This window comes from Streptomyces sp. NBC_00078 (assembly GCF_026343335.1).
Lineage (GTDB): Bacteria > Actinomycetota > Actinomycetes > Streptomycetales > Streptomycetaceae > Streptomyces.
On sequence record NZ_JAPELX010000001.1, the window covers coordinates 3,831,675 to 4,738,941 of the forward strand.

Annotated in this window: 808 protein-coding genes, 19 tRNA genes, 3 rRNA genes, 1 other RNA gene, 44 pseudogenes and 2 riboswitches (2 of these 877 only partly in view); of the genes and pseudogenes, 414 read left to right on the forward strand and 461 right to left on the reverse strand. The window is 69.4% G+C overall.

The features are described from left to right. From OOK07_RS17805 to OOK07_RS43445, 4 genes are all read right to left on the reverse strand, one after another. On the reverse strand, nucleotides 1–1,072 hold the 5' portion of the coding sequence (locus OOK07_RS17805) for a cellulose binding domain-containing protein (RefSeq protein ID WP_266681421.1). Its footprint begins 239 nt before the window's first position; 1,072 of the gene's 1,311 nt are visible here — the first part of the coding sequence; it begins with the start codon at nucleotides 1,070–1,072; its stop codon lies off the left edge, out of view. Nucleotides 1,073–1,291: 219 nt separating this feature from the next. After that, nucleotides 1,292–2,638 (reverse strand): extracellular catalytic domain type 1 short-chain-length polyhydroxyalkanoate depolymerase, encoded by a 1,347-nt coding sequence (locus OOK07_RS17810; RefSeq protein WP_266797355.1) that lies wholly within the window; start codon nucleotides 2,636–2,638, stop codon nucleotides 1,292–1,294. Nucleotides 2,639–2,792: 154 nt separating this feature from the next. Beyond that, nucleotides 2,793–6,254 (reverse strand): glycoside hydrolase family 3 C-terminal domain-containing protein, encoded by a 3,462-nt coding sequence (locus OOK07_RS17815; RefSeq protein WP_266681425.1) that lies wholly within the window; start codon nucleotides 6,252–6,254, stop codon nucleotides 2,793–2,795. Nucleotides 6,255–6,615: 361 nt separating this feature from the next. Beyond that, entirely contained in the window at nucleotides 6,616–6,759 is a 144-nt protein-coding gene (locus tag OOK07_RS43445) for an arabinofuranosidase catalytic domain-containing protein (RefSeq protein ID WP_353963539.1), read from the reverse strand. 1,555 nt (nucleotides 6,760–8,314) lie between these two features. On the opposite strand from OOK07_RS43445, the gene OOK07_RS17820 reads away from it, so the two are divergent. After that, nucleotides 8,315–8,644, forward strand: coding sequence for an FG-GAP repeat domain-containing protein (locus tag OOK07_RS17820; RefSeq protein ID WP_266681427.1), 330 nt, complete (start codon nucleotides 8,315–8,317; stop codon nucleotides 8,642–8,644). A 181-nt stretch (nucleotides 8,645–8,825) separates the two neighbouring features. On the opposite strand, the pseudogene OOK07_RS17825 reads toward OOK07_RS17820, so the two are convergent. The 14 genes and pseudogenes from OOK07_RS17825 to OOK07_RS17890 form a co-directional block, all read right to left on the reverse strand. Next, a pseudogene (locus tag OOK07_RS17825) lies at nucleotides 8,826–9,614 on the reverse strand (elongation factor 1-alpha C-terminal domain-related protein); the annotation flags it as partial. A gap of 76 nt (nucleotides 9,615–9,690) precedes the next feature. After that, the gene (cysD, locus tag OOK07_RS17830; protein WP_266801970.1) at nucleotides 9,691–10,584 is read right to left on the reverse strand and encodes a sulfate adenylyltransferase subunit CysD; all 894 of its coding nucleotides are present in this window, start codon (nucleotides 10,582–10,584) and stop codon (nucleotides 9,691–9,693) included. Nucleotides 10,585–10,604: 20 nt separating this feature from the next. Further along, nucleotides 10,605–11,165: pseudogene (gene cysC, locus OOK07_RS17835) on the reverse strand (adenylyl-sulfate kinase). A 5-nt stretch (nucleotides 11,166–11,170) separates the two neighbouring features. Further along, nucleotides 11,171–13,189 carry a S53 family peptidase gene (locus OOK07_RS17840; protein ID WP_266797357.1) on the reverse strand — a complete coding sequence of 673 codons (2,019 nt, stop codon included), beginning with the start codon at nucleotides 13,187–13,189 and terminating at the stop codon, nucleotides 11,171–11,173. Then, on the reverse strand, nucleotides 13,182–14,975 hold the full coding sequence (locus OOK07_RS17845; RefSeq protein ID WP_266681433.1) for an ABC transporter ATP-binding protein: 1,794 nt from the start codon (nucleotides 14,973–14,975) through the stop codon (nucleotides 13,182–13,184). Before OOK07_RS17845 ends, OOK07_RS17840 begins: the two co-directional genes overlap by 8 nt. After that, nucleotides 14,972–16,306 carry a helix-turn-helix domain-containing protein gene (locus OOK07_RS17850; protein WP_266681435.1) on the reverse strand — a complete coding sequence of 445 codons (1,335 nt, stop codon included), beginning with the start codon at nucleotides 16,304–16,306 and terminating at the stop codon, nucleotides 14,972–14,974. The genes OOK07_RS17845 and OOK07_RS17850 overlap by 4 nt, the downstream gene beginning before the upstream one ends. Before the next feature lie 101 nt (nucleotides 16,307–16,407). After that, nucleotides 16,408–17,364: a hypothetical protein gene (locus OOK07_RS17855; protein ID WP_266797359.1), complete on the reverse strand. Its 957-nt coding sequence runs from the start codon at nucleotides 17,362–17,364 to the stop codon at nucleotides 16,408–16,410. Between the two features lie 87 nt (nucleotides 17,365–17,451). Beyond that, nucleotides 17,452–18,669, reverse strand: coding sequence for a cupin domain-containing protein (locus OOK07_RS17860; protein WP_266797360.1), 1,218 nt, complete (start codon nucleotides 18,667–18,669; stop codon nucleotides 17,452–17,454). Nucleotides 18,670–18,907: 238 nt separating this feature from the next. Next, nucleotides 18,908–19,054 (reverse strand): hypothetical protein, encoded by a 147-nt coding sequence (locus tag OOK07_RS17865; RefSeq protein ID WP_266681441.1) that lies wholly within the window; start codon nucleotides 19,052–19,054, stop codon nucleotides 18,908–18,910. A gap of 260 nt (nucleotides 19,055–19,314) precedes the next feature. Further along, the gene (gene atpF / locus OOK07_RS17870; RefSeq protein WP_266797362.1) at nucleotides 19,315–19,824 is read right to left on the reverse strand and encodes a F0F1 ATP synthase subunit B; all 510 of its coding nucleotides are present in this window, start codon (nucleotides 19,822–19,824) and stop codon (nucleotides 19,315–19,317) included. Nucleotides 19,825–19,994: 170 nt separating this feature from the next. Beyond that, a complete protein-coding gene (locus OOK07_RS17875) occupies nucleotides 19,995–21,245 on the reverse strand; it encodes an amidohydrolase family protein (RefSeq protein WP_323182966.1) in 1,251 nt (416 codons plus the stop codon). Beyond that, nucleotides 21,242–22,426, reverse strand: a complete 1,185-nt coding sequence (locus OOK07_RS17880) for an MAB_1171c family putative transporter (RefSeq protein WP_266797364.1) — start codon at nucleotides 22,424–22,426, stop codon at nucleotides 21,242–21,244. Before OOK07_RS17880 ends, OOK07_RS17875 begins: the two co-directional genes overlap by 4 nt. After that, nucleotides 22,417–22,806 carry an ImmA/IrrE family metallo-endopeptidase gene (locus OOK07_RS17885; protein ID WP_266681447.1) on the reverse strand — a complete coding sequence of 130 codons (390 nt, stop codon included), beginning with the start codon at nucleotides 22,804–22,806 and terminating at the stop codon, nucleotides 22,417–22,419. The genes OOK07_RS17880 and OOK07_RS17885 overlap by 10 nt, the downstream gene beginning before the upstream one ends. A gap of 426 nt (nucleotides 22,807–23,232) precedes the next feature. Beyond that, complete coding sequence (locus OOK07_RS17890) at nucleotides 23,233–23,700, reverse strand: helix-turn-helix domain-containing protein (protein ID WP_266681449.1); 468 nt, start codon at nucleotides 23,698–23,700, stop codon at nucleotides 23,233–23,235. Nucleotides 23,701–24,009: 309 nt separating this feature from the next. On the opposite strand from OOK07_RS17890, the gene OOK07_RS17895 reads away from it, so the two are divergent. The 7 genes from OOK07_RS17895 to OOK07_RS17925 all read left to right on the forward strand — a co-directional run bounded on the left by OOK07_RS17895 (nucleotide 24,010) and on the right by OOK07_RS17925 (nucleotide 30,214). Beyond that, the gene (locus OOK07_RS17895; protein ID WP_266797365.1) at nucleotides 24,010–25,398 is read left to right on the forward strand and encodes a hypothetical protein; all 1,389 of its coding nucleotides are present in this window, start codon (nucleotides 24,010–24,012) and stop codon (nucleotides 25,396–25,398) included. 29 nt (nucleotides 25,399–25,427) lie between these two features. Beyond that, nucleotides 25,428–25,721 (forward strand): transposase, encoded by a 294-nt coding sequence (locus OOK07_RS17900; protein ID WP_266797367.1) that lies wholly within the window; start codon nucleotides 25,428–25,430, stop codon nucleotides 25,719–25,721. A 577-nt stretch (nucleotides 25,722–26,298) separates the two neighbouring features. Then, nucleotides 26,299–27,552 (forward strand): group II intron reverse transcriptase/maturase, encoded by a 1,254-nt coding sequence (gene ltrA / locus OOK07_RS17905; RefSeq protein ID WP_266797368.1) that lies wholly within the window; start codon nucleotides 26,299–26,301, stop codon nucleotides 27,550–27,552. A 66-nt stretch (nucleotides 27,553–27,618) separates the two neighbouring features. Further along, a complete protein-coding gene (locus tag OOK07_RS17910; RefSeq protein ID WP_266801972.1) occupies nucleotides 27,619–28,626 on the forward strand; it encodes an IS3 family transposase in 1,008 nt (335 codons plus the stop codon). A 628-nt stretch (nucleotides 28,627–29,254) separates the two neighbouring features. Continuing rightward, nucleotides 29,255–29,327, forward strand: a tRNA-Arg gene (locus OOK07_RS17915). A gap of 114 nt (nucleotides 29,328–29,441) precedes the next feature. Next, nucleotides 29,442–29,774 carry a hypothetical protein gene (locus OOK07_RS17920; RefSeq protein ID WP_266797370.1) on the forward strand — a complete coding sequence of 111 codons (333 nt, stop codon included), beginning with the start codon at nucleotides 29,442–29,444 and terminating at the stop codon, nucleotides 29,772–29,774. A 104-nt stretch (nucleotides 29,775–29,878) separates the two neighbouring features. After that, the gene (locus OOK07_RS17925; protein WP_266797372.1) at nucleotides 29,879–30,214 is read left to right on the forward strand and encodes a deoxyxylulose-5-phosphate synthase; all 336 of its coding nucleotides are present in this window, start codon (nucleotides 29,879–29,881) and stop codon (nucleotides 30,212–30,214) included. A 76-nt stretch (nucleotides 30,215–30,290) separates the two neighbouring features. Here OOK07_RS17925 and OOK07_RS17930 read toward each other — a convergent pair whose 3' ends face one another. The 4 genes and pseudogenes from OOK07_RS17930 to OOK07_RS17945 form a co-directional block, all read right to left on the reverse strand. Next, nucleotides 30,291–30,596, reverse strand: a complete 306-nt coding sequence (locus OOK07_RS17930; RefSeq protein ID WP_266797374.1) for a tyrosine-type recombinase/integrase — start codon at nucleotides 30,594–30,596, stop codon at nucleotides 30,291–30,293. Then, on the reverse strand, nucleotides 30,593–31,474 hold the full coding sequence (locus OOK07_RS17935; protein ID WP_266797375.1) for a tyrosine-type recombinase/integrase: 882 nt from the start codon (nucleotides 31,472–31,474) through the stop codon (nucleotides 30,593–30,595). The genes OOK07_RS17930 and OOK07_RS17935 overlap by 4 nt, the downstream gene beginning before the upstream one ends. 54 nt (nucleotides 31,475–31,528) lie before the next feature. Then, nucleotides 31,529–31,810 (reverse strand): helix-turn-helix domain-containing protein, encoded by a 282-nt coding sequence (locus OOK07_RS17940; RefSeq protein ID WP_266797377.1) that lies wholly within the window; start codon nucleotides 31,808–31,810, stop codon nucleotides 31,529–31,531. A 455-nt stretch (nucleotides 31,811–32,265) separates the two neighbouring features. Then, nucleotides 32,266–32,403 (reverse strand): annotated as a pseudogene (locus tag OOK07_RS17945) (IS5/IS1182 family transposase); the annotation flags it as partial. 592 nt (nucleotides 32,404–32,995) lie between these two features. Here OOK07_RS17945 and OOK07_RS17950 point away from each other — a divergent pair. The 15 genes and pseudogenes from OOK07_RS17950 to OOK07_RS18020 all read left to right on the forward strand — a co-directional run bounded on the left by OOK07_RS17950 (nucleotide 32,996) and on the right by OOK07_RS18020 (nucleotide 48,546). Further along, nucleotides 32,996–33,580 carry a hypothetical protein gene (locus OOK07_RS17950; protein ID WP_266797379.1) on the forward strand — a complete coding sequence of 195 codons (585 nt, stop codon included), beginning with the start codon at nucleotides 32,996–32,998 and terminating at the stop codon, nucleotides 33,578–33,580. Between the two features lie 66 nt (nucleotides 33,581–33,646). Continuing rightward, nucleotides 33,647–34,072, forward strand: coding sequence for a hypothetical protein (locus OOK07_RS17955; protein WP_266797381.1), 426 nt, complete (start codon nucleotides 33,647–33,649; stop codon nucleotides 34,070–34,072). Nucleotides 34,073–34,328: 256 nt separating this feature from the next. Continuing rightward, a pseudogene (locus OOK07_RS17960) lies at nucleotides 34,329–35,086 on the forward strand (transposase family protein). Between the two features lie 1,009 nt (nucleotides 35,087–36,095). Then, nucleotides 36,096–36,329: a polyprenyl synthetase gene (locus tag OOK07_RS17965; protein ID WP_266683591.1), complete on the forward strand. Its 234-nt coding sequence runs from the start codon at nucleotides 36,096–36,098 to the stop codon at nucleotides 36,327–36,329. A 16-nt stretch (nucleotides 36,330–36,345) separates the two neighbouring features. After that, complete coding sequence (locus OOK07_RS17970) at nucleotides 36,346–37,374, forward strand: polyprenyl synthetase family protein (RefSeq protein WP_266681493.1); 1,029 nt, start codon at nucleotides 36,346–36,348, stop codon at nucleotides 37,372–37,374. Nucleotides 37,375–37,445: 71 nt separating this feature from the next. Beyond that, complete coding sequence (locus OOK07_RS17975) at nucleotides 37,446–38,612, forward strand: oxygenase MpaB family protein (protein WP_266797383.1); 1,167 nt, start codon at nucleotides 37,446–37,448, stop codon at nucleotides 38,610–38,612. Between the two features lie 500 nt (nucleotides 38,613–39,112). After that, nucleotides 39,113–40,411 carry an extracellular solute-binding protein gene (locus OOK07_RS17980; RefSeq protein ID WP_266681497.1) on the forward strand — a complete coding sequence of 433 codons (1,299 nt, stop codon included), beginning with the start codon at nucleotides 39,113–39,115 and terminating at the stop codon, nucleotides 40,409–40,411. A 7-nt stretch (nucleotides 40,412–40,418) separates the two neighbouring features. Then, on the forward strand, nucleotides 40,419–41,339 hold the full coding sequence (locus OOK07_RS17985; protein ID WP_266681499.1) for a carbohydrate ABC transporter permease: 921 nt from the start codon (nucleotides 40,419–40,421) through the stop codon (nucleotides 41,337–41,339). Between the two features lie 29 nt (nucleotides 41,340–41,368). Beyond that, nucleotides 41,369–42,217 carry a carbohydrate ABC transporter permease gene (locus OOK07_RS17990; RefSeq protein WP_266681501.1) on the forward strand — a complete coding sequence of 283 codons (849 nt, stop codon included), beginning with the start codon at nucleotides 41,369–41,371 and terminating at the stop codon, nucleotides 42,215–42,217. Next, the gene (locus tag OOK07_RS17995; protein ID WP_266797385.1) at nucleotides 42,214–43,593 is read left to right on the forward strand and encodes a carboxylesterase family protein; all 1,380 of its coding nucleotides are present in this window, start codon (nucleotides 42,214–42,216) and stop codon (nucleotides 43,591–43,593) included. Before OOK07_RS17990 ends, OOK07_RS17995 begins: the two co-directional genes overlap by 4 nt. Further along, complete coding sequence (locus OOK07_RS18000; RefSeq protein ID WP_266797387.1) at nucleotides 43,593–44,732, forward strand: ROK family transcriptional regulator; 1,140 nt, start codon at nucleotides 43,593–43,595, stop codon at nucleotides 44,730–44,732. The genes OOK07_RS17995 and OOK07_RS18000 overlap by 1 nt, the downstream gene beginning before the upstream one ends. A gap of 60 nt (nucleotides 44,733–44,792) precedes the next feature. Further along, nucleotides 44,793–46,319: a GMC oxidoreductase gene (locus OOK07_RS18005; RefSeq protein ID WP_266797389.1), complete on the forward strand. Its 1,527-nt coding sequence runs from the start codon at nucleotides 44,793–44,795 to the stop codon at nucleotides 46,317–46,319. Nucleotides 46,320–46,335: 16 nt separating this feature from the next. Beyond that, nucleotides 46,336–46,944, forward strand: a complete 609-nt coding sequence (locus OOK07_RS18010) for a nucleoside deaminase (protein WP_266681509.1) — start codon at nucleotides 46,336–46,338, stop codon at nucleotides 46,942–46,944. 5 nt (nucleotides 46,945–46,949) lie between these two features. Beyond that, entirely contained in the window at nucleotides 46,950–47,930 is a 981-nt protein-coding gene (locus OOK07_RS18015; protein WP_266683592.1) for a sugar phosphate isomerase/epimerase family protein, read from the forward strand. A gap of 310 nt (nucleotides 47,931–48,240) precedes the next feature. Then, nucleotides 48,241–48,546, forward strand: a complete 306-nt coding sequence (locus OOK07_RS18020; RefSeq protein ID WP_266797390.1) for an IolE/MocC family protein — start codon at nucleotides 48,241–48,243, stop codon at nucleotides 48,544–48,546. 798 nt (nucleotides 48,547–49,344) lie between these two features. On the opposite strand, the gene chvE is transcribed toward OOK07_RS18020, so the two are convergent. Beyond that, nucleotides 49,345–50,430, reverse strand: a complete 1,086-nt coding sequence (gene chvE, locus OOK07_RS18025; RefSeq protein WP_266797392.1) for a multiple monosaccharide ABC transporter substrate-binding protein — start codon at nucleotides 50,428–50,430, stop codon at nucleotides 49,345–49,347. Nucleotides 50,431–51,868: 1,438 nt separating this feature from the next. On the opposite strand from chvE, the gene OOK07_RS18030 reads away from it, so the two are divergent. The 4 genes and pseudogenes from OOK07_RS18030 to OOK07_RS18045 all read left to right on the forward strand — a co-directional run bounded on the left by OOK07_RS18030 (nucleotide 51,869) and on the right by OOK07_RS18045 (nucleotide 54,273). Further along, nucleotides 51,869–52,237, forward strand: a complete 369-nt coding sequence (locus OOK07_RS18030) for a hypothetical protein (RefSeq protein ID WP_266797394.1) — start codon at nucleotides 51,869–51,871, stop codon at nucleotides 52,235–52,237. 239 nt (nucleotides 52,238–52,476) lie between these two features. Further along, complete coding sequence (locus OOK07_RS18035) at nucleotides 52,477–52,917, forward strand: 2OG-Fe dioxygenase family protein (RefSeq protein WP_266797396.1); 441 nt, start codon at nucleotides 52,477–52,479, stop codon at nucleotides 52,915–52,917. 83 nt (nucleotides 52,918–53,000) lie between these two features. Further along, nucleotides 53,001–53,888, forward strand: a pseudogene (locus tag OOK07_RS18040) (EamA family transporter); the annotation flags it as partial. 175 nt (nucleotides 53,889–54,063) lie between these two features. Further along, nucleotides 54,064–54,273, forward strand: coding sequence for a S1 domain-containing protein (locus OOK07_RS18045; RefSeq protein ID WP_266683593.1), 210 nt, complete (start codon nucleotides 54,064–54,066; stop codon nucleotides 54,271–54,273). A gap of 120 nt (nucleotides 54,274–54,393) precedes the next feature. Here the strand turns inward: OOK07_RS18045 and OOK07_RS18050 are convergent, their stop codons facing one another. Both OOK07_RS18050 and OOK07_RS18055 read right to left on the reverse strand, forming a co-directional pair. Further along, complete coding sequence (locus OOK07_RS18050; RefSeq protein ID WP_266797398.1) at nucleotides 54,394–57,585, reverse strand: amidohydrolase family protein; 3,192 nt, start codon at nucleotides 57,583–57,585, stop codon at nucleotides 54,394–54,396. Nucleotides 57,586–57,718: 133 nt separating this feature from the next. Next, nucleotides 57,719–58,519, reverse strand: a complete 801-nt coding sequence (locus OOK07_RS18055) for an alpha/beta fold hydrolase (protein WP_266681519.1) — start codon at nucleotides 58,517–58,519, stop codon at nucleotides 57,719–57,721. Between the two features lie 78 nt (nucleotides 58,520–58,597). Here OOK07_RS18055 and OOK07_RS18060 point away from each other — a divergent pair, with 78 nt between their 5' ends. Next, nucleotides 58,598–58,765 (forward strand): hypothetical protein, encoded by a 168-nt coding sequence (locus OOK07_RS18060; RefSeq protein ID WP_266681520.1) that lies wholly within the window; start codon nucleotides 58,598–58,600, stop codon nucleotides 58,763–58,765. Nucleotides 58,766–58,845: 80 nt separating this feature from the next. Here the strand turns inward: OOK07_RS18060 and OOK07_RS18065 are convergent, their stop codons facing one another. Beyond that, on the reverse strand, nucleotides 58,846–60,069 hold the full coding sequence (locus OOK07_RS18065) for an MFS transporter (protein WP_266797401.1): 1,224 nt from the start codon (nucleotides 60,067–60,069) through the stop codon (nucleotides 58,846–58,848). 78 nt (nucleotides 60,070–60,147) lie between these two features. Here OOK07_RS18065 and OOK07_RS18070 point away from each other — a divergent pair, with 78 nt between their 5' ends. Then, the gene (locus tag OOK07_RS18070) at nucleotides 60,148–61,134 is read left to right on the forward strand and encodes an ArsR family transcriptional regulator (RefSeq protein ID WP_266797403.1); all 987 of its coding nucleotides are present in this window, start codon (nucleotides 60,148–60,150) and stop codon (nucleotides 61,132–61,134) included. A 9-nt stretch (nucleotides 61,135–61,143) separates the two neighbouring features. Continuing rightward, a complete protein-coding gene (locus OOK07_RS18075) occupies nucleotides 61,144–61,653 on the forward strand; it encodes a glutathione peroxidase (protein ID WP_266681523.1) in 510 nt (169 codons plus the stop codon). A 121-nt stretch (nucleotides 61,654–61,774) separates the two neighbouring features. Here the strand turns inward: OOK07_RS18075 and OOK07_RS18080 are convergent, their stop codons facing one another. Both OOK07_RS18080 and OOK07_RS18085 read right to left on the reverse strand, forming a co-directional pair. Beyond that, entirely contained in the window at nucleotides 61,775–63,622 is a 1,848-nt protein-coding gene (locus OOK07_RS18080) for a DUF8823 domain-containing protein (protein ID WP_266681525.1), read from the reverse strand. A gap of 219 nt (nucleotides 63,623–63,841) precedes the next feature. Then, a complete protein-coding gene (locus OOK07_RS18085) occupies nucleotides 63,842–66,478 on the reverse strand; it encodes a D-alanyl-D-alanine carboxypeptidase (protein ID WP_266797406.1) in 2,637 nt (878 codons plus the stop codon). A 232-nt stretch (nucleotides 66,479–66,710) separates the two neighbouring features. On the opposite strand from OOK07_RS18085, the gene OOK07_RS18090 reads away from it, so the two are divergent. The 3 genes from OOK07_RS18090 (at nucleotide 66,711) to OOK07_RS18100 (ending at nucleotide 69,135) form a co-directional block, all read left to right on the forward strand. Then, complete coding sequence (locus OOK07_RS18090; RefSeq protein WP_266516296.1) at nucleotides 66,711–67,472, forward strand: GOLPH3/VPS74 family protein; 762 nt, start codon at nucleotides 66,711–66,713, stop codon at nucleotides 67,470–67,472. A 399-nt stretch (nucleotides 67,473–67,871) separates the two neighbouring features. Continuing rightward, a complete protein-coding gene (relB, locus tag OOK07_RS18095) occupies nucleotides 67,872–68,729 on the forward strand; it encodes a type II toxin-antitoxin system RelB family anti-toxin (protein ID WP_266797408.1) in 858 nt (285 codons plus the stop codon). 214 nt (nucleotides 68,730–68,943) lie between these two features. Further along, nucleotides 68,944–69,135 carry a DUF397 domain-containing protein gene (locus OOK07_RS18100; protein ID WP_266516300.1) on the forward strand — a complete coding sequence of 64 codons (192 nt, stop codon included), beginning with the start codon at nucleotides 68,944–68,946 and terminating at the stop codon, nucleotides 69,133–69,135. Nucleotides 69,136–69,298: 163 nt separating this feature from the next. Here the strand turns inward: OOK07_RS18100 and OOK07_RS18105 are convergent. Further along, nucleotides 69,299–69,505: pseudogene (locus tag OOK07_RS18105) on the reverse strand (hypothetical protein); the annotation flags it as partial. A gap of 153 nt (nucleotides 69,506–69,658) precedes the next feature. Between OOK07_RS18105 and OOK07_RS18110 the strand changes: the two are divergent. Further along, nucleotides 69,659–70,516, forward strand: coding sequence for a hypothetical protein (locus OOK07_RS18110; protein ID WP_266797410.1), 858 nt, complete (start codon nucleotides 69,659–69,661; stop codon nucleotides 70,514–70,516). A 243-nt stretch (nucleotides 70,517–70,759) separates the two neighbouring features. Here OOK07_RS18110 and OOK07_RS18115 read toward each other — a convergent pair whose 3' ends face one another. Beyond that, the gene (locus tag OOK07_RS18115) at nucleotides 70,760–71,350 is read right to left on the reverse strand and encodes a helix-turn-helix domain-containing protein (RefSeq protein WP_266681533.1); all 591 of its coding nucleotides are present in this window, start codon (nucleotides 71,348–71,350) and stop codon (nucleotides 70,760–70,762) included. A gap of 17 nt (nucleotides 71,351–71,367) precedes the next feature. On the opposite strand from OOK07_RS18115, the gene OOK07_RS18120 reads away from it, so the two are divergent. Next, the gene (locus OOK07_RS18120) at nucleotides 71,368–72,618 is read left to right on the forward strand and encodes an MFS transporter (RefSeq protein ID WP_266681535.1); all 1,251 of its coding nucleotides are present in this window, start codon (nucleotides 71,368–71,370) and stop codon (nucleotides 72,616–72,618) included. Here OOK07_RS18120 and OOK07_RS18125 read toward each other — a convergent pair. From OOK07_RS18125 to OOK07_RS18240, 24 genes and pseudogenes are all read right to left on the reverse strand, one after another. Then, nucleotides 72,592–73,383 (reverse strand): helix-turn-helix transcriptional regulator, encoded by a 792-nt coding sequence (locus OOK07_RS18125; RefSeq protein WP_266797413.1) that lies wholly within the window; start codon nucleotides 73,381–73,383, stop codon nucleotides 72,592–72,594. The genes OOK07_RS18120 and OOK07_RS18125 overlap by 27 nt on opposite strands. Nucleotides 73,384–73,721: 338 nt before the next feature. Continuing rightward, nucleotides 73,722–75,065, reverse strand: coding sequence for an MFS transporter (locus OOK07_RS18130; RefSeq protein ID WP_266797415.1), 1,344 nt, complete (start codon nucleotides 75,063–75,065; stop codon nucleotides 73,722–73,724). Further along, entirely contained in the window at nucleotides 75,062–75,838 is a 777-nt protein-coding gene (locus tag OOK07_RS18135; RefSeq protein WP_266681541.1) for a thioesterase II family protein, read from the reverse strand. Before OOK07_RS18135 ends, OOK07_RS18130 begins: the two co-directional genes overlap by 4 nt. Then, entirely contained in the window at nucleotides 75,835–76,596 is a 762-nt protein-coding gene (locus OOK07_RS18140) for a thioesterase II family protein (RefSeq protein WP_266681543.1), read from the reverse strand. The genes OOK07_RS18135 and OOK07_RS18140 overlap by 4 nt, the downstream gene beginning before the upstream one ends. Next, entirely contained in the window at nucleotides 76,593–77,492 is a 900-nt protein-coding gene (locus tag OOK07_RS18145) for an alpha/beta hydrolase (protein WP_266681545.1), read from the reverse strand. Before OOK07_RS18145 ends, OOK07_RS18140 begins: the two co-directional genes overlap by 4 nt. A gap of 11 nt (nucleotides 77,493–77,503) precedes the next feature. After that, a complete protein-coding gene (gene pat, locus OOK07_RS18150; RefSeq protein WP_266681547.1) occupies nucleotides 77,504–78,055 on the reverse strand; it encodes a phosphinothricin N-acetyltransferase in 552 nt (183 codons plus the stop codon). Between the two features lie 44 nt (nucleotides 78,056–78,099). Beyond that, nucleotides 78,100–79,971, reverse strand: a complete 1,872-nt coding sequence (locus OOK07_RS18155; protein ID WP_266797418.1) for a non-ribosomal peptide synthetase — start codon at nucleotides 79,969–79,971, stop codon at nucleotides 78,100–78,102. A 33-nt stretch (nucleotides 79,972–80,004) separates the two neighbouring features. Then, complete coding sequence (locus OOK07_RS18160; protein ID WP_266681551.1) at nucleotides 80,005–81,327, reverse strand: hydroxymethylglutaryl-CoA lyase-like TIM-barrel protein; 1,323 nt, start codon at nucleotides 81,325–81,327, stop codon at nucleotides 80,005–80,007. Beyond that, nucleotides 81,324–82,973 (reverse strand): PhpK family radical SAM P-methyltransferase, encoded by a 1,650-nt coding sequence (locus OOK07_RS18165; protein ID WP_266681553.1) that lies wholly within the window; start codon nucleotides 82,971–82,973, stop codon nucleotides 81,324–81,326. The genes OOK07_RS18160 and OOK07_RS18165 overlap by 4 nt, the downstream gene beginning before the upstream one ends. Before the next feature lie 50 nt (nucleotides 82,974–83,023). Beyond that, nucleotides 83,024–84,424 (reverse strand): aldehyde dehydrogenase family protein, encoded by a 1,401-nt coding sequence (locus OOK07_RS18170; RefSeq protein WP_266797419.1) that lies wholly within the window; start codon nucleotides 84,422–84,424, stop codon nucleotides 83,024–83,026. A 56-nt stretch (nucleotides 84,425–84,480) separates the two neighbouring features. After that, nucleotides 84,481–85,368 carry a carboxyvinyl-carboxyphosphonate phosphorylmutase gene (gene bcpA / locus OOK07_RS18175; RefSeq protein WP_266797421.1) on the reverse strand — a complete coding sequence of 296 codons (888 nt, stop codon included), beginning with the start codon at nucleotides 85,366–85,368 and terminating at the stop codon, nucleotides 84,481–84,483. Between the two features lie 64 nt (nucleotides 85,369–85,432). Beyond that, entirely contained in the window at nucleotides 85,433–86,629 is a 1,197-nt protein-coding gene (locus OOK07_RS18180) for an enolase-like domain-containing protein (RefSeq protein ID WP_266797423.1), read from the reverse strand. After that, nucleotides 86,626–87,960 (reverse strand): CMP-5'-phosphonoformate--3-phosphoglycerate phosphonoformyl transferase, encoded by a 1,335-nt coding sequence (locus tag OOK07_RS18185; RefSeq protein ID WP_266797424.1) that lies wholly within the window; start codon nucleotides 87,958–87,960, stop codon nucleotides 86,626–86,628. The genes OOK07_RS18180 and OOK07_RS18185 overlap by 4 nt, the downstream gene beginning before the upstream one ends. Then, the gene (gene phpF, locus OOK07_RS18190; RefSeq protein ID WP_266797425.1) at nucleotides 87,941–88,495 is read right to left on the reverse strand and encodes a phosphonoformate cytidylyltransferase; all 555 of its coding nucleotides are present in this window, start codon (nucleotides 88,493–88,495) and stop codon (nucleotides 87,941–87,943) included. The genes OOK07_RS18185 and phpF overlap by 20 nt, the downstream gene beginning before the upstream one ends. Further along, a complete protein-coding gene (gene aepY, locus OOK07_RS18195; RefSeq protein ID WP_266681565.1) occupies nucleotides 88,492–89,694 on the reverse strand; it encodes a phosphonopyruvate decarboxylase in 1,203 nt (400 codons plus the stop codon). The genes phpF and aepY overlap by 4 nt, the downstream gene beginning before the upstream one ends. Then, nucleotides 89,691–90,632: a phosphoenolpyruvate mutase gene (gene aepX, locus OOK07_RS18200; RefSeq protein WP_266681567.1), complete on the reverse strand. Its 942-nt coding sequence runs from the start codon at nucleotides 90,630–90,632 to the stop codon at nucleotides 89,691–89,693. Before aepX ends, aepY begins: the two co-directional genes overlap by 4 nt. Nucleotides 90,633–90,686: 54 nt before the next feature. Next, nucleotides 90,687–91,697 carry a C-terminal binding protein gene (locus OOK07_RS18205; protein ID WP_266797427.1) on the reverse strand — a complete coding sequence of 337 codons (1,011 nt, stop codon included), beginning with the start codon at nucleotides 91,695–91,697 and terminating at the stop codon, nucleotides 90,687–90,689. A 10-nt stretch (nucleotides 91,698–91,707) separates the two neighbouring features. After that, the gene (hepD, locus tag OOK07_RS18210; RefSeq protein WP_266681571.1) at nucleotides 91,708–93,039 is read right to left on the reverse strand and encodes a 2-hydroxyethylphosphonate dioxygenase; all 1,332 of its coding nucleotides are present in this window, start codon (nucleotides 93,037–93,039) and stop codon (nucleotides 91,708–91,710) included. Then, entirely contained in the window at nucleotides 93,030–94,217 is a 1,188-nt protein-coding gene (locus OOK07_RS18215; protein WP_266797428.1) for a phosphonoacetaldehyde reductase, read from the reverse strand. Before OOK07_RS18215 ends, hepD begins: the two co-directional genes overlap by 10 nt. 106 nt (nucleotides 94,218–94,323) lie before the next feature. Beyond that, the gene (acnA, locus tag OOK07_RS18220) at nucleotides 94,324–97,053 is read right to left on the reverse strand and encodes an aconitate hydratase AcnA (protein ID WP_266797430.1); all 2,730 of its coding nucleotides are present in this window, start codon (nucleotides 97,051–97,053) and stop codon (nucleotides 94,324–94,326) included. A 65-nt stretch (nucleotides 97,054–97,118) separates the two neighbouring features. Then, nucleotides 97,119–100,380: pseudogene (phsC, locus tag OOK07_RS18225) on the reverse strand (phosphinothricin tripeptide synthase PhsC). A 110-nt stretch (nucleotides 100,381–100,490) separates the two neighbouring features. Beyond that, nucleotides 100,491–102,152: an OPT/YSL family transporter gene (locus tag OOK07_RS18230; RefSeq protein ID WP_266681579.1), complete on the reverse strand. Its 1,662-nt coding sequence runs from the start codon at nucleotides 102,150–102,152 to the stop codon at nucleotides 100,491–100,493. After that, the gene (locus tag OOK07_RS18235; protein ID WP_266797433.1) at nucleotides 102,149–105,802 is read right to left on the reverse strand and encodes a non-ribosomal peptide synthetase; all 3,654 of its coding nucleotides are present in this window, start codon (nucleotides 105,800–105,802) and stop codon (nucleotides 102,149–102,151) included. Before OOK07_RS18235 ends, OOK07_RS18230 begins: the two co-directional genes overlap by 4 nt. Continuing rightward, complete coding sequence (locus OOK07_RS18240; RefSeq protein ID WP_266797435.1) at nucleotides 105,799–106,008, reverse strand: MbtH family protein; 210 nt, start codon at nucleotides 106,006–106,008, stop codon at nucleotides 105,799–105,801. The genes OOK07_RS18235 and OOK07_RS18240 overlap by 4 nt, the downstream gene beginning before the upstream one ends. Before the next feature lie 431 nt (nucleotides 106,009–106,439). Between OOK07_RS18240 and OOK07_RS18245 the strand changes: the two are divergent. The 4 genes and pseudogenes from OOK07_RS18245 to OOK07_RS18260 form a co-directional block, all read left to right on the forward strand. Beyond that, nucleotides 106,440–106,685, forward strand: a pseudogene (locus OOK07_RS18245) (RNA-guided endonuclease TnpB family protein); the annotation flags it as partial. Nucleotides 106,686–106,961: 276 nt separating this feature from the next. Next, complete coding sequence (locus OOK07_RS18250) at nucleotides 106,962–107,747, forward strand: SDR family oxidoreductase (protein ID WP_266797437.1); 786 nt, start codon at nucleotides 106,962–106,964, stop codon at nucleotides 107,745–107,747. A gap of 227 nt (nucleotides 107,748–107,974) precedes the next feature. Continuing rightward, nucleotides 107,975–109,549 carry a sodium:solute symporter family protein gene (locus OOK07_RS18255; RefSeq protein WP_266797439.1) on the forward strand — a complete coding sequence of 525 codons (1,575 nt, stop codon included), beginning with the start codon at nucleotides 107,975–107,977 and terminating at the stop codon, nucleotides 109,547–109,549. A gap of 98 nt (nucleotides 109,550–109,647) precedes the next feature. After that, nucleotides 109,648–110,253 (forward strand): DinB family protein, encoded by a 606-nt coding sequence (locus OOK07_RS18260; RefSeq protein WP_266797441.1) that lies wholly within the window; start codon nucleotides 109,648–109,650, stop codon nucleotides 110,251–110,253. A 43-nt stretch (nucleotides 110,254–110,296) separates the two neighbouring features. On the opposite strand, the gene OOK07_RS18265 is transcribed toward OOK07_RS18260, so the two are convergent. Both OOK07_RS18265 and OOK07_RS18270 read right to left on the reverse strand, forming a co-directional pair. Next, nucleotides 110,297–111,415 (reverse strand): ADP-ribosylglycohydrolase family protein, encoded by a 1,119-nt coding sequence (locus OOK07_RS18265; RefSeq protein ID WP_266797443.1) that lies wholly within the window; start codon nucleotides 111,413–111,415, stop codon nucleotides 110,297–110,299. A 171-nt stretch (nucleotides 111,416–111,586) separates the two neighbouring features. Then, a complete protein-coding gene (locus OOK07_RS18270) occupies nucleotides 111,587–113,977 on the reverse strand; it encodes a tetratricopeptide repeat protein (protein ID WP_266797445.1) in 2,391 nt (796 codons plus the stop codon). A gap of 137 nt (nucleotides 113,978–114,114) precedes the next feature. Between OOK07_RS18270 and OOK07_RS18275 the strand changes: the two genes are divergently transcribed. From OOK07_RS18275 to OOK07_RS18290, 4 genes are all read left to right on the forward strand, one after another. Next, nucleotides 114,115–114,423, forward strand: coding sequence for a trypco2 family protein (locus tag OOK07_RS18275; protein WP_266681595.1), 309 nt, complete (start codon nucleotides 114,115–114,117; stop codon nucleotides 114,421–114,423). A gap of 25 nt (nucleotides 114,424–114,448) precedes the next feature. Continuing rightward, nucleotides 114,449–118,429, forward strand: coding sequence for a tetratricopeptide repeat-containing serine protease family protein (locus OOK07_RS18280; protein WP_266797446.1), 3,981 nt, complete (start codon nucleotides 114,449–114,451; stop codon nucleotides 118,427–118,429). Nucleotides 118,430–118,433: 4 nt separating this feature from the next. After that, nucleotides 118,434–118,886, forward strand: coding sequence for a DUF4913 domain-containing protein (locus OOK07_RS18285; RefSeq protein WP_266797448.1), 453 nt, complete (start codon nucleotides 118,434–118,436; stop codon nucleotides 118,884–118,886). A 70-nt stretch (nucleotides 118,887–118,956) separates the two neighbouring features. After that, nucleotides 118,957–119,463, forward strand: a complete 507-nt coding sequence (locus tag OOK07_RS18290; RefSeq protein ID WP_266797449.1) for a DUF2165 domain-containing protein — start codon at nucleotides 118,957–118,959, stop codon at nucleotides 119,461–119,463. Between the two features lie 9 nt (nucleotides 119,464–119,472). Here OOK07_RS18290 and OOK07_RS18295 read toward each other — a convergent pair whose 3' ends face one another. The 3 genes and pseudogenes from OOK07_RS18295 to OOK07_RS18305 all read right to left on the reverse strand — a co-directional run. After that, the gene (locus OOK07_RS18295) at nucleotides 119,473–120,030 is read right to left on the reverse strand and encodes a hypothetical protein (protein WP_266681601.1); all 558 of its coding nucleotides are present in this window, start codon (nucleotides 120,028–120,030) and stop codon (nucleotides 119,473–119,475) included. Nucleotides 120,031–120,091: 61 nt separating this feature from the next. Then, nucleotides 120,092–122,677: a bifunctional FO biosynthesis protein CofGH gene (locus OOK07_RS18300; RefSeq protein ID WP_266797451.1), complete on the reverse strand. Its 2,586-nt coding sequence runs from the start codon at nucleotides 122,675–122,677 to the stop codon at nucleotides 120,092–120,094. A 68-nt stretch (nucleotides 122,678–122,745) separates the two neighbouring features. After that, nucleotides 122,746–123,501: pseudogene (locus OOK07_RS18305) on the reverse strand (TIGR03619 family F420-dependent LLM class oxidoreductase); the annotation flags it as partial. On the opposite strand from OOK07_RS18305, the pseudogene OOK07_RS18310 reads away from it, so the two are divergent. Then, nucleotides 123,502–123,744, forward strand: a pseudogene (locus OOK07_RS18310) (helix-turn-helix domain-containing protein); the annotation flags it as partial. Between the two features lie 37 nt (nucleotides 123,745–123,781). Here the strand turns inward: OOK07_RS18310 and OOK07_RS18315 are convergent. Continuing rightward, nucleotides 123,782–124,153, reverse strand: coding sequence for a hypothetical protein (locus OOK07_RS18315; protein ID WP_266797452.1), 372 nt, complete (start codon nucleotides 124,151–124,153; stop codon nucleotides 123,782–123,784). A gap of 695 nt (nucleotides 124,154–124,848) precedes the next feature. On the opposite strand from OOK07_RS18315, the gene OOK07_RS18330 reads away from it, so the two are divergent. Continuing rightward, nucleotides 124,849–125,244: a nitroreductase/quinone reductase family protein gene (locus OOK07_RS18330; protein ID WP_266797454.1), complete on the forward strand. Its 396-nt coding sequence runs from the start codon at nucleotides 124,849–124,851 to the stop codon at nucleotides 125,242–125,244. A 78-nt stretch (nucleotides 125,245–125,322) separates the two neighbouring features. Here OOK07_RS18330 and OOK07_RS18335 read toward each other — a convergent pair whose 3' ends face one another. The 7 genes and pseudogenes from OOK07_RS18335 to OOK07_RS18365 form a co-directional block, all read right to left on the reverse strand. Then, on the reverse strand, nucleotides 125,323–126,783 hold the full coding sequence (locus OOK07_RS18335; RefSeq protein WP_266797456.1) for an aldehyde dehydrogenase family protein: 1,461 nt from the start codon (nucleotides 126,781–126,783) through the stop codon (nucleotides 125,323–125,325). Then, the gene (locus tag OOK07_RS18340; protein WP_266681609.1) at nucleotides 126,780–128,510 is read right to left on the reverse strand and encodes an N-acyl-D-amino-acid deacylase family protein; all 1,731 of its coding nucleotides are present in this window, start codon (nucleotides 128,508–128,510) and stop codon (nucleotides 126,780–126,782) included. The genes OOK07_RS18335 and OOK07_RS18340 overlap by 4 nt, the downstream gene beginning before the upstream one ends. A gap of 119 nt (nucleotides 128,511–128,629) precedes the next feature. After that, nucleotides 128,630–129,748, reverse strand: coding sequence for an LLM class flavin-dependent oxidoreductase (locus OOK07_RS18345; RefSeq protein WP_323178091.1), 1,119 nt, complete (start codon nucleotides 129,746–129,748; stop codon nucleotides 128,630–128,632). A gap of 120 nt (nucleotides 129,749–129,868) precedes the next feature. Continuing rightward, nucleotides 129,869–130,639 (reverse strand): SDR family NAD(P)-dependent oxidoreductase, encoded by a 771-nt coding sequence (locus tag OOK07_RS18350; protein ID WP_266797458.1) that lies wholly within the window; start codon nucleotides 130,637–130,639, stop codon nucleotides 129,869–129,871. Between the two features lie 441 nt (nucleotides 130,640–131,080). Beyond that, a pseudogene (locus OOK07_RS18355) lies at nucleotides 131,081–132,046 on the reverse strand (glycoside hydrolase family 62 protein); the annotation flags it as partial. Nucleotides 132,047–132,798: 752 nt separating this feature from the next. Then, the gene (locus tag OOK07_RS18360) at nucleotides 132,799–133,701 is read right to left on the reverse strand and encodes an LLM class F420-dependent oxidoreductase (RefSeq protein ID WP_266801973.1); all 903 of its coding nucleotides are present in this window, start codon (nucleotides 133,699–133,701) and stop codon (nucleotides 132,799–132,801) included. Nucleotides 133,702–133,718: 17 nt separating this feature from the next. Then, nucleotides 133,719–134,957, reverse strand: coding sequence for an amidohydrolase family protein (locus tag OOK07_RS18365; RefSeq protein WP_266681617.1), 1,239 nt, complete (start codon nucleotides 134,955–134,957; stop codon nucleotides 133,719–133,721). A 220-nt stretch (nucleotides 134,958–135,177) separates the two neighbouring features. Here OOK07_RS18365 and afsR point away from each other — a divergent pair, with 220 nt between their 5' ends. Both afsR and OOK07_RS18375 read left to right on the forward strand, forming a co-directional pair. Further along, on the forward strand, nucleotides 135,178–138,132 hold the full coding sequence (gene afsR / locus OOK07_RS18370) for an SARP-family global regulator AfsR (RefSeq protein ID WP_266797460.1): 2,955 nt from the start codon (nucleotides 135,178–135,180) through the stop codon (nucleotides 138,130–138,132). A gap of 218 nt (nucleotides 138,133–138,350) precedes the next feature. Beyond that, nucleotides 138,351–138,536: a hypothetical protein gene (locus tag OOK07_RS18375; RefSeq protein WP_266681621.1), complete on the forward strand. Its 186-nt coding sequence runs from the start codon at nucleotides 138,351–138,353 to the stop codon at nucleotides 138,534–138,536. A gap of 68 nt (nucleotides 138,537–138,604) precedes the next feature. Here the strand turns inward: OOK07_RS18375 and OOK07_RS18380 are convergent, their stop codons facing one another. After that, complete coding sequence (locus tag OOK07_RS18380; RefSeq protein WP_266797461.1) at nucleotides 138,605–140,173, reverse strand: FadD3 family acyl-CoA ligase; 1,569 nt, start codon at nucleotides 140,171–140,173, stop codon at nucleotides 138,605–138,607. 91 nt (nucleotides 140,174–140,264) lie between these two features. Between OOK07_RS18380 and OOK07_RS18385 the strand changes: the two genes are divergently transcribed. From OOK07_RS18385 to OOK07_RS18395, 3 genes are read left to right on the forward strand one after another with little or no spacing between them, the layout of a single operon-like run. Beyond that, on the forward strand, nucleotides 140,265–141,419 hold the full coding sequence (locus OOK07_RS18385; protein WP_266797462.1) for a lipid-transfer protein: 1,155 nt from the start codon (nucleotides 140,265–140,267) through the stop codon (nucleotides 141,417–141,419). Between the two features lie 7 nt (nucleotides 141,420–141,426). After that, nucleotides 141,427–141,843: a Zn-ribbon domain-containing OB-fold protein gene (locus OOK07_RS18390; RefSeq protein WP_266797464.1), complete on the forward strand. Its 417-nt coding sequence runs from the start codon at nucleotides 141,427–141,429 to the stop codon at nucleotides 141,841–141,843. After that, nucleotides 141,840–142,613, forward strand: coding sequence for an enoyl-CoA hydratase/isomerase family protein (locus OOK07_RS18395; RefSeq protein WP_266797465.1), 774 nt, complete (start codon nucleotides 141,840–141,842; stop codon nucleotides 142,611–142,613). The genes OOK07_RS18390 and OOK07_RS18395 overlap by 4 nt, the downstream gene beginning before the upstream one ends. Before the next feature lie 9 nt (nucleotides 142,614–142,622). Here OOK07_RS18395 and OOK07_RS18400 read toward each other — a convergent pair whose 3' ends face one another. From OOK07_RS18400 to kbpA, 3 genes are all read right to left on the reverse strand, one after another. After that, on the reverse strand, nucleotides 142,623–143,180 hold the full coding sequence (locus OOK07_RS18400) for a hypothetical protein (protein ID WP_266681635.1): 558 nt from the start codon (nucleotides 143,178–143,180) through the stop codon (nucleotides 142,623–142,625). 140 nt (nucleotides 143,181–143,320) lie between these two features. Next, nucleotides 143,321–145,669: a protein serine/threonine kinase AfsK gene (gene afsK / locus OOK07_RS18405; protein WP_266797467.1), complete on the reverse strand. Its 2,349-nt coding sequence runs from the start codon at nucleotides 145,667–145,669 to the stop codon at nucleotides 143,321–143,323. Nucleotides 145,670–145,839: 170 nt separating this feature from the next. Beyond that, on the reverse strand, nucleotides 145,840–146,589 hold the full coding sequence (gene kbpA / locus OOK07_RS18410; RefSeq protein WP_266681639.1) for an AfsK-binding protein KbpA: 750 nt from the start codon (nucleotides 146,587–146,589) through the stop codon (nucleotides 145,840–145,842). Between the two features lie 135 nt (nucleotides 146,590–146,724). On the opposite strand from kbpA, the gene OOK07_RS18415 reads away from it, so the two are divergent. Then, entirely contained in the window at nucleotides 146,725–147,360 is a 636-nt protein-coding gene (locus tag OOK07_RS18415; protein ID WP_266683598.1) for a TetR family transcriptional regulator, read from the forward strand. Nucleotides 147,361–147,429: 69 nt separating this feature from the next. Here OOK07_RS18415 and OOK07_RS18420 read toward each other — a convergent pair whose 3' ends face one another. Then, nucleotides 147,430–147,897, reverse strand: a complete 468-nt coding sequence (locus OOK07_RS18420; RefSeq protein ID WP_266681641.1) for an Lrp/AsnC family transcriptional regulator — start codon at nucleotides 147,895–147,897, stop codon at nucleotides 147,430–147,432. Nucleotides 147,898–147,979: 82 nt separating this feature from the next. On the opposite strand from OOK07_RS18420, the gene OOK07_RS18425 reads away from it, so the two are divergent. Further along, the gene (locus tag OOK07_RS18425; RefSeq protein WP_266681643.1) at nucleotides 147,980–148,606 is read left to right on the forward strand and encodes a LysE family translocator; all 627 of its coding nucleotides are present in this window, start codon (nucleotides 147,980–147,982) and stop codon (nucleotides 148,604–148,606) included. Between the two features lie 66 nt (nucleotides 148,607–148,672). Here the strand turns inward: OOK07_RS18425 and OOK07_RS18430 are convergent, their stop codons facing one another. Beyond that, a complete protein-coding gene (locus OOK07_RS18430; RefSeq protein ID WP_266681645.1) occupies nucleotides 148,673–149,149 on the reverse strand; it encodes a nitroreductase/quinone reductase family protein in 477 nt (158 codons plus the stop codon). Beyond that, nucleotides 149,146–150,339, reverse strand: coding sequence for an acyl-CoA dehydrogenase family protein (locus OOK07_RS18435; RefSeq protein ID WP_266797470.1), 1,194 nt, complete (start codon nucleotides 150,337–150,339; stop codon nucleotides 149,146–149,148). The genes OOK07_RS18430 and OOK07_RS18435 overlap by 4 nt, the downstream gene beginning before the upstream one ends. Before the next feature lie 98 nt (nucleotides 150,340–150,437). Between OOK07_RS18435 and OOK07_RS18440 the strand changes: the two genes are divergently transcribed. Beyond that, nucleotides 150,438–151,607, forward strand: a complete 1,170-nt coding sequence (locus tag OOK07_RS18440) for a thiolase C-terminal domain-containing protein (RefSeq protein ID WP_266797472.1) — start codon at nucleotides 150,438–150,440, stop codon at nucleotides 151,605–151,607. A 200-nt stretch (nucleotides 151,608–151,807) separates the two neighbouring features. On the opposite strand, the gene OOK07_RS18445 is transcribed toward OOK07_RS18440, so the two are convergent. The 3 genes from OOK07_RS18445 to OOK07_RS18455 all read right to left on the reverse strand — a co-directional run bounded on the left by OOK07_RS18445 (nucleotide 151,808) and on the right by OOK07_RS18455 (nucleotide 152,895). Next, nucleotides 151,808–152,302 carry a hypothetical protein gene (locus tag OOK07_RS18445; RefSeq protein WP_266797474.1) on the reverse strand — a complete coding sequence of 165 codons (495 nt, stop codon included), beginning with the start codon at nucleotides 152,300–152,302 and terminating at the stop codon, nucleotides 151,808–151,810. A gap of 106 nt (nucleotides 152,303–152,408) precedes the next feature. Beyond that, nucleotides 152,409–152,642, reverse strand: a complete 234-nt coding sequence (locus OOK07_RS18450) for a DUF397 domain-containing protein (RefSeq protein ID WP_266681656.1) — start codon at nucleotides 152,640–152,642, stop codon at nucleotides 152,409–152,411. A gap of 58 nt (nucleotides 152,643–152,700) precedes the next feature. Further along, a complete protein-coding gene (locus tag OOK07_RS18455; protein WP_266681657.1) occupies nucleotides 152,701–152,895 on the reverse strand; it encodes a hypothetical protein in 195 nt (64 codons plus the stop codon). A 163-nt stretch (nucleotides 152,896–153,058) separates the two neighbouring features. On the opposite strand from OOK07_RS18455, the gene OOK07_RS18460 reads away from it, so the two are divergent. The 4 genes from OOK07_RS18460 to OOK07_RS18475 are packed head-to-tail and all read left to right on the forward strand — an operon-like array spanning nucleotide 153,059 to nucleotide 155,366. Then, a complete protein-coding gene (locus OOK07_RS18460) occupies nucleotides 153,059–153,316 on the forward strand; it encodes a hypothetical protein (RefSeq protein WP_266683599.1) in 258 nt (85 codons plus the stop codon). After that, the gene (locus tag OOK07_RS18465) at nucleotides 153,291–153,824 is read left to right on the forward strand and encodes a DUF6879 family protein (RefSeq protein WP_266797476.1); all 534 of its coding nucleotides are present in this window, start codon (nucleotides 153,291–153,293) and stop codon (nucleotides 153,822–153,824) included. Before OOK07_RS18460 ends, OOK07_RS18465 begins: the two co-directional genes overlap by 26 nt. Before the next feature lie 22 nt (nucleotides 153,825–153,846). Beyond that, a complete protein-coding gene (locus OOK07_RS18470; protein ID WP_266797478.1) occupies nucleotides 153,847–154,698 on the forward strand; it encodes a helix-turn-helix domain-containing protein in 852 nt (283 codons plus the stop codon). Between the two features lie 53 nt (nucleotides 154,699–154,751). Then, nucleotides 154,752–155,366, forward strand: a complete 615-nt coding sequence (locus tag OOK07_RS18475; RefSeq protein WP_266797479.1) for a DUF5753 domain-containing protein — start codon at nucleotides 154,752–154,754, stop codon at nucleotides 155,364–155,366. 261 nt (nucleotides 155,367–155,627) lie between these two features. Here OOK07_RS18475 and OOK07_RS18480 read toward each other — a convergent pair whose 3' ends face one another. Further along, nucleotides 155,628–156,044: an ATP-binding protein gene (locus tag OOK07_RS18480; RefSeq protein WP_266797481.1), complete on the reverse strand. Its 417-nt coding sequence runs from the start codon at nucleotides 156,042–156,044 to the stop codon at nucleotides 155,628–155,630. A gap of 190 nt (nucleotides 156,045–156,234) precedes the next feature. Here OOK07_RS18480 and OOK07_RS18485 point away from each other — a divergent pair, with 190 nt between their 5' ends. Genes OOK07_RS18485 through OOK07_RS18495 form a run of 3 tightly spaced genes read left to right on the forward strand, consistent with a single transcriptional unit; the run spans nucleotide 156,235 to nucleotide 157,488 of the window. Beyond that, nucleotides 156,235–157,104 (forward strand): helix-turn-helix domain-containing protein, encoded by an 870-nt coding sequence (locus tag OOK07_RS18485; RefSeq protein ID WP_266797482.1) that lies wholly within the window; start codon nucleotides 156,235–156,237, stop codon nucleotides 157,102–157,104. Continuing rightward, nucleotides 157,101–157,280, forward strand: a complete 180-nt coding sequence (locus tag OOK07_RS18490) for a DUF397 domain-containing protein (RefSeq protein ID WP_266797484.1) — start codon at nucleotides 157,101–157,103, stop codon at nucleotides 157,278–157,280. Before OOK07_RS18485 ends, OOK07_RS18490 begins: the two co-directional genes overlap by 4 nt. A gap of 28 nt (nucleotides 157,281–157,308) precedes the next feature. Next, the gene (locus OOK07_RS18495) at nucleotides 157,309–157,488 is read left to right on the forward strand and encodes a DUF397 domain-containing protein (RefSeq protein ID WP_266797485.1); all 180 of its coding nucleotides are present in this window, start codon (nucleotides 157,309–157,311) and stop codon (nucleotides 157,486–157,488) included. 31 nt (nucleotides 157,489–157,519) lie between these two features. Here the strand turns inward: OOK07_RS18495 and OOK07_RS18500 are convergent, their stop codons facing one another. After that, nucleotides 157,520–157,807 carry a hypothetical protein gene (locus tag OOK07_RS18500; protein WP_266681672.1) on the reverse strand — a complete coding sequence of 96 codons (288 nt, stop codon included), beginning with the start codon at nucleotides 157,805–157,807 and terminating at the stop codon, nucleotides 157,520–157,522. Between the two features lie 95 nt (nucleotides 157,808–157,902). Between OOK07_RS18500 and OOK07_RS18505 the strand changes: the two genes are divergently transcribed. Next, nucleotides 157,903–158,568: a pyridoxine/pyridoxamine 5'-phosphate oxidase gene (locus OOK07_RS18505; protein ID WP_266797488.1), complete on the forward strand. Its 666-nt coding sequence runs from the start codon at nucleotides 157,903–157,905 to the stop codon at nucleotides 158,566–158,568. Between the two features lie 20 nt (nucleotides 158,569–158,588). Here the strand turns inward: OOK07_RS18505 and OOK07_RS18510 are convergent, their stop codons facing one another. From OOK07_RS18510 to OOK07_RS18520, 3 genes are read right to left on the reverse strand one after another with little or no spacing between them, the layout of a single operon-like run. Further along, the gene (locus OOK07_RS18510; protein ID WP_266797490.1) at nucleotides 158,589–158,993 is read right to left on the reverse strand and encodes a type II toxin-antitoxin system VapC family toxin; all 405 of its coding nucleotides are present in this window, start codon (nucleotides 158,991–158,993) and stop codon (nucleotides 158,589–158,591) included. Then, entirely contained in the window at nucleotides 158,986–159,261 is a 276-nt protein-coding gene (locus tag OOK07_RS18515; protein ID WP_266681683.1) for a type II toxin-antitoxin system Phd/YefM family antitoxin, read from the reverse strand. Before OOK07_RS18515 ends, OOK07_RS18510 begins: the two co-directional genes overlap by 8 nt. A gap of 54 nt (nucleotides 159,262–159,315) precedes the next feature. Next, nucleotides 159,316–160,173, reverse strand: coding sequence for a GNAT family N-acetyltransferase (locus OOK07_RS18520; protein WP_266681685.1), 858 nt, complete (start codon nucleotides 160,171–160,173; stop codon nucleotides 159,316–159,318). Nucleotides 160,174–160,385: 212 nt separating this feature from the next. Here OOK07_RS18520 and OOK07_RS18525 point away from each other — a divergent pair, with 212 nt between their 5' ends. After that, nucleotides 160,386–160,865: a nuclear transport factor 2 family protein gene (locus tag OOK07_RS18525; RefSeq protein ID WP_266681687.1), complete on the forward strand. Its 480-nt coding sequence runs from the start codon at nucleotides 160,386–160,388 to the stop codon at nucleotides 160,863–160,865. Between the two features lie 158 nt (nucleotides 160,866–161,023). Here the strand turns inward: OOK07_RS18525 and OOK07_RS18530 are convergent. From OOK07_RS18530 to OOK07_RS18540, 3 genes and pseudogenes are all read right to left on the reverse strand, one after another. Next, nucleotides 161,024–161,617 (reverse strand): annotated as a pseudogene (locus OOK07_RS18530) (GNAT family N-acetyltransferase); the annotation flags it as partial. Nucleotides 161,618–161,625: 8 nt separating this feature from the next. Then, nucleotides 161,626–162,036 carry a Zn-ribbon domain-containing OB-fold protein gene (locus OOK07_RS18535; RefSeq protein ID WP_266681689.1) on the reverse strand — a complete coding sequence of 137 codons (411 nt, stop codon included), beginning with the start codon at nucleotides 162,034–162,036 and terminating at the stop codon, nucleotides 161,626–161,628. Then, a complete protein-coding gene (locus tag OOK07_RS18540) occupies nucleotides 162,033–162,485 on the reverse strand; it encodes a DoxX family protein (RefSeq protein WP_266681691.1) in 453 nt (150 codons plus the stop codon). Before OOK07_RS18540 ends, OOK07_RS18535 begins: the two co-directional genes overlap by 4 nt. A 353-nt stretch (nucleotides 162,486–162,838) precedes the next feature. Between OOK07_RS18540 and OOK07_RS18545 the strand changes: the two genes are divergently transcribed. Together OOK07_RS18545 and OOK07_RS18550 are read left to right on the forward strand one after the other, a co-directional pair. Continuing rightward, nucleotides 162,839–164,041, forward strand: coding sequence for a flavin-containing monooxygenase (locus OOK07_RS18545; protein ID WP_266681693.1), 1,203 nt, complete (start codon nucleotides 162,839–162,841; stop codon nucleotides 164,039–164,041). Nucleotides 164,042–164,211: 170 nt separating this feature from the next. Continuing rightward, on the forward strand, nucleotides 164,212–165,723 hold the full coding sequence (locus OOK07_RS18550; protein ID WP_266681695.1) for a flavin monoamine oxidase family protein: 1,512 nt from the start codon (nucleotides 164,212–164,214) through the stop codon (nucleotides 165,721–165,723). An 88-nt stretch (nucleotides 165,724–165,811) separates the two neighbouring features. Here OOK07_RS18550 and OOK07_RS18555 read toward each other — a convergent pair whose 3' ends face one another. Continuing rightward, entirely contained in the window at nucleotides 165,812–165,967 is a 156-nt protein-coding gene (locus OOK07_RS18555) for a hypothetical protein (RefSeq protein WP_266797493.1), read from the reverse strand. A 268-nt stretch (nucleotides 165,968–166,235) separates the two neighbouring features. On the opposite strand from OOK07_RS18555, the gene OOK07_RS18560 reads away from it, so the two are divergent. From OOK07_RS18560 to OOK07_RS18570, 3 genes are read left to right on the forward strand one after another with little or no spacing between them, the layout of a single operon-like run. Next, a complete protein-coding gene (locus tag OOK07_RS18560; protein ID WP_266797495.1) occupies nucleotides 166,236–168,461 on the forward strand; it encodes an acetate--CoA ligase family protein in 2,226 nt (741 codons plus the stop codon). Then, the gene (locus OOK07_RS18565; RefSeq protein ID WP_266801974.1) at nucleotides 168,461–169,276 is read left to right on the forward strand and encodes an enoyl-CoA hydratase/isomerase family protein; all 816 of its coding nucleotides are present in this window, start codon (nucleotides 168,461–168,463) and stop codon (nucleotides 169,274–169,276) included. Before OOK07_RS18560 ends, OOK07_RS18565 begins: the two co-directional genes overlap by 1 nt. 40 nt (nucleotides 169,277–169,316) lie before the next feature. Beyond that, on the forward strand, nucleotides 169,317–169,931 hold the full coding sequence (locus OOK07_RS18570) for a flavin reductase family protein (protein ID WP_266797497.1): 615 nt from the start codon (nucleotides 169,317–169,319) through the stop codon (nucleotides 169,929–169,931). A gap of 34 nt (nucleotides 169,932–169,965) precedes the next feature. On the opposite strand, the gene OOK07_RS18575 is transcribed toward OOK07_RS18570, so the two are convergent. From OOK07_RS18575 to OOK07_RS18600, 6 genes are all read right to left on the reverse strand, one after another. After that, on the reverse strand, nucleotides 169,966–171,423 hold the full coding sequence (locus OOK07_RS18575; RefSeq protein ID WP_266797499.1) for a glycosyltransferase family protein: 1,458 nt from the start codon (nucleotides 171,421–171,423) through the stop codon (nucleotides 169,966–169,968). Between the two features lie 216 nt (nucleotides 171,424–171,639). Continuing rightward, nucleotides 171,640–172,290: an ABC transporter ATP-binding protein gene (locus tag OOK07_RS18580; RefSeq protein WP_266797501.1), complete on the reverse strand. Its 651-nt coding sequence runs from the start codon at nucleotides 172,288–172,290 to the stop codon at nucleotides 171,640–171,642. Between the two features lie 43 nt (nucleotides 172,291–172,333). Then, nucleotides 172,334–174,451, reverse strand: coding sequence for a bacteriocin-associated integral membrane family protein (locus OOK07_RS18585; protein WP_266797503.1), 2,118 nt, complete (start codon nucleotides 174,449–174,451; stop codon nucleotides 172,334–172,336). 134 nt (nucleotides 174,452–174,585) lie between these two features. Further along, the gene (locus tag OOK07_RS18590) at nucleotides 174,586–174,900 is read right to left on the reverse strand and encodes a lactococcin 972 family bacteriocin (RefSeq protein WP_266797504.1); all 315 of its coding nucleotides are present in this window, start codon (nucleotides 174,898–174,900) and stop codon (nucleotides 174,586–174,588) included. A 311-nt stretch (nucleotides 174,901–175,211) separates the two neighbouring features. Further along, on the reverse strand, nucleotides 175,212–175,568 hold the full coding sequence (locus tag OOK07_RS18595) for a hypothetical protein (protein ID WP_266797506.1): 357 nt from the start codon (nucleotides 175,566–175,568) through the stop codon (nucleotides 175,212–175,214). Between the two features lie 4 nt (nucleotides 175,569–175,572). Beyond that, nucleotides 175,573–175,857, reverse strand: a complete 285-nt coding sequence (locus tag OOK07_RS18600; protein WP_266797507.1) for a hypothetical protein — start codon at nucleotides 175,855–175,857, stop codon at nucleotides 175,573–175,575. A 569-nt stretch (nucleotides 175,858–176,426) separates the two neighbouring features. Here OOK07_RS18600 and OOK07_RS18605 point away from each other — a divergent pair. Then, nucleotides 176,427–176,606 (forward strand): annotated as a pseudogene (locus OOK07_RS18605) (flavin reductase family protein); the annotation flags it as partial. 15 nt (nucleotides 176,607–176,621) lie between these two features. Here OOK07_RS18605 and OOK07_RS18610 read toward each other — a convergent pair. Then, nucleotides 176,622–176,885: a GntR family transcriptional regulator gene (locus OOK07_RS18610; RefSeq protein WP_266681701.1), complete on the reverse strand. Its 264-nt coding sequence runs from the start codon at nucleotides 176,883–176,885 to the stop codon at nucleotides 176,622–176,624. 150 nt (nucleotides 176,886–177,035) lie between these two features. Between OOK07_RS18610 and OOK07_RS18615 the strand changes: the two genes are divergently transcribed. Together OOK07_RS18615 and OOK07_RS18620 are read left to right on the forward strand one after the other, a co-directional pair. Continuing rightward, nucleotides 177,036–177,323, forward strand: coding sequence for a hypothetical protein (locus OOK07_RS18615; RefSeq protein WP_266797509.1), 288 nt, complete (start codon nucleotides 177,036–177,038; stop codon nucleotides 177,321–177,323). After that, the gene (locus OOK07_RS18620; protein ID WP_266797511.1) at nucleotides 177,320–177,577 is read left to right on the forward strand and encodes a hypothetical protein; all 258 of its coding nucleotides are present in this window, start codon (nucleotides 177,320–177,322) and stop codon (nucleotides 177,575–177,577) included. Before OOK07_RS18615 ends, OOK07_RS18620 begins: the two co-directional genes overlap by 4 nt. 126 nt (nucleotides 177,578–177,703) lie before the next feature. Here the strand turns inward: OOK07_RS18620 and OOK07_RS18625 are convergent, their stop codons facing one another. From OOK07_RS18625 to OOK07_RS18635, 3 genes are read right to left on the reverse strand one after another with little or no spacing between them, the layout of a single operon-like run. Continuing rightward, nucleotides 177,704–177,964, reverse strand: coding sequence for a hypothetical protein (locus OOK07_RS18625; RefSeq protein ID WP_266797512.1), 261 nt, complete (start codon nucleotides 177,962–177,964; stop codon nucleotides 177,704–177,706). Further along, nucleotides 177,961–178,155, reverse strand: coding sequence for a hypothetical protein (locus OOK07_RS18630; RefSeq protein WP_266797514.1), 195 nt, complete (start codon nucleotides 178,153–178,155; stop codon nucleotides 177,961–177,963). Before OOK07_RS18630 ends, OOK07_RS18625 begins: the two co-directional genes overlap by 4 nt. After that, nucleotides 178,155–178,445: a hypothetical protein gene (locus OOK07_RS18635; protein WP_266797516.1), complete on the reverse strand. Its 291-nt coding sequence runs from the start codon at nucleotides 178,443–178,445 to the stop codon at nucleotides 178,155–178,157. Before OOK07_RS18635 ends, OOK07_RS18630 begins: the two co-directional genes overlap by 1 nt. A 338-nt stretch (nucleotides 178,446–178,783) precedes the next feature. Here OOK07_RS18635 and OOK07_RS18640 point away from each other — a divergent pair, with 338 nt between their 5' ends. From OOK07_RS18640 to OOK07_RS18660, 4 genes are all read left to right on the forward strand, one after another. After that, complete coding sequence (locus tag OOK07_RS18640) at nucleotides 178,784–179,557, forward strand: GntR family transcriptional regulator (protein WP_266797517.1); 774 nt, start codon at nucleotides 178,784–178,786, stop codon at nucleotides 179,555–179,557. 25 nt (nucleotides 179,558–179,582) lie between these two features. Further along, nucleotides 179,583–180,092, forward strand: coding sequence for a GNAT family N-acetyltransferase (locus OOK07_RS18645; RefSeq protein WP_266681715.1), 510 nt, complete (start codon nucleotides 179,583–179,585; stop codon nucleotides 180,090–180,092). 426 nt (nucleotides 180,093–180,518) lie between these two features. Next, complete coding sequence (locus OOK07_RS18650) at nucleotides 180,519–180,965, forward strand: hypothetical protein (RefSeq protein ID WP_266797519.1); 447 nt, start codon at nucleotides 180,519–180,521, stop codon at nucleotides 180,963–180,965. A 183-nt stretch (nucleotides 180,966–181,148) separates the two neighbouring features. Then, a complete protein-coding gene (locus tag OOK07_RS18660; RefSeq protein ID WP_266681719.1) occupies nucleotides 181,149–181,295 on the forward strand; it encodes a DUF397 domain-containing protein in 147 nt (48 codons plus the stop codon). 6 nt (nucleotides 181,296–181,301) lie between these two features. Here OOK07_RS18660 and OOK07_RS18665 read toward each other — a convergent pair whose 3' ends face one another. Continuing rightward, nucleotides 181,302–184,343 carry a S8 family serine peptidase gene (locus tag OOK07_RS18665; RefSeq protein ID WP_266797521.1) on the reverse strand — a complete coding sequence of 1,014 codons (3,042 nt, stop codon included), beginning with the start codon at nucleotides 184,341–184,343 and terminating at the stop codon, nucleotides 181,302–181,304. A gap of 882 nt (nucleotides 184,344–185,225) precedes the next feature. Here OOK07_RS18665 and OOK07_RS18670 point away from each other — a divergent pair. After that, nucleotides 185,226–185,426, forward strand: a complete 201-nt coding sequence (locus OOK07_RS18670; RefSeq protein ID WP_266797522.1) for a hypothetical protein — start codon at nucleotides 185,226–185,228, stop codon at nucleotides 185,424–185,426. A gap of 100 nt (nucleotides 185,427–185,526) precedes the next feature. Further along, a pseudogene (locus OOK07_RS18675) lies at nucleotides 185,527–185,757 on the forward strand (AraC family transcriptional regulator); the annotation flags it as partial. Here the strand turns inward: OOK07_RS18675 and OOK07_RS18680 are convergent. From OOK07_RS18680 to OOK07_RS18690, 3 genes are all read right to left on the reverse strand, one after another. Continuing rightward, nucleotides 185,679–186,728, reverse strand: a complete 1,050-nt coding sequence (locus tag OOK07_RS18680) for a Zn-dependent alcohol dehydrogenase (RefSeq protein WP_266797523.1) — start codon at nucleotides 186,726–186,728, stop codon at nucleotides 185,679–185,681. The pseudogene OOK07_RS18675 and the gene OOK07_RS18680 overlap by 79 nt on opposite strands. Next, nucleotides 186,728–187,876 carry an acyl-CoA dehydrogenase family protein gene (locus OOK07_RS18685; RefSeq protein ID WP_266797524.1) on the reverse strand — a complete coding sequence of 383 codons (1,149 nt, stop codon included), beginning with the start codon at nucleotides 187,874–187,876 and terminating at the stop codon, nucleotides 186,728–186,730. The genes OOK07_RS18680 and OOK07_RS18685 overlap by 1 nt, the downstream gene beginning before the upstream one ends. A gap of 108 nt (nucleotides 187,877–187,984) precedes the next feature. Further along, nucleotides 187,985–188,899 (reverse strand): SDR family NAD(P)-dependent oxidoreductase, encoded by a 915-nt coding sequence (locus tag OOK07_RS18690; protein ID WP_266797525.1) that lies wholly within the window; start codon nucleotides 188,897–188,899, stop codon nucleotides 187,985–187,987. Nucleotides 188,900–188,983: 84 nt separating this feature from the next. On the opposite strand from OOK07_RS18690, the gene OOK07_RS18695 reads away from it, so the two are divergent. After that, complete coding sequence (locus tag OOK07_RS18695; RefSeq protein ID WP_266797527.1) at nucleotides 188,984–189,943, forward strand: cyclase family protein; 960 nt, start codon at nucleotides 188,984–188,986, stop codon at nucleotides 189,941–189,943. 404 nt (nucleotides 189,944–190,347) lie between these two features. Here the strand turns inward: OOK07_RS18695 and OOK07_RS18700 are convergent, their stop codons facing one another. The 4 genes from OOK07_RS18700 to OOK07_RS18715 all read right to left on the reverse strand — a co-directional run bounded on the left by OOK07_RS18700 (nucleotide 190,348) and on the right by OOK07_RS18715 (nucleotide 194,604). Beyond that, nucleotides 190,348–190,824, reverse strand: a complete 477-nt coding sequence (locus OOK07_RS18700) for an ATP-binding protein (RefSeq protein ID WP_266797529.1) — start codon at nucleotides 190,822–190,824, stop codon at nucleotides 190,348–190,350. Between the two features lie 472 nt (nucleotides 190,825–191,296). Next, nucleotides 191,297–192,247 (reverse strand): acyl-CoA dehydrogenase family protein, encoded by a 951-nt coding sequence (locus OOK07_RS18705; protein ID WP_405671720.1) that lies wholly within the window; start codon nucleotides 192,245–192,247, stop codon nucleotides 191,297–191,299. 3 nt (nucleotides 192,248–192,250) lie between these two features. Continuing rightward, nucleotides 192,251–193,381: an acyl-CoA dehydrogenase family protein gene (locus OOK07_RS18710; RefSeq protein ID WP_266681729.1), complete on the reverse strand. Its 1,131-nt coding sequence runs from the start codon at nucleotides 193,379–193,381 to the stop codon at nucleotides 192,251–192,253. Further along, nucleotides 193,381–194,604 carry an amidohydrolase family protein gene (locus OOK07_RS18715; protein ID WP_266797531.1) on the reverse strand — a complete coding sequence of 408 codons (1,224 nt, stop codon included), beginning with the start codon at nucleotides 194,602–194,604 and terminating at the stop codon, nucleotides 193,381–193,383. The genes OOK07_RS18710 and OOK07_RS18715 overlap by 1 nt, the downstream gene beginning before the upstream one ends. A gap of 185 nt (nucleotides 194,605–194,789) precedes the next feature. Here OOK07_RS18715 and OOK07_RS18720 point away from each other — a divergent pair, with 185 nt between their 5' ends. Beyond that, nucleotides 194,790–196,325, forward strand: coding sequence for a class I adenylate-forming enzyme family protein (locus OOK07_RS18720; protein ID WP_266681733.1), 1,536 nt, complete (start codon nucleotides 194,790–194,792; stop codon nucleotides 196,323–196,325). Here OOK07_RS18720 and OOK07_RS18725 read toward each other — a convergent pair. Further along, nucleotides 196,309–196,821 (reverse strand): EF-hand domain-containing protein, encoded by a 513-nt coding sequence (locus tag OOK07_RS18725; RefSeq protein WP_266681735.1) that lies wholly within the window; start codon nucleotides 196,819–196,821, stop codon nucleotides 196,309–196,311. The two genes, OOK07_RS18720 and OOK07_RS18725, sit on opposite strands and share 17 nt — an antisense overlap. A 231-nt stretch (nucleotides 196,822–197,052) precedes the next feature. Continuing rightward, complete coding sequence (locus tag OOK07_RS18730) at nucleotides 197,053–197,433, reverse strand: STAS domain-containing protein (protein ID WP_266681737.1); 381 nt, start codon at nucleotides 197,431–197,433, stop codon at nucleotides 197,053–197,055. A gap of 315 nt (nucleotides 197,434–197,748) precedes the next feature. On the opposite strand from OOK07_RS18730, the gene OOK07_RS18735 reads away from it, so the two are divergent. The 6 genes and pseudogenes from OOK07_RS18735 to OOK07_RS43450 all read left to right on the forward strand — a co-directional run. Continuing rightward, on the forward strand, nucleotides 197,749–198,330 hold the full coding sequence (locus tag OOK07_RS18735; RefSeq protein WP_266681739.1) for a sigma-70 family RNA polymerase sigma factor: 582 nt from the start codon (nucleotides 197,749–197,751) through the stop codon (nucleotides 198,328–198,330). A 167-nt stretch (nucleotides 198,331–198,497) separates the two neighbouring features. Continuing rightward, on the forward strand, nucleotides 198,498–199,751 hold the full coding sequence (locus OOK07_RS18740; protein WP_406313331.1) for a zf-HC2 domain-containing protein: 1,254 nt from the start codon (nucleotides 198,498–198,500) through the stop codon (nucleotides 199,749–199,751). Between the two features lie 226 nt (nucleotides 199,752–199,977). Beyond that, nucleotides 199,978–200,187 (forward strand): annotated as a pseudogene (locus tag OOK07_RS18750) (sigma factor-like helix-turn-helix DNA-binding protein); the annotation flags it as partial. Next, nucleotides 200,180–200,317 (forward strand): hypothetical protein, encoded by a 138-nt coding sequence (locus OOK07_RS18755; RefSeq protein ID WP_266797533.1) that lies wholly within the window; start codon nucleotides 200,180–200,182, stop codon nucleotides 200,315–200,317. The pseudogene OOK07_RS18750 and the gene OOK07_RS18755, both read left to right, overlap by 8 nt. A gap of 18 nt (nucleotides 200,318–200,335) precedes the next feature. Beyond that, entirely contained in the window at nucleotides 200,336–200,617 is a 282-nt protein-coding gene (locus OOK07_RS18760) for a L,D-transpeptidase (RefSeq protein ID WP_266681768.1), read from the forward strand. Nucleotides 200,618–200,665: 48 nt separating this feature from the next. Beyond that, nucleotides 200,666–200,764: pseudogene (locus tag OOK07_RS43450) on the forward strand (L,D-transpeptidase); the annotation flags it as partial. 75 nt (nucleotides 200,765–200,839) lie between these two features. Here the strand turns inward: OOK07_RS43450 and purU are convergent. Next, complete coding sequence (purU, locus tag OOK07_RS18765; RefSeq protein WP_266681770.1) at nucleotides 200,840–201,724, reverse strand: formyltetrahydrofolate deformylase; 885 nt, start codon at nucleotides 201,722–201,724, stop codon at nucleotides 200,840–200,842. A gap of 46 nt (nucleotides 201,725–201,770) precedes the next feature. Continuing rightward, complete coding sequence (locus OOK07_RS18770) at nucleotides 201,771–202,271, reverse strand: SCO4402 family protein (RefSeq protein WP_266681772.1); 501 nt, start codon at nucleotides 202,269–202,271, stop codon at nucleotides 201,771–201,773. A 117-nt stretch (nucleotides 202,272–202,388) separates the two neighbouring features. Here OOK07_RS18770 and OOK07_RS18775 point away from each other — a divergent pair, with 117 nt between their 5' ends. Further along, nucleotides 202,389–203,699, forward strand: coding sequence for an ABC transporter substrate-binding protein (locus OOK07_RS18775; RefSeq protein ID WP_266797536.1), 1,311 nt, complete (start codon nucleotides 202,389–202,391; stop codon nucleotides 203,697–203,699). A gap of 18 nt (nucleotides 203,700–203,717) precedes the next feature. Here OOK07_RS18775 and OOK07_RS18780 read toward each other — a convergent pair whose 3' ends face one another. Both OOK07_RS18780 and OOK07_RS18785 read right to left on the reverse strand, forming a co-directional pair. Then, the gene (locus OOK07_RS18780) at nucleotides 203,718–205,535 is read right to left on the reverse strand and encodes a hypothetical protein (protein ID WP_266797538.1); all 1,818 of its coding nucleotides are present in this window, start codon (nucleotides 205,533–205,535) and stop codon (nucleotides 203,718–203,720) included. Nucleotides 205,536–205,749: 214 nt separating this feature from the next. After that, complete coding sequence (locus tag OOK07_RS18785; protein WP_266797540.1) at nucleotides 205,750–207,135, reverse strand: NsdA family TPR-like regulatory protein; 1,386 nt, start codon at nucleotides 207,133–207,135, stop codon at nucleotides 205,750–205,752. A gap of 265 nt (nucleotides 207,136–207,400) precedes the next feature. Between OOK07_RS18785 and OOK07_RS18790 the strand changes: the two genes are divergently transcribed. Genes OOK07_RS18790 through OOK07_RS18800 form a run of 3 tightly spaced genes read left to right on the forward strand, consistent with a single transcriptional unit; the run spans nucleotide 207,401 to nucleotide 210,476 of the window. Further along, a complete protein-coding gene (locus tag OOK07_RS18790; protein WP_266797542.1) occupies nucleotides 207,401–208,054 on the forward strand; it encodes a bifunctional DNA primase/polymerase in 654 nt (217 codons plus the stop codon). A 38-nt stretch (nucleotides 208,055–208,092) separates the two neighbouring features. Continuing rightward, the gene (locus tag OOK07_RS18795; protein ID WP_266681782.1) at nucleotides 208,093–208,884 is read left to right on the forward strand and encodes an ABC transporter ATP-binding protein; all 792 of its coding nucleotides are present in this window, start codon (nucleotides 208,093–208,095) and stop codon (nucleotides 208,882–208,884) included. After that, complete coding sequence (locus OOK07_RS18800) at nucleotides 208,881–210,476, forward strand: transporter (RefSeq protein ID WP_266797544.1); 1,596 nt, start codon at nucleotides 208,881–208,883, stop codon at nucleotides 210,474–210,476. The genes OOK07_RS18795 and OOK07_RS18800 overlap by 4 nt, the downstream gene beginning before the upstream one ends. A 164-nt stretch (nucleotides 210,477–210,640) precedes the next feature. On the opposite strand, the gene OOK07_RS18805 is transcribed toward OOK07_RS18800, so the two are convergent. Together OOK07_RS18805 and OOK07_RS18810 are read right to left on the reverse strand one after the other, a co-directional pair. Beyond that, nucleotides 210,641–211,513, reverse strand: coding sequence for an alpha/beta fold hydrolase (locus OOK07_RS18805; protein WP_266797545.1), 873 nt, complete (start codon nucleotides 211,511–211,513; stop codon nucleotides 210,641–210,643). A 581-nt stretch (nucleotides 211,514–212,094) separates the two neighbouring features. Beyond that, nucleotides 212,095–212,787 carry an iron-dependent transcriptional repressor DtxR gene (locus OOK07_RS18810; protein ID WP_266681788.1) on the reverse strand — a complete coding sequence of 231 codons (693 nt, stop codon included), beginning with the start codon at nucleotides 212,785–212,787 and terminating at the stop codon, nucleotides 212,095–212,097. A 225-nt stretch (nucleotides 212,788–213,012) separates the two neighbouring features. Here OOK07_RS18810 and OOK07_RS18815 point away from each other — a divergent pair, with 225 nt between their 5' ends. Next, entirely contained in the window at nucleotides 213,013–213,768 is a 756-nt protein-coding gene (locus tag OOK07_RS18815) for an SIS domain-containing protein (protein WP_266681790.1), read from the forward strand. Nucleotides 213,769–213,772: 4 nt separating this feature from the next. Here the strand turns inward: OOK07_RS18815 and OOK07_RS18820 are convergent, their stop codons facing one another. The 3 genes from OOK07_RS18820 to pdxH all read right to left on the reverse strand — a co-directional run bounded on the left by OOK07_RS18820 (nucleotide 213,773) and on the right by pdxH (nucleotide 217,125). Continuing rightward, nucleotides 213,773–215,179: a PAS domain-containing protein gene (locus OOK07_RS18820; RefSeq protein ID WP_266681792.1), complete on the reverse strand. Its 1,407-nt coding sequence runs from the start codon at nucleotides 215,177–215,179 to the stop codon at nucleotides 213,773–213,775. Between the two features lie 141 nt (nucleotides 215,180–215,320). Then, a complete protein-coding gene (locus tag OOK07_RS18825) occupies nucleotides 215,321–216,154 on the reverse strand; it encodes a GNAT family N-acetyltransferase (RefSeq protein WP_266797547.1) in 834 nt (277 codons plus the stop codon). Between the two features lie 341 nt (nucleotides 216,155–216,495). Next, nucleotides 216,496–217,125: a pyridoxamine 5'-phosphate oxidase gene (pdxH, locus tag OOK07_RS18830; protein ID WP_266683604.1), complete on the reverse strand. Its 630-nt coding sequence runs from the start codon at nucleotides 217,123–217,125 to the stop codon at nucleotides 216,496–216,498. 309 nt (nucleotides 217,126–217,434) lie between these two features. Between pdxH and OOK07_RS18835 the strand changes: the two genes are divergently transcribed. After that, a complete protein-coding gene (locus OOK07_RS18835) occupies nucleotides 217,435–218,535 on the forward strand; it encodes a citrate synthase 2 (RefSeq protein ID WP_266797548.1) in 1,101 nt (366 codons plus the stop codon). Nucleotides 218,536–218,743: 208 nt separating this feature from the next. Here the strand turns inward: OOK07_RS18835 and OOK07_RS18840 are convergent, their stop codons facing one another. The 8 genes from OOK07_RS18840 to OOK07_RS18875 all read right to left on the reverse strand — a co-directional run bounded on the left by OOK07_RS18840 (nucleotide 218,744) and on the right by OOK07_RS18875 (nucleotide 228,849). Continuing rightward, a complete protein-coding gene (locus tag OOK07_RS18840) occupies nucleotides 218,744–219,364 on the reverse strand; it encodes a TetR/AcrR family transcriptional regulator (RefSeq protein WP_266797550.1) in 621 nt (206 codons plus the stop codon). Continuing rightward, entirely contained in the window at nucleotides 219,352–220,086 is a 735-nt protein-coding gene (locus OOK07_RS18845; protein WP_266797552.1) for an enoyl-CoA hydratase family protein, read from the reverse strand. Before OOK07_RS18845 ends, OOK07_RS18840 begins: the two co-directional genes overlap by 13 nt. Then, complete coding sequence (locus tag OOK07_RS18850) at nucleotides 220,083–221,660, reverse strand: 4-coumarate--CoA ligase family protein (protein ID WP_266797554.1); 1,578 nt, start codon at nucleotides 221,658–221,660, stop codon at nucleotides 220,083–220,085. The genes OOK07_RS18845 and OOK07_RS18850 overlap by 4 nt, the downstream gene beginning before the upstream one ends. Nucleotides 221,661–221,686: 26 nt before the next feature. Further along, entirely contained in the window at nucleotides 221,687–222,823 is a 1,137-nt protein-coding gene (locus tag OOK07_RS18855) for an acyl-CoA dehydrogenase family protein (RefSeq protein ID WP_266797556.1), read from the reverse strand. An 83-nt stretch (nucleotides 222,824–222,906) separates the two neighbouring features. Then, nucleotides 222,907–224,751 (reverse strand): acetyl/propionyl/methylcrotonyl-CoA carboxylase subunit alpha, encoded by a 1,845-nt coding sequence (locus tag OOK07_RS18860; RefSeq protein ID WP_266797558.1) that lies wholly within the window; start codon nucleotides 224,749–224,751, stop codon nucleotides 222,907–222,909. An 11-nt stretch (nucleotides 224,752–224,762) separates the two neighbouring features. Next, nucleotides 224,763–226,361, reverse strand: a complete 1,599-nt coding sequence (locus OOK07_RS18865; RefSeq protein WP_266797560.1) for an acyl-CoA carboxylase subunit beta — start codon at nucleotides 226,359–226,361, stop codon at nucleotides 224,763–224,765. Further along, entirely contained in the window at nucleotides 226,358–228,058 is a 1,701-nt protein-coding gene (locus OOK07_RS18870; protein ID WP_266797562.1) for an acyclic terpene utilization AtuA family protein, read from the reverse strand. The genes OOK07_RS18865 and OOK07_RS18870 overlap by 4 nt, the downstream gene beginning before the upstream one ends. Then, entirely contained in the window at nucleotides 228,055–228,849 is a 795-nt protein-coding gene (locus OOK07_RS18875; RefSeq protein WP_266797563.1) for a TIGR03084 family metal-binding protein, read from the reverse strand. Before OOK07_RS18875 ends, OOK07_RS18870 begins: the two co-directional genes overlap by 4 nt. Nucleotides 228,850–228,957: 108 nt before the next feature. On the opposite strand from OOK07_RS18875, the gene OOK07_RS18880 reads away from it, so the two are divergent. Together OOK07_RS18880 and OOK07_RS18885 are read left to right on the forward strand one after the other, a co-directional pair. Then, nucleotides 228,958–229,356, forward strand: a complete 399-nt coding sequence (locus tag OOK07_RS18880) for a DUF6234 family protein (protein ID WP_266797580.1) — start codon at nucleotides 228,958–228,960, stop codon at nucleotides 229,354–229,356. A gap of 71 nt (nucleotides 229,357–229,427) precedes the next feature. Beyond that, nucleotides 229,428–230,177 (forward strand): class I SAM-dependent DNA methyltransferase, encoded by a 750-nt coding sequence (locus OOK07_RS18885; protein WP_266797582.1) that lies wholly within the window; start codon nucleotides 229,428–229,430, stop codon nucleotides 230,175–230,177. Nucleotides 230,178–230,197: 20 nt separating this feature from the next. Here the strand turns inward: OOK07_RS18885 and OOK07_RS18890 are convergent, their stop codons facing one another. Together OOK07_RS18890 and OOK07_RS18895 are read right to left on the reverse strand one after the other, a co-directional pair. After that, a complete protein-coding gene (locus tag OOK07_RS18890; protein ID WP_405671708.1) occupies nucleotides 230,198–231,169 on the reverse strand; it encodes an EamA family transporter in 972 nt (323 codons plus the stop codon). A gap of 227 nt (nucleotides 231,170–231,396) precedes the next feature. Continuing rightward, nucleotides 231,397–234,282, reverse strand: a complete 2,886-nt coding sequence (locus OOK07_RS18895; RefSeq protein WP_266797584.1) for an FAD-binding and (Fe-S)-binding domain-containing protein — start codon at nucleotides 234,280–234,282, stop codon at nucleotides 231,397–231,399. Between the two features lie 213 nt (nucleotides 234,283–234,495). On the opposite strand from OOK07_RS18895, the gene serC reads away from it, so the two are divergent. Further along, entirely contained in the window at nucleotides 234,496–235,614 is a 1,119-nt protein-coding gene (serC, locus tag OOK07_RS18900) for a phosphoserine transaminase (protein WP_266681818.1), read from the forward strand. Nucleotides 235,615–235,693: 79 nt separating this feature from the next. Here the strand turns inward: serC and OOK07_RS18905 are convergent, their stop codons facing one another. Together OOK07_RS18905 and OOK07_RS18910 are read right to left on the reverse strand one after the other, a co-directional pair. Next, the gene (locus OOK07_RS18905) at nucleotides 235,694–235,867 is read right to left on the reverse strand and encodes a DUF397 domain-containing protein (RefSeq protein ID WP_266797585.1); all 174 of its coding nucleotides are present in this window, start codon (nucleotides 235,865–235,867) and stop codon (nucleotides 235,694–235,696) included. A 28-nt stretch (nucleotides 235,868–235,895) separates the two neighbouring features. Continuing rightward, the gene (locus OOK07_RS18910) at nucleotides 235,896–237,779 is read right to left on the reverse strand and encodes an RICIN domain-containing protein (protein WP_266797586.1); all 1,884 of its coding nucleotides are present in this window, start codon (nucleotides 237,777–237,779) and stop codon (nucleotides 235,896–235,898) included. 308 nt (nucleotides 237,780–238,087) lie between these two features. Here OOK07_RS18910 and OOK07_RS18915 point away from each other — a divergent pair, with 308 nt between their 5' ends. After that, complete coding sequence (locus OOK07_RS18915) at nucleotides 238,088–238,570, forward strand: hypothetical protein (protein ID WP_266681838.1); 483 nt, start codon at nucleotides 238,088–238,090, stop codon at nucleotides 238,568–238,570. Between the two features lie 126 nt (nucleotides 238,571–238,696). On the opposite strand, the gene OOK07_RS18920 is transcribed toward OOK07_RS18915, so the two are convergent. Continuing rightward, complete coding sequence (locus OOK07_RS18920; RefSeq protein ID WP_266797587.1) at nucleotides 238,697–240,208, reverse strand: cellulase family glycosylhydrolase; 1,512 nt, start codon at nucleotides 240,206–240,208, stop codon at nucleotides 238,697–238,699. Between the two features lie 164 nt (nucleotides 240,209–240,372). Further along, nucleotides 240,373–241,380: a YjiK family protein gene (locus OOK07_RS18925; RefSeq protein WP_266681841.1), complete on the reverse strand. Its 1,008-nt coding sequence runs from the start codon at nucleotides 241,378–241,380 to the stop codon at nucleotides 240,373–240,375. A 118-nt stretch (nucleotides 241,381–241,498) separates the two neighbouring features. Here OOK07_RS18925 and OOK07_RS18930 point away from each other — a divergent pair, with 118 nt between their 5' ends. Continuing rightward, complete coding sequence (locus tag OOK07_RS18930; protein ID WP_266797588.1) at nucleotides 241,499–242,173, forward strand: GDSL-type esterase/lipase family protein; 675 nt, start codon at nucleotides 241,499–241,501, stop codon at nucleotides 242,171–242,173. Here the strand turns inward: OOK07_RS18930 and OOK07_RS18935 are convergent. Next, nucleotides 242,161–242,358: pseudogene (locus tag OOK07_RS18935) on the reverse strand (aminoglycoside adenylyltransferase domain-containing protein); the annotation flags it as partial. The gene OOK07_RS18930 and the pseudogene OOK07_RS18935 overlap by 13 nt on opposite strands. An 84-nt stretch (nucleotides 242,359–242,442) precedes the next feature. Between OOK07_RS18935 and OOK07_RS18940 the strand changes: the two are divergent. The 5 genes and pseudogenes from OOK07_RS18940 to OOK07_RS18960 all read left to right on the forward strand — a co-directional run bounded on the left by OOK07_RS18940 (nucleotide 242,443) and on the right by OOK07_RS18960 (nucleotide 245,568). After that, a complete protein-coding gene (locus tag OOK07_RS18940; protein WP_266797590.1) occupies nucleotides 242,443–243,033 on the forward strand; it encodes a Uma2 family endonuclease in 591 nt (196 codons plus the stop codon). 233 nt (nucleotides 243,034–243,266) lie between these two features. Beyond that, nucleotides 243,267–243,920 carry a maltokinase N-terminal cap-like domain-containing protein gene (locus tag OOK07_RS18945; RefSeq protein ID WP_266681844.1) on the forward strand — a complete coding sequence of 218 codons (654 nt, stop codon included), beginning with the start codon at nucleotides 243,267–243,269 and terminating at the stop codon, nucleotides 243,918–243,920. A gap of 38 nt (nucleotides 243,921–243,958) precedes the next feature. Beyond that, nucleotides 243,959–244,048, forward strand: a pseudogene (locus OOK07_RS43700) (VapC toxin family PIN domain ribonuclease); the annotation flags it as partial. 483 nt (nucleotides 244,049–244,531) lie between these two features. Beyond that, the gene (locus OOK07_RS18955; protein WP_266681846.1) at nucleotides 244,532–245,341 is read left to right on the forward strand and encodes a helix-turn-helix domain-containing protein; all 810 of its coding nucleotides are present in this window, start codon (nucleotides 244,532–244,534) and stop codon (nucleotides 245,339–245,341) included. Then, complete coding sequence (locus OOK07_RS18960) at nucleotides 245,338–245,568, forward strand: DUF397 domain-containing protein (RefSeq protein ID WP_266797594.1); 231 nt, start codon at nucleotides 245,338–245,340, stop codon at nucleotides 245,566–245,568. The genes OOK07_RS18955 and OOK07_RS18960 overlap by 4 nt, the downstream gene beginning before the upstream one ends. On the opposite strand, the pseudogene OOK07_RS43705 reads toward OOK07_RS18960, so the two are convergent. Continuing rightward, nucleotides 245,565–245,900 (reverse strand): annotated as a pseudogene (locus OOK07_RS43705) (nuclear transport factor 2 family protein); the annotation flags it as partial. The gene OOK07_RS18960 and the pseudogene OOK07_RS43705 overlap by 4 nt on opposite strands. A gap of 329 nt (nucleotides 245,901–246,229) precedes the next feature. Between OOK07_RS43705 and OOK07_RS18970 the strand changes: the two are divergent. Continuing rightward, on the forward strand, nucleotides 246,230–247,222 hold the full coding sequence (locus tag OOK07_RS18970) for an aldo/keto reductase (RefSeq protein ID WP_266797595.1): 993 nt from the start codon (nucleotides 246,230–246,232) through the stop codon (nucleotides 247,220–247,222). A 208-nt stretch (nucleotides 247,223–247,430) separates the two neighbouring features. Here OOK07_RS18970 and thpR read toward each other — a convergent pair whose 3' ends face one another. After that, complete coding sequence (gene thpR, locus OOK07_RS18975) at nucleotides 247,431–248,003, reverse strand: RNA 2',3'-cyclic phosphodiesterase (RefSeq protein ID WP_266797597.1); 573 nt, start codon at nucleotides 248,001–248,003, stop codon at nucleotides 247,431–247,433. Nucleotides 248,004–248,029: 26 nt separating this feature from the next. Between thpR and OOK07_RS18980 the strand changes: the two genes are divergently transcribed. After that, nucleotides 248,030–248,548 carry a GNAT family N-acetyltransferase gene (locus tag OOK07_RS18980; RefSeq protein ID WP_266797599.1) on the forward strand — a complete coding sequence of 173 codons (519 nt, stop codon included), beginning with the start codon at nucleotides 248,030–248,032 and terminating at the stop codon, nucleotides 248,546–248,548. A 28-nt stretch (nucleotides 248,549–248,576) separates the two neighbouring features. Here the strand turns inward: OOK07_RS18980 and OOK07_RS18985 are convergent, their stop codons facing one another. Together OOK07_RS18985 and OOK07_RS18990 are read right to left on the reverse strand one after the other, a co-directional pair. Continuing rightward, nucleotides 248,577–249,923: an MFS transporter gene (locus tag OOK07_RS18985; RefSeq protein ID WP_405671687.1), complete on the reverse strand. Its 1,347-nt coding sequence runs from the start codon at nucleotides 249,921–249,923 to the stop codon at nucleotides 248,577–248,579. A 24-nt stretch (nucleotides 249,924–249,947) separates the two neighbouring features. Further along, nucleotides 249,948–250,385 (reverse strand): MarR family winged helix-turn-helix transcriptional regulator, encoded by a 438-nt coding sequence (locus OOK07_RS18990; protein WP_266583590.1) that lies wholly within the window; start codon nucleotides 250,383–250,385, stop codon nucleotides 249,948–249,950. Between the two features lie 181 nt (nucleotides 250,386–250,566). Between OOK07_RS18990 and OOK07_RS18995 the strand changes: the two genes are divergently transcribed. Continuing rightward, nucleotides 250,567–250,749 (forward strand): ribbon-helix-helix protein, CopG family, encoded by a 183-nt coding sequence (locus tag OOK07_RS18995; protein WP_323178094.1) that lies wholly within the window; start codon nucleotides 250,567–250,569, stop codon nucleotides 250,747–250,749. 75 nt (nucleotides 250,750–250,824) lie between these two features. Here OOK07_RS18995 and OOK07_RS19000 read toward each other — a convergent pair whose 3' ends face one another. After that, on the reverse strand, nucleotides 250,825–252,276 hold the full coding sequence (locus tag OOK07_RS19000) for an NCS2 family permease (RefSeq protein ID WP_266797601.1): 1,452 nt from the start codon (nucleotides 252,274–252,276) through the stop codon (nucleotides 250,825–250,827). 112 nt (nucleotides 252,277–252,388) lie between these two features. Here OOK07_RS19000 and OOK07_RS19005 point away from each other — a divergent pair, with 112 nt between their 5' ends. Further along, the gene (locus tag OOK07_RS19005) at nucleotides 252,389–252,667 is read left to right on the forward strand and encodes a DUF2530 domain-containing protein (RefSeq protein ID WP_266681854.1); all 279 of its coding nucleotides are present in this window, start codon (nucleotides 252,389–252,391) and stop codon (nucleotides 252,665–252,667) included. A 110-nt stretch (nucleotides 252,668–252,777) separates the two neighbouring features. Beyond that, nucleotides 252,778–255,168, forward strand: a complete 2,391-nt coding sequence (locus OOK07_RS19010; protein ID WP_266797603.1) for an HAD-IC family P-type ATPase — start codon at nucleotides 252,778–252,780, stop codon at nucleotides 255,166–255,168. Between the two features lie 386 nt (nucleotides 255,169–255,554). Here OOK07_RS19010 and OOK07_RS19015 read toward each other — a convergent pair whose 3' ends face one another. The 4 genes from OOK07_RS19015 to OOK07_RS19030 form a co-directional block, all read right to left on the reverse strand. After that, nucleotides 255,555–256,475 (reverse strand): hypothetical protein, encoded by a 921-nt coding sequence (locus OOK07_RS19015; RefSeq protein WP_266681858.1) that lies wholly within the window; start codon nucleotides 256,473–256,475, stop codon nucleotides 255,555–255,557. 55 nt (nucleotides 256,476–256,530) lie between these two features. After that, on the reverse strand, nucleotides 256,531–257,310 hold the full coding sequence (locus tag OOK07_RS19020) for a DUF5707 domain-containing protein (protein ID WP_266797605.1): 780 nt from the start codon (nucleotides 257,308–257,310) through the stop codon (nucleotides 256,531–256,533). Between the two features lie 196 nt (nucleotides 257,311–257,506). Beyond that, nucleotides 257,507–260,698, reverse strand: a complete 3,192-nt coding sequence (locus OOK07_RS19025) for a sacsin N-terminal ATP-binding-like domain-containing protein (RefSeq protein ID WP_406311973.1) — start codon at nucleotides 260,696–260,698, stop codon at nucleotides 257,507–257,509. Nucleotides 260,699–260,896: 198 nt separating this feature from the next. Continuing rightward, the gene (locus tag OOK07_RS19030; protein ID WP_266681864.1) at nucleotides 260,897–261,823 is read right to left on the reverse strand and encodes a DUF3027 domain-containing protein; all 927 of its coding nucleotides are present in this window, start codon (nucleotides 261,821–261,823) and stop codon (nucleotides 260,897–260,899) included. Between the two features lie 333 nt (nucleotides 261,824–262,156). Here OOK07_RS19030 and OOK07_RS19035 point away from each other — a divergent pair, with 333 nt between their 5' ends. From OOK07_RS19035 to OOK07_RS19050, 4 genes are all read left to right on the forward strand, one after another. Then, on the forward strand, nucleotides 262,157–263,581 hold the full coding sequence (locus OOK07_RS19035) for an MFS transporter (RefSeq protein WP_266797608.1): 1,425 nt from the start codon (nucleotides 262,157–262,159) through the stop codon (nucleotides 263,579–263,581). A gap of 61 nt (nucleotides 263,582–263,642) precedes the next feature. Further along, complete coding sequence (locus OOK07_RS19040) at nucleotides 263,643–264,155, forward strand: DUF2771 domain-containing protein (protein ID WP_266681868.1); 513 nt, start codon at nucleotides 263,643–263,645, stop codon at nucleotides 264,153–264,155. Nucleotides 264,156–264,184: 29 nt separating this feature from the next. Next, a complete protein-coding gene (locus OOK07_RS19045; RefSeq protein WP_406311976.1) occupies nucleotides 264,185–264,862 on the forward strand; it encodes a futalosine hydrolase in 678 nt (225 codons plus the stop codon). Next, on the forward strand, nucleotides 264,852–265,703 hold the full coding sequence (locus OOK07_RS19050; RefSeq protein WP_266681872.1) for a 1,4-dihydroxy-6-naphtoate synthase: 852 nt from the start codon (nucleotides 264,852–264,854) through the stop codon (nucleotides 265,701–265,703). The genes OOK07_RS19045 and OOK07_RS19050 overlap by 11 nt, the downstream gene beginning before the upstream one ends. A gap of 165 nt (nucleotides 265,704–265,868) precedes the next feature. Here the strand turns inward: OOK07_RS19050 and OOK07_RS43295 are convergent, their stop codons facing one another. From OOK07_RS43295 to OOK07_RS19065, 3 genes are all read right to left on the reverse strand, one after another. Continuing rightward, nucleotides 265,869–266,252 carry a cold-shock protein gene (locus OOK07_RS43295; RefSeq protein WP_323178095.1) on the reverse strand — a complete coding sequence of 128 codons (384 nt, stop codon included), beginning with the start codon at nucleotides 266,250–266,252 and terminating at the stop codon, nucleotides 265,869–265,871. Between the two features lie 159 nt (nucleotides 266,253–266,411). Next, the gene (locus OOK07_RS19060; protein ID WP_323183040.1) at nucleotides 266,412–266,738 is read right to left on the reverse strand and encodes a recombinase family protein; all 327 of its coding nucleotides are present in this window, start codon (nucleotides 266,736–266,738) and stop codon (nucleotides 266,412–266,414) included. A gap of 24 nt (nucleotides 266,739–266,762) precedes the next feature. After that, a complete protein-coding gene (locus OOK07_RS19065; protein ID WP_266797610.1) occupies nucleotides 266,763–268,421 on the reverse strand; it encodes a recombinase family protein in 1,659 nt (552 codons plus the stop codon). Nucleotides 268,422–268,646: 225 nt separating this feature from the next. On the opposite strand from OOK07_RS19065, the gene OOK07_RS19070 reads away from it, so the two are divergent. Continuing rightward, nucleotides 268,647–268,895, forward strand: a complete 249-nt coding sequence (locus OOK07_RS19070; RefSeq protein WP_266516659.1) for a hypothetical protein — start codon at nucleotides 268,647–268,649, stop codon at nucleotides 268,893–268,895. Here OOK07_RS19070 and OOK07_RS19075 read toward each other — a convergent pair. The 4 genes from OOK07_RS19075 to OOK07_RS19090 all read right to left on the reverse strand — a co-directional run bounded on the left by OOK07_RS19075 (nucleotide 268,874) and on the right by OOK07_RS19090 (nucleotide 272,717). After that, a complete protein-coding gene (locus OOK07_RS19075; protein WP_266797611.1) occupies nucleotides 268,874–269,518 on the reverse strand; it encodes an HAD family hydrolase in 645 nt (214 codons plus the stop codon). The two genes, OOK07_RS19070 and OOK07_RS19075, sit on opposite strands and share 22 nt — an antisense overlap. 72 nt (nucleotides 269,519–269,590) lie before the next feature. After that, the gene (locus tag OOK07_RS19080; RefSeq protein WP_266797613.1) at nucleotides 269,591–270,586 is read right to left on the reverse strand and encodes a hypothetical protein; all 996 of its coding nucleotides are present in this window, start codon (nucleotides 270,584–270,586) and stop codon (nucleotides 269,591–269,593) included. Nucleotides 270,587–270,684: 98 nt separating this feature from the next. Next, complete coding sequence (tnpB, locus tag OOK07_RS19085; RefSeq protein ID WP_266797615.1) at nucleotides 270,685–272,142, reverse strand: IS607 family element RNA-guided endonuclease TnpB; 1,458 nt, start codon at nucleotides 272,140–272,142, stop codon at nucleotides 270,685–270,687. After that, nucleotides 272,139–272,717 (reverse strand): IS607 family transposase, encoded by a 579-nt coding sequence (locus OOK07_RS19090; RefSeq protein ID WP_266681882.1) that lies wholly within the window; start codon nucleotides 272,715–272,717, stop codon nucleotides 272,139–272,141. Before OOK07_RS19090 ends, tnpB begins: the two co-directional genes overlap by 4 nt. A 291-nt stretch (nucleotides 272,718–273,008) precedes the next feature. Here OOK07_RS19090 and OOK07_RS19095 point away from each other — a divergent pair, with 291 nt between their 5' ends. The 3 genes from OOK07_RS19095 to OOK07_RS19105 all read left to right on the forward strand — a co-directional run bounded on the left by OOK07_RS19095 (nucleotide 273,009) and on the right by OOK07_RS19105 (nucleotide 278,344). After that, nucleotides 273,009–275,537, forward strand: coding sequence for a helicase C-terminal domain-containing protein (locus OOK07_RS19095; RefSeq protein ID WP_266797617.1), 2,529 nt, complete (start codon nucleotides 273,009–273,011; stop codon nucleotides 275,535–275,537). A gap of 153 nt (nucleotides 275,538–275,690) precedes the next feature. Then, nucleotides 275,691–276,587, forward strand: coding sequence for a UTP--glucose-1-phosphate uridylyltransferase (locus OOK07_RS19100; RefSeq protein WP_266797618.1), 897 nt, complete (start codon nucleotides 275,691–275,693; stop codon nucleotides 276,585–276,587). Between the two features lie 110 nt (nucleotides 276,588–276,697). Next, a complete protein-coding gene (locus tag OOK07_RS19105) occupies nucleotides 276,698–278,344 on the forward strand; it encodes a DNA repair helicase XPB (protein ID WP_266797619.1) in 1,647 nt (548 codons plus the stop codon). Between the two features lie 25 nt (nucleotides 278,345–278,369). On the opposite strand, the gene OOK07_RS19110 is transcribed toward OOK07_RS19105, so the two are convergent. Further along, nucleotides 278,370–278,555 carry a hypothetical protein gene (locus OOK07_RS19110; protein WP_266516672.1) on the reverse strand — a complete coding sequence of 62 codons (186 nt, stop codon included), beginning with the start codon at nucleotides 278,553–278,555 and terminating at the stop codon, nucleotides 278,370–278,372. 347 nt (nucleotides 278,556–278,902) lie between these two features. Between OOK07_RS19110 and OOK07_RS19115 the strand changes: the two genes are divergently transcribed. Further along, complete coding sequence (locus tag OOK07_RS19115) at nucleotides 278,903–281,047, forward strand: HelD family protein (protein WP_524540319.1); 2,145 nt, start codon at nucleotides 278,903–278,905, stop codon at nucleotides 281,045–281,047. Nucleotides 281,048–281,072: 25 nt separating this feature from the next. On the opposite strand, the gene OOK07_RS19120 is transcribed toward OOK07_RS19115, so the two are convergent. Then, nucleotides 281,073–281,774, reverse strand: coding sequence for a copper homeostasis protein CutC (locus OOK07_RS19120; RefSeq protein WP_266681920.1), 702 nt, complete (start codon nucleotides 281,772–281,774; stop codon nucleotides 281,073–281,075). A 432-nt stretch (nucleotides 281,775–282,206) separates the two neighbouring features. Between OOK07_RS19120 and OOK07_RS19130 the strand changes: the two genes are divergently transcribed. Both OOK07_RS19130 and OOK07_RS19135 read left to right on the forward strand, forming a co-directional pair. Then, entirely contained in the window at nucleotides 282,207–282,869 is a 663-nt protein-coding gene (locus OOK07_RS19130) for an HD domain-containing protein (RefSeq protein WP_266797621.1), read from the forward strand. 19 nt (nucleotides 282,870–282,888) lie between these two features. Next, nucleotides 282,889–283,947: a GNAT family N-acetyltransferase gene (locus OOK07_RS19135; protein ID WP_266801978.1), complete on the forward strand. Its 1,059-nt coding sequence runs from the start codon at nucleotides 282,889–282,891 to the stop codon at nucleotides 283,945–283,947. Here OOK07_RS19135 and OOK07_RS19140 read toward each other — a convergent pair. Then, entirely contained in the window at nucleotides 283,929–284,207 is a 279-nt protein-coding gene (locus OOK07_RS19140) for a DUF4031 domain-containing protein (RefSeq protein WP_266681924.1), read from the reverse strand. The genes OOK07_RS19135 and OOK07_RS19140 overlap by 19 nt on opposite strands. Continuing rightward, a complete protein-coding gene (locus tag OOK07_RS19145) occupies nucleotides 284,204–284,584 on the reverse strand; it encodes a DUF8819 family protein (protein ID WP_266681926.1) in 381 nt (126 codons plus the stop codon). The genes OOK07_RS19140 and OOK07_RS19145 overlap by 4 nt, the downstream gene beginning before the upstream one ends. 54 nt (nucleotides 284,585–284,638) lie before the next feature. On the opposite strand from OOK07_RS19145, the gene OOK07_RS19150 reads away from it, so the two are divergent. Together OOK07_RS19150 and murQ are read left to right on the forward strand one after the other, a co-directional pair. Then, nucleotides 284,639–285,574, forward strand: coding sequence for a MurR/RpiR family transcriptional regulator (locus OOK07_RS19150; protein ID WP_266797623.1), 936 nt, complete (start codon nucleotides 284,639–284,641; stop codon nucleotides 285,572–285,574). Nucleotides 285,575–285,643: 69 nt separating this feature from the next. Continuing rightward, nucleotides 285,644–286,579, forward strand: a complete 936-nt coding sequence (murQ, locus tag OOK07_RS19155) for an N-acetylmuramic acid 6-phosphate etherase (RefSeq protein WP_266681930.1) — start codon at nucleotides 285,644–285,646, stop codon at nucleotides 286,577–286,579. A gap of 23 nt (nucleotides 286,580–286,602) precedes the next feature. On the opposite strand, the gene OOK07_RS19160 is transcribed toward murQ, so the two are convergent. Next, nucleotides 286,603–286,995, reverse strand: coding sequence for a hypothetical protein (locus OOK07_RS19160; RefSeq protein WP_266797625.1), 393 nt, complete (start codon nucleotides 286,993–286,995; stop codon nucleotides 286,603–286,605). Between the two features lie 118 nt (nucleotides 286,996–287,113). Here OOK07_RS19160 and OOK07_RS19165 point away from each other — a divergent pair, with 118 nt between their 5' ends. From OOK07_RS19165 to OOK07_RS19190, 6 genes are all read left to right on the forward strand, one after another. After that, the gene (locus OOK07_RS19165) at nucleotides 287,114–287,953 is read left to right on the forward strand and encodes a helix-turn-helix domain-containing protein (RefSeq protein WP_266797627.1); all 840 of its coding nucleotides are present in this window, start codon (nucleotides 287,114–287,116) and stop codon (nucleotides 287,951–287,953) included. Then, entirely contained in the window at nucleotides 287,937–288,197 is a 261-nt protein-coding gene (locus tag OOK07_RS19170; RefSeq protein ID WP_266797629.1) for a DUF397 domain-containing protein, read from the forward strand. Before OOK07_RS19165 ends, OOK07_RS19170 begins: the two co-directional genes overlap by 17 nt. Nucleotides 288,198–288,285: 88 nt before the next feature. Beyond that, the gene (locus OOK07_RS19175) at nucleotides 288,286–289,260 is read left to right on the forward strand and encodes an ankyrin repeat domain-containing protein (RefSeq protein WP_266797631.1); all 975 of its coding nucleotides are present in this window, start codon (nucleotides 288,286–288,288) and stop codon (nucleotides 289,258–289,260) included. Between the two features lie 277 nt (nucleotides 289,261–289,537). Continuing rightward, entirely contained in the window at nucleotides 289,538–290,356 is an 819-nt protein-coding gene (locus tag OOK07_RS19180) for a hypothetical protein (RefSeq protein ID WP_266797633.1), read from the forward strand. A 59-nt stretch (nucleotides 290,357–290,415) separates the two neighbouring features. After that, entirely contained in the window at nucleotides 290,416–291,087 is a 672-nt protein-coding gene (locus OOK07_RS19185; RefSeq protein ID WP_266797635.1) for a Uma2 family endonuclease, read from the forward strand. A 20-nt stretch (nucleotides 291,088–291,107) separates the two neighbouring features. Further along, a complete protein-coding gene (locus OOK07_RS19190) occupies nucleotides 291,108–291,677 on the forward strand; it encodes a hypothetical protein (protein ID WP_266681955.1) in 570 nt (189 codons plus the stop codon). A gap of 24 nt (nucleotides 291,678–291,701) precedes the next feature. On the opposite strand, the gene OOK07_RS19195 is transcribed toward OOK07_RS19190, so the two are convergent. The 6 genes from OOK07_RS19195 to thrC form a co-directional block, all read right to left on the reverse strand. Continuing rightward, on the reverse strand, nucleotides 291,702–293,216 hold the full coding sequence (locus tag OOK07_RS19195; protein WP_266797636.1) for a carboxylesterase/lipase family protein: 1,515 nt from the start codon (nucleotides 293,214–293,216) through the stop codon (nucleotides 291,702–291,704). 497 nt (nucleotides 293,217–293,713) lie between these two features. Continuing rightward, nucleotides 293,714–294,829, reverse strand: coding sequence for an NADH:flavin oxidoreductase (locus tag OOK07_RS19200; protein ID WP_266797638.1), 1,116 nt, complete (start codon nucleotides 294,827–294,829; stop codon nucleotides 293,714–293,716). 388 nt (nucleotides 294,830–295,217) lie between these two features. Next, nucleotides 295,218–296,840, reverse strand: coding sequence for a chaperonin GroEL (gene groL, locus OOK07_RS19205; RefSeq protein WP_266797639.1), 1,623 nt, complete (start codon nucleotides 296,838–296,840; stop codon nucleotides 295,218–295,220). Nucleotides 296,841–297,221: 381 nt separating this feature from the next. Next, entirely contained in the window at nucleotides 297,222–297,428 is a 207-nt protein-coding gene (locus OOK07_RS19210) for a cold-shock protein (RefSeq protein WP_016436693.1), read from the reverse strand. Nucleotides 297,429–297,880: 452 nt separating this feature from the next. Further along, the gene (locus OOK07_RS19215) at nucleotides 297,881–298,156 is read right to left on the reverse strand and encodes a MoaD/ThiS family protein (RefSeq protein ID WP_266681963.1); all 276 of its coding nucleotides are present in this window, start codon (nucleotides 298,154–298,156) and stop codon (nucleotides 297,881–297,883) included. Nucleotides 298,157–298,269: 113 nt separating this feature from the next. Next, a complete protein-coding gene (gene thrC / locus OOK07_RS19220; protein WP_266797640.1) occupies nucleotides 298,270–299,553 on the reverse strand; it encodes a threonine synthase in 1,284 nt (427 codons plus the stop codon). An 18-nt stretch (nucleotides 299,554–299,571) separates the two neighbouring features. Further along, nucleotides 299,572–299,727, reverse strand: a riboswitch (SAM riboswitch). Between the two features lie 169 nt (nucleotides 299,728–299,896). On the opposite strand from thrC, the gene OOK07_RS19225 reads away from it, so the two are divergent. Together OOK07_RS19225 and OOK07_RS19230 are read left to right on the forward strand one after the other, a co-directional pair. Beyond that, entirely contained in the window at nucleotides 299,897–300,841 is a 945-nt protein-coding gene (locus tag OOK07_RS19225; protein ID WP_266681967.1) for a glucosyl-3-phosphoglycerate synthase, read from the forward strand. Nucleotides 300,842–300,927: 86 nt separating this feature from the next. After that, nucleotides 300,928–302,316 carry an alpha,alpha-trehalose-phosphate synthase (UDP-forming) gene (locus OOK07_RS19230; protein ID WP_266681969.1) on the forward strand — a complete coding sequence of 463 codons (1,389 nt, stop codon included), beginning with the start codon at nucleotides 300,928–300,930 and terminating at the stop codon, nucleotides 302,314–302,316. A 55-nt stretch (nucleotides 302,317–302,371) separates the two neighbouring features. Here the strand turns inward: OOK07_RS19230 and otsB are convergent, their stop codons facing one another. From otsB to OOK07_RS19245, 3 genes are all read right to left on the reverse strand, one after another. Continuing rightward, the gene (otsB, locus tag OOK07_RS19235; RefSeq protein WP_266797641.1) at nucleotides 302,372–303,256 is read right to left on the reverse strand and encodes a trehalose-phosphatase; all 885 of its coding nucleotides are present in this window, start codon (nucleotides 303,254–303,256) and stop codon (nucleotides 302,372–302,374) included. Between the two features lie 70 nt (nucleotides 303,257–303,326). Next, nucleotides 303,327–303,560, reverse strand: coding sequence for a DUF3263 domain-containing protein (locus tag OOK07_RS19240; RefSeq protein WP_266681973.1), 234 nt, complete (start codon nucleotides 303,558–303,560; stop codon nucleotides 303,327–303,329). 127 nt (nucleotides 303,561–303,687) lie between these two features. Beyond that, nucleotides 303,688–304,953 (reverse strand): ABC transporter substrate-binding protein, encoded by a 1,266-nt coding sequence (locus tag OOK07_RS19245; protein ID WP_524540320.1) that lies wholly within the window; start codon nucleotides 304,951–304,953, stop codon nucleotides 303,688–303,690. Nucleotides 304,954–305,064: 111 nt separating this feature from the next. Here OOK07_RS19245 and OOK07_RS19250 point away from each other — a divergent pair, with 111 nt between their 5' ends. The 5 genes and pseudogenes from OOK07_RS19250 to OOK07_RS19270 all read left to right on the forward strand — a co-directional run. Next, nucleotides 305,065–306,063: an ROK family protein gene (locus OOK07_RS19250; protein WP_266681975.1), complete on the forward strand. Its 999-nt coding sequence runs from the start codon at nucleotides 305,065–305,067 to the stop codon at nucleotides 306,061–306,063. A gap of 104 nt (nucleotides 306,064–306,167) precedes the next feature. After that, nucleotides 306,168–307,301: an N-acetylglucosamine-6-phosphate deacetylase gene (nagA, locus tag OOK07_RS19255; RefSeq protein WP_266801979.1), complete on the forward strand. Its 1,134-nt coding sequence runs from the start codon at nucleotides 306,168–306,170 to the stop codon at nucleotides 307,299–307,301. Nucleotides 307,302–307,452: 151 nt separating this feature from the next. Then, entirely contained in the window at nucleotides 307,453–308,397 is a 945-nt protein-coding gene (locus tag OOK07_RS19260) for a 1-phosphofructokinase family hexose kinase (protein WP_266797642.1), read from the forward strand. A gap of 277 nt (nucleotides 308,398–308,674) precedes the next feature. Beyond that, a complete protein-coding gene (locus OOK07_RS19265; RefSeq protein ID WP_266797644.1) occupies nucleotides 308,675–310,051 on the forward strand; it encodes a glycoside hydrolase family 43 protein in 1,377 nt (458 codons plus the stop codon). A 221-nt stretch (nucleotides 310,052–310,272) separates the two neighbouring features. Continuing rightward, nucleotides 310,273–311,526 (forward strand): annotated as a pseudogene (locus OOK07_RS19270) (AbfB domain-containing protein); the annotation flags it as partial. Here the strand turns inward: OOK07_RS19270 and OOK07_RS43710 are convergent. From OOK07_RS43710 to OOK07_RS19280, 3 genes are all read right to left on the reverse strand, one after another. Continuing rightward, a complete protein-coding gene (locus OOK07_RS43710) occupies nucleotides 311,510–312,163 on the reverse strand; it encodes a RusA family crossover junction endodeoxyribonuclease (RefSeq protein ID WP_406311990.1) in 654 nt (217 codons plus the stop codon). The pseudogene OOK07_RS19270 and the gene OOK07_RS43710 sit on opposite strands and share 17 nt — an antisense overlap. Before the next feature lie 91 nt (nucleotides 312,164–312,254). Next, nucleotides 312,255–312,488 carry a DUF397 domain-containing protein gene (locus OOK07_RS19275; protein ID WP_266797645.1) on the reverse strand — a complete coding sequence of 78 codons (234 nt, stop codon included), beginning with the start codon at nucleotides 312,486–312,488 and terminating at the stop codon, nucleotides 312,255–312,257. A 6-nt stretch (nucleotides 312,489–312,494) separates the two neighbouring features. Then, nucleotides 312,495–313,382, reverse strand: a complete 888-nt coding sequence (locus OOK07_RS19280) for a helix-turn-helix domain-containing protein (RefSeq protein ID WP_266797647.1) — start codon at nucleotides 313,380–313,382, stop codon at nucleotides 312,495–312,497. Nucleotides 313,383–313,580: 198 nt separating this feature from the next. Here OOK07_RS19280 and OOK07_RS19285 point away from each other — a divergent pair, with 198 nt between their 5' ends. After that, entirely contained in the window at nucleotides 313,581–313,991 is a 411-nt protein-coding gene (locus OOK07_RS19285; RefSeq protein WP_266797648.1) for an ATP-binding protein, read from the forward strand. Nucleotides 313,992–314,438: 447 nt separating this feature from the next. Further along, nucleotides 314,439–314,639, forward strand: coding sequence for a hypothetical protein (locus OOK07_RS19290; RefSeq protein WP_266681987.1), 201 nt, complete (start codon nucleotides 314,439–314,441; stop codon nucleotides 314,637–314,639). A gap of 114 nt (nucleotides 314,640–314,753) precedes the next feature. Here the strand turns inward: OOK07_RS19290 and OOK07_RS19295 are convergent, their stop codons facing one another. Both OOK07_RS19295 and cdgB read right to left on the reverse strand, forming a co-directional pair. Beyond that, on the reverse strand, nucleotides 314,754–315,704 hold the full coding sequence (locus tag OOK07_RS19295) for a carbohydrate-binding protein (protein WP_266681989.1): 951 nt from the start codon (nucleotides 315,702–315,704) through the stop codon (nucleotides 314,754–314,756). A 129-nt stretch (nucleotides 315,705–315,833) separates the two neighbouring features. Beyond that, on the reverse strand, nucleotides 315,834–317,495 hold the full coding sequence (cdgB, locus tag OOK07_RS19300) for a diguanylate cyclase CdgB (protein ID WP_266681991.1): 1,662 nt from the start codon (nucleotides 317,493–317,495) through the stop codon (nucleotides 315,834–315,836). Between the two features lie 361 nt (nucleotides 317,496–317,856). Between cdgB and OOK07_RS19305 the strand changes: the two genes are divergently transcribed. Together OOK07_RS19305 and OOK07_RS19310 are read left to right on the forward strand one after the other, a co-directional pair. Next, a complete protein-coding gene (locus tag OOK07_RS19305; RefSeq protein ID WP_266797650.1) occupies nucleotides 317,857–318,441 on the forward strand; it encodes a flavin reductase family protein in 585 nt (194 codons plus the stop codon). A 49-nt stretch (nucleotides 318,442–318,490) separates the two neighbouring features. Beyond that, nucleotides 318,491–318,961, forward strand: a complete 471-nt coding sequence (locus OOK07_RS19310) for a GNAT family N-acetyltransferase (RefSeq protein ID WP_266797651.1) — start codon at nucleotides 318,491–318,493, stop codon at nucleotides 318,959–318,961. Here the strand turns inward: OOK07_RS19310 and OOK07_RS19315 are convergent. Together OOK07_RS19315 and arfB are read right to left on the reverse strand one after the other, a co-directional pair. After that, nucleotides 318,958–319,869: a sigma-70 family RNA polymerase sigma factor gene (locus OOK07_RS19315; protein WP_266797653.1), complete on the reverse strand. Its 912-nt coding sequence runs from the start codon at nucleotides 319,867–319,869 to the stop codon at nucleotides 318,958–318,960. The two genes, OOK07_RS19310 and OOK07_RS19315, sit on opposite strands and share 4 nt — an antisense overlap. 202 nt (nucleotides 319,870–320,071) lie before the next feature. Then, the gene (gene arfB / locus OOK07_RS19320; protein WP_266516764.1) at nucleotides 320,072–320,509 is read right to left on the reverse strand and encodes an alternative ribosome rescue aminoacyl-tRNA hydrolase ArfB; all 438 of its coding nucleotides are present in this window, start codon (nucleotides 320,507–320,509) and stop codon (nucleotides 320,072–320,074) included. 168 nt (nucleotides 320,510–320,677) lie between these two features. On the opposite strand from arfB, the gene OOK07_RS19325 reads away from it, so the two are divergent. Beyond that, nucleotides 320,678–321,253 (forward strand): TerD family protein, encoded by a 576-nt coding sequence (locus OOK07_RS19325; protein WP_266516766.1) that lies wholly within the window; start codon nucleotides 320,678–320,680, stop codon nucleotides 321,251–321,253. 181 nt (nucleotides 321,254–321,434) lie between these two features. After that, nucleotides 321,435–321,962 (forward strand): GNAT family N-acetyltransferase, encoded by a 528-nt coding sequence (locus OOK07_RS19330; protein WP_266797655.1) that lies wholly within the window; start codon nucleotides 321,435–321,437, stop codon nucleotides 321,960–321,962. A gap of 116 nt (nucleotides 321,963–322,078) precedes the next feature. Here OOK07_RS19330 and OOK07_RS19335 read toward each other — a convergent pair whose 3' ends face one another. Continuing rightward, complete coding sequence (locus OOK07_RS19335) at nucleotides 322,079–323,503, reverse strand: M1 family metallopeptidase (RefSeq protein ID WP_406313335.1); 1,425 nt, start codon at nucleotides 323,501–323,503, stop codon at nucleotides 322,079–322,081. 7 nt (nucleotides 323,504–323,510) lie between these two features. On the opposite strand from OOK07_RS19335, the gene OOK07_RS19340 reads away from it, so the two are divergent. Further along, nucleotides 323,511–324,011, forward strand: coding sequence for a hypothetical protein (locus OOK07_RS19340; RefSeq protein ID WP_266797659.1), 501 nt, complete (start codon nucleotides 323,511–323,513; stop codon nucleotides 324,009–324,011). Nucleotides 324,012–324,121: 110 nt separating this feature from the next. Here the strand turns inward: OOK07_RS19340 and OOK07_RS19345 are convergent, their stop codons facing one another. Beyond that, complete coding sequence (locus OOK07_RS19345; protein ID WP_266683615.1) at nucleotides 324,122–324,766, reverse strand: pentapeptide repeat-containing protein; 645 nt, start codon at nucleotides 324,764–324,766, stop codon at nucleotides 324,122–324,124. A 243-nt stretch (nucleotides 324,767–325,009) separates the two neighbouring features. Here OOK07_RS19345 and OOK07_RS19350 point away from each other — a divergent pair, with 243 nt between their 5' ends. The 3 genes from OOK07_RS19350 (at nucleotide 325,010) to OOK07_RS19360 (ending at nucleotide 328,887) form a co-directional block, all read left to right on the forward strand. Further along, nucleotides 325,010–326,182 (forward strand): NAD(P)-binding protein, encoded by a 1,173-nt coding sequence (locus tag OOK07_RS19350; protein ID WP_266797661.1) that lies wholly within the window; start codon nucleotides 325,010–325,012, stop codon nucleotides 326,180–326,182. Nucleotides 326,183–326,278: 96 nt separating this feature from the next. Beyond that, nucleotides 326,279–327,289, forward strand: coding sequence for a zinc-binding dehydrogenase (locus tag OOK07_RS19355; RefSeq protein WP_266797663.1), 1,011 nt, complete (start codon nucleotides 326,279–326,281; stop codon nucleotides 327,287–327,289). 104 nt (nucleotides 327,290–327,393) lie between these two features. Then, complete coding sequence (locus OOK07_RS19360; protein WP_406311997.1) at nucleotides 327,394–328,887, forward strand: MFS transporter; 1,494 nt, start codon at nucleotides 327,394–327,396, stop codon at nucleotides 328,885–328,887. Between the two features lie 110 nt (nucleotides 328,888–328,997). Here OOK07_RS19360 and OOK07_RS19365 read toward each other — a convergent pair whose 3' ends face one another. The 3 genes and pseudogenes from OOK07_RS19365 to OOK07_RS19375 form a co-directional block, all read right to left on the reverse strand. After that, the gene (locus OOK07_RS19365) at nucleotides 328,998–332,249 is read right to left on the reverse strand and encodes a Tat pathway signal protein (RefSeq protein WP_266797666.1); all 3,252 of its coding nucleotides are present in this window, start codon (nucleotides 332,247–332,249) and stop codon (nucleotides 328,998–329,000) included. A 115-nt stretch (nucleotides 332,250–332,364) separates the two neighbouring features. After that, nucleotides 332,365–332,518: pseudogene (locus tag OOK07_RS19370) on the reverse strand (FAD-dependent oxidoreductase); the annotation flags it as partial. 40 nt (nucleotides 332,519–332,558) lie between these two features. Then, a complete protein-coding gene (locus tag OOK07_RS19375; protein WP_266682011.1) occupies nucleotides 332,559–333,215 on the reverse strand; it encodes a rhomboid-like protein in 657 nt (218 codons plus the stop codon). Between OOK07_RS19375 and OOK07_RS19380 the strand changes: the two genes are divergently transcribed. Further along, nucleotides 333,214–334,137, forward strand: a complete 924-nt coding sequence (locus tag OOK07_RS19380; protein ID WP_406311999.1) for an aminoglycoside phosphotransferase family protein — start codon at nucleotides 333,214–333,216, stop codon at nucleotides 334,135–334,137. The two genes, OOK07_RS19375 and OOK07_RS19380, sit on opposite strands and share 2 nt — an antisense overlap. Nucleotides 334,138–334,147: 10 nt before the next feature. After that, complete coding sequence (locus OOK07_RS19385; protein WP_266797669.1) at nucleotides 334,148–334,630, forward strand: GNAT family N-acetyltransferase; 483 nt, start codon at nucleotides 334,148–334,150, stop codon at nucleotides 334,628–334,630. 148 nt (nucleotides 334,631–334,778) lie between these two features. Here the strand turns inward: OOK07_RS19385 and OOK07_RS19390 are convergent, their stop codons facing one another. Together OOK07_RS19390 and OOK07_RS19395 are read right to left on the reverse strand one after the other, a co-directional pair. Next, nucleotides 334,779–335,063: a hypothetical protein gene (locus OOK07_RS19390; protein ID WP_266682017.1), complete on the reverse strand. Its 285-nt coding sequence runs from the start codon at nucleotides 335,061–335,063 to the stop codon at nucleotides 334,779–334,781. 74 nt (nucleotides 335,064–335,137) lie between these two features. Then, the gene (locus tag OOK07_RS19395; protein ID WP_266797671.1) at nucleotides 335,138–335,908 is read right to left on the reverse strand and encodes a hypothetical protein; all 771 of its coding nucleotides are present in this window, start codon (nucleotides 335,906–335,908) and stop codon (nucleotides 335,138–335,140) included. 425 nt (nucleotides 335,909–336,333) lie between these two features. On the opposite strand from OOK07_RS19395, the gene OOK07_RS19400 reads away from it, so the two are divergent. The 3 genes from OOK07_RS19400 (at nucleotide 336,334) to OOK07_RS19410 (ending at nucleotide 337,872) form a co-directional block, all read left to right on the forward strand. Then, nucleotides 336,334–336,801 carry a hypothetical protein gene (locus OOK07_RS19400; protein WP_266682021.1) on the forward strand — a complete coding sequence of 156 codons (468 nt, stop codon included), beginning with the start codon at nucleotides 336,334–336,336 and terminating at the stop codon, nucleotides 336,799–336,801. 217 nt (nucleotides 336,802–337,018) lie between these two features. Next, entirely contained in the window at nucleotides 337,019–337,315 is a 297-nt protein-coding gene (locus OOK07_RS19405; protein WP_266682023.1) for a hypothetical protein, read from the forward strand. Nucleotides 337,316–337,554: 239 nt separating this feature from the next. Next, nucleotides 337,555–337,872 (forward strand): hypothetical protein, encoded by a 318-nt coding sequence (locus tag OOK07_RS19410; protein WP_266682025.1) that lies wholly within the window; start codon nucleotides 337,555–337,557, stop codon nucleotides 337,870–337,872. A 128-nt stretch (nucleotides 337,873–338,000) separates the two neighbouring features. On the opposite strand, the gene OOK07_RS19415 is transcribed toward OOK07_RS19410, so the two are convergent. From OOK07_RS19415 to OOK07_RS19430, 4 genes are all read right to left on the reverse strand, one after another. Continuing rightward, entirely contained in the window at nucleotides 338,001–338,363 is a 363-nt protein-coding gene (locus OOK07_RS19415) for a hypothetical protein (protein ID WP_266797672.1), read from the reverse strand. 244 nt (nucleotides 338,364–338,607) lie between these two features. Then, nucleotides 338,608–338,961, reverse strand: coding sequence for a hypothetical protein (locus OOK07_RS19420; RefSeq protein ID WP_266682029.1), 354 nt, complete (start codon nucleotides 338,959–338,961; stop codon nucleotides 338,608–338,610). A gap of 333 nt (nucleotides 338,962–339,294) precedes the next feature. Beyond that, the gene (locus OOK07_RS19425) at nucleotides 339,295–339,660 is read right to left on the reverse strand and encodes a hypothetical protein (RefSeq protein WP_266797673.1); all 366 of its coding nucleotides are present in this window, start codon (nucleotides 339,658–339,660) and stop codon (nucleotides 339,295–339,297) included. 196 nt (nucleotides 339,661–339,856) lie between these two features. Then, complete coding sequence (locus OOK07_RS19430) at nucleotides 339,857–340,114, reverse strand: hypothetical protein (protein WP_266516811.1); 258 nt, start codon at nucleotides 340,112–340,114, stop codon at nucleotides 339,857–339,859. A 348-nt stretch (nucleotides 340,115–340,462) separates the two neighbouring features. On the opposite strand from OOK07_RS19430, the gene OOK07_RS19435 reads away from it, so the two are divergent. Continuing rightward, on the forward strand, nucleotides 340,463–341,887 hold the full coding sequence (locus OOK07_RS19435; RefSeq protein WP_266797674.1) for a condensation domain-containing protein: 1,425 nt from the start codon (nucleotides 340,463–340,465) through the stop codon (nucleotides 341,885–341,887). 57 nt (nucleotides 341,888–341,944) lie between these two features. Here OOK07_RS19435 and OOK07_RS19440 read toward each other — a convergent pair. After that, a tRNA-Thr gene (locus OOK07_RS19440) sits at nucleotides 341,945–342,018 on the reverse strand. A 216-nt stretch (nucleotides 342,019–342,234) separates the two neighbouring features. Here OOK07_RS19440 and OOK07_RS19445 point away from each other — a divergent pair. From OOK07_RS19445 to OOK07_RS19455, 3 genes are all read left to right on the forward strand, one after another. After that, the gene (locus OOK07_RS19445; protein ID WP_266797676.1) at nucleotides 342,235–343,374 is read left to right on the forward strand and encodes an ABC transporter ATP-binding protein; all 1,140 of its coding nucleotides are present in this window, start codon (nucleotides 342,235–342,237) and stop codon (nucleotides 343,372–343,374) included. 234 nt (nucleotides 343,375–343,608) lie between these two features. Beyond that, the gene (locus OOK07_RS19450; protein WP_266682037.1) at nucleotides 343,609–344,064 is read left to right on the forward strand and encodes a hypothetical protein; all 456 of its coding nucleotides are present in this window, start codon (nucleotides 343,609–343,611) and stop codon (nucleotides 344,062–344,064) included. A 103-nt stretch (nucleotides 344,065–344,167) separates the two neighbouring features. After that, nucleotides 344,168–344,899 carry a nucleotidyltransferase family protein gene (locus OOK07_RS19455; RefSeq protein WP_266797678.1) on the forward strand — a complete coding sequence of 244 codons (732 nt, stop codon included), beginning with the start codon at nucleotides 344,168–344,170 and terminating at the stop codon, nucleotides 344,897–344,899. A 280-nt stretch (nucleotides 344,900–345,179) separates the two neighbouring features. On the opposite strand, the gene OOK07_RS19460 is transcribed toward OOK07_RS19455, so the two are convergent. The 6 genes from OOK07_RS19460 to OOK07_RS19485 form a co-directional block, all read right to left on the reverse strand. After that, nucleotides 345,180–346,823 carry a DoxX family membrane protein gene (locus OOK07_RS19460; protein ID WP_266682041.1) on the reverse strand — a complete coding sequence of 548 codons (1,644 nt, stop codon included), beginning with the start codon at nucleotides 346,821–346,823 and terminating at the stop codon, nucleotides 345,180–345,182. Nucleotides 346,824–346,940: 117 nt separating this feature from the next. Further along, nucleotides 346,941–347,882 carry a 23S rRNA (guanosine(2251)-2'-O)-methyltransferase RlmB gene (rlmB, locus tag OOK07_RS19465; RefSeq protein WP_266682043.1) on the reverse strand — a complete coding sequence of 314 codons (942 nt, stop codon included), beginning with the start codon at nucleotides 347,880–347,882 and terminating at the stop codon, nucleotides 346,941–346,943. A gap of 109 nt (nucleotides 347,883–347,991) precedes the next feature. Further along, on the reverse strand, nucleotides 347,992–349,389 hold the full coding sequence (gene cysS, locus OOK07_RS19470; protein WP_266797680.1) for a cysteine--tRNA ligase: 1,398 nt from the start codon (nucleotides 349,387–349,389) through the stop codon (nucleotides 347,992–347,994). 76 nt (nucleotides 349,390–349,465) lie between these two features. Further along, a complete protein-coding gene (ispF, locus tag OOK07_RS19475; RefSeq protein WP_266797681.1) occupies nucleotides 349,466–349,987 on the reverse strand; it encodes a 2-C-methyl-D-erythritol 2,4-cyclodiphosphate synthase in 522 nt (173 codons plus the stop codon). Continuing rightward, a complete protein-coding gene (ispD, locus tag OOK07_RS19480; protein ID WP_266516837.1) occupies nucleotides 349,977–350,741 on the reverse strand; it encodes a 2-C-methyl-D-erythritol 4-phosphate cytidylyltransferase in 765 nt (254 codons plus the stop codon). Before ispD ends, ispF begins: the two co-directional genes overlap by 11 nt. A 287-nt stretch (nucleotides 350,742–351,028) precedes the next feature. Beyond that, nucleotides 351,029–351,511 (reverse strand): CarD family transcriptional regulator, encoded by a 483-nt coding sequence (locus OOK07_RS19485; protein WP_003953493.1) that lies wholly within the window; start codon nucleotides 351,509–351,511, stop codon nucleotides 351,029–351,031. Between the two features lie 591 nt (nucleotides 351,512–352,102). Here OOK07_RS19485 and OOK07_RS19490 point away from each other — a divergent pair. After that, nucleotides 352,103–352,774: a copper chaperone PCu(A)C domain-containing protein gene (locus OOK07_RS19490; protein WP_266682048.1), complete on the forward strand. Its 672-nt coding sequence runs from the start codon at nucleotides 352,103–352,105 to the stop codon at nucleotides 352,772–352,774. 162 nt (nucleotides 352,775–352,936) lie between these two features. On the opposite strand, the gene phoP is transcribed toward OOK07_RS19490, so the two are convergent. After that, complete coding sequence (gene phoP, locus OOK07_RS19495) at nucleotides 352,937–353,608, reverse strand: two-component system response regulator PhoP (RefSeq protein WP_478971291.1); 672 nt, start codon at nucleotides 353,606–353,608, stop codon at nucleotides 352,937–352,939. 5 nt (nucleotides 353,609–353,613) lie between these two features. Next, complete coding sequence (phoR, locus tag OOK07_RS19500; protein ID WP_266682050.1) at nucleotides 353,614–354,879, reverse strand: two-component system sensor histidine kinase PhoR; 1,266 nt, start codon at nucleotides 354,877–354,879, stop codon at nucleotides 353,614–353,616. A gap of 245 nt (nucleotides 354,880–355,124) precedes the next feature. Between phoR and phoU the strand changes: the two genes are divergently transcribed. Continuing rightward, on the forward strand, nucleotides 355,125–355,826 hold the full coding sequence (phoU, locus tag OOK07_RS19505; protein ID WP_266682051.1) for a phosphate signaling complex protein PhoU: 702 nt from the start codon (nucleotides 355,125–355,127) through the stop codon (nucleotides 355,824–355,826). A 577-nt stretch (nucleotides 355,827–356,403) separates the two neighbouring features. On the opposite strand, the gene OOK07_RS19510 is transcribed toward phoU, so the two are convergent. Then, the gene (locus OOK07_RS19510) at nucleotides 356,404–356,892 is read right to left on the reverse strand and encodes a hypothetical protein (RefSeq protein WP_266682053.1); all 489 of its coding nucleotides are present in this window, start codon (nucleotides 356,890–356,892) and stop codon (nucleotides 356,404–356,406) included. Between the two features lie 134 nt (nucleotides 356,893–357,026). Between OOK07_RS19510 and OOK07_RS19515 the strand changes: the two genes are divergently transcribed. Next, a complete protein-coding gene (locus OOK07_RS19515) occupies nucleotides 357,027–358,265 on the forward strand; it encodes a sensor histidine kinase (protein ID WP_266797684.1) in 1,239 nt (412 codons plus the stop codon). Continuing rightward, a complete protein-coding gene (locus OOK07_RS19520) occupies nucleotides 358,253–358,903 on the forward strand; it encodes a response regulator (protein WP_266682055.1) in 651 nt (216 codons plus the stop codon). Before OOK07_RS19515 ends, OOK07_RS19520 begins: the two co-directional genes overlap by 13 nt. Nucleotides 358,904–359,044: 141 nt before the next feature. Here OOK07_RS19520 and OOK07_RS19525 read toward each other — a convergent pair whose 3' ends face one another. Then, nucleotides 359,045–359,806 carry a phosphoglyceromutase gene (locus OOK07_RS19525; protein ID WP_266682056.1) on the reverse strand — a complete coding sequence of 254 codons (762 nt, stop codon included), beginning with the start codon at nucleotides 359,804–359,806 and terminating at the stop codon, nucleotides 359,045–359,047. Nucleotides 359,807–359,981: 175 nt separating this feature from the next. Here OOK07_RS19525 and OOK07_RS19530 point away from each other — a divergent pair, with 175 nt between their 5' ends. Further along, nucleotides 359,982–361,241, forward strand: coding sequence for an MDR family MFS transporter (locus OOK07_RS19530; protein WP_266797685.1), 1,260 nt, complete (start codon nucleotides 359,982–359,984; stop codon nucleotides 361,239–361,241). A 213-nt stretch (nucleotides 361,242–361,454) separates the two neighbouring features. Here the strand turns inward: OOK07_RS19530 and OOK07_RS19535 are convergent, their stop codons facing one another. Then, nucleotides 361,455–361,880 (reverse strand): PTH2-like family protein, encoded by a 426-nt coding sequence (locus tag OOK07_RS19535; RefSeq protein ID WP_266682060.1) that lies wholly within the window; start codon nucleotides 361,878–361,880, stop codon nucleotides 361,455–361,457. A 49-nt stretch (nucleotides 361,881–361,929) separates the two neighbouring features. On the opposite strand from OOK07_RS19535, the gene OOK07_RS19540 reads away from it, so the two are divergent. Beyond that, a complete protein-coding gene (locus OOK07_RS19540) occupies nucleotides 361,930–362,727 on the forward strand; it encodes a helix-turn-helix transcriptional regulator (RefSeq protein ID WP_266797687.1) in 798 nt (265 codons plus the stop codon). Nucleotides 362,728–362,745: 18 nt separating this feature from the next. Next, entirely contained in the window at nucleotides 362,746–363,390 is a 645-nt protein-coding gene (locus tag OOK07_RS19545; RefSeq protein WP_266682069.1) for a methyltransferase domain-containing protein, read from the forward strand. A gap of 24 nt (nucleotides 363,391–363,414) precedes the next feature. On the opposite strand, the gene OOK07_RS19550 is transcribed toward OOK07_RS19545, so the two are convergent. The 3 genes from OOK07_RS19550 to mshA all read right to left on the reverse strand — a co-directional run bounded on the left by OOK07_RS19550 (nucleotide 363,415) and on the right by mshA (nucleotide 367,108). Further along, nucleotides 363,415–365,118, reverse strand: a complete 1,704-nt coding sequence (locus tag OOK07_RS19550; protein ID WP_266797689.1) for a glycosyl hydrolase family 28-related protein — start codon at nucleotides 365,116–365,118, stop codon at nucleotides 363,415–363,417. A 159-nt stretch (nucleotides 365,119–365,277) separates the two neighbouring features. Beyond that, complete coding sequence (locus OOK07_RS19555; RefSeq protein WP_266682073.1) at nucleotides 365,278–365,778, reverse strand: type III secretion system chaperone family protein; 501 nt, start codon at nucleotides 365,776–365,778, stop codon at nucleotides 365,278–365,280. Further along, on the reverse strand, nucleotides 365,771–367,108 hold the full coding sequence (gene mshA / locus OOK07_RS19560; RefSeq protein WP_266682075.1) for a D-inositol-3-phosphate glycosyltransferase: 1,338 nt from the start codon (nucleotides 367,106–367,108) through the stop codon (nucleotides 365,771–365,773). Before mshA ends, OOK07_RS19555 begins: the two co-directional genes overlap by 8 nt. A 447-nt stretch (nucleotides 367,109–367,555) precedes the next feature. On the opposite strand from mshA, the gene OOK07_RS19565 reads away from it, so the two are divergent. The 3 genes from OOK07_RS19565 to OOK07_RS19575 all read left to right on the forward strand — a co-directional run bounded on the left by OOK07_RS19565 (nucleotide 367,556) and on the right by OOK07_RS19575 (nucleotide 371,204). After that, on the forward strand, nucleotides 367,556–368,350 hold the full coding sequence (locus OOK07_RS19565) for a class I SAM-dependent methyltransferase (RefSeq protein ID WP_266682077.1): 795 nt from the start codon (nucleotides 367,556–367,558) through the stop codon (nucleotides 368,348–368,350). 190 nt (nucleotides 368,351–368,540) lie between these two features. Continuing rightward, entirely contained in the window at nucleotides 368,541–369,608 is a 1,068-nt protein-coding gene (locus OOK07_RS19570; protein WP_266682079.1) for a C40 family peptidase, read from the forward strand. A 279-nt stretch (nucleotides 369,609–369,887) separates the two neighbouring features. Continuing rightward, nucleotides 369,888–371,204 carry a PP2C family protein-serine/threonine phosphatase gene (locus OOK07_RS19575; RefSeq protein ID WP_266797691.1) on the forward strand — a complete coding sequence of 439 codons (1,317 nt, stop codon included), beginning with the start codon at nucleotides 369,888–369,890 and terminating at the stop codon, nucleotides 371,202–371,204. Between the two features lie 193 nt (nucleotides 371,205–371,397). Here the strand turns inward: OOK07_RS19575 and OOK07_RS19580 are convergent, their stop codons facing one another. The 3 genes from OOK07_RS19580 to OOK07_RS19590 form a co-directional block, all read right to left on the reverse strand. After that, nucleotides 371,398–371,730 carry a DUF2516 family protein gene (locus OOK07_RS19580; RefSeq protein ID WP_266801981.1) on the reverse strand — a complete coding sequence of 111 codons (333 nt, stop codon included), beginning with the start codon at nucleotides 371,728–371,730 and terminating at the stop codon, nucleotides 371,398–371,400. A 131-nt stretch (nucleotides 371,731–371,861) separates the two neighbouring features. Beyond that, nucleotides 371,862–372,536: an ATP-grasp domain-containing protein gene (locus OOK07_RS19585; protein WP_266682083.1), complete on the reverse strand. Its 675-nt coding sequence runs from the start codon at nucleotides 372,534–372,536 to the stop codon at nucleotides 371,862–371,864. 85 nt (nucleotides 372,537–372,621) lie between these two features. Continuing rightward, nucleotides 372,622–373,344, reverse strand: coding sequence for a helix-turn-helix domain-containing protein (locus tag OOK07_RS19590; protein ID WP_266682085.1), 723 nt, complete (start codon nucleotides 373,342–373,344; stop codon nucleotides 372,622–372,624). A gap of 196 nt (nucleotides 373,345–373,540) precedes the next feature. Here OOK07_RS19590 and OOK07_RS19595 point away from each other — a divergent pair, with 196 nt between their 5' ends. The 3 genes from OOK07_RS19595 to OOK07_RS19605 are packed head-to-tail and all read left to right on the forward strand — an operon-like array spanning nucleotide 373,541 to nucleotide 374,699. Next, nucleotides 373,541–373,849 carry a transposase gene (locus OOK07_RS19595; RefSeq protein WP_406312013.1) on the forward strand — a complete coding sequence of 103 codons (309 nt, stop codon included), beginning with the start codon at nucleotides 373,541–373,543 and terminating at the stop codon, nucleotides 373,847–373,849. Continuing rightward, complete coding sequence (locus OOK07_RS19600) at nucleotides 373,846–374,091, forward strand: hypothetical protein (protein WP_266797694.1); 246 nt, start codon at nucleotides 373,846–373,848, stop codon at nucleotides 374,089–374,091. Before OOK07_RS19595 ends, OOK07_RS19600 begins: the two co-directional genes overlap by 4 nt. Further along, the gene (locus tag OOK07_RS19605) at nucleotides 374,043–374,699 is read left to right on the forward strand and encodes an IS3 family transposase (protein WP_266801982.1); all 657 of its coding nucleotides are present in this window, start codon (nucleotides 374,043–374,045) and stop codon (nucleotides 374,697–374,699) included. Before OOK07_RS19600 ends, OOK07_RS19605 begins: the two co-directional genes overlap by 49 nt. 193 nt (nucleotides 374,700–374,892) lie before the next feature. Here the strand turns inward: OOK07_RS19605 and OOK07_RS19610 are convergent, their stop codons facing one another. The 8 genes and pseudogenes from OOK07_RS19610 to OOK07_RS19645 form a co-directional block, all read right to left on the reverse strand. Then, a complete protein-coding gene (locus OOK07_RS19610; protein ID WP_266797695.1) occupies nucleotides 374,893–375,603 on the reverse strand; it encodes a hypothetical protein in 711 nt (236 codons plus the stop codon). 11 nt (nucleotides 375,604–375,614) lie between these two features. Further along, nucleotides 375,615–376,106 carry a hypothetical protein gene (locus OOK07_RS19615; protein ID WP_266797696.1) on the reverse strand — a complete coding sequence of 164 codons (492 nt, stop codon included), beginning with the start codon at nucleotides 376,104–376,106 and terminating at the stop codon, nucleotides 375,615–375,617. Between the two features lie 535 nt (nucleotides 376,107–376,641). Continuing rightward, a complete protein-coding gene (locus OOK07_RS19620) occupies nucleotides 376,642–377,142 on the reverse strand; it encodes an HAD domain-containing protein (RefSeq protein WP_266801983.1) in 501 nt (166 codons plus the stop codon). A gap of 48 nt (nucleotides 377,143–377,190) precedes the next feature. Beyond that, nucleotides 377,191–377,812 (reverse strand): annotated as a pseudogene (locus OOK07_RS19625) (RraA family protein). A 172-nt stretch (nucleotides 377,813–377,984) separates the two neighbouring features. Further along, the gene (locus OOK07_RS19630; RefSeq protein ID WP_266797697.1) at nucleotides 377,985–380,099 is read right to left on the reverse strand and encodes a phosphotransferase family protein; all 2,115 of its coding nucleotides are present in this window, start codon (nucleotides 380,097–380,099) and stop codon (nucleotides 377,985–377,987) included. Nucleotides 380,100–380,447: 348 nt separating this feature from the next. Continuing rightward, nucleotides 380,448–380,711: a hypothetical protein gene (locus OOK07_RS19635; protein ID WP_266797698.1), complete on the reverse strand. Its 264-nt coding sequence runs from the start codon at nucleotides 380,709–380,711 to the stop codon at nucleotides 380,448–380,450. Between the two features lie 50 nt (nucleotides 380,712–380,761). Then, nucleotides 380,762–381,475: an HAD family hydrolase gene (locus OOK07_RS19640; protein WP_406312015.1), complete on the reverse strand. Its 714-nt coding sequence runs from the start codon at nucleotides 381,473–381,475 to the stop codon at nucleotides 380,762–380,764. A gap of 29 nt (nucleotides 381,476–381,504) precedes the next feature. Continuing rightward, nucleotides 381,505–382,386: a winged helix-turn-helix domain-containing protein gene (locus OOK07_RS19645; protein ID WP_266682105.1), complete on the reverse strand. Its 882-nt coding sequence runs from the start codon at nucleotides 382,384–382,386 to the stop codon at nucleotides 381,505–381,507. 202 nt (nucleotides 382,387–382,588) lie between these two features. On the opposite strand from OOK07_RS19645, the gene OOK07_RS19650 reads away from it, so the two are divergent. Continuing rightward, a complete protein-coding gene (locus OOK07_RS19650) occupies nucleotides 382,589–382,777 on the forward strand; it encodes a hypothetical protein (protein WP_266516911.1) in 189 nt (62 codons plus the stop codon). 45 nt (nucleotides 382,778–382,822) lie between these two features. On the opposite strand, the gene OOK07_RS19655 is transcribed toward OOK07_RS19650, so the two are convergent. Next, nucleotides 382,823–383,746 (reverse strand): winged helix-turn-helix domain-containing protein, encoded by a 924-nt coding sequence (locus OOK07_RS19655; RefSeq protein WP_266797700.1) that lies wholly within the window; start codon nucleotides 383,744–383,746, stop codon nucleotides 382,823–382,825. A gap of 172 nt (nucleotides 383,747–383,918) precedes the next feature. Between OOK07_RS19655 and OOK07_RS19660 the strand changes: the two genes are divergently transcribed. Then, nucleotides 383,919–384,104 carry a hypothetical protein gene (locus OOK07_RS19660; protein ID WP_266516915.1) on the forward strand — a complete coding sequence of 62 codons (186 nt, stop codon included), beginning with the start codon at nucleotides 383,919–383,921 and terminating at the stop codon, nucleotides 384,102–384,104. A gap of 226 nt (nucleotides 384,105–384,330) precedes the next feature. Here the strand turns inward: OOK07_RS19660 and OOK07_RS19665 are convergent, their stop codons facing one another. From OOK07_RS19665 to OOK07_RS19675, 3 genes and pseudogenes are all read right to left on the reverse strand, one after another. Next, nucleotides 384,331–385,584, reverse strand: coding sequence for a GNAT family N-acetyltransferase (locus OOK07_RS19665; protein WP_266797701.1), 1,254 nt, complete (start codon nucleotides 385,582–385,584; stop codon nucleotides 384,331–384,333). A 94-nt stretch (nucleotides 385,585–385,678) separates the two neighbouring features. Then, nucleotides 385,679–385,810, reverse strand: a pseudogene (locus OOK07_RS19670) (asparaginase); the annotation flags it as partial. 22 nt (nucleotides 385,811–385,832) lie between these two features. After that, nucleotides 385,833–386,441, reverse strand: a complete 609-nt coding sequence (locus tag OOK07_RS19675) for an RsiG family protein (protein ID WP_405671625.1) — start codon at nucleotides 386,439–386,441, stop codon at nucleotides 385,833–385,835. 158 nt (nucleotides 386,442–386,599) lie between these two features. Here OOK07_RS19675 and dtd point away from each other — a divergent pair, with 158 nt between their 5' ends. Then, nucleotides 386,600–387,079: a D-aminoacyl-tRNA deacylase gene (gene dtd / locus OOK07_RS19680; protein WP_266682113.1), complete on the forward strand. Its 480-nt coding sequence runs from the start codon at nucleotides 386,600–386,602 to the stop codon at nucleotides 387,077–387,079. Nucleotides 387,080–387,104: 25 nt separating this feature from the next. On the opposite strand, the gene ygfZ is transcribed toward dtd, so the two are convergent. The 3 genes from ygfZ to OOK07_RS19695 are packed head-to-tail and all read right to left on the reverse strand — an operon-like array spanning nucleotide 387,105 to nucleotide 389,158. After that, a complete protein-coding gene (gene ygfZ, locus OOK07_RS19685; RefSeq protein WP_266682115.1) occupies nucleotides 387,105–388,070 on the reverse strand; it encodes a CAF17-like 4Fe-4S cluster assembly/insertion protein YgfZ in 966 nt (321 codons plus the stop codon). A gap of 10 nt (nucleotides 388,071–388,080) precedes the next feature. Continuing rightward, nucleotides 388,081–388,542, reverse strand: a complete 462-nt coding sequence (locus tag OOK07_RS19690; protein ID WP_266797703.1) for a Fur family transcriptional regulator — start codon at nucleotides 388,540–388,542, stop codon at nucleotides 388,081–388,083. A 16-nt stretch (nucleotides 388,543–388,558) separates the two neighbouring features. After that, nucleotides 388,559–389,158, reverse strand: a complete 600-nt coding sequence (locus tag OOK07_RS19695; RefSeq protein WP_266797705.1) for a heme-binding beta-barrel domain-containing protein — start codon at nucleotides 389,156–389,158, stop codon at nucleotides 388,559–388,561. 242 nt (nucleotides 389,159–389,400) lie between these two features. Here OOK07_RS19695 and OOK07_RS19700 point away from each other — a divergent pair, with 242 nt between their 5' ends. Then, a complete protein-coding gene (locus OOK07_RS19700; protein WP_266682118.1) occupies nucleotides 389,401–389,763 on the forward strand; it encodes a DsrE family protein in 363 nt (120 codons plus the stop codon). Between the two features lie 34 nt (nucleotides 389,764–389,797). Here the strand turns inward: OOK07_RS19700 and OOK07_RS19705 are convergent, their stop codons facing one another. The 9 genes from OOK07_RS19705 to OOK07_RS19745 all read right to left on the reverse strand — a co-directional run bounded on the left by OOK07_RS19705 (nucleotide 389,798) and on the right by OOK07_RS19745 (nucleotide 395,759). After that, on the reverse strand, nucleotides 389,798–389,995 hold the full coding sequence (locus tag OOK07_RS19705) for a DUF397 domain-containing protein (RefSeq protein WP_266682120.1): 198 nt from the start codon (nucleotides 389,993–389,995) through the stop codon (nucleotides 389,798–389,800). After that, nucleotides 389,977–390,384: a DUF5753 domain-containing protein gene (locus OOK07_RS19710; RefSeq protein WP_323182973.1), complete on the reverse strand. Its 408-nt coding sequence runs from the start codon at nucleotides 390,382–390,384 to the stop codon at nucleotides 389,977–389,979. Before OOK07_RS19710 ends, OOK07_RS19705 begins: the two co-directional genes overlap by 19 nt. Nucleotides 390,385–390,469: 85 nt before the next feature. After that, nucleotides 390,470–390,730, reverse strand: coding sequence for a DUF3099 domain-containing protein (locus OOK07_RS19715; RefSeq protein ID WP_266682122.1), 261 nt, complete (start codon nucleotides 390,728–390,730; stop codon nucleotides 390,470–390,472). 151 nt (nucleotides 390,731–390,881) lie between these two features. Beyond that, nucleotides 390,882–391,169 (reverse strand): DUF1416 domain-containing protein, encoded by a 288-nt coding sequence (locus tag OOK07_RS19720; RefSeq protein WP_003991226.1) that lies wholly within the window; start codon nucleotides 391,167–391,169, stop codon nucleotides 390,882–390,884. A gap of 87 nt (nucleotides 391,170–391,256) precedes the next feature. Further along, the gene (locus OOK07_RS19725; RefSeq protein WP_266797707.1) at nucleotides 391,257–392,096 is read right to left on the reverse strand and encodes a sulfurtransferase; all 840 of its coding nucleotides are present in this window, start codon (nucleotides 392,094–392,096) and stop codon (nucleotides 391,257–391,259) included. A 398-nt stretch (nucleotides 392,097–392,494) separates the two neighbouring features. Next, complete coding sequence (locus OOK07_RS19730) at nucleotides 392,495–393,244, reverse strand: LmeA family phospholipid-binding protein (RefSeq protein ID WP_266797709.1); 750 nt, start codon at nucleotides 393,242–393,244, stop codon at nucleotides 392,495–392,497. 139 nt (nucleotides 393,245–393,383) lie between these two features. Continuing rightward, complete coding sequence (locus tag OOK07_RS19735) at nucleotides 393,384–394,583, reverse strand: hypothetical protein (protein WP_266797711.1); 1,200 nt, start codon at nucleotides 394,581–394,583, stop codon at nucleotides 393,384–393,386. Between the two features lie 2 nt (nucleotides 394,584–394,585). Beyond that, complete coding sequence (locus OOK07_RS19740; RefSeq protein ID WP_266797713.1) at nucleotides 394,586–394,840, reverse strand: MoaD/ThiS family protein; 255 nt, start codon at nucleotides 394,838–394,840, stop codon at nucleotides 394,586–394,588. A gap of 55 nt (nucleotides 394,841–394,895) precedes the next feature. Continuing rightward, complete coding sequence (locus OOK07_RS19745) at nucleotides 394,896–395,759, reverse strand: alpha/beta hydrolase (RefSeq protein ID WP_266682132.1); 864 nt, start codon at nucleotides 395,757–395,759, stop codon at nucleotides 394,896–394,898. 171 nt (nucleotides 395,760–395,930) lie between these two features. On the opposite strand from OOK07_RS19745, the gene OOK07_RS19750 reads away from it, so the two are divergent. From OOK07_RS19750 to OOK07_RS19775, 6 genes are all read left to right on the forward strand, one after another. Next, nucleotides 395,931–396,710 (forward strand): winged helix-turn-helix transcriptional regulator, encoded by a 780-nt coding sequence (locus tag OOK07_RS19750; protein WP_266682134.1) that lies wholly within the window; start codon nucleotides 395,931–395,933, stop codon nucleotides 396,708–396,710. A 95-nt stretch (nucleotides 396,711–396,805) separates the two neighbouring features. Continuing rightward, nucleotides 396,806–397,828, forward strand: coding sequence for a LacI family DNA-binding transcriptional regulator (locus OOK07_RS19755; protein ID WP_266682136.1), 1,023 nt, complete (start codon nucleotides 396,806–396,808; stop codon nucleotides 397,826–397,828). Between the two features lie 138 nt (nucleotides 397,829–397,966). Next, complete coding sequence (locus tag OOK07_RS19760; protein ID WP_266797715.1) at nucleotides 397,967–399,160, forward strand: S1C family serine protease; 1,194 nt, start codon at nucleotides 397,967–397,969, stop codon at nucleotides 399,158–399,160. A gap of 65 nt (nucleotides 399,161–399,225) precedes the next feature. After that, nucleotides 399,226–399,447, forward strand: a complete 222-nt coding sequence (locus tag OOK07_RS19765) for a hypothetical protein (RefSeq protein WP_266683620.1) — start codon at nucleotides 399,226–399,228, stop codon at nucleotides 399,445–399,447. 134 nt (nucleotides 399,448–399,581) lie between these two features. Continuing rightward, nucleotides 399,582–400,319 carry a response regulator transcription factor gene (locus tag OOK07_RS19770; RefSeq protein WP_266682140.1) on the forward strand — a complete coding sequence of 246 codons (738 nt, stop codon included), beginning with the start codon at nucleotides 399,582–399,584 and terminating at the stop codon, nucleotides 400,317–400,319. Beyond that, nucleotides 400,316–401,767, forward strand: a complete 1,452-nt coding sequence (locus OOK07_RS19775) for a HAMP domain-containing sensor histidine kinase (RefSeq protein ID WP_266797717.1) — start codon at nucleotides 400,316–400,318, stop codon at nucleotides 401,765–401,767. The genes OOK07_RS19770 and OOK07_RS19775 overlap by 4 nt, the downstream gene beginning before the upstream one ends. On the opposite strand, the gene OOK07_RS19780 is transcribed toward OOK07_RS19775, so the two are convergent. Together OOK07_RS19780 and OOK07_RS19785 are read right to left on the reverse strand one after the other, a co-directional pair. Next, a complete protein-coding gene (locus OOK07_RS19780; protein WP_266797718.1) occupies nucleotides 401,764–401,985 on the reverse strand; it encodes a DUF397 domain-containing protein in 222 nt (73 codons plus the stop codon). The genes OOK07_RS19775 and OOK07_RS19780 overlap by 4 nt on opposite strands. Further along, the gene (locus tag OOK07_RS19785; RefSeq protein ID WP_266797719.1) at nucleotides 401,982–402,815 is read right to left on the reverse strand and encodes a helix-turn-helix domain-containing protein; all 834 of its coding nucleotides are present in this window, start codon (nucleotides 402,813–402,815) and stop codon (nucleotides 401,982–401,984) included. The genes OOK07_RS19780 and OOK07_RS19785 overlap by 4 nt, the downstream gene beginning before the upstream one ends. 184 nt (nucleotides 402,816–402,999) lie before the next feature. On the opposite strand from OOK07_RS19785, the gene OOK07_RS19790 reads away from it, so the two are divergent. Both OOK07_RS19790 and OOK07_RS19795 read left to right on the forward strand, forming a co-directional pair. Beyond that, nucleotides 403,000–403,335, forward strand: coding sequence for a hypothetical protein (locus OOK07_RS19790; protein WP_266682148.1), 336 nt, complete (start codon nucleotides 403,000–403,002; stop codon nucleotides 403,333–403,335). After that, nucleotides 403,332–403,643 carry a hypothetical protein gene (locus OOK07_RS19795; RefSeq protein ID WP_266682150.1) on the forward strand — a complete coding sequence of 104 codons (312 nt, stop codon included), beginning with the start codon at nucleotides 403,332–403,334 and terminating at the stop codon, nucleotides 403,641–403,643. The genes OOK07_RS19790 and OOK07_RS19795 overlap by 4 nt, the downstream gene beginning before the upstream one ends. Before the next feature lie 75 nt (nucleotides 403,644–403,718). On the opposite strand, the gene OOK07_RS19800 is transcribed toward OOK07_RS19795, so the two are convergent. From OOK07_RS19800 to OOK07_RS19815, 4 genes are all read right to left on the reverse strand, one after another. Continuing rightward, the gene (locus tag OOK07_RS19800) at nucleotides 403,719–404,117 is read right to left on the reverse strand and encodes a PIN domain-containing protein (protein ID WP_266682152.1); all 399 of its coding nucleotides are present in this window, start codon (nucleotides 404,115–404,117) and stop codon (nucleotides 403,719–403,721) included. Next, nucleotides 404,114–404,401, reverse strand: coding sequence for a hypothetical protein (locus OOK07_RS19805; protein WP_266682154.1), 288 nt, complete (start codon nucleotides 404,399–404,401; stop codon nucleotides 404,114–404,116). Before OOK07_RS19805 ends, OOK07_RS19800 begins: the two co-directional genes overlap by 4 nt. Before the next feature lie 434 nt (nucleotides 404,402–404,835). After that, nucleotides 404,836–406,158 carry an LmeA family phospholipid-binding protein gene (locus OOK07_RS19810; RefSeq protein ID WP_266797721.1) on the reverse strand — a complete coding sequence of 441 codons (1,323 nt, stop codon included), beginning with the start codon at nucleotides 406,156–406,158 and terminating at the stop codon, nucleotides 404,836–404,838. Nucleotides 406,159–406,216: 58 nt separating this feature from the next. Then, on the reverse strand, nucleotides 406,217–408,019 hold the full coding sequence (locus tag OOK07_RS19815) for a bifunctional metallophosphatase/5'-nucleotidase (protein WP_266797723.1): 1,803 nt from the start codon (nucleotides 408,017–408,019) through the stop codon (nucleotides 406,217–406,219). Between the two features lie 158 nt (nucleotides 408,020–408,177). Here OOK07_RS19815 and mshD point away from each other — a divergent pair, with 158 nt between their 5' ends. After that, nucleotides 408,178–409,155: a mycothiol synthase gene (gene mshD / locus OOK07_RS19820; protein WP_266797725.1), complete on the forward strand. Its 978-nt coding sequence runs from the start codon at nucleotides 408,178–408,180 to the stop codon at nucleotides 409,153–409,155. A 346-nt stretch (nucleotides 409,156–409,501) separates the two neighbouring features. Here mshD and OOK07_RS19825 read toward each other — a convergent pair whose 3' ends face one another. From OOK07_RS19825 to OOK07_RS19845, 5 genes are all read right to left on the reverse strand, one after another. Next, nucleotides 409,502–410,116: an ABC transporter gene (locus OOK07_RS19825; RefSeq protein ID WP_406313339.1), complete on the reverse strand. Its 615-nt coding sequence runs from the start codon at nucleotides 410,114–410,116 to the stop codon at nucleotides 409,502–409,504. A 125-nt stretch (nucleotides 410,117–410,241) separates the two neighbouring features. Further along, entirely contained in the window at nucleotides 410,242–411,765 is a 1,524-nt protein-coding gene (locus tag OOK07_RS19830) for an ABC transporter permease (RefSeq protein WP_266797729.1), read from the reverse strand. Continuing rightward, nucleotides 411,762–412,622, reverse strand: a complete 861-nt coding sequence (locus OOK07_RS19835) for an ABC transporter ATP-binding protein (protein ID WP_266797730.1) — start codon at nucleotides 412,620–412,622, stop codon at nucleotides 411,762–411,764. The genes OOK07_RS19830 and OOK07_RS19835 overlap by 4 nt, the downstream gene beginning before the upstream one ends. Further along, complete coding sequence (locus OOK07_RS19840; protein ID WP_266797732.1) at nucleotides 412,619–413,455, reverse strand: cupin domain-containing protein; 837 nt, start codon at nucleotides 413,453–413,455, stop codon at nucleotides 412,619–412,621. Before OOK07_RS19840 ends, OOK07_RS19835 begins: the two co-directional genes overlap by 4 nt. Nucleotides 413,456–413,525: 70 nt before the next feature. Further along, nucleotides 413,526–414,068, reverse strand: coding sequence for an RNA polymerase sigma factor (locus tag OOK07_RS19845; RefSeq protein ID WP_266682170.1), 543 nt, complete (start codon nucleotides 414,066–414,068; stop codon nucleotides 413,526–413,528). Between the two features lie 111 nt (nucleotides 414,069–414,179). Here OOK07_RS19845 and OOK07_RS19850 point away from each other — a divergent pair, with 111 nt between their 5' ends. The 9 genes from OOK07_RS19850 (at nucleotide 414,180) to OOK07_RS19890 (ending at nucleotide 423,125) form a co-directional block, all read left to right on the forward strand. After that, entirely contained in the window at nucleotides 414,180–414,593 is a 414-nt protein-coding gene (locus tag OOK07_RS19850; RefSeq protein WP_266801984.1) for a GntR family transcriptional regulator, read from the forward strand. After that, nucleotides 414,590–415,510 (forward strand): ABC transporter ATP-binding protein, encoded by a 921-nt coding sequence (locus tag OOK07_RS19855; RefSeq protein ID WP_266797734.1) that lies wholly within the window; start codon nucleotides 414,590–414,592, stop codon nucleotides 415,508–415,510. The genes OOK07_RS19850 and OOK07_RS19855 overlap by 4 nt, the downstream gene beginning before the upstream one ends. Further along, nucleotides 415,507–416,469 (forward strand): ABC-2 membrane transporter-related protein, encoded by a 963-nt coding sequence (locus tag OOK07_RS19860; protein ID WP_266797736.1) that lies wholly within the window; start codon nucleotides 415,507–415,509, stop codon nucleotides 416,467–416,469. Before OOK07_RS19855 ends, OOK07_RS19860 begins: the two co-directional genes overlap by 4 nt. Next, nucleotides 416,466–417,248, forward strand: a complete 783-nt coding sequence (locus tag OOK07_RS19865; protein ID WP_266797738.1) for an ABC-2 membrane transporter-related protein — start codon at nucleotides 416,466–416,468, stop codon at nucleotides 417,246–417,248. The genes OOK07_RS19860 and OOK07_RS19865 overlap by 4 nt, the downstream gene beginning before the upstream one ends. A 329-nt stretch (nucleotides 417,249–417,577) precedes the next feature. Further along, nucleotides 417,578–419,812, forward strand: a complete 2,235-nt coding sequence (locus tag OOK07_RS19870; protein ID WP_266682174.1) for an RNA degradosome polyphosphate kinase — start codon at nucleotides 417,578–417,580, stop codon at nucleotides 419,810–419,812. Next, nucleotides 419,793–420,911: a CHAD domain-containing protein gene (locus OOK07_RS19875; protein ID WP_266797740.1), complete on the forward strand. Its 1,119-nt coding sequence runs from the start codon at nucleotides 419,793–419,795 to the stop codon at nucleotides 420,909–420,911. Before OOK07_RS19870 ends, OOK07_RS19875 begins: the two co-directional genes overlap by 20 nt. Nucleotides 420,912–421,184: 273 nt before the next feature. After that, a complete protein-coding gene (locus OOK07_RS43460) occupies nucleotides 421,185–422,180 on the forward strand; it encodes a transposase family protein (protein ID WP_353963548.1) in 996 nt (331 codons plus the stop codon). Beyond that, nucleotides 422,083–422,919, forward strand: a complete 837-nt coding sequence (locus tag OOK07_RS19885; RefSeq protein ID WP_353963549.1) for a helix-turn-helix domain-containing protein — start codon at nucleotides 422,083–422,085, stop codon at nucleotides 422,917–422,919. Before OOK07_RS43460 ends, OOK07_RS19885 begins: the two co-directional genes overlap by 98 nt. Beyond that, nucleotides 422,916–423,125 carry a DUF397 domain-containing protein gene (locus OOK07_RS19890; protein WP_266797743.1) on the forward strand — a complete coding sequence of 70 codons (210 nt, stop codon included), beginning with the start codon at nucleotides 422,916–422,918 and terminating at the stop codon, nucleotides 423,123–423,125. Before OOK07_RS19885 ends, OOK07_RS19890 begins: the two co-directional genes overlap by 4 nt. A 207-nt stretch (nucleotides 423,126–423,332) precedes the next feature. Here OOK07_RS19890 and OOK07_RS19895 read toward each other — a convergent pair whose 3' ends face one another. Beyond that, entirely contained in the window at nucleotides 423,333–423,554 is a 222-nt protein-coding gene (locus tag OOK07_RS19895) for a hypothetical protein (RefSeq protein WP_266797745.1), read from the reverse strand. A gap of 158 nt (nucleotides 423,555–423,712) precedes the next feature. Further along, nucleotides 423,713–424,147: an NUDIX hydrolase gene (locus tag OOK07_RS19900; RefSeq protein WP_266801985.1), complete on the reverse strand. Its 435-nt coding sequence runs from the start codon at nucleotides 424,145–424,147 to the stop codon at nucleotides 423,713–423,715. Nucleotides 424,148–424,218: 71 nt separating this feature from the next. On the opposite strand from OOK07_RS19900, the pseudogene OOK07_RS19905 reads away from it, so the two are divergent. Further along, nucleotides 424,219–424,554 (forward strand): annotated as a pseudogene (locus OOK07_RS19905) (NUDIX domain-containing protein); the annotation flags it as partial. Here OOK07_RS19905 and OOK07_RS19910 read toward each other — a convergent pair. Then, nucleotides 424,555–424,749: a hypothetical protein gene (locus OOK07_RS19910; RefSeq protein ID WP_266682184.1), complete on the reverse strand. Its 195-nt coding sequence runs from the start codon at nucleotides 424,747–424,749 to the stop codon at nucleotides 424,555–424,557. It abuts the pseudogene before it with no gap. A gap of 109 nt (nucleotides 424,750–424,858) precedes the next feature. On the opposite strand from OOK07_RS19910, the gene OOK07_RS19915 reads away from it, so the two are divergent. Together OOK07_RS19915 and OOK07_RS19920 are read left to right on the forward strand one after the other, a co-directional pair. After that, nucleotides 424,859–425,689 (forward strand): SCO4651 family lipoprotein, encoded by an 831-nt coding sequence (locus OOK07_RS19915; RefSeq protein ID WP_266682186.1) that lies wholly within the window; start codon nucleotides 424,859–424,861, stop codon nucleotides 425,687–425,689. A 110-nt stretch (nucleotides 425,690–425,799) separates the two neighbouring features. Beyond that, nucleotides 425,800–425,973, forward strand: coding sequence for a hypothetical protein (locus OOK07_RS19920; protein ID WP_266797748.1), 174 nt, complete (start codon nucleotides 425,800–425,802; stop codon nucleotides 425,971–425,973). A 32-nt stretch (nucleotides 425,974–426,005) separates the two neighbouring features. Here OOK07_RS19920 and OOK07_RS19925 read toward each other — a convergent pair whose 3' ends face one another. Beyond that, a complete protein-coding gene (locus tag OOK07_RS19925; RefSeq protein WP_266797749.1) occupies nucleotides 426,006–426,362 on the reverse strand; it encodes a metal-sensitive transcriptional regulator in 357 nt (118 codons plus the stop codon). Nucleotides 426,363–426,586: 224 nt separating this feature from the next. On the opposite strand from OOK07_RS19925, the gene OOK07_RS19930 reads away from it, so the two are divergent. Continuing rightward, on the forward strand, nucleotides 426,587–427,207 hold the full coding sequence (locus OOK07_RS19930; RefSeq protein ID WP_266682190.1) for a DUF47 domain-containing protein: 621 nt from the start codon (nucleotides 426,587–426,589) through the stop codon (nucleotides 427,205–427,207). Between the two features lie 7 nt (nucleotides 427,208–427,214). After that, a complete protein-coding gene (locus OOK07_RS19935) occupies nucleotides 427,215–428,213 on the forward strand; it encodes an inorganic phosphate transporter (protein ID WP_266682192.1) in 999 nt (332 codons plus the stop codon). A 293-nt stretch (nucleotides 428,214–428,506) separates the two neighbouring features. Here OOK07_RS19935 and pstB read toward each other — a convergent pair whose 3' ends face one another. The 4 genes from pstB to pstS all read right to left on the reverse strand — a co-directional run bounded on the left by pstB (nucleotide 428,507) and on the right by pstS (nucleotide 432,660). Continuing rightward, the gene (gene pstB, locus OOK07_RS19940; RefSeq protein ID WP_266517036.1) at nucleotides 428,507–429,283 is read right to left on the reverse strand and encodes a phosphate ABC transporter ATP-binding protein PstB; all 777 of its coding nucleotides are present in this window, start codon (nucleotides 429,281–429,283) and stop codon (nucleotides 428,507–428,509) included. A 49-nt stretch (nucleotides 429,284–429,332) separates the two neighbouring features. Then, a complete protein-coding gene (pstA, locus tag OOK07_RS19945; protein WP_266797750.1) occupies nucleotides 429,333–430,394 on the reverse strand; it encodes a phosphate ABC transporter permease PstA in 1,062 nt (353 codons plus the stop codon). Beyond that, nucleotides 430,391–431,395, reverse strand: a complete 1,005-nt coding sequence (pstC, locus tag OOK07_RS19950; protein ID WP_266682196.1) for a phosphate ABC transporter permease subunit PstC — start codon at nucleotides 431,393–431,395, stop codon at nucleotides 430,391–430,393. Before pstC ends, pstA begins: the two co-directional genes overlap by 4 nt. 137 nt (nucleotides 431,396–431,532) lie before the next feature. After that, the gene (gene pstS, locus OOK07_RS19955; RefSeq protein ID WP_266801986.1) at nucleotides 431,533–432,660 is read right to left on the reverse strand and encodes a phosphate ABC transporter substrate-binding protein PstS; all 1,128 of its coding nucleotides are present in this window, start codon (nucleotides 432,658–432,660) and stop codon (nucleotides 431,533–431,535) included. Nucleotides 432,661–432,978: 318 nt separating this feature from the next. Here pstS and OOK07_RS19960 point away from each other — a divergent pair, with 318 nt between their 5' ends. Further along, entirely contained in the window at nucleotides 432,979–434,529 is a 1,551-nt protein-coding gene (locus OOK07_RS19960; RefSeq protein ID WP_266682198.1) for an FAD-binding oxidoreductase, read from the forward strand. Between the two features lie 143 nt (nucleotides 434,530–434,672). Here OOK07_RS19960 and OOK07_RS19965 read toward each other — a convergent pair whose 3' ends face one another. Beyond that, on the reverse strand, nucleotides 434,673–435,383 hold the full coding sequence (locus tag OOK07_RS19965; protein ID WP_266797751.1) for a phosphatase PAP2 family protein: 711 nt from the start codon (nucleotides 435,381–435,383) through the stop codon (nucleotides 434,673–434,675). A 221-nt stretch (nucleotides 435,384–435,604) separates the two neighbouring features. Then, a complete protein-coding gene (locus tag OOK07_RS19970; protein ID WP_266682202.1) occupies nucleotides 435,605–436,606 on the reverse strand; it encodes a C40 family peptidase in 1,002 nt (333 codons plus the stop codon). 98 nt (nucleotides 436,607–436,704) lie between these two features. Here OOK07_RS19970 and OOK07_RS19975 point away from each other — a divergent pair, with 98 nt between their 5' ends. Then, a complete protein-coding gene (locus OOK07_RS19975; RefSeq protein ID WP_266797752.1) occupies nucleotides 436,705–437,373 on the forward strand; it encodes a hypothetical protein in 669 nt (222 codons plus the stop codon). A gap of 12 nt (nucleotides 437,374–437,385) precedes the next feature. Here OOK07_RS19975 and OOK07_RS19980 read toward each other — a convergent pair whose 3' ends face one another. From OOK07_RS19980 to OOK07_RS19990, 3 genes are all read right to left on the reverse strand, one after another. Then, nucleotides 437,386–438,165, reverse strand: a complete 780-nt coding sequence (locus tag OOK07_RS19980; protein ID WP_266682206.1) for a trypsin-like peptidase domain-containing protein — start codon at nucleotides 438,163–438,165, stop codon at nucleotides 437,386–437,388. A gap of 44 nt (nucleotides 438,166–438,209) precedes the next feature. After that, entirely contained in the window at nucleotides 438,210–438,851 is a 642-nt protein-coding gene (locus tag OOK07_RS19985; RefSeq protein WP_266797753.1) for a Uma2 family endonuclease, read from the reverse strand. Between the two features lie 207 nt (nucleotides 438,852–439,058). Then, nucleotides 439,059–439,502 (reverse strand): ATP-binding protein, encoded by a 444-nt coding sequence (locus tag OOK07_RS19990; RefSeq protein ID WP_266682210.1) that lies wholly within the window; start codon nucleotides 439,500–439,502, stop codon nucleotides 439,059–439,061. A gap of 179 nt (nucleotides 439,503–439,681) precedes the next feature. Here OOK07_RS19990 and OOK07_RS19995 point away from each other — a divergent pair, with 179 nt between their 5' ends. Then, on the forward strand, nucleotides 439,682–440,527 hold the full coding sequence (locus OOK07_RS19995) for a helix-turn-helix domain-containing protein (RefSeq protein ID WP_266583421.1): 846 nt from the start codon (nucleotides 439,682–439,684) through the stop codon (nucleotides 440,525–440,527). A 10-nt stretch (nucleotides 440,528–440,537) separates the two neighbouring features. Then, entirely contained in the window at nucleotides 440,538–440,879 is a 342-nt protein-coding gene (locus OOK07_RS20000) for a DUF397 domain-containing protein (protein WP_266797754.1), read from the forward strand. A gap of 13 nt (nucleotides 440,880–440,892) precedes the next feature. On the opposite strand, the pseudogene OOK07_RS20005 reads toward OOK07_RS20000, so the two are convergent. Continuing rightward, a pseudogene (locus OOK07_RS20005) lies at nucleotides 440,893–440,988 on the reverse strand (putative immunity protein); the annotation flags it as partial. Nucleotides 440,989–441,309: 321 nt separating this feature from the next. Between OOK07_RS20005 and OOK07_RS20010 the strand changes: the two are divergent. The 7 genes from OOK07_RS20010 to OOK07_RS20040 all read left to right on the forward strand — a co-directional run bounded on the left by OOK07_RS20010 (nucleotide 441,310) and on the right by OOK07_RS20040 (nucleotide 450,352). Continuing rightward, a complete protein-coding gene (locus OOK07_RS20010; RefSeq protein WP_266682216.1) occupies nucleotides 441,310–442,683 on the forward strand; it encodes a S53 family peptidase in 1,374 nt (457 codons plus the stop codon). Between the two features lie 516 nt (nucleotides 442,684–443,199). Then, a complete protein-coding gene (locus OOK07_RS20015; RefSeq protein ID WP_016436843.1) occupies nucleotides 443,200–443,508 on the forward strand; it encodes a DUF8827 family protein in 309 nt (102 codons plus the stop codon). 185 nt (nucleotides 443,509–443,693) lie between these two features. Next, a complete protein-coding gene (locus OOK07_RS20020; protein WP_266797755.1) occupies nucleotides 443,694–444,503 on the forward strand; it encodes a DUF8175 domain-containg protein in 810 nt (269 codons plus the stop codon). Further along, nucleotides 444,493–445,842 (forward strand): hypothetical protein, encoded by a 1,350-nt coding sequence (locus OOK07_RS20025; RefSeq protein WP_266682220.1) that lies wholly within the window; start codon nucleotides 444,493–444,495, stop codon nucleotides 445,840–445,842. Before OOK07_RS20020 ends, OOK07_RS20025 begins: the two co-directional genes overlap by 11 nt. Beyond that, complete coding sequence (locus OOK07_RS20030; RefSeq protein WP_266797756.1) at nucleotides 445,839–447,398, forward strand: SCO6880 family protein; 1,560 nt, start codon at nucleotides 445,839–445,841, stop codon at nucleotides 447,396–447,398. The genes OOK07_RS20025 and OOK07_RS20030 overlap by 4 nt, the downstream gene beginning before the upstream one ends. A gap of 13 nt (nucleotides 447,399–447,411) precedes the next feature. Then, a complete protein-coding gene (locus tag OOK07_RS20035) occupies nucleotides 447,412–448,839 on the forward strand; it encodes an ATP-binding protein (protein ID WP_266682224.1) in 1,428 nt (475 codons plus the stop codon). A gap of 16 nt (nucleotides 448,840–448,855) precedes the next feature. Then, nucleotides 448,856–450,352, forward strand: coding sequence for a TraM recognition domain-containing protein (locus OOK07_RS20040; protein ID WP_266801987.1), 1,497 nt, complete (start codon nucleotides 448,856–448,858; stop codon nucleotides 450,350–450,352). 4 nt (nucleotides 450,353–450,356) lie between these two features. Here OOK07_RS20040 and OOK07_RS20045 read toward each other — a convergent pair whose 3' ends face one another. From OOK07_RS20045 to OOK07_RS20065, 5 genes are all read right to left on the reverse strand, one after another. Continuing rightward, entirely contained in the window at nucleotides 450,357–450,914 is a 558-nt protein-coding gene (locus OOK07_RS20045) for a GNAT family N-acetyltransferase (protein WP_266682226.1), read from the reverse strand. 70 nt (nucleotides 450,915–450,984) lie between these two features. Then, nucleotides 450,985–451,101: ribosomal RNA gene (rrf, locus tag OOK07_RS20050) — 5S ribosomal RNA — on the reverse strand. A 94-nt stretch (nucleotides 451,102–451,195) separates the two neighbouring features. After that, nucleotides 451,196–454,312: ribosomal RNA gene (locus tag OOK07_RS20055) — 23S ribosomal RNA — on the reverse strand. Nucleotides 454,313–454,627: 315 nt separating this feature from the next. Next, nucleotides 454,628–456,153 (reverse strand): 16S ribosomal RNA (locus tag OOK07_RS20060). Together the 16S, 23S and 5S rRNA genes form the textbook arrangement of a ribosomal RNA operon. Nucleotides 456,154–456,798: 645 nt before the next feature. Beyond that, a complete protein-coding gene (locus OOK07_RS20065; protein WP_266682228.1) occupies nucleotides 456,799–457,347 on the reverse strand; it encodes a MarR family winged helix-turn-helix transcriptional regulator in 549 nt (182 codons plus the stop codon). 140 nt (nucleotides 457,348–457,487) lie between these two features. Between OOK07_RS20065 and OOK07_RS20070 the strand changes: the two genes are divergently transcribed. Then, nucleotides 457,488–458,762, forward strand: coding sequence for an MFS transporter (locus tag OOK07_RS20070; RefSeq protein ID WP_266801988.1), 1,275 nt, complete (start codon nucleotides 457,488–457,490; stop codon nucleotides 458,760–458,762). Nucleotides 458,763–458,768: 6 nt separating this feature from the next. Here OOK07_RS20070 and OOK07_RS20075 read toward each other — a convergent pair whose 3' ends face one another. Together OOK07_RS20075 and OOK07_RS20080 are read right to left on the reverse strand one after the other, a co-directional pair. Continuing rightward, a complete protein-coding gene (locus OOK07_RS20075) occupies nucleotides 458,769–460,421 on the reverse strand; it encodes an ATP-binding SpoIIE family protein phosphatase (protein WP_266797757.1) in 1,653 nt (550 codons plus the stop codon). 232 nt (nucleotides 460,422–460,653) lie between these two features. Next, nucleotides 460,654–462,021 carry an NAD(P)/FAD-dependent oxidoreductase gene (locus tag OOK07_RS20080; RefSeq protein WP_266682232.1) on the reverse strand — a complete coding sequence of 456 codons (1,368 nt, stop codon included), beginning with the start codon at nucleotides 462,019–462,021 and terminating at the stop codon, nucleotides 460,654–460,656. A gap of 386 nt (nucleotides 462,022–462,407) precedes the next feature. Between OOK07_RS20080 and OOK07_RS20085 the strand changes: the two genes are divergently transcribed. After that, nucleotides 462,408–463,175 (forward strand): TetR/AcrR family transcriptional regulator, encoded by a 768-nt coding sequence (locus OOK07_RS20085; protein ID WP_266682234.1) that lies wholly within the window; start codon nucleotides 462,408–462,410, stop codon nucleotides 463,173–463,175. 334 nt (nucleotides 463,176–463,509) lie between these two features. Further along, a complete protein-coding gene (locus tag OOK07_RS20090; protein WP_266797758.1) occupies nucleotides 463,510–465,474 on the forward strand; it encodes a sigma-70 family RNA polymerase sigma factor in 1,965 nt (654 codons plus the stop codon). 51 nt (nucleotides 465,475–465,525) lie between these two features. Here OOK07_RS20090 and OOK07_RS20095 read toward each other — a convergent pair whose 3' ends face one another. Further along, the gene (locus tag OOK07_RS20095) at nucleotides 465,526–467,610 is read right to left on the reverse strand and encodes an asparagine synthase-related protein (protein WP_266682238.1); all 2,085 of its coding nucleotides are present in this window, start codon (nucleotides 467,608–467,610) and stop codon (nucleotides 465,526–465,528) included. A 683-nt stretch (nucleotides 467,611–468,293) separates the two neighbouring features. Between OOK07_RS20095 and OOK07_RS20100 the strand changes: the two genes are divergently transcribed. The 4 genes from OOK07_RS20100 to OOK07_RS20115 all read left to right on the forward strand — a co-directional run bounded on the left by OOK07_RS20100 (nucleotide 468,294) and on the right by OOK07_RS20115 (nucleotide 473,481). After that, on the forward strand, nucleotides 468,294–469,718 hold the full coding sequence (locus tag OOK07_RS20100) for an NsdA family TPR-like regulatory protein (RefSeq protein WP_266517099.1): 1,425 nt from the start codon (nucleotides 468,294–468,296) through the stop codon (nucleotides 469,716–469,718). A gap of 168 nt (nucleotides 469,719–469,886) precedes the next feature. After that, entirely contained in the window at nucleotides 469,887–471,107 is a 1,221-nt protein-coding gene (gene lhgD / locus OOK07_RS20105) for an L-2-hydroxyglutarate dehydrogenase (protein WP_266682240.1), read from the forward strand. A 65-nt stretch (nucleotides 471,108–471,172) separates the two neighbouring features. Beyond that, nucleotides 471,173–472,054, forward strand: a complete 882-nt coding sequence (trmB, locus tag OOK07_RS20110; RefSeq protein WP_266682242.1) for a tRNA (guanosine(46)-N7)-methyltransferase TrmB — start codon at nucleotides 471,173–471,175, stop codon at nucleotides 472,052–472,054. A gap of 71 nt (nucleotides 472,055–472,125) precedes the next feature. Next, the gene (locus OOK07_RS20115; RefSeq protein ID WP_266682244.1) at nucleotides 472,126–473,481 is read left to right on the forward strand and encodes a PrsW family intramembrane metalloprotease; all 1,356 of its coding nucleotides are present in this window, start codon (nucleotides 472,126–472,128) and stop codon (nucleotides 473,479–473,481) included. Nucleotides 473,482–473,529: 48 nt separating this feature from the next. Here the strand turns inward: OOK07_RS20115 and OOK07_RS20120 are convergent, their stop codons facing one another. The 4 genes from OOK07_RS20120 to OOK07_RS20135 form a co-directional block, all read right to left on the reverse strand. After that, nucleotides 473,530–474,471: an aldo/keto reductase gene (locus OOK07_RS20120; RefSeq protein ID WP_266797759.1), complete on the reverse strand. Its 942-nt coding sequence runs from the start codon at nucleotides 474,469–474,471 to the stop codon at nucleotides 473,530–473,532. A 215-nt stretch (nucleotides 474,472–474,686) separates the two neighbouring features. Next, entirely contained in the window at nucleotides 474,687–475,712 is a 1,026-nt protein-coding gene (locus OOK07_RS20125; protein WP_266682246.1) for a M23 family metallopeptidase, read from the reverse strand. Nucleotides 475,713–475,722: 10 nt separating this feature from the next. Next, a riboswitch (cyclic di-AMP (ydaO/yuaA leader) is annotated at nucleotides 475,723–475,880 on the reverse strand. A gap of 359 nt (nucleotides 475,881–476,239) precedes the next feature. Continuing rightward, nucleotides 476,240–476,313, reverse strand: a tRNA-Met gene (locus tag OOK07_RS20130). A gap of 61 nt (nucleotides 476,314–476,374) precedes the next feature. Then, nucleotides 476,375–477,508: a dihydrofolate reductase family protein gene (locus tag OOK07_RS20135; protein WP_266797760.1), complete on the reverse strand. Its 1,134-nt coding sequence runs from the start codon at nucleotides 477,506–477,508 to the stop codon at nucleotides 476,375–476,377. A gap of 96 nt (nucleotides 477,509–477,604) precedes the next feature. Here OOK07_RS20135 and OOK07_RS20140 point away from each other — a divergent pair, with 96 nt between their 5' ends. The 4 genes from OOK07_RS20140 (at nucleotide 477,605) to OOK07_RS20160 (ending at nucleotide 481,196) form a co-directional block, all read left to right on the forward strand. Further along, nucleotides 477,605–478,120: a MarR family winged helix-turn-helix transcriptional regulator gene (locus tag OOK07_RS20140; RefSeq protein WP_266682248.1), complete on the forward strand. Its 516-nt coding sequence runs from the start codon at nucleotides 477,605–477,607 to the stop codon at nucleotides 478,118–478,120. 142 nt (nucleotides 478,121–478,262) lie between these two features. After that, nucleotides 478,263–478,898 (forward strand): GTP cyclohydrolase II, encoded by a 636-nt coding sequence (locus OOK07_RS20145; protein ID WP_266797761.1) that lies wholly within the window; start codon nucleotides 478,263–478,265, stop codon nucleotides 478,896–478,898. Between the two features lie 494 nt (nucleotides 478,899–479,392). Then, complete coding sequence (locus OOK07_RS20155) at nucleotides 479,393–480,331, forward strand: alpha/beta hydrolase (RefSeq protein WP_266797762.1); 939 nt, start codon at nucleotides 479,393–479,395, stop codon at nucleotides 480,329–480,331. Nucleotides 480,332–480,341: 10 nt separating this feature from the next. Next, entirely contained in the window at nucleotides 480,342–481,196 is an 855-nt protein-coding gene (locus OOK07_RS20160) for a helix-turn-helix transcriptional regulator (protein ID WP_266797763.1), read from the forward strand. Nucleotides 481,197–481,390: 194 nt separating this feature from the next. On the opposite strand, the gene OOK07_RS20165 is transcribed toward OOK07_RS20160, so the two are convergent. From OOK07_RS20165 to lxmK, 7 genes are all read right to left on the reverse strand, one after another. Continuing rightward, nucleotides 481,391–481,921 carry a leucine-rich repeat domain-containing protein gene (locus tag OOK07_RS20165; protein ID WP_323182974.1) on the reverse strand — a complete coding sequence of 177 codons (531 nt, stop codon included), beginning with the start codon at nucleotides 481,919–481,921 and terminating at the stop codon, nucleotides 481,391–481,393. Between the two features lie 1,103 nt (nucleotides 481,922–483,024). Beyond that, nucleotides 483,025–483,153 carry a hypothetical protein gene (locus tag OOK07_RS20170; RefSeq protein WP_266797764.1) on the reverse strand — a complete coding sequence of 43 codons (129 nt, stop codon included), beginning with the start codon at nucleotides 483,151–483,153 and terminating at the stop codon, nucleotides 483,025–483,027. Between the two features lie 140 nt (nucleotides 483,154–483,293). Further along, nucleotides 483,294–483,467 carry an LxmA leader domain family RiPP gene (locus tag OOK07_RS20175; RefSeq protein ID WP_266797766.1) on the reverse strand — a complete coding sequence of 58 codons (174 nt, stop codon included), beginning with the start codon at nucleotides 483,465–483,467 and terminating at the stop codon, nucleotides 483,294–483,296. A gap of 68 nt (nucleotides 483,468–483,535) precedes the next feature. Continuing rightward, nucleotides 483,536–483,697, reverse strand: a complete 162-nt coding sequence (locus OOK07_RS20180) for an LxmA leader domain family RiPP (RefSeq protein ID WP_266797768.1) — start codon at nucleotides 483,695–483,697, stop codon at nucleotides 483,536–483,538. A gap of 279 nt (nucleotides 483,698–483,976) precedes the next feature. Next, nucleotides 483,977–485,281 (reverse strand): NAD(P)/FAD-dependent oxidoreductase, encoded by a 1,305-nt coding sequence (locus OOK07_RS20185; RefSeq protein ID WP_266797769.1) that lies wholly within the window; start codon nucleotides 485,279–485,281, stop codon nucleotides 483,977–483,979. A gap of 16 nt (nucleotides 485,282–485,297) precedes the next feature. Beyond that, complete coding sequence (locus OOK07_RS20190) at nucleotides 485,298–486,263, reverse strand: T3SS effector HopA1 family protein (RefSeq protein ID WP_266797771.1); 966 nt, start codon at nucleotides 486,261–486,263, stop codon at nucleotides 485,298–485,300. Continuing rightward, nucleotides 486,253–487,386: a class V lanthionine synthetase subunit LxmK gene (gene lxmK, locus OOK07_RS20195; protein WP_266797773.1), complete on the reverse strand. Its 1,134-nt coding sequence runs from the start codon at nucleotides 487,384–487,386 to the stop codon at nucleotides 486,253–486,255. The genes OOK07_RS20190 and lxmK overlap by 11 nt, the downstream gene beginning before the upstream one ends. A 163-nt stretch (nucleotides 487,387–487,549) precedes the next feature. Between lxmK and OOK07_RS20200 the strand changes: the two genes are divergently transcribed. From OOK07_RS20200 to OOK07_RS20255, 10 genes and pseudogenes are all read left to right on the forward strand, one after another. After that, nucleotides 487,550–488,818, forward strand: a complete 1,269-nt coding sequence (locus OOK07_RS20200) for a M16 family metallopeptidase (protein ID WP_266797774.1) — start codon at nucleotides 487,550–487,552, stop codon at nucleotides 488,816–488,818. Continuing rightward, nucleotides 488,815–490,059 carry a M16 family metallopeptidase gene (locus OOK07_RS20205; protein WP_266797776.1) on the forward strand — a complete coding sequence of 415 codons (1,245 nt, stop codon included), beginning with the start codon at nucleotides 488,815–488,817 and terminating at the stop codon, nucleotides 490,057–490,059. The genes OOK07_RS20200 and OOK07_RS20205 overlap by 4 nt, the downstream gene beginning before the upstream one ends. Before the next feature lie 5 nt (nucleotides 490,060–490,064). Continuing rightward, nucleotides 490,065–490,913 carry an ABC transporter ATP-binding protein gene (locus tag OOK07_RS20210; protein ID WP_266797778.1) on the forward strand — a complete coding sequence of 283 codons (849 nt, stop codon included), beginning with the start codon at nucleotides 490,065–490,067 and terminating at the stop codon, nucleotides 490,911–490,913. Further along, nucleotides 490,910–491,695, forward strand: coding sequence for an ABC transporter permease (locus OOK07_RS20215; RefSeq protein WP_266797779.1), 786 nt, complete (start codon nucleotides 490,910–490,912; stop codon nucleotides 491,693–491,695). The genes OOK07_RS20210 and OOK07_RS20215 overlap by 4 nt, the downstream gene beginning before the upstream one ends. A 71-nt stretch (nucleotides 491,696–491,766) precedes the next feature. Further along, on the forward strand, nucleotides 491,767–492,708 hold the full coding sequence (locus tag OOK07_RS20220; RefSeq protein WP_266797781.1) for an LLM class flavin-dependent oxidoreductase: 942 nt from the start codon (nucleotides 491,767–491,769) through the stop codon (nucleotides 492,706–492,708). Then, complete coding sequence (locus tag OOK07_RS20225; protein WP_266797783.1) at nucleotides 492,705–493,283, forward strand: flavoprotein; 579 nt, start codon at nucleotides 492,705–492,707, stop codon at nucleotides 493,281–493,283. The genes OOK07_RS20220 and OOK07_RS20225 overlap by 4 nt, the downstream gene beginning before the upstream one ends. After that, nucleotides 493,280–494,224: a hypothetical protein gene (locus OOK07_RS20230; protein WP_266797785.1), complete on the forward strand. Its 945-nt coding sequence runs from the start codon at nucleotides 493,280–493,282 to the stop codon at nucleotides 494,222–494,224. The genes OOK07_RS20225 and OOK07_RS20230 overlap by 4 nt, the downstream gene beginning before the upstream one ends. Further along, nucleotides 494,224–495,951 carry an ABC transporter ATP-binding protein gene (locus tag OOK07_RS20235; protein ID WP_266797786.1) on the forward strand — a complete coding sequence of 576 codons (1,728 nt, stop codon included), beginning with the start codon at nucleotides 494,224–494,226 and terminating at the stop codon, nucleotides 495,949–495,951. The genes OOK07_RS20230 and OOK07_RS20235 overlap by 1 nt, the downstream gene beginning before the upstream one ends. A 124-nt stretch (nucleotides 495,952–496,075) precedes the next feature. Beyond that, entirely contained in the window at nucleotides 496,076–497,368 is a 1,293-nt protein-coding gene (locus OOK07_RS20240) for a cation:proton antiporter (protein ID WP_266797788.1), read from the forward strand. A 610-nt stretch (nucleotides 497,369–497,978) separates the two neighbouring features. Beyond that, nucleotides 497,979–499,019, forward strand: a pseudogene (locus OOK07_RS20255) (site-specific integrase); the annotation flags it as partial. 172 nt (nucleotides 499,020–499,191) lie between these two features. Here OOK07_RS20255 and OOK07_RS20260 read toward each other — a convergent pair. The 4 genes from OOK07_RS20260 to OOK07_RS20275 form a co-directional block, all read right to left on the reverse strand. Continuing rightward, nucleotides 499,192–499,264, reverse strand: a tRNA-Lys gene (locus OOK07_RS20260). Nucleotides 499,265–499,363: 99 nt separating this feature from the next. Further along, nucleotides 499,364–500,911 carry an amino acid permease gene (locus OOK07_RS20265; RefSeq protein WP_266797791.1) on the reverse strand — a complete coding sequence of 516 codons (1,548 nt, stop codon included), beginning with the start codon at nucleotides 500,909–500,911 and terminating at the stop codon, nucleotides 499,364–499,366. A gap of 154 nt (nucleotides 500,912–501,065) precedes the next feature. Further along, nucleotides 501,066–503,249, reverse strand: a complete 2,184-nt coding sequence (locus OOK07_RS20270) for a DEAD/DEAH box helicase (RefSeq protein WP_266797793.1) — start codon at nucleotides 503,247–503,249, stop codon at nucleotides 501,066–501,068. A gap of 267 nt (nucleotides 503,250–503,516) precedes the next feature. Beyond that, on the reverse strand, nucleotides 503,517–504,029 hold the full coding sequence (locus OOK07_RS20275) for a hypothetical protein (RefSeq protein WP_266797795.1): 513 nt from the start codon (nucleotides 504,027–504,029) through the stop codon (nucleotides 503,517–503,519). A gap of 216 nt (nucleotides 504,030–504,245) precedes the next feature. Between OOK07_RS20275 and OOK07_RS20280 the strand changes: the two genes are divergently transcribed. The 9 genes from OOK07_RS20280 to OOK07_RS20320 all read left to right on the forward strand — a co-directional run bounded on the left by OOK07_RS20280 (nucleotide 504,246) and on the right by OOK07_RS20320 (nucleotide 511,753). Beyond that, the gene (locus OOK07_RS20280; protein ID WP_266682254.1) at nucleotides 504,246–504,596 is read left to right on the forward strand and encodes a metallopeptidase family protein; all 351 of its coding nucleotides are present in this window, start codon (nucleotides 504,246–504,248) and stop codon (nucleotides 504,594–504,596) included. Between the two features lie 102 nt (nucleotides 504,597–504,698). After that, nucleotides 504,699–506,270: a metallophosphoesterase family protein gene (locus tag OOK07_RS20285; RefSeq protein WP_266797797.1), complete on the forward strand. Its 1,572-nt coding sequence runs from the start codon at nucleotides 504,699–504,701 to the stop codon at nucleotides 506,268–506,270. 80 nt (nucleotides 506,271–506,350) lie between these two features. Further along, nucleotides 506,351–506,423, forward strand: a tRNA-Glu gene (locus tag OOK07_RS20290). 38 nt (nucleotides 506,424–506,461) lie between these two features. Beyond that, nucleotides 506,462–506,536, forward strand: a tRNA-Asp gene (locus OOK07_RS20295). Between the two features lie 24 nt (nucleotides 506,537–506,560). Continuing rightward, nucleotides 506,561–506,634, forward strand: a tRNA-Phe gene (locus tag OOK07_RS20300). 160 nt (nucleotides 506,635–506,794) lie between these two features. Next, nucleotides 506,795–507,031 (forward strand): hypothetical protein, encoded by a 237-nt coding sequence (locus OOK07_RS20305; RefSeq protein ID WP_266797799.1) that lies wholly within the window; start codon nucleotides 506,795–506,797, stop codon nucleotides 507,029–507,031. Between the two features lie 87 nt (nucleotides 507,032–507,118). After that, complete coding sequence (gene hrpA / locus OOK07_RS20310) at nucleotides 507,119–511,123, forward strand: ATP-dependent RNA helicase HrpA (RefSeq protein WP_266797801.1); 4,005 nt, start codon at nucleotides 507,119–507,121, stop codon at nucleotides 511,121–511,123. Nucleotides 511,124–511,217: 94 nt separating this feature from the next. Further along, nucleotides 511,218–511,292 (forward strand) — tRNA-Asp (locus tag OOK07_RS20315). Between the two features lie 272 nt (nucleotides 511,293–511,564). After that, nucleotides 511,565–511,753, forward strand: coding sequence for a DUF6274 family protein (locus OOK07_RS20320; protein WP_266682258.1), 189 nt, complete (start codon nucleotides 511,565–511,567; stop codon nucleotides 511,751–511,753). Between the two features lie 481 nt (nucleotides 511,754–512,234). On the opposite strand, the gene bldC is transcribed toward OOK07_RS20320, so the two are convergent. Beyond that, complete coding sequence (bldC, locus tag OOK07_RS20325; RefSeq protein ID WP_003949541.1) at nucleotides 512,235–512,441, reverse strand: developmental transcriptional regulator BldC; 207 nt, start codon at nucleotides 512,439–512,441, stop codon at nucleotides 512,235–512,237. Nucleotides 512,442–512,957: 516 nt separating this feature from the next. Next, nucleotides 512,958–513,800, reverse strand: coding sequence for a DUF8083 family protein (locus OOK07_RS20330; protein WP_266797803.1), 843 nt, complete (start codon nucleotides 513,798–513,800; stop codon nucleotides 512,958–512,960). Between the two features lie 224 nt (nucleotides 513,801–514,024). On the opposite strand from OOK07_RS20330, the gene OOK07_RS20335 reads away from it, so the two are divergent. Then, the gene (locus OOK07_RS20335) at nucleotides 514,025–515,128 is read left to right on the forward strand and encodes a Leu/Phe/Val dehydrogenase (protein ID WP_266797805.1); all 1,104 of its coding nucleotides are present in this window, start codon (nucleotides 514,025–514,027) and stop codon (nucleotides 515,126–515,128) included. 290 nt (nucleotides 515,129–515,418) lie between these two features. Next, complete coding sequence (locus tag OOK07_RS20340) at nucleotides 515,419–515,679, forward strand: DUF3073 domain-containing protein (RefSeq protein ID WP_266682261.1); 261 nt, start codon at nucleotides 515,419–515,421, stop codon at nucleotides 515,677–515,679. A 105-nt stretch (nucleotides 515,680–515,784) separates the two neighbouring features. Here OOK07_RS20340 and purM read toward each other — a convergent pair whose 3' ends face one another. The 7 genes from purM to purS all read right to left on the reverse strand — a co-directional run bounded on the left by purM (nucleotide 515,785) and on the right by purS (nucleotide 523,479). After that, nucleotides 515,785–516,852 carry a phosphoribosylformylglycinamidine cyclo-ligase gene (gene purM, locus OOK07_RS20345; RefSeq protein WP_266797807.1) on the reverse strand — a complete coding sequence of 356 codons (1,068 nt, stop codon included), beginning with the start codon at nucleotides 516,850–516,852 and terminating at the stop codon, nucleotides 515,785–515,787. 42 nt (nucleotides 516,853–516,894) lie between these two features. Then, on the reverse strand, nucleotides 516,895–518,424 hold the full coding sequence (gene purF, locus OOK07_RS20350; RefSeq protein WP_266682263.1) for an amidophosphoribosyltransferase: 1,530 nt from the start codon (nucleotides 518,422–518,424) through the stop codon (nucleotides 516,895–516,897). A gap of 61 nt (nucleotides 518,425–518,485) precedes the next feature. Further along, a complete protein-coding gene (locus OOK07_RS20355; protein WP_266682264.1) occupies nucleotides 518,486–519,289 on the reverse strand; it encodes an META domain-containing protein in 804 nt (267 codons plus the stop codon). A 50-nt stretch (nucleotides 519,290–519,339) separates the two neighbouring features. Continuing rightward, nucleotides 519,340–520,137, reverse strand: a complete 798-nt coding sequence (locus tag OOK07_RS20360) for a maleylpyruvate isomerase family mycothiol-dependent enzyme (RefSeq protein WP_266797810.1) — start codon at nucleotides 520,135–520,137, stop codon at nucleotides 519,340–519,342. A gap of 146 nt (nucleotides 520,138–520,283) precedes the next feature. Then, nucleotides 520,284–522,542: a phosphoribosylformylglycinamidine synthase subunit PurL gene (gene purL / locus OOK07_RS20365; RefSeq protein WP_266682266.1), complete on the reverse strand. Its 2,259-nt coding sequence runs from the start codon at nucleotides 522,540–522,542 to the stop codon at nucleotides 520,284–520,286. Next, entirely contained in the window at nucleotides 522,539–523,219 is a 681-nt protein-coding gene (gene purQ / locus OOK07_RS20370) for a phosphoribosylformylglycinamidine synthase subunit PurQ (RefSeq protein ID WP_266682267.1), read from the reverse strand. The genes purL and purQ overlap by 4 nt, the downstream gene beginning before the upstream one ends. Further along, nucleotides 523,216–523,479, reverse strand: a complete 264-nt coding sequence (gene purS, locus OOK07_RS20375) for a phosphoribosylformylglycinamidine synthase subunit PurS (RefSeq protein ID WP_015659417.1) — start codon at nucleotides 523,477–523,479, stop codon at nucleotides 523,216–523,218. The genes purQ and purS overlap by 4 nt, the downstream gene beginning before the upstream one ends. 381 nt (nucleotides 523,480–523,860) lie before the next feature. On the opposite strand from purS, the gene OOK07_RS20380 reads away from it, so the two are divergent. From OOK07_RS20380 to OOK07_RS20415, 8 genes are all read left to right on the forward strand, one after another. Then, nucleotides 523,861–524,178: a histone-like nucleoid-structuring protein Lsr2 gene (locus tag OOK07_RS20380; RefSeq protein WP_266682268.1), complete on the forward strand. Its 318-nt coding sequence runs from the start codon at nucleotides 523,861–523,863 to the stop codon at nucleotides 524,176–524,178. A gap of 124 nt (nucleotides 524,179–524,302) precedes the next feature. Further along, a tRNA-Gly gene (locus OOK07_RS20385) sits at nucleotides 524,303–524,374 on the forward strand. 81 nt (nucleotides 524,375–524,455) lie between these two features. Then, a tRNA-Gly gene (locus tag OOK07_RS20390) sits at nucleotides 524,456–524,528 on the forward strand. A gap of 127 nt (nucleotides 524,529–524,655) precedes the next feature. Further along, nucleotides 524,656–525,654 (forward strand): ABC transporter ATP-binding protein, encoded by a 999-nt coding sequence (locus tag OOK07_RS20395; protein ID WP_266797813.1) that lies wholly within the window; start codon nucleotides 524,656–524,658, stop codon nucleotides 525,652–525,654. Then, entirely contained in the window at nucleotides 525,651–526,454 is an 804-nt protein-coding gene (locus OOK07_RS20400) for an ABC transporter permease (protein ID WP_266797815.1), read from the forward strand. Before OOK07_RS20395 ends, OOK07_RS20400 begins: the two co-directional genes overlap by 4 nt. 20 nt (nucleotides 526,455–526,474) lie before the next feature. Beyond that, nucleotides 526,475–527,689, forward strand: coding sequence for a sensor histidine kinase (locus tag OOK07_RS20405; protein ID WP_266797817.1), 1,215 nt, complete (start codon nucleotides 526,475–526,477; stop codon nucleotides 527,687–527,689). Continuing rightward, a complete protein-coding gene (locus tag OOK07_RS20410) occupies nucleotides 527,686–528,300 on the forward strand; it encodes a response regulator transcription factor (RefSeq protein WP_266797819.1) in 615 nt (204 codons plus the stop codon). The genes OOK07_RS20405 and OOK07_RS20410 overlap by 4 nt, the downstream gene beginning before the upstream one ends. Nucleotides 528,301–528,323: 23 nt before the next feature. Beyond that, nucleotides 528,324–528,399, forward strand: a tRNA-Gly gene (locus OOK07_RS20415). Between the two features lie 65 nt (nucleotides 528,400–528,464). Here the strand turns inward: OOK07_RS20415 and OOK07_RS20420 are convergent. The 7 genes from OOK07_RS20420 to ffs all read right to left on the reverse strand — a co-directional run bounded on the left by OOK07_RS20420 (nucleotide 528,465) and on the right by ffs (nucleotide 538,438). Continuing rightward, entirely contained in the window at nucleotides 528,465–529,364 is a 900-nt protein-coding gene (locus tag OOK07_RS20420; protein WP_266797821.1) for a phosphoribosylaminoimidazolesuccinocarboxamide synthase, read from the reverse strand. Between the two features lie 171 nt (nucleotides 529,365–529,535). Next, entirely contained in the window at nucleotides 529,536–531,050 is a 1,515-nt protein-coding gene (locus tag OOK07_RS20425; protein ID WP_266797823.1) for a N,N-dimethylformamidase beta subunit family domain-containing protein, read from the reverse strand. A gap of 173 nt (nucleotides 531,051–531,223) precedes the next feature. Further along, nucleotides 531,224–533,293: a M48 family metalloprotease gene (locus tag OOK07_RS20430; RefSeq protein ID WP_406312057.1), complete on the reverse strand. Its 2,070-nt coding sequence runs from the start codon at nucleotides 533,291–533,293 to the stop codon at nucleotides 531,224–531,226. A gap of 443 nt (nucleotides 533,294–533,736) precedes the next feature. After that, nucleotides 533,737–534,987 (reverse strand): phosphoribosylamine--glycine ligase, encoded by a 1,251-nt coding sequence (gene purD, locus OOK07_RS20435; RefSeq protein WP_266797825.1) that lies wholly within the window; start codon nucleotides 534,985–534,987, stop codon nucleotides 533,737–533,739. Between the two features lie 265 nt (nucleotides 534,988–535,252). Continuing rightward, nucleotides 535,253–537,550: a DNA polymerase III subunit gamma and tau gene (locus tag OOK07_RS20440; protein WP_266797827.1), complete on the reverse strand. Its 2,298-nt coding sequence runs from the start codon at nucleotides 537,548–537,550 to the stop codon at nucleotides 535,253–535,255. A gap of 234 nt (nucleotides 537,551–537,784) precedes the next feature. Next, a complete protein-coding gene (locus tag OOK07_RS20445) occupies nucleotides 537,785–538,288 on the reverse strand; it encodes a hypothetical protein (RefSeq protein WP_266797829.1) in 504 nt (167 codons plus the stop codon). A 53-nt stretch (nucleotides 538,289–538,341) separates the two neighbouring features. Continuing rightward, nucleotides 538,342–538,438: signal recognition particle sRNA small type (ffs, locus tag OOK07_RS20450), an RNA gene on the reverse strand. A gap of 73 nt (nucleotides 538,439–538,511) precedes the next feature. Between ffs and OOK07_RS20455 the strand changes: the two genes are divergently transcribed. Continuing rightward, nucleotides 538,512–538,596 (forward strand) — tRNA-Ser (locus OOK07_RS20455). 90 nt (nucleotides 538,597–538,686) lie between these two features. On the opposite strand, the gene OOK07_RS20460 is transcribed toward OOK07_RS20455, so the two are convergent. From OOK07_RS20460 to OOK07_RS20470, 3 genes are all read right to left on the reverse strand, one after another. Next, nucleotides 538,687–539,076, reverse strand: coding sequence for a hypothetical protein (locus OOK07_RS20460; protein ID WP_266797831.1), 390 nt, complete (start codon nucleotides 539,074–539,076; stop codon nucleotides 538,687–538,689). A gap of 23 nt (nucleotides 539,077–539,099) precedes the next feature. After that, nucleotides 539,100–539,873, reverse strand: coding sequence for an IS5 family transposase (locus tag OOK07_RS20465; RefSeq protein ID WP_323183041.1), 774 nt, complete (start codon nucleotides 539,871–539,873; stop codon nucleotides 539,100–539,102). Between the two features lie 118 nt (nucleotides 539,874–539,991). Next, nucleotides 539,992–541,122, reverse strand: coding sequence for a hypothetical protein (locus OOK07_RS20470; protein ID WP_266797832.1), 1,131 nt, complete (start codon nucleotides 541,120–541,122; stop codon nucleotides 539,992–539,994). A gap of 210 nt (nucleotides 541,123–541,332) precedes the next feature. On the opposite strand from OOK07_RS20470, the gene OOK07_RS20475 reads away from it, so the two are divergent. Beyond that, entirely contained in the window at nucleotides 541,333–541,584 is a 252-nt protein-coding gene (locus tag OOK07_RS20475) for a hypothetical protein (protein WP_266797833.1), read from the forward strand. A gap of 413 nt (nucleotides 541,585–541,997) precedes the next feature. On the opposite strand, the gene OOK07_RS20480 is transcribed toward OOK07_RS20475, so the two are convergent. Next, on the reverse strand, nucleotides 541,998–542,501 hold the full coding sequence (locus OOK07_RS20480) for a hypothetical protein (protein WP_266797835.1): 504 nt from the start codon (nucleotides 542,499–542,501) through the stop codon (nucleotides 541,998–542,000). A 35-nt stretch (nucleotides 542,502–542,536) separates the two neighbouring features. On the opposite strand from OOK07_RS20480, the gene OOK07_RS20485 reads away from it, so the two are divergent. Then, a complete protein-coding gene (locus OOK07_RS20485) occupies nucleotides 542,537–543,109 on the forward strand; it encodes a hypothetical protein (protein ID WP_266797837.1) in 573 nt (190 codons plus the stop codon). On the opposite strand, the gene OOK07_RS20490 is transcribed toward OOK07_RS20485, so the two are convergent. Then, entirely contained in the window at nucleotides 543,030–543,986 is a 957-nt protein-coding gene (locus OOK07_RS20490; RefSeq protein ID WP_266797838.1) for an IS5 family transposase, read from the reverse strand. The two genes, OOK07_RS20485 and OOK07_RS20490, sit on opposite strands and share 80 nt — an antisense overlap. Before the next feature lie 183 nt (nucleotides 543,987–544,169). Here OOK07_RS20490 and OOK07_RS20495 point away from each other — a divergent pair, with 183 nt between their 5' ends. Further along, on the forward strand, nucleotides 544,170–544,802 hold the full coding sequence (locus OOK07_RS20495; RefSeq protein ID WP_266797840.1) for a DUF2461 family protein: 633 nt from the start codon (nucleotides 544,170–544,172) through the stop codon (nucleotides 544,800–544,802). A gap of 778 nt (nucleotides 544,803–545,580) precedes the next feature. Here the strand turns inward: OOK07_RS20495 and OOK07_RS20500 are convergent. The 8 genes from OOK07_RS20500 to OOK07_RS20535 form a co-directional block, all read right to left on the reverse strand. Continuing rightward, nucleotides 545,581–545,904, reverse strand: coding sequence for a hypothetical protein (locus OOK07_RS20500; RefSeq protein WP_266797842.1), 324 nt, complete (start codon nucleotides 545,902–545,904; stop codon nucleotides 545,581–545,583). A 525-nt stretch (nucleotides 545,905–546,429) separates the two neighbouring features. Beyond that, the gene (locus OOK07_RS20505) at nucleotides 546,430–546,852 is read right to left on the reverse strand and encodes a hypothetical protein (RefSeq protein ID WP_266797844.1); all 423 of its coding nucleotides are present in this window, start codon (nucleotides 546,850–546,852) and stop codon (nucleotides 546,430–546,432) included. Between the two features lie 111 nt (nucleotides 546,853–546,963). After that, entirely contained in the window at nucleotides 546,964–547,638 is a 675-nt protein-coding gene (locus OOK07_RS20510) for a hypothetical protein (protein ID WP_266797845.1), read from the reverse strand. Between the two features lie 249 nt (nucleotides 547,639–547,887). Next, nucleotides 547,888–548,172, reverse strand: coding sequence for a hypothetical protein (locus OOK07_RS20515; protein ID WP_266797846.1), 285 nt, complete (start codon nucleotides 548,170–548,172; stop codon nucleotides 547,888–547,890). Between the two features lie 17 nt (nucleotides 548,173–548,189). Next, the gene (locus tag OOK07_RS20520; protein ID WP_266797847.1) at nucleotides 548,190–549,215 is read right to left on the reverse strand and encodes an NHL repeat-containing protein; all 1,026 of its coding nucleotides are present in this window, start codon (nucleotides 549,213–549,215) and stop codon (nucleotides 548,190–548,192) included. After that, nucleotides 549,205–551,283, reverse strand: a complete 2,079-nt coding sequence (locus OOK07_RS20525; protein WP_266797848.1) for a hypothetical protein — start codon at nucleotides 551,281–551,283, stop codon at nucleotides 549,205–549,207. Before OOK07_RS20525 ends, OOK07_RS20520 begins: the two co-directional genes overlap by 11 nt. A gap of 145 nt (nucleotides 551,284–551,428) precedes the next feature. After that, nucleotides 551,429–552,463 carry a hypothetical protein gene (locus tag OOK07_RS20530; protein WP_406312063.1) on the reverse strand — a complete coding sequence of 345 codons (1,035 nt, stop codon included), beginning with the start codon at nucleotides 552,461–552,463 and terminating at the stop codon, nucleotides 551,429–551,431. After that, a complete protein-coding gene (locus tag OOK07_RS20535) occupies nucleotides 552,451–553,107 on the reverse strand; it encodes a hypothetical protein (RefSeq protein WP_266797851.1) in 657 nt (218 codons plus the stop codon). Before OOK07_RS20535 ends, OOK07_RS20530 begins: the two co-directional genes overlap by 13 nt. A gap of 299 nt (nucleotides 553,108–553,406) precedes the next feature. Between OOK07_RS20535 and OOK07_RS20540 the strand changes: the two genes are divergently transcribed. Further along, nucleotides 553,407–554,009 (forward strand): HAD family hydrolase, encoded by a 603-nt coding sequence (locus OOK07_RS20540; RefSeq protein ID WP_266797852.1) that lies wholly within the window; start codon nucleotides 553,407–553,409, stop codon nucleotides 554,007–554,009. 220 nt (nucleotides 554,010–554,229) lie between these two features. Here OOK07_RS20540 and OOK07_RS20545 read toward each other — a convergent pair whose 3' ends face one another. Both OOK07_RS20545 and OOK07_RS20550 read right to left on the reverse strand, forming a co-directional pair. Further along, on the reverse strand, nucleotides 554,230–554,472 hold the full coding sequence (locus tag OOK07_RS20545) for a DUF397 domain-containing protein (RefSeq protein ID WP_266797854.1): 243 nt from the start codon (nucleotides 554,470–554,472) through the stop codon (nucleotides 554,230–554,232). Continuing rightward, nucleotides 554,469–555,350, reverse strand: a complete 882-nt coding sequence (locus OOK07_RS20550) for a helix-turn-helix domain-containing protein (protein WP_266797856.1) — start codon at nucleotides 555,348–555,350, stop codon at nucleotides 554,469–554,471. The genes OOK07_RS20545 and OOK07_RS20550 overlap by 4 nt, the downstream gene beginning before the upstream one ends. Nucleotides 555,351–555,582: 232 nt before the next feature. Between OOK07_RS20550 and OOK07_RS20555 the strand changes: the two genes are divergently transcribed. From OOK07_RS20555 to OOK07_RS20570, 4 genes are all read left to right on the forward strand, one after another. Next, on the forward strand, nucleotides 555,583–556,131 hold the full coding sequence (locus OOK07_RS20555; protein ID WP_266797858.1) for an ATP-binding protein: 549 nt from the start codon (nucleotides 555,583–555,585) through the stop codon (nucleotides 556,129–556,131). A gap of 92 nt (nucleotides 556,132–556,223) precedes the next feature. Continuing rightward, entirely contained in the window at nucleotides 556,224–557,150 is a 927-nt protein-coding gene (locus OOK07_RS20560) for a TauD/TfdA family dioxygenase (RefSeq protein ID WP_266797859.1), read from the forward strand. Beyond that, a complete protein-coding gene (locus OOK07_RS20565) occupies nucleotides 557,147–557,929 on the forward strand; it encodes a hypothetical protein (protein ID WP_266797861.1) in 783 nt (260 codons plus the stop codon). Before OOK07_RS20560 ends, OOK07_RS20565 begins: the two co-directional genes overlap by 4 nt. Then, a complete protein-coding gene (locus OOK07_RS20570) occupies nucleotides 557,926–558,222 on the forward strand; it encodes a glycosyltransferase (RefSeq protein ID WP_266797862.1) in 297 nt (98 codons plus the stop codon). The genes OOK07_RS20565 and OOK07_RS20570 overlap by 4 nt, the downstream gene beginning before the upstream one ends. A 10-nt stretch (nucleotides 558,223–558,232) precedes the next feature. Here the strand turns inward: OOK07_RS20570 and OOK07_RS20575 are convergent, their stop codons facing one another. From OOK07_RS20575 to haaT, 5 genes are all read right to left on the reverse strand, one after another. Beyond that, the gene (locus tag OOK07_RS20575) at nucleotides 558,233–558,598 is read right to left on the reverse strand and encodes a hypothetical protein (RefSeq protein ID WP_266797864.1); all 366 of its coding nucleotides are present in this window, start codon (nucleotides 558,596–558,598) and stop codon (nucleotides 558,233–558,235) included. Continuing rightward, entirely contained in the window at nucleotides 558,595–559,074 is a 480-nt protein-coding gene (gene haaN / locus OOK07_RS20580) for a cyclophane-containing RiPP N-acetyltransferase HaaN (RefSeq protein WP_266797866.1), read from the reverse strand. Before haaN ends, OOK07_RS20575 begins: the two co-directional genes overlap by 4 nt. Before the next feature lie 85 nt (nucleotides 559,075–559,159). Then, complete coding sequence (locus tag OOK07_RS20585; RefSeq protein ID WP_266797867.1) at nucleotides 559,160–560,317, reverse strand: FxsB family cyclophane-forming radical SAM/SPASM peptide maturase; 1,158 nt, start codon at nucleotides 560,315–560,317, stop codon at nucleotides 559,160–559,162. Nucleotides 560,318–560,330: 13 nt separating this feature from the next. Continuing rightward, on the reverse strand, nucleotides 560,331–560,522 hold the full coding sequence (gene haaA, locus OOK07_RS20590; RefSeq protein WP_266797869.1) for a HaaA family cyclophane-containing RiPP peptide: 192 nt from the start codon (nucleotides 560,520–560,522) through the stop codon (nucleotides 560,331–560,333). 155 nt (nucleotides 560,523–560,677) lie between these two features. Then, nucleotides 560,678–563,458 (reverse strand): cyclophane-containing RiPP biosynthesis TPR protein HaaT, encoded by a 2,781-nt coding sequence (gene haaT / locus OOK07_RS20595; protein WP_323182978.1) that lies wholly within the window; start codon nucleotides 563,456–563,458, stop codon nucleotides 560,678–560,680. Nucleotides 563,459–563,741: 283 nt separating this feature from the next. On the opposite strand from haaT, the gene OOK07_RS20600 reads away from it, so the two are divergent. The 3 genes from OOK07_RS20600 (at nucleotide 563,742) to OOK07_RS20610 (ending at nucleotide 566,031) form a co-directional block, all read left to right on the forward strand. Beyond that, entirely contained in the window at nucleotides 563,742–564,233 is a 492-nt protein-coding gene (locus OOK07_RS20600; RefSeq protein WP_266797871.1) for a hypothetical protein, read from the forward strand. 452 nt (nucleotides 564,234–564,685) lie between these two features. Then, complete coding sequence (locus OOK07_RS20605) at nucleotides 564,686–565,600, forward strand: hypothetical protein (RefSeq protein ID WP_266797873.1); 915 nt, start codon at nucleotides 564,686–564,688, stop codon at nucleotides 565,598–565,600. Between the two features lie 149 nt (nucleotides 565,601–565,749). Continuing rightward, nucleotides 565,750–566,031 (forward strand): hypothetical protein, encoded by a 282-nt coding sequence (locus OOK07_RS20610; RefSeq protein ID WP_266797874.1) that lies wholly within the window; start codon nucleotides 565,750–565,752, stop codon nucleotides 566,029–566,031. 32 nt (nucleotides 566,032–566,063) lie between these two features. On the opposite strand, the gene OOK07_RS20615 is transcribed toward OOK07_RS20610, so the two are convergent. Continuing rightward, the gene (locus tag OOK07_RS20615) at nucleotides 566,064–566,495 is read right to left on the reverse strand and encodes a hypothetical protein (RefSeq protein ID WP_266797876.1); all 432 of its coding nucleotides are present in this window, start codon (nucleotides 566,493–566,495) and stop codon (nucleotides 566,064–566,066) included. Further along, entirely contained in the window at nucleotides 566,496–567,446 is a 951-nt protein-coding gene (locus OOK07_RS20620; RefSeq protein WP_266797878.1) for a competence protein CoiA family protein, read from the reverse strand. 372 nt (nucleotides 567,447–567,818) lie between these two features. Here OOK07_RS20620 and OOK07_RS20625 point away from each other — a divergent pair, with 372 nt between their 5' ends. Then, the gene (locus OOK07_RS20625; protein WP_266797880.1) at nucleotides 567,819–569,132 is read left to right on the forward strand and encodes a hypothetical protein; all 1,314 of its coding nucleotides are present in this window, start codon (nucleotides 567,819–567,821) and stop codon (nucleotides 569,130–569,132) included. Nucleotides 569,133–569,594: 462 nt separating this feature from the next. Here the strand turns inward: OOK07_RS20625 and OOK07_RS20630 are convergent, their stop codons facing one another. Further along, entirely contained in the window at nucleotides 569,595–569,876 is a 282-nt protein-coding gene (locus OOK07_RS20630) for a type II toxin-antitoxin system RelE family toxin (protein ID WP_266797881.1), read from the reverse strand. Between the two features lie 4 nt (nucleotides 569,877–569,880). Then, a complete protein-coding gene (locus OOK07_RS20635) occupies nucleotides 569,881–570,162 on the reverse strand; it encodes a type II toxin-antitoxin system Phd/YefM family antitoxin (RefSeq protein WP_266797883.1) in 282 nt (93 codons plus the stop codon). Between the two features lie 474 nt (nucleotides 570,163–570,636). On the opposite strand from OOK07_RS20635, the gene OOK07_RS20640 reads away from it, so the two are divergent. The 5 genes from OOK07_RS20640 (at nucleotide 570,637) to OOK07_RS20660 (ending at nucleotide 575,642) form a co-directional block, all read left to right on the forward strand. Then, nucleotides 570,637–571,425, forward strand: a complete 789-nt coding sequence (locus tag OOK07_RS20640) for a hypothetical protein (RefSeq protein WP_266797885.1) — start codon at nucleotides 570,637–570,639, stop codon at nucleotides 571,423–571,425. After that, on the forward strand, nucleotides 571,422–571,793 hold the full coding sequence (locus tag OOK07_RS20645; protein WP_266682292.1) for a GntR family transcriptional regulator: 372 nt from the start codon (nucleotides 571,422–571,424) through the stop codon (nucleotides 571,791–571,793). Before OOK07_RS20640 ends, OOK07_RS20645 begins: the two co-directional genes overlap by 4 nt. Nucleotides 571,794–572,486: 693 nt before the next feature. Then, nucleotides 572,487–574,916: a helicase-associated domain-containing protein gene (locus OOK07_RS20650; protein ID WP_266797886.1), complete on the forward strand. Its 2,430-nt coding sequence runs from the start codon at nucleotides 572,487–572,489 to the stop codon at nucleotides 574,914–574,916. 91 nt (nucleotides 574,917–575,007) lie between these two features. After that, complete coding sequence (locus OOK07_RS20655; protein ID WP_143643565.1) at nucleotides 575,008–575,223, forward strand: type II toxin-antitoxin system VapB family antitoxin; 216 nt, start codon at nucleotides 575,008–575,010, stop codon at nucleotides 575,221–575,223. Next, on the forward strand, nucleotides 575,220–575,642 hold the full coding sequence (locus OOK07_RS20660) for a PIN domain nuclease (protein ID WP_266682294.1): 423 nt from the start codon (nucleotides 575,220–575,222) through the stop codon (nucleotides 575,640–575,642). Before OOK07_RS20655 ends, OOK07_RS20660 begins: the two co-directional genes overlap by 4 nt. Before the next feature lie 396 nt (nucleotides 575,643–576,038). Here the strand turns inward: OOK07_RS20660 and OOK07_RS20665 are convergent, their stop codons facing one another. Further along, on the reverse strand, nucleotides 576,039–577,343 hold the full coding sequence (locus OOK07_RS20665) for a phospholipase D-like domain-containing protein (RefSeq protein WP_266682295.1): 1,305 nt from the start codon (nucleotides 577,341–577,343) through the stop codon (nucleotides 576,039–576,041). A 176-nt stretch (nucleotides 577,344–577,519) separates the two neighbouring features. On the opposite strand from OOK07_RS20665, the gene OOK07_RS20670 reads away from it, so the two are divergent. Further along, nucleotides 577,520–577,945, forward strand: coding sequence for a VOC family protein (locus OOK07_RS20670; RefSeq protein ID WP_266682296.1), 426 nt, complete (start codon nucleotides 577,520–577,522; stop codon nucleotides 577,943–577,945). A 33-nt stretch (nucleotides 577,946–577,978) separates the two neighbouring features. On the opposite strand, the gene OOK07_RS20675 is transcribed toward OOK07_RS20670, so the two are convergent. The 8 genes from OOK07_RS20675 to OOK07_RS20710 form a co-directional block, all read right to left on the reverse strand. Beyond that, nucleotides 577,979–579,991 (reverse strand): beta-galactosidase, encoded by a 2,013-nt coding sequence (locus OOK07_RS20675; RefSeq protein ID WP_266797888.1) that lies wholly within the window; start codon nucleotides 579,989–579,991, stop codon nucleotides 577,979–577,981. Further along, nucleotides 579,988–581,301 carry a glycoside hydrolase family 36 protein gene (locus OOK07_RS20680; RefSeq protein ID WP_266797890.1) on the reverse strand — a complete coding sequence of 438 codons (1,314 nt, stop codon included), beginning with the start codon at nucleotides 581,299–581,301 and terminating at the stop codon, nucleotides 579,988–579,990. The genes OOK07_RS20675 and OOK07_RS20680 overlap by 4 nt, the downstream gene beginning before the upstream one ends. Nucleotides 581,302–581,327: 26 nt before the next feature. After that, nucleotides 581,328–582,218 (reverse strand): carbohydrate ABC transporter permease, encoded by an 891-nt coding sequence (locus tag OOK07_RS20685; RefSeq protein WP_266797892.1) that lies wholly within the window; start codon nucleotides 582,216–582,218, stop codon nucleotides 581,328–581,330. Next, nucleotides 582,215–583,195: a carbohydrate ABC transporter permease gene (locus OOK07_RS20690; RefSeq protein ID WP_266682300.1), complete on the reverse strand. Its 981-nt coding sequence runs from the start codon at nucleotides 583,193–583,195 to the stop codon at nucleotides 582,215–582,217. The genes OOK07_RS20685 and OOK07_RS20690 overlap by 4 nt, the downstream gene beginning before the upstream one ends. Then, nucleotides 583,192–584,505 (reverse strand): ABC transporter substrate-binding protein, encoded by a 1,314-nt coding sequence (locus tag OOK07_RS20695; protein ID WP_266682301.1) that lies wholly within the window; start codon nucleotides 584,503–584,505, stop codon nucleotides 583,192–583,194. The genes OOK07_RS20690 and OOK07_RS20695 overlap by 4 nt, the downstream gene beginning before the upstream one ends. Nucleotides 584,506–584,745: 240 nt before the next feature. Continuing rightward, nucleotides 584,746–586,500 carry a copper resistance CopC/CopD family protein gene (locus OOK07_RS20700; protein ID WP_266683639.1) on the reverse strand — a complete coding sequence of 585 codons (1,755 nt, stop codon included), beginning with the start codon at nucleotides 586,498–586,500 and terminating at the stop codon, nucleotides 584,746–584,748. A gap of 157 nt (nucleotides 586,501–586,657) precedes the next feature. Beyond that, on the reverse strand, nucleotides 586,658–587,419 hold the full coding sequence (locus tag OOK07_RS20705) for an SDR family NAD(P)-dependent oxidoreductase (protein WP_266682302.1): 762 nt from the start codon (nucleotides 587,417–587,419) through the stop codon (nucleotides 586,658–586,660). Continuing rightward, a complete protein-coding gene (locus tag OOK07_RS20710; protein WP_266797894.1) occupies nucleotides 587,416–587,889 on the reverse strand; it encodes a cupin domain-containing protein in 474 nt (157 codons plus the stop codon). The genes OOK07_RS20705 and OOK07_RS20710 overlap by 4 nt, the downstream gene beginning before the upstream one ends. Before the next feature lie 197 nt (nucleotides 587,890–588,086). Here OOK07_RS20710 and OOK07_RS20715 point away from each other — a divergent pair, with 197 nt between their 5' ends. The 4 genes from OOK07_RS20715 to OOK07_RS20730 all read left to right on the forward strand — a co-directional run bounded on the left by OOK07_RS20715 (nucleotide 588,087) and on the right by OOK07_RS20730 (nucleotide 590,952). Beyond that, on the forward strand, nucleotides 588,087–589,577 hold the full coding sequence (locus OOK07_RS20715; protein ID WP_266797896.1) for an FG-GAP-like repeat-containing protein: 1,491 nt from the start codon (nucleotides 588,087–588,089) through the stop codon (nucleotides 589,575–589,577). A 25-nt stretch (nucleotides 589,578–589,602) separates the two neighbouring features. Beyond that, nucleotides 589,603–590,196 (forward strand): HhH-GPD-type base excision DNA repair protein, encoded by a 594-nt coding sequence (locus OOK07_RS20720; protein WP_266682305.1) that lies wholly within the window; start codon nucleotides 589,603–589,605, stop codon nucleotides 590,194–590,196. 267 nt (nucleotides 590,197–590,463) lie between these two features. After that, on the forward strand, nucleotides 590,464–590,778 hold the full coding sequence (locus OOK07_RS20725; RefSeq protein WP_266682306.1) for a hypothetical protein: 315 nt from the start codon (nucleotides 590,464–590,466) through the stop codon (nucleotides 590,776–590,778). A 51-nt stretch (nucleotides 590,779–590,829) separates the two neighbouring features. Further along, the gene (locus tag OOK07_RS20730) at nucleotides 590,830–590,952 is read left to right on the forward strand and encodes a hypothetical protein (protein WP_266682307.1); all 123 of its coding nucleotides are present in this window, start codon (nucleotides 590,830–590,832) and stop codon (nucleotides 590,950–590,952) included. A 22-nt stretch (nucleotides 590,953–590,974) separates the two neighbouring features. Here the strand turns inward: OOK07_RS20730 and OOK07_RS20735 are convergent. Further along, nucleotides 590,975–591,300, reverse strand: a pseudogene (locus OOK07_RS20735) (helicase HerA-like domain-containing protein); the annotation flags it as partial. 244 nt (nucleotides 591,301–591,544) lie between these two features. Here OOK07_RS20735 and OOK07_RS20740 point away from each other — a divergent pair. Next, nucleotides 591,545–591,841, forward strand: coding sequence for a type II toxin-antitoxin system VapB family antitoxin (locus OOK07_RS20740; RefSeq protein ID WP_003999914.1), 297 nt, complete (start codon nucleotides 591,545–591,547; stop codon nucleotides 591,839–591,841). Nucleotides 591,842–591,953: 112 nt separating this feature from the next. Beyond that, nucleotides 591,954–592,595, forward strand: a complete 642-nt coding sequence (locus OOK07_RS20745) for a LytR C-terminal domain-containing protein (protein ID WP_266682308.1) — start codon at nucleotides 591,954–591,956, stop codon at nucleotides 592,593–592,595. 101 nt (nucleotides 592,596–592,696) lie between these two features. On the opposite strand, the gene upp is transcribed toward OOK07_RS20745, so the two are convergent. Beyond that, complete coding sequence (upp, locus tag OOK07_RS20750) at nucleotides 592,697–593,332, reverse strand: uracil phosphoribosyltransferase (RefSeq protein ID WP_266682309.1); 636 nt, start codon at nucleotides 593,330–593,332, stop codon at nucleotides 592,697–592,699. Between the two features lie 95 nt (nucleotides 593,333–593,427). Between upp and OOK07_RS20755 the strand changes: the two genes are divergently transcribed. The 9 genes from OOK07_RS20755 (at nucleotide 593,428) to OOK07_RS20795 (ending at nucleotide 598,676) form a co-directional block, all read left to right on the forward strand. Continuing rightward, nucleotides 593,428–593,622, forward strand: a complete 195-nt coding sequence (locus tag OOK07_RS20755; RefSeq protein ID WP_266517313.1) for a hypothetical protein — start codon at nucleotides 593,428–593,430, stop codon at nucleotides 593,620–593,622. A gap of 231 nt (nucleotides 593,623–593,853) precedes the next feature. Then, nucleotides 593,854–594,402: a tRNA adenosine deaminase-associated protein gene (locus tag OOK07_RS20760; RefSeq protein ID WP_266683641.1), complete on the forward strand. Its 549-nt coding sequence runs from the start codon at nucleotides 593,854–593,856 to the stop codon at nucleotides 594,400–594,402. A 59-nt stretch (nucleotides 594,403–594,461) separates the two neighbouring features. Beyond that, nucleotides 594,462–594,887, forward strand: a complete 426-nt coding sequence (gene tadA, locus OOK07_RS20765) for a tRNA adenosine(34) deaminase TadA (RefSeq protein WP_266682310.1) — start codon at nucleotides 594,462–594,464, stop codon at nucleotides 594,885–594,887. A 61-nt stretch (nucleotides 594,888–594,948) separates the two neighbouring features. Then, nucleotides 594,949–595,033: transfer RNA gene (locus tag OOK07_RS20770), tRNA-Ser, on the forward strand. A gap of 157 nt (nucleotides 595,034–595,190) precedes the next feature. After that, nucleotides 595,191–595,367: a hypothetical protein gene (locus OOK07_RS20775; protein ID WP_266797899.1), complete on the forward strand. Its 177-nt coding sequence runs from the start codon at nucleotides 595,191–595,193 to the stop codon at nucleotides 595,365–595,367. 13 nt (nucleotides 595,368–595,380) lie between these two features. Further along, nucleotides 595,381–595,674 (forward strand): Dabb family protein, encoded by a 294-nt coding sequence (locus OOK07_RS20780; RefSeq protein ID WP_266682311.1) that lies wholly within the window; start codon nucleotides 595,381–595,383, stop codon nucleotides 595,672–595,674. Between the two features lie 170 nt (nucleotides 595,675–595,844). After that, nucleotides 595,845–596,684, forward strand: coding sequence for an RNA polymerase sigma factor SigF (locus tag OOK07_RS20785; RefSeq protein WP_266682312.1), 840 nt, complete (start codon nucleotides 595,845–595,847; stop codon nucleotides 596,682–596,684). A 303-nt stretch (nucleotides 596,685–596,987) separates the two neighbouring features. Then, the gene (locus tag OOK07_RS20790; RefSeq protein ID WP_266682313.1) at nucleotides 596,988–597,878 is read left to right on the forward strand and encodes an RNA polymerase sigma factor SigF; all 891 of its coding nucleotides are present in this window, start codon (nucleotides 596,988–596,990) and stop codon (nucleotides 597,876–597,878) included. Nucleotides 597,879–597,932: 54 nt separating this feature from the next. Further along, entirely contained in the window at nucleotides 597,933–598,676 is a 744-nt protein-coding gene (locus tag OOK07_RS20795; protein WP_266797901.1) for a hypothetical protein, read from the forward strand. Between the two features lie 10 nt (nucleotides 598,677–598,686). Here OOK07_RS20795 and OOK07_RS20800 read toward each other — a convergent pair whose 3' ends face one another. Further along, complete coding sequence (locus OOK07_RS20800) at nucleotides 598,687–598,887, reverse strand: hypothetical protein (RefSeq protein ID WP_266682315.1); 201 nt, start codon at nucleotides 598,885–598,887, stop codon at nucleotides 598,687–598,689. Nucleotides 598,888–599,093: 206 nt separating this feature from the next. Between OOK07_RS20800 and OOK07_RS20805 the strand changes: the two genes are divergently transcribed. The 4 genes from OOK07_RS20805 (at nucleotide 599,094) to OOK07_RS20820 (ending at nucleotide 603,611) form a co-directional block, all read left to right on the forward strand. Next, nucleotides 599,094–599,594, forward strand: coding sequence for a MarR family winged helix-turn-helix transcriptional regulator (locus OOK07_RS20805; protein ID WP_266682316.1), 501 nt, complete (start codon nucleotides 599,094–599,096; stop codon nucleotides 599,592–599,594). An 85-nt stretch (nucleotides 599,595–599,679) separates the two neighbouring features. Further along, nucleotides 599,680–602,169 (forward strand): MFS transporter, encoded by a 2,490-nt coding sequence (locus OOK07_RS20810; protein ID WP_524540336.1) that lies wholly within the window; start codon nucleotides 599,680–599,682, stop codon nucleotides 602,167–602,169. 100 nt (nucleotides 602,170–602,269) lie between these two features. Further along, nucleotides 602,270–603,091 (forward strand): YceI family protein, encoded by an 822-nt coding sequence (locus tag OOK07_RS20815; RefSeq protein WP_266682318.1) that lies wholly within the window; start codon nucleotides 602,270–602,272, stop codon nucleotides 603,089–603,091. A gap of 49 nt (nucleotides 603,092–603,140) precedes the next feature. Beyond that, nucleotides 603,141–603,611, forward strand: a complete 471-nt coding sequence (locus tag OOK07_RS20820; protein ID WP_266797904.1) for a PPOX class F420-dependent oxidoreductase — start codon at nucleotides 603,141–603,143, stop codon at nucleotides 603,609–603,611. Nucleotides 603,612–603,877: 266 nt separating this feature from the next. On the opposite strand, the gene OOK07_RS20825 is transcribed toward OOK07_RS20820, so the two are convergent. Further along, nucleotides 603,878–604,243, reverse strand: coding sequence for a VOC family protein (locus OOK07_RS20825; protein WP_266682320.1), 366 nt, complete (start codon nucleotides 604,241–604,243; stop codon nucleotides 603,878–603,880). A gap of 99 nt (nucleotides 604,244–604,342) precedes the next feature. On the opposite strand from OOK07_RS20825, the gene OOK07_RS20830 reads away from it, so the two are divergent. Beyond that, complete coding sequence (locus OOK07_RS20830) at nucleotides 604,343–605,308, forward strand: helix-turn-helix transcriptional regulator (protein WP_266682321.1); 966 nt, start codon at nucleotides 604,343–604,345, stop codon at nucleotides 605,306–605,308. 107 nt (nucleotides 605,309–605,415) lie between these two features. Next, nucleotides 605,416–605,536 (forward strand): annotated as a pseudogene (locus OOK07_RS20835) (PPOX class F420-dependent oxidoreductase); the annotation flags it as partial. Nucleotides 605,537–605,660: 124 nt separating this feature from the next. Here OOK07_RS20835 and OOK07_RS20840 read toward each other — a convergent pair. From OOK07_RS20840 to OOK07_RS20875, 8 genes are all read right to left on the reverse strand, one after another. Continuing rightward, nucleotides 605,661–606,422, reverse strand: coding sequence for a TetR/AcrR family transcriptional regulator (locus OOK07_RS20840; protein WP_266682322.1), 762 nt, complete (start codon nucleotides 606,420–606,422; stop codon nucleotides 605,661–605,663). 64 nt (nucleotides 606,423–606,486) lie between these two features. Next, the gene (locus OOK07_RS20845) at nucleotides 606,487–608,016 is read right to left on the reverse strand and encodes an MFS transporter (protein WP_266797906.1); all 1,530 of its coding nucleotides are present in this window, start codon (nucleotides 608,014–608,016) and stop codon (nucleotides 606,487–606,489) included. A gap of 97 nt (nucleotides 608,017–608,113) precedes the next feature. Next, nucleotides 608,114–610,300: an ArnT family glycosyltransferase gene (locus tag OOK07_RS20850; RefSeq protein WP_266797908.1), complete on the reverse strand. Its 2,187-nt coding sequence runs from the start codon at nucleotides 610,298–610,300 to the stop codon at nucleotides 608,114–608,116. Next, nucleotides 610,297–611,856 (reverse strand): bifunctional glycosyltransferase family 2/GtrA family protein, encoded by a 1,560-nt coding sequence (locus tag OOK07_RS20855; RefSeq protein ID WP_266797909.1) that lies wholly within the window; start codon nucleotides 611,854–611,856, stop codon nucleotides 610,297–610,299. Before OOK07_RS20855 ends, OOK07_RS20850 begins: the two co-directional genes overlap by 4 nt. Nucleotides 611,857–611,870: 14 nt before the next feature. Further along, nucleotides 611,871–613,577 carry a sensor histidine kinase gene (locus OOK07_RS20860; RefSeq protein ID WP_266797911.1) on the reverse strand — a complete coding sequence of 569 codons (1,707 nt, stop codon included), beginning with the start codon at nucleotides 613,575–613,577 and terminating at the stop codon, nucleotides 611,871–611,873. Next, nucleotides 613,574–614,314, reverse strand: a complete 741-nt coding sequence (locus OOK07_RS20865; RefSeq protein WP_266682327.1) for a response regulator transcription factor — start codon at nucleotides 614,312–614,314, stop codon at nucleotides 613,574–613,576. The genes OOK07_RS20860 and OOK07_RS20865 overlap by 4 nt, the downstream gene beginning before the upstream one ends. A gap of 352 nt (nucleotides 614,315–614,666) precedes the next feature. Further along, on the reverse strand, nucleotides 614,667–615,542 hold the full coding sequence (locus OOK07_RS20870; RefSeq protein WP_266682328.1) for an amidohydrolase family protein: 876 nt from the start codon (nucleotides 615,540–615,542) through the stop codon (nucleotides 614,667–614,669). Nucleotides 615,543–615,581: 39 nt separating this feature from the next. Further along, on the reverse strand, nucleotides 615,582–616,457 hold the full coding sequence (locus tag OOK07_RS20875) for a DUF2797 domain-containing protein (protein ID WP_266797914.1): 876 nt from the start codon (nucleotides 616,455–616,457) through the stop codon (nucleotides 615,582–615,584). 400 nt (nucleotides 616,458–616,857) lie between these two features. On the opposite strand from OOK07_RS20875, the gene OOK07_RS20880 reads away from it, so the two are divergent. The 11 genes and pseudogenes from OOK07_RS20880 (at nucleotide 616,858) to OOK07_RS20930 (ending at nucleotide 625,198) form a co-directional block, all read left to right on the forward strand. Beyond that, nucleotides 616,858–617,391, forward strand: coding sequence for a hypothetical protein (locus tag OOK07_RS20880; RefSeq protein ID WP_266797916.1), 534 nt, complete (start codon nucleotides 616,858–616,860; stop codon nucleotides 617,389–617,391). A 118-nt stretch (nucleotides 617,392–617,509) separates the two neighbouring features. Then, nucleotides 617,510–617,671 carry a hypothetical protein gene (locus OOK07_RS20885; RefSeq protein ID WP_266682331.1) on the forward strand — a complete coding sequence of 54 codons (162 nt, stop codon included), beginning with the start codon at nucleotides 617,510–617,512 and terminating at the stop codon, nucleotides 617,669–617,671. A 403-nt stretch (nucleotides 617,672–618,074) separates the two neighbouring features. Beyond that, entirely contained in the window at nucleotides 618,075–618,326 is a 252-nt protein-coding gene (locus OOK07_RS20890; RefSeq protein ID WP_266517416.1) for a hypothetical protein, read from the forward strand. A 339-nt stretch (nucleotides 618,327–618,665) separates the two neighbouring features. After that, nucleotides 618,666–619,643: a threonine ammonia-lyase gene (locus OOK07_RS20895; protein WP_266797917.1), complete on the forward strand. Its 978-nt coding sequence runs from the start codon at nucleotides 618,666–618,668 to the stop codon at nucleotides 619,641–619,643. A gap of 210 nt (nucleotides 619,644–619,853) precedes the next feature. Next, entirely contained in the window at nucleotides 619,854–620,072 is a 219-nt protein-coding gene (locus tag OOK07_RS20900; RefSeq protein ID WP_266682332.1) for a DUF8825 domain-containing protein, read from the forward strand. A 97-nt stretch (nucleotides 620,073–620,169) separates the two neighbouring features. After that, nucleotides 620,170–620,394 (forward strand): hypothetical protein, encoded by a 225-nt coding sequence (locus OOK07_RS20905; RefSeq protein ID WP_266682333.1) that lies wholly within the window; start codon nucleotides 620,170–620,172, stop codon nucleotides 620,392–620,394. 183 nt (nucleotides 620,395–620,577) lie between these two features. Continuing rightward, complete coding sequence (locus OOK07_RS20910) at nucleotides 620,578–622,086, forward strand: DUF4246 domain-containing protein (protein WP_266797919.1); 1,509 nt, start codon at nucleotides 620,578–620,580, stop codon at nucleotides 622,084–622,086. Nucleotides 622,087–622,361: 275 nt separating this feature from the next. Continuing rightward, a pseudogene (locus OOK07_RS20915) lies at nucleotides 622,362–622,514 on the forward strand (SAM-dependent methyltransferase); the annotation flags it as partial. 81 nt (nucleotides 622,515–622,595) lie between these two features. Further along, nucleotides 622,596–624,344 (forward strand): IS1182 family transposase, encoded by a 1,749-nt coding sequence (locus OOK07_RS20920; protein WP_266797920.1) that lies wholly within the window; start codon nucleotides 622,596–622,598, stop codon nucleotides 624,342–624,344. Between the two features lie 5 nt (nucleotides 624,345–624,349). Beyond that, entirely contained in the window at nucleotides 624,350–624,886 is a 537-nt protein-coding gene (locus tag OOK07_RS20925) for a class I SAM-dependent methyltransferase (RefSeq protein WP_266797922.1), read from the forward strand. Nucleotides 624,887–625,000: 114 nt separating this feature from the next. After that, nucleotides 625,001–625,198: a hypothetical protein gene (locus tag OOK07_RS20930; RefSeq protein WP_266797924.1), complete on the forward strand. Its 198-nt coding sequence runs from the start codon at nucleotides 625,001–625,003 to the stop codon at nucleotides 625,196–625,198. Between the two features lie 253 nt (nucleotides 625,199–625,451). On the opposite strand, the gene OOK07_RS20935 is transcribed toward OOK07_RS20930, so the two are convergent. The 3 genes and pseudogenes from OOK07_RS20935 to OOK07_RS20945 form a co-directional block, all read right to left on the reverse strand. Further along, complete coding sequence (locus OOK07_RS20935; RefSeq protein WP_266797925.1) at nucleotides 625,452–625,946, reverse strand: DUF6023 family protein; 495 nt, start codon at nucleotides 625,944–625,946, stop codon at nucleotides 625,452–625,454. Continuing rightward, entirely contained in the window at nucleotides 625,943–626,533 is a 591-nt protein-coding gene (locus OOK07_RS20940) for a hypothetical protein (protein WP_266797927.1), read from the reverse strand. Before OOK07_RS20940 ends, OOK07_RS20935 begins: the two co-directional genes overlap by 4 nt. Before the next feature lie 153 nt (nucleotides 626,534–626,686). Then, nucleotides 626,687–627,096 (reverse strand): annotated as a pseudogene (locus tag OOK07_RS20945) (ATP-binding protein). Here OOK07_RS20945 and OOK07_RS43300 point away from each other — a divergent pair. Beyond that, a pseudogene (locus OOK07_RS43300) lies at nucleotides 627,088–627,495 on the forward strand (tyrosine-type recombinase/integrase); the annotation flags it as partial. The pseudogenes OOK07_RS20945 and OOK07_RS43300 sit on opposite strands and share 9 nt — an antisense overlap. A gap of 82 nt (nucleotides 627,496–627,577) precedes the next feature. Here the strand turns inward: OOK07_RS43300 and OOK07_RS20950 are convergent. Continuing rightward, nucleotides 627,578–627,650 (reverse strand) — tRNA-Arg (locus OOK07_RS20950). A gap of 188 nt (nucleotides 627,651–627,838) precedes the next feature. Continuing rightward, nucleotides 627,839–627,929 (reverse strand) — tRNA-Ser (locus OOK07_RS20955). A 190-nt stretch (nucleotides 627,930–628,119) separates the two neighbouring features. Here OOK07_RS20955 and OOK07_RS20960 point away from each other — a divergent pair. After that, a complete protein-coding gene (locus tag OOK07_RS20960) occupies nucleotides 628,120–628,584 on the forward strand; it encodes an SSI family serine proteinase inhibitor (RefSeq protein ID WP_266797928.1) in 465 nt (154 codons plus the stop codon). Between the two features lie 344 nt (nucleotides 628,585–628,928). Then, nucleotides 628,929–633,155 (forward strand): PAS domain-containing protein, encoded by a 4,227-nt coding sequence (locus OOK07_RS20965; protein ID WP_266797930.1) that lies wholly within the window; start codon nucleotides 628,929–628,931, stop codon nucleotides 633,153–633,155. A 344-nt stretch (nucleotides 633,156–633,499) separates the two neighbouring features. Here the strand turns inward: OOK07_RS20965 and OOK07_RS20970 are convergent, their stop codons facing one another. The 6 genes from OOK07_RS20970 to OOK07_RS20995 all read right to left on the reverse strand — a co-directional run bounded on the left by OOK07_RS20970 (nucleotide 633,500) and on the right by OOK07_RS20995 (nucleotide 639,138). Next, nucleotides 633,500–635,179 carry a long-chain fatty acid--CoA ligase gene (locus tag OOK07_RS20970; RefSeq protein WP_266797931.1) on the reverse strand — a complete coding sequence of 560 codons (1,680 nt, stop codon included), beginning with the start codon at nucleotides 635,177–635,179 and terminating at the stop codon, nucleotides 633,500–633,502. Nucleotides 635,180–635,316: 137 nt separating this feature from the next. Then, nucleotides 635,317–635,874 carry a SigE family RNA polymerase sigma factor gene (locus OOK07_RS20975; RefSeq protein WP_266682341.1) on the reverse strand — a complete coding sequence of 186 codons (558 nt, stop codon included), beginning with the start codon at nucleotides 635,872–635,874 and terminating at the stop codon, nucleotides 635,317–635,319. A 158-nt stretch (nucleotides 635,875–636,032) separates the two neighbouring features. Beyond that, on the reverse strand, nucleotides 636,033–637,199 hold the full coding sequence (locus tag OOK07_RS20980; RefSeq protein ID WP_266682342.1) for a lipid-transfer protein: 1,167 nt from the start codon (nucleotides 637,197–637,199) through the stop codon (nucleotides 636,033–636,035). Continuing rightward, nucleotides 637,196–637,615, reverse strand: a complete 420-nt coding sequence (locus OOK07_RS20985) for a MaoC family dehydratase (protein WP_266682343.1) — start codon at nucleotides 637,613–637,615, stop codon at nucleotides 637,196–637,198. Before OOK07_RS20985 ends, OOK07_RS20980 begins: the two co-directional genes overlap by 4 nt. Next, nucleotides 637,612–638,586, reverse strand: a complete 975-nt coding sequence (locus OOK07_RS20990; protein ID WP_406312088.1) for a bifunctional MaoC family dehydratase N-terminal/OB-fold nucleic acid binding domain-containing protein — start codon at nucleotides 638,584–638,586, stop codon at nucleotides 637,612–637,614. The genes OOK07_RS20985 and OOK07_RS20990 overlap by 4 nt, the downstream gene beginning before the upstream one ends. A gap of 240 nt (nucleotides 638,587–638,826) precedes the next feature. Next, entirely contained in the window at nucleotides 638,827–639,138 is a 312-nt protein-coding gene (locus OOK07_RS20995; protein WP_266682344.1) for a hypothetical protein, read from the reverse strand. A 330-nt stretch (nucleotides 639,139–639,468) separates the two neighbouring features. On the opposite strand from OOK07_RS20995, the gene OOK07_RS21000 reads away from it, so the two are divergent. Then, nucleotides 639,469–640,341 (forward strand): bifunctional DNA primase/polymerase, encoded by an 873-nt coding sequence (locus OOK07_RS21000; RefSeq protein ID WP_266682345.1) that lies wholly within the window; start codon nucleotides 639,469–639,471, stop codon nucleotides 640,339–640,341. Nucleotides 640,342–640,385: 44 nt separating this feature from the next. Further along, nucleotides 640,386–640,844, forward strand: a complete 459-nt coding sequence (locus OOK07_RS21005; RefSeq protein WP_266682346.1) for a hypothetical protein — start codon at nucleotides 640,386–640,388, stop codon at nucleotides 640,842–640,844. A 43-nt stretch (nucleotides 640,845–640,887) separates the two neighbouring features. Here OOK07_RS21005 and OOK07_RS21010 read toward each other — a convergent pair whose 3' ends face one another. The 3 genes from OOK07_RS21010 to OOK07_RS21020 all read right to left on the reverse strand — a co-directional run bounded on the left by OOK07_RS21010 (nucleotide 640,888) and on the right by OOK07_RS21020 (nucleotide 643,174). Continuing rightward, on the reverse strand, nucleotides 640,888–641,322 hold the full coding sequence (locus OOK07_RS21010) for an AfsR/SARP family transcriptional regulator (protein ID WP_266797933.1): 435 nt from the start codon (nucleotides 641,320–641,322) through the stop codon (nucleotides 640,888–640,890). Between the two features lie 171 nt (nucleotides 641,323–641,493). Continuing rightward, nucleotides 641,494–641,580 (reverse strand) — tRNA-Ser (locus OOK07_RS21015). 112 nt (nucleotides 641,581–641,692) lie between these two features. Then, entirely contained in the window at nucleotides 641,693–643,174 is a 1,482-nt protein-coding gene (locus OOK07_RS21020) for a S1C family serine protease (RefSeq protein WP_266797934.1), read from the reverse strand. Nucleotides 643,175–643,430: 256 nt separating this feature from the next. Between OOK07_RS21020 and OOK07_RS21025 the strand changes: the two genes are divergently transcribed. The 3 genes from OOK07_RS21025 to OOK07_RS21035 all read left to right on the forward strand — a co-directional run bounded on the left by OOK07_RS21025 (nucleotide 643,431) and on the right by OOK07_RS21035 (nucleotide 646,129). Next, a complete protein-coding gene (locus OOK07_RS21025; protein ID WP_266797936.1) occupies nucleotides 643,431–644,258 on the forward strand; it encodes a glycerophosphodiester phosphodiesterase in 828 nt (275 codons plus the stop codon). Nucleotides 644,259–644,494: 236 nt separating this feature from the next. Beyond that, nucleotides 644,495–645,055: an ATP-binding protein gene (locus OOK07_RS21030; protein WP_406312091.1), complete on the forward strand. Its 561-nt coding sequence runs from the start codon at nucleotides 644,495–644,497 to the stop codon at nucleotides 645,053–645,055. A gap of 84 nt (nucleotides 645,056–645,139) precedes the next feature. Beyond that, nucleotides 645,140–646,129, forward strand: coding sequence for a DUF5926 family protein (locus tag OOK07_RS21035; protein ID WP_266682350.1), 990 nt, complete (start codon nucleotides 645,140–645,142; stop codon nucleotides 646,127–646,129). 244 nt (nucleotides 646,130–646,373) lie between these two features. Here OOK07_RS21035 and OOK07_RS21040 read toward each other — a convergent pair whose 3' ends face one another. Both OOK07_RS21040 and OOK07_RS21045 read right to left on the reverse strand, forming a co-directional pair. Continuing rightward, nucleotides 646,374–647,006 (reverse strand): hypothetical protein, encoded by a 633-nt coding sequence (locus tag OOK07_RS21040; protein ID WP_266797938.1) that lies wholly within the window; start codon nucleotides 647,004–647,006, stop codon nucleotides 646,374–646,376. Between the two features lie 56 nt (nucleotides 647,007–647,062). Next, nucleotides 647,063–647,728, reverse strand: coding sequence for a bifunctional DNA primase/polymerase (locus tag OOK07_RS21045; RefSeq protein ID WP_266682352.1), 666 nt, complete (start codon nucleotides 647,726–647,728; stop codon nucleotides 647,063–647,065). A gap of 493 nt (nucleotides 647,729–648,221) precedes the next feature. Here OOK07_RS21045 and OOK07_RS21050 point away from each other — a divergent pair, with 493 nt between their 5' ends. From OOK07_RS21050 to pdxR, 3 genes are all read left to right on the forward strand, one after another. Beyond that, entirely contained in the window at nucleotides 648,222–649,733 is a 1,512-nt protein-coding gene (locus tag OOK07_RS21050; protein WP_266801992.1) for a PP2C family protein-serine/threonine phosphatase, read from the forward strand. A 91-nt stretch (nucleotides 649,734–649,824) separates the two neighbouring features. Continuing rightward, complete coding sequence (locus tag OOK07_RS21055) at nucleotides 649,825–651,312, forward strand: aminopeptidase P family protein (RefSeq protein WP_266797940.1); 1,488 nt, start codon at nucleotides 649,825–649,827, stop codon at nucleotides 651,310–651,312. Nucleotides 651,313–651,461: 149 nt separating this feature from the next. Further along, on the forward strand, nucleotides 651,462–652,829 hold the full coding sequence (gene pdxR, locus OOK07_RS21060; RefSeq protein ID WP_266797942.1) for a MocR-like pyridoxine biosynthesis transcription factor PdxR: 1,368 nt from the start codon (nucleotides 651,462–651,464) through the stop codon (nucleotides 652,827–652,829). Nucleotides 652,830–652,911: 82 nt separating this feature from the next. On the opposite strand, the gene OOK07_RS21065 is transcribed toward pdxR, so the two are convergent. Continuing rightward, nucleotides 652,912–653,595 carry an IS630 family transposase gene (locus OOK07_RS21065; RefSeq protein WP_266796787.1) on the reverse strand — a complete coding sequence of 228 codons (684 nt, stop codon included), beginning with the start codon at nucleotides 653,593–653,595 and terminating at the stop codon, nucleotides 652,912–652,914. Nucleotides 653,596–654,166: 571 nt separating this feature from the next. Here OOK07_RS21065 and OOK07_RS21070 point away from each other — a divergent pair. Continuing rightward, nucleotides 654,167–655,405, forward strand: a complete 1,239-nt coding sequence (locus tag OOK07_RS21070) for an MFS transporter (RefSeq protein WP_266797943.1) — start codon at nucleotides 654,167–654,169, stop codon at nucleotides 655,403–655,405. 124 nt (nucleotides 655,406–655,529) lie between these two features. Here the strand turns inward: OOK07_RS21070 and OOK07_RS21075 are convergent, their stop codons facing one another. Beyond that, complete coding sequence (locus OOK07_RS21075) at nucleotides 655,530–655,976, reverse strand: ATP-binding protein (protein WP_266682357.1); 447 nt, start codon at nucleotides 655,974–655,976, stop codon at nucleotides 655,530–655,532. Between the two features lie 223 nt (nucleotides 655,977–656,199). Between OOK07_RS21075 and OOK07_RS21080 the strand changes: the two genes are divergently transcribed. From OOK07_RS21080 to efeB, 6 genes are all read left to right on the forward strand, one after another. After that, entirely contained in the window at nucleotides 656,200–657,066 is an 867-nt protein-coding gene (locus OOK07_RS21080) for a hypothetical protein (RefSeq protein WP_266682358.1), read from the forward strand. A 159-nt stretch (nucleotides 657,067–657,225) separates the two neighbouring features. Next, nucleotides 657,226–657,981 (forward strand): YcnI family copper-binding membrane protein, encoded by a 756-nt coding sequence (locus tag OOK07_RS21085; RefSeq protein ID WP_266797946.1) that lies wholly within the window; start codon nucleotides 657,226–657,228, stop codon nucleotides 657,979–657,981. Between the two features lie 88 nt (nucleotides 657,982–658,069). Next, on the forward strand, nucleotides 658,070–658,723 hold the full coding sequence (locus OOK07_RS21090; RefSeq protein WP_266797948.1) for an SCO family protein: 654 nt from the start codon (nucleotides 658,070–658,072) through the stop codon (nucleotides 658,721–658,723). Beyond that, nucleotides 658,720–659,175 carry a copper chaperone PCu(A)C gene (locus OOK07_RS21095; RefSeq protein WP_406312097.1) on the forward strand — a complete coding sequence of 152 codons (456 nt, stop codon included), beginning with the start codon at nucleotides 658,720–658,722 and terminating at the stop codon, nucleotides 659,173–659,175. Before OOK07_RS21090 ends, OOK07_RS21095 begins: the two co-directional genes overlap by 4 nt. A gap of 13 nt (nucleotides 659,176–659,188) precedes the next feature. After that, a complete protein-coding gene (locus OOK07_RS21100) occupies nucleotides 659,189–661,195 on the forward strand; it encodes a copper resistance CopC/CopD family protein (protein ID WP_266797949.1) in 2,007 nt (668 codons plus the stop codon). Nucleotides 661,196–661,203: 8 nt separating this feature from the next. Continuing rightward, a complete protein-coding gene (gene efeB, locus OOK07_RS21105; RefSeq protein ID WP_266797951.1) occupies nucleotides 661,204–662,502 on the forward strand; it encodes an iron uptake transporter deferrochelatase/peroxidase subunit in 1,299 nt (432 codons plus the stop codon). Nucleotides 662,503–662,588: 86 nt separating this feature from the next. Here the strand turns inward: efeB and OOK07_RS21110 are convergent, their stop codons facing one another. Next, the gene (locus OOK07_RS21110; protein WP_323183042.1) at nucleotides 662,589–663,956 is read right to left on the reverse strand and encodes an IS4 family transposase; all 1,368 of its coding nucleotides are present in this window, start codon (nucleotides 663,954–663,956) and stop codon (nucleotides 662,589–662,591) included. A gap of 154 nt (nucleotides 663,957–664,110) precedes the next feature. Here OOK07_RS21110 and pheA point away from each other — a divergent pair, with 154 nt between their 5' ends. From pheA to OOK07_RS21125, 3 genes are all read left to right on the forward strand, one after another. Continuing rightward, on the forward strand, nucleotides 664,111–665,043 hold the full coding sequence (gene pheA / locus OOK07_RS21115) for a prephenate dehydratase (RefSeq protein WP_266682364.1): 933 nt from the start codon (nucleotides 664,111–664,113) through the stop codon (nucleotides 665,041–665,043). Between the two features lie 564 nt (nucleotides 665,044–665,607). Further along, nucleotides 665,608–666,885, forward strand: coding sequence for a serine--tRNA ligase (gene serS, locus OOK07_RS21120; protein ID WP_266797953.1), 1,278 nt, complete (start codon nucleotides 665,608–665,610; stop codon nucleotides 666,883–666,885). After that, nucleotides 666,882–667,700: an HAD family hydrolase gene (locus tag OOK07_RS21125; RefSeq protein WP_266797955.1), complete on the forward strand. Its 819-nt coding sequence runs from the start codon at nucleotides 666,882–666,884 to the stop codon at nucleotides 667,698–667,700. Before serS ends, OOK07_RS21125 begins: the two co-directional genes overlap by 4 nt. A 414-nt stretch (nucleotides 667,701–668,114) precedes the next feature. Here the strand turns inward: OOK07_RS21125 and OOK07_RS21130 are convergent, their stop codons facing one another. The 5 genes from OOK07_RS21130 to OOK07_RS21150 form a co-directional block, all read right to left on the reverse strand. Then, nucleotides 668,115–668,315, reverse strand: a complete 201-nt coding sequence (locus OOK07_RS21130; RefSeq protein WP_266682367.1) for an SGM_3592 family protein — start codon at nucleotides 668,313–668,315, stop codon at nucleotides 668,115–668,117. A 78-nt stretch (nucleotides 668,316–668,393) separates the two neighbouring features. Then, the gene (locus OOK07_RS21135) at nucleotides 668,394–669,113 is read right to left on the reverse strand and encodes an ABC transporter permease subunit (RefSeq protein ID WP_266682368.1); all 720 of its coding nucleotides are present in this window, start codon (nucleotides 669,111–669,113) and stop codon (nucleotides 668,394–668,396) included. Between the two features lie 10 nt (nucleotides 669,114–669,123). Beyond that, a complete protein-coding gene (locus OOK07_RS21140) occupies nucleotides 669,124–670,035 on the reverse strand; it encodes an ABC transporter ATP-binding protein (RefSeq protein ID WP_266682369.1) in 912 nt (303 codons plus the stop codon). Continuing rightward, the gene (locus OOK07_RS21145; RefSeq protein ID WP_266797957.1) at nucleotides 670,032–670,949 is read right to left on the reverse strand and encodes an ABC transporter permease; all 918 of its coding nucleotides are present in this window, start codon (nucleotides 670,947–670,949) and stop codon (nucleotides 670,032–670,034) included. Before OOK07_RS21145 ends, OOK07_RS21140 begins: the two co-directional genes overlap by 4 nt. Next, entirely contained in the window at nucleotides 670,939–671,913 is a 975-nt protein-coding gene (locus OOK07_RS21150; protein ID WP_266683646.1) for an ABC transporter ATP-binding protein, read from the reverse strand. The genes OOK07_RS21145 and OOK07_RS21150 overlap by 11 nt, the downstream gene beginning before the upstream one ends. 236 nt (nucleotides 671,914–672,149) lie before the next feature. Between OOK07_RS21150 and OOK07_RS21155 the strand changes: the two genes are divergently transcribed. From OOK07_RS21155 to OOK07_RS21185, 6 genes are all read left to right on the forward strand, one after another. After that, nucleotides 672,150–672,992, forward strand: a complete 843-nt coding sequence (locus tag OOK07_RS21155; RefSeq protein WP_266797959.1) for a M24 family metallopeptidase — start codon at nucleotides 672,150–672,152, stop codon at nucleotides 672,990–672,992. Between the two features lie 17 nt (nucleotides 672,993–673,009). After that, nucleotides 673,010–674,761: an SDR family oxidoreductase gene (locus OOK07_RS21160; RefSeq protein ID WP_266683648.1), complete on the forward strand. Its 1,752-nt coding sequence runs from the start codon at nucleotides 673,010–673,012 to the stop codon at nucleotides 674,759–674,761. 359 nt (nucleotides 674,762–675,120) lie between these two features. Beyond that, nucleotides 675,121–676,053, forward strand: coding sequence for a MerR family transcriptional regulator (locus OOK07_RS21170; protein ID WP_266797960.1), 933 nt, complete (start codon nucleotides 675,121–675,123; stop codon nucleotides 676,051–676,053). 121 nt (nucleotides 676,054–676,174) lie between these two features. After that, nucleotides 676,175–676,723: an RNA 2'-phosphotransferase gene (locus OOK07_RS21175; protein WP_266682373.1), complete on the forward strand. Its 549-nt coding sequence runs from the start codon at nucleotides 676,175–676,177 to the stop codon at nucleotides 676,721–676,723. 111 nt (nucleotides 676,724–676,834) lie between these two features. After that, complete coding sequence (locus OOK07_RS21180; RefSeq protein WP_266797962.1) at nucleotides 676,835–677,746, forward strand: LLM class flavin-dependent oxidoreductase; 912 nt, start codon at nucleotides 676,835–676,837, stop codon at nucleotides 677,744–677,746. 109 nt (nucleotides 677,747–677,855) lie between these two features. Continuing rightward, complete coding sequence (locus tag OOK07_RS21185; RefSeq protein WP_266682375.1) at nucleotides 677,856–678,725, forward strand: Cof-type HAD-IIB family hydrolase; 870 nt, start codon at nucleotides 677,856–677,858, stop codon at nucleotides 678,723–678,725. Nucleotides 678,726–678,779: 54 nt separating this feature from the next. Here OOK07_RS21185 and OOK07_RS21190 read toward each other — a convergent pair whose 3' ends face one another. From OOK07_RS21190 to OOK07_RS21205, 4 genes are all read right to left on the reverse strand, one after another. Then, on the reverse strand, nucleotides 678,780–679,850 hold the full coding sequence (locus OOK07_RS21190) for a M23 family metallopeptidase (RefSeq protein ID WP_266797964.1): 1,071 nt from the start codon (nucleotides 679,848–679,850) through the stop codon (nucleotides 678,780–678,782). A gap of 184 nt (nucleotides 679,851–680,034) precedes the next feature. Then, on the reverse strand, nucleotides 680,035–683,523 hold the full coding sequence (cydD, locus tag OOK07_RS21195) for a thiol reductant ABC exporter subunit CydD (RefSeq protein ID WP_266797965.1): 3,489 nt from the start codon (nucleotides 683,521–683,523) through the stop codon (nucleotides 680,035–680,037). Nucleotides 683,524–683,582: 59 nt separating this feature from the next. Continuing rightward, a complete protein-coding gene (gene cydB / locus OOK07_RS21200; protein WP_266682378.1) occupies nucleotides 683,583–684,587 on the reverse strand; it encodes a cytochrome d ubiquinol oxidase subunit II in 1,005 nt (334 codons plus the stop codon). An 18-nt stretch (nucleotides 684,588–684,605) separates the two neighbouring features. Continuing rightward, on the reverse strand, nucleotides 684,606–686,114 hold the full coding sequence (locus OOK07_RS21205; protein ID WP_266682379.1) for a cytochrome ubiquinol oxidase subunit I: 1,509 nt from the start codon (nucleotides 686,112–686,114) through the stop codon (nucleotides 684,606–684,608). A 209-nt stretch (nucleotides 686,115–686,323) separates the two neighbouring features. Here OOK07_RS21205 and OOK07_RS21210 point away from each other — a divergent pair, with 209 nt between their 5' ends. Then, on the forward strand, nucleotides 686,324–686,698 hold the full coding sequence (locus OOK07_RS21210; protein ID WP_266682380.1) for a cyclophilin-like fold protein: 375 nt from the start codon (nucleotides 686,324–686,326) through the stop codon (nucleotides 686,696–686,698). Nucleotides 686,699–686,705: 7 nt separating this feature from the next. On the opposite strand, the gene hisC is transcribed toward OOK07_RS21210, so the two are convergent. Beyond that, nucleotides 686,706–687,785: a histidinol-phosphate transaminase gene (gene hisC, locus OOK07_RS21215; protein WP_266797967.1), complete on the reverse strand. Its 1,080-nt coding sequence runs from the start codon at nucleotides 687,783–687,785 to the stop codon at nucleotides 686,706–686,708. Between the two features lie 399 nt (nucleotides 687,786–688,184). On the opposite strand from hisC, the gene OOK07_RS21220 reads away from it, so the two are divergent. The 3 genes from OOK07_RS21220 to OOK07_RS21230 all read left to right on the forward strand — a co-directional run bounded on the left by OOK07_RS21220 (nucleotide 688,185) and on the right by OOK07_RS21230 (nucleotide 691,644). Continuing rightward, nucleotides 688,185–689,297, forward strand: a complete 1,113-nt coding sequence (locus OOK07_RS21220) for a LacI family DNA-binding transcriptional regulator (RefSeq protein WP_266682382.1) — start codon at nucleotides 688,185–688,187, stop codon at nucleotides 689,295–689,297. Between the two features lie 201 nt (nucleotides 689,298–689,498). Next, nucleotides 689,499–690,575 carry a metallophosphoesterase gene (locus OOK07_RS21225; RefSeq protein WP_266682383.1) on the forward strand — a complete coding sequence of 359 codons (1,077 nt, stop codon included), beginning with the start codon at nucleotides 689,499–689,501 and terminating at the stop codon, nucleotides 690,573–690,575. Nucleotides 690,576–690,768: 193 nt separating this feature from the next. Then, nucleotides 690,769–691,644, forward strand: a complete 876-nt coding sequence (locus tag OOK07_RS21230) for a hypothetical protein (RefSeq protein WP_266797969.1) — start codon at nucleotides 690,769–690,771, stop codon at nucleotides 691,642–691,644. 159 nt (nucleotides 691,645–691,803) lie between these two features. Here the strand turns inward: OOK07_RS21230 and thiC are convergent, their stop codons facing one another. Beyond that, a complete protein-coding gene (gene thiC / locus OOK07_RS21235) occupies nucleotides 691,804–693,606 on the reverse strand; it encodes a phosphomethylpyrimidine synthase ThiC (RefSeq protein ID WP_266797970.1) in 1,803 nt (600 codons plus the stop codon). Nucleotides 693,607–693,859: 253 nt separating this feature from the next. On the opposite strand from thiC, the gene OOK07_RS21240 reads away from it, so the two are divergent. Then, nucleotides 693,860–695,335 carry a YibE/F family protein gene (locus OOK07_RS21240; protein WP_266797972.1) on the forward strand — a complete coding sequence of 492 codons (1,476 nt, stop codon included), beginning with the start codon at nucleotides 693,860–693,862 and terminating at the stop codon, nucleotides 695,333–695,335. A gap of 150 nt (nucleotides 695,336–695,485) precedes the next feature. On the opposite strand, the gene OOK07_RS21245 is transcribed toward OOK07_RS21240, so the two are convergent. The 4 genes from OOK07_RS21245 to OOK07_RS21260 form a co-directional block, all read right to left on the reverse strand. Beyond that, complete coding sequence (locus OOK07_RS21245; protein ID WP_266682387.1) at nucleotides 695,486–695,923, reverse strand: SsgA family sporulation/cell division regulator; 438 nt, start codon at nucleotides 695,921–695,923, stop codon at nucleotides 695,486–695,488. A gap of 100 nt (nucleotides 695,924–696,023) precedes the next feature. Continuing rightward, nucleotides 696,024–696,809, reverse strand: a complete 786-nt coding sequence (locus OOK07_RS21250; RefSeq protein WP_266801995.1) for an IclR family transcriptional regulator — start codon at nucleotides 696,807–696,809, stop codon at nucleotides 696,024–696,026. A 360-nt stretch (nucleotides 696,810–697,169) separates the two neighbouring features. Further along, nucleotides 697,170–697,382 (reverse strand): DUF5326 family protein, encoded by a 213-nt coding sequence (locus tag OOK07_RS21255; protein WP_266682388.1) that lies wholly within the window; start codon nucleotides 697,380–697,382, stop codon nucleotides 697,170–697,172. A gap of 148 nt (nucleotides 697,383–697,530) precedes the next feature. Beyond that, nucleotides 697,531–697,848: a cupin domain-containing protein gene (locus OOK07_RS21260; RefSeq protein ID WP_099930040.1), complete on the reverse strand. Its 318-nt coding sequence runs from the start codon at nucleotides 697,846–697,848 to the stop codon at nucleotides 697,531–697,533. Nucleotides 697,849–697,907: 59 nt separating this feature from the next. On the opposite strand from OOK07_RS21260, the gene OOK07_RS21265 reads away from it, so the two are divergent. From OOK07_RS21265 to OOK07_RS21285, 5 genes are all read left to right on the forward strand, one after another. Beyond that, nucleotides 697,908–698,285, forward strand: coding sequence for a phage holin family protein (locus OOK07_RS21265; RefSeq protein WP_266682389.1), 378 nt, complete (start codon nucleotides 697,908–697,910; stop codon nucleotides 698,283–698,285). Nucleotides 698,286–698,292: 7 nt separating this feature from the next. Further along, nucleotides 698,293–698,784, forward strand: a complete 492-nt coding sequence (locus OOK07_RS21270; RefSeq protein ID WP_266797975.1) for a low molecular weight protein-tyrosine-phosphatase — start codon at nucleotides 698,293–698,295, stop codon at nucleotides 698,782–698,784. Then, nucleotides 698,781–699,932, forward strand: coding sequence for a cystathionine gamma-lyase (locus tag OOK07_RS21275; RefSeq protein ID WP_266682391.1), 1,152 nt, complete (start codon nucleotides 698,781–698,783; stop codon nucleotides 699,930–699,932). Before OOK07_RS21270 ends, OOK07_RS21275 begins: the two co-directional genes overlap by 4 nt. A gap of 264 nt (nucleotides 699,933–700,196) precedes the next feature. Next, nucleotides 700,197–701,102, forward strand: coding sequence for a LysR family transcriptional regulator (locus OOK07_RS21280; protein WP_266682392.1), 906 nt, complete (start codon nucleotides 700,197–700,199; stop codon nucleotides 701,100–701,102). An 88-nt stretch (nucleotides 701,103–701,190) separates the two neighbouring features. Beyond that, a complete protein-coding gene (locus tag OOK07_RS21285) occupies nucleotides 701,191–701,673 on the forward strand; it encodes an NUDIX domain-containing protein (protein ID WP_266682393.1) in 483 nt (160 codons plus the stop codon). A 14-nt stretch (nucleotides 701,674–701,687) separates the two neighbouring features. On the opposite strand, the gene OOK07_RS21290 is transcribed toward OOK07_RS21285, so the two are convergent. From OOK07_RS21290 to OOK07_RS21320, 8 genes and pseudogenes are all read right to left on the reverse strand, one after another. After that, entirely contained in the window at nucleotides 701,688–702,008 is a 321-nt protein-coding gene (locus OOK07_RS21290) for a ferredoxin reductase domain-containing protein (RefSeq protein ID WP_266797978.1), read from the reverse strand. A 14-nt stretch (nucleotides 702,009–702,022) separates the two neighbouring features. Continuing rightward, nucleotides 702,023–702,180: pseudogene (locus OOK07_RS21295) on the reverse strand (hydrolase); the annotation flags it as partial. A 58-nt stretch (nucleotides 702,181–702,238) separates the two neighbouring features. Next, nucleotides 702,239–702,739: pseudogene (locus OOK07_RS43465) on the reverse strand (transposase); the annotation flags it as partial. Continuing rightward, nucleotides 702,664–703,089, reverse strand: coding sequence for an IS5 family transposase (locus OOK07_RS43470; protein WP_353963540.1), 426 nt, complete (start codon nucleotides 703,087–703,089; stop codon nucleotides 702,664–702,666). The gene OOK07_RS43470 and the pseudogene OOK07_RS43465, both read right to left, overlap by 76 nt. 43 nt (nucleotides 703,090–703,132) lie before the next feature. Next, nucleotides 703,133–703,303, reverse strand: a pseudogene (locus tag OOK07_RS21305) (integrase core domain-containing protein); the annotation flags it as partial. 106 nt (nucleotides 703,304–703,409) lie between these two features. Next, on the reverse strand, nucleotides 703,410–705,212 hold the full coding sequence (locus tag OOK07_RS21310) for a reverse transcriptase/maturase family protein (protein WP_266794913.1): 1,803 nt from the start codon (nucleotides 705,210–705,212) through the stop codon (nucleotides 703,410–703,412). Nucleotides 705,213–705,750: 538 nt separating this feature from the next. Continuing rightward, nucleotides 705,751–706,530: pseudogene (locus tag OOK07_RS21315) on the reverse strand (IS481 family transposase); the annotation flags it as partial. A 124-nt stretch (nucleotides 706,531–706,654) separates the two neighbouring features. Beyond that, nucleotides 706,655–707,649 (reverse strand): annotated as a pseudogene (locus OOK07_RS21320) (IS5 family transposase). Nucleotides 707,650–707,907: 258 nt separating this feature from the next. On the opposite strand from OOK07_RS21320, the gene OOK07_RS21325 reads away from it, so the two are divergent. Together OOK07_RS21325 and OOK07_RS21330 are read left to right on the forward strand one after the other, a co-directional pair. Continuing rightward, nucleotides 707,908–708,774, forward strand: a complete 867-nt coding sequence (locus tag OOK07_RS21325; RefSeq protein ID WP_266797979.1) for a GNAT family N-acetyltransferase — start codon at nucleotides 707,908–707,910, stop codon at nucleotides 708,772–708,774. A 38-nt stretch (nucleotides 708,775–708,812) separates the two neighbouring features. Then, on the forward strand, nucleotides 708,813–709,265 hold the full coding sequence (locus OOK07_RS21330) for a GNAT family N-acetyltransferase (RefSeq protein WP_266682396.1): 453 nt from the start codon (nucleotides 708,813–708,815) through the stop codon (nucleotides 709,263–709,265). Nucleotides 709,266–709,352: 87 nt separating this feature from the next. On the opposite strand, the gene OOK07_RS21335 is transcribed toward OOK07_RS21330, so the two are convergent. From OOK07_RS21335 to dnaB, 4 genes are all read right to left on the reverse strand, one after another. After that, nucleotides 709,353–710,951, reverse strand: coding sequence for an IS1634 family transposase (locus OOK07_RS21335; protein WP_266679595.1), 1,599 nt, complete (start codon nucleotides 710,949–710,951; stop codon nucleotides 709,353–709,355). A 151-nt stretch (nucleotides 710,952–711,102) separates the two neighbouring features. Continuing rightward, complete coding sequence (locus OOK07_RS21340) at nucleotides 711,103–712,488, reverse strand: serine hydrolase domain-containing protein (protein WP_266797981.1); 1,386 nt, start codon at nucleotides 712,486–712,488, stop codon at nucleotides 711,103–711,105. 209 nt (nucleotides 712,489–712,697) lie between these two features. Further along, entirely contained in the window at nucleotides 712,698–713,528 is an 831-nt protein-coding gene (locus OOK07_RS21345; protein WP_266797982.1) for a PIG-L family deacetylase, read from the reverse strand. A 326-nt stretch (nucleotides 713,529–713,854) separates the two neighbouring features. Next, a complete protein-coding gene (gene dnaB / locus OOK07_RS21350; RefSeq protein ID WP_266682399.1) occupies nucleotides 713,855–715,333 on the reverse strand; it encodes a replicative DNA helicase in 1,479 nt (492 codons plus the stop codon). 452 nt (nucleotides 715,334–715,785) lie between these two features. Between dnaB and OOK07_RS21355 the strand changes: the two genes are divergently transcribed. Then, nucleotides 715,786–717,132, forward strand: coding sequence for an MATE family efflux transporter (locus OOK07_RS21355; RefSeq protein ID WP_406312109.1), 1,347 nt, complete (start codon nucleotides 715,786–715,788; stop codon nucleotides 717,130–717,132). A gap of 128 nt (nucleotides 717,133–717,260) precedes the next feature. Here OOK07_RS21355 and rplI read toward each other — a convergent pair whose 3' ends face one another. From rplI to rpsF, 4 genes are all read right to left on the reverse strand, one after another. Further along, nucleotides 717,261–717,707, reverse strand: coding sequence for a 50S ribosomal protein L9 (rplI, locus tag OOK07_RS21360; RefSeq protein ID WP_266797986.1), 447 nt, complete (start codon nucleotides 717,705–717,707; stop codon nucleotides 717,261–717,263). An 18-nt stretch (nucleotides 717,708–717,725) separates the two neighbouring features. Continuing rightward, nucleotides 717,726–717,962, reverse strand: coding sequence for a 30S ribosomal protein S18 (rpsR, locus tag OOK07_RS21365; protein WP_003949403.1), 237 nt, complete (start codon nucleotides 717,960–717,962; stop codon nucleotides 717,726–717,728). A gap of 44 nt (nucleotides 717,963–718,006) precedes the next feature. Beyond that, nucleotides 718,007–718,603 (reverse strand): single-stranded DNA-binding protein, encoded by a 597-nt coding sequence (locus OOK07_RS21370; protein WP_266682402.1) that lies wholly within the window; start codon nucleotides 718,601–718,603, stop codon nucleotides 718,007–718,009. Nucleotides 718,604–718,681: 78 nt separating this feature from the next. Then, nucleotides 718,682–718,972, reverse strand: coding sequence for a 30S ribosomal protein S6 (gene rpsF / locus OOK07_RS21375; protein ID WP_073787253.1), 291 nt, complete (start codon nucleotides 718,970–718,972; stop codon nucleotides 718,682–718,684). Nucleotides 718,973–719,258: 286 nt separating this feature from the next. On the opposite strand from rpsF, the gene OOK07_RS21380 reads away from it, so the two are divergent. The 3 genes from OOK07_RS21380 to OOK07_RS21390 all read left to right on the forward strand — a co-directional run bounded on the left by OOK07_RS21380 (nucleotide 719,259) and on the right by OOK07_RS21390 (nucleotide 722,007). After that, entirely contained in the window at nucleotides 719,259–719,573 is a 315-nt protein-coding gene (locus tag OOK07_RS21380; protein WP_266682403.1) for a hypothetical protein, read from the forward strand. Between the two features lie 179 nt (nucleotides 719,574–719,752). Continuing rightward, nucleotides 719,753–720,874 carry a peptidoglycan bridge formation glycyltransferase FemX gene (femX, locus tag OOK07_RS21385; RefSeq protein ID WP_266517741.1) on the forward strand — a complete coding sequence of 374 codons (1,122 nt, stop codon included), beginning with the start codon at nucleotides 719,753–719,755 and terminating at the stop codon, nucleotides 720,872–720,874. Between the two features lie 101 nt (nucleotides 720,875–720,975). Further along, a complete protein-coding gene (locus tag OOK07_RS21390) occupies nucleotides 720,976–722,007 on the forward strand; it encodes an alanine racemase (RefSeq protein WP_266682404.1) in 1,032 nt (343 codons plus the stop codon). 116 nt (nucleotides 722,008–722,123) lie between these two features. Here OOK07_RS21390 and OOK07_RS21395 read toward each other — a convergent pair whose 3' ends face one another. Continuing rightward, the gene (locus tag OOK07_RS21395) at nucleotides 722,124–723,632 is read right to left on the reverse strand and encodes a glycosyltransferase family 87 protein (protein ID WP_266797989.1); all 1,509 of its coding nucleotides are present in this window, start codon (nucleotides 723,630–723,632) and stop codon (nucleotides 722,124–722,126) included. Nucleotides 723,633–723,763: 131 nt separating this feature from the next. Beyond that, nucleotides 723,764–726,424 (reverse strand): transglycosylase domain-containing protein, encoded by a 2,661-nt coding sequence (locus tag OOK07_RS21400; protein WP_266797991.1) that lies wholly within the window; start codon nucleotides 726,422–726,424, stop codon nucleotides 723,764–723,766. A 353-nt stretch (nucleotides 726,425–726,777) separates the two neighbouring features. Between OOK07_RS21400 and OOK07_RS21405 the strand changes: the two genes are divergently transcribed. The 4 genes from OOK07_RS21405 (at nucleotide 726,778) to OOK07_RS21420 (ending at nucleotide 730,541) form a co-directional block, all read left to right on the forward strand. Next, nucleotides 726,778–727,461: a PadR family transcriptional regulator gene (locus tag OOK07_RS21405; RefSeq protein WP_266797992.1), complete on the forward strand. Its 684-nt coding sequence runs from the start codon at nucleotides 726,778–726,780 to the stop codon at nucleotides 727,459–727,461. A 44-nt stretch (nucleotides 727,462–727,505) separates the two neighbouring features. Then, on the forward strand, nucleotides 727,506–728,588 hold the full coding sequence (locus OOK07_RS21410; protein WP_266682408.1) for an inositol-3-phosphate synthase: 1,083 nt from the start codon (nucleotides 727,506–727,508) through the stop codon (nucleotides 728,586–728,588). 88 nt (nucleotides 728,589–728,676) lie between these two features. Further along, nucleotides 728,677–729,939, forward strand: coding sequence for an MFS transporter (locus OOK07_RS21415; protein ID WP_266797994.1), 1,263 nt, complete (start codon nucleotides 728,677–728,679; stop codon nucleotides 729,937–729,939). A 128-nt stretch (nucleotides 729,940–730,067) separates the two neighbouring features. Beyond that, on the forward strand, nucleotides 730,068–730,541 hold the full coding sequence (locus OOK07_RS21420) for an LppU/SCO3897 family protein (protein WP_266797996.1): 474 nt from the start codon (nucleotides 730,068–730,070) through the stop codon (nucleotides 730,539–730,541). Between the two features lie 87 nt (nucleotides 730,542–730,628). On the opposite strand, the gene OOK07_RS21425 is transcribed toward OOK07_RS21420, so the two are convergent. Beyond that, complete coding sequence (locus OOK07_RS21425) at nucleotides 730,629–732,071, reverse strand: CCA tRNA nucleotidyltransferase (protein ID WP_266797997.1); 1,443 nt, start codon at nucleotides 732,069–732,071, stop codon at nucleotides 730,629–730,631. A 258-nt stretch (nucleotides 732,072–732,329) separates the two neighbouring features. Between OOK07_RS21425 and OOK07_RS21430 the strand changes: the two genes are divergently transcribed. From OOK07_RS21430 to trxA, 7 genes are all read left to right on the forward strand, one after another. Continuing rightward, the gene (locus tag OOK07_RS21430; RefSeq protein WP_266797999.1) at nucleotides 732,330–734,723 is read left to right on the forward strand and encodes a DUF6049 family protein; all 2,394 of its coding nucleotides are present in this window, start codon (nucleotides 732,330–732,332) and stop codon (nucleotides 734,721–734,723) included. Nucleotides 734,724–734,768: 45 nt separating this feature from the next. After that, nucleotides 734,769–737,036 (forward strand): murein biosynthesis integral membrane protein MurJ, encoded by a 2,268-nt coding sequence (murJ, locus tag OOK07_RS21435; protein ID WP_266798000.1) that lies wholly within the window; start codon nucleotides 734,769–734,771, stop codon nucleotides 737,034–737,036. A gap of 137 nt (nucleotides 737,037–737,173) precedes the next feature. After that, nucleotides 737,174–738,874: a serine/threonine protein kinase gene (locus OOK07_RS21440; protein ID WP_266682414.1), complete on the forward strand. Its 1,701-nt coding sequence runs from the start codon at nucleotides 737,174–737,176 to the stop codon at nucleotides 738,872–738,874. Between the two features lie 245 nt (nucleotides 738,875–739,119). Beyond that, nucleotides 739,120–739,842, forward strand: coding sequence for an RNA polymerase sigma factor SigM (gene sigM, locus OOK07_RS21445; RefSeq protein WP_266798002.1), 723 nt, complete (start codon nucleotides 739,120–739,122; stop codon nucleotides 739,840–739,842). Continuing rightward, nucleotides 739,839–740,762, forward strand: a complete 924-nt coding sequence (locus OOK07_RS21450) for an anti-sigma factor family protein (protein WP_266682416.1) — start codon at nucleotides 739,839–739,841, stop codon at nucleotides 740,760–740,762. The genes sigM and OOK07_RS21450 overlap by 4 nt, the downstream gene beginning before the upstream one ends. A gap of 167 nt (nucleotides 740,763–740,929) precedes the next feature. Next, on the forward strand, nucleotides 740,930–741,898 hold the full coding sequence (gene trxB, locus OOK07_RS21455) for a thioredoxin-disulfide reductase (RefSeq protein ID WP_266798003.1): 969 nt from the start codon (nucleotides 740,930–740,932) through the stop codon (nucleotides 741,896–741,898). Between the two features lie 42 nt (nucleotides 741,899–741,940). Continuing rightward, nucleotides 741,941–742,273: a thioredoxin gene (trxA, locus tag OOK07_RS21460; RefSeq protein ID WP_103545205.1), complete on the forward strand. Its 333-nt coding sequence runs from the start codon at nucleotides 741,941–741,943 to the stop codon at nucleotides 742,271–742,273. A 94-nt stretch (nucleotides 742,274–742,367) separates the two neighbouring features. Here the strand turns inward: trxA and OOK07_RS21465 are convergent, their stop codons facing one another. The 9 genes from OOK07_RS21465 to rpmH all read right to left on the reverse strand — a co-directional run bounded on the left by OOK07_RS21465 (nucleotide 742,368) and on the right by rpmH (nucleotide 749,317). Then, nucleotides 742,368–742,985 (reverse strand): GNAT family N-acetyltransferase, encoded by a 618-nt coding sequence (locus OOK07_RS21465; RefSeq protein WP_266682418.1) that lies wholly within the window; start codon nucleotides 742,983–742,985, stop codon nucleotides 742,368–742,370. 329 nt (nucleotides 742,986–743,314) lie between these two features. Next, nucleotides 743,315–744,415, reverse strand: coding sequence for a ParB/RepB/Spo0J family partition protein (locus OOK07_RS21470; protein WP_266798005.1), 1,101 nt, complete (start codon nucleotides 744,413–744,415; stop codon nucleotides 743,315–743,317). Next, nucleotides 744,412–745,485: a ParA family protein gene (locus tag OOK07_RS21475; RefSeq protein ID WP_323178119.1), complete on the reverse strand. Its 1,074-nt coding sequence runs from the start codon at nucleotides 745,483–745,485 to the stop codon at nucleotides 744,412–744,414. The genes OOK07_RS21470 and OOK07_RS21475 overlap by 4 nt, the downstream gene beginning before the upstream one ends. 301 nt (nucleotides 745,486–745,786) lie before the next feature. Continuing rightward, nucleotides 745,787–746,503: a 16S rRNA (guanine(527)-N(7))-methyltransferase RsmG gene (gene rsmG / locus OOK07_RS21480; RefSeq protein WP_266682420.1), complete on the reverse strand. Its 717-nt coding sequence runs from the start codon at nucleotides 746,501–746,503 to the stop codon at nucleotides 745,787–745,789. A 118-nt stretch (nucleotides 746,504–746,621) separates the two neighbouring features. Next, entirely contained in the window at nucleotides 746,622–747,134 is a 513-nt protein-coding gene (locus OOK07_RS21485; RefSeq protein WP_266682421.1) for a Jag family protein, read from the reverse strand. Nucleotides 747,135–747,149: 15 nt separating this feature from the next. Further along, nucleotides 747,150–748,433: a membrane protein insertase YidC gene (yidC, locus tag OOK07_RS21490; RefSeq protein ID WP_266682422.1), complete on the reverse strand. Its 1,284-nt coding sequence runs from the start codon at nucleotides 748,431–748,433 to the stop codon at nucleotides 747,150–747,152. Between the two features lie 3 nt (nucleotides 748,434–748,436). Beyond that, the gene (gene yidD, locus OOK07_RS21495) at nucleotides 748,437–748,790 is read right to left on the reverse strand and encodes a membrane protein insertion efficiency factor YidD (protein WP_266517796.1); all 354 of its coding nucleotides are present in this window, start codon (nucleotides 748,788–748,790) and stop codon (nucleotides 748,437–748,439) included. Then, on the reverse strand, nucleotides 748,787–749,158 hold the full coding sequence (gene rnpA, locus OOK07_RS21500) for a ribonuclease P protein component (protein ID WP_266583108.1): 372 nt from the start codon (nucleotides 749,156–749,158) through the stop codon (nucleotides 748,787–748,789). The genes yidD and rnpA overlap by 4 nt, the downstream gene beginning before the upstream one ends. 21 nt (nucleotides 749,159–749,179) lie before the next feature. Then, nucleotides 749,180–749,317, reverse strand: a complete 138-nt coding sequence (rpmH, locus tag OOK07_RS21505; protein WP_005482975.1) for a 50S ribosomal protein L34 — start codon at nucleotides 749,315–749,317, stop codon at nucleotides 749,180–749,182. Between the two features lie 384 nt (nucleotides 749,318–749,701). On the opposite strand from rpmH, the gene dnaA reads away from it, so the two are divergent. From dnaA to OOK07_RS21550, 9 genes are all read left to right on the forward strand, one after another. Continuing rightward, entirely contained in the window at nucleotides 749,702–751,633 is a 1,932-nt protein-coding gene (dnaA, locus tag OOK07_RS21510) for a chromosomal replication initiator protein DnaA (RefSeq protein ID WP_266798008.1), read from the forward strand. Between the two features lie 890 nt (nucleotides 751,634–752,523). Beyond that, nucleotides 752,524–753,654, forward strand: a complete 1,131-nt coding sequence (gene dnaN / locus OOK07_RS21515) for a DNA polymerase III subunit beta (protein ID WP_266520453.1) — start codon at nucleotides 752,524–752,526, stop codon at nucleotides 753,652–753,654. 176 nt (nucleotides 753,655–753,830) lie between these two features. After that, nucleotides 753,831–754,706, forward strand: a complete 876-nt coding sequence (gene gnd, locus OOK07_RS21520; protein WP_266682424.1) for a phosphogluconate dehydrogenase (NAD(+)-dependent, decarboxylating) — start codon at nucleotides 753,831–753,833, stop codon at nucleotides 754,704–754,706. Nucleotides 754,707–754,788: 82 nt separating this feature from the next. Beyond that, the gene (gene recF, locus OOK07_RS21525; protein ID WP_266682425.1) at nucleotides 754,789–755,910 is read left to right on the forward strand and encodes a DNA replication/repair protein RecF; all 1,122 of its coding nucleotides are present in this window, start codon (nucleotides 754,789–754,791) and stop codon (nucleotides 755,908–755,910) included. Further along, nucleotides 755,907–756,449: a DciA family protein gene (locus OOK07_RS21530; RefSeq protein ID WP_266682426.1), complete on the forward strand. Its 543-nt coding sequence runs from the start codon at nucleotides 755,907–755,909 to the stop codon at nucleotides 756,447–756,449. Before recF ends, OOK07_RS21530 begins: the two co-directional genes overlap by 4 nt. 374 nt (nucleotides 756,450–756,823) lie before the next feature. After that, entirely contained in the window at nucleotides 756,824–758,908 is a 2,085-nt protein-coding gene (gene gyrB, locus OOK07_RS21535) for a DNA topoisomerase (ATP-hydrolyzing) subunit B (RefSeq protein WP_323178102.1), read from the forward strand. Between the two features lie 42 nt (nucleotides 758,909–758,950). After that, nucleotides 758,951–761,545: a DNA gyrase subunit A gene (gene gyrA / locus OOK07_RS21540; protein WP_266682427.1), complete on the forward strand. Its 2,595-nt coding sequence runs from the start codon at nucleotides 758,951–758,953 to the stop codon at nucleotides 761,543–761,545. Between the two features lie 18 nt (nucleotides 761,546–761,563). Then, nucleotides 761,564–762,382: a DUF3566 domain-containing protein gene (locus OOK07_RS21545; protein ID WP_266682428.1), complete on the forward strand. Its 819-nt coding sequence runs from the start codon at nucleotides 761,564–761,566 to the stop codon at nucleotides 762,380–762,382. Nucleotides 762,383–762,505: 123 nt separating this feature from the next. Beyond that, nucleotides 762,506–762,582 (forward strand) — tRNA-Ile (locus OOK07_RS21550). 318 nt (nucleotides 762,583–762,900) lie between these two features. On the opposite strand, the gene OOK07_RS21555 is transcribed toward OOK07_RS21550, so the two are convergent. Continuing rightward, nucleotides 762,901–763,251 (reverse strand): DUF6344 domain-containing protein, encoded by a 351-nt coding sequence (locus OOK07_RS21555; protein ID WP_266798011.1) that lies wholly within the window; start codon nucleotides 763,249–763,251, stop codon nucleotides 762,901–762,903. A 327-nt stretch (nucleotides 763,252–763,578) separates the two neighbouring features. Here OOK07_RS21555 and OOK07_RS21560 point away from each other — a divergent pair, with 327 nt between their 5' ends. Next, on the forward strand, nucleotides 763,579–763,707 hold the full coding sequence (locus tag OOK07_RS21560) for a DLW-39 family protein (protein ID WP_003999697.1): 129 nt from the start codon (nucleotides 763,579–763,581) through the stop codon (nucleotides 763,705–763,707). A 196-nt stretch (nucleotides 763,708–763,903) separates the two neighbouring features. Then, the gene (locus OOK07_RS21565) at nucleotides 763,904–765,199 is read left to right on the forward strand and encodes a hypothetical protein (protein WP_323182980.1); all 1,296 of its coding nucleotides are present in this window, start codon (nucleotides 763,904–763,906) and stop codon (nucleotides 765,197–765,199) included. 103 nt (nucleotides 765,200–765,302) lie between these two features. On the opposite strand, the gene OOK07_RS21570 is transcribed toward OOK07_RS21565, so the two are convergent. Together OOK07_RS21570 and OOK07_RS21575 are read right to left on the reverse strand one after the other, a co-directional pair. Next, the gene (locus tag OOK07_RS21570; protein ID WP_266801996.1) at nucleotides 765,303–766,823 is read right to left on the reverse strand and encodes a serine/threonine-protein kinase; all 1,521 of its coding nucleotides are present in this window, start codon (nucleotides 766,821–766,823) and stop codon (nucleotides 765,303–765,305) included. A 174-nt stretch (nucleotides 766,824–766,997) separates the two neighbouring features. Next, the gene (locus OOK07_RS21575) at nucleotides 766,998–767,546 is read right to left on the reverse strand and encodes a helix-turn-helix domain-containing protein (RefSeq protein ID WP_266517853.1); all 549 of its coding nucleotides are present in this window, start codon (nucleotides 767,544–767,546) and stop codon (nucleotides 766,998–767,000) included. 181 nt (nucleotides 767,547–767,727) lie between these two features. Between OOK07_RS21575 and OOK07_RS21580 the strand changes: the two genes are divergently transcribed. Then, a tRNA-Ala gene (locus tag OOK07_RS21580) sits at nucleotides 767,728–767,800 on the forward strand. Between the two features lie 200 nt (nucleotides 767,801–768,000). Here OOK07_RS21580 and OOK07_RS21585 read toward each other — a convergent pair. Further along, a complete protein-coding gene (locus tag OOK07_RS21585) occupies nucleotides 768,001–768,672 on the reverse strand; it encodes a ScbR family autoregulator-binding transcription factor (RefSeq protein WP_405671346.1) in 672 nt (223 codons plus the stop codon). Between the two features lie 327 nt (nucleotides 768,673–768,999). Then, nucleotides 769,000–769,701 carry a DUF5324 family protein gene (locus OOK07_RS21590; protein ID WP_266682431.1) on the reverse strand — a complete coding sequence of 234 codons (702 nt, stop codon included), beginning with the start codon at nucleotides 769,699–769,701 and terminating at the stop codon, nucleotides 769,000–769,002. 362 nt (nucleotides 769,702–770,063) lie between these two features. Here OOK07_RS21590 and OOK07_RS21595 point away from each other — a divergent pair, with 362 nt between their 5' ends. Together OOK07_RS21595 and OOK07_RS21600 are read left to right on the forward strand one after the other, a co-directional pair. Further along, nucleotides 770,064–770,597, forward strand: a complete 534-nt coding sequence (locus tag OOK07_RS21595) for a peptidylprolyl isomerase (RefSeq protein WP_266682432.1) — start codon at nucleotides 770,064–770,066, stop codon at nucleotides 770,595–770,597. Between the two features lie 98 nt (nucleotides 770,598–770,695). Further along, nucleotides 770,696–771,604: a rhomboid family intramembrane serine protease gene (locus tag OOK07_RS21600; protein WP_266682433.1), complete on the forward strand. Its 909-nt coding sequence runs from the start codon at nucleotides 770,696–770,698 to the stop codon at nucleotides 771,602–771,604. 281 nt (nucleotides 771,605–771,885) lie between these two features. Here the strand turns inward: OOK07_RS21600 and crgA are convergent, their stop codons facing one another. Beyond that, nucleotides 771,886–772,140, reverse strand: coding sequence for a cell division protein CrgA (crgA, locus tag OOK07_RS21605; protein ID WP_266682434.1), 255 nt, complete (start codon nucleotides 772,138–772,140; stop codon nucleotides 771,886–771,888). 142 nt (nucleotides 772,141–772,282) lie between these two features. On the opposite strand from crgA, the gene OOK07_RS21610 reads away from it, so the two are divergent. From OOK07_RS21610 to OOK07_RS21635, 6 genes are read left to right on the forward strand one after another with little or no spacing between them, the layout of a single operon-like run. Further along, nucleotides 772,283–773,062: a DUF881 domain-containing protein gene (locus tag OOK07_RS21610; protein WP_266682435.1), complete on the forward strand. Its 780-nt coding sequence runs from the start codon at nucleotides 772,283–772,285 to the stop codon at nucleotides 773,060–773,062. Between the two features lie 24 nt (nucleotides 773,063–773,086). Next, nucleotides 773,087–773,779: a class E sortase gene (locus OOK07_RS21615; RefSeq protein WP_266798015.1), complete on the forward strand. Its 693-nt coding sequence runs from the start codon at nucleotides 773,087–773,089 to the stop codon at nucleotides 773,777–773,779. Between the two features lie 17 nt (nucleotides 773,780–773,796). Next, nucleotides 773,797–773,994, forward strand: coding sequence for a hypothetical protein (locus OOK07_RS21620; protein WP_266798017.1), 198 nt, complete (start codon nucleotides 773,797–773,799; stop codon nucleotides 773,992–773,994). After that, entirely contained in the window at nucleotides 773,991–774,629 is a 639-nt protein-coding gene (locus OOK07_RS21625; RefSeq protein WP_266682437.1) for an aminodeoxychorismate/anthranilate synthase component II, read from the forward strand. The genes OOK07_RS21620 and OOK07_RS21625 overlap by 4 nt, the downstream gene beginning before the upstream one ends. After that, a complete protein-coding gene (locus tag OOK07_RS21630) occupies nucleotides 774,626–775,786 on the forward strand; it encodes a class E sortase (protein ID WP_266682438.1) in 1,161 nt (386 codons plus the stop codon). The genes OOK07_RS21625 and OOK07_RS21630 overlap by 4 nt, the downstream gene beginning before the upstream one ends. A gap of 12 nt (nucleotides 775,787–775,798) precedes the next feature. Beyond that, nucleotides 775,799–776,545 carry a class E sortase gene (locus OOK07_RS21635; protein WP_406312125.1) on the forward strand — a complete coding sequence of 249 codons (747 nt, stop codon included), beginning with the start codon at nucleotides 775,799–775,801 and terminating at the stop codon, nucleotides 776,543–776,545. Nucleotides 776,546–776,646: 101 nt separating this feature from the next. On the opposite strand, the gene OOK07_RS21640 is transcribed toward OOK07_RS21635, so the two are convergent. From OOK07_RS21640 to OOK07_RS21675, 8 genes are all read right to left on the reverse strand, one after another. Then, nucleotides 776,647–777,696, reverse strand: coding sequence for a restriction endonuclease (locus OOK07_RS21640; protein ID WP_266798019.1), 1,050 nt, complete (start codon nucleotides 777,694–777,696; stop codon nucleotides 776,647–776,649). A 349-nt stretch (nucleotides 777,697–778,045) separates the two neighbouring features. Next, nucleotides 778,046–778,489 carry a hypothetical protein gene (locus OOK07_RS21645; protein WP_266798021.1) on the reverse strand — a complete coding sequence of 148 codons (444 nt, stop codon included), beginning with the start codon at nucleotides 778,487–778,489 and terminating at the stop codon, nucleotides 778,046–778,048. A gap of 142 nt (nucleotides 778,490–778,631) precedes the next feature. After that, nucleotides 778,632–780,632, reverse strand: a complete 2,001-nt coding sequence (gene pknB / locus OOK07_RS21650) for a Stk1 family PASTA domain-containing Ser/Thr kinase (RefSeq protein WP_266798023.1) — start codon at nucleotides 780,630–780,632, stop codon at nucleotides 778,632–778,634. Between the two features lie 169 nt (nucleotides 780,633–780,801). After that, on the reverse strand, nucleotides 780,802–782,277 hold the full coding sequence (locus OOK07_RS21655; RefSeq protein ID WP_266798025.1) for a peptidoglycan D,D-transpeptidase FtsI family protein: 1,476 nt from the start codon (nucleotides 782,275–782,277) through the stop codon (nucleotides 780,802–780,804). A 332-nt stretch (nucleotides 782,278–782,609) separates the two neighbouring features. Beyond that, a complete protein-coding gene (locus OOK07_RS21660; protein WP_266798027.1) occupies nucleotides 782,610–784,070 on the reverse strand; it encodes an FtsW/RodA/SpoVE family cell cycle protein in 1,461 nt (486 codons plus the stop codon). A gap of 27 nt (nucleotides 784,071–784,097) precedes the next feature. Next, nucleotides 784,098–785,651 carry a Stp1/IreP family PP2C-type Ser/Thr phosphatase gene (locus OOK07_RS21665; RefSeq protein ID WP_266801997.1) on the reverse strand — a complete coding sequence of 518 codons (1,554 nt, stop codon included), beginning with the start codon at nucleotides 785,649–785,651 and terminating at the stop codon, nucleotides 784,098–784,100. Nucleotides 785,652–785,749: 98 nt separating this feature from the next. Beyond that, entirely contained in the window at nucleotides 785,750–786,268 is a 519-nt protein-coding gene (locus OOK07_RS21670; protein WP_266517894.1) for an FHA domain-containing protein FhaB/FipA, read from the reverse strand. Nucleotides 786,269–786,278: 10 nt separating this feature from the next. Then, on the reverse strand, nucleotides 786,279–787,133 hold the full coding sequence (locus OOK07_RS21675; RefSeq protein WP_266682444.1) for an FHA domain-containing protein: 855 nt from the start codon (nucleotides 787,131–787,133) through the stop codon (nucleotides 786,279–786,281). Nucleotides 787,134–787,762: 629 nt separating this feature from the next. Here OOK07_RS21675 and OOK07_RS21680 point away from each other — a divergent pair. The 5 genes from OOK07_RS21680 (at nucleotide 787,763) to OOK07_RS21700 (ending at nucleotide 791,542) form a co-directional block, all read left to right on the forward strand. Further along, nucleotides 787,763–787,849 (forward strand) — tRNA-Leu (locus OOK07_RS21680). A 219-nt stretch (nucleotides 787,850–788,068) separates the two neighbouring features. Then, a complete protein-coding gene (locus OOK07_RS21685) occupies nucleotides 788,069–789,499 on the forward strand; it encodes a DUF2252 domain-containing protein (RefSeq protein WP_266683657.1) in 1,431 nt (476 codons plus the stop codon). Nucleotides 789,500–789,539: 40 nt separating this feature from the next. Beyond that, a complete protein-coding gene (locus OOK07_RS21690) occupies nucleotides 789,540–790,019 on the forward strand; it encodes a hypothetical protein (RefSeq protein WP_266682445.1) in 480 nt (159 codons plus the stop codon). A 76-nt stretch (nucleotides 790,020–790,095) separates the two neighbouring features. Beyond that, entirely contained in the window at nucleotides 790,096–790,938 is an 843-nt protein-coding gene (locus tag OOK07_RS21695; protein ID WP_266682446.1) for a J domain-containing protein, read from the forward strand. Nucleotides 790,939–791,212: 274 nt separating this feature from the next. Further along, complete coding sequence (locus OOK07_RS21700) at nucleotides 791,213–791,542, forward strand: rhodanese-like domain-containing protein (protein WP_266801998.1); 330 nt, start codon at nucleotides 791,213–791,215, stop codon at nucleotides 791,540–791,542. A 34-nt stretch (nucleotides 791,543–791,576) separates the two neighbouring features. Here the strand turns inward: OOK07_RS21700 and OOK07_RS21705 are convergent, their stop codons facing one another. From OOK07_RS21705 to paaA, 6 genes are all read right to left on the reverse strand, one after another. Further along, entirely contained in the window at nucleotides 791,577–792,710 is a 1,134-nt protein-coding gene (locus OOK07_RS21705) for an acyl-CoA dehydrogenase family protein (protein WP_266798029.1), read from the reverse strand. Between the two features lie 194 nt (nucleotides 792,711–792,904). Continuing rightward, nucleotides 792,905–793,966, reverse strand: a complete 1,062-nt coding sequence (locus OOK07_RS21710; RefSeq protein ID WP_266798031.1) for a 2Fe-2S iron-sulfur cluster-binding protein — start codon at nucleotides 793,964–793,966, stop codon at nucleotides 792,905–792,907. After that, entirely contained in the window at nucleotides 793,966–794,493 is a 528-nt protein-coding gene (gene paaD, locus OOK07_RS21715) for a 1,2-phenylacetyl-CoA epoxidase subunit PaaD (RefSeq protein WP_266798033.1), read from the reverse strand. Before paaD ends, OOK07_RS21710 begins: the two co-directional genes overlap by 1 nt. Beyond that, nucleotides 794,487–795,248 (reverse strand): 1,2-phenylacetyl-CoA epoxidase subunit PaaC, encoded by a 762-nt coding sequence (paaC, locus tag OOK07_RS21720; RefSeq protein ID WP_266682450.1) that lies wholly within the window; start codon nucleotides 795,246–795,248, stop codon nucleotides 794,487–794,489. Before paaC ends, paaD begins: the two co-directional genes overlap by 7 nt. Next, nucleotides 795,245–795,532, reverse strand: coding sequence for a 1,2-phenylacetyl-CoA epoxidase subunit PaaB (gene paaB / locus OOK07_RS21725; RefSeq protein ID WP_266798034.1), 288 nt, complete (start codon nucleotides 795,530–795,532; stop codon nucleotides 795,245–795,247). The genes paaC and paaB overlap by 4 nt, the downstream gene beginning before the upstream one ends. Further along, nucleotides 795,529–796,524, reverse strand: coding sequence for a 1,2-phenylacetyl-CoA epoxidase subunit PaaA (gene paaA, locus OOK07_RS21730; protein ID WP_266682452.1), 996 nt, complete (start codon nucleotides 796,522–796,524; stop codon nucleotides 795,529–795,531). The genes paaB and paaA overlap by 4 nt, the downstream gene beginning before the upstream one ends. 788 nt (nucleotides 796,525–797,312) lie before the next feature. Between paaA and OOK07_RS43715 the strand changes: the two genes are divergently transcribed. From OOK07_RS43715 to OOK07_RS21750, 4 genes are all read left to right on the forward strand, one after another. Beyond that, entirely contained in the window at nucleotides 797,313–797,951 is a 639-nt protein-coding gene (locus OOK07_RS43715; RefSeq protein ID WP_405671330.1) for a DUF5819 family protein, read from the forward strand. Further along, entirely contained in the window at nucleotides 797,948–799,207 is a 1,260-nt protein-coding gene (locus OOK07_RS21740; RefSeq protein ID WP_266798038.1) for an HTTM domain-containing protein, read from the forward strand. The genes OOK07_RS43715 and OOK07_RS21740 overlap by 4 nt, the downstream gene beginning before the upstream one ends. Nucleotides 799,208–799,353: 146 nt before the next feature. Beyond that, nucleotides 799,354–800,118 carry a TrmH family RNA methyltransferase gene (locus OOK07_RS21745; RefSeq protein ID WP_266682455.1) on the forward strand — a complete coding sequence of 255 codons (765 nt, stop codon included), beginning with the start codon at nucleotides 799,354–799,356 and terminating at the stop codon, nucleotides 800,116–800,118. 169 nt (nucleotides 800,119–800,287) lie between these two features. Then, on the forward strand, nucleotides 800,288–801,625 hold the full coding sequence (locus OOK07_RS21750; RefSeq protein ID WP_266801994.1) for an IS4 family transposase: 1,338 nt from the start codon (nucleotides 800,288–800,290) through the stop codon (nucleotides 801,623–801,625). 17 nt (nucleotides 801,626–801,642) lie between these two features. Here the strand turns inward: OOK07_RS21750 and paaN are convergent, their stop codons facing one another. After that, the gene (paaN, locus tag OOK07_RS21755) at nucleotides 801,643–803,349 is read right to left on the reverse strand and encodes a phenylacetic acid degradation protein PaaN (RefSeq protein WP_266682456.1); all 1,707 of its coding nucleotides are present in this window, start codon (nucleotides 803,347–803,349) and stop codon (nucleotides 801,643–801,645) included. Nucleotides 803,350–803,509: 160 nt separating this feature from the next. Here paaN and OOK07_RS21760 point away from each other — a divergent pair, with 160 nt between their 5' ends. Both OOK07_RS21760 and OOK07_RS21765 read left to right on the forward strand, forming a co-directional pair. Beyond that, nucleotides 803,510–805,027 carry a 3-hydroxyacyl-CoA dehydrogenase gene (locus OOK07_RS21760; RefSeq protein WP_266798040.1) on the forward strand — a complete coding sequence of 506 codons (1,518 nt, stop codon included), beginning with the start codon at nucleotides 803,510–803,512 and terminating at the stop codon, nucleotides 805,025–805,027. Then, a complete protein-coding gene (locus OOK07_RS21765) occupies nucleotides 805,024–805,614 on the forward strand; it encodes a TetR/AcrR family transcriptional regulator (RefSeq protein ID WP_266682458.1) in 591 nt (196 codons plus the stop codon). Before OOK07_RS21760 ends, OOK07_RS21765 begins: the two co-directional genes overlap by 4 nt. 14 nt (nucleotides 805,615–805,628) lie before the next feature. Here the strand turns inward: OOK07_RS21765 and OOK07_RS21770 are convergent, their stop codons facing one another. Beyond that, nucleotides 805,629–806,129, reverse strand: a complete 501-nt coding sequence (locus OOK07_RS21770) for an Lrp/AsnC family transcriptional regulator (protein ID WP_266682459.1) — start codon at nucleotides 806,127–806,129, stop codon at nucleotides 805,629–805,631. A gap of 174 nt (nucleotides 806,130–806,303) precedes the next feature. Here OOK07_RS21770 and pdhA (OOK07_RS21775) point away from each other — a divergent pair, with 174 nt between their 5' ends. The 8 genes and pseudogenes from pdhA (OOK07_RS21775) to OOK07_RS21810 all read left to right on the forward strand — a co-directional run bounded on the left by pdhA (OOK07_RS21775) (nucleotide 806,304) and on the right by OOK07_RS21810 (nucleotide 814,118). Beyond that, nucleotides 806,304–807,437 (forward strand): pyruvate dehydrogenase (acetyl-transferring) E1 component subunit alpha, encoded by a 1,134-nt coding sequence (pdhA, locus tag OOK07_RS21775; RefSeq protein ID WP_266682460.1) that lies wholly within the window; start codon nucleotides 806,304–806,306, stop codon nucleotides 807,435–807,437. Continuing rightward, entirely contained in the window at nucleotides 807,437–808,441 is a 1,005-nt protein-coding gene (locus OOK07_RS21780) for an alpha-ketoacid dehydrogenase subunit beta (protein ID WP_266682461.1), read from the forward strand. The genes pdhA (OOK07_RS21775) and OOK07_RS21780 overlap by 1 nt, the downstream gene beginning before the upstream one ends. After that, nucleotides 808,441–809,772: a dihydrolipoamide acetyltransferase family protein gene (locus OOK07_RS21785; protein WP_266682462.1), complete on the forward strand. Its 1,332-nt coding sequence runs from the start codon at nucleotides 808,441–808,443 to the stop codon at nucleotides 809,770–809,772. Before OOK07_RS21780 ends, OOK07_RS21785 begins: the two co-directional genes overlap by 1 nt. Nucleotides 809,773–810,148: 376 nt before the next feature. After that, nucleotides 810,149–811,078, forward strand: coding sequence for an NTP transferase domain-containing protein (mobA, locus tag OOK07_RS21790; protein ID WP_266798043.1), 930 nt, complete (start codon nucleotides 810,149–810,151; stop codon nucleotides 811,076–811,078). Beyond that, nucleotides 811,075–812,442, forward strand: coding sequence for a molybdopterin molybdotransferase MoeA (locus OOK07_RS21795; RefSeq protein WP_266798045.1), 1,368 nt, complete (start codon nucleotides 811,075–811,077; stop codon nucleotides 812,440–812,442). Before mobA ends, OOK07_RS21795 begins: the two co-directional genes overlap by 4 nt. Beyond that, a pseudogene (locus tag OOK07_RS21800) lies at nucleotides 812,439–812,849 on the forward strand (ion channel); the annotation flags it as partial. The gene OOK07_RS21795 and the pseudogene OOK07_RS21800, both read left to right, overlap by 4 nt. Nucleotides 812,850–813,433: 584 nt before the next feature. Continuing rightward, nucleotides 813,434–813,778 (forward strand): hypothetical protein, encoded by a 345-nt coding sequence (locus OOK07_RS21805; protein ID WP_266798047.1) that lies wholly within the window; start codon nucleotides 813,434–813,436, stop codon nucleotides 813,776–813,778. 10 nt (nucleotides 813,779–813,788) lie between these two features. Next, entirely contained in the window at nucleotides 813,789–814,118 is a 330-nt protein-coding gene (locus tag OOK07_RS21810) for a hypothetical protein (RefSeq protein WP_266798049.1), read from the forward strand. Between the two features lie 861 nt (nucleotides 814,119–814,979). On the opposite strand, the gene OOK07_RS21815 is transcribed toward OOK07_RS21810, so the two are convergent. From OOK07_RS21815 to OOK07_RS21835, 5 genes and pseudogenes are all read right to left on the reverse strand, one after another. After that, nucleotides 814,980–815,141, reverse strand: coding sequence for a hypothetical protein (locus OOK07_RS21815; protein WP_266796903.1), 162 nt, complete (start codon nucleotides 815,139–815,141; stop codon nucleotides 814,980–814,982). Continuing rightward, the gene (locus OOK07_RS21820) at nucleotides 815,138–816,370 is read right to left on the reverse strand and encodes an IS701 family transposase (RefSeq protein ID WP_266796902.1); all 1,233 of its coding nucleotides are present in this window, start codon (nucleotides 816,368–816,370) and stop codon (nucleotides 815,138–815,140) included. The genes OOK07_RS21815 and OOK07_RS21820 overlap by 4 nt, the downstream gene beginning before the upstream one ends. Nucleotides 816,371–816,446: 76 nt before the next feature. Then, nucleotides 816,447–817,441, reverse strand: a pseudogene (locus tag OOK07_RS21825) (IS5 family transposase). A gap of 43 nt (nucleotides 817,442–817,484) precedes the next feature. Further along, nucleotides 817,485–819,248 carry a group II intron reverse transcriptase/maturase gene (gene ltrA, locus OOK07_RS21830; protein ID WP_266794682.1) on the reverse strand — a complete coding sequence of 588 codons (1,764 nt, stop codon included), beginning with the start codon at nucleotides 819,246–819,248 and terminating at the stop codon, nucleotides 817,485–817,487. A gap of 910 nt (nucleotides 819,249–820,158) precedes the next feature. Further along, on the reverse strand, nucleotides 820,159–820,491 hold the full coding sequence (locus tag OOK07_RS21835; RefSeq protein ID WP_266798051.1) for a type II toxin-antitoxin system PemK/MazF family toxin: 333 nt from the start codon (nucleotides 820,489–820,491) through the stop codon (nucleotides 820,159–820,161). Between the two features lie 167 nt (nucleotides 820,492–820,658). On the opposite strand from OOK07_RS21835, the pseudogene OOK07_RS21840 reads away from it, so the two are divergent. Continuing rightward, nucleotides 820,659–821,891 (forward strand): annotated as a pseudogene (locus OOK07_RS21840) (IS701 family transposase). Between the two features lie 24 nt (nucleotides 821,892–821,915). On the opposite strand, the gene OOK07_RS21845 reads toward OOK07_RS21840, so the two are convergent. From OOK07_RS21845 to OOK07_RS21855, 3 genes are all read right to left on the reverse strand, one after another. After that, nucleotides 821,916–822,401 (reverse strand): IS3 family transposase, encoded by a 486-nt coding sequence (locus OOK07_RS21845; protein WP_266798052.1) that lies wholly within the window; start codon nucleotides 822,399–822,401, stop codon nucleotides 821,916–821,918. An 83-nt stretch (nucleotides 822,402–822,484) separates the two neighbouring features. Then, complete coding sequence (locus OOK07_RS21850; protein ID WP_266798054.1) at nucleotides 822,485–822,772, reverse strand: transposase; 288 nt, start codon at nucleotides 822,770–822,772, stop codon at nucleotides 822,485–822,487. A 396-nt stretch (nucleotides 822,773–823,168) separates the two neighbouring features. Next, nucleotides 823,169–824,899 (reverse strand): recombinase family protein, encoded by a 1,731-nt coding sequence (locus OOK07_RS21855; protein ID WP_266798055.1) that lies wholly within the window; start codon nucleotides 824,897–824,899, stop codon nucleotides 823,169–823,171. On the opposite strand from OOK07_RS21855, the pseudogene OOK07_RS21860 reads away from it, so the two are divergent. Both OOK07_RS21860 and OOK07_RS21865 read left to right on the forward strand, forming a co-directional pair. After that, nucleotides 824,870–825,565: pseudogene (locus tag OOK07_RS21860) on the forward strand (potassium channel family protein); the annotation flags it as partial. The gene OOK07_RS21855 and the pseudogene OOK07_RS21860 sit on opposite strands and share 30 nt — an antisense overlap. Nucleotides 825,566–825,732: 167 nt before the next feature. After that, nucleotides 825,733–826,713 (forward strand): NAD(P)H-quinone oxidoreductase, encoded by a 981-nt coding sequence (locus OOK07_RS21865; protein WP_266682466.1) that lies wholly within the window; start codon nucleotides 825,733–825,735, stop codon nucleotides 826,711–826,713. Nucleotides 826,714–826,738: 25 nt separating this feature from the next. Here OOK07_RS21865 and OOK07_RS21870 read toward each other — a convergent pair whose 3' ends face one another. Further along, on the reverse strand, nucleotides 826,739–827,449 hold the full coding sequence (locus OOK07_RS21870; protein ID WP_266798057.1) for a hypothetical protein: 711 nt from the start codon (nucleotides 827,447–827,449) through the stop codon (nucleotides 826,739–826,741). A 78-nt stretch (nucleotides 827,450–827,527) separates the two neighbouring features. On the opposite strand from OOK07_RS21870, the gene OOK07_RS21875 reads away from it, so the two are divergent. Together OOK07_RS21875 and OOK07_RS21880 are read left to right on the forward strand one after the other, a co-directional pair. Then, entirely contained in the window at nucleotides 827,528–828,079 is a 552-nt protein-coding gene (locus tag OOK07_RS21875; RefSeq protein WP_266798059.1) for a PadR family transcriptional regulator, read from the forward strand. A 66-nt stretch (nucleotides 828,080–828,145) separates the two neighbouring features. Beyond that, the gene (locus OOK07_RS21880; protein WP_266517997.1) at nucleotides 828,146–828,685 is read left to right on the forward strand and encodes a bacterial proteasome activator family protein; all 540 of its coding nucleotides are present in this window, start codon (nucleotides 828,146–828,148) and stop codon (nucleotides 828,683–828,685) included. Between the two features lie 97 nt (nucleotides 828,686–828,782). Here OOK07_RS21880 and OOK07_RS21885 read toward each other — a convergent pair whose 3' ends face one another. After that, entirely contained in the window at nucleotides 828,783–830,405 is a 1,623-nt protein-coding gene (locus tag OOK07_RS21885; protein WP_266798061.1) for a protein kinase domain-containing protein, read from the reverse strand. A gap of 334 nt (nucleotides 830,406–830,739) precedes the next feature. On the opposite strand from OOK07_RS21885, the gene OOK07_RS21890 reads away from it, so the two are divergent. Next, on the forward strand, nucleotides 830,740–832,314 hold the full coding sequence (locus OOK07_RS21890; protein WP_266682470.1) for a protein kinase domain-containing protein: 1,575 nt from the start codon (nucleotides 830,740–830,742) through the stop codon (nucleotides 832,312–832,314). A gap of 81 nt (nucleotides 832,315–832,395) precedes the next feature. On the opposite strand, the gene OOK07_RS21895 is transcribed toward OOK07_RS21890, so the two are convergent. Beyond that, nucleotides 832,396–833,397 (reverse strand): phosphotransferase, encoded by a 1,002-nt coding sequence (locus OOK07_RS21895; RefSeq protein WP_266801999.1) that lies wholly within the window; start codon nucleotides 833,395–833,397, stop codon nucleotides 832,396–832,398. 641 nt (nucleotides 833,398–834,038) lie between these two features. Between OOK07_RS21895 and pdhA (OOK07_RS21900) the strand changes: the two genes are divergently transcribed. Genes pdhA (OOK07_RS21900) through OOK07_RS21910 form a run of 3 tightly spaced genes read left to right on the forward strand, consistent with a single transcriptional unit; the run spans nucleotide 834,039 to nucleotide 837,652 of the window. After that, nucleotides 834,039–835,226 (forward strand): pyruvate dehydrogenase (acetyl-transferring) E1 component subunit alpha, encoded by a 1,188-nt coding sequence (pdhA, locus tag OOK07_RS21900; protein WP_266798062.1) that lies wholly within the window; start codon nucleotides 834,039–834,041, stop codon nucleotides 835,224–835,226. Between the two features lies 1 nt (nucleotide 835,227). After that, nucleotides 835,228–836,220, forward strand: a complete 993-nt coding sequence (locus OOK07_RS21905) for an alpha-ketoacid dehydrogenase subunit beta (protein ID WP_266518007.1) — start codon at nucleotides 835,228–835,230, stop codon at nucleotides 836,218–836,220. Nucleotides 836,221–836,230: 10 nt separating this feature from the next. Beyond that, nucleotides 836,231–837,652: a dihydrolipoamide acetyltransferase family protein gene (locus OOK07_RS21910; RefSeq protein ID WP_266798064.1), complete on the forward strand. Its 1,422-nt coding sequence runs from the start codon at nucleotides 836,231–836,233 to the stop codon at nucleotides 837,650–837,652. A 114-nt stretch (nucleotides 837,653–837,766) separates the two neighbouring features. Here OOK07_RS21910 and OOK07_RS21915 read toward each other — a convergent pair whose 3' ends face one another. Further along, nucleotides 837,767–838,675: a D-alanyl-D-alanine carboxypeptidase family protein gene (locus OOK07_RS21915; protein WP_266682473.1), complete on the reverse strand. Its 909-nt coding sequence runs from the start codon at nucleotides 838,673–838,675 to the stop codon at nucleotides 837,767–837,769. A 219-nt stretch (nucleotides 838,676–838,894) separates the two neighbouring features. Here OOK07_RS21915 and OOK07_RS21920 point away from each other — a divergent pair, with 219 nt between their 5' ends. Continuing rightward, nucleotides 838,895–839,557, forward strand: a complete 663-nt coding sequence (locus tag OOK07_RS21920; RefSeq protein WP_266682474.1) for a GntR family transcriptional regulator — start codon at nucleotides 838,895–838,897, stop codon at nucleotides 839,555–839,557. Continuing rightward, nucleotides 839,554–840,885, forward strand: coding sequence for an MFS transporter (locus OOK07_RS21925; protein ID WP_266682475.1), 1,332 nt, complete (start codon nucleotides 839,554–839,556; stop codon nucleotides 840,883–840,885). The genes OOK07_RS21920 and OOK07_RS21925 overlap by 4 nt, the downstream gene beginning before the upstream one ends. A gap of 197 nt (nucleotides 840,886–841,082) precedes the next feature. Here OOK07_RS21925 and OOK07_RS21930 read toward each other — a convergent pair whose 3' ends face one another. Then, entirely contained in the window at nucleotides 841,083–841,907 is an 825-nt protein-coding gene (locus tag OOK07_RS21930; RefSeq protein ID WP_266682476.1) for a maleylpyruvate isomerase family mycothiol-dependent enzyme, read from the reverse strand. 182 nt (nucleotides 841,908–842,089) lie between these two features. Between OOK07_RS21930 and OOK07_RS21935 the strand changes: the two genes are divergently transcribed. After that, entirely contained in the window at nucleotides 842,090–842,896 is an 807-nt protein-coding gene (locus tag OOK07_RS21935) for a carbon-nitrogen family hydrolase (RefSeq protein WP_266798066.1), read from the forward strand. Here OOK07_RS21935 and OOK07_RS21940 read toward each other — a convergent pair. The 4 genes and pseudogenes from OOK07_RS21940 to OOK07_RS21955 form a co-directional block, all read right to left on the reverse strand. Next, the gene (locus tag OOK07_RS21940) at nucleotides 842,876–844,516 is read right to left on the reverse strand and encodes a transposase (protein WP_266798067.1); all 1,641 of its coding nucleotides are present in this window, start codon (nucleotides 844,514–844,516) and stop codon (nucleotides 842,876–842,878) included. The two genes, OOK07_RS21935 and OOK07_RS21940, sit on opposite strands and share 21 nt — an antisense overlap. Then, complete coding sequence (locus OOK07_RS21945) at nucleotides 844,509–845,087, reverse strand: IS607 family transposase (RefSeq protein WP_266798068.1); 579 nt, start codon at nucleotides 845,085–845,087, stop codon at nucleotides 844,509–844,511. Before OOK07_RS21945 ends, OOK07_RS21940 begins: the two co-directional genes overlap by 8 nt. 107 nt (nucleotides 845,088–845,194) lie before the next feature. Beyond that, complete coding sequence (locus tag OOK07_RS21950; protein WP_266682478.1) at nucleotides 845,195–845,689, reverse strand: LURP-one-related/scramblase family protein; 495 nt, start codon at nucleotides 845,687–845,689, stop codon at nucleotides 845,195–845,197. Further along, nucleotides 845,686–845,859, reverse strand: a pseudogene (locus OOK07_RS21955) (AraC family transcriptional regulator); the annotation flags it as partial. The pseudogene OOK07_RS21955 and the gene OOK07_RS21950, both read right to left, overlap by 4 nt. Nucleotides 845,860–845,884: 25 nt before the next feature. On the opposite strand from OOK07_RS21955, the pseudogene OOK07_RS21960 reads away from it, so the two are divergent. After that, nucleotides 845,885–846,121 (forward strand): annotated as a pseudogene (locus OOK07_RS21960) (calcium-binding protein); the annotation flags it as partial. Beyond that, nucleotides 846,070–846,378 (forward strand): calcium-binding protein, encoded by a 309-nt coding sequence (locus OOK07_RS21965; protein ID WP_266802000.1) that lies wholly within the window; start codon nucleotides 846,070–846,072, stop codon nucleotides 846,376–846,378. The pseudogene OOK07_RS21960 and the gene OOK07_RS21965, both read left to right, overlap by 52 nt. Before the next feature lie 129 nt (nucleotides 846,379–846,507). Here the strand turns inward: OOK07_RS21965 and OOK07_RS21970 are convergent, their stop codons facing one another. The 3 genes from OOK07_RS21970 to OOK07_RS21980 form a co-directional block, all read right to left on the reverse strand. Next, on the reverse strand, nucleotides 846,508–846,756 hold the full coding sequence (locus OOK07_RS21970; protein ID WP_108010566.1) for a DUF6458 family protein: 249 nt from the start codon (nucleotides 846,754–846,756) through the stop codon (nucleotides 846,508–846,510). Nucleotides 846,757–846,930: 174 nt separating this feature from the next. Then, nucleotides 846,931–848,223: a M18 family aminopeptidase gene (locus OOK07_RS21975; protein ID WP_266682480.1), complete on the reverse strand. Its 1,293-nt coding sequence runs from the start codon at nucleotides 848,221–848,223 to the stop codon at nucleotides 846,931–846,933. A 120-nt stretch (nucleotides 848,224–848,343) separates the two neighbouring features. Then, on the reverse strand, nucleotides 848,344–850,185 hold the full coding sequence (locus OOK07_RS21980; protein ID WP_266682481.1) for an acyl-CoA dehydrogenase: 1,842 nt from the start codon (nucleotides 850,183–850,185) through the stop codon (nucleotides 848,344–848,346). A gap of 149 nt (nucleotides 850,186–850,334) precedes the next feature. Between OOK07_RS21980 and OOK07_RS21985 the strand changes: the two genes are divergently transcribed. The 3 genes from OOK07_RS21985 to OOK07_RS21995 all read left to right on the forward strand — a co-directional run bounded on the left by OOK07_RS21985 (nucleotide 850,335) and on the right by OOK07_RS21995 (nucleotide 853,064). Beyond that, nucleotides 850,335–850,802: an SseB family protein gene (locus OOK07_RS21985; RefSeq protein WP_266682482.1), complete on the forward strand. Its 468-nt coding sequence runs from the start codon at nucleotides 850,335–850,337 to the stop codon at nucleotides 850,800–850,802. 136 nt (nucleotides 850,803–850,938) lie between these two features. Then, nucleotides 850,939–851,910 (forward strand): pirin family protein, encoded by a 972-nt coding sequence (locus OOK07_RS21990; protein WP_266682483.1) that lies wholly within the window; start codon nucleotides 850,939–850,941, stop codon nucleotides 851,908–851,910. 86 nt (nucleotides 851,911–851,996) lie between these two features. Continuing rightward, nucleotides 851,997–853,064, forward strand: coding sequence for an AI-2E family transporter (locus OOK07_RS21995; RefSeq protein ID WP_266798072.1), 1,068 nt, complete (start codon nucleotides 851,997–851,999; stop codon nucleotides 853,062–853,064). Here the strand turns inward: OOK07_RS21995 and OOK07_RS22000 are convergent. After that, nucleotides 853,013–855,193, reverse strand: coding sequence for a SpoIIE family protein phosphatase (locus OOK07_RS22000; RefSeq protein ID WP_266798074.1), 2,181 nt, complete (start codon nucleotides 855,191–855,193; stop codon nucleotides 853,013–853,015). The genes OOK07_RS21995 and OOK07_RS22000 overlap by 52 nt on opposite strands. A 143-nt stretch (nucleotides 855,194–855,336) precedes the next feature. Between OOK07_RS22000 and aspS the strand changes: the two genes are divergently transcribed. After that, a complete protein-coding gene (gene aspS / locus OOK07_RS22005; RefSeq protein ID WP_266798075.1) occupies nucleotides 855,337–857,100 on the forward strand; it encodes an aspartate--tRNA ligase in 1,764 nt (587 codons plus the stop codon). A 111-nt stretch (nucleotides 857,101–857,211) separates the two neighbouring features. Here the strand turns inward: aspS and OOK07_RS22010 are convergent, their stop codons facing one another. From OOK07_RS22010 to drmA, 4 genes are all read right to left on the reverse strand, one after another. After that, nucleotides 857,212–857,688, reverse strand: a complete 477-nt coding sequence (locus OOK07_RS22010; RefSeq protein ID WP_266682487.1) for a hypothetical protein — start codon at nucleotides 857,686–857,688, stop codon at nucleotides 857,212–857,214. Between the two features lie 242 nt (nucleotides 857,689–857,930). Next, nucleotides 857,931–858,617, reverse strand: coding sequence for a DISARM system phospholipase D-like protein DrmC (gene drmC, locus OOK07_RS22015; protein ID WP_266798076.1), 687 nt, complete (start codon nucleotides 858,615–858,617; stop codon nucleotides 857,931–857,933). A 128-nt stretch (nucleotides 858,618–858,745) separates the two neighbouring features. Further along, nucleotides 858,746–860,608 carry an MrfA Zn-binding domain-containing protein gene (gene drmB / locus OOK07_RS22020; protein WP_266798078.1) on the reverse strand — a complete coding sequence of 621 codons (1,863 nt, stop codon included), beginning with the start codon at nucleotides 860,606–860,608 and terminating at the stop codon, nucleotides 858,746–858,748. Further along, on the reverse strand, nucleotides 860,605–864,213 hold the full coding sequence (gene drmA / locus OOK07_RS22025) for a DISARM system helicase DrmA (protein WP_266798079.1): 3,609 nt from the start codon (nucleotides 864,211–864,213) through the stop codon (nucleotides 860,605–860,607). Before drmA ends, drmB begins: the two co-directional genes overlap by 4 nt. A gap of 319 nt (nucleotides 864,214–864,532) precedes the next feature. On the opposite strand from drmA, the gene OOK07_RS22030 reads away from it, so the two are divergent. Then, nucleotides 864,533–865,051, forward strand: a complete 519-nt coding sequence (locus tag OOK07_RS22030) for a DUF4365 domain-containing protein (RefSeq protein WP_266682491.1) — start codon at nucleotides 864,533–864,535, stop codon at nucleotides 865,049–865,051. Next, a complete protein-coding gene (locus tag OOK07_RS22035; protein WP_266682492.1) occupies nucleotides 865,048–866,256 on the forward strand; it encodes a hypothetical protein in 1,209 nt (402 codons plus the stop codon). The genes OOK07_RS22030 and OOK07_RS22035 overlap by 4 nt, the downstream gene beginning before the upstream one ends. 45 nt (nucleotides 866,257–866,301) lie before the next feature. On the opposite strand, the gene OOK07_RS22040 is transcribed toward OOK07_RS22035, so the two are convergent. The 4 genes from OOK07_RS22040 to OOK07_RS22055 form a co-directional block, all read right to left on the reverse strand. After that, on the reverse strand, nucleotides 866,302–866,559 hold the full coding sequence (locus tag OOK07_RS22040) for a cupredoxin domain-containing protein (protein ID WP_266682493.1): 258 nt from the start codon (nucleotides 866,557–866,559) through the stop codon (nucleotides 866,302–866,304). Next, a complete protein-coding gene (locus OOK07_RS22045) occupies nucleotides 866,556–866,903 on the reverse strand; it encodes a hypothetical protein (RefSeq protein WP_266683663.1) in 348 nt (115 codons plus the stop codon). Before OOK07_RS22045 ends, OOK07_RS22040 begins: the two co-directional genes overlap by 4 nt. 344 nt (nucleotides 866,904–867,247) lie before the next feature. Beyond that, nucleotides 867,248–868,141, reverse strand: a complete 894-nt coding sequence (locus OOK07_RS22050; protein ID WP_266683665.1) for a helix-turn-helix domain-containing protein — start codon at nucleotides 868,139–868,141, stop codon at nucleotides 867,248–867,250. A gap of 146 nt (nucleotides 868,142–868,287) precedes the next feature. After that, complete coding sequence (locus tag OOK07_RS22055) at nucleotides 868,288–868,833, reverse strand: ATP-binding protein (protein ID WP_266682494.1); 546 nt, start codon at nucleotides 868,831–868,833, stop codon at nucleotides 868,288–868,290. A 159-nt stretch (nucleotides 868,834–868,992) separates the two neighbouring features. Here OOK07_RS22055 and OOK07_RS22060 point away from each other — a divergent pair, with 159 nt between their 5' ends. Both OOK07_RS22060 and OOK07_RS22065 read left to right on the forward strand, forming a co-directional pair. Continuing rightward, nucleotides 868,993–869,871: a helix-turn-helix domain-containing protein gene (locus OOK07_RS22060; protein ID WP_266682495.1), complete on the forward strand. Its 879-nt coding sequence runs from the start codon at nucleotides 868,993–868,995 to the stop codon at nucleotides 869,869–869,871. Next, entirely contained in the window at nucleotides 869,868–870,074 is a 207-nt protein-coding gene (locus tag OOK07_RS22065; protein ID WP_266682496.1) for a DUF397 domain-containing protein, read from the forward strand. Before OOK07_RS22060 ends, OOK07_RS22065 begins: the two co-directional genes overlap by 4 nt. A gap of 62 nt (nucleotides 870,075–870,136) precedes the next feature. Here OOK07_RS22065 and OOK07_RS22070 read toward each other — a convergent pair whose 3' ends face one another. The 7 genes and pseudogenes from OOK07_RS22070 to OOK07_RS22100 all read right to left on the reverse strand — a co-directional run bounded on the left by OOK07_RS22070 (nucleotide 870,137) and on the right by OOK07_RS22100 (nucleotide 883,365). After that, nucleotides 870,137–874,291, reverse strand: coding sequence for an Eco57I restriction-modification methylase domain-containing protein (locus OOK07_RS22070; RefSeq protein ID WP_266798083.1), 4,155 nt, complete (start codon nucleotides 874,289–874,291; stop codon nucleotides 870,137–870,139). Next, on the reverse strand, nucleotides 874,291–877,575 hold the full coding sequence (drmD, locus tag OOK07_RS22075; protein WP_266798084.1) for a DISARM system SNF2-like helicase DrmD: 3,285 nt from the start codon (nucleotides 877,573–877,575) through the stop codon (nucleotides 874,291–874,293). Before drmD ends, OOK07_RS22070 begins: the two co-directional genes overlap by 1 nt. Before the next feature lie 158 nt (nucleotides 877,576–877,733). Beyond that, entirely contained in the window at nucleotides 877,734–879,449 is a 1,716-nt protein-coding gene (gene metG, locus OOK07_RS22080; protein ID WP_266798085.1) for a methionine--tRNA ligase, read from the reverse strand. Nucleotides 879,450–879,596: 147 nt separating this feature from the next. Continuing rightward, entirely contained in the window at nucleotides 879,597–881,294 is a 1,698-nt protein-coding gene (locus OOK07_RS22085) for a VWA domain-containing protein (protein ID WP_266798087.1), read from the reverse strand. Between the two features lie 288 nt (nucleotides 881,295–881,582). Further along, the gene (locus tag OOK07_RS22090) at nucleotides 881,583–882,425 is read right to left on the reverse strand and encodes a protein kinase family protein (protein ID WP_266798088.1); all 843 of its coding nucleotides are present in this window, start codon (nucleotides 882,423–882,425) and stop codon (nucleotides 881,583–881,585) included. 70 nt (nucleotides 882,426–882,495) lie between these two features. Beyond that, nucleotides 882,496–882,938, reverse strand: a pseudogene (locus OOK07_RS22095) (glycine-rich domain-containing protein). Nucleotides 882,939–883,134: 196 nt separating this feature from the next. Continuing rightward, nucleotides 883,135–883,365, reverse strand: a complete 231-nt coding sequence (locus OOK07_RS22100) for a hypothetical protein (RefSeq protein WP_266798090.1) — start codon at nucleotides 883,363–883,365, stop codon at nucleotides 883,135–883,137. A gap of 124 nt (nucleotides 883,366–883,489) precedes the next feature. Here OOK07_RS22100 and OOK07_RS22105 point away from each other — a divergent pair, with 124 nt between their 5' ends. Further along, on the forward strand, nucleotides 883,490–884,830 hold the full coding sequence (locus OOK07_RS22105; protein WP_266798091.1) for an NsdA family TPR-like regulatory protein: 1,341 nt from the start codon (nucleotides 883,490–883,492) through the stop codon (nucleotides 884,828–884,830). Here OOK07_RS22105 and OOK07_RS22110 read toward each other — a convergent pair. Beyond that, a complete protein-coding gene (locus OOK07_RS22110) occupies nucleotides 884,808–885,341 on the reverse strand; it encodes an NUDIX hydrolase (protein WP_043407174.1) in 534 nt (177 codons plus the stop codon). The two genes, OOK07_RS22105 and OOK07_RS22110, sit on opposite strands and share 23 nt — an antisense overlap. A 429-nt stretch (nucleotides 885,342–885,770) precedes the next feature. Here OOK07_RS22110 and OOK07_RS22115 point away from each other — a divergent pair, with 429 nt between their 5' ends. Both OOK07_RS22115 and OOK07_RS22120 read left to right on the forward strand, forming a co-directional pair. Next, nucleotides 885,771–886,976 carry a serine/threonine-protein kinase gene (locus tag OOK07_RS22115; RefSeq protein ID WP_266802001.1) on the forward strand — a complete coding sequence of 402 codons (1,206 nt, stop codon included), beginning with the start codon at nucleotides 885,771–885,773 and terminating at the stop codon, nucleotides 886,974–886,976. A 227-nt stretch (nucleotides 886,977–887,203) separates the two neighbouring features. Next, nucleotides 887,204–887,554 (forward strand): annotated as a pseudogene (locus OOK07_RS22120) (glycoside hydrolase family 97 catalytic domain-containing protein); the annotation flags it as partial. A 150-nt stretch (nucleotides 887,555–887,704) separates the two neighbouring features. Here OOK07_RS22120 and OOK07_RS22125 read toward each other — a convergent pair. The 4 genes from OOK07_RS22125 to OOK07_RS22140 form a co-directional block, all read right to left on the reverse strand. Next, nucleotides 887,705–888,574, reverse strand: a complete 870-nt coding sequence (locus OOK07_RS22125; protein WP_266798096.1) for a glycine betaine ABC transporter substrate-binding protein — start codon at nucleotides 888,572–888,574, stop codon at nucleotides 887,705–887,707. 18 nt (nucleotides 888,575–888,592) lie between these two features. Then, nucleotides 888,593–889,237: a hypothetical protein gene (locus OOK07_RS22130; protein WP_266798097.1), complete on the reverse strand. Its 645-nt coding sequence runs from the start codon at nucleotides 889,235–889,237 to the stop codon at nucleotides 888,593–888,595. Nucleotides 889,238–889,240: 3 nt separating this feature from the next. After that, the gene (locus OOK07_RS22135; protein WP_524540321.1) at nucleotides 889,241–893,491 is read right to left on the reverse strand and encodes an nSTAND1 domain-containing NTPase; all 4,251 of its coding nucleotides are present in this window, start codon (nucleotides 893,489–893,491) and stop codon (nucleotides 889,241–889,243) included. 158 nt (nucleotides 893,492–893,649) lie between these two features. Further along, nucleotides 893,650–894,609 (reverse strand): LysR family transcriptional regulator, encoded by a 960-nt coding sequence (locus OOK07_RS22140; protein WP_266798100.1) that lies wholly within the window; start codon nucleotides 894,607–894,609, stop codon nucleotides 893,650–893,652. Nucleotides 894,610–894,816: 207 nt separating this feature from the next. Here OOK07_RS22140 and snpA point away from each other — a divergent pair, with 207 nt between their 5' ends. Then, the gene (gene snpA, locus OOK07_RS22145; protein WP_266682511.1) at nucleotides 894,817–895,482 is read left to right on the forward strand and encodes a snapalysin; all 666 of its coding nucleotides are present in this window, start codon (nucleotides 894,817–894,819) and stop codon (nucleotides 895,480–895,482) included. A gap of 110 nt (nucleotides 895,483–895,592) precedes the next feature. Here snpA and OOK07_RS22150 read toward each other — a convergent pair whose 3' ends face one another. After that, a complete protein-coding gene (locus OOK07_RS22150; protein ID WP_266802002.1) occupies nucleotides 895,593–896,516 on the reverse strand; it encodes an endonuclease/exonuclease/phosphatase family protein in 924 nt (307 codons plus the stop codon). Nucleotides 896,517–896,619: 103 nt separating this feature from the next. Beyond that, a complete protein-coding gene (locus OOK07_RS22155) occupies nucleotides 896,620–897,372 on the reverse strand; it encodes an alpha/beta fold hydrolase (protein WP_266798102.1) in 753 nt (250 codons plus the stop codon). Nucleotides 897,373–897,453: 81 nt separating this feature from the next. Between OOK07_RS22155 and OOK07_RS22160 the strand changes: the two genes are divergently transcribed. Next, nucleotides 897,454–898,779, forward strand: a complete 1,326-nt coding sequence (locus tag OOK07_RS22160; protein WP_266798103.1) for an aminotransferase-like domain-containing protein — start codon at nucleotides 897,454–897,456, stop codon at nucleotides 898,777–898,779. Between the two features lie 363 nt (nucleotides 898,780–899,142). On the opposite strand, the gene OOK07_RS22165 is transcribed toward OOK07_RS22160, so the two are convergent. Next, on the reverse strand, nucleotides 899,143–900,132 hold the full coding sequence (locus OOK07_RS22165; RefSeq protein WP_266798105.1) for a hypothetical protein: 990 nt from the start codon (nucleotides 900,130–900,132) through the stop codon (nucleotides 899,143–899,145). A gap of 616 nt (nucleotides 900,133–900,748) precedes the next feature. After that, nucleotides 900,749–901,216, reverse strand: coding sequence for a hypothetical protein (locus OOK07_RS22170; RefSeq protein WP_266682515.1), 468 nt, complete (start codon nucleotides 901,214–901,216; stop codon nucleotides 900,749–900,751). Nucleotides 901,217–901,608: 392 nt separating this feature from the next. On the opposite strand from OOK07_RS22170, the gene OOK07_RS22175 reads away from it, so the two are divergent. Continuing rightward, the gene (locus tag OOK07_RS22175; RefSeq protein ID WP_266682516.1) at nucleotides 901,609–902,784 is read left to right on the forward strand and encodes a hypothetical protein; all 1,176 of its coding nucleotides are present in this window, start codon (nucleotides 901,609–901,611) and stop codon (nucleotides 902,782–902,784) included. 7 nt (nucleotides 902,785–902,791) lie between these two features. Here the strand turns inward: OOK07_RS22175 and OOK07_RS22180 are convergent, their stop codons facing one another. The 3 genes from OOK07_RS22180 to OOK07_RS22190 form a co-directional block, all read right to left on the reverse strand. After that, entirely contained in the window at nucleotides 902,792–904,027 is a 1,236-nt protein-coding gene (locus OOK07_RS22180; RefSeq protein WP_266798106.1) for an amidohydrolase, read from the reverse strand. Nucleotides 904,028–904,199: 172 nt separating this feature from the next. Continuing rightward, on the reverse strand, nucleotides 904,200–904,976 hold the full coding sequence (locus OOK07_RS22185; protein ID WP_266682518.1) for an NPP1 family protein: 777 nt from the start codon (nucleotides 904,974–904,976) through the stop codon (nucleotides 904,200–904,202). Between the two features lie 229 nt (nucleotides 904,977–905,205). Beyond that, entirely contained in the window at nucleotides 905,206–905,376 is a 171-nt protein-coding gene (locus OOK07_RS22190; protein WP_266682520.1) for a hypothetical protein, read from the reverse strand. A 256-nt stretch (nucleotides 905,377–905,632) separates the two neighbouring features. Here OOK07_RS22190 and OOK07_RS22195 point away from each other — a divergent pair, with 256 nt between their 5' ends. Then, on the forward strand, nucleotides 905,633–907,267 hold the 5' portion of the coding sequence (locus OOK07_RS22195; RefSeq protein WP_266798108.1) for an nSTAND1 domain-containing NTPase. 2,154 nt of this gene lie beyond the right edge of the window; the window shows 1,635 of its 3,789 coding nt (coding positions 1–1,635); the start codon lies at nucleotides 905,633–905,635; its stop codon lies beyond the right edge, outside the window.

The window sequence follows — 907,267 nt, forward strand, 5'->3', positions numbered from 1 at the left end:
CGTCGGCCTGGTACCCGCCCTGCCATGAGCTGGTCAGCTTCCATTCCGCTGTGCAGGCGGCGTCGCCGGAGGGGCTCGGCGCGGGAGTGGGAGACGGTGTCCCTCCAGAGCTGCCGGTGGTGTAGGGGACGGCGGTGTAGTCCTGCGAGCAGCCTCCCGCGCAGCCTGACGGCAGGGAGAACGAGTACGTACGTTCGCCGCCCACCCACGCGTCGGCGGCGTCCCGGATCCGTATGGTGAAGCTGCTTCCGCCGGAGGCCGTCGCACCGATGACGTAGGACTGCCCCATGTCGCTGTTCATTCCGGCGTCGGTCCAGGTGCCGTTCGCCAGGTACTGGACGCCGTGAATACCGTTGGGCAGGTGGGAGACGGCGATGGCGGGCCAGTACCGCTGAGCTCCCCGGAGGAAGCCGATACGGATGTCGCCGCTGTAGTCCGGGGCCGGGACGAAGCTCCAGGAGACATGACGGTTGTTCCAGTGGTCCGGGTACATCGTCCCCACCGGGGTGGTGCCCGTCCGGAAGCGGTTGAGGGAATCGGTTGCCAGGTCGAGGTGGTTGGGGTCGTCCCGGCACCAGGCGTTGGAATCGGCGCAGCTGTCCGCGACGAGCATGGTCAGGGTGGCCCCCTCGTACGTGTCGGCCACCCAGGAGCCGTTGCGGCAGAAGGCCTGGCCCGGGGCGCCGTCGTTGGTGCCGGTGCAGTAGTCCCCGATGGTGACCTTGACCCAGCGGCCGCAGTTGCGGCCGTTGTCGAAGACACCCTTGATCGATGCCCTTGAGTCCGGCACCGGGCGCGGGTAGGAGCCCGAGTAGTCGCCGGGTGTGTTGAACACGTTGAGCGCCACGAAGTCCTGGCTGTCCAGTTCGCGCTGCGGCAGACCACAGCCGCCGTAGGGGCTGCCGAGCCCGTCGAAGTGCGTCGCGTTGCCCAGTACCTCAGTCGCGGCGGCACTCGCCGCGGAAGGCCGGGTCGCCGCGCCCAGGACGGGTAACGCGGCGCAGCAGAGTGCTGCCAGCAACCTGACGGTGCGCCTTCGGGTGAGCGGGCGGGGGGTCGAAAGAAGCTGCATGGGGGGATCCGTCTTCTTCGTGAGTGGGGGTGCTCGGGTGCCGAGGCAGTGCGGAACGCCCTCACGCATGGGAGCGCTCCCATGGCCTGTTTCCGGGGACTGTAGAAGAGGGGCAGGGCCCTGACAAGAGGTGCGGTCCGAAGTACTGGGCGGATGCTCCATCGTCAGCCGCACTGTCCGGGCCGGGCCGGGGCGTGGCCGGCCCGGACAGTGGTGGAGTCAGCTGAGGTTCCACTTCTGGTTGGTGCCGCCGCTGCACGTCCACAGTTGGACCGGGGTGCCGTTGGCGGTGGAGGCGCCGGTGACGTCCAGGCACAGGCCGGACTGGACGCCGGTGACGGTCCCCTCGGCGTTGAGGTTCCACTGCTGGTTGGCCCCGCCGTTGCACGGCCAGGTCACCACCTTGGTGCCGGAGGTGGTCTGGTGGTTGTAGGCGTCCAGACACAAGGTGGTCCCCGAGATGGTCACCGTCAGCTGCCCGGACCCGGTACGGGTCCAGAGCTGGCCGGCCCCGCCCTGGCAATCCCGGATCTGCATCTGCGTACCTGGCGTCGTCGACGCGTTCGGTACGTCCAGGCACTTGCTCGCGCCCACCGCGTGCAGCGCACCGGAGGTGCTGGGCGGCGGAGTCGTCGTGTCGCCGTCGAGACCGAGGAAGGTGATGGCGTAGGCGAGCATGCCGGGCTGCGGCAGGGTGTGGCCCGTGCCCGCGATGCTGATGCCCTCGACGGGGGACTGCGGGCCGGTGCCGCCGTAGCGGGTGCGGGTCCAGGACGACTGCGGCCGATCGGTGGCGGTGGGTGTCTGACTCAGTGCGTGGAGGTTGGTCCACTGCTTGATCTCCTCGCCGAAGTTGGGATAGGCGAGGGTCGTGTCGGTGGTGCCGTGCCACAGCTGCATACGGGGGTAGCGGCCGCTGTAGCCCGGATACATGGAACGGGCCAGGTCACCCCACTGCTGAGCCGATTTGATGATGTTGCCTCCGGAGCACTGGCCGTTCCACTGCGAGCCGTCACTGGTGGCGAAGCAGCCCGCCGGCACTCCGGAGAACGCCGAGGCGGCGCTGAAGACATCGGGGTATTCGGCGGCCAGCACATTCGTCATCATGGCTCCCGACGAGAATCCGCTGACGACGATGCGGGCCGGGTCGACGTTGTAGCGCTGGCGCGTGTAACCGACCATCGACATGATGCCGGTGGAGTCGCTGCCGCCGTCACGCCTGAGCGCCGCGGGTGACGAGACGTCGAAGCAGTGCCCGTCACGGGTGGCCTCGGGCAGGACGATGACGAAGCCGTACCGGTCGGCGGCGGTGACGTAGTCGTGCCCGTTGCCGCCGAAGATCCCCCCGGCCGATCCCCCGCAGTAGTGGACCAGGACGAGCAGGGCGGGTCTGGGCGCCACGTGGTCGGGCACGTAGACGTACATGTTGAGGTTGGTGGGGTTGTTCCCGAAGCCGGTGACGCGGGTCAGGCTCGCCGCGGCCGCGGGTTGGGGCGCCAGGAGCGTGAGGGCCGCGACCAGTGGCAGTAGCACCATCGCCAGGACCGCGCGCAGAGTGCGTCTCATGGAGGAACCTCGTTTCCGGTGATCGGTGTGGGCTTGTGGTACGCCGGCCCTGGCCCCCCGGGGGGCCCGGCGGGCGCCGCGGGATGCGGCGCCCGCCGGGGATGGGTGGTCGGCCGGTGGCTGTGGCGAACCGGCGCCCGTCGGGGATGGGTGGTCAGCCGATGGCTGTGGCGAAGATGTGCATGGCCACCTGGCCTGACACCGCGTCGGAGCCGACGTTCGGCAGGGTCAGGTAGGCCACGGTCTTGCCTGCCTGGAGCGGCACGGTGGCGCCGTACACGTTGACCTTCTGCTGGACCTTTCCGCTGCCGCTGTTGATGTAGTCGGTCGTGGCGACGATGTCGGTGCCGTCGGCGGGGCTGGTGCTCCACCAGTCGGCGAAGGACAGGGTGTAGCGCTGGCTGGTGCCGTCGGTGTAGGTGATCAGGCCGGTGCCCGAGGTGTTGCCGTAGTCGGCGGTGCCGAGGAAGCCGAGCTTGGTGCCGGTTCCGGTGAACGGCACGGTCTGGCCGCCGGCCACGATGTTGTCGGGCTTGCCGGTTCCGGTGACAGGCCAGGTGAAGGTCAGTCCGCCGTGGGTGACGGTGCCGCCGGAGGTGATCCCCCGGGCGGCGAGGGCCTGCTGGGACAGGCTCTGACCGCCGCCGTCGAGATTGCCGGCACCGGGAGTGGCGTCGTCGCTGATACCGGTGTTCTTGGTGATGTCGCTGAGGGACGCGTAGGGGACGAACAGCTGGCCCGCCGCGTCGTCGCTGGCCCGGGCGCCCTGGTAGCGGGCCGAGGCGGCGAGGGCGTAGGTGCCGGGCCTGACCCCGGCGGGCGGCGTGACCGTCCAGGTGGTCCTGACCGAGGCGCCGGCCGGGATGCTGGGGAAGGTGGCCGGTGAGGTCGGGGTGGCCCGCCAGCCGTCGGGCACGTCCAGAGTGACCGAGGCGTTCGGCAGGGCGGTCGGGCCGGTGTTGCTGTAGGTGGTGGTCGCGGTGACGGGGGAACCGGGCTTGACGATCGGGTCCGCGGCGAGGGCCAGGGTGTGGTGGACGCGGATCACCGCGGAGCCGGTGACGCCGTGCACGGTCGCGCGGATGGTGGCCACGCCGTTGCCCACCGCGGTGACCAGCCCCTTGCGGCTGACGGAGGCGACGGAGGGATCACTGCTCGTGTAGCGGACCTTGGCCCTGGACAGGTCCAGGAAGGAGCCGTCGTCGTTGACGGCCTCCACGACGTGGTCGGCGGTGACGTTGAGATTGCGGCCGGGCTGGGCCGTGCGGTCGGTGTCGTCCTTGATCCACTGGTTGCGGGCGGTGAGGTCGATGGTGTCGCCCGCCCTGTAGACCACGGCCTCCGGCTGTACGGTCACGTACTTCACGTGCGGGGTGAGGCTGCCGTGCACGGTGACCCTGGCGGCCCCGGCGGTGGTGGCGGCGTCCGGCCCCACCTCGAACCGGTACGTGCCGTCGTGGACGACCTGCCTGGCCTTCCGGCCGTCGTGGAAGGCGAGGTCGGGCACCCGGACGCGCAGGGTGATGTGCTGGGTGGCGCCGGGCTGGAGGACCCGGGTCTTTTGGAAGCCGACGAGCCGCTTCTTCGGCAGTTCGCGGTCCTTGACCGTGAAGCCGGTGCCCGCGTAGAGCTGGGCGACGGTGGTTCCGGGCACGGTGCCGGTGTTGGTGACGTCGAAGCGGACGGTCACCGTCCCGTCGGCGTTCACGGAGGAGCGGTCGGCGCGGACGTGGGAGTAGGCGAAGGTGCTGTAGCTCAGGCCGTAGCCGAAGGGGTAGGTCGGCGCGCCCGTGAAGTACTGGTAGGTGCGGCCCAGACCGCCGGTCCCGCCGGGCGCGAGGTCGTAGTCGGAGAGGGCGGGCAGCTGCGAGTCGTCCTTGTACCAGGTGAAGTTGAGGTGCCCGCCCGGGTTCTGCTTGCCGAACAGGACGTCGGCGAGGGCGTCACCCTGGCTTTCGCCGTTGTAGCCGGCGAAGACGATCGAGGCCACCTTGGCGCGGTAGGGCTCGATGCCGACGGGCCCGTCGGACTGGATGTCCAGCACGGTCCTCGGGTTGCCCAGGGCGGTGACCTGGTCGATGAGGCTGCCGTAGTTGCCGGGCAGGGCCAGCCCGGCGCGGTCCTTGCCCTCGCCCGCGGTGGCATCGTCGGTGCCGACCGCGACGACCACCAGGTCGGCGCTCTTGATGGCGGCCCGGGTCTCGGCGCTCAGCGTCGCCGCGCCGGTCGCGGTGCTGGAGGTGCCGGCCGCGTCGTGGACGACCTGCGCGTCGGGGTTGGCCGCCTTGACCTGGGCCGTGATGCCCTGGACCGCGTTCACCTTCTTGGTGGGATCGCCCGAGTAGCCGCCGAGGGTGACCTTCCCGGCCTGGTCGCCGACGATGACGACCTTCTTCAGCGTGGCCGGGTCGGCCGGCAGCAGCGGCCTGCCGGCACCGGCGGCCTTGTCGTTCTGCAGGAGGACGAGCGCGTTGTCGGCGACGGTCCGCGCCAGGGCCTGGTGGGCCGGTGACTCGATGACGGCCTTGGTGATCTTCGTGTATTCCTGCTGGTTCACGGGGTCGAACTCACCGGTCCGCATCCGGACGGTGAACAGGTGCACCAGCGCGTTGTCGATGACGCCTTCACTGAGGACGCCGGCCTCGATCGCCTGCTCAAGATTGGGTGAGGTGGCCTCCGCACCCGTGCAGTTGACGTGCGTGCCCGCGCGCAGTGCGTAGGCCTGGCCGCCCGCTGCTCCGGCCACCTTCCGGCCCGTGGCGGTGCTGGTCCACGTCGCGCTCGCGCCCTTGTGGTCGGTGGTCCAGCCGGGCGGCGCCCAGTCGTGGCCGGCGGGGAAGGACTGGTACGTGGTGCCGACCGCGCCGCAGTCGGAGGTGATGTACCCGCCGAAGCCGTACGTGCGCTGCGCGATCTGGTTGGTGGTGTAGGTGTTGGCCGACGACGGTGTGCCGTTGATCGCGTTGTACGACGTCATCAGGCCCGCGACATGCGACTTCTCGATGAGGCTCTTGAACTGGGCGGTGTAGTAGTCGAACAGGTCGTCGTCCGAGACGTTCGAACTGATGCCGGTGCGGTCCTGCTCGACGTTGTTGAGCGCGTAGTGCTTCGCCGTCGCGGCCACCTTCAGGTACTTGCTCCGCGGAGTGCCGTCGGGATGCTGGCCCTGGTAGCCGTTGACGAACGCGCCCGCCATCTGCCCGGTGAAGTACGGGTCCTCGCCGAACGCCTCATCGGTGCGGCCCCACCGCGGGTCACGGTCGAGATTGACCGTCGGCGCCCAGTAGGTGAGCATCCCGTAGTTGTCCCGCGAGGGCCCGAGGTTGTTCTGCCCGGTTCCCCACAGCGACTTGTCCAGCAGGCCTCGGGCCTCGTCGGAGATCGCCGTCGTCTCCTTGTACATCAGGTCCTTGTCCCAGGACATGGACGCGGCGAGGTTGGTGGGGAAGCTGGTGGCGTGCACACCTCCGGTCACGGAGCCCGGGTTGGTGTTGGCGAACAGCGTGTTGATGCCGTGCTGCCCCTCGCTCCAGTACGTGTACTGCTGTACGCCCAGCCGCGGGACGGCCGGCGCGCTGTTGGTGCGCAGTTGCAGGACCTTCTCGTCCAGGGACATCCGTGAGACGAGGTCCGCGGCCCGCTCCGGGAAGGAGTAGGAGGTGTCGAGGTAGATGGGCGGCGACGCCCGGACCGCGGACTGCGGACCGGCATGAGCCGTGGCGCCGACCGTAGCGAGCAGGCCGAAAGAGCAGACGGCTACGGCCGCACGTAATAAAGGTGTGGATAAGGGTGTGGATAAGGGTGTGGTGGTTCTGGGCATCGCGTGCCTCCTTGCGCATCGTTGGGGAAAGGGGCAGCCGCACGGGGTGTCCAGGGGGCCTACGCCGCGCGGCTGCGATCGGCATCGCCCGGTTCACCGCCCGGCTCAGCGACAACCGGCCGCGGTGATGTCGGCCTGTACCGCGTTGCCGGTGACGTCAGACGGGTAGCCCGGCGACAACGGCGTGGCGGGATGCACGCCGGATCCGGCGCAGCCGCTCGCTGTACGACGCGAACGGCGCCCTCTTGGTCGAGTGGGCCGCGAGGCACGGCGGGCCGCAGGCGCGGACGGCGTAGAACAACGACGCTGTGGCGGCGGGTGCGTCAGAACCGGCTCCGTGGACGGCGGCGCGGGGCCACCGCGGAACCGCCGGCCGCTGCCAGGTCTCCGAACACGGCCATCAGCCGGCGCCGGGTCGAGCATCAGCTCCGCCGTCGACCTTGTCGCAACCCACTTCGGAGCCACTTCGGAGAAGGAGATGGGCATATCTCACTCCTTGGCAAAGCCATCATGGTCGACTCACCCGGACGCGAGCGGATCACGCCCCGTCCACTGATGAGTAGTACTCATCCAAGGCAACCCCGGCACCTGTGACGGCTGGCCCCCAGACTCGCCATCCACCAAGCCAGCAAGCAGGCAAGCAGGCAAGCAGGCAGGCAGGCAGGCAGGCAGGCCAATCAGCTACTGGCGGTCAGGCTTTCACTGGCTACTGGGTCGCTCTGGGGGGCGGCGCGGGCCATTGCTGGCTGCACGGAGGCACTCCTGAAAGGGGGGAATGCGATCGCCGACTGTTCGAGTAAGCGCTCACATCCACGGCGGGGGGCAGGAAGAGTGCATGACATGAGGTCGACACATTGGCCGACGCCCAGTCGACATGAGCCTGTCACATACGTCGGCGCATCCTCAAGAGGTGTGCATGGACCAGGGTTGAGGTGGCTCGGCGGCCATGACGCGGTACGCGACCGCGTCGGCGGCTCCTGCACCGAAGGGCAGGCGGCGGCCGGTGGCGGCGTGGGCGACGAGAATGCCCCGGGCAAGGGATAAGGATCGCTGGGACCTGCACAGGTGGTCAGGGCGGGGCGGGGCGGGGTCGGGCGAGGCCGGTCAGGGTCGGGCGAGGCCGGTCAGGGCCGGGAGTAGTGCGCGGCGATCTCGCCGCTGGTCGTCAGCCAGACGCCAGGGTGGTTGGCCATGTACTCCAGGGTGGTTGGCCACGTACTCCAGGGCCTGGGAAGCAGCCGTTGCCTGCTCCAGACACTTGTGACAACTTGACGCCTCCCTGTGGAACGGACGCCTCATCTCCTACGGCATCGAAGCCCAGCAACTTCCGCCCCCCGGCTTCGCCCTCGCCCGGAACTCGACCATCCGCGCACTGCACGAGGCGGCAGCCCCCGTCTTCAGCCACACGACCTGACCGCCTCCTGCCAGCCCCCACTCCGAGACACCAGCGCCCGTCCGAGCCCCAATCCGGTACGCTGTGGATCGAGCGCCCCGGCGGGCGCTGCGGCGTGTCACGCGGGCTCCACCCACCACCTCACCGCAGTTGCTGCCTCAGGTCGCTCAGGGCTTGACCGAGAGACCTGGCCACGAACTCGTGTTCCGAGTTCCGCGCAAGGTTTCACACAAGCCCCGCCTTCGTGGGGCTTGTAGAAAACTCCGTCGCCGCAGGTCAGCGGCTGGCCAGGAGATCGCTCCGGAACGCACAGCCGTGGATTCGGAAACGCTCAGCCGATCGCTGCAGGTCAGGGCGCGTTCTCGGATCATGCCGGTCGGTCTTCCGGAAGTGACGCGTAGCGACGTGAGGCCGAGCAGGTTCTTGTCGGCTTGAAGACTTCCACACACAACGCCTCGCTTAGATGACGCTGAACGATGGTGTCGTACGAGGGTCCAAACAGGGAGTCAGGCCACGATCCCTGTGGCTCTACCCCGGCACCGGACATGGCACCTTCGGTACCCGCAGGCTCATCGGCGGCGGATGGGGTCAGATATCGGCCCTTCTCAGCGTCGGCGACGTCAACGGCGACGGCCACCTTGACCCGGTCGCAGCCACCCAGGACGGCTACAACAACCCCAACGCAACTGCGACGGCTAATCAGATGCGGCTCTACGCAGGCAATGGCAGAGGCTCCCTCGCCCGGTATGAGCTGATGAACCAGAACTGGTACGACCCGCACGGCGGCTTCTGACCGCATTCCCCTTCAGAGCCGGCCGGCAATTCCACCAGGGCGTCGGTGATCTCCGCCTGCGGCGAGCACGGCCATGCCGCGACGGAACAACGGCGGGAGGCAGGCACGGGATGTTTTCCTCTCGTTGGCGCGGCGGTCACGGTCTCTCAGGTCGCGGCCGGGAAGTCGGCAAAGGTCGGGATCAGAAGTCCCAGCCGTCGTCTTCGGACTCGTCCTTGACCGGCTCGAGGGTGTCGAACGACTCGTCGACCATGCCCGCGGTCAGCGTGGTGCCGTCGCTCGGATCGATCAGGATGAAGGAGCCCGTGCGACGCGATTCGGCGTAGGAGTCGACCGGCAGCGGCTCGGCGGTACGGATCTTCACGCGGCCGATGTCGTTGGCGAGAAGCTGTCCCGGGTTCGGGTGCAGGGACAGGTCGTCGAGCGTGAGCCGGGACGGGACGTTTTTCACGATTGCCTTAACCGTTCGGGTGCCGTGCTTGAGCAGCACGCGGTGGCCGACGGTCAGCGGAGCGTCGGCCACGTGGCAGACGGTCGCCCCCACGTCCTGGGTGGTGGCCGGTGCGTCCTTCCTCGGCACGATCAGGTCGCCGCGCGAGACGTCGATGTCGTCCTGGAGCAGGACCGTCACCGACTGCGTCGTCCACGCCACGTCCACCGGCTCGCCCAGCAGGTCGATGCCGGAGATCCTCGACGTCCGACCGGACGGCAGGACCGTGACCTCCTCGCCGACGCGGAAGGTGCCCGCCGCGATCTGGCCCGCGTAACCCCGGTAGTCCGGGTGCTCGGCGGTCTGCGGCCGGATCACGTACTGCACGGGCAGCCGGGCGTGGCAGTGGCTCAGGTCGTGGGTGACCGGGACCGTCTCCAGGTGCTCCAGGAAGGTCGGGCCGCCGTACCAGTCCATGTTCGCGGAGGGGTCCACCACGTTGTCGCCGGCCAGCGCGGAGATCGGGATCGCGGTGATCTCTCGTCGACGGAGCCCGCGGTGGCGAACCGCAGCAGCGTGGTGGCCGAGAGCACCTCGGTCGTGGTCGTGCTCATGGCTAGAAGTACCCCTCGCGCTTGCGGTCTTCCATCGCTGCCTCGGACAGCTTGTCGTCAGCTCGGGTCGCGCCCCGCTCGGTGAGCCGGGATGCGGCGATCTCGGCGATCACGGCTTCCAGCGTGGTGGCGTCGGAGTCGACGGCGCCGGTGCAGGACATGTCACCGACGGTGCGGTAGCGCACCTGGCGCTTCTCCACACTCTCGCCGTCCTTCGGGCCGCCCCACTCGCCGGCCGTCAGCCACATCCCGCTCCGCTGGAACACCTCTCGCTCGTGCGCGAAATAGATCTGCGGCAGCTCGATGCCCTCGCGGGCGATGTACTGCCACACGTCCAGCTCGGTCCAGTTGGACAGCGGGAACACGCGGACGTGCTCGCCGGGGGCGTGTCGGCCGTTGTACAGGTTCCACAGCTCGGGGCGCTGGCGGCGCGGGTCCCACTGGGAGAACTCGTCGCGCAGGGAGAACACCCGCTCCTTCGCGCGGGCTTTCTCCTCGTCTCTGCGTCCGCCGCCGAAGACCGCGTCGAACTTCTCCGCCTGGATCTTCTCCGTCAGCGGCAGCGTTTGCAGCGGATTACGGGTGCCGTCGGCACGCTCCTTGAGCACACCCCGGTCGATGTAGTCCTGGACGAAGGCCACATGCAGGCGCAGCCCATGTGCGGCGACCACGCGGTCCCGGTACTCAAGGACTTCGGGGAAGTTGTGTCCCGTGTCCACATGCAGCAGCGAGAAGGGCACCGCCGCGGGGGCAAACGCCTTCAGCGCCAGGTGCAGCATGACGATCGAGTCCTTGCCGCCGGAGAAGAGAATCACCGGGTTCTCGAACTCGCCCGCCACCTCCCGGAAGATGTGCACACCCTCGGACTCCAGCGCGTCCAGGTGAACCGCTGACATCTTCACGGGCACGCATACGGTCACTCGATCAGCCGCCATCGTTTGAGCAGGTCAGTCAACAATGCCGTCGAATCGCCGACTGACTGGCCGTGGCCCGGAATGACCAGGTCCGGCGATTTCGGTGCCTCGTATGGGTCGTCGACGCCGGTCAACCCGGTCAACTCGCCGGTGGCTTGCTTGGCCTAGAGCCCTTTCACGTCGCGCACGCTGCACACCTCGACCGGGGTCGCCACGTGCACTTCAAGGAAGGGTGTGCCGCTTTGGTGGTGCCGCTCCCGTATGCTCTGCCGGCTGTCCTGGAAAGGCGCGATGACCGGCATGAGTACCAGTACGCCGTTGCGAGCGAGCACTTCGGCCACTAGGCCGATGCGCCGAACGTGTGCGTCCCGGTCTCCACGCCCGAAGCCCACCCCTTCGGAGAGGGTCGCACGCATGACGTCTCCGTCCAGCACTTCCACGCGTCGGCCGAGGCTGTGCAATTGGAGTACCAGTTGGTTTGCGATGGTCGTTTTGCCTGCGCTTGGGAGTCCGGTGAGCAGGACCGTCGCTCCCGGCCAGCACGTACAGAATTTGGACGTCATTCCGTTCATCCGCCTTGTCTGCGCGGAAATTGCCGATATGAATCAAGGTAGTAAGGGCCCGGCGATCCGACTCCGGTGGTGTCGTCGAAACCGGTGACGGCCCGAAGCTTGGCTGCCCCCTCGCCGTCTCGTCCCGTCGTCACGACGTAAGTGGTCGTCGGCCCGCTTCCATTACTTTGGTTCATATATCGTTTCACCGCCCAGGCCACCGGCCGATCAGCTCCCAATGGGGCATCGGTTACGTCGTGATAGGCGGAAGTCCCGTAACGGTGATAGATCGCAGGGTTGGCGAATCCAAGGGGCTTTCCGTTTGCCTGCTGAGCCAGTGCCTGAATCCCTGCGAAGAGCGGACACGAGAGGCTGGTTCCGCCCGAGCGGCTTTCGGCATACTTAGCGGTTTTTCCATCCGACGTGGTGACAGTCTCTCCGACGAGCATTCCCGTGACCGGATCAGCATCAAGGGCCACGTCCGGGACGACACGCATGGGCCGGGAGCTTTCCGTGCCGTCGGGAAGGTGTCGGCTAAGCGTGGAAGGGACCACTGTGTGCTGGTACCAGGGTTGCGGATAGAGAACGCTCGTTCCGCCGCCTGTTCCTCCCGACCAGTTCTGTGGATATCTGCCAGGGAGCGGCGCCGAACCGGATGTGGCGTCGTTCTTCAGACGCAGTCTGTACTGTCCCCAACTGGTCTCATATGCATAAGTGTCGTCGGCGTTGAGCATGAGGGAGGTACCGCCGACTGCGGTGATCAAAGGATCTGAGGCCGGGTAGTCGACCTGGAAGCGTTGGGAACCACTGCTCCGTCCGGCGGAGGAGGAAGGGTCCTCGTAGCCGGCGTCCCCTGCGGAGAAGTAGAAGCCGATACCTTCGGCCACGCCTTGCTCGAAGATGCGGTGGGACACGAGCTGGTCCTGCACGGCATAGCCGTCTGTCGGCTGCCCCCAGGAGGCGCTGACGATGTCGCTCAGGTGCAGATCCACGATCTTCAGCAATGCGTCGTTAAACGATGCTGGGGAGCAGTCTCGCGCTCCGAGGTAGACGATGCCGGCGTCCGGAGCCATGGCGTGAACGGCTTCCACATCCTTGGTCTCTTCGCCGTACCAAGTCCGCGGACCGCAGGTTTTTACTTGACTCCATTCAGGGCTGAGTATTTCGCGGTATTGCTGGGGTCGGAGCGGTTCTTGATGTGCTTGCGAGTATCGGGTGAGGTCCGATTTGATCGTCGGTGAAGCGTACGCACCAACCACCGCCACCGTTACTCCCTTACCGGTCAGCTGCGAGGTTGCCGCTCCGTAGGCTGTCCGCAATTCTTGGGGCGTGTAGCCACACGGTGCCCAAGGTAGCTGGCGACCGTTTTGGCCGACAATTTCAGAGTCCACCTTTGCCTTTGGGGAATTGCAAGGCTTGGGCCACCGGTTCCCTTTCGGAGGCGCCATCAGGGAGGTGCCTGGTGAGGAGTCCACCCGGTCGAGGCCTGTGATGGTCAGCACCGACTGCTCGAGCGACGCGGGAATCCTGGGCTGATCTACGGGGGAGATTCCGGACATGAGGCGTCCGGAATATGTGTGGAACGACACCGAGAAGGCCCTCTCGGCGGCATCCACGGGTCCACTGGCCGTCACATAATGATCGGTCTCATTCGTGATCTGCATGCCCGCCGACCTGAGCCAGGAGGTAACGGCGGACGTCTGGGCAGCTGTTGGGCCGAAGCGGTTCTCGAAGTCTGTCGGAGACAGAAAGCGGCGGTAGAGCGGGTCGTGAGGGCTGGAGACGGATCGCTCGTATCGTTCCAGCTCGCTCTGGTGGCGACCCGAAAGCCAGATCCTGGCTTCCACATGCTGATTCTTCCGGGCCGGCCCGCGGTCGTTCGCATGTGCTGCCCAGGCCGGTCGTGCGAAGGTCACCTGCCGGTCCTCCGGCCCCACGCCGGCCAGCCCGCCCGGCCCGAGCACCACCGACGCGACGACAACGGGCAGGGCTACGGCACCAACCAGCCGAGCGGACCTCCACCATTTCTCACGCACGCTCAACCGCCTCCTCGGGACTGACCTCATGACCTCGCCCGAACATCGCCGCGTAAATTCCCCCGCGCTTCATTAGGTCTTCGTGTCTGCCACGCTCGCTGATCTTGCCTCGGTCCAGGACGATGATCTCGTCCGCGTTCTGAGTGGTGGACAGCCGGTGAGCGATCGTGATGACGGTCCGTCCGGCTGAAAGTGTGTCGAGCGCTCGCTGGACGGATCGCTCGGTCTGGGTGTCGAGGGCGCTAGTAGCCTCGTCCAGGATCAGCACCCGGGGATTGCGTAGAAGAGTACGAGCGATCGCGATGCGTTGCCGTTCGCCACCTGACATCCGCAGGCCGCGCTCCCCCACGACCGTGTCGTAGCCCTCCGGCAGGCCAACGACGAGATCGTGGATCTGAGCTGCTTTGGCCGCCTCAACCAGTTCTTTGTCCGTGGCATCTGGCTTGGCAAAGCGGAGGTTCTCCGCCACCGAGGCGTGAAAAAGGTACGTCTCCTGGGCTACGACTCCGATGCTGGAAGCCAACGTGGCCAGACTCAGACTCCGAATGTCCACGCCGTCGAGCAGCACACGGCCGGCTGATACGTCATACAGCCTCGCGGCGAGGTAACCAATGGTCGTCTTCCCGGCGCCAGTTTCTCCGACTATGGCAAGACTTTTTCCCTGCTGTACGGTGAAATCGAGGCCGCTCAACGCCAGTTCGCCACCTGGGTACCCGAAATCTACGTTGTCGAACTGGATACTGCCATGCACCTCCTTCAGGTGCACCGGCTGAACAGGGTCGACGATCGTGGCCGGAAGATCCATATACTCAAAGATGCGCTCGAACAGCGCGAGGGACCCCTGCAAACTGACGCCGATTCCCAGCAACGACAATGCCGGGTTGAACAGGCCCTGCTGGAGCGATACGAAGGCGATGAGCGTACCGAGCGAAATCGCGGAATGTCCGCGAGCAGCTGTCATGCCACTGGACCAGTAGATGAACACCGGCATCATCGCCATAGTTGTCTGGATGGTGGATTGCCTCCAACGGCCGGCCATGTTGGACTCGACCTGCAGATCGCTGAGTGCTTTGGACTCCGCCGCGAAGGCCTCGGTCAGTTCCTTCGAACGCCCCATGGTGCGCGCCAACAGCACGCCGCTGACAGACAGTTGCTCTTCCAGCATGGACGACATCAGTGACATCTGCTGTTGACGCCGACGCGTATAGACCCTGCGTAGCTCCCCCACCCGGCGACTGATCAGAACGCATAGAGGAAGAACCGACAGAGAGAGCAGCGCGAGACGCCAATCCATGATCAGCAGGGCGATGACGCTGGCGACTACTGTGGTGACGCTGGAGACCAGCGAACTTGCGGTGCTTGTGACAGTCGCCTGCATGGACCCGATGTCATTGGCGATCCGCGACTGCACCTCGCCGGTGCGGGTGCGGGTAAAGAACTCCAAGGGTAGTTCCTGAAGGTGGGAGTAGACGGCTGTGCGGAGATCGTGCATCACCCGCTGTCCCACGAAGGTGGAGATAAAGGACTCCACTACCGATATGACGCTCCCCGTGAGGGATGCCAGTGCCATTCCGAGCGACAGTGCGGAGAGTAGCCCCACAAGCCCCTGGGGCAGGGCTACATCAAAGAGCTCCCGCACCATGAGCGGCACCGTCAGGGCGATGAGTGAGGCGCTGCCGATGAGCAGGACGATGACAAGCAACCGTCCCCGGTAGGGACGAAAAAGCCTCAACACTCGCCTCAGCGGGACCTTCTGGGAACTCTGCCCTGCGCCCGCACTTATCAATGCACAATTCTCCGTTCTGACTCTTCAAATTTCTCTTGGGCGAAGTTCCAGATCAGCCGGTTGAATTCGTACCGACCTGGTCCCTTTGCCTTAAGAAGACTCGCTTCGACCAGCCAATCCAGTGCCTCGGCAAGGGTCTCGTCGTCAATTTCGGCACGCGCCCCGAACTCGACGACCTTCGCCGCCTCAGCAAAGGTGAAATCCATCCTTGAAACAGCACCCAGAGCTGTGAAGACCCGAACGGCCGACACGGGGAGCGCATCGTAGGACCAGGACAGGATTCCCCGCATACTGGACTGCGGATCGCCCGGCATCTCGAATATACTGAGCAGGCTGCGCGTACCGACCAATCGTGCCGCCACCTCGGCTATAGAGCTGCTCGGCTGGTTGCGAACACGTTCTGCCAGCACTCGTACGGCCAGCGGTAGGTGGTCACACATGTCGAGCAGGGCAGCCGTCACATCTGGCTCCTGTTGGGTTTTTTCCTTCCCTACGACGGACGCAAAGAGTTCGTAGGATTCCGCCTCGGTTAGAGAACTCATGTGGAACCGGCGGACGCCGTCGCGCACAACCAGGCCTGTCATCGCGTTTCTGCTGGTCGCCAGGACCAGGCACTCCGGGGCTCCGGTGAGAAGCGGACGGACTTGCTCTGGCGTGGCAGCGTTGTCAAGGATGATCAGCAAGCGCCGCTTCGCCAGTGTCGTCTGGTAGAGGGCCGAGCAGTCCTCATAGTTCAGCGGTAGCTTGTGGTCCGGTACGCCCAGCGAACGAAGGAGGCGCCGGAGCACCAGTTCATGCGCGAACGGCCGGTGGGGACCGTGTCCCCTGAGGTCTTCGTAGACGACCCCGTGCGGGAATCGATCCGCCGAGCGATGGGCCCACGTCAGAGCCAGGGCGGTCTTCCCCACCCCTGGCGCCCCGGCAAGAAGGGCTGCCGCGAAATCACCCGGAATCCTGCCCGCCAGCAGCTTGTCCAGACTTCCCATGATGTCAGCGCGGCCCACGAAACTTCTCAGAGGGGGCGGTATATATGTCATTTCCTGCTGCACGGCACCGCGTTCTGTACGATGGTTTCTTGATCTGCCGGCAGACCTTCTCCGTCTTGCGTCCGAGCGAACATAGACGGAACCGATCAGGTCGTTCGCATCCGTCTCGCTCAGCCCCATCGCCGCTGCGATACTCTCCAGAGAATGACGGTACGGACGCTCTGTGGTTCCCCGTTCAATATCTCGAATAGCTCGCACGCTCAGCCCTGCCACGTCGGCCAGACTTTCCTGGGTCATCCCCGTTGCCATTCGTAGAGCTTTAAGCTTTTCTCCAACATTCCCCACGAGATCAAAGTTACATGAGCGTGATCTTTGACATGGTCATGCCCGAGTAAAGTTAGTGGCGTGGCCTGGTCAAGCGACTACACCAGTGCTGCGAGGCGTAACTACTTGCTCAGCTTCGTCAGCTGATCCTCAAGGTCGGACACAAGACCCCGAATCCGCTGTTCTGTGCCAGTGTCCAGTGCTCTCGCAGGAGTTTCGGTCTCGAACGGCTTCTTCCTGCTCGGGTCCTTCGAATAGTACTGCCGAACCTGCGCCGCTTTCTCCTTCTCGGCGCCGATTAGCGTTGTCCCGAAGTGTCGCGCAATCGCTCCGAGTGAGCTGCTGAGGTCTTCACGAATGCGGTCATACGGCATGACCAAGGCGCCTTTCTCTCCCAGCTCGACGCCCTTCGCTGCGGTCGTCAGCCAGGCTGCAAGGCTTACTGCCTGCGGAGTCGGCAGATCGGTGAGGCCGGCTTCACGTATCAGCCTCCGTCCCAGGTCGAACATCTCATGGTTGACGCGTCCCTTGCCGTTCGCCCAGAGCGGAGGGGCCGCTATCTCCGACGCCATCACCTCGACGCAAGGGCGCCAGAGAAACACCTGCGCGGTGTCGGGGAAGCTGTTCGACCAGAGCGGCTCTGCCAGGACGTTCCAGCTCGCGAACTTCCAGATCTGGTACCTCTGCTCCGAGATCGTCGGCGGCAGGCAGCTCCGTTGCAAGGCGCGCACCAACTGCTCGTTCCCGAAGTCGGCCTCTGCCTCCGCCAGGGCTCTGGCTGCCGTAGCGGACAGGAAGGGGGATTCCTTCAGAACCATGAATTGCGGCAGGGACGAGAAAGCATTGGCAACCAGGGTCGATCCACAGCGCCCGGTGTGAAATACCATGCCCTGCACAGGAAGTGACGGTTGATCGCCCAGTAGGTCGCAGATTTCCGTCCATTCGCCGGCCATCGCAAGCGGACGTGGACGTTCACGGAGTCTGCGCTCAATCGTGTCGATCATGAACGGTTCCGCGAACCGCTCCCCCGACATGTCGAGGCATCCTACGGTGGAACTGTTCGTGTCGAAGTCATACATGACCATCGAGCGCCTGTTGAGATGTGGCACGTGCCTCTCCGGAGGATGTGGTGGGGAGCCCGCTCATATCCGGTTTCGCTGCCGGATCTAGCAGGTGAGGAGTCCCTCCCGAAGGAACGTCTGCGCCAGCACCAGGCGTCCCGGAAGGTCGAGGCGCCCCGGGATCTCAGAGGGCCGGAAGCTTGTCCGTTCTTCTGCCACAAGCCACTCGACCTGCTCCGCCACCTGTACGGGCAGTTCGATCGTCTTGTTGTGGAAATGAACCTTCACAGTGGATTCATCCCTCACTACGTGGCAGAGGACGTCCTTCCTTCTGCGCAGAACGCTCTCAGGGGCCAGGTCACGCAGGTCTTCAAGATCCCTGAGGTGTCCCGCGAGGTTCGGCGCGTTCACCGACATCGCCTGGGCCACCACACTGTCGATGATCTGGGTGGGCGACAGCTTCTCCTGCAGGGCCGCCAACAGGCCGCCCAGGGTCTCTGCGGCAGTGCGTTGCAGATCCGCGTCGCGGGCGAAACCAGCGGGGAGTGCACGGCGGAACCGCACGTCCTGGTCGAACAGCTCGACCATGGCGTTCTGGAGAACGGTCGCCCAGTGAGCCTGGTGAACGCCGATGGTGAGGTGGATCGACGCCTCGTCGTTCGACGAAGCCGCATGGACGGCACCGCGAGGAAGGTAGAGGAAGTCACCTGCCCTGAGTGTGAGCTGCTGCTCCGGCGTCTCATCTCCTTCGAACTTCTTCCCGAACTTGGGACGGTCCGCCAGGGGCAGCTCGTAGGGAGCGCCGTACAGACGCCATTGCTTGGAGCCATGGACCTGGGCGATGAGAACGTCATGGGTGTCGTAGTGAGGCTTGAAGCCCTGTGCCTTGCCCGCGGGGGTCAGGTACACATTCACCTGAAAGCCTGCGCTGACCTCGGCACCCAACACCTGTACAAGCTGCCGCAGCGGTTCCCACCGGTCGTCGAGTGCGTTGAGGACGACGGTCGAGCCCTGCCGATAGTGGTCGTAAATGGCCTCCAGGGTGTTCGTACGCCCTAGTGTGCCGCGCTTCGCGATCTCGGATATCGGCGTTTCATGACCGTCGACGACCACTCGGATCGTGTCGAAGCTTGGTCCGGACAGCGTCAGCAACCGGTCGACGTCGTCGAGCGTGAGCAAGTCCGCGTAGTACGCGGGCTCCTGACGTTCTATGTACAGCGGCTTCTGTTCCCAATGCTCATTGATGAAACGCTTTACCTCCACCGGGTGGATCAAACGCTCCAGGTCGAAGTGTGTGTCCAGCGAATCGCGCTCGTGAGCCACGAAATCTTGCCCTTCTGACGTCCAATGCAGTTGCTGTTTCCGGTGTCCCCGCCCGGCTAAGGGGGAGGTAAGCGAGAGGTCGATCGCCTGGCCAATGAAGAAGAATTATTCAGGCGATCGACCTCTGAGTCGGCCGGTGCGCGCCCTCTTCAGGATGAGAATTTCAGCCTGGGTTCGGCGTTCTCAGCGGCCGCTCCATGTGCGGTACTGGCTACCTGTTAAGCGGCCGACCGTGTGCTTACCAGTCGCGGTCGTCCTTGTGGTCCTCGCCCCAGCTGGCGAGCGGGAAGTCCTTGTCACCCTTGTTCGCGTCATTCGGCGTGACGACGCCGGCCGGGTAGGAGATGTTGATGCTTGCAGCGTCAAGCGAGTACTCTTCAGCCATTTTCAGCTCCTTGTAGGTGCCTCGGGTCACGGGTTCTCCGTGATCACTGCCTGAATCATCTTTCGAACAACTGAAGCCCACCAGGCAGTCCGACCGGAAGAGTTCACGGCGCCAACCGGCACAGTTTCCCGGCAGAGGGCTGATGTGGCTCGCCAGTCCGGGGGAGGTGGCTGAACGCGACAAAGGCCCAGACGAAAGTCTGGGCCTTTTTCGAGGCTGCGGTGAAACCACCATCTGCTCAGATGGTGGCTTGAGCTTGATTACGCCTTCGCCGGGGAGTCGGCGTCCACCTCGCCGAAGAACGCTTCGGCGATTTCCCGCGCCCTGCGCTCGTCGGTGATCGGCTCGCCGAGGATTCGTCCGGCCAGGTCGGTGGCCAGCCTGAGCACATCCTCCCGGAGTGCCGCCTCGGCGACGATCCGATCAGCTTCCAGTTGCGCCCTGGCCGATATCACGAGTTCGTCGCGCTTCCGCTGTCCCTCGGCCCGGACCTCCTGAATGAGGAGGCTTCCCTCGTCGGCCGCGGCCTGCCGGATGCGGGCAGCTTCGTGGCGCGCCTCGGAAAGTTCGGCCTGGTATTCGGCGTGGATCTGCTGCGCCTCCGCATAGACAGCTTCGGACCGCTCGATGGTGCCCTCGATAGCGTCCTGCCGGGCCTCAAGCGTCTTAGTGATTCGCGGCACCAAGAATTTGGCGAAAGTGAAGAAGATCGCTGCGAAGCAGATCGCCGCAACGATGAGTTCGTTTACCTTTGGCTCCAAGGGTCCCATAAGGAGATCGTAACAGTGCGGACAGCGCCAACCGTGTGGGGCCCCTGCAACTCACTGAGGGCAACTTTCAGCCATTTCTACTCTTGCCGTTATGCCCGTTTTTGCCTGCCGTTCGCCGCGATGGCCAAGGGAAGGCTCCGGTATCTCATGCCAGCGCCCGAACACGCATGTCAGCAATCAGCCGGCTCCGCCGAGACGGGCCGCTGCTTGGTCCATGCCAGAGCTGCGGAGTCCGGGATATGGACACGGCCTCCAGCCAGTACGAGCCGCACGGCCCGCAAAGCATCCAGGCTAGCCAGAGGATCACCGTCTACGACCAGGATGTCGGCGCGGCACCCTGCGGCGAGGCGGCCGGTCTGATCGCTCAGCCTGAGTGCGGAGGCGGCGTTGACGGTGGCCATGTCGATGATGCGGTGCCTTGAAACGCCCAAGTGCTCGAGGAATTCCAGGCTGGAGGTGAGTCCGCCGAAGAAAGCTCGTGGAATGCCAGCATCGGTCCCCGCCACGAGCTGGACCCCGCTCTCTGCCATCCGGCGCGTGGGCGCGAACAGCTCTGCGGCCTTTTCGGGACCGACCCGGTCGGCGAAGGCCCGCCAATTCGGGTGGTTGGCAAGGCAGACGTGAATCTGCTTGGCGATGATCTGCGCGAGGAGGTCCTCGCGGAGATCGGAAGTACCGTCTTCGGTCATCCAGCTGCAGTGCTCGATCGTGTCCACCCCTGCGGTGATCGCGGCGGCAATGCCCTGCACGCCGTGCGCGTGGGCGGCCACTGGCAGACCGAACCGGTGTGCTTCCTCCACCACGACGGCGAGTTCTTCGGTGGTGAACTGGGGCTGCCAGATTGAAGGGCCGCCGCGGGTCAGGCCTCCGCCTGTCGCCATCACTTTGATGACGTCTGCGCCTTCCTCGGCGTTTTGGCGCACCTTGTGCCGGATCTCTTTCTCGCCCTTGACCTCGCCGCCGAGGAACCAGCAGTGCCCCTTGGGGGTTGTCAGCGGCGCGGTGGCGGCGAGAATCCGCGGCCCAGCCACGGTGCCTTCGCCGATGGCATCCCGGAGTCGGACGGACAGGCCGCCACGGTCACCCAGGTCACGGGCGGTGGTGATGCCGGCGTCGAGCAGTTGCTGGGCTCGGCCTGCCATGCCCAGGAGAAGCGTTGCATCGTCGCTGTCGGTCAGCGTGGTGACCGGGTCCGGTCCGGCGTCGAAAGCCAGGTGGACGTGGCAGTCGATCAGCCCGGGCAGCACGGTGGCATCGGGAAACTCCATCACCTGGCAGCCCGGTTCTGCGTGAGCGAGCACGTCGTTGCGTGCCCCTGCCGCCACGACGGTGTCACCTGAGACCAGGACGGCGCCGTCGTCGATGTGCGTGCTGCTGGGACCGAGCAGTATGCGTCCTGCGGTGATGAGCAACTGGTTCACGACGTCTCGCTTCCTCTGGTGTGTTTGGCCTCGGCGAGGACGCGTCGCCGTCTCACCGCATCCGACAGCTGGGCCAACTGCCGCACATCGTCTTCCAGACTTTGCGTCGGCGGCATCGCGACGGCGACAGCCTGGGCGGGCGCTGCTTGTGGCTGATCGCTGTGCAGCGCGGCGTAGAGCCGGTCAGCCATCTCGTCGGCCCACCCCGGCTGGTCCTCCGCCGGGCCAGCGGCTGGCGCCAGGTGGGGGCTGATCCGGACAAGGCCGTCACGGCACTCGATGACTCTGCGGTAATAGCGCCGGTGCAGGCCGAGCGGGAGCAGGCGGTCGCGCCGCGGTGTGGTCGGCGTCCGGTAGAGGGAGTGCTCTGGGTACGCCTCATTGAGCATCTGCCACAGCGGTCCCAGTCGGTGATACATGCGGCGGTGCTGGCGGCGTACCCGCGCTGCCGCCAGCCGGGTGGCGGCTCCGGGGTAGCTGACTCCGATGAGGAACAGCGGGACCGCCAGCGCGATGATCACGCTGGAGGCCCAGGTGACCGCCTGGGGCACGGTGCCCCCTTGCCAGCGAACCACGGTCAGCACCGTACGGATCGTGCAGGACCCGGCCATGGCGCCGATACCCACTGCCGCCAGCCAGAGGCCCGTTGCCAGCGGCCGCTGTGAGGCACGGGCGTAGGAACAGGTCCACCGCAGGGCCATGGACAGGGCGTAGACGAGATACACATCCGCGACGAGGTAGAAAGTCACCAGAGCCGGATCGCGCAGGTCGGATCCCCGGAAGTTCGCGCCGTGGTCGTCAACGCCTGCCGCGACGGTCGCCGTGATGAGGCCGATAGCGGCGAGAGCCAGCAGGAGTGCCTCCCGGCGGGCGCGTCTGTTGCCCTCAGCCGCATCAGTGGCGGCCGAGTACAGGTAGAAGCACATCAGCCAGAACACCATGCTGAGCACGAACAGGTTCTGGACCAGCCGAGGGGCGCCCGGCCCGCCCGCAGAAGCGATCCAGCCGGCGAAGGGCTGTCTGGCCAGTACAAAGGAGCAGGCGGCACTGATCAGGCACAGAGTGACCGCGCGCAAGGCCGCGTCACGGGGGGCCTTGGCCAACTGAAATATCTTCCATCCCAGCGCTGCGACGAACGCCAGGATCATGGCCAACATGATGACGGAGACGATCACAGCCATCCCTGCCTGTCGCCGAGCGCCGTCTGGACTCGCCTCACTGACGCGTCCGTTGGCTGCGGTGGTGCGACCCTGTTCAGTACCGAGGCCCACTCCAGGATGATGGTGGCGACGAGCTCCGCCTCTCGCTCATGCTCCTGGTCATAGGACGTGCGCCCCAGTGCCCGGCGGATCGTTTCGGGCGCGATGTCGGGCATCATCAGGGCCCACAGCTCCTCGTCGCCGTCATCGCCGTCGTGATCGGCCAGGATGTGGCCCACCTCGTGCAAGATGATGTGGTCCTGGTGAGCTTTCGTCGTCTCGCTCTGGTAAACGATGAAGTCGCTGGCACCCGTGGCAATCCAGACCCCGAAGGGGCCCGGCACGGGCAGGGCGTAAGGCACCACTTGAATCGGCCGACCTCGGCGCTCGCCCAGTGCACGGCACAGGACCTCCACCTGCAGAGGCGGTTGAACGTCCAGGGCTTGGAGTTCCCGTTTGCAGCGGCACCGAAGCTCTCGCTCCTTCAACCGTTCCCCCTAGAACAAGGTTGTTGAACTTCCTTCGTGCGACGACGGCTCATGCTGTAAGGGGGCATCCGTGCTGGTTGGCCACCACAGTCCGAATCGCACCACACCTGGTCAGGACATGACACGACTCGATCACAAACCGTCTGCGACGTAACACTAGCGAAGGATTGACGACGGGTGGCAAAACCCCCGTCAGAGGGCTGCGGGCCAGCGACTGCAGCCGACTGCCCGTGAACTGCGGCCCGGCTCGAGACGGCCGGTGCGCCTCAGCGATCGTGCTGCGGGTGGGCGGACGCGAGGTCAGGCATCGCCGCTCTGCGAGTGCGGGTCCTCTTGCAGTCCTTCCAGCTTCCGCAGGTGACTCACGACCCCGGCCAGCGTCTGGCGGCTCGAATCGGAAAGGCCATGTGCCCGAAGCGCGATGTTGCGCACATCGCTCTCCTTCAGCGCCTGCAGCAAGGCGAGTTGCTCGTCGATGCGCTGCGTCTGCTCGTCGTCGAGGAAGTAGGCAGGGCTGACACCGAAGTACCGGGCCAGAGCCTCGAGGTGCTTCATGGTCGGGTTGGTCTTCCTGCCGGTACGCAGCTGCCAGATATAGGCGCCGCTGATCGCCCGTTCCCCCGCGGCGATGTTGATGGCAGCGGCGACGTCTTCGTGAGACGGCGCCTTCTGGTCTTTCGGTGTCGCAGTTTCGAACAAATGATCGAGCTTTTGGGCGAGCGTGCGGCTCGCCTGGCCGCTGGCACCATACTCGGTCGCGCTGCTCATCCCCCGACTCCTTGCCAGTTCATGGACTCCCAGCCCTGAGTGTACTGAAGGATCCTCAACTGTTGCTCAGCCGCGGAAAGTTTACTGGTCATCAAGTGGATCTCATGTCTAGTATCAACCGCAGTCATGAACTGACGTTAATGGGGGAGTGATGGCAGCACCCGCCCGTCCCGCGGGACACCAGCCGAAAGCGGCATCGACCAGACCCTTCCCACCTCGACTGACCAGCGAGGAACAGCAGGCCACTCCCCTGCCTCCGCGGACCGGACACAGCACCAAACACACCCCCCACGCAGTAGGTGCAGCGCAATGACCTCACACGTTCCCGACGACCCGACAGCCCTCGACCACACGCTCGAGGTATCTCTCGGCCGACGTGCCCCCTTCGCTCAGGTCGGCGACTGGGTCCTCCTCTCCGGCGCAGACTCCGACGCCCGAACCCTGTACTGGGCACTGTCTGCCCACCTCAACACCTCGCGAGACGACAACGAGGTCTGGCCGGGCCTGCTCACCCTCGCCCGCATCCTGGGACTGAAGAAGCCCGAAAACGTCTCCAAATACATGCTGCAACTGGAAGTGATCGGAGCCGTCGAGGTCATCCGCTCCACCACCGGCCTGGTGCGCCGCAACCGCTACATCGTGCACCAGACCCCACCCGTCGGCTACTGCGGACCCCGCTCCATGGCCGACTGGTACGCCCTCAACCGAGCCGTCCCCGAAGAGATCCCCAAAGAGCGCGACGCCCGCGAAGAGGCCTTCGACGCCTGGCTCGCCGCCGCCCGCCAGACGATCAAGGAATGCTGCCAGCAGACTGCGCAAGCGCGAGCCCTGGCACGCAAGAGCCGCTCTCCTCTGCCGCCGGCCGTCCCCTTCCTGGGGCTGAACTCCCGTACCCCCACGACAGGGGGCACGCGGCGAGCTGGGAATTCCGCGAAATTAGCAGACCAGACCGTACCCCTCCCCCGGGGGATACGTACCCCCACAGCAAAGCGCTTCGCACCCCCCGGGGGAGGGGTTGAAGTAGACCAAGAAGAACAACACCAAGAATCCGCGCCTGCGGCGCGAAGCGTCGCTTCCGGCCGAAGGCCTCATACAGCAAGTAGTAGAAAGACTCGTCACAACGACACCGGCAACGGACGACTTGAACTGTCGGCACCGAGGCAGGGACAACCACCCCGAAGCGAGGTCCGGCAACGCATGACCCAGGCCCAAGCCCAGGCCGTCGAGGCCGTCGAGGCCGGGCTTCCAGAGGAACTGCGCGCCTTGCTTCCCCCGTTCCGCCCTGCCACCCTGCGGGATGCCATCCTGCGTGAGCACCAGCACCGCACCGTTGAAGAACTGATCGCACGGGCCGACCGCCGCTGGTACGCCTGGGGCTTCGCCTCAACCTCCGATATCTCCACCGGCGGAGCAGAACTGACCCACCCCGTGGGCGCCGCTATACGGCTCATAGCCTCCCACCGATGTCCCATCAGCAAGTGCGGCCGCGAATGCCCTGACCCACGGTGCGAAGACGGTGTCATCAGCGACACCAGTCAGTCATGCCCCCGATGCGCCGAACACCGGAGCGATCACCGCAACGGAGACGCCCTCCAACCTGGTGCTGCCATTCGCGAGAGCAAGAGGCAGCGACGGCCTGAATGCCGCACACTCAATGCTTCTGGGGTGCCCCGAGGTTTCCGGACAGGGACCCAATAGGGTTGTCCTGAACAGGAAACGAGGAAGAAGTGGCGCCACCCAGTAAGTACTCGCCGGAGTTCCGCGAGGAAGCCGTCCGGATCGCGTTGAGGTCGAGCAAGACGATCTCCGAAGTTGCCCGGGAGCTTGAGCTGAACCCGGAGACGCTGCGCGGCTGGGTGAAGAAGTACGAGAAGCAGCAGGAACCGGCTCCCGATGCGGAACTGACGGTGAACGAGCGGGCGCGCCTCAAGGAACTCGAGCGACGCAACCGCGAGCTGGAGATGGAAGTCACCTTCCTGAAAAAAAGGTGTGCCACGAACGCGGGAGGCTGGTTGCGGTAGTTGAGTAGCTGAACGCGGTGCTGCACGAGAGATGAAGGACTTTCGACCCTTCGGAGTCGCCCTGCGGGGGGAGGCTTCAAACCGCCACATGCTGCGGAAGCGGTGACGCGACCGTGGTGAGCGACTGTGGAAAAGGCGTCCGTGAGACGTCAGGTGGGGATCAGGGAGACGGAGCGCAGTCCCCTTGCAGGGGATCGCTGTTGACGCGTCGTTATTGATGAAATGGCACCAGAACCGGGTGTTACTTTTTGGCCCGGGATGAGTCTGGCGGAAACCCGTTTACTGGCCAGGTGGTGCCCGGCGTGGAGGCGACGTGAATCTGGTCTGCTGCTTTCGTGCGGAACGTGGGAAGACACACTTCGATGCCTCAACACTGCGTTTTTTCACGCGGTGTTGTGAAAGGGAGCCTTCCAAGCGGACAACCCGTGAGGAACTGAGTACCGATGCGAAGTGTGTTGGCGGACCGGTTCGTAGTAGCGGTGAACCTCCTGCTGGGCGCGGTGGGAGCGGAGCGAAGGGGCCGGATTGTCCGTGGTTCGTTTGTTCGGTCAACCAGGAATTCCCTGGGAGGAGCTGCGTGGGCGAGCTGAAGTCACAGATCAAGTCGTTCGAGATATCAAAGACGGAGGTCTGGGAGGCATACCTGAAGGTCAAGGCCAATCAGGGTGCTCCGGGGGTGGACGGCTGCACGATCGAGGAGTTCGCGAAGGATCTGAAGAGGAACCTCTATAAGATCTGGAATCGAATGTCCTCGGGAAGCTACTTTCCCCCTCCGGTGAAAGGCGTGGAAATCCCGAAGTCGCATGGCGACGGGGTTCGTTTGCTCGGTGTGCCCACGGTCGCGGACAGAATCGCCCAGACGGTGGTGGCCGCTCATCTGGAGAAGCGGGTGGAGCCAGTGTTCCACCCGGACTCCTACGGCTACCGGCCGGGCAGGTCGGCTCTGAACGCGGTTGAGGCATGCCGGCGGCGGTGCTGGAAGAAGAAGTGGGCCGTCGATCTCGATGTCTCCAAATTCTTCGACAGCGTTCGCTGGGACCTCGTCATCAAGGCGGTGGAGACCCATACCGATGCCGCGTGGGTCGTGTTGTATGTGAAGCGCTGGCTTGCCACTCCACTGCAACTGCCCGACGGCACCTTTCGGCAGCGGGATCGCGGAACCCCACAGGGATCGGCGGTTTCTCCCGTGTTGGCGAATCTGTTCCTGCACTATGCGTTCGACCTGTGGCTCACCCGGAACTTTCCGGACGTCCAGTTCGAACGCTATGCGGATGACGCGGTCGTGCACTGCGACTCCGAGCGCCGGGCCCGTGTGGTCCTGAAGGCGATCGGGAACAGGATGGAAGAGGTCGGCCTGCAACTACACCCGGCCAAGACCCGGATCGTGTACTGCGGAAGAGACGGGCGCCACGACGGTTTCGTGGCAACATCGTTCACCTTCCTCGGTTTCACGTTCCAGCGTCGTCCAGCGCGAGACCGGAACGGAAAGATCTTCACTTCATTCCTTCCGGCGCCCAGCAAGGAAGCCCTCAAGAAGATGAGCACGGAGGTCCGCTCCTGGCGGCTCCACATGCACATCGGCTACACCCTCGGCGAGTTCGCGCGATGGCTCAACCCCATCATCCGCGGCTGGATGCAGTACTACGGTGCCTTCTACCGCACCGAGCTGTATCCCCTCCTCAAGCGCATCAACTACTACCTGATGCGCTGGGTCCGCAAGAAATACTGGCGACTGAAGACCTTCAAGAATTTCCACCGGCGATGGAAGCAGGTCACCACCGCGTACCCGCTCTTCTTCGCCCACTGGAAATGGGTCCACTCGATCTGGTGATCAGGACGATAGGAGCCCGGTGACGGGAGACTGTCACGCCGGGATCTGTGGGAGCCCGGGGGTGAAATTCCCCCGGGCCACCCGACCCGCAGCGTACTTCGCGAAGGATCCTCGGTAGCAAGCAAGTACGAGTTCATCGACGTGATGCGGCTCGACACCGAGGAGTACGCATACAGCGTCGAGTTTATGTGCGGCCGACTCGGCGTCTCCAGATCCGGCTACTACGACTGGAGATCCCGCCCGGAATCCGCGACGGCCCAGCGCCGTGACGAACTGAAACTGCTCATCGAGAAAGCCTTCGACATGTCCGACGGCACCTATGGCCATCGGCGCATCCAGGCCCAGCTGCATCGCTGGGGCGTCACCGCGGGCCTGGAGTTGGTCCGCCGGCTCATGCGCGAGCTGGGCCTTGAGCCCTGCCAGCCGCGGCCGAAGAGGTTCAGCCTCACCCAGGCCGCGGCCGGTCAGGTGCCGGACCTCGTCGGCCGCGACTTCACCGCTGACGCACCCGGCGAAAAGCTTGTCGGCGACATCACTTACATCGCGACCGGGGAAGGCTGGATGTACCTCGCAACGGTCATCGACTGCTGCACGAAGGAAGTCATTGGATACTCGATGGACGACCATTACAAAACCCCACTGATATCCAGGGCGATCCGCAACGCGGCACGGAACACGAGCCTCTCGGCTGGTGCGATATTTCACTCAGACCGCGGAAGTAACTACATGTCAGCCGAATTCGGGAAGACGCTCGACCGGTTCGGGCTCCGCAGATCTTCCGGCCGCACCGGGATCTGTTTCGACAACGCCATGGCCGAATCATTCTTCGGCGCCCTCAAGAACGAGCGCGTATCAAGGGTGACTTACCTGACCCGCGAGGCCGCCCGGCAGGACATCACTCGATACATCGAATTCTGGTACAACCGCAAAACGCCTCCACTCGGCAGTGGGTTACCGCCCTCCGCGCGAAGTCCACGCCGAGTACGAGAAGTTGCGAATCGCTGCGTGAAAACGACGGTCAGACGCCTGTCCGGAAACTTCGTGGCCCCTCAGGTCTGCCTGCAGCCACGTTGACGGACACCATGTGTGGTCACAAACGAGTGGGGATGTGCTTCCACGCGTCATTGCACTGCCGACGCCGGAACAAGGTCATACCCCCGGCCCCACGGTCCGTACCGATCGGGCACGCCGCGCCATAGTGCACCGTCCGGATCCGCCAAGGTATTCCGTCGATCAACTGTCGCCGGGACCAGGTCTCCTGGCATCCCCGCTTCTTGCCCTCGGCAACAACCGCTCCGGCCTGCGCGCATCGCAAGAAGCCCCGGCCTCCCGGAACAAGCGACGACGTGCCGTGCCAGACGCCGGCGAGACAGCGCCCAGTGGCTCCACAAGCTGACGCATGGAGCAGAACGGTCCAATCGCCCTTGACCTCTGCCCCCAGAACGCCCACCAATCATTCGCTACAGGCCACAGAAGCTGCAGCTCAGAGGCGCTCCGGCTCGCCGCCCCGCTCTCCTGCCTCCATACAGACGACAGTCGCTGGCGCGCATCCGCTAGGCTGTCCCTGGTCGGCCGTTGGTACGTCGCGTTGTCTGCTCAGGTGACTGTGCGGAGAGCGTCGCACTACGTCTGACCAGCGGGCTTGTGCTCCTCGTCGAAGATCCACGCCCTGGGTTTTCAACAAGGTTTTCTACAAGCCCCCGCCTTCGTAGCTCAGGGGATAGAGCACCGCTCTCCTAAAGCGGGTGTCGCAGGTTCGAATCCTGCCGGGGGCACAGCAAAACGCCTGGTCAGAGGCCCTTCCGTCCAACGGACGGGAGGGCCTTCGTACTCGCAGCACACATATGGCACACGTGGGTGCTGCGGGCAGAGGTGGGGAGCTGTGCGAGATGCCCGCGAACGACGAGCTGGCCCGGCGCCGGCACGAGAAGCTGGTCGACCGCTTGGAGGGCCTGATGCGGGCGTCACTGAAGCCTCGCTACCGGGGCTACCACGGGCAGCTGATCCTGAGCAGCGGCGATCTTGAGGAGATGGGCGAGCTGAAGGACGTCCGTCGTGCTGCACGCGAGGCGGGCCGCCGCCTCGGCTGGCACCCGAAGACCCATGTCGTCGACGCAAGACTCTTCGTGTATGACGACCGCGAGGTCCCCAGGGAGATCAGCGAGCTGGCCGCGAGGGATGCTGCTGACGCCGTCGACGCAGCAATCCGAAGAGGCGAGTAGGAGCAAGTACGGTCGGCCGTCGCCGCCCCACCTTTGCCGAAGGGCCTGCGCAGCAGGCCGGAAATCTGTCGAGCCCGACACTGTGGTGGCTCTACCCTTTCCGCATGGCCCATGCCAAGACTTCGTACGTTTGCCTGCCCTGCCGGGCCTCGTACAAGCAGCCCTACCCCGGGTACCACGACCACGACCGGGTCTGTCCACGCTGCACCGAACCACTGATCCACGTCGGATCCGCCTTCGCGGCACCCAAGAGGCGGGACACCGCCGCCTGGCGCACCCTCTCCGTGCTGCTGCACGCCGGTGTGCGCTTCCACAAGAGCTGCTGCGGCGGCCCCGGCTACCGCCCGCGCACCCTCAGCGAGGTGCGCGAGCGGATGGCCTACGCCCAGGCCACCGGAGAACCATTCGCCCGGGCGTTGGTCCGCCGCGACCTGCCCTAGCAGCCTGACAGCAGGGGGCGTTCCGCCGCGCCCGAAGCGACCCCTGCTGTCAAAGACAGCACGGATTTGGCACACATCACGCCGCGGGATCCTCCAGGACGGCCACGGCCTCGGCAGCCTTGCGGGCTTTCTTCTCCGCTTTCTCCAGCTTGGCCTTCGCCTTGGCCAGTTGCTTGGAGCGGCGCTTGTGCATCTTCTTCGAGACCTCGTCCAGGCGGTCGGGGAAGAGGTGCCCGTACGTGTCCAGTGTCAGCGTCGCGGACTTGTGGCCCAGCATCGTCTGTACGACGTTGACATCCGCCCCGCTGGCGATGGCGAGCGAGGCTGCCGTGTGCCTCAGCTTGTGCGGGGTGACCTTGAGGTGCCCCAGTCCGGCCTTCACGACCGCCGACGCGAAGAACCGCTGACGGAAGTTGCGGCCCGCAGCGGCCCGCCCTGCGGGGCGGTGAAGAGCAAGTCGTCATCTCCCCTCCCCTTGACGTGGGGCTTCAGCTCGTCGGCCAGGAACCGCGGGATCGGTACGGACCGGCGCTCGTGGTTCTTGGGGGTGTCGAGGTAGAGCTTGCCGTTGTCCTCGGCGTACGCCTCGACGATGTGAGCCCGGCAGGCGTCCAGGTCGACGCGGCCCACCTTCAGCGCGGACGCCTCGCCCCAGCGCAGGCCGGTGTAGGCCAGCAGCAGGATGAACACCCGGTAGGCGCCTGACGCGTTGGCCAGCGCGTCGACCTGCATGCCGTCGAGGTACACGTGATCAGCGGGCATCGCCTTCGGCAGGGGCACGCCGACAGCCGGGTTGACCACCAGACGACGAGCCTGGACCGCGTAGCCGAGAACACGGCTGAGGACGACGTACGCCTTGCGGACCGAGCGAGGGCTGAGCTTCCTGCCGCCGGTCGCCTCGCCGGACAGCAGATCCGCGAGCCACTCGGCGATGTCCTCGAAGTGGATGCGGTCCAGCGGGGTGGTACCCCACTTGGGAATCACGTGGACGTCGAGAACACCGCGGTAGCGAGCCCGAGTTGAGCGCTTGAGGTGGAGCTGCGCCGCCAGCCAGGACTCCGCCACCTCTGCGAACTTCACCCGCGCGGCTGCGGGATCGCGATAGGAGCCGTCGTTGAGACGCGACTCCATCCTTGTCCGCTCCGCCTCGGCGTCGACCTTGCGGGCGAAGGTCTTCATCTTCGGCTTGCCGTCGGGGTCGTACCAGCGCACGCGGTAGCGCCCCGGCGGCGTACGCCCCGCACTCTTGGCTTCCGCCACGGCACGTACGTACGCCGCGTGCCCTATGCGGTCCTCAATCCAGACCCGCGCCAACTAGCACCCCCTCCGGTCATCACCGGACACCGATGGGACCGGCAGGAGCAGGGTCGTGGGAGAAACGCCGAGCGCGGCGGCGAGGGCGACGAGGTCGTCTACGTCGCATCGGCGGCGGGCGCGTTCGGTGCGGCTGAGGGCGGTGTTGGCCATCGGACGGCCCAGCGCGGTGCAGCGGGCGGCGAGCTGGTGTTGGGTCAGGCCGCGCACGAGAAGTAGGTGCTCGATGGCGCGGGCGGTGTGGAGGCCGGCAGGGCCTATTCCGACAGGTCGGTTGGGCATGACAGATAGCTGTAACTTGCATCCGGGCGCCATGGTAAGAGTTAGCTCCAAAACTCTCCAAAAGTCGTCCGGGGGCGAAGTGGTGTTCGTCTCGTCGAATTCCGGCACATCGCGAGGCGTTTCGGCCGAGGTGCCGTGTTACCTTCCCTCTCCGTTTTCGAGATGGGCGATTTAAACGCACATCAGCCATGATGCCCGGCGGGTCATTCACGTCGTCCCTGACCGCCAGGTGTCACCCCTGAGCTGCGGAGGTACCGGATTCCGGCACCTCGACCGGCTGCTTCGCCGCAAAAAAATTTCGGGCCCGGCGGGAGCGATTTCGGCAACCGGGGATCCACCCTTACTGTTTCCCTCTCCCACACCGAAAGAAGTAGTGAGGAGTTTAAGAACCAACTCTGGACTTTTCTCCGGGCGGTGTGGCTGTGTTGTCCAGCCCGTTGTTCAAGACCGAAAAGGAGGGCGAGCAGGGCCTGACGTCCGGCAGGAAGGCGCCGCCACCGCGTTCCGATCTCCTGCCGCCGGGCTGTCAGTTGCCCGGTCAGGAACCGCAAGGTGCGGCTGGACAGATCAATCGAGGACGGGTAGACAAGCACGCGAAGCTCCTGGCGGACACAGGTGATCTTGGTCGAGAACCCGTCTACCAGGAGCTTCGTCGTTGCGCAGGACAGTCCAACTCGCGGTCAGCACCACCAGCTTGAAAAGGGCTCAAGGAACTGTGCGCCAGGTACCCCGGGAGGCCGCCTCACGCGACTTCCACGAACGGATCGTGACCATCAAACGAGGAACAAGCGGGCGAGAACTTCCATTCTGACCCGAAAGCAGAGCCCTCAACCGGCACCGCGCATCGCGCCCTTCGACGTTCGCCCGGCCCCTGCCCGAGACCCGTGATTACGTCACGCCTGTGAGGAGAGACTGAACCGGACTTCATGGCTCTACCTCAGGAGTTCCTCAAACTTTCCAACATCGCTCGCCTTGAGAGGGTCTTGATGATTGAGTTTCCCGAAGCAAGCGGTCTCACGGGATACCGCTGACGGCTAGGGGGCCCAGGTTATGCGTACTAGAATCGTTGCAGGCGCTGCCGGACTACTCCTTGTCACTGGAGCCGCTCCCGCCCTTGCATCGGAGACCGGCACAGGGGGCGATGACCCTTTGACGTCCTCCACCGCTCCGGTTGAACCGGGAAGTGTGACCGAAGATCCCGCTACCAGTGGAGAAGTTCTGGAAGGCACTGAATCCACCACGACGGAAGGCGAAACCGCGGAAATTCCGGGCGAGACGGACACTGCTGGCGAAGTGGATGATCCCGTCTACACAGGAAAGACCGGAGATCAGGACAAGCCTGATTCCGATTATTGCGAACCAACAAGCTTCGTGCACATCACGAAGAATACAAAGAACAGCTTGAGTGTCGCGGACAGCACCTTCGTCACCAACAATAAATCTTACGCCATGGATTTTAAGTTCACCTCGAAGAAGTCCGACACCTTCTCGATCGGCGGCTCGATAGCTCTTAGCGCCGAGTGGAAAGCACTGTGGTTCTCAAAGATTCAGGCAACCATCACGGGCAGCGTACAGAAGTCCTGGACCACCGACATAGGGGTTGAGGTCGGCGGGAAGGTGCTGGCTCACTCGACCGTTTACGGAAAGTATGGTGCCAAGATGGAGCGAGTCTACGGCTACAATGCCACCAGGTACAGCAACTGCCAGGTCGGAAACCAGCAATACACGAACGTCTGGGCCCCTCGAGGCGAAGGATGGGTCCTCAGTTAAAAAGGTCGGCTAGCTCCCGGCGGGCACACCCGCCGGGAGTCTTTCCCTTAAGGATAGGAATGAATCATGCGCGCACGTGTGGTCACTGCGTCCCTGTTGCTGCTGTTGCTGTCTGCTTGTTCGGTAGGCAACAACGGGTCGGAGAGCGCCAAGACGACACCGCCGCCGCGCTCTAGTAACTCTGCTACATCATCACCCTTGGATCTGAAACTTCCCAGTAAGGCCGAATATCTCGTCCCCGTCACATCGGGAACAAGCGATATGAAGCTGAAGAATTTCACCGCGACCGGCGATTTCTATATAGTCCACATGAAGTGCACTGGCGACGGCAATACTTTGATCCAGTATCACGGCAATGCAAACTCCACCAAGATCACCTGCAACGAACCTGTGGCTATCGGCCGCGTCTATGCGGATCCTGAAGCTCAGCGCCTTTCAATCCATGTGGATGGATCGAACGTTCGGTGGTCGATTGCCATCCTCGCCGCATAGCCCAATATTGGACCAGCTGCCTCTCGAATCCACTCTGTTCCGCCCCACGCTAGCGCTAGACCTCTCAGCCGAGCAGAACGTCAGCCCTCACACAGCAAGTAGACAACCACGACGGCGCGTCAGTCTCGTGGCTTCCATGCATGAGCCCTTTTCAAGCTGGTGGTGCTGACCGCGAGTTGGACTGTCCTGCGCAACGACGAAGCTCCTGGTAGACGGGTTCTCGACCAAGATCACCTGTGTCCGCCAGGAGCTTCGCGTGCTTGTCTACCCGTCCTCGATTGATCTGTCCAGCCGCACCTTGCGGTTCCTGACCGGGCAACTGACAGCCCGGCGGCAGGAGATCGGAACGCGGTGGCGGCGCCTTCCTGCCGGACGTCAGGCCCTGCTCGCCCTGGCCCACCTGCGGTGCGGTGACACTTACGCCCAGCTCGCCGCGGGGTTCGGCATCGGGATCGCGACCGTGTACCGCTACATACGTGAAGCCGTCGAGGCCCTGGCCGCCCTCGCCCCGTCCCTGGACGAGGCGATGACGACGATCCGGGCGAAGGCGTTCGTCATCCTCGACGGCACCCTGCTGCCGATCGACCGCATCGCCGCCGACACCCCGTACTACTCCGGGAAACACAAACGCCACGGCATGAATGTCCAGGTCCTCACCGATCCCTTCGGACGACTGCTCTGGGCCTCGCCGGCTCTGCCCGGCTCGACTCACGACCTGACCGCCGCGCGGCAGCACGGGATCATCGAAGCCCTCGCCGATGCGGGGCTCAAATGCTGGGCGGACAAGACATATCAAGGCGCCGGCGGATCCGTCCGGGTTCCGTTTCGAGGCCGCCGCCTCAAGCGATGGAAGCGTCGCCACAACACCACCCACGCCAAGATCCGCTGCCTCGGCGAGCGGGCCATGGCCACCATCAAGGGCTGGCTTGCCTCCTGCGGAAGCTCCGCTGCAGCACCAACCGAATCACCGACGTGGTGAAGGCCGTCCTCGTCCTTCACCACGCATCAGCGTGAGGTTGGAAAAGGCTCAGTCCGTACTCCAACGCGGGATCAAGGACGTGGGTCTCGGACGCTGACGTTGCCGTCGCCCGTACCGATTCGAGGTTCAGCCTCGATCTGTCCACGTCGATCGCCAGTTCTCTTTTCAGCGATTCGGCCGATACCGGGGCCGCGGCTGGATCAGACCCACCCCGCGCCGTCTCTGGCGGCGGCCAACCCGGCCCCGAAGTCCGTCACTAGCTGGTCCACCACCCCCACAAGAGGCCCGCCAGTGTCCGCAGCGCGGCACCGACAATCCACCGCACAACGAGCGTGGCGATCCGCCGCCGCAGCCTTGGCAGGCGCTTGGAGCACCCCGGACAGAGCAGCGGTACGCGAGAACTGGTCGAGCTGTGCGTCCACCTGAAGTGCTCGCTGAAGACGTGGCGAGCCATTCGTAAGTCAGTGATCAGGGATTTGTGCCCGGAGGGTCTGGAACCTCACGCCTGCTGTGTTCCATGGATCGCGGCCTGAGCCACACGCAACACCCCCTCGCATCTGGCGAACTGGCCCGCGGCTTCGCCGAGGGCGCGCTGCTCGTCGGTAGTAGCCAAGGGGCCCGAGGCGCGCGGTACGAGCCGGGCTGCGGCCTCGGAGACCGCCGGATCCACCTCGGGGTCCCAGCACCAGGGATCAAACGTGGCGACCGACGGACAGCCACTTTCGGCGAGAGGAACTCTGACGAGCCCCACGCACGCGAGCGAACAGGCTGCCCCCAACACCCTCTTCAGGCGAACGTCGCAGTCAAATCCTCGGGATCGTGCCGCGCCGGCCCAAGGGGCAACGAGGTGTTCGGGCCGGCGGGACAGGAGATACGCACACATCTTCGGCATGATCACCCGATGGTGAGTTGTGCCTGGTTTCCCTTCGCGGGGACGCGACGCTGTGAGCGGTGGCGGGTGGCCGCGCCACCTCGTTGATCGGTTGGTGGGGGGATGGCGTGACTCAAGAAGCCGGGCGTGGCAGGGATGCGGCCGAGCAGACAATGCTGTTGGTGGCGGGCCTTGCCGACCTGGCGGTGTGTGCTCTCGGTTCGGCCACCGGCACCGTGCGGGGATTGCTGCGCCGCTCGGACGTGGCTGAACTGGCGGCTGACGCGGAGCGGGATGTGAAGGCTCGCGGGCAGCTTGCGCTGGACCGGTACGCGGCGGTGCCGCCTGCCCATCTGGAGGTCCTCGCCCGGAAGGCCCTTGAGCGGCGGGCTGCCGACTGTGGATGACCGGTATGAGGCGGCCGTGTTCAAGTCCCGCGTCGACGAGGTGCTGAGCCGGTTCGTGGCGCACGAGGCGGATCAACTGCTCGCGATCGACACGGACCTGGGCCCGGTTGCCGAGCAGGTCGAGGTTGCCGTGGCGCATGGCAAGCGGCTGAGGGCGGCGTTCTGCTACTGGGGCTGGCGGGCCGCCGGTCAGCCTGACAGCGACGCTCTGGTGCGGGCGGCGGCTTCCATGGAGCTGGTGCACGCCGCCGCGGTCGTGCACGACGACATCATCGACGACAGCCCTTTGCGGCACGGCCGGCCCACCGCACATGTCGCCCTGCGAGCCGCCCTGCGTCGTCGCCCCCGTGCCACGACCGCGGCCAGGTCGCTGGCGATGCTGGTGGGGGATCTGCTGATGTCACTGGCCGGTCAGCTATTCGCCACCAGTGGCTTGCCCGCGGCCTACCTGGCCCGAGCCCGTCCCCTGTGGGCGGCCTTGGCCCGGGAGCTGATCGCGGGTGAGTGCCTGGAGGTGCTGCGCACCGGTGCAGAGCCGGACACGGCGGAGTCGTTGCAGGTGATCCGGTACAAGACCGCGAAGTACACCGTCGAGCAGCCTTTACTGATCGGCGGTGCGCTGGCCGGCGCCGGGCAGCGGCTGCGCGAGGGCTATTCCTGCTACGGGCTGCCGCTGGGCGAGGCGTTCCAGCTGCGAGACGATCTGCTCGGTCTGTTCGGGGATCCGGCGCTGACCGGCAAGACCAACATGGACGACCTGCGCGCACACCGGCCCACCACCCTGCTGGCGGAGACCTGGCGAGTGGCCGACGAGACCGAGCGGGAGCAACTGCGCACGCTGCTGGGCCGGCGCTATCTGGGGGCCGACGGCCTGGACGCCGTACGCGCGGTGATGAGCCGGCTGAAGGCACCCGACCGGATCGAGCAGATGATCGGTGCACGGGTTGAGGAAGCCACCCGCGCTCTGGACGACATGGACATCCCGGCGCACGCCGCACGAGCCCTTACCGGCCTGGCGCGTTCCGCAGCCGTGCGCCGGCACTGACCTCGGCGGAGGGACGCCGCGCCCGGTGCCTGTTCGGCCCCGCATGTTCCGCTCAAGACAAGGAGCTTGTGATGACCTACACCGATACGTCGATGGACGCGCTGCGGCAGAGCGGTGACGAACTCGCCGACGCAACAGTGGCCACCCTCTTCGAGCGTGGGGAGGTGGGAAAGTTCAACACTCTGATGCGCTACGTGTCGACCGCCGGCGCACCGCTGCCCGATGGTCTTCCCGAGGTGGCGCGGGAATACCTGCAGGCCACCAGCGCACCACCAGCGTGGGTCGACTGGGGTGAGATGGAGAAGGCCAGGCTGTTCTTCATCGACAACAACGTGCACATCTCCACAGCGCTGTCCTTCGCCTCCATGCCCGCCTGCTACGTGGTCCCGCACGTGGCGAAGCTGCTGTCGGCGACGCACTCGCTGAAGTACCCCTCCAAGCGGATGGCGGAGACCGGGCAGTTCACCGTCTACCTCATGCAACCTGGGGCATTCGAGGCAGGCAGCAGCTTCATTCCCGCCGCCCAGAAAGTCCGCCTGCTGCACGCTTCCATCCGCCACCACCTCAAGCAGGAAAACCGCTGGGACGTCGACAGCCTGGGGGTGCCGATCTGTCAGGAGGACATGATCGGCGGTCAGATGTTGTTCTCGCTGCTTGTGCTGGACTCCCTGCATCGGCTGAACATCCACATGAGCGTCGACGGGGCGGAAGCGTACTTCTACGCCTGGCGGGTGGTCGGCGCCATGCTCGGCGTCGATCAGAACCAGGCACCCAAGGACCTGGAGTCCGCCCGCCAGTTCCTGGACCTGTACATGACCCGATACATGGGGCCGAGCGAGGAAGGCGCGCATCTCACCCGGCAACTGATCGATCTGTACGAGGAAGTCGTCCCGGGCACCTTGTTCGACCCGATCGTCTCCGCTCTGATCCGCCACCTCATCGGCGACACCTGCGCCGACTGGCTGGACGTCCCGCGCACTGCCTGGGACACCGTCGTCAAGGCCGTCCCGCCCCTGCTCGGCGTCCTGGAGACCATCGAGGACCGCTTCCCCCTCGGTGCCTGGGCCCTGGACCGCCTCGGCCACTTCACCACGATCTTCGAACTGTCCTCGCTCACCCGCGGCCGCGTCATGCACTACGCGATTCCGGAGCAGCTGAAAAGGGACTACGGCGTCTCCTCTGCCGTTCCCCGCACCCACCGCTGGACCCCGCCCGCCCCCACCGTCAGTCCGACCTGACCGCCGGGCGGGCGGGCGCACCCCACCCCCGACACCGAACCGGTGCTGCGCGCCCTGCGCGAGCGCGGACTGCCCGTCGCCATCGTCAGCCGTTCGGGGACCGTGCATCGTCCTACCGCGTAAGGCATTAGTCACAGCGGCACGAGTGATCATCGCGCCGCGGGGTCGGGCGGGATGCCGGGCGGGGCGGGGCGGTTTGCCGGCTGGTGCAGAGCCGCGACCAGTAGCGATGCGATTTTCGGCGCGCACCGGACGCGGGTGATGCCCTTGACCGTTCAGGGCCGAGCGCGGTCCCCAGAGATTTTGCTACAAGTTCCGAAATTTCACGGTGACGGATACGCGATGTCACCGCAACCAGTCGCCCATACCGTCGCTGCAACGCCGTAAAGGGCCATCGCCTCTAGCCGGCTCCCTCGGACATCAGGTCCCGTCGGACCAAAATCGCTACTTCCCCCGAAATTCCTCCACTGTGCTCAGCGCCCATGAGACAGGAGCCCAGCGTGTCCAATCCCTCCAGACGCGGTGTCCTACAGCTGACCGCCGGCACAGCTCTGCTCGGCAGCTTCGCCCTGGCAGGCTGCGGTCGCGGCACTGCGAAAGCTGCGACGTCCTCCGCCAAACCCGTCGACGACTCCCCGGCCACCGGCACGGTCAACGTCTGGGCCGCCCAAGGCGATGCCGACGTGCTCGACAAGGTCATCAAGCCCTTCAAGGCCGCGAACCCCAAGCTCACGGTGAAGTTCACACTGATCCCGAACGCCGACTACTACACCAAGCTCCAGGCTGCGATCGCCGCCGGCAAGGGACCCGATGTCGCCCAGTTCTTCCCCGAGTCGCAGGCGCAGTTCCTCGACCCGTCGATCCTGCGGCCGGTGCCGGACGGCGTGGCCGACCCGAAGTCCTTCTTCCCCAGCCTGTGGGACGCCGGCGTGATGAAGAACGTCGCCTACACGGTGCCTTGGTACGCCTACACCTACGCGCTGGTCTACCGCTCCGACCTCGCCAAGCAGGCGGGTGTCAAGGCTCCGGCCACGTGGGACGAGGTGGTGCCGTTCTTCAAGGCGCTCCAACGCGCCGGCGCCCGGCACGCGCTCGGGGCGGACATCGGCTGGGGCATCTTCAACGGCCAGGACGTCGCGATGTACGCATGGCAGGCGGGTGGTTCGCTGCTCTCGTCCGGCGGCAAGTGGACGCTCGACACACCGGCGATGGCCGACGCGATCAAGTACAACGCGTCGTTCTTCACCTCGGGTACCGCCGACACCGCCGGGCCCACGTTCCTCGACGCGCAGCCGTACTTCGTATCGGGCAGGACCGCCTGCATGATCACGGGTCCGTGGGTCATCGGCCAGCTCGACGCAGTCGCGAAGAAGACCGGCTGGACGGCGTCCCACGTCGCCACCGCACCCCTTCCGGCCGGATCGTCGGGCAGCGTCTCCTTCTCCGCCGGGGGCAGCTGGGGTGTGCTCGCCGACAGCGGCAACGCGGACGCGGCCTGGAAGCTCATCCGGTACATCTCCAAGCCGAGCACTCAGGTGGCGCAGTACAAGGCGTACAGCTCGCTGCCGGCCGTCGCCTCCGCCTGGGCCAACCCTGCCATCGCGGGCCAGCCGCTGCTGGACGCCTTCCTCACGCAGCTGAAGAACACCCGGGCGTTTCCGCAGGTGAGTAACTGGCAGCAGGTCGCCACCCGGCTGGGCAAGGAGATGGAAGCCGTGGCCAAGGGCAAGGGGACGGCCGCGAAGGCCGCCGCGAACGTCCAGGCGTACGCCGAGAGCCTCGGCACGGGTAAGGGGTGATCCGCGGATGACCGCCGCCATCGGGCCGACGACGCCGCGCGGTGCGCGTCGGCCCCGGGGCGCCCGCCGAACGGCTGTCGCCTGGTTGTTCCTCGCGCCGTTCGCCCTGGTGTTCCTGCTCTACACGGCGATACCCGCCATTGCCGCGCTGGGGTTCAGCCTCACCGATCTTCGGGGCACGGACCTGCGTCATCCGCTCGCCGTCGACTTCACCGGACTCCAGAACTATCTCCGGCTGCTGGAGGACCCGACCTTCCTGCGGGACATCCTCAACACCGTCCTGTTCGTGGCCGTCGGTGTGCCGTTGACGATGGTGCTCGGGTTCGTGCTCGCCCTCGCGCTCAACTCCGGCATCCGGCGGCTGCGCGGCACCTTCCGCACCGTCTTCTTCGCGCCGGTCGTCACGAACGTCGTGGCCGTCGCCATGATCTGGCAGTACGCCTTCAACACCGACGGCACCGTCAACAAGATGCTCGGCGCCGTCGGTTTCGCCGGGCCGAACTGGCTGGACGACACGCATCTGGCCATGCCCGTGGTCATCGCCCTCGGTGTCTGGCGCAACTTCGGCATCGCGATGGTGCTGTTCCTCGCCGGTCTGCAGGCGGTGCCGCAGGACGTGTACGAGGCCGCCTCCCTCGACGGGGCCGGCCGGTGGCGGCAGCTCAGGCACATCACTGTGCCGTTGCTGATGCCGACCACGCTGATGGTGTCGGTACTGCTGACCGTGTTCTACCTCCAGGTGTTCGACGAGCCGTATCTGCTCACCAACGGCGGCCCGCTGGGCTCCACGGAGTCGATGGCGCTGTACACCTACCACCAGTTCGGGGCCGGCGAGTTCGGCATGTCCTCGGCGGCGTCCTTCGTGATGCTCCTGCTCGTGACGTTGGTGAGCATCGTCCAGTTCCGAATGCTGAGGCCTCGCGCATGACCACCATCGCCGCACCACGGAATGCCGAGATGACAGAGGAACGGACGCGGGTGCGCCAGCGGTCCGTCGCCCGTCCCCTGCTGTACGGCGCGCTCGTGCTGTGCGCGCTGCTCACGGTGCTGCCGTTCGTCTGGGTGCTCAGCGGCTCGCTGCGCAGCCTCGACGAGATCCGCTCCGACCCCGGCGCGTGGCTTCCGCACCACGTCACCCTCGACAACTTCGTACGACTGTTCCAGACCGAGGGCTTCGGCCGGTTCCTGGTCAACAGCATCGTGGTCGCGGTCATCGTCGTCGCCGGCAACATCGTGGCGGCGTCGGCCGCGGGTTACGCACTCGCCAAACTGGACTTCGCGGGCAAGCGGGTCGCGTTCGGCGCGGTCATGGCGGCGATGATGGTGCCGTTCACCACGGTGTTCGTCACCCAGTTCGTGATCACCGTCGACATGGGCCTGGCGGACACCCTCACCGGTATCGCCCTGCCCGGTGCGGCGCTGCCGCTGTCCGTTTTCATCATGCGGCAGTACGCCCTGTCGATCCCCGACGAGCTGCTGGAAGCGGCCCGGATCGACGGGGCGGGCGAGTTCCGGATCTTCTTCCGGATCTTCCTGCCGTTGGCGGGTCCCGCCGTCGCCACGATCACGATCATGTCGTTCCTCTTCTCGTGGAACAACTTCATCTGGCCGCTCATCGTCGCCCAGAGCACCGCCAGCTACACGCTGCCGGTGGGCCTGGCCGCAACCAGCCAGGCCGCCGCGAACGTCACCGACTACGGCCTGATGCTCGCCGGGGCCATCGTCGTGATGCTGCCGGTGCTGGTGCTGTTCCTGTTCCTGCAGCGCTACTTCGTGCAGGGCGTCGCCGGAACGGGAATGCGGTGACCGCGGTGGAGGGGGTGGACGTGGTGGAGGCTCCCGCCGGCACGATCATCGGCCGCCGCACCGGCCGGGTACGGCGCTTCCTCGGCATCCCGTTCGCCGAAGCACCCGTCGGTGCGCGGCGGTTCGCCGCGCCGGTGCCACGCGGCCGGTTCACACAGCCGTTCGACGCCTCCCGGCACGGCGCCACCTCGCAGCGCGTGCCGCTGTTCGCCACGACCACCATTCCGGAGCCGTCGGTGCCGGGCGACGACGTACTGAACCTGAGTGTCGTCGCCCCCGTGGACGGTGAGTCCTGCCCCGTGCTGGTGTGGATCCACGGCGGCGGCTTCCTCGCGGGCAGCCCGGCCAGTCCGTGGTACGACGGCCGCTCCTTCGCCCGCGACGGAATCGTCACCGTGACGCCCGGCTACCGGCTCGGCGTGGACGGGTTCGCCCCGCTGGACGGCGTACCCCCGAACCTCGGGCTGCGCGACCTGCTGCTCGCGCTCGACTGGGTGCGGGAGAACATCGCGGCGTTCGGCGGTGATCCGGGCCGGGTCACCGTCGCCGGCCAGTCGGCAGGTGGCGGAGCGGTGCTCGCGCTGCTCTCCTCGCCCCTCGGCAGTGGTCGCTTCCACCGCGCGGTCAGTGTGTCCGGCGGTTTCTTCGAGTCGCGCGAAGACGCCGCGCGCGACTTCGTCGTACGGCTCGGCGACCGGCTCGGTGTGCCGCCGACGCGCGCCGGTTTCGGCGGCCTCACGGTGGAACGCGTCCAGCAGGGCGTCCATCTCCTGCGCGGCGAAGCCGGCGACGACGACCCGCTCGTGCTCGGTCCGTTCGTCGGCGACGACATCCTTCCGGTGCCCGTAGCCGATGGACTGGCCGTACACGGGCACGGCGTACCGCTGCTGCTCGGCGCGACGGGCGACGAGTTCGACGGTGGCGCCCCGGGCATCCGCAATGCCGCCGCCCGCGCAGCGGGCACCCGGGTGACGGACACCCTGTTCCGGGCCGCCTGTCCGCGCGCGGCCGCCTCACGTCGCGATGCCACCGCCGGCACCTGGCTGTACTCCTTCGAATGGCCCTCCCCCGTACTCGGTGGCGCCGTGCACTGTGCCGACATCCCGTTCTTCTTCGACGTGCTCGACGCGCCGGGTACCGCCGAGGCCCTCGGAACGCGGCCGCCCGCGGAACTCGCCACGACCATGCACGCCGACCTGGTGGCGTTCGTCCACGGCCGGTCGCCGGCCTGGGAGCCGGCGACCGGGAGGCCCGGCGACCCCGCCCGCGAGTACGGCGGGCCCGGGGCGGGGTCGACCGCCGACACCTCAGGCGTGTTCGACCCGGTGGTACCCCCGGTGGTACCGGACGGGGCCGTTACGGCGGAGGCGTGCTGATGCCCGGGATGAACCAGAGCGCCGTGCGGCGGGTCAACACCTCGGTGATCCTTCGCGCATTGGCGGTGTCGGCCGGGCCGATGACACTGGCCGAGCTCGCCGAGCGGGTCGGCCTGTCCCGCCGCACCATCGAACTCATCCTGGACTCGCTCGTCGACACGGGCTGGGCGAGCGAACTCGACCGGGTGCCGGTCAGCGGCTCCGCCGGGCGCCCCGCCCGCCGGTACGAGTTGCGGGCCGACCACGCGCTGCTGGCGGCGGTGCGCATCACCACCCTGAACGGGTCCGCGGTCGTCGCCGACGTGCGCGGCCGCATCGTCGGCCGGGCGCACCGGCCGCTGCGTGACTACCAGGATCCCGAGGCCACGCTCGACGACGCAGCCGCGCTGGTGCTGGAGGCGCTCCGCGACGCGGGCGGGACGGAGGAGCGGCTGCGGGCCGGTGCGATCGCGAGCGGTGGCGCGATCGACGACGACGGCGCCGTACGGCGCCTGGTGTACACGACGCAGTGGGAAGGCGTGCGTCTGCCCAAGGAACTCGGGCGGCGCGTCGCCATGCCGTGGTTCGCGGACAACGACACCAACCTCGGTGCGCTCGGAGAGCGTTGGCGAGGCGCGGCCGGTGACCACGACAACGTCGTGTGGGCGATGCTCGGCAACCGGACCGGTCTCGGCATCCTCATACGCGGTGACGTCCACCGCGGCTTCGAAGGCGCCGCGGGCGAGATCGCCGAGGCGGTGTCGCTGCCGGCCGGCTCGGTGGAGGACCGCCCCGTGGCGTGGCTGACCTCACCGGATCCGGCCCGGCGGCGGATCGCGCTCGGCCGCTTCGCCGCGGCCCGGGACGGCGAGGCGGCGGCGCTCGCGGAGGTCGACGAGTTCGTGGAGAACATCGCGTCGATCCTCACCACCCTGTCGTGGACCATCGCGCCGTCGCTCATCGTCCTCGGCGGTGGGCTGGAGGACGCGGCCGACGTACTGCTGCCCCGGGTGCGCGAGGCGATGCGCGGTGCCCGTACGCCCGCCGTCGAGCTGCGCGCCACCGCCCTGGGCTCCGACGGCCCGCTCATCGGCGCCGTCAAGTTCGTGCTCGACCACATGGACACCGAGTTGTTCGGCCCGCTCGTCCCGAGCGCGTGATCGCACACCGTCTTCCGCACTCTCCCCTCACACCAAGTTCCACAGGACAGGAGTCCGACCATGACCGGCACCAGTAGGACCGGCGTTCTCATCGTGGGCAGCGGCATCATGGGATCCGTCGTGGCCCGGCTGCTGCGGGACACCGATCCGGCGCTGGACATCACCATGGTCGACGGCGGCCGGCCGATCGGCGCGGCCCCGGGCCTGCACCTGCACGACCTCGACGACCCGGCGCTGTGGTCGCGCTACAACGAACAGGTCGCAACCGGTGTCCAGGGCCTGTATACGGGCGCCGAGGTGGTGCGCGACGTCGCGGACAGCATCACCGGCCTGACGCCCGGCATGTTCCACGCACTCGCCTTCGGCGAGGACGCCGAGGCGATGCCGGCTGCCGCGCTCGCGTGGAACGCGGGCGGCATGGGCGTGCACTGGACCGCCGCGACGCCCTGGCCCGCCGGGGACGAGGTGTTCGACTTCGGCGACCCGGACCGCTGGGCGAAGGATCTGGACACCGCGCGCGGACTGCTCGCGGTCGCGCCCGCCGCCATCGGCCCGACTCCGGTCGGGCAGCGGGTACTTGACGTGCTGGGCCGACACTACGACGGCGTCGGACCGGACGACCGGCGGCCGCAGCCGATGCCGATGGCCGTCACCGCGACACCCGCGGGGCCCATGCCGCGCACGGCTCCGGGCACGGTCTTCCCGCCGATCGCGGTGGGCGGGGACCCGGCCTTCACGCTCCTCACCGGCACCCTCGCCACGGCCCTCGTCACCGACGGCAGCCGGGTCGCCGGCGCCCGGCTGCGTCGTGTCGCCGACGGCGCCGAGTACGAGCTGCGCGCGGAGACCGTGGTGGTGTGCGCCGACGCGCTGCGCACCCCGCAGCTGCTGTTCGCGTCCGGCATACGGCCCGAGGCACTGGGGCGTCACCTCAACGAGCACGCGTTCATCAGCGGTCGGGTGCTGCTCGACCTCGACCGGTTCGGCATCGGCCTCGACGCCCTGCCCCTGCCGCGCCCCGGCGAGTTCGCCACGGACTCGCTCTGGCTGCCGCAGAACGGAGCGGTACAGCCGTTCCACGGCCAGATCATGAACAGCACGTATGTGGATGAAGCCGGCAGCCCTCTCGCTCACTCGGTGGGCCTGTCGCTGTACGCACCCGTCGAGTCCCGCCCCGAGAACCGGCTCGTCTTCTCGGAGTCGGACACCGACCTCGCCGGGATGCCACGGATCACGGTCGAGTTCGGCTACTCCGACGCCGACCGGGCGCTGATCGGCCGTGCGCTCGACGAAGTCCGGTCGCTCGCCGAAGAGTTCGGCACGCTCGATCCCGAGACCGAACTGGCCCTGCTCCCGCCCGGCTCGTCGCTGCACCAGACCGGCACCGTCCGGGCCGGCATCGCCGACGACGGCTCCAGCGTGTGCGACCCCGACGGTCGGGTGTGGGACTTCGACAACCTGTATGTCGCGGGCAACGGGGTGATCCCCACCGCGATGGCCGCCAACGTCACGCTGGCCGGCGCGGTGACCGCCGTACGGGCCGCGCGCGCCGTCGCCGAACACGTCACCGCGACCGCCGCCCACTGAGAGGAATCCGGAACCCGTGATCGACATTCCGAAGGAATACCGCGTGGCGCTGCCCGTGTGGATCGACGACGAACTGGCCGACGTACCCGCCGTCATCCCCGACCGCGAGGGCCGGATGCGCCTGGTGCACCGCCTTGCCGACCGCAACTGGCGGGAGGGCAACGGCGGCCCGTTCGCGGCGCTCGTCGCCGAGCAGGACACCGGCCGGATCGTCTCGGTCGGCGTGAACGTCGTCCTCGCCTCCGGGGTCTCCAGCGCGCACGCCGAGGTCGTCGCGCTGGGCCTCGCCCAGACGGCGACCGGCGGCTGGGACCTCGGCGGCGAGGGCGTGCCGGCCCACGAGCTGGTCGTCAACTGGCGTCCGTGCGTGCAGTGTTACGGCGCGACCATGTGGTCCGGGGTGCGTGGTCTCGTGGTCGCGGGTGAGGGGCCGGACCTGGAGGAGATCACGACGTTCGACGAGGGCCCGCTGGGCGCGGACTGGGCCGAGCAGTTCGAGGCGCGCGGCATCAAGGTCGTACACGACGTGCTCCGGGACGAGGCGCTCGCCGTGTTCCGCGGCTACCGGGAGGCCGTCGACGCCGAGGGCGTCACCGTCTACAACGCCCGCGGAGGCACCGCATGACACCGCTGACACCGCGTTTCGCGACCGACGTCATCACCTTCTACCACCCGGACTTCTGGGGACTGGACTCCGCCGAGGCCCTGCGCGACTGGGCCTACGACCATCCCAGGGCCTTCTGGGAACGAGTGATGGACACGCTGACGGAGGCCGGGGTCACCGGCCTGGAGCTGACCTTCGCGCCCGGCGACATCGACTCGGCCCTGCGCGCCTTCGGCAGCGCGGCCTCCTTCCGCCACGAGCTCGCGGCCCGCGGCCTGTCCGTGGTGAGCGCGTTCGTCGCCGGCAGCGACGCGCCCGGCTGGCGGCAGGACGGCAACCTGCCCGCGATCGTCGCCGACGCCGAGCGACGCGCAGCCTTCCTCGCCGAGGTGGGGGCGGAACTGCTCGTCGCCTCACTGCCCATGCGGGCCACGTTCGGGACGCGTCCGCCCTTCTTCGTGGACGCCGCGTACATGACCCGGATGGCCGACATCGCCCACGTGGTCGGAGAGGCCGTCTCCCGGCATGGCGTGCAGCTCGCCTTCCACACGGAGTCCAACAGCACCCTCTGGTACGAGCGGGACATCGACCTGTTCATGGCCCTGACCGATCCGCGCTACGTGTGGCTCTGCCCCGACTCCTGCCATATCGCACTCGGCGGAGGCGACCCCGTCGCCGTCGCGCGCCGCCACTCCCAGCGCATCGCGCTCGCGCACTGGAAGGACGCCGTGAAGCCGATCGACGTCCACCTCACCATCGACGAGACGGTCTTCGCCCAGCAGCAGCCCTACATGACCGAACTGGGCACCGGCATCGTCGAGTGGAGGGCATGGGCCGACGCGATGTCCCGTACGCCCGGCGCGGGCACCGTGCTCATCGAGCTGGACGAGGCGGCCGATCCCGCTGCCGCCCTGCGGGCGGGAAGGGCCGTTGTGGAGGGGGCCCGGGCGTGGCCGGCGGTCGGCGACCGTGCCGCCGCACACATCGAAAGGCAGGGCCAGGCATGACGGCTCCCGTTCGGCGTGGAGTCGGTCGGTACGTTCGTCGGCCGCGACCCGCGCCTGAGCGTGCCGGAGAACCTGCGCGAGGGCGAGAAAGTGCTGCCCGAGCTGGTGGACTACGCGGGCGAGCGCGGCGTCAAGATCGTGATCGAGAACTGTGTGATGGAGGGCTGGCACCACGACGGCTACCCGGGGAACCTCGCCCACTCGCCCGAGCTGTGGGAGTGGATGTTCGGCCTGGGTCTCTACCTCAACTGGGATCCCTCACACCTGACATGGATCGGCATCGACCCCCTCGAGACCATCGAGCCGTACCTTGACCGGATCCGTCCACACGCAGGCCAAGGACGTGGAACTGTTCCCGGGCAGGCGCAACCGCTACGGCTTCTTCGGCACCGTGGACAAGGGTGGCGACCCCTGGGCGACGGGCTGGTGGCGCTACCGCGTACCCGGCCTGGGGGAGGTCGACTGGCGCCGCATCATCGACCGGTTCCACGATCTGGGCTACACCGGCACGGTCTCCGTCGAACATGAGGACCCGGTGTGGGGCGGCACCCCGGAGAAGGTGCGGCAGGGGCTGAGGATCGCACACCGCACACTGAGCCCGCTCATCGAGCCCTAGAACCAGCATCCGTGACGGCCGGGAGAGGCCCAGGTGGGCACGGAGGGAATCTGATCCCGACCGCTGTTCGAGTCGAACGCCGGCCCGAAACCAGTGGCTACAGACTCGCCCGTGCCCTCTTAGCCGCAGACAGGAACACACCTCACGCGTGCGCGACGCGTGAGCGGACGGCGTGAGACGAGCCGTCACACTTCGGTTCCCGCCCCAGGCCGCGGAGCGCTGATCAGCCAGAACAACACCTCGCAGAAAGGTCAGGCACCACCCGGCAAGAATCCGATCCCACTCCTGAAGCGGGTGTCGCAGGTTCGAATCCTGCCGGGGGCACGAGGAAGTACCAGGTAATGGGGCATGTCATCCCTTCGCGAGTGTCGAGGAGGGGCGATGTGTCCCATAGGGGAAGCCGATGGAACGGCACGGCGGGTGACTTGAGGTAACTCAACGTCGCCGACGCGATCCGGTCTTACGAACCTCCGCCCCCGATTCGATGACCGGCTACTGCGACTGGCGAGCTGGTATCCGGGCGATGCTGAGCGCAAGGTGGGCGGCGGCGATTCGCGCATCGGCGGCCGCGAGTCGACGCGCGGACCTCATGGCGGGCCTCGCGGTCGCCGTGGCGTGCCCTGGCACCGGGACATCCTCGAACCGGGCAGCTGTGCCCGCCTCGACGGACTCGTACAGGTCGAGCCGTCGCCGAGGGCCCTCATCCGCGTGGCCGGCGCGTTCTCCGGCCACCGGTGGGAGAAGAGTGGCAGTGCCGTGGCGAGGCTCGTGCCGGTGTGTCACGTAGGGGCCGTGTTGCTACTTGAGCTCGCCGGCGGTGAAGTAGCCGTTGTGGATCAGGAGTTCGTAGTTGCTCTTGTCGATGTCGACCGGCTGCAGCAGGCGGGCGGGCACGTCCTTGACGCCGTTGTTGTAGTCACTTCTGTTGTCCACCGACGGCGCCCTGTCGCTGAGTATGTCGTCGGCCATGTCCGCGGCGGCTCTGGCGAGATCGCGGACGTCTTTGAACACGGTCTGCGACTGCTGACCCGCGATGATTGACTTCACCGAGGGCAGTTCGGCGTCCTGACCAGTGATGACCGGCAGGGGCTTGCCGGCGGAGCCGTAGCCGTCGTGCTTCAGCGCGGACAGGACGCCCCGGGAGATGCCGTCGTACGGCGACAGGACAGCGTCGACCTTCTGGCCGCCGTACCACTTGGCGAGGAGGCCGGTCATGCGCTTTTGCGCGGTGGCCCCGTCCCAGCGCAGCGTGGTCAACTTGCTGAGTTCGGTCTGGCCGGATGGGACGACCAACTGCTTGCTGTCCAGGAACGGCTGCAGGAGCGTCATCGAACCGTTGAAGAAGTATTTGGTGTTGTTGTCGTCGGGGGAGCCTGCGAACAGCTCGATGTTGAACGGGCCCTTGCCGTCCTCCAGGCCGAGCTTCTTGATGATGTGGTGGGCCTGGATCAGACCGACCATCTCGTTGTCGAAGCTGACGTAGTAGTCGACGTTCTTGGTGCCGAGGATGAGCCGGTCGTAGCAGATCACCGGAATGTGCGCATCGGCCGCCTGTTTAAGCACGCCGTTCAGCGACCTGGCGTCGATGGCCGCGACGATCAGAGCGTCGACGCGTTGCCTGATCAGGTTCTCGATCTGTGAGACCTGGGCTTTCGGGTCGTCGTCGCCGTAGACCAGCGTGGTCTTGTAGCCACGGTCCTTCAGGTCCTCGACGAGTCTCTTGCCGTCGGTGAGCCAGCGCTCGGAGGCCCGCGTCGGCATGGCGAGGCCGACGGAGCTGCGCCCGGACCTGCGCTCGGAGCTGCTCTCGCTGTTCTGGCCGCAGGCGGACAAGGCGAAGGCGAGGCCGGCCGCTCCAGCGAGGGCGGATCTTCGGTTGAGCATGGTGATCGTTCCTTGTTCTTCTCGTCGTTGAGGAAGATGACGGCGAATCAGGCATCGACGGGAGCAGCGGAGCGGGCGGGAGGGCGGGCGGGAGGGCGGGCGGCTAGCCGCGAGCGAGTCGGTCGGGCCGCACTCTCCCCGAGGTCCAGAGTCAGGTCCCGCAGATGGGTGCCGTACGGGTAGCTCCCCGGCCGCCCTGGACGGACCGAACCTCAGACAGCGCGGCACGCCGGGGCGGATCAGCTCGGCGCCCTCATGGATCCGCACGCAGCCGCCGATGTTGTCGGGGGTCCTGGTGCACAGGTTTCAAGGCGAGTGAACAACCGGCGGGCCTCACTTGGTGGTTGAGGCCAGATGGGCCCGGCACGCTGCATGAGTCGGTACTCAGCCGCCTCGATGTCCCGCAGATCGCCGATCCCGTCGCCAGGGTGTTCCTGTACGTACGCCGGGCTTCGCCACGGCGTTCCGGCCACGTGCGTGCTGATTCCGGGGATGCACAGGGCAATCGCCTTTCAATGTTCGAAATCTCGTTACACGTTCGGAATGCTGGCGTGACGTTAGGGGCGGGTGTGCGGGGTGTCAACGGTGCGAACTGGAACGGTTACAGAAAGAGGCGGGAGATCGCGCTCGGTCCCGATGGAGCAGTTGGAAGACGCCCGCGGGAGGGGCACCTCGTGGTGCGCTGCCTCTGTCTGCTCTTGGCCCGCCGTGCTGATCTCCCGATCGTCCGACGGAGCAGCGTTATCCGACGCGGGGTCTTCCGCCTGTCGGGATTGTGCGCCACTGCGGAAGCGGTGTTCTGGGAGGTGGCACGGCGTGCAGTACGGGCCGGGCGGCGGTCTCGGGTCGTCGGGCCTGTCCTCAAAGCAGCGGCGAAGAGATTCAGCGACCTCAAGGTTCGTGCCGTCCTCGACATCGAAGGAGCCCCGGCTGCGCCCCGCTCCGCGTTATGTGAGGGCCGGCCGCAGAGGCGTGAACGGTGAGCGGTGAGCGGTGAGCGGTGAGCTGTGAGCTGTGAAATGTGAACTGGGCTTGCCGGACGGCACGTTCGGCGCGGAGCGGGGCGTGGTCGTGCAGGAGATCGCCCAGGCTGTCAACAGGTAACCGGAATCCGGCGACCACGAGCGATCTCTCAGCTTGGAGTTTCGTCGGCGCCCCTGGTTCAGAGCCGAATGGCCCACGCCAACTTGCGCTCGTGGCGCGGCCACACGGGTGGTTCGGCGCGGAGAGCCTACGCCCGCGTTCGGCTTCGTAATGCCTTGACCGCACAGGGAACTTGAGCCGGACACCAAGGCGACGCACGTGCTCGTTGATCAGATGATCCGGCGTGCCGATGGGCTGATATCAGACATTTACGGATTAACCTCTCGCCATCTTATGGCGTGGCGGATCGCATGCGCGTCCGCTTCAAGGCTCGGATTCAAGGCTCGGAGAAGACATGCGCAAGACTCGCAAGGCGGCTGTCGTAGCCGTCCTCCTCGGCACCGTCGGCTTTCTCGGCGCAGGCACCGCCTACGCCCACGGGGACGGACACGGGGACGGGAAGGGCCACGGACACGGGAAGGGGCACGGGAAGGGGCATGGGCACGGGCACGGGCACGGGCACGGGCAGAAGCCCCGCGACGCGGAGAGCAAGACGGTCGTGATCACCCAGAGCACCTCATGCAGTGCAACCGACGAGAACACCGACGTACAGGGCGAGTCCGCGTCCGGCAACTGGACCAACGGCGAGGTCTCACCCGGTCCGCAAACCACCAACATCGGCTCACGACTGGGGTGCGACAACACCCTCGTTCTCGGTAAGTAGCTCACCCGGGTCCCGGCACGCGAACGTGCTGAAGCGGGGGCCAGTTCAGGGGCGTGATCCCCTCGAACTGGCCCTTTCGCGCGATCACGGCCGTGGTTCCAGCCGGCTGACGTGAGTGGGCCCAGCAGGGCGTTTCCGGGTCCGGTCATGGCCGGGCGCGGACGCCCGGAATCCGTTGTCGGGGGGCGGTCGGCACGGAAGTCTCCTCACCTGTGACCAGTGCAGAGGTTGGAGAGGCCATGCGTTCCCCGCTCATACGTTCCTTCTCGCAGCTCGACTCCCTGGACCCGGGCCGCTCCGTCGTGACCCTGTTCAGCGGCGGGCTCGACAGCTCGTATCTGCTGCTGCGGCTGCGGCGGATGGGCATCCGCGAGGTGCACGCCGTGAGCGTCGACATCGGCGAGGACGAGTCCAGTACGTACAAACGCCAGGTGGCCGAAGCGCTCGGCGCGACGATCATCACCTCGCTGCTGATCGGCCGCAGCAACGTCACCGGCGGCGAGAGCGCCGTCTATTCCGACGAGGGTGAACACCTGCTCACGGTTACCCTGTCCGAGCCCGGCGACCTGCTGCTGGGCGACGACCGCCGCACGCTGCACTCGGTGACCCCGGTGCAGCCGCTGGATCCCGAACTCGCCGCCCACCGTGACGTCCTGGTGATCGCGTACACCGCGCGCTGAGCCGCCGCGTCACCCGCGTAGCCCTGGCACCGGACCGCACGCACCGCCTGCCGCCCGCCGCCCCCGTCACCTAGGAGTCCCCCATGCCCGTCCCTGCGGCCCGCCGCGCCTGGCTGACCGATCTGCCCGTCCTGCTGGTCGCGGTGGTGTGGGGCTCCAGCTATCTCGCCGCCAAGGACGTCACCACGACGCGGACCGTCCTGGCCGTGCTCGTCCTGCGGTTCGCCGTGGTGCTGCCGGTCCTGGCGGTCACCGGGTGGCGCAGGCTACGGGCGCTCAAGTGGGCACAGATACGGGGCGCCGGCGTCCTCGGGCTGATCCTGGCCGGGATCTTCCTTCTGGAGACGTACGGCGTCGTGCACACCTCGGCGACCAACGCCGGGCTCATCATCAGTCTCACCATGATCTTCACGCCGCTCGCGGAGAGCCGGCTCACCGGCATCCGGCCCTCCGGGTCGTTCGTCGCGGCCGCGGGGCTCTCGGTGCTGGGTGTCCTGCTCCTCACCCAGGGCGCCGGGTTCAGCGCACCGTCCCTCGGCGATCTGCTGATGCTGGGCGCGGCGGTGGCCCGTACCGTGCACGTCCTGGCGATGTCGCGCATGCGGTCGGTGCAGGGCGCGGACGCGCTGTCGATGACCACGGTCCAACTGGGCAGCGCGGTCGTGGTGTTCGCGCTGCTGTCCACGGCGCCAGGCACCGGCAGCACCCCGTGGGCGGCCGCGGCCGACTTCGATGCCGGGGACTGGCTCGGGCTGCTCTACCTGTCCGCGTTCTGCACGCTGTTCGCGTTCTTCGTGCAGATGTGGGCCGTACGCCGTACTTCGCCCTCCCGGGTCAGCCTGCTGCTGGGCACCGAGCCGGTGTGGGCCGCCGTCGTAGGAATCGCGCTCGCGGGGGACCGGCCGGGATGGCTGGGGCTGCTGGGCGCGCTCCTCGTGCTCGCGGGCACGGCGTGGGGCCGCGGCGCCGCCGCCCCACAGGAGGCTTCGCAGCAGAACGCACAACAGAGCGCTCAACAGAACTCGCAGCAGAACTCGCAGCAGAACGCTCAACGGAATTCGCAGGCGGCATCGCAGGCGGCATCGCAGCCGGTGTCAGTCGTCGAGCCACCCGAGCCGGACGGCGCAGACCCCGGCCTGGAATCGGCTGGTCGCGCCTAGCCGTTCGCTAGGGTGGGCAGTGCTCGACTCCCCCGAGACTCCCGGCGGGTGCTGGGGCCACTTCTCCGCCGTCCGGATGGACGGGTTCCGGGCGTTGTCGCCCGGACAGCAGGTGGACCTGGAGTGGGAGGCACCCGGCTTCAGGCAGGACGGGTACGACTATGCCGCCGTGAGTATCGTGCCCGGGCCCGCCTGACACCGAAGACTCGCTCTGCCTGCCGCGCCCGCCCTACATGCTGTGCCCGCCCTACATGCCACGCCCGCCCTACATGCCGCGCCCTCCTGCATGCCGCGCCGGTCTACATTCCGTGCCGGTCTACATGCCGTGCCCGTCGCAGCATCCGTCCCTGCGCATCAGACGGCCCGTCTCCAGCCAGTCGTCCCGGGCCGCGCCGGTGTGCTGGGCGGGCGGATCGAAGGCGGCGACCAACTCCTCGGTGGTGTACGGCACTCCGCCCCGCAGGACAGCGACCGTGCGGACGAGGGTGGCGAAGTCCGTGAACGGGTCGCCGTCGATGACCGTCAGGTCCGCGATCCTGCCTTCCTCGACCGTGCCGAGGTCGTGGTCGACGCCGAAGAGGCGGGCGGGCAGGACGGTCGCGGTGCGCAGGGCCTGGGCAGGGGAGAGGCCGCCGCGGTGCAGGGCGCGCAGGCCGAGGTGGAGGGACAGGCCGACGGGGACGAGCGGCTGGTCCGTGCCGAGGGCGACCAGGCCGCCGGCGGCCAGGATCCGGCGGTAGATGTCGGTCTCCGTGCGGAGAGTGGCGAGTTGGGCCGCGCTGGGCGGGATGCCGGCCGACTGCCGCACCGCGGCCGCGTCCCACGGGGGCATGACCACCGTGACCCTGGGATCCTCGGCGAGAGCGGGGTCCGCGCCGAGCAGGGGCGCGGCGGTGAAGGGCGTGGCGATGAGCGAGAAGTGCACGGCGTGCGCGGTGTAGATCTCCAGCACGTCCTCGTAGGCGCGGCCCGCGGCCGTGATGGCGTGCCCGAACTCGGCCCGCTGCGTGGCCTGCAGATGGGTCGTCAGGTCCTGGCCGAGCTGGACGCCGGGTGAGAGGAGATGCCCGCCGGTGCGTACACCGAGGCGCTCGTGGGCGAAGCGGGCGGCTTCCTCCATGACCCAGCCGGGTGCCCGGACGTACGTCTTGACGAAGTCCCAGTCCAGGGCGGCGCCGCGCTCCAGTGAGCGGCGCAGCCCCTGCCGGGTCCGGTGGGCGCGGCCCATGCTGTAGGCGACGCGTGCGCCGTCGAGGAGTTCGCCGGTGGTCAGCAGCCGTGGCCCGGCGAGTTCTCCGGTGGCCACCGCCTCCCGGATGCGGGCCTGTTCGTACGCGAAGCCGCCGAGGGAGACGGCCGTGGTGATGCCGTAGGTGAGCTGGCCGGTGGTCTGGCGACCGCCGTAGGTGCTCTGCCAGGGGTGGGTGTGGGTGTCCCACAGGCCGGGGACGACGGTGCGGTCCGAGGCGTCGATCCGGCGGAGGGCGGCCGTGCGCCCGGAGCGGTGGGGTTCGACCGCCGTGATGCGTCCGCCGCGTACGACGATGTCGGCGTCGTCGCGGGTCGTCTCGCCCGTGCCGTCCCACAGGCGCCCGGCGTGCACCACCAGGTCGGCGGGCGCGGGTCTGGGGGCGGCGAGGGGGACGCGGACGGTGCGGGCCGGGCCGCCGTCGACGCCGACGAGCCGCAGCCGGGTGCCGGACAGGTACAGCAGGGTGGTGGAGTCGCCGGACCAGGAGGGGTGGTCGGCCGGTTCGGTGGTGAGGGTGCGCAGGTCGCCGCGCGGGGTGCCGTCGGGGTCGACGGGCAGCAGGCACAGTGCCGACTCGACGATCACCGCCATCCAGCGGCCGTCGGGCGACCATACGGGCCCGGAGTCGTACCGGTCGGCGATAGACGTGTGGGGCGCGACGGTGTGCAGGCGGTCGGTGCCGGTGGCGGTGTCGACGATCCGGATGAGGTTGTAGCCCTCCCGGAAGCGGGAGTTGAGGCGGTTGCGGTCGCAGAGGGAGAGGTGGCGGCCGTCGGGCGACCAGCTGGGGCGGCCGGGCAGTCCGCCGCCGCCGAGGGGTGCGGCCAGCACGCGTTCCTCGCCGGACGTCAGGTCGCGGACGAGCAGTCTGCCGGTCAGGTCGAGACACGCGAGCCGCTGTCCGTCGGGGGACAGTGCGGGGTGGACCCGGCCGCCGGTCGCGAGCGCGGTCTCCTCACCGGTGGCGAGATCGTGGCGGTACACGCCGAGGAGGCCGTCGCGGTCGTCGGCGTGGACGAGGGACCGCCCGTCGGGCGCCCAGGCGGGCGCGAGGAGATAGCGGGTGTGGGCCGCCCTGCGCAGTCGCCTGGGCGGACGACCGCCCGAACTGCCCGCGAGCCACAGGGAGTTGAGAGCGGCGAACGCGATCTGCCGGCCGTCGGGCGACAGCGCGGGCAGGTGGATGCCGCGCGCGGGGCGGGCGTGGGCCGCCTCCCCGAGGTCGTACTCCTTGGTCTCGTACCGCGGCCGCCGCACGGGAAGCACGCCCTCGAAGGGCAGGGTCTCCGGCTGCCCGGGACTGTCCGGGCGTACGAGGGTGAAGGCGCCGTCGAGCGTGAGGAGCAGGTCTCCCGCCGGCGTCCAGCGCGGGGGCACCGGGGCGATGTCTCCGGCCACCGGGACGGGCCTGCCGTCGACGGCCAGGGTGCAGGAGGCGTTCGGTGGAGCGGTGGTGCGCAGATGCGCCAGGCGGCCGTCGGCGGCAACCGCGGGGGTCATGACCTGCGTGCCCGCGGCCTCGGTGTGCCGTACGGCGACCGGGCCGGTGCCGTCGGCGGCCACGGCGGCGATCGTACGGGCGTCCAGGCCGGTGCCCAGCGGGGTGGCGACGGGCTGCGCGCGGACGAACAGGATGCGGGTGCCGTCCGGTGACCAGGTGGGGTCGAAGTCCTCCCAGGGACCGTCCTGCAGGGGCCCGTCCTGGCCGGTCAGGCCCGTGATCCGGGTGATCCGGCCGGTGTGCAGGTCGAGGACGTGGATGCGGTACGGGCTTGCGCTCACCGGGCCTTCGGGGTCACCGCCGCGCTCGGAGGCGAAGGCGAGCCGGGTGCCGTCGGGCGACCAGGCCGGGCCGCGGTCGTCCCAGGGGCCGTCGGTGCGCTGCATGAGGCCCGAGCCGTCGGGGCGGACGGTCCACAGGTGGAATCCGCCGCCCCGGTAGGCACAGAACGCCACCTGGGCGCCGTCCGGGGAGTGTGTGGGCCGGCCCGGTTCGAGGTCCGGCGGGGTCAGCGGCCGGGCCGTGCCGCCGCTGCGGTGCAGGGACCACAGCACACCCTGCACCTCGGCGACCAGCCGGTCACCGGCCGGGGCGAGGGTGGCCGAGCCGTTGGTGGCCCGGGTGAACGTCAGGGAGGGGGTGCCGGTGCGGGGTCGTGCCGCTGCCGGAACGGCGCCCACGAGGGGCACGGCGCCTGCGGCGGCGAGGAGTTGACGGCGGGTCGGACGGAAAGTGGGGGTCCGGTCACGGTCCATGGCAGTACACACTGGCGCACCGGACGTCTCCCGCTCAACGACATCCCCGGCCAACACTGGATCACTGCCGGATCCCTGCTGGATCGCTGCCGGATCACTGCCGGATCCCTGCTGGATTGCTTGGGGCGCCCGCTCACTGTGATGGGCTGGCCGGGGCGCGGCGGACCGGGAGCATCGTGGGGGCCGGGTCCTTGGTGAGGAAGTCGAGTACGAGGGCGTTCACCAAGGCCGGTTTCTCGATCGGCACGGCGTGGGAGGTGCCGGGGACGACCGCGAGTTCCGAGGCGGGGATCGCCCGGTAGAGGTCGATCGTGTGCTCCAGGGTCATCATGTCGTCGTCCCCGACGAGCACCAGCGTGGGCGCGGTGATGCGGGACAGGTCGGCCGGGGTGAGCGCCGGTTCGACGGCGAACATGTCGGCCAGCTTGGCCAGTACCACCGGCCAGTGGTCGGCGCCGTCGGGTGACACGGCCGCGTACATGTCGCGCAGCGCCGCCGTGAAGGGGCCCTCGGACGTCAGGTCGTCGAGCATTCCCGGGTCCGCGAGGATCTCGGGGGTGGGGCGGAAGTTGGCGCCGATGGCCACGACCTTGCGGACCAGGTCGGGGCGGGCGAGGGCGACGAGCAGGGCCACGATCCCGCCGTCGCTCCAGCCGACCAGGTGGGCGGGGCCCCGCACGACCCTCTCCAGGAAGTCGACGGTGTCGTCGGCCATGTCCCCGTACGACAGCGGGCCGTCCACGTCGGGGGTGTGGCCGTGGGCGCGGCGCTCCGGGAGGTACAGCCGGTGGGCCGCCGCGAGGTCCGCCCGCTGGGCCGCCCAGGTCTCGTTGGTGCACAGCCCTCCGTGCAGGAGGACCAGCGGCTCGGCGTCCTCGGGTCCGTCGGTCTCGTACCACGTCCTGACGCCGGGCAGTTCCGCGTATGCGCCCATCGTTCGCCACTTCCTTCGCACAGGTGGTCACGGTCAATCCAGATGATGCCCCGGCACCCGCGGTGATGAGATGGAGGGATGCGGGGTGACGTGTCGCAGGTCGTCGATCGTGGGCGCTGTCCGGAGGCCGTGACGCCCTGGGAGCGGGAGGAGCGGCGGGCCGCAGCGCTGGGATGCGTGAGCGCCGCGCTCGCCGCACGGGGGCTGCGCGAGACCGGCCCGCGGCAGGTGCGGGTGCGGCCCTGAGATCGAGCTGCTCGGGGTGCCGGGTGAGCAGAACCGCCATGCCGTACCCCGGAAGCACGCCCGCACTACGCCCGGCCCCGCTAGGACTCCTGCGGTGCGGGTGCGGGTGCGGGTGCGGGTGCCGGTTCCGGTGACGATTCCGGCGCACGCCGTCGAACGGCGGCCGCGGCCAGCGCCAGCGTGGCGCACACCGATGCGAGCGCCATCAGCGTCATCGACGTGGCGGGCGAGGTGAGTTGGGCCACCGAGCCCGCCAGGGTCGCCGCCACGCCCTGTGCCGTCAGCATTCCGGCCGAGTGCAACCCGAGGGCGTGGCCGCTCAGTTCGTCCGGGGTGAGGGCCATCAGGCGCTCCTGCTGGACCAGGCTCGCGCCGAATCCGACGGCGGCGACGCACGCGGCCGCGGCGGCCCAGTACGTCCCCGGCCGCAGCGCGAAGAGCAGATACGGCGTGGCCAGCAGCAGGAGCAGCGGAGTGGCCAGCCTGGGCCGCAGCGCGGGCGGTACGAGGCGGCCGACGGTCACGTCCCCGACGAACATGCCCAGCGCCCCACAGGCGAACAGCGCGCCGGCGGCGTGGGGGTCGTAGGAGACGTAGAGGGACTCACAGCCGACGACGAGGCCGTTGGGGATCCACAGGCCCAGGTAGGTGAGGCGCCGGGGACGCGAGGACCACAGCAGACCGTTGGTACGCCAGGTCGCCGTGACGGACGGGCGGCCCGAGGAACGCGGCGGGCGGGCGGTCAGGCCCAGGCGGGTGGCGAGGGCCGTCGTGGCGTAGAGCGTCGCCGCCAGGAGCAGACAGGCGCGTGGGGTGAGGACCGTCAGCAGGATGCCTCCGGTCGCGAATCCGGCGATCTGCATGAGCCCGGAGAGCATGTTGAACACCGAACGCCCCAGCAGATAGCCGTCCTTGGAGAGGATCTCGTTCAGCAGCCCCCAGCGCACTCCCCCGCCCAGCGAGGCGATCAGGCCCTGCAGGAGTACGACGCCGAAGACCGCGCCGATCGGCAGTCCGGGCAGCGCCAGCACCGCCGTACCGGCCGCGAAGGCGAGACCGATGCCGGTCAGCGTCGCCCGCGGCGGCAGCCGGTCGGCGCCCGACAGCAGCAGCGTGGCCCCGAGCACCTGCGCGAGCTGCGGGCCGAACATGCTCACCGCCGACAGCAGCGGCGAGTCGGTCGCCCGGTAGACGAGGGTGCCGAGCGCCAGGGAGCCGATCGTCTGGGCCGCGGTATGAGCGGCGGAGGAGAGGAAGAACGGGGTGAACTCCGGGGTGCGGAAGAGGTCTCGGTAGCTGCGCATGCAGGAAGTGTCGAAAGGGCCGGGGAGGGATGGTTATTGTTTCGCACACACGCGAAACGTCCGGACGGCGGAGGTCTCATGGGCTGGTGGCAGATGAACGCCGACACGCTCGCCCGCAGCCGTTTCGTCCTCTCCCCGCTCGCCGAGACCTTCGCCTGCCTCCAGCTGCTGCACCGTGGCGAGCCCGCGCACCCCGGTGAACAGTCCTGGCTACGGGCCCATCTGCCCGCCTACCGGGCCAACCTGGCCGCCGACCCGGTGAGCGCGTGCCTCGTCCGCGCGGGCCTCGGCCGCGGCTGGATCGCCGACTTCCTCACGCCCACCCCGAGGGACGGCGAGACCTTCGAGGAGGCGGTGGCGCGCGTCCGGTCCGCCGACCCGGCCCGGGCCCGGGCCGACATCACGACCGCCCTGGAACGCGGCCCGCTCCCACCCGAGCTGGACCGCGACGACCTTCCGTCCCACGCGGCGGACCTCCTCTCCTACGTCTGGACCGAGGCCGTACGGCCGTACTGGGACCGGCGTCGGCGCGTCCTGGAGGCCGATGTGGTCGCCCGGACCGCGCAGGTCAGCCAGGGAGGCTGGGCGGCGGTGCTGGACGCGCTGCGGCCGGGCCGCACCCGCTGGCTCGGCGAGAACCGCCTCCAGGTCAACCTGCACGAATACCCGCCCCGCGAGATCTCCGGCGCCGAGCTGGTCTTCGTGCCGGTGACGCCCAAGGCGGGCTGGGTGTCCTGGGAGGAACCCGACCGGTACGCGATCATCTACGCCTGCGAGGGCGCCCTCGCCGACCACACCGCCCGCCCCGCCCCCGCGAGCCTGGCGGCCCTGCTCGGCCCGGCCCGCGCCGCCGTGCTCGCCCTCCTCGCCTCTCCCCTGAGCACGAGCCAGCTCGTCGGCGTCACCGGTCAGGGCCTCGGCTCGGTGGGCCGCCACCTGAAGGTCCTGCTGGACGCGGGGCTGGTGCAGCGCAGGCGCTCCGGTCGTTCGGTGCTGTACTCGCGGACCCCGGCCGGCGACGTCCTGACGGAGGCCCAGAACCGGCACGACATGTACCGGAGTTAGCATCCGCTCATGACGACTGAAGACAGCAACGGCGCCGGTCCCCTCGACGTGGAGATCGACGCCCTCCAGGGTGGTTCCGCCGGCCTCTCCCAGTACACGGGCAAGGCCGTCCTCATTGTGAACGTGGCCTCCAAGTGCGGGCTGACCCCCCAGTACACCGGGCTCGAGCGCCTCCACGAGCGCTTCGCCGAGCAGGGCTTCACCGTCCTCGGCGTGCCCTGCAACCAGTTCATGGGGCAGGAGCCGGGCAGCGCCGAGGAGATCGCCGAGTTCTGCTCGGCGACGTACGGCGTGACCTTCCCGCTGACCGAGAAGGTCGAGGTGAACGGCGACGACCGGCACGCCCTGTACGACCGCCTGGTCGGCTTCGCCGACGCCGAGGGCCACACCGGCGACATCCGCTGGAACTTCGAGAAGTTCCTGATCGGGCGCGACGGCAAGGTCCTCGCCCGCTTCTCGCCGCAGACCGAGCCGGAGGCGGCGGAGATCGTGACGGCGGTCGAGGGCGCCCTCGCCTAGGGCCTGTGTCGGCCTTGCCCCCGGGCAGGGCCGAGCGTCCTGGTCACCGGGCGGAAAGGAACCGTCCGGTGACGGAGGATGCCGAAGTGGACGACGGACTGCTCACCAATGCGGTGAGACCTCACTTCAGCTCGTCCGGGCACGGCGTGCCCCGCGGCAGCGTGTAGGGCGCCGCCAGCCGGTAGGTCCCCGGGTGCGGAGCGATCAGCATGGTCCACCGGTCGCTGTTCGCGTCCTCTTCCGTCTCCATGAGACAGCCGTTGACGTTGTCGTACGTCTTCGGCGTGTTCGCGGCCCGGTGCTTGGACGCCTCCGTCTCCTGAGGCGACGTGAGCTTCTTGCCCTGGGCGTCGACGATGCTCAGCCACGGCGAGTACGGGATGCGGATGAGGATCCGGCCGGCCTTCTTGACCCGCATCGTCATCTCGCCCTGCTCGGCACGCTCGACCACGGCGTTGGGCTCGGCGAGCGGGGTGGGGTCGGTGACCTTGAACAGCTGCCAGGTGGCGTCGCCCCACATCTGCTTCAGATACGGCATGCCCCGCTGGACGAGCTCCCGCTCGCGCTCCCCGCCGTCGCCGTCCGGCTTGCCCTTCGGCAGGACGACGAAGTGCACGGACCAGCGCTGCAGCCACTCGTGGTAGTTCGCCGAGTTGAGCGTGTCGTCGTAGAAGAGGGGGTTGCGCTCCATGTCGGCCTGCCGGTTCCAGCCGCGGGCCAGGTTGACGTAGGGGGCGAGGGCGGAGGCCTCGCGGTGGGAGGCGGCGGGGACGACCTCGACCCGTCCCTTCGCGGCGCCGACGTCCTGGAGTTCGTTAACGAGGGGCGCGAGTTCGCGCGCCCAGGACGCGGCCGGAGTGGTGTGCACGACGTCGTCGACGGCCTTGAAACCGATCCAGCCGTTGAAGCCGACGCACGCCACCCCGATGGCGTACCACTTACGCGAGCGCGGGACCGTGAACGGGAGCGCGGCGAGCAGCGCCACGCCGGCGAACAGCATCGCCAGGCGCGTGATGTTGGAGCCGATCTGCGAGCTGACCAGCCAGACCGCGAGGACCGAGAGGCCGTACACCGCGGACGTCAGGCGCACCGTCGTCCAGTCCTTCGGGACGAGCACGAAGACGAGGACCGCGCTCAGGAACGGCAGGACCACCGAGCCGATCGTCATCGGCTGGGTGCCGGAGAAGGGGAACAGCCAGGCCGAGACGGCCACCACCGCGGCGGGGCTGAGCCCCAGGGCCCAGGCGCCGGGGCGGCGTTTCTGCAGGAACAGGGCCACGGCGACCAGCCCCACGAACAGACCGGCGACCGGTGACGACATCGTCGCCAGCGCGGCCAGCGGGGCCGCGCACAGGGCCTTCGCCCACCGCTTGTAGCGCCACCTGTGGGGCCAGCAGAAGACGACGGCGACCGCGCCCAGCGCGAACACCGTGCCCAGGCCGAAGGTCACCCGTCCCGAGGCGGCGTTGCACAGGAACGCGAAAACGCCCGCCAGGGACGCCCACAGGGGGTTCCTCACGGAGCGGCTGCGGATCAGGATCATCGTCAGCAGCCCGGCCGAGACCGTCCCCGCGATCATCATCGTCGTACGGACGCCGAGCACCGACATCAGATACGGCGACACCATGCTGTACGACACCGGGTGCATACCGCCGTACCAGGCGAGGTTGTACGCCGAGTCCGGGTGCCGGCCGACGAACTCCGCCCACGCGTCCTGCGCCGCGAGGTCGCCGCCGCCGTTCGCGAAGGTGAAGAACCAGACGAGGTGCAGTACGCCGGCCAGGGCGGTGACCGAGAGCACCGGGTGCCGCAGGAGCCGCTCACGCAGGGCGAGGACGGCGTGCGTCACCGCCCACTTCGCATGCGGGGTCGTACGGCCGTCCTCGCGCGGTGCGGGCACGCGTATTCGCGGGCCGGTTCCCGGGCCCGGATCGGCGTCGTCTGCGCGTGTCGGCTCCGCAGTGGCCACCTGAAGGCACTCCCCGTGGTGTCCCGTCTTCTGTTCTGGGACGCGTCCCGTTGCCCGCCCGTTCGCGGCTGCGTCCCCGGGGATTTCCCGGTCGCGTCCCGTGAGCGACGGCCTGCCCCGATTCGCGACGCTAGCACGCACCCCGCCGGGCAACGCCCTGGTGGGCCCACCGACGGGATGCGGGGCCGTCCCCCGGTGGACGGGGGACGGCCCGCCGGGTCAGCCGAGGCGCTTCAGCTTGGCGGCGAAGCCCGGCTCGGCGAGATCCTTCTGCAGCGCGACCGGCACCTTGACCGCGCCGCTGGTGCCGTCGCCCACGGTGAGGGTGCCCACCCGGGTGCCGGCCTTCGCGGTGTGCGGTACGTCGTCGGCGGCGAAGGACAGCCTCACCTTGAGGCCGGCCCAGCCGACCGCCGTGACGTCCTTGGTGAGCACGATCGGGGTGTGGCCGCCGAGCTGGTCGTCCACGTACCCGACGACGTCGCCCTTCTTGAGGATCTTCGTCGAGGTCAGAGCGTCCTGCGCGGCGAGCATGGCCGTCTTGCTGACCGCGTTGACCGTGTCGATGATCGGCGCCGTGTGCTGGCCGAGGATCGCGCCGACCACGGTGACCGTCTCGCCGCCGACGTCCTTGGTGGCGGCGAAGAGGAGATTGCCGCCGGCCTTGGAGGTGGTGCCCGTCTTGATGCCGAGGGCGCCGTTGTAGGGGACGAGGCGGTTGTAGTTGTCCCACTTCTTGCCGGACGGGTCGACCCAGCTGGGCAGCTTGGTGATGTCCATCAGGGCCGGGATGTTCACGAGTTCGTTGCCGAGCTTCACCTGGTCCTCGGCCGAGGAGACGGTGGTCTCCTTGAGACCGGACGCATCGGTGTACGTCGTGTTCTTCATGCCGAGTCCCTTGGCGGTGTCGTTCATCTTCTTGATGAACGCCGCCTCGGAGCCCGCGTCCCAACGGGCCAGCAGGCGCGCGATGTTGTTCGCGGACGGGATCATGACCGCCGACAGGGCCTGCTTCTCGGTGAGGACGTCGCCCTTCTTGACGGTGTTGAGGGTGGACTCGTTGTCCTTGTCGTAGCCGCCCTCCTTCTCCGCCAGGGCGTCGACCGTGATCTTCTTGCCCTCCTCGCCCGACTTCATCGGGTGGTCCTTGAGGACGATGTACGCGGTCATGGCCTTGGCGACGGAGCCGATGGGGACGGGGGTCTGCTTGCCGAAGTTCCCCATCGAGCCGATGCCGTTGACGTCGAGCCAGCCCTGGCCCTCGTTCGGCCAGGGGAGGCCGGCCGTGTTGCCGTCGAAGGTGTACGAGTCGTCGGCGGTCAGCGCGAGCGTGGGGGTGGGCAGTGGGCGCACGGCCTGCACGATCGCAAAGACGATCACGAGGAGCAGCACCAGCGGAGTCCAGATCTTGACCCTGCGGACGATCGTCCGGACCGGGGTCTCCGGCGGCGGCGGCGTGTTCGTCAGCTCGGCCAGCAGATCCAGCGGGGGCTTCGGCGGCAGGGGCTGCTGGGCGGTGCGCTCGGGTCCGACCTGCGGCACCTGGGCCGTGGCGTCCGCGGGCTTCCTGGTGGGCGGCTCGTCGAGCGGCTTGAGCGCTACGAATCTGCTGGTGCGCTCGGCGTCGGACGGCTCGGGAGTCTTCCCCGAAGCCCTCGCGGGACTCTTCGCCAGGTCCTGGTCCTGACCCTTGTCCTTGCCCTGGCCCTTGTCCTTGCCCTGGCCCTTGTCCTGGTCCTTCTCGGCGGCCTTGGCGGCGGCGCCGAGCTTGAGCATGGTGGTGGGCTGGTCGACCTGGGGTGTCTTGGCGGGGAGCTTGAAGACGGCGGTGGGCTGATCGACGTGCCCCGCGCCGGCTCCGTCCCCGGCGGACCCCTTCGGGTCGTCCTGAGAGTCGGCCGAGGCGTCCCCGCCGTCGTCGGAGTCGGCGTCGGCGTCGGCGTCGGCGTCGGCGTCGGCCGGGGAGTCGGCGGCCTCGGGGGCATCGCCCTCGTCATCGGCATCCGTCCCGGACGTCTCGTCCGCTTCGGCCTCGTCCTCGTCCGTCGCGGCACCCTCGGGGTCGCCCGGCACGGAGTCCTCGGGCTCGCCCGGCACAGCGTCCTCGGGCTCGTCCGCGTCGCCAGGGTCCGTGTCGGAGCCGGAGTCGGTCCGGTCGCTCCCCGCCGAAGCACCGTCCGCCGAAGCACTGTCCGCATCCTCGGCGTCCTCGGCGTCCTCGGCCTCCCCGGAATCACCCGCTCCGGCTGCTTCAGAGGCCGTCTCCCGGCCCGTAGCGCTCTCCGGGTCCTGGGAGTCGCCCGACCGGACCCAGGCCGCCACAGCCGCGCGCAGCCGGTCGTCACCGGGCGGGCCGCCCGCGTCACCGTCCGCTGCGGCGGCGGCAGCAGCAGCAGCAGCAGCAGCAGCGTCACCGGCCGGCTCGTCGGTCTCGTCAGGACCGGCCGAGGCGTCGCCAGAGGAAACGTCTCCGCTGCTCGCGGCATCCTTCCCGGAATCCGCTGAATCCCCGGAGTCCACGGAATCCGCAGAATCCCCGGAGTCGCCGGAGTCGCCGGAAGGCCCGCCGTCCGAGGGCGAGGCCGCGGCCTCGCCCTCGGCCTCCGTCTTCACATCCCGTACCGAGAAGACCCGCGTCGCCGTGTCCACGCCGCCGCGCGCCCTGGCCTCGCCGGTCTCCCCGCTCTCCCCGGACGCCGAGCCGCCGGACGCCTCGGCGTCCCGGGCCACGGCCAGGCGAGGATCACGCGCCGTGCGTTCCTCGGTGCGGGCTTCGGGAACCGGGCCTGTGCTCCCCGACGTCGGTTCTACCGACGACTCACGCTGCTTCGACCTGTCGGGGGACTCGCCCGCCACCGATGCCTCCTCCGTGCCGCACGCTTTCCGTGCGTCTACCGAACCGTAAACCGCCCGAAACACCGCCCGCACGCGCTGTCCGAACCATGTACCAGTGTCCTGTGTGCGGGCTTAACCACTGCGGTAGACGAGAACGACATACCTACCGGTTCCCTCACAAACAGGTCACGCACCCTCGACAGACCAATGTGAGAGGGGTCACCCTGTCTTTCATCCACGCGGGGAGGCATGGATGGGCAGGAGCCGCAGAACCATTCCGGAAGAGCTTCTACTGCTGGCGTTGGACCCGACCACGGGTACCACCGCGCAGCCGCAGTCGCTCGACCTCGGTCTGGCCGGAGCACAGCTAGTGGAGCTGGCGCTGGCCGGACGGATAGCCCCAGACGGGGATCGTATCGCCGTGGTAGCCCCACGGCCGACTGGAGATCCAACTTTGGACTGCGCGTTGGAGTTGCTGCGAAGGCGTGGCGCTCCCGTACGTGCGGTGAACTGGATTGGCGGGCCGCGTCTCGGGCTGCGCCAGACCTACCTCTCGCATCTGGAGCGGTGCGGCATGGTGCATGCCGTGGCGGGTCAGATGTGCGGAGTGCTGCCAACGACTCGCTACCAGGCGACGGACACCGAAATCAGCCGGGAGATCAAGGCCCGACTGGATTCCGCGATCCGCACCGGCGTACCGCCGGACCCGCGGACCGCTGCGCTCGCCGCCCTGGCACACGCGGTCGGCCTCGGCAAGCATCTGTACCCGGGCAACGAGGGCCGGTCCTCACGTTCCCGGTTGCGGGATCTGATCAGGCACGACCCGATGGGCGGCCTCGTGGCGCACGCCGTGATGGACGTCCAGAACGGCGTGGCGGCCCAGCCGCGCCGCAGCCCGGCACCGGCTCCGGCCGGCCGCCAGGCCGTAGGCCCGGGCAGGTCCGCACCGGAACCGGCTCGTGGCGTTCCGATGCAACCGCACCGCGGTTCGATGGCGCGCGTCGTGGCCCACTGAGCCGCAGTCCCACGACGAGCAGCACGAACCACAGCAGCACGCACGCACCATCACAGCATCACGTCATGACCCGCACCACGCACCGCAGCACCAGCACCACGCACCGCCGAGCGCCGCACCGAGCCTGAGAAGGCAGTCCCCATGAACCGGTACGGGAGCCGCTGGTCCGCGCGGGGCGGCGGGGCCGTTGCGCCACATCCGATCGTTCGGATGCCGTAACGGTTCCGCCGCCCCGCGCGGCCGCATGTGGAGGACGAAAAAGGCGAACTGGCGTGTGTGCAGCGCATATCCCCTGTTTCCCAGCGGTAGTAAGCACCTTGGTGGCAGTCTGCTCAACAGCAGATACGCAAAGTGGCAAATTACAGCCAGCGCAGGCACGCAGCCGGAGGTGCACGTCCCGTGGCGTCCAATGTCAATCCCACCGTCAGGCGACGCCGGTTGGGCCAGGAGCTGCGTCGGCTCCGTGAGCTCAAGGGCATGACGGCCGAGGAAGTGGCGGAGCGGCTGCTGGTGTCGCAGTCGAAGATCAGCCGGCTGGAGAACGGACGGCGCAGCATCAGCCAGCGCGACGTCCGCGACCTGTGCGGGGTGTACGAGGTGGAGGACCACCGGATCGTCGACTCGCTGATGCAGATGGCCAAGGACTCGCGCCAGCAGGGGTGGTGGCACTCCTTCGGCGACATCCCCTACAGCGTCTACATCGGGCTGGAGACGGACGCGGCGAGCCTGCGGGTGTACGACCCCCAGGTCGTTCCCGGTCTGCTCCAGACCCGGCAGTACGCGGAGGCGCTGATCGCGGGCGCGTTGCCGGAGACGGCCGCCGCCGACGTCGAGAAGCGCGTCCAGGTGCGTCTGCGCCGGCAGGAACGAATCATCGCCCCGGAGAACCCGCTCCGGCTGTGGACGGTGATGGACGAGGCGGCGCTGCGCCGGGTGGTGGGCAACCGCTCGCTGATGCGCGACCAGTTGGAGCACCTCGTCGAGCAGTCGCAGCTGCCGCACGTCACCGTGCAGGTCATCCCCTTCGAGATGGGCGCCCACCCGGGTCTCAACGGCCAGTACGCGATCCTGGAGTTCCCGGACGCGGCCGACTCCAGCGTGGTCTACATCGAGGGCGTCACGAGCGACCTGTATCTGGAGAAGGCCAACGACGTGCAGAAATACAGCGTGATGTACGAGCACCTGCGCGCGCAGGCCCTGAACACGGACCAGTCACGGCAGTTCATCGCGGACATCGCGAAGGACTACGCCCGCTGAAGCGCCGCACCGTACACCTTGCCGGGGTCCCAGTGGAAGACCCACCTGGAATATGCCATCCAGTCGAGTGAATAGTCGCTTCGAAGGTCGAGGTTGGCGAGTAGCGTCGATCACGCCACCACACACCAAGGGTTGGCGCAAACCGCGCTGTGGGTTCGGAGACGAATCCGTCGTGCGGTGACAGCAACTCCACAACTGGTATTTCGGAGCAAAAATGGCAATTCGTCAGGGCGCCACGGACACGTGGACCAAGTCCTCGTACTCCACTGGCAACGGCGCGTGCGTCGAGATCAAGTCCCCCGTCCGCGCGGCGATGGCCGTCCGGGACTCCAAGGTCCACGAGGGCCCCGTACTGGCTTTCCCGGCCGCCGCGTGGAACATCTTCGTCGGCTCGATCAAGGCGTAGGGGGGAGGATCTTCTGATCCTCGGCCGCATACTCCTTCGACAGTTCCACCAGCAGCACAAGCAGTACAGGAAGAGCCCTCTCGTCCAGCTTCGCCGTCCTTGCCGAGGGGGCTCGGCTTGTGCCCCGGCGCAGTCGGCCGGCACAGCCGGTCAGCGCGAGCGGTCAGCGCAGTCGGTCGACGTACGTGTCCGTACCGGGCACGGTCGGGACGAACGGCGCCACCAGTTCCACCCTCCCCAGCCCCGCCTCCCGCACCGGCGCGTCCAGGTCCGCGAAATACGCCTCCCAGCACTCCCGCGGGTCCGCCTGAAGGAACCACAGCAGGGTCAGCCTCGTCTCCACGCCCTCGACCTGCCTGACGTACGTGACGGCGACGGGGATCGCATATACCGATGCGGGTGGTTCGCCGTGGGCGTGGCTGCTGATCCGCATGCCGGTTTGGTGCGCGTGCTCACCAAACTTCGGACGGAGTTGAACGGAATCCCTCTCCAAATCTGACGCCCAGTCAGGTAAACCGGACTCATGGCAGAGGATGGGACGCACACAGATGAGACCCGCAGCCGCACGTATGCGGAACTGGCCGCCGTTGGCCCATATGGAGCCGACCTCGGACATGCCCTGATCACCATGGTCGAGCCACACCCGGGCCACGAACGCCAGTACAATCGTTGGTACGAAGACGATCATTTCATTGCCGGCGCGATGGCCATGCCGTGGATGTACGCGGGCCGCCGTTGGGTCGCCACCCGGGACCTCCAGCTCCTGCGCTACCCCGAGACCTCCGCCGTCGCACAGCCCGTGACGGCAGGGTGCTACATATCCGTCTACTGGATGACCGCCGGCCGCTACGCCGACCACATGCGGTGGACCGTCGGCATCAACAAGCGACTCAACCGCGACCACCGGGTCTTCCAGGACCGTACGCACGTCTTCACCGCCTTCCAGGACCACGTCGTGACCGTCTACCGCGACGGCGACCAAGGCCCCCGTGACATCCACGCCCTGGACCACCCCTACGCCGGGCTCGTCGTCCAGGTCGTCGACGCCAGGTCCCCCGGCCAGCGCGGGGACCTGCTCACGTGGCTGCGCGACGACCACCTTCCCAAGCGGCTGGCCGACTCGCCGGCGGCCATGGTGACCGTCTTCGCGCCGACGCCGCTGCCCCTGGACCGGATGACCTACGTCAAGCAGGTCGAGGGGGTCGGGACCCGGCTGACCCTGCTGTGGTTGCTCCAGCAGGATCCCCGCGAGATCTGGCGGGACCACTTCGCGGACCTGGACACGGCAGTGGACGCTTCCGGCCTCGGTGACGTGCAGTTCGTCGCACCATTCATCCCCACGGTGACAGGAACGGACCGTTACGCGGACGAACTTCGGTGAGCCCCCTGGGCAGTCCTTGAGATCTCCGGCGAGCTGCCCGACGTCCGCGCCGACGTCGACCAGGACGAACTCGCCGCCGCCCACACGCTCATCGACAATCGCATCGTCGAGACGCTCACCGAACATCCCCCGACCACTACCGCCCGCGCACTCGACAAGGCGATCGCCCCAAACAGGAAGGTCACAAGCACCGGGCCCGGGGTAGGCCGGAGCCGCCCGCTCGATCAGGACGGGAACGCCCTCTTAGAACGGGTTGGACGTCCGCGGAGAGGTGCCCCGGCCTCGCGAGCGCATGATCAGTGCGGCGACGTAGTAGACGCACGGTGTCCCGCCCGGATTCACGTACCCGTGCACCGCGTCCGCGGCAAAGTAGGCCGAGTCCCCCGCCCCCAGCTCCGTCACCGTCCCTCCGACCGTCAGCCGCAGCATCCCAGACTCCACGAAGACGTACTCGTGGGAACCGGTGGCGTAGGCGGGGTACTCCCCGGCGTCGCAGTACGGGGGCAGGGCCGAGCGGATCCACTCGAAGTTCACGCCGGGAACCACTGGTGTCAGGATCGTCCGCTGCCAGCCGCCGGGTTCCTCGACGACCTCCTGTTCGGCCGCGCGGCGCACGCGGACCGACTCGGGCTCGGTGAGCAGATGCGCGGCCGTCACACCGAGCCCCTCAGCGATCCGTGCCAGCACCACGACCGTGGGTGCCTTCCGGCCACGTTCCACGGAGGACAGCATGCTCACGCTCACCGCCGCCCGGTCCGCGAGGTCCTGAAGGGTCAGGGACTGGCTCAGTCGCAGTTCCTGAATCCGGCTGCCCAGTGTCGTGAGAGCAATCATCGTAGTACTATAGCGATGTGATTTTCTCTATAGAGAAACGCCATACCGGCGAGCTGGGCGCCGGTTCCCGGGACGAACCGGCCTTACGCCAGGCGCTGATCGCGCTGTCCGTCACGGAGATCGCCAGCTGGGGGACGCTCTACTACGCGTTTCCGGTGAGCCTGCCCAGCATCACCCGTGCCACCGGCTGGCCGGTCACGGCGACCATGTGCGCCTTCTCCCTGGGACTGGTCACGAGTGCGGTGGCCTGCATCCCGGTGGGCCGGCTGCTGGACCGGTACGGGCCCCGCTGGGTGATGAGCGCGGGGTCGGTGCTGGGCTGCCTATCGCTGACGGCAGTGGCCACCGCGCCCAGTCTGGCGTGGTTCACGGCGGCGTGGGCTCTCGTCGGCATCGCCCAGGCCGCAGCGCTCTACCCGCCGGCCTTCGCGGCGCTCACCCGGTGGTACGGCCCACGCCGGCTGCGTCCCCTCACCCTGCTGTCCCTGGCGGGAGGACTGGCCAGCGTTGTCTTCGCGCCGGTCACGGCCGTGCTCTTAGCCCATCTGGACTGGCGTGCCACGTTCTTGGTGCTCGCCGCCGTCCTGCTCGTCACCGCCACCCCGCTGCACCTGGTGTGCCTACGGGCGCCCTGGCCCGGGGCCGAGGAGCCACGGCCCGGCACGTCGTTCTCCGACATCCGTCCCGTGATCCTCAGCCGAGAGTTCGTCCTGCTGGCGGCAGCCCTGGCACTCGCCGCTCTCAGTCTCTACGCCACGACCCTCAACCTGGTTCCGTTCCTGGTCGAGAAAGGCCTCGGCACGGGTACCGCGGCCGGGGCCCTCGCACTGTGCGGGACGGGGCAGATCCTCGGGCGGCTCGGATACCCGGCCCTGGCCCGAAGAACCACCACTCAGTACCGGATCACGGTCCTGTTGACGGCCGGTTCGCTCACGATCGCGTTTCTCGCAGCCGTCCCCGGACCGGTATCCCTGCTATGTGCGGCGGCCATGGCGACGGGCGCGGTCCGCGGGATGTTCACCCTTCTGCAGGCCACTGCGGTCAGTGACAGATGGGGAGTTCGGCGGTACGCGACGCTCAACGCGTTCGCCATCGCCCCCGCCGGAGCCGCGCTCGCGGTGGCACCCGCGGCAGGCGCCCTACTCGCCGCCGGTCTGGGCAGCTATCCCGCCGCGTTCCTGGTGCTGGCGGCCTGCGTCGCGGTCGGCGCGACACTCGCGTTCGTCTCACCCGGAGGAGATTCACTCGCAGGAGACGGAGGACCATAATAAGCGATATTCCGCAGCCCTCGCCCCCATCTGAAAACGACTACTCACTCCGAGTTTTCCCATGATGTCCGTTACGACCCTCCGCAGCGTTCGCGTGGACACACAGAGAGCACGCGCCATGGCCTCATCCTTCATGCCGTTCGCCAGCATGCGCAGAATGATCAGCTCGCGTTCGGAGAAATCCTCCAACGAGCTCGCCTCTTCCTCCTGAACAACTCTTGAGGAAGTCTTGGCGAGCCAGCAATAGTCGAATACCTGGTGCGCGAATTGGCAGGTGCCCGGGTCCGTGATCTCCAGCTGTGAAATGTCGCCGCCCCGGTCCACCACATGGACGTAGGAAATGCGACGGTCGACGAGCAGGAGACGGAACGGCAGCAGCGCTGCCACCCGGATTTCCACCCCCGCCTCCTGGAGATCCTGGACCTGCGCCCGTCCGCCGGGGACGTTCACCATCGACTCCGCGCAGATGCATCGAATGCCCACACCCTGCGCGAAAGCCTCCCGCGCATACCGCAGCACGTCACCGAAACGGTTCTCCTCCAGATCCGTCGGATCCAGACAGAGCAGCACCTCGGCGGTGGCCGCGGCGAGGGCGCCATCGCCGAAAGCCCAGTTCACGACCCTGCACTCCGACTCGAGCGGTGCACAATCGGACTGCGGCCCGGCGGGACGCACCAAATCAGCGAGTGTGGACTCCAGTACTTCGAGGAGCCGATTCTGATCGTGCACGACTTTACGATTGGCGCTGATGAGCTGTGTCAGCATAGCCTCTGCGCCATTTCCGGACTCGTCGGCATCCGATATCGGCCACGCAGGCTTCCCAGGGAAAACACGGGAAGCCGCCTCACGCCTGCGTAGTGCGTTCGAAAAATCGTACGCCGCTACTTGCTCGAAGGACAATGCCGCCTCCCAGAAGAGCTACGTGCGGCACCTTTGACGCACAACTTCACACGTATTCCTTCAGTGTAGCGAGATCGCTTGTCCAGACAAGACGGCCTGCCACATGAACACCGGATGTCCTGAAGTTGCCGTACCGAAACCGCAGATTCCCGGGGACGATTCGTATACACCCCTGCCAATTTCACGGCACGCCGACGAAGAATTTACCAGCTCCGCCCGGGGCCCCGTGAAAGATTCCCTGTCGCACTGGCAGGTTCCCTGTCATCGGCTGTAACCGTGCGAGGCAGTCGTGTCGCCGTCAACGCCGTCACCGCACACAAGATCGCCACATACCAGGGAAACAGACCGCCGTTACCGATGGACTTGAGCCACGTACCCACATAGGGAGCGGTGCCGCCGAACAACGCGACCGCCCCGGCGTACGGGAGACCGATGCCCCGGCCGCGCAGCTCCCGGGGAAACAGCTCCGCGTTGACCGCTCCGGCGATCGAGGTGTAGGCGGTGAGGAGGAACATGCCGGCGCACTGCACCGCGAGCACCGACCAGAACGACGAGGACAACGCCGTCAGCAGAGGCACCGTCAGGACCGCGGAGGCGGCGCCGAAAACGATCATCATCGGTCTCCTGCCGACCCGGTCGCAGAGGATGCCGCCGAACGGCTGGATCAGGCCGAAGAAGATCAGTGAGACGGTGCCCGCCAGCACGGCGCTCTCCTTGTCCGCGCCGGCGTTCACCGTGGCGTAGGCGGGCAGGAAGGTGGTCCACAGGTAGAAGGCGACGGTGCCGCCGGTGGTGAGACCGACGACCATCAACGCCCGTCGGGGGTGGGCCCGCAGAGCCTCGAACGCGCCCGAGCGCGTCCTCTTCCCCTCCGCCGACCCGGGCTGGAGGGTCTCCTCCGACGAACGGCGGATGACCAGCCCGACCAGACACAGCACGGCACCCCAGAGGAAGGGCAGCCGCCATCCCCAGCTGTCCATGCCGTCGCCGGTCAGCTGGACGGCGGCCAATGTGGAGAGGCCGGCCATGATGTGGCCGGCCGACGAGGCCACATACTGGAAGCTTCCGAAGAGCGCGCGGCGCCCGGGCCCGGCGGACTCGACGAGGAAGGTGACCGCGGCGCCGTACTCACCGCCGAGGGAGAAGCCCTGGATCAGCCGGGCCGCCACCAACAGCGCGGGTGCGAGCGGGCCCGCGGTAGCGTAACTCGGGGTCAGCGCGATCATCAGGCTACCGAGGCCCATGAGCAGGATCGTCACCATGAGCGCACTGCGGCGGCCGAACCGGTCGGCCCAGGCCCCCATCACGGCGGCGCCGACCGGGCGGGCGGCGAACGCGATCGCGAAGACGGCGAAGGTGTTGAGCAACGGCACCAGCGGGTCATCCGCCGACTTGGGGAAGACGTCGTCCGCGAAGTAGACGGCCAGAAAGGTGTAGGTGTACCAGTCGTGCGACTCGACGGTGTGGCCGACTCCTCCGCTCAGCAGCTGGCGCCAGGGCCGTGCCTGCGGGGCCGCGGTGGCCGGATCCGTGTCTCTCACTGTCATGCGTGGGCCTCCCCCGACACCACCGGCATCAGCTCGGACAGAAGTTCCTTGGTGTGCGAGAACAGGTAGAAGTGGTCGCCGGGCAGCTCCAGCAGGCGGAAGCTGTCGGTGGTGACCTTGGCCCAGGACTCCATCAGGGCGCGCGGGCTCGCCCGGTCGTCCCGCCCGGCGAAGGCCAGAACGGGCGCCCGCACCTGCTCGACGGGGACGGTCGGATGGTTCTCCAGCAGCCGGCAGTCGTCCCGCAGTGCCGGCAGCAGCAGCTCCCGCAGCTCCGGGTCGGCGTAGGCGTCGGCCTGCGGCTGGATGCCCAGGCCGGCGGTCCGGGCGAGGAGGTCCTCGTCGTCGAGCAGATGCAGACCGGCGTGGCTGACCTGCAGCGGGCCCTCGCGGGCCGAGACGGCGAGCAGAACGGGCCGCAAGTCGTAGGTGCGCTCCAGCCGTACGGTGACCTCGTGGGCGAGGACCGCGCCCATGCTGTGGCCGAAGAGTGCCAGGGGGACCTCGCGGCCCGGCCCCGCGGCGACGGCGGCCGCGATGTCGTCCGCCAGCTCCGCCAGGCTGTGGGCGAAGGGGTGGGCCAGCCGGTCCTCACGGCCCGGATAGCGGGGCGCCCACAACTCGGTGCGCGGCGGCATGTCCTGCGCCCAGGGGCGGTAGGCGCCGGGCCCGGCACCGGCGTGCGGGAAGCAGAGCAGCCGGACCGCGGGATCCGGCACGGTGCGATGGGCGCGCAGCCACTGGGCCGGATCGGCCCGTCCCTCATCGCTCACGCGTCCCTCCCTGGTTGCGGTGACCTCGCGCCGGCGAGCGCGAGGCCGCGCACAAAGGAGACGGCCTCGTCGCTCTCGTGCAGGAAGAAGTGCCCGCCGGGCAGGGCCCGTGCGCTGAACTCCCCGGTGGTGTGGCGCCGCCAGCCGTTCAGGTCGGCGACCGTCACATAGGGATCCCCGGCACCGACGAGTGCGTGGACGGCGGACGCGAGCGGTGCGGTCTCCCGGTAGCGGTACCCCTCGAACGCGGCGAAGTCCGCGCGCAGCATGGGCAGCATGAGCTCGAACAGCTCGTCCTCGTCCAGTACGGCGGGCGGTACGCCGCCGACCTCGCGCAGTCTGTCCCGCAGGTCCTCGGCGCCACCGTCGCCGTAGGGCCGCTCGGTCCGCATCCGGTCGGGTGCCGGGTAGGAGGCGACGACGAGGCAGGTGGGCAGGGCGGCGCCCAGACGGCGCAGGACGCTCGCCGTCTCGAAGGCGACGAGGGCGCCCATGCAGTCACCGAAGAGCAGATACGGGCGCGGGGGCAGGGTGGTGAGGGCGCCGGCCACTTCCTCGGCGATCCGGTGCAGGTCGCTCAGCGGCTGCTCGTGGAACCGGTCGAGCCGTCCCGGCAGTTGGACGGCGCACATCTCGATCTCCTCGCCCAGGGGTTTGCGCCACTGGTCGAAGTCCCGTGCGCTGCCCCCCGCCCGGGACAAGCAGACCACCCGGGCCACGGCGTCGGGGGCCGAGGAGCTCTGTATCCAGTCGGTCACTTCGCCTCCTCCCCGGTGGCGCCGCGCAGGAACGCTCCCGCCGCCTCGACGGCCTCCCGCCCCTCGGGAAGCACGGGGTGGTACCAGTGCCAGACGTGGAACATCTCCGGCCACTCCTCGAAGGTGACCCGTACGCCCGCCTTGAGCGCCGCCTGTTCCAGCGCCCGGGCGTCGTCGTAGAGGACCTCCTCGGAGCCGACCTGGATGAGCAGGGGCGGCAGCCCGGTCAGATCGCCGTACGCGGGTGAGGCCAGCGGGTTCCTGGGATCGGCGCCGGCCAGGTAGCGGCCGGCCATGCGGAGCAGGTCCTCGGTGTCGAGCAGGATCTCCCGTGCCCTGCGGGTGGAGTGCGAGTCCCCCTCGCAGGCCAGATCGGCCCAGGGCGAGATGCACACCGCGGCGGCCGGCAGCGGGTCGTGGGCGTCCCGCAGCACCTGGAGGGCCGCCACGGCGAGACCCGCGCCGGCCGAGTCGCCGGCCACGGTGATCCGGTCCGGCGGACAGCCCTGCTCCAGCAGCGCGCGGTAGGCCGCCACGGCGTCCTCCACGGCCGCCGGGAAGGGCGACTCGGGAGGCCTGCGGTAGTGGAGGGCGAGCACCGCCGCGCCTGCCGCCGCGCCGAGGGCGCTGGACAGGTGGCGGTGCGAGTGCGGCGAGCCGAGGGCGTACGACCCGCCGTGCAGGTACAGCAGGGTCCTGCCGTCCTCCTGGGCGGGCCGCACCCACTCCGCCGTGCAGGCACCGGTCTCGACGGCCTCGCCCGGGGGCAGGCCCAGGTCGCCGAAGGCCTCCTGGGCGCGGTCGTAGGCGATCCGCCGCGGCTCCACATCGCCGTTGCGGGTGTGCCAGTTGAGCGCGATCAGTTCTCGCACCAGCTCGAGTTCCGACGATGCCATGCGTTCTCCGCTCAGATCTCTGTGACGGGGCGGACGGGGCGGGGTGGCGCCGGCAGCGTGAAGTCGCGCTGCCAGAAGCCCACGTCGTGCCAGTTCCCGTGCTTGAAGCCGGCTGCCCGCAAGGTCCCGCGCGCGGTGTATCCGAGTGCCTCGTGCAGCCGCACGCTCGGGTCGTTGGGCAGTCCGATGACGGCGACCACACTCTTGAAGCCCTGGGCCTCCATGGACTTCAGGAGGTGGGTGTACAGGGTGGAGCCCAGTCCCAGCCGCTGGTGACGGGGGGAGATGTACACCGTCGACTCGGCCGTCCAGTCGTAGGCGTTGCGGGCCTTCCAGGGACCCGCGTAGGCGATGCCGGCGATCTCACCGTCCACCTCGGCGACGAGCCAGGGGTAACGCTCCTGGAGGTGCAGCAGGTCCTGGGTCCACTCCTGCGGAGTCTGCGGCTCCGTACGGAAGTTGACCGTGCTCGTCTCGATGTAGTGGTTGACGATGTCGCAGACCGCCGGCATGTCGGCGACGGTGGCGGGACGGATCTCGGCCGGGTGTCGTTCTGGACTCACGTGTGGTCTTCCTTCGGTCTTCCTCGGTGCGGGACACCCCTTTTCTACGTGGGGTCGAGTCCGCGCAGTACGGATTCGGCCACCGCCTCCAGGGCCGGCGTCTCGAAGATCACGGCGAGCCGGAGCGGCACGCCGATGTCCTTGCGGATGCGGGAGACCACCCGCAGCGCCGAGATGGAGGTGCCGCCGAGGGAGAAGAAGTCGTCCCCCGGCAGCACCGGACCGGCGCCCAGGACATCGCTCCAGATCTCCGCCACCTGGCCGAGGATCTGCGCCCGGAGGTCGTCCGGACCGTCACCGGGCCCGGTGGCCGGTGCGGGGGCGGCGGCCGGCTCGGGGGCGGCCGTACCGGTGGAGGCACCGCTCGCCGGATCGGGCAGGGCCTTGCGGTCGATCTTGCCGTTACGGGTGCGGGGCAGCCGCGGCACCAGCAGCACGGAGGCGGGCACCAGGTGGGGCGGCAGGGTCTCGGCCAGGGCGCGCCGGAGGCCGGTATCGGTGAGGTCGGCGTCCTTGAGGACCACGTAGGCGGCGAGTTCGGTCTCGCGGTCTCCGGCCTCGTAAGGGACCACGGCGGCCTCGGCCACGCCGGTCACCGCGGACACGGCCGACTCGACCTCCACGGTCTCCACGCGGTAGCCGCGCACCTTGACCATGCCGTCCACGCGTCCCAGATGGACCAGGTGCCCCGAGCCGTCCAGCCGGCCGCGGTCGCCGGTGCGGAACTCCCGCGGCGCGGGTGCGGACCCGGATCCGGTCCCGGCCGCCGGCACGGCTTCGGTGAGCGGCCGGGGGCCCTGCTCCGTCCACTGCGCCGAGTGCAGGTGGGGGCTGCGGACGACGATCCGTCCGACCTCGCCGACGGCCGCCGGCCGGCCGGGCGCCGTCTCGACGCGGACCTCCACGCCGGGCACGGGTCCGCCGACGGGGACCGGGTCGGCCACGTCGCCGTCCGGGGGGATCAGATGGAGCCGGGTGAGGCCGGTCTCCGTGGAGTTCAGCCCGACCGCGACGGTGGCGGCCGGGAACAGCCGCCGGGCGGCGAGGACGTCACTGCGGTGGACGCTCTCCCCGCCGAGGTAGGCCAGGCGGACACGGTCCGTCGTACGTCCCCCGGCCACCGCGGCCGCCTGCCGGAGGAAGGACGGGAACGAGTAGTAGACGGTCGTCCCGGACTCGTCCAGGCGCTCGATCAGGTCGTGCACCCCGTCCCGTTGGAAGGAGTACGGCACGAGGGCCGCCCCGTTGAGCAGTGCCGTATACGGGTTGGACACCGCGGCGACGAAACCGTCGGCGTTGATCAGGGTGACCCGGTCCTGCGCTCCGATGCCGAGCAGGGCGTGCCGCTCGACGTTCTGCCGCATGTCGGCACGGTTCTGCAGGATGCCCTTGGGCAGACCGGTGGATCCCGAGGTGTACAGCGCGTACGCCCACTGGTCCGGGTCGGTGACCGGGCTCGGCGCCACGGACACGCTGGTCCGTACGTCGAGTTCCTCCACCCGGATCACGGTGGTGTCGCCGACCGGCCGCTCGGGGCCGGTGGAGTCGGTGACGACGACCGCCGCGCCGAGCCGGTGCAGCAGATCCCGGTTGCGGGCGGCCGGATGGTGGGGGTTGAGCGGGACGTAGAACTTGCCCGCCTTCAGTACGCCCAGACACGCGGCGAGCATCCACGCCGGGTGCAGCACCATCAGGGGCACCGGCTCGGAACCCTCGCCCCGGGTGTCGAGGAGCGCCCGGGCGACGGCATCGGCCCGGGCGGCGAGCTCGCGGTAGTCGACCGTCTCCTCCGGCAGGACGATCGCCGGCCGGTCCGGGCCGGTCCGGGCCCGCAGTTCGAACTCCGCTACGACGGGGCACCCCGTCGGGGGGCTGCCGGTGCGGTCCGGTGCCGTGTCTGGTGTTGCGGCGGTCATGCGGTGCTGCCTCCTCGCGCCGGTCCTGGCATGTCAGCTCGCCTCTTCCCGCGCGGAGAACACCTTCTCGACCACGGGTTCGAGTTCGTTCCACTCCACGGCCGAGACCCGGCCGGCGTCCCACTGCTCGTCCATCCAGGCGAGCAGTTCCACGATCCGCGGGTCGCCCTTCTCCAGCCGCAGTCCGAGTCGCTTGTCCAGGACGAAGAGCAGCCCCGCCTGGCCGGAGTCCTTGGTGAGGGCGACGTCCAGCTCCCGGCCGGTGAGCAGGGGGGCGTTGAACGGCGCGTACATCCACCAGAACTTGTTGAGGCCGTCGGCGTGGATGCCGGCCCGGGTGACGTAGGCGTCCCGGCCGAACAGCGGGTACTTCTGCGACGGGCCGGAGCCGATGCCGTCGTAGAGCTCGACGAGTTTGTTGACCGCGGGAAGGTTGACCTCGGTGCCGGCCCAGTAGCCCATGCCGAGCAGGTGCACCATGACGGCTTCCAGTGGGGCGTTGCCGGTGCGTTCGCCGGTGCCCAGCGTGGTGCCGCTGATCACGCCGCAGCCCTCACGGATCGCGGCCAGGCAGTTGGCGACCACCAGCCAGGTGTCGTTGTGGGGATGGAACTCGATCTGGGAGGGCGTCAGGTCGAGCCCGCGCAGCAGCCGGATCCAGCGCGGGATGCTGCGGGGCAGGGCGACGTCGTCGTAGGGCAGGCCGATGCCGAGGGTGTCGCAGACCCGGAAGCGGGGCTGCAGTTCGGCGGGGTACGCCGCGGCGACCTTGAGGACCTCTTCGACCAGGGCCCGCACGAAGTCCGGGTCGGAACGTGTCGTGTCCTCCAGGTGGACCCGGGGCTTGATGCCGTGGTCCAGGGCCATGGCCACCGCGTCCAGGTACATCGCCGCGGCCTCGGTCCGGCCGCCCGAGCCGAACTTGTGGAAGGTGTGGTAGTCGGAGGAGGAGCTGAGCAGTCCGGTCTCGGTGACGCCGATCCGCTTGATCAGCTCTACGTCCTCACGGCGGGCCCGGATCCAGGTGGTGGGCTCGATGGGGGCGCCGTCGCGGTGCCGTTCCAGGGCGTAGATCAGGGCGTTGCGGTCGGAGTCGCGGTACGGGAAGAACTCGGCGTGCCGGATCGCCGTGGACTCGCCCGTTATCTCGCAGAGGATGTCGTAGATCTGCCGGCTGGTGTCCAGGGAGAGGGGCAGTCCGCCCTGCTGGCCGTCGCGGTGGGTGGTTTCGGACAGCCATACCTCGTGCGGCAGGGTGAGGGGCCGCATGCCGTCGTCCCAGGTGTACCGGGGGAACGCGTCCCGGGGGAAGACCTCCGGGAAGTACTCGGGTTCCTCGGGGTTGTGGATGGTCATCGAAACTCACTCCCTGTGGTGCGGTAACGGGCGGGTGCCAGCTCCAGTCCGGTCACGAAGTCGCGGAACCGGCGCTCCGCGGAGGCGGCCTCCTCCGCGCTGCCGCGGGCGACGTTCGCCACGGTGAGCGGTTTGGCCAGTTCGAGGAACCGGACGATCTCGGATCGGTTCATGCCCTTGCCCAGGAGGTAGGGGACGCCCCAGAAGTCGAGGCCGTTGACCGGCATCCAGGCGGCGTTCACCACCGAGTCGAAGATCTGGTCGGCGGCTTCGAGGGCCTGACGGGAGTTCATGCTGCGGTGCGACCAGGTGTGGCCGTTGCCGGTGAGGTCGTACTGGGGCGCCCGTACGTGGATGGGCGTGGCGTGCATGTAGTACCAGTGGTTGACGGCGAAGGTGTCCGGCCCAGCGGAGTTGATGAAGTTGATGGTGTTCTCCACCGTCTGCGGGCTCTCGCCGGGGAATCCGACGACGAACGACGCGTGGGTGAAGATGCCGCGGGCCTTGAGCTGTTCGATGCCGTACTGGTAGTGGGCCGTGGTGGCGCGTTTGTCCATGTTGAGCAGGACCTGGTCGTCGCCGGACTCGATGCCGAGCAGCACGCCGCGGCAGCCGGAGTCGTACATCAGGTCGTAGACGTCGGGCTCTCGGGCGTGACCGCAACGGAAGTACGAGAACCACTCGATGCCGAAGTCGCGGCGCACCAGCATCCGGCACAGGTCCTTGAAGCGGCGCATGGGCACGTTGAACGTGTCGTCGATGAAGGCGACGCGTTTGACGCCCATGTCGGCGAGTTCCTCGAGTTCCCGCTCGACCGTGGACAGGTCGGCGAGGGTGAGGGCGCCGGCCCGCTCCGGATAGTCGCAGAAGGCGCAGCTGAAGGCGCAGCTGCGCGCGGTGCGGGTGGACAGTGTCGGGCCGAGGACGGTGGGGTCGAAGCGGTTCCACCGGACCGAGCAGGCGTTGAGGTCGTTGGCCTCGGGGCGTTTGCGGGTGAGCTTCCACTCGCCGGTCTTCGAGCGCAGGAAGACGTTGGGGACCTCGGTGGGGGCGTCGCCGTCCACGATGGCGCCGACCACCCCGGCCAGTGCCGCCTCGCCCTGGGACTCCCATACGTAGTAGTCGGCACCGACCCGGTCGAAGAACCGGTTGAGTTTGTCGTCGCGCCCGGCCCGGGCCTGGTTGTCGACGAGCGGTCCGCCGACGATGATCGGCACGGACGCGTTGTGCCGCCGGATGAAGCGGATGATCTCGATCACCGGGGCGGGCATCATGTAGAAGGTCGTGGTGATGGCGACCGAGGCGGGGTTGTCGGCCAGCAGCTTGACCAGTTGGTCCTCTTCGAAGGTGAAGCTGTTGACGAAGTCGGCCGGATGCCCCCGCTCCTCCAGGTAGTTGACGAGGTAGAGGGTGCCGAGGCTCGGCAGCTCGGACACCGTGTAGGCGTGCGCCGTGCCCCGGTCCGTGTTGCGTACCTCGCTCAGGGCGTCCATGTACGAGTAATGGGCACCCCCAAAAGTGATCTTGGTGCGGAGCATGCTGCGGATGGGCGCGGGCAGTTCGTCTCCCCCGTGCTCCAGCGCCAGTTGCAGCTCCTCGCCGGACATGTCGGTCTCGTGGTATCCCACGACGATGCAGTGCTTCACCGTCTGTCTCCTCTCACACACCCGGCGCGGGACGCCGGCCTGGCCTGGGGTCAGCTGGTTCCGTAGGGGCCGGGAAGGGTGACCGTCTTGGTGGCGGTCATCTCGGCGATCGCGTAGCGGATGCCCTCACGCCCGACCCCGCTGGCCTTCACGCCGCCGAACGGAATGTGCGGGGAGTCGAAGTGGGGCCCTTCGCCGAGGTTCACCGCGCCCACCCGGAGCCGGGCGGCGATGTCCCAGAAGCGGGCGCTGTCCTGGGTGAGGACTCCGGCCTGGAGGCCGTAGGCGGTGCTGTTGGACAGCCGTACCGCCTCGTCCGTGTCCGTGACCCGTATCACCGGTGCCACCGGGCCGAAGGTCTCCTCGGTCACCAACTCGGTGTCGGGCGGTACCCGGTCGAGCACGGCGGGTCGCACCAGCGCACCGTCGCGCTCGCCGCCGGTGACCAGTCGGGCGCCGTCCCGGACAGCCCGGGCGATGCGGCGTTCCACCACGAGGGCCGCGTCCTCGCTGACGAGCGGGCCGAGGTCGGTGTCGTCCCGGCGGGGGTCACCGGCTCGCTTGGCGGCGACCGCCGACTCCAGCAGGGCCGTGAACTCGTCGGCCACCTCCTCCCAGACGAAGATCCGTTTGATGCCGCGGCAGGACTGGCCGGCGGTGGCGCACGAACCGTCGGCGGCCAGCCGTGCGGCGTGCGCCAGATCGGCGTCGGGCAGCACGAACAGCGGGTCGTTGCCGCCCAGTTCGAGCAGCAGCCGTTTGCCCGCCGCCTGTGCGGCCACCGCGTGGCCGGTGGCCACGCTGCCGGTGAACGTCACCATGGCGACGTCCGGGTGGGCGGCGAGCAGCGGGCCGAGCTCGCCCGGTTCGCCGGTGACGACGGCGAGCATGTCCTTGGCGCAGCCGGCCTCCACGAGCAGCTCGGCGAAGGCCAGCGCCGTCAGCGGGGTCTTCTCCGACGGCTTGAGCAGCAGGGGACAGCCCGCCGCCAGGGCCGGGGCGGCCTTGACCACGACCTGGTTGAGCGGGCGGTTGAAGGGCGTGATGCCCAGGACGATCCCGACCGGTTCGGGCAGGGTCACCGCCAGTCTGGTGGCGTCGGGCAACGGGATGGACTCGCCGCGGATCCGCTCCGCCTCCGCGGCGGCCACCCTGAGGTTCCCCGCCGCTCGCGCCACCTCGCGCAGGGTCTCCTTGCGGCACACCCCCGACTCGGCCGTGATGAGGGCGGAGAACTCCTCCGCCCGGGCCTGCAGCAGGCCGGCCGTCCGGGCCAGGACGGCCGACCGCTGCTGGGGAGTCATGGCACGGCGGCCGGTGGCCAGTGCGGAGGCGGCGGCCGCCGCCTCCTCGGCACCGTCCCGCGGAACGGACCCGATGGGCTCTCCCGTCCAGCGGTCGTACACGGTCGTGTGGTGGCGGGCCGGCTGCAGTGCTCCGTTGACGAACATGACGACTCCCGTGCCAGGGGTTCCGAAGGAGGGGGGAGAGGGGGCGGGGCGGGTGGTCAGTCCTGGTCGCGCACGAACCGGGCCTCGAGCTCGGAGATCTTTTCGTACTCGAAGACCTCGAACAGCTCGGCGAAGCTCATCTTCAGGCCCATGTCGTCCCAGAACTTCTGGGTGGTTCCGGCATCCCTCAGCTCGGCGAAGAGCTTGCGCAGCACCGAGGCCGCGGCCATCCAGCCGGACAGCGGGTAGATGGCCAGGTTGTAGCCGATCGCCTCCAGCTCCTTGGTGGTCAGCCAGGGGGTCTTGCCGCCCTCGACCATGTTGGCCAGCAGCGGGGCGTCGATCTCGTCGCGCACCCGCTTCATCTCGTCGACGTCGAGCATCGCCTCCAGGAAGATGCAGTCGGCGCCGGCGGCGAGGTACTCGCGGGAGCGACGGATGGCCTCGTCCAGGCCGAGCGACTCACGGGCGTCGGTGCGGGCGATGATGGTGAAGTCCCCGTCCTCGCGTGCCTCGACGGCCGCCTCGATCTTGCCGGTCATCTCCTCGGTGGAGATCAGCCGCTTGCCTTCCAGGTGCCCGCAGCGCTTGGGGTTGACCTGGTCCTCCAGGTGGTAGCCGACGATGCCGACCCGCTCGAACTCCCGGGTGGCCCGCCACACCGACATCGCGTTGCCGTAGCCGGCGTCGGCGTCCATGATCACCGGCACGTCCACGGCGAGCACGATGTTCTTGGCGTTCGTGGCCTGCTCCGACACGCTCGTGAAGCCCAGGTCGGGCAGGCCGAGCATGCTGGCGGAGGTGCCCGAGCCGGTCATGTGCAGCGCGGGGAAGCCGGCCTGCTGGATGACCTTGGCGCTCAGGGCGTCGTACGCACTGGGGACGACGAGGATCTCGGGGGCGTTCATCAGCTCGCGGAACGTACGGGCCTTGGTCACGGCCATCTCTTTTCTCCTCGGAGTGCCTTGTGTCGAGCCGGCGCGAGACCGCGCCGACGGGTCATGGGGGTCAGGGAGCCGTCACGAGGCCCGCCAGGGACTCGTCGAGTCTGAGGAGCTGGTTGTACTTGGCGAGGCGGTCGCCGCGGCGCGGTCCGCCCACCTTGATCAGCTCCGCCGCGACGGCGACGGCCAGGTCGCACATCGCGGTGTCCTCGGTCTCCCCGGAGCGGTGGGAGACGGCGAGCAGCATCCCCGCCCGACGGGCCGCCGCGGCCGCGGCCAGCGTGGCGGTGACGGTGCCCGCCTGGCTGAGCTTGAGCAGGATGCCGTCCGCCCGGCCTGGCCCGATCCGTGTCGCGTCGGTGGCGAACAGGTCGTCGCCGACCACGCTGGTGGACCGCGGCAGGGATCCGCGCAGCCGGGCCCAGCCGACGTCGTCGGCGGGATCGAACGGGTCCTCCAGGAAGGTCAGCCGGAACCGGCGCGCCAGCCGTGACAGGTGGTCGGCGAACTCGGGGGATGTGAACTCCCGGTCACCGAAGCGGTATCGACCGTCCTCCGTGACCAGGTGTTCCGCGGCCACGTCCACGCCCAGCGTGCACAGCTCGGTGTGGCCCGCCTCGGCCACCGCGGCCTGCAGGAGGGCGAGTTGCTCCTCGCTGTCCAGCGGGACCAGCAGTCCGCTGGAGGCCGAGAGGGGTATGGGGCCGAAGCGGCGTTCCACGGCCCGGTGCGCCGCGGTGAACACCTGGTCCGCCACCGCGATGTCGGTGTGGATGCGGCCGGTGGCGGGGAGCACCATCACCTGCTGGCAGCCGCGCGGCGGCCCTTCGCGGTGGATGCCCCCGGAGAACACGTTGACCATCAGCCGGGGCAGGCCCAGGCCTGTCAGTCCGTACTGCTCCCCCAGGTGTGCGTGCAGGGGGATGCCCCGGGACGCCGAGGCGGCCCGGGCGTAGGCGAGTGACACGGCGAGGGTGAGGTCCGCGCCGGCCTCCCCCGCCTCGTACGCCTCGGCGAGCCGCTGATCGCACTGCCGCTGGTCGTCGACGGTGCCGCCGGTGAGCGCGGCGACGAGTGCCGGCGCGGTCACCGGGCCGAGCACCGGCTCCGGGCCGCGGCGCCGCTCCAGCCGGCCGGGGGCGATCGCCCGGGGCGCGGATCCCGTCCCCGTGTGACCGGAGTCCAGGGTGACCTCGGCCTCCAGGGTCACCTGGGCCCGGGAGTCCAGGATGCCGCGCAGCCTGAGGGAGGTGATCGTCATCCGCGTCCTCCGTCGGGCCCGGCCAGCAGGACGGAGAGCAGGTCGCTGGCGCGGGAGGCGCCCAACTGGCCGCCGAGCGCGGCCTTCTCGCCGAAGTCCGCCACCGAGTCGGCGGCCATCCGGGGGCCGACTGCCACCGCGGGCACCCGGTCGGGGCTGTGGATGCCCAGCTCGCACGGGGTCGCGTGGTCGCAGGTGACGACCAGGGTGTCGACTGCGGTGAGCGCGTCGGCCAGCGGGCCGACGAAGTGCGCGTCGATCTCCTCGATGGCCCGGACCTTGTCGCGTGGGCGCCCGTCGTGTCCCGGCTCGTCCGGGCCCTTGATGTGGACGAACACCGCGTCGGCGGGGTCGGCGAGCAGTTGGGGCAACAGCTCCCGGTAGTAGTCGGGTTCGCTCTGGCCGCGGGCCGGCCGGGAGCTGGTGAAGCGTGCCCCGATGAGTCGGGCCAGGCCGCGCTCGGCAGGCACCTGCCCGTACATGGACAGGGTCAGCCCGGTCCGTTCGGTGAAGTCGGCCAGTCGCGGCAGGGTGTCCCCCGCGTCCCGTACCAGCAGCAGGTTGGCCGGCCGCCGGCCCAGGGCGCGACGGCGTGCGTTGACCTCGCTGCGCTGCATCACCTCGGCACTGGCCGCGACGAACCGGTTGACCAGCTCCGCCGTGGTCGCGGCGGCCGGGTCCTCGTCGAAGGGCACGCAGGTCGCCGGGGTCGCCGAGGGTGCGTTCACGGGGACGCCGAACGGACCCCGGCTGACGAACCCGGGATCCGTGTTGGTCACCTTCCCGGACAGCGGAACCGTGTCGCTGGTCAGGCCGAGGATGCCGCGGTGGCGGCCGAATCCGGTGAGGCGGAAGGTGACGCCGTCGTCCAGGGACACCTGGCCGGTGATCTCCTCGACCAGGGTGGCCTGGTCGTCCTCGTCCAGGTCCCGGGAGGTGCGCCGGTCCAGCCGCCCTGTCGCCGGGTCCCAGCTGGCGAAGTTGACCCGGAACGCCACGGAGTACCCGTCCGGTTGCCAGAAGTCCATGCCCAGCCCCTCCAGCGGCCCGCGCCCGGTGTAGTGCGTCACCGGGTCGTAGCCGAGCAGGGCCATGGCGCCCGAGTCGGACTCCGGGGGCACGTCGGGGGCGATCACCTCCAGCGCGGCGGAGCTTCCGCGCCTGGCGAGTGCGTCCAGGTGGGGGGTGGCCGCCGCCTCGAAGGGCGTGAGCCCGCCCAGTTCCGCCACCGGCCGGTCGGCGCCGCCGCACAGGACGGTGATGAACAGCCGCCCCGCGGGCGGTGTCCCGTCGGGCCCGGCGGTGCGGGTGTCAGCCCCGGATGCGCTCATCGATTCCCCACTCCTTGACGACCCTCGCGACGGCGGGCGGCACCAGGTGCTCCCAGGGCTGCCCTGCGGCGATCGACCGGCGGACCCGGCCGCCGCTGATCGGTTTGTCGGTACGGCGCCACATCACTTCCGTCCGCAGCCCGAGCGCGTGGAAGCGGTCGAGTTTGGCGTCGCCCCAGTCGTCGTAGACGGTGACCAGGTAGCGGGCGTCCGCGGGCGCGTAGTGCGCGAGCCGCTCCGGGAAGCTGTGCGGGAACGGCACGATGCGCAGGCGTTCGCGTGAGACCCCGGCCTCGGTCAGCGCGCCTTCCACCATCAGGTAGCGCTCGTAGAACGTGCAGGGGTTGGACTCGGGCATGCCGCGCTCGGGGTCCGTGGTCTCCTCGGCGGTGGTCCACGGATCGGGGTTGGTGATGCCCACGACGAGGGTGCGGCACTGTTCCGCGCCGGCCAGCAGATACTCCTGGTGGCCCAGATGAAGAGGCTGGAACCGCCCGTGGATGACGCCTGTCTCGACGACCTGCGGGGGGCTCATCGGCCGACCCCCGTGCCGGGTGCGCCCGCGCCGGCACCGACGGGCGGCGCGGACGGGGGATCGGTGACGAACGCCCGGAACCGGCGCGCCACTTCGGCCGGGGTGACCTTCGGCCGTCCCAGCCCGGCCAGCGAGCCGGGGCGGATCGGCAGGTGTACGAGGGTGGGGCCGTCCGCGGTCGGTGCCGCGGCGAGGGCGGCGGACAGGTCGTCCAGGGACGCGCAGGCATGCACCGCGCGGTAACCGCAGGCGGCAGCCACGGCGGGCAGGTCGACGGCGGAGGAAAGGGTGCGCTGGCCGCCGGTGGAGTCGTGGACGCCGTTGTCGAGGACGACGTGCACCAGGTTGCGGGGCGCGTGGGCGCCGACGGAGGCCAGGCTGCCCAGCCGCATCAGCACCGAACCGTCGCCGTCGACGACCACGACCGGCCGGGGCGTGTGCAAGGCGACGCCCAGGCCGACGGTGACCGCCGAACCCATCGCCCCAACCATGTAGAAGTGCTGGTCGCGGTCGTCGAGGGTGTACAGCTCCCGGCTGGTCTTGCCGGTGGTGGACACCACGGCCGCGGCGCGGGGCAGTTCGGCCAGCAGCCGTTCCAGGGCCGCGATCCGGGTGGGCGGGGCGCCTGGCGGACGGGTCCGGGCGTGCCGTATCACCTGTCCCGCCGCGGACGTGAGCGCCGTCTCGTCCAGGGGCTCGTCGGCGACGACTCCCTGGGGAAGCAGGAACCCGTACGGCAGTTCACGGCGTCCCAGCGAGTCGCGGCAGGCGGCGAACGCGGTGCGCAGCTCGTCCGCCGTGCCGGGGACCAGGGACCACTCCATGTCGCACAGGTCGAGCAGGTCGCCGGTGACACGGCCCATCAGGTGGTGCTGGGGCTCGTCCTTCTCACCGGGGCGTCCCCGCCAGGTGGTGATCACAACGGCCGGGATCCGCGCGGGGTGAAGCAGGGAGGTGAGCGGATTGGTCATGTTGCCGAGGCCGGAGTTCTGGGTGATGGCGCAGCCCAGTCCGCCGCCCAGCCAGGCGCCCGCCGCGACGGCGGCGGCCTCGCCTTCCTGTGTGACCGTCAGATAGCGGGTACCGGGGTCGCTGATGACCCGGTTGATCAGGGGTGTCAGATAGGAGCACGGCACTCCGGCGACGGTCGTCACGCCGAGGCCGGTGAGGCCGGCCACCATGTCGGCCGCGCCGATCATCCCTGCACCGGCGCGAGGCCGGGGGCCTGCGTGTAGCGGTTCTCGTCCTTCTCCAGGCTCTCGTAGTCGAGCAGGCCGAAGATCTCCTTCAGGGGGGCCACCCGCTCCTCGACCCCGAAGATGCCGCGGTCCGTCCGGATCTGCTGGCACACGTCACGCATCGCGGAGAACGCCGCCCGCATGCTGTGGTTGGCCCAGATACATCCGGCGACGCCCAGCGCCGCGAAGTCGTCGAGGGAGGGGGTGTGATAGGTGGTGGGGGCGATGAGGATCGGCGCGCTGCCGTCCCACTGCTCCATGAACTCGGCGATCTGCTGCGGGGTGCTCATCCGGGAGTGGATGAACAGGGCGTCGGCGCCGGCCTCCACGTACGCGTGAGCCCGGGTCAGCGCCTCCTCCATCGGCAGGTTGGAGATCAGGGCCTCGGTCCGTGCCACCACCACGAAGTCGGAGTCGCGCTGGGTGTCCTTGCAGGCCCGGATCTTTCCGGCGAACTCCCCTACCGGGGCCAGCTGGTGACTGTCCCCGAAGAAGGAGTTCATCTTGGGGAAGACCTTGTCCTCGAAGCACACACCGGCCGCGCCGACCCGTTCGGCGCGGGCGGCGAAGCGGCGGGCGGTGTTGAAGTTGCCGTAGCCGGTGTCCCCGTCCACGAGGATGGGCACGCCGGGGGCGGCGTCCGTCATCGTGCCGACGAGGGTGAGCAGTTCGGTCCAGGACGCCTCGTCGCTGTCCCGGACACCGCGCGCGGTGGACATGCACAGACCGGAGGCCCACAGCACCTTGAAGCCCTCGGCGACGGCGATCCGTGCGCTCAGCCCGTCGTGCACGCCCATCAGCTGGCAGGTGCCGGGGCCGTGCAGCAACTCCTTGAGCGTGCTGCCGACGGATCCCGGGGTGGCCGAACCGTCACTCGCTGTCTGCTCCGTCGCGTTCATGGGTTCCTCCATTGCGGAACGTGCGTGGGAATTCATGGGGTTGTTCACCGGCTCTCAGGCCACACGGCCCTCGGCCGGCGGGATGTCGTCGCGCAGAACCGAGCGAACGCCCTCGGCGACGCGCCGGCGCAGGCTCTCCTCCGACTCCGCCGACAGGAACGCGCGATGGGAGCTGACGATCACGTCGTCGCGTTCCAGGAGCTTGCGGGCGACCGGGGACTGGTTGGGGTCCTCGGGCGAGAAGACGTCCGAGGCGAACCCGCCGAGGCGCTCGCTCTCCAGCGCGCGCAGCACACAGCCGGGGTCCACCAGGGCACCGCGCGCGGTGTTGACGAGGAAGGCGCCCGGTTTCACCCGGTCCAGTGCGGAACCGCTGATCAGGTTCCTGGTCTCGTCTGTGAGCGCGGTGTGCAGGACTACGGCGTCGCAGCGTTCGAGTAGTTCCTCCAGAGAGCCGACCGGGACGACGCCGTGGCCGGCCATCACGTCGGCGTGGACATGGGGGTCCACGGCGAGCACCTGGCCGTAGAACGCCTGGAGTTTGCGGGCAGTGGCGCGGCCGATGCGGCCGAAGCCGACGATGCCCACGGTGCGAGCCGAGGTACGGCGCGGGATGCCGCCGCGGTGGATGCCCCACCGGTCCGCCCGCACCAGACGGTCCTGGACACTGACCCCCCGCTCCAGGGCCAGCAGCAGGGCGAGGGTGTGGGTGCTGACCTCGTCGCCGCAGTAGTCGGGGACGTTGAAGCCGATGATGCCGGTGCGGGCGAGCAGTGGTGCGTTGAGGTTGTCCACGCCCACGCCGCTGCGGGCGACGACCTTGCAGCCCGGCGAGACTGCGTCGACCAGTTCCGGGGTGACCTGGCACCGGTAGATGACGAGGGCGTCCGCCCCACGCACGAACTTCAGGAAGCGGTCCCCGGAGGTGACGTAGGAGTCCTCGAACAGGCCGAGTTCGATGTCGGCGTCCGGGCCGAGAACGGAGCGTTCGACGGCCGCCAGGGCGGGGTCGGGACGCCCGTCGGCGTCCAGAGCCCAGGCGGGGTCGGTGTAGACGACGCGCACGGGTCTCCTCCTAGTTGTCGTAACCCCAGCCGGCGACGTCATGCCGGCCCCGGCGCAGCGTGGCCGCGGGCTCGAAGGTGTTGGTCAGCTCCAGCCAGTCCTGGTAGCCGAGGTGGGCGCCGGAGCCGAACTTCAGCACCGTGCCGGTGCCGTGCCAGCGGTGCCGGACGAAGGGGCCGGTCCATGCCGAGCCGTCGGGCTCCAGCGCCGCCGAGGAGGGGCCGTCGGGTCCGTCCCATTCGAGGGTGAGCCGGCCCTCCGTCACGATGTAGTGGTTCTCGGCGTGGTCGATCAGGTCGGCAGCGCCGCCGTCGGAGTCGACCCGCAGGAAGGTGCCGACGAGATCGGGCAGGTGGGCGGCGGAGGCCATCGAGGCGGCCTCGTAGGTGCCCCAGGCGCGGCGGGAGCGGCGGGAGTCGTCGACCGTCGTCCAGGTCTTGCCGACTCCGTCGTGCTGGTCGTCGGCGGGCAGCAGGACCCGGTAGTCGAAGCCGACGGCCCTGCCCAGCCGCCGCAGCACGTCCGTTCCCACCGCGGAGTCGGGCGAGCGCAGTGCTTGTTCCAGGTCGGCCGGGTTCACTCCGGCAGCCTCGGCGGCGGACGCGCGGGTGTGGACCCGGCGGGCCAGGAAGAGGTCCAGGACCGAGCCGGCGGTCACCTTGCCGGACAGGGCCTTCAGCGCCTCCTCGAACGCTTCCGCGGACCAGCCGTTGGCCTCCGTCATCAGGGGGGAGATGTTCGACTGGGCGGTGTAGGAGACGATCCGGGCCGGTGCGTCGCCGGCCAGCGAGTAGCTGTGCGGGCAGTACGACGGCTCGACGTAGGAGTCACCGGTGATCCAGCGGTCGGTGCCCCCGTTGGCGTGCAGGACGCGCCAGTTCTGCGGGGTGATCTCCTCGCCCCACCTGCCGTTGATGTCCCCGGGGCCGAGGTTGACGGTGATGGCCGGTTCGAGGTGGCCGTTGTTGAGGGCGGGCAGCCGGTCGGCCGGGCAGAGGATGTCGAGCACCACGGGGGCGACCCGGCCCTCCGGCGCGGCCAGCGTGTAGTAGTTGTAGAAGTGGATGCCGTCGCGCTGGATGGGGCGGCGGGAGGCGTGCATGTCGTCCGCCGACTTGTGCACCACGGTCAGATCGCGGTGTGCTTCGCCGGCCAGCTGGGAGAGTTCGACGCTCAGGGCCCCGGCGAGGGCGTCCGCCGCCGCCTGGCCGAGATCGTGTCGCTCGTCGCCGAGCAGGCGGCGCAGGTCGTCCAGTGGCAGCCCGGCGCGGTCGGCGGTCTGGGCAGCCGTGTACTTGCGGGCGTTCATCCAGTGAGCGACCTTGAACGGGTCTATCCGCATATCTCCTCCGTTTCCGATCGTTCGCCCAGGAGCCGGCTGAGGGACTCGTGGTTCAGCCGGCGGGGATTGTCGTGGCAGCGGGGGTACGACACGGCTTCGGCCGCCACCCTCCGGTGGTCGGCGGCGAGTTCGTCGTAGGAGGGCAGTCCGCAGGCGGCGATGAAGCGCTCGACTCGGGCCGCGGCCCGGGCCGGCGTGCCGCCGAGCGGTGCGGCGAGGGAGTCGATCACCCGGCGTACGTGGCCTGCACCCCGCGGATCGACGCAGTCGTCCGGGGACACGGCGTGGTTGTGGCGCAGCAGGCGGCCCAGCGTCACCCCGCAGGCGTGGCCGTGGGCCAGGCCCAGCCGGAGCGTCAGGGGGTAGGAGATGGCGTGACACGAGGAGGTCTGGGCCAGGGCGATGGCCCGCCCGGAGTGGTGGGCGGCGCGCTGGAGACCGAGCCATGCCTCGCCGTCCGGGGTGCCGTCCTGGACGCGGTCGAGGACCTCGGCCACCAGGGTCACGGCGGAGGTGCCCCAGTGGATCGACTCCGGTGTCGAGCGGATCGACCAGGACGCCTCGGCCCCCTGGCAGAGGGCGTCCAGGATGCCCGTGGCGAGGTCGCGGCGCCCGAGTCCGGCCAGCAGCTCGGGGGCGAGCACGGCGGCGCGCGGGCGTACGCCGGGTCCGGTGAGCGACAGTTTCCGCCGGTGCCGGAGGTCCCACAGGGTGGCGAAGGGCGTGGCCTCGGCGCCGGTCCCGGCGGTGGTGGGGATCGCCACGACCTTGAACGGGGCGGTGGGATCGTCGGGCACCGGCCCGGCCGCGCAGGCCTGGCGGACCTGGTCCGCGTCCAGCGGACCCCGCTGGGAGAGGGCTGCCGCCGCTTTCACCGCGTCCATGACGGTTCCGCCGCCGATCGCCACCACCGTGTCCGCCCGGATCGCCCGCAGTTGACGGACGAGCGTGGCGACACTGTCCGGAGTGGTCGGTCCTTCGTGCACCACGACCGTGGGATCGAGAGGGCGCAGGGCGTCCGTCAGCCGGGGGGCCCAGGACCGTCCGGCGAAGCCCGGACCCACGACCTGGGCCACCCGCGGGGTTCGGCGGGGCGGGCCGGTCAGGCGCTCGATGACCCGAGCGATCTCGCCGATGCCCTCGGCCACCACGAGGGCTCCGGGTGCCGTACCGGTCACGGGAGTCACACCCTTTCTTCGCTCGTTCTCTCGCATGATCGTGTTACGAGCTCCAAGGCCGAGAAATACGGTCAGAAAAACGCCTCGGTCGGAAAAACGCCCCCGGTCATGCGCCGCCGGATTCGAGAAGGTCGCGCAAGGTGTACGACAGGATTCCCCCGTGTCTGATGAATTCCGCTTCCATGGCCGTGTCGACCCGGACCACGGCATCGAAGGAGACAGTTCCCGCGGTCACCCGGACGGTACGCGGCAGGGATTCCGCGAAATCCTTGACGCCGCTGATGTCGATTTCCTCGGCACCGGTGAGACCGAGCGTCCGGGCATTCTGCCCGGCGGGAAACTCCAGGGGCAGAATGCCCATCCCGACGAGGTTCGACCGGTGGATCCGTTCGAAGGACTCCGCGATCACCGCGCGGACCCCGATCAGGGCCGGGCCCTTCGCGGCCCAGTCCCGGGAGGACCCGGTGCCGTACTCGCGTCCGGCCAGGACGACCAGGGGAACGCCCGCCGCCCGGTAGGCGAGGGCCGCCTCGTGAAGGGTGGTCGTCTCGCCGGTCAGGTGATTAATCGTGTAACCGCCCACTTTTCCTGCGGCCAACCGGTTGCGCAGCCGGGCGTTGGAGAACAGGCCGCGCAGCAGGACCTCGTGGTTGCAGCGCCGCGCGCCGTAGGAGTTGAAGTCCTCGGGCGGCACCCCGAGGCCGCGCAGGTACGCGCCGGCCGCCGAGTGCGCGGGGATGCTGCCGGCGGGCGAGATGTGGTCGGTGGTGACCGAGTCACCGAGGTCGGCCAGTACCCGGGCGGCGGTGATGTCACCCCTGGGCGGCGGCTGGGCCGTGATGTCGGCGTACGGCGGCGGTGCGATGTAGGTGGACTTGTCCGACCACGGGTACAGCTGCCGGCCTTCCGCCGGGAGGGCGCGCCACTGCTCGTCGCCGGCCATCAGGGAGTCGTACATCGTCGTGTACGTGTCGGGGCCGATCGCCGTCCGCGCCACCTCGTCGATCTCCCGGCCGTCGGGCCAGATGTCGGCCAGGGTGACGGTGCGGCCGTCGGGGGACACGCCGATCGGGTCGGTGGTGAGGTCGATGTCCATCGTCCCGGCCAGGGCGTAGGCGACCACCAGCGGCGGTGAGGCGAGGTAGTTCATCCGGACGTCCGGATTGATCCGGCCCTCGAAGTTGCGGTTGCCCGACAGCACGGCCACCGAGGCCAGACCCGACTCGCGCACGGGCCCGGCCACCGGTTCCGGGAGCGGCCCCGAGTTGCCGATGCAGGAGGTGCAGCCGTAGGCCACCAGGCTGAAGCCGAGCTTGTCGAGATACGTGTCCAGACCGGCCCTGGCCAGGTACTCCATCACGGCGGCGGAGCCCGGTGCGAGGGTGCTCTTGACCCAGGGGCGCGGCTGGAGGCCGAACTCGACGGCCTTCTTGGCGAGCAGTCCGGCCGCGATCATCAGGGCGGGGTTGGAGGTGTTCGTGCAGGAGGTGATGGCGGCCAGCACCACGGCCCCGTCTTCGAGCGTGTGCCGGCTGCCGTCCGGTGCCACGACCTCGGCCCGGCGCGGAGTGCCGCCGGTGACGTCGGGCACGGCCTCGGCGAAGGCGGTACGGGCTGTCGCCAGCGGCACCCGGTCCTGGGGGCGGCGGGGGCCGGCGATCGAGGGGACGACCGAGTCCAGGTCGAAGGAGAGGCGCTCGCTGTACCGGATGCGGGCCGCCGCCGAGGGGTCGTACCACAGCCCCTGGTTCTCGGCGTAGGCGCGCACCAGGGCCAGGTGGCGTGCGGTCCGGCCGGTGGCACGCAGGTAGCGCAGGACCTCGTCGTCGACGGGGAACAGCGCGGAGGTGGCGCCGTACTCCGGGCACATGTTGGCGATGGTGGCCCGGTCGGCGGCGCTCAGCGCGGCCAGGCCGGGGCCGTGGAACTCGATGAACGAGCCCACCACACCGTGTGACCGCAGCCGTTCGGTGAGGGTGAGCACGATGTCGGTCGCCGTCACTCCGTCCGCGGGCCGGCCGGTGAGCTCGCAGCCGATGACCCGGGGCGCGCGCAGCGAGATCGGCTGGCCCAGCACCGCGGCGACCGCCTCGATGCCGCCGACTCCCCAGCCCAGCACCCCCAGGCCGTTGATCATCGGGGTGTGCGAGTCGGTCCCGACGACCGTGTCCGGGTAGAGCGCGGGCATTCCCGCGGTGTCGTCGGCGATCACCACACCGGCCAGGCGTTCCAGGTTGACCTGGTGGATGATGCCGGTGTTCGGCGGCACGATGCGCAGCCGCTCGAAGGTGGCTTCGGCCCAGCGCAGCAGTTCGTAGCGCTCCCGGTTACGGGTGTGGTCCAGGGCGGCGTTGCGGGCGTAGGCGTCCGGCGTACCGAACACGTCGGCCATCACGGAGTGGTCCACGACGAGGTCCACGGGGATACGGGGGCTGAGTACCTCGGGCTGTCCCCCGAGCCGTACGAACGCCTCCCGCATCGCGGCCAGATCGACCAGGCACGGAACACCGCTGTAGTCCTGCATGACCACGCGGGCCGGATGGAAGAGGATCTCGGGTGCGGGCCCCTGCGGGTGCCACGCCGCCAGCGCCCTGACGTGGCCGGCGTCCACGCGGACACCGTCCTCGTGCCGCAGCAGGTTCTCCAGGAGAATACGGAGACTGTACGGAAGATTTTCGGCATTCGGTACCGCATTCGGCAACCGAAATAGTTCGAAAGACTCACCCGCTACGTCGATGACATCGCGAGCTCCGAAACTGTCGGGGTGTTCCGCTTTCCGGGACCGACGCCTCACACAGTCCTCCTCCGCAGATTGCCGCGCGTTTCTGCAATGCATCAATCATCACCCGCCGGAAAATCCGGCACCAGGGCATCGGCTATTCCACTTGCGGCCATGTCCGGCTACGGAAGTTCATCCGCGCGCTGCCGCCGTGACACTTCTGGCCAGCCCGGAGACGGTGGATTCCACAAACAGCGAGCGCACCGGCAGGCGTACGCCGAAGACCTGGTTGACGCGGGCGACGATCCGCGTCGCGGAGAGCGAGTTCCCGCCCACCTCGAAGAAATTGTCGGCGCCCCCGGGCAGCGCGATGCCCAGGACCTCCCGCCAGATCTCGGCCACCTGTTCCTCGACCGGGTCCAGCAGCGGCGGTCGCTCCCGGTCCGCGTCGTCGGACGGATCGAGCGGGTCCGGCAGGGCGTCGCGGTCGAGCTTGCCGTTGGGGCTGGTCGGCAACGCGTCGAGCACCACGAAGAGTTCGGGCACCAGGTAGCCGGGCAGCCGGTCCCTGAGCCACTGGCGCAGGTCGGCCTGGGTGGGCCGCTCCCCGCCCGGCGCCGGTACCGCATAACCGACCAGTCGCCTGTCAGCCCCTTCTCCCCTGACCAGAACGACGGCGGTCCGGACACCCGGATGGTCCTCCAACCGGGTCTCGATCTCGCCCAGTTCGATCCGGAAGCCGCGCAGTTTGACCTGGTGGTCGGTGCGCCCGAGGAACTCCAGCTCACCGTCGGCGCCCCAGCGCACCAGGTCGCCGGTGCGGTACAGGCGGGCACCCGACTCGGTGCCGGAAGGATCGGGGACGAAGCGCGCGGCGGTGACGTCCGGCTGGCCGAGATAGCCCCGGGCGAGTCCGACGCCGCCGAGGAACAACTCGCCCTGCCGGCCGAAGGGGACGGGGCGCAAGGTGTCGTCCAGGACGTGCACCGTGTACCCGACGACCGGGCGGCCGAGGGGCGGCACGCGGTCTGCCGTGCACCGCGCGATGGTGGCGAGGACGGTCGCCTCCGTGGGGCCGTACCCGTTGAACACGTCTCGGCCCTCGCACCACTGCTGGGCGAGTTCCAGAGTCGCGGCCTCGCCCGCCATGACCACCGTGCGCAGTCCGGGCAGTTCGCTGCCGGCGAGGGTGGACAGGGCCGACGGCGACAGCAGCACCGTGCTGATCCCGCGCTCCCGGATCAGCCGGGCCAGGTCCTCGCCGGGCACCAGTGCCGCCCGCGGTTCGAGGACCAGAGTGGCTCCGGCGTCGAACGTCATCAGCAGTTCCAGCAGGGAGACGTCGAAGCTCGGTGAGGCGAAGCGCAGGACGCGGCTGTCCGGGGACTGGGCGAACTGCTCGGCGCTGCGGGTCAGGGAGCCGACGCCGCGGTGCGGCACCATGACCCCCTTGGGCACACCGGTCGAGCCCGAGGTGAAGATGACGTAGGCGAGTTGGTCCGACGGGACGGAGATGTCCGGCCGGTGCGCGGGACGGGCGGCGAGGGTGGCCCGGGTCGCGTCGTCGTCCATCGGCAGCACGGTGACGTCGTTGCCGGTGAACCGGTCGGCCAGCGACCGCTGGGTGAGCAGCAGCCGTACTCCGCTCCGGCGCAGGATGTGGTCCAGCCGGGCCGCCGGGTACTCCGGGTCGAGCGGTAGCAGGACGGCCCCGGCCTTCAGCACCCCGAAGGTGGCCACGATGGCGTCCGCCGTGCCGTCCAGCGCCACGCCGACGGGCTGTTCGGTCCCGACGCCGAGCGTGCGCAGGTGGTGGGCGAGCCGGTTGGCGGCGTCGTCCAGTTCCCGGTAGGTCAGGTGCCGGTCGGGGGCCTCCACCGCGGTGTGCTCCGGCCGGTGCCGGGCGGCGTCCTCCAGCACCCGGTGCAGGGTGCGGTGGTGCCGGGGGTCGTCCTCGGTGGGGGCGTTGACCCGGCGCAGGTGATGGGTCTCGTCCCGGGTGAGCACCGGCAGCCCGGCCAGTTCCCGGTCGGGGTCGGCGGTGGCGGACCGCGCGAGGAGGCTCAGCCGTTCGGCGAGCCGGTCGATGGTGACCGGGTCGAACAGCGCGGTGCTGTACTCGAAGTAGCCGGTGTAGGTGCTCTCCCGGTCTGTGAGCACCAGCGTCAGGTCGAACTTGGCGGACTCCGGTGTGTGGGTCTCGCGGGCCCGCTCCGGCAGCAGGGTGTCCAGCTCACTGGCGTCCCGGCCGTCCTCCATGACGAACGCGACCTGGAACAGCGGGTTGTGGGTCAGGGTGCGTTCGGTGCGCACCTCCTCCACCAGCCGTTCGAAGGGGAGGTCCTGCCGGGCCAGCGCCTCTACGGTGGTCTGCCGGACCTGGACCAGGAGGTCGCGGAAGCTCGTGCCGGGCTCGGTCCTCACGCGCATGGCCAGGGTGTTGGCGAAGAAGCCGATCAGGTCGTCGAGTTCGGGGCGGGCGCGATTGGCCACCGGCGTCCCGATGACCATGTCGCGCTCTCCGCTCCACCGGTGCAGCAGCACGGCGAAAAGGCTCAGCATGGTCATGAAGGGGGTGGCGCCGTTCTGCGTGGCCAGGTTCCGCAGGGCCGCGGTCAGGTCGGCCGGCAGGGCGAACCGGCGCCGGGCCCCCTCGCTCGTCGCCACCGCGGGCCGCGGACGGTCGAACGGCAGGTCGATGGCCGGCGGCGCGCCCCGCATGCGTTCGTGCCAGTAGCCGAGCAGTTCCTGCAGGCGCTGATCGTCCAGCAGGCGACGCTGCCAGTCCGCGAAGTCGGCGTACTGGATGGGCAGCGGAGGCAGACCGGCCTCCTCCCCGGTCTCGGCGGCGTGCAGCAGAGCCGTCAGGTCGCGCCGGAGCAGGCCGATCGACCAGCCGTCGAACACAGTGTGATGGAAGGTCAGGAAGAGGAGTGCGTCGTCGTCGCCCAGCCGAAGCAGCAGACAGCGCAGCAGCGGGCCGGACGACAGGTCGAAGGGGCGCTGCTTGTCCTGCCCGCACAGCCGCAGCGCCGCCGCGGCCCGCGTGCTGTCGGGCAGCCCGCGCAGGTCCGTCTCGTTCAGGGGCGGTGACTGGCTGTCCGCGATGCGCTGCCAGGGCTCACCACCGGTCGCCGGGAAGGCCGTACGCAGCACCTCGTGACGCCGGGTCAGCTCACGCAGCGCGATCCGTACCGTCTCGGTGGTCACGGACCGACGGAGCCTGAGCGAGGCGGAGACGTTGTAGACAGGTCGGCCCGGCTCCAGTTGGTCGAGGAACCAGAGCCGGTGCTGGGCGAAGGACAGCGGCACCGGCCCACCGTCGTCCGGCCTGCACGGGATCGCCGGGTCCGGGATCGGTCCCGCCGCCGTCCGCAGTCGGCTCTCGAACAACGCTCGCTGCTTGGGTGACAACGCGGCGATCCTGGTCTGAAGGTCTTCCACTGCTGTTGCGTCCCCTCTTCTGTCCCTCTTCCGAGCCTCTTCTGTTTCTGTGACGAAGTCGCCGAGGGCGTGTCCGGCGTCGGTGGGATCCAGGTGAGCCGGATGATCCGCTAACCGAAGGCGCGGGCCGCGACGATGACGGCTGAGACGATCCCCTCCCCGATGACGAGGCCGGAGGCCACCGTCCCGACGGTCTCCTTCAGGTGCGGTGCCCTGCGGCCGATCAGCCAGGCCGCCCCGCCGCCGAGCGACATGGCGAGCACCGTCTCGGGCGGCAGCAGCAGACCGAGGCCCAGCGCGGAGGGCGAGACCGGGGCGAACGTGAGCAGGAATCCGGCCGGCAGGGCCGCGGCGAGCGGCGGTCCGACCTGGTGAGCCTGGGAGGAGTCCAGTGAGTACGCGGTCGCGACGAAGTCGAAGGCCCGGGCCAGTGGAGCGGGGAACTCCGGCTGCCCCACCAGGCCGGAGCGCAGCAGCACCGCCATCAGGAACAGGCCCACGACGGCGCCCAGCCAGCCGCCGAGAGCCTGCGTGGACAGCACCAGACGCGGCGAGGGCCGCACGGACACTGCCGTGTCGGACACCCGAACCGCGTAGGTGTAGTACAGCGCGGCCATCGCGGCGCCGGCGACGGCGGTGCTGAGGATGATCGCGTCGGACACCGGAAGCCCGGTGAGCCGCAGCAGGATGATGCCGAGGAAGATGGCCGGGGACAGCGGCGCGATTCCGGTCTCGGCGCCGACGCGGACGAAGAACAGCGCGAACAGCAGAGCCATCACCGAGATGAGCAGCGTGACGCCGAGCCCGCGGCCCGCCCCGTAGTGCCAGCACAGGGCGGCGGCACTGGCCACGAGCAGAGCGCAAAGGACGCCCCCCGCCCGGCGGTCGCCGGTGACCCGGGTGGCGGCCGGGCCGCGCCTCATCACCCGCAGCGACCTGACCAGTGTGGCGACCGAGTATCCGGTGATGACGCCGATGCCGACGGCGAGGACCGGCCCGTCCGACAGGTGCTGGGTGTAGCTGTCCGCGGGGTCGCGCCAGCCCCAGACCACCGCGGAGCACACGCTGCCGACGAACATCCACACCGCCGAGCGGGCACCGGCGAGCGCGCCGACGCCGAGCAGCATGGGCGACAGGGCCAGCCCCACGAAGGCGGGGGTACCAGGGAGGTGCGCGGTCCCCTCGTCGGTCGTGACGGAGGCGATGAGCGCGACGACAGCCGAGGCCAGCGCCGACCACCACAGCGGGCGGGCGGAGACGCGCCGCCGGTGGCTGAGGCTCTCCATCAGCACGATGGCCGGCCGCAGGGTGGGGAAGGGGAGTTCCTCTCGCCGGAGCATCCGAGCCGCGAGCAGCCCGAGGAGCAGTCCTACGGCATTGGCGAGCAGGACGATGACGGCCAGGGTGACCCATGAGGGCTCCCCCGCACCCCGCAGGTGGTTGGCGGCGATCCCGGACCCCACGGCGGCGGCCGAGAGGTATCCGCTGGAGGCGACGGAGAAGACGATGAACAGGCTGGGCCAAGACAGCCGCCGACGCAGCCCCAGCCAGGCCGCTCCCACCACCACGACCAGGGCCGACCCGCCGAAGGCCACCCCGGTCTTGAAGATGACCAGGATGTTGAAGACGCACAGCAGGGCGCCGATCAGGACCCCGCCCGCGACCGCCCATCCGTCGGCGCGCCGCCCGGGACGCTCGACGTCGGTCAGATCGGGCGTGCCGGAGCCGTCGTTGCCGGTGTCGCTACCGGCTCCCGTCGCACGCTTGGTCACGGTGTCCCCCGTCCGTCCGTCGCCGCGTCGCTCGCTCCGGCCTCGCCCTGCCCGGTGGCCTCCTGGGGGTCGTCCTCCTCGGCGAGTGCCTCCAGTTCCGCCAGCAGCCGTTCGGTGGCCGCGCTGTCCGCGGTCGCCTGTGCGGTGACCACCGCCAGCGCGAACTCCCCCAGGGTCGGGTATTCGAAGGCGAGACCGACCGACAGGTCCACGCCGAAGGCCGCCGCCGCACGGCCGGTCATCCGTGCAGCGAGCAGCGAGTGACCGCCGATCTCGAAGAAGTTGTCGTTGACCCCGACCTGGCTGGCTCCTAGCAACTCCGCCCAGATTCCGGCCAGTTCGTGTTCCGCGGGCGTGCCGGGCGGGGCGCTGTGTCCGGCCCCGCCCCGCTCGTCCGGCGCCGGGTCGGGCAGGGCCCTGCGGTCCGTCTTGCCGCTCGGGGTCAGCGGCACGCGGTCGATGGTGGCGTAGGAGGCCGGCCGCATGTACGCGGGAAGCCGGGTGGCAGCCAACTCGCGCAGTTCCTCGACGAGTTGCCCCGTCCGACCAGGTCGGCCCGGCCGCACGTACGCGACGAGCCGCCGGTCATCGGGACCCGTTCCCCGGACGTCGACGACCACGTCGGCCGCCTCGGCGTGACCCGCCAGCGTCGCCTCGATCTCCCCGAGTTCGATCCGCTGGCCGCGCAGCTTCACCTGCCCGTCCTCTCGTCCCAGGTATTCCAGGACGCCGTCCCTGCGCCATCGGGCCAGGTCGCCGGAGCGGTACATGCGCGATCCCGGCGGGCCGTAGCAGTCCGGCAGGAACCGATCCGCCGTCAGGTCCGCCCGGCCGTGGTAACCGCGGGCGACCGGCACTCCGCCGAGCCACAGCTCGCCGGGTACACCCGGCGGCAGGGGATTCAGCTCGCCGTCGAGTACGTAACAGCGGGCGTTCGCTATGGGACGGCCGATCGGCACGGTGGGCTCACCGGGGCGGCACCGCCAGTGCGTGACTTCGATCGCCGCCTCGGTCGGACCGTAGAGGTTGTGCAGTTCGACGTGGGGCAGGCGTGCGAAGAACTGGTCGCGCAGACCCGCGGGAAGTGCCTCGCCGCTGCAGAACACCCGGCGCAGCCGCAGGTCGTCCGGAAACGTGCCGCCGTCGAGGAAGGCCGCAAGCATGGAGGGCACGAAGTGCACGTCCGTGACGCCCTCGGCGGCGAGCCGGCGCGCCAGGTACTCGGGGTCCCGGTGTCCGTCGGGCCGGGTGAGCACCAGGGTCGCGCCGGAGGCCAGGGTCCAGAAGATCTCCCACACCGAGACGTCGAAGTGGATGGGTGTCTTCTGCAGGACCACTCCGCCGGGGCCGACGGGGAAGGCCGCCATGCCCCAACGGATCCGATTGCACACCGGGCCGTGTTCGTTGAGGACGCCCTTCGGCCTACCGGTGGACCCCGAGGTGTAGATGAGGTAGGCGAGCTGTCCGGGGGTGATGTCGGGCAGCGCCGCCGTGTCCTGTGCGTCGCCGGGGTCCGGGCCGTCCAGGTGGACAACGGCCGTCCCGGGTACGTCGGGCAGGCCCGCCGTGTGCCGGTGCAGTGTCAGCAGGATCCGGGCCCCGCTGTCGCGCAGCAGATGGGCAATGCGCTCCGAGGGATCGCCGGGGTCGATCGGCAGGTATGCCCCGCCCGCCTTGAGGACGGCCAGGAGCGCGACGATCATCTCGAAGGAACGCTCGCAGGCGACCGCCACCAGGCTCTCCGGCGCGAGACCACGCGCGAGCAGCCGACGCGCCAATCGGGCGGCATCAGCGTCTAGTTGACGATACGTCAACTCTGAGCCGTCGTCGGTTCGCAGGGCTACGGCGTCGGGGGTGCGGCGGGCCTGCGCGCGCAGGAGCGCGGGCAGGGAGTCCGCGTCCCGCCCGCCGGGCAGTTCGGCTGCGGTGTCGTTCCAGTCGTGGACCATGCGGTCGCGGGCCGCCGGCTCCTGCAGGGGCAGCAGGGCCACGGGCAAGGACGCCCGGTCGAGCGCCGCGTCGAGCAGGGTGACGAGTTGGCGGCCGAGTTCCGCAATCCGTTCCTCGTCGAAGAGGTCGCTGTCGTACTCCCACTCCCCGCGCATACCGGACCCGGTCCGGGTGGCGAAGAGCGTGAGGTCGAACATCGCGCTTCCGGTGTCGCCGGCGCCCTCCTCCCGAACGAACGGCCCCGGTCCGGACTCCCGGCCGTCGCGATCGGGCGTGTTCTGCAGCGCGAGCATCACCTGGACGAGGGGCGTGTAGGCGGGGCTGCGTACCGGTGCGAGCTCCTCCACCAGGCGGTGGAAGGGGAGTTCCTGCCGGGCGAAGCTCTGCAGGATGGTTTCCCGCGTTCGCCGTACCAGTTCCAGGAACGAAGGCCGCCCGTGGATGCCGCACCGCACCGCCACGGTGTTCACGAAGAGGCCGACCAGGCCCTCGGTGTCGGTGTGTGTGCGGTTGGCCACGGGGGAGCCGACGAGGAAGTCCTCCTGTCCCGTCAGCCGGTGCAGCAGCGCACCGAAGCCGGCGAGTAACACGGTGTACGGCGTCGTGGCCTCGTCGCGGGCGAGGTGTTCGAGGCGCCGGGTGACGGATTCGGGGATGTCGAAAGTGAGCCTGCCGCCCCTGTGCAGCTTGACCGCAGGACGCGGCCGGTCGGCAGGTAGCTCCAGCAGGGGCGGCGCGCCCGCGAGGTGCCGGCGCCACCAGTCGAGCAGCTCCGCCTCGGTATCGGCCAGTTCCGCACGCTGGCGCACCGCCCAGTCGGTGTACTGAACGGGCAGCGGCGGCAGTTCGGGGTCCGTGCCCCGGGAGTGGGCCCGGTAGAGGTGGTTCAGTTCCCGTACGAGGATGTCGTCGGACCACGCGTCGGTGACGATGTGCGGTATCGACAGCAGCAGTCGGTGACACGTGTCGGTGAGCTGTAGCACCCGGACGCGCAGCAAGGGGCCGGTCGTCAGCTCGAAGGGCGCGCGCGCCTCCTGTGCGGCGATCCGGGCGGCGACGGCATGCCGCTCGGCCGGGGGCAGTTCGCGCAGGTCAGACACGTCGAGGGGGATCAGCACCCGGTCCAGGACCCGCTGGCTCGGCCCGCCCCGCACGCTCGGGAAGACGGTGCGCAGCACCGCGTGCCGGTGGACGAGGTCTCGCACACACCGGTCGAGGACGCCGAGGTCCAGCGGTCCGTCGCGGCGCACCGCGAAGTGGATGTTGTAGGTGGCGCTGCCCGGCTTGAGCTGCTCGAAGAGCCACATGGGCTCCTGCTGGAAGGTGAGGGGAGCCGTCTCCGGTCCGTCGGAGCCCTCGTCGGCGTCGACAGCAACTCCGAAACCGCCGGCCGGGACGGCCTCGGCGTCGTTCGCCCGGGCCGGCTCGGGCGCGCCGGGCACTGTCGGCGGGCGGCCGGAGCGGGCGGTCCGGATCCGCTCGGCGAGTGCGGCGGCCGACGGTGATTCGAAGATGTCCCGCAACGGCAGCGGGGTGTCGAGTGCCTCGCGGATGCGGGCCGCGGCGCGCACGGCCATGACCGAACTCGCCCCGAGCCGGAAGACGTTGTCGTCAGCGCCGATCTCCGGCCGGTCGAGCAGTCCGGCCCAAATGGCGACGATCTGGGCGATGACGGTGTCGGGCGTACCGGGAGCCTTCACGCGCTGCTCTCCCCCAGGGTCCGCCGCAGGCTCAGGGGCCGCATGTCGTCCCAGTGCTCGCGAATGTGGTCCAGACATTCGGTACGAGTGCCGCGGGCGCCGTGGGTCCGCCAGCCAGCAGGTGGTTCACGGTCCTCGGGCCATAGGGAGAACTGACCCTCATGGTTGACGACCACCAGGAAGCGTGCCGCTGCACCATCGAGCATTCGTCTGCCCTCCCCCGTCTCGCCGCATACACGTAACGTCCGTATGCAGAACCAAATACCGTCCGATCATCAACTACCGCCGTCGCCGCTTTCACGCGGTCCGGACTTCCGCCAGTGGACATGGCCACAAGTGGACTCACAGCCCTGGCTGCCCGTCGATTCACCTGTTTCTTGCGAGGAGGCCCCGGCGTTCGCGCCGGGGAGGAATCGCATCCGGGTGTCGCGACGCGGAGCGTCGACGCATCCGGTTCGGGGCGCGGAGCGCCCGCCGCTGTCGGCACCGCCGAGGTGATGCGAACGCGTGTACCCGTGATCGCTGGTCGGGGTGATGGCCGGGGAATCATGGTCCGTGTGTGCGGCTGTCGTACGAATGGTCCTTCGGAGGGTTCGGGACGGCGCGGTGTCCCGGCCCAGGACCATGAGGGGGCGAGATGGCGCGGGTGGAGGCGACTGCGGAGGCCGGGCATGCCCGGTACACCTTTCGGCTGCGCCTGTCGTCCGCCGCCCGTACCGCCCTGGCGGCGGAGTGGGACCGATGCCGTTGGGTGTGGAACGAATGCGCCGCCAAGTCCAGGGCCATACACCTGCACAACAAGGCCACCGGGCAGAAGGCCACGTGCGGTCCGGCTCAGCTCGACAGGATGCTGACCGAAGCCCGCGCCCGTACGCCATGGCTGCTGGCGCTGATGGCGTAAGACCTCCTGGAGCGCTGCTCCAGGAGGCAGCCTGAGCCAGGAATCCCCTTCCCTTCAGGGAGGGGAGGATTCAACTACGGGCACGAAAGAAGGGCAAGTACATCGTGGCGGTCGAGGACTGCCAAGACGCCGTCGGGCCGCCCCGCCGGCATTCGCACCCTGTCCTCGGACATGGGCGCTTCCCTTCCTTCGGCCGCCGGTCGCCCATACTCTGACGCTCCGTCAGACAGTGCGTCAGAGGCAGGTCGGAGGTCGCTCATGTCGTTGCTCGCGGGCAGGACGGTCGTGGTGTCGGGGGTGGGCGCCGGGCTCGGTCACCAGGTTGCGGCGGCCGTCGTGCGCGACGGAGGGAACGCGGTGCTCGGGGCACGCACGGAGGCCCGTCTCGCCAAGAGCGCCGCCGACATCGATCCGGACGGGGCGCACACGGCGTACCGGGCGACCGACATCACGGACGAGGCGCAGTGCGACGCGCTGGCGGAGCTCGCGCGGGAGCGGTTCGGGCGGATCGACGCGGTCGTCCATGTGGCCGCCTGGGACAGCTACTTCGGCGGAATCGAGGACGCGGACTTCACGACCTGGCAGTCGGTGCTCGACGTGAATCTGCTGGGGTCGCTGCGGATGACCCGGGCGTGCCTGCCGGCGCTGAAGACATGCGGGGGCTCGGTGGTGTTCATCGGGACGCAGTCGTCGGTGGCGGCCCCCACGCAGGTGAAGCAGGCGGCGTACGCGGCCTCGAAAGGGGCCCTGACGAGCGCGATGTACTCCCTGGCGCGCGAACTGGGCCCGCACCGCATCCGCGTCAACACCGTTCTGCCGGGCTGGATGTGGGGGCCCCCGGTCCAGGCCTACGTACAGTTCACGGCCCACACGGAAGGCGTGCCGGAGCCCGACGTCCTGAAACGGCTCACCACGCGCATGGCGCTGCCGGACCTCGCGACGGACGCAGACGTGGCGGACGCGGCGGTGTTCCTCGCCTCGGACCGGGCGCGCGCCATCACCGGGCAGTCGCTGCTGGTAAACGCGGGGGAGCTGATGCGCTGAGGGGTCTGTTCGAACGTGTCCAGCCGTTCATGTCCGTGAACTGAGGTCAGCAAGACGAACATCTTTACTCCCTCTTGACCTTACGTCCGCTTGTCGTGTCCGCGCAACCGCACCCACGATGAGCGGGCACTTCGCGGCCTCTCCCGGTTTCCCTCGCCTCTACCCCGCTCAGGCGAAGTGCCAGCCAACTGAGCGGAGTTCACAAGGCGGACCCTGGAAGGGGGCACATGAACAGTCTCGACTGGGCCGTCCTCATCGGCTACTTCGGCGTGATGGTGGCGATCGGCGTCTGGTCGCACAAGCGCGTGGACAACGTCAGCGACTTCTTCACGGCCGGCGGGAAGATGCCGTGGTGGCTGTCCGGCATCTCGCACCACATGTCGGGCTACAGCGCGGTGATGTTCACGGGCTATGCGGGCATCGCCTACACCTACGGCGTGACGTCCTTCGTCACCTGGTCCTTCCCGATCGCGCTGGGCATCGCCATCGGCTCGAAACTGTTCGCGCCGCGCATCAACCGACTGCGCTCCAGGCTCCATGTGGCCTCGCCCCTGGAGTACTTGAAGAACCGTTACGACCTGAAGACCCAGCAGGCGCTGGTCTGGTCCGGCATGTTGCTGAAGATCGTGGACGTGGCCGCCAAGTGGGCGGCGATCGCGACCCTGCTGTCCGTCTTCACCGGCATCACGCTCAACCAGGGCATTCTCATCACCGGCGCGATCACCGCCGTCTACTGCACCATCGGCGGCCTGTGGGCGGACGCGCTGACCGAACTGGGCCAGTTCATCATCCAGCTGCTGGCGGGCGTCTCGATGTTCGTCGCCGTCGTACTGAAGCTGAACGACAAGGGCATCGGATTCTTCGGCGCCTGGGACGAGCCGGCCCTGCACGGCCACGGCAAGGCGCTGGTCGGACCGTACGGGACCGTCTTCCTCCTGGCCTTCCTCTTCATCAAGCTCTTCGAGTACAACGGCGGCATGCTCAACCAGGCCCAGCGCTACATGGCGACGGGCAGCGCCCGCGAGGCCGAGCGCTCCGCGCGGCTTTCGGCGGCGCTGTGGCTGGTCTGGCCGGTCGTCCTCTTCTTCCCGATGTGGATGTCGCCGCTGCTGGTCCACGCCGCGAAGCCCGACGGCTCCGACTCGTACGGCCTGATGACCGAACAGCTGCTGCCGCACGGCCTGTTGGGCCTGGTCATCGTCGGCTTCTTCTCGCACACCATGGCCATGTGCTCCTCCGACGCCAACGCGATCGCGGCGGTGTTCACCCGGGACGCGGCGCCGGTGCTGTCCCGGCGGGCCCGGGAGTGGGGCGGGCGCTCGGCCCTGGTCGCGGCCCGTGTGACGACCGTGGTCTTCCTCGGCCTGTCCATGGCGGTGGCGACCCAGGTCAACTCCCCCGCCTTCAAGGACATCATCACCGTCGTCATCAAGTGGGTCGCGGGCCTGATGGGCCCCATCGCGATCCCGATGATGCTGGGCCTGCTGCGCGGGTTCCGCCGCTCCGGCCCGACGGCGGCGCTCACCAGCTGGTCGATGGGCCTGCTGGCCTTCTGGCTGGTCAACTACCCGATCAACTGGAGCGTCGACGGCGGCGTCCCGCTCGAATACCAGGTCTCGGTCCCGCTGGCCGTCTCCCTGGTCCTGTACGTCCTCATCGGCTGTCTGAAGCCGGAGGACACCCCGGACCGCCTCGCGGTCATCGACCGCATCAACACGGACGACGACAGCGCGGCGGTCGCCGTACCGGCTCCGGCGGGCGGCGTGGAGGACGCGGTGGGCCGGACACCGGTGAAGGACTGACCCACCGACGCGACACGGCACGCCCTTTCCCCGGTTCCCCCACGGAGGAGCCGGGGAATCGCCGTGCCCGGAGATCGCCCGGGCGGCAGACTGGCCGTATGACCGCATCCGATCCCAAGGCCGACCTCCTGCGCTATCTGCAGGACGCCCGTGACGCGCTCCTGTGGAAACTCGAAGGACTCTCGGAGTACGACGCCCGGCGCCCGCTGACGCCGACCGGTACCAACCTCCTGGGCCTGGTCAAGCATGTGACCTTCGTCGAACTGGGCTACCTGGGCCACACGTTCGGGCGTCCCTCCGGCAGACCACAGCCCTGGTCCGCCGACAACCCCGATCCCAACAACGACATGTGGGCCACCGCCGAGGAATCGCGGGAGCACATCGCCGACGGCTACCGCAGCGCATGGGCCCACTCGGACGCGACCGTCGAAGCGCTGCCCCTGGACACGGTCGGCACGGTGCCCTGGTGGCCGGACAACAACGAGATCACGCTGCACCACGCCCTGGTACGGGTCATCGCCGACACCCACCGGCACGCCGGACATGCCGACATCCTCCGCGAGAACCTGGACGGGGCCGCGGGCATGCGCCGGGACAACCCAAGCCTGCCGTCGGCCGATTCGGCGTGGTGGAAGGAGTACCGGGAACAGCTGGAGCGCGTGGCCGAGGAAGCGGCTCGCGCGGTGCAGGACGGCAGGGCGTAGGACGGCAGGGCGTAGGACGGCAGGGCGTACGTACGACGGCCGGTCAGGCGCCTCGCGGATACCTCGCGAGCCAGCCCGGCGCGGAGCCGGCCGGCCCGTGCAGTGCCGGGCCCTGGGTCATCTCCATGGCGAAGTCGTCGGCCAGTTCGAGGAGGGTGGCGCGGCCCTCCAGTTCGGTCAGCCAGGCCGGCGGGAGGGCGGTCTCGCCGTGCAGGGCGCCCAGGAGGCCGCCCGTCACGGCGCCCGTCGCGCCGGACGGGCCGTCGTGGTTCACGGCGAGGCGCAGCCCGTGCCGGACGTCCTCGGCCACCAGCGCGCAGTACACGGCGCCTGCCAGCACCCCCTCCGCCGTGCCGTCCCCCGCCAGCTCGGCGACCCGGGCCGGTGTCGGCATCCCCTGCCGTACCGCGCCCAGCGCGTGCTGCAGCGCGTCCGAGACGGACTGGTGCCCCGGCCGCGCGGCGAGCAGCGCGAGCGCCCGCTGCACGGCGCCGTCGAGGCTCTCGCCGCGGGCGAGACCGTGCACGATCACCGCGTACGCCCCCGCCGAGAGGTAGGCCATCGGATGCCCGTGGGTCTGCGCCGCGCACTCGACGGCCAGCTGGACCACCAGCTGCGGCTCCCAGCCGACCAGCAGCCCGAAGGGCGCGGAGCGGGCGGTCGCCTCGGGTCCGACGTCGCCCGGGTTCTTGGGCGCGTCCAGGGTCCCCATGGTCTCGTCGCCGAACCCGAGCAGCAGTGAGCGGGCCGGGTCCCGGCGGGCGTACAGCCACTCCTCGCGCGCCAGCCACCCGTCGTCCTTGCGGCGCTCGTCGGGCCCCCAGTCGCGCTGGGTGGCCGCCCAGCGCAGATACGCCCGGTGCAGATCGGTCGGCGGATGCCAGGCGCCCGTGTCCCGCCGCACCTGGGCCCGTATCAGCCCGTCCAGGGTGAACAGGGTGAGCTGTGTGAGATGCGTGACGGCGCCGCGTCTGCCGTATGCGGGGGCGAGGTCCACGACGCCCTCGGCGCCGTGCGCCCCACGGATCTCGTCGAGATCCAGCTCGTCGACAGGCGCTCCCAGGGCGTCCCCGAGCGCGGACCCGAGCAGGGCCCCCCGCACGCGGCTCCGAAAGTCCTGCTGCTCGACACGGCCCCATAGGGCCCCGGCTGTCGCACTCACCAAGACCTCCCCGACGGCACCGCCCGACGCATGACAGCTCAGCACTGTAATCGAACGGGAACGGTCCGTTCAGGGGGCGGATTGCTATGTGAGATGTGACCTGAGTGGTCCCGAGTGATCAGTTTTCACCCTTACCGGGTGACATGGCAGACGTGGACGCACTGATCGCGTTCACGAGGCTTCGAGGACTGCCTCGCGCCGTTCGCGCGCCCAGGGGTAGTCCGGGTTGAGTTCCAGGGCTCGGTCCAGGGAGGCCAGCGCCTCAGCGTGGCGGCCCAGGTTGAGCAGGGACGCGCCGCGGCTGGCGTGAGCCGAGGCGTAGTCGGGGTCGACGGCGAGCGCTCGGTCGTAGGCGGCGAGGGCCTCCGTGTCGCGGCCCGCGACCCGCAGGGCGTCGCCGCGTTCGCAGTGGCCCCAGCCCCAGTCGGGCCACAGGCTGAGGGCGTGGTCGAGGTCGGCGAGCTGGCGGGTGTGGTCGCCGCGGCCGCGCCAGACGCGGGCGCGGCGGCCGAGGGCCCAGGCGTAGTCCGGCTTGAGTTCGAGGGCGCGGTCGAAGTCCGCGAGGGCCGCGTCGAGTTGGCCCAGGCGCTCACGGGTCGCGCCGCGGGAGGCGCGGGCGAACGCGCTGGTGGGGTCGAGCCGGATGCCCTCGGACAGGTCGCGGACCGCCTCCTCGGAATGACGCAGGAGGCGATGCAACTCACCGCGCAGGATGATGTTCCAGGGATTGTCCGGCTCCAGGGCGACCACCCGGTCGTAGAGGCCGAGCGCCGCATGGTGATCACCACGGACCTGGCTCAGCGTGACGGCCTTGGCGCGCAGGACCCGCACCAGGCCGGGATCGAGGTCGAGGGCGTGGTCGTACTCCTGGAGCGCGCGCTCGTTGTCGCCGTCGCGGGAGAGGGCCTCACCCCGCGCGGCGTGGGCCCGCGCGCGCCATGGCTCGTCGGTGCCGGCCCGGCTCAGCAGCCGGCGCAGCGCCTCGGCGATCCCGCCCTCCGCGAGGGCCTCGGACAGGTCGCGGCCCCACGCCCGTACGGCATCCGCGTCCGTGTCCTCGCCCGCCTCGGTCAGCAGTCTCGCCCAGCGCCGGGCCGTGTCGTCGCCGTGGTCGCAGGAGGTGACGAAGTCGTCAAGGGCCGCGGGCAGTGCGGCCCGCGGCGTCGCGCACAGGAAGTGGTACGACTCGGCGAGGCGCAGCTCCCGCCAGCGCTCCTCCTGCCGGAACTCGGCGGGTTCCAGGCCCGCTTCGGCCTCCTCCCGCCACCTCGCGAACGTCTCGGCGAGCCGCCCGTGCCGCTCCGTCCACCCTCGCGGCGACCGGCTGCGCTGCAACCGCAGCATCGGCGTCCTTACGACGTCGTGGTACTGCGCCCGCGCGCCGCGCTCGTCGACGAACGGAAGGCCTCTCAACCACCCGTACAGTGCGTCGAGTTGATCGCCCGGGCAGTCGACGACGGCCCGGAACACGTCCGCGTCCAGTCGCCGCGGCAGTGCGCACGCCAGCGCGGCCGAACGCCGTACGGGATCGCGCTCCCACTTCAGGAACCGTTCCACCGCGTCGACGCTCGGGTCCCCGACACCTCCCGGGTCGGCGGGCCGGGTCCGGGCGAGGGTGGACACGAGCACCGGGAGGCCGGCCGTCAGCCGCAGCACCTCCGCCACCACGGGCTCGTCCACGACTCCCTCACCGGCCAGCAGGTCCCGCGCCTCCGCCTCCGTGAAGGGTCCCAGCGGCAGCTCGGTCATGAAGTCCGCGAAGCCGCCCCAGCGTGCCGAGCCGAAGGGGCGCTGCCCGGCCGTCACCACCATGGTGGTGGCGGGCAGGGTGCCGTATCTCTCGGTCGCCATCAGGTCGTGCAGCCAGCCGTCGAGGAACGGGCCGGTGCGCTCGTACGTGTCGAGGAACAGGACGAGCCATGGTGCGCTGTCAGCCGCCTCGGTGAGTTCGTTCAGCAGCACCGGGGTCAGCACGCGCTCGGGGGACAGCACGATCTGCAGGTCCTCCTGGTTGCGGAAGCGCGCGCTGAGGCCTGCCCGCAACCGGTCCGCGCCCTGGGCGAGTTGACCGGGGTCGACGGCACCGACGAAGGGGCCGGCCCCGGGCAGCAGCCCCAGTCCGGCCAGGCCGACGCGGACCGCCGTCGCGGTCACCGGGGAGGGCCCGTCCGGCTCGGGCTCCAAGGCCGCCAGGGCCGCCTCCGCCTCGTGCCGCCGCTCGCGGTGCGCGGCCAGCAGGCGGTCGAGTTCCTTGAACCTGGCTCCCTGCCCGGAGAGTTGCCGGCTGATCGCCGCCATCGCCTCCGGTACGCTCCCGGCGTTCTCGTCGACGTATGCCGTCAGCGCCCCGCGCTCCCGCGCGATCTGCTCCAACTCCCTCAGCAGGAAGGTCTTTCCGACGCCGGCGTTGCCGTGCACATGGAAGAGGAAACGGTGCCGCTCGTCCTCGGGCGGAAGGTCGAAGTTGGCCCGGAACGCGGCCCGTTCGTCGCTCCGCCCCACGAATCCGGCCCGTCTGCGCTGCCGGATCAGCTCCTGCATCGACGGCCGCGTCGACCTCATCGGTCCCACCCCCGTAGCCGGTCCCGTGTAAGTCTCGCAGAGATGTTCACCTCCTTGGCCGCCAACAACCCGTCATCGACCGGGAAACTCTACGATGCACAGGAGTGCGCGCGATGACGGGGTGACGGAGGGTGAGCATGCCACGGGGTGGGCACGACGAGGGCTGGCTGGACCTGGCTGACGCCATTGAGGTGCTGCGAAACCAGCTGTCGGAGGCGCAACGCCGGGGGCAGGGTTCCCCGCTGCGCTTCGTTCTGGGCGAGATCACGGCGGAGTTCGAGATCGAGCTGGTGCGGGCGAAGAACGGCGGCGGCGCGCTGCGGTTCGGTGTCGTGGAGGCCGATGCCCGCCGGGAGCGCTCGGCACGGTCCACACAGCGCGTGACCCTGCGGCTGACCCCGGAGCTCGACGGCAGCGGGCGCGTGGCCGTGAGCGACGTCGAGTGAGCCGGCCGATCCCGGAGGCGGACCGATGCAGCTGAAGCAGGTCGTCAAGGTTCGCGGCGCGGGTTTCGGCACCGGCTATCTGATCGCGCCGCGGCTCGTCCTGACCGCCGCGCATGTGGCGCCGCCGCTCCACGGGAGGGCGGAGATCGTTCTTCCCGAGTCGGACGAGACCGTCCCTGCGGTCGTGCGGTGGCGAAGGCATGACGACACCGTGGACGCCGCCCTGCTGGAGATCCCGGCCGACCTGGACTGGCCGACGCCCGAGCCGCTGCGCGGTCCCCGCGGCCGGCGCCCGCAGCGCTGGGGGCGGTTCGTGACGGGCGGCACCCAACTGCGCGTCTCCCTCGCGGGATTCCCGCGGCAACAGCGGACCAGTACGGTCCGGGACGGGGAGACACTGACTAGCCGCGGCTGGGAGGCGCCGACCGGCTGGGTCAGACCGCACGGTGGCACGAACCCCTTCGAAATCCTCGACGACGCCGGTCAGCTGGCGATCGACACCGCGGGACTCGACCACGAAAGGGCCGCGAGGACCACCCCCTGGTCCGGGATGTCGGGCGCGGCCGTCTTCCCGTACGGGGAGGAGCTGCTGCTCGGCGTGGTGCGGGACGACCTCCGGCCCAGCCATGGCACCCGGCTGGCGTTCACCCGCAGCGAGGACCTGCTGGCCTCAGCCGAGTTCCGCGCGGTGGTCCGCGAGGCGACCTCCGTCGACCCGACGCCCGAACCGGCCGAGCTCACCGGCCTGTTGGAGCCGACCCCGCCCAAACGGGAGGTGACCTCCCCCACCATGCTGCTGCGGGCCGACGCCGAGGTCGTGTCATTCCACGGCCGGGAGGACACGCTCACCGAGCTGGTGCAGTGGTGTGTGACAGATCGGGACGGTCTTCCCTCCGTCCGGGTGCTCACCGGCCCGGGCGGGCAGGGCAAGACCCGGCTGGCCAGGCAGCTGACGGCGCGGATGCGGGAACGCGGCTGGGTGGCCGGCCAGGTGGTCCGCGAGCCCCTCGACCTGCGGGTGCTGCGCACCGTCCAGCGCCCGCAGCTGTTGGTCGTCGACTACGCCGAGACCCGGCCCGAGCTGGTCAGGGAGCTGCGGGAGCAGACCGAGCGGGCCGGGCACACGGTGCGCCTGCTGCTGCTCGCCCGTTCGCTCGGCTCCTGGCAGATCAGGGCGACCGGCGCGCTGCGCGAGATCAGGCTGCACGCGCTCAGTCCCGCCGCCGCCGACCGGGCGCAGTCGTTCCGGACGGCGGCCCGCGACCTCTCCCGACGCCTCGCGGAGGTGACGGGCGAGACGGGCGTCGACTGGCCCGGCGTCGCGGACGCCCTCCCCGCGGCCCGCCCTCAAGGGAGCACAAGGACCGAGACGGCGCTGACCGCGCAGATGGCGGCACTGGCCGCCCTGCTGAGCCGGGTGCGGATCACCCCGCAGGACGGGGAGCCGCTGGAGGCCGAACTCCTGGGCCACGAGCTGAAGTACTGGCTGGAGAGCGCGGACGGGTGGGGCATGGGGCGAAGAGAGAAGAGCCTTCTCGACGTCGCCGTGGCGGCGGCCGTGCTGTGTCCCGTGCAGGACGAGCGGGAGGCCCGCGAGGCCCTCGCACGGCTGCTGCCCGACGAACCGCCGTCGCTGAGGGCGAACATCGCCGCCTGGCTGCGCGAGGTGTACCCGCCGTCCGAGGACCGTTACTGGGGCCAGTTGGAGCCGGACCGGCTCGCGGAGTACCACGCCTCCGACCAGGTCATCCATGACGCGGGACTGCTCGGGAGGCTGTTCGCCCACGCCCCGGACCACCAGCGGGTGCAGACCCTCACCGTGCTGGCCCGGTCCGCCGTGGCCCACGTCAACGAGGGCCGCCCGGACAAGGCGCGCATCGTCATCGACCGGCTGCGCGAGGCGCTGCGCTCCGTGCCCGCCGACGTGCCGCTGACCGCCGCGATGCTGCGCGCGCACTCCGACACCCTGCCGGAACAGTCCCATGTACTGCGCGAGTACGCGCTCGACGTCGCCCGCGAGCTGAGCCGTCTGTGCCACGCGACGGGAGACGGTCCGCGGGCGCTCGGGGAGCGCGCGTGGGCTCTGCACAACCTGGCCGAGCGGCACCTGGCGGTCGGTGACTGGGAGGACGCGCGGGAGGCGGCCGCCGCCGCGGCGGCGATGCGCGAACGGCCGGCGGACGACGGGGCGACGACGCACCGCACGGAGTGGGCCGACTCGCTGCTGGTGCTCTCGCGTGCCCTGAGCATGACCGGGCGCCTGATGGAGGCGCACCAGGCCGGGGACCAGGCCCTCGCCCTCTTCCGCGCATTGGCGGCGGAGGACGGCGAGGAGCGGGAGAAACGCGAGCACGGCCTGGTGCGGTCACTCGTCAACCAGTCGCGGGTGGTCTGGCAGCTCGATCCGAACGCGATCTCCTTCGACCAGATCGCCAGGTCCGACGACCACACGGACGAGGCCGTCCGGCGTGCCCGTGAGCTGGCAGACCGGCACCCCGATCTGGATCCGCTCCTGCTCCCCGACGCCCTGGTGGCACGGGGCACGAGTCTGTGGCGCTTCCGGCGGCATACGGAGGCGCTGGCGCTGAGCGAGGAGGCGGTCGAGACCGCTCGCCGGCTGGCGGGAGAGAACCCGGACGCCTACTCCGCCGACCTCGCGCGTGCTCTGATGGGCCTGGCGGTCGACGCCAACGCCGCCTCACGGCCACGAGGCGAGGCGATGGCGCTCGTACAGGAGGCGATCGGACTGCTGCGCCCGCTGGCCCGGGATCTTCCCGCCGTCCACCGCTCCACGCTGGCGCAGATGCTGCACAACCTCGCCTGGGAGCAGAGCGAGGCCGAGGACCACGCGGCGGCACAGGAATCCATCGCAGAGGCCATCAGCCATCGCCGGGACCTGGCGCGCGATCCGTACGGGATCGCGGTGCCGGCCCTGGCCCAGTCGGTGAGCGCGCTCGCCACCTTCCACGCGGACGCGGGAGACCAACGAGCGGCGGTGGAGCGTTTCGAAGAGGCTCTCGCCATCTACGCGGCGGCCCAACGGCCGCTCAGCGCAAGCAACTTGAAGGACCGCTCCGGAACGGCTCTCTCACTCGGTCTCGCCTACGACGCGCTCGACCGCCCGGCGGAGGCGCTGGCCGCCCTGAATCAGGCCCTCGACATCCGGCGCCGCCTCAGTGCGTACGCCCCCAGCCTCTACACCCAGGCGTACGCCCACACCCTCCACGACGGCTCCGACCTGTACCGCAGGCACGACCGGCAGGTCGCGGTACGCATCCTGCTGCGCCAGGCGCTGCCGCACTACCGCCGCCTGTCCCGCGAGGACGAACGCGGACGTCAGGGGCTGGCCTTCTGCCTGCACGACCTCGGCAGCAGCTATGCGGCGGCCGCCTGGGGAGTGACGGCCGACCGCGCGGTTCCCGTGCTGCGGGAGGCGTACGAGCTGCGGGTGGAGCTCTCGGCCCAGGACCCGGGACACGAGGTTCACCTGGCCGACACCTGCGCGCAGTTGGGCCGTGCACTGATGTCGACGAGCCGCTTCCACGAGGCCGTCCGGATCGCGGAGCACGAGGTGCGCCTTCGGCGCGGGCTTTTCGGCACGGACCCGGCCGGCCAGGAGCAGGCTCTCTACCTCGCCCTGTTGCGGCTGGCCGAGGGGCAGGCCATGACGGGACACGACGCCGCCGCCTGGCAGACCGCCCTTCAGGCGGAGGAGGCCTGCCGGGCGCTGACCGATCGCCCCGGTCTCCCGCCGGTCCGGATCGCGTTCCTGCTGCAACGACTGGCCCGGGCGTTGAGCCTGTGCGGCAGGCAGGACTGGCGCCGGGCCGTCCGTGCCGTGGAGCCGGCGCGGCGGGCCGTCCGCATCTGTCGCGGCCTGGTGGATCAGGACCCGGACCAGGCCCAGGCCGACCTGACGTGGAGTCTCCGCGTACTCGCCACCGTTCTGGACCGGGTCGGCCGCCACGACGAGGCCGTCGACGCACAACTGCGAAAAGGAGCATGACGCCATGACGTCACCCCGCGACGAGGGTCAGGACGAGTCGCTCGACGACATCCGACGCGACGAGCAGGAGGCCGCCCGCTCGGGAGAGCTGTTCTACGGCAACGTCAACGAGTTCGTCGTCGACCGGCTGGTCTATCTGCTGACCCCGCCCGCTCCGGCGTCCGGACGGGTCTGGTGCACGGAGTGGTACCGGCACGCTCAGGCGCTGTCCCGGCTGGACTCCCTGTGGCGGGCCTGGGAGATGCTGCGCTTCGATCCCTCTCTGGGCATGTCGAACTGGTGGCTCCACCACGCGGACCCGCACTGGGCTGCCCTGACGGACCCGGTCACGGGGCCGTTCGCGCAGTGCGTGGGCGGCCACCGCCCGCCTGCGCCCGTGCAGGTCATGGAGCCGCCGGACGGGCTCTTCTTCGACCAGAGGCAGTCGCCGTCCAGGGATCCGTTCGCCCTCGACTGAGTGGCCCGGGCCGCCCGCAATCTGGCTCAACAGGCGCAGCCGGACCGGTCGTCACGAGAAGATGGCTGTCATGTCCACCAACACACCCCCCCATGCCCGGGCCCTCTCGCTGACCGCCGCCCTCCTCACCGCGAGCGTCGCCCTCTACATAGCCCTCGTGGCCTTCGGCAACATCACGGACTTCGGTACCAACCAGGCGTTCGTACAACACGTTCTGGCCATGGACACCACGTTCAAGGACGACGACCTGATGTGGAGAGCCGTCACCAACAAGGGCCTGCAGAACGCTGCTTACGTCCTCATCATCGTCTGGGAGACCGTCGCGGCCCTGGTCCTCGCCTACGGCACCTGGATGTGGGCCCGGCGTGACCACGCCCGCGCCCGCTCCATCTCCACGTACGGCCTGCTGATGCTCCTGCTCCTGTTCGGCGCCGGGTTCATCGCGATCGGCGGGGAGTGGTTCTCCATGTGGCAGTCGAAGACGTGGAACGGGCTCGACGCGGCGCTGCGGGTGTTCGTGCTGAGCGGGGTCGTGCTGATCATCGTGCAGTTGACCGGCCGCGGGGCCGAGGACTGAGCAACGCCGCTATTTGACGACCGTCACCTTCGTGCCGGCCGTCCCGAACGTCCACACAGCCGAGCCGTCCGCCGCCCGCATCCGGATACCGCCCGTCTGGGTTCCGGAGGCGGGGGGCGGCGAAGAGCCGTCGACCGCGTTGGAGAAGGCGACGTTGGAGCCGGACCTGACCGTGAAGTACACGATGTGTTCGATCTTCACGCCGTCGGAGCCGGTGATGGGGCCCTCGGTGCGCGCGCCGACCGTGTAGGTGCCGGGGTCGGGGCTGACGGTCCCCGGCCACACCGCGACGGTGCGGCGCGGCGCGTCGCTCGCGTCGACCAGCCACACCGTCTTCTGCCCGAGGGAGTAGACGATGCGCCGCCCGGTGCCGGAGCCGTCCGGCACCGCGGCCGGTGACTTGGACGGGGCGGGCTTCGGATGAGCCGACGCCGACGCGCTCGGCCGGGCCGCGACCGCGCGGGGCTTGGCCCCCTTGTCGGCCTGTACAGCGAGGACGACGACAGCGGCGACCGCTCCCACCGTGAGACCGGTCACCCAGATCTTCGGGGCTGGCACGGCACGCATCTCCTCAGCTACGGATCCCCGTTGTGGGAATCCCCGTCCAACGGGGGTCGGATCATCGTACTCAGTCCAGGACCGGCAGCAGCTCCGGCAGATGCCCGTCGGACACCGCGGCCGCCCGCTGCCGCTCCTGCGACACCTCGCCGTACAGCGTCGTGCGCGGCTTCGCCGGACGTCCCGCCGCCTCCGCCACCGCGATCAGGTCCTTGACCGACTTGTACGAGCCGTAGGAGGAGCCGGCCATGCGGGAGATCGTCTCCTCCATGAGCGTGCCACCCAGGTCGTTCGCGCCGGAGCGGAGCATCTCCGCCGCGCCCTCCGTGCCCAGCTTCACCCAGCTGGTCTGGATGTTCGGGATCCAGGGGTGGAGCAGGAGGCGGGCCATCGCCATCACCGCGCGGTTGTCCCGGGCCGTGGGCCCGGGGCGGGCGATCCCCGCCAGGTACACCGGCGCGTTGGTGTGGATGAAGGGGAGGGTCACGAACTCCGTGAAGCCGCCTGTGCGTTGCTGGATCCCGGCGAGGGTCCTCAGGTGGCCCAGCCAGTGCCTGGGCTGGTCCACGTGGCCGTACATCATCGTCGACGACGAGCGGATGCCCAGCTCGTGCGCGGTCGTGATCACCTCGATCCAGGTCGCCGTGGGCAGCTTGCCCTTGGTCAGGATCCAGCGGACCTCGTCGTCGAGGATCTCGGCGGCGGTCCCGGGGATGGAGTCAAGGCCGGCCTCCTTCGCCGCCGTCAGCCACTCGCGGATCGAAAGGCCCGTCCTCGTCGCGCCGTTCACCACCTCCATCGGCGAGAAGGCGTGTACGTGCATCCCGGGGACGCGTTCCTTCACCGCCTTCGCGATGTCGAAGTACGCCGTCCCCGGCAGGTCGGGATGGATACCGCCCTGCATGCAGACCTCCACCGCGCCCACCTCCCACGCCTGTTGGGCGCGGTCGGCGACCTGCTCCAGCGACAGCGTGTAGGCGTCGGCGTCCGTGCGGCGCTGTGCGAAGGCGCAGAAGCGGCAGCCCGTGTAGCAGACGTTGGTGAAGTTGATGTTCCGCGTGACGATGTACGTCACGTCGTCTCCGACCGCCGACTTCCGTACGTCGTCGGCGACCCGCGTCAGGGCGTCCAGCGCGGCGCCGTCCGCGTGCAGCAGGGCGAGGGCCTCCTCGTCCGTGAGCCGTGTCGGGTCGTCGGCGGCGGTGCGCAGTGCCTCGCGCACGTCCGTGTCGATGCGCTGGGGCACCATCCCGGGTGCCGCCGCCTCCCGCAGCTCCGCCCAGTCGCCGTAGACCTCGTCGAAGTCGTCGCGGCGGTCGGACGTACGGCCCTCGGTGTCGATGGAGGCGTGCAGGTCCGTACGGCCGGAGGAGACGAAGGCCTCCTCCGGTTCCTGCCACGCGTGGCCCTCGACCACCGCGTCGGGGAGCGCCAGGCCCGTCTCCGGGTCGGCCAGTGCCCGTACGTGCGGGCGCAGGCGCGGGTCCAGCCAGGGCTCGCCGCGCTGTACGAACTCCGGGTACACGCAGAGGCGTTCGCGCAGCGAGAAGCCGACGGCCTGCGACCGCGCGGCCAGCTCCTCGATCTGCGGCCAGGGGCGCTCGGGGTTCACGTGGTCGATGGTCAGGGGCGACACCCCGCCCCAGTCGTCGATGCCCGCGCCGATCAGCCGCTCGTACTCGGAGTCCACCAGGTTGGGAGGGGCCTGGAGGCAGGCGCTCGGGCCCATGATGAGCCGGGCCACCGCCACCGTCGCCACCAGCTCGTCCAACTCGGCGTCCGGCATGCCCCGCATCGCCGTGTCCGGCTTGGCGCGGAAGTTCTGGATGATCAGTTCCTGGATGGAGTGGTAGGCCCGGGACACCTTCCGCAGTGCGAAGAGGGACTCGGCGCGCTCCTCGTACGTCTCGCCGATGCCGATCAGGATCCCGGACGTGAAGGGCACGGAGGAGCGGCCCGCGTCCTCCAGGACGCGCAACCGCACGGCCGGTTCCTTGTCGGGGGAGCCGTGGTGCGGGCCGCCCGGCTCGGACCACAGGCGGGTGGCGGTCGTCTCCAGCATCATGCCCATGGACGGGGCCACGGGCTTGAGCCGCTGGAAGTCCGTCCAGGACATGACGCCCGGGTTGAGGTGGGGCAGCAGGCCCGTCTCCTCCAGGATGCGGATGGAGATGGCGCGGACGTAGGCGATCGTGTCGTCGTAGCCGTGCGCGTCGAGCCACTCGCGCGCCTCGGGCCAGCGGTCCTCGGGCTTGTCGCCGAGGGTGATCAGGGCTTCCTTGCAGCCGAGCGCCGCGCCCTTGCGGGCGATGTCGAGGACCTCGTCCGGGGACATGAACATCCCGTGCCCGGCGCGGCGCAGCTTGCCGGGGACGGTCACGAAGGTGCAGTAGTGGCACTTGTCCCGGCACAGGCGGGTGAGGGGGATGAAGACGCTCTTCGAGTACGTGATGACGCCGGGGCGGCCGGCCGCTTCGAGGCCCGCGTCACGGACCCGGCCGGCGGACGCGGCGAGGTCGTCGAGGGCTTCGCCGCGGGCCTGGAGGAGGACGGCCGCCTCGGTGACGTCGAGGGCCACGCCGTCCCGGGCGCGTTTGAGGGCACGACGCATGGAGTTCTCGGTGGGGCCGGTTCCGGAGGTCGCGGAGGTCGTCATCCTTCGAGCATACGAGCGAGGTGACCAGGTCAGACAGGCGCCGCCCGATCCGCCCCGGGCCCCGCCCGTTACACGGTGTCACTGGCCGCGGGAGGGCCGGCCACATGGGCACCCAGGGAGTCCAGCACTCCCAGCACCTCCGCCTCCCCCGCCGGCGGCAGCTGCACCACGACCTCCTCGATGCCGAGGTCCGCGTAGTGCGCGAGCTTGCCCGGGGTCGGGAAGACCGCGTACGGGACCACCTGCAGCGCCTCCGGGTCGCGGCCCGCCTCGGCCCAGGCCCGCCGGAGCACCGGCAAGGACTCCGGCAGTCCGCGCCCGCCGATCGGCATCCAGCCGTCGGCGTACTCGCAGATGTGGGAGACGAGCCTGGGGCCGGCCGCCCCGCCGACGAGCGTGCGCGGGCCGACGACCGGGCCGCGCGGCTTCTGCACGGGCTTCGGGTACGCGGACGAGGCCCGCACGCTCCCGAACTCCCCCTCGTAGGCAGTCGGTTCCTCCGACCACAGCGCGCGCATCAGGGCCATCCGGTCGCGCACCAGATCGCGCCGCGTACGCCACTCCACTCCATGGTCGGCGGCCTCCTCGACGTTCCAGCCGAAGCCGAGGCCGAGCGTGAAGCGGCCTGCGGAGAGGTGGTCGAGGGTCGCGATCTGCTTGGCGAGGCCGATCGGGTCGTGCTGGGCGACCAGCGTGATGCCGGTACCGAGGCCGAGGCGCTCGGTGACCGCGGCGGCCTGGCCGAGCGCGACGAAGGGGTCGAGGGTGCGGCCGTACTCGGGCGGCAGGTCGCCGCCCGCCGGGTACGGCGTCACGCGCTCGACCAGGCCCGCATGAGCTCACGCCACCTCGGCCGCCACTTCAGGCACCTCACCGGCACCACGCCGCTGCAATGGCTCCACACCCGGCGCATTCGCCACGCCCAGGAACTGCTGGAGACGACCGACGCCACCGTGGACACCATCGCCGCGGCCACCGGCATGGGCACCGCCACCACCCTGCGCCGCCACTTCCACCGCAGCGTCGGCGTCCCACCCGACACCTACCGCCGCACGTTCCGTCCATGAACGAGCAGTTGCAAGGAAGTTGACAGGTGGGCGCAAGTCAGCACTGGGGCAGCAGGTCTTGAGCGCGCCAGAAGTCCGCGTCCGACAGGTTGACCATGTTGACGTACACGTTGGTGTGACCGGTGTCATCGTCGGTGCGGAGCCAGGCACCAGAGGTGTGGCCGTTGTTCTGGTACCAGTCCCCGGCGGTCCAGCAGTAGAAGTAGTTGCGACCTGCGTAGAGCGTTCCTGCGTGGCTGTGCAGGTTGGGCTGGTGGTGGGTCCACTGGGTGACGGAGGTTGTCAGGTAGACCTTGGCTCGCGCCTGCGCGGGGGCTGCCTGCGCAGGACCGGCGCCGGCGATGGCACCGACCAGACCCGTAGCGGCCAGCAGACCAATGAGACTGTGGCGAAGGCGATGCTTGCGCATGTACTGGTTCTCCCTGAGGTGAGCACTGGATAGCGGTGTCATCTGTAAGCGATGTGCCGAGCGGCTGATCGGGCCCGACCAACGACATCGGCGTGCGGTCCGCCCCCCGTCCCGAACCGCACGCCGTGGTGTTTCCTGCACCATCGTGCTCACGTGCCACGCGCCGGAACAGCTCACGAACCGTTCACGTGTGACCGGTCGCCGGCATCGAGACCTGCTCGCGCGTCTTCCAGCGCCGTCATGACCTCAGGCGTTCCTGATCAGGACGCGATGCCGGTAGGCACGGACCACGGCCGCGGCGCCCACGAAGTCGTTGGTGGGGGCCGCTCCTATGGCGCTGAGTCCAGATCAGCGCCACCGCCGCATGGTCCGACGGCCACACCCGGTCGACCGGCCTGTCCCCGACCCGCCCTACGCCTCGCACGGTCCCGACCCCGTCGGGTCCGGCCGGGCCGCCCGCGAAGAGGTAGTCGATACGGGCGCCGGGACCCCGACCGGCAACACCGCGAGGATCGCCTTCTGCTGCTCCGCCCAGGGACCGAACCGCCACCACAGGTTCCAGGTCACGACCCGCATCCGCCGACCGCCCGCCTTCCTCGCGCGTGCGTGGGAGACCATTGCAGCAACAGTTCGGGACTCGGACGTGCTCAGAAGTGAACCCGGGTCTCCTCGGATGCGAAGGAGTCGTACGGACCATGCCCCGCCCCACCGGCCTCCGCCACCGCGCCACCACCGCCTTCCAGCGTCACGTGGCCAACCCGTTCACGCGCCGGATGCCCCTGCAGACCCTGCTGGAGACCACCGGCCGAACCTCCGGACTGCCCCGCCGCACCCCATTGGGCGGTCGCCGGATCGGCGGCTCCTTCTGGCTGGTCTCGGAGTTCGGGGAGCTGTCCCAGTACGTCCGCAACATCAAGGCCGACCCGAGGGTGCGGGTCCGGCTCCGCGGGCGCTGGCACACCGGCACGGCCCACCTCATGCCCGACGACGACCCGGTGACCCGTCTGCGCACCCTGCCCCGCAGCAACAGCACGGCGGTACGGCTGCTGGGGACGAACCTGCTGACGGTGCGGGTGGATCTGGACGACTGAGCGTCCCGTCCGACCGTCGGCCCACACCGCGCGAGGGGACTCCCGCGGGTTCGGCAGGTCGCCGTGGCGGCCTGACTCCTACCCCGGCCACACGATCGCCTGCACCTCGCTGTACGCGTGCAGCGCGTACGAACCGACGTCGCGTCCCACCCCGCTCTTCTTGAACCCCCCGAACGGCGCCTCCATGTTGCGCCCGACGGTGTTGACCCCGACCCCGCCGGCGCGCAGCTGCCGGGCCACCCGGAACGCGCGGGCCACATCGCCCGACCACACGTAGTCGATGAGGCCGTAGTCGCTGTCGTTGGCGAGGGCGATGCCCTCGTCCTCGTCGTCGAAGGGGATGACCACGAGCACCGGTCCGAAGATCTCCTCGCGGGCCACGCGCATGTCGTTGGTGCAGTCGGCGAGGAGGGTCGGGGCCACATGGAAGCCGCGGTCGTGTGGTGGCCGTTCGCCGCCCGTGACCAGCACGGCGCCTTCCTTGCGGCCCAGTTCGACGTACGACTCCACCCGCTCGCGATGGGCCGCGGAGATCACCGGCCCGACCACCGTGTCCGGCTCGCGCGGGTCCCCGACCCTCAACCGGCGTGCGTACGCGGCCAGTTGTTCGACAAGACGGTCGTAGACGCCGCGCTGCACCAGTACCCGCGTCGGTGCCGTGCAGATCTGCCCGCTGTAGAAGGAGAAGGTGGTGCCGATGCCCGCCACCGCCGCACCCAGGTCGGCGTCGTCGAAGACGAGCGCGGCTCCCTTCCCGCCCAGCTCCATCAGCTGGCGCTTCATGTCCCGCCCGCACACCTCGGCGATGCGCTGCCCGACCGCCGTGGAACCGGTGAAGCTGACCATGTCGACGTCCGGTGACGCGACGGCCGCCTCGCCGACCGAGGCCGAGCGGCCGGAGACGACGTTCACCACGCCCGGCGGCGCCCCCGCGGCCTCCAGCGCCTCCGCCATGCGGTAGACCGACAGGGGGTCCTGCGGGGCGGGCTTCACCACGACCGTGTTGCCCATGGCGAGGGCGGGGGCGATCTTGCCGGCCGGGTTCGCCCACGGGTTGTTGTACGAGGTGATGCAGGTGACGACCCCGACCGGCTGCCGCACGGCCAGCGCGCCCATCACGCCGGCCTTCCCGATCGGGCCCGCCTCGTTGATCTGCGGCGGGATCGCCCACTCGGCGGGCTCCACGCGCGCGTACCGCCTGAACCGGGCCACGCCCACCCCGACCTGCATCGCCCGCGCCGTCCCGGTCGTGGCACCGGTCTCGGCCTGGGCGAGTTCGGCGTACGGCGCGAACCGGCCCGCGATGATGTCCGCCGCTCGCCCGAGGACCGCCGACCGCTCCTCGGGCGAGGTCCTGGACCACGGCCCGAAGGCCTCGCGGGCCGCGGCACACGCCGCGTGCACCTGATCCCGCGAGGCCTGCGGAGCCCATCCGACGGTCTGCTCGGTCGCCGGGTCGACGACGGCGTAGTGCCCGCCGTCCGGCTCGACCCAGGCACCGCCGACGAACAGCCGCTGCCCGTCGGCTACTTCGCTCACCGGGTGCTCACCGTCCTCGTGTCCCGCCCCGACCTGAGCACCTTCCCGGGTACGGCGCCGCTCACCACGTCGTCCCGGATCGCCTCGACCCCGTTGACCCACACGGCCCGTATCCCGATCGCCCTGGCGTCGAGCCGCGGGCTGTCACCCGGCAGGTCGTGCACCAGGGTGGCCTGACCCGCGTCGATCCGTTCCGGGTCGAAGAGCACCAGGTCCGCATGGAAGCCCTCCTCCACCCGTCCCCGCTCGCGCAGCCCGAACAGCCGGGCCGGATCGTCGGTGAGCATCTTGACCGCCTGCTCCAGGCCGACCAGCTTCCGGCGGCGCAGACAGTCGCCGAGGAACCGGGTCGTGTACGGGGCCCCGCACATCCGGTCCAGATGCGCGCCCGCGTCGGAGCCGCCCAGCAGGACGTCCTCGTGCTGCCAGGTCTCGGCGCGCAGCGCCCAGGACGCCGGGTCGTTGTCGGTGGGCATGGGCCACAGGACCGTACGCAGGTCGTCGGCGGCGCAGATCTCGACCAGGCACTGGAAGGGTTCCAGGCCGCGCTCCTCGGCGATGTCCCTGACCACCCGCCCGCTCAGCCCGCGGTTCGCCTCGCTGTAGGTGTCGCCGATGACGTACCGCCCGAAGTTCGCGAGCCGCCGGAAGACGCCCGCCTCCTTGGACTGGGCGCGGCGCAGCATCCCGGCCCGCACGTCCGCGTCCCGCAGCCTGGCGATCCGCTCCGGGACCGGCAGCCCCAGGATCGGGCCCCACCCCGGTATCAGGTTCAGCGCGCAGAACGTGCCCAGGGACATGTTCATCGGCGTGAGGATCGGCATGGTGAGCGCGACGACCCGACCGCCCGCCTTGCGCGCCTGCTCGCTCGCCAGCAGCTGCCGGGGTACGCGCTCGGGGACGGCGGCGTCGATGGTCAGGACGTTCCAGTTCAGGGGGCGTCCGGCCGCCGCGCTCATCTCCGCCAGCAGGTCGATCTCGGCGTCGCTGAACTGGTCCAGGCAGCCCGCCACGATCGCCTCGATCTGCGTGCCCTCGTGCTCGCCTACGGCACGTGACAGCGCCAGCAGTTCCGCCGGCTCGGCATGCCGGGAGGCGACCGGCTGTCCGTCGCCGTCGGAGTGGGTGGACGACTGGGTGGTGGAGAAGCCCCAGGCACCGGCGTCCATCGCCTCATGGAACAGGCGGAGCATGGCGTCCAGTTGCTCGTCGGTCGGCTGCCCGCCTACGGCGTCCGGACCCATCACATACCGCCGCAGCGCACAATGCCCCACCATGAAGCCCGCGTTGACGGCGATCCGCCCCTCAAGGGCGTCCAGATACTCCCCGAAGCCGTTCCAGCTCCAGGGCGCCCCCTCTTCCAGGGCGACCAGCGACATGCCCTCGACCTTGGACATCATGCGGCGCGTGTAGTCGGCGTCGTCGGGGCGGTCCGGGTTCAACGGGGCCAGCGTGAACCCGCAGTTCCCGGCCGCAACGGTCGTCACCCCGTGGTTCAGGGACGGCGTGGCATACGGATCCCAGAACAGCTGGGCGTCGTAGTGCGTGTGAGGATCGACGAAGCCGGGGGCGAGGACCAGCCCGGAAGCCTCCTCCGACGTGCGCGATTCCTCAGTGACGGCACCGATGACGGCGATACGCCCCTCCCGGATGCCGACGTCGGCGGTGTAAGCGGGCGCGCCGGTTCCATCGACGACCGTCGCGCCACGGATGACATGATCAAGCATGCGGTAACTCCTCGACGTACGTGGCGGCATGCCTACCCAGGGGCGCGGGGCTGTGCCGATTTGCGGCTCCGCCGCGTGGGCGCGACCAGCCACACACAACCCGCACCCCGCAACGGCGATTACACGGCAGCCCGGAACCGCGAGGTCCGGTGGACAGGATCCGTGTCGATCTTCGGAATCACGTGCTCCCCGATGAGCCGAATCGTCTGCAACGTCTCCTCCTTCGGCACCCCCACCGGCAACCCGAAGCTCAGCTGGTCGGCCCCGGCCTGCTCCCACCGCTTGCACTGCGTGAACACCTCGTCGGGGTCACCGCAGATCAGCAGCTCCTCCTCGATGAGCAGCTCCACGAACTCCGCCGTGTACTCCGGCAGGGTCTCCGGCCACACCGGGAACCCCTCGGGGCGGGGAAACGTGTCGTGGTACCGGAACACCAGCGAGGGGAGATAGTGCAGCCCCCCGTGCACGGCGATGTCGATCGCCTCGGCATGGGTCGGCGCGCAGATCGCCGTCGTCGTCACCATCACGTTGTCGTTGACGAAGTCCCCGACCGGCTCGGCGTTCACGACCGCCGTCTTGTACTGCTCCAGCACCCACTCCATGTCGGAGACCTTCTGGATGCTGAACCCCAGCACTCCGAGCCCCTTGCGGGCGGCCATGGCGTACGACGGCGGCGACCCGGCCGCGTACCACATCGCCGGGTGCGACTTCCCGTACGGCTTGGGCAGGATCTTCCGCGGCGGCAGCTGCCAGTGCTTGCCCTGGAAGCCGACGTACTCGTCCTGCAACCACATCTTCGGGAACTCGGCGATGGTCTCTTCCCAGATCTCCTTGGTGTAGTTCATGTCCGTCACGCCCGGTATGAACCCGAGGATCTCGTGCGAGCCGGCCCCGCGCCCGCTGCCGAACTCGAAGCGGTTGCCGGTGAGATGGTCGAGCATGGCGACCTTCTCGGCGACCTTCACCGGGTGGTTGACCTGGGCGAGGGGGTTGAAGATCCCCGAACCGAGGTGGATGCGCTCGGTCGCGTGAGCGAGGTACCCCAAGAACACATCGTTGGCGGAGAGGTGCGAGTACTCCTCCAGGAAGTGGTGCTCGGACGCCCAGGCGTACTTGAAGCCCGACGTGTCCGCCTGGATGACGTACTCGGTCTCCTCCATGAGCGCCTTGTGCTCGGCGAGCGGGTCGGTCTCGGCGCGCTTGCCCACGTATCCCTGTACAAAGAGCCCGAATTCCAAGGCGGGTCACCATCCCTACATTCCTGACGCACCGTCAGATTCTCTGCCGCCCGACTGTTGCACCACCCGCATGCACCGTCAATAGCTGACGGCCAGTCAGGTAGCGAGGGGGTGGCCGGGTCAGAAGACCGACACCCCGGCCAGCCATCCCCCGTCGATCACGAACGGCTGCCCCGTGATGTACGAGGAGTCGTCACAGGTCAGGAACAGCGCGAGGCGGGCCACCTCCTCGGGCCTCCCGATCCGCCCGAGCGGCACGAGCTTGCGGTACAGCTCGTCCAGGGCCCGGCCCGTCTCCTCCGCGTCCGCGGCCGGGTCCAGTCGGGCCGGGTTGGACATCGCGGTGTCGATGGCCCCGGGGCACATGGCGTTGACCCGTATGTGCCGGTCCGCGAGTTCCAGGGCGGCGACGCGGGTGAGGCCGAGGATGGCGTGCTTGGTGGCGGTGTACGTACCGACGGCCGCCATGCCCGTCACGGCCGTGTAGGAGGCGGTGTTGACGATCGTGCCGCCGTCCTCCATCACCGGCGCGACGGTCTTGATGCCGAGGAAGCAGCCGACCTGGTTGACCCGCACGACCTGCATGAACTCGTCGAGGGGTGTGTCGAGGAGGGAGTTGAAGCGCAGGATGCCGGCGTTGTTGACCAGTCCGTCGATGCGGCCGCAGGCGTTCTTGACCGTGCTCACGGCGGACCGCCACTGGGCCTCCTCGCCCACGTCCAGGTGGACGTACCGGCCGCCGATGTCCCGCGCCAGGGCCTCGCCCTGCTCGTCGAGGACGTCGGCGACCACGACCTCGGCCCCCTCCGCCCTGAACAGGCGGGCCTCCTGCTCGCCCTGCCCGCGCGCCGCGCCGGTGACGATGACTACGCGTCCGTCGAGCTTGCCCATGACGGCCCCCTTTTACATGGTGGACACGGTGGACTCGGCATCGTAGCGCCATATCTGACGGAACGTCAGATGTAAGATGCGCTGCCTGTCGTGACCGGGAACCCGAGGAGACTGACGTCATCCGCCTGCTCGAAGACCCTCAGGCCGTACGCCCGCCCGGACCGCCCTCGGCCGGAACCCGCCCGGCACATGGCCGAGCAGGTCACCAAGGAACTGAAACCGACCGACTCACCAGGCTTGACACGTTCCGCGTCTCGTGGTCGACGAGGGCGAGGCCGCCACCATCCGGGTCCTCCGCGTGCACGGGCGGGCTCGGCCTTGCACCGAGCCCGCCTCTCCAACTCCATCCGTTCCTGATCGCCCGCAGTGACGCTCACCCGGTTCGGCGTACGGCGTTGCCCGCGAACGTCAGGAACACCAGGACCTGGGGCACACCACCGGCTAGTGCTGCAGTGTCAGCACGCCCGGCCGGTACGGCAGGAGGCCGTAGTCCATGCCGTCGCTGCTGGGGTCGCGCCCCTGGTAGAGGAACTGGAGGTTGCAAGGGTCGATGGTCTTGGTCTGGTCGGGGTTGGTGCGAACCAGATCGCCGTGGCTGATGTCCTTGGTCCAGGCCGTCGCGCCGCTGTTGGCACTGCCGGCGAAGGGGTTGCTCTGGGTGTCGGCCTGCGGTGTCCACGCGCCGTCCAGGCTGGTGGCGGTGAACGAACGGAAGAAGCGCCCGTTGCCCCCCTGCGCCTCGACGATCATGAGGTACTGGTTCTGGCCCTGGACCTTGTAGACCTCCGGCGCCTCGAACAGGTTGGCCGCCGTGTCGCTCATGATCTTCGTGAACGACGAACCGAAGCTGCCCGGGAAGTTCCCGATGGACATGTTGGACCGGTAGATGTTGCCTTGGTCGTCGGCGAAGAACATGTACATGTTCGTGTCGTCGCCGATCAGGGTCACGTCGAGGGGGCCCCCAGCCGGGAGGGTGCCCGTGAACAGCGTCTGCTGCGCGGACCAGCCGTTGGGGTCGGTGGGGTCGCTCGATGTGCGGTAGGAGAAGGCATCTGGCCAACCCCCGTTGTAGGCGAGCACCCAGATGTTCTTCGGGGCGAAGTAGAACAGCGTCGGCGCGATGCCATCGAAGGGAATCGTGTTCTGGGTGGCGGTGGCCATGTCGGACCAGTTCGTGAAGGGGCTGAAGGTCGTCAATCCCCAGCGCCCGTCGTTACCGGCGAGGGTGTTGTGCGTCGTGGCATAGACGACGTGCTTGCCGTTGTAGACGACGCTGGTGAAGTCCTTGAGCGAGGCCCACCCCGACTTCGGCTGCGCCAGCGGGCCGGTCGATGTCCAGCGGTACGTCGACGGAAGAGCACACGCGTTGCTCGCCCGTGGCACGCCGGTCCCTTTCTGGTTGTCGCCGGCCGCCTGAGCCGGGCCGGCGACGAGCAGCCCCGCCAACGCGGCCAGGGCCGCAACCGCGGCGGCGAGCACCACGGACGGATTTCTGCGGCTGAAACTACCTCTGCGCATAAGGACCTCGTCATCCTGGAGCAAGCGACTCCGGTTTGGCCCGTCAGGGGCTGTCCGGGGGCGGTGTGGTGCGACCCCGAGTGTTCGGCATAGCGAACATGGGTCGAAGGGTCGAGCAACTGGATCATAGGGTTCCGGTGATCAGCGTCAATACCTCTCGCGAAATTCGCGGGCAGAAACGTTCGCAGGCTGAAACCAGGCGGCTTCAAGTCCCATGGTTGTACGGGTCCTTGGCTGAGCGTCAGGTAGCGGTGCGGGCGCGGGCTTGGTGATCGTTACGGACCCCGGCCAGGTCGCTCACCTGAGTCTCTGGTTCGGCTCGGTGCCCGACCCGCGCTCGCTTGCGGGGCCGGTGGCACTCACTGACGCCGGTCCGGTCGACGCGTGCCTGCGGCGGTCGTCCGCGGTGCGGGGAACGTCGAGAACTCGCCGAGCGTGGTACGAGGGCCTCGGGTGGGCCGTGGAGGAGGGATCACGCATGCCCCCACCCCCCACCCCACTCGGATACCGGGCGCGCGACGCGTCGCCCGAGTCGCCGTGGCCGCCGGCCTCGTCGCCGCACTCGCCGCGCTCGGCCCCCTACCCGCAGCCCCGGCTGAACGAGGGGCTGTCCGTCCTGTGGTCAACGGGACGGGCAGCCTCTACAGCAGGGTCCGCACCTCCGCCCCGAACGCCGCCATCTGGTCGGTGAGTTCGGTGCGGCTGCGGCACCGGAACCGCACCTGGATCTGGTGCACCCCCATCGCGCGATAGGCGTGCAGGGACTCGGCGAGCGCGTCCGGGGTACCGGTGAGGGTGCGGCGGCCGACGTCCCAGGCGGCCGCTCCGACGTACAGGGGCTCGGTGATCGCGCCGATCACGAACGGCCCCTCGATGTGTGCCTCTTCCCGCAGTCGCCGTATCCGTTCGATCTGTGCGGGCAGCCGGTCGCGCGGATCGCCCTGCGGCAGCCAGCCGTCGCCCTTGAGGGCGGCCCGGCGCACGGCGGCGGGCGAGGAGCCGCCCACCCAGAGGGGCACGTTCTGCTGGGCCGGCCTGGGCCGCTGGCCCAGGCCCTCGAAGTCGTGGAGCTTGCCGTGGTGTTCGGGGAACTCGTCCGGGCCGAGGGCGGCGCGCAGGGCGTCGATGTTCTCGTCGAGCACGGCCCCGCGCCGCTCGAAGTCGATGCCGAGCGCCTCGAACTCCTCACGCACGTGCCCGGCCCCGACACCGAGGATCAGCCGCCCGCCGCTGAGGTGATCGAGGGTGGCGTACTGCTTGGCGGTGAGCAGGGGGTGCCGTAGCCCCACGACGGCCACGTGACTGAGCAGCCGCACCCGCTCGGTCACCCCCGCGAGGAAGGCGAGGGTGGCCACGGGGTCGTACCAGACCGTGCTCATGGCGGCGGCCAGCCGCCGTGGAATGGCCACGTGGTCGCAGCTCGCGACGTAGTCGAAGCCGGCCCGGTCGGCGCTGCGGGCGATCTCCGCCAGGTCCTCGGGGCCCGCCCCGGCCTCCCACTCCTCGGCGTAGATGGTGCTCTGGGACTGGACGGGCAGCTGCATCCCGTACGAGAAGGCACTCACCGCGCCCAGAGCCCTTCGGGGGTGAGCCCCAGCAGCTCGATGGCGTTGCCCCGCACGATCCGCTCCACCACCTGCGCCTCCAGGTGCCCCATCTGCGCCTCGCCGACCTCGCGGGACTTGGGCCAGGTGGAGTCGGAGTGGGGGTAGTCGGTCTCGTACAGGACGTTGCCCAGGCCGATGGAGTCGAGGTTCCTCAGGCCGAAGGCGTCGTCGAAGAAGCAGCCGTAGACGTGCTCGGCGAACAGTTCGGACGGCGGGCGGTGAACCTTGTCGGCGACGCCGCCCCAGCCGCGGTTCTCCTCCCAGACGACGTCGGCGCGCTCCAGGATGTAGGGGATCCAGCCGATCTGCCCCTCGGCGTACATGACCTTGAGGTTGGGGAAGCGCTCGAACTTGCCGCTCATCAGCCAGTCCACCATCGAGAAGCAGCAGTTGGCGAAGGTGATGGTCGAACCCACCGCGGGCGGCGCGTCCTTGGACGTCGACGGCATCCGGCTGCTGGAGCCGATGTGCATGGCGACGACCGTGCCGGTCTCGTCGCAGGCCGCGAGGAAGGGGTCCCAGTCGTCGGAGTGGACGGACGGCAGGCCGAGGTGCGGGGGTATCTCGGAGAAGGCGACGGCCCGGACACCGCGGGCCGCGTTGCGCCGCACCTCGGCGGCGGCGAGTTCCGCGTCCCAGAGGGGTATGAGCGTGAGGGGGATGAGCCGCCCCTGGGCCGCCGGGCCGCACCACTCCTCCACCATCCAGTCGTTGTAGGCCTGCACGCAGAGCAGGCCCAGCTCGTGATCCTTGGCCTCGGTGAAGGTCTGACCGCAGAAGCGGGGGAAGGTCGGGAAGCAGACGGCGGACTGGACGTGGTTGACGTCCATGTCGGCGAGGCGCTGCGGGACGTCGTACGAGCCGGGCCGCATCTGCTCGTAGGTGATCACCTCCAGCTTGATGTCGTCCCTGCTGTAACCGACCGCCGTGTCCAGGCGGGTGAGGGGGCGGTGCAGATCCTCGTAGACCCACCAGTCGCCGAGCGGACCCTCGTCGCCCGGTTTGCCCATGACCGGCCGGAAGCGCCCGCCCAGGAAGGTCATTTCCTTCAGCGGTGCGCGGACTATGCGCGGGCCGGCGTCCCGGTACTTCTCCGGGAGGCGGCTCTGCCAGACGTCGGCGGGCTCCACCGTGTGGTCGTCGACGGAGATGATCAGCGGAAACGTGGTCTGCGCGGTGGGTTGCGTGTCCATGGCGGCCACGGTAGCGCCGATCTGACGGTCCGTCAGCTACGCGGTTCCGGACTTCTTGCCCCTCGGGAATGTCCCGGGAATGTTCGGAAGTGTGCGAAGACCAGGTGAGGGCCTTGTGATATCCCGCGAGTCTGTCGGTGAGCGCGCTCTCCACAGCTGACGCATCCGCCAGGAACAAGGCAAACTGACGGAGTTGCTCACTGTGTCTAGGGGGACGGCGATGGACGGTGTACCGCGAGTGCCGGAGCAGAGGCGGTCCGGCTCCTGTGCGGAGCCTGTCGCGCTGAGCTTCGGCGTGCTCGGTCCGGTACGAGCCCGACGCGGCGAGGTGCAGCTCAGCACCGGCTCCCCGCAGCAACGCGCCCTGCTCGCCGCCCTGCTGCTGCGCGAGGGCCGCACGGCGACCGCGGGCGAGCTGATCGACGCCCTGTGGGGCGAGGAGCCGCCGTCGCAGGCGCTGGCGGCACTGCGCACCTACGCCTCCCGGCTGCGGAAGGTGCTGGACCCCGGGATCCTGGTGAGCGAGTCCGGCGGGTACGCGGTGCGCGGGCTCGCCGAGGGCGCGCTGGACCTGGCGGTGGCGCAGGAGCTGGCGGCCGAGGCGGAGAAGGCGCGGGGCGCCGGGGACCTGCGCCATGCGCGGGAGGTGCTGGGCCGCGCGCTGGCGCTGTGGGACGGCGAGGCGCTGGCCGGCGTACCGGGCCCGTACGCGGAGACCCAGCGGGTCCGGCTGGAGGAGTGGCGGCTGCAACTCCTCGAATCCCGTCTGGACATGGACCTGGAGCAGGGCTGCCACGCGGAGGCGGTGTCGGAGCTGACCGCCCTGACGGCCGCGCACCCCCTGCGCGAGCGGCTGCGCGAACTGCTGATGCTGGCGCTGTACCGCAGCGGCCGCCAGGCGGAGGCGCTGGCGGTGTACACGGACACCCGGCAACTGCTGGCGGACGAGCTCGGCGTGGATCCGCGTCCGGGCCTGCGTGAACTGCAGCAGCGGATCCTGCGGGCCGACCCGGGTCTGGCGCAGGCGCCGTCCCCGAAGGCCGAACCGGCCTCCACCCTCGTCCGCCCGGCCCAACTCCCGGCCACGGTCCCGGACTTCACCGGCCGTTCGGCCTTCGTGGCCGAGCTGGGCGAGGTGCTGGCCTCGGCGGAGGGCCGGGTGATGGCGGTGTCGGCGGTGGCGGGCATCGGAGGCGTGGGCAAGACCACGCTCGCCGTGCACGTCGCCCACCAGGCGCGGGCCACCTTCCCGGACGGGCAGCTGTACGTCGACCTCCAGGGCGCCGGCGCGAGTTCGGCGGAACCGGAGACGGTGCTCGGGTCCTTCCTGCGCGCGCTCGGCACCGCGGACTCGGCGATCCCGGACTCCCTGGAGGAACGCTCGGCGCTGTTCCGCTCGGTCCTGGACGGCCGCCGGGTGCTGGTCCTGCTGGACAACGCCCGGGACGCGGCCCAGGTACGACCCCTGCTCCCCGGCACGGAGGGCTGCGCGGCCCTGGTGACGTCACGGGTGCGGATGGTCGACCTGGCGGGCGCCCACCTCGTGGACCTCGACGTGATGTCCCCGGACGAGGCCCTGGCGCTCTTCACCAGGATCGTGGGCGCCGAGCGGGTGGCCTCGGAGCGGAAGGCCGCCCTGGACGTCGTGGCGGCGTGCGGGTTCCTTCCGCTGGCGATCCGCATCGCGGCCTCCCGGCTGGCGGGCCGCCGCACCTGGACCGTCTCCGTCCTCGCCGCCAAGCTGGCGGACGAACGCCGCCGCCTGGACGAACTGCAGGCCGGCGACCTGGCGGTCAAGGCCACCTTCGAACTGGGCTACGGCGCGCTGGAGCCGGCCCAGGCACGCGCGTTCCGTCTGCTGGGGCTCGCGGACGGCCCGGACATCTCGGTGGCGGCGGCCGCCGCGGTGCTGGACCTGCCGGCCGACGAGACGGAGGACCTGCTGGAGTCCCTCGTCGACACCTCCCTGCTGGAGTCGGCGGCTCCCGGCCGCTACCGGTACCACGACCTGGTCCGGCTCTACGCGCGTGCGTGCGCGGAGCGGGACGAGTGGCCGCCGGGCGAGCGCGACGCGGCGATGTCGCGGTTGCTGGACTTCTACCTGGCCACGGCGGCCGGGGTGTACGCGATCGAGCGGCCGGGGGACCGGCTGGTGGACCATCTGGCGCCGACCGCCCATCCGGCGCCGGCCTTCGCCGACCGCCACGCGGCACAGGACTGGCTGTACGCGGAGGCGATCTGCCTCCTGGCCTGCGTCACCCGGTCCGCGGGCCGGCCGGAGACCCTCGCCCGCGCCATCGACCTGCTGTGGGCCGCGCACGACCTGTCCGAGTCGGGCGCCAACTCCAAGGGATACGAGGCGACCGCACAGACCGTGGTGGAGGCGTCCCGACGGCTCGGCGATCCGCGGGCCGAGGCGCGTGCCCTGATGACACTGGTGACCGTCCATCTCGTGATCGGCCGTTTCGAGCAGGCGGATCAGGAGGCCGAGCGCGCCACCCTCCTCGCGCAGGAGGCGCAGGACCTTCTCCCGGTCTGCTGGGCGAGCAACGCACGCGGGATCATCGCGCTCTACCAGAACCGCCACGCCGACGGCGAGGAGCACCTCTCCCGGGCCATCGAGCACTTCCGCACGCTGGGCGACCGGCCCGGCGAGGCGAGCGCCCTGTGCAACCTCTCCCGCATCCACCTCGCCACCGGGCGGACGAACAGCGCGGTCGCGCTGGCCCGGGAGGGCATCGGCGTGTACGACGCGATGGGCAACACCATGCGGGGCGCGAACGCCCGGTACGCGCTCGGTCTGGCGCTCACGCAGAGCGGCGAGCTGGACTCCGCGACCGACCGGCTGCACGAGTCGCTGGAGGTGTTCCGGGACAGCCGCCAGCGCCTGTGGGAGGGCATGAGCCTGTTCCGGCTGGCCGAGGTCGATCTCGCCGCCCGGCGCCCCGCGCAGGCCGCGGCGAACGCCGAGACGGCGCTGACGGTGCTGCGCGGCATCGGCGGTGAGTGGCGGCGGGGCAACGTCCTGACCGTCCTGGGCCGTGCCCTCAGCGGCATCGGGCAGACGGGGCGGGCGCGGGTCTGCTGGCAGGAAGCCGTGGGAATCTACGAGGACCTGGGCTCCGACGAGGCCGTGGAGGTACGGGCGCTGCTGACACCGGTGCGGGCGGCCTGACCGGCCCCGCGGAGGCGTTCATCGTTCGTTTATCGCCTTCCGTCAAGCTGAAGGCAGTCGATCCGTCGCGTCGGGGGGCAGACGGGTCGCCGGCGGGCCCCATACCCACTTATTGGGGCGAGCGGCCCAGCAGGGGCCCCGTCCGGTCGTCCTCGGGGGAGTGACCGGGCGGGCCCCGCCGATCCATCCATGCGATCCACCAAGGGGAGTTGACGACCATGAGCGACGAGCTCAAGCCGGAGGACCTGCACGCCACGTCCACGACGGACGGCAAGGTGACGACTCAGGACCTGCACGCCACGGACAAGCCCGTGAAGACCGACGACCTGCACGCCACGGACGAGCCCTTGGAGACCAAGGACCTGCACGCCACGTCGGAGCCCTTCAAGCCGACGAAGGCATAAGCCTCCTCGCACGGGGACCGGCCGCGGCGGCACGGAGGGGAGCCGCCGCGGCCGAGGCGTGCCGGCGCTCAGCGCGCCCGCCCCCGCAGTTCCCCCTTGACCACCTTCCCGCTCGCGTTCCTGGGCAGTTCCGTCAGGAACTCCACCTGCCTGGGCACCTTGTAGTTCGCCATCTCCCGCCGCGCCCACGCGATCAGGTCGTCCTGGGTCAGGACGGCCCCCGGCCGCCGCACCACGTACGCCTTCCCGACCTCCCCCAGCCGCGGATCCGGTACGCCGATCACCGCGACGTCCGCCACATCCGGGTGCAGGCCCAGCAGTTGCTCTATCTCCGCCGGGTAGGCGTTGAAGCCGCCGACGATGAACATGTCCTTGATGCGGTCGGTGATGCGCAGGTTGCCGGCCGCGTCGAGGACCCCCACGTCGCCCGTCCGCAGCCAGCCGTCCTCCGTCACCACCTCGGCCGTCGCCGCCTCGTCCTCGTAGTAGCCGCGCATGACGTTGAAGCCGCGTACCAGGACCTCGCCGGGCTCGCCGGGCGGTGCATCGACGCGCACCTCGGTGCCCGGTATCGCCCGCCCGGACGTCGACGCGATCACCGTGGGTTCGTCGCCCCGCCGGCACATCGTGACGATGCCGCTGGCCTCCGAGAGGCCGTACGCCGTCAGGACCGTCTCCACGCCCAACTCCCCGCGCAGCCGCTCCACCAGTCGCAGGGGCACCACCGCGGCGCCCGTCACCACCAGCCGCAGCGCCGAGAGGTCGTGGGCGGTGCGGGCGGGGTGGTCGAGGAGGGACTGGTGGAGAGTGGGCGGGCCGGGGAGCACCGACACCCGCTCCGCCGCGATGTTGGCCAGGGCCGTGTCGATGTTGAACACCGGCTGGGGAATCATCGTCGCGCCGCGCATCAGACAGGCCAGTACTCCGGCCTTGTAGCCGAAGGTGTGGAAGAACGGGTTCACAATCAGATAGCGGTCGCCCTGCCTCAACCCGGCCAGCTCGCACCACACTTCGTATGCCCGCAGCGTCTGCGCGTGGGTGATCACCGCGCCCTTGGGGCGGCCCGTCGTACCGGACGTGAAGACGATGTCCGACGGCCAGGATCCGTCCACCGCCGCCGCGCGCGCCCGCACGTCGGACGGGCCCACCCCGTCCCCGCCCGCGAGGAAGTCCTTCCACGTACGGAAGTCGGCGGGCGCGTCGTCCGACAGCACCACCACCTGCTCCAGCGAGGGCAGTTCCGGCCCTTCCGCGACCGCCCGCCGCAGCGAGGCCACGTACGAGGTCCCGAGGAAGGTCCCGGTCACGAAGAGCAGCCGCGCTCCGCTCCTGCGCAGCACGTCCGCCGCCTCCGCGCCCTTGAAGCGCGTGTTGACCGGCACGAGGACCGCCCCGGCCGAGACCGCGCCCAGCGCCGCCACGATCCAGTCCAGCGAGTTCGGGGCCCAGATCGCGACCCGGTCCCCCGGCAAGAGGCCCCTCGCGATGCAGGCGGCCGCCGCCCGTTCGACGCGGGCGCCCAGTTCGGCGTACGAGATCCGGGTACGGCCCTCCACCACCGCCTCGGTGTCCGCGTACCGCTTCGCCGCGTACCGGACGAGTCCCGGAATGCTGCCCCACTCCACGTCACCGCGCACAACAGCCCCCTACGACTAGCTGACTATCCGTCAGATTAGCTGTAGCCTGACGCCCTGTCAGCTGCCCTGGCACCCTGCGGAGGTTCCCACCATGGCCGGAATCAAGGACGCCACCGCGATCGTCGGGATCGGGCAAACCCCTTTCGCCAAAAGGCTGGACGAGGACGAGAAGACCCTCGCCTGCCGGGCCGTCCTCGCCGCTCTCGACGACGCGGGCATCGCGCCCGGCGAGGTCGACGCCCTCGCCTCGTACACGATGGAGGAGACGGACGAGGTGGAGCTGGCGAAGGCCGTCGGCTTCGGTGACCTCACCTTCTTCAGCAAGGCCGGCTACGGCGGCGGCGGTTCGTGCGCCACGGTCGCCCATCTCGCCACCGCCATCGCCACCGGTCAGGCGAGCGTCGGCGTCGCCTGGCGCTCGCGCAAGCGCGGCAGCGGTCCCCGCCCCTGGAAGAACACCACCGTCCAACTCCCCACCCCGGCCCAGTGGACACGCCCCTTCGGCCTGCTCCGCCCCGCCGACGAGATAGCCATGCTCACCCGCCGCTACATGCACGAGTACGGCGCGACCCGCGACCACCTCTTCAACGTCGCCCTCGCCTGCCGCAACAGAGCGAACCAGAACCCCGCCGCGGTGATGTACGACCGCCCCCTGACCCGCGAGATGTACATGACCTCCCGCTGGATCAGCGAGCCCCTGTGCCTGTTCGACAACTGCCTTGAGACGGATGGGGCGTTGGCCTGCGTGGTCGTCAGCAGGGAGCGGGCGCGCGACTGCCGCCGGACCCCCGTCTACGTCCACTCCGCCGCCCAGGGCCTGCCCGCCCAGCACCACGGCATGGTCAACTACTGGAACGACGACCCGCTCACCGGGCCGGCCTGGACCGCCGCCCGGCACCTGTGGAAACACGCGGACTTCACGCCCCAGGACGTGGACGTGGCCCAGATCTACGACGCGTTCACGGCGCTCGTACCGCTCTCCCTGGAGGGCTACGGGTTCTGCGACCGCGGAGAGGGCGGGGCGTTCACCGAGCAGGGGGCCCTGGAGACCGGCGGGCGGCTGCCCCTCAACACCGGTGGCGGCGGGCTCAGTGAGGCCTACGTCCACGGGTTCAACCTCATCAACGAAGGCGTGAAGCAGCTCAGAGGCACCAGCACCGCCCAGATCCCGGACGCCACCACCTGCCTGGTCACCGCCGGCGAGGGAGTCCCGACGTCCGCCCTGCTGCTGACGAACAGGAGTTGAGCCACCCATGCTGACCCCCGTCACCGACGCCGACGGCGCCCCCTTCTGGGGCTACGCCCGCCAGGGCGAACTCCGTGTCCAGGCCTGCGCCGCCTGCAGCGAACTCCGCTTCCCGCCCCGGCCCTGCTGCCCCCACTGCCAGTCCTTCGAGAGCGAGTGGCGGCCGGTCGACGGGCACGGGCGCATCTGGTCCTACGTCGTCCCGCACCCGCCCCTGCTGCCCGAATACGCGCAGCAGGCGCCGTACAACGTCGTCGTCGTCGAACTCACCGACGCCCCGCGCATCCGTCTGGTCGGCAATGTGGTCGCCGAGGCCGACGCGCGGCTCGACTCGGTCCCGCCCGAGCGCATCCGGATCGGCGCCAGGGTGCAGGTCGTCTTCGACGGCGACGGGCTGCCCCAGTGGGTCCTGGAGCGGCCATGACCGTGCGCGTGAGCGCCGACAAGGCCACCGGCATCGCCGTCGTCACCCTCGACCGGCCCGAGCGGCTCAACGCCATCGACCTGCCGATGCGCGACGAACTGCGGCGGGTCTGGCGGGAGTTGAGGTTCGACGACTCCGTGCGCGCCGTCGTCCTCACCGGCAGCGGCGAGCGGGCGTTCTGCACCGGTCTCGACCGGGACGCGGAGGTACCGCAGCCGGGCTCGCCCTACATGGCCGACGATCCGCTGCTGCGCGTGGGCCCCAAGGCGAACGACCTGTGGAAGCCGGTCGTGGCCGCCGTGCGGGGCATGGCCTGCGGGGGCGCCTTCTATCTCCTCGGGGAGTCGGACTTCCTCGTCGCCGACACCGGCGCCACCTTCTTCGACCCGCACACCGCCTACGGCATGGTCAGCGCCTACGAGTCGGTGCTCATGGCGCACCGCATGCCGCACGGCGAGGTCGCGCGGATGATGCTGATGGGCACGGCCGAGCGCATCGGGGCCAGCCGGGCGTACGACATCGGGCTGGTGTCCGAACTCACCGAACCCGGCGGGGCGTTGGCCGCGGCGACCGCCTGCGCCACCGTGATCGCCGGATATCCGGCCGAGGGCGTGCAGGGAACCGTGCGCGCCCTGTGGGCCGCCAAGGAGGCCGCACTCGCCGCCGGCTTCGCACAGGCGCCGCATCTCATCTCCCTCGGCAACCTGCCCGCGCACCGCCAGGCGGAGCTGTTCGCCGGGCGGCGCGGCGGGGGGTTCCGGGTGCGGTGAGGCGGCCGGTCAGCTGCTGCTGGCGCGCGCCGACTCGTCGACGTCGCAGTGGTCGACCGAGGCGACCAGGCTCGCGCTGCCGACCTGCACCTTCGCCGTCGCCGTGTCGTTCGCGGGCACGTCGACGTCCGCGAACCCGGTGACGACGTATTCGTCCCGCTTGTCCTTGAAGGTGACGCTGACGGTGAAGGTCCCGCCGGCCGCGTTCGGGTTGGTGACCTCGACGGTCGCGTACGGCGCCTTCGCGCTCGCGCAGCGCACCAGCTTCACCGTGGCGTCCTGGAGCGACGTGGCCGTGGGCGTGGGCGTGGTGCCGACGGAACCGCCGGACGAGCCGCTGGAGGAGCCGTAGTCGTCATCGTCATCGTCGTAGTACCTGTGGCTGCTCGACGACGAACTGTCGTGATCCTGCGCCGAACTGCTGCAGCCCCCTCCACCGTGGTGGCTGCTGCCGTGGCTCTTCCCGATGCCGTGGTGTCCGTGACTGCGCCCCGTGAACCCCGTCAGCGAGAGGACCACGAACGCCAGTACCGCTGTGTACCTGAGACCGCGCCCCCGTAGATGCATGCCATGACCCTATCCATCGCGTGTCACGACCATGCCACTGCCTGGCGACCGTCGCGTACCCGGCGTAGCGTCTGCCGTGGACGGCCGCCGTCTGGCCCCTTCCGTGAACCCGTACGACGGCCGTCACCGAACCTCACCGGCTATGCGGTCCGGGCGGTGCCCGTGCCCTTCTCCGCGTCCAGCGCGTACACGCACCGGTCCTTGCTGCACGCGTACACGACGCCGTCCTTGACCACCGGCGAACCGGTGATCTCGCCGCCGGTCGCGAGCTTCCAGCGCAGCCGTCCGTCGTCGGCCTTCAGCGTGTACAGGAGGTGGTCCGTCGACCCGAAGTGGATGCGGTCCTCCGCCACCACCGGGGCGCCGACGATCTCGCCGCCCGCCTGGAAGCGCCACTTGGGCGTGCCGGTGACCGCGTCCAGGGTGTACAGCCCCTTGCCGCTGCCCACGTGCACATGTCCGCCCGCCACCAGGACCGGCTCGACGGACGCCCGGGACTCGGTGGCGATGCGCCAGCGGTCGCGGCCGTCGGTGGCGTCGAGGGCGTAGACCGTGCCGAGGTAGTCGGCCAGGTAGATGCCGCCGCCGGTGACCGCGGGGCCCGGCGCGAAGGTGGGCCGGCAGAGGAAGACGGCGGGCGCCTCGAAGTGCCACTTCACCCGGCCGCTCGCCACGTCGATCGCCAGGACCCGGGTGCCGGCACAGACGTACACATAGCCGTCCGGCGCGCGCGTGATCCGCACCGGCACGCCGCCGCAGGAGGCCGCGTCGCCGATCGGGTAGGACCAGCGCTCGTCGCCCGTGCGGGCGTCCAGGGCGCGCAGCCTGGCGTCCTGCCAGACGTACACCGTGCCCTCGTGAATGGCCGGCCCGGACTCGGGCGACTCGAAGTCGGTCTGCGCCCCGGTGAGTTCCCACAGTTTCCGGCCGGTCGAGGCCTCGCGGGCCTGGACGCCGCCGCCGCGCGTGCCGGTGACGACCGTGCCCCGGTCGGCCTTCAGCGAGTACACCCAGGCGTCCGTGGACAGCCGCCACAGGTCGGCTCCCTCGCGGCAGTCCAGGGCGAACAGCGACGGCCCGTCGGAGGCGTGGATACGGCCGTCCGCGACCGCCATCGACCAGGCGACGTCCCGTGTCTTGAAGCGCCGGCGGCCGGTGGCCACGTCCAGGGCGTGGACCTCGAAGGACGTGACGTAGACGAGGTCGCCGGCGACCGAGGGGGTGCCCCAGACGTCGTTCGACATGCGGAAACGCCAGGGGCGCCAGCCTGCCGCGGCTTCCGGGGCCAGGGGCAGCGGTGCGGGTACGACAGGGTCGGCGCCGTTGACGCCGGGGCGCGGTTTGGACCAGGAGGCGGCCAGGGCGGCCTCCGGTGGCGGCGCCTTGACGGCGGCGGCGCGGACGTCGGAGACACGCGGGCCGGGCCCGATGGGCACCTGGGCGCCGGCGAGCCGGACGGGGCCGGCGTCCGGGGCGCCGACGGGCACGGGGGACGCCGGTACGACGGGGTCGTGCGAGGGCGGGGGCGGCAGGGGGGCCGATCGCGCACCGCCGCCGCTGCGGCCCGAGCCCTGTCCCGGTTTCACCGCCGGACGGCCGTTGCGCCGCCCCTCGATCAGGCTCACCGCCCGCTCGGGCAGCCACGCCGACGCCGTACCGCTGTCGTCGGAGCCGGAGCCGAAGAGGTGGGGGGCCAGCTGGGCCTGGAGGTCGGCGGGGTTGGGGCGGCTCGTCGCGTCCATCTGCATGAGCGACTCGATCAGCGGGCGCAGCTCGTCCGGCAGGCCCTCCAGGTCCGGGCCCTCCCGCAGCAGCATGAAGACCGTCTCGACCGGGTTGGCGCCGTGGAAGGGCGGGTGTCCGGTCGCGGCGAAGACGAGCATCGAGCCGAGCGAGAAGACGTCACTGGCTCCGGTGACGCTCCTGGAGTCCTTCGCCTGCTCCGGCGACATATAGGCGGGCGTGCCCACCGCCACGTTCGTCATTGTCAAACGTGTGTTCGAGACGCCGGACGCGATACCGAAGTCGATGACCCGGGGGCCGTCCTCGACGACCAGGACGTTCGACGGCTTCAGGTCCCGGTGCACCAGACCGGCGCCGTGGATCGACTGCAGCGCCTCGGCCACGCCCGCCGCGAGCCAGCGCACCGCCTGGGCCGGCATCGGCCCGCACTCGTTCACTATCTCTTCGAGGGAGGGTGCGGGGACGTACGCGGTGGCCAGCCACGGCACGGCGGCCCGCGCGTCGGCGTCGACCACGGCCGCCGTGTAGAAGCCGGAGACCGCCCGGGCGGCCTCGACCTCGCGCGAGAAGCGGACGCGGAACAGCTGGTCCTCGGCGAGCTCCGTCCGGACCGTCTTGATCGCCACGCGCCGGCCGGACGCCGAGCGCGCGAGATAGACCAGCCCCATGCCGCCGGCACCGAGCCGTCCCAGCACCTCGAACGGACCGATTCGCCGCGGATCGTGCTGTGTCAGCTGATCCACCACTTGCCTGCCACCTCCCCGTACGGGCCGCGCCGGCCACATCTGTACGCGACCCCGTGCAGCGTCTCACCACCGCACCGCAATGGTGGTGCGCACCCCGATTCTTCCTGTCCCGGGCACTGCTTTGCGAACCCGGGGCCCATTCGGGATGTCTCACCCCAAAACGGCAGGTCTCACTGCTCGGTCTGTTTCCGTCGCTCCAAAACGGCGAACGACGCCCCCTGATTGTCGGTGACGACGGCCACCCTCCCGTAGGACGTCTCGAATGGTGGCGCCTGGATCCGACCGCCGAGACGGCTCACCGTCCCGAGCACGTCCTCGCAGTCGTCGACACCGAAGTGGACGACGAAGTGGGGCGGCATCTCGGCCGGAAAGACCTCCGCCACGGGCGCCCGGCCGAAGTCGGGCCTGGCGTCCGGCCCGAACAGGGCGTCGTGGAACAGCTCGCCGTAGAAGGCGTTGGCGGCCTCGGTGTCCCGGGCGTACAGCTCGGCCCAGGCGAAGGTGCCGGGCTCGTGCCGCCTGCCGAAGCCGGTGTGGCCACCCGGCTCCCACAGACCGAACACGGCACCCTCCGCGTCCGTGACCAGCGCCGTCGTGCCCAGCTCGGCGACCGGTACGGGCGCCGTCACGACCTGTCCGCCGGCGGCCCAGACCCGGTCGGCCAGCGCCTCGGCGTCGGGCGTCGCGAAGTACACGGTCCATACGGTGGGCAGCCGGCCGTCCGTCTTACGGGCCAGCGCGGCCACCGGCTCCCCCTCGTGCAGCGCCCAGACCGTGCCGAGGGACCACTCCGGCCGGTCCTCGAAGCTCCACCCGAAGAGTTCACCGTAGAACCGCTTGCCCGCCTCCACGTCCGGTAGCTGCGCGTCCACCCAGCACGGGACGCCCTCTCCGTACGCGGATGCCCTGTTTTCGGCCATACCGCCAAACTAACGGCGTCTCACGCACCCCGCAGGACCAGGCACACCCGCCTCTGTGCACTCATGCACCCCATTTGCAGTCGGCCGAATCGCGCTCCGATCACCCCTCGGTAAGCTGACGACATGACAGGACAAGTGCGTACCGTCGACGGCCGCGTGGCCGGCCGGCGTGGGCAGGCGACCCGGCAGAAGCTGCTCGACTGCCTCAGCGAGATGCTCAGCTCCTCCCCTTACCGGGACGTCAAAGTCATCGATGTCGCCCGGAAAGCGGGCACTTCACCCGCGACCTTCTACCAGTACTTCCCGGACGTGGAGGGCGCCGTCCTGGAGATCGCCGAGCAAATGGCCACCGAGGGCGCCGGGTTGACCGAGTTGCTCGAAGGCCGGTCATGGGTCGGCAAGGCCGGCTGGCAGACCGCGCAGGAACTCGTGGACGGATTCCTGGAGTTCTGGCGCAGGAACGACGCGATCCTGCGTGTCGTCGACCTCGGTGCGGCCGAGGGCGACAAGCGGTTCTACAAACTTCGCATGAAGATCCTCAACTCGGTGAACAACTCCCTTGTGGATTCGGTCGCCGAACTGCAGTCCAAGGGCAAGGTCGACAAGGAAGTGAACCCGGCGGCGGTCGCCGGTTCGCTGGTCGCGATGCTCGCGGCCGTCGCCTCCCACCAGAAGGGCTTCCAGACCTGGGGCGTCAAGCAGGCCGAACTCAAACCGAATCTGGCGCTGTTGGTCCACCTGGGCGTGACAGGCAGGAAGCCGACGAAGTAACACACGTCACACGTCTCTTTCCAGGTCCCCAAGTCCTGTCTGGCAGGCGGCGGTTCACGCTCCCGTGGATCACCGCCTGCTCTGCTGTGCGGGCAGTGGCCGGTCCTTCACCACGTGCTTCATCACCAGCGTCGAGGTGAGCTTCTGCACCCCCGGCAGACTGGCGAGCCGCTCGTCGTACAGCCGTTGGTAGGCCGCGAGGTCGGCGGCGACGACCCGCAGCAGATAGTCCGGCTCCCCGAACAGCCGCTGCGCCTCCAGCACCTCGTCCACCTCCCCGAGGGCCCTCTCGAACTCGGCGACCGTCTCGCGGTCCTCCTGCCGCATGGAGACGAAGACCAGCGCCTCGAAGGTCAGCCCGACGGCCGCGGGATCGACGACGGCCCGGTATCCACTGATGGCTCCCGACCGCTCCAGCTCCCGCAGCCGCCGGTGGCAGGGCGAGACGCTGAGCCGCACCCGCGCGGCCAGCTCGGTCACGGTCAGCCGCCCGTCCTGCTGCAGCTCGGCAAGGATTTTCCGGTCTACGTCGTCCATGAGGCAGATCTTTCCACCGAACGCGCGGATCCGGGGAAACTTCGGGAACACTTTCGGGCCGACTGAGCCTAATGTCCCCACCATGAACTCGGGATCCCTGCTCTCCTTCCTGGCCCTCGACCTGCTGCTGGTGTGCGTGCCCGGCGCCGACTGGGCGTATGTGATCGCGAACGGCGTGCGTGGCCGCGCGGTGGGGCGGGCGGTGGCGGGACTGGTCGCGGGGTACGCGCTGCACACGGCGCTGGCCGTCGCGGGCCTCGCCGTCCTGGTCGCGAGCTCGCCCGCGCTCCTGACGGCGCTGACGGTGACGGGGGCCGGATACCTGGTGTGGCTGGGCTGGGGCGTCCTGCGCCGCCCGGCGGTACCCAAGGCGGACGCACAGGGCGCACAGGACACGCAGGCACCCTCCGGCGGCCTCTTCCTGCGCGGCGCGACGATCAGCGGCCTGAACCCGAAAGGTCTGCTGCTCTATCTCTCGGTGCTCCCCCAGTTCCTCGTCACCCGGGGCGCACACCCGCCGGTGGCCGTCCAGACAGCGGTGCTCGGCCTCCTGCACATGGCGTGCTGCGCCGCCGTCTACCTGACCGTGGGAATCCTGTCCCGCGCCCTACTGGCCGCCCGCCCCCGGGCCGCCCGCGCGGTCACCCGCACCTCCGGGGCGGCGATGCTCGGCATCGGCGCGCTCCTGCTGGCGCAGCACACGCTATGACCGCCGGCGCAGCACACGCTATGACCGCCGCCGCAGACCACGCTACGTCTGCCGCCGCAGCACGAGCTACGCCTGCCGCCGCGTGATCCGGAACAGCCGTATCTCCCGCTCCACCCGGGCCTGATATGCGGCATACGGCGGCCAGAAGGCCAGTACCCGCTGCCAGACCACGGCCCGTTCCTCCCCCTCCAGCAGCCGGGCCGTCACCGGGATGCCCGCGCCCTTCCAGCTGATCCCGGCGTCGGGGTGCGCGAGCAGGTTGTGGGTCCACGCGGGGTGGTCGGTGCGGCCGAAGTTGGAGCCGACGAGGATCCAGCCGCGGCCGTCGTCCTCGGGCATGCAGGCGAGCGGAGTGCGCCGGGCCAGTCCGCTGCGCGCCCCCGTGGACGTGAGGACCAGGCCCGGCAGCATCTGCGCGCTGAGCAGTACCTTCCCGCGCGTGAGCCGGTGGACGGCCCGGTCCAGTGCGGGAACGAGATACGGGGCCACCTTGCCGAACCCGCGCGTCGACGAGACCTTCTGCACCACCCGCACACCGATCACACCGTCACCTCCCTGCTCTCGAAGAGTCGTGCCACGTCGGCGGCGTGCGCCCGCAGCCGGTGCGCCGGACCGAAGAGCAGCTCGTCACCGGCGGCGCGCTTGAAGTACAGATGGGCCTCGTGTTCCCAGGTGAACCCGATGCCGCCGTGCAGTTGGATCCCTTCGGCGGCGGCAGCGCGCAACGCCTCCAGCGCCTGCGCGAGGGCGAGCCCGCCGGCCCTCTCCCCGTGGGCCGCCGCCCAGGCCGCGTAGTAGGCGGCCGAACGCGCCGCCTGCACCTGGACGTACACGTCGGCCAGCCGGTGCTTCACGGCCTGGAAGGACCCGATGGCCCGGCCGAACTGCTCGCGCTGCTTGACGTATTCGACGGTCCCCTCCAGCGCTCGGTCGGCGGCCCCGACGGCCTCGCACGCGAGGACGGCAGCCGCGCGGTCGCCGAAGGCGGCGAGCGCGCCGAGCACGTCGAAACTCTCCGCGCTCTCCGCGCCCAGCAACTGCGCCTCCACATCCCGCAGTTGGACGCGCCCCTGCGGCCGGGTCGCGTCGAGCGCGGTCTGGCGTACGCGTACGAGACCGGTCGCCTCTCCCGTCACGAGGAACAGGAGGGTGCGTGAGCGGGCGAAGCCGCCGGAGTGGGCGGCGATCACGAGCAGCTCCGCGCTGTGCCCGTCCAGCACCTGGTCGACCTGGCCGAACAGCCGCCAGCCGTCCCCCGCTCTGCGGGCCTGCACACCCCCCGCCCGGCCACCGCCCGCCCAGTCGCCCTCGCCCGTGCCGTTGAGGGCGAGAGCGGTCGCGAGGGCGGCACCCGGGACCGCGAGGGCGGCGGTCAGGCTGCCCGCGGCGATACGGGGCAGCAGAGCGGCGCGCTGGGCGTCGGCGCCGAGGGCGAGGATCACCGGTGCGGCGAGGACAGCCGTGGCCAGGAAGGGCGAGGGGGCCAGCGCACGACCCGTCTCCTCTGCCGCCAGGGCGAGTTCGGTCACCGAGCAGCCGGCGCCACCGTACGCCTCCGGGAGGGCCAGGCCGGGGAGTCCGAGCTGGTCGGCGAGGGCGGTCCACAGGGCCGGGTCGTGTCCGGCGGGGGTGTCGAGGGCGGCGCGCAGCTCCTCGGGACCGCAGCGTTTGCGGAGCAGTTCGCGCAGGGTTCGGCGGATCTCGCCCTGCTCAGCGGTGAAGCCGGCATCCATGACTTTCCCCCTCTTCCCTCTTCGCTCTTCCCTCCGGATCTGACGGCCCGTCATATTAGGAGGGCCGAAGCGATATGCCCAGGGGCAGGAGGCCTCGCATGACGTCCGGGAGCCGGAAAGTGGCCGTGGTCGGGGTGTCCCTGTCCGACTGCGGCCGGGTGGACGACGCGACCCCGTACACCCTGCACGCCCAGGCGGCCCGCCGCGCCCTGGCGGACTCGGGGCTCGGCCGGGAGGTGGTGGACGGCTTCGCGTCCGCCGGGCTGGGCACGCTCGCGCCCGTCGAGGTGGCCGAGTACCTGGGCCTTCGCCCCACCTGGGTCGACTCCACGGCCGTGGGCGGCTCCACCTGGGAGGTGATGGCGGCCCACGCGGCGGACGCGATCGCCGCCGGGCACGCGAACGCGGTGCTGCTGGTCTACGGCTCCACGGCGCGCGCCGACATCAAGGCGGGCCGCCGCACGGGAAACCTCTCCTTCGGCGCCCGGGGCCCGCTCCAGTTCGAGGTCCCCTACGGCCACACGCTCATCGCCAAGTACGCGATGGCGGCCCGCCGCCACATGATCGAACACGGCACGACGATCGAGCAGCTGGCGCAGGTCGCGGTACAGGCGCGAGCGAACGCCGCCCTGAACCCGGACGCGATGTTCCGCACGCCCATCACGGTGGACGAGGTCCTCTCCGGCCCGATGATCGCGGACCCGTTCACGAAGCTGCACTGCTGCATCCGCTCCGACGGCGGGGCGGCGGTGCTGCTGGCGGCCGAGGAGTACGTACGGGACTGCCGTACCGCTCCGGTCTGGGTGCTCGGCACCGGGGAGCACGTCTCGCACGCCGCGATGTCCGAGTGGGCCGACTTCACGGTGTCCCCGGCGGCGGTTAGCGGACGGCTGGCGTTCGAGCGGGCGGGACTGCGACCCGAGGAGATGGACTTCGCGCAGATCTACGACGCCTTCACCTACATGACGCTGGTGACCCTTGAGGACCTCGACTTCTGCGCCAAGGGAGAGGGCGGGGCGTTCGTGGAGAAGGGGCGGCTCAGGGTCGAGGGCGGCGAGCTGCCGGTGAACACGGACGGAGGCGGCCTCTCCGCCCAACATCCGGGGATGCGGGGGCTGTTCCTACTGGTGGAGGCGGTGCGGCAGTTGCGGGGGGAGGCGGGGGCGCGGCAAGTGCGGAAACGGGACGGGGAGTTGCCGCGGCTGGGGGTCGCGTCGGGGACGGGCGGGTGGTTCTGCTCGTCCGGGACGGTGGTGCTGGGCGGGTGAGGGGGTTCAGCCGACGGCGGGACGCTCGCGGCGGGGCGGGCGACACCGGCTGAGAGCGTCCGCCAGCGGGCCGCCGCGTTCCAGCTTGCGCAGGTTCAAGGTGGCTTCGGGTCAGCTCATCGAGGTGCTGGTGTCCGGGATGGGGTACGAGCGAGTGGCGGACGGGACATGCATCGGACTGTGACCAACACGCCGGGATCTCAGTCGCGCGCAAGCTCGTGGGCCGTGTCGTCCACAGGGCACGGGAGTTCGCGGGTTGCGCGATTCGGAGAGCATGTCACCACAGCCAAGGAGAGGTACGAGGGGCGTTCGAGGTAGAAGCCGAGTGACACATCGCTGCCTGATCCCAGCCGTTCGGCCGCGGAGGCCACGACGGCTCTCAGACGTCTGACGTCGCGCTGGACCTCGGATGCGAACCGGGGCGCGTACTCGGTCAACCGGTCACTGAGCCACACCGCCGCCTCTCCCGGGGCCGTCCACGTGCCCCGAACCAGTGAGCGCGGCTTGACGAGCCAGTACGCCGTTTCCAGCGGTGGCAGATCCGAGGCGGGGAACTCCGCGGCCACCTCGCGGTATCGCTGGACCAGTTCCGGCTTACTTCCTGCCGGAGGCGGCTCGGGATGGGGCGGGCGGCGCAGCGCTTCCTGGTCGAAGCGAGCCTTGGGGCCGGTCCACAGGTAGCCGTGGTGGTGCACGGGGCGTTCCGTTCGGCGCGTTGGTGATCGGGAGGGCGGCCGGCCCCGGTCGAGGACAGGCCCCACCAGGACCGGCCGCAGGAGGACCGGCCGCAGGAGGCGCGGCTCAGACAGGCAGGCCGAACCGGGCCGGATCGATCCCGGCCGTGTCCAGTTCCTCCGTCGTGAACCGCAGCGGCTGCGCGTCCGGCCGCTTGCTGTCACCGACGGCCCAGGCGTCCCGGCCGATCCGGGCCAGGGTCACGCACGACTCGCCGTCCGGGTGGGTGTTGCCTCCGCAGGCCTTCACGAACGAGGCCGAGGTGATGTCGAGGGCGTAGAGGTCGCTTCCGTTGAGCATGAGTTCACCTTCCGGGTTTGCGGTGTGGTGGAGAGGGGGCCGGCTGACGCCGATGGCTCTACGGCTTTCCGTGCACCCCGGAGGCGTGGTCGCGGATCTCGGTGGCATGGCGCGCGGCCTGGGTGATGTCGCCCGACTGTTCGCGGCTGGTGAGCCGGCGCCAGTTCGCGGCGCAGACGTCACAGTCGGCGACAGGTGCGCAGTCCAACAGCCAGGCGTCGAAGCCGTCGGGCAACCGTGTCTCTTGCCTCATGTTCCTCACGGTAGGAGGGAGGTGGGCAGCGAAGCCAGCGATGTGCACTGATGTGCACACAGATCCCTGAGTGGCTATTTCCTGCCCATCGCTCTTGACCCGAGCCTCTCGACGAGCCGATATTTGTGCACATCAGTGCACGGCGATGACGTTGGAGGCTGTCATGCGCTTACGGTTCATCGGGATCGACCCGGAAACGGGAAGGGACGGGTCACCAACGGTGTGGGTGGACGCGGACAACGCGGACATCGTGCTCCAGAGCTACACAGCGGACGACGCGACGCGAGCGCAGTGCGTGAAGAACACGGCGCCCGGGCATGCAGAGGGCATTCCTGCCCACGAGACCGTGATCCGCGTTCCCGCCCGCCTGGTGCCGATGCTGAGGGAGGCTTGCGATGCCGCAGAACGTGCCCAGCTTTGACGACCTCATGGAGGCCGCGCAGCACTCCGCCGTGCACCTCGAAATGCGCGACCAGTACGCCGTCGGCGACGAGGCGGACGACTTCAACGCGTGGCTTGCGACGGGCCAGAGGGACACCGATCCCGCCTCGGAGTACTGGGCGCCCTGGGTCGACCTGATCTCCCGGGCGGTCGCCCGCGGCGTCGTCGTACGGCGTGCCCGCATCGTCTCCGAACCGGTCACCGACTACATCCGCTACGAGCACGCGAGTACGGGGGTCAACGTGGCGGCCGGCGAGCAGGTGCGGTGGCTGCCCAGGCCTCGGGCGGTCGACCTTATGCTGCCGGGCGCGGATCTGTGGATCTTCGACGGGGAGCTGGTCCTCTTCAACCACTTCACCGGCGTCGGCGATTGGGCCGACCCGGGCAAGGAGTTGCGCACCGAGCCGGGTATCGTCAAGCAGTGCTCGGACGCCTTCGAGGCGGTCTGGGAACGCGCCGTCCCGCACGAGACGTACGAGATCCACTGACAGAAGCATCGTTGGCCAGCTCATGCCCATATCCCCGTCTTCTTCGGCCCAAGCCGCGCGTGAGAATGTGGCGCGGCAACTGCGTGACCTGAGGAAGAACGCAGGCCTGACGGTCACTGAGCTGGCCAACGAGTGCGGTTGGCACCACGCAAAGACCTCGCGCATCGAGAACGCCCGCACCCCTCCGTCTCCCACCGACATTCGCTTGTGGTGTCGCGCGACAGGTGCCATCGACCGGACCCCGGACCTGATCGCGTCCTCACAGCAGGCGGAGTCTCTCTATCGGGAGTGGCGGCAGCGCGTTCGTACGGGCCTGGCCAAGTTGCAGGACAGCTACGCCGAGTTGTATCGGTCGACGGAGTTGCTGCGGGTGTACTCCCCGGTCCTGGTACCGGGGTTGCTCCAGAGCGAGGGATACGCGCGGGCGTTGCTCAGCATGAGCGCCCGCTTCCATGGGGTTCCGGATGACGCGGCGGAGGCTGCCTCTGCGCGTGTGCGGCGTTCGCAGGTGATCCATGAGCCGGGCCATCGGTTCGTGTTCCTCATCGAGGAGGCGGTGCTGTACTACCAACTCGGCGATGCCGAGGCAATGGCCGCACAACTGGGCTACCTCCTCACCGCAGGGGCGCATGCGCAGGTGTCGTTCGGCATCATCCCGACGACGACTCGCGAGCGCGCGATCTGGCCGCAGGAAACATTCAACGTGCATGACGACACCCTCGCCGCGGTCGAGTTGGTGTCCGCCGAGGTGAACATCACCCAGCCCTCCGAGATCGCGCTCTATGTAAAGGCGTTCGAGCAACTCCGGAGCATGGCTGTGTACGGGGCGGACGCCCGGTCCCTGATCGTGAAGGCCATCGACGCCCTGCGCTGATTCGAACGCCGTCCCGCGTTTGTTGTTCAGAAGACGACGAGAACGGAGCCCTGATGAACGACGAAAGCCGACAGGTACGTCCCTGGCAGGAACGACTGGAAAGCGGACATCGGCCCATCCAGGAGGAATGGAACACGGTCGTCCAGACCTCACAGACCCTGCGCTCCTGGGTACCCCAAACCGTTCCCGGCATGTTCCAGACAGCCGACTACGCACGATGCATCTTCGAAGGCCTCGCGGAACTACGGAACGTCACCAGGGACACGGACGACGCTGCACGCGCGCGGGTGAAGCGGCAGGAATGGCTGCGCCTTCCAGGCAAGGAGTTGCACCAGTTGGTCGGGGAAGCGGCGCTGCGCACCCGCCTTGGCTCACCGGAAATCATGGCGGCCCAACTGGACCATATCCTCCCGGTGTTGGACCTGGACACCGTCCACCTCGGCATCGTGCCGTCCGACGCCACGCTCCGGCTGCCGATCGGCAACGCCTTCACGATGGTGGACGAACGTCTCGTCGTGATCGAGGACTGGTACGCCGAGCACTGGCTCGACGACGCCGACGCGATCGCGCTGCACCGACGGGTCTGGGAGACACATGCCGCGTCCGCCGTGTACGGCAGCGACGCCGAGCGGATCATCAGCCGGGTCCGTCGAGACCTCGCCGTCTGAGCGGAGCACGTACGGGCGCACCGGATCGTCGTCGGCGCGCCAGGGCCGGGGCCGGTAACGGGGTGGAGGCTGCTGCCAGCAGGCTTCTTCGGGCGGGAAAGGCAGGCAGCGGCCGGCCGCGCGGGAGCTATGAACCAGCGGCGCCAACGGGCGTCGTGAGGGCTCGGGAGCCGCCATACGTACGGGTCGGGCTGCCGTACCTCTCGCGCGAGGTCCGCTTCCTTCGGGGCAGTGCGCGAGGTGAGCCGGCGGGTCAACGCCTCATAAAGTCGCCGGAACATGGGTTCCCTCCGGGAGTTCGAACCTCGCCCACACGCATTTCGTGTGGCGCAGCTGCCCGTGGCCCCATCCGTGGGCCAGTCGGCGGACCAGCATGAGCCCGCGGCCGTTCTCTGTGTCCGGCCCGCTGTCGTGGAGTTCGGGAAGCCGGTCCCGGTCGGGGTCGTGAACCTCCAGGAACAGGTACGGCTCCCGGATCATGAGCGTGACCTTGACCTCGGCGCAGGTCACCCGACAGTGGGTCACGGCGTTGGTCAGGAGTTCGTTCGCCGACAGGACGATGTCGTCGGCGAGTTCGTCCGTGATCCCCCAGTCCGCGAGGGTCTTGCCGACACGGTGGCGGGCGTCGGGGACGTGCCGTCTGTGTTTGGGGATGCGGAAGGTTTCGGTTTCGGGCATGGGGGTGCCGTACCTCCTGACGTGTCGTCAAGGACGCGCGCGACTGGGCGCCTTCGAGAAGGTAGGCGTGAATTCGACATCGAGGCAATGCCAATCGATGAATACATGCAAGCATGTCACTCAACCGTGTGATGACCTCTCGGGGTTGACGACGGTCGTGACATGGTTGCCGAAGGAGAGGGGAGGTCCCATGCCCACAGGTGGACGGCCGACGGTGCGCAGCAGGCGCTTGGGTACGGCACTCAGGCAGTACAGGCAGGATGCCAAGCTCGACCAGCCGCAGGCCGCCGAGGTCATCGCCTCAAGTCAGGCCAGGATCAGCCGTGTTGAGAGTGGACACGCAACGCCGCGTGTCATTGAGGTTCGGCTGCTGCTGGACGCGTACGGCGTCAAGGATCCGGAAGTGCGCGCCAAGCTGGAGGAGTTGGCGAAGCACTCCAAGAACCGGGGATGGTGGCTCGAACACGCCGAGCACCTGCGGCCGGACTACGTCGATCACATCGCGTTGGAGGACGACGCGACCTACATCCGCGAGTGGCAGCCGGTGATGGTGCCGGGGCTACTGCAAACTCCGGCCTATGCGGAGGCGGTTATCGCCCACGGCCCCAACTACATGGAGCCGGAACGGGCCGCCCAATTGGTGAAGGTCCGTGTGGGGAGGCAGGCGAAGATCGAAGAGGGCGGAGCCTCGTACACGGCCATCCTCTGGGAGGCGGTCCTCGCGCAACCGCTGGTGAGCGTCGAGATTCACCGGGAGCAACTGTCCGCGATCCTTGAAGTCGGAAAGCGGAAGAACGTCACCGTGCAGGTGCTGCCGGTCAGCGCGGGCATTCTGGCGGGTTACTCCAGCGCCTTCTACTCCTTCAGCTTCGACGACGAGCCGACGGTCGAAGCCGTTGCCATGGACAACCTGCGAGGCACGTCCGTCCTTGAAGGGGCCGAGGACCTTGCCACTTACGCCAATGCTTTCGACCTACTACGATCGTCAGCGTTGACACCGGACGCGAGTGCGAAGCTCATCCGGGGCGTACTGCGGAGCTTGAAGGAAGACACATCGTGACCGAGGTCGTAAGTCCCTTCTGGAAGTCCTCGTACTCGGGTCAGGAGAACGCCTGCGTCGAGGTCGCAGACACGGCCCCCGGCGGCCGAGCCGTCCGCGACAGCAAGCAGCAGGACGGCCCTCTGCTCACCGTTTCCCGCGAAGGCTGGCAGGCCTTCCTCGGGCAGTTCGTGTAGGCATCACAGACATGAACGGAGGCGCATCGTGACCCAGGTTGTTGGCCCCTTCTGGAAGTCCTCGTACTCGGGCCAGGAGAACAACTGCGTAGAGGTCGCCGACACCGCCCCCGGCGGCCGGGCCGTCCGCGACAGCAAGCAGCAGGACGGCCCCCTCCTCACCGTCTCCCGTGACAGCTGGCAGGCCTTCATCCGGCAGTTCGGCTAGGCGTCTCTCGTCACTCAAGTCGAACCGAGGCTCAGCCGAGACCACGATGGCCGGCCCACAGCACCCCGGCTCGGCCGGCAGCGCGCTCGACCAGGGCCGCCAGTTCGGGTTCGTCGGGGACGGGGAACGAGACATATGCGCCCCGGCCACCAGCGACTGGCCGGCCATAGGCCTTCGCAGCGAGGCGGCCGTCCGGAAGAAGCCGGATGTTGAGCGTGGTCAGCGTGAACGCTTCACCGCGTCGGGTGTCCGTCCAGCGGAGCGCCTCCGGAATCGTGACATTGATCGCCAGAGCGCTCACTTCCAGGTCGCTGCTCATGGACGGATGATGTCACGCGAGTCGATGGATCATGAGCTTGGCGGCCACCGCGCAGGCAACGCCGCACGGGCGGATCCGCGGGTGATACTCGACGCATGGCAACGGATCTTCATGAACTGCTGAGGTCGCTGCGGGTGTGGGACCCGGCGGTCACCGACCTGCCGCCCTTCGACCCGGCGACCGCCCCCGCCGAACCGCTCCCCCTCTTCACCACGTGGTTCGCCCAGGCGGTGGCGGCCGGACAGCCGGAGCCGCACACCATGTCCCTGGCCACGTCGGACGCGGAGGGCCGGCCGGACGTACGGATCGTCATGCTGCACGGCGCGGACGCGGACGGCTGGGCCTTCGCGACGCATGCGACGAGCCGCAAGGGCGGTCAGCTGGCGGCCCGCCCCCACGCGGCGCTCGTCTTCTACTGGCCGGTGCTGGGCCGCCAGGTCCGGGTGCGCGGCCCCGTCACCGCCGCGCCGGCGACGGAGTCCCAGGGGGACCTGCACGCCCGCTCGACCGGCGCCCTCGCCGCCGCGCTCACCGGCCGTCAGAGCGAAGTCCTGGGCTCCGTGGAGGAGTTGACGCGCGCGTCGGAGGCGGCGTGGGAGCGGGCCCAGCGGGAGCCGGACGCCCCGGTCCCCTCCTGGACCCGCTACCACCTCCGGCCGGACGAGGTGGAGTTCTTCCAGGGCGACGAACGGCGACGGCACGTACGGCTGAACTACCGTCGCGAGGAAGGGAGTTGGTCGAGGCAGCTACTGTGGCCGTGAATCCGGAGCAACGCACCGGATCAGACGGGAACGACGAGAACCGCGCTCTCAAGCCCTTTGAAGTCCGCGGCATTCCGCGTGAAGAGCGGCAGCCCCCGCACCGAGGCGATCGCAGCGATCATCAGGTCCATGCGACGCGGGCGAGGATCCCTGTCTGCTGCGATGGTCAGCGCGACCAAGGTGCCGTACCTGGCAGCGGCATCCCCGTCGAACGGCAGTGCTTCGAAGTCGGCTACCGCGGCTCCCAGCTTCTCCATCCGCGCCGCGCGCACGGCGGGATCCTTGGCCATGGCCACGCCCTGCTGCAGCTCCGCGAACGTGACGGCGGTCAGTTCCGGCATGACAGGAAGGCTCTGCGGACCGAGCAGGTCGAGATCGATATAGGTGCAGGTGTCGAGAACTCCCTCCTCGTGCACTTCAGCCACGCTCGCGCTCCCACGGGTCGTCTTCCACCCGTTCCTCGCTCCCGAAGAACCGGTCCGCCTCGTCACGCATCTGCGCGTAGTCCACTCGCGGGAGCTTCCGATGCCTGGCCACGAGTTCGTCGGCACTCAGCCTGCGCCGACGAACCAGCGGGCGCAGTTCGGCCACCTCTATGCCGTTGCGCATGATGTGGAACGTCTCGCCGGCCTCGACCGCGTCCATGACGGCGGCGGAGTTGTTCCGGAACTCGCGCTGCGTGATGGTCCTCATACGACCACTGTAGCTCGACGTGTCTCACTGTGCTACATCGCTGCCGCTTGCGGCTCACGCCGTGAAGTCGTACACCGAGAAGTCGGCCACCGGCCGGTATCCGATGCGCTGGTACAGGGCGTTGCTGGTCGGGTTGGCGAGGTCCGTGAACAGCAGGACCTCGTCCGCGCCCGCCGCCACCGCGGCCCGGCCGACCTCGGCCGTGACCGCGCCGGCGTATCCGCGTCCACGCAGGTGGGCCGGTGTGTAGACGGGAGCCACGCGGATCTGGCCGGCGACCATCGGGAAGGAGCCGGCCATGGCGAGCGGGGTGCCGTCTGCGTCCTCCCAGAACGTGATGCCGCCGTAGGAGATGCGAGCGTCGGCCCAGCTCTCGGCCCGGTCCGGGCTCTCGCCCACGGCTGCCATGAACTCGCCGTACCAGCGCACCAGTTGGTCCCGGTCCGCCGCCCCGGCGATCCTCGCCCGGCCGTCCGGCACGGGCCCAGGGTCCGCCGGTGCGCCGAGCCGGTACAGCCGGTTGCGCTCGTGCAGCTCGGCCGTCGCGCCGGTGTGCCGCTGCCAGGCCTCGGCGAGGGCGTCGGCCGTGGCGCGTTCGGCGGTGGCGCCCGGCAAGGGGTGGCCGAGGCCGGTCAGATGGACGGCGAGGGCATCCGCCTCCTCAGGCGTGAGGGGCGTGACGGCCAGGCGGTAGGGAGGGGTACGGAGGTAGGCCGCGCGGACCTCGCCCTCCCGCTCCAGCACGCCGAACCAGGGCGCCTCGTCGCCGTAGGCCCGCATTCCGCGCGTGCGCAGTGCGTGGGTCACCGTCAGCGGGACGGTGTGCAGGGCGGGTCGGGAGCGAAGGAAGCCGCCGGCGCGCGCGAGGAAGGCGTCCAGGTCGTCGATGAAGTGCCAGTCGTCGGGCTGCATGCCCCATGATCCCCCGCACCGCACGCCCGACGCCTCCGAATTACGGCCCCAGCGGGGTAACGCCCCCAAGGCGTTACGACCCTTCGGCGTTACGACCCTTCGGTATTGCGGCCTCCCGTTTGCGGCTCTCCCTTGTCGCGGCTCTTCGGTATCGCGGCTCTTCGGGGCGATCGCCTTGACCTCAAGCGCGCTTGAGGAAGGAGGCTTGCCGCATGGACACCGACGAGATGCGGCGGCAGTTGCAGACCCTGACCGATCGCGCTGAGATCACTGACCTGATGGACCGCTATCTGCGTTCCCTGGACGAGGGTGTTTTCGATGACGAGTGGGCTCGCGCGTTCCACACCGAAGACGTCACCGCGGAGATGCCCATCGGCACCGTGAAAGGCCGCGATGCCCTCCTGGACCGCGTCCGGCGAGGGATGGCGCTGTTCGACCGGACCGTGCATATGGGCACCAACGCCGTCGTCCGGGTCGACGGTGCCAGGGCCACGGCCCGTGGGGCCCAGTTGAGCACCCACGTCCTGGCCGATGGCTCCGGTGACGTCTTCGTCTCCGCCGGCCATACCGAGGCCGAACTGGTCAGGACCGCTGACGGCTGGCGGATCTCTGCCTCGGCCCTGCGGGTGGTGTGGACCCAGGGCCCACCTCCTCAGTTGCCGGACGACCTCGCTCAGGCCCCGGCGGTCTAGGAGACGTCCGACCCGTCCGCCGCGCCCCAGGCGCCCGACGCGCCGGACGCGCCCGACTCCCCGTTCCACGCGGTCTCCGGAGCAGGAGCCGGAGCAGGAGCAGCAGCTGGTTCCGGTTCTGGAGCCGTCGCCGTCGCCGTCGCCGTCGCCGGAGTCAGGGCCGGTTCCGGGTCCGTCGCCAACCGGCCATGCAGATGCATATCCCGGAACGCATCGTGGCGCCCCGCCTCGAACATCGCGCCGCGCAGCGTCCCCTCGTACCGGAATCCGCACCGTTCGGCGATACGGCAGGACGCCTCGTGGCCGACGGCGTGGTCGAGTTCGAGCCGGTGCAGTCCCAGTTCGGTCAGCGCCCAGTGGGAGGCCACGGCCAGGGCGCGGGTGGCGACGCCCTGGCCGCGGGCCTCCGGCAGCACCCAGTAGCCGACCCGGGCGAAGCTCAGGCCGCGGTTGATCGCGTTGACGCCGATGTGCCCGAGTGCGGCGCCGCTCGCCGCGTCGGTCACGCAGTACGAGGCTGTCGAACCCTCCGCCGCGCCGAGCGCCTTGGCCCGCAGGGACTCGCGTGCGTCGGCGAGATCCTCGACGAACCTGAGCGGTGTGTTCCAGCGCCGGAACTCCGGGTCGGTGAGGCCGCGCCGCCAGGTCGCGACGTCGGCCGCGGACTCCGCGTCCCACAGCCGCAGGCGGATACCGGGGCCGTACAGTTCAGGGAAGGGCGAACCCGTGTACTGCTCGTCGACAGAGGCCATCGGACCATTCAAGTCCGCGAGTTCGCGCCGCGTGGCCCGAACACCGCCACCCCGTCCCGGAATTCAGCCTCCAGCTCCGCCCCTGCCCGCAGCTCCCCCACCCCGCACCCCACCACCTCCGTCATCATCCGCGGCCCCTCCGCGAGGTCGACCACGGCAGCCACGTAAGGCGTCCGCTCCCCGAAGGGCGGGAGGTCGTTGCGGTGGACCACGGACCACGTGTAGAGCACCGCCCGTCCGCTCGCCCGCTCCCACTCCACGTCCTCGCTCCAGCAGTGCGGGCAGAACTCCCGCGGGTAGTGGTGAGCCCGCCCGCAGGCCCCGCAGCGGCGGATCAGCAGCCGGCCCTCGGCCGCCGCGTCCCAGTAGGCCCGCGTGAAGGCGTCGGCCTCCGGCACGTCGAAGCGGGGGCCGCTCATCCGAAGAGCCCGAGTCCGCTGTCCAGCGACCATGCCTGCCACGACATCCCGAACAGCGCGACGACCGACATCAGCGCCATCATCGAGTTCTGCCCCTGCTCGGCCACCTCGTGGATCATGAGCGTGAAGTAGAGGATGTTCAGGAGGAATCCTCCGACCAGCGCGATCGGGGTCAGGAACCCGGCGACCAGCCCCAGTCCGGTCGCCAGCTCCGCATACACCACCACGTACGCCATCGTCCGCGGGCGCGGCGCCACCATGACCTCGAAGCCGGACCGTACAGCGTTCCAGCGGTGCTTCTCCGCGATGCCGGCCGCCCACTTGATCCCGGTGCCGCGCTCGAACCAGGCCTTCCGGTCCTTGTGCCGCCAACTCTCCAACCACCACAGCCCGAGGCCTATGCGCAGCACGGCCAGCCACTCAGCGCCACTCAGCCAGATCGAGTCCATATATCTGACGGTACGTCAGATCACAGGAACCCGGAACCCTGTAAACCCCTCCTGCAGACCTCCTGCTGACCTCCTGCCGACCTCCCGCAGACCTCCCGCGCGCGCCCTGCGATCCCCCTGCGAGCCTCCTGAACCTGCACGGAGTGGATGCGTCTCGACCTCGACCGCGGCCGGGGCCGGGGCCGGGGCCGGGGAGCGGGCCCCTCGGAGCGTGGGACCGATCGCCGAACCGCCACAACCAGGTGGCCTACGTCACAAGCCTCACCCATGACTCCTACACCCGTGATCAATCCGAAACCAATTCCGGTCTTGACCGAGACCCATCAACCCGGTGCGTGATTACGCTCGCGCACATGGCCGACTCCACAGCGTCCCCCCAGGTAGCGGCGCGAGCCGCCGCCGACCGCCCCGTCTATGTCGTAGGCGGCGGCCCGGCCGGACTCTCCGTCGCGTACGCGCTGCGGGCCCGGGGCATACGCGCCGTCGTCCTGGAGAGGACCGACGGCGTGGGCGCTGCCTGGCGGCGGCACTACGACCGGCTCCGCCTGCACACCACCCGGCGCCTGTCGGCCCTTCCGGGGCTGCCCATGCCGCGCCGGTTCGGGCGGTGGGTGGCCCGCGACGACGTGGTGCGCTACCTGGAGAAGTACGCCGAGGTGCACGAACTGGAGATCGTCACCGGCGTCGAGGTCTCCCGGGTCGAGCGCTCCCCCGACGGCACCGGCTGGCTGTTGCACGCCACCGGGGGGCGCGAGCTGACCGGGGCCGCCGTGGTCGTCGCAACCGGCTACAACCACACCCCGTACGTCCCGGACTGGGCCGGACTCGACACGTACACCGGCGAGTTCACGCACGCGGGCGACTACCGCGACGCCGAGCCCTACGCCGGCCGTGACGTCCTGGTCGTCGGCGCGGGCAACACCGGCGCCGAGATCGCGGTGGACCTGGTGGAGGGCGGCGCCTCGCGGGTGCGCCTGTCGGTGCGGACGGTTCCGCACATCGTGCGTCGCTCGACGGCCGGGTGGGCCGCCCAGTACACGGGCGTGCTGGTACGGCGGCTGCCGGCCGGGCTCGTCGACCGGCTCGCGCGGCCGATGGCGAAACTGAGCGTGCCCGACCTCTCCGCGCAGGGACTGCCCCGCCCGGACACCGGCCTGTACAGCCGGGTGAAGGAGGGCGCCATCCCGGTGCAGGACGTCGGTCTGATCGACGCCGTGCGCGCGGGGCGGGTCGAGGTCGTGGCCGCCGTCGACGGCTTCGAGGACGGCAAGGTGGTCCTCGCCGACGGCACCCGCGTCTCACCGGAGGCCGTCGTCGCGGCCACCGGATACGTCCGCGCGCTGGAGGGCCTCGTCGGCCACCTCGACGTGCTCGACGGCCGGGGCAGACCCCTGGCGCACGGCGCCCGCACCTTCGAGCAGGCACCCGGCCTGTACTTCACCGGCTACACCACACCCATCAGTGGCACGCTGCGCGAGGTTGCCATGGACGCGGAGAAGATCGCGCGGGTGGTCGTGAAGAAGGGCGCGGGAACGCTGTCCCGTCTGCCTGAGTGACGTAGAGGACCAACCCCGGCTCCCTTCAACTCGCTTCAACTCCCTTCAACAGCACTCCTGTTACTTGTGCGTCAGATGTGACAGGAGCGTTGAAGCGTGCCGTCGCGCGGGGCCAGAATGTGAACACTGCTCACTTTCTGGCTCCACTCTCCATACTCTCCATGCGGAGGATGCACGTGGCACGCGAAAGACAGCACCAACCCCGCGCCCTCTCCCGGCGTTCCCTGCTGGGCGGTGCCGCCGCTGCGGCGGGCGCCGTCACCCTCACCACCACCGCCGCCGGCCCGGCGTCCGCCGCGAGCACCCGCGACGTGGACGTCGCCATCGTCGGCGGCGGACTCGCCGGACTGACGGCGGCCCGCGACCTGGTGGCCGGCGGCAGGACCGTGGCCGTCCTGGAGGCCCGCGACCGGGTCGGCGGCCGGGTGGTCAACCTGCCCCTGGCGAACGGCGGATTCACCGAGGGCGGCGGCGAGTTCATCGGCCCCACCCAGGACCGCATCAAGGCGCTTGCGGACTCGCTGGGCGTGGCCACCTTCACGACCTACAACACCGGCAAGAACCTCCTCTACAAGGACGGCAAGAAGACCCCGTACGCCACCGATGGCATCCTCGGCTCGGTCCCGCCGGTCGACGCGGCGGGTCTCGCCAACGCGGCGATCGTGCAGGCGTCGTTGGACGACATGGCCAAGCAGGTCCCGGTCGACGCGCCCTGGACGGCCGCGAAGGCCGCCGAGTGGGACAAGCAGACCTTCGAGAGCTGGCTGAACGCCCACGCGGTCATCCCGTCCGCCAAGTTCCTCCTGGACGTGGCCTGCACGTCGATCTTCTCGGCGCAGCCCCGCGAACTCTCCCTGCTCTTCGTCCTCTTCTACATCGCCGCCGCCGGCAACGAGTCCAACGCCGGCACCCTGGAACGCCTCACCGACACCGCGAACGGCGCCCAGGAGTCCCGCTTCGTCGGCGGCTCCCAGCAGGTGCCGATCAAGCTGGCCGCCACGCTCGGCGACCGGGTGGTGCTGAGCGCACCGGTGCGATCGATCGCGCGGTCCGGCGGCAGGTACCTGGTGACGGCCGACGGCATCACCGTCACCGCCAAGAAGGTCGTCGTCGCCGTACCCCCGCCGCTGGCCGGACGCATCGTCTTCGACCCGCTGCTCCCGGCCTCCCGCGACCAGCTCGGCCAGCGGCTGCCGATGGGCTCGATCGGCAAGGCGATCGCCGTCTACGACAGCCCCTTCTGGCGGGCCGACGGCCTCAACGGCCAGGTCGTCAGCGACTCCGGTGCGGTCCGCTCGACCTTCGACAACTCACCGCCGGACGCCTCCTACGGCGCCCTGATGGGCTTCATCGAGGCCGACGCGATGCGGGCCTACGACGCTTCGGGCGTCGACGAGGTCAAGGCCGCCGTCCTGAAGGACTACGCCACCTACTTCGGCGACAAGGCGAAGTCGCCCACCTCCTTCGTCCTGCAGCGCTGGGACAACGAGGGCTTCTCCCGCGGCGGCCCGGTCGCCTACGCCCCTCCCGGCGTCCTGACCGAGTACGGCACCGCCCTGCGCGAGCCGGCCGACGGCATCCACTGGGCGGGCACCGAGACCTCCACGTACTGGAACGGGTTCATGGACGGGGCGGTGCGGTCGGGGGAGCGGGTCGCGAAGGAAGTGCTGGCGGCGCTGTAACCGGCTCCGCGCACCGCATCCGCGGACGGCCGAGGCCCGGGTCCCTGTCGGGCCCGGGCCTGCCTCCTCGACTTCTCGGCGCCGTACGTCAGTTGCGGGGCATGCGGCCCCTCAGGCGCGGCGCGAAGCGGACCGCCGCCACACCCGCGGCCGCGAGAGCCGCGGCGACGGCCAGCAGCGGGCCGGCGGCGCCAAGGGTGGCGACGACCGTGATCGCCGCGTCCTGGCGTGAACGCCGGCGCATCCTCGCAAGAATCAGGTGACCCTCCACCTGGGTTCTGGCGTGAACGCCGGCGCATCCTCGCAAGAATCAGGTGACCCTCCACCTGGGTCAAGCTCCCCCTGGAGCCTGTGAAAACAGTGACCAGAGTTGCTGATCGTATGCACCCAAGTCCAGTGGGACAGTTGATTTAAGTTCCCACCAGTTCCTGACACGGCGTCAGTTCAGTAATCTGACAGAGCGTCAGTTATCGGCTGTCGCTATTCGCTGTCACACAGGAGCGGGCGGACCGATGCTTGGATCAACCCACGGCACCCTCACCACCGACTCCCGCCGGGCCCGGGTCATCGCCTGCGGCGAGCAACCCGGCCCCGCCGTCCACGGCAGGCCCGCGGACGTCGACGATCTCGACGTCAGCGGCCGGCCGCTGTACTGCGACGTCCCCGATCTGGACCGGTTCTTCCATCCCGAGTCCGTCGCCGTGATCGGCGCCTCGGACACCGAGGGCCGGCCCAACACCGGCATCACGCGCCAACTGGTCACCTGGACCGAGCGCGTAGGAGCACGTCTCCACCCCGTGCATCCCACCCGCCCGTCCGTCTTCGGCATATCCTGCTGCCCCTCCGTCGCCGACCTGCCCGAGCAGGTCGACCTCGCCGTAGTGCTGCTCGCCGACCCCCTTCCGGTGGTGGAGCAACTCGCCGAGGCCAAGGTGAAGTTCGTGGTCGTCTTCGCCTCCGGGTTCGCGGAGACGGGAGCGGAGGGCGCGTCCGCGCAGGAGCGCCTCGCCGCCGCCGTCGCCCGCTCCGGGACGCGTCTCCTCGGACCCAACACCAACCTCAACGCCTTCGAGCGCTTCCGGGACGACCTCGAAGGACCGGCCATCGCCCTCATCACCCAGTCCGGGCACCAGGGGCGCCCCGTCTTCTCCCTCCAGGAGCTGGGCATCCGCCTCTCCCACTGGGCGCCCACCGGCAACGAGGCCGATCTGGAGACCGCCGACTTCATCTCCTACTTCGCCGAGCGTGACGAGGTCGGCGCCATCGCCTGTTACGTCGAGGGGCTGAAGGACGGCCGGTCCTTCCTGCTCGCCGCCGACCGGGCCGCCCGGCGCGGGGTCCCGGTCGTCGCCGTCAAGGTCGGCCGCACCGAGACCGGCGCCCGTACGGCCGCCTCGCACACCGGCAAGCTGACCGGCGCCGACACGGTGGTGGACGCGGCGATGCGGCAGTTCGGTGTGATCCGGGTGGACGGACTCGACGAACTCCAGGACACCGCCGCCCTGTTGGCCCGATCCCGGCCGCCGCGCGCCGAGGGCGTCGTCGTCTACTCGATCTCGGGCGGCACGGGTGCGCACTTCGCCGACCTTGCGACCGAGGCGGGACTCGGCCTGCCGGTCCTGTCAGCCTCCAAACAGGCCGAACTGCACCAGTGGATACCCGAGTACCTGAGCGTGGCCAACCCTGTGGACAACGGCGGGCATCCGGTCGGCGACCACCGCGGCCGGAAGATCATCGACGCGATCCTCGACGACCCCGCGGTGGGCGTGCTGATCTGCCCGATCACCGGGCCCTTCCCGCCCCTCAGCGACAGGCTCGTGCAGGACCTGGTGGACGCCGCCGAACGGACGGACAAGCTGGTCTGTGTCGTCTGGGGCTCCCCGGTCGGCACCGAACCGGCCTACCGCGAGGTCCTGCTCGGCTCCTCCCGGGTGGCCACCTTCCGCACGGTCGCGAACTGCATCACCGCCGTCCGCGCCTACCTCGACCACCACCGCTTCGTCAGCGGCTACCGCTCCCGCTTCGACGAGGCCCCGCGCACCACCTCGCCCTCCTTCCGCAAGGCGCAGGCCCTGATGCAGCCGGGCCGGCAGCTGAGCGAACACGCGGCGAAGCAGCTGCTGCGGGCATACGGCATCCGCGTCCCGCGCGAGCAGTTGGTGACCAGCGCGGCGGCGGCCGTACGCGCGGCGGGCCTGGTGGGCTACCCGGTGGTGATGAAGGCCTCCGGCGCCCGGATCGCCCACAAGACGGAGCTGGGCCTGGTCAGGATCGAGCTGACCTCGGCGAGTCAAGTCCGGGACACATACCGGGAGTTGACCGACATCGCCCGTTACGAGGGGGTGGCCCTGGACGGTGTCCTGGTGTGCCAGATGGTCGAGCGGGGCGTCGAGATGGTCGTCGGCGTCACCCACGACGAGCTGTTCGGGCCTACCGTGACCGTCGGGCTCGGCGGGGTGCTCGTGGAGGTGCTGCACGACGTGGCCGTACGCGTGCCGCCCTTCGGCGAGGAGCAGGCCCGGGACATGCTCGGCGACCTGCGCGGGCGGGCCCTGCTCGACGGGGTCCGAGGGCGCCCCGCGGCCGATCTCGACGCGCTCGTCGAAGTCGTCCTGCGGGTGCAGCGCATGGCGCTGGAACTCGGGGACGACCTCGCGGAGCTCGACATCAACCCGCTGATGGTGCTGCCCAGGGGACAGGGCGCCGTGGCGCTGGACGCGCTGGCGGTGTGCCGGTGATGGAGCCGACCCGGGTGCTGCACGAACTCCGCGACCACGTCTCGCACATCACGCTCAACCGGCCCGACGTTCTCAACGCCGTCACACCCGAGCAGCGGGAACGGGTCATCGGGCTGCTGTCGGACGCCTCGGCCGACCCCGGCGTACGGGCCGTGGTGCTCACGGGGACGGGGCGTGGTTTCTGCGCGGGGGCCGATCTGCGGGGCGGTTCGGGGGGCGATGCGAGGAACGGCTCGGAGCCCGGCGAGCGGGTCGCCGGCGATGTGGCCCGCATGCTCCGCCTCGGCGCCCAGCGTCTGACCGCCGCCGTCCTGGACTGCGAGAAGCCGGTGATCGCCGCCGTGAACGGCACGGCGGCCGGCCTCGGCGCCCATCTCGCGCTCGCCTGCGACCTCGTGCTGGCCGCCGAATCGGCGCGGTTCATCGAGGTGTTCGTGCGCCGCGGCCTCGTACCGGACGGCGGGGGCGCCTACCTCCTCCCCCGCCTGATCGGCCCGCAGCGCGCCAAGGAGCTGATGTTCTTCGGCGACGCGCTCTCGGCCACCGACGCCGAACGCCTCGGCCTGGTCAACCGGGTCGTCCCGGACGAGGACCTGGCCAAGACGGCCCGCGAGTGGGCGAGCCGCCTCGCCACCGGCCCCACCCGCGCCCTGGCCCTCACCAAACAGCTCGTCAACGCCTCCCTGGACTCCGACCGCGCGACGGCCTTCACGGCCGAAGCCGCCGCGCAGGAGATCAACATGACGACGCAGGACGCGCGGGAGGGGGTACGCGGCTTCGTGGAGCGCAGAAGCCCCGAGTTCAAGGGCCGCTGACCTTCCCATCTGACGAACCGTCAGCTTCAATGGAGGGGTGATGGGACACGCAGGGGCGGCAGCAGCCGCCGTCCGGTACCTCAGGTCGGCAGGGACCCGGGCGCCCGTGGAGGCGCTGCCGCGCCCGGAGTTGCGCTGCGTCGGCGACAACGAGCGGGCACCGGTCGACCAGACCGAGTTCCGGAGGGTCCTCGGCACCTTCGCGACGGGCGTCACGGTCGTCACCGCACCCGCCGCCGACGAGGCCGGTCCCGCCGGTCCCGCCGGCTTCGCCTGCCAGTCCTTCTCGTCGCTCTCCCTGGACCCGCCCCTGATCGCGTTCATGGTCGGCCGTACGTCGACGACGTGGCCGCACATCGCCCGCGCGGGCGTCTTCTGCGTCAACATCCTGGGCGCGCACCAGGGCGACCTGTGCCGGGCCTTCGCGGTGAGCGGGGCCGACAAGTTCACGGGCGTGGCGTACGACGGGGCGCCGGTCTCCGGCTCCCCGCGCCTGACGGGCGCCGTCGCCTGGCTCGACTGCACGATCCACGCGGTGCACATGGGCGGCGACCACCTGATCGTGGTGGGGCGCATCGAGGCCCTCGGTACCGGAGCCGCCTCCGACGAACCTCTGATCTTTCATCGGGGTCGGTTCGGGCGACTGGAGGGCTGAGGGCCTTCGGACACGGGCTCTGGGCCCAAGACTCTCAGGGGGCCGGCGTAAAACGACGCTCGTACACCGTCACCCTTCGTCCACGGACCTGCTTGTCAGCCACGGCCGTGAAGTACTTCCTCAGCACGGAGGCCTTCATCCTGTCCCGCTCGGCTGTTATTGCTTTCGCCACCCGAGGTGTGTCCGTCACCAGAAGGATCCGTTGCTGGGACAGCATCGCGGCACGGATCCGATCCGGGCTTTCCTCTACGCCTTTCAGGGTCCCGGACTCCTCAGGACTCTGCGCGAGAGCAATGTCCCCCAAGCCCGAAAAGGCACTCGGGGAAACGGATTTGGTGTCCCGGCGCGCCGACGGGATGAAGAGCACGGCATTCCCGGTCTCTTTCATCCGCCGCACGTCCGAGGCCACCGCCAGGACATCGTCCACTCGACTCGCCGGGGACCGCTTGGCCAGCGACTGGGGCAACAGCGCCACCACCGCCACCACGACCACTACCGGAACGAGCCACGGCGACGCTCGCGGGAAGCGCGGCACGGTCGACCGTACCGCCGCACCCAGGGCCGCGCCGATCAGCATGGCCAGACCCAACATGCTGAACAGCACGTAGCGGTCCAGGAACAGCGGCTGGATCAAGGAGAGGCCGATCAGGCCGATCTGTGGCACCGCCAGCAGCGGCAGAGCGACGGCCGCCAGCGACAGTCGGCCCACCCTCGGCCGATCGGGCAGGGCCCCGAGAGTGCCGATTGCCATCAGGACTGCTGGGCCGATCATCATGTGCCATGTCAGCGGCGGGATCCAGGACACCTGGTTGGACTGGGTCCGGCTGAAAAGGATCAGCGGCAGGGCAGCTGCCACGGCGCCCGCCGCGGCCACCGCCCAGCGTGTCCACATCCTGCGTCCGGCCTTCGTCCAGACCAGGGTCGCCAAGTGCGCGGGCAGGATCAGCAGTGAGAGCCAGTTCAACAGCGCGCACACCAGGACCGTGCCCCCGTACGCCACCCAGTGCACCGCCCGTCCACGCCCCCGCAACACGGTCACCAGCAGCAGTGTCGAGATGCCGGCCCCCGCCGCGATCAGGGCGTACGGGCGTCCCTCTTGAAGGTAGAACTGCACGGCCGGAAGCAGCCCGAACGCCAGCCCTCCCCCCAAGCCCGCCCAGACCCCCGCCAGCCGGTGGCCGATGACCGTCGCACAGGCCGCCGCCACCGCCATGGCCAGCACCGAGGGAAGGCGTAGAGTCGTGGTACTGGGCCCGAAGCATTCAAAGAGTCCGTGCATCAGCAGGTAGTAGAGCCCGTGCACGGCATCAACCTGCCCGAGCATGTGCCAGATGTCGGAGACGGACCGCCCGGCCACCTGCCAGGTCGCGGCCTCGTCCCGCCACACGCTGTGCTGCCTGGACAGCCCCCACAGGCCGAGGGCGAGGGTCCACAGCAGTGGTATGAGCCAGACGGGCAAGCGGTGCCGGAGAACGGTTATACGGCAAGTCATAAAGGCGTTCGGGATCCTTGGAGTGGCGGTGCGGACCGAAGTCGGCCTCGGGCTTGCGTGAGAAGCGCCGTCCGGCGGATGGCCGCGTGTGAGGAAAGTGCCCTCGACCGGCAGGAATTAGGATCGAGGGGATCCTTGTTCACACGCCGGCCAAGGGCACTTTTCAGGTGATGAGGCTTAGCTGGTCGCCCCTGAGTGTCCGTGTCGAGGCTGTATTCAAGCGACGAGAGAATTCTCATTGACGGCGAAGACGGCGTCGCATCGGTCGCGGACGCGGTCATCATGAGTGGCAATGACAACGGCGCATCCTGCATCGCTCATCTCACGGAGGATGTCGATGACTGCTGTGGCATTGGCATGGTCGAGGGCGCCGGTTGGCTCATCGGCGAGCACCAGGACCGGTTGCTTGACCAAGAGCCGAGCGAGCGCCACACGCTGCTGTTCGCCACCACTGAGGTGGTGGATTTCCTCTTCCTGCCGCCCTGCCAGGCCGACGCGATCGAGGGCTTCGGCGATAGCCACGCTGGTCTTCCCTCGCAAGGTCCGCTGCGGTTTGACAGCGACCTCCAGATTCGCGGCGACGGTCGCGTTCTCGATCAGGGCATAGCTCTGGAAGAGGTAACCGAGAACGTCACGGCGGAACCGCCGAATCTCGCGTCGCCCGAACTGGGTTATGTCATTTCCTTCATGGCGGATCTCCCCCGCGTTCGGCTTGTCTAGGAGGCCGATGCAGTTGAGGAGGGTGGACTTCCCCGATCCGCTGGGGCCGACAAGGGCGAGCATCTCGCCACGGTTGACGGTGGTGGTGACATCGGACCACAAGGTCCGGGTGCCGAATGTCTTCGACAGCTTGACAATATCGATCACGACTGTGCTCCTGCTGAGTGGAGGGAATTCGTCAGTGCGGGGCTCACGTCTCGGCCGCCCCCGCCTTGACGATGCGCCGGTGAAATATTCCAAGAGCGAGGAGAACAGCGCAGAATTCAACGGCGGCCAGCCCGGCGATAGCGCTGAGGTCCAGTGCGGTGATCTGGACGGGCGGAAAGGGAGCCGGGATGCCCTGGGAGGTGAACTCCTTGAGATCCTGGTTCTGCTTCCAGACCTGGATGGGCACCCACCAGGTAAGGAAGGCCGCAAGAAGCCCCTCTACAGCGAGGATGAAGCGGTGGGTTGCAGCAAATCTCCAACCGCTGATGTGCTGCGCGAACACGGCCTGGGCATGCTTGCGTGAGTGGATTATGCAGACGCCGACGCCTGTGATGAGGAGCACGGTCACGGCTGCAATGAGATCGAAGAACAGCAGTCGGAAGTCGTTGACGGCTTCCCTCAGCCTCAGTGCTGCGTTCTGCCCCACTGGATTCACCGCTGCCACATAGGTCTGCAGTCCCTGCTCGTTGGCCGCAAGGGGCTTCAGGACGTCGCCGGGGTCAGGAAAGATGATTCCGTCCTGGGTCGCGAACGTGGTGTAGGCATCGTTCGTGAGGATATTCGAACCATTAGGGACCACGACAAGGACCGGGTCGCGCACCAAAGACCGGTCATCGGCCGGGCTGTAGGCGATATTGGGGCTTCGATCGCCGGAGCTATAGGCGAAGACACGCTGACCGCTCTTCGCCTGGACGGTCTCCACCTTGAGACGCCGACGGAGATCCGGATCCAGTCTGCCGAATACATCAGGGATTGTTGCCCTGATGTCCGATGCGTGGCGGGCAAGGGATTCGGGGATGATCAGGCGCACCGAATGGGCTTCTGCGGCCCTCCCGTTGCGCGGCGCTGGGGAGTACCGCTGGTCCTTCACGTCGAGGACCGGCTGTTTAGCGAGGAAGGTTTCGTTGACGATAAGCAACTCGCCCTGTGGCAGGCGCGCGTTCGAGGAGACATTCTGGAGATCCTTGCGCCCGGCAACAATGATCTCGCCTGCCGCGTCTGCCTGGCGCAGCCACCGACCCACGTGCGTGACCACCGGCTTTGAGTCGCCTCCCCAGCTGCCGTTGAGGCGGATACTGACGGCGTCGCCTGCCTTGGCGTAAGTGTCCTGGTTGTCCTGGCGCGCCATCACGTGCCGGCCCGCCTGGGTGACATCCATGGCGAAGCCAAGGGCGAGCAGCACCGCGGGGATGCGCACCAGGTACGTAGAGACAAACGCCGCCCGGGCAGGCAGCTCGCCCTTGAGGGCTCGCAGTACCTCAACTTTGAAGGTGAGGGCGAGTGCGGCGGCATGGGCGGCCAGGACCGATAGGACGAGCAGGCCAGCGAGGCACGCAGCCACCAGGGCGAATAGGCCCAGCCAGGCAAGACGGTTGTACAGGCCGAGGAAGACCAGTACCGCAGCGGCCACCGTGCCGGCTGCAACCGACCAGAACACCGTCAGCTGCTTGAGATCGCGAACGAGGAGGTCCATGAATGACTTGCCCTGCAGGCGTAGCACCCCATATGCCTTCGCGCTCAGCAGCACGCTCGCGCCGGTCATCGTCACCGCAGCGAGAGCAACCACCCAGAAAGACCAGAGCAGGTCGTCTCCTGAGAAGAGCAGGGCCAGCTCGCTGTATGCGAGTGGGTGCTGCACGGTTGCGCTCAGGCCGAGATCGGCGAACTTGGCCACCAGCTTGTCCGCGGCCTTGGGCGACCCGAAGACGTAGTAGAAGCCCCGTGGGTCACGCTGTCCGATCTCGACGATCGGGTGCACGTCCGTGGCGAGATGCTTACTGAACGCCGGGTAGCCGTGGTTCAGCCATGACGCTGCATCGGAGTTCTGATCACCCGAGGCCAGATAGAGGTGCCGGAGGCCGTCGGGGTTCTTCACATCGGGCAGCTCGCGGGCCACTGCGACGTCATAGTCATCCGAGAAAGCGGCGATCACACGGGCAACCTGACCGCCGCTCACCGAATCGTCGGATTCGGACACCCAGATCTGAGCCGAACTGCCCAGCACCAACTCCTCGTCCAGCCCTCGCACGAACAGAAAGGAAATTATCGCCGAGAAGACCAAAATGGCGGCATGGACGAACTTGATACCTCGGTGGAGCATCGGTCACCTAGGTTCGGGCACTCGGGAGCGCGCATCTCGTAAGAATTGACTGTAAAGACCTGGCTGCGGGGCGATAGCCGATACCCCGCAGCCAGGGGCCGCACCTCAGGATTCAGAGCCGCACACGCGAGGTGTTAGCACGCGGGGTCGTAGTAAGCCTTGCTGACGGTCGCGGCCTTCTCTGCTGAGGCCTTGGACCACACCTTTTCCTTGGTGCAGCCACTCTTGGCCCAGTACGCCCCTTCGACCGAGGACGCGTGGTAATTGTCCTTGTGGTAGTAGTTTGAGTACACATAGTTGGCGCCTACGTCGTGGCTCCACAAGCCGCCGCCGGCGTTTTCCGTAGCGAGTGCAGGAGCAGCAGCGGCCACGATTATGGCGCCGGCCGCGACTGCTGCCTTAAGCCCGTTTCTCACCTTCATGATTGACTCGCTTTCATTTTGCGACATGACTGACATTGTTGATTTTATGCCGCACCACAGGCGTGGTCCATTTGTTTACTGGACCTGAACCATGCCGCAGACCGACAGTTAGCCGATATTTTTCGGTCTTAGCCGGTGTACGCCGTTAGGCGCGTGACGAGTGGGTCATCTCGCCCGATATTTCCCCGGTTTGGGAGTAGCCATTTTTTCGGAATTCGCCCTGCGGGCTCGTTCCGGAAAACATTCGCCGATCCTCTGTGAGAAATGCGGCGGTTTGGCTACTGCGGAACGGGGCGGCAAGGGGTTCTGCGACCAAGGCGGCTCGCAAGAGAACCAGCTCAGGCAGCGATCCACGGAACACGGCAGGTGTGAGGCGCCAGGCCCTCGGGGCACAAAGCCTGGATCGCTGCCTTACGGATTGCCCGCCACGTCCTCAAGGAGCACACCAAATAGACGCACAGTTCAACCGGTTCCCGCGCACCGCTGCTCTGACCAGGATGTTCCCAGGCCCACTGTTCCGCCAGAAACTCGTACACGTCGGCGGTCGTCAGCTCGCTCCCAAAGACCGTGTGCGCGACGGTCTCCCTGACGATCCGGGCGCTGCGGGAACCCACAGCCTCCTCGACAAGCTGCCTGGCCCATGCCAGCCCCTGCTCGTCTGCGTACAGGCCGAAGTTCAGGGTGCGCGTCCTCATTGCATCAGCCCCTGACGATCGTCTTCTTGGTGCAGTGCTTCGCACGGTAGCCCGGGGGCATCTGGTCGTTGGCGTCCTTGATGGCGGCCTTCCATGCGTCCGGCTGCGTCTTGGCCCAGCCGTGCCCGTTGAAATACCCATGGCCGGAGCTGTCCGCGATGCGCCACTTGGTGCACTGCACGGTCGCATTCCATCCGTTGGCCGCCTGCGCGGGCGCGGCGATACCCAGGGAGAGCGCAGCCGCGACGACAGTGGTGACGAGAGGGGAGACGGCAAGCAACTTGCGCATGAATGTTTCTCCGAGGGGTCGATGTGCCATATGGCAGGGGGCAGGTCGTCGATGCTGTGGCCCACACTCGCCCTGCTGCTGCCAGGCACGTCAGACAACGCCTCGGCCGAACAAGCCGGACGGAATCTGAGTGTTGGTCCCCTACCCCCTGAGCGCCACCCGCTGTCGGGGGTCAGCCGACCGGGTGGGCATGCCAAAAAACCTATCAACCAAGAGAGACTATGAGCGAGCAACTTAAGAAGTGATCACAATCACGGCCAGCACAATGAACCTTGAGCTCACCTAACTGTCAAAATAGTCTCCTGCGTACAGAAATTGACGGTATGTCACCCTTCTTGGCCCCTGCCCGAGACGGCTCGTGATCTAGCATGCGGCACTGGCAGCCGCCTCAGTCTTCGCGATGAACGCGGGGGCTTCAGAAGCCGTTGTCTTTCCGGATGTGATCGTTACGTTTCTGCCGGTCGGGCGTGGTTTCGCTGTCATGGTGGGAGGGTTCGGGCGATCAGTTCGCTCCCGACGATGCGGAGGTGGCCGGTGAAGTCGGCCATGGGGTTCCTGGCGGAGCAGGAGGCGGCTCCCCGCGCCTGACGGGCGCCGTCGCCTGGATCGACTGCACGATCCACGCGGTGCACACCGGGGGCGACCACCTCATCGTGGTCGGCCGGGTGGACGCCCTGGGCACAGGCGACTCCCCCGACGGACCACTGCTCTTCCACCAGGGGCGCTTCGCGCGCCTCGACGGAGACTGAGGCCCGACGGCGGGGCTAGGCGGAGGGTGCGGGGGTTTCGGGGGCGGGCGGCAAGGGGTCGACAACGAAGGTGCCCAGCCCGACTTCGCCCCGCGTCCAGCCCTGTTCCCTTACATGTCGCATGGCCTTCGCCGCCGTCGCGTTCACCACGCCGAACTCCTGGGCGATCTCCAGGGTGGACGGCACGCGGCCTCCCGGCGGATACACGCCGCCTTCGATGCGCCGGATGATCTCCGATGCGATCTGCCGCCACAGCGGGCGCGTGCGATCAAGGTCCATGAGGTTCAGCGTGGGCGACCATGGCATTCCGCGCATCCGTGGTTATCTACGGTTATCCACGCTAGGATCCCTGCGAACACAGAACGGCCCCGACGGGAAGGGTGAGAGCTTCCGTGCCGGGGCCTGAGCCGACTGAAAAGGAGTCGACCTATGCGCAGCCTACTGGCCGCGATCCTGAGCCTCTTCCTGCCTCCGCGGGGAGCGCACCGCACCGACGCGCCACCATCGCTCGCCGCCCGTCCGCCCGCTACCGCTCGCGCGCGTAGGCCGAGGCCGCGCCCCCTGGACCCCATCGCCGCCGACGGCCAGCCCCTGGTCCGGCCGTACCTCGTCGTATGGGAACGCGAGCGTGACGAACGTGAGCGGCATCTTCGGCGGGAGCGGCGCCGGGTGGCGTCCTCGCGCCCGGACCGCCTCCCCTGGGAGGTCGCCGTATGAGCGCGAGCCGCCCCCGCAGCCTCGGCGTCGACCCGGCCACCGGCAAGGAGGCGTTCGTGATCGCCCGCCGCGGCAGTCTCCTGGACGCGCTGGCCGACGCACACGCCCTGGAGGGCGCCGCCGTCCTGGCGGCGGTCGTCGGTGCCGTACTGGAGGCGGGCAAGGCGTCGGACGCCGAACTCGCCGCCCTCGTAACGCCGTTGCACGCAGCGCTCGACGCATGCGTCGGCATGATGGCGGCCGACAGGGATTGACGGCGTAGAAGCATCCCGCCGTAGGCCATACGACGGTGTCGCGGGTGCCCGGGGCTCATCCTGGGCACCCACGGCACGCGCCTCCCCTTGCCTTCAGGCAGGCTCAGGATGGTGCGAGTGACAGAGCTACGCGCGGCCGACGATACGAGCGGTGCCGGTCGAGGCCTGGATCGGTTGACGGCAGTCGGGTGCGGCCGGGGACACCGGGTGGCCGTCAAGGGCGCGACAGAGAGCGGCGTGGAGGTGTTCGGCCTCGGCGAGGGTGAGGGTCAGTTCGGCATCCGCCGCGTGCTCACCCTGTCGGGACAACCGAAGCGGCACGGCCACACGGTCGTCCTCACTACGACGGACCGGGCATCCCGGGGTCCGCTCGACCTTCCAGTTCATGTCGCCCTCCCGATCCGCGCGAGCCGATACTCGCCCCACAGCTCCTGTCCGGCCTCGCAGCCGTCCTGCGCCTTGTGGGCCCGCTCGCAGCCGACGGCGCACTTACGGGTGTGCTCGAACCACTTGCGATAGGCGAGCAGCATGGGGATTTCGGCGTGCTGGACTGCTGCCCTGATCTGCCCGTCACTCATCAGCTCACCTTCGCGAACTGCTCTGCGGACAGCGCATGTTGGCGCACGTCGGGTGGGAGCAGATAGGCACCGACGAGGGTGCTGGCGATGTCATTGGCGGTGATGGCGGGCAGCCGGGTGTCCGGCCACCGGGGCGAAGCCCTGCGGCGCCGCGCGCCGGCGAGGATGGCACCCCACATCTCGGGGGACGGACGGCGAGCGGGCGCACCCGCGGCGGCTTCCAGACCGATGCCGGTGCTGTCCGTGTCGGGGGCCGCACGACGGTCGGGGGAGGACGGCCCGAAGAGCATCGCCCTGACCCACACAAGTGCCCGTGAGACAAGGTCCGTTGTGACCCCCGACGCATCGCCGGGCGCCCGCGTCCTCGCCCACGGCGAGAGTGGCTCCGGAGCGGTATCCCGGCAGTGACTGACAAGCTCACCTCCGCGGGGGTGTGCGGCCGTCGGTGTCGCAGGCATCATGAAAGCTCCCTTCTGAGGGAACCGGGGCGGTGTGTCTGCTTGGCGGTAGGGCACCGCCCCGGCACGGTTCGGCCGAGGACATCGGCCGGTTACTGGCTCAAGCCAGTTTGACCACGGAGGGTCACGACGTCAAGGGACTGGCTCAAGCCAGTCGCTATGCTGCGGTTATGACAACGTCCGGCCCGTCCTCCGACCCACCGCCCAGCAGGCGCATCGCGGAGGTCCTGCGGGCAGCCATCAAGGCCGGCCACCTCACGCCCGGCGAGAAGCTGCCCTCCGAACGCGCCCTCGCCCAGGAGTACGGAGCCGCACGGAACACCGCCCGTGAGGCGATCCGACTTCTCGCGGAGGAAGGGCTGGTGACTGCCCGTCACGGGAGCGGCGTGTTCGTACGGGAGCCCCAACGGCTGTTCCGCTTCGGAAGTGACCGCTACTCGCGCACCAACCGCGAGACCGGCCTGACTCCTTTCCGACTCGAAGCCGAACGCCAGGGCAAGGCGGCCCGCATCGACGTCGTGGGCATCACCCGGGAGCGACCGCCCCAGGACATCGCCGAACGCCTCTCCGTCCCGGCCGACGAGGAAAGCGTGTTGCACCGGGAGAACCACTACTTCGCCGACAACGAGCCCGTGCAGATCGTGTCGACCTACCTCCGCTGGGACGAAGCCGAGGGAACGCCGCTGATGCAGCCCAGGACCGGCAAGGACGGCATCTACGGCCGCCTCGAAGAACTCGGCCATGTCATGACGCGCGTACGGGACGAGATCACCGCGCGCATGCCGACACCGGCCGAAGCTGTGTTCCTCGAACTGCCTTCAGGAGTCCCCGTCCTCGAAGTCCTGCACACGAGCCTGGACCAGGAGGCCGAGCCGTTCGAGGTCTCCCGGTACGTACACCGCGCCGACCGGACCGGGCTGCTGTACGAACTGCCCGTCGAGTGAACACCGATCCCGAGAGGAGCCAGGCATGGGGAGCATCGTCATCCGCCCCTTCGAGGACGGGGATCTCCCCGGGGCGGCAGCGGCACTGACCGATGTGTACGCCACCGACGGATACCCGGTCGAGGGCGTGGCCCGCCCCGAGGAGTGGCTGCGGTCCGACAACGTGCTGGCCTCCTGGGTCGCGGAGACGGAACAGCGGATCGTCGGTCACGTGGCGGTGATGAGGCCGCACGGCGAGGGCGCCGTGTCCGTGTGGGCCGAACAGAGTGGGGACGACGAATGCGTCGGCGTGCTGGCCCGCCTCTTCGTCGTCAGGGACGCTCGTCGGCACTCTGTCGGCGAACAGCTCGTACGGACGGCCATGGACTACGGACTGGGCCGCAGCCGCCGTCTCGTCCTTGACGTCATGGTCAAGGACGCCGCCGCCATTCGTCTCTACGAGCGCCTCGGCTGGCTCAGTACCGGCCAGGTCGCACACCACTACGGCGACGGCCAACACATCGAAGCCGTGTGCTTCGTTGCCCCTGAGGCGTGACCAGGGCGCCCCGGACGACCCGCGCTGCGATGTCCTTGAGGGCCTGACGGGCTGGTAGTCCCGGTCCGGCACCGCCGCGCCCCTCAGACCGTGACCAGTCCGACGGCCTGGAGTGCGGCCCCCGAGATGGCGTGCCGGCGCCGCAGTTGCATGCCGCACTGGACTACGCCGGCCCGGCGACACCCTGTGCGTGTGGAAGCTCGACCGTGGTCAATGAGCGGTGTGCATCGTGAAGTCGCAGGTCGCGGGTCTGGTGTGAATGGCGAGTTGGGTACTCGTGCCGGTCGGCGGCCGATGACCATGGCGTAGATCATTGGGCAGGTCCGGCTCTGGCGGGATGCCGGGTTCGGCTGCGCCCACGACCGGCCCCCGCCTACGATCCGTCAGCAGGTCGGCACGCCGTGAGAACGGGGGAGGGCGCGGGGGATGCAGGAGCGGCAGTGGATCACCGCCCGCCGGAGCGAACTGGACGCCCTCGCCGAGGAGTTGGCCAAGAAACTCCAGGAAGTCCAGGCCGAGCGGGATGAACTGGCGATCGCGGAGCGGGTGTTGAACCGCCTGGCCGAGCAGGCCCGGACCGACGCCGGGGCTGTCGCTCCGGTATCGGTGAAGGTGGCCGGGCGGGCAGTCCTGCTCATCCCGCACCGCAGCGACGCGGCCGACGAGGGCGCGCTGCCCGGCGGCTATCGCAAGATCCTGGCGATGGTGCGGGAGGCCGACGGTCCGGTGCAGGTCAGGGCGGTCGGCGAGCGGCTGGGTCTGGACGCCTCGGTGCGCGGCAAGCTGGAACCTCTGCGGGCGAAGATGACCAAGCTCGCCGACCGTGGCCGGCTGCACAAGCGGGGCGACGGGCGGTTCACGGCACGTCCGTAGTCGCGCGGGGCGTGCCCGTAACTGACGAGCCCTCGACGGCAGTTGAGTTTGTGTGACGAAAAACAACAGTTCCGTCGAGGGCTCTGACGACCTTGTCTGCACCGCCCGCCTGCCGCTGTCGAGTGCCACCCTGAACTGGCTCGCCGACCTGATACGCGGCCACCTCAAGAAGATCGGCTCGCGGTGGCGCGCCCTGGCGAGTGCGTCGAGGTAGCCGACAAAGTCCCCGGTCTCGTCCCCGTCCGTGACTCGAAGAAGGCCCAGGACAGCCCCGTACTGCTCTTCCGGGCACCGTCCTGGGCCGCCTTCCTCACCTCCGTGAAGGGCTGACCGCGACTACGGCGCGACCGTCAGCGCCGTACGCCCGACGCCCGTCGAACCGTCGCCGTACTCGACGAGGCCGAGGTACCTCCGGCCCGCTTCCGTGCCCTGCCAGGTCACCGTGACCCGGGCACGGTTGTCCGTGCCGACCTGCTGGGAGGCGGGGGTGACGGTGGCGGGGACATCGGGGGCGGACTTGCCCAGCTGCCAGGTCCACAGGGTGAACTGCTGGCTGTGGGTGCCGTCGGGGAGGGCGTACTGGACGACGTAGGCGTCGTAGTCGCCCGGGGGCAGGTCGGCGTGTTCGTCCGATCCCTCCACCGGGCTCGGGCTGACCTGCTTGCCGTCCTTGTCGTACACGAACAGGTCGAGGTCACTGCCGCGGAGGTGGTCGGAGGAGAAGACCGCCACCCGGGCGAGCCGGGTGTCCCGCGGTACGTGGACGCGGACCTTCTTGATCGCCCCCGACTCGCTCGGCGGCGCCTCGGCGTGGCCCTCCTTGTCCACGCCCGTGAGCGTGCCGGTGTGCTTCTCCCCGGCGTACAGGCCCGTGGTCGTGGCCGTCAGCCTTCCTGTCCAGCCGATGCGCGTGGCGAGCGCGACCGTTGTCTTCCCACCGGTCACCGTCACCTCGTCCGGCACACTGAGACGCGCGGCCCGCAGGGAGATCTGGCTCCTGACCCGGTGGGCGCTTTGGGTGTCGCTCCAGGTGAGGGTGCCGAACCGCCAGGAGTCGTAGGCGGCGTCGGTGCGGGTGAAGGCGACCTTGTACGTCGCTTTCGCGCCCGGTGCCACGGTCAGCGTCCTCGGGGTGACCTTGGCCGTGTAGCCCGGCGGGGTGTGGAGCGTGGCCCGGTAGGTGGCCGTCTCCGAGGAGACGTTGGTGACCGTGCGGGTCACCGTCTGCCGGATGAAGACGTCACCGACGGAGATGGTCGGGTAGTTGAGGTCGCTGGGGTCGGTCTCCGGGGCTGTGGCGCAGGCGCCCGCCGTCGGCGGCTCGACGCCCACCGCGCAGAGGTACACAGTCCAGTCCGCGGAGGTCGAGTCGTAGACCAGCCCGGGATCGGCGGCCCGGGTGACCCGGGGCGAGCCGGCACCGTAGTCGAGCGGTGTCGCGGGGACCGTCTTACCGGCGGTGTCGGTCTGCCGGGTGATCGGCCTGCCCTCGTTGTCGGTCGTCGTGGCCGTGGTCATCAGCGCGGACTTGATCCCCATCGGCGACCAGCCGGGGTGCAGCTGCTTCAGCAGCGTGGCGAGGCCGGCGATGTGCGGGGTCGCCATCGACGTGCCTTCCCAGAAGCCGAACGACCCCTTGTACCCGGCGAAGCCGCCGGGCACGGTGCCCGCGGCGATCAGCTGCCCCGGTGCGGCGATGTCGGGCTTGAGCAGGTCGCCGCCGGAGGCCGGGTCGGGACCCGAGGAGGAGAAGGCGGCGACGGAAGGGGCCTCGACGCGGGTGCTGACGGTGGCGGTGAAGCGTGCGGTGGCCCCCTTGGCGGCGGCGTACTCCTTCACGGCCTTCCCGTCCCGCGGACCCAGCACGAACGTGGGGAACGTCGGCTCGGCGAAGACGTCCTGGGAGCTGGTGGGCGTGTTGGTCAGCACCATGGCCACCGCGCCGGCCTTCGTCAGCTCGTCCAGCCTGTCCTGGTACTCGAACGCGGCACTGCCGCCCCGGTCGCAGATGACGATCTTCCCTCTCACCCGGTCCGGGTCGAGTGTGTCGGGCGCGCAGAATTCGGCCTCCTCGGCGCCCGGAAGGCCGGCGTTCGCGGCGTAGACCAGCGGGGCCTTCGGGACCCCTTCGCTGAAGGCGGGGCCGGTGATACGCCGCCCGTTGCCGAGGACCAGCGTCGCCCGGTAGTCCGTGTCGTGGCTCTCCGCGGCGACCGTGGTGACCCAGGGCGAGGTGTTCCCCACCGTGTCCGGACCCTCGTTGCCGGCCGCGGCGGCGACGAACACGCCTGCCTTCGCGGCGTTGAACATGGCCTCCCGGTTCACCGGGCCGGTCAGCCCGCCACCGATGGAGAAGCTGATGACGTCCACGCCGTCCGCCACGGCACGGTCGATCGCGGCCAGACTGTCCGCCTCGCCGCAACCGCTGCTCCAGCACGTCTTGTAGAACGCCAGCCGGGCCTGCGGGGCCAGGCCGCTGAGCCTGCCGCGGACGTTGGTGCCGGGGATCGACACGGGGGTGTCGTAGTCACCGGCGATCGTGGTGCCGATGTGGGTGCCGTGGCTGTGCATGTCGAGGGGCGAGGGCACGTCGACCGGCTGGGGGTCGGTCAGCTCGGCGCGGAAGTAGGCGGCGCCGATCACCTTGTTGTTGCAGGTGACCTGGTGGGCGGGGTCGGCTGGATCACCCTTGTCGCAGGTGCCGTGCCACTTCCTGGCGATGACCGCCGCGTCGGGGCGCGGCTCCGGCAGCGCGGCCAGCATCGGGTTCTTCGGGTCGACGGCGTCGATGACGCCGACGATCATGCCCTCACCGGCGTGCCGCGGGCCGCCCAGCTTCGACCAGAGGCCCTTCTTGCCGGACAGGCCGAGGAAACGGGGGACGTCGGGCGGGGACGCCGGGGCGGCAGCGGCGCGGCCGGACGCGGAGGACCTCGGTGCGGTCCCCTTGCCGACGGCGGCTGGCCCGCTGTCCGCCGCGGGGGCGGGTCCGGGCGCGGGTGCGGGTTCCGGTGCGGGCTCGGGTCTGGTGACGGTGGACCTCGTCACCGACACCACACCCGCGGTCCGGGCCAGCTCGGCTGCCTGCCCGGCCGTGAGCCTCGCGGCGAAACCGTTGAACGTGTAGTCGTAGTCGTAGAGCTTTGTGGCGCCCGGGACAGCGTCCAGCACCCGGTCCCTGCGGGCGTCCAGGCGGCGCACGTACTCCCGGGACGCGGACGAGGCGGGGTCGAGACGCTTCCCGGAAGCCGGCATAGTCCGCTTCAGGCCGCGCAGGCCGCCGTCGTACGCGGCGACCGGGGCGTCGGCGAGCTTCACCACGTAAGTGCCGGTGGTGTCACTGCGGTTCTCGGTGCCGGCGTGCGCCGACACCGTCATCCCCGTGAGGACGAGGGCCCCTGACAGAAGCGGTGTGAGCACCGCGGCGAGGGATTTCGGACGTATGTAATGGTGGGTCAACTGAGTTCCAAGATGGTCGGCTTGGCATGAGTGACGACTCCCCCGCCGCCCATCTCACAGCACTCCGCGCATCCGAGAATCTTGAAAGGTCAATTGTCAGTGTCTCTTCACAGTTATTTCACAGAGATAAAGCCGGCCTAAGAGCCCGCGCAGATAGGCGGCGTGGAAGGCGCCCATGACCTCTCGGCCCTGCGGCTGGTGGTGACGGGCGCGGCGGTGGTGCACCGCTCAATGCGGATGTGCTCACCTGGTCCCGTGCCAGGAAGGCGAAGGCGAGCGCCTGAGCGCCATCGCCAAGGCTCTGGGAATCTCCCGTGCCACTCTCCGCCACCTTGTCGAGAGCGCCTGAGGCAGGCGCACAGCCGCACGGTCAGGCCGCCAAGGCACGGACAGGCATCGTGCCCACGGCCCTGCCCTCTGGCGGGTCGACCAGAGACACGCACACGTCAGAGAAGCCGTGCCCCGTCAGAATGCGCCCACTCATCCGGGGTGCGGTCGTGTCGCAGTCCGGCTCTGGCAGGCTCGGGGCCCTGGCTGCCTGGAGGCAGATGCGAGAAGGCCAGGATGCCGCCTGGTGCCATGCGCGAACGGATCAGCGGGAGCAGGGTGTCCAAATCGACGAACCACACGGCGCCAAAGATCGAGAGCACGACATCGAATGTCTCGTCCGTCTCGTTCAGGAACGCCGTCGCCTCCGCCGTACGGAACTCAAGGCCTGGCAGGTTCCCCCACCGCTCCCGTGGACCGTCTCGCGGACGGGGCGATGTCCACCCCTTGACCTGTCGCGCCAAGCGTCACGAGGTGCGCGAGGTTGCTACCACTCCCCGAGCCGAGTTCCAGCACCCGGCGCCCGGCCACGGGAGCGAGAACGCTCTCGTTCGGCCCGTGATCGGCGTACTGGGCCAGTTCAGCCAGGTCGTCTCACCCTTGGCGTTCACGGCCCTGCGCGGCTTGCTCCCGACCGCGTACCTGTCCCAGGACTCAGCCAATGACATGCGGTGATCCTTTCCGGCAAGAGGGGCCACCCCCAACGTACGGGGATGGGGCCCCAACTTGGCCGCCGAGTCTGACCTGACCGGTTCGAGCTGGCGGGTACGGAAGCACCGTCGACCAGGTCGCCCAGGACGCCGGCTTCGGTACGGCCCAGTCGATGCGGCAGCACCTTCAGGCGGCGCTCGGGGTGACCCCGACCAGCTATCGGCGCACCTTCCGGGACGGTGGCGCGAGGGGTGCCGGAGGCGGCTCACGTCCCGCTCAGAATGTCAGCACCCCGCGTGCCACCCGTCCCGCCTCCGCGTCCGCCCTCGCCTTCTCGAAGTCCTCTACCGGGTAGGTCTCGGTGACCAGTTCGTCCAGCAGCAGCCGGCCCGCCCGGTACAGCTCCGCGTAGACGGCGATGTCCCGCTGCGGACGCGAGGAGCCGTACCGGCAGCCCAGGATGGACTTGTCCAGGTACATCGAGGAGACGAGGAAGGACGCCTGCGCGGTCGCCGGCGGAACGCCGAGGAGCACCGCCTGTCCGTGCCGGTCCAGCAGATCGATCGCCTGCCGGATCAGCTCCACCCGCCCGACGCACTCGAAGGCGTGGTCGGCGCCCGTGGGCAGGATCTCCTTCACCCCCTCCGTGGAGGTCAGGAAGTGCGTCGCCCCGAACTGCCGGGCCACGGCCTCCTTCGCCGGGTTCGCGTCGACGGCGACGATCCGCAGCGCACCCGCGATCCGCGCGCCCTGGATGACGTTGAGCCCGATGCCGCCGGTGCCGATGACCAGCACGCTGTCCCCGCGGTCCACCCGGGCCCGGTTGAGCACGGCGCCCACCCCCGTCAGCACGCCGCACCCGATCAAAGCGGCGGACGGCAGGGGAATGTCCTTGGGAATCCGGATCGCCTGCACGGCCTTCACCACGGTCCGTTCCGCGAAGGCCGAGTTGGAGGCGAACTGGAAGACGGGCCGCCCGCCCTGGACGAACGGCTGCCCGGGACGCCCGATCGCCTGCCGGCACATCGTCGGCCGTCCCCGGTCGCACTCCGCGCACGCACCGCAGTTGGCGAGCGTGGACAGCGCGACATGGTCCCCGGGCGCGACATGGGTGACGCCCGCACCGACGGCCTCCACCACCCCCGCCCCCTCATGCCCCAGCACCACAGGAACGGGGAAAGGTATGGTCCCGTCCACCACGGACAGATCGCTGTGGCACAGCCCGGCCGCCGAGATCGCGACCTGCACCTCCCCCGGTCCCGGATCCCGGACCTCCAGGTCGTCGACCACCTCGACCCGCTTGCCGTCGAACACCACACCGCGCATCAGACGCCCCCCTTGGGCTCCCTGGGCAGGCCGAGCACGCGCTCGGCGATGATCGTGCGCTGAACCTGGTCCGAGCCGCCGTAGATCGTGTCGGCCCGGGAGAAGAGGAACTGGTGCTGCATCGCGTCGAGTTCGTACGGCGACGAGAGTGACCAGTCGGCCGGACCGACCCCGGCCGTGGCCCCCCGCACCTGCATGGCCAGCTCCCCGAGCCGCTGATGCCAGCCGCCCCACAGCAGCTTGGCGACACTGGGCGCCCCGGCACCCCCCGAACTCCCCAGCGTACGAAGGGCGTTCCACCGCATGACCCGCAACTCCGCCCACTGCCGCACCAGCCGCTCCCGTACGACGGGATCCCGCACGGCACCGGACCGGACGGCCGCCCGCACCACCCGCCCGAGTTCCTGCGCGAACCCGATCTGCTGGGCCAGCGTGGAGACCCCCCGCTCGAAGCCGAGCAGACTCATCGCGACCTTCCAGCCGCCGCCCTCACCGCCGACGACATGCTCCACGCGCGCGCGTGCCCCGTCGAAGAAGACCTCGTTGAACTCGCTCGTGCCGGTCATCTGCCGGATGGGCCGGACCTCCACACGCCCCGGCTGGTCCATGGGCACGAGGAGAAAGGTCAGCCCGTGGTGCCGCTGCGAGCCGGGGTCGGTGCGGGCCAGCACGAAGCACCAGTTCGCCTCGTGGGCCAGTGACGTCCAGATCTTCTGCCCCGTGATCCGGTAGTGCGCCCCCTCCCGCACGGCGGCGGTCCGCACACCGGCCAGGTCCGAACCGGCACCGGGTTCGCTGTATCCCTGGCACCACAGCTCGTCACCGGCGGCGACGGGAGGCAGGAAGCGGGCCTTGTGTTCGTCCGTGCCATGGGCCAGCAGAGTGGGCGCAAGGAGGTTCTCCCCGATGTGGCCCGAGCGTGGGGGCGCACCCGACCGGGCGTACTCCTCGGCCCAGACGACTTGTTGGGTGAGCGTGGCGGTCCGGTTGCCGTATCCGCCTTCGGGCCATCCAAGACCGATCCACCCGGCCTTGCCCAAGGTGCGCTCCCAGACGCGCCGATCCTGTCCGGCCTCGGCGTGCTCGAAGAGCCACGCCCGAGCCTCGGCTCGAAACTCCTCATCCTCTGCGGCAAATCCGAAGTCCACGGGGTCTCCTCCCAGCGCCGGTCACAGCAACGGCCTCCAAGGGGCGCGGGGAACTGCGCGACCAGCCACGACAGGCCCGCACCCGCCACACAACCCGCACCCCCCGAGTTATCGGGCGTTCGGCCGAGCCCCGTCCCGCGCCGCCTTCTCCAGGGCCTCCAGTCGCGACAGCATCGGCATCGGATCCACTCCCACCGACCCAGGCAAGAACTCCGCGATCCGCTCCGGCGTCCACCCGCCGGAGGCGTACGCGGCACGCAGCTCCCGAGGCTGCGCCCACACCGCGATCTTCGGCCCCGCGATCGTGTACACCTGCCCGGTGATCGCCTGCTCCCTGGCCCGCTCCGACAGCAGGTACACGACCAGGGCGGCCACATCCTCCGGCTCCCCGATCTCCGCCAGCTCCATGGGAACGTTCGCCGACATGCGCGTACGGGCAACGGGCGCGACCGCGTTGGCGCTCACCCCGTACTTGTTCAGCCCCAGGGCCGCACTGCGAACGAGCGAGATGATCCCGCCCTTCGCGGCGCTGTAGTTCGCCTGCGCGACCGACCCCTGGTGATTGCCGCTGGTGAACCCGATCAGGGTCCCCGCCCGTTGCCCCCGCATCACGGCCGCGGCGGCCCGGAACACCGTGAACGTGCCCTTGAGATGCGTGGCCACGACCGGGTCCCACTCCTCCTCGGACATGTTGAACAGCATCCGCTCGCGCAGAATCCCGGCCACGCACACCACACCGTCGAGTCGTCCGTACGACGAGAGCGCCATGTCGACCACCCGCTGCCCGCCGGCCATCGTGGAGACGTCGTCGGCCACCGCGACCGCCTCCCCGCCCGCCGCCTCGATCTCCTTGACGACGGCCTCGGCGACCTCGCTCGTCGGGGAGGCCCCGTCCATCGCCACGCCGTAGTCGTTGACGACGACCTTCGCTCCCTCGGCCGCGGCGGCCAGCGCCACCGCACGGCCGATGCCCCGTCCGGCGCCCGTCACGGCGACGACCTTGCCTGCCAAGAAGTTCCCCACGCCCGGCCCCTTCCCGCGGTTTCTGACGGACCGTTAGATTTTATGGCCCGTCAGATACCTGGAGACAAGCCCCGGGGAGGACCGATGTCACAACACATGCCAGGGCCGCCGTCCCGACCCACGCTCCATCCGGAGTTCCATGCCATCGCCAAACGCGTGAACAACTGGGGGCGTTGGGGCACAGACGACGAGATCGGCACGCTCAACCTGATCACCGACGAGGTCGTCCGGGAAGCCGCCGCGACCGTCCGCACGGGCCGCCGCATCCCCCTCGCCCTGCCCCTGAAGCAGGACGGCGTACAGACCGGGATGATCCCGGGGCGGGTCAATCCGCTGCACGCGATGGTGCAGATCAACCAGGAGCTGTTCGGCCCGGGGACGGTGGCGTGCAGCGACGACGCGGTGACCATGGGGCTGCAGGCCGCCACCCACTGGGACGCGCTGACCCATGTCTCGCACTCGGGCCGGCTCTACAACGGCCGCCCCGCGGGCACCATCACCCCGCACGGCGGCGCCGAGTTCAGCGGCATCGACAAGGCCCGGCACATCGTCTCGCGCGGGGTGCTGCTGGACGTCGCACGGGCGCGTGGCGTCGACCGGCTGGAGGGCGGGCACGCGGTCACACCCGACGACCTGGAGGCCGCCGAGGAGATGGCCGGTACGCGGGTGCGCGCCGGCGACATCGTGCTCGTACGGACCGGGCAGATCCAGGTCTATCTCGCCGGGGACAGGGAAGCGTACGGCTACCCCTCACCCGGCCTGTCGGTCCGTACGCCGGAGTGGTTCCACGCGCGCGATGTCGCCGCCGTCGCCAATGACACCCTCACCTTCGAGATCTTTCCGCCCGAGATCGAGGACCTGTGGCTGCCCGTGCACGGGCTGGACCTGGTGGAGATGGGGATGCTGCAGGGCCAGAACTGGAATCTCGAAGAGTTGTCCACAGCCTGTGGAGAAGTGGGCCGGTACGCCTTCCTGCTGTCGGCGATGCCCGAACCCTTCGTCGGTGCGACGGGGACTCCGGTGGCCCCCGTCGCCGTCCTGTGAAGGCCGTCGGCCGGCGGCGCGGTGCTCCCGCCCCGAGCACGGCACCACCCGCCGCCGGCCGACTCCGGCGCACCCTCTCCCACTCCCGACTTCGGTCGAGCGGGGAGGCCCCCATCGACCCCTCTTGGCCCTGAGGGAGCCGACGCCGAATCACGACCCGCACTCGTCGGGGGCTCCCGTCACCGAAGCCCTCGTCGTCCCCTCACGGCGAATCGCTATCCACAAGCGTGATCAAACGGACACGGCGCGTCAACACCCGTACGGGGATTTATTACTTAAGCCCTATTTGCCATGGGCGCGCACAGAAGCACATCCCGGCGCATCGCTCCGCGCCGATCACGGCATGACAGCGGTCTCTGCACGCATGCACCGCTACTGACGGACGTTCGGCGCACGTGCGCCGGTCACACCGCCTCGAACGCGAGCCCCTCGTACGCCGGAGCGCCGCCCATGCAGGCCTCCGCGGCCTGGCGGGACTGTGCGCAGCGGTCGAGTTCGCACCAGATGCGCTTGCCCGCACCCTCGGGGCTCCAGCCCCAGCGGTCGGCCAGCCCGTCGACGAGGGCCAGGCCACGGCCCCCGGTCGCGTCGCCGCCGGCACACCGGGGCACGGGAGCCCGGTCGCTGGCGTCAGCCACCTCCAGGCGGACCGTGGCCGACTCGCCGGCCACGCCGGGCAGGGACAGTCGCAGGACAGCCGGACAGCCGGTGTGCACCACGGCGTTGGTGACCAGTTCGGAGACGAGCAGGATCAGCGTCTCGGCGAGCGGCTCGTCGACCTCTATCCCGGACCCGGCGAGGCGGGAACGCGCCCACTTCCGGGCCCGCCCCACCTCCGCGGGGTCGGGCCGGACTTCCAGCTGCACCTGAAGCACCTGCACCGCTCACACCATCCGAACCGGCGGACACATGACCTCGCGCCACGCGCGCGCCGCGACGAGGGCCACGATCGTAGCCATTTTCTGCATGACCAGGACAACAGCCAGTGCAGAGCCCAGAGCCAGGGTCACGGAACGTGAATCCCTTACGAGACAGCATGGTTGACGTACAGTCACCCCAACAAGCGCTTCGGGCATATTCCAGCGCGAAGGAGTACCCGTGCGGCATACTGTGCGACGCTCGTTGCGGGGAGTCGAACAGGCCGGTTCTGGCATCACCCCAAGGGCAACACCGGCACGACTCGTGCTCGGAACCACTCGCATCCCACAGAAGGTACCGGAGCGGGACGCCGACTCCAGGACGTGACGGGTCACGCCTAGGACACAACCCGATATCAACGCTCTGTAATTCCGGTATTCCACAATCCGCGACAGCCGCGAGGGCCGTTTCCGCGACACACCAGGCCGGCACCCCTCAGGTCACCAGTTCGGCCGCGAGCAGCTCCTCACTCTCCGTAATTCCTCCGCTACGTTGCGCCCGCACCCATGCCCGCTTGAGAAGCAGATGCACCTCGCATTCCCAGGTGAAGCCCATGCCGCCGTGCACCTGAAGGCAGTCGCGGGCACCGCGCACGGCGGCCTCGTCGGCCAGCAGCCGGGCCGCCGCGATGTCGGCCCGGCCGGCGGTGACGGCGGCCGCGTAGACGGCAGCACGGGCCACCTCGGCGCGCACGAGCATCTGCGCGCACAGGTGCTTGACGGCCTGGAAGGCTCCGATCGGCTGCCCGAACTGCTCGCGGGTCCGGGCGTGTTGCACGGCCAGTTCGCACGCGCGCGCGGCCGTGCCGAGCTGCTCGGCGGCGGTGAGGAGGACGGCGACCGGATCGGCCGGAGCCGGCGCAGGCACCCGGTGCAGTGGGGTCAGCGGGTCCACCGAATCCATCGGCACAGCCCCCTCGGCCCCCCGCCGGACGACATCGGCCTCGTCCATCCACTCCACAAGCCGCCCGTCGGCAGCAGCGACGACGACCTCCCCGGTGGCCGCGCCGGGCACCTCCCCGGCCGCGAGATGCGTGGCCAGCAGGGGCCCGGGCACGAGCGCCCGCCCGGCTTCCTCGAACACCAACACGGCCTCCGGCAGCCCCAGTCCGGCTCCTGAGTCCGCCTCGGACAAGCGCAGAGAGAAGAACCCCAGCTCTCCGAGGGCCCGCCACAACGCGCGATCGAGCCGAGGCCGAGGGTCGCGAACCGTCGGCTGTGAAGCGCCGGGATCGGCAGCGCCCCACAGGGGCGCGGGGCTGTGTCGTTCTGCGGCTCCGCCGCGCGGCGCGACCAGCCACGACGAACCCGCAGACGCCCGACGGCCAATGGCTGCACGCACGGCGGCCTGCAATGCCCGTTGCTCATCGGTCAGTTGGAACCTCACAGCTCACCGCCCTTTCGGCAGCCCCAGAATCCGCTCCGCCACGATGTTCTGCTGTATCTGCGAGGTCCCGGCCGCGATGGTGTACGACAACGACGACAGCCGGTCGAGCATCCAGGGGCTCGCCAGGTCCAACGCGTGAGGACCCAGAACCTCGGCCGCGGCGTCGTACAACTCCTGACGGGCATGCGAGTACCGCAGTTTGAAAACCGAACCCCCCACCCCGGGGACGCCGCCGGCCTCCGCCTCGCTGACGTTCCACTGCGTCAGCCGCCACAGGGCCCGGAACTCGGCGTTCAGCCTGCCCAGCCGTCGCCGGAGCACGGAGTCGTCCCAGCGCCCGTTCCTGCGGGCCTCGGCGGCGAGTTCGCCCAGCACGCGCCGGCATGCCACGACCTCGCCCACGAAGGCCGTGCCGCGCTCGAAGGACAGCGTCACCATCGTCACGCGCCAGCCGTCGTTCTCGTCCCCGACCCGGTTCGTGACCGGCACGCGCACGTCGTCGAGGAACACCTCGGCGAACTCGGCCGACCCGGCGAGGGTGCGCAGCGGCCGTACGGTGATCCCCGGGGCGTTCATCGGCAGGGCCAGCCAGGTGATGCCGCGGTGCTTTTGCGCCTCGGGATCCGTACGGACCAACAGCTCGCACCAGTCGGCCACTTCGGCGTGCGAGGTCCAGATCTTGGAACCGCTCACCACGTAGTCGTCGCCGTCCCTGCGCGCGCGGGTGCGCAGTGCCGCGAGGTCGGAACCGGCGTCCGGTTCGCTGAAGCCCTGGCACCAGACCTCCTCGCCGCGCAGGATCGGCGGCAGCCAGCGCTCGCGCTGCTCGGGCGTTCCCTCGGCGACGATGGTCGGCCCGGCGTGCAGCAGCCCGACGAAGCCAGCACCCACGTAGGGCGCGCCGGCCTTCTCGGTCTCCTCCAGGAAGATCAGCCGCGTGGTCGGGGAGGCGTCCCAGTGGACGTCGGCGTACCCGGCGTCGTACAGCATCCGCTGCCAGCCGAGGTCGTAGGCCCGGCGCGCGGGCCAGTCGTCCGGGGACGGCTTCGGCGGCAGGGCCGGCAGCACCTTGCCGAGCCACTCCCGCAGCCTCGCCCGGAAGTCCTCCTCCTCAGGGGTGTACGACAGGTCCACTAGTGGTCCAGGCCCGAGTCCCGGTTCCGGTCCCGGTCGAGGTCGAGGTCGAGCATGCGGATCGCGTTGCCCCGCATCAGCTTGTAGACCGTCTCGTCGTCGAGGCCCTTCACATGGTCGAGGGCGACCTCCTTGGTGTGCGGGAAGGTCGAGTCGACGTGCGGATAGTCGGTCTCGAAGGTGGCGTTGTCCCGGCCCACCACGTCCAGCGAGGCGACGCCGTGCTTGTCGCGGAAGAAGCAGCAGAAGATCTGCCGGTAGTAGTACGTCGACGGGGGCTCCGGGACCAGGTCCCGCACCCCGCCCCACGCCCGGTGCTCCTCCCAGACGTCGTCGGCGCGTTCCAGGGCGTACGGGATCCAGCCCATCTGCCCTTCGGAGTAGGCGAGTTTGAGGCGGGGGAACTTCACCAGCACCCCGCTGAACAGGTAGTCCATCATCGAGGCCATGGCGTTGTTGAAGCTCAGCGACGCCTGGACGGCGGGGGGCGCGTCAGGGGAGGCGGCCGGCATCTGCGAGCTGCTGCCGATGTGCATGTTGACGACCGTCCCGGTCTCCTGGCAGACCGCGAAGAACGGGTCCCAGTAGCCGGAGTGGATGGAGGGCAGCCCGAGGTAGGTGGGGATCTCGGAGAAGGTCACCGCCTTCACCCCGCGCGCGGCGTTGCGCCGGATCTCGGCGACCGCCAGGTCGACGTCCCACAGGGGAATCAGGCACAGCGGGATCAGCCGGCCCCCGCTGTCCCCGCACCACTCCTCCACCATCCAGTCGTTGTAGGCGCGCACACAGGCCAGCGCGACCTCCTTGTCGTGCGCCTCGGCGAAGGTCTGGCCGCAGAAGCGCGGGAAGGACGGGAAGCAGAGGCTGGCCTCGACGTGGTTGAGGTCCATGTCCTCCAGGCGCGCCCTGGGATCCCAGCAGCCGCGCCGCATCTCCTGTCTGGTGATCCCCTCCAGGGTCATCTCGTCGCGGTCGAAGCCGACGGCGGCGATGTTGCGCTTGTACGGGAACTTCAGGTCCTCGTAGATCCACCAGTCGGTCGGCTGGCCTTCCGGGTCCATGGTGATCCGGTACTTGCCTGCGACGTAGGCGAGTTCGCCGATTCCGGCGGTGAGGGCCTGCGGGCCGCGGTCGCGGTACTTCTGGGGCAGCCAGGTCTCGAAGAGGTGCGCGGGCTCGATCACATGGTCGTCGACGCTGATGATTCGGGGCAGTTCGGTCATGGTCCCCTCCACCTGGCACTGACCAGTTTCTGATGGGTCGTCAGATCTCGGTACGCCTAGCAGGCTAGCCCCACCCCCCTGGACCGACAAGGCGCCGAGCCCTACGCTCTGCCCACGATCTGACTGCCCGTCAGTTCTGTCTCAGCTCCATGCCAGCTCCATGCCAGCTCCACAAGGGGGCCGCCGTGAACGACACCGCCCACGCGCTCAGCTCGTCCCGCACCCTCTGGGAACTTCTCGCCCGCCGCGCCGACCTCACCCCGGACCACCCGGTCCTCCTCCAGGACGACCGCTCCCTGAGCTTCGGCGAGCTGCGTGCGCGTGCCGAGCGCGTGGCGGCCGGCCTGTACGACATGGGCGTGCGCCCCGGCACCGTGGTCGCCTGGCAGCTGCCCACCCGCATCGAGACGGCCCTGCTGTCCTTCGCGCTGGCCCGCCTGGGCGCCGTACAGACCCCGGTCATCCCCTTCTACCGGGACCGTGAAGTGGCCTTCGCGCTGCGGGAGTCGAAGGCCGAGTACTTCGCCGTGCCCGGCGAGTGGCGCGGCTTCGACCACACCGGGATGGCGCGGCGGCTGGGAGCGAAGGGGATCTTCGAGGCGTACGACGGTGCCGGCCTGCCCGACGGTGATCCGTCCGTGCTGCCCGCCCCGCCCTCCGACGGCACGTCCGTGCGCTGGATCTACTGGACCTCGGGCACGACCTCCGACCCCAAGGGCGTCCTGCACACGGACCGTTCGCTGATCGCGGGCGGCTCGTGTCTCGCGCACGCGCTGCACCTGTCGGCGGACGACGTGGGCTCGATGGCGTTCCCGTACGCGCACATCGCCGGCCCCGACTACACGGTCATGCTGCTGCTGTACGGCTTCCCCGCGGTGATGTTCGAGCAGTTCGCGCTGCCGGACGCCCTGGAGGGCTACCGGCGGCACGGGGTGACGGTGGCGGGCGGGTCGACGGCGTTCTACTCGATGTTCCTCGCCGAGCAGCGCAGGCAGCCGGGGGCGAAGGTCATTCCTTCGCTACGGCTGCTCGCGGGCGGCGGGGCACCCAAGCCGCCGGAGGTGTACCACGCCGTCGTACGGGAGATGGGGGTGCAGCTCACGCACGGGTACGGGATGACCGAGGTGCCGATGATCACCATGGGGGCGCCGGACGACACCACGGAGAACCTGGCGACGACGGAGGGACGTCCGCCGGAAGGGATGGAGATACGCGTCGTGGACGGGGAGGTGCGGCTGCGCGGGGAGGCCGTCTGTCAGGGGTATCTGGATCCCGCGCAGACCGCGGAGGCCTTCGACGCGGAGGGGTTCCTGCGGACCGGTGACCTGGGACATCTGACCGCGAGCGGGCATCTGGTGCTCACCGGGCGGCTGAAGGACGTGATCATCCGCAAGGGCGAGAACATCTCGGCGAAGGAGATCGAGGACCTGCTGGCCGCCCACCCGGCCGTCGGGGACGTCGCCGTGATCGGCCTGCCGGACGCGGAGCGCGGGGAGCGGGTCTGTGCGGTGGTGGAACAGCCGCCGGGCGCCGACGGGTTGACGCTGGCCGCCGTCACCTCGTATCTGCGCGCGGAAGGGCTGTCCGTGCACAAGCTGCCGGAGCAGCTGGAGGTGGTGGACGCCCTTCCGCGCAACGACACGCTGCGGAAAGTGCTCAAGTACAAGCTGCGCGAGCGCTATTCGGGGACCGTGAGGGAGAACCTCATTCAGGGACCGTGAAGTAGCGGGCGAACGCCGGGACGATCTCCGCCTCGCCGACCCTGCCGTCGCCGTCGGCGTCGAGCGCGGCGGCGGAGGCGAGGGCGATGTCCTCGCTCACACCCAGGATCCTCAGTACGCGCGCGGTGTCCTGGACGGTGGCCGCTCCGTCGCCGTCGGTGTCGGCGATGTCGAGGGCCGCGTGCAGGAAGGGGCGGGCGATCTCCGCGAACCGGTCGGGGTTGTCACGCAGGCGCTTGACCGCGCCGTACACGAACTCGTCCCGGTTGATGCGCTGGTCGCCGTCCCGGTCCGCTATCCCGGCCATGCCCTGCCAGAACGCCTCGGCGCCGGCGTACATCGCCTGCCCCTTGTCGGAGCGTGCCGCGGTGCCGAACTCGGCGAGCAGCGCCTTCGCCGCGCGGTTGAAGTCCTCGCGGTCGATATAGCCGTTGCCGTCCTGGTCGAAGGTGGCGAACCGGGCGGCGATCCTGCGCTCGTACTCGCTGCTGACCATGTCTCTTCGAGCCGCCTTACTCACGTCGGGGTCTATCTGGACGGAGCGTACGACGTGCCGGGCCCTCCAAGCGCCGGAAAGCGACGCTTGTGCCAAGACCGAGGGAATTTTGCGACAACGATGTGGCAGAAGCCTCCGGGCGACGGTACGCGAAGATCCGATCTGGACGGAGACCGGACCTGGACAGGGGTCGGACCTGGGCGGGACACCTGACCTGCGCGGAGACCGGATCTATGCGGAGAGCGGGCCGGCCTCTTCGGTGACGGCATCCTCCAGGTCGGCGTACACGTCGAACAGGCGGCGGACGCCCAGCGCGCCGAGGACACGGTTGACGTGGGAGCCGTCGACCGCGCCCTGCGCCGGGAGGATCAGGCGCAGGCGGCCCTGGCAGGAGCGGATCAGCCGACGGGCGGCTATGAGCACGCCGACGCCGCTGGAGTCACAGAAGAACACGTCGTCGAGGTCCAGGACGAGACAGTGCCGGCCCTCGGCCACCACGTCATGCACGTGCTGCCGCAGCGTCGGCGATGTCACGAGATCCAGTTCGCCGGACACCCGGAGCACGGCCCATTCGCCCTGATCGACGCAGGTCACTTTGAACGTCACCACCATGCCCTTCGTTCGCCGGAACCCCCGCAACCGGAAGCCGTACCTTCGCTTCCCTGCAGCGCGGCTGCCCAGCGGCCGTTCCCTGAAACGCGGCGCCAAAAACGGAAACCGATCAGAAGAGGCTTGTTTTAGTCGTCTTCGATCCTGTTCGATCAGATCTGAACCGGGTAGGTGACCGTCCACTATCACCTGCGGCCGGCCAGGGGGCGCTCATTGCTACAAAGGGGCGTGCACTGTCAGACGTGCCGACTACATTCGAGGAGACGGTGGACACAGACTGGGCCGAGGCACGGGCAGGGGCAGGGGTGAGGGATCCGGATGGCGAAGAAGGACACACCGCCCCGCTGGGACCGCAGGATGCAGCAGCGGCTCGCACGCGGTGAGGCGGCCGCCCTCGGCGAGCTGTACGACCGGTTCGCCTCACTCGTGCACGGCCTCGCCCACCGCGTCCTCGGCGACGAGCGCGCGGCCGACGGCATCACCCGCGACGTCTTCGCGCACGTCTGGGAGCACCCCGAGGCGTACGACCCCAGGACGGGCCCCCTGCGGTCCTGGGTCGCCACGCTGACGCACCGCCTGGCCGTGCAGCGGCTGCGGGCCACCGAGACCGCCGCCCTGGCCCAGGGCTCGGGCGGTTCCGCCGAGGACCTGGAGCGCAGGGTGCGCCGCGCCTCGGTCGCCGCCCGCGCCGACTACATCGTGCAGTCCATGCCCGTCCCGCTGCGGGCCGCCCTGGAGCTGGCCTACTTCCAGCGCCGCGACTACCGCCAGACCGCGGTCGACCTCGGCGTCACCGAGGACGAGGCCCGCCGTCGGCTCCGTCTGGGCCTGCAGCTGCTGTCCACCGCCCACGACGCCGGCGCACCCGGGGCACCTCCCGGTTACGGGGGTGCGGCGTGAACGACGGCAGCGCGGACCGCTTCGACCACGGGGAATTCGACGACAAGGACGACAGGGAGGACCAGGACGAGAGGGACGGCAAGGACGAGGGGAACGACGACTGGGACAGCGGGGGCGACGGCATCGGGGACGGGCAGCAGGAGAAACACGGTCCGCCGGACGGTCCCGTGAAGGGCGACGGCCGCGGCCGGGACCCCGACCAGCCGCCGCGCATACCCATGCCCCGTGCCTCCGTCGAGGACGGCGGGCGGCTGCTGCCGGCGCCGGCGGCCCTGGGAGACCCGACGCCGCAGCCTGCCCCGCTGGTCCTGGAGCATCCCGTGCTGAAGTCACTCCTGGGCGCGTGGGCGCTGGCCGCCTGCTCGCCGGACGAGACGGCGGCCGTCGAGGAGCACCTGGGCGACTGCGGCAGCTGCGCCGACGAGGCCCTGCGGCTGCGCGAGGCGGTCGGCCTGCTGCACCCTCCGGAGAGCCTCGACCTGGACCCGGCCCTGCGCACCCGGGTCCTGGACGGCTGCCTCGACCGGCGCCCGCCGCGCATCCCGGTGCCCGAGTGGGCGGCTCCGTACGACGCCGAGACAGCGCGCCTCGACGCGCTGCTGCAGGACATCGGGGACGCCGAGTGGCATGCGCCCGTACGGCTGCGCTGGTTCGACGGCGAGGGCCCGACGAGCCGTCGTACGACCGTCGCCGGGGTCATCGCCCACCTGCTCACCGTCGACGGGCTGGTCGCGGTCGCCCTCGGCCTGGACGACCCGCTGGGCGACCTCGCCGCCGAGGGCCCCACCCCGGGGGCCCGCACCGAGGCGTACTGGCGCACCTCGCACTTCCCGCCGACCCGTTCCGTGCGGGCGCCCTGGCGCGACCAGACCCACGACCTCGTGCGCACGGTGTCCTTCGCGGGCGGCAGCTCGGGCTCGGCGCGGCTGGCGGTGTCGTACGGCGAGTTCGAGCTGCCACTGCACGACGCGATGCTGGACCGGGCCTTCGAGTGCTGGGTGCACGCGGAGGACATCGCCGAGGCGGTCGACTACCCGTACGAGCCGCCCTCCGGCCGTCATCTGCACCGCATGATCGACCTCGCGGCCCGGGTCCTGCCCACCGCGCTGGCTCAGCGCCGCCAGACCGGCCTCGCCTCGCCCACCCACGGACGCCGCCTCGTCTCCGCCGGCGGACCCGGCCGCAGCCTGCGCCTGGAGATCGAGGGCTCCGGCGGCGGCGAGTGGCTGATCCCCCTCGACTCCCCCGGCGCGGTGGGCTCCGCCGAGCACGAGGTCGCCCATATCGCCCTGGACGGCGTGGAGTTCTGCCGCCTCGCAGCGGGTCATGTGTCTCCGCAGGAGGCGGCGGCGGGGCAGGTCGGTGACCGGGAGGCGATCAGGGATGTGCTGTTCGCCGCGGCCAGCCTGAGCCGCATTTGACTAGCTCCTCGGGCTGAAGCCCGAGGATTCTGGCCTTCTCGTCCGTTGCTGTGCCGCTACGCGGCACAGGTTTCGGGCGGGAATCCGCGGCTTCCTGTTTCTTCGCGCTGCGCCGGGACGAGTCCTGGTCCTACCGGCGCTCCGCAGGCTGTGACCGCCAGTCCGGCGGCCGTCTTGACGTTGATCGCGGCGTTGTGGTCGCGGTCGTGGAGGGTGTCGCAGGCGGGGCCCGGAACACGCCGCGCTGGTCGAGGCGTTGCGACAGCTGCCCGAGGTCCAGCGGATCGCGGTCGTGCTGCACCACCTGTGCGACCTGAGCGTGGAGCAGGTAGCCTCCGAAACCGGCGCCCCCACCGGGACGGTCAAGGCCCGGCTGGCGCGCGGCCGGGCGGCGCTCGCCGGGCACTTGGGGGAGAAGGAGGACGGCCGTGTCCGATGGCCACGACCTCACCACCGCGCTGCGGGAGGTCGCCGACGCCCACCGGACGCCTCCGCGAATCCCCGGCAGCGAGATCCGGCGCAGGGCGGCCTGGCGCAGGCGCCGACGGCACGGGGCGCTCGCCTGAACCGCCGCTGCCGCCGTCGTGGCGGCCGTCGTCCTCGGCTTCACCACCGGACTCGGCGGCGGCACCGATCAGCCTCCGGCTGCGGCTTCGGGAACCGCCTCCTCGACCGGGCCCGCCGCCACGGTCGACCTCTCCCGGCGACTGCTGACCATCGCCGGACGCGAGCTGGCCGTCTCGTCGGGCAAGGCCCAGCCCCCCACGCCGACCGGGCTGATGACCGTGACCGCAAAGTTCCCCACGAAGACCATGGACAGCGCGACGCTCGGCCTGGGCAACGCATACGACGTCACGCTGCCGTAGGTCGTCGAGCTGCGCACGGCCGACGGGCGTACGAACTACGTCGTCGCTCTGAATTACGACGAGAAGGCCCCCGGCAAGAGGGATGTCACGCACGGCTGGATCGGGCTGCGGACGGCCGACGCCAAGTGGCTGTACGCGAAGGTGAAACCGGGCACGGTGTTCAGCGTCAGCTGGTGCCCCGACAGGCAACGTTCGCCCCGTCGGTGCCTGTCGGGGCACCGGCTAGGCGAACACAACCGTCCGGCTCCCGTTGAGCAGGATCCGGCGCTCGGCATGCCACTTCACGGCCCGCGCCAGCGCCTGGCACTCCACGTCCCGCCCGATCGCGACCAGCTGGTCCGGCGTGACGTCGTGTCCCACCCGCTCGACCTCCTGCTCGATGATCGGCCCCTCGTCGAGGTCCGCGGTGACGTAGTGGGCCGTGGCGCCGATCAGCTTGACGCCCCTGGCGTGCGCCTGGTGATACGGCTTCGCGCCCTTGAAGCTCGGCAGGAAGGAGTGGTGGATGTTGATGATCCGCCCGCTGAGCTGCTTGCACAGGTCGTCGGAGAGGACCTGCATGTAGCGGGCCAGCACGACCAGTTCGACGTCGTTCTCGCGGACGATCTCCAGCAGTCGCGCCTCCGCGTCGGCCTTCGTGTCCTTGGTCACCGGAAGATGATGGAAGGGAATGCCGTACGACCCCACGAGTTCGGCGAAATCCGTGTGGTTGGACACCACCGCCGCGATCTCCACGGGCAGCGCGCCGATCCGCGCCCGGAACAGCAGGTCGTTCAGGCAGTGCCCGAACTTGCTGACCAGCAGCACGATCCGCATCCGGTCCTCGGCGCGGTTGATCTGCCAGTCCATGTGGAAGGAGTCGCCGATCGCGGCGAAGCTCGCCCGCAGCTTGTCCACCGAGACCGGCGCCTCCGCCGAGAAGTGGACGCGCATGAAGAACAGACCCGTGTCGTGGTCGCCGAACTGCTGGCTGTCCTCGATGTTGCAGCCGGTCATGAAGAGGTAGCTCGACACGGCGTGCACGATGCCCTGCTTGTCGGGGCACGAGAGGGTGAGGACGTACTGATCGGCGAGGGCCGCCGCGGCTCGGGTGGACTGATCGGTCATGCAGGACAGGGTCCCATAAGCGGGCCCCCGTGCGGGCCGGGGTCCGCTAGGCGGACCGCGTCATGATCCGCAGCACCTCAAGGGTGCGCGGCGGGATGTCCGGGTCCTCCCCGTCGGCCGCGGCCATCCGCACGTGCGCGTCCCGGGCCGCCCGTATCGCCTCCGGCCAGGCCTCGTTCTCGACGTACGCGGAGACCGGGGCGTCGGGCCCGACCTGGTGCATGATCCGCAGCACCCGCAGCACGGCGGTGTCCACGAGGGCCGCCTCCTGCGAGTCCCGGAAGATCGTGCCGACGTACTTCTCGGCGGACCAGTTGTCGAGCCAGGTGTCCTCGACCAGGCGGTACACGGCGTCGGTGACGTCCCCGTACCCGTCGACGCCGGCCAGCCAGACGTTCTGCTGGAACGCGGGGTCGGAGAGCATGTGCAGCGCGGAGCGCACATTGCTGCGCCAGCGCCACCACGGCATGTCGTTCTGTGGCATGCCGCCCATGGTGGAGGAGCGACGGCCTCGACGGGAAGAGTTCTCCGAACCTTGCACGGTCACCGATCGTACGTTCTTCCGTCCGGGCGCCCCACCGGCCCCCGCAATTCACCTTCACGTCACCGATCCATAACCGAGAGTCATCCCCGGGTTGGCGACGTGAGAGAAGCGTGTGTGTCCATGACCGGCAGGCGACGCATCCGCAGCACCTCCCTCCCCCTACGCACCCGGCCACTGAGAGCCACCGCCCTGTCGGTGGGGGCTCTGGCCGCGTGTATGACTCTCGCCACCGGTTGCGGGGTCGTCCCCGGTACCACGGCGGGCTCCGGGGACGACTCGATCACCGTCATGACCTGGGCCCCGGAGCAGACCAGCGCGACCAACAAGCCCGGAATGCCCGCCTTCGCGAAGGCCTACGCCCGCTGGATCAACGCCCGTGGCGGCATCAAAGGCCGCAAGCTGAAGGTCCTGACCTGCGACGACCACAACGACAGCCTGGCCGCCGCCAAGTGCGCGACCTCGGCCGTCAAACACAACGTCGTCGCGGTCGTCGGCTCCTACAGCCAGTACGGCGACTCCTACCTCCCCACTCTGGAGAGCGCCGGCATCCCCTATATCGGCGGGTACGGCGTCACCACCTCCGAGTTCACCAGCCCGCTGTCCTACCCCGTCAACGGCGGCCAGCCCGCCCTGCTGGCCGGTCTCGGCAAGGGACTCGCCGGGAGCTGCGGCCCCGTGGCGCTCATACGGCCCGACAGCATCGCGGGCGACGAGCTGCCCGCCATGCTCGACGCCGGCCTCAAGGCGGGCGGGCACGTGGCCGCCGTGGACCAGCGGGCGGCGGACGACACCACCGAGTACTCGGTTCCGTCACAGAGGGCGCTGGCGGCCACGACCGGCAGGCGGCTGAAGAAGGGGTGCGTGATACCCGCGCTCGGGGATCGCACCGACACCTTCATGGACTCCTTCCGGCGCGACCGCGGGGACTACCCCGCCGTGAAGACCGCCGCCACGCTCGACAGCGTCGACCAGACGGTCATCAACGAGTCCGGCGGGCGGTCGGGGCCCTACGAGGGGTCGTACGTCACCGGCTGGTACCCCGTGGCGGGCGACCCGCGCTGGGACGCCATGAAGAAGGTGATCCAGGAGCAGGCCTTCGGCGACAACCGCATCGACGCCGCGGATGCCGGTGTGCAGACGACCTGGATCGCCTACACCGTGTTCAAGGCAGTGGTCGCGTCGCTGGGCGACGGCGACGTCACCTCGGACACCGTGCGCAGGGCCCTCGACGACGGGCTGAAGGTCAGCACCGGCGGCCTCACACCGGCGCTGCAGTGGTCCTCCGACGGCCCGCTCGCCTCCATCGGCTTCTCCCGCCTGGTCAACGCCGACGTGACCCTTCAGGTGGTGCGCCAGGGACAGCTGGTGGCGGCGACCAGGAAGGGGTTCGAGGACGCGACGAGGACACTGCAGACAGCGGACGTGAACTGAGGCCCACGTCCGCGGCCCTCAGAGCTGGGTCGGCTGGCGCTGGGTCAGTCCGTACGTCTTCGCGATGGCGTTCCACAGCTGGGCCGCCCTGACCTTCTCCGCACTGGCGACACCGCTGGAGCGGTTGCCCGCCTGGGTCTGGCCGGTCGCGCGGGCCTGGCCCTTCTTGCAGCCCTTCTTGCCGCCGACCTGGTCGGCCCAGGCCGCGTAGTGGTTGTCGGCCGCCGCGGACGCCTGCCACGCCTTGGTGAGCGAGGCGGTCAGCGCGTCGTGGTTCGGGAGCCTGCCGACGGACAGGCCGGACAGCCGGGTGACCAGCTGGGTGCGCTGCTTGGCCGCGTCGCGCAGGTCGGAGGCAGCCTGCGTCTGGTTCTTGCACCCCTTCACATCGGCCACCGCCCGGATCACCGAGGCCCGGCTGTCGCCGCTGTCGGCCAGCAGCTTGTCCAGGGCGACGGCCTGCTGCTTCGCCGGATCGGCGGCGGCCGAGGAGGAACCGTCGGTCGCCGGGGCCGTGGCGGAGACGTTCTGGTTCTTGTCCTTGCCGTGATCGCCCCCACCGCCGCCGAGCAGCGCACCCGCGCCGACACCGAGCACGACGATGCCGACACCGACGGCGGCGATCAGCGGCACCCGCGACTTCTTCGGGCCGCCGCGGCCACCCCGGCCGTCGTCGCCCGGCGGGGCGTAGGCGGGCTGGGGCTGGGCGTAACCGGACTGGGGCGGGGCGTAGTTGGCCTGCGGGGGCTGCTGCTCGAAGCGCGGCATCTGCTGCGTGGCGGCGGCGGGACTCTCACCGCCCGGCGCGCTGCGGAACAGGTTGTCGAACTCGGCGGGCGGCTGCCGGTCCCCGCCCTGCGGCATGCCGTACGGCGCCCCGCCGGACTGGCCGGGCACGGGCGCGATGTACTGCGTGGCCTCGGCGTCGGGCCCGGACTGGTGTCCCCCCGCCTGAGCAGAGCCGAAAGTGGGGGGCGGCAGCGCCCCGCCGCCGGCCTGCGGTGCGTGGCCCAGGAACTGCGTGGCCTCGGAGACCCGTTCGCCCCCGCGTACCTCGGGCGGCAGCGCGCCCGGCGCGACGGGCGGAATGTACTGCGTCGCCCCCTCGTCCGCCGCTGCGGCCACCGGAGGGATGTACTGGGTGGCGCCCTCGTCCGCGACGGGCGGCAGGGGGCCGCCGTAGGCACCGGGAGCGTCGGGAGCGCCGTAGCCACCGCCGGGATGGGCTGGCGGCAAGGACGTGTTCGCCGGTGGCTGCGCTATCGCGGGCTGCCCGCCGTACGACGGACCCTGGGCGCTCTCCGGGGGCAGCGCCCCGGACGGACCGGACGCGGGCGCACCCCACTGGTCGGTGTGCGCCTGCTGCTGGTCGGGGACCTGCGCCTGCTGCTGGTCGGGGACCTGCGCCTGCTGCTGGTCGGGGGTGCCCCACGACTGGCCGGGCGGCGTGGGCCAGCCCTCGCCCGGCTGCGAGGCCGATATCTGGTTCTGGTCGGGGCCCCACGGCGTGCCCCAGGCCTGGCCCCCGGGCGGAGCCGCGGCCGGGGCCTGCGGGCCGTTGTACGCGGCGGTCTGGCCGTCGTACGAGGCCGTGTGGCCGTTGTACGACGTGGTCTGGCCGTCGTACGACGTGGTCTGGCCGTCGTACGGGTCGGTCTGGTGACCGCTGTACGGGCCGGTCTGCTGCCCGGCGTGCTGACCGGGCTGCGGGCCGACCGGGCCCTGTTGTGCGGCCAGCATGCCCGGCAACAGCGGCTCGCCGCCGTCCGAGGGCAGCACGATGCCTTCGCGCGCTTCGCGCGGCGAGGGCTCCTCGCCCTGTCCACTCTGCGTCACCGGGACTCCTACGAATGGGGGACCTTCGGGATCGTCGGCTCACGCTACCGGGTCCCCGGAGCCGGGTGCCACGCAGCTCAGGGCACAAACTCCTTCCCTGTGACCGCAGTAACAAAACCGGTCTACAGACCGCTGTATTTGTCACCCTTCCTGCCGGACCCCGCGCGGAAACCGGCCGTTTCCCGCGGATTCACCCACCGGTGGGCGTCCGTCCTCACGCCGCCGCCTGCAACTCCATGCGTGCCCCGAACTCCCGCACCACCGGCTCGTCCTGGAACGGCACCAGCCGCTGCTGGAAGTCCTCCAGGTACTCGGCACCCCGGTTGGAGCGGAGGGAGTCGAGGAGTTCCACGGCCTTCAGGCCGGTGCTGCAGGCCTGTTCGACCTCGCGCTGCTGCACCTGCGCCGTGGCCAGCAGCACATAGCCGATGGCCCGCCTGCGCGCCTTCGTCCCGGGAAGCGCGGCCAGCGCCTCCCGCGCGCACCGGGCCGCCGCCTCGGCCTGCCCGAGGTCCCGGTGGCAGTGCGCCAACTCGTCGGCCAGATACGCCTCGTCGAAGTGCGCGATCCACGCCGGGTCGTCCCCGGAGGCGGAGTCGGACCCTTCCAGCGCCGAGACCGCCCGCCCGGACGCCGTCTGGGCCGCCCGCGCGTCGCCCATCAACGCATGCCCGCGCGCCTCGGCCGCATGGAACATCGCCTCCGCGCGCGGAGTCACGCGCCCACGCGCCCCCTCCTGCGCCGCCCGCGCCAACTGCGCGATCTCACGCGGGTTTCCCAGCTGGGCGGCGAGATGGCTCATGGAGGCGGCCAGTACGTATCCGCCGTAGCCACGGTCGCCCGCCGCCTGCGCGAGCCTCAGCGCCTGGATGTAGTACCGCTGGGCCAGGCCCGGTTGCCCGGTGTCGATGGCCATGTACCCGGCGAGTTCGGTCAGTCGGGCCACCGCCGCGAACAGATCACGCCCCACGGCCTCCCGGTACGACCCCGCCAGCAGCCCCGAGACCACGCTGTTGAGGTAGTGCACGACGACCGGGCGCACATGCCCGCTGCCGTACTGATGGTCCAGATCCACCAGCGCCTGCGTCATCGCCCGCACGGCCGCCACGTCGGACTGCCCCACCCGCGGGCCCGCCGCGCGCGAGACCTGCGAGTCGGGCGAGGAGATCAGCCAGTCCCGGCTCGGCTCGACGAGCGCGGAGGCGGCGACGGACGAGCCGGACAGGAAGTCCCGGCGCCCCACATCACTGCGCCACAGCTCGCAGACCTGCTCGATGGCTCCCAGTACGGTCGGCGAGAACTGGAGCCCGACGCCCGAGGCGAGGTTCTTGCCGTTGGCCATGCCGATCTCGTCGATCGTGACCGTACGGCCCAGTTTGCGGCCCAGCGCCTCCGCGATGATCGCCGGAGCGCGCCCGCGCGGCTGCTGTCCGCGCAGCCAGCGGGCCACGGACGTCTTGTCGTAGCGCAGGTCGAGGCCGTGCTCGGCGCCGCACATGTTGACCCGGCGGGCGAGCCCGGCGTTCGAGCAACCCGCCTCCTGGATGAGCGACTGCAACCGTTCGTTCGGCTGTCGTGCGACGAGAGGCCTTGCGGCCATGGCGTACCCCCTGGGACCAACCCCTGAAGCGAAAAGATCCGGCCGTGAAGATCAATGCCCCGCCGAGACACGTAAAATGCGAGGCTTACGCGGATTGCAGGGGTAAAGGCTGATGCCGCCCCCAGAGGTGGCTACCCAGCTCACGACGAGGTTCCCCCTGCGCGCCCCCGCACATGCATCCATGCGCCCCGGATGCGGAATCGATGCTCCTCCCCCGCGCGCGCTGCCCCCGTAACCCGCGGTGGGTGCGGGAGTTGAGTTCATCGTGGAAGAGACGATCGCCGGCCCCGAAGCCGCTCAGATTCCGAAGCAGCGTGGGGAATCGCTGCAGGAGACCGCCGTACGCTACGCCGAGGAGCGCCACTGGGACGTCTTCCCCGGCACCTGGCTGGAAGCCGTCGACGGGGTGCAGCACTGCTCCTGCGGCGAGGCCGGGTGCGCCGCGCCCGGCGCGCATCCGGCGCGGGAGGACTGGGCGACGCAGGCCACGGGTAGTGTGACCGTCGCCCGCCGGATGTGGCAGAAGCAGCCGACGGCGTCGATCCTGCTGCCGACGGGGCGCACGTTCGACGCGATCGAGGTGCCGGAGACGGCGGGGTTCCTCGCCCTGGCGCGCATGGAGCGCATGGAGCTGACGCTCGGACCCGTGACGTTGACGCCGGATCGCCGGATGCACTTCTTCGTGCTGCCCGGTGCGGCGGTGAAGATCCCGGAGCTGGTGCGGAAGCTGGGCTGGTCGTTGTCGTCGCTCGATCTTGTCGCGCTCGGCGAGGGGGCGTTCGTGGCCGCGCCCCCGACCCGGTACGGCTCGCGTGGTGCCGTTCAGTGGGCCTGCCGTCCCACCCATGCCAACCGGTGGCTTCCCGACGTCGAGGAGCTGCTCTCCCCGCTCGCCTACGCCTGCGGACGCGACCGCTGATCCTGCCCTCCGGGGAACGACCCCCTAGGGTTTCTCGCATGACAGAGGGAAATGAGGCCGGGGCCGCCGCCGTACGGGTCCGTGGGCTCTGGAAGCGGTTCGGGCAGCAGGTCGCTGTTGCCGGGATCGATCTGGAGTTGCCCGCGGGGAAGTTCATCGGGCTCGTGGGACCGAACGGGGCCGGGAAGACCACCACCCTCTCCATGGTCACCGGGTTGCTGCGGCCCGATCAGGGGAGTGTCGAGGTCGTCGGGCACGACGTGTGGCGGGATCCGGTGGCCGTGAAGGCGCGGATCGGGGTACTGCCGGAGGGGCTCAGGCTCTTCGAGCGGTTGTCGGGGCGCGAACTGCTCGCCTACAGCGGGCGGTTGCGCGGACTGCCCGGTGGTGAGGTCGACAAGCGGGCCACGCAGCTGCTCGACGTGCTCGACCTGGCCGGCGCCCAGCACAAGCTCGTCGTCGACTACTCGACCGGCATGCGCAAGAAGATCGGGCTCGCCGCGGCGCTCCTCCACAATCCCGAAGTGCTCTTCCTCGACGAGCCGTTCGAGGGGGTCGACCCGGTGTCCGCCCAGACCATTCGCGGCGTGCTGGAGCGGTACACCGCCTCGGGCGCGACCGTCGTCTTCTCGTCCCACGTCATGGAACTCGTCGAGTCGCTGTGCGACTGGGTGGCCGTGATGGCCGCCGGCCGCATCCGCGCCCACGGCACGCTCGCCGAGGTGCGCGGGGACTCGCCCTCGCTGCAGCACGCCTTCCTCGAACTCGTCGGCGCGGGTGGCCGCGACACGGGGTCGAGCCTGGACTGGCTGGGCGGCGGCGCACGATGACGGACCACGCGAACATCACTCCCGTCGTCGTACGCCTGAAGCTGTCGCTGCTGCGCAACGGACTCAAGCAGTCCGGCGGACGGCGGGCCGCCTACGTCGTCTCGGCCGTCCTCGTCGTGCTCTTCGGGGCGCTGCAGCTGCTCGGGCTGGTCGCACTGCACGGGAACGAGCACGCGCTGTCCGTGGTCGTGCTGCTGGTGGCCGTGCTGGCGCTGGGCTGGGCGGTGATGCCGCTGTTCTTCCCGGGCGGCGACGAGACGCTCGACCCGACACGCCTCGTGATGCTGCCGCTGCGGCCCCGTCCGCTGGTGCGGGCGCTGCTCGCGGCCTCGCTGGTGGGCATCGGACCGCTGTTCACGCTGCTCCTGCTGGCCGGTTCGGTGGTCTCGGTCGCGCACGGCGGTGCGGCGTACGCCGTCGGTGTCGTCGCGGTCGCCCTCGCGCTGCTGGTGTGCGTGGCCCTCGCGCGCGCCGTGGCCGCCGCCAACCTCCGGCTGCTGACCAGCCGCAAGGGCCGTGACCTCGCAGTGCTGAGCGGTCTGGTCATCGCGATCGGGGCGCAGCTGGTCAACTTCGGGGCGCAGCACCTGGGTTCGTCCGGGCTCACGCAGCTGGACCCGGTGGCCGACGTGCTGAAGTGGGTGCCGCCCGCGGCGGCGATCGGCGCGGTGGAGTCGGTGAGCGAGGGGTCGTACGGTGTCGCCGCACTTCAACTCGCGCTGACCATGGGCGCGTTGGTGCTGCTGCTCGCCGTGTGGTCACGTCATCTGACCCGGCTGATGACCTCGCCCGACGGCTCCACGCTCCAGGCCGCCGAACCCGTCGCCCGCGAACGGACCTCCGGGGGCCTCGCCCGTCTGCTGCCCGCCGGCCGCACCGGCACGGTCATGGAGCGCAGCCTGCGCTACATCTGGCGCGACCCCAAGACCAAGGCCGCGTGGGTGACCTCGCTCGCCATCGGCCTGATCCTGCCGGTGTTCAACGCGCTGCAGGGCACCGGCTCGATCTACTTCGCCTGCTTCGCCGCCGGGATGCTCGGCATCCAGATGTACAACCAGTTCGGCCAGGACACGTCCGCGTTCTGGATGGTCGCCACGACCATCTCCTCCCCGCGCGACGCCTACGTCGAGCTGCGCGGCCGGGCCCTGGCCCTGCTGCTGATCACCCTGCCGTACGCGACCCTCGTCGCCGTCCTGACGGCCGCGATGCTCGGCGACTGGCCCCGCCTGCCCGAGGTGCTCGGGCTGTCCTTCGCCCTGCTCGGAGCGATGCTGGCGACCGGCGCGTGGACGTCCGCCCGGTTCCCGTACTCCATCCCGCAGGAGGGCTTCAAGAACGTGGCTCCCGGGCAGACCGGTCTGGCCTGGATCTCGATCTTCGGCGGCATGGTCTCGGCGGCCCTGCTGTCCGCTCCCGTCATCGTGGCGACGATCTGGGTGAACGTGGCGGAGAACGGCGACGAGTGGGGCTGGCTGCTCCTCCCGGCCGGCGCGGCCTACGGCGCCGGCATCACCCTGGCGGGCCTCCACCTGGCGGCCCCGCGCACAGCGGCCCGTCTGCCGGAAATCCTGACGGCGGTGAGCAAGGGCTGACCAGGCACCTCCGGCGGGCGGCCCGTGCGACGCCCTGAAGGGGCGCGGGGCCGTATCCGCGGGGCTGTATCAATATGCTGCTCGGCCGCGTGGGTGCGATCAGCCACGGCCCGCCCCGCACCCGCGACAGAACAGAACCCCCCGCGCTCCCGGGCGCCCGGCGTTCACACAAGCACCGCGTCGACGAACGGTTCGATCGCCGCCCGCCACCCCTCCGGCTGGTCGTAGTGCACGAGGTGGCCGGCATCGGCAACCTCCGCGTACTCCCCGAGAGGCAGCACCCGGACCATCTCCTGCGCCTCGGCGCGCCCCAGCTCACCGTCGAGCCCGCGCACGACCAGCGCGGGACACCGCACCTGCGCCAGCTCCTCCCAGTGCGCCTCGTACACCCACGTCTCGCGGGACTTGAGCATCTGGCCGGGATCGAACACGGGCCGCCAGCCGTCGGCGGACTCGTGCATCACCTCGGCGTAGAACTCCCCGCGTGACGGGTTCGGCCGCTCCACCCAGGGATCGTCCTCACCGAACCACTTCCGTACGTCGGCGAGCGTGGCGAAGGGGGCGGGCCAGGCCGGGAACCACTCCGCCCACTCCCGCTGCGAGGCCGCACCCAGTGCGGACGCCCGCATGTCGCAGATGATCACCCCGCGGACCAGATCGGGGCGCTTGGCCGCGAGCTGCCAGGCGGTCAGTGCGCCCATGGCGTGACCGATGAGGACGGCCGGGGTGAGACCGAGCTGCTGCAGAGCGGCCTCGGCGTCCTCGACGTAGGCCTCACGCGTGAACGATGCCTGCGGCGGCTTGGCGCTCTGGCCGTGGCCGCGCTGGTCCAGTGCGACGGCGCGGTGCCGCTCGGAGAGCCAGCGGGCGGTGGACGCCCAGTGCGAGGCGCGTCCCATCAGTCCGTGCAGGAGCAGCACGCCGGGAGCGGGCTCGCCGGTCGCGCCGGTCGTCGGATCGGTCTTGGGCGGGTCGCCGAACTCCCAGGCCGCGAGGCGTACGCCACCCGCCCCGGTCACATCGATGCGTCGCGCCATGGTCCTGGCACCCCCCTAGCTCCGCTCGGACCGCTCACTCCGACCGGTCCTGTGAACCGTGTCCTGCCGTGCCGTGCCGTGCAGCTGTCTGTGCTGGTACGCGTCCCCTCCTGAAGCGCACATCCCGCGTGAAACGTCACCCAGACTATCGAATGGCCATTCGAAAACTCTGTATCTGCGGGCAACACCCCTCGTACGAGTGACCTCGCTCAAGGAATGATCGCCGCCGCCGAGGGGAGATCTTCAGCGAGGGGCGGACCGCTCGGGGAAAACGGTCCGAAGGGGATGACCCTGGGAGCTCGGGGCTCCGGGTCAGCACAGGGGAGGACAGGCCCCGGCGCCGCAAGGCGCCGGGGCCCTCCACACGTCTGCGGCACATCCTCCCGCCCCCTCAGGTCATATGCCCCACGCGACAGCCTCGCACGCGAGACGTCCGGGCGCTGCGATTTCCAGGCACTGATTCCCGATGTCGAAGACTTCGGCCAGAAGCGTGCGCGGCACCTCAAACGCCCCTGGAGCAGCGGAAGTTGACGACATCAGCACGGCCTGGAGCAAGGCCGGAAACCGCCCGCCCGCGGTCGTCAGCGCTTGGCCACGAACACGTGGGACGCCACGTCCGCCGCCAGCTCGGCGGCCTCGCCGCCGCTGCCCACCAGCACGCCGCCCGCCGACTCCGTCACGCTCACCACCGAGCCGGGCTGCACACCCGCCCGGCGCAGCGTGTACATCAGCTGCGCGTCCGTCTGGATCGGCTCGCCGATACGGCGCACCACGACCGTCTTGCCCTCCAGGCCCGGGTCGAGATCCGCCAGCGACACCATGCCCTCGTCCAGGAACGGGTCCGCGCCGTCCTTCTCGCCCAGCTCCTCCAGGCCCGGGATCGGGTTGCCGTACGGCGACTCGGTCGGGTGCCGCAGCAGCTCGAGCACCCGCCGCTCCACGGCCTCGCTCATCACGTGCTCCCAGCGACACGCCTCGGCGTGCACCTGCTCCCACTCCAGGCCGATCACGTCGACGAGCAGACACTCGGCGAGCCGGTGCTTGCGCATCACGCGCGTGGCGAGCCGGCGGCCCTCGTCCGTGAGCTCCAGATGACGGTCGCTGGCGACGGACACCAGGCCGTCCCGCTCCATCCGCGCCACCGTCTGGCTGACCGTCGGCCCGCTCTGGTCCAGCCGCTCGGCGATCCGGGCGCGCATGGGGACCACACCTTCCTCTTCCAGCTCGAGGATGGTGCGGAGATACATCTCCGTGGTGTCGATCAGTCCGGACATACGTGCCCCTTGGTGAGATCTGCCCGAAGCACGACAGCTTCTGGCGTGTGCGCTGGCCCTGGATTCAATTCTGACGCATACCACTGACAAGCGTGCCGCACCGTTGGAACCACGGGATTACGCCGGGTACCGGGGAGTAGCTGACGGCATGTATTGACACGGCACTGGTCCAGACCGCACGGTGATCCGCGACACGGACACCCCTGCCGCTCCGGAAGGACCCGCATGAGCGACGGCAAACTGGCAGACCAGTTCCTCGACGCCGCGATCGATCTCCTGCAACGGGTCCGGGACGAGGAGGCGCAGTCCATCACGGAGGCCGGCACACTGCTCGCCGACACCGTCGTGGGCGGCGGACGCCTCTTCGCCTTCGGCGCCGGACACTCCTCGCTCGCCGCGCAGGACGTCGTCTACCGCGCGGGCGGCCTCGCCCTCATGAACCTGCTCGCCGTGCCCGGCGTCGTCGGCGTCGACGTCATGCCGGCCACCCTGGGCTCCGCCCTGGAGCGCGTGGACGGCCTCGCGAGCGCCGTCCTGGACAGCTCGCCCCTGCGTGAGGGCGACGTCCTGATCATCATCTCCCTCTCGGGCCGCAACGCCCTCCCCGTCGAGATGGCCATGTCCGCCCGCGCGCGCGGAGTGCGGGTCATCGGGGTGACGTCGGTGGCGTACGCGACCGAGACCCGTTCCCGGCACGTCTCCGGCACCTGTCTGCGCGACCACTGCGACATCGTCCTCGACTCCAAGATCGCCATCGGTGACGCGACCCTGACCCTCGACACCGTCCCGGCCCCCTTCGCCCCGGCCTCGACCGTCGTCACCAGCGCGATCCTGCAGGCGGTCATGGCCACGGCGGCGGGCTCGCTGGCCGAGCGGGGCATCGAGCCGCCGCTGCTCAGGTCGGGGAACGTCGACGGCGGACACGAATGGAACGGGCGCGTGATGGCGGAGTACGGGGACCGGATCTTCTACCTGCGGTGATCCGCTACTCGCGCCCCACGACCCGCGCCAGATCCAGTGCCGCCGCGATCCTCGCGGCCACGTCCTCCGCGTAGGCCGCGTCGGCCCGCTCGAACTGGCTGCGCCCACCCCCGCGCAGAAACGTCACGGCCCCCAGCGTCCGCCCCCGGCTGCGCAGCACCGCGCACAGCGCGTGCACCGCGTCGGCGGGCCACTGCCGGGCCCGTGCCCACTCCCGCGCCTGCTCGACCGGCACCGACCCCACGCTGGCCCGCACCGACCCGATCCGCTCCACGCACTGCAACGCCGGATGCCCCTGCGCGTACCGCACCGGCAACCCCGCCCGCCCGGTGGGCAGGCTCGGCCCCGGCGCCCCGGAGGGCGTCCCGGCGACCCGTACCAGCCGCACCGGCCCCTCCGTCTCCCCGTCGGCCGCCGGGCTGCCCGCCACCCGGTCGATCAGCGCATGATCGGCGAACCCGGCGAGCGCGAAGTCCAGATGGACGGTCGCCGCCTCCGCCGGCTTCTCGCACTCCGCGGCAGCCCGGGCCGCCCGGTGCAGCTGCTGGGTCCTGAACCGCAGCAGCGACGCCTCCTGCTCGACCTGCTTGCCGTCCGTCACGTCCTGGAAGAGCCAGGCGACCCCCAGCGGCACCGGCTCCTCCGCGAGCGGCGAGGCCAGCCGTACGAAGCCGCAGCGCCAGCACCGCCGCTGATCGCCCTCCGGCGTCCGCACGCTCACCCAGATCTCGGCCGGCGCGGGCGGCGCACCCTCCGCGAGCACATGCGTGAGCGCGCTCTCCAGTTCCTCCACGCCCTGCGCGAGCAGGTCCCCCAGCGGCCGTCCCAGCGCCGACGTACGCCCGATGCCGAGCGAACGCGCCGCGTGCGCGTTCACCACGGCCGGCCGCAGATCGGCGTCGACGAGCACGACCCCCCAGCTCGCGTCCTCGAACAACGCCTCGCTGAGCGCGATCGAACGCTCCAGGTCGATCTGCGTATGCACCTCGCTGAAGGCGCAGTACACGCCCGCGGGCTTCCCGTCGGGCCCGCGCACCGCGGCGGACTGCGTCCGCACCAGCACCCGCCCGCCGTCCTTGGTCAGCAGCGCGAACTCGTGCACCTGCCGCCCGGGGGCCTCCATGGCGGACATCAGCCGCCCCTCGACCTCCTCGGCGTCCGCACTGCGTACGGCCCACCCCGCGAACCCGTGCCGCCCCACCGCCTCGGCCGCGGTCCACCCCAGAATCCGCTCCGCCTCACGGTTCCAGTGGGTCACCACCCCGCCGGCGTCGAAGGCGCACAGCGCGGCGTCCATGCCGTCCAGCAGCGCGGCCAGCAGATCGGAGCCGTCAGGACCCACCGGACCCGCCCGCTCGGGCTCGTCCGGCCCCAGCTCGTCGGTGGTCCCACTACGCCGGGAAGCACTCACCTGGACCCCCTGCCAAGCTGCGTCCGCACCTACGGCGCGTCGTTTCGCTCACTCGCAATCATCTAACTTGAACGTGACGCAGCACACACCGGGTTCCCACAAGATTGAGGGAATCGTTGTAAGCCGCCTCCGTCTCCACGATCACCCCTGAGCCAGCCGGAGATCAACCCACTCATCGCTTTCACCGTCGAGCACATACCGCTCGACCTCGGCGAATCCGCACTTCTCGGCGAACCTCAGCCCCTCCACGTTGGCCGCCAGCACGCATGTCTCCACCTCCCCGGCGCCCAGCACACGCGCGTGCGCCAGCCCCTTCTCGTACAGCGCCGTCCCGAACCCCCGCCCCCGGTGCCCGGGCAGCACGCGCGCGATCACCGTCGCCGTACCCCGCTCACCCTCCGGCGGCCGCACCGTGGAACAGCCGACGAGAACATCCCCGAGATACGCGTTCTCCAGCCGACAGCGCCCCAGCCGCTCCCGCGCCGCGTCGAGCGGCATCGCGGCCGGCGGCACGACCGCGTTGTGCACATGCCGCCACTCGTTGAGCATGGCCTCTCCGTGCACGGCCTCGATCCGCAGGCCCCTGCGCCGCGCGTACACCTCGATCTCGATCCGCATCCGAGGATCCGCGAGCCCGCACACCATCATCGTCGCCGCGGGCCGCACCTCCCCGAACGCCGTCCGCAGCACGGGCCAACACGGCTCGAAGTCCTCCCGCACCGGCAGCAGATACCGCACCCGTACGACATCGGAGAAGTCACACCCCGCCTCCGCGAGCGCCGCCCCTATGTTCCGCAGACACTGCTCCGCCTGCTCCACCACCCCGTCGGGGATCGTCATGGTGCCGTAGTCGAACCCCGTCGTCCCGGACACATGCACCCAGTCGCCGTCCACCACCGCGCGGGCGTACCCGATCTGCTCCTCGAAGGTGGAACCACCGAGAACCGCCCGCCGCGTCACCTGCTGTTTTGTCATGCACGGAACGCTAGCGCGGGTCGCATCGCGGAAAACCGGTTGATCCGTGGCCGCCCGCTTCCTAGGCTGCTGCCAATTCGGAAAGGAGGTGGTTCGGCAGATGTATGAATACCGGACGGAAGAGGTGGCTGCGGGCTAGTGGCCCGCCGCCGTACTCGGTTCGGCGCCGGACGCCAGCGTGTGTGAGTTGCACGCAGCCGGCCCAATCCAACGCAGTCACCCGACCCGCGAGTCGCCGGTACGTCCGGCCGGCTCCTCCTCTGGAGGACCAGACTCGCGGGTCGCCTGCGTTTTCAGACCCCCCGAGACCCGGGTGACCCCCGCGACCCGCGTGACCGGCTTCACGGACTGAGCCGCTCCACGCGCCAGCCTCCGTCCGCCTCCGCCACATAGCGCAACCGGTCGTGCAGCCGGTTCTCGCGCCCCTGCCAGAACTCCACCGCCTGCGGGGCCACCCGGAAGCCGCCCCAGTTCGGGGGGACCGGGACCTGCTCGCCCTCGGGATAGCGGGCGGCCAGTTCGGCGTACGAGGTGTCGACGTCGGCGCGGGTGTCGATCACGCTCGACTGGGCGCTGGCCCAGGCGCCGAGCTGGGAGCCGTGCGGGCGGGTGCGGAAGTAGGCGGCCGTCTCGTCACGGCCGGTGCGGCGGGCGAGGCCCGTGACGATGACCTGGCGGGCCATCGGGTGCCAGGGGAACAGGAGCGAGACGTACGGGTTCTCCGCGAGGTCGCGGGCCTTGCGGGAGTCGTAGTTGGTGAAGAAGACGAAGCCCTGCTCGTCGAACTGCTTGAGCAGCACCGTGCGGGAGCCGGGGCGGCCCTCGGCGTTCGCCGTGGAGACGACCATGGCGTTCGGCTCGAAAAGGTGGGCCTCCGTCGCGGCCTGTTCGAACCAGCGCGCGAACTGCGCCACCGGGGTGGCGGCCAGCTCGGACTCGGCGAGGCCCTCGGCCCGGTACTGCTTGCGCATGGCGGCGGGGTCCAGGGGGGCGGCGTCTCGGTCGGTCACGCGGTCATCCTGCCGTATACGCGGGTGCCGTTCGGCCTGGTGTCCGTCATCATCGAAGAGCGCATGTGGCACTGAGTGCCGCGAAGTCTCCCCAAGAGTGGCACTCGGGGATATCGTGCTGGTGCCGTTCCGGTTGAGTGAGCAGCCGCACGGGGCATCACCAGGGTGGCCGCCCAGGACCACGAGTCGCACGAGCCGACCGGGGATCCAGCGGCCGAGCCGCCCTATCTGTCGTACACACCTGTCGCACACATCACGAGGAGCCGCCTGATGTCCGACTTCGTACCCGGTCTCGAGGGAGTTGTCGCGTTCGAGACGGAGATCGCCGAACCGGACAAGGAGGGCGGCGCCCTGCGGTACCGGGGCGTCGACATCGAGGACCTGGTCGGTCACGTCTCGTTCGGCAACGTGTGGGGGCTGCTGGTCGACGGCGCCTTCAACCCCGGTCTGCCGCCCGCCGAGCCGTTCCCGATCCCCGTGCACTCCGGCGACATCCGGGTGGACGTCCAGTCGGCGCTGGCCATGCTGGCTCCCGTGTGGGGCCTCAGACCGCTGCTGGACATCGACGCCGAACAGGCGCGGGCAGACCTGGCCCGAGCCGCCGTCATGGCGCTTTCCTACGTCGCCCAGTCCGCCCGCGGCCAGGGGCGGCCGATGGTTCCACAGCGCGAGATCGACAGGGCCCGGTCCGTCGTCGAGCGGTTCATGATCCGCTGGCGGGGCGAGCCGGACCCGAAGCACGTCGCGGCCGTCGACGCCTACTGGACCTCGGCCGCCGAGCACGGCATGAACGCGTCCACCTTCACGGCCCGTGTCATCGCCTCCACCGGCGCCGATGTGGCCGCGGCGCTCTCCGGTGCCGTAGGAGCCATGTCCGGGCCGCTGCACGGCGGGGCTCCGTCCCGCGTCCTCGGGATGATCGAGGAGATCGAGCGGACGGGGGACGCGGAGGCGTACGTGAAGCAGGCCCTCGACAGGGGCGAGCGCCTGATGGGCTTCGGGCACCGCGTCTACCGCGCCGAGGACCCACGCGCGCGCGTGCTGCGCCGTACCGCACGTGAGCTGGGCGCTCCGCGGTTCGAGGTGGCCGAAGCCCTGGAGAAGGCCGCACTGGCGGAACTGCACGCCCGGCGCCCGGACCGGGTCCTGGCGACGAACGTCGAGTTCTGGGCGGCGATCGTTCTCGACTTCGCCGAGGTCCCGGCGCACATGTTCACGTCGATGTTCACGTGTGCCCGTACGGCGGGGTGGTCCGCGCACATCCTGGAGCAGAAGCGGACCGGGCGGCTCGTACGGCCGTCCGCGCGCTATGTCGGGCCCGGGACGCGGGGTCCGCAGGAGATCGAGGGGTATGGAGGCATCGCCCACTGAGTGGGGTGTGGTTGAGGGTGCGCGGGCGTCTGCGGGTGCGTTGTCGCTTGTCCCGCCCGCGCGGCGGAGCCGCATATCGACACAGCCCCGCGCCCCTGGAAAGCCGGGCCCTTCGGGCCCGGTTTTTCATGCCGTCGTGAGCAGGTCCGCATGGTGTCGTTCGGCCGGCAGGGGATGGGCCCGCGTTGGATGCCGTCCGGATCGGTGCTCAGCCCAGCGCCTCGTCGAGCAGCGCCGCCCACTGCGCCACGACCCCTTCCCGGCGCTCTGTGTCGTCCGTGAGCAGGTTCGCGAGGCCGAGGCCGCGGGACATGTCCAGGAGTCCCTGGACGGTCTCGCGGACCCCCGGGCGGGACTCGTCGGCGCCGAGCAGGTCCACGGCTATGCGGTGGGTCTCGCGGCCGACGCGCGCTTCGAGTTCCGTCACGCGGGGGCGCAGCTGCTCCTCGTTCGAGGCGGCGACCCAGAGGTGGAGGGCGGCTCGGAAGAGCGGGCCGGTGTAGAGGTCGACGAGGGCCGACACGACGGCGCGTCGGTCGCCTGCCGCGCCTTGCGGGAACAGGGCGCGCAGCGCAGTGGACCGCTCTTCGGCGACGTATTCGACCGCTGCCGTGAAGAGGTCCTCGCGGGTCGGGAAGTGGTGCTGGGCCGCGCCGCGGGAGACGCCCGCCCGTTCGGCGACGACGGACACCGTGGAGCCCGCCCAGCCGTGCTCGGCGAGGCAGGCCACGGCGGCCTCCAGGAGCCGCTGCCGGGTGGCCCGGCTGCGGTCCTGCTTGGGCAGGCGGTCTACGCGTTCGGCGCTGCCGTCTGCGGTCACAGCACCCATGGGGGATCCCGTCGTTCCAGGAAGGCCGTCATTCCCTCGCGGGCCTGCGGGGAGGCGAACAGCCGGGCGGAGAGCGCGGTGAGGTCGGCCGCGTCACGGTCGAATGTCTCCAGCACCCTAGCTGTGAGCAGCTGTTTCGTCTCGGCCAGGCCCTGGGGGGCGGCTCGGCGCAGACCGTCGAGGACGGGCGCGAGGGCCGTGTCGACGTCCTCGCCCGCCACCGTCAGCAGGCCGATGCGGGCCGCCTCCGTCGCGTCGAAGCGCTCGCCGGTGAGGTAGTAGCGGGCCAGGGCCCGCGGATCCGTGCGGGGCAGGAGGGCGAGGGAGATGACCGCGGGGGCCACTCCGATCAGCACCTCGGTGAAGGCGAAGGTCGCCTCGGTGGATGCGGCCGTGATGTCGCAGGCGGCCAGCAGGCCCAGGCCGCCCGCCCGTACGTGCCCGGTGACCCGGGCGACGACGGGCTTGCGCAGGCCGACGATCTGCCGGAACAGCCCCACCAGTGCGTCCGGGGGCGGGGGGTCGCGCAGGTCGGCGCCCGCGCAGAAGGTGTTGCCGGTGTGGGTGAGGACGATCGCGCGTACGCCGGCGTCCTTGGCGCAGTCCGTGAGCGCGTCGGCCAGTTCGCCCACGAGCGCCGCCGAGAGCGCGTTGCGGTTGGCCGGGGCGTCCAGGCTGAGGGTCTCGACGCCCCGCGTGCGGGTACGTCCGATCAGTGTCATGTGCGCTCCCTGAGTGCCCGCAGTTCCCGGCGCAGGATCTTTCCGGAGGCGGCCCGGGGGACGCCGTCGATGAAGGTGACCTGGCGGACGCGCTTGTAGGGCGCGACGCGTTCGGCGACGTACATCATGACCTCTCCTTCGGACAGGCCGGTCGCGTGCGGCCGGCGGACCACGTACGCGTGCGGGACCTCGTTGTTGTCGTCGTTGTAGACGCCGATGACGGCTGCGTCGGCGATATCCGGGTGGGTCAGCAGCAGGGCCTCCAGTTCGGCGGGGGCGACCTGGAACCCCTTGTACTTGATGAGTTCCTTCACCCGGTCGACGACGAACAGCCAGCCGTCGGAGTCCACGTGGCCCACGTCTCCGGTGTGCAGCCAGCCGTCCTCGTCGATCATCGCGGCGGTGGCGTCGGGGCGGCCCAGGTAGCCCTTCATGATCTGGGGGCCGCGGATGAGGATCTCGCCTCCCTCGCCGATGCCGAGGTCCTTGCCGGGGTCGTCGAGGGAGACGATGCGCATCTCGGTGCCGGCGATGAGCTTGCCGACGGTTCCGGGCGGTGCCTGGGCCATGGCGTGGAGCGGTACGACGTGGGTGCCGGGGGACAGTTCCGTCATGCCGTACGCCTGCCCGACGGGCGGCAGGCCGAGCCGCCGGGAGCAGGCGGCGGCCAGGGTGGCGTCCAGCGGGGCGGCGGCGCTGACGACGTGCTTCAGGGACGACAGGTCGTACTGGGCGACCAGCGGGTGCTTGGCGAGGGCCAGGACGATCGGCGGGGCCACGAACAGGCCGGTGATGCGGTGGTTCTGGATGGCCGCGAGGAAGTTCTCCAGCTCGAAGCGCGGCAGGACGACGACCGTGGCGCCCTGCCTCAGCGGCGCGTTCATCAGCGCCGTCAGGCCGTAGATGTGGAAGAAGGGCAGGACGGCGAGGATGCGGTCCCCGGGGCCGGCGGGCAAGGCGGGTTCGAGCTGGGCGAGGTTGGTGGCGATCTGGCGGTGGGTGAGCATCACGCCCTTGGGGATGCCGGTGGTCCCGGAGGAGTACGGGAGCGCCGCCACGTCGGTCACCGGGTCGATGCCGACCGCAGGCTCCGGGGCGGCGGAGGCCAGCATGTCGATCAGCGACCTGTGCCCCGGCGCGCTGTCGCAGACGAAGATCTCCTCGACGCCGCCCGCGAGCGCGGCGGCCCTCTGCGCGGTCTCCAGCAGCGGCGACACGGTGACGATCCAGCGGGCCGCCGAGTCCCGCAGCTGCTTGCCGAACTCCTCGGCCGTGGCCAGCGGGTGCACGGTGGTGACGGAGGCACCCGCGCGCGTGGCCGCGTAGAAGGCGGTCGGGAAGACCACGGTGTTCGGGCTGTGCAGGGCGAGCACGTCCCCCTTGCGCACGCCGGCCTCGGCGAGCGCCGCCGCGATGCGCCGGTGGAAACGGTCCAGTTGCCCGTACGTGAGGGTGGTGCCGTCGGTTCCGTCGATCAGGGCGGGCGCGTCGCCGAACTCGGCCGCCCGGCCCAGCACCGCCTCGTGGATGGGGAGTTCAACGGGCGGGACGTCTGCGTACTCGCTGCGGAACACGGTTCCTCCAAGGCGGCCGGGGCGGCCTAGTACGACTTGGGCAGGCCCAGGGTCTGGTGGGAGACGTAGTTGAGAATCATCTCCCGGCTCACCGGAGCAATACGAGCCACGCGCGAGGCCGTTATCAACCGGGCGAGCCCGAATTCGCGGGTGAGGCCGTTTCCGCCGAGGGTGTGCACGGCCTGGTCGACCGCCTTCACACAGGCCTCGCCTGCCGCGTACTTCGCCATGTTGGCGGCCTCTCCCGCGCCGGCGTCGTCCCCGGCGTCGTACAGGTACGCCGCCTTCTGCATCATCAGGCGGGCGAGTTCGAGGTCGATGTGCGCCTGGGCGAGCGGGTGCGCGACGGCCTGGTGGGCGCCGATGGGCGTCTTCCAGACCGTGCGGTCGCGGGCGTACTCGACGGCGCGGGCGAGGGCGTAGCGGCCCATGCCGATCGCGAAGGCGGCCGTCATGATGCGTTCGGGGTTGAGACCGGCGAACAGTTGCAGCAGGCCCGCGTCCTCGTCGCCGACGAGTGCGTCGGCGGGGAGACGTACGTCGTCGAGGGTCAGCTCGAACTGCTTCTCCGCGGCGTGGAGTTCCATGTCGATCTGCCGGCGGACGAAGCCTTCCGCGTCGCGCGGGACGATGAACAGGCAGGGCTTGAGGGTGCCGGTGCGGGCGTCCGCCGTGCGGCCGACGATGAGGGTCGCGTCGGCTATGTCCACACCGGAGACGAAGACCTTGCGGCCCGTGAGCAGCCAGTCGCCGGTGTCCGGGTCACGACGGGCGGTGGTGGTGATGCGGTGGCTGTTGGAACCTGCGTCGGGTTCGGTGATGCCGAAGGCCATGGTGCGGGTGCCGTCCGCCAGGGCGGGGAGCCACTCCTGCTTCTGGGCGTCTGTGCCGAAGCGGGCGATCACCGTTCCGCAGATGGCGGGTGAGACGATCATCATCAGCAGGGGGCAGCCCGCGGCGCCGAGTTCTTCGAGGACGATGGAGAGTTCGGCTGTGCCGCCGCCTCCACCGCCGTGTGCCTCCGGCAGGTTGACGCCCAGGTAGCCCAGCTTGGCCGCGTCGGACCAGAGAGCTTCTCGGTCGAAGTCGCGGCCGTGGCGGTTGCCGAGTGCGGCGACGGCCGAGCGGAGGGCTTTGTGTTCTTCGGATTCGATGAGGGTCATCACGTCTCCTTCGGACTGCGGGTTCCTTGTGCCTGGTCGCGCTCGCGCGGCGGTAGCCGCATGCCGATACGGCCCCGCGGCCCCTAGGCGGGTTCGACGACCGCCAGCAATGCGTTGACCTCGACCTGCCGGCCCACAACGGCGGGCAGGGCCGTCAGCGTCCCTGTCACCGGTGCTGCGATCTTGTGCTGCATCTTCATCGCCTCCAGCCAGAGCAGGGGCTCTCCGGCCGTCACGGCGGCCCCTACGGTCAGGCCGTCGGCCACCTTCACGACCGTGCCCGGCATCGGCGCCAGGAGGGATCCCGGGGCGTGCTGGGCTGTCGGGGCCGGGAAACGCGGCAGTGCGGTGAGGGCCGTCGCGTTCACGTACACCTGGTCGCCGTACCGTGCCACCTCGAACCTGCGCTGCACGCCGTCCACTTCGAGTACGACGAGGCCGGCGTCCGCGTGCACCACCCGCACGCCGTCCGCCTCCAGGCCCGCCCGCGTGTGCCGGTAGTGGGCCTCGTGGTGCTCGCCCGCCATCGCGTAGCGCCTGGTCTGCGGCTGGGAGGGGAGGTTGCGGAAGCCGCCGAAGCGGGAGCCGTGGGTGTGTGCGTCGGCGAGGGCGGCGGCCAGCGGGGCGTGCGGGTCGGGGGCCGGGGACGTCAGTTCCGCGAGGTGACGGTCGTAGAAGCCCGTGTCCATGCGGGACGTGGTGAACTCCTCGTGCCGCAGGGAGCGGAGCAGGAGGTCGCGGTTGGTGACCGGGCCGTGGATCGTCGCGCGTTCGAGGGCGCCCGCCAGTCTGCGGATCGCCTCCGCGCGGGTGGGGGCGTGGGCGACGGCCTTCGCGAGCATGGGGTCGTAGTGGACACCGATCGGGTCGCCGGACGCGTAGCCGGTGTCCAGCCGGATGTGCTCCGGGACGTCGAGGCGGTGCAGGGTGCCCGTCTGCGGGGTCCACCCGGTGGCCGGGTCCTCGGCGTACAGGCGGGCCTCGACGGCGTGGCCGCGCGCGCGTGGTGGCTCCTTTTCGAGTGCGTGCCCCTCAGCGACCCGGATCTGCAGGGCCACCAGGTCGATGCCGAACACGGCTTCCGTGACGGGGTGTTCGACCTGGAGGCGGGTGTTCATCTCCAGGAAGTGGGCCCGCTCGCCGGACACGAGGAACTCGACGGTGCCGGCGCCCACGTAGTCGACGGCCCGGGTGGCTCGCAGGGCCATCTCGTGGAGGGAACCGGTCAGTTCGGGCGTCAGGGCCGGGGCGGGTGCTTCCTCGATCACCTTCTGGTGCCGGCGCTGCAGGGAGCAGTCCCGGGTGCCCAGCACCCACACCGTGCCGTGCGTGTCGGCCAGGATCTGCACCTCGACGTGCCGGCCGCCCTCGACGTACGGCTCGACGAAGACCTCGCCGTCCCCGAAGGCGCCGGCGGCCTCGGCCCGTGCGCCCTCCAGCGCGGCGTCGAGGTCCGCCAGGCGGCGCACGACGCGCATCCCGCGGCCGCCGCCGCCCGCGGCCGCCTTCACCAGCACCGGAAGATCCGGTTCGGTCACCGCGGTCAGCGGCGCGAGGCCCATCAGCTCCTTGGCGCGCGTCTTGGACGCCATCGCCTCGATCGCCTCCGGGGGCGGGCCGATCCACACCAGTCCGGCGTCGACGACGGCACGCGCGAAGTCCGCGTTCTCGGAGAGGAAGCCGTAGCCGGGGTGCACGGCGTCCGCGCCGGACGCGACGGCCGCCTTCACGATCAGGTCGCCGCGCAGATACGTCTGGGCGGGAGCCGCGCCCGGCAGCCGTACCGCCGCGTCGGCCACGCGCGCGTGAAGCGCGTTCTCGTCGGCGTCGGAGTGCACGGCGACCGTCCGGATCCCCCACTCACGGCAGGTCCGGAAGACACGGCAGGCGATCTCGCCCCGGTTGGCGACGAGGACTGAAGTGATCACTGGAAGGTCCCTCACATCCGGAAGACGCCGAAGCCGCCCCGTGCGCCCTCGTACGGCGCCGTGTGGACGGCCGACAGGCACAGGCCGAGGACGGTGCGGGTGTCGCGCGGGTCGATGACGCCGTCGTCGTACAGCCGCCCCGACAGGAACATCGGCAGCGACTCGGACTCGATCTGCTGCTCCACCATGGCGCGCAGGGCGGCGTCCGCGTCCTCGTCGTAGGGCTGCCCCTTCGCGGCCGCCGACTGCCGGGCGACGATCGACAGGACGCCGGCAAGCTGCTGCGGGCCCATGACGGCCGACTTGGCACTGGGCCAGGCGAACAGGAAGCGCGGGTCGTACGCCCGCCCGCACATGCCGTAGTGACCCGCTCCGTACGAGGCGCCCATCAGCACCGACAGGTGCGGGACCCGGCTGTTGCTCACCGCGTTGATCATCATCGCGCCGTGCTTGATGATGCCGCCCTGCTCGTACTCCTTGCCGACCATGTAGCCGGTGGTGTTGTGGAGGAAGAGGAGCGGGATGTCCCGCTGGTTGGCCAACTGGATGAACTGGGCGGCCTTCTGGGACTCCTCGCTGAACAGGACCCCCTGGGCGTTGGCCAGGATTCCCACGGGATAGCCGTGCAGGGCGGCCCAGCCCGTCGTCAGGCTCGTCCCGTACAGCGGCTTGAACTCGTCGAAGTCGGAGGCGTCGACGATGCGGGCGATCACCTCGCGCGGGTCGAAGGGGGTCCTGAGGTCCCCCGGGACGATGCCCAGCAGCTCGTCCTCGTCGTACTTGGGGGGTGCCGCCGGTCCCGGATCGCCGTACGCCTTGCGGTGGTTGAGGCGGGCGACGACCCGCCGGGCCTGTCGCAGGGCGTCCGGCTCGTCGACGGCGAAGTAGTCCGCGAGACCCGACACGCGCGCATGCATCTCGGCGCCGCCGAGCGACTCGTCGTCGCTCTCCTCGCCGGTTGCCATCTTCACCAGGGGCGGACCGCCGAGGAACACCTTCGCGCGCTCCTTGACCATGATCACGTGGTCGGACATGCCGGGGATGTACGCGCCGCCGGCCGTCGAGTTCCCGAAGACGACCGCGATGGTCGGGACACCGGCCGCCGACAACCGTGTCAGGTCCCGGAAGATGGCGCCTCCGGGGATGAAGATCTCCTTCTGGGACGGCAGATCGGCGCCTCCGGACTCCACCAGACTGATGCAGGGCAGCCGGTTGGCGAGCGCGATGTCGTTGGCCCGCAGGGCCTTCTTCAGCGACCAGGGGTTGCTGGCGCCCCCGCGCACGGTCGGGTCGTTGGCCGTGATCAGGCACTCCACGCCCGACACCACCCCGATGCCGGTGACGAGCGAGGCACCCACCGCGTACTCGCTGCCCCAGGCGGCGAGCGGTGACAGCTCCAGGAAGGGCGTGTCCGGGTCGAGAAGCAGCTCGATGCGCTCGCGGGCGAGCATCTTGCCGCGCCCCCGGTGCCGCGCGACGTACTTCTCGCCGCCGCCCGCCAACGCCTTCGCGTGTTCCGCGTCCAGGTCGGCGAGTTTGGCGAGCATGGTGTCGCGGGCCGCCCGGTAGTCCGAACCCGCTGTGTCCAGGGTGGAGTCGATGACCGTCACAGCAGCTCCTCGGGAATGTCCAGGTGACGGGAGCGCAGCCACTCGCCGAGCGCCTTGGCCTGCGGGTCGAAGCGGCACTGGGCGGCGACGCCCTCGCCGAGGATGCCCTCGACCACGAAATTGAGGGCGCGGAGGTTCGGCAGGACGTGCCGGGTGACGTACAGTCCGCGGCTCTCGGGGATCAGCTCGCGAAAGCGGTCCGCCGTCAGCTCGTGCACGAGCCATCGCCAGGCCGCGTCCGCCGCGGACGTCCGCACCCACACGCCCACGTTCGCGTTCCCGCCCTTGTCACCGCTGCGTGCACCGGCGACGAGCCCGAGAGGGGCGCGCCGGGTGGGCCCGACGGGGAGCGGTTCGGGCAACTCAGGGCTCGGAAGGTTTTCGAGTACGAGGGTGTCGTGTGCCGGGGCCACAGGAATTAGGCGCCCGTCGTGGAGGGCTGCCATATGGTCGACGTCGCCTTGCGGGACGTACCCATCCTCGAAGACCCCATAAGGCGCGGCCTTTCCAGGTGGCGCCAGCACATGAAAGCCCGGGTAGCTGGCCAGCGCCAGTTCCACGGCGGCCCCGCTCAGTGCCCGCCCGACGACCCTCTCGTCCGGGTCCCGTACGACGAGCCGGAGCAGCGCGCTCGCGGTCTCCTCGGTCGCCGCGTCGGGGTGGTCGGTACGGACCAGGTCCCAACGGACCTCGGCCGGCGGGGACTTGGCCTCCTCGAACGCGGCCTCCATCTGTTCCCGCACCAGAGCCGCCTTGGCTTCGATGTCGAGGCCGGTGAGGACGAACGCGACCTCGTTGCGGAAGCCGCCCAGGCGGTTGAGGCCCACCTTGAGGGTGGGAGGCGGGGCCTCGCCGCGCACGCCCTCGATGCGGACGCGGTCGGGGCCGTCCTGGGTGAGGCGGATCGTGTCCAGTCGGGCCGTCACGTCGGGCCCCGCGTACCGGGCGCCGGACGTCTCGTACAGCAGCTGAGCGGTGACCGTGCCGACGTCGACGAAACCGCCGGTGCCGGGGTGCTTGGTGATGACGCAGCCGCCGTCGTCGTGGATCTCGGCGAGGGGGAAGCCGGGGCGCCTCACGTCCCGCGAGCGCTCGCCGAAGAACGCGTAGTTGCCGCCGGTCGCCTGTGCCCCGCACTCCAGCACATGTCCGGCGACGACGGCTCCCGCGAGCCGGTCGTACTCCCTGGGCCCCCACCCGAAGTGCGCGACGGCGGGCCCGGTGACCAGCGCCGCGTCCGTCACGCGCCCGGTGACGACCACGTCCGCGCCCTCCCGGAGGCAGGCCGCGATGCCGAAGCCGCCAAGGTAGGCGTGGGCGGCGAGGCTGCCCGGGTGGGCGGCGGTGAGGTCGTCGCCCTCGACGTGGGCGACGCGGACGGGAAGGCCGAGCCGGTCGGCCAACTGCCGTACGGAGTCGGCGAGTCCGGCGGGGTTGAGACCACCGGCATTCGTGACGATCTTGACGGAGCGTTCGTGTGCGAGGCCCAGGCACTCCTCCAGCTGGCGGAGGAAGGTGCGGGCGTATCCGGAAGCCGGGTCCTTCAGGCGGTCGCGGCCCAGGATCAGCATGGTCAGCTCGGCGAGATAGTCGCCGGTGAGCACGTCCAGCTCACCGCCGGTGAGCATCTCGCGCATGGCGTCGAAACGGTCGCCGTAGAAGCCGGAGGCGTTGCCGATGCGCAGGGGCTCCGTCATGCGCCGGCCCCCTTGGGCGGGCGCCCGGCGCCCGAGGGCCCGGCGAAGGCCTGGGCGAGGTCCAGCCAGCGGTCGGCGTCGGGGCCGACGGCTTCGAGGGCGAGGTCGGTGCGGTTGGCACGCTGGGTGACCAGGAGGCAGAAGTCGAGCGCCGGACCGGTGACACGCTGCGGGGCGTCGCCAGGGCCGTAAGCCCACAAGTGGCCGGAAGGGGCGGTGAGTTCGACGCGGAACTCTTCGTTCGGCGGGGTCAGTCCGCGCACCCCGTAGGCGAAGTCCCGTGTCCGCACACCGAGTCGGGCCACATGCTTCAGCCGGTCCGTGGGTGGCCGGACCACACCCAGGGTGTCCGCGACGTCCAGTCCGTGGGCCCAGGTCTCCATGAGACGGGCGGTGGCCATGGAGGCGACGGCCATGGGCGGGCCGTACCAGGGGAAACGGGCACCGGGCGGCGCCTGGCGGAGAGCGCGGTCGAGGGCGGCACGGCCGTCCCGCCAGCCGCGCAGCAGATCGCCGGGCGGCAGCTCGGCGCCCTCCTCGGCGCCCTCGTCCACGTACGAGTCGGGAGCGGTGAGTGCCGTCTCGATCAGCTGCTGGAATCCGTCCGGGTCCGTCACCGCGGTGAGCGCCGCGCGGTCGGTCCAGGCGAGGTGGGCGATCTGGTGGGCGATGGTCCAGCCTGGCGCGGGGGTCGCGAGCACCCATTGCTCGGGGCTCAACTCGGCCACGAGCCGGTCGAGTTCCTCGCTCTCCGCACGCAGATCGTCGATGACGGGCGTCGGGTCGGCCATGGGGCGAGCATGGCAGGGGGCCCAGAAACAAGCAAGCATGCTTGCATTAATTTGTTTCTGAGTACGGGTGCTCATGCGGGTCAGCGCCCGGCGCGACACGCTGCACCCATGACCGACACCCTCGTAGCCCCGGGCCGCCGGCGCCCCTGGTCGCGCAGAACGCGGCTGGGCGTGGACCTCGCCCTGGCGATCCCCCTCCTGCTGCTGGAGACCGGGTGGCTCGTGCTGGACTGGATATACGGCTACGGCCTGGCGGAGTGGGCGGCGCAGGGCGACCAGGCGCAGGTCGACGCGGCCGGTCTCGCGCACATGGAACGGCTACGGGTACTGCTGATCGCCGTACTCGTCCTGGCGGTTGTCGCGGGAGTCTTCCGTGCGCGCTGGACCGTGGTCGTGCACCTGGTGGTGGCCCTCCTGGCCTGCGGAGCGCTGACGGCCGCGCGGCAGGAGTGGAACCACGACCATTCCCCGCCGCCCGGTTGCGTCCGCTTCAGCGCGAACTGCTGAACGCCAACTGCTGAACGCGGACCGCTGAAATTGAGGCGCGTCGCCGGCCGCCCCCGCAGTACGGTCCTCCGGTGATCGATGAGGACGGTTACTTCGGGAAGTCCGTCGCGGCGGGGTACGACGAGTCGTCGGCGGAGATGTTCGCGGCGGACAGACTGGATCCGGCGGTCGAGCTGCTGGCGGAGCTTGCCGGGAGCGGGAACGGGCGCGCGCTCGAACTCGGCATCGGGACGGGACGTGTCGCTCTGCCGCTCGCACGGCGCGGTGTGGACGTACACGGCATCGACATGTCCCGGGCGATGGTCGAGCGGATGCGGGAAAAGCCCGGGGGTGACGCGATCGGCGTGACGATCGGGGATTTCGCGACGGCCAGGGCGGAGGGCCGGTTCTCGCTGGCGTACCTCGTCTTCAACACGATCATGAACCTGACCTCGCAGGACGCCCAGGTCGACTGCTTCCGCAATGTGGCCGGGCATCTGGAGCCCGGCGGCCGCTTCGTCGTCGAGGTGGGCGTCCCCGACCTGCGCCGGCTGCCGCCCGGGCAGAACGCCGTACCGTTCCACGTGGGAGACGGACGGCTCGGGTTCGATCTGTACGACGTCGCCACCCAGTCGATGAGCTCGCATCATGTGCGGGTCGACGGGGAGGGCCACGGTTCGTATCTCGCCGTCCCCTTCCGCTATGTCTGGCCCTCGGAGCTCGATCTCATGGCCCGGCTGGCCGGGATGCGGCTGTGCGACCGGTGGGACGGCTGGACCCGCGAGCCCTTCACCAGCGACAGCCGACAGCACGTGTCGGTCTGGGAGAAGCCCGCCGACTGACCGGGGCCCGGTACCGGCCGTCAGGCCTCCGGCACCGGTGCCTTCCCCCGCCCCACCTGCGTCCGCACCGCCCCCATGCTCGCCGCGATGACCAGGGCGATCGCGGCGGCCTGCCAGGCGGAGAGGGACTGACCCAGGATGAGGAAACCGGCGGTCGCGGCGATGGCCGGCTCCAGGCTCATCATGATCGCGAAGGTGGAGGCGGGGAGACGGCGCAGCGCGAGCAGTTCGAGGGTGTAGGGGAGGACCGAGGAGAGGATCGCCACCGCCGAACCCAGGGCGATCGTCGTCGGGTCGGTGAGTCTGGTGCCCGATTCGGCGATCCCGAGCGGGAGCATCACCAGCGCGGCCACGCCCATGGCCAGCGCCAGCCCGTCGGCCTGCGGGAACCGCCGGCCCGTACGCGCGCTGAAGATGATGTACGTCGCCCACATGGCGCCCGCCCCGAGCGCGAAGGCGACTCCGGCCAGGTCGAGGTCGCTGAAGCCCCCGCCGCCGAGGAGGAAGACGCCGACGAGCGCCAGGCCGGCCCAGACGGCGTTGACCGCACGGCGGGAGGCGAGGACGGAGAGGGCGAGTGGGCCGAGGACCTCCAGGGTGACGGCGAGGCCGAGCGGGATGCGGGCGACCGCCTGGTAGAACAGGCCGTTCATCGCCCCCATGGTGAGGCCGAAGACGATCACCGTGCGCCAGTCGGACCGGGAGTGGCCGCGCAGCCGGGGGCGGCAGACCACCAGCAGGACCACGGCCGCCGCGAGCAGGCGGAGGGTGACCACGCCGAGCGCTCCGGCCCGCGGCATCAGGCTCACCGCCAGCGCCCCGCCGAACTGCACCGAGACACAGCCGGCCAGGACCAGGCCGACCGGCCCGAGGGAGCCACGGCCGTGTGGGGCCGTGGCGGCGGCCTGCACCGCCGAGGGCGAGGAGGTGGTCGTGCCGGGGGTGGTCACAGGCGGTCCAGGTGCTCGGCTCGGGGTTCGAGGTTCGTTCATCTTGCTGCACTTCCAAGTCCAGAGTAATGGACTCGGTCAGGCGTGTGAACCCGTTTTACGGCTGTCCCGCATGGTGGACCCAGATCCCGGGCCAGGGCCCGCATCCGGTCCGCCACCCTCCCCCTCCAGCCCTCCGTCCCCTCCCCCTCCAGCCCTCCGTCCCGTCCCCCTCCAGCCCTCCGTCCCGTCCCCCTCCCGCCCGTCCGCCTCCACCCCCTCAAGCACTCTCAAGCACCCTCCAGCCCGTCCGCCAGGACCTCCGCGAGATGCCGCCCCCGCACCCCGCCCAGTTGCTCCAGCTGCGTCCGGCAGGAGAATCCGTCCGCCAGGACCACCGCCGCGTCGGGAGCTTCGCGCACCGCCGGCAGCAGCTGGTCCTCCGCGCACGCTGCCGAGACCTCGTAATGGCCCTTCTCGAAGCCGAAGTTGCCCGCCAGACCGCAGCACCCTCCCGCCAACTCCCCGATGAGGCCGGCCGCTTCACGCAGACGGTGGTCGGCGTCGTCGCCGAGGACCGCGTGCTGGTGGCAGTGGGTCTGGCCGGTGACCGGGCGGTCCAGCCGGGGCGGGGTCCAGTCGGGGGCCAGCCGCTCCAGGGCCTCCGCGAAGGTGAGGACGCTCGCGGCGAGACGGGCGGCGCGGGGGTCGTCGGAGAGGAGTTCCGGCAGGTCGGTGCGGAGGGCGGCGGCACAGCTCGGTTCCAGGACGACGAAGCGCGGCCCGCCGTCTCCCGGCGCACCGGGTACGAGGAGCGGGTCCAGCAGGTCGAGCGTGCGGCGCAACACCTCGCGGGCGCGGTCCAGTTGGCCCGTCGACAGATAGGTCAGTCCGCAGCAGACCCGCTCCCGGCGGGCCGTGCGGTGCCACCTGCGCGTCTTCGGAATCGGGAGCGGCGCCAGTCCGGCCGCCTCCAGGACCCGTACCGCCGCCTTCCCCACCTCCGGCGAGAGGTGCTCCGTGAAGGTGTCCGGCCACAGGAGGACGCGCGGGCCTGACGTCTTCTCCTCGTACTCCGGGCCCGTCTCCCGGATCATCCGCCGTACCCGCGCCCTGGCCCGACGCCCGTACCAGCGGCTGAACGTCTCCCCCGCCACCCGCGGGATCCGCCGCTCGGGCGCGATCCCGCCGAGCCGCTTGGCGAGCGCCGCCAACGGTCCGGCGGAAGCGAGGGAGTTGACCAGCCACGCCGTGCGCGTACGCTCCACCAGCCGCAGCCACCTCGGCAGCCATCCCATGCTGTAGTGCGCGGCCGGGCGGCGGCGGCCCTCGTAGTGGTGGTGCAGGAACTCCGCCTTGTAGGTGGCCATGTCGACCTCGACCGGGCAGTCCGAGCGGCATCCCTTGCAGGACAGGCACAGGTCGAGCGCGTCCCGCACCTCCGTCGACCGCCAGCCGTCGGTCACCAGCTCGCCCGCGAGCATCTCGTGCAGCAGCCGGGCACGCCCACGCGTGGAGTGTTCCTCCTCGCCGGTCGCCCGGAAGGACGGGCACATGACGGACGAGCCCGCGGCAGCCGTCGTACGGCACTTCGCGACTCCCACGCACCGCCGCACCGCGGCCGAGAAGTCGCCGCCGTCGGCCGGGTATCCGAAGGCCACGTCGACGGGCTTGCGCGGCAGGACGGAGAAGCGGAGGTTCGCGTCGAGCGGGGCCGGGCGGACCAGCATGCCCGGGTTGAGGAGGTCGTCCGGGTCCCAGACGCCCTTCACCCGCTCGAAGAGGCCCACCATCTCCGCGCCGTACATCCTCGGCAGCAGCTCGGCCCGCGCCTGCCCGTCCCCGTGCTCCCCGGACAGCGAGCCGCCGTGTGCGACGACGAGTTCGGCGAGTTCCTCCGAGAACCGCCGGAAACGGCCGACCCCCGCCTCGCTCAACAGGTCGAAGTCGATGCGGACGTGAATGCAGCCGTCCCCGAAGTGCCCGTACGGAGTGCCGCGCAGTCCGTGCGCGGTGAGCAGTGCGCGGAAGTCCCGCAGATAGGCGCCGAGCCGCGCGGGCGGCACCGCGCAGTCCTCCCACCCCGGCCAGGCCTCGCGCCCGTCCGGCATCCGGGTCGCCGTACCGCTCGCGTCCTCCCGGATCCGCCACAGCGCCCGCTGCCCGCCCGGATCGGTGACCACGAGGGAGTCGACGACATCGGCGGCCCGCACGATCGCCTGCGCACGCGCGCGTGCGGCCCCCGCCGACTCGCCGCCCGTCTCCACGAACAGCCAGGCCGCGCCGCGCGGCAGCCCCGCCGCGGACGCGGGCGGCACCAGGTCCGCCGCCATCCCCTCCACGGTGAGCGGCCCGTACCGCAGCAGTCCGGCCGCGGCCTCGGCGGCGGCACTCTCGTCGGCGTACGCCAGCACGGCCAGCGCACGCGCGCGTGGCGCCTCGACGAGCCGTACGACCGCCTCGGTCAGCACGCCGAGTGTGCCCTCGGAACCGCAGAAGGAACGGGCGACGTCCGCGCCCTTCTCGGGCAGCAGCGCGTCCACCGCGTAGCCGGAGATACGGCGGGGCAGCTCCGGGAACCCGGTACGCAGCCGCGCCAACTCCCCCTCCACCAGCCCCCGCAGCCCCTCCGGAGCCCCGGCCCACCCCTGGCCGGGCCGCAGCCGCTGCCCGCGCGCGGTGACGACGTCCAGTTCCCGCACGCTGTCCGCGGTCGTCCCCCATGCCACCGAGTGCGAGCCGCACGAGTTGTTGCCGATCATCCCGCCGAGCGTGCACCGGCTGTGCGTGGAGGGGTCGGGCCCGAACCGCAGTCCGTGCGGGGCGGCGGCTTCCTGCAGCCGGTCGAGGACGAGCCCCGGCTGGACGACGGCGGTACGCGCCTGAGGGTCGATCGACACCAGGCGGTTCATGTGCCGGGTGAAGTCCAGCACGACGCCGGTGCCGGTGGCCTGCCCGGCGATGGACGTACCGCCCCCACGGGCGACGACGGGCACGCGGTGCTCCCGGCACACGGCCAGCACGGCTGCGACGTCATCGGCGTCCCGCGGTGCGACGACCCCTTGCGGGACCCGCCGGTAGTTGGACGCGTCCATGGTGACCAACGCCCGGGAAGTGACGTCGAACCGCACGCCACCCCGGACAACCTCGCGCAAACGTGCCTCGAGATCTGTCATGGGTCCAGCCAACCAGCCCGTCCGGCGTTTGAGGACGAGGCCGTGCAGGCAGGTGGTCGCAGACCGGTCGCGTCGACGGCCCGTCCAGCCGCCACAGCGGCGCCGAGACGCCCGGCCCGAAGAACGCAGCCCTCAGGGACGGCCACCGAGACACGCGTCTCACCCGACGGACGAGGTTTCACGCAGGTTTCCCCCACCGGCTAACCTCACTGCGTGGCTGAGATCCAGATTCCCGCTGACATCAAGCCCGCCGACGGACGTTTCGGCGCGGGCCCCTCCAAGGTGCGGACGGAAGCGCTGGACGCGCTGGCCGCAACCGGTACGTCCCTCCTCGGCACCTCCCACCGCCAGGCCCCGGTGAAGAACCTGGTCGGCAAGGTGCGCGAGGGCATCTCCGAACTGTTCTCCCTGCCCGAGGGCTACGAGGTGATCCTCGGCAACGGCGGCTCCACGGCGTTCTGGGACATCGCGACGCACGGGCTGATCGAGAACAAGTCGCAGCACCTGAACTTCGGCGAGTTCAGCTCGAAGTTCGCGAAGGCCGCCAAGCTGGCGCCGTGGCTGGCCGAGCCGACCGTCATCGCCTCCGACCCCGGCACGCACCCGGAGCCGGCGGCCGAGGCGGGCGTCGACGTCTACGCGTTCACGCACAACGAGACCTCGACCGGTGTCGCCATGCCGATCAAGCGCGTGGCCGGCGCGGACTCCGGGTCCCTGGTCCTGGTCGACGCCACCTCCGGCGCGGGCGGCCTGCCGGTCGACATCACCGAGACCGACGTCTACTACTTCGCCCCGCAGAAGTCGTTCGCCTCCGACGGCGGCCTGTGGATCGGCGTCTTCTCCCCGGCTGCGATCGAGCGCGCGGAGCGCGTCCACGCGTCCGGCCGCCACGTCCCCGAGTTCTTCTCGCTGCCGACGGCGATCGACAACTCCCGCAAGAACCAGACGTACAACACCCCGGCCCTCGCCACCCTGTTCCTCCTCAACGAGCAGCTGGAGTGGATCAACGGCCAGGGCGGCCTGGACTGGTCGACGGCCCGTACGAAGGACTCGTCGACGCGTCTGTACACGTGGGCGGAGGAGACGAAGTACGCGACCCCGTTCGTCTCGGACGCCACGAAGCGCTCGCAGGTCATCGGCACGATCGACTTCGCCGACGAGATCGACGCGGCGGCCGTCGCCAAGGTCCTGCGCGCCAACGGCATCGTCGACACCGAGCCCTACCGCAAGCTCGGCCGCAACCAGCTCCGCGTGGCGATGTTCCCGGCGATCGCCCCGGCGGACGTCGAGGCGCTGACGAAGTGCGTCGACTACGTGATCGAGAAGCTGTAGCCGTCTGTTTCGAGGGTTACGACGCCGAAGGGCGCCCGGCAGATGATCTGCGGGGCGCCCTTCGGCGTGTGTGCGATGCCTACACGATCTGCTGGAGAAAGGCCTGCCGGCTCTCGCGGGAGAGGACGAGGAGAGGGCCGTCCTGCTGCTTGCTGTCGCGGACGGCTCGTCCGCCGGCGCAACTCCTTGCCGTGGCAAGGCCGTCCTCGGCGAAACGCAGCCGCCGGCCGAGGCATCCTCGGCCGGCGGCCACGGGCGGCGGCAGCCCTGGCCGCGTGCGCCTACTTGAGCGGCGTACCACCCGACCTGCCGTACGCGATCGTCTTGTTGATCAGGTTTCCGCCGTCGGACTCGACCCCGGTCTGCTCCTGCTGCCCCGCACCGAACAGGAGGCCGGCGATATGCGCGTTCGCCACCTGGTCCATGTGCCCGAAGAACCAGTCGACCTTGTCGTCCTTGTAATGGTTGAGGGTGTTGTTCTGCGCCATGTTGCCCAGGGGGATCTGCCACAGGACCACCGGCTTGCCCACCGACTCGGCCATCGTCTTGTAGAACTTCAGCGCGTCAGCGGCCTTCCGGTCGTTCCAGTAGGTGTCACGGCCGCCGTGCTCCGGCAGCGCGTACCAGCCCGCGTCGCGGTCCGACACGTCGGAGACCAGGAAGTCGGCGTTCTTCGCCCCGAGGTCCGAGTAGTCGTTGACGCATTTCTGGGTGCTGTTCTGCCAGTCCCAGCAGGTCAGGTGAAAGCCCGCGCCCGTGTTCGGCGCGTACTTGTGTGCCATCGCCATCAGGCAGCGGGACAGGCCGGCGGCGCTGTTCTCCTGCGATCCGCAGTCCGTCGGATTCGCGGCCGTGACCTGTGCGGCGACCTTGTGCGCGTTGCCGAGCGACCGGACGTAGCCCCAGAAGTCGGGCTCGATGTCGATCATGTCGTGCGAGTTGCCGATCTTCTGGAGGAAGAAGCGGTAGTCGTTCATGTAGCGGGTGAGCAGGTCGGTCCTGTTGATGGCCTTGACCTCGCCCGGACCGTCGCCCTCGCCCGCGAGATCACCGAGGTCGCGCAGCGAGTACCAGGTCCAGAAGTTCTTCTGCGGGCGCGGCTTGCCCTGGTACGTCGCCTTGGCCACCTTGGCGTCGCCGTAGGTCACGTAGAAGCCGGGCGCGGTGGTGTCACCGGTCCAGCAGCCCCACCAGCTCGACCACTCGGCCTTGCAGCGCGATGCCGAGTAGTAGTCCGAGGAGGGCGCGGGCTTGCTGTGCACATAGGCGTAGCGCACGTCGAACGGCGCCGCGGCCGCCGAGGCGTCGGACATCGAGCCACCGATGAGCACCTTGTCACTGCCCATGAAACCTGTCGCCGAGCTGCCGGCACCGGCACCGCCACCGGCGGCCGGAGACGACGCAGGGGCCGACGGCGAGTGGGGAGCGCGCGGAGCTTGGCTTGCCGGAACGCTGCCGCCCGGCTTGGTGGGCGTGGGGGTGCTGCCGGAGCCGCTTCCGGTGCCGCCGATGCTGCCGGCCGGGACGAGCTTCCACTGCTGGTTGGCGCCGCCCTTGTCGTGCTGCTGGGCGACGCGGCCCCCGTCGGCCTTTGAGCCGTTCTTGACCTCGACGGCCATGCCACTGAAGCGATTGATCAGACGCACATAGTCGTCCGACGACTTCTTCAGGTGGAACTGCTGGTTGGCGCCGTTCCGGTCGGCCCACTGCACCAGGCCCGAGCCGGCGGTCTTGGACCAGCCGAAGTCGTCCAGCACCTTGCCGGAGTTCCGGTTCTGCAGCCGGTAGTTCCCGTCACCCGAGTCGATGAACCGCCACTGCTGGTTGGTCCCGCCGTGACGGCCCCACTGCACCACCGCCGCACCGTCGTACGTGGCGTAGGAGAGGCCGTCCAGCGCCTCGCCGCTGTTGCGGTTGACCAGCACGTACCAGGCCTTCGTGTCCACGACGGCCGCCGAGGCCGTGTTGACCACGGCCACCGAGCCGCCCACGACGGCCAGGACGACGGCCGCCCAGAAACTGCGGCGCTGGTACAGCCGACGGCCACGGTGCCCCTGGCGTCGCCCCGAACCGGCTGAGCGGAGCGACAGTCGACCACGGCGACGACGGCGGGCGCGACCACCGGCGGGCGGCGCCTCCGACGACGTGGAGGGGGGAGGGAACATGTAGGTGCTCTCTTTCAGCCATTTCCTCTGACCGGACCACCTGGCCCGAGTAACACCCAGTTGTCACAGCCCCCGAAAAGGTTGCCCCGTCCCGCAGAGGTTTTTTCGTCCACCCGCGACGCCGGGCTACTCACCGAACCGCGCCCGGCCGGAACTGCCGTGCCCGTCGGCCCGGTGCGCCCCCGGAACCGGGCGCGCGCCGGCCACGTGATCGAAAGCGGTGGCTCCCTGGTCAAACCTGTTGGTTCCGCAGCTTGTTGCAAGGTCGTGTCGGTGACGGGGGTCGCTTCGGTGGGTACGGTCGCGGCATGAACAGACCGATACCGGGCACCGTGCAGGTCGCGGTGCGCCACATCCTCAGCGACAGGACGACCGGCGTCTTCACCCGGACCCGCCGGATCACCTGGCGGGACAGCCGCTACCAGGTGCGCCGGCCGACGTCCGGCAAGCACACCGTGGAGCTGACCTGCCCGGAGTGCGACGCCTCCCTGCTGGCCGAGGTCCGCGACGAGGCCCGTACCCGCAGGACCGCAACCGTCCTGCTGGTCCTGGCCGCCCTGAGCGGGATCGTCTTCTTCCTGGCGTTCGGTTACGCCATCCACGAGGGCGGCAAGACGCTGCCCGAGGGCCAGTCGCTGCCGGTCCTGTTCCCCGTCAGCGTCGTCTCGATCTTCGTCACGTTCGTCGCCGCGCCCGTGCTCCTCCTCCGGAGCCGCCGCTACAACGGCGTCAGCATGCTCGACGCCCCCAAACCACGCCGGATCCACGGCATCATGCCGGTCCGCGGCTGAGCGTCGGACACGCGGCTGAGCGTCTGGCAGGCGGCTGAGCGTCTGGCAGGCGCCTGACCATCTGATACGAGCCTGAGCATCCGATACGTCGACGAGGGCGCCCGGCGAGCACCGGGCGCCCGCTGCTCACGCCGCCGTGCACGTCAGGGTCGGCACACCTCCGCCCCCGGGCGCGCCCCCGAACCCGAAGCTCGCCGAACCCCCCACCGGCACACTCCCGTTGTGAGCGGCGTTCACCGCGGTGACGGTCGAACCGCTCTGTGTGTACGAGGCGTTCCACATGCTGGTCACCTGCTGGGATCCCCTCCAGGTCCAGGTCACCTTCCAGGAACCGATCGCGCCGCTCCCGGTGTTGGTCACCTTCACCTCGGCGTTGAATCCGCTCCCCCAGTCGCTGCTGACGGAGTACGCGGCACTGCAGGCGGCCGTGCTCCCACCGCCTCCGCCGCCGCCCCCGTCTCCCGTTCCGCCACTGGGAAAGAGCGGAGCCTTGATGCCCGCGAGGTATCCGTCCTTCACCGTGTCCACGGTCTGCCAGTCGTCCTTCAGGATCCCGCCCGTGTCACCGGAGTTGGGGTTCCAGGACCAGAAGGTCCACTGGAAGGAGTCGGCGCCGTACGTCGACGTCGGCCGCAGGTAACTCGCCAGCGCCGTAAGCCACTTCTGGTCCGTCGTAGAGGCGAGCGTCGTACCGAACTCGCCCACCCACACGGGCGCGATGTTCTGCTTGAAGATGTAGCCCCAGTACTTGTCCCAGACGCCCGGCATGTTGCCCGGGAACGCCGGATCGCTGAACCAGGGCTGCTGGGCGACGCTGGTCGCGTAGTCGTGGGCGGAGTACACGACCCGGTTCGGGAGATCCAGTTGCACCGGATACCGGGCCACCCCCATCAGGTTGCCGCCCCACCACCCCGACACCCCGTCGTACGTCTGCACACCCTCGACGAAGATCAGCAGGTCGGGGTTGGCGGAGAGCACCGCGTTGCCGGCGCGCTGGGCCGCGAGCCGCCAGTCGGTCGCCGTGTCCCCGCAGCCCCAACAGGCAGGATCGTGGGGCTCGTTGTGCAGGTCGATGCCGATGACCGTGTCCTGGCCCCGGTAACGGGCCGCCAGTGCCTTGAGGTTGGTGATCCACGTCGACTCGGGGACGGCGGCGGTGTACCAGAGCGCCGACTGGCCGCCCGAGTCGGGACGGTGCCGGTCGAGGATGACCTTGAGGCCGTCCTTGCCCGCGTACGCCACGAGCTTGTCCATGACCTGCAGGGAGTTCAGCCCCTGCAGGTCCGCGTTCTTGCCGCTGCTGAAGTCGATGCTGTTGGGGACGGCCGTGGACTTGAAGATGTCGTCGCTGTAGGGGAGCCGGATCGTGTTGTAGCCCAGCGACCTCATCTGGTCGATCATGCTCTTGTAGTCGCGGGACCACAGGCCGTGGACGACGTGGTTGGCGGTCTCGAACCCGAACCAGTTGATCCCGGCGATCCGGACCGGCTGCCCGGCGGCGTCGAGGATCTGACGGCCGCTCGTGTGCCAGTAACCGGCGCCCGGGGTCTCGGCCGCGTGGCTCGTCTGCGCACCGGCCAGCGGTAACAGGAGCACCGCGGCAACGGCGCACAGCGCTCTTCGCAGGCTGCGGAACATGTCGCTGCTTCCTCTCGGGAGATCGGGAGGCGCGGGCCCGGAACAGGTGGGAGCGCTCCCACAACCCGGCACCCCCCATGGAAGCCGCGCCACATGGACACGTCAAGACAAAAGGCGATGGACGTCGAGGCTGAGCTTCCGGACCGTGCGCCAGCCACAGGGCCCTAGTTACGGCGCAGCAGCCGCCGGAAGCCGAACACCACCGCCGCCGCGACCGCCACGGCGAGGGCGCCGACCTTGAGAGTGCCGCCCGCGCCGCCTCCCCCGCCGTCCGAAGCGCTCGAAGCCCCTGAACTGCCGCTCCCCGACGGCGACTTGGAGCCGCCGCCCGGTGGGTCCTCCGCCTGCACAGGGCTGTCGCTGCCCTCGCTGCCGTACATGAGCTTCGCACCGTCGGCGGAGTAGCTGACGGACTCGCCCTGACCCTGCAGGGGTACGTCCAGCCGGCCCTTGCGCTTGATCTTCCCGCCGTTCCAGTCGTAGTAGATCCCGCCGAAGTAGCCGCGGACGGCGAGCTGTTCGCCGTTCGGGGAGATGGCGGCGTCGGTGGCCCAGAGGTCGACGGCGGCGACGGGCCGGAAGATGTTCGTTCCCGATGCGGAGAGCTTGGCCGGGCCCTCGTAGAGATGCCCGCCGTCCTCGTTCTTGTCGATGATGTACGGGCGCCCGGTCTTCGGATCGACGACGAGCGACTCGGCGTTCCGGGCCCCGTCCGAGTACTTCACGATGTACTGCGTGGCCCGGACCGTCTGGTCCACGAGCTTCTTCGGCTCGGGCAGCTGATAGATCCAGACGTACGGCCACTTGCCGCCGAGGTTGTCGCCGATGTCGCCGACGTAGATCTGGTGGTCGGGGCCGATGGAGATCGCCTCGACGTCACGCGGCGCGCCGATGCCGCTGAGGGTGATCCGGGCGACCGTCCTGCCGGTCGCGCTGTCCACGGCGTAGATGTACGGCCCGTCGTCGCTGTCGTTGTGGGTCCAGTAGATGCCGGGGTGGAGGTGGGAGGCGGCGAGTCCGCTGGACTCGGTGATGCGCGGGTCCTTGATCGTGAACCCCTGGTCACCCTTGCCGTCACCGTCGGAGGCGGAGGCGGGCGCGGCGGTGGACACTGGCAGGGCGAAGGCGCCCACGAGCAGGACCCCGGCAAGGACAGCGAACGGTCGGCGCATGACCCCAAGCCTGCCATCCCCGCCCGCCGTTCGACGGCGAGGCGCAGGGAGGGGCGCGTGGCAGGCCTCACATCACACCCGTCCCTTTGATCCCTCGCCGATCGTCCATCATGAGCGGATGCTCAGGTTCATGCCGGTCGGCGACTCCATGACGATCGGAAGCGCGGGAGAACACACCTGGCGTTACCGGATGTGGCGGCATCTGCGCGACACGTACAGCGGCCCGTTCGCCCTCGTCGGCCCGCGCGAGACGCTGCACGACAAGGCGACGGACGCCCCCACGTCGTACGAGTACGCCGATCCCGACTTCCCGCGCGCCCACCTGGCCGGCTGGGGCGAAGGCTGGCAGCACATGGTCCCGCTGATCGGCGAGGCGGTGCGCTCCTCGGGCGCGGACGTCCTCCTGGTCTCGCTGGGCCTGATCGACCTGGGCTTCTACACGAACGCGGAACAGACGACGGAGAACGTGCACCGGTTCGTCGAGGAGGCGCGGGCGGCCCGGGCCGGCGTACGCATGGTCATGCTGCCGGTGATCCCGAACGTCCGCGCCGCCGACGACGCCACCTTCGGGGCGCAGGTCACCCTCTTCAACGAGCTGCTGGGCAAGGCGGTCGCCGACCTGGACGAGCCCCGCTCGCCGCTCCTCCTGGCGTCGCCCCCGCAGTCGTACGACATCAACCTCGACACGTACGACGGCACACACCCGAACGCGAGCGGCGAGCACAAGATCGCGGCGGCTTTCGCGGACGCGATGCACCAGGCGTGGGACGTGGGCGGGCCCTACGAGGCCTGAGCCTCCTCGATGGCCCGGACGAGGAAGCCGGCACAGAGGCGGACCCCGGGCAGCAGATCGTCCCAGTGCTCCCGCTCCTCCCCGAGGTAGACGTCACGCGCGCGTGCCATCAGGGGCCGGTGCTCGGCGGGCAGCCGTTCGAGCGCCCAGTCGGCGGCGGCGTCCTTGGAACGGATGTCGCCCGTGGCGAGAGGGTGACCTGGTCACCGTGCGTATCGTTGTAGGGCGCGGCTGCACCTGTTCGTGGGCAGCCGGGGAGGAGCGCCACGATGACCGCCCTGGAAGGGAGGATCGGCATGGCCGACGCCGACGCCAACACCGAGCGCCTGGACGAGTGGTTCAAGCGCCTTGAGCGGATGCCCGTCCCCGAAGGATTCAGGGTCGAGATCGTCGAGGGCAACGTTCATATGACGCCGCAGCGGGACACTCACTGGAGCATCATCTTCCGCATCGCGGGGGCAGTCGCGGCGAAGTTCGGGATGGACAAATTGTTCTCGGACGTCCGGATCGACTTCCCGGGCCACGAGAACGGCTTCTGCCCGGACGTCGCCCTGCTCAAGGACTCGGCGAAGAAGGACGGCATGGGCCACTGGCGGTACCAGGACGTCGAGTTCGTGGCCGAGGTCATCTCGAAGGGAACGGCAGCCAACGACTACGGCCCGAAGAAACTCGCCTACGCCGAGGCAGAGGTCCCCCTCTACATCATCGCCGATCCCTATCAGGGCCGCTGCTACGTCTACACCGACCCCAAGGACGGCGACTACGAGAGCCGGACTCCAGTGGACTTCGGCACCGACATCGACCTGACCGGCACCGTCGTCGACCTCGTCCTCAAGACCGACACCTTCCCCCGCGACTGACACCGCCCCCTCAGAACCCCACGTCGGCCGCCCGATACGTCGGCGGTCGCCGTACCCTGCTCACCCGCTCGTACGCGTACGCCAGCCGCAGCAGCGTCGGTTCGCTCCATGCCGTGCCCCGTAACTCGCCCCGACTGCCCCCCTGTTCCGCACGGGCTGCCCCCCAGCACGGCACCGGGGGGCAGCCCGAAATCGCCCGGCGCCAACACGAGGCGGCTGACAGAATCCGTCACATGGCACTCATTCACCACACCACGCTCAAGCCGACCAAGCTGGAACTGCTCAGCACCTGGCTGCCCACCCGCCCCTGGTACCAGGGTGGCGCGGGCGCACCGGAGTTGACCAAGGCAGGCGGCTTCCGACTGGACGACCCGGAGGGCGAGGTCGGCATCGAGTTCATGGTCGCCGGCGACACCTCGGGCGCCGTCCCGGCCGCCTACCTGGTGCCGCTCACCTACCGCGCGGCCCCGCTCGACGGCGCGGAACACGCCCTCGTCGGCACCATGGAGCACGGCGTGCTCGGACAGCGCTGGGCCTACGACGGCTGCCACGACCCGGTGCTGCTCGCGCAGCTCCTTGCCCTGATCGAGGGCCGGGCCCAGGCGCAGGCCCAGAGCCTCACCGACACCCCCGACCACGAGGTCACCCACTCCTACACCGGTGACTCCCCCGCCCTCGAAAGCCCCCTCTCCACGGCCACGGACACCGCCGACGCCACCGAACTCCGCACGGCGGACGGCAAGTTGCTCCGCCTGCACCGCGTCCTTCACCCCGCACCGCTCCCGCCGGAGGGAGTGCTCGGCCATGTCGCCGGAGCGTGGCAGGCGGCGGACGACAGCCGCGTCCGGGCCGTGTTCGTCAGCCTGCACGCCACCTCTCGCAGCTGAAGACCGCCGCCCCACACTGCCGCGTGATATCAACCGTCGTCCTGCACTACGACGGCGACTTCGACATGATCGCTTCGGTCACCGGGCAGCCCATGGCTTGGGTGGCACCAGCGGGCACGGCCGACTGACTCGCCCCGCCACCTCCGCCAACAACTCCCCCGCCACGAACAGCACCCGTTCCGACGGCACCGACCACCACCCCAACGGCCACGTCTGCCCGCTCAGCGCCGGTACGCCCACGTACGCCTGCGTGCCGTCACCGCGCGTCAACGCCCGTACGCCTGGCGGCCATCGGAAACCGGATGCGGTTTGCGGAGGCAACAGGAAGTACAGGTACCGCTCGCCGGTGAACTCCCGGACGATCGGCCCGGCGTCGAAGTCCGTGCACGACACCAGGTCGGTGGCGACACGTTCACCCAGCTCACCCTTGATGCGGATGGCGTCGAAGTGGATGCCGGCGTGCCGCAGGGCGTGACCGGAGGCGGGGATCCAGGTCGGGATCCAGGGGGAGGAGATTCTCTCGTTCATGCCGCAAATGCAACAGGGCGCTCACATACTGTGACCAGGCGTACGTAACGTCCGTGTGCGGCTGTGCACTTGGGGAGGCGGTTGTGCACTTCGGTGATCGAGGGTCAGAGTCGTTCGGTGCAATGTTGCGGTTCTACCGCGAGCGGACCGGGATGACCCAGGAGGGCCTCGGCAAACACGTCGGCTACTCCAAGTCGCAGGTAGCAATGGTGGAGCGGGGGGAGCGGTCACCCAAGGGCCAGCTGGTAGAGGTCGCGGACGAGGCGCTCGGTGCACAAGGTGCACTGATGCTGCTGGCCAGGAAGGAGTTCGGGAAGAGCGGGCTACGTCCCTGGACCGAGGACTACTTGGCGGAGGAGCGAAAGGCCGCTGCTCTGCACGTGTACCAGACCAACTTGATCCCCGGTTCGCTTCAGACCGAGGGGTACGCGCGGGCTGTCTTCACGTCCAACCGCTGCCCGACCTTGGACGACGAGGAGATCGAACGGCGGGTGCATGCCCGGCTGAAGCGCCAAGAGCTCTTCACCCGCAGGCCCACACCGACCCTCAGCTACGTACTCGAAGAGAGCGTCCTCACCCGGCCGTTGGGCGGCAGAGCCACACTCAAGGAGCAGTTGCACCACGTTCTCGCGATCGGCGAACTCCGTCACGTCGAAGTCCAGGTCATGGCCCACGGACGGGAGCACCATGCCGGGCTCGCCGGCCGCATGAGCCTTCTGGAGAACGCTGATCGACAGCAACTCGCCTACGTCGAAGGCCACCGAGGCGGGTACTTCGTAAGCGAACAGCCCGACGTGGGAGACCTGTTCGGCAAATATGGCATTCTGCGAGCACAGGCCCTCACCCCCGAGGAATCCGCGACGCTGATCGAGAAGGTGGCACGGGAGCTATGAGCGCTGGCCTCAACTGGTTCAAGAGCAGCTACAGCGACGGCGAGGGCGAATGCGTCGAGGTCGCTCTGAGCTGGACCAAGTCGAGCTACAGCAGCGGCCAGGGCGGCGAGTGCCTGGAAATGGCCCCCACCCCCACCACCATCCACATCCGCGACTCAAAGACCCCCGCAACCCAAGCCCTCCACCTGACCCCCGCCACCTGGTCGGCGTTCCTGAAGTCGCTCTAGAACATCCCGTTGCCGTTCGCGGAGCTCTCCGGTACGTCCTGCAGCACATTCCAGTGCTCCACGATCTTCCCGCCCCGCACCCTGAACAGATCGACCACGGCCTGACCCCGCTCCCCCGGCGCGTTCAGGTAGTGACTGTGCACCGCCACCAGATCGCCTTCGGCGATGACCCGCTTCGGCGTGACCGTCAGCTGCGGGAACTGCTTGAAGTACGCGCCGAGCCCTGACCTCGCGCCCTCCACACCGTCCGCGATGTTCGGGTTGTGCTGGTGGTACTCGGACCCCCAGTACCGGTCGAGCGCCGACGGATCCTTCTTCACCAGCAGTTGATCGACAAGGACGTCGGCGGCGACCGCCTTCTGGTAATCGAGGCGGGCGGAGGCGTCGTAGCCGGAACCCGCATGTGCACCGAAACCGGCGTGCGTACCGGAACCGGCGACCGGCGCGGACGCCACGGCAGGCACGGCGGCGGCGCCCAGCAGCACGGCTGAGACGGCACAGGCGACAAGGGTCCTGCGGGCAGACGTGGTGGGGGGCATGTGACTCACCGGTGATGGATATTGAAGCTCAAGCTTGCACTTCCCACAGGAAAGCACTAACCATTGGTTAGCGTCAGATCTCTCTTGCGTAGAGCGCACTCCAAGCCGTTGGCTAGGGAGTCATGGAGTACACGCAGCTCGGACGCACGGGACTCAAGGTCAGCCGGCTGGTCCTCGGCACCATGAACTTCGGACCGCAGACGAACGAGGCGGACAGCCACGCGATCATGGACGCGGCGCTGGACGCGGGCATTAACTACTTCGACACGGCCAACGTGTACGGCTGGGGCGAGAACAAGGGCCGTACCGAGGAAATCGTCGGCACCTGGTTCGCCAAGAGCGCGGCTCACCGCGACAAGGTCGTCCTCGCCACCAAGGTCTACGGCAACATGGCCGCCGACGGCGACGCCTGGCCCAACCACGACAAGCTTTCCGCGCTGAACATCCGGCGCGCGGTAGACGCCAGCCTCAAGCGGCTGCAGACCGACTACATCGACGTCTACCAGTTCCACCACATCGACCGCTCGACTCCCTTCGAGGAGATCTGGCAGGCGATCGACGTGCTGGTCCAGCAGGGCAAGATCCTCTACGCCGGGTCCTCCAACTTCCCCGGCTACAAGATCGCCCAGGCCAACGAGATCGCAGCGAGGCGCAACGGCACCATCGGGCTCGTCAGCGAGCAGTGCCTCTACAACCTCGCCGAGCGCCGCGCCGAGATGGAGGTCATTCCGGCCGCGCAGGAGTACGGGCTCGGGGTCATCCCCTGGTCGCCGCTGCACGGCGGGCTGCTGGGCGGCGTCATCAAGAAGGAGGTCGAGGGCGGGCGCAGGGCGAGCGGCCGGGCCGCCGACACCCTCGCCGACCCTGCCGAGCGCGCGCGTATCCAGGCCTACGAGGACCTGCTGGAGAAGCACGGCGTGGAGCCCGGCGAGGCCGCCCTGGCCTGGCTGCTCACGCGGCCCGGCGTGACCGGCCCGATCGTCGGCCCGCGCACCGCCGAGCAGCTGGCTTCGGCGCTGCGCGCGGTGGCGCTGGAGCTCAGCGAGGAACTGCTGTCCGGCCTCGACGAGATCTTCCCGGGCCCGGGCCCCTCTCCGGAGGCCTTCGCCTGGTAGCGCCCGTCAGAGGCAGGGGCGTGGGGCGGGGCCGACGTACGGCTCCGCCCCGCGGGCGCTGCCGGCCGCACTCGGCGCGCAGCCGGAGAACGGCCGCGGTTCCGTCCGTCGCTACCTGACGGCCGCCGCGACGATGACCACCACGAGCAGGAGAAAGAGCGCGCCGGCCATGATCCGGTTCCGGGTTTTCGGGTCCACGTGGTCGAGCCTAACCGGCCCCGCCGAGCGCCCACCGGGCGACCGCCTCATAGCGGGGCTGTTCCCCGGGCACTGAGGACCTTGGCAGATCGCTGCGAACCAGTGCCAGCTCGCTCACCGTCCAGGTACGGCTCGTGAACCCGTCCAGGACCTCCAGGTACGGCCGTACCTCCACCGCGTCCCTGCTGCGGGCCACCGTCAGATGGGGCTTGTACCGCCGGTGCTCCGCCATCGGCACGCCCGCCTTCCGGGCCGCCGCCTCCGCCCGGTCGGCGAGCAGCCGCAGTGTCCGCACCTCGCCCTCGGCGCCGGCCCACAGCGCCCGCCCGTGCCCGAACTGTCCGCCGCCCCGCACCGCCAGCGCGAAGGGATCGGTACGCCGGGCCGCCCTCTCCAGCCGGGCCGACAGGTCCGGTACGACGTCGTCGTCGACCTCTCCGTAGAACGCGAGCGTGAAGTGCCATCCCGGCCGCCCGGTCCAGCGCAGCGTCTCCGCGCCGGGCAGCTTCCTCAACTCGGCCACCTTCGCGGCGAGTTCGGCGGCGACGTCGTCCGGGGGAAGCACGGCGGCGAAGAGTCTCATGCACACAACCCTGCCACCATGGGCGCATGGAGATCAGCATCAGAGAAGGCGGACCCGACGACGTCCCGGCGATACTCGGCATGCTCGACAGCTGTGTGGAGTGGCTGATGGCCGAGGGCCGCACCGGCCAGTGGGGGACCGAGCCCCTGTCCGAGCACCGGAAGACGGTGGACTCGGTCGTGGGGTACATGGAGGAGGGCACGACCTACATCGCCGAGGCGGACGGCGTGCCGGCGGCCACCCTCACCGTGACCGGCGCACCCGGCGCCTACCTGTCCCACCTGCCGCCGCCCGGTGAACCCGAGCGCTACATCCACTGGCTGGCCTCCGACCGCCGGTTCAAGGGCCACGGCGTGGGCAGCGCCCTGCTGGCGCACGCCGCCGAGGAGACCAGGCGTGCCGGCCTCCTCCTGCTGCGGGTCGACTGCTACGCCGGCGACGACGGCAGGCTCGTCCGCTACTACGAGGACAACGGGTTCCTGCGCACCGAGACCTACACCGCCTCGAACGAGTGGCCGGGACAGGTGCTGGCCCGGAGGCTGTAGTTCCCCGCCTCCGGGCCCGCGACCGTTCTCACGCCGCCGCGGCCAGCTCCTCCTGCCGCTCCCGCGACACGAAGCGGAGGTGCGGGTGGCCGCGGTTCCAGCCGACCGACAGACGCAGGCCGCCGACGCGGGCCAGGACGAGGCCGATGACGATCGCCGCTCCCGCTGCGATCGCACCGCCGACGGCCATGCCCGCCCGGACGCCGTACGCGTCCGTGATCCATCCGGCGATGGGCGCGCCGATCGGTGTGCCGCCCATGAACACCATCATGTACAGGGCCAGTACACGGCCGCGCATGGCCGGGTCGGTGGCCATCTGGACGCTGGTGTTGGCGGTGACGTTGACCGTCATGCCGAACATGCCGATCGGGACCATCAGCAGGCTGAACAGCCACAGGGAGGGGGCAGCCGCGGCCACCAGCTCCAGGGCGCCGAAGGCCACGGCCGCCGCGATCATCACCCGCATCCTGGCCGTGCCACGGCGGGCCGCGAGCAGTGCGCCGGCCAGCGAGCCGACGGCCATCAGCGTGTTGAAGAGGCTGTAGGAGCCGGCTCCGGCATGGAAGACGTCGTCGGCGAAGGCGGACAGGTAGACCGGGAAGTTGAAGCCGAAGGTGCCGATGAACCCGACCAGGGCGATGGTCCAGATCAGCTCGGGACGCCCGGCGACGTACTGGAGCCCCTCCCTCAGCTGGCCCTTTCCGCGCGGCGCCCGCTCGACGACGTGCAGCTCACGCGCACGCATCAGCAGCAGGCCCACCATGGGGGCGACGAAGGACAGGCCGTTGAAGAGGAAGGCGTAGCCGGTACCGACGCCGGTGATCATGAGGCCGGCGACCGCCGGGCCGATCAGGCGGGCGGACTGGAAGTTCGCCGAGTTCAGGCTGACCGCGTTCTGCAGTTGCCCGGGGCCGACCATCTCGCTGACGAAGGACTGCCGGGCCGGGTTGTCCACGACCGTGGCGAGGCCGACGGCGAAGGCGGCGAGGTAGACGTGCCAGACCTGGACGTGGCCGGAGAGTGTGAGGACGGCGAGCGCGATGCCGGCGACGCCCATCGCGGACTGCGTGAACAGCAGCGTGCGGCGCTTGGGCAGGCGGTCGACGAGGACACCGCCGTAGAGGCCGAAGAGCAGCATCGGCAGGAACTGCAGTGCCGTCGTGACACCGACGGCGGTCGCGGAGCCGGTGAGGCTGAGGACAAGCCAGTCCTGGGCGATGCGCTGCATCCAGGTGCCGATGTTGGAGACGACCTGGCCGGCGAAGAACAGCCGGTAGTTCCTGACGCCCAGGGAGCTGAACATCGAGGACCTGTGCGGGACCGGGGTAGTAGGTACTGGTGCGGGGGCGGAGTCTGCTCCGGATCCCGTACTCAAAAGGGTTCGCCTCCTCGTCGTGGCTTACAGGTGTGCGAGCTTCTCCAGTACGGGGGCGGCGGCGCGCAGTTTCGCCCACTCGTCCTCGTCCAGGCCCTCCACCAGATCGGCCAGGAACGCGTTGCGCTTGGCGCGGCTCTCCTTGAGCATCGCCTCGGCCTGCTCGGTCTTGGTGACGACCTTCTGGCGCCGGTCCTCGGGGTGCGGCTCCATCCGGACCAAGCCCTTGGCCTCCAGCAGCGCGACGATGCGGGTCATCGACGGCGGCTGCACGTGCTCCTTGCGGGCGAGTTCGCCCGGCGTGGCACTGCCGCAGTTGGACAGGGTGCCCAGCACCGACATCTCGGTGGGGCTGAGCGACTCGTCGACCCGCTGGTGCTTGAGCCGACGCGACAGCCGCATGACAGCTGATCGAAGGGAGTTCACGGCGGCAGCATCGTCGCCATGGGTGAGGTCCGACATCTCTTTAGCGTAACTCATTACCCTGGCTAAACAAGCTGGCGCGCACGCGGATTCCCGTGACCCCGGCCACTGAAACCCGGGGGTCTGGGGGCATCCCCCAGTAAACGCAGCTTCACCCGTACGAGTGAGTCAAGTGCGGAAAGTGAACATCGCTCGAAGCCCGCCAGCGACCCTCGTGTGCATGGGGACCAGCGTGCTCAGCCTGCGGATGGACGGGGAGCTGCTCGAACGGCTCCGGGACCATGCCTCGAAAAGGGGAATGAGCGTCCAGGACTATGTGGTCCGGACGCTCATTCGAGACGACTTCGACGAGCGCTTCCAAGCGGCCGTCGACGAGACGGAGAAGTTCTACGGCGTCACGTGAGCCCGCCCGGACACCATGAGGCTGGGCATCACGGGCCTGGCATCACGGGCCTGGGCATCACGTCAGACCCGGGCATCACGTCAGGCCCAGGGCCGGCATCAGGTAGTAGAAGGTGAAGACCGCCGAGACGACGTACATCGGGACCGGGATCTCCCTGCCCCGCCCGGCGGCCAGACGCAGCACGACGAAGGTGATGAAGCCCATGCCGATGCCGTTGGTGATCGAGTAGGTGAACGGCATCATCACCATCGTCACGAAGGCCGGCACGGCGATCGTGTAGTCGGCCCAGTCGATCTCCTTGACCGAGCCGGCCAGGATCAGGAAGCCCACCGCGAGCAGGGCAGGGGTGGCCGCCTGGGACGGGACCATCGTGGCGACCGGAGTGAGGAACAGGGCCACGGCGAAGAGGGCACCGGTGACCACGTTCGCGAAGCCGGTGCGCGCGCCCTCGCCGACGCCGGCCGTGGACTCCACGAAACAGGTGGTGGCCGAGGAGGAGCTGGCGCCGCCCGCGGCGACCGCGATGCCGTCGACGAACAGGACCTTGTTGATGCCGGGCATCTGCCCCTGGGCGTCGGTCAGCCTGGCCTCGTCGCTGACACCCATGATCGTGCCCATCGCGTCGAAGAAGCACGACAGCAGCACCGTGAAGACGAAGAGGATGCCGGTCAGCGCGCCGACATGGGAGAAGCCACCGAACAGGCTGACCTTCCCGATCAGGCCGAAGTCCGGGCTGGCGACGGGGTTGCCGGGCCACTTGGGCGTCGTCAGGCCCCAGCTCGGGATCTTCGCGACGGAGTTGATGATCACCGCGAGGACCGTCATCGTGACGATCGAGATCAGGATCGCGCCGGGAACCTTGCGGACGATGAGCGCTAGGGTGAGCAGCGCGCCCAGGATGAAGACCAGGACCGGCCAGCCGTTGAGGTGTCCGTCGCCGCCGAGCTGGAGCGGGACGGTGGTCTGGGCGACGTCCGGGATACGGGAGACGAAGCCGGAGTCGACGAGCCCGATCAGCATGATGAACAGGCCGATACCGATGGAGATCGCCTTGCGCAGGCTGTAGGGCACGGCGTTCATGACGCGCTCGCGCAGTCCGGTGGCGACCAGCAGCATCACGACGAAGCCGGCCAGGACGACCATGCCCATCGCGTCGGGCCACGACATCCGGGGCGCCAGCTGGAGCGCGACGACCGAGTTCACTCCCAGACCGGCGGCCAGCGCGATCGGCACGTTGCCGACGACACCCATGAGGAGCGTGGTGAACGCCGCCGTCACCGCCGTCGCCGTGACCAGCTGGCCGTTGTCCAGATGGTGCCCGTACATGTCCTTCGCGCTGCCCAGGATGATCGGGTTCAGCACGATGATGTAGGCCATCGCGAAGAAGGTGGCGAAGCCGCCGCGGATCTCGCGCGGCAGGCTGCTGCCGCGCTCGGAGATCTTGAAGTAGCGGTCGAGCGCGCCGGACGCGGGCGCGTCCCCCGGCTGTTCGGGGGCGGGGACCTTGGCGGGGGCCGAGGTGGACATTGGATGTTCCTACGAGCAGAAGCGGACAGATGGAAACCGTTTCAGTATGAACATATGAGTCCACCGGCGCTATCTCCGCGCGTAGACCCGATCGCCTCGTAAGCTGTCCCTCATGGCGAAGTGGACACCCCAGCACGAGGCACCGGAACCCCTTGAGGGCCCCGTCGTCGCCACCATCACCGGCGGCACGATCCTCTGGTTCGTCCTCTTCCTGGTGCAGCTCCCCTTCTACGGCTGGTTCGACGACCACGGGCGCCTGTGGTGGCTGTGGACCTGCCTGGCCGGAGGCGTGCTCGGGCTGTACGGCATCTGGTTCGTCAGGAAGCGGGACGCTGCGATCAGGAGGGCGGCGGCACCGGGGGCGGAGTCGGAGTTGGGGTCGGCCGAGTAGGCCGTACTGCCACCGGCCGTACTACCACCGCACGAGTTCGCTCCTCCCCAGGTCGGATCTTCCGGTCACTCGGCGGGTGAAGCCGCAAATCCGCACGTACCGTCGAATGCATGACGCACATCGACGCCGGCGCCGAGCTCGACCCTGTGCACCCCGTTCCCCTCCCGACGCCGGCGCCGGGCCTGACGGCGGCCGACGTCGCCGAGCGGGTGGCGCGCGGGCAGGTCAACGACGTTCCGGTGCGCAGCAGCCGGTCGATGGGCGAGATCGTCCGGGCGAACGTCTTCACCCGGTTCAACGCGATCATCGGCGTGCTGTGGCTGATCATGCTGTTCGTGGCGCCGATCCAGGACAGCTTCTTCGGCTTCGTCATCCTCGCCAACACGGGCATCGGCATCGTCCAGGAGTGGCGGGCGAAGACGACCCTGGACTCGCTCGCCGTGATCGGGGAGGCGCGGCCGACGGTACGGCGGGACGGCACCGCGGCCGAAGTGAGAACGTCAGAGATCGTGTTGGACGACCTGATGGAGATCGGGCCCGGGGACAAGGCCGTGGTCGACGGCGTCTGCGTCGAGGCCCACGGGCTGGAGATCGACGAGTCGCTGCTCACCGGCGAGGCCGACCCGGTGGTCAAGAAGCCCGGGGACCAGATCATGTCGGGCAGCTTCGTCGTCGCCGGCGGGGGCGCCTTCAAGGCCACCAAGGTGGGCCGCGAGGCCTACGCCGCCCAGCTCGCCGAGGAGGCCTCACGCTTCACCCTCGTCCACTCCGAACTGCGTACCGGCATCTCGACCATCCTCAAGTACGTGATGTGGATGATGATCCCGACCGCGATCGGCCTGGTCATCAGCCAACTGGTCGTCAAGCGGCACGGCTTCAAGGACTCGGTCGCGCGGACCGTCGGCGGCATCGTGCCCATGGTCCCGGAGGGGCTGGTGCTCCTCACCTCGATCGCCTTCGCGATAGGTGTCATCCGGCTTGGCCGGAAACAGTGCCTCGTACAGGAACTCCCCGCCATCGAGGGCCTCGCCCGCGTCGACACCGTCTGCCTCGACAAGACCGGCACCCTCACCGAGGGCGGCATGGACGTCGCCGAGGTCAGGCCGCTGCAGGGCGCCGACGAAACGTACGTACGCAAGGTGCTGGGCGCCCTCGGCGAGTCCGACCCGCGTCCGAACGCCTCCCTCCAGGCGATCATCGACGCCTACCCGGACGTCGAGGACTGGCGCTGCACCGAGTCCCTCCCCTTTTCCTCCGCCCGCAAGTACAGCGGCGCCCGCTTCAGCGAGGGCGACGGCGAGTCCAGTACGTGGCTGCTGGGGGCGCCCGACGTGCTGCTCGGCGCCGACGACCCGGCGCTCGCGGAGACCGAGCGGCTCAACGAGCAGGGCCTGCGCGTTCTGCTGCTCGCCCGCGCGCGCCACGACCTCGACGACCCGAAGCCGGCGCGTGGCGCCCGGCCCACCGCCCTCGTCGTGCTCGAACAGCGGCTGCGGCCCGACGCCGCCGACACCCTGCGCTACTTCGCCGACCAGGACGTCCGCGCCAAGGTCATCTCCGGCGACAACGCCGTGTCCGTGGGCGCGGTGGCCGGAAAACTCGGCCTCACCGGAACGACCATCGACGCCCGCCGCCTGCCCGCCGAGCAGGACGGCATGGCGCAGGCCCTCGACGAAGGCACCGTGTTCGGACGGGTCACCCCGCAGCAGAAGCGGGACATGGTGGGCGCGCTGCAGTCCCAGGGGCACACGGTCGCCATGACCGGCGACGGCGTGAACGACGTACTGGCCCTCAAGGACGCCGACATCGGTGTCTCCATGGGCTCGGGCTCGGAGGCCACGCGGGCCGTCGCACAGATCGTGCTGCTCAACAACAGCTTCGCGACGCTGCCTTCGGTGGTCGCGGAGGGCCGGCGGGTCATCGGCAACATCACGCGAGTCGCCACTCTCTTCCTGGTCAAGACGGTCTACTCGGTGCTGCTGGCCGTCCTGGTGGTGTGCTGGCAGGTGGAATACCCGTTCCTGCCCCGCCACCTGACGCTGCTGTCCACCCTGACGATCGGCATCCCGGCCTTCTTCCTCGCCCTGGCCCCCAACAAGGAACGCGCACGGCCGCACTTCGTACGACGGGTCATGCGGTACTCGGTCCCGGGCGGGGTGGTGGCCGGGACGGCGACCTTCGTGACGTATCTGATCGCCCGTCACTACTACGTCGGTAAGGGCTCGTTGGCCGCGGAGACCAGTGCGGCGACCCTCACCCTGTTCCTGATCTCCATGTGGGTCCTGGCGATCATCGCCCGCCCCTACACCTGGTGGCGGATCGCCCTGGTGGCCTCGATGGGTGTGGCGTTCCTGTTCGTCCTGATCGTGCCGTCGCTCCAGCACTTCTTCGCGCTGAAGCTGGTCGGCGTGACGATGCCGTGGGTCGCGGTCGGCATCGCGGTGGTGGCGGCGGTCGCGCTGGAGTTGCTCTGGAAATGGGTCGACCGCGTTTTCGCTTAGCGCTTGGCTTGGCCGGGGGTGCTGAAGTGGCATTTCGGCTGCGGGGCCGCTCGGCGCTTGGCCCTGGCCGGGGGTGCTGAAGTGGCATTTCGGCTGCGGGGCCGCTCGGCGCTTGGCCCTGGCCGGGGGTGCTGAAGTGGCATTTCGGCTGCGGGGCCGCTCGGCGCTTGGCCCTGGCCGGGGGTGCTGAAGTGGCATTTCGGCTGCGGGCCGGGCCGGGCCGGGCGCGCAGTTCCCCGCGCCCCTTCGGGAACGGGTCCCGCCGCGAACCCGCTCGGCGCAGAGCCCTGGCCAGGGGAGGTGAAGTGGCATTTCGGCTGCAGACCGGGCCGGGCCGGGCGCGCAGTTCCCCGCGCCCCTTCGGGCGCGGGTCCCGCCGCGTGTTGTTACTGGACGTCGACGTAGTCACCCGCGGCGCTGACCGCCGGGGTCGTCGTGGTGCCCGCGAAGCTGTAGCGGAAGTAACCGTCGACCGTGGCCGTGGTCGTCGTCTTCAGCTCACCCGTCGAGTTCGACTTGATGGTCTTCAGCGTGGTGTAGGTGCTGGAGCTCTTCTTGCGGAACTGCAGCTTCACCGGCTGGTTGGTGTAGCCGTGGTACTTGTTGTCGTCCCAGTTGGCACGGGAGAGCTTGCCGGTGACCGTGACGGTCTTGCCCTTCTTCACCGGCTCCGGCGCGGCGTTGACCGTCAGCTTGGAGTAACGCTGCAGGTTGAAGGCGGCGGCCTTGTCCGTGACGGCGACACCGACGTTGTCCAGGTTCGGGTTCTCCTGGTCCTCGCCGTTGAAGGCGACGGCGAAGCCGGCGGCCTTCCAGGCACCCGCGTCCTCGTTCAGCAGATCCGCCGGGTCGATCTCGACCGTGGCGGTGCAGGAGGCGGCGGTCGTGGAGGAGTCGCTGCAGGTGGCGACATTGCTGTCGAACCACCAGATCTCGTCCTCGAACGTGGCACCCCGGTACAGCTCGATACCGGCGACGAAGTCGGCGGCGTGGATGTTGACGTCCTCGCCGTGCTTCAGGGTGAAGGACACCGGCACCTTCACCACGTTGGTGGTGCCGACAGGGATGCCCTTGCCGTTGTTGACCTTCACGTTCGAGAAGGAGGCGTCCAGGGCGTACGGGGTGCCCTCGGCGTCGGCGGTGCTGCTGAACGCGGCCTTGCCGGTGGAGGCGGAGTGCGCGGCCTTGTTGGCCGGGGCGACGCCCGCGGGGGCCTTCGGGCCGTCGGCGGCAAGAGCGGCCGGAGCGACGAGCGCGGAGAGGACCAGGGCGCCGGACACGGCGGCCACGGTGGCGCGAATACGCATGTACTTCCTCAAGTTGGCGGAAAGAGAAAGGGAGTGGGAGGAGGCCTCGCCGTGGTTAACGCACGTCGAGGTAGTCGCCCCCGGCGCTGACGGCCGGGGTCGTCGTGGTGCCCGCGAAGCTGTAGCGGAAGTAACCGTCGACGGTCGCCTTGGTCGTCGTCTTCAGGTTGCCCGCGGAGTCCGTGGTGACGGTCTTCAGCGTGGTGTACGTGCTGGAGCCCGCCTTACGGAACTGCAGCTTCACCGGCTGGCCCGCGTAGCCCGAGTACTTGGCGCTGTCCCAGTTGGCGCGGGTCAGCTTGCCGGTGACCGTGACGGTCTTGCCCTTCTTGACCGGCTCCGGCGCGGCGTTGGCCGTCAGCTTCGACAGGCGCTCGACCTTGAAGGTCTTGACGTTGTCCTTCTGGACGAAGTCGGCGTCCTTGCCGGAGGCGATGCCCCAGACCTTCCAGGTGCCGGCGACCGCGTTGATGGTGTTGTCACCCGGCTTGAAGTCGAACGTCGCCTTGCAGGTCGACGTGGTCGCGTTGACCGCGGAGCAGCTGGCGTAGTTGTCGCTGCTGTTGGCGACGGCGCCGCTGTCGGAGTGGTCGAAGTCCGAGCCGTGCCACAGGATGGCCATGGCCGACTTGACGCCCGAGTTGTCCTTGACGGTGAAGGTGACCGTGATCGTCTTCTTCGCGGTCGCCGAGACGACGACCGGCTTGCCGCCGTTCACCACGACGTTCGAGATCGTGGTGTCGCCGTGTACTTCGTCGGCCTGGGCGGCCGGAACGGCGAGAGCGGTAAGGGCCACGGCGCCGGTCACAACGCCGAGGGTGGCACGCATGCGCATGTGTTCCCCACGTGGAGAAAGGGGCCCCGTCGCCGTCGTTGCGTACGGGGCCCAAGTGATCAGGGAGCCTGTTGGCTCAGGTGATCAGATTCATGACGCGGGTGAATGGTTGTACGACAGGTGAAAGATTTGTGCGAGAAATTTTGAGATCTTGATCCTCCGGCGGTCAGTCGGAGGACCCTGAGGTCTGCGGCGGTCAGTCGAACCAGCGGTCCCGCGCCAGCTCCTCCGTCCGCGACGGATCCTCCAGCAGCGCCGCCACCTCGAAGCGCCTCGGCCACTGCCCGGCGGCCCAGGCGAGCCCCGCGGCGACGCCCTCCAGGGTGGCCGCGTGCAGCACCCCGTCGCCGGTCAGCCGCCAGTCCAACTCCACGCCGGCGACAACGAGTTCCTCGTGCTCGACATACGTCGCGGGGGTACGGGCGCCCAGCAGCCCCCGTACCGAGTCCGGTACGTCGTGCTCGGTGCCCTCGGAGTCGACCTCGCCGGTGACGTTCTCGCTCAGCCGCCGCACCTGGAACAGCTCCGCCAGGTCGGCCGCCCGCGCCGGGCGTACCGGCAGCAGCGGGACACCCTCGGTGAAGGGCAGCAGGTCGGGCGAGTCCACGACCACGGCGTCCGCGGCGTCCACGACCCCGACCCGGCCGTCGACCACGGCACGCAGCTCGTCCGGCAGGGTCACCTGATCGGGCTCCAGGTCGGCCAACGCGCCGTAGAGCGCGTGCAGTTGGGCGCCCGTGACCTCGCGCTCGGGGTCGGCGAGCCGGTCGAGCAGCTCCGCCGCGCCGCCCGGCTCGTCGAGCAGCGCGGCCACGGAGGTGCGCACGCCGAGCGACCGCAGCACCTGCTCGTCGCCGAACCCGGTCGCGTCGGCCTCGTCGTAGAGCCCGCGCAGAAGGGGGTCCCCGCCGGAGGCGAGCAGACCGGCCGGCCGCCGTCCGTCGAGCACCGGGTGCCCGCGCAGCCACCAGGCCGTGTAGGGCCGTACGACCTCGTGCGTGCCGTCGGGCAGCAGGATCCGCATCGGCTGGGTGAGCGCGTCCCGCAGCGGCGGCCTGGCCAGCATGGCCAGGGCCTGCGGCCACTTGTCGTCGTCCACGAGGTCCAGGTCCCGTACGGCGACCAGCTCGGTGGCGACCGGCGGTACGGGCGTGTCCGGGAACCGGTCGAGGACGTCCTCGCTCCAGACGTCCACGGCGTCGAGGAGACCCGCGTCGTCGGGCTCGGCGAAGTCGCCGTCCCTGGGCTCCAGTTCGTCGGGGTCCAACACCACATCCGTTGCCCGCACGAGGGCGAAGCCGGCCAGCACACCGCACGCGGCCAGCGGCTGCTCACCCCACCTGTCGGCCAACTCGGCGTCGACGGTCGCTAGTTCACCTTCCCGGATGACCTGGTGGAAGGGGCTGCCGGGGAAGACGAGTTCACCGGCGGGCGCCGGCTCCCCGTCCTCGTCCGGGAGCGCGAGTGCGCCGAGCCAGGGCTCGTCCCCGGGATCCAGCGCCGCGTCCCGCACCAGCGCGAGGACGGTGTCGGCCAGTTCCTCCGCGTCGGGCGCGTCCTGCTCCCAGTCCAGCCCGCCCTCGTCGTCGAGGGAGGCCGCGACGGCGGCACGGACCTGCGGGGTGGTGAGGACGGCACGAGGCGTCGCCGGAAGCGCGCCGAGTTTCTCCAGCAGGGGGTGCGTGGCCTCCGGGTGGGCGACCTTCAGCCCGAGCCGGGCGAGCACCTCCGGATCGGTGGTCGTGGCATCCGGCGAGGGCAGCAGCACCTGGCGGGGGCCGAGGGTCGTACGTCCGTCGGCGAGCGGCACGGGAAGGCCGGACAGCCGGTCCGGATCGACCCCGGCGAGGCTGTCGTAGAGCCGCCACCACCAGCCGGGCTCCTTCTCCAGCCCCGCGAGCCGGTCGACGGCGTCGGCGAGCGGCACCCGGGCGACGCCCAACGTCCGCAGCTCCGACCGCCGTTCGAGCCCGGCGGGCAGCAGGGTGGGCAGCACCTCGGCCAGCACCCGCACGGTGTCGGCACCGGCGCCCTCGATGATCTCGGCGTCACGGGGACGGAGGGAGCCGCCGGAGTGGAGGTCCCGATCCCGCTCCCCGGCCGGTTCGGAGCCGGCGAGACCGTCGATGGGCTCGCCGGGTCCGGCGGCGTCCTGGCCTTCGGCGGGTGCGACGGCCGGCGGCAGGAAGGAGGTCCGAGGGAGCCGCTCCAGGATCGCCGCGCGCAGGGCGCCGTCCAACTCCCCCTTCCCCAGCGGGCCGGGGACGAGACCGATGATGCCCTCGGTCACCGGGAACCAGTCGGCGAGGAGTGCGACGTAGGCGTCGGCCGCGCGCTGGACGAGGAAGTCGGTCAGCGGGCCGGGGGCCGCGCGCCGGCGGGTGGTGTCGAGGGGGAAGGACCCGATGAGGAGGGCCGGGACGCCGAGGGGCTCGTCGCTGGGTGTGGGGGCGTGCACGACGGGGCTGGTACGGGGGTGGGCCGGGCTGCCGTCGGAGTCGGCCGGCACGGCCCAGGTGACGGACCAGTGGGGGCGCAGCCGCTCCTCCACCGGACGGTCGGCGAGGAGGTCCGCGGTGAGGGGGCCCTGCGCGGAGACGGTACGCCAGCGGGTGGTGCCGTTGCGGGTGTCTTCCAGGACGGTGAAGGGGCCGTCCGTGCCGCGGCGCAGAGTGCGGACGTCGTCGGTCTCCACCACGACCTCCTCCAGGCCCGGCAGGGCGAGGAGCAGGGCGTCGTCGACGGCCTCCAGCAGCCGCTCGGCGAGGTCGGCCGCGGCCGGGTCACGCAGCGGGAGGATGACGACGGTGTCGTACGACTCCGGGGCGGACCCCTCGGCGGCGAAGGGCAGCCGCAGCAGCGGAACGTGTCCGTCCCTGCGCCGGATCTCGTCCCCCAGCCCCGGGCTGTACCGCGCCGTGTCCGCGGCCAGCCCACGGGCCTCGGCGAGCGACCAGCGCACACCGCCGTGCCGGCCTACGACCGCGGGCTCGTCAGTGACGGCGATCACGGCCGCGAACCCGACGCCGAACCGGCCGACGGCGCCTTCGTGGGTGTCCCGCTTCGCGGAGGCACGCAGGGTCGCGAGCGACTCGACACCGGCCGCGTCCAGCGGGGCACCGGTGTTGGCGGCGACGAGAACGCCGTCGCGGAGGGTGAGCCGCAGGCGTCCGGGGACTCCCGCGCGAGCCGCCGCGTCCGCCGCGTTCTGAGCGAGCTCGACGACGAGCCGGTCCCGGTAACCGCCGAGGACGAGGTCCTCCTCGGCGTTGGCGTCCTCGCGGAAACGGGCCGGGCTGGTGGCCCAGGCGTCCAGGACTCCGCGGCGCAGACGGGCGGTGCCGAACGGGTCCGCGCCCTCGGGGGCCGGCCGCACGAACTTGCTCACGTTGACTCTCCTCATCGGCCCACTTCGGCGTGAGCACGAAGGTACCGCGAGATGTTCACCGCCCCTGCCGCCCCTGCCCGTCCCATCCGCAGGGGCGCAGCCCGTTTCAGCCCGTCCGGCGTTCGAGGACGAGGCCGCAGGCCGGCGGGGGTCTGGGGGCGCAGCCCCCGGGACGCGCACCCCCACGCACCCGCAGACCTACGAGTGCCCCAGGTCCGCCGCTTCCCCGTCGGAGACGACCGGGACGGAACCCGAGTCCGCCGCCGGCCGCAGCGGGAACGGATCCACCCGCGTCTCGTCGATCACGGGAGGCGCCGGCTGCGGCGGCTTGGGCATGACGGCCGCCTCGGAGTGCCCACCGCAGCCGTACGAAAGAGAGACCACCCGGCCGTCGGCCGGTGAGAACTCGTTGGCGCAGACGCCGAACGCCTGGCCCAGCGAGCCGCCGATCGGCTGGAGGAAGCCACAGCTCGCACAGGACGCGGGGGCCGCCTGGGCCATCGGCGTCTTGGAGCCGTACGCCTCGTCCCAGCGGTCCGCGGCGACATGCAGCCCGTAGCGGGACAGGACCCGGGCGCGGCGCACGCCCAGTTCCTCGGCGACGGCCGCGATGGAGCCACGGGACGGGGCGATGGGCAGGCTCGCGGGGGTGCCCGCGGTGATCTCCGCGTCCTCCGCCTCGGCCAGCTCCGCCAGCTCCTCGGAGAGCGGCGAGTTCGGCGGCGGCTCCTCCGCGCCGGTGAAGCCGGGCTCCAGACGCAGGTCCTCGGCGTCGGTGGGCAGAAGATCCCCCGGGCCCATGTCGCCGGGGCGCAGCCGCTCGCTCCACGGCACCCACTCGGGAGCGAGCAGCGCGTCCGAGCCGGGCAGCATGACGACCTCGTCCAGCGTGACGAACTTGGCGCGGGAGGCGCGCGCGACCGTCACGGCCCAGCGCCAGCCCCGGTACCCGAGTTCCTTGCACTCGAAGAAGTGCGTGACAACACGGTCGCCCTCGGACTCCAGGCCCAGGTGCTCGCCCACCACCCCGGGCGCGGCAGCCTCCTCGGCTGCGGTACGGGCGAGGTCGACGGCCTCCGCGCACAGGCGGTCAGGGGTGCGGCTTCGCGTTGTCGCTGCGCTCACAGGTATCGCTTCTCTCCTACGCCGTCACTCGGGTGCGCCGGCCTGAAGGCGATGGGAGCGGACGGAGCGGACCGAAGGACCGCGTCGACGTCCGCGCCCGATCGCACTCGGGCGCACCTCATACATCCATTCTGCGGGATGTCCGAGAGGCGCGCGGCCGAGAACGTTCGCCACGACGCGCTACGCACGCTACCTTCTCGCGACCGCTCGGCCTACACCGACGGGACGTTTCCCCCCGCGGGCCTGGCAAGTACCGGGGAAATACACAGGAAGTACGCGCCCATACGCGCGGTAACCCCACTACACACAGCTTTCTCGGGGCACTATGACGGAGTGGCAACCGCAAGGACACCCCAAGGAGCCACCGGGGTCGGTGGGGTCAAGGGCAGCAGTCGTGGTGGCGGTTCGGGCCGGTTCGGCGGGTCCGTCCGCGCGGTCGGCCGTGCCCTGCACTTCCCGTTCACCGGAACCGCCCGCGGGATCCGGAAGGCGACCCACGCGCACGGCGCCGGCGAGTCCGGCCTCGGCAAACTGATCGAACTGCACGCGGTGAACGGCGCCGGGGACGTCATGATCACCGTCGCCCTCGCCTCCACCGTCTTCTTCTCCGTCCCCACCGACGAGGCACGGGGGCGTGTCGCGCTCTACCTGGCGATCACCATGGCGCCGTTCACGGTGCTCGCCCCGGTCGTCGGACCGCTCCTCGACCGGCTCCCCCACGGCCGCCGCGCCGCGATGGCCGGCTCGATGCTCGCCCGGGCGCTGCTCGCGCTGATCATCGCCGGGGCCGTCTCCACCGGCAGCCTGGAGCTGTATCCGGCCGCGCTGGGCGTACTGGTCGCGTCGAAGGCGTACGGGGTGGTCAGAAGCGCGGTCGTGCCCCGGCTGCTGCCACCCAGGTTCTCCCTCGTGAAGGCCAACTCCCGGGTCACGCTCGGCGGGCTCCTCGCCACCGGTGTCGCGGCGCCCATCGGGGCGGGCCTGCATACGATCGGCCCGCGCTGGCCGCTGTACGGCGCCTTCGTGATCTACATCTGGGGCATGTTCCTGTCCTTCACCCTGCCGCCGAAGGTCGACTCGGCCAAGGGCGAGCACACGGCGCTGCTCGCGGCGGACGCGGACCATCTGCACGGGCCGCACCTCAAGCCGGTGAAGCGGCCCGGCCTTCGCACGGTCGGCCTCGCGGTGACCCATGCGCTCGGCGCCAACGCGGCCCTGCGCTGGCTGTCCGGGTTCCTGACCTTCTTCCTCGCCTTCCTGCTGCGCGAGCACCCGCTGACCGGCTCCAGCGCGGCCGTCTCGCTGGGCATAGTGGCCGTCGCGGCGGGCGCGGGCAACGCGCTCGGTACGGCGGTCGGGGCATGGCTGAGACAGCGGGCGCCGGAGATCATCATCGTCGCGGTCCTGCCGATCGTGCTCGCCGCCGCGATCACGGCCGCGATCTTCTTCGGGGCGTTCCTGGTGGCGTGTCTGGCCGCGTTCGCCGGGTTCTCGCAGGCGCTGGCCAAGCTGTCCCTGGACGCGCTGATCCAGCGGGACGTGCCCGAGACGGTGCGCCCCTCGGCGTTCGCCCGCTCCGAGACCATGCTGCAGATGGCCTGGGTGCTGGGCGGCGCCATCGGCATCGTGATGCCCCTCAACGGAGCGGCGGGGCTGAGCCTGGCCGCCGCGGTCATCGCCCTCGGCTGGGTCACCACCGCCCGCGGGCTGATCGGCTCGGCCCATCAGGGGAGCGCCTCGAAGCCCCGCGTGGCGTAACACACAGGCATGCCGCCCCCCACGTGGGGGGCGCGCCGCAGGTGCCCGATAACCTTCGCCCATGACCTCGATGCCACGCGGCGGAGCCGCAAATGTCCGCGCCGCTGTGCGACGCCGCCACGCCGTCGCCGCCGCCGGCGCCGTTTCTGCCGGACTGCTCGTCCTGACCGCGTGCGACAAGCCGACGCCGGTCTCCACGATCACGGTCGGCCGCTCCTCCGTCAGCGCGCAGGCCACCTGTGGTGGCGAGGGCAAGTCCCTGCAGGCCGCGGACCTCGCGAAGTGTCTGAAGGACAAGGACATCAAGTCCATCAAGGTCGACCCCGACGACACCGTCCGCTTCGGCGTCGACCCCGACATCGCCGACAAGCGGTGGACGATCCTGATGAACGGTCAGCCCCTGACCGAGGACAGCGGCAAGACCTACCGCACCGTCCCGGGCAGCGTCTTCTTCAACCAGCAGTACGGCGCCACCGGCAACTCCACCCTGGTCACCATCAAGGCGGGCGACGGCAAGAAGAGCGGCAGCACGGTCACCGGCCTGTGGTCCTTCAAGCTCAAGAAGAACGACTGACCCCGACGTCCACGCCGTCCATACGGTCGATGTCGTCGATGCGTTCCGTACGCGTCCTCGTGGCCACCGCGGTCCCCGCCGAACGGGACGCGGTGGCACGGGCGTTCACAGGTGACGGCCGGGTCGTGATCGCCGCCGGTGTGGGCCCCGCCCTCGCCGCCGCCTCCACCGCGACCGCCCTCACCACCGCCGCCCTGCGCGGCAGCCCGTACGACCTCGTCTTCTCCGCCGGGATCGCCGGCGGGTTCCGGCCCGAGGCCCCCGTCGGCTGCCTCGTCGTCGCCGACGAGATCACCGCGGCCGATCTGGGCGCCGAGACCGCCGAGGGCTTCGTACCGGTCACGGACCTCGGCTTCGGCACCGTCACCCACCGTCCGCCGGAAGCACTCGTACGAGAGCTCGCGGCCGCCACCGGCGCCCGCCCCGGAGTCGTCCTCACCGTCTCCACGGTGACCGGCACCGCCGAGCGCGCCGCGGCGCTCCGTGCCCGCCACCCCCGTGCGCTCGCCGAGGCCATGGAGGGCTTCGGGGTGGCCGAGGCGGCCGCCGCGCACGGTGTGCCCGTGGTGGAGCTGCGCGCGGTCTCCAACCCCGTCGGCCCGCGCGACCGCGCCGCGTGGCGCATCGGCGACGCCCTCGCGGCCCTGACCGAGGCATTCGGGAAGATTGCGCCCGTCCTGGAGAGTTGGAAACAGCATGACCTCTGAGCGCCCGCTGCAGACCGCGTACTCGCCCTGCCCGAACGACACCTTCGTCTTCGACGCCCTCGCCCACGGCCGCGTGCCGGACGCGCCCGCGCTCGACGTGACCTTCGCGGACATCGACATCACCAACGGCATGGCCGAGCGCGGCGAGTCCGACGTGCTGAAGGTGTCGTACGCCGTGCTGCCGTACGTCCTCGGCGAGTACGCGCTGCTGCCGTGCGGGGGTGCGCTGGGCCGGGGCTGCGGTCCCCTGGTGCTGACCCGGGAGGCGGGCGGGGGACTCACCGGCCGTACGGTCGCCGTGCCGAGCGAGAGGTCGACGGCGTACCTGCTGTTCCGTCTGTGGGCGGCGGACACGGTCCCCGGCGGGGTGGGCGAGATCGTCGTCATGCCGTTCCACGAGATCATGCCTGCGGTGCGGGACGGGAAGGTCGACGCGGGGCTCGTCATCCACGAGGCACGCTTCACCTACCAGAACTACGGGCTGCACAAGCTCGCGGACATGGGTGAGCACTGGGAGCGCACGACCGGACTGCCGATCCCGCTGGGCGCGATCATCGCGAAGCGCTCACTGGGCGCCGAGACCCTGACGGGCCTGGCCGACGCGATCCGCACCTCCGTACGCGCCGCCTGGGACGACCCCGAGGCCTCCCGCCCGTACGTCATGGAACACGCCCAGGAGATGGACCCGTCCGTCGCCGACCAGCACATCGGCCTCTACGTCAACGAGTTCACCGCCGACCTCGGCGAGGACGGCTACGCAGCGGTGCGGGGGCTGCTCACGCGTGCGGCGGCCGAAGGACTCGTACCGGCGCTCGGACCGGACGCCCTGTCGTTCCCCTGAACGGCAGCCGACGTACGGAGTCCGGCGCAGCCGCCCGCAGCCCCCGCAGCGGCGCAAGGACGGCAGAAAGAGGGGCCGCGTGCGACAGCCGAGGGGCTGGTGTCGCCCCTCGGCCCGGGTGTGCTCGAACTTCCGTAAGGGTTACGGGCTTTCGGTATTCCGCGGCTATACGTCCAGCTGGTCGGCGACCGCGCGCAGCAGGCCCGCGATCTTCGCGCCGGAGGCCTTGTCGGGGTAACGGCCCTTCTCGAGCATCGGCGTGATGTTCTCAAGGAGGGTCGTCAAGTCCTGGACGATGGACGCCAGTTCGTCCGGCTTCCTGCGGGTGGCGGCCGCGACCGAGGGGGTGGGGTCCAAGACGGTGACCGAGAGTGCCTGGTCGCCACGCTGGCCGGCGACGACGCCGAACTCGACTCGCTGGCCCGGCTTGAGTGTCTCGACTCCGGCGGGGAGGACCGAGGAATGGACGAAGACGTCACCGCCGTCGTCGCGGGAGAGAAAGCCGAAGCCCTTCTCACTGTTGAACCACTTGACCTTGCCGGTTGGCAAAGCACACGCTCCCTCGATCGCTCCCGGACTGGCCGGACACCCTTGATCTGCCGTTGAGACAGCCTACCGGGGGTCTCTCCAGCCGAACACGCCTTAAAACGAGACTGAGCCCCTACCAGTGAAGGCAGAGGCTCAAAGTGGTGCAGGAAGCGTGAGGGGCTACCCAATGCGCCGGTAGAGCGTCGCGCGGGAGACTCCGAGAGCCTTGGCAATGGCAGTGATGCTCTCCCCCTTGGCCTTACGAGCCTTGGCCACAGTCAGCACGTCCTCAGTGATGACGGACGGACGTCCACCGGTACGCCCCTGAGCCTTGGCAGCGTCCAGACCGGCGCGGGTGCGCTCCACGATCATGTCTCGCTCAAGCTCAGCAAAGGCAACCATCATGGTGAAAAAGAACTTGCCTTCCCCCTTGGGCGAGTAGTTACCGGCGAGAGTTCCAGTGAGGATGCGGAGCGCGATTCCACGGGAGTGCAGATCCTCAGCAATGTCTTATCTTTATGTCCTCTCCCTTTACATTGCCCCGAGTTCTTCTAGGAATGAGGGGACGGGCTCCAATTCCAGACCTGGGAACTCCCTTAGTTCGGGATTAGTCCAGTGCGCCGGTACGTTCTGGCTAATCAAGGGCCTATCCATTCCCTCTGCCTTATTCAGGCGCAGCTCTTGTGCCATGGTCTGGATATCCCCTAGGTCAATGACCATTCCCAGGTCATTCGGCATGTCGCCTTTCTTCCAAGCCCAGACCTTTACGTCGTAGGTGCGGAGAAAATCCCGACGGTCTTCCTGGTCTTTGGCTGCCCAGACGTCCCCGTACTTCTTTCCCATGGGCTTGAGAGCCGGGTTAGCCCTTTCCTCTTCCTGCTTGGCCAGGAGAGCAACCTTTGCCGACAGACTCTTGTGCATACGGCGGTAGGACTCTTCCTGTCCCTCTCCGTCGTACTCCCCCGCCAGGAAGTCAGCTTCCAGCTTTTCCAGGCGTGCCTTTGCCGCCTGGAGTTCCCTTGCCTGAGAGGGTCCCGTACCGACTCGCTCGTACATGTCCCACGTACCTACGCTGTCACGGATTGCCTGGTCAACCGCAGCGTCGAGAGCGTCAGCACGGATGTACAAGCCGTCCGTACACGCTCCACCCTTGAACTTATTGGAGCAGCGGTAATACCTGTGCCCCGGAATTCGCTCTCCGTCTTTCCTGGTGTGTCCGGAATTCAGGAGAGAAGTAACCGGCGCTCCACAGTTACCGCAGCGCGCAATACTGGAAAGGAGACTCTTTGCGCTGACTCGGGTTCCACCCGTATAGGCATTGGGAGCGGGCTTAATCCTGTCGACCAGGTCTGTCCATTCATCCATGGAAGCCAAAGGCTTTTCAGGAAGAATGACCGGCTCTCCCTGGTCATCTAGAATGGCCTCGCCCTTATAGGCGTAGATACCAGGAACCCAAGAGGAACGGATGAACTTATTGATGATGGTTGACTGCCATTGAGTTCCCTTGGTTTCCTCCCCCTTCAATTTCCGGAGGTGGTCACCCCACGTGAGTACGCCACGGCCGTTGAAGTCTCGGGAAATCCTGTGTGTGGACTGTCCCTCACGGACGCGAGTGAAGATCTCTTCCACGTAGGGGTGGAAGTCCTGGTCAATCTCCAGAACCTTCCTCTTGCCACCCTCTACGGCTTTGATGCGGTAGCCGGTAGGCGGAGCACCAACGAGCCATGAACGGTTCTCCAGACGGCTCTGTACGCCGTTCAGGATGCGTGCCTGAACGGTGTCCCACTCAGCCTCAGCGAATACGGCAGTCATGCGCGCCATCATCTTGCCTTGGGGAGTCGAGAGGTCGAACCCCTCTTCAACACAGACGATGAACTTCCCGTTTTCCTGTGCCCACTCCAAGAGTTCGTTGAAGTGCATCGAGCGACGGGTAAGCCTGTCCATCTTGGCCGCAATGATCACGTCGAACTCATCGGCTCGGGACGTCAGCCACTTGCCGAGTCTCGGACGCTTGAACGGGGAGATGGAGCCTGAGACGTCCGTGTCCTCTGCCTCGCCCACCAGGACGCCGGACAGGAGCGGAGAGCTCACGTGGTGTCGGATCACGCCACGCTGCCACTCGATGGAGGTGGAGCCGTCCGAGTCGGCAGAGAGACGGAGACAGGCGAGGTAGCGCAGACCAGGTGTCATGGCAGGAGCGTAGCGCTCTCTGTGTGCCTAGGTGACTGGCCTGACCTTGCCGGTTGGCACCGTCTGTCCTCGTCCTCGTACTCGTCGGAAAACTGCTTCGGAAACGGCTCTTGATAGCACTGGGGCGGGTCGTCACGGACCCGCCGGTACCAAGGCTAATGCTCATCAGGCCGGTGACAAGACGTCGCCGGGTTGTTCCTTCGCGCAGGGAACTACCCTGGTCCGGTGCGTGACAAAACCCAAACGAATTCCGCCGAGCCCGGTGACCGACTGATCCGTGCCGGTGCCATCGTGTTCTTCCTCGGTGCGCTGGCCACTCTCGTCACTGTGGCTCCGCTGTTCCTCCACGCGAAGCCATTTCCGACGTACATGTTCGGACTGAGCATGCTCATGGGCGTCGGCTTCCTGATGGCGGGAGCCGGCGTGCTCCAGTCGATGGCGGCGGGCCGCCGTCAGGCGCGCGCCGGGCGGTAGTCCGCCAGCCAGCCGGGGAACTCCGTGAGGTCCCCGAGCACGACGTCCGCCCCGGCCGTGCTCAGCTCCTCGGCACTGCACGGCCCGGTCGCCACGGCGACGGACAGGGCGTCGGCCTTGCGCGCGCCGCGCACGTCCCCGGTGTGGTCGCCGACGTAGATCCCGGCCCCGTGCTCGCGCAGCGCCTCCGCCTTCTGCTCGGCCCACAGGTTGCCGACGACCTCGTCGGGGTGGATGCCCAGGTGCTCCAGGTGCAGCTTGGCGTTCGGCTCGTACTTGGCGGTCACCACGATCGCGCGCCCGCCGGCCGCGCGCACGGCGTCGATGGCCTCGGGGGCGCCGGGCATCGCAGGCGTAGGGGCGATGGCGAACGCCGGGTACATCGACCGGTACAGGTCGGACATCTCCGCCAGCCGGTCCTCGGGGAACCAGTTGACCAACTCCTCGGCGAGCGGCGGCCCGAGCCGCGTCACCGCCAGGTCGGCGTCGATGTACGTCCCCGTCCGCTCGGACAGTGCCTGGTAGCAGGCGCGGATGCCGGGACGGGAGTCGATGAGGGTCATGTCGAGGTCGAAGCCGACGGTCAGGGCGGGGGCAGTCATGGAGGCAGTCGTGGAGGCCATATCGGCCATTGTGCCCAGGCCTTACGGCGGGCAGTCGGCGGGCCGGTGTGACCTACATCTTCCTCGCGCGGCCTACATCCTGCGCTGCGACCGCCACACCACGTACAGCGCGGACAGCACCGCGGCGCCGCGCACCACCCATGGCCAGGTCCCGGCGATCGCGTCGTTCATATGGCCCTGGGCGATGGGGGTGCCCCAGCGGCCGTCGTTCCTGCCCCACAGCCAGACGAGTCCGGCGGTGACCGCGAGGCCGGGCATGCCGATGACGGCCCACTTCGACTCGTTCCGAGTCAGTCGGCGGGAGGCGTAGGCGATGAGCCAGCCGAAGAGCAGGGCGAACCAGTTTCCGAGGATCGCGCCGACGACGAGCAGTCCGGCGGCGATCAGGAGGAGCGGGTTGCTCCAGCCGCCGGCGGGGAGGGAGAAGCGGCGACGACGGGCGGCGGGGCCCTCGGGCGCGGCCCCCTCCTCGGCTTCCACGGCCTTCTCGGCGGCCGGTACCGGTGCCGGTTGCTTCTCCGGCTCCTTCGGCCGCGGCGGCCTGAGCAGGTCGGGGATCTCCACGCCGCCGGTGAACCCCGGGACGCTCTCACCGAACGGTGTGCTCTCGACCCGCCACCAGTCGGCCTGGGTCGCACTGCCGCCGAGTTCCTCGGCGCTCGCCGTGTGCGGCGAAGAGGGGGCGTCGAAGAAGGCGTCGGCGGGGGCGGGCCTCTCGGGCTGGGCGGGGCGGGGGCGCGGCACGACCCGGCGCAGGCTCTTCGGCAGCCGTCTGCCGTCCTGCGGCTCGTCGTCCCGCTGCACCGGCACGTGGGCGGGGGTCCCCTGCGGGGTGGTGGCGCCGCCGCCCGCGGCCGCCACGACCTCGTCGGGGCTGCCGAGCCGGGAGAGGATGCGGCGGACGGCGGCGGGGCTGTCGACGGTCGTCTTCGCCCGTCGCCTGTCGATCTCGCCCCGCAGCTCCGACACCAGGCGCATGCGCGCGGCCGACGGCAGCTGACGCTGCTGAGCCACGTCGCCGACGCGGCTCAGATACTCGTAGACGACCTTGTCGCTCTCGATCCCCACGAAGTCCCCTCCGGGGCGGGTGTGTTGGATACCGTTGCTTTGATCATCAAGTGATCTCAGCAATCCCGGTGTTTCCGCCGGAATGGTCCGTAACGGTGTCACCAGAGTGCGAGTTGCACCCTGGTGGCTTGCTGACGGTCTCCCGTTTCCTTCCCGGCCCGGGGGCTGGGGATTGTGCCACCTGCCCGCCCCGTCCCGGCCTTGCGGCGCGGGCGGGTGGCGCGGGTCTTGTGGTCGGCTCCACGGGGCTTCGACTCCGCCTTGGCGGGGTCCAGGTCTCCGGCCACTCCGGTACCTGTGGTGCGGGCCGCGAGGGCGACCAGATTGTGTCCCGCGTTCGCGTCCCGGTCAAGGACGAGGCCGCAGTTGTCGCACTCGAAGACGCGCATGCTGAGGGGCAGTTTGGCTTTCACCACACCGCAGCGGGAGCAGGTCTTCGAGGAGGGGTACCAGCGGTCGGCGACGACGAGTCGTGTGCCGTGCCGACGGGTTTTGTAGGTGAGCTGGCGTCGGATCTCGCCGAACGCGGCATCCGCGACGCGGCGGGACAGGCGCCGGTTGCGGCCCATGCCGGCGACGTTGAGGTCTTCCACGACGATCGTGCCGTACTCGGATGCGAGGCGGGTCGTCATCTTGTGGAGGGTGTCCTCGCGGAGGTTCGCGACCCGGTGATGGATCGTGTTCCGCGCCTGGTTGGCCTTCTCCCAGCGGCGGGATGGTCGCTGCCCGGTGCGCCGGTCGGGGCCCTGACGCCGGGAGACGATACGGCTGGCGCGGCGCAGCTGCTTCAGCGCACGGTCGAGGTGGCGCGGGTTCGGCTCCTTGCCGAGGACACCATCGCTGTCCGCGAGAACGGCCAGCGTCTTGATGCCGAGGTCGATACCGGCCGCCGCGTCCGGACGGGAGACCTTCACCGGCTCGTGCTGCTGCTCAACCTGGAACGCGACGAACCAGTGGCCTCGGTCCCGGCGGACCGTCGCGGACAGGATCCGCATGTTCCCCGCGTCGATCAGGGCCCGCAGGTCAGCTCGTTTCTCGTGGAGGCGGACGGTGCCGATCCTGGGCAGGGTGATGTGCCTGCCGTCAGGCTCGATGCGGATCGTGCCAGTGGTGAACCGGCAGGTCAGGCGCGCTTTGTGTTTCGACTTGAAGCGGGGGATGCCCATCTTTGGGCCCTTGCGCTTGCCGCTCTTGGACTTCGCGTAGTTGTCGAACGCCGCCGACGCGTTAGCCAGGCCGGTGTTGTACGCCTCCTTGGAGTTCTCCTCCCACCAGCCGGCGAAGCGCGCGTTGGTGCGCTTGTCCTCGTTGAACGCCTTCCGAAGCGAGGGCAACGACCACGACCGCCACGCAGTCAGCTCGTCCGGCGGGATGCCGTACGACTGCTCGGCCTTGCGCTGCCACCACACGGCGGTGATGTACGCGACCGCCCAGTTGTACGCGGCCCGCGCGGCACCTCCGTGCGAATGCAGGTGGCGGTTGGCCGTGGCGTTCGGGTCCAGCGCAAGCTTGTGCGCGAGGACCGTGAAGCCCGGCCGCGGTGTGAACTTCTTCATCCGGCTGCCTCCGGGCCGGTGGCGACCGCGACCGCCCGGGCGGCGCGATGCATCGCGGAGCGACGGCCGTACAGGCGGGCGCACATCGAGGTCAGGACCTCGGTGATGTCCCGTACGAGGTCGTCGGCGGCCTCTGCCGGGTCCAGGACAACCAGACGCCGCCCCGTGGCCGAGAGAGCGGCTTCCAGATCCTCGACGCCGAACCGGGCGAGGCGGTCTCGGTGCTCGACCACGATCGTTCCCACACCCGGGTCGGCGAGCAGGCGGTGCAGCTTGCGGCGACGCCCGTTCAAGCCGGAGCCGACCTCCGTCACCACGTCAGCGACCGCGAGCCCCTGGCCCGTTGCACCCTGCACGGTCCGGGCGACCTGGCGCTCCAGGTCCGCTTTCTGGTCACCGGACGAGACACGGCAGTACACCACGACCCGCCCGGCGGCCTGCGGGGCGGGCTCGGTCACGAGCCATGTACCGGACGGCGTCTGGACCACCGGGACCGGCATACGGCCCTCTTTCGCCCAGGCCCACGCGGTCTGGTAGTGCACGCCATTGCGTGCTGCCCACTCAGAAAGCTTCACAACCTCACGTTATTCACTGAGGAAACCAGATATCCACTGAAAGAAATGGGAACTGTTGTTTACCCCCAGACCACGACGGTAGCGCAGGGCAACGACATCCAGCCCACGTCGGCCATTCCAGCCCGACCCGCGAGCACGCACGAGCCCACCTCGCCCAATCCAGCCCGTCCGGCCTTTGAGGACGAGGCCGAAGGGCGACGGGGTCCGGGGCGGAGCCCCCAGGGCCGCGAACCCCCACCCACCCGCAGCTACCCCGCTCAACCACCACACGCACCCGCTACCGTGAGTCAGATGAGCACCCCGGCCGCTCCGCGTTCACTCGCAGAGGCACTGCGCAACAGGGACGACGCCTCCCTGGCGGAACTGCTGCGCGCCCGTCCCGATCTCATCACCCCCGTCCCCACGGACCTCACGCAGCTGGCGACGCGCGCCGGCACGCGTGCGTCGGTCGTGCGGGCGCTGGAGCGGCTGGACCGTTTCGCGCTGCAGACGGCGCAGGCGCTGGCCGTCGCGGCGGACCCGGCCGGGTATGACGAGTTGCTCGGCCTGATGGGCGGTGACGACGGCGATCCGGCCGTCGCCACGGCGCTGCCCCGCGCCCTCGGCACCCTGCGCGAGCAGGCCCTGGTGTGGGGCGGCGACGACCGGCTGCGGCTGGTGCGCACGGCCCGTGAGCTGCTCGCGCCCTCTCCGCAGCACCCGTCGCCGACCGGGCTCGGGCCCGCGGTGCACGAGGCGACGGCGGGCATGTCGCCGGGGCGGATCCAGGAGATCGTCACGGCGGTCGGGCTGCCCAAGACGCACGACTCCGTCTCCGCCGTCGGCTCGCTCACCGCCCTGTTCGGCGACCGTACCCGGATGGCGGCGCTGCTGGCCGGGGCGCCCGAGGAGTCGCGGGAGGTGCTGGACCGGCTGGTGTGGGGGCCGCCGTACGGGCAGGTCACGGCCGATCCGGCGGCCCGGCTGCGCTGGCTGCTGGACCGCGGGCTGCTGCTGCCGACGGCGCCCGGGACGGTCGTACTCCCCCGTGAGGTGGCCCTGCATCTGCGCGGCGGCCGTGCGCACCGGGTCACCGAGCCGCGGCCGCCCGCGCCGGAGGTGACGGGCACGCACCGTCCACAGGTTGTGGACGCGACGGCGGCCGGCCAGGCGTACACGGCGCTGTCGACGGTCGAGGAGCTGCTGAAGGACTGGGACGAGGGCGGCCCGACGGTGCTGCGGGCCGGCGGCCTCAGCGTGCGCGACCTCAAGCGCACCGCCGTGGCGCTCGACGTGTCCGAGCCCGTCGCCGCCTTCTGGGTCGAACTCGCCTACGCTGCCGGGCTGCTGGCCTCCGACGGCGAGGCCGACGAGCGGTACGCGGCGACTCCGGCCCACGACGAGTGGCTGGAACAGCCGGCCGCCGAGCGCTGGGCGCGGCTGGCCCACGCGTGGCTGACGGCGACGCGGACGGCGGGCGTGGTCGGGGGCCGGGACGCGAAGGACCGGACGTTGTCGGCGCTCGGACCGGGGCTCGACCGCAGTGCCGCACCGGAGGTACGGCACCGGGTGCTGACGCTGCTGGCCGGGCTGCCCGAAGGGGCGTCGCCCGCTGCCGCCTCCGTGCTGGAGCGGCTGCGCTGGGAGCGGCCCCTGCGTGGCGCCCAGCAGGACGACGACCTGCGTGGACGGCTCGCCACCTGGGCGCTGTCGGAGGCGGAGATGCTGGGTGTGACGGGGCGGGGCGCGCTGTCGGCGCACGGGCGGGCGCTGCTCGGGGCGCCGGAGCCGAAGAAGCCCACGGCCGCGCACGCGCACACGGACGAGGGACCGGGCGACAAGCTCCCCGTCCACCATGTCCCGGTCACCGTGGAGCCCCTCTCCCCCGCCGAACAGATCACCGCGGCCGCCGTGGCCGCCCGCCTCCTCGCCCCGCTGCTGCCCGAACCCCTGGACCACGTCCTGCTCCAGGCGGATCTGACGGCTGTCGCGCCCGGCCCGCTGCGGCGGCCGCTGGCCGACATGCTGGGCCTGCTGGCGGACGTGGAGTCGAAGGGCGGGGCGACGGTGTACCGCTTCACGCCGGGCTCGGTGCGCCGCGCCCTGGACGCCGGGAACGCCGCCTCCGACCTGCACGCCTTCCTGACCGCCCACGCGCGCACCCCGGTCCCGCAGCCGCTGACGTATCTGATCGACGACGTGGCCCGCAGGCACGGGCATCTGCGGGTCGGGGCCGCCTCGGCGTATGTGCGCTGCGACGACGACGCGATGCTGAACGAGATCCTCGCCGACAAGCGCGCCGCGGGCCTGCGTCTGCGCCGCCTCGCGCCGACCGTCCTTGCCACCCAGGCCGACCCCGCCACCCTCCTCGACGGTCTGCGCGCGATGGGCTTCGCGCCGGCCGCCGAATCGGCGGAGGGCGATGTCCTGATCACCCGCGCCGACGCCCACCGCACCCCGCCCCGCGCCGCGCCCGAGCCGGTCCCGGACGGCCCGCCGACCCCCGACGCGACGCTCCTGACGGCGGCGATCCGGGCGATCCGGGCGGGCGACCTGGCCTCCACGGCCCCGCGCAAGCAGGGCCCCTCGGCCTCACCGGGCAGCGCGCTTCCGCGCACCGGCTCCGCCGAGACCCTCGCCACCATGCAGGCCGCCGTCCTGACCGGCGAGGCCCTGTGGATCGGCTACGTCAACGCCGAGGGCACCGCCAGCCAGCGCGTCATCGCCCCGATCCGCGTCGAGGGCGGCTACGTGACGGCGTACGACCACACGGCGGACGAGGTACGGACATATCCGCTGCACCGGGTGACGGGAGTGGCGGAGCTGGCCGACGAGGCGTGAACCGAGTGCCTGCCGGCTGCGATTCCGTTCCCTTCGTCGCAGCTCCACCGGCGTGACCGGAACTGTTCACCCGGGGCTTCCGGCACGGGCTCGCGGGCAGCGTTTGCTGAACGGGACCGGAACCGAGACCGGCTTTTCGACGAAAGGGGCCTCATGGCCACGACGATCCGCCGCGCAGTCATCCCCGCCGCCGGGCTGGGGTCCCGCCTGCTGCCGCTCACGAAGGCGATCCCGAAGGAGATGCTCCCCGTCGGCGACAAGCCCGTCGTCGAGCACACGGTGCGGGAGCTGGTGGCGTCGGGCATCACCGACATCACGATCGTCGTCTCCGGCGGCAAGGGCCTGATCCAGGACCATTTCCGGCCGAATCCGGCGCTCGTCGCCCAGCTGCGGGCGGACGGCAAGGAGGCCTACGCGGACGCCGTGGAGGAGGTCGGCGAGCTGTCCCGGCAGGGCCACATCACCTACCTCGACCAGCACGGCCCGTACGGCAACGGCACCCCCGTCCTGAACGCCGCCCGCAACGCCGGCGACGAGCCGATCCTCGTCCTGTGGCCGGACGACGTCTTCGTGGCCGACGTCCCGCGCGCCCAGCAGCTGATCCGGGCCTACGAGGCGACCAGCTGCCCCGTCCTCGCCCTGCTCCCCATGGACCCGGCCGACTCGCAGCGTTACGGCGTGCCCCGGGTCAAGGAGGACCTCGGTGACGGTCTGCTGCGCATCACCGGCCTGGTCGAGAAGCCGAAGCCGCAGGACGCGCCCTCCGGCTACGCGGCCATCGGCGGCTACGTCATCACTCCGGGCATCGTCGAGGAGCTGCGCAAGCAGACCAAGGCCTGGTACGAGCACCGGACCGGCGAGATCTACCTGACCGACGCGATCAACGCCTACGCCGCCACCAAGGCGGTGTACGGCCAGGTCATCCAGGGCCGCTGGTACGACACCGGCAACCCGCTGGCCTACCTCACCGCCCAGTTCGCCGCCGCGCTGGCCGACCCGGAGTACGGCCCGCACCTGCGCCGGCTTGCGGAACTCACCGAGGGCTCCTGAAGATCGCGGGCTGCCCGGTGTGACGTGCTCGCCTCCCCGAAAGGAGGCGCGGTACGGCAGACTGGACGTTTGGCCGTCCCCGTCCGGCCGTTCGGAAAGGGTGCCCCCGCGTGAATGGTCCACTCATCGTCCAGTCCGACAAGACCCTGCTCCTGGAGGTCGACCACGAACAGGCCGGCGAGTGCCGTCGGGCCATCGCGGTGTTCGCGGAGCTGGAGCGGGCACCCGAGCACATCCACACGTACCGGGTGACGCCGCTGGGTCTGTGGAACGCGCGCGCGGCCGGGCACGACGCCGAGCAGGTCGTGGACGCGCTCGTGCAGTACAGCCGCTACCCGGTGCCGCACGCGCTGCTCGTCGACGTCGCCGACACGATGGACCGGTACGGGCGGCTGACCCTCAGCAAGCACCCCACGCACGGGCTGGTCCTCACGACCACCGACCGGCCGGTGCTGGAGGAGATCCTGCGCTCGAAGCGGGTCGCGCCGCTGGTCGGCGCGCGGATCGACCCGGACACGGTCGCCGTGCATCCCTCCGAGCGCGGGCAGATCAAGCAGACGCTGCTGAAGCTGGGCTGGCCGGCCGAGGACCTCGCGGGGTACGTGGACGGCGAGGCGCACCCTATCGAGCTGAACGAGGACGGGTGGGCGCTGCGCCCGTACCAGAAGCAGGCCGTGGAGAACTTCTGGCACGGCGGGAGTGGGGTCGTGGTGCTGCCGTGCGGCGCCGGGAAGACACTCGTCGGCGCCGGGTCGATGGCCCAGGCGAAGTCGACGACGCTGATCCTCGTCACGAACACCGTCTCGGCGCGGCAGTGGAAGCACGAGCTGGTGAAGCGGACCTCGCTGACCGAGGAGGAGATCGGTGAGTACAGCGGGACGCGGAAGGAGATCCGGCCGGTCACCATCGCCACCTACCAGGTGCTGACCACGAGACGGAAGGGCGTCTACCCGCACCTGGAACTCTTCGACTCCCGTGACTGGGGTCTGATCGTCTACGACGAGGTGCATCTGCTGCCCGCGCCCGTCTTCAAGTTCACGGCGGATCTGCAGGCGCGGCGGCGGCTCGGGCTGACGGCCACCCTCGTGCGCGAGGACGGACGCGAGTCGGACGTGTTCTCCCTGATCGGCCCCAAGCGGTTCGACGCGCCGTGGAAGGAGATCGAGGCGCAGGGCTACATCGCGCCGGCCGACTGTGTGGAGGTCCGGGTCAACCTCACCGAATCCGAGCGCCTCGCCTACGCCACCGCCGAGACCGAGGAGAAGTACCGCTACTGCGCCACGACCGAGACGAAGCGGAAGGTCACGGAGGCGATCGTGCGCCGGTTCGCGGGTCAGCAGATCCTCGTCATCGGGCAGTACATCGACCAACTCGACGAGCTGGGCGAGCACTTGAACGCACCCGTCATCAAGGGTGAGACCTCCAACGCCCAGCGCGAGAAGCTCTTCGGCGCCTTCCGGGAGGGCGAGATCAGTGTGCTGGTGGTCTCCAAGGTCGCGAACTTCTCCATCGACCTGCCGGAGGCGACGGTCGCCGTCCAGGTGTCGGGCACCTTCGGCTCACGCCAGGAGGAGGCCCAGCGGCTCGGGCGGGTGCTCCGCCCCAAGGCCGACGGCCACCAGGCGCACTTCTACTCCGTCGTCGCCCGCGACACGCTCGACCAGGACTTCGCCGCGCACCGCCAGCGGTTCCTGGCGGAGCAGGGGTATGCGTACCGGATCGTGGACGCGGACGAGTTGCTGGCGGAGGAGGCGTAGGACACGGCCCCCGGCTTGGCTGCGGTCACTTGCGACGTACGCCCGCTTCCTCGCCGTACTCGCCGAGTACGACGACGCTGAAGGCGGCGCCCGCGAAGACCTTGATCGCGCGCAGGGCGTCGCCGAGACGGTGGGGGTGGCTGCCCGTGACGGCTGTGGCACCGCCGGGCCGGCCCGGGCCATGGGCTGGGGTGAAGGTTGCTGCGCTCATGTACCCATAGTGGCTCTTAGCACATAAGGCCGGCATCGGCCTGCGGACCGAAGCTCCGCCGTCGCCGCGTACGACTCCGGGCAGAGCCGTCCCCCTCGGGTATGACGGGGACATACCCTCGGGTATGACGGGGACATCCCCTAGGGGACCAGGGGAACAGGGGGCCGGGCGACTCCCCGGGGGGCGGAAAAACGGTTGGCTTCCGTCACGGCATCTGGCCTAGAATCTCCGCTCTTGCCCGCCTCCCTCCACGGAGCGCCGCCGCCCGGCCGGAAACCGGACGGCTTTCCGCCATGCAGCGCCGTACACCGGCGCCATCCGCACCGCAGGCCTTCGGAGGCATTCCCGTGTCCACGCCCGTCGACGACTCCAAGCCACTCGACGCCCCCAAGCCACTCGACGCCCCCAAGGCCCTCGATGACCCCAAGGCGCTCGACGGCCCCCTCGACCCGCTCTCCCGGGAACGCTCCCACCTCGCCGACTCGCGCGCCGCCCTGCGCGCCATGCGCGAGGACGTCGAGTCGCTCGACATCCGTGACGTCACCGCGAACTGGGTCAACGCCGAGGTCCTGGCCCGCCAGATCGACGACCGCATCAAGGCGCTGGCCGACCTCAGCGACACCCCGCTGTTCTTCGGCCGCCTCGACTACCTGCACTCCCCGGGCGCCGACCGGGCGGAGGGCGCGGACGGTGAGCGCCCGCGGCCGGAGGACGCTTATCAAATGCTGTACATCGGGCGCCGGCACGTGCACGACCACGACGGCGACCCGATGGTCATCGACTGGCGGGCACCGGTCTCGCAGCCGTTCTACCGGGCCTCCAAGAAGGACCCGCTGGACGTCGCGCTGCGCCGCCGCTTCGGGTACACGGGCGGCGACCTCACGGCGTACGAGGACGAGCATCTCTCCGACCCGGCGGAGGTGGCCCGCACGAGCAAGCTGCTCCAGCAGGAGATCGAGCGCCCGCGCGTCGGCCCGATGCGGGACATCGTCGCGACCATCCAGCCCGAGCAGGACGAGATCGTGCGCAGCGGGCTGGGCGGCACGGTGTGCGTGCAAGGAGGGCCCGGGACCGGAAAGACCGCCGTCGGCCTGCACCGTGTCGCCTATCTCCTCTACGCCCATCGCGAGCGGCTCGCCCGCACCGGCACGCTCGTCATCGGCCCGAACCGGTCCTTCCTGCACTACATCGAGCAAGTCCTGCCCGCCCTGGGTGAGTTGGCTGTCAAGCAGGCCACCGTGGACGACCTCGTGGCGCATGTCGAGGTCAGGGGCGCCGACGAGGCACCGGCCGCGATCATCAAGGGCGACGCGAGGATGGCGGAGGTGCTGCGGCGGGCCGTCCACTCGCACGTCACCCTGCCGACCGAGCCGGTCGTCGTGGTGCGCGGCTCACGCCGCTGGCGGGTGCCCGCGCACGAACTCGGGGACATCGTCCGCGAGTTGCTCGACCGCGGCATCCGTTACGGCGCCGCCCGCGAGGCCCTTCCGCAGCGCATCGCGCATGCCGTGCTGGTGCAGATGGAGCGGTCGGGCGAGGCACCGGACGACCGGGTGCAGGACGCGGTGGCCCGCAACAGCGCGGTCAAGGCGGCGGTGAAGGCGGTCTGGCCGCCGGTCGACCCGGCGAAACTGGTCCTGCGTCTGCTGACGGACGCGGACTTCCTCGCCGCACACGCGGATGGCCTGCTGAGCCAGGACGAGCAGAGAACGATCCTCTGGGCCAAGCCGGTGCGCAGCGTCAAGGCCGCCAAGTGGTCGTCCGCGGACGCGGTGTTGATCGACGAGGCGACGGACCTGGTGCAGCGCACGCACTCCCTCGGCCATGTGGTCCTGGACGAGGCGCAGGACCTCTCCCCCATGCAGTACCGGGCGGTCGGCCGCCGCTGCACCACCGGGTCGGCGACGATCCTCGGCGATCTGGCGCAGGGCACCACGCCCTGGGCGACGAGGAGTTGGGACGAGGCCCTCGCCCACCTCGGCAAGTCGGAGGGCGTCATCGAGGAGCTGACGGCCGGTTTCCGCGTCCCGACGGACGTCATCACGTACGCCTCCCGTCTGCTCCCGCACATCGCGCCCGGCCTGACGCCGGTCGCCTCGGTCCGCGAGAACCCGGGCTTCTTCGACCTCCGCCCGATCGCCGGCACCGCCGAAGTCGTCGCCGCCTGCGAGGAGTTGCTGCGCAACGAGGGCTCGACGGGGCTGATCGTGGCCGACGTCCGCGTTCCTTCCCTGGCGGCGGCGCTGACGGCGGCCGGCATCAGCTACCTGGCCCCGGGCGAGGAAACCACCCGGGACACCCGCCTCACCCTGGTCCCGGCGTCGCTCGCCAAGGGCCTGGAGTACGACTACGTGGTCCTCGACGAGCCACAGGCAGTGGTCGACGGAGAGCCGGACGAACGCACGGGACTACGGCGACTGTATGTGGCGCTGACCCGAGCGGTCTCGGGCCTGATCGTGACGCACGCGGCGCCGTTGCCGACGCAGCTGTGATGGCCCGCACGTCAGGTGGGCACGTTCAGCGTTCGTCCAGTACGCGACGCCACTGACGCACCGCCTCCGCCGCAACCGGTCCGTCCCAGCCCCCCGGCCGTGCCGCCCCGCCGATGTGGAAGGCGTCGATGCCGGCGGTCTTCAGCCCGGGCACGTGTTCCAGCCGCAGGCCCCCGCCGGCCATGATCCGCGGCTCGTAGCCGGGGTCTCCGCGTCTGGCCGCCTCGGTGAGCAGGGTGGGGAGGCCGTCGTCGACGCCCGTGGCCGAGCCGGCCGTGAGGTAGGCGTCCAGCCCTGGCAGTCCGTCCAGCTGCTTGCGCAGCGCGTCGCGGTCCGCGGCCCGGTCGATGGCGCGGTGGAAGGTCCAGCGGCAGCCGTCCAGCTCCTCGACGATCCGCTCCACGGCGTCCAGGTCGACACGGCCGTCCGGGTCGAGGAACCCGAGCACGAATTCCTCGGCACCCGCGGCCCGCATCTCCCGGGCAGCCCGGACCAGCCGCGCGACATCCTCGGCGTCTCCGGCGGCGAATCCGTCTGTCAGCCGCAGCATCACGCGCAGGTCGATGTCGACGGCGGCCCGGATCCGGGCGAAGGTCTCGACCGGCGGGGTCAGCCCGTCGGCCGCCATGTCGGTGACCAGCTCTAGGCGGTCCGCGCCTCCGGCCTGGGCGGCGACCGCGTCCTCGGTACCGAGGGCGATCACCTCCAGGACTGCACGCGTGCTCATAGGACCCCTTCCGTCGGTGTTCCCTGGAGCGGCTACAGGTCTAGTCCAATCTCAGGGTACGACGGGAGGGCGGAGGGCCGCGAGATCGCCCCCGTCACCCGAAGCTGTCCAGCTTCCCGACATCCACCCCGACGAGCCCCTACGCCACGGCTTTCGGCACGGGCCGCCCCGGACAACGCCGTACGAACGTGGCCGCGTCCCCGATGAAAACCGGGCCGGCGCCCGCTCCCCGCTCGTCCCGCCCAGCCGCTGCGGCTCGTCCACGTCGTCGAGGCCGGAGTGCAGCGGGTCCGCGACCCTTCTCCCGGGTGACCCCCGCGAGGACGGTGAGCGCGTCCGGGAGCGCGGTTCGGGGTCGCGTACGTCGTGCAGGTCTGGAGCCGTCATGGGTTCACGCCAGGGGTCCGGCGCGAGACGAGGGACAATGCGGGCATGGCCGATCTCGACGCCCTGCGCACCCGCTGGAACCGCGCCCTGGAAGGAGCCCGGCCGCCCGGCGCCGGCCCCGACCCGGCCCCGTACGCCGACGACCTCCTGGCCCGCTGGCAGGAACCGCAGCGGCGTTACCACACGCTCGCCCACCTCACGGCGGTCCTGGACCACATCGACGTACTGGAGAAGTACGCACAGGACCCGGACGTCGTGCGCCTGACGGCCTGGTTCCACGACGCCGTCTACCTTCCCGAACGGTCCGAGAACGAGGAGCGCTCGGCCCGTCTCGCCGAGCGGGCCCTCCTGGAGGCGGGGGTGCCGGCCGCGAAGACCGCCGAGGTCACCCGTCTCGTCCGGCTCACCGTCACCCACGCCCCCGCCGACGACGACCGCGACGGCCAGGTCCTCTGCGACGCCGACCTCGCGATCCTGGCCTCGCCCCCGTCCGCGTACGCCGCCTACACGGCCGCCGTGCGCGAGGAGTACCACTTCGTGCCCGGTGCCGCCTTCCGCGAGGGACGCGCCGCGGTCCTGCGTCAACTCCTCGATCTGCCGAGGCTGTTCAGGACCCCGTACGGACAGGCGGAGTGGGAGGCGACGGCGCGCTACAACATCGGCTCCGAGCTGGAAATGCTGTCGCTTCCGGCGGACCCGGCCACATAGTCTGCGGCCCATGCGACCAATGGGCGGGGACAGGCTGGAGGAGGCCGTGGCGGGCTGCTTGGCAGCGCTGCGCACGGCCGTGGACCGGGACTGGGCGGGGGTGAAGGCGGGCCGGCTGGAGTGGAGCTGCGCCACGACGGCGTTCCACATCGCCGAGGACCTGATCGGGTACGCCGCCAACCTGGCGGCACGCGCCCAGGACGACTACGTCCCCTTCGAGATCACCCTCGACGAGGGCACCGACAACGCGGGCCTGTTGCAGGTGATCGAGGCGACCGGCGCCCTGTTCACCGCCACCCTGCGCGCGACGCCGCGCGAGGCCCGCGCCTTCCACCCGTACCCCTTCCGCAGCGCGAACCGCGAGGGCTTCGCCGCGATGGGCATCGCCGAGATCCTCGCCCACACGCACGACATCGCCGAGGGCCTGGGCCTGCCGTACGAACCGCCCGCCGCACTGCCGGAGTTCGTCCTCACCCACATTTTCCCGCACGTGCAGCCGGGCCCCGACCACTGGCGCACCTTCCTGTGGGCCACCGGCCGCGGCGAACTCCCCGGCCGCGCCCCGGTCACCCAGTGGCGCTGGCACAACAACCTCGTCGTGCCCGCCTACCGCGTCACCCTGCAGGGCGTCACGCCCGCGGCCGCGCGCGATCTGACGGCGGGCGGCGACGGCGGCTTCGAGTGGATCGAGGGCGGCCCCTTCGACGGTACCCGGGAGGCCTCCGGCTTCCTGCTCAAGGCGTACGAAGGGGGCGTGCACCGCCCGGAGTTCGGCGTGTTCGTCCTGGTGAGGCGCGAGGACGGCCGCGCGATCGGCGGCATGGGCTTCCACGGCATCCCGGACGAGGAGGGCCGCGCCGAGATCGGCTACGACCTCGCCGAGGGCGCCCGCGGCCGCGGCTACGCGACCGAGGCACTGCGCACCCTCGCGGACTGGGCGCTGGCCCGGGACGACGTACGCACGCTCTTCGCGACGGTCGAACGCGACAACCTCCCCTCCCAGGCCGTGGTCTCCCGCGCGGGCTTCCGCAAGGTGAGCGAGGACGAGTCGGTGCTGGCCTACGAACTGGGGTGCTGAGCCCGCCCCTTCGGCCGCCGCAGCCCCGCCCCCGTCAGCAGCCGCACCACCTCGCGGCTGCTGACCTCCACGGCACCGGCGCGCACCGCGTCCGCGTACCGGTGCGACGGGATGTCGTAGTGGTCGCGCTCGAAGGCCCGCCCGGGCACGCCCAGCTCGTCGGCGAACGTGTGCAGTTCCTCGTAGGAGAGGTCGCTGACCAGGTGGGACCACATCCGGCCGTGGCCAGGCCAGGTCGGTGGGTCGATGTACACCGTCACGACGCCGCCCCGCCCATGGCCGGCCCCAGCGCCCCCACCGCGGCGACCTTCACGCCCGCCTTGTGACACACCCAGTGCGGGTCAGGACCCAGCTCCGGCTCGACCTCCAGCGCATGCGGGTCGCCGCCGCCGCAGACCGGGCACAGGGGCCAGCGGCCGTACGCCTCCAGCAGGGCGTCCTGGACGTCCTGCGCGACCAGCCCGGAGACGTACTCCACGCCCTCCGGCCACTGCTCGACCCACCAGCGCCGCTGCACGACTGACTCCTCGACCATGGACACCACGTCCGCCGCGGCGACCTCGCTCGCGGCCAGGTCGGCGAGCACGAGGGCGCGTGCCGCGTGCAACGCCTGCTCCAGAGGGCTGATGGGGTGCATGCCCCCATTGTGCGCACTCTTGACCCCACACCAAGCCGAAAATATCTTTCATACGTGACCCAGAACGTGAAGGAAATTTTCGCCAAGCCCGTCGGCGGCTCCGGCGGCCCCTCGGCCGCGCCCCCCGCCCCCGCCGCCCTCGCCGCCAAGGTGCGCACGCTCAGCCCGTCCATGACCCGCTCCATGCAGCGCGTCGCCGAGGCCGTCGCGAGCGATCCGGCCGGCTGCGCGGCCCTCACGGTCACCGGTCTCGCCGAGCTCACCGGCACCAGCGAGGCCACCGTCGTCAGGACAGCCCGGCTGCTCGGCTACCCCGGATACCGCGATCTGCGCCTCGCGCTCGCCGGACTGGCCGCCCAGCAGCAGTCCGGGCGCGCGCCCGCCATCACCACCGACATAGCGGTCGACGACCCCATCGCCGACGTCGTCGCGAAACTCGCCTACGACGAACAGCAGACCCTCGCGGACACGGCGGCCGGGCTCGACACGGTGCAGCTGGGGGCCGCGGTGAGCGCTGCGGCCGGGGCGCGGCGGATCGACGTGTACGGCGTCGGGGCGTCCGGGCTCGTCGCGCAGGACCTCGTGCAGAAACTGCTGCGGATCGGGCTGATAGCCCAGGCGCACAGTGATCCGCACCTTGCCGTGACGAACGCGGTGCAGTTGCGCGGCGGCGATGTCGCCATCGCGATCACGCACTCCGGGTCGACCGGGGACGTCATCGAGCCGTTGCGGGTCGCGTTCGAGCGCGGGGCGACGACGGTGGCGATCACCGGACGGCCGGACGGCGCGGTCACTCAGTACGCCGACCATGTGCTGACGACGTCCACCGCCCGGGAGAGCGAGCTGCGGCCGGCCGCGATGTCATCCAGGACCAGCCAACTCCTCGTCGTGGACTGCCTGTTCGTGGGAGTGGCACAACGAACGTACGAGACGGCGGCGCCGGCCCTGGCCGCGTCGTACGAGGCGCTGGCGCATCGGCATCGCCGGTAGCGAACCCTCGCCGTTTCGTACGCCGGTAGCAAACCTTCACCGTTCCGTACTTCGAAAGAGCCGCGCACCATGACCTCCACCTCCAACCCCCGTGACCTCCGCGCCGAGTTGGAATCACTCACCACCGAGGCCTTCCGTCCTGATCTCGCCGACATCGACCGACTCGCCACCCTCGACATCGCCCGGCTCATGAACGGTGAGGACGCCACCGTCCCGGCGGCCGTCGCCGAACGCCTCCCCGAGATCGCCACCGCCATCGACGCCGTCGCGGAGCGCATGGCGAGGGGCGGGCGGCTGATCTACGCGGGTGCGGGCACGGCCGGCCGTCTCGGTGTGCTGGACGCCTCCGAGTGCCCGCCGACCTTCAACACCGACCCCGAGCAGGTCGTCGGCCTGATCGCGGGCGGCCCCGACGCCATGGTCACGTCCGTCGAGGGCGCCGAGGACTCCGCGGAGCTGGCCCGCGCCGACCTCGACGCCCTCCGCCTCATCGCCGCCGACACCGTGGTCGGCGTCTCCGCCTCCGGTCGCACGCCGTACGCCATCGCCGCCGTGGAACACGCCCGCGAGCTGGGCGCGCTGACCATCGGCCTCGCCTGCAACGCCGACAGCGCGCTCGCCGCGGCCGCCGACCACGGCATCGAGATCGTCGTCGGGCCCGAACTCCTCACCGGTTCCACCCGCCTCAAGGCGGGCACGGCCCAGAAGCTCGTCCTCAACATGCTCTCCACGATCACGATGATCCGGTTGGGCAAGACGTACGGGAACCTGATGGTCGACGTCCGCGCCTCGAACGAGAAGCTGCGGGCCCGTTCCCGCCGTATCGTCGCCCTCGCCACCGGCGCCGGCGACGAGCAGATCGAGCGGGCACTGTCCGCCACCGACGGCGAGGTGAAGAACGCGATCCTGACCATCCTGGCCGGCGTCGACGGCCCGACGGCGGCCCGCCTCCTGGACGACTCCGACGGACACCTACGGGCGGCGCTGGCGGCGGCGGCCCGCTGACCGGGCATCGGTCAACAGGACCGTCAACAGGGCATTCGCCCCTCTCTGTTGGCCTGCCTGACCCGTGCCCGCAGCACCTCCTCCGGCGGCGCGGCCCCCACCGACTCCGGCGGACACTCCCACTCCCGCCCGCCCGCGAGAGGCCGCAGCTGCACCCGGCCGCCCACATGGCCCATGACCTCGCCGACCCGTCCGTCCCGCACGTCCAGCGCGTGGGTACCCACGGCCGGCCGCTCCCCGCGAAGCACCGACGCCAGCCGCTCGGCCGTACGGCTGTTGCAGCGGCCGAGGTCGACGAGGGCGAACGGCTCGTCGCTCGCGCCGGTGACGGGATCGACGGTGAGCGACGGCAGGACGACACCGACGCCCACGAGGGCCTCCCGCAGGGACTCGACGACTTCTTCGGTAGACCGCACCTTGCCTCCAGTTTGCACACGCTGGGTTTTCCATTCACAACACAGCGTGTCGACGACCCCTCTAACCTGGCCATACGGGACACCCCAACAACCTCGTCTGTCGGACAGGGAGTTGTACATGCCGGGACCGAAGGACCTCGACCCGTCGTCATCACCGCGCGCGCTGCTGGGCGCGGAGCTACGGCATGCGAGGGAGAAGGCGGGGCTGAGCCAGGAGGAGCTGGGGCAGCGGCTGTTCGTGAGCGGGTCATTCGTGGGGCAGCTGGAGGCGGGGACGCGGCGGATGCAGGCGGAGTACGCGCGGTTGCTGGATGAGGCGTTGGGGACGGGGGATTTCTTTCTGCGGAACTGCGGGGCAGCGGCCAAGTCCCGCTATCCCGAGCACTTCGCGGAGGCTGCGGAGGCGGAGGCTGTCGCCACGGCAATCCGCCAGTACACGCCGATGCTGATCCCCGGGCTGCTCCAGACACCCGCATACGCACGGGCCGTGAACCGCGCCTACGACCCGACGGCACCGGAGGAAACCATCGATGAGTGGGTGGAGGGTCGGATGGCGCGGGCCCGTCTACTCGGCGACCCAACAAAACCGTTGTTGTGGGCAGTGCTTGACGAGGCGGTGTTGCGCCGCGAGACCGGTGGTCGAGCGGTGATGGCGGAGGCCCTGCGCCACGTCGCTGGCCTGGCCCGTCGGGGTCGAATCATCGTGCAGGTACTGCCGTTCAGCGCGGGGGCGCACAAGTCGATGGAGGGCTCGATGAGGTTGATGGACTTCGAGGACGCCCCGCCGCTGGTCTACTGCGAGGGGCCCAGCACCGGACGACTGGAGGACGATCCCGCCACCGTCGCCCAACTGAGGTTCACCTTCGAACTCCTCACGGCCTCCGCACTCTCGCCGGAGAAGTCGCTAGCCCTGATGGAAGCGTTGGCCCAGGATTACGCCCATGAGGAACATCCCTGACTACGACCTGAGCACGGCCACTTGGCACAAGTCCAGTTACAGCGGCGGGGGCGGCAACGAGTGCCTGGAAGTAGCCCGCTGGCGCAAGTCCAGCCATAGCCAAGGCGGAGGCAACTGCCTCGAAGTATCCGACGGCCACCCCACCGTCGTCCCCGTCCGCGACTCCAAGAACCCCCACGGCCCGAAGCTCGTGTTCCGGCCGGAGGCCTGGTCCGCGTTCGTCGAAGGCGTGAAGGCCCGATAGAGCGGCGCCTCCATCCGTCCGCCGCCGGTTGTCAGTACCGCCTGCGATGGTGTGGGTACGGAGATCGGTGGGCCGGAGGGGGCACGGGATGACAGGGCGGGACGCCAACGGCTGGGCGGGCATGGACTATCGGGGCTGGCAGGACCACGCAGACGTGGCGCGGCGCCTCGACGCGGGAGCCGACCCGGAGAGGTGGGGCGTCGGCGGCTCCCGCCCCCTGCACCGGGCGGCGGTGTTCGGCTCGCCCGAGACCGTCGCCGAACTGGCCCGGCGCGTTGCGGACGTCGACGCGCTGGAGAGCGGGACGACGGCGCTGTGGGACGCGGTGGTGGCCGGATGTATGGAGAACGCGCGAGCGTTGGTCGCCGCCGGAGCCGACGCGGGGTGGGTCGGGCACGGCGGCTGGACGCCGGGGCGGCTGAGCCTCGCCGGGCCGGAGCCCGACCTGTTCGCCGCGCTGCCCGAGGCTCAGCCCGGCCTGACGGAGGCGGAGCGCGCGGTGGTGGAGGAGGGCCGACGGCTCATCACGGCCCTCGGCGACTTCTACTACGACGGCCTGGGGCTGGCGTGCGTGGCCGGGATCGACGCCGAGGAGGCGATACGCCGCCTGGAGGCGACACCGGCCGACGCCGAGCTGATGGCCGACCTGCTGGCGGACCCGTACGACTACGACCTGGACGAGACCCTGCGGCTCGTCGGCGTGACGACCGTGCCGGGCGGCGCCGTCCTCACCCAGCCGTGGGGATACGGCCCTTCGATGCCCGGCATCCACACCCGCCTCTCCGCAGGCACCGTCTCCTACGGCCTGTACGCCAACCCCAAGAGCGGCAACCAGGGCAGCATCCACCGCGACGGCGTCCGCGAGGGCTGGGACCTGCACCCGGGCGGCGGTCCGTACGCGGAGGAAGGCCCGGCGGAGGTCCTTTTCTCGTACGTCCACTGCCACAGCGCGGTGGCCTACTCGCTCGCGTACGCCGGTCTGCGCCCGACCGACGCCCGCGCGGTCCTCGGCCCGCCGGACCACTGGGTCGAACTGCCGGATCGCGACTACTGGGCGACCTGACGAAGGCTCCCGAAGCTCAAGCCACCAGCTCCGAGCCCTCTTTGCATGGAATGGGTGGAGGGTCTCAACCCACCCTCCCACCCTGCGAGTTGACGTGACGCGTTCGGCTTGCCACACACAGTGACGATCGTCTAGCGTGCCCGCATAACGAACAGCCCCCGCCAGGTGCTACCAACACCTGCGGGGGCTTGACCTACAAGATCGAATGAGAGTCGATCCCATGGCTACCGCCAAGCTTAGTACTGCCTCCCTTCCCGCGCACGCGTCCCCGCACCCGATGGCCAACCCGGGTTACGGCAAGCGCTCCGCCCCGGACCAACTCCGCCGCACCGCCCACGACTTCGCCCACCTCCCACCCCGCGAAGCCGCCATCGCCGCCTACCTCGACCGTCTCCCCGACGGCGCCGACATCTCCGTAAAGACGCTGGCCAAGACGCTGCCGTACGGACAGTGCGCTCTCCGCACCGCCCTCAACAACCTCCAGCGGGCAGGGCACTTGCGCCGGGGCCGCGAACGCCTGACGGACTCGAAGAGCCCTCGCTGGATCACCCGATCGTGGTTCACCCGCACGGCGCGCGACGACGGCTGGTGGGCGACGTTCACCCGCGGCGACGTACCGGAGCAGCCACCAGAACGAGCCCGTCCCACCCGCTCCCGCGCCCACATCCTGCTCGCCGCCCTCGGCCGCACGGCCCCCGCCCTGTCGCTCTCCGAGGCCGACTGCGCGACGCTCGCTCCGCTGGTGACGGACTGGTTCGCCCGAGGGGCCACGGACGAGGCCGTCGTCCTCGCCCTGACCTCCGGCCTGCCGACGCCGGTCCACCACCCGGCGTCACTGGTCCGCGCCCGCCTGACCGGCAAGATCCCACCCGAAGCCGTACGAGAGACCCGCCCGCCCCTCCGCGTCCTGGAGTGCACGAAATGCGGCGCTCCGGGACGTCCGGAGGCCCTGCCGGGCGGCGTGTGCGGCGCCTGCCGGGGCGAACGCGCCCCCCGCCACGCCAACGCGCCGCTCCCCGCCTCCGAGATCCGCACCCGCGCCGCCGGGATCCGCGCCTCAATGACCCGGCAACGACGAGAAAGGGCACCCGTATGACCGCTCCTACGGTCCGACGCCATCACCCCGGGGCACGATGGAAAGGAGGAGGCGAAGCCATGACCCCCAGCACCGCCGAACGCCCGCAGATGCCCATCGAGGACTTCGAGGACCTGGCCAGCGTGGCCCCGGAGAACGTACGCCTCGAATTCGTCGACGGTCGGGTCCGCACCAGGGATCCGCTCAACGTCGAGGACTTCGAGGAACTCGCACGCCGGGCGCCGGAGACCGTCCGGCTTGAGTACATCAACGGAAAACTAGAGGTCAAGGCGATGCCGGACGGCAACCACTGCGAGATCTTCATGTGGCTGATCCGCCAGTGCATGCAGCAGCGCCCCGAGCTGAACCTCGTGCCCGAACGAGGCGTCAAGACCGAGGAATACCGCAAGGGCCGCGCTATCACGGACGGCTTCCTCACGCCCAGGGGCCACCTCAAGGGACACGGCAACTGGTCCGCGGCCGACGGCGCCCTCATGGCCGTAGAGATCACCTCCCACGACCGCGACACCAATCAGCGAGACCGCATCGACAAGCCCGTCGGCTACGCAGCAGTCGATATCCCCGTCTACCTGCTCATCGACCGCGACAACGACACAGTCGTCGTCTACAGCGAGCCCAAGGACAGCCGTTACCAGCAGACCACCTCCTACCCTTGGGGAACCCCCGTTGACCTCCCCTCCCCCGTGAACATCACACTCGACACGGAAGAGCTCAAGGACTACGCCGACTGACCACCCCGAAGGGCCGTCCCATGAACCACGCCCAGCTCACCGCGCTCGGCCGCGCCCTCCGCCTCCTCGGCGAGCACGGCGAGGCCCTCACCGGCGACACCCCCGACGGCAAGCTCCACGAGGTCAAGGCCGACCTGCGCCGTGCCCTGGCCCTGCTGGACGACAGCGTCACCGGCGCCGCGCCCACCACCCGCTGCCCCGAGCACCCGAACGGGCCCGTCGACGAGAACGCCCACGACCTCTGCCTGCTCTGCGAGACACGGCGCCGGGCCGCCCGCCGCGCCGAGTACAACGGCGGCCCGGTGCCCCCGCACACCACCGAGACCGCCCCCTCCCGCTACGGCGTCAGCGCCGACCGCCCCCAGCCCCAGCAGCGCTGGCTGCCCGAGCAGTGGAACGGCCAGGTCTGGCAGCTGTGCGGCACCCCGCGCCGCGACCGGCGCGAGGCCGAGCTGTACATCAACGCATCGCGCCGTGGCCCCCGCCCCGCGATGGCGTACCGGCTCGTGCACGAGTTCACCGACTACGAGGTGCTCCGGGTCTGGGGCACGCCGGTAAAGGTCGACATCGAGCCCCTGGGCAACCTCTAGCCCCCTCCCGGGCCCCTCTCCGTCCTACTTGAGCAGGGGCAGCTCACCGAACTCGTACCCCTCCCACAGCCGCCGTGACGCCTCCTGCGGGTACGGCAGGACCGCGGCCTTCTGCCCCGCGTCCAGCACCTGCACAAGTCGCTCCCCGTCATACGCCGGCCAGCCCGGGTCGCCGGACCTCGCGAACGCCGTCCACGACCTCCGGAAACGGGCCGACAGTTCCTCCGCCTCCGCCGGCACCCCGCTGTCCGCGAACAGCAGCAGCCCCAGGTCCGCATCGAACGTGCCGAACAGCAGCGGGACGTCCAGGCCGTGGCACGCGCCGAGGCCGCCTCCGGCGCCCGGAGCCGGATAGGTCAGTTCGTAGACGTGCGCGCGACCGCCTCCCGCGAGCTGTGCCTCGGCCAGACGCAGGGAGGGCATGGTGAACAGCCAGTCGGTCTGGACGCGTTCGAACAGCTCTCCCGGTGTGGCCTGCGGGAAGGCCGCGCGATACGACCGCTCCCCGTCCGGCCCCGGCCCGAACGTCCGCAGCGCCCAGGCCGCCTGCTCCTCCCCGATCGAGCCCAGCAGCCCTCCGAGGACGAGAAACAGCCGGAACTCGTCCCGGTTGTGACCGACGAGGAGGTCGACGTCCCGCCCCGCGCCCGCCCGCAGCGCCTCCCAGGGGGTGGACGGCAGCACCTCGCCGTCGACGACCGGGGAGAAGGGCGTGGCCGTGGGAGCGACCCGCCCCCACCGGTCCTCGTAGGTCCGCATCCTCGTGCTCAACGCCTCGCCCGCGGCGGTCAGTTGACGCGGGTCGACGGTGGCGAGGTCGGCCACCGTCGGGCGCAGGCCGGCCTCCTGCGCGATCGCGGCCGCGATGTCGCGCGCCAACTCGTCGGAGAAGTAGGTAGCCGGCACACTCTGCGCGACAGCACGCCGGAAGAGCCCCCGCGCGCTCGGCATCGCCAGCAGCGACGCCACCGACCCCGCGCCGGCCGACTCACCGAAGACGGTGACCTGCCCGGGGTCGCCGCCGAACGCCGTGATGTTCTCCCGTACCCATTCCAGGGCGGCCACCTGGTCGAGCAGGCCGCGATTGGCGGGCGCACCGTCGATGCGGGCGAACCCCTCGATGCCCACCCGGTAGTTGAAGGTGACCACGACCACGTCGCCGTCACGCGCGATGCGCTGGGCGTCGTAGCCGGGGCTGCCGGCGTGGCCGAGCTTGTACGCACCGCCGTAGATCCACACCATCACCGGACGCCGGGCGCCCGAATCCGCGTCCGGACTCCACACGTTGACGGTCAGCCAGTCGTCACTCCCGGACCCGTCGACCCCACCCCTGCGGCCCTGGATACCGGCCTCCTGCGGGGGCGGCGGACCGAAGGCGTACGCCTCCCTGGTCCCTTCCCAGGCCCGCACCGGACGCGGCGCCCCGAACCGCCCCTCCCCGACCGGCGGTTCAGCGAACGGCACACCGCGAAACACCGCCAGCCCACCCTCCAAACGCCCCCGCACCACACCGGAGGCGGTACGCACGACTGTCCCCATCGCCGAACTCCCCTACTCTCGCCAGCCCACCCGTCGCCACACTCCAGCCCGGCGGGCGCCACCCTCCAACCCGCCCGGCGTCACACTCCAACCCGCCCGGCGGGCGTCACGCTTCAACCTGGCTGGCGCCACACTCCAACCCGCCCGGCGGGCGTCACGCTTCAACCCGGCTGGCGCCGCGCTTCAACCCTCCCGGCGGGCGTCACGCTTCAACCCGCCCGTCGCCACACTCCAGCCCGGCGGGCGCCACCCTCCAACCCGCCCGGCGTCACACTCCAACCCGCCCGGCGGGCGTCACGCTTCAACCCGGCTGGCGCCACACTCCACCCCGGCCGGCGCCACACTCCCACCCGCCCGGCGTCACCCTCCAGCCCGTCCGGCGTTTGAGGACGATCTTTTTCAGCCCGTCCGGCGTTTGAGGACGAGGCCGAAGGCCGACGGGGGTCTGGGGGCGCAGCCCCCGGGACGCGCACCCCCACCCACCCGCACCCGAAATCTCAGCTGAGCGAGCGCAGCGCAACCGCATCGTAGGGCCGAAGCTCCTCCCCCCGCCCCGCGAGGACCTTCGCCGCCCACTCCGGATCCTGAAGCAGCGCCCGGCCCACGGCAACGAGGTCGTACTCCTCCCGCTTTAGCCCGTCCAGAAGGTCGTCGATCCCCCGGACCGGCGAACCCTCACCCGCGAAGGCCCGGATGAAGTCACCGTCGAGCCCCACCGAGCCGACCGTGATCGCGGTCTTGCCCGTCAGCTTCTTCGTCCAGCCGGCCAGGTTGAGGTCCGAGCCCTCGAACTCGGGCTGCCAGTAACGGCGCGTGGACGCGTGGAACGCGTCGACACCCGCGGCGGCCAGCGGCGTGAGGATGGCCTCCAGCTCCTCCGGCGTCTCGGCGAGCCGAGCGTCGTACGCCTCCTGCTTCCACTGCGAGTACCGGAAGAGGATCGGGAACTCGGGCGAGACCGCCTCCCGGACCGCCGCCACGATCTCGGCGGCGAACGTCGTACGGGCGACAGGGTCACCGCCGTACGCGTCCGTACGACGGTTGGTGCCGGCCCACAGGAACTGGTCGAGGAGGTAGCCGTGGGCGCCGTGGAGCTCCACGCCGTCGAAGCCGATGCGCTCGGCGGCGGCCGCGGACTCGGCGAACGCGCCGATGACGGCGTCGATGTCGGCCTGGGTCATGGGGGTCGCGCCCTCGGCGCCGTTGACGCGCAGGCCGGAGGGGCCGTGCGAAGGGGCGTCCGGGTAGGGGGCCTCGCCCTGGTTGCGGACCGTGCCGATGTGCCACAGCTGCGGCACGATCGTGCCGCCCGCCGCGTGCACCGCCTCGGCCACCTTCGCCCAGCCCGCCAGCTGCTCCTCGCCGTGGAAGCGCGGGACGCTGTCGCTCTGCCCGGCCGAGTCGTGGCCGACGTATGTGCCCTCGGTGACGATCAGGCCGACGCCCGCGGCGGCACGGCGGGAGTAGTACGACGCCACGTCCTCGCCGGGAATGCCACCCGGGGAGAACATGCGCGTCATCGGCGCCATCACTATGCGGTTGGGGACGGTCAGGCCGTTGATCGTGGTGGGCCGGGAGAGGATCTCGGCGGCGCGGGACGTGGCGACGGTCACGTGGAGGGCTCCTGGTTCAGGGCTGTGCCAACAGAAAGGTATGTGCACACGCATTGTTGCACCTCCTGAACTAACCACCTATGCGCTGCCTCACATTCCCGGCCCCGACCGGACCAGACGAGACGGACCGGACCGGCCCAGACGAGACGGACCGGACCGGCCCAGACGAGACGGGACCAGACGAGACCAGGCCGGACAGGACAGGACCGGGACGGGACCGGACAGCACATGACCGGACCGGATCGGACCGGACAGGACATGCCCGGGACGGGACCGCAAGCACCCGCCCGATCCCGCACACGCCAGAGGGCGGCACCCCCTGCCGGAGCAGGAAGTACCGCCCTCCGTAAGGACGTTGATCAACCGGAGGCCGAAGCCCCGAGGCCGATCAGAAGTCCATGTCACCGCCCGGCATGCCGCCGCCGGCAGGCGCGGCGGCCTTCTCCGGCTTGTCGGCGATGACGGCCTCGGTGGTGAGGAAGAGCGCGGCGATGGAGGCGGCGTTCTGCAGGGCAGAGCGCGTGACCTTCGCCGGGTCGATGATGCCTTCCTTGATCAGGTCGACGTACTCGCCGGTCGCGGCGTTCAGGCCGTGGCCCGGGGTCAGGTTGCGCACCTTCTCCACCACGACACCGCCCTCGAGGCCGGCGTTGACGGCGATCTGCTTCAGCGGGGCCTCAAGCGCGATGCGCACGGCGTTGGCGCCGGTCGCCTCGTCACCTTCGAGGTCCAGCTTCTCGAAGACGCTGGACGCCTGGATGAGCGCGACGCCACCACCGGCGACGATGCCCTCCTCGACGGCGGCCTTGGCGTTGCGGACGGCGTCCTCGATGCGGTGCTTGCGCTCCTTGAGCTCCACCTCGGTGGCGGCACCGGCCTTGATGACCGCGACACCGCCGGCGAGCTTCGCCAGGCGCTCCTGCAGCTTCTCGCGGTCGTAGTCCGAGTCGCTGTTCTCGATCTCGGCGCGGATCTGGTTGACCCGGCCCTGCACCTGCTCCGTGGAGCCGGCGCCGTCGACGATGGTGGTCTCGTCCTTGGTGATGACCACCTTGCGGGCGCGGCCCAGCAGGTCGAGGGAGGTGTTCTCGAGCTTGAGACCGACCTCCTCGGAGATGACCTCGCCACCGGTGAGGATGGCGATGTCGTTCAGCATCGCCTTGCGGCGGTCACCGAAGCCCGGGGCCTTGACGGCGACGGACTTGAAGGTGCCGCGGATCTTGTTGACGACCAGGGTCGACAGGGCCTCGCCCTCGACGTCCTCGGCGATGATCAGCAGCGGCTTGCCCGACTGCATGACCTTCTCCAGGAGCGGGAGCAGGTCCTTGACGGAGCCGATCTTGGAGTTGGCGATCAGGATGTACGGGTCGTCGAGCGACGACTCCATACGCTCCATGTCGGTGGCGAAGTACGCCGAGATGTAGCCCTTGTCGAAGCGCATACCCTCGGTGAGCTCCAGCTCCAGACCGAAGGTCTGGGACTCCTCGACGGTGATGACGCCTTCCTTGCCGACCTTGTCCATCGCCTCGGCGATGAGCTCGCCGATCTGGGTGTCGGCGGCGGAGATGGAGGCCGTCGAAGCGATCTGCTCCTTGGTCTCCACGTCCTTGGCCTGCTCAAGGAGGGCACCGGAGACGGCCTCGACGGCCTTCTCGATACCGCGCTTGAGGGCCATCGGGTTGGCGCCGGCGGCTACGTTGCGAAGGCCTTCCTTGACGAGGGCCTGGGCGAGAACGGTCGCGGTGGTCGTACCGTCACCGGCGACGTCGTCCGTCTTCTTGGCGACTTCCTTGACCAGCTCGGCGCCGATCTTCTCGTACGGGTCCTCGAGCTCGATCTCCTTGGCGATGGAGACACCATCGTTGGTGATCGTGGGGGCGCCCCACTTCTTCTCGAGGACGACGTTGCGGCCCTTGGGGCCGAGCGTCACCTTCACGGCGTCCGCGAGCTGGTTCATGCCGCGCTCGAGGCCGCGCCGCGCCTCCTCGTCGAACGCGATGATCTTGGCCATGTGAAGTGGTCCCTCCAGGACTGGGGGTGATTCCTTCGGACCGCGCCCGCGCCCGCGACGGACGGCTCGCCGGCCTTGTGGTTCCTTGCCCCACCCGGCCTGCGGGCCTCACCGACCCGGTCCTTCGTTGTCACTCTCACCTTCAGAGTGCTAACGCAATGATTAGCACTCGCCCCCGTCGAGTGCAAGGTGCGCCCGCGAAGCGGGCCCCTTGGGAGTGGTGCTCGGGCGACGGGCGGGCGCAGGCACCTGCCGGGGATCGGGCAGGTGACCGCGGGGCCCCGGCCCGGGTCCTCCGGGCATGCCGAAGGGCCCGCACCCTGAGGCGCGGGCCCTTCGATCAAGAAAGAAGAACGTCGCTGCAGTAACCCGGCGCGTGCTTCAGCCGGCCGCCAGCCGGACCATGTCCGCCTGCGGCCCCTTCTGGCCTTGCGAGATCTCGAAATCGACCCGCTGACCCTCTTCCAGGGTGCGGTAGCCGTCCATCTGAATCGCACTGTAGTGGACGAAAACATCCGCACCACCGTCGACCGCGATGAAGCCGTACCCCTTCTCCGCGTTGAACCACTTGACGGTGCCCTGAGCCATGCCTAACTCCCCTATTACTGGCCCTTGCACAGATCCACACTTCGCGGATCCGGGTCAGACCTCACCCCCCACGGTTGGGGGCGTGCGCCGGAACGCGTCGACCGCGGCCGAATGTATCTGTCCAACTGCCGTCTGCAACAGGTCAATCGGACGAGAAATCCGGGCACGACTGGTCGGGAATTTACTGAGAATTCACCCGAATTCAGGGCAAGTCGGGCCCCACAAAAGGAGCATAAGACGCAAAGAACCTGCACACTTTGGCTGTTTCTTGGTGCCTGGAAAGAGAGAACTCATATGCATCCGGCATAACGAGCCAAGCGGGTTCCCCAACTGTACCGTGCTCAACCATGCAGAATTGCCCCCTCCGTTTCTCTCACGGAGGGGGCAATTCGTTGAACTCTCGGTAACCGATATTACCGACGGTAATAATCGGGTCGTTCGACCTGTTTGAGTCAGCCTCCGGCGACGGCCGGGATGATCGAGACACCGGCACCGTCCGGGGTCGCCGTCTCCAGCCCCTGCTCGAAGCGCACGTCGTCGTCGTTCACGTACACGTTGACGAAGCGGCGCAGCTTGCCCTGGTCGTCGAGAACGCGCGCGGCGATACCCGTGTGCTTCTTCTCCAGGTCGGCGATGACCTCGCCGAGGGTGCCCCCTTCGGCGGCGACCTCGGCCTGGCCCCCGGTGTAGGTGCGCAGGATGGTGGGGATGCGGACGGAAACGCTCATGTTCAAACCTCCGGTCAGGTACTCGCCCTCAGGGGCGCGGGGCTGTGTTGGATGTGCCGCTGCTGCCGTCGCGTGGGCGCGACCAGCCCCCAGCGGCCCGCAGACAAGAACAGCTACACGAGCCCAGCGTCGCGGAACGACTCCAGGTTGGGACGAATCGTCGCGGTCAGCCCCGTGCCGGCCACCGCGTCCAGCGTCTTGAGGCCGTCACCGGTGTTCAGGACGACCGTCGTCAGGGCCGGGTCCAGCAGACCGTTCTCGATCAGCTTCTTCGTCACACCGACGGTCACCCCGCCGGCGGTCTCCGCGAAGATGCCCTCGGTCTGGGCGAGCAGCCGGATCGCGTCGACGACCTGCTCGTCGTTGACGTCCTCCACCGCACCGCCGGTGCGGCGGGCGATGTCGAGAACGTAGGGGCCGTCCGCCGGGTTGCCGATCGCCAGGGACTTGGCGATGGTGTTCGGCTTCTGCGGCCGCACGACGTCGTGGCCCGCCTTGTACGCGACCGACACCGGCGAGCAGCCCTCGGCCTGCGCACCGAAGATCTTGTACGGCTTGTCCTCGACGAGCCCGAGCCTGATCAGTTCCTGCAGACCCTTGTCGATCTTCGTGAGCTGGGAGCCGGAGGCGATCGGGACGACCAGCTGGTCCGGGAGCTGCCAGCCGAGCTGCTCGCAGATCTCGTACGCCAGGGTCTTGGAGCCCTCGGCGTAGTACGGCCGCAGGTTGACGTTGACGAAGCCCCAGCCCTCGCCGGCCGGGTCGCCGATCAGCTCGGAGCAGAAGCGGTTCACGTCGTCGTAGTTGCCCTCGATGCCGACGAGCTCGCCGCCGTAGACCGCGGCCATGACGACCTTGCCCTGCTCCAGGTCGTGCGGGATGAAGACGCAGGAGCGGAAGCCGGCGCGGGCGGCGGCGGCACCCACCGCACCGGCGAGGTTGCCGGTGGAGGAGCAGGAGAGGGTGGTGAAGCCGAAGGCGCGCGCGGCCTCGATGGCCTGCGCGACGACGCGGTCCTTGAAGGAGTGCGTCGGGTTGCCGGAGTCGTCCTTCACGAAGAGCTTGCCGGCGTCGACGCCCAGCTCACGCGCCAGGTTGTCGGCCTTGACGAGCTTGGTCCAGCCGGGGTTGATGTTCGGCTTGTCCGCCACGTCCGCGGGGACGGGCAGCAGCGGCGCATAGCGCCAGATGTTCGCGGGACCCGCCTCGATCTGCTTGCGGAGCTCCTCGGTGTCGTAGGCCGAGAAGTCGTACGCGATCTCGAGCGGGCCGAAACACTCCTCGCAGGCGAAGACCGGACCGAGGGGTACGCGGTGACCGCACTCTCGGCATGAGAGAGCCGCGGCGGGACCCAGATCGACGGTGTTCGTGGTGCTTGCAACAGTCTGCGCAGCCATGTGAGGCGAGGCCCTTTCTCCTCATCTTCCTCACGACGCATCTCGTCGTGAGACGGATTTGGCACCTTCCCTAGCCGGGAGCCTCGCGGAATGATCAACATCGATCTACGAGAACCGACTGGAGGGTTGCCGGGGCTTCATCGGGCCGTATCCCTCTGCCCCTCTGGATGAGCGGTATGTAGTTGTTGAACTCGTGAACACGGGACGACCCCCGACATGCGATGGTCATCAGCGTTGTTCAAGACTGTAACCGAAGGCCAGGACACTTGAGATAGCCGTCCGATGCGCGAGATGGATCACCCAGAATCCACGCTCGCCGAGAGAACGCGAAGGAGCCGCCTACGTGCTGGAAGAAGTCGAGCGCTGGCTGAGCACCCGCTCCTGGTCCCTCACCGATCGCCCGCTGCACCAGATTCTCGCCGCGAAACAGCGCACGGGCCAGTCGGTCAGTGTCGTGCTGCCCGCGCTCAACGAGGAGGAGACGGTCGGCGACATCGTCGCGGTCATCCGTCACGACCTCATGCAGCAGGTCCCGCTCGTCGACGAGATCGTGGTCGTCGACTCCGGGTCCACCGACCGCACCTCCGAGGTCGCCGCGGCGGCCGGGGCCAGGGTCGTGCACCGCGACGACATCCTGCCCCGCCTCCCGGCCGTCCCCGGCAAGGGTGAGGTGCTGTGGCGTTCGCTGCTCGTCACGAGCGGGGACATCGTCTGCTTCATCGACGCCGACCTGAAGGAGTTCTCCTCCGACTTCGTCTACGGGATCGTCGGCCCGCTGCTCACCCACCCCGGGATCGACCTGGTCAAGGGCATGTACGACCGCCCTCTGGGAGGCGCGGCAGGCCAGGGCGGCCGGGTCACCGAACTCATGGCGCGCCCGCTGCTGAACATGCACTGGCCGCAGCTGGCCGGCTTCGTGCAGCCGCTCGGCGGCGAGTACGCGGCCCGCCGCAGCCTGCTGGAACAGCTCCCCTTCCCCGTCGGGTACGGCGTCGAGCTGGGCATGCTGATCGACGCCCTGCATCTGGTGGGCCTCGACGCGCTCGCCCAGGTGGATGTCGGTGTGCGCAAGCACCGGCACCAGGACGGGCAGGCGCTCGGCAGGATGTCCGCCGCGATCTACCGCACGGCCCAGCTGCGACTGGCCCGCGGTCACCTGATCCGGCCGTCGTTGACCCAGTTCGAGCGGGGCGAGGACGGTTTCGAGCCGCGCACCTACTCCGTGGACACGGAGGAACGGCCGCCGATGCTGGAGATCGCCGAGTACGCGACGCGCAAGGTCGCCTGACGGATGCCTGTCACGGGGCGTATACGGTCCGCTCCGAACCACGACCAAACGTTTGAGCGTTTCCGGGCCGGGCTAGGTTGAGGTCTATGGCTTCCACGCAGGGCGCTGCTCATCAGGTTCTGGTCGCCTCCAACCGCGGCCCGGTCTCGTACGAAGTGCGGGAGGACGGCTCGCTGCTCGCCAAGCGCGGCGGCGGCGGGCTGGTCTCCGGTCTGTCCGCGATCGGGCCGGACGCGGACGCCCTGTGGGTGTGCTCGGCGCTGACCGACGGCGACCGGGAGGCGGTACGGCGCGGGGAGGGCGAGGCCGGCGTGCGGATGCTCGCCGTCCCGGCTGACGTGCACGCCGACGCGTACAACGGCATCGCGAACTCGGTCCTCTGGTTCGTCCACCACATGCTGTACCAGACCCCGCTGGAGCCGGTCTTCGACGCGGAGTTCCGGCGGCAGTGGGCCTCGTACGAGACCTACAACCGGGCCTTCGCCGAGGCACTGGCCCAGGAGGCGGCCGAGGGGGCCGCGGTCCTCGTGCAGGACTATCACCTGTGTCTGGTGCCGGGGATGCTGCGTCAACTGCGGCCGGACCTCAGGATCGGACACTTCTCGCACACGCCGTGGGCTCCGGTGGACTACTTCCGGATGCTGCCGGACGACATCGCCGAGCAGCTACTGCGCGGCATGCTTGGCGCCGACCGGCTGGGTTTCCTGACCCGGCGCTGGGCGGAGGCGTTCACGGCGTGTACGGAACTGGTGGGCGGGCTCGGCGGTACGCGGATCGGGGTGCACGGGCTGGGCGCGGACGCCGACTTCCTGCGGCAGCGGTCGCACGAGGCGGACGTCGACGAACGGATGGCCGCGCTGCGGGCGCAGATCGGTGCGGGCCGCAAGGCGATCGTGCGGGTCGACCGCACCGAACTGTCGAAGAACATCGTGCGCGGGCTGCTGGCCTACCGGCACCTCCTCGACGTCCGTCCCGAGTGGCGCGAGCGGGTGGTGCATGTCGCCTTCGCGTACCCCTCCCGCCAGGACCTGGCGGTCTACCGGGACTACACGGCCGACGTGCAGCGCCTGGCGGACGAGATCAACTCCCACTACGGCACGCCCGGTTGGACCCCGGTGGTGCTGCACGTCGAGGACGACTTCGCGCGCTCCCTGGCCGCCTACCGACTGGCGGACGTGGCCCTCGTCAACCCGGTCCGCGACGGCATGAACCTGGTCGCCAAGGAGATGCCGGTCGTCTCGGACGAGGGCTGCACGCTGGTGCTGTCGCGGGAGGCGGGGGCCCACGAGGAGCTGGCCGAGGACGCGCTGACGGTGAACCCGTACGACGTGATCGGCACGGCGGACGCCCTGCACGCCGCGTTGTGCCTGCCGGCGGCTGAGCGGGCCGAGCGGACGAAACGGCTGGCTGCCGCGGCTACGGCGTTGCCGCCTGCCCAGTGGTTTCTTGATCAGCTGGAGGCCTTGCGGGGCTGAGCTCCGGGGGCTGCCGCCCCCAGACCCCCGCTTTCGGCCTGAAACGGCCTCGTCCTCAAACGCCTGACGGGCTGAAAATTCGGTCCGCCAGTCCGCGCAGCAGTCGTACGACGCCCTGGGGACCGTCGACCACCACGTCCGCCCGTTCCCGCAGCTCCGCCACCTCCTCGCTGCCGCTGCACACCAGCAGGCCGGGGACGCCGTCGGAGCGCAGTTTCTCGACGGCCGCGAAGGCCGGGAGGTCGCCGAGGTCGTCGCCGCCGTAGAGGACCGCGGACGCGCCGATCTCGCGGACGTACTCCAGCAGGGCCACGCCCTTGTCCATGCCCGGCGGGCGCAGTTCCAGGACCAGCCGGCCGGGCTCCACGATCAGGCCGTGGCGGCCGGCGAGGTCGGTGAGGGGTGCGCGCAGCGCCTCGAAGGCGGCCTGGGGGTCGGCGGCGCGGCGGGTGTGGACCGCGACGGCGCGGCCCTTCTCCTCGATCCACGTGCCCTGCCACGCGCCGATACGGTCCAGGAAACCGGGGAGTTCGGCGCGGACGGCGGCGACGCCGGGGTGGGGGGCGGGCGCGCTGACGTTGCCGCTCACCGCGTCCCAGCGTTCGGCGCCGTAGTGGCCGAGGACGACCAGGTGCTCCAGGCCCGCCACGCCCGCGAAGCCGCCGTGCCGTACGGCGACGCCGGCCGGGCGGCCGGTGACCACCGCCACAGAGGCGATCTTCGGGGCGAGGGCGGCGAGCGCGGGCACCGCCTCCGGGTGGGCGCGGGCCTGCTCGGGGTCCGGCACGATCGGGGCGAGGGTGCCGTCGAAGTCGAGGCCGACCACCGTCTTCCCCGGGTGCGCGAGAATCGCGGCCAGCCCGTCGCGGCCCGCCTGTGTGGCGGGCGTCGGCAGGGGGTCCATGGAGTGCGTCGAGTCCGTATCCGTATGGGTGCCCATACGGATGACCTTAACCGCGGACGGCCGGGCTCACCCATGGCTCGCGACAGCGAGGCAGCCGTCGGCGCGGTCAGCGTTCCGCTCGCCGTGTCTCCCGCACCCTGCGCAACCTGTTCACCGTCACCGGGTCGTGGGCGAGCGCCCGCTCGTCGTCCAGCAGGGCGTTCAGCAGCTGGTAGTAGCGGACGGGGGCCAGGCCCAGCTCCTCGCGTATCGCCCGCTCCTTGGCGCCGGGGCCCGGAAAGCCCCGGCGTTCGAGGGCGAGGATGTTCTGCTCGCGGTCGCCCAACGGTTCCTGGTCCATGCCCCGCACGGTAGCCCCCGCCGCTGACAACGCCTGCGCGGCACCGGCGTCTGATCCGCTGCCGGTCCCCCACGAGCCCGCTGCCGGCCGGATGCCGGCTGAATGCCGGCCGGATGCCGGCTCGCTGCTAGTCCGCGTTCTCCGCCCGGGAAGCCGTCGCCTGGAGCTGTGCGAGGGTGGCGGCCGGGTTGCCGCCGGGGGCGACCGCCTGGCCTATGTGCTTCTTGACCGCCGCGGCGACGTCGGCCCAGGAGGTGTTGCCGACCGGGTAGAGCTCGGACAGTGGCAGCTGGTCCAGGAACGGCTTGAGGTCGGCGTCCCGCTTGTCCGTGCTCATGGCCTCGGAGGCGGACGCGGTGGCCGGCAGCAGGTCGTACTCGTGGGAAAAGTCGAGCACGTTCTTCTCGCTGTAGACGAAGTCGAGGAACTTGCCGACCTGTTCCGCGTGGCCGTTCTTCTTGAACGCCATCATCCAGTCGGCGACGCCCATCGCGGTCCTGTGCTGGCCGTCCCTGCCGGGCATCGGCACCATGCCGAACTTCACACCCCGCTTCGCGGCGATCTGCATCAGCGAGGGGTGGCCGTTGAGCATGCCGACGTCCCCCTCCGCGAAGGCGGCGAAGGCGGCGGCACGGTTCAGCCTGCCGGGCGCGACAGGACCGGTCAGACCCTTGTCGACCAGGTCGTCCTTGAGCCAGGTGAAGGTGTCGACGTTCTGCGCGGAGTCGATGCCGTACGTGCCGACGGCGTCGGTGTAGCCACCGCCGCCGCTCAGCAGCCACTGCATCGTCTCGGCCTGCGCCTCCTCCGGGCCGAGCGGCAGCGCGTACGGGTACGTCACGCCCTCGTCCTTGAGCGCCGCGGCGTCGGCGGCCAGCTGCTTCCAGGTCTTCGGCGGGGTGAGGCCGGCCTTCCGGAAGAGGGTCTTGTTGTAGAAGAGCAGGCGCGTGGAGGCGGCGAACGGCATCCCGTACTGCACGCCCTTCACCTGGCCCGCGGTGGCCAGCTGGGAGGCGAGGTCGGCCTGGGTGGTGATGGAGAGCAGGTCGTCGGCCGTGTAGAGCAGGCCCTTGTCGGCGTAGTCGGCGTACGCGCCGATCTGCGCCATGTCGGGCGCCTTGCCGGCGTCGACCAGCTCCTTGACCTTGCGGTCGACGTCGTTCCAGGAGTAGACGCTGACCTCGATCTTCACACCGGAGTGCTTGCTCTCGTACTCCTTCACCAGCCTGTCCCAGTACTTCTGGGAGCTGTTGGCGGCGGAGTCGCCGTAGTCCGCGGCGATCAGCTTCAGGGTGACGTCACCCGAACCGCCGGTGAGGCCGCAGCCGCCGAGGACCGCCGTCATGCCCAGTGCGGACACCGCCGCAATCGTTCCTGTCCTACGCCGCTGCACTGCTTGTGACCTCAACCCTGCTGTCTCGCCGTTCAATTAAAAGGACACGATAGGTCTACACCACGTAAGTGGACTAGACCTCTTGCGGGTCGTGGGGTCACACTGTTCCCCGTGAGACATGTCATCGCCCTCGATGTGGGCGGCACCGGGATGAAGGCGGCGCTGTTCGCCGCCGACACCGTGCTTTCCGGGGGCGGCAACGATCAGCGGCTGCCCCCGCGAGCCCCCGGGCCACCCGTGCTGCTGCATCAGGCGCGCCGGGCGACCGGGCGCGAGCGCGGGCCGGACGCGGTCGTCGAGAGCATCCTCGACTTCGCCGCCGAGCTCAGCGCCCTGGGCGCCGAGCGGTTCGGCGAGCCCGCGTCCGCAGCCGGTGTCGCCGTCCCCGGCATCGTCGACGCCGACCGGGGCATCGCCGCCTACGCTGCCAACCTCGGCTGGCGCGACGTACCCCTGCGCGATCTGCTCGCCACGAAGCTGGGCATCCCCGTGGCCCTCGGCCACGACGTGCGCACCGGCGGCCTGGCCGAGGGCCGGATCGGCGCGGGCAAGGGCGCCGACCGCTTCCTCTTCGTCCCCCTCGGCACCGGAATCGCGGGGGCGATCGGCATCGCGGGCCGGGTGGAGGCGGGCGCGCACGGCTTCGCGGGCGAGATCGGCCACATCGTCGTGCGGCCCGGGGGCGCCCCGTGTCCGTGCGGTCAGGTCGGCTGCCTGGAGCGGTACGCCTCCGCGGCGGCGGTCAGTGCGGCCTGGGCGACGGCTTCGGGAGACCCCGACGCGGACGCCGCCGACTGCGCCAAGGCCGTCGCGTCCGGCGACCCGAACGCCGTTCGGGTCTGGCGGAGCGCGGTGGACGCCCTGGCCGACGGCCTGGTCACCGCACTCACCCTGCTGGACCCGCGCACCCTGATCATCGGCGGCGGCCTCGCGGAGGCGGGGGAGATCTTGTTCACACCGCTGCGGGAGGCCGTCCAGCGGCGGGTCACCTTCCAGAAACTGCCGCAGATTGTTCCAGCGGCCCTGGGCGACACCGCCGGTTGCCTCGGCGCCGGGCTACTGGCCTGGGATCTCCTCACCACCACTGACGGCATGGAGGTAACGGCCTGATGGCAACCCCCCCAGGGGCGCGGGACAGCGCCAACATGCGGCTGCGCCGCGGGGCGCGACCAGCCACACACGACCCGCAGCCCGCGACGGCCGGAACCCCCCTGGTGCTCTCCGGCGCCACCGTGGTTCTCCCCACCGGCACCGTGCCCGACGGCACTCTCACCATCGCCGGCACCCGCATCACCGCCCAAGCCCCGCAGGGCGACGCCCGGTTGATCGACCTCACCGGCCACCACGTGGTGCCCGGCTTCGTGGACATCCACAACCACGGCGGCGGCGGGGCCTCCTTCACCTCGGGCACGGTCGAGGAGATCCTCAAGGGCATCCACACCCACCGGCGGCACGGCACGACCACCCTCGTCGCCTCCACCGTCACCAACGACATGGACTCCCTCGCCCAACGCGCGGGCCTGCTGAGCGAACTCGCCGAGCAGGGCGACATCGCCGGCATCCACTTCGAGGGACCCTTCATCTCGCCGTGCCGCAAGGGTGCCCATTCCGAGGAACTGCTGCGTGACCCGGATCCGGCGGAGGTGCGCAAGCTGATCGACGCGGCGCGCGGCAGCGCCAGGATGGTCACGCTCGCCACCGAACTCCCCGGTGGCCTCGACTCCGTACGCCTCCTCGCCGAACACGGCGTCATCGCGGCGATCGGGCACACCGACGCGACGTACGAGCAGACGGTGGAGGCGATCGACGCGGGCGCCACGGTCGCGACCCACCTGTTCAACGCGATGCCGACCCTCGGTCACCGCACCCCCGGCCCGATCGCCGCCCTGCTTGAGGACGAGCGCATCACCGTCGAGCTGATCAACGACGGTACGCACCTGCACCCCGCCTCCCTCCAGCTGGCGTTCCATCACGCGGGCGCGAACCGGGTCGCCTTCATCACCGACGCGATGGACGCGGCCGGCTTCGGCGACGGCAGGTACATGCTCGGCCCGCTGGAGGTCGAGGTCAGCGAGGGCGTGGCACGGCTGGTGGAGGGCGGCTCGATCGCGGGCTCGACGCTCACCCTGGACCGCGCGTTCAGGCGGGCGGTGACCGTGGACGGGCTGCCGGTCGAGGACGTGGTGACGGCGATCTCGGCCAACCCGGCCAAGCTGCTCGGCATGTACGACAGGACCGGCTCCCTGGAACCCGGCAAGGACGCCGACCTGGTGATCCTTGACCATCAATTCGGCCTCAAGGGCGTGATGCGCCGAGGCGAATGGGTGGTCGATCCCCAACTGGGGTGATCTGTCCGGCTGTTGACGGCGGCGGTTGTCCTGGAGAATGTCCCGGGGACGGTCCTGGAAACCGGGAGGACCGTCGCCGGTTCGGCATGATCACCCTTCCGGACGGACAGACGGCGGCCGGCAGCTGCATTCTCCGGGGGAGGTGGTCCGGGTGATCCTCACGGTCACACTGAACACCGCTCTCGACATCACGTATCGCCTGCCGGCACTCACACCGCACGCCTCCCACCGGGTCACCGAGGTCACGGAACGCCCCGGCGGCAAGGGTCTGAACGTGGCCCGCGTGCTGGCGGCCCTGGGCCACGAGGTGACGGTCACGGGCTTCACGGGCGGCGCCACCGGGCGCGCCGTACAGGAGCAACTCACCGCCGTACCGGGGCTGGTGGACGCCCTGATCCCGGTCACGGGCGCGACCAGGCGCACGATCGCGGTCGTCGACGCCCGATCCGGTGACACGACCCAGCTCAACGAACCGGGCCCCACCATCACACCCGCCGAGTGGACCGCCTTCCAGGAGGCATACGAGGGCCTGCTCGCGCCGGCGTCCGCGGTGGCGCTGTGCGGCAGCCTGCCGCCCGGGGTTCCGGTGGGCGCGTACGCCGGGCTGATACGGACGGCGCGGTCGGCCGGAGTACCCGTCCTCCTCGACACCAGCGGCGAACCCCTGCGCCGCGGGATCGCCGCCCGCCCGGACATCGTCAAGCCGAACACCGACGAACTGGCCGAACTCACCGGCTCCCACGACCCGTTGCGCGGAGCACAGGACGCGCGGCGCCGGGGCGCCCACGCGGTCGTCGCGTCCCTGGGCGCAAAAGGCCTCCTCGCGATCACCCCACAGGGCCGCTGGCGCGCGGTCCCACCGACCCGAATCCACGGCAACCCGACGGGCGCCGGCGACTCGGCGGTCGCGGGCCTGCTGTCGGGGTTGGAGCTACAACTGCCCTGGCCGGAACGGCTGTCTCGGGCGGTGGCACTGGCGGCGGCGACCGTATCGGCGCGGACGGCAGGCGAGTTCGATCCCGCAGCCTACGAGGAACTACTGACTCGGGTCGACACACGGCGGGCAGAGCCGGACACGTCGAAGCCGGACGGATAGACGGAGAGACGGAGAGACGGAGAGACTCTGGCTCGCGGAGGCTCCCTGGAGCTGACGAGCGGCCCGCCCCGAGTCCGGTGCCGAAGACGGCCGAGTCCGCGCCGGGCCCGGCGGCGTCGACGCAACTCGCGCCGGCAATGCTGACAGAACCGTTGACGGGACGTATTCACTCTTTTAGCGTCTGACCGCTCAACCGAACGACGTTCGGAATATCGATCAGGGTGGGGTCTTGGGATGCGACCACTCACCCGGCTTTGTGCACCCCTGGAGGCATTGGATGAGCGCAACCCCCGTCCCGTCGCGCCGGCTGTTCCTCGGTATGGCCGCGGCCGTGCCGCTGTCCATGACCGGCGCGCTGACCATCGGAAGCCAGTCCGCGGGCGCCGCGACGGGCTCCCCGTTCGTCATGTGCTACTTCACCGAGTCACGCGCAGGCCTTGGTACGAACTACGGCCTGCACCTTGCGGTCAGCACCGACGCGCTGCAGTGGATGCCGCTCAATCAGAACAACCCCGTCGCGACCCCGACCGGCGGTGAGGGTGGTCTGCGCGACCCCTTCATCCTGACCAAGCAGGACGGCACGTTCGTCGTCATGGCGACCGATCTGAAGGGCACCGACTGGACCAGGAAGAGCCCGTACATCCATGTCTGGGACTCCGCCGACCTGCGCTCCTTCGACAACTACCGCCTGCTGAAGCTGCACGACATGCCCACCCACACGTGGGCGCCCGAAGCTTTCTGGGACGCCTCCCGCGGCCAGTACGGCATCATCTACTCGGCCGTCAACAGCAGCGGGCACAACGTGATCATGGTGAACTACACCACGGATTTCCTTACGGTGACGTCGCCGCAGGCATTCTTCGACCCGGGCTACGACGTGATCGACGGCTCTCTCGCCATGGGCGTGAACGGCGTCAACTACCTGTATTTCAAGGGTCACAACAGCCTCACGGGTGCGAAGTCCACCTCCCTCGCTCCCGGCAGCTTCACCCAGTTCACCTCGGGCCTGGCGCCCCAAGGAGGCATCGAGGCCCCGATCCTCGCCCAGGCGAACGGCACCTGGTACCTGTGGGGCGACGCCAACGCGGTGTTCTACGCCTGGCAGACCAGTGACCTTTCCACCGGCACCTGGACCGCCACCGACCGGCGCGCCTACACCCAGCCGCTGAACTCCAAACACGCCGGCATCCAGCCGATCTCCCAGTCGGTCTACGACAACCTGGTCGCCAAGTGGGGAAAGCCCGCCTGGAACCGGCTGAAGTCCTACAACTTCCCGGACAGATACTGGCGGCAGGCGGACTCCATCGGCCGCATCGACCAGTACCCGTTCGACCCGTACACCGACTCGCAATGGAAGCTGGTGCCGGGACTGGCCGACTCCTCCGGCGTCTCCTTCCAGTCCGTCAGCGACCCGACCCGCTACCTGCGGCACTCCTTCTACCAGCTGCGACTGGACGTCAACGACGGCACCACGACGTTCGCCCAGGACGCCACCTTCCACAAGACCGCCGGACTCGCCGACCCGTCCTGGTCGTCGTTCCGCTCGCACAACCACCCGGACCGCTACATCCGGCACTACGACTACGTGCTGCGCATCGACCCGATCTCCACCGCCACCGGCAGGGCTGACGCCACCTTCTCCGTCTGGTACTGAGGCACACCACCGGGGCCGCGTACAGAGAAGGACGCCGGATCCGCCCTGCACATGTGAGGTGTGGGTGGTGCTGCCCAGGTAACGGTGGGGCAGCAACCAGTCGGAACTCAACCGGTCAGTTCCATTGACGAGGTAGGGGCTGAAACTTATCTTTCGCCCGCAGCTCGAAATTCGCGGTTTCGCACAGTGTCCGAAATATCGCACTTGGCTGTCAAAGGAGACAGCGGGCCGCCGCCGCCGACCCGGGCTACCTGATGTGGCACTTCACCGCCGATTCCGCGACCGGGCAGAGGTTGTACCTCTCGCACAGCACGGACGGCCTGCACTGGAACGACCTCAACGGCTCAGGCACCGTCCTGCGCTCCACGGTCGGAACGAAAGGCGTGCGCGACCCCGCACTCGTGAAATCCCCCGACGGCAGCAAGTACTGGATCGTCGCGACCGACCTGTGCATCAACTGCGGATCGACGTACACCAACGGCAGCCCCAGCCTCGTGGTGTGGGAGTCCACGGACCTGGTCACCTGGTCGCAGCCACGGCTGCTCAACGTCGCCGGCGCGATCCCCGGCGGACAGAACGCGTGGGCGCCGGAGGCGATCTGGAACCCCGAGACCAACGACTACGTCCTGTGCTGGGCGACGAACGCCACGGTGAACGGCGTCTTCAAGTACCGCATCTACTCCGCCCGCACCACGGACTTCCGCACCATCACCACCCCACAGGTCTACATCGACCCGCCCGGCGCCACGCCGGTCGTCGACACCCAGATAACCGAGCTGCCCGCCGGCACCGGCCCCTACCGCTACGTGCGGGTCTCCGGCGACGGCCAGAACACGGTCGAGGGCACCAACTCCCTCCTCGGGACGTGGACCAACGTCGGCAACCTCTCCAGCATCGGCCTCACCGGCAACGTGGTCGAAGGACCGGTCTGGATGAAGTTCCAGGACCGCAAGGAGTGGGCCCTCTACATTGACTACAACAACCCGCAAGGCGTACGCGAATACCCGCCGATCCTGACGACCGACCCGTTCAACGTCAGCTCCTACCGGCTTCAGGATGCGTCAAGCTACGACATGGGCGGCACCACGAAGCGCCACGGCGCGATCATGACCCTCACTGCCGCCGAGGAGAGCCGCGTACTCGCACGCTGGCCCAACACCCCGGTCCAGCGGCTGCAGTCGTACAACTTCCAGGACCGCTACGTCCGCCAGACCAACTTCGACGTACGCATCGACCCGAACGTCAGCCCCGCCGACGACGCCCAGTTCCGGATGAGGCCCGGCCTCGCGGGCACCGGCACCGTCTCCTTCGAGTCGGTGGCCAACCCCGGGTACTTCCTGCGGCACGCCAACTACGACTTCCAGCTGGTCCGCAACGACGGCTCCGCCCAGTTCGCCGCCGACGCCACCTTCAACAAGGTCGCCGGACTCGCCGATTCCACCTGGTCGTCCTTCCAGGTCAGAAATCTTCGTGATGAAACACCTCGAACTTCCCTAGTCGCGCACGCGGAAACGGCCGCGTCGACGGAAGAGCCATCTGCGCGACGCTCTCGGAGATCCCTTCACCGAGCATTTTTTGGTACGCCGCGAGATTCGCGCGATACGCTTGCACTAGAACCACCTGAACCGGCCTTTCGGCCTGCGGCAAGATGTAGCAGCGGTCTGCGCTGAACTCCACAAAAGAAAGCCCCTCGCGAGACACGTAGTCGTCGCCCATCAGGGCCGTGAATTCTAGCTCAAATCCTGTTTGCGGCCCTGGGGTCACCCAAGAGACGCGGATCGATTGAATCTGATTGTCATCGATCATGATGCCGTCGGCCCCCGTAACAGCATCAAGAATCGGCTTCAGGATATTGTCGAGGTCGGCCACTAGATGGGTCTGGTAGCGGCGGGACTCCTCAATGAACCACACCAGGTTCAGTTCGACATCGTGAGTAAATACACCCCTTGTGCCCCTCTGAACAGCTGAAGCGAGGGCATCCTTGAAAAGACGCTTTCGGTGCGGATCAGCCTGGAGCGAAATAGGATCCACCGTGCTACGAATATCGACCCGCCCGTGATCGCGAAACTCCTGCACATCGAAGTTCGCCTCGGTCACCACTGATCTGGACATGAACGGCAGCTTCTCAGCACCGGGCGACCACCACAAGCGCCGAGGACAGCGGGCAGCGGAAGGCCAACCCAAGCTGACATCCGGGCGACGATTAGCCCTCCGCGAGATGGTCAAATTCGCCGGCCTTGACCCCCTCGATCATGGCGGCTATCTCCGAGCGGGTGTAGAGGAGGGCCGGGCCGTTGGGTGCCTTGCTGTGGCGGATGGCGATGCCGTTTTCGTAAGAGGCGAACTCGACACAGTCGCCGTCACCTCCGGAGGCAGATGACTTCTGCCATGTGACGGCCAGTGCGGAGGCGTCCGGGATTATGTGCTGCGACGACATGCCTACTTATCCTTTACGGTAATTGTTGAGATGGCGCTCGACGAGTTCCAGTGATTCAGCCTTCCTGAGGGAGGCCGACATCATGAGGCGGTTGAACAGTCTGCTGTACGCCTGAACTTCCGCGGCTTCTTCCAGGAACCTGTTACCGGTCAGACCTTCAAGGTAGACGACGTCAGGCTCCCATTGTTCAGGAAATGAGAGAACGACGAACGGCCCGAACAGTGCTGCGTGAGCATCCGAGGCTTCCGGCAGTACGTGAATGTTGACTGTTCCGGGATATTCCTTTACCAGGACGAGCAGGTACTCTAGCTGCTCGGCCATCACATCAGGCCCGCCAATGGCGTGCCGAAATACAGATTCAGAGATGACGCCCCAGAAAACCAAGGGGTTTGATCGATTCAAGACCTGTTGCCGCTTGTCGCGAATGGCGAGTCGTTCGCGCCTCTCGTCTCCCGAGATACCGGGCAAGTGTAGGTCGAGCACTGCCGCAGCATATGCATGCGTCTGCAACAGCCCGGGAACCAGGGTGGTTTGAACGTTATATGTGTCTGACGCGTCCGATTCATAGCCGATGTAGTCGGCATACATGGGGCTGATGACTGACCGGATGTCCGTTTCCCAGCCGCGGACATTGCCTCGCCTGCGGAGATCCAGCATGTACGAGCGAAGGTCCGGGTCTTCGATGGCGTAGCGATCGAGCAGCAGGCCCAGGTCCGGCTCAGAGATGCCGATCCGGCCTGATTCGATGCGACTCAGCTTGGCTTCCGACCAGTTGAGCGAGCGCGCCATGCTGTCTTGGCTGCCATGCGCACCGTCCTCTCGCACCTTGCGAAGGATGTGCCCCAACCTCACCTGCCGTGCAGTCGGCTGCAGGATCCGGCGCGTCGCCACCATGTGCCCCTCTCTTGACCTGGGCAGCCGTAGCAGAGTGCAGGACGCACGTCTGCCCCCATTACCTGGCAAGCACTCAAACGAGTGGGATCAGATTGCAGGGTTGCATGCCACGGCCAGCGAGTTGCAGGATTGCAACCTGATCGCTTGCAGTCCGACGTCCACTGTCCGTTCTGCCGCACCCCATGGGGGTCGTTTGCTATGCCCGAACCGATCACACGCCGTCAGTATCCCACCACGCCCCGGTCCGTAGCCCGTGCCCGTATGGACAGCCTCGCCTTCCTTCATGCCTGCAGTGTCGACCGTGAGGCCGGATTCTCAAGTGATCTGACTCTCGTCGTAAGCGAGTTAATGACGAACGCCGTAACTCACGGGTGCGTACCGGGCACTTCAGGCCGGCAGATCGCGATGTCCATCGAAAAGGCGGGCAACGTCTACCGCATCGAAGTGCGGGACACCCAGAGCGACGGGATGCCTGTGCTGGGCGAGCCCGATGCCCTGGGAGGCGAGGGAAGAGGGCTCATCCTTGTCGACTTCCTGTCCGACAAGTGGGGCGTACGACCAGAGCGCGTTGGCAAGACCGTGTGGGCCGAGAAGGAATTCGCCAAGTGAGCGAAGTGCCCCGCAAACGGCATCGCGGGCCGTCGCGGGGCGGAGTGTCAACAGCCAACCAAGGAGCTATCAACATGGGTGGCCCTATCGCCTGGGCGGTCGGCGTCCTGGGCGCTTTACGGAGAAGGCGGTCCCCGTCACGTACGCGAGGCGGGCCCGCAGCAGCGGCCAACAGCACGGTACTTGCGCCGAGTTCCGCCCCGGCGGCGCCGCGGCGCCTCGACCCGCACGCCGCCCGCTGGGTCCGCTGGGCGAGGCAGGCCGAGCGGTTGAGGTGGAGTGGGCGAGGGCTGCCTCTGCTGCCGGAGGAGCCGTGTTGGGACGGCCTGAGCACCGCCGGGCCCAAGCATGGACATCGAGCCGAACCGCCCGACCGGGGTCGGTGGGAGTCGGTAGAGCACCCCGTGCGGGCATACGTGCTCACCGCCCTGAGCGAGGGGGCGGTCCATGGTTGACCACGACGTTCCGGTACTGCACCTCGCGGACGAACAGGAGTGGCTCGCCTGGGCCACCCACGTGAGGAAGTGCACCGCAGGGTGTCGCATCGGTCTGGGTGAGGAGTGCGCGGAGGCGATGACGCTGCGCGAGGCCGTGTATGCAGCACGGGCCCGCGCTGAGAAGTCGAAGGCGCTGATGACCTACGTATGACAAGGGGCGCCGGGCCGGGCAACGCCCGTACTGGGCGCCCTTCTGGCAGCGTACGAACCTCGTCGTCAGAGCTTCTCGGTCACGTCGTCGACGCACCATGCAGAGCTCGTTGGCTCAGCCGGCCGTCAGCCACAACTGATCCAGATTCACGTTGCACTGGTTTCCTGCGTTGCAGGCGACCTGGATCGTGTTCGTGCCCTCGTTCAGGCTCACGATGGCCCAGGTGGACTTCCAGCCCTTCTCCCAGTCGCCTTCGGGTGTGCCACCGCCGAAGTTCTTCATGTTCAGCGGCCGCGAGTCGGCCTTGTTGTTGACCACCAGCGTGGCGTTGGCATCCACACCCGGGATGTCGTAGCCCACGTACAGCCGGTAGCTTCCGGCCTTCTCGACGTTGTCGACCGTCCACGTGACCGTCGCTCCGACGTGGTTGAAGCCCGTCACGTAGACGCCGCCCTTGGCTTTCGAGCCCTTGATGTCTGACGACGTCGTCACACCGGGCCCGAGCTGCAGTGCGTTCGCATCCGTCTTCGGCAGATCCGCCGCCGCGCTGCTGCTCGCCGACTGGCTCGGCTTGGAGCTCTGCGAGGTGGACGGTGTCGACGCGGCGCCGCCGCCCGCCTTGTCGTCCTTGGAGTTGCCGTTCATCATCGCCACGCCGATGCCGATCACGACCGCGGCGACCACCGCGACCGCGCCGATCAGCAGGCCCTTGGTGTTGGGGCCGCGTCGGCCGCCGCCACCGCCGGGCATCTGCTGCTGGGTGGTGGGTGCACCGCCGGGAAACGTCTCCGGCGCCGAATAGTGGGCGTTCGGCCTGCCGTACGCGCCCTGCTGCTGCGGGGCCTGCTGCTGCGGGACCTGGCCGTAGGGAGTCGTCTGCTGGGCCTGGGCCGGCTGGCCGTACTGCCGCTCGCCGACCGCGCGCACCCTGTTGACCGAGCCCGGGTAGCCGTAGCCGCCGCCACCGGACGGCGGCTGGGCTCCGTTGGCCTGCCCGTCGGCGTAGAGGTAACCGAACGGGTCGTCGTCCTCGGGCGTACTGGCGCCGTTGTTGCCGGACGTCATCCCTTGTACTCCTCAGCGGTGCGGGTCGGTGCGATACGTGGGGTCAGAATGGCGAGCCTACCCGCTCCCGATGGCCCAAACAGGTGACTCGGATCGCATCGGCACCCGCCCGGCTCGCTGACCTGGAGATCAACCCGCGCGTCTGTGCTGTTTGGGACGAGATCGTTTCTCTACGTACATCCGCTCGTCGGCGGACTTCAACACTTCGTCCGCGGTCATGCCGCAGTGCGCCCACCCGATACCGAAGCTGGCGCCCACGCGCATGGCGCGGCCGTCGACCCGGATGGGCTGGATGATCTCGTTGCGCAGGCGTACGGCCAGGTCCTGGGCGTCGGCCTTGCCGAGCCCGTCGGCCAGCACCACGAACTCGTCACCGCCGAGCCGCGCCACCGTGTCACCGTCGCGCACCTGCCGCGACAGCCGCCGGGCGACCTCGATGAGAACCGCGTCACCCGCGTTGTGCCCGAACCGGTCGTTGATCGACTTGAAGCCGTCGAGGTCGCAGAAGAGGACCGCGAGCCCCTTGGCGCCGTCGTCGTGCTCGCCCTCGGGCGCGATGGTGTGCACATGGTGGTCGTAACCGTCGTACACCTCGACGTCGCCACCGCCCGGCCGGAAGTCGAAGCCGTGGCCGTGGGCGTCGAAGGCCGGGTGGCCGTAGGCCGCGTCCAGGGACTCCAGGGCACCGGGGTGGCCGGTGCGCTGGCAGAGGCGGGAGGAGAGGCGCGAGCGCAGCTCGGCGGAGTTCGGCAGGCCGGTGAGCGAGTCGTGGGAGGCGCGATGGGCGAGCTGCAGCTCGCGGCGCTTGCGGTCCTCGATCTCCTCGACGTGGGTCAGGAGGAAACGGGGCCCGTCGGCGGCGTCCGCGACGACGGAGTTGCGCAGGGAGACCCAGACATACGTACCGTCACGGCGCCCGAGCCTGAGCTCCGCCCGTCCCCCTTCGGCGGACGTCCGCAGCAGGGTGCCGATGTCCTCGGGGTGGACGAGGTCCGAGAACGCGTAGCGGCGCATCGCGGAGGCGGGGCGGCCCAGCAGCCGGCACAGGGCGTCGTTCGTCCGCAGGATCCGGCCGTGCTGGTCGCCTCCCATCTCGGCGATGGCCATGCCGGAGGGGGCGTACTCGAAGGCCTGCCGGAAGCTTTCCTCACTGGCGCGCAGGGCCTGTTGCTCTCTTTCGAGCCTGACCAGTGCGCGCTGCATGTTGGCCCGTAGACGTGCGTTACTGATCGCGATCGCGGCCTGGAACGCGTACATCTGGAGCGCTTCGCGACCCCATGCGCCCGGCCGCCGGCCGTTGCGCGGCCGGTCCACGGACAGGACGCCGATCAGTTCACCGCAGGAGCCGCCCGGCGCGGCGGGCGTGTACATGGGGGCGAAGAGCCGGTCGGAGGGGTGCCACTCGTCCTCGAAGCGGGGCGCGGGTCCGTCGGTGTACCACTGCGGGACGTCGTCGTCGTCGAGGATCCAGCCCTCGGTGTGCGGTATGAAGACCAGGTCGCCCCAGTGTTCGCCCATGCTCAGCCGGCGGTCCCAGGAGTCGCGCGAGCCGGCCCGGCCGGTGATGAGCGCCTCGGCGGCCGCGTTCCCGGAGAAGGCGGCGACCACGAGGTCGCCGTCGGGGCGGACGAGGTTGACGCACGCCAGCTCATAGCCGAGGCCCTTGACCACGCCGTCCGCGACGGTCTGCAGCGTGTCCGCCAGGCTGCGGGCCGTGTTCATGTCAGCCATGACCTGGTGCAGTTGCCGCAGGGTTGCTAGACGGACGTAGGGCTCTGACTCGGTCTCCATGCTCGCCCTCCCCCCGAGTACCTCGCAGCGAATCAAGGGTTCTCATCGGCGTATCGTTCTGGCAGCTTCCCAGCCACTGAATCACAGCGCGCTGCCCACTCGGTACACAGGGTCAACAATTAGTGGCCCTTGTGACTCAAGTCACAGCTAAAGATGAACAATTGAGTGGTGTTTCTGCGTTCTCCCTGTGCGTTTACTGAACGCAAAGTTTGTGGGTTTGTGGAGATGCCGAACGAGGCTACGTCGGGATACCGGGAAGGACCGGGAAAGATGCGTCGGCGAACTCCGCCGGTGGTCCTAGGTCCGGTCTCCGCCCCGGGCCCGATGCGGTCCGTGCGGGGCGGACACTAGCGTCTCCGGAGTGCCGAACACTCCTGCTGCCACGTTCCCGATCACTGCTCCGCGCGCCTCCGGGCATGCTGAGGGGGTGAGCAACGACGAGTTCCGCGCCGCGATGTCCCGGCTGGCCGCGGGCGTGGTCCTGGTGACCGCACAGGAGCCCGCCCTCGACCCGGACGACCCGTCCGCGCCGGACGGCGAGGACGTCGGCATGACGGCCACCTCCTTCATGTCGGTCTCCCTGGACCCGCCGTTGGTCCTGGTCAGCCTGCGCGAGGGCTCCCGCATGGACGACCTGCTCGACGAGCAGCCCCGGTGGGCCGTCTCGTTCCTCTCCGAGAGCCAGCGCCACATCGCCGGCCGGTTCGCCATGAAGGGCCGCATCAGCGACCGGCTGCTGTTCGAGGACATCCCGTACGCCCGTGGCGAGGTGTCCGGCGCGCCTTTGGTGGGCGGCGCCCTGGCCACCCTGGAATGCGAGACGGAACAGCGGGTGCGGGCCGGGGACCACACGCTGGTGATCGGGCGGGTGCTGACGGCTGAGGTGCCCAGCGCGGACGGCGGTCCGCTGGCGTATTTCCGGGGCCGGTACCGGCAGTTGGGCTGACCTGGTAATTCCGTGGCACGCGCGCGTGCCGAGTCTCTAGGGTGCGCGCATGACGACGACGCCGGCACCCCGACTCGAAGAGATCACGCCCCGGAACTTCGACGCCGCGACCGGAATCCGGGTCCGGCCGGAGCAGGAGTTCGCCGTCGCCCCGGTGATGAAGTCCCTCGCGCAGGCATACGTGCATCCCGCCGGGGTCGCCTGGCCGCGTCTGATCGTCGACGGCGGCCGCCCGGTCGGCTTCCTGATGGCCTTCTTCGACATCGACTGGAAACTGGACGGCACCCTGCACCGCTCCGGTCTGTGGCGGCTGAACATCGCCGCCGGTGAACAGGGCCGCGGATACGGCCGCTTCGCCGTCGAGTCCGTGGCGGCCGAGATCCGCCGCCGGGGCGGCAGGCAGCTCTACGTCACCTGGCACCCCGAGCCGCACGGCCCCCAGGAGTTCTACCGGAAGCTCGGCTTCCGAGACACCGGAGAGCTGAGCGAGGGCGAGACGGTCGGAGTGCTGGACCTCTAGGCCAGGCTCACATCGAGTCGCGCCACCCCCTCGGGGTCCGTCACGATCTCGATGACGGCGATCCGCTCCCGGACGAACCTGAAGCTCAGCGCGCGGTCCAGGCGCCCCTCCAGGAACACCGCGAGACCCGTGGCACCGCCCACCAGCGCGGGCCGCGCAACATACGCGAAGTGCGCGAAGCTCGACGCGCCCTTCGCCACGGCCTGCGCGCCCGTGGTCACGCCGACATCGGTGCGCGCGACGACGTCCGGGTCGAGCAGCGCGACCAGCGCCTCGAAGTCGCCCTCTCGCGCCGCCGACAGGAACGCGTCCACGACCTCACGCTGCCGCACCAGGTCCGCGTCCGGGGCGTCGGCGCCCTGCACCCGGCGGCGCGCCCGGCTGGCCAGCTGCCGCGCCGCCACCGGAGTGCGCCCCACGATGTCCCCGACCTCCCCGTACGACACCGTGAACAGGTCGTGCAGCACGAACGCCAGCCGCTCCGCGGGCGACAGTATTTCGAGTACGACCAGCAGGGCGGCGCCCACGGAGTCCGCGAGCAGCGCGTCCTGCTCGGGATCGGGGCCGGCGGCGTCCGGCACGCGCGCGCTGACACCCGACGGTTCCAGCGGCTCCTCCGCGCGCGACTTGCGGGAGCGCAGCATGTCCAGGCAGACCCGGCCGACCACCGTCGTCAGCCAGCCCCCGAGGTTGTCCACCTGCCGGGTGTCGGAACGGCTGAGCCGGAACCAGGCCTCCTGCACCGCGTCGTCGGCCTCGGCGGACGAGCCGAGCATGCGGTAGGCGACGGCCCGCAGATGACTTCTGTGTGATTCGAATCGCCGGGCGAGAAATTCGTTATCCGTCGTCTCAGCCGCCTCAGACGCTTTCCGCGGGCGCTCCCCGGCCGGAATTCCGTTCTCGTTCATCGCCACAGCTCCTCGCCCGCCGGCCCCTTGTCGATGACTTGACGGACGGGCCGCCGAGGATGTGACAAAGGACGTTCTACGACTGACGCTCCACGCACACGTTCTGCGACTGACGTTCTACGACACGCGTTCTACGACAGGCCTTCCATGGCACACGTTCTACGACAGCGCAGCCGGCGTCCGTTTTCCGACGCGTCCGGTCTCAGCCCCAGTCCCGGCCCTGCCGCCCCCGCTTCGTGTCCGAGCGCTGCTTCTTCTCCCGCAGCCGTCGCTCGTTGATCCCCCGGGGAATCCGGGTCGGCCTGCGCGGCTTGGGCGGCGGTGCGGTGGCCTCGGCGAGGAGGGCGGCGAGCCGCACCGCGGCGGTCTCGCGGTTGCGCCACTGGGAGCGGTGCTCGGAGGAACGGACGGTGACGACGCCGTCGACGAGCCGGCCGGCCAGCCGCTCCAGCGCGCGTCGCTTCCACACCTCGGGCAGCGCCTCCGTCTTCGCCAGGTCGAAGCGCAGCTCCACCTGCGAGTCACTGGTGTTGACGTGCTGTCCACCGGGCCCCGACGACCGCGAGAAACGCCACAGGAGCTCGGCCTCGGGGAGGGAGACGGAGCCGCGGATGGGATAGGGACCGGACATGCCGTCCATGGTCGCTCGGCTGTCCGGTCCACGTCATCCGAATATCTCAGGTAAAGAAAGTAAAGAGACATGGGCGGACGGGGAACCTCTGGTAGCACTCTTGGCGTTCATACAGGTACCGGTAGCTTCGTCTCCAGTACGAAGCCCGTACGCAACGAGGGAAGGGACTCCCAAACCATGGCTGTAAGCCTGTCCAAGGGTGGCAACGTCTCGCTCACCAAGGAGGCTCCGGGCCTGACCGCCGTCACCGTGGGCCTCGGCTGGGACGTCCGCACCACCACCGGCACGGACTTCGACCTCGACGCCTCCGCGATCGCGGTCAACACTCAGGGCAAGGTCTTTTCGGACGGTCACTTCGTCTTCTTCAACAACAAGCAGACCCCGGACAACACGATCGTCCACACCGGTGACAACCGCACCGGCGAGGGCGAGGGCGACGACGAGGCGATCCAGGTCAACCTCGCCGGCCTCCCGGCCGACATCGACAAGATCGTCTTCCCGGTCTCGATCTACGACGCCGAGAACCGCTCGCAGAACTTCGGCCAGGTCCGCAACGCCTACATCCGCATCCTCAACCAGGCCGGCGGCGCCGAGATCGCGCGCTACGACCTCTCCGAGGACGCGGCGACGGAGACGGCCATGGTCTTCGGCGAGCTGTACCGCAACGGCGCGGAGTGGAAGTTCCGCGCCGTCGGCCAGGGCTATGCCTCGGGCCTGGTGGGCATCGCCCAGGACTTCGGTGTGAACGTCTGACGCAGTCCGCGTGTATGTGTGACGCGTGACCGCCCGAAGGCGGGCCACGCGGTGCGGAGCCCCCGGTCGTTCGGCCGGGGGCTCCGGCGTTCCCAGGTGGCAGGCGTGTAGGGGCGACAGCCGTGTCCGGGCAACAGCCGTGTAGGGGCGACGGCCGTGTCCGGGCGATAGGTTGCCCGACGTGATCCTCACCCCCCTCCCCCTCACCCCCGACCACGACATCCCGGCCCCGCTCCTCACCGAACTCACCGCGCTCTACGCCTCCAACCGCGAGTTCCAGGCCCTCAGCGGTGACTTCCCCGACCCGGACGACATCCGCCCGGAGCAGGTGGCGGCCGCGCTGGCCGACGAGCTGGCGAATCCGGACGTCGAGGTGCTCCTCGCGCGCGCCGCCGGCCGGCTGGTGGGGGTCGCGATCACGCTCGCCGGCCACCCCGATCCGGCCGACCCGGACCCGTGGATCGGGCTGCTGATGGTGGACGCGGGCGAGCACGGGCGAGGTCATGGACGCCGGCTGGCCACGCTGGTCGAGGACAGGTTCCGCCTGGCCGGCCGGGACGCCGTACGTCTCGCCGTACTCGACGACAATGCACAGGGGCTCGCCTTCTGGACGGCGCTCGGCTACCGGGTGATCGGCCGCCGTACGGACCTCCAACTGGGGCGTCCGTGCGCGGTGTTGCGCAAGGAGCTGCCCACCCCGGCCGCCTGAGCCGCCCCGCGAAGGCGCAGTATGCCGGCGTGGAGTGGACGACCTTGGCCGGGACGGCGCTCGGTGCGCTCATCGGCGTGGGCTCGACGCCGCTCGCCGACCGGGTGCGGTCCGCGTCACCGGTGCTTCGGCTTGCCGTCCCCGTACAGCCAGTCCTTCCAGATCTCGTCGAAGTCCTTGCCCGGCGCCTTCTTCTCGACGTACGCCGTGAAGTCGTCGGTGTCGGCGTTCCGGTGGCGGTAGGCGGCGGCCCAGCCCTGGATGATGTCGTAGAAGGTGTCGTCGCCGACGGTCTGCCGGATCTTGTGGAGGACCATCGCGCCGCGCTGGTAGACGGGATCGTCGGAGATGTGCGCGGCGTTGCTCGGCTTCGCCGGCGGGAAGGCCCACAGGTCCTCGTGGTCGTCCTCGCCGTGGTCGTACAGCGCGTCGAACGTCTGCTGGGCGGTGTGGCCGCCGTGGTCCTCGTCCCACAGCCACTCCGCGTAGGTCCCGAAGGCCTCGTTGAGCCACATGTCCCGCCAGGTCTTCGGTGTGACGGAGTCGCCGTACCACTGGTGGGAGAGTTCGTGGACGAGGGTGCCGGTGTCGGGGGCGCCGGGGAAGACGGGCCGGGTCTGGGTCTCCAGGGCGTACTCGGCGTCATGTCCGCGGTCGACGATCGCGCCGGTGGAGGAGAAGGGGTACGGCCCGAAGTTGTACTCCTCCCACTCGATGATCTCGGGGATCTTCGCGAGCACCTTCCGGCTCGCCTTCGCCTGGGCCGGGTCGACGGCGACGTACACGGGCAGGCGGTCCTTGCCGATGGTGGACCGGCTGATGTCGTAGTGGCCGATGGCGACGGTGGCGACGTAACTCGCCATGGGCTCGGCCGAGTGCCAGGTGAAGGTCGTACGGTTCTTGCCGTTCGTCTCTCCCGTCAACTCCCCGTTGGAGACGGCCTGCAAGCCCTTCGGCACGGTGACGGCGATGTCGTACGACGCCTTGTCGGAGGGGTGGTCGTTGCCGGGGAACCACGCCATGGAGCCGGTGGGTTCGCCGAGCGCCAGCGCGCCGTCGTCGGTGCGCAGCCAGCCCTCGTGGGAGCCGTCGGGGTCGGTGATCGTCTGCGGGGTGCCGGAGTAGCGGACGGTGACGCTGAAGGTCTCGTCGTCGTCCAGGTCGCCGCGCGGGCGGACGGTTAGTTCCTGCCCGGCCCGGTTCCAGCGGGCACGTCTGCCCTCGACGGTGACCTCGTCGACGTCCAGTCCCTTGAGGTCGAGGTCGAACGCGGAGAGATCCTGGGTGGCGCGGGCGGTGATGGTGGCGGTACCGGTGAGGCGGTGTCCGCCGGCGGGGTCGTAGGCGAGCTTCAGGTCGTAGTGGCTGACGTCGTATCCGCCGTTGCCCGCCTTCGGAAAGTACGGGTCGTGCACCCCGGAGCCCCCCGGGGTGCCGTGCACACCCCCGTCGCACGCGGTCAGGGCGAGGGCGAGTATGACGGCCGGGACAACGGGCGCGGATCGGGACACGCCAGTGATCCTAAGGCGGCGTGACACCATCTCGTACGTGCTCGACATCGGCTACGCCCTCTCCAACCGCTTCCCGGACCCGCCGCAGACGGACTACCGCCGCGCGGACGTCCACGCCCTGCGCCACGACCTGTTCTGCGGTGACGTCTATCTCGCCGACACCAAGGCGGACCGGGAACTGTCCACAGCCTGGGGATGGGTGCCGGTGCTCGACTTCGCCTGGGCGCTGTGCGACATCGTGGAACGGCTGGACCGGGATCCGGCGGGGTCCCGCGCGGCTCGCCCCCAGCACGCGGAGTTCGACTTCACCGAGTCGACCGACCGGATGCTGTTCGAGCGCCGCTTCGGCTGGGTGGACGTCGAGGCGGACTGGATGCCGGCGGAGGAGCCGCCGCTCAGTTTCTCCCACGCCGATCTGCGCCGCGAGGCACGGGACTTTCTGCACGACCTGCTCGCCGACCTGGTCGATCTGCACGACGACCTCGGGGAGAACCCGGCGATCTGGACGCTGCAGGCCCGCTTTCCGCGGGTCCCGTGAGCATCCAGTCCCTTGAACTTCAGTAACCGTCTGCTGGGGGCCGCCGCCCCCGGACCCCCTTTCGGCCTGATCGGCCTCGTCCTCGAACGCCGGACGGGCCGGAGACCGCATCACTCCACCCGGATCCCCATCTCCACCGCCAACACCGGTGCCAGGTCCATCAGTTGGGCCATACTGACAACCGCCCCCGCCAGCCGTTCCACACCTCTCGCGATGCCCAGCTCCGCCGCCCCTCTCAGGTCCACGTCCTTCAGGACCGCGCCCGTGAGGTCCGCCTCCTTCAGGACGCAGTCCACGAACTCCACGCGCTCCAGTACGGCGCCTCCGAAGTCCGGCTCGACCAGCACGATGTTCTCGAAGACGACGTCCTTGAGCCGGGCCGCGCGCAGGTTCAGATAGTCGATCTTGCCGCCGCGGATCACCACGCGTTCCAGGACGGCACCGTGCAGCTGCGCCCCGCCGAGACGGGCGTCGACCACCTCGACATCGCGCAGGGTGCACTCGGCCAGATCCGTGCCGACCCCTCGCGCCCCCGTCAGCACCGAGTCGAGGATCCGGGCATGGTGCAGCCGCGTCTCGTCCAGCGCGCACCCCGTCAGCGCGCAGTCCATGAACCGGGCGCCGCCGCCGTCCTGCCCGGCGAAATCCGCGTCCCGGAACTCCAGCCCGTCGTAGTCCCCGTCCGGCTCCAACTCCCCGCCCCCGAACGGCTCCAGCGCAGGCAGCCGCACCTCCGGCCGCCGGGCCCCCTTCACCGCCGTCCGCCCGGACCCGCCCACTCGACCGGAACCGTCCCTCCCGCTCGAACCGCTCGCCGCATCCACTCCACCCACCGCTCTCCTCGCCACGCCCCCATCGTGCACCCCACCTCTGACAATCCCCCTGACCAGCCAGAACGCAGACCCATGTCACATTCCGGGGCCGCAGCGACGTCGTATGAACACAGCGACACAGCGCAAGAACACAAAGGCGACTCCAACCCTAGGGAGACCCCACCCATGCACCGCATCACCGTCATCGGCGGCGGTTTCGCCGGACTGACCGCGGCCGTCACCGCTGCCGAGGCGGGCGCCAGAGTGACCGTGTTCGAAGCCCATCACACGCTCGGCGGGCGAGCCCGGACCGCCGATGGCCCGTACCGGACGAACGACGGACCGCATGCCCTCTACAGCGGCGGCCCGCACTGGACCTGGCTGAAGCAGCGCAACCTGATCGGGCCGCTCGCCCCCGTCCCGCCCCTGGAGGCGGCCCGGCTGCGGCTGCGCCACCACGGCGTACTGCGCCGCACCCCACCCTTCGCGATGCTGAAGCTGCTGCGCCACGGGCTCCAGCAGGCGCCCGTCGACGCCGACTTCATGAGCTGGGCCACCGGCGTCGCGGGCGAGGAGGCCGCCCGGGCCGCCGCCCACTACTCGGCCGTCGCGCTCTTCCACCACGACCCCGGCGCCCTGTCCGCCGCGTTCGTGCAGGAGCGGCTGCGCCGTGCCACCAAGCTTCCGCCCGAGGCGCACTACCCGCGCGGCGGCTGGGCCACCGTCATCGACCGCATGGCCGCCCGGGCGTGGAATCTCGGAGTACGGATGGAGACCCTGTCCCGCGTCGACGCCCTCGACGCCCTTCCGGCGACCGGCGGCCCCGTCATCGTCGCCACCTCCCTCGACGCCGCCCGGCGACTCCTGCGCGACGACACCCTGACCTGGACCGGCAGCCGTACGGCTCTCGTCGATCTCGCGGTACGGACCCGCCGCGGAGATGCCTTCGCCGTGTCCGACCTCGACTCCCCCGGCTGGCTGGAGCGGTTCACCGCACAGGACCGCACCCTCGCCCCGGCCGGCGAGCAGCTCATCCAGGGCCAGATCCCGATCGCCCCGCACGAGTCGAAGGCCGACGGCATCGCGCGCGCCGAGGAGCTCCTCGACCTCGCCTTCGAGGGCTGGCGCGGGCGCGTCACCTGGCGGCGCGAGGCCCTCGCGAACGGCCGTACCGGCGCCGTCGACCTGCCCGGCACCAGCTGGCGCGACCGCCCGGCCATCGACCGTGGCGACGGCGTCTACCTCGCCGGCGACCAGGTCGCGGCCCCCGGCGTCCTGTCGGAGGTCTCCTTCAACAGCGCCCTCGCCGCGGTGTCGCTGGCGCTCGGCCGCCGGACCCTTGACCTCAAGCAAGCTTGAGGTTGAAGAGTGGTTCCACGCACAGAGGCGGGATCCGCACAGAGATGTACTCGGCACGAAGGGGTGGGGCTCCGCACCAACAGTTGGGGGATCACGATGCACGCCATCCGTCTGCACGCCTTCGGTCCGGCCGAGAACCTCCGCTACGAGGAGGTGGCCGACCCCACGCCGGGCCCGGGCCAGGTCCGTATCGCCGTGGAAGCGGCCGGGGTTCACCTGCTCGACACCGCTCTCCGCGAGGGCGAGCGGGGCCCGCTGCCCGAGCCGACCCGGCTGCCCACCATCCCGGGCCGTGAGGTCGCCGGTGTCGTGGAGTCGCTGGGCGAGGGCGTCGCCGCGCTGTGGCTCGGCAAGAGTGTGGTCGCCCACCTCGGCCTCGCCCAGGGCGTCCCCCCGGGCTCTTCAAGCAGTGGGGGAGGATATGCGGAACTCGCCGTCACCGATGTCGACCGGGTGCACGAGATACCGGAGAACCTGGACGGGGCCGCGGCCGTCGCCATGATCGGGACCGGGCGTACGGCGATGGGAATCGTGCAGTTCGCCGAGCCGGGCCCGGACGACGTGGTCGTGATCCCGGCGGCCGCGGGTGGCATCGGCACCCTGCTCGTGCAGTACGCGAAGAACGCCGGCTCCGTCGTCGTCGGACTTGCCGGCGGCCCGGAGAAGGTCGCGCGGGTGCAGGCGGGCGGCGCCGACGTCGCCGTCGACTACAACGACCCGGGCTGGCCGGACAAGGTCCGCGCCCATCTGGGCGGCCGCCCGGCCACCCTCGTCTTCGACGGCGTGGGCGGCGAGGTCGCCCGCGAGACCGTCGCCCTGCTCGGCCCCGGCGGCAGGCACCTCGTCTTCGGCTGGTCGGCCGAGGGCATCCGTGGCGGCCGGCCCTACCTCGTCGACGGCGTCTCCGAGCGGGTCCTGGGGCCCGTGATGATGCAGAAGACCGGCGGCCCCAATCCCCTGCGCACCCTCGAACTGCGCGCCCTCGCCGAGGCCGCCGCGGGTCGGCTGACCCCCGCGGTGCAGCGCTTCCCGCTCGCCGAGGCGGCGGCCGCGCACCGGGCACTGGAAACCCGTGGAACGACCGGAAAGGTGGTATTGGAGCCATGACCAGGCACCCGACCAGGCAAACGACCAGGCACATGACCGGTCGCAAGGCATCCGCATCCGCGTCCGCGGATGCGACACTCCCCGATCCGTGGTCTTCTGGCCAGGTGCGCGTCACCCCGACAGGTGAACCCCAGGACGCCGATCCCCGCCGCTGGTGGGGCTTGGTGATCATCGCGCTCGCGCAGCTCATGGTCGTGCTCGACGCGACCATCGTGAACATCGCGCTCCCCTCCGCGCAGCGCGACCTCGGGATGTCCGACGGCAACCGGCAATGGGTGATCACCGCCTACACGCTGGCCTTCGGCGGCCTCCTTCTGCTCGGCGGCCGCATCGCCGACCTGGTGGGCCGCAAGCGGACGTTCATCATCGGGCTCATCGGCTTCGCCGCCGCCTCCGCGCTCGGCGGCGCCGCCAACGGCTCCGCCATGCTCTTCGGCGCCCGCGCGCTGCAGGGCGCCTTCGCCGCCGTCCTGGCCCCGTCGGCCCTGTCGCTGCTCACCACGACCTTCACCGACCCGAAGGAGCGCGGAAAGGCGTTCGGCATCTACGGCGCCCTCGCGGGCAGCGGCTCGGCGATCGGTTTCATCGTCGGCGGTCTGCTCACCGAGTACCTGAACTGGCGCTGGTGCCTCTACGTCAACATCCCCATAGCGATCGTCGCCGTCTTCGGCGCCTTCGCCCTGCTGCACGACCGCCCCGGCCACGCGGGCGCCCGCCTCGACGTACCGGGTGCGGTGCTGGGCTGCGGCGGCCTGGTCGCGATCGTGTACGGCTTCAGCGAGGCCGAGCCGCGCGGCTGGACCGACCCGCTGGTGCTGGGGTTGCTGGCGGCAGGCGTCGTGCTCCTGGTGGCCTTCGTGTGGTGGCAGTCGCGGGCGCGGACGCCCCTGCTCCCCCTCCACATCGTCAAGGACCGCAACCGCGCCGGCTGCTTCCTGACCATGGGGCTCGCCATCATCGGCATGTTCGGGCTGTTCCTGTTCATGACCTACTACCTGCAGGTCATCCTCGGCTACTCGCCCCTGAAGACCGGCCTGGCCTTCCTGCCCCTCACCGCAGCGATCATCATCGGCTCCACCCAGATATCCGCCCGGCTGATGAACCGCGTCCCGCCGCGCCTGCTGATGGTCCCCGGCATGATCCTCGCGGCGAGCGGCATGGTGATCCTCACGCAGATGACGGTCGACTCGCCCTACGCCACCGAGATCCTGCCCGCCCTGCTCCTGATGGGTCTCGGCATGGGCCTGACCTTCATGCCGGTCTTCGCCACCGCGACGGCGGGCGTCGCACCCCAGGACTCGGGTGTGACCTCGGCGACCGTCAACACCGCACAGCAGGTGGGCGGTTCGATCGGTACGGCCCTGCTGAACACCATCGCCACCACCAGCAGCGCGACCTACATCGCCGCCCATCTCCACCATCCCGCACAGCAGGCCCTGATCGCCAAGGAGGGCGTCGTCCACGGCTACACGGTCGCCATCTGGTGGGCCGCCGGCATCATGCTCCTGGCCGGCCTGATCGCGGGGTTGATGGTGACGGCGAAGGCCCCCAGGCACGGCGCTCCGGCAGAGGCGCCCGTACCGGAGCCGGTGGCGTAGGACCGGAGCCGGTGGCACAAGACCGGGGAGGGGCCCCACGGACCGCGGACCCCTCCCCTCAGCTCACCCGGCCACCCGGCCACCCGGCCACCCGGCCACCTGCCAACCAATCACCCGGCGACCGCACTGCTCGCCTTGCTCACCGCCGATCCGTCCTGGTGACCGGTGCGGTGCGCGACCACCTTCACGGTGATCCTCTTGCCCTTCTGCGCCGGCTTCAGCACCAGCGAGGACTTGGTCGCCCCGCTGATCGCCTTCCCGTTCGCGTACCACTGGTACGCGTACGAGGTCGCCGTCGGACTCCAGGTCCCGGCCGTCGACTTGAGCGTCCTGCCGACCTTCACCGTCCCGCTGATCACCGGCACCTTGGTCGCTCTGGGCGCGTCCCCCTTGGCGACGGTCACCCCCGCTGAGGTCGCCGTCCCGCTCAGCCAGCCGCTCTTGACCGCGGTGACCGTCACGCCGAGCTTCTTGCCGAGCTGCGCCGCCGGAATCGTGTAGGTCGACGCCGTGGCCCCGCTGATCGCCTTCCCGTCGGCCTTCCACTGGTAGGTGTACGACGACGGGGCCGCCGACCAGCTCCCGGCTGCCGCAGAGACCTTGGCGCCCACCTTGGCCGTGCCCGTCGCCTTGGGGGCGGCCGTGTTCGTCAGCTGGGCCTGGGTCACGGTGAAGGTGCCGCGCTGGTACTCGGCGTTGTGCGCGATCACGCTGACGTTCCAGGTGCCGGCCGCCGCGCCCGTGAGGTCGACCGTGGCCGTCAGCGTCCTGTTGTCGGTGGAGACCGAGTCCGTCGTGGCGGTCAGCGTCCTGCCGCTCAGGCTCAGGCGGACCGTGTCGTCCGGGCCGAGCGCGGTACCGGTCACCGTCAGCCGCACCTTGCTGCCGCTCACCCCGGTGTCCGGGCTGGCCCCGGTGACGCTCACTTTGTCCGTGCCGCACAGCGGGGACGTACAGCTCAACTTGGCGCTGTAGGACGTTCTGGACGCCTTTTCGGGAAGGCCGAGCAGGAACACGCTCTGCGCGGCCCCGCTGGACGAGCCACCCGCCGCGCACTGGTAGCCGGTCGGTATGTACAGCGTGCAACCGTTGTTCCAGGCGCTGTTGTAGAGGACCGGCACGGCGGTGGTGGCGGCGCCGGTCGTGTCGGTGATCGCGGTGTCGAAGCGGTCGAACCCGGCGGTGGGCAGGACGGCACACACGGCGGTGTGCGACTCGTCGAGCGTGCCGGTGATCGGCCCGTACCCGTAAGCCACCGACGGCACCCTGGTGCACTCCGGCGCGGGACCGTCGGCGGTCGCGACGCGCAGGGCGTCCAGGTGGTACTCGGGCGCCGCCTTGAGGGTGGCCGGTGTCTGCACCAGAACCTGGTGGGTGGTGGAACCGGTGGCCGCGCAGGAGCGGTTGCGGAAGGAGCACTCGGGCTTGCCGTCACCGCCCATGACCGCGATGTTGGCCGTGCCCAGCGCGTCCCGCACATCGAGGTGTACGACATCGGTGGCCGCGTCGGTGGTGACCTGGTGGCAGTTCAGCGTGCCCGGGGCACCGTAGCCACCCTTGACGGACGGTCCGCCGACCTTCACCGCGGTGGTCCTCATGCAGCCCGCCGAGTCGGCGGTCGCGGTGACGTCACGCCTGGCCAGCGTATACGTGGCGGCCTTGTCCTGGCCGGTGACCAGCACGGTGTGGGCCTTGCCGGGGGTCAGTGCGCACACCGTCCAGCCGTCGGTGGTGGCGTTACGGTCGCAGACCTTCCTGCCGGTGGAGTCCAGCACCGAGAACTTCGCGGGAACGCCGCCGGATGTGGCGAGGAGCTGGAAGACCTCCGCGCCCGTATGCGCGTCCGCGGGGATGCTCAGGCAGTGCGAGAAGACGCCGTCACCCGTGGCAAGCGTGGCCTCGGCGCCGTCGGCGGTGAAGCTCCCGGCGGGCAGCACGGGGCAGTCGTTCGCGGCGTCGGTGCGGTGGAAGGCGACGGAGTAGGCGCCGGTCGCGTCGTCCCCGTTGTCCTCGGTGTGCACCAGCGCCCGGTAGGGGGCCGGACCCGTGAGCGCGCAGTCGCCGTTCGACAGCGCCGTGGCGTCGCACTGCGCCGTGCCGTCCCGGTCGAGGACCTCCACGTCGGCGTCCACCCCGGACGAGACCAGCGGGGTGAGCGCGGCGATCCGGGCGCCCTGCGGGGCGGAGAGCGAGAGGCAGTCGTACTGCCCCACAGCGCTCAACTCGCCCTTGTACAGCCCTGTTCCGACAGCGGCACACCCGGAGTCTGAGGCCCGGTCGAACACGACCAGCCCCTCACGGAAGTCCTGGAAGGGATACGAGCCGTCGAGGACCGCCGTGTACGTGCCCGCCTTCGCCATCCGGCAGGGATCGTCGCCGGACCGGCACACCGTCAGACCGTTCGCGTCGTACACCTGCACCGGCCCGGCGGACCGCTGCTCGCTCACGTGGTGCACGGTGTACGGGCCCGCCCTGCCGACGGTGAACGTGTAGCAGGGGTTCATGGTCAGGTCCTGCTGCGCCGGCACACCGTAGGGCCGGACGGGCGCGGCGGTGCAGCCCTGCGGATCGTTCAGCCGGCGCACCTTCACGCCGTACTCCGCGGGGAACCCCTTCTCCGTGTACGAGACCCGGGAGATCACCCGGAAGGGCCCGTCACCGGGCAGCACACAGCTGTCCTCGCCGTCCTCCGGGAAGTGCGGGCAGACGCGGGCGCCGGTCGCGTCGGTGATCCAGGCGAGGGAGTTGCCGTACACCTTCGAGCCGTAGGTGAGCCGGATCCGCTCGCCCCGCTTCGCATCGAACGGCAGGCAGTCGACCTGCACGGGGCCCACGGCCGTGCGACTGCCGTCCGGCTGGTCCCAGTTGGTGCCGGCCGGGTCGGCGCAGCCCTTCGTGCCACCGAGCGGGACGACGGTGACCGCGGTCTCCGCGTCCGCCCAGCCGTCGTTGACGACCTTGACCGTGTACGTGCCCGCCGAGGGCAGCGTGCACATGCCGTTCGTGGCGTACTCGTCCCCGTTGCAGTCCACCTGGCTGCCGTCGGCCGCCAGCACCTGCCGGTACGCTTCGTTGCTGCTGTCCTGCAACGGCACCAGGTACAGGCCCGGCGCCTCGGCGGTGACGGTGTAACAGGCACTCGCGCCGGGAGCGACCGTCGCCCTGCCCACGGCGTCGCCCGGATCGCCGAACGGAGCGACGGCGAGCGTCGCGCACTCCCCCTCGGCGGCAACGGACGCGTCAGCGGCAGCGGCGGAACCGGCCCCGCTCAGGCCCAGCAGCGAAGAAAGCAGCGAAACGGCAGCGAAGAAAGCGGCCGCGCGCCGCCGTCTCGCACGCGGACAGGAATCGGCGTCCGACATGGGATCCCCCCGGGTCATAGGTCGTTGAGGCGATAGTGGCACACAGGTCCGACACAGCACTCATGAGATTCCGGAGGCTGTGGACAACCCGCCGCTGCCGCCTCCGGCACCGCCCTCAGTGCCGCCCGGCCACCCGGTCGCGCCATCCGCGCCAGCCGCGACGACTCCGCGCCGTGGCTGCTCCGCTCCCGCCGGTCGGCCGCCCGGTAGGTGAGGTACAGCCCCTGCACCCCGAGCCATCGGAAGGGCTCCGGCTCCCGCTTGCGCACCATCACGACACTGCTCGCCGAGCTGCTCACGGCCGGAGAGCTAACCCCTCAGGGCGGCGACCGTCTCCTTCGGATTCCATGCTTTCCCACGCCCTCTGACCAGCGGATAGCACGCGAGCCCGATCAGCACGGAGAGGAGGTGCCCGAAGTCGGTAAAGGTCGGCGAGGACACGAAGGGAACCCCGTACACGGCCAGCACGCCCGCCAGATACAGATACCGCCAGGGTGCCGAGATCCGGTACGTCAGCACCGCCACCACGCCGGCGAGCGCGTAACTCACCCCGATGTCGAGGGAGTTGACCGCCGAATGCGGCACCAACCCGTCCCGGACCGCCTTCAGCAGCGCCCCCTCGCTGATCAGCGTCGCCAGCACATGCGCAGCCACACACACCATCAGCCAGCGCAGCGTCCCCAGCCAGCGCTCGGCCTGCGCATGGAACACCGTGTAGAGGAAGACGTACGGGAACCAGTCGCCGCCGTCGATCCACATCGCACTCTGCACCAGCACCCGCTTCGGGTCGTTCGACAGCTCGTGGATGTTGGTGGACCGCTGCCGCAGGAACTCCTGCTCGAACTCCGGTGACATGTGGTGCAGCGCGACGGTGGTCACGAACAGGATGGCCAGCCAGACATACGTGCCGGGGGCGCTGCGGACGTAGGCCCACACCTTCTCTCCGAGCCCCCGGTCAATTCGCATGAAGCGATTCACGCACGCCAGTATCGTCGGTCGGGTGATCGACATCCCGAGCGAACTGGCGGCGGCACAGGAGGAGTACAACGGCGAGGCGGGTCGGGCCTTCATCGCCGGCCTGCCCGACCTGGCCCGGGAGTTCCTCGACCGCTGGGAGCTACGACTGGACGGGCGCCCCATGCACGGAGTCACCGCCCTCGTCCTGCCCGTCGTCCGCGCGGACGGGATCCCGGCCGTGCTCAAGCTGCAACTGCTGGACGAGGAGAGCGAGGGCGAGCCCGTCGCCCTGCGCCTGTGGGACGGCGACGGCGCGGTCCGCCTCCTCGACCACGACGAGACGACCCACACCATGCTCCTGGAACGCCTCGACCACACCCGCATGCTCTCCGCGCTCCCCGGCTCCCGCGAGGCCGTGCTGGTCATCGCGCACCTGCTCGCCCACCTCACCGCCACGCCCGCCCCGAAGGGCATGCGCCGCCTCGGTGACATCGCCCAGGCCATGCTGGAACGCACCCCGTGGGCGCTGGAGCGCATCCCGGACCCCGAGACCCGCCGCCTGGTCGCGGACGGCGCGGCCGCCGTACGGGAGGTCGTGGACGAACCCGGCGACCGCCTCCTGCACTGGGACCTGCACGACGAGAACGTCCTCGCGTCCGACCGCGCCCCCTGGCTCGCCATCGACCCCAAACCCCTGGCCGGCGACCCGGGCTTCGAGCTCTGGCCGGCGCTCGACAACAACTTCGACGCCGACGAGATCCGCTGGCGCTTCGACGCCATGACCGACGTGCTCGGCCTGGAACGCGCCCGCGCGCGTGCCTGGACCCTGGGCCGCCTCCTGCAGAACGCCCTCTGGGACGTGAAGGACGGCCGCCCGCCGGAGCCCCGCCAACTGGAAATCGCACGCCACCTGCGCGATTACGCGAGTTAGCCTCGCCCCTATGATCCGCACCGCGACCCCGGCCGACATCCGCGTCATCCACGCCCTGATCCGCGAACTGGCGGACTACGAGAAGGTCCCGCACGAGGCGAAGGCCACCGAGGCCCAGCTCCACGAGGCCCTCTTCGGTGAGCACCCCGCCGCCTACGCCCACATCGCAGCCGACGACACCACCGGCGACCCGGTCGGCTTCGCGCTCTGGTTCCTGAACTTCTCCACCTGGCGCGGCGTCCACGGCATCTACCTCGAAGACCTCTACGTCCGCCCCAATGCCCGAGGCGCCGGCCACGGCAAGGCCCTCCTCACTGAACTGGCCCGCATCTGCGTGGAGCGTGGCTACGAACGCCTCGAATGGGCTGTCCTGAACTGGAACACCCCGACCATCGCCTTCTACGACTCCCTCGGCGCCCGCCCGCAGAACGAGTGGACGGTGTACCGGCTGACGGACGGCCCGCTCACCGAGCTTGCCGGACAGGGCAGCTGACTTCCCGGCAGTCATCGGCCCCGACACCCGCGCCCGCGCCCGCGCGGCCATACGAAAGCCCAGGCCGGATTGCTCCTGGCCTGGGCTTTGAGCCACCCCTGCGGGCGGGCGGCGAAGGGTCTCGCGGAGAAGGGTGTGATGCGGCCGCTCAGAGGGCCTTGCTGTTGCAGCCCATGTCCGAACCGAGGTGGTGGTCCTGGGCGCCCGGGTTGCCTTCACCGTTCAGCGCGTTGCCCAGCGCGCCGTTGAGGGCGCCCACGCTGCCGAGAACGTCGATGTTCATGTCGTGCGAACGGCACTCGATGCCCTGCGAGATCTCGAAGCCGTCGTGAGCCCCCGGTTCGCCGTGCGCGAAGGCGGGCCCGGCGCCGAAGGATCCGATGCTGCCGAGGACGGCGGCGCCCACGATGGCGGCCTTCTGAAGCTTGCGCATTTCTTCTCCATTGGTCGAGCGAAAGTGATCTGCAGCAGATCGAGTTGGGACGGAGGACAACCGACGACGGGCCGTCAGCCGAGTCGCGGCAGACCCAACTGACCGACGGGCGGCGCCGCGACCTGTCCAAGGCCGAGCCCGGGCACCTGCGGCGCGCTGGCCGGCGAGATCAGCGGGTTGATGAGCGGGTTCACCTCGGGGTTCACCTGCGGGTTGACCTGGGGGGCGACACGCGGCGGCGGCTCCGGGTTGAAGACCTGCGGCACGGCGACCTGGGGGGCGACCTGCGGAGTGACCTGCGGCGCCGTCTGCGGGGCGACCTGCGGCACGACCTGCGCCGGCTGCTGCTGCGGAGCAGCCTGCTGAGGAGCGGCCTGCTGAGGGGCGGCCTGCTGAGGGGCGGCCTGCTGAGGGGCGTACGACGGTGCACCGGCCTGCGCGGCGCCTCCGGACGAGGCGAAGGCGGAGGCCTGTCCGATCTGCGGCGCGGGCGCCGGAGCGGCCTGCATCATCGGCTGGGCGTACGGCTGCGGACCGGTCTGCGCGGTGCCCGCCGCAGTGGTCGCGGCCGTGGCCTGCTGCTGGGGCGCCGGGTAGTACTGAGGAGCAGGGGCCGGCTGGTAGTACTGCGGAGGCGGCGCCTGGTACTGGGGCGCCGGGGCAGGCTGGTAGTACTGGGGAGCAGGCGCCGGAGCTGCGGCCTGAGGTGCCGGGTAGTAGGGAGCGGGCACCGGAGCAGCACCGGGATACCCGCCGTAAGAGTCGGCGTGGCTGACGCCGGCACCGATGGCGGACAGACCGCCGGCCGCCGCTACGACGAGCGCGGCCTTGTGAAGCTTTCGCATGGAACCCTCGGCCCTTCAATACCTGTACAGGGAAATCCGTTGTATTCAGTGCAGTCATGCGTGCGCTCAGTCTGATGTTCGTACTGCGCACCAACAGGGGTAATGCTGGGCTGTCTTGTGGACTTCACGCCGGAGGCGACAGCGGATCCCGTCGTCCTCTCACCGATTCACGTCCGCTGTTCTCTCCCAGCTGGCAACGACATTTCACCGGTCCCGGTCACGGCATACAAAAGCCCGTCACCCGTTTGGCATCGATCGGATTAACAGCCCGCCTGCCGGCGATTCACCCCGCTGGCAAATGGGTGACCACGCCCCGACTCCCGTGACTGGCCCCGCACTTATGTCGTTCCCCACTGGGCCAGAGCAATGATGCATCGCCGCATTTCAGTACGTTCCATGCACGTCAATGAAGGGCCGAGGGTTTCATGCGCAAGTTCCAGCACGTCGCGCTCGTAGCAGCAGCGGCCGGCGGTCTGTCGGCCATCGGCGTCGTCCCAAGCTTCGCCGACGCCCCCGCCGCGTACAACGCCGCTCCGCCGCCCGTTCCACAGCAGGGGGTCCAGGCCGCGTCCTGGACCGGCTCGCAGGCCACCGCCCACACCTACGGCTCGCCCGCCCCGCAGCAGGCGCTGCCGCAACGCGGCGCCGATGTCAGCCCGCAGGTCAACCCGCAGGTGAGCCCGAAGCTCAGCCCGCAGCTGACCCCGCAGCCCGCCGCGGCGCAGTCCGGCGCGGTGGAGCAGAACAACCTCTTCCGCCCATACCAGGAGTGCAGCCCGCAGAACCTGCTGAACGCGAATCTCCCGGTCGCCGTGCTCGCCGCCGCCGAGACCAAGGGCGTCAACTGCGGGCAGTCCAACAGCCAGGCGAACGCCCTCGCCAAGGCCCACTAGAACCGCGGGACCAGCGGATACGCGCACCCGGCACGGGCCCTTCGAGGGAGTTCCCGAAGGGCCCGCCAGAAGCGATACGGCTTTAGGGTGCTTTCACGACAAGATCACACGACACGGCGCGTCGCTGGTCGATTTGCCCATATTTCCTATTAATCTCCGTGACTGTACGAAGTCGATCTGACACAGATCGCATCCACTTCACTCCACCGGAGATGACATGCACAAGCTTCGCAAGGCTGCCGTTCTGGTCGCTGCCATCAGCAGCGTCGCGCTCCTGGGCGCCGGTACCGCTCAGGCCGGCGAGGGTGGCCGCGACGGGGGCAAGGGCGGCGACCAGCGCACCAACGTCCTGCAGAGCTCCAACTGCAAGTCGCACGACCTGAACCTGGACGTCCTCGGCCAGGTCGGACTGCTCAACGGCCTGCTGGGCAACGCACTCAACGGCGAGGGCAACCCCGGCGCCCAGGACACCCACATCGGCTCGAGCATGGGCTGCAACAACAGCGCGTTCTAGTCGCGTGACGGTCGCTTAGCGGCCAAGAGCGGGAACCAGGTCCCGGTACCGAGCGCCGAGCTCGGTACCGGGACCCCCTTTTTCGCGGGCGGGGCATTTCCCGCCTTCGACCAAGACAGTGATGGCGTTCCGAATACGGCGCGCCGAACGGTTATTGACGGATATTTCGTATTAGCCTCCGTAACTGCACGAAGTCGATCTGTCACAGATCGCATCCACTTCACTCCACCGGAGATGACATGCACAAGCTTCGCAAGGCTGCCGTCCTGGTCGCTGCCCTCGGCAGCGTCGGACTTCTGAGCGCCGGCGCCGCCCACGCCGACCAGGGCGGCTGGGGTTCGGGTTCGGGCGAAGGTGGCAGTCGTGGCGGCTCCTCTGCCTTCAGTGTCCTGCAGAGCAGCACCTGCAGGTCGCACGACGCCAACGTCGACGTCCTCGGTCAGGTCGGCATCCTCAACGGCCTGGGCGGCAACCTGCTGAACGGCGAAGGCAACGCGGGCGCGCAGTCGACCTCGCTGGGCTCGAGCATGGGCTGCAACAACAGCGTCGGCAAGTAAGTCACAAACCTTCCTCGGTGCCCCGGCCACAGGCCGGGGCACCGAGGCTTTGATGTGCCAGGAACGCCAGAATGCCGGATCGGGATCCATCCCCGATCCGGCATTCGCCGTTCGCACCCGGTCGCGCCTCAGAACTCGATATGCGGGCGCGTGATGTGAGGGCGCTTGAAACCCTTGGGAAGCGGCGCCGTGTTGGAGCATTCCACGACCGGACCGACGTTCGTGGATCCCGTGTCCATACTGTCCTCGGGCAGCACCACGCGCGGCCGGTAGATGGTCGAGCACTCCTGAGCCTGCTTGGCGACGTACGTGCCGTCCTTGCCCTTGTGGACGGTCTCGGTCTTGTGAACGCAGGTGGTCTCACCCACGGCCGTGGTCTTGCAATCGCCCGGGGACCCGTCGGCGTGCGCCTGCGCGGCACCGCCGACGTAGATCACGGCGAGACTTCCGATGAGGCCCGAGACGGTTGCGATCTTCCGCCGACTGACCATGTCTGGTGCTCCTTTGCAGTCGAGGCCCGGGCGCCGATGCCGTCGATCGGCGTGCGCCCGAGCCCTGGGGTGAAATGCGGAACCGGCGCCTGACGCGCCCTCAAAGGACGTCCGGCGACGGCATTGGCGCAGCCCGGACGCGCACCGTGATGGTTTTGCCGCGCGTCCGGGCTGCCATTGCTTTGTTGAGAGGTGTTGCTACGGGGCCTTGTGAAGCTTGCGCACCGGGCCCTCGGCGCTACTTCTACTTGCTGCCGTACGGGGCGGCGTACTGGCCGTAACCGGCCTGCGGCGCGGCGTAGCCCGTCTGCGGCGCGGCGTAGCCGGCCTGAGGGGCGGCATAGCCGGTCTGCGGGGCCGCGTAGTAGCCCGTCTCCGGCGCGTAGTTGAAGCCGTTCGACGGCGCGAAGGACGGGGCCGCCTGCGGAGCGGCCTGCATGCCGTACGGGGCGCCCGACGTCGCAATGGCGTTGGCCTGCGACGACGCCACCGCGGTGACGCCACCGTCGTAGCCGCCGGCGCTGCTGACACCGGCGCCGAGAGCGGACAGCCCCGCGACCGCTGCGACTACGACCGCGACCCGCTGGAACTTGCGCATAGTTAGACCCTTCCCTAGCTGGGCATGAAGCCCTTGCTTGACTACTTAATGTGAGCATATACACACGTAGCGTAGCCATTTGGGACATTCTGCCCTTCTATGCGCCGTGTCGGCCTATGGCGAGGCACCTTTCGTCCGCCACCGTTTTCCCCCTGGAAACGACGCTTCCCCCAGGCCAAGTCACGGGCCCCGAAGGGCAGTCACCCGTTTGCCCGCCGACGCGTCGCACTCGCGCGCACACCAAAACAGCGGACGGCCGGTCCAGGTCACCCCGGTCCGGCCGTCCGCCGCTTGGAAGTTGAGGAAGGCGTCGGAAAATCCGCCCCTCGATGATCAGCTCAGCAGGCCGCCAGGCAGCTCGAATCCGCCGTCGCCCTTGTCGGCCTGGTCGGCCACCGGCGCCGCGCCGGGGTTGCAGGTCACCTCGGGACCGATCCGCGTGGACCCGTTGTTCAGAAGGGGGATGACGGGCAGCTGCATGGGCTTCACCGGCGTACAGGTCGTCGCCTTGCGGATGGCGAAGCCTCCGCCCTCGGGCATATCGCCGGTGACCCGCTGGACGCAGGTGACGTCGCCGGAGAGGCTGACGGAGCAGGCGCCCGGGTCCGCCGCAGCGTGGGCCTGCGTGACGCCGACACCGGTCACCGCGAGGCCGCAGAGAAGCCCTGAGACGGCCGCGATCTTCTTCCTACTGAACATGGATCCGTTTCCTTTGTTCCCTGGGAATGTCGGAAAGTGAAGGGCTGACCTGATCGATGCGCCGAATCTCAGAGCCGTAGTGAGCGCATTCGGGTCAGACGGCCTCTCGCTCCGCGCCGCCACACGTCAACGGGCCCCTTCGGGGTGACCCCCGAGGGGCCCGCGGAAAGCGTCGCGCAGGACTTGGCCGCCTACTTCAGCCAGTGAAGGCGTTGTTGAACTGGCCGCAGGTGGTGTCGAAGGTCTCGGAGAGACCCAGTACGCCGATCGGCAGGTCGCCCTCGGCCACCGTCTGCGGGCTGCACTCCTGGTAGGGGCGGTAGTGCTCGGCCACCTTCGGCACACTGTCGTGGCCGTGGTCGTGTGCGTAGGCGGTACCCGCACCGGCACCGATGGCGGACAGCCCGCCGGCCGCCACTGCCGCTGCGATCATGGCCTGTTGAAGCTTGCGCATGGAACCCTCGGTCCTTCATTGCCTGGATGTCGAGGCGGATTGCCTACTGTGACTGCACGAACACTATCAGTTACTACACCGTATTCCGCACTCCCGGAAATCCCGTGTCCAAGCGGGGACATGAGGGCATGAAGACTCACCGTGCTTTCAGGCGCGGCCTGTTCGTATGCTGAAAAGCCTGAATCGGCACCACTGGATGTCCGGCAGACCGATTGGCTCACATCCGCCGATCACTCAATCCACTCAAAAGTGGGAACACATCATGTTCCGGGTATCCCCGTTCGCGGTCGCGGCATTCCCTTGATCGGGTCCGCCCGATCCGGGCTCCAACTGCGAACGGAGACGCCCGTGCGAATGACCGACATCCAGCGTTGCGAGGTCCGGCCCGGACGGCTTGTCGAGTGGGCACTCAGTCCTGCGACGGTCGCGGCCGCCGCGGACCTTCCGGCCGACCCCCGCCCGCCGGCGTACGTCCAGGAAGGGCACATCAGGACCGCCCGATCCGTGCGGGAGGACGGCCTGTTCGTGCCGACCTGGCTCGGCACCGCCTTCGACATCCCGGGCGCAGTCGACCTCGACGCGCTGGAGGTCGCACTGCGTGGCTGGACCCTGCGGCACGAGACGCTGCGCAGCGGATTCCGCTGGGCGGGCGACGAGATGCACCGTTTCACCCTCGCCCCCGAGGCGGTGTCGCTGCAGCGCGAGGAGGCCGGCGACTTCCCCGACACGGACGCGCTGGTCCAGCACCTCCAGGACCGCTTCGACGCCGCCGCGAACGCACTGAGCTGGCCCAACTTCCTCTACGCGGCGGTCATCAGGGACGACAGCACCAGCGTGTACATTGGCTTCGACCACAGCAACGTCGATGCCTACTCCATCCAACGCATCCCGGCCGAGATCCACGAGCTCTACGCGGCAGCACTCGAGGGACGCCCCGTGGAGGAGCCGCCGGTCGGCAGCTACGTCGACTTCTGCGAGATCGAGCGGGCGGACGCCGACCGGATCGACGGCACCCATGAGATCGTCGCCCGCTGGCGGGAGTTCATCCAGCGGTGCAACGGCAAACTGCCCAACTTCCCCGTCGAACTGGGCCTTGAGCCCGGTGGCCCGCTGCCCACGCAGAAGCTGATGCGCGAGATGCTCGTCGACGCGGACGCCGCCGCCGCGTTCGAGTCGTACTGCCGGCCCTTCGGCGGCAGCCTCGTCGGCGTCCTGGCCGCCACCAGCCTCATCGTCCACGAGATCGGCGGAGAGCCCGTCTACCGGGCCGTCGTTCCCTTCCACACGCGAGTGAAGTCCAAGTGGTCCAACTCCGTGGGCTGGTACGTCGGCGGCGCACCCGTAGAGGTCGCCATCGACCAGGCGCCCGACTTCACCGCCGCCCTGAAGGTCGTACGCGCCGAACTGCAGGCCAACCGGTCGCTGGCACGCATGCCGCTGGCCCGGGTACTGCGCCTGCTCGGTGCGGACTTCCGGCCGACCTCGCCCGACCTGTACTCGATCGTCTCGTTCGTGGACGCACGCGGGATCGCCGGGGCGGAGCGCTGGGACGAGCTTTCGGCCTACGGGCTCGTCAGGGTGTCGTACGGCGACCAGGTGTGCGTCTGGCTGAACCGGCTCCACGAGGGCCTGTGGTTCACCTGCCGCTACCCCGACACCGACATCGCGTACAAGAACATGCAGCTCTACGTCGAGCGGCTGCGGGACGTCATCCTCACCGTGGCCCGCGAGCAACGCGCCACGGAACTCGCGGCGCAGGATCTTGCCGGGTGACCGACAAACACAGCAGGCCCCGCCGGCGGTAATGCGGGCGGGGCCTGCTGTTCGACGAGCCCCCTGTCGGATTCGAACCGACGACCTTCGCTTTACAAGAGCGGCGCTCTGACCAGCTGAGCTAAGGAGGCCTGCGCACGTGCGTCACGTACGTGCCCGAGCAGTGTACCCAGGTCGCAGGAGCCCCCTGTCGAAAATTTCCGCGAAGTTCACGGGCCTGAAGGTACTGACAGATCAGGCAAACGCCAGGTACCGTCCTGAGCCAGTTCACTCTCGTGGACTACACCACCACCTTCCTACAACGGATCGTCCGGCACGTTCCTGCCGGTAGAAGGGGGCCCTTCACCATGGCCACTGTTTCGTTCGACAAGGCGACCCGGATCTACCCGGGCACCGAGAAGCCCGCCGTCGATGGTCTGGAGATCGAGGTCGGGGACGGCGAGTTCCTCGTCCTCGTCGGTCCGTCCGGCTGCGGCAAGTCCACCTCGCTCCGCATGCTCGCGGGGCTCGAGGACGTGAACGCCGGCGCCATCCGCATCGGTGACCGCGACGTCACGCACCTGCCGCCGAAGGACCGGGACATCGCCATGGTGTTCCAGAACTACGCGCTGTACCCGCACATGACCGTCGCCGACAACATGGGCTTCGCGCTCAAGATCGCCGGCGTCAACAAGGCGGAGATCCGCAAGAAGGTCGAAGAGGCCGCGAAGATCCTCGACCTGAGCGAGTACCTGGACCGCAAGCCGAAGGCCCTCTCCGGTGGTCAGCGCCAGCGTGTCGCCATGGGCCGCGCCATTGTGCGTGAGCCGCAGGTCTTCCTCATGGACGAGCCGCTGTCCAACCTGGACGCCAAGCTCCGCGTGTCCACCCGTACGCAGATCGCGTCGCTGCAGCGCCGTCTCGGCATCACCACCGTCTACGTCACCCACGACCAGGTCGAGGCCATGACGATGGGCGACCGCGTGGCCGTGCTCAAGGACGGTCTGCTCCAGCAGGTCGACTCCCCGCGCAACATGTACGACCGCCCGGCCAACCTCTTCGTCGCCGGCTTCATCGGCTCCCCGGCCATGAACCTGGTCGAGGTGCCGATCACCGACGGCGGTGTGAAGTTCGGCAACAGCGTCGTCCCGGTCAACCGCGACGCCCTGAAGGCCGCCACCGACAAGGGCGACCGCACGGTCACCGTGGGTGTCCGCCCCGAGCACTTCGACATCGTCGAGGAGAACGGCGGCGGTGTCGCCGCGTCCCTGACGAAGGACACCGAGGACAAGCCGGCCGGTCTCGCGGTCTTGGTCAACGTCGTCGAGGAGCTCGGCGCCGACGGCTACGTCTACGGCACCGCCGAGGTCGGCGGCGAGACGAAGGACCTGGTCGTCCGTGTCGAGGGCCGCCGGGTGCCGGAGAAGGGCGCCACGCTGCACGTCGTGCCGCGTCCGGGCGAGACCCACGTGTTCTCGACCTCCACGGGCGAGCGCCTCACCGACTGAGGCAGCCCGCCGACCGGCGACTCCCGAAACGCCCATCCCGGGTAATTCACCCAGGTTGACGAAGAGGGCCCCGTAAACCACTGCGGGGCCCTCTTCCATGTCGACAAATATTCCGACACACCGGTCATTTCGAGCAGCGTACGTCAACCTCGTACCCCATCCGAGTCCCCTCTTCATCCCCCGAACCGGTGACTAAATGTCGCCAAATCATCACCGGGCGCTACTCTCACTCGGGTGAAGCACTCCACTAACCAACAGACGCGACGTGGCCGGGGCCCCGCCCGCCGGATCGGCCGCACGCTCGCCCTTGTCCTGCCCGTCGTCCTGGTGCTTTCCGGGACCCTCGCGGTCACCCGGGTCAACTGGACGGGGAATCCCTCGAACTCGGTCCTGACCGCCTCGGACGCCTCCGACATCACCTCGGACGCCAGGGCACTGCACCGCACCCCGCAGGACGTGCTGCGCGACAAGCTCCTGGCCGAGCTCCAGGAGAACGACCCGGGCGTGGTGCTCACGCACCTCCAGCAGGCGGTGAACCAACGCCCGTCGCTCGCCAAGCACTGCGCGTCCATCGCCCGCGCCGTGGGCCGCGCCGCCGTCCGCGTATACGGCCCGACGCGCGCCCAGTCCTACGCCCGCCCGGTCTGCGACACGTCGTTCGCCTCGGGCGTCGCGACCGCACACATCTGAACCCGTCCCTCCTCCACCGCCGATGGTTCGGAGGAGGGTAACGGCTGATTAAGGAACGGTTGCCGGCTCCGGCCGTGGGCGGGCAGCGCCGTACAGTTCGGTCATGACCGATCCGAACGCCGCTTCCCGCCCCGTTCAAGCCGTCGTCCTGGCCGGTGGCCAGGGCTCCCGGCTGCGTCCCTACACCGACGACCGGCCCAAGCCGATGGTCGAGATCCCCGGTACGGGGACTCCGATCATCGGCCATCAGCTTGCCTGGCTGGACGACGAGGGCGTCACGGACGTGGTGGTCAGCTGCGGCCATCTCGCCGAGGTCCTGCAGGACTGGCTGAAGTCGGCCGACCTGCCGGTGAAGGTGACCACGGTCGTGGAGACGGAACCGCTCGGGCGTGGAGGCGGGCTGAAGTACGCTGCCGCGCATCTCCCGCACCCGGACCGGCCCTGGTACGCCACCAACGGCGACATCTGGACCCGCTTCTCGCTGCGCGACATGGCGGACTTCCACGCGGAGCGCGACGCGGTGGCGACGCTGGCCCTGGCCCGCCCGCGCATCCCCTGGGGCGCCGTGCAGACGGACGGCTTCGGGCACATCACGGACTTCATCGAGGCGCCGCCGTCGACGTTCGAGATCAACGCGGGCGTGTACGTCTTCTCCCCCGAGTTCGCCGGTCTGCTCCCGGAGCGCGGCGATCACGAGCGTACGACCTTCCCGCATCTGGCCCGTGAGCGGCGCCTTGCCGGTTTCCCGCTCCCTCAGGGGTCCTACTGGCGTGCCATCGACACGGCGAAGGACCTGACCGAAGCCGCGAAGGAGCTGGCCGCTCTGAGGCGGTGAGGGCTGGGGGTGCGGGGGCCGTTTTTTGGCTGCGGGTCGGTGGGGGTTGACCGCGCCGTTCCCCGCGCCCCTGACGGGCGTTGCAGCACCGACGCGGAAAGGGCCCCCCACCTTGGACGTGGGGCCCCACCGCATCGGGTGCGGAGCGGTTACTTGGCTTGCCGGGTCGGTGGGGGTTGACCGCTCCGTTCCCCGCGCCCCTGACGGGCGTTGCGGCGCCGGATGTCGAAAGGGCCCCGCACCTTTGTGGTGCGGGGCCCCTTTCGTTCAAGTGGTTTGGCTAGCCCAACAGGCCGCCCACGAGGCCCGAGTCGCCGGAGGACGTGCCTCCGGAGCCGGTGCCGCCGGTCGAGCCGGTGCCGCCCGTGGCACCGCCCGCGGTGGGGCCGGCGCTGGTGCTGGGCGCACCGCCGGTCGGTGAGGACTGCTGGGGCGGGGTCCGGCCCGCCGTGCCCTGGGTCTGGCTGGGCGCGCCGCCGGTCGCGGTGGCGCCCGGGGTCGTCGCCGCGCCGGAAGGCGTGGAACCGGCGGTGGCGCCCTGGGTGGGTGCGTTCGAGGCCGAAGGCGACTGGCTGTGCCGCTTGTTCGGCTTCTGCGGGAGCGGGGAGCCCGGCAGTTCGTTGCGGGGGGCCTCGCCGGGCCCCGGGACGATCACGCGGTCGGCGTCGCGGACCGCGCCGCCGAGCAGCGAGCCGACGAGCAGCGTGATGCCGGTCGCGATCGCCGTGACGAGGGCGCCGCGGCGCAGGACGTAGCGGCGCAGCTCCCAGATGTCGGAGCCGGGACCGAGGCGCCGCCAGGCGCTGCCCGCGAGGCGGCCGTCGACGGAGTAGACGGGGGCGCCGGCGATGATCAGCGGGGACCAGGCGGCGAGGTAGATGATGTCGGGGGCGTCGTAGGCGGGAACGGTCTTCCAGCTGACGGTGACGATGAGCGCGGCCGACAGCAGCGCGCCGAAGACGGCGGCGACCCGCTGCCAGCAGCCCAGCACCGTGAGCACGCCCACGACGACCTGCGCGAAGGCGATGACGAGTCCGGAGCCGACGGGGTGCTGAAGCGCGAACTGCCGCAGAGGCTCGGCCACTTCCCACGGGTGCAGGGTGTTGAGCCACTTGACCATGGAGCCGCGCTTGCCGCCGTCGAAGTAGACGGGGTCGCACAGCTTGCCCATGCCGGCGTAGATGGAGATGAAGCCGAGGAAGATGCGGAGGGGAAGCAGGACGACGCCGAGGTTCATCCGGCGGCCGGGGTAGTAGGCGTGCCGCGCCGGGTCGTCGCCCTGGCGCTTGGCCGGCCACGCGGTGTCGTCGCCGTCCGCCTCTTCCGACCCGTCGAAGTCCTCGAACTCCTCGGCGCCGTAGGCCTGTTCCTCCTCGTATGCGCTGCCGGCGGTGCGCATGTGAGGGAGCAGGCGGGTGCCGCCGGTGTCGTCGTGATAGCTGCGCTGGGCGCCGACGATCGGGGTCTCGACGGTCTGCTCCAGCGCGTCGTAGACCTTTTCGTAGTCGCCGGCCTCGACGCGGGGGATGACCTGGGTGGCTCCGGCGTCGGCGGAGGATTCCTCGCCGTGCCGGACGCTGCCGCCCCGTACGGCCTGGAGCAGGCGGTGCGCGCCCGTGTCGTCGGGGGCGGACCTGCCGCTCCAGACGACGGGCCGGCGCCGGGCGCCCGCGGCCGCGCCCGCTCTGCCCGCGGCGGCGCCGACAGGTACCCGGCCGCCGTCCTGGGTGGCGCTCAAATGCCGTGCGATCCGCGGCGACTGGGTGCGCGTCGAGGCGCCCAGCATCACGCGGAAGCTCGCATGGTTGACGATGACCTGCGCTGGATCGCTCGGCACCTTCACCATGCTCAGCGCGGGAGCGTCATCGAATCCCGACGGGCCGTCCCCCGTGGGTGTGCGGGGTGTTCTGGTGTCCACGCTCATCTAACCGAGTGACATGCGGTTAGGACACTGCCTTGACTCGCCGGATGTGTCCGGATCGCGTCAAGCTTGTCCTGGACAGCCAGATTGCCCCGTACGGGTGAAGAAGCGGACGCGCGTTCAGCCGCGCCTGCGCGCCGCCTCGTACAGCACAACCCCCGCCGCCACGCCCGCGTTCAGCGACTCCGTCCCACCCGGCATCGGGATCCGGACCCGGAAGTCGCAGGTCTCGCCGACGAGTCGGGACAGGCCCTTGCCCTCACTGCCGACGACGATGACGACCGGGCCCGCCAGGGCCGCCAGCTCGCCGACCTCGGCCTCTCCGTCGGCGGCGAGGCCGACGATCGCGATGCCCTGCTTCTTGTACGCCTCCAGGGCGCGCGTCAGGTTGGTGGCGCGGGCGACGGGCGTGCGGGCGGCGGCGCCGGCGGACGTCTTCCAGGCACCGGCGGTCATGCCGGCCGCGCGCCGCTCCGGTACGACGACGCCGTGGCCGCCGAAGGCGGAGACGGACCGGACGACGGCACCGAGGTTGCGCGGGTCGGTCACCCCGTCCAGGGCGACGATCAGCGGGTCCGCGCCCTCGTCGTAGGCGGCGCTCGCGAGGTCCTCGGGGTGGGCGTACTCGTACGGCGGGACCTGGAGGACGAGGCCCTGGTGGTTGAGGCCGTTGGTCAAGCGGTCGAGCTCGGGGCGCGGCGCTTCCATGAGGTTGATGCCGCCGCGCTCGGCGGCGAGCTGCAGCGCCTCGCGGACCCGCTCGTCGTTGTCGATGAACTGCTGGACGTAGAGGGTCGAGGCGGGGACTCCTTCGCGGAGTGCCTCGACGACCGGATTGCGGCCGACGACGAGTTCGGAGGACGACTTGCCGCCGCGGCCGCGGGGCGCGGGGCGGCGCACGGCCTGCTTCGCCTTGGCGTTCGCGATGCGGTTCGCCTTGTGCTTCTTGCGCATCTCGGCGGGCGGGGTGGGGCCCTTGCCTTCCAGGCCCTTGCGCCGCTGGCCGCCACTGCCGACCTGCGCGCCCTTCTTGCCGGACATGCGGCGGTTGTTGGCTGCCATGACCTACCTGTCTGCTCTGTGAAGGAGTGAAGCGTGTGTTCGTACGTCTATGAAGTGTGCCGCCCGGAGAGCCGGACGGCACAATCGATCTTCTGATCAGCTGCTGGGCTCAGCGCGGGCCGAGGCTCCAACGCGGGCCCTGCGGGCCGTCCTCGATGTCGAGGCCCGACTGGTTGAGCTGGTCGCGGATGGCGTCCGCGGTGGCCCAGTCCTTGCGTCCGCGGGCGGCCTCGCGCTGGTCGAGGACCAGGCGTACGAGGCTGTCGACGACACCGTGCAGGTCCTCGCCGCGGTCGGTCTCGCCCGCCCAGTGCGGGTCGAGGGGGTCGAGCCCGAGGACGCCGAGCATGGCACGCACCTCGGCGAGGCGGGCCACAGCGGCTTCCTTGTCGTCGGCGGCGAGGGCCGAGTTCCCCTGCCGGACCGTCGTGTGCACGATCGCGAGGGCCTGGGGCACGCCCAGGTCGTCGTCCATCGCCTCGGCGAACGCGGGCGGCACCTCGGCGGACGGCTCGACGTCACCGGCCTTCTCCACCACCCGCTGCACGAAGCCCTCGATCCGCGCGAACGCCGACTCGGCCTCGCGCAGCGACTCCTCGCTGTACTCGATCATCGAGCGGTAGTGCGGCGTACCGAGGTAGTAGCGCAGCACGATGGGGCGCCACTGCTTGACCATCTCGGAGACCAGGACGCTGTTGCCGAGCGACTTGGACATCTTGTCGCCGGCCATGGTCACCCAGGCGTTGTGCACCCAGTACCGGGCGAACTCGTCGCCGTAGGCCTTGGCCTGGGCGATCTCGTTCTCGTGGTGCGGGAAGATCAGGTCGAGGCCGCCGCCGTGGATGTCGAAGGCGGTGCCGAGGTATTTGTGCGCCATCGCCGAGCACTCCAGGTGCCAGCCGGGACGCCCGCGGCCCCAGGGGGTCGCCCAGGTCGGCTCGCCGGGCTTGGCGGACTTCCACATGGCGAAGTCGCGCGGGTCACGCTTGCCGGTCTCGCCGACGCCCGCGGGTTGCTGGAGGTTGTCGAGCTCCTGCCGGGACAGCTCCAGGTAGCCGGGGAAGGAGCGCACGTCGAAGTAGACGCTCCCCTCCGACTCGTACGCGTGACCGCGCTCGATGAGGCCCTGCATCATCTCGACCATCTCGGTCACATGGCCGGTGGCCCGCGGCTCGTACGTCGGCGGGAGGCAGCCGAGCGCGGTGTAACCGTCGTTGAACGCGCGCTCGTTCTCGTAGCCGATCGACCACCACGGGCGGCCCTGCTCGGCCGCCTTCGCGATGATCTTGTCGTCGATGTCCGTGACGTTCCTGATGAAGGTCACGTCGTAGCCGCGGTAGTCGAACCAGCGGCGCATGATGTCGAAGTTGAGGCCCGAGCGGATGTGCCCGATGTGGGGCGCGGCCTGCACGGTGGCACCACACAGGTAGATCGAGACACAGCCCGCTGCGAGCGGGACGAAGTCACGGATCTGCCGGGCGTTGGTGTCGTACAGGCGAATAGTCACGAGACCTAGGGTAGTGGGCGGAAGGGGGTGCGTGGAGCAGTCCCTTGTTCGTCGCGCCCCCGTCCGGTCGGGCCACTTACCCCACTCGTACGACCAACGCGGTCGCCACCGCCATCAGGCCCTCGTCGCGCCCCGGAAAGCCCAGGCCGTCCGTGGTCGCTCCCGATACCGACACCGGGGCGCCGGCCGCCTCCGACAGGAGTTTCTGGGCCTCGTCGCGGCGCTTGCCGATCTTCGGGCGGGGGCCCACGACCTGTACGGCGATGTTGCCGATGCGGAAGCCGGCCTCGCGGACGATCCGGGCGGCCTCCGCCAGCAGCGTGATGCCGGACGCGCCGGACCATTCGGGGCGCCCGGTGCCGAAGTGCTGCCCGAGGTCACCGAGTCCCGCGGCGGAGAACAGCGCGTTGCACGCGGCGTGCGCGACGACGTCCGCGTCGGAGTGGCCGGCCAGCCCCGGCCCCTCGCCCTCCCACTTCAGACCCGCGCACCACAGCTCGCGGCCCTCCTCGAAGGCGTGGATGTCGGTGCCGATGCCGACCTGGGGAAGCGGGATCCCACCGGGTGGTGGCCGGAAGTCGGCTGCCTCAGAAGCCATCGTTCAGCCTCCTGCGGGCCAGGACCGCCTCGGCCAGAACCAGGTCCAGCGGGCGCGTGACCTTGAAGGCCTCCTCGTGGCCGGGCACGAGCAGAACCGTCTTTCCGAGCCTCTCGACCATGCTGGCGTCGTCGGTGACGTCGTCGGTGACCTCTTCGTGGGCGCGGATCAGCGTGACCCGGTCGAAGCCCTGCGGGGTCTGCACGGCACGGAGACGGGCGCGCACCGGGGTGGCCACCACCGGCTCCGGCTCACCCGGCACCGACGCCGGCTCGACCTCCTTGACGGTGTCGGCGAGGGGCAGCGCGGGCACGACGGCCGGCGCGCCCTCCCGTACCGCCTCGATCACCGCGTCCACCGTGTCCACCGGCACCAGCGGACGCGCGGCGTCGTGCACCAGCACGATGTCGTAGTCGGGCGGCAGCGCGTCGAGGCCGAGCTTCACGGACTCCTGGCGGGATTCGCCGCCCGGCACCACCAGGAAGTCCGTCCGCTCGGGCAGTGCGTGCGCGTCGAGGAGCGACTTGACCTCGGGGGCGCCCTCGGGCGGTGCCACCACGACGACCAGGGAGACCGCGCGGGATGCGGCCATGGCACGCACCGCGTGGATGAGCATGGGGGTGCCGCCCAGCGCGCGGAGCGCCTTGGGGGCGCCCGGACCGAGGCGTACGCCCCGGCCGGCGGCCGGGATCACGGCGGCCGTACGGGCCTTCGTGCGGTCTCCGACGGGCGAGGGGCGCGAATCGTCAGACATCGGTTCCTGTCAGGTTTGTGTTCCGGCCCTGCGTGGGTATGGCCTGGGAAGTGCCGGGCGCGACGACTTGACCGGACCCTTCCGTGACACCGGTCGAGCCAGCAGCCCGGGCCCGGCACGCCACACAGGGGTCCCAACCTCCCCGCACGCCGTTGTACGCATGGCATTCGAGTACGAACATGCCCGGGTACGAACATGCCGCAGCGCCCGGCGACAAAAATACGTCATCGGGCACCGCGGCATTTCGATGTACTGAGTGCTGAAGCGGGCTTACGCCTGCGTCAGGTTCAGGACGCGAGAACCTCGTCGAGCAGGGCCTCGGCCTTGTCCTCGTTCGTGTTCTCCGCGAGGGCGAGTTCGCTCACCAGGATCTGGCGTGCCTTGGCGAGCATCCGCTTCTCACCCGCGGACAGTCCGCGCTCACGCTCACGACGCCACAGGTCACGCACTACTTCCGCAACCTTGATGACATCACCGGAGGCGAGCTTCTCCAGGTTTGCCTTGTATCGACGCGACCAGTTCGTGGGCTCCTCGGCGTACGGCGCGCGCAGTACCTCGAAGACCCGGTCCAGCCCGTCCTGACCGACCACATCACGTACGCCGACGAACTCCGCATTGTCCGCTGGCACACGTACCGTCAGGTCACCCTGGGCGACCTTCAGCACCAAGTAGGTCTTGTCCACGCCTTTGATCTGGCGAGTTTCGATAGCCTCGATCAGCGCGGCCCCGTGATGGGGATAGACCACGGTGTCGCCAACCTTGAACGTCATGTGACAGGTACCCCTTCCGTGGCTATCCAGAGTAACACGGAAACGGCGGGTTCTGAATGGCGTTTTCGCAGGTCAGGGCATATCTCGGGGCTTGACAACTGCAACAGGAACGTGCTGCGCGGCCCGAGCGGAAGAAGGTATTCGCAGGTCGGAGCGGCTCTTCGGGTGAGGAGAAACGCGTACGTTACACGCATCCGGAGGCCCCACCAAGGCGACGAACATCCGCATATGTCTGGTTCCAAGTGTGCGACTTCCGCTACTCCGTTCGGTGCCGGGACTCGCTTCCGTGTCGATTCCGGAATTGATCACAGGCACCCGTCCACGTGGTCCGTTGTTCCGCACGGTGATCAATTCCGGGGTCCTCGCGTATTCCTTCACGGAAATTTTGCGCACCGCCGGACGGGGTATGCCGGAGCGGCTTATGTGAATGGCGGACGAGTGTCCCGGTTACCCCCTGCCGAGCGACGCCGGGGGCTGAAGGGAGGGTCGGGTGCGGTGACTCGGGAACGGCTCGGTAACCTGAGGCCGCTGACAGACACTTAGGGCGGCTTTCGTGAGTCGCCACACTCAAGTCAAGGAGTTGCCGCCGCCGTGAGCAGCAGCCTTCGACGCGGTGTACTCGCCGCCGCCACCATCGCGTTCTCGATCGCCTCGCTCGCCGCGTGCGGTGCCGGGAGCGACGCCCAGACGCTGGAGGTCAAGCCGGACAACGCGGCGACCAAGGTCGGGAACCTCAAGGTCCAGAACGTCATCGTCATCACCCAGCCCGACCCGCAGTCGACGGGGCCCGCCGCGATCGCAGCGACCCTCTTCAACAACGGTGACAGCGCCCAGACGCTGGACTCGATCACGCTGCCCGGCACGGGCAAGACCGCCGAGCTGAAGCCCGCCAAGGGCAACGGGCCGCTGAGCGTCCCGGCCCACGGCTCGCTCGTGATCGGCGGCAAGGGCAACGCCTCCGCCTCCCTGCCCAGCAGCCGTGAGGCCCTCCAGGACGGCAACGCGCAGCCGATCACCTTCACCTTCAGCGAGACCGGCGCGGTGAGCCTGCGCGCCTTCGTGGTTCCGTCCGACAGCTACTTCAAGAAGTGGGGCCCGAGCGACATCCCGACGGGCATCCCGGCGACGAGCCCCAAGCCGAGCAACAGCACGTCGGCGACGCCGAGCGGCGCGGCTTCCGGGAACACCCCGAACACCTCGGCCACCCCGACCGACGCGGCCTCCGCGAGCGTGTCGGCGTCGAAGCCGGCCGCGGGGCACTAGTCGGCCGCCGGCCACTGAGCAGCCGTCGTACGACGAAGGGCGGGACCTCTCCAGGAGGTCCCGCCCTTCGTCGTACGGCCGGTGAGGCCGTGAGCCCGTAAGGCCGGTGAGCCCGTGGGGCCGGCAGCGGCCTGCGGCTGCTCGTAAGGCCTGGTGGACGGCCTACGGCTCAAACTTGTAGCCGAGCCCTCGGACCGTCACCAGGTACCTGGGCGCGCCCGGGTCCGGCTCGATCTTGGCGCGCAGTCGCTTGACGTGGACGTCGAGGGTCTTGGTGTCACCGACGTAGTCGGCGCCCCAGACCCGGTCGATGAGCTGCATACGGGTCAGCACGCGGCCCGCGTTGCGCAGCAGCATCTCCAGCAGGTCGAACTCCTTGAGGGGGAGGTCGACCTTGGAGCCGGAGACGGTGACCACATGGCGGTCCACGTCCATGCGGACCGGACCGGCCTCCAGGGCGGCCGGGGTGATCTCCTCGGGCTCCCCGCGGCGGCGCAGGACGGCGCGGATACGGGCGACCAGCTCGCGCGAGGAGAACGGCTTGGTGACATAGTCATCGGCTCCTATTTCCAGGCCGACGACCTTGTCGATCTCGCTGTCCTTGGCGGTGACCATGATCACCGGGACGTTGGAGCGGCCGCGCAGCTGACGGCACACCTCCGTGCCGGGCAGGCCCGGCAGCATCAGGTCGAGGAGGACGAGGTCGGCGCCGTTGCGCTCGAACTCGTCGAGTCCGTCGGGCCCGGTGGTCGCGACGGCGACCTCGAAGCCCTCTTTGCGGAGCATGTAGGACAGGGCGTCGGAGAAGGACTCCTCGTCCTCGACGACGAGCACACGGGTCACGGAAGGACCTCCGGGGCGGGGAGCGGTTCGTACGGGGATGACTGGGGGGTGCTTTGGCCGGCCTCGTCGTCGAGATCGTCCAGGTCGGGGTGTTCGTGCGCGCGGTCGCGGGCAGCCCCCGCCTCCGGCAGCCTCAGGGTGAACGTGGAGCCCTGACCCTCGGAACTCCACACCGTGACCTCCCCGCCGTGCGAGGCGGCCACGTGCTTGACGATCGCGAGGCCCAGGCCCGTACCGCCGGTGGCACGGGAGCGAGCGGGGTCGACGCGATAGAAGCGCTCGAACACGCGCTCCCTGTCCTTCTCGGAGATGCCGATGCCCTGGTCGGTGACGGCGACCTCGATGTGGTCCCCGCCGGGCGCGGTCACCCGGCGGGCGGCTATGCCCACGCGGGTGCGTGCCGGGCTGTAGTTCACGGCGTTCTCGACAAGGTTTCCGAGGGCGGCGGCCAGCTGGCCCCTGTTCCCCCAGACGTGCAGGTCGGCGGTGCCGCCTGCGGCCATGGTGATCTGTTTGGTGCCGGCCTGGTGCCGGCAGCGGTCGATGGCCTCGGCGACCAGTTCGTCCACGCGGACCGGTTCGGCGTCCTCGAGAGGATCGTCGTTCTGGACCCGCGAGAGGTCGATCAGTTCCTGCACCAGGTTGGTGAGCCGCGTGGCCTCGATCTGCATACGGCCGGCGAAGCGCTCGACCGCCTCCGGGTCGTCCGAGGCGTCCATGACGGCCTCGGACAGGAGGGAGAGCGCGCCGACGGGTGTCTTCAGCTCGTGGCTCACGTTCGCGACGAAGTCGCGCCGTACCGCTTCGATGCGGCGGGCCTCGGTGAGGTCCTCCACCAGCAGGAGCACCAGCCGGGAGCCGAGCGGGGCGACGCGCGCGGAGACGGCGAGTGCATCGCCCCGCCCTGTCCCCCGCCGCGGCAGATCCAGCTCGACCTGGCGTATCTCGCCGTCCCGCCGTGTGTCCCTGGCCATCTTCAGCATCGGCTCCACGGAGAGCCGACCGCCGCGGACCAGGCCGAGGGCGTACGCCGCCGAGCTGGCCTTGACCACCGCGTCGGCCTCGTCGAGCACGACGGCCGAGGAACGGAGCACGGAGAGGACGGTGTCCACGCCCGGCGGAAGCACCGGGTCGGTGTGCAGAGAGGTGCGGGTGGGGCGCTTCTGCTCCCGCTCGCTCCAGCGGAACGCCAGCACGGCGATGACACCGGTGAGCACCCCGGCGATCGCTGCCGCTGCGGCGACCGCCGCGTTCACGTTCATGCATCCAGGTTAGGCATGCGATACGACATCCCCACAGCCGTCGAGGTGCGACCTCGAACACTCGTCGCCCAGAGTTCACCTAGGAGCCAGTGATGGTTCATTTGGGGTGACGGAAACCGACGCGTTCCGGCCGGATCGTGGGAGCGTGGGGTGCGGAGCGTCGGTTTTGTACGGCCGGTGTCGGCCGACGGACGCGCGGGCCCCTGCCCGGCAGCCCCGAAGAACACGTAAGAGAGGGACCCCTGATGCGGGACGCGTACCACGAGGAACTGGACTCGATCGGCGACAGTCTGGTCGACATGGCCCGGCTGGTCGGGTCGGCGATCGGGCGCGCCACGACCGCCATCCTCGACTCCGACCTCAAGCTGGCCGAGACCGTCATCGAGGGCGACCAGAAGGTCGACGACCTCCAGCACGACCTGGAGGCCCGGGCCATAGCCCTGCTGGCCCGCCAGCAGCCGGTGGCCACGGATCTCCGCATCGTCGTCACCTCGCTCCGCATGTCGGCCGACCTGGAGCGTTCGGGTGACCTGGCGCAGCACGTCGCGAAGCTCGCCCGCCTCCGCTTCCCGGAACAGGCGATCCCGCACGACCTGCACGCGACGATCCTCGAGATGGGCCAGCTCGCGCAGCGCCTGATGGCGAAGGCGGCCGAGGTGATCATCACGAAGGACGTCGACCTGGCGATGCAGCTGGAGCAGGACGACGACGAGATGGACCTGCTGCACCGCACCCTCTTCCAGCACCTGCTGGACGACCGCTGGCAGCACGGCATCGAGACGGCGGTGGACGTCACCCTTCTCGGCCGCTACTACGAGCGGTACGCCGACCACGCGGTGGCGGTCGCCAAGCGCGTGGTGTTCCTGGTGACCGGTGAGCACGCGGACGACCTGCAGCCCGACATTCAGCCGGAGATCCAGCCGGTGGCGGGAGGCGAAGGGGCGTAGCCCGGCGGGTGGTGGGGGCGCGAGCCCGAAGGGCAGGGCGTGCGGGCGCCACTGTGCGCCGTTGATGCGCCCAGGGGAACGGGCATGCAATGAGCACAGGCACCAGCCTGCCTCTAGGCCTCCAGGAGGACCCATGGCCGAAGCCCCCACCACGCCCGACCCGACGCAGGAGCGCGAGACGGACCAACCCGCCGAGATCAGGAGCCTCCCGCTCTTCGGCGCGTGCGGCTGCGGCTCGGGCTGCGGCTGCGGGTGCCAGTCGGGTAATCCCTGCCAGTGCGGCTGACTGCGTAGGACGCGGGTCCCGTACGGCGATCTTGTACGACCCAGTAGTGAAGTGAAGGGCGAAGGGCTCCGGTGAACACACCGGGGCCCTTCGTCTCGTCGCGAGAAGCCCGCCCCGGACGGGGCGACCCGTGGACTCAGGGAGTCGAAGCAGAAACGACGGGGAGGAGTCGTTGATCGCCGAGCATGGGCGGAGCCCAGCGCGGGCGCGGTGCGGTCAGGACAGCAGAGCCCATGGTGTTCTCCGGTTCTGTGGTGTCCGTGGTTGCAGCCCGGGTCGGTGTGGCGGGTTTCATGGGGTGCGGGGCAGCGCTCGAACCGCCAGGCGGACGCATACCGCTGCGAGCGGAAGTTCTGCGAACAACGCCATGACCAGCGCCGCGCGCAGTTCGCTCCCGCCGGCCGCGGTCATCGTGTCGAACCAGGCGTCGACGGTGAGCAGGGCGGCCGTCGCGGCGGCGGGCGGTGCCAGTCGCCGATCCCCGCGGGTGGCCAGCAGACCTGTGGCGATCAGGCCGACCGCCTCCAGCGCGTCCAGACCCACCCAGGCGGCGGACCAGTGCGAGGCATGGAAGGTGGTCGGCAGGCTGGTGGCCAGCACGACGAGCCACGGCAGCAGCGCCATCCCGCAGCCGGCCAGGACAAGTCCCCGCCGTCGGCCTGGAAGGCGGTCCGGACGACGGCGCTGCGGGCTGGGGAGCGATCCCGGGCGCGGGCCGTGCGGCCTGCGTATGCCTCGCTCGGCGTCCGGCTCCGGGAACAGTTCGATGATTTCCTGCATGCCCTTCAGCCTGAGCCGCACAGCGATCACGGTCAGTAATGCCGGATGCCGTTCTCAGGGTGGTGCCAGCTTCACCATCGATCCGGATGCACGGTGCATGGCATAGCCCTCACCTGGCGCTTTACCGTCGAGCCATGACGATTCCCCGGGCGCTGCGGCGCAGAGTTGTTCGGGTCCGGCGGGACACCGGTTTCTTGGCGGCCGGGATACCGCTGCACCTTGCGCTGGTGCCGTTGTGGAGCTGGATGGCGAGTGCCGCGACGTCGAGGGCGTGGCCGGGGCTCCCGCTCCCGTTCGTGCTGATCTTGCTCGGTGTGCTTGCGCTCACCGCTGTGCAGCGACGCCGTTACCGGGTGCTGCTGGGAGTGGAGATCCTCCGGCTGCCGGCCGCGCGCGAGCAAGGGTGGCTGAGGCGCGCTCTGCGGTGGTTATCCGTGGCCCAGACCTGGCGGCAGGCCTGCTACCACCTGCTTGTCGGTCCGCTCCTGGCTGTGGTGGAGCTGGGGGTGCTCGCCGCGTGGGTCGCGGGCCTTGCCGGCGTCACCGTCAACGGGTGGGCCTGGATGTTGCCGGTCCAGGTTCGCCTGGACCACGTCGACTACGCGACCCAAGCCGTGTACTACACCGCGGCCGGCGTGCTGCTGCTGTGCGCCGTACCCTGGCTGACCGGGCCGGTGACCCGCGCCGAGACCCGGATCGCGCTCGCGCTGCTCGGGACCAGCCGCTCCCAGCAGCTTCAGCAGCGTGTCGAGCACCTGTCCGAGAGCCGCACCGACCTGATCGACGCCGTCGATACCGAACGCCGCCGCATCGAACGCGACCTGCACGACGGCACCCAGCAGCGCCTGGTCTCCCTCGCGGTCAACCTGGGCCTGGCCAAGGCCACCCTCACCAACCTGTCGGACGAGGCCCGCACCGTGATCGACGAGGCGCACCGCGAGGCGAAGGAGGCCATCGCCGAACTCAACGACCTGGTGCGCGGCCTGCACCCGGCCGTCCTCGAAGACCGCGGGCTGGACGCGGCGCTGTCCGGGCCGGCCGCCCGGGTACCGATCCCGGTACGGCTGCGAGTCGACCTCGAGGAGCGAGCGGCGCCCACCGTGGAGTCGCTCGCCTACTTCGTGGTCTCCGAGGCGCTCACCAACGTCACCAAGCACGCCCGCGCCACCCGCGTGGACGTCACGGTCAAACAGGTCGGAAGAATGCTGCGCGTGAACATCACCGACGACGGGATCGGCGGCGCCGACACCTCCACCGGCAGCGGACTGAGCGGGCTGGCCAAACGGGTCGGTTCCGTCGACGGCACCTTCCACATCAGCAGTCCGGCCGGGGGCCCGACCACCATCGCCGTGGAGCTGCCATGCGAGCCGTGATCGCCGAGGACTCACTGCTGCTGCGCGTCGGGCTCGTCAAGGTCCTGGAAATGGCCGGCTTCGAGATCGCCGCCGAGGTCGGCGACGCCGAAGCCCTGCTTGCGGCCGTCGAGGAACACCGGCCCGGGCTGGCCCTGGTCGATGTCCGCATGCCACCCGGCTTCACCGACGAAGGCGTGCGCGCCGCGCTGGTGATCCGTGAGCAATGGCCGCAGACCGCGGTGGTACTGCTCTCGCAGTACGTCGAGGAGCGGTATGCGGCCGACCTGCTGACGGCCAACACCAGCGGCGTCGGCTACCTGCTCAAGCAACGCGTCGCCGACGTGGAGGAGTTCGTGGCTTCCGTTCGGCGGGTTGCAGCCGGGGGCACGGCACTGGATCCACAGGTGGTCGCCCAGCTGCTCGTGCGCCGCCGTAGTGACCCGCTCGATCGGCTCACGCCACGCGAACGGGAGGTACTCGCCCTGATGGCCGAGGGACGCTCCAACACCGGGATCGCGAAGGCCCTGGTCGTCAGCGACAGCGCGGTGGCCAAGCACATCAACAACATCCTCGCCAAACTCGACCTGCCCGCAGCCGACGCCGACCACCGGCGCGTTCTCGCCGTCCTGAGATTCCTCGGCGCTTCCCCGACCTAGGCAGATTCGTTTGGACAGCTGGTCGCTGGTGAGCGCTGCGGCCGCAGGACCCCACGGGCTGAGGCTCCAGAGAGGTCCCCAGGGCACGAAAATGCCTCCCATCTGCACCATTCGCGCAGGTGGGAGGCATGATCACCAAGCTTACTTCTTCTTGCCCTGGTTCTTGACCGCCTCGATCGCCGCGGCGGCTGCGTCCGGGTCGAGGTACGTGCCGCCCGGGGTGACCGGGTTGAAGTCGGCGTCCAGCTCGTAGTACAGCGGGATGCCCGTCGGGATGTTCAGGCCGGCGATGTCGGCGTCCGAGATGCCGTCCAGGTGCTTGACCAGGGCGCGGAGGCTGTTGCCGTGGGCCGCGACCAGGACCGTGCGGCCCGTCAGGAGGTCGGGGACGATGCCGTCGTACCAGTACGGGAGCATGCGGACGACGACGTCCTTCAGGCACTCCGTGCGGGGGCGGAGCTCCGGGGGGATCGTCGCGTAGCGCGGGTCGTCCGACTGGGAGAACTCCGTGCCGTCCTCGAGCGCCGGCGGCGGGGTGTCGTACGAACGGCGCCACAGCATGAACTGCTCCTCGCCGAACTCCGCGAGGGTCTGCGCCTTGTCCTTGCCCTGGAGGGCGCCGTAGTGGCGCTCGTTCAGGCGCCAGGAGCGGTGGACCGGGATCCAGTGGCGGTCAGCGGATTCGAGGGAAAGCTGGGCCGTGCGGATCGCTCGCTTCTGAAGGGAGGTGTGGACCACGTCGGGGAGCAGGCCGGCGTCCTTCAGCAGCTCACCGCCGCGGACCGCCTCCTTCTCGCCCTTCTCGTTCAGGTTGACGTCCACCCAGCCGGTGAACAGGTTCTTCGCGTTCCATTCGCTCTCGCCGTGGCGGAGGAGGATCAGCTTGTACGGTGCGTCGGCCATGGGACAGAGCGTAATCCACGCATTCACCCCCCAGGAGGGGTGCCCATCAGCCGGACAGTTGACGAGATCCGTTAATTGAGTGGCCCGGGGAGACGGACGCTTTGTAAGTTGTGCATGGTTGAGGCGCCGCTTACATGCGGCGCTTACGTGTGCTTCGTCTTCGTGGGGGATCCCGATGTCACTCGCCGGCCTGAGACGTGCCACTCGGGAAACCGTGTCGGGGCTCCCCCGCGCGTTCTGGTGGCTGTGGACCAGCACCCTCGTCAACCGGCTCGGGGCTTTCGTCGCCACGTTCATGGCGTTGTACCTGACCATCGACCGCGGGTACTCCGCCTCCTACGCCGGTCTCGTCGCGTCCCTGCACGGGCTCGGCTCGGTCGTCTCCTCGCTGGGTGCCGGCGTGATGACCGACCGGCTCGGCAGGCGGCCCACGCTCCTGATCGCCCAGTCGTCCACCGCCGCCTCCGTCGCCCTCCTCGGCTTCATGCACGACCCCGTGGCCATCGCCGCGGTCGCGTTCCTCGTGGGCATGGCGTCCAACGCCTCCCGGCCCGCCGTGCAGGCGATGATGGCCGACATCGTGCGGCCCGAGGACCGGGTGCGGGCGTTCTCCCTGAACTACTGGGCCATCAACCTCGGCTTCGCCGTCTCCTCCATGGCCGCCGGGTTCATCGCCGAGTTCAGCTATCTCGCCGGGTTTCTCATCGAGGCCGGTATGACGGCGGCGTGTGCGGTTGTCGTGTTCCTGAAGCTCCCCGAGTCGCGGCCCGCCGTCCCCGGCCTGAAGGGAGCCAGGGACGGGGTCGGGCTCGGCACCGTCGTACGCGACAAGCGCTACATGGCCGTCGTCGGCCTGTCCTTCCTCGTCGCCCTCGTCTTCCAGCAGGGCTCGGTCGGGCTGCCGGTCGCCATGGGCGCAGCCGGGTTCACTCCCGCCGACTACGGCATGGCCATCGCCGTCAACGGCGTCCTCATCGTCGCGCTCCAAATCCCCGTCACGCGGTTCATCGAGGGCCGGGATCCCCGGCGGCTGCTCGTCGTCTCGTCCCTGCTCGCCGGGTACGGCTTCGGGCTCACCGCCTTCGCCGGATCGGTCGGCCTCTTCGCCCTCACCGTCTGCGTGTGGACACTGGGCGAGATGGTCAACGCGCCCACGCAGACCGGGCTGGTCGTCCGGCTTTCGCCCGTGCACGGGCGCGGGCGCTACCAGGGCGTGTACACCCTGTCCTGGTCCCTCGCCGCGCTGGTCGCTCCGCTGATGTCCGGCCTGGTCATCGACCGGTTCGGTGCGGAGTGGCTGTGGGGGCTGTGCGCCGTCGTCGGCACGGTGGCGGCTGCGGGGTACGGGGTGTTGATGCGGCGGCTCCCGGTGGCGGAGCCGGCGGCACGGGTTCCCTCCTCCGCCGATTCCGAGGCCGAGGTCGGCACGGCCTGACACATGGGGCCCGGCGGGCCGGATCCGGGTCAGCCCTTCCACGCGCCCGCATCACCACCAGCCGTCCTGCACCCGCTCCGGGCGTGCGGTGGCTGCGGCCGCGCCTTCCGCTCCCCCGAACCCGTGCGCCGTCGCGGCTGACGACACGATCTCCTGGAGCCCGACTGAGCCGGCCTGAGCCCGCCCGGCATGAACGTGGCGACAGGGTCCTTGTCAGGGATGCATCCGCGCCCCCTTGATCACCTTGTCCACCGCGTTCTTCGGCCCGTACACGGCCAGCCCCACCAGGTCCAGCTCCCCCGTCCCCACGGCCCGTACCGCTGCCCGGTTGTCGTGGTCGTTGCCCGTGGTGAACAGGTCGGATGTGAAGACCGAGCGGGGCAGGGACCGGGACAGGGCCTTGGCGTGCGCCGCCGTGAGGATCTCCTTGGTGCCCTCGAAGACCAGTACCGGCTGACGGAACATCGGCAGGTAGGAGACGTGGTCCGCGTCCTCGTACGGGGCGCCGATCACCTCGGGGACCGTCGAGCCCAGGCCGCTGACCAGGAACGCTGTCACGTTCAGGCGCTGCCAGGGTTCCAGGTCCTCGCGCAGCAGGACGGCGATCTTGGTGTCGAAGCGCATCGGTTCAGTGCTCATGCACCGAGACTGCCGACCGCCGTACGACCTCGTCTTGTACGTCTTTTGCATGGCCCCGCAGCCGGAAGTGTCCGCCTGGCGCCCGCGTATCCCCGGCGTCGTCGAGGTCTTCCACGCGCACTTCACGGAGTACGCCTACCCGATGCACGTCCATGAGGCGTGGACGCTGCTCATCGTGGACGACGGGGCCGTGCGGTACGACCTCGACCGGCATGAGCACGGCACCCCGCACGACACGGTGTCCCTGCTCCCGCCGCACGTTCCGCACAACGGCTCCCCCGCCACCCCGAACGGCTTCCGCAAGCGCGTCCTCTATCTCGACGGCACCCACATCTCCGACGAGCTGATCGGGGCCGCCGTCGATCAGCCTGATCTCCGTGATCCGGTGCTGCGGCTGCGCGTCGGGCAGTTGCACACCGCTCTCGCGCACGCCGGGGACGAGTTGGAGGCCGAGAGCAGGCTGACGTTCGTCGGGGAGCGGCTGCGCGACCATCTGCGGCCCGCGGTCACCACCCCTCCCAGGCCCGACCCCGCCCTGGCCCGCCGACTGCGCGAACTTCTCGACGAGCACGTCGTCGACGGGCTCGGCCTGGAGCAGGCCGCCGGGCTCGTGCACGCCCATCCCGCCCATCTGGTACGGGCGTTCAGCGCCGCGTACGGCATCGCGCCGCACCAGTATCTGAACTCCCGCCGCGTCGACCGTGCCCGCCGGCTCCTCCTCGAAGGACGGCCGCCGGGGGAGGTGGCGACGACGACGGGGTTCTTCGACCAGTCCCATCTGACGCGCCACTTCCGGAAGTTGGTGGGCGTCACGCCCGGACGGTATTCGAAGGCGGTGCACGGCTGATCACCGTACTGTCCCCCCATGGACTGGTACCGCTGGCAGGACGGTTACGACGGCCCCGACTCCTACTACGGACGGCGCCTGGTCCTCGTCCAGGACCGGATCAGGGCCGCCATGGACGAGGCCCCGCCGGGACCGCTGACGGCCGTGAGTCTGTGTGCAGGACAGGGTCGGGACCTGATCGGCGCCCTTCACGATCACCCGCGCCGGGCCGATGTCAGGGCGCTCCTGGTCGAGTTGGACGAGCGGAACGTCGTGGCGGCGCGGCACGCGGCAAAGGCCGCCGGGCTGTCCGGGGTGGAAGCCGTGGCCGGCGACGCCTCGTTGACGGATCAGTACGCCGGCCTGGCGCCCGCCGACCTCGTCCTCGTCTGCGGTCTCCTCGGCAACATCACCGACGCCGATGTGGAGCGCGTCCTCGACCACTGCACGCAGCTGTGCCGGACGGGTGGCACGGTCGTGTGGACGCGCAATCGCAAGGAACCCGACCTTGTCCCGCGGGTCTGCGGCTGGTTGGAGGAGCGCGGGTTCGAGCGGGTGTGGGTGTCCGAGCCCGGACTCGTGCAGGCCGTCGGCGCCCACCGCCACACCCGGGAACCCCGCCGACTCCCACTCGGCGAGCGCATGTTCGACTTCATCGGCTACGACAAACTCCGACGCGGCTGAGCCGACCCGACTGGACCGAGGGGGTCACAGCCTCCGTTGCGCCTCGTACAGGTTGCGGGGGCGGACCGTGTCCGTCGTGGGGTACAGCTCCAGTCGCGAGTGCAGGTCGCCGGGGAAGTCCGGTACGTCGGTCTGGTCGAACTCCGTGACCTCGTCGACGCCGACCGTCGCGGAGTACGGGGCCAGGCCGTCGAGCTTCACCAGGCCCGCCCTGCCGTTCGTCACACGGATGTTCCAGTGGGTGAAACGGGCGCCGAAGAGCGGACCGGCGCTCGCGTCGCCTCCGTGGCGGCCGTTGTTGTCGACGGTGATGTCGGTCCGGACGTTGGCGAAGGGCAGGCCGCGGTGGGAGTCGAAGGTGCCCATCCGCATGTCGCCGCGCGACCAGACGTTGTACGAGGACAGTCCCTCTACGTTGATGCCGTGGAGCTGGGTGTCCGCGGGGGCCGGCACCGTGCGCTGCTCGATCGTGAAGTCCTCGATGAGGTTGTCGTGCGAGCCCTCGCGGCAGAAGTAGGGGTGGTGCTCGCCGCGGCCGCCGACCCGGGTGCGGCGCAGGGTGCAGGAGGACGCGGCGACCAGCCCGAAGCCGTTGTCCACGTCACGGACCGTGACGTCGTCCACCCAGCAGTCGTAGGCACACTGGAGCACGACCCCGTTGTAGCCCTTGTCGAGAAGGTGCGGGGACTGCGGTGTCGGAATCATCCGGAGGGTGAGGCCCTCCACGGCGGATCCCGTCAACTCCCGTACGTGCGTGGTGAATTGGGGGGACCATTCGGGGCGCAGGTCCAGGGGAAGCGGGCGTTCCAGCGTGACGGTGCGGCCGCGGACGCGAGCGATGCGTACGGGCCATTCGTAGGGGACGTAGGAGAGGAGTTTGGACTTGTCCTCCCAGTAGTAGGCGGCCGGGCCGGGGCCGCCTCCCGCCATGTGCTGGAGCAGCGTGTGGGCCGGGTCGTCGGAGAGGCGGAGGAGGACGACCGTGCCCGGGCGCAGAGGGGCGGGGTTCGCGACTCTCACCGTCCATGAGCCCTGGCGTGCCGGCTCGACGGCCGTCAGGGTCTTCCACTCGTCCCTCTTGTTGCCGGTCCAGCCTTCGAAGGGCCACGTCTGTGCCCTGATGGCGGTGACGAGTGAGTCCCAACGGGCCTTCGGGGCAAGCCAGATGAGGCCGCCGGCCCAGGACCAGGACGACTTGGTGCCGCCGTAGCGGGAGCCGTAGACGCCGATCAGTTCGGTGAGATTCTTCGTGGCGTAGAGCGTGGTGCGGCTGCTTCCGGCTCCGCGCAGCACGACGTTGTCGTGGCCGACGCGGATCACGTCGTCGATGCGGAACGTGCCCGGCGGGATGGTGACCGTGCCGCCGCCGGCCCTTCCGGCGGCGGCGATGGCACGGTTGATCGCGGGGGCGGAGTCGGTCGTGCCGTCCGCCACGGCTCCGTAGTCGCGCACGTCGCGCACGTCGGCCACGGCGGCCGAGACGGGGCGGCGGGGGAAGCGCGCCGTCCCGCCCCGGTAGCCGGCCCGGCCGACGTACGGGATCTGCGGATGACTGAAGGGGGTGCGGGTGAACTCCCGCCAGAGGGTGGGGACTTGGCCGCCGTGCGAGGGGACCGCGAGGGCGGGTGTCCCGGTGGTGACGGCGGCCGCCACGGCTGTGGCACCGGTCAGGAGACTCCGTCTGGTCATGCCGTGGTGCGCGTTGCCCATGTCCGCGCGTCCTTCCATGCGGCTCTTCATGGATGTGAACGACGTTCAGATCTGCGTCGGGCGTGAGCATGCCACGGCACCCCCTGGGTGCGGAAGGGGTCGCGCGGGAGTGTCCAGGGATCAGTCAGCCAGGGGTAAGAGGGAGGTGAGTCAAGGGTGGATCAGATGCGTTCGGGGTCAGCCAGTCGGGCGTTGGGTCAGATGCGTGAACGCATCCAGGTTTCGCGTCGACTCGCCGCGCGCCACCCGCCACTCGTACTCCTTGCGGATCGCGGACGCGAAACCGAGCTCCAGGAGGGTGTTGAAGCTGCCGTCCGCCGCCTCCAGGACCTGGCCGAGAAGGCGGTCGACCTCCTCGGGGGTGACCACGGACAGCGGGAGCTTTCCGGTGAGGTAGACGTCGCCTAGCCGGTCGACGGCGTAACTCACGCCGTACAGCTTGAGGTTGCGCTCCAGGAGCCAGCGGTGGACCCCGGGCTCGTTCTCGTCGGGGTGGCGGATGACGAAGGCGTTGAGCGAGAGGGAGTGGCGGCCGACGAGGAGGGAGACGGTCGTCTTCAGCTTGCGGGTGCCGGGGAGCTGCACGACGTAGTTGCCGGCAGCGGGGCTCTCCCATTCGAGCTCGGCGTCCTTCAGGACGCTCTCGATGACCTGGGCCGCCTTCTCTGCATCAGCCATGGTGGGAGCGTACGCGACGCCGGTACGACTGCATCGCGGCCGTGTACACGTCCGCCGTCGCGGCGGCCGCGGTGTCCCAGCCGAAGGACTGCGCGTGCCGGGCGGCGGCCTCTCCCATACGGGACGCGAGCGTCGGCTCGTCGGCGAGATCGCTCAGCACGCGCGCGTAGTCGGCGGGATTGTGGCCTCGTACGAGGAAGCCGGTGTGTCCGTCGCGCACGGCCACAGGGAGTCCGCCCACCGCTGCGGCGAGCACCGGCGTGCCGGCTGCCTGTGCCTCGATGGCGACCAGGCCGAAGGACTCGCTGTAGGACGGCATGACGAGGACCGAGGCGGCGCGGAACCAGTCCGCGAGCTGGTCCTGGCCGACGGGCGGGCGGAAACGGACCACGTCCGCGATGCCCAGGCGGGCAGCGAGCTTCTGCAGGCCCTCGGGCTTGGCGAGGCCGCTGCCGCTGGGGCCGCCGACGACCGGGACGACGATGCGGGAGCGCAGTTCGGGGCGCTCGTCGAGGAGGACGGCGATCGCGCGCAGGAGGATGTCCGGGGCCTTGAGGGGCTGGATGCGGCCCGCGAAGAGCGGGACGAGCGCGTCCTGCGGGAGGTCCAGGCGGGCGCGGGCCGCCGCGCGGCCGTCTGCGGGGCGGAAGCGGTCGAGGTTGACGCCGGGGTGGACGACGGCGACCTTGCCGGGATCGGCGGAGTAGTGCCGTACGAGCTCGTCGGCCTCCTCCGCGGTGTTCGCGATGAGGCGGTCGGCCGCGGCGACGATCTGGGTCTCGCCGATGACCCGGGCTGCGGGCTCGGGGGTGTCGCCGTCGGCCAGGTTGGCGTTCTTGACCTTGGCCATGGTGTGCATGGCGTGCACCAAGGGGGCGCCCCAGCGCTGGGCTGCGAGCCAGCCGACGTGGCCGGAGAGCCAGTAGTGCGAGTGGACGAGGTCGTAGTAGCCGGGGCGGTTGCCGGCCCAGGCCTGCATCACGCCGTGCGTGAAGGCGCACATCTGGGCCGGGAGCTCCTCCTTGGCGAGGCCCTCGTAGGGGCCCGCGTCGACGTGGCGGACCAGGACGCCGGGGGCGAGTTCGACGGTCGGGGGGAGGGTCGCCGTGGTGGCGCGGGTGAAGATCTCCACCTCGATGTTGATCGCCGCGAGGCGTTGGGCGAGTTCCACGATGTAGACGTTCATGCCGCCCGCGTCGCCCGTGCCGGGCTGGTGCAGCGGTGAGGTGTGCACGGAGAGCATCGCGACGCGCCGGGGGCGGCGGTGGAGTCGCAGTCGCGGGGGTGCCGGTTGGGAGCGACGCCCGAGCCTGCTGATGTACTGGCTCACGTGGCGTTCCTCCTTGTGCGGGCATGCCTGGGGGAGGGTGTGGGGCGCCCTCCACGGGGGTGCAACATCCAGGGGCAGGTTCCCATTCCGGGCAGGGTGAATTTTGCCGAGGCATTACTGGGTGTCGCTCAACCGTTCGAGGCCTCGATGCGTGGGGTGTCCGGTGGGATGCCTGCGGCGGTCTGGGGGTGCGCGTTGCGCGTCTTCGTTGTGGTCGACAGGGGGATGCCTGCGGCGGCCTGTGACGGTCTGTGGGGGTGGCCGTTGCGCGTCGGGCTTCGTGGGGGGGCGGGGCCGCGCCGGGGGTGTCCGTCCTCGGTCGGGCGGTTGCCGTTTCCTGGGGCGGTTGCCGGTGGTGGACGCCCACCGCTGCGGGCGGGCCCCCCGGCACGTCCCCTGCTCGCCGTTGCGCCCGCGGCCTGTGGGTGACCGCCTAGTCTCGTATTCATGACAGCCCGCGCCTCGCACCGCCCCGTGGGGACAGTCACGCGCGGGACCACCAATCCCAATCGGCTACGGCGTATGGATCGGTGGATCGCCGCCGTGCAGGGGGCCGCGCTGCGGCGGGCCGTCGATCCCGTCGCCGTCGATCTGGGGTACGGGGCGGCGCCCTGGACGGCCGTTGAGTTGCTGGGGCGGCTGCGCGGCGTTGCGCCGGGGGTGCGGGTGGTCGGGGTGGAGATCGAACCGGTGCGGGTCGCGGCCGCCAAGCCGTACGAGCGGGACGGTCTTGTCTTCCTGCACGGTGGGTTCGAGATCCCTGTTGCCGGGCGGCCGGTGCTGGTTCGGGCCGCCAATGTGCTGCGGCAGTACGAGGAGGCCGAGGTCGCCGGTGTGTGGGAGCGGCTGTGTGCGCGCCTTGCGCCCGGCGGGCTGCTGGTCGAGGGAACCTGCGACGAGATCGGGCGCCGGCATGTGTGGGTCGCGCTCGGGCCCGAGGGGCCGCGGACCGTTACGTTCGCCACCCGGCTCGGCTCCCTGGAACGGCCCTCCGACCTCGCCGAGCGCCTCCCCAAGGCGCTGATCCACCGCAACGTTCCCGGCGAACCGGTGCACGCCTTCCTGCGCGACTTCGACCGCGCCTGGTCCGCCGCCGCGCCCTACGCCTCCTACGGCGCCCGTCAGCGCTGGATCCGTGCGGTGCGGGATCTGACGGCCGACTGGCCGGTGACGGACGGGGCCGGGCGGTGGCGGCAGGGTGAAGTGACGGTGGCGTGGGAGGCGTTGGCGCCCCGGAGCTGAGTGCGGGGCGCTGTGTGACGTGCGGGGAACGATCTCCGCGATCTGTTCGTCACACAGGCTGGAGATCGTTGTGAGGGGAGAGGGGTAGGGGGAGTCCGACTGGCTCTGTCGTTTTGCGGGTTGGCGTGGCACGATCCTCGGGGTCCGTAAGTTACTGACGGTAAATCAGCTTTGGTTTGGGGGAAGCCGTATGGGCACGGGCAAGCGCGGACTGGTCGCGACGGCCGTCGCAGTGGTCTGCGCGGTCACAGTGCTGGCCGCACCGGGCACGGCGTTCGCCAGCCCCGGCCCGAAGCCTTCCGCTTCCTCGACTCCCCTGCCGGACAGGGCCCTTGAGGCCGTCCGCGAGAAGCTCGACAACCTCTACCACGACGCGGCGGTCGCCACGGACTCGTACAACGCGGCCGAGGAGAAGGCCCAGAAGCAGTCCGCCGCGATCGTCGACCTGGCGGAGAAGATCGTCACGGGCCAGAAGAAGCTGGACGGGTTGAAGAAGCGAGCCGGTTCCGCGGCCGCCGCCCAGTACCGGAACGGCGGGCTGCCGGACGAGGCCCAGCTTCTGCTCAGCAATGATCCGCAGGAGTTCCTCGACGGCGCGGGGCGGGTGCTGCAGGGGCAGCGCGCGACCAAGGGCCTGATCGCGGAAATGACCCGCACCCAGCAGGACTTGGAGCAGTACGCCGCGGACGCCTCCGCCCAGTGGAAGAAGCTGGAGGCGAACCGCAAGGCCAAGGACGCCGCCCGCAAGAAGATCAAGAAGCAGATCGCGGCCGCCGAGAAGCTCGAGAATCAACTGGCGAAGAAGGAGAAGGAGCGGCTCGCCGGGCTGGAACAGGAGGCCGCCCTCAAGGCGCAGACCACCTGGCTCGACTCCGGGATTCTGGATGAAATCAGCGGCAAGGCGTCCGCGCAGGGCAAGAAGGCGGTCGGATTCGCCACGGCCCAGATCGGAAAGTGGTACGAGTGGGGCGCCGAGGGCCCGGACACGTACGACTGCTCGGGGCTGACCTCACAGGCCTGGGCCGATGCCGGTCACGCCATTCCACGCACCTCGCAGGAGCAGTGGAAGCAGCTGAGGCACATCGACATCAAGGACATGCGGCCCGGCGATCTGGTCATCTATTTCGACGACGCCAGCCATGTCGGGATGTACATCGGCGACGGCGCGATCGTGCACGCCCCCCGCCCCGGACGGACGGTGACGATCACGGGCGCGGGGACGATGCCGATCCTCGGGGTGGTGCGACCGGACGCGTAGAAACAGGCGGTTCGGGCGGATGTGTGAGAGGCCCGTCACGTGACCCACGGCACGCGCAACTTCCCGGCAAACGTACGGCGGACGTGACGTTCGTCATTCTCGCCTCAGGCCCCTCCTGTCCAACTGCGGTACGGATCGCGGCATATGACGCTGGCGCCTCTCCAAGCAGCGTGTCTCACGCCATTCCTTTACGGCACCGCCAGCCGCTATGGTCCCCGTCGGTGGATCGAGATCTCTCGTCCCACCGTGCCCTCGGGGGGAGGGAAGGAACTCAAGACGATGCCCGTACCCATACCGCGGCAGCGAGCGATCCCGGCCGTGGAGAGTGGTCAGGCGCAAGCCGCGCAACGAGGCGGCACCTCAACGGACCAGACCCCGCGCAAGGAAGCCACGGTCGACAACCACGCCGCCACCACCAACCTGACGCTGCTGCTGATCGAGGACGATCCCGGCGGCGCCACGGTCGTACCCGAACTGCAGGACTCGGCCGGCCGGCCGATCCGCGTCCGCACGGCCCGCAACCTCACCGAGGCCGCGCGGCTGCTGACCGACGACGTCCACTGCATCCTGCTGGACCTCGCGCTGCCGGCCCCGGGGCGCGGCGATGACGACGAAGAACTCGCCGTGCTGAGGCATGTGCTGGAGCTGGCGCCCCGGCACGCCGTCCTCGCGCTCACCGCGTCCGGTGACGCCGAGCGCGGGGCCGAAGCGGTGCGCGTCGGCGCCCAGGACTACCTTTTCCGGGATGAACTGGACAGTCGGCTGCTGAGCCGGGCGATCCGCTACGCCGTCGAGAGGAAACGTTCCGACACGGCCGAGCGACGGCTCGCCGAGGGGCGGGTGCGCGCGCAGGAGAACCGCCGCCTGGAGCGAGGGCTGCTGCCCACGCCGCTGCTGGAGGGGTCGTCGCTGCGGTTCGCCGCGCGGTATCGGCCGGGGCGGTCCCGGGCGCTGCTCGGCGGTGACTTCTACGACGTCGTCCGCACCCCCGACGGCACCGTGCACGCCATGATCGGTGACGTCTGCGGGCACGGCCCGGACGAGGCGGCACTCGGCGTGGAGCTGCGCATCGCCTGGCGCGCGCTGACGCTGGCGGGCCTGTGCGGCGACGAGCTGCTGGGAACCCTGCAGCAGGTACTGGAGCACGAGCGGTCCGACGAGGAGATCTTCGCGACCCTGTGCACGGTGGACATCTCCCCGGACGGCCGCCGCGCCGGGCTGTGCCTGGCCGGGCACCCGTCCCCGCTGATCGCCCGCCCGGGCCGGACGGCACAGCTGCTGCCGTACGACAACAACGGGCCCGCCCTCGGGCTGCTGCCGGGCGCCCGCTGGCCGCGGATGCAGGTGGAGCTGGGCCGGGAGTGGAGCCTGATGCTTTACACCGACGGGCTGATCGAGGGCCGGATCGGTGAGGGACTGGAGCGACTCGGTCAGGACGGCATGGTGGAGATGGTGCGGCGGCAGCTGGCCGCCGGCCTGCGGGGCGAGGAGTTGCTGCGGGCCGCTGTGAACGAGGTGCGTGAGCTCAATGGGGGCGAGCTGACGGATGACGTCGCGGTGTTGCTGCTGGACCGGGGGCCTGAGCGGGCGGCCTGAGCGGGCGGCCTGAGGCGGGGGCCGGTCCGAGTGGGAGGCTGAGCGGACGGGCTGAGACGGGTGCCCGAGCGGGAAGCCGAACGGGCGCTCGCGCCTTCGGGGACCTACAGGTGCCTTCGGGTGCCTTCTTCGGGGCCCTTCGGCGTTTCAGGTGCCTTCGGCCTTCCCGGCCGTGTTCGGGCTCCGGGAGGGGTCAGCGGCCGCCGTTGTACGGGCCGTAAGGACCGTCGCTGCTCGATCCCCGGCGGCTTCTGCCGCCACCCGGGAGGCCTCGTAGGGCCGGGCGCACGTCGACCATGTAGACGATGGTGGCGACGAGGCCTATGACCGGCAGGAACGACAGGATGTCGAAGATCAGGTTCACCACGAAGGCGAGCCCGAGGATGATCAGCCAGAAGGGCTTGGTCTTCTTGTCGGCCGCACGGTAGGCGTCCTCACGACGCGTGGCGGCGTCGATCAGCGCGAAGCCGCTGAAAAGGATCAGGGCCATGCTCAGCAGCCACATGAACCCTGCGAACCCCTGCATCAGCACTACGTCCACCACCCGACTCGGCTTGTTCCTACGCGGTCACCGTACCCGTTACAACAAGTCGGCTACACGGGGAACGGGCCGGGCACCGCAGTAGTGCCCGACCCGTTACCGATCACCCGTCCGTGTTACTTCGCGGGCGGCGTGGTCTTCTTGGCGGTGGTGGTCTTGCGAGGAGCCGGCGCCTTCTTGACGGCGGCGGGCTTCTTCGCCTGAGCGGGCTCGGCCTTGGCCTCGGCGGGCTTGGCCTCCTCCTTGACCTCGACGGGCTCGGCCTTGGGCTCGACGGCGATGGCAAACTCCTCGATCTCGTCGGCGGCCTCGCCGCGCCAGGTCTTCACGGCCTGCTCACCGTGCTCGGCGACCTTCTCGTAGGTCTCGCGGGCCTTGACGGCGTACTCGGCGGCCACGCCGACACCGCGCAGCGCGAAGTCCTGGGCCGACTCGCCGAACTTCTTCAGGTCGGCGTCGATCGTGGAGCCGAGCTTCTTGATGTCACCGTCGATGGTCGCGATGAACTCGGTGACCTTGGTCTGGAGGGACTCCTGCGTCTCCTTGACGCGGGCCTGGGCCACCTTGGCACGGGCCTGCGCCTCCTTCGCACGAGCCTGGGCCTTCTCCTGGACGGCCTTCGGGTCGGTGCTGCGGACGGCCTCGAAACGGGCCGGGGCCTCGGCGCGCAGCTGCTCCACGATGCCGGGCACCTTCTTGGCCTGCTGGAGGGCCAGGTCGGCGGTGCCGGCGGCGAAGTAGAGCGGCGTCGGGTCGCTGAGGGTCTTGCGGAGGTCGTCGGTGATGGCCATGGTGATGGTCCTCCCGGGTCGCTGTCAGCTGAGGGTTTTGGTTCCCGCGGTCGGTCGGTCGGCCGAGTGCACGTACTGCTCCTGGTCAGCCGGCCGTCTGCTGCGGGTCGTTCGGGTCGTGCGGTGCGGCATCGCTGCCGTCGGACGTGCGGGTGCGGCGTGCGGCGGACTTGCGTCCACCGGCCGTGCGGGTCTTGCGGGTTCGGCTCTCGCCGGTCTGCTCACCGGCGCCCTTGCGGGCGCGGCGTATGGCGGTGTCGTCGCCTTCGTCGCCACCGAGTTCACTGACGTCACTGATGTCGCTGATGCCACTGACGTCATTGGCCTCGGTCGTGGCGGCACGAGTCGTGCCCGTCTGAGCTGGACCGGCCTGATCCGTACCCGGGCTGGGCTCGGCGGTCAGGACCACCTCGCCGGCCTCCGGGGCCAGGTCCGTCGCCCCGTCCGCCGTGCCGATCCCGAATCCGTTCTCCTTGCGGAAGGACTCGTAGATCTGGAGCAGCACCTGCTTCTGCCGCTCGTTCAGCGTGGGATCGGCGAGGATGACGGCGCGCGTCTCCACCTCGTCCCGGTCCCGCTCGGCGTCGAGGATGCCGGCGCGCACGTACAGCGTCTCGGCGGAGATCCGCAGCGCCTTGGCGACCTGCTGCAGCACCTCCGCGCTGGGCTTGCGCAGCCCGCGCTCGATCTGGCTCAGATACGGATTCGACACCCCGGCGGCATCAGCGAGCTGCCTGAGCGACAGCTGCGCGGTGCGCCGCTGCTCGCGCAGGTACTCGCCGAGATTGCCGACGTTGAGCGATGCCATGCCTTCACCTTGCACCACCGTCGCTAACTATTGCAAGCAGCTGCTTGCAAAAGTGCGCCACGCCACTCGTTCGGGTGCCCCGCCGTCCGCCGGGCTCATGTCCTGTCTCTGCGATGTGTAGGCAGTCCCACTCTGGGCTTGATCCGCTTTGACGGACATCCGAGATCAGGGGTTCTGCCCCGGGAGGATGTCCATCATGGAGAGCATGGGGAAGAAGAAGCCACGCCCTCGCCGCTCGTTCACGCCGGAGTTCAAGGCCGAGATCGTCGAGCTGTGCCGGCGCGGTGACCGCTCGGTCGGTCAGATCGCCAAGGACTTCGACCTGACCGAGACGGCAGTGCGGCTGTGGGTCAGCCAGGCCGAGGTCGACGCGGGCAAGCGCGACGGACTGACCAGCAGTGAACGCGAGGAACTGGCCGCGCTGCGGCGGGAGAACCGCCGACTGCGCGAGGACGTCGAGGTCCTCAAGCGGGCGACAGCTTTCTTCGCGAAGGAGACCCGGTGACGGTGCATCCGTTCATCGAGGCGGAAAAGCATGGCGGTCACAGCGTCAAGCGTGCGTGTGAACTGCTGCAGGTCTCCCGAACCGCCTTCTACGCCCGCCGCACCGCCAAGCCTGGGCCGCGGGCGGTCCGGGACGCCGAGCTGACCGAGAAGATCGCCGAAGTCCACGAGCGGTCCCGCGGGTCCATGCCGCCCTGCAACGACAGGGCGAGGACTGCGGACGGCGCCGCGTCGCCAGACTGATGCGCTACGCCGGGCTGCAGGGCCGCCACCGCAGGCGACGGCGGCTGACGACGATCCCCGACCCGTGGGCCGCCGCCAGGCCCGACCTCGTCGTCCGCAACTTCGCTCCCGACCCGGACGGCCTCGACACCCGCTGGTGCGGCGACATCACCTACGTTGCCACCGACGAGGGCTGGCTCTATCTGGCCACCGTCATCGATATCGCCTCACGCCGCGTGGTCGGCTGGTCCACCGCCGACCACCTGCGGACCGAACTGGTCGCCGACGCCCTCACGGCGGCCTGCCGCGAGCGTCGCCCCGCGCGTCCGGTGATCTTTCACTCGGATCGCGGCTGTCAGTACACCAGTCAGCAATTCGCCACGCTGGCAACGGAGTTCGGAGTCCGCCTGTCCGTCGGCCGCACCGGTCAGTGCTGGGACAACGCACTCGCCGAGTCGTTCTTCGCCACCATCAAACGGGAGTTGCTCGACACGAGCTCCTGGCCCAGCCGGGCCGCTGCCCGCACCGCGATCTTCGACTTCATCGAGGGCTGGTACAACTTGCACCGACTGCACAGCAGCCTCGGCTACCGCAGTCCCGCCGACTACGAGACCGCACTCGCAGCCTGACCACCACACCGATGGTGTCCGTCAAAGCGGAACAAGCTCACTTGTACCCCTCAATCAGGATCTGACGATGCAGAAGGGACGCCCCAGCCGGATCGGTGTGGCCCCCATTCCCATGCCTTGTGATCCGGCTTGCTCCCGAACTCCACCCGCCGGACCTCAGTCTCGCTCCGGTCCACGGCCTCGAAGCCCTCAGTCAACGACCCGTAAGCCAGTCCACCAAGTCGTAGACCGCACGGCAGTAGGGGTCGTGGACGTCCCTCCGCATTCGCTCCAGCTCCCCCGTTTCCAGGAGTACTGGAAGCACGGCATGCGCTCCTGTCACGCCAACAACAACAGAGCCGTCTTCGTCGCGAAGGGGAAGGTCGACACCGAACGGCGGAACGTCCTGTGATGTGGGGGTGTCCAAGTAGAGCCGACACGTTGCCCGATCGAGAAGCAGGAAGCCCCGCAGGCGAAGCTCGTCCGGCTCGTCCGGCTCCTCGGAGACGGAGAAGGCTGCCGCCGCGGCCTGCAGCGCATCCGAGAGATGGAACTGCGGCTGGTCGACGAAGCCGTGAACAGCGGCGGAGGCGTCGATTACGGGAATTCCGAAGGCATCGCGCGGTGCCACCTCGACCTCACGTTCAGAGCAGGCGGCCAATGCGCTGCGCAGGGCAGCCGCGAGGTCCCCTGAGGGAATGTTCCCGCCGTGTGTGTCCGTGAGTGGCATGTCGAAGGCAACTGACGTGTCCAGTTGCTGTCCGTCCCACAGAACGACGCGGACAACGCCGCGTCGATCCGGGGCATTCACGACACCACGCACCAGCCGAACTCCCTGCCCGGTCGCGAACGCCGTGACGCTGCTCAGCATTTCATGTGCCAGTCGCGCCTGCAGACCGGACAGGCCCGTCTCGTCCCACATCATCGGTTGATCCGTCACACGTGGTTCAACGCGTCAGGACACTTGTTGACACCCTGGCAGTAAGCCGTGATCACGCCGATCTTGTCGTCGTGGTCAGCGAGCTTGTACTTGTGGTCAGCGGTCTCCCAGTGGTACTGCGCAACGACCTTCACGCGAGCGACAATGATGCCGAGGCGGTCGTACAACACAGCGCCGTACAGCTTCCGGGTCGCTGTGCTCCCCCTCTCGGGGTGCTCGCTGACCGCTACCTTGATGACCTTGCTGCTGTGGATGTTGTGCGGTCCGGAAAAGTGGGCCCAACCGAACGCTCTGTTGCCCTGCCGGGTAGGGATGTAGCGGCCGTCCGCGTCATGGCCGACGAACTTCACCACGCTCCAGTGACTGCTCGCGGCCTCATCTGCTTCGGCCCCCGAGTCATCCGCCACGACAGCAGAGTCCGCCGCCGCGATAGCCTTGTCCGTGTCGTCCGCTACGGCCGAATCTGCCTGTGAGTCTGCCTCCGTCACAGCTTCGTACGTGAGTCCTTGCTGAGCGGCCTTGTCTGCTCCGAAAGTCTGGACATACTGCTCATCGGTCGCAAGGAGAAGTTGCCCTCCCTCCGGACTGGCCGCTGCGTCACTGTCAGCGGCACTGGTTCCCGCAGACGTTGAGGTCTGGTCGGCGACATCGGGAGCATCGGCGTAAGCGGGAGTCACCCCAAGAACAACGGATCCCAACAGTGCAAACGAAGCCACTTTGGCCTTCGCTCGTTCCCCCATGGTCCTGTATCGCAAATATTACTGGCGTCAGCGATACGCCGTGGTCAGCGGCGTAGCGCGCGATCAAGTTAACCGCGAAAGATCCGATCGTCCACACAATTGAGCGATTCCTGAACAACCATGACAACTGGCGCCCAGGGCTCTGCTCCCGGCCCTCTGCGGCGCGCTTCAGAGACGACTGCCTACGGTTGAACGGGACGGTGGAGGCGCGTTCGTTCCACTCAACCATAGGCACCGCAGGTCAGAGCATCGCACTACCCACCGTTATCTGGGACAGGACAGCTCACCGACCGGCAGCGGGTCGATTCCCTTCGAGCCACTCCTCCAGTACGGCGAAATCCGCGTCGGTGAGTGCGTTCCGAGGGTCGACTCGGTGCAGCAGGGCGGGAGCCGGATGATGCGCGGCGACCCAGTCGCGGTCGGCGGCGGTGATCTCGTCGTCGAGCCAGACGAAGGGGCGACCGTCCGCCCAGGCCACCAGGGGCCGGGTCTTCCAGTGCAGCGGCGCCGGCAGCTCGTCCTCGTCGGGCCAGTCCACCTGCGGCAGCGGGGGCAGGCCCAGCCAGGCCGCGAGGCACACGTTCGCGTCCTCCATCCAGGTCGTCGCCCACACCAGCTCGCAGTCCAGGGCGGTGAGCCGTGCGCCGAGCGCGGGATCGACGCGGCTGAGCAGCGGATGGCCGACGGCCTCGCGCGGCACGGCGAAGCGCGCCCGGTACGACGGGTACGGGCGCGCCGATCCGAACGGGATCAGTGTTCCGTCGATGTCGAGGAAGAGAAGCATCAGGAACAGGATCGACGATCGGCGCACCGGGGGCATGACGAAAGCGGATCAGCCCTCGAATCCCTGCTGCGCAAGGATCTTGTCGATACGCGCCCGGTGCGCCGCCTCCCACGCGTCCGGGGACTCCCCGGCCTCCTTCGCGAGCCTGCCCCGGGCCGCCGTGAGCACCTCGTCCAGCCGGGCGGCGGGTACGGCGACGATGCCCTCCCCGTCGGCCGACGACATCGCCGGCGTCGACCCGTACGCCACCGCACGTCACCGGCGCGCCCAGCGGCCGTACGACCGACTTGGCGCCCGGGATCGGGATCACGCCCCGGGCGAACACCGGGAACTCCCTCGCCCGCACCTCGGCGAGAAAGCGGATCAGCCCGTCGAGGACGAAGCCCGCGATGCCCCGCCGCTGGGCGACGGCGCAGACGTTGCCGCCCGCGAGCGCCCGGTCCAGGTCTCCGGACTCGACGACGAGAACCGATCCGGGCTCGGCGCGATGGATGGCGGCGTGCAGCATGAGGTTGTCGCCGGGCGCGCAGCTGACGGTGAAGGCGGGCCCTGCCACCCGCCCGGCCGGCCCCCACAGCGGGCGGATTCCGATGCCCATGACCTGCCCGTGGCCGAGAAGGTCGGCGAGTGTGGTCGTGGGGACGGCGCTGAAGTCAATGGCGTCAGTCATCCGTCGGAAGCTATCGCTCCCACCAGGACCCGGTACGTGACGCTGCGTTGCCCTACTCCGTCATCGGCCGATCCACCCGTCCGTCCTGGCACGCCGCCCCCTGGCCCCCCGGCAACCGACGGGGCGTCATATACCCGTGGCCGCACCGGCTTTCGGCGGACTCATGCTCCCCCTAGGCCAGGGCGCGGGCGAGATGGGGGTTCGCGGTCGAGCGGGTGGGCAGGCCGAGTGAGGCGGTGGCCGCCGCCAGCGTCATGGCGTACGAGTCCACGGCCCGGCGGACGTTGGGAGCGTCCAGGGCGTCGCAGGTCATCAGGCGGTCGAGGTCGATGTACGCGGAGCGCACGATCTCGATCCAGCGGTAGGCGCGCCAGTCCTTGCGCCAGTCGACGGTGTACTTGTCCGGCAGTCCCAGCTCCCAGCGGCGGAACATCCGGTCCCGGATCTCCGGACGCGTGGGCGTGAGATGCATGTGCCGGACCAGGTCATAGAGGGGATCGCCGACGATCGCCATCTCCCAGTCGATGATGGTCAGCGCGAGGTGATCGTCGCGGCGCACGAGGTTCCACGGGTTCAGATCACCGTGCAGCAGTGCGGGCGCCCGGTGACTCACCTCGCGGTGGGACAGGATCTCCGCCAGCCGGTCGGCGCCGGGCAGCCCGAGAAGCCGGGCCAACTGCTGCGATTCCTTTGGCAACTCCCTTACGAGAGATACCAGTTGCTCCCGCAGCCATCGGTAGAAACCACCCTCGCCGGCCGCCGGGTCGACCTGGATGTAGTCGACGTCTGTCATGGCGCAGAGCTGGTCGACCAGCCCGTCCGCCTCGTGTGGGAGCAGGCCGTGCACCGGATGGCTCGGCGGCTCGTCGATGTCGCGGTTTCCGACGTACGTGTGGATCGCGAAGGGTTCCTTGCGATAACTCTTGCCCAGGGCGAGAACGCGCGGTGCCGCCACCTTCACGCGCGACTGCTCGATGGCCCGGAGCACCGCGTGCTCGCTGAGGAAACTGCGCTCACGTCGGCACGGCTGCGCCACCTTGCGCCGCACCACGACCGGGAAATCGATGTCCGCCACCCAGACGACCGTGTTGAGATGTGCGGTCCCTTTGAACACGCGGTTGGCGGGGGCGGCGCCCTCCGCGATCAGGGCCCGATCGACCGCTTCGCGCGGGAAGTCGCGGTGCTCCGGAAGCCGCCTGTCCGACCGCCAGTGGACGTGGTACGAATCCTGCCTCTGGCCACGATTCCTGCCGTCGTCCCGTGATGCCCGCCACCGGAAGAGGATTCGTTCGATCTCCTCCAGGCTGGGTACGTTGCGGAGTCTGAGTGGTTTCGCCGCAGCCCCCAGGGCCCGCCGGACCGTGTCGGTCGCCTCGTCGAGGGTTTTCTGGTCGCGCGAGTTCTCCAGCGACTTCGCCACCCGCATCACGTCCGGGTAGACGGACTGCGCCCGCTCGAATTCGACGTAGTGCTGCAGGTCCTTGTCCAGACCGCTGACGGCCGCCGGGCGGGTCGTCTCCATGGCGTTCGCCCACGCCTCGACCACCTCGTCCCACTGGTGATCCGGATACCGCATGCGCACCAGGTGCGTGGCGAGTTCGTGCAGGGGGTCCCCGTAGGTCGCCAGCTCCCAGTCGACGCAGATGAGGGGCGGGGCTCCGCCGTACGACACGATGAGGTTGTCGCGGTGGAGATCCGCGTGGAGCAGGCTGTACGGCCGCCGTTTCATGGCGGGCACCCGCTCCGCGAACCGGGTCAGGGCATCCTCGGGCATGCCCAGCGCAGCGAACAGGCCACCGAAGACGAGCCAGTTGGGCCGACGGATCTGCCGGTCCGCCTGATGTGCCAGAACGCGCAGAAACCCCTGGCTGTCCTTGTTGTGGGGCCAGACCGCCGGCAGCGCCGGCAGCGCCTCCCTGCGCACCTGGGTCATCTGCGCGAAGAGACCGGCCAGCGCCCTGACCAGGAGGGCGTCCACTGGCTTGCCGTTCCCGCAGATACTGGAGAGAGGCACACCCTCGACGTAGCTGTGGATCGCGAAGTGATCCCGCTTGACGAGGCATTCCGGAACGTGGGGCAGGATCCCCTTGATCGCCTGGAGGATCTCCGCCTCGTCGTCCCAGGTCCTGATGACCACCGGCAGGGCGTCCGTGCGCCGGACCCGCACCGTCACCGGCGTACCCGCCTCACGCCGTAAGAGGCGCGCCATCGGTTCGGTGAGCGGCAGCATGTAGTTCTGGTTGTGGTACCCGCTGGTCGCCTGCCCCAGCGTCGCAGCGTGACTCATGAACGCCTGACAGGCGTCATCGAGTGTGGCGCGCTCCCCGCGAAAGGGGCGGGGAAGCGGAGGTGCGCCCACTGGCCGCTCCGGGTGCGAAAGGTGCGAAATGGGTGAAGGTAGGGCAAACCGTAAGCGCTGGCAGGATCCTGCGCACACCAGAATGGGGGGTGCGTGACCACAACGGGTGGTGTTCCACCCTTTTGCCCAGAGTCTGCCTGAGGTCGTCCGAGATTTATCTGTTCGACGTAGTCATACGGACGAAAGCGAGCGATTGCTCAGTCGGTGCGGGCATGCTACAGCACACCACAGGGCTTTCCCTGAGTACCGCCGGCATCGCGCACCCCGCCCGCACACCTACTCGGAGAGCCGCTCCCAGACCGACTCGAACCAGTCCCGCATGCTGTCCACGAAGACCGAGCCCTCGGAGCCGGGGTCCGCGTCCTTCGCATGGTGGGTCAGGGTGGCACCGAGCCCCAGCACGTCGAGCGCGGTGACCTCGTCGCCGCCGTCCAGGACCACCGTGCGCTCGATGACCTCGTAGAGACCGTGCAGCACCTCGGCGCCGTTGAACACGCTGGTGGGCGGTGTACTGGGGTTGCTGGCCTCAGTGGCGGCCATATGGCGCGCCCGCTCCGAGGCGAGGGCGGTCGAGGGGCGCGGGGCCCGCTCTAGCCCCGGACCGATTTCAGCAGCGGCTCCAGAGAACCGACGACCGCGTCCGCTCCGGCTTCCATCAAAAGCTTGGCTTTCTGTCCGTTACGCGCGTAGCCGAGGAACGGGACGCCGGCCTGGAGTGCGGCCTCAAGGTCCGAGGGGGCGTCGCCGATCATCAAGGAGGCCGAAGGGGCGGCGCCCATCGCGCTCAGGGCGCGGTTGAGGCAGTGCGGGTGCGGCTTGAGGTGGTGGAGGTCCTGGGTACGGCCGTAGATGTGGGGGGTGAAGCAGGAGACCAGGTCCCGGCTCATCAGGTACTTGCGCACCACGCGCGGGGAGTTGTTGGTCGCGATGGCCAGCCGGGAGCCGATCGCCGTCCAGGTCCGTATCAGCGGGTCGGCGTACGCGGTGGGCATGGCCGAGGACGCCGCCCGCAGCTCCTCCTGGGTGAGACGTTCCTCCAGTTCCGCGACCAGGTCACTGCCCGGGTGACGGCGATCGACGGCGCGCAGGACCACATGAGGGTCCAGGGACTGTCGCTCCGGCTCCGTCAGCAGGCCGTGCAGGCCTCTGCCTTCGAGCCACTCCACCAGTTCGGTCGCCACCCGCTCCGCCGAGTGCCCGGCGAACAGGCGGCAGATCGGACCGTCGAAGTCCCACAGCACCACACGGGCACGCGTGATCAGTTCCCGGATCTTCTCGGTGTCGGGCTCTGTGTCTTCCGCCACCGGTTCAGTCTGCGTCGTATCACTAGTCACTAGGAGAGTGTCAGGTCCGACGTAATGGTTTCCCAGAGGGCGTCGAACCACTTCTGGGATTCCTCCACGAAGGCGGCGTCGCGCTGGCCGGCCTGCTTGGCGAAGGAGAAGAGGACGGAGGCGGAGCCGAGGGCGTCGTACATCTCCAGGGTCTGGCTCTCGTACTCCTCCTCACGTTCGGTGAGGACGTAGTACCCGAGCAGGACTTCCTCCCGGTTGAGCACGTACAGCTTGATCGGCGGGGTGAGGGGCAGGGCGCGGAAGGTGACGTGGACGTCCAGGCCGTGTGTGGAGCGCAGGGCAAGGAGGTTGTGCCGCAGGACGTGGAGCTGTGCGTTGCGCATCGACAGCCACCGCTGGTGCACCGGGTCGTCGTCGCCCCGGCTCTCGACCAGGACCGGAAAGGCGAGGTTGATCTCCCTGGACGGCACCAGGATGCGGACGTCGATCGACTCGGGGCGGAGGTTGCCCTCATGGATCTGACGTACCGGTTCGCCGAGGGCCAGCATCAAGGTCTCCGCCGTGTGGCATACGACGTCCACGCGCACGTGCGGAGCGGAGAACGCCTCCGTCAGCCGTGGCGCCAGCCCCACCATCGTCGGCTGCGGCTCCCCCGGGGCGGGCGCCGGCGGCTCCGCGATCCGTGGCGGGCTCCCCTTGCTGACGTTGCTGAGCAACCCGTCTTCCTGGAGCGCGCGCAGGGCCTGACGCACGGTGCCGCGTTCCACCCCGAACTCGTCTGCCAGCTCGGCCTGGGTGGGCAGGCGGTCTCCGGCCTTGAGGTCACCGCTGTTGATCCGTTCCCGCAGGATGTCGGCGATCTCCTGCGGCGTGAGCCTTCTGCTGCCGTTCACTGCCACGTTCTCCTGGGTCACGACCAAACGCTACAACTCGGATCCATCTACGGGGAGTTGTTTGAAACTTGTTTATGAGTAGGTACCAAGTGGGGACAACTTAAGTGGAGTTGGTTGCCAACTCGATCGAGTTGGCGGAAGTTTTGCTTCCCCTCTCCACTCGCTTCGAGTCCCCACGCAACAGCCCCCACGCACCGTCCCGCCCACGAAGCCTGAAGGGGGAACCACCATGCCTGCTCTCGCCCTCCTCTCCGCCATATTCGTCGTCGGCTTCGAACAGGTCGTCAGCTGGAAGTACGGCGCCACCGGCATCATCGGCCTGCTGCTGCTCACCATAGGCATCAAGGCCAAGAACCCGGCCGTCAGCTCCATCGGGGCCGTCGTGCTCGCCCTGCTGGTCGCGGGGCCCGCTCTATGAGCGAAGAGGCAGGCCGCGGCCTGGCCGGTCGCACTGTGGGAGACGTCAGCTCGTGAGCACCAGCTCCGAACTGATCGTCTCCCACAGTGCGTTGAACCAGAGGTGGGACTGCTCGACGAAGGTGGTGTCGCGCAGGCCGGCGCCCTGGGCGAAGGCGAACAGCATCGACTGCGTGCCCTCGGCGTCGTACATCTCCAGTTGCTCGTGGTCGATCTCCTCCTCGCGTCGCGTGAGCGTGTAGTACGCGAAGAGGGCCTCCATGCCGTTGAGCAGGTACAGCTTCACGGGCGGGGTGAAGGGCAGGGCGCGGAAGGTGACGTTCACGTCGATGCCGTGCGTGGTGCGCAGGGCCAGCAGGTTGTGCCGCAGAACCTGGCCCTGGGCGTTGCGATGGACCAGCCAGCGGCGCTGCAGCCGGCCGTCGGCGGACGCGTCCACCGGCGTCGGGAAGGCCAGTTCGATGTCGCGGCTGGGCAGCAGGACCCGGACGTCCACCTTGGCTGGTTTCAGCTGTCCCGCGTGGATCCGGCGCAGCGGTTCGCCCATGGCGAGGGTCAGGGAGACGGAGGTCAGACAGAGGGCGTCGATCTCGACGTGCGGGGCCGCGAAGGCGTCCGATATGCGCGGGGCGAGGGACACCATGGTCGGCAGCGGTGGCGCTCCGGGGCCGGTCAGGGCCTTGCCCAGGCCCAGGTCGGAGGCGACGGTCGCCGGGCTTCCCTTGGAAACGTTGGTCAGCAGGTGCTCCGACTGCAGGATCCGCAGCGCCTGGCGTACGGCGCCGCGCTCCACGCCGAACTCGTCGGCCAGCCTCGCCTGCGTGGGCATGCGCTGACCCGGCCGCAGTTGGCCCGACGTGATGCGGGCGCGCAGCTCGTCGGCCACGTCTCGATGGGACGTCTGGGACGTCTGTGGCTTCCGTGACCTCTTTCGCCCAGTGACGGCGGCGTGTTTCGGGTCCACAACCAAACACTACAACTTCCCGCCATCTTTGGGCAGTTCCAGGAATGGTGGTTATAAGCCGCTTCCAAGTGGAGATAAGTACAGTGAAGTTGGTGACCAACTTTTGCAACATGGTCAAACTTCAGGAGGGTTGGCCGCAACCAGGGGTCCGCCTCCCCGTCCCGAAGGAGGGACCGTCATGCCGCTCATCGCCCTCGCCGTCGCCGCCCTCGCCATCGGATTCGAGCAGCTCATCCAGTGGAAGTACGGGCCCATGGGCATCATCGCCTTCGTGGCGCTGTCCGTCGGAATCAAGGCCAAGAACACCACGATCAGCGGCATCGGCGCGGTCATCCTCGTGATGCTGCTCGCCCAGTCCGGCTGAGCCCTACCGGGTTCGTCGTCCCAGGATCCGGCTGGCCGGGCTCCCTTCCGGAGGGGAGCCGGGAGCCCGCCCAGTCTGTACCAGCACAGCCACAACCGAACACCGACAACTGAACAGCTCCAACAGCACAGCCACAACTGAACAGCACTAGCAGCTGAACAGCACAGTCACAACTGAAGAGCACAGCTACGGATGAGTCGTCAGTCGTCGTCGGAGGGAAGGAGGCTCAGAACATGTCCGGGCACCACGGTCGCCTGGACGTACGCAGCAGGGCGTCGGCCAATCGGGCGGCGCCCGCTCGTTCTTCCCGCACCCGGCCCAGCGCCGCGAGCCGCACCACCGACTCGTCGCCCAGCCAGAGCCTCGCCAACTCCCCTGCTTCCATGGTGAGTTCGGAGCTCCGAGTGGTCGGCGTGCAGGACGCGCCCTGCACCGACGCCTCAAGGCGGAAGCGGCCGCCCGCCAGGCCGGCCCGGTCGGTGACCTCCAGCACCAGGGAGCCCGCCCCTTCGTACGTCCGCGACTCCAGCGCCCGTACGACATCCAGGATCCGTACCCACAGCCAGTCCGCGGCCGCCGTGATGGCGGCGGCCCTCGGGTCCGGCAGGAAGAGGGGAAGCAGGTCGTCGGGGGCCCGCCGGCCGCTCTTGACCCGGGTGACCCAGTCGATGGAGCAGAGGTGGCTCCACAGGGCTCGCTCCGCGGCCGGGGTCGCCGCGATCAGATCCCGTACGGTCGCCGTGTTCAGGGGCTTGCCGTCGCCCCACTTGTCGTCGACCTCGTACGCGGCCAGTCCCCCGACCTCGCCGTCCGCCGTGCGGTACACGGCGAAGAACGGCTCGGTCCACTTCGCGTCGAGCCGTACGACGCCCGTGTTGACCTGCCAAAACCAGTCGTCGCGGCTTACGGCGCCGGGGGTCGCGCGGCGGACGCGGTCGTGCAGTTCGGGGCCGAGTTTGCGCGCCTCCTCGGCGTCCACGAGGTCCACGCGGCCGCCGTCCTCGGGACCGGACCAGCGGCGGTCGAGGCCGGTGCGCGGGACGTCGACGGTCCACTCGGCGGTCGAGGTGGCGGCGCCGAAGCCGTAGCGTCCGTAGATCGGGTACTCGGCGGCGATCAGGGTGGCCACGGCGTCGCCGCGCTCCTTGGCGCTCGCGAGGTCCTGGCCCATCATGCGGGTGAGCAGGCCGCGGCGGCGGTGGGTGGCGGTGACGGTGACTCCGGAGACGGCGTCGGCCGCCACGAGGGTGCCGCCGACCGCGGTGACCTCTTGGGCGAAAGAGCGGAACGTCGCCACGCAGCGGGCTCCGTCGAAGGCGCCCAGGAAGCGGCCCTGCTCGAACTGGGCGCGGCGGGCTTCGATTTCGGTCTCCGTGACGGTGGGTCCTTGCAGGAAGCCGGTTTTCACCGCGCGGAGCCACTCGGCGAGTTCGGCCTCGGCGATCGGGCGGACGTCTATGTCGGAGTGCGCGCGGGTCATGGGATCACGGTAGGTGCCCGGCGGTGAGGTGTCGCGGGTTTTCTCCCGCCCCGCCATGAGCCCGGCCCCCGCCCGGCCACGAGCCCGGTCCGGTGGTCACGTCCCCGAGGGCCGGCTCCACAGACCCGTCCGCGCCCAGCACCACCAGGCTGCCCCGATGCCGGCCCTCGACGAATTCCGAACGTACGGCCTCGCAGAGGACCGGCGGTGCGACGGGCAAGGACATCGGCGGCGACCCTTCGGAGGCGTCACATCAGCAGGTCGTCGACCTGCGCTTCCCCCTCACGGTACCGGCGCGCCATCTCACCGCTGCAGTCGTCCGCGGTCCGCTGCAGCCGCTGCCGCCTCAGGGACACCTGCTGCTCGTAGCCGACGAGCCGGCCCATCGCCGCGTTCAGCTCCAGGTCGGTGCGCGCCTGAAGGTCGGAGAGTTCGACCTCGGCGAGCATGTCGGCGGCCAGTCGCCGGTACTCCTCGTTGTGCGGGGTGCCCAGGGTGACGTGGCGGGCGGAGGAACGGTGACGAGCCGGGGCGTCGGTGAGGATCTCGGACAGCCGCTCGACCACGGAACCCGCGCCCGTCGGTGAACGCCGCGCCAGCTCCGCCCGCAGGATGTCGATACGCCCCTGCAGCAGCCGCCGTACATAGCTGAGGTCGGCCTCGTCGCGCTGGGCGTCACGGCGCAGGGTGCGCAGCTCGGCGAGGCTCAGCACGGCCAGGTCGTGCTCGGACGGATCGCGGGGCAGCTGCGGCCCCGGGCTGTCGGTGCGCTGCACGGGCGGCCGCAGGGCCATCCGCTCTCCTGTTCGGATCAGCGAGACAGCCCCAGGCGGCTGCCCGGTACTCGATGTGCTCATGTGCCTCTACCGTCCCCTCGACCGGCGCGTGACAGCATCGTGCCACCCCGAGTGGCCGATATATGACCGAGTGGCCCCGATCGGCCCCAGATGGGGGGTTAAGGAACAAAAATGAATGCCGGTGCAGTACCCTCCGGGCCGCCCGGCATCATGGTCGTATGCGAGCAGTGGTGCAGAGGGTGGACGGCGCGAGCGTCGTCGTCGAAAACCAAGGGGCGGACCGAGGGTCCTCGGTTGAGGATGGTGCCGGGACACCGGCGGGCGAGACGGTTGGGGAGATCGCCGGCGAGGGGCTGTGCGTCCTGGTCGGGGTGACACACGAGGACACCAGGGAGAAGGCGGCCCAACTCGCCCGCAAACTCTGGTCGATCCGCATGCTGCACGACGAGAAGTCCTGCAGCGACATCGATGCCCCGCTGCTCGTGATCAGCCAGTTCACGCTCTACGGGGACGCCCGCAAGGGCCGCCGGCCCACCTGGAACGCCGCCGCCCCCGGTGAGGTCGCCGAGCCCCTCGTCGACGAGGTCGTCGCCCAGCTGCGGGCACTCGGCGCGACGGTGCGGACGGGCCGTTTCGGCGCGCAGATGCGGGTGTCGCTGACCAACGACGGCCCGTTCACCGTCTTCCTGGAGATCTAGTGCCCCGCCAGGCAACGGGGCCGATCTAGGGTTCCACGACGGCTTCCTGCGCGGCAGCCGTGTCCCCCGCCAGCAGCCGCGCCTCCACCGGCACGTTCCGCTTCACCAGGGCCAGGGCGACGGGGCCCAGCTCGTGGTGGCGTACGGATGTCGTGATGAAGCCGATCTTGCGGCCGTCGGGGTCCTCGTCGGCGAGGCGGATCTCCGTGCCGGGGGCGGGCAGGTGCACCTCGCTGCCGTCCAGATGCAGGAACACCAGACGGCGGGGCGGCTTGCCGAGGTTCTGCACCCGCGCCACCGTCTCCTGGCCCCGGTAGCAGCCCTTCTGCAGGTGCACCGCGGTACCGATCCAGCCCAGCTCGTGCGGGATGGTGCGGTGGTCGGTCTCGAAGCCGAGGCGCGGGCGGTGGTGTTCGACGCGCAGCGCCTCGTACGCCAGGATCCCGGCCGGCGGGCCGGACTTCTCCGCGTACGCCTCCAGGTCGGCGCGCGGCAGGAAGAGGTCGCGGCCGTACTGCGTCTCGCGTACGGCGACACCGTCCGGCACCTCGGCGATCGAACCGGCCGGCAGGTGCACCACCGCGAACTCGGCCGTGCGGTCGGCGACTTCGACGCGGTTGAAGAACTTCATCGACTCCAGGTAGGCGACGAGCGCGTCCTGCGTGCCGGGCTCGACGTGGGCCCAGACCGTCTCGCCGTCGTCGACCAGGTAGAGCGCGTGCTCGATGTGGCCGTGGGCGGAGAGGATCAGCGCCTCGGTGGCCTGGCCGGCCGGGAGGTCGCTGACGTGCTGGGTGAGCAGCAGATGCAGCCAGCTCAGCCGGTCGTCGCCGGTCACGGTGATGACGCCGCGGTGGGAGAGGTCGACGAAGCCGGTGCCGTCGGCGAGGGCGCGCTGTTCGCGGAACAGTTCGCCGTAGTGGGCGGCGACACCTTCGTCCACGCCCTCCGCGGGGACGGCGCCGGGCAGGGACAGGAGAGGGCTCTTCATGGGCACAAGCCTACGACTCGGTAGTTGAACTCTTCAGAGAACTCCGCGGAGCCGCCTTCGCCGCGCAGTCCTTGCAGCGGCCGAAGATCGCGAAGTGCTTCATGTCCGTGTCGAAGCCGAACTCGCGGCGGAGCTTGGCGGTGAACTCGACGGCCACCGACATGTCCGCCTCTATCACGTTCGTGCAGTCGCGGCAGACCAGGTGGATGTGGTGGTGCCGGTCCGCGAGGTGGTACGTCGGCGCGCCGTGCCCGAGGTGGGCGTGGCTGACCAGCCCGAGCTCCTCCAGGAGCTCCAGGGTCCGGTACACGGTGGAGATGTTGACCCCCGACGCCGTCTTCCTCACTTCCGTGAGGATGTCGTCGGGGGTCGCGTGCTCAAGGGTGTCCACGGCTTCGAGGACAAGCTGACGCTGCGGCGTCAGCCGGTAGCCGCGCTGCCTGAGGTCGCTCTTCCAGTCGGTGCTCACCACACCCACGAGTCTAGGACTACTTGAAGAAGGCGATGCCGTCGTCCGGCATGTCGCCGGGGAGGGCCTTGGCCCAGCGCTCGACGTCGTCCGGGGTGACGACCTTCTTCAGGTGGGCCGACATGTAGGGCCGCAGCTCGACCGAGGGGGTCTGCTTCTCGCCGACCCACATGAGGTCGCTCTTGACGTAGCCGTACAGGCGCTTGCCGGCGCTGTAGGGCCGGGAGGCGGCGGTGCGGGCCACCGCGTCCGTGACCAGGTCGATCTGCGGCTGCTTCTTGGCCAGGTCGCCATACCAGATCTCGATGACGCCGTCGTCGCGGGTCATCGTCACCTCGACCTTGCGGTCGGCGTCGATCCGCCAGAAGCCGGACTCGGTCTCCAGGGGCCGGACCTTGTTCCCGTCGTTGTCCAGGACCCAGGTGTGGGAGTGGTACTCCAAGAAGTCCCGGCCGTCGTGGGTGAAGGTGACCTCCTGCCCGAAGTTGCACTTCTCGGCGTCGGGGCTGTGTTCATCACTGTCTTCGACAGAGGCGTGCACGCCCGCGCCCGCCCAGGTGCCGAGCAGGAAGGCGAGGGGGACGAGGTCCTTGTGGAGGTCGGACGGGATCTCGATCATGGGGTCGGCAGTTCCTTGATGGGGGTCAGCGCTGGCCTTGGTACAGCTTCTTCACGGTCAGCCCGGCGAAGGCGAGGACGCCGACGCAGACCAGAACCAGCAGGGCTTCGAAGAATGCCTCAAGCACGGGGTGCTCCTTGATGAGCGAGGTGGGCGGTACACAAAGGCCGGGCCCCAGCTTACGCGGCCGGGGCCGGGCTCTCCTTGTGAGGTACGCCCTCGGCGTTGACTACGCTTCGGTCATGGCGAAGAAGCTCGTGATCAAGGTGACGGCGGGGGCCGATGCGCCCGAGCGGTGCTCGCAGGCGTTCACGGTGGCGGCGGTGGCCGTGGCCAGCGGTGTCGACGTCTCTCTGTGGCTGACCGGCGAGGCCGCGTGGTTCGCGCTGCCGGGACGCGCCGCCGAGTTCGAGCTGCCGCACGCGGCTCCGCTGCCCGGCCTGCTCGAATCGGTCCTCACGGCGGGCCGGCTCACCCTGTGCACGCAGTGCGCGGCCCGGCGGGACATCACGGAGAGTGACGTCATCGAGGGCGTACGCATCGCGGGCGCGCAGGTCTTCGTCCAGGAGGCGCTCGGCGACGAGACGCAGGCGCTCGTCTACTGACCCCTGCTGACCCCTTTCTACCCCCTGCTGCCCCCTACCGGCCCTTGACGGACTCGACGAACTCCGCCCACGCGAACGCCGAGAAGACCAGGGCGCCCAGAGCGGGGTCCTTGCTGTCCCGGACGGGGACGAGGGAGGGGACGTCGTCGGAGACTTCGAGGCAGGCGCCGCCGTCCGAGTTGCTGTAGCTGCTTTTGCGCCACGTCATGCTCGTCAGGTCGATGGCTTGCATGGTGCTTCCTCCAACAGCCGCCGGATGAACTTACGCGATTCGTCCGGGGAAAGGGCCAAATCACGTACCAGATCGTAATGGAGCTGCAGCCGATCAACATCCCTGGTTTCCTCGACCAGTTCGCCCGCATATCCCGTTTCCACCCATGCCACGGTACGGCTGCCCGCACTACGCAGGAACACCGTGTCCGTGTTCATCAGGGCGTGCAGACCAACGGATAGCGGCAACACCTGGACGGTGACGTTCTTGCGCGCCGACATGTCCAACAGGTGCTCCAGTTGATTCCGCCACCCGACAGGATCTCGCATAGGGGCGCGCAGCACAGCCTCGGAGACGATCGTCCAGAAGCGCGGTGCGTCGTCCTCGGTCAGCAGCTCACTGCGCCCCATTCGCGCGGCGCGCTCACGGCGCTCAGCGTCGCGGGACTGCTGATGGTGATCGTCGCGACGACCTGACCGTCGCGGGGCCGCCCTCTTACCGCGGGCGTTTCTTGCCGTCCAGTTCGTCCCACCACTCGTCGGACTTCGGGTCTCCGGACGGGTCGTCCCACCAGCGGTCGTCGGGGCCTCGACGGTTGGCGACCATGGCGGCGACCGGCGGGATGACCATCGCCACGACGCACATGGCGACGGCCGCGGGGACCGACCAGATGCGCACGACTCCCCAGGCCAGGACGAACAGCGTGATGCAGATGCCCATCATGGCGAAATAGACGCGACGGCGGCGTGCCAGCATGGCTCCAGGGTAGGCCTCGGCCCCTTGTCGGGCGCGGGCGCCGGACGCCCGAACACCCTCATCGCCCCGGTGGCCCGGTGGCCCGGCATGCCGAAGGGCCGCACTCCGGGAGTGCGGCCCATCGGGTGTACGGCTGTACGGCAGATGTACGTCAGACCGCGATCGCGACCTCCGCGAGGCCGCCCTGCTGGGCGACGACCGTGCGGTCGGCGGTGGCGCCGGGGACGAGGGCGCGGACGGTCCAGGTGCCCTCGGCCGCGTAGAAGCGGAACTGTCCGGTGGCGGAGGTGGGGACCTCCGCGGTGAACTCGCCGGTCGAGTCCAGCAGGCGGACGTAGCCGACCACGGGCTCGCCGTCCTTCGTCACCTGGCCCTGGATCGTGGTCTCACCGGGCTTGATCGTCGAGGCGTCCGGGCCGCCGGCCTTCGCTCCACACATGTCTTTTCTCCAAGAGAGGTCTGACCGGAGGAAGGCCGGTCGGGATTTGCGGGTCTGCTCGCTTGCTGCGCTGGCTTACTGCTGGTGTTACTTGTTGGCGCCCAGCTCGATCGGAACGCCGACGAGGCTGCCGTACTCGGTCCAGGAGCCGTCGTAGTTCTTGACGTTGTCGACCTTGAGCAGCTCGTGCAGGACGAACCAGGTCAGAGCCGAGCGCTCACCGATACGGCAGTACGCGATGGTGTCCTTGGCCAGGTCGACGCGCTCCTCGGCGTAGAGCTCCTTGAGCTCGTCGTCCGACTTGAAGGTGCCGTCGTCGTTGGCGTTCTTCGACCACGGGATGTTGCGCGCGGACGGGACGTGACCGGGACGCTGCGACTGCTCCTGCGGCAGGTGCGCGGGGGCCAGCAGCTTGCCGGAGAACTCGTCGGGCGAACGCACGTCGACCAGGTTCTGCGAACCGATGGCCGCCACCACGTCGTCACGGAAGGCGCGGATGGCCTTGTTCTGCGGCTTGGCGGTGTAGGTGGTCTCGGTGCGCTCCGGGACCTCCTCGACCAGCTCGCGGGCGTCCAGCTCCCACTTCTTGCGGCCACCGTCGAGCAGCTTGACGTTCTCGTGGCCGTACAGCTTGAAGTACCAGTACGCGTACGACGCGAACCAGTTGTTGTTTCCGCCGTAGAGGACCACCAGCGTGTCGTTGGCGATGCCCTTCGCCGACAGGAGCTTCTCGAAGCCCTCCTGGTCGATGAAGTCGCGGCGGACCGGGTCCTGCAGGTCCTTGGTCCAGTCGATGCGGATCGCGTTCCTGATGTGGTTCTTCTCGTAGGCGGACGTGTCCTCGTCCACTTCCACGATCGCGATGTCGGCGTTGTCCAGGTTGTCCTGGACCCAGTCGGCGTCGACCAGGACGTCGCTGCGGCTCATGCGCTTTCTCCTCCGGGGCAGTTGCGGCGGGGCGTGCGAGGTGAGGGTGCGCGCGCAGGCGGCGGCGCGCAGGGCTGCCCTGGGCAGGGCGGCGGGGAATGCGGAAGCAGAGGCTTCCGCTCAGAAGGTGCGACAGAGCATGGCGGCGACGCGGCACAGGTCTACTGCCCGCCGCTTCGTGAAATCCGCCTGTAGCTTCATGGGCTCGATCGTAGGGACGGACAGCGGGGCGTGTCACCGCCGTGTCGCATGATGAGATGCGATCGTCCGGGATATGAGACCCGAAGGGGGCGCGGGCCGTGTTCGCACGGCACGCGGGCCTGAGTTTGCGCCGTCACCGCTACGGTGCGGACGAACCGTCTCGCCCTTCGGACGCCCGGAGTCCGCCGAGCGCTGTCCTACCCGGCCAGCCTGACGTTCGAACCCTTCACCGTGATGTCCACTCCGTCCTTCGCGGCCTGCACACTGTCCAGCTTCACACCGCCCGGGAGCTGGTCGATGGTCTGCTGGAAGTCGGTGATCGACCGGATGCGGGAATCGGCCAGCTCGATGATCAGCTTGGGCAGGTTGTCGGCGTGCACCTTCACGGTGTCGCCGTCGACGGTCACCGTGCTGAGCACCGGATACGTCTGCGAGGCGCCGGCCGCCGAGACCTCGACGTCGACCTTGATCTTGCCGTTGCCGCCGTCGGAGAGGCCGACGACCTGGGCGGTGACCCCTCTGATGATGTTCGTCGGCTGGGACTTGGCCGCCTTGAGCAGTTCGTCGTAGGCGATGGTCGCGGTGCCGGTCGCGGTGGACGCGGTGGCGGAGCTGTAGTCGCCGGAGAACGTGACGCCCTTCATATCGGCCTTCAGGTCGTCGATACGGACCGTCTTCGGGCCGGCGCTGCTGCCGCCGGTGCCCGTGCCCGTGTTCGCCTCGTAGTCCTTGATGCCGACCTCGACGTCGTCCAGCTCACCGGAGGCGACCTGGGTGAGGAAGGGGAAGCCCTTGATGGACACGTCGGGGTCGGAGGCGAGGTTCTCGGTGGTCTTCAGCTTGGACGCCGCCTCGTCCTCGGCGAAGTACACCGCGACCCGGTCGACGACTACGAACAGGCCGCCCAGGATCACGACGACGATCAGAAGTATTCGCAGCGCGCGCATACGGCGTTTCCCCCACCTGGCCGGACGATGACAACGGTTCCCGACGACCGGGTGGCCGCCCAGCGCGAGAGTAACCCTGCGACGGCGCGGGCCGGAGAATTGTCGATCATCTGTGACAGGAGCCGGTGACCGCGGCCGGTTACTGGCCCAGCGCCCGCCCCAGCACGTACAGGACCGGCGCCGCGGCCGTCAGCGGCAGGGCGACGCCCGCCGTGAAGTGCACGAACCTCGACGGGTAGTCGTAGCTCGCCACCCGGTGGCCGATGAGGGCACAGACCGCCGCGCCCGCGCCCAGCAGCGCGCCCTCCGCCCCGAACCCCGTGATGCCTCCGACGGCGATGCCCGCACCCGCGGCGGCGAGGAGGGAGACGATCACCGACGCGGGGGTGGGCAGCGGGAGCGCGCGGGCCAGGACCGCCACCGCGACCGCCGCCGCGCCGACCGAGACGGCGTGCGCGGAGGCTGCGAGATAGCCGCCCGCGACGATGGACAGCGCGGCCGAGGCGACGCCCGCCATCAGGCCGTACATCCGCTCGTCCGGGTCCGCGTGCGAGCGCAGCTGGAGGACCAGGGAGAGCAGGACCCAGACGCCGAGGGTGCCCAGGATCGCCTCCGGGCCGTTCGACCGGCCGGCCACCAGCAGCACGGCGTCCGCGGCCAGCGCGCCCAGGAACGCCAGCGCGATGCCCTGCCGGGCCGGCCACATGCCGTTCAGCCGGAACCAGCCCGCCGCGGTGACCGCCTGAAGAGCGACGAGCGGGACGAGAAGGGCGTACGAGCCGACAGCGGCCGTGCCGGACAGGAGCAGGCCCAGCAGGGCCGTGAGCCCGGCCGGCTGTATGCCCGGCTCGATGATCGGGGAACGGCCCTCCAGGCGGGAGCGCTGGGCGTCCGTGATGCGGGGGTTGCCGGCGAGGGTGGCGGGGCCGTAGGTGGCGCCCGTCGATTCCCCGGCGGAAGGGGCCGGTGCGGGGGCCGGTGCGGGCGCGGGGGCCGGCGCCGGGGCCTGCGGTTGCTGCCACTGCGGAGCCTGCGAGTACCCCTGGTGCGGTGCCGCCTGCTGGGGTGCCTGCTGCTGCATGTAGGCCGTCTCCGCGCCCGACACCGGCGCCTGCGGCTGCGGCTCCCAGGTCTGCCCCTGCCACTGCTGGGTGTACTGCTGGGCGGCATACGGGTCGTCGTAACCCTCGTATCCCTGACCCTCGTACCCCTGGCCCCCGTACCCCTGACCCTGGTATCCCTGACCCTGATACGCCTGCTGCTGCGGCTGCTGCGAGTGCTGCTGCGGCTGCTGCGGTTGCGGCTGCTGCTGGTACGGGTCGTACGGCTGATCGGTCATCCTCACCCTCCTGCGAACGGCGGGAGCACCTCGACCGTGCCGCCGGCGGCCAGCCGTACCGTCTCATGTCCGCGGGTGCCCACGGGGTCACCGTCGATGAGGAACGAGCATCGCTGCAGTACGCGCGACAGTTCACCGGGGTGTCGCTCGCGCACGGCGTCGAGCGCCTCGGCGAGGGTGGCCGCGTCGTACGGCTCCTCGGCGACGCCGGCCGCGGCCTTCGCGGCGGCCCAGTAGCGCACCGTGACCTTTGGCATCCGGTTCCTCAATCAATGGTCAATGAACAGTCGATCGGCGGTGTACCCCGTCAGGCTAGCCCGCCCGTGAGACGGCCCAGTCCCCGATGCGCGCCAGCAGCCCGTCAGTGGCCGCGTGTTCGGCGTGGCCCATGCCGCCCTCCACCCAGAGTTCTCCGTGGTCACCGGCGGCCGCGGCCAGCATGCGGGGGTGGTCGAGCGGGAAGTAGCCGTCCCGGTCGCCGTGCACGATCAGGAGCGGAGTGGGCGCGATCCTCGCCGCCGCCTCCGCCGGCGAGAGCGGGACCGGGTCCCACTCCCGGTGGTGGATCCTCGTACCGAATCCGTAGCGGCCAACCAGCCGGCCCTCGGGGCGGGTTACCAGCCAGTGCAGCTTCCGCATAGGGGCGGTGCCCCGGTAGTACCAGCGGGCCGGTGCACTCACCGAGACCACCGCGTCCGTGGACGCTTCCGTGCGCCCTCCGCGCCCCGGCCCGTACAACGCCGCGTGCCGCAGCACCACCGAGCCGCCCATGGAGAAGCCGACGGTCGCCACGCGCGCGTGGCCGAGTTCCCGCGCCCAGGTCACCGCGGCCGCCAGATCGAGCACCTCCCGGTCGCCCACCGTGGACCGCCCGCCGGACATCCCGTGACCCCTGAAGGAGAACGAGACCACCGCCCCGTACTGCGCGAACGCCTCCACCACCCGACGCACGTGCGGCTTGTCCACGTCGCCCGTGAAGCCGTGTGCCATGACGAACACCAGGTCAACGGAGGATGACGCCGCGGCGTCGTATACAGCGGCCCGCGGGTCGTATACGGAATCGATGGACACCCCGTCGTTCGTGTGCAGAAACGTCCGCAAAGGTGCGCGTCTGGTCGTCTCGGAGTTCGGACGAGCGGTGGAACTCGCCACATGACCTGCCGGAGTGATGCTCATGTGGGCTATTCTGCTCGGCAGAGGACTCGGGCATCGACGCCCCCGGGTCCTTTTGTGCTTTCGGAAGCGTTGTATACGACGCGGGAAACCGCAGGTGTACGGGGCCCCGGGATCGCAGAGCGGTACCGCACCACCAAACGTCCTCGCAGGGACCGAGGAGGAACCAGACGTATGAGTTCTCTGCTGCTCCTGACCAATGCCCTTCAGCCGTCGACGGAGGTGCTCCCCGCCCTCGGCCTGCTCCTGCACAACGTGCGAGTGGCCCCGGCGGAGGGCCCCGCCCTCGTCGACACCCCGGGCGCCGACGTCATCCTCGTCGACGGCCGCCGTGACCTGCCCCAGGTCCGCAGTCTGTGCCAGCTGCTGCGCTCCACGGGCCCCGGCTGTCCGCTCGTCCTCGTCGTGACCGAGGGCGGCCTCGCGGCCGTCACCGCCGACTGGGGCATCGACGACGTACTCCTCGACACCGCCGGTCCGGCGGAGGTCGAGGCGCGGCTGCGGCTGGCCATGGGCCGACAGCAGATCGTCAACGACGACTCCCCCATGGAGATCCGCAACGGCGACCTGTCGGTCGACGAGGCCACCTACTCCGCCAAACTCAAGGGCCGGGTCCTCGACCTCACCTTCAAGGAGTTCGAGCTCCTCAAGTACCTCGCACAGCACCCGGGCCGCGTCTTCACCCGAGCCCAGCTGCTGCAGGAGGTCTGGGGCTACGACTACTTCGGCGGCACCCGAACGGTCGACGTGCACGTACGACGGCTGCGCGCCAAGCTCGGACCCGAGCACGAGTCGCTGATCGGGACCGTCCGGAACGTCGGTTATCGATTCGTTACTCCGGAGAAGGTCGACCGGGCCGCCGAGGAGGCCAAGGCCAAGGCAGACCGCCCAAAGCAGGAGGATACGGACGGGGTGACCGCCCTGGACGAGGTCGAGGTGCGGGCGGAGGCATAAGGGGCACCTGAGGGGGCATCGCTTCCACACAGGCGCTCCGGGCCCAGCCCCTTCTCGCCCTGCCCGGAGGCGGTATATCCGCGTAGACTCCGCGCGTGGCCAAGGTGACTCGGGATGATGTGGCGCGACTGGCGGGGACTTCGACCGCCGTGGTCAGTTACGTCATCAACAACGGACCCCGGCCGGTCGCCCCGGCCACGCGCGAGCGTGTCCTCGCCGCCATCAAGGAACTGGGGTACCGGCCGGACCGGGTCGCCCAGGCGATGGCGTCCCGGCGCACCGACCTCATAGGCCTGATCGTGCCGGACGCGCGCCAGCCCTTCTTCGGGGAGATGGCGCACGCGGTCGAACAGGCCGCCTCCGAGCGCGGAAAGATGGTGCTGGTCGGGAACTCCGACTACGTGGGCGAGCGCGAGGTCCACTATCTGCGGGCCTTCCTCGGCATGCGGGTGTCCGGGCTCATCCTGGTCAGCCATGCGCTCAACGACAACGCCGCCGCCGAGATCGAGGCCTGGGACGCCCGGGTGGTCCTCCTGCACGAGCGTCCCGAGGCCATCGACGACGTCGCCGTCGTCATCGACGACCTGGACGGCGCCCGGCAGGCCGTCAGCCATCTGATCGACCACGGCTACGAGTACGTCGCCTGTATGGGCGGCACCGCCGAGACCCCGGTCGTCGGCGACCCGGTCTCCGACCACGTCGAGGGCTGGCGGCGCGCGATGGAGGAGGCCGGGATCCCGACCGAGGACCGGCTCTTCGAGGCCCCGTACAACCGCTACGACGCCTACGAGGTGGCCCTGGAGATCCTCTCCGGGCCCCGGCGCCCGCCCGCGATCTTCTGCTCCACCGACGACCAGGCGATCGGCGTGCTGCGTGCCGCGCGCGAGCTGCGACTCGACGTGCCGGGCGAGCTGGCGGTGGCCGGCTTCGACGACATCAAGGAGGCGGCGCTGGCGGACCCGCCCCTGACCACGGTCGCCTCGGACCGTTCCGCGATGGCGCGGGCCGCCGTGGACCTCGTGCTCGACGACGGGCTGCGGGTGGCGGGGTCCCGGCGGGAGCGGCTCAGGCAGTTCCCGTCGCGGCTGGTCACGCGGAGGTCGTGCGGCTGCCCGTGAGGGTGCCCGCACATGAAGCTTGCCTGAAAGGCCTCGCCGAGCTGCGAGAAGGCTCCTTATATCGGGCAAACAAGGTTCTGTCGGGCTTCTCAGCGGGCACTCAGCCAGCTCTCATGGTTGCGCGGGAAGCTCATTGTCATGACCGAGAGCATCCGCCGCAGCGGCGAGTACGAGAACCCCTATCAGGGCGAGCAGCAGCACACGTACCCCCAGCAGCAGCACGCCTCCTCCCCCGTGAGCCCCGAGTGGCCGCCGCCGCCGGCGCAGCCACCGGTGCAGCCGGCCGCGGCCGAGGGTTCTGGCTACGGCGGCTACGGCGGGCACGACGGCTACAGCGGTTACGACGGTTACGGCGGTGGCGGTGGCGGTACGGCTTTCCCCACCGGCGCTCCCGCAGCTCCCGCCGCCTTCGCAGCGGCTGCGGCGCCGAAGAAGCGCACCCGGGGCCCCCTCGCCCTGCTGGCCGCCGTGGCGATCGTGGCCGCGGCGATCGGCGGCGGCACCGCGTACGCCTTCCAGGAGCTGACCGGCAACGACACCGTCGCCACCAGCAGCAGCACCAGCACCAATGTGGTGCCCTCCGGCAAGAAGGGCGACGTCGCCACCATCGCCGCGGCCGTCAGCCCGAGCGTGGTCGAGGTCAGCGCCACGCTGAGCAACGGTTCGTCGACCGGCTCCGGCGTGATCATCACCAGCGGCGGCGAGATCGTCACCAACAACCACGTCGTCTCCGGTGCCACGTCGATCAAGGTGACGACCAGCGCCGGCAAGACCTACACCGCGAAGGTCGTCGGCACCGACAGCAAGAAGGACCTCGCCCTGATCAAGCTGGAGAACGCCTCCGGCCTCAAGGCGGCCACCCTCGGCAACTCCTCCGGCGTCCAGGTCGGTGACACCGTCGTGGCGATCGGCTCCCCCGAGGGCCTGAGCGGCACCGTCACCAGCGGCATCGTCTCGGCCCTCAACCGGGACGTGACCGTCTCGACCGACGAGGGCCAGTCCCAGGACCAGGGCCAGGGCCAGGGCCAGGGAGGCGACGGCCGGTGGCCGTTCTCCTTCGGCGGCCAGCAGTTCAACGGCGACACGGGTTCGTCGACGACGACATACAAGGCGATCCAGACCGACGCGTCCCTCAACCCGGGCAACTCCGGCGGCGCTCTGATCGACGCCGCGGGCAACATCGTCGGCATCAACTCCGCGATGTACTCCGCGAGTTCGCAGTCGTCCTCGGGCTCGTCGGACGCCGGCAGCGTCGGCCTCGGCTTCGCCATCCCGATCAACACCGTCAAGTCCGACCTGGCCACGCTGCGGGCCGGCGGCAGCGACAGCTGAACCCAGCCGGCTGTCATCACCTCACCAGCAGGGAGCGCGTCATGGAGCACGTCACGGAGCACGTCGTGATCAAGCAGGTTTCCCACACGGTCGCCGGCACCGCTCCGGCCCATCTCGCCCTGGCTCTCGAAGTGGCGTACGCACTGCACGCGCCGGTGACACCGGTGACGCGCGCGCCGGAGCTGGTGGCGAGTGCCCCGGCCCAGATGATGGGTCTGCGCACCACCGCGGCCCGTCCGCACCGCCGCAAGGTGCCGCTGAACCGGATCGCGGCGATGCACGGCTGATCGCGCCCGGCCGGCCTTCTCTCCGTACTCGCCCGCAGGGAAACATGCGAGGCTGAAGGCGTTCAGCACGCTCAAGCAGGTTCACGTACCTTCAGCCCATTGCCGTCCCACCGCACCCGAGGAATCCGAAGCCCATGAGCCCCGCCGATGGCGACCGTGACCCGCAGCGCATCCTGATCGTCGACGATGAGCCGGCCGTGCGCGAGGCACTCCGGCGCAGCCTCGCCTTCGAGGGATACGACACCGAGGTCGCCGTGGACGGCGCGGACGCCCTGGAGAAGACGACCGCGTACCAGCCCGACCTGGTCGTCCTCGACATCCAGATGCCGCGCATGGACGGCCTGACCGCCGCGCGCCGTATGCGAGGGGCCGGGACGACGACGCCGATCCTGATGCTGACGGCACGGGACACGGTCGGCGACCGGGTGACGGGGCTGGACGCGGGGGCCGACGACTACCTGGTCAAGCCCTTCGAGCTGGACGAACTGTTCGCCCGCGTCCGTGCGCTGCTGCGGCGCAGCTCGTATGCGGCGGCAGCGGCCGCCGGGGCGATCCAGGAGGACGAGGCACTGAGCTTCGGCGACCTGCGGATGGATCTGGCGACACGGGAGGTGACGCGGGGCGGGCGGCTGGTGGAGCTGACCCGCACGGAGTTCACGCTCCTGGAGATGTTCATGGCCCACCCGCGCCAGGTCCTCACGCGTGAGCAGATCCTGAAGGCGGTCTGGGGCTTCGACTTCGAGCCGAGCTCCAACTCCCTGGACGTGTACGTCATGTACCTGCGCCGCAAGACGGAGGCGGGGGGCGAGCCTCGGCTCGTGCACACGGTACGGGGCGTGGGGTACGTCCTGCGGCAGGGCGGCGCGGAGTGAAGAGGGTTCTACGCCGCTTCCAGACACTGCCGATTCGCTCGCGGCTGGCGATGCTCGTCGCTGCCGCTGTGGCGTTCGGGGTGGCGGCGGTTTCGGTCACCTGTTGGTTCATCGTGCAGGGGAAGTTGTACGAGCAGGTGGACAACCAGCTCAGCAATGCCAACATCAGGCTGTCCCAGGAGGACCTCACGGTTCTGCTGACCAGTTGTCCGAAGACCGCGACCGGGTCGTCCGGAAGCATGCGCCCCCGGGACTACTACGCGCAGGTGGTGAAGGCGGACGGCACAGTCTGCGTCTTCGGTGATTCCGCAGGTGTCGTGAAGACCACCGCCCAGGACCAGAAGATGGCGGACGACCCCGAGCCGGGGGTGCGAGTCTTCCGCAACAGCACGGACACGCGCGGCCAAGACGTACGCGTGCGCACCACCCCCCTCATGCTGGGCTTCGGCCCCGATGCTCAGGCCTATCCCGGCGTCGCGCTGATGGTTGGAGTGCCCCTCGAAGAGACCAAGAAGACCCTCAACGACCTGGCTCTGGTCCTTCTGCTCGTCTCCGGCGTCGGAGTCCTCGGTGCCGGAGCCGCCGGGCTCGCGGTCGCCCGCGCGGGCCTCCGCCCCGTCGACAAGCTCACCGAGGCCGTCGAACACGTGGCCCGCACCGAGGACTTGGGCATCCGCATCCCCGTCGAGGACGACGCCGAGGACGAGGTGGCCCGTCTCTCCCGTTCCTTCAACTCGATGACCGCTTCCCTGGCCAGCTCCCGCGACCTGCAACAACAGCTCATCGCCGACGCCGGTCACGAACTCCGCACCCCCCTGACCTCCCTCCGTACCAACATCGAACTCCTCGCCCGCAGCGAGGAGACCGGCCGCCCGATCCCCCCGGCCGACCGGAAGGCGCTCCTCGCGTCGGTGAAGGCGCAGATGACCGAACTGGCCGCCCTGATCGGCGACTTGCAGGAGCTGTCGCGGTCGGAGGGGCAGCGGGGCGAACGGGTGCAGGTTGTCTCGCTCGAAGACACCGTCGAGGCCGCGCTGCGCCGCGCCCGGCTCCGCGGACCGGAGCTCACGATCAACGCCGACCTCCAGCCCTGGTACGTACGGGCGGAGCCGTCCGCGCTGGAGCGGGCCATCGTCAACATCCTCGACAACGCGGTGAAGTTCAGCCCGGAGGGCGGCACGGTCGAGGTGGAGCTCGGCAGCGGCATCCTGACCGTCCGGGACCACGGCCCCGGCATCCCCGCCGACGAACTCCCCTACGTCTTCGACCGCTTCTGGCGCTCGCCGAGCGCGCGCGCCCTGTCGGGATCGGGGCTCGGTCTGTCCATCGTGGCCCGCACAGTGGAGCAGGCGGGCGGCGAGGTCGGCCTGGCCCGTGCGGACGGTGGCGGCACGGTCGCGACGGTGCGGCTGCCGGGGGCGCCCACGCCCCCGCCGGAGATGCCTTAGCCGGTCAGGCTCCCTGCCCCTTCGCCCTTGACCCCGTCCACGAACACGGACCAGGAGGCGGCCGAGAAGAGCAGCGGGTTGGACGCCGGGGCCTTGCTGTCCCGGACGGGAACCACGCCGGGGTGGCCGTCGGCGACCTCGACGCAGTTCGTGCCGCCCCCGTCGCTGTAGGACGACTTGCGCCACGCAGCATTCGTGAGGTCGGGGATCCCGTTCATGATCTGTACTCCTCCAGAAGGCGTTTGATGAACGCCGTCGACTCCACCGGAGTCAGAGCCACGTCCCTGACGCGATCGTAGGACAAGCGGAAGGACAACACCTTGTCTGGATCTTCGATCAGTTCGCCGAAGCCGTTGCCCTCCACATAGGCAACGGGGTCTCCGACGCGCTGCCAAAAGAGCCAGAGGTGGCTGTCCATGAGGTCGTGCACCCCAGCAGTGAAGGGCAGTACCTGCAGCGCGACATCCGGAAGTTCCGCCGCATCCACCAGATGCGACAGCTGGTTCCTCCACACCTTCGCGTCGGGAACCGGCCGCCGCAGGGCCCCCTCGTCCAGGATCACGCGCACGCTCGGCGTCGGTTCGCGGTACAGCAGCTCCTGCCGTCCCATGCGCAGGGCCACCTGCTCTTCGATTTCATCGCCGTTGCCAGCCGTTGTCTGGGCTCCGGACAACCCCGACAACACAGCGCGGGCGTAGTCCTCGGTCTGCAACAGTCCCGGCACCCTCAGCTGAAACATCCACATGACCCGAGCCGTCGCCTCCAGGTCCATGAACGCCTTGTACTTGTCCTTGACGACTTCACTGCGTGCGTCCCGCCACAGGCGAACGAGCAGGTCACCGGACTCGTAGTAGCTGTCCAGGTCCTCCATGACCGCCCGCTTCGAGAGCCGCTCCCCCTTCTCCAAACGGAAGAGATAGCTCTTGTCGTACGACGTGTCCGCCGACAACTGCGCCAGCGTCTTGCCCGCCTTCTCCCGCAGGAAATGCAGCGTCCGCCCAAGCTCGGCACGCCTCGACTCCCGTTCCCCGTCAACGAGTTCGCTCATGTCACCCCTCGCCGTTGTCTGGCGCCCAGACAACGCCAGCCCTCTTCCGCAGCGTACGCGCGAGCAGTGACGATCGAGACACGAACGGTAATCACCGCTCGTCAGAACCGCCGCCACGCCAAAACCCCCGCGACCGATGCTGCTCGGTCCGGGGGCGTGGCCGACGCTTCGAAGGAGTGCCGACATGAGGGAACGTATCGCGGGACTCTGCGAGTCGCTACCGCTCGCAATCGTGCACGCGCTGCTGCCCGCCCACGGCCGACACCGAGCCGGGCCGGCCCAACCGCTCGGCGGAGAGCGACCGTTCGCTCCTGCCGCGGCCACGTCCGCGCGACTCGACCACCCCGCCGACGTAGGCCCGTTCGAGCAGGACACCCACCTCGTACGCCCCTACCTCCTCACCCACGACGAGCGCCGCGAACGCCGCCTCCGACGCAGGCGCCGTCAGGCCCTGTGGCTCGCCGTGCACGGCATCGACGTAGGCCCTCGGCGCATTCACGGAGTGGCGGTGTCCGCATGAGCGCGGCCGAGGAGATCCCCACGCTTGAGCAGTTGCGGCTGCTTCCCTGGACCACCCCCGAAGGCAAACCCTGTTACCTCAGCACCGACGGGGGCGGCAGCAAGCTGTCCCTGCTGGCCGACGACGTGGAAGCGGCTCAACTGGACTCCGGGGAACAGGTACTCACGGGATCCAGGGCCGTACTCGCCGATCCGAAGGCGGGTGAACGAGCGGTGCGCTTCGCACTCACCAGGGCGGCCGAGTCCCTGGAGGACGTCCTTCGGGTCGCGGCCAGTCGAGGCCGGCGGGTCCACCGCTACGGCGGGTGACGTCACGGTGATGGCGGGGCGGGACCACCACCTGTGTGGTGGTCCCGCCCCGCCATCGGCTTCCGATGTCCGGCGTCAGTGGAAGCCGAGCATTCCAGGGGAGTCGATGTCGACCGTGAGGAAGCCCGGAGGATAGTCGTCCTCGCGTCCCGTCAGGATGATGGACATGCCTCCGGTCTCCAGATGCGGCGTGGCCACGAAGACGACGTGGCAAGTGTCAGCCCCACCCCACCCGTCACGCACCATTCCGCCCACCGTCACGGCTGCTGTCTGACCGAGCGGGTCGATATGGATTCCCGGCAACGCGAGCAAGTCGGCTCCGACGCCCGCGTCCTTCTCCTCGGCCTTCATGAGGCAAAGCGCCGGAACACGCAGCCAGTCACCGGGCGTGCGCGCAACGTTGTCCGCCAAGCGGTGCAGTGCCTGGTGCCCGTGAGCGAGTGCGAAAGCCGCACTCGTGTCGAGGATGATCACGTAGCGTGCCCGCCGAGCGCCCGCGCCTTCTCCGCAGCCATCGCGTAGATGTTGGCCAGGACATCCGGCCCGTTGTCGAACTCCTCGTCGGTGAGCGTGCAGCCCATGCGTTCACGCAGCGCCTTGCGGGTGGTCGCCACCCGCTCCGCGATCTGCTCCGCCGTCGGCTGCTCGGACGCCAGCTGCTCGACGAGCTGCCCCAGCGTCGTACCCCGCTCCTTGGCGACCTGGGCGAGATGGTCACGGGCCTGCCGGGACACCTGAATGGTCGTCGTCTCTGCCATAGTGCCACCATAGTTCCACCACAGACCCTTTGGCTCGGTCACGGCGCCCACGTCATCCGATCGTGGCGCCGACCGCTTCCCGACCCGCCGCAAGGGCCCACAGCGAGCGGTCCTACTCCCTTCCCAGCCGCGCACCTGTTCGGCGCGCCCGGGGAGGGAAACCGTCGGTGGACGAAAGCGGTGTGGAGCGCGAGTACCGGCTCGCTCATCTCTACGACATGGAGGGCCGCCGCGTCCGGCTCCCGCACCTCGACGACTGGCAGCCGTAGCTCGCCGAGTGTGCGCGGTGCAGTCCGGCGGAGAAGGGCGGTGCGAGGAGCCGTGCCGGGGCGACCGGCCGTCGTCACGGCCCGAAGCACTCCCAGCTGCCGCTTCCGGCGAAATCGGTGAACCACCCGCCGACGGCGAGCGACCCGCGCCGGTTCTGACCGGCGTCAACGGGACCGGCCCACCGCCAGGCCCGAGCCCTGGATCCGCACCCTGATCCCGTCCTTCTCCACCCGTACGTCCCGAAGCCGCAGTTCACCGTGGTGCGGCGAGGGCAGGCTGAAGCCCAGGGACAGCCGGTCGGCCAGGACGGGGCGGGTGAGCCGGGGCAGGGCGTCCAGCAGGGCCGGGTCGAAGCCGAGGCGCTTGAGCAGTGCGGGGTGCTCCAGGGCCAGGTCGATCAGGTTGAGCCGCATGGCCCGGTGGACGAAGCGGGGCGAGCCGGTCACCCGCGCCAGCTCGGCGTCGGAGCGCAGGGCCGCGCGCACCGCGGAGTCGGGCACGCCGAGCCGCCGTACCACCGATGGAACCGAGAACAACGCCTTCGCCTTGCTCGTCTCGCGCGCCAGGCGCGCGGCGGAGCCGCGGGTCAGATGCAGTCCCTCGGAGGCGCCGGTGCCGGGCCGGTAGGTCGCCAGGTCCCCGATGTCCAGCCGCATTCCGCCGATCCGCGTGGCGATGGAGCGGTCGCCGTCCCGGCTGATACGAGCGTCCGCCCGAAGGCGCAGGTCATGTCCGGCCACCGGAAGCGTGCCGCGGGCGAGCACCCGGTCGCGGCCGTGTCCGGTGAACGTGACCTGGGAGGCGCCGAGTTCGCGGTTCAGGTCGTCGAAGGAGAGCAGTACGTCGCCGTCGAGCCGGGGAATGGCCGCACCCCGTACGGAGGTCGGACCGTCGGGGGCGTCGAGGAGTACGTCGTGCGCGGTCGCCGTCACCTTGGCCAGGGAGACCCGGTCGGCCGCGACGTCCGGCACGGTCACCTTCACCGACTCCAGTCGGCCGTCGGCGAGTTGGGTGACGAAGGGGAAGCCGCTGATCTCCACTTCGGGCGCCGCGCTCAGCCGCATCCGGTCCTTGAGCGAGTCCGCCGCGCGGCGCTCGGCGTACAGCAGCGCCCAGCGGTCGGCGAGGGTGAGGAAGGCGGCGAGGACGACGAGTCCCGCCACGGCCTTCAGCGCGAGCGGCAGGCCGGCGAAGCGGCCGCGCCTGCGGCGGCGGCCGCTTCGCCGGTGGTTGGGCGGAGCCCAGGCGGCATCACCGTCCTGGGCCTCTTCCGCCACGACCGGTGTCTGTACGTCCGTTGCCTGTACGTCCGTTGCCTGGAGGTCCCAGGCCCGTACGCCCAATGCCGGTACGCCCGAGGCCCGGGCGGCCGCGCCCTCGTCGACGTCCTCGTGGAGGAACTCCTCCAGCGGGCCGTCGTCGAGGTCGCCCAGTTCTTCGTAGGGGTTTCGATAGGGATGCGTCGATATGTGGTGGGGGGCACGCATCGTCACATCCGACCATGCGAACGCCCCCCACCCGCAACCTGAACCCGGGGTATGCGATCTAGCTCACCATCGTGATCCGGTCGGCGGCCGGCGGCGCGATCGGGTTCGTCGCCGACGAGTTGGCCGTCAGGTACTGCTGCAGCGCCGCGAGGTCATCGGTACCGACCAGGTCGTTCGTACCCTGCCCCAGCGTCGTGAATCCGTCGCCGCCGCCCGCGAGGAAGCTGTTGGTGGCGACACGGTAGGTGGCGGCCGGGTCGATGGCGGCGCCGTTGAGCTTGACGGAGTCCGTCACCACACGGTCCGCGCCGGTCTTCGTCAGGTCCAGCGTGTACGTCAGCCCCGACGACGGCTGAAGGATCTTCGGCGCCGCGGCGTTCGCACCGCTCACCTGCTCCTTGAGCACCTGGATGATCTGGGCGCCGGTGAGGTTCTGCAGGTTCACGGTGTTGGAGAACGGCTGGACCGTGAAGCCCTCGGCGTAGGTGACGACACCGTCGCCCTCGGCGCCCTTGGCCGCGTAGGTCAGTCCCGCCCGCACACCGCCCGGGTTCATCAGCGCGAGGTCGGTCTCCGGGTCGAGTTCCTTGCCGTACGCGAGCTGCGCGTCGGCGATCAGGTCGCCCATCGGGGACTCGGTGCCGGTGTTCGGGACGTCGGCGGAGATGTAGCCGATCGCGCGGTTGCCGATGGGGGCCGCGAGGGTGTTCCACTTGTCGATCAGCCGGGTCATGTCCGGCGCCTTGGCGACGGTCCGGGTGACCACGTGGTTAGCCGACTTCACCGACGTACGGGCGATGTCACCGGTGAGACGGTCGTACGTGAGTGTGGTGTCCGTGTAGAGACGGCCGAAGGACGCGGCCGAGGTGACCATGCGGGGCCTGCCCGCCGGGTCGGGGATCGTGCACACGTACGCGTTGTGGGTGTGGCCGGTGACCAGGGCGTCCACCGACGGCGTGATGTTCTTGGCGATGTCGACGATCGGGCCGGAGATGCCGCTGCCCGCGCCCGGGGAGTCGCAGTCGTAGTTGTACGACCCCGAGGCGGGGAAGCCGCCCTCGTGGATGAGCGCGACGATCGACTTCACGCCCTGCTTCTGCAGCACCTTGGCGTACTTGTTGATCGTCTCGACCTCGTCCTTGAACTTCAGGCCCTTGACTCCGTCGGCGGAGACGACACCCGGGGTGTCCTCCAGCGTCACGCCGATGAACCCGATCTTGACGTCCTTCTTCTTCCACACCCAGTAGGGCTTGAGGATCGGCTTGTTCGTCTTCTCGTCGAGGACGTTGGCGGCCAGGTACGGGAAGTCGGCGCCCCTGAACTTCTTGTCCGTGTAGCAGCCGTCCTTGGGGTGGCAGCCGCCGTTCTGCAGCCGGGCCAGTTCCTTCGCGCCCTCGTCGAACTCGTGGTTGCCGACGCTCGTGACGTCCAGGTCGAGCTTGTTCAGCGCCTCGATGGTGGGCTCGTCGTGGAAGAGGCCCGAGATCAGCGGGGAGGCGCCGACCATGTCGCCGCCGGCCGCGGTGACGGAGTACGCCTTGCCCTTGCGGGCCTCGCGCAGATGGGTCGCGAGGTACTCGACACCGCCCGCGTCGATGGTCTTCGTCGTGCCGTCGGCCTGCAGTTCGCTCACGCGGCCGGACGAACCCGACGGCGGCTCCAGGTTGCCGTGCAGGTCGTTGAAGGAGAGCAGCTGTACGTCCTGGTAGCGGCTCGGGCGGTGGTGGCCGCCGCCCTTCGACTCGTGCGCGTCCGCCGGAAGCGCGGCGGCGAGTGCTCCGGCGGTGGCGAGTCCGGCGGCCGCGGCCACGAGACGGTACGTCCGTCTGCGGCGCTGGTTCGGCTGGGAAGTGGCTGGCATGCGCCCCCCTGTGGGTCTGCTGAGGAAGTGGTCCCCCGTCCGGCGCAGCCTAGGGTCAACGCGCGTAGCGTGAAAAGGGATTCGTGATGACAACCTGGTTTCCCTTTACCCCTCCCTTGACCCCCACTTTGCGGGGCGGTCCCCTTACCCTCGTACGCATGACCAGCGACGACACCGCCCGGCCCGGCCGGACCCGCTCCATCGAGACCTACTCCGTGCTCTCTCCGGAGCAGACCGAGGCCGTGCTCTCACTGCTCGCCGACGCCGCCCGGGAGGACGGCCAGCAGGCGGTGTCCGAACAGGGGCGGCTGCAGCTGCGCCATCACATGGCGTCGCGAAGCGACTCGTTCGGGGGCGGTGGTGGGCGACGGGCGGGAGAGCGCGATGGAGTGTCCCATCTGCTGCTCCGCGTCGAGGACGAACTCGTCGGCTACGCGCAGCTGGAGGACACCGACCCGGTCGAGGCACCGGCCGCCGAGCTGGTCGTCCACCCGGCGTACCGCGGGCACGGGCACGGGCGGGCGCTGGGCTCGGCGCTGCTCGCCGCCTCCGGCAAGCGGCTGCGGGTGTGGGCGCACGGCGGGCACGCGGCGGCACGGCATCTCGCGCAGGTCCTGGGGCTCACGCTCTTTCGCGAACTGCGCCAGATGCGGCGGTCGTTGACGGACCTGAACCTGCCCGAGCCGGTTCTCCCGGCCGGCGTCACGGTCCGTACGTTCGTCCCCGGCGCCGACGACTCCGCCTGGCTCGCCGTGAACGCCGCCGCCTTCGCCCACCATCCCGAGCAGGGCTCCCTCACCCAGCGCGACCTCGACGACCGCAGGGCCGAGCCCTGGTTCGACCCGGCCGGCTTCTTCCTCGCCTTCCGCGGGGACGAACTCGTCGGCTTCCACTGGACGAAGGTGCATGCGGCCGAGCAGCTGGGTGAGGTGTACGTGCTCGGTGTGCGGCCGGGTGTGCAGGGTGGGGGGCTGGGCAAGGCGCTGACCACGATCGGGCTGCGGCATTTGGAGGGGCAGGGGTTGCCTGCGGTGATGCTGTACGTCGACGCCGACAACAAGGCGGCTGTCGCCGTGTACGAGCGGCTGGGGTTCGTGACGTACGAGACGGACCTTATGTACCGCACGGAGACGTGAGCGTTCGGCGGTTTTGCGGTGTGTCGTGCCGGGTGCCTGGCAGTGCCTGCGGCTGGATGCGGGGGTGTGCCGGTGCCTGCGGCTGCTTGCGGGGGTGTGCCGGTGCCTGCGGCTGCTTGCGGGGGTGTGCCGGTGCCTGCGGCTGCTTGCGGGGGTGTGCCGGTGCCTGCGGCTGCTTGCGGGGGTGTGCCGGTGCCTGCGGCTGCTTGCGGGGGTGTGCCGGTGCCTGCGGCTGCTTGCGGGGGTGTGCCGGTGCGCGTCCCTGGGGGCTGCGCCCCCAGACCCCCCGTCGGCCTGCGGCCTCGTCCTCAAACGCCGGACGGGCTGAAGAATGCCGGCCTCGTCCTCAAACGCCGGCCCGGCTGGATGAAGCTGGCCCGCGCCGGAAAGGCAGAGGCCGTCCTCGTAGGGGCTCCGGCATGGACAGGGCCAGCGCCGTCATCGACCCCGCCAGCAGCCATGCCCACCGGGTGTGCGCTGCCCCCCACCGGTCGTCCTGCGCCGAGACGAACAGGGCCCAGCGGTCGGGCATCGACAGAGGTGCGATCACGGCTGTGAACAGCACGGTCGCGGCCACCGAGGGGCCCGGCCGGGGCTCGTCCGTCAGGCGTACCGCGAGCGCGCCGGCGGCCGGCGCCAGTACGCAGGCCGTGGCTGCCTCCAGGGTGATGCCGCCGAGCGGGGGACGTACCTCCGAGGGGACGAGGAGGAGCAGGGCCGTCCACCACAGTGCGGTGAGCGCGACGGCGTAGCCCAGCCGCAGGGTGGTGCGCAGGGGGCGGCGGACCGGCACCGTGGCGGTGGTGTGCCGGGCCGGGTCGTCCAGCAGGAACGCCAGCCCCAGGGCGTGCGCGAGGATCGCGGAGCGCAGCAGGACGAGGGTGGGCCACGCGTCGGGCTCACCACCCGCCAACCGCTGCACCCCGGCGATCACCAGCCCGAGCCCGCCGCCCGCCGCCATCGCCCGCCACGGCAGGGTCCGCAGGACGGGGAACGCCAACTCCCTTGTCACCCGCACCGATCCGCCTCCCTCGGCACCGCCGCGCCCGGCAGCCCGACCCGCAGCCCGCCACGCCGGCTCCCTTGTCACCCGCACTTGTCCGCCTCCTTCGGTGCGGCCACGCCCAGCAGCTGAGCCGCCCGCGCGCTGGTCACCTTCGGGGCCGTCAGTTCCGTCCAGTGGGCCTTCATGCGGGCGGACACGGCGTCGCGGGGCTTGCCCAGCAGTTCTCGTACGACGTCCGTCTGGCCCGCTGTCATCTGCATCGGGTCGGTCGGCGAGAGGACGATCGCCGAGCCCGTCACGCTGTCGTCGAGCCGGACGTCGCGCAGCGACTGCATCGGGTCGGGCAGCCAGCTCAGGGCGAGCCACATGACGGTCACCATCCGGCCGTCGCACATCCCGTCCGTCGCCTTCTCGTCGCCCGCGACCAGCACTGAGGAGACGGCGGCGGCGAACTCGGGGACGCGGGGGCCGCCCCAGCCGGTGCCGACGGTGACCTGGTGCGGGGTGGTGGACGGGAGGATCGCCGCGTCGGAGGTGAGGCCGTAGGTGGCGTCGATGCGCTGCCGTACGAGAAGGGGCTGCCGGTGCGCGGTGCCGCCGGCCAGGGACCGGACGTGGTCCACCACGCCGGCCCAGGTGGCCGTCCGCGGCATCCACTCGGGGAACGCGCAGTACGTGGACCCGTCCCGCCGCACGCAGGTCTGCACCCTTTCCGGGGTGTGGGTGGCTGCCTCCCGCGCCGCGATCGTCTTGGCCGGCAGGGCCGCGGTCTGGACCGCTCCGGCCGTGACCGCCAGCGCCAGCGCCGCGGCGACGGCGCCCCTGAGGGCCCAGCTGCGGCTGCCGCCCGCCAGGACGGCCACGAGCGCCACCGTGAGTGCCAGGCCCAGCAGGTACAGCGCGTGCCAGGCCGCGGGCCGGCCCATCAGGTCCGAGGGCAGCGCGGTGGAGCTGTTCTCGCCGATGATCGGAGCCAGCCAGCGCAGGCCGCGCTCGCCGTCCCCGGCGGGGAACGCCCCGGCTACGAACAGGAAGAAGAACAGCACGAGCAGCAGGGGCGCCGCGAAGCCCGAGGTGAGCAGCCGGGCGAGCAGCACCCCGATCGCCCCGAAGAGCAGGACCGTCAGCGGACCGACGAGGAGTTCGGCGGGCGAACCACTGCCCACGGCATCGGACTTGACCGCCGACCAGCCGAACTGGGCCAGCACGCCCACCGTGACGAGCAGCGCGGGCGCCACGACGGAGAGCAGATGGGCCGTCGTCCGCCCCCACGGCTCCAGCACCAGCACCGTGAAGTGGCGTTCCGTGTCGCGCCGCCTGGAACGCAGCACCGCCTGGTTGACGCACAGCAGGACCGCGAAGCCGATGAGCAGCGGGCCGCTCTGGGTGGCCCGGTCGGCGTCCTGGAGGGCGGGGTGACCGTTCCCCAGCTTCGGTGTGCGCCACACGATCCAGGCGACGTACAGCGCGAAGGCGAGCAGCATCGGGACCCGCAGCAGGAGCCTGCGTGCCTCGAAGAGGGCCAGGGCGACGACGGCCGACCAGGTGCGGCGGGGCCCCTCGGTCCGCACCGCGACGGGGGTTTCCTCCATCACCGCGGTCACGCCGCCACCTCCGTGCCCGCGTCGTCCAGGGTGAGCAAGTAGCCGTCCTCCAGGGTGGGTTCGAGCAGATCGGCGCCGTCTGGCGGGCTGCCGACATTGCGGAAGGAGCCTGTGCCCGTGCGCCAGCCGGCCTTCGCGCCGGGGTCGCGTTCCGTGCTGCTCCACACGTGTCCGGCCGCGCGTGCGGTCAGTTCTGCCGGGGTGCCGTCGAATCGGATGCGGCCGGCCGCCATCACCAGGACGCGGTGGCAGAGCATCGCCACGTCCTCGGTCTGGTGGGTGGACAGCAGGACGGTGCGGCCCTCTCCCGCCTGGGCGATCAACTCCCGGAACCGCATGCGCTGTTCGGGGTCGAGGCCGACGGTCGGCTCGTCGAGGACGAGGAACCCCGGGTCGCCGACCAGCGCGGCGGCCAGGGCGACCCGCTGCCGCATACCGCCGGACAGCTTCTTGATGCGCTTGCCCCGTACGTCGGCGAGGTCGACCTGGTCCAGCACACGGCGCACCTCCCGGTGGCGGGCGGCGCGGTCCGTCAGCTCCTTGAGGATCGCCACGTAGTCGACGAACTCGAACGAGGTGAAGTCCGGGTGGAAGCCGGGCGTCTGCGGCAGATAGCCGAGCCTGCGCCGCACCTCCTGCCGGCCGGCCGCCGTCGCCGGGTCGTGCCCGAGCGCGGTGAAGGCGCCCCGGTCGGCGGGCACAGCGGTCGCCAGCACCCTCAACAGGGTGGTCTTTCCTGCCCCGTTGGGCCCGAGCAGCCCGGTGACGCCCTGAGTCAGCCGCAGCGACACGTCGTCGAGGGCGCGGGTCCCGCCGTAGCGGAGGCTGAGCCCGGAGGCGGAGACGGTGGGTGTCATACGGCACTTCCCTGGAAACGGTCGAAACGGTCACGTACGAGGAAGAGCAGCCCGCCGGCGAGCGCGGCGACCGCCGCGGCCACGCCCTGGCCGGCCGCGGAGAACGGCGTGAGCGTGCCGGCGCCTTGGAGGCGGGCCGCCAGCAGCAGCGCGACCCAGGCCCCGCCGACCAGCGACGGCGCGAGCACCGGGCCCAGCCGGGCGGTGAGCGCAAGGCCGGTCGCGGTGAGGGCGAGCGCGGGCAGCAGCCAGGCCAGGGCGCGCAGCCCGTAGCCGGGGAGGGCGAGGGTCGCCAGGCCGTTGAGGCCGAGCCCCGCGACGAGCACGGCGACGGTCCGGATCATCAGCAGTCTGAACCCGTGCACCGGTGCGACCACCGTCATCTCGTACGTCGGGTCCAGCGCGGGTCCGTACGACAGCGCGACCCCGGCGAGGGGCAGCAGCGGCGCGAGCGCGAGGAAGAGCGTGGGCGAGGTGGCCCCCTGGCCGATGTGAGCCGTGTGGGCCGCCGCGACGCTCATCACGAGCACCGCGACGACCGCGCCCAGCCAGGAGCGGCGCAGCACGGGCGTGGCCGCGAGCAGCCGCGCGATGTGGTCGGCGACGCCCAGCCGCAGCAGCAGCGACTCGAACAACCGCGGCCGTGGCGCGTCGAGTTCCGCGTCCAGCCGCTCCCAGCCGGCGTCGAGCCGGACCGGGTCACCGACGTCGGCGAGGACGGCCCGGCACCGCGCGCAGGCGGCCAGGTGGGTGTCGGCGGACCAGAGCAGCGGCGGCGCCAACTCGCCCTGGGCGTAGGCCCGTAGATCCTCTTCGGCAACATGCCAGGTCATACCGCCACCTCCCGCACCGGCCCACGCCGACGCGCGGTCCCGTACGCCCGATCGCGTAGCTGTCCGTCGCTCATGCCAGTGCCTCCCGCAGTTGCTTACGGGCCCGCATCGCCCGTGTTTTGACCGTCCCCGGTGGTATGCCGAGCAGGACGGCCGCCTCGCGGGTGGTCAGCCCGTCGATGACCGTGGCCTGGAGCACCGCGCGGAGTTCGGGGGACAGGCTGACGAGGGCGCCCGCGAGGTCCCCGTGCTCCACTCCCGCGAGCACGCGTTCCTCGGCTGACGCCTCGTCCCGGTGCCGCAGTCGCGCCAGGGCCTGCCGCAGCCGGCCGCGCGCCCCGTCGCCGCGCAGGGCGTCGATGAGCCGCCGCGAGCCGATCCGCCACAGCCACCCCGCGACGTCCCCTTCCTCGCGGTAGCGGGCCTTGCCCCGCCAGATCGCGAGGAACGTCTCCTGGACGACGTCGTCGACGACCCCCGCGTCGGCGCAGCGGCCGCGCAGCCGGGCGGTCAGCCAGGGCGCGTACCGCCGGTACAGCTCCTCGAAGGCGCGCCGGTCCCCGTCCGCCGCGACGGCGCGCAGCAGCTCCCCGTCGCTTCTCGTTTCGCTCACGTCTCCTCATCGGACGGCCCCGGCGGATCGGTTCACACGATCGCACTTGACTTTGCCGGGCGAACTGCACCACCCTTTCACTACTCAATTAGTGAAAGGGTGGTTGTACGGGTGGTCGAGTACCGCATCGACCGGCGCTCCGGCGTCGCCACCTACGTCCAGATCGTCCAGCAGACCAAACAGGCCCTCCGCCTGGGCCTGCTGGAGCCGGGAGACAAGCTGCCCACCGCCCGCGAGGTGGTCGAGGCCACCGCCATCAACCCCAACACGGTCCTGAAGGCCTACCGCGAGCTGGAACGCGAAGGCCTTGTCGAGGCCCGCCGGGGCCTGGGCACCTTCGTGCGCAGGACGCTCGGAGCGCAGCCGGCCGACTCGCCGCTGCGGGCCGAACTCGACGCGTGGGCGCAGCGCGCCAGGGCGGGCGGACTCGACCGCGAGGACGTCGACGCCCTGTTCACCTCCGTCCTCGACCAGCGCTTCCCGAAATCCGACGAGCTCTTCCATGAGCATGAGGGGGACCAGTGAGTTCCACGAGCACGATCCCGGCCGTCGCCCTGGTGGCGTCCGGGCTGGGCAAGCGGTACGGCAGGAGAGCCTCCGCGGCCCTCGACGACTGTTCCTTCCGCCTGCCCGCCGGCCGGATCAGCGCACTGGTCGGCCCGAACGGCGCCGGGAAGTCGACCCTGCTGGCCCTTGCCGCCGGACTGCTGCGGCCCACCGCCGGCACCCTCACCGTGTTCGGCCGGGAGCCCGGCGAGTGCCGTGACCGCGTGGCCTTCCTCGCCCAGAACAAGCCGCTGTACCCGCAGCTGACCATCGCCGACACCCTGCGCATGGGCGCCGAGCTCAACCCGTCCCGCTGGGACGCGGCGTACGCGTCCCGCATCGTCGAGGAGGGCTCGCTCAGCCCCGCACTGAAGATCCGCGGACTCTCCGGCGGCCAGCGCACCCGCGTCGCACTGGCCCTCGCGCTCGGCAAACGGCCCGACCTGATGCTGCTCGACGAGCCGATGGCCGACCTCGACCCGCTCGCCCGGCACGAGCTGATGGGCACGCTGATGGCGGACGCCGCCGACCGCGGCACCACCGTCCTGATGTCCTCGCACATCGTCAGCGAACTCGCCGACGCCTGCGACCACCTGCTGCTCCTGGGCGGCGGCCGGATACGGCTCGGCGGCGGCATCGACGACCTGCTCAACGCGCACACCCTGGTGACCGGCCGCGGTACACCCGCCGACCTCGCCCCGCACACGGTCGTGGAGTCCCGTGCCGCCGGCCGCGGCCTGACCGCGCTGATCCGGCGCGACGGCCCGGTCGACGGCACCTGGGAGACCGAGGAACCGTCCCTGGAGGAACTCCTGCTCGCCCATCTCCGCTCCCCCGAGGCCCCGGCGCTGCTCACCCCGGGCACCACCGCGGCCCCCGTGGAGGTGCGGGCATGACCACGGCCACCGCCCCCGTATCCGCCGCACCCCGTCGCAGCGCCCTGCGCCCGCGCGGCCTGGTCTGGACGATCCTGCGGCTGCACCGCACGGCGCTGTACGTCTGGCTCGGCTTCGTCGCCTTCACCGCCCTGTTCCTGCTCTGGCTGCAGGGCCCCGGCGCGAACGCCACCCAGGCGAAGCTCGACGCCCTCGGCTACGGCGGGGTGCTCGACGCCGCCTACGACCAGGGCATGCTGCTGGGCTTCACCGCGGGCGCCTACAACAACCTGTTCTACGACCCGGGCACCCTGATCAGCCTCGCCTCCTTCGGCGTCGCACTGTTCGCGGCGGGCCCGCTGACCGCCCGCGAACTGGAGTTCGGCACCGCGCAGCTCGTCTGGGGGCAGTCCCCCTCCCCCGCCCGCTGGCTCGCCGCCAAGCTCCTCATGCCCGCGCTGGCGGTCACCGCCGGCATGAGCCTGCTGGTCGTGCTCTACCGCCTCGTGTGGAACGCGCACGGCAATCTCCTGATCGCCGGCATCGGCCCGCGCGCCTTCTACTTCTCCATCGGCCCGGCCACCGTCGCCGCGCCGCTCCTGGGGCTCGCCCTCGGCGCGCTCATCGGCCTGGCCGCGCGCCGTACGCTGCCCGCCCTCGCGCTGGCCGGTGTCGGGTACTTCCTGGTCAACGCCTTTCGCGGCAACTCCTGGCCCTTCCAGGGCCGCTACCAGCAGCCGGAGATCCACTCCCGCAGCTGGGCCGTCAACTCCAAGGGCGCCGTGGTCCCGGACCCGGACTGCTACGACAACACGCACTGCCTGGCCCAGCACGACGTGGTGCGCTTCGGCCGCGAGTACCTGCCGTCGCCCGACTACTGGCCCCGCCAGCTCCTGGAGACCGGCGTCCTGCTGGGTCTGACCGCGCTCGCACTCGCCGCCGCCTTCCTCCTCCTGCGCAAGAGGAGCAACCTCGTATGACAGCCCTCGCGTCCGCCGGTACGGGCTTCCCCGGCACCACGGGACTGTCCCGCACCGTGCTGCGCGTACACCGCACGGCCCTGGCCGTGTGGACCGTCTTCATCCTGGCCGCGGTCGGCCACCTGGTGTGGCTGACCGAGGTCACCGCGAACTCCGTACACGCACGCGTCGCCGCCTGCAGTGCCAGGGAGGATTCGTGCACCTTCTCGCCCGGACTCGGCGACCACACCGGCCCCCTCGGCATGACCAGCACCTTCGTGTACTACAGCTTCTGGGCCGTCGCCGCCTGGGCGGGCGGCGCCCTGATCGGCCGTGAGCTGGAGTCCGGTACGGCCCATCTCGCCTGGACCCAGGGCGTGAGCCCGGCCCGCTGGCTCGCCACCAAGCTGGCCGTGCCCGCGCTGGCACTCGTCCTCGGCGACACGCTGTTCGTCGTCGTGTTCCGCTGGGCCTGGGCCGCGCACCGGGACCTGATGGGCGACGACTGGACCTTCGCGGACGTCTTCGCGGCCCGCGGCCCGACCCTGGCCGCTTACAGCCTGTGCGCGCTGGCGGTCGGCGCGCTCACCGCCCTGCTGCTGCGCCGCGCGCTGGCCGCACTGGCGATCTCCGTCGCCGTGATGATCGTGCTGAACCAGTACCTGGAGATCCAACGCGAGGACCTCTGGTCCCGGCCCCGCTTCTGGCCCATGAGCCTCCTGGAGAGCGGCATCCTCCTCACCCTCGCCGCCCTCGCGACCACCGCCGCCTTCGTGGTGCTGCGCCGCCGCACCGTGTGACGCAACAGATCCGCGTACGTCCTTCCCCGCGCGGGAAGGGCGTACGTATCCTCCGGATGTTCTCCGGACGCGCCTTCCAGCCGGGTCTTACGCCCGCCCGGCCCACGTAGACTCCCGGGAGCCGCCCCCCGATATCCCGCACGCCATGTCGCCGTAACCAACGGTTCAGACGGGCTTGCGACGCTCGGCCAATGACGCCCTCCGTGCCGAAGCCTTCGCCGCCCCCCGAGGGACCCGCGGGCGACGGGGACGCTCTCCGCTCCGTGCAGGCGCTCCCGCCCGCCCTTTCCGACGCGCCCGTATCGCTCGGAACGCGGAAGAATGGGTTCATGAGCCAGCCAGAAACCGCCCAGGCGAAGGTCCAGCACGCGCAGCCCTCCGTGGGCTCCATAGCCGCGCACCGCCCGCACACCGTGTCGGCCGCGGTCTCCGACCTGGAACCCGACATCGATGCCGACCTCGACGCATACGAGGAGGCACCCTACGACGGGCCGCAGCTGCCGCAGGGGCGGTTCCTGGACCGGGAGCGAAGCTGGCTCGCGTTCAACGAGCGGGTGCTCGAACTCGCCGAGGACCCGAACACCCCGCTGCTCGAGCGGGCCAACTTCCTCGCGATCTTCGCCAGCAACCTGGACGAGTTCTTCATGGTCCGGGTGGCCGGACTGAAGCGCCGAATCGCCACCGGCGTGGCCACCCGTTCCGCCTCCGGCCTCCAGCCCCGCGAGGTGCTGGAGATGATCTGGGCGCGCTCACGCGAACTCATGGCCCGGCACGCCGCCTGCTACCACGAGGACGTCGCCCCCGCGCTCGCGGAGGAGGGCATCCACCTGGTCCGCTGGGCCGAGCTGACGGAGAAGGAGCAGGCGCGCCTCTTCACCCTCTTCCGGCACCAGATCTTCCCGGTCCTGACCCCGCTCGCCGTCGACCCCGCGCACCCCTTCCCGTACATCTCGGGTCTCTCGCTGAACCTCGCGGTCGTCGTACGCAACCCCGTCACCGGCCACAAGCACTTCGCCCGGGTCAAGGTCCCGCCGCTGCTGTCCCGCTTCCTGGAGAGCTCCCCCGGCCGCTACGTCCCCATCGAGGACGTCATCGCCGCCCACCTGGAGGAGCTGTTCCCGGGCATGGAGGTCCTGGAACACCACGCCTTCCGCCTCACCCGCAACGAGGACCTGGAGGTCGAGGAGGACGACGCCGAGAACCTCCTGCAGGCCCTGGAGCGCGAGCTCATGCGGCGCCGCTTCGGGCCGCCGGTGCGCCTGGAGGTCGAGGAGTCCATCGACCGCGAGGTCCTCGACCTGCTGGTGCGCGAGCTGAAGATCAGCGAAGCCGAGGTCTACCCGCTGCCGGGCCCGCTGGACCTCACGGGCCTGTTCCGCATCGCCTCCCTGGACCGGCCCGAGCTCAAGTACAAGAAGTTCATCGCCGGCGTCCACCGTGACCTGGCCGAGGTCGAGTCGGCGTCCTCGCCCGACATCTTCGCGGCCCTGCGCGTCCGGGACGTGCTGCTGCACCACCCCTACGACTCCTTCTCGACGTCGGTGCAGGCGTTCCTGCAGCAGGCGGCAGAGGACGACGACGTGCTGGCCATCAAGCAGACCCTGTACCGGACGTCCGGCGACTCCCCCATAGTCGACGCGCTCATCGACGCCGCCGAGGCCGGCAAGCAGGTCCTCGTCCTGGTCGAGATCAAGGCCCGCTTCGACGAGCACGCCAACATCAAGTGGGCGCGCAAGCTGGAGGAGGCCGGCTGCCACGTCGTCTACGGCCTGGTCGGCCTCAAGACCCACTGCAAGCTGTCCCTGGTGGTCCGTCAGGAGGGCGACACGCTACGGCGTTACAGCCACGTCGGCACCGGCAACTACCACCCCAAGACGGCCCGCCTCTACGAGGACCTGGGCCTGCTGACGGCCGACCCGCAGGTGGGCGCCGACCTCTCGGACCTCTTCAACCGCCTGTCCGGCTACTCCCGCCGGGAGACCTACCGCCGCCTCCTGGTCGCCCCCAAGTCCCTTCGCGACGGCCTGATCTCGCGGATCAACAAGGAGGCCCAGCACCACCGTGCGGGGCGTCCGGCCTTCATCCGCATCAAGGTCAACTCGATGGTCGACGAGGCGCTCATCGACGCGCTCTACCGCGCGTCCCAGGCCGGCGTGCCGGTCGACGTCTGGGTGCGCGGCATCTGCGCGATCCGACCGGGCGTCACGGGCCTGTCGGAGAACATCCGGGTCCGCTCGATCCTCGGCCGCTTCCTCGAACACTCCCGTGTCTTCGCCTTCGGCAACGGCGGCGAACCCGAGGTGTGGATCGGCAGCGCCGACATGATGCACCGCAACCTCGACCGCCGTATCGAGGCCCTGGTCAGGGTTACCGACCCGGCCCACCGCGCAGCCCTGAACCGGCTGTTGGAGACCGGCATGTCCGACACCACCTCCTCCTGGCATCTCGGCCCGGACGGCGAGTGGATACGGCACGCCACCGATGCGGACGGCCAACCCCTGCGCAACGTCCAGGAGATGCTCATAGACGCCCGGAGGCGCCGGCGTGGCACAGCAACACCTTGACCCGACGGACCCCACGGCCGGGCCCTCCCCCGCTCTAGGCTCCGCTCTGGCGGGGGGCATTCCCACAGGCGAAGCCCTCGCGGGCTACCTGCGGGCCCAGGCCACGGAGTTCCTCCGCGCCCTGCGGCTGCACCGGGAGACCGGCCCCGCGGCAGGCAACGGCGCGGAGAATCCCGTCGACGCGGCGCGCGCCCTGCGCCGCTCTGTCCGCCGCATCAGCGGCAGCCTGCACACCTTCCGCCCGCTGCTGGAGACCGACTGGTCCGAGGGACTGCAACCCGAACTGGCCTGGCTGTCAGGGACGTTGTCGATGGAGCACGCGTACGCGGCCCGGCTGGAGCGGCTGCTGCTGGCGCTGCACAGACTGTCGGGGGCAACGGTGCTCCCCGCGCAGCCGGCGGCCGCGGCACCCTCTTCGGCCACCGGTGGACCGGCCACCGGCGGGCCCCCCACGGCCGCGGCCACAACCGACCGGGGCAACCTGACCGTCGGCGCGGCCAAGGCAGGCGCCCTGCTCGAACGCCAGCTCACCCTCGCCCGGACCCGATCCCACAGCACCGCCCTCCAGGCGTTGGGTTCGAGCCGCTTCCACGCCGTCGCGGACAAGGTCGCCGTCCTGGCCAGCGAGGTCCCCCTCACCCCTGGCGCCGCCGCCACCGACCTGTGCGTCCTGGCCGCCGCGGCCGAGGACCGCCTGACCGACGCCGTGACCGCGCTCCCCCTCGTCACCGCGGGCAGCCCCTACAACGCGGAGGCCCTGATCCACGGCCTGTCCCCGGATCCGGCCCCGCACCCCCAGGACGCCCCCTGGCACCAGGTCCGCCTGCTCCTGCGCCTGCACCGCTACGCCCGCGAGGCCCTCCACGGCACGGACGGCCAAATCGAGGTCCGCCTGCTGACCGCGGGCCAGGCCCTCGACCGGCACCGCGACGCCTCGGAGGCGGCGGCCGCCGCGGCCTCGGCGGCCCGCACCCCGCGGATCGCCCCCGCGACGGCGTACGCGCTCGGGGTGCTCCACGCAGACCAGCGGCACGAGGTGGAGGCGGCCCGCTTCGCCTTCCAGCAGTGCTGGCAGAAGCAGGCGGTGAGCACGCCCTGAGCCGGTGACCCCGCCGCCCGCAACCCTGTCGAAGGAGACGGTGAACCACCCGTGACCCACGCCGACGACACCCTCATCCAGGCCGCGGGCTGCGTCCTGTGGCGCAGCTCCCCGGTCGACGGCGATCTGGTACGAGATCGGTGGCCGCAACGCACAAGGCTCCCGTGCCGTTGAGAGAGGTGTTCGACGTCTCAACTCATTGGCACAGGAGCCTTGTTGGTGTCCTATCCTGCCGCACTCGACCTGCCTCACGCCCTGGTCGAGTGGGTCACCATGCTCATCGTCATCCGGGAGGGTGACCGGCGTTGCCAGCTCCCGCCGCACCAACGTGCCCTGGTCGGCCTGGTGTACCTGCGTCGGCACGACACCGTCACCCAGCTCGCGGCCGGCTTCGGAATCTCCGTCGGCACCGCTCACGCCTACGCGGCCGCAGTGATCGGCCTCCTGGCGGGCCGCGCCCCCGGACTACTGTGGGCCCTACGCGAAGCCGACCCCGACTACGTCCTGCTGGACGGCACCCTGGCGGAGTGCGACCGGGTCGGCGACAGCCGAGCTGATTTCTCCCACAAGCACCGTCGGCACGGGGTGAACGTGCAGGTCGTGACCGACCTTGCCGGGAAATTGCCGTGGATCTCGCCCGCCCTGCCGGGCCGTGCCCACGTCCTGACCGCAGCCCGCACCCACCGGATCCTCCGATCTGCGAACGTCAGGGCATCCCGGTGCTCGCCGACCGCGCCTACATGGGAGCCGGCCCCTGGGCGACGCCCCCCCAGGCGCCCGCCAGGCCGTGACCTCACACCAACCCAACAAACCGTCAACCGCGCGCTGTCGGCGGCACGGGCACCAGTCGAGCGCGTCGGCTACACGCTATGCGGCGGACTCCCCGCCCTGGTACTGCTTGATCACCGTTTCGCGCTGCGCGATGAACTCGGCCCGAGCAGCCTCCACTTCAGCCCATCACCGCGAAACTCCCCGACCCGGTTCTGTGCGTCCACCAAGATCGCACCCGGGTCCGGGAGGGGTGGGGGGTTCCGCCGCTCAGCTGCGGCGTTCTTGCCGGACACAACCGCTCCTCTCCGTAGTGCTCCCACTACCAAGGAGGTTCAGCGTGGGCCCACACCTGGGAACCATTCAAGTTCTAGGAATGGAACGAAAGGTTGGCGAAAAGCTTTTGAATCGCAAGGAGTTGAACCCGGACTCCTCACCCCAGGCGGCCTACGGGGCGCGTTTGCGCAGCTTGCGGGAGGCGCGCTGCTGGACTCAAGATGACCTTGCCGAGCGCATGGAATATTCCAGTGTGCATATTTCGGGGGTTGAAACTGGTCGGAAGCCTCCGACTCTCCGCTTCTCGCGTAGTGCTGACAGAGCGCTCGGCATCGCAGGCACAGCAGACTCGTTCGTGCCTCAGTACCGCGAGATCCGGCATGGCAGCCTGCTGGAAGGCTTCCCGGAGTACGTGAGTTTCGAAGGCCGCGCGGTGGAGATCCGGCTCTTCGAGATCGGGATCATCCCCGGCCTGTTACAGACGCCGGAGTACGCGCGGACGCTGGCGGACGGCGACGTGCAGCGCGGGGCCATCACACCCGAACAAGCTGAGGAGCGCGTCTCTTTCCTGGCGGAGAGGCAGGCCGCGCTGATGCGGCCTCGGCCCCCCATGGTGCTTGTAGTGATGGATGAGAGCTGCCTTCGCCAAGCGATCGGCAACGCTGAGGTTATGGAGGCTCAGCTTCGGCGATTGGTCGAAGTCGCCGCTCTCCCCAACTGGGTACTACAGGTGTCGCCCTTTGAGACAGGAGCACGGCGGTCGTTCAACCTACCTGTCAATCTCCTCACTCTGGCCGATCGATCCGTGATCGCGTATGCCGAATCGCAAGCACGGGGGCACTTGGAGCGCGAATCGACTGCCGTGCTGCCCATGCTGAGGTCATACCATCAGTTGCAGGCTGAGGTGCTGTCGCAGGCAGCATCCGTGGCCATGATCGAACAGCTTCGAAGGGGTTCCCCGTGACAACCGATTTCCCCCGCTGGTTCAAGTCCTCGTACAGCAGCAACGGCGGTAACTGCATCGAGGTCGCCGCAAACCTCGTCGCCTCGCGCGGCGTGGTCCCCGTCCGTGACTCCAAGAACCCGAGCGGTCCGGTGCTGAACTTCCCGGCCTCCACGTTCTCGTTCTTCGTGACGGGCGTGAAGGTCGGAGAGTTCGACGCTGCCTGACCAGTCGGCCCGGCGCCCGTCTCCAACCCCGGCGCCTGGTCACCATCCGTCGCCGCCGTCCAGCGTGACGAGTTCCCCGCGCGAGTCTGACCCGACCACGAGAAGCCCCGCCCCTCCTTGTAGAGCGGCGGGGCTTCGCTGTCGGGGGGGGAGAGAGATCCGCCGGCACTCTGGCGACCACCGCCTCCGACCTACGTCATACCGCCGTCATACACGGTCCTTCACCCTGTAAGACACCCGCAAGTCCGGAATGACGCCGAGTTCTTCGTGGCCGTTCCTCCACGCCAGTTCGAGGATGCTGGCCGCGACGGTCAGAGCCCACTTGGTTGCATCACTGTCCGACATGCCCGTCTGCCCGATAACACTGAGTGCTCGCCTCAGCTTGTCGTCCCCGCGGACAGACAGCACCTTGGAAGTCTTCTCACTCATACTGCTGCCTCACCCGGAGCCGCAGCGTTGAACAAAGCCGTCAGCACCCCACGCCTGATCCTCACCAGGCTCAAGCGCCCTCTCCAGCCGTGCCGCCACCCACTCAGCAACGCTGAGAGTCGACGGCCCGTCCCAGCGCCGTTCCTGTTGCTCCCCCATCACAGCTCCCTCATGTCTTCGCCCGTGACGATGACGATCAGCGCGGCAGAGATGAGATCGCGGTCCCTGTCGTGTGTGACTCGATCACGGGCTTCGTCCGGCCGAAGCCACACAAGATCGCTCACTTCGTCGTTGGATTCGAACGTTCCGCCCGTCGCTTCAGCTGCCCAGTAGCGGACTTCCTTGCGTCGGTTCTGATGATCGATGTACCGAGCTGTGGGGAGAGCCGCTCCCAGACGGCACGTGTGGCCGGTCTCTTCCAGCACCTCCCGGCGGGCCGCCTCTTCGTGCGTCTCCCCCCGCTTCAGCTTCCCCTTGGGCCAGGACCAGTCAGCCCACCTAGGCCTGTAGACCAACGCCAGTTCCAGCTGATGAGCGGACGAACGGCGCCACAGCACGCAGCCCGCCGCCTGGACCACGGATGCACATTCCATGGTCTCTATGTTGCCGTGGTGCTCTCGAATACGCCCTGACCTGCGACGCTGTTGACCGTAGTTGAAGTCCATACGACGACTGGTCCCATCCCAAGGGCAAGCTCAAGCGCGGCGAGGACCACCTGACCGGCGCGCTGCGCGAGGTGGCCGAGGAGTCGGGTTACACCGCGGACCCGGGCGCCGAGCTGTCCACGCTGCGCCACATCGCGAACGGCCGCCCCAGACAGATCCGTTACCTGGCGGCCGAGGCGGTCTCGGGAAGCTTCGCTCCCAACACGGAAGTGGACCGCGTCCTGCGGCTCTCCCCCGCCGCGGCCCGCAGCCGTCTGACCCAGTACCGGGACCGCACCCTCGTGGACGAACTGCTGACCGTCCTGCGTCACGCCGGACCGGACAGAACCCTCTGATCAGTAAGCGGACAGATGGCCCTCGGCGTCGGACCGGGCCAGGCTGCGGGCTCTGCGAGCGGGGCCACGCCACCCGCAGCTGCACCGTGCCATACAGAACCGGCCCTGTTCGACCGTCGTCGTGCGATGTTCTTGCTGCGCCACTCCGACAACGTTACCCACCCCCGGAAAGCTGCATTCCTCGCCCGCAGCCATCACCGGACTCCGGCACCGGGGCCGTATGCGCGTGACGGCCCCCTCCGGCCGTCGTTAAGCGGAACGACAGGGGGCCCGTGACGGATGTACCGGCTGGGGGTAGCAGGCGATGGCGGAGCGGCAGCACAGGGGCACGGTCGTCGCGGCAGGACTCATGGTCTGTGTCTGCATGGGGACCGGCGGATGCTCCGGCACCCGCTCCGCCGCAGCGGACTCCCGCGCCTCGGACCCCGTCGAGGTCCTGCACCACGCCGCGAACACCCTGGTGGACTCGGGGACATCGAAGGCCACCACGTCAATGGAGATGGCCACCGGCGGCACCCGCGTCACCATCCGCGGCAAGGGCGACTACGACTACCGCCGCCGGCTCGGCCGGCTGAAGGTACAGCTCCCGCAGACCCCGGCCGGCACCGCCGATCACCGGCCGATCACCGAACTCCTCACGCCCGGCGCCCTGTTCATGAAGAACCGGGGGGCGGGCGTGCCCGCCGACAAGTGGGTACGGGTCGACACGGCCGACCTCTCCGACGGCAACCTGGTGACCGGCGGCGTCACCGACCCGTACACCGCGGCCGAGTTGCTGCTCGGCACGCGCACCGCGACGTTCGTCGGCCGGACCGAGCTCGCGGGGGTCGCAGTGCGCCACTACCGCGGCACCGCCGACCTCGCGAGCGCGGCGAAGGCCGCCTCGGAAGGCGTCCGGGAGTCCCTGGCCACGGCGGCGAAAGGGTTCGCCACGGCCGAGGTCCCGTTCGACGTCTTCCTCGACGACCAGGGCCGCATCCGCAAGATCCGGCACCGCTTCAGCTTCGTCAACGGCCACCGCAAGGACACCGTCGCGGTCGCCTCGACGACACTGCTGTACGACTTCGGGGTCCGCGTCGACGTACGGTTGCCGGCGGCGAAGGACATCTACGCAGGGAAGATCGCCGAGCAGTAGGGCCGCGTGGTGGGTGACTCCGGGGGCGTCAAGAACTAGCCCGTCCGTGCCATGCGCGGTGTGTAGGCCGCTCCCTACTCTAGGAAGTCGGTAACGGCAGAGAAGAGGTGATGCACGTGGCTCCGGTCGGCGGTACGGCAGTTCAGGACCACGTGGCCCTCGCCGAGATCGAGCTGTGCGGAGAGCTGATCATCGCGGCTTCGGCCGCCGAGGACCGGCTCAGCCTTGAGAGCATCGACGAAGTGCTGAAAGTGACCGAAGAGCGTGACGCCTCCGGTGAGTAGTGCCCCGGAGGCGCCCCTTCGCCCGGTGGACGTCAGGTGCGCAGCAGCCGCCCGATCGCCTTCGTCGCCTCCTCGACCTTCGCCTCGACCTCGTCGCCGCCCTTGACCGCGGCATCGGCGACGCAGTGGCGCAGGTGTTCCTCCAGCAGCTGCAGCGCGAAGGACTGCAGGGCCTTGGTGGAGGCCGACACCTGGGTGAGTATGTCGATGCAGTAGACGTCCTCGTCGACCATCCGCTGCAGACCGCGGATCTGCCCCTCGATGCGGCGCAGGCGCTTGAGGTGCTCGTCCTTCTGCTTGTGATACCCGTGCGTCGCGCTCTGCGTACTGTGCGTACTGTGCGTGCTGTCGTCGGAGGGCGCCGTCGCGCCGGCCTCGGTGGTCGTCATCGCGTCCTCCCGCAAGACGTGCGGACATATACCCCAGGTGGGTATATGGTATCGAACTTTGCTGGGTATAGGGCCCTTGGCCAACGCCTGAACCTGACCCCCGTACCGCCCCCGTGCCGATCACTCTGCCCGATGGGCGACACTGGAGGACGGCCCATTAGCCGTGGCCGAATGATGCGCCTAGCATCAGCCTGACCGAAACCGATGCATCCCGAGGACCCCACGTGCGCTTTCGTCTGACCCCCAGGGAGACGAGCTTCTATGACATGTTCGCCGCATCCGCGGACAACATCGTCACGGGCTCGAAGCTCCTGATGGAACTGCTCGGGGCGGACACCGCCGGCCGGGCCGAGATCGCAGAGCGTATGAGGGCAGCGGAACACGCGGGTGACGACGCCACGCACGCGATCTTCCACCAGCTGAACTCCTCGTTCATCACGCCCTTCGACCGCGAGGACATCTACAAGCTCGCGTCGTCCCTCGACGACATCATGGACTTCATGGAGGAGGCCGTCGACCTGGTCGTCCTCTACAACGTCGAGGAGCTCCCCAAGGGCGTCGAGCAGCAGATCGAGGTGCTCTCGCGGGCGGCCGAGCTGACCGCCGAGGCCATGCCGAACCTGCGCACCATGGACAACCTGACCGAGTACTGGATCGAGGTCAACCGCCTGGAGAACCAGGCCGACCAGATCCACCGCAAACTCCTCGCGCATCTCTTCAACGGCAAGTACGAAGCCATCGAGGTGCTCAAGCTCAAGCAGATCGTGGACGTGCTGGAAGAGGCCGCCGACGCTTTCGAGCACGTGGCGAACACGGTGGAGACCATCGCCGTCAAGGAGTCCTGACTCCTCCATGGACACCTTTGCTCTGGTCGTGACCATCGCGGTCGCGCTCTTCTTCACGTACACCAACGGCTTCCACGACTCGGCGAACGCGATCGCCACGTCCGTCTCCACTCGGGCGCTCACGCCCCGGGCCGCGCTGGCGATGGCGGCTGTGATGAACCTCGCCGGAGCCTTCCTCGGCTCCGGGGTCGCCAAGACGGTCAGCGAGGGCCTGATCGAGACGCCCGCGGGCTCGAAGGGGATGGGCATCCTCTTCGCCGCGCTGGTCGGTGCCATCGTCTGGAACCTGGTCACCTGGTACTTCGGCCTTCCCTCTTCCTCCTCCCACGCGCTGTTCGGCGGCATGGTGGGCGCCGCGCTGGCCAGCGGCACCGGGGTGATCTGGAGCGGCGTCCTCGACAAGGTCGTCATCCCGATGTTCGTCTCCCCGGTCGTCGGCCTGCTCGTCGGCTATCTGGTGATGGCGGCCATCATGTGGATCTTCCGACGGTCCAACCCGCACAAGGCCAAGCGCGGCTTCCGGATAGCGCAGACGGTGTCCGCGGCCGGCATGGCACTGGGCCATGGCCTCCAGGACGCCCAGAAGACCATGGGTGTCGTGGTGATGGCCCTGGTGATTTCCGGCCACGGGACCTACAACGACCCGATTCCGGTCTGGGTGAAGATCGTCTGCGCCGTGATGCTCTCGCTGGGCACGTACGCGGGCGGCTGGCGCATCATGCGCACGCTGGGCCGGAAGATCATCGAGCTCGACCCTCCGCAGGGCTTCGCCGCGGAGACGACCGGTGCGGCGATCATGTTCACCACCGCCTACCTCTTCAAGGCCCCGGTCTCGACGACCCACGTCATCACCTCGGCGATCATGGGCGTCGGCGCCACGAAGCGCGTGAAGGCCGTGCGCTGGGGCGTCGCCAAGAACATCGTCATGGGCTGGTTCATCACGATGCCGGCGGCGGCGCTGGTAGCAGCGGGAGCATTCAGCGTCGTGAACCTCGCGTTCCTGTAGCGCAATTCCCGGCCGCGCGGGCTCGCGTTGCGGCGCGGGTTTCCTTTCCCTGGCGGGCTTGCGTTGCCTCCTCTCAGCCCATCCGGCGCTTGAGGACGAGGCCGAAGGCCGATCAGGGGTCTGAGGGCGAAGCCCCAGGGACGCGCACCCCCACCCACCCGCACAAACCCCACGCCCCGCGCCCCGCGCCCCCACACAATGACGACGGGCCCGCCCCCGAAAAACGGGGGCGGGCCCTTCACCGTCCCCACGGTGGCACCGCCATGCAGCACCGCGGGGGGTCCGGTCACGGCCTAGCCGAAGCGGCCGGAAATGTAGTCCTCGGTCGCCTGGACCGACGGGTTGGAGAAGATGCGCTCCGTGTCGTCGATCTCGATCAGCTTGCCGGGCTGGCCGACCGCCGCGAGGTTGAAGAAGGCCGTACGGTCCGAGACACGCGCCGCCTGCTGCATGTTGTGCGTCACGATGACAATCGTGAAGCGCTCCTTCAGCTCACCGATCAGGTCCTCGATGGCGAGCGTGGAGATCGGGTCAAGGGCGGAGCAGGGCTCGTCCATGAGCAGCACCTTCGGCTCGACCGCGATCGCGCGGGCGATGCACAGACGCTGCTGCTGACCACCGGACAGACCCGAGCCGGGCTTGTTCAGGCGGTCCTTGACCTCGTTCCAGAGGTTCGCGCCCTTGAGCGACTTCTCCACGACGTCGCTGAGTTCGCTCTTCTTGTACGAGCCGTTGAGGCGCAGGCCGGCCGCCACGTTGTCGAAGACGGACATCGTGGGGAACGGGTTGGGACGCTGGAAGACCATGCCGACCTCGCGCCGCACGGCCACGGGGTCGACCCCGGCGCCGTACAGGTTCTCGTCGTCGAGCATGACCTTGCCCTCGACCCGGCCGCCCGACGTCACCTCGTGCATCCGGTTGAGGGTGCGCAGGAAGGTGGACTTGCCGCAGCCGGACGGGCCGATGAAGGCCGTGACGGTGCGGGGCTCGACGGTCATCGAGATGTCCTCGATGGCCCGGAAGGAGCCGTAGTAGGCGCTGAGGCCGCTGACGTCAATTCGCTTGGCCATGGAAATCACTGCTTCTTTCGAGGGGGAATCTGGTCGCTGTATGGCCGCGTCAGCGACCGGACTTCGGGGCCTTCCAGCGGGCGATGGCCCGGGCCCCGAGGTTGAGGATCATCACGAAGGCGATCAGCGTGAGCGACGCCGCCCAGGCTCGGTCGTACGCCGCGTTCGCGCCTGCGCTCTGCGAGTACTGCTGATAGATGTACAGCGGCAGCGACTGCTGCGCACCCTCGAACGGGTTGTTGTTGATGAACCGGTTGCCGAACACCAGCAGCAGCACCGGTGCGGTCTCACCGGCGATACGGGCGATCGCCAGCATGATGCCGGTCGTGATGCCGCCGATGGAGGTCGGCAGGACCACTTTCAGGATGGTGCGCCACTTCGGGATGCCGAGCGCGAGGGACGCCTCACGCAGCTCGTTCGGGACGAGCTTGAGCATCTCCTCCGTGGAGCGCACGACCACCGGCATCATCAGGATGGCCAGGGCCAGCGAACCCGCGAAGCCGAAGGGCTCCATGTCGAAGATCAGCATCAGCGACAGGATGAACAGGCCCGCGACGATCGACGGGACGCCGGTCATCACGTCGACGAAGAAGGTGATGGCCCGGGAGAGACCTCCGCGGCCGTACTCCACGAGGTAGACCGCGGTGAGCACACCGATCGGCGCGGCGATCACCGTGGCGAGGCCGACCTGCTCCAGGCTGCCGATGATGGCGTGGTAGATGCCACCGCCCGGCTGGGAGTCGGCGACCACACCCATCGAGTGGGTCAGGAAGTAGATGTCGAGGACCTTCACACCGCGCGAGACAGTGGTCCACACCAGGGAGACCAGCGGCACGACGGCGAGCAGGAAGGCGACCCAGACCAGAGCGGTCGCGATGCGGTCCTTGGCCTGACGGCCGCCCTCGACGCCCGCGGCGATGCCGTACGTGGCGATGAGGAAGAGGAGGCCGGCGATCAGGCCCCACTGGACCTTGCTGTCGAGCCCTGCGACGAGGCCGATGCCGACGGCCACGGCCACGGAGCCGGCGGCGATCGCCCACGGCGACCACCTCGGCAGCGAGGCGCCACGCAGGCTGTTGGGGCGCTCATCGGTAATGGCGGCGTTGCTCATGCGTTGGCCCCCGAGTACTCCTTGCGGCGGGCGATGATCATGCGGGCCGCGCCGTTGACCAGCAGGGTGATGACGAACAGGACCAGACCGGAGGCGATCAGCGCGTCACGGCCGAACTCGTCCGCCTCGCCGAACTTGCTGGCGATGTTCTGGGCGAAGGTGCCGCCGCCCGGGTTGAGCAGGCTGGCGTGGATCAGGAAGTCGGGGGAGAGCACGGTGGCCACGGCCATCGTCTCGCCGAGCGCGCGCCCCAGGCCCAGCATCGAGGCGGAGATCACGCCCGAGCGGCCGAAGGGGATGACGGCCATGCGAATGACCTCCCAGCGCGTGGCGCCGAGGGCAAGGGCCGCCTCCTCGTGCATCTGCGGGACCTGGCGGAAGACCTCGCGGCTCACGTTGGTGATGATCGGCAGGATCATGATCGAGAGCAGGATGCCGACGGTGAGCATCGAGCGCGGGGCGCCCTCTTCCCAGGAGAAGACGCCGGTCCAGCCGAGGTAGTCGTTGAGCCAGCCGAAGAGGCCGTTCATGTGCGGTACGAGGATCAGCGCGCCCCACAGGCCGTACACGATGGACGGCACGGCGGCGAGCAGGTCGATCACGTACGCGATGGGACCGCGCAGCGTGCGCGGGGCGTAGTGCGTGAGGAACAGCGCGATGGCCACGGCGATCGGGACCGCGATGACCATGGCGATGATCGAGGAGATCACCGTGCCGTAGGCCAGGACGGCGATGCCGAAGGTCGGCGGGTTGAGGCTGGTGTTCCACTCGAAGGTGGTGAGGAAGTTGCCGTGGTCCTTGCTGATGGCGAGGGAGGCACGGTAGGTGAGGAAGACCGCGATCGCGGCCATGACCACCAACAGGAAGATGCCCGACCCACGGGAGAGACCGAGGAAGATCCGGTCACCGGGTCGGGTGGCGCCGCGGGCTGCACGCTTTTCTTCGGCGGAGGGCTGCGGGCTGGGGGGAGGAGCGTCGGTTATCTGGGTGGAAGTGTCCATCGGGTTCTCCGGTCTGCGGAACCGCACGCGAGGTGCGGCTCTGCGAAGCCGTACACGACATACGGCTCATGGCGGCGGTGCACCGGACGGTGCGGTCCGGTCCCGGGGCGGGCCCGGGACCGGACCGCACGCTCAGATCAGCTAAGGCCCTCGATGGTGGTACGGACCTTGGAGATGATGTCGGCGGGGATGGGGGCGTACTTCAGGTTGGCCAGGACGCCCTGGCCGTCCTCGGAGGCGATGTAGCGCAGGAACGCCTTGGTCGCCGGGAGGGTGTCGGCCTTGTTGCCCTTGTCACACGCGATCTCGTACGTGACCAGGGTGATCGGGTAGGCGCCGTCGGCCTTGGTCGCGTAGTTCAGCTGGAGCGACAGGTCCTTGCCCGTGCCCACGATCTTCGCGTCGGCGATGGCCTTGGAGGCGGCGTCGCTGCTCGGGGCGACCGGCGCGCTGGCGCCCGTGTTGATGCTGACGGCCTTCATGCCGTCGGCGACGTAGGAGAGCTCGAAGTAACCGATGGCGCCGTTGGTCTGCTTGACCTGGGCGGCCACACCGGAGGACTGCGCGGCGGACTGGCCGCCCTTGGCCTGCCAGGCCTTACCGCCCGAGTACGTCCAGTCGCTCGGGGAGGCGGCCTTGAGGTACTTGGTGAAGTTGTCCGTGGTGCCGGACTCGTCCGAGCGGTGGAACGCCTGGATCTTGAGGTCGGGAAGCTTCGCGCTGGGGTTCAGCTTCTTGATCGCCGGGTCGTTCCACTTGGTGATCTTGCTGTCGAAGATCTGCGCAAGGGTCTTGGCGTCCAGGACCAGGTTGTCCATGCCGGAGAGGTTGTAACCGACCGCGATCGGGCCGCCGACCATCGGAAGGTCGATGCCCTGACCGCCGGAGCAGACCTTCTTGGAGGCCGTGACCTCTTCGGGCTTCAGCGCCGAGTCGGAACCGGCGAAGGCGAGCTGGCCCTGGGTGAAGGAGGTGACACCCGCGCCGGAGCCGCCGGCCTTGTAGTTGATCTGCACACCGCAGGCCTTGGAGAACTGCGCCACCCAGGCGTCGATGGCGTTCTTCTGCGCGGACGAGCCGTCCGACAGCAGCTGGCCCTTGGCGTTGTCGCACTTGATCGAGCTGGCGGCGCCGGTGGCGGAGGCGCTGCTGCCGCCGTCGCTGCCGCTGGTGTCGTCCGAGCCGCACGCCGTGAGGACCAGGGCGCTCGAGGCGGCGATGGCACCGAGGGCGATGGCCCGCCGATTCATGCGCTGAAGCTTCACTTGAAAGAGTTCCTTCCAGGAGCCGCCGTCCTGAATACGGCGGCGTGCGGAGTAGAAGTCCGGTTTGACGGGCGTCACGCCCGCAGAGGCGGGACCCACATCAGGTAAGGCCGAAAGTAGGCAGATCAGGTGAAGGCACCTATGGCCGTAAATGAACGGGAGGTGAACCCCTGCAGTCGGTGTGGTTAGGTCACGGAATGCTCACGGGGAGAGCACATGAGGGTTCCGGCCTCACGGTGACACAGGGGTGACACTTCCCCTGGAACCCAGGGGGTCGGCGAGCCGTCTCGTTCCCCGAGAGCCATCGGGAGGCGCAACATGGAACGTCGTACGTTCATAGGAGGCGGCGCGGCCGCGATCGCCGCGGTCGCGACGTCCGCCTGCAAAGGCGGATCCGCCGACGCGGACGCCGCTGCGTCCTCATCTTCCTCCAGGACATCGCTGCGGGCCACCGCAGCAGCGGCCGCCCCGGCGAACTGGACGGCGCTCTCCCACGACCTCGACGGCACCCTGGTCCGGCCGGGTGAGGCGAAGTGGGCCACGGCCCACCAGCTGTACAACACCCGCTTCGACGGGCTGAAACCGGCGGCGGTGGTCTACGTCGCCCATGCCGACGACATCCGGACGACCCTGGCGTACGCCCGCGCCCACCACATCCAGGTCGCGATCCGCAACGGCGGCCACTCCTACGCGGGCTGGTCCTCGGGCAACGGCAAGCTGATCGTCGACGTCTCGAAGCTGAAGCAGATCCGGGTGAGCGGCGGCCAGGCGGTCGTCGGCGCCGGCTCCAAGCTGATTGACGTCTACCGCGGGCTGGCCGCGAAGGGCGTGACGATCCCCGCGGGCTCCTGCCCCTCGGTCGGAGTCTCCGGCCTGGTCCTGGGCGGCGGCCACGGCGTGGTCTCCCGGGCCTACGGCCTCACCTGCGACAGCCTCACCCAGGCCACGCTGATCACGGCCGACGGCAAGGAGCTGACCGCCAACGCGAGCGAGAACAAGGACCTGTTCTGGGCCCTGCGCGGCGCGGGCAACGGCAACTTCGGCGTCGTGACCGAGCTGCAGTTCAAGACGCACCCCGCGCCGCAGGCGGTGTCCGCGTATGTGACGTGGCCCTGGTCGAAGGCCGCCGCCGTGGTGAAGGCGTGGCAGGAGTGGGGCCCCGACCAGCCCGACGAGATCTGGTCCTCCTGCCACCTGGAGAACGGCGGCTCGCCCACCGTCTCGGTCGCGGTGTTCTCGATCGGCACGTACGGGGAACTGCAGAACGCGATCGACCGCCTGGTCTCGCGGGTCGGCGCACCCGCCCGCAGCGCCACCCTGAAGCGGCACACGTACGAGGGTGCGATGGAGGCGTACGCGGGCTGCTCGTCCTTCGCCACCGAGCCCCAGTGCCACCTGCCCGGCACCACCCCGAACCGCAACCCGCAGGGCGCCCTGGGCCGGGAGACCTACGCGGCCCGCTCGGACTTCTTCGACCGTTCGATCTCCGCAGCCGGCATCCAGACGCTGCTCACCCGCATCGGCTCGGTGCCGGGCGGCTCGGGCAGCATCGCCCTCACGGCCCTCGGCGGCGCGGTCAACCGCGTCTCCCCCACGGCGACGGCCTTCGTCCACCGCCGCTCCCGCATGCTGGCCCAGTACATAGCGTCCTGGGGCTCCCGCAACACGGGCACGACCGCCCAGTCCTGGCTGACGTCGACCCACAACGCGATGCAGCCGTACGCCTCCGGCGCCGCGTACCAGAACTACACGGACCCGACGCTGACGAACTGGCGCAAGGCCTACTTCGGGGAGGCCGCGACACGCCTGACGGCCGTGAAGAAGCAGTACGACCCGAACCGTTTCTTCACCTATCCCCAGGCGCTGTAGGCGCCCCGGGCCCGGGGCGCACCGCACGGCCCGGCCCACCCGGTGCCTGGTCCTGGCACACGCGATGCCCGGTCCGCCACATCTGGCGGACGCTCAGGCCTCACACCCGGCGGACGCTCGGGCCTCCACACCCTGCGGAGCGATCAGGCCGCAAGATCCCGCTCGTCGGACTCCACCGTCTCGTTGCGCGCCCCGGGGATCAGCGCGTCCTGCCCCACGGCCACCCGCCGTCCCCGGGAGCGCACCAGCCACCCGCCCCAGGACGACCGCTCGACGGCGGTCAGCACGGGCGTCAGCAGAGCCATGGCGACGGGCGACAGCAGCAACGCGACCGCCGTGCCGAGTGCGAAGCCGCCGACCACGTCCGTCGGGTAGTGCACGCCCATGTAGACCCGGCAGAACCCTTCGAGCAGGGCCAGCCCGATGCCGGCGAGCCCGAACTTCCGGTTGGCGACGAACAGACCGACCGCCATCGCCATGGTGATCGTCGCGTGGTCGCTGACGAACGAGTAGTCGGTCTTCCCGGAGACCAGGACGTCGATCCCCTGGTGGGTGCGGAAGGGCCGGGGCCGCTCCACGAAGCCTCGTATCGGCACGTTCACCAGCACCGCGAGCGCGGCGGCCAGCGGCGCCCACACCAGCGCGGCCACCGACGACGCGGCGTCCTCGGCGCCCCGCCGCCGCACGGACCACCAGCACCACACCACGAGCAGCACCATGGCCAGCAGCAGCCCGTACTCCCCGACGAACTCCATGATCCGGTCGAACCAGTGCGGCGCATCCTTGGCCAGGCCATTGATGTCGTAGAGCAGGTCGACGTCGGGGTTCGACCCGGATTCGGCGAGTCCAGCCATGGTGCTGCGGCCCCTTCGTCGTCTGCTGCCGGGCGCACTCGCGCGCGCCCGCTTACCCACCCCCGTGGCTGTAGATCACGTCGTAGACAGCTACACAGATGACTACGAGAACAGGAACGCACGGTCCCGGTTAATACGTTCCACACTCCACCGAATGATCACGCAGACGTTATCGAAGAGAGACTCATCGCTGCAGCTCAGGGGGTGGGTTCACGCTCGGTTCACACCGTCGTGGGCAGCGCTTTCGCGCCATCTTCGGTCACCCTCGTGGCTCCGAAGTAGTCTGCGCCGTCGATCGGGTCGAACCGGATCACGGCACCCGTCCTCGGGGCGTCGATCATGTATCCGCCGCCCACGTAAATGCCCACGTGGTGGATGGCCCGGGAGTTGGTCGGGTCCTTCGAGAAGAACACGAGATCTCCGGGCAGGAGCTCCTCCCGCTTCGGGTGCGGCCCCGCGTTGTACTGGTCGTTGGCCACCCGCGGCAGCGTGACCCCGACACTCTCGTACGCGGCCTTGGTCAGCCCCGAGCAGTCAAAACGCCCGTTGTCGGCGCTGGTCCCGTTCCCGCCCCACAGATAGGGCGTGCCGAGCTTCTTCTGCGCGTAGTAGATGGCGCCGGCGGCCTGCTTGGACGGATCGACCCGGGTGACGGGCGCCGCGAAGCTCTCCTCCAGCGTCGTGATCGTCTTGACGTAGTTCCGGGTCTCCGCGTACGGCGGCACGCCCCCGTACTTGATCACCGCGTAGGACCCCGCGTTGTACGAGGCCAGCATGTTTTCAGTCAGATTCCCCGGTACGTCCTTCACGTACGAGGCGAGCTGGCAGTCGTAGGACGCGGCGGACGGAATGGCATCCTCCGGATTCCAGACGTCCCGCTTGCCGTCGCCGTTGCCGTCGACGCCGTGCGTGGCCCAGGTCCCCGGGATGAACTGCGCTATCCCCTCGGCGGCCGCCGCGCTCCGCGCGTTCGGGTTGAACCCGCTCTCCTGGTAGAGCTGGGCGGCGAGCAGCGCGGGATTGAGGGCGGGGCAGAGGTTGCCCCACCTCTGCACGATGGCCGAGTACGCGGCGGGCACGGCCCCCTTGGCGAGCGCCTTCGTACCCCCGCCCACTCCGCCCATGATGTTCCCGGCGACGATGTACACGCCCACGACGAGCAGCATCACGAAGGCCATGGCCGAGCCGACGCCCACGGTCGCTACGATCCATGCCTTACGCATCGTCAACCGCCCCTCGTCGCCCGGGAGTCCGTTCGCCCACGTCAGTGTAGGGGCGCGTCCCGCGTTCCGGGGTGATCACGCAGAAGGAGAACCCGCACGTGGCGACGCCTTACCCGCCCCAGAATCCGGCTCCGGGCAACCCCTACGCCCCGCAAGGCGGTTACGCGCCAAATGGGTCCCCGTCTGCGCCGTACGGCGCCCCGAACGCGGCGTACGGACAACAGCAGGGCCACGGGCAGGGGCCGTACGGACAACCGGCCTCCCCGCAACAGGCGTACCCGCAACAGGCCTACGGACAGCAGCCGTACGCCCCGCAGCCGGGTGCCGGCCAGGCCGCACCTCAGGGATACGCCCCCGCGCCCGGTCCCGGTCCCGGTCCCGGTCCCGTCTGCCGTATCTGCGGCGCGGCCCCGGCCGGAAACATCACCGTCCGCCAGCACACGGGCATGGTCCTCGCGATGCGCTTCTCCAAGATGGAGGGCCCCCTGTGCCGCTCCTGCGGGGTCGCGATCCACCGGGACATGACCACCAAGACCCTCGCCGGCGGCTGGTGGAGCCCGGTCTCCCTGGTCTTCTTCGGCTGGGCGACCCTGCTGTGGAACCTGGTGGTCCACTTCCGTCTCGCGCGGCTGCCGCAGCCGTCGCCGTCCCCGACGGGCGTCGTCATGGACCCGGGCAAGCCGATCCACCAGCGCCCGTCGGCCTACGTACCGATCCTGCTGGTGGTCTCCTGGATCGCCCTGTACATCGTCAACGCGTCGAGTTAGCGCCCGGCCGGATCAGGGATCGGCGGCGGCGTCCCGGTACAGCTCCGCCGCCTCCGCGCCGAGCACGACGCTGTACGAGATGTCGGCCGTGAGCCCGCCCTGCTCGTGCCCGCCCAGGATCCCGACGACCTGCCGGTCCCCGTTGATCCAGGGACTGCCGCTGGTCCCTCCCGTGAGGCCGGGACACTCGATCCGCTGCTGCATACGGCTGTGCTCGGTCGGTTTGTTGGTGCAGCTGACGGGGACCTCGCCGGAGCTGGGATACCCGGTGATCGTGACGGCGGTGGCCCCGGTCGCCACACCGGGCACGAACCGGTTGCCGCCGACGACGTCCTCGACGCCCTTGCCGTCCTTGTCACCGAGGACGGCGAAGGCGACGTCACTGTCCTCGTGCTGTCCCTTGGCCCACCCGTCGGGCAGGAAGGCCCTGTGGACCGTCCACACCCCGTACGGCGCCTTTCCGTCGCGGTACCCGGGCACGAACACGACGTCTCCGTTCCCGGTGCCGTCCAGGCAGTGGGCCGCGGTGACGACGAGATTGCGGTTCGGGCTGTGGACGACGGAGGCGGTGCAGAAGTGTCCGCCCGCGAGGGACGATCTCCGATCGGCGCCGAAGAGCGCCCCGACTCTCGCGCTCTGCCCACTCACCGCCGCGACAGCGGTCACTCCGAACGGCCCGGGCCCGTCGTCGGCGGACGCCAGGGAGGCGGAGGTGAGGGCAGGCACGAGCAGCACGATGGCGGCGTATACCGGCGTCGCTGTGCGGCGGCTGATGCGTGAGGTGCGCTTCATCGGGCACCACTGTGTCCGATGAAGGTGAGAAAAGAGTCTGCCGTTCACTGAGATCTCTCCGTGAATGGCCCCTTCTGCCGCTGGGGGTCGCGAGGAGAGGCGCCGTACACCGGAAAGTCGTCCGTGACGATCTCCATGGCCAACGGCCCGGGCAGCCGCACGGACTCCCCGAACTTCCCCGGCAGTACGTCCTGGTAGGCCCCGTTGTCCGGACGGGTGTGCAGGGCCCAGGTGCCCTTGCGCGGGTCGACGACGAGGAGGACCTGAACCCGCGCGACGGCATACCAGTCCGCCTTGTCGCGGATCTCGCGGGATTTCTCGGACTGGGAGATGACCTCGACGGCGAGCACCGTGTCCTGCGGGTCGGCCAGCCAGTCGTCGTCCTCCTCCCACTCGGTGGGCAGGACGATCAGATCCGGCGTGACGTAGTCATCGGGATCATCCGGCAGCGCGATCGAGGACACCTCGTACACGTCCAGCCCTTCGGGCAGGACGGCGCTCTCAAGCTGTCGCCGCAGCCGCTTCACCACACCCGCGTGCTTGCCACGCGGAGTCGGGGACATCACGAGCTTTCCTCCCATGATCTGCACCCGCAGACCCGTCGCAGCCTCGATCGTCTCGGCGACCTCGCGCAGATTCCCGGGACGGGGACGCAGTTCGGGCAGGCCACGCGGTGACACGGACATGGCTCGCCGCCTCCGTCCCTCGGCCTCATCGGCTGCGTGAGCGGGGGCGTTGGGAGATCCGGCATCCCGCTCGACGTCGAATCCACCGTACTGTGCGGTCGCCTCACCCGCCTCCGCGTCGCGCCCCTCGCAGGCGCGGCCGCCCCTCCTGACCTGCGGTTCCGCCTTCACCACAGCACCTCTCCGTCACACTCCAAGCACACACCGTCACCGTAGACCACCCCACTGACACTCGGCCCACAGCAGCTTCCCGCCCTTCGAGGCGCCGAGTTCCCGCAGCACGGATACCCCGACCGCGTCCGCGCACTCGCGCACGAGATGCAGCCCGCGACCGCCCTCGGCGTCCTGCGGCGGCAGGGCGGGCGGCGGACCGCCGTCCGCGAACCCGGACGGGACCCTCGGGTCGGTGTCCCATACGGCCACCCGGAGCCGGCCGGTTTCCATCGGCAGTACACGGAGGGCGTAGGGCCCACGGGTGTGCCGCTGGGCGTTGGCGAGGAGTTCGGCGGCCAACAGCTCGGCGGTGGGCGCGAGTTCGGAGAGTCCGTGGGCGGCGAGGACGGTACGGAGGGTGGCACGGGCGATGCCGGGGGCGCGTGGATCGTGTGGGAGTTGGAGGGTGTAGGCCCAGGGCGGGGATACGGTGGCCATCGGAAGTCTCCGATCACTGTGGGGAGTTGGGTTGTGACCCAGTGACGGTGCCGCCCCGTCGGGCGGTGTTCTTCTGGGCCCAGTTGTAAGGTAGCGACATACAGTGAAGGTATTCACTGAAATCCAGGAATCTCCTTCACCATCATCCGTGTGAGTGACGACAAGGAGGCGGCAAGCCCGTGAGGAACCCAACGGGTCGCCAACTACGTTTCGGTGCGGAGCTGCGGAAACTGCGCGAGCGTGCAGGCCTGAGTTCCACCGAGGCCGGTCAACTCCTCGGCATCAAGCAGGCACAGGTCAGCAACATGGAGGCCGGTCGCGTCGGCGTGAGCCCCGAGCGGGTACGCACCATCGCCTGCCACTACGACTGCTCCGACAAGGCCCTCATCGAAGCGCTCAGCGAGATGACTTCCGAGCGCACGCGCGGCTGGTGGGAGCAGTACCGGGAACTCCTGCCCGACGCACTCCCCGACCTAGCCGAACTGGAGCATCACGCGCAGTCGTTGCGGGACGCCACCACCGCCCGCATCCCCGGCCTCCTCCAGACGCGCGAGTACGCGCTTGAGATCTTCCGCCAGGCAGTCACCGAACTCTCCCCGCCGGACATCGAGCACCGCCTCTCGTTCCGCATCAAGCGACAGGCAGTCCTTTTCCGCGAGGAAGACCCGACCCCGTACGAGGCCATCGTCCACGAGGCCGCCCTGCGCATGAAGGTCGGCGGGCCCACGGCCGCCCGGCAGCAGCTGAAGCATCTGCTCGACATGAGCGAGCGCGACCACATCACCCTGCGCGCCATCACCTTCGAGGCCGGCGCCTACCCGGGATCGGGGCAATCGATCCACTATGCGCACGGCCCGGTACCCCAACTGGACACCGTCTACCTCGACCAGGCCCATGGCCTAGCCTTCCTCGACGCCGAGGCACAGTTGCACAAGTACCGCACGCTGTTCGACCGGATCGACGCCGTGTCACTGAGCCCGGAAGAGACCCGATCCCTCATCGGCAACCTGATGCGAGAGTTGTGAGGCACCCCGAATGAACTGGCAGAAGTCGTCGTACTGCTCCGAAGGCGCGTCCTGCATCCATGTCGCCACCGCCCCCGAAACCATCCACATAACCGAATCCAGCGACCCGACCGGCGCGATACTCACGGCCACCCCCGCCGCCTTCGGCACCCTCCTCGCCGCACTCAAGAACGAACCGCGCGGCCGCCACGCCCCGATCCAGGTCACCTTCGGCAGCGAGGACGAGGACACCGTCCGCATCCACAGCACCGCCGCCCCGCACACCGCAGTGACCACCGACCGCGCCAAGTGGAACGCCTTCGTACTCGGCGTACGGGCGGGCGAGTTCGACCACTTCGCACACGCCGGCTGACGCCCGTCAACAGTCAGCAGTCGAACACCGACCAGCAGATGTCGTTGCGCAGCTGCTGGTCATCAAGCACGAGTTCGCGGATCGCCTCCGGGAGCTTCTCGCGCTGCCAGGCAGAGCACGGCGGAGCACTACAGAGCACGGCGGAGCACCGACAGCCGAGGAGTGACGCGCGTAAACCTGTCCACTCCCTGTCCACCTTCTGTCCCCAGGCTGTGGACGAAGTCAAGCCTCCCCCATCCCCCCTCCATCACCCCGCCATTGATCAGTAAGCCCCAACCCCCTTCAGTAATGCGGAAGTCAGTATTCCGAAACGGTCTTGTTTGTCGCGTACTCAACAAGCGATGGTCTACACGGGTCGCCGCCCCTGCCGGACACCTCCGGCAGTCCCCCCACCGCAGGCCTCTGCCCACCACGCCCAGGAGGCTGTACGTTGCGTACGACCACCCCCAACTCCCCCCACATATCCGGCAGATGGCGCCGCATCGGCTCGGCAGTCGCCGCCACCGCGGCCCTCGCCCTCGCCGGGCTCGGCACCGCCGTTCACGCGAACGCCGCCACCACCGACGCGATCCCCGCCGCCCACAAGATGAGCACCAAGGCGATCGCCGCCCAGGTCGCCAAAGCCCACGTGCAGTACACGAAGGCATGCGCCGCGACCCCGAAGAAGGGCTACGCCGCCTGCCACGCGCTCCGCGTCACCGGCGGCACCACCGCCTTCATGGAGAAGCAGGCCGCGCTCAAGGGCAGCACGCCCAAGACCGTCAAGCCGAACGCCGCCTCCGACGCCCCGACCGGCTACGGCCCCTCCGACATCCAGTCCGCCTACGGCCTCACCAACGCGGCCGCCTCCAACGGCTCCGGCAAGACGGTCGCCATCGTCGACGCCAACGACGACCCCAACGCCGAGGCCGACCTGGCCACTTACCGCGACCAGTACGGCCTCTCGGCCTGCACCACGGCCAACGGCTGCTTCAAGAAGGTCAGCCAGACCGGCTCGACGACCTCCCTCCCCCCCGCCGACAGCGGCTGGGCCGGTGAGATCTCCCTCGACCTCGACATGGTCAGCGCGACCTGCCCCAACTGCAACATCCTCCTCGTCGAGGCGACGTCGGCGAGCGACGCCAACCTGGGCACGGCGGTCAACGAGGCCGTCAAGCTGGGCGCCAAGTTCGTCTCCAACAGCTACGGCGGCTCGGAGTCCTCCTCCGACACGACGTACGACTCCTCGTACTACAACCACCCGGGCGTCGCCATCACCGCCAGCGCCGGTGACAGCGGCTTCGGCGCCGAATACCCGGCCGCGTCCAAGTACGTGACCGCGGTCGGCGGCACCGCCCTCAAGACGTCCTCCAACAGCCGCGGCTGGACCGAGAGCGTCTGGAACACCAGCAGCACCGAGGGCACCGGCTCCGGCTGCTCCACCGTCGACGCCAAGCCCACCTGGCAGACCGACACCGGCTGCACCAAGCGCATGATCGCCGACGTGTCCGCGGTCGCCGACCCCGCCACCGGCGTCTCCGTCTACGACTCCTACGGCTCCGACGGCACCGGCTGGAACACCTACGGCGGCACCAGCGCCTCGTCCCCGCTCATCGCGTCGGTCTACGCCCTCGCGGGCACCCCGGGCAGCAGCGACTACCCGTCCCAGTACCCGTACAACGCGGCCGGCACATCCGCCCTCAACGACGTGACCAGCGGCAGCAACGGCTCCTGCTCCACCAGCTACTTCTGCACCGCGACGTCGGGCTACGACGGCCCGACCGGCTGGGGCACCCCCGAGGGCCTCGGCGCCTTCACCGGCTGAGCACACGGCACAACACCGCACGGCCTCCCCGCCGGGTCACGGGGAGCCGCCTGAAGTGAGGAGAACGTGGGGTCTCCCAGGCGGCATGGAAGGGGAAACGGGTCACGGCAGCCGGCCGCGGCCCGTTTTCCCATGCCTCGTCCCCGATCATCATGGGCGGAGCGACTGACCCTCCGTCACCGAAGGGGCGCCGACGACCAGCTGCGGCCTGTTCGCCGTGCCGGGATACCCTTCACCCGGAGAACATCGGCGCGACCACTCCCCCGACCGGCCGTCAGAAACGGCCCAGGTCATGAATGGGGTCAACGACGGAACCCCACCACGGGTTCCGCTCAGGCCTCATTGCCCGGCGTAACATGCCGTGATACACAGAGTGACCTAAGTGCTATTCGTACGAAACCCGCCAAGCAATGACGTCAAGTCGACATACGACGGCAGCATTGTCGGCGAGAATGAGCCTGACCTCTGCACCCCACAGGGGGACTGCAGAACTACCCACCAGGGGCGGTGACTTACATGCTCTTTGCGGCCGACAAGGGAGACATCAACACCATCATCGGCGGGATCGCTCCGGACTGGGGCCCCTTCGGCAGCCTGGGCAACGAGGCGAAGGTGATGATCGAGGTCGTGATGGCGGTCGCCATCCTGCTCTGTCTCGGCCTCGCCGTCTGGGGCGCCGCGAAGCAGCGCATCGGTGCGACAGCGCTCCGCGACACCTTCAGCGCCGAACAGGGCAAGGGCCTCATCATCGCCGGCCTCACGGGAGTCTTCATCATCGGTTCCCTGGGCACGCTCTTCACCATCGTGTACGGCATGGCTGTCTAGCAGGCTGTTTACGGCAGGCGTCCTCCCGTCCCCTCCGGGCACGCCCGGCCCCCTCCACCCACCCCCACCGTCGTGCCCACCGGCTGAGGTTCCGTTTCCCTGATGTCGAGTCACCACACCGCGCCCGCGCGGGAACCAGCACGGCTACCGTCGTATGTCTACGAGCTGGAGAGGGCGTACACGGCATGAGTCTCGGAGACGAGCACGAGGCCTCCGGCGGTTACGGCGGCACGGGCCAGACCCGGACACGACTGCCCGAGACGGGCGGCGACGTGTACGGGGGCGCACGGCGCGGCGGCCGGTCGTCGTCCCGGAGCCTGATCACGGTGGTCGGCGTGGTGGTCCTACTGATCGCAGCGATCGCCTTCGCGAACCGTGGAGGAGACGATTCCTCTTCGGCCGGCGGATCCGGAAACAAGCCGAAAGCATCGACAACGGCAGCAAGCGGCACGAAGCCGGTGCAGTCAGGGTTCGCACATGACCAGCAGGGGGCGCAGAGCGCTGCGGCGAACTATGCGGTGGCGCTGGGGTCGACCGGCATGTTCCAGTCGGACAGCCGCCACGCGATCGTCGACACCGTCTATACGCCCACTGCAGCTGCGAAGCTCCAGGGCGCCATGGACGCCGCATACTCGACGGACTTCCTCAGCAAGTTGGGCCTCGACGCGAGCGGCAATGCGCCCAACGGCAGCACTTTCGTCTCACGCACCATTCCTGTGGGCACCAAGGTCATCCAGTACAGCGACAACAGCGCCGCAGTCGCGGTCTGGTACATGGGCCTCATCGGCATGTCGAGTCAGAGCTCGACGGACCCAGTGAGCTCCACGTGGAAGACCTGGACGTTCGACCTGCAATGGGTCAATGGCGACTGGAAGATCACCACGGACACACAGAAGGATGGCCCCGCACCAGTCCCCGGTGACGACAAGGCCGCCACCTCGGACGAGATCAGCAAGGCCATCGAGGAGTACGGAGGGTTCACGTATGCCCGGTAGCCCGCATCGCGTACTCAAGTTCACGGGCGTGGTGGCCGCCCTACAGACTGCTGCCGTTCTGCTGGCCACACGCGCCTTCGCAGCCCCCACGCCCACGCCAACGGCATCGAAGAGCAGCGACCCCTGCGACCTCCTGATCGGCCCTGCCAAGCAGTACTGCGAACGAGGCGACGGCGACAAGGGCACTACCGGCACCGGTGGTGGCATCGACCCAACCTCCACCCTCGACCCCCTCTCCTCCCTCGCCAAGGGCTGCGCCGACGCCGCTTCCTGGACCATCGGCAAGCTCAGTGACGCAGTCAAAGAGACCGCGAACGTCGACTTCACCAACAGCAAGTTCCTGCAGCAGTACGCGGTCGTCTTCGCCGCGTCGACGATCCTGACCCTCCTGCTGTGGCTGCTCGCCGTCGCCAAGCGGGCCGTCCGAGGTGTCCCCCTCACGACGGCCATCTCGGAGGCGATCGGGTTCCTCTGGCTGACGGTCCTGGCGTCCGCGTTCACGCCCCTGATCCTCTACACCGTCGTATCGGCGACCGACGGCGTGACCGACGTCCTCGCGAAGACCACCGGCAACCAGACGGACACCTTCTTCGGCACGTTCTCCGGCGCCCTCGACAAGGGCGAGAACATCGGCGGCGGCCCCATCATGCTGATCGTCGTGTCCCTGGTCAGCATCCTCGCCGCGGGCGTCCTCTGGCTGGAGCTGGTCATCCGCGCCGCGCTCCTCTACGTGGGCGCCCTCCTCGGCACCGTCGTCTACGCCGGCCTGGTCGACAAGAACCTGTGGGGCCACGTCCGCCGCTGGGCGGGCATCATGATCGCCGTGATCCTGGTGAAGCCGGTCATCGTGATCGTGCTCGGCCTCGCGGGCGCACTCTCCTCCGACAACGGCCCGAACTCCTTCTCCGCCGTCGTCTCCGGCCTCGCGATCATCCTGCTGGCCATCTTCGCCAGCGCGATGATCTACCGTTTCGTCCCGGGCTTCGGCGACGAGATCGCAAACGGCCGCAACAACCGCATCATGCAGGGCGCCGAGGGCAAGGCCGCAGCCGTCATCAGCTCCCCGGCGACCATGGTCGCGCAGGGCATCAAGACCCACAGCGCCCGCTCCAACGACAACGGAGGCGGCGGCCAGTCGTCCTCCGGCGCCGGCCCCCGCCCGGCCAACCCGGCCAGCGGCGGCGTCGCCGCCCACAGCACCCGCCCGTCGAACGGCGGTGCCGGCGGATCCGTCCCCTCCGCCGCACCCGCCCCCCGTTCGTCGAGCCCGGCGAACACCCCGCACGCCGGCAACACCCGCAACAGCAGCAGCAACCGCACGGGAGGTGAAGGGCGTTGACGACCGAGTCCCACCTGTCCCATCCGGTCACGCCCCGCCGTACATATCTCATCGGCCGCGCCCGGCCGAACGCGATCGTCGGCCGGAACCGCGAGTCCGGCGAGATCGCGCTCATCGTCGGCGGCGCGTTCCTCGGCATGATGTGCGGGCTCCTGGTCCCCGTCCTCTCCCTGCGCATCGTGCTGTTGATGGGGTTCCCGCTGCTCGCGCTGGCGGCCGTCTACGTACCGTACAAGCACCGCACGTTCTACAAGTGGTTCGAGATCAACCGCAGTTACAAGCGCACCCTGAAGCGGGGCACGCTCTACCGCAGCAGTGTCATCGAGGCCGGCACCCACCTCGACGGGCGGGAGGTCGAGATCGGGCCGCCGCCGGGGATCGGCCGCATCACGTGGCTGGCCGCCCCCTTCGGGCCCGACGAGATCGCCGTCCTGCTCCACGCCGACCGGCGGACGGTGACGGCCGCGATCGAGATCGAGGGGCCGGGCGTCGGCCTGCGCGACTCCGAGGACCAGGAAGCCCTCGTCGACCGCTTCGGCACCCTCCTCAAGCACGTGGCCAACGGCGACGGCTTCGTCACCCGCCTGCAGATGCTCGCCCGCACCCTCCCCGCCGACCCGGACGCCCACGCCAAGGACGTCTCCGTACGCGGCGACGAGAAGGCACCGGGATGGCTGCAGGGCTCGTACGACCAACTGCAGTCGATGGTGTCGACCAGCAGCGAGCAGCACCGCGCCTACCTCGTCGCCTGTATGCACTTCACCCGTGAACTCGCGGCCGAGGCGCAGGCGATGGCACGCGCGGCCCGCCCCCAGAGCGGCCGCAAGGTGGACCGGGACGCGGGCCTCGCGGTCGTCATGGCCCGCGAGCTCACCGACATCTGCTCCCGCCTCCAGGAAGCGGACATCCGCGTACGCCAGCCCCTCGGCCAGGGCCGCCTCGCCTCCCTCATCCACTCCATGTACGACCCCGACCACCCGATCGACCACATCCAGGCGATGACGAAGCGCAACGCCTGGCCGGCCGAGCTGGACGCCATGGAGCCCACGTTCCTCCAGGCCAAGACCCGGGAATCCAGCACCCGTGCTCCCTGGTGCCACGCCACGGCCTGGGTGAAGGAATGGCCGATGACCCCGGTGGGCGTCAACTTCCTGGCCCCCCTCCTGGTCCACACCCCGGACGTCATCCGAACGGTCGCCGTGACGATGGATCTCGAGCCCACCGAGGTAGCCATCGAACGCATGCTGACCGAGAAGACCAACGACGAGGCCGAGGCCTCCCGCGCCGCCAAGATGAACCGCACCGTGGACCCCCGCGACGTCGCCGCCCACAACCGCATCGATCAGCGCGGCGAGGACCTCGCGAGCGGCGCCGCGGGCGTGAACCTCGTCGGCTACATCACCGTCTCCTCCCGCAACCCCGAAGCCCTGGCCCGCGACAAGCGGACCATCCGGGCGTCGGCCGGAAAGTCGTACCTGAAGCTGGAGTGGTGCGACAGAGAGCACCATCGCGCCTTCGTGAACACGCTTCCGTTCGCCACCGGCATCCGAAGGTAGGGGCTGAGTTCTGATGCGGGATCCGATGTCCGTCCTCACCGACGCCTTCACGGGCTTCCTCTTCGGAAAGGTCGAGACGACCCGTCTGCCGGTGCGCACGTCCACGGGCCAGGCCCAGGCGGTCTACCTCCCGACCGCCGCCCCCGGCCTCGGCGACTCGGGCGTCATCATCGGCCGCGAGGTCTACTCCGGCAAGGGCTACATCTACGACCCCTTCCAGCTCTACGGCCAGCAGCTGCCCGCCCCGCACTGGCTGGTCCTCGGCGAGTCCGGCAACGGCAAGTCGGCCCTGGAGAAGACATACGTCCTCAGGCAGCTACGCTTCCGAGACCGCCAGGTCGTCGTCCTCGACGCCCAGGGCGAGGACGGCGTCGGCGAATGGAACCTGATCGCGCAGGAGCTGGGGATAACCCCCATCCGCCTGGACCCGATGGCTGCCCTGGACATGGGAATCCGCCTCAACCCCCTCGACCCGGCGATCACGACCACCGGTCAGCTGGCCCTTCTGCGCACCATCATCGAGGTGGCGATGGGCCACGGCCTCGACGAACGCTCGGGCTTCGCCCTGAAGGTCGCGCACGCCTACGTCAACGAGACCATCGTCGAACGCCAGCCGGTCCTCACCGACATCGTCGAGCAGCTACGGCACCCCGAACCGGAGTCGGCCGAGGCGATGAACGTCGCCATAGACGATGTACGGGCGTGGGGCCTGGACGTGGCGCTGGTACTTGACCGCCTCGTCGACGGTGACCTGCGCGGTATGTTCGACGGCCCGACGACCGTCGGCATCGACCTGGACGCACCCCTCATCGTGTTCGATTTGTCCCACATCGACCGCAACTCCATCGCCATGCCGATCCTGATGGCGATCGTCGGCGTATGGCTGGAACACACCTGGATCCGCCCCGACCGGAAGAAGCGCATCTTCCTCGTCGAGGAGGCCTGGCACATCATCAACAGCCCCTTCGTGGCACAGCTGTTCCAGCGCCTGCTGAAGTTCGGCCGACGGCTGGGCCTGTCCTTCGTCGCGGTCGTCCACCACCTGTCCGACGTGGTGGACGGTTCGGCGGCGAAGGAGGCAGCGGCCATCCTGAAGATGGCATCGACGCGGACCATCTACGCCCAGAAGGCCGACGAGGCGAGGGCCACGGGACGCGTCCTGGGCCTGCCGCGCTGGGCCGTGGAGATCATCCCCACGCTCACCCCAGGCATCGCGGTGTGGGACGTCAACGGCAATGTCCAGGTCGTCAAACACCTCATCACCGAGACGGAACGCCCGCTGGTCTTCACCGACCGGGCCATGACGGAGTCGTCCGCCGAGCGCGACCTGACCCTCGACGCCCTGCGCGCCGCCGAGTTGGAGGCGGAGGAGCGCGCGGCCGCCTTCGTGGAACAGCACCTGAGCGACTTCGAGGGACCGTCCGAGTCGACGGTGGCGTAGCGGGAGGCTGGACGTGGTGAGACCGGACGACGACAGGCGGGAAGACAGAGCGGGCCGGGCCGGCATCCCGGACGGGCTCCTGATCGGCATACTCGCCTTCCTGCTCGGCATGACCCTGCTGGTGTGGTCGGCCACGGGCCTCGCCGGCTGGTTCGCCAAGGGCGGCTGGCCCGACGGTGTCACCTTCACCCGCACCCCCCTCGCCATGCGCCACCTCATCGGCGAGCCGCACGACCTCCCCGGCGCCTGGCCCGAGACGCCGGCGACCGGGCTCTCCGGATACGGGCTGTTCTGGGGCCTGTTCATCGGCCAGTTGATGGTGCTGTTCGTCCTGACCGTGTTCTCGATGGGAACGTTCGTACGCTGGCGAGCCGTCCGGCAGAAGCGCCGAGCCGCACAGGCCGTCGCGTTCGAGGCGCCCACGCCCGCGACCGGCCCCGTACCCGAGCCGGTGCCGAGCCACCACGAGGTGCCGACCCCGAGAACAGCACCGCCTCAACCGGAACCGGCACAACTCCGCCAGGAAGCCGCACTCACCCCCGAGCCCGCCCCCTCGCCGTTGACCGGCGCGCCGGTCATGGTGGGGGGACAGGAGAAAATCCTGGTGGCCCCACGCGAGACCCGCCAGGCCACCGCGACCCAGGCCGTACGCGACGCGGAAGGCCCGGCCCTCGTCATCACCTCGAACCCGGCCGTCTGGACGGACACGAAGGACGCCCGAGCGAAACTGGGCCCCGTCCTCCTCTACGACCCCGCCCACCTCTGCGACACCCCGGCCCGCCTCCACTGGTCCCCCACCGCCGGCTGCGAGGACAAGCAGACGGCAACAGCCAGGGCCTTCGCGCTCCTCGCCCCGGTCCGCCCGACGGCCAAGCTCGACCAGGCCCTGTCCGCGACAGCCGAAACGCTCCTGCGCAGCTATCTGCACGCCGCCGCGGTCGACGGCCGCACCACCCGCCACGTCCACCGCTGGTCCCAGGGCGCCCAGGTGCAGGACGCGGTCCGTATCCTCCGTACGAACCCCAAGGCGGCCCCCGGCTCCGCGGGGGAACTTGAGGCCGCGCTCACCGCACATCCCGAACGCCGGGACATGGCCCAGGAGTTGACCAGCCGAGCGCTCTCCGCTCTCTTCACGGTCAATATCCGCGAGGCCTGCACTCCCAACCGAACAGATGCCCTCGCCTTGGATTCCTTCGTCCACGAAGGGGGCACGCTTTATGTGGTGGGGGAATCCATCGAGGACCCCAGAACCAACCCAGGCGCGATGCCCCTTCTGACGGCACTCGTCTCAAGCGTGGTCGAGCGCGGCCGGCACATGGCCGAACGGTCATCCTCCGGTCGCCTCGACCCACCACTGACGCTCGTCCTCGACGACGTCGCAGCCGTGGCTCCACTTCCCCAGCTCCCGGAGCTACTGGCCACCGGAACGGAGCGGGGGCTGCCGACGCTGGCCCTGCTCCGCTCCCGGGAACAGGGCCGCGCCCGCTGGCCGCACGACGAACTGCCGGTGTAGCGCCTCAGCTTGCGTCGCGCTCAAGCACGAACTCCAGCTCCAGCTCCCGCTCACCGGCGCTCTTCGCCAGCGGCACGGTCCGCCCGCTGGGCATGAACCCCGCCCTGCGGTAGAACGCCTGAGCCCGCCCGTTGTCCTCGTGCACGATCAATCGCACCCGCTCGACGCCCCGGGCCCACGCCCACTCCAGGCCGGCGTCGAAGAGCACCTCGGTCAGGCCGATCCCCCGGAGCTCGGGCCGTATGAACACCCCGACGACATGGCCCTGCTTCCGCTCGATCGGAAAGCCGGCCCAGTCCGTCGCCCCGGGCTCCTCGATCAGCACGGTCAGGGTCCCCACCCACTCACCGTCCGGCCCCTCGGCAATGAACTGCTGTGTACCCAAGGCGCCCTCGGCACCGCCGGCCGTACGTTCCCGCCAGAAGGAATCAGGGTGAGCCAGCGCCTCCTCGTAGGTCTCCAGGAAGGCGAGATGCGCGGCCGGATCCTGCAGCGCGGCAAGCCGCAGCGCCTTCGCCTCAACCCATTCATCGGCACGTACGGGACGGATCTTGTAGGTCATGTCAGACACGGTAACCGAACGCAGAAAACCCCCGTACCGGTATCCCCGGCCGGGGGTTTTCCCAATGATTGTTCGGCGGCGTCCTACTCTCCCACAGGGTCCCCCCTGCAGTACCATCGGCGCTGTAAGGCTTAGCTTCCGGGTTCGGAATGTAACCGGGCGTTTCCCTCACGCTATAACCACCGAAACACTATGAAACTGTCGAACCTGCCACACCATCACTATCACCGGTAACGGGGCTGTTCGTGGTTTCAGAACCAACACAGTGGACGCGAGCAACTGAGGACAAGCCCTCGGCCTATTAGTACCGGTCACCTCCACCCATTACTGGGCTTCCAGATCCGGCCTATCAACCCAGTCGTCTACTGGGAGCCTTACCCCATCAAGTGGGTGGGAATACTCATCTCGAAGCAGGCTTCCCGCTTAGATGCTTTCAGCGGTTATCCCTCCCGAACGTAGCCAACCAGCCATGCCCTTGGCAGAACAACTGGCACACCAGAGGTTCGTCCGTCCCGGTCCTCTCGTACTAGGGACAGCCCTTCTCAATATTCCTGCGCGCGCAGCGGATAGGGACCGAACTGTCTCACGACGTTCTAAACCCAGCTCGCGTACCGCTTTAATGGGCGAACAGCCCAACCCTTGGGACCGACTCCAGCCCCAGGATGCGACGAGCCGACATCGAGGTGCCAAACCATCCCGTCGATATGGACTCTTGGGGAAGATCAGCCTGTTATCCCCGGGGTACCTTTTATCCGTTGAGCGACGGCGCTTCCACAAGCCACCGCCGGATCACTAGTCCCGACTTTCGTCCCTGCTCGACCCGTCGGTCTCACAGTCAAGCTCCCTTGTGCACTTACACTCAACACCTGATTGCCAACCAGGCTGAGGGAACCTTTGGGCGCCTCCGTTACTCTTTAGGAGGCAACCGCCCCAGTTAAACTACCCATCAGACACTGTCCCTGATCCGGATCACGGACCCAGGTTAGACATCCAGCACGACCAGACTGGTATTTCAACGACGACTCCCCCTGAACTGGCGTCCAGAGTTCACAGTCTCCCAGCTATCCTACACAAGCCGAACCGAACACCAATATCAAACTGTAGTAAAGGTCCCGGGGTCTTTCCGTCCTGCTGCGCGAAACGAGCATCTTTACTCGTAGTGCAATTTCACCGGGCCTATGGTTGAGACAGTCGAGAAGTCGTTACGCCATTCGTGCAGGTCGGAACTTACCCGACAAGGAATTTCGCTACCTTAGGATGGTTATAGTTACCACCGCCGTTTACTGGCGCTTAAGTTCTCAGCTTCGCACGCCCGAAAGCGCACTAACCGGTCCCCTTAACGTTCCAGCACCGGGCAGGCGTCAGTCCGTATACATCGCCTTACGGCTTCGCACGGACCTGTGTTTTTAGTAAACAGTCGCTTCTCGCTGGTCTCTGCGGCCACCCCCAGCTCATGGAGTAAATCCAATCACCAGTGATGGCCCCCTTCTCCCGAAGTTACGGGGGCATTTTGCCGAGTTCCTTAACCATAGTTCACCCGAACGCCTCGGTATTCTCTACCTGACCACCTGAGTCGGTTTAGGGTACGGGCCGCCATGAAACTCGCTAGAGGCTTTTCTCGACAGCATAGGATCATCCACTTCACCACAATCGGCTCGGCATCAGGTCTCAGCCCCATGTGCGACGGATTTACCTACCGCACGGCCTACACCCTTACCCCGGGACAACCACCGCCCGGGCTGGACTACCTTCCTGCGTCACCCCATCACTCACCTACTACAAGTCTGGTCTATCGGCTCCACCACTTTCCATTCCCCGAAGGGTCCGGAACGGCTTCACGGACTTAGCATCGCCTGATTCAATGTTTGACGCTTCACAGCGGGTACCGGAATATCAACCGGTTATCCATCGACTACGCCTGTCGGCCTCGCCTTAGGTCCCGACTTACCCTGGGCAGATCAGCTTGACCCAGGAACCCTTAGTCAATCGGCGCACACGTTTCTCACGTGTGAATCGCTACTCATGCCTGCATTCTCACTCGTGAACCGTCCACCACTGCCTTCCGGCGCGGCTTCACCCGGCACACGACGCTCCCCTACCCATCACAGCCTCCGTTGGGAGTATTGCTGCAATGACACGACTTCGGCGGTACGCTTGAGCCCCGCTACATTGTCGGCGCGGAATCACTAGACCAGTGAGCTATTACGCACTCTTTCAAGGGTGGCTGCTTCTAAGCCAACCTCCTGGTTGTCTGTGCGACTCCACATCCTTTCCCACTTAGCGTACGCTTAGGGGCCTTAGTCGATGCTCTGGGCTGTTTCCCTCTCGACCATGGAGCTTATCCCCCACAGTCTCACTGCCGCGCTCTCACTTACCGGCATTCGGAGTTTGGCTAAGGTCAGTAACCCGGTAGGGCCCATCGCCTATCCAGTGCTCTACCTCCGGCAAGAAACACACGACGCTGCACCTAAATGCATTTCGGGGAGAACCAGCTATCACGGAGTTTGATTGGCCTTTCACCCCTAACCACAGGTCATCCCCCAGGTTTTCAACCCTGGTGGGTTCGGTCCTCCACGAAGTCTTACCTCCGCTTCAACCTGCCCATGGCTAGATCACTCCGCTTCGGGTCTTGAGCGCGCTACTATACCGCCCTATTCGGACTCGCTTTCGCTACGGCTTCCCCACCCGGGTTAACCTCGCAACACACCGCAAACTCGCAGGCTCATTCTTCAAAAGGCACGCAGTCACGAGAATGTGCAAGCACATTCCGACGCTCCCACGGCTTGTAGGCACACGGTTTCAGGTACTATTTCACTCCGCTCCCGCGGTACTTTTCACCATTCCCTCACGGTACTATCCGCTATCGGTCACCAGGGAATATTTAGGCTTAACGGGTGGTCCCGCCAGATTCACACGGGATTTCTCGGGCCCCGTGCTACTTGGGTGTCTCTCAAACGAGCCGTTGACGTTTCGACTACGGGGGTCTTACCCTCTACGCCGGACCTTTCGCATGTCCTTCGCCTACATCAACGGTTTCTGACTCGTCTCACGGCCGGCAGACCGCAAAAGAGAGATCCCACAACCCCGTATACGCAACCCCTGCCGGGTCTCACACGCATACGGTTTGGCCTCATCCGGTTTCGCTCGCCACTACTCCCGGAATCACGGTTGTTTTCTCTTCCTGCGGGTACTGAGATGTTTCACTTCCCCGCGTTCCCTCCACTTGCCCTATGTGTTCAGGCAAGGGTGACAGCCCATGACGACTGCCGGGTTTCCCCATTCGGACACCCCCGGATCAAAGCCTGGTTGACGACTCCCCGGGGCCTATCGTGGCCTCCCACGTCCTTCATCGGTTCCTGGTGCCAAGGCATCCACCGTGCGCCCTTAAAAACTTGGCCACAGATGCTCGCGTCCACTGTGCAGTTCTCAAACAACGACCAGCCACCCACCACCCCGAACCTAAGTCCGAGTGCACTGGGGCCGGCACCGAAGACAGACCATCACGGCCATGCCCTCAGACACCCAACAGCGTGCCCGGCACCCCCACCACCCATGATCAGCTTTCCACGCCCCGAAGAGCAGTACTCACAGCCTGAGATGACCGAAGATGCCGAATAATCAACGTTCCACCCATGAGCAACCAGCACCGGACGTTCGCCGATGAACTGGCCTCTGACCTCACCCCGGAGGGATCGGTAAGAAGTGCTCCTTAGAAAGGAGGTGATCCAGCCGCACCTTCCGGTACGGCTACCTTGTTACGACTTCGTCCCAATCGCCAGTCCCACCTTCGACAGCTCCCTCCCACAAGGGGTTGGGCCACCGGCTTCGGGTGTTACCGACTTTCGTGACGTGACGGGCGGTGTGTACAAGGCCCGGGAACGTATTCACCGCAGCAATGCTGATCTGCGATTACTAGCAACTCCGACTTCATGGGGTCGAGTTGCAGACCCCAATCCGAACTGAGACCGGCTTTTTGAGATTCGCTCCACCTCACGGTATCGCAGCTCATTGTACCGGCCATTGTAGCACGTGTGCAGCCCAAGACATAAGGGGCATGATGACTTGACGTCGTCCCCACCTTCCTCCGAGTTGACCCCGGCGGTCTCCTGTGAGTCCCCATCACCCCGAAGGGCATGCTGGCAACACAGGACAAGGGTTGCGCTCGTTGCGGGACTTAACCCAACATCTCACGACACGAGCTGACGACAGCCATGCACCACCTGTACACCGACCACAAGGGGGGCACCATCTCTGATGCTTTCCGGCGTATGTCAAGCCTTGGTAAGGTTCTTCGCGTTGCGTCGAATTAAGCCACATGCTCCGCTGCTTGTGCGGGCCCCCGTCAATTCCTTTGAGTTTTAGCCTTGCGGCCGTACTCCCCAGGCGGGGAACTTAATGCGTTAGCTGCGGCACCGACGACGTGGAATGTCGCCAACACCTAGTTCCCACCGTTTACGGCGTGGACTACCAGGGTATCTAATCCTGTTCGCTCCCCACGCTTTCGCTCCTCAGCGTCAGTAATGGCCCAGAGATCCGCCTTCGCCACCGGTGTTCCTCCTGATATCTGCGCATTTCACCGCTACACCAGGAATTCCGATCTCCCCTACCACACTCTAGCTAGCCCGTATCGAATGCAGACCCGGGGTTAAGCCCCGGGCTTTCACACCCGACGTGACAAGCCGCCTACGAGCTCTTTACGCCCAATAATTCCGGACAACGCTTGCGCCCTACGTATTACCGCGGCTGCTGGCACGTAGTTAGCCGGCGCTTCTTCTGCAGGTACCGTCACTTTCGCTTCTTCCCTGCTGAAAGAGGTTTACAACCCGAAGGCCGTCATCCCTCACGCGGCGTCGCTGCATCAGGCTTTCGCCCATTGTGCAATATTCCCCACTGCTGCCTCCCGTAGGAGTCTGGGCCGTGTCTCAGTCCCAGTGTGGCCGGTCGCCCTCTCAGGCCGGCTACCCGTCGTCGCCTTGGTGAGCCATTACCTCACCAACAAGCTGATAGGCCGCGGGCTCATCCTTCACCGCCGGAGCTTTCAACCACCACCCATGCGAGTGACAGTGATATCCGGTATTAGACCCCGTTTCCAGGGCTTGTCCCAGAGTGAAGGGCAGATTGCCCACGTGTTACTCACCCGTTCGCCACTAATCCACCCCGAAGGGCTTCATCGTTCGACTTGCATGTGTTAAGCACGCCGCCAGCGTTCGTCCTGAGCCAGGATCAAACTCTCCGTGAATGTTCTCCCGTCATCGGGATGACACCACGAGAGCGGAACAGCCGGGCGGAATAAGCCCAGCCGTTCACAGCGTCCTCGCTGTGTTTTACTTCAAAGGAACCTCGACCACCGGAACAAGTCCGGCGGACGGGGTATCAACATATCTGGCGTTGATTTTTGGCACGCTGTTGAGTTCTCAAGGAACGGACGCTTCCTTTGTACTCACCCTCTCGGGCTTTCCTCCGGGCGCTTCCCTTCGGTCTTGCGTTTCCGACTCTATCAGACCGTTTCCCGATCCGATTTCCTCGGCGCTTTCCAGGATCCCGCTTTCGCGTTTCCCTTTCCGGCGGTCCCGACTCTATCAGATCCTTTCGGGCCTGACTCCCAGTCAGCGGGCTTGTCCTCACGGCCGTTGGGCCGTTCCGACGTCTCAAACCTTAGCGGATTCCTTGGGCGGTTCCTAATCGGGCCGCCCGCCCCAAACCGAATTGAATTTCGGCATGCCGAAATCAATCCCGTTGGGAGGTTGTGCTGATGATTTGAGGTGCCGCTCGTGCGGCGGAGGTGCTGTCGCAGAACCGTTACGGCCCCGTGGCAACCCGAAGAACTTTACGCGTCCCCCAGGGGGCTGTCAACTGCCCCCTGTCAAGATCTTTTCTCTCCGCCTCAGTCCAGGTCGGTGAGACGTCCGCCCGCGTCCGGCTGGGCGTGCTCCACCCTGCGCAGGAGGCGGGTGAGTACCTCGCCGAGGGCGGTGCGCTCCTCCTGGGACAGGTCCTGGAGGAGGTCCTCCTCGAACACCGTGGCGAGGCGCATCGCCTCGAGCCACTTCTCGCGGCCCTCCGCGGTCAGTTCCACGATCACGCGCACACGGTTGGACTCGTCGCGCTCTCGGGTCGCCAGGCCCTCGGCGACCATGCGGTCGATCCGGTGGGTCATCGCGGCCGGCGTCAGCCCGAGGCGCTTGGCGAGGTCGCTCGGGCCCAGGCGGTAAGGGGCGCCGGAGAGGACGAGGGCCTTGAGGACCTCCCACTCGGCGTTACTGATGCCGAGGGCGGCGGTCTGGCGGCCGTAGGCGACGTTCATGCGGCGGTTCAGCCGGGAGAGTGCCGAGACGATCTTCTCGACCTGCGGGTCCAGGTCCCGGAACTCGCGCTGGTACGCGGCGATCTGCTCTTCGAGGGTCGGCTCCGCGACGCCGGGGGTCTGGGCCATGTGCGCAGTATCGCACGGGGCTCGTTGGCATTGAAGTTCTTCTGGATGTACTGTTTACCTTCGAACTTTAGCTTTGAAGTCTTCGGTGCTAAGTACTGAGGTACTCCAACTATCTGAGAGAGGTGAACGTGACCAGGGCGATGGGCGCAGCGATGCGCCGGATCCATGTGGGTAACGCACTCAGCGCGTTCGGGCTCGGCTTCACCGTCCCGTACCTGTACGTCTATGTGGCGCAGGTACGAGGGCTGGGGGCCATGACGGCGGGGCTCGTCCTCGCCGTCTTCGCCGTGGCCGCGCTGATCGTGCTGCCGTTCGCCGGGCGGGCCATCGTCCGGCGCGGTCCGCTACCGGTCCTGCTCGCCGCTCTGGTCACCGCCGCGCTGGGAGCGCTGAGCCTGGGGCTGGCGAGCAGCGCGGCGACCGTGCTGCTGTCGGCGGCGGCCCTCGGGGCCGGGCAGGCCGTGATGCAGCCGGCGCTCGCGACGATGATCGTGGACTGCTCCACGGCCGACACGCGCTCGCGTGCCTTCGCGATGCAGTTCTTCCTGCAGAACCTCGGGCTGGGTGTCGGCGGGCTCATCGGTGGTCATCTGGTCGACACCTCGCGCGTTTCCTCCTTCACGCTGCTGTTCGCGATCGAGGCGGCGATGTTCCTGCTGCTGGCGGTCGTGATGACGACGGTGCGCATGCCGCACTCCCCGCGGATCGAGGACGTACCGGCTCTGTCGGGACGGGGCGGCTGGAAGCAGCTGCTCGGCAATCGGGCCATGGTGCAGCTGTGTGTGCTGGGCTTCGTGCTGTTCTTCGCCTGCTACGGGCAGTTCGAGTCGGGGCTGAGTGCGTACGGGGTCGAGGCCGCCGGGATCTCGACGTCTGCGCTGGGTACGGCGCTGGCCGCCAACACGCTGATGATCGTCGTCGCGCAGTTCGCCGTTCTGAAGTTCGTCGAGCGGCGCCGGCGGTCCCGTGTGATCGCGGCCGTGGGGCTGATCTGGGCCGTCGCGTGGGTCGTGGCGGGATACGCCGGGCTCGGGCACGGCAGCCAGGAGATGGCGACGGCTGCGTTCGTGTCGACGTACGCCCTGTTCGGGCTCGGTGAGGCGATGCTGTCGCCGACCGTCGCTCCGCTGGTCGCCGATCTTGCGCCGAGTGGGATGGCCGGGCAGTACAACTCCGCTTTCGCCCTGGTGAAGCAGCTCGCGCTGGCCGTCGGGCCGGCGGTCGGTGGGCCGATGGGGGCCTCGCTGCAGGCGCCGTACATCGTGACCTTCCTGTTGTTCTCGCTGGGGATCACCTACCTCGCCGTACGGCTGGGTCGGCAGCTCACCGCCGTACAGGACCGGCCGTGGATGGGCCGGAGCCGGGTGGTTGCGCGGGGCGGGGCGTCCGCGGAGTCGGTGGCCGCGCAGCCGTAGGGCCGGTCAGCCGGAGGTCTTCGGGAGAACGAACTCGCACCAGACCGCCTTTCCGCCGCCCGGTGTGCGGCGGGAGCCCCAGTTCGAGGCGATCGTCGCCACGATCGCGATGCCTCTGCCGGATTCGTCGGCCGGTTCCGCGCGGCGACGGCGGGGGAGGTGGTCGTCGCCGTCGGTCACCTCGACGATCAGGCGGCGGTCGGTGCGGCGCAGGCGCAGGCGCATGGGCGGGGTGCCGTGCTGGAGGGAGTTGGCGACCAGTTCGCTGGCGGCGAGGACCCCCAGGTCGTGCAGGTCCGCCGGGAAGCGCCAGCTCGTCAGCACGCCGGAGGCGAACGCACGCGCGCGTGGGGCCGCTTCGATGCCGCCGAGGAGCTCCAGGGCCGCGTTGCGGAACAGGTCGCTGTCCGGGCCGGTGCGGGCCGGGTGCTGGAGAACGAGGACGGCGACGTCGTCGTCGTGGTCCGCCGTGACGCCCGCGGAGCGGACCAGGCGGTCGCAGACGACCTGGGGCGTGCCGGTCGCGCCCGACAGGGCTCGGGCCAGGGATGCGATGCCCTCGTCGAGGTCCTCGTTCCTGCGTTCCACCAGGCCGTCCGTGTAGAGCACCGCCGTGGAGCCGGGGCTCAGGGGGATCGAGCCCGATGTGTGCATCCAGCCGCCGGTACCGAGCGGCGGGCCGGTCGGTTCGTCGGCGCGCTGGACCGCTCCGCTCTCGTCCCGGACGAGGATCGGGAGGTGTCCGGCGGAGGCGTACACGAGGCGGCCCTCGTTCGGGTCGTGGATGGCGTACACGCACGTGGCGATCTGGTTGGCGTCGATCTCGATGGCGAGGCCGTCGAGGAGCTGGAGGACCTCGTGCGGGGGGAGGTCGAGGCGGGCGTACGCGCGGACCGCCGTGCGCAGCTGGCCCATGACGGCTGCGGCCCGGACGCCTCTGCCCATGACATCGCCGATGACCAGGGCCGTGCGGCCGCCGCCGAGGGTGATGACGTCGTACCAGTCGCCGCCGACCGCCGCTTCCGTGCCACCGGGCTGGTAGGTGGCGGCGATACGCAGGTCGTCGGGTTCCTCCAGCTCCTGAGGGAGCAGCGAATGCTGGAGCGTGACGGCCGTTTCGCGCTGCTGCCGCTCGCTGGCGCGGAGGCGTTCGGCGGCTTCGGCATGGTCGGTGACGTCCGTCGCGAAGACGAGCACGCCCGCGTGGTCGCCCTCGGTGACCGGGGTGCAGGTGAACGTGTAGGAGCGGCCGTCGGAGGCCTTGCGGGACTTGAGGGTGCGGGGCTTGCGGCTGCGCAGGACCTGGTCGAGGAGCGGGAGCAGGCCCAGTTCGTCGAGTTCCGGGAGGGACTCGCGGGTGGGTTCGCCGAGCGGGCGCAGGCCGAAGGCGCCCACATAGGCGTCGTTGACGTAGGCGACGCGGTGGTCCGGGCCGTGGACCAGGGCCACGAGAGCCGGGACGCGGTCCAGGACCTCGCGGACGGGGAGTGCGTCGACGGCGGGTACGGGTGCGGGCTCGTCGGTGAGCTGTTCGGCGCGGGCCGCGGGGACGGAGCTCGCGGTCTCGGCCGGCCGGTCGGGGGCGACCGTGTGATCGGTCCGCGCTGCGGCGCGGCGCTGCGTTCCGGGGAGCCGGGCGCTCCAGCGCGTGAAGTTCACGAATCCTTGCCTCGTGTCGTCGTCTTCGGCGTCTTCGGCGTCTTCGGCCGACTCCGGACCCGGCCGGAAGGCTGGGGCGTGATGCCCCCGGGATGCAGCACGGTGGGGAGAGCCTCTTGGGTTCGAGAGCGAGCTTCTGCTCACCCTGGGGGCGGGGATCAGTTAGGCAGTGTGGCCTACCGGGGCGACATCCGTCAGACGCCTACCCGGTCGGTGGAGTTCCTCGGTTCGGTCAGGACGACCCCTTCGGGTCGGTAGGAGGCTTTCCACCGGCCGCGAGTTCGAACTCCGCTCGGGGATGTTCGAGCGAGCCGAGTGAGACGATCTCCCGCTTGAAGAGTCCCGACAGCGTCCATTCGGCAAGGACACGGGCCTTGCGGTTGAAGGTGGGCACCCTGCTGAGGTGGTAGACGCGGTGCATGAACCAGGCAGGGTAGCCCTTCAGCTTGCGCCCGTAGACGTGGGCGACGCCCTTGTGGAGGCCGAGGGAGGCGACCGAGCCGACGTATTTGTGGGAGTACGTCTTCAGGGGCTCGTCGCGCAGGGCGTGGGCGATGTTGTCGGCGAGGAGCTTGGCCTGACGGACGGCGTGCTGGGCGTTCGGGGCCGTCTCCGTGCCGGGTTCGTCGGCGGTGACGTCGGGGACGGCTGCCGCGTCTCCTGCCGCCCACGCGTGCGTGGCGCCGTCGATCGTCAGCTGGGGAGTGCATTTCAGCCGGCCCCGTCCGGTGAGCGGGAGGTCGGTGGCGGCGAGGAGCGGGCTGGGTTTCACGCCGGCCGTCCAGACGACCGTCCGGGTCGGGAGGCGGGCGCCGTCGCTGAGGACGGCGACCCGGTCCGCGCAGGACTCCAGGCGCGTGTGCAGGCGTACGTCGACGTTGCGGCGGCGCAGCTCGGTGACCGTGTAGCGGCCCATCTCCTCGCCGACCTCGGGCAGGATGCGGTCCGAGGCCTCCACGAGGATCCACTTCATGTCCTCGGGCTGGATGTTGTGGTAGTAGCGGGCCGCGTAGCGCGCCATGTCCTCGAGTTCGCCGAGCGCCTCGACCCCGGCGAACCCGCCGCCGACGAAGACGAAGGTCAGCGCCGCGTCGCGGATCTCGGGGTCGCGGGTGGAGGAGGCGATGTCCATCTGCTCGATGACGTGGTTGCGCAGGCCGATGGCCTCCTCGACCGACTTGAAACCGATGCCGTGGTCGGCGAGACCGGGGATCGGGAGGGTGCGCGAGATCGAGCCGGGGGCCAGGACGAGTTCGTCGTACGTCAGCTGCTCCGGGCCCGCGCCCTCCTCCTCGGTGGCGAGGGTGGTGAGGACGGCGGTGCGCTTGGCGTGGTCGATCGACCGGACCTCGCCGATGACGACATGGCACTGGTCCAGGACGCGGCGCAGCGGTACGACGACATGGCGGGGGGAAATGGCGCCGGCCGCCGCTTCGGGAAGGAATGGCTGATAGGTCATGTACGGGTCGGGAGTGACGACTGTGATCTCGACCTGGCCCCGCCTGAGTTCCTGTTTCAGCGTCCGCTGCAGGCGCAGGGCCGTGTACATCCCGACGTAGCCGCCGCCGACAACGAGAATGCGCGCACGTTGCTTCACCATCCCATGACGCACCCGGCGCCGGAGTTTGTCCACAGCCCCGACAATTTGAGTGACCGCGTGCCCAGGACGCCCAGGGTTGGCCGAATTGCCCGAGTGTTCGGAAGGATTGCAGGTCAGCGGCTGTGTGCCCGGTGACCTTGGGTGATGGAATCGGGACGTAAGCGACCCGTACTCCGATCGGGGGGCGCTCCGTGCGGAACCTGCCCCTTCTGAATTGACCCTCGCTCAACTATGTTCGTGTGTCGACGGGGTGTAGGGGGATGCGCTCATCGCTCATCGTGTCCGCGACAGAGGGGCCGGTGAACCGGGCCTGTTCCCACGCCCTGGCAACCATTGAATGGCGGGGAGAGTCTCCGGGGGGAGACGTCATTACCGGGGGAACACTTATGCATGTTCAGGACTCTCATTGGTCGTCCGCGTCAGCACTGACATCGGGCGGCATCGTGAGCGCGGCGACGAGCAACGGACGCGGGGACACCTCGCGTACGACTCCGCTGCGCGTGGACGCACAGCGCAATCTGGAGCACGTCCTGCGCGCGGCGCGGGAGGTCTTCGGCGAGCTGGGGTACGGCGCGCCGATGGAGGATGTGGCACGGCGGGCGCGGGTGGGTGTGGGCACCGTGTACCGGCGGTTCCCGAGCAAGGACGTCCTGGTGCGGCGAATAGCCGAGGAGGAGACCTCGCGGCTGACCGACCAGGCCCGCTCGGCTCTCGGCCAGGAGGACGAGCCGTGGTCGGCGCTCTCGCGCTTCCTGCGGACGTCGGTGGCCTCGGGCGCCGGACGGCTGCTGCCGCCGCAGGTGCTGCGCGTCCCGGTCTCCGGCGAGCAGGCCGACGGCACGGTGTTCGACGAGGCCCGGGTGCCGCAGCAGCGGACGCAGCCGGGTTCCGGGGAGCTGCGTCTGGTCGCCGACGGAGTACCGGGCATCTCGGCGGACGACGACACGGGCGCGGCGGCGCTGCTGGAGGTCGTGGGCCAGCTCGTCGAGCGGGCGCGCGCGGCCGGTCAGCTGCGGCCCGACGTGTCGGTGTCGGACGTACTGCTGGTCATCGCGACGGCGGCGCCCTCGCTTCCGGACGCGGCACAGCAGGCGGCGGCCTCGGCACGGCTGCTGGACATCCTGCTGGAGGGGTTGCGCTCGCGGCCGGCCTGAGTGGTCCGTGCCCGCGGGCGGACCGGCCACCGTCGTGGGGCGTGGGCGCTGCGCGGCGCGCGCCCGGCGTGAGCCGGGAAGCGCCGGGAACACGCCGGACGCCGGGAATGCATCGGAAGCCGGGAATGCGCGGGACATTTCCGGCACGCGGCTCAACTTCCGTGCGGTGAGCCGTAATTGAGCCTTCCCCGAATGAGCGATGGCTAGTACTACCGCACGACAAGTCCCCACGGACGAGTGGATGGTCCGCACTGCGAGGTCCTGAACAAAAGCCAATATGGCACTCTGACCCGGTGTTCGGGACTGGTTGGGCAGGCAGCGGGGGCTTTCCGCGATGAGCTTTGACGGGCGGGACGAGTCGCCGGGCGACGGCGACTCGGAGGCCGGCGGTCCGCCGCAGGTGCCGAGTCAGGGAGGACGGGCGGGCGTCCCGCGGGGCGGCGGCCGCGCCGAGACCGTCGTCCCGCAGCAGGGCGGCGAACCGGTCGAGCCCGTCGAGGGCACTGTCCCGGCACAGCGCGATCGCCGGGAGGACGGCGTACTGCCGCCGCCCCGGGATCTGCCCCCGTCCGACGCCGAGCTGATCGTGCGGATGCGCTCCGGCGACGACACCGCCTACGAGGAGCTGTACCGGCGCCACGCGGGCGCGGTGCGCCGGTATGCCCGCACCTGCTGCCGCGACGCCCACACCGCTGACGACCTCACGGCCGAGGTCTTCGCCCGGATGCTCCAGGCGGTGCGCGGCGGCCACGGCCCCGAGCAGTCCGTACGCGCCTATCTGCTCACCACCGTCCGGCGCGTGGCCGCGAGCTGGACGAAGTCCGCCAAGCGGGAGCAACTGGTCGACGACTTCGCGGTGTTCGCCGCGCAGGCGGCGCGATCCTCCGAAACGACCGCCGACACCGCGTCCCTCGGCTCCTTCGGAGCGGGTCTGGACCTCGGGGCCGATGTGCGCGCGATGCACGAGGCCGAGCAGTCCATGGCCATGCAGGCCTTCCTGTCGCTGCCGGAGCGCTGGCAGGCCGTGCTGTGGCACACCGAGGTCGAGGACGAGTCGCCGAGCGAGGTCGCCACGCTCTTCGGGCTGGACGCCAACGGCACGCGGGTGCTGGCCAGTCGCGCCCGTGAGGGCCTCAAACAGGCCTACCTCCAGGCCCACGTCAGCGCCACGCTCGCCGGCGACGAGGAGTGCGCGCGCTTCGCCGACCGGCTCGGCGCCTACACCCGCGGCGGACTGCGCACACGGGCCGAGCGGGGGCTGCGCAAGCACCTGGAGGAGTGCGCCAAGTGCCGGCTGGCCGCGGGCCAGATCAAGGAAGTCGCCAACGGCATCCCCGGCGTCGTGCCGGTCGCGGTCATCGGCTGGTTCGGTGCCGCCGGGTACGCCAAGGTGGCCGCTCTCATCGCCGGCGGCACCGGAGCAAGTGCCGCGGGGGCTGCCGCGGCCGCGAGCGGCAGCTCGTCCGGCGGGGCGGGTGCCGGTGGCGCGGCGGTCTCCGAGGGACTGGGGGCGCCCGCGAAGGCCGGTATCGCCGCCGGTGTCGTCGTCGCGGCGGGCGTGGCGGTGGCCCTCGCGCTGTCGGGGAGCGACACCCCGGCCAGGAAGCCGGACGCCAAGGCCCCCGCCTCGACACCGGCCGTCCGCCCGGAGTCGCCGAAGCCGACGCCGACGCCGACGCCCGCGAAGACGCATCCCGCGCCGAAGCAGCCGGTGATCGTGCCCGTAAGGGCCGTCACGCCGAAGCCGGCCCCGACCCCCACACCCCGGCCGAAGCCCACACCGACTCCGGCTCCCACCCCGACCCCCAGGCCGAAGCCGACCCCGAAGCCCACCCCCACACCGGCCCCGCCTCCCCCGCCCGCGCCGGTCGTCTACCAGTGGAGCGAGCTGGCCTACGACATCACGGGCGACGGCACGCGACCCGAGATGCGGCTCGGCGGGAGCAGCTGGGTGTGGCAGCGGTACGGCCTGTCGATCGCCGGCAAGACCTACGCCCACGGCGTGACCGTGCACGGCCGGTCCTCCGTCGCTGTCGACCTCAACCGCACCTGCTCCGCCTACGACGCCATGGTCGGCATCGACGATCTGACCCTGGGGCTGGGGAGGGTCTCCTTCTCCGTGTACGCCGACGGCGTCCGGCTGTGGAAGTCCGCGACGATCCAGGGCGGCGACCCGGCGGTGCCGGTCCATGTGAACCTGGCCGGGCGCAAGAGCGTACGGCTCGTCGTGGAGCCGCGCACCGACTTCGACTCCGTGACGCTCGCGGACTGGGCCGATTCGAGGTTCACCTGCTCGTAGCGGACCGCGGTCGGCAAACGCCCGACGGGCTGAGATTCGGCCTGGGTTTCCTCACCCGCCCGAAGCCAGCGCCCCCCTCTTGGGTGTGATCCCCCCCGGTACCGCCCTCTGGCGGGCCGGGGTGCCCGTCCAGCAGGTGCCTCGGCGGGCCAGGAGGCGGCGGAGCCAGAGTTCCAGCGAGACCAGGTCCGCCAGGCCGTCGAGCGGGAGGGGTTCGCCTTCGGCGGCGGCGCGCAGGGCCTTGCGGACGACTCGTGCCTCCACCAGGCCCGCCTCCGCCAGCAGTGGTGTCCCGAACAGGTCCATCAGGGAGTCGGCGGCGACGCGGAGGCCGGTGCGGGCCGCCACCGCTGCCGAGGCGTGGGAGGGGGCGCCCCAGCCCGGTGGGAGGTCGCGGACGCCCGCGCCCTCCAGGACGGTGCGCAGGATGGCGGCACGCGCGCCCGGCTGGACGCGCAGGGCCTCGGGGAGAACTCGGCAGGCGCGTACGACCTGGTTGTCGAGGAAGGGGGCGTGCAGACGCTGGGAGCGGACCTCGGCTGCCTGTTCCAGGATGCGGAGGTCCGCGGCATGGCGGGCCAGGGCCGCACGCGCGCGGTAGTCGCCGGGACGCTGGCCCGGGCCCACGCCCGAGCGGCTCGTCGACGCCTGCAGGCGAACCGATACTTCCGCGAGGGCCTCGCCGGTGAGCCAGCGAGCCGCAGGGCCGGGTCTGGCCCAGGTGAGGGCGGCCAGGGAAGCACCTACGGCGCCCCCGGGCTCGTCGAAACGGCGCTGCAGGAGGCGTTCGGCGAGCAGTTCGAGGCCCTCCCTGTACGGCGTCCGCGCCAGCTTCCTGGCCGCGCCGTACACGCGCGCGGGGACCATCACCGAGCCGTCCGCCTTCGCGAGTGCCGCGACGGGCCGGACCAGGTGGCGGCGTTTGCGGTCCATCAGGAGGTCGGCCAGGCGGGCCGGGTGGGCGTCCAGGACCTGGCGGGCGCCGTAGCCCGTGAAGTGGTCCGCGCTGCCCGAGGCGAGGCGGGCGCGGTGGCGGGCGGCGGTCACCAGGGATGGGCCGGGTTCGTCGGTCAGCGGGCCGTCCAGTTCGGCGTACGGCAGGGCCTCCTCGCCGCCGGTCACCACCACGTGGTGCAGGCGCGGGTTGGCGGCGAGCGATCCCGCCCGCTGCAGTTCGGCCTCCCGGCCGCCGACCGCCAGATCGTTGAAGGTGACCGCCAGCAGGCGTTCGCCCGCGCCCGTACCGTGGCCCAGGACCGTGCCCGGCATGCCGGGCAGTCCGGCGGCGAGCAGGGCGAGCGTGCCCGAGGCCGGCCCGCCGGAGAGGTCCGCGCCGATGCCCGCGACCGGCATCCCGCGCGCGGCGCGGCGCTCGGCCGGCCCCATCCCGGGCACCGGGCCGGGGTCTATGTCGGCCCCCGGGACATGTCTGGGCGCGGACAAGCGCGCGCGTACCGCCTCCACCAGTGCGTCGCGCACCGCGTCGACCGCACTGTCCGGGTCGGCCGACGGCGCCGCCACCGCGAGGGAGGCGACCGGGTCGTAGCCGGCGATCTCGCGCGCTCCGGCGCGCAGGATCAGGGTGTGCCCCGGTGGGATGCGCCGTACGCCGTCGTAGGGCGTGGAGTCGTGCAGCGCGGCCGGTACGTCGGGGGCGGCGAGAAGCGCGGCGAGGTGGCCGAAGTCGAGGTTGGCCTCGATGAGGTCGGCGAGGGGGAGGGCCGCCGTGGCGTAGGCCGTGCCGCCCGCCCAAGGGGTGTAGAAGACCGGGCGGGCGCCCGCGAGGTCGCCGCAGACGGTGACCCGGCGGCCGGCCTTGACGACCGCGGTGTAGCTGCCAGGCCAGGCCGTGAGGTGACGAAGTGCGCCTCCGCGCGCGGCGAACAGCCCGACCCGCAGCTCCTCGTCGGACGCCCCGCACGTGCCCAGGACCGCTATCCGGGTCTGCGCGTCGGCGATCACCACCCGCACCTCGTCGGGGCGCCAGTCGCCGACCGCCCAGAGCGGATCGGGGTCACCCCACAGCAGCTGGGAACCCACCGGGTGGACGGTCTCGCCGTCGCTTCCGGTGGCCCCCGCGGTACCCGTCCCGGGAGTCACCGCGGCGGTGCTGCTCCATCCCACCAACCACCGCATCGACGCCTCCACAGGCTGTGGACAACCAGTGCACCGTACGAACTGGTTCCCCATGCTGCCATGAAGGGCGCACGCTGGAGGGAGGGTGGAGCCGCTTACGACCCCTGGAACGCGCCGTGGCGCTCAAGCGTCCTGGAGGGCGAACACCCGTACCCGGCAAGGCGTCTGCGACGCGAATGCGCCCCCGAAACGCTCCCCGAAAACGTCCTTCGCGCCCTCAAGTCCCATGGTGGGAGCGGTAATTACCCGGCGGACCGAGGGGCGGTTTTCGGCCAAATCGGAGAGGTGGAGACAGGCGTGCACACGCTCCGTGCAGGTTCTGCGCGCCGCATCACGCGCGCGCAGCCCGGGAGACGGAGTTCGCCCCCCGGGCCCATCCGCCGCCCGCGGGGATGAAGGCGGCGGTGTCCCCCAGCCCACTGGATCCAGTACAGCGGGCCGACCCACGCAGCATCCATGGAAGCGCTCCCCCGATGGCCGGAGAAGAGCGCACGGACGGGCGCACGGCCACACATCGGGAGCACGGCGCAACTGCGCGTATCGGTCCCGCACTTCAGTACGGACCACAATCCCGCCATCCGGAACTATGCCCCTTAACGCTTGGGATGCGGCGAACTACGCTGGGTTTACGAATGCCGCATGGTTATGCCAGCGCGGCAGCCGTCTGTGTCGAGGGGTGGCGCATGTCCAGGGAGCAACGCGGGCCGAACGAAAAACTCGGCACCGTTCTCGCCCTCGCGGGAATCAGCAACGCAGGACTCGCGCGTCGCGTCAACGATCTTGGCGCCCAACGCGGGTTGACTCTTCGCTACGACAAGACCTCGGTGGCGCGCTGGGTGTCGAAGGGCATGGTGCCTCAGGGTGCCGCGCCGCATCTCATCGCCGCCGCCATAGGCCAGAAGCTCGGCCGTCCGGTGCCGCTCCACGAGATCGGCCTGGCGGACGCGGATCCCGCACCAGAAGTGGGCCTCGCCTTCCCCAGGGACGTCGGCCAGGCGGTGAAGTCGGCGACGGAGCTCTACCGTCTCGACCTCGCCGGGCGCCGGGCCGGCTCCGGTGGCATCTGGCAGTCGCTGGCCGGATCGTTCGCAGTAAGCGCATACGCAACGCCCGCCTCACGATGGCTGATAACACCGGCCGACAGTTCGGTGGCGCGCGAGGCGAACTCCGCCGAGGACTCGGGCGCACCGCTCAAAGTCGGCCACAGCGATGTGCAGAAGCTGCGGGAGGCCGCCGAGGACGCCAGGCGCTGGGACTCCAAGTACGGCGGCGGTGACTGGCGTTCGTCGATGGTTCCCGAGTGCTTACGGGTGGAGGCGGCACCGCTGCTGCTCGGCGCGTACTCGGACGAGGTCGGCCGCGCACTGTTCGGGGCCAGCGCCGAACTGACGCGCCTGGCCGGATGGATGGCCTTCGACACGGGGCAGCAGGAGGCCGCCCAGCGGTACTACATCCAGGCGCTGCGCCTCGCGCGGGCAGCCGCCGACGTGCCCCTTGGGGGCTATGTGCTGGCCTCCATGTCGCTGCAGGCGACCTACCGTGGCTTCGGCGACGAGGGCGTCGACCTCGCGCAGGCCGCACTGGAACGCAACCGGGGCCTGGCGACCGCGCGCACGATGAGCTTCTTCCGGCTCGTCGAGGCACGGGCACACGCGCGTGCGAGTGACGCGCAGGCGGCCGGGGCGGCCCTCAAGGCCGCCGAGGGCTGGCTGGAGCGCTCCCGGGAGGGCGACAACGACCCGTCCTGGCTCGGCTTCTACTCCTACGACCGCTTCGCCGCGGACGCCGCGGAGTGCTACCGCGACCTGAAGGCGCCGCGCCAGGTGCGCCGCTTCACGGAGCAGGCGCTGTCGAAACCGACGGAGGAGTTCGTACGGTCGCACGGGCTGCGGCTCGTGGTGTCGGCGGTCGCGGAACTCGAGTCGGGCAACCTGGATGCCGCCTGCGAGCAGGGCGTGCGGGCGGTGGAGGTCGCAGGGCGCATCTCGTCGGCCCGCACGACCGAGTACGTAAAGGATCTGCTGCACCGTTTGGAGCCGTACGGGGACGAGCCGCGCGTGGTGGAGCTGCGGGAGCGGGCACGCCCGCTGCTGATGGCTCCCGCCTGAGCCGGAACCGGTGACGGATACCGGTGGCAGATACTGGCGACAGGGACCAGGTACCGGTGACAGGTACGGATACCTGTACAAGCTGTACAAGTACAGGTGCGGGAAGACCCCACTCCTCCTGCGTTTGAAGCCGGTGTCAGTGGCGCAGTGCACTATCGGTAGTGGGAGGTGGTGCAGGTGCGGCCGGGGATCGCTTATGACTGCGATGTGCTCGTGATCGGTGGTGGGATCGTCGGGCTGTCCACCGCGTACGCGATCACGCGTGCCGCGCCCGGCACGCGCGTGACCGTGCTGGAGAAGGAACCGGGGCCGGCCCGGCACCAGACGGGGCGCAACAGCGGCGTCATCCACAGCGGGATCTACTACCGGCCCGGGTCTTTGAAGGCCCGGTACGCGGTGCGGGGCGCCGCCGAGATGGTCAAGTTCTGCGCCGAGTACGGCATCGCACACGCCGTCACCGGCAAGCTGATCGTCGCCACGGAGCGACAGGAGCTGCCGCGCCTGCACGCCCTGGTGCAGCGCGGGCGGGAGAACGGGATTCCGGTGCGGGAGCTGGGCGCCGCCCAGATCGCGGAGTACGAGCCCGAGGTGTACGGGCTCGCGGCCATACACGTCGGGACGACCGGCGTGTGCGACTTCGTGGGGGTCGCCCGGCAGCTGGCGGAGGCGTCGGGGGCGGAGATCCGGTACGGGGCGCGGGTCGAGCAGGTCGACCGGCGCCCGCAGCTCGGGGTCGCGGTCCGGACGACGGCCGGCGACGTCGTACGCGCGCGCGTGCTGGTGAACTGTGCCGGGCTGTACTGCGACGAGGTGGCGCGGCTGACGGGGGACGACCCCGAGATGCGGATCGTGCCCTTCCGCGGGGAGTACTACTCGCTGGCGCGGCCCGAGCTGGTGCGGGGACTGGTGTATCCGGTGCCGGATCCGGCGTTCCCGTTCCTCGGCGTGCATCTCACGCGCGGGATCGACGAGGACGTGCACATCGGTCCCAACGCGGTGCCGGCGCTGGCCCGGGAGGGGTACGGATGGGATGTCGTACGGCCGCGGGAGGTCGCCGGGACGCTGGCCTGGCCCGGCGCCTGGCGAATGGCCCGGCGGCACTGGCGGTACGGGACGGGGGAGCTGCGCCGGTCGGTGTCCAGGAAAGCGTTCACGACGGCGGTGCGAAGGCTGTTGCCGGCGGTGACGGAGGACGACCTGGTGCCGACGGCCGCGGGGGTCCGGGCGCAGGCGGTGCTGCGGGACGGGTCACTGGTGGACGACTTCCTGATCAAGGAGGGACCACGGGCCGTCCATGTGCTGAACGCACCCTCACCTGCGGCGACGGCTTCGCTGCCGATCGGCCGGGAGGTGGCGAGAAGGGCGCTGGCCGTGCTCGGCCCGTCCTGACCGGCCCGCTCGGCGGCCACCGGACGGGCCGGCCGTCTCACCGTCCCCGTAAAATCGGTCGCACTGTGTCTGACTCCCTCCATGCCCCCGAATCCCCACAGCCCGCCGCGCCCGCGCCCGCCGCTGCCTCCGCGCCCGGCGAGCACACGCCGCACGCCCCCGGTGTCTCCGTCCGGCACACCCGGGCCAAGGGCGAGCCGCGGTTCCCCGACGGGCCGAAGGCCGATCCGGCCGGCTCGCACTTCGAGCGGCGGATCCGCAGCTTCCAGCCGCGCCGCAGCCGGGTGACCGCAGGACAGGCGGACGCGCTGCAACGGCTGTGGCCCAAGTGGGGGCTGGACATCGACGGACAGCGGTCGATCGATCTCACCGAACTGTTCGGGAACACCGGCCGCGTCGTGCTGGAGATCGGGTTCGGGATGGGCGAGGCCACCGCGCAGATGGCCGCCGCGGATCCGGACACGAACGTCCTCGCCGTGGACGTGCACACCCCGGGGCAGGGACATCTGCTCAACCTCGCCGACGATCACGGGCTGTCCAACGTCCGCGTGGCCAACGGGGACGCGATCATCCTGCTGCGCGAGATGCTCACCCCGGACTCACTCGACGGGCTGCGCGTCTACTTCCCCGACCCCTGGCCCAAGAAGCGGCACCACAAGCGGCGGCTCATCCAGCCGGAGTTCCTGGACCTCGCCGCGGCCCGGATCAGACCCGGCGGCATCGTGCACTGCGCGACCGACTGGGAGCCGTACGCCGAACAGATGCTCGACGTGCTGACCGCGCACCCGGGGTTCGAGAACACACGGCCCGACGGCGGTTTCGCGCCGCGTCCCGACTTCCGGCCGCTGACCCGTTTCGAGGGCCAGGGTCTGGAGAAGGGACATGTCGTGAACGACCTGCTCTTCCGTCGCGTACAGCATCACCAACAGCCCCCCACCGGCGTCTGAAGCCCCCTCGGCCCCGCGGGCGAACCGACATACCGTCGCGGGCGGCGCCCTCCCTCGTTAGGGTCAATGCCGTGGCCACCAGTCCCCCGTACCCGACGTATCCGCCGCACCCCGGTGGCCCCGCCGGCGGTGCGCCCACGCATGCGCACTGGTGGCAGCGTCGAGGGCCCCTGGGCCGGGCGCAGTCGAGGGCTTGGGGGAGGGTGCGGTACGGCGCCCTCAGCACCCTGCTCGCGCTCTCCGGGCTGGTCATCCTGGCCCTGGTACGTGAACAGACCGGCACCGAAGGGTTCCTGGTGGGACTCGGGCTGGCCGTCCTGCCCGTCCCCCTCCTCATAGCCGCCTTCCGCTGGCTCGACCGCGTCGACCCGGGCCCCTGGCGCAATCTGCTGTTCGCCTTCGCCTGGGGGGCCTGCGCCGCGGCGCTGATAGCGATCGTCGCGAACAGCTTCGCCACGAAGTGGATAGCGACGGCGACGGCCGATCCGTCCAGCGCGGACACGCTCGGCGCGACGGTCATAGCGCCCATCGTCGAGGAGTCGGCGAAGGCCGCCGCCGTCCTCCTCGTCTTCCTCTTCCGCAGACGGGACTTCACCGGGATCGTCGACGGCGTCGTCATAGCCGGCGTCACCGCCACCGGCTTCGCGTTCACCGAGAACATCCTCTACCTGGGCACCGCCTTCGGCAGCGACGAGCTCACCGGCGACCGCGGCATCGCCTCCGTCACCGCGGCGACGTTCTTCGTGCGGATCGTCATGTCCCCGTTCGCGCATCCGCTCTTCACCGTCCTCACCGGCATCGGCTTCGGCGTCGCCGCGCTCTCGGCGGAGCGCCAGCACCTGCGGCGGGTCCTCGTCCCGCTCTCCGGCCTGCTGCTCGCCATGAGCATGCACGCGATCTGGAACGGCTCGTCGACGTTCGGCGAGTACGGGTTCTTCGCCGTCTACGCCGCCTTCATGGTCCCCGCGTTCGGCCTGCTGACCTGGCTGGTCATCTGGACGCGCCAGCGCGAACTGCGCACCGTGCGCGAGGAACTGCCCGCCTACGCCGTCGCCGGCTGGCTCACCCCCGCCGAGCCGTACGCCCTCGGCTCGATGCGGGCGCGCCGGCTGGCCCGCGACTACGCCGCCCACCACCTCGGCAGGCCCGCGGCCCGCACGGTCGCGCAGTACGAGGCGTACGCGACCTCCCTGGCGTTCCTGCGGCACCGGGGGCGCCGTGGCCGCGCCGGTGCCGACTTCGTCGTCAGGGAGCAGGAGTTGCTGCACCAGCTGTGGCTACGGCGTGAGGTGGCCCGCCCGGCCCTGGACTACGCGGCGCGCCTGACAGCACCTCCGGTGCCGGTGGCGCCGGCGCCCTGGGCGATGTACGGGGTGTACGGGTACCCGGCGATGCCGAATCCCGCGTACAACCCGTACCGGACGTAGAGCGCGTACTGCGGTACAGGACCGGTACCGCCCCTGTATCTCGGAGGATCAGGCCGACGCCGCGGTCAGCCGCGCTACCTCGGCCTCGGTGAGCGTCGGCTCCCCCACCCCCAGCAGGGCCGGCAGCTGCTCCACCGTCCGCGCGGACGCGATCGGCGCGATGACCGTCGGCTGGGCCGCGAGCCAGGCCAGGGCGACCGTCGCCACCGGGGCCCCGTGGGCGTCGGCGATCTCGTCGAGGGCCGCCAGGACACTGCGGCCGCGTTCCGTGTCCAGGTGCTTGCCGGCACCGGCGCGGGCGCTCTGGACCGTCGTACCTGGCCGGTACTTGCCGGTGAGGAAGCCCGAGGCAAGGGCGAAGTACGGGACGGCGGCCAGGCCGTACCGCGCGGCGAGGTCCTGGAGTTCGCCCTCGTACGTGTCGCGCGAGACCAGGTTGTAGTGGGGCTGGACGGCCACGTACTTGGCCAGGCCCTCACGGTCGGAGAACTCCAGGGACGCACGGAGCCGCTCGGGCGAGATGTTGGACGCGGCGATGTGCCGCACCTTGCCCGCCTTCACCAGCTCGTCGAGCGCGCCGATGATCTCCTCGACCGGCACCTCCGGCTTGTCGAAGTGGGTGTAGTACAGATCGATGTGATCGGTGCCGAGGCGGCTCAGGGAGGCGTCGGCGGCGGCCTTGATGTTGGTGGCCGTCAGGCCCGGGAACTCGGGGTGCTGGCTGACCTTGGTCGCGATGACGACGTCGTCGCGGTTACCGCGCGCCCTGACCCACTTGCCGATGATCGTCTCGGACTCGCCGCCCTTGTTGCCGTCGACCCACGCCGAGTAGGAGTCGGCGGTGTCGACGAAGTTGCCGCCCGCGGCCGCGTAGGCGTCCAGCACGGCGAAGGACGTGGCCTCGTCGGCGGTCCAGCCGAAGACGTTGCCGCCGAGGGAGAGGGGAAAGACCTCCAGGCCGGAGGAGCCGAGCTTGCGAAGAGAAGTCATGTAGTGCGTCAACGCCCGCGTCGGAGGGCGATCTTCCGCTGCGGCCGCAAAATCCCCGTAAACAAGCGGAGTCACCCATTCCAGCGGCTGGACAGCGGAAAAAAGGCAGCCCTGACGTCTGGGGTATGCCGTCAGGGCTGCCGGGATCACGAGGAAAAGAAAGAACAGCGAGAACAGGGAGAACAGGGAGAAGCCGAGGTCAGGGAGAAGCGAGGTCAGGGGGTGAGGCCCTTGCTGCGCAGCCATGTCATCGGGTCGATGCCCGTGGCCTGGCCGTTCAGGTGGACCTCGAGGTGCAGGTGCGGACCGGTCACGTTGCCGGTGGCGCCGACACGCCCGATCACATCGCCCGTGCCGACCTTCTGGCCCACGCTCACGCTGATCGACGACTGGTGGCAGAACCAGAGTTCCGTACCGTCGTCGAGCGTGATGATCGTGCGGTAGCCGTACGAGCCCGCCCAGCCGGCCTCCGTGACGGTACCGCTGTGGACGGCCTTGATGAGCGTGCCCGTGGGGGCGGCGAAGTCGAGACCCGTGTGGTAGCCGGAGGACCACATCGAGCCGGCCTGTCCGAAGGTACCGGTGATCGTGTACGACACGACCGGCAGCTTGAACTGCTTGGCCAGCTCGGCGAGTTTGGCGGCCTCGGCCTTCTTCTTGGCCTCCGCCTCGGCCTTCTCCTTCGCGGCCCGCGCCTTGGCCACGGCCGCCTTCTCCGCCTGGGCGGCAGCGTCGTCGACCTGCTTGGCGAAGACGGCCTCGGTGGCCGACCGGGCCTTGCCGTCGACCTGGACCTGCTGGCTCTCGGCCTGGGCCATGATGCGGTTGCGCAGCGCCTCACCGGCGTCCGCGGCGCCCTGCGCGGTGTCGTCGGAGCTGACGCCGACGGTGCTGAGGGCGGTGGCGGAGCCCTTGGAGGCGTGCGAGGAGTCGCCGAACACGCCGCCCACAGAAGGCAGATCGGGCAGGGAGATGGAGACCGGGGGCTTGCCGGTGTTGGCGCTGGCAATGCCGCCCGCGCCGACGGCGGCTATGACACCGACGCCGAGAACCGTGGAGCTGCGGGCGAGTCCCCCGCCGCGCTGCTTGGAGACACGGTGCCGGCCGCGCACCGGCGGTAGGGACTCCTCGGTGGGGTTCCACTCCTCCCACGGGCCCTCGTCGGTGCGGGGGCCGGCAAAGCCGAAGGGCTCGGTACTCGGCACGAACGGTGCTGCCGGGGCAGGCGGGTTGGACGCCACGTAGGCGTGCTCCTTCCTTCCTTCTCGCCTACCGGGTTAGCTGACGGGTTCGGAGCAGGAAGGTCTCCTACGCGCGTATACCCGCCGTACGTTCACGGCGGCTTCAGCGCGATTCACCCCAGGGTGGTGGTTCCCCGGTTCCCTTGCGGGATTCGGCGCGTGCGCACGGAGCCGTCTCTTGTGACGGCTGGGACGACCGCGCTGCGTTATCGAACGTTAATAGACCCGGGGTGCCGTTTCCAGCTGTTCCGCTTGATCATTAATGCTTCTTGGTCTGGACGTAGGGCCCATGAACGGCCATAAACGGGCGAGTTGGCCAGACCTCAGGATCCACACAGGTATTGACGGTATGTCAGTTGTTATGCGGAGGGCGGTCGCTCGACCACACTCGGTGACATCGCGTCAGGGAAGGGCGGGGAGACACGGAAAGGCACGGACAGGCACGGAGAGGCCCACGGAGAGGCATGGAAGCGGGAAAACACTCAGGGCCGGAATCCAGTTACTGGATTCCGGCCCTGAGCCTTGAGTAGCGGGGACAGGATTTGAACCTGCGACCTCTGGGTTATGAGCCCAGCGAGCTACCGAGCTGCTCCACCCCGCGTCGTTGTGTAACCAGCATACGCCATCCGTGGGGTGCTCAGAACCACGGTCACGACCGTGGGTCACGAACCCGGGAGATGCCGGTTCGGCGCCTTGGCCTGCTCCTCGTACTCCGGCAGTACGACGACCTCGACGCCCCGCGACGCCAGCAGCCCGCTCCCGTCCGCCTCCGTGACGAACGTGTCCGGCTCCCGCCACGCCGTGACCACCCGCCGCACCCCCGCGTCGAGGATCAGCCGCGCGCACGGCCTGGGCCGGGAGGCGCGGTGGGCGCAGGGCTCCAGGCTGCTGTACACCGTCGCCGACGCGAGTCTCGGATCCGCCGGGTCGAGCTTGGCCAGGGCCGCCTCCTCGGCGTGCACGACAGGGTCGCCGCCCTCGCGCGAGTGACCGCGGGCCAGCTCCGTGCCGTCGGCGGCGACGATCACCGCGCCCACGCTGAAGGCCGTGCGGGAGGGCGGGCACTGCGCCGCCAGCTCGCAGGCGAGGGCCAGCCAGTGGCGGTCGGCGGCGGCGGGGAGCGGGCCGGCACCGGGGGCCGTGGGCTCGTAGCGCATGAGAACGACGTCCTCGATCCGCCGGGTCTCCGTCAGGCGCAGGCGGCCACCCTGGTAGGCGCCGGGGCCGAAGAGGCGGGGAGCGTCCGGGTCGCCCACGAAGAGGGGGGCGAGGACGAGCTGGAGTTCGTCGGCGAGGCCCTGCCGGAGGAACTGGGTGTGGATCGTGCCGCCGCCCTCGACCATCAGGCGCCGTACGCCGCGCACGTCGTGCAGATGCTCCAGGAGCCGCCGCCAGTCGAGGTCGGGGCCGAGCGGGACGACGTCGGCGGCGAGGCCGAGTGCGCGCGCCCGCCGGGCACCCTGGTCGGTCGTGCAGACGAGCTTCTCGCCACCCGTGTGCCAGAAGTTCGCGTCCGGGTCCAGGTCGCCGGAGCCGCTGACGGTGACCTTGAGGGGGTACTCCGACTTCCCAGCCGCGATGCGGGCGGCCCGGCGCTCGGGCGAGTTGACCAGCAGCCGCGGGTTGTCGGCGCGGATCGTGCCCGCGCCGACGAGGATCGCGTCGACGGACGCCCGCACCTCGTCCACACGGTCGAAGTCGGCCGGGGAGGAGAGCAGGAGGCGTTCGGGGCCGGCGTCGTCGAGGTAGCCGTCGAGAGAGACGGCGGCGGACAGCAGGACGTAGGGGTACGGCATCGGTCGCGCTCACTCTCGGCGGCGGGCTCGGACAGGCAGGGCGGGCTCGGGCGGGTGGGTCTTGGTTCAAGTTTGAAACAAACCTACACTGGGGCTATGACGACTCGCTGGCTCACCTCCAAGGAGCAGCGCGCCTGGCGCGCGTACATCGCCGCGGCGCACCTCCTGGAGGACGCGATCGACCGGCAGCTCCAGCAGGACGCCGGCATGCCGCACCTGTACTACTCCATCCTGGCCAATCTCTCCGAGGTACCCGAGCGGCGGCTGCGGATGACCGATCTCGCCGAGCGGACGAAGATCACCCGAAGCCGGCTGACGTACGCGGTGTCCCGGCTGGAGAAGGACGGTCTGATCCGGCGCGAGAACTGCAAGTGGGACAAGCGGGGGAGCATCGCCGCACTCACCGACGAGGGCATGGCGGTGCTGGAACGCACCGCGCCCGGACATGTCGAGACCGTGCGCGCCTCGCTCTTCGAGCACCTCACCGAGGAACAGGTGGAGCAGGTGGAGGAGATCTTCTCGGGGGTCGCGCGGGCCCTCGACGAGGGGGGCAGCCGGCCCACGCCCGACGAGGTGCCGTGGCGGCGGCGGTCGTCGCCGCCCTGTTCGTGACCCAGTCCCGGTAAACGTGTTGCTTCAAATTTAAAGCATGGGGTAGTGTCCGGGACCGTAGAACTGCTTCAAATCTGAAGCAGGACTGCGGAAGCAGGACTGCTCAAGCAGACGTCCACCGGACCCACCCGGGAGAACCCGCATGCCCGACTTCCCCGCCGCCACCCCGCGCGCCCGCGTCCGGGTACCGCTGCGCTTCCAGGACGGCTACAGCGTCGACGCCGAACTGGTCACCTTCCACGGCCTGACCGACGGACAGGAACACGTGGCCGTCGTCCTGGGCGACCCGGGCCCCGTCCCGCTGGTCCGGCTGCACTCCGAGTGCCTCACCGGCGACGTCTTCGGCTCGGCCCGCTGCGACTGCGGCCCGCAGCTGCGCGAGGCGGTCGAGCGGATCGCGACCCGCGGCGGCGTGCTGCTCTACCTGCGCCAGGAGGGCCGCGGCATCGGCCTCTACAACAAGCTGGACGCGTACGCCCTGCAGGACCAGGGCCTGGACACGTACGAGGCGAACGCGGCCCTCGGCCTGCCCGAGGACGACCGCGACTACACGGCGGCCGCGCAGATGCTCCACGCCCTCGGCATCGACACCCTCGACCTGCTGTCCAACAACCCCGACAAGGCCGGTCAGCTCCGCGACCTGGGCATCGACGTGCACGAGCGCGTCCCCACGGGCGTCTTCACCACCGCCCACAACGTCCGCTACCTGCGCGCCAAGGTCCTCCAGACCCAGCACACGCTGCCGCTGGGCGAACTGACGGAACTCAGCGCCGGCTGACGGCTGACGGCTGACGGCTGACGGCTGACGATCTACGTTCGGGACGGCGCCGTTGGATCGTCCCGTCTGTCCGTATCGGGCGCCGTCATCCCGCGCGCGGCAGCATCACGTCGATCACCGTCGGCCCGGCGTCCGGGCTGGACACTTCCATTCCATGGTCCCGTCCAGCGCGGCTGCCCGTCCGCGCATACCGAGCAGACGCATACCGAGCAGTCCCGGGCCGCCCGTCTGGTCGACGCCGCCCAGCCCTTCGTCGGCCACCCTCACGGGCAGCCGCGCCTGAGGTCGTCAGACAGCCACCGGACCCTGACCAGTTGTGCCGTCCCGGCCTCCCCGCGTTGATCGGACGCCTCGCCCCATCCAGCCGTCACTCAGCGGGGATTGGCACGAGCAGGGCTGGAGGGTGGTGCGGCAGGAAGTACAACGGGAGTGTGACGCGGTTCACCGGTAAACAGTGACAGGGGGTTGTCGCGGATGGCTGCGATGGTCGACGGATGACGATCACCGATGAGGACTGCCTGGCCGAGACTCTGGCGTTCAACAAGCAGTTCGAGGCCACGGCCGCGAGCCGTCCGGCGCGCGAGGAGACTCCCGATGCAACCACGCTGGCCGCCCTGCGCCGTAACCGGCTTGGCGGCGACACGCCACCGGTGCGACTGCGGCAGGGCCAAGACCGCGTCGTTGAGGGCGGGGTGAAGATACGAGTCTTCGCACCGGAGCACGTTGACGGCGTGTACCTGCACTTCCACGGAGGCGGCTGGACGTTCGGCTCCGCGGACGGGCAGGACGAAAGACTGTGGCGACTGGCCGAACAGACGCGGCTCGCCGTGGTCAGCGTGGACTACCGCCTCGCACCGGAACACCCCTTCCCCGCCGGACCCGCCGACTGCGAAGTGGCCGCCCGGTGGCTGGTGAAGCACGCGGTGACCGAATTCGGCACCGAGCGGCTGCTGATCGGCGGTGAATCGGCCGGCGCCCACCTCAGCGTCGTGACGCTGCTGCGCCTTCGCGACCGGCACGGCATCACTGGCGCCTTCCGGGCCGTCCACCTGCTCTTTGGCCCCTACGACCTGTCGATGACACCCAGCCAGCGACTGTTCGGCTCCAAGCGGCTGCTGAGCAATACCGACACCCTGCGGCGGACCTATGAGCTGGTCACCCCCGGCATGGACGCGGAACAGCGCCGTGATCCCGAGGTCTCACCGCTGTTCGCCGACCTTGTCGGCATGCCGCCCGCCCGGATCGTGGTGGGCAGCGAAGATCCGCTGCGGGACGACTCGCTGTTCCTCGCCCAGAGGTGGCAGGCGGCGGGCGCGCCCGTGCAGCTGGGCGTCGTGGCCGGCGCCATGCACGGCTTCACCCTCTTCCCGCTGACCATCACCGAACGGGAACAGCGACGCGAACGGAACTTCCTGTCCACCATGGGCCGGTAGCGTCGCCGACATGAACCGTACTGCCCGGCTGTATGCGCTGGTGGAAGAGTTGCGCGCAGTCGCGCCGCGGTCGTTGACGGTCGCGGCGCTCGCCGCGCGCTTCGAAGTGAGCACGCGCACGGTGCAGCGTGACCTCCAGGTGCTGATGGAGACCGGCGTCCCGGTGCGCACCACACCGGGACGCGGCGGGGGCTGGTCGATCGACCCGGCCATGACCCTGCCCCCGATCCACTTCACCGCTGAGGAAGCCTCGGCCCTGGCCGTCGCCCTCGCCGCGACCGATACCTTCGCCCCGTATGCCGGTGCGGCCCGCACCGCGGCGCAGAAGCTCGCGGCCTCGATGACCGGCCCCGCCTCGGCGGCGGCACGGGAGCTGGCCACCCGCATCGTTGCGCTGCCCGCGCCGTCCGACGCCGCGGTCCGCACCGCGGTGGAACAAGCCCTCACCACCCACACGGTCCTGCGGCTGTCCTACACCGACGCAGCAGGACACAACAGCGAGCGAGCGGTGGAACCGGCCGGACTGCTCACCGCAGACGGCCGGTGGTACCTCATCGCCTGGTGCCGCACGCGACAGGCCGGCCGGGGCTTCCGGCTGGACCGCATCACAGCAACGACTCCGACCACGGAGCAGGTACACCCCCACGACCTGACCGAACTCCTGCGCGGGTCGGCCGCAGCCGACGCGGTGCAGCCCACCACGCTGGCTCCACTCACGCACTGGCCCGAAAACGAAGCAGCGCCCGACCCGACCGAAGCCGACTCAGGCGCTGCGCAGCAGGTCAGAGGGGATGCCCCCGTCACCCGCACCGTAGGCCCTGTGGGACTCGAACCCACAACCAATGGATTAAAAGTCCTGGCGTGATCTTGCTGGGTGGTTCCGGACGCTGCGCCGCGGTCCGGAACCACCTGGTCAGGACAGGTGCTGCCAGATGTGCAATCCACGCCGTAACGGCCTCTGCCACATCATCCGCTCACGCATCGCTCACGCACGGCGCGCCGCTGAGCAGCAGCTTTCGGTCTACAAGAGGACGACGCACCCTCGCCGCTCCAGTTTGTTCAGCAGCGATGAGGAAGGCTCGCAGGCGTTCCAACGCAGGTCCAGCTTCTCCAGCGCAGGCAGGTCGACGACCCAGTCCGGGAGTCGCGTGAGGCGGTTGCTGCGCACATCGATGTCGCGGAGCCGGGCAGGTCGGCCAGCACCTCCGGCAGTTCGGCGAGGGCGTTCTCCCGCAGGTCCAGGTGGCGCAGTTCGCGGAGGTCAGCCATGGATGGCGGCAGGCTTTCGACCGCGTTGCCCCGGAGCCAGAGCTCGCGCAGGCTGTGCAGGTAGCCGATGCCGTCGGGCAGCGTGGTCAGCCGGTTGTGCTGCACGCGAAGTTCGATCAAGCCGGCCATCCGGGAGACGGTCTCCGGCAGGGTGGTGAGGCCGTTCTCGCCGACGTTGAGGTAACGCAGCCGCGTCAGGTTTCCCAGGGCGTCGGAGATCTCGGTCAGGTCGTTGTCGTGCAGGTAGAGGCAGCCCCTGAGGTCAGCCAGGTGACCGAGCTCGTCTGGCACCGAGGTGAGGTGGTTGTGGCCGAGGTCCAACGTTGTAGCCTGAGCAGCCGTCCGATCTCGGGCGGGAGGTCCGTGAGCCCGTTGTCCGCGAGGATCAGTACCTGGAGCTCGGTGCGCTGCCAGACGGACTCGGGTACTTTGCCCAGCTGTTGACGCCGTAGGTTCAGCTCGTGCGGCACGGCTTGATCCCTTCCTTGGTATACCAACAGGCCGGTCGAAGAATCGCAGCATGCCGTACGAGAGCTTCCTGCTGTTCTTCTGGGATGCACTCGCGTCGGCAGGCCGGGGCAGGAAGCCAGCTGACTCCCGGCAAGGAGTCCGCTCGCCGGACGCCACCAAGAGGCCCAGCACTTCGCCAAGTTGCCGACGGATCTCCGGGGCGTCGATGAGCCCGTCATCCCCCGATGCGACGGAATCTTCACCCATGCCGGCTCCACGATGTCGGCGCCGGTGTAACCCAAGACTGTCCGCAGCGTGGCCTCCGTGCCCTGGCCGCACCCCAGGGCCGCCGCGTTGATCCAGGCGATCGGTTCGTCGCAGATCTCGGTACCGCCGGCCCCCACTCCTGGCGTGATCTTGCTGGGTGGTTCCAAACACTTCCTCAGCGTCCGGGACCAGCACCGCGAGGTCGACGTGCCTGTGCCGCTCCACCTCATCCAGCGGCTATGACTCTGGGACGTGCCCTAACCGCGAGCTACCGACCACTTAGGGGCAGGTATATGCATATCCCATTTGAAGCCGGGCAATTCAGGATGTGCCCGATGTGAAGGAAATGGCTCAGCAGTCAACCTCTGATGTTCCTCAAGTCAGCTCCACATGCACATGCAGGCTGCATAGAGTCACTTTGACCACGAAATAGATCACCCTATTCCCATCACTGCACAACCCCCGGGAGAAGTTCCGGCATGTGCACAAGGACAGGCATACTCACGGGGATGTCGACGGCCGCCGTACTGACGGCCTGCACGGCGGGGGCCTGCGTCCGCAGACGACAGAACGCACGCCGCCGCGGCGATCACAAAGAGGGCTGCCTTGGAACCCCCGATGAAATATTGATGGCCTGAAAAGCACCTGATGGCTGGTCTCCTATACGGAGACCAGCCATCAGAAAAATCTGTACCGCTCTGTTGAGCCTAGTTGCTTCGCATGGTCATCCACAGCAAGACGACAAGCCCCGTCAGCAATGACAGGCCGACCATGCCGTACGCGAGCAGCATCGACAGGTTGTTTCCCATATCTTTTCCGCCCTCTTTTGAACTCACCGGCTGTCCCCCTTTCGTAATACCATGACAGCCGATTCTAGCATCCCGCCGCAACGGCACGGGAAGAACGAGATACGGCGGTCACGTAAATTTTTTACATGACCGCCGTATTCCGGCTCACCGGACCGAACGTGCTGCTGTCAGCAGGAGTGCTTGATGCTCTCGCCGATGCTGACACCGACGCTGGCACCGGCAGTGGCACTGCCGGCGATCGACAGCGCGACCGTGACGGGGGTAGCCGGCGCCTGGCCAGCGGCCTGGATTTCCTCGGCGGACGCGTAGGAGACGTAGCCCTCGATCAGTTCGTCAGTCATGTCTTCTCCTTGTGATTGCTTTTAGGGCAGCGCCGGTGGTACCGGCACCGTGTGCTGAAGGTCAGAGGTCAGCAGTGAGCGCCGACGGTGGCGGCGCTGGCGGCCAGCGAGGTGGAGAACGCGCCGGAGATGGCGATGGTGACGGGGGTGGCCGGGGCCTCTCCCGTGGCGGTCACCAGTTCGTCGGCCTCGGCGTATGCGGCGTAGCCGGAGATGAGGTCCTGAGTCATGATCGTTTCCCCTCGTGTGTGAAAGTGTGTGGCAGCGGTAATCCCCGTTACTGGCCCTGCGGGCAGTGCGGCCGCACATCGCGAAGACAAGGAAATCGTCCGTGCGGCCACACTGCCTCACCGCATCCTCTGCGGTGTCCTGCCAGTCGGGGGAAACCGGCCGGGACATACGCTGCCATGCCCGTTCGGGTGTTCCAAGAGGCGCAAGAAACGGATAACTTTCCCTGCTTTCGCGCTCCGTCGCCTGTAATTCCGCCCCGCAGTCCCGGCAGGGCAAAGTTAAGAAAGTTCCGGCTCTGCCTCCTGGCCGCCCTGGTTGATACCGACCTTTTGCCCGACGTCGAGCAGGTTCTCCAGTCCGATCGGGTCGAAGTTCAGCACTTCCGGCAGGCTGCTGATCCCCGAGATCAGCGAGATGAATCCCAGTTCCGACTGTTCCGAGACCATCTTCGTGGCCGCGTTGGCCTTAGCCAGGTAGTCCTCCTTGTTCCGCTTCGGGTCGTAGAAGTAGCGGACGTAGGCCAGGATGTCCTTGGCTATCTGCCGGTAGACGTTCTCGAACTTCTCCATCGCGGGCGCTTCCGCTTCCGGAGAAGCCAGTGATGCCAAGAGAGCCTTTGCGGCCAGCCATGCCCCGGACGTGGCCAGCCAGACCCCCGACGAGAACAGCGGGTCGACGAACACCGCCGCGTCACCGATGGCCATCCATCCGCGTCCGTGAAAGGCGTCGGAGGCATAGGACCAGTCGCGGGCCGTACGAAGGCTCTCCTTGCGGACACCGTCCTTGAGGAGATCCTTCAGCACCTGAGTGGTGGACAGACGCTGCTCGAAGATCTCGGCGGGTGTCGAGTTCTTCATTACGGTCGCGTACACGTCGGTGTGCATGACCATGCCGACGCTCATCTCGAACTCGGAGACCGGAATGCTCCAGAACCATCCGTCGTCGAACGCTTCGACCATGATGTGGGAGTGCAGGTCTCCGGGCAGGGGCGCGAAGGGGCTGTAGTAGGACCAGACGGCGACCGAGTTCAGGTCGTCCGCACGCTGAACGGGTGTCAGTAGCCGGGCCAGGGCGCGGGCCTGACCGGAGGCGTCGATGGTGTAGCGGGCCGTGGTCGCGTGCTCCGTCCCCGATGCGTCGCGCCACTGCACGCCGGTGACCGTTCCTTCGCCGGTGCGCAACGCTGCGGTGAGAGTGGCGTCGTAGATGATCTCGGCACCGAGGTCTGCGGCACGGTTGGCGAGCAGGGCGTCGAATTCAGCGCGGCGCACGTGCCAGGAGTACTCGTAGGGGCCGGCGTCGCGGAACTTGGTGGACCACGGGGTGGGATCGTTGCCCCAGACCAGGGTGAGGCCGTACTTCCTGGGGAACCCCATGCTGTCGAGTTCTTCTCTCAGCCCCAGTTCCTCCATGACTGGGAGCATGCCGGTGATCAGCGATTCGCCGATGTGATAGCGGGGAAAGACCTCCTTCTCCAGCACGGTGACGCGGTGACCTTCGCGGGCCAGGAGTCCGGCCGCAACCGCGCCGGCCGGTCCGGCGCCGATGATGAGGACGTCGGTGTCTGTGGTACGGGTGGCCATGTCGCTGATCCTTCTTTCAGTGGGCCGGGATGACGGAGGTGACCGGTGAGCTGAGGTTGCGGGCGGGGTTGAGCGGGTCGATGGAAGCGTCGTTGAACATCGCCACGATGCGTCCCGTCCGGCTCTGGCCGTCCGTTGCCGTCGCGTGTGTCACCAGGGCCTCGGCGAGAACACGGCAGCGGTGCTGCCCGAAGCTGAGACCTTCGCGGCCGGGCCGCTTGTCGGCGGGTTCGAACGCCACGCCCACCGACGCGGTCAGGGCGTGGGTGAAGGCGGAGGTGCCCTCTGCGAGGTTTCCGCCGCTCTCCAGCAACTGGGCCAGTTCGCGCGCCGCGCTCCACGAGACGCGGGGCAGATAGACCACGACGGCGTCGGTACGCGGGTACAGGTCGCGGCTGGAGGACGCCTTGGCCTGCCAGGGGAGCCCGCGGTCCTCCAGGTAGGTGGCGGCCCGTGCCAGTAGTGCGGGGCCGTGGTCGGGGTCGGCCAAGTGGGCGTACAGGCGCAGCACTCCGCCGGTCCGGGTCGGCATGGGAGTCGTGCAGGAGGTGAGGAAGAAGAACCCCGGCGACAGGGACGGTCTGGCCCAGCTCAGTCGAAGATACGTTTTCTCGCCGTCGCGGGAGAGGCTGTCCGGGGCGACCGCGACACGGATCGAGTCGAGGACGACGATGGTGTGCTCGTCGCCCTCGTGAGCGACACTCACCTCACGGCGGCTGTTCCTGTCGCCCACCGTCTCATGGAAGGCGCGGTCGAACTCCGGGTCGGAGAAGGTGCGCGGGGTGAGCTCCTTGCCATGGTCCAGACGGGCGTGTGCGGACTTGTACAGGAGTGCGGCGAGCTCCGAGGCGACCTTCTGGGAGCTGCCGGTGAGAGGCTCCTCCTGCCAGAGGGCGCTGACGTCACCGTCGTCCGTCGCTGTGACGGTGACCTGGTCGGCCAGTCGGGCGACGGCCGGAGCGAGCTGGGCATCAAGCAGCATGGGCAGGGGTCCTTAGTCCGATGGTGTCCAAGAACTGCCGCGGGCTCAGGAGCAGGGAGCGTCCGATCCCCGCGGCGGCGCGGGGCACGGCCTCCAGGATCTGCTTCTGCCGGGCGATGGAGATCATCCGGTCGATCATGTGCCATCCGGCGTAGCGGGCGGCACGCACGGCGAGCTCCTCGTGGAGGGATGCGTCGAGGTCGACGCGTTCCAGGTACGCGGAGAAGAACGCCTGGGTACGGGGGGCGAAGCGGTCGACCTCCGCCGCTCCGGTGGCGACGATCTCCTGATGGGTGGGTACGTGTCCCACGACCCGTGACTCGTTGAGGACGGTGGGGATGCGGTTGACGGCGTGGTAGAGCCATTCCCCGGCGAAGGCGCCCAGGTCGCGGGCCGGATCGCCCAGACGGGACTCCTCGGCGTCGGTCAGGAACAGCTCGCCGCCGCTGATGAGGAACTGGTCCAGGCGCAGGTCGCCGTGGACCGGAACCCACTGGCCAAGGGTGGGGTTGTCGGCGGTCCTCATGGCGGTGACGGCCTCAAGGACATCCGGGTCGTTGTGAAGCAGTTTCCACATGTGCAGTTCGGCTCCCGACTGCCGCAGGTAGCCCGGCAGGGTCAGGGCGTTCATCGGGCCGAGGGGCGGCAGCGGATGGTCGGAGGTGTCGAAGCCGTCCGGGGCGAGGCGGTGGGTCTCGGCGATCAGACGGGCGGCCCTGACGCACCACTCGGTGTCGAAGTCCTGGTGGCCGTCCTGTGACTCGGTGAACAGTTCCAGCAGGGACTGCGGGTCGTCGAGGAGTTCGAAGACCACGGTCGCTGTCCGCTCGTCGTGCCCGAGGATCTTCGGGGTGGCGATACCGGCCCGCAGGGCGCATTCGGTGAAGGTGAGCGTGCGCTGCAGCCTCTCCTGGCGGCCGGTCGGATCGAATGTCTTGACGAATACGCGGTCGCCCCGGTCCGTGGTCCCCATCCAGGACTCGTTGCGCCCGAAAGGCGAGGTGACGGTGTCGGCCACAAACTTCCCGAGCCCCGTGCGCTCCAGAAGGGCGTTGACCTCAGGGTGCCGGCCGAGGTCGGCCGGCTCGAACCGTATGCGGTCGGAGCTTGATTGGCTGTCCATGGTCGCTGGACGCTAGGACCCCGCGACACGGGGTGGCAACGCGCAAACATGGCGATTGTTTGGCACGGCCCCCTAGTTTGTGCTGGTCAGCGGCGCCAGACGTGGGCCACCGCGGCAAGAAACCGTTGAATAGTGCACGCGGTTGTCCCTAGTCTCACGGCCCGTGACTGCTACAGACGACACGATCCGGCACGCGGCGCTGTCCAACGGGCTGCGTATCGTCGCGCAGCGTCTTCCCGGGCAGGGAGCCTTCGGCGTGGCGGTGAACTACCGCGCCGGATTCCGCAGCGAACCCGAGGGACGCTCGGGCATGGCACACCTCTTCGAGCACCTGATGTTCCAGGGCTCCACCACCATCGGCGCGGGCGGGCACTTCGGCTATGTCCAGCGGCTGGGCGGCACCGTGTCCGGCAACACCTTCACCGATGTCAGCGACTTCCACCAGCTGGTCCCGGCCGGATGCGAGCGGCGCGTCCTGGAGATGGAAGCCGACCGCATGCAGAACCTGATCATCGATCAGAACCGGCTGGACGTACAGCGCCGTGTTGTCCTGGAAGAGATCAACCTCAAGGTCAAGGGCAGCCCCTACGGCGGTTTTCCCTGGACGGTGCTGCCGCAGGCGATCTACTCGGCCTGGCCCAACGCCCACAACGGATACGGCGACGAAGCGGACCTGCTGGAGATCACCGTGCAGGAGTGCCGCGACTTCTACGCGGCCATGTACGCCCCGGGGAACGCCGTGGTCGCCGTCGCCGGCGATATCGACCCGGACCGGGTCGTCCAGGAGGCGGCGGAGATCTTCGGCGTGCTGGACGACCGGGGCAGTCCGAAACTGCCGCCGCTCGCGGAGGATCCGGACTCCCCCGCCTGCACTCGTCATCACCGTGACGTTCTGGCGCCGCGTCCGGCGCTGGCCCTCGGACGGCCCCTGCCCGCCCCGTCCGAGATCGACGCCTACGCCGGCTTCGTCGTGGCGTCGATGTGGCTGACCGGCAACGACCGCAGCCGGCTCCGGCGGTCCCTGGACAGCCGGGGCATCCCGTGCGCCTCGGTGTGCGGTTTGTTCGGCCCGTGGCTGGCCGTGGCGCCGGACACCTTCACCTTCGTCGCCCACCACGACCCGGGCCAACGGGACGCTGTCATCGAGGCGTTCGACGAGGCGTGCAGCCGCCTCGCCGCCACCGACAGCGACGGGATCGACCCGGCCAGGAGCCAGACCTACGTCTCCTTGCTGGCGCAGCAGGACTCCGCCCTGAACGAGGCCCGCGCCCTGGCCCGCTCCACTCTGCTGTTCGACGATCCCGGCCTGATCCACCGTGCCATGCTCGCCACCGCCACCGTGCCGGTCGCCCATGTCCACTTCGCCGCAGAGCAGCTGATGAGCCATCAGGGAAGAGGCTACGCAGAACTCACCACCGCAGGAGAAGCATGACCGGCACCCTCGTGGCCCAGCCCCATGTCCTTCAGAGCCGCTCCAGGAACGGCGCGGAGATCCACGTGGCGCCTCTGGCCACCACCCCTCTGGTGCGGGTCCATCTCGCATTGCGCATCGACACGCCGACCTTGCCCGACCTCGCCCGGGCCGAGGTGTTCCAGGCGCACTGGCTGACCACGGCGAAAGTCACCGCCCTGCAGCGGCTCGGCGGAACAGTGCAGGTCGCACGCAGCCAGCACTGGCTCAGCTTCGCCGCCATGGCACCGAGCACCCTGTTCCAAGAGACCATCGACACCGTGTGCTCGGCGGCCGCATCCGTGCAGACCAGCGACGACGAGCTGCGCCAGGCCACGGACAGGGCTCGCCGACAGGCACGCAGCACGGCCGCACGCCCCGCCGCCATCAGCACCGAACTCGTCACCCTGGCCGCCCTGGGACACGTGCCTCCCGCGCTGTCCACCCAGCTCACCGGCCCCATGTGGGACGCCCTCACCGCGCCGGACATCGTCTCCTTCGCACCTCGCCACAGCACGGGATCCCCGGCCCACTTGGTGATATGCGGAGACATACCGCCCGACCGGACCCTGGAACTGGCGTGCACCGCCATGGACCCGCTGCCCGCCGGAACCCACCGACCCACGCCTCTGTTTCCCGGACCGGTGAACGGGGACGGCGCACGCCAGGAACACACCCGGCCTGGCTGGTCCGTCGCGCATCTGCGCTACGCCTACAACGGTCTACACAGGAGCCACCCCCTCTTCCCCGCGTCGCTGTTGGCCACGGCCGCGCTCGGTTACTTCTCGGGCCGCATCAATAGCCGGGTCCGCGAACGACTCGGACTCGCCTACCGCACCGATGCCTCGGTCGGCCAGTACCTCGACCTCGACATGGTCTTCGTCGAGGCCGACGTCGCTCCCGACCACGCCGACACCGCGGACACGGAGATCACCTCGATCGTGGACAACTTCACCGAGCGGGGCATCGAAGACGCCGAGCTCGAGGACGTCACCTCCTTCGTCACCGGCCAGTACGCCCTCGCCCTGTCCTCCCAGACCGGCCTCGCCGCCTCCCTGTTGTCCTACGCGACCTCCGGGCTGGGCGTCCCCGAGATATCCGGCCTGCCCCGCGCGATCAGCGGGACCACGGCCGCACAGGTGACAGAAGCGGCACGTCTCGTCTACGGCCCGGGACCCGCTGCCCACGTCGTCGTCCGCCCGGCGATCCCCGAGGAAGGCTGAGCACGTTGAACCATCCCCCCATCGCCCTCGAGGGCGTCACCATGTCCTACGGGCACCAGCAGGTGCTCAAGGGGCTGGACCTGACCGTCTTGGAAGGCCAGTTGTTCGTGCTGCTCGGCCCCAACGGGGCGGGCAAGACCACCACCATCGAGATCATGGAAGGCTACGTCAAGCCGACCTCGGGAACCGTTCGCGTCCTGGGCAGCAACCCGCTCACCGCGGACGACGCCTGGCGCGACAAGGTCGGCATCGTCATGCAGTCCTGGGCCGACCACGCCACCTGGCGGCTGGACACCCTGCTGAACGACATCGCCGCCTACTACAGCAACCCCTACCCCACGACCGAGCTGCTGGAGCTGGTTGGGCTTGAGCAACAGCGCCGCCGCAGGCTCAACCAGCTCTCCGGCGGGCAGCGCCGCCGCATGGACGTCGCCCTCGGCCTCATCGGTCACCCACGGGTGCTGTTCCTCGACGAACCGACCGCCGGCTTCGACCCCGAGGCCCGCGCCGACTTCCAGAAAATGATCACCGGGCTGAAGAGCCAGGGCGTGACCATCCTGCTCACCACACACGACCTGACCGAAGCCGAACGCCTCGCCGACCGCATCGGCATCCTGCTGGGCGGCGTCATCCACATCGACTCCACCCCCGATCAGCTCGTCACCGCGATCGGACAGCGCACCCAGGTGTCCTGGACCGCCCCCGACGGGACCAAGCAAGTGGAACTGACCGACGACCCGGACACCTTCGTCCACGAGTTGATGACCGCCCACGGCGGCCCGCTGACCGGGCTGCGCATCGACCGGCCGTCCCTGGAAGAGATCTACATGAGCATCGTGGAGGCCGCCCGGTGACCATCACCCGTCTGGCATGGAACAAGGCCGCCGTCGACCTGAGGATGACGTTCACCTCGCCCAAGGACCTCTTCAACATCTTCGTCTTCGTCATCCTGATGCTCGCGGCCGGATTCGCTCAGTGGAATCACCGCACCATCGTGCTCCTCGGCGGAATGAGCCTCATGCCGGCCGTCGGCGCGATGCTGTCCATCCCGTCCCTGATCGCCCTGGAGAAGACCGACGGAACGATCCTGCGGCGCAAGAACATCCCCCGGGGCATCCCCGCCTACGTCGCGGCCAGAATCATCTACAGCACCGTGACCTCGTTCGTGTCCATGCTGCCCCTGCTGATCGTGGTCTTCGCCACCGGTGCGGATCTCCCCGCCGGCGTCTGGGACGTCGTCCTCGCCGTGATCGTCATCATGACCGGTGGCGCCGCACTGGTCCCCCTGGGCATCGCCATCGGCGCGCTCCTGCCCAACCCTCGCGAAGCGGTCGCGATGGTCTCCTTCCCGTTCATGATGATCGCTGGGATCTCAGGGGTCCTCACCCCCAACCAGGGCCTTCCGAACTGGCTGAACTACATCGCCGACATCTTCCCCCTCGCCTGGATGACCCGTGGCACGCGCGACGCCTTCGCCGGGCACCTGCACACTTTCCCTGCGTGGATCTTCGTCCTCGTGTGCGCCGTGTGGCTGGCCGCCGGATCGCTGTTGGCCGTCCCCCTGATGCGCACCATGGTCCGCAAGCAGACCGGCGCCTCTCTGATCAGGCGCAAGGACAAGGCGACCGTCGCCTGACCGCCTCCCTTTCCGTCCGCACCACGAACACAAGGGACACCGCTGTGCCGAAAACGACCCTTATATACCCATTGCAGTCCGCCGACGTGGGCCCCATGGCCGCCTACGGACGACTCGCCGAACGCTTCGGCATCCGGCTGTGGTGCGGACAGTCCATGCAGATCGAAACCCACGCCCTGTTCGCCGCCCTCACCGGGATGGGCGTCCAGGTCAGCTTCGGCACCTCCGTCGTCCTCACCCCCCTGCGCCACCCTTACCACGCCGCCGTCGAGGCCCGCAGTATCGCCGCGCTGTCCGGACAGCCCTTCACTGCCGGTTTCGGCCCCAGCGGAACAAGCTTCCAGACCAACATCTACGGCGCCAGACTCGACAAGCCGGTCGCCCACACCGCCGACTTCGTCACCAAGGTCAGAGCACTCCTGGACGGCACGCCCGTCGCCATGGCACCGGGCGGACCCGAGATGGAGCTCCTGCCCCTGGACGACACCCCCGACATCGAGGTCGGCATGGGCGTCCTGCGCCCCGCGATGGCACGGGCAGCCGGCCGCCACTCCGACGCCGCGATCACCTGGCTCACCCCGCCCGGTCTCCTCTCGGACCACCTCGTGCCCGCCGCCGACGAAGCCGCTCGCGAAGCGGACCGCAAAGCGCCGCGGTTCGTCACCGTGGTGCAGGTCGCCGTCACCCGCCCCGGACGCGACATGGACCTCGTCGCCTACAACGGCACCCACCAGCACCTCTCGCTGCCCCACTACGTCGACATGCTCCAGCGCTCCGGTCTGCCTGTCGTGCACGGCGACCCCACCACCTCGGCCCGGACCCTTCTCGACGCAGGCGTCATCGTCACCGGCACCCCCGACGAGATCGCCGAAAAGCTCACCGTCTGGCACGACGCCGGGGCCGACGAAATCATCCTCAACACGTCCGGCGTCCTCATCACCGCGGGCCTGGGCGAAGCCCTCCGCGACACCACCGACATCCTCACCGCCGTGGCGGAACAGGCCGCCGGATGAGTACCCCGGCACCGGAGTTCACCGGCGAACGGCTCATCGTCATGGCCACCGGCGGCATCCAGACCACCCTCCTTCCCACCTGGCTGGACTGGTTGCGCACCCACTACCCCGCCACTCAGGTCCGCTGCGTGCTGACCCCCTCGGCCCTGCGGTTCACCACGCCCCTCGCCTGCTCGGTGTTCAGTGGCGGACGACCGCCGTTCACCGACACGTGGGATCAGGACATCGACCATGCCGTGCATGTGGAACTGGCCGAATGGAGCGACGGCATCATCGTCCACCCCGCCACGTTCCACACCGTCGCGCGCCTCGCCCTGGGCATCACCGACACCCCGATGACGCTGGCCCTGCAGTGCACGTCCGCCCCTGTCGTCATCTGCCCCGCGCTGCCGCCCGGCGGAGCTGACAGCCACGCCTACCGCTCGCACGCCGCCACCCTTGCCGAACGCTCGTACACCACCGTGTTGTCCCCGACCCAAGGAGTCAGCGCGGCCACGGGCCAGACCCAGATCGGCACCGCAGCGTTCTTCCCCCACGCCCTCACCGCGCTCCAGGACCTCAAGGAGACCCTGTGACGAACGGCGAAACGGTCGCCCAGTTCACCACCGGGATGGCCCAGACCACGGTGACCCGAACCGCCAAAGGGTTCCTCTGGGCACGCCGCCCCGGAAAGGACGTACGCACCGATCCCCACCACCAACCCGGCCCAGTACCCGAGGACTTCACCCACCGTGCGTCCGCTGCCTCCAGCGACCACTTCACGTTCGCCGTCCCCGGCACTTGGAACAGCGGCGCCTACGCCTGGAACGCCCCCGGCCAACGCAGCGCGGCACAGACCCTGTTGGACGGCACATCGCACGATCCCGACGCTTCGGCCCGGATCGCTCACACCTACGGTCGGCACCTCAAGACCTTTCACAGCACCGGCATCACCGCCGGCACCACCTACTCCGCCCCGCGCTACCCCACTCGGCTCGCCACCTGGATACGCACAGCGGGCGGAACCCGCGCGGCCCCCGCCTTCCACGGCATCCTGCGAGACGGTCTCGGCACACAACGCTGGAGCAAGCTCACCAGCTACACCCACGAGGCGACATCCCGGTCGGGACACCTGACCGTCGTCATCGGATGGGCAACCCTGGGAAGCCTCATCACCGCCGACGGCTCCGACGTCACACAACCTGTGGCCCTGCTCTGCGGCCCCGAAGGCGCCCTCGCCGCACCAGAAATCGACGTCGGCTGCGTCCTGGGCGAACTCCACGAGATCGCCGCGTCCCTCACCGCCCGCGCCATGCCCAGCCAGCCGGTCACCGCATGGCGCGACGCGCTGCTGAGCGGCTACGGAACACCACTGGACACCGCCAGAACAGCACGGACAGCCGTCGTCCGGATCGCCACCCACGCCCACGACTTCGCTGCGTACGTGGGATTCCACACCGAACTCCACACCTACGTCGGCATGCTCGCCGACCTGCTGGACAACGAGGGAACGCAGACCACAGCCCAGGAGACCTGATGAGCCAGACCGCCGAGATACGGCTGCTCAAAGAAATCACCCGCCATCCCGCGGCGCTGACCATATCCCTACTCACCGGCCTGCTCTCGACTGCCGGATCCCTAGCCGTGCCCCTGATCACCCGCCAGGTCATCGCCGACGTGTCCGCCGGACGCTCAGTGAACTGGCTCGTAATCGGAGCCTTCGCCATCGCCCTGGCATCGGCCGCGGCCCAGGGTGGATCGGCCTATCTGCTCGCCCGCATCGGCTCTCACATGGTCTACCGCATACGCGTGGCCGTCATGAGCCACATCCTGCGCCTGCCCGTCCAGCACATCAAAGCCGAAGGAGCCGGAGCCCTCACCTCTCGAATCACCTCTGACGCGCTCATGCTGCGCCAGGTCATCGACGTCGGTCTTGCGCAGATGCCAGCCTCCGCACTGCTGGTGGCCGCCTCGATCGCCGCAATGGCCTGGCTGAACTGGCTGCTGACCCTCGTTTCGGCCGGTGTGTTCGCCTTGGTCGGGATAGCCATCGTATTCATGTTCAAGTGGATCAAAGCCAACGCGATCGAACAGCAGACGGCGCTCGGAAGCATCGCCGGACGCTTCTCCTCCCACCTCGACGCCATCACCACCATCAAGGCGTCGAGCGCCGAGGACACTGTCGAAGAGGACCTGTCCCGCGAAGCGGACCGCGTACGGCGCATCGGCCTGACCGGCGACGTCCTGCAAGCGGCGATTCTGCCCGTCCTCGCCGGCGGGCAGCAGGTCGCATTGCTTGCCATCATCCTCGTCGGAAGCGTCCAGATGTCCCACGGCACACTGAGCGTCGCCTCCTTCTCCGCCTTCGTCCTCTACCTGCTGCAACTGGCTGCCCCGGTCATGCTCCTGTTCACCGGATTCGGACGGCTGCGCATCGGACAGGCCGTCAAGGACCGCTTCAACGTCCTGCTCGCCACACCGCGCGAACAGGACGGCCGGCAACCGGCGACGCGCCTCCCCGAAACCCGCGACAACACCGGCATCGTGTTCGACAAGGTCTCCTACGGCTATCCGGGCACTGAGCAACAGGCCATCACCGATCTGTCGTTCTTCGTACCGCGTCATGGCCTGACAACCTTGGTCGGCCCGTCCGGCGCGGGCAAGAGCACCGTGCTGTCCCTGATAGAGCGCTTCGCCACCGCCCAACAGGGGCACATCTACATACTCGGCACCGACATCCACGCCTGGTCACTCCACGACCTCCGCCGGAACATCACCTATGTCGACCAGGCGTTCACGCTCCTGCAGGCGAGCGTCCGCCAGAACCTGTCCGTCCAGCGCAAAGAGCCCATCGCCGACGCTGAACTGTGGGACGCACTCGGATCCGTGGGCCTGACGGCCGCCGTCGCAGCGCTCCCCGAGCAACTAGACACGGTCATCGGCGCGGAAACAGACCTTTCAGGAGGCCAGCGCCAGCGTCTCGCGCTCGCGCGAGCCCTGCTCTCGGACACCGAGCTGGTCATCCTGGACGAACCCACCAGCCAGCTCGACGGAATCAACGAAGACCGCTTCCGCTCCATCATCGAGGACCTGGCCCGCACAAGGGCGGTCCTCGTAGTGGCCCACCGCCTGTCCACCGTCCGCAGCGCCAGACACGTGATCATGCTGGACGAGGGTGGCCTGGTGAAGGAAGGCCCTCATGACGTCCTGCTGGAGAACTGCGAACCGTACCGAGAACTGCACGCGGCACAGACTCTGACGTAACGGAAATCTCCCCCTGACAGCGAGGGGGCTTTCCTGTGCTTCCGGCCTCCGGTCCTGATTGCGGACCCATCGATCGGAGGGACCGAACTTCACGACCGAAGAGAACTCGTACGAAGGATGCTCTGTGACCAGTGATCAGGTAGTCATGCTACTGATCGACACCGCTCTGATCATCCTGCTCGCCAGGGCCCTCGGCGCCGTGGCACACCGACTCGGCCAGCCCCCAGTCGTGGGTGAGGTACTCGCAGGGATCCTTGTGGGCCCGACGTTGTTCCACGGCGCCGTGGCCGACCACCTCTTTCCGGTTGAGGTACGGCCCTCTCTGAACGCACTGGCCACGGTCGGCGTCGCGGTGTTCATGTTCTTCGTCGGGCTCGAACTCGACGGTGCGCTGGTCCGAGGCAAAGGCCGCGCGGTCGTCACGGTGTCGCTCAGCTCGATCACGTTGCCGTTCTGCCTCGGCGTCGCGCTGGCCCTCTATCTGGCCACCCGTCACACCGTCCCGAACCGCCTTGGCTTCGTGCTGTTCATCGGCGCTGCCGTATCGGTGACCGCCTTCCCGGTGCTGGCGCGAATTCTGGCCGACCGGAGCCTCCTCCGCACCCAATTCGGCGGGCTCGCGCTCGCCTGCGCAGCAGTCGGCGACGTGCTGGCCTGGGTCATACTCGCCGTCGTCGTGGCCCTCACCGATTCTGGTCACGGCGGCCAGTTCCGCATGCTCTTGCTGATCCCTTATGTGGCGTTGATGCTGTTCCTGGTCAGACCGCTGCTGCATCGGCTGGGAACCACCCAGGAGAGTACGGCGACGCTGACCCTCGGAGCCATCGGTACCGTGCTCGCCGGACTGCTGCTGTCCGCGAGCCTGACCGAGTGGATGGGCCTGCATTTCATCTTCGGGGCGTTCCTGTTTGGCGCGGTCATGCCGAAGGAGGGGGCCGAGCGACTGCACGAAGCACTGACGCAGCAGATCGGCCGTGTGTCGGCCGTGCTATTGCTCCCGGTGTTCTTCGTGATCGCCGGCCTCAAAGTAGATCTGTCCGACCTGGACGCCTCTGGGCTGGGAGACCTCGCCCTGATCCTGGTCGCGGCAATCGGCGGGAAGTTCGCCGGCGTGTTCTCCGGCGCGAGAATCAGCGGGGTGGACAAGCGGGAGTCGGCTGCTCTCGCCACCCTCATGAACACGCGGGGACTGACCGAGCTGATCGTTCTCAGCGTCGGCCAACAACTCGGTGTGCTAGACGGCAAACTGTATTCGCTGATGGTCGCGATGGCCGTTCTGACCACCGTCATGACCGGTCCTCTGCTGCGGCTGATCTGGCCCGCACCCGATCGGCGACGTGGCTTCGACTCCGCGGCCGTGCACTCAACCGTGCCTGAACCCGCCGCCCTTGCGGTGGAGCGTCTGAACCGCTCGTAAGAGAGCCGACGATAGACATTCACACCGGGACATGTCAGGGGCGTCGTTCGAGGACAGGCTCGGGCGATTGTTCTCGAGCAGCACGGGGCATTGCAGTTCTCTTCGGCTCCTCCCGTTCAGCCAGAGCGAAGTCTTGAGCGCAGTGCCGGTTCCCCAGATGCCGCCGTTCAGGCACACACCGGGCGCCGGACCTGTGGGTCTACAAGGAGGACCGCAAGCCCTCCAGGACACGGGAGAGCAGGGTCGTATCCGGCTCGCCGGCCTCGACTGCGGCTCGTCCGTCGGCGTGCCACTTCCCTAGTCGTTGGTGCCAGGCGGCCTCGGCGCACACGACCTCGGTGCGGATGTCTGCGAGGGCCAGATCGGTTTCCGTGCGCAGCCGTACGAGGTCGGCGGGTGTCAGGCGCAGGGTGCGGACGGCGAACGTGCCCTCGGTGCGGCGGGGGACGGTCAGCTCTACGCATCGCTCTGGATCGGCGACTCCCGCGAGCTCGTCTTCGGGCAGCAGCCGCAGGGTCAGCACGCCGGGACCGCCAGCTCCGCCCAGACGGTCTTGCCCCAGCGCATTTCGTCGTAGCCCCAGCGGTGTGACAGCGCGTCGACCAGTACCAGGCCGCGCATCGGCGACGTACGCCTCGATCGACTCAACGTCGGCCACCTGGTGGAGGTGTTCGACGCAATAGCCGACGACAACGAAGTGATCGCAGCCGAGAACGAGGCCCGCCGCGAGCAGATAGCCCGCTGCAAGCCGAGCAAGCCCGGCCGCCCCATAGGAGCCGAACGGAAGCTGCTCGCGGCCGAACGCGCCAAGCTCGCCGAGATGAAGCCGTTCCGGAAGATCACCGGCCCGGCCACCCGGCAGGCGATCCGCCGCACCCTGCGCGCGGCCCTGAACTCCGCGATCGCCCAACAGCTCATCACCTTCAACCCGGCCTCCCACGTCGAGCTGGAGTCCGGCAAGCGCCCGAAGCCGCTCCTCTGGACGAACGAACGTGTCCGGCGCTGGCGCGAGACGGGCGAGATCCCCGGCCCAGTGATGGTGTGGACGCCTCAGCAGTTCGGCGCCTTCCTCGACGCCGCCGAGGGCGACCGGCTGTACGCGGTCTTCCACTTGATGGGTTCCCGTGGGCTCCGTCGTGGCGAGGCAGTCGGCCAGGACTGGCACGAGATCGATCTCGGCGCCGACCTCATCACCCCCGCCAAGGAGATCGTGGTCGACGGCTGGGACCTCTACGAGTCCGAGCCGAAGACGGACGGCAGCGCCAACACGATCGCGCTCGACAGCATGAACATCGCCGTACTGCGCGACCACAAGGCCCGCCAGGACAAGGAGCGCGCGGACTGGGGCACCGCCTGGCAGGACACGGGCAAGGTCTTCACGAAGGAGGACGGCTCCTGGCTCCACCCCGAGACCGTCTCGGAGACCTTCCGCCGCATCCTCGCCACGACCGACCTGCCGCCCGTCACCCTGCGGGACCTGCGCCACGTCGCCGCGACGCTCACGCACGGAGGCGGCGGCGACATCCACACGGTGAAGGAGACGCTGCGGCACTCCACCATCACGCTGACCTCGGACACGTACACGAGCCTGCTCCCGCAGCTGGACCGCGAAATCGCCGAGAAGGCAGCGAAACTGATCCCCCGGTCGCGTCCGGCAGCTGCCGATTCGTCCGCCCAAACGACACCCGATCCGCAGGCCGCGAGCGCATCCGCTCACGCATCGCTCACGCACTGGCCCGAAAACGAAGCAGCGCCCGACCCGACCGAAGCCGACTCAGGCGCTGCGCAGCAGGTCAGAGGGGATGCCCCCGTCACCCGCACCGTAGGCCCTGTGGGACTCGAACCCACAACCAATGGATTAAAAGTCCACTGCTCTGCCAATTGAGCTAAGGGCCCTTGGCGATGTTGCTCCCCCGAGCATAGCCGGACACGGCCACGTCTCCGATCGGGTATCGAGGACGCGGCCGCGCCGCGGGCGAAGATCCTGCCGGAGTGTCAGGAATCGCCCTTGTCAAAGGTGCCTCCGGAGGCCACCGCCGGGGACGTACCGCGGGCCGGTGGGCGTCGGTGGTCCGGGGTGAGGAACCAGTGCCGGGCCGACGCCAGCCACCACACCGCGGCGAAGCCCAGCACGGCCAGGACGGCGACCGGGGCGTAGTTGAAGCTCTCCCAGGTGACCGGCGAGACCTGGGGCAGCATGAAGAGGACCGTGATGACGCCCACCCACGCCACCGAGACGATGCCGATCGGCCGCGACCAACGGCCCAGGTGCCACGGCCCCCGTTCGAACGCGTCGCCCTTGACCAGCCGCAGCAGCGTCGGGATGACGTACGCGATGTAGAGGCCGATCACGGCGACGGACGTCACGGCCGCATAGGCGGTGTAGTTGATCAGGTACGGCAGGCCCAGGACCAGCGCCGCGCCGGCCGCCAGCCACACCGCCGCCACCGGCGTCCGGGTCCGCGGGCTCACCGTGTGCCACACGCGCGAGAACGGCAGTGCGCCGTCGCGCGAAAACGCGTAGATCATACGGCTGTTGGCAGTCACCGACGCCATTCCGCAGAACAGCTGCGCCCCGATCACCACCAGCAGCAGCAGCTTGCCCGCGGTCGCGCCGAGCGCGTCCAGCAGGATCTGCGCGGGCGGCGCGCCCGTCGGGGAGGCGAGCTCCTTGTCGTACGACTGGATGGCGAAGGTGAAGCCGAGCAGCAGCACGAAGCCGGCTATCCACGACGTCCAGATGGACCGGACGATGCCCTTCGGGCCGGCCGTCGACGCGTCGTGCGTCTCCTCCGTCATGTGGGCGGAGGCGTCGTAGCCGGTGAAGGTGTACTGCGCCATCAGCAGGCCCAGGAGGACGACGTACACCCCGCTGCCCCAGCCCGTGTTGTTCACGAACTTCGTGAACACGAAGGACGCCGACTGGTGGTGGTCCGGTACGAAGGCCAGCGCGCCGACGATCACCCCCACGCCCAGCACGTGCCACCACACGCTGACGCTGTTGAGCAGGGCGACGATCCGCACCCCGAACGTGTTCAGCAGGCCGTGCAGGAGAAGGATCGCCGCGAAGAGCAGGATCGTGCGGCCGGGAGTCACCTCGAAGTCGAACTGCAGGTTCAGGTACGCGCCCAGGAAGGAGGCCGCCCCGAAGTCGATGCCCGCGGTCACCGCCACCTGGCCCAGCACGTTGAACCAGCCGGTGAACCATGCCCAGGCGGCGGCCGAACGCGGTGGCGCGAGCCGGTGCGCCCAGAAGTACAGGCCCGCCGACGTCGGGTACGCCGAACAGATCTCGGCCATGGACAGGCCGACGAAGAGCGTCATCAGGCCCACGGCCACCCAGCCCCAGGTGATCACCGCCGGGCCGCCGGTGTTCATGCCGAACAGATACAGCGTCAGACATCCCGACAGGACCGAGATGATCGTGAAGGAGACCGCGTAGTTGGAGAACGCCGACATGCGGCGGGCCAGGACCTGCGTGTAGCCGAGCTGGGCAAGCCGTTCTTCGTCCGACAGCCCACTCGCCATGGCGTCATCTGTCATGCCCCCAGCGATTCCCTCCGGGAGGTCGTGACATGCGCCACACGGTAGGTGCTTTGGCCAAAAGTTTTCGTCGCCACGGAAGTTCGTCGCCACGGAACGGCGAAGGGCCCGTACGACCGAAGTCGTACGGGCCCCTTCCTCACTTCATTCGGCGTCAGCCGTTGCGCTTCCAGCGCGGCTTGTCGTCACGGCGCCCGAAGGAACCGGTGCCGGTACCCGTGCCGCTGCTGCCGCGGTGGCCCGGGCGGTCGTGGCCGCCGGCGCGGAAGCCGGGGCGGTCGCCCTGGCGGTCACGGTTGAACGGGCGGTCGCTGCCCCGGTGACCGGTCGCGGGACGGTCGTCGCGGCGGAAACCGCCACGGTCGTTGCCCCCACGGTCGTTGTCCCGACGGAAGCCACCCGAAGGACGCTCGTCACGACGGTCGAAGGAACGGCCACCACGGTCGCCGTCACGGCGGTCGTTGTTGAAGCCGCCGGACGGACGGTCGTCGCGGCGGAAACCGCCACGGTCGTTGCCCCCACGGTCGTTGTCCCGACGGAAGCCACCCGAAGGACGCTCGTCACGACGGTCGAAGGAACGGCCACCACGGTCGCCGTCACGGCGGTCGTTGTTGAAGCCGCCGGACGGACGGTCGTCGCGGCGGAAACCGCCACGGTCGTTGCCCCCACGGTCGTTGTCCCGACGGAAGCCACCCGAAGGACGCTCGTCACGACGGTCGAAGGAACGGCCACCACGGTCGTTGCCCCCACGGTCGTCGCGGCGGAAGCCACCCGACGGGCGGTCGTCACGACGGTCACGGCGCTCGTAGTTGCCCCGCTCGTCACGCTGCTGACGCGGGCGCTCGTAGGAGGAGGACACCTCACTTACCGGCGCCTCGGCGGCGGCCTGCTCGGCCGCGGCCTCGACGACGGCGGCGGCCTCGGCGACCGCGGCCTCCGGGTCCTCGCCGCGCTCGCGGGCGGCTCGGGCGACGAGACGGTCGGCCTCCTCACGCAGCTCGGTCGCGCGGCGCTGCGCCCGCTCCAGCTGCTTGGCGAGGTGGGACACCTCACGCTCGGCCTGCTGCGCCGCGTTGGCCGCGGACTCGGACTGGACCTCGGTCATCGAACGGGCGCCGGTGATGTCGGCGACCTCGGGCTCGAAGGCCGTACCGGAGTTGATGATGTGACGCCCGGCGTCGACGCCCGCGTCCTCCATCAGGCGGAAGATCTGGCGGCGCTGGTGCGGCAGGGAGAGGGAGACGACCGTTCCCGTACGACCGGCACGCGCCGTGCGGCCGGCGCGGTGCAGGTAGTCCTTGTGGTCGCCGGCCGGGTCCACGTTCAGGACCAGGTCGATGCCGTCGACGTGGATACCGCGGGCGGCGACGTCGGTCGCGACGAGCGCGTTGACGTAACCGTCCTTGAAGTCGGCCAGCGTGCGGGTGCGCGCGCCCTGGGTCATGCCGCCGTGCAGCGCGTCCGCCTTCACACCGGAGTCGCGCAGCTGCTCGGCGATACGGTCGGCGCCGAGCTGGGTGCGGACGAAGATGATGGTGCGGCCCTTGCGGGAGGCGATCGCGGCGGTGACCGGCGCCTTGTCCTTGGGCTTCACGATCAGGATGTGGTGCGACATCGTCGTGACGTTGCCCTGGGCGCTGTCGACCTCGTGCGTGACCGGGTTGCTCAGGTAGCGCTTGACCAGCGTGGAGATCTCGTTCTCCATCGTGGCCGAGAACAGCATCCGCTGGCCGCCGGCCGGGATCTGGTCGAGCAGCTCGGTGACCTCGGGCAGGAAGCCCAGGTCGGACATCTGGTCGGCCTCGTCGAGGACGGCGACCTCGACGTTCTCCAGGGAGCAGGCGCCGCGGTTGATGATGTCGCGCAGGCGGCCGGGCGTGGCGACGAGGATGTCGACGCCGCGCTCCAGGGCGTAGATCTGGTTGCCCATCGACGTACCGCCGCAGACGACCTTCATCTTGAGGCCGAGGACGTCGCCGTACGGCTGGAGGGCGTCCGCGACCTGCATCGCGAGCTCACGGGTCGGGGTGAGGATGACGGCGCGCGGCTTGTGCTTCTCGGTGCGGCCGCCCGCGAGGCGGGTCATCGTCGGCAGACCGAAGGAGAGGGTCTTGCCGGAGCCGGTGCGGCCACGGCCGAGGATGTCCTTGCCGGCCAGGGCGTCCGGAATGGTCGCGGCCTGGATCGGGAAGGGGGTGGTCACGCCGTTCTGGGCGAGCTTGCGCACCAGGCCCTCGGAGAGACCGAGGTCGGCGAAGGTGACCTCGGGAGCTTCCGCCGCAACCTCAGTGCCTTCGTTCTCGGGCACGACGACGTGATCAGTACTGGAAATGGACATGCGTAAGCGAAACCTTCCGGAGTCTCGTCGGCACGCGCCCGTCAACTCCGTGTTTCGCAATACGACCGCCTCTATGCGGTCAGCCACGGCAAGGGAGAGAACGCGCCACACGGCGCGCTCTGCGTTGGCGCCGGGCAATGGGATCAAACGATCTACCACCATACGCACCCACCGCCCCCGAAGGCAAACCCGGCCTCATAGACGTACGTCACACCCGACGGCGCCCGGCCTCTCCCCGACCCAACTCCCCCGCCCACCCGGACTCTTCTACGCCGGTGACCCCGCGACCGGCGCCGGCTCCCGCTCCGCCAGCTGCGGCGCCGTCTCCTGGTGGGCCGACGACGACGGCTCGGCGACCGTCGGCTCCGGCGAGGCGGACGTCGGCTGCTCACTCGGCGTCGGCTGCGGCTCGGACGTACGCGTCGGGGTGGGTGACGCCTTGGTCGGCGCGGGAACCCCCGGCTTCGCCGGCCTGCCGGACGCCGGAGCGGACTGGGAGGCCCCCGCGGACGGCGAGGCCGAGGGCGACGCCGACTCCCCGCCTGCCTTCTTCTCCCGTGTGCCGTCCCCGTGCTTGCCATCGGCGGCGACACCGCCCCCACCGCCCCGCCCGGACACCGCCGATCCCCCGTCTGGCGCCTCACCACCCCGCTGCCCCGCGGAATGCGACGGCTTCGCGCTCCCTCCCCCGCCGTCCTCGCCGACGCTCATGCAGCCGGCGGCAGCGGCGACGGCCATGACCGTGGCGGCCAGACGGACGGGTACGTACAAGGGGCGCACGGAAAGCCACCTCCGAGGCGGGGGAAGGAGTCAACATGCCCAACTCCCGCCGCCCGCAAGAGGACACGCGGGTGAGTGACGTCGCGACCACGGGCCGGACGGCCCGGCCGCGGGCGTTCGCCCTCCGCCGGACGGTGAGCGGCCACGCCGTGCCCCGCGGCAGACAGGGGATGTCCGTGCCTCCGCCACGGACGCTTCGTCCCTGACAATGGCTGTGTGCTGGAGATGACACGCGAATCTTTCGAGGAACTCGTGAGCCAGGCGCTGGACAAGATCCCGCCGGAGCTCGCCAGGGTCATGGACAACGTCGCCGTGTTCGTCGAGGACGAGCCTCCAGCCGACGACCCCGAGCTGCTGGGCCTGTACGAGGGCACCCCGCTCACGGACCGCGGCGAGTGGTACGCAGGCGTGCTGCCCGACCGCATTTCGATCTACATGGGTCCCGCGTTGCGCTACTGCGAGACGACCGAGGACGTGGTGCACGAGGTCGCCGTGACCGTGATCCACGAGATCGCCCATCACTTCGGGATCGACGACAAACGGCTTCACGAGCTCGGCTGGGGCTGATCTCCTCACCCGCCCTTCAAGCTCTCCACAGGTACGACTCGTCCGCACGAGAGTCACGGGCCCACCCGCATATCCACGTGCGCACTTGGGCATACGGGACCAATGGCCCGCGTCCCCGCCGTCGCCGTGACCGTCCTGAACCGGATGCGAAGGGCTCCAGGCACCCTCGCCCGGCACTACCGCACCCGCCGCCCGCTCCCGACGCTCGAACTCGTCCGCCGGCCCCACCCCTGGCCCCGCGCCCTCGGCCTGGCCGCCGTCGTCCTGCTCGGCGCCTGGCTGGGACTGCTGGTCGTCGGCAACGTCAAGGTCCCGGTCGGCCCCATGAACACGACGATGACCCTGCGCCCCTCCCTGACCGGCGGCACGAAGATCAACATCTCGCCGCTGGGCGCCCTGCAGCTGAACAGCCACCACGCCCCGTTCCGCCTGGACGTCAACGTCGACCAACTGGACCCCGTCCGCGCCCAGGCCCTGGTCGACCACCCCGAACGCCTCTCGGGACTCCAGGACGAGGTCGCACACGACGTCGAGCACGGCACCCTCGACCTGGCCCTGCGCTCGGGCGTCGCCGTCGTCTCCGGCGCGACGGCCCTCGGCCTCGCCGTCTACCGCCGCCCGCGCCGGGCCCTGGCCGCCGGCGGCACGGCCCTCGCCCTCCTCGCCGCCTCCGGAGCGTCGGCGTACGCCACCTGGAACCCCGAGTCCGTCCTCGAACCGACGTACTCGGGCCTGCTGTCCTCAGCGCCCTCCGTGGTCGGCAACGCACGCAGCATCGTCACCGAGTTCGACGTCTACCAGAAGGAGTTGGCGCGCCTGGTGACCAACGTGACGAAGCTCTACGACGTCACGTCCACCCTCCCCGCCTACCAGCCGGACCCGTCCACGGTCCGTGTCCTGCACGTCTCGGACATCCACCTCAACCCCGCGAGCTGGAAGATCATCGCGTCGCTGGTGGACCAGTACAAGGTGAACGTGATCGTCGACACCGGCGACACGATGGACCACGGCACGACCGCGGAGAACGGCTTCCTCGACCCGGTCGCGGACCTGGGCGCGCCCTACGTCTGGGTGCGCGGCAACCACGACTCCGCGGCCACCCAGCGCTACCTCTCCCGCATGAAGAACGTGCACGTCCTGGACGAGGGCCGGGCGGAGACCGTCGCCGGCCTGCGCTTCGGGGGCATCGGCGATCCGCAGTTCACCCCCGACCGCTCGAACGAACTGGGAGCCGACGCGTCGGAGGAGCTGGCGGGCGACCGCCTCGCCTCGGCCCTGCGTGACCAGAAGAGCGCCGGCACCCCGGTCGACGTGGCCATGGTCCACGAACCGTCGGCGGCCCGCGAGGTCGACGGCGAGGTACCCCTCGTCCTCTGCGGCCACCTGCACCACGAGGGCGACGAGATCCTGAAGAACGGCACCCGGCTGCGCATGGAGGGCTCGACAGGCGGCAGCGGCCTGCGCGCACTGGAGCACAAGTACCCGGCCCCGATCGAGGCCTCGATCCTCTACTTCGACCGCGACTCCCGCCGGCTCCAGGCCTGGGACGCCATCAAGCTGGGCGGCCTGGGCGAGACGACGGCAGAGGTCACCCGCCACCTCCCGAAGGAAAACCAACCAGGAGGCACCCCGGCCTCCCCCACCCCGTCCACACCTTCCACCTCAGCCCGGTAAACCGTTTTGGCGATACCTCCCGCCATCCCATATGCTTCTCACGTCCCCGACGCGCTGAGAAGCGCCCAGGCGGGCCGATAGCCCTCATCGTCTAGCGGCCTAGGACGCCGCCCTTTCAAGGCGGTAGCACGGGTTCGAATCCCGTTGGGGGCACGTAAGACCGTGTGCGACACTGTCGTACGCAACAGCTTGGTCCTGTGGAGCAGTTTGGAGTGCTCGCCACCCTGTCAAGGTGGAGGCCGCGGGTTCAAATCCCGTCAGGACCGCTGAGGTTTCCCCGGAAACCTCGTGGCTGGGTAGCTCAGTTGGTACGAGCGATCGCCTGAAAAGCGATAGGTCGCCGGTTCGACCCCGGCCCCAGCCACAGTGAAGGCCCCGATCTTCGGATCGGGGCCTTCTTCGTTTTGGCAGCCTCCCCCGCGGCGCTGGGACGATGAGCCCGGACGAGGACCAGGCCATTCGGACCAGGCCATTCGGGATGCGGAGTTCGAGAAGGATCGGGCCGGTACGGGCTGACGGCCACCGTGATCAGCAATCCCGCCATCGCCCGGGGTGCGATCTTCGGGGTGCGGCGGCTGGACGGCGACAGGACGGTGATCGTGGGCGTGCCGGCGGCGGCGTTCATCGCGGTGCGCAGCATGACCACCGCGTATCTCGGGATCAGGGCCGTCTCCGGCACCGCCGGATCCATCGCGCCGGGGAAAGGCGGCACCCCTCGGCAGCAGGCTCCCACGGCCGCTACGGGGCGACGAGCCCCTTGAACCGCCTGGGCTGAGCGACCCCTGCTGAGCCGCCGGGCGACAAATCGTTCGCCACGGATTTCTCCGGGATGAGATCCTGGATCGCGTATGTCTACGCACCCTGCCCCCGCCACCCCGGCCCTCGGCCCCCTCGCCGCCCGCCTGACCGAGCTGTCCCTGCGCGACGCGCACCGGCTCGGGCGCAGGCTCGAAGGCGCGCGCAAGATCCGTAAGCCGCAGGCCCAGGCCGCCGTTCTCGCCGAGATCGAGACGGAGGTCGCGAAGGCCGAGCAGCGGATGGGCGAGCGGCGCGGCCGGGTGCCCGCCGTCTCGTACCCCGAGCAGCTGCCTGTCAGCCAGAAGAAGAGCGAGATCGCCGACGCCATCCGCGATCACCAGGTCGTCATCGTCGCCGGTGAGACCGGGTCCGGCAAGACGACCCAGATCCCGAAGATCTGCGTCGAACTCGGGCGCGGCGTGAAGGGCATGATCGGGCACACCCAGCCCCGTCGTATCGCCGCCCGTACCGTCGCCGAGCGGATCGCCGAGGAGCTGGACACGCCTCTGGGTGAGGCCGTCGGCTGGAAGGTGCGCTTCACCGACCAGGTGAACCCGGACGCCACCTTCGTCAAGCTGATGACCGACGGCATCCTGCTCGCCGAGATCCAGACCGACGGCGAGCTGCGCGCCTACGACACGATCATCATCGACGAGGCCCACGAGCGGTCCCTGAACATCGACTTCCTGCTCGGGTACCTCGCCCAGCTGCTGCCGAAGCGGCCCGATCTCAAGGTCGTCATCACCTCCGCGACCATCGATCCTGAGCGTTTCTCCCGGCACTTCGGCGACGCGCCGATCGTCGAGGTCAGCGGGCGGACGTATCCGGTGGAGGTGCGGTACCGCCCGCTCCTGGAGGAGGACTCCGACGACTCCGACCGCGACCAGATCACCGCGATCTGCGACGCGGTCGAGGAGCTCCAGGGGGAGGGCAAGGGCGACATCCTCGTCTTCCTCTCCGGTGAGCGGGAGATCCGCGACACGGCGGACGCGCTGGTGAAGAAGAACTACCGCTTCACTGAGGTGCTGCCCCTTTACGCGCGCCTGTCCCACGCCGAGCAGCACCGTGTCTTCCAGCAGCACACGGGACGCAGGATCGTTCTGGCTACGAACGTCGCCGAGACGTCCCTGACCGTCCCGGGCATCAAGTACGTCATCGACCCGGGCTTCGCCCGTATCTCCCGCTACAGCCACCGTACGAAGGTCCAGCGGCTGCCGATCGAGCCGGTCTCCCAGGCCAGCGCCAATCAACGCAAGGGCCGATGCGGCCGTACGTCCGACGGCATCTGCATCCGCCTCTACTCCGAGGACGACTTCGTCGCCCGTCCGGAGTTCACCGACGCGGAGATCCTCCGTACGAACCTGGCCTCCGTCATCCTGCAGATGACCGCGGCCGGTCTCGGTGACATCGAGAAGTTCCCCTTCATCGACCCGCCGGACCACCGCAACATCCGCGACGGTGTGCAACTGCTCCAGGAGCTGGGCGCGTTGGACCCGGCGGAGAAGGACGTACGCAAGCGGCTCACGCAGAGCGGGCGCAAGCTCGCCCAGCTGCCGGTCGACCCCCGGCTGGCCCGGATGGTCCTGGAGGCCGACAAGAACGGCTGTGTGCGCGAGGTCATGGTGATAGCCGCCGCGCTCTCCATCCAGGACCCGCGCGAGCGCCCCGCCGACAAGCAGGCGCAGGCGGACCAGCAGCACGCCCGCTTCAAGGACGAGACCAGCGACTTCCTCGCGTATCTGAACCTCTGGCGGTATGTGCGCGAGCAGCAGAAGGAGCGGGGTTCGTCGTCCTTCCGCCGGATGTGCAAGCAGGAGTACCTCAACTTCCTGCGCATTCGCGAATGGCAGGACATCTACACCCAACTCCGCACGGTCGCCAAGCAGATGGGCATCCACCTCAACGAGGACGACGCCCCCGGCGACCGCATCCACGTCTCCCTCCTCGCCGGGCTGCTCTCGCACATCGGCATGAAGGACGTGAAGGACGCCGGGGGGGACGGTGGGAGAAGCACAGCGAAGAACGAGTACCTGGGCGCGCGGAACGCCAAGTTCGCGCTCTTCCCGGGCTCGGCGCTCTTCAAGAAGCCGCCGCGGTTCGTGATGTCGGCGGAGCTGGTGGAGACCTCCCGCCTCTGGGCGCGCGTCAACGCCAGGATCGAGCCCGAGTGGGTCGAGCCCCTGGCCGAGCACCTCCTCAAGCGCACGTACAGCGAACCGCACTGGGAGAAGGACCAGGCGGCCGTGATGGCGTACGAGAAGGTCACGCTGTACGGCGTGCCGATCGTGGCCCAGCGGAAGGTCAACTACGGCCGTATCGACCCGGAGACGTCCCGCGAGCTGTTCATCCGCAACGCGCTCGTCGAGGGCGACTGGCGCACCCACCACAAGTTCTTCGCCGACAACCGCAGGCTCCTCAGCGAGGTCGAGGAGCTGGAGCATCGCGCCCGGCGCCGGGACATCGTCGTCGACGACGACACGCTCTTCGACTTCTACGACGCCCGGGTGCCCGAACACGTGGTCTCCGGCGCCCACTTCGACTCCTGGTGGAAGCACAAGCGGCACGAGGAGCCGGAGTTCCTGGACTTCGAGCGGGAGATGCTCATCCGGGAGTCGGCGGAGGCGGTCACGAAGGCCGACTATCCGGACTCGTGGCGGCAGGGGCCGCTGAAGTTCCGGGTGACGTACCAGTTCGAGCCGGGCGCGGACGCCGACGGCGTGACCGTGCACGTTCCGCTCCAGGTCCTCAACCAGGTCGCGGACGAGGGCTTCGACTGGCAGATCCCGGGCCTTCGGGAGGAGTTGGTCACCGAGCTGATCCGCTCCCTCCCCAAACCGATCCGCCGCAACTACGTGCCGGCACCGAACTTCGCGAAGCGCTTCCTGGACACGGCGTCGTCCCCGGAGGGGCGCGACCGGACACCGCCACTCCGGGAGCCGCTGACAACGGCCATGGCACGCGAACTGAAGCGCATGGTCGGCGTGCCCTTCGAGGCGTCGGACTTCGACTGGTCGAAGGTCCCGGACCATCTGCGCATCACCTTCCGCATCATCGACGAGCGGCGTCGCAATCTCGCCGAGGACAAGGACCTTGAGGCGCTGAAGCTCCAGCTGAAGCCGAAGGCGCGCCAGGCCCTGTCCCAGGCGGCGGCCGCCACGGCCGAGCGGCAGGGCGGGGAGTCCCTGGAGCGCAAGGGCCTCACCGACTGGACGATCGGCTCCCTCACCCGCGTCTTCGAGACGCGCCGCGCCGGCCAGCCGGTGAAGGCGTATCCGGCACTGGTGGACGACGGTGACACGGTCTCTGTGCACCTGTTCGACACGGAGGCGGAGCAGGCGGAGGCGATGTGGAAGGGCACGCGCAGGCTGATCCTGCGCAACATCCCCGTCAACCCGGCGAAGTTCGCGTCCGACAAGCTGACGAACGCCCAGAAGCTCGCCCTGTCCGCGAACCCGCACGGCTCGATCCAGGCTCTGTTCGACGACTGCGCGATGGCGGCGGCGGACAAACTGATCGGGGACTTCGGCGGCCCGGCGTGGGACGAGGAGTCGTATCGGAAGCTGTTCGACAAGGTGCGCGCGGAGATCGTGGACACGACGATCCGCACAGTGGGCCAGGTGCAGCAGGTCCTGGCGGCCTGGCAAGCGTGTGAACGCCGCCTGAAGGCCGTACGGAGCCCTGCGCTGCTGCCGAACCTCGCGGACGTACGCAAGCAGCTGGACGCCCTTGTGAGGCCGGGTTTCGTGACGGAGGCGGGGCTGCGTCGCCTCGCCGACCTGATGCGCTATCTGGTGGCCGCGGATCGCCGGCTGCAGCAGATGCCGACGGGCGTGCAGCGGGACACGACGCGCATGGAGAAGGTCCACGAGATGCAGGACGAGTACGCGTGGCTGCTGGAGCAGATGCCCCAGGGCCGCCCTGTCCCGTCCTCAGTGCTGGACATCCGCTGGATGATCGAGGAGCTCCGGGTCAGCTATTTCGCCCACGCCCTGGGCACGGCCTACCCCGTCTCCGACAAGCGGATCGTGAAGGCGATCGACGCGGCCGCCCCGTAACCACCCGCGCACACGGGGTGAGTTCGACCAGCGGGCTCACCCTCCTGTACAGTCTCTTCTCGCAGCGCAACGCACGAATCGCACTGCGAAACCTGGTCCTGTGGAGCAGTTTGGAGTGCTCGCCACCCTGTCAAGGTGGAGGCCGCGGGTTCAAATCCCGTCAGGACCGCAGCAGAGAAACGAAGGCCCGCATCCCGGCAAGGGACCGCGGGCCTTTCGCATGCCGCGGGTCTCTCGCATGCCGGGTCTTCATCTTTCGGGGGCGGTCCGCATCTCCCAGCCCGTCAGGCGGGTGAGAACGAGGCCGTTCAGGCCGACGCGGGGTCTGAGGCGGCGCGGCAGGCACGCGCCGCGCGAGCACCACGCCGTCTTGACGCCGTCACTTTCCGTCGGTACCCAGAAGACAGGGCCCGTTCCCCGTGCGGCCCACGGAGGTGGCGTATGGCGGCATCGGTCAGGCACGAGACACGGGCCTTGCTCCGTGCACATCTGTCGGCCGCTTCGTCGTACGGCCATCTGACCCGCCACTGCCCGATCTGCCACCACCTGCTGCGGCTGGCGATGGACTCGCAGAGGGGCCCCGACGCACCGGACGACGCCGTGGAGGACGAAAGCCCCGCCGGCATCTGAATCCGACGGCTCCCAACACCCGCCTCACCGTGGGAGCCTGGAGCACCTGCCTCCTCTAGCGCACGTGTGCCAAGCGCAACAAGGACTCTGGCATGTGACGGGTGTCACCGCATGAGTTTCTGAAACCGCGGCACTTACACCCCGCCTACAACTAGTCAATTTTATATGTGCAATTGCACCCTCCGGAAGGCTCCTCCCGGGCACCGCCCGGAGGACCCCCACAGCAGATCCGACAGCCCTCCCCAGACTCCGACAGGGCCACTCACAGGGCCGCCGACCAGGCACGCGACACGCACAAAAAAGATCGCGCTGGACCCGGCGGAGTCCAGCGCGATCTACGACGCACCCTGTTGCTTGCTTGAAAAACTCTGAAGAGCGTGGGCGTGGAGCCTGTTGGGGCAGACCCCGCGTCGCTTGGAGCTAGGGTTCGGGCGTCACGGCACGTTGGGGGACCTGCCGATTTGCCCTGTTATGCAGTTGTTCAGGCCTCGCTGCGCTGCTGGGGGATGCCCGCGAGCAGAGCACGGACCTCCGCCTCGCGGTAGCGGCGATGCCCGCCGAGCGTACGGATCGAAGTAAGCTTTCCGGCCTTCGCCCACCGCGTGACCGTCTTGGGGTCGACACGGAACATGGTGGCGACCTCAGCCGGGGTCAGCAGCGGCTCGGCATCAGGGGTGCGAGCGGTCATGAGCGGCCTCCTCGGGAGAACCGATCGTTCTCGGTTCTTTCCTCTAAATTCTGCACCTTGACCCGCGTTGCCCGAAATGGCGGACGCGAGTCGAGTCGGTTATAGGACGAACGGCTTGTCCTCGGCACTACAACTACACCATCTGTCCAGCCGCGTCGGCCAAACCGATGGAATTGCCCCTCCAGGTGTTCATCAGCGACGGAAGCCGATGGACCATGCCATAACGGACAGTCACGCCCCTGTGACGATCAGTCACAGGACACTCAGGAGCCACGAGACCCCCCAAAGCGTGCAATACGGACGGAGTCCTCCCCGGACTCCTTGTCCTATTTTGGCATGAGGAGGGGTAAGAGGCGCAAGAGCCGCGTAAGTGCGGTCCATCACGCTTGGCCGGGGTTGAGCATTACTTGAGGCGATCGCCCGGATCGTGACCTACGTCCCAAGTCGGGGAAACCTCAGTCACCTCAGGTACCTCGGTGCGAGGACAAAACCCCAAAACGGGCGTCACGTCAAACGTCAGTTCGCCGAGCGCCGGTCCCTGACAGACCGCCAGCGCTCCACGAGCCGCGCGTACGCCGCACCCGCGGCCGCCCCGTCGCCCTGCCGCAGCGCCTCGATGCCCTCGGCCACGTCCGCCGCCGAGTGGTCGTCCTCCAGCTCTCCGGCCGGCAGCGTGTGCACCAGACCGCCGTAGTCCAGCTCCACCAGCGAGCGCGGGTGGAACTCCTCCAGCCAGCGCCCCACATCCACCAGACCGTCGATCAGCGGCCCCTCGTCGACGCCGTCCTTCAGCGCCCGCAGCGCCCGCGCCACGCGCCGCCGTGCCTGCACCATCGGCGTCTGGTAGCGCAGCACCGGAGGGATCTCGCCCGAGCCCTTGTCGAAGCGCCGCTCCTCGTCCGACACCAGCACGAACCAGTGCAGCGGCACCTGCCAGGTCGCCGTACGGATCCAGGGGCGGGCGTCCGGGTTGCGGACCAGCCAGCGCTCGTAGTCCTGGGTCGCCTGGCGTCGTACGACCTCCGGCAGTACGGCGTCCAGGACCGCCTGGGGCAGCTCCTCGGCCAGCTCCTGAAGGGCCTGCCACCCCCGCAGCCGGGTCCGCCAGGGACACACGCACACGACCCCGCCGACCTCCAGCACAAAGGCGTCGCCGCTCTCGTGCACCGGCACCGGGATCGGCGGGGTGGGCGCCAAGTCGGCCAGGGAGCGGCGAAGTTCGTCCTGGTACGAGGGCAGGTCCGCGCGCCGGGCGTAACGCGCCCAGTGGCTGCGCTCGGGCTCGGGGAAGGCGGCCAGTGGTTCGTACACGCGCAGATACGTCGCGTACGGCACGATCACCGAGGACACCTTGGGCACGCCTGCTCCCTCCCCCGCCCACCACCGGGAAAACCTGCGGAACCCGCTCACAAACGGGCGGGAAATCTATGCAAATCGTCGCACGGACGTGCTCCCGCGGTAGGTGATCCTGAGCACTGCGCGGATGGCGGGGCTCCCAGGCTCTAATCTCGTCCTCACAGCCCCCGCCACCCACACGGGAGCTGGGTCTCCAACCGCCGCTACTTACTTCAGGAGTCACCACCGTGACCGACGTAACCGGCGCACCTGCTGATGTACTGCACACCCTGTTCCACTCGGACCAGGGCGGACATGAGCAAGTCGTGCTCTGCCAGGACCGCGCCAGCGGCCTCAAGGCCGTGATCGCCCTCCACAACACCGCTCTGGGCCCCGCCCTCGGCGGTACGCGCTTCTACCCGTACGCGAGCGAGGCCGAGGCCGTCGCCGACGCGCTGAACCTCGCGCGCGGGATGTCGTACAAGAACGCCATGGCCGGTCTCGACCACGGCGGCGGCAAGGCCGTGATCATCGGCGACCCGGAGCGGGACAAGACCGAGGAGCTGCTGCTGGCCTACGGCCGGTTCGTGGCCTCCCTCGGCGGCCGGTACGTCACCGCGTGCGACGTCGGCACCTACGTCGCCGACATGGACGTCGTGGCCCGTGAGTGCCGCTGGACCACGGGCCGCTCGCCCGAGAACGGCGGCGCGGGCGACTCCTCCGTCCTCACCGCCTTCGGCGTCTACCAGGGCATGCGGGCCAGTGCACAGCACCTGTGGGGCGACCCGTCGCTGCGCGGCCGCAAGGTCGGCATCGCAGGCGTCGGCAAGGTCGGGAACCACCTGGTCGAGCACCTGCGGGGCGAAGGCGCCGAGGTCCTCATCACGGACGTGCGCGAGGAGGCCGTGGGGCGGATCCTCGCGGCACACCCGACCGGCGTGCGCGCCGTGGCCGACACCGCGACCCTGATCCGCGCCGAGGGCCTCGACATCTACGCTCCCTGCGCGCTCGGCGGGGCCCTGAACGACGACACCGTGCCCGCACTGACCGCGAGGATCGTCTGCGGGGCGGCCAACAACCAGCTCGCCCACCCGGGCGTCGAGAAGGACCTCGCCGACCGCGGGATCCTCTACGCGCCGGACTACGTGGTGAACGCCGGCGGTGTCATCCAGGTCGCCGACGAGCTGCGCGGGTTCGACTTCGACCGGTGCAGGGCGAAGGCGGCGAAGATCTTCGACACCACGCTCGCCATATTCGCTCGTGCGAAGGCGGACGGGATTCCGCCGGCCGCGGCGGCCGACCGGATCGCCGAGCAGCGGATGCACGAGGCGGCCCCCGGACGCAGTCTCTGACCTTCAGGAGGTTTGGCCGGTACCCGTCGGCGCACACTTAGAGAGAACTCTCACGTCCGTCGGCGGGTCGCCTGCCGAGAAGTGGTTAAAATCGCGGTTGACCAGCGGGGACGGCGCGCCCCGAGGGTCCTGGACTGGGGTCCGTCCTGCGGGCGACGTACCGTATGGGCGCGGGCTCAGGTACCGTGGAAGCCCTACGGACCGGTCTCTCTGCGGAGGGCCCGTTCCAGATCATGAACGCGTGTCAAGACTCTGGGGCCGCCGGGCCCCGTATTCGAGGGGGTCGAGCCATGGGGCGCGGCCGGGCAAAGGCCAAGCAGACGAAGGTCGCCCGCCAGCTGAAGTACAGCAGCGGCGGGACTGACCTGTCGCGTCTGGCCAATGAGCTGGGCGCATCGACTTCGAGCCAGCCGCCGAATGGCGAGCCGTTCGAGGACGACGACGACGAGGAAGAAGACCCGTACGCCCAGTACGCGGATCTCTATAACGACGACGATGAGGACGAGGACGGCGAGTCCGGTCCCACGTCGCAACATCGTCGCGGTGCTTGACGCATTCAGCAGTGCTTGACCCGGTCCGGGGTGGTTCACACCACCGGACCGGGTTTTGCGCTGCCATCGGGTCCGTCGTCGGGCCCGCGTCCGTCCTCGGGCCCGTCAGGCGCTGTAGTCGCCGACGAGTGCCGCGCCCGTCTTGTGGTCGCCGCGGTCCGTGATCTCTCCGGCCACCCAGGCCTCGACCCCGCGGTCGGCCAGCGTCGCCAGCGCCACGTCAGCCGACTCCTCGGGGACGATGGCGATCATGCCGACGCCCATGTTGAGGGTCTTCTCCAGTTCCAGGCGCTCGACCGAGCCGGTCCTGCCGACGAGGTCGAACACGGGGCCGGGGGTCCAGGTGGAGCGGTCGACGAGGGCGTGCAGGCCGTCGGGGATCACTCGCGCCAGGTTCGCGGCCAGGCCGCCACCCGTCACGTGCGAGAAGGCGTGCACGTCCGTGGTGCGGGTCAGGGCCAGGCAGTCCAGCGAGTAGATCTTCGTCGGCTCCAGCAGCTCCTCGCCGAGGGTGCGGCCGAACTCCTCGATCCGTGCGTCGAGCGACAGGCCCGCCTGGTCCAGCAGGACGTGCCGGACGAGTGAGTACCCGTTCGAGTGAAGACCGGAGGCAGCCATGGCGATCACCGCGTCACCCGTACGGATGCGATCCGGGCCCAGCAGCCGGTCGGCCTCCACGACGCCCGTACCGGCGCCGGCGACGTCGAAGTCGTCCGGGCCGAGCAGCCCGGGGTGTTCGGCCGTCTCGCCGCCCACGAGGGCGCAGCCGGCCAGCACACAGCCCTCCGCGATGCCCTTGACGATCGCGGCGACCCGCTCGGGGTGGACCTTGCCGACACAGATGTAGTCGGTCATGAACAGCGGCTCGGCGCCGCACACCACGATGTCGTCCATGACCATGGCGACCAGGTCGTGGCCGATGCTGTCGTACACACCCAGCCGGCGCGCGATGTCGACCTTCGTGCCGACGCCGTCCGTGGCGGAGGCCAGCAGCGGGCGCTCGTAGCGCTTGAGGGCGGAGGCGTCGAAGAGGCCGGCGAATCCGCCGAGGCCGCCGAGGACCTCGGGGCGCTGCGTCTTCTTCACCCACTCCTTCATCAGCTCTACGGCGCGGTCGCCCGCTTCGATGTCGACGCCCGCGGCTGCGTAGCTGGCACCAGTTGTCTCAGACATGACGGTGAGAACTTTCGTGTCGTACTGCAGGTATGACGGGCTTTACGGGCGACGGATCGCGTCGGCCGCCGCCGTGGCTGCCGGACCGGCGGCCAGCTCGGTCTCCAGAAGCTGCTTGCCGAGCAGTTCGGGGTCCGGGAGCTCCATCGGGTACTCGCCGTCGAAGCAGGCGCGGCACAGGTTCGGCTTGGCGATGGTGGTCGCCTCGATCATGCCGTCGAGGGAGATGTACGCCAGGGAGTCCGCGCCGAGCGAGGTGCCGATCTCGTCGATCGTCATGCCGTTGGCGATGAGCTCGGCGCGGGTGGCGAAGTCGATGCCGAAGAAGCAGGGCCACTTCACGGGGGGCGAGGAGATCCGGATGTGGACCTCCGCCGCGCCCGCCTCGCGGAGCATGCGGACCAGGGCGCGCTGGGTGTTGCCGCGCACGATCGAGTCGTCGACGACGACCAGGCGCTTGCCCTTGATGACTTCCTTCAGCGGGTTCAGCTTCAGGCGGATGCCGAGCTGGCGAATGGTCTGTGAGGGCTGGATGAACGTACGGCCGACGTAGGCGTTCTTGACCAGGCCCGCGCCGAAGGGGATGCCGGACGCCTCCGCGTACCCGATCGCGGCCGGGGTGCCGGACTCCGGGGTCGCTATGACGAGGTCGGCGTCGACCGGGGCTTCCTTGGCGAGCTTGCGGCCCATCTCCACGCGGGAGAGGTAGACGTTCCGGCCGGCGATGTCGGTGTCGGGGCGGGCCAGGTACACATACTCGAAGACACAGCCCTTGGGCTTCGCATCCGCGAATCGAGAGGTGCGCAGGCCGTTCTCGTCGATGGCCACGAACTCGCCCGGCTCGATCTCGCGGACGTAGCTGGCGCCGCAGATGTCGAGGGCGGCGGACTCGGAGGCGACGACCCAGCCGCGCTCCAGGCGCCCGAGGACCAGCGGGCGGACGCCCTGCGGGTCGCGGGCGGCGTACAGGGTGTGCTCGTCCATGAAGACGAGCGAGAAGGCTCCCCTGACCTTCGGAAGGACCGTGTGTGCGGCCTCCTCGATGGTCAGCGGCTTGCCGTCGGCGTCGACCTGGGCCGCGAGCAGCGCGGTGAGCAGGTCGGTGTCGTTGGTGGCCGCGACACGAGGGGTGCGGCCGCCCTCCTGCTTGGGCAGGTCGGCGACCATCTCGGCGAGCTGCGCCGTGTTGACCAGGTTGCCGTTGTGGCCGAGCGCGATGGAGCCGTGCGCGGTGGCACGGAACGTCGGCTGGGCGTTCTCCCACACGGAGGCGCCGGTGGTCGAGTAGCGGGCGTGACCGACCGCGATGTGACCGGTGAGCGAACCGAGCGAGGTCTCGTCGAAGACCTGGGACACGAGGCCCATGTCCTTGAAGACGAGGATCTGGGAGCCGTTGCTGACCGCGATTCCCGCGGATTCCTGGCCTCGATGCTGGAGGGCGTAGAGCCCGAAGTAAGTGAGCTTGGCGACCTCTTCGCCCGGAGCCCAGACACCGAAGACGCCGCAAGCGTCCTGGGGGCCTTTCTCGTCGGGGAGCAGATCATGATTGAGTCGACCGTCACCACGTGGCACGGCACCGAGTGTAGGCGAGATCGACCACTGGTCCGAATTGGGGACAGCTGCCGCTCATGGATCACCGCCCGGCGACCGCTTCGACGGTTTCTCCGTTTGCGCTGGTCAGCGTGAGGTTTCGGTGATCCAACTGGTAGTTCACCGTGCGGCCGAAGAGGCGCAGGAGACTCTTCTCCGTATGCATGAGTGAGGTGTCGCACATCATTCGGGTGGTGGACGGGCCGCCGAGGGTGATATGTCCGTCGCGCACCGTGGCCTTGGCGGTCACCTGATTGCAGCCCAGCTTGCCGGTGACCTTGCCGGGCTTCTCCTCGAACGTGAGATACGCGGACGCCTTCTGCTTCTGCGGCAGGCTCGTCGCGGAGCCGTCGGCACCCAGTGCCGTGACGGTCCACTTCGTCCCGAACAGTGGCGCGTCCTTCTCCTTGGTGAGGTGGATGCGGTCGCCGTCGTGGGCGGTGAGGGTCAGCGCGCCGTCCTTGGCCTCGACCGTGAGCGAGCGGTCGGTGAGGGTGCGGGAGAGGGCCCGCTCGAAGGTCATCCGCCGCGGCTCGCAGGCCATCAGGGTCTGGCGGGCGTTGGTCAGCTCGACGCGGTGGTCCGTGAAGTCGGCCTTGGCGCTGAAGTGGTTGCAGCCGTAGTTGCCCGCGGCTGTTCCGTCGTCGGTGATCCGGACGTCGGCGTCGGCGGGAGCGCGCCGGGTGGTGCCGTCCACGGTGACGCTGTCGACCTTCCAGTGGACGCCCGAGATTCCGGGCGCCACGGGGGCGCTGCGTGTCTCGGAGACGCTGCCCGTCTCGCTTCCGCACGCCATGCCGAGCGGAAGAACGGTCAGGACGGCGAGGATGAGTCGCGTGTTGTCCATGCCGATGGGACGGGAGGGACGCGGGCCCGGTTCCCCTCCGCGGGCCCGGCTCACCCCATGAGCGGCAGCAGCCCGCTCAGGTCAGCCCGCTCACCACTGGCGCTGACCTGGGCGTTCTCGATCGCCTCCGGCCAGGTCACCCGCCCCGTCGCGAGCCGGATCCAGGTCAGCGGGTCCGTCTCGACGACGTTCGCAGGGGTACCGCGGGTGTGCCGGGGGCCCTCGACGCACTGCACCACGGCGTACGGCGGGATCCGCACCTCCGTCGAGCCGCCGGGTGCCTTCGCGGCCAGGGCGTCGGCGAGGAGCCGGGTGCAGGCGGCGAGGGCCTGGCGGTCGCAGGGCACGTCGAGACCCGGCACGGCGGCGTTCAGGTCGTCGGTGTGGACGATCAGTTCGACGGTGCGGGTGACCAGGTAGTCGGCGAGCGTCATGGCGCCGGTGCGGGCGGCGAGGACGCGGGTCTCGGGGGCGGTGGCGAGGGAGGCGGTGAATCGCTCGCCGGTGCGGGCGTAGAAGGCGTCGAGGTCGGGGTTGGCATCGGCGAGGCTCCGGGTGCGGTCGGCGATGGCGGCGGCGCGGGTGGCGGTGGCGAACGGCCAGTCGGTGAGCGTGAGCTCCGGCTTGGGCGGCTCCTCACGCGCGAGGCCACGGCTGACGCTCTCCACGGCCATCGCCAGATGCGCGGCCAGGTCCCGGACCGTCCACTCGCCGAGCCGGGTGGGTCCGGCCAGCTGCTCGGGGGTCAGGGAGACCACGGCCTCCCGTACGTGCGTGAACTGGGTGAGGACCGCCGCCCGGATCTTGGCCGGGTCGTAGGCACGGGCGCGCTTCTTGGCCGGAGACATGCCGGGAGCCTAGGGCCTCTCCGCGCCCCTGCGCCGGTCACTTGGGAGCCGGCGAAGGAACCAGCGAAGCAGGAGGACACGGTGAAGGCCCCGCCGGCTGTGCGCCGGAGGGGCCTTCACCGTCGTACGACTGCTTGTACGACTGCCTACTTGAGCAGTGCCGGGATGGTCTCCTCGTGCGCCGTGCGCAGTTCCTCCAGGGACAGCTCGAACTCGCCCTGGAGCTCGACCGTCTCGCCGTCGACGACACCGATGCGGGTGACGGGCAGGCCCCGTGCACCGCACATGTCGTTGAAACGGACCTCCTCGGAGCGCGGCACGGCGACGACCGCACGCCCCGCCGACTCGGAGAAGAGGAAGGTGAAGGCGTCGAGCCCGTCCGGTACGACCAGACGCGCGCCCTTGCCGCCGAGCAGCGCCGACTCCACGACCGCCTGGACCAGACCGCCGTCGGACAGGTCGTGGGCGGAGTCGATCATGCCGTCGCGGGAGGCCGAGATCAGGATCTCGGCGAGCAGGCGCTCGCGCTCCAGGTCGACCTTCGGCGGCAGACCGCCGAGGTGGTCGTGCACGACCTGCGACCAGGCAGAGCCGCCGAACTCCTCGCGGGTGTCGCCGAGGAGGTAGATCAGCTGCCCCTCCTCCTGGAAGGCGACCGGCGTGCGGCGCGCGACGTCGTCGATGACGCCCAGGACCGCGACCACGGGGGTCGGGTGGATGGCGACCTCGCCCGTCTGGTTGTAGAGCGAGACGTTGCCGCCGGTCACCGGGGTGCCGAGCTGCTGGCAGGCGTCGGCGAGTCCGCGGATGGCCTCCGCGAACTGCCACATCACGGCCGGGTCCTCGGGCGAACCGAAGTTCAGGCAGTCAGAGACGGCGAGGGGCTTGGCGCCGGTGGTGGCGACGTTGCGGTACGCCTCCGACAGGGCCAGCTGCGCGCCCGCGTACGGGTCCAGCTTCGCGTAGCGGCCGTTGCCGTCGGTCGCGATGGCGACGCCGAGGCCGGTCTCCTCGTCGATGCGGATCATGCCGGAGTCCTCGGGCTGGGCGAGGACGGTGTTGCCCTGCACGAAGTGGTCGTACTGCGAGGTGATCCACTTCTTGGAGGCCTGGTTGGGAGAGGCCACCAGCTGCAGGACCTGGTCCTTCAGCTCCGCCGAACTCGCGGGCCGCGCAAGCTTGCCCGCGTCGTCGGCCTGGAGGGCGTCCTGCCAGGACGGGCGGGCGTACGGGCGCTCGTAGACCGGGCCGTCGTGCGCGACCGTGCGCGGGTCGACGTCGACGATCTTGCCGCCGTGCCAGTAGATCTCCAGGCGGTCGCCGTCCGTGACCTCACCGATGACGGTCGCGATGACGTCCCACTTGTCGCAGATCTCCAGGAACCGGTCCACCTTCTCCGGCTCGACGACCGCGCACATCCGTTCCTGCGACTCGCTCATGAGGATTTCCTCGGGCGAGAGGGTCGAGTCGCGCAGGGGTACGTCGTCCAGGGTCACACGCATGCCACCGGAGCCGTTGGAGGCGAGCTCTGAGGTGGCGCAGGAGAGCCCGGCCGCGCCGAGGTCCTGGATGCCGACGACCAGCTTCTCCCGGAAGGCCTCCAGGGTGCACTCGATGAGCAGCTTCTCCTGGAAGGGGTCGCCGACCTGGACGGCGGGACGCTTCGACGGCTTGGCGTCATCGAAGGTCTCGGAGGCCAGGATGGACGCGCCACCGATGCCGTCACCACCCGTACGAGCCCCGTACAGGATGACCTTGTTGCCCGCGCCGGACGCCTTCGCGAGGTGGATGTCCTCGTGCCGCATCACACCGATGGCACCGGCGTTGACCAGCGGGTTGCCCTGGTAGCAGGCGTCGAAGACGACCTCGCCGCCGATGTTGGGCAGGCCCAGGCAGTTGCCGTAGCCGCCGATGCCGGCGACGACACCGGGCAGGACGCGCTTGGTGTCGGGGTGGTCGGCCGCACCGAACCGCAGCGGGTCCACGACCGCGACCGGGCGGGCGCCCATGGCGATGATGTCGCGGACGATGCCGCCGACACCGGTCGCCGCACCCTGGTAGGGCTCGACGTACGACGGGTGGTTGTGCGACTCGACCTTGAAGGTGACCGCGTAGCCCTGGCCGACGTCGACGACACCGGCGTTCTCGCCGATACCGACGAGGAGCGCGTCGCTCTGCGGGGCCTTCTCGCCGAACTGGCGCAGGTGCACCTTCGACGACTTGTACGAGCAGTGCTCGGACCACATGACGGAGTACATGGCCAGCTCGGCACCGGTGGGCCTGCGGCCGAGGATCTCCACGACCCGCTCGTACTCGTCCTTCTTCAGGCCGAGTTCGGCCCAGGGCAGCTCGACGTCGGGGGTCGCGGCCGCGTGCTCGACCGTGTCCAGAGGCGTCCGGCTCATGCGTTGACCAGCTTCTTGAGGATCGAGGTGAAGAAGGGGAGGCCGTCGGTGCGGCCCGACCCGATGAGCGGCTCGACCGCGTGCTCGGGGTGCGGCATCAGGCCGACGACGTTCCCGGCCTCGTTGGTGATGCCGGCGATGTCGCGGAGCGAGCCGTTCGGGTTGAAGTCCACATACCGGAAGGCGACCCGGCCCTCGGCCTCCAGCTTGTCCAGCGTGTACTCGTCGGCGACGTACCGGCCGTCCATGTTCTTCAGCGGGATGTGGATCTCCTGGCCGGCGGTGTAGTCGCTGGTCCAGGCGGTCTCCGCGTTCTCCACCCGCAGCTTCTGGTCGCGGCAGATGAAGTGGAGGTGGTCGTTGCCGAGCATCCCGCCGGGAAGCAGGTGGGCCTCGGTGAGGACCTGGAAGCCGTTGCAGATGCCGAGGACCGGAAGGCCTGCCTTCGCCTGCTCGATGAGCGTCTCCATCACCGGCGAGAAGCGGGAGATGGCGCCGGCCCGCAGATAGTCGCCGTAGGAGAAACCGCCGGGGAGGACGACCGCGTCGACCTGGTGGAGGTTCTTGTCCTTGTGCCAGAGGGCGACCGGCTCGGCGCCCGCGAGACGGATCGCACGCTGCGTGTCCCGGTCGTCGAGACTTCCGGGGAAAGTGACGACGCCAATACGAGCGGTCACTTCGCGGCCTCCGCGACTTCCTCGACCTTGACGGTGAAGTCCTCGATCACGGTGTTGGCGAGGAAGGATTCCGCAAGATCGTGGATGCGGGCGAGAGCGGCCTCGTCGACCGGTCCGTCAACTTCCAGTTCGAAACGCTTTCCCTGACGTACGTCGGAGATGCCTTCGAAACCCAGACGCGGCAGTGCGCGCTGCACCGCCTGGCCCTGGGGGTCGAGGATCTCCGGCTTGAGCATGACGTCGACTACGACGCGTGCCACTGGCACTCCCGGTGGTGTGGTGCTGAGCAGGTTCCTGCAGGTGTCTCCAACAGGTGCCTTCAGACTACCCGTACAAAATTTCTACGCGAGTAGAGTTGTAGGAAAGTACGTGACGGCCGTCACGATCGATCCTGTACCGGACGGGTGCCTTCACGAAAAGTTCAGGGAAAGATCCCGGATCGATGCCCTGGAGGTATTGCGCGTGAGACACGCGGGGAGATTTAGTCGGGCTTCACATTGCAATGCCGGGCACTGTACAAATGAATTGTCATTAGCCGATACTTTGCCCATTAACTGGCGGACAGTCGGCATCTCCGCGACGTCGTGGCACGTGATCCACGTCTTCGTCGATTGAGGTGTCGCACGAAGGGACCGATATTCGTGGCGCAGAAGGTCGTAGTCACTCTCTTTGACGACATCGACGGCTCGGAAGCGGCGGAAACGATCGCCTTCGGACTCGACGGCAAGTCGTACGAGATCGACCTGAACCAAGCCAATGCCAAGAAACTGCGTAAGGCGCTCGAGCCGTACGTGGAGGCCGGCCGCAAGCGGTCGAAGTCCGGCAGGACCTACCGGCAGACGGAGGTCGCACCCGACCCGGCAGCCGTCCGCGCCTGGGCCCAGGCCAACAAGATGGACGTCCCGGCCCGCGGCCGGATCCCGAAGAAGGTTTACGAGGCGTTCAGCGCGGCGCAGTAGCCGCCGGCCGACGACCGGTCACTCGCCCCTCGGAGGAACCGACTTGCGCTGTACCCCTCAGGGTCGGCTAGAGTCTGGAGCACGCCGCGGGGCGAGGCCGAAAGGCCCAGCTCACGGAGTACATGCGGGTGTAGTTCAGTAGTAGAACATCCCCCTTCCAGGGGGAAGGCGCAGTGTGCAATTCCTGTCACCCGCTCTGCACCGCCGGACCGAGCCACTCTTGTGGATCAGGTAGGCTGGTGTTCGCGCCGATCGGTGGGAGCCGGTCGGAGGCAATGCGGACGTAGCTCAGTTGGTAGAGCGCAACCTTGCCAAGGTTGAGGTCGCGAGTTCGAGCCTCGTCGTCCGCTCAGGAGTAAGACCCCGGTCCTTGGGACCGGGGTCTTTTTCGTGTGCCGACTCCCTTCTGACATTTGTCATACGGAGCGATGACACCGCGCACTGCTGCCGGATCCCGCTCGGCGGGACGCTGAAGTCATGGACACCAACGAACACGAACACGTGATTGAGGTCACTGACCTGCGGCGTGTGTACGGGGGCGGGTTCGAGGCCGTACGCGGAATCACCTTTTCCGTGGACCGCGGCGAGATCTTCGCGCTGCTCGGCACCAACGGGGCGGGCAAGACATCCACGGTCGAGTTGCTGGAGGGGCTCGCACGGCCGGCCGGGGGGCGGGTGCGGGTGCTCGGGCACGATCCCTACGAGGAGCGGGGCGCCGTACGGCCTCGTACCGGGGTCATGCTGCAGGAGGGCGGGTTCCCGTCCGAGCTGACCGTCGCCGAGACCGCGCGGATGTGGGCCGGGTGTGTCAGCGGGGCGCGGCCCGAGGCGGAGGCGCTGGAGCTGGTCGGGCTCGGACGGCGCGCCGGGGTGCGGGTGAAGCAACTGTCCGGGGGTGAGCGGCGGCGCCTGGACCTGGCGCTCGCGCTGCTCGGCGAGCCCGAGGTGCTGTTCCTGGACGAACCCACGACCGGCCTGGACGCCGAAGGGCGCCGGGACACCTGGGAGTTGGTGCGGGCGCTGCGCGACACGGGCACGACCGTGCTGCTGACCACGCACTACCTGGAGGAGGCGGAGGCGCTCACCGACCGGCTGGCGATCCTGCACGAGGGGCGCATCGCGGCGACCGGGACACCGGGCGAGGTGACCGCCGCACAACCCTCGCGGATCTCCTTCCGGCTGCCCGGCGGCTACTTCCTCGGGGACCTGCCGCCGCTCGGTGAGCTGGGGGTGTGCGGGCACGAGGTGGACGGCGATCTCGTACGGCTGCGGACACATGAGTTGCAGCGGGCCGCCACCGGGCTGCTGGTGTGGGCCGAGCGGGCCCGGGTGGAACTGCGGGCGCTCGATGTGCGGTCCGCCTCGCTGGAGGAGGCGTTTTTGGGAATCGCCCGGATGGGGGTCCCCCCGCTCGATCGGGGGGACCCCCATCGTCGCGAACGAGCGGGCCGTGCGAAAGAAGGCAGGGCGGCATGAGCACCCACGCCCACGCCCACGCCCACGCCCGCGCCCACGCCCCCGCCGCGCGCCGGCTGCGTGCCCTCGCCCGGGCCGAGCTCACCCTGCTCGGCCGCAACCGGAGCGCGGTGGCCACGGCGCTGCTCGTGCCGCTCGCGGTGCCCTTCACCGTGAGGCCCGCGATCGACCAGATGGACCTCAAGAGCCATGGACTCAACATCGGCACGGTGATGCTGACCGCCGCGATCGGCTTCTCCTTCCTGTTCTCCGTGTACACGGCCCTGGTGAGCGCCTTCGTCGCCCGCCGCGAGGAACTCGTCCTGAAGCGGCTGCGGACCGGGGAACCCGGCGACCACGAGATCCTCTTCGGCACCGCGCTGCCCGCCGTCTGCGTCGGCCTCGCCCAGTCCCTGGTGCTGGCCGCCGGCTGCGTGCTGCTCGTCGACGCCGGGGCGCCCCGGGCGCCGTATCTGACCGTGCTGGGCATCCTGTCGGGCCTGACGCTGTGCGCCGCGCTCGCCGCGCTCACCGCCACCTTCACCAGGACCGTGGAGAGCGCCCAGTTCACGGCGCTGCCGCTGGTGCTCGTGTCGATGATGGGCTCGGGCATCGCGGTCCCCGCCGGGATCCTGCCCGATCGGCTCGCCGCCGTCTGCGAATTCCTTCCGCTCTCTCCTGCCGTACGGCTGGTCGGCGGCGGATGGACCGGGCGGCTGAGCGCGTACGAGGCACTGGGCGCCCTGGCGACCGCCCTGGTCTGGACGCTGCTGGCGGTGTTTGCTGTACGGCGGTGGTTCCGGTGGGAACCACGGCGCTGACGGACGGGGGGCTCGGGGGGATGGGGCGGACACGCGGCTGGTGGCGGCGCAAGAGCACACCGGCGAAGGTCGAGACGTACACGCGGTGGTCGTTCCACTTCTTCGGCGTGACCGAGATCCTGGCGATCGGGCTGCCGGCCGTCGGCACGCTGGGACCCGGGCTCGGCGGAGCGCTGCTGGGCCTGGTGGCGGTGCACGCCGTGGCGTGCACGGTGACGGTGTCCCGGGCACTGGACTGGACCCGCGGGCGCCGTCCACAGCCCGTGCGGCTGCTGTGGACGCTCGCAGCGGTGACCGCCGTGATCGCCGTCACGGCGGTGGGGATCGCGCAGCGCGGACCGAGGGGCGACGGCCTCGACGCCACGGCGAGCGGTGTGTTCGGGGTCGTGCTGGTCGTCGCGGCCGGGGTCATCTCGCTCGGCGTGCGCGACCGGCGGCGGGTGTGCGCGATCGTGGTCGGCTTCTCGGTCGGCGCGGGAGCCGTCTCGTTCCCGCTGGGCACCTCCGGCCCCGCCACTCTGCTCACCATGCTGGGCGTGTTCCTCGGAGCCGGGTTCCTGGCCTTCACCGCGATCTTCTCGGTCTGGCTGCTGAACGCCGTCTACGAACTCGACGAGGCCCGCGAGGCCCGCGCCCGGCTCGCCGTCGCCGAGGAGCGGCTGCGGTTCGGCCGGGATCTGCACGACGTGATGGGGCGGAACCTCGCCGTCATCGCGCTCAAGAGCGAACTCGCCGTACAGCTGGCGCGCCGCGGGCGGCCCGAGGCCGTGGACCAGATGATCGAGGTGCAGCGGATCTCGCAGGAGTCGCAGCGGGAGGTACGGGATGTCGTACGGGGATATCGGGAGGCCGATCTCGGGGTCGAACTGGCCGGTGCACAGGGTGTGTTGACCGCCGCCGGCATCCACTGCGAGGTGACGGGGGAGACGGCCGGGCTGCCCGGCGAGGTGCAGTCGGCGCTCGGCTGGGTGGTCCGCGAGGCGACGACGAACGTGCTGCGGCACGGGGACGCCGGACGGTGTGGGGTGGCTCTGCTGGTGACGGAGGAACGCGTGGTGCTGACGGTGGAGAACGACGGGGCCGGCCCGCCCACGACGAAGGGCGGCTCCGGACTGGCCGGACTGCGGGAGCGGTTGTCGGCGGTGGGCGGCACGCTGGAGGCGGGGCCGGCCGGCGGGGACGTGTTCCGGGTGGTGGCCGAGGTGCCGCTGGCTGTGGCCGAGGTCCCGGCATGACCGCTGTCGTACGACTGCTGCTCGCCGACGACGAGCACCTCATCCGGGGTGCGCTCGCCGCGCTGCTCGGGCTGGAGGACGACCTCGTGGTCGTGGCCGAGGCGGCGTCCGGACCCGAGGCGCAGGCGATGGCCCGGGCGCACGAACCGGATGTCGCCGTGCTCGATCTCCAGATGCCGGGGGCCGACGGTGTGAAGGTCGCCACATCCCTGCGGGCCGAACTGCCCGGCTGCCAGGTACTGATCGTCACCAGTCACGGACGGCCCGGGCATCTGAAGCGGGCGCTCGCGGCGGGTGTGCGCGGGTTCGTCCCGAAGACGGTCAGCGCGCAGCGGCTCGCGGAGATCATCCGCACGGTGCATGCCGGAAACCGTTACGTCGATCCCGAGTTGGCCGCCGACGCGATCGCCTCCGGGGACTCCCCGCTGACCGTGCGGGAGGCCGAGGTGCTGGAACTCGCCGCCGACGGCGCGCCCGTGGCGGAGATCGCCGAACGGGCCGCGCTGTCGCAGGGGACCGTGCGGAACTACCTTTCGTCGGCCGCCTCCAAGCTCGGCGCGGAGAACCGGCACACGGCGGTGCGGCTCGCCCGCCAGCGAGGTTGGGTATAGTGGTGCTCGCGCTTCGGCGCATTGCGAACGTAGCTCAGTTGGTAGAGCGCAACCTTGCCAAGGTTGAGGTCGCGAGTTCGAACCTCGTCGTTCGCTCCACATGAAAGCCCCCGGCTCCGGCCGGGGGCTTTCGCGTTGCCCCCGGTTTCCCGGGGGCATTCGGCCTACGCCCAGCTCATGCCCGTCAGCCGCTCGTACGCCTCGACGTACTTCGCGCGGGTCGCGTCCACGACCTCCTGCGGCAGCGGCGGCGGGGGCTGCTCGCTCTTCCTGTCCCAGCCGGAGGCCGGCGAGGTCAGCCAGTCGCGCACGAACTGCTTGTCGTACGACGGCTGCGCGTGCCCCGGCTCCCACTCGTCCGCCGGCCAGAAGCGGGAGGAGTCCGGGGTGAGCACCTCGTCCGCGATGACCAGCCTCTCGCCCTCGAAGCCGAACTCGAACTTCGTGTCCGCGAGGATGATCCCGCGGTCGCGGGCGATGTCGCGGGCGCGGGAGTACACGGCGAGGGTCGCCTGGCGGAGCTGGGCCGCGGTGTCCGCGCCGACCTGGCGGGCGACCTCCTCGTAGGAGACGTTCTCGTCGTGCTCGCCGACCGCGGCCTTGGTGGCCGGGGTGAAGATCGGGGCCGGGAGTTCGCTGCCGTCGGACAGGCCCTCGGGGAGGGCGAGGCCGCAGACGGTGCGGGACTCGTTGTACTCCAGCAGGCCGGAGCCGGTGAGGTAGCCGCGGGCCACGCACTCGACCGGGACCATCTGGAGCGACTTGCAGACCGTGGTGCGGCCCGCCCAGTCGGCGGGGGCGCCCGGGGGCAGTTCGGTGCTCAGGACGTGGTGGGGGACCAGGTCGGCGAGCTGGTCGAACCACCACAGGGACAGCTGCGTGAGCACCCGGCCCTTGTCGGGGATCTCGGTCGGCAGCACCCAGTCGTACGCGGACAGGCGGTCACTGGCGACCATCACGAGGTCGCCGGCCTCGTTCTGGTACAGCTCGCGCACCTTGCCGGTGTGCAGGTGCACCAGGCCCGGAACCTGAATCGGCTCGGGCTTTTCTACGAATCCGGACACGGTTCCTCCCCGTGGTTGAACGAAAGGGGCGCCCGCAGGGCTCGAACAGGGTGGTGGTGCGTGAGGGTGGTGCGTGACGGGCGGGCCAGTGGCTCGATTCTCCCGTATGCCGGGGATCGCCCTTGGAGTGGGGTGGGCTCGAAAGTGGCGGTGACGTGGGCGTACGTGAGTTCAGTCACGTTTACAGATGCGGTCCAGCAGGTTTGCCGTGGCGCGCTGGACGCGTGCGTCGACATGGCCCGGACGGTCCAGGGACGGCGTCCAGGCGAACGTCCCGGATGCGAAGACCAGGGCGCCGGAGGGGGCCCGGTACAGAGACGTCTCCTGGTGGCGGAGGGCGCCCTCCGAGTCGGCGTACGGGGAGTGGGCGAGCAGGATGCGGTCCTCGTGCTCGGGCAGCGGGGTGCGCGGGAAGTAGCGGTCGGCCTCGCCCGCGACCAGGCCCTCGATCTCGTCGCCGTCGTGCGCGCCGGTCGCCTCCCACAGCCAGTGATCGGCGTTACGGACGATCAGGGGGTGCGGTTCGGGGACCCGGCCCGCGTACTGGATGCCGACCAACTGCTGCTCGGGGCGGTCGACTTCGCGCCACAGCACCGGTTTGCCCGGGCCCCTGCGCTTGCGGCAGGTGAGGAGGCGGTCCGGGACGCCGGACGGGGACGGGCCCAACTCCACCTGCCAGTACATGGTGTTGGCGGAGAGGAAGACGAGGGAGGTGCCGTGCTCCCGGGCGAGTTCGACGGTACGGCGCATGTTGGACGACCAGTACTCGTCGTGCCCCGGGAAGACCAGGCCGCGGTAGCGGGTGGGGTCGACACGGCCTGCGTGCAGGTCGCGGGCGTCGGCGTAGGCGATGTCGTAGCCGTAGCGCTCGGCCCAGCGGATGAAGTCGTAGGCGTGGCCGACGTGGAGGGGGAGGCCGGCGCCGGCATACGGGCGGTCGAAGGAGACCGTGGTCGCCGCGTCGGACTCGCCCAGCAGACGGCCCTCCTCGTCCCAGGCATGGTAGAGGCTCGCGCCCGTGCGCCCGTCCTCCGGGTAGAGGTTGTAGGCCTGCCAGGTCACGTCGGGCAGGAGCAGGAGCAGATCCGCCGGATGGCTGTCGCGGACCGTGAAGGGGATGTGGGAGCGGTAGCCGTCGGCCGTGGTGAGGACGGCGACATACGCTCCGATGCTCCAGTACGACGGGATCTGCAGCCGCCAGGACAGCCACCAGTGGTGGCACGAGACCGCACGGTCCGCGGCGAGCGGCGGGGGCTGGACGATGCCGGAGAGACGGGGACTGGTGGTGATCTTGGCTGCGCCGTCGCCGCCGTAGTGGCCGATGCGGTAGATGTCGACGCTGAATTCCTGGGGCGGGTCGACCGTGACATGGAAGTCGACGGGCTCGCCGGGGGCGACCGCGCCGGTGGAGATGAAGCCCTTGATCTGACGGCGGACGTCGTCCGCGGAGCGTGGGCCTCCGGCGGAACGCGGGGCCGGGACGCGGGGGGCGTCCGGGTGGTCGCCAGCGGGCGACTGCTGGGGTGCGTCCACGTACCAGGGGACGACCTGGCCGGTGTCGTCGAAGTAGGTCTCGCTGCCGCGGAGCCAGGGGACGGGGCCCTGGCCGAAGGGGTCGGTCACGGCGTGCGCCAGCGCTCCGGACTCCCAGCGGCGGATCTGCTCCGATCCCTGCTCCGATCCCATGGTCGCTCCCCTCCCTCGATCCCCCGTGGTCGCGTGCTGTCTGTGCCGGCGCCCGGCGTGTGCCGCAAGCCCTTGCCATGTGCCCGATCGATCCCAGCACATCACATTGCGCACTCATGTGGTCACTATTCGTTGCGAATTGGCCGAAAGTGGAATTCGAGGTTCCGCTTGCGTCAGACCAGCCGGACGGGCTTCTCGGGGCGTATGCCGGTTTCGAGCAGCCAGGTTCGGAGGGGGGCCGGGTCGCCGTCTTCCACGAGGCTGAGGACCCGGGGGGTCAGATCTGTGGCCCGTTCGCCGTTGATGAGGAGGGACGGGCCGTCCAGCCAGTCGAGGCCGGGGGTTGCGCCTGCGGTGTCCATGGCGGCGCAGCAGACCATCGCTGTGACGTGGTCGGTCAGCAACTCGCGGGCTGTACGGGGAGGTTGGAGCGGGAAGAGAGGGAGCGTGCCGTCGTCCCAGAGGGGGGTCTCGGGGGTGGTGCCCTCAGCAGCGGCGGCTTGGGCCGTGGTGGCTGTGGCGGCGGCTGTGGCTTCCTCGCGGGCCAGTTCGGCGGTGAGGCCCGCGGCGAGACTGGTTGTGCGTTCGTTTTCGGGCTCGGGGTCGGGGTCGACATCGAGGTCGGCGTCGGCATCGAACGTAGGGCCGGCGTCGGCGTCGAGCGTGGGGGCGGCGGCGTCGGCGTCGAGAGCGGGGGCGGGGGCGGCGTCGGCGTCGGCGTCGGCGTCGGCGTCGGCGTCGGCGTCGGCGTCGGCGTCGGCGTCGGCGTCGAGAGCGGGATCGGCGTCGGCGTCGGCGTCGAGAGCGGGATCGGGACGGGGTGATTCGTCGGGCGCGGGCGGCCCCTCCGGGTGGGGCTCGGCGTCGCCGGCTGCGGGAGCGATTGAAGCAGCGGGTGCGGGCGTGGGCCGCTCAGCGGCTGTGGGCTCCGGGGTGGACCAGGCCGCTGGGTGTGGGGGAGTTGCGAGGTGGTCGAGGATTCGGGAGAGCGTCGGCCCCTCTGGGGTGGGGCTGGTGGGGCCCGGGGTTCGGTGTATGCCCAGGGTGTCCAGGACTTTGTGGAGACGGGCCGCGTCCGTGCGCCATTTGCGGTCCACCACCTCGTCCGGGTATTCCGCCCAGTGCACCGGTGACCAGTCGGGGCCGGGCTCCGCGGGGCCGCCGTGGAAGAGGCGGGCGGCGAGGAGCGAGACCGCCTCGTCCACCGTCCCGGGCTCTTCGAGCAGGTCACAGGCGGGGCGCTCGCCCAAGCGGGAGGCGAAGCCCTCGGCCAGGCGGTCGCGGCGGGAGAGTTCGGTGAGTGCCGCCACGACGCCCGCGTCCAGCCGGGAGGGCCACCGGCCCATGCGCCAGGCGGGCAGTGCGACGCGGGTCAGAAGGCGGTCCCAGCCGGCGTATGCCAGGCCGACCTGTTCCTGGGCGACGATCCTGAGGCCGTAGTCCACAGCCTGTGCACGCTCGGAGGCCGCGGCCGCGACCCCTCGCTCCATCTGGGTCGCATGCTCCCGACAGCTGCGCAGCAGCAGCCGGGCCACCCAGCCGACGCCCGCGCACATCGAACGGGTCAGCGGGCAGCGGGCGGGCGTCGAGGCGACGGCCACCGCGGCGTCCAGGCCGCGCACGAAGCGGCGGGCCGCGGCTATGTCCGGGTGCGCCGAGGGTCCCGTACCGGCGATGACCGGGGCGAGAACCGCGCGCAGTTCGCCGACGCGCATCCACCACAGGAAGGGGGAGCCGATGACGAGGACCGGTGCGGCGGCGGTGCGCCGGTGGGCGCCTCGCACACCCGCTATCTCGTCCCGGTGCGACGGCGGGGGCGGGCCGTGGGCCGGGTGGGTGCGGTCCTCGAGCCAGCTGTCGCAGTCCGGGGTGAGCGCTATCGCGGAGGGGGCGGGGACGTCGAGGCGGTCGGCGAGGTCGCGCACCATTCGGTACAGGTCCGGGGCGGACGCCTCGGCGATCGGGACCGTCGGGCTCACGGCGGGGCGGGCTCGGGCGACGACCAGGGCGATGGCGCCTGCGGCGAGCAGGACGAGGACGGCGACCGGAGTCACGGCCCAGCGGACCGCGTGCCAGAACGACCCCACGAGATGGCCCGTGGAACCGCCGGCCATCAACACCACGGCGACAGCCGCGGGGAGCAGGGCCACGGCCAACGCCCTGCTGCGGATGCGCAGCACGGCAAGGGCCCTCGAACGCGCTGCCTGCGCGCCCACTTCCACACCCATACCCGTACCGGTCACGACCGGACCTCACCCCCTCCCCAGCTGTCCTGACTGCCTGCCTGTCCTGGTGTTGCTCACTCCCCCACTGTGGCACCCACCACTGACATCGCAATGCCGGTGGGCCAAGTGCCGGACCGCTTGCGCCGCACCCTAGTTGGGGCCCTCGCCCCCGTCACCCGGTTGGGAGAGCGGTCACTCGATGGAATGGCTTTGGTCAGAGGTGGATGACGGACAGCGAAGATCAGGCCCCGGTTTTTGACTTGGATTCCAAGACGGGAGACAGGGCCAAGACGGGAGACAGGGCCAGGAGGGGAGCTGGGGCAAGAAGGTCCGGCAACGAGGTCGGGAACGACGACAGGTCCCGGATCCGAAGACGGATCCGGGACCTGTGCGGTTCATCCGCGCGCGGCCGCCTCAGTGGTGGGGGTGACGGCGGGTGACGGGGGTGACGGTGGCGACCGTCACGCGCCCGCCGCCTTCGCGGCGATGTCCGTGCGGTGCTGGGAGCCGTCGAGGTGGAGGCGTGAGACGGCCCTGTACGCGCGTTCGCGGGCCTTGGTGAGGTCCTTGCCGATCGCCGTGACGGACAGGACCCGGCCGCCGGCGCTGACGACCGAGTCGCCGTCGTGCTTGGTTCCGGCGTGCAGGACGTAGGCGTACGGGGCGTCCTCGGCGGCTACCTCGTCGAGGCCGGTGATCGGGTCGCCGGTGCGAGGGGTGCCGGGGTAGTTGTGCGAGGCGAGGACCACGGTGACCGCGGCGTCCTCGCTCCAGCGCAGGGGCTCCACGTCGGCCAGGGTGCCGTTCGCGGCGGCGAGCAGGACACCGGCCAGCGGGGTCTTCAGGCGGGCCAGGACCACCTGGGTCTCGGGGTCGCCGAAACGGGCGTTGAACTCGATGACCCGCACACCGCGCGAGGTGATCGCGAGGCCGGCGTAGAGCAGACCGGAGAAGGGGGTGCCGCGTCGGCGCATCTCGTCGACGGTCGGCTGGAGGACGGTCTCCAGAACCTCTTCGACCAGCTTCGGGTCTGCCCACGGCAGCGGCGAGTACGCGCCCATGCCACCGGTGTTCGGACCCTCGTCGCCGTCGAGCGCGCGCTTGAAGTCCTGGGCCGGCTGGAGCGGTACGACGGTCTCGCCGTCCGTGATGGCGAAGAGCGAGACCTCGGGGCCGTCGAGGAACTCCTCGATGACGACGCGCTCGCAGGAGTTGGCGTGCGCCTTCGCCGCCTCGATGTCGCCGGTGACGACGACGCCCTTGCCTGCGGCGAGGCCGTCGTCCTTGACGACGTACGGAGCACCGAAGGCGTCGAGGGCCTCGTCGACCTCGTCCGGGGTCGTGCAGACGTACGAACGTGCGGTGGGGACCCCCGCGCCCGCCATGACGTCCTTCGCGAAGGCCTTGGAGCCCTCGATCTGCGCGGCCTCCTTGGCGGGGCCGAACACCGGGATGCCCTCCTCGCGCACGGCGTCGGCGACCCCGGCGACAAGGGGCGCCTCCGGGCCCACGATGACGAGATCGGCGCCGAGCTCCGTGGCCAGCGCGGACACGGCCTTGCCGTCCAGCGCGTCGACCTGGTGCAGCTCGGCGACCTCGGCGATGCCGGCGTTGCCGGGGGCGCAGTGCAGGGCGGTGACGCCGGGGTCGAGGGACAGGGAGCGGCACAGGGCGTGTTCGCGGGCGCCGCTACCAATGACGAGGACCTTCACGGGGTCAGCCTAACCGGCGCGGGGCTTGGAGGTTTGTGCGGGTTGCCGAGGGCGGGGAGGGCGGCGCGCTGTACGTTCCTCCGAATCCCGCCCACTGAATCCGGTCCGGCTGAATCCGGCGCCGCTGAATCCGGGACCGCGTTGCTGCGTGCGTCCCGGGGACTGCGGGCGCCGGGGGCTGCGGGCGCCGGTGGCTGCGCCCCGCGATCCACTCTTCGGCCCGTGATGAAGGGCCTCGCCCTCAAAAGCCGGACGGACGCGCCGGCTACTCGTTCGAGAACTCCTCCATCACCGTCGCTCCCAGTTCGCGCACGATCAGTTCGTGGCCGGAGAGGGCCGATTCGTTGAGGTCGGGGTCGTCGTCCTCGGGGATGTCGTCCTCGGGGGCGACCGGGGGCGGGGGTTCCGGGGCCGTCGGCTGGGGTCCAGGGGCGGCACTCGGGGCGGGGGTGGCCTCTGCCGACGGGGGTGCGGGTGCGGAGGGGGCCGGTGGGGAGGCGGGGCGCTGCGTCGCCGTGCCGGTGCCGTAGCCGCCCGGGATACCGCCTCCACCCGGGGTGCCGCCGCCGCCGTGGCCGCCGTTGGCGGGGGGCGGGGCCGAGCCGCCGGACGGGTCGACGATCGCCTCGATCTTCCACTGCACGCTGAACTGCTCGGTCAGCGCCTGCCGCAGTACGTCCTCGCTGCCGCTGCTCGCGAAGTTGTCGCGGGCTCCTGCGTTGACGAAGCCCAGCTGGAGGGTCGTTCCGTCGAAGCCGGCCACCTGGGCGTTCTGGCTGAGCAGGATCCAGGTGAAGCGGCGGCGGTTCTTGACCGCCTCCAGGATGTTCGGCCAGAGCATCCGGGGATCCAGGCCGCCGCTCGGGGGCGCGTAGGACGCGGCGGCGGGTGCGGGCACTGCCGGCTGAGGAGCGGGCGTGGGTGCCGGTGCCTGTGCCGGTGTCGGTGCGCTGGATGCGGCGGGGGCGGCAGGGGGGCGGCCCGTGCCCGTGGGCGCCGCCGTGGGCCAGCCGCCGGGGCGTCGGCCGCTGCCGGCCGGAGCGGCGGTGGGCCAGGCACCAGGGGCGGCAGCCGACGCGGGCGGAGTGGGCTGGGACTGGGGCTGGGGCTGGGGCTGGGGCTGGGGCTGGGGCTGAGTCTCGGGCTGGGGCGCCACCGGGGCGGCCGGCTCGGGGGGCGCCGGGGGTGCGGGTGCCTCGGGGGCCGGCGGGGTGGTGCCGACTCCGGCGGACGGCGCGCCCGATGTCCGTACCGCCGCTCGGGCCGCGGCGGGTCCGCCTCCCGGCCCGACCGGCGCTACCGGCGCGACCGGCGCGGCGGCGGCCGGGCCGGGGGCCGCTTGGCCGTGAACGTCGGGCCCGGGTACGTACCCAGTCGTGGGCATGGTGGCGCCCGCGGAGAAGTTCACGCCCCGCTCCAGGCGGTCGAGGCGGGCCATCACGGCGCGCTCGTCGCCGTAGGCCGCGGGCAGGAGTACGCGGGCGCAGATCAGCTCGAGCTGGAGGCGGGGCGCGTGGGCGCCGCGCATCTCGGTCAGGCCGTCGTTGACAAGGTCGGCGGCGCGGCTGAGTTCGGCGGCGCCGAAGGTGCCCGCCTGGGCCTGCATGCGCTCCACGACGTCGGCCGGGGCGTCGATCAGCCCCTTCTCCGCGGCATCAGGCACCGCGGCGAGGATGACGAGGTCGCGCAGCCGCTCCAGCAGGTCGGCGACGAAGCGGCGCGGGTCGTTGCCTCGTTCGATGACGCGGTCGACGACCTCGAAGGCGGCGGCGCCGTCGCCCGTGGCGAAGGCCTCGACGACGGAGTCCAGGAGCGAGCCGTCGGTGTAGCCGAGGAGGGAGGTGGCCATGGCATACGTCACACCCTCCTCCCGCGCTCCGGCGAGCAGCTGGTCCATGACGGACATGGAGTCACGCACGGAACCCGCGCCCGCGCGCACGACCAGCGGCAGCACGCCCTCCTCGACCGCCATGTTCTCGCGTCCGCACACCTCGGCGAGGTACTCGCGCAGCGTCCCCGGAGGCACGAGCCGGAAGGGGTAGTGGTGCGTACGCGACCGGATCGTCCCGATGACCTTCTCGGGCTCGGTGGTCGCGAAGATGAACTTGAGGTGCTCCGGTGGCTCCTCGACGACCTTCAGCAGCGCGTTGAAACCGGCCGACGTGACCATGTGGGCCTCGTCGATGATGTAGATCTTGTATCGGCTGGCCGCGGGCCCGAAGAAGGCCTTCTCGCGCAGCTCACGGGCGTCGTCCACACCGCCGTGCGACGCGGCGTCGATCTCGATGACGTCGATCGATCCCGGGCCGTTGCGCGCCAGGTCCTGGCACGACTGGCACTCGCCGCACGGTGTCGGCGTGGGGCCCTGCTCGCAGTTCAGGCAACGGGCCAGGATGCGTGCGCTCGTCGTCTTGCCGCATCCGCGCGGGCCACTGAACAGGTACGCGTGATTGACCCGGTTGTTACGCAGCGCCTGCTGCAGCGGGTCGGTCACATGCTCCTGTCCGATGACCTCGGCGAACGACTCCGGGCGATAGCGGCGGTACAGCGCGAGAGACGACACGCATACGAGGTTATAGGCGCCCACTGACAACGCGGACCGCGCGGTTTCAACAGCCGTTATCGACCGTCTCCGGGTTTTTGCAACCACTTCATGGAAACGGGCTTGTCCCCCGATGAAGTTGAAAAGTTAAGTAGAACTCGTCTCCGAGGGCGATCTGCCCCGGACGGTCGCGGCCCCCGCTGCGGCGGGCAGACGGCGCCGCCGGACGGGGTGATGTCAGTGGTATGCACGAAGTCACACACGCTCACCATCCTCGAACCGGCACTGCTCACGTACGCGGCCGTTCTGCTCGCCGCCCTCGTCGTCCCCGGCGGGGGCGCCCAGGTCCTGCGCCGGCGCGACCCGATCCGCGCGGGCGCCCTCAGCACGAACTGGAACTGGCTGGGCGGCCTGGCCCTGATCCCGCTCGCCGGCCTGTCCACGTTCGCGCTGACCCCGCCGACGGGGCTGACGGCGTCGCTCGCCGGTCACCTGCTGCTGGGGACGGCCATCACCGCGGCGGCCCTGACGCTCCTCCGGGGACTGACGGCGCTGTTCCTCGGTATGCGCCCCCACGGCACAGCCCTCGGCCGTGACGTGTTCATCACCCAGAACACGCCCAACGTGTTCCTCTGGCTCGCCATCACCGCCATCCTGGCCCCGACCACCGGCCATCACCCGTCGGTCATCGGCCTCGGCGTCGCGCTGGTCTTCTTCGTCGCGGTCTACGTCGACGAGCGGATGCCCCTGCGCGCGCACCGGCGGGATCTGTCGCCCACGGGGCTGACGGCGGCAGCAGGGGCGTCCACGCAAGAGAAGACCCCTCACGCACCCGCCAGAGCCGACCTACCCTTGCTGCCTTCCGGCCCTGGGGGAGTTCAGTCAGATAGCGCCGCGTGAGGGGCTGAACCCCAGCCTACCTGATCGCCGGGCGCCCGAACGAGTTCGCTAGCACCCTCCCACGTCATGTAATGTTCCCGGCGGAGGATTCGCCTAGAGGCCTAGGGCGCACGCTTGGAAAGCGTGTTGGGGGCAACCCCTCACGAGTTCGAATCTCGTATCCTCCGCAGCCGCTGACCAGCGGAAACGAGGGCCCCGACCAGATCTTGGTCGGGGCCCTCGTCGTGCTGTGGTCTCAGTTTTGGTCTCAGTGGACGTTAAGTCCGTTTCTGGTAGCGGCCTCGTCCGGGTTGGCTGAGGAAGCCTTGGCGGGTGAGGCGTCCGAGGCGGCTGCGGGTGATGTTGACGGATGCCTCGTCGGTGGGCATGCCGAGGATTTCGTGCAGCTCACGGGCTCGGATCTCTTGATCGGGATGCTGGTTGAAGGTGTTCACAATGGCCTGGTAGGCGGTGTTCGTCTCGGGTTGGCCTCCAGCCGGTGCGAGTTCGGCGATGACCTTCCGGGTGGTGGCCAGGTCCGCGAGTCGCGCTTCGGTCTCGGCCAGGGCGGCGGTCAAGTGCTGTAGCTGGTCGCGCAGTGCGCCGGCCCGGGCTGCGGTCTCGTCGTGCTGGGCCTGGAGGTCGGCCAGGAGCCCGATGACGTTCACGCGGCCAGCCCGAGGGTATCGCGCTAGGACGGAGCGGGTGTTGTGAGGCGGCGGGTCATGTTCGCGATGGAGGCCCAGTAGACGCGCGAGGTGGAGGTGTCGGGCCGGTGATCGTACTCGCGGGCCAGTCGACGGTGCAGCATCAGCGTGCCGTTGACCTGCTCCACGATCCACCTCTTCGGTTGCGGGACGAAGCCTTTGCCCTGGTCAGTCGGGTTGCGGCGGACGACTTCGACGTCGATGTGCAGCAGTGCACCGTGGATGAGGACCCCGGCCTTGAAGCACTGGTCCACCAGTGCCTTCTCCAGACGCATCCCGCACCGTCCGGCGGCCTGGTCGAGCAGAGCGGTGCCGGCGGTGTTGTCGTGGGCGGATGCGGCAAGCACGACGACGCCGATGATCAGCCCCAGCACGTCGACGGCCAGTCCCCGCTTGCGGCCCGAGACCTTCTTGTTGACGTCCAGCCCCGTCGTGGTCTTCGGGACACCCGCGGCCGCGCGCACGGACTGGATGTCGATGATCACGAGGGACGGGTCCTCTAATCTCCGGGCTCTCTCCCGGACCTGGCAGCGCAGGAGTTCCTGGATCCGCTGGTCAGGGCTGCCCTGACGCCACAGCGTGAAGTAGTAGAACACCGACGACCAGGCGGGAAGGTCATGGGGCAGGTAGCGCCACTGACAGCCCGTCCGGTTCTGGTAGAAGATCGCGTTCACGGCCTCCCGCAGATCGCAGGCCCCGGGATCACTCCCCGACCGGCCAGTCGGCATCGAGAACCTGGAGGCGTGGTGCACCAACATCCTGGTCTTCCGCATGCCGTGCACTCGGTCGGCCATTTGCGACGGGAAAGCCTGCGCAGGAGCCCTGCACCTGGCGTGTGCCTGGTGCAGGGCTCTCGTGTGCGCTCCCGCGGGCGGTCTACTTGAACGTGCCGTAGTGGCCGGTGAGGTCGGCCTGCGGGCACGCCACCGACCCGGCCAGGCAGGCCGCGTTGGCGTAACTGCGCTTGTAGACGTCCGTGACCTTGCCGCCGTTGTAGATGTATATGTAGTGGTCAGGCATCAGGCGGTGCGTACCGGAGATGATCGACCAGTTTCCACTGGTCGTCACGTGCATCGAGAGCGCGCCGTCGATCGCTCCCTTGACGCCTCCCAGACCCTTGCAGAAGGGGTTGGTGGCGTGGGTGACTAGGCGAATGTCGACGTAGTTGCCCCCCGACCCCAGTTTCTTCGCCACCATGTCCTTGTCGGAAGCCGTCTTGGTGGCGACCAGCTTGCCCGTGCTCTTGACGTAGACGTGGCTGGCTCCGATGGCCTTGTAACCGGCGACTTTCTTCGACGACCACGTGATCACCGCGTTCAGCGCCGTGCGGTACGACGACGCCTTCCAGTCGAAGCCGTGGCCATCCCCGGCGAACTGGAAGTTGTGCCCGTAGTCGCAGCCCGCGAGCGGTGCGTCGATCCTCTTCTGGGGGATGAACGTCTCCCACGTCACCGTGGTGGTCTTGGCGACCGCCGCGGCCGACGCCTGCTGCACCGCCTGCCGGCGTTGCGCGCTCAACTGGTCCTCGCCCTTGCGCACCGTGGGAACGGTCACCTGCATGCCCCACGCGCGGGCCTTCGGGTTGCCGCCCTTGGGAAGGATGGGGGCGACCCGGTATGAGTGGTGACTGCCCGCCTGCAGTCGGGTGTCGTGGAAGGACGTGACCCCGGCGCCGAGCGCGGCTATGTCCTCGCCGTCGCGGCTGACGACGTAGCGGGCCCCTGGGCCGTAACCCTGCCACGAGAGGTCCACGGAGGAAGCGCCGGTCGCGCTGGTGATGCCCTGGTCCGCCATGGAACTGTCGACCAGCGCTGTACGGCTCGCGGCCGTCCGCAGCACCGCGAATCCCTGGTGCTCCAGCAGGCGCCCCGTGGCGCTGGAGGAGGCGAAGCCGCTCACGTCCGTCAGTTCGTGCGCGCGCACCGAAGCTAGAGAGAAGGGGGTGACGGGCGGTGCCGGTGTGGCGGACGCCGCGAATCCGGTCGCCAGGAGCGCGAGGGGTGTCACAGCGAGTAGTGTCAATTTCACAGTACGACCGTGCAGTTGCACAGATTTCTCCCCGTTTTTGAGTCTCGTGCGGTCGCCCGCAACCCTATGATCATGACCCGATCAAGATCAATAGGCTTTTGCCAAGGGGGCCCCAGGACCTCCGGGCGTACCTGGCATGATGGGAAGCATCCGCTCCCGCACAACGGCCCTATGGACAAGGACAGTGCTATGCCCGCTGGACACACCGACAGTCCCGCGTCGCTCTACGGCGGTGCCTCGTCCGGCCTCGGTATCCTCGCCTGTGTGCTGTCCCTGGTCGCCGGCTACATCGGAGCCGGAATCCCTGTCATCTTCGGGGCCCTCGCAGTCACCCTCGCCATCATCGGCTTCACCACCGGCGCTCCTCGGCGCTCCTGCACCGTGGGCTTGTGTACCGGACTGTTCGGCTTCCTCCTGCCCGTCATCGTCATGACCGCCTGAACCCAGCGGGCTTTACTGCAGCGCCGCAGCCCGGCCGTGGCGACTCGACATTTCTGACCGAATAGTAGATCCGGCATAAAGCACTAAAGTAAGAGTCCTATCAGTGGAACACGCACCGAAGGATGTCACCGGTCGGAGGGGAAGAAGCCTCGCCCTCGCCGCTCGTTCACGCCGGAGTTCAAGGCCGAGATCGTCGAGCTGTGTCGGCGCAGTGTCTCCAACTGCAGCTCTTCGGACTCGGACCGGACCTGAACACTCTGGTGGATGTCACCAGGTGGGCAGCGGGGAGCCTCGAACGACTTGGGAATGGACAACGAAGGCTTACGCACCGAGGTGGATCGACCGGATGTAAAACTGCCAAGTCGATCCACCTCGGTGGGATTTTCTTTTAGCTCCCGATGGGAGCTTGACTACTATGACGTGACTGAATACACGTCAGAGCAAATCTGTCCGGCATTGCCACCTCTGCAAACCCAGAAATTGTAGGGCTTGTCCTCGGTCAGGTTTCCCCCCTTTGTTGCAGTGTAGGGGGAGTCATGGCCGTACGTGCTTGCCTCGCGCACAGGGCTGGTGCTCAGGTAGGAAGCAATGCCGAATCCATCCGAGCGCCGGTCGAGCGCCTCAAGCGTGTCCCCGTCGGCCTTCCACTGGCCGAGGCCGGCAAAGGCTCCGTTGACGAAAACCTCGACGATCCGCGACCCATCGCTCATCTTGCCGCTGTCGTAGAACCTCACGTTCTCCGGAACCGCTGCGGAAGCGGTTCCCGAACCGACTGTCATGACGGCCCCCATTGTGATGGCGGCAGCCGTGAGAAGGTTCGCAGCACGCTTAGAGCGTTGTGGCCAACCGAACCGTAGCTCGAAGAGCTGCGGTTTTTCCATGATCGACGTGTTCTCGTCGGTGGGCCCGGGCAGCACCGGGGCGGGTGGTTTCCTCGTCCTGGAGGTGGTCGGTGCCGTCGGTGATCGCGTTGATGGAACGGCGTGAAGTGCGGGCTCGTGAAGTGCTGGACGGGGCGGAGGCGCGGCTGCGCGAGGCCGAGGAACAGGCCGCCGAGGCCCGTCAGCGGTGGGAGTTCGCCCGGATCGGGCGGGAGGAGCTGATGGACGAGCTTGCCGCGACGGGTGCGCAGGCGGCCACCGATGCCGGGGCGGTTGCCGATGTGCCGCAGGAGCCGGACAGCGAGGCCAAGGTGCCCTCGCGCAGGGGGCGTGAGGGCTATGACGAGCGGCCGTCGCAGTGGCACGTGGGCCTGGAAGGACGGTCGTTGTGCGGCATGTACCGGCAGATTTTCGAGACGGTCGTGGCCGCCGACGGCCTGGTGGACGTGGCCACGGTCGCGGACACCCTGGGGCTGGGACGGGAAAAACTCGCGGTGGAACGGGTGCGCCATCGCGCCTATGCCCTGCATGCGAAGGGCTGGCTGGAGCGGGAGAGGGGCCTGTTCAGGCCGGCTGCGGGCCCGGGCGGCGGCCCGGCCGGCGATCGGGCCAGTGCCGGCGTTCGCCGGCGATCCGGCGGGTGAGGGTGATCAGGCCGGCCCACCAGACCATCTGCTCGTGATGGTCCGGGCGGCGTTCGTGGTCGCGGTTGAGACGCCGGGCCCGCGAGAGCTGACCCAGGGTGCGTTCCACGACCCAGCGGCGGGCCAGGGCGGTGAAGCCGCGTGTCCCGTCCGGGCGTTGAACGACCTCGACCCTCACGCCGTGCCGGGCGAAGGCATCGGCCAGGGGCTGCCCTTGGTAGGCGCTGTCGGCCCAGACGATTTTCAGCAGCCGTCCGGGCTCGTCCATGTAGCGGTCCAGGAGCGCGGGCGCGGGCTTGGAGTCGTGGACGTCGGCCGGGGTCACGATGACTTCCAGCAGGTCACCGCAGGTATCGGTGAGGATCGAGCGCTTGCGGCCGTCGCGCTTCTTGTTCCCGTCGAAGCCGCGTGACATCACGACCGTGTCCGCGCCGTCGACGGACTGCGCATCGATGATCCCGGCGGTCGGCTCCGCGCTGCGGCCCCTCGCCACCCGGTCGGCGCGGCGCAGCCGCTGGTACAACTCCCGGACGTATCCGTGCGCACGCCAGCGGCGGAAGAAGTCGTACACCGCCCGCCACCAGGGGAAATCCCGTGGCACGGCACACCACTTCGCGCCGTTGTCGACCACGTAGCGCACCGCGTCGATCATGTCGCGGTGGCAATGCGCCTCCGGACGGCCGCCCCTGGACTCCATCCAGGCCGGCATCGGCATCGACGCCCGGACCAAAGCCCATTCCGCGTCGCTCATGTCGGTCTCGTAGTACGACTCCCGCCGCCTTGGAGCGATCGCCCCGAACTGGTGGACGTAGCAGTCGCATTCCAGGGTGATGGGGTTGGACGTCTCGGGCACGGCAGTGGTCCACTGGGCGGGCAACGGGTCTCCTCGGAGGACTTGGTCGACTCAACCGTGTCCCTACCGAGGGGCCCGTTCTTTCATGCCCGCCACCCGCACCGCACGAGCGCCCGAACCGCCCCCGGCTACCGCTCGAACGCAATCCGATTGGCCACAACGCTCTCACTCTCCGCGCGCGGATCATGGGTGAGTTATCCTCCGCGCATGCGTGGACAGTTCACCGGCTGGCCAGAGCAAGCCATGGACGTGTTGTGGCAGCTCCAGGGCGAACCGACCCACGCGACCCGCGAGCGCTACCGCGCGGACCGCGAACGGCTGGTCCGGCAGCCGATGATCACCCTGCTCAACGAGGTCGCGGACGCCGACCCCCGGTACGAGGACTTCTCCGTCTGGCACTACCGCACGGACTCCTGGTGGTGGCAGCACCAGGGCGGCGTGATCCGGCTCGGCCGCAAGATCGAGATCGGTCTTCGGTTCTCCCTGGACGGCCTGCGGATCCAGGGCGCCTGGTGGTACCCCGATCCCGGCCAGGTGGACATGTTCCGCAAAGCCGTGGCCTCCGAGGGGAGCGGCCACGAACTGTCCGTCATCGTCGAGGACGTGCGGAAGAAGGGCTACGACATCTCCGGGGACGTGATGAAACGCCCCCCGCGCGGCTATCCGACGGACCACGCCCATGCCAACTTGCTGCGCCACCGTTCGCTGATCGCCGCCCGTCCCCTCGGCTGCGAGGAGTGGCTGCACACCCCCGAGGCGGTCGACCGGGTCCTCTCGGCCGCCGCCGACCTGGACCCCCTGCTGATGTGGCTGGTCCGCCACGTGAAGCGCACCGCCTGACATCACGACGGCGCCGCGCGGCCCGGGAGGAACCACACCCGTGCCGCCAGCCCCCGCGCTCAGAAGATGCGCACCTTCAGCGCCGACCGGTCGTTCATCTCCCGATAACCGTCCGGCACCTCGGCCAGGGGCCAGCACGGTCGAAGACCGGCCCCGGACCGAGGATCCCGGAGAGCACATCCGCCAGGAGTTTGGGAATTGCAGGCACGGACCGGGGCGATGCCCCCCCCCGAGCAGCGCAATGTTGCGGTCGAACATCCTGCGGCAGAACGACCCCCCGCGTTTCCCGCCGTACGGCACCCCCGTACAGCCGACCGCACCACCGTCCCGGGCGATAGCGGCCGTGAGACACCGCAAGTCAGCGATCTGCCCGTCCGGAGCAGCCTCAGTAAACCTGGCGGGGATGCACCGAGAGCCGAGACAACCGCAGATGAAGCAGCGTGAGACAACGCGAGAAGCCGCAGGTCACAGCCTCGTCATATGCAGCGAAGCGCGAGATCCTACAGCCCTCCGACCACCAGCCATCGGATCGGCTGTCGGCCGATCTGCCTGCATCGGCTGATACTCGCCGTGTGGAATCCGTGGATGCCCCGGAAGAGCTGATCCGGGCAGAGATCCGGACCAGGCTCTTGAACCGCCAGCAGCCGTAGGGTCTACATCCCGTGGTCACCTCAAAACCTTCGCCGGTGCGTTCGGTTCAGTGCCGTCACTGGCGGATCCCACCGGCTGACGGGCGGCCTACACCTGACTCCCGGGCGCAGGCCGCCCAACTGGCCGGTCAGGAACCAGGTTTGTCGGTTGAGGCGGGTTCCTTGCCCGGCTCGGTCGGCTGGTGTGTGAAGACCACGAGGTGCCACGTGCCCTTCTGCCGCGTCACGGTGAAGGTGTCCTGCAACGGCTTACCCGCCTTGTCCTCGGCCACGAGGCGGGCCGAGCCGGTGTTCGGGCCCATGTCGTGCTCGATCTGCACGCCCTTGATTTTCCATCCGCGCCCGCCCCGGTCCGCGAGGATCTGCGCGGCTTCCTGCCTGGACGTCTCCTCGTCCTTGACACCGCCGACGGCGATCAGGTCAGTGACACTGCGGGAGTTCAGTGCGGTCACATAGGCTTCGACAGCCTCGCACGCCCCGTCGGCAGATGCCGAGCTCGAAGGGCTTGCGGGCGCGGCCTTGTCGTCAGGGGACGAGCAGCCGGATGCGACGACCAGGGCGCCAGCACGACCAAGAGGCGTCGACGTTTCACAGGGCACTCCTAGTTTCACCTGTGAGGGGGCAGCAACCTGTCACGTGCGGTACGCGTACCACCAGGCACGCGGGTAGTCCGAGACTTCGGGCCAGCGAAGTTTGAGCGGCACCGATGAGCGATGCGTGTCCCCGTAGTGAGGGGGTCAGCACGGTGCTGGTCGGCATCTCTATAGGGTGCAGCGTCATCGGTGGACTGTGGTCCGAGCGGCCCGCCACCGCCGGAATTCGGCCCCTGCACGCCACGGCCGCAGCCCTGGGGAAACACCTGCCCCGGCCTGCGCATCCAGCTGCACCCCGCTACCCCGGACCTCTTCGCCACCCGATCACGCCGCCGCCCTACAGGTGACCACGAAGGAGTCCGATGCCGTGCTGGAGACCTTCCGCTATCCCTGCGTCGGCCGCTTCTCCACCGACCCTGACTCGCCGGATCGCAACCCAGCAGCTGCGGCCGGGGCCGTGCGGCGGTGCAGGTGGAGGGCCAGGGCAAGCAGTCCGAGCGGAGTGGCCACGGCTAGGGCGCCGACCGCCTGGTGCTCCCGGGCGGCGACCGTCGCGGCGCATCCGGTCGTGCCGAGCTCGTTGAGCCCGGCTTCGGAGCCGTACTCCTGCTTCGTGAACGCCTGCCGGTCGAACAGTGCGGGCACGCCGCACGACATCGGCTCGCCGAAGCTCCCGTTGTTGTCGAAGGACGGCGGAAAGAGCATCAGGCCGAGCGCCAGGAGGAAGCCGCCGATCGCCGGGACCGCGCAGATCCAGGCCCCGATGAGCAGATCACGGCTGGCCCGGGGCGCGTTGGTGTCGGTCACGCCGGGAGACGATACATGTTCGTGGTCCACACGTTCCACGGCGGGCAGGCGTTAGGTTCGCCCACCGCATACCAGGCCATCACGGTCGCGTCAGACTCCGTCATGCCTAGATCACTCAAACTTCAATGACACACGATCAACCTTCTTGTTCCCCTCGTCCTCGTCCGCCTTACGCCCCCCGTCGTACGTGCCGGCGTCGACGTCCGCGTCGGAAACCTGTGTCGTCGGCGCCGGGCCGCCCTCCGTATCGGCCTTGTCGGACGACAACAGCCACGTGCCGTCGGTGCCTTGGGTGTACTTCACCATGTGGGGGAGCGACAGTTCCTCGTACTCCGGCGCTCCTTGCTCGACCTCCTGCGCCGTGAACCGCAGGTAGAGGCGTGTGTGCTCGGTGAGTTGGAGCGTCGCTGTCTGACCGGAAACGGTGGTGTCGGTGACCTTCACGTCGACCTGCGCCCTCGTGTAGCCGCCGTCGACTTCCTCGTACCGCCTGCCCTTCTCCGGGAGCGCGGCGAGATCATCCTGCACCCGGGCGGTCATGGAGCTCGTGGCCTGCACGCGGGCGATCGCAGTCCTCACCGTCGGACGGGTTGTCGTCAGCATGTCGGCCCGCTGCTGCAGATACCCCTCGGCGAGCTGGGCGAGTTCCGTGGTGTCGGGGTTCGAGAGCGACGTCGCGGCCGGGGAGGAAGGCTGAGCGTTCGCCGGTGCGTCGGTGAGCACGAGCAGCACCGCGGCCGTGGTTACGGCTGCGGCGAAGATGCGTCTGTGATGCGCATTGCGCATGAAACCCCCTTGATCACGGCTGACTGGTGGGGACAGCCTCCAGATCAAGAGGGGCGATTCGAACGTCGCGTTCCTGCGTGGCGCATTCCTGATCCCGGAATGTCTGATTCCTTGTCAGGAAAGGGGCTGCGCAGAGCCAATAGACCTTCACTCGACCGCACGTTCGCGCCCTGAGTCCGACAGGTTTGATTCGAGGGTACTTCGATGCAGATATGGCGGGGCAAGTTTCGGGAGGGGACTTCCTCGCTATTAACCTCCCCCGTGCATCTTTCTGTCCATTTTCGCCTGGTCCTGTCGCGCCTTTTCCACCAAGTGATTCTCCTCCGCCGGGAAGGAGTCGAAAAGGGTCTTCAGTCGCTTCATACGGCCTTCGTGATCGGCCCGCCAGTTGTCCGCCTTCTTGCCGATCCAGGTTTTCGGCATCATCTTCTCGACGTTCTCCATGGCGGTGCGAACATCGCTTACCGCGTTCTCTATCGCGTTCATGTCCTGACGGCACATGTAGTCGAGGCGGTCTTCTTGGGGTATGCCCATGAGTGAGGCTCACTCCCCTATTTAGTGTCGGCGCGGACGACGAGTGCAGGAATGGTCTTACCGGACATTGTGTTGGTTCCCATGACGAGTAGTCGGTCACCCATTTGCGTGACGAACCATGGCATGGTGCAGGGACTGTCGAGGGCGGGGTACTGTTTGCCGACCGGGCAGTTGTGATCGTGGGTTGCCTTGATGAGTGCGGTGGCGGTCGTCTTTTGAACGAGAATTACGTACGAGGTGTATTTCGCGGTGTTACCGACGGAGTACACGCCTCTTGCGTAGAAGCCGCCTCCGCGGGCAGGAGCCAAGGCTTGCGGGGAAAGTGCCGAGATCGGTATACGGCTGCCGGACACGTTGCCGGAGATCCGCAGGCGGTGCGGGGCCTGGCCCAAGGGCAGGACGAGCATATCGGCGAAGGTTTGGCCGGTCAGCTGGACGTAGGCGGTTCCTGATGCATCGACGGTGCCGAACACCGCGAGTTTCCCGCCGTGACTGCCGTAGAGCGAAGTCGCCTTGCCATCCTTGAGGGCCCATACGCTCTTGCCGTCCAAGATGATGACCGAGCCGTCGGGACGCACTCCGATCGGCCTTGGCTCCACGAACTGATGCGAGGTCGGCACGGGGCCGAAGGCGCCCTTGCGGTTGACGTGGATCAGACCGCTGTCTCCGCCGATGATCACGCCACCATCGGGTGTGGCTGCCACGCCGTGGGCAGCACCTGGATACGCGACGTGCGCGAAGCGGCTGACCTTCCCCTGTGGCGTCATGCGCAGGATGTCGAAGTTCCCGCCGGCGTTCATCATGTAGACATTGCCCGAGCGGTCCCAGGCCAGGGAGCTGCTCCAGGCGCTTCCGGCAACGGCGTCATCGACGTCGTAGCTCGTGCTCAGCTTGCCGAGGGCGAAGGAGGTCACCTTGCCCTGCTCCGGATCAGGGAGGACAGCCTGCGCGTGGCCGCCTGACGAGCAGGCGGCGAGCGGCAGTGTCAGCGCGGCCGCCGGAATGAGGACGCGCCGCGTCCATGCTCGGATCTTACTTGCCATCAGGTGACACCTCAGCGTGGGAGAAGCCGCTCTGGAAAGCGTTGATGTAGGTCGCCCGATCGTCTTGTATCGAGGACCAGTTGTTGAAGTCGCCGTTGTTCCAGGCATTCGCAGCGACGGTCTTGGTCCGAGGGGCGTACCAGGACGCGTTCGCCGGATCCGGAGCCGGAACCTTGCCCGCGCGGATCAGCCCCTGCGCGATCGCCGGAGAGAAGGTCAGGTACTGCTGCTTCGCTTGGGTCTGGTTGAGCGCCTCCAGTTTGTCCGCGTTGCCCGTGGAGAACGGATCCTTATCCGGGGCGATGATCGTTCTTCCCACGGTGACCAGATTCTGGGAGTACTTGAGGCCCTTTGCGGCTAGCTTGGCCACACCCTGCAGCGTCTCTCCGTCGGGGGCCGACGGAGCGGGGATCCACCCGAAGATGTTCCCGGCATAGTTGAGAACCATCAGGTTGTGCTTGTGCTCCTCGTCCACTTGCTGCGCCTCGGTGTAACTGACGCCGACTTTCGCCTTTGTGAACAATCCGGCGACATTCCCCATGTTGGTGAGGTCATTGGTGGCATGCGCGCTGCCGGCCGCCTCCGAGACCTGCGCGTGCAGCGTGGTGTCGAACATGGCCGCAGCGTCGGGGTTGTCCTTGACAAACAGCTCCATGACATCGACCAGGTCTTCCGGGTTGGAGCCCAGAACATGGCGGGAGTAGCCGTGCGAGTCGGGGCCTGCCAGCATGCTGGTGGCGCCGAGTTGGTCGGCCCAGGTGCCTGCGATGCCAGCCAGGGCGACGGCGGTGCCCTTGGGGTAGGTCTGGAACTGTTCCTTCTTCTCGGCGTCGTCGCGATTGAAGAAGATGTCCTTCTCCTTCGCCGCCGCAATGAGGATGTTGCTCGCCGCCTGACCGGACTGATCCACGTGATCAGGACTGCGGTCATTGGCCGCGAGGGTGAGGATGCGGCGCACTGCGTCGGACTCGTCGATCGGTCCCTTGGGGCCCGGAGTCTCCCAGTGGTAGTCCACCAGTTGCCGGGCGTTGCGCAGGCCCGAACCGTCGGGCTGAGTGAGCAGGTCGCGTGATGCCTGTGGGTTCTCGCCTATGCGGTTCATCAGGGCCAGCGCCGGGTCGTTGGCCTCGATCGCCGCGGTGAGCTGCGAGCCGCTGTCGGGGTCGGTGAACTGCGGGTCCAGACCGAGCGACTGATACCAGTTGTGGATGCCGGGTGACGTGTAATAGCCGTACGTGCCGCTGCTTCCGATTTGCGGCATGTAGCTGGGCCGCATCGCGTTCCGGCCTGACTGCTTGGCACGCCAGTCCAGCATCGCCCCACCGACATCGGACAGTACCTTCGGGTCCCACTCGTCGCCCTTCGGGCCGTACTTGAAGAGCATGCCGACGGACCATACGCCGTCGTCCGACGGGTCGGTCAGTGCAGCGAGGTAGTTGGGTGCCGGGTGAGGATAGTCGCCCTTGACGGCGATGCTGCTCATGACCCGAGTGGCCTGACCGAACTCAGCGAGGACCCTTTCCGAATCCTTGCTGAACACGGCCCCGTTGTGCGTCCCGTCCAGCCCGTGGAGGACGCCCGCTACCTTTGCGGCATAGGTGATCCCGCCAGAAATCATGAACGCTCTCATGTAGGCGGGGTCGTCCTGATGGTCGGCGAGGGAGCGGCCGATTGCCTCGATGTCCTCGCGTGCGCCCGGAGCCTTGGGATCGTCGAGCGCCTTCTTGAGGGTCGCGGATTCCTGACCGGCCTCCTTGGCGCTCTGCGCGGCGACGTCCTTCATGTCCCACGGGATGTTGATGATGTTCCCGTCTGGTGTGCACAGGCCGGTCGCGTCGCCGACCTCTTCCAGGTTGCGGGCGAGATCGGCACGCTTGGACATGTCGCGGGCGTCATCACCCACAGCGCGCGTCTGCTGGGCCAGCAAGGACAGATCGAGGCCACTGTCCCACGCCTTGAAGTTCTTACGGATCAGCGCCCCGTGTCTGGCCAGCGCGTCTTCCAGGTCCTTGAGCCTGTCAGCGAGTTTTCGCACACGTACCGGATCGACACCGACGTACTCCCCCATGGATACGCTGACCTTCTGTTCCTGTTCGTGTCGGCTCAGTTCTGCGGCCGCGGCTGTTGAGGACGGTGGCTATTGCCACGTGCTTGGTGGTACGGGAGCAGCCGGCATGGGAACGTCGCTCGCATGCAGCCCTTCCGTTCATGGTCTAGCGGTTGACGGACTGGATCTCCTGGACCACGACGTCCTGGGTGGCGCCGAAGGTGCCGTCCGGCAAGGTCTTTTCGCCGTTCACGCCAGTGCCGGTCCAGTGGATCTTCCAGGTGATGGTGGCCTTGAGCGGGTACGAACCGTCACCCGAGGATCGCAGGTACTCCACGCCGCACGGCGGTGTCTGGTCCGCCTTGCCCTTGGCGTACGCCACGCCGATGCGGCCGTTGTTGATCTCGCAGACGCCGGAGGCGGGGTACGTCGTGGCGTCGGCCGTGCCAGGCTCGATCTTCAGCGATGCCGGTTCGGCGGTCGTGGTCGCCTGGATGCCGAGCACCGGCACGGACGCGGTGACGGAGACCGCTTTGAACTCGGCGGCGTCCAGCCAGGCCCAGGTCGGCAGGTTCACTTTCGTGGTGCCGTCGGGTGCGAGCTTGACCGTTGTCGACGGGACGCGGATCTCGGCGTACGCGAGCTGAGCGAGGATCTCCGGGGTGACGGCGTTCTTGATGTCGGCGGGTGGGGAATCGCCCTTGTCCACCCAGAAGATGGGCTTGGTGCACTTGTCCCAGCCGGGCGGGAAGTCCTCGTTGACGTACGAGTCCCACCAGTAGCCCTTGCCAGTCTTGTCCTTGTTGAAGTCCTTGTACGTGCCGGCGGTCTCGCCGCCCTTTTCATACTTGTTGCGTTGCTCCAGGTCCCATTGGGACCCCGTCGACTCGGCGTTCCAGATCGGCTCGAGGTATGCCTTGAGCTGTGCGGGCGTGTACTTCGGGGCGTACCAGCAGGCCGGCGGTGTCCAGGATGTCGTCGACGCCACCGGGCCGGCGGACTGCCCTGAGCCGTTCTTCGAAAGGTCGTAGACGACACCCGCCGAGAGCTTGTCGCCGTCCACTGCGCCGGATGACTTCTTCGAGCCGTTGTCCGTGCTACCGCCCCATCCCTGGTCCGCTTGCGCGGGTGAGGAAATTCCCAGCGCAGCCATGAGAGCTACGGCGAGGACCCACGGACTCCTGTAGATCAGGGCTGGCACTTGGAGCTCCCCCTCTGCGACGTCATGCGTTCGGTAACCCAGACGCCGTTGTTGGTCTTGCGCAGGACGCTGGCGTAGATCACGTAGCTGTTCTTGGTCACCGGCGTCACGTCGGTCTTGCCGGTCTTGAGGTACTTGTTGTACGCCTTGCTCTGGTCCCCGCAGTACACGAGAGACGCGGTGCCGTCGTCCTTGACGGTCACGGTCTCGTTGTAGAACCGCGTGAGCCCTGTCGTGCGAGCCTTGTGGTCGATGTACTGCTGGATGTACCGCTGAGTTCCGGCCGCCCCTGTTCCCTCGGTGTAGAAGAGGTAAGCCTTGTCGAGGGCGTCCTGGTCGGCGATCGCCATGTCCACGGCTTTGACGCGTTGTTCAACGTCCCTCAGGACGGCGTCCTTGTCGGCGTTCCCCGTCGTCTTCCACGCAAAGTCGTACGTGACGTCCGAGGGCAGCTTGATCTTCGGCCGGTCAACTGCAGTTGATGCTGATGGAGTCGGCGACGTCGATGCCTCACTCCCCGTGTCGGCCCCTGCGATCTTGTCGTTGCCCTTGGAACTGTCATCGCCGCTCCCGCAGGCGGATAGCGACAAGGCCGCGACAGCGGTCAGCGCGGCGGCTGCGAGCAGAGCGGGGCGGCGGTTCACGGATGGCTCCCGGTGGGGCGAGGGTTCTCACAAGTGTGCCAACGCTATCGGCGGGACTTGGGTGACACCAGGCGGGTTTACGTCAAGCCCGGTCGCTCAACCGGGCAAATCCGGGCAGGAGTTACCGCGGGCAGATGTGCCGCATGGTCACTGTTTCGTAACGCAACGAAGTCTGTGAACATGGCCGTACCGGTCGAACACGAGCCCCAGGAGCCCCGGATGGAACACGCCCGGTACCCGAATCACGGCACGAGCTTCGGACGCCTGACGGCCGTGAGGCCGTGTGCAGCGGTCGCCGCGTGAACCGCCCCGCGATCCTGATCGACATCGGCGGCGTCCTCGTCCCCAACCACCTGACCGCAGCCGTCACCGAGTGGAGCACCCAGCTCGGAATATCTCCACAAGCCTTCCTCGCCGCACTCTTCGGCGGAAACGACGACCAGGTGCTCATCGGCCGCACCACCGAGGAGACCTGGTGGAACGTCGTCCGAGACTGGCGCGGCATCGGCCCCGACCTGATCAACGCGATCCGATACGACCTGGCGTCCAGGGAGACCTGGGACGACGCCCTCGTGGAGGGCCTGCGCGCCCTCCGCGGCTCCGCGAAGACCGCCATCGTCAGCAACACCTGGCCCCAGATGCGCACCAGAATGGCAAACGCCGGTCTCCTCGACATGGTCGATGCCATCGTCCTGTCCTGCGAAGTCGGGTACGCCAAGCCCGATCCGCGCATCTACGCAGCGGCCCTCCAATGTCTGGGCGCCCGTCCCGCAGAGACGCTCTTCATCGACGACACTCCAGGACACGTCGCGACCGCCAGGTCACTCGGCATGGCCGGTCACGTGCACACAAGCACCGGCGACACCCTCGCCCGCATCCAGGAATTCCTGCCGCCGGACTGAACCCATCGCGCCGCCGTCCCACCACCCACCGGGCCATCATCCGCAACTACTCCCGGCGGAAGGCGTGATTGGCGGTGAGCGGCACAACGTGCGGGTGGCTCTCCTCAATCGCGTCCAACGCGTCTGAGGAGAGCCACCGCTGCCCGGAGCAATGGGTCTGAGGCGGTCGGGCACTTCGCTGTGGAGCGGTCACCTGGGGTGCCGCTCGACCGCTGTGCGGTTACCTTCCGTCTCGCCCTTGGCAGATGTCCTGTATGAACGTCGCGAACGACGCCGGGGCGACGAGCAGCGCCGGGCCCTGAGGGGTCTTGCTGTCACGGATCGCGACGCCGGCGTACGCCGTCCCGCCGAGGTCGGCGACCTCCACGCAGTTGTTGCCGGAGCCGTCGGAGTACGACGACTTGAGCCAGCGCGCTCCGGCGCCGGTGAACTCGGGGGCCATGTGGGTACCGGTGTGGGTCATTTGGTGATCTCTCGCGTGAGTTGTTGCAGGAATTCGGGCGTGTCCTCCGGCGGCAGCGCCGACGCCGTGAGGGCGTTGAACTTGCGGGTGAACCGTCCGACCTCGCGCGGCTTGTCGGACACCGAGGCGGCGCCCCACGCGTTGTCCACCTGCACCGAGGTCGGCATTCCGTCGTCCAGGTGCAGCACCGTGAAGTCGTGCACGGAGAGGTATCCGCGGAGGTTCTGCGGGAGCACCTGAACGCTCACGTTGGGCAGGGACGCCAGTCTCGCGATCTCCTCGTACTGCTCCCGCATCAGATCCGGGTCGCCGACGACGTATCGCAGGGCCGGCTCGTACAGCACTGCCCTCAACCGCAGTGGATGCTCGTCTCGCGTGAGTGCTTCCTTGCGCCTCAGGCGCACCCGGACGTTTCGGTCGATGAACTCGGTCGTGGTCTCCTCGATCGACTTGACGAGGACGTGGAGTGCGCGTGCGTACGCCTCTGTCTGAAGCAGGCCGAGGACGAGCGCCGGGTGGAAAGCCCACGTCTCCCGTGCCGCGGTCTCGATACCGACGAAGCGCGGCATGCCGGACGGCATCGTGGACCGGAACGGGGTCCACCAGTCCTGGCTCGCGCCGTCGCGTTGGATGCCCAGGAGCTGCTCGACGTCGCGGTCGTCGGTCACGCCGTACAGCTCCAGCAGCGCGCGCAGATCACCGGCGCTGCGGAGGACCTGGAGCCCCTTCTCGACGCGGTGCAGCTTGGTGACGTATAGCCCTCGGACGGCGCCGCTTCCGGCGACGTCCTCAAGCGTCATCCCGGCGCGTTCGCGCAACTGACGCAACTCGTAGCCGAGTTCGATACGCCGCACGGTCGGCCTGGGTGTGGCTGCCATGTGCTCGCCTTTCCATCGCATGCGTTCGCCGAAGCCGCGATGCGCGAAGTCTGACACGCGTTACGCGCGCCGCAACAGACCATGCGCTTGCGGTGTCATGTGCCATTTTCGTTCGCGGTGAAATTTCCAGAGCCTTTTCGTTGCGAAGCAACTTTCCCACAGGGCACGGTGGTTGAGCCACGGAGAGCGCTCAGCGCTCCTGAACCCCCTTGACCTGCGGAAGGACTGGGCGATGGCGCCTAAGGTTTCGACGACGGCCTTACCCGCTCCTGCGGCCACTGGCGATGCCCGCGCCGCGTCGGCGACTCCCTCACTCGCGAGGCACCCGTCGCCGGTCGAGATCGCCTTCGTGCGGGAGGTGGCGATGGTCGAGCACGCCCGGCGGATCGGGGCCGCGTGGCTGCGGAACATGTGCCGCTTGCCGGCGGCGCGGGTCGACTCCGCAGCAGTGGTGATCTCGGAGTTGGCCACCAACGCGGTCCTGTACGGGGGCGGCTCCACGGTCAGCCTCCGCCTGAGACACACCGATGAGCACGTGCGGTTGGAAATCAACGACCACTCCCCCTCCGCGGTCCCGTGCCCCAAGCAGGCCGACGTGGACGAGGAGAACGGACGCGGCCTGTGGCTCGTGGACGCCCTCATCGAAGAGCTCGGCGGGAAGTGGGGCTTCAGCGCTGACGGAACGGTGGCCTGGTGTGTCTTCCCGTGTCGTGTTCCGGTCCCGTCCGAGAACCAGGGCCACGAGGCGCCGAGCCGGGAGCTGGGGCTACGGGCGAGGTGATCGAGGCCCCACCGCAGCGAGCCTCAATGCCTGCGCCCCCCTTCCTCTCCGTACACCACCGTTCATCACACACCTCCGACCCGAGGAGTGCCATGCCGACACCGCCGCTGCCGGAATACCGCCTGAGCCTGGCGCCGGAATTCGTCGCCGAGCTCGCCAAGAGCACGACGATCCTTCCCGAGTGGGAACTCAAGGACGGTCTCCTGTCGCCGGAGATCGCCCAGCGCTACCGCCGGACACTGTCCGGCCTGTCGAGCGTCTCGGTGATCGCGGCGACCTGCGAGTGGCTGCTGAACGCCCTCGGCAGTGAGGGCTTCGTCGTCCTGGAACTGGGCGGACTCCTCGACGCCGTCGACACGCAGGACGACGGCCTGCGTGCCATCACCGGGTTGCTTTCCCTCATCGCCAGGCCGCTGCGCGCCTTCGACCGCTGGCCGCTGTGGAAGCCCCTCGGTACCAACCTCGCCGTCGACCCGATGCGGGCCACCGGCTCCGGCTACGACCCGATGCACATCGACGTCGTCAACTCCACCTGGCCGCCCGACTACAGCGCCCTGTTCTGTGTACGCCCGGACCCGAAGGGCCAGGGCCACAGCCTCGTCTCGCAGGTCCGCCGGGCCGTGGACCGACTCAGCTATGGGGACGCCGAACTGCTCAGCCATCCGAAGTACGAGGACGGCGTCGCCTTCCACGACCTGAGCGGCGTCGGTAGGGAATGGTCGCCCTTCCCAGTCATCGACGGGCACTCACCGCTCGGCGGCTTCGTGCGCTTCACGGCGAAGATGCTCGCCGACGCCGACCCCGACGACCCGTACACCAAGGCCGCTCGCGCACTGGAACGCGAACTCGCCAGCGGGCAACGGAGGTTCCCGCTCAGGCGAGGCGACCTGCTGATCGTGAACCAGCATCTGTGCTGCCACGGCCGCGAGGCGCTCGGAGACGGCGAGGAAGACGTCCCCGAGGACGAACGCCAACTGCTCCTCCAGATTTTCCTGCGCCGCGAGGAGGCACTGTCGTGACCAGGCCCGTGCCGCTGCCCGCCCCAGCCGTCGTCGCGCCGGCCCACCCCAACGGCGGCATCTTCGCCGTCCTCCTCGCCCTCCTGCGCGCACACGGCGTATCACCCATGCGGTGGCTGGAGCTGGCACGGGCGATGGACCACGGCCCGACCCTGTCGGCCGTCCTGAAGGAGTTCGAAGCAGAGACCGGCGACCATCTGTGGAACGACCGCGCGGCGCTGTTGACGCATGCGATCGACGAGACCGACCAGTACGTCGAAGGCCGCCTGGGCAACAACCTGCTTTACACGTACCGGACCCGGATCCTCTCCGAGGCTCTGGGGGACACCGCGGACGTGGCCGCCCGCGCATGTCTGGCGGCCCTGCGCGAGGCCGGCGTCGGTGTGGGTGGCGGCAGCCTGATCGAGGCGCTGGTGCGTGAGGGCGCGGAGTACCACCGCCTGATGCTCTCCGAGATCTTCCGCGTCGACCCGCCCGAGGTCCTGTGCCAGACCGCGCGCTTCAACCTGAACCGCTTCCTGGCGGCCGCGCGCAACCGGGAGGACGTACGCGATCCCCGCCGCTTCCGGCGCGTCGAGGAGGGCGTACGGGAATTCGTCCTCACCCCCGCCCAGCAGCACACTCTGTCCACGTATCTCCGCCAGTTCGGAACCACCCCATGGCGCGTCGGGCGGCTCCTCACCAAGGTCCGGCTGCGTGATGTCTTCCGCCACGTCCGAATGTCCGCTGTCCCGGGCACCGACCCGGCGCCCGCCGGAACGGAAGCCCCCACGCCATGACCAGCACCGGCTTCGACCGCCGCCTCGCTGCCCTCGGTAAGCCGTCCGTCCTGATCCCCCTCGCCACGTCAGCGGGCAACGAGCAGGAGCACAACGCACTCCACCTGCAGCAGGCGGATGCCGCGGTCGCGCTGGTTAAGAAGGTGGTCACGCCGGAGGGCCTTCGCGCGTCGGTCGGCCCAATCCTCGCCTCCCCCGAGCAACGTCGACACACGGCCCAGCAGGCCCGCACCCTGGGACGTCCGGATGCCGCGGACCGTCTGACGGAGGTCCTGTTGAGCGTGGCCGTCTGACGATCTCAGGTCACGACAAGGCCGCTTCGCAGTCCGGGCACCGCTTGATCGCGCGTCGCGCGGTGTTGCCCTGTGTGGCGACAGCCGGGTGGCTGATACCGAGACGGTCCCAGAGCCCGGGCGCCGGATCGGGAATCCAGCCCCAGCGCGGCGGCTTCACCAGCTCCTCGGTGAGGTGAGGACATCCCGACCGGTGCGCGTACTGCGTGGGCGAGATGAGGACGGTGTCGGCTGGGAAGCGCCGCCACTCCTCTCGCGTCTGCGACGCGGGTCGTGTCGTCGGCAGGCGACTATCCGGCGGGCAGTCGCACCCTAGCCCGATGACGATCCGGCTGCCGCACTCCTCACACCGTTCGTCCTGTACGGCGTTGCTCATTCCAGGGCCGCTCCCGCGTCCACGCGGTAGACGATTTTCCCGTCGAACTCGGCGAACCCGAGCGACCGGTAGAAGGCGCGGGCGTCCGGGTTGTCGTGGTCGGTCATCCACTCGACGCGGCTGCACCCGGGACGGGCGGCGGCGAGGGCGCGGAGTTCCTTCATGAGCTGGGCACCGACGCCCTGTCGACGAAGGGTGTCGCGAACGTACAGCTCCTTAAGGAAGAGGGAGTGCGTGGAGCCCGCCGCCGGCCAGAGGAACGAGTACGCGGCGAGCCCCACGAGGTCGCCCGCCTCGTCCTCGACGACCAGCGCAGAGGCGAGCGGCGGGGAACCGAAGAGAGCCTCCTCGACCTGAGCTTGGCGTTCCTCGAAGGGCTGGAATTCGGTCGACCCGTAGAACCGCTCGATCTCCTCGATCAGTGCGGCCAGGGCGACGGCGTCCCCCTTGTCGGCGGGGCGGATCGTCGTACTCATCGGCATGCATCTCCTGTTGTTCTTCTTGTTCTTCGCTCGGCTCTCTGACTCCAACGTCCGCACACGTCGCCGCGGTGCGGTACGGCTATGGAGGGGACGCGGCGGACGCGGTCGGCTGATCCCAGCCGTGCCGGCGCAGGGAGTCCTGGACGTAGCGGATGAGGTGTTCCAGGTCCGCGCAGTACACGGAGGGGTTGCGGTAGCCGCGGGCCGTACTGAAACGGTGCGGGAGATAGCCCCCGCCGCACACCTCCACCAGCGGGCAGCCCTGGCACTTCTCCGCGAGCGCCTCCCTGCCGTACAGCCGGTGTTGAAGCTTGGGATGGACGAGGGCCTCGTCGAAGGAGTGCCCGAAGACGTCGAGCCCGAGCCAGGAGGCGCCCTCCTCGACGGACCGCAGGGTGTCCACGCCCTCGATGGTGCCGTCGGACTCGACGACGACGCTCGTCGGCGGGGCGAGGCCGAGCGTCTCCACCGAGCCGCGCACACCGGAGCCGAGGGCGGCGATGTCCTCCAGCATCCGGACGCTGTGCCGGTGCTCGGAGCGGGCGAGCCAGGCGTCGTAGACGCGGCTCATCCACAGCCCGTACTCGGGCACGTCCGGGTTGTCGCGGTGCGGCGGGTCGTCGTGGGTGCCGTGCGGGAGTCCGAAGTCGATGGCGGGCGGTTCGAAGGAGGCGAGGTAGTCGTGGACCTCGACCGGGTCGTTGGCCAGGTCCACCACGGCGAGCAGCCCGGCGAACAGGTGCGGTCGGGTGCGCAGGAGCTGGATGCCGCGTACGGCGGAGGCGGCGCTCGACCGGGAGGAGTGGGTGAGCCGGTGCCGGTCGTTCGCGGTCGCCGGCCCGTCGAGGCTGACGCCCACGGTGACCCCGAACCGTTCGAAGAGGTCGAGCCATGCCTCCGACAACAGTGTCCCGTTGGTCTGCAGCTCGAAGCGGACCTCCGTGCCCGACGGGATCTCCTCCCGCACGACGCCGAGCAAGTCCGCCATGTGCCGCGGCCCGGCGAGCAGCGGCTCACCGCCGTGCAGGATGACGTGCACGATGCCCAGCCCGTGCCCCGCGGCGTGCTCACCGATCCGTCGGGCAGCCGCCCGGGCCACGTCCAGGTTCATCCGGGCGGGCAGGTTCCGCCACGCCTGGTCCTTGGAGTTGAAGACGTAGCAGTAGTCGCAGTCGATGTTGCAGCGGTTCGCGACCTTGAGGATGAATGACCTGAAGGGGATGTGGAGTTGGGGCATCTACCGCTGCGACTCAGAACGGCCAGGGCCAGATCAGCGAGGCTGCGTGCGCGCCGTCGCCGATGCGGCTCGTCGCGGCCTGCTCAGCCATGAGGCGCTGCCGTACACGGTGAGCGACACGGTCCAGGACCGCGTTGTTGGACGCCGTCTCCGGTGCAGAGTGCGCGACGTCGTGCGATCCGGGGATGCTCGGGGGCGGTGTCATTCAACACTCCTCGTGAAGTACGCGACGGGGACCCGACGCGGGACGACGGCGGTAGTTGAAGCGACAGATCATTCGGCAACGTAGCAGTCCTGCGGGGCAGGACGGCATACGGATTCTGGCCACATGATCCGGTCTCCGGAAGCAGACGAGAGCGCTCACCCTGCCTGTGTCACGAGAAGCTGCTCGATACCGTCGGCCGTCGCATCCAGGCCCAACCGCCGGTATACGAGGATGGATTGGCGCAGCAGCTCGACGGCATCGCCTGTGCCATCGGTCATCCAGACGCACCGCCCGACGCCCTCCAGGGCCCGCGCCTCCTCCAACGGACAACGGATGGCCCGGGCCAGCCCCAGCGCCTGCTCGAAGCGCTCGCGCCCGGCAGCCGCCTCGCCGGACGTACGCAGCAGCTCTCCCCAGTGGTTGAGCACCTCCGCCTCGCCGCTGCGGTCGCCGAGCTCACGCAGGATCTCCAGGCTCCGCCCGAACGCTTCAGCAGCACCGTCCCGTTCGCCGCAGACCGAGCGCGCGGCCCCCAGCTCGCCGAGCGCGGCGGCCTCGCCTCCACGGATGCCAAGATCGCGGTACACCTGCAAGGCTTCCTCCAGCACCCCGACCGCGGTTGCCGCGTCCCCGGACAGACGATCCAGCACCCCGAGATGGCGGATGCTGTTCGCGCGCCCGAACCGCTCGCCGAGCTCGACGTAGTACTCCAAAGCCTGCGTGTGGGCTTCGCGGGCGCCGTCGAGATCGCCCGTGAGCCGGCGCACCACGCCCAACTCGTTGAGGGCGTACGCCTGGTGGACGCGATCGTCGAGATCCGCGTAGAGGTCGAACGCTTCGCGGTGGCGCTGCATCGCCCGCTCGTACTCACCCATGAGGCAGTGCACGACGCCCAGATCCCGCAGGGAGTTGCCCTCCCCGTACCGGTCGCCGAGCTGGCGGTAGATCGACAGGGCCTCAGACTGGGCCTCGACGGCCGCGTCGAAGTCGCTGGTCTGGCGGCGCACCATGCCGAGGTCGGCGAGGGCGTTGGCCTGTCCGAGCCGGTGGCCGACCTCGCGGTAGAGGGCGAGGGCCTCGGTCTGGGCGCGGGCGGACGCGGCGTTGTCCGCGGTCAGGTACCAGACGATCCCGGCCTGGTTGAGGGCGTCAGCCTTGCCGCGCCGGTCGCCGACCGCGTCGTACTGCGTCACCGCATCGTTCAGGGCCTCGGTCGCCTCGGGGTAGGCGGACATGAAGCGCCGTATGACGCCGAGTTCGGCCAGCGCGTCGGCCAGCGCCCGCTGGTCGCCGGTCTGCCGGGCGGCCTCGGCGGCAGTCCGGTGCAGGCCGACGGCCTGGTCCCAGGGGCCGGCCTGCCTGAGGAAGGGGGCCATGGCCGCGGCCAGCCGGATCACCAGGTCGTGCAGCGCAAGGCTGTTCGCCTGCCGGATGCAGGCCAGGACGTTGGGCCGCTCGGTCTCCAGCCAGCTCAGCGCGTCGGCACGCGACTCCATGACCAGGGTTTCTATCTGCGCCGCGTCGTCCGGCGGAGGCTGTACGCGCGCGCCGCTGCGGACGATGTGCTCGTTCGCGACGGCGAGAGCGGCGAGGTAGTAGGTGCACACACGCTGAACGGCCTGTACGTGGTCCATGCTGTCCCCTTCGTCAGCGAGACCGCGGGCATAGTCGCGTAAGAGGTCGTGAAGCCGGTAGCGGCTGCCGGGGTGTTCGTCGATCAGGTGGGCGTCGTAGAGCGCGTCGAGCTGCTCACGGGCCACGGCCACCGAGACCTCACCCAGGGCTGCTCCGATGTACCTATCGAGTTCTGTGCCGGGGTAGAAGCCGAGCCCCCGGAAGAAGCGCTGCTGCTCGGGAGCGAGGTCCCGATAGGAGAGATCGAACGTAGCGGCGATCGCGCGGTCACCAGCGCGCAGCTCTCCCAACCGGTGCCGGGCCGCCACCAGCCGCTCGCGCAGGTCCTCGGAGCTCCAGGACGGGTGATGCCGCAACCGCGCCGCGAGCAACGACACCCCAAGCGGCAGATACCCGCACAGCCGAGCCAACTCCCTGAGTAAATCCCGGTCAAGCGCGTTCACTGGCCGCCCGCTGAGCCGTACGAACAGGTCGACCGCGTGATCCGGCGGCAGCGCCTGCACGGGGAGCACCACCTCCTCGTGCGCGGCCAGCCGCTTGCGGCTGGTCACCAGCACGAGACAGTCGCTCCCGCCCGGGAGGAGCGGCTCCAACTGTCGGTAGCTGGCGGCATTGTCGAGGATGAGCAGCGCCTTCTTGCCCGAGAGTCGGCTGCGCCACATCGCGGCCCGCGCCTCCGTGATCGCCCCCACGTCGTCACCGACGGGTATCTGCTGCGTCGGCACCCCGGCGGCCGTGAGGAGAGAGGCGAGAGCCTCAGTGGCCTGTACTGGGCTGCGGCCCGTGGTGTGCCCGTTCAGATTCACGAAGAGCTGCCCGTCGGGGAACCGCTCGGCGAGCACATGCCCGGCGTGAACGGCGAAGGTCGTCTTCCCGACTCCAGGCATTCCGTCGATCACATGGACTGGCAGCACCTCACCTGCCTCCTGCGCCGCATGGACCGAGCGGACCAGCGACTCCAGCTCGGCGGTGCGGTTGGTGAACGCCGTCGTGTCGCGCGGCAGCGAGCGCAGAACCAGCGCAGCGCCAGGCGGACCCGACGCATCGTCTGTACGCCCCGTCGGCTCCGGGCTCCGCCCCGGCGCCCGGCGATCGTCCAGGGCAGCGAGCAACGCCGTCAGCCCGGCCGTGACCGCCCCCAACACGACGAACGACAACCAGGGGTGCTCCTGTAACCAACCCAGCCAGGAGGGCCAACGCGACTGCGCCGACACCGCGTTCGTGACCAAGCCCACGAGCATCGTGGTCACCGCGCCGCCGCCGGCTACCGCGGCAATCGCCACGCCTCGACGGAGCCTCATACCCTCACCGTGCCGCTGCCGGCGAACCGTGAGAGCGCAGGTGGAACCAGCCTGGACACCAAGGGACCCCCGAAATCGATACCCAACCGTCCAAGCGCATCAGGCGCACGCTAAGCGGTCAAGGACGCCTCACGCCAAGGGAGCGGCACTACACCAGTAGACCGGCAGGAGGCCCAGCACGACCCGACTACAGCACCGTCCACCTCCAGCCCTTCACCGCCCCCATGGGGTGAACTTCGCTCGCTCCCAGATCTGGCCCTGACCAGGCCACTACGGTCGCCTCATGGGCTCGCACCGTCACGACGGCAACCAGATCTCGACGGAGCTGGAAGCGCTCCTCACCGGCATAGGGCTTCCGGTCTCCGGCACGGACAACCGCGACAAAGCCGTCGGCATTCTCGTTACGCCAGCGGGCACAAGGGCCGCGTCGATCGAATGGTTCGTCTCGACCACCGCCCGGAGCGCCGCTGCTCGCGAACAAATCGAGGGCCTTGCCGATGGACGAGCCGGAGTGCTTCATCGAGCTGCCCGCGCGTACCTCCACCACGCTCTCGCCGGCATCCTCCAAGAACTCGGCTACTCCGCTGCGCAGACAGCAACTGGACTGCGCATCGAGGGACTACCAGGCGCATCAGCCGGAGCCGAGACCGCCCAAGCACTCACCGAGTCCCTGCGCGTGACGATCGACAGCCTCGACGAAGCACGGGAACGCAAGAAGCGCGGCGACAACGACGAAGGGGACGACGGGCTCGCGGGAGTACCCGCCCGCGTGTAAGGCGCCACGCAGTCGCAACTCGTGGCTCTCACCGGGTGTGGGAACCTCAGCCATCGAGTGGATCGCGCCGAGCAGTACACCTGGGCCTCGGGCAAGCACCCCATCTCCTGCGCCGCTGTCTGTGGAGCGTGTGGTCTCCGGGCGGCGACAAGCAGCAGCCGTATTGATCACCGGATGTGATGACAAACGATCGGATGACTGCTGCTGCGCCATATGGACTCCCGAAAAGGAAAGCCCTGGTCAACCGGCCTCGGTTGGGTGCCGCCGGGGGGCGATGGTTCACCCGCAAGGTCGGCGGCCGGATCCGCCGACCGAGGGGCGCCCGTTAAGCCTCCGTACGAGCAGGCGAAAACCATCCGGCAGGAAGATCAGACAAGATTATGAGCACGGTTACCGCAGGAAGGCTTACGCCGGAGTCAGCCCCTCAGATGAGGCGCCCTACGTTGTTGGCCTTGCCCCGGCACGGAGGGGGAGAAATTCGTCTGGACAGCCGCACTCCGGACATCGCCTTCGTCACGGCGACGCCTCGCATGGCGGAAATCCTTCTCAACGAACGGAACCTGCACAATCGCAAGATGGTGCCGCACGCTCGCGCCCTCCATGCCAAGGCGATGCAGGACCATCGCTTCGTCACAACAGGCGATACCTTGAAGTTCGGTCACCACCCGGACTACGCCTGGGCGCTAACCATCGACGGACAGCACCGGCTCGGCGCCATCGTCGACTCCGGACAGTCATTCGTGGTCGGCGTTGCGGTAGGGATCGATTTCGAGGCGCAGCAGTACACAGACACCGGTCGTGCGCGGAAGGTGCACGAGACGTTGGCCCTCAACGGCGAGCAGAACGCGCTGAAACTTGAAACCGTCGCCCGCTGGGTCCATCGACTGGAAAACGAGAAAAAGTGCCGCAAACAGGGTGGCAGGCGGGACGGGGTACCCGGCCCGTCCGGGTACGAGCTGGTCGACTTCATCAACGCCAATCCCATGATCCGGGACTGCGTGTCTGTCTCGCGCTCCACGTATCGCCGATTCAAGGGTGCCATCGGCCTACCAACCCTCGGCTGCGCGTGGTGGCATATTGCTCGCGCCGACCCTACCTATCCGGCGATTGCCGATGAATTCTTCCATCGGATCGTGGACGGCACGGGCCTGACGGCCAACGATCCGATCTATCACCTGCGTGAACGCATTCATGCCATGGCAGCGGTGAAGGCCGCAAACCGCCCCTCACCACACCAGCAATTCTGTCTGCTGGTTGAAGTCTTCAATGCATGGCTCGAAGGCCGCACCATGAAGAGGCTCCCGTCGGTCACGAACGACAGTCCACTCCCTGTTGTCAGTTCCAAGGCGGCCATCGTGCGCAGTTGAGGGCACCTGCGCGGCGGTCGGACGACACCGCATAGCCGGCGCCGGTGCAGCCGCATCGGGCGTCAACAGAAGCGGCTTTTGTCGCCCTTTCCAGTGATCGCAAGGCTGGTCGGCTCCGTAGGGGTCGACTACGCCGCAACACTCACGACGTGTCCGACGAGACAACGAACGCACCGGACGAAACCGGCCCGCCTCCGCACAATGCGCCCAGACCAACAGGAGGGACGGCCGCCCGCACCGGCCACATACGGCTCCAGCTCTGGCGCTGGGTGCTCGCGCCTCGAACGACGTGGCAGGCCGACCGCCTGAAGGCCAAGTTCGGGCCGGGCATGGACACCCGCACCGCCTGGGTGATGGCGCGACTGGCGCGGCATCCTGACGAGCTCCAATATGCGATGCGGCACCTGGGCAACGAGGAGAACGCCAGCTGACTCCCGATCATGCAGCAGTCTCGACCTCAATCTCAGTACATGGTCAGCTGCTCGTGATCAGGTAGGCCGAGGTGTGTGATGCGGCCGGCCAACGTCTCACCGAACTCCTGCGCCTCCTGGGCGTTGCGGACGAAAGCTCGGTGGTATGACAGCTGCGGTGAGAGCGACACGAGGGTTGGGCATGGGCGCACGATGCCGTAAAGCGCGTGGTAGCGCCCCCGGGAGTACACCGGCACGCCGTAGGCGAAGTGCGCCGCCATGTTCGGTTGCTCTGGGATCTCCACTCGCAGCTGTTCCTCCCGCCAGGCCAGCTCGGCGACGGCAGCGAACAACTCCTCGATCTGCTGTCGAGACAGCCGGCCCCACCATGCCCTCGCTGCTTCCAGGGCCTGCCGCTCCTTCTCCTCCTGCTCGGCCTGTTCACTGGCGCGGAGTGCTTCCTTCTCGGCCCACCGCTCGCGCATCTACTCCAAGAGAACGCGGTTGTGCCCCTCCTGTTCCTTCCGTCGGAGCGCGGCCTCCTCGGCGCGGCGGATCCGATCCGCTTCCTCCAGCTCTTTGCGGCGTCGCTCGGCCTCCGCCTCCTGCTGCTTCTTGCGGGCTTCGCGCGCTTGCTTCGCCTTCTCCTGGCGCTGGCGCATCTCCTCATGTTCGGTCTGGGCGCGTGCCGACTGCCGGGAGGTCCACCACAAGTCCCGCAGGGACACCCAGCGCCTATCCTCGACCACACGGGTCACCCGTCGGTAGCGCGGCAGACTTCGGCAGGGCGAGAGCTGCCAGTGCAATACCCATCGGACGAATGTCTGCAGCTCCTCCTCTCGGAACGTCCAACCGCCGGCGGCGTAGTCGAACCCTGCGACCCCGTCGTCCACCGCCCAGACGCCCTCGGTCTCCGGGGCCCGCACCCGTACGCCCGGCACCGTGCCCATCCACTGCGGTGGCTTCTTATGCGGGCTGACCCAGCACACCGCGATCTTCTCGGCCCGGTAGCTGGCGGTGCGGGCCCGGATGTCCTCCACCGTTATCGGGGACAACTGCGCCTCCCAGGCCATGCGCTGCGTGCCGTCCGGCGAGGACGCCATGACATCCGCCCGCCATGAGCCATCCTCAGCCGGGACCTCCAACTCGGCATACCACCCGGCCGCACGGATCGCGCCTGCCAACTCCAGCTTGAGCATGTGGTGTTCCCACGACTCGTTCGACAGCTCGCATGATGGCGGCCGTCCCGGGTCATGGCAGAAAAACCGCACGCCGTATCGGGAGACCTTGGCATGGACGCCCCAGGAGCATTCCGGGCAGGTGAGCGGGGCGCGGGGACGCAACTTGTGGATCTGGGTCCAGTCCATCGCGCACCCAAGATCGAGCTGCGTGGCGTCGAGTCGTCCGGCATCGGGGTGTAGTGCGGTGAAGGGCATGAATCGCTTCTCCTGCCGATCCGGCGTATATCACGGCCTACCTGATACGACAGCAGATACCAGGCGGCACTGACAGTCCCTATTCCTCCGCTCACTGCAGGCGACCGCGGAGAGCCGAGGCAACGGCCCTGCCCTGAGGGGTGACACCGAAGTGGGGCCAGGCGGCGTGGGAAGCCCGAAGCAGCCCCCAACCCGAAGTCCTTCCCCCTGCCCCGCAGCCCAGTGTGGCGTGCCATGGCTGAACGTGCGCGGGGCAGCCCTTGACGCCGTACCGGCGTCGACCGGGACGGGGTTCGGAAGCAAGGTTGACCGCACGCTGCCCGAGAAATGTCTCTACCCTGCTTGGCTGTTGGTCTTCACAAAGGGGTGGGCATGCGCGCGTTAGAGGACATCAAGAACCAGGTACGGTCGCTGACCTCGCGCCGCTACGCAGAGGAGGCGGTGGCCGCATACGGCGCCGGTGCTTACCGCGCCGCGCTGATCTCAATCTGGATCGCGGTAGCGGCGGACATCATCGATAAAATCCGGCTTCTCGCCGACGAAGGCGGCAGGGCCGCTCAGCTCCGGGATGAACTGGACGGCGCCATCAAGGGGAACCACGTCGCCGCTCTCCAGACGTTCGAACGCAACCTCGTCACCCGGGCTCACAAGGATCTGGAGCTGATCGGGGCCAGGGAGGCGGAGGAGCTAACGCGCCTCTACAACGACCGGCACCTGTGCGCCCACCCAGCCTACGTCTCGGACAACGAAGAGCTGTTCTCCCCATCACCCGAACTCGTACGTGCACACCTGACGTCAGCAGTAGACGCACTGCTGTCACATCCGGCGGTAACAGGTCGCAAGGCGATCGAGCGGTTTGGTAAGGAAATCGACTCGGATTCGTTTCCCAAGGACGACCAGCGTCTCAATGCCCACCTCCGCCACAGCTACATGGACCACGGGACGAAGGCACTGAAGGAGAATCTGATCAAGGTCGTCTGCAAGGACACCCTCAAGCCGGAAAGGCCGCTGGAGAAGCGCTGGCGCAGCACTCGCGCAGCACGGGAGCTGCAGAAGATCACCCCAACCCTGTTTGACGAACAGCTCCGCGTCGTCCTGGGCCCCGCTCAGAACCTTCTCGACGATGACGGGCTCATGGCCTTGGTCGCCGGCCTTTGCTACGTACCGGGCACGTGGGACGCCTTGCATTCCGGGACGAGGGGCCGAGTGGAGGAGCTGCTGCGCGTCGTCAAGCCCTTGGACCTAGTGCAGACCCACATGCTCTTTTTCGGTCCGCTTCCTCCCGCCCCCATCGACGACATGCTGCTGAACAGGCTTCCGGACATCACCAGACCAGGTGCGCTGGCCGGTATGACGGGGGCGTTGCCCCAGTACTTCGGGGAACACCCCGATCCGCGACTGGTTCCCGCGTTGATCCAGCTAGCTTCGAAGGCTGGCTCCTACGAGGGTGGGGCAGCGGTACTCAACGTCCTCAACGGCCTTGTCCACTCGATGACGGATGAGCAGATGGAAAACCTCCTCGATGCGTGCGCCGGCAACAGGCAGATCTCCGGATCGTCCTTGGGAAACAAGCAGATCGAGCGGATGAGGTGGCGCGGCCCTCAAGGGGAGCGGGCTCTGGCTGCGTGGAAGAAATGGGACGGACCTGCGGACACCGAACCGGCCGATGGCGGAGCACCGTTGTAAGCCACAGCGCCCCGTTTCGGAGACGGCGTCGTTGCGAGTGCCGCCGAGCCAGTCGCACATCTCAGGGCCATGCCCGACGAGCGTTGGCGGACGAGATCAACCAGGCCCTTTCCGGTCTCAGTTTTGGTCTCATTCACCCCCGTCCGGCGGCGTCCGAAACCCCCGCCGGAACCCGCTCCACCGCAGGTCAGAACGTTCCCGTTCCTCGCTGGACGCCCAGACGAACATTTGGAAAGCGTGTTGGGGGCAACCCCTCACGAGTTCGAATCTCGTATCCTCCGCAGCCGCCTGACCAGGCGAAACGAGGAGCCGGACCGCTCATTGCGGTCCGGCTCCTCGGTGTGCGTCGGTTGCAGTTTTGGTTGCGCTTATAGGCGACATTCGGGATATCTCGACAAACAGGCAGGCGCACACTCCCGTATTTCCCGGCGGACAGCCGGCAACAATCCGCACTGCGGGGACCTACGGAACTTGGCGGTAGATGTCGCGACGGTTGCCGACGGCCAGGACCCATACGATCAGCTGACCGTCCTCGACGGTGTAGACGACGCGGTAGTCGCCGACCCTGAGTCGCCGGCGGGCGCTGTGCCCTTGGAGGGCCTTGATGTCGAGTGAAGTGGCGTCTCCCGCATCCATCGCCTTCTGGAGTTCGGTGAGGCGGTGCAGAATGCGCAGGGCGTCCGGGCGCGGGATCTTGAGCATGTCCCGCTGTGCGTGCGGCGTGAACCGCGTGACGTACCCCATGGGGTCAGCCCTGATGAGAGCGCAGCAAGGCGGCCATCTCTTCGAGCGAGACCGACCCCTCCGTACCCTCGGACTCGGCTTCGTCGGCCAGCTGGTTGAGCCACGCCTCTTCGGCGTTCTCCGCGATCTCACGCAGGCGCTGGTATTCCTGGATGTCGATCACGACGGCTTCCTGCTTGCCCCGCCGAGTGATGATCGTCGGGGTTTCTTCCCGACGAGCGCGATCGATGACGTCAGCGAGGTGGCTGCGGACATCGGCCATGGATTCGACCACCGGTTCACTCATGTCATCAATGTAGCAGATGTACATGAAGAGGCGGCGGCAATCCCGAGCTGCGCGACGTGCGCCACCAGGGCTCGCCCCAGCCCTTTCAAGAGAGGGCGCATCGAAGGGCCCCATCGTTCGGCCGTTCATCGCCACCCGTCTCAGTCAGCCGTCCTCAGTCAGTCCCCTGCAGCGACGAGCGGCTCCGGACCTCCTCGATCACGTACGGCTCGACGCCCCCTTCCCCAATGCGCGAAGCCTTGGCGATCTCAGCCCCGTCGATGGGGATGTGCGTCGTACCGCCTTACCGAGGACGACCAGGAGGGCGCAGTGGGCATGCTGAGCGGTATCGGCCCAACCACCCCAATGCCCCCGATCGCCCCACCGGCACTCCCACCGTCAATCCAGCAGCTTGTATCACTAACTTGACACAAGATGCACTGGCCGCCATCTTGTACTCGACAATTGATACAAGCGTCACGACGGGGGACCCCCATGCTCGACACCGCCTTGCCCGGCCCGTATCGCCGCGCTCGCGCCGCTCTGTTCGCCCGGTGGGGCGGTCTCGCGCTCGGCGCCGCGCTTGCCTGGGGGATCGCCCAGAGCGACCGCCTGGGGCTCGGAATCCTCCACGCCATCCCGGTCTTCGGCATCTGCACCGTGGTGGGCATCCTGGCCGCAGACGCCCTGATGCCCAAGCGGCAGGGCCCAGTACGCCAGGCGGGCCTCACTCCGCGCCGTATCCGCGACTTCCTCCCGATCCGCTTCGCCATACTTCTGGCCACCCAGGCCGCTGCGCTCATCACCCTGCTCACGGCCGCCGCGCTCACCGCGTCCGCGGACGACATGGGCCGGGCGAGCCGCTCACTCAGCGCGGCCTGCGGCGGACTGACCGAGTCACACGGTCCCTGGCCCGGCCTCTTCTACAGCGCCCCGATCCTTGGCGCCCTCGGGGTCGGCAGCGCCGCCTGCGGCTACGCCCTGTACCGCATCACGCGGCGCCCAGCCCCCGACGGGGACCCGGCGCTGCTCGCCCTCGACGAAAAACAGCGCCGAGACCGGGCGCTCGCGGTGACGGCCGCATGGGGACTATTGGTTTCCGCTCCGCTCGCCGGCGCAGCGTTCTTCGCATCAGGTGCACTGCGCTCGCTTTCCTGCCTCGGACCCGCGCCCCACGCCGTCGGCTGGATCCTGCTGCCGGTCGCGGCGACGGCCGGCTGCACGGCCATGTGGTCCCTGTTCGTCCTTACCGCCCCGCTCTCCGTCCCCCGGAGCCAGCCATGACCCGCCCGACCGTACGTGTGGACACGACCAGCCCGGTCCCTCCGTACGAGCAGATACGGACCCAACTTGCCGCGCTCATCGGCGGCGGCCACCTCCCGGAGGGCGAACGGCTCCCCACCGTCCGCCAGCTCGCCGCCGACCTCGGCCTGGCCACCGGTACCGTGGCCCGCGCCTACAAGGAGCTGGAGGCCGCGGCCCTCATCCGCACCAAACGTGGAGCAGGCACCCGGGTCGCCGCCGTACCCAGGGCCGCTCACCCCGACGCCGCTCGACTCACCCGACTGGCTCACGGATACGTCGCCTCCGCCCGCGCGACCGGCGCCGACGAGACAGCCATCCTCGCCGCAGTACGAGCCGCACTGGACTGAACCGACTCGCGGAGAAGAACAGCCCGAAGACCGAGAAACCCCACTCCTCAGCGTCGCCGATGCCTCGACCCAGTCATTGAGCCTGGTCCACCACGCATGAACGCCCCGCGGGATTGGCCGTCCACTTGACCGGCCAGTCCGCGGATCATGACCGGTCGCGCCACTTGAGGAAGGACCAGGGCCGACGGTCGGGGTCGGCAGCGCGGCAGGAACCCTCCGGCTCGACAAGCGGTCCCCCGGTTGCGGTTCTGGTTGCATTCACCCCCGTTCAGCAGCGTCCAGCACCTGCCTTCAGCTCCGCTCCGCCGCAGGTCAGAACGCTCCTGATCTTCCCTGGACCCCCAGACGAACATTTGGAAAGCGTGTTGGGGGCAACCCCTCACGAGTTCGAATCTCGTATCCTCCGCAGCCGCCTGAACAGGCGAAACGAAGATCCGAGCCGCAATCGCGGCTCGGATCTTCGCCGTGCGCTGGTTGCATTTACATACCCCTATTAAGGGCATTTCGGCGAGCGGGTAGCCGGATCTGCTACTCCGCCGGCTCGTCTCATCGGGCTGGGACCGCGGCGGGGAGGTGCCCCGGACTCTGCCTTCGTACGGCATCCGAAGATCATGGAACTGCGCCATCCTTGGCCTTGGCGCCGAAGCGGCTTCGGCGCGCCTGTGACGTTCCCTGTCTGTCGAGGTGCACCTCATGAAGTCCCGATCGACGCTTGCGACTTGGCTGAGCGAACTCGACGGTTCCCGCCTGGCACGCGTACTCGCCATGCGGAACGACGCAGCCTCCTCTCCGGAACCGCGCTCGGTGGGGGAACTGGCGGACCGTCTCCAACGTCCGGGGTCCGTGGCACTCGTCCTGCCACAACTCACGCTGCCGTGCTTGCAGGCCGCCGAGGCGCTGGCCGCCCTGGGGGCCCGAGCGACCCGGGACAGCCTCGCGGAGTTGCTCGGCGCGACGTCCCCTGCGGCCATACACGCGCTGGACGCGACCCTGGAGGCGCTGTCGGATCTGGCGCTCGTGTGGCACGACGGCAACGAGGCACTCCGCATGCCTACGCCCTTGCGGCAGGCGTGGAGCACGCCCCTGGGACTTGACGCTCCGCTGGAAGAGCTGCTGGCCGGCACCACCTCGGAGGAACTGCGCGGCATGCTGGCGGTCCTGGGTATCAAGCCACCCGGCACCAAGCAGCAGCGGCTCGCGGCTCTGGTGGAGCATCACAGTGACGCGGAACAGGTCGCCGCGTTGGTGGCGGGGGCACCTGCGGCCACACGGAAGTTGCTTGAGCAGAGCGCCAGGTCCACGCCGCGTCAGTCACTGTTCGTCGTGTTCGGGGCTCCTGGCCGCGACCTCCAACCAGGCGCCCGATGGGCACTCGACCGCGGGCTTCTGCTCCAGGACCGTCACCGGTACGGGCCCGTCCGGATGCCGGTCGAGGTGGCCTTGGCTCTCCGGGGCCCCGATTGGCACGCTCCGTTCGAACCTCTGCCGCCCGTCACACAGTTGGTGCCCCTCACCTCCTCGGAGGTGGAACGGGAGGCCGCGGTGGCCGCCACCACGTTCGCGGCCCATGCCGCCTCCGTCCTTTCGGCATGCGCGACCGCTCCACCGACCCGGCTGAAGTCGGGCGGGATCGGCGCGCGTGAACTGGCCCGGCTCGGCAAGGCCGCCCAGGCGGACGACGCCGTCGTACGCATCGCTCTGGAGACCGCGTACGCCGCCGGACTGCTGGCCCGCGACGGCGATCGCGTAGCTCCCACCGAGGCGTACGACGCCTGGGCCGAGCAGGAGCCCGCAGAACAACTCGCCGTACTCCTCCGGGCATGGCGGGACCTGCCGCTCACCCCCACCCGGGCGCGCGACGAAGACAACAAGGCGGTTCCCGCGCTCGCCGGTGCGCCCGACTGCGGCGGCTGTCTGCAGGCCCGCAACGGGCTGCTCACCGCGGCAGCGGGGCTCCCGGCAGGACAGGGTGTGAAGGTCGCTTCGGAGCTGGGGCCGCTCGTGGCCTGGCACCGTCCGCTCGCCGACGACGCCTCGCCCCAGGACACGGCACCGTTCAGCACCGTGATCCGCGAAGGCGAACTGCTGGGCGTGCTGGCACGGGGTGCGCTGTCCCCGCTCGGTGCCCACCTGGCGGCCCACGCCGACGAGGAACTCGACATCACGGCCCGGCGGCTGCTGCCCCCCGCGACCACGACCGCCCGGATCGGCGCCGACCTCACCGCCGTCGTCACCGGCACCCCGTCCTCGCGACTCGCAGCGCTGCTGGATTCGATGGCCGACCGGGAGACCAGTGGCACGGCATCGGTATGGCGCTTCAGTGCCGGCAGTATCCGCCGGGCCCTGGACGCCGGCCGCACCCCGGACGACATCACAGCCGACCTGGCAGCCGGCTCCGCCACGGCCCTGCCACAGCCGCTGACCTATCTCATCGCCGACACCGCACGAGGTCACGGACGGGTGCGCATCGCCCCCGCGGCCTGTGTCATCCACGGCGACGAACCCGCGCTCCTGGCCGAACTCGCCGCCCACCGCGCACTGTCCAAGCTCGCCCTGCGGCAGCTCGCCCCGACGGTCCTGGTCAGCGGCAGCCCACCCGCGACGGCTCTCACCGCGCTCCGTGCTGCGGGCTACGCCCCGGTCGCCGAGACCGCCGGGGGAACGGTACGCATCGAAAAGCGCCTGCCACAGCGGGCCGCCGCTGCCGTCCCGCCCCCGCGAAGGAACGTCGGGCGGCGCGGGCCCCGGACCACCGCAATCCGTACCTCGGACATGCCCACCGGCGCCGGGATGGACGTCCTGGCCGACCGGCTGCTCAAGGCCCCGCCGACTGCACCAAAACCCGACCCGTTCGGCAGCGGGGTGCCTTTCGCGACGGACACCGAGGAGATCGTCGCCGGATACGCGAAGCACCTGTCGTACAGCGACGTCCGCCAGGTCGCCCATGCCATCGACACCGGTGCGGCCATCACTGTCGAGTACATCGCCACCTCGGGCAGCCGGACCGTACGCACCCTCAGCGACCTGGAACTCGACCCGCCCTACCTCGACGCCTGGTGCCACCTGCGCGAAGCGGAACGCGTCTTCACTCTCTCCCGCATCCATGGCGTGATGCCCACGTAGGACTCGGCGGCCAAGGCCGGTGCCGGGTGCGCCACCCCGCAGGCACCTCGCGAGATATACTCGACCCCACATTTGATATCAGGGAGGACTCATGAGTCGGACGGTTATCGACCTGGACGACGAACTGGTTGCGGACGTGGCCAAAGCCCTCGGGACGAGCACCAAGAAGGAGACAGTCAACACCGCTCTTCGTGAGGTGCTGGAGAGCCGGCGTCGCGCCCTGGCTCTCGCCCGGCTGCGGGCCGCGGCCGGGGACGGCGCGTTCGATCTGGAGCTGTTCGAGAACAAGGGGAACTACCGCCGGTGAACGCGGCCCAGTTCCTGATCGACACCAGCGCGCTCGCTCGGTTCATGCGCGAGGACGCGGAGCAGTACGGCTGGGACCAGGCGGCAGCCGCCGGTCTCATCGCCACCTGCCCGATCACCGAGCTTGAGTTCTTCTACAGCGCCCGGTCGGCCGCCGACAGGGCGCGCGGCATCGAGGACATGCGACTGATCTTCGGTTGGGTTCCCGTCGACGACCGCGCCTATGACCGCGCCTGGCAGGTCCAGGAAGTTCTCACCAAACAGGGAAAGCATCGCAGTGCGGGTGCGGTGGATCTCGTCGTCGCCGCGACGGCCGAGCTGCAAGGGCTCACCCTCCTGCACCGCGACCACGACTTCGCCTGCATCGCGGCAGTTACCGGCCAGGCTCTCCAGTGGTACGGCCCGGAGAGCGGCAAATAGGGGGCGTGGTTGCAGTTCTGATTGCATTCACCTCCGTACAGGAGCGTTCAGGAGCCCCACCCGCCATAACCGCACCGCAGGTCAGAACGCTCCCGCACACCCCTGTCCCCCCGGACGAACATTTGGAAAGCGTGTTGGGGGCAACCCCTCCTGATCAGGTACCCAGGAGACTGAACCCGCAGCAGGCCGGGCCCCGTGCCGGGCAGCGGCACATCCACCCCCCACACCTTCCGTTCAGACGAGTTGATGTAGAGGCGGAGCGTATACGCCGGACGCATCAGAAACCCACTGGACGGCATCGTATTCGAGCTTCCGCCCCTGAGGATGGATCGTGCCGTCCTGCCCAGGACGGCACGGTGAATGACGTGATGGTGACCGACTCGGCCTCGTAAGGCGTCAGCCCCCGCAAGCCGCCCGGATCTTGTAGAACGTGCTCAGGTATTTCGCGTGGTAGGACGCGCTGGTGATCCGTAGGACCGTTTCGTCGGCCGAGCGCAGGGACGAGCCGGTCAGGTTGGCGCTGCCGGTGTAGACGCGCGGTGTGATGTCGCCGTCGTAGGCGCCGTCGATCAGGATCTCCTTGTTGTGCGGACGGACGTCGATGCCCGGGCCGTTGGGGATCAGGCACTTGCGGTGCTGGATGCCGGCGGCGTTCAGGCGGGTGGTGATCGTGGAGTCGGTCTCGGCGTAGAGGATGTCGATCCAGCAGCCCTGGGCCTTCAGTTGGGCCAGCTTCTCGGCGACCTGGACGCGTGAGCCGAAGAAGCTGTGGACCACGATGCGGACGTCGGTCTGGTGCCGCTTGCCGTCCGCGCCGGTGTAGGCGCAGCTGAGCTGGTTCAGCGCGCCGACGATCGTGTCGGTGGCCGGGTTGTAGTACGACGCGTCCCCACGCGGGAAGTAGAAGCCCCGGTAGGTCGAGCCGGTGGGTGTGGAGAAGTAGGCGTGGTTGTTGCCGCGGGCCAGCGAGCGTCCCTGGCGGAGCATCTCGTGGTACGTGGCGTAGCTGTTGTACACCGCGGTGTCGGTGAAGGTGACGGCGTCGTTGAAGGACTCGACCTTGTACCAGTCGCCGAGGTTCGAGGAGGTCTGGAAGACGACCTTCGAATAGCTGGTGCCGTCGTCGAAGGGGCCGATCTTCGAGAAAAGGAAGAACTTGTTGTGGGCGTACGCCGGTCCGGGAGGGGCTACGGCCAGGCAGCCGCGGCTGACGTCGTCCACATGGTCGGCGTCCTCGAACTTGTCGTCGCAGACGACGATCCAGGAGGGGGCGGCGTCATTGGTGCCGAGCCCGCTCCTGAGTGACTGGTAGGCCGGGTTGGTGTATTCGGCGCCGTCGCCTCCCACATAGCTCGAGTCGTCGACGATGATTTTGACGTCGACGCCGCGCGAGTGGGCGGCGAGCAGGGCGTTGGCGACCTCCTGGTCGTTGAACTCGTACATCGAGCCGCGGATCTGCGCCCCGGCGGGCGTGGCGTCGATCAGCTGGACGAGCTGGGTGAAGATCGCCTTCTGCTGCGCCGGTGTGCCCAGCGGGTCGTTGAAAACGGGTCCGTTGATCACCGGCTTCACCGGTGCGGCGGCCGCCTGTGTCGCGTTGCCGAGGAGGAGCGCGGCCACCAGGGACAGGACGGCGGCTGCGACGGACGGCAGGGTACGGAGACACCGGATCGCACGGGGGCCCACAGTCGAACTGGTCATCGTCAGCGCTTTCCTCGGTGCGTGGAGTGATCCCGCTGGAGGCAGGTCGCGGAAGCGGTGAGAGCACTATGCCCGGAAAAGTCGAAACGTCACCTTGTGTTACGCATATCGGGTTATCCGGTGCGCCATACGGGTGTCGGCGTGGGTGACGGAGTCAGCGGGTGCACAGTGGAGGCATGAGCGAAAGCGACAGCGGAATTCTGGCCCGGGGACGGGCGGTGACCCGCCTTCCCGCGCAGGACCTGGAGCGGGCCCGGCGCTTCTACTCCGAGAAGCTGGGTCTGCAACCCGTGGACGAACGGCCCGGCGGGTTGCTGTACCGGTGCGGGGACACGGAGTTCGTCCTGTTCAAGTCGACGGGAGCCTCGTCCGGCACCTTCACGCAGATGGCGTGGACGGTCGACGGCCTGGAGACGCTGGTGGCGCAGCTCAAGCAGCGCGGCGTGGTGTTCGAGGACGTCGACGTGCCCGGGCTCCACACCCGGGACAGCATCGCCGAGGTCGAGGGGAACTACCCGAGCAAGGGCGCCCGGGGTGAGCGCGGTGCCTGGTTCAGGGACAGCGAGGGAAACCTGCTGGGCGTCGGCGAGCCGGTCTACTGACCGGCCCGCCCGGTTCGCCCGGCAGGTCCTGTTTCACTTCCCGCGCGGCTCTCGTACGACCGCGACCTCGCCCGCCGGGACGCTCACCGATCCGGCGAGCGGCTTCCGGGTGAGGAGTTCGACCGCCTCCGGCGCCACGGAGACCTCCGCGTCCCGTCCGCCGTGGTTGATCAGGAAGAGGTAGTCGGCCTCGGAGCCCCGCCGTACCGCGACCTCCACTCCCTCGGGAGCCGTGCGCACGGCCGCGACTCCCGCCTCGCCGCGGATCCGGCCGAGGAGCCCGGCGAGGGTGTCCGGGTCCGGCAGCGTGGCCAGGTACCAAGTGGTTCCCGTGCCATGCGAGTTGCGCGTCACCGCGGGCACACCGTCGAGCGGTCCGTCCGCGAACGAGGTCACCGCCTCCGCGCCCTCCAGCCGCACCCGCTCCGACCACAGGACCGCCGTACCGCCCTCGCTCAACCGCAGCGTCTCCCCCGGCAGGAGCGGGAAGAGCTCGTCGGTCCGCACGCCCAGGGCCTCCCGGAAGGCGCCCGGGTAACCGCCCAGCCGTACATGGCAGTTCGCGTCGACCATCCCGCTGTGGAAGCCGACCGCCAGGGTGCCGCCGCGTTCGGCGAAGGCCGTGAGGTTGGCCGCGCCCTCGTCGTCGATCAGGTAGAGGGTGGGGGCCAGGACCAGGCGGTACGGCGACAGGTCCGCGTCCGGGCGTACGAAGTCCACCGCGACTCCGGCGCGCCACAGGGGGTCGTACCAGGCCCTGACCAGGTCCTGGTAGCGCAGCTCGCCGCTCGGCTGCGAGGGCAGCTCCAGGGCCCAGCGGGCGTCCCAGTCCCAGACCACCGCCACCTCGGCCGGCGTCGTGCTGCCGCGCACCTCGGCCAACGCCCGCAGATCCGCGCCCAGTCGGACCACGTCCCGCCAGATCTGGCTGTCGGTGCCGGCGTGCGGGAGCATCGCCGAGTGCCACTGCTCGGCGCCCGCCTTCGCCGCCCGCCACTGGAAGTAGGCGATGCCGTCGGCGCCGCGCGCCACATGGCCGAGGGCGTTGCGGCGCAACTCGCCCGCCGTCTTGGCCCGGTTGACAGGCTGCCAGTTGACCGCGCCGGTGGAGTGCTCCATCAGCAGCCACGGGCCGCCCGCGAGGGAGCGCATCAGGTCGCCGCTGAGCGCGATGTCGACCTGCGACTCGGGGTCGGCGGACAGCAGGTAGTGGTCGTTGGAGACGATGTCCAGCTGCGGGGCCCAACGCCAGTAGTCGAGGGCGTCGAAGTTGTGCATCACCATGAAGTTGGTGGTGGCCGGGATGTCCTTGCCCGCCGGGGACGCCTCGCGCAGGGCGTCACGCTCCGCCTCGTACAGGGAGAGCAGTTCGTCGCTGCAGAAGCGGCGCCAGTCGAGCTGCTGGGCGGGGTTGGGGACCGCGCCCGTCGCGCGCGGGGGCAGGATCTGGTCCCAGTCGTAGTACCACTGGCTCCAGAAGGTGGTGCCCCAGGCGTCGTTGAGCGCGTCCAGGCTCGCGTACCTGTCCTGGAGCCAGCCGCGGAAGGCCTGCGCGCTCGTGTCGCAGTAGCACTCCGCGTTGTGGCAGCCGTACTCGTTGTGGATGTGCCACATCACCACCGCGGGATGGCCGGCGTAGCGCCTCCCCAGTTCGCCGGCGATCCGCAGCGCCGCCTCCCGGTAGGCCGGGCTGCTCGGGCAGAACGTCTGGCGGCTGCCGTACGACAGCCGGCGGCCGTCCCTGTCGACCGGCAGCGCCTCCGGGTGCTGGACGAAGAACCAGGCCGGCGGGGCCGCCGTCGGGGTCGCCAGGTCGGCGGCGATGCCGTGGGCGTGCAGCAGGTCGAGGATGCGGTCCAGGCGCGAGAAGTCGTACGTGCCCTCGGAGGGTTCCAGCAGCGCCCAGGAGAAGATGTTGACGCTGACCATGGTGACCCCGGCCTCGCGCATCAGCCGCATGTCCTCGGCCCAGACCTCCTCGGGCCACTGCTCGGGGTTGTAGTCGCCTCCGTAGGCGATGCCCGGCACGTTCAGCGAGCGGGTCATCGGCCCGCTCCCGAGAGCAGGCGACGGGTGGTCCGCACGCCCCACTCGTCCAGCGACAGCAGGCGGTCGCTGGACGCCATCAGGCCGCCGGTCGCCTCGACGTGGGCCGCCCAGCGCTCGCGGGTCTCCACGGCCGGGCGGGCCATCAGGCAGTCGGGGTCGTTGACCCAGAGGCGGCCGTGCTGCCACTGGCGGCCGACGCCGGTGAACTCGGCCGGGTCCTGCCCTGGCTGGCTGTAGTCGTCGGCCTCGGGACGGCGGTGCGGGGCCGTGTCGGGGCTGACGCGCATCGCGTCGAAGAGGCCGGCGGACGCCAGCAAGGGCGCCCCGCAGCCCAGCAGGTAGGCGTCCGGGCCGATGGCCTCCCGGATGAGCGAGATGCCTTCCCGGTAGGCCGTCAGCGGGTCGGCCGACGAGTGCCGTACGCCCTCCAGCGCGCCCGCGTACAGGAAGTCGACCTTGAAGTAGTCGTAGCCCTCGGACCGGAAGGTGCGGAACACCTGCGTGAGGTAGGCCGCCGCCTGAGGGTGCGTGGTGTCGAGGACGCGCAGGTCGTGGCCCCAGTTGCGGCCGGCGTGGGTGAAGCCGCCGTCGCGGTCGTGGACCAGCCAGTCGGGGTGCTCGGTGGCCAGGTCGCTCGCCGGGTCGACGAGGAAGGGGGCCGTCCAGATGCCGGCCCTGCGACCGCGGGCGCGGATGGCGTCCGCGATGCCCTCGCGGGAGCGGAAGCGGCCGGAGAGGGTGAGCCAGTCGCCGAGGGCCTTCTGGTAGCCGTCGTCGATCTGGACGACGTCGATGGGCAGGTCGAGGGTGTCCATCGCACGGAGGTTCTCGTGGATGTCGTCCTCGGTGACGGCCGTGAAGTACTCGTACCAGGAGCACCAGACGGTGGGTGCCGGGCGCGGGGGCGCCACTTCGAGGCTCTCGGCCCAACTCGCCAGCAGGGACTGGATGTCCGTGCCGGTCCACTCCTTCACCGGACCGTCGGCGCTGACCTCCGCCCGGCCGTCCTCTACGGTCAGCCGGACGGACGGGACCTCACTGGCGGGATCCACGGCGGCCCACAGGCGGACCGGTGAGCCGTCGCCCGGGTCGAGCGCCAGCAGCCCCTCGCCCTGGAAGGTGCCTTCGGGGACGGTGACGCCCGGGCGGTAACAGACCGTCGCCCAGTTGTCGTTGGTCGGGCGGTACGGCTTCTCACCGAGTGCGTAGGCGCCGCTGGGGCTCCAGGACTGCCAGCCCTCCTCGTGGACGCGGGCGGTGCGCGCGTCCACGGGCACGGAGGCGACGGGCGTGAAGGGGTGGGGCACGGTCGTTCTCTTTCGGAGGAAGGGCCTCAGCCCTTGTTGGCGCCGAGGGTCAGTCCGCTGACGAACTGCCGTTGCAGCACGAAGTACACGATCAGTGTCGGGATCGCGGTGAGCAGGGCGCCGGCGGCGACCAGGTTGGGGTCGGTGAAGTACTGACCGGAGAGGTTGTTCAGGGCGGAGGTGATCGGCATGTTCTCGCCGGTGGAGATCAGCACGATGGCCCAGAAGAAGTCGTTGTAGATCCAGATGGACAGCAACGTCCCCAGGGCCGCCATCGCCGGCTTGCACAGCGGCAGCACGATCTGCCAGTACATGCGCCACACCGACGCGCCGTCGACGAGGGCGGCCTCCGTCAGCTCGTGCGGCAGCATCCGCATGTAGTTGCTCAGCACGAAGGCGCAGAAGCCGGACTGGAACGCCACGTGGATGAGGACCAGGCCGAGCGCGGAGTCGTACAGCTTGCCGCTCATGGTGATGCCGGGCAGGTCGATGAGCAGGTACAGGCGGTACAGCGGGGTGATGATGACCTGCTGCGGCAGCAGGTTGCCGGCCGTGAAGACCAGCAGCAGGAAGATGTTGAGCCGGAAGTCGAAGCGGCTGACGTAGAACGCGACCATCGACGACAGCAGCAGCGTGATGAGCACGGCCGGGACCGCGATGATCAGCGTGTTGCCGAAGTAGTGCATCATGTCCGACTGCTCGAACGCGTTCTTGAAGTTGTCCAGGCTGAGCTTGTCCGGCCAGGAGACGTAGCCCTTGTTGCTGGTCTCCGAGTACGGGCGCAGCGCCGCGATCACCGCCCACAGAAGCGGGGCGAGCCAGGCCAGTGAGGTGCCGACGAGGAACACGTGCAGCAGGACGCGGGCCGGGCGGAGGGGGGTGCGCTGCTTGCCGAGCGCGGCGGCGTTGGTGCTCATGCGCGCCGCTCCTTCCGGAAGGTCGCGATCAGGTACGGGATGATGACCGCGAGGGAGATGACCAGCAGGACGACGGCGATCGCGGAGCCGTAACCGATGCGGCTGGATTCGCCGATGATGTTGTTGGTGATCAGGATCGACAGCAACTCGGTGCCCTGGGCGCCCTTGTTGAAGACGAAGACCAGGTCGAAGGCGCGCAGCGCCTCGATGATGGTGACGACCAGCACGACGGTGTTGGTGGGCCGCAGGGTGGGGAAGATGACGTTCTTGAACGTCTGCCACTCGTTGGCGCCGTCCAGCGAGGAGGCCTCGCGCAGGGACGGGTCGACGCCCTTGAGGCCGGCCAGGTAGAGGATCATCATGTAGCCGGCGTGCCGCCAGGACGCGGCGATCAGCACGGCCCACAGGTTGAGGTGCGGGTCGCCGATCCAGTCGATGTAGTGGCCCGGCTTGTTGGCTCCGATGAGGCTGTTGATCAGGCCCGTGTCCGGGTTGTAGACCAGCTGCCAGACGAATCCGGTCACCGCCAGCGACACGACGACCGGCAGGAAGAACGCGGTCTGGTAGACGCGGCTGAAGCGGATCTTCTTGTCCAGCTGCACGGCCAGGAAGAGCCCGAACGGCGTCGGGACCAGGATCAGCACGACGAACCAGATGATGTTGTGCTGGACCGCCGGCCAGAACTGCGGGTTGTCGGTGAACAGCTGGTGGAAGTTGTCCAGCCCCACCCACTTGATCGAACCGAGGCCGATGCCGTCCCAGGTGGTGAAGGCCAGCGCGATGGAGGCGAGGGCGGTGACCCAGACGAGGGCCACGTGCAGGACCGTCGGCACGCCCGCCATGAAGGCGAGCGTGATGCGGTCACGGCGGGTCAGCAGGCGCTTGTGGCCTCGCGGGACCCGCTTGTTGACAGGGGCAGGCCCCGAAGGCGGCACGGCGGCCGCCTCCGGGGTCTTCGTGGAGGTCTCGGAGCTCATGCGGAGGCGAAGATCGTCTTCTTCTGGCGTTCGATCGACGCCAGCAGACTGTCGACGCCCTTGGGGTTCTGCAGGAACTTCTGCAGCGAGGGCTGCATCACCGTGGAGGTGAAGTCGGGCCGCGAGTCGCGGTCCATGAACTGGGTGAGGCTCTTGGCCTCACTGATCATCGTGTACGCCTTCTTCTGCAGCGCACTGTAGGAGGAGGTGTCGGCCTTGCTGGAGGCGGCCACCACGCTCGGGTCGGACTTGAGGTAGATCGCCTCGGCCTCCGGGGTGCCCAGGTACTCCAGCAGCTTGGTGACGCCCGTCTTGTTCTTCGGGGCCTTGGAGACCATGAAGCCGTCGGTCGGCGCCTCCACGGTGTCCTGCCCGTACGCGGAGTTGATCTCCGGGAAGGGGAAGAAGTCGAGGTCGTCCGCGTCGGCCTTGTTGGTGAACTGCTGCGCCACGAAGCTGCCCAGCACGTACATGCCCGACTTCTTGGCCACCAGACCCTGGGCCGCGTCCTGCCAGGTGCGGCCCATGAAGCCGTCCTGGTGGTAGGGCAGCAGCTCCGCCCAGTGGTCGAAGACGGCCTTGACCTTCGCGTCGGTCCACGACTCCTTGCCCGCCATCAGGGACTTGTGGAAGTCGTAGCCGTTGAGGCGGAAGTTGATCTGGTCGAAGGTGCCCATCGCGGGCCAGGCGTCCTTGTCACCGAACGCGATCGGGACCAGGCCGTCCTTCTTCATCTGCTTGCACAGCGACACCAGTTGGTCCCAGGTGGTGGGGACCTTGTAGCCGTGCTGCGTGAAGACGCTCTTGCGGTAGAAGACCGCCCACGGGTACGTGTACAGCGGCACGAAGTAGTACTTGCCGTCCTCGCCCTTGCTCAACTGCTTCATCGCGTCGGGGAAGTCGCCCCCGATCTTCGTCCACACGTCGTCGATCGGGCTCGCGAGCTTCTTCGCGGCGAAGAACTGCATGCGGTACCCGGCGAACCAGGTGAAAACGTCGTCCGGCGTGCCCTGCAGATACGAGTTGATCTGCTCCTGGAAGGTGTTGTGGTCCTTGGTGTTGACGTCGACCTTGATGCCGGACTGCTTGGTGAACGCCTCATAGATCTGGGCGAACGCCTTCTTCGGCACCGCGTCCGAGGAGTTGGAGCCGAGGCTGACGGTCTTGGGATCCGACGAGGACCCACTGCTGCCGCAGGCGCTCAGCAGCGGTATGCCGGCCCCCGCGAGCAGGGCGGCGCCACCCACACCGCGCAGCAGACCGCGGCGGCTGGGGGAGGGGAGAGAAAGACCCGAGGGCGGGACGTCCATGTACGGCTCCTGACGGCAGGGGTTCGGCCACAACTAGGCCATGTCGAAAAAAAGTCGAAACCGACCAGAAATCAACTCGACCGAACATCGTGGCGCTTATATCAGCCGTTTGTCCGGTCATGCGTCAAGAGCCGCAAGGCACCTTTGTGGAAATGTGACCGACACGTTCTGATCGTTTCCGTCCGAGAGGTCGAACGATGCCGCCCGAAAATAGCAGGAATGTCGGTTCTGCTCGCGGCGCTAGCCGACGATCCGGACCGGCTTCGTCCCGCTGACCTGGTCGATCTCGGATGTCCGGATCGTTACTTTCATGGTCCAGGTTCCCGCTATGGGGAGTGTGACCGAGTTCGTCCCCCAGTAGCCGCCCTGATCGGTCAGCTTGGCGTCGAGCGGGCCGATCTTCTGGGCCGGGAGGGTGAAGGAGAGCCGGAGTTCGGGGACGGAGACGATGCCGCCGTCGGGGCCGAAGACCACCGCCTGCACGGTGTTGTCGCCGACCCGGCCCGCGTCCAGGGTGATCTGCACCGTGCCGTGCGCACCCGGGGTGCCGAGGTCGAAGGGGACCGTCGTGACCGACGCGACGGGCAGCCCGCCGGCCGTCACGGACGCCTGCCCCGCCTCGGCCGCCGCGCGGCCCGGCAGCGTGCCGCCGAGGACCGTCGTGATCACCAGCACCACGACGCCGACGGCGACCTCGGCCAGGACGGAGCGGCGAAGGCCGCGGCGGCTCGAACCCCCGGCCGCGGGAAGGGCCGGTTCCTCGGGCGCGGCCGCCGCCGGCCCGCCGACCCGTTCCGGCACCCGTTCGGACACCCGTTCCCGTACGACCGTCTCCGCCCCGGAAGCGACCAGCCGCGCCGTCCACCGCCGCGAGACCCCGGCGGCCACCAGCAGCAGCGCCACCGCGGCCAGCTTGGCGACCAGCAGACGCCCGTACGTGGTCCCGGTGAGCGCGTCCCACGAACCGAGGCCCCGCCAGGACTGGTAGAGGCCGGTGACGGCCAGGACGGTCACGGACGCGAAGGCGAGGCGGGAGAAGCGGGCCACGGCGGCCGCGGGGACCTCCGTGCGGTGGAGCGAGATCAGCAGGGCCGTGAGACCGCCCAGCCAGACGGCCATCGCCAGCAGGTGCAGCACCGTGGACGCCATCGCCACCGGCACCTGGATGCCCGCGGAGGCGTGCTCGGCGGCGGCCCAGGTGAGGGCGAGAGCCACGGCGAAGAGGGCACCGCCGGCCAGCAGCGGGCGCGGCCGGGCCGCGCGTGCGCGCAGTCGCGGGGCGACCACGGCGGCGATCAGCAGCAGGGCGATCCGGGCCAGCAGGGCGAGGCCCGGGCGGCCCGTGAGGGTGCGGGTGAAGGCCGAGGCGTCGAAGGCGGTCGCCGGGCCCGTGCCGGTCTCGTACGGGGCGCGCAGCACCAGCAGCGCCAGGGTGGCCCCCAGCAGGGTCCACCAGCCCGCCACCAGGGGCCTGCGGAGCGGGCCGCGGTCCGTGGGGCGGCACAGGGCCACGAAGGCCGCCGTACCGAGGACCAGAGCCACCGCGAGGTAGGCCAGGTAGCGGGCGATGTTGTACAGGCCGGCGGTCGCCGGGTTCTCGACCGGGCCGGTGCCGGCCGGGGCGACGGTCGCGGATGCTTTGCCGACGGAGAAGGTGAACGCCCCGCCCACCGGATGGCTGTCCGCCGACACCACCCGCCAGGCCACGACGTACGTGCCCTGGGCGAGCTTCCCCGGCAGGCTCACCCGCGCGGTGTCGGAGCTGCCCGGCGCGTGCTGCGCCTCGCCGGTGCGCACGCGCTGGTTGTCGGGGTCCAGGACGCGGAAGGAGTCGTCGAGCAGGCTGACGGATTCGGTGAAGGTCAGGGTGATGTGACGGGGGGCCGACTTGAGGACGGTGCCGTCCCGGGGGTCGGTGGACCTGAGGGCCGCGTGGGCCGACGCGGGGCCCGCCGCGCCGAGGACGAGCAGGACCAGCACGGCGCCCAGCAGCACCAGCCCTTGGACTCCGCGGCGTCCGCGGACCCCGCGGAACTCGACACGCGCTCGCCGTCCGCCGTGTGCACCCTCACACTCCACGCATGTCTCCGTCGTCCGACTCACCACCGTCCCGATAGGTACGGATGCCGGCGGGCGTGTGCTCACCGGGCCGTCACCACGACGGCCGGGCCAGGACGCCTCCGTCCACCACCAGGTCGTGTCCCGTCACCCAGGAGGCGAGCCGCGAGGCCAGGAACACGCACGCGTCCCCCACGTCCTCCGGCCGCCCGAGCCGGCCCAGGGGCGCCGCCCCCTGCCACCGCCGGACCCCCTCCGGCCAGTCGCGGTCCAGCCCCTCCCGGTCGATCAGGCCGGGCGAGACGGTGTTGACGCGGATGCCGTGGGGCCCGTACTCCTGGGCCGCCGACCGGGCGTGCGTCACGACGGCCGCCTTGGCGGAGCTGTAGTGGGCGTGCAGCGGTGCCGGCTGCCGCGCCTCGATCGAGGCGATGTGGGTCACGGATCCACCGGCACCCCACTCCCGCATGACGTTCGCGGCCGCCTGTGTGCAGGCGAAAACACTGAACAGGTTGGCGTCCATGACCTCCCGCCACTGGGCCGCCGTCATCCCGGGCAGCTCCCGGGTCGGCTGCACACCGGCGTTGTTGACGAGCGCGGTGAGGCCGCCGCCCCACTCGGCCGCCTCGTGCACCACCCGCCGGCACACGTCCTCGTCGGTGAGGTCTCCCTGCACCACGACGGCCCGCCGGCCCAGTTCCTCGATGCGTGCGGCCACTCCCCGCGCCGTCTCCACCGCCGTACGGCAGTGCAGGGCGACCGCCGCGCCCTCCTCGGCGAACCGCAGCGCGATACCCCGGCCGATGCCGCCGCCCGCGCCCGTGACCAGGGCGACCTGTCCTTCGAGCAACCTCATGGACGGCACAGTCGCGCAATCCGGTCGGCCTCGGCCGGATACCGCGCCGTCAGGTACTCCGCGTCCCCGTGCTCGTAGCCCTCGTAGGTGAACCCGGGCGCCATCGTGCAGCCGAAGAACGTCCACGCCCCGCCCTCGACGACCCGCCCGCCCATCCAGGTGCCGGCCGGCACGGTCGTCTGCGGCTGCTGGCCGCCCAGCACGTCGGGCCCGAGCACCACCGTCCCGGCCGTGCCGTCCGGGGCGAGGAGCAGGAGTTCCAGCGGGTCGCCCAGGTAGAAGTGCCAGACCTCGTCGGTGGGCAGGCGGTGCAGGGCGGAGTAGTCCTCCACGGTCAGCAGGGCGACGATCGCGGAGCCCTCCGGCCGGCCGTCGGCCCGCTCGGGGCCCTCCCAGGTACGGCGGAACAGGCCGCCCTCGCGCGGGATCGGTTCCAGACCGTAGTGGGCGACGAGATCCTCGGGAGTCACCCGGGGAAGGCTACCTTCCGGTGCGGAAAGGCCAGTTGGGCCCTCTTCCCGGGCACCGCAGGACCGGCCTCGAAGCTGCGCGAGGGGCGAAGACGCCGACGCACGGGGACGGCCGGGAAATACGGCCCGCTCGTACAACCTTTCGCCCCTCTGATGTGTCAGGTGAGGCATCCGTTGCAGCAGTTCAAGGAGTCCCCTTGCGCAGAACAGTCATCGTGAGCGCCGTGCTCACCGCTGTCGCCGCCGTTCCGCTCACCCCGCTGACGTCCTTCGCCGCCACCCCCTACAAGGGCGCCAACACCGCGGCCGTCCAGGACGACTTCAACGGCGACGGGTACCGGGACCTGGCGGTCGGGGCCCCGGAGGCGGCCAACGGGAGCGTGGAGGCGGCCGGTTCGGTCGTCGTGCTGTACGGGTCGAAGTCGTCGGTGAGCGCGACCCGGCGGACGGTCATCACCCAGGCGACCTCCGGGATTCCCGGCGACCCCGAGGCGTGGGACCGCTTCGGCACGACGGTCACCAGCGCCGACCTGGACCGGGACGGCTACGCGGACCTGATCGTCGGCGCGCCCGACGAGGGCGTCGGCAGCGCGGCCGGCCGGGGCTCCGTGACCGTGGTGTGGGGCGGCCCGAGCGGGCTGGCGGGCGGCACCAGCATCTCCCCGCCCGCCGGTTACGGCGACGGCATGATCTCCTGCGGCTTCGGCATGTCCCTGGCCACCGGAGACATGAACGGCGACGGGGCCCCCGAACTCAGCATCGGCTCCCGCTGCGACGGAGCCTCCTACACCGGGCCGTTCAAGCGCAACGGCCAGGCCGCCTCCGACTACCGGGAGTGGCGCCTGGGCGAAACCCGTGGCGTGGTGATGGGCGACGTGAACGGCGACGGCAGGGCGGAGCGGTTCTGGCTGGCCGGGCCGACCGACGGCGACCTCCGCGGCCCGGTGGACCTCGACACCGGCCCGCCCCTCGCCGACGGCGGTATCGGCAACAAGCCCATCGACCTGCCCTACGCCGACGGCCACACCGGCATCATCGGCGACATCAACGGCGACGGCTACGGCGACCTCGTCACCGGCATCTCCACCGACGACTCCATGTCCGGCGGCCCGGCCGGCTGGGCCCACCGCGGCGGCGAGATCCAGGTCCTCTACGGCAGCGCACAGGGCATCACCGCGGCCCAGAAGCCCAAGGTCTACCACCAGGACACGGCGGGCGTTCCCGGCACCGCGGAGAACGGCGACATGTTCGGCCAGTCGATCAGCGTCGGCGACGTGAACGCCGACGGGTACGCCGATGTCCTGGTCGGCTCCCCCGGCGAGGCGGTCGGCTCACACCAGGCAGCCGGCACCGCCGTACTCCTGCGCGGCTCCGCGTCCGGCCTGACCACGGCCAAGGCCGCCGGATACACCCAGGACACGGCGGGCATCCCCGGTGCCGTCGAGACCGGCGACCAGTTCGGCGCCGCCGTCCACCTCGCCGACCTCAACAAGGACGGAAAGCCGGAGACGATCGTCGGCGCCCCGACCGAGAACAGCGACGGCTGCCTGTGGATCGCCCGCGGCTCGGCGGCCGGCCCCGTCCTCAGCGGCTCGGTCAACGTGTGCGGCAAGGCCTCCGGCATCACCGTCCGCGGCGCCAAGGGCTACTTCGGCGCCGCCCTGCCCAGCGCTCACGTGGAGGTCTGAGACACACCGAGGCATGATCGGGGTCATGGACGTCACCCTTCACCTCGCCCAGGACCCCGAGGCCGACGGGCTCCTCGGGCGCTCCCCGCTCGCCGCGCTCGTCGGGATGCTGCTTGACCAGCAGGTCCCGATGGAGTGGGCGTTCAAGGGGCCGCGCACCATCGCCGACCGGCTCGGTGCCGACGACCTGGACGCGCACGAGATCGCCGTACTGGACCCGGAGGCGTTCGCCGCACTGCTGTCCGGGAAGCCGGCCGTGCACCGCTACCCGGGCTCCATGGCCAAGCGCATCCAGCAGCTGTGCCAGTATCTCGTCGAGCACTACGACGGGAACGCCGAGCTGGTCTGGAAGGGCGTCGAGGACGGCCGGGAGCTGCTGAAGCGGCTGCAGGACCTGCCGGGATTCGGCAAGCAGAAGGCGCAGATCTTCCTGGCGCTGCTCGGCAAGCAGCTGGGCGTACGGCCCACGGGCTGGCGGGAGGCGGCGGGCCCGTACGGCGAGGCGAAGTCCTTCCGCTCCGTCGCCGACATCACCGGACCCGAGTCCCTGACCAAGGTCAGGGCGCACAAGCAGGAGATGAAGGCGGCGGCCAAGGCCGCGAAGACCGCGGGGTCATAGGCGCCGGCCGACCCGCGCGTACCGGCCTTCCTCTGGATCGTGACGTTCATCGGCCGGCATCGCCCTGAACGGCTCCCCCTTCGAGCCGGTCGCCGTCCTCACCCTTGTCGGCGGCATCCGGCTGGTCGCGGTCGGCGTCGTGGAGACCATCGCGGCGATCCCCATCCGGGCCGGGCCGGGCAAGTGCCGCGCACGGTGTAACCCGTACGGGCGGATCTCGGCTCCGCCGTGCCGAACACCTGGTGTGCCGTGGGCAGAGGACCTCCCGTGAGCACCGCACGACACCTCCCCCGCGGCCACGCCTGGCTGCGGACACTCGTCCTGCTGCTCGCCCTGCTGGTGCCGGGCGCCCACGCCGAGGTGCACGCGACGCCGGTCGCGGCCGCGGAGACCGTCGGGTACGACGCCCTGGACGCGGCCCTGCGGCCGCCTGCCGAAGCGGTCCGTCCTGCCGTCGCGGTCCTGCGCCCCGCACCTCTCCCGGCCCCGGCACCTGCCACCCCGGCCGGCCGCCCCCGCCAGGCCCCGCCCCGGCCGCCGCACGCCCTCCCGGCCCTGCGCACCGTGGTCCTGCGCTGCTGACAGACCCCGCTCCCCGGCAAGGTCACTCAGTACGACGCAAGGAACACAGCCATGCCCACCGACCCGTACGCGGTCCTGCGCGCCCTGCTGCGCGCCGAGGCCGCACGCAGCGCACCGAAACCGACCACGAACAAGCCGGAGCCGAAGCAGCCCCGGGCAGAACGGGGCCGCTGATCCCCCGGCGGGGGCGGGACCACCGCCTCCGCCGGGCCGTTCCGAAGAGCGAGCGGGTGATCTCGCGCCCGGTCCGCGTGCCCACGGAGCGGGCCGGCGACTTGAACATGCCGCTGCCGACGACCTGTTCGACGACGGACGGCAGCGGCCCGGCCTTCGGCGCCCGGGCCGCCTCCTTCATCTCGTCCGGCCCCTTCGCCCCGGCGGGCTTCGTGGACGCCGGCTTCTCGGACGCCGGTTTCCTGTCCACAGCCTGTGCGTAACACCCGTACAGCGGCTAGGACGTCACCGCCCGGTCCATGGCCCTCACGTCCCCATCAGGGAGTCCGGGGCGCGCAGCCGGGTCGAGCGGGCCCGCCGAAGGCGTACCCGGAGGCGTACCCGGAGGCGTACCCGAAGGCGGTCTCAAGGGCTTCCGAGGGAGGGCGGGAGCACTTCCGCGTGCCTCACGAGCGGCGGCGGACGACACGGTCTCGCTGTCACTCATATCGGACCTCTGTTCCCCTTTGCCCCGCTTTTTTCCATCATTTCCAGCGCCGCGACTCCGTCGCCATGGCTGCGCCCGGAAGGTCTTGCCCGGTAGGCTTTCCGTGTGATCTTCAAGCGCATCGGAAACGGCCGGCCGTACCCCGACCACGGCCGGGAAAGCACCCGGCAGTGGGCGGACGTCGCGCCGCGCCCGGTCCGCCTCGATCAGCTCGTCACCACCAAGGGACAGCTCGACCTGGAGACCCTCCTGGCCGAGGACTCGACCTTCTACGGCGACCTGTTCGCACACGTCGTCAAATGGCAGGGCGATCTGTATCTCGAGGACGGCCTCCACCGCGCGGTGCGGGCGGCACTGCAGCAGCGTCAGGTCCTGCACGCGCGCGTGCTCGAACTGGACTGACGCACGCTTCCCACAGGCCTGCCGGTAAAGGCTTGGCCCTTTTGGGTTCACCTGTGCGGCGCCCGATGATCATCTAGTAGGCATTGCCGCTCAGGCGCACTACGCTGCGCTCATGAGCATGCTGACTCCCCCAGGCATGGGCGGGAAGTACCGGATCACGGGGGACAAATACCCCCGGATGCGCAGTCGCCGACGGCGCGGCAGGCTCGGGCTCGCCCTCGTGGCCTCGGTCGCCACGCTCGGCCTGGTCGGCTGGGGCACTCTGCAGCTCATCGACGTCTTCACCGGCGGCGGCGAGAAGGCCTCGGCGGCGGGCTCCAGGGCGGACTGCGCGTCCAAGGCGAGCCCGTCGGCCAGCGTCAAGGGGGCCGCCCCCAAGCCGGGCCAGATCACGGTCAACGTCTACAACGCCACCACCCGCGGCGGTCTGGCCAAGAACACGGCGGACGAACTCAGGAAACGCGGCTTCAAGATCGGCGACGTGGGCAACGCGCCCAAGGAGTTCGACAAGAAGGTGAAGGGCACCGGGATACTGCTCGGCCCCTCGTCCTCCCTGAACAGCTCACTGCCCGTGCTCGCCACCCAGCTCAGCACCGCCGAGCGCCGTACGGACGCGGCCCGCAAGGGCGCCGACGTCGACCTGATCATCGGCGACGGCTTCAAGAACCTCACGGCCAAGGCGACCGCGGACAAGGCGCTGGCCGCACTGACCAACCCGGAGCCGACGCCCACCTCGAAGAAGAAGAGCTGCTGAGCAACGCCCTGAAGGGGCGCGGGACCGCGCGATCAGCCAGCGCGGACCGTCAGTCGCGACACATCCGCACCCCTGGGGCGAAAAGGCGCTGAAGCGGGCCTCTACTCTGCCGCGCCGTAAAGCCGGTCCCCCGCATCGCCCAGCCCCGGCACGATGTACCCGTGCTCATTGAGCCGCTCGTCGACCGCGGCCGTCACCACCGTCACCGGCGTACCCGCCAGCTCGCGCTCCATGAGTTCGACGCCCTCCGGGGCCGCCAGCAGCACCACGGCGGTCACATCGTCCGCGCCGCGCTTGATCAGCTCCCGGATCGCCACGACCAGCGTGCCGCCGGTGGCCAGCATCGGGTCGAGGACGTACACCTGGCGCCCGGAGAGGTCCTCGGGCATGCGGGTGGCGTACGTGGACGCCTCCAGCGTCTCCTCGTTGCGGACCATGCCCAGGAAGCCCACCTCCGCGGTCGGCAGCAGCCGGACCATGCCGTCCAGCATGCCGAGGCCGGCCCGCAGGATCGGCACCACCAGGGGGCGCGGGTAGGAGAGTTTGACGCCGGTGGTCGAGGCGACCGGCGTGTTGATGTCGACCTGTTCGGTGCGCACGTCGCGCGTGGCCTCGTAGGCGAGCAGGGTGACCAGCTCGTCGGCGAGACGGCGGAAGGTCGCGGAGTCGGTGCGCTGGTCGCGCAGCGTGGTGAGCTTGTGGGCGACCAGGGGGTGGTCGACGACGTGGAGACGCATGAGCTAACAGTAACCGCGCCCGCGCAACCCTTGCGCTGGCATCAAACCGCCCATCAGAGGGAAGGTGGGAGGGACGGACCGGGGGTGGTGTGCCTATGCCTGACCTGCCAGAGCGCGACATCCGCGAGGACTCGCCGTCGAACGGGACCGACGCCGAGCGCCGGCGTCGCAGGGCCCAGTTCCTGCGTGACCTCGCCGAAGCACGCGAGCTGCGCGACCGTGTCCAGCCCCGCCGCGCCAAGACCGCCCGCCTGCGCCACGCCATGCGCATGCGCACGTTCCGCTGGTGACTCCGGGACCCGCCTGAGGGTCACCCGGTGCGTGTCCGCAGGGTTCGCCGCGTACGATCCCGCTCGTGGCCGATCAAAACGGGCGGACACAGGGTGCAGAAGACGTCCCCTGAACGCCTTGTTTCTGCCACGATTCCGAGTGGGTGGGGCCCGGAGCACAGCTCTCCCCGCCCAGAACCTCCGCCGGGGGGACCCCCAACCGGCACGCCTATGACCAGTGGGAGAGTCACGGTGTACTTCGCCGCACTGCTCGCGCGCACCGAAGACGGGTGGGAAGCGAGCGACACAGAGCTCGACGACGTGGAGACCCTGTCGGATCTGGCCGATCTCGCCCGGGAAGCCTCGACCGAGGACGACACGGTGCTCGTCCTGATCGAGCAGGAAGACGGGTGGTTCGGCGTCGTCCGCATCGACGGCGAGGAAGACCCTCGCATCTACGTCTCGGACGCCGCCGCCGCCGCCCGCAGCTCGTACGGAGAGATCCTGCTCACCGATGAACTGCTCGGAAGGGAGCCCGGAGGCGACGACGCCGACCTGGACTCCCTCGACCTCGACGGTACGGAGGACGGTGAACCCGACGACAGAGCCGCCGACGACGATGACGACGACGGAGACGGCGACACCTCCGCCGAGTCCGTGCCGCACAGCCCGGTCGGCGACCCCGAGATCCTCGACGACCTCGGTGTCAGCTCGAACGAGCTGCGCTCGCTGGACGAGGACGCCCTGAACACGATCGCCGAGGCGCTGGGCGCCTCGGAGGTCCTGGAGACCGTCCGCTGACCGGTGCAGCGAGCGCGGGAGGCACCCCGGACCCGGTACGCGACCGCTGGCGGGCCGCGATGCGGCTCGCCCTGGGCGAGGCCGGGCGGGCCGGCGGGGACGTCCCCGTCGGCGCCGTGGTGCTGGCACCGGACGGGACGACCGTGCTCGCGGCCGGGCACAACGAACGCGAGGCCACCGGCGATCCGACGGCGCACGCCGAGGTCCTCGCGATCCGCCGGGCCGCCGCCGAGCTCGGGCGGTGGCGGCTGTCCGACTGCACGCTCGTCGTCACCCTCGAACCGTGCACGATGTGCGCGGGCGCGATCGTGCAGTCCCGCGTGGACCGCGTCGTCTACGGCGCCCGCGACGAGAAGGCCGGCGCGGCCGGCTCCCTCTGGGACGTCATACGCGACCGGCGTCTCAACCACCGCCCCGAAGTCGTCGAGGGCGTACTCGCGGAGGAGTGCGCCCGTCTTCTGACCGACTTCTTCCGCTCCCGCTGACCCCCTGGCCCGGCGAATACCGATTTCAAACCACTGCCCGGCGTGCTGTAAGGTCTCCCTCGGTAGCGTGTCCGAGCGGCCGAAGGAGCTCGCCTCGAAAGCGAGTGTGGCGCAAGTCACCGAGGGTTCAAATCCCTCCGCTACCGCTTGAAAAGGGCCCCGTCGACAAACGGGGCCCTTTGTGCGTTCTGTGCGAATCCCGTTCGCACAGAGGGCCGTTGATCCCGGAAAGAGCCGTGAAGGTTACACTCGCCGCCGTCAACAGGGGGCCCACGAGGCACGACAGTCCCAGGGGAGGCCGCGATGGCGGTGAATGCGAAGAAGATCGCCGTCTATGCGCTCGTGGTCTTCGCGCTGTACGTGATCATCACGGACCCGGCCAAGGCGGCCGACTACGTCCAGATAGCGTTCGAGGGCATTTCGGACGCCGCGAAGGCCATCGGCGACTTCTTCACCTGGCTCGCCGACGGGGCCCACTAGCTAGGAGAGCACCATGATCCGGCATCTCGTCCTCTTCAAGCTCGACAAGGACGTCGAGCGCGACGACCCGCGCGTCGTGGAGGGTGTCGAGGCCTTCCGGTCCCTGGACGGGAAGATCCCCGAGATCCGCTTCTGGGAGCTCGGCTGGAACCTCAGCGACCGCCCCATCGCGTACGACTTCGCCATCAACTCCGGCTTCGACGACGCGGCCGCGCTGCGCCGCTACGTGGAGCACCCGGAGCACCAGGCGGGCGTCACGCTGTGGAAGGAGTTCTCCACCTGGGTGATCGCCGACTACGAGTACTGAGTCGGTCTTTTTGGGGCCCCGCGCCGGAGTGGCGTGGGGCTCTTTTGCGTCTTATGCCCCAACTTGCCTTCAACACGGCGTTATGCGGTGCTTGCACACAGTGCACATCTCTTGTGATGCTATGACCACTTTTGACGGATGAGTTGAATGATTGCGAGGCGGAGTTGACCGTGCCGGCCAGTACTGCGCCTCAAGCACCGCCCCTGGAAACCGCTCCGGCCATGCCGGAGACACCTCCGGCCCGCAGCCGCGGCGCCGACACCCGGGCCCTCACCCAGGTGCTCTTCGGTGAGCTCAAGGAGCTCCTGCCGGGGACGCCTGAGCACATCCGGGTGCGTGGGGCGCTGATCGAGGCCAACCTCCCGCTCGTGCGCTACGCGGCCGCCCGCTTCCGCTCCCGCAACGAGCCGATGGAGGACGTGATCCAGGTCGGCACCATCGGCCTCATCAACGCGATCGACCGCTTCGACCCGGAGCGGGGCGTGCAGTTCCCGACCTTCGCGATGCCGACCGTCGTCGGCGAGATCAAGCGGTACTTCCGCGACAACGTCCGCACGGTCCATGTCCCGCGCCGGCTGCACGAGCTGTGGGTGCAGGTCAACAGCGCGACCGAGGACCTGACGACCTCCTTCGGGCGCACCCCGACGACCCCCGAGATCGCCGAACGGCTGCGTATCACCGAGGAGGAGGTGCTCTCCTGTATCGAGGCCGGCCGCTCGTACCACGCGACCTCCCTGGAGGCCGCCCAGGAGGGCGACGGACTGCCCGGCCTCCTCGACCGGCTCGGTTACGAGGACCCGGCCCTGGACGGCGTCGAGCACCGGGACCTCGTCCGGCATCTTCTCGTCCAACTCCCCGAACGCGAACAGAGAATCCTTCTCCTGCGCTACTACAGCAACCTCACCCAGTCGCAAATCAGTGCGGAACTCGGCGTCTCGCAGATGCATGTCTCCCGGCTACTCGCGCGTAGCTTCCAGCGGCTGCGATCCGCCAATCGGATCGAGGCATAAGAGGCGCACGGGCGCACACTCCGGAACACCGCAGTTCGCAAACAGGATCGACGTGTAACCGGCACGAGCGAATCGCTCACCAGGGATGTTCCCGACAGTTCTGCGCTGAAAAAGCCTCAGACCCCCTCTTTCCAGGGCCTATTCACGTCTTACATGTCGACATGTCACTACAGCGCGTTGCCGACATGTGACATTCTTCCGGCAGCGCGTTTGCCGTGGCTTCGGCTCCGGTATTCAGGTGAAGGCTGAACTCCTCACCAGGGGAGGCTCGCCACGACCGTCCCGCGACCCAGAGGGGGTGGCATGTCCGCAGAACAGGGCAGCTCCAAGGTGCTCACGCTCACGAAGAGCGATTCCGCGCCCGCCGACGCCGTGCTCGACCAAGCTCCAGTGCCGGAGGCCCGCCAGTCCCCGGCCGTCCCGAGCACGGAAAGCATCGACACCCGCACCCTGTCCCGCTCCCTGTTCCTGCGGCTCGCCGCACTCGACGAGAACAGCCCCGAGCGCGCCTACGTCCGGGACACCCTCATCGAACTCAACCTCCCGCTCGTGCGGTATGCGGCGGCCCGCTTCCGCTCCCGCAACGAGCCGATGGAGGACATCGTCCAGGTCGGCACGATCGGCCTGATCAAGGCGATCGACCGCTTCGACTGCGAGCGGGGTGTGGAGTTCCCGACGTTCGCAATGCCGACGGTCGTCGGTGAGATCAAGCGCTTCTTCCGCGACACCTCGTGGTCGGTGCGCGTCCCGCGCCGGCTGCAGGAGCTGCGGCTGGCCCTCACCAAGGCCAGCGACGAGCTGTCGCAGAAGCTCGACCGCTCCCCGACCGTCCCCGAACTCGCCGCCGTGCTCGGCGTCTCCGAGGAGGACGTGGTCGACGGCCTCGCGGTCGGCAACGCGTACACGGCATCCTCCCTCGACTCCCCGGCCCCCGAGGACGACGGCGGCGAGGGCTCCCTCGCGGACCGCCTCGGCTACGAGGACACCGCGCTGGAGGGCGTCGAGTACCGCGAGTCCCTCAAGCCCCTGCTGGCCAAACTCCCGCCCCGCGAGCGGCAGATCATCATGCTCCGCTTCTTCGCCAACATGACCCAGTCGCAGATCGGCGAGGAGGTCGGCATCTCCCAGATGCACGTCTCCCGCCTGCTGACCCGCACGCTGGCGACACTGCGCGAGGGGCTCATCTCCGACTGAGCGAAGCTCCGCCCGGGGGTTCCTATTTGACGGAGCGTCAGCCACCATGGCGCGATGCTTCGTGGAACTCCTCGGCCGACATGGACACATGGCCGTCGAGGCGCCCTGATCGGCGCGTCGGCGGCCGTCGTCTGCCTGGGCACCGCGCTCGCCGCGTGCGGTGGCGGTGGCGCGGGCGGCGGATATGTCGCGCTGGGCGCGGCGGGCGGTACGCCTCCGGCTTCCGGTACGGCGGTGAAGCCGACGGGGAGGGTGACGCTGGTGCCGCTCGACGGGGACCGGGACGAGGGGAGCGGGGGCGCCGGCTCGGACAACTCCGCCCCGGGGAGCGGCGGCACGGGGAGCGACCGGCAGGGCCCGGCGGGCGCGGGTGACAGCCCGGACCCCTCGACCGCGGACCCTTCGGCCGACGGCGCCACGTCCCGTCGTACGGCCACGGGTTCACCGTCCGCGAACCCGGCCCCGACCCCGAGCCCTGCGGCGCCCGTCGGCCCCGCGGACCTGAGCTGGGGCGAACCGGTGCGCAGGGCCACGGACCGGCGATGGTGCGAGGACGTGAGCCTCGCCTTCACCAACTCCGGGGGAACCGCGGTCCGTTCGGGCACGGTGACCTTCGGGACGCACGTCATCGGCGCGCTCGGCATCGACTGGGGGACGGTCGAGTCGGCCGTGAAACTTCCGGCACCGGTCGGTGCCGGGGCGCGGAAGAAGAAGACCTGGACGGTGTGTGTCGACGCGTGGCGTGTGCCGCTCGGCATGCACATCGAGACGCGGGACGTCGCCGTCCAGTGGAAGTAGCGGTTCGCCGCTACATGAGCGCGAGCCAGGCGACGGCCGCCACGACCGCGACCGCGACGACGATGCCGACGATCAGGCCGATACGGGGGCCTGCCGGGGCGGGCGCCTGCTGCTGACGGCGGCCCTGCGGGCCCTCGTCGACAAAAGCGCGGAACATCTGGGTGTTGCCTGCGGGGTCGTGGTTGCCCTGGGGGCCCTGGGGGTTAGCCATAGCCCGAGACCCTAGCGAATCAGTGGTTGTGGCCCAAGTGGGGGGCAGCTCGGGGCGGCACGACAGGGGCAGCCGCCCTCACCTGCGTATTTACGTTCGCAATACTTGTCTTTGCCAAGTTTTTGTCCCGTACCGGGCCCATTTTGTTTGCCTGCAGCAACCAACAACTTCTATGGTTGCCCCAAGCAACGAAAGCGGGAGGTGTGATGGCCGAGCGGGCGCAGTACGAGGAGCTGGTACGTCAGTTCAGCGCCTTCGGTGCCGTGAAACGGGAGCTCGGACGGATCCTGCCGTCCGACTGCCCCAGCGGCAGCGCGGCCGTACTGACGCTGCTGGGCCGCCATGGCGACATGCGCATGAGCAGGCTCGCGGAGCTGCTCGTGGTGGACATGTCGGTCACCAGCCGCCATGTCGCGCACCTCGCCGAGCGCGGCTGGATCGACCGCTCCCCCGACCCGGCGGACAAGCGGTCCCGGATCCTGCACCTCACACCGACGGGCCTGGCTCGTCTGGAGGCGCTGTCCGAGCGGACCACGCAGCTGCTCGCCGACCGGCTGAGCGACTGGAGCGACGACGAAGTCTCCCAGCTCACCCGGCTCATGGCCCGCCTGCGGGCCAGCTTCGACGACAGCCGCGCCCTGCCGCCCCGGCTCCCGCCGCCCGCACCAGAACTCGAACCCATCACCCGTACACCCGCAAGCACTTGAGAAAAGGAAGCCCATGGCAACGACCACACCAGCCGGTGTGCGGGCTCATGCCAAGCACGGGGGAGGCTCCGCCGAGTACGCCCCGATGACGCACCGGCAGATCATGGAGGCCATCTCCGGTCTGCTGCTCGGCATGTTCGTGGCGATCCTGTCCTCCACGATCGTCACCAACGCCCTGCCGCACATCATCAGCGATCTCGGGGGCGGCCAGTCCGCCTACACCTGGGTCGTCACCGCCTCTCTGCTGGCGATGACCGCGACGACCCCCCTGTGGGGCAAGCTCGCCGACCTGTACAGCAAGAAGGCGCTCGTCCAGATAGCCCTGGTCATCTACGTCCTGGGGTCCGCGGCCGCGGGTCTGTCGCAGAACTCCGGCATGCTGATCGCCTGCCGTGTCATCCAGGGCGTCGGCGTCGGCGGTCTGTCCGCCCTCGCCCAGATCGTCATGGCGGCGATGATCTCCCCGCGTGAGCGCGGCCGTTACTCCGGCTACCTCGGCGCGACGTTCGCCGTCGCCACCGTGGGCGGCCCGCTGCTCGGCGGTGTCATCACCGACACCTCGTGGCTCGGCTGGCGCTGGTGCTTCTACGTCGGCGTCCCCTTCGCCGTCGTCGCGCTGATCGTGCTGCAGAAGACCCTGCACCTGCCCGTCGTGAAGCGGGACGTGAAGGTCGACTGGGCCGGCGCGTTCTTCGTCGCCGCAGCCGTCTCGCTGCTGCTGGTCTGGGTCACCTTCGCCGGTGACAAGTACGACTGGGTGTCCTGGCAGACGTACGCCATGGTCGGCGGCTCGATCGCGCTCGGCCTGCTCTTCGTGCTCGTCGAGTCCAAGGCACGCGAGCCGATCATCCCGCTGCGGCTGTTCCGCAACCGCACCATCACCCTCGCCTCGCTGGCCTCGCTGTTCGTCGGTGTCGCGATGTTCACCGGCACGGTCTTCTTCAGCCAGTACTTCCAGCTGGCCCGTGACAAGTCCCCGACGATGTCGGGTGTGATGACCATCCCGATGATCGGCGGGCTGTTCGTCTCCTCCACCGTCTCCGGGCAGTTCATCACCCGCACCGGCCGCTGGAAGGCATGGCTGGTCAGTGGTGGCGTGCTGGTGACGGCAGGCCTGGGCCTGCTCGGCACCATCCGGTACGACACGGACTACTGGAAGATGGCCATCTTCATGGCCCTGCTGGGTCTCGGCATCGGCATGATGATGCAGAACCTGGTGCTGTGCACGCAGAACCAGGTCGACCCGAGCGACCTCGGCTCGGCCAGCTCCACGGTCACCTTCTTCCGCTCCCTCGGCGGTGCGGTCGGCGTGTCCGCGCTCGGCGCGGTGATGGCCCACCGGATCACGCACTACGTCACGGACGGCATCTCCGCCCTCGACCCCAAGTACCAGGCAGCGCTGGCCGGTTCCAGCTCCTCCACCGACAGCATCCCGGACCTGGGCAAGCTCCCGGCGCCGATCCGCACCCTCATGGAGAGCGCCTACGGTCACGGCATCGCCGACGTCTTCCTGATCGCCGGCTGCCTCGCGGCCGTCGCGTTCCTGGTCACTCTGTTCATCAAGGAGGTTCCGCTGAAGACGAAGGGCGCCCTGGCGCAGGCCGCTGCCGCGGACCAGGCGCCGGCCGCGCCGCAGGCCGAGTCGCTCGCCGAGCCGCAGACCGCTTCCGCCACCGCCGGGACGTCGGCTCCGGCAGCCACCGCCGAGCACGTCCCGAGCTGGGCCGTGTCCGACACCGAGACCGCCCCCGACGGCACCCAGCGGCTCTCCGCCGTGGCCACCGTCGCCCGGCCCGAGGAGTCGGCCGGTGCGGGCGGCACCCCGGTACGCGGCTTCGTCCGCGGTGCCGAGAGCGCGCCCGTGCCGCAGGCCGCCGTCACGCTGATCTCGCTGGCGGGACGGCAGCTGGGCCGGTCGGTCGCGCAGGCCGACGGTTCCTACGCCGTGGACGCGCCTGGCACGGGTTCGTACGTCCTGATCGCCTCCGCCGACGGGTTCCAGCCGCAGGCGTCCACGGTCGTGGTGAACGGTGAGCCGGTGTCGTACGACATCCTGCTCAGCGGCACCAGCGGGCTGAGCGGTGTCGTGCGGTCCGCCGAGACCACCCTGCCGCTCAAGGACGCGATGGTCGTCGTGACCGATGTGCGCGGGGACCTGCTGGCCACCGCCGTCACCGGTGAGCAGGGCGAGTTCTCCCTCGCCGAGCTGGTGCCGGGTGCCGTGACCGTCGCGGTGAACGCAGCCGGGTACCGGCCGCGCGCCCTGCCCGTCGAGGTGGGCGGCACCGGCGTCACCCGTATCGAGGTCGACCTCGATACGGGCGCCCAGCTCCAGGGCGTCGTACGCGCCCCGCACGGCCCTCTCGCCGACGCCCGCGTGACGCTGGTGGACGCGGCGGGCAACGTGGTCGGCACGGCCACGACCGGCACGGACGGGGCGTACGCCTTCACCGACCTGAACGGCGGTGAGTACACGGTCATCGCGACGGGCTACCCGCCGGTCGCTACGGCACTGACGGTGAACGGCCGCGGAGTCGACGACCACGACATCGAACTCGCCCACCCCGGCGAGTAGTTCACACTCCGGCCCGTGGTGGTACGTGCGCTCTGAGCGGAGGCGCGCCCACCACGGGCCGGTTTCTTTGAGACCGGTTGCACTGCAGGGAGAAAACGGGATGGGACTGACCGCGAGGATCCGTACCAGGGACGGATGGGCCGTGTCGCACGCGGTCGTCACGGTGACCGACATGACGGGCACGCAGGTGCTGCGCGCCGAGGCGGACGCCGAGGGTGCCGTGCGCGATGCCACCGAACTGGCCCCGGGGCCGTACACCGTCATCGTCACGGCCGTCGGATACGCGCCGGTCGCCTCCACCGCGCTGGTCAACGCGAGCGGACGCGCCGAGGTCGGAACGGTGACGCTGGCCCGGCAGGGCGGCACCGAGCTGCCGCCGCCCGGGCCGTGGACGGTCGACCCCGCACACTCCTCGGTGGGCGCGGTCGCCCAGCACCTGGGGATCTCCAGCGTGCACGGACGGTTCACGGACTTCACCGGGCACATCGAGATCGCCCCGGACGAGGTGGAGAAGTCGCGGGTGGAGGCGGTGATCCGGGCGACGTCCATCGACACGGGCAACGGCATGCGCGACGGCCATCTGCGCTCGCCGGACTTCCTGGACGTCGAGAAGTACCCGGAGATCACCTACCGCTCGACGGGACTCACCTCGGCCGGGACGGACCGGTGGACGGTGCACGGCGAACTGACCCTGCACGGCGTCGTACGGCCGGTGGACCTGGACCTGGCGTACCTGGGGACGGGCGCCGACCCCTGGGGCGGAACCCGGGCGGCCTTCCGGGCCACCACGGAGCTGCGGCGCGAGGACTTCGCCATGAACTACAACCAGGTCGTGCAGGCGGGGATCGCCGCCATCGGTACGACGCTGAAGGTGGAACTGGACATCCAGGCGGTGCAGGGCGAGTCACTGCCGCAGGCGTAGGCCCAGCAGGGTCACGTACGCGGAGCGGCCCTGGCCCTAGGCTTGCGCCATGGCACCGAACATCGCGACCAACACCCGCGTCTCCCTCGACGAGCTGCTGGACTTCGTACGCCCGCGACACCGCGCGATCCTGCTGACGCGCAGGACCGACGGGAGCGCTCAGGCCTCGCCGCTGACCTGTGGGGTCGACGATGCGGGGCGGATCGTCGTCTCGACGTACCCCGAGCGCGCGAAGACGCGTAACGCCAAGCGGGACGAGCGGGTGAGCATCCTCGTGCTCAGTGACGACTGGAACGGGCCGTGGGTGCAGATCGACGGGACCGCCGAGGTCATCGACTCGCCCGAGTCCGTAGAGCCGCTCGTGGAGTACTTCCGGAACATCTCCGGTGAACACCCGGACTGGGACGAGTACCGGGAGGCGATGGTGAAGCAGGGCAAGTCGATCATCCGCGTCACCCCGGAGAAGTGGGGCCCGGTGGCCACCGGCGGGTTCCCGGCGAAGCTGGCCCCCCAGAACTAGGGCCCCGACAGGCGACGTTCGCCCCGTCGACCCTCGCCCGGGCGAGGAAAGCAGCAGCCGTCGCTCTCCGAGCCGGGTCAGGTGTCGGCTGACAGCCCGCCGGTCGATCACCAACCCGATGCTCACGAGTTCGTCGGTGATCGGTTACGCGGACCACTTGTGCTCACGGCGCCAGGACCCGATCTGCGCGATGACCCCTGCTGGTGTCGCTTTCGGACTCCGGCAGGCGCGACACCCGTCGTGCGCGCCTGCCGCACTGTGGCCTTTCAGCCCCGCGGTGCCACGCGGATGCGGTTCCCGTCAGGATCGGCTGCGAGGAAGGTCGGCCCGAACCCCAGATCATGAGGCTCGTGAAGGATCGTGACGCCCTTGGACTGCCACTGCTTGAAGATCGCGTTGAGCTGGTCGGGTCCACTGTCGATGGCCAGGCACACCTCACTGGTACGCGGGACATCCGGCGACAGATCCTCGAACCGGCCGGACCACAGAGCGAGGTCAGCGCCTGGCCCGAGGTCGAAGGTGACGTATCCCGAAGTCTCGAACGACGGCCTCATGTCGAGGAGGTCGCCGTAGAAACGAGCCGCGGCGGGAGCGTCGTTCACATAGACGATGGACACGACGGATGTGGTCATGGTTGTTCCTTCTCGCAGGTCGTGGGTCGTGGGTACGCGGCCACCAGCCTGACCGGGATATGCGCCGCATCGTGTCGCAATTCCTGAAAACCTTGGCGTGTGACCCCAGACCGCTTCTTCTCCCTGATGCTGCTCCTCGCATCGAGGGATGCCGTGACCACACAGGAACTTGCCTCGGCGCTCGGGGTGTCCCTTCGAACCATCACCCGGGACCTGAACTGGCTCCGCGACGCCGGTCTGCCGGTGACCGCACAACGGGGCCGCCTCGGAGGCGTGACCATGCTGGCCGGGTCCGGACCCGACCTCACGCGACTCACACCGGGCGAGCGTGATCACCTGTCGCTCACCGGGCTGGACGAGAAGCAACGTGCGGAGCTCGACGCATCGGTCGAAAGCCGGCGAGCGCTCTCCAAGATCGCCGCTGCACAGCCACGTCGGGTTGATGAGCTCCTGCCGCTCACCGACGTCGTGCACGTGGACAGCCGTCCCTGGCTCCAGGCCCGTGCTTCCGGCACGACTCCGGCTTCACTGATTGGCCTGGTGCGGCGAGGTCGCCGGCTACGGATCGAGTACGACAGCCCACGCGAGTCACGCTCACGCGACCTGGTCGTGGATCCCTACGGGCTGTTCGCCAAGGCCGGCACCTGGTACCTCGTCGCCGACTGTGCCCGAGTGCCACGGGTGTACCGACTCGAACGGATCACGGCGTGGAAAGAAGTCGACCAGCCACGACGGATCCGCGAGAACCAGACCCTGGCCACCGTCGCCGCAGCGCTCGTTGATCAGTGGGAACACAACCATGCGATAGAGGTCAGCGCCACCATCGACAAGACCCAGATCGAGCGAGCGCGACGGATCTTTGGCCAACGACTCGTCCGGGACGGCCATGAGGAATCCGCCACCGGCCACAAGGTGACGATCCGCTTCCTGCATCTGGAGGACGTGCGAGCACTGCTGCCGTTCGGGAGCACCATCACCGTGCACGGCCCCACCGAAGCCAGGGCTCACCTCCGTGACCTCGCCACCCGCCTTGCCCACCACTATGCGCCGTCACCAACGGCCTGACCCGCAACAACTAGTCACCGCCGCCGCCCACCTCCACTCGACGACGGAGTCCGGCACAGCGCTCCGAAGCCTGCGAAGCAGTGCGAGGGGCGCAAAAGGAAGGGGCCCGGGAGGCGATGGTGAAGCTGAGGAAGTCGATCATCCGCGTCACCCCGGAGAAGTCCGGAGAAGTGGGGACCGGTGGCCACCGGCGGGTTCCCGGCCCGATTGGCTTCGCCGGACGCCTGAGGTCTCGGGGAGGCCGGTCATGGGGCGGCTGCCGGTCGTGGAGCGGCTGCCGGTCGTACGGGGCTGATCGCGCCCGCGTGGCTGAGCCGCATTTCGACACAGGCCCGCGCCCCTTGGGGGCGTTTCAGCTGCCGGACCGTTCCACCATCGCCTCGATGCCCGCCACCAGCAGGTCCAGGGCGAAGGTGAAGTCCCGCTCCCGCATCTCCTGCACCGTGTCGCCGCCGCGGGCCTCCATGACGTCGGCCGCCTCGTGGATGACCGCGGCGGCCTCGGGTGCCCGGGTCACCGCGCTCATCGCGTGCTGGAAGTACTCGTCCTGGCTCATGCCCGCGGCCGCGCACCGGGCGATGAAGTGGCCCTCGATGGTGCCGTAGCCGTACACGAACTGGAAGACGGCCGAGAGGGCACCCGACAGACCGTGCACGGGCAGGCCCGTGTTGCGGACGACCCGCTGGACCACGAGCGAGAAGGCCAGCGAGTTCGGGCCGATGTTGAGGAAGGTGCCGGCCAGCGGGGACAGCCAGGGGTGGCGGACCAGGAGGGTGCGGTACTCGCGGGCCAGGGCGCGCAGCTGGTCCCGCCAGTCCTCGTCGCCGTCCGGGTCCGGCAGGTTCAGTTCGCCGAAGGCGGCGTCCAGGGCGAGCTCCAGGAGATCGTCCTTGGTGTCGACGTACCAGTAGACGGACATCGCGGTGACGTTCAGCTCGGCGGCCAGCCGGCGCATCGAGAACTTGACGAGCCCCTCCGCGTCCAGGAGGCGGACGGTCACCTCGGTGATCCGGTCGCGGTCGAGACCCGACGGCTGACCGCCGCGACCGCCCCGGCGGACCTTGCCCTCCAGCCACACACTGGTCCGCGCCGCACGCTCGGCTGCCCTCACCATTGGCGCACCTTCCTCGACTTCGGTCACTGATCAAGATGCTAGGTGGCAGCTTCGCCTACACCGGCTACCGGGCCACCGCCATCTGCGAGTCTGCCCGCTCCGCCCTGCGCAACAACGCGGCCGCCAACAACCCACCGAGCAGCACGGCCAGCGCCCCCACCAACAGACTGGTCTCCAGCCCGGCGGAGAACGCGTCGCTGATACGTCCCTTCTCCCGCGCCGACCCCGCGGCCGCAAGGGCTGCGGGCAGCGAGGACGCGGCGACGGAAATCCCCGCCGCGAACCGGGAGTTGAGCACCGCCCCGAGCACGGCCACCCCCAGACCGCTGCCGAACTCGGCCACCGTCCCGTTGACCCCGGCCCCGCTCCCCGCCTTCTCCACGGGAATCGCGCTCATGATCGCGTGCGCCATGGCAGGGCTCGCGACCGCGCCACCGGCGCCGATGAGCAGCAGGCCGAGCAGGGTTCCCGGATAGCCCTGGTCGGCCAGCGTGGCGATGGCGACCAGGCCCGCCGACATCAGCACCATGCCCAGGCCGATCGCGACGGGCGTGCCGAGCTTCGCCGTCCACCTCGCCGACAGGCCGGTGAAGTTGAGGGCGACGATGGTGAGCGCGAGCGGCGCGGTGCGCAGGCCTGCCTCCAGGGGGCCGTATCCGAGGACGAACTGCAGGTGCTGGGTGAGCAGGAACAGCGAGCCGCCCATGCCGAAGGCGATGAGCACCGCGCCGGCGACGGCGCCCGTGAACCGGCGGTTGCTGAAGAAGTGCAGGTCGAGCATGGGGTACGGGATCCTGCTCTCCCAGTAGGCGAACAGGCAGAGCACGACCAGCGCCACCGCCGCGCTCAGCAGCACCCGTCCCGACGTCCAGCCGTGCGACGGGCCCGAGATGATCGCGAAGACCAGTGAGCTCATGCCGATCGTGGACAGCAGCGCGCCGAACAGGTCGGGGCGGTCACCCCGGGGGTTTTTCGACTCGGGGACCAGGGCGGCGACCGCCACCAGGCCCAGCGCCGCCACCGGCAGGTTGATCAGGAAGATCGCGCCCCACCAGAAGTGGTTCAGCATGAAGCCGCCGAGCAGCGGGCCGACCGCGAAGCCGAGGGAGTTGACGGCGGCCCAGACGCCGATCGCCCTCGGCCGCTCCTCGGGCGTGAAGATCTGCATCGCCACCGCGAGCGTGGTCGTCATCAGCAGCGCGCCGCCGACGCCCATGCCGGCGCGTGCGGCGATCAGTTGGCCCGTGGATCCGGCCAGGCCCGCCACCAGGGAGCCGGTGCCGAACAGGGCCAGCCCCGCCACCAGCATTTTCTTACGGCCGTAACGGTCGGCCGCGCTGCCCGCGGTGAGCAGCAGGCCGGACTGGACGAGGGAGTACGCGTTGATCATCCACTGAATGTCGGACGTGGCCGCGCCCAGCTCCCTGGTGAGGGAAGGGATCGCCACGTTCAGGACGGTGTTGTCGAGCAGCACGGTGAGCTGCGCCAGACAGATGACACCGAGGATCAGCCAGCGCTGGGGGTGACCCTCGGGTCGGCCTTGGGGTCGGCCTTGGGGTCGGCCTTGGGGTCGGCCTTGGGGGGACGTCGTCATGCCATACACCGTATAGCTGGGTGCTATACGGTGTACAACACTTTGTTCGGTGCCCGTTCCTCGCGCTCGGTGCCCGTCTCCCTACGTCAGCTGCTCTTCAGCTGCTCGCCTTCTGCGTCAGGTCGTAGAAGGTGGACGAACCCGCCGTCACCTTCTTGAAGTTCTTCTCGACCCACGAGGTGATCTGCGAGGACGTGCCCTTGCTGCTGCCTCTGCCGCCCATGCCGCCTCCGGTGCCGGAGGAGATGAAGTAGTGGATCCTGCCCTCCGCCACGTACTTCTTGAACTGGGCCGGCGTCGGGGACGGGTCGGTGCCGTTGAAGCCGCCGATCGCCATCACCGGGTCGCCGGTGGAGAGCTGGTAGCTCGCCGCGTTCTGCGCGCCGATGGCCGCCGCGACCCAGGTGTACTTGGCCGAGTCCGTCTCCAGCAGCTTCTTGGCCCCGGCGGAGACGCTCGCACCGTTCAGCAGGCCGCCGACGCCACCGCCGCCGCCCCTGCCGTCGCCCCTCTGCCGGCTCTGGCTGTTGCCGTTCTGGCCCGGCATACCGCCGCCGGGGAAGCCGTTGCCCTGCTGGTTCCAACCCTGTCCCTGGGGGCCGGCGTTGCCGTTCTGCCGGTTCTGGCCCGGCATGCCACCGAAGCCGCCACCGAAGCCGCCCCGGCCCCCGCCACCTCCACGCGGCCCGCCCATCATGCTCGCGCCCGCCGGACCGGCGGTCGGGATGGAGCCGGTGTGTGCGGAGCCGACCGTGCTCAGCGTGTACGCCGTCGGACCGGCCAGCGCCGCCACGATGCTCAGGGCTGCCGCGCCGAGGGCCAGCCGCCGGGTGATACGGCCCGCGAAGATCAGGCCGAGCGCACCGGCCAGACCGCCGACCAGGACCAGCCACTTCAGCCAGGGCAGGTAGGAGGAGGTGCGGTTGAGCAGGACGTAACCCCAGGCGGAGGCCGCGACGACCGCGCCCGCGAGAGTGATCGACGCCCATGTCTCGCGCCGCTTCTCCCACAGGATGCCCGCGCCCATACCGACCACGGCGGCGATGTAGGGGGCGAGAGCGACCGTGTAGTACTGGTGGAAGATGCCGGCCATGTAGCTGAAGACGATCGCGGTGCTCAGCAGCGAGCCGCCCCACACCAGGAACGAACCGCGGGTCACCGACGTCCGCTTGAGCTTGCGGGTGGCCACCAGGCCGCCGACGAGCAGGACCAGCGCGGCCGGCAGCAGCCACGAGATCTGGCCGCCGATCTGGGAGTCGAACATCCGGTTCCAGCCGGTCTCGCCCCACATGCCGGTGCCCGTGCCGCCGCCACCGCCACCGACGCTGCCGGTCTCGTCGCCGCTCAGGCGGCCGAGGCCGTTGTAGCCGAAGGTCAGCTCCAGGAAGGAGTTGTTCTGCGAGCCGCCGATGTACGGGCGGGAGGACGCGGGCCACAGCTCGACGATCGCGACCCACCAGCCGCCCGCGACGACCAGCGCGACCGTCGCCGCCGCCAGCTGCCCGAACCGCTTCTTCAGCGACACCGGGGCGCAGACCGCGTACACGACGGCCAGCGACGGGAGGATCAGGAAGGCCTGAAGGGTCTTGCCGAGGAAGGCGAAACCGATCGCGACACCGGCCCACACCAGCCACTTCGTACGGCCGTCCTCGATGGCGCGGACCACGAAGCAGCAGGCGACCGACATCAGCAGCGCCAGCATCGCGTCTGGGTTGTTGAACCGGAACATCAGCGCGGCGACGGGGGTGAGCGCGAGCACGGCGCCCGCGATCAGGCCGGCCGCGGGGCTGAACCGGCGGCGCACGGAGGCGTAGACGACCGCGACCGTGCCGACGCCCATGAGGACCTCGGGGGTGAGGATCGCCCACGAGTTCAGACCGAAGACGCGGACCGAGATCTCCATCGGCCACAGGAAGGCCGAGGGCTTGTCGACGGTGATCGCGTTGGCCGCGTCCAGCGACCCGAAGAACATCGCCTTCCAGGACCTGCTGCCCGCCTGGACGGCCGCCGAGTAGAAGGAGTTGGAGTAGCCGGAGGCGCTCAGGTTGTAGAGGTAGAGCAGGGCGGTCGCCAGGAGCAGGCCCCAGAACGCGGGGCGCGCCCAGCGGGGGTCCTCGGGGCGCCCGCGCCACAGTCTGCGCACAAAAGGCAGCCGGGGCTCACCCGCCTGGGGAGCCGTGGGGGCCACCGGTTCCGGTACCGCCGTGGTCACGGGTGCCGGCCCCCAGGACGAGGGACCCTGGTCATCCGCCTGATGGGCCGACCGGTCGTAGTGGGTGGTCATCGGGAGTCCCTCGGATCGTTGTCGGTCGGGCGCACCGGCTGCAGATGCACGGGGGCGTCCTCCCAGCTGCGGTCCGCGACTTCACCGGCGCGGAACGGGTTCGTCTGGTGCCTCTCCTGCACGGCCGGCTGTGTGGCCGGGCGCTGCGGAAGCGGGGGCGGCGGTAGCGGGGGCTGCTGTAGCGGGGGCTGCGACCCGTACGACTGCTGCAGGAACTGCTGGTTCTGCGGGTACTGCCGGCTCTGCGGGTTCGCGGCCATGACGTACGTCGGCGAGGACGGGTCGTACGCGGCCACCGCGGTGGACTGCCGGCCGTCGCTCCGGTCGGGGAAGACCCACGCGCGGAAGAGGAGGAAGCGCAGCACCGTCGCCGCGAGGTTGGCGGCGATGAGGACGGCCAGCTCGGTGGAGTGCGCGGGGTCGGCCGTCGCCACGTTCAGGGCGGCGAGCGAGCCGCTGGTCAGGGCGAGGCCGATGCCGAACACGACCAGGCCCTGCGCCTGATGCCGGACGGCGGCGCCGCTGCCGCGTACCCCGAAGGTGAGCCGCCGGTTGGCCGCCGTGTTGGCGACGGCGGACACCAGCAGGGCCAGCGCGTTGGCGAGCTGCGAGCCGCCGAACTGGCGGAAGCCGCTGTAGAGAACGAGATAGAAGAGGGTCGACAGACCGCCGACGACACAGAACCCGACGAGCTGGCGGGCCAGCCCCTTCGGTACGTCCTGGATCTCGCGGTCGCGCGGGTCGTCGCCGAACGGCCGGGTGATCCGGTCCAGCGGCAGCGACCCGGTGGCCAGGGCCTTGCCCACGCGCCACACCCCCTTGAGGTCCTCGGTCGCCGTCTTCACGATGTGGACGGTGGAGTCCGGGTCGTCGACCCAGTCGACAGGCACTTCGTGGATACGGAGCCCCGCGCGCTCGGCGATGACCAGCATCTCGGTGTCGAAGAACCAGCCGGTGTCCTCGACCATCGGCAGCAGCACCTGCGCGACGTCACGCCGTATCGCCTTGAAGCCGCACTGCGCGTCGGAGAAGCGTGCCTGCAGCGAGCCGCGCAGGATGAGGTTGTAGGCCCGGCTGATGAACTCCCGCTTGGGACCGCGTACGACGCGGGACGAGCGGGCCAGCCGGGAGCCGATCGCCAGGTCCGAGTGACCCGAGATCAGCGGCGCCACCAGCGGCAGCAGCGCGTTGAGGTCGGTGGAGAGGTCCACGTCCATGTAGGCGAGGATCGGCGCCTTGGAAGCGGACCACACCGTCCGCAGGGCCCGGCCCCGGCCCTTCTGCTCCAGTCGGAAGTGGGAGACCTCGGGGATCTCCTCCTCCAGCCGTGCCGCCACCAGCGGGGTGGTGTCCGTCGACGCGTTGTCCGCGATCGTGATGCGGAAGGCGTACGGGAACGTGCGCTTGAGGTGGTCATGCAGTCTCAGCACACACGGTTGGAGGTCCTTCTCCTCGTTGTGGACCGGGATTACCACGTCCAGGACAGGCGTACCGGCGTCGCCGGCCGGGAGGTGCTCCCTCGTCGGCAGGGTGCCGGGAGAACAGTCGGTTCGCATGGCACCGACTCTGGTCAAGTGCCCTGTCGCACCCATGTGGTGGCACTGTGATCTGCCTGTGAGTGCGATTGCCGGTTCGTTTCGGGGGCCGGGCGGGGCATGGCCGGAGCGAGCGCCGGCAGATGCACGGTGAACACCGTGCGACCCGGAACGCTGTCCACGGTCACGGCACCGCCGTGCGCGGTCGCGACGGCCTGCACGATCGCAAGCCCGAGGCCCGTCGAGCCGGAGGCACGGGAACGCGAGGAGTCACCACGCGCGAAACGCTCGAAGACGTGTGGGAGCAACTCCGGTGGAATTCCCTGCCCGTTGTCCTCGACGTCCACGCACATCCAGGGGCCGCGCCGCTGAATGCGTGCGGTGATGGTCGTGCCGGGAGCGGTGTGCTTGCGGGCGTTGCCCAGCAGGTTGACCAGCACCTGCTGGATCCTGGCCGCGTCCGCGGACACGAGGGCCGGTTCGTCGGGCAGGTCGAGCCGCCAGTTGTGGTCCATGCCGGCCGCACGGGAGTCGCTGATCGTGTCGACGACCAGCGGGATGAGGTCGGTCTGCTCGAACTGCAACGGCCGTCCGGAATTCAGCCGGGCGAGCAGCAGCAGATCCTCGACGAGCAGCGTCATCCGGGCCGCCTCGGACTCGATACGGCCGAGGGCGTGGCGCGTGTCCGGGCCGACCTGCTCTCTGCCGCGTCTGGTCAGCTCGGCGTACCCGCGGATGGACGCCAGGGGTGTCCTCAGCTCATGACTGGCGTCGGCCACGAACTGCCGTACCCGCGTCTCGCTCTGCTGACGGGAGTGCAGCGCGGCGTGGACATGGTCCAGCATCCGGTTGAGCGCGGCCCCGACCTGACCGACCTCGGTATGCGGGTCGGTCTCGGAACCGGGCACCCGCTCGCTGAGGTTCACCTCGCCGGTGTGGAGGGGGAGTTCGGAGACACGGGTGGCGGTGGCGGCGACCTTGCGCAGGGGGCGGGTGGCTACACCCACGAGGACGTAGCCGGCGATCACGGCGGCGCCCAGGCCGGCGGCGGTGACGCTGACCTCCACGAGGATGAGCGTGTCGATGGTGCTGTCGGGGACCTTGGTGGGGACGGCGACGTAGTAGCTGCCGTTCTCACTGGTGACGTACTTGGCGATGTACTTGCCCAGTCCGCTGATCTCCACGGTGTGGATCCTGCCGTCCTGGGGGACGGTGTTGAGCGAGGTGCGGGCCGCCTCACTGAGGGAGTTGGGGACCATCCCGCTGAGGTCGGTGCTCTCGTCCGATCTCTCGCCGTACTTGGCGTCGGTGATGTGGCCTTTCTGGAGCTTGGCTATGACGGTGCGCTCCGGCTGGGGTCCGTGTGTGACGAACTCCGTCAGGTTGATGGTCTGCGCGTTGTACCTCCCGGCAGAGTTCCTGCTGCCGGGGACCAAGTTCCCGATGCCCGGGACCGAGCTCTTGCTGTCGAGGGCCGAACTCTTGCTGCCAGGGGCCGAGTTCTTGCTGCCAGGGGCGCCGCCGAGTGGTCCGCCGTAGCCTGCCGCCCGCCCGGAGACCTGTTTCAGCTGTTCGTTCAGCTGGCCGTACAGATGCGACCGCAGCGCCAGCGTCGTGACCGTCCCGATCACCGCACACACGGTGGCGATCAGCACCACAGAAGCGACGACGAGCCGCGCCCGCAGAGTGCGCGGCTGCCCTACTCGTCGCTTCTGCGTACGCGGGCGGCGCCCTCCGCTCATGACGCGGCAGGCTTGATCAGGTAACCGGCTCCGCGCCGGGTGTGGATCATCGGCTCACGGCCGGCGTCGATCTTCCGGCGCAGATAGGAGATGTAGAGCTCGACCACATTGGCCTGCCCACCGAAGTCGTACGACCACACACGGTCGAGGATCTGCGCCTTGCTGAGCACGCGCCGCGGGTTGCGCATCAGGAAGCGCAGCAGCTCGAACTCGGTTGCGGTGAGGTGGATGCCCTCGCCGGTCCGCGACACCTCGTGGCTGTCCTCGTCCAGGGTGAGGTCACCGACGACGAGCACGGAGTCGGAGCGCCGGTCGGCGGCACCGGACCGGCGGATGAGCCCCCGCAGCCGGGCGACGACCTCTTCGAGGCTGAACGGCTTGGTGACGTAGTCGTCGCCACCGGCGGTCAGGCCCGCGATCCGGTCCTCCACCGCGTCCTTGGCCGTGAGGAAGAGGACGGGGACATCCGGCAGCTCGCGGCGCATCCGCCCCAGGACCGTGAGGCCGTCCATGTCGGGCAGCATCATGTCCAGGACGACGGCGTCGGGCCGGAACGCTCGCGCGGCCTGGATGGCACCCGTGCCATCCCCCGCACTGCGGATCTGCCAGCCCTCATAGCGAAGGGCCATGGACAGCAGCTCGGTGATCGACATCTCGTCATCCACCACAAGCACTCGGACGGGGCTCCCGTCCGGCCTCAGCAGTTCGGTGCGCCCCTGGGGCGAGGTCGTGGTCATAGTGGAAACACTGTCGGGACCCTCTGAGAGCACGCTTTCCGCAAGCTGTGATTTCGCTGAGAAACTCCCAGGAGCGTCTCGGGGAACCCTCCGGGGCCTCTGGCGAGACCTCTGGGAAGCGCTCGCCCGGGCGCATCCGCACGGCTCGGGTCCGCCATCAGCCGGGGAGGGGCGGGACGGGGGCCGGGACGGGCCAGGGGGGCAAGGGCAGGGCGGGGGCGGGGGCGGGGACGGGACAGACCAGGGAGGGCAAGGGCGGGGGCGGGCCAGGGGGCAAGGGCGGAGCGAGGGCGGGGTGATCAGGGCGTAGGCGCTGCTTGCGGGGAGCCCGGGGGCGGCGTCCCTCCTGGTCTCACAGCCCGAACAGCCGCGCCCCGTTGTCATGGCAGACGGCGCGCAGCCACTCCTCCCCGAGGCCCAGCCGCTCCAGCGCGTGCAGCTGATGGACGTACGGATAAGGGATGTTGGGAAAGTCGCTGCCCAGCAGGATCCGGTCACCGAGGTCGGCCAGCCGGGGCAGCGCCCGCCGCGGGAACGGCGCGAACCGCTCGCCGAAGTCGGTGAACGCCATCGTCGTGTCCAGCCGCACCTCCCCGTACCGCTCGGCCAGGTCGAGGAAGTCCTCGTACTCGGACATCCCCATGTGCGCGACGACCAGCCGGAGTTGCGGATGCCGGGCCAGCACTCGCGCGATCGGCTCGGGCCCGGTGTGCTTGCCGGGCGCGGGCCCGGAACCGCAGTGGACGACGACCGGTGTCCCGGCCTCGGCGAGCAACCCCCATGCGGGATCGAGGAGTTCGCTCGCCGGGTCGTACGCACCCACCTGCACATGCGCCTTGAACACCCGCGCGCCCGCTTCGATCGCCTCCCGGACGTAGGCCTCGACACCCGGCTCCGGGAAGAGGGTCGAGGTGTGCAGACAGTCGGGTGTACGACGGGCGAAGTCGACCGCCCAGCCGTTGAGCCACTGGGCCATGCCGGGCTTGTGCGGGTAGAGCATCGCGGTGAAGCGACGCACGCCGAACTCCCGGATCAGCGCGATCCGTTCGTCCTCCTCCTTGCGGTAGGTGATCGGCCATTCGACGCCACCGGTCAGCGAACCGAGCGAGTCGAAGTAGCCCCAGACCTTGCGCAGCACGCGCTCCGGCATGAAGTGCGTGTGCACATCGACGAGTCCCGGCACCCCGAGCCGCTCCCAGAACCCCCGGACCTCCGCTGTCTCCGTCATGCGCCCTCTCGAACCGGGATCCAAGAAGGATCCACTCCTTCAGAACAGTCCGTCCTGGACTCCTGCCGTCTGACCGAACTCCCGCACCGGGAGGGTCACTTCGTCGTCGCCCCCGGCCGGGACGATCTCCCACCCTGCCATCAGCCGGGTGTCCAGCACGACCACCCCGCGCCTCGTCGCGAGATGCAGGTCCGGTCCGGCGGCCGCCAGCAGCTCGCCCCCGACCGAGCCGCCCGCGACCAGCTCGCTCACCGCTCCGGCCGCACTCGGCAGCCCCGCCAGCCCGAATGCCCCGACGTGGTCCACGACTTCGCACCTCTCCCGCGCCAGCGACTCCGGCCACTCGGCCAGCTCCACGGCCCGCGCATGCAGCGCCTCGATCTCGGCCGCCCGCTCCGCCTCCGACGCCGGCAACCGGGACCGCACCGCCCGCTTCTCGGCGTACGGAATCCGGTCAGGCACCCGGAGCGCGGCGCGCAGCATCTCCTCGGTGCGCCGGGCCGCCATCAGCGGTCCCAGGCCCAGCCAGCCGAAGCACACGGCGCCCTGCTCCAGCAGCCGCGCCGAGCCCCGCTCCTCTGCCGTGATCCCGACCTTGACCAGTCCGGGACCGAACCACGCCAGATATACGTGGTACGGCCGCGGGTCGTCCGCGATCGTGTCTGCGGCCACGGAGTGCGCCCGGTCCAGCCGCGCACACTCCTCGCACCGCGCCCCCGTGGTCCGCCCCGGCACGACCGCCCGGACGGGACACGCATGTCCCCGCGCTCCCACACATGTCCGCACACCCCCGTCCGCGACCCCGAAGGCCACACGTTTCCCCCAGGTCAGCGCAGTGCGCCGCCCACCGTCCCACGCCAGCACGGGGCCATCCGCCGCCCACCGCAGCCCCGAGCACTTCCATGCCTGTGCCATCGCTCACGAGAGTAGACGGCGCCACTGACATCGAGGTACGGCCGGGCGGTTCGCCGAGGTCAGCGACGTCAGCACTGAGGGCGTCAGCGGCATCAGCGCCGTCGGCGGCCGAATTCACCGGCCGCGGCCGGCTCCGGCTCCGCGCTGCCGACCGGGAGCACGGCGCCGCACGTCTCCGCGTCGTACGACCCCGCCGTGTTCCGCACTCCACCCAGCTCTCCACGCCGCACTCCCCGCCCCGCCAGCCGGCAGCCGAGGCACCCGGCGTCGACAACGCCGGCGGGCGGGACCTCTCGTGCTGGAGCCAGCCCTACCCCGACTCGGTAGTACACCCCATCGTTCCGGAGAGCGGCTGAAGGGATCGTTGACTCAAGTCCCGTTCCCCGGAAGGAAATCCGCGATGCAGCCGAACCTCCCCTCACAGGGCATAGGGCATGCCTCGGCGGCTCCCGGTCCGTTCGGCTCGTTCGTACGGTTCGTGGTGTGCGGCGGCGGTGTCGGTGTGCTCTCCAGCGGCGCGGTCCCGCTGACGGCAGTGCTGATGCCGTGGGCGGCGGCCAACGCGGTGATCACCGTCGCCTCCACCGTCCTGTGCACCGAGCTGCACGCCCGGTTCACCTTCGGCACGGGACGCCGGCCCGGCCGTCGCGAGCACTGGCAGTCGGCCGGATCCGCCGCGGCGGCCTACGCCCTGACCTGCGCCGCCATGTTCCTCCTCCACGCGGCGCAGTCGTCCCCGTCGATCCCGACCGCCCAGCTTGTCTACCTCGGAGCCTCCGCCCTCGCCGGCACGGGCCGCTTCCTGGTCCTGCGCGTGTTCGTCTTCGCGACGGGCGGCCGGGGCCACGGCGCCGGTGCGATCACCGAGCGCCCGCGCACCGGCTGGTTCTCCTCGGCGGCCACGCCGTCCTACGCCCTGCCGCAGACGTCGTGACCCGGGAGCAGGCCCCTCCAGGGAGGCCCTCTCCAAGGGGTCGTCTCCACCGGGTCGTCTCCTCCGGGTCGTCTCCTCCGGGTCGTCTCCTCCGGGTCGGCTCCAAGGGGGCCAGGGGGTGGGCAGCCCCCTCCCGGTACAGCCAGCTGCACCCTCGATCGGGTGGGTCGACCTGGCCCACCCGGACCTTTCCGACCCCGAGTGGCGGCACGTCCTGGACGAGATCGCCCACCCTCGCACCACACAGGCGTTCCACCGCCTGGCCGAGGCGGCGGCTTGAGCTCGTACGCCCGTCCGGGCCCCGCCCCGGCCGACCTGAACCATCGCTGCAGCCCAGACACCAGAGGCCCCGGGAAGCTCCCCCGGGGCCTTTGAGCTGTCCGCACCCCGAAGTCGCCGGCAACTGCCCTACGGCGGGACGGTTCTGCCGGAACAGCGACCACGGCTCCGTCACGCCCACCGCGAGCGGCGCGACGATCGGATGCACGTACAGCCCGAACGCCTGGCGCTGGACGTATGCCTGACGGGACGTCGACGCCGGACTCGGCGAGGAGGAGGCCAACCGGCTGAGCCGGAGCCACGGATGGCAGACCCGGGAAGCGGTGCGGGAGATATCGGATTAGCCTCCGAAATGAGCGCAAAGTGGATCTTTCGTGCGCGCTCGACTCAACCAAGGAGGAGAAATGCGCAAGCTTCCCAAGGCTGCTGCGGCAGCCGCCATCCTCGGTATCTTCAGCCTCATAGGCACGGGCACCGCTTCGGCCCAGGGCATGGATGGCTCGCATGGCGGCGGGTGCAAGTCCCACGACATGAACATCGACATCCTCGGCCAGGTCGGTGTCCTCAACGGCCTGTTGGGCAACGCGCTCAACGGCGAAGGCAACCCGGGTGCGCAGGTGGCGCCAGTCGGTTCACACTGCGAAGGCGGTTGGTGAGCAGCAGGAATCGCATCACGTAGCTCATAAACGGGTTTCGGTGTCCGGGCAACCGGCCCGGCGCCGTGCCCCCTCTTGACTCGTGGTCTTCCGTCGCCGGCCAATTCCTCGAAGTGGATGCGTAGTTAGCTGTCGGCGCCGCTCCTCCGCCCCACCCGCAACACAAGAGGCCCCGGATCACTCCGGGGCCTCTTGCCGTGCGCGCCCCACCGGACTCGTTCGTCGACCTCACCGACTCCCGTCTCTTCGGCTGCGGCGGGGCAGCGCTCGTCGGCGGCGAGAAACGGTCGCGGACTTCACCCGGGTGGAACAGCGACAGCGGCGCTACGCTGCTGCGCCATGCAGGAGACGCGCCTCGATACTGCTCGGATCCGGGCGGCTCGCCGGGTGATCGACCCGATCTTTCTCGATACTCCGCTGTACCGCTGTGAGGCGATGGAGCCCGGCCTCGGATGCGCGGTCAGCGTCAAGCTCGAAACGGCGAACCCGGTCCGCAGCTTCAAGGGCCGCGGCACGGAGCTGGTCGCCGGCCTGCTCGCCGGCCAGGGCTCGCCGGCGGCGGTGTGCGCCAGCGCGGGCAACCTCGGCCAAGCCCTCGCCTGGTCCGGTCGTGGCCGGGGACTCGACGTCACCGTCGTGGCCTCCCGCTTCGCGACTACGGCCAAGCTGGACCGTATCCGCGCACTGGGCGCCCGGCTGGTGCTGGTCGACGGCGACCACGAGATGGCCCGCGACCGGGCGGCGGCCATCGCACGGCACGAGGGCATCCGGCTGGTCGAGGACAGTCTGGACATCGAGACCTGCGAGGGCGCGGCGACCATCGGCCTGGAACTGGTGGGCACCAGGCCGACGTTCGACACCGTTCTGATCGCTCTCGGCGGCGGGGCGCTGGCCACCGGCGTGGGACATGTGGTGAAGGCCTGTGCCCCCGACGTCGAGGTGATCTGCGTCCAGCCGCTGGGCGCACCGGCGATGACGCACTCGTGGCACCGGCGGCACGTCGTCACCACCGACTCGACCAACACCATCGCCGACGGTGTCGCCGGCCGGCGTCCCATCGCGGCCGTCCTGGACGACCTCCTCCTGGTCGCCGACGACGCCGTCCTGGTCCGTGAGGAGTCGATCATCGCGGGTATGCGGATGCTGTTCACCCACGCCGGCCTCGTCGTCGAACCGTCGGCCGCGCTCGGTATCGCGGCGCTCCTCGAAGACCGTGACCGCTTCGCCGGCCGCCACGTGGCCACCATCGTGTGCGGCGGCAACGTCGACGTGGATGCCTACAGGCGCTGGGTCGGCGCGACCCCCCTCCACGGGTGACAAATCGCCCCTTCGCAGCCCGTTCGCTGCCCCTCGCTGCCCCTCGCCGGCCCCATCTCCGGCCCTTCGGCGGCCCGGCAGCCTTCGCGGCGGCCATCGGCGGCCTTCGGCAGCCTTCGCGGCGGCCATCGGCGGCCTTCGGCAGCCTTCGCGGCGGCCATCGGCGGCCTTCGATGGACCAGTAAATCGAACACATGATTGAATTCAGCCATGCGACCGTTTCCCGCCGACCTCACCCGGGCGCAGCAGGAGTGGAGCGCCACCTACCGGCAGCTCGCCGAGCGGCCGGGCCGCACCGAGCTGCGGCGACGCCTGCACCGGCTGTCGGCCCACCTGTACTTCCACCCCTACTGGCAGCAGCGAAGGCCAAGCCCCGCGGCATGGTGGGAGCTGCGTGACCTGGGACGTCCGAACCGGGACACGCCTTGAGCGGCCGCAACGCGCCGCGTTCCGCCACCCGGACGCCGAAAGCCCTCGGATGACGGGCCGGAATGCGGGACCGTACATCCCGGATGATCCTGAAGACATGTCCGGACCGATTCGCGTGATCGTCCATCCGCCGTCACCCACAGGCGGCCGACGCGTGCGCGTGGACGGCGAGATCCTCGGCCTGGCCCACAACCTGGTCGACCTGGCGGAGTTCCTCCGCCGAGCCGGGCTGGAGATCGACCCTGCCGAGGTCGCGGACGCACAGTGGATCGACTGGCGCGGAGTGGGCCCGGACCACTGGGGCCCGGAAACGCCCAGCTGACGCCCCATCACCCGGGCGCACCCCGAATGGCAGAAGCCCCGGAGTGATCCGCAGCTTCTGCCGTCAGGCGACAACGTCGAAGCCCTCGCTCCCGGAACAGCGCCGACAGGGACCACGGCTGCGGTGTCAGTCCGCTGAAGTATCCTTCCCGCCGCCGCACACCGACTGGGAGGATAAAGAGAGTTGACCAGCCTGTCTGCTTTCCCGCTGCCGTTTCATGCTTCCCGTTCCATATCGTTCGCGACACCCCGAGCGCTGCGGGAACTTCAGATGATGCAGTGCAGCTCGCATATCCGGGCGAAGCCGGGGTGGTTCGACAAGATGAACGATGCCGACATCGTTGCCAGGTGGACGCAAGAAGCGGTCGACCAGGGCCTCACCGAAGCGCAGGTTCGGTACGTGCTTGCCGAACTCCTGCATTACGCCGCGCTGCGGGACGAGCGAACCGGCGTCGAGATGTCCGCCGTCGACGGGGTGTGGCAGTCGGACACACTGGTCGACGACAAGCTCAGATCCCGGCTGCGCGAGGCGGTTCGGGTTCTGGAACAGGTCCCCGAAGCAGAACAGGACTGGCATCCCGGATCCGACGGCCAGGTACTGGACCTGGTTCATCCCTCACTGTTCTGCCTGGTGAGGGAGGTGAGCGGTGCACCCGAGCGAGCTTGGCAGAACCCGACGAACCGCCACTCGAAGTACGAATTCTCGGAGAAATTCCAGTGGCTGCCCACGGATGTCGACATCAGTGACGACGGCGATGTCGCCTTCCGTTCGTACGTCAACAACGTCCACCCCGAGACTCATCGCGAACTGGCCTGCGTCCTGCCGGACTTGTTCGCGCGCATGCGCCCCCTGCTGGAGAACGTACTCACCGATCTGCGCCATCCGCGGCCCCTGCGGATCAAGGTCGATCCTTTCGGGTGGTACGACTCGGAGCCGGAGTATCCGAACAAATCCTCATACAGTGATGACGGTGCCTACGCAGAAGCCCTCAGTGCATGGGAAGAGGCCCAGGACGACTGGTGGGAAAACCGCCGTCCGGCCATTCCGGACGCCCCGGCCTTCACTCCGCCCGAGTTGCCCGATGAATCCGCCCGCGTCGACCTGCGCGGCCGCCGTCTCCAGGTGATCGTCAAGCTCGCCACTATTCATCTCACCCCGGACAAGCCCGAGTACCCCGGCGGTTCCTGGCACGTCGAGGGGATGATGAACGAGCGGATTGTTTCGACCGGCATTCACTACTGGGACAGCGAGAACATCACCGAAAGCCGGCTGAGTTTCCGGGCTGCACTCGACGACCCGCACTACGAACAGAACGACCGCAACGGCATGCGTGAGGTCTACGGCCTGGAGGACGAGGACGCACTGAACCAGATGCTGGGATCGACATCGACGCCGGCGGGCCGCTGCCTGGCGTTCCCGAACATCCTGCAACACCGCGTCGGCTCATTCCGCCTCACGGACCCCACCCGCCCTGGATACCGCAAAATTCTCGCGTTCTTCCTGGTCGACCCGTCGGAAAAGATCGTCTCCACATCCGATGTGCCCCCGCAACAACCATGGTCCGACACCTCGACCATGACGTTGGAACAGGCCGAGAACTACCGCGAACAGCTCATACAGGAACGCAAGTTCTTCGTCGACGAGCACAACGAGCAGCTCTACGAACGAGAATTCTCCCTCTGCGAGCACTGAGCCTCTCCCCCTCCTGACCACAAACAGGTCAGGAGGCGTGGAGGCTGGCCAGCGATGCCGAGAGGCCGACGAGGCCGAGAGGCCGACGCAGCGAGTGGAGCATCCGGCCCACCAAGTTCCCGACAAGTTCCATGGCCTGCGACGTGCCGCTCCGCCAAGCCGACGGCATGCCTGCATGGTCGTGTGTGACGGCCCGGTTCCTGCAGCGGCGGATGCCAGGCAGGTCAACAAAGTCGCGCCACGGCCTGTGAGTTCCCTCGTCTAGGGTCGCCCGCATGACCGAGCCCTCCTATCTGGCCGCTGTCCGGAAGTCGTACGACACGGTCGCCGCCGAGTACGTCGAACGCGTCCCGCCTCCAGCCGAGATGGACCCGTTGTCCCGCGCGATGCTGGCGGGTTTTGCTGAACTCGTAGACTCTGCTGCGCAATTCGCTGCGGGGGTAAGGCCGGGTCGGCGATGATCGTTGGCGGGGTCGCCTTCCTGTCGTGCGGTCCTGGAGGCGGTACGGATGTCGATGCGGCCGGTGGGGTTGCCGGAGATCCCGGAACAGACGGTGGTGGTGGCCCGGGCGGCGTTTCCGAAGGGGAGCCTGGCGATACGGGCGCGGGATCGCCTCGCGGAGGTCTTCGTCGATGAGCCGTTCACGGAGGCGTTCGGGGTGCGCGGGGCGCCGGGACTGTCGCCGGGGGTGTTGTCGCTGGTGATGGTGTTGCAGTTCGCGGAGGGCCTGACGGATCGGCAGGCCGCGGCGATGGCGGTGCGGGCGATCGACTGGAAGTACGCGCTCGGTGCGGAGCTGACGGACACCGGATTCGATGCGAGTGTGCTGTGCCGGTTCCGGGCCCGGCTCGCGGACAACGGTATGGAGCGGGTGGTCTTCGACCGGCTCCTTGAGCACTGCAAGGACGCCGGCCTGGTGGCGGCCGGAGGCAAGCAGCGCACCGATTCCACCCATGTGATCAGTGCGGTGCGGGACTTGAACCGTCTGGAGCTGGCCGGGGAGAGTGTGCGGGCGGCCCTGGAGGCCCTCGCGGTCGCGGCACCGGCCTGGCTGGCCGGACACATCAACGTCACTGAGTTCGCCGAGCGGTACGGGCCGCGGGTCGACGGCTGGCGCATGCCGCCCTCGCAGACGAAACGTGACCGTCTCGCCCAGGTCTTCGGGCAGGATGCCATCGCCTTGTGCCGGGCGGCCTGGGCCGATGACGCTCCGGCCTGGATTCGCGAGATCGAGGCCGTGGGCTTGTTGCGGCAGGTCCTCGTGCAGACCTACATCGTCCGGACCGATGCCCGGGGACGGCAGGTGATCAAGAAGCGGGACGCCGACGACGGCGTCCCGCCCGGCCAACTCCGCCTGGCCTCCCCCTACGACTCCGACGCACGCTGGGCGGCCAAGGGCGACGACCTGTTCTGGATGGGCTACAAGATCCATCTCACGGAGACCTGCACCACCCTCCCCGACGCCGACGCCGACGCCGACGCCGACGCCGACGCCGACGCCGACGTGGGCACAGGGGTGGGCACAGGGGTGATGCCGAATCTGATCACCGACGTGCACACCACCGACGCGACCGTGCCGGATGTGAAGGCGACCGCCCCGATCCAGCGCAAGCTCGCCGAGCACGGAGTGCAGCCCGGCGAGCACTACCTCGACTCCGGCTACCCGTCGGCCGACCTGATCACCAAGGCCCTGAAACACGGCATCCGCATGGTCACCCCGGTCCTCCAGGACCACTCTGACCAGGCCAAGGCCGCCGAAGGCTTCGACAAGAACGCCTTCACCATCAACTGGAAGACCCGCCAGGTCCGCTGCCCCGCCGGCAGGACCAGCTCCCACTGGAACCCGGTCAAACAGCACGGCAAAGACGCGATCGTCATCACCTTCAGCGTCCTGACCTGCCGGGACTGCCCTCTCCAGAAGCAGTGCACCACCTCGAAGACCGGGCGCCGCATGCTCACCCTGCGTCCCGAGGAACTCCACGAGAACCTCGCCCGGGCCCGCGCCGAGCAGAAGACCGACACCTGGAAGAACAAGTACGCCCTGCGTGCCGGAGTCGAGGGCACCATCAACCAGGCCCTCGACATCACCGGCATCCGCCGGGCCCGCTACCGCGGCCTGCCGAAAGTCCGCCTCCAACACGCCTTCTCCGCCACCGCACTCAACGTGATCAGGCTCGACGCCCACTGGACCACAGGCCCCCTCAACCGCCCCCGCACCAGCAGACTCGAACGACTCAGCTACAGACTCTCCGCCTGAACGAATTGCGCAGCAGAGTCCTCGTACGGACAGCCGGTCTGGGGCCGGTCGCAGACTTGGGGTGCGGCCCCGGCCGCATAACCGCGCACCTGGCCGGACTGGGGGTGTCCGCCTTCGGCGTCGATCTGTCACCGAAGATGATCGGGCTGGCCCGCCACTCCTATCCGGACCTGCGGTTCGCCGAGGGCTCGATGACGGCCCTGGAGACGGGAGACGACGAACTCGGCGGCATCCTGGCCTGGTATTCCACCCACCACACGCCCCCGCAGTGGCTGCCGGCGGTGTTCGCTGAATTCCACCGCACGCTCGCGCCCGGCGGCTTCCTGCTCTGGGGAGACTACGTCGGCAATGAACGGTTGCAGCCGACCCACGGCTATGGCCGTCCCGTGTCCTACGAGTCGCACCTTCTGCCCCTTGGCCACATGGTCGGCCTGCTGGGCCAGGCCGGACTCGTCGTCACGGCGCGACTGGAGCAGGAGCCCGACGGACGGGTGAACAGACCGCACGCCTGCCTCCTGGCCCGCAAGCCCGAAAGGCCCTGACGGGCCGAGTTCGAGCCGCGCAACCTCAACCGCTCCTTCGAGGCGCTGTCCATCCGGCCGCGTCCGCAAGGCTCGCTCTCATGGCCTGCGCCCACACGTACGCCCCGCTCCTCCATGAACAGCACGCCGACGCCCGCACGATCATGGAGATTCCTGGGCCACAGCCCGATCCACGCGACCATGGACATCCACACCTTCGTGCGGCTCGACTCGCAGCGCTCGGAGTTCGACCGCGTAGGGGATGCCCTGAGGGGTGACGCCAACGGCCCGGCCGATGACGACGGCGCGAACGGAGTCCCGGCAGCCATGTGATCCGCTCCAAGAGCGGTTGCCGTCAAACACTGCCATCAACGCAAAAGCCAGAGGCCCTAAGGAATGATCCTTAGGGCCTCTGGACTGCTGTGCACTCGGCAGGATTCGAACCTGCAACCTTCTGATCCGTAGCTCTACAGAGATCGGTCAACAAGGGGCATAGAGGCCCCCTACGGTCCCTCACAGTGGCTGACGATCATGGTTGGTCACTGTAGTTGCTGTACTTCGCTGCTGTACGTACTGGGTGCTTCGATCAGATGGAGTTGATCTGCCATGCGATCACGCCTGTAGATCCTTTGGTGCCCTCGACATCGATGCGTACCGGCAGCTTGTGCGCGGTGATGCGTTGCTGCACCACTGACTGATCACACGGCACTTCGGTCTTCGGCGCGGTGATCGCCGGTGAGAATGTCAAGTGTGCGCTGCCGCTGCCGACGCACACCAGGTTGAGCTTGTATGTCTTGCCCTGGCTCAGGGTGGGCTCTGTGTGGATGCCGTCGGTCACCCGCTCCGCGCCAGCTTCAACCATTGTCCCGCCTTGAACGGCGGCAAGGGCCGCCTGGGCCTGGTCGGTGAGCTTCTTCTCCTGTGCCTTGCTCGCAGCCTGAGACGCGCTCGCCGCGGTCTGTGACGACGTCGTGTTGGCGGCCTCACCGTCACCGCTGCCAGAAGTGCAAGCGGTCAGCAGCAATGCCGATGCTGCTATTGCGCATCCGGCGAACCAGGCCCGGGGGCTCAAGTTGGTCATGAGGAGGTTTCCGAGTACTTCCAACCGGTTTCGGGCGTGGGCCAGTTCGCTGATCCATGGCCGATTTCGACGGTGCTGCAACTGCTGCCACTGCCGGAACGCCACTTCTTCCAGTGTGTCTTGTAGCCCCACGAACCATACTGCACATGCCCGTACTTGTTCGGGCTGATGGGGTGGGAGTAGTTGTGGCCGACGGAGATAGATACGCTGCCGCCGACCTTGAGGCTGATGGTAGCCTTGGCTTTCGCGAGGAGCGCACCTGCCGACCACTCACCGCTGCCCGAGATTTCGGCGGAAATGGTGCCGCCCTTGGTCACGGACACCGAGATGGTGCCGCCCGGACCGTCCTTGTAGCTGGTGCCGTTCCACCAGGACGGGATGAAGTACTTCGTCTTCGACGTGTAGGTGTACCAGGTCTCCGGCCTGTCACACATGGTCGGATGGTTGTCGCTGAGCGGCTGGTCGTCGGTGTCTTCCCAACCCTGTCTGTCGTTGATTTCCGTCGTTTGATCGGCGGATATCGCTGTACTGTCGGACGCCGTGCTATCGGACGGCGTCTCCTCAGCGGTGGCAGTGCCCGCAGTCATGAGACGCAGCCAGCGCAGTGCCAGTCGGGGGCTGGCCGCACTGTGGGATCCCAGCAGAACGGCATTCCCCTGGTGCAGGGGGTAGGCGGGCTGCCCAGCAGCGGTAGGCGCCGATGCGCGCTTCGGCCGATAAGCGTTCCGAGGTCGTCGGTGTCAGCATGGGTGGCCTCCCGGGCGGACACCCCTGTAGAGCTCTGCCGTGACGGTGTGGCCGCCATCGCTGTCGTGGACCACGACCCGGTGGTCGATCGCGGTGACCATGCCCAGGCCCCGGCCGTGCTCCTCCTCCTGGTCCTGGTGGTGTTCGGCCTTCGGGGACGTGCCCGTGCCCCCGTCATCCGTGACCGAAAGGGCGATCACCTGCGGTGAGACCCAAGCGCCAGATGGAAGCTGCCGGACATGAGGCCGCTGGCGGTGTGCAGGATCGCGTTCGCGCTCAGCTCGCTCACGATCAGTTCGGCGTCTTCATCCAAAGGGGAGCCGCGCAGGATGTCGCGAGTCCAACGGCGGGCCCTGCTCACCTCTTCCGGAAAACCTGGGCAAGTGAGCCCCCAGACCCGGATGACTTCCTGCCCCTCCCTGAGTTCTGCCTGAAGGCACTCCGCATGCGCCGCGCTGAACAGATCGGCGACGAAAAGGCGGCTGGGTAGCTCTGGCAGGATTCCCGCGGCCTCGTCTTCACCACGAAATACGGGACAGCCATCGAGCCGGGCAACCTCACCCGCATGTTCGCCCTGCGCGCTCGCCGCGCCGGCCTCCGGGTCATCCCGCTCCGGAACACCCGGCACACCTGCAGCTCGCTCCTGGTCGCCCTGAAGGTCCACCCGAAGGTGGCTCAACGGATCCTCCGCCACTCACAAATCGCCATGACGATGGAGGTCTACGCAGAGGCAAGCGAGGAAGAGGTGCGGGCCGCTCTCGGCAAGCTGTCCGCTGCAATGGGCGGCGCCGAGTCCGGCTGATATCAACCGTTGCTGTACTTCACTGCTGTACGGCACGAAAAAGCCCCCTCCGGGATGATCCCGAGGGGGCTTTGACCTGCTGTGCACTCGGCAGGATTCGAACCTGCAACCTTCTGATCCGTAGTCAGATGCTCTATCCGTTAAGCTACGAGTGCTTGTTTTGTTTTCCTGCCGGTCCTGGTCCTTTCGGCCCGCTCGCGGCGACAGGAAGAACATTACATGACTGCCGCCGCCATGTGAAATCCGTTTGGTGCACCCCTTGCGAGCTGGGAAAACACCTCTGCGGCGGCCTCGGGAACGACGAAGCCCCGGTCGGGTGGACCGGGGCTTCGGTGATCATGCGCGGAGGCGGAGGGATTTGAACCCTCGATGGGATTGAAGTCCCAAACCGCATTAGCAGTGCGGCGCCATAGACCGGACTAGGCGACGCCTCCCGCACAGCCGCCCGCGCGAGCGCGAGTGGTGCGTGCAGATGATGACACAGTCGAGCGTGCTGTCACCAATCGACTCCTACGGTACTAGGCAGGCGGGCCGCAGGGCAAAGTCCTTCCCGGCCGCGCCGCACCGCTTCCGCCGGTGGGGCGGTGCGCGCAACGTCCTGACCGGTGGGACGTTAGGCAGCGCATGTTCCTCGCCCGGTTTCTGGTCGTCGCCGCCACCGCCGCCTCCTCCGTCGTGCCCGCCGCCGCCCACGCCGACACCGGCGGCCTCACCCTCGCGCCGCCGCCCGTACAGGACGAGGACCGGGGCGGCGACCGCCTCACCGTCACGGTCCGGCACACGGGCGACGGTACGGACGGGACGTATGAGCTCTCCTGCCATCCCGGAGGCGGCACCCATCCCGACGTCAGCGGTGCGTGCGACGCCCTCGATCACCGCACGGTGTGGGGCAAAGACACCTTCGCCCCCGTGCCCGACGACAGCGTCTGCACCATGCAGTACGGCGGGCCGGCCACCGCGCATGTCACCGGGACCTGGGCCGGGCGGCCCGTCGACGCGTCGTACGACCGCAGCGACGGGTGCGAGATCGGCCGTTGGGACCGGCTCGTGCCATTGCTGCCCGATCTGCGGCCGCACGGGCTGGCGTAGAGACTGCCGGCGTGGAGACTGCCGGCAGGCGGTCGCGATGTCGTGGGCTTGGAGGGGACGCAGGGCGAGGGGAGAGGTGGGAGGTGGGAGGGACACGGCGTGTAAGGGGTGGTGATGGGGGAAATCCAGGACTGCGTAAAAGTCCGGCGAAGGTCTCGCGCAGGCATGCGCAGGCCAGGGGATGCGGTCACATGTTCTACGTCACTTCGTCGTGCGACCTCCCTCTCATCCGGCGTCGCGAGCGGAAGCACTGCGCTTAGACTCCCTCGCGTGACACGTCGCGGGCAGGTTGGCAAGATGGCCCGAGCGGTCGGCAAGGTGCGGTAACAGGGAGGAAGCGTCTCGTGAGCAGCAGGCCATCCCGAGGCGCTGCTCGCCTCGCAGCCATACTGGACGCGCTTCCCGATGCGTTGGTGCTGGTCAACGCCAATGGGACCGTCGTCAACGCGAACACGATCGCGCTCGAGGCCTTTGAAACGCCCGGGACCGCACTCGTCGGACGGGGACTCCTCGACCTGCTGCCGCAGTTCGACTCCAAGCTCATCCCGGGGTCCATGCGGCGGCCCGATCACATGGACCCGGCCGGGCGGACCAAGCCAACGCGGATGATCGCGCGGCGGACCGACGGAGTCGAGTTCCCCGTCGAGGTCACCAGCGCCAATCTTGAGAACGGCCAGCAGGCCTACGACGGCTACGGCTACAGCGGCGACGAGCTGCTGATGCTCGTCGTGCGGGACCTGACCGGGACCGTGGACACCGAGGCCGAGCTGGCGCGTTCGCAGCGGCAGACCGAGATGATCCTGCGGGCCGCGTCCGAGGGCGTGGTCGGGACCGACACCGAGGGCCGGATCGTCCTCGTCAATCCGGCCGCCGCTCAGATCCTGGGCTACCGGGCCAGCGATCTGGGTGGCAAGGAACTGCACGACCTCGTGCTGCACTCGCGGCCCGACGGAACTCCGTTCCCGTACGCCGAGTCTCCGCTGGCCGACACCCTGCGTTCCGGGCGCAAGCACCGGGTGCGCGGGCAGGTGCTGTTCGCGAAGGGCGGGGGCAAGGTCTCCGTCGACCTGACCACAGCGCCCGTGCGCGACGGCGACCAGCTCGTCGGTGCCGTGATGACCTTCGCCGACCGGCGGCCGTACGACACGCTCGCCGAGGAGAAGGCCGCCGACGACAAGCGGCATGCCGAGGAGCTGGAGCGGATCGAGGAGGAGCACGCCTCCGAGCTGACCGCCCTGCGCCAGAAGCACGTCACCGAGCTCGAGGAGCTGCAGGAGCAGCACGAAGAGGAGCTGGCAGCCGGCGAGGACCGGTATGCCGCGCTCGGTGAGCGGGAGAAGGACCGGTACGAGGCGCTCGCCGGGCGGCACGAGCAGCTGCTGACGCTGCTGGGGCGGTCGTTGCGGGGGCCACTGGACGAGTTGCGGCGCGAGCTGGCCGCCCTCGCCTCCGACGACGCCGGGCAGCTGTGGCCCGAGGCCAATCAGGTGCTGCACCATCTGTCGGCCGGTTACTCCCGGATCACCACGCTCATCGACAACGTCCTCGGCTATCAGCTGCTGGACGCCGGGAGCGAGCAGATCCACCGTACGAAGGTGATGCTCGACGCCGTCGTCGCCGCCGGTGTCGACGGGGCCGTCGAGCTGATCGGGCCCGGGCGGGTGCAGTTCGCCGTGCACGCGCCGCCCATCGAGGCCGAGGTCGACCCGCAGCGCCTCGCGAGTGCGCTCGCCCACCTGGTCGCGGACGTCGCCGGCGTCGACGCGACCGGCAACGCGCCCGTGTCGGCGGGCGGTTACATGGACAACACGGTCGTGGTCGCGGCGGCGCAGCGCGGTGAGGTCGTACGGATCGAGGTGCGCGGGCCGTACGCCGGGGGAGACCCGGTGCACGAGCCGATCGTGCGCGGGATCGTGCGCGCCCATGGTGGCGTGCTGCAGACGCACGACGTGCCGGGGATGAGCGGCAGCGCGTATGTGCTGGAGGTGCCCATCGGGGGCGGGGCCGGGGCCGTCGTGCCCGATGGCCCGGTCGACGGTTCGGGTGCCGACGAGGACGCCCTGTCCGAGCAGGCCTCGGGTGGCGGGCGGCGGCGCGCGCGGCGGCCGTCCGTCGACGCGTTCCTGGACAGCGAAACTCCGGGGGAGCCCGGTGACCCGGCGGAGGGCGGTGACGCGGAGACCGGTGTGCCCACCGGACGGCGTCGCAGGCGCGCGGTCGAGGAGTCGGCGGCCGCCGCGGCCTCGACCACCGGCGCCCTGGAGGTTTCCGGCGGTACCGGGCGGCGGCGTGGGCGGTCGGCCGAGGGCGCTGGTGGCGGTGCGGGTGACAGCGCTGCCGAGGGCGCCGTCGTCATGGCCGGCGAGCATGGCGCGGGGACCGCGGCCGTCGGTACGGGCCTGGGCGGGACCGTGCCTCCGCAGGGCGTGCCCGCGCCGGGCGGCCGACGTGCGCGACACGGTGGTGAACAGCACGCGCTGCCGGCCGCGCTGCCCGCGGCGGCAACTCCGGCGCCTGCCGACCAGTCCGCGCCCGGCGAGAGCGCCGAACCGCCCGGGCGTCGCCGCCGCGCTCTGGCCGCCGCGAACGAGCGCGCCGCCGCACAGGAGGCAGCCCCCCGTTCCGTGTTCGCCCTGCCGCCGGCGGAGGCGGACCGGGCGTCGGAGGGTACGCAGGGGACGGTGCCGGCGCCTGTGCCCGCTCCCGTACCGGTCCAGGCACAAACACAAACACAGGCACAGGCTGCCGGGTTGGTGCAGACTCCCGTGCAGGCGCAGGTTCCGGCTCAGGCCTCGGTTGCGGGTCAGGTGCCGGCTCAGGGTCAGGTACCGGTTCCTGTTGAATCGGCGGTGCCTGTTCAGTCGCAGGTCCCGGGCCAGCCGCAGAATCCGGCGCGACCGCAGCTTCCCGGCCAGGGTGTCCAGGAGGGGGCGGGTGACGTCCTGGCCGACGACGGACGCCACGACGCCGTACCGCACGACCAGTCCGGCGACCACACCCCGCCCCAGCCGCACCCCACGAGCGCGCCGACGGGCCGCCGTCGCCGTGCCGTCGCACAGCCGGGTGGGCAGCCGGGTGGGCCGGAGGCCGGTGGGCAGAACGTCGGGCAGGGGGCGCCGGTTCAGCAGGCCGCGCCCGTTCCCGCTCAGGTGACGCCCGGTCAGCCGGTCCCCGCGCAGGCCACCCAGGTCCCGCAGGGGCCGAGCGCCGGCCCGGCTCCCGTACCGCCGCAGGTCGCGCAGCCCGCACAGGCCCCGCAGCCCGCCCCGGCCGCCTCCGGCGCTCCTCTCCCCCCGGAAGCCCCCGCGGCACAGACACCAGGACAAGAGCAGGGGCACGGACAGGAACCGGGACAGGGACAGGTACCGGCGCAGGCGCGAGCTACCCAGCCTCCCCCCGCAGCGGCCGCCGCGCCGGTCGCTCCCGCCGCCCCCGTCGACCCGAACTCCACCCAGGGCCGGGCGATCAGTGTCCGGACCCTGGGGCAGGGCGTGCCGTTCACGCGGCAGGCAGCGCAGGTGCAGCAGCCGTCGGCCACGCCCGCCCCACACAACCCGAGTGGGTCCGGCCGGCGTCGCAAGCTCGGTACCCGGACCGATCCCGCCGCCGCGGCCCCGGAGCAGGCAGCCCGTCCGCATCCGTCGGCCGAACAGTCCCCCGCGCAGCCCCAGCCGCAGCCCTCGCTGGCCGGGCAGTCCCGGCTCGCGCAGATGACGGAGGGCACCGGGCGGTCGTACGCCATAGGCGCGCCGGACGAGAACGCCGCCGAGGGACCCGAACCGCTGGACGGGCCGGGCGGGGCCGTCGAGGTGGCGGACCCGCCGCGGCCGCAGCCGATGGACGACGAACTGCCGCCGGAGCCGCTGGACAACCCGCGGCGGCTGCTGGTGTGGCCCGCGCCGGACGTGACGACCCAGCAGGCGCTGAGCGACCGTGGCTACCGGCCCGTGATCGTGCACTCGCGCGAGGAGGTCGACGCGCAGATCGCGGCTTTCCCTGCCGCACTGTTCGTGGACCCGCTGACCGGGCCGATCACCCGTACCGCGCTGCAGTCCCTGCGGCAGGCCGCCGTCGCTGCCGAGGTGCCGGTGATGGTGACCGCGGGACTCGGACAGGCGACACGCGAGGCGGCGTACGGTGCCGATCCCGCCGTACTCCTGAAGGCACTCGCGCCGCGGGACAGTGAGCAGCACCCGCCGCGGGTGCTGCTGATCGAGGAGCACGCGGAGATCGCGCTGGCGCTGACCGCGACGCTGGAGCGGCGCGGGATGCAGGTGGCGCGGGCCGCGAGTGATGCGGACGCGGTGACTCTGGCGGGGCAGTTCAGGCCGAACCTGGTCGTGATGGACCTGCTGCAGGTGCACCGGCGCCAGGCCGGGATCATCGACTGGCTGCGCGCGAACGGGCAGCTCAACCGCACCCCGCTCGTCGTCTACACCGCCGCCGTCGACCAGGCCGACCTGCCGCGGCTGGCCTCCGGCGAGACGGTGCTGTTCCTCGCGGAGCGTTCCACGAGCGGCGAGGTGCAGAGCCGGATCGTGGACCTGCTGTCGCGGATCGGGACCAACTGACGCGGCAGAGCAGCCGATTGACCGGCCAACAGGCCGACCAGGAGTCTGCGCGGTTCACTTCGCGACGAGCCTGCGTGCCGCCTCCTTGATCGAGGCGCGCAGGCGGTCCTGGTCGGTGTCGTCGGCGGCCACCAGAGGACTGCCGTGCGACACGGGGCCCGGACCGCCGTACGAAAGGGTGCCCGGACCGCCGTACAAGACGGAGGCCGGACCGCCGTACAAGACGGAGGCCGGACCGCCGTACAAGACGGAGGCCGGACTGCCGACTGCCATGCGAAACGGGGCCCGGGCTGTCGTACGAGACCGTGCCCGGGCTGTCGTACGCCCGCCTCGTGGCCCTGGGTTCAGAGCTTGGTGACGTCCAGGTCTCCCTCGGCGTAACGCCTGCGCAGCACCTTCTTGTCGAACTTGCCCACGCTCGTCTTCGGCACCGCCTCGATGATCGTCCAGCGCTCGGGGAGCTGCCACTTGGCGATCTTGCAGGCATCGCTCGCGAGGAAGGCGCGCAGGGACTCGAAGTCGGCGGTGGAGCCCTCGGTCAACACGACCGTGGCGAGCGGGCGTTCCCCCCACTTCTCGTCCGGGACGGCGACGACGGCGGCCTCGGCGACCTCGGGGTGGGACATCAGGGCGTTCTCGAGGTCGACGGACGAGATCCACTCGCCACCGGACTTGATGACGTCCTTGGCGCGGTCGGTGAGGGTGAGGAAGCCTTCGTCGGAGATCGTGCCGACGTCGCCCGTCTTCAGCCAGCCGTCCTCGCTGAACTTGTCGGCCGGGCGCAGGGGTTCGGCGTCGGGGCCGTTGTAGTACGCGCCCGCGATCCAGTTGCCGCGGACCTCCAGCTCGCCGGCCGACTCGCCGTCCCAGGGGAGGCGCTCCCCGCCGGGGCCGGTGAGCCGGGCCTCGACACCGGCCGGGAAGCGGCCCTGGGTCAGGCGGTACGCCAACTCCTCCTCGGTGCCGACCGCGTGGGCCGGCGGGCGGGCGACCGTGCCGAGCGGAGAGGTCTCCGTCATGCCCCAGGCGTGACAGACCCGCATGCCCAGATTGTCGAACGCCTCCATGAGGGAGGGCGGACAGGCCGAACCGCCGATGGTGACCTGGGTGAGGGAGGAGACGTCGCGCGGTTTGGCGTTCAGCTCGGCGAGCAGACCCTGCCAGATGGTGGGGACGGCGGCCGCGTGGGTCGGGCGCTCGGACTCGATCATCTGGGCGAGCGGCGCCGGCTGCAGGAAGCGGTCCGGCATCAGCATGTTGACGCCGGTCATGAAGGTGGCGTGCGGCAGGCCCCAGGCGTTGACATGGAACTGGGGGACCACGACCAGCGAGGTGTCCTGGTCGGTCAGGCCCATCGACTGGGTCATGTTGACCTGCATGGAGTGCAGGTAGATCGAACGGTGGCTGTAGACCACGCCCTTGGGGTCGCCCGTGGTGCCGGAGGTGTAGCACATGGCGGCGGCCTGGCGCTCGTCCAGCTCCGGCCAGTCGTACGTGGTCGGCCTGCCGGCGATCAGCTCCTCGTACTCGTGCACCTGCGGGCGGGCGCCGTCGAGGAGGGAGCGGTCGCCGGGGCCGGAGACGACGATGTGCTCGATCGTGGGCAGCTTCGGCAGCAACGGGGCGAGCAGCGGAAGCAGCGAGCCGTTGACGATGACGACCTTGTCGGCCGCGTGGTTGACGATCCACACCAGCTGCTCGGGAGGCAGCCGGAGGTTGAGGGTGTGCAGCACCGCACCCATGGAGGGGATCGCGAAATAGGCCTCGACATGCTCGGCGTTGTTCCACATCAGCGTCGCGACCCGGTCGTCGCCCCGGACACCGAGCTCGTCACGGAGGGCGCCCGCGAGCTGCACCGCGCGGGTGCCCGCCTCCGCGAAACTGCGCCGCTGCGGCTCGCCCTCACCGGTCCAGGTCGTGATCTGGGACCGCCCGTGTACCAGCACCCCGTGGACGAGGATGCGGGTTACGGTCAGCGGTACGTCCTGCATCGTGCTCAGCACGGTGTCCTCCCGGGGCGACATTGCCTACGCGGCGGTGAGATCTGCGCTGATTCTGCGCACATACCACGCGGTATGTCACTAGGTGCCGATGATCGATCGCATCACGTCGGCTCCCAATAGCCACCAGGTCGGCCCTCAACAGCCACCAGGTCGGCGCATTACCGCACAAGCCCCAGCTCAGAATCCTCGCGCAGCTTGCCGAGCGCACGCGACACCGCCGACTTCACCGTCCCCACCGACACACCGAGCACCTCGGCCGTCTGCACCTCGCTGAGGTCCTCGTAGTACCTGAGGACGACCATCGCCCGCTGCCGCGCGGGCAGTTTCATGATCGCCCGCCACATCGCGTCGCGCAGCGCCTGCTGCTCGGCCGGGTCGTCCGTGCCCCGCAAGGGCTCCGGCTCGGGCAGCTCCTCGCACACGAACTCGTCGACCCTGCGCTTGCGCCACTGCGATGTACGGGTGTTCAGCAGGGCCCGGCGCACATAGCCGTCGAGCGCGCGGTGGTCCTCGATGCGCTCCCAGGCGACATACGTCTTGGTGAGCGCCGTCTGCAGCAGGTCCTCCGCGTCGCTCGGGCTCGCGGTGAGCGACCGGGCGGTACGCAGCAGCATCGGCTGCCGGGCCCTCACGTACGACGCGAACGACGGGTACGGGAGAGTCTGCGTCGCCGGCGTGGCGGCGTTCGAAGCACTGGTGCAGACGGGTGTGGTCATGGCTCCACGCTATGAGCGAGGGCGCCTCCGGCTCATCGGCCGCAGGTCCCGAAGCCGAGTCCGCCTCAGGTTGTAGGGGTGGAGGTGGCTGCACCTCCTGAAGGTGGACGAGCGGGTGGGGGTACTGCGGGATGACACCTGAGGGACACCCGGGTGCCTCAGCCGTCCGCGGCCAGGACCAGGCCCGATGTCGGCACCCCGGTCCCTGCCGTGACCAGCACCCGCCCCGCCCCCGGTATGAGGTTCACGGCCGAGCCGCGCAGCTGCCGCACCCCCTCCGCCACCCCGTTCATCCCATGGAGGTACGCCTCCCCGAGCTGCCCTCCGTGAGTGTTGATCGGCAACGCCCCACCTGCCACGAAGTCCGCCGCCTCCCCTGGCCCGCAGAACCCGAACTCCTCCAGCTGCATCAGCACGAACGGTGTGAAGTGGTCGTACAGGATCGCCACGTCCATGTCGGCCGGCGCCAGCCCGGAGGTGCGCCACAGCTGGCGGGCGACCACACCCATCTCCGGCAGGCCGGCCAGGTCGTCCCGGTAGAAGCTGGTCATCTGCTCCTGCCCGCGGCCCGCGCCCTGGGCGGCCGCCGCTATGACGGCGGGCGGGTGGGGCAGATCGCGGGCCCGCTCGACCGACGTGACGACGATCGCCTGACCGCCGTCCGTCTCCTGGCAGCAGTCCAGAAGTCTGAGCGGCTCGACGATCCAGCGCGAGGCCGCGTGGTCGGCGAGGGTGATCGGGCGGCCATGGAAGTACGCCGCCGGGTTCGTCGCCGCGTACGTCCGGTCGACGACCGCCACGTGCCCGAACGCCTCCGGGGTCAGCCCGTGGGTGTACAGATAGCGCTGGGCCGCCATCGCCACCCACGAGGCCGGGGTCAGCAGGCCGAACGGCAGGGACCAGCCGAGCGCCGCGCCCTCCGCCGACGGCTCCCGGTGCTGCACCCCGGAGCCGAAGCGGCGGCCCGATCTCTCGTTGAAGGCCCGGTAGCAGACGACCACCTCCGCCACACCCGTCGCCACCGCGAGCGCCGCCTGCTGGACGGTCGCGCAGGCCGCGCCCCCGCCGTAGTGGATCCGGGAGAAGAAGGACAGCTCGCCGATCCCGCAGGCCTGGGCCACGGTGATCTCCGGGCTGGTGTCCATCGTGAACGTGACCATCCCGTCCACCTCGCCGGGCGTCAGCCCCGCGTCGTCCAGCGCGGCCCGCACCGCCTCCGCGGCCAGCCGCAGCTCGCTGCGCCCCGAGTCCTTGGAGAACTCCGTGGCCCCTATGCCGACGATCGCGGCCCGCCCGCCCAGCTCGTCCCGGCCACGCACGCTCATCCGGCACCTCCCGACGGGACGGTGACCGTCACCATGCCCGTGACATGGCTGCCGATGCTGTTCGCACCGACCACCCGTACCGTCGCGGTGTTGCCATCGGCCTCCTCGACGACTTTCTCGACCGTGCCCGTCAACACCATCGTGTCCCCGGGGTAGTTGGGCGCCCCGAGGCGTATGGCCACCTTGCGAAGGACCGCAGCCGGGCCGAACTGGTCGGTGATGTAGCGCCCGACCAGGCCGTTCGTCGTGAGGATGTTCATGAAGATGTCCGGGGAGCCCTTCTGCCGGGCCAGCTCGGCGTCATGGTGCACATCCTGGTAGTCGCGGGAGGCGATGGCGCCGGCGACGATCTGGGTGCGGGTGATGGGGATCTCCAGCGCAGGCAGGACCTCTCCGGGCCGCGGGGCGTGCCTCATGCCGCGCCCTCCAGGGTGCGGAAGACGGGGAGCACCAACTCCTCGTCGTACGACTGGAATTCGAGCCGCACGGGCATGCCGATGCGCACCTTGTCGCAGGGCACCCCCACCACGTTGCTGATCATCCGCACGCCTTCCGCCAGTTCGATCAGTGCGACCGCATAGGGAGGGGAGAAGGCCGGGAAGGGTGGGTGGTGCATGACGACGTACGAGTACACCGTCCCCTCGCCGCTCGCCTCCACGGTGTCCCAGTCCGGGCCTCCGCAGCCGCTGCACCCCGGCAGCCAGGGGAAGCGGAGGGTCGCGCAGTCGGTGCAGCGCTGTATGAGCAGTCGGTGGTGCTGGACTCCTTCCCAGAATCCGGCGTTGTCGCGGTTGACGACGGGGCGGGGGCGGGGCGGGGGCTTGTGGTCACGGCGGGCGGGGGCGTACTTGAGGATGCGGAAGCGGTGGGTGCCGACGAGGGTGGGGGTGGTAGGCGTGGCGGGGGTGGTGGGGGCGTCCGGGGCGCGTTTCGCCCTGATGTCCGTGCGCGTGGTCACGAAGTAGCCCGTGCCCAGCTTCGTCGTCTTGCGCTGTGACACCGACTCGATCACCGTGTCGAAGGTGATCTCGTCCCCGGGGCGCAGTGATCGCACGTACTCCTGCTCGCAGTCGGTGGCGACAACCGAGGTGCAGCCCGCCTCGTCGAGCAGGCCGAGCAGTTCGTCGTAGCCCCCCGTGCGTCCCTCGTGGCCGGAGAGTCCGCCCATGGTCCAGGCCTGGAGCATGGTGGGCGGGGCCATGGCGTCGGGGCCGGCGTAGGCCGGATTGGTGTCTCCCATCGCCTCGCACCAGTGCCGGATCATCGGCATGTTGACGGGGTCCTTGCCCGCGCCGGCCACGGCGGCGGCCCGCCCCTCGTAGGCCTTCAGCCGCACCTCCAGCTCGTCCTCACCCGTCACCACCGCAGCCACCTCGCCCTCGCTCACCGTCGCCCCCTCGTCGTCTGCCGCATCTCACTGACACTTCTGGTACACCGCTGCCGCCGAGCGGGTTCCCACGATCTCCGTCAGATTTTTCTGACTGTCCGTCAGATACGGTGGCCTGTCAAGGTCGCTCCGAACGCGAAAACGCCTGTGCGGCGGCACCGAAGTACCGCCGCACAGACGCCTTGCACCCCTTGCACACCACAGCGCACCCCCGACTCCCCTTGGGTCAGGGGCGTCGGCTCACCACAGCTCGCTGAAGTTGATGGCCACGTTCTTGTTCCCCTGGTTGATGGCCGTGAACGCCGAGCCCTTCACCTGGGCGGTGTTGCTCTGGTTCGAGGCGCCGTTGCCGACCGCGTTCTGCTGCGTGGTGGACGAGTTGCCGTTGTTGTCGTGACCGACACCGCTGCCGACGACACTCGCGACACCCGCGTTCGATCCGTTGTCCGCGATGGCGCCGTTGTCCGCCGCCGCGACGCCGGTGAACAGAGCGGCTGCCAGCGGAAGGGCGGAGAGGGCGGCGATGACGCGGGCAGTACGGATGCTTGCCATGTTGTTCCTCCAGAACACCAACGTGAAGTACGGCTTGTTCCAAGGCAGTTGGCCGACCACCTCGGCGGTTGCTCGACGTCGCAAGATCAGAGTTGCCCACCGAACCCCGGCGAACCACCCCGGAAGCCGCTATTCCTCCTCAAGTGCTACAGCAAGTCGATAAACCCCTACCACTACTTCTAAGCCTCAGTTCGGAACAGAACGGGCGACTCGGCACCAAGCGCCGCAAGGGGTGAAGCACTCCTGCACAATTCCGGCCAACCTCGCCGGCCCGGCGCGTCGCACCCGACCCCTCTTCCCTTTTTCGAACATGCGTACGAACATAGAGGCATGGCCACCACCGACCGGCAGGCCACGACGCTGGCCCTCGCACACGCCCTGTCAGCCGCCGAGCGCGGACTGGCCGTCATCCCCCTGTCCCGGACGAAACTTCCGGCCCTGCGCTCCCCCCACCACGACGATCCCGAACGCCGGCCCCAGCCCTGTCACGGCGAGTGCGGACGCCTCGGACACGGTGTCTACGACGCCTCGACCCACCCGGCTCGCATCCGCGAGCAGTTCGCAGCGGCCCCCTGGGCAACCGGCTACGGCATCGCCTGCGGCCTGCCGCCCCACCACCTCATCGGCGTCGACCTCGACACGAAATCGGGCACGGACTCCTCGGCCGCCCTGCGCGAACTGGCCTTACGACACCTGTTCACGATCCCCGACACCGTGGTCGTCCTCACCCCGAGCGGCGGCCGCCACCTCTGGCTGAGCGGCCCGCCGGAGGTCGTCGTCCCCAACTCCGCCGGCCGCCTCGCCCCCGGCATCGACATCCGCGGCGCCGGCGGCTACCTCGTAGGCCCCGGCTCCCGTACCGACCACGGCGTCTACGGCACGGCTCCCGGCACCGCCCACCTCGCCCCCGCGGCCTGCCCGCCCGCTCTGCTGCGCCTGCTGCTCCCGCCGCCCCGTGCGCAGCACCCCACCCCTCCCTCGGCCGGCGACCACGGCCAGGGTCTCGTCCAGTTCGTCCTCGCCGCTCACGAGGGGCAGCGCAACACACGCCTGTTCTGGGCGGCCTGCCGTGCCTACGAGGACGGCATCGGCCCGGCCCTCGTCGATCCCCTGGTCGAGGCGGCCCTCAACACCGGTCTGACCGAACGCGAGGCGCGGGCGACGATCGCCTCGGCGGCCCGGATGACGGGGCACCGGCCCTGACACCCACGGGACGACCGTGGCAGCGCAAGAACAAGAGGAGCTCCATGCACGACCGCCCGAGAGCGCGGACCATGTCGCTGACCCGCGTGGTCCTCGCCTCCGGCCGCCCCGTCGACCTCGCCGAGCTGCGGCTGTCGTCGACGTACGGAGGAATGCCCGCGGGCTATCCCTGCAAGCCGGTCAACGAGATGGTGATCAAGAGCCTGTTGCACACCACCGAACACACCTTTCCCACCAGCCCCATCCACCTCGTCCCGCCCCCGCGCGAATACCCGGACCAGTACGCGGGCGCCTTCGGCCCGGTGGAGATCCTGCCGCCGGTCGCCTGCGTGGGGTCGTTCCGCTCCACGGCGCTGGACCCGTCCCACGACCCGGTCGACCGCTTTTCGGCGCTGACGGTCATCTGGTTCCAGCCGACGATGCAGGTGCCGTCCGAATGCGACGCGGCGGCCTCGCTGCGGGAGGTCGACTGGGAGGGGCTGGCGCGCGACTACGCGCTGTAGCGGTACGTCCGCTCACACCTGATCGACGGGAAGAAACCATCGGTCATGAGCTGTGTGGGAAGCACACCAGAGGCTGGGCCGACTCCACAGCCCGAACGCGTACCTCCGGCTCGCCCCGCAGAATCTGCTCCTCAAGGCGCCGCAGGCCATTCGTCGGATCGAATCCGAGTTCGTCCGCGAGGATACGGCGGACCTGCGGGTAGGCGGCGAGAGCATCAGCCTGCCGGCCCATGGGGTGGAGGGCGATAGTCAGCATTTCCCAGATCCGTTCCCTGAACGGGTGCTGCTGGGTCAGGGAGCGCAGTTCCGGTACGAGAGCGTCTGACTGTCCCAGTTCAAGGCGTACTTGCGCATAGTGCTCGACGGCGAGCAGTCGCAGCTCCTCCAGACGCTGCAGCTCCCCCTGCAGTTCAGGCCCTGTGCCCGCCGCCCGGTAGAGGGCGCTGCAGGAACGGCCCGGACACCGGGCGGGACGCATAAGCCTCCGCACCGGCATGGGTCGCTCAGCACTTTCACCTGGCCCACGGCTGGCCCACACGCACTGGTCAGAGGCGGTACGCATCCGATCCGGAGTGAGACAGGGTGAGCAGAAAAGGCGTGCCCCCGAATCGGGGGCAAGCCCTCTGACCTGCTGCTTCTATGACCTCGGCGGAGGCGGTGGGATTTGAACCCACGGTGACATCGCTGCCACGACGGTTTTCAAGACCGTTCCCTTAGGCCGCTCGGGCACGCCTCCCCGCGCCGCCCTGTGGATCAGCGGCGCGGGGACAAGAGTAACGGGTTGGCACGCGCGCGCGTGGGTCAGATGGTGCTCGACCGGGGAGGTACGCGCGCGTGCGTCGGTGGGGTCAGCTGTCGCCCGAGCGGGAGCCCAGGGTCAGCGGGACCGTGTGGGTCCTGCCGTCTCGTTCGTAGGTGATCGTGACCTTGTCGCCGGGCTGGTGGGTCCAGATCTCGCCGATCAGGGTGGGCCCGGAGTCGATCACATGGTCGTCGAGCTTGGTGATCAAGTCGCCGGGCTTGAGGCCGGCCTTGTCGGCAGGGCCGCCGGACTCTACCGCGGCGGAACCGCCGGAACCCTGGTCGGTGATCTTCGCGCCGCCCGAGGAGCCCTCCAGGGAGACGGACGCGCCGATCTTCGCGTAGACCGGCTTGCCGGTCTTGATCAGCTGCTGGGCGACGTACTTGGCCTGGTTGATCGGGATGGCGAAGCCCAGGCCGATCGAGCCGGACTGGCTGGTGCCGCCGAGGCCGCCGCTGCTGCTGGACTGGATCGCGGAGTTGATGCCGATGACGTTGCCCGACGCGTCGAGCAGCGGGCCGCCGGAGTTGCCGGGGTTTATCGAGGCGTCCGTCTGCAGGGCGCTCATGTACGAGGCGTTGCTGCCGGTGCCGTCACTGGAGGCCACCGGGCGGTTCTTCGCGCTGATGATGCCGGTGGTGACGGTGTTGGACAGGCCGAAGGGGGCGCCGATGGCGATCGTGGAGTCGCCCACGGCCACCTTGTCGGAGTCGCCCAGGGCCAGGGGCTTGAGGTCCGACGGGGCGTTCTTCAGCTTGATGACCGCCACGTCGTAGCCCTGCGCGTGGCCGACGACCTCGGCGTCGTACTTCTTCCCGCTCGGGAAGGTCGCCGTGAGCTTGCCGCCGTCGACCGCGTCCGCGACGACGTGGTTGTTGGTGACGATGTGGCCCTGGGTGTCGAAGACGAAGCCGGTGCCGGTGCCGCCCTCGCCGCTGTTGGACTCGGCCTCGATGGTGACCGTGCTGGGCACGGCCTTGGCGGCCACGCCCGCGACCGTGCCCGGGTCGCGCTTGACGGAGGTGCCGCTGTCGGAGGCGGCGACCGTCGTGGAGCCGGTGTTGTCATCGTTGTTCTTCGCCAGCGTGTAGCCGAGGCCGCCGCCCAGGCCTCCGGCGACCAGTGCGGCCACCAGGATCGCGGCGACGAGACCACCGCGGCCGGACTTCGGTGCGGGCTGCTGCTGGTACGAGGAGCCCCAGCCGGCACCCGAGCCGCCGGAGCCCGCGTCGGAGTAGGAGGGAGTGGCGGGGGCCGGGGGCGGCCAGGAGGCGTCCGGGGCCGAGCCCTGGGTCCCGCCCGCTCCCTGAGGGCCCTGCGCGCCCGTCGACGCGTAGGCAGGTGCATGGCCGGCGTGCACCAGTTCCTGCTCCTGCGCGCCGGGGACGCTCTGAGGCACCGGCGGGAGCGGGGTCGTCGGGGCGCTTCCCCCGGGGGCGTCGGGTGCCGAGGGAGTGGGAGCGTCCACCGGCACGGGAGGCGCGGACGGGGCAGGGGGTACGGCAGTGCCCTCGTTCTCGGTGCTCACAGCTTCTCTCCTCGGTCCACGGCTGTTGTTCTGGGTCGCACTCGGTCACGCTCGTCACGTTGGTCGGCGATCCGGCGCGATGCAGCTGTGCGTGTTCTTTTGTATGCCGTCAGCTTTTCCCATGAGCCGTCAGGGCACCATAAGCCGTGCCTGTGCATTCGGGGCCATTCCTTATATAGGTCATGACGGGCAAAAGGGTCGCAATCTATGTTCCTCCGATCGCACGACTACCCCGCTCCGGTGGCACCATGACGCGGTGACCCACGCACGGCAGCACCGGATTCAAGTCGTCGCCCACCGCGGAGCCTCCGAAGAGGCCCCCGAGCACACCCTGGCCGCGTACAAGAAGGCGATCGAGGACGGTGCGGACGCCCTCGAGTGCGATGTACGCCTGACGGCGGACGGTCATCTCGTCTGCGTCCACGACCGCCGCGTCAACCGTACGTCCAACGGCCGGGGTGCGGTCTCCGCGCTGGAGCTCGCCGATCTCGCCGCCCTGGACTTCGGCTCGCGCAAGACCCGTGAGCTGTGGCGCACCCGCGACGAGGAGCCCGACTGGGAGTTCCTCCCCGAGGACCCCGAGGACACCTCCGTACTGACCCTGGAGCGGCTGCTGGAACTGGTCGCGGACGCGGGGCGGCGGGTGGAGCTGGCGATGGAGACCAAGCACCCGACCCGGTGGGCGGGCCAGGTGGAGGAGCGGCTGCTGGTGCTGCTGAAACGGTTCGGGCTGGACGCTCCGGCCTCCGCCGCCGAGTCGCCCGTGCGCGTGATGAGCTTCTCGGCGCGGTCGCTGCATCGCGTGCGTGCCGCCTCTCCGACGCTGCCGACGGTCTATCTGCTGCAGTTCGTCTCGCCCCGGCTGCGCGACGGACGGCTGCCGGCGGGTGTCCGGATCGCAGGCCCCTCGATCCGGACCGTGCGCAATCACCCTGCGTATGTCGAACGGCTGAAACGGGCCGGCCACCAGGTGCACGTGTGGACCGTAAACGAGCCCGAGGATGTTGATCTCTGCCTCGACCTGGGCATCGACGCCATCATCACCAACCGCCCACGCGCTGTCCTGCGTCAGCTCGGCCGGTGACCGATGTTCTTCACTGGTAAAGACCTGTGAAGAACCCTTGACCCATCCACCCCTTCGGCACCATTCTCCAGACTCGTCCACAGTCGGAATCCAGCCACTCGACTACGGGGAGTGCTCCGGCGCGTTCGCTTCGTGTTCGATCGTTTCGAATGCGTCACTGAACGTGGATTGGCCGGTTTCCGGTACAGGCCAATGGGGCATCCACACCGTGGCGTGGGGCAAAGGAGGTCTCGGGGGTGGCGTTGGTGGTGGCACAGGAGGTGCCCGCGTCGTCGAGCATGGCCGTACCCCATGGCCCGGCGGGCGTGGGCGAGGCGAGACACCGTATGCGCGAGCAGTTGCGCACGGGCGGTCTGCCGGATGCGGTGATCGACGACGCCGTACTGATTCTTTCCGAACTCTTGAGCAACGCGTGCAAGCACGGCCGCCCGCTGGGAGACGCCCTCGCCGGGGACGGCGACGTACGGGCGGCCTGGCGTGTGGACCCGGCCGGGCGACTGACGGTGGAGGTGACGGACGGCGGTGGACCCACCCGCCCGGCTCCGGCCACCCCCTCGGTCACCGCGCACGGCGGCCGCGGCCTGAACATCATCACCGCACTCGCCGACGACTGGGGTGTACGGGACGACGCCCGGGGCGAGGTCACGGTGTGGGTCGTCGTCGACGACGCCACCCACGACCCGGACGCGGGACTTCGCCGCGACCGCTTTCCTGCGCGCGTCACGTCCCCGTCGGTGTCGAGGATTCCGCCGATGCCGGGCCGGGAGTTCGCGGACGCATTCGACGACCTGGACTGAACGGTCCACAGGTTCCCCTGGGCCGTGGTGTGAACGGCTAGGCTCCCGCCGTACCAGACGAGCCGTACCCGGGAGACACCCACGATGGCCAAGAAGCGACCTCAGACGAAGGCCAAGCGCCCGCAGAGCACTGATGGAGCCCGCGCCGCAGGCGCTGATGGACACGTTCCGGTCGTCGGCGCACGCGAGCCCTGCCCGTGTGGCAGCGGCCGCCGCTACAAGGCCTGTCACGGACGGGCAGCCGCGCACGCCGTGACCGAGCTGGTGCACCGTCCCTTCGAGGGTCTCGCGGGCGAGTGCGACTGGGTGGCGCTGCGCGAACTGGTGCCGGCGGCCACGGTGGAACTGCCCCTGAAGGGCGGCCTGCCCGAGGGCGTCCCGTCGGTGACGCTGGCGACCGTGCTGCCCATGGCCTGGCCGGCCCTGCGCCGGGACGACGGCTCGGTGCTGCTGGGCCTGCAGAACGACACGGCGTCCGGTGACATCAGCCGCGACCTCGCCGACACCCTCCAGCGCGCGCTGGCCGCCGAGCCGGGCACGCCGGTCGAGGGCCGTCGCGCGCCCGCGGACGGTCCGCGACTGCAGGATCTGCTCGATCCCGAAGGCGTGTTCGAGCCAGTTGTGCACAGCGGTTTCGAGTTCTGGGTTCCGGACTCGGAGAACGCCACACCGGAAGTGACCGCCTCCCTGGAGCGGGCCAACGCCGCGGCCATCCCGACCGAGAAGCTCACGGGCGTGGACGCCGCGTACTGGTGCGAGACGCCGGACAAGAACCACCTGCGCTGGGTCATGCCGCACCCGGAGGAGCAGCTTCTGGACGCCCTCGCGCGCCTGCACGCGGCGGGCGGGTCGAACCTCGGTGAAGGCACTCGCCTCGTGGGTTCCTTCCGCGCTCACGGGCTCACCGTGCCGGTCTGGGACCTGCCGAGCGGGGTCGCCGCGAGCGACATCGAGAAGCCGGCGGCCGAGTTCGCCGAGCGCTTCGCGAGTGCTCTCGCCTCGGACGCGCCGCTGACCGTCGACGAGCGGCGCGCGCGCGGCGGTCTCACCAATCGGCAGGTCACGCTCAGTTGAGAACCGTGATGTAGCCGGGTTCGGCTGACCGGCCGGTCAGCCGAACCCGGCTACATCGGAATCGGTGACTCCGCTCACAACTCCCGTTCGGCGCAAGCACGTCCGTGACTGGAAAGCCCGGATCGAATTTGCGAACCGCCGATCTCTTGTTACCGTTCGAGTAGCCCGGTTGCTGGTGCATCCCCCGTCGCCAGCAACCGGGCCTTTCCATGCCTGCGATCCCTTTACGGAATGCCGCCGTACGTCAACTGATCGCAGATGCCCCGGAGTTTCCTCCGGAGCCGCTCTCGGGGCCGTCCTCGGACTCGCTTCCGGCGCGCAGCAGCAGTGGCCCGCGCCCGGACTTCGCCGCGAACTCCGCGACCGCCGCGTAGGCGGTCGGCTCACCCTCGGTACGCTCCCGGGGCGTCTCGCACATCCCCGGCTCGTCCTCGGAGCCCACGGCGCAGTGCAACTGCAGCGTGCGGCCGTCGGGCTTCATCAGAGTCAGCGCGGAGTCCAGGATCTCGCCCGTCGCGTTGCGGTAGTAGCTGCGCGCCCAGGTGTCCTGGCCCTGGGTGAGCACACAGGTCTGCGCCTCGATGCCTTCGGGGGAACTGAGTTCGGGGCCGCAGCGGACGGCGGTGGCCAGGCCGAGACCGAGCAGCAGGGGAGATTCGGTGGGAGCGGGGGAGAGCGCCTTGGCGTCCTCTTCGCGCGGAGAGGACCGTACGGCTTCGCGCGCGGGGGCGCGCACGACGGTGCGGCCCTCGTCGCCCACCGGTCCCGCGGATGCCACGGCCAGCGGCAGCGCGACGGCGCACGCCACGACGCCCGCAAGGGCGAGCAGACGGATCTTTTGGGGGTCTGGGGGTCGCTCCCCAGAATGACGCAGCATACTGCGGAAGATAACTACCGCTCAGGGGCCTGCCGTCCCGCGCGCGCCGGACACCCCTACAACTCGGGCGCGCTCACACCCGTACGAGTGAGGGCCTCGACCGCGGCGTCCACCACGGCCTCGACGTCGGGGACCCAGGGGGAGGCGGAGCCGGGCAGTGGCGCGCGCTCCCAGCGGATGTCGCCCTCGCCCGTCTCGGACGGGGGCAGGGTGATGTAACCACCCTCGCCGTGGAAGCGCAGGGAACCGGGGACGAAGTCCTTGGCGAAGAGCAGTTCGCCCAACTGCTCCATGGTGTACGGCTTCACGAGGATCGCCCAGCGGCTCGGCGAGGCGACGACCGGGCCCAGGCGCATGCCCATGCGGTCGAGCGCGCTGAGGGCGTGCACGGCGGCGAGAGCCGGCAGGCTCACGGCGCAGGGGGCGTTGCCACCGGTGGCCAGGATGATCGGCGCGGTGGGCCGGTTGGTCCACCACCAGCGCACCATGCGGGCGTCGGCGGTGGCCGCGAGGAGGCCGGGGTCGAAGGGATGCGCACCGGGCACCGTGCAGTCCGCGTCGGGGCAGGCGCAGCGGGATCGCCCCTGTGGGTCCGCCGCCACACCCGGGAGTACGGGCCACTGCCATTCCGTCGCGAAGGTCAGGGCCGCGCCGATCAACTCAGGCCTTCCGTCGCTGCGCTGGGACAGGAGCCTGCGTCGCCTTCCGAGGATCTCGCGCATGAGCGCTCGTTCCTTTCCGTTGCACCGCTGGCAACACCGTGGGTCACATCACACCATGTGTCGATCACTTCACTGTGCGTACCTGTTGGCGCATCACACCCCTGCCTGAGGCAAGGGGAACCCCTATGGGCCGAACGTTGACTGCATCCGCGGCGGCCTCGTCCGTGCTGCATCCATCAAAAGCATGGGCGTGGCGTGGGGGTGGCGAAGTCTGGCGTTTTGCCGTCCCGCATTTTTCTCTTCGCCTCCGCCACGGGAGGATGGGGCTCGGTCGTCGGTGGCTAAGACGCCCGGGTCGGTCACCAGGTTCCGGGTGGCGTTCAACCATCCCTGGCCTTCTCCGAGTACGTACCCATCACGACCGGTGTGACGCTCTGTGGAGCAACGCCAGTCGACCGCAATACCCCGTTACCCGAGTCAGTTTTAAGCCAAATTTGCTTTTAGGCAAGGGGACCACTGCTTGCCCGTGGACACCAGGAATCCCGGCAGGACAATGCTGGACATCCCCTCACGAGTGCGTGTACATGTGGAGACACTGCTAGCGGCGCAGAATGACATGGGGGTTTGCGATGCTTTTGAGCAATACGCACCGGTCCGAAAGCCGGACGCCATGAACGCCCCTCACCCTTCGAAAGTGGCTGGAATCGATTCAACGGTTCCCTCGCCCGCACACACTGTCGCGCCCGCGCCCGCCGCCTCGGGCACCTCTCCGGTCTCCCCACCGCATGCACCAGGGACGTTGCTCACCGACCGTCTCGCCGCCTGGGTCTCCGACCTCACCACCCTCCATGAACTCACCGAACGCCTGGCCCGCACGGACACACTCACGGACGCCCTGACGGAACTGCTGCGCGCCGGAGCCGCCCTCGTGGGCGCCCGGCGCGGCCTCGTCGTGCTGGAGCCGGGCGACGGACTCGGACCGGACACGACCATCGGCCTCGGCCTCGCCCGCGCCGACCTCGGGCACATCGAGACCGTGCCGCGCAGCGCGATGTCGTACGGCCGCATCCTCGACGGACTGCCGGGCGGGGACGGTGAGATCGCCCAGCCGGATCTCTTCGCCGAGGACGGACTGGACCCCCGGCACCGTGAGGTGGCCGCCCGTCTCGGCTATGCCGCCTGTTATGCCCTTCCGCTGGCCGGCGAGAGCGCGGGCCGGACCGGCGCCGCCGTGTGGCTGTACGACGAGCCCGCCGAGCCGGTCGAGCGCCAGCGCCACCTCGTGGGGCTCTACGCCCGTTACGCCGGCGAGCACCTGGCCCGGCTGGTGGAGGTGGAGCGCACGCGCGCGTGCATGAAGACGATGACCGAGGAGCTGCTGCCGTCCCGGCTCCCCCGCGTGGCCGGCGTCCAGCTCGCCGCCCGCCACCGCACCGGCCCGCGCGGCGGCGGCGACTGGTTCGACGCGCTGCCGCTGCCGGACGCCGCGCTGGGTCTCGCGGTCGGCTCCGTGACCGGCTCCGGGCCGAGCGCGGTCGCCGCGATGGGACGGCTGCGGGCGTCCCTGCGCGCGTATGCCGTGATGGAGGGCGAGGACCCGGTCGCCGTCCTGTCCGACCTCGAACTGCTGCTGCGGCTGACCGAGCCCGCCCGCTCCGCCACCGCCCTGTTCGCCTACTGCGAACCCTCCCTGCGCAAGATCACGCTGGCCGGCGCCGGGCACTGCCCGCCGCTGCTGGTCGGCGAGCGGCGCACCGAGTTCGCGGAGACGTCCGTGTCCGCGCCGCTCGGCATGCTCGCCTGCTGGGAGGCGCCGAGCATGGAGCTGCAGGCCGAAGCCGGCGAGACGGTGCTGCTCTACACCGACGGGCTGCTGCACCGCACCGGCGACCCCACCGACCGTGCCTTCGCCCGGCTGCACGCGGCGGCGGCCGACGTGCCCAGGGCGCTGCGGCACGACCCCGACGCGATCGCCGACCACGTGCTGCGGACGGTGCTGCCGGACGGGCTGGACTCCGCGGACAGCGAAGAGGACGTGGTGCTACTGGCGGCTCGCTTCGAGTAGCCGCCGGTGACGTCCGTAACAGGTCCTCCTGCCCTGGGCCCCCTTCCGTACGACCGTACGATGGAGGGGGTCCAGTGCCGTATCAAGGAGGATGACCGTGGCGGAGGAGCTCACCCCGGCCGAGACATTTGCTGCTGCCGCAGCGGGCCCGGAAGAGACCGAAGAGCCGATCAGGCAGCGCAAGAACGGCCTGTACCCGGGCGTGTCCGACGAGCTGGCCGACAGCATGAAGTCCGGCTGGGCCGACACGGAGCTGCGCGACCCGCAGCCGATCGCACAGGCCGCCGAGACCGCCGCTCGACGCTCGGCGTTGTCGGCGCGGTTCCCGGGCGAGCGTCTGGTGATCCCCGCGGGCAACCTCAAGACCCGCTCGAACGACACGGAGTACCCCTTCCGGGCGTCGGTGGAGTACGCGTACCTCACCGGCAACCAGACCGAGGACGGCGTCCTCGTGCTGGAGCCCACGGCCGACGGCCACCGGGAGACGATCTACCTCCTGCCGCGCTCCGACCGGGAGAACGGCGAGTTCTGGCTCTCCGGCCAGGGCGAGCTGTGGGTCGGACGCCGGCACTCGCTCACCGAGGCGGAGAAGCTGCACGGCATCCCCGCCTCCGACGTGCGCGAGCTGGCGGACGCGCTGCGCGAGGCCACCGGCCCGGTGCGGGTCGTGCGCGGGCACGACGCCGGGATCGAGTCGGCCCTGACCGACAAGGTCACCGCCGAGCGGGACGAGGAGCTGCGGGTCTTCCTGTCCGAAGCACGGCTGGTCAAGGACGAGTTCGAGATCGGCGAGCTGCAGAAGGCGGTCGACTCGACCGTGCGCGGCTTCGAGGACGTCGTGAAGGTCCTCGACAAGGCGGAGGCGACCTCCGAGCGGTACATCGAGGGCACGTTCTTCCTTCGCGCGCGCGTGGAGGGCAACGACGTCGGCTACGGCACGATCGCCGCAGCCGGTCCGCACGCCTGCACGCTGCACTGGGTGCGAAACGACGGGCCGGTGCGCTCGGGCGACCTGCTGCTCCTGGACGCCGGCGTGGAGACGCACACGTACTACACCGCAGACGTCACACGCACGCTTCCGGTCAACGGACGCTTCTCCGAGATCCAGAAGCGGATCTACGACGCCGTGTACGACGCCCAGGAGGCCGGGATCGCGGCGGTGCAGCCGGGCGGCAAGTACCGGGACTTCCACGACGCCGCGCAACATGTGCTCACCGAGCGGCTCGTCGAGTGGGGCCTGGTCGAGGGACCGGTGGAGCGGGTGCTGGAGCTCGGGCTGCAGCGGCGGTGGACGCTGCACGGGACCGGGCACATGCTCGGGATGGACGTGCACGACTGCGCTGCCGCGCGCGTGGAGTCGTACGTCGACGGCACGCTGGAGCCGGGGATGTGCCTCACTGTCGAACCGGGGTTGTACTTCCAGGCCGATGACCTGACGGTGCCGGAGGAGTACCGGGGGATCGGTGTTCGGATCGAGGACGACATTCTGGTGACGGTGGAGGGGAACCGGAACCTCAGCGCTGCACTGCCTCGGCGGTCCGACGAGGTCGAGGCTTGGATGGCTTCGCTCAAGGGCTGATGGTTGGTCGATGGCCGGGTACGAGTCGGTGCCCGGCCATTTGTATGCGGTCTGCGGCAGGTGGGGGCTGGTCGCGCCCACGCGGCGGAGCCGCACATCGGTGCAGTCCCGCGCCCCTGAAGGGGCGCTTCAGCTCACGGGGGTTATACGTGAACGACTTCTGGTCCGGCGTCGGTGTCGATCTGCATCTTGAGCCCGATGCCGGTGACGGGCGGCGGGTCGGGCTTGAGCGCGCCCTGCGAGACGCCGTGCGGGACGGACGGCTGGCGCCCGGGAGCCGGTTGCCCGCCACCCGGCGGCTCGCGGCGGAGCTGGGGGTCTCCCGGGGGACCGCCAAGGCCGCTTACGACCAGTTGGTCGCCGAGGGGTATCTGACGGCCCGGCAGGGGTCCGGTACGCAGGTCGCCTCGCTGCCCTCCGTGGACGCCGATGCGCCGGAGGCGGCCGCCCGCACGCGTACCCCGCGTTTCGATCTGCGGCCCGGGAGTCCGGACGTCGGGGCGTTTCCGGCAGCGGCCTGGTTGCGGGCGCTGCGGCGGGCCATCGCGACGGCGCCGCTGCTGGCGTACGACTACGGGGATCCGCGTGGCCGTATCGAGTTGCGGACGGCGTTGTCGGGGTATCTGGGGCGGGCCCGGGGTGTGATCGCGCCGCCCGAGCGGATCGTGATCACCTCCGGGTATGTGCAGGGGCTCGCGCTGCTCACGCGCGTGCTGGAGGGCGGCACGGTCGCCATGGAGGACCCTGGACTGCCCTTCCACCGGGAGGTGGTGCGGCACAACGGGGGAATCGTGGCGCCGGTGCGGGTCGACGAGCGGGGGGTGTGCGCGCAGGAGCTGGGGGACGCCGGGGCCGTGGTCGTGACGCCGGCCCATCAGTACCCGACCGGTGTGACACTGCGCCCCGAGCGGCGGCGGGCGCTCACGGACTGGGCACGCGCGCGTGGCGGCCTGATCGTCGAGGACGACTACGACGGGGAGTTCCGCTACGACCGGCAGCCGGTGGGCGCGTTGCAGGGGATGGCACCCGGGCAGGTCGTCTACCTCGGCACGGCCTCCAAGACGCTGGGGCCCGCGCTGCGGCTGGGCTGGATGGTGCTGCCGCCGCACCTGGTCGACGCGGTCGCCGACGCCAAGCTGCACAGCGACCACCACACCGAGTCGATCGGCCAGTTGGCGCTCGCCGAGCTCATCGACAGCCATGCCTACGACCGTCACGTGCGCGCGTGCCGGCTCAGATACCGCAGACGCCGGGACCAGCTCCTGGGCCGGCTCGGCGGGCGGCACGGCGTGCGCGGGATCGCGGCCGGGCTGCACGCGCTCGTGGAGGTCGAGGACGAGGCGGATGTGCTGAAGCGGGCCGAGGCGGAGGGGCTCGCGCTGGGGCGGCTGGGCGATCACTGGCACACGCCGGGCCAGGGGCGGCCCCAGGGACTGGTCGTGGGGTACGGGACACCTCGGGAGCGGGTGTATCCGGAGGCCTTGGAGGTACTGGGCCAGGTGCTGGACGGCCGCTGAATCGGGCAGAATTGGGCCAGTCATACGGGTGATGATTGGGACTATAAAGCGGCCCATTGCGCTTCTAGTAGACTGTCGCGACTTAATTTCGCTGCGTGGTTGGGTAGAGGTGGCGTAGTTTCACGCGTGCGTCGTCGGTGGTGAAGTGCCAGTCGACTTGGCGCTGGTTGCTGTTGGTGTGCTGCTGCCAGGCGGCGAGTTCGGCGTTGAGCACGGCGAGGTCGTCGATGCGGCGGTCCAGGCACTGGCGGGTGAGCGCGGAGAGCTCGATCTCGGCGATGTTGAGCCAGGACCCGTGTTTGGGGGTGTGGTGGATCTCCAGGCGCTGGGCCAGCGCGAAGGCCTTTGCCGGGTCGAACGCTTCGTAGAGCGAGGCGGTGGTGTGGGTGTTGAGGTTGTCCATCACCAGCACGACCGTGGCGGCGTCGGGATAGTCCACGGTCAGCAGGTGCTCGACCTGGTGCGCCCAGTCGACCCTGGTCCGGCGGGGCCGGGCGTCGACGCGCCGCCATCCGCGCAGCGGCTCGACCCAGCAGAAGATCGAGCAGGTCCCCGAGCGGACGTACTCGTTGTCCTCACGCCGGTCACGGCCCGGCTGCGCGGGAAGCGGATCGCGGACGTGGCCGAGGAGCTGGTACGGCTTCTCGTCCATGCACACCACCGGGCGCGCCGGATCGAAGGGTCGGTGGTAGACCGCCAGGACGTCCTCCATCGCCGCGGCGAAGGCCGCATTCGCAGCCGGCGGAATGGTCCAGCACTTCTTCACATGAGGACGCAGTTCCGTTTTTTAACACCCGGCCGATGGTGGAGTGGTCCAGATCCGGGATGTCCTCGACCAGCGCGACGTGCTTCTCCAGCAGGCGCAGCGACCACCTGGCGTGTCCTTTGGGCGGCGTCGAGCAGGCCAGCGCGATCAGCCTCGCCTCGACCTCGCCGGTCACCACAGAGGGCACCGGCGGGAGTGCGCGTTCCTTCCGGCCGACCGTGGCCCACACATCGCCGCCGGTCTCCGCGTAGCGCTTCGAGATCAGGCGGACCGAATCGCACGAGACCCCGACCCGGTCCGCGATCACCGCCCGCGGATCGACCTCACCGACCGAGGTGTCCAGCGCGAGCAGTACCCGCGCCCGCCTGATCATCGACGCGCTGCGGACCCCCGTCGTCGTCACACGCTCCAACGCCCGACGATCTTCGGCGCTCAACGCGACCGGATACTTCTTCTGCGAGGACACGGCACCCCTGCCCAGCCGAACGGAAGCGACAAGCGAAGCTCGCCCGACCCCAACTCTGCCAACCAGCACGACACTTAGTCGCGACAGTCTACTAGTGTCCTGGGTATGACCTCTCGTCCCGTACCGCCCGCCGGTCCGCAGCGTCTCCTGGCGCTGGCCCAGTTGACCAACTCCATCGGTGACGGCGCCTACTACGTGACCTCGGCGCTCTACTTCACCCATGTCGTCGGCCTGGCGCCTGCGCGCGTGGGGCTCGGGCTGACCGTGGCCTGGGCGGTGGGCTCGCTGGCGGGGGTGCCGCTCGGGCGGGTCGCCGACCGGCGCGGGGCGCGCGGGACGGCCGTACTGCTGGCGCTGGGAACCGGGGCGGCGGTCGCCTCGTTCCTGGTGGTGCGGGGGTTCGTGCCGTTCGTCCTCGCCGCCTGTGCGTACGCGACGGCGCAGTCGGGTCTGGCGGCGGCCCGGCAGGCGCTGCTGGCGGGGCTGGTGGCGGTCGCGGAGCGGACGGGGCTGCTCGCGCATCTGCAGGCGACGCTCAACGCGGGGCTCGCGGTCGGGGCGGGGCTGGGCGGGCTGGCGTTGCAAGCGGGGACGCGGGCCGCGTATCTCGCGGTGTTCGCCCTGGACGCGGCGAGCTTCCTGGTGTGCGCCGCGATGTTGCTGCGGCTGCCGGCGGTGGCGCCCGTCGCCGTGCGCAAGCGGGACACGCTCGGTGTGCTGCGCGACCGGCCGTACGCGCTGCTCACGCTCCTCAACACCGTTCTGCTGCTGCGGATGCCGCTGCTCAGCCTGGGGCTGCCGCTGTGGATCGCCGAGCGGACGACGGCGCCGACCTGGCTGGTGTCCGCGCTGTTCGTGCTCAACACCGGGGCGGTGATGCTGTTCCAGGTGCGGACGGCGCGGGGCGTCACCGGCCTCGCGTCCGCCACGCGCGTGGTGCGGCGCTCCGGCTGGGTCATGCTCGGGGCGTGCGCTGTGTTCGCGCTGTCGGCGGGGGCCTCGCTGCGGGTGGCGGTGGGGGCTCTGGTCGTGGGAGCCGTGCTCCAGGTGGTCGCCGAGATGGGACAGTCCGCCGGTTCCTGGCAGCTGTCCTTCGATCTGGCACCGGCCGGCCGGGTGGGCGAGTACCAGGGCTTCTTCGGGACCGGTGTGACGGTGGCCCGGACACTCGGTCCGCTCGTGCTGACCTCGCTCCTGGTGGAGTGGGGAACCCCCGGATGGCTGCTGCTCGGCGCGCTCACCGTGGTGGCGTCGTACGCGATGGGGCCGGCGACCCGCAGGGCCGCAGGGCGGGCGGCCGGCGGTGCGAGGCAGCCGGAGCTGGTCGGCTGTGACCGGGGGTGAAGCATGCGGGGCCCGTGGCCGGTGGCGGACATCCCCCTCCCCGCCCCCGTGGACCGCATCCCCGGCCACACCCCACGGCCCCCGTCCTCACCGGAGATGACCCGCTACCGCAGCCCGACGCCCCTCACACCGCCACCAACGGTGCGTCCTCACGCCACTTGAGGATCTTGTCGAAGCTCACGATCGTGCCCCCGCGCCCCGGCTTGTTGCCGATGTGGACGTGGTCGGCGAGTTCGCGGATCAGGTAGAGGCCACGGCCGTGTTCGGCCTCGGCGCGGGCGCGGCGGGGGGTCAGGGAGGCGGCGAAGCCGGGGCCGGAGTCGGCGACTTCGATACGGCACGTCTCGCCGTCGAGGTAGGCCGTCACCCGGTACGCCTCGGAGGACTCGCCGTGCACGGTGTCCCCGCCGTGCTCGACGGCGTTCGCGCAGGCCTCGCTGAGGGCGACGGAGAGGTCGTAGGAGATGTCGGGGTCGACACCCGCCGTCTCCATCGTGCCGAGCAGCAGTCGCCGGGCGAGCGGAACGCTCGCAGCTTCACGCCGCAAGTGGAGTGACCACCAGATGCTCATACTCCAGCCTCCAGGCCGCGGCTCGACATACCGTTTCTTATTGCCGCGTGTACCCCGGTGTAAGCACGGAGTTGACGTGATGCCGCCCATATGGGCGATGCGTCCGAAACAGAATCGGTGTATGTGAGGGCGGGCCGTACCAGAGAGTGACCTTCCGGTTCGTACGGAACCTTGCGGACCTGCCGTATGGCACCCATGAGGCCAGTGCGATGATGAGCCCGCCATGACTGCCCCCCACCAGCGCAGGGCGCGCTCCGGAAACGATCTCCGGATACTGCGGGCCGCGGTGTTCGCCGCGGTCTGCGTCGTGCTGGCCGCGGCCGGTCACACCCTCGCCTCCTGCGCCACGGTTCCGCTGTGGACGCTGGGCGCGGGATTCCTGGGGGCTTTCCTGGTCGCGGCACCCCTCGCCGGACGCACCCGCTCGCTGACCGGCACAGCGGCGCTGCTCGCGGCCGGACAGACCGTGCTGCACACGCTGTTCGGACTGGGGCAGCACGCGGCCGCGGCTCCGGGCACAGGGTCGTCGATGTCCTCGATGCGATGGATGTCGTCGATGCAGCCGATGGCCGACGCCTCCCTCGTGGAGCGGGCGGCTCGGTTCGTGTGCGGGACCACGGCGGCGGCGATCAGCCCCGCCCAGGCCCGCAGGATCCTCGCCGACGCGCGGCTCTCCCCGGACACGGCCATGGACATGGGCTCCGTGCACCACCCGGCGGACGCCCTGTCCACCACCGGTTCCGTCTCTTCGCTGCTGCCGTCCCTGCCGATGCTGCTCAGCCACGTCCTCGCGGCGATCGCCGCCGGCTGGCTGCTGCGCCGTGGCGACCTGGCACTGCTGCGGCTCGCGGAACTGTCCACGCTGTCGGCCCAATCGATCACCGACGGGGCGCTCGTACGATCCCTGCGCGCGGCGCTCGCGCTGGTGCGCGCCCTGCGTGCCGGCCTCCCGGCCGCGCCCGAAGAGGGCCCGCGCCCGCCGCACACCGCCCTGCTCGCGCCGCCCAAGCCCCGCACCACCGCACTCCAGCACACGGTGATCAGGCGCGGCCCGCCGGCCGCCGCGCTCGACATCGACCTCGCTGCCTGACGCGACGCGACCACCGCTGCGCATCCACTTCGGATCCGCGGGAGAGGGCCGCCGTCGTGCGGCACACGCGTGTGCCCGCTGCCGACCGACAGGTCACCGCCACGCACGCGTACCTCTTCCAGCACCAGGAACCTCACCCGAAGTGGAGTGCACCCGTTCATGAAGGCTTCCCGTCTCGCCGTCACCGGCGCCGTCGCCGCCTCTGCCGTCGTCGTCCTGTCCGCGCCCGCGTTCGCGCACGTCACCGTGCAGCCCGAGGGCACCGCCGCCAAGGGCGGCTACGCGGTCATCGACTTCAAGGTCCCCAACGAGCGCGACAACGCCTCGACGACCAAGCTCGAGGTCAACTTCCCCACCGACCATCCGCTGGCCTCCGCCATGCCGCAGCCGATGGACGGCTGGAAGATCCAGGTCACCAAGTCCAAGCTGGCCAAGCCGATCGAGATGCACGGCAAGAAGATCGACGAGGCCGTCTCGAAGATCACCTGGACCGCGGAGGGCAAGGGCGTCGAGCCCGGCTACTTCCAGAAGTTCCCCATCTCCGTGGGCACGTTGCCGACGGACGCCGACGAACTCGTCTTCAAGGCGCTGCAGACGTACTCCGACAAGGAGGTCGTGCGCTGGATCGAGGTGCAGAAGGACGGCGCGGAGGAGCCCGAGAACCCGGCCCCCGTGCTCGCCCTGTCCGCCGCCTCCGAGGACGGGCACTCGCACGGCTCGTCGACCGCCGAGGACGCCTCCGCCGACTCCAAGGACGCCGGCTCCAAGGACGCCGAGAACACGGCCGCCGACACCTCCGCCTCCGCCGGCAGCAGTGACACCACCGCGCGCGTGCTGGCCGTCGTGGGCATCGTCGTCGGCGCGCTGGGCGTGGCGTACGGCGTGCTCGCCGGCCGTCGGCGCAGCGACGCCTGAGGCCTGTTCGTCCGTGTGCTGCACCGGGGCGCAAGCCTGTGCCCGCCCCCGGTGCACACCGGAGCTCTCACATCTGGGACATTTTTCTATGCGCAAGAAGACGTTCGCCACGGCCGCGCTGTTCGCCGCCGCCACTCTGACCCTCTCCGCCTGCGGCAGCGGCGACGACAGCAAGTCACCTGTCGCCGTGGTCTCCGAGGAAACCTCGCAGAAGCCCGCGACCATCCTCGACAAGCCCTTCGAGAAGCCGGACCTCGTCCTCACCGACACCAAGGGCGAGAAGTACGACTTCCGCAAGGAGACCGCGGGCCGGCCGACGCTGGTCTACTTCGGCTACACCCACTGCCCCGACATCTGCCCGCTGACGATGAACAACCTCGCCGTCGCCAAGAAGCAGCTGCCCAAGGACGAGCAGGACAAGCTGCGGGTCGTGTTCGTCACCACCGACCCCGAGCGGGACACCTCGTCCGAGCTCGGCAAGTGGCTCAAGGGCATCGACCCCCAGTTCGTCGGCCTGACCGGCGACTTCGCCACCATCCAGGCCGGCGCCCGTACCCTCGGCATCTCCATCGAGCCGACCCACAAGGACAAGAAGACCGGCAAGACGGTCTCGGTGCACGGCACCCAGGTCATCGCGTTCTCACCGAAGACCAACGGCGGTTACGTGCTCTACGGCGAGGACGCCACGGTCGGCGACTACACCAAGGACCTCCCCAAGATCATCAAGGGAGCGAACCCGTGAGGCACCTGGCCATACCCGCCGCGGTCATGGCGGGCGCACTGGCTCTGACGGTGACGGGCTGCGGCGGCTCCGACGACGCGAAGGCCGAACTGTCCGTCAGCTCCTCCTACATGCCCCAGCCCGTCTCCGACATGGCCGCAGGCTTCCTCACCATCGAGAACAAGGGCGGCGCCGGGGACGAACTGACCTCCGTCACCAGCGACGCCGCGGGCAGTGTCACCATCCACAGGACGGTCGGGCAGTCCATGGAGGAGGTCAAGTCCCTGGATGTCCCCGCACACGGTCAACTCGTGTTCAAGAGCGGCGGCAACCACCTGATGTTCGAGAACCTGAAGCGGAAGCCGAAGCAGGGCCAGAAGGTGACCGTCGAACTCCACTTCGCCAAGGCCGGTCCGATCAAGGCTGAGATACCCGTGAAGTCCGCGACGTACAACCCCGCGACCGGACACTGAGGGAGGGACCACCATGACGCAGACCATCACCCCCCGCCGTATGCGGACCCTGGTGCTGCTGTTCCTTGCCGTCGTCGGCGTGCTCCTCGCCGGTGCCGGACCGGCCTCCGCGCACGCCGCACTGAACGGCAGCGACCCCGCGCAGGGGGTGGTGGTCGACAAGGCACCCGACCAGGTCACGCTCACCTTCTCCGAGAAGGTCGCCACGTCCGACGACTCGCTGCGCGTACTCGACCCCAAGGGCAAGCGTGTCGACTCCGGCAAGCCCTCCAACGTGAGCGGCACCTCGTACGCCGTGCAGCTGCACAGCAACCTGCCCGACGGCACCTACACGGTGTCCTGGCAGGTCGTCTCGGCGGACAGCCACCCCGTCTCCGGGGCCTTCACCTTCTCCATCGGCGCCCCCTCCACGACCTCCGTCAAGGCGGTCGGCCAGGAGGTCGGCGGCGGGGTCGTCGGCTGGCTGTACGGCTTCGGACGGTACGTGTCCTACGCCGGCTTCATCGTCATGGTCGGCGGCGCCGCCTTCGTCCTCGCCTGCTGGCAGCGCGGTTCCGGCGTACGGCCCCTGCAGCGGTTCGTGGTCTCCGGCTGGCTCGCGCTCACCTCGGCGACCCTCCTGCTGCTGCTTCTGCGCGGCTCCTACACCAGCTCCGGCAAGGTCGGCGACATCTTCGACCTGAACCTGCTCGGGCAGGTGCTGCAGACCAAGTCGGGCGCGGCGCTGGTCTCCCGGCTGCTGCTGCTCGCTGCGGCGGCGCTGTTCATCGCCGTGCTCTTCGGCGCGTACGACAAGCGTGAGGAGGAGGAGAAGCGGGATCTGACCTTCGGGCTCGCGATCGGCGGATTCGTCGTGTCCGCCGGTCTCGCGGCGAGCTGGGCGATGGCCGAGCACGCCTCGACCGGGCTCCAGCCCGGTATCGCGATGCCGGTCGACATCGTCCACCTGCTGGCGGTCGCGGCCTGGCTGGGCGGGCTGAGCGCGCTCCTCGTGGCGCTCTACCGGTCGGAGATCCCGGTCGACTCCTCGGCCGTGCGCCGCTTCTCGCAAGTCGCCTTCTCCAGCGTGGTCGCCCTGGTCGCGACCGGCGTCTACCAGTCGTGGCGCCAGCTCGGTTCCTGGTCGGCCTTCACCGGCACCAGGTACGGACAGCTGCTCCTCGTGAAGATCGGTCTCGTGGTGCTGCTGGTGGGCATCGCGTCGATCTCCCGGCGCTGGACGGCGCGGCTGGCGGACGCGGCCGTCCTGACGCCGGGCAAGGCGAGGGACGCGGGCGCGCGGGAGGCGGACGAGGGCGACGCCCAGGGCGAGAAGGAGCCGGCGGCCGCCCGGGCGGGGGCCGGCTCGGCGAAGACGGCGACGGCGTCCGGCGAGGCCCGGGGCTCTGGTGGCTCCGGCAGCGCCGGTGACTCCCAAGCCCCCGCCGACCGCGAGCGCGCCGCCCAACTCGCGCGCCAGCAGGCCGCCGTGGACACGGCTCGGCAGAAGCGGCAGCGCGACACCGACCCCGGCCGCGTCGGGCTGCGGCGCTCCGTGCTCGCCGAGGCCGGTGTCGCCGTGGTCCTGCTCGCCGTCACCACCGTGCTGACGCAGACCGAGCCGGGTCGCACCGAGCAGGACGCCAAGGCGGCCAGGTCGTCGTCCTCGTCCTCCTCTTCCCCGTCCGACTCGTCGTCCGGCGCGCTGACGCTGACGATGCCTTTCAACACGGGTGGCACCGACGGCAAGGGCGTCGTCTCGGTCGACTTCGACCCCGCGCGCGTGGGCGGCAACGAGATGCACGTCTACGTGACCCGGCCCAACGGGCGGGCCTTCGACATCCCCGAGGTGAAGGTCGCCTTCACGCTTGAGGCGAAGAAGATCGGGCCGCTGCCCGTCAACCCCGACCATGTCACCACGGGACACTGGTCGGCGAGCGGAGTGCAGATCCCCATGGCCGGCGACTGGAAGATCGCCGTGACCGTGCGTACCTCCGACATCGACCAGGCGACCGTCTCCAAGAACGCGCAGATCGGCTGAACCGCACCATGGCTGAACAGTCCATTCCGGAGACCCGCGCTCCCAAGGCACCGCCGTCCGGGGCCGCTGCCGGGGACACGTCCCCAGGAGACGGCATCTCGCGACGGAAACTGCTCGGCACCGCCGGCGCCACCGGGCTCGTGCTCGGCGCGGCCGGCGGCGCCGTGGGGTATGCCGCCGCCCCCTCCGGGGCCACCCCGCTCAGCTCACTCGGCTCCGACCGGGCGATGTTTCACGGGAAACATCAGCCCGGCATCACCGAAGGTCTCCAGGCCCGCGGCCATCTCGCCGCGTTCGACCTGGCGGCGGGCGCGGGCCGCAAGGAGGCGGCCGCACTGCTGCGCCGCTGGTCGGTGACGGCCGGGCGCCTGATGAGCGGCGAGGGGGCGGCGCACGACGACACGGATGTGGCCCGCGACGCCGGCCCGTCCTCGCTCACCCTCACCTTCGGCTTCGGCCACAGCTTCTTCTCCCGCACCGGTCTGGAGAAGCAGCGCCCGGTCTCCCTCGACCCGCTGCCCGACTTCTCCTCCGACCTCCTCGACAAGGCCCGCAGCAACGGCGATCTGTGGGTGCAGATCGGCGCCGACGACGCCCTGGTCGCCTTCCACGCCCTGCGCGCGATCCAGAAGGACGCGGGCGGCGCGGCCCGCATCCGCTGGCAGATGAACGGCTTCAACCGCACACCGGGCGCCACCACGCACACCATGACGGCCCGCAACCTCATGGGCCAGCTGGACGGCACGCGCAATCCGAAGCCGGCCGAGCCCGACTTCGACCAGCGGATCTTCGTTCCGTCCTCGGGCTCGAACGACCCGGCCTGGATGGCCAACGGCTCCTACGCCGTCGTCCGCCGCATCCGCATGCTCCTCGACGACTGGGAGAAGCTCTCACTCATGGCCCAGGAGAACGTCATCGGGCGCCGGAAATCCAATGGGGCGCCCTTGTCGGGCGGCACCGAGACGACCCCGATGGACCTCGACAAGGCCGACTCCAAGGGCGAGTACGTCGTCCCGGTGAACGCCCACGCCCGCATCACGCGCCCCGACCAGAACGGCGGTGCGGCCATCCTGCGGCGCCCGTTCTCGTACCACGACGGCTTCGACGCGGACGGGGTTCCTGACGCGGGCCTGCTCTTCGTCTGCTGGCAGGCCGACCCGCTGCAGGGCTTCGTCCCCCTCCAGCGCAAGCTCGACCGGGGCGACGCCCTGTCGAGGTACATCCGCCACGAGGCGAGCGGTCTGTTCGCCGTGCCGGGCGGGGCGGCGCAGGGCGAATACGTGGGGCAGCGGCTGCTGGAGGGGTGAGGGCCGGGACGGGAGCCCACGGACGGGGCCCTGGTGAGACGGGCGAGCCGCGCTTTCGTCAGGCCCATTAGGGCAAGGCCGTGAAGTTATGGGCTGATGGGCCCTGTCAACAGGATGTCGATGCTGATGGTGGCCTTGTAGGTGCGTCGGTCCACTCGCAGGCTCTTGTACGCGTATCGGGACAGTGGTCGCTTGACGGCGCGGGGGCTGACGCGCAGGCGGCGGGCTGTCATCGGGTGGTTCAGGACGGCTCGTCCGATGGTTCCGACGAGGTCGATGGTGGTGTCGGCGATGATGCCTGCGGCTTGGACGACCTGGTCGCGGGCGGTGTGGAGGGCGATGCTGAAGCTGGCCCGGTCGGGGTCCGCGTGGGGGAGGGTCGCGGTGGCGTCGGCGATGGCAATCCTGATCAGCTGGTAGGCGGTCAGCAGGGCGTAGACCTCCTGGGCGATACCGGACATGGTCCGGGCGCGCAGGACCCGGCGCCCGAGGATGGACTTCTTGATCGCGAAGAAGGCGGACTCCACTTCCCACCGCTCGTGATACTGCTTGACCAGCTCGAATGCCGGGTAGCGGCGGTGGTCGAGCAGGGTGGTGGCCAGCCGGTAGACACCGGTGGTGCGCCCGGCGGTGGTGGCGATGGTGATCTCGCACTCGATGACGCGGACCTCCAGCCGGCCGATCCTGGACAGGAACGAGCCGTCCTCGTAGCGGTGCAGGATGGGTGGTTTGCGGGTGGCGGACAGCCGGGCGAGGAACGCGGCGCCGGTGTCCGCGACCGTGGTCAGGAAGGCATTGGAGGACAAGCCGCGGTCCAGCAGGACGAGCATGCCCTCGTGCAAGGAGCGGGCCAGGCGCTTGCCATGGGTGGTCTCGCCGCTGGTGCGCGGGCCGAAGACCGCGTCGATCACGGCCCGGGTGCCGCAGGCGACCAGGGTGACCAGGCAGATCTGGGGATAGCCTGAAGTGGCGTACTGGTTGGAGCCTTTGCCCAGGTGGGCCCGGGTGGCGGGAGCGTCGGGGACGTCGAGGTAGGTGCCGTCGACGGCGACGACCAGCAGACCCGCCCAGCGGGCCCCGGTGGTGCGGATCGCGCTCGCCGGGCCGCGCAGCAGGTCGAACAGGGCCCGCATGGGGCGGACACCGAGCCGGGCGCGGGCGTGCCACAGTGCCGTTGCGGTGACCTTCGGGACCGGCAGGCAGTGCAGTGCGGAGGTCAGCCTGGCCCACACCGCCGGATAGCCGCACTCCTCGAACAGAGCAGCGGCCAGGAGGAGGTAGACGACCACCCGGGCGGGGAGTTTCCGCAATCGCTGCTGGACGGCCCCGCACTCAGCCAGGGCGGCGTCGACCATCTCGAACGGGACGATCTGCGTCAACTCACCCAAGTGACCCGGAGCGAAAAGACCGTCGGCTACCGCGATCTCGCGGCTGATGACACACTGACCCGACAGCGGAGCCTCCGGTGCTGTGAACGGCTTGTCTTGGCGGACCAGCCAGTTCTACCGGGGCTCCGCTTCTCGCGTCCGGTGTTCCTCCAGATCAGACCCCACTTGCAGCCACGGACCCGCCCCGTAACTTCATGGCCTTGCCCATTAGGGTGAGGTCATGCCAGCGAGCTACGCGTATCTCGGTCCCGAGGGCACCTTCACCGAAGCCGCCCTGCGCACCCTTCCCGAGACGGCCACCCGGGAACTGATCCCGTACGTGTCCGTCCAGTCCGCGCTCGACGCGGTCCGCGCCGGTGAGGCCGAGGCCGCGTTCGTGCCGATCGAGAACTCCGTCGAGGGCGGCATCACCACCACCCTTGACGAGCTGGTCGCGGGCGCCCCGCTGATGATCTACCGCGAGGTGCTCCTGTCGATCACCTTCGCGCTGCTGGTGCGGCCGGGCACCAAGCTCTCCGACGTCAAGACCGTCTCCGCGCACCCGGCCGCCCAGCCGCAGGTGCGCAACTGGCTCAGGAACAACCTCCCGGACGCCCACTGGGAGTCGGCCGCCTCGAACGCGGACGCCGCCCGGCTGGTCCAGGAGGGCCAGTACGACGCGGCCTTCGCCGGCGAGTTCGCCGCCGCCCTGTACGGCCTGGAGGCGCTGGAGACCGGGATCCACGACGCCGAGAACGCGCAGACGCGGTTCGTGCTCGTGGGCCGCCCCGCCCGGCCCGCGGCACCGACCGGCGCGGACAAGACGTCCGTCGTGCTGTGGCAGCGCGACGACCACCCCGGCGGCCTGCGCGATCTGCTCGACGAGTTCGCCACCCGCGGCATCAACCTGATGCTGCTGCAGTCGCGGCCCACCGGCGCCGGCATCGGCAACTACTGCTTCTGCATCGACGCGGAGGGCCATATCTCCGACCGCCGGGTGGCCGAGACCCTGATGGGGCTCAAGCGGATCTGCCTGGAAGTGCGGTTCCTGGGTTCGTACCCGCGTGCGGACATCGGCGTCGAGGACGTACGCGCGCTGTGGCGGGGAACGTCCGACGAGGAGTTCGTCGCGGCCTCGGACTGGGTGGCGCGCTGCCAGGACGGCCGTTTCTAGCCCAACCGTCCAGTCTGCCCAGGGGCACGACCGGCCAGTCCTACCTGCAGATTTTCGTTGTCCACAGGAGTTATCCACAGGCAGGCTTCTCGACCTGGGGACAAGTCGACACCTACACATCGCTCGGTCGACAAATCGGCCTGCAGGCCCCTCTCGCGTCCACCGGCCCGCATGTCACCGTTCGTCCACCCGTTTCCTTTAGGCAATCCTTTGGAGCGACCCATTTCCACTCGAAAGCAGTGGTAAAGCAGGGTCTGCACCGGGAATCCAGGGCGTGACGCAGCAGTTTCGGAGTGATCAATTCCGAAATCCACAGACCGTCCGCACACCCTGTGGATAACTCTTCGGGGGTTGTGGATCGCTGTGGACAACCGAGCCCCAAGTCCCGTTCCCCACAAGGGAATCGAGTCAACCAGCCACCAACCGCCTGCCCCGTTCCGGGGAGTGAGACACCTTTTGTTGACACTGTGCGTAATTCGCCCATAACGGAACGTAAGGCATAATTGCCAACCGTTGGGAATGGTGAGTCGTGGGCCGTATGCCCGCACCGGTAGCCTTGACCGCGTGATTGACCTTCGCCTGCTCCGTGAGGACCCCGACCGTGTGCGCGCGTCCCAGCGTGCCCGTGGAGAGGACGTCGCGCTCGTCGACGCTCTCCTGTCTGCCGACGAGCGGCGCAGGTCGTCCGGCGTCCGCTTCGACGAGCTGCGTTCCGAGCAGAAGGCGCTCGGCAAGCTCATCCCCAAGGCCTCCGGCGACGAGAAGGCGGAGCTGCTCAAGCAGACGGGCCGTCTCGCCGCCGACGTCAAGGCGGCCGACGCCGAGCAGCACGAGGCGGACGAAGAGACCAAGCGGCTTCTGCTCCAGCTCGGCAACCTCATCCACCCGGACGTCCCGGTCGGCGGCGAGGAGGACTTCGTCGTCCTGGAGACGCACGGCACCATCCGCGACTTCGCCGCCGAGGGCTTCGAGCCCAGGGACCACCTGGAGCTCGGCGAGGCGCTGGGCGCCATCGACGTCGAGCGCGGCGCCAAGGTGTCGGGCTCCCGCTTCTACTACCTGACGGGCGTCGGCGCCCTCCTGGAGCTGGCGCTCGTCAACGCCGCGATCGCGCAGGCCACCGAGGCGGGCTTCGTCCCGATGCTCACCCCCGCGCTGGTCCGCCCCCGCGCCATGGAGGGCACCGGCTTCCTCGGCCAGGCCGCGGAGAACGTCTACCACCTGGAGAAGGACGACTACTACCTGGTCGGCACCTCCGAGGTCCCGCTCGCCGCGTACCACATGGACGAGATCCTTGACGCGGACAAGCTGCCGCTGCGTTACGCCGGCTTCTCGCCGTGCTTCCGCCGCGAGGCCGGGACGTACGGCAAGGACACCCGGGGCATCTTCCGCGTGCACCAGTTCGACAAGGTCGAGATGTTCTCGTACGTCGCCCCCGAGGACGCGGAGAACGAGCACCGGCGGCTCCTGGAGTGGGAGAAGCAGTGGCTCACCGGCCTGGAACTGCCCTTCCAGGTCATCGACGTGGCCTCCGGCGACCTGGGCGCCTCGGCGTCCCGCAAGTTCGACTGCGAGGCGTGGATCCCCACGCAGGGCAAGTACCGCGAGCTGACCTCTGCCTCCAACTGCGACGGCTTCCAGGCACGCCGGCTGTCCGTCCGCATGCGCGACGGCAAGAAGGTGCAGCCGCTGGCGACGCTCAACGGCACGCTGTGCGCCGTACCGCGCACGATCGTGGCGATCCTGGAGAACCACCAGCAGGCCGACGGCTCGGTGTACGTGCCGAAGGTGCTGCGCCCGTTCCTGGGCGGCCGAGAGGTCCTGGAGCCGATCGCCAAGTGAGCGACGCGTCTCCCGTCAAGGGCTTCCCGTACCGGCTGATCGCGACCGACCTCGACGGCACGCTCCTGCGCTCCGACGAGTCGGTCTCACAGCGCACCCGTGACGCGCTCGCCGCGGCCACGGCGGCGGGCGCCGCGCACATCGTCGTCACCGGCCGCGCGGTCCCCTGGACCCGGCACATCCTCGACGACCTCGGCTACCAGGGCCTCGCGGTCTGCGGCCAGGGCGCCCAGGTGTACGACGCCGGCTCGCACCGCCTGCTGACGTCGGTCACCCTGGACCGGCAGCTGGCGGGCGTGGCCCTGGCGAAGATCGAGGCGGAGGTCGGCCCGCTGCATCTGGCGGCCAGCCGTGACGGTCTGGACGGCGATGTGCTGGTGGGGCCGGGTTACGCGGTCACCGGCAGCCTTCCGTCGACCCCGTTCACGGACGCGTCCGACCTGTGGACCGCCCCGCTGAACAAGATCTACATACAGCACCCGGAGCTGTCCGACGACGCCCTCGCAGAGGCGGCCCGCCGGGCCGCGGGCGGCTTCGTCACGGTGGCGATGGCGGGCGAGGGCATCGTCGAACTGCTGCCGCTGGGTCTGTCCAAGGCGACGGGCCTCTCGCTGGCGGCCCGCCGCCTGGGCGTCAAGGCGGCGGACACGATCGCCTTCGGCGACATGCCGAACGACATCCCGATGTTCGCCTGGGCGGCGCGTGGCGTGGCGATGGCCAACGCCCACGAGGAGCTGAAGGCGGTGGCGGACGAGGTGACGTCGTCGAACGAGGAGGACGGCATCGCCGTCGTTCTGGACCGCCTACTCGCATAGGCCGGGCAAGAGGCGGACCGCCTGCTCGCACCTGTGCGGGCGGACGTGCCGCTGGGGCGGTACGGGTGGGCGCAACGGCACCTCGTGGTGCCGGACTGCGCAACCGACCCGCCCGCCCCAGCGGAGGATGCCCCCTGTGATGGGGGCGACGGGGAAGGCGGCCCACGCAAGCGCAGCGCGCGTCGCGTGCTCGAAGCGGCCGCCCCGGGCAACTCCCTGTGCGATACGGGGTCGACGGTGGGGTAACTACACCGGAACCCGCCGCTGGCTGCCCTGTCGGGAGCTGGACGAACTGTCGTGCATGGACACCGTCCCGCTCCTCTCCCTGAACATGGCGCCGGATCGTCGTCCGGCGGCGGGGACACAACCACTGTGCCGGTTCGACGAGTTGGGCGCCACCGAATTAGTGCGAGGTCAGCGGCGTCGCCACCGCCGGCGTCGCCCCTTGCTGAAGAACCACCCGGCGGGCGGCTCGTCCGAGCGCCAGGGCTGCGGCTCGGGCTCCTCCGCGCGCCAGCGCGCGGCCAGCATGCGCGCGCGGGCGGACGGCTCGGAAGTCTCGGCGCCCTGTACGAAGTCCTCGTCCAGGACCAGGTCGTCCCAGTCGTCCGCCATCGCCGTCCCTCCCAGCCGTATCCGCTTCTTCCCAGTGTGCCCGGACCGAAGTGAACCCTCCGTCAAGATCAGGACCTGTCATTCCTCCCCGGCGAGCGTCAGCGTGCGCAGCTTCTGGCCGGCGTACCAGGTGGCCAGGACGGTCACCGCGACCAGGAACACCGTCGCCGTCGTCAGTCCGACGTCGGAGGTGACCAGGTCACCGCCGGCCACCTTGTGCGCGACGGCCAGCGACCACTGCTGGACGCTCAGCGTGCGGGCGCCCGGCACCAGGGAGCCGAACAGGGCTTCCCAGACCAGCGCGTAGACGAGCCCGAAGACCACCGCGTGCCGGGAGACCGTGCCCAGCAGCAGGAACAGCGCCGCGTACGCGATGGAGGAGACCAGCGCGGCCACCGTGTAGGCGACGGCGATCTGCTGGCCGTTGCCGTTGAGGATGAAGCCGGCGACGAGGGTCGGCAGCGCGGAGAACACCATGGTCACGGCGATCGCCACGATCAGCTTGGTGAAGATGATCGTCGGCCGCTTCAGCGGCTTGGACAGCAGGTACACCACCGAGCCGTCGTCGATCTCCGGACCGATCGCGCCGGTGCCGGCGATGACGCCGATGATCGGCACCATCGTGGCGAGCGCGAGCCCGCCCAGCAGGTCCGAGGCCGTCTGGTCGTCGGCGCCGGCGAGAGCCCGCACGACGACGGAGATCGCGATCAGCAGCAGGGGCAGCGCACCCAGGATGAGGGCCCGGCGACGGCCGAGCAGGGCCCGGTAGGTGAGTCGGGCGACTGTGGGGTCGTACATCTTCGGCCTCCTACGCCGCGACGAGATACGAGAAGACGGACTCAAGCGACTCGTCGGACGGCGAGACCGCGAGCAGCCGGATGCCGTGGTCGCGGGCGACCCTGGGCAACAGGGCCGTGAAGCGGCCGAAGTCGACGGCCTGGATGCGCAACGCGCCCTCGGCGAGGTCGACTTCGATTCCGGACGTCGACGGGTCGGCGATCAGCGCGGCCGCGAGCGCGCGGTCGTCGCTGGAGCGCACCAGGTAGCGGTGCGGGCGGTCGGTCATCAGACGGCGGATCTTGCGGAAGTCGCCGCTGGCCGCGTGCCTTCCGGCGACGACGACCTCGATGTGCCAGGCGAGTTGCTCGACCTCTTCGAGGATGTGGGACGAGAACAGCACCGTGCGGCCCTCGTCGCCCATCCGCCGCAGCAGGTCCATGAGCTGCATGCGCTGGCGCGGGTCCATGCCGTTGAAGGGTTCGTCGAGCAGGAGCAGCGAGGGGTCGTGGACGAGGGCGGACGCCATCTTCACGCGCTGGCGCATGCCCTTGGAGTACGTGGAGATCTTCCGGTCCTGCGCGTACTCCATCTCGACCGTGGCGAGCGCCTTCTGGGCCGCCTTGGCGTTCAGGCCGTGCAACTCCGCGTTGGCCACGACGAATTCGCGCCCGGTGAGGAAGTCGTACATCGCCTCGCGCTCGGGGACGATGCCGATGTGCCTGTAGACCGTCTCGTTGCGCCACACCTGCTGGCCGTCGAGGGTGACCGTGCCGGTGGAGGGGGCGAGGAAGCCGGCCATCATGTTGATGAGGGTGGACTTTCCGGCGCCGTTCGGACCGAGCAGGCCGGTGACGCCGGGGCCGATCGTCATGGTGACGTCGTTGACGGCGACCACGTTGCCGAACCAGCGGGAGACGTGGTCGATGTTGAGCGTGGTCACAGGCCCACCTTCCGGTAGCGGCGCATCAGGAGGCCGTAGCAGGCGGCGATGAGACCCAGGACGACCAGGACGTAGACCACGCCCTCGCCGTTCGTCGGGCCGATCTCGCCGGGGGACGCCGAGGCCGCGCCGAGGAACGCGGTCTGGACACCGTCGACGAGGGTCACGGGCGAGAAGAGGCCGATCCAGGGAATGGCCCTCGTGCTGTTCTGCGCTTCGGCGATGGCCTGGAGCGTGGAGACGGCGCCGTAGGAGATGGTCATCACGGCGATCACGGCCGCGATGCCGAAGCCGCGCCTCGGAGTCACCGAGGCGATGACCAGGCCGATGCCGGCGAAGAGCAGCGAGAGCAGTGCCACGGAGACGAGTCCCTGAGCGAACCCCTTGGTCTGGTCGGCGAAGTCGAGCTTCGCCAGCAGCGCGCCGACATAGAGGACGAGCAGCGGGGCCGCGGTCAGGACGAACAACGCGGAGGCCAGCGCCGCGTACTTGGCACGCACGTAGTCGGCGGTCTCGATCGGCCGCGAGAAGTACAGCGGCACGGTCTTGAAGCGCAGGTCGCGGGAGACGGACTGGGGCGCCTGCGAGGCGACGTACAGGCTGATGACGGCCTGCATGATGATCGCGTAGCGCGTGTAGTCGACGGGCAGGTCCTTGGCCTTCGTGGCGACCGCGACGGCGACCATGATGGCCGCGGGCACGCACATCACCACGAACAGCAGCATCGGCAGCACCTTGGACTTGACCGAGCGGCCGAGGCCGTAGGCGCCGCGCAGGGACTGCGAGTACAGCGAGCGAGTGGCATAGGAACGGCCGAGGCGGGGGCCGTCGTAGTTGCGGTAGCCGATGTTGTGGATGCGGGTCTGGTCACCCGACGCCGCGGCCGGTGTCCGCATGGGCTGCTCAACTGCCATGGACGGCCGCCTCCTTCGTCACGTCCTGCTCCTCGGTGTCCGCGTGGAAGACCTCGGAGATGTGGTGCCTGCGCTGCTCCATGCGCACCAGGCCGAGGCCGAGATCGGCGACGACGTCGCGCACGAGGTCGTACGTCTGCTCGCCCTGCGCGGTCAGCAGCAGGATGTGGCCGGCGCCCGGCAGGCCGTTGCTGCCGTCGAGGACCTCCACCCCGCGCGCGTGCAGCACCTCGCGCACCGCGCGCGTGCCGTCCGGGTGCTCGTCGGTGTCGGTGACCTCGATCGCCAGAGTGGTCGTGGTCTGTGTGAAGTCCGTGGTGGAGCTGGAGCGCAGGAGCTTGCCGCCGTCGATGACGACGACGTGGTCGCAGGTCCGCTCCAGCTCGCCCAGCAGGTGCGAGGTGACCAGCACCGAGATGCCGAAGTCGGTGTGGATACGGCGGATCAGGCCGAGCATGTCGTCGCGGCCGACCGGGTCGAGGCCGTTGGTCGGCTCGTCCAGGAAGACCAGCTGCGGGTCGTGGACCAGGGCCTGCGCGAGCTTCACACGCTGCTTCATACCGGTCGAGTAGCCGCCGATGGGGCGGTAGCGCTCCTCGTACAGACCGACATGGCGCAGCGTGTCCGCGGTGCGCTCGCGCGCGGCCGTGGGCGGCAGGCCGGACATGCGCGCCATATGGACGACGAACTCGGTCGCCGAGACGTCCGGCGGCAGACAGTCGTGCTCCGGCATGTAGCCGACCCGCTCACGGATGTCGGCGCCCTTGGCCGCGACGTCGAGCCCGAGCACTTCGGCGCGGCCCTCGGAGGCGGGGGTCAGACCCAGAAGGATCTTGATCAGAGTGGACTTGCCGGCCCCGTTCGCTCCGACGAGTCCGGTCACACCGGGCCCGACGTCGACGGAGAGCCGGTCAAGCGCGGTCACCCGGGGGAACCGCATGCTCAGGCTTTCGGTCGCGATCACAGTCACGGCTAAGACGATAGTGACGGGTACCACGCCGGTCGTCAGACCGCAGAGCTGTCTTGACGTCCGACTCCAGGCGTACGGGTCCGTAGGGGATTCCCCTACCTGAGAGCTACGCAGAGTTATCCACAGCCCGGACCCGGCCTATTGACGCAGCCTCTAACAACTGTCACATTCACCGGTGTCACGTTACGAGCACGTACCGCAGTCGGAGTGGACGAGGGTGGGGCGGTGGCATGACGACAGCAGTGGCAGACGAACTCCCCGTGCGGCTGCCGGGGTTCAGGCAGGTGCAGCGCCTCGCGTACGACTGCGCGGAGGCGGTCGCCGCCCGCCTGCGGCCGGGCGTGACCGAGCGCGAGGCGGCCCGGATGCAGCGCGAGTGGCTGCGCGAGCGCGGCGTGCGGGACTGGTTCCACCTGCCCTTCGCCTGGTTCGGTGACCGCACGGCGTTCGCCGGCTTCCGCGTACCGCTCCAGTTCTTCCCGACCGGCCGCCGCCTGGAGCCGGGGATGCCGTTCATCCTCGACATGGCTCCCGTGTACGACGGATTCACCGCCGACATCGGCTACTCGGGCTCCCTCGGCATCAACCCCGTGCAGGACCGGCTCATGGCCAACCTGGAGGCCCACCGCGAGCTCATCCTGCGCGAGGTGCGCGAGCGACGCCCGCTGCGCACCATCTACGAGGACGTGGACCGCCTCATGGTCCGCCAGGGCTACACCAACCGGCACCGCGCCTACCCCTTCGGCGTGATCGCCCACAAGGTCGGCCGCGTACAACAGCGCCGCTGGTCACCGCACCTGTTCGGATTCGGCACGCAGTCCCTGAAGGGGCTCGCCTCCGACGCGCTGCACGGCCACCGCGACGGCTGGTCCCCTCTCTGGTCGCCGTACCGCTTCTCCGACCACCCGCCGCAGCCGGGCCTGTGGGCGGTCGAACCCCACCTGGGCTTCCGGGGCACGGGCGCGAAGTTCGAGGAGATCCTGGTCGTCACCGACTCCGCGGACCCCGCCGAGAGCGCCTTCTGGCTGGACGACGATCTGCCGCATGTGCGGCGCTGGGCGGAGGACAAGTGACACGCTTTCCCGAGGCGATGCTGAAGGGCGCGCGCGAGCGCCGCGTGCCGACCGGCGGCGTCGAGCTGTGCGTGGCCGAGCTGGGGGACGCCGGGCAGCCCACGGTGGTCCTCGTGCACGGCTACCCGGACAGCAAGGAGGTCTGGTCGGAGGTGGCCGCCCGCCTGGCCGAGCACTTCCACGTCGTGCTGTACGACGTGCGGGGCCACGGCCGGTCGACGGCACCGCAGCCGCTGCGCGGCGGTTTCACCCTGGAGAAGCTGACGGACGACTTCCTGGCCGTGATCGACGCGGTCAGCCCGGACCGGCCGGTGCACGTCGTGGGGCACGACTGGGGCTCGGTGCAGTCCTGGGAGTTCGTCACCGTCAAGCGCACCGAGGGGCGCATCGCCTCCTTCACCTCGATGTCCGGACCGTCCCTGGACCACTTCGGCCACTGGATCAACGGACGCCTCAGGCGGCCCACCCCGCGCCGGATCGGCCAGCTCCTCGGCCAGGGCGCCAAGTCCTGGTACGTGTACCTGCTGCACACACCCGTGCTGCCCGAGCTGGCCTGGCGCGGACCCCTCGGCAAGCGCTGGCCCGCCATCCTGGAGCGCTTCGAGAAGGTGCCCGGCGGCGGCTACCCGACCTCCTCCCTGCCCCAGGACGCGGCGCACGGCGCCTGGCTGTACCGCGACAACGTCCGGGCCAGGCTGCGCAGGCCCCGCCCGGACGCGTACGCACACGCGCCCGTGCAGCTCATCACGCCCCTGGGGGACGCCTTCCTGTCGGAGAAGCTCCACGACGAACTGGAGCAGTGGGTTCCGCAGTTGACCCGCCGCACCCTCCCGGCCAAGCACTGGATACCGCGCACCCGACCCGACCAACTGGCCGCCTGGATCACCGAGTTCGTGACAACCACCGAGGGCGGAAAGAGCCAGGTGAACGCGACCGGCAAGTACGCCGACCGGTTCGGCGGGCAGCTCGTCCTGGTCACCGGCGCCGGCAGCGGCATCGGCCGGGCCACGGCGTTCGCCTTCGCGGAGGCCGGCGCCCGCGTGGTAGCCGTCGACCGGGACGCCGAGGCCGCCGCCCGCACCGCCGAACTGTCCCTTCTGCTCGGCGCCCCCAAGGCCTGGGCCGAGACGACCGACGTCTCCGACGAACAGGCCATGGAGAAACTCGCCGGGAAAGTCGCCACCGAATACGGCGTGGTGGACGTCCTGGTGAACAACGCCGGGATCGGCCTGGGCGGCTCCTTCTTCGACACCACCCCGGAGGACTGGAAGACGGTCCTCGACGTCAACCTGTGGGGCGTCATCCACGGCTGCCGGCTGTTCGGCAGGCAGATGGCCGAGCGCGGGCAGGGCGGCCACATCGTCAACACCGCGTCCGCGGCGGCGTACCAGCCCTCCAAGGCACTGCCCGCCTACAGCACCTCCAAGGCGGCCGTCCTGATGCTCAGCGAGTGCCTGCGCGCGGAACTGGCGGGCCAGGGGATCGGCGTCAGCGCGATCTGCCCCGGCTTCGTCAACACCAACATCACCTCCACCGCGCGATTCGCCGGCGTGGACGCAGCCGAGGAGAAGCGGCGGCAGAAGAGATCGGCGCGCCTGTACGGCCTCAGGAACTACCCGCCGGAGAAGGTCGCCGACGCGATCCTGAAAGCGGTCGTCCGCAACGAGGCCGTCGTACCGGTCACCCCGGAAGCCCGGGGCGCCCACCTGATGTCGCGGTTCGCCCCGCGCGCGTTGCGGGCGATCGCCCGTCTGGAACCACCACTGTGAGCGCGCGCACCGGCCCGCGCCGCACGACCTTCGTGCAGGTCTTCGAGGAAGACCTGCCGCTGGTCAGGGACCCCGAACTGCCCACCGGGGTCAAGGGGTTCATGGGCGAAGCGGCCACGCACAGCGTCCGGCACGCGCACGCGCCCGACCACGGCAGGCTCGGGCCTGCTGCCCGCCGAGCCGGGCAGCGGAGTATCCGGAGAGAGTGCCCGCGGCCAGGCGGCGGTCGCCCAGCAGCACCGTGACAGTCATCTGAACCGGCCGTGGCCAGTCGTTGCGCAGAGCGGGACGGGCGGGCACGGCCTGCAGCGCCGGGGCGCGTCGCACGGACGGCGCGGCGGCGGACGGAGGCACCGAGCATGGAGACGACGTACCGGATCGAGGACCTGGCGCACGTCAGCGGCGCCACGGTCCGCACCATCCGCGCCTATCAGGACCGCGGCCTCCTCCCCCGCCCCGAGCGCCGCGGCCGCGCCAACCTCTACTCGGACGCGCATCTCGCCCGGCTGCGTCAGATCGCCGACCTCCTGGACCGCGGCTACACCCTGGCCTCCATCAAGGAGCTTCTGGAGGCCTGGGACGCGGGCCGCGGCCTGGGCGGCGTGCTCGGGCTGGTCGCCGAGGTCGACGGCCCGTGGACCGATGAGCAGGCGGTACGGGTCTCCCGGGCCGAGCTGTCCGAGCGGTTCGGCGGCTCCCCCGACGACGTGGCACTCGCCGACGCCGTCGAGCTGGGCGTACTCGAACCCGTCTCCGGAGAGGAGGACTCCTTCCTCGTGCCGAGCCCCCAAGAGCTGGCCGTGGCCGTCGAGTTGTCCGCGGCGGGCATCCCCCTGTCCACGATCGCGGGCCATCTACGGGAGTTGAGGGGTCAGGTCGAGCACATCGCGGCCCGTTTCCTGGAGTTCACCACCGAGCACGTCTTCGCCAGGTACCTCGAAGGACCGCACCGCCCGACCGACGCGGAAACGGCCGAAGCGGCCTCCCTGGTACGACGACTGCGGCCGCTCGCGCAGCAGACGGTGGACGCGGAACTCGCCCGCGCGATGCGTATGTTGGCGGTGCGGCAGCTGCGTCAGCGACTCGGCACCGGCGAAAGCGCGCCGAGCGCTCCGATGTCACGCTCCGTGTCGTTGCCCGAGGAGACGATGCGGGCGGTGGAGAAGCTGGTTGGTCCGGAACGGACGGCGGAGTTCGTCGGGCTGGCGGCTGAACGGGAGGTGCGGGCAAGGGCGTTGGACGCGCTCACGTCAAGTGGAGGGCCCCCAGTCGATCTTGACGAACGGGGCTGACATGTCGGGTAGTTGTCCACAGGACCGCCAAATAGCCTGTGGATAACTACAGTTGGTTGTGGATCAAACCTCCGCGAAAAAAAATCTGCGTGATCCACGTCTCTCCCGTCATGCTGAGCAGATGGACGAAAGACGCACCGTGAAGGTGTCGAAGTACCTCTCCAGACATCTGCGCCACCAGCCCGAGCGGATCGGGCTCACACTCGACGAGGCCGGCTGGGTCGAGATCGACGTGCTGATCACCGCGGCCGCCGCCCACGGCTTCCGCTTCACCCGCGAAGAGCTGGACCACGTGGTCGCCGCGAACGACAAGAAGCGCTTCGCGATGGAGGGCACCCGGATCCGCGCCAGCCAGGGCCACAGCGTCGAGATCGACCTCGGACTGCCCCCGGCAACCCCTCCGCCGTACCTCTACCACGGCACCGTTGCCCGCACCCTGGACGCAATCCGCACCGAAGGGCTGCGCCCCATGAACCGGCACGACGTGCACCTCTCGCCCGACCGCGAGACGGCGACCCGCGTCGGAGCCCGCCGCGGCCGCCCCGTCGTGCTCTCGGTGGACGCGGCGGCCATGCACCGCGACGGACACGTCTTCCACGTCAGCGAGAACGGAGTGTGGCTCACCAAGGCCGTGCCGCCCCAGTACCTGCGCTTCCCGCAGCAGCACTGACACCCGGCCGCCTCGGCAGCGTCCGACAACCGGCCCCACCAGCGCGTGGCCGCGCGACCGCGCATGGTGACCGTTTCGTCCGTCGCCAGTGCGCGGCTTAGTCTCGGAAGCATGAGTCTGCGTCTGAGCACCGTGATCCTCCCGTACCGCCGCTGGCACGAGGGCGGCAGTTCGGCATGGCGGCGCGCGGAGCAGCTCGGCCTCCACACCGCGTACACCTACGACCACCTGTCCTGGCGCAGTTTCCGGGACGGCCCGTGGTTCGGTGCCGTACCGACCCTGACCGCGGCCGCGGCCGTCACCGAGCGGATCCGCCTGGGCACCCTGGTGACCTCGCCGAACTTCCGCCACCCGGTGCCCTACGCCAAGGAGCTGATCTCACTCGACGACATCTCCGCGGGCCGCTTCACCCTCGGCATCGGCGCGGGCGGCAACGGCTTCGACGCGACCGTGCTGGGACAGGAGTCCTGGACCCCGCGGGAGCGCGCCGACCGGTTCGCGGAGTTCGTCCAGCTCCTCGACCGGCTGCTGACCGAGGACGGCAAGGAAGGCGTGTCCTACGAGGGCGACTTCTACTCGGCGCACGAGGCCCGCAACATCCCCGGCTGTGTGCAGCGCCCCCGACTGCCCTTCGCGGTGGCCGCGACGGGCCCGCGCGGCCTGCGTCTCGCGGCACGGCACGGACAGGCGTGGGTGACCACCGGCGACCCGAAACTGTACGAGAACGGCACGCCTGAACAGTCGATTCAAGCCATTCGCGGCCAGGCCGAGAAGCTGGCCGACGCCTGCGCCGAGATCGGCCGGGACGTGTCCGGGATCGACAAGATCCTGCTCGCCGGCTTCACCCCGGACCGCGCCCGGCCGCTGGAGTCTCTCGACGCCTTCGTGGACTTCGCGGGCCGGCACCGGGAACTGGGCTTCACCGAGATCGTGATCCACTGGCCCATCCCCGACTCCGACTTCGCCGCCGACGAGAAGGTCTTCGAGCAGATCGCCCTGGAGGCCCCGGCCCAGCTCGACTGAGCGTCCGGGGCGGGGCGCTGCCGACGCGGACGGCCCTGACGCGGACGGCAACTCCTCACCTGTGCGGACTCCCGCACGGGCGTGCAGGCATATGCGGGAGAATGAACGGGTGACCTCAGCGACTCGACAGCCCGAGACCCCGGCCGCCGCCGTTCCGCCACGGCTCATAGCCACCGATCTCGACGGCACCCTCCTGCGGGACGACCAATCGGTCTCCCCGCGCACGGTCGCCGCCCTCGCCGCCGCCGAGGAGGCAGGCATCGAGGTCTTCTTCGTCACCGGCCGCCCCGCCCGCTGGATGGACGTCGTCAGCGACCACGTCCACGGCCACGGACTGGCGATCTGCGGCAACGGCGCGGCCGTGGTCGACCTGCACGGCGGCCCCGGCGCCCACCGCTTCGTGAAGGTGCGTGAGCTCGCCCGGGACAACGCGCTGGACGCCGTAAGGCTGCTGCGCGACGCGGCACCGGGCACGGTGTACGCGGTGGAGCAGACGTACGGCTTCCACCAGGAGCCGGACTACCCCAAGCTGCACATGGAGATCCCGGACAACCGCGCGCCGGCCGAGGACCTGCTGGCGCCCGACGGCCCCGGTACCGCGGAGCCGGTGCTCAAGATCCTCGCCTACCACCCCTCCCTCGACCCGGACGGTTTCCTCACCACCGCCCGTCTCGCCCTCGGTGAGCGTGCCAACGTCACCCGCTCCAGCCCCAGCGCCCTGCTGGAGATCAGCGGCCCCGGCGTCTCCAAGGCCAGCACGCTCGCCCTGTGCTGTGCCGAGCGCGGTATCTCGCACGAAGAGGTCGTCGCCTTCGGAGACATGCCGAACGACGTCGAGATGCTCACCTGGGCCGGCCGGTCGTACGCGATGGGCAACGCCCACCCGGACGTCATCGCCGCGGCCTCGGGCCGCACGGTCGCCAACAACGACGACGGTGTGGCGGTCGTGATCGAGCGGATGCTGGCCGCACGGCCGTAGGGCTCGCCTCCTTCGGACAGGACCGCGCGGCACCGGGCCGCCCTGCTGCCTTCGTCATCCGAGAGGGACGCCTCGCGCCGCCAGCCACGGCACCGGGTCCACCGCGGAACCCATCTGAGGCGTGACCCGCACCTCGAAGTGCAGATGCGGGCCGGTGGAGTTGCCGGTGGTGCCCGACTGGCCGATCCTCTGCCCGGTGTCCACCCGCTCGCCCTGGCCGACAGCGACGGTGGCGAGATGGGCGTACTGCGTGTAGTAGCCGCCCGCGTGCCGGATGACGATCTCGATGCCGAAGGGGCCCCCGCACGACACACTCACCACCCGCCCGGCACCGGCCGCCCGCACCGGCGTTCCGATCGGCACCGCGAAGTCCTGCCCGGTGTGCCGGTTCACCCACCGGTCGCCGCCACTGCCGAAGCCCGCGGACAGTGTGTACGTCTCCACGGGTGCGATCCACGCCTGCGTGACGTCCGTCTCCGGCTGCTCGAGCGGCACCGGCCCGCGGCAACTGCCTGCCGCGGCCGAGGCGTCCGCCTGTCCCTGCAACTGCCCTCGCGCCTCGTCGAGTTTCCGCTCGATGGTGTCCTTCACCGCGGCGAGTTCGCTGTTCTGCTTCTCCAGTGCCTGCCACGCCACCGTGGCCTTCCCCTCGTCCGCGGTCAGCCGCGCCTCGGCCCGCCGACTCCTGCCGACGGACCCGGCGAGGGCCTGACCGGCCTGCGCCAGGACATGCTGACCACGCAGCAACCCGTCCGGGTCATCCGCGAGGATCAGCCGGGCGGCCACCGGCAGACCGCCGCCGGTGCGGTACTGGGCGCGCGCCATCCGGCCGAGGTCCTCGTGCAGGGCGGTGATCTCCCGCCGCTCACGGTCCAGCAGTGCCTCGGCCCGCTCGGCCCGCTTCCGCTGCACCTCGGCCCGGCGCCGCCCCAGCTCGTACCGCTGTGTCGCCAGCGCCGCGTCCTCGTAGAGCCGCGCGACCTCGGCGCCGACCCCTGACCCGGAACCGCTGCCGACCCCGTCGCCGTCGTCCACGCCCGCAGCCCCGGCGGGCCTGGCCCCCAGCATGACGAGCGCGCACAGCAACGCCGGAACGAGCAGCGGATGACGGCGGCATGAGCGCATGCCGGCGATCGTGGCCCGCTCCTACGGTCCCGGTCATCTTCAACTCGTACACCCGGGGGAAGCGGCACCCCGTACGGCTCAGTACGGACGCGTCGGATGGACAGTGCCTACGGAGTTCGGTACGCCACCTGTCAGTCGCGCCGACGACGGCACAGAGGGCCGGCATCGGTGGCAGGCGCTGCGGCTATCCCGCCCCCACCAGCAGCTCCGCCTCCGCCTCTCGCTCGGCCATCCCCCTGAACGGCCCGGGTACGGCGGCCAGTTCGGCGTATGTTCCGCGCTGCACCACACGTCCCTCGTCCAGGACGACCACCTCGTCCACCGCTTCCAGGCCGGCAAGCCGATGCGTGATGAGCAGCGTCGTCCGGCCCCGTGTGGCTGCCAGCAGATCGGCGGTGAGCGCGTCGGCCGTCGGCAGGTCGAGGTGTTCGGCGGGCTCGTCGAGGACGAGGACGGGGAAGTCGGCGAGCAGCGCGCGGGCCAGCGCGAGCCGCTGCCGCTGCCCGCCCGACAGCCGGGCCCCGTGCTCGCCGACCAGCGTGTCGAGCCCGTCGGGCAGAGTATCGGCCCAGTCCAGCAGCCGGGCGCGCTTCAGTGCGTCGCGCAGATCATCCTCGGTGGCGTCCTTCCTCGCCAGCAGAAGGTTCTCGCGCACCGAGCTGTCGAAGACGTGCGCGTCCTGGGCACACAGCCCGACGAGCCGTCGTACGTCGTCGCCGGCGAGCGCGTACGCGTCCACGCCGGCCAGCGTGTACGACCCGGCGTCCGCGTCCAGGAAGCGCAGCAGCACCTGCGCCAGCGTCGTCTTGCCGGAGCCCGAAGGTCCGACCACGGCGATCCGGCGCCCCTCGTCGAGGGTCAGGTCGAGACCGTCGAGCGCCTCCCGCCGCTGGCCGGCGTGCCTGGCGCTCAGGCCCCTGAGGGCCATCGGGAAGGGGGCGGCGGGCGTCTGTCGCGCCCGCTCCGGCTCCCGTACCGGCTCGGGCGCGTCCAGCACCTCGTAGACGCGCTCCGCGCTTCTGCGCACCCGTTGCCGGTACTGCACGGCGAGCGGCAGCCCGAGGACCGCCTCGAAGGCGGCCAGTGGGGTGAGGACGACGACGGCCATCGTCACGCCGCCCAGCCGCTCGTCGGCGACCGCCTGGGCACCCATGAGGGCGGTGGCGGCGACCGTCAGGCCGGACAGCAGAGCGGTGAGTCCGTCGCCGAGCGCGGTGGCGGTGGCGGCGCGCGAGGCGATCCGGGTGAGCGTGTTGTCGGCGCGCCGTGCCTCGGCGGTGCGAGCGGGCAGAGCGCCTGCGACGGTCAACTCCGCGGTGCCGGTGAGCAGATCGGTCACGCGCGTCGCGAGTACCCCTCGTGCGGGGGCCAGCCTGCGTTCGGCGCGGCGGGCCACGGCACCGGTGACCAGCGGGACCCCGACTCCGGCCGCCACCAGCCCGACGGCCAGTGCGAGGCCGGCCTCGGGCAGCAGCCACGCCGTGAAGCCGACGGACGCGGCAGACACGATCGCCGCGGAAGCGGCGGGCAGCAACCAGCGCAGCCAGTAGTCCTGCAGGGCGTCCACGTCCACGACGAGCCGCGACAGCAGGTCGCCGCGGCGGGTGCGGCGCAGCCCGGCGGGCGCCAGCCGCTCCAGCCGCCGGTAGACGGCGACCCTGGTGTCGGCCAGCATCCGCAGCACCGCGTCGTGCGACACGAGCCGCTCGCCGTACCGGAAGACGGCCCGCCCGATACCGAAGGCCCTCGTCGCCGTGACCGCCACCATCAGATACAGCACGGGCGGCTGCTGCGAGGCCCGCGAGATGAGCCACCCGGAGGTGGCCATGAGCCCGACGGCACTGCCGAGCGCGAGGCTCCCGAGCAGCAGGGCGAGAGTGAGACGGCCGCGCCGGGGGCCGGACACGGCACGGACGCGGGCGAGCACGCCGCCTCGGCTGCTGGCAGGTGCGGCGCCTGCGGGCTCGTGCGTGGCGCTTTCGTACGTTTCCTGGGCCGCCGGGCGCCCCTCGGGCGTCCGGCGTTCCACGGAGGCAGGGACGGTCCGCCCCGCCAACCGCACCACCCGGTCCGCGACTGCGAGCAGCGCCGGCCGGTGCACGACCAGCAGTACCGTCCGCCCCACCGCCAGCCGCCGTACCGCCTCCACGACCTCGGCCTCGGTGGCCCCGTCCAGGGCGGCCGTCGGCTCGTCGAGCAACAGCACCGGACGGTCCGCGAGGAACGCCCGTGCCAGCGCGAGCCGTTGCCGCTGCCCGGCCGACAGCCCGGCACCGTCCTCGCCGAGCAGCGTGTCCGCCCCGTCGGGCAGGGCGTCCACGAACTCCAGCGCTCCGGCCTCCCCCAAGGCCCGCCGCACAGCGGCGTCGTCGGCATCGGAACGCGCCAGCCGTACGTTCTCGGCGACGCTTCCGGCAAACAGGTGCGGCCGCTGCGGCACCCAGGCGATCCGCGACCGCCACCGCTCCAGGTCGACGTCACAGAGATCGGCTCCGCCGGCCCTTACTTGCCCCTCGGACGGCTGGACAAAGCCCAACAGCACGTTCAGCAGCGTGGACTTGCCGAAGCCGCTCGGCCCGACGAGTGCGACCGTCTCCCCGGGCTCGACGGCGAAGGACACATCCGACACGGCGTCCCCGGACCGCCCGGGATACCGAACCGTCACCCCCTCGAAGGCGATGCCACCCGCCGGCACGACCCCTGTGCCCGACGCCGGCAGGGGGGTCTCCAGGACGGCGAAGATCTCCTCGGCCGCCGCGAGCCCTTCCGCCGCCGCGTGGTACTGCGCGCCGACCTGACGCAGGGGCAGGTAGGCCTCGGGCGCGAGGACGAGGATGACCAGGCCGATGTACAGATCCATCTCACCGCGCACGAGGCGCATGCCGATCGTCACGGCGACCAGTGCGACAGAGAGCGTGGAGAGCAGCTCCAGCGCGAAGGACGAGATGAAGGCGACCCGCAGCGTCCGCATGGTCGCCTGCCGGTACTCACCGGTGATCCGCTTGATCGACTCGGCCTGCGCCTTGGCCCGCCCGAACACCTTCAGGGTCGGCAGCCCCGCGACAACATCCAGGAAGTGTCCGGACAGCTGGGACAGCAATCGCCACTGACGGTCCATCCGGGACTGCGTGGCCCAGCCGATCAGGACCATGAAGACCGGGATGAGTGGCAGGGTTCCCACGATGATCGCCGCCGAGACCCAGTCCTCGGTGACGATCCGGGCCAGCACCGCCACGGGCACGACCACCGCGAGCCCCAACTGCGGCAGATAGCGCGAGAAATAGTCGTCGAGGGCGTCGACGCCCCGAGTGGCGAGAGCGACGAGCGATCCGGTCCGCTGTCCGCTCAGCCACCCGGGCCCCAGCGCCCCGGCTCGTTCCAGCAACCGTCCCCGCAGCTCCGACTTCACCGCCGCGCTCGCCCGGTGCGCGGCGAGTTCCGTGAGCCACGAGACCAGCGCACGGCCGCAGGCGACAGCCACCAACTGCAGCAGGGGAGTGCCGAGTTCTGCGACCGACATCCCGTGCTGGAACGACCCCACCACCACCTCGGCGATGAGCATCGCCTGGGCGATGAGCAGCCCCGCGCCCAGGGCGCCCAGGCTGACGACCGACACCAGGAAGAGGCGGGTGGCACGGGCGTAGTGGAGCAGACGCGGGTCGATCGGTTTCACGTGAAACACACCCTCTACTCAAGGGGCATGTTTCACGTGAAACATGCCCCAGGTCGGACTCAGTGCACGGCGTCTGCGATGTGCTGCGTACCGATCCGCTTGCGGAACACCCAGTAGGTCCACCCCTGGTAGAGCATGACGATCGGCGTGGCGATCACCGCACACCAAGTCATGATCTTCAAGGTGTACGGGCTCGATGAGGCGTTGCTGACCGTCAGGCTCCAGTCCTCATTGAGCGACGACGGCATGACGTTCGGGAAGAGCGACAGGAAGAGCATGGCCACGGCGGCCACGATCGTGATCCCGGACAGCGCGAACGACCAGCCCTCACGCCCGGCCTGATTCGCCACCAAGGCGGCGACCAAAGCGGCGACGGCCACGGCGAGCGCGACCAGGCTCTTGCCGTCACCACTGTCGACCTGCGTCCACACCAGGAAGATCAGCGCGACCACGGCCGCGGTCAGACCGACAGCCAGGGCGAGCTTCCGTGCCCGCTCCCTGATCTCCCCGACCGTCTTGAGCGCCGTGAACACCGCCCCGTGGAAGGTGAACAGCGTCAGCGTCACGAGTCCGCCGAGCAGCGCGTACGGATTGAGCAGATCCCAGAAGGTGCCGACGTACTCGAAGTTCTTGTCGATCTTCACGCCCCGCACGATGTTGCCGAAGGCCACGCCCCACAGGAACGCCGGGATCAAGGAGGTCCAGAAGATCGCGGTCTCCCAGTTGCGCTGCCAGTTCTCCTCGGGCCGCTTCGCCCGGTACTCGAAGGCGACGCCTCGCACGATCAGGCAGACCAGGATGATCAGCACAGCCAGATAAAAGCCGGAGAAGAGCGTGGCGTACCACTCGGGGAAGGCGGCGAAGGTCGCTCCGCCCGCTGAGAGCAGCCACACTTCGTTGCCGTCCCAGACGGGGCCGATGGTGTTGATGAGCACCCGCTTCTCGGGCCGGTTCCGGGCCAGCAGCTTGGTGAGGATGCCGACCCCGAAGTCGAAGCCCTCCAGGAAGAAGTAGCCCGTCCACAGGACGGCGATGAGCACGAACCAGACGTCGTGAAGTTCCATGACTCGCTCTCCCTCGGCCTAGTACGAGAAGGCCATCGGCTTGTCGGCGTCACGGGTGTCGCCGCCGATCTTCGTGGGCGGGTTGAGGTCGGCATCAGTGAGCTCGGGCGGGCCCGCCTTCACGTACTTCACCAGCAGCTTGACCTCGACCACGGCGAGGATGGCGTAGAGCGTGGTGAAGACGATCATTGAGGTGAGGACCTCGGCCTGGGAGACGCTGGGGGAGACCGCGTGCCGGGTCTGCAGGACGCCGTAGACGACCCACGGCTGACGGCCCATCTCGGTGAAGATCCAGCCCCAGGAGTTGGCGATCAGCGGGAAGCCGAGGGTCCAGATCGCCACGAGCCAGTACAGCCTGCTGAGCTTGGGACCCAGCGCCTTGTTCCTGAAGAGGACGAGATGCGGCACCTCGTCGTCACCAACCCGCAGATGCTGCGGCAGCATGAACTTCTTGCGGGTCAGCCAGAGCCCGGCCAGGCCGATACCGAAGGACGCCATGCCGAACCCGATCATCCAGCGGAACGCCCAGAAGGTGACGGGGATGATGGGCCGGTAGTCCCCGGGACCGTACTTCTCCTGCTCGGCCTTGTTGGTGTCGTTGATGCCGGGGACGTACGAGTTGAAGTTGTCGTCGGCGAGGAACGACAGTATTCCGGGGACGGACAGCTCGACCGAGTTGTGGCCCTTGCTCACGTCCCCGTACGCGAAGACCGAGAACGGCGCGGAGTGCTGGCCGTCCCACAGCGCCTCGGCGGCGGCCATCTTCATCGGCTGCTGCTTGAACATGACCTTGCCGAGCGTATCGCCGCTGATCGCGGTCAGCAGGCCGGCGATGGCGACGGTGACCAGCCCCAGTCGCAGCGAGGTCTTCATCACGTTGATGTGCTTCTTGCGGAACAGGTGGAAGGCGGCGATGCCGACCATGAACGCGCCACCTGTCAGGAAAGAGGCCGCGAGCGTGTGGAACGCCTGGGCGAGCGCGGTGTTCTGGGTCAGCACATGCCAGAAGTCGGTGAGTTCGGCACGCCCCTTGGCCTTGTTGATCCGGTAGCCGACGGGGTGCTGCATCCACGAGTTGGCTGCGAGGATGAAGTACGCCGACAGGATCGTGCCGATCGAGACCATCCAGATGCAGGCCAGGTGGATCCTCTTGGGCAGCTTGTCCCAGCCGAAGATCCACAGGCCGATGAAGGTCGACTCGAAGAAGAACGCGATCAGAGCCTCGAAGGCGAGCGGGGCACCGAAGACGTCACCGACGAAGCGCGAGTAGTCGGACCAGTTCATGCCGAACTGGAACTCCTGCACGATGCCGGTGACCACACCCATCGCGATGTTGATCAGGAAGAGCTTGCCCCAGAACTTCGTCGCCCTGAGGTACTTCTCCTTCTCCGTGCGCACCCAGGCGGTCTGCAGGCCGGCCGTGAGGGCGGCGAGCGAGATCGTCAGCGGGACGAAGAGGAAGTGGTAGACGGTGGTGATGCCGAACTGCCAGCGCGCCAACGTCTCCGGCGCCAGAGCCAGGTTCACGTCGTCAGTCTCCTTAGGTCGCCACGATATAGCGGCAGCTTGCCCCTTTTGTCACACACATCGTGGGAGCAACGGGACCAGCTTGTGAACGCGTTCACATTCACAAGCAATTATGACGCACCGCTTTCCGGCCTGAGCACGGGGGTCGTGTCTGCTCCGTCACGCCAACCCCTTGGCAGCGACTTCAACATCTTGTTGAATTACCTGTCGTGCAGATACGGATCTCGTGGCCCGCCGGCCACCTCACAGCGACACTCGACGACACCCCGACCACTCAGGCCCTGACCACGGCACTGCCCCTCGCCTCCACCGCCCGCACCTGGGGCGAGGAGGTCTACTTCGACACGGGCGTCTCTGTTCCACGTGAAACAGGCGCCCGGCAGGTCGTGGACCCGGGCACGGTGGCCTTCTGGACCGACGGGAACGCCCTCGCACTCCCCTACGGCCCGACACCAGTCTCGCGAGACGCCGAGTGTCGCCTCGCGAGCCCGTGCAACGTCCTGGGCCGCATCGACGGCGACCTCCGGCTCCTCGCCACGGTCCGGGACGGCGACCCGGTACGTGTGGAACTCGTAGCCGAATAGCTCTGGTTCAGAGCTCCTTGCGGAACCCTTCCGCCACCTTCAGGAAGATGTCGTTCGCCTCGGTCTCCCCGACCGTCACCCGTACACCCTCGCCCTGGAACGGCCGGACCACCACGCCGTGCTGCTCGCACGCCGCCGCGAACGCGACCGTGCTCTCCCCCAGCCGCAGCCACACGAAGTTGGCCTGGGTCTCGGGCACCGTCCAGCCCTGCCCGCGCAGCGCGTCGACCACGCGGTTGCGCTCGCAGACCAGCGAGCCGACCCGGCCGAGCAGTTCGTCCTCGGCCCGGAGCGAGGCGACGGCCGCCTCCTGCGCGAGCTGGCTCACACCGAACGGCACCGCCGTCTTGCGCAGGGCCGCCGCCACCGGCTCATGGGCGATCGCGAAACCGACCCGCAGACCCGCGAGACCGTACGCCTTGGAGAACGTGCGCAGCACGCACACGTTCGGCCGCTCGCGGTACAGCTCCACACCGTCCGGCACTTCCCTGTCGCGGATGAACTCGCGGTACGCCTCGTCCAGCACCACGAGCACATCGCTCGGCACCCGGTCGAGGAACCGCTCCAGCTCCGCCCGCCGTACGACCGTGCCGGTCGGGTTGTTGGGGTTGCAGACGAAGACGAGACGGGTCCGGTCAGTGATCGCGTCCGCCATCGCGTCCAGGTCGTGCACATCGCCCGGCGTCAGCGGCACCTGCACCGAGGTCGCGCCGCTGACCTGCGTGATGATCGGGTACGCCTCGAAGGACCGCCAGGCATAGATGACCTCGTCACCGGGGCCGCTGGTCGCCTGGACCAACTGCTGGGCGACGCCGACCGAACCGGTGCCGGTGGCCAGGTGAGTGAGCGGCACGCCGAAGCGGTCGGACAGCTCGTTCATCAGCCCCGTGCAGGCCATGTCCGGGTAGCGGTTGAAGGACGAGGCCGCGGCCGTCACGGTCTCCATCACGCCAGGCAGCGGCGGATAGGGGTTCTCGTTGGAGGACAGCTTGTAGGCCACCGGCCCGCCCGCCGCGGCGGGCTTGCCCGGCTTATAGGTGGGGATACCCTCCAGCTCGGCGCGCAGCTTGGGGCTCGTCTCGCTCACCGCAGTCCTCCTCATGACCACCACCGGCTTCAATACTGCTCACCTTATGAGGATTCGGCGCCGCTGCGTACAGCTGAGGACAGACCCCATCCGTCACACGCGCATCAGGGGCATCAGCGCCCGTAGCCAGACGAATCGGGGGGCGTGATCACATATATCTATGCGCCGGTGGCTCGCGCGGTAGCGCGCATCACCCGTGAAGGTGAGTTGAGACCTCTTCGAAACATCGGAGAGTTGGCAGGCCCATGCGCGTCGACAAGTCACCTAGGTCCATTGGATCGCCCAACTGTCTTTGTTTCAAAGGTAGTTGACCGTATATGACCTTGCAGAAACGTGCCTGTCAACGCGTGCATATGCGTCCGCCCTACCCCACCGTATGAGCCCTACTATCGGCTCGCCATGACAGCAGCAGGGAAGCACCAGGTGAGCCGCGCGGAAACCTCACGCCGAGGCAGTCGGCCGGGCCGGGCGGGCATCAGAGACGTGGCCGCCGCCGCCGGAGTCTCCATCACGACCGTCTCCGACGCTCTCAACGGGAAGGGCCGGCTCCCGGACGCCACCCGACGCCATGTCCGCGAAGTCGCCGACCGACTGGGCTATCGCCCGTCCGCAGCGGCCCGAACCCTCCGTACCGGCAAGTCCGGCCTCATCGGCCTGACCGTGACGACGTACGGGGATGAACCTTTCACCTTCACCGAATTCGCGTACTTCGCCGAGATGGCGCGCGCCGCCACCTCGGCCGCTCTCGCCCGCGGCTACGCCCTGGTCATCCTGCCCGCGACCTCGCGCCACGACGTGTGGTCGAACGTGGCGCTCGACGGAACGGTCGTCATCGACCCCTCCGACCAGGACCCGGTCGTCAGCGAACTGGTCCGGCAGGGTCTGCCGGTCGTCTCCGACGGCCGCCCGGCCGGCGCGCTGCCGGTCACCGCGTGGGTCGACAACGACCACGAAGCCGCCGTGCTCGGCATCCTCGACCACCTGGCCGACGCCGGCGCCCGCCGCATCGGCCTGCTGACGGGCACGACGACCGACACGTACACCCATCTGTCGACCACGGCGTACCTGCGCTGGTGCGAACGCGTCGGCCAGGACCCGGTGTACGAGGCCTACCCGGCGCACGACCCGTGTGCGGGCGCCGTGGCCGCCGACCGGCTGCTCGCCCGCCCCGACCGGCCCGACGCCGTCTACGGCCTGTTCGACCCGAACGGCACAGACCTGCTCGCCGCCGCCCGCCGCTACGGCTTGCGCGTACCGGACGACCTGCTTCTGGTCTGCTGCAGCGAATCCACCGTGTACGCCAACACCGAGCCGCCGGTCACCACGCTCTCGCTGAAGCCGCGCCGCATCGGCACGGCTGTGGTGCAACTCCTCATCGACGCGATCGAGGGGGTCGAATCGGACCAACCGGTCGAGCAGGTGATACCGACGGAGCTGATCGTGCGTACCTCGTCCCAGCGACGTCCGCCACGCACGACGGTCAGCGCGCCACGGTCGCCCGAGGAAGAGTAGAACGGCGGCCGTCAGCATGCGGTCGAAGCCCTGCCCAATCGGGGCGAAAGCCGCGGTGAACTGGACTCTTACTCCGATTCACCACCCCTGGGTCATCACATGGCGCGATCGGCATTCCTATGATGGGCCCACGACACCGCGGGCCGCTGCGACCAGGCAGTCCGATGCGGTGCAGATGCGGCGCGATGGTGGAGGGGTCTGATGACTCAGGGGGCCGGTCAGGGACCCGAAGTGGAGCGAACGGCGACGTTGCGCGACTTCCGGGTACCGGCGTATGTCCACGAGACCGGTCCGTACGGCCACAGCACTCACCCCGGTGATGTCGCCGCGCCCCACGAGGAGCCCTACTCGGAGGGGTACACGCCGACCGAGCGCGACCTGCCGGTCATCAACCGCGGTGACACGCTTCAGGTGAGCGTCGACCCCGCCTCCCTCGCGGACCCGGAGCAGACGGACGGCGCGGGTCCGCTGTACGTCGTCGGTGACGTGCACGGCTATCTCGACGAGTTGCTGGCCGCCCTCCAGGAGCAGGGCCTCGTCGACGCGGCGGCCAACTGGTGCGCGGGCACCTCCCGGCTGTGGTTCCTCGGCGACTTCACCGACCGCGGCCCGGACGGCATCGGCGTCATCGACCTCGTGATGCGCCTGTCCGCGGAGGCAGCCGCGGCCGGCGGCTACTGCAAGGCGCTCATGGGCAACCACGAGCTGCTGCTGCTGGGCGCCAAGCGGTTCGGCGACACCCCCGTCAACTCAGGAGCGGGCACCGCCACCTTCCAGGCGGCCTGGCTGCTCAACGGCGGCCAGAAGACCGACATGGACCGCCTCCAGGACCACCACCTGCAGTGGATGGCCCGCCTCGACGCCATCGAGGAGGTCGACGGCTATCTGCTCGTCCACTCCGACACCACCGCCTATCTCGACTACGGCGACTCGATCGAGGCGGTCAACGACACCGTCCGCGAAACGCTCACGCGCAACGACGCCGACGAGTGCTGGGATCTGTTCCGCAAGTTCACCAAGCGGTTCTCCTTCCGCGACGAGGGCGGTGCAGAAGCCGTACGCTCCCTGCTGCATACGTACGGCGGCACGCGGATTGTCCACGGTCACAGCCCCATTCCCTACCTGCTGGGCGAGGTCGGCTCCGAGGACGGCGAGGACAGCGCGGGGCCCGTGGTCGAAGGGCCGCATGTCTACGCCGAGGGCCTGGCCATCGCCATGGACGGCGGAGTGACCATGGCCGGAAAGCTGCTGGTCCAGCAACTTCCCCTGGATATCTGAACGTTCACAGGGCAGGCGCCGGTGGATGGAGGAATCGCGATAAACAACGCAGGCCAGGGCCCAATTTCTGGAAAGCCCCTGTCACCGCGTGCCGTCGTCGCTCTACCATCGGCTTATCCGTAGCAGGCTCCCCTCCGTTTCTGCCCGACGGCTCGTTGTCATGCGAGCCCCAAGCCCTACGGAGCATCGGGGGATGCACATGAACAGCGTTCCGCAGCACCTGCTGAGCGAGGACCGCCAGGAGTACGAACGGGTCCTCGATGAGGCGCTGCGCTCCGCCCCAAACCGCCCGGAACTGGCCGCTGTCGGACAGCGGCTCAACCCCGAACAGCTGCGCACCATGGCGCTCAACGCCACCGCGATCATCACCGTGGCAGCGGCGACCGAGTACCAGCACTACGTGAAGGTTCGCGAGGAACTGCGCCGGCCGGCGCCGTCCACCCCTTCGCCCACCCGCGAGTCCGGCTCCGCAGGAGAGCCGGGCGTGGGAGGCGCGATGGGGCTCGCCACCACCCTCGGCGAGGCCGCCGAGCCGGCCGGCGCGGGCGCCGTCGCCGTCGCCGCTGTCCTAGCCCCCGTCCTCGCCGGAACAGCCGCGGTGATCTTCCTGCTCGTCGGCTACATCATCAAGTCACTCGACTCCAAACAGGTGTTCGGCAAAACCATGATCACCGCGGGTTGGGTGTTCGGCGCCATGACCGCGGCCGCGATCCTGGTCGCCGCCGTCGGGCTGCTGCTCACCGCGCTGCGCAACCGGCCCTCGCTCGAGACCGGCCTGTACGGCGAAGTCAGCGAGGAAGTGGCCAGGGCCAGGGAAGCCTGGCACACGGCACTCCTGGAGCGCGGCATCATGCCGTTCCTCCGGGAAGCACTGGCCGACCCCGGCACCCCCACGGCACTGCACACCACGACACCGTCGACGCCGACCAGCCGTATGCCGCATCTCGGCTACGGCCGCCCGGGCTTCAGCAGCCCGGACGACGGCGCGGACCCCGGCTCACGCCCGAGCTTCAGCAGTCCGGACTACTCCAGCCCGGACTTCGGAGGCCCGGAACACCAGCCGGAGTAACCGTCGGCTTGCGCCCTCCGCACCAAAGGGACCTGTCAGGATCCGCCGGGGGAGCGCAAGCCGAACGTTGATGCGCCTCGACGGCTCCGCACTACGGCAGCTCACACCGCAGAGCGGGACCGTCTTCCACGTCGGCGGCGCGACTCGCTCCGGCGCGCGTCAGTCCGCGATCGGCAGATACACCCTGTTGCCCGCGGCCGCGAACTCCTTCGACTTCTCGGCCATGCCTTCCTCGATCTCCGACCGACTTCCGCCATGCTCACGGCGGATGTCTTGGGAGATCTTCATCGAGCAGAACTTCGGCCCGCACATCGAGCAGAAGTGGGCCGTCTTGGCCGGCTCCGCCGGGAGGGTCTCGTCGTGGAACTCCCGTGCCGTGTCCGGGTCCAGGGCGAGGTTGAACTGGTCCTCCCACCGGAACTCGAAGCGGGCGTCGGACAGTGCGTCGTCCCAGTCCTGCGCACCGGGGTGCCCCTTGGCGAGGTCGGCTGCGTGGGCGGCGATCTTGTAGGTGATGACGCCGGTCTTGACGTCGTCACGGTTGGGCAGTCCCAGGTGTTCCTTGGGCGTGACGTAGCAGAGCATGGCCGTGCCCCACCAGGCGATCATTGCGGCACCGATGCCGGAGGTGATGTGGTCGTACGCAGGCGCGACGTCCGTTGTCAGCGGGCCGAGCGTATAGAACGGAGCTTCATCGCAGATCTCCTGTTGAAGGTCGATGTTCTCCTTGATCTTGTGCATCGGGACGTGGCCCGGGCCCTCGATCATGGTCTGTACGTTGAAACGCTTGGCGATCGTGTTGAGTTCCCCGAGCGTGCGCAACTCGGCGAACTGGGCCTCGTCGTTGGCGTCCGCGATCGAACCCGGCCGCAGGCCATCACCCAGCGAGTACGTGATGTCGTAGGCCGCGAGGATCTCGCAGAGTTCCTCGAAGTTCTCGTACAGGAACGACTCCTTGTGGTGCGCGAGGCACCACGCGGCCATGATGGAGCCGCCGCGCGAGACGATGCCGGTCTTGCGGTTCGCGGTGAGTGGGACGAACGGCAGGCGGACGCCCGCGTGGACCGTCATGTAGTCCACGCCCTGCTCGGCCTGCTCGACGACGGTGTCCTTGTAGATCTCCCAGGTGAGCTCCTCGGCCCGGCCGTCCACCTTCTCCAGGGCCTGATAGAGCGGCACCGTGCCGATGGGCACGGGGGAGTTGCGCAGTACCCATTCACGCGTGGTGTGGATGTTGCGTCCGGTGGACAGGTCCATGACCGTGTCGGCGCCCCAACGGGTCGCCCAGGTCATCTTCTCGACCTCCTCCTCGATGGAGGAGGTCACGGCGGAGTTGCCGATGTTGGCGTTGACCTTCACCAGGAACCGCTTGCCGATGATCATCGGCTCGATCTCGGGGTGGTTGATGTTGGCCGGCAGTACGGCGCGGCCTGCCGCGATCTCTTCGCGGACCATCTCGGGGGCGACGTTCTCCCGGACGGCCACGAATTCCATCTCGGGCGTGATCTCACCTCGTCGCGCGTACGCGAGCTGTGTGACCGCCTTGCCGTCGCGGCTGCGGCGCGGCTGACGCGGCCGCCCGGGGAAGACCGCGTCGAGGTTGCGCAGACCGCCTCGGGGAGAGGTGTGCTTGATCCCGTCGTCCTCGGGTCGGGTGGGACGGCCGGTGTACTCCTCGGTGTCGCCGCGGGCGATGATCCAGTTCTCGCGCAGCGGGGCGAGCCCCCTGCGGACATCGGTGTCGGTGAGCGGATCGGTGTACGGGCCCGAGGTGTCGTACAGCGTGACCGACTGCCCGTTGGTGAGGTGCACCTGACGGACCGGCACCCGCAGATCGGGGCGGGAACCCTCGATGTACGCCTTGTGCCAGCCGATGGACTTCCCGGCCTCCGGAGACTGTTCGCCCTGAATGGGCTGTTCGTCCTGGCTGGAGGCAGGCGTGCGTGCGTCCTTGTTGGTCATGAGACCTACTCCCTACGCCGGCATTACCCGGTAACAGGTTCGGCGGTCGACGCAGCGGCTTCCGTCTGTCGACGTTTCGTGGGGAACGTCACTCGACTTCGGTGACGTTCCACGTGAAACATCGCTGGGACGGAGGTCAGCGCCCTCTCAGCCCGGTGCTCCGAGCTCCCGCGTGTGCAAAGGTGCCTCCACGCTAGCGTCAATTCAGGCGCGCTGAACAGAGGGCCCCTGTCGTTCTTGCGATGATCTGGCGGTGACCACGACGCATCGGCCCCCGCACCCGCCTCCGGAGCCGCCCCATGGGCCCGGCTCCGGCAACGGCCATGGCTCGGGCGCCGGGCACCACCACGCGCCTCGATCCGACGAGGAGCACGGGTCCGGAACCGGTGCCGGGCACGGGCACGCTCCTGGTCCCGGTGGCGGGCACGGTCACTCGCACAGCCACGGTCCTGCGGCTCCCGTCTCCAAGCACCTGCGCAAGGTGATCGCGGCGATCCTCATCCCGTTCAGCGCGGCCGTGGTGGTCGGTCTGGTGGTGCTGTGGCCTGGCGGAGCCCCGCCGCATGCGCGCACCGGCGTGGGATTCGACCGACAGACGCAGCAGGCGACGGTCACCAAGGTCGTGAGCGTGAGCTGCAAGTCGGTGAACGCCTCGGGCGAGACCCCGACCGGCGACACCTCCACCGCCGAGGGCTCCTCCGCCCAGCGGGAGGCGAACGGCACCTGCAAGAAGGCGACGATCCGCGTCGACTCCGGCAGCGACAAGGGCCGTACGTTCACCGAGATCGTGCAGCCGGACCAGTCGCGGCAGCTGCACGAGGGCGAGAAGGTGGTGGCCGCCTACGAGCCCTCGGCGCCCAAGGACCTGCAGTACTCGGTCGCTGACGTCAACCGCAGGTTCCCCATGGCGTTGCTCGCCGGCATTTTCGCGCTCGCCGTCGTGGTGGTGGGCCGGATGCGCGGCCTCATGGCGCTGGTCGCGCTGGCCGTCAGCTTCATGGTGCTGACGTTCTTCATCCTGCCCGCGGTTCTGCAGGGCTCGAACCCGCTGCTCGTGGCGGTGATCGGGTCGAGCGCCATCATGCTGATCGCTCTGTACATGTGCCACGGTCTGTCGGCCCGTACATCCGTGGCGGTGCTGGGGACCCTGCTGTCGCTCGTACTGATCGGCCTGCTCGGCTCCGGGTTCATCGGCTGGGCCGCGCTGACCGGCAACACGGACGACAACACCGGTCTGATCCACGGCCTGTACCCGTCGATCGACATGAGCGGTCTGCTGCTCGCGGGCGTCATCATCGGCTCGCTCGGCGTTCTCGACGACGTGACGGTCACTCAGACGTCGGCGGTCTGGGAGCTGCACGAGGCGAATCCGTCGATGGGCTGGCGGGGGCTGTACCGGGCGGGCATCCGCATCGGGCGAGACCACATCGCGTCCGTCGTCAACACTCTCGTCCTTGCCTACGCGGGCGCCGCGCTGCCGTTGCTGCTGCTTTTCTCCATCGCGCAGAGCAGTGTGGGGGCGGTCGCCAACAGCGAGTTGGTGGCGGAGGAGATCGTGCGCACGCTGGTGGGCTCGATCGGCCTGGTCGCCTCGGTGCCGGTCACGACACTGCTCGCGGCTCTGGTGGTCGCTGCCGACCGCCCGGGTCCGGAGTCGGCGACTGCGACGGCCGGCGCAGCAGCACCGGCCCTGGCACGCACGGGACGGGGCCGGCGCCGCAAGCACTGAGGCGGGCGGAGGACCGGCGCGCGTGCGTGCGACCGTCGGGAGGTCCCGGACTGTTGGGCCGGCCCTTCCCGAAGGGGGGCGTTGCTACGCCCTCCACGTCCAATGCAGACGCGCTCCGGCCAGTTCCGGCCGCGTCCCCCCGTCTCCGCTTCAGCCCGCGCTCTGCTCTTCCGCCAGGATGCGGTCCAGCGCCTCGTCGAGGTGGGCGTCGAAGTCCTTGAGGGAACCCTCCTGGCCGAGGGGCACCAGCTTGTCGGTGCGGTCGAGGAAGGCGATGAGCGGCGCCGTGGACGAGCGGAACAGCGCTTGGTCGCGGCCGACCTGAAGGCGGATCAGGACCTCTGTCAACGAGTCAGGTTCGACGGGTGAGACGCGCACGTCCCCGTCCCCGCTCGGGCGGTTCACCCCGTCGATGAGCAGCTCCCGTCCGAACGCCCAGGTCACCGGCGCGTCCCCGGGCAGATGGAAGGTCAGCCGCACGGCATAGGGATCACTTGTCTCGTAGCGCAGCTCCACCGGGATACGGAAGGAGAGCTCCTCGGACACGAGAAAGCTCATCATGACCTCTGCCTGTACGGACTCGCGCATCGCCTACCCCGTCGTGTGAAGCCGACCCGGCTGGGAAATGATCCCCTGACATTGGTGGCATCTTGCTGAACGTACACGGCAGATCACAAGGAGTGAGTTTTCAGATACTGATAGAGAGCGCGAGTGACCCCAGCAGTCGCCCGATTTCGCACTGAAGTTGCTGGGCCGCGGACACCAACCGGTCGGCCTGATGAGAAGGCAGGGAGATGGCCAGCGTCGCCGCTGTCGTACCCACAGTGATCGGAATCGCCGCGCAGACCGTCCCCAGCGCGTATTCCTGCCGCTCCGTCACCGGTCCCATCCGCCGCGTTCGCTCCAGCCGCCGGAGCAGGGTGTGGCTGTCCCGCACGGTGTACGGGGTGAGGGACTGCACGGGGTAGCGGTCGAGGTGGTCACGGCGGGCGTCTTCGTCCAGCTGGGAGAGCAGGCATTGACCGATCGCGTGCGCGTGCGCCGTCTCGCGGAAGTCGGCCCACTCCTCGACCGCCGGATTGGCCGGGGTGTGGGAGACGCACCTGACCTCGATCTCGCCGTCCCGGTACACGGCGTAGTACACGGGCACACCGATCGCGTCCCGCCAGCCGGCCAGTGCGTCGACGATCGTGCTGCGACGTTTCTGCTGGGCTCCACTGCCGCTCAGTCGCACAGCCGCCTCGCCGAGAAAGAACAGGCCCTTGTCCCGGCAGAGATAGCCCTCGTGGACCAGGGTGCGCAGCAGGTGATACGCCGTCGGAAGCGCCAGGCCCGTCTCGCGGGCCAGCTGTTTGGCGGGGGCTCCGTGCGCGTGCTCCGCGACGCATTCCAGCAGACGCATCGCGCGCTGGACGGATCCGATGAGTGTCGCGGACTGCGACGGGGCTGGACGGTTCGCCGGGGGTGCGGTCAGGCGCGACGGTGCGGTTGGTGCCGTCAGGCGCGACGGTGCGGGTGGTGCCGTCGCGCGCTCCTGCGTCGAGGGCCCCGGCTGTTCGGGAGGCCTGATGCGGCGTCCCGGGGGCGGAGCGGGCGCTGCGTGGGGGTCAGTGAGTGCGGTGTCTACCGTGGCCAAGGGTCACTCCCGAAGCGCGAGGGGGCAGCCCGTGCTGGGGAACACGGGTGGGGGTGTACGCCGCTCGCGGGGTCGTCCCCGCGTCGAATTCCGGACTCTATTCGCCCGCTGCCGCCTTGAGGCGGCCGGTCCGGAAAACTTCCCTCGCGCGAGGGAACCGGTGTTTCCTGTTACCCGATCACCGGTGTCCCAGGGCCCTCACCAGTCGCTTCGCGAGGACGAGCTCGACGTGAACTTCCGTACGACGTAAATCAGCCCGCCGACCACAGCGACGAAGACCAGAAGCTTGAACAACAGCCCGATGAAGAAGCCGACGACGCTGGCTATCAGCCCGCCGAAGACGACCAGTGCGATGACCGGCACCGCGATCCACTTCACCCACCACGGCAGTCCGCCGAAGATCTCACCCATTGCATCGTCCTTAACTCTCCGCCCGGCTGCTGTGCAGGGGCCCTTTGATGTCCTGCACCCGATGCTAGGGCCGGCGGGGGCCTCAGCGGGCGCCCCGCACCCCTTGTCCTCCCCTGACTGTTCCCCTAGGGAACCCCGAGAGGGCGGGTCAGCTTTCCGGCGGAGAGAACACCACGAGCACCCGCAGGTCCTCGCTGATGTGGTGGAACTTGTGGGCGACTCCGGCGGGCACGTACACCACACTGCCGCGCGCGACCTCGGTGGTCTCCAGGCCGACGGTGATCGAGGCACGGCCGCTCACAACGAAGTAGACCTCGTCCTGGTTGTGTGGCTTCTGTGGATCATGTTCTCCGGCATTGAGCGCATAGAGACCGACAGACATGTGCCGCTCTCGCAGAAACTGCAGGTAGGCGCCCTCGTTGGCGGCCCGTTCCGCCTCCAGTTCGTCCAGCCGGAATGCCTTCATCGCTGTTGCCGTCCTCGTCCCACTGCTCGTGACCGATCTCGTCTGCCACGATCAGACACATGAAGAATTTCGTAGTCAAGACGATCGCCAACGCGGGTGCCCTGGCGGTCGCCGTATGGCTGCTCGACAAGATCACCCTGACCGGTGACAGCACGGGCAAGAAGGCCGGCACCCTGATCGTGGTAGCGCTGATCTTCGGCCTGGTGAACTTCCTGGTCAAGCCGCTCGTGAAGCTCCTGAGCCTTCCGCTGCTCATCCTGACCCTGGGATTGTTCACCCTGGTCGTCAACGCGTTGATGCTGCTGCTCACCTCGTGGCTGGCCGACAAGTTCGACCTGAGCTTCCACGTCGAGGGCTTCTGGACCGCGGTACTGGGCGGCCTGATCATCTCCATCGTGTCCTGGGCGCTGCACGTCGTTCTGCCCGACGAGGACTGAGCACGCGATGAGTTACCGCGTCTGCTTCGTCTGCACCGGCAACATCTGCCGCTCCCCGATGGCCGAGTCCGTCTTCCGCGCCCGCATCGCGGACGCCGGGCTCGGCGGCCTTGTCGAGGTCGACAGCGCCGGCACGGACGGCTGGCACGGGGGCGACAGCGCCGACCCGCGCACCGTCTCCGTCCTGGAGGAGAGCGGCTACGACAGCAGTCACTCGGCGCGTCAGTTCAAGCCGTCCTGGTTCTCCCGCCTCAACCTCGTCATCGCCCTCGACACCGGCCACCTCAGGGCCCTGCGCCATCTCGCACCCACCCAGGAGGACGCGGCCAAGGTGCGGTTGCTTCGCTCCTACGACCCCGCGGTGGGCGACGACCTCGATGTACCGGACCCGTACTACGGGGGCCTGGACGGCTTCGAGGAGTGCCTTGAGATGGTGGAGACGGCGAGCGAGGGCCTCCTCGCCGCGGTACGCGAGCAAGTGGAGGGACGGGCGGCATGAGTGATTCCGCTACGGCCGGGCCGTCGGGCGACGGGGACGGCACGCGCACGGTACGGGCAGGTCTGCCCGAGGCGGTCAAGAACGAACCGACCCTGCCCGGACCGGTTTTCGCCGCCCACTTCCACCTGCCGGGCGAGGTCGGCGGCCCGTACACCTACGGCCGCGACGAGAACCCCACCTGGACGCTGCTGGAGCGCGCCGTCGGCGAGCTGGAGGCGCCGGGGCGGGGCGACGTGGAGACCCTCACGTTCGCCTCCGGCATGGCCGCCGTCTCGTCCGTGCTGTTCTCCCAGCTGCGCGCCGGCGACACGGTCGTGCTGCCTGGCGACGGCTACCAGGCGCTGCCCCTGGTGCGTGCGCAGCTGGAGGCGTACGGCATCGAGGTGCGTACGGCGCCGACCGGCGGGGACGCCCAGCTCGAAGTCCTCGACGGCGCGCGGCTGCTGTGGCTGGAGACGCCCTCGAACCCCGGTCTCGACGTGTGCGACGTCCGCCGCCTCGCCGAGGCGGCACACGCGCGTGGCGCGCTCGTCGCCGTCGACAACACCCTTGCGACGCCCCTCGGGCAGCGCCCGCTGGAGCTCGGCGCAGACTTCTCCGTGGCCAGCGGCACCAAGCAGCTCACCGGGCACGGCGACGTGCTGCTCGGCTACGTGGTCGGCCGCAACGCCGAGGCCATGGCCGCCGTACGCCGCTGGCGCAAGATCGTGGGTGCGATCCCCGGGCCCATGGAGGCTTGGCTCGCGCACCGTTCGATCGCCACGCTCCAGCTGCGCGTCGACCGGCAGTGCGCGACGGCTCTCACCGTCGCCGAGGCGCTACGGGAGCGGCCCGAGGTGACCGGACTGCGCTACCCGGGGCTGCCCGACGACCCCTCGCACAAGATCGCCTCGCAGCAGATGCGTCGCTACGGGTGCGTGGTCTCCTTCACGCTGCCCACGCGCACGCGTGCCGACCGTTTCCTCGGTGCCCTGCGGCTCGTGGACGACGCGACGAGCTTCGGCGGTGTGCGGTCCACGGCCGAGCGGCGCGGGCGCTGGGGCGGGGACGCCGTGCCGGAGGGCTTCATTCGCTTCTCGGTCGGCGCCGAGGACCCCGAGGACCTGGTGGCGGATGTGCTCCGTGCGCTGGACGAATCGGCGGAATGACCGTCGCGGGGACTGCTTCACGGCCGCTCGACCGGTGACCGGGTACGCCCAACGGACGGTCCGAGCCTCCCCCCTCGTGGCTCGGACCGTCCTCGGTTCCCCGCGCGAAGAACCGCGCGAAGAACCGCGCGAAGAACCGCGCGAACAAGGCTAATTGACTCTGTGTCAGTGTCCAATCACAGTAGCGACAGCGACCTATCGACTTATTTATAGTTGGACCCTGCCCGGGGACCGGAAGAAGGGCAGGGAAGGGGCGGGCTAGCCATGGATCTGGCCTTGCTGCGCACTTTTGTGACGGTGCACCGGGCCGGCTCCTTCACCCGCGCCGCCGCGCTGCTCGGTCTGTCGCAGCCGGCCGTGACCTCGCAGATCCGCACGCTGGAGCGACAGCTGGGCCGCCCCCTGTTTCTGCGACAGGCCCGCGGCGTGACCCCGACGACCACCGGGGACGAACTCGCACACAAGGCCGCTCCACATCTCGACGCCCTCGTGGAGATCGCCGAGACCGGCCTGGACGACGAGTCCTCCTTACGCACGCTGCATCTCGCCGGTCCCCCCGAGTTCACCGCCGAACGGGCACTGCCGGCCCTCACCGAGCTGACCGGCGAGGACGGCCAGGGCTTCGCGCTGCGCGTCTCGTTCGGAAATGCCGAGGAAGCTCTGGAGGGGCTGTCCGCCGGGCATCACGATCTGGCCATCAGTACGGCCCGTCCGCGCGGCGCTCTGCTGACGGCGACTCCGCTGTGCGACGAAGAGCACGTCCTCGTGGCCGCCCCTCACCGGGCCGAGCAGATCGGCCATGGGAAGCCGCACCGCAAGGGAGCGCCCGCCCTGGAGGACGTGCCCGTGATCGAGGTGCACGAGTCTCTGCCCTTCGTCTCCCGCTACTGGGCCTCGGTCTTCGACTCCCGCCCAGCCGCCCCCGGCACGGTCATCGTTCCCGACCTGCGTGCGGTCCTTGCCTGTGCCGTCGCGGGCGCGGGGCTCGCGGTGCTGCCCCGCTATCTGTGCGGGGCAGCCCTGGAACGCGGAGACGTCGTCGCCCTGCACGATCCCGCGGTGCCTCCTCTGCGGACGTACTTCCTCGTGGTGCGCACCGGCACGCTTGCGATGCCGCACATCGCACGGGCTCACGAATGGCTGCTGCTAGCGGCAGCCGAGTGGCGCTGACCAGGGCTTTTCCAGTGGTCACGGGGAGATGCCGTCCGGTGACATCCCGCGATGTTTCACGTGGAACCAACCGGGCCACATTTCCCCCATGACGGTCCGACCTGTGGTCAAGCGCACCGCTCGTGCTGTTCTGCTCGACGGCGACAACCTGATCCTGATCAAGCGCACCAAGCCAGGTGTCGATCCCTACTGGGTCACTCCCGGTGGCGGGGTCGAGCCCGCGGACACGACCGTCGTCGACGCCTTGCACCGCGAGGTGTACGAGGAACTCGGCGCCAAGATCACCGACGTGGTGCCCTGCTTCGTGGACACTGTGGAGCACATCGGAGAGGACGGCGGCGCGACCGGTGTGAAGGTGCAGCACTTCTTCGTCTGCCGCCTGGAGTCCATGGACCCGTCCCTCCGACATGGCCCCGAGGTGGACGAGCCGGCCGGCGAGTACGAGATCGTACGGGTGCCGTTCACCCGTGTCGGGATCGCCTCCGTGCATCTCGTGCCGCTGTCCTTGCGGCACTACCTGGACGGGAACATCGAGGGCGTGCGCGCCATGCACGCTCCGGACCTTGGGTGACGGCCGGTGCCGGGTCAGGGCCCGGCGACGACGAATTCATCCACCGCGTCGTGCCGTATGCGTTCCGGAGGGAGGCCCACGCGTCTCAGGGCATCCACACCGCTGCGGATCATGCCGGGCGGGCCCGAGAGATAGGCGTCGAACGCGTTCCACGGCCCGTACTCACGTATGGCATCCGGAAGGTGGAGATGCGCCCGCTGGTCGATGACCGCGCGCGCCGAGAGCCAGGGATGTGACTGCTGGACTCTGAGCATCGCGTCGATGTCGTACAGGTCCTGGTCGGTACGGGCGCCGTGGAGCTCCTCGACCGGCCGCCGTTCACCGTGCTCGGCCACGTCCTCGATCAGCGCCTCGCCGCGTACTCCGGCGGCCCTATGAGCCCCGCCGAAACCGCCTGATCGAGCGCCACCGTCTCGGCTTCCAGGCCCAGCTGCTGTGAATCTCCACAGGCGCCGAAGTGCCCTGCAACAGCGTGCCGTCCAGATCGAAGAGATGAAGTCTCGCCAAGGGGCACGAGGCTAGGGCGTGTTTCGAAAGTGCTGGTCACAGCCACTCGTTGATGGCCGTGACCAGCACGGTCGCCTCGTAGCGGACGGCGAGTTTGTCGTATCTCGTTGCCACCGCGCGGTGGCGCTTGAGGCGATTGATTCCGCACTCCACCGCGTGGCGCTCTTTGTAGTCGGCCGTCGAACTTGGGCGGCCGACCCCCGTGGGAGCCGCGCTTCTTGCGGTTGGTGATCTGGTCCCGCTTCTCCGGGATCGTGCAGCGGATACCGCGCTTGCGCAGGTAGGCGCGGTTCGCGCGGGAGCCGTACGCCTTGTCGGCACGAACCTTGTCCGGCCGGGTACGCGGGCGGCCCGGCCCGAGCCGAGGCACCCGGATCCGCCCCAGGACCACCTGGAACTGCGGAGAGTCACCCCGCTGCCCGGCAGTGATCACCAGTGACATCGGCTTCTGGGCCTGCTCGACCGCCAGGTGGAGCTTGGTGGTCAGCCCGCCCCGGGAGCGTCCGAGCCCGTGGTCGTCGGGCTCCGTGAAGACACCACCGGGCGGCTCGATCTGCAGATCCCCTTTTTGCGGGCACCGGCCGCATGCTGGTGGGCGCGGGCGATGGTGGAGTCCACCGAGACGTCCCAGGTGATCAGTCCTTCGGCGTCGGCCCGGGCCTGCAGTTGCTCGAAGATGCGGTGCCAGGTGCCGTCCCGCTGCCAGCGCCGGAACAGTCCATAAACCGTCTCCCACGGGCCGTACCGCTCGGGCACGTCCCGCCACGGTGCACCGGCGCGGGTGCGCCAGCGTATGCCGTCTATCAGCTGCCGCTTGGTGTGCACCGGCGGCCGTCCAGGCTTCCTTCCCACCGGGAGCAGCGGCTCCAGCTTCGCCCACTGAGCATTCGTCAGGTCATGCCTCCCCATGAAGTGGATCTTGACACATCAAGATCCACTTCTGAAACACGCCCTAGGTGTATTGACCCGCAGCGTTGTTGACGCGGGTGATGGGTGGCTGGCCGCCGAGTGCGGTGTGGCAGCGGTGGTGGTTGTAGGTGTGGAGGAAGTCTGCCAGGGCTTCGGTCCGTTCCTGGTTGCTGGTGTAGGGCCGCAGGTAGGCCCATTCGTCGAGGAGGGTGCGGGTAGGGTCGGCCGGACGGCGAGGTGCCTGCTGAGCAGGTCCTTTTCCGTCCGGCCTCCCACCGAACCGGCCATGCCCGTTTCCGGGCAGCACGGCTCTCCAGTGACTACTGCGTGCGCGTTGTACTCGGCTTCCTCCGATGGATGCGGTCGTGACAACTGCCGCAGACCACAAGGGACTTGCGGCGGCGCGCGACCATCATCTTCACCCAATCGGAGGATGCGACACCGGCCCGTTGGAGCTCGTTGAGTGACTTGACGTGGTGGGCTTCCACCTCGCCCGGCCGCTTGCAGAGCTCGCATCTATTCGCCGCAAGCCGACGGATCAGCTCTTTATGCGGATAGACCGGACCGGTCAGACGGTCGGTCAACTCCGCCGTCTTCTGCCGCTTGAGAGGAATTCCCCCGAAGCGGGCGACCAGTTCTCTCCTGCTGTCTCGCACCAAGGTGGCCTCGAAGCACGTGCGTGGCCCGTGCGGCGTCGCGATCTTAGCCTTGAAGCGGGCCGCCATCTTCGTCACCGACGAGCCGTGCTTTCTTGCCAGGGTCTTGAGCATGGAGGTCTCCATGACCCAGCGCAGCCGGTGAAGTCGTTGGACATCACCGGCCAGGAGGTAGTACTGGACGATGCCCCGGTACTCGATCCCGTATTTGCCCACGATGACATAGTCGGTCTCGTTGACCAGAGGGTTTCGGCACGCGGGTTTTCCGCGCGACAAGTACGGGGCGCTCTTGGCCTTGACCACAGAGGCAGGCACATGCAGGACTACCGCTCCGCATACTGACCGGCGATTTCGCCGATCGCTTGCCGACGGCCGTCTTGTTTTCTGATTTGTGCTTGCTACTGAGATCTCGTAGCCGAGGAACTTTGCCCTCTTGGTACGGGCATGGGTGATCAGCGTCTTCTCTTGTGACAGTTCCAGCTTGAGATCATCACGCAGGAACTTCGCGATCCGCTGTTTCACTTCCTCGGCTTCGGCCTTCGGCCCGACAAACCCGAGCAAGGTGTCATCGCAGTACCGCACGTAGCGCAGTCTCCGGTAGTTCGGATCATTCGGATCCTGGCTCGGGAGACTGTGCAGCCGACGATAGAGAGATCGCACTTCAACACGGTCACCTCGCCGGCGGGCACGTACGATCGCTTGCTCCACCTTCCGGTACTCCGGGTTGCGCGCTCGGAGCTTCGCCCGGGTGTATTCGGGGATCAGGGTTTTCTCGATGAACTCGTCCAACTTGTGCAGGTAAATATTGGAGATCACGGGGGAAACGACGCCGCCCTGCGGAGCCCCGCTGAGTGTCGCGTTCCAGACCCAGTCCTCCAGGTATCCGGCCTTGAGCATGTTGCGCACCAGCCGCAGGAAACGCTGGTCATGGACCTTCTCGCCCAGCAGTCGGAGCGTGACCTCATGGTCGAGGCTCCCGAAGCAGTCGGCGATGTCGCCCTCAATAAACCAGGTTGTTCCGGTCCAGGTGTTGGCCACTTCCCGCAGTGCGGTGTGGCAGCCTTTTCCTGGCCGGAATCCGTGGGAGCGGTCGGAGAAGGAAGGCTCGTAGTAAGCCTCCAAGAGGAGACGTATCACTTCACCTACTAATTTATCCGTCCAAGTTGGCAGACCTAGAGGCCGAGTCTTTCCGCTCTGTTTCTTCGGGATATGGACTCGCCTCACAGGGCGGAATCGATAGCGCTCGTGGCGCATCGCATCGATGATGCGGTCGATCTTCCGAGCGGACATGCCGTCCACGGTATCCTGCGTTACCCCAGGCGTCATCGCACCCTTGTTGGAGTAGATGCGCCCGTAAGCCAGCAGATACAACTGCGGGTTGAACAGCTGTCGATACAGTTCCTCACACGGCAGACCGCGCCTGCCGCGCTCACGCAGGACACCCAGCACCGTCTCGGCGCTCTGCATTTCGCATACCTCCCGACTTTGGGTGTCCGATCACCTGGGGCCCTTCGCCCGACTGCAGACGGCTTTCCCGTCCTCCCCGGCCGGTCGTTACTCCGGCGACTACTACGGCCCCTCCGTCGCCATGGGGCTCGCGCCCGTTAGGCGATCCCACGTTCGTCCCTGTCGTACGTAATAGCGTGACGTAGGCGCCCCACTCATCTCCTTAAATACCCTCACTGGGCATCGCTCCTTGTCCCGGAGGTTGCTTGGCCTTCTTTCACAGCGACCGCAGGACCGGCACCGGTTTCAGACGTTTTTTTCCGGTGGATGCGAACTTTCATCTTCTGGAGATTGGGATTCAGGCAATTCAGCTTTCGCCATATCACGCGGGTCCCCCAGAGCACCGTCCCTGACGTCTGGACCCGGCCTCTGGTTGGCTGGCATGCTACGGTCCCCTTCACCTTTCGGATCCAGGTAAGCCATCAGACCCAGGAATATCCCTCCGAATTCCTCCCGGCTATGCCGGGGATACGACCGGGCGCCTCGTGGCGCACTTGAAGCGTTCGACCTTGCCGTTGGTCTGCGGGCGGTAGGCGCGGGTGAGCTTGCCGGCCGCGTCGAGGTCGGCCAGGGCCTCACGCCAGGCGAAGCTTTTGCGGTAGGGCCAGGCGTTGTCGGTCAGGACCCGCTCGATGCGGGTGATGCCGTGCTCGGCGAAGAAGGCTGCGGCCCGGCGCAGGAAGTCGGCGCAGGTGGCGGCCTTCTCGTCCGCGTGGACCTCGCTGTAGGCGAGGCGGGAGTGATCGTCGACGGCGGAATGGACGTAGTCGAAGCCCATGCCGCTGCGGGTGGCCCGGCCGGCCTGCCGGCCCAGCACCTTGTGGCCGCCGCCGTCGGGGATGCGGCCGAGCTTCTTGACGTCGACGTGGACCAGCTCGCCGGGCCGGTCGCGTTCGTAGCGGCGGATGACCTGCCCGGTGGGCCGGTCCAGAAAGGCCAGGCGGTTGAGGCCGTGCCGGGTCAGGATGCGGTGCACGGTGGAGGCGGGCATGCCCAGGATCGGCCCGATGCGAGCCGGGCCCAGCTTGCGCTCTTGTCGCAGCCTGCAGACATGCGCTTCGGTGGCGGCTGCGGTCCGGTGCGGTGTCGTGCGGGGACGGCTGGGGCGGTCGATGAGTCCGCTCTCGCCCTCGGAGTGCCAGCGCCGGATCCACTTGTGGGCGGTGGGACGGGAGATGCCCATCTCGGCTGCGACGTGCGCGACGGGACGGCCGGAGCGCACACGGTCGACGAGCAGTCGCCTGCCGTGAACGGTCAGCCGGGCATTACGGTGGGACACGAAGGCCTCCGTGCGGTGAAGATTCGACACCTCCACTACACACGGGGGCCTTCGCCATGATCAAGCCCGGCCAGCGTTAACAACGCTCGTGATCAATACACCTAGGGCCTGTTCCAGGTTCGGATCATGTTGGCCGGAGGCTGCGGATCCAGATCACGGCACCGCGTAGGTGGAGTCCGGCGAGGTAGCTGGTGGCGGTCTTGTCGTAGCGGGTGGCCAGGCCCCGCCACTCCTTGATCTTGTTGATGCAGCGTTCGACGGTGTTGCGGTCCTTGTACAGGTCCGGATCGTGACCGACCGGGCGGCCGCCGCGAGAACCCTTCTTCTTGCGGTTGGCGGCCTGGTCGGCCTTCTCCGGGATGACACCGCGGATGCGGCGTCGCCGCAGGTAGGCACGGTTGGCGCGGGAGGAGTACGCCTTGTCCGCGGCGACGGCGCCGGGCCGGGTGCGCGGGCGGCCGACCGGGCCACGCACCTTGATGCCCTCCAGCACCGGGACGAAGCGGGGGCTGTCGGCGGCCTGTCCCGGGGTGAGGACGAACGACAGCGGCCGGCACCGGCGTTCGGCCGCGAGGTGGGTCTTGGTGGTCAGCCCGCCCCGGGAGCGGCCCAGTTCGGCCGCACGGAGCCGGGCTCTGCGCCGCCGCCGTAAACGCCGCCGCTCCTCACGCGCCACGTCGTCGCCGACCTCGCCCGGCGGAGCTACCGGTGCGCTTTGCCCCTTTCGAGAATCCCCTTTTCCTCGGTGACGGCCTTCTCCAGCTCGTCCAGCAGCTCGGGGTCGACGGCCATCCCCGCCGCGTGATGATGAGCGCGCGCAACCGTGGAATCCACGCTGACCAGGTCGAGATCGACCTGCCCACGGCCCGCCGCCTCGGCGATCATCCCCTCCATCAGCGTCCGGAAGGTCCCGGCCACCGCCCAGCGCTGGAACGCGCCGTAAACGGTCGACCAGGAGCCGTACTCCTCAGGCACGTCCCGCCAGGGACAACCCGCCCTGAACCGCCACATCACAGCGTTGAACAGCCGCCGCAGGTCAGGGACCGGGCCGCGCTCGCCCACCGGCAAGAACGGCTCGACCAACTCCCACTCGGCATCCGAGAGATCACCACGCGCCACCCTCGACAACTACCAGGCCCAGCCGCCCGGCACCGGCGAATCCCCAAACCAATGATCTGAACCTGGAACAGGCCCTAGTACGGAGGGCGGCGGCTCCTCCCGTCAGACGACCTGATGTCCTGCGTTCGTCCGTGTTTCACGTGAAACACCCCTCGGCTGTCCGCCCGCTGTGCACTTGCCCGCGAAATGGCTAAAAGGCCTTGTGTCTCACGAGAAACGGGTGGACGGCGAGGGCACCCGTCGGACAGCCTGACCTGCGTGTCGACTCCTTCTCACGCCCCTCTTCCCATCCGCCGTCTGACGCTTCGCGATCTCAGCGCCTGCGCCGACTTGTCCGAGGACCGGGGGTGGCCACGCGAGGAGCACAAGTGGGGATTCCTCCTCACGGCAGGGAAGGGATACGGGATCGACGACCCCGACGGCGGCCTCGTCAGCGCCTGTGTCGTCACCGAGTTCGGGCCGCATGGCCGCCCCGCTCTTGGAGCCATCGGGATGGTGCTGGTAGCCGAACGGCACGCCCGTCAGGGCATCGGCCGCCGGCTGATGCAACACGTCGTCTCGCTGATGGGCACCACCCCGCTGACGCTGCACGCCACACCGTACGGTCGACCGCTCTACGAGGAACTCGGCTTCAAGGTCACCGGCCGGGCGGAGATGCTGTGCGGGCACTTCACACCCAGCGGCTCGGAGCCGGAGGCCGGCACACGCGCGGCCACCGCCGAGGACCTCACCTCGATCCTCCGGCTCGACGAGGAAGTGTTCGGTGCCGACCGCACACCCATCATCACGCGGCTGCCCGCCTTCGCCGACCGGATGCACGTGGCCGAGGAAAACGGCCGGCTCATCGGCTACGCAGCCACCTGGCCCAACATGGAAACCCAGGTGGTAGGTCCCCTGATCGCCCGCGATACGGCGACGGCGAAGGCTCTCATCACCTCGCTCGCCACCCACACCGACCGACCCCTGCGCACCGACATCGACGTACGGCACGAAGAGTTGCTGGCATGGGCGAAGGAGCGGGGGCTGGCGTCCATCGCGTTCAACGCGGTCATGACGTACGGGATCCCGGAACTGCCCGGCGACTGGACCAGGCGATTCGCTCCGCTGACGGTGGCGGCGGGATGAGCCCTGTCCCTGAGCGCGACCGTACGTAGAGTGCAGGCATGGGAGATCTTGAAATAAGGCCCGCCACGGCGGACGACGTGACCGCGATCGTCGCCCTGCTCGCCGACGACCCCTTGGGCGCCCAGCGCGAGTCACCGGACGATCTGACCCCGTATCTGTCCGCGTTGGAACGCCTCACATCCGACCCGAACCAGCATCTGGTCGTCGCGGTCCGGCAGGAACATGTCGTCGGCACGCTGCAGCTCACGATCATCCCCGGCCTCTCGCGTCGCGGTGCCACCAGGTCGATCATCGAAGGCGTCCGGATCCACGCCGATGAACGAGGAGGCGGTCTGGGCACGCGGCTCATCCAGTGGGCAGTCGACGAATCCCGGCGCCAGGGCTGTCAGCTGGTACAGCTGACTTCCGACAACACGCGCACCGACGCGCACCGCTTCTACGAGAGGCTCGGCTTCACGCCCTCACACGTGGGGTTCAAGTTCCAGCTGTGAGGCCGCGAAGCGAAGCGTCGTGTTTCACGTGAAACACGACGCCGTATGGGCAAAGGTGACTAGCCCTGTACTTCGCGGGTCGCCGTTTCAGGTCATTGGCCAGCGGGTTTGAGTGACTTCGATGCCGAGGAGGTCGAGGAGGTGGAGTTGGACTCCTCGGGTGATCTGGACGGTGGGTGGATCGGTGACGTTGCCGATCCGCAGGGCGAGTTCGCTCAGGTGGTAGAGGATCATGCGGCCGGTGGGCCGCACCCGGCGGTTGTCCGGGTAGAGGCCGACCATCGTCTGCTCGGGGCCCAGGGCTTGTCTGACCTGGCGCTCGATCAGGCTGAAGACCAGCAGGGCCAGGCAGATGACCTGGATCAGGGCGGCGACGCGGTGGTTGTGCTGCACGAACAGCGGGGTGACCGCCAGGGGGCCCTTGAAGTCCGCGTAACGGCGCTCGACCGATCCCTGGCCCTTGTACTGGATCAGGACCTGGCCCGGGTCGGCCTGCTCGGGGGTCAGCGCCGTCAGCAGCGCGTACCAGCCGTCGGCTGCCGCCTCGTCGTCCAGGACCTGATGGTCGAAGTGCCAGGCCAGGGTGGGCCTGCCGTTGTCGTCTTCGCCGATCTCGGTGCGCAGGCAGGAGGCAACCCGCCGGGTCTTGGCGATCACGCCGATACGGGCCGCGATCTTCTCGGCGGTGTTGTAGTACCTGCCGCCGGCTCCGTGCTGGACCTTGTCCAGGTCCTCGGCCGCGCGGGTGAGGCGTTTGGTGCGGGCGGCCTGCTGGCCCGCAGCGTTGCCGGTGGAGTGGACCAGGATTCGGCGAACGCTCAGGACCGGGTCGCGCCTGCGCGGACCGTTCAGGGTGTGAACGTCCTCCAGTACCCGGTAGACCTCGCGCTGGGCGGGGTCCTTGCCCGCGTCGCGGTCGGGCACCCAGTCCACGACAGTGGCGGCCTCCAGGTCCAAGGCGGCATAGAAACCGTCCTTGACCTGAGCCGCCGGGACCGGGGCGATGAATGCCGTCCTGGCTGCCAGCAGTGCGGCGACGTTCGGGTAGGAAACCAGCTTGGAATCGGCGACCAGCAGGAACTCCCGTTCGCCGGCCAGCTTCTGCAGATCCTTCATCGCCCCGACGACCTGGGACACCTCGGCCGCGCCCCCGCCGAAGACCCGGGCGTGGACCGGGATGCCGCCGTCACCGGTGACCGCGAGCCCGGCCTGGACCTGCTTCAGGTCCACCCGGCGGTCCTTGGGATGCCCGTGCTTGATCACCGGGAACGCGTCGTCCTGATCTTCCAGCGGGTAGGCCCCGTGGACGGACATGGACGTCATGTCCCAGTGCAACCGCGACACGTCGATGCCGAACTCGGTGATCGCCCGCGCGCCGACCGTGCCCGCGAGTTGCTCCAGCTTCGGGGCGATCGCATCCAGTGCCCGCGCGAGGCGGTCGTCGTTGAGCAAGCCCGCCTCGATGCCCAGGACCTCCTCCACCGCCCAGGTCCGGGCCCAGTCGCCGACCCGGAACAGCGGTATCGGCGAGGTCAGCCGGTTCGCGACCAGCGCCTCGATGACCTGCCCGTGCGTCAGGTGCGCGCTCGGCGCGGACGGGCACAACCCGTCGACGATCCCCGCCACGTCCAGCCGGCGCAGAAACTCGGCAGCGACAGGCAGAGCGCCCAGACGCTTCTCCACCACAGACGTCACCACGCACTCAAGGCGCTGACGCTGGGACCGAGGCCGCGGGGACCGGGAAATCATCGACACACCCGGCTAACGCCCACAGCCCCGACCCGGATACGACCGAACCCTCTACTCCAACCGATTCAACGACCCGCGAAGTACGGGACTAGCCGATCCCCCGCCAGCCGTCCGGATCCACCCCACCGGGCACGGAAGCCTCGTCGTCGTACGGCTGACGCGTGAACACGAACGACCCGAGGTCCAGATGGCTCACCGTCCCGTCCGGGCGCCGTACGGCCGTCAGGAGCTCTCCGGCGTAGTAGCCCTCCAGTCCGGTCCAGGTCCCGTCGCCGTTCGCCCTGAAGCGGGAGCGGCGGCCGCTGCCGGACAGCGGCTCCAGCGAGACACCTCCGTCCGTCGCGAGCCGCAGGGCGAACGCATGCGTTCCCCAGTACCAGGGCCCGGTCAACTCCAGTACCCGTGGCGCGATTTGGGCCAGCGGTCGCCACGGATCGGGAATGCGCGGCTCGGCCTCACCGACGATCCGTACGAGATCCGCTCCGACGGTGCCCAGCAAAGGACCGGAGGTGCAGTTGGCCAGCACCACTGCCGCGACGTCGTCCTCCACGCTGATGGTGAGGTTCGCCAGGAAGCCCGGCAGCGATCCGGAGTGCCCCACGAGGAGCCGGCCGGACCGGTGCTGGATCTGCAGCCCCAGTCCGTACGTGGCTCCGTCCACGACGTCCGCGGCTTCGGCGGGCGCAGCGGGCGTACGCATCTCTCTCACGGTCTCGGCGCTCAGCACCCGGTCGTCGCCGTGTGCCAGGAAGACAGCGAAGCGCGCCAGGTCAGCTGCCGTGGACCAGAGCTGACCGGCAGGGGCCATCCGGCCGAGGTCCTCGGCGGGTTCGGGCAGCAGGACATCTGCCCAGGGGTGCACGGCCCAGCCACCCGCATGGGGCGCCTTTGGGTGAGCGCTCGTACGGTCGAGGCCCAGAGGTTCGAGCACTTCACGCCGAAGTACTTCCTCCCAGGGCGCTCCACGCAGCTTCTCGACGAGCGTGCCGAGCACGGTGTAGCCGGGGTTGGAGTAATGGAAGCGGCGGCCCACCGGGTGCAGAAAGGCCTGTTCGCCCAGGACATCGGCGAGTTCGGGGCGCAGGGCCCCCGCGGTGCGCTCCCACCACGGGGCGGGCGACTCCGCCGCCAATCCGCTCGTGTGGGCCAGGAGGTCGGCGATGGTCGCCTCCCCCGCGCCGGTTCCTGGCAGGTGCTTCTCCAACGGATCACCGAGGTCGAGAGCACCCTCGTCGCGCAACCGCAGCACAAGAACAGCGGTGAAGGTCTTGGTGATGGAGCCGATGCGGTACTGCACGTTCCCGTCCGGGCCGTGCCCGTCCGCCGAGGTCCGCGCACCGTGCCACACGGTCCGCCCGCCTCTCGCGACCGCCGCGACCACCGACGGCGCACGCCCTTCGGTCTGGGCCACAGCGATCCTGTGCAGCAGTGCCCGGCGCGTTCCGGAGAGCAGCTCTTCCTGAGGTGTCGTCATGCCCCCCAGTCCATCCCGCAAGACCCTCGGCCGTCGAGTTCAATTCGACGGGGTCCCGGCGGTCTGTCCTGATCGGAACAGAGCGCCGGGCTCGTGGCCTGGGACGCGGGCTGCCCGGACGGACCTCGCGAGGACAAGGCTCCGGGTGTCTGACCCGCTCGATCGTGCCGAGCCGTCGATGCGCGTTCCCGGCCGGTCGGACGGACGGATCAGCGCAGGCCGGCGAAGAGATCGTTCTCGGGTACGTCCACGCCGGTGGCGTCCTGGACACGTACGAAGGTCTCCATGCCCATCAAGTCGCCGAACCTCTCCTTGCCCATCTTGAGGAGGAAGATGTTCTCGCCCTGACTGGCGTGCGCGGCCAGCGCGTCGAACTTCTGACCACTGAAAGCCGTGGTGTCCACCCACGTGGTGATCTCATCGTCGGGGAGGCCGATCTCGGCCATCGCGGCCTCGGCGGGATCCGGCTCCGGCATGTCCGGATGAAACTCGCGCATGATCTCACCGAACCGCTGCATCCCGGAGCGGGGCATCGTAGTCCAGTAGACCTTCGGATTCAGCACGGTCATCTCCAGCGCCGCCATCGTGATGCGGTGAGCCTGGATGTGGTCGGGGTGGCCGTAGAAGCCGTTCTCGTCGTAAGTGACGACCACATCAGGTCGGTAGTGCCGCATGAGTGCCGCGAGGCGGGCCGCGCCTTCCTGCACGGGGGTCTGCCAGAAGGATCCGGGGGCGTCGTTGCTCGGCCAGCCCATCATCCCGGAGTCGGCATAATCCAACATCTCCAGATCGCTGATCTTCAGGACGTCACAGCTCGCCTCAAGTTCTTGACGGCGCATCAAAGCAACTGCCGCCGGATCGTGCCCGGGATCACCCGGCTTGACACCCCCCGGTCCGTCACCGCAACTGCCGTCGGTACACGTCACGAGAACCGTGCGGATGCCCTCCGCCGCGTACCGCGCGAGGACCCCTCCGGTTCCGGTGGCCTCGTCGTCGGGGTGGGCGTGTACTGCCATGAGCGTCAAGGGCCGGTCAGTCATGAAACAGTCCTCCTGCAGAAATACGTCTTGGTCCGAGTGTGCGACGGGCGTACCGCGATCCTGGGGCGCGGATCCTGGTGGGGCGGACGACCCTGTGGTCTCCGTGTTCCCCGCCGTGCCGCGCCGGTCCCTCGGTGAATGCAACCGCGTAGGCCGGGCCGGCTGTTCCCAGCGCGGCCGGTTGGTCTTCCACGCCTCGGCGTTTCAACGCGACCGAGATGCCGACGCGACCTGTATGTCCCAGCGCCACGTCGGATCCGACTTCCATCCGGCACCAGCCGTGAGATTCCGGCACGAAATGTCAGACCGCACCCTGACGACGCAGCTCAGGTCTGCGCCATGTCCACGAAGCGCGAGTAGTGGCCCTGGAAGGCGACCGTGATCGTCGCTGTCGGGCCGTTACGGTGCTTGGCCACGATCAGGTCCGCCTCGCCCGCGCGGGGCGACTCCTTCTCGTACGCGTCCTCACGGTGCAGCAGGATGACCATGTCGGCGTCCTGCTCGATGGAGCCGGACTCACGCAGGTCGGAGACCATCGGCTTCTTGTCGGTGCGCTGCTCGGGACCACGGTTCAGCTGGGACAGCGCGATGACCGGGAGCTCCAGCTCCTTGGCGAGGAGCTTGAGGTTACGGGACATGTCCGAGACCTCCTGCTGGCGGTTCTCGGCACGCTTGGAGCCGCCGGACTGCATCAGCTGGAGATAGTCGATGACGACCAGTCTGATGTCGTTGCGCTGCTTGAGACGCCGGCACTTGGCGCGGATCTCCATCATCGACAGGTTCGGGGAGTCGTCGATGAACAGCGGTGCGGCCGACACATCCGGCATCCGGCGGGCCAGACGCGTCCAGTCCTCGTCGGTCATCGTGCCGGAACGCATGTGGTGCAGGGCGACTCGAGCCTCGGCTGACAACAGACGCATCGCGATCTCGTTGCGACCCATTTCGAGGGAGAAGATGACACTCGGCAGGTTGTGCTTGATCGATGCGGCCCGGGCGAAGTCCAGTGCGAGGGTGGACTTACCCATGGCGGGACGCGCGGCGATGACGATCATCTGGCCCGGATGCAGACCGTTGGTGAGCGAGTCGAAGTCGGTGAACCCCGTGGGCACACCGGTCATCTCTCCAGATCGGGAGCCGATCGCCTCGATCTCGTCGAGCGCGCCCTCCATGATGTCACCGAGCGGCAGGTAGTCCTCGCTGGTGCGCTGCTCGGTGACCGCGTAGATCTCGGCCTGGGCGCGGTTGACGATCTCGTCGACGTCGTCGTCGGCCGCGTATCCCATCTGGGTGATACGGGTGCCTGCCTCGACCAGCCGCCGCAGGACCGCACGCTCGTGCACGATCTCCGCGTAGTACTCGGCGTTGGCCGCCGTCGGCACGGTCTGGACGAGGGTGTGCAGATAGGACGCGCCGCCAACCTTGTTGATCTCTCCGCGCTTGGTGAGCTCGGCGGCGATCGTGATGGGGTCGGCCGGTTCGCCCTTGGCGTAGATGTCGAGGATCGCCTGGAAGATCGTCTCGTGTGCGGGCTTGTAGAAGTCGTGCCCCTTGAGGACCTCCACAACGTCGGCGATGGCGTCCTTGGACAACAGCATGCCGCCGAGAACGGACTGTTCGGCATCCAGGTCCTGGGGTGGCACGCGCTCGAAGGATGTGCCCCCGCCGTCCCATTCGCCGCTGTCCCGGCCTCGGTCGTGTTGTTCGTCTCGGCCCCGGCCCCCCTCGCCGCGGCGGCGGGAGGCAGGCAGACGATCACTTGGACCGCTGTCGGCCCATGGGTCGTCCAAGGGCTCGGAAATACTCACCGAGCCACCTCCTCCCGTCCGCCGACGAGCGGACCTAGCCGTGCTCTCTTTTCTACGGCACGGCACTGACAAATGAGAGGCCCAACTCCGGTTACTGCACGTCGGTTCTGAGCTGGATTCCCTGCCGACGAACGGAGTGGGCGCCGGACCACGGTAGGCCTGTGGGCACCGTCAGCCAATCTGGTTATCCACAGGCCATGTGGACGACGGCCCCCATGCTGTGGAGAACTCCGCAAAACCTGTGCACGATGCGGTGGACAGCCCTGTGAACAAGCTCAAGCCTTTCCGGCGCAACCCACCCTGACCTGCACCTTTCCCATCCACCGGCTGTGCAGAAGAAAAACTTTCCCAGTCGGACCAAGATCGCCTCGAACTACGCACGAACGAGCACACGGAGAGTCAGGAGGTAAGGGTCATAAGGGCTTTACATCTCTTACCTGTGGACGATTAGATTGGTGCTCATGACACAGGCTCCCGCGACCTCCAGGGCCACCCGGCGACAGCACGATCGAGAGATCGTCGCACTGGCCGTCCCGGCCTTCGGCGCACTCGTCGCCGAGCCCCTTCTTGTCATGGCCGACAGCGCAATCGTGGGGCACCTCGGCACGGCACAACTCGCCGGACTTGGCGTCGCCTCGGCCCTCCTCATGACAGCAGTCAGCATCTTCGTCTTCCTCGCCTACGCCACTACGGCGGCCGTCGCCCGACGTGTCGGGGCGGGCGACCTCCAGGCCGCCATCCGCCAGGGAATGGACGGCATATGGCTGGCACTCCTGCTTGGTGCTGCCGTCATCGCCGCCGTACTCCCCACGGCGCCAACCGTGGTGGAACTTTTCGGCGCCTCGGAGACCGCAGCCCCCTACGCGACCACATACCTGCGCATCTCGGCCCTCGGCATCCCAGCCATGCTCGTCGTGCTCGCCTCGACCGGTGTCCTGCGTGGCCTTCAGAACACGAAGACGCCCCTCTATGTCGCCGTCGCAGGCTTTTTCGCCAACGCCGCCCTCAACGCCGGCCTCGTCTACGGCGCCGATCTCGGCATCGCCGGTTCCGCCTGGGGCACCGTCATCGCACAGTGCGGCATGGCAGCCGTCTATCTCATCGTGGTCGTCCGCGGAGCCCGCAGACACGGAGCCTCACTGCGTCCCGACGCGGCGGGGATACGGGCCTCGGCACAAGCCGGCATCCCCCTGCTGGTCCGCACACTCTCGCTCCGGGCGATCCTGATGATTGCCACGGCCGTCGCCGCCCGACTCGGCGACGCCGATATCGCGGCACACCAGATCGTGCTGTCCCTGTGGAGTTTGCTCGCCTTCGCCCTTGACGCCATCGCCATCGCCGGTCAGGCCATCATCGGACGCTACCTGGGCGCAGATGACGCCGAGGGTGCCCGCCACGCCTGCCGCCGCATGGTGCAGTGGGGGATCGCGGTCGGCGGCGTACTCGGCGTCCTGGTGGTGATCGCCCGGCCGGTGTTCCTGCCTCTGTTCACGAACGACACCTTGGTGAAGGACGCCGCCCTGCCCGCTCTTCTCGTGGTGGCTCTCTCCCAGCCGGTCTGCGGCATTGTCTTCGTCCTGGACGGCGTACTGATGGGCGCAGGCGACGGCCCGTATCTGGCCTGGGCCATGGTGGTCACCCTGGCTGCTTTTGCCCCACTGGCTTTGCTCGTCCCGACTCTGGGTGGCGGCCTCACAGCGCTCTGGGGAGCGATGACGCTGATGATGGTGATACGCATGCTGACTCTTTGGCTGCGGACCCGTTCTGGCCGCTGGATCGTCACCGGCGCCACCCGCTGACTGTTTCACGTGAAACCGGCGTTTCACGTGAAACATGCGCGATGCCGTACTGCATCGGAACGCGAAGATGGGGCGGCACCCGCGAAGGGTGCCGCCCCATCTCTCAGCAGTTCAGCCGAGCGCAGCGATCAGGCCGCGACGACCTCGATGTTGACCTTGGCGGCAACCTCGGGGTGCAGACGCACAGACGTCTCGTGGGCGCCCAGGGTCTTGATCGGCGCACCCAGCTCGATGCGGCGCTTGTCGACCTCGGGGCCACCGGAAGCCTTGATCGCCGAAGCGATGTCGGCCGGGGTGACGGAACCGAAGAGACGACCGGCGTCGCCGGAGCGGACAGCCAGACGGACCTTGACGCCCTCGAGCCGGGCCTTCACCTGGTTGGCCTGCTCGATGGTCTGGATCTCGTGAATCTTGCGAGCACGACGGATCTGCTCGACGTCCTTCTCGCCACCCTTGGTCCAGCGGATAGCGAACTTCCGCGGGATCAGGTAGTTGCGAGCGTAACCGTCCTTGACGTCGACAACGTCGCCCGCGGCACCGAGGCCGGAGACCTCGTGGGTGAGGATGATCTTCATGTTTCGGTCACCCTTCCCTTATCGCGCGGTGGAGGTGTAGGGCAGCAGCGCCATCTCACGGCTGTTCTTGACAGCCGTGGCGACGTCACGCTGGTGCTGCGTGCAGTTGCCGGTCACGCGGCGGGCACGGATCTTGCCGCGGTCGGAAATGAACTTCCGCAGCATGTTCGTGTCCTTGTAGTCCACGTACGTGACCTTGTCCTTGCAGAAAGCGCAGACCTTCTTCTTAGGCTTGCGCACAGGCGGCTTCGCCATGGTGTTTCTCCTGTGTGATCAAGAAGTTTGGGTACGAACCCGCCCTAGAAGGGAGGCTCGTCCGAGTAGCCGCCGCCAGCGCTGCTGCCGGAGTTTCCACCCCAGCCGCCGCCACCGCTGCCGCCCTGGTTGCCACCGGCAGGAGTGCCGGTCGCCCACGGGTCGTCGGCGGGAGCACCGCCGCCTTGCTGGCCGCCGCCGGAGCCACCGCCCCAGCCACCGCCACCCTGGCCGCTACCGCCGCTGTAACCGCCCTGACCCTGCTGCCCACCACGGCCTGCGGTCTTGGTGACCTTGGCCGTGGCGTTGCGCAGGCTGGCGCCGACTTCCTCGACGTCCAGTTCGTAGACCGTGCGCTTGACGCCCTCACGGTCCTCGTAGGACCGCTGCTTCAGCCGGCCCTGCACGATGACGCGCATGCCTCGCTGGAGCGACTCCGCGACGTTCTCCGCCGCCTGACGCCAGACCGAGCAGGTCAGAAAGAGGCTTTCGCCGTCCTTCCACTCGTTCGTCTGACGGTCGAAGGTGCGGGGAGTGGACGCGACACGGAACTTCGCGACCGCCGCACCGGAGGGGGTGAAGCGCAGCTCGGGGTCATCGACAAGATTGCCGACGACCGTGATGACGGTCTCGCCTGCCATGGGGGAACCTCTCGGCGGGTTTGCTGCTGGCTGCTTGTGCTGCTACTCGAAATCCCGAGATGAGCTGAGCTGGAGAGCTCAGTGGGTCTCGGGACGGAGGACCTTGGTCCGGAGGACCGACTCGTTCAGGTTCATCTGGCGGTCGAGCTCCTTGACGATCGCGGGCTCAGCCTGCAGATCGATGACCGAGTAGATGCCCTCGGGCTTCTTCTTGATCTCGTACGAGAGACGACGACGGCCCCAGGTGTCGACCTTCTCGACCTTGCCGTTGCCCTCACGGACGACGGAGAGGAAGTTCTCGATCAGGGGGGAGACAGCGCGCTCCTCCAGATCGGGGTCGAGGATGACCATCACCTCGTAGTGACGCATGTAAAACCCACCTCCTTTGGACTCAACGGCCACGGTCGTTCCGTGGCAGGAGGGTTGTGATGCGTACGCAACGGTATCGGCCGCCACTGACAATCGGGGGTCGGCAAGCGACATCCCCCGTCTGGCCTGGGCGGTTCCCTGGCACTGCCTGGGCAGACACCGGTGCAGAGAGTACAGAGTACCTGCACACGTGCTTCCGGTTGAAATCCGACCGCGGGGACCGTCAGTCTGTACACATCGGGTGTGCATGGCGCTACGATGCGCCGTCTTCCGCAGGAGGTGCCCCATGGCACAGGCATTGCGACCCAACACCGCCGGAGGCCTTTTCGCCACGGACGGAAAACCCCACCCCATCCAGGACGCGCTGCTCGCGGTGACCCTGGTGCTCGGAGTGGTGGCGTTCGTGACGGGCTTCTTCCACAGCCTGCACCTGCTCAGCTCCTGGGCCGGCCTGGCAGGGATCCTCACCGGCGCGTACGGCCAGTGGATCTCGGAGACGACCCGCGAACGCTTCGGGCTCATCCTGGGCCTCGGCGCCTCGGCAGTCGGCTTCTTCCTTGGCATGGCGCATGGGGGTCTCTTCGGCGGGGTCATCAACTGACGCCAGGGACATCGTCCGTTTAACTGCACACAAAGCACCGCGGAACGCCTTGGCGGCCCGCAAGCCGGGGCGCAGGTCCCGTATGCCCAGTCGGGGCGCTCGCGAGGCGCAGTAGGCTTCGGCGCGAGAGCCGGAGCCCCTGTACCCATGGGGACACACCAGCCCGAGGAGCGCCCCGAATGAGCCTGACCCTGAGGACGATCAGCCGTGAGCAGCATCTGGCATACATTCAGAGCCTGCCCTCGGCGAGCCACATGCAGGTTCCGGCCTGGGCCGACGTCAAGGCGGAGTGGCGCTCCGAGAGCCTCGGCTGGTTCGACGAGCGCACCGGCGAAATGGTCGGCGCGGGCCTCGTCCTCTACCGTCAGCTCCCCAAGATCAAGCGCTACCTGGCTTATCTGCCCGAGGGTCCGGTCATCAACTGGTTCGCGCCGAATCTGACCGAGTGGCTGGAACCGATGCTCGCCCACCTCAAGCAACAGGGCGCCTTCTCCGTGAAGATGGGCCCACCGGTGATCATCCGGCGCTGGGAGGCCGGCTCCATCAAGCAGGGCATCCAGAACCCGGACGTGAAGCGGCTGCGCGACATCGAGGCCGACTTCATCGAGCCGCGTGCCTTCGAGGTCGCCGACAAGCTGCGCCGCATGGGCTGGCAGCAGGGCGAGGACGGCGGGGCCGGCTTCGGCGACGTGCAGCCCCGGTATGTCTTCCAGGTGCCGCTCGCCAACCGCTCCCTGGAAGAGGTCCACAAGAACTTCAACCAGCTGTGGCGACGGAACATCAAGAAGGCCGAGAAGGCGGGCGTCGAGGTCGTCCAAGGCGGCTACCAGGACCTCGACGAGTGGCAGCGGCTGTACGAGATCACCGCCGTGCGCGACCACTTCCGGCCGCGCCCGCTGTCGTACTTCCAACGCATGTGGACGGCCCTCAACACCGAGGACCCCAACCGGATGCGGCTGTACTTCGCCCGGCACAACGGCGTGAACCTGTCGGCGGCGACCATGCTGATCGTCGGCGGTCACGTCTGGTACTCCTACGGCGCCTCCGACAACATCGGTCGTGAGGTCCGGCCCTCGAACGCGATGCAGTGGCGGATGCTGCGTGACGCCTACGCGCTCGGTGCGACGGCGTATGACCTGCGGGGCATCTCCGACTCGCTGGACGAGACAGACCACCTCTTCGGCCTGATCCAGTTCAAGGTGGGCACCGGCGGTCAGGCGGCCGAGTACCTCGGCGAGTGGGACTTCCCGTTGAACAAGCTGCTCCACAAGGCGCTCGACATCTACATGTCGCGTCGCTGAGCCCCATCGGCCCCGGCCGTTTGCTTCGATAAGTCCGACAGCTTCGTTCGCTTCCATACCTCTGATACACCGCAGCCCCGAGAAAGGTTCCAGGTCCGGCCATGGCGCTCACGCTCTACGTCGACACCGCGCGCTGGCGGGCGCACCACAAGCACGTGCAGGAGCAGTTCCCAGGGCTCGTCCCGGTCTGCAAGGGCAACGGCTACGGCTTCGGACACGAGCGGCTGGCGGAGGAGGCCACCCGGATGGGTTCCGACATCCTCGCCGTCGGCACCACGTACGAGGCCGCGCGCATCAAGGACTACTTCGGCGGTGACCTGCTGGTACTGACGCCGTACCGGCGCGGCGAGGAGCCCGTCCCGCTGCCCGACCGTGTCATCCGCTCGGTGTCCTCGGTGGACGGCGTATACGGCCTGGTGGGCGCCCGTGTGGTCATCGAGGTGATGTCCTCGATGAAGCGGCACGGCATCAGCGCACAGGACCTGTCACAGCTGCACTCGGCCATAGAGAACGTCCGCCTCGAGGGCTTCGCCATCCACCTGCCGCTGGACCGCACGGACGGCTCGGACGCCGTCGAAGAGGTCATCGGCTGGATGGACCACCTGCGCGCGGCTCGTCTGCCCCTGCACACGATGTTCGTCAGCCACCTCAAGGCCGATGAACTCCACCGGTTGCAGCAGCAGTTCCCGCAGACCCGCTTCCGCGCCCGCATCGGCACCCGCCTGTGGCTGGGGGACCACGAGGCCACGGACTACCGCGGCGCGGTCCTGGACGTCACCCGTGTGGCCAAGGGGGACCGTTTCGGCTATCGCCAGCAGAAGGCTGCCTCCGACGGCTTCCTGGTCGTCGTGGCGGGCGGTACGTCGCACGGGGTGGGCCTGGAGGCCCCGAAGGCGCTGCACGGTGTCATGCCGCGCGCCAAGGGCGTTGCCCGGGCCGGCCTCGCCACGGTGAACCGGAACCTTTCTCCGTTCGTCTGGGGCGGCAAGCAGCGCTGGTTCGCGGAACCGCCGCACATGCAGGTCTCCATCCTGTTCGTGCCGACGGACGCACCCGAGCCGAAGGTCGGTGAGGAGTTGGTGGCTCATCTGCGGCACACCACCACGCAGTTCGACCGCATCGTCGACCGCTGATCGACGCGGCAGGCAACCGAAAAGGCCGTACACAGAGTCTCTGTGTACGGCCTTTCGCACGGCATGAGCCGATGTGGAGTTCGTGGGCCGTCGACAGCCCCACGCGAGCTGTTCGCTCAGAGCGAACTCTCTGTGGAGGACGCCGTTCCATGGCTGCCCCACTCCACCTGCGGTCCGTCGAAGTGGGCCGCGTGCCGCGGCGGATGGGATGCCGTGCCAAGGGCGAACACGTCCTCCGCGCCGTCCAGCACACCCCCTGACGGGTCGTCGTCGCCGGCCCGCCGTACCGGGTCCCGCTCCGGCATGAGGACGTCGCGCACGACGATCACACACAGGTACAGCGTCCCCAGCAGGTGTACGGCGATGGCCCAGTGGTAGCCGTCCTGTGGCAGTCCCTTGTGGGCCTCTCCACTGGTCGTGTACGCCAGGTACAGCCAGATGCCCAGAAAATACGCGATCTCGCACGCCTGCCAGATCAGGAAGTCCCGCCACTTCGGCCGGGCCAGCACAGCGAGCGGCACCAGCCACAGGACGTACTGCGGCGAGTAGACCTTGTTGGTGAGGATGAACACCGCGACGACCAGGAAAGCGAGCTGGGCGAAACGCGGCCGACGCGGAGCGGTCATTGTGAGCACGGCAATGCCCACAAAACACAGCACCACCAGTGCCGTGGCCAGGTTGTTGACGGTGTCGGTGCTGAGCGGGTTGGTCGAGTTCTGGGCCATGATCAGCCAGAAGGACCCGAAGTCCACACCCCGGTCATGGCTGAATTTGTAGAACTGCGACCAGCCGTCCCAGGCGAAGAGCATCACCGGCAGGTTCACGACGAGCCAGGCGACGACCGTGCCTCCCAGGGCCTTGCCGAAGTCCCGCCATTTGCCCGCACGCCAGCACAGCAGGAGCAGTGGGCCGAGCAGGAAGACGGGATAGAGCTTCGCGGCCGTAGCAAGCCCCAGGAGGACTCCGAAGGCGACGGAGCGCCCCCGGGACCACATCAGCATCGCCGCGGCCGTCAGAGCGACCGCCAGCAGGTCCCAGTTGATGGTCGCGGTCAGAGCGAAGGCGGGCGCCAGCGCGACCAGCAGTCCGTCCCACGGGCGCCGGGCGTGCGTGCGGGTCACGCAGACGGCGATGACCGCCGCGCACACCATCAGCATCCCGGCGTTGACCATCCAGTACCACTGTTCCTGGTCCTGGATACTGCCGCTGCCCGGCGTGAGCCAGGAGGCCACCTCCATGAACACACCGGTCAGAACCGGGTATTCGAGGTAGGGCATGTCACCGGAGAGCTTGTCGAAGTACGGCACGAGCCCATCGGCGAAACCGCGCCCTTGATAGAGGTGCGGGATGTCCGAGTAGCACGCCTTCGTGTACTGCGAGCTGGCGCCGAAGAACCAGGCGCCGTTGTAGCAGGGCGCCTTCTGGATCAGTCCGAGAGCGAACATGCCGATCGCCACGAGCACGATGACCCGGACGGGAGTCCACCAGGACGTCCCTAGCAGGGCACGCCGCCCGAGGGGACCGCCGATCAGCTCGCTGCCGGACGCGGCGACCTCGTCCTCCTTGGTCGGCCGCACCGGGTCCGGCTCGTGCACGCTCGCTTGCGTCGATTCTGCGCTGGGCATGCCGCACATCCTGCCGTACGTGTCTAGGAATACGCCGGGGGCCGCCACAACCACTCAGGTGCGGCGGCCCCCGTTTCACGTGAAACATCGCCATGTTTCACGTGAAACACCCGTCTCGGGCTTTGTGGCAGCTAGCCGGTCGACCCTCCGAAGAGGCCACCGTTGCCATTACCTCTGCTGTTACCGGTCCCTGACGTGTCCGTGGCCGTCGGCGTGGGCGTCACGCCACCGTCTGTCCCGCCGGTGTCCGTGCCACCCGTGTCGTTGCACTGCCAGCTGAACCGGCAGGACTCACTCGCCGAGGGCGACGGACTCGTCAGCGTCTCACTGGGCGTGGGACTCGGGCTCGGGCTGGCTTCCTGGGTGTCACTGACCGTCGGAGTGGGAGTGGGACTCGGCACGTCGTTGACGATCTCACCGATGGGCTCCGGGGTGGGGAACGGCAGCGCCTTCTGCCCCTTCAACGCCTCTTCCATGTAGTCGTGCCAGATCTCGGACGGGAACGAGGCGCCATGGATCTTCTCCTGGCCGCCGGTCCCGTACATCTCCAGGAAGGTGCGGTTCTTCTTGCTCTCGTCATCGTCGTACCGGAACATCGTGATCGACGTGGACAGCTGCGGGGTGTAGCCCACGAACCAGGCCGACTTGTTGCCGTCGGTGGTACCGGTCTTGCCGGCCACATCACGTCCGGGCAGTCGGGCGTTGGTACCCGTGCCCTTCTCGACCACCGTCTTCAGCACGTCAGTGACGTTGTCGGCGACCTTGGGGGTGAAGGCCTCCTCAGGAGCGTCCCGGTGGGTGAAGACCGTGCCGTCCCTGCTCGTGACCCTTGAGACGGAGAAGGGATCACGCCGTTCACCACTGGATGCGAAGGTTGCATACGCACCCGCCATCCGGATCGCGCTCGGGTCGGAGATACCGATGGAGAAGGACGGGTAGTTGGTACCGGCCAGGCTGTCCTTCTTGAGACCGGCGTCCATGGCCGCTTCCTTCACCTTGTCCAGCCCGACGTCCATGCCGAGTTGCACGTAGGCGGAGTTCACCGACTCCCGCATCGCCTCACGCAGATCGATCTGGTACTTGGGCGGGCTGCCGTACGACTCGTTGCCGTCGTTGGTCTGCAGCCACTCCTCACCCTTTTCGTTCTTCCAGACCGTCTTGTCGTAGTCCTCGATCTTGAGCTTGTTCTTGCCGCTGTAGAGGCTCTTCGGCGATACCTGGGTGCGCTCGTCCTGCGCCTGCTCAGCGCCGAGGCTTTTGTCTCGCACGCCCCACTTCATCGCCGCCGCGAGTACGAACGGCTTGAACGTCGAACCGACCTGCGCGCCGGTCACGTCGGCGTTGTTCGTGAAGTGCTTGGTCGCATCCTCACCGCCGTAGATGGCCTTGATGGCGCCGGTTCTCGGGTCCACGGAGGCCCCACCGAACTGAACATGCGTGTCCGTCTTCGGGCGCTGCTTGGGTTTGATGTTGGTCTTCTGGACGTTCGTGACGGAGGCCTCGAGCTCCTTGACCTTCTTCTTGTCGAAGGTCGTGTAGATCGAGTAGCCGCCCCGCTGCAAGTCGTTGGCGGAGATGTGCGTGTTGTTGACCAGGTACGCCTTGGCGAGGTCGACGAGGTAGCCGACCTGGCCGCTCAGCGCGTTGTTCGAGCGGGGGTTCTGCCAGGCGGGAAGCGTGGTGAACTTGTCCCGATCCGCCCTGCTCAGTTTGCCGTATTCGACCATCTTGTCCAGCGTGTTCTGCATCTGCCTCAGCGCCCGCCTGCTGTTGGCCTCGGGAGTGGCCGAGCTGTCGAGCGAGGTCGCACCCGCCGGGTCGTAGTACGTGGCGCCCTTGAGCATCGCCGCCAGGAAGGCGCACTGCCCTGCGTCCAGGTCGACGGCGTTCTTGTTGAAATACGCACGCGCGGCCGCCTGGATGCCGTAGGCACCGCGTCCGTAGTAGGCCGAGTTCAGATAGCCGGCCATGATCTCGTCCTTCGATTTGGTGGCACCCACCTTGATCGAGACGAGGATCTCCTTGGCCTTCCGTGAGACGGTCTGCGACTGATCGTCCAGCATCGCGTTCTTCACGTACTGCTGGGTGATGGTCGATCCGCCCTGCGTATTGCCGCCCCTGGCCATGTTGAAGACGGCGCGGGCGATGCCCTTGGGGTCGATGCCGCTGTCGGTCTCGAAGGTCTTGTTCTCCTGCGAGATGACGGCGTACTGCATGTTCTTGGGGATCTGCGAGAGGTTGACGATCTGCCGGTTGGTCTCACCACCCGTGGCGACCATCTCGGTGTTGTCGGACCAGTAGAAGACGTTGTTCTGGGCCTTCGCCGTCTTCGCGAGGTTCGGAACACCGACCATCGCGTAGGCGATGCCCGCGACAGCCACCATGCTGCCGAAGAAGCCGATGCAGAGTCCGGTCACCAGTCTCCACGACGGCATCCAGCGAGCGGCGCCGTACTTGCCCGCTCGCGGATAGTCGATGAACCGCTTACCGGTGGGACCGGCTGCCCGTCCTCCTCGCCCGGGTGCCGGCGCGCCGCGCCGACCCCCGCGGCCGGGCTCGGCCGCTCTGCGGCGGCCGCCTCCACTTCTCTGTGCCGCGCGGCGGGCTTCGGCGCGGCCGCCGTACGACCGCTCCTCGTCAATCGACCCCTGGCCCAGTCCGTAATCGGCTGGGGACCCGGTGGCGCCCCGCGGTGCCGCACGGCGGCCGGAGGACGAGCCGGACTGGCCGCGTCGGGCCGCGGCACGTCCGCCTTCCTGCGGCTGCGGCGGTTTGCGACGGTGCTCGCTCATCGAACGACTACTCCTCGGGCAGGCGCACCCTTGCGCGCCTGGAAACGGCGGCTGGTTTCCGGTCCCCCCGAAGTACGGATGTGGTCGATCCCTCATTCATCCGTACGGCACCCGGGTCGACGACGCCCCCGTGCGTCACTCGGTTCCCGTTGGTGTGCATGGCGCACAGACTACGCACCGTCAAAACCCTCCGAGTCCCGAAGGTCACCCCAAATCAGGCAACTTGCCTCGGATGAATAAGTGATGTGATCCCGTTCACCGTCTCCCCACTTGTCCCATCCGGAAGGCCGTTCTATCGTCGTGATGTATCGAGTCGATACATCGGAGCGAGATAAAGGCGGGGAGGCGAGCGGATGAGCCGGCGTTCCGGGATCCTTGAGTTCGCTGTACTCGGCCTGCTCCGTGAGTCCCCGATGCACGGCTACGAGTTGCGCAAGCGGCTCAATACGTCACTGGGCGTGTTCCGCGCGTTCAGTTACGGGACGCTCTATCCCTGCCTCAAGACGCTGGTCGCCAACGGCTGGTTGATCGAGGAGCCGGCGAACGCACCGGCGGATGCGCTCGCCGCACCACTCACAGGGCGTCGCGCCAAGATCGTCTACCGGTTGACGGCGGACGGTAAGGAGCACTTCGAGGAACTGCTCTCGCAGACGGGCCCCGACGCGTACGAGGACGAGCACTTCGCCGCCCGGTTCGCCTTCTTCGGGCAGACGTCGCGCGACGTACGCATGCGCGTGCTCGAGGGTCGCCGCAGTCGGCTGGAGGAGCGTCTGGAGAAGATGAGTGCCTCCCTGGCGCGCACCCGGGAGCGCCTCGACGACTACACGCTTGAGCTCCAGCGCCACGGAATGGAGTCCGTGGAGCGCGAAGTGCGCTGGCTGAACGAGCTCATCGAAAGCGAGCGGGCCGGACGGGACCTCAAGGGTCCCGCCTCCGGGGGGGCCGCTCAGCAGGACAACACATCTGGAGCGACGGGCGGCCTGCCCCGTCCCGGGGACACCCCCGGGACGGATACGCCCGACGACACCGCCACGTGAGAGCCCAGTCAGGGCCTCACTCGTACACACAGGGAGCAACCGGAATGGGTTCGGTTCGCGTAGCCATCATCGGCGTGGGCAACTGCGCGGCGTCGCTGGTGCAAGGCGTCGAGTACTACAAGGACGCCGACCCGGCGTCGAAGGTCCCCGGCCTGATGCACGTGCAGTTCGGTGACTACCACGTCGGCGACGTCGAGTTCGTCGCGGCGTTCGACGTCGACGCCAAGAAGGTCGGCCTCGACCTCGCGGACGCGATCGGCGCCTCCGAGAACAACACCATCAAGATCTGCGATGTCCCGAACACGGGCGTCCAGGTCCAGCGTGGCCACACGCTCGACGGTCTGGGCAAGTACTACCGCGAGACGATCGAGGAGTCCGCCGAGGCCCCGGTCGATGTGGTCCAGATCCTCAAGGACAAGCAGGTCGACGTCCTCGTCTGCTACCTGCCCGTCGGTTCCGAGGACGCGGCGAAGTTCTACGCCCAGTGCGCCATCGACGCCAAGGTCGCGTTCGTCAACGCTCTTCCGGTCTTCATCGCCGGCACCAAGGAGTGGGCGGACAAGTTCACCGAGGCGGGCGTCCCGATCGTTGGCGACGACATCAAGTCGCAGGTCGGCGCGACCATCACGCACCGTGTGATGGCAAAGCTGTTCGAGGACCGCGGTGTCCGTCTTGAGCGCACCATGCAGCTCAATGTCGGCGGCAACATGGACTTCAAGAACATGCTCGAGCGTGACCGTCTCGAGTCGAAGAAGATCTCGAAGACGCAGGCCGTCACCTCGCAGATCCGCGACCGTGAGCTGGGCGAGAAGAACGTCCACATCGGCCCGTCCGACTACGTCGCCTGGCTCGACGACCGCAAGTGGGCCTACGTCCGCCTCGAGGGCCGTGCCTTCGGTGACGTCCCGCTGAACCTCGAGTACAAGCTGGAGGTCTGGGACTCCCCGAACTCCGCGGGTGTCATCATCGACGCCCTGCGCGCCGCGAAGATCGCCAAGGACCGCGGCATCGGGGGCCCGATCCTTTCCGCGTCCTCGTACTTCATGAAGTCCCCGCCGGTGCAGTACTTCGACGACGAGGCCTTCGAGAACGTCGAGAAGTTCATCAAGGGTGAGGTCGAGCGCTAAGCGCTGACACAACCGCTCCTGCCAGGGCGTCGAGGGTCCCCCGGGTTTCACGACCTGGGGGCCCTCCCCGTATGTCAGGCTGTGCTCCATGGCCGTGGTCCGTGACCTGCGCACCCTTCTGCGCTTCGCGAACTTCCGGCGGCTGCTCTCCGTACGCCTGCTCTCCCAGGGCGCCGACGGCGTCTACCAGGTCGCGCTCGCCGCCTACGTCGTCTTCTCGCCGGAGAAACAGACCTCGCCCGGCGCGATCGCCTCCGCGATGGCGGTCCTGCTGCTTCCGTACTCGCTGGTGGGCCCCTTCGCCGGCGTCCTCCTGGACCGCTGGCGCCGACGCCAGGTCTTTCTCTACGGCAACCTGCTGCGCGCCGTGATGGCCTCGGCGACGGCCGTACTGATGCTCGGCCACGTCCCGGACTGGCTCTTCTACGCCTCCGCGTTGTCCGTCACCGCGGTCAACCGTTTCGTCCTCGCGGGGCTGTCCGCGGCGCTCCCGCGTGTGGTCGACGCCGAGCGCCTCGTGATGGCCAACTCCCTTTCCCCGACCGCCGGTACTCTCGCCGCGACCGCGGGCGGCGGCCTCGCCTTCGTCGTACGTCTGGTCGTGTCCGACTCCGACGCCGCCGTCGTGCTGGTCGGCGCCTTCCTGTACCTGTGCGCGGGACTCGCGTCGCTCAGCCTCGCGCCCGAACAACTGGGACCGGACCCCGAGTTGGTGCGGCCCAAGCTGGCAGCGGCGCTCTCCGGCACCGCCTGCGACCTGGGGGCAGCCGTTCGCCACCTCGCCTCACCCCCGCGCCGAGAGGCCGCCTGGGCGCTCTTCGCGGTGACCCTGATGCGCTTCTGCTACGGCGCCCTGCTCGTCATGCTCCTGATGCTGTGCCGGTACGCCTTCGCCTCGAACGCGGGTGACGGACTGCGCCTGCTGGGGGTGGCATTGGGGACATCGGCCGCCGGTTTCTTCGCCGCGGCCGTGATGACTCCTTGGGCTGCGGGCCGGCTGGGGCCCGGCCGCTGGATATCCGTCTGCGCCGCAGCGGCCGCCCTCCTTGAGCCCGCCCTCGGCCTCCCCTTCGCCGCCGCCCCCATGCTGGCAGCCACCTTCGTCCTCGGTCTGACCACCCAGGGCGCGAAGATCGCGACGGACACGGTCGTGCAGTCCTCGGTGGACGATGGCTTCCGGGGCCGGATCTTCTCCATCTACGACGTCCTCTTCAACATCGCCTTCGTCGGCGCCGGCGCGGTGGCCGCGCTGATGCTGCCGCCGGACGGCCGTTCCGTGCCGCTGGTGGTCACAGTCGCCGTTATCTACGGGGCAGTTGCTGCGGCTATGGCCCGCTTTGAACGCCAGTAAGTGTCACGTCAACGGCACAGAGTCCCCCTGGACTACAGGGATGCCAGTGGGGCCCGGTAACTTACGTGCGTCTTACTCGCCTCATATGTGCGTCATATCGCCATGCTTGCTTCTAGGGGGATCCTCAAGTGTCTACTCCGCCGCCCCAGGGCCAGGCACCGTACCCGCCCCAGGGCGCCTACCCGCAGCAGCCGGGTCAGCCCGGGTTCCCCCAGCAGGGTGCCGCACCGTACGCCACGGTTCCGCCGCAGCCCAGCCGTAAACCGAGCTTCAAGACGATCAAGAACATAGTCATCGTCGCTGTGGTGGCTTGCGTTGCCATCGGCGGTTATATAGCCAGCCGCGACGACGCCGACACGGCGAAGGTCGGTGACTGCATGCACCGCGGCAGCACCAGTGCCAGCGACCCGGACCTCGAGGTTGTCGACTGCAGCTCTGCGAAAGCGCAGTACGTGGTGCTGGCCAAGATCAAGGGCTCCTACACCACCGAGATCGAGTCCTCGACCAAATGCGAGGCCGCGGCCAAGGACTTCAAGTACACCTACACGGAGAGCGGCGACAGCAGCGACTTCCTGCTCTGTCTGAAGGACTACACCAAGTAGGACGGAGGGGCGGTGTTTCACGTGAAACACCGCCCTCACCGCGTCCGGGGTCATGTTTCACGTGAAACATGACCCCGTTTCACACCCTCAGCCCTGCTCGGCCCACCACTCCTTGAGAGCAGCCACCGCGGCATCATGCTCCATCGGGCCGTTCTCCAGGCGCAGTTCCAGCATCTGCTTGTACGCGTTGCCGATGGCCGGGCCGGGACCGATGCCCAGGATCTCCATGATCTGGTTGCCGTCCAGATCCGGGCGGATCGCGTCCAGCTCCTCCTGCTCCTGGAGTTGGGCGATGCGCTCCTCCAGACCGTCGTACGCACGCGACAGTGCCGCCGCCCTGCGCTTGTTCCGCGTCGTGCAGTCCGAGCGGGTCAGTTTGTGCAGGCGATCGAGGAGCGGGCCGGCGTCACGGACATAGCGGCGGACCGCCGAGTCCGTCCACTCTCCGGTGCCGTAGCCGTGGAAGCGCAGATGGAGTTCGACCAAGCGTGAGACGTCCCTCACCAGTTCGTTGGAGTACTTGAGCGCCGTCATGCGCTTCTTGGTCATCTTCGCGCCGACCACCTCGTGATGGTGGAACGAGACCCGGCCGTCCTGCTCGAAACGGCGCGTGCGCGGCTTGCCGATGTCGTGCAGCAGCGCAGCCAGGCGGAGGGTCAGGTCGGGGCTGTCCTTCTCCAACTCGATCGCCTGCTCCAGAACGATCAACGTGTGTTCGTAGACGTCCTTGTGCCGGTGGTGCTCGTCGCGCTCCAGCCGCAGGGCCGGCAGTTCGGGCAGCACATGCTCGGCAAGCCCGCTGTCGACGAGCAGCGTCAGACCCTTGCGTGGGTTCCCCGAGAGGACGAGCTTGTTGAGTTCGTCCCGCACCCGCTCGGCCGAGACGATCTCGATGCGTTCCGCCATCTCCTTCATGGCGGTCACGACCTCGGGAGCCACCTCGAAATCGAGCTGCGCGGCGAAGCGTGCGGCCCGCATCATCCGCAGCGGATCGTCGGAGAAGGATGCCTCAGGAGTGCCCGGGGTACGCAGAACGCGCGCAACGAGGTCGTCCCGTCCGCCGTGCGGATCGATGAACTTCTTCTCCGGGAGTGCGACGGCCATCGCGTTGACGGTGAAGTCACGCCTGACGAGGTCTTCCTCGATGGAGTCGCCGTACGACACCTCCGGCTTGCGCGAGGTCCGGTCGTAGGCCTCCGACCGGTAGGTCGTCACCTCGATCTGGTAGCCGTCCTTCTGGGCGCCGACGGTGCCGAACGCGATGCCGACCTCCCACAAGGCGTCCGCCCAGGGCCGGACGATCTTGAGAACGTCCTCGGGGCGCGCGTCGGTCGTGAAGTCGAGGTCGTTGCCGAGTCGGCCCAGCAGCGCGTCCCGGACCGAGCCGCCGACGAGGGCGAGCGAGAATCCCGCCTCCTGGAAACGGCGGGCGAGGTCGTCGGCGACAGGGGCGACCCGCAGCGGTTCGCTCGGCACGCGGTGCGGCTCCTGGCTCAGGTCACTGAGGTGGGCTTCGTTGGCGTTCGGCACAACAGAAGAGGGTACGTGGCCCGGGCGACCGCGAGCGCCTCCATTAAACGTGCACGGACACCTCCCTCGATACAGGCACAAGGCCTGCTCTTGAGGCGTACGGTGGCGCTCCTCTTTATTCATACGCATACAGGACACATCGCCCCTGTCTCCCGATCTTGTGGAGCGGTCCGCGGCACTTCCCCTCAGCGCGCATCGTTACCATGCGTGGACGCACATTCCGACGACCACTGACGACGACGAGGGACGGGCGAGCGCGTGGCCGAGGCGGCAGACTTCCAGGGGACACATCCCTCACCTGCCCGCCGCTGGCTGCGGCGCACCGGAGCACTGCTCGCCGGGGCGCCTCTGCTGGCCGGCCTCCTCCAGCTGCCCTGCTCCGTCTCCGCGGACGCGGCCGACCAGTCCTCGTCCCAGGACGCTTCCGGCACGGGCTCGGTGTCCGTCGCCCTCGACTCGCTCAGCCCCGACGTCCCCACGGACGGGGACACACTGACCGTGTCGGGCACGGTGACCAACAACGGCAAGCAGACGGTCACCGGTGCCCACGTGGGACTGAGCGTGGGTCCCGAGCTGAACACGCGCTCGGACGTCCAGGACACCGCACAGCGCAGTGACAGCGTCCAGGGCTCTACCGGCACGGAGGTCGGCGGCAAGTACGTCGAGAAGTTCTCCAAGCTCACCCCGGGGGTCGCCGAGCCCTTCAGCATCACGGTGCCGGTCGACAAACTGGACCTCGGCGGCGACGGGGTCTACCAGTTCGCCGTCTCACTGTCCGGCCAGACGCCCGCACAGCCCTGGGACAAGCTCCTGGGCATCGAGCGGACCTTCCTGCCGTGGCAGCCCGACGACGCCGACACCAAGACGAAGACGACGTTCCTGTGGCCGCTCGTCTCCACCGTCCATATGACGGCGGAGACGGGATCGAACGAACAGCAGACGCCGGTCTTCCTCAACGACGACCTCGCCAAGGAGATCTCCCCGGGCGGCCGCCTCGACGAGATGCTGTCCCTGGGCAAGGACCTCGACGTCACCTGGGTGATCGACCCGGACCTGCTGGCCTCCATCGACGCGATGACCCGCAGCTATCGCGTCCGGACCGACAACGGCAGCACCACGGCGGGCACGCACCAGGCTGCCGCCAAGCAGTGGCTCGACGAACTGCAGCAGGCTGTGTCCGACAAGGAGGTCGTGGCCCTGCCTTTCGCCGACCCGGACCTGGCCTCCCTAGCCCACAACGGCACGAGCGTCAGCGGCTCGCTGAGCCACCTCAAAGAGGCCACCGACGTCGTCGCCAACACGGTGGAGCCGATCCTTCACGTGAAGCCGAACACCGACTTCGCCTGGCCGGCGGACGGCGCCGTCGACCCGTCCATCATCAAGGTCGCCACCTCCGCCGGCGCGGACAAGGTGATCGCGCGCAGCGACAGCCTCCAGGAGACCGCCGGCCTGCCCTACACCCCCTCCGCGGCCCGCCCGATCGGCGGCGGCACCACCGCGGTCGTCGCGGACGCCCGCCTGTCGACGGTCTTCCAAGGGGATCTGACGAAGGCCTCCGCCACCACGCTGGCCGTTCAGCAGTTCCTCGCCCAGAGCCTGACGCTCGACAAGCAGACGAAGAAACAACGCAGCATTGTCGTCGCCCCGCAGCGGATGCCCACGACGCGCCAGGCCCAGGCGATGGCCGTGGCGCTCACGGCCCTGCAGGGCAGCAACTGGTCCGAGAGCCAGGACCTCGCCTCGGCCGCCAAGGCCAAGCCCGACCCCGGTGCCACGACAAAGGTGCCGTCGACGTCCGCGTACCCCTCCTCGCTGCGCAAGCAGGAGCTGCCGCACTCGGCCTTCGATGCGATCGCGACCACCCAGGACAAGCTCGACAACTTCCAGGTGATCCTCTCCGACGAGTCCCGGGTGGTGACCCCCTTCGGACGGGCCATGAACCGCGGGATGTCCACGTCGTGGCGGGGCCGCCCGGACGACGCGGAGAGCTTCCGCATCAACGTGGAGAACCACCTCGCCGAGCTGACCAGCCAGGTCAAGCTGATCGACAAGTCCGACACCAAGCTCTCCGGACGTAGCGCCACGATCCCTGTGACGGTGCAGAACAACCTGGTGCAGGGCGTCGAGCACCTGACGCTGCGTCTCACCTCGACGAGCCCCACCCGACTCCAGATCGGCGGCGACGCCTACCAGGAGCAGCCCGTCACGGTCTCCGGCGGTCACAGCCAGACGGTGAAGTTCACCACGTCGGCCAAGGCCAACGGCCAGGCCACGGTGGTCGCCCAGCTGTACACGCAGGACGGCCAGGAGTACGGCGATGCCGTCACCTTCGACGTCAAGGTCACCGAGTTCACGGCTACCGTGATGCTGGTCATCGGCGGCGGCTTCCTCCTGCTCGTCCTCGCCGGCTTCCGGATGTACACACAGCGCAAGCGGGCGGCCGCCCGTGAAGCCGAGGAGGACGGTCCCGGCGAGACGGGCGGCGAGCCCGAAGACGGGCCCAAGAACCCCGAGGGCCCTGCAGGCCGTCTCAAGGAGGAGTCCGGCACCGGCACCCGGGCAGACGACTCTGAGCAGCCGAGTGACCCGACACCGGACACCGCACCGGAAAGCACCGACCCGTCCGGCACGGGTGAGAGAGTGGACCGTTGAGGATGTCGTGGCCGGTGGGCCCGGGACGATGAGGTGGGGTAAACCATGAACGCGCCGTACGACGGTGACCGCGGCCAGGCCGCGGGCAGCTCGGGCCCCCCCGAGGGCCCGCAGCCCGAGCACGGCCAGGTACAGCCGCAGGCCCCCGCCGACATGTACCTCCAGGACGCTTACGACCAGGACCCCTACCGGGCGCAGGACCTCGCCGCCCAGGATCCGGTCGCGGAGGCCCTCTACGACCGCGCGGCACACCCCCCGCCTCCCCTGGGCACCTACCAGCCGCAGCAGCCGCTGTACGGCCGACCGCCCCAGTCTCCGTACGCCCCTGACCCGCGCAAGTGGGCCCAGACCCCGGCGCCGGAGCCGGGTGGCCCGAACCAGTACCTGCCGTACGGTGACGATCCCCGTACGACCCAGTACGTGGGCGTCGACGACCTGGTCACCCAGGCCGGCGAGGAACGCCACGAGCCGGACGCCTTCGCGCATCTCTTCCGGGACCAGCAGCAAAGCGGACATCTGGCGTCTGATCCCCCGTCGGTGCCCGGCCCGGCAGCCGCCCCTCGCGGGCCGTCAACGGCGCCGCAGTACCAGGCTGCGGCGGCTCCCGCGCCCACGGCGGACGAGACCCTCAACCTCGGCGCCATGCCCGCCGCCGCCACGGCATCAGCCCCAGCGAAGAAGGGCGGGCGGGCCACGGGCCTGCTCAAGTCCAGTGCCGTCATGGCCGCAGGCACGATGGTCTCCCGCCTCACGGGTTTCATCCGCTCCGCGCTGATCGTCTCGGCACTGGGCGTCGGCCTGCTCGGTGACACCTTCCAGGTCGCCTACCAGCTGCCGACGATGATCTACATCCTCACCGTCGGCGGCGGCCTCAACTCCGTGTTCGTCCCCCAGCTGGTGCGCGCGATGAAGGAGGACGAGGACGGCGGCGAGGCCTTCGCCAACCGGCTGCTGACCCTGGTCATGGTGGCGCTGGGCGGCCTCACGGTGCTCGCGGTTCTCGGCGCCCCGCTCCTGATCCGTCTGCTGTCCGACTCCGTCGCCGGCGACCCTGCGGCCAACGAGGTCGGCGTCACCTTCGTCCGCTACTTCCTGCCCTCGATCTTCTTCATGGGCGTCCACGTGGTGATGGGACAGGTCCTCAACGCCCGCGGCAAGTTCGGCGCGATGATGTGGACCCCGGTCCTGAACAACATCGTCATCATCGTGACACTCGGCATGTTCATCTGGGTGTACGGCACCGCAGCGGACTCCGGCATGAAGGTCACGAACATCCCACCGGAGGGCCAGCGGCTCCTCGGCATCGGCGTGCTGCTCGGCCTTGTCGTCCAGGCCCTGGCGATGATCCCGTACCTGCGCGAGACCGGGTTCCGGCTGCGACTGCGCTTCGACTGGAGGGGCCACGGCCTCGGCAAGGCCGTGACGCTCGCCAAGTGGACGGTTCTGTTCGTGCTCGCCAACCAGGCCGGCGCGATCGTCGTCTCACAGCTGTCCACCTCGGCCGGCAAGGCGTCTCCCGTCGACGGCACAGGCTTCGCCGCCTACGCCAACGCCCAGCTGATCTGGGGCCTTCCGCAGGCCATCATCACCGTCTCCCTGATGGCCGCCCTACTGCCGCGCATCTCGCGCTCGGCAGCCGAGGGCGACGGCGGCGCCGTCCGCGACGACATCTCCCAGGGCCTGCGCACCACAGCCGTCGCCATCGTGCCGATCGCCTTCGGTTTCCTCGCCCTCGGCATCCCGATGTGCACGCTGATCTTCGGTTCCTCCGGCATCAGCGAGGCCACCAACATGGGCTTCATGCTGATGGCGTTCGCCCTCGGCCTGATCCCGTACTCCGTGCAGTACGTCGTCCTGCGAGCGTTCTACGCCTACGAGGACACACGGACGCCCTTCTACAACACGGTCATCGTGGCCGCCGTCAACGCGGGCGCCTCGGTGCTGTGTTACGTCACGCTGCCGCCCCGCTGGGCCGTGGCCGGCATGGCCGCCTCGTACGGTCTCGCCTACGCAATCGGCGTCGGAGTCGCCTGGAACCGGCTGCGCAAGCGGCTGGGCGGCGACCTGGACGGCGCCCGTGTCCTGCGCACCTACGCACGGCTCGGCATCGCCTCGGTGCCGGCGGCACTGCTCAGCGGCGCGGCCTGCTACGAGATCGGTCACACGCTCGGCCAGGGCGTCGTCGGATCCCTCGCGGCCATCCTGGCCGGCGGAGTGGTGCTGCTCGGGATCTTCTTCGTAGCCGCCCGCAAGATGCGCATCGAGGAGCTGAACTCACTGGTCGGCATGGTCCGCGGACGCCTGGGGCGCTGACGCGGGGGTACGCGCACAACCATCGTCCGCCACCGTGTGTCGTGCATAGCGGCGGACTGTGGGCACAATTGGTTTGGCGTCGGACGGCGCGCACGGATGTCGGTCGGCGCGCATTGAATGGGGAGGCAGGAACGACGGTGGCGGAACGGAGCACGGCTGCCGTCGACGTGGCAGACAACAGCGGCGACAAGCCGCTGACCGCGGAGGCGGACCAGTCCACGGCCGACGGGGTGGCCCAGAACCGGGAGCGGGACACGGAGATCGACGAGGCACAGGGGAGTGGCGGGACCGAAGGTCCCGGGAAGGCCTCAGCACCCGAGCTGCACAGCGGCCACAAATTGGCCAGACGGTACCGGCTCGAAGAATGCGTCACCCGTCTGGACGGATTCAGCAGCTGGCGAGCCGTGGACGAGAAGCTTCGCCGCGCCGTCGGCGTCCACCTCCTGCCCGCGGACCATTCGCGGGCACGTTCGGTGCTGGCCGCGGCACGTTCGTCGGCGCTGCTCGGTGATCCCCGATTCGTCCAGGTACTCGACGCCGTCGAGGAGAACGACCTGGTCTACGTCGTGCACGAGTGGCTTCCCGACGCCGTCGAGCTGACCACTCTGCTCGCCGCCGGTCCGCTGGAGCCGCACGACGCCTACCAGATGGTCAGTCAGATCGCCTCCGCGATGGCTGCCGCGCACCGTGAGGGTCTGGCCCACCTGCGCCTGAACCCCAACGCCGTGCTGCGCTCCTCCAGCGGCCAGTGGCGTATCCGCGGCCTCGCCGTCAACGCCGCGCTGCGCGGCATCAGTTCGGACACCCCGCAGCGCACCGACACGGAGTCCGTCGGCGCGCTCCTGTACGCCGGGCTCACTCAGCGCTGGCCGTACGAGAACGACGCGTACGGCCTCTCGGGGCTACCCAAGGACGTGGGCCTGATCGCGCCCGACCAGGTGCGGGCCGGCGTCCACCGCGGTCTGTCCGAACTCGCCATGCGCGCACTCGCCAACGACGGGGCGACCGCCTCCCGTCACGAGTCGCCGTGCACGACGCCTGAGGAACTGGTGAAGGCGGTCGGCGAGATGCCCCGCATCCGCCCGCCGGAGCCCTCGTTCACCGCGCCCCCGGAGTACCAGCGCACCACCTACCAACAGGGCACGTACGGCCGCCCGGCACCGCACCGCGGCGCCACCCAGCCGGTGCCGACTCCTCCGGCACCACTGCAGAGCCGTACCGGCAAGGCCCTGAAGTGGGCCGTCTCGGCCCTCCTCATCGCCGCCCTGGGCCTGGGCAGCTGGCAGCTCGCGGACGCACTCATGGACAGCGGCAACAAGTCGGACGACACGAACAAGACGCAGACGACGGATGGGGGAGACAAGGACGGTCTGAACAAGTCGCCCGTCGGCAAGCCCATCACCATCAGCCGGGCCTTTGACTTCGACCCGTACGGCGACAATTCCGAGAAGCCTTCGGACGTGGGGAAGGCTTACGACAACACCACGGCCACGTACTGGCAGACGGACTACTACCTGAGCGCGAACTTCGGCAACCTGAAGTCGGGCGTCGGTATCATCCTCGACCTCGGCAAGGTCCAGCAGGTCGGGAAAGTGACCGTCACTTTCGTGGGAGACACATCCGTCGAACTTCGCAGCGCGAGCGCCGACGCGGGAGCGAAGCCGATGTCCTTCTCCTCCTACACCAAGGTCGCCTCGGGCTCAGGGACCGCTGTGGAACTCAAGCCCGGCAAGTCCGTCAAGTCTCAGTACCTCTTGGTGTGGCTGACCAAGCTGCCTCTGCAAGCGGACGACGGCCAATGGCGCGCCAGAGTGGCAGACATCAAGGTGACCAGCTGAAGGAAGGGACCACGAGCTCGTTTCTACGAGTCCCGTCCTGCTACACCTACAACGAATCGGGCAGCGCCCTCAATATGCGCATCGGGCCGGGAACGCGATTCACCGCGATCGGGACGATCGCAAAGGGTAATTCAGGACGACGAATCCCTTCTCACCTGCCTGGGACGATCCGCTTGACGATCTGAGAACGGTGGTTCGTGCCAGGCACTACCCTCGGATAGCGACGGCGGGAGGGAGGGCAACAGTTGGACGAGACCGCGAGCGATTCCGTCAGCGACCACGATCTCCTCACCCGTCATGTCGCCGGCGACCCGGAGGCCTTCGGTGAGCTTGTGCGGCGTCATCGTGATCGCCTGTGGGCGGTGGCCCTGCGGACGCTGGGAGACCGCGAGGAGGCCGCTGACGCCGTTCAGGACGCCCTTGTATCGGCCTACCGGGCCGCCCACACCTTCCGGGGGCAGTCGGCCGTCACGACGTGGCTGCACCGGATCACGGTGAACGCCTGCCTGGACCGTGCTCGCAAGGCCGCCTCGCGAAAAACCTCGCCGGTCGACGACACCGAGCGGCTGGAGCAGCTGCTGGAGCCGCACGAGGAGGCATCGGCTCCTGCTGAGCGCAATGATCTGCACCGTCAGCTGTTGGAGGCCCTTGGCACCCTCCCGCCCAACCAACGCGCCGCCCTCGTCCTCGTCGACATGCAGGGGTACCCCGTGGCCGAAGCCGCGCGCCTCCTCGACGTCCCTACGGGCACGGTGAAGAGCCGCTGCGCCCGTGGCAGAGCCAGACTCCTGCCGCTTCTCACTCATCTACGGCCGGAAAACTCCGGTGGCGGAAAGGAACCGGGTGAGAGGCGGAACCGGACGCAGGGGACATCCGTCCCACCGGCAGCGGGACCGCCGACCGACGGTTCACGCGATACCGGGCCGAGTGATTCAGCTGCAGTGAAGGGCGGAGGTGGGCGAGCGTGACATCCACGACGGACATGGCCGGGCACCCGGACGTCGCCGAAATCTCCGACCTCACCGAAGGACTGCTTCCAGCGTCCCGGACCGCCGACATACGACGGCACCTGGACGAGTGCGAACTCTGCGCGGACGTCCACACGTCGCTGGAGGAGATCCGAGGGCTACTCGGCTCGATGCCGGGCCCGACACACATGCCCGCCGATGTCGCCGGCCGGATCGACGCCGCGCTCGCCGCTGAGGCACTGCTGAACGCGACCGCGACCGCTGCCACGGAAACCCCGACACTCGTCAGCTCTACTCGTTCCGTGAACGACACCGACGACGGCCACGACAGCCCGCATGTTTCACGTGAAACATCGGCAACGACGAACCGACCCGCAGGACGCGCGCGGACCTCCACCACCGGACCGGGCCGCAAGGAACGGAAGCGGGTCGGGCGCCGCAGGGCCGCCATCCTGGGAACCGTCTTCACGGTCGCCGCGCTGGGCTTGGGTTCGGTCCTCCTGTCGTCGCTGAACGACGGGAGTCCACCCACTTCTCAGGCCCAGGGCCGGGAGTCCGGCGCGGACACCTTCTCAGAGGCCAAGCTGGAGAATCAGGTCGCCGGTCTCCTCAAGAACAAGGGCTCGGACAGCGGCTCCCATGCTCCCCACAGCCTCGGCGTGGCGGGCGGCTCAAATCAGCCCAAGATCTCCAAGGAGCCCACGGTCCCGGAATGTGTTCGTGAGGGCATGGGACGCACCGACCCGGCGCTCGCTACGAAGCAGGGGACCTACGAGGGAACCGACGTGCTGCTCGTGGTCATGTCCGATGCTTCAGCGAGCTCTAGGGTGACCGCCTACATCGTGGATTCGACCTGTGTGAGTGATCCGTCGTCCGCCAAGGCGAAGGTTCTCCTCAAGCACTCCTACAGCCGCCCCTGAGCGCACACGCTTCGCCTCCGTTCTGCGTGGTATCCCGTACGGTGTCGCGTCTCCGTGTGCCCGGACACAGCGGGAATGCGCGCCCCTTAGGATCCGTTGGGTGGGGTGAGAGTCTCAGAGGGCTCCCACCGGTCCGACGACGCAGTCCAGAGACGAGGAACCAAGCTGTGAGCGACGTCCGTAACGTGATCATCATCGGCTCCGGGCCCGCCGGCTACACGGCGGCGCTCTACACTGCGCGCGCGTCGCTGAAGCCGCTGGTGTTCGAGGGCGCCGTCACCGCCGGTGGCGCGCTCATGAACACCACCGACGTGGAGAACTTCCCGGGTTTCCAGGACGGCATCATGGGCCCCGAGCTCATGGACAACATGCGTGCCCAGGCTGAGCGCTTCGGCGCCGAGCTCGTTCCGGACGATGTCGTCTCCGTCGACCTGACCGGTGAGATCAAGACCGTCACCGACACCGCCGGCACTGTACACAAGGCGAAGGCCGTCATCGTCACCACCGGCTCCCAGCACCGCAAGCTCGGTCTGCCGAACGAGGACGCGCTCTCCGGGCGCGGGGTCTCCTGGTGTGCCACGTGTGATGGCTTCTTCTTCAAGGGCCAGGACATCGCCGTGATCGGCGGCGGTGACACAGCCATGGAAGAGGCCACCTTCCTCTCCCGCTTCGCCAAGTCCGTGACGATCGTCCACCGCCGGGACACGCTGCGCGCCTCCAAAGCGATGCAGGAGCGCGCCTTCGCCGACCCGAAGATCAAGTTCGTGTGGGACAGCGAGGTCGCCGAGATCCAGGGCGACCCCAAGCTTTCAGGTCTGAAGCTGCGCAACCTCAAGACCGGCGCCCTCTCGGACCTGGCCGTCACCGGGCTGTTCATCGCGATCGGCCACGACCCTCGCACCGAACTCTTCAAGGGACAGCTCGACCTGGACGAGGAGGGTTACCTCAAGGTCGCCTCCCCCTCGACCCACACCAACCTGGCCGGTGTGTTCGCCGCCGGCGATGTCGTCGACCACACCTACCGCCAGGCGATCACCGCGGCCGGTACCGGTTGCTCCTCCGCTCTCGACGCCGAGCGGTTCCTCGCCGCCCTCGCGGACGAGGAGCAGGCGGAGCCCGAGAAGACCTCTGTCTGACCCTCCATCCGCCCCACGCACCAACCAGTTAAGGAGCCCGCCGTGGCCGGCACCCTGAAGAACGTGACTGACGACTCCTTCGAGCAGGACGTCCTCAAGAGCGACAAGCCCGTCCTGGTGGACTTCTGGGCCGCCTGGTGCGGTCCGTGCCGCCAGATCGCTCCATCCCTCGAAGCAATCGCCTCCGAGTACGGCGACAAGATCGAGGTCGTCAAGCTCAACATCGACGAAAACCCGGGTACGGCCGCCAAGTACGGCGTCATGTCCATCCCGACGCTGAACGTCTACCAGGGCGGCGAGGTCGCCAAGACCATCGTCGGTGCGAAGCCGAAGGCCGCGATCGTCCGCGACCTCGAGGACTTCATCGCCGAGTAGTCGGCAAGGCCGTCGAGCCGACGGCACATGTTTCACGTGAAACACGGATGGGCCAACCCTTCAAGGTTGGCCCATCCGTTTGTCCGGACTCCTGTCACAGCGGCCTCAACACCGGCTCCTTCTGCACAGCCCCCAGCAGCCGGTCGAGCGCCATCTCCACGTCTTCCTTCCAGGAAAGCGTCGTCCGCAGCTCCAGTCTCAGACGGGGGTAAGTCGGGTGCGGGCGGACCGTCTTGAACCCGACGGCCAGGAGATGGTCGGCCGGCAGGACACACGCGGGTTCTTTCCACCGGGCGTCCCCAAAGGCCTCGATCGCCTTGAAGCCCCGTCGCAGCAGATCCTTGGCGACCGTCTGGACCATGACGCGCCCGAGCCCCTGCCCCTGATAGCCGGGCATGATGAACGCGGTGATCAGCTGGACCGCGTCCGGCGAGATCGGACTCGTGGGGAACGCAGTCGCGCGGGGAACGTACGCCGGAGGGGCGTAGAGCACGAAGCCCACCGGTACATCGTCGACGTAGACAACCCGGCCGCAGGATCCCCAGTCCAGCAGGACCGCCGAGATCCACGCTTCTTTCTCCAGCGCGGGCGTGCCCGCTTTTACCGCGGCTTCGCCGCTGACGGGGTCCAACTCCCAGAAGACACACGCGCGACAGCGTTTGGGAAGGTCCTGAAGGTTGTCCAGCGTGAGCGGTACGAGCCGACGCCCCATGAAGGCTGTTCCTCGCTTCCTTCGCCCGCCGCGTCACGGGCGGCTGTCAGAGCACTCCGCTCTCTGAGGAGGCTGCCGACGAAGCCGCCGACCGCGCCCAGCCCCAGGCCTGCCCTCACCAGTCCGGAGCGGCTCATCGTTCGCATGGCCCCTGCCTCCCTCTCAGAGGTACTGCCAGGTGGATGCGCCATACCCGCACGCATCGTATCCACGAAGCGATTGCATCGATACTGCCTGAAAGCAAAGAGCAGGCCGTGTCCCGGTACACACCGGACACGGCCCGCTCTGTCGGTCCACCGGGCGAAACCGCCCCGTCAGCCATCGGCTCTCTAGGCCTCTTCGTCCTCGGAGTCGTCGTCCAGAAGGCTCTTCTGCAGGACCGGACCCTCGCCGGGAGCAAGGCTGCTGAGGATCCGCTCGAGGTCCTCCATGGAGGCGAACTCGACGGTGATCTTGCCCTTCTTCTGCCCCAGATCGACCTTCACCCGCGTCTCGAAACGGTCCGAGAGACGGCTCGCGAGGTCGCTCAGCGCCGGAGAGACGAGGGCGCCTGCCCGTGGACCCTTTGAGCGCTGGGTCGTCTGCGGACGCGAGCCCATGAGGGTCACGATCTCCTCGACGGCCCGCACGGACAGTCCCTCGGCCACGATCCGGTGGGCCAGCCTGTCCTGCTCCTCCGAGTCCTCGACGGAGAGCAGTGCCCTCGCATGACCGGCGGAGAGGACCCCTGCGGCCACGCGACGCTGAACCCCCGGCGAGAGCTTCAGCAGCCGCAGGGTGTTGGAAACCTGCGGACGAGAGCGCCCGATGCGGTCGGCCAGCTGGTCGTGCGTGCAGTTGAAGTCCTTCAGAAGCTGGTCGTACGCGGCAGCCTCTTCCAGAGGGTTCAGCTGCGCCCGGTGCAGATTCTCCAGGAGCGCGTCGAGGAGGAGCTTCTCGTCCTCCGTGGCCCGCACGATCGCCGGGATCGCCTCGAGACCGGCTTCACGGCAGGCCCGCCAGCGACGCTCACCCATGATGAGCTCATACCGAGCGGGGCCCGACTGCCGTACGACGACCGGTTGGAGGAGACCGACCTCCTTGATGGAGGTGACGAGTTCCTGCAGCGCGTCCTCGTCGAACACCTCACGCGGCTGGCGCGAGTTCGGCGTGATGGAGTCGAGGGGGAGTTCCGCGAAGTAGGCGCCCACAGGAGGCGCGGGCACCTCCAGGGTGCCGTTCAGCGACGGCTCCTCGGTTTCATGTGAAACAGGCGGCAGCGTAGCCACCTTCGCCGCGGCAATCCCGCGGTCGGTCGTCAGCACCGGGACCGCCGACGGGGACGCAGAACCCGCGCCCCCCATCGCAGCCGGGGTCGGCGTCTTCTCCGTAGGTGCAGCCGGGATCAGTGCGCCGAGACCACGGCCCAAACCCCTCCGTCGCTCGCTCACTGAAGCCCTTCCACCATGCTCGGGTCGCTCTGGGCACCGATGTGAGCATGCGGCGCATCGTAGGTCACGCCGACACCCTTCAGTGCGATTTCTCGTGCCGCCTCAAGGTAGGACAGCGCACCGCTCGAACCCGGATCGTAGGTCAGCACCGTCTGGCCATAACTCGGCGCCTCGGAGATACGGACCGACCGGGGAATGCTTGTTCGCAGCACCTCGTCGCCGAAGTGGCTGCGTACCTCGTCCGCGACCTGGGACGCGAGACGCGTTCGGCCGTCGTACATGGTGAGGAGGATCGTCGAGACGTGCAGCGTGGGGTTGAGGTGCCCCCGCACCAGGTCGACGTTCCGCAGCAGCTGACCCAGTCCCTCCAGCGCGTAGTACTCGCACTGGATCGGGATGAGAACCTCCGCGCCGGCCACCAACGCGTTGACCGTCAGCAGGCCGAGCGAAGGGGGGCAGTCGATCAGAATGTAGTCCAGCGGCTGCTCGTAGGCCTGGATGGCTCGCTCCAGCCGACTCTCCCGCGCCACCAGCGACACCAGCTCGATCTCCGCACCGGCGAGATCGATCGTGGCGGGCGCGCAGAAGAGGCCCTCGACGTCGGGGACCGGCTGGACGACTTCCGCGAGAGGCCTGCTCTCGACCAGAACGTCGTAGATGGACGGGACTTCCGCGTGATGGTCGATTCCCAGAGCGGTGGAGGCGTTGCCCTGTGGGTCGAGGTCGATCACCAGGACGCGGGCGCCGTGCAGGGCCAGGGAGGCGGCAAGGTTGACGGTCGTCGTCGTCTTGCCGACCCCGCCCTTCTGGTTGGCAACGACCATGACGCGTGTCTGCTCAGGCCGTGGCAGGCCCTCGCCGGCGCGGCCCAGAGCTTCCACGGCCAGTTGGGCAGCACGACCGATCGGAGTGTCGTCCATCGGAGGCGGTGTTTCACGTGAAACATCCGCCCCCATCGACTCGGTACGGGGACCGGGGACCGGATCGGTCATCGGTCCCGCGATGTTGGCGTCGGACCGCAAGGATTCACTCTCCTCGACTTCAGGCTCGCAATGAACAGAGCCTCCCATGCCTTCGGGGTCGCGAACCAGTGAGGCCTGTTCTTCTGTGGAGAAATCCACCTCTGTGGACAGCTCCGTGCCCCCAACGGGGGACCGAGCACTGTTGGGTAGGGGCGCCTCTCCGAGCGAGCCGAGAGGCTTACGGTCGCGGGGTTCGGCCGCGGCCCGGCCGCGGCTGATAATGCCGTGCAGCAGTGAGCGACGTTTCACGTGAAACACGATGCACAGCAGCAGGGGCCGAACTGCCGCGACACTCCGGCGTGCGTAGGTTTGGCAGCTTGTGTGGAGTACGTCTCGTCGTCAGGGCGGATCAGCGACGCCGCCGCACTCGCTCTGTACGAGCGGCCTTGGCCTTCTTCGCCGCGAAGCGCACACCGCCGGGGCTCTCACCGACCTCGACCCGGACAACAGTGGACGGGGGATCCACCACGCCCTCACCCACATGCAGGATCGAGGTCTCCACGGCACCGAGCTTGCTCAGTGCCGTGGACGCGCTCTTGAGCTCCTCCTCAGCGGTGTCCCCCTTGAGTGCAAGCATCTCGCCGTACGGCCTCAGCAGTGGGATGCCCCACGTGGCCAGTCGGTCCAGCGGAGCCACGGCCCGTGCCGTCACGACATGGACCGGCGGCACCTTGCCCATGACCTCCTCGGCACGGCCCCGGACCACGGTCACATGGTCCAAGCCCAGCAGCTCGACGACCTCGGTGAGGAAGTTCGTACGCCGCAGCAGAGGTTCCAGCAGCGTGATCTTGAGGTCCTCACGGACCAGCGCCAGAGGAATGCCCGGCAGGCCGGCACCCGAGCCGACGTCGCACACCGTCACCCCCTCGGGCACGACCTCGGAGAGCACCGCGCAGTTAAGCAGGTGCCGCTCCCAGAGGCGAGGCACTTCGCGAGGGCCGATGAGCCCGCGCTGCACGCCCGCCTCAGCGAGCAGCTCCGCATAGCGGACCGCGTCCGCGAAGCGATCGCCGAACACCTCACGCGCCTGCTCGGGCGCAGGGGGGAGCTCCGCTGCCTCGTTCACGGGGACCGTCCTTCCGTACCGCATCAGCGCACCGGGCGCCGACCAACAGAACTATCAGGCTGACAAAGTTCGGCCCCGCCTGCGCTACAGACGGGGCCGGAGGAACGTAACGGACCGATCAGGCCGGGAGCACGACGACGAAGCGCTGCGGCTCCTCGCCCTCGGACTCGCTGCGCAGGCCCGCAGCCTTGACCGCGTCGTGCACGACCTTGCGCTCGAACGGGGTCATCGGCTTCATCTTCACCGGCTCGCCGGTGTTCCTGACCTCGGTGGCCGCCTTCGCACCCAGCTCGGAGAGCTCGGTGCGCTTCTTGGCGCGGTAGCCGCCGATGTCCAGCATCAGCCGGCTGCGGTCTCCGGTCTCCCGGTGCACGGCCAGGCGCGTGAGCTCCTGGAGCGCCTCAAGCACCTCCCCGTCACGGCCGACCAGCTTCTGCAGGTCTCGGCCGCCCGCGTCGCTGATGATCGAGACAGCGGCGCGGTCGGCCTCGACGTCCATGTCGATGTCGCCGTCGAGATCGGCGATGTCCAACAGACCCTCAAGGTAGTCCGCTGCGATCTCGCCCTCCTGCTCCAGGCGGGTCAGGGTGTCTGCACCCTCGACAGCGGCGGAGGTGGTGCCTTCCGTCACGGGATGGGCTCCTTCTTACTTCTTGGACGGGGACTTGGGGCGCTGCGGGCCCTTGCGCTGCCCGGACTGAGCCTTGCTGCGGGTGCCACTGCCGGTCTTGGGCTCGGGCTTCTTGGCAACGGCGGGGGGCTGGACGTCCTCCGGCTCGTCGGACTTGCTCAACGACGTCTTCGGCTCGGCTTCGCCGGTACCCTTGGGGCCGGACTGCCGCTGGGCCTTGGTCTGCCGCTTGGGCTGCTGGCGCTTGGGAGCGGCAGCGGCACCGCCGGTCGTCGGCATTCCGTCCTCGGTCTGCGCGGCGGCAGCACTCTCGCTCTGCATCACGGTGCCGTCGGTCTGGGCAGCGAGACCGGCCTTGTTCAGCGAGTTGATGAACTTGCGCTCGAACTCGTTGCGGTCACGGCCCTTGGTGACGATCGCCTTGATGATGGTGCGCTCACTGCGCTTGCGGGCCTTGCCATGCTGCGTGACGTGCTTGGTCAGACGCTCCAGGTAGGCAGCCTGCGCCTTGGAACCCGGGGTCGGGTTGTTGTGGATCACGTACATCTGCTGACCCATGGTCCACACGTTGGTGGTCAGCCAGTAGACGAGGACACCGACCGGGAAGTTGATGCCGAAGACGGCGAACATGACCGGGAAGACGTACATCAGCATCTTCTGCTGCTGCATGAACGGCGTCTTCACCGTCGTGTCGACGTTCTTCGTCATCAGCTGGCGCTGTGTGTAGAACTGCGACGCCGACATCATGACGATCATGATCGCGGTGACGACACGGACGTCGGTCAGCGTGGCACCGAGCTGGGCGACCTTGTCGGCGCTGTCCGTGAACTTCGCGGCCAGGGGGGCACCGAAGATGTGTGCCTGACGAGCGCTGGCGAGCAGCGAATCGTCGATGACACCGATCGTCTTGCCCGTCGCGATGCCGTTGAGCACGTGATAGAGGGCGAAGAAGAACGGCGACTGCGCCAGGATGGGAAGGCACGAGGAGAGCGGGTTGGTGCCCGTCTCCTTGTACAGCTTCATCATCTCTTCGGACTGACGCTGCTTGTCGTTCTTGTAGCGCTCCTGGATCTTCTTCATCTCGGGCTGCAGCGTCTGCATCGCCCGGGTCGACTTGATCTGCTTCACGAAGAGCGGGATCAGGCAGATACGGATGAGGATCACCAGGGACACGATGGACAGGCCCCAGGCCCAGCCCGTGTCGGGACCGAAGATCTTCCCGTACATCGAGTGGAACTGGACGATGACCCATGAAACGGGTGTCGTGATGAAGCTGAAGAGGCTGGCAATCGTGTCCACTAATCATGCTCCTTGGGCATGGGACGGAGTCTCTGCGGCCGGGCTCGAAGGAAGGTTCTCCTCGGTGGCCGTTTCGGCGGCGGAGGGCCCGCCCCTGCGTGCGCGCCACGCGTCGCGCAGCATTTCGTGCCACCGCGGGCGCTTGCGCGGTGGCACATGGTCCACACCGCCGAGCGACCACGGATTGCACCGCAGGATGCGCCAGGCGGTGAGCGCCGTGCCTTTGATCGCACCGTGCCGGTCGATGGCCGTGTACCCGTAGTGGGAGCACGACGGGTAGTACTTGCACACCGGCCCTAGCAGCGGACTGATGGTCCACTGGTACAGCTTGATCAGAGCCAGCAGCGGGTACTTCATCGTGCGCCCCCTCCCAGCAACCGCTCAATGGCGGCATCCAGGTCTTGGGCCAGTTGTGCATGGTCGGCGTCACCCGCACCGGGTAGCGCTCGTACGACTACCAGGCTACCGGGGGGCAACAGGGCGACTCGGTCCCGCATCAGGTGGCGCAGTCTGCGCTTGACCTTGTTGCGTATCACCGCACCGCCCACTGCTTTGCTCACGACGAAACCCGCACGCGTCGGGGGAGCGCTCTCCCCAGGCGCGTGCGGGTCCGTGGCACCGCTACGAAGATGGACGACGAGGGACGGGCGTCCGGCCCGGCGCCCTCGTCGTACTGCGGTCGCGAAGTCCTCGCGCCGCCTCAGCCGGTTCTCGGTGGGCAGCACGACGGCATGACCTGACCGGGATCAGGCGGACAGGCTGGCGCGACCCTTGCTGCGGCGGTTCGCCAGAATCGCGCGACCGGCACGGGTACGCATCCGCAGGCGGAAGCCGTGGGTCTTGGCGCGACGACGGTTGTTCGGCTGGAAGGTGCGCTTGCTCACTCGGGGGCTCCAGAAATCAATCGGTAATGGCGGGGTGCCGTCTTAGCTGTCACCGTGCGCCCACGAGTAGCTCGCGTTAACGCCCGAGTGCACCGCTTCCCGATCACCTGACGCGATCTGTGCCCATCGGAGGCAGGCGGCAGCAGCCATCGACAACTCGACCTGGTTACGGTACGCGGGGCTACGCCATCCGGTCAAACCAACGGTCACTGAGAGACACTATCCACAGCCTGGGGACAACAACTTGAACCGCACCCGTTGCCCTGACTACCTTGGCTGAACCCCGGTTCGTTCCCTTGACCCCTTGTTTTGGCTCGATCCCCTTTGAATCCCGACCCGTCCCACAACCACACGTTCGTGGGACCCCGTGAGAGAGCGTGCCCTGTGGCTGATGTACCTGCCGATCTTGCCGCAGTGTGGCCACGAGTACTGGAGCAACTTCTCGGCGAGGGCCGGGGCCAGGGTGTGGAGACCAAGGACGAGCACTGGATCCGGCGCTGCCAGCCGCTCGCGCTGGTCGCCGACACCGCCCTGCTCGCCGTACCGAACGAATTCGCAAAGGGCGTGCTCGAGGGCCGCCTCGCTCCGATCGTCAGCGAGACGCTGACCCGCGAGTGCGGCCGCCCGATCCGGATCGCGATCACCGTCGATGACTCCGCGGGCGAGCCCCCCGCCCCGCCGGCGCCGCCGATCCGTCCCCAGTCCCGCTACGAGGAGCCCGAGCTCCCCTCCGGGCAGTACGACGGCTACGGCCGCCACCGCGCAGACGACCGCCGCACGGGACGCGGCGAGCAGCTTCCGGGTGCCCCCGGCGACCAGCTCCCCACCCCCCGCCCGGCCTACCCCTCGGAGTACCAGCGCCCCGAGCCCGGCGCCTGGCCGCGCCCGCCGCAGGACGAGTACAGGTCGCAGGACGAGTACAGCTGGCAGCAGCAGCGCCTCGGCTTCCCAGAGCGGGACCCCTACGCGTCACCGCAGCAGGACTCGTACGGATCCCCGTCACAGGACTCGTACGCCCCGCCCTCGCAGGACTACCGCCCGCAGTCGATGGAGCGCCCGTCGTACGAGGCACAGCGGCCCGACTACGACCAGCAGCGCCCCGACTACGACCAGCCGCGTCCGGACTACGACCAGCGCGACGCCCGCCGGGAGCTGCCCAAGCAGTCGTCCGGTTCCGGGCACGTCCACCGCGGCGGTCCTGTCGGCTCCGCGCTGCCCGCCTCCAGCGGTGCCCCCGGCCCGCTGGCCGCGAAGCCCGCGCCGGCGACCGGGCCCGGTGAACCGACGGCACGTCTGAACCCGAAGTACCTCTTCGACACGTTCGTCATCGGCGCCTCCAACCGCTTCGCGCACGCCGCCGCGGTCGCCGTCGCCGAGGCACCGGCGAAGGCGTACAACCCCCTGTTCATCTATGGGGAGTCGGGGCTCGGCAAGACGCACCTGCTGCACGCGATCGGGCACTACGCGCGCAGTCTCTACCCGGGCACGCGTGTGCGGTATGTGAGCTCGGAGGAGTTCACCAACGAGTTCATCAACTCGATCCGCGACGGCAAGGGCGACAGCTTCCGCAAGCGCTACCGCGAGATGGACATCCTGCTCGTCGACGACATCCAGTTCCTCGCGGACAAGGAGTCGACGCAGGAGGAGTTCTTCCACACCTTCAACACGCTCCACAACGCGAACAAGCAGATCGTGCTCTCCAGCGACCGGCCGCCCAAGCAGCTGGTGACGCTGGAGGACCGGCTGCGGAACCGTTTCGAGTGGGGTCTGATCACCGACGTCCAGCCGCCCGAGCTGGAAACGCGCATCGCGATCTTGCGCAAGAAGGCGGTCCAGGAGCAGCTCAACGCCCCGCCGGAGGTCCTGGAGTTCATCGCCTCCCGCATCTCGCGCAACATCCGCGAGCTGGAGGGGGCGCTGATCCGGGTGACGGCGTTCGCGTCGCTCAACCGGCAGCCGGTGGACCTGGGCCTCACGGAGATCGTCCTCAAGGACCTGATCCCCGGCGGCGAGGACTCGGCTCCCGAGATCACCTCGACCGCCATCATGAGCGCGACCGCCGACTACTTCGGCCTCACCGTCGAGGACCTGTGCGGCACCTCGCGCGGCCGCGCGCTCGTCACGGCCCGCCAGATCGCCATGTACCTGTGCCGCGAGCTCACGGACCTCTCGCTGCCGAAGATCGGCGCGCTGTTCGGCGGCCGCGACCACACCACGGTGATGCACGCGGACCGCAAGATCCGCAATCTGATGGCGGAGCGGCGCTCCATCTACAACCAGGTGACCGAGCTGACGAACCGCATCAAGAACGGCTGACAGCCGCCGACGTACGCCGCCGAGGGCGCCCCGGGACGACTCCCGAGGGCGCCCTCCGTCGTTTCACAGGCCGCCGCGGCCGGCCGCTGCCGTACGTCCGGACGCCTGCTGTTCGATTAGAGGCCGGGTTACGGCCACTCTCCACAGATTGGGAGACTTTCTTCCGTCCACATGCTGGGGACTGCGGAGTTGTCCAGATCTCGATCCACAGGAGAACTGCTGAAGAACCATCAAGGCAGGTCAAGTGGTTGTGGATTGGTGGATGAAAGATCTCCACAGACTGTGGACAGACGAGTGATCCACAAGCTGTGCACGAAGTTGTCCACCGACAACCCACAGGCAGAGCCCGGTTGTCCCCAGCGATCACTGGTTTCTCCACATCACTGTCCACTGTTCGGCAACGTGACGCGCCTGATCACTGGGTCGAGTGAAAGCCGTCACACAAAGGTGCCGGGTTCACCTGTGGGAAACGTGGGCAAAGCTGGGGACGGCCCTGGGGAGAACTCACCTCAAGCTGTGCACGGGGTGTGCAGAACTTTCCGTTCTCCACAGAACCCCGGAGTTGTCCACCGCCTCCGCCCACAGGGGCAGTGGACAAAATCTTGCCTCTGAGCTGCGAAAACAGGGTTATCCACGGTTTCCACAGCCCCTACTACTACTCCCAACTAGAGAGAGCGAGAAGTTCGTTTCGAAGGGGGTCCTGTGCACAACTCGCTGTCCGGCTCCCGACTGCCCCTCGTCACGACTTGACCGCGAGAGGCACCTACTGTCAGTGCCGTGCGTCAGACTGGTCCCCGGTGGTCCTTCCCTCCCCAGGGACCGACGACACCGAGACAGACGACGAAGCCAGGCAGGCCGAGAAGCGCCGGCAACAGCAGGAGGCGGCAACAGTGAAGATCCGGGTGGAACGCGACGTACTCGCGGAGGCAGTGGCCTGGGCGGCACGCAGCCTCCCGGCCCGTCCGCCGGCCCCTGTCCTCGCCGGCCTCCTGCTGAAGGCCGAGGACGGCGCGCTGAGCCTCTCCAGCTTCGACTACGAGGTCTCCGCACGTGTGTCGGTGGAGGCGGAGGTCGAGGAGGAGGGCACGGTCCTCGTCTCCGGCCGCCTGCTCGCCGACATCTGCCGGGCTCTTCCCAACCGCCCGGTGGAGATTTCCACAGACGGTGTACGGGCGACCGTGGTCTGCGGCTCCTCGCGGTTCACACTCCACACGCTGCCTGTGGAGGAGTACCCGGCGCTGCCGCAGATGCCGAGTGCGACCGGCACCGTCCCCGGTGAGGTCTTCGCCTCCGCCGCCGCCCAGGTGGCCATCGCCGCGGGCCGCGACGACACGCTGCCGGTGCTGACCGGTGTGCGCATCGAGATCGAGGGCGACACCGTCACGCTGGCGTCCACCGACCGCTACCGCTTCGCGGTCCGCGAGTTCCTGTGGAAGCCGGAGAACCCCGAGGCGTCCGCGGTCGCCCTGGTGCCCGCCAAGACACTCCTGGACACCGCCAAGGCCCTCACAAGCGGCGACAGCGTCATCCTGGCGCTGTCCGGCTCGGGCGCGGGCGAGGGTCTGATCGGTTTCGAGGGCGCGGGCCGCCGTACGACCACGCGTCTGCTCGAAGGCGACCTGCCGAAGTACCGCTCGCTGTTCCCGACGGAGTTCAACTCCGTCGCTGTGATCGAGACCGCCCCCTTCGTGGAGGCCGTCAAGCGTGTGGCCCTGGTCGCCGAGCGCAACACCCCGGTGCGGCTCAGCTTCGAGCAGGGCGTGCTGATCCTGGAGGCCGGTTCCAGCGACGACGCACAGGCTGTGGAAAGGGTCGACGCCCAGCTTGAGGGCGACGACGTCTCGATCGCCTTCAACCCGACCTTCCTGCTGGACGGCCTGAGCGCCATCGACTCGCCGGTGGCCCAGCTCTCCTTCACGACGTCCACCAAGCCCGCGCTGCTGAGCGGCAAGCCGGCGCTGGACGCGGAGGCGGACGAGGCCTACAAGTACCTGATCATGCCGGTGCGGCTGAGCGGCTGAGGCGCGGGGAGCTGTCCCCAGGCGGCGGAGAGGACTTGCAGGCCTGGGGAAAACCCGCAGGTGGGGCAGTACGTTTGAGCGCGTATGCCCACAGGTGTGCGTGAGTGCCCGGGGCTAGGCTCGGACGTAGGTACGAGCGTGCCTCACACGCCACACAGCAACCTAAGGAACAACTGATGGAGCTCGGTCTCGTCGGCCTCGGCAAGATGGGCGGCAACATGCGCGAGCGGATCCGCCGCGCCGGCCACACCGTCGTCGGATACGACCGCAACCCGGACCTTGCCGATGTCCACAGCCTGTCTGAGCTTGTGGGCAAGCTCAGCGCCCCGCGCGTGGTCTGGGTGATGGTCCCGGCCGGTGCCCCCACCCAGTCGACCGTCGACGAACTGGCCGAGCTGCTGGAGCCGGGCGACGTCGTCGTGGACGGCGGCAACTCCCGCTGGACGGACGACGAGAAGCACGCCGAGGAGCTGGCGGCCAAGGGCATCGGCTTCGTCGACTGCGGCGTCTCCGGCGGGGTCTGGGGCCTGGAGAACGGCTACGCGCTGATGTACGGCGGCGACGCGGAGAACGTCGCCAAGGTGCAGCCGGTCTTCGACGCCCTCAAGCCCGAGGGCAAGTTCGGCGCCGTGCACGCCGGCAAGGTCGGCGCGGGCCACTTCGCGAAGATGGTCCACAACGGCATCGAGTACGCGATGATGCAGGCCTACGCCGAGGGCTGGGAACTGCTGGAGAAGGTCGACTCGGTCACGGATGTGCGCGAGGTCTTCCGGTCCTGGCAGGAGGGCACCGTCATCCGCTCCTGGCTGCTGGACCTCGCGGTGAACGCCCTCCACGAGGACGAGCACCTCGACAAGCTGAAGGGTTTTGCACAGGACTCCGGCGAGGGACGCTGGACTGTGGAGGCCGCCATCGACAACGCCGTACCGCTGCCCGCGATCACGGCCTCGCTCTTCGCGCGGTTCGCGTCGCGCCAGGACGACTCGCCGCAGATGAAGATGATCGCGGCACTGCGCAACCAGTTCGGCGGCCACGCCGTAGAGACGAAGTAATCCACAGGACGACAAGAAATCCACAGATCCACAGGCCGGTCGGCCGCGGATCCACAGCGCTGGGGGAGGTCGGCGAACGACCATGCACGTCACGCATCTGTCGCTGGCCGACTTCCGCTCGTACGCCCGGGTCGAAGTCCCACTCGACCCGGGCGTCACCGCTTTCGTCGGGCCCAACGGGCAGGGCAAGACCAACCTGGTCGAGGCCGTCGGCTATCTCGCCACCCTCGGCAGCCACCGGGTCGCCTCCGATGCCCCGCTGGTCCGCATGGGCGCCGACCGCGCGGTCATCCGGGCGCAGGTCAAGCAGGGCGAGCGGCAGCAGCTGGTCGAGCTGGAGCTGAACCCCGGCAAGTCCAACCGGGCCCGAATCAACAGATCCTCGCAGGTCAGACCGCGTGACGTGCTGGGCATCGTACGAACTGTCCTGTTCGCGCCCGAGGACCTCTCCCTGGTCAAAGGCGACCCGGGCGAGCGGCGCCGCTTTCTCGACGAGCTGATCACCGCCCGTTCCCCGCGCATGGCCGGGGTGCGCTCCGACTACGAGCGGGTCCTGAAGCAGCGCAACACGCTTCTCAAGTCGGCCGCGCTGGCCCGCCGCCACGGCGGCCGGTCCATGGACCTGTCCACGCTCGACGTCTGGGACCAGCATCTCGCGCGCGTGGGTGCCGAGTTGCTGGCTCAGCGGCTCGACCTGATCGCCACGATCCAGCCCCTGGCCGACAAGGCGTACGAGCAGCTGGCTCCGGGCGGCGGACCGATCGCCCTCGACTACAAGCCGTCCGCCCCCGGCGAGGCCCACACGCGCGAGGACCTCTACGAGCAACTGATGGCGGCCCACGCCGAAGCGCGCAAGCAGGAGATCGAGCGGGGCGTCACTCTCGTAGGACCCCATCGAGACGATCTGCTTCTCAAACTCGGTCAGCTGCCCGCCAAGGGGTACGCCTCGCACGGCGAGTCCTGGTCGTATGCGCTGGCGCTGCGCCTCGCCTCCTACGACTTGCTGCGGGCCGAGGGCAACGAGCCGGTGCTCGTCCTCGACGACGTCTTCGCCGAGCTCGACACCCGCCGCCGCGAGCGGCTCGCCGAACTGGTCGCACCCGGCGAGCAGGTGCTGGTGACCGCCGCGGTGGACGACGATGTGCCGCATGTGCTGGCCGGGACGCGGTACTCCGTGTCTGACGGGACGGTGGAGCGCGCATGACGAACGAAGAGCCCGCCTCCGGGAAGAACGAGAAGACCCCCGAGCCGTCCGGTGTCGACCTCGCGCGCGTGGCGCTCAGGGCGGCGAAGGAACAGGCACGCGCGCGTGGGGACGCGGCGCAGCAGAAGAAGCAGGCGCGGCGCGGCGGCCTGCGCTCCGGCGCGCGCGCCGACGGGCGCGACCCGATGGCGCTCGGTGCTGCGATCAACCGCCTGATCACCGAGCGCGGTTGGGAGACCCCGGCGGCGGTGGGCGGGGTGATGGGCCGCTGGCCGCAGATCGTGGGCGAGGACGTGGCCAAGCACTGTGTGCCGGACACATACGACGAGGACGAGCGGGTGCTCGTCGTGCGCTGTGACTCCACGGCCTGGGCGACGAATCTGCGCCTGCTCGCCCCGACGCTCGTCGCCCGGCTCAACGAGGATCTCGGGCACGGCGCGGTGAAGGTGATCAAGGTGAACGGCCCCAGCGGCCCCGCCCGCCGCTACGGTCCCCTGCGCGCCCCCGGAAGCACGGGCCCCGGCGACACATACGGGTGACAGACCTCACATCTGCAGGCCGCCGGCTGTCTCGTCGCAGCGCCGGCGGCCGCTTTGTCGTACCACCGCACACGGCGGCGAATCGCTACCTGACTCCCAAGTAGCCAAGGGTTGACAGCTGGAAGCGCTGAGTGCCGCTGTGAGCCTCTTGGAGCCCTGCTCCGTATATGGGGACCCGGTAGATGCCGGTTGAGGGCGCCACATGCGGACTCAGGTACCGGCAAACCCCCATCACTGTCGGCGCTACCGGTAGACTGGAAGCTAATCCCGCCCCATTCGTGGGGACCGTCCGGGAAAAGCTGAGCAACGCTGAACAAGGCTTACCAACGCAACATGCCGCAGCCGCTCCGGCAACCCGCCGACGAGCCTGGCTCGTGCTGTGCCAGAAAGGGCGCTTCGTGGCCGATTCCGGCAACCCCAACGAGAACATCCCGTCCACCGACGCCGGCGAGAACAGCGTGGTGACCTCGTCGAACGGCGAGGTCACCGCCTCGTACGACGCCAGCGCCATCACCGTCCTCGAGGGCCTGGACGCCGTCCGCAAGCGACCCGGTATGTACATCGGCTCGACCGGAGAGCGCGGACTGCACCACCTCGTGTACGAGGTCGTCGACAACTCGGTCGACGAGGCGCTGGCCGGTCACGCGGACACCATCGATGTCACGATCCTTGCCGACGGCGGCGTACGCGTCGTCGACAACGGCCGTGGCATCCCGGTCGGCATCGTCGCCTCCGAGGGCAAGCCGGCACTTGAGGTCGTGCTGACCGTGCTGCACGCGGGCGGCAAGTTCGGCGGCGGCGGCTACGCGGTCTCCGGTGGTCTGCACGGCGTGGGCGTCTCGGTCGTGAACGCGCTGTCCGCCAAGGTCGCCGTCGAGGTCAGGACCGACGGTCACCGCTGGACGCAGGACTACAAGATGGGCGTCCCCACGGCGCCGCTCGTCAAGCACGAGGCCATCGAGGAGACCGGCACGGCGGTCACCTTCTGGGCCGACCCCGACATCTTCGAGACCACCGAGTACTCCTTCGAGACGCTCTCGCGGCGCTTCCAGGAGATGGCGTTCCTCAACAAGGGTTTGACGATCAAACTCACTGACGAGCGCGAGTCCGCGAAGGCCACCGCCGGGGCGGACGAGGCGGGTGCGGACGAGAAGGACGAGGTCAAGACCGTCACGTACCACTACGAGGGCGGCATCGTCGACTTCGTGAAGTACCTCAACTCCCGCAAGGGGGAGGCGGTGCACCCGACGGTGATCGACCTCGAGGCGGAGGACAAGGAGAAGAGCCTCTCTCTCGAAGTCGCCATGCAGTGGAACAGCGGCTACAGCGAGGGCGTGTACTCCTTCGCCAACATCATTCACACGCACGAGGGCGGCACGCACGAAGAGGGCTTCCGCGCGGCGCTCACGAACCTCATCAACAAGTACGCGCGCGACAAGAAGCTGCTGCGTGAGAAGGACGACAACCTCACGGGCGACGACATCCGCGAGGGTCTGACCGCGATCATCTCGGTGAAGCTGAGCGAGCCGCAGTTCGAGGGCCAGACGAAGACCAAGCTGGGCAACACGGAGGCGAAGACCTTCGTCCAGAAGGCGGTCTACGAGCACCTCAACGACTGGCTCGACCGCAACCCTAACGAGGCCGCGGACATCATCCGCAAGGGCATCCAGGCGGCCACCGCGCGCGTGGCGGCCCGCAAGGCCCGCGACCTCACCCGGCGCAAGGGCCTGCTGGAGACGGCGTCCCTGCCGGGCAAGCTGTCCGACTGCCAGTCGAACGACCCCACCAAGTGCGAGATCTTCATCGTCGAGGGTGACTCCGCCGGCGGCTCGGCCAAGTCCGGCCGGAACCCGCAGTACCAGGCGATCCTCCCGATCCGAGGAAAGATCCTCAACGTCGAGAAGGCCAGGATCGACAAGATCCTGCAGAACCAGGAGATCCAGGCGCTGATCTCCGCCTTCGGCACCGGAGTCCACGAGGACTTCGACATCGCCAGGCTGCGCTATCACAAGATCATCCTGATGGCCGACGCCGACGTCGACGGCCAGCACATCAGCACCCTGCTGCTGACCTTCCTGTTCCGCTTCATGCGGCCGCTGGTCGAGGCCGGGCACGTGTTCTTGTCCCGTCCCCCGCTGTACAAGATCAAGTGGGGTCGTGACGACTTCGAGTACGCGTACTCGGACCGCGAGCGCGACGCGCTGATCGAGCTGGGCCGGCAGAACGGCAAGCGCGTCAAGGAAGACTCGATCCAGCGCTTCAAGGGTCTCGGCGAGATGAACGCCGAGGAGCTGCGCATCACCACGATGGACCAGGAGCACCGCGTCCTCGGCCAGGTCACCCTGGACGACGCCGCGCAGGCCGACGACCTGTTCTCGGTCCTCATGGGCGAGGACGTCGAGGCGCGCCGCCAGTTCATCCAGCGCAACGCCAAGGACGTCCGCTTCCTCGACATCTGAGTCGGTCTCAGCTGACCGCACCAGGAAGGATCCTCACCAGCAATGGCCGACGAGAACACTCCCAGCACGCCTGAAGAGGGCGCCATCATCGCGCAGCGCGTCGAGCCCGTCGGGCTCGAGACGGAGATGCAGCGCTCGTATCTCGACTACGCGATGTCCGTCATCGTGTCGCGCGCCCTGCCCGACGTCCGCGACGGCCTCAAGCCCGTCCACCGCCGCGTCCTGTACGCCATGTACGACGGCGGCTACCGGCCCGAGAAGGGCTTCTACAAGTGTGCCCGTGTCGTCGGCGACGTCATGGGCAACTACCACCCGCACGGCGACAGTTCGATCTACGACGCGCTGGTCCGCCTCGCGCAGCCGTGGTCGATGCGGATGCCGCTGGTGGACTCCAACGGCAACTTCGGCTCTCCGGGCAACGACCCGGCGGCGGCCATGCGCTACACCGAGTGCAAGATGGCGCCGCTGTCCATGGAGATGGTCCGTGACATCGACGAGGACACCGTCGACTTCACGGACAACTACGACGGCCGCTCCCAGGAGCCGACCGTCCTGCCCGCCCGCTTCCCGAACCTGCTGATCAACGGCTCGGCGGGCATCGCGGTCGGCATGGCCACCAACATCCCGCCGCACAACCTCCGTGAGGTCGCGGCGGGCGCCCAGTGGTGCCTGGAGAACCCCGAGGCCTCCCACGAGGAGCTCCTGGACGCGCTGATCGAGCGCATCAAGGGCCCCGACTTCCCGACCGGCGCGCTCGTCGTCGGCCGCAAGGGCATCGAGGAGGCGTACCGCACGGGCCGTGGCTCGATCACCATGCGCGCGGTCGTCGAGGTCGAGGAGATCCAGAACCGCCAGTGCCTGGTGGTCACCGAACTCCCCTACCAGACCAACCCCGACAACCTCGCGCAGAAGATCGCCGACCTGGTGAAGGACGGCAAGGTCGGCGGCATCGCGGACGTCCGCGACGAGACGTCGTCCCGTACCGGCCAGCGCCTCGTCATCGTCCTGAAGAGGGACGCGGTCGCCAAGGTCGTACTGAACAACCTCTACAAGCACACCGATCTCCAGTCGAACTTCAGCGCCAACATGCTGGCCCTGGTCGACGGTGTGCCGCGCACCCTCTCCCTGGACGCGTTCATCCGGCACTGGGTGGCGCACCAGATCGAGGTCATCGTCCGCCGGACGAAGTTCCGGCTGCGCAAGGCCGAGGAGCGGGCGCACATCCTGCGCGGCCTCCTGAAGGCCCTGGACGCCATCGACGAGGTCATCGCGCTGATCCGGCGCAGCGACACCGTCGAGATCGCGCGCGGCGGCCTGATGGACCTCCTGGAGATCGACGAGATCCAGGCGAACGCCATCCTCGAGATGCAGCTGCGCCGACTGGCCGCCCTGGAGCGCCAGAAGATCGTCCAGGAGCACGACGAACTCCAGGCGAAGATCAACGAGTACAACCAGATCCTCGCCTCCCCGGTCCGCCAGCGCGGCATCGTCAGCGAGGAACTCGCCGCGATCGTCGAGAAGTACGGCGACGACCGCAAGACGATGCTGGTGCCCTTCGACGGCGACATGTCCATGGAGGACCTGATCGCCGAAGAGGACATCGTCGTCACCATCACGCGCGGCGGCTACATCAAGCGCACCAAGACGGAGGACTACCGCTCGCAGAAGCGGGGCGGCAAGGGCGTACGCGGCACGAAGCTGAAGCAGGACGACATCGTCGACCACTTCTTCGTGTCGACCACGCACCACTGGCTGCTGTTCTTCACCAACAAGGGCCGCGTCTACCGCGCGAAGGCGTACGAGCTTCCGGATGCCGGCCGCGAGGCGCGCGGCCAGCACGTCGCGAACCTTCTCGCCTTCCAGCCGGACGAGGCGATCGCCGAGATCCTGGCGATCCGCGACTACCAGGCGATGCCGTACCTGGTCCTCGCCACCAAGGGCGGTCTGGTCAAGAAGACGCCTCTGAAGGATTACGATTCGCCGCGTGCCGGTGGTGTGATCGCGATCAACCTTCGGGAGACGGACGACGGTTCCGACGACGAACTGATCGGAGCCGAGCTCGTTTCGGCCGATGACGATCTACTTCTGATCAGCAAGAAGGCACAGTCGATCAGGTTCACCGCCACGGACGAGAGCCTGCGGCCCATGGGCCGGGCCACCTCGGGTGTCAAGGGCATGAGTTTCCGCGAGGGCGATGAACTTCTGTCGATGAATGTTGTTCGACCCGGTACGTTCGTGTTCACTGCCACAGACGGCGGGTACGCGAAGCGGACTGCCGTCGACGAGTACCGCGTCCAGGGTCGCGGCGGCCTCGGTATCAAGGCCGCCAAGATCGTGGAAGACCGCGGTTCGCTGGTCGGCGCGCTGGTGGTCGAGGAGACCGACGAAATCCTCGCCATCTCGCTGTCGGGCGGTGTGATTCGTACGCGAGTCAACGAGGTCAGGGAGACGGGCCGTGACACCATGGGCGTCCAACTGATCAACCTGGGCAAGCGCGATGCCGTCGTCGGTATCGCTCGTAACGCCGAGGCGGGGCGCGAGGCGGAGGAAGTCGACGGCGACGTGGCCGTGGACGAGACCGCCGAGGCTGCCGCGACCACCGGCACGGACGAGGGTGAGGCGCCCTCGGCCGAGTAGGACGAGGAGTGAGTCATCGTGAGCGGAGCCACGGGCGCCGGATCGGCCGGTACCCCCTCGGGTACGGAAACGGACGGCGGCGGCCGTGGCTCCGCCGCGCATGCGACAGATCCGCACACGACCCAACTGCGCGCGATCGACGCAGGTGCGGCCGACTCACCCTCGCCCGACACGCATGGATCCCAGGGGGGAACTGTGACGGACTCCCGAGGCCCGCAGACCCAGCAGCCCCAGGCTGGAACGGGCCCGGCCGCTCCGGGCGCCAGGCCGCAGCCCCAGCATGCTCCGGCCGCCCAGCCGGCACCGCCGCAGACGGCCTCCCCGCTGCCGGGAGAACGGCAGCCTCAGCAGCCCGCAGGGCCGTACCACCCGCCGCAGGCCTACCAGAATCCGGCAGCCGCCCAAGGGGCCCCGGCGCCCACCGGTGCGGTACGCAGGCCGCGCACCGGCGCGCGCACCACGCCTCGCATCCGCAAGGCACGCCTGCGCGTGGCGAAGGCCGATCCGTGGTCGGTGATGAAGGTGAGCTTCCTGCTCTCCATCGCCCTGGGCATCTGCACGATCGTCGCGTCCGCCGTGCTGTGGATGGTGATGGACGCGATGGGCGTCTTCTCGACGGTCGGCGGCACGATCTCCGAGGCGACCGGCTCGAACGAGTCGAACGGCTTCGACCTGCAGTCCTTCCTGTCGCTTCCGCACGTCCTGATGTTCACGTCGATCATCGCGGTCATCGACGTGGTCCTCGCGACGGCTCTCGCGACCCTCGGCGCGTTCATCTACAACCTCTCGGCGGGCTTCGTCGGCGGCATCGAGCTGACGCTCGCCGAGGACGAGTGACTTCTCTGCGACCGCCGGTTCAAACCTCTGCGGAGGGTCCCGCGAGAACCGATTTTGGGACTGCCCACGTCGTGCGCTAATCTTCAGGAGTCAGCGCGCGGGACACATCCCGCAGAGCGCGGCGGGGCTATAGCTCAGTTGGTTAGAGCGCATCCCTGATAAGGATGAGGCCACAGGTTCAAATCCTGTTAGCCCCACCAGCACGAAGACCCCCAACCAAGCGCGGTTGGGGGTCTTTGGCATTTACGGCGCCGACATCCACCGGCCGACATCCACTGGCGACGCCTCCGGCCGACATCGGCCGTCGCCACCGTCACCAGCGGCCGCCACTGCCGTCACCAGCAGCGGGTGCCAGAGGCCGCTTCCCGAAGACTGACTCCGGGGACAAAGTCCGGGGACAGACTCCGGGGAATGACTCAAACAAACGAAGACCCCCAACCGGTTGCGGTTGGGGGTCTTCCGCGTGGGCGGATTGTGTACGCAAGTTCGCCGTTACGTCTGGGATACGGGGCGGTGCCTCAGCGCTGGAGGGGGATGGACGGCTCGGCGGCCGAGAGGTACGTGTCCGTCTCCAGGTCCGCGTCCGCACAGTCGTCGGCGTCCGCGAGCGGACGGTGCCGGCAGCTGGGGGACTTTCCGTGGGCCTCGGCACGGATGCGCTGCTTCATCGTGGGGGGCAGGGCTCTGGCGTAGGACCAGGACCAGCGGGACACCGGCGGCGTCGTCACGTGCGTGGCGCTGTTGCCGTTCGTCTCGGTCTGCGGTACGGCCGCGGCGGCGGTCGTCGTGATGAGTCCGAGCGTCGTGCACAGCGCGAGGAACGCGGTGACGATGGCGGTCCACAGCTTCATGACCTGGTTCTGGGCCATGGCCCCTCACTTTCGGGTCGGGCGATTTGCGTACTTTCCTCATGATGTGTATGGCGGCCGCGAAGTGGTGGACCTAGGCACGTGGCGCGTCGAAGTTCGGATGAACACCACCCCATGGGCCCAAATGGCAGGAAATATTAAGAATCAGGGACAAAATAACCCTCGGTGAGGGTGTGATCACCCTCAGATCGGAGCGGTGGACTCCGGTTCTACTGCGGCCCAGCGGAGGGGAGTTGGGGGGCCTACGCAGGTCACCGATCGGTCTCGGTCGGTGTGTATAGTCGGGCGCCAGAGGTCCCCTACGTCAAGGAAAGACGAGGTCGCGCGGTGAAGAAGCTTCTCCTGGTCGCACTGGCCGCCATCGGCGGGCTCCTCGTGTACCGCCAGATCCAGGCGGATCGCGCCGAGCAGGATCTGTGGACGGAGGCGACTGACTCCGTGCCCACGGGTTCGTGAGTATCGACAGCGGAATCTGAACAGACCCCGGCCGTCCTTGCGGTCGGGGTTTTGTGTTGCGCGGATGAGGTGCGACGTCGCGGGGCAGGATGGGCCACGGTCCAGCGGTCCGGGCGACGACGAGGGGTGGCGCGTGATGGGGCGGCGTACGGCGTGGTGGCGTGGGAGGGCAGGGCGTGGTCGTCCGTCTGCACGCGTGCGCGTGGCGGCCGCGGCAGCGGTGCTGTGCACGGCGGCGGTGCCCGCGTCCTGGCCGGCCGACGCCGCGGCGGCAGCCGCGAGCCCGGACTCCGACGGCCCCTCCGCTGCCTCCGCCTATGCCTTCGCGGAGGGCGCCCGGTCCGTCGTCGGGGCGGCCGGTACCGCGGACGCCCAGCGCATCGAGGGCAGCACGACGTACCGGAGTTCCCTCCCCAAGGGCGCGAAGGTCTACTACAGCCTTGAACTCGACGCCGCATCGAACACGTACGTCTCCGTCACCGCCGTCCCGCGCCCGGGCGCCAAGCTCTCCGTCACCGACGGCATCAGGGTGTCGGTCGAGGACGGCGACAGCCACTCCTGCTCCTACGAGAGCGCGAGCTTCGGCGCAGCCAAGAGCCCGCACCCCATCACGGCGTGGGGCGCCCGCACGACCGCCCCGGCCAGTCCCGTCTGTCAGGGCGCCGGCACGTACTACGTCGTCGTCGAACGTGTCGGTACGGCCGATTCCTCGTCCGGCGCCTGGGACCTGGAGCTCAGCACCGCGACCGAACCGGCTCTGAAGAAGACAGGTTCGACGAGCCCTCCCAAGGTGTGGGACTCCGCCTCGCCCACTCCTGTCCCTGGCCAGGCCAGGCACAGTCAGGGCGGCGCGGGCTTCAGCAGGGCGACCGCCGTGGGGCAGGGCGTCTGGCGCGCCGACATCTCGCCCGGGCAGACACTCTTCTACAAGGTCCCGGTCGACTGGGGCCGACAGTTGTCCGCCACCGCCGAACTGGGCAGCGTCGACGGCGACGGCCAGGGCTACGCGATCGACGCCCTCGCCATGTCGCTCTACAACCCCGTGCGCGCCGACGTCGAAGAGGCGAGCGTCGGCTATGACGGCAAGCAGAAGTCCGCCTCTCTCGCGCCGCTGCCGCCTGTCGGATACGCCAATCGTTACGCCGCCACCGCCCCGGTGAACGTGATGCAGTTCGCCGGTTCCTACTACCTCGTGGTGCACCTCGCCGCAGGGGTGGCCGAGGATTTCGGCGACGGGCCGTTCGGGCTCACGCTGCGTGTGCGGGTCGAGGGGACGGCGCAGGACGGTCCCGGGTATGCCGGGCAGCCCGTGCCGCCGAACGTCTTCGAGGTCACCGCCCAGGACCGGGAGGCGGCAGCGGAGGGTGGGTCCGCAGGCGGTGACGCCGCGATGAAGGCGGTTGCCGCGGGTGGGATCGGGGCGGGCACGCTGGTGCTCGTCGTACTCGGGCTGTGGACGGTCACGGCCCGGCGGAGGGCCGAGGCCGGGTGAGGTCCTTCGCCTCGCGGGCCAGGGCTCGATGGGGGCGGTTCGTCTCGCGGACCAGGGGCCCGAGGAGGCGGTTCGTCTCGCGGGTCGGAGTCCGGTGGACGGTTCAGACGCGGGTCAGCGCCCAGAACCCCACGGCATAGCAGGCCAGCGCGAGAAGCAGGAGCGGGATCGCCACCTTCGCGGGTGGGCCGGTACGGCGTGCGCGGCGGTGGCGGCGCGTGGTCTCCTGCAGGATTCCCTGCGCAGAAGGCGGAACCTGCGGGGCCTGGGCGGTGTACGTAGCAGTAAAGGCATCAGCGCGTTGGTGCGGCTGGGGCAGGGCCTGGCCGGGGTGCAGTGGTGCGCGCGTTCGGGGGGAGGGCAGTGCATGCGTGGGGTCGTGGGGGGAGACGTAGGCGGGCTGTTGCCGGCCGCTGTCCTGGTGGGGCTGCTCCTGTGCGTGGGGCGTCGGTGTCTGTGGAGCGGGAGTTCGGGCGGAGGAGCCGGTGGCCTGCGGCGGCGGCAGGTGGAAGCTGCCGGTGTCCGACATGCTGGGCGACTGCGTGGGGAGGGACGGTTCCGGTCGGTGCCCGGTGCCCTGACGGGGGTCGGGCGTTGGTGTGACACCCGTGGACGGCACGGGGGTTGCGCTCGGCGCGGACAGCCGCGAGGACGACTCCGGCTCAACGGACCACGACTGAGCCCCACTTGCACCGGTCCCCGCGGTATCCGCCTCACCCCTCGCCCCCACCCCCGGTGCGGGCTTGAGGGGGCCGGTGGGCGCGAACCCCGATGGGAGGGGCCCGAGTTGGTCGAAGACCTCGATCAGTTCGTCGTCGGGGCCGGGCTCCGGGAGCAGCTCCGTGGCGGAGGCGAGCGCCTTGCGTGCGCCCGTGGCCGTGCGGAACCGCGCTTGCGGGTCCGGCTGCAGCAGCGTGGCCACGACCTGCCACAGCGGCTCTGGGATGCCCTTGGGCGCGCTCGGCGTCCCGTGCGCCGCGAAGTACTGCACGAGCGCCTTGGCGTCAGGCTTGGCGCCCTCCAGCAGATACAGCGCGACCAACCCCACGGCGAACAGGTCCGCGGGGAAGTCCGGTTCCGCGCCCAGCATCTGCTCGGGCGCGAGATAACCCGGCGTCCCCACCACGAGGTTGGTCTCCGTCAGCCGGGGCTCGCCCAGCCGCATGGCGATGCCGAAGTCCGACAGCCGCAGTCGCGGCCGGCCCGTGCCGGTGGCTTCCAGGAGAACATTGGCGGGCTTGACGTCACGGTGCACGACGCCTTCTCCGTGCACCGCCGACAGCCCCGACAGGAGCTGGTCGAGCAGGGTGCAGACGAAGGCCGGCGGCAGGGGGCCGTAGTCCCCGACGAGATGGGCCAGCGAACCGCCGGCGACGAGATCCATGGTGAACAGAACCTTGTCGTCGTCGGCGGCCCAGCTGGCGGGCGCGAGCACATGGGGGTGATCGATACGAAGGGCCTGTTCGCGGACGAAGCGCAGCAGGGAGTGCGCGTCGCGCTGCTGCAGGACCTTGGCCGCCACATAGCGGCGGCGGCGGTGGTCCCAGGCACGCCAGACGGCGCCGACTCCTCCGCGTCCGATCGGGTCGACCAGTTCGTACCGGCCGGCGAAGACCTCACCCATGGCTGTGCGTCGCACCTCCCCCTTCGGCTACCCCCCCTTGCCTGCCCCTCGACGGGTGTTACGACTCCCCCTCGCGCCGTTCCTCGACGAGTGTGATGAGTGATACGAACCCCAGCGGCACTCCTCGGCCGTCGACCCGGCTGCCGAACCCCCTTCGGCGACCGGGCAGCGGGGTCAGCTCTGGTGGGACTGGTAGTGCGTGACGGCGTCGGAGGTGCGGCCGGCGCCGTACACCCGGAGGAACTCTGCCAGCTCCGGGTGGCTCGGGGCGAGGCTGTCCGCGGCGTCGATTATGTCGCCCGCGGCGGCGACCGAGCGCAGCAGCGACTGGATCTCGCGAACCACCCGCTTGACCGTGGGCGCTCCCGAACTGCTCGTCGTGGTCGTGGTGTTGCTGAGCACCGATCCCCCCTGGGACTTTTTGATCTCTTCCATGCGCTCCGTGGCCTCGGCCGCGCTCACGCTGCCGTCCGCGACCTGTCCCGCCAGGTCCTGCAGCAGCTGCACCCGCTGTACGACTGCCGGGTTGCCGATCTTCGCCCGCTGGCCGCTCATGAGCTGTGACAGCATCGGAGCGGACAGGCCCAGCACCCCCGCAAGACGGGCCTGATTGAGCCCGAGGTCTTCTATGAGCTTACGGAAGAGCGCCCCCAGTGGCTCCCCGTACCAGTTCCGCTGCAGTTCCCGCGCTCTTGCGGTGGCTTCCTGCTGTGCGGCGTCCATTGCGTCTCCCCATCGCTTCCCCAAGTACTGTGGTTCGCTGTAGCGAACCACGCCGAGCATCTTACGGAGAGTGGTCGTTCACGGGGACCCCCAATCTTTTTGCGAGATCCCGGGGGTGACCCGGTACTCTGGTCTCCGGCGCCCACCGGTACGCGGTTTATCCGGGGGATGCTCCGCTTTCGGGGCCTTAGCTCAGTTGGTAGAGCGCTGTCTTTGCATGGCAGATGTCAGGGGTTCGACTCCCCTAGGCTCCACATCGAAAAGCCCCTCCTACCTGTGGAAACACAGATGGGAGGGGCTTTTTGCGGCCCGCCGACAGCACACCGGTCGCGGAGCGGACAGTGACGTTCGAGGGTGTGATCCGCAGGTCCGCCCGCCCGCACCGTCCGCCTGCACTGTCCGTCCGCTCGGTGCCTGAGCCAGGGTGATTTTGGTGAGTGGTGGACGGGCGTCCTCAGCCGGTGCCGGCTCCGGCGCCTACCTCGGCCTCGGTTCGGGAGTCGTCCCGGGTGGTCGTGGTCGCCGGGTCGGTGACGCCTTCCGGGCGTAGGCGGACGATGGTGGCCGGATGGGCGATGGACGGCAGGATGTGACGCCACATCACGGCCACGCGCCCGTGCAGGTCGGTCCGTCGGTTGATGGCCTCGGACACCAACTGGACGCCGGTGAAGGTGGCGACGACGAACTCGGCCGTCTCCCTGGGGACGACCTGAGGGAGCACTTCGCCCTGCTTCTGCCCCTCGGCCAGCAGCCGGGTGGTGAGGTCGAACCAATCGCCCCACGGATGCGTGCCGTTGAAGAAGACGCCCTCGATGGACAGCCGTGTCCCAGCTCTCGCGAGGGCGTCGTGGCGCAGCACATGGGCGAACTGGTGCGTGATGTCGATGATCGACTGCAGGGGGGAGAGCCGAGGCTCCACGCTCACCAGGCCGGTCTGCTCGTCCATGATCGCCTGGGCGAGCGACTCCTTGGAGGGGAAGTGGAAGTACATCGCGCCCTTGGTGACGTTCGCACGGCGCAGGATCTCCGAGGTAGCCGCGCGTTCGTAGCCGTACTCGGCGAACACACTCGCCGCGGCTTCCACGATCGAGCGCCGGGTCTGCAGCGCGCGAGCCTGCTTGGCCATTTCTTCCCCTCCGACACGTGCTTTCTCTACCAACTCTAGCGAACCACCCGGTCTGTTTCCGTAAGGCCTCCCTGCGGTGGGCGAGGGCGGATTACCGCCTCTCTCAGCCGCAGCTCCCACCTGGGGTGATGTGAGCCACATGGTGTGGGGCACAGCTTTCCGGAGTAAAAGAAACCGATCGGTCTGTTTTTGGCCCAGCCGATACGCGAGACAACAGGCCCGTTTGCACGGCAAGCGGCTGTCGGCTGTCACGTTCCACGTGAAACACAGGTGGGGCGGGAGACTCTCAAGTCTCCCGCCCCACCGTGTAGTTGGGTACGCAGGACCTCACCGGCCGTCGTCGCGCTGAGCGGCCTCTTCCTCGGCCTGCTTGGCCTGCACCTCCGGGTCGAGCACCGACTGACCGCTGCCGTCCACAGAGGTCAGCCGGCTCGACTCCGGAACCTCCGTAGCTGCGGGCGGTTCGACCAGCCAGTCCGGGTTGGCCTGCTTGTCCCACCACTTCCAAGCGGCGAAGGCACCGCCGGCGAGCGCGCCGACCACCAGCAGAACCTTCGCGGCACGACCGGCCCTCGCTCGCCGCTCGTGCTTGCGCACCAGTTTCTGGATCTCCTTCGGTGAGACCTGACCGCGCAGTGCGGCCAGTGCGGCGACACCGCGCGCGGTGGCCTCTTCCCTGACGGGCCCGGTCGCGGCCACGGCCTGCTCCAGCCTCGGCCGGGAATAGTCGGCGGCCTGCCGTGCGGCCTGGCGGGTACGGATCGCGGCTTCATGGGCGGCCTGGTCGACCTTCGGCGGCACATACGTAAGGGCCTGCTCCAGGCGCGGCATGACATGCGCGTCGTACTGGACGCGGGCCTGATCGGCGGCCTGCGACACCTTCGGCGCGAGCCGTACGCGTGCCTCGTGTGCGTAGTGCGAGGCCCTGTCCTTGGCCGTGTCGGCGTAGGGCGCCACCACTTCCGCGGCGTGCAGCACGCTGTCCTTCGCCGAACCGGTCGCGGCGCGCACGCTGTCGATGCGGGTCACGGGTTTCCTCCTCCTCGGTGGCGTACGGTATTTCGACTTTCCACCCTTTTACGGATCATGCCTGTCAACAGACCCCGGGGCATGTGAGGGCGGGCATCCGGGTCATGCATACCGACTCCGAACCATCTCCGATCAAAATCTGATCAAGTGTCGATCAAGTCCAATAGAGGATGAATACGGGGCAACAGGCGCTTGTCGTCGACAATGCCACGGATCGTCGCCGAGCGCCCCCGGCCCGGACGTACTCGCCGGGTTTTCTGCGAACGACTTCCCCGTATACGCCCTCATAGACAGGCGCCCGGGACGGGTCACGTGGACCGTGCAAGGATCGGGAACCACAGGAAGACAACGGAAGGCACATCGTGGCTGAGCAGCTTTACGCCACCCTGAAGACCAACAACGGCGACATCGACATCCGGCTTCTGCCGAACCACGCGCCCAAGACGGTCCGAAACTTTGTCGAGCTCGCCACGGGCGAGCGTGAGTGGGTCAACCCCGAGACGGGCCACAAGTCCACGGACAAGCTCTACGACGGCACGGTCTTCCACCGGGTGATCAGCGGATTCATGATCCAGGGCGGGGACCCGCTGGGCAACGGCACCGGCGGCCCCGGCTACCAGTTCGAGGACGAGTTCCACCCCGACCTCTCCTTCAACAGGCCTTACCTGTTGGCCATGGCCAACGCTGGTCCGGGCACCAACGGCTCGCAGTTCTTCATCACCGTGTCCCCCACGACGTGGCTGAACCGCAAGCACACGATCTTCGGTGAGGTCACCGACGCCGCGAGCCAGAAGGTGATCGACGCCATCGCCACGGCGCAGACCAACCCGCGCACCGACCGCCCGCTCAACGACGTCGTCATCGAATCGGTCGTCGTCGAGACCCGCGAGGGCTGAGTCCCCGCACGGCAGGAACCAAACGCCCCGCCCATCCGTAAAGATGAGCGGGGCGGTGCTTTTGCGCGCGGCCCTCGTACGTCGACCTAGGGGAACTCATGGACCAGGCGCCAGGCAGCCCACAGGGCCCGGATGACCAGGGACCCCCGCATGCCCAGAGCGTGCCCGGCTGCTATCGCCACCCCGACCGCGAGACCGGCATCCGCTGCACCCGCTGCGAGCGCCCGATCTGCCCCGAGTGCATGGTCAACGCCTCGGTCGGCTTCCAGTGCCCCGAATGCGCCCGCGGTGACTCCCGCACCGGACACCCGTCGGCCGCCTCCCGCCCGCGCACCCTCGCGGGCGGCAGTGTCGCCGCCGACCCGCGCCTGTTCACCAAGATCCTCATCGGGATCAACATCGCGGTCTTCATCGCCGTGCACGTGCGCAGTTCGCTGCTGGACCACCTCGTCCTCATCGGCGAATGGCCCCCTGCCCCGTTCAACGCCACCCAGGGCGTTGCCGAGGGTGAGTGGTACCGCCTGGTGACCTCGATGTTCACGCATCAGGAGATCTGGCACATCGGCTTCAACATGCTCAGCCTGTGGTGGCTCGGCGGTCCCCTCGAAGCGGCCCTAGGCCGTGCCCGCTACCTCTCGCTCTACTTCGTCTCAGGCCTGGCGGGCAGCACCCTGGCCTATCTGCTGGCCTCACCGACCACGGCCACGCTCGGTGCCTCCGGCGCGATCTTCGGCTTGTTCGGGGCCACCGCGGTCCTCATGCGCCGGCTCAACTACGACCTGCGGCCGATCATCGCGCTGCTGGTGATCAACCTGATCTTCACTTTCGGCATGAACAACATCTCCTGGCAGGCCCACATCGGCGGCCTCGTCGCCGGCCTGATCACGGGCTACGGGATGGTGCATGCCCCACGGAAACACCGCGCCCTGGTGCAGTACGGCACCTGTGCTCTCGTCCTGGTGGTTGTCGTGGTCCTGACGCTGGTCAGGACGGCTCAGCTCACCTGACGTACCCGGTTGTCCACAGCGGGTGGCGAATCTTGTGCATGAGCTGCGGGAACAGCTGTGCCCCCTGTCACTGACCCGTGTTTGCGCAGGTCAGGCAGGGGGCGAACAAGCTTGCGAAGAGTGTTGAGATGGTCGTACCGGTGTCAACGCCCGACTGGTTATCCACAGATCGTCGTTCTTTATCCCCAGGGGCCTTGTGGATATTTCTCTGGGCTGTGGATAACTCAGCGGATAGCCCTGGGCAGAGCTATGGTCACCGAGGTGTCGCTCTTACGCAGGGCTTACTTCCACTGGGTGGAGACACCGAATCCAGCGGCGATGAAGCCGAAGCCGACCACGATGTTCCAGTTGTCCAGCTGGTCGATGGGCAGTGAGCCGTCCGTGACGTAGAAGACGACGATCCAGGCCAGCCCGATGAGGAACATGGCCAGCATCACTGGTGCGACCCAGGCGCGGCTGTTCAGCTTGATGCTGGTCGCCTGCTTCGCCGGCGGCGGCGTGTAGTCGGCCTTCTTGCGGATACGTGACTTCGGCACGAGGGTCTCTCCTGTCGATGCGCTGCGTGGCCGCGCAGGGGACTGTGACTGGCTCCGGAGCAGCGTACAAGGGGACTCTTAGTGCTCCCCCGGGCGTCCGTTAGCGTAGTGCTTCCGCGGCGCCGAAGGAGATAAGGGTACGTTGAGCAATTCTGCCGACTCCCCCCAGGCCGGATCCAGCCCTGACCGCAGACAGGGTTTCCGGCCCGTACGGGTGCTCACGGTGGCCGTCTTCGCCCTCGCGGGGCTCATTTTCTTCACCAGTTTCAATACGGCCAAGGGCACCAACATCCGCACGGACACGTCCTTGCTGAAGCTTTCCGACCTCATCCAGGAGCGCAGCCGCAAGAACGGCGAACTGGACGCGTCCAACGGCTCGGTCCGTGACCAGGTCGAGTCCTTCGCCGAGCGCGACGACGGCAGCACCGTGGCGGAGGACAAGAAGCTCAACGGCCTGGAGAAGAACGCGGGCACGCAGAAGCTGAAGGGCGAGGCGATGACCGTCACGCTCAACGACGCCCCGCCGGATGCCACCGCCAAGCTTCCCGGCTACCCCGAACCGCAGCCCGACTACCTGGTCATTCACCAGCAGGATCTGCAGGCGGTGGTGAACGCCCTGTGGCAGGGCGGCGCCAAGGGCATCAAGGTGATGGACCAGCGGCTGATCTCCACCAGCGCCGTGCGCTGTGTGGGCAACACCCTGATTCTCCAGGGCCGCGTGTACTCACCGCCGTACAAGATCACGGCGGTCGGTGACCCCGACAAGCTGAACCAGGCGCTCTCTGCCTCGAAGGCGATCCAGAACTACATGGTCTACGTGAATGTGTACGGCCTCGGCTGGAAAGTCACCCAGGACGGGACGGTGACTCTGCCCGGCTACTCGGGCACAGTGGATCTGCACTACGCCCAGCCCGTGGAGTGATCTGAGCCGTTTCGGGAGCTGCCGGTGCGCGTCGTCGTCAGGACCGTCAGCGAACTCTGCATCACCGTGGGCACGTTGATTGTCCTCTTCGTCGTCTATGTACTGTTCTGGACCGGTGTGCGGGCGGACGGCGCGATGAACCACCAGATCGATGTCCTGCAGGGCCAGTGGGCGAAGCAGACGGCACAACCCACGGCCACGGCCGTGCCCGGTACGCCGGCCGGCGCCCGGAAGCCGGCGCCGTACGTCGCGGGCAAGCCCTTCGCGATCATGTACATCCCTCGGCTTGGTTTCACGTGGAACAAGCCCGTGCTCGAGAACACCGCCGTGAGCACGCTGAAGAAGGGGCTCGGTCACTACGCGAACACCGCCCAGCTGGGCCAGGAGGGCAACTTCGCGGTCGCCGGGCACCGGCGCACCTACGGCGATCCGTTCGTGGACTTCCCCGCGCTGCGGCCCGGCGACGCGGTGGTGCTGACCGACGGGACCACCTGGTTCACGTATCGGATCGACAAAGGGCCCTACAAAACCGTACCGACGGACGTTGAGGTGATCGACCCTGTGCCACGTAAGTCGGGGTATACGCAGGACGGCCGCTATCTGACGCTGACCACGTGCGATCCGGAGTGGGGGCACAGCCACCGGCTGATCGTGTGGGCACACCTGGATTCCACACAGCCTGTGGAGGCCGGGAAACCAGCGGCGCTGCGCCGTTAGTCTGGTGCGGGTACGGCGTGAGTCCGGTGCCGTGGTGGAACGGAAGGGACGGCATGTACGGCTGGATCTGGCGGCATCTGCCGGGGAACGTTTGGGTGAAGGCGCTGATCTCGCTCGCGCTGGCCCTGCTGGTGGTCTATGTCCTCTTCCAGTACGTCTTCCCGTGGGCCGAGCCGCTGCTGCCCTTCAACGATGTGACGGTGGACAACCAGTGAGTGCACGGATTCTCGTCGTCGACAACTACGACAGCTTCGTCTTCAACCTCGTCCAGTACCTGTACCAGCTGGGCGCCGAGTGCGAGGTGCTGCGCAACGACGAGGTGTCGACGTCGCACGCCCAGGACGGCTTCGACGGTGTGCTGCTCTCACCGGGCCCGGGTACGCCTCAGGAGGCGGGCGTCTGCATCGAGATGGTGCGGCACTGCGCCGCGACGTCGGTGCCGGTCTTCGGCGTCTGCCTCGGCATGCAGTCGATGCAGGTGGCGTACGGCGGTGTGGTGGATCGTGCCCCCGAGTTGCTGCACGGCAAGACCTCGCTGGTCGAGCACGGGGGCAGGGGCGTCTTCGCCGGTCTGCCCTCGCCGTTCACGGCGACGCGCTACCACTCGCTGGCCGCGGAGCCGGAGACGGTGCCGGCCGAGCTGGAGGTGACCGCCCGCACACACGACGGGATCATCATGGGGCTGCGGCACCGTGAACTCCCGGTCGAGGGCGTGCAGTTCCATCCCGAGTCGGTGCTGACCGAGCACGGCCACCGGATGCTGGCCAACTGGCTGGTGGAGTGCGGCGACCAGGGTGCCGTGGCGAGGTCGACGGGGCTCGCCCCGGTGGTGGGCAGGGCCACGGCGTGACCGCGCTGCGCCCCGAGCGCGAGTCCGGCGCCTCGTACGGGCAGGAGCCGTACGAGGCGTCCGGCGCGTTCGAGGCGTCCGGTCCGTACGAGGAGTGGGGTGCCGGTCCGGCGGGGCAGCACGGGGCGTACGCGGCGCAGGAGCAGCCGTACGCATCCCCCGCCCAAGAGCCGTACGTACCGCCCGCCGAGACGCAGCAGTTCCTGCCGCCGATCGACGACGAGACGGTGGCCCTGCGGATACCGGACCCGCCGCCGGACGGCTCCATACCGCCCTCTGGCGCCTCAACTGCCGCTGCTGCCACAGGAACCACCCCGGGCGGCCGAGCGGCCCGGAGAAAGGCCGCCAAGCGCCGTCACGGGCGCCATGGGGGCACTCGTACGACGTCGGATGCTTTGGAGGAAGGCGCCGAGGAGGCGTCCGCCGATGCCTCCCGGACGCCGCTGTCGCGCGTCGAGGCCCGCCGGCAGGCACGCGCGCGCAAGGCGAGCCCGGCTGTCGTCGCGAGCCGCGCGATCGGTGAGGTGTTCATCACCACCGGCGTACTGATGCTGCTGTTCGTCACCTACCAGCTGTGGTGGACGAACGTCCGGGCACATGCGGCCGCGGACAAGGAGACCAGCACCCTCCAGAACGACTGGGCCAGCGGCAAGCGCGCTCCGGGCACCTTCGAACCGGGCCAGGGCTTCGCGATCCTCCACATCCCCGAGCTGGACGTGGTCGTGCCGATCGCCGAGGGCGTCAGCAACAAGAAGGTGCTCGACAAGGGCATGGTCGGCCACTACAGCGAGGGCAAGCTCAAGACGGCGATGCCCGGCGCGAAGACCGGCAACTTCGCGCTCGCCGGGCACCGGAACACGCACGGCGAGCCATTCCGGTACATCAACAAGCTCAAGAAGGGCGACGAGGTCGTCGTTGAGACGCAGGACAAGTACTACGTGTACAAGATGACGTCAGTGCTGCCGGTGACGTCGCCGAGCAACACCAGCGTGATTGGTCCCGTGCCGCCGCAGTCGGGTTTCACGGGGCCCGGCCGGTACATCACGCTGACGACCTGTACTCCGGAGTTCACCAGTAAGTACCGGTTGATCGTCTGGGGCAAGATGGTCGAGGAACGGCCGCGCAGCAAGGGCAAGCCGGATGCGCTCGTCGAGTAGGGGCGAATGAAAGTGGCAGCGACCACCGACGACACTCAGGGGCACGCGGACATGTCGGGGCCGCTGGCGCAGCGGCGCCGGCGGCCCGGCCGTATCGCGATGGCGGTGAGTGTCTTCGGCGAACTCCTCATCACGGCGGGCCTGGTCCTCGGCCTGTTCGTCGTCTACTCCCTCTGGTGGACGAACGTCGTCGCCGACCGTGAGGCGGACAAGCAGGGCGACAAGGTCCGCGACACCTGGGCCCACCAGGACACCGGACCCGGCGCACTGAACACCGGGAACGGCATCGGCTTCCTGCACGTCCCCGCCATGAAGAACGGCGTGGTCCTGGTCGAGAAGGGCACCTCGACGAACGTCCTCAACGACGGTGTGGCCGGCTACTACATGGACCCGGTCAAGGCGATGCTCCCGACGACCGGCAAGAAGGGCAACTTCACCCTGGCCGCCCACCGGGACGGCCACGGCGCGAAGTTCCACAACATCGACAAGCTGAGGAAGGGCGACCCGATCGTCTTCGAGACGAAGGACAAGTGGTACGTCTACAAGGTGTACGACATCCTCGACGAAACCTCGAAGTACAACGTGAAGGTCCTGTCGCAGGTCCCGAAGGAGTCAGGGAAGAAGAAGGCCGGGCACTACATCACGCTGACGACGTGCACGCCGGTGTACACGTCCCGGTACCGGTATGTGGTGTGGGGGGAGTTGGCGCGGGTGGACAAGGTGGACGGTAAGAGGACGCCGCCGAAGGAACTGCGGTGAGGTGACTCGGGTCCTGGAAGGACCTCAGTCCTCTAGCATGGCGAAGGCCCGAAGCCGCAACCATCCTTTGCGGCTTCGGGCCTTATCGCGTCACGCCGTGCCTACTCCAGGACCTTCAGCGGTTCCCCGGCGCTCCACTCCTCCAGCATCCCGCGGTGTACGGCGGTGATCCCGGTCTCGGCGGCAATCTTCAGGGCCTCGGGTGTGAACGGGCACGTTGCCACGAAGAGTGCCACTTCCGCGCTGTACAGAACTTTCGCCGACCCGACGAACTTCTGGACGTCTGGGCTACTGATGCAGAGATAGGGCGCGCGCCTCTTGCACTGGACGACGAGACGTCGTCCATCTGCCGTGATTCCGATGATGTCGACGCCTCGGTCGCCCTGACCTCCTTGTACGACGACATTGGTGCATCCGTCGCGGATCAGCAGTTTGGCGATGTGGTGCTCGAACACGCGACCGTGCATGGCGTCCATGGCCGCCATGACTCCGATGGCGGGACGGTCGTCTCGTACCCCTTCGAGCCTCTTCAGCCGTTCGTGGTGCTGGTGGAGCCGTCGCTCGATGCGCTGGACACCCGTCCGCAGGGCGATCAGCTCCTTGCGGTGCTCGCCCGAGGTCTCGATCAGGGCGTTGAACATCGGCACGACCGTCTTGCCGAGGATGTGCGTGATGCGTTGGTCGATGCGGTCGTCGAGGGAGACGGTGTCTGGGGCGACGGACGCTTCGACAGGTTGCGTACGCGCCAGGTACTCCATGTCGAGGAGGTACGTGCGGACTTGGCGGGCCACATCACTGTCGCGGAGGAGCATGGCGACGTTGAGGACGGCGCGGCGTGCGTAGAGAGTGAGGCTCGATCGAGGCTGTGGATAACTTCCCGGATAGCGTGACAAGACGTCACGCTTAAATTCTGCGAGGTCGTGGCCCTTGAGCGTCACCATTCCGTTGATCGACAGCTCCTCGTGATGCCGTGCTTTGAGCTGCCGGATTGCCTCGACGGACACGCCGAAGTACGCCGCCAGCATCGCCGTAGTCACATGCATCCCGTCCGGCAGCAGCGACAGCGCCTTGACTCTGTCGAGTACGTCTGTGCGCTCCAGCACGCTGTCGCGCAGGGACTTGGACTCCAGTAGCGCCGATTCGCTGATCACGTTCTGCCCTTCCGTTCGTGGTGTGGCCGTACGGCCAGGGCAGAGCTCTGAGACCCCACCCCACCCCACCCGATCAACGAGTCGTCACATATGAAGACACGATTGCTGCGCGGACTGCACTCGTTGTCAGTTACACTGTTGGCGCCTCAATTTCGCTGTGTTCGGGCGGAGCGGAGTTCAACCATCAATAGGGTGAAGAATTTTGACCGCGCTTCTTCGAGGCGCGGGACAAGTGGTGTCTATAAGGCCCACGACATCCTTCCCAAGGCTTGGACGTAAAGATAAAGGCCCGAATTCGCATCAAGTTCTTGCGAATTCGGGCCTTTTGCTCCATAGTCTGGTTCTGAGGCTATGCGTGCGTCTCGTGGGAAACGCCACACTTCACGTCACTGCCACCCTTTGATAGGCAAACGTAGAAATGAACCCGACTGCCCTCTTTGAGGTTGGGCTGGTGGGGCGTGATGCTGGTACCTGCGCCACCGTTCCAGGTGTAATCCCAAGCGGGGTGACCATCTGTGTAGTCGGCATGCAGTGTTACGCCGTAGTGGTCGTCCTTGTTGTCTGAAATGGTGAAATAATCACCGTCGGCGAACCACTGGGCGCAACCGTCATTCCCTCCCCATGGGGCGCATCCTCCCGCCGTCGCGGCAGCCTGCGCTGGATTTGCGGTCACGATGAGACCAGTGATGGTCAACATCGAAAGGGTGGAAAACAGGCGTATCTTGGACAATTTTCCCCCAGTTTCAATAGCGGTTGGTCGAACAATATTCGTATCATACGACAACTCATTCATCGCGGTAGTCGCGTGATGTAGATCACTCTCAAGGGCCGTTGGAATGCAGGATTCACCCAGGGGGCCGTACAAACAATGGAGCCTCGGTACAAGTCAGCTGTACCGAGGCTCCAACGTAGGAGGAAGAATCCGTATTCGATTGCTATGAGGTTCCGGTGACGCCTCCGAAGAAGTTGGTGCCGCCGTTGTTACCGCCGTTGTTGCCGCCGCCGCCCACGGTTGTGAGGGTGACCGTTGTGCTTCCGGGGTCGTTGGCCGGGGTATTGGCCTGCGGGTCTTGCTGGACCACGAACGCGTTGTCACTCTGGTCGCTGCCGTTGGCGAACTGGATGTTGTTGAAGCCGGCCTGCTGCAGGGTCTTCTTGGCGTCCTTCACGCTCTGTCCAACAACGTTCGGGACCGCCGTCTGCTGCTGCTTCTGGCCGATGCTGAGCTGCACCGCGGTGTTCTTCTTGACCGGGGTACCGATCGACGGGTTGGTCGAGATGACCTTGTTGACCTGGTTGTCGTCGGTGGTGGGCGTGTTCACACAGTTGCCGTTGAGGCCGACGGCCTGTAGTGCGGCCTTGGCGTCGTCGCAGCTCTGGCCGGTGACAGGGGGCACCGCGACGGTCTCGGGGGCCTTGGCGATGGTGAGGGTGATGGTGGAGCCCTTCTCCCTCTCCTTGCCGCCGATCGGGTCCTGGTCGAGGACGTGGTTCGCCGGCTCCGAGGACTCACGCGTCTTCGTCTCGACCTTGAACTGGTACTCGTCGCCCTCGAGCTTCGACTTGGCGTCGTCGAGGCTCAGGCCGATCACGCTGGGCACCTGCACCTTCGGCGCGCCGGTGGACACCACCAGGTTGACCGTGGAGTTCTTCTTGACGTCGCTCTTGGGGGCAGGGTCCTGCGAGCAGACGTTGCCCTTGGTCTGGGACTCACAGGGCTGCTGCTTGACCGAGCCCAGCTTGAGGTCGCTGTTGGTCAGCTGATTCTTTGCGTCGGCCTGGCTGAGACTGACGAGGTTCGGCACCTTCACGGTGTCGTTCCCGACGCCCCCGCCCCCGAACGCCCACTTCCCGATCAGAATGGCGCCCACCAGCACCAGAACGCCCGCCACGACCAGGAGGATCGTCGACGTGTTGGACTTCTTCTGGCGGCGGCGGCCGGGGCGGTCGTCGTAGCCGTAGCCGCCCTCGTCCGGGTTCATCGGGGGCAGCATCGACGTGGCGCCGGCGTCCGTGGAGCGCAGGGCCGTGGTCGGCTGGTCGTCCGGGTAGCCGCCGTAGCCGACCGAACCCATCGCTGCCGTGGCCGCGACCGGCTGACCGTCGAGGCAGGCCTCGATGTCGATGCGCATCTCGTCGGCGGACTGGTAGCGGTAGTTGGGGTCCTTGACCAGTGCCTTCAGGACGATGGCGTCCATCTCCGGCGTGATCTCGGGGTCGAAGACGGACGGAGCCTGCGGCTCTTCCCGCACGTGCTGGTAGGCGACCGCGACCGGGGAGTCGCCCACGAAGGGCGGGCGGACCGTCAGCAGCTCGTACAGCAGGCAGCCGGTCGAGTAGAGGTCGGAACGGTTGTCCACCTGCTCGCCCTTGGCCTGCTCCGGAGAGAGGTACTGGGCGGTGCCGATGACCGCGGACGTCTGCGTCATCGTCATACCGGAGTCGCCCATGGCGCGGGCGATGCCGAAGTCCATGACCTTGACCTGGCCGTTGCGCGTCAGCATGACGTTGGCCGGCTTGATGTCGCGGTGGACGATGCCGTTGCGATGCGAGTACTCCAGGGCCTGGAGGATCCCGATGGTCATCTCCAGTGTGCGCTCCGGCAGCAGCTTGCGGCCGGAGTGCAGCAGCTCGCGGAGCGTGGAACCGTCGACGTACTCCATCACGATGTACGGGATCGAGACCCCGTCGATGTAGTCCTCGCCCGTGTCGTAGACCGCGACGATCGCGGGATGGTTGAGCGAGGCGGCCGACTGGGCCTCCCGGCGGAACCGGGCCTGGAATGACGGGTCGCGTGCGAGGTCAGCCCGCAGCGTCTTCACCGCCACCTGGCGCCCGAGGCGGGTGTCATGCGCGAGGTATACCTCCGCCATGCCACCACGACCGAGCACCTGGCCCAGTTCGTACCGGCCGCCGAGGCGACGCGGCTCTTCCATAGCTACCTACCAGCCCTCTCCGTCGGTCCCGGCCGTCACGAATGTGCGGCCGGAGGCTGCCGTCCGGGCCTACCGTACCCGGATAGCTTTGTGTGACCTGGCCAAGCCCGTCACCCGATACAGGACCGGTATCGCAACGTGCACCGATGTGAAGGGGACGTGAGCGGGGTCACTTCTTGGAGTTGATGACCGCCTCCATCACGCTCTTCGCGATCGGGGCCGCGAGGCCGCCGCCGGAGATGTCGTCACGGTTGGCGTTGTCGTCCTCGATCACCACGGCCACGGCGACCGGGGCGCTGCCGTCGGGGAGCTTGGCGTAGGAGATGAACCAGGCGTAGGGGTTCTCGCTGTTCGCCACGCCGTGCTGGGCGGTACCGGTCTTGCCACCGACGGTGGCGCCCTGGATCTGCGCCTTGGTGCCGGTGCCCTCCTTGACGACCGTCTCCATCATCGACTGCAGGATCTGGGCGTTCTTCGACGACAGGGGCTGGCTCAACTCCTGCGGGTCGGTCTGCTGGAGGGTGTCCAGGTTCGGCGCCTGCAGCTTGTCGACCATGTACGGCTTCATCAGCTTGCCGTCGTTGGCGACCGCGGAGGCGACCATCGCCATCTGCAGAGGGGTCGCGGCGGTGTTGAACTGGCCGATCGAGGACAGCGCGGTCTGCGAGGGGTTCATGTTGTCGGAGAAGACCGAGGCGTTGGAGCGGACCGGAGTGAACTGCTCCGCGTCGAAGCCGAACTTCTTCGCCTCGTCCAGCATCTTGTCGTTGCCGAGGTCGGAGCCGATCTTGCCGAAAACGGTGTTGCAGGAGTACCGCAGCGCGATCCGCATGGTCGCGTCCTTGCAGGGGATGTTCCCCTCGTTCTTCAGCTCGGTCGTGGTGCCCTTCATGATGTAGGGCAGCGGCGAGTCGGTCTTCTCGTCGGCAGAGGTGTACAGCCCGTTCTGCAGCGCGGCCGCGGCGGTGACCACCTTGAAGGTCGAGCCCGGCGGGTAGGTCTCGCGCAGCGCCCGGTTCAGCATGGGGTCGTTGGGGTTGTACTTCTTCTGCAGGTTCTTCCACGCCTTCCCGTCTTCGTCGGTGTTGCCGGCGAAGACGGAGGGGTCGTACGAGGGGTAGGACGCCATCGCCAGGATCTTGCCGGTGGACGGGTCGAGCGCGGCGACGGCGCCCTTGCCGCCCTGGGCCTTGAGGCCGTTGTACGCGGCCTTCTGCGCGGCGGCGTTGAGCGTGGTGACGACGTTGCCGCCCTGCTTCTGCTTGCCCGTGATCATGTCGAGGGTGTTGCGGAAGAAGAGCCGGTCGTCAGTGCCGGAGAGGATGCCGTCCTCGATCTTCTCGAGGAAGCTGCCGTCGAAGGCCTGGGAGGAGTACCCGGTCACCGGGGCCCACATGGGCCCGTTCTTGTAGGTGCGCTTGTACTTGAAGTCGCCGTGCTTGTTCTCGACCGAGCCGGTTATGGGGTCGCCGTCGACGATGAGGTCGCCCCGCGGGCTCTCATAGCGCTCGATGGCGACGCGGCGGTTGGCCGGGTCGGTGCGCAGCTTGTCGGCTTGGGCGTACTGAAGCCAGTTGTCGCGGATCAACAGCGCCAGGACGAGAACTCCGCAGAAGATCGCGATTCGGCGCAATGGCTTGTTCACATCCGGCCTTTCCACAAGCTAAACAGGTGCGCCTGCCGCTTCAGTCTCTCGGTGTCGATGGTGCTGGAGTGGTGCTCATCCTGGCCGCCCACATTCTAGGGGCAGAGGCTGTGTCCCCCGGGCGGGGCTGTGGATGACGACTGGTGGAGAGACGCATCGGAGGAGCGACGGGTTCCGGAAGCACGGACGGCTTCCGGCCCCGGCGGGTGCCGGTTCCGGAAGCCGTCCGTCAGGCAGGAGCCGGGGTGCAGGTCAGCACTTCGGCGGGTTGCCGCTGGCCACGGCGAAGCAGCAGTAGTGGTCGGTGGCGATGTTTCGGGGAGTGATCAGCATCACTCCACCGGTCCGGCGCCGCCGGGGCGGACCACCTGGGTCATCTCGGCGTCGGGGTTACCGGCAGGGGTGGGTGCCGGGCGGCGGGCGGTGTCGCTGATTCTGATGAGGATGCCGATCAGGGCCCAGTTGGCCAGCACGGAGGAACCGCCATAGGCCAGGAACGGCATGGTCATACCGGTGAGCGGGATGAGGCCCATGACACCGCCGGCGACGACGAACACCTGGAGGGCGAAGGCGCCTGAGAGGCCGATGGCGAGCAGCTTGCCGAAGGGGTCGCGGGCGGCGAGTGCGGTGCGCACGCCGCGCTCCACGATCAGGCCGTAGATCAGCAGGATCGCCATGATGCCGGCCAGGCCCAGCTCCTCGCCGAAGGTGGCGAGGATGAAGTCGGAGTTGGCGGCGAACCGGATGAGCTCGGAGTGGCCCTGGCCGAGGCCGGTGCCGAGGGTGCCGCCGGAGCCGAAGGCCCACAGGGCCTGCATCGACTGCTCGGAGTGGCCGCCCACGCCGGCCTGGCTGAGCGTGTACTCCTTCATGGGGTCGAGCCATGCCTGGACACGCTGCTGGACGTGCGGTTCGAAGCTGGCCACGCCGACCGCGCCCGCCGCGGACATCAGCAGACCGAAGACGATCCAGCTGGTCCGCTCGGTGGCGACGTACAGCATGACGATGAACATTCCGAAGAACAGCAGCGAGGTGCCGAGGTCGGTCTCGAAGACCAGGATGAGAATCGACATCAGCCAGACGACCAGGATCGGACCGAGGTCGCGGCCGCGTGGCAGGTACAGACCCATGAAGCGGCGGCTGGCGAGGGCCAGGGCGTCGCGCTTCACCATCAGGTAGCCGGCGAAGAAGATGGCGAGCACGATCTTCGCGAACTCACCGGGCTGCAGGGTGCCGAGGCCCGGGACCCTGATCCAGATCTTGGCGCCGAAGATGTTGGCGCCGAGGCCTGGCACCAGCGGCAGGATGAGCAGAATGAGCGCGCCGAACATCGAGATGTAGGTGTAGCGCTGCAGGACTCGGTGGTCCTTGAGGAAGATCAACACGACGACGAACAGGGCGATACCGAGCGCCGTGTACAGAAGCTGACGGGGTGCGGCCTGCACGTAGTTGGGCAGCGACTGCAGCAGCTTGGACTGGTCGAGGCGCCAGATGACGACGAGTCCGAGGCCGTTGAGGAGCGTGGCCAGGGGCAGAAGCAGCGGGTCGGCGTACGGTGCGAACTTCCGTACGGCGAGGTGGCCGACGGCTGCCAGCAGGCCGAGTCCCAGGCCGTAGCTCAGCAGCCCGGTCGGCACCTTGTCGTCGATGGCCAGGCCCACGTTGGCGTAGGCGAACACGGGGATGACCACGGCGAACACCAGGAGCGCGAGTTCGGTGTTGCGCCGGCTCGGTGCGCCGATCGCGCCGATCGTGGACGTGTGGTGCGTCGGTGTGTTGGTAGTACTGCTCATCGTGTGACAGGGCCTCTCACGGCTTGCCTACTGCTTACCGCACAGCGAGACGACCTTCTGCTCATCCTCCGAGAGGCTGGGGCCGGGGCTGGGGGTGGGAGCGGTCGCTGATGCGGACGGGGTCGGTGAGGTCGAGGGGCTGGGTGTTGCCTTGGACGTGAGGGAGGTCCTGGTGGTTCCCGTGGTGCCGCCCGCCTCGCCCGCGCCGGTCTTCGAGTTCTTCTCGCTCTCGGCCGCCTGACGCTCGGACTCCTTCTTGCACGCGGAGGCCTGCACGGCAAGCTCGTTGATCTTCGACTGGGCGTCGGTCAGGCCGCCCTCGGCGATCGTGCTCCTGACCTGCTTCTGCTGGTACGGCGGCAGGTACTTGAGTTCGATCTCGGGGTGGTCCCTCTCCACCTTCGACAGCGACACCCAGGCCAGGTCCTGGCTGATGCCCCGGTACAGCGCGACGTGCTCGCTCTGGGTGCCGACGTAGTACTGCGTCTGCGTCCAGCGCCAGCCGCCGTAGAGGCCGCCTCCGACGACGGCGAGCGCGAGCACGATGTAGAAGGATCTCTTCGCCCACCTGCTGCCCCTGCGGGGTTTGACGAAGTCGGCGTCGCTGTAGTCGCCAAAACCGCCCGTCGGGACGTAACCGGTGGTGTCGCCGGAGCCGGGCGGGCCGAACTCGCCGCCGCCCTGTCCGGGTACCTGGCGGCCGAGGCCGGAGGCGCGTCCCGCGGGGGTCTGCATGATGCCGTTGTCGTGCAGGTGGTTCTGGTTCTCGGCGACCGCGCCGACCACGACCGGGGTGTCGGAGAGCTGCCCGGCGAGGGTGTCCGAGGTGTCGAGGTCGAGGACGTCGGCGATGATGACCGTGATGTTGTCGGGTCCGCCGCCGCGCAGTGCGAGCTCGATCAGGTTCTGGACGGTCTCCTGGGGGCCCTGGTAACTGGCGAGGGTGTCCTCGAGCGTCTGGTGGGAGACGACGCCGGACAGGCCGTCGGAGCAGATCAAGTAGCGGTCGCCGGCGCGGACTTCACGGATGGAGAGGTCGGGCTCGACGTGCTCGCCGCTGCCCAACGCCCGCATGAGCAGGGAGCGTTGGGGGTGGGTGGTGGCTTCCTCTTCGGTGATGCGGCCCTCGTCGACCAGACGCTGCACCCAGGTGTGGTCCTGGGTGATCTGGGTGAGGACGCCGTCGCGGAGCAGGTACGCGCGCGAGTCGCCGACGTGCACGAGTCCGAGGCGCTGGCCGGTCCACAGCAGGGCGGTGAGCGTGGTGCCCATGCCCTCCAGCTGCGGGTCCTCCTCGACCATGGCGCGCAGCTGGTCGTTGGCACGCTGCACGGCGGTGCCGAGGGAGGTGAGGATGTCGGAGCCCGGCACGTCGTCGTCGAGCGCGACGATGGTGGAGATGGCCTCGGAGGAGGCGACCTCGCCGGCGGCGGCGCCGCCCATGCCGTCGGCGATCGCGAGCAGACGCGGACCGGCGTATCCGGAGTCCTCGTTGCCCTCCCGGATCATGCCTTTGTGCGATCCGGCGGCGAAACGCAGTGACAGACTCATGCGCACCTCGCCCGTCGGCTCCGGGTACATCCGCACGGTGCCCACCCTCCGGTCGGGAGCGCGCCGGGGCCCGTGGTGGGGGCCGCCGCTGCGTGCTCGCTCCGCTCGCGCTCTTTCATGACGTAGTACTACTTCCGCAGCTCGATGACTGTCTTGCCGATGCGGATCGGCGCGCCCAGCGGAATCGGCGTGGGGGTCGTCAGCCGGCTCCGGTCGAGGTACGTGCCGTTGGTCGAGCCCAGGTCCTCGACGATCCACTGGCCGTCGCGGTCCGGGTAGATCCTGGCATGGCGGCTGGAGGCGTAGTCGTCGTCCAGCACGATCGTGCTGTCGTGCGCACGGCCCAGGGTGATGGTCTGGCCCTGCAGCGCGACGGTCGTGCCGGTGAGGGTGCCCTCGGAGACGACCAGTTTGCTGGGGGCGTTGCGGCGCTGGCGGCCGCCGCCGGCGGCCTGCTGCCGCTGTTGCGGCGGCGCGGCCTGCTGCCGCGCCGCCTGCTGCGGCCGGGCGGCCTCGCGCCTCGACCCGCGCTGCGTGACGCGCGTACCGAACAGATCGCTGCGGATGACCTGCACGGCCACGATCACGAACAGCCACAGTACGGCCAGGAAACCCAGCCGCATGACCGTGAGGGTCAGCTCTGACATTGCCCCCGCTTCACCCTTCGGCTTGCCGGTAAATGATGGTGGTACTGCCCACGACGATCCGCGAGCCGTCGCGGAGCGTAGCGCGGGTGGTGTGCTGCCCGTCCACCACGATGCCGTTGGTGGACCCGAGATCCTGGATCGTCGAGGGCGTTCCGGTCCGGATCTCACAATGCCGGCGCGAGACGCCGGGGTCGTCGATCCGCACGTCGGCTTCGGTGCTGCGGCCCAGCACCAGCGTCGAGCGGGAGATCTGATGGCGGGCACCGTTGATCTCGACCCAGTGGCGCGTGCGGCCGCCGGCCGCCGGCGGGGGAGCCGCCGCGGGCCGCTGGCCGAACGGCGCTGCACCGGAGTGCCCGCCGGGCGGAGGCGCGACCGGCATGGGCGGGGCGCCCGCCGGGGCGGCGGCCGGCGGGTAGCCGTAACCTCCGCCGGGGCGACCCGCTCCGGGAGCCGCCGGAGCGGCCGGGCCGGGAGCCTGCTGGCTGGAGGAGGAGGCGAGCGTACGGCTGCGGACCCGGTACAGGCCGGTGTCGAGGTCGTCCGCCTTCTCCAGGTGGACCTTGATGGGCCCCATGAACGTGTAGCGCTGCTGCTTGGCGTAGTCGCGCACCATGCCGGCGAGCTCGTCGCCGAGCTGGCCGGAGTAGGGGCTGAGCCGCTCGAAGTCCGGCGTGCTCAGCTCCACGATGAAGTCGTTGGGTACGACGGTCCGGTCGCGGTTCCAGATGGTCGCGTTGTTGTCGCACTCGCGCTGGAGCGCTCCGGCGATCTCCACGGGCTGGACCTCGGACTTGAACACCTTGGCGAAGGTGCCGTTGACCAGACCTTCGAGACGCTGCTCGAACTTCTTCATGACTCCCATGAGGCACCTCCTCCGATCTCGCTGCCGTCCTGTGTCCCGCCTGGCGGGCCCTGCGTTACCTGGTACTGCTTACTGATCGTATCCACGCGCGGGTGAATCGGCTGGTTCCCCCCGTCGGCCTCGTCGACGGGTGTCGACGCTCGACGAAGTTCCTTCCGGAAGTTCCCTCCGAAGCTCTCCTTCGAACTCTTCCCGCGCACTCCTTCTGCCAAGGATCGTAGAGGCGGCCGCTGACCAGTGTCCCGCACCTGACTGTGGTCCCTGCCCGGCTCCTGGGGAGACGGGCAGGACCGGTACGAGGTTGATACGTGAACCGGCACGTGTTGATACGCAGCGAGGGGCTTGGCGGGTCGGTCGGGCATGGGTCGGGTCCTGGGGCGAGTCGGGGGTCGGGTTCCGGGTCGAGTCGCGCGGTGCGTCCGGTCCTGGGCCGAGTCGTGAAGTGGGGGGTGGGGGGAGTCCGGCCGGACGCCGGTCGGACGGCCGGCCTCGGCCGGATGTCACGTTTGTGCTGGTGAGCGGCTGCCCAGGCATAAGGGATGTGAACCCACCCCGGCCAGCGTGCTAATGTTCTGCGTGTCGGAAGGCGCCAGCCCAACAGGGTCCGGAGCCGGAGGACACACCCAAATGCGCGGGTGGCGGAATAGGCAGACGCGCTGGATTCAGGTTCCAGTGCCCGCAAGGGCGTGGGGGTTCAACTCCCCCCTCGCGCACCAGTCGAAAGCCCCCAGGTCTCGGACCTGGGGGCTTTCGCGTTGTCCGGGGCCGTGTGAGGCGTATTACCTGGTGAGGACAATCACATGCCCCGCTCCCCCGGTCCCGCGCCGGAGTTTTCCACAGGTGCGGAGTTGTCCACAGGGCCTGACGCGCTTCGGCCACCGGCTGTACGGTCGGCACGAGTTGATGTTCGTGCACGTGCGGGGGAGGCGGTCGTGTTGACCGGAGTCGGAGAAGCGGCGGCGGTGGCGGCGGAGTCGGGTGTGCGGCGGCTTCCGCGAGTGCAGGGTTTCGCCAGGTGGCCCGTCGAGGGTTCACCCAAGGACGAGGGCAAGGCGCTGCGCAAGCGGGTGCCGCGCAGTGCGCACTCCGCGCTCGACCTCGACGGCTCCCGTCCGCACGCGGCCGTCGCGGTCGAGGAGTCCCACCGCGGCCGGATTCCGGAGCTCACCCCGATACGGGCGGGCCGGATGGCGGCCACCCCCTTCGCCTTCCTGCGCGGCTCGGCGGGCCTGATGGCGTACGACCTCGCGCGCACGCCGATGACGAGGATCCGGGCGCAGATCTGCGGAGACGCCCATGCCGCCAACTTCGGCCTGTACGGCGATGCGCGCGGCGACCTGGTCATCGATCTGAACGACTTCGACGAGACGGTTCACGGCCCCTGGGAGTGGGACCTCAAACGGCTCGCCGCCTCGCTCGTGCTCGCCGGCCGGGAGGCGGGCGCCGACGAGGATCAATGCCGCAAGGCGGCGTACGACGCGACCGGCGCCTACCGCCGCACCATGCGGCTGCTCGCCAAGCTGCCGGTGCTGGACGCGTGGAACGCCATCGCGGACGAGGAGCTCGTCTCCCACACCGACGCCCACGACCTTGTGGGCACGCTGGAGCGGGTCTCCGAGAAGGCGCGTGCCAACACGAGCGGACGCTTCGCGGCGAAGTCGACGGAGCAGCTCGAGGATGGCGGGCGCCGCTTCGTCGAGGCGCTGCCGGTGCTGCGGCGGGTGGCGGACGAGGAGGCCGTGGCGGTGGCGGCGGCTCTTGAGGAGTACGTGACGACGCTCTCCGAGGACCGGCTCCCGCTGCTGGCCCGCCATGCGGTGCACGACGTCGCCTTCCGGGTCGTCGGCACGGGCAGCGTGGGCACGCGGTCGTACGTCGTGCTGCTCCTGGACCACCGGGGGCAGCCCCTCGTCCTCCAGGTCAAGGAGGCGCGCCCTTCGGTGCTCGTGCCGCACCTGGTGACCGCGGGCTTCGAGGCGCCGGAGGTGGCGCACGAGGGCCGCCGGGTGGTTCTCGGGCAGAAGCGCATGCAGGTCGTCAGCGACATCCTGCTGGGCTGGACCTCGGTGGACGGTCGGCCGTTCCAGGTACGGCAGTTCCGCAACCGCAAGGGCAGCGTCGACCCCGCGGCGCTGGCCGCGGACCAGATAGACGACTACGGCCGCATGACCGGCGCACTTCTGGCCCGGGCCCACTCCCACAGTGCCGACCCGCGCCTGGTCGCCGGGTACTGCGGCAAGAACGAGGAACTGGACGAGGCGATCGCCGACTTCGCCGTCGTCTACGCCGACCGCACGGAGGCCGACCACGGCGATCTGGTGTCCGCGGTGCGGGCGGGGCGGATCGCGGCGGAGACGGGGGTGTGAGGGGGCGTGCTCGCAGGAGACGGCCTGTGAGGAGCGTGGGGTGAAGTACGTCGACCTCGACGGGCGGGACGGTGATGTGACGGGGATCATCGACCCGCGGCCCTATCTGGCCCGGCTGCCGGCGCTTGCCCCGCAACTGCCGCCGGGGGCACGGGCGTTCGCCACGGATTCGGGCCACTACGACTTCCACGGCAAGCGCTGTGTGAAGGATCTCAGACCGCAGGGTGTGCGCCGGATCGGCGAGGACGAGATCGAGATCCGCTTCGGTCACAACTGCTTCAAGCACGACCAGGACCTCCTCGTGCGGTACGAAGGGGTCTCGCGCTTCCAGGTGGACGTCCTCGACGTGTGCGATGTGAGCGGGCTGGGCGATGTGATCCTCGACGAGGTGCTGCCGCACGCGGACGGCTGCACCCATGAGATCGCGTGCCGGCCCGGGACCCTGATGGTGGCCTGCCGGGACCTGGCGGTGCAGTGGGTGGACGCGGAGTGTGCTGAGGCTCGGGGCGAGGGACGGTGACGTCGGGGGCGATGGGTGATGTTGGCGGTGGCGGTGGGCCGGAGTGGTCGCCCCCGTCGTGGCCTACGCTGGGCGGGTGACGAGCCCGGAAGCTGAGCAGGGTGGTGTCGCCGGTGAGGCGCAGGCGACGCCCCAAAACGGTGCGCCCCGTCCCGAGGAGCGGCTGGAGCGAGCCGTGCGGGCCGCCGAGCAGGCGCTGATCGAGTACGAGATCGCGGTGGAGACCTTCCGCGTCGAGGTCGAGAACTTCTCCCGGCTGCACCACCAGAAACTCGGCCCGATGTACGCCCGCCTCGACGAACTGGACGCGGAGATCGCCGAGGCCCGGGCCGCCCGCACCGGCGACCCCGAGGACGTGCGCAAGGCGGACGAGGCCCGGGCCCGGGTGCTGCCGATGCCCGGAGTCGAAGAGCTGTTCCACGGCTGGATGGACGGAGAGGGCCTCTTCCCGGAAGCCGTGGCGATGCTCACGGACCAGCCCGTGCGGCCTCCGCAGCGGGTGCGCCCCAGCGACGAGGCCCGCAAGCTCTACCGCGAACTGGCCCGCAAGGCCCACCCCGACCTGGCACAGGAGGACACCGAGCGGGCGCGGCGTGAGGAGTTCATCACCCGGGTCAACGCTGCCTATGCCCGTGGCGACGAGACCCTGCTGCGGGAGCTCGCCGAGGAGTGGGCCAAGGGACCGGCGCCGCAGGAGCGCGGTCCGAGCCACAGCGAGGAGCTCTACGCCCGCCTCGAATGGCTCGCCCAGCGCAAGGAACTGCTCTCGCTGGTAGCCAAAGAACTGGAGGAGAGCGCGATCGGCGCGATGCTGCGGCTGGCACCGGACGATCCCGACCGGCTCCTGGAGGAGATCGCCGAAAAGCTCCTGGCCGATGTCTCCCAGCGCGAGGCGGAGCTGGCCGAGCTGCTGGGGTGAGCCGCGGCCGCGGGTCCGTCCTTGGGGGCGTGTGACCCGGGGGCGCGCGATCCGGGGCGTCCGACCCGGGCGTGTGGTCCATGCGCGCCGATGCTGCGCGGTGGCCGTGAGGCGGTCGTGAGGCGGTTGCCCTTTGGTGCGGGGGCAGTCGTTTCGGTTCGGGGCTGTCGCCGGATCGCTGTGCTTGTGAGCCTGCTCGTCCCGCGCGCTCCGGCCGCCCGTTCCGTGGTCGCCCGCGTCGGGTAGCGTCTCCGGCATGCATTTCGGAGCTGGTGTGCCCACGGTCGAGGTCGGAGACCTCAAGGACGGCGACTTCCTGCTGGACGTCCGCGAGGACGACGAGTGGCAGGCGGGTCATGCGCAAGGGGCACTGCACATCCCCATCAGCGATTTCGTCGCGCGCTACGGCGAGCTCACGGAGGCCGCGCCGCAGGACGGCCGCGTCAACGTGATCTGCCGCTCCGGTGGCCGCTCGGCGCAGGTCGCGATGTACCTCGTCCAGCAGGGCGTCGACGCCGTGAACGTCGACGGCGGCATGCAGGTGTGGGCGTCCGCGGGCCGCCCCGTCGTGACGGACGAGGGGCAGCCCGGGTTCGTCCTGTAGCCCGCGAGGGCCGGGCTCGGCCGAGTGGCAGGACTCAGCCGAGCGGGTGCGCCGCCAGCAGGTCGCCCAGGGCTTCCTCGTGCGCAGCCGCCGGGCCGAGCTGCAGCTCCAGGTGCTTGGCCCAGGCGTGGTACCGGTGCAGGGGGTACTCGACGTCGGCCCCGAACCCGCCGTGCAGGTGCTGTGCAGTCTGCACGACCCGCCGGACGCCCTCCGAGGCCCAGATCTTGGCGACGGCGACGTCACCGGAGACAGGCAGCACGCCGGACGCCGCCGAGGCGATCCGCCACGCGGCCTGCCACAGTGTCACCTCCATCGCGCGCAGGTCGATATAACGGTCGGCGGCCTGCACGGCAACGGCCTGGAAGGTCGCGACGGGGAAGCCGAACTGCTCCCGCTTGCCGGTGTATTCACTGGTCATCGCGAGCACCCGCTCACCCAGGCCGAGGCTCAGCGCACATGTCCCGCAGGTCAGCAGCTCGCGCAGCCATTCCCAGGCGCCGTCGGCGTCGATGACGTCACGGTTCGCTATCCGCGTGGATTCCAGGCGCACCTCGCCGAGCCGCTCGCCGGTGGTGGAGATCTGCTCACCGAGGCAGACGCCCTGGTGGATGCGGGGGACCACGGCGAGGAGGGTCCGGCCGGCGGGAGTGTGGGCCGGTACGACGACGAAGTCGACGGTGTGTGCCCAGGGCACCGCCGTCTGTATCCCGTCCAGGATCCACGCGTCGCCGTCCTGCTGCGCGGTCACGGCGAGTTCGGCCGGATCGTGGCCGGTAAGGCCGTTCGCGGCGACGGTCAGCACCACCTCGCCCCGCCCGGCACGGGAGAGCAGCGACGATCTCAACTCCTCGCCACCGTAGGCCTGTACGGCGGCTGCGGCGGCGCTGGTCTCCAGCAGCGGGACGCGCGCCAGGGCCTTGGCCGACTCCCGCAGCACCAGGCAGAGCGCGATGGCATCCAGGCCCGCCCCGCCGTACTCCGTGTCCAGCAGCAGGCTCAGCAGGTCCGCCTCGGCGAGTCTGGTCCACAGAGCGCGGTCGAAGTCGTCGGCGACGGCGCCCGGCACCAGCGAGGGACTGGGCACCGCGTCCGGCACGACCCCGGCGAACACCCCCCGTGCCGCCTCGGCCGCCGCCTGCTGTTCCTCGGTGAAGGTGAAGTCCACGTCCTGTCCCTCCAGCGGGTCCGCTGATCTGACGGACCGTCAAGATAGAACAGGTTCTAGAAGAAGGGAACGGCGCGGCCGAACCGACCGGAGCGGCACCGACGGGGTCCAGGTGTCGCGGCCCGGCCCGCCGCCGAGCCGCCGGCCGGCGAGCCGCCCGCCGCCGCGCCACCCGCCACCGGGCGCCCTCGCCGTCAGCGGTCGAAGTCCAGCTCCACCTTCTCCGTCACCGGATGCGACTGGCACGCCAGCACATACCCGGCATCCGTCTCCTCCGGCTCCAGCGCGAAGTTGCGGTCCATGCGCACCTCGCCGTTGACCAGGAAGGCCCGGCAGGTCCCGCACACTCCGCCCTTGCAGGCGTAGGGCGCGTCGGAACGGTTGCGCAGGACCGTCTCCAGCAAGGACTCGCCGTCCTGCACGGGCCAGGTCCCGCCGCGGCCGTCGAGCCGGGCGGTCACCGTGCTGTGCGCGAGGGCGGTCACGGCCGCGGTGGGGGTGGCGGCGTCCACGTGGAAGATCTCCTCGTGGATGCGCGTGCGGGCCACACCGAGGCCGCGCAGGGCCCGCTCGGCGCCTTGCACCAGCCCGAACGGTCCGCACAAGAACCATCCCGCCACTTGTCCCACCGGCAGCAGCGCCGGGAGCAGCCCGGTCAGCCGCTCCTGGTCGAGCCTCCCGGACGGCAGGCCCGCCTGTTGTTCCTCCCGGGACAACACCGTCACCAGCTGCAGCCGCTGCGGATGGCGGTCCTTCAGGTCGGCGACCTCGTCGAGAAACATCGTCGAGGCGGCCGTCCGGTCGCTGCGTATCAGACAGAACCGGGCTTCCGGCTCACGCGCCAGCAGCGTCGAGACGATCGACAGCACCGGGGTGATGCCACTGCCGCCCACGATCGCCGCGTACAGGCCGGGTGCCGGGTCGAGGGTGAAGCGGCCGGCCGGGGTCATCACCTCCAGCTCGGCGCCGACGTTGATCTCCTTGAGCGCGTAGGTCGAGAACGCTCCGCCTTCGACCAGCCGCACCCCGACCCGCAGCGTGTGGGGGCCCTCGCCGTCGAGGGACGGGGCCGGGGAGCAGATCGAGTACGTGCGCCGTATCTCCGCTCCGTCGGTTCGGCGGCGCAGGGCGAGGTGTTGGCCCGCGGCGTGCCGGTACTCCTCGCGCAGGTGAGGCGGCACGGTGAGAGTGAGGGCCACGGAGTCGTCGGTGAGCCGGTCGACCGCCGCCACCGGGAGCGCGTGGAAGCGGGCCATCACAACTCCTTGAAGTGGTCGAAGGGTTCACGGCAGGCAAGACAGCGCCGCAGTGCCTTGCAGGCGGTGGAGGAGAAGCGGCTGAGCAGCTCGGTGTCGGCGCTGCCGCAGTGCGGGCAGTGCACGGGGTCCGGTGCGGCGGCCGTCGTGCGCGTCGGGCCGAGTTCCAGGGAGACCGGTCCCGGCTCCGTTCGCGCGCGCGGGGGCGCTATCCCGAACTCCCGCAGCTTGCGCCGCCCTTCGGCCGTGATGTCGTCGGTCGACCAGGCGGGCTGCAGCACCGTGCGGACGGTGACGTCGCGCATGCCGTGCGCGTGCAGCGCCCGCTCTATGTCCAGGGCCATCGCCTCGATGGCCGGGCAGCCGGTGTACGTCGGGGTCAGCTCGACCTCGACCGCGTCCGCGCCGCGCACATGCACCGCGCGCAGGACGCCGAGCTCCTGCAGGCTGAGCACGGGCAGTTCGGGGTCGGGCACCGCGCCCGCGACCGAGAGGAGTTCCGCCTCCAGCGCGGTGGTGGTCACCATGACGCCCCCGGGTGGCTGCGGTGCAGATGCTGCATCTCGGCGAGCATCCGGCCGAAGGGCTCGGTGTGCACGCCCTGGCGTCCCGCGCCGGCCGTCCACCCACCCGTCCGCGGTCCCTCGGGGACCGTCAGGGTGGCCCGGTGCAGCACGGTCTGGACGGACTCCAGCCAGGCCGTCTCCATCCCGGCCCGGTCGACCTCCAGGCCGTCCACCGGCTGGAACATCTCGCCGGTGAACCGCCACAGGGCCGTGCACGCGCGCTGCATGCGCTCGTGGCCGGTCTCCGTGCCGTCGCCGAGCCTCAGCGTCCACTGCTCGGCGTGGTCGCGGTGGTAGGCGACCTCCTTGACGGCCTTCGCGGCCAGGCCGACCAAGGGGCCGTGGCCGGTGGCCAGCTCCGCGTACAGCAGGTGCTGGTAGGTGGAGAAGTAGAGCTGGCGGGCGATGGTGTGGGCGAAGTCGCCGTTCGGCTGTTCCACCAACTGGAGGTTGCGAAAGGCGCGTTCCTCCCGCAGATACGCCAGCTCGTCCTCGTCGCCCGCCATCGACAGCAGCACGCGGGCCTGGCCCAGCAGGTCCAGCGCGATGTTGGCGAGGGCGACCTCCTCCTCCAGGACGGGAGCGTGCCCCGCCCACTCTCCGAGGCGGTGCGAGAGCACCAGGGCGTCGTCGCCGAGGGCGAGGGCAGCCGTTGTCGGGGGAGTCGTGGTCGCCGTAGCTGTCGTGGTTGCTGGGGTTGTCTCAGGGGTGCTCACAGGTGCTTCACCCCCTCCGGGATCTCGTAGAACGTCGGGTGCCGGTACGGCTTGTCGGCGGCCGGTTCGAAGAACGGGTCCTTCTCGTCCGGTGACGACGCGGTGATCGATGACGAGGGGACGACCCAGATCGAGACGCCCTCGCCGCGGCGGGTGTACAGGTCACGGGCGTTGCGCAGGGCGAACTCCGCATCCGGGGCGTGCAGGCTGCCGGCGTGGGTGTGGGAGAGGCCGCGGCGTGAGCGCACGAAGACCTCCCACAGAGGCCAGTCGGTGTTCGTCATGCTCGCGTCGCTCCTGTCTCGCCGGTGTGCTTGGCCGCGTAGGCCGCGGCGGACTCCCGTACCCAGGCGCCCTCGTCGTGGGCGCGTTTGCGCTGGGTGATCCGCTGTTCGTTGCACGGGCCGTTGCCCTTGAGGACCTCCCGGAACTCCGTCCAGTCGATCGCGCCGAAGTCGTGATGTCCCCGCTCCTCGTTCCACCTGAGGTCGGGGTCGGGGAGGGTGAGGCCGAGGGACTCGGCCTGGGGGACGCAGATGTCGACGAAGCGCCGGCGCAGCTCGTCGTTCGAATGCCGCTTGATCTTCCACGTCATCGACTGCTCGGAGTGTGCCGACTCGTCGTCGGGCGGGCCGAACATCATCAGGGACGGCCACCACCAGCGGTTCACCGCGTCCTGTGCCATCTCGTGCTGTGCCGTGGTGCCGCGGCTGAGAGCGAGCAGCAGCTCGTATCCCTGGCGCTGGTGGAAGGACTCCTCCTTGCAGACGCGGACCATCGCGCGTGCGTAGGGGCCGTAGGAGCAGCGGCACAGCGGGACCTGGTTGGTGATCGCGGCGCCGTCCACCAGCCAGCCGATCGCGCCGACGTCCGCCCAGGTCAGCGTCGGGTAGTTGAAGATCGAGGAGTACTTCTGCCGGCCCGAGTGGAGCTTGTCGAGCAGCTCTTCGCGGCTGGTGCCGAGGGTCTCGGCGGCGCTGTACAGATACAGGCCGTGTCCCGCCTCGTCCTGAACCTTGGCCATCAGGATGGCCTTGCGGCGCAGGCTGGGCGCGCGCGTGATCCAGTTGGCCTCCGGCTGCATGCCGATGATCTCGGAGTGGGCGTGCTGTGCCATCTGCCGGACGAGCGTCGCGCGATAGGCGTCGGGCATCCAGTCACGCGGCTCGATGCGCTCGTCGGCGGCCACGGCGGCGTCGAAGGCACGCTCGTACGCACCGGTGGCGGCGGTGTCTTCCTCGGTGTCGTACGTCTGGTGCGCGGCTGCTGTAGCCATGAGGTCCCCCTCGACCTGGGCTCTGTCCGGAGCAGGCTCCCGACCGATCGTTCGGTTCATGCGCTTCCATGGTGGGACGGGCGCCGTAAGGTGTCAACCGCTGTGGATAACCTGCGGGCGTGCCCTGTGGACAAAGGGGGGACCTCGCGTACGCCGTGATCGGCCGCCCGGCAGGGGCTGTGCCGCACGGGCGGGCCTGAGTACGGTGCCCGTGCGAGAGCGGCGGCGCGCTGCGCACAGGCGGCACGGCGTCCCTGCGGCCGGGCGGCCGGGGCGCTGGAAGAACGACCGGGATCGGGAGACGGGGCGGAATGGACGCGTACGGCACAGACTCGGACGCCCGGCGCGGGCCGGACAGGCCCGGCGGTGCGCCGGATCCGGACAAAGCGCCCGAGGCGGACGGGCCGTACGAGCCTGAGGGGTCTCCGGAAGGAGACGGCCCGTCCGAACCTGACGACGCATCCGAGCCCGCCTGCGGATCCGAGCCCGAAGGCGCACGCGAGTCGGACGGGTCACGCGAGGCCGACGCTGCACCGGATCCCGACGGTACGTCTGACCGTGACGGTTCACCCGCGCCCGACGGCGGACCGAAGCGGATCGCTGGTTCTGAGCGGATCACCGGTTCGAGGCGGATAGCCGGTTCGGACACGGGCGGAGTCGATCCTGGGGCCTGGCCCTCCGCAGGTTCCCCCGCCGCTCCCGCACCCGTCTCCACCTCCACCTCCACCTCCACTTCCACCTCTGTCTGTGCCTCTGTCTCCGGCCCGGACCCTGAGCCGCGTACCGGTGTGGCCGCGCTCTCCCCGCGCTACCAGATCGGCGCCGCGCTGGCGCTCGCGGTCGTCGCCGTCGTCGCCTGTGTGCACGTCGGCATGGTCTTTCTGCACGTCGCGCCGGCGAACACGCTGACCAAGGCGCACGGCAAGGCGATCGACGACTGGATCTACCCGGAGTTCGAGCAGAACTGGAAGCTCTTCGCGCCGAACCCGCTGCAGCAGGACATCGCGGTCCAGGTCCGCGCCGAGGTGCAGGCGAAGAACGGAGAGCTGCGGACCACCGGCTGGTACGACCTGTCCGCCGAGGACGGCCGGGCCATCGACGGCAATCTGCTGCCCAGCCACACACAGCAGAACGAACTGCGCCGGGCCTGGGACTTCTTCGTCGCCACGCACGACAGCACCAACCGCTCGACGGGCTTGCGCGGCACCCTGTCCGAGAGTTACCTGCGGCGCGTAGTGATGCTGCGCCTGGACCGCGACGACGCGTCCGGCAAGGGCGGCGTCATCGAGCAGGTCCAGGTGCGTTCCCGTACCACCAACGTGCCGCCGCCGAAGTGGAGCACGGAGAAGATCTCGGACAAGCCCATGGACCGTGTGCTGCCCTGGTGGCCGGTCACGGCCGCCGACACCGACGGAGGCGCCGAGTGAACCGCTTCGCCCTGGCGGTCTCCTCCGCCATCTCGCGCATCACCGGGGCGGCGCTCGGCCCGTATCAGACCGCCGTGGTCCGCATAGGCTTCAGCGCGACCTGGCTGCTGTTCCTGCTGCGCGAGACCCCCCACCGCGAGGAGCTGTACGGTCCGGGAAGCCCGTGGAGCTGGGGCCTTGCCCAGCAGCTGATCTCGTCCAACAGCGCCTTCACAGCTCTGATGTGGTCGGACACCCGGGGCTGGTTCGAGATCGTCTACGTGCTCGCCGTCTTGTCGAGCCTGCTGCTGCTGCTCGGCTGGCGCACCCGCACCATGTCCGTTCTGTTCATGATCGGCGTCCTCACGCTGCAGAACCGCAGCGTCTTCATGGGGGACGGCGGCGACAACGTCCTGCACCTGATGTCCGTCTACCTCGTGTTCACGCGCTGCGGCCAGGTCTGGTCGCTGGACGCGCGGCGGGCACGGATCGCGCGTGAGGCACGCGCGCGTGGGGAGTACGTCTCGGGCCAGTACGTCTCGGACGAGTACGTCCTGGACCAGTACGTCCCGGACCGGGTCGGCCCGGTGTTGTGGGGCCTGCTCGGGTTCGCGCTGGTCGCGGTGACCGCCGGCGGCCGGTTCGACGGTGTCGACCCGACCGCGCCGGTGATCCTGTGGGTCGTGTGGCTCGCCTCCGCCCTGGCGTGGGTCGTGAGGCGCAGGGCGAAGAGCGAGGAGCCCCGGATCCTGCTGGACGTCATAGCCAACATCGTGCACAACGGCGCCCTCTTCGTGATCATGGCAGAGGCCTGTCTGATCTACGCGACAGCCGGCTGGTACAAGATCCAGGGCACGCGCTGGCAGGACGGCACCGCGGTCTACTACCCCCTCCACCTGGACTACTTCACGCCCTGGCCCGGGCTCGCCGATCTGCTGTCCTCCAGCGGCACGATGGTGATGCTGGTGACGTACGGGACCGTCATCGTGCAGGTCGCCTTCCCCTTCACCCTGTTCAACCGGCGGGTCAAGAACGTCCTGCTGGCCGCGATGATGACCGAGCACGCCGTGATCGCCGTGGTTCTCGGCCTGCCGTTCTTCTCGCTCGCCATGATCGCGGCGGACGCGGTCTTCCTGCCGACGTCGCTGCTGCGCCGCCTGGGCGGCTGGGCGGCACGCGCGCGTGAGCGCGTCCTTGCCCGCGGCGGCCGTGTGACGCTGCCGGGGCCGCGGGCCCAGGAAAACCCCGAGCCCACACGAGCGGGCTCCACGGCCTGAGCGCAGCGCCCAACACGATAGGGCCCCACGGCGTGAGCGCAGCGCCCGCGCACGCGATCTCGCCGGCATGGTCTCCCGGGCATCCGGCGTGATCTTCCTGGCATGAGGGCGGAGTGCCGTGCGCACGCGCACGTAGGCTGCACGCCATGACCGACCCCACTGCAGGCCCTGTGAGCGACTGGCGCCGGCTCGCCGGCACCTGCGTGCTGCTCGACGGCTTCCACGCCCTCAAGCACGCCGTGCGTTTCGGAGCCGAGGTGCCGGTGGCGGTCACCGCCGACCGCCGCGCGGCGCTCGCCCTCGCCGACGAACTGGCCCCCGACGTACGGGACAGGCTGGCCGAACTCCTCACCGAGGTGCCGGAGTCGGCGTATCGGAGTCTGGTCCCGCGCCCGCACCCCACGGCCGTGGCGGCCCTGGCCGTACGACCGTCCCGCGCGGCCAGCCTCGACAGGCTGGCGCACACCCCCCGTACCGCACCCGTCGTGGTCCTCGACAACCCGCGCAACCTCGGCAACGCGGGTGCCGTGATCCGGCTGGCCGCCGGGTTCGGCGCGACCGGGGTGGTCACCACCGGCACGCTGGATCCCTGGCACCCCACAGTCGTGCGCGGCGGGGCGGGACTGCACTTCGCGACCGCCGTGGAACGGCTGGCCGTCGACGAGCTGCCGACGGGCCCGCTGTACGCCCTGGACCCGGAGGGCGACGACATCCGGGGGGTCAAGCTCCCGGACGACGCCGTCCTCGCCTTCGGCTCCGAGCGCAGCGGGCTGTCCGCCGGACTACGCGCACGGACCGACCACTTGCTGTCTCTCCCGATGCGTCCCCAGGTCTCCAGCTACAACCTGGCGACGAGTGTGGCCATGACGCTGTACCACTGGAGTGCCACCGGGGGCGCGAGCGCCCTTTAGGCCAAGGCCATGAAGTTACGGGGCGGGTCCGTGGCTGCAAGTGGGGTCTGATCTGGAGGAACACCGGACGCGAGAAGCGGAGCCCCGGTAGAACTGGCTGGTCCGCCAAGACAAGCCGTTCACAGCACCGGAGGCTCCGCTGTCGGGTCAGTGTGTCATCAGCCGCGAGATCGCGGTAGCCGACGGTCTTTTCGCTCCGGGTCACTTGGGTGAGTTGACGCAGATCGTCCCGTTCGAGATGGTCGACGCCGCCCTGGCTGAGTGCGGGGCCGTCCAGCAGCGATTGCGGAAACTCCCCGCCCGGGTGGTCGTCTACCTCCTCCTGGCCGCTGCTCTGTTCGAGGAGTGCGGCTATCCGGCGGTGTGGGCCAGGCTGACCTCCGCACTGCACTGCCTGCCGGTCCCGAAGGTCACCGCAACGGCACTGTGGCACGCCCGCGCCCGGCTCGGTGTCCGCCCCATGCGGGCCCTGTTCGACCTGCTGCGCGGCCCGGCGAGCGCGATCCGCACCACCGGGGCCCGCTGGGCGGGTCTGCTGGTCGTCGCCGTCGACGGCACCTACCTCGACGTCCCCGACGCTCCCGCCACCCGGGCCCACCTGGGCAAAGGCTCCAACCAGTACGCCACTTCAGGCTATCCCCAGATCTGCCTGGTCACCCTGGTCGCCTGCGGCACCCGGGCCGTGATCGACGCGGTCTTCGGCCCGCGCACCAGCGGCGAGACCACCCATGGCAAGCGCCTGGCCCGCTCCTTGCACGAGGGCATGCTCGTCCTGCTGGACCGCGGCTTGTCCTCCAATGCCTTCCTGACCACGGTCGCGGACACCGGCGCCGCGTTCCTCGCCCGGCTGTCCGCCACCCGCAAACCACCCATCCTGCACCGCTACGAGGACGGCTCGTTCCTGTCCAGGATCGGCCGGCTGGAGGTCCGCGTCATCGAGTGCGAGATCACCATCGCCACCACCGCCGGGCGCACCACCGGTGTCTACCGGCTGGCCACCACCCTGCTCGACCACCGCCGCTACCCGGCATTCGAGCTGGTCAAGCAGTATCACGAGCGGTGGGAAGTGGAGTCCGCCTTCTTCGCGATCAAGAAGTCCATCCTCGGGCGCCGGGTCCTGCGCGCCCGGACCATGTCCGGTATCGCCCAGGAGGTCTACGCCCTGCTGACCGCCTACCAGCTGATCAGGATTGCCATCGCCGACGCCACCGCGACCCTCCCCCACGCGGACCCCGACCGGGCCAGCTTCAGCATCGCCCTCCACACCGCCCGCGACCAGGTCGTCCAAGCCGCAGGCATCATCGCCGACACCACCATCGACCTCGTCGGAACCATCGGACGAGCCGTCCTGAACCACCCGATGACAGCCCGCCGCCTGCGCGTCAGCCCCCGCGCCGTCAAGCGACCACTGTCCCGATACGCGTACAAGAGCCTGCGAGTGGACCGACGCACCTACAAGGCCACCATCAGCATCGACATCCTGTTGACAGGGCCCATCAGCCCATAACTTCACGGCCTTGCCCTTTAGGCCTCCCGGCGGACCTCCACCACACGGAAGCGGTTGGCCACGAACGCGCCGTCCGTGAGCGCCGCGTTGGCCGCAGGGTTGCCGCCCGAGCCGTGGAAGTCGGAGAAAGCGGCGGTCTGGTTCACGTACACCCCGCCCGTGAGGTTCAGCGACAGCTGGGCGGCCTCTTCCAGGCACACCTCCCGGACCGCCTGCTCGACCTCCGCGTCGGTCGTGTAGGCCCCGACCGTCATCGCGCCCTTCTCACGGATGGTGCGCCGCAGCAGCTCCGCCGCATCGGCCGCAGAGTCGACCGCGACGGCGAACGAGACGGGACCGAAGCACTCGCTCATGTACGCGGCCTCGTCGTCCGCCCCCTCCCAGTACTTCCGCGCGCCGTCCAGCTTCACGATCACGGGGGTGCGCACGACCGCGTCCGGGAACTCCGGGTTGCTGATCTCCCGTGAGGCCAGGGCGACTTCACCGAGACCGGCCGCGGCCTCCAGGCGGGCCTTCACGTCCGGGTTGACGATCGCGCCCAGCAGGGCGTTCGCGCGCGCGTCGTCGCCGAGCAGGCCGTCCACCGAGCGGGCTAGGTCGGCGACCACCTCGTCGAAGGTGCGGGGCCCGTCGTCGGTGCGGATGCCGTCACGCGGAATCAGCAGGTTCTGCGGGGTGGTGCACATCTGGCCGCTGTACAGCGACAGCGAGAACGCCAGGTTGGAGAGCATGCCCTTGTAGTTCGACGTGGAGTCCACGACGACCGTGTTCACGCCGGCCTTCTCCGTGTAGACCTGCGCCTGGCGGGCGTTGGCCTCCAGCCAGTCGCCGAAGGACGTCGAGCCCGTGTAGTCGATGATCCGGATCTCCGGGCGGGTGGCCAGCGTCTTGGCGATGCCCTCACCGGGACGCTCGGCGGCCAGGGCCACCAGGTTCGGGTCGAAGCCGGCCTCGGCGAGCACCTGACGGGCGACCTGCACGGTGAGCGCCAGCGGCAGCACCGCGCGCGGGTGGGGCTTGACCAGGACCGCGTTGCCGGTGGCCAGGGAGGCGAACAGGCCCGGATAGCCGTTCCACGTCGGGAAGGTGTTGCAGCCGATGACCAGCGCGATCCCGCGCGGGACCGACGTGAACTGCTTGGTCAGGGCGAGCGGGTCGCGCTTGCCCTGCGGCTTGCTCCACTCCGCCGTGTCGGGTGTGCGGACCTGCTCCACGTACGCGTACGCCACCGCCTCCAGGCCGCGGTCCTGCGCGTGCGGGCCGCCCGCCTGGAACGCCATCATGAACGCCTGGCCGCTGGTGTGCATGACCGCGTGTGCGAACTCGTGCGTCCGGTCGCTGATCCGCTTGAGGATCTCCAGGCACACCATCGCGCGCATCTCCGCGCCCGCGTCCCGCCACGCGCGCTGTCCGGCCTTCATGGCGGGCAGCAGCTCGTCGATGTCGGCGTGCGGGTAGCTCACGCCCAGCTCGATGCCGTACGGCGAGACCTCGCCGCCCACCCAGTCGTCCGTGCCGGGCTGGCCGAGGTCCAGGCGGGTGCCCAGGAGGGCGTCGAAGGCGGCCTTGCCCGCCGCCATGTCCAGGCTGCCGCTCTCGCCGTAGGCCTTGGGGTGTTCGGGGTGCGGGGACCAGTACGCGCGTGTGCGGATCGCTTCCAGCGCCTGGTCGAGGGTGGGCCGGTGCTGGGAGATCAGCTCGTGCGTGGTCAGTTCGGCGGCCATGCTGGGTCAACTCCTCGTCTTGTGAACTCTTCGTCGAGTTCATGACCTGGGCAGAAACATGGGCAGGAACAGCCGGTCAGAGTTAGAGTAACCGAACGATCGGTCGGGACAAGGGGGTCCGCCGCATCTGTGGAAAACCCCGTGCGGGAGGATCGCGCACATGACAGCACTCGACCTCAGCAGCCCCGTGGCCGTCGTCGGCGCCGGCACCATGGGCCAGGGCATCGCCCAGGTCGCACTGGTCGCAGGCCATCGCGTACGGCTGTACGACGCCGCTGCCGGGCGCGCCCGGGAAGCCGCCGAGGCCATCGGCGCCCGTCTCGACCGGCTCGTCGAGAAGGACCGGCTGGCGGCCGCCGACCGGGATGCGGCACGCGACCGTCTGCTGCCCGCCCAGAGCCTCTCCGAGCTCGCCGACTGCTCCCTGGTCGTCGAGGCAGTGCTGGAGCGGCTGGACGCCAAGCAGGAGCTACTGCGCGAGCTGGAGGGCATCGTCGGCGAGGACTGTCTGCTCGCCACGAACACCTCGTCCCTGTCCGTCACCGCCATCGGCGCCGTGCTGCGCAACCCGGGCCGCTTCCTCGGCCTGCACTTCTTCAACCCCGCGCCGCTGCTGCCTCTCGTCGAGGTCGTCTCCGGGTTCGCCACCGACGTCTCGTCGGCCACGCGCGCGTACGAGATGGCACGCGCGTGGGGCAAGACACCCGTCGCCTGCGCCGACACCCCCGGGTTCATCGTCAACCGCATCGCCCGGCCCTTCTACGCCGAGGCCTTCGCGGTCTACGAGGGCCAGGGTGCCGAACCCGCCACCATCGACGCGGTACTGCGCGAGTCCGGCGGCTTCAGGATGGGCGCCTTCGAGCTGACCGACCTCATCGGGCAGGACGTCAACGAGTCGGTCACGCACTCCGTGTGGCAGTCCTTCTTCCAGGATGTGCGCTTCACGCCCTCGCTCGCCCAGCGGCGTCTGGTCGAGTCGGGCCGGCTCGGCCGCAAGAGCGGTCACGGCTGGTACGACTACGGCGACGACGCCGAGAGCGCCGAGCCGCACACCGCGGAGCCCGCACAGCCGCCCGCGTACGTCGTCGTCGAGGGCGACCTCGGCCCCGCGTCCGAGCTGCTCACACTGATCCGCGAGGCGGGCATCGCCGTACGCGAGGAGGACGAGGACCACGGCACCCGGCTGGTGCTGCCGGGTGGCGGCCAGCTGGCGCTCGCCGACGGCCAGACCTCCGTGGAGTTCCGCGACGTCGTCTACTTCGACCTCGCCCTCGACTACCGCAGGGCCACCCGCATCGCCCTGTCCGCCTCCCAGGACACTGCGCCGAAGACGCTCGCGGAGGCCACCGGCCTCTTCCAGGCGCTCGGCAAGGACGTCAGCGTCATCGGTGACGTACCCGGCATGATCGTCGCCCGCACGGTCGCCCGGATCGTCGACCTGGCGCACGACGCCGTCGCCAAGGGCGTGGCCACCAAGGAGGACATCGACACCGCGATGCGCCTGGGCGTGAACTACCCGCTCGGACCCTTCGAGTGGAGCCGCAAGCTGGGCCGCAACTGGGCGTACGCCCTTCTCGACGACCTGCACCTGCGCGACCCCTCAGGGCGTTATGCGCCGTCCCTCGTGCTGTACCGCCACGCGTACGCCACCGACAAGCGGGAGGGCAGCACGTCATGACCACCGCCAAGCGCGACACGTACACCCCCGAGACGCTGCTGTCCGTCGCCGTCCAGGTCTTCAACGAGCGCGGCTACGACGGCACCTCCATGGAGCACCTCTCCAAGGCGGCCGGCATCTCCAAGTCGTCGATCTACCACCATGTGGCCGGCAAGGAGGAGCTGCTGCGCCGGGCCGTCAGCCGGGCGCTCGACGGGCTCTTCGGGATCCTCGACGAGGAGCACGCGCGCGTGGGGCGCGCCGCCGAGCGCTTCGAGTACGTCGTCCGGCGCATGGTCGAGGTGCTGATCGGCGACCTGCCGTATGTGACGCTGCTGCTGCGTGTGCGCGGCAACACGGCCACCGAGCGGTGGGCCCTGGACCGGCGCCGGGACTTCGACCACCAGGTGGCCGAGCTGCTGAAGGCGGCGGCCGCCGACGGGGACGTGCGCGAGGACGTGGAGGTGCGGCTCGCCACGCGGCTGGTCTTCGGGATGATCAACTCGATCGTCGAGTGGTACCGGCCGGACGGGCGGGGCACGAGCGAGCGCGAAGTCGCCGAGGCGGTCGTGCAGTTGGTCTTCGGAGGTCTCCGCAAGGAGACCTGAGAGGTACTCGCAGCTCAACCCTGCGGCTCCAGGTCCTCCTCCTCGAACACCAGCAGCGTGCGCGTACTGAGCACTTCCGGCATCGCCTGCAGCCTGGTGAGCACCAGCTCGCGCAGCGCCTTGTTGTCCGAGGTGTGCACCAGCAGCAGCACGTCGAAGTCGCCGCCCACGAGAGCGATGTGGGAGGCCCCCGGCAGCTGTCTGAGCTGCTCGCGCACCGTGCGCCAGGAGTTCTGGACGATCTTCAGGGTGATGTATGCCGAGGTGCCCTGACCTGCGCGCTCGTGGTTGACGCGGGCGCCGAAGCCGCGGATGACGCCGTCCTCGATGAGGCGGTTGATACGCGCATAGGCGTTGGCGCGCGAGACGTGCACCCGTTCCGCGACCGACCGTATCGACGCGCGGCCGTCCGCCTGGAGCATCTGCAGGATGTCCAGATCGATGGCGTCGAGAGGACGGGGCATCGGCGGCTGGCCGCCGCCCTCCGCCCCTTCGGCCATTTGTTCAGGTGCCATGTCCCCCCGCCTCCCTACCATGGACGTACTGCGTTCATTTGAGGTTGTGGAGAACCGTTTGTCCACAGCCTGAAGGTGCCTGTAGCCAAAATGCGCCGACGACCGAACAATCGGTAGGTGAGGCGCATCACACCCGTGGCGCGCCTGAAGCCGCTCCCACGAGGAGGTGCCGTCATGACGGTCATGGAGCAGCGGGGCGGGTATAGGCCGTCCCCGCCGCCCGCCTGGCAGCCCCGCACGGATCCCGCGCCGCTGCTGCCCGACGCAGAGCCCTACCGCGTCCTCGGCACCGAGGCGGCGGCGAAGGCCGACCCGGCGCTGCTGCGCCGCCTGTACGCCGAGCTGGTACGCGGCCGCAGGTACAACGCGCAGGCGACCGCCCTCACCAAGCAGGGCCGCCTCGCCGTCTACCCCTCCACCACCGGCCAGGAGGCCTGCGAGGTCGCCGCCGCGCTGGCCCTTCAGGAGCGCGACTGGCTCTTCCCGAGCTACCGCGACACGCTCGCCGCCGTCGCACGCGGCCTCGACCCCGTCCAGGCGCTCACCCTCCTGCGCGGCGACTGGCACACCGGCTACGACCCGCGCGAGCACCGCGTGGCCCCCCTGTGCACCCCCCTCGCCACCCAGCTCCCGCACGCAGTCGGCCTCGCACACGCCGCCCGCCTCAAGGGCGACGACGTGGTCGCCCTCGCCATGGTCGGCGACGGCGGCACCAGCGAGGGCGACTTCCACGAGGCGCTGAACTTCGCCGCCGTCTGGCAGGCCCCGGTCGTCTTCCTGGTCCAGAACAACGGCTTCGCGATCTCCGTCCCGCTGGCCAAGCAGACCGCGGCCCCGTCGCTGGCCCACAAGGCCGTCGGCTACGGCATGCCCGGCCGCCTGGTCGACGGCAACGACGCGGCCGCTGTGCACGAGGTACTCAGCGACGCCGTGCGGCACGCACGCGAGGGCGGCGGGCCCACCCTGATCGAGGCGATCACGTACCGCATCGACGCCCACACCAACGCCGACGACGCGACCCGCTACCGCGGCGACACCGAGGTCGAGACCTGGCGGGCGCACGACCCGATCGCGCTCCTGGAGCACGAACTGACCGAACGCGGTCTGATCGACGAGGACGGCATACGGGCCGCCCGCGACGCAGCCGAGACCATGGCCGCCGACCTGCGCGAACGCATGAACCAGGACCCGGTGCTCGATCCCATGGACCTGTTCGCCCACGTCTACGCCGAGCCCACCTGCCAACTGCGTGAGCAGCAGGCCCAGTTGCAGGCCGAGCTGCACGCCGAGCAGGAAGGCGGGCACTGATGACCACCGTCGCCCTCAAGCCGGCCACCATGGCGCAGGCCCTCACGCGCGCGCTGCGCGACGCCATGGCCGCCGATCCCACCGTGCACGTCATGGGCGAGGACGTCGGCGCCCTGGGCGGTGTCTTCCGTGTCACCGACGGGCTGGCCAAGGAGTTCGGCGAGGATCGCTGCACGGACACGCCGCTGGCCGAGGCGGGCATCCTCGGGACGGCCGTGGGCATGGCGATGTACGGACTGCGGCCCGTCGTCGAGATGCAGTTCGACGCGTTCGCGTACCCGGCGTTCGAGCAGCTGATCTCGCACGTGGCCCGCATGCGCAACCGCACGCGCGGCGCGATGCCGCTCCCCCTCACCATTCGCGTCCCCTACGGCGGCGGCATCGGTGGCGTGGAGCACCACAGCGACTCCTCCGAGGCGTACTACATGGCGACTCCCGGGCTCCATGTGGTCATGCCCGCCACGGTCGCCGACGCCTACGGCCTGCTGCGCGCCGCCATCGCCTCCGACGACCCGGTCGTCTTCCTCGAACCCAAGCGCCTGTACTGGTCGAAGGACTCCTGGAACCCCGAGCACCCGACGGACGTTGAACCGATAGGCCGCGCCGTGGTGCGGCGCCCGGGCCGGAGCGCCACGCTCATCACATACGGACCGTCGGTGCCTGTCTGCCTCGAAGCCGCCGAGGCCGCACAGGCCGAGGGCTGGGACCTCGAAGTCGTCGACCTGCGCTCCCTGGTGCCGTTCGACGACGAGACGGTCGGCGCCTCGGTACGGCGGACCGGGCGCGCGGTCGTCGTGCACGAGTCGGGCGGGTTCGGCGGCCCGGGCGGGGAGATCGCGGCCCGTGTCACCGAGCGCTGCTTCCACCACCTGGAGGCGCCGGTGCTGCGCGTGGCCGGGTTCGACATCCCCTATCCGCCGCCGATGCTGGAGCGCCACCACCTGCCCGGCGTGGACCGGATCCTGGACGCCGTGGGGCGCCTGCAATGGGAGGCCGAGAGCTGATGGCACACGCTTCTGACATGCACAGCCTGGAGTTCAGACTCCCCGACCTCGGGGAGGGGCTCACCGAAGCGGAAATCGTCCGTTGGCTCGTCGAGGTCGGAGACCTCGTCACGATCGACCAGCCGGTCGTCGAGGTCGAGACGGCCAAGGCGATGGTCGAGGTGCCCTGCCCCTACGGCGGTGTGGTCACCGCCCGCTTCGGCGAGGAGGGCGCGGAACTGCCCGTCGGGGCCCCGCTGATCACGGTGGCCGTCGGCGCGTCGCCCACCGGCCGTGAGACGGAGGGCTCGGGCAACGTACTGGTGGGATACGGCACGTCGGAGGCGCCCGCGCGCCGGCGGAGGGTGCGGCCGGGGCAGGCGGAGCCCGCGGCGCGCGCGGACGCGAACGGGCATGCCGGTGCCCCCGTGGTGCCGGACGGCCCCGTTCCCGTGATCTCGCCGCTGGTGCGCAGGCTCGCCCGGCAGAACGGCCTGGACCTGAAGGAGATGACGGGCTCCGGCCCTGACGGGCTGATCCTGCGGGCGGACGTGGAGTACGCACTGCGTGCCGCCGAGGCCCAGGTGCGGACGGCGGAGCAGCCGGCCGAACCCGAAGCGCCTGGGACGCCCGCGCCGGCCCCCATCGCAGCCCACGGCACGGGAATCCGCGTCCCGCTCAAGGGCGTCCGAGGCGCCGTCGCCGACAAGCTTTCCCGCAGCCGCCGCGAGATACCGGACGCGACCTGCTGGGTGGACGCCGACGCGACCGAACTCATGCGCGCGCGTACCGCGATGAACGCGGCAGCCGGGGTCACCCGGATCTCCCTGATCGCCCTGCTGGCAAGGATCTGTACCGCTGCTCTCGCCCGCTTCCCGGAGCTCAACTCCACGGTCGACATGGAGGCGAGGGAGGTCGTCCAGTTCGACCACGTGCACCTCGGATTCGCCGCGCAGACCGAGCGGGGTCTTGTCGTCCCGGTCGTACGGGACGCGCACGCGCGGGACGCCGAGGCGCTGACGGCGGAGTTCGCCCGGCTGACCGGGGCGGCCCACGCGGGAAGGCTCACGCCCGGGGAACTCACCGGCGGGACCTTCACGTTGAACAACTACGGAGTGTTCGGAGTCGACGGCTCCACGCCGATCATCAACCACCCCGAGGCCGCCATGCTCGGCGTCGGCCGCATCGTCCCCAAGCCCTGGGTGCACGAGGGCGAGCTCGCCGTGCGGCAGGTCGTCCAGCTCTCGCTCACCTTCGACCACCGGGTGTGCGACGGCGGCACGGCGGGCGGCTTCCTGCGGTACGTGGCGGACTGCGTCGAACAGCCGGCGGTCCTACTGCGCACCCTGTGAGCGGCCGCACTCTGCGAGCGTACGAACTTGTGACCGCGTGACCGTGCATCCTGTGACTGCGTGACTGCGTGACTGCGTGACTGCGTGACTGCGTGACTGCGTGACTGCGTGACTGCGTGACTGCGTGACTGCGTGACTGCGTGACCCGGGACCCTGTGATCCGTGTCCCCGGGACCCCATGCCCCCGGGGCACCCGCACAATCCCCGGTGGCTCGGTGGCTCGGTGGCTCGGTGGCTCGGTGGCTCGGTGGCTCGGTGGCTCGGTGGCTCGGTGGCTCGGTGGCCCGGTGGCCCGAGGACGTCGTGGCCTGGGGACGCCGTGCCCCGGAGGCACCCGCACATTCCCCGTGATCGCCACGGCACGCATACTCGGAGAATGACCTCGTACGAGCCTTCCGGCGACCGTGGCGCCCCTCCGGCGTACGACGCCCTTGTGCTCGCCGGGGGCGCCGCGCGGCGGCTCGGCGGCGCCGACAAGCCCGGTGTGCGCGTGGGCGGCCGGGCGCTGCTCGACCGGGTGCTGACCGCCTGCGCCGACGCCCGCAGGACCGTGGTCGTCGGCGAGGCACGGCCCACCGCCCGGCCCGTGCTGTGGGCCCGCGAGGACCCGCCCGGCGGGGGACCCCTTGCGGCGCTCGGCGCCGGGCTGCACCACACAACGGCCGAGCGACTCGTCGTCCTCTCCGCCGACCTGCCCTTCCTCGGGGCGGCCACGGTACGGCGGCTGCTGACCGCACTCGGCGCGAGCCACACCGACGGCGTCCTGCTCACCGACGCCGATGGCCGCGACCAGCCCCTCGTGGCCGCCTACCGCACGCAGGCGCTGCGTCGCGGACTGACCGCGCTCACCACCGAGCACGGAAAACTCACCGGACTGCCGCTGCGCCGGCTGACCGCCGCCCTCGACCTCACCCGTGTCCCGGACCCCGTCGCGTCCTTCGACTGCGACACCTGGGACGACATCGCCGCCGCCAGGGCACGTATCAGGGAGCATGGGCACGTGTTGGATGAATGGATTTCCACAGCCAAGGACGAGCTGGGGATCGACCTCGACGTCGACACCGGCGTCCTGCTCGACCTCGCCCGCGACGCCGCGCACTCGGTGGCCAGGCCCGCGGCACCGCTGACCACCTTCCTCGTCGGCTACGCGGCTGCGCAGGCCGGAGGAGGCCCCGAAGCCGTCACCGAAGCCGCCCGCAAGGCCGCGGCCCTCGCCCTGCGCTGGGCAGACGAGGCCGATGCGGCCGACAAGGCGGACGGCGCCGGGCCCGGCGCCGGCCCCGGTACCCGCCCGGACGCCGGATGACCGCCCGCTCCGCCCCGACCGGCGAGGACGCCGAGGACCTCGACGTCGAGGAGGTGCTCGCCCTGGTGAACGCCCCCGACGGCCGCACCCCCGGCGACGGCGTCCCCGCGCCCGCCTCGCACGGCGCGCACCACGCCGCGCCGCACACTTCCGACGCCCACCACCAGGCCACCCGCTGGCCCGAGGCACGGTCGATCGCGGCACGTGCGGGCCGCTCCGGCACCCGGCGTGCCCTGGTCTCGGCCCCACTCGGCGCCTCCCTCGGCCTCACCCTCGCCGCCCCGCTCACGGCGCTGACCGACCTGCCCTCCTTCGACACCTCGGCGATGGACGGCTGGGCGGTCGCGGGCCCCGGCCCCTGGGAGGTACGGGACGAGGGCATCCTGGCCGGGCACGCCGAGCCGGAGGCCCTCACCGACGGCGAGGCCGTCCGCATCGCCACGGGTGCCCGCATCCCCCAGGACACGACCGCCGTGCTCCGCACCGAGCACGGCCGCACGGATGAAAAGGGGCGTCTGCACGCCGCCCGAGATATTCAGCACGGGCAGGACATTCGCCCCCGCGGCCAGGAGTGCCGCTGCGGCGACCAACTCCTGCCCGTAGGCGCCCTGGTGACCCCGGCCGTACTCGGCCTCGCCGCGGCCGCCGGCTACGACACCCTCACCGCCGTCCCCCGCCCCCGCGTCCATGTGTTCGTCCTGGGCGACGAGTTGCTCACCGAGGGCCGGCCGCACGACGGGCTCATCAGGGACGCCCTCGGTCCGATGCTGCCGCCCTGGCTGCGGGCGCTGGGCGCCGAGGTCACCTCCGTGCGAAGGCTCGGCGACGACGCGAAGGCCCTGCGCAAGGCCGTCACCGGCTCGGACGCCGACCTGATCGTCACCACCGGCGGCACCGCCTCCGGCCCCGTCGACCACGTCCACCCCACGCTGCGCCGCATCGGCGCCGAACTCCTCGTGGACGGCGTCAAGGTACGCCCCGGCCACCCCATGCTGCTGGCCCGCACCAAGGAGAACCAGCACCTGGTCGGCCTGCCCGGCAACCCCCTCGCCGCCGTTTCCGGCCTGCTCACCCTCGCCGAACCCCTGCTGCGCACCCTTGCCGCACGCCCCGCCCCGGAGCCGTACACCCTGCCGCTCCAGGACGCGGTACACGGGCATCCGTACGACACCCGGCTCATCCCCGTGGTGCTGCGCGGCGACAGTGCCGTGCCGCTGCACTACAACGGCCCGGCCATGCTGCGGGGCATCGCGGCGGCCGACGCCCTCGCCGTCGTACCACCGGGCGGCGCCCGCCCCGGTCAGGAGCTCGAGCTCCTCGACCTGCCCTGGGCGTCCGCCGGAATCGGGGTGTGTTTCACGTGAAACTTCCGGGCCATGACGCGATCGCCCGCCAGGCGGACGAACATCTCGTGACCCATCGGGTGGAACTCCCGAAAAAAGTGGTGGATCGCCCGATCCGCCAGGTGACCAAACGCGTACTGCTCGCGCTGCTGGTGCTGGTCGCGACCGCGTTCATCGTCTACGTCGACCACGACGGCTACAACGACAACTCCGACGGAGCGGTCGACCTGCTGGACGCCTTCTACTACGCGACCGTCACCCTCTCCACCACCGGATACGGCGACATCACCCCGGTCAGCGACGCCGCCCGGCTCACCAACATCTTCGTCATCACGCCGCTGCGCGTGCTCTTCCTGATCATCCTGGTCGGGACCACGCTAGAGGTCCTCACCGAACGCACTCGTGATGAATGGCGACTGAACCGCTGGAGTCAACGCTTTGGCAGATGTACCACTAGAAGCCAACTTCTGAGCGGCGCACAGATCACGTGTTGGGTGTGGGTCTGCTCGATGAAGATTAGCCAAAGCATCACAGAGCGGTTCGGTCTGTTCGGCTCTCCCGGCTCGCGGCGAGCGTCCGCATCGTTCGACTAGCAAGATCCGCCCTTCAGGAGGGGGCAGGATCGCGGTACGCACGGCCGCCCACCCTGTCCTTAAACGCACCGAGCATCCCGTACTAGATGAATAGCTCGACGTATCGGTTCCACTCCAAAGCGTGAAGATGATCACTCAGAATCTCCTTGCAACTGTAAATCTCGGAAAGAGAGCATGAGTAAGCCCACAGGAGACACGCAGAAGTATCTGCACCGAAAAGATAAAACGTGCGCGCCACGCATTTCCGCAAATCCACCGCGACGTTCATCGCGGCAGCAGGAGCAGCTGTCCTGCTCACCGCATCTACACCTGCGAACGCGTCCGACGAGGCGCCCGCAGCCGCCACAGCACACGCTTCGACCAATGACGCGGCAGCCGTAGCGAGCGCATCAGGCCCCTGTCAGAGGCAGCACTACTCAATGGTCGCCTACACCTACTGGATCGGCCCGAGCAAAATGCCCCTGCGCTGCGGAACGAAAAATTGGGGCTACAACCACATAGTTGAGCGCGGGCGCTGGAGCACCAGCTTCAGCAACAAGATAAGCGACACACTCTTCAGCGGCTACGAGAGGACACCCGGGGTGTACTACCGGTACAAGGTAGGCGCCGGCTGCTCATCGAAGCCGCCGACGAAGAACTTCAAGGTCGTTGTCAACAAGGGCCCCCTTGGAGGGAGGCCGGGCGGTCTAACACCGCAGGGAATCATTACGGCCACAGTAGAGTACACAACATCAACGGTAGCCGCAGCTTCAGCGAGGTGCTGAGAGGACCTATATGGCCGCCTCGGAGCAAGTGAGAGAAGCACTCACCCAAAAACTTTCAGGACTGCAGAGCGAGGGAGGAGGAACCTCCCTTGAAGTCCTTGAGGTAAAGGTGCCGTCCGTCTTCCCGAAATTGCTTCTGAAAATTCATGTCAGCGTATCAGGACAGCTCTGGGAAGTCTCACTTGACTACCAGGGTCATGAGGCGAGCCTGGTGAGCGGAGACCTCACCGAGGACACCCTGAATTACCTCGGGTTCCTTGTGCGCACCCACCTATTCGAGTGGTGGCACACGAAGGACACAGAGAAGTTTTCGGCGCGTATGGGGAAGCGACTGGACTGAGTCGCCTTCCGCTTACCGCTCGGCGGGCTTCGACGTCGCCGCTGGTGGGCGTTGGCTCCTGTGATGCCCGGAATGAGGCGCCGCGCCCCCTTGGAAGCCCACAGGACGGCCTTCCAAGGGGGAGGGTCGCGCCCGGCCCGACAGCGACCCGACGATGCGCCGCCCAGAGGCACCCAACGGCCTCATTCCAGGGTCTGCCCAGGTGCCTCGCTAACCGCTAACGTACTGGTAACCAGCGGTTTAGGCTCGCTAACGAGCTCGTAAGGGCTCACTCGCGAGCGGCCCGCGCTTCTGGCCGGTTACACGCCAGGGTGGCAGCTGAAGCCAAGTTCATGATGGCCCGTCGCTTGCAGTGACGGGCCATCATGAAGTGTGAGCAGTTGGGACAGGTGGTTACGCGCTCCCGTGCCCAAGGTCCAACCCGTATTTGCCAACCGTGCACGACCACGACCCCTGTCCGCTGGGATCTTCCCAGACAACCGAGTCATGGATAATTATCGGTTCGGCAGGCCGCTCTGTCCCAGGCACTACAGGAAGCCCAACGGAATAAAACTCGACGTAGGCGGTTGGGATTCGAAAGGCCATTTCGTAGAGGATTTCCACCTCGGGCGCGAGAGGGTCTACGCTGAAGCACACCGTCATTCCCGAATCGTCCCGGAGGAAGATTTTCGCAAAACCTTCCTCGTTTGGATTCAAATATGTAATGACGGGTTTCTTGTCGAACCCCACGGATAGGTCTCGTAGTACTTTTCCGGCAAGCTCTTCCAGGTTCGAAACAGGTGAATCCTTGATTGTGAAATCGTGACTACGCCCGAGGAAGATCCAAGGGGAGTAACCAGGCTAGTACTACAGCCGGTGGTTTCACGGTGAGTGTGCGCGTGCGGCTCGGGTGCGGTAGTGGCTGGTTCGGGCTCGGGTCTGGTGGCGGGTGCGCCAGCGGTGCCAGTGCATGGCGAGCCAGGTCCGGGCGGTGCGTGCGGGGGCGAGGACGATCCGGTCGTACAGGCGGCGGATCTCGTTCACGGTCGGGGGTCGGGTGTCGTCGGTGGGGCGGGTATGAGCCGGCTCCGGACGGTGACCAGGAAAGCCATGGCGAGCATGCACACGGTGGTGTGCCGGTACCACGAGCACCATTTGCGGACCTCGTGTTCGTCCAGGCCCACCTGTCCCTTCGCGACCTGGAACGACTCCTCCACCATCCAGCGTTGTCCGGCGGCGACCACCAGCTCGGCCACGGTGGCGCCGGGGTGGGTGTGGCACAGGAAGTAGGCGATCTCCCGGACGAGTGCGCCGGTCTTCCTGTCCTTCTTGTTGGGCACGGTCGAGCGGCGGATCAGCAGGTGACGCTCCAGCCCGGTGGAAACGGAGGCGAGTTGGACGGCGGCCCAGTCGTACTCGCGAGGGCCCTTGGCGCCGTCCGCGCACGAGCGGCGCTCGAAGGCATCCTCGGGTACCAGCGCCCACAGCTCGCGGGCCTGCCGGGTGCGGCCGTCGGGCAGGGGCAGCACCTCGTCCTTCGGGATGGCGAGCACGTAGCGGACCTGGTGTTCCTCCAGCCAGGCGCGCAGTGCACGGCACTGCCCGTAGGCCTCGTCGGCCAGGAAGTAGGTGAACGGCACCGAGGCGGCCAGTGCCCGCTCCAGCATCCGCCGGGCCAGCTCCGGCTTGGTGGCCACCGCGCTCGCGCGTTCGGGCGGGACGCCCTGCTCGGCGCAGCGGCGTTCGTGCTCCGCGGTGGCGCCGGCCCAGTGCTTGCCGAGGTAGAGCTCGGCGTCGATCAGAGTGCGACCCCGGCGAGATCCGTAGGACAGGTGCACGCTGACCTGGGCGTTCTCGATTCTGCCCGCAGTTCCGGTGTATTGACGCTGGACACCGGCGGTCTTGGTGCCCTTCTTGATGTCGCCGGTCTCGTCCGCGATCAGCACCGCGTCGTCGGCGGCCAGGGCGGCGACCGCGTGGGCGCGGACCCGGTCGCGCAGTTCGTCCGCATCCCATGCGGCCTTGGCCAGGAAGCCCTGCAACCGGTCCGGGCTGGGGTGGCCGGCAGCCTCCGCGAGCTGCCACAGGTTCTTGCGCGGCACCTCGCTCAGCAGCCCGCGCACCATCGCCCGCAGATTCTCCCGGGAAGCCGGACGCGCAAACACATCGTCCACCGAAGCGCACAATGCCTCCAACTCCCCCTCAAGCTCCCGCACTTGGCCCTCGGTCAGCTCGTCCGTCCGCACCACGCCCAGCGGCAGTCTCAATCCCACGAACGGAGCAACGAGCCAACCACCGTCACGTCACGTGAACCACCGGCTGTAGTACTAGGTCCTGTCTGGAGTTTGATCATGAATGCGGTGCGATGCTGCGGAGCCAGAGCATCGCACCGCACAGGTGGAGCCCGGCCTCGTAGCTCTGCGGGGTCTTGTCGAAGCGGGTCGCTATGCCGCGCCAGTTCCGCAGGCGGTTGATGCACCGCTCCACGGTGTTGCGTTCGGTGTACAAGTCCGCGTCGTGGCTGACGGGGCGGCCGCCGCGCGAGCCGCGCTTCTTGCGGTTGGCGGCCTGGTCCACCTTCTCCGGGATCACCCCGCGGATCCCTCGTCTTCGCAGGTAGCGGCGGTTGCGGCGGGAGGAGTAAGCCTTGTCTGCGGCCACCGCGTCCGGCCGGGTCTTCGGGCGTCCGACCGGCCCGCGCACCTTGATCCGCTCCAGGACCGGGACGAACTGAGGACTGTCGCCGGCCTGTCCGGGCGTGAGGACGAACGCCAGCGGGCGGCAGCGCCGGTCGGCCGCCAGGTGAATCTTGCTGGTCAACCCGCCCCGGGAACGCCCCAGTTCAGCAGCCTTCAAGCGGGCGCGGTGCCGTCGGCGGGTCCGGCGCCGTTCAGCGCGGCCGTCGGCGTCGGATTGTCCCTCTCGCGGTTCTTGTTCCTTAGATGCGCCCCCTTTTCGGACTCGACGGCCGCCTCCATGGCCGCCAACTGCTCCGCATCGAGGATCATCCCGGCGGCGTGGTGGTGGGCCCGGGACGTCGCGGAGTCCACGCTGACCAGGCCCATGTCGGTCTCACCTCGGGCGGCTGCCTCGGCGATCACCGCCTCCATCAGATGCTGGAAGGCGCCCTGCCCCACCCAGATGCGGAAGCGGTCGTAGGTGCTCTGCCAGGGCCCGAACTCGCTCGGCAGGTCGCGCCAGGGACTGCCGGTGCGGAAGCGCCACATCACCGCGTTGAAGTGTTTCCGCAGGTCAGGAATGGGCCCGACCGCGGCGATCGGGAGATGGGGCTGTCGGGTAGCGGGGACGCATTGCTGCGTCCCCGCCCCCTCAGAACCGGGCATGCCCGTTTTCCAGGCACCACGGCTCAAGCAAGCCCCGAGGGCTTCACGGTGATGCAGAGACTGCGAGTCTCCTGCGTGTTCTGGCTCGGAGACCACGATGGCAAGAGGCGTGTACCAGGCGAGTCTGCGGTCCGTCCGGCGTGCCGCTCCGCCCGTGATGAGTGAGGTAGTTGGCGGCTACCGCTCTGCGGACGGTGTTCAACCACCAGCGTTCCCATTCGTGCGGGGATTGCGGTGGCTGGTTGGCAGTGAGGATGTAGTCCCCGCAGAGTGGACAGCGCCCTTCCTGCTTGGCGAGCAGGTTCAGGTTGTAGTTGTCCAGCGGGGGTTTGACCTTCCTCCGCCTTTTGGCCCAGTAGTCCTGCAGGCCGGGGTCGTCGGGTGACGCCCCGCCCGTGACCAGCTGGTGCCGGACGATATTCGTCCAGGAGAATTTGACCACGTGAAAGGTGCCGCCGCTTTCGCTGGTGCAGCCGCGATCGCCGAACACCCAGTAGTCGTTCCTGTACTTATTGAACTTGCCGTAGTAGCGGCGCACAATCCACTTCTTCGGCTTGTTGGGGTGGGAGTGCTTGGCCCACTTGTATGTGAGCCGCCACACATGAGAGTCCAGATCCGAGAAGACCCGGCTGGACACCGCCCCACGGTAGTAGGCCGCCCAGCCCCGAATGATCGGGTTGAGTTTGGCGATGACCGCCACCACATTCGATCCGCGAAGGTTTCGCATCTCGTCCGTGAGCCTTTTCCGTATCCGCTTGATCGCCTTCTTGCTTGGTTTGATGATCAGCTTGGACCCGTGGAACTGGCGGAGAGTGAATCCCAGGAAGTCGAAACCTTCGGAGAGATGCACAATGCGCGTCTTCTCCTCGTTGAAGGTCAGCCCTCTGGGGGCCAGCCACGCTGCAAGCCGTACCTTGACCTGCTCTGCCTGCTGCCGAGAGTGACAGCAGGCGACCATATCGTCGGCGTATCGCACCAGCACCGGAGCTCCTCGTGTCGTTTCTCCGGAAGTACGTCCGGATGCGAGATAGAGGACTCCGGCAGCTTCCTCCAGGCCATGGAGAGCAACGTTCATCAACAGCGGGCTGATTACACCGCCTTGAGGTGATCCCTCTTCGGTCGGTGCGTGCAGGCCGTCCTCCACCACTCCCGCTTTCAGCCATCCCCGGATCATTTCCCTGGCCGGGAAGGACCCGATCGCTCTGAGCAGTTGTTCGTGGTCGATTCTGTCGAACGCGGCGGACAAGTCGGCATCCAGAATCCACAGCCTCCTGGCCCGGGAGCCTTTCAGCGTGGAGTAGAGAGCGCCGATGGCGTCCGCACAGCTGCGGCCCGGCCGGAACCCATAGGATTTCGGCTCGAAGCGCGCCTCCCACTCGGGTTCCAGTGCGTTACGGACGCGCGCCTGATGGCATCGGTCCATAATCACGGGGATACCGAGCGGCCGTTGTTTTCCATTGGCCTTTGGAATGTACACGCGTCGGACCGGCAGTGGATTCCAGGACGAGCGCGTGTGGTGCACGCGCACAGCCACGTCCATCCTGGCCTCGGGTGACAGGGCGGTCTCCCCGTCGATCCCGGCCGTCCGACGTCCAGCGTTGCGCTGAGTCACCTGCCGCACGCTGATCAGCGTGTTCGACCATGATCTCAGCATCAGTTTCTGCAAGGACCGGACCAGGGCCCAGTCCTCTTCCCGCGTCGCCTTGAAGATCCTCTGCCTCAGCCTCACTACGTTGTCCTCGTGGTGACGCCATGCGACGTCGTCCCATTCGGCAACGTCCTTGGGTCCGTTCACCGCGGTGTCCAACTTGCCCCTCGGTTCGGGAGGCCCCGGGCCTCGGTCGTCAAAGGCTCACCAGCCCACGTCAGCTCCCCTTTCGGGACCCGGCCGCCAGGACCGGCATCCGGCCGGTTCCCCGAGACAGCCGCCTGGAGAGGCAACCACACGTCCCGAGTCCCGCGCCTTTCGGCCGCCGGCATCTGCTTCTTGGGCTTCCTGTCCCGCCGAGGAGTTCCGCCCCTCTTACGATCGGCCTACCGAGCCCAACGGCCCGGACCCCGACGGGGTTTCCACGTTCCGCGCACACGAGACACGGCCGGGGTGGGCGCCCCCTACACCCCGGGGCCAGCGGTGTTCCCACGACCGGTTGATCGTCCCCGGCCGCCGCTTGCCGCCTCTTCCAGCGGCCAGGCCCTTGCACCCTGGTCCTCGTCCCGTCACCCAAGGCTTGGGCTGACGAGGCATCATCGGGGGTTCACTTGCGTTCGCCCGTCCGGCCTTCCCCTCGCCCGGTTGCTCCCCCGGACGGAGCGGGGGCCCTTGGGCTTCTTCCCTGGGCTTCGCACCCTCACAAGCGGGACCTGTGAACGCACGCCAGGGCGGGGACTGATCTCGAACACTGATCAGGAACTACGCATCCGGTCTATAACCGGCCTCCGATCTGCGAGTTCACTCGAAATGCGCGACTTCGTGTCGCACCGATCAGGGCCCACTGCTCGTCGATGAGATCGCCTCGCGCCATGACTGACGATCTATCAAGACCGGGCCTCGGCGCGCAGGCGATCCACCGAATCGTGATCCGAACTCCAGACAGGACCTAGTACTCCAGCCGTAGTTCGTGATCTCGATCGTGAGGGGCGCCGAGGAGGCAGCTGGCAGCGTCGATCATCTGGACGAGACCGACCACGCCGTCGCGGGCGTTCGTTTCCTTCTCCGCCTACCCGAGTCCACCGAGACGGAGGGCGTTCTCAATCTCGCTGAGTTTCGCGGAGGACAGGGCGCCCGCCCGCTCGATCAGGTCGTCCCGGGACACGGTGGTCAGCCACGTGCAAGGGGTAAAGCCCGGACGCGGGAACGCGAACCGAAGCACGCCTTCAAAGGGCAGTCCTTCCACGGCGCCTACTGCCACTTCGACGCCCAGACCGGTGATGTCGACACCCGCCCGAGCGACGACCTGCATCACCCGGATCCCGGACGCGTCGTCTCCCGACAGCAGCACGACCGGCCGCCGCTCGTCGAACTCCACCCACCAGACTTCGCCACGTTGCACATGTCCTCCTGACACAGGACGGCGGGCGGACGCTGCGCGACCCCGACGCGCTGTGGAGACGGGTGCGGCCACCCGTTGATCATCGGTGTGTGAAGACAAACGATCACGCGGTGGCCGCAGGTCACAGCGTAGACCCTGCCCGCTGGCAGGAGGCGTTCGAGGGCCTGATGAGCCGGATAGCGGGACGGTTCACACGGGTCGAACCCCGGTTCCGGGTCCGGAAGTTGGTGCTCGGACTGCTGTCGGACCTGCCGCGCAAGAACTGCTGGACCATCGCCGAATGGGCCGGGGAGAGGACCCCGGACGGCATGCAGCATCTGCTGGGGCGGGCCAAGTGGGACGCCGACCGGGTCCGCGACGATGTGTGTGACTACGTGGTGGACCACCTGCACGACGACCAGGCGGTACTGGTGGTCGACGAGACCGGGGACGTGAAGAAGGGCACCGGCACGGTCGGCGTCCAGCGCCAGTACACCGGCACCGCGGGCAGGATCGAAAATGCCCAGGTCGCCGTCTACCTGGTCTACGCCGGCCGGCGCGGGCACGCGGCAGTGGACCGGGAACTGTACGTCCCGCGTTCATGGACCTCCGACCCTGACCGCTGCCGGGATGCCGGACTCGACCAGGACACTGCCTTCGCCACCAAGCCGGAACTGGCCACTCGTATGGTTGCCCGGTTCCTGGATGCCGGTCACCAGGCCGCCTGGGTTGCCGGCGACGAGGTCTACGGCGGCAACCCGAAGCTGCGGGCCGCACTGGAGGAACGCGGCACCGGCTACGTCCTCGCGGTGGCCTGCTCGCACGAAGTCACCACCGGGGCGGGGAAGTTCCGTGCGGACACCCTGGCCAAGAAGGTGCCCAAGCGGGCCTGGCAGAAGCTCTCCGCAGGGGCCGGGGCCAAGGGCCACCGTTTCTACGACTGGGCAGTCATCGACCTCGCCGACCCCCGACCCGGGAGTCGTCAGCTACTGATCCGCCGTAACCGCAGCACCGGCGAACTCGCCTACTACCGCTGCTACTCGCCCGCACCCGTGCCGCTGACCGTGCTGGTCAGAGTCGCTGGATCAAGATGGCGGGTGGAGGAGTTCTTCCAGTCGGGCAAGGGCCTGGCCGCACTCGACGAGCACCAGGTCCGCCGCTATGCCTCCTGGTCCCGCTGGGTCACCCTCGCCATGCTCGCGCACGCCTTCCTCGCCGTCGTACGCGCAGACGAGCACACCCGCCCCGCACCCGATGCCCTCATTCCGCTCACCTGCAACGAGATCCAGCGCCTGTTCATCACCCTCGTCGTCCGACCCGTCCACGACACAGCCCACCGGCTCGGTTGGTCCGACTGACGGCGCCGCCACCAGGCCCGATCCCAGGCCAGCCACTACCGTCGACAAGCCACTCAGGCATGAAGATCACGATCTACGGCTGGAGTACTAGGTCAGATCAGTGTCACCGTAAAGTCGCAGCTCGGCGCGGTGGTGGTCGGCCATCGCCCAGCCGACTACCTCCCGCGTCGCGAGATCGATACAGGTCGCCAGATGCAACTTTCCCTCCAGCGTGCTGAGTTCAGTCATGTCGCCGACGAGCCGCATCCCGGGCCGGGGCGCGGTGAAGTCCCGGCCGATCAGGTCGAGCGCGAACACCGCCCGCTTCGCCTGCCGGGTCAGGCCCCGACGCCGGCGGCGGGTGATCCCGACGATCCGGTGCCTGCGCATCAGCCGCTCGACCTTCTTGGAGTTCACCACCCGCCCGGCCCGCCGCAGGGCGGCGTGGACCCGCGGGGCACCGTAGGCACCGCGAGATCCGGCGTGAAGGACCCGGGTCTCGCCCACCAGCACCTCCTCGGCCCGCTCCCGCACCGTCCGGGCCGGCCGTGACGCCCTGTGCGCGTAGTAGGTGGAACGGGGCACTCCCAGCACACGGCACAGAAACACAACGCTGTGACCTGCAGGACTCTCCGATGCCTTCTCCGCATCGATGCAACGACACCGTGCCGCGGTGCCTACCTCATCTTGTCCTGAGCGAAGAAGGCGGTCGCTTTTCCCAGAACGTCGATCGTGGCCTCCTGCTCGCGGACCTTCCGCCGCAGCCGGACCAACTCCTCACGCTCCGCAGTGGTCAAAGCCCCGGCGGGCCCCTCACCGCGGTCGACCTTCACCTGCTTCACCCAACCGCGCAGCCCCTCCGGACTCACGCCCAGATCCCGCGCGACCTCGGTGACCGTCTTCTCCGAGGACAACGCCAAGGCGACCGCGTCCCGCTTGAACTCGGCCGTGTACCGCTTGCTCATGTTGCTCTTGTTACTCACTACCTGTGACTGCTTCTTCCGGGACCATCCGTCCCAGTATCAAGCTGTCCGGCCGACAGGGGGAACCTCACCGAGACCTCCGACACGGTCACCGCACGGCACTGGCGCTACGTCGGCTCCGGCCACACCCCCGGAGCTTCCCTCATCGCGGTCGGGATCGCTGAAGACATCGCGTGCAACCGAGAGGCTGCCTCCGACGCCCTGCCGAACTCCTATGGGAGGTCTATTTGAGACTCCTGCTGGAAGGAGACGATGACTGGGCCTGGGCCCGCGAACAGGCCCGGACCGCACCTGCCTGGTCTGACGACGACTAGCGACGGGCGAACACGATCCTCGGTCTGTCCGTCGCCCCGCGTCTTGCTCCGCCTCAGACCGAGGTCACTTCGAACCGCCCTCGGACTCAGCCCCAGACTGATCCCCCTTCGGCCTCCACACCGGAGTCAGCCGCTCACGCACTGGCTTCCCACGTCCGACGGCAGGGCCGACAAGGACGGCGATCAACGTGTCCTCGATGTACCCGCGCTTCTCACTGAGCAGCAGGTCATCCCACGTCTCGGCGAGATCAACGGGCTCACTCTGTGCGGAGTGCCTGTGCCGTAGGAATCGGTTCCGCTCCGTCGTGAGGCGACGCTTCTCGGCCTCGTGCTCCGCAAGCTGCGAAAAGTACGTCTCCGCGGTGATGATCCGCGATTTCCGGGCCTGCTTCAGGTCATCGATGTCTTCGAGGACGCGCGTCAGTTCCTCCTCGTTGTCCCACGTCGTGGGTGCGGGACTGGCCTGTCGCATGGCGGCCTCCTCCTGGTGCTTGGCGATCACCATCATGGACACGGCCTTGTCCGTTTCCGGGCCGGGAATCCGCGTGCCTCCGCACCCTGAGTAGGCGCTGCCGCTGCTCGGGCACGTGTAGTAGGAGTACCCCTCTGGTTTCTTGAGGCGCTTCTCCGCTTTGGAGATCCGAAGCTGTGCACCGCAGCCGTTCCGGTCACACCGCAGGGTGCCCCGCAGGAGAGACTTGCGCGTGTTGTGGCCCTGCCCCGGAGCTGGATTCGACCCGAGTAGTTCCGTGACGGCTTCCCACTCCTCGACGGTGATCGCGGGTTCCCACTGCCCGGTCACCGGTTTCCCATGGTCGTCCAAGACGATCTCGACGCGCTTGTTGGTCGTTCCCGTGACTGGGTCAACGTCGATGACCTGGCGCGAGCGGTACCCGCACAGTCGGGGGTTACGGATCACGGCTTTGAGTCCCGCATGTGACCATGTGCGGCCGGTCGACGTCTTCACATCGGACTCGTTCAGTTTCCTGATGACCGCCGAGATCGGCTTGCCCGCAAGCAACCACTCGACCATCCGCCGGAGCCACTCCGCCTCGTGGGGGTCCAGCGTGCGCTTGTCCTCCTTCCAACCGAAGGGCCTGGTGCCGCCCGTCGGGATCCCGGCTCGCTGAAGAGCGCTGTGCTTACGGGCGACCCGTCGCGCCGTGTCGGCGGACTGCTTGTTGTTCGTCGCGGTCACGATCCGCGCGACCGTGCGGCCGTTGTCGGTGAGGAGATCGAGGGTGCCCGTGATGTCGATGATCGGACGTCCGAAGTTCTCCACGACCTCGATCGCGTCTTCAAGGTGTCGGTTGTCGCGCGTCAGCCGGTCGATGTCGTAGACGATCAAGCCGTCCAGGCGCTCGCCGTTCGGGGCCACACCGCGCTTGAGGTCCTCCAACGCGCCCTCAAAGACAGGGCGGATGACGCGGTACCCGATGTCACCGTTCGGCAGACGGATACGCTTCCGCTTCCACGCGCTTGTGTCCGGCTCCTCGTACGTGTGAATGTACCGACCGCCGCGCGACTCGACGAAGCGCTTGTTGTCCTTCTCCTGCTCGTCGCGGCTCCTGATGTCCCGGCCGGTCATGGGCCGGAACGCGGGCCTGGCAACCGAGGTGTCGGTAGCGTCGTTGTCAGCAGTAGCGGGACCCTCGTCGACCTCGAAGGACAGACGGACGAGTCCGGCCCAGTTCTGCCCCTCTAAGTCGCCCCAACGGGCCTTCTGCACAAGGTCGTTGTTCATGGCATAAGGGTACTTCCAGGAAATCGCTGGAGGTCCGCCTTGCGCGATCACACCGTCGTCGTCGGCTTCGGGACGAAGGGGCGCTCGGCGATACAGACCGTCTGTGCGACAGGGCTGAAGAAGGAGCAGGTCGTCGTGGTCGACCCCAGCTCCAAGGTGATCGATGCCGCGACCGCCGAGGGCTACGCGGGAGTCCTCGGGGACGCGACGCGCAGTGACGTGCTCAGACGCGCCGAGGTGCACCGGGCGCGGCAGATCATCATCGCCACCCAGCGCGACGACACGGCCGTGCTGGTCACGCTGACGGCCCGGCAGCTCAACCGCGGGGCGAAGATCGTGGCCGCCGTCCGCGAGGAGGAGAACGCACCGCTGCTCCAGCAGTCCGGCGCCGACGCGGTCATCACCAGCGCCAGCGCGGCCGGCCGTCTGCTCGGCCTGTCCGTGCTCAGCCCCGCGGCCGGCATGGTGATGGAGGACCTCATCCAGCAGGGCAGCGGGCTCGACATGGTCGAACGACCAGTCATAAAGGCCGAGGTGGGAAAGAAGCCGCGGGAGACGGAGGACCTGGTGGTGAGCGTCGTACGCGGGCACCGGGTGCTCGGATACGACGATCCGTCCCTCGGCACACTGCAGTTGACGGACCGTCTGATCACGATCGTACGGGCGACGCCGGGCGCGCAAGTGGCGCCCGACGTCCGGCCGTTGCGGCAGGACTGACTACCTGCGGTGGTGGAGCCGCATCCTGACCCGTCCGAGGACCAGTCCGAGGACCGGTCCTGACCGTCGCCCGGACGCATAGGTGATCGCACACTTTCCTCCGCACACACTCTCTCCGCACCCCCGCCGCCGCGGGGGAAGCGACAACGAGGAGTAGCGTCCTGCCCATGCATGCGATCACGATTCCCGAACCTGGTGGGCCCGAGGTGCTGGTGTGGGACGAGGTCCCGGATCCGGTGGCCGGCGAGGGCGCGGTGCTGGTCGAGGTGGTGGCCGGCGCCGTCAACCGCGCCGACATCATGCAGCGTCAGGGCTTCTACGACCCGCCGCCCGGCGCGTCCCCCTACCCCGGCCTCGAGTGCTCCGGCCGGATCGTCGAGATCGGCCCCGGCGTCTCCGGGTGGGCCGTCGGCGACGAGGTGTGCGCGCTGCTCGCGGGCGGCGGCTATGCCGAGAAGGTCGCGGTCCCGGCCGGCCAGCTGCTGCCCGTCCCCCAGGGCGTCGGCCTCAAGCAGGCCGCCGCGCTGCCCGAGGTGGTCTGCACGGTCTGGTCGAACGTGTTCATGGTCGCCCATCTGCGCCCCGGCGAGACGCTGCTCGTGCACGGCGGCTCCAGCGGCATCGGCACCATGGCGATCCAGCTGGCCAAGGCCGTCGGCGCCAAGGTCGCCGTCACCGCGGGCACCAGGGAGAAGCTGGACCGGTGCGCCGCGCTGGGCGCCGACATCCTGATCAACTACCGGGAACAGGACTTCGTCGCGGAGGTCAAGAAGGCCACGGACGGTGCGGGTGCCGACGTCATCCTCGACAACATGGGCGCCAAGTACCTGGACCGCAACGTCCAGACCCTGGCCGTCAACGGCCGCCTCGCGGTCATCGGCCTGCAGGGCGGCATCAAGGGCGAGCTGAATCTCGGCGCGCTCCTGAGCAAGCGGGCCGCGGTCAGCGCGACCTCGCTGCGCGCCCGCCCGCTCGGCGAGAAGGCCACGATCGTGGCGGCCGTGCGCGAGCATGTGTGGCCCCTGCTCGAAGGCGGTCACGTCCGTCCGGTCATCGACCGGGAACTCCCGATGAGTGACGCGGCCGCCGCTCACCGGGTCGTGGAGGAGAGCGGACACGTGGGCAAGGTGCTGCTGGTCGTGCCCTGAGCCCCACGGGGTGCCGCCACGTTCCCTAGGACCGTCGCAGCCGCAGGCCGATGAAGGCGAGCCCCAGACCGAGCCCGATCAGGACCAGTCCGCTGCCCAGCGGCAGTATCCGCAGTACGGGTTCGGTGGGCTGCTCGGCCTGTGTGGCGGCGTGCTGCACGGGATGCTGCGGGGCCCTGGACGGCACCAGGCCGGCTTCCGCGGGCGGTGACGTGGTGGCGTCCCCGCCCGCCTCGTCCCCCGTGTCCTGCTCGCCGTCGGGATAGGCGGCGTCCCCGGCCTCGTCGCCCTCGTCGTCCGCCTGCTCCGAGGGACTGCCGGTGGACTCGTCCGCCGGCGTCGTCTCCCGCCGCCCGGGCCGCTCCCGCCCCTGACCCGCCACGCTCCCGGCGCGCGAAGGCTTGGGGGACTCGGCCGGGGAGGCGGACGGGGACTCCGAGCCCGAGGGCCCGGCAGCGGGCGTGTGCCAGGAGCCGTGCGCCGTCGACACGGCTCCGTACATCGAATCGCTCCCGTGCGACGAGCGGGAGGTGTGCGACGAACCGCTCCCGTACGTCGATCCGCTCCCGTATGCCGAACCGCTCTCGTACGACGCGACAGCCTCGTACGCCGAGCCGTTCCCGTACGACGCGACAGCCCCGTACGCCGAGCCGCTCCCGTACGGAAGCACGAGGGCGCACGCCCCCACCCCCACCACCAGTCCGGCCCCCTGCAAAGCACGCAGCCATGGAATCACGCCTCAAGCGTCACACCGCCCCGCCCTTCCGGCATTTCTGATTCCGCCAAAAATCCGAACCCGCTGCACAATCCGGGTATGTCGATACGTCACGGACTGCTGGCGCTCCTCGAACACGGCCCCCGCTACGGCTCACGGCTGCGCACCGAGTTCGAGGCGCGCACGGGTGGCACCTGGCCGCTGAACATCGGGCAGGTCTACACGACCCTCGGCCGGCTGGAGCGCGACGGGCTGGTCGTCCAGGACGGCAAGGACGAGGCCGGCCGGGTCCTGTACGCCCTGACACAGGCTGGCCGGGCCGAGCTGGGCGCCTGGTTCGCGCGTCCCGTGGAGCGGGCCGGTGGTCCGCCGCGCGACGAGCTGGCGATCAAACTGGTGCTGGCGGTCGGCGCACCCGATGTCGACGTGCGCAAGGTGGTCGAGGCGCAGCGCCGGCACGTGACGGACGCGCTGCACGAGTACGTACGTCAGCGGGCGCAGGCGCTCGTGCGGGCGCCCGAGCATCCGGACGAGATGGCGCGGCTGCTGGTCCTGGAGCAGCTCGTCTGTCACACGGAGGCCGAGATCCGCTGGCTGGAGCACTGCGAGGCCCGGCTGCTGCGGCGCGGGAAGAAAACTTCCGCACCGTAAACGGTGGATCACCCCCCACAGGGGGCACCACGGTGATGAGATGCACGGGTGCGAGAGAATGGCGGCATGGAGATGCCGAGGAACGACAGGTCGCCGGAGAATCCCCAGATCCTGGTCGTGGGCCAGGACGGTATGGCGATTGGCGGCGGCACAGGCGAGGACTCCCGCGAGATCCCGGTGACGGAGCAGGTCGAGCAGCCGGCCAAGGTGATGCGGATCGGCAGCATGATCAAACAGCTCCTGGAGGAGGTACGCGCGGCCCCTCTGGACGAGGCGAGCCGGGCACGGCTGAAGGAGATCCACCGCAGTTCGGTGAAGGAGCTGGAGGACGGGCTGGCGCCGGAGCTGGTGGAGGAGCTGGAGCGGCTCTCCCTGCCCTTCACCAACGAGGGAATCCCCAGCGACGCCGAACTGCGCATCGCGCAGGCCCAGTTGGTGGGCTGGCTGGAGGGCCTCTTCCACGGGATCCAGACCACGCTGTTCGCCCAGCAGATGGCCGCGCGGGCCCAGTTGGAGCAGATGCGGCGGGCGCTTCCGCCGGGCGTCGGCCACGAGATGGGCGAGGACGGCCCCACGGCCGGCCGCTCGGGCGGACCGTACCTGTAGGAACTTAGGAACTCAGGACCCGAACACGACGGACACATGGACGAAAGGGCCCGGCAGCCGAAGCTGCCGGGCCCTTCACACGCCTGGGACGGCCGCGTCAGGACGGCGGGTTGCCCGTCGAGACGTCGAGCTGGATCTGCGGCATGTTCTTCGGGTCGACGTCGGAATCGGCGGCCGGGAACTGGTTGAGGACCGCGCCCTCGCCGTACGTGTTCTCGGGGACGTGGTTGACCTTCAGATGCCAGCCCGCGGCCTGGAGGCACTCCTTGACCGACTGGATGTACTTGAACCGGAAGTCGGGCAGTTTGATCTTGTTGGGGTCGTTGTACGACTCCTGCGGCTCCTTGCACTCGCTCACGTCGATCTTCTTCGACGTGTCCGGCCCGCGGTAGCCCGCCGCCTTCGTCGCCGACGCGCTCGCGCTGCTGCCGCCGCCCTTGCCCTCGTCGCCTCCGCCGCCGTTGAGCATCAACGCCGCGATCAGGCCACCGACAGCGATGAGCGAGACGACGATCGAGCCGACGATCACCGGCTTGTTGTTCCGGCCGCCGCCCGCGGGGGCGCCGGCCGGCTGGGGCGTGATGTTGTACGGCGGCGGGGTCGACGGCTGCGCGTACGGGGACGGCGTCTGGTAGCCGCCCTGCTGCGGGTAGCCGTAGGCCGGAGACGGCGTGGGCGCCGGAGTGCCGTACGGATTCGGCGGCGGAGTCGGCTGGTACGGCGTCTGGACGGGGCCGGTCGGCACCGGGGCCGACTGGTCGACCGGCGGGAACACCGCGGAGCCGACGCCGGCGCCGCTCTGGGAGGGCGCGCCCGGCACGATGCTCGGCGGGGCGGCGTGGAAGGACGCGGCCACGCGCAGGCACTCGTCGCGCATGGACTCCGAGCTGGGGAAACGCTCGTTCGGGTTCTTCTTCAGCGCGCGGGCGACCAGCGCGTCCACCGCGGGAGGCAGCGCCCGGTTGATCGAGGAGGGCGCGACGGGCTCCTCCTGCACATGCGCGTACGCGATCGCCAGCGGCGAGTCCGCCTCGAACGGCAGCCGCCCGGTGACCAGTTGGAACAGCATGATGCCGACCGAGTAGAGGTCGGACCGGGCGTCCACGCCCCGGCCCAGCGCCTGCTCCGGGGAGAGGTACTGCGGGGTGCCCACGACCATGCCGGTCTGTGTCATCGACGTCACGCCGGACTGCATGGCGCGCGCGATGCCGAAGTCCATCACCTTGACGACGCCGCGCTTGGTCATCATCACGTTGCCCGGCTTGATGTCCCGGTGGACCAGGCCCATCTCGTGACTGATCTCCAGCGCCGCGAGGACATCCGCGGTGATCTTCAGCGCCTTGTCGGCGGGCATCGCGCCGAACTGCCGTACGTCCTCGTCGAGCACCGAGCCCAGCGGGCGGCCCTCGATGTACTCCATGACGATGTACGGGGTCGTCAAGCCGTCGAGCGAGTCCTCGCCGGTGTCGAAGACCGAGACGATGTTGGTGTGCGTGAGCTTCGCCACGGCCTGGGCCTCGCGGCGGAAGCGCTCGCGGAAGGCCTGTTCCCGCCCCAGTTCGGTGTGGAGCGTCTTCACCGCGACCTGGCGGTCGAGCACGGAGTCGTAGGCGAGATGCACCGAGGCCATGCCGCCCTCGCCGAGCAAGTCGCGCAGCTGATAGCGGCCTCCGGCCAAGGCCCGCCCCGCGTACCGGCCCTGTGCGCCGTCCTGGCTCATGTTCCGCTTCCCCCGTGGGCCTTCAGGCGCCGTTGACTGTCGTTGATCCAAAGTGCTATTCCCGGCCAAGTCTGCCCGAGGGCACTGACACGTCAAGCTCGGTGCCCGATCCGTGACCGTACGCGATAGAAGCGTCGCGCGAGCGTTACAGAGGCTGTACCAGCGGTACACAGAACTTGCACGACGCGATGGAATGACGCTTTGATGGCCGGTCCGTCCTGTGCCGGTTCCGGCCCCCTTCTCGGTCCGGCGGCTTGCGCCGAGGCTGTAGCGTGGCCGACGGAGACCGTAACAACACCGCGCGCACCGCGGGCAGAAACGACGGCGAGGACTGATGGAGCAGCAGCAGCGCGCTCAGGGCCCGTCCGACCCCGAGGCGACTGGCGGCGGAATGTCAGATGCGCCGGAGATGTGGGGTAACGGCGGCCTTGTCGGGGACGGCCGGTACCGGCTGACCCGCAGACTCGGCCGGGGCGGCATGGCCGAGGTGTTCGCCGCCGAGGACGTGCGCCTCGGGCGCACCGTCGCGGTCAAGCTGCTGCGCGCCGACCTTGCCGAGGACCCGGTCTCCAAGGCCCGCTTCACGCGCGAGGCCCAGTCGGTGGCCGGCCTCAACCACCACGCGATCGTCGCCGTGTACGACTCCGGCGAGGACTACGTGGGCGGCCAGAGCGTGCCGTACATCGTGATGGAGATCGTCGAGGGGCGGACCATCCGCGACCTCCTCATCAACGCCGAGGCACCGGGTCCCGAGCAGGCCCTGATCATCGTCTCCGGTGTCCTGGAGGCGCTCGCCTACTCGCACCAGCACGGCATCGTGCACCGCGACATCAAGCCGGCGAACGTGATCATCACGCACACCGGCGCGGTGAAGGTGATGGACTTCGGTATCGCGCGCGCCCTGCACGGCGCCCAGTCGACGATGACGCAGACCGGCATGGTCATGGGCACGCCGCAGTACCTCTCCCCGGAGCAGGCGCTCGGCAAGGCCGTCGACCACCGCTCCGACCTGTACGCGACGGGCTGTCTGCTCTACGAACTCCTCGCGCTCCGGCCCCCGTTCACCGGCGAGACCCCGCTGTCGGTGGTCTACCAGCACGTCCAGGACATGCCGGTGCCGCCGTCCCAGACCTCGGACGGAGTGTCCCCGCCGGAACTCGACGGCCTCGTCATGCGCTCGCTGGCCAAGGAGCCCGACGACCGCTTCCAGACCGCCGAGGAGATGCGCGGGCTCATCCAGTACGGGCTGCAGATGCTGTACGACCAGGGCGGCCACACCGGCACCTGGAACACCGGCCCGGTCGACATGCACGACGGCCGGCAGACCCCGGCGGCGGGCTTCGCCGGCACCCAGGTGATGCCGCACCCCGGCGACTCCTCCGGCACCACGCAGATCCCGCAGCCGATCCTCCCTGCCGGCTACCGCGGCGGGGACGACGGCGGCTTCGAGGGGCACGGCAACAGGGGCGGGGGCCGCGGCAAGCTGTGGATCCTCGCCGTGCTCGCGGTGATCGCCATCGCGGCGGGCGTCGCGCTGGCGCTGCACAACACCGGCGGAAGCGGCGGCGGCAAGGGCACGACGCACTCGCCGGCCACGTCGCAGAACACCAAGGAGAACACGTCCTCCGCGTCCCCGAGCGAAGAGACGAGCAACGACTCGACGGAGACGTCCTCGGACGACAGCAACTCGAGTTCCGGGTCCGGGGACTACACGCCCTCGTACACCCCGTCGCACACGCCGTCGTCGACCCCGAGCAGCGAGCCGAGCAACGAGCCGTCGAAGCCGGAGACGTCCTCGGAGCCGTCGGGCAACCCGACGCCGTCGCAGTCCGATGACCCGGTGAGCCCGGACCCGTCGGGCGGTGGCGGTGACGACGGCGGCACGACCGGCGTCAGCGGCCTCGGCTGACCCGGAGCTGAATCGCCTCCACGCGCGCGTGGGACCGCAACAGGTCCCACGCGCGCTGTTGTCCGCGCGGAATCACCTGCCTCACTCCACGAACGCCTCGCACACCGCGTCGTACGCGCGCGTCCACCACACCGCCAGTGCGGAGGCCGCCGGGAACTGGGGGTCGGCGCGGGTGTCGCCGCGTTCGTAGTGCCAGCGCAGCATCCAGAAGTCGTTGAGGCGCTCCCACCACACGCGGTGCACCGCCGCCGCGAGCGCGGAGGGCGTGGCGCCGGCCGTGCGCCGGTACGCGTGTGCGTAAGCCCGCACCTTCGGCAGGTCGAGGGTGCCCACCGGACGTACGAAGAAGATCGCGGCGGCGCGTACGGCCTCCTCCGCGCGGGGCCTGAGCCCCAGCCGGTCCCAGTCGACGATGGCGGCGGGCGCGTCTCCCCGGTAGAGCAGGTTGAACGGGTGGAAGTCCCCGTGCACCCAGCCGACCGAACTCCCGCGCGTGGGGCGCCTGTCGGCGTGCTGCTCCAGGAGTGCGCGCCGTTCCAGGAGGCGGTGGCGGGCGAGTTCGTCGAAGGAGTCGGCGGGGCGGTGGCGGCGTACGAGGCCGAGCAGATCGTCGATGAGCGTGAACGTGTCGGCGGGGTCGGCCGCGTCGGGCTCCGTGCCCGCGCGCGCGTGCACCGGCATCACGCGTTCCAGGCTCGCGTGCACCACCCCCAGCAGCGCCCCGAGCCGCGCGCACTGCCCGGTGCTGAGCTGTCCGCCGTGCCGGTGGCGTCCGTCGATCCAGGGGTGCAGCGCGTAGGCGTGCCCGCCGACGACGGCGACCGTACGCCCGTCCCGGCCGGCCAGCGGTGGGGCCACCGGAACGCCGAGGTCGGCCAGGCCCTGGGTGGCCCGGTGCTGGCGGGCGATCGCCGCCGGGTGGGCGGTCTCGGGGTCGAAGTGGTGCTTGAGGAAGTAGCGGCCGCGCGTGGTGCACAGGCGGTAGCCCCGGTTGAGCAGCCCCTGGTCCACGGGCTCGCAGGCGACGGCGCGGCCTGCGGAGTACTGGCGCAGCAGAGCACCCAGAGGGGGCGCGTGAGGCACCTGGGGTGGTACGGAGGAGCGCGACACGCGCCAGATGCTAGAGCACGAGCCGGGCCTGTGACCTGGGCGTTGTCACAGGCAGTCGCATTCGGTCACGGCACGTGCTGGAAGTGGCTTTCCGCGCCGTCGACGGCCGAGCGCGCCGTACTCGCCGACTGGTTTCGCCGCCCTGCCCGCGTCGTACTGTTCCCGCCACCGCATCGATGCCGCCTCGCCCGACGGCAGGTCGTGGACGCCACGCCGGACACCTCGTGGTCACTCACCGGAAATCCCTCGACATGTCACGCTTCGCGCAGGTATGCGGTCTCACACACGGGTGCGAGCCCCGCTTGAGGCAAGCTCTTCCGGTGACCTGGGTCACCGGGATAACGTGCCGTTGTTCCGGCCCCCTGCAAGGCTGTGACCAGGAGTTGTTCCGGACTTTCGGGATTTACTTGGAAATCCAAGCAAAATCGCAGGTCAGGAGGGGTTTCACAGAAATGTGGAGCACTGGGTAACGTGCTATTTGCGGGCGCTCGCCGGGGCACCTGTCACGCCTGTTCCCGACCGGGCCGCACCCACCCTGTGCGCCCGCAGGGCCGCAGGTGAGCCGCACTGGCACCCGGCGAACCCGGGGTAGCCGGACCGACGGAGGAGCACACGTGACCGTGGAGAGCACTGCCGCGCGCAAACCGCGACGCAGCGCCGGAACCAAGAGCACGGCCGGCAAGCGCACGACCGCAAAAAACGCGCCGGGCACCGACCCCGAGCTCGTACAGCTGCTGACGCCCGAGGGCGAGCGGCTGAAGAACCCAGAAAACGCCGCGTACGACAAGTACGTCGCCGACATCACTCCCGATGAGCTCCGCGGCCTCTACCGCGACATGGTGCTCACCCGGCGCTTCGACGCCGAGGCCACCTCCCTGCAGCGCCAGGGCGAGCTGGGCCTGTGGGCCTCGCTGCTCGGCCAGGAGGCCGCCCAGATCGGTTCCGGCCGGGCCACCCGCGAAGACGACTACGTCTTCCCGACGTACCGCGAGCACGGCGTCGCCTGGTGCCGCGGGGTCGACCCGGCCAACCTTCTCGGGATGTTCCGCGGCGTGAACAACGGCGGCTGGGACCCCAACGGCAACAACTTCCACCTGTACACGATCGTCATCGGCTCCCAGACGCTGCACGCCACCGGCTACGCGATGGGCATCGCCAAGGACGGCGCGGACAGCGCCGTGATCGCCTACTTCGGCGACGGCGCGAGCAGCCAGGGCGATGTGGCCGAGTCCTTCACCTTCTCCGCGGTCTACAACGCCCCGGTGGTGTTCTTCTGCCAGAACAACCAGTGGGCGATCTCCGAGCCGACCGAGAAGCAGACCCGCGTGCCGCTCTACCAGCGCGCGCAGGGCTACGGCTTCCCCGGCGTCCGGGTGGACGGCAACGACGTGCTGGCCTGTCTCGCGGTGACGAAGTGGGCCCTGGAGCGCGCCCGCAACGGCGAGGGGCCGACGCTCGTCGAGGCGTACACCTACCGCATGGGCGCCCACACGACCTCCGACGACCCGACGAAGTACCGGGCCGACGAGGAGCGCGAGTCCTGGGAGGCGAAGGACCCGATTCTGCGGCTTCGCCGGTACCTGGAGGCCTCAAACCACGCGGACGAGGGATTCTTCGCGGAACTCGAGGCCGAGAGCGAGGCGTTGGGCAAACGAGTGCGTGAGGCGGTCCGCGCCATGCCGGACCCGGACCACTTCGCCATCTTCGAGAACGTGTACGCGGACGGGCATGCGCTCGTCGACGAGGAGCGAGCCCAGTTCGCCGCCTACCAGGCGTCGTTCACAGACGAGGGGGGTCACTGACATGGCCGAGGCTGTGACGTTCAAAAACATGGCTCTCGCCAAGGCGATCAACGAGTCGCTGCGCCGCGCCCTGGATTCCGACCCCAAGGTCCTGATCATGGGCGAGGACGTCGGCAAGCTCGGCGGCGTCTTCCGGGTGACGGACGGCCTGCAGAAGGACTTCGGCGAGAGCAGGGTGATCGACACCCCGCTGGCCGAGTCGGGCATCGTGGGCACCGCCATCGGCCTGGCCCTGCGCGGCTACCGCCCGGTCGTGGAGATCCAGTTCGACGGCTTCGTCTTCCCGGCGTACGACCAGATCGTCACGCAGCTCGCGAAGATGCACGCCCGCTCGCTGGGCAAGGTCAAGCTCCCGGTCGTCGTCCGCATCCCCTACGGCGGCGGCATCGGCGCGGTGGAGCACCACTCCGAGTCCCCCGAGGCGCTCTTCGCGCACGTGGCGGGCCTGAAGGTGGTCAGCCCCTCCAACGCGTCGGACGGCTACTGGATGATGCAGCAGGCCATCCAGAGCGACGACCCGGTGATCTTCTTCGAACCGAAGCGACGCTACTGGGACAAGGCCGAGGTCAACACCGAGGCCATCCCCGGTCCGCTGCACAAGGCGCAGGTCGTCCGTGAGGGCACCGACCTGACCCTCGTCGCGTACGGCCCGATGGTGAAGCTCTGCCAGGAGGTCGCCGACGCGGCCGCCGAGGAGGGCAAGTCCCTCGAGGTGCTGGACCTGCGCTCGGTGTCCCCGCTGGACTTCGACTCGATCCAGACGTCGGTGGAGAAGACGCGCCGCCTGGTCGTGGTCCACGAGGCGCCGGTGTTCCTCGGCTCGGGCGCGGAGATCGCCGCCCGCATCACGGAGCGCTGCTTCTACCACCTGGAGGCACCGGTCCTGAGGGTCGGCGGCTACCACGCCCCGTACCCGCCGGCCCGCCTGGAGGAGGAGTACCTGCCGGGCCTGGACCGGGTGCTCGACGCCGTCGACCGCGCCCTGGCGTACTGAGGAGAGGGTCGTGACGACGATGACGGAAGCGTCCGTACGCGAGTTCAAGATGCCGGACGTGGGCGAGGGCCTCACCGAGGCCGAGATCCTCAAGTGGTACGTCAAGCCAGGCGACACGGTCACCGACGGCCAGGTGGTGTGCGAGGTCGAGACCGCGAAGGCGGCGGTGGAACTGCCCATCCCGTACGACGGGGTGGTCCGCGACCTGCACTTCCCCGAGGGCACCACGGTGGACGTGGGTACGTCGATCATCGCGGTGGACGTGTCGGGCGGGACCGCGCCCGCCGGAACCGGGCCCGCTGTGGAGGCCCCTGCCGAGGTTCCCGTGATTCCCACGGCAACCCCGGCCGCCGCGCCCGCCGAGGAGAAGAAGTCCGTGGGCTCGGGCCGCCAGCCGGTGCTCGTCGGCTACGGGGTCGCCACGTCCTCCACCAAGCGCCGCCCGCGCAAGGGTCCGGAGGTCGCGGTCCCCCAGGCCTCGACGGCGCTCCAGACGGAGCTGAACGGCCATGCGCCGGTGGCCGCCGACACTGCCCGCCCCCTCGCCAAGCCGCCGGTGCGCAAGCTGGCGAAGGACCTGGGCGTCGACCTGACCGCGGTCACCCCTTCGGGCCCCGACGGCGTCATCACGCGTGAGGACGTCCATGCGGCGGTGGCACCGCCGGCCCCGGAGCCGGTGACGGCCCCGGCGGTCTCCGTGCCCCCGGCGCCGGTGCCGGCGTACGACGCGGCCCGTGAGACCCGTATCCCGATCAAGGGGGTCCGCAAGGCGACCGCCAAGGCGATGATCGGCTCGGCGTTCACGGCGCCGCACGTCACGGAGTTCGTGACGGTGGACGTCACCCGCACGATGAAGCTGGTGGAGGAGCTCAAGCAGGACAAGGAGTTCGCGGGCCTGCGCGTGAACCCCCTGCTGCTGATCGCCAAGGCGCTCCTGGCCGCCATCAAGCGCAACCCGGACATCAACGCGTCCTGGGACGAGACGGCCCAGGAGATCGTGCTCAAGCACTACGTCAACCTGGGCATCGCGGCGGCCACACCGCGCGGCCTGATCGTCCCGAACATCAAGGACGCGCACGCCAAGACGCTTCCGCAACTGGCCGAGTCCCTCGGCGAATTGGTGTCCACGGCCCGCGAGGGCAGGACGTCCCCGGCGGCCATGCAGGCCGGCACGGTGACCATCACCAACGTCGGCGTCTTCGGCGTCGACACGGGCACGCCGATCCTCAACCCCGGCGAGTCCGCGATCCTCGCGGTCGGCTCGATCAAGCTCCAGCCGTGGGTCCACAAGGGCAAGGTGAAGCCCCGCCAGGTGACGACCCTGGCGCTGAGCTTCGATCACCGGCTGGTGGACGGCGAGTTGGGCTCCAAGGTGCTTGCGGACGTGGCGGCGATCCTGGAGCAGCCCAAGAGGCTCATCACCTGGGCCTGACGGCCGGCACGGCACAGCCTGGTCCGGCTGGATACAGCCGGGTACAGATTGCCGAAGGGCCCCGTCGCCGACAGCGACGGGGCCCTTCGGCCAGGCATGTCTGCCGGGCCGGACTCAGCTCGTGGCGAATCCGTAGCTCAGGAGCTTCTTCGCGTCCGACTCGCGCTGGGCGATGGAGGAGGAGGCGAGGACGGTGCCGATGATCGTCTTGCCGTTGCGGGTCGCGGCGAAGACGAGGCAGTACTTGGCCTCGGGGCCGGAGCCCGTCTTCACGCCGATCGTGCCGCTGTAGCTGCTCAGCAGGCCGTTCGTGTTGGTCCAGGCGGCCATCGTCCGGGTGCTGCCCGTCTTGGTGATGGTCTTCGCCGTGTACGACTTCGTCTTCACGACCGTACGGAACGTGGAGTTCTTCATGGCGCTGCTGGCGATCTTCGTCAGGTCGCGCGGGGTCGAGTAGTTGGAACCGTTCCCTATGCCGTCGAACGAGTCGAACTTGGTGTTCGTCAGACCCAGGTTCTTCGCGGCGGTGTTCATCTTGCCGATGAACGACTTCACGCGTGCCGCGCGCGTCGAGCCCGAGCCGAACTTGTCGGCGAGGGCGTAGGCGGCGTCGCAGCCCGACGGCAGCATCAGCCCGTACAGCAGCTGACGGACCGTCACCTTGTCGCCGACGATCAGGTGGGCCTGAGAGGCGTTGTTGGCGACGACGTAGTCGCTGTACGCCTTCTGGATCGTGACCTTGGCGTCGAGGTTCAGGTTCGACGACGCGAGCACGACCTTCGCGGTCATGATCTTGGTGGTCGAGCCGGTGGAGCGCTTGGTGTCCGCGGCTTTCGTGTACAGCGTCTTGGCGTTGGAGTTGTTCATCACGTAGCCGCCCTTGGCCACGATCGAGGGCGTCGCGACGGCCTGCGCGGGTGCCGCCGCGAGGGCGCCGGTCGCGAGCACGGCTCCTGCGGTGACGGTGACCGCGGCGGCTCGGCGACGGCGGCTGCCCTTGGTGCCGGTGATGGCAGTAATCAACTGAAATACCCCGATTACGTCGAATGCCCCTGATGTGCGGCCGAGTTGGGGGGAGAGGAAATAGGGCCGCAGGTGTGTGACACGTAATTAGCACAGAAGGTTGTGCGGTTGCAGAGGCGGGTTCCCCGAAGGGTGATCCATTGAGGTGATCTCCCGGGTGGTCCGTCCGCATGATGGACGGGCGTCCTCATGCGTACGTGTTGTATCTATGCTGTTCGCATGATCAGTCCGGGAACTCTGACCGCCAAGCAGCCACCAGCCGCCGACCGGGTCTACACCCACGTCAAGCACGGAGTTCTCGAGCGCCGTTACGAGGGCGGGACCCTGCTGACCGAGGGTGAACTCGCCGAGGCCGTGGGCGTCTCCCGCACTCCGGTGCGCGAAGCGCTGCTGCGACTGGAGGCGGAAGGGCTGATCAAGCTCTACCCGAAGAAGGGAGCCCTGGTCCTGTCCGTGTCCGCACAGGAGATCGCGGACGTGGTGGAGACCAGGCTGCTGGTCGAGGAGCACGCGGCGCGCAAGGCCGTGCCCGCCCCGGCGGGCCTCGTCGAGCGCCTGGAGGAGCTGCTGGCCGAGCAGAAGGCGCAGGCCGCCTCGGGCGACCTCGCCGCGGCCGCCGTCACCGACCGCTGCTTCCACGCTGAGATCGTCCGCAGCGGGGGCAACGAGATCCTCTCCCGGCTCTACGACCAACTGCGCGACCGCCAGCTGCGGATGGGCGTCGCCGTAATGCACTCCCACCCCGACCGGATCGCCAAGACCCTCGCCGAGCACGAGGAGATCCTCCAGGCGCTGCGCTCCGGGGACGCGGAGGAGGCGGTGGGGGTCGTGCACCGGCACATCGGCTGGTTCTCGCACCTGGCCCGGGGTGAGGTCCGATGAGCTCGGATTCCTCTTCTTCCCGGCTCACCCTGCCGGGTGATCCTCCCCCAGAGGGGACACCCCCGGGCGGCCGCCGTGCGATGGCCGTCTGGGGCATCGGCGTCTCCGTCTACTTCGTCGCGGTCATCTTCCGTACATCCCTCGGGGTCGCCGGCCTGGACGCCGCCGACCGCTTCCACGTCAACGCGTCGGCCCTGTCGACCTTCTCGATCCTCCAGCTCCTCGTCTACGCCGGCATGCAGATACCCGTCGGCCTGCTGGTGGACCGGCTCGGCACCAAGAAGGTGCTGACCATCGGGGTCGTGCTGTTCACGGCGGGGCAGCTGGGCTTCGCCTTCTCCCCCTCCTACGGAACGGCCCTCGCCTCGCGCGCGCTGCTCGGGTGCGGTGACGCGCTGACCTTCATCAGCGTGCTGCGGCTGGGCACCCGCTGGTTCCCGGCGCGGCGCGGGCCGCTGATCGCACAGTTCGCGGGACTCGCGGGCATGGCCGGCAACCTGGTCTCCACGCTGGTGCTGGCCCGGCTGCTGCACGGGGTCGGCTGGACGGCCGCCTTCGCGGGCAGCGCGCTGGCCGGAGCCGTCGTACTCGTCCTGCTCCTGCTGTTCTTGAAGGACCACCCCGAGGGATGCGAGCCGGAGCCGTTCCCGCACCAGGGCGCCGCGTACGTACGGCGGCAGATCGCGGCATCCTGGCGGGAGCCGGGGACGCGGCTCGGGCTGTGGGTGCACTTCACGACCCAGTTCCCGGCGATGGTGTTCCTGCTGCTGTGGGGCATGCCGTTCCTGGTCGAGGCGCAGGGCCTGTCCCGGGCCACGGCCGGCGAACTCCTCACCCTGGTCGTCCTGTCGAACATGGTCGTGGGGCTCGTCTACGGCCAGGTCATCGCCCGGCACCACGCGGCGCGGCTGCCGCTGGCGCTCGGGACCGTGGCGGCGACGGCGACCGTGTGGGCGGCGGCGCTGGCCTACCCGGCCGACCGGGCCCCGATGTGGCTGCTGATCGTGCTGTGCACGGTGCTCGGCGCGTGCGGACCGGCGTCGATGATCGGCTTCGACTTCGCACGGCCGGCCAACCCGGCGGAGCGCCAGGGCACGGCCTCCGGGATCACCAACATGGGCGGCTTCGTCGCGTCGATGACCACCTTGTTCGCGATCGGGGTGCTGCTGGACGCCACCGGCGACAACTACACCGTCGCGTTCTCCTCGGTCTTCGTCCTCCAGGCGCTTGGCATCAGCCAGATCCTGCGGCTGCGCGGGCGGGTCGCCCGGCGGGAACGGGAGCGCCTGGTGGCGAGCCGCGTGGAGACCGTGCACGTGCCGGTGTGAGGACCGTGCACCTGCCGGTGCGAGGCGTGCACCTGCCGGTGTGAGGCGTGCACCTGCGGTGCGAGGCGGGGCCGCCCGCCGCGAACCGCCTTTCGCCGCTGATCTGTTGCTGTGCGGCAGGCGCGTGACGGAGCGAAGGGCATCGCGCGAGGTCAGTCACCGAGGACCGCTGAGCCCGGCTGCCGACAGGCGACGCCCTACGACGTCACGGTGAAGTTCCGCAGGATGGCCCCGGTCAGCTCCTCGTCCCCGTCCGCCTTCACCCGGTCCGCCACGGCCCCGGGCGTCACCCGGCCGCAGGCCAGGCGGACGTACGTCTCCCAGTCGAGGGTGAGGGTGGCGGCCGGGCCGAGGGCGGGGGCGGTCTCCAGGGTGCCCCGGCCCTGGATGTCGACGCGGATGGTGCGCAGGAACTCGATCGGACCGTGCACGTCGAAGACGACCGCCGAACTGCGCGGCGCGGACGCGTCGTCGGCGACGATCCTCGGCAGCTCGGCGAGGAGCACGTCACGCGCGATGTGCGCGCCGGGGGAGTCGAGGTTGCCGGGGCGGCCGAGGGCGGCGCGCAGGTCCTGTTCGTGCACCCACACGTTGAACGCATGGGCGCGCATGGACTCTTCGAGGCCGAGCTCGGTGCCGAGCGGGCCGCGCACCTTGGTGCCCGGGTCACGCGACTCGTTCCGCAGCTGGCGGTTGCGGCGGATGATCACGTACTCCAGCTCGGAGGTCATCTCCGGCGCCGTGTGATGGCGGCGGACGTCGACCTGCATCTCCATGTAGCGCTGGCTGTCGTTGGTGACGTGGAAGAGGTCGCGCGGCAGCGTGTGGATGGGACGCGGGTCGCCCAGCATCTCGCAGTCCAGACCCATGACGTGGGAGACCACGTCACGGACCGACCAGCCCGGGCACGGCGTCCGCCGGTTCCACTCTCCCTCCACCAGTGGCCCCACCAGCTCGGATATCGCTTCGATGGAATGGGTCCAGGCGTCGGCGTAGGGCTGGAGGGTGGGATGCAGACTCACGGAACGGGACCCCTCGGCGGTCGGTACACGGGCGGTTGGTGGCAGCGTTGCCAGCAGGAGGTGGCTGCACTCGGCGGGTGTCTTGGAACGCTAAGTTACGCTGCCCTGAGGCACCCCGGCAGTGCTTTCGTGTGACGATCGTAGGCCCGTGTGAACGGCTCGAATGCCAGGACGGTGGTAGTGTGCGCGCCTCTCTCATCCAGATCGCCGTAGAAGAGGGCGAATCGGTCGAATCGCGCCGACGGCGGGTGGCTTCGCTGGTACGGGAACAGGCCGGGGCCGATCTGGTCGTGCTGCCGGAGCTGTGGACGACGGGCGCCTTCGCCTACCAGGAGTTCGGCAGCGAGGCCGAACCGCTCGAAGGGCCGACGTACGAGGCGATGGCCAAGGCCGCGAGCGATGCGGGCGTGTGGCTGCACGCGGGCTCGATCCCCGAGCGTGACCCTGAGGGCCCCCTCTACAACACCTCCCTCGTCTTCTCCCCCTCCGGCGATCTCGCCGCCGCCTACCGCAAGATCCACCGCTTCGGCTTCGACAAGGGCGAGGCCGTGCTGATGGGGGCGGGGCGCGAACTGGTGACCGTCCGTCTGCCCGAGACGACCCTCGGCCTCGCCACCTGCTATGACCTCCGCTTCCCCGAACTCTTCCGTGGTCTCGTCGACGCCGGCGCCGCGACCTTTGTCGTCCCGGCGGGCTGGCCGGAGCGCCGCCGGGCGCACTGGACGCTGCTGGCCCAGGCGCGGGCGGTCGAGAACCAGGCGTTCGTGCTTGCCTGTGGAACGGCCGGGACACATGCGGGAGTTCCACAGGCGGGTCACTCGATCGTGGTGGATCCGTGGGGCGAGGTGCTCGCTCAGGCAGGGACGGGCGAGGAGATCCTCACCGTGGACTTCGACCCGGCGAAGGTCGCGGCCACGCGGGAGCAGTTCCCGGCCCTGAAGGACCGCGTGCTGGGACTGGAACCGTTCCTAAACAGTGTCCAGGAGTGACATCTGATGCCAGCTCCCGGAACTGCGCGCATCCCGAACGGTGTTGGATGCGCTGGGTTCCCGCGTTCGCTGGGCCCCGATTCGGCGACGTGCATCGTGTGCACGCTCCGTGACGGGTGGGCGGGTTCCCTCACGCCCTCGTGCGCCTGGTCCGGCCTGGGCGGTCCGATGCCCACGACGATCGCTCTGGTCGTCGTGGGGCGGTGCCGTCCGTCGCCGGATCGAGTGCCCGAGGGCGCGTCGCCCGATCGCGATACCTGCGGCATCGTGTCGGGACATCTTTCGCTTGCTGCTGGTCAGTGGCTTGCGCCAGTGCTCGTCGCCCCACATCGACGTGTACGCGGGGTCCACGGCGACGATCGACAGGCCGTGTTCGGCGGCCATGGAGACGAGACGGGCTTTGAGCTTGCCGGTGGGGATGCCGGAGATGAGCTGCCGGAAACGCTTCTTCCGGCCGTGCTTCTCGCGGGTCTTGTCGGCGGTGAAGTCCAGGTTCTCCAGACCGATGGCGGACGCGCCGCACCGGTCGGCCCAGCGCAGCAGTTGGCTGATGGCGTGTCTGATCTGCGCGTCGCGGTGGTCGGCCGAGCCCGACAGGTCGTAGAAGAACCGGCGCGGGTTGCCGACCGGATTGCCGTGGTGGTCGAGGCGGTAGGCGGCGAAATGATCGGCGTTGGTATCCACGCCGACCATCCCGGCGGCCCGTGCCGTCTCCAGCGGGATTGTCCTGACCGGCGGGAGCGTCCACGACGCGGTGAGGTACCAGCGGCCCCGGGCCACGTCCAGGTGGATACGGTAGGCCACGGCCCGGTTCGCTTCGATACGGTCGCGCCACTCGGTGGCTCGGTGCGCGAACTCGACCTTGGAGGCGAGGACGTACCGGCCGTGCCCGGCGTTGGCCAGGTGCGCCAGCGGTGTGGGCAGCTTGATGCTGACCTCGCCGTCCGGGGTGACGCGGATCGTCTCGTTCCCGTACCGCTTGCCGGACTCGCCGTCAGCGGCGAGGAACCAGCGTTCCGCCTCCCACCGCTGCCGCCACTCAGCCTCGGTGAGCTGCGCGGCGTCCAGGTTGTGACGGTTGTTGATCAGACGCCTGCCGCCGCGCACGACGTGCACGACACCCGCCTCCTGCTCAGCACGCGCAACGTCCAGGCGGTGTTCCAGCACATGCAGGCGGCGCGACTTGCAAAACCACTCGCCCTTGGAGCGGTAGCCGCCCGGGGCGCGCTTGGTTCCCTTCTCGCCGATGGGCTGGGACAGGCGGTGCATGAGGGTGCGGACAGCGGCCTCAAGCCCTTGGATGTGGGCGAGCCGGCAGCGCCGGGACAGTGCCCACTGGTCGTGGGTGGCCTTGGTGAGCGCACCGGCCCACCGGGACGACGACTTCGCGGTCAGGCCCTGCTTGCGGGCGGCCCAGGTGTCGTTGTTGTGGTCCAGACCGTCAGCACACCGGGCTTTGAGGTCCAGGGAGGCGAGTCGTCCGAGGTGTTCGCCGACCAGGCGCAACACCTTGTCGTCCACGTCGGTGGGGTGCCCCAGGCGGTCGCGAATCGCCACCCCGGACGGGCCCAGCGCGACGAAAGGGTCCTCGATCTTCCGGAGTTTCTTCTTCTCAGCCATCGGCAGCCGCCGCCTCAAGGGCCTTGCGGGCCCGGTTCTTCGCCGAGCGTCGCCCGTACAGGCGAGCACAGAACGAGGTCAGCACCTCCACCATGTCCCGCACCAGGTCGTCTTCCACTTCACCGTCATCAAGGACGACGAGACGACGACCCGATGCGGACAAGGCCGCTTCGACCAGTTCGACGTTCATCCGGCCAAGCCGGTCCTTGTGCTCCACCACCACGGTGGTCACCTTCGGGTCTGCCAGTAGCCGCTTCGCCTTGGAACGGAAGCCGTTCATACCCGAGGCGATCTCGGACTCGATCCGCACGACCCGGTGACCGGCCTGAGCGGCCCACACCGACAAGCGTGCGGCCTGACGCTCCAGGTCGGGCTTCTGATCGTGCGAGGAGACGCGGGCGTACAAGCCCACACCACCGGTCACGTCGGGTGAGGTGTTCGCTTCGATGTTCACCAGGATCGTGCGCGGCCCCACCCGGCGCGCGGGCACCGGCAAGGTGCCCTCATGAAACCAGCGATATGCCGTATGCGGGTTCACCCCCTGCGCCCGCGCCCACTCCGTCAGGTTCATATGCTGATAACGCCACCACTCCCTCATGGTTACGCACACTCAACAACCTTTCGCGGCCAGCAGTTGGCAACCCCCACGCCGCTAGGGCAGGATCCAAACGACAGGTCCTAGTCGTCCTCCCGTTCCTTCTCCGCCAGGTGGATCACGCACACCGCCACCGCGACCAGCAGCGCCGGGTCCGCGTCATCCCGTACGACGTCGACGCCGTACGTCTCCCGGACATGCAGCCGGCGCCGGGAGATGACGGCCAGCAGCTCACCGTCGTACTCGACGGCGAACTCCCGGTCGAGGATCTTGCCGCTGACGTCGAGCTCGGTGCCGTCGACCAGGGAGACCCGGTAGTGGTTGCGCAGCAGCGACAGACGCTTGCGCTTGATGCGGGCGAGGGCGTCGCCGTCCCGTTCGATCACCATGGTGTCGCGCAGGGCGAGCATCTTCTGGTGGATGTCGATAAGGACACGCCCCTGCGTGTCCTTCAGCTCGAAGGTGTCCCTGAGGCGCATGGCCTTGCCATCGACGAGGAACACCTTGTTGCCGTGCTCGTCCTCGATCCAGTAGTCGTCACCGAAGCCGAGGAGCCGGTCGCGTACGAGGAATCTCATGCCGTTACCGCTTCCCCGGCGGCCGGTCCGAAACGCCGCCGGTAGGCCGACGGGCTGAGTCCGGTCTCGCGCCGCACGCGCGCGCGTAGGTTCGCCGCGCTCCCGAGGCCGCTCCTCGCCGCCACCACGTCCAGCCGCTCCTCGCCGCGCTCGGTCACCCGCGTGGACAGCCAGGACCCGTACGCCGCCCTGGTCATGAGCCTCGGCGACGGCAACGACACGGTCGTCCACAAGAACGACACGGACCAGGTCTACTCCTACTCCGAGATCTCGCTGGGGGCCGGCAACGACAGGGCGACCGGCTCCGGCCGCCTCGACGGCGCCTACGTACCGGGCGACGCGGGCAACGACACCCTCACCGTGGGCGCGGAGGGACTCGCCTGGGGCGGCGCCGGCAACGACACGATCACCGCGAGCGGAGGCGACAACATCGTGCAGGGCGGCGCGGGCGACGACGTGCTGCACGGCGGCTCGGCGCCCAGACCCTTTCGGGCGACGACGGCAAGGACCGCGTCTACGGCGGAGCCGGCGACGACACGCTGTACGGGGGCAAGGGCGACGACATCCTGTACGGCAACGCGGGCAGCGATGTCGTGTACGGCAACAGCGGCAATGACACGCTGTACGGCGGCCCCGGCACCGACAGGCTCTCCGGTGGCCCCGGCCGCAACGTGGTCCACCAGAACTGAACGTCCGCGCCCCTCAGGCCGGTAGGCCGGGGCGGCTGGGCAGGACCGGGGGCGTGCCCGTCCGCCTCACGGCGGAGGGGACGGGCCGCCTCCTGTTGGTGCCGGCTTTGCGTTCGCCGGGATGGACGCTCAGACGCCGTAGCCGTCGCTGTAGCCGTCCCGGTGGTGGTGTCGTTCCTCCTCGACGACCGGCGTCGTGGGCGGCACCACCACGCGCCGACGGCGGGCGATGCCGCTGAAGGTGCTGACGCCGATCAGCCCGACGATCATGAGGATGATCCCGACCAGGTCGAGATTGACCCCCTTCATGTGCCAGTCGGTCGCGAACGTGAGGATGGCTCCCGCGGCGATGAGGATGATGCATCCGCCGAGGCCCATGCGCGTCGCCTCCCTGTCCGGTCCGGTCTCTCCGGTCTCTCCGGCCTTCCCGGTCGTCCGGTCAACTGCGGGTACCCGCCCGGCCCGTGCTCATGCGGGGGCGATCGCTCACGTCACAAAACAGGCGGAACCACACGTCACAGAACGCACATCTCACAGCCGCACGTCACGGAACTACCCCTGCAGAAAGGCCACCAGGGCGTTCGCCAGCAGATGCGGGTCGTCCACGCCGCACAACTCCCGTGCGCTGTGCATCGAGAGGATCGCGACGCCGATGTCGACCGTCTTGATGCCGTGCCGGGCCGCGGTGATCGGGCCGATCGTGGTGCCGCAGGGCATGGAGTTGTTGGAGACGAAGGACTGGAAGGGAACGTTCGCCCTCTCGCAGGCCGCGGCGAACACCGCGCGTCCCGAACCGTCGGTGGCGTAGCGGTTGTTGACGTTGACCTTGAGGATCGGGCCGCCGTTGACGCGGGGGTGGTGCGTCGGGTCGTGGCGCTCCGCGTAGTTGGGGTGCACCGCGTGGCCCGTGTCCGAGGAGAGACAGACCGTGCCCGCGAAGGCTCTCGCCCGGTCCTCGAAGGACCCTCCGCGCGCGAACACCGAGCGCTCCAGCACACTGCCGAGCAGCGGCCCGTCCGCGCCCGTGTCCGACTGCGAGCCGTTCTCCTCGTGGTCGAACGCGGCCAGTACGGGGATGTAGGCCGGGTCGGCGCCCGAGACCGCCGTGAGTGCCGCCACGCCGGCGTGGACCGACAGCAGGTTGTCCATGCGCGGACCCGCGAGCAGTTCCTTGTCCCGGCCCAGATGGGCCGGCGGCTCCACTGAGTGCGTCATCAGGTCCCAGCCCGTGACCTCGCCCGCCGCCAGCCCCGCGGTCTCCTCCAGGAAGGCGATCAGGTCCCCGTCGCGCACATCGCCGCCCAGCCCCCAGATCGGTTGCAGATGGCGCTGCTTGTCGAGCTTGAGGCCCTCCGTCGACACCGAACGGTCCAGGTGGATCGCGAGCTGGGGGACGCGCAGCAGCGGCCGGTCGACGTTCACCAGACGCGTGGAGCCGTCCCGCAGGGTCAGCCGGCCGGCCAGGCCCAGGTCGCGGTCGAGCCAGGAGTTGAGCAGGGGGCCGCCGTAGACCTCCACGGCCACCTGGCGCCAGCCGTGCGCGCCGGTGTCCGGCTGCGGCTTGACCCGCAGGTTCGGGGAGTCGGTGTGCGCGCCGACGATGCGGAACGGCGTGTGGGGCGCCGCGCCCTCCGGGACGTACCAGGCCACGATCGCGCCGCCACGCAGTACGTACTTGCCGCCGCTCGTCCCGTCCCAGGCGTCCGTCTCCGCGACCTGCCTGAAGCCTGCCTTCTCCAGCCGCTCGGCGGCACTCGCCACCGCGTGGTACGGCGACGGACTGGCCGTCAGGAAGGACATGAGGTCGTCGGTGTGGCCGCGGTCGAAGCGGGGGGGTTCGCTCATGGGTTCACCTTAACGACGTACGAGGGCCCACTCCTCGTGAAGGGGAGCGGGCCCTCGTGAGGGCGATGTGGAGTTTTGGCTACCCAGAACCAGGGAGCTCGGAACCCGGAACCGGAGAGGCTAGAACGCGGCCTCGTCGAGCTCCATCAGGTCCAGGTCGACGCCCTCGGCGAGCTTGCGGGCACCGGTGACACCCGGCAGGACGTTGGCCGCGAAGAACTTCGCCGCCGCGATCTTGCCCGTGTAGAACGCCGCATCCTTGGAGGACACAGCCTTCGCGGACGCCGTCTCCAGCTTCTCGGCGGCGATCGCGGCACCCTTGAGCAGCAGGTAGCCGACGACCACGTCACCGGAGGCCAGCAGCAGGCGGCTGGTGTTCAGGCCCACCTTGTAGATGTTCTTGACGTCCTGCTCGGTGGCCGCGAGGTCGGTCAGCATCAGACCGACGATGGCCTCCAGCTCGACGGCGGCCTTCGCGAGGTGCTCGCGGGCGCCCGCCAGCTCCTCGCCGCCCGTGCCCAGCGCCAGGAACTTCTTGATGTCCTCGGCAAGGGAGTTGAGGGCAGCGCCCTGGTTGCGGACGATCTTCCGGAAGAAGAAGTCCTGGCCCTGGATGGCCGTCGTGCCCTCGTACAGGGTGTCGATCTTGGCGTCGCGGATGTACTGCTCGATCGGGTACTCCTGCAGGAAGCCGGAGCCGCCGAAGGTCTGCAGCGACTGGGCGAGCAGCTCGTAGCCCTTCTCGGAGCCGTAGCCCTTGACGATCGGCAGGAGCAGGTCGTTCAGCGCCTCCAGCGCGGAGATGTCCTCGCCGGCCGCCTCCTTGACCTGGATCTCGTCCTGGAGGGAGGCCGTGTAGAGCACCAGCGCACGCATGCCCTCCGCGTACGCCTTCTGCGTCATCAGCGAGCGGCGTACGTCCGGGTGGTGCGTGATGGTGACCTTGGGCGCGCTCTTGTCCATGAAGTTCGCCAGGTCGGGGCCCTGGACGCGCTCCTTGGCGTACTCCAGCGCGTTCAGGTAGCCCGTCGACAGCGTGGAGATCGCCTTCGTGCCGACCATCATCCGCGCGAACTCGATGATGCGGAACATCTGGCGAATGCCGTCGTGCTTGTCGCCGATCAGCCAGCCCTTGGCGGGGTGCTGGTCGCCGAAGGTCATCTCACAGGTGTTGGACGCCTTGAGGCCCATCTTGTGCTCGACGTTCGTCGCGTACACGCCGTTGCGCTCGCCCAGCTCGCCGGTCTCGAAGTCGAAGAGGTACTTCGGGACGAGGAAGAGGGACAGGCCCTTGGTGCCGGGGCCGTTGCCCTCCGGGCGGGCGAGGACGTAGTGGAGGATGTTCTCCTCCATGTCGTGCTCACCGGACGTGATGAACCGCTTCACGCCCTCGATGTGCCAGGAGCCGTCCTCCTGCTGGACCGCCTTGGTACGGCCGGCGCCGACGTCGGAGCCCGCGTCGGGCTCGGTCAGCACCATGGTCGAACCCCAGGTCCGCTCCACGGCGATCTGCGCGATCTTCTTCTGTACGTCGTTGCCCTCGTCGAAGAGGATCCCGGCGAACGCCGGGCCGGAGGCGTACATCCACACGGCCGGGTTCGAGCCGAGCAGCAGCTCCGCGTACGCCCAGATCAGGGAGCGCGGGGAAGTGGTGCCGCCGATCTCCTCGGGCAGGCCCAGACGCCAGTACTCGGAGTCCATGAAGGCCTTGTAGCTCTTCTTGAAGGAGGCCGGAACCGGGGCGGTGTTCGTCTCCGGGTCGAAGACCGGCGGGTTGCGGTCCGCGTCCGCGAAGGACTCCGCCAGCTCGTTCTCCGCGAGCCGGGTCAGCTCCTCGAGGATGCTTTTGGCGGTCTCGGTGTCCATCTCCTCGAACGGGCCGGTGCCGTACAGCTTGTCCCGCCCCAGGACTTCGAAGAGGTTGAACTCGATGTCGCGCAGATTCGACTTGTAGTGCCCCATGGCGACGGCTCCGTTAAAGAGATCGGCGAGGCACCGGGTGTAGCTCCTCGCGCTAGTTCACGTACCAACAAGTAGCTACGATGATGCTACCCGTCGGTAATAAGAAGCAACCCCGAACCGGTCATCTGTGACTCAGTACTCTTGCGCCCATGTACGGCTACGACCAGAACGCGGGTGCGGGTGCCCAGCAGCAGTACGCCCAGCCGCAGCAGGGCCCGGGCGGTTACGGGCAGCAGCAGCCGCTGTATCCCGAGCCGTCCCCACCGTCCCTCGCGGACGCGGTGCGGGCCTTCACCACCGGCCAGCTGTCCGCGGAGGACTTCCAGCAGGTCTTCGCGACCTCGAAGGTCTACTGCCCGCGCGGTGACAACCCCGGTTTCCTCGCCCTGCACAACACCCAGCAGCCGGTGATCCCGATGTTCACCTCGCTCAAAGAGCTGCGCCGGTACGCGGGCAAGGAGTCCAAGTACTTCGTGATCACGGGAGCCGAGGTCATCGACCTCCTGCCCACCGGCTACGGTTTCGTCCTCGACATGGAGGGCGAGCACCGCATGGTCTTCGACGCGAAGGCCGTGGAGCAGATGGTCGAGTTCGCGATGCGCAGGATGTACGGCTGACAGCCGCGGGCGCGGCTGACGTCCACCGCCCCGTCGTACCCGACGCCCGGAGGGAATGTCCTCCGGGCTTTCTCTGTTGGGGCTGGCAGAAAGTTCAATGCTCAACTAAAGTGGTCGTACACAAGGAGGTACCGACATGCCTGCAGTGACCGTCGAGAACCCGCTGACGCTGCCGCGTGTGACCGCGTCGGCCGATGCCGTGGCACGTCCCGTACTGGCCGTCACGACCGCGCCGAGCGGTTTCGAGGGCGAGGGTTTCCCGGTGCGCCGTGCGTTTGCCGGGATCAACTACAAGCACCTCGACCCGTTCATCATGATGGATCAGATGGGCGAGGTGGAGTACGCGCCGGGCGAGCCCAAAGGCACCCCCTGGCACCCGCACCGCGGCTTCGAGACCGTCACGTACATCATCGACGGGATCTTCGACCACCAGGACTCGCAGGGCGGTGGCGGCACCATCACCAACGGCGACACCCAGTGGATGACGGCGGGCTCGGGCCTGCTGCACATCGAGGCGCCGCCGGAGTCCCTCGTCATGTCCGGCGGGCTCTTCCACGGCCTGCAGCTGTGGGTGAACCTCCCGGCCAGGGACAAGATGATGGCCCCGCGCTACCAGGACATCCGCGGCGGCAACGTCCAGCTGCTGACGACCCCGGACGGCGGCGCGCTCCTGCGCGTCATCGCCGGTGAGCTGGACGGTCACCAGGGCCCCGGCATCACGCACACGCCGATCACGATGATCCACGCGACGCTGGCGCCGGGCGCGGAGATCACCCTGCCGTGGCGCGAGGACTTCAACGGGCTCGCGTATGTGCTGGCGGGGCGCGGTGCGGTGGGTTCCGAGCGGCGTCCGGTCCAGATGGGCCAGACCGCCGTGTTCGGCGCGGGCTCCGCGCTGACCGTCCGCGCGGACGAGAAGCAGGACTCCAACACGCCGGACCTGGAGGTCGTGCTCCTGGGCGGGCAGCCGATCCGTGAGCCGATGGCCCACTACGGCCCGTTCGTCATGAACACCCGCGAGGAACTCCAGCAGGCCTTCGACGACTTCCAGAAGGGCCGGCTGGGGACGATCCCCGCGGTGCACGGGATGACCGAGGGCGGCCTGTAGGACCGCCGGCGACGCACCGCCGGTATCTCACCCGGCTGGGTCGTTCGCGCAGGACAGCGCATGCACGCGCGTGATCCGCTGGACGGGTGCAGCTCCTTCCCGACCCCGTCCGGCGGTTCGCCGCCTGGTGCGCCGTCGTGCTGCTCGGGGCAGCAGTGGTCTACGTAGGGGTCCTGCTGTGCTCCGCGTTCCGTACGGCCGTGGTGCCGGTGCTGCTCGCCCTGCTCGGGACCGCCCTGCTGGGGCCCCTGCACCGGCGGCTCGTGAAGGCCAGGGTCAATCGGTCCGTCGCCGCCGGGCTCACCTGCGTGGCGGTCGTGGCCGTCGTCGGTGGGGCCGTGTACATCGTCGTCGCCGCGCTCATCGACACCGGTGACGAGATCGTCGCCTCGCTGAAGGAGGCGGCCCAGGGGGTCGCCGACCACTTCGGGGCCGCGGGGACCTCGCTGGACGACGTCGCCACGAACGCGAAGGATCTGCTCACCAAGTTCGGCGGGACGGCCGCGTCCAACGTCATCAGCGGGGTCAGTGTCGTGGGCGAGAGCATCGCGATGGCCGTGCTGGCGCTGTTCCTCGTCTTCTTCTTCCTGCGGGACTCGCACAAAGCCGGCGGCCTGGTCCGGGAGATCGCTCCGGGGCGGAGCGGCGAGACGCTTGAGGCCATGGCCCGACGGGCCTTCGAGGCCGTCGAGGGGTTCATGCGCGGTACCACCTTCATCGCGCTCATCGACGCCGTCTGCATCACCGTGGGGCTGCTGGTCCTGGGTGTGCCGGGGGCCGTGGGGCTGGGCGCGCTCGTGTTCGTCGGCGCCTTCATCCCCTACCTCGGCGCCTTCCTCTCCGGTGCCGTCGCCGTACTGGTCGCGCTCGCCGACCGCGGGTTCGTCATCGCGCTGTGGGCGCTCGGGGTCGTCCTCGCGGTGCAGGTGCTGGAGGGGCATGTGCTCACGCCGGTGATCCAGAGCCGGACCGCGCAGATGCACCCGGCGGTGGTGATGGTGGCGATCACGGCGGGGGCGTCCGTGGCGGGGATCCTCGGCATGCTGCTCGCCGTACCCCTCACCGCGGCCGCCTTCGCCGTCGTACACGAACTGCGGGCGCGCTACCCCGGGCCCGAGCCGTCCGGGGACTCGGCCGGGTCCTCGGACTCGTAGAGCTCGAACCAGATGCTTTTGCCCTCGCCCTGGGGGTCCACGCCCCAGGCGTCCGCGAGCAGCTCGATGAGGATCAACCCTCGGCCGGAGGAGGCCAGTTCGCCGGGGCGGCGCTTGTGCGGGAGGGCGTCGCTGGTGTCGGTGACCTGGATCCGCATCCGGCGGCTCCCGGGTTCGCCCCGCACCTCAGCCAGCAGCAGCGCGTCGGCGTCGGTGTGCACGAGGACGTTGGTGAGCATCTCGGAGACCAGCAGCACCGCCGAGTCGACCTGGTCGGGCGAGGGCCAGTCGTGGAGCAGCTCGCGCAGCTGCTGACGGGCCACCGCCACCCGCTCCGGTTCCGCCTGTGCGACGGAGAGCATGGTGCGGCGCACCGGCGGCGGCAGGAACAGTGCCTCGCCATGGCCCTCTTCCGGCCGGCTCAGCAGCAGTACGGCTATGTCGTCCTCGCGCCGGTCGGCGAGCGGGCCGGTCGTGTGGTGCGAGGAGGGACCGTGCACGCCCTGCACCAGAGCGTCCGCCAGCTCCTCCAGATCGCCCTTGTGCTCCTCCAGGATCGTGCGGATCCGCTGCCAGCCGCTCTCCAGGTCGTGGCCGCCGGTCTCGATCAGACCGTCGGTGCAGACCAGCATGGTCTCGCCGGGTTCGAGGATGATCCGGGTGGTCGGGTAGTCGGCGTCCGGGTCGATGCCGAGAGGCAGGCCGCCCGCCGTCGGACGGGCCATCACCGTGCCGTCCGCCATACGGATGGCCGGGTCGGGGTGCCCGGCCCGGGCGATGTCGAGAATGCCGGTCGCCGGATCGGCCTCGACGTAGAGACAGGTCGCGAAGCGCAGGTCCGCGTGGGCGTCGTCCTCGGGAACGCCGGGCTGAGTGGCGCCGTCCGTCATGCCGTGCAGGAAGCGGGAGGCACGGGAGAGCACCGCGTCGGGGCGGTGGCCCTCGGAGGCGTAGGCGCGCAGGGCGATGCGGAGCTGGCCCATCAGCCCGGCCGCCCGGACGTCATGGCCCTGGACGTCGCCGATGACCAGGGCGATACGGCCTCCCCCAGAGGGGGTGCCCCCAGGCAGCGGGATCATGTCGTACCAGTCGCCGCCGACCTGGAGCCCGCCCCCGGTGGGGACGTAGCGGGCGGTGACGCTCATGCCCGGTATCTGGGGGCCGAGCGTCGGCATCATCGAGCGCTGCAGGCCGTCCGTGAGCGCGCGCTCGGTCTCGGCGACACCGGCGCGGGACAGCGCCTGGGCGAGCATGCGGGCGACCGTCGTCAGCACCGACCGCTCGTCGGGGTTGAAGGTGACGGGGTAGGCGAAGGCCGCCATCCAGGCGCCCATGGTGCGGCCGGCCACGGTCAGCGGCAGAAAGGCCCAGGAGTGGCGGCCGAAGGACGAGGCGAGCGGCCAGGTGACCGGGTAGCGGGATCTGTACTGCTCCGGGGTGGAGATGTAGACGGCGCGGCCGGTGCGGACCACCTCGGCGGCCGGGTAGTCCGTGTCCAGGGACATGTGGGAGAAGGGGCCGTCGTCGGACTGGGCCCCGTGGTGGCCGGTGATCGTCAGCCGGTCGCCCTCGACGCCGAACACCGCGAGCCCGTCCGGGCTGAACCCCGGCATCGACAGGCCCGCCGCGACCCGCAGCACCTCCTCCGTGGACCGTGCCTCGGCCAGCGCCCGTCCCGCGTCCAGCAGGAACGCCTCCCTGGACCGCCGCCAGTCGCCGGTGACGGCGCTGCGTCCGGCCGGGGTGCCGGGGGTCGGCTCGGTCACCTCCTGGAGGGTGCCGATCAGCTGGAAGGACTTCTTGCCGGGGCCGAAAGAGGGTTTGGAACGGGAGCGGACGACGCGGATCACCCGTCCCTGCTCGTCCATGATCCGGATCCGCACCTCGGCCAGCGTGCCCTCGGTGACGGCCAGCCCGACGACGGCGATGATCTCGTTCCAGTCGACAGGGTGGAGACGGGCCCTTGCACGGGCTTCCGTGAGGGTCGTCTGGACGGCGGGCAGACCGAGAAGCCGGGCGGCCTCGGCATCGACCGTGACCAGTTCCGTGGCGGTGTCCCAGTGCCACAGGCCGGTCGCGAGGGCGGCGAGAACCTCCCCCACGGCGGGCAGAGGCTCACCAGTGCGCATTGCCCTACTTTATGGAGAGGTGATCGAGGAGTGCCACCGATTGCCCCGTCTTAATGGTGGGGAGCCGATCTCGGGGTGCCCGGTACGCTGGGGTTGTTTCACGTGAAACGTACCCCCGATCCGCGAAGGCTGGATGAACGACGATGCATCGGTACAGGTCCCACACCTGCGGCGAGCTCCGCGCCTCTGACGTCGGCACCGACGTCCGGCTGAGTGGCTGGCTGCACAATCGGCGCGACCTGGGCGGCATCCTCTTCATCGATCTGCGTGATCACTACGGCATCACGCAGCTCGTCGCCCGCCCGGGCACCCCGGCCTACGAGGCTCTCGACAAGGTCACCAAGGAGTCGACGGTCCGCGTCGACGGCAACGTCGTCTCCCGGGGCGCCGACAACGTCAACCCGGACCTGCCGACCGGTGAGATCGAGGTCGAGGTCGGCGAGGTCGAGCTGCTCGGCGCCGCCGCCCCGCTCCCCTTCACGATCAACACCGAGGACGGGGTGAACGAGGAGCGCCGGCTGGAGTACCGCTTCCTCGACCTGCGCCGCGAGCGCATGCACCGCAACATCCTGCTGCGCACGTCGGTCATCTCGGCGATCCGGCACAAGATGACGGCGCTGGGCTTCAACGAGATGGCGACGCCGATCCTGTCGGCGACCTCCCCCGAGGGTGCCCGCGACTTCGTGGTCCCCTCCCGGCTGAACCCGGGCAGGTTCTACGCCCTGCCGCAGGCGCCGCAGCAGTTCAAGCAGCTGCTGATGATCTCCGGCTTCGACCGCTACTTCCAGATCGCGCCCTGCTTCCGTGACGAGGACGCCCGCGCGGACCGTTCGCCGGGCGAGTTCTACCAGCTCGACGTCGAGATGAGCTTCGTCGAGCAGGAAGACGTCTTCCGGCCGATCGAGCGGCTCATGACCGAGCTGTTCGAGGAGTTCGGCGGGGGCCGCCACGTCACCTCGCCGTTCCCGCGGATCCCGTTCCGTGAGGCGATGCTGAAGTACGGCTCCGACAAGCCGGACCTGCGGGCCCAGCTGGAACTCGTCGACATCACCGACGTCTTCGACGGCTCGGAGTTCAAGGCGTTCGCGGGCAAGCACGTGCGGGCCCTGGCGGTGCCGGGGGTCCAGGACCAGCCCCGTAAGTTCTTCGACCAGCTCGGCGACTTCGCTGTCTCGCTGGGCGCGAAGGGTCTGGCCTGGGTGCGCGTCACCGAGGACGGGTCCCTCACCGGCCCGATCGCCAAGTTCCTCACCGAGGAGAACGTCGCCGAGCTGACCAAGCGCCTGTCGCTGGCCGCCGGCCACGCCGTGTTCTTCGGCGCGGGCGAGTTCGACGAGGTCTCGAAGATCATGGGCGCGGTGCGGGTCGAGGCCGCCAAGCGTGCCGGGCACTTCGAGGAGGGCGTCTTCCGGTTCTGCTGGATCGTCGACTTCCCGATGTACGAGAAGGACGAGGAGACCGGCGCGATCGACTTCTCGCACAACCCCTTCTCGATGCCGCAGGGCGGTCTGGAGGCCCTGGAGACCCAGGACCCGCTGGACATCCTGGGCTGGCAGTACGACATCGTCTGCAACGGCGTCGAGCTGTCCTCCGGCGCGATCCGGAACCACGAGCCCGACATCATGCTCAAGGCCTTCGAGATCGCGGGCTACGACCGTGAAACCGTCGAGGACAAGTTCGCCGGCATGCTGCGCGCCTTCCGCTTCGGCGCCCCGCCGCACGGCGGCATCGCCCCCGGCGTCGACCGCATCGTGATGCTGCTCGCCGACGAGCCGAACATCCGCGAGACCATCGCCTTCCCGCTCAACGGCAACGCCCAGGACCTGATGATGGGTGCGCCGACGGAACTGGAGGAGGCGCGGCTGAAGGAACTGCACCTCTCGGTGCGCAAGCCGCAGCCGAAGTAGTCGCAGACCGAGGCACAGACCTCAGGCGGATACGAAGGGCTCGAAACCGGCGTCGGTTTCGAGCCCTTTTCCCTGGGCCGAGGACGACCGTGAACGGGGCGGCCGTGCCGGTCAGGTGTCGTAGGTGCCGTCCCAGGGTTCGCCGAACGCGAGGCGGTCGGGGTAGAGCTCGGCCCAGCTCTCCCCGTCGTCCTCGCGGATCACCAGGCCGAACTGCACGTCGTCGACGGTCAGTTGGAACGGCCGTATCGCGATGTCCGTGTAGGAGCGGCGGGGCAGGCTGCGCAGGAGTTTCGCCAGGTGGACGCGGGCGCGCTGCTTGACCGACCCGTCTCCGTCCGGATTGCGCATCTGTTCGGCCCAGGTGCCGGCACACCAGATCTCCGAGTCGCGGTAGCGGCCCTCGGGGTCGAAGGTGTGCAGCACCGCGTAGAGACGTTTGTGCTCTTCCCAGCCGTGGTCGAGACGGAATCCCCGCGGGAAGGCATACGTGATCGACGCCAGGAACTGCCCGTCCGCGTACCGGCCGATGGACTCGGTCCGGTGCCTGGGCACGTAGGCGATCGGGACGACTTCGGGTACTGCCATGGCGGAACAATACGGTGCCCGGAAAGCTGTTCCGCCTTCCGAGCCCCGTTTATCACGGTTCCTACGCGGGCTCGCCGCCGAAGCGCTCCTTGTAGGTCTCCAGGTCCGCGTCCGTCGAGGAAGAACGTGAGGCGTAGCGTGGGCGCCGTTTCCCGCGAGTCGCCCACTTACGACATCGTCCAGGTCGAGCGGCACATCTTCCCTATTACGGGTGCGGTCGGGCACTATGCCCACGGGGCGGCTCACGCAGGGCGCATGATGCTGTTCGCAGGTGCCATCAGCCAGTGAAAGTGCTCGATGAGCGGCTCGACCACGTGCGGGTCACGCAGTACCACACCGAGTTCGATGTTGTCGGACAAGGCGCGGTCAGTGAGGTTGGCGCTTCCCAGAAGGGCTGTATGCCGGTCGGCAGCGATCAGCTTGGCGTGCAGTACGCCCGATGACTCGACCCGATGCCAGACGTGCACATCGTCAGGCAACGCGGCGAACGCCACCGACGCCTGTGTGGACTCTTCGAGCAGAAGGTCTACGCGAACCCCTCGGTCGACCGCTCGCCCTATTTCAGTGACGACGTTCCGAGCACCGTGGGCGGCAAAACTGGCGATCAGCAACGAGGTCTTCGCCGAGCGGATGACCTCCACCGCGACCCCACTTGTCAGCCGTGCCGGCATCGACGCGTTCATCGGTCCGCTCACGGCGACTTGGGCAGGTCTCGGCCGGGGCAACGAGCGGACAGTGGCAAGCACAAGCGCGAGTCCCGCCCCGGTCATGCCCGGCACTTCGGAGCGCCAGACGCGGGCGATCTCCGATAGCTGCTGTGGCAGGCCGGCGGCGGACTGGGCCGCGATGAAGCGGCTCAGCAAGGGGTCGTCGGGACCGGAAATCGTATGGAGGACTTGCTCCATGACGGCGATACGGTCCTCGGGCAAGCGGTCGCAGAGTGCGGCCAGAAGTCTGGGAAGGCGGTGCGAGGGAGCGCCGCTCCGGGCTGCGGGCACGTCTGCCGTGTGAGCAGACGACCCATCCGATCCGCTCAGGCCCTGGCCGCTCGGTCGGCTCACGGTCTGAACGCACACTTGTCGTCCGCCAGGGTCTCCACCAGCAGGGCACGGTCCAGGTAATGGTTGCCCCGCTCGCAGGAGGTTTCCGCGGCGAACAGGCAGGCGTGGCTTGCCGCCCCGTGCAGTCGCGAGTGGATGCGTGGATCGTGTTCGGCGCACATGGGGTCGGAGCTGCACAGTCTGGCCTCTTCGAGGGCCTGCGCGATCGCGGGGCCAAGCCGCTCACTGCGGCCGAGCGAGACGAGCCCGCCCAGGGTGCCCTCGCTGTCGGGAGCGGCGGTGTAGAGCAGGATCCCGGACATGGGGTCGGAGCCCGATCGTGCGTAGATGCGCTCCGCTATTCCCGATGCGCCGTAGCCGCATTCCAGGGCGAACTGGCGGATGAGGACATGCGCCAGCGTGTGCAGGAGCACGTATCGAATGCCGGGCCACCGGGGCTCGACGCGGCGGGCCGTGCACCAGGCCTGGTGGGCGGACTTCAGGATCTCCTCGCGGGCGCGCACCGCGTCCTGCCGCTCCCACTCGGCGAGACGCTCCTCCTTGAGGGCGAGGAACACGCCCTCGCCGCGCAGTTCTGCGCAGGGGACCCAGGCGGAGGCGTTGTTGCGGCTGAGCGGAGCCACGACGCGCGTGTGCGTGTCCTCCTCGGGCAACCATTCGGGGGCTTCTATCCGCGTGAAACCGGTGAGGGCAGAAACCTCGCGCAGCCGGTGGACCAGTACGACACTGTCCAGCCAGTCTGCGGTGTCGTCGGGAAGGCGACGCTCCCGCACAGTGGTGAAGTCCGGCAGGGCATGGTCGCGAGGGTGGGTGAAGGCGCGCCATTCCGGTGTGGTGAGGTCGAACTCCTCGTCCTCCTCACCCTCGTGACCGGCGACTGCCTGAGCTTCCTTGGTCACCGCCGCCCAGACCGCGTCCGCTCCGTACTGCTCCAGCTCGGGCCAGCAGGCCTGGGTGGGCAGCAGCATCTTGGCCGCGTCCGCGGGGACGGCGGCCAGCGGTGAGAGCAGGGTCCAGTGTTCCCTGACCGTCTGTGTGAGGGGCTCCTCGGCGCGGGGAATGCTGAACAGCCTCAACTGCGAGGCGAACCAGCTGTTGGTGGCGCCCAGCACCATGGTGCGCGCGTGCTCCTGGCATCCGCCCTGGGCGAAGGTGCCGAGGTGCGGGTGGTGGCCACGGCACGCGGGAAGGTTCCGCTCCCCGGCCTGCCCGAGGGCGTCGGCCATTGAGCGGGGTGCCACTCCGCAGGTGCACCGGACGAAGACGTTGGCGGCTTCGCCAGTGGTGCCGGACTCGGTCAGGCTCAGTGTCTGACCCTCGCACGAAGTGCTGCCGCGATGTACGAAGTACACCCAGGGGAAGTCGTCCATGTGGCCCTTGGGGCACGCCACGAGGAAGCGGGCGGGCAGCGCGGTGGGCTGTCCGGCGCCGGGGCCGCCGCAGTTGATGTGGACGTACTTCGTCTTCTCCGGCCGGTAGAGGTTCCGCCGCAGATCGAAGAGGCCGCCCGACGCGGGTGCCAGCTGGTTGCAGCGCTCCCGCGAGCAGCGCAGCCAGCGAGGGAAGAGGCCGACCGGCACGCCCGTCCTGGTCCAGTCGCCGTACGGGTCGGCGGGGTTCTCGGGCAGGTGGGGCGGGGTGCGCAGGGCGGTGACATGGCCGCCGAGGCGGCGCCGGACGGCGGCCAGAAGACGGTCCTCGGTCAGGACGCGGGCGCGGACCGGGTCCCAGTCGTCGAGCCCCATGACCATGGTGGACAGGTTGGGCAGGTCGGTGACGGCGCCGATGCCGTAGGTGTGAAGAAGCTGGCTGGGACGCAGTTCGCCCACGCGGAGCGCTTCTGCTGCGGGGGCGGTCATGTGGTCTCCCAGGGATCTGCGTCCGCGTCCGGGGCGCTGCTGTCGTCGGGCTGTTCGCGCGGAGTGTAGGGCGGCTCGGCTGCGAAGTCGGTGCCGGCGTCACCGGTGAGGATCAGCCGGATGGGCGGCTCGACCTCGCGCAGCGACGTCGGACAGGTCATGAGCCGCCACGGGCCGCTGTCCGGTTCCAGCAGGAGCGGGGCGACGTCGCCTTGGCGCCGGGCCGCGCGGTAGCCGAGGATCGCTCCGGGGGCTTTGCGTTTCTGCTCCCAGTAGTCGAGCCGGGTGTCGAGCCGGGCCCGCACCTCGTTGGCGATGTGCCGGTCGTCCGTGACGTCCCTGGCGCGGAGTTCGAGTGAAGCCACGGCATGGCTGACGACCTCGCCGCGCCGGTCGACCCACTGGGCACCCCGGTTGGCGTTGTAGTCGGGCTTGAGATTCCGGACGAGGGACGCCAGGACGCCGGTGAGGCCCCGGTCGACGGCGCGGTCCGCGAACGGCGTCACGGACAGGGCTTCCACATGCTGGTAGATGGTGGCGTGGAAGGACTCGAACGTCTCGTAGTGCGAAAGGTCGCGCGGACGGGCCCAGTTGAGCAGAGTGAAGACGAGACCGGGTGCCCTGCGGCCGACACGGCTCGTCGCCTGGATGTACTCGGCGGTCGACTTCGGCTGGTTGTTGACGACCATGACACCGAGCCGGGAGACGTCGACACCGACGGCGATCATGTTGGTGGCGAGCAGGACGTCGATGGGGCGGGGTGATCCCTTGGGCCTGCGGCCGAAGGTGATGTCGAGCTTCTCCAGGATGTCGGGGATGGCGTCGGAGGCCATGCGGCTGGTCAGCTCGGCCGGTTCGTTGATCCGCCGGGTGGCAAGTCCCCGGCGGTCGGCCCGGACGAGCCTGGCCGACACGTCGTCCTCCACGAGCCGTCGCATGCCACCGAGGTCGCGCAGGCTGTTGAAGTAACCGACGAGCGTCATGTATGGGTCGGTCAGATCGCTCGCCCCGTACGTCTCGTACAGGTACTGAGCGGCGGCGAGCTGGGCGACGAACACCCTGATGGCCACGGACTTCGTCCGCACGCCCTGGGCGCAGAAACCCACGTACCGGCGGCCGGGGGTTTTCTCGGTGGGCCGCCGGCGGGCGAAGAACGTGTCGTCGGCGCTCAGTCCGGACGGCGGGAAGACCGCTGTGCGACGGGCGAATAGGTCGTGGATCTGGCGGTCGGCGCGGCGCACGGTGGCGGTGGAGGCGATGACCTTGGGGCGCACGCTGACGCCGCTCTCGGGCTCCCAGGTGGAGAGCCGGTCCACGGCCGTCTCGTACAGCCCGGTGAGGGAGCCGAGTGGGCCGGAGATGAGGTGCAGCTCGTCCTGGACGATGAGATCCGGCGGGCGTACTCGCACGGCGTCGACGGTGGTGGCGGACTCATGGTCGCCGGCCGCCGGGTGGCTGGACGCCTCCCAGTCCGCGTCCACCGCGGACGGCGTGACGTATCCGTGGCGGGTGCAGCGCCGGGACACCTGGCCGAACAGCGCCTGGGTGTCGCCCTTCCACGGCAACTGGGCGAACTTGTCGACGGTGGCGATGACGAGGCTCGGCGGGAGGCGGTAGATCTCCTCGTCGACGACGAGGACGGGCAGTCCCTGTTCGTCGGCGGGCAGCCCGAAAGCGCTCGCGCCGAACGGGCACTCGTAGGCGTCGGGGCAGGTGATGAACGTCCGGCGGAGTGTCCTGTCGACACTGATGTCGCGGCCCGCTTCCATCTTCGAGCCGCACCACGGGCAACTGGTGAGCTGGTGGGGGGAGCCCATCCGCCCGAAGCCGCCGCGACCCTTGTCCTTCTTCTGCTCCTTGGCCCAGTCGATCGCCTGGTCAGTGGTGTTGGGAGTGACCCGGCCGCCCACCCACAGGCCGATCCGGAACGGGTTGCGGCCCCACCGGTCCGGCGCCTCCCGGCGGATCACCTCGCAGGCGCAGATCAGCGCGGCCGCCCGCTGGAACTGCTGGATGGTGAGCAGCCGCAGTGTGTACCGCATGATCACGGCGACTCCGTGCTCGGCGTCGAGTCCGCCGAGGTGGGGCTTGCGCCGCCGAATGGCGAGGGTGAAGGCGGTCAGACCGAGATAGGCCTCGGTCTTGCCGCCACCGGTGGGGAACCAGAGGAGGTCGGCCAGCGCGGTCCTGTCGTCGGCACGCTCGGGATGGCCGGGGTCGGCGAGCGAGGGCAGGTTGAGCAGTAGGAAGGCCAGCTGGAAGGGGCGCCAGCTGCGGTTCTTCGGCAGGTCGGCGGCCTCGACGGCTTCCTGCAGTGGCATCGAGGGCGTGCGACGCCGGTTGCTTGCCGCGATGGTGTGCACGCGCTGGTGCCACATGGCGCGGTTGGCGAACCGGAAGGCGTCCAGGGCGTCGGGATCGTCCCGCAGAAGGTTGATGCCTGCCTGGATACGGTCTGCGGCCCGCCCGGCGAGGCGCATGTTCTCCTCTGCCTCGGCCCGGTAGCCGTCGAGCTCGGCGGCCGGGTCGTCCACCGACTGCCTCTGCCGCTCGATCCAAGAGCGGTAGCCGTCCACCAACGGAAGCAGCGCGGCCCGCAGCGGATCGGCTTCCATCCGGCTCAGCTCGCTCATGTCCAGCATGAGCGCGGTCAGTTCGGACAGGTCCGCGTCGTCCTGGCGGTGCGGGTCCGGCACGTCCGTGTGCGGCACCTCGTACGACGGCGTGGCCGTGGTGGAGACGCGTACGGCCCGTCGGCGGTCGACCGGGGACGCCTCGGCGTGCACCCCGGTGCCGTGGCCCACGGCGAACTCGGGGAGGAAGCGGTACGTCATCGCGAGCGAGCGCCGCTCGCCCTGGTCTCCCCCGGACGGTTCGACCGTGCGGCGCGGCAGGAAGGGAGCGGTGTCCGGCCCGCCCGTGACCGTCATCGACGCCTGGAACATCCAGTGCGCCGAACCAGGCCTGTCCTCTTGGCCGTTGACGAGGAAGAGGGACACCAGCCACGAGCCCTCGTGCAGCCGGGCCCGTCCGCGCACCACGATGTGCGGGAAGTGCTGAGCATGCAGTGGCCGGGCCTTCAGCTCACCCTCCACCAGCTTCACGCCGACGGTGCCGGAGCATGGCACGCGGTGGAACACCCGCTTCGGGTTGCCCTCGATCTGCGAGTCACCCCGCTCGTACCTCGCCCAGGCGCAGTCGACCGTCAGCTCCTGGATCTTCTTGTCCACGCGGACCGTCAGCCCGAGGGTCGACGGGTGGAGGCTGGGCACGCTGGGAGCGGAGGGCTCCGGATCGCCGGCCTCCGGCTCCTGTTCGGGCGCCACGCTCTGCTCGTCGAGCGTCTCGGGCGCCACCTCCTTGCCGATGGTCCGCAGCGCCGTCCCGTTCCCGGTCCGTACGCCGCCGGGGGCCAGCCGCCCGATGATGTAGTGGTCCAGCGGGTTCCCCGCCAGCTCCTCCTGCTCGTCGCCGGTCGGTCCGAGCAGGTCGCGCACGACGAGTTCGGACAGCCGGTCGCGCAGTTCCTGCGGGCTGGGCGCGGACAGGACCGGGTCGGACGGGTCCGGCCCGGTGCCGGAGGCGGCGAGGGAATCCTGGGTCACGGGGCCAGAGTAGGTCGGGCCACCGACAACCGGCACGAAGTTCTGTGCGGAACTCGATCGACTGCCGCGCATTCCGCCATCCGACAGGCTGCTTTCGGCCTGATCTCGATCAAGGCCTTTGGCTGGGTGTGTGACGCTCGTTACCGTGCGTCGTCCGGGGGTATGACACGCGCGGCACGTCGGTGGGAGCGCGGGGGTCGGAAGGCGAGCGGGGCGTATGACGGACAGCAGAACGGGCGGTATTCCGCCGCAGTCCTCGCCCTCACGCAAGGGGAATTACGGCGTGCCCCTTCACGGGCCTGAACCGGTTCCGGGGTGGATGCAGGCTTCGACGGGGTTCGGGGAAAACGGCCACCGGGGCGACTTCGGGGAGCAGTTCATCCGGATGCTGGCCGCCGCCGCCAACATCGACGCGGCCCGCCGTGAGCGCGACCGGGTTGGCGTGGACTGGCAGTTGGGGCACCCGGGGCGGCCCGGGACCCGTCGGTATCCGATCATCGAGGCGCAGGTGAAGTGCACGTCGTCGCCGGACGTGCACAGCGAGCACATCTCCTACGACCTCAAGGTCAAGAACTACAACCAACTGGCCGGCCGCGAATACGACGTCCCCCGTTTCCTCTTCCTCGTCCTGGCCCCGACCGACGCCGTCACGTGGTCGCACGCGAACCCTGACCGGCTGTTATTGCGCCACGCCGCCTATTGGGCGTGCCTGCACGATCAAGAGCTGTGCGAGAACGGGACGACTCGCACCGTGCACGTGCCGCGCACCAACCTGCTGACCGTCGACTCCTTGCACGAGCTGTTCACCGAGGGCCGTGAACTGCTGGAGGCGTCATGAAGGTGATCACGGACGCGGATTTCCAGCAGGCGGCGGAGCTCGCACCGGAGTTGTTGCGGCGGTACCTGAGCGGCAAAGGCTGGCGTTCTGAGCGTGGACTGGCCGGAGGCGAGTTGTGGGAAAGGACTCCCGCCAGCGAACCTGGCCCGCCGTACGAGGTCCTGGTGCCGCTGACACAGCGCCGTGACTACCCGGGGCGTGTCGTCGACATCCTGGAAACCCTCGCGGTCGTCGAGACACGTACCCCAGGCGACATTCTGCGAGAGATGCAACTGCCGCCGGTGGACTGGCAGTTCCTGCGACTGGTTCCGCCGGGCCCGTCCGGTACGGCTCCTCTGCTGGACCTGGTGTCGGCCCTCACCGGTCTGAAGGACCTGCACACCGCCGCCGCCTCTGCCGCGGTCCAGCCGCAGGCCGTGCAGCCGGGGCAGAAGCCGCAAGTGGTGAAGGACCACGTCGCATCGGTCCGGCTGGACCAGACGCGCGTCGGCAGTTACGTCATCGCCGCGCACACTCCTCTCCCGGACCTCCGATCCAGCCCGCGACAAGGCGAGGTGCCCGCGGACGAGGCCCGGCAGGCGTCGCTCTTCGAAGACGACGCGTTCCCGGGCGGCGGACCGGACCTACGGCCCTCCGAACCGTTCGCGCGCACCGTCTCTCGGATGCTGTTCGCGGGCGTCACCTGCGCGCACGCTGCCGCCGAGGAGACGCTTACCCGTGACTCCCTGGACGGCTTCGGGCGGTATATCGGCGCTGGCCTGTCCGCGAACCTCTGCGAGGCACTGGTGAGAATCGCCGGTGAGGAGCAGCGGTCCTTCTCGTTGGCCTTCGACTGGTCACCCGAGAGGCCGGTGGCGCAGGACTCGCCTCCGGTGTCGCTCACCCCGCTCCACGTGCAGGCGCTGGAGGCGGGGGCGAAGGATCTGCGTGAACGGGCGGCTCGCGAGGAGGGCACGGTGCTGCACGGGGTGGTCACCCGCTTGAGCGGGCAGGACGACCGCCAGGCGACGATCTACGGTTCGCTGCTCCACGAGGATGCGTCACGGGTGCGCAGTGTGCGGGTGGAACTGCGCCCCGAGGATGTGGAGAGGGCCACGGCGGCCTGGCTCGACGGGTTCGAGGTGGCGGTGCACGGCGATGTGGAGCCGTACGGGACGGGGGTGCGGATGCGGGGGGTGCGGAGGTTCGTGGTCAGGCCGCATTGAATCGGCCGCGGACGAGGCCTCCATGTTCCGGGCAGCCGCCGCGCCTCAGAAGCCGAGATAGGTGATCTGCACGACGTAGACCCGTTCGCTGCGCACGACGACCTGGTACGTGAACATGCCGCCGGGAACGATGACATCTCCGCCCTTCGGGTCGACCCCGGCATGGGCCCGGCCATGGACGTGGAGAGCCTCGGCAGCCCTGACCAGCTCGTCCGCCATTCTTTCGACACCGGTCAGGAAATCCGCGGGAGCGGTGCGGGAGGCTTCCTCCGCGCCGAAGGCGTACTCCCACTTCCAGCTCACTCGCGCACTGCTTCCATGGCTTCGTCCAGGACGTCGCCCAGTTCCCGCAGGGCGTCCCGAGCGACGACGGGATCCTCGTGCTCCAGGTTGCTCTTCGCACGAGCGTGGCGGACGGACAGATCGGGGCGGCGGGCGATCTCGACGTCCCTGGCCCAGGCGAGGACCCAGCTCCGTACGGGGCTCAGCGACTGCCACTCGACCGCCTTCGCGAAGGCTTCGTCCTTCGTGCTCTGCATCTCTCCCAGACGCCCGGGGGCGAGGACGGCCAGGGCGGCACGCAGGGCATCGGGAGTCTGCTCGGGACGCGGGATCAGCTCGTGTCCGTGATCGGCCTGAATGCTCATCGTGTCCTCCATGGGGTGCCCCGGCCAGAATATCCGGCCGGGGCTGTCGAGGAGCGGGGTCGCGAGCGGAGCTGGGCACGGGTACCAGGCCTCTTCCGCGCACATACGTGCCGCTGCCAGGAAGACCGCCCGATGCTCGGCCTCGATCTCCGCGTCGCTCCGTTCCTCGATCCCCAGCTCGGCGATGAGAAGTGTGGCCTTCTGGGCTGCGACGGGGTCGTCGCTCAGGAGCGCGCGCCTGCGCTCGCGCCAGCTGCCGCTCCGCACCGTCGTACCTCCAGGTTTACGTGTCTCGGTTCTTCTTCGTGCGTGTGTGTTCTCAGACAGACACCGCTGCTCAGGGCTCACGCGATCGGCACGGGCACGCGGGTGCGGCAGTCGCCGCAGCGGCCCGGTTCGGGGCCGCGAAAGCCGCGGTCGCAGCCGTCGCAGTTCCGGAGTCGATGCGGGACGGCCGGTGGCGGTGCGGGTGCTCGGAACGGGGGCGGGGGTGGGAGCTGGGCGGTCAGGCGGTGGGCCAGGAGGGCGGCCGGGCGGTGCAGGGGCTCGGGCGGCAGGTCGTTGGTCAGGGCGTGGCGTACGGCGGTGGGGGTGAGGTCGCGCTCCAGCCAGGCGGCGACTCCCGGGGCGAGGTGCTCGGCGTCGGTGGCGGAGAGGAGGAGGCGGGGGTCGTGGCGGCGGAGGCCGGCGAGGACGTCCGTGGCCGTCTGGAGGAGGCTGGGTGAGGTGTACGCGGGCTGCGGCACGGCGGGGAGGGCGCGGCGTGCGGGTTTCTGCTGCGGGGCCGCCGCTGCTCGGCGGGCCGGGGGTTTGGGGGTGGCGTCGGCCCGCTCGCTGCCGCGTCGGCCGGGCTGGTTGCAGGAGACAGTGCGGGTGACGATGCGGCCGCTCTCGGTGCGCTCGCGGGGGCGGCGCAGGTAGCCGTGGGTCTCCAGTTCGCGCAGGGCGGCGGCGATACGGGTCGGGCCTTCTGGGAATCGGGCGGCGAGGGTCTTGATGTCGACGCGGGCGCCGGCGGGGAGGGACTGGATGTGCACGGCCAGCCCGATGGCGAGCCCCGAGAGGTCGGGGTGCTGCGCGAGGTGGTTGCCGATCACCGTGAAGCGGGTGGTGTGGCGGGTGTTGTCGTGGACGACTCCGCCGGAGTACGCCGCCGTGGAGGCGTGACGGAGAGGGTGGTTTTTCCCGCCGATACGGGACTGGGCGTGCGGGGGCACGCTAGGGTTTTGGGTGTCCATCGGGAAGGTGTCGACTTCCTTGGTGGTCAGGCCCTCGCAACGGGATTGCAGTCCCTGCGAGGGCCGTCGTATGTCCGGGGGTTGTGCTGTGTCGCGCTGAGCGTAGAGCAGGCAACCGGTGCCGAATCCAGCTGAGTTGGTGATGTTCACTCGCGCGAGTGAGCGGGCTCCGTGGGCGGGAGGGGTGGGGCTTGGTGAGGTTTCTTTCCCTCTCGTGTTTCTTGGAGGAGAGCGCCCGAACCACCGGAGCACACGTTTCCGAACTCCGGTGAGAGGTCGAGTTCGGCCCAAACGGTCTTGCGGGGGACGGGCCCGAGTTCGACGCCCCAGCGGTCGGAGAGCGCCTCGACGAGGAGGAGACCGCGCCCGGATTCGCCATCGGGGGTTGCTGGTCGGCGGTGCGGGAGGTCGTCACCGCGTGTGTCCGTCACCTCGACGCGGAGGGTCTCGCTGCCCGCCAGGAGCGCGAGGCGGAAGTCGCGCCCGGGGAGGCGGCCGTGGGTGGCGGCGTTCGCCGCGAGCTCGGCGACGAGGTGTTCGGCGGCCTCGGTGGCGTGGTGTGGCAGCTCCCAGGTGCGCAGCCACTCGGTGGCGAGGAGCCGGGCGAGGCGGGCGCCGCGTGGTGTGGGGGACAGCAGGACGCTGAAGTGGCGGGTCGGGGGGTGGAGTTGGGTGGAGTTTCTCTGGTTCACGTCACTGAGCGTGGCGGTGCGTGCTTACCGTGAACAGTGACGACGCCGATGCGTAGGGTGACTGTCCGGGCCTTGTCCACTGTTGTCCGGGCTGTCGGAGCGGGCCGGGCCCTACGGGTACGGGCGTTGCGGCACGGCGGGACGACGGAGGAGTGCGGCATGTCGGTGGACGGCGAGGTACGACGACTCAGGACCGAGGCGGACGAGCCGGGGTGGGAGGTGGACCCGGACGACGAGTGGGGGTTGGCCGTCGTGTCCACCGTGGGGCGGCAGTTGAGGCTGCGGCGGGAGGCTGTGGGGATGCGGGCCGCCGAGTTCGGGGAGGTGGTCGGGTACGGGGAGGACATGGTCTACAAGATCGAGGGAGGGAAGCGGATCCCTCGGCCTGAGTTCCTGGACAAGGCGGACGAGGTATTGGCGGCGGGTGGGCTGCTCTCGGCGATGAAGGAGGATGTGGCGAAGGTCAGGTATCCGAAGAAGGTTCGGGATCTGGCAGCGTTGGAGGCCAAGGCGGTTGAGCTTCAGCTCTACGATCCGCTGAACATCCATGGGTTGTTGCAGACCCCTGAGTACGCACGCGGCCTGCTCCTGATGCGGCGCCCGGCTTACAGCGAGGACGAGGTGGAGCGGTTCATCGCCGCGCGTGTGGCCCGCAAGGCCGTGTTCGAGCGGGACCCGACGCCTGAACTTAGTTTCGTCCTGGAGGAGTGGACACTCCGACGTCCTCTTGGAGGGAGGACGCTGTTGCGCGGCCAGCTTGAGCATCTACTGGACGTCGGTCGGTTGCGGAATGTTGAGCTTCAGGTGATGCCGATGGAGCGCGAGGAGCACGCGGGATTGGCTGGCGGTATCGAGGTGCTGAAGTTCGATGACGGCTCGGTGGTTGGACGTTCGCAGGCGGTGGCCAATGGCCGACCGGTCACCGAGCCGAAAACACTCCGTATCGTCGAACTGCGGTATGGCATCATCCGGGCTCAGGCCCTCACGCCCCGTGAGTCGACCGCCTTCATTGAGCAACTGCTGGGGGAGACACGATGAGCAGCACCTCGGCCGGAGACGCCGCCGACCTGGCGTGGTTCAAGAGCAGCTACAGCAGCAGCAGCGAAGGCGACTCCTGTATCGAGATCGCCAGCACCCCCGCCACGGTCCACGTCCGCGACTCCAAGTTCATCGCGGGTCCCCGTCTCGCGCTCGCGCCTGGCGCTTGGGCGCGCTTCGTGACGTACGCGTCGGAAGGCTGACTCCTCAACGGCACGCGCCCCGCGCCTGGTTTGTACCGGGGCGGGGCGCGTTGGCGTACGGCTCAAAACAGCGCGTCCGGCTCGGGGAACGCCCTGTGGTCGCCGAAGTCCCCCGGGGAGTTTTGGAGGGAGCGTGCAGCGGCTCGTGCCTTCGCCTTGGCTTTACGGGCGGCAGCGCGGCGGCGCTTGGCCTCCGGAGTGTGTAGTCCCTTTTCCAGCTCTTCCTTGTATCGGGCGTGATTCAGCTGAAGAAGCAGGTCTAGGATCTTCGTCTGAGCGCCCGGCGACATGGTGTAGCGGGTTCCACGTCGGGTTTCGTGGAAGCCGTACTCAAGGTCGAGGTCCCAGGCATAGGCAGCCAGGACGGCGTAGTCGATCCTTCGGCGAATATCTCGGAGTGCAACGATGTCGGCCGCTGACTCCTCCTGCGAGTGGATACTCTGTGACAACGGCGTGAGGGCGAGGCCTGTTCCCTTCTGGAGGGCGTCCAGATCCATGCCGAGACTGTCTAGCTCGTTGTTGAGTTCTGGAAGGGGCAGCGGGGCACAGCAAGTGGTCGGTGTATACACGATATCTGCGGTTCTGGTCGAGCAGTACTGAACGGTCCACCAGAACTGGAATTCGCTGCTGCGAAAGGCGAGTTCTGCATAGCTGCTCGTAGGGAAGACGACCAACTGTTGGTCGAAGACTGAATCTCTGGGCAGCAGCGTAGGCAGTTGGGTACTACTTGTCTGCCCCACGGCGATCACTTGATCCAGGTGCTCAACCGCGCTGTACAGCTCGATGGTCGGCCGTGTGAAACGCCACCAAATTTCCCTGCGCCGCTGGTCCTTGTTCTTTGCCCGCTCAGGCTTAACGTCTCGTTCCACGATTGCGTAGACCTCTGGGTACTTTGCAGCCTCGTCTTGGTGCCAGTCACGGAAGTTGATGGCCCAGCGGCGTGCAGGTGCGCCGGTTCGCTGGTTGAGGTCGTCACCGTTGAAGTAAGGGAACAGGACTTCCTTGTTCCTGGGGTCCTCGTTGATGAGGGCCCGAGCTTGCTCAGGTTCGAGGATGAATCCCTGCCCCAGAAGATTTGACCCCTGGAAGGCTCTTGCCTCATTTGCGGCCAACGGATGAGGCATGCCAGCGACTTGCGAGCGAGGCGTTAGCAGAGCTGTGATGCTCTCGACAGGCTCGTCGTCCAGGAAGATAGCTTCACCTGCACCGATGCTCCGAGCCAGCCAGACAAGAGCGACTTGTACGTGGGCCGTACCCGGCCATGGCTGGGATTTGATCGCTCGGTTAACGATCCACTCCTTCGCCATTGCCTGTTCGAGTCCCACCTCCCGGGTTGGCCCTTGGGCAATGGTCTTCGTAGCGATGATCCCGGTGCGGCTTGCCGAGGTGAGGGTTAGGTTTCGCAGAAGGAAGTAGGCGCAGAGGTCTGCGATGCCGCGCTGTCCGCCGCCAATCCGGTTGACCAGGTACTCGCGATAATCCTGGCCAAGGGGTCCCGAGATCATCAGGCCCCCAACAAACGGCGGATTCCCCACCACCACATCAAACCCAGCCGCGCCCCCCACCCCCATAACCTCCGGAAACTCCAGCGGCCAATGCAACGGCCGCACCGCCTCCGCCCGAGGCCCCTTCAGCCACCCATCCACAATCCCCCGAGCCCGAACCGCCGCCTCCTCGGCCCCGGCGCCTTCCTCCAACGCGGTAGCCACCAGCCCCGCCACCGACTCCAGCCGGTTCCGGTACGCCCGGGACTTCGCATCCTCCTTGGCGTCGTGGAAGCGGGCCGCGCCCCGGGCCCCGCCCACGTTCTCCTCGCCGGAGATGTCGGAGGCCTCCTCGTCGGAGAGCCCCTCGGCGGCCAGGGCCGCGCCCACCACCGCGTCGGCCGCCAGCCGCAGCCGGTTAGTCCGGGACTCCGCCTGCGCGAGCAGGTCCGCCTTGTCGCGTACCGTCCGGATGTCGTTGACGGCCGTCGACTCGATCTTGCGTCGAAGCTCCGCCGCCTCCGACAGCAACGTCTCCGTGACGTCGAGCGCCCGCGCGACCTCCGGGCTCAACTGCCGGTCCTGCCACTCCAGATGGAACTGCTTGACCTGCCGGACGTCGATGACCCCGACCAGCGAGTCCCCCGACCGCAGCGCATGGTCCAGGAACGAGAACGGCCGACCTTTCGCCAGTGTCACCAGCCACAGCGACAGCTTGGCCAGTTCCACCGCCATGGGGTCGCGGTCGACGCCGTACAGGCACCGGTCCGCGACCAGCCGCCGGGCGATCTGGTGCAGCTGCTCGTGGTCGTCGCGGTCCACGTCCCGGGCGATCTCCGGGGGGAGTTCCGGCTCCCGGAGCCATGCCTCGACCACCCGGTCGGAGAGGTACCGGCAGGCGGAGACCAGGAACGCGCCCGAACCCATCGCCGGGTCCAGGATCCGCAGCTTCAGGAGCTCGTCCGCCGACTTGGCCTGCCAGACACCCGGTGCCGCACCCTCGGCCGGACCCGGCGCATAGCAGAGCGGCGCGAGCGTGTGCTCGACGACCTCCTCCGCCAGCGCCTTCGGCGTGTAGTGGGTGCCCGTGTCGCGGCGGTTGCCGGAGCGGACGACCACGACCGAACCGGCCGGCCACACCTTCGGCTCGTCCCGCAGGTCGAGCCCGTAGAGGCCGGTGAAGGCCGCCGCCCGCTCCACCAGCGCCGCGTCACTGCCGCATGCCGTCTCCAGCTCGACGGTGACCGTGCCCGACTTGGCCTGCGCGCCCGTCACCGTCGTCGCCTTCGTACCGGAGGCGGCGGCCACCTCGTCCGCGAGGGTCCCGGCCGCCGACCACTCCTCCAGGCGGGCCAGCGGCAGCACCGCCTCGTACTTCTTGTCCCGCCCGAAGGAGACGCCCACGTAGGGCTCGTCCGCCCACTTGCAGCCGTACTCCAGCAGACCCTCGTAGACGTGGCCGATCTGCTCGACGTCCAGGCCCTTGTAGGAGAGGCGCTCCCTGCCCTTGAAGCCCTTGCGGGCGCGCAGGGTGAGGAGGGCGTCGAGGATCTCGTACACCACCCGGTCGGTGACCCTGGCCGGCACCAGCCAGGGGTAGCGCGACGGGTCGAAGAGCGAGCCGCCATACGCGGGGATCCACAGGCGGTCGTGCGTGCAGCCGCCGTGGATGGCGGCGAACACGGCGAGCAGACGCGGCCAGGTGGCCTCCACACGGTCGCCGAGTTCGTCACCGTGCAGGCTCTGGGCGGTAGCCAGTTCCTCGTGGAGCGGGCCGACGGCGTACGAGGCGTCGTACAGCTCGTCCCCGGACGGCAGCAGCCGCTGTTCCTCGGCGTAGAGGAGGAAGACCAGGCGCATCATGACGGTGAGCGCGCCCTCGTACACGTCCTTCGCGGGGACGCCGTCCAAGAGCTGTCCGCCCGCTTCCCGGTCGAGCCGGGACAGCTCCGCCACCAGCAGGGAGACCGCCTCGCGGACCTGGCGGCCGAGCGTGTCGGTGACCTCGGAGCGGTCCTTGGCGGTGCGCTCGAACAGGCCCGCCGTCGACTCGGACGGCTTGCCCTCGGCGTCCACCGGTGGGCGCGCCACCCGGCGGGCGGTGAGCAGGCTGGTGAAGGCGCGGGCCAGGATCGGTTCCTCGGACCACAGGTCCGCGTCGAAGACGGCGACGGTCGTCGCTTCCTTCGGACGGGCGTGGACCAGCGCCCACTCGCGGCCGTTGGTGAGCAGCGCCAGCGGTACGTTCCGGGCCCGGCACAGTTCGGCGGCCCGGTCGGCGTGGCCGGGCCGGTCCCCGTTCGGGCGGTTGAGGGGGCCGCCCCAGTCTTCCGTACGGAAGAACAGGGCGCGTGGGGCGAGGCCCGACTGGCCGGGGCCGAGCAGGACCGCGTCAGGGGTGTTCGCGCCGGCGCGCAGTGAATCGGGGATCGCGGCGCCCTCGCGGAGGCCGGGGGCACGCCAGTCGAGCAGCTTGGTCAGAACGAACCGCTCCCAGGAGGACCGCAGCAGTTCCGGGTCCTCCTGAACCTCCGCCCAGGCCTGCCGCGACTGCGCCCGGACGTCGTCGGGGATGGTGTCCAGGCCCTGCGGGAAGGCGCCCACCAGTACCGGGAGCGAGATGAACGGGCCGTCCGGGCGTAGCAGCCGCAGCCAGTCCTCGTGCTGCTCGGCGGGGGTGGGGACCGAGCCCTTCGGCGGGAACTTCCTGGCGGCGGGGGCGGCGGTCGGCATCAGCGGTTCTCCTGGCGGGCGGTGGCGGCGAGGGGCGAGAGGGAACGGGGGACGAGGAAGGTCACGGCGACCGGGAACCAGCGGGGCGACGGATCGGCCCAGCGGCGGCGCAGCGCGGCCGTCTCCGTCTCCATCACCTCCGGCAGCCGTTTCCAGCGCTCTTCCAGCGCCTCATGGTCGGCGTGCAACTGACGCCGTTCGTCCTCGACCTCGAACAGCGAGTCCTGCTTCCAGTACTCGGTGTTGTCGAGGCGGTCCCGGATCGAACGCCTGAGGTCCTCCAGGACCGCCCGCATGCCCTCGACCTCCTCCTCACACCGCTTGGCGAGCAGCGTTTCGAGGGAGCGGAAGCGCCGGTTGGCCTGCGTGTTCAGCGCGGCGCCCAGACGCTTCTCCAACTGCGGCCACAGGCCTGCCAGTTCGTCCCGAACACCTTCCGCGGGCAGTTCCTCCGTCGCGGCCGCCAGCCACGCCTCGACCTCGTCCTTCTTCGCCACCGAGAGCTTGCCGCCCTCGATCAGTCCCCCCGCCGCGATGACCTCCTCATGCAGGCGGGTGCCGCCGCTGCCGGTAATGACCACCCGGCCGTGCGCCACGAGGGCCGGCTGCCGCAGCAGCCCGTCCGGCACCACGCGCGCCGTCACGCGGGACAACTTGGCCGACACGTCGGCCGACCAGAGCTCCGCGCGCAGCAGCCGCAGACACATCTGCACCAGCCGGTGGCCCAGGTGCAGGTGCACCACGTCCGTACGGTCACGCGCCTCGAGCTCGTCGAAGACGACCAGGCGCTCCTTGTGGGTGAGCGGGTGCCGCAGCCCGTCGTTCCGGGCGCGGGCCCAGGCCCCGGGCAGCTCCGGCAGGCGGAAGCAGCGGGCGTTGTGGCCGGGCCGGGGGTCGGGGACCTCGATGAGGTTCTTGCGGTGGGCCAGCAGCAGGCCCGTGCGGACGACCCGCTCGACCGTCTCCGGGGTCAGGTGCAGCTCCTGACGGCTGCCTGCCAGCGCGTCCACCAGCCGTTCCAGGTCCCGCGCCAGATCCCGTTCGACCTTCAGCACGGCCTTCCCGGACCGCTTGGTGATCTCGGCGTCGGCGGTGGTCCAGCTGGAGCGGCGGCCCAGCATCTTCTGCTCCACCTGCGCGGCGATCACCTCGCCCGCGCTGCCCAGGTCCTCGCGGATCCGCTCGGTCTTGCGGGCGGCCACGGCGAGGAAGTGCAACTCGTCCTCCAGGGCGCCGTCCTCATAACCCGAGTCGGTCTGGAAGTCGTGCGTCGGGTCGAAGCCCTGCCAGCCCTCGGGCACGAAGTGGAACACGTCCACCTGATCGGCCTTCTGCCCGTGCCGGTCCACGCGGCCGTTGCGCTGCTCCAGGCGGTTCGGGTTCCACGGGATCTCCCAGTGCAGCACCCGGTGGCAGTGCGCCTGGAGGTTGATGCCCTCGCTGGCCGCGTCGGTGCCCAGCAGGATCCGGACGGGCGACAGGTCGGGGCTCTCCTGGAACTCCTGCTTCACGCGCTCGCGGTCGTCGCGGTCCTGGCCGCCGTGCAGCTGCGCGATCCGGTCCGCCGGATACCCGGCCGCCAGCAGCTGTCCGTACAGCCAGCGCTGGGTGTCGCGGTACTCGGTGAAGACGATGACCCGCTGCTCCTCCCAGTCGCCCTTCGGCCCGGCGGGGCAGACGATCTCGTCCAGCCACTCCCGGAAGCGCTCGAACTTGGCGTCCGGCCGCCTGCCGGCCTCGACCGCCCAGGCGTCCATCTCCCTGAGGAGCGTGTGCTCGCGGTCGGTAAGCGGACGCATCGCGTGACGGGCAGCCGTGAGGGCGCGCTGTGCCGCCTCAGCCTGCTCCTGCTCGTCCGCCTCCTCGGCTTCGTCGACCCCTTCGATCAGCGGGCGCAGCACGCGGACGCTGATCGTGGGCTCCTCCTGATCCGCGGGGGCCCGCCGGGCCGTCATCGTGCCCAGGTGGGTGTTGACGGTCTCCGCGAACGCCTTGGGCGAGGACAGGAACCGCTTCTTCAGCAGCGTCGTCACGAAGTCGGCCGCCGTCCGGCCCGCCTTCCCCTCGCTGTGGCCGGAGCGCCTGGAGCGGGCGTACTCCGTCAGCTTCGTGTACGCCTCCCGGGTCGAGTCGCTGTAGTCGATCTCCAGGGCGTGCGGCACACGGCGGGGGAACCGGGACTTGCCGTTCCACAACGGGGGCAGCTCCGACTTCATGCGGCGCACCATCACCCGCTTGAGCTGCTCGTCGGTCGGCTTGATGCCGACGGCGAACCGGTGCGGGTCCAGCATCTCCAAGAGAGCCGTGAACGAGTTGAGGAAGCCGTTGTGCGGGGTCGCGGAGAGGAACAGCCGGTGCTCGCAGTGCGGAGCCAGCAGCTTCACCGCCAGGGTCCGCTGCGAGTCCACCGCGTACTTGCCCGTCCCCGACGGGGCGCAGGTGTGCACCTCGTCCACGACCAGCAGGTCGAAGGCGCGCGGATAGTCCGGCACCTGGGGCAGCACCTCGCGCAGCATCCGCAGCGGACGCTCCCGCTTCAGCCAGTCGATCGAGACGATCAGCCGGGGATGGTGCTGCCACGGGTTGGCGTACGGACCCGCCGCCCGGCGCAGCTCGCGCAGCATCTTCGTGTCGACGATCCGGAAGTCCAGACCGAACTTGTCCCGCATCTCGTCCCGCCACTGGAGGGTCAGCCCGGCAGGGCAGACGATCAGCATGGAACGGGCACGGTGCCGCAGCATCAGCTCCTGCATCACCAGACCGGCCTCGACGGTCTTGCCCAGACCCACGTCGTCGGCGATCAGCAGGTTCGTACGAGGCATGGAGAGGGCGCGGACCACGGGGTCCAGCTGGTAGTCCTGGATCTCGACACCGGAACGGAACGGTGCCTGGAGGGCCGTTTTGTCCGCGGAGGCGATGGCGCCCCAGCGGACGGCGTCCAGGAAGGCGTCCAGCCGCCCCGGCTCGTCGAAACCGTTGTGCGGAGAGGGTAGCTCGTACTGGTCGTGGACGTCCGTCGCCTGTTCCAGTTCCCAGACCACCCGAAGCTCTTCGTCCCGGCCGTCGCTCTCCAGCGAAGACAGGGTGATCAGGTGGCTGGTGGCGGCTTCCGCGGCGCGTGCCGGGTCGTCGCTTGCGGCGGTGGAGCGGAGGACGTCGGTGACTACCCAGGGGCGGTTGCGTACGGTTACACGCTGACCGGGTGCCGGAACAGACCCGCTCGACGTGTCCGGAATCACCGACTGCATGACCATCTGGCTCGTCCCCCCAGCTTGCACGGGCATCCCATTCCCCAGTGGTCAAGAATTCTAGGTGCGGGATGAGCGATGACGCCCCGATGCGTCCGGACTGCGCGTGGGAGGACATCTCGTTGGCCTTTTTGGCAAAGCAGGGCCCGGTGACGTCGCACGACATCACCGGGCCTGGTTCGGATGCCTGGAGGCTACGCGGGCTCGCCGCCGAAGCGCTCCTTGTAGGTCTCCAGGTCCGCGTCCGTCAGCTTGGCGAACAGGACCGGCGGGACCGTGAAGGGGGTGCCGGCGGGGACGGAGGTGAGGGACCGGGCCTCGGCGGGCGTGATCCAGGTCGCGGTGTCGTCAGGCAGGGCGAACGCCTGGCGCATGGCGGCCGACGTCGTCGGGATGAACGGCTCCGAGACCACCGCGTAGAGGTGGATCAGGTTCATCGCCGTGCGCAGCGTCAGGGCCGCGCCGTCCTTGTCCGTCTTGATCTCCAGCCAGGGGGCCTTCTCCTCCAGGTAGGAGTTGCCCGCGGACCACAGGGCACGCAGGGCCGCGGCCGCCTTGCGGAACTGGAGCGCCTCCAGCTGGGACTCGTACTCGGCGAGGAGCTCGGCGATCTGCTCGCCCAGCTTCGTCTCCGCCTCGCCCGGCTCGCCGCCCGCGGGGACGTCCTCACCGAAGCGCTTCTTGGAGAAGGACAGGACGCGGTTGACGAAGTTGCCGAGGGTGTCGGCCAGGTCCTTGTTCACCGTCGCCGTGAAGTGCTCCCAGGTGAAGGACGAGTCGTCCGACTCGGGAGCGTTGGCGATCAGGAAGTAGCGCCAGTAGTCGGCGGGGAGGATCTCCAGGGCGTGGTCGGTGAAGACGCCCCGCTTCTGGGACGTGGAGAACTTTCCGCCGTAGTACGTCAGCCAGTTGAAGGCCTTGACGAAGTCGACCTTCTTCCACGGCTCGCGCACGCCCAGCTCGGTGGCCGGGAACATCACCGTGTGGAAGGGGACGTTGTCCTTGGCCATGAACTCCGTGTAGCGGACGTCGGTGTCGACGTCGTACCACCACGACTTCCAGTCGCGGTTCGCCGGGTCGAGGTCCGACCACTCCTTCGTCGCGCCGATGTACTCGATCGGGGCGTCGAACCAGACGTAGAAGACCTTGCCCTCGGCCGCCAGCTCAGGCCAGGTGTCCTGCGGCACCGGGACGCCCCAGTCCAGGTCACGGGTGATCGCGCGGTCGTGCAGGCCCTCGGTCAGCCACTTGCGGGCGATGGAGGACGCCAGTTGCGGCCAGTCCGCCTCGTGGCGGGACACCCACTCCTCGACCTCGTGCTGGAGCTTCGACTGGAGGAGGAAGAGGTGCTTGGTCTCGCGGACCTCCAGGTCGGTGGAGCCGGAGATCGCCGAGCGCGGGTTGATCAGGTCGGTGGGGTCCAGGACCCGGGTGCAGTTCTCGCACTGGTCGCCGCGGGCCTTGTCGTAGCCGCAGTGCGGGCAGGTGCCCTCGACGTAGCGGTCCGGGAGGAAGCGGCCGTCGGTGGGGCTGTACACCTGGCGGATCGCCCGCTCCTCGATGAAGCCGTTCTCGTTGAGGCGGCGGGCGAAGTGCTGGGTGATCTCCACGTTCTGGGGGCTGGAACTCCGGCCGAAGTAGTCGAAGGCCAGCGCGAAGCCGTCGTAGACCGCCTTCTGGGCGTCGTGCGCCTGCGCGCAGAACTCGTCCACGGGAAGACCCCGCTCCTTCGCCGCCAGCTCGGCCGGGGTGCCGTGCTCGTCCGTCGCGCAGATGTACAGGACGTCGTGGCCGCGCTGGCGGAGGTAGCGGGAGTACACGTCCGCCGGGAGCATGGACCCCACCATGTTGCCCAGGTGCTTGATTCCGTTGATGTACGGAAGGGCGCTGGTGATGAGGTGTCGAGCCATCGGGGGCTGCTCCCAGGTCGGTTTCGTGGTCCTTGGTCCGCGGTTCCTGCTTCGTTGCGAACCTTGAAATCGTAGCCGACACGGGTGGGCCGCCCGCTTCCCGTTTTACGGTGTGGGAAGGGGCGGCCGCCTGGTGATCTTCGGGGGTTACGGGCGCCAGTTCGCCAGAATGCCCTCGTAGACCTCCGTGTCCGTGAGCTCGCGCGGGGTCGCGCCGGCGAGGAAGTGGGACGTGTTGTCCAGCTTCAGCTTGCGGAGGTAGTCGAAGGCCTTGTTCTCCGGGTCTCCGAAGGCGACGAAGGAGAAGAAGACGGCGGGGTGGTTCTTCGCCGCGTCCGTGAGGGCCTGGGTGGCGGGGGTCTTGGCGTCGGGGGCGCCGTCCGTCTGGAAGACCACCAGGGCACGGGTGCCGGGGGCTTCCTTGGCGTGGTGCGTGAGTACGTCCTCCACGGCCGCGTGGTAGCTGGTACGGCCCATGCGGCCGAGCCCTGCGTGCAGGTCGTCGATCTTGTTCTCGTGGTCGGTGAGGGTGAGTTCGCCGGTGCCGTCCACTTCCGTGGAGAAGAACGTGACGTGGACCGTGGTGTTCTCGGGGCCCTGGGGGTCGAGGTGGGCGGCGAGGGCGACCGTCTGCTCGGCGAGGGCCTGTGCGGAGCCGTCCTTGTAGTACGGGCGCATGCTCGCGGAGCGGTCGAGGACGAGGTAGACCTTGGCGGCGGTGCCGGTGAGGCCGGTGGCCTTGAGGGCGGCTTCGGCCGCGGTGTACGCCGTGCGGAGGGTTGCCGGGACGGGCGTGGGCGCCCCGCCTTCGGCTGGGTTGCTGCTCCCACCCGCACCACCCGTACCACTTTCGTCGTCGACTGCGAGTGGCCCCTGTGGAGCGTCCTCGCCGTCGGCGGCCGCGGGCTCGTCCACGGGGGTGGCTGCGGGCTCCGGAGCGGAAACCGTGTCGTCCGCCGACGCGGCCACCGGCTCGGGCTGCGGTTCGGGCGTCGCCTCGGGGACAGGCTGGGGCTGCGGTTCGGGTGTCACCTCGGGGACAGGCTCGGGCTCTGCGTCCGGCTCGACCTGGGCGACCGGCTCGGGCTCTGCTTCCACCACGGGCTCGGGGGCGGACTCCGCCACCGGGTCCGGTTCTGCCGCGGGCTCCGGCGCCTCGGCGGCTACCGGCTCGGGCTCTGCCACGACCGGCTCGGGGTCCGGCTCGACCTCCGCCTCCGCGACCGGCTCCTGCGCCGCCGGCTCGGAAGCCACTTCCGCGACCGGCTCGACCTCGGCCTCCGCGACCGGCTCCTGCGCCGCCGGCTCGGGGTCCGGCTCGACCTCCGCCTCCGCGACCGGCTCCTGCGCCGCCGGCTCGGAAGCCACCTCCGCGACCGGCTCGGTCTCAGGGGTGGGCTCCGGCGTCGGCTCCGGCGCCGACTCTTCCGCGACCGTGGCCGCCGCCTCCGGCTCCTCAGCCGTCGGCTCGGTCACCGCCACCGGCTCGGGGGCGACCTCGGTCACCGGCGTCGGCTCTTCCGCCACCGTCGGCTCAGCCGTCACCGGGTCCACCGGCGTCGCCGGCTTCGGAACAGTCAACTTGTCGAATGCCGCCGAGACCAGCTCGTGCTCGTCCTCCGTGGACTCCGTGGACTCCGGGGATTCCGTGGACGCGGCGGACTCCGTCGTCGACGAGCGCGGCTCCGGGACCTGGGCGGATGGCGCCGGCTGCGGTTCGGGTGACGGTGAGGGGACCGTCGGTTCCGGAGACTGCGAAGGGGTGAGCTCCGCACCCTCTGCTTCGGTGGCACGCCCGCTGCGTGACCTGCCGAATGCATTCCGCAGGAGAGTGAGAATGCCCATGTGCGCAACCCTTCGGGTGAGTTGGTGCCCGTCAATCCCTGGCCAGGACGGACACGTAAGGTTAGCGGGCCAAGACGGCGATCTTGGGGAGGGTCGGTGTAGCACAGACCTTTCCCCAGCGGGGCTGGTCGAGCGCAACACAATGCATGGGCCCCGTACGGCACTTGAGCCGCACGGGCACGCCGCGTCACGAACCCGCTACGCGCCGGTCCCGCTGAGACCCCGTTCTTCTGGTGCGCGGTCGACGTCCGTCCCCTCCCGCTCCGTCTCCCTCTGTGAACCAGCGCTTCACAGGCGGCTCAGTGCGTTGTCCACCTCGTAGATCGTGGGGCGATCCTCTGGAGCGTGACTGAGCATTGCGTCGACCAGCTCACCCAGCTTGCCGGGCGCTTTCACGGGCCGGCGCCTGCCGTTCGCCACGGCTTCCCGCTGGACGGGGCGCGGGGCGTCGTCCGGGTACTCGACGGCTCGCCAGCCGGTGGCGGAGATGAGCAGGGAGGCGCCGAGCGCGTAGATGTCGGCTTCCGGTGTCGGCTCGGCTGCCCCGGTGGCGAGCACGCTGCGGGCGATCTCTGGTGCTTCGTAGTGGACGAGGCAGCCGCGGAACGGGAAGTCGTATCCCTCGGGCACGTGTCCGCCCTGGGCAAGGGCGAGGTCGATGAGGTGCGTCCGTTCCGGCCCGATGATGAAGTGGGCGGGTTGTACGTCACCGTGCGCCCAGCCCTTGGCGTGGAGTTCGGCCAGCGCCTCGACACAACCCAGCGCCACGCTGAAATGCGGTTCGACGGGCGAGTCTCGCCTGCGGCAGGGCTCCCACAGCTGGTACAGGTCTGGCCCTTCATGCCACGGCTGGAAGTTCCAGGTTCCGCGCTTCCATTCGCCGTACGCGAGGTCGACCAGGCCGAGGCGAAGCAGCACGGCTCCTTCCCGTGCGGGGGCGAGGGCGGTCCAGGACTGGGCGGGCCAGTCGGGCGCGGCCTCGATCGGATAACCGAGCTTCACGGCGTAGTGGCCCCGATGGCTCTGCACCTCCCAGACCATGGAGCCCCGGCGGTTGAGGACCAGGCGCTGGGCCGTGGGCATGAGCGCGTCGAGCACCACGATCGGCAGTTCAGGGGGTGACCCGGACAACGTCTGTTCTCCTTCCAGGCGAACGCGGCCGACCACGAGTCGAGGCCGGCCGCGTCGCTGCTGTCGTGTGCTACGCCTGACCGTACGGACGGCCGCAGTCCGAGTCGCACTGCGCGAGGTTCGTGCCGTCCACGGTCCACAGGTCGTCGAAGACCATGAACCCGGCCGCCTTCATGGCGCGTGCCGCAGTGATGACCTTCAGCAGGTCGCGGGGCCCGCCGCCCGGCTTCGATTGTGGTGCAGGAAGCGGCCCGCGTACCGCTCGCACAGCCTCGCGTACTCCCTCGTGTGCAGGATCAGCGCGTGCAGGCCGAGGTCCACGTCGTCCGACGGGACCATGGGGACGGTGGCCGTGGCCGCGGTGACCAGGAAGGCGACCGCCTGATCCGCGATGCGCTCGGCACGCTGGGACGACTGCCCGTTGTGGACGACCACGAAGTGGGTGAGGCTCTGGAAGAGCTCCTCACCAGCCACCGCGCGACCAGTCTTCTGATCGTTCGCCGTTGCCGTCATGCGAGTACTCCTTGTGTGTGGCGGTGTGTGGGTTGGATGGCCGGCCCCGAACGGGGAAGGGGGAGCCGGGGAGTTGGCACCCGTCCGGGGCGGCCCGTCTACTGGCCCATGGCGAGAGCCATGCCGATCACCAGGCCGCACGAGCCGCTGATCGCGACGATGAACAGGACTCCTGCGTACCGGCCGATGACGCGCATCACAGCCCATCCCGGCTGTTGCCGTTCCTGATAGCCAGGCGGGCGCTCAGTTCCTCCCGCGCAGTCAGCGCCACCACGTTGTCCGGCATGGCATCCCATTCCGTGCCGCCGCCGATCGGCCTTATCCGCACACGACCGCCGACTTCACCCATGACGACGCCGATCCGGTTTCGGGCGCTGTCCTTCGCCAGTTCACCGATGCCTGGTCTGGTCTGCTGGTTGCTCGCCATGGAAGGGAGCATCGCGATCCAGGGACCCCTGCCAAAAGGTCAGACTGATTACCCAACTTGGGTAATATCGCGGCGAGTAGAGAATCAGCGACGTTGCGTAGCCATCGCAGTGGGGGGCCACCCAATGCCCGACGCAGACCGGCCGCAGGAGCTGCCTGCCAGGCTGCTCACCGATCCCGAGATGATCAATGCCTGCCGGGTGCGGGACTTCGTCAAGGTCTTCCGGCTGGTGAAGGCCAAGGCAGGCATCTACCCGTCGATGATCGCCAGGCGTTGTGAGCTGACCCCCAGCCGTGTCGGCGAAGTAATCGCAGGGCAACGCCAGTTGCAGCACATGGACGTCATCGAGCGCATCGCGGACGGATTGCGCATCCCAGGACACATGCTTGGGCTTGCCCGTCGAGCGTGGGAGACACCTCAAGCCCTCGTGGTCACCGAGCGAGAGGCTCCCCACGCACCGCAGCCCGAGCAGCAGACTCCCGCGTCCTTACCTGGCCCTGATGTGGACAACATCTTGGCGTTGGCCACGCGAACGAGCTTGAACGCAGCCACACTTGAGGCCTTTCGTTCTTCCATCGAGGACTACTGGCGACGGGACGACCAGCACGGCGGCGAGGCTCTGAGGCCGGCCATCGTCGGCCAGCTCCGGCATGTCGTCGGTCTCTTGAAGGAGAACCGACCGCCGTCCATCCAGAACGGCCTGTACGGAATCGCAGCTGAGCTGGCTCGCCTCACCGGCTGGACCTACTTCGACGCCCGCCAGTACAACCAGGCCCGCGCGTACTTCACCGAGGCCCTGCAACTGGCCAAGGAGATTGACGACCGCCAGTTCATGGCCAACGTCCTTGCCTGTATGAGCTTGCAGGGCACGTATCAGGACAAGCCCGCGGACTCTCTGGCCTTCGTGACTGCCGCCCAGGACCAGGCCCGCTCGGCTGTCGACACCACCCCACGGGTCCTGTCCATGCTGTCGATACGGGAAGCCTTCGCTCACGCCACGCTCGGCAACCGGGACTCCACTCACCAGGCGATCGAGGAGGCGCACCGCCATTTCGAGCGGATTCGGGTGAGCGATCCTGACCCGTCCTGGGTGACGTACTTCGACGAGACGAAGCTGATCGTGGACACGGGGATCGCTCACGGCCGACTGGGCGAAGCGGCCACCGCCGAACCCCTGATCGCGGACGCGTTGCGGCGCGAGGCCCGCACCAACCAGCGCGGCCGGGCATTTCACTCGTTCTGGCTTGCCCGTACGCAGCTGGATCAGGGCAAGCTTGACCAGGCGTGCGACACCGCCACGCAGGCACTGGAACCGGCGTCGGCAGTGGCCTCCGAGCGTGTGTCCGGCCATCTCAGGGAGTTCTACGACCAGTTGGCCCCGCACAGGCAGGAGCCCGTAGCCCTGGCCTTCGAGGCTCGGCTACGGGCACTCCTCCCGCCGGTCAGCGGATCGCTTCGTCCATGAGCAGGTAGAGCAGGCCGACGAGCGAGCCGCTGCTGACGACCTCCCGGCGGTCGATCATGCCTCGCACCTCGCTGAGGGGGATCCACTCGATGCGGTCGGACTCGTTCTTCTCCGTGGGCGGACCGGCGTAGGTCGCGCCGTCGATGCGGAAGACGTGATGCTGAGAGTCGGTGATCCCGTTGGCCGGCTCGGCGTAGATCAGGGGTTTGATGGGGCCAGGGCGCCAACCCGTCTCCTCCAGGACTTCACGGGCCGCCGCCTCCTCCGGGGTCTCGCCCTCCTCGACCAGGCCCATGGGCAACTCCCAGGCCCACGAGTCGGTGATGAAGCGGTGCCGCCACATCATCAGGACCTCTTGACGGTCGTTGACCACGGCGGCCACGGCCAAGTGCCGGAGGCGCACGACGTGGTACTCCCACCTGCGCCCGTCAGGCTGCTGGACGTCGACCAGACATAGATTCACCCACTTGTTGGTGTAGATCTGTCGCTCACCGTGGGTCTTCCATTCCATACCTGCGGCCCCTCTCAATGGGTCTCCAGGATCTCAGACCGACGGAGCGACGGACACGGGTTGGGTCATTTCACGTCAGCCTGACGAGATGGCCCTACCGTACTCCTCCGAATGACGGCAATCGAATGACGGCAACGACGGCACACGGAGACCGGCCATCACAGCGTCAGCGATCAGGTTGGACGAAGGCGGAGCCCCGGCCCAACAAGCTGCCCGATCCTGCTCGGAAGAGGGTGGTGCTGGGTCGATTACGCTTCTTCTGGAACGCAAAGGCCCTCAAGGCAAGGGGAGTTCGCGTGGACGGCACCATTCTCGTAGATCGGTACCGGCTGGTGAGGCCACTTGGCGAGGGCGGTATGGGCCAGGTGTGGGAAGCGCACGATCAGAGACCGGGACGCTCAGTTGCGGTCAAGCTGATCTCAGCACTCGCTGGCGAGGGGCAGCCGGGCGGACGAGGCACGCGCTCGTTTCTTGCAGGAGGCGCAGTTCACTGCGGCCCTTCAGCACGACAACATCGTCACTGTCCACGACCTCGGCGAGGCCACGACAGCGAACGGCACAACGCCGTTCCTTGTGATGGAGCTGCTGCGTGGCCGGGGACTGGATGTGATCCTCGGCGGTGGCCCCGTCGATCTTGCCGACGCCGCCCGGTGGGGGCTTCAGATGTGCGCTGCGCTCGGCGAGGCGCACGACTCGGGGATCTTGCACCGTGACGTCAAGCCCGCCAACATCATCGTCACCGTCACCGGAGCAGTGAAGGTGGTCGACTTCGGTATCGCGAAGGCGGCCGACCCCGCCATGACAAGCGGGCTGACGCAGACGGGGTTCATCGTGGGCACCCCGCAGTACATGGCGCCCGAGCAGGCCCAGGACGGCCCGGAAAAGCGCAGCGACCTGTACGCGCTCGGCTGCGTGCTGTTCGAGATGATCACCGGGTACTTGCCCTTCAAGGCTTCCAACCCAGCGGGCTACCTGGCTGCCCACCTAAGGGACACTCCTCCCGCCCCCAGCTCCGTTGCGGTCGGCATCCCGGCCGCCTGGGACAAGGTGGTTCTTACGCTTCTGCAGAAGGACCCTGGGGACCGGTACGCGTCGGCAGCGGATCTTGCTGAGCGGCTGCGCGAGCTCGCTGCCGATCCAGGCCCAGGGGGGCCCGGCGGTGGAACACAGCCATTCCTCCCCGAACCGAACGACGGTGGCGCACCGTCATTCACACCCCAGACGGCGACCGCAGCGATAGCCCTGGCGTTGTTGTGCCTTCCAGGGCTTCTGTTCATGATCTTCAAAATCCCCGAATTCATCCGCATGCCCGGTTCGCCGACTGGGGTGCTGTGGACGAATCTGGTGGTGGGCGTACTGGTGATGGCCATGCTTGTCACGGGTGCGTGGCTACTGTCTCAGCGCAAAATGGCCGGACGCCGGATGATCGCGATAACCGGCGCCCTGGGGGCCCTACAGGGTATGAGTGCAAGTGCACAAGCCCTACTGACTGGGATGCAACTGACGATGGACTCGCCCGACGCAATTCTCTTCTTCTTAGTCGCCCCGCTGACGGCCGCTGTGGCGGTTGCCGCAACGGTCATGGCCATGCTTCCGTCCACCAGCCAGTGGTGCCTTCGCCGAAGCCAGGAATGAACGGAACAGCCGCCGGGGAACGGAACTGACGGCAGTCCTCGCGGCAATGACGGCTCATAGAGGCTGTTGAACACAACCGTCAGCGATTAGTCCGGATAAGGGCGGGGCCCTCTCATAACACGCCGCCCGATCCTACGGATCAGAAGGTCGCCGATTCGAATCATGCGATCAAGACCGTCGATCGGTATGCGGACAGCGTCTGAAAAGCCTTTAAGGCCACCGACGCCACCGCCGCGATATCCGCCATCGACCTGCCCACCGTGATCGACTACCCCACGGCCAACGGCGTCGGTGTCTTCCTCTACGTCAACCGGATCGCCGCGACGGACCCGGACACCCTGTTCGCTCTCTACAGGAGCTGGGGCGTGGCCGGCATCAAACTGGGCTTCATCAACGACGGCACCCAGGCCATGACCAACCAGATCATCGCCTGGGCCAAGACCGCCGCCACGTACGAGTTGCTGATCGACATGCAGCCCACCGTCGTCAGCACCCGGACGGTCACCTCCGCCGACACCCTCACTGTGGCCATGACGAGCGCGGGCGGACAGGCGGTGATCCGCACGCCGGCGAGCTGACCGGCGTGGCGCTGGGGAAGCTGAGAACCCTTGGGCGATTCGGGGGCTGCCCTGCGCACTTCTGGGTCATCGGCGACTCGGCCAACTGCCACCTGTTCTCCGAGAAAGACAACGGGCACGGATGTCCTCGCCTGCGGCGACGTTGCCGGTTCAGGTCAGCAGCCCACGGGCGCGCAGCCAGGACCGGGCCGCCCGCGCGGGGGCCTCTCCGGCCTTCACGGAGGAAACGAGCTGCGCCAGTTGGCCGGTCGTGAGAACCGGGTTGAGGCGGGCCAGGGCCTTGGTGGCGACCGGGTCCGCGTCGGGGGCGGCGATGAGCGGGATGACGTGTTCGGGCGGGACGACACCCCTCGGATCGGCCAGCACGACCAGTCCGTCCCTGGTGAGGGCGGGGTCCGTGCCGCGCAGGACCTGCACGTCGGCGGTGGCCGAGGTGCCGGCGGGAGCGATGGTGACGCCGTACGCCTTCTTCAGGAACGCGGGCGGCGGGACGTCCGGGTCGCCGGACGCGGGACCCCCGAGGGTGAGGCGGCCGCCGGCCTTGCGGAGGTCGGCGAGGCTGTGCAGGCCGTGGCGCCGGGCCGTGGCCCGGGTGACCGCGAGGACGATCCCGCGCTCGGCCGCGGCCGGCGGCAGGGCCTCGATGCCCACGGGCAGCGCCATGCTCAGCGTCGCCGCCATGTTCCCGGGCAGGGCGCCCCCGCCCGGGAACGTGCGCAGCAGGGTGCTCTCGTACGCCGGCGCCAGGCCGAGCCTGCCCTCGACCACGGCCTCGGCGGTGGCGGAGGGCGAGGTGTAACCGGTGGCCGACACCCGCACCCGCTGCCCGGCGTGGGTGAGGAGTTCGCCGTAGAGCGCCGCCACCACCCGGCTCTCCGCCGAGCCGTCGGTGCCGATCACGGTCGGCCCCTGCTGGTCCGCGTGCTCGACGTCCGGACTCTGGGCCCTGCCCGCGCAGCCGGTCAGAAGGAACAGTGCGGCGAGGGCGGTGGCAACGAGCGGGATCCGGGTTCCTGACATCTCGGACGTCCGCACGGCTCAGCCGCAGTGGGCGGAGCGCTCACCCGAGGTCATCTCGGCGTCCTTGAAGTTGATGAACCCCGTAGCGGGTTGGTCGTTGTTGAAGCCGGACGACTGGTAGTTGTTGATGTACCAGATGTAGTGGCCGTAGTAGCGGCTGCCGAAGTGGAGCTCGTACCAGCCCGTGGCCTGCTGCTTGGCGGTGCCGCGCTCGATCCAGCCCTTGCGGCCGGCCGGGATGTTGACCGTGTCGCTCTCGGTGTCGGTGTGCGAGGTCGTCCAGGTGTGGCCGTAGCTGGCCTCGACCTCGGCCTCGTAGACGGCCCAGAACTTGACCCCGACGGAGATCGAGACTCCGACCGAGTTGGTGGAGGCGGTCGTGTCCGACCAGTCGATCCGGTGCTGGTTGGTCTGGCTCGCGCAGTTGAACGCGGTGGAGCCGACCTGGTGGGTCGGGCCGGTGTAGGTCCAATAGGAGGTGGGGTGGAACGTGCAGGAGTCCGCCCACGAGCACGCGTCCAGGAGCTGCTGGGTGGTGGGGCTGTCGTCGGCGGAGGCCTGGGGGGCCGCCATCAGCGAGGCGCCGAGGGCGAGGGCCCCGATGACCCCCGCCGTGCGGAACATGCGCTTACGGGAACCGGTCGTGCGTCGTGTGTAAGCCATCGATCACTCCAGATCGGGATGGATTCCGACGGGAGGGGCCGCCGGGCACGAACCACTCTCGGAGCCGCAGATTTGTTGATCAATGCAGGTCAGAGCCGTAGACAACTCTTTGGGGGCGGACAGAGGGAGTTGTGATCCCGTGCTCATCTCCCGTTCATGGGGGAGGACGCGGAGGCCCGGTGACCGCTCGAAGCAGTGCGTCAGCGGTCGGTGCTCCGTGATGTGCCGCGGTGATGCGGACCAGGGGTGGAGCTGGGGGGTGGCCCTGGACGGCGTTCCGGAGGGCCGGGCGATCGGGTGCCCGCCATGGGCTCCGGTCTCTCGCGGTGCCCGCCGGGCGGGAGTTGCGGGCATCGGTGTGCCGGTCCGTGCGGACCCCGACATGCCCGGCTCCTGCGTCCGCACGGGTGCCGGTGCCGGGTCGGAGTCCGTCGCCGGGCCGGTGGCGGGCAGGTCGCAGAGGTTGCGGTAGGGCACGTCGGGAAGGTAGGTGCGCCATTCGGTGCCGGAGAGGTCGCGTCCGGCCCGGGCGCAGAGCCGGGTGGCGACCTGCGCGGGGGCGATGGCGTGCCGCTGGAGGGGGACGTGGCCGCCGCCGGCGTACAGGGAGCCCCCGTCCGCGCTGAAGGCGAGGGAGCGGATCGTGTCACCCGGGGTGTCGAGGCCGCCGCCGAGGGGCTGCCGGGCGGCGAGGTCCCAGAGCCGGAGGGCGCCGGAGCCGTATCCCACCGCGAGGGCACGGCCGTCGGGGCTGAAGGCGAGGGCGGTGACAGGGGAGCCGAGGGCTCCGGCGGGGGCCGGGACGACGGCCTCCCGTTGCCGTTCGCGGCGGCCGCGCCAGACGGTGACACCGCCGGAGGGGCCGCCGACGGCCAGGCGGATGCCGTCGGGGCCGAGCGCGAGGACCTCCGCGCCGCCGAGCGGCACACCGGCGTGCAGTCCGAAGGGCAGGGCCGCGGCCGGGCCGGTGAAACCGGCGGCCAGGACGGACTTCACCGCCGCGGCCAGGGCGCCGGTGCGCGTACCCCGGGCGGTGTTCCACACCTCACCGGTGAGCGAGCCGGTGGCCGTGGCCCGGGTGAGCAGGAGTTCCCGGCCGCCGGCGGTGAGCGCGATCGAGCGCACCTCCGGGGCGGACGGCTCCGCGGCCAGGCCGAGTTCGGCCTGTCTGTGACGGCCCGGCACGTCCCAGACCACGATCCGGGTGGCGGGCGCCTTCCGGGCGGACGGGCCGCCGATGTCGTACGACGGGACGGTGACGCCGTAGGAGAAGAACCGCCCGTCGGGGCTGAAGGCCATAAGCGGCCGCCCGTTCCCCGCCGGGGGAAGCCGGGCGAGGACCCGGCCGGTACCGGTGTCCCGGAGCTGGAAGCGGTAACCCCCTCCGTCGCGCTGGGCGGTGGCCAGCAGGCGGCCGTCGGGGCTGAGCAACTCACCGTCGAGCCGCCGGTCCTGCCACGCGGGGGTGAGCGGGGTCGAGAGGTCGAGCGTATGGACCGTGCTTCCGGCGAGGTAGCGCAGGGTCGGGGAGCCGGGGTCCCAGGCGAGGGCGGTGACGGGCCCGTCGGCCAGGGGCCGGCCGAACACGGGCGCGTGCGGCGCCGTGAGCCGCCATACGGTCACCTCGCTCTGCCCGGCGACCGCGAGGAACCGTCCGTCGGGAGTGAAGGCGAGGGAGCGGCCGTCCGGCCGGGCGAGGTCGGCGAGTTGCCGCCCCGAGGCGAGGTCCCAGACGCGTACGCCGGTATCCGTGACAGCGGCGAGTCGCGTCCCCCCGCTGTCGAACGCGAGAGACGAGCAGTCCACCGACGACGAGCTCCGCCAGGCCCCCCGCAGGGTGTGCCGACGCACGAGATCCCGCACCGCGAGCAGCCGGCCCCGCGCGCACACGGCGGCCAGCCGGGCCCCCGCACTCGGCACGACGGCATCGGCCGCGGCCGTCTCGAACAGCAGCCGGTCGTCGGCGAAGGCACGCAACTGGGTCGTGGAACCAGGGCCGTTCACGACGTAGCCGCTCCCGGCGGAGCGCAGACCGAAGCCCTGGCCGGCACCAGAGCCGCTGTCGCCGAGACCCGCGCGATCCGTGTCGGCCCCCGCACTACCGCCGGCCTCCGCGCCGTGGCCCCCATCCCTCGCGTCACTCCCACCGGCCCCCGCGCCGTCACCACTGCCCCCGGTGAGCCCCTCGTCGCCCCCCTGCCCCACAGGCAGACGCCACAACTGTTGCCCGCCCTCCCCGCCCAGCACGAGGGTCTCCCCGTCAGGGCTGACCGCGCTCACCGGTGCGTCCGGCAGCCGCCCTGATCCGATGCGCCGGTGTGTGCCCACGTCCCAGGCCTCCCAGAGGCCGCCGCCCACGTCGAGCAGGGTGTGGCCGGAGGAGGTGAGGAAGTACCGGGAGCCGTTGCTCTGCCGGGGGTCGGTGAAGGCGTCCCGCTCGGGTTCGGACAGGGCGTCGTACAACGCGGCGCGGCTCTCGGGCAGCGGGGCCAGCCGCCAGGCGGCGATGCTGAGCAGGGTCCGGGTGCGGGGGTCGGCGGCCCCCCGGGGGTCGGCGAGGCCGGCCGCGAGGCGGGCCCCGGCGAGGGCCCGTTCCCCGTCGGCCACGCCCCGCTCGTGCCACGCGATCTGCCCGGCGACCAGCGCTCCACCGAGAACGCAGGACAGCGCGACGGCCAACATCCGTATCCGGCGCCGCATCCGGGCGGCCGTCCAGCGTTCCATGAACTCGGCGACGCGGGAGGCGCTGAGGAAGGCCCGCTCGCGCGCGGTGAGGTCGTCCTCGTGCGTGCCGCGGGTGAACAGCGCGTCGGCCACCGCGAGATGGACACCCCGGTACAAGGCGCCGGGGTCACGGTCGCGCTCCTGCCAGAGGCGGGCGGACTCGGCGAGGTGCCGGTGCAGGCGTAGCCGCTCGCGGTTCTCCTCGATCCACGCCCGGAGCCGGGGCCAGCCGGTGATCAGGGCCTCGTGGGCGAGCTCGACGCTCTCCTCGCCGAGGGTGACGAGCCGGGCGCACGCGAGGCGTTCGAGGACGACGGGCACCTCGGGGTCCGGCCACTCGCGCAGATCGGCGCGGCGAACCGGGCGACCGCTGTCGGGGCCGCCGTCACCGGGGGCGACGAGCGTCAGCAGGAGCCGCCGGGCAGTGTCGGCCTGGCCGACGGAGAACCGGCCGTACACTTCCTCGGCCGCCGCGGCGATCGCCCCGTGGACGCCGCCGGCCGTCTCGTAGCCGGCCAGGGTGAGCACTCCGCTGCGTCTGCGCCGCCAGGTCTCCTGCAGGGCGTGCGACACCATCGGCAGGGCGCCGGGCCGGTCGGCGGCCTCCTCGACGATCCGTGCGGTGAGTTCCCGCTCCACCCGCAGGCCGACCGCAGTGGCCGGTCGGACGACGGCGTCCCGCAGTTCCTCCCGGTTCATGGCGGTGACGGTCAGGGTGGCGTCGCACAGGGCCTCCGCCAGCCCGGGGTGCTCGACGCACCGGTCGTGGTAGCCGCTGCCCACGGCGACGACCACCCGCAGGTTGGCGTCCGGCTCCCTGGCGGCCAGCAACTGCTCGACGAACCGCCACCGTTCGGTCCGGTCCCGGCAGAGCGTGAAGATCTCCTCGAACTGGTCCACCACGACCACGCGATGCGGCCCGTCCCGCCCGGGCGCCAGCATCCCTCCGTGGGTGGCCGCGGGCCGAGCGCCCGGCGTGATCAGCCGCACCTCCGCACCGCAGCCCATCTCCTGGACCAGGGTCTCGAGCCGGGGCGTCACCCCGGCCCGCAACAGGGAGGACTTGCCGCTGCCGGAAGCGCCGACCAGCGCCGCGAACCGGTGCTCCCGCATCAGCCGCACCGCGTCCTCGGACAGTCGGGCCCGCCCGAAGAACAGCTCCCGGTCCCCCGGTTCGAACCGCGCCAGCCCCTGGTAGGGCGACTCCCCCTCCGCCGGGCAGTACGGCACCGTCTCCTCGGCCGCCGCCCGCAACCGCCTTTCCCACACGCCGGGTTCGGCACCGCACGCCCGCGCGTACGCCCGCACCACCACCGCCGACGGCAACCGCTCCCCCGACGCGGCCCGCGACAGCGCGGCCACCGAGACACCGGCAAGCTCCGCCATCGCCCTGTACGAGGGGGACCCGGCGGCCTCGCGCAGTGACCGCAGCTCATGGGCGAAACACTGCACGGGCCCCGCATCGGGATCGAGGGGGCGTTCGGGCCGACCGGGCCGACGGCTGCTCTGTTTCAAGGTGTTCACTTCCACAACGGGAGGGGGTGACCAAAGGAGGGCACAACCTCACGACACTGTGGGCAGCACATGGATTATGCGAGTATCACACGACATTTTGAACCTCCAGGGTTTGCCGCAGCGAGTCTCGCGCGCGTAGGCCCGTGTCGACTTCCCGTGCCGCCGTTCCTTGACTAAGGGAGGGCCGGTACCGGGGACCGCATGCCCGGCGCACCCCCCGCACCCTCCCCTTCCAGCCACTCCCGATACGCCGGTGCCTGGTGGGCCGAGTCCCAGTACGCCTCCTCCAGTGCGGGCAGTGCGCCGTCCAGGTCCGTCTCCGTGCGGGCCGCCAGCAGCAGGCGTACGCCGAGCGGGTCGCCCTGGAGGCGGCGTACCGCCATGTCGGGGTGGGAGAGGGCGGTCGGCTGGCAGACGGTGACGACCTCGCCGGTCGCGACCAGCGCGGCGGCCGTGTGGTAGTCGCCGTGCAGGACGTGCGGGTTGATGCCCGCCCCGCGGAACATGCGCTGCACGGCGTCCCACTCGCCGTCCACCGTGGGGTCGATCATCCAGCGGTCGCCGGCCAGTTCGCCGACGTCGACCACGGGGTGCGCGGTCGCCGGGTGGTCGGCCGACAAGTACACGAACTGCGGTTCGCGTTCCATCAGGGTGCGCAGCCGCAGGCCCTCGGGGATGCGCAGGGGGCTGCCGTCGACCTCGTGCACGAAGGCGACGTCGAGCTGGCCGTCGGCGACCATGCGCAGCAGGGCGTTCGGGGAGACGTTCATGTGGAGGGTGGGGTCCTGGCCGCGGGCGCGCAGCCGGCGCAGCCAGCCCGCCAGGGCCTTGCTCGCGGTGGAGCCGACGCGTAGCTCGGGACCGCCCGTCGCGGCGGCCCGTGCCTCGCTCACCAGGGAGCGCATCTCGGCCACCAGAGGGCGGGCGCGGCTCAGCACCAGGCTGCCCAGCGGGGTGGGCCGGCAGCCGGTGCGGGCGCGGACGAACAGCGCGCCGCCCAGCTCCTGCTCGATACGGCGCAGTTGCGTGCTCAACGACGGCTGGGCAACGCCCAGTTGACGCGCGGCGCGGTGCAGACTGCCGGTGTCGGCTATGGCGCACAGCGCGCGGAGGTGTCGCACCTCGAGGTCCATGCTCTCGGAGCGTAAAGCGGAATCAAAAGTTTCACCAGACGCACAAACCCCGCCCGACACACCCGAATTGGGTGTTCGAAGAAATCCGCGCGATCGGCGATAGGGGCGATAGGGGCGTGCTATCGGCGGTTGCCATCATCACAGTGATTCCACAGGCGCCGAAACTCACCGATGACGACTGACTCACCCCCCACCTAGGAGTCATCGATGCGCAAGCGCACGTCCATGTCCACGTCCACTCTCACGGCGGCGGTCGGCCTCAGCCTCGCCGCCCTCGGTCTCGGCGCGGCGGTGCCCGCCGCCGCTGCCCCGGCTCCCACCTCGTACTCCGGATACATCGGGTCTCCTGCCGAGGCCAAGGCAAACCAGGCGTTCTTCCAGGCGGTCGTCAGGTCCGTCGCCGAGAAGCGCGCCGCCCACCCGAGCAGCGCGGCGGCCGTCACGGTCGTCTACAACGCCTCGGGAGCGCCGACGTTCAGCGCTCAGATAGCCCGCAGCGCCCAGATATGGAACAGCTCGGTGTCGAACGTGAAGCTCCAGTCGGGCTCGAACGCCGACTTCAGCTACCGCGAGGGCAACGACTCCCGCGGTTCGTACGCCTCGACCGACGGCCACGGCGGCGGCTACGTCTTCCTCGACTACGCGCAGAACCAGGAGTACGACTCCACGCGCGTCACCGCCCACGAGACCGGCCACGTCCTCGGTCTGCCCGACCACTACGAAGGCCCGTGCAGCGAGCTGATGTCGGGCGGCGGCCCCGGCCCGTCCTGCACGAACTCCAGCCCGGACGCCAACGAGCGAGCCCGCGTCAACCAGCTGTGGGCCGGCGGCTTCCAGGCGGCCCTCGACAAGGCGCTGCACAAGTCCCGCTAGGCACTCCCCCCGGACGCCACCCCCCACATGGTGCGGCCGCCCTCCTGCACGGGGCGGCCGCACTCGTCCGTTCCGGCGACGACCCCAGTGCCCCGGCCGCAGTGCCGGCCTCAGCGCGGGCGCTGGTGGAGTGTGATGTCCACCAGCAGCGCACGGTGGTCGGATTCGGCCACGCCCACGAAACGGGCGCTGCTCGCGGAGAAGTCCCGGGAGACCAGTACGTGGTCGATCTGGGCGCCGAACGTCGGCGCGGTGCGGGCGGGCCAGCTGGGCGTGCGGTCGTGGCCCGCGAGCCGGGCGGCGTCGCGCATGCCGGTGTCGAGGATGCGGCGGAAGGCGGCGTGGTCCTGGGAGGCGTTGAAGTCGCCGGCCAGGACCATGGGCGTGCGGGTGGCGGCGGCCGTGTCCCGCAGCCGCCCGAGTTCCCGGCGCCAGAGGCCGACCTGGCCGGGCAACGGCGGCATGGGGTGCGCCAGTTGGAGGCGTACGGCATGGCCGCGCACGTCGGCGACGGCGCCGGGCATGCCCATGGTGCCGGGCACTTCCGCCGTGCCCCTGAGCGGGAAGCGGCTGAGGATGACCGACCCCTCGGAGCCGCCGGCCGCCACAGCCTGCCGGTAGGGGTAGTCGGCGCCGAACTCCTGCTTCAGCCGGGCCTGACAGGTGTACTCGCACTCCTCCACGAACACGATGTCCGGCCTGTGGGCGCGGATCACGGGGACGAGGGAGGCGGTGCCGCGTCCGAACTCGACGTTCGAGGTCAGCACCTTGATCTCGGAGAGCGGAGTGCCGCCGGGATCGTCCGTCTTCCCGTACGGCTCGATGAACCAGGCCAGCAGTCCGAGGACGACGAGCGACCACACCATCCCCAGCCGCCAGCGGGCGAGCAGCGCGAGCAGGAGGGCGCATCCGGCCGGGGCGAGGAGCCAGGGCAGAAAGGCCAGGACCTGGGGGACCGGGGTGATGCCGTCGCTGTCGGCGACCCGGCAGCCGACCACGACACTCACACCGGCCAGAAGCAGTCCGCAGAGCACGGCGCCGAACCTCCGCGGACCCGTGGCCCCCGGACCCCCGCTGCGGCCCTCCTCGGGCCTTGCCCCCGTGCGCCGGACGGGCTGAATGGTCACCGACACGACATTACGGGCGCGGGTCCACTCGCGCCAGGAACCGGTCCAACACCTCGTTGAACTCCTTCGGCCTCTCCAGGTTCGGCATGTGGGCCGCGCCCTCGATGACATGGAGGGTCGAGTCGGGCAGGGCCGCGTGCATCGCCTCGGCGTCGGAGACCGGGGTGAAGGTGTCGTCCGAACCCACGACCACCAGGGCCGGGACGCTGACGGTCCTCAGCAGCTCGCGATAGTCGGGGCGGGCGGCGCGGGCGCGCAGGGCCGCCGCGGCGCCGTGCGGGGAGGTGGCCGTCATCATGCCGTGGACGTGGGCCTTGACCCGCGCGTCGGCGTACGGGGCGACCATCTTCTCCAGTACGTCGTCGGCGTACCCGCTCATGCCCTCGCGCAGCAGCCTGTCCGCCGTGGCGTGGCGGGCGCGGGCGCCCTCGGGTGTCTCGGCGGCCGGGAAGGTGTCGGCGAGGACCAGGCCGCGGACGCGGCCCGGGAACCGCCGGTAGAAGTCCATCACGATCTGGCCGCCCATGGAGAGGCCGGCCAGGACACAGGTCTCCACCTTCAGGTCGTCGAGCAGTGTCCTGATGTCGTTGGCGAACTGCTCGAAGCGGGTGATCGCGGGGGAGGTCGGGGAGGCGCCGTAGCCGCGCAGGTCGGGGGCGATCACCCGGCGGGCGGCGGAGAACGCCTCCAGCTGCGGGTTCCACATCGTGCGGTCGAAGGGGTGGCCGTGGATCAGAACGAGGGGGACTGCCGGGACTGCCATGGCCTCGACCCTAGATCGGCACAATTCGTCGGTGCAATAAGATCTTTGCCCTCGGTGCAATGACAGCAGGGGGCTGGGCTTGTGGACGCGTACCGGCGCATCGCCGACAGCATCGCCGACGACATCACCGCCGGACGGCTCCGGCCGGGCGAACGACTGCCTCCGCAGCGGAAGTTCGCCCGTCGGTACGGGATCGCAGCCTCGACGGCGGAGCGGGCCTACGGCGAGCTGGTGCGGCGGGGGCTGGTCGTCGGCGAGGTCGGCCGTGGCACCTTCGTGCGGGCCGCGGGTACGGGACCCACGGGGCGTGCGCTCATCGAACCGGCGACCGTGGCACCGGTGAACATGGAGCTCAACTACCCTTCCGCGCCCGGCCAGTCGGAGCTGCTCGCCGCCGCCCTCGCCCCGCTGCTGCGCCCCGACGTCCTCACCGAGGTGTTGCGTCCGGCGTCCGCCACCGGCACCGCGGCGGCCCGCGAGGCGGTGGCGGCCCTGCTCGCCACGCCCGGCTGGCGCCCGGCTCCCGGTCAGTTGCTCTTCACCGGCAACGCCCGCCAGGCCATCGCCGCCGCGCTGGCCTGCCTGGTCCGGCCGGGCGGCCGGGTCGGTGTCGAAGCGCTGACGTACCCGCTGGTCAAGGAGGTCGCAGCCCGGCTCGGCATCACCCTCGTCCCGCTCCCCACGGACCACGAGGGCCTGCGCCCGGAGGCCGTCGCGGGCGCCCGGCTGTCCGCCCTCTACGTCCAGCCGACGCTGCACAACCCGACGTCCGTGAGCATGAGCACCGAGCGACGCAGGCAACTTGCCCATGTGGTGGACGAGTTGGGGCTCCCCGTCGTCGAGGACCGCATCTGGTCCTTCCTCGACGAGGCGGGGGACGCCCCGTTCGCCGCGCTCGCCCCGCACCTCACCCATGTCGTCGACGGCCTCTCCAAGCGGGTCGCGCCCGGCCTGACGGTCGGCTTCCTCGTCGTACCGCCGCATCGGACACAGGGGGTGGCTACGGCCGTGCGGTCGGGAGGGTGGAGCGCCGGACGGTTCGCGCTGGAGGCGGGTGTGCGGTGGATCGGGGACGGGACGGTGCAGCGGCTGGTGGCGGCGAAACGCGAGGACGCTGCGCTGCGACAGCGACTGGTCGCCGAGCAGCTCGCCGGTTTCCGCATACGGTCCGATCCGCGGGCCTACTTCGCCTGGTGGGAACTGCCCGCCCCCTGGCGCGCGGACACCTTCACGGCCGCGTCCGCCGCACACGGCATCGCCGTCACGCCGGGCCCCGCCTTCACCGTCGACCCGCACCGCACCCCGGCCGCCGTCAGACTCGGGCTCGCGTCGGCCACGGTGCCGGATCTTCGGCGGGCGTTGCGGACGCTTGCCGACATCGCAGGAGAGGCCCGCGGCGTCCGCTGAGCAGGTCGAGGCGAGGTCGTCTCGTACTCGTGCTGTCCGCTGCTGAGGTGGCCGGCGGGTGCGGTTGGATGCCGGCGGCGGACGGGCAGGACGGGCCTGTGGACGGGCGGCCTGTGGACGTGGCTGTGGTGGCCGTGCACGGCATCGTCGTCGCCCGGCCCACGCGGTTCGGTCCGGGCTCGGGCCGGCCGGAGTACCGGACCTGGAGCGGGCGCCGCGGACGCTTGCCGGTGCGGTCTCGGGCCGGGCCGGCGGTCCGCCGTGGTCCGGCACCTTGTGGGTCGTGTCGGCGTGACCGCCCGGCCGGGCCGTGGTGTGGCGGGCTGGTCAGGTTGCCCCTGCGGGCGTCGGCGAAGGAGACGCTCAGGTCCTTGGCGTGCGCGTGCTGCGCCAGGCAAGGGGGTCACCGGGGTCACCCGGGGAAGGCATGGTCATGTCCAGGTCGGCAGTCTCAGGATCCGCCCTGAGCGGCCCGTCCTCCGGTGCCTGGCCCTGCACCCGCACGTGCACCCGGCGGCTGAGCCAGGTGCCGAGCGCGACCGTCAGGCCGAGGGCGACCAGCAGCCAGGATGCCTGGCGCAGGGTCGCGGTGAGGGCGTCGTAGACGGCGCCCGTAGCCGACTGGTGGTCCTCCTCGGGGAGGTCGGCGAGGGTGAGGCGGCGGCCGATCGTGATGGCCAGCGCGAGCAGCGCGCCGCCGAGCGCCGTGCCGAGCGCGGTCGCGGTGATCGCGCGGCGGCGGCAGGTGGCGACGGCGATTCCGGAGACGGCGAGGACGACGGCGGCGACGGGCAGCCAGAAACCGGCGACTTCCAGCACGTGGAATCCCTTCCGGAGGCGGTCCAGTTCCTGGACCGGCAGTACGGAGACCTCGGTGTGCTCGACCGGGATGCGGTTCGCGAACGGCACGTGTTCCACGGCGAGTTGGCGCTTGACCTGGGCGGTGACGGGGGCGAGGTCGACGGTGACGTCCCGCTCGCTCTCGTCGTGCAGGGCGCGCAGCACGGCGTCGTGGACGGCCCTGTTCGCGGAGTCCCAGGCCAGCCGGAAGGTCTCGGTACCGGTGAAGGAGTGGACCGCGTCGTGCACGAAGGGGCGCACGGTGCCCCGCAGCGGCCGGACGTCCACCCGGTCGTCGACCTGGTCCATGATTCCGGCGCCGACGGTGTCCGCGATCGCGTTCCGCACGGCCGGGTCCGCGGCCAGCGGCGCCATGGTCGTGACGTAGCGCCCCGTGTCGGCGAGGTCGTACGCCGCCCAGGCCGCGAGCGCGCCGCACGGCGCGAACAGGCAGGCGAGGGCGATCAGCGCCGCCGACAGGGCGCTCCGCAGGCGCGCAGGACGAGGGGCCACCCCTCCAGCCAACGGCCCGGCGGCGGGGTGCGCGAGCGCTACGACTCCAAATGGGTGCACCGCACCTACGCACCGGTCAACAGACGGGCGCACCGCTCTCGCACGCCGGTCCGGGGCGGACGAGTGGGCCGGTCCGGGGCGGACGAGTTGGCCGGTCCGGGGCGGACGGGTGTGCAGGGTTCGCGCGCTCGCCCGGCGCCGGGCAGGTTGCGGCGCGCTCGCCCGCCCGCCCGGCACCGGACGGATAGGCAGCGCTCGCCCACGCGTCAGCGCCGGGGTTCACTACGGGGTGCGGCCTTTGCGGGCCCGCCGCCCCGCGCCGGACAGTTGCGCCGCACTCGCCCGCCCGCCCGGCGCCGGACGGAACGGATAGGCAGCGCTCGCCCACGCGTCGGCGCCGGACGGTGTGCAGCCTTCGCGTGCCCGCCCGGCACCGGACACGTGCGCCGCGCGCGCCCGGCACCGGACACGTGCGCCGCGCCCGCCCGGCACCGGACACGTGCGCCGCGCGCGCCCGGCACCGGACACGTGCGCCGCGCGCGCCCGGCACCGGGCACGTGCACCGCGCGCGCTCGCCCGCCCCGCGCCGGACAGGCGCGCCGTACTGGTGTGCCCGTCAGCGGACGCGGTTGCCCAGGGCGTCCTCGCGTGTGTAGTAGCGGTAGAAGAACACCCCGAAGACGCCCGCCGTGACGAACACGCCCAGCGCCACCGACCGGTAGATCGACTCGCCGGTCTGGCTGTAGAGGAAGCCGACCGCGGCGCCGGCGAACCCCGACTTGACCAGCGAGTGCAGCTCCCGCTTCAGCAGCGGCGCGAACGTCGCGACGGCGATGCACAGCACGATGAACACGGCCGCGGTGACGAAGCCGAACAGGATGTTCCAGCCCGTGACCTCGCCGCCGCCGCGCCGGTTGGCCGCCGCCCAGAAGCCGTAGAGGAGTCCGAGTACGACGGGGATCCCGTACCGCCCCGCCGCATGGACCCGCTCGTCGAACAGGTCGGGCGTGCGGGTGGGCCGGGCCGCGCGGTTCAGCCTGACCTTGCCCATCATGCCGCCGGACGTGGGTGCCGCATGAGCCATGAGAGCGCTCCTCTCTCTCCTCGCCCCCGACTACCAGAGCACACCTGGACACAGGCCCTGGCAAGTCGGCCGGCAGCCCGGATGCACGGGGAGTGGGGACATGTTTCTCATGGGGCCCATGAAGAAGGTGCCCCGAGCGGCTGCCGCGGCCGGCCGGGTGCACGGACGCCGCACAGTGCTGCGCCCACCCCGCCCGGCTGGGGCGGCCTCGACCACGCCGCCGTCCATCTCACGGCCGCCGACGACACGACGGTCTTCGCCGTTCGGCGGGCTGTTCGGCGGGTCGTCGCGAGGGAGGCGGAGCACGGTCGTTTGCAGTCCTGAGACCCACCTTTGCAGCCGCAGCGGTTACGGTGCTGCCTAAGTGATCGACGGGGGATGGGGAGGGAACGATGCCGGGAACCGTGCTGTTGCTTGCCGCATCCCCGGCGGGCAAGGGCTGTCTGGTGGACGCAGCGTCCGTGCTCCCCGTACTCGCGGCCGTCCCGCCCGCCGTCCTGTCCGGCACGGAGACGGCCAACGTCGTCGAACTCGCCGACCCGCTGGAGCCGCAGGCCGTGCTCACCCGGTTGCGGGCGGCCGCGGCTGCCCCGGGGCCGCTCACGGTCTTCGTCGCCGGACAACTGCAGCTCGACCGCCGTCAGCGGCTGCCCCACCTGGCGCTGGCCCGCACGACGCCCTCGACGGTGCGCTACACCGCTCTGCCCTGGCACTGGATCCGCGAGGAACTGCGGCTGCGCGCGGCCGGGTCCACGACCCTCGTCCTCGACCTGCACGCGGACCCCGAGACCTGGGAGTGGCTGCGGGCGAACCCGCTCGACTCCGGGCGCAACAACGCGGTCTACGGTCGTATCGCGCCGCCGCCGTCCCGGCGCACGGTCGCTGTTCCGACGTATATGAAGGCGGCGGCGACGATCCTGCGCAGTGGCCTCAGGCCCGAACTCGCGGAGCTTCATCAGCAGGCGTTGGCCCGGGTCGGCGTGGACGGCTATGCGGACCTTGTGCTGGCGGCGGCGGGTGTCGCGGGGGCCGCTGTCCCCGGGGGCTTCGCCCCCAGACCCCCGTATCTGCCTGAACAGCCTCGTCCTCAAACGCCGGACGGGCCGACTGCTGCCGACGGGCGCCACAGCGGCGCGGCCGGTGAGGCCGATCCCCACTCCGCCATCTCCGTCGCCGTCCGGTCCGGGCGCCATCCCGACGCCGATGCCCTCGCCGCCCACCACGAACAAGCCGCCGTGCAGGCGCACGGGCCCGGGTCCGAACAGGCCCTGCACTGGGCCGAGGTGCGGGCGGACCTGGCGATGTTCGCCGGGGATCCCTCGCGCAGCTGCCGTACCTGGCTGGGCGTGGCCGTCGCGCGGCTGTCGGCGGGACAGGGCCCGGACACGGCGGCCGTCGAGGCGGCCGTGGACCGGGCGCACCACCAGTGGGGGCAGGTCCGGGACGCGTCGGCGGCGCGGGAGCTCGGTGCGTCGCTCGCCGACCTGCGCGCCCGGGTGCCGGGGCGTCGGCAGGGCGCGCTGGACCACGTCCAGCGGCAGTTGCGGCAGCTGCAGACGCAGAGCTAGGCGGGAGCTAGGCGAGGTACGCGAGGGCGGCCGAGACCAGGGTCCGCACGCCCGGGGTGATCGTCGACAGATCCGGCCCGAAGCGGGGGCTGTGGTTGCTGGGGACGGCCAGGAACTTCTCCATCAGCTCGTTGCCGGGCGCCGCGTCCCACACCTCGGCCGGGGTCGTCGTGACGAACCAGTAGGAGTACGGGATCCCGCCCTGCGCCAGATACGGGAAGTCCTCGCTGCCCATCACGGGCCCGAAGTCCAGCACCGTCCCCGCCCCGAGCACCTCCTCGTGCACGGCCGCGATCCGGCGGTCGGTGCCGGCGTCGTTCATGGTCACCGGGAAGGTCGCGCCCACGGTCACCTCCGGCTCCCGCGGGCATCCGGCGGCGAGCGCCTCGCCGGCCGCGATGCGCCGGATCGCGGTGATCATCCGCTCGCGCACCTCGTCGGACTGGGTGCGCAGGTTGAGGGAGATGCACGCCTTTGACGGGATGATGTTGTGCCGGGTGCCCGCCTCGATCCGCCCGACGGTCAGCACCGCGGACTCGCGGGCGGCGATCTCCCGGGAGACGACCGTCTGCAGCCGGGTCACCAGGTACGCGGCCGTCACCACCGGGTCGACGGTCGTCTCCGGACGCGAACCGTGTCCGCCCGTGCCGTGCACGACGATGTCGAGGTCGGTCGACGCCGACATGATCAGGCCCGGCGAATGGGCGTAGAACCCGACCGGGCCGGGTGCCGCGTGCTGCCCGAGCAGCACGTCGGGCCGTACGAAACGTTCGTACAGTCCGTCCGCGATCATCCGTGCCGCGCCCTGTCCGGTCTCCTCGGCGGGCTGGCCCACCACGAGCAGCGTCCCGGACCAGGCGTCCCGCCCGCCGGCCAGCGCCTCGGCCGCGCCCGCCAGCCAGGTCATGTGCAGATCGTGCCCGCAGGCGTGCATCACACCGGGCACCTCGGAGGCGTACGGCAGCCCGGTCTCCTCCTGGACGGGCAGCGCGTCCATGTCGGCGCGCAGGAGGACCACGGGCCCGTCGCCGTTGCGCAGCAGCCCGGCGACTCCGGTGCCGCCGATGCCCTCGGCGGTCTCGTACCCCGCCTTGGCGAGCCGCTCGGAGAGCTTGGCGGCCGTGCGGTGTTCCTGGAGGGACAGCTCGGGGTTCCGGTGCAGGTCCCGGTAGAAGTCCTCAAGGCCTGCGACCGGGAGATCCGCGGTGAGGACGAGGGCGGTGCGCGCGGCGGCAGAGGTCATCCACGCAGCGTACGCAAAGCGGCCGCCGACGCCAGGGGGGAGTGTGCGTCGGCGGCCGCGGCTCTGGGGGGCCGGTATCGACCTTCGCGGTCGCGGAGTTGGTCGGCACCCCGTTTCGTCAGCGCAATCAATCCCGGTGGCGGAGCAGTCGACTCCGCGACCGCCGCACGGCTCAGGCGTAGGGGTCGAACGTGATGCCGCTCGGCTTGGCCTTGTCGAGGTGGCCGGCGAACTTGGTGTCCTGGAGCGGGAAGTTGGCGTTGCCCCAGTCGGAGGCGTTCAGGGTGTCGCGGAGGCCGGCCGCCAGGTTGTCCCAGGTGATCAGGTTCTCCTGGTGCCAGGCACCGGTGTCGTTCTCCGGCGTCTCCCCCCACTTGGCGAAGCGGAAGGCGTGGGTGGACGCGCCGTCCTTGTGGTAGACGGCCTCGACGCGCTGCCCGCTCATCGGGACGTCGGCGATCGGGTGCGTGCTGAAGCCGCCGTGGGCGGAGGCGGACAGGTACGACGGGGTGTCGGCGCCCTGCTTCACCCAGACGACCATGCACTCCCAGTCGTGGCGGTGGCCGATGCCCGGGGATGCCTCGTCCTTCTCGAAGTAGCTGGCGTAGATGATCCCGCACCAGCCGTTGTTGCACTTGGCCCGCGAGTAGGTGTTGGCCTGGCCGAGGTGGCCGGAGCGGCACTCGCCGGTGATCGGGCCGGTCGGCTTGAGGCCGCCGTTGAGGGTGCCGCTCGGGTCGATGGCGGCGGCCGGGTAGCAGCTGTCCGTGTCGTAGTCGTACAGGGGCTCGAAGTTCTTCTGGAACGCGGTCGCGTTCTCCGGCAGGTTCTGCAGCACGCCTGCCCAGGCGCTGCCCGGCAGGGCGAGGGTCAGGGCGGCGGCGCTGCCCGCGACGGCGGCGGCTCGGGCGAGGCGGGACGTCCTCGTGCTGGTGACTGCTCGGGGCATGGGGGCTCCTGTTGACGGTCCACTCGTTCCGGACATGACATCCGGCACAGAGTCGAAGACTGGCAAGGCGGGGGTGGGACGGAAAGGCTTTTCTGCTAACTGGGGACGAGCTTTTGCCGAACTGATCAAGCCCACAGCCGACAGCCGGCTGATCAAGCCGACAGCCGACAGCCGGCTGATCAAGCCGACTGGTACAGCGACTGATCAAGCGACTGATCAAGCCGAGTGATCAAGGCAGAACGACCGGGCAGGACCGATCGATGATCCGCACCTGTCCCGCCTTGGTGGGGGTGGACGCGGCCGTGGCGAGCGAGGGCAGCCCGGACACCGCGATCACCCCGGCGAGGGCGGACGAGACGGTCACCCAGAAGCCGAGCCGGCGCAGCGTGCTGGTGGGCATGGGGTTGGGTTCTCCTCCAGTGCGGCCCCGGCGGCCGCGGGGGATCGGCCGGTGCCACGACCGAGATTCGCAAGGGAGGAGTTGATCGGCAGCCCCTGCTCGCCGGGAAATCAACTCGTGACGCGAAAAGCACGGTGACATGAAACCGTCCCCCGTCACCCACCCGTCATCTCCGTTGCACTCGACGGTTTCCTGGCGACCCGTACAGTCATCGTTCCTGATGCCGCTTTCGCCAGGTCTACGGAGGTAGGAGCGCATGGGGCGTCCCGAGAGACCGCTGGACCCGCAGGCCGGTCCCGCGCAGCGGCTCGCGCACGAGTTGCGGGAGCTGCGCCGGACCGCCGGTGGTCCTTCCTACCGGGCCATGGCCAAGGTGGCGGGCTTCTCCGCGACAACGCTGTCACAGGCCGCCGCCGGTGAGCGGTTGCCGTCCCTCGCCGTCGTCGAGGGATATGTGCGTGCCTGCGGCGGCGACCCGGTCGAATGGGTGCCCCGCTGGAAGGAAGCGGAGGAGGAGGCGAGCCGGGCCCCCGTCGACCCCGGCGAGGACGCGCCGGCGCCGTACCGGGGCCTTGCTCGCTTCGAACCGGCCGACCAGCGTCTGTTCTTCGGCCGGGACCGCGTGGTCGACGAGGTCGGGAAGCTGGTGTGCGAGCACCGGTTCGCGGTGCTGTTCGGCCCCTCGGGCAGCGGGAAGTCGTCCCTGCTGCGGGCCGGACTGATCCCGCGGCTGCAGGCGGAGATCGTGGCTCGCGGCTGCCCCGCGACGCTGCGCATCCTCACCCCCGGCCCGACGCCCGCCGCGACCTACGGCCATCTCCTCGCCCCGGCCGACGACGAGCCGGAGAGCTGGGTCGTCGTGGACCAGTTCGAGGAGGCCTTCACCCTCTGCCGCGACCCGCGGGAGCGCTCCCGTTTCATCGACCTGCTGCTCGCCGCCCGCGATGCGGGCAGCAGGCTGCGCGTGCTGGTCGCCGTACGCGCCGACTTCTACACCCGCTGCGGCGAGCACCGGGAACTCGCGGACGCCCTGCTGGGTGCCGCGCTGCTGCTCGGCCCGATGACCGCGGACGAGCTGCGGGAGGCGGTGGTCGGACCGGCCCAGGCGGTCGGCTGTCTCGTCGAGCGGACACTGACCGCCCGCCTGGTGGACGAGGTCCTCGATGAGCCCGGCGGCCTGCCGATGCTCTCGCACGTCCTGCTGGAGACGTGGCGCCGCCGCAAGGGCCGGATGCTCTCCCTCGCCGGATACGAGGCCGCCGGTGGAGTGCGCGGCGCGATCGCGGCGAGTGCCGAGGAGGTCTACGGCGGCCTGTCACCGGCCCAGGCCCGCACCGTGCGGCATCTGCTGCTGCGCATGGTCGAACCCGGCCAGGGCACCCCCGACACCCGGCGCCCGCTCACCCGGCCCGAGCTGGAGGAGTGGGCGGACCCGGACGTGCCGGTCGTCGTGGAACGGCTCACCGGCGCCCGGCTGCTGACCGCCGACGAGGACGGGGTGCAGCTCGCCCACGAGGCGCTCATCACCTGCTGGCCCCGGCTGCACGGCTGGATCGAGCAGGACCGCGAACGGCTGCGCCAGCACCGGATGCTCGCGGACGCGGTCCGCTCCTGGCTGGAGCACGACCGCGACCCCGGCGCCCTCTACCGGGGCACCCGGCTGGCCCGCGCCGAGGAACTGTTCCCGGACCATCAGGCCGACCCCGCGCTGACGGCGCAGGAACGCGCCTTCCTCACCGCCTCGTGCGAGGTCCGCGAGAGGGAGGTGCTGGCCGCCGTCCGGATCAGCCGCAGGCACCGCATCCTGACCGCGTCGCTGTCCGCGGTCGTCGCCGTCGCCCTGCTGACGGGCTTCGCCGTCTGGCGCCAATACACGGACAACCAGCGGCAG

Excerpts from the sequence above, each read along its gene's own strand:
- OOK07_RS17810 (WP_266797355.1), bottom strand. The coding sequence starts at position 2,638 with ATGAGACGCACTCTGCGCGCGGTCCTGGCGATGGTGCTACTGCCACTG.
- OOK07_RS17815 (WP_266681425.1), bottom strand. The coding sequence starts at position 6,254 with ATGTCCCTGGACGAGAAGGTCCTGCAACTGCGCACCAACAGCGCGCCG.
- OOK07_RS17820 (WP_266681427.1), top strand. The coding sequence starts at position 8,315 with ATGACGCTGAACGATGGTGTCGTACGAGGGTCCAAACAGGGAGTCAGG.
- cysD (WP_266801970.1), bottom strand. The coding sequence starts at position 10,584 with ATGTCAGCGGTTCACCTGGACGCGCTGGAGTCCGAGGGTGTGCACATC.
- OOK07_RS17855 (WP_266797359.1), bottom strand. The coding sequence starts at position 17,364 with ATGTATGACTTCGACACGAACAGTTCCACCGTAGGATGCCTCGACATG.
- OOK07_RS17865 (WP_266681441.1), bottom strand. The coding sequence starts at position 19,054 with ATGGCTGAAGAGTACTCGCTTGACGCTGCAAGCATCAACATCTCCTAC.
- atpF (WP_266797362.1), bottom strand. The coding sequence starts at position 19,824 with ATGGGACCCTTGGAGCCAAAGGTAAACGAACTCATCGTTGCGGCGATC.
- OOK07_RS17880 (WP_266797364.1), bottom strand. The coding sequence starts at position 22,426 with ATGGCTGTGATCGTCTCCGTCATCATGTTGGCCATGATCCTGGCGTTC.
- OOK07_RS17890 (WP_266681449.1), bottom strand. The coding sequence starts at position 23,700 with ATGAGCAGCGCGACCGAGTATGGTGCCAGCGGCCAGGCGAGCCGCACG.
- OOK07_RS17895 (WP_266797365.1), top strand. The coding sequence starts at position 24,010 with ATGACCTCACACGTTCCCGACGACCCGACAGCCCTCGACCACACGCTC.
- OOK07_RS17920 (WP_266797370.1), top strand. The coding sequence starts at position 29,442 with ATGCCCGCGAACGACGAGCTGGCCCGGCGCCGGCACGAGAAGCTGGTC.
- OOK07_RS17925 (WP_266797372.1), top strand. The coding sequence starts at position 29,879 with ATGGCCCATGCCAAGACTTCGTACGTTTGCCTGCCCTGCCGGGCCTCG.
- OOK07_RS17940 (WP_266797377.1), bottom strand. The coding sequence starts at position 31,810 with ATGCCCAACCGACCTGTCGGAATAGGCCCTGCCGGCCTCCACACCGCC.
- OOK07_RS17955 (WP_266797381.1), top strand. The coding sequence starts at position 33,647 with ATGCGCGCACGTGTGGTCACTGCGTCCCTGTTGCTGCTGTTGCTGTCT.
- OOK07_RS17965 (WP_266683591.1), top strand. The coding sequence starts at position 36,096 with ATGCTGTTGGTGGCGGGCCTTGCCGACCTGGCGGTGTGTGCTCTCGGT.
- OOK07_RS17975 (WP_266797383.1), top strand. The coding sequence starts at position 37,446 with ATGACCTACACCGATACGTCGATGGACGCGCTGCGGCAGAGCGGTGAC.
- OOK07_RS17985 (WP_266681499.1), top strand. The coding sequence starts at position 40,419 with ATGACCGCCGCCATCGGGCCGACGACGCCGCGCGGTGCGCGTCGGCCC.
- OOK07_RS17990 (WP_266681501.1), top strand. The coding sequence starts at position 41,369 with ATGACAGAGGAACGGACGCGGGTGCGCCAGCGGTCCGTCGCCCGTCCC.
- OOK07_RS18000 (WP_266797387.1), top strand. The coding sequence starts at position 43,593 with ATGCCCGGGATGAACCAGAGCGCCGTGCGGCGGGTCAACACCTCGGTG.
- OOK07_RS18005 (WP_266797389.1), top strand. The coding sequence starts at position 44,793 with ATGACCGGCACCAGTAGGACCGGCGTTCTCATCGTGGGCAGCGGCATC.
- chvE (WP_266797392.1), bottom strand. The coding sequence starts at position 50,430 with ATGCTCAACCGAAGATCCGCCCTCGCTGGAGCGGCCGGCCTCGCCTTC.
- OOK07_RS18030 (WP_266797394.1), top strand. The coding sequence starts at position 51,869 with ATGCGCAAGACTCGCAAGGCGGCTGTCGTAGCCGTCCTCCTCGGCACC.
- OOK07_RS18035 (WP_266797396.1), top strand. The coding sequence starts at position 52,477 with ATGCGTTCCCCGCTCATACGTTCCTTCTCGCAGCTCGACTCCCTGGAC.
- OOK07_RS18050 (WP_266797398.1), bottom strand. The coding sequence starts at position 57,585 with ATGGACCGTGACCGGACCCCCACTTTCCGTCCGACCCGCCGTCAACTC.
- OOK07_RS18055 (WP_266681519.1), bottom strand. The coding sequence starts at position 58,519 with ATGGGCGCATACGCGGAACTGCCCGGCGTCAGGACGTGGTACGAGACC.
- OOK07_RS18060 (WP_266681520.1), top strand. The coding sequence starts at position 58,598 with ATGCGGGGTGACGTGTCGCAGGTCGTCGATCGTGGGCGCTGTCCGGAG.
- OOK07_RS18065 (WP_266797401.1), bottom strand. The coding sequence starts at position 60,069 with ATGCGCAGCTACCGAGACCTCTTCCGCACCCCGGAGTTCACCCCGTTC.
- OOK07_RS18070 (WP_266797403.1), top strand. The coding sequence starts at position 60,148 with ATGGGCTGGTGGCAGATGAACGCCGACACGCTCGCCCGCAGCCGTTTC.
- OOK07_RS18075 (WP_266681523.1), top strand. The coding sequence starts at position 61,144 with ATGACGACTGAAGACAGCAACGGCGCCGGTCCCCTCGACGTGGAGATC.
- OOK07_RS18090 (WP_266516296.1), top strand. The coding sequence starts at position 66,711 with ATGGGCAGGAGCCGCAGAACCATTCCGGAAGAGCTTCTACTGCTGGCG.
- OOK07_RS18100 (WP_266516300.1), top strand. The coding sequence starts at position 68,944 with ATGGCAATTCGTCAGGGCGCCACGGACACGTGGACCAAGTCCTCGTAC.
- OOK07_RS18110 (WP_266797410.1), top strand. The coding sequence starts at position 69,659 with ATGGCAGAGGATGGGACGCACACAGATGAGACCCGCAGCCGCACGTAT.
- OOK07_RS18115 (WP_266681533.1), bottom strand. The coding sequence starts at position 71,350 with ATGATTGCTCTCACGACACTGGGCAGCCGGATTCAGGAACTGCGACTG.
- OOK07_RS18125 (WP_266797413.1), bottom strand. The coding sequence starts at position 73,383 with ATGCTGACACAGCTCATCAGCGCCAATCGTAAAGTCGTGCACGATCAG.
- OOK07_RS18130 (WP_266797415.1), bottom strand. The coding sequence starts at position 75,065 with ATGACAGTGAGAGACACGGATCCGGCCACCGCGGCCCCGCAGGCACGG.
- OOK07_RS18145 (WP_266681545.1), bottom strand. The coding sequence starts at position 77,492 with ATGGCATCGTCGGAACTCGAGCTGGTGCGAGAACTGATCGCGCTCAAC.
- OOK07_RS18155 (WP_266797418.1), bottom strand. The coding sequence starts at position 79,971 with ATGACCGCCGCAACACCAGACACGGCACCGGACCGCACCGGCAGCCCC.
- OOK07_RS18160 (WP_266681551.1), bottom strand. The coding sequence starts at position 81,327 with ATGACCATCCACAACCCCGAGGAACCCGAGTACTTCCCGGAGGTCTTC.
- OOK07_RS18170 (WP_266797419.1), bottom strand. The coding sequence starts at position 84,424 with ATGTTCGTCAACGGAGCACTGCAGCCGGCCCGCCACCACACGACCGTG.
- bcpA (WP_266797421.1), bottom strand. The coding sequence starts at position 85,368 with ATGGCCGTGACCAAGGCCCGTACGTTCCGCGAGCTGATGAACGCCCCC.
- OOK07_RS18180 (WP_266797423.1), bottom strand. The coding sequence starts at position 86,629 with ATGACGATCACCTCCCTCAGGCTGCGCGGCATCCTGGACTCCCGGGCC.
- OOK07_RS18185 (WP_266797424.1), bottom strand. The coding sequence starts at position 87,960 with ATGAGCGCATCCGGGGCTGACACCCGCACCGCCGGGCCCGACGGGACA.
- phpF (WP_266797425.1), bottom strand. The coding sequence starts at position 88,495 with ATGAGCCCCCCGCAGGTCGTCGAGACAGGCGTCATCCACGGGCGGTTC.
- aepY (WP_266681565.1), bottom strand. The coding sequence starts at position 89,694 with ATGATCGGCGCGGCCGACATGGTGGCCGGCCTCACCGGCCTCGGCGTG.
- aepX (WP_266681567.1), bottom strand. The coding sequence starts at position 90,632 with ATGAACGCGACGGAGCAGACAGCGAGTGACGGTTCGGCCACCCCGGGA.
- hepD (WP_266681571.1), bottom strand. The coding sequence starts at position 93,039 with ATGCGGATAGACCCGTTCAAGGTCGCTCACTGGATGAACGCCCGCAAG.
- acnA (WP_266797430.1), bottom strand. The coding sequence starts at position 97,053 with ATGCATTGCAGAAACGCGCGGCAATCTGCGGAGGAGGACTGTGTGAGG.
- OOK07_RS18240 (WP_266797435.1), bottom strand. The coding sequence starts at position 106,008 with ATGCTCGATGGTGCAGCGGCACGCTTCCTGGTGGTCGTCAACCATGAG.
- OOK07_RS18250 (WP_266797437.1), top strand. The coding sequence starts at position 106,962 with ATGTCGTTGCTCGCGGGCAGGACGGTCGTGGTGTCGGGGGTGGGCGCC.
- OOK07_RS18255 (WP_266797439.1), top strand. The coding sequence starts at position 107,975 with ATGAACAGTCTCGACTGGGCCGTCCTCATCGGCTACTTCGGCGTGATG.
- OOK07_RS18260 (WP_266797441.1), top strand. The coding sequence starts at position 109,648 with ATGACCGCATCCGATCCCAAGGCCGACCTCCTGCGCTATCTGCAGGAC.
- OOK07_RS18270 (WP_266797445.1), bottom strand. The coding sequence starts at position 113,977 with ATGAGGTCGACGCGGCCGTCGATGCAGGAGCTGATCCGGCAGCGCAGA.
- OOK07_RS18275 (WP_266681595.1), top strand. The coding sequence starts at position 114,115 with ATGCCACGGGGTGGGCACGACGAGGGCTGGCTGGACCTGGCTGACGCC.
- OOK07_RS18280 (WP_266797446.1), top strand. The coding sequence starts at position 114,449 with ATGCAGCTGAAGCAGGTCGTCAAGGTTCGCGGCGCGGGTTTCGGCACC.
- OOK07_RS18285 (WP_266797448.1), top strand. The coding sequence starts at position 118,434 with ATGACGTCACCCCGCGACGAGGGTCAGGACGAGTCGCTCGACGACATC.
- OOK07_RS18290 (WP_266797449.1), top strand. The coding sequence starts at position 118,957 with ATGTCCACCAACACACCCCCCCATGCCCGGGCCCTCTCGCTGACCGCC.
- OOK07_RS18295 (WP_266681601.1), bottom strand. The coding sequence starts at position 120,030 with ATGCGTGCCGTGCCAGCCCCGAAGATCTGGGTGACCGGTCTCACGGTG.
- OOK07_RS18300 (WP_266797451.1), bottom strand. The coding sequence starts at position 122,677 with ATGACGACCTCCGCGACCTCCGGAACCGGCCCCACCGAGAACTCCATG.
- OOK07_RS18315 (WP_266797452.1), bottom strand. The coding sequence starts at position 124,153 with ATGCGCAAGCATCGCCTTCGCCACAGTCTCATTGGTCTGCTGGCCGCT.
- OOK07_RS18330 (WP_266797454.1), top strand. The coding sequence starts at position 124,849 with ATGCCCCGCCCCACCGGCCTCCGCCACCGCGCCACCACCGCCTTCCAG.
- OOK07_RS18340 (WP_266681609.1), bottom strand. The coding sequence starts at position 128,510 with ATGCTTGATCATGTCATCCGTGGCGCGACGGTCGTCGATGGAACCGGC.
- OOK07_RS18350 (WP_266797458.1), bottom strand. The coding sequence starts at position 130,639 with ATGGGCAAGCTCGACGGACGCGTAGTCATCGTCACCGGCGCGGCGCGC.
- OOK07_RS18360 (WP_266801973.1), bottom strand. The coding sequence starts at position 133,701 with ATGCAGCTGCCCGTCCAGTCCCAGAGCACCATCTACGCCGAGGAGTGG.
- OOK07_RS18365 (WP_266681617.1), bottom strand. The coding sequence starts at position 134,957 with ATGGACACGCAACCCACCGCGCAGACCACGTTTCCGCTGATCATCTCC.
- afsR (WP_266797460.1), top strand. The coding sequence starts at position 135,178 with ATGGACGGTGTACCGCGAGTGCCGGAGCAGAGGCGGTCCGGCTCCTGT.
- OOK07_RS18375 (WP_266681621.1), top strand. The coding sequence starts at position 138,351 with ATGAGCGACGAGCTCAAGCCGGAGGACCTGCACGCCACGTCCACGACG.
- OOK07_RS18385 (WP_266797462.1), top strand. The coding sequence starts at position 140,265 with ATGGCCGGAATCAAGGACGCCACCGCGATCGTCGGGATCGGGCAAACC.
- OOK07_RS18390 (WP_266797464.1), top strand. The coding sequence starts at position 141,427 with ATGCTGACCCCCGTCACCGACGCCGACGGCGCCCCCTTCTGGGGCTAC.
- OOK07_RS18395 (WP_266797465.1), top strand. The coding sequence starts at position 141,840 with ATGACCGTGCGCGTGAGCGCCGACAAGGCCACCGGCATCGCCGTCGTC.
- OOK07_RS18400 (WP_266681635.1), bottom strand. The coding sequence starts at position 143,180 with ATGCATCTACGGGGGCGCGGTCTCAGGTACACAGCGGTACTGGCGTTC.
- kbpA (WP_266681639.1), bottom strand. The coding sequence starts at position 146,589 with ATGGCCGAAAACAGGGCATCCGCGTACGGAGAGGGCGTCCCGTGCTGG.
- OOK07_RS18420 (WP_266681641.1), bottom strand. The coding sequence starts at position 147,897 with ATGGACGACGTAGACCGGAAAATCCTTGCCGAGCTGCAGCAGGACGGG.
- OOK07_RS18425 (WP_266681643.1), top strand. The coding sequence starts at position 147,980 with ATGAACTCGGGATCCCTGCTCTCCTTCCTGGCCCTCGACCTGCTGCTG.
- OOK07_RS18435 (WP_266797470.1), bottom strand. The coding sequence starts at position 150,339 with ATGGATGCCGGCTTCACCGCTGAGCAGGGCGAGATCCGCCGAACCCTG.
- OOK07_RS18440 (WP_266797472.1), top strand. The coding sequence starts at position 150,438 with ATGACGTCCGGGAGCCGGAAAGTGGCCGTGGTCGGGGTGTCCCTGTCC.
- OOK07_RS18450 (WP_266681656.1), bottom strand. The coding sequence starts at position 152,642 with ATGCTCAACGGAAGCGACCTCTACGCCCTCGACATCACCTCGGCCTCG.
- OOK07_RS18455 (WP_266681657.1), bottom strand. The coding sequence starts at position 152,895 with ATGAGGCAAGAGACACGGTTGCCCGACGGCTTCGACGCCTGGCTGTTG.
- OOK07_RS18460 (WP_266683599.1), top strand. The coding sequence starts at position 153,059 with ATGCGCTTACGGTTCATCGGGATCGACCCGGAAACGGGAAGGGACGGG.
- OOK07_RS18465 (WP_266797476.1), top strand. The coding sequence starts at position 153,291 with ATGCCGCAGAACGTGCCCAGCTTTGACGACCTCATGGAGGCCGCGCAG.
- OOK07_RS18470 (WP_266797478.1), top strand. The coding sequence starts at position 153,847 with ATGCCCATATCCCCGTCTTCTTCGGCCCAAGCCGCGCGTGAGAATGTG.
- OOK07_RS18475 (WP_266797479.1), top strand. The coding sequence starts at position 154,752 with ATGAACGACGAAAGCCGACAGGTACGTCCCTGGCAGGAACGACTGGAA.
- OOK07_RS18480 (WP_266797481.1), bottom strand. The coding sequence starts at position 156,044 with ATGCCCGAAACCGAAACCTTCCGCATCCCCAAACACAGACGGCACGTC.
- OOK07_RS18485 (WP_266797482.1), top strand. The coding sequence starts at position 156,235 with ATGCCCACAGGTGGACGGCCGACGGTGCGCAGCAGGCGCTTGGGTACG.
- OOK07_RS18500 (WP_266681672.1), bottom strand. The coding sequence starts at position 157,807 with ATGAGCAGCGACCTGGAAGTGAGCGCTCTGGCGATCAATGTCACGATT.
- OOK07_RS18505 (WP_266797488.1), top strand. The coding sequence starts at position 157,903 with ATGGCAACGGATCTTCATGAACTGCTGAGGTCGCTGCGGGTGTGGGAC.
- OOK07_RS18515 (WP_266681683.1), bottom strand. The coding sequence starts at position 159,261 with ATGAGGACCATCACGCAGCGCGAGTTCCGGAACAACTCCGCCGCCGTC.
- OOK07_RS18520 (WP_266681685.1), bottom strand. The coding sequence starts at position 160,173 with ATGCAGCCCGACGACTGGCACTTCATCGACGACCTGGACGCCTTCCTC.
- OOK07_RS18525 (WP_266681687.1), top strand. The coding sequence starts at position 160,386 with ATGGACACCGACGAGATGCGGCGGCAGTTGCAGACCCTGACCGATCGC.
- OOK07_RS18535 (WP_266681689.1), bottom strand. The coding sequence starts at position 162,036 with ATGAGCGGCCCCCGCTTCGACGTGCCGGAGGCCGACGCCTTCACGCGG.
- OOK07_RS18540 (WP_266681691.1), bottom strand. The coding sequence starts at position 162,485 with ATGGACTCGATCTGGCTGAGTGGCGCTGAGTGGCTGGCCGTGCTGCGC.
- OOK07_RS18545 (WP_266681693.1), top strand. The coding sequence starts at position 162,839 with ATGGCCGACTCCACAGCGTCCCCCCAGGTAGCGGCGCGAGCCGCCGCC.
- OOK07_RS18550 (WP_266681695.1), top strand. The coding sequence starts at position 164,212 with ATGCACGTGGCACGCGAAAGACAGCACCAACCCCGCGCCCTCTCCCGG.
- OOK07_RS18555 (WP_266797493.1), bottom strand. The coding sequence starts at position 165,967 with ATGCGCCGGCGTTCACGCCAGGACGCGGCGATCACGGTCGTCGCCACC.
- OOK07_RS18560 (WP_266797495.1), top strand. The coding sequence starts at position 166,236 with ATGCTTGGATCAACCCACGGCACCCTCACCACCGACTCCCGCCGGGCC.
- OOK07_RS18565 (WP_266801974.1), top strand. The coding sequence starts at position 168,461 with ATGGAGCCGACCCGGGTGCTGCACGAACTCCGCGACCACGTCTCGCAC.
- OOK07_RS18570 (WP_266797497.1), top strand. The coding sequence starts at position 169,317 with ATGGGACACGCAGGGGCGGCAGCAGCCGCCGTCCGGTACCTCAGGTCG.
- OOK07_RS18575 (WP_266797499.1), bottom strand. The coding sequence starts at position 171,423 with ATGACTTGCCGTATAACCGTTCTCCGGCACCGCTTGCCCGTCTGGCTC.
- OOK07_RS18585 (WP_266797503.1), bottom strand. The coding sequence starts at position 174,451 with ATGCTCCACCGAGGTATCAAGTTCGTCCATGCCGCCATTTTGGTCTTC.
- OOK07_RS18590 (WP_266797504.1), bottom strand. The coding sequence starts at position 174,900 with ATGTCGCAAAATGAAAGCGAGTCAATCATGAAGGTGAGAAACGGGCTT.
- OOK07_RS18595 (WP_266797506.1), bottom strand. The coding sequence starts at position 175,568 with ATGAGGACGCGCACCCTGAACTTCGGCCTGTACGCAGACGAGCAGGGG.
- OOK07_RS18600 (WP_266797507.1), bottom strand. The coding sequence starts at position 175,857 with ATGCGCAAGTTGCTTGCCGTCTCCCCTCTCGTCACCACTGTCGTCGCG.
- OOK07_RS18610 (WP_266681701.1), bottom strand. The coding sequence starts at position 176,885 with ATGGACCTTGATCGCACGCGCCCGCTGTGGCGGCAGATCGCATCGGAG.
- OOK07_RS18615 (WP_266797509.1), top strand. The coding sequence starts at position 177,036 with ATGCGCAGCCTACTGGCCGCGATCCTGAGCCTCTTCCTGCCTCCGCGG.
- OOK07_RS18620 (WP_266797511.1), top strand. The coding sequence starts at position 177,320 with ATGAGCGCGAGCCGCCCCCGCAGCCTCGGCGTCGACCCGGCCACCGGC.
- OOK07_RS18625 (WP_266797512.1), bottom strand. The coding sequence starts at position 177,964 with ATGAACTGGAAGGTCGAGCGGACCCCGGGATGCCCGGTCCGTCGTAGT.
- OOK07_RS18630 (WP_266797514.1), bottom strand. The coding sequence starts at position 178,155 with ATGAGTGACGGGCAGATCAGGGCAGCAGTCCAGCACGCCGAAATCCCC.
- OOK07_RS18635 (WP_266797516.1), bottom strand. The coding sequence starts at position 178,445 with ATGCTCTTCGGGCCGTCCTCCCCCGACCGTCGTGCGGCCCCCGACACG.
- OOK07_RS18640 (WP_266797517.1), top strand. The coding sequence starts at position 178,784 with ATGACAACGTCCGGCCCGTCCTCCGACCCACCGCCCAGCAGGCGCATC.
- OOK07_RS18645 (WP_266681715.1), top strand. The coding sequence starts at position 179,583 with ATGGGGAGCATCGTCATCCGCCCCTTCGAGGACGGGGATCTCCCCGGG.
- OOK07_RS18650 (WP_266797519.1), top strand. The coding sequence starts at position 180,519 with ATGCAGGAGCGGCAGTGGATCACCGCCCGCCGGAGCGAACTGGACGCC.
- OOK07_RS18665 (WP_266797521.1), bottom strand. The coding sequence starts at position 184,343 with ATGACGGTGTCGGCGCACGCCGGCACCGAGAACCGCAGTGACACCACC.
- OOK07_RS18680 (WP_266797523.1), bottom strand. The coding sequence starts at position 186,728 with ATGCGCGGTGTGGTGTTCGACGGCAAGCGGGTCGAGGTGGTCGACGAC.
- OOK07_RS18695 (WP_266797527.1), top strand. The coding sequence starts at position 188,984 with ATGTCACAACACATGCCAGGGCCGCCGTCCCGACCCACGCTCCATCCG.
- OOK07_RS18715 (WP_266797531.1), bottom strand. The coding sequence starts at position 194,604 with ATGACCGAACTGCCCCGAATCATCAGCGTCGACGACCATGTGATCGAG.
- OOK07_RS18725 (WP_266681735.1), bottom strand. The coding sequence starts at position 196,821 with ATGGTCAGCAGCGAGTACGAGCGCAGGATCGCCGCCCGGTTCGCCACC.
- OOK07_RS18730 (WP_266681737.1), bottom strand. The coding sequence starts at position 197,433 with ATGGTGGTGACGTTCAAAGTGACCTGCGTCGATCAGGGCGAATGGGCC.
- OOK07_RS18735 (WP_266681739.1), top strand. The coding sequence starts at position 197,749 with ATGGCGAAGAAGGACACACCGCCCCGCTGGGACCGCAGGATGCAGCAG.
- purU (WP_266681770.1), bottom strand. The coding sequence starts at position 201,724 with ATGACCGATCAGTCCACCCGAGCCGCGGCGGCCCTCGCCGATCAGTAC.
- OOK07_RS18775 (WP_266797536.1), top strand. The coding sequence starts at position 202,389 with ATGACCGGCAGGCGACGCATCCGCAGCACCTCCCTCCCCCTACGCACC.
- OOK07_RS18785 (WP_266797540.1), bottom strand. The coding sequence starts at position 207,135 with ATGGCCGCAAGGCCTCTCGTCGCACGACAGCCGAACGAACGGTTGCAG.
- OOK07_RS18795 (WP_266681782.1), top strand. The coding sequence starts at position 208,093 with ATGACAGAGGGAAATGAGGCCGGGGCCGCCGCCGTACGGGTCCGTGGG.
- OOK07_RS18800 (WP_266797544.1), top strand. The coding sequence starts at position 208,881 with ATGACGGACCACGCGAACATCACTCCCGTCGTCGTACGCCTGAAGCTG.
- OOK07_RS18805 (WP_266797545.1), bottom strand. The coding sequence starts at position 211,513 with ATGGCGCGACGCATCGATGTGACCGGGGCGGGTGGCGTACGCCTCGCG.
- OOK07_RS18810 (WP_266681788.1), bottom strand. The coding sequence starts at position 212,787 with ATGTCCGGACTGATCGACACCACGGAGATGTATCTCCGCACCATCCTC.
- OOK07_RS18815 (WP_266681790.1), top strand. The coding sequence starts at position 213,013 with ATGAGCGACGGCAAACTGGCAGACCAGTTCCTCGACGCCGCGATCGAT.
- OOK07_RS18825 (WP_266797547.1), bottom strand. The coding sequence starts at position 216,154 with ATGACAAAACAGCAGGTGACGCGGCGGGCGGTTCTCGGTGGTTCCACC.
- pdxH (WP_266683604.1), bottom strand. The coding sequence starts at position 217,125 with ATGCGCAAGCAGTACCGGGCCGAGGGCCTCGCCGAGTCCGAGCTGGCC.
- OOK07_RS18835 (WP_266797548.1), top strand. The coding sequence starts at position 217,435 with ATGTCCGACTTCGTACCCGGTCTCGAGGGAGTTGTCGCGTTCGAGACG.
- OOK07_RS18840 (WP_266797550.1), bottom strand. The coding sequence starts at position 219,364 with ATGGGTGCTGTGACCGCAGACGGCAGCGCCGAACGCGTAGACCGCCTG.
- OOK07_RS18845 (WP_266797552.1), bottom strand. The coding sequence starts at position 220,086 with ATGACACTGATCGGACGTACCCGCACGCGGGGCGTCGAGACCCTCAGC.
- OOK07_RS18855 (WP_266797556.1), bottom strand. The coding sequence starts at position 222,823 with ATGACCCTCATCGAATCCGAAGAACACAAAGCCCTCCGCTCGGCCGTC.
- OOK07_RS18870 (WP_266797562.1), bottom strand. The coding sequence starts at position 228,058 with ATGACGGAGCCCCTGCGCATCGGCAACGCCTCCGGCTTCTACGGCGAC.
- OOK07_RS18875 (WP_266797563.1), bottom strand. The coding sequence starts at position 228,849 with ATGGCCGACCCGACGCCCGTCATCGACGATCTGCGTGCGGAGAGCGAG.
- OOK07_RS18880 (WP_266797580.1), top strand. The coding sequence starts at position 228,958 with ATGACCGACACCCTCGTAGCCCCGGGCCGCCGGCGCCCCTGGTCGCGC.
- OOK07_RS18890 (WP_405671708.1), bottom strand. The coding sequence starts at position 231,169 with ATGAACGAACCTCGAACCCCGAGCCGAGCACCTGGACCGCCTGTGACC.
- OOK07_RS18895 (WP_266797584.1), bottom strand. The coding sequence starts at position 234,282 with ATGACAGATCTCGAGGCACGTTTGCGCGAGGTTGTCCGGGGTGGCGTG.
- OOK07_RS18910 (WP_266797586.1), bottom strand. The coding sequence starts at position 237,779 with ATGTTCCCTCCCCCCTCCACGTCGTCGGAGGCGCCGCCCGCCGGTGGT.
- OOK07_RS18915 (WP_266681838.1), top strand. The coding sequence starts at position 238,088 with ATGAACAGACCGATACCGGGCACCGTGCAGGTCGCGGTGCGCCACATC.
- OOK07_RS18920 (WP_266797587.1), bottom strand. The coding sequence starts at position 240,208 with ATGTTCCGCAGCCTGCGAAGAGCGCTGTGCGCCGTTGCCGCGGTGCTC.
- OOK07_RS18925 (WP_266681841.1), bottom strand. The coding sequence starts at position 241,380 with ATGCGCCGACCGTTCGCTGTCCTTGCCGGGGTCCTGCTCGTGGGCGCC.
- OOK07_RS18930 (WP_266797588.1), top strand. The coding sequence starts at position 241,499 with ATGCTCAGGTTCATGCCGGTCGGCGACTCCATGACGATCGGAAGCGCG.
- OOK07_RS18940 (WP_266797590.1), top strand. The coding sequence starts at position 242,443 with ATGACCGCCCTGGAAGGGAGGATCGGCATGGCCGACGCCGACGCCAAC.
- OOK07_RS18945 (WP_266681844.1), top strand. The coding sequence starts at position 243,267 with ATGGCACTCATTCACCACACCACGCTCAAGCCGACCAAGCTGGAACTG.
- OOK07_RS18960 (WP_266797594.1), top strand. The coding sequence starts at position 245,338 with ATGAGCGCTGGCCTCAACTGGTTCAAGAGCAGCTACAGCGACGGCGAG.
- OOK07_RS18970 (WP_266797595.1), top strand. The coding sequence starts at position 246,230 with ATGGAGTACACGCAGCTCGGACGCACGGGACTCAAGGTCAGCCGGCTG.
- thpR (WP_266797597.1), bottom strand. The coding sequence starts at position 248,003 with ATGAGACTCTTCGCCGCCGTGCTTCCCCCGGACGACGTCGCCGCCGAA.
- OOK07_RS18980 (WP_266797599.1), top strand. The coding sequence starts at position 248,030 with ATGGAGATCAGCATCAGAGAAGGCGGACCCGACGACGTCCCGGCGATA.
- OOK07_RS18990 (WP_266583590.1), bottom strand. The coding sequence starts at position 250,385 with ATGTCGGACCTCACCCATGGCGACGATGCTGCCGCCGTGAACTCCCTT.
- OOK07_RS18995 (WP_323178094.1), top strand. The coding sequence starts at position 250,567 with ATGGGGACCAGCGTGCTCAGCCTGCGGATGGACGGGGAGCTGCTCGAA.
- OOK07_RS19000 (WP_266797601.1), bottom strand. The coding sequence starts at position 252,276 with ATGTCCACCTCGGCCCCCGCCAAGGTCCCCGCCCCCGAACAGCCGGGG.
- OOK07_RS19005 (WP_266681854.1), top strand. The coding sequence starts at position 252,389 with ATGGCGAAGTGGACACCCCAGCACGAGGCACCGGAACCCCTTGAGGGC.
- OOK07_RS19010 (WP_266797603.1), top strand. The coding sequence starts at position 252,778 with ATGACGCACATCGACGCCGGCGCCGAGCTCGACCCTGTGCACCCCGTT.
- OOK07_RS19015 (WP_266681858.1), bottom strand. The coding sequence starts at position 256,475 with ATGCGTATTCGCGCCACCGTGGCCGCCGTGTCCGGCGCCCTGGTCCTC.
- OOK07_RS19020 (WP_266797605.1), bottom strand. The coding sequence starts at position 257,310 with ATGCGCATGCGTGCCACCCTCGGCGTTGTGACCGGCGCCGTGGCCCTT.
- OOK07_RS19040 (WP_266681868.1), top strand. The coding sequence starts at position 263,643 with ATGACCTCGATGCCACGCGGCGGAGCCGCAAATGTCCGCGCCGCTGTG.
- OOK07_RS19045 (WP_406311976.1), top strand. The coding sequence starts at position 264,185 with ATGTCGTCGATGCGTTCCGTACGCGTCCTCGTGGCCACCGCGGTCCCC.
- OOK07_RS19050 (WP_266681872.1), top strand. The coding sequence starts at position 264,852 with ATGACCTCTGAGCGCCCGCTGCAGACCGCGTACTCGCCCTGCCCGAAC.
- OOK07_RS19065 (WP_266797610.1), bottom strand. The coding sequence starts at position 268,421 with ATGACACCTGGTCTGCGCTACCTCGCCTGTCTCCGTCTCTCTGCCGAC.
- OOK07_RS19075 (WP_266797611.1), bottom strand. The coding sequence starts at position 269,518 with ATGGCCTCCACGACTGCCTCCATGACTGCCCCCGCCCTGACCGTCGGC.
- tnpB (WP_266797615.1), bottom strand. The coding sequence starts at position 272,142 with ATGAAGAAGTTCACACCGCGGCCGGGCTTCACGGTCCTCGCGCACAAG.
- OOK07_RS19095 (WP_266797617.1), top strand. The coding sequence starts at position 273,009 with ATGAGCACCCCGGCCGCTCCGCGTTCACTCGCAGAGGCACTGCGCAAC.
- OOK07_RS19100 (WP_266797618.1), top strand. The coding sequence starts at position 275,691 with ATGGCCACGACGATCCGCCGCGCAGTCATCCCCGCCGCCGGGCTGGGG.
- OOK07_RS19110 (WP_266516672.1), bottom strand. The coding sequence starts at position 278,555 with ATGAGCGCAGCAACCTTCACCCCAGCCCATGGCCCGGGCCGGCCCGGC.
- OOK07_RS19120 (WP_266681920.1), bottom strand. The coding sequence starts at position 281,774 with ATGAGCACGCGTGCAGTCCTGGAGGTGATCGCCCTCGGTACCGAGGAC.
- OOK07_RS19130 (WP_266797621.1), top strand. The coding sequence starts at position 282,207 with ATGGCCGATCTCGACGCCCTGCGCACCCGCTGGAACCGCGCCCTGGAA.
- OOK07_RS19135 (WP_266801978.1), top strand. The coding sequence starts at position 282,889 with ATGGGCGGGGACAGGCTGGAGGAGGCCGTGGCGGGCTGCTTGGCAGCG.
- OOK07_RS19145 (WP_266681926.1), bottom strand. The coding sequence starts at position 284,584 with ATGCACCCCATCAGCCCTCTGGAGCAGGCGTTGCACGCGGCACGCGCC.
- murQ (WP_266681930.1), top strand. The coding sequence starts at position 285,644 with ATGACCTCCACCTCCAACCCCCGTGACCTCCGCGCCGAGTTGGAATCA.
- OOK07_RS19165 (WP_266797627.1), top strand. The coding sequence starts at position 287,114 with ATGCCGGGACCGAAGGACCTCGACCCGTCGTCATCACCGCGCGCGCTG.
- OOK07_RS19170 (WP_266797629.1), top strand. The coding sequence starts at position 287,937 with ATGAGGAACATCCCTGACTACGACCTGAGCACGGCCACTTGGCACAAG.
- OOK07_RS19175 (WP_266797631.1), top strand. The coding sequence starts at position 288,286 with ATGACAGGGCGGGACGCCAACGGCTGGGCGGGCATGGACTATCGGGGC.
- OOK07_RS19180 (WP_266797633.1), top strand. The coding sequence starts at position 289,538 with ATGGCCAACCCGGGTTACGGCAAGCGCTCCGCCCCGGACCAACTCCGC.
- OOK07_RS19185 (WP_266797635.1), top strand. The coding sequence starts at position 290,416 with ATGACCCCCAGCACCGCCGAACGCCCGCAGATGCCCATCGAGGACTTC.
- OOK07_RS19190 (WP_266681955.1), top strand. The coding sequence starts at position 291,108 with ATGAACCACGCCCAGCTCACCGCGCTCGGCCGCGCCCTCCGCCTCCTC.
- OOK07_RS19195 (WP_266797636.1), bottom strand. The coding sequence starts at position 293,216 with ATGGGGACAGTCGTGCGTACCGCCTCCGGTGTGGTGCGGGGGCGTTTG.
- groL (WP_266797639.1), bottom strand. The coding sequence starts at position 296,840 with ATGGCCAAGATCATCGCGTTCGACGAGGAGGCGCGGCGCGGCCTCGAG.
- OOK07_RS19210 (WP_016436693.1), bottom strand. The coding sequence starts at position 297,428 with ATGGCTCAGGGCACCGTCAAGTGGTTCAACGCGGAGAAGGGGTACGGC.
- OOK07_RS19215 (WP_266681963.1), bottom strand. The coding sequence starts at position 298,156 with ATGAGCGTTTCCGTCCGCATCCCCACCATCCTGCGCACCTACACCGGG.
- thrC (WP_266797640.1), bottom strand. The coding sequence starts at position 299,553 with ATGGCTGCGCAGACTGTTGCAAGCACCACGAACACCGTCGATCTGGGT.
- OOK07_RS19230 (WP_266681969.1), top strand. The coding sequence starts at position 300,928 with ATGGCTTCCACGCAGGGCGCTGCTCATCAGGTTCTGGTCGCCTCCAAC.
- otsB (WP_266797641.1), bottom strand. The coding sequence starts at position 303,256 with ATGGGCACCCATACGGATACGGACTCGACGCACTCCATGGACCCCCTG.
- OOK07_RS19240 (WP_266681973.1), bottom strand. The coding sequence starts at position 303,560 with ATGGACCAGGAACCGTTGGGCGACCGCGAGCAGAACATCCTCGCCCTC.
- OOK07_RS19265 (WP_266797644.1), top strand. The coding sequence starts at position 308,675 with ATGAGCGCAACCCCCGTCCCGTCGCGCCGGCTGTTCCTCGGTATGGCC.
- OOK07_RS43710 (WP_406311990.1), bottom strand. The coding sequence starts at position 312,163 with ATGTCCAGATCAGTGGTGACCGAGGCGAACTTCGATGTGCAGGAGTTT.
- OOK07_RS19275 (WP_266797645.1), bottom strand. The coding sequence starts at position 312,488 with ATGTCGTCGCAGCACATAATCCCGGACGCCTCCGCACTGGCCGTCACA.
- OOK07_RS19280 (WP_266797647.1), bottom strand. The coding sequence starts at position 313,382 with ATGGTGGCGACGCGCCGGATCCTGCAGCCGACTGCACGGCAGGTGAGG.
- OOK07_RS19285 (WP_266797648.1), top strand. The coding sequence starts at position 313,581 with ATGCCCGAACCGATCACACGCCGTCAGTATCCCACCACGCCCCGGTCC.
- OOK07_RS19290 (WP_266681987.1), top strand. The coding sequence starts at position 314,439 with ATGGTTGACCACGACGTTCCGGTACTGCACCTCGCGGACGAACAGGAG.
- OOK07_RS19295 (WP_266681989.1), bottom strand. The coding sequence starts at position 315,704 with ATGACGTCCGGCAACAACGGCGCCAGTACGCCCGAGGACGACGACCCG.
- cdgB (WP_266681991.1), bottom strand. The coding sequence starts at position 317,495 with ATGGAGACCGAGTCAGAGCCCTACGTCCGTCTAGCAACCCTGCGGCAA.
- OOK07_RS19310 (WP_266797651.1), top strand. The coding sequence starts at position 318,491 with ATGACGACGACGCCGGCACCCCGACTCGAAGAGATCACGCCCCGGAAC.
- OOK07_RS19315 (WP_266797653.1), bottom strand. The coding sequence starts at position 319,869 with ATGAACGAGAACGGAATTCCGGCCGGGGAGCGCCCGCGGAAAGCGTCT.
- arfB (WP_266516764.1), bottom strand. The coding sequence starts at position 320,509 with ATGGACGGCATGTCCGGTCCCTATCCCATCCGCGGCTCCGTCTCCCTC.
- OOK07_RS19325 (WP_266516766.1), top strand. The coding sequence starts at position 320,678 with ATGGCTGTAAGCCTGTCCAAGGGTGGCAACGTCTCGCTCACCAAGGAG.
- OOK07_RS19335 (WP_406313335.1), bottom strand. The coding sequence starts at position 323,503 with ATGGTGTCACGCCGCCTTAGGATCACTGGCGTGTCCCGATCCGCGCCC.
- OOK07_RS19350 (WP_266797661.1), top strand. The coding sequence starts at position 325,010 with ATGCACCGCATCACCGTCATCGGCGGCGGTTTCGCCGGACTGACCGCG.
- OOK07_RS19355 (WP_266797663.1), top strand. The coding sequence starts at position 326,279 with ATGCACGCCATCCGTCTGCACGCCTTCGGTCCGGCCGAGAACCTCCGC.
- OOK07_RS19365 (WP_266797666.1), bottom strand. The coding sequence starts at position 332,249 with ATGTCGGACGCCGATTCCTGTCCGCGTGCGAGACGGCGGCGCGCGGCC.
- OOK07_RS19380 (WP_406311999.1), top strand. The coding sequence starts at position 333,214 with ATGAAGCGATTCACGCACGCCAGTATCGTCGGTCGGGTGATCGACATC.
- OOK07_RS19375 (WP_266682011.1), bottom strand. The coding sequence starts at position 333,215 with ATGCGAATTGACCGGGGGCTCGGAGAGAAGGTGTGGGCCTACGTCCGC.
- OOK07_RS19385 (WP_266797669.1), top strand. The coding sequence starts at position 334,148 with ATGATCCGCACCGCGACCCCGGCCGACATCCGCGTCATCCACGCCCTG.
- OOK07_RS19390 (WP_266682017.1), bottom strand. The coding sequence starts at position 335,063 with ATGCGCAAGCTTCAGAAGGCCGCCATCGTGGGCGCCGCCGTCCTCGGC.
- OOK07_RS19395 (WP_266797671.1), bottom strand. The coding sequence starts at position 335,908 with ATGCGAAAGCTTCACAAGGCCGCGCTCGTCGTAGCGGCGGCCGGCGGT.
- OOK07_RS19400 (WP_266682021.1), top strand. The coding sequence starts at position 336,334 with ATGCGCAAGTTCCAGCACGTCGCGCTCGTAGCAGCAGCGGCCGGCGGT.
- OOK07_RS19405 (WP_266682023.1), top strand. The coding sequence starts at position 337,019 with ATGCACAAGCTTCGCAAGGCTGCCGTTCTGGTCGCTGCCATCAGCAGC.
- OOK07_RS19410 (WP_266682025.1), top strand. The coding sequence starts at position 337,555 with ATGCACAAGCTTCGCAAGGCTGCCGTCCTGGTCGCTGCCCTCGGCAGC.
- OOK07_RS19415 (WP_266797672.1), bottom strand. The coding sequence starts at position 338,363 with ATGGTCAGTCGGCGGAAGATCGCAACCGTCTCGGGCCTCATCGGAAGT.
- OOK07_RS19420 (WP_266682029.1), bottom strand. The coding sequence starts at position 338,961 with ATGCGCAAGTTCCAGCGGGTCGCGGTCGTAGTCGCAGCGGTCGCGGGG.
- OOK07_RS19425 (WP_266797673.1), bottom strand. The coding sequence starts at position 339,660 with ATGTTCAGTAGGAAGAAGATCGCGGCCGTCTCAGGGCTTCTCTGCGGC.
- OOK07_RS19430 (WP_266516811.1), bottom strand. The coding sequence starts at position 340,114 with ATGCGCAAGCTTCAACAGGCCATGATCGCAGCGGCAGTGGCGGCCGGC.
- OOK07_RS19445 (WP_266797676.1), top strand. The coding sequence starts at position 342,235 with ATGGCCACTGTTTCGTTCGACAAGGCGACCCGGATCTACCCGGGCACC.
- OOK07_RS19455 (WP_266797678.1), top strand. The coding sequence starts at position 344,168 with ATGACCGATCCGAACGCCGCTTCCCGCCCCGTTCAAGCCGTCGTCCTG.
- OOK07_RS19460 (WP_266682041.1), bottom strand. The coding sequence starts at position 346,823 with ATGAGCGTGGACACCAGAACACCCCGCACACCCACGGGGGACGGCCCG.
- rlmB (WP_266682043.1), bottom strand. The coding sequence starts at position 347,882 with ATGGCAGCCAACAACCGCCGCATGTCCGGCAAGAAGGGCGCGCAGGTC.
- ispF (WP_266797681.1), bottom strand. The coding sequence starts at position 349,987 with ATGGCTTCTGAGGCAGCCGACTTCCGGCCACCACCCGGTGGGATCCCG.
- ispD (WP_266516837.1), bottom strand. The coding sequence starts at position 350,741 with ATGTCTGACGATTCGCGCCCCTCGCCCGTCGGAGACCGCACGAAGGCC.
- OOK07_RS19485 (WP_003953493.1), bottom strand. The coding sequence starts at position 351,511 with ATGACGTTCAAGGTTGGCGACACCGTGGTCTATCCCCATCACGGGGCC.
- phoR (WP_266682050.1), bottom strand. The coding sequence starts at position 354,879 with ATGAACGTGAACGCGGCGGTCGCCGCAGCGGCAGCGATCGCCGGGGTG.
- phoU (WP_266682051.1), top strand. The coding sequence starts at position 355,125 with ATGCGGGACGCGTACCACGAGGAACTGGACTCGATCGGCGACAGTCTG.
- OOK07_RS19510 (WP_266682053.1), bottom strand. The coding sequence starts at position 356,892 with ATGCAGGAAATCATCGAACTGTTCCCGGAGCCGGACGCCGAGCGAGGC.
- OOK07_RS19515 (WP_266797684.1), top strand. The coding sequence starts at position 357,027 with ATGACGATTCCCCGGGCGCTGCGGCGCAGAGTTGTTCGGGTCCGGCGG.
- OOK07_RS19520 (WP_266682055.1), top strand. The coding sequence starts at position 358,253 with ATGCGAGCCGTGATCGCCGAGGACTCACTGCTGCTGCGCGTCGGGCTC.
- OOK07_RS19525 (WP_266682056.1), bottom strand. The coding sequence starts at position 359,806 with ATGGCCGACGCACCGTACAAGCTGATCCTCCTCCGCCACGGCGAGAGC.
- OOK07_RS19530 (WP_266797685.1), top strand. The coding sequence starts at position 359,982 with ATGTCACTCGCCGGCCTGAGACGTGCCACTCGGGAAACCGTGTCGGGG.
- OOK07_RS19535 (WP_266682060.1), bottom strand. The coding sequence starts at position 361,880 with ATGAGCACTGAACCGATGCGCTTCGACACCAAGATCGCCGTCCTGCTG.
- OOK07_RS19540 (WP_266797687.1), top strand. The coding sequence starts at position 361,930 with ATGGCCCCGCAGCCGGAAGTGTCCGCCTGGCGCCCGCGTATCCCCGGC.
- OOK07_RS19545 (WP_266682069.1), top strand. The coding sequence starts at position 362,746 with ATGGACTGGTACCGCTGGCAGGACGGTTACGACGGCCCCGACTCCTAC.
- OOK07_RS19550 (WP_266797689.1), bottom strand. The coding sequence starts at position 365,118 with ATGGAAGGACGCGCGGACATGGGCAACGCGCACCACGGCATGACCAGA.
- OOK07_RS19555 (WP_266682073.1), bottom strand. The coding sequence starts at position 365,778 with ATGGCTGATGCAGAGAAGGCGGCCCAGGTCATCGAGAGCGTCCTGAAG.
- OOK07_RS19565 (WP_266682077.1), top strand. The coding sequence starts at position 367,556 with ATGACAGCCCGCGCCTCGCACCGCCCCGTGGGGACAGTCACGCGCGGG.
- OOK07_RS19570 (WP_266682079.1), top strand. The coding sequence starts at position 368,541 with ATGGGCACGGGCAAGCGCGGACTGGTCGCGACGGCCGTCGCAGTGGTC.
- OOK07_RS19575 (WP_266797691.1), top strand. The coding sequence starts at position 369,888 with ATGCCCGTACCCATACCGCGGCAGCGAGCGATCCCGGCCGTGGAGAGT.
- OOK07_RS19580 (WP_266801981.1), bottom strand. The coding sequence starts at position 371,730 with ATGCAGGGGTTCGCAGGGTTCATGTGGCTGCTGAGCATGGCCCTGATC.
- OOK07_RS19585 (WP_266682083.1), bottom strand. The coding sequence starts at position 372,536 with ATGGCCATCACCGACGACCTCCGCAAGACCCTCAGCGACCCGACGCCG.
- OOK07_RS19590 (WP_266682085.1), bottom strand. The coding sequence starts at position 373,344 with ATGGCATCGCTCAACGTCGGCAATCTCGGCGAGTACCTGCGCGAGCAG.
- OOK07_RS19595 (WP_406312013.1), top strand. The coding sequence starts at position 373,541 with ATGGAGAGCATGGGGAAGAAGAAGCCACGCCCTCGCCGCTCGTTCACG.
- OOK07_RS19610 (WP_266797695.1), bottom strand. The coding sequence starts at position 375,603 with ATGATGTGGGACGAGACGGGCCTGTCCGGTCTGCAGGCGCGACTGGCA.
- OOK07_RS19620 (WP_266801983.1), bottom strand. The coding sequence starts at position 377,142 with ATGCTTCTCTTCCTCGACATCGACGGAACACTGATCCCGTTCGGATCG.
- OOK07_RS19630 (WP_266797697.1), bottom strand. The coding sequence starts at position 380,099 with ATGAGTCACGCTGCGACGCTGGGGCAGGCGACCAGCGGGTACCACAAC.
- OOK07_RS19635 (WP_266797698.1), bottom strand. The coding sequence starts at position 380,711 with ATGGCCGCCACTGAGGCCAGCAACCCCAGTACACCGCCCACCAGCGTG.
- OOK07_RS19650 (WP_266516911.1), top strand. The coding sequence starts at position 382,589 with ATGCCTGCTCTCGCCCTCCTCTCCGCCATATTCGTCGTCGGCTTCGAA.
- OOK07_RS19660 (WP_266516915.1), top strand. The coding sequence starts at position 383,919 with ATGCCGCTCATCGCCCTCGCCGTCGCCGCCCTCGCCATCGGATTCGAG.
- OOK07_RS19665 (WP_266797701.1), bottom strand. The coding sequence starts at position 385,584 with ATGACCCGCGCGCACTCCGACATAGACGTCCGCCCGATCGCCGAGGCC.
- OOK07_RS19675 (WP_405671625.1), bottom strand. The coding sequence starts at position 386,441 with ATGAGCACATCGAGTACCGGGCAGCCGCCTGGGGCTGTCTCGCTGATC.
- dtd (WP_266682113.1), top strand. The coding sequence starts at position 386,600 with ATGCGAGCAGTGGTGCAGAGGGTGGACGGCGCGAGCGTCGTCGTCGAA.
- ygfZ (WP_266682115.1), bottom strand. The coding sequence starts at position 388,070 with ATGAAGAGCCCTCTCCTGTCCCTGCCCGGCGCCGTCCCCGCGGAGGGC.
- OOK07_RS19695 (WP_266797705.1), bottom strand. The coding sequence starts at position 389,158 with ATGATCGAGATCCCGTCCGACCTCCACAAGGACCTCGTCCCCCTCGCC.
- OOK07_RS19700 (WP_266682118.1), top strand. The coding sequence starts at position 389,401 with ATGGCGAAGAAGCTCGTGATCAAGGTGACGGCGGGGGCCGATGCGCCC.
- OOK07_RS19705 (WP_266682120.1), bottom strand. The coding sequence starts at position 389,995 with ATGCAAGCCATCGACCTGACGAGCATGACGTGGCGCAAAAGCAGCTAC.
- OOK07_RS19710 (WP_323182973.1), bottom strand. The coding sequence starts at position 390,384 with ATGGGGCGCAGTGAGCTGCTGACCGAGGACGACGCACCGCGCTTCTGG.
- OOK07_RS19715 (WP_266682122.1), bottom strand. The coding sequence starts at position 390,730 with ATGCTGGCACGCCGCCGTCGCGTCTATTTCGCCATGATGGGCATCTGC.
- OOK07_RS19720 (WP_003991226.1), bottom strand. The coding sequence starts at position 391,169 with ATGTGTGGAGCGAAGGCCGGCGGCCCGGACGCCTCGACGATCAAGCCC.
- OOK07_RS19725 (WP_266797707.1), bottom strand. The coding sequence starts at position 392,096 with ATGAGCCGCAGCGACGTCCTGGTCGACGCCGACTGGGTCCAGGACAAC.
- OOK07_RS19730 (WP_266797709.1), bottom strand. The coding sequence starts at position 393,244 with ATGCGCGCGCTGCGAATACTTCTGATCGTCGTCGTGATCCTGGGCGGC.
- OOK07_RS19735 (WP_266797711.1), bottom strand. The coding sequence starts at position 394,583 with ATGACCGATCAGCCGTACGACCCGTACCAGCAGCAGCCGCAACCGCAG.
- OOK07_RS19740 (WP_266797713.1), bottom strand. The coding sequence starts at position 394,840 with ATGCCAAAGGTCACGGTGCGCTACTGGGCCGCCGCGAAGGCCGCGGCC.
- OOK07_RS19745 (WP_266682132.1), bottom strand. The coding sequence starts at position 395,759 with ATGAGCATCACTCCGGCAGGTCATGTGGCGAGTTCCACCGCTCGTCCG.
- OOK07_RS19750 (WP_266682134.1), top strand. The coding sequence starts at position 395,931 with ATGAGTTCTCTGCTGCTCCTGACCAATGCCCTTCAGCCGTCGACGGAG.
- OOK07_RS19760 (WP_266797715.1), top strand. The coding sequence starts at position 397,967 with ATGACCGAGAGCATCCGCCGCAGCGGCGAGTACGAGAACCCCTATCAG.
- OOK07_RS19770 (WP_266682140.1), top strand. The coding sequence starts at position 399,582 with ATGAGCCCCGCCGATGGCGACCGTGACCCGCAGCGCATCCTGATCGTC.
- OOK07_RS19780 (WP_266797718.1), bottom strand. The coding sequence starts at position 401,985 with ATGAACGGGATCCCCGACCTCACGAATGCTGCGTGGCGCAAGTCGTCC.
- OOK07_RS19785 (WP_266797719.1), bottom strand. The coding sequence starts at position 402,815 with ATGAGCGAACTCGTTGACGGGGAACGGGAGTCGAGGCGTGCCGAGCTT.
- OOK07_RS19790 (WP_266682148.1), top strand. The coding sequence starts at position 403,000 with ATGAGGGAACGTATCGCGGGACTCTGCGAGTCGCTACCGCTCGCAATC.
- OOK07_RS19795 (WP_266682150.1), top strand. The coding sequence starts at position 403,332 with ATGAGCGCGGCCGAGGAGATCCCCACGCTTGAGCAGTTGCGGCTGCTT.
- OOK07_RS19805 (WP_266682154.1), bottom strand. The coding sequence starts at position 404,401 with ATGGCAGAGACGACGACCATTCAGGTGTCCCGGCAGGCCCGTGACCAT.
- OOK07_RS19810 (WP_266797721.1), bottom strand. The coding sequence starts at position 406,158 with ATGCGTGCCCCCCACCACATATCGACGCATCCCTATCGAAACCCCTAC.
- OOK07_RS19815 (WP_266797723.1), bottom strand. The coding sequence starts at position 408,019 with ATGCCAGCCACTTCCCAGCCGAACCAGCGCCGCAGACGGACGTACCGT.
- mshD (WP_266797725.1), top strand. The coding sequence starts at position 408,178 with ATGACCAGCGACGACACCGCCCGGCCCGGCCGGACCCGCTCCATCGAG.
- OOK07_RS19825 (WP_406313339.1), bottom strand. The coding sequence starts at position 410,116 with ATGGCGGCGGGCGGCGGGCTCGGGCTGGTGATCGCCGGGGTGCAGCGG.
- OOK07_RS19835 (WP_266797730.1), bottom strand. The coding sequence starts at position 412,622 with ATGACACCCACCGTCTCCGCCTCCGGGCTCAGCCTCCGCTACGGCGGG.
- OOK07_RS19840 (WP_266797732.1), bottom strand. The coding sequence starts at position 413,455 with ATGACCTGGCATGTTGCCGAAGAGGATCTACGGGCCTACGCCCAGGGC.
- OOK07_RS19860 (WP_266797736.1), top strand. The coding sequence starts at position 415,507 with ATGACCACGGCCACCGCCCCCGTATCCGCCGCACCCCGTCGCAGCGCC.
- OOK07_RS19865 (WP_266797738.1), top strand. The coding sequence starts at position 416,466 with ATGACAGCCCTCGCGTCCGCCGGTACGGGCTTCCCCGGCACCACGGGA.
- OOK07_RS19870 (WP_266682174.1), top strand. The coding sequence starts at position 417,578 with ATGAGCCAGCCAGAAACCGCCCAGGCGAAGGTCCAGCACGCGCAGCCC.
- OOK07_RS43460 (WP_353963548.1), top strand. The coding sequence starts at position 421,185 with ATGCTCATCGTCATCCGGGAGGGTGACCGGCGTTGCCAGCTCCCGCCG.
- OOK07_RS19895 (WP_266797745.1), bottom strand. The coding sequence starts at position 423,554 with ATGAGTGAGAAGACTTCCAAGGTGCTGTCTGTCCGCGGGGACGACAAG.
- OOK07_RS19900 (WP_266801985.1), bottom strand. The coding sequence starts at position 424,147 with ATGGAATGTGCATCCGTGGTCCAGGCGGCGGGCTGCGTGCTGTGGCGC.
- OOK07_RS19910 (WP_266682184.1), bottom strand. The coding sequence starts at position 424,749 with ATGGCTGCGGGCGAGGAATGCAGCTTTCCGGGGGTGGGTAACGTTGTC.
- OOK07_RS19915 (WP_266682186.1), top strand. The coding sequence starts at position 424,859 with ATGGCGGAGCGGCAGCACAGGGGCACGGTCGTCGCGGCAGGACTCATG.
- OOK07_RS19920 (WP_266797748.1), top strand. The coding sequence starts at position 425,800 with ATGCACGTGGCTCCGGTCGGCGGTACGGCAGTTCAGGACCACGTGGCC.
- OOK07_RS19925 (WP_266797749.1), bottom strand. The coding sequence starts at position 426,362 with ATGACGACCACCGAGGCCGGCGCGACGGCGCCCTCCGACGACAGCACG.
- OOK07_RS19935 (WP_266682192.1), top strand. The coding sequence starts at position 427,215 with ATGGACACCTTTGCTCTGGTCGTGACCATCGCGGTCGCGCTCTTCTTC.
- pstB (WP_266517036.1), bottom strand. The coding sequence starts at position 429,283 with ATGGCCAAGCGAATTGACGTCAGCGGCCTCAGCGCCTACTACGGCTCC.
- pstA (WP_266797750.1), bottom strand. The coding sequence starts at position 430,394 with ATGAGCAACGCCGCCATTACCGATGAGCGCCCCAACAGCCTGCGTGGC.
- pstC (WP_266682196.1), bottom strand. The coding sequence starts at position 431,395 with ATGGACACTTCCACCCAGATAACCGACGCTCCTCCCCCCAGCCCGCAG.
- OOK07_RS19960 (WP_266682198.1), top strand. The coding sequence starts at position 432,979 with ATGGAACGTCGTACGTTCATAGGAGGCGGCGCGGCCGCGATCGCCGCG.
- OOK07_RS19965 (WP_266797751.1), bottom strand. The coding sequence starts at position 435,383 with ATGGCTGGACTCGCCGAATCCGGGTCGAACCCCGACGTCGACCTGCTC.
- OOK07_RS19970 (WP_266682202.1), bottom strand. The coding sequence starts at position 436,606 with ATGCGTAAGGCATGGATCGTAGCGACCGTGGGCGTCGGCTCGGCCATG.
- OOK07_RS19980 (WP_266682206.1), bottom strand. The coding sequence starts at position 438,165 with ATGAAGCGCACCTCACGCATCAGCCGCCGCACAGCGACGCCGGTATAC.
- OOK07_RS19985 (WP_266797753.1), bottom strand. The coding sequence starts at position 438,851 with ATGTCCGTGTCACCGCGTGGCCTGCCCGAACTGCGTCCCCGTCCCGGG.
- OOK07_RS19990 (WP_266682210.1), bottom strand. The coding sequence starts at position 439,502 with ATGGCCACCGTATCCCCGCCCTGGGCCTACACCCTCCAACTCCCACAC.
- OOK07_RS20000 (WP_266797754.1), top strand. The coding sequence starts at position 440,538 with ATGAACTGGCAGAAGTCGTCGTACTGCTCCGAAGGCGCGTCCTGCATC.
- OOK07_RS20015 (WP_016436843.1), top strand. The coding sequence starts at position 443,200 with ATGCTCTTTGCGGCCGACAAGGGAGACATCAACACCATCATCGGCGGG.
- OOK07_RS20020 (WP_266797755.1), top strand. The coding sequence starts at position 443,694 with ATGAGTCTCGGAGACGAGCACGAGGCCTCCGGCGGTTACGGCGGCACG.
- OOK07_RS20025 (WP_266682220.1), top strand. The coding sequence starts at position 444,493 with ATGCCCGGTAGCCCGCATCGCGTACTCAAGTTCACGGGCGTGGTGGCC.
- OOK07_RS20035 (WP_266682224.1), top strand. The coding sequence starts at position 447,412 with ATGCGGGATCCGATGTCCGTCCTCACCGACGCCTTCACGGGCTTCCTC.
- OOK07_RS20045 (WP_266682226.1), bottom strand. The coding sequence starts at position 450,914 with ATGACCTACAAGATCCGTCCCGTACGTGCCGATGAATGGGTTGAGGCG.
- OOK07_RS20065 (WP_266682228.1), bottom strand. The coding sequence starts at position 457,347 with ATGGCCCAGACCCCCGGCGTCGCGGAGCCGACCCTCGAAGAGCAGATC.
- OOK07_RS20070 (WP_266801988.1), top strand. The coding sequence starts at position 457,488 with ATGGGCGCAGCGATGCGCCGGATCCATGTGGGTAACGCACTCAGCGCG.
- OOK07_RS20080 (WP_266682232.1), bottom strand. The coding sequence starts at position 462,021 with ATGGTGAAGCAACGTGCGCGCATTCTCGTTGTCGGCGGCGGCTACGTC.
- OOK07_RS20085 (WP_266682234.1), top strand. The coding sequence starts at position 462,408 with ATGCATGTTCAGGACTCTCATTGGTCGTCCGCGTCAGCACTGACATCG.
- OOK07_RS20090 (WP_266797758.1), top strand. The coding sequence starts at position 463,510 with ATGAGCTTTGACGGGCGGGACGAGTCGCCGGGCGACGGCGACTCGGAG.
- OOK07_RS20095 (WP_266682238.1), bottom strand. The coding sequence starts at position 467,610 with ATGCGGTGGTTGGTGGGATGGAGCAGCACCGCCGCGGTGACTCCCGGG.
- OOK07_RS20100 (WP_266517099.1), top strand. The coding sequence starts at position 468,294 with ATGTCCAGGGAGCAACGCGGGCCGAACGAAAAACTCGGCACCGTTCTC.
- OOK07_RS20120 (WP_266797759.1), bottom strand. The coding sequence starts at position 474,471 with ATGACTTCTCTTCGCAAGCTCGGCTCCTCCGGCCTGGAGGTCTTTCCC.
- OOK07_RS20135 (WP_266797760.1), bottom strand. The coding sequence starts at position 477,508 with ATGCCGTACCCCTACGTCCTGCTGTCCGCCGCCGTCTCTCTCGACGGC.
- OOK07_RS20140 (WP_266682248.1), top strand. The coding sequence starts at position 477,605 with ATGACGACTCGCTGGCTCACCTCCAAGGAGCAGCGCGCCTGGCGCGCG.
- OOK07_RS20145 (WP_266797761.1), top strand. The coding sequence starts at position 478,263 with ATGCCCGACTTCCCCGCCGCCACCCCGCGCGCCCGCGTCCGGGTACCG.
- OOK07_RS20155 (WP_266797762.1), top strand. The coding sequence starts at position 479,393 with ATGACGATCACCGATGAGGACTGCCTGGCCGAGACTCTGGCGTTCAAC.
- OOK07_RS20160 (WP_266797763.1), top strand. The coding sequence starts at position 480,342 with ATGAACCGTACTGCCCGGCTGTATGCGCTGGTGGAAGAGTTGCGCGCA.
- OOK07_RS20175 (WP_266797766.1), bottom strand. The coding sequence starts at position 483,467 with ATGACTGACGAACTGATCGAGGGCTACGTCTCCTACGCGTCCGCCGAG.
- OOK07_RS20180 (WP_266797768.1), bottom strand. The coding sequence starts at position 483,697 with ATGACTCAGGACCTCATCTCCGGCTACGCCGCATACGCCGAGGCCGAC.
- OOK07_RS20185 (WP_266797769.1), bottom strand. The coding sequence starts at position 485,281 with ATGGCCACCCGTACCACAGACACCGACGTCCTCATCATCGGCGCCGGA.
- OOK07_RS20190 (WP_266797771.1), bottom strand. The coding sequence starts at position 486,263 with ATGCTGCTTGATGCCCAGCTCGCTCCGGCCGTCGCCCGACTGGCCGAC.
- lxmK (WP_266797773.1), bottom strand. The coding sequence starts at position 487,386 with ATGGACAGCCAATCAAGCTCCGACCGCATACGGTTCGAGCCGGCCGAC.
- OOK07_RS20205 (WP_266797776.1), top strand. The coding sequence starts at position 488,815 with ATGACCGGCACCCTCGTGGCCCAGCCCCATGTCCTTCAGAGCCGCTCC.
- OOK07_RS20225 (WP_266797783.1), top strand. The coding sequence starts at position 492,705 with ATGAGTACCCCGGCACCGGAGTTCACCGGCGAACGGCTCATCGTCATG.
- OOK07_RS20235 (WP_266797786.1), top strand. The coding sequence starts at position 494,224 with ATGAGCCAGACCGCCGAGATACGGCTGCTCAAAGAAATCACCCGCCAT.
- OOK07_RS20265 (WP_266797791.1), bottom strand. The coding sequence starts at position 500,911 with ATGACAGATGACGCCATGGCGAGTGGGCTGTCGGACGAAGAACGGCTT.
- OOK07_RS20270 (WP_266797793.1), bottom strand. The coding sequence starts at position 503,249 with ATGTCCATTTCCAGTACTGATCACGTCGTCGTGCCCGAGAACGAAGGC.
- OOK07_RS20285 (WP_266797797.1), top strand. The coding sequence starts at position 504,699 with ATGGCCCGCGTCCCCGCCGTCGCCGTGACCGTCCTGAACCGGATGCGA.
- hrpA (WP_266797801.1), top strand. The coding sequence starts at position 507,119 with ATGTCTACGCACCCTGCCCCCGCCACCCCGGCCCTCGGCCCCCTCGCC.
- OOK07_RS20320 (WP_266682258.1), top strand. The coding sequence starts at position 511,565 with ATGGCGGCATCGGTCAGGCACGAGACACGGGCCTTGCTCCGTGCACAT.
- bldC (WP_003949541.1), bottom strand. The coding sequence starts at position 512,441 with ATGACCGCTCGCACCCCTGATGCCGAGCCGCTGCTGACCCCGGCTGAG.
- OOK07_RS20340 (WP_266682261.1), top strand. The coding sequence starts at position 515,419 with ATGGGGCGCGGCCGGGCAAAGGCCAAGCAGACGAAGGTCGCCCGCCAG.
- purM (WP_266797807.1), bottom strand. The coding sequence starts at position 516,852 with ATGTCTGAGACAACTGGTGCCAGCTACGCAGCCGCGGGCGTCGACATC.
- OOK07_RS20355 (WP_266682264.1), bottom strand. The coding sequence starts at position 519,289 with ATGGACAACACGCGACTCATCCTCGCCGTCCTGACCGTTCTTCCGCTC.
- OOK07_RS20360 (WP_266797810.1), bottom strand. The coding sequence starts at position 520,137 with ATGTCTCCGGCCAAGAAGCGCGCCCGTGCCTACGACCCGGCCAAGATC.
- purL (WP_266682266.1), bottom strand. The coding sequence starts at position 522,542 with ATGAGCCGGACGCCTCTGGACACGGTCGAGCACGCGGCCGCGACCCCC.
- OOK07_RS20395 (WP_266797813.1), top strand. The coding sequence starts at position 524,656 with ATGGACACCAACGAACACGAACACGTGATTGAGGTCACTGACCTGCGG.
- OOK07_RS20400 (WP_266797815.1), top strand. The coding sequence starts at position 525,651 with ATGAGCACCCACGCCCACGCCCACGCCCACGCCCGCGCCCACGCCCCC.
- OOK07_RS20405 (WP_266797817.1), top strand. The coding sequence starts at position 526,475 with ATGGGGCGGACACGCGGCTGGTGGCGGCGCAAGAGCACACCGGCGAAG.
- OOK07_RS20410 (WP_266797819.1), top strand. The coding sequence starts at position 527,686 with ATGACCGCTGTCGTACGACTGCTGCTCGCCGACGACGAGCACCTCATC.
- OOK07_RS20425 (WP_266797823.1), bottom strand. The coding sequence starts at position 531,050 with ATGGGATCGGAGCAGGGATCGGAGCAGATCCGCCGCTGGGAGTCCGGA.
- OOK07_RS20465 (WP_323183041.1), bottom strand. The coding sequence starts at position 539,873 with ATGTTGGTGCACCACGCCTCCAGGTTCTCGATGCCGACTGGCCGGTCG.
- OOK07_RS20475 (WP_266797833.1), top strand. The coding sequence starts at position 541,333 with ATGCCCGCTGGACACACCGACAGTCCCGCGTCGCTCTACGGCGGTGCC.
- OOK07_RS20495 (WP_266797840.1), top strand. The coding sequence starts at position 544,170 with ATGCGTGGACAGTTCACCGGCTGGCCAGAGCAAGCCATGGACGTGTTG.
- OOK07_RS20510 (WP_266797845.1), bottom strand. The coding sequence starts at position 547,638 with ATGCGCAATGCGCATCACAGACGCATCTTCGCCGCAGCCGTAACCACG.
- OOK07_RS20515 (WP_266797846.1), bottom strand. The coding sequence starts at position 548,172 with ATGGGCATACCCCAAGAAGACCGCCTCGACTACATGTGCCGTCAGGAC.
- OOK07_RS20520 (WP_266797847.1), bottom strand. The coding sequence starts at position 549,215 with ATGGCAAGTAAGATCCGAGCATGGACGCGGCGCGTCCTCATTCCGGCG.
- OOK07_RS20525 (WP_266797848.1), bottom strand. The coding sequence starts at position 551,283 with ATGGGGGAGTACGTCGGTGTCGATCCGGTACGTGTGCGAAAACTCGCT.
- OOK07_RS20545 (WP_266797854.1), bottom strand. The coding sequence starts at position 554,472 with ATGACCCACACCGGTACCCACATGGCCCCCGAGTTCACCGGCGCCGGA.
- OOK07_RS20550 (WP_266797856.1), bottom strand. The coding sequence starts at position 555,350 with ATGGCAGCCACACCCAGGCCGACCGTGCGGCGTATCGAACTCGGCTAC.
- OOK07_RS20555 (WP_266797858.1), top strand. The coding sequence starts at position 555,583 with ATGGCGCCTAAGGTTTCGACGACGGCCTTACCCGCTCCTGCGGCCACT.
- OOK07_RS20560 (WP_266797859.1), top strand. The coding sequence starts at position 556,224 with ATGCCGACACCGCCGCTGCCGGAATACCGCCTGAGCCTGGCGCCGGAA.
- OOK07_RS20570 (WP_266797862.1), top strand. The coding sequence starts at position 557,926 with ATGACCAGCACCGGCTTCGACCGCCGCCTCGCTGCCCTCGGTAAGCCG.
- OOK07_RS20575 (WP_266797864.1), bottom strand. The coding sequence starts at position 558,598 with ATGAGCAACGCCGTACAGGACGAACGGTGTGAGGAGTGCGGCAGCCGG.
- haaN (WP_266797866.1), bottom strand. The coding sequence starts at position 559,074 with ATGAGTACGACGATCCGCCCCGCCGACAAGGGGGACGCCGTCGCCCTG.
- OOK07_RS20585 (WP_266797867.1), bottom strand. The coding sequence starts at position 560,317 with ATGCCCCAACTCCACATCCCCTTCAGGTCATTCATCCTCAAGGTCGCG.
- haaA (WP_266797869.1), bottom strand. The coding sequence starts at position 560,522 with ATGACACCGCCCCCGAGCATCCCCGGATCGCACGACGTCGCGCACTCT.
- haaT (WP_323182978.1), bottom strand. The coding sequence starts at position 563,458 with ATGAGGCTCCGTCGAGGCGTGGCGATTGCCGCGGTAGCCGGCGGCGGC.
- OOK07_RS20600 (WP_266797871.1), top strand. The coding sequence starts at position 563,742 with ATGGGCTCGCACCGTCACGACGGCAACCAGATCTCGACGGAGCTGGAA.
- OOK07_RS20615 (WP_266797876.1), bottom strand. The coding sequence starts at position 566,495 with ATGCGCGAGCGGTGGGCCGAGAAGGAAGCACTCCGCGCCAGTGAACAG.
- OOK07_RS20620 (WP_266797878.1), bottom strand. The coding sequence starts at position 567,446 with ATGCCCTTCACCGCACTACACCCCGATGCCGGACGACTCGACGCCACG.
- OOK07_RS20625 (WP_266797880.1), top strand. The coding sequence starts at position 567,819 with ATGCGCGCGTTAGAGGACATCAAGAACCAGGTACGGTCGCTGACCTCG.
- OOK07_RS20630 (WP_266797881.1), bottom strand. The coding sequence starts at position 569,876 with ATGGGGTACGTCACGCGGTTCACGCCGCACGCACAGCGGGACATGCTC.
- OOK07_RS20635 (WP_266797883.1), bottom strand. The coding sequence starts at position 570,162 with ATGAGTGAACCGGTGGTCGAATCCATGGCCGATGTCCGCAGCCACCTC.
- OOK07_RS20640 (WP_266797885.1), top strand. The coding sequence starts at position 570,637 with ATGCTCGACACCGCCTTGCCCGGCCCGTATCGCCGCGCTCGCGCCGCT.
- OOK07_RS20645 (WP_266682292.1), top strand. The coding sequence starts at position 571,422 with ATGACCCGCCCGACCGTACGTGTGGACACGACCAGCCCGGTCCCTCCG.
- OOK07_RS20650 (WP_266797886.1), top strand. The coding sequence starts at position 572,487 with ATGAAGTCCCGATCGACGCTTGCGACTTGGCTGAGCGAACTCGACGGT.
- OOK07_RS20655 (WP_143643565.1), top strand. The coding sequence starts at position 575,008 with ATGAGTCGGACGGTTATCGACCTGGACGACGAACTGGTTGCGGACGTG.
- OOK07_RS20665 (WP_266682295.1), bottom strand. The coding sequence starts at position 577,343 with ATGACCAGTTCGACTGTGGGCCCCCGTGCGATCCGGTGTCTCCGTACC.
- OOK07_RS20670 (WP_266682296.1), top strand. The coding sequence starts at position 577,520 with ATGAGCGAAAGCGACAGCGGAATTCTGGCCCGGGGACGGGCGGTGACC.
- OOK07_RS20675 (WP_266797888.1), bottom strand. The coding sequence starts at position 579,991 with ATGACCCGCTCGCTGAACGTGCCGGGCATCGCCTACGGAGGCGACTAC.
- OOK07_RS20685 (WP_266797892.1), bottom strand. The coding sequence starts at position 582,218 with ATGAGCACCAACGCCGCCGCGCTCGGCAAGCAGCGCACCCCCCTCCGC.
- OOK07_RS20690 (WP_266682300.1), bottom strand. The coding sequence starts at position 583,195 with ATGAGCTCCGAGACCTCCACGAAGACCCCGGAGGCGGCCGCCGTGCCG.
- OOK07_RS20695 (WP_266682301.1), bottom strand. The coding sequence starts at position 584,505 with ATGGACGTCCCGCCCTCGGGTCTTTCTCTCCCCTCCCCCAGCCGCCGC.
- OOK07_RS20705 (WP_266682302.1), bottom strand. The coding sequence starts at position 587,419 with ATGAGGTTGCTCGAAGGACAGGTCGCCCTGGTCACGGGCGCGGGCGGC.
- OOK07_RS20720 (WP_266682305.1), top strand. The coding sequence starts at position 589,603 with ATGGACGTCACCCTTCACCTCGCCCAGGACCCCGAGGCCGACGGGCTC.
- OOK07_RS20730 (WP_266682307.1), top strand. The coding sequence starts at position 590,830 with ATGCCCACCGACCCGTACGCGGTCCTGCGCGCCCTGCTGCGCGCCGAG.
- OOK07_RS20745 (WP_266682308.1), top strand. The coding sequence starts at position 591,954 with ATGAGCATGCTGACTCCCCCAGGCATGGGCGGGAAGTACCGGATCACG.
- upp (WP_266682309.1), bottom strand. The coding sequence starts at position 593,332 with ATGCGTCTCCACGTCGTCGACCACCCCCTGGTCGCCCACAAGCTCACC.
- OOK07_RS20755 (WP_266517313.1), top strand. The coding sequence starts at position 593,428 with ATGCCTGACCTGCCAGAGCGCGACATCCGCGAGGACTCGCCGTCGAAC.
- tadA (WP_266682310.1), top strand. The coding sequence starts at position 594,462 with ATGCGGCTCGCCCTGGGCGAGGCCGGGCGGGCCGGCGGGGACGTCCCC.
- OOK07_RS20775 (WP_266797899.1), top strand. The coding sequence starts at position 595,191 with ATGGCGGTGAATGCGAAGAAGATCGCCGTCTATGCGCTCGTGGTCTTC.
- OOK07_RS20780 (WP_266682311.1), top strand. The coding sequence starts at position 595,381 with ATGATCCGGCATCTCGTCCTCTTCAAGCTCGACAAGGACGTCGAGCGC.
- OOK07_RS20790 (WP_266682313.1), top strand. The coding sequence starts at position 596,988 with ATGTCCGCAGAACAGGGCAGCTCCAAGGTGCTCACGCTCACGAAGAGC.
- OOK07_RS20795 (WP_266797901.1), top strand. The coding sequence starts at position 597,933 with ATGCTTCGTGGAACTCCTCGGCCGACATGGACACATGGCCGTCGAGGC.
- OOK07_RS20800 (WP_266682315.1), bottom strand. The coding sequence starts at position 598,887 with ATGGCTAACCCCCAGGGCCCCCAGGGCAACCACGACCCCGCAGGCAAC.
- OOK07_RS20805 (WP_266682316.1), top strand. The coding sequence starts at position 599,094 with ATGGCCGAGCGGGCGCAGTACGAGGAGCTGGTACGTCAGTTCAGCGCC.
- OOK07_RS20810 (WP_524540336.1), top strand. The coding sequence starts at position 599,680 with ATGACGCACCGGCAGATCATGGAGGCCATCTCCGGTCTGCTGCTCGGC.
- OOK07_RS20815 (WP_266682318.1), top strand. The coding sequence starts at position 602,270 with ATGGGACTGACCGCGAGGATCCGTACCAGGGACGGATGGGCCGTGTCG.
- OOK07_RS20820 (WP_266797904.1), top strand. The coding sequence starts at position 603,141 with ATGGCACCGAACATCGCGACCAACACCCGCGTCTCCCTCGACGAGCTG.
- OOK07_RS20825 (WP_266682320.1), bottom strand. The coding sequence starts at position 604,243 with ATGACCACATCCGTCGTGTCCATCGTCTATGTGAACGACGCTCCCGCC.
- OOK07_RS20840 (WP_266682322.1), bottom strand. The coding sequence starts at position 606,422 with ATGGTGAGGGCAGCCGAGCGTGCGGCGCGGACCAGTGTGTGGCTGGAG.
- OOK07_RS20845 (WP_266797906.1), bottom strand. The coding sequence starts at position 608,016 with ATGACGACGTCCCCCCAAGGCCGACCCCAAGGCCGACCCCAAGGCCGA.
- OOK07_RS20850 (WP_266797908.1), bottom strand. The coding sequence starts at position 610,300 with ATGACCACCCACTACGACCGGTCGGCCCATCAGGCGGATGACCAGGGT.
- OOK07_RS20855 (WP_266797909.1), bottom strand. The coding sequence starts at position 611,856 with ATGCGAACCGACTGTTCTCCCGGCACCCTGCCGACGAGGGAGCACCTC.
- OOK07_RS20860 (WP_266797911.1), bottom strand. The coding sequence starts at position 613,577 with ATGAGCGGAGGGCGCCGCCCGCGTACGCAGAAGCGACGAGTAGGGCAG.
- OOK07_RS20865 (WP_266682327.1), bottom strand. The coding sequence starts at position 614,314 with ATGACCACGACCTCGCCCCAGGGGCGCACCGAACTGCTGAGGCCGGAC.
- OOK07_RS20870 (WP_266682328.1), bottom strand. The coding sequence starts at position 615,542 with ATGACGGAGACAGCGGAGGTCCGGGGGTTCTGGGAGCGGCTCGGGGTG.
- OOK07_RS20875 (WP_266797914.1), bottom strand. The coding sequence starts at position 616,457 with ATGGCACAGGCATGGAAGTGCTCGGGGCTGCGGTGGGCGGCGGATGGC.
- OOK07_RS20880 (WP_266797916.1), top strand. The coding sequence starts at position 616,858 with ATGCAGCCGAACCTCCCCTCACAGGGCATAGGGCATGCCTCGGCGGCT.
- OOK07_RS20890 (WP_266517416.1), top strand. The coding sequence starts at position 618,075 with ATGCGCAAGCTTCCCAAGGCTGCTGCGGCAGCCGCCATCCTCGGTATC.
- OOK07_RS20895 (WP_266797917.1), top strand. The coding sequence starts at position 618,666 with ATGCAGGAGACGCGCCTCGATACTGCTCGGATCCGGGCGGCTCGCCGG.
- OOK07_RS20900 (WP_266682332.1), top strand. The coding sequence starts at position 619,854 with ATGCGACCGTTTCCCGCCGACCTCACCCGGGCGCAGCAGGAGTGGAGC.
- OOK07_RS20905 (WP_266682333.1), top strand. The coding sequence starts at position 620,170 with ATGTCCGGACCGATTCGCGTGATCGTCCATCCGCCGTCACCCACAGGC.
- OOK07_RS20920 (WP_266797920.1), top strand. The coding sequence starts at position 622,596 with ATGTCGATGCGGCCGGTGGGGTTGCCGGAGATCCCGGAACAGACGGTG.
- OOK07_RS20930 (WP_266797924.1), top strand. The coding sequence starts at position 625,001 with ATGAACAGCACGCCGACGCCCGCACGATCATGGAGATTCCTGGGCCAC.
- OOK07_RS20935 (WP_266797925.1), bottom strand. The coding sequence starts at position 625,946 with ATGACCAACTTGAGCCCCCGGGCCTGGTTCGCCGGATGCGCAATAGCA.
- OOK07_RS20940 (WP_266797927.1), bottom strand. The coding sequence starts at position 626,533 with ATGACTGCGGGCACTGCCACCGCTGAGGAGACGCCGTCCGATAGCACG.
- OOK07_RS20960 (WP_266797928.1), top strand. The coding sequence starts at position 628,120 with ATGTTCCTCGCCCGGTTTCTGGTCGTCGCCGCCACCGCCGCCTCCTCC.
- OOK07_RS20970 (WP_266797931.1), bottom strand. The coding sequence starts at position 635,179 with ATGTCGCCCCGGGAGGACACCGTGCTGAGCACGATGCAGGACGTACCG.
- OOK07_RS20975 (WP_266682341.1), bottom strand. The coding sequence starts at position 635,874 with ATGACCACACCCGTCTGCACCAGTGCTTCGAACGCCGCCACGCCGGCG.
- OOK07_RS20980 (WP_266682342.1), bottom strand. The coding sequence starts at position 637,199 with ATGAGCGTGCGTGGCCGGGACGAGCTGGGCGGGCGGGCCGCGATCGTC.
- OOK07_RS20985 (WP_266682343.1), bottom strand. The coding sequence starts at position 637,615 with ATGAGGCACGCCCCGCGGCCCGGAGAGGTCCTGCCTGCGCTGGAGATC.
- OOK07_RS20995 (WP_266682344.1), bottom strand. The coding sequence starts at position 639,138 with ATGGCAAGCATCCGTACTGCCCGCGTCATCGCCGCCCTCTCCGCCCTT.
- OOK07_RS21000 (WP_266682345.1), top strand. The coding sequence starts at position 639,469 with ATGGCCACCACCGACCGGCAGGCCACGACGCTGGCCCTCGCACACGCC.
- OOK07_RS21005 (WP_266682346.1), top strand. The coding sequence starts at position 640,386 with ATGCACGACCGCCCGAGAGCGCGGACCATGTCGCTGACCCGCGTGGTC.
- OOK07_RS21010 (WP_266797933.1), bottom strand. The coding sequence starts at position 641,322 with ATGCGTCCCGCCCGGTGTCCGGGCCGTTCCTGCAGCGCCCTCTACCGG.
- OOK07_RS21035 (WP_266682350.1), top strand. The coding sequence starts at position 645,140 with ATGGCCAAGAAGCGACCTCAGACGAAGGCCAAGCGCCCGCAGAGCACT.
- OOK07_RS21040 (WP_266797938.1), bottom strand. The coding sequence starts at position 647,006 with ATGCTGCGTCATTCTGGGGAGCGACCCCCAGACCCCCAAAAGATCCGT.
- OOK07_RS21045 (WP_266682352.1), bottom strand. The coding sequence starts at position 647,728 with ATGCGCGAGATCCTCGGAAGGCGACGCAGGCTCCTGTCCCAGCGCAGC.
- OOK07_RS21050 (WP_266801992.1), top strand. The coding sequence starts at position 648,222 with ATGCTGGACATCCCCTCACGAGTGCGTGTACATGTGGAGACACTGCTA.
- OOK07_RS21055 (WP_266797940.1), top strand. The coding sequence starts at position 649,825 with ATGACCGTGGCGGAGGAGCTCACCCCGGCCGAGACATTTGCTGCTGCC.
- OOK07_RS21070 (WP_266797943.1), top strand. The coding sequence starts at position 654,167 with ATGACCTCTCGTCCCGTACCGCCCGCCGGTCCGCAGCGTCTCCTGGCG.
- OOK07_RS21075 (WP_266682357.1), bottom strand. The coding sequence starts at position 655,976 with ATGAGCATCTGGTGGTCACTCCACTTGCGGCGTGAAGCTGCGAGCGTT.
- OOK07_RS21080 (WP_266682358.1), top strand. The coding sequence starts at position 656,200 with ATGACTGCCCCCCACCAGCGCAGGGCGCGCTCCGGAAACGATCTCCGG.
- OOK07_RS21085 (WP_266797946.1), top strand. The coding sequence starts at position 657,226 with ATGAAGGCTTCCCGTCTCGCCGTCACCGGCGCCGTCGCCGCCTCTGCC.
- OOK07_RS21090 (WP_266797948.1), top strand. The coding sequence starts at position 658,070 with ATGCGCAAGAAGACGTTCGCCACGGCCGCGCTGTTCGCCGCCGCCACT.
- OOK07_RS21100 (WP_266797949.1), top strand. The coding sequence starts at position 659,189 with ATGACGCAGACCATCACCCCCCGCCGTATGCGGACCCTGGTGCTGCTG.
- efeB (WP_266797951.1), top strand. The coding sequence starts at position 661,204 with ATGGCTGAACAGTCCATTCCGGAGACCCGCGCTCCCAAGGCACCGCCG.
- pheA (WP_266682364.1), top strand. The coding sequence starts at position 664,111 with ATGCCAGCGAGCTACGCGTATCTCGGTCCCGAGGGCACCTTCACCGAA.
- OOK07_RS21130 (WP_266682367.1), bottom strand. The coding sequence starts at position 668,315 with ATGGCGGACGACTGGGACGACCTGGTCCTGGACGAGGACTTCGTACAG.
- OOK07_RS21135 (WP_266682368.1), bottom strand. The coding sequence starts at position 669,113 with ATGTACGACCCCACAGTCGCCCGACTCACCTACCGGGCCCTGCTCGGC.
- OOK07_RS21145 (WP_266797957.1), bottom strand. The coding sequence starts at position 670,949 with ATGGCAGTTGAGCAGCCCATGCGGACACCGGCCGCGGCGTCGGGTGAC.
- OOK07_RS21155 (WP_266797959.1), top strand. The coding sequence starts at position 672,150 with ATGACGACAGCAGTGGCAGACGAACTCCCCGTGCGGCTGCCGGGGTTC.
- OOK07_RS21160 (WP_266683648.1), top strand. The coding sequence starts at position 673,010 with ATGCTGAAGGGCGCGCGCGAGCGCCGCGTGCCGACCGGCGGCGTCGAG.
- OOK07_RS21170 (WP_266797960.1), top strand. The coding sequence starts at position 675,121 with ATGGAGACGACGTACCGGATCGAGGACCTGGCGCACGTCAGCGGCGCC.
- OOK07_RS21175 (WP_266682373.1), top strand. The coding sequence starts at position 676,175 with ATGGACGAAAGACGCACCGTGAAGGTGTCGAAGTACCTCTCCAGACAT.
- OOK07_RS21180 (WP_266797962.1), top strand. The coding sequence starts at position 676,835 with ATGAGTCTGCGTCTGAGCACCGTGATCCTCCCGTACCGCCGCTGGCAC.
- OOK07_RS21190 (WP_266797964.1), bottom strand. The coding sequence starts at position 679,850 with ATGCGCTCATGCCGCCGTCATCCGCTGCTCGTTCCGGCGTTGCTGTGC.
- cydB (WP_266682378.1), bottom strand. The coding sequence starts at position 684,587 with ATGGAACTTCACGACGTCTGGTTCGTGCTCATCGCCGTCCTGTGGACG.
- OOK07_RS21220 (WP_266682382.1), top strand. The coding sequence starts at position 688,185 with ATGACAGCAGCAGGGAAGCACCAGGTGAGCCGCGCGGAAACCTCACGC.
- OOK07_RS21225 (WP_266682383.1), top strand. The coding sequence starts at position 689,499 with ATGACTCAGGGGGCCGGTCAGGGACCCGAAGTGGAGCGAACGGCGACG.
- OOK07_RS21230 (WP_266797969.1), top strand. The coding sequence starts at position 690,769 with ATGCACATGAACAGCGTTCCGCAGCACCTGCTGAGCGAGGACCGCCAG.
- thiC (WP_266797970.1), bottom strand. The coding sequence starts at position 693,606 with ATGACCAACAAGGACGCACGCACGCCTGCCTCCAGCCAGGACGAACAG.
- OOK07_RS21245 (WP_266682387.1), bottom strand. The coding sequence starts at position 695,923 with ATGCGCGAGTCCGTACAGGCAGAGGTCATGATGAGCTTTCTCGTGTCC.
- OOK07_RS21255 (WP_266682388.1), bottom strand. The coding sequence starts at position 697,382 with ATGGGTGAGATCTTCGGCGGACTGCCGTGGTGGGTGAAGTGGATCGCG.
- OOK07_RS21260 (WP_099930040.1), bottom strand. The coding sequence starts at position 697,848 with ATGAAGGCATTCCGGCTGGACGAACTGGAGGCGGAACGGGCCGCCAAC.
- OOK07_RS21265 (WP_266682389.1), top strand. The coding sequence starts at position 697,908 with ATGAAGAATTTCGTAGTCAAGACGATCGCCAACGCGGGTGCCCTGGCG.
- OOK07_RS21270 (WP_266797975.1), top strand. The coding sequence starts at position 698,293 with ATGAGTTACCGCGTCTGCTTCGTCTGCACCGGCAACATCTGCCGCTCC.
- OOK07_RS21275 (WP_266682391.1), top strand. The coding sequence starts at position 698,781 with ATGAGTGATTCCGCTACGGCCGGGCCGTCGGGCGACGGGGACGGCACG.
- OOK07_RS21280 (WP_266682392.1), top strand. The coding sequence starts at position 700,197 with ATGGATCTGGCCTTGCTGCGCACTTTTGTGACGGTGCACCGGGCCGGC.
- OOK07_RS21285 (WP_266682393.1), top strand. The coding sequence starts at position 701,191 with ATGACGGTCCGACCTGTGGTCAAGCGCACCGCTCGTGCTGTTCTGCTC.
- OOK07_RS43470 (WP_353963540.1), bottom strand. The coding sequence starts at position 703,089 with ATGGGGAGGCATGACCTGACGAATGCTCAGTGGGCGAAGCTGGAGCCG.
- OOK07_RS21310 (WP_266794913.1), bottom strand. The coding sequence starts at position 705,212 with ATGCAGAGCGCCGAGACGGTGCTGGGTGTCCTGCGTGAGCGCGGCAGG.
- OOK07_RS21330 (WP_266682396.1), top strand. The coding sequence starts at position 708,813 with ATGGGAGATCTTGAAATAAGGCCCGCCACGGCGGACGACGTGACCGCG.
- OOK07_RS21340 (WP_266797981.1), bottom strand. The coding sequence starts at position 712,488 with ATGACGACACCTCAGGAAGAGCTGCTCTCCGGAACGCGCCGGGCACTG.
- OOK07_RS21345 (WP_266797982.1), bottom strand. The coding sequence starts at position 713,528 with ATGACTGACCGGCCCTTGACGCTCATGGCAGTACACGCCCACCCCGAC.
- rplI (WP_266797986.1), bottom strand. The coding sequence starts at position 717,707 with ATGAAGATCATCCTCACCCACGAGGTCTCCGGCCTCGGTGCCGCGGGC.
- rpsR (WP_003949403.1), bottom strand. The coding sequence starts at position 717,962 with ATGGCGAAGCCGCCTGTGCGCAAGCCTAAGAAGAAGGTCTGCGCTTTC.
- OOK07_RS21370 (WP_266682402.1), bottom strand. The coding sequence starts at position 718,603 with ATGGCAGGCGAGACCGTCATCACGGTCGTCGGCAATCTTGTCGATGAC.
- rpsF (WP_073787253.1), bottom strand. The coding sequence starts at position 718,972 with ATGCGTCACTACGAGGTGATGGTCATCCTCGACCCCGATCTGGAGGAG.
- OOK07_RS21380 (WP_266682403.1), top strand. The coding sequence starts at position 719,259 with ATGGCACAGGCATTGCGACCCAACACCGCCGGAGGCCTTTTCGCCACG.
- femX (WP_266517741.1), top strand. The coding sequence starts at position 719,753 with ATGAGCCTGACCCTGAGGACGATCAGCCGTGAGCAGCATCTGGCATAC.
- OOK07_RS21390 (WP_266682404.1), top strand. The coding sequence starts at position 720,976 with ATGGCGCTCACGCTCTACGTCGACACCGCGCGCTGGCGGGCGCACCAC.
- OOK07_RS21395 (WP_266797989.1), bottom strand. The coding sequence starts at position 723,632 with ATGCCCAGCGCAGAATCGACGCAAGCGAGCGTGCACGAGCCGGACCCG.
- OOK07_RS21400 (WP_266797991.1), bottom strand. The coding sequence starts at position 726,424 with ATGAGCGAGCACCGTCGCAAACCGCCGCAGCCGCAGGAAGGCGGACGT.
- OOK07_RS21405 (WP_266797992.1), top strand. The coding sequence starts at position 726,778 with ATGAGCCGGCGTTCCGGGATCCTTGAGTTCGCTGTACTCGGCCTGCTC.
- OOK07_RS21410 (WP_266682408.1), top strand. The coding sequence starts at position 727,506 with ATGGGTTCGGTTCGCGTAGCCATCATCGGCGTGGGCAACTGCGCGGCG.
- OOK07_RS21415 (WP_266797994.1), top strand. The coding sequence starts at position 728,677 with ATGGCCGTGGTCCGTGACCTGCGCACCCTTCTGCGCTTCGCGAACTTC.
- murJ (WP_266798000.1), top strand. The coding sequence starts at position 734,769 with ATGAACGCGCCGTACGACGGTGACCGCGGCCAGGCCGCGGGCAGCTCG.
- OOK07_RS21465 (WP_266682418.1), bottom strand. The coding sequence starts at position 742,985 with ATGGGGCGTCGGCTCGTACCGCTCACGCTGGACAACCTTCAGGACCTT.
- OOK07_RS21475 (WP_323178119.1), bottom strand. The coding sequence starts at position 745,485 with ATGGGAGGCTCTGTTCATTGCGAGCCTGAAGTCGAGGAGAGTGAATCC.
- yidD (WP_266517796.1), bottom strand. The coding sequence starts at position 748,790 with ATGAAGTACCCGCTGCTGGCTCTGATCAAGCTGTACCAGTGGACCATC.
- gnd (WP_266682424.1), top strand. The coding sequence starts at position 753,831 with ATGGAGCTCGGTCTCGTCGGCCTCGGCAAGATGGGCGGCAACATGCGC.
- recF (WP_266682425.1), top strand. The coding sequence starts at position 754,789 with ATGCACGTCACGCATCTGTCGCTGGCCGACTTCCGCTCGTACGCCCGG.
- OOK07_RS21530 (WP_266682426.1), top strand. The coding sequence starts at position 755,907 with ATGACGAACGAAGAGCCCGCCTCCGGGAAGAACGAGAAGACCCCCGAG.
- gyrA (WP_266682427.1), top strand. The coding sequence starts at position 758,951 with ATGGCCGACGAGAACACTCCCAGCACGCCTGAAGAGGGCGCCATCATC.
- OOK07_RS21555 (WP_266798011.1), bottom strand. The coding sequence starts at position 763,251 with ATGGCCCAGAACCAGGTCATGAAGCTGTGGACCGCCATCGTCACCGCG.
- OOK07_RS21570 (WP_266801996.1), bottom strand. The coding sequence starts at position 766,823 with ATGGGTGAGGTCTTCGCCGGCCGGTACGAACTGGTCGACCCGATCGGA.
- OOK07_RS21575 (WP_266517853.1), bottom strand. The coding sequence starts at position 767,546 with ATGGACGCCGCACAGCAGGAAGCCACCGCAAGAGCGCGGGAACTGCAG.
- OOK07_RS21585 (WP_405671346.1), bottom strand. The coding sequence starts at position 768,672 with ATGGCCAAGCAGGCTCGCGCGCTGCAGACCCGGCGCTCGATCGTGGAA.
- OOK07_RS21600 (WP_266682433.1), top strand. The coding sequence starts at position 770,696 with ATGGACCAGGCGCCAGGCAGCCCACAGGGCCCGGATGACCAGGGACCC.
- OOK07_RS21645 (WP_266798021.1), bottom strand. The coding sequence starts at position 778,489 with ATGAATGAGTTGTCGTATGATACGAATATTGTTCGACCAACCGCTATT.
- pknB (WP_266798023.1), bottom strand. The coding sequence starts at position 780,632 with ATGGAAGAGCCGCGTCGCCTCGGCGGCCGGTACGAACTGGGCCAGGTG.
- OOK07_RS21660 (WP_266798027.1), bottom strand. The coding sequence starts at position 784,070 with ATGAGCAGTACTACCAACACACCGACGCACCACACGTCCACGATCGGC.
- OOK07_RS21665 (WP_266801997.1), bottom strand. The coding sequence starts at position 785,651 with ATGTACCCGGAGCCGACGGGCGAGGTGCGCATGAGTCTGTCACTGCGT.
- OOK07_RS21670 (WP_266517894.1), bottom strand. The coding sequence starts at position 786,268 with ATGTCAGAGCTGACCCTCACGGTCATGCGGCTGGGTTTCCTGGCCGTA.
- OOK07_RS21675 (WP_266682444.1), bottom strand. The coding sequence starts at position 787,133 with ATGGGAGTCATGAAGAAGTTCGAGCAGCGTCTCGAAGGTCTGGTCAAC.
- OOK07_RS21710 (WP_266798031.1), bottom strand. The coding sequence starts at position 793,966 with ATGGCCCGCTTCCACGCGCTCCCGGTGGCGGCGGTCGACCGGCTCACC.
- paaD (WP_266798033.1), bottom strand. The coding sequence starts at position 794,493 with ATGGTGACCACCACCGCGCTGGAGGCGGAACTCCTCTCGGTCGCGGGC.
- paaB (WP_266798034.1), bottom strand. The coding sequence starts at position 795,532 with ATGACGAACACCGACTGGCCTCTGTGGGAGGTCTTCGTGCGCTCACGC.
- paaA (WP_266682452.1), bottom strand. The coding sequence starts at position 796,524 with ATGGCTACAGCAGCCGCGCACCAGACGTACGACACCGAGGAAGACACC.
- OOK07_RS21745 (WP_266682455.1), top strand. The coding sequence starts at position 799,354 with ATGACCGACCCCACTGCAGGCCCTGTGAGCGACTGGCGCCGGCTCGCC.
- paaN (WP_266682456.1), bottom strand. The coding sequence starts at position 803,349 with ATGGCCGCCGAACTGACCACGCACGAGCTGATCTCCCAGCACCGGCCC.
- OOK07_RS21760 (WP_266798040.1), top strand. The coding sequence starts at position 803,510 with ATGACAGCACTCGACCTCAGCAGCCCCGTGGCCGTCGTCGGCGCCGGC.
- OOK07_RS21765 (WP_266682458.1), top strand. The coding sequence starts at position 805,024 with ATGACCACCGCCAAGCGCGACACGTACACCCCCGAGACGCTGCTGTCC.
- OOK07_RS21770 (WP_266682459.1), bottom strand. The coding sequence starts at position 806,129 with ATGGCACCTGAACAAATGGCCGAAGGGGCGGAGGGCGGCGGCCAGCCG.
- pdhA (WP_266682460.1), top strand. The coding sequence starts at position 806,304 with ATGACGGTCATGGAGCAGCGGGGCGGGTATAGGCCGTCCCCGCCGCCC.
- OOK07_RS21780 (WP_266682461.1), top strand. The coding sequence starts at position 807,437 with ATGACCACCGTCGCCCTCAAGCCGGCCACCATGGCGCAGGCCCTCACG.
- OOK07_RS21785 (WP_266682462.1), top strand. The coding sequence starts at position 808,441 with ATGGCACACGCTTCTGACATGCACAGCCTGGAGTTCAGACTCCCCGAC.
- mobA (WP_266798043.1), top strand. The coding sequence starts at position 810,149 with ATGACCTCGTACGAGCCTTCCGGCGACCGTGGCGCCCCTCCGGCGTAC.
- OOK07_RS21795 (WP_266798045.1), top strand. The coding sequence starts at position 811,075 with ATGACCGCCCGCTCCGCCCCGACCGGCGAGGACGCCGAGGACCTCGAC.
- OOK07_RS21805 (WP_266798047.1), top strand. The coding sequence starts at position 813,434 with ATGGTCGCCTACACCTACTGGATCGGCCCGAGCAAAATGCCCCTGCGC.
- OOK07_RS21810 (WP_266798049.1), top strand. The coding sequence starts at position 813,789 with ATGGCCGCCTCGGAGCAAGTGAGAGAAGCACTCACCCAAAAACTTTCA.
- OOK07_RS21850 (WP_266798054.1), bottom strand. The coding sequence starts at position 822,772 with ATGAGCAAGCGGTACACGGCCGAGTTCAAGCGGGACGCGGTCGCCTTG.
- OOK07_RS21865 (WP_266682466.1), top strand. The coding sequence starts at position 825,733 with ATGCATGCGATCACGATTCCCGAACCTGGTGGGCCCGAGGTGCTGGTG.
- OOK07_RS21875 (WP_266798059.1), top strand. The coding sequence starts at position 827,528 with ATGTCGATACGTCACGGACTGCTGGCGCTCCTCGAACACGGCCCCCGC.
- OOK07_RS21880 (WP_266517997.1), top strand. The coding sequence starts at position 828,146 with ATGGAGATGCCGAGGAACGACAGGTCGCCGGAGAATCCCCAGATCCTG.
- OOK07_RS21885 (WP_266798061.1), bottom strand. The coding sequence starts at position 830,405 with ATGAGCCAGGACGGCGCACAGGGCCGGTACGCGGGGCGGGCCTTGGCC.
- OOK07_RS21890 (WP_266682470.1), top strand. The coding sequence starts at position 830,740 with ATGGAGCAGCAGCAGCGCGCTCAGGGCCCGTCCGACCCCGAGGCGACT.
- OOK07_RS21905 (WP_266518007.1), top strand. The coding sequence starts at position 835,228 with ATGGCCGAGGCTGTGACGTTCAAAAACATGGCTCTCGCCAAGGCGATC.
- OOK07_RS21920 (WP_266682474.1), top strand. The coding sequence starts at position 838,895 with ATGATCAGTCCGGGAACTCTGACCGCCAAGCAGCCACCAGCCGCCGAC.
- OOK07_RS21925 (WP_266682475.1), top strand. The coding sequence starts at position 839,554 with ATGAGCTCGGATTCCTCTTCTTCCCGGCTCACCCTGCCGGGTGATCCT.
- OOK07_RS21940 (WP_266798067.1), bottom strand. The coding sequence starts at position 844,516 with ATGGCTGAGAAGAAGAAACTCCGGAAGATCGAGGACCCTTTCGTCGCG.
- OOK07_RS21945 (WP_266798068.1), bottom strand. The coding sequence starts at position 845,087 with ATGAACCTGACGGAGTGGGCGCGGGCGCAGGGGGTGAACCCGCATACG.
- OOK07_RS21950 (WP_266682478.1), bottom strand. The coding sequence starts at position 845,689 with ATGAGATTCCTCGTACGCGACCGGCTCCTCGGCTTCGGTGACGACTAC.
- OOK07_RS21970 (WP_108010566.1), bottom strand. The coding sequence starts at position 846,756 with ATGGGCCTCGGCGGATGCATCATCCTCATCGCCGCGGGAGCCATCCTC.
- OOK07_RS21975 (WP_266682480.1), bottom strand. The coding sequence starts at position 848,223 with ATGAGCGAACCCCCCCGCTTCGACCGCGGCCACACCGACGACCTCATG.
- OOK07_RS21980 (WP_266682481.1), bottom strand. The coding sequence starts at position 850,185 with ATGGGGCACTACAAGTCGAATCTGCGCGACATCGAGTTCAACCTCTTC.
- OOK07_RS21985 (WP_266682482.1), top strand. The coding sequence starts at position 850,335 with ATGTACGGCTACGACCAGAACGCGGGTGCGGGTGCCCAGCAGCAGTAC.
- OOK07_RS21990 (WP_266682483.1), top strand. The coding sequence starts at position 850,939 with ATGCCTGCAGTGACCGTCGAGAACCCGCTGACGCTGCCGCGTGTGACC.
- OOK07_RS22000 (WP_266798074.1), bottom strand. The coding sequence starts at position 855,193 with ATGCGCACTGGTGAGCCTCTGCCCGCCGTGGGGGAGGTTCTCGCCGCC.
- aspS (WP_266798075.1), top strand. The coding sequence starts at position 855,337 with ATGCATCGGTACAGGTCCCACACCTGCGGCGAGCTCCGCGCCTCTGAC.
- OOK07_RS22010 (WP_266682487.1), bottom strand. The coding sequence starts at position 857,688 with ATGGCAGTACCCGAAGTCGTCCCGATCGCCTACGTGCCCAGGCACCGG.
- drmB (WP_266798078.1), bottom strand. The coding sequence starts at position 860,608 with ATGACCGCCCCCGCAGCAGAAGCGCTCCGCGTGGGCGAACTGCGTCCC.
- OOK07_RS22030 (WP_266682491.1), top strand. The coding sequence starts at position 864,533 with ATGCAGGCTTCGACGGGGTTCGGGGAAAACGGCCACCGGGGCGACTTC.
- OOK07_RS22035 (WP_266682492.1), top strand. The coding sequence starts at position 865,048 with ATGAAGGTGATCACGGACGCGGATTTCCAGCAGGCGGCGGAGCTCGCA.
- OOK07_RS22045 (WP_266683663.1), bottom strand. The coding sequence starts at position 866,903 with ATGAGCATTCAGGCCGATCACGGACACGAGCTGATCCCGCGTCCCGAG.
- OOK07_RS22050 (WP_266683665.1), bottom strand. The coding sequence starts at position 868,141 with ATGGACACCCAAAACCCTAGCGTGCCCCCGCACGCCCAGTCCCGTATC.
- OOK07_RS22060 (WP_266682495.1), top strand. The coding sequence starts at position 868,993 with ATGTCGGTGGACGGCGAGGTACGACGACTCAGGACCGAGGCGGACGAG.
- OOK07_RS22065 (WP_266682496.1), top strand. The coding sequence starts at position 869,868 with ATGAGCAGCACCTCGGCCGGAGACGCCGCCGACCTGGCGTGGTTCAAG.
- OOK07_RS22070 (WP_266798083.1), bottom strand. The coding sequence starts at position 874,291 with ATGCCGACCGCCGCCCCCGCCGCCAGGAAGTTCCCGCCGAAGGGCTCG.
- drmD (WP_266798084.1), bottom strand. The coding sequence starts at position 877,575 with ATGCCCGTGCAAGCTGGGGGGACGAGCCAGATGGTCATGCAGTCGGTG.
- metG (WP_266798085.1), bottom strand. The coding sequence starts at position 879,449 with ATGGCTCGACACCTCATCACCAGCGCCCTTCCGTACATCAACGGAATC.
- OOK07_RS22085 (WP_266798087.1), bottom strand. The coding sequence starts at position 881,294 with ATGGGCATTCTCACTCTCCTGCGGAATGCATTCGGCAGGTCACGCAGC.
- OOK07_RS22100 (WP_266798090.1), bottom strand. The coding sequence starts at position 883,365 with ATGGCGAGCAACCAGCAGACCAGACCAGGCATCGGTGAACTGGCGAAG.
- OOK07_RS22105 (WP_266798091.1), top strand. The coding sequence starts at position 883,490 with ATGCCCGACGCAGACCGGCCGCAGGAGCTGCCTGCCAGGCTGCTCACC.
- OOK07_RS22110 (WP_043407174.1), bottom strand. The coding sequence starts at position 885,341 with ATGGAATGGAAGACCCACGGTGAGCGACAGATCTACACCAACAAGTGG.
- OOK07_RS22125 (WP_266798096.1), bottom strand. The coding sequence starts at position 888,574 with ATGTCAGGAACCCGGATCCCGCTCGTTGCCACCGCCCTCGCCGCACTG.
- OOK07_RS22130 (WP_266798097.1), bottom strand. The coding sequence starts at position 889,237 with ATGGCTTACACACGACGCACGACCGGTTCCCGTAAGCGCATGTTCCGC.
- OOK07_RS22140 (WP_266798100.1), bottom strand. The coding sequence starts at position 894,609 with ATGGACCTCGAGGTGCGACACCTCCGCGCGCTGTGCGCCATAGCCGAC.
- snpA (WP_266682511.1), top strand. The coding sequence starts at position 894,817 with ATGCGCAAGCGCACGTCCATGTCCACGTCCACTCTCACGGCGGCGGTC.
- OOK07_RS22155 (WP_266798102.1), bottom strand. The coding sequence starts at position 897,372 with ATGGCAGTCCCGGCAGTCCCCCTCGTTCTGATCCACGGCCACCCCTTC.
- OOK07_RS22170 (WP_266682515.1), bottom strand. The coding sequence starts at position 901,216 with ATGGCTCATGCGGCACCCACGTCCGGCGGCATGATGGGCAAGGTCAGG.
- OOK07_RS22175 (WP_266682516.1), top strand. The coding sequence starts at position 901,609 with ATGCCGGGAACCGTGCTGTTGCTTGCCGCATCCCCGGCGGGCAAGGGC.
- OOK07_RS22180 (WP_266798106.1), bottom strand. The coding sequence starts at position 904,027 with ATGACCTCTGCCGCCGCGCGCACCGCCCTCGTCCTCACCGCGGATCTC.
- OOK07_RS22185 (WP_266682518.1), bottom strand. The coding sequence starts at position 904,976 with ATGCCCCGAGCAGTCACCAGCACGAGGACGTCCCGCCTCGCCCGAGCC.
- OOK07_RS22190 (WP_266682520.1), bottom strand. The coding sequence starts at position 905,376 with ATGCCCACCAGCACGCTGCGCCGGCTCGGCTTCTGGGTGACCGTCTCG.